General features: G+C 60.1%; 786 protein-coding genes, 11 tRNA genes, 3 rRNA genes and 35 pseudogenes (2 of these 835 cut by a window edge). 431 read left to right on the plus strand and 404 right to left on the minus strand.

Going from position 1 to position 922,746, the window contains the following annotated elements; all coding sequences use genetic code 11:
• Window positions 1–350: the 3' portion of a molybdenum cofactor biosynthesis protein B gene (gene moaB / locus C4J88_RS08330; protein ID WP_048729884.1), read on the plus strand. It extends 190 nt beyond the left edge of the window; only the last 350 of its 540 coding nucleotides appear in the window; the start codon falls outside the window, past its left edge; it ends in the stop codon at window positions 348–350.
• Window positions 334–1,560 carry a gephyrin-like molybdotransferase Glp gene (gene glp / locus C4J88_RS08335; protein ID WP_124406703.1) on the plus strand — a complete coding sequence of 409 codons (1,227 nt, stop codon included), beginning with the start codon at window positions 334–336 and terminating at the stop codon, window positions 1,558–1,560. The genes moaB and glp overlap by 17 nt, the downstream gene beginning before the upstream one ends.
• 238 nt (window positions 1,561–1,798) lie before the next feature.
• Here glp and C4J88_RS28000 read toward each other — a convergent pair.
• Window positions 1,799–2,092: pseudogene (locus C4J88_RS28000) on the minus strand (short-chain dehydrogenase); the annotation flags it as partial.
• Between the two features lie 201 nt (window positions 2,093–2,293).
• On the opposite strand from C4J88_RS28000, the pseudogene C4J88_RS08345 reads away from it, so the two are divergent.
• Both C4J88_RS08345 and C4J88_RS08350 read left to right on the plus strand, forming a co-directional pair.
• A pseudogene (locus C4J88_RS08345) lies at window positions 2,294–2,562 on the plus strand (hypothetical protein).
• Window positions 2,563–2,730: 168 nt separating this feature from the next.
• The gene (locus C4J88_RS08350) at window positions 2,731–2,979 is read left to right on the plus strand and encodes a CsbD family protein (RefSeq protein ID WP_124366405.1); all 249 of its coding nucleotides are present in this window, start codon (window positions 2,731–2,733) and stop codon (window positions 2,977–2,979) included.
• Window positions 2,980–3,201: 222 nt separating this feature from the next.
• Here C4J88_RS08350 and C4J88_RS08355 read toward each other — a convergent pair whose 3' ends face one another.
• The gene (locus tag C4J88_RS08355) at window positions 3,202–3,531 is read right to left on the minus strand and encodes an EscU/YscU/HrcU family type III secretion system export apparatus switch protein (protein ID WP_124366406.1); all 330 of its coding nucleotides are present in this window, start codon (window positions 3,529–3,531) and stop codon (window positions 3,202–3,204) included.
• The gene (locus tag C4J88_RS08360) at window positions 3,528–5,105 is read right to left on the minus strand and encodes a flagellar hook-length control protein FliK (RefSeq protein WP_124406705.1); all 1,578 of its coding nucleotides are present in this window, start codon (window positions 5,103–5,105) and stop codon (window positions 3,528–3,530) included. The genes C4J88_RS08355 and C4J88_RS08360 overlap by 4 nt, the downstream gene beginning before the upstream one ends.
• Window positions 5,106–5,305: 200 nt before the next feature.
• On the opposite strand from C4J88_RS08360, the gene ccmA reads away from it, so the two are divergent.
• The 13 genes and pseudogenes from ccmA to C4J88_RS08425 all read left to right on the plus strand — a co-directional run bounded on the left by ccmA (window position 5,306) and on the right by C4J88_RS08425 (window position 14,813).
• Window positions 5,306–5,941: a cytochrome c biogenesis heme-transporting ATPase CcmA gene (ccmA, locus tag C4J88_RS08365; protein ID WP_124406706.1), complete on the plus strand. Its 636-nt coding sequence runs from the start codon at window positions 5,306–5,308 to the stop codon at window positions 5,939–5,941.
• Window positions 5,938–6,605, plus strand: a pseudogene (gene ccmB / locus C4J88_RS08370) (heme exporter protein CcmB). Before ccmA ends, ccmB begins: the two are co-directional and overlap by 4 nt.
• A gap of 84 nt (window positions 6,606–6,689) precedes the next feature.
• Complete coding sequence (locus C4J88_RS08375; protein WP_124366409.1) at window positions 6,690–7,445, plus strand: heme ABC transporter permease; 756 nt, start codon at window positions 6,690–6,692, stop codon at window positions 7,443–7,445.
• Complete coding sequence (gene ccmD, locus C4J88_RS08380) at window positions 7,442–7,618, plus strand: heme exporter protein CcmD (protein ID WP_124406707.1); 177 nt, start codon at window positions 7,442–7,444, stop codon at window positions 7,616–7,618. The genes C4J88_RS08375 and ccmD overlap by 4 nt, the downstream gene beginning before the upstream one ends.
• A complete protein-coding gene (ccmE, locus tag C4J88_RS08385; RefSeq protein WP_124406708.1) occupies window positions 7,615–8,082 on the plus strand; it encodes a cytochrome c maturation protein CcmE in 468 nt (155 codons plus the stop codon). The genes ccmD and ccmE overlap by 4 nt, the downstream gene beginning before the upstream one ends.
• A gap of 3 nt (window positions 8,083–8,085) precedes the next feature.
• Entirely contained in the window at window positions 8,086–10,071 is a 1,986-nt protein-coding gene (locus C4J88_RS08390; RefSeq protein ID WP_124366411.1) for a heme lyase CcmF/NrfE family subunit, read from the plus strand.
• On the plus strand, window positions 10,068–10,604 hold the full coding sequence (locus C4J88_RS08395) for a DsbE family thiol:disulfide interchange protein (RefSeq protein WP_124361949.1): 537 nt from the start codon (window positions 10,068–10,070) through the stop codon (window positions 10,602–10,604). Before C4J88_RS08390 ends, C4J88_RS08395 begins: the two co-directional genes overlap by 4 nt.
• Window positions 10,601–11,074, plus strand: a complete 474-nt coding sequence (locus C4J88_RS08400; RefSeq protein ID WP_124366413.1) for a cytochrome c-type biogenesis protein — start codon at window positions 10,601–10,603, stop codon at window positions 11,072–11,074. The genes C4J88_RS08395 and C4J88_RS08400 overlap by 4 nt, the downstream gene beginning before the upstream one ends.
• Window positions 11,067–12,251 (plus strand): c-type cytochrome biogenesis protein CcmI, encoded by a 1,185-nt coding sequence (gene ccmI, locus C4J88_RS08405; RefSeq protein WP_124406709.1) that lies wholly within the window; start codon window positions 11,067–11,069, stop codon window positions 12,249–12,251. The genes C4J88_RS08400 and ccmI overlap by 8 nt, the downstream gene beginning before the upstream one ends.
• Before the next feature lie 15 nt (window positions 12,252–12,266).
• Entirely contained in the window at window positions 12,267–12,662 is a 396-nt protein-coding gene (locus tag C4J88_RS08410) for a hypothetical protein (RefSeq protein ID WP_124370154.1), read from the plus strand.
• A 799-nt stretch (window positions 12,663–13,461) separates the two neighbouring features.
• A complete protein-coding gene (phnN, locus tag C4J88_RS08415) occupies window positions 13,462–14,028 on the plus strand; it encodes a phosphonate metabolism protein/1,5-bisphosphokinase (PRPP-forming) PhnN (RefSeq protein ID WP_124406710.1) in 567 nt (188 codons plus the stop codon).
• Between the two features lie 180 nt (window positions 14,029–14,208).
• On the plus strand, window positions 14,209–14,397 hold the full coding sequence (locus tag C4J88_RS08420) for a type II toxin-antitoxin system HicA family toxin (protein ID WP_057722727.1): 189 nt from the start codon (window positions 14,209–14,211) through the stop codon (window positions 14,395–14,397).
• Between the two features lie 11 nt (window positions 14,398–14,408).
• Window positions 14,409–14,813, plus strand: coding sequence for a type II toxin-antitoxin system HicB family antitoxin (locus tag C4J88_RS08425; RefSeq protein WP_048729935.1), 405 nt, complete (start codon window positions 14,409–14,411; stop codon window positions 14,811–14,813).
• Here C4J88_RS08425 and C4J88_RS08430 read toward each other — a convergent pair.
• The 9 genes from C4J88_RS08430 to gcl all read right to left on the minus strand — a co-directional run bounded on the left by C4J88_RS08430 (window position 14,810) and on the right by gcl (window position 25,680).
• Window positions 14,810–16,006 carry an MFS transporter gene (locus C4J88_RS08430; RefSeq protein ID WP_124406711.1) on the minus strand — a complete coding sequence of 399 codons (1,197 nt, stop codon included), beginning with the start codon at window positions 16,004–16,006 and terminating at the stop codon, window positions 14,810–14,812. The two genes, C4J88_RS08425 and C4J88_RS08430, sit on opposite strands and share 4 nt — an antisense overlap.
• A gap of 224 nt (window positions 16,007–16,230) precedes the next feature.
• The gene (locus C4J88_RS08435) at window positions 16,231–17,235 is read right to left on the minus strand and encodes a sulfate ABC transporter substrate-binding protein (protein ID WP_124406712.1); all 1,005 of its coding nucleotides are present in this window, start codon (window positions 17,233–17,235) and stop codon (window positions 16,231–16,233) included.
• A 96-nt stretch (window positions 17,236–17,331) separates the two neighbouring features.
• Entirely contained in the window at window positions 17,332–18,156 is an 825-nt protein-coding gene (locus C4J88_RS08440) for an ion transporter (RefSeq protein WP_124361959.1), read from the minus strand.
• A gap of 31 nt (window positions 18,157–18,187) precedes the next feature.
• Window positions 18,188–19,063 carry an urea transporter gene (locus tag C4J88_RS08445; RefSeq protein ID WP_124406713.1) on the minus strand — a complete coding sequence of 292 codons (876 nt, stop codon included), beginning with the start codon at window positions 19,061–19,063 and terminating at the stop codon, window positions 18,188–18,190.
• A gap of 105 nt (window positions 19,064–19,168) precedes the next feature.
• Complete coding sequence (gene pyk, locus C4J88_RS08450; protein ID WP_124366419.1) at window positions 19,169–20,584, minus strand: pyruvate kinase; 1,416 nt, start codon at window positions 20,582–20,584, stop codon at window positions 19,169–19,171.
• The gene (locus tag C4J88_RS08455; protein ID WP_124406714.1) at window positions 20,574–21,854 is read right to left on the minus strand and encodes a glycerate kinase; all 1,281 of its coding nucleotides are present in this window, start codon (window positions 21,852–21,854) and stop codon (window positions 20,574–20,576) included. The genes pyk and C4J88_RS08455 overlap by 11 nt, the downstream gene beginning before the upstream one ends.
• Before the next feature lie 192 nt (window positions 21,855–22,046).
• Window positions 22,047–22,937: a 2-hydroxy-3-oxopropionate reductase gene (locus C4J88_RS08460; RefSeq protein ID WP_124406715.1), complete on the minus strand. Its 891-nt coding sequence runs from the start codon at window positions 22,935–22,937 to the stop codon at window positions 22,047–22,049.
• 174 nt (window positions 22,938–23,111) lie between these two features.
• Window positions 23,112–23,894, minus strand: coding sequence for a hydroxypyruvate isomerase (hyi, locus tag C4J88_RS08465; RefSeq protein ID WP_124406716.1), 783 nt, complete (start codon window positions 23,892–23,894; stop codon window positions 23,112–23,114).
• Window positions 23,895–23,904: 10 nt separating this feature from the next.
• Entirely contained in the window at window positions 23,905–25,680 is a 1,776-nt protein-coding gene (gene gcl, locus C4J88_RS08470; RefSeq protein WP_124406717.1) for a glyoxylate carboligase, read from the minus strand.
• 233 nt (window positions 25,681–25,913) lie between these two features.
• Here gcl and C4J88_RS08475 point away from each other — a divergent pair, with 233 nt between their 5' ends.
• Window positions 25,914–26,354, plus strand: coding sequence for a heme-binding protein (locus C4J88_RS08475; protein WP_124366422.1), 441 nt, complete (start codon window positions 25,914–25,916; stop codon window positions 26,352–26,354).
• Window positions 26,355–26,504: 150 nt separating this feature from the next.
• On the opposite strand, the gene C4J88_RS08480 is transcribed toward C4J88_RS08475, so the two are convergent.
• Window positions 26,505–27,110: a TetR/AcrR family transcriptional regulator gene (locus C4J88_RS08480; protein WP_124366423.1), complete on the minus strand. Its 606-nt coding sequence runs from the start codon at window positions 27,108–27,110 to the stop codon at window positions 26,505–26,507.
• A 135-nt stretch (window positions 27,111–27,245) separates the two neighbouring features.
• Here C4J88_RS08480 and C4J88_RS08485 point away from each other — a divergent pair, with 135 nt between their 5' ends.
• Both C4J88_RS08485 and C4J88_RS27645 read left to right on the plus strand, forming a co-directional pair.
• On the plus strand, window positions 27,246–28,160 hold the full coding sequence (locus C4J88_RS08485) for a DUF808 domain-containing protein (RefSeq protein WP_124406718.1): 915 nt from the start codon (window positions 27,246–27,248) through the stop codon (window positions 28,158–28,160).
• 366 nt (window positions 28,161–28,526) lie between these two features.
• The gene (locus tag C4J88_RS27645; RefSeq protein WP_256659101.1) at window positions 28,527–28,664 is read left to right on the plus strand and encodes a hypothetical protein; all 138 of its coding nucleotides are present in this window, start codon (window positions 28,527–28,529) and stop codon (window positions 28,662–28,664) included.
• Between the two features lie 220 nt (window positions 28,665–28,884).
• Here the strand turns inward: C4J88_RS27645 and C4J88_RS08495 are convergent, their stop codons facing one another.
• Window positions 28,885–29,673 (minus strand): VacJ family lipoprotein, encoded by a 789-nt coding sequence (locus tag C4J88_RS08495; protein WP_124366425.1) that lies wholly within the window; start codon window positions 29,671–29,673, stop codon window positions 28,885–28,887.
• Window positions 29,666–30,964 carry a serine/threonine protein kinase gene (locus C4J88_RS08500; protein WP_124370167.1) on the minus strand — a complete coding sequence of 433 codons (1,299 nt, stop codon included), beginning with the start codon at window positions 30,962–30,964 and terminating at the stop codon, window positions 29,666–29,668. Before C4J88_RS08500 ends, C4J88_RS08495 begins: the two co-directional genes overlap by 8 nt.
• A 235-nt stretch (window positions 30,965–31,199) precedes the next feature.
• On the opposite strand from C4J88_RS08500, the gene C4J88_RS08505 reads away from it, so the two are divergent.
• Window positions 31,200–31,568, plus strand: a complete 369-nt coding sequence (locus tag C4J88_RS08505; protein WP_124406719.1) for a hypothetical protein — start codon at window positions 31,200–31,202, stop codon at window positions 31,566–31,568.
• A 119-nt stretch (window positions 31,569–31,687) separates the two neighbouring features.
• Here C4J88_RS08505 and C4J88_RS08510 read toward each other — a convergent pair whose 3' ends face one another.
• Window positions 31,688–33,241: a glycosyl hydrolase family 17 protein gene (locus C4J88_RS08510; protein ID WP_124406720.1), complete on the minus strand. Its 1,554-nt coding sequence runs from the start codon at window positions 33,239–33,241 to the stop codon at window positions 31,688–31,690.
• Between the two features lie 333 nt (window positions 33,242–33,574).
• On the opposite strand from C4J88_RS08510, the gene C4J88_RS08515 reads away from it, so the two are divergent.
• The 3 genes from C4J88_RS08515 to C4J88_RS08525 all read left to right on the plus strand — a co-directional run bounded on the left by C4J88_RS08515 (window position 33,575) and on the right by C4J88_RS08525 (window position 36,654).
• Window positions 33,575–34,426 carry a glycine betaine ABC transporter substrate-binding protein gene (locus C4J88_RS08515; RefSeq protein WP_003233255.1) on the plus strand — a complete coding sequence of 284 codons (852 nt, stop codon included), beginning with the start codon at window positions 33,575–33,577 and terminating at the stop codon, window positions 34,424–34,426.
• 261 nt (window positions 34,427–34,687) lie between these two features.
• Window positions 34,688–34,999 carry a DUF485 domain-containing protein gene (locus C4J88_RS08520; RefSeq protein WP_124361973.1) on the plus strand — a complete coding sequence of 104 codons (312 nt, stop codon included), beginning with the start codon at window positions 34,688–34,690 and terminating at the stop codon, window positions 34,997–34,999.
• Window positions 34,996–36,654, plus strand: coding sequence for a cation acetate symporter (locus C4J88_RS08525; protein WP_124366428.1), 1,659 nt, complete (start codon window positions 34,996–34,998; stop codon window positions 36,652–36,654). Before C4J88_RS08520 ends, C4J88_RS08525 begins: the two co-directional genes overlap by 4 nt.
• Before the next feature lie 245 nt (window positions 36,655–36,899).
• Here C4J88_RS08525 and gltA read toward each other — a convergent pair whose 3' ends face one another.
• Window positions 36,900–38,189, minus strand: coding sequence for a citrate synthase (gltA, locus tag C4J88_RS08530; protein WP_124361975.1), 1,290 nt, complete (start codon window positions 38,187–38,189; stop codon window positions 36,900–36,902).
• Between the two features lie 365 nt (window positions 38,190–38,554).
• Between gltA and sdhC the strand changes: the two genes are divergently transcribed.
• From sdhC to C4J88_RS08585, 11 genes are all read left to right on the plus strand, one after another.
• A complete protein-coding gene (sdhC, locus tag C4J88_RS08535; protein ID WP_124361976.1) occupies window positions 38,555–38,929 on the plus strand; it encodes a succinate dehydrogenase, cytochrome b556 subunit in 375 nt (124 codons plus the stop codon).
• The gene (sdhD, locus tag C4J88_RS08540) at window positions 38,923–39,291 is read left to right on the plus strand and encodes a succinate dehydrogenase, hydrophobic membrane anchor protein (protein WP_003233245.1); all 369 of its coding nucleotides are present in this window, start codon (window positions 38,923–38,925) and stop codon (window positions 39,289–39,291) included. Before sdhC ends, sdhD begins: the two co-directional genes overlap by 7 nt.
• 3 nt (window positions 39,292–39,294) lie before the next feature.
• Complete coding sequence (gene sdhA, locus C4J88_RS08545) at window positions 39,295–41,067, plus strand: succinate dehydrogenase flavoprotein subunit (protein WP_124370170.1); 1,773 nt, start codon at window positions 39,295–39,297, stop codon at window positions 41,065–41,067.
• A gap of 11 nt (window positions 41,068–41,078) precedes the next feature.
• Entirely contained in the window at window positions 41,079–41,783 is a 705-nt protein-coding gene (locus tag C4J88_RS08550) for a succinate dehydrogenase iron-sulfur subunit (RefSeq protein WP_003172807.1), read from the plus strand.
• A gap of 256 nt (window positions 41,784–42,039) precedes the next feature.
• Window positions 42,040–44,871: a 2-oxoglutarate dehydrogenase E1 component gene (locus tag C4J88_RS08555; protein WP_124361978.1), complete on the plus strand. Its 2,832-nt coding sequence runs from the start codon at window positions 42,040–42,042 to the stop codon at window positions 44,869–44,871.
• 44 nt (window positions 44,872–44,915) lie between these two features.
• The gene (gene odhB / locus C4J88_RS08560; RefSeq protein ID WP_124406721.1) at window positions 44,916–46,142 is read left to right on the plus strand and encodes a 2-oxoglutarate dehydrogenase complex dihydrolipoyllysine-residue succinyltransferase; all 1,227 of its coding nucleotides are present in this window, start codon (window positions 44,916–44,918) and stop codon (window positions 46,140–46,142) included.
• Window positions 46,143–46,250: 108 nt separating this feature from the next.
• A complete protein-coding gene (gene lpdA / locus C4J88_RS08565) occupies window positions 46,251–47,687 on the plus strand; it encodes a dihydrolipoyl dehydrogenase (protein WP_065949127.1) in 1,437 nt (478 codons plus the stop codon).
• Window positions 47,688–47,891: 204 nt separating this feature from the next.
• On the plus strand, window positions 47,892–49,058 hold the full coding sequence (gene sucC, locus C4J88_RS08570; RefSeq protein WP_003190011.1) for an ADP-forming succinate--CoA ligase subunit beta: 1,167 nt from the start codon (window positions 47,892–47,894) through the stop codon (window positions 49,056–49,058).
• Entirely contained in the window at window positions 49,058–49,939 is an 882-nt protein-coding gene (gene sucD / locus C4J88_RS08575) for a succinate--CoA ligase subunit alpha (protein ID WP_048729999.1), read from the plus strand. The genes sucC and sucD overlap by 1 nt, the downstream gene beginning before the upstream one ends.
• A gap of 429 nt (window positions 49,940–50,368) precedes the next feature.
• The gene (gene brnQ, locus C4J88_RS08580; RefSeq protein ID WP_124406722.1) at window positions 50,369–51,682 is read left to right on the plus strand and encodes a branched-chain amino acid transport system II carrier protein; all 1,314 of its coding nucleotides are present in this window, start codon (window positions 50,369–50,371) and stop codon (window positions 51,680–51,682) included.
• Window positions 51,683–51,825: 143 nt separating this feature from the next.
• Window positions 51,826–52,566 carry a DUF599 domain-containing protein gene (locus tag C4J88_RS08585; protein WP_124403559.1) on the plus strand — a complete coding sequence of 247 codons (741 nt, stop codon included), beginning with the start codon at window positions 51,826–51,828 and terminating at the stop codon, window positions 52,564–52,566.
• 83 nt (window positions 52,567–52,649) lie between these two features.
• Here the strand turns inward: C4J88_RS08585 and C4J88_RS08590 are convergent, their stop codons facing one another.
• On the minus strand, window positions 52,650–52,907 hold the full coding sequence (locus C4J88_RS08590) for a hypothetical protein (RefSeq protein ID WP_124370173.1): 258 nt from the start codon (window positions 52,905–52,907) through the stop codon (window positions 52,650–52,652).
• Between the two features lie 154 nt (window positions 52,908–53,061).
• Between C4J88_RS08590 and C4J88_RS08595 the strand changes: the two genes are divergently transcribed.
• From C4J88_RS08595 to C4J88_RS08610, 4 genes are all read left to right on the plus strand, one after another.
• On the plus strand, window positions 53,062–53,508 hold the full coding sequence (locus C4J88_RS08595) for a PaaI family thioesterase (protein WP_124366432.1): 447 nt from the start codon (window positions 53,062–53,064) through the stop codon (window positions 53,506–53,508).
• Complete coding sequence (locus tag C4J88_RS08600; protein ID WP_124406723.1) at window positions 53,505–53,957, plus strand: PaaI family thioesterase; 453 nt, start codon at window positions 53,505–53,507, stop codon at window positions 53,955–53,957. The genes C4J88_RS08595 and C4J88_RS08600 overlap by 4 nt, the downstream gene beginning before the upstream one ends.
• Window positions 53,958–54,046: 89 nt before the next feature.
• Window positions 54,047–55,951, plus strand: a complete 1,905-nt coding sequence (gene htpG, locus C4J88_RS08605; RefSeq protein ID WP_124406724.1) for a molecular chaperone HtpG — start codon at window positions 54,047–54,049, stop codon at window positions 55,949–55,951.
• A 66-nt stretch (window positions 55,952–56,017) separates the two neighbouring features.
• Window positions 56,018–56,746, plus strand: a complete 729-nt coding sequence (locus C4J88_RS08610; protein ID WP_124406725.1) for a dienelactone hydrolase family protein — start codon at window positions 56,018–56,020, stop codon at window positions 56,744–56,746.
• Window positions 56,747–56,859: 113 nt separating this feature from the next.
• Here C4J88_RS08610 and C4J88_RS08615 read toward each other — a convergent pair whose 3' ends face one another.
• Window positions 56,860–57,726, minus strand: coding sequence for a pirin family protein (locus C4J88_RS08615; protein ID WP_124406726.1), 867 nt, complete (start codon window positions 57,724–57,726; stop codon window positions 56,860–56,862).
• A gap of 65 nt (window positions 57,727–57,791) precedes the next feature.
• Window positions 57,792–58,208: an OsmC family protein gene (locus C4J88_RS08620; RefSeq protein ID WP_124361989.1), complete on the minus strand. Its 417-nt coding sequence runs from the start codon at window positions 58,206–58,208 to the stop codon at window positions 57,792–57,794.
• Window positions 58,209–58,378: 170 nt separating this feature from the next.
• Between C4J88_RS08620 and C4J88_RS08625 the strand changes: the two genes are divergently transcribed.
• The gene (locus C4J88_RS08625) at window positions 58,379–59,371 is read left to right on the plus strand and encodes an amidohydrolase family protein (protein ID WP_372238012.1); all 993 of its coding nucleotides are present in this window, start codon (window positions 58,379–58,381) and stop codon (window positions 59,369–59,371) included.
• A gap of 292 nt (window positions 59,372–59,663) precedes the next feature.
• On the opposite strand, the gene fabB is transcribed toward C4J88_RS08625, so the two are convergent.
• The 5 genes from fabB to C4J88_RS08650 all read right to left on the minus strand — a co-directional run bounded on the left by fabB (window position 59,664) and on the right by C4J88_RS08650 (window position 66,622).
• Window positions 59,664–60,884, minus strand: coding sequence for a beta-ketoacyl-ACP synthase I (gene fabB / locus C4J88_RS08630; protein ID WP_124366438.1), 1,221 nt, complete (start codon window positions 60,882–60,884; stop codon window positions 59,664–59,666).
• An 11-nt stretch (window positions 60,885–60,895) separates the two neighbouring features.
• A complete protein-coding gene (gene fabA, locus C4J88_RS08635; protein WP_003210552.1) occupies window positions 60,896–61,411 on the minus strand; it encodes a 3-hydroxyacyl-[acyl-carrier-protein] dehydratase FabA in 516 nt (171 codons plus the stop codon).
• 249 nt (window positions 61,412–61,660) lie between these two features.
• The gene (locus C4J88_RS08640) at window positions 61,661–63,562 is read right to left on the minus strand and encodes an ATP-binding protein (protein WP_124370179.1); all 1,902 of its coding nucleotides are present in this window, start codon (window positions 63,560–63,562) and stop codon (window positions 61,661–61,663) included.
• Entirely contained in the window at window positions 63,559–64,488 is a 930-nt protein-coding gene (locus C4J88_RS08645; protein ID WP_124406728.1) for an ABC transporter substrate-binding protein, read from the minus strand. The genes C4J88_RS08640 and C4J88_RS08645 overlap by 4 nt, the downstream gene beginning before the upstream one ends.
• Before the next feature lies 1 nt (window position 64,489).
• Window positions 64,490–66,622: a TonB-dependent siderophore receptor gene (locus C4J88_RS08650; RefSeq protein WP_124406729.1), complete on the minus strand. Its 2,133-nt coding sequence runs from the start codon at window positions 66,620–66,622 to the stop codon at window positions 64,490–64,492.
• Window positions 66,623–66,817: 195 nt separating this feature from the next.
• Between C4J88_RS08650 and C4J88_RS08655 the strand changes: the two genes are divergently transcribed.
• The 8 genes from C4J88_RS08655 to C4J88_RS08690 all read left to right on the plus strand — a co-directional run bounded on the left by C4J88_RS08655 (window position 66,818) and on the right by C4J88_RS08690 (window position 72,970).
• On the plus strand, window positions 66,818–67,843 hold the full coding sequence (locus C4J88_RS08655) for an NAD(P)H-dependent glycerol-3-phosphate dehydrogenase (RefSeq protein WP_124406730.1): 1,026 nt from the start codon (window positions 66,818–66,820) through the stop codon (window positions 67,841–67,843).
• A 10-nt stretch (window positions 67,844–67,853) separates the two neighbouring features.
• Window positions 67,854–68,201 (plus strand): DUF4389 domain-containing protein, encoded by a 348-nt coding sequence (locus C4J88_RS08660; protein WP_124361997.1) that lies wholly within the window; start codon window positions 67,854–67,856, stop codon window positions 68,199–68,201.
• The gene (gene sixA, locus C4J88_RS08665) at window positions 68,198–68,647 is read left to right on the plus strand and encodes a phosphohistidine phosphatase SixA (RefSeq protein WP_124406731.1); all 450 of its coding nucleotides are present in this window, start codon (window positions 68,198–68,200) and stop codon (window positions 68,645–68,647) included. The genes C4J88_RS08660 and sixA overlap by 4 nt, the downstream gene beginning before the upstream one ends.
• Window positions 68,648–68,719: 72 nt before the next feature.
• Window positions 68,720–69,163: a hotdog fold thioesterase gene (locus C4J88_RS08670; RefSeq protein WP_124361999.1), complete on the plus strand. Its 444-nt coding sequence runs from the start codon at window positions 68,720–68,722 to the stop codon at window positions 69,161–69,163.
• A gap of 97 nt (window positions 69,164–69,260) precedes the next feature.
• Entirely contained in the window at window positions 69,261–70,064 is an 804-nt protein-coding gene (locus C4J88_RS08675; protein WP_124406732.1) for an alpha/beta fold hydrolase, read from the plus strand.
• On the plus strand, window positions 70,061–70,915 hold the full coding sequence (locus C4J88_RS08680) for an alpha/beta hydrolase (protein WP_124362001.1): 855 nt from the start codon (window positions 70,061–70,063) through the stop codon (window positions 70,913–70,915). Before C4J88_RS08675 ends, C4J88_RS08680 begins: the two co-directional genes overlap by 4 nt.
• Before the next feature lie 102 nt (window positions 70,916–71,017).
• Entirely contained in the window at window positions 71,018–71,836 is an 819-nt protein-coding gene (locus C4J88_RS08685) for a DUF4892 domain-containing protein (RefSeq protein ID WP_124406733.1), read from the plus strand.
• A 72-nt stretch (window positions 71,837–71,908) separates the two neighbouring features.
• The gene (locus C4J88_RS08690; RefSeq protein WP_124406734.1) at window positions 71,909–72,970 is read left to right on the plus strand and encodes an AI-2E family transporter; all 1,062 of its coding nucleotides are present in this window, start codon (window positions 71,909–71,911) and stop codon (window positions 72,968–72,970) included.
• Here the strand turns inward: C4J88_RS08690 and C4J88_RS08695 are convergent.
• Both C4J88_RS08695 and C4J88_RS08700 read right to left on the minus strand, forming a co-directional pair.
• Complete coding sequence (locus C4J88_RS08695; RefSeq protein WP_124406735.1) at window positions 72,967–74,001, minus strand: HAMP domain-containing sensor histidine kinase; 1,035 nt, start codon at window positions 73,999–74,001, stop codon at window positions 72,967–72,969. The genes C4J88_RS08690 and C4J88_RS08695 overlap by 4 nt on opposite strands.
• On the minus strand, window positions 74,001–74,765 hold the full coding sequence (locus tag C4J88_RS08700; RefSeq protein ID WP_124406736.1) for a response regulator: 765 nt from the start codon (window positions 74,763–74,765) through the stop codon (window positions 74,001–74,003). Before C4J88_RS08700 ends, C4J88_RS08695 begins: the two co-directional genes overlap by 1 nt.
• A gap of 259 nt (window positions 74,766–75,024) precedes the next feature.
• Between C4J88_RS08700 and pyrF the strand changes: the two genes are divergently transcribed.
• Window positions 75,025–75,723 carry an orotidine-5'-phosphate decarboxylase gene (gene pyrF, locus C4J88_RS08705; protein ID WP_124366448.1) on the plus strand — a complete coding sequence of 233 codons (699 nt, stop codon included), beginning with the start codon at window positions 75,025–75,027 and terminating at the stop codon, window positions 75,721–75,723.
• Window positions 75,724–75,888: 165 nt separating this feature from the next.
• Here pyrF and C4J88_RS08710 read toward each other — a convergent pair whose 3' ends face one another.
• Window positions 75,889–76,896 carry an NADP-dependent oxidoreductase gene (locus C4J88_RS08710; RefSeq protein WP_124406737.1) on the minus strand — a complete coding sequence of 336 codons (1,008 nt, stop codon included), beginning with the start codon at window positions 76,894–76,896 and terminating at the stop codon, window positions 75,889–75,891.
• A 229-nt stretch (window positions 76,897–77,125) separates the two neighbouring features.
• Between C4J88_RS08710 and C4J88_RS08715 the strand changes: the two genes are divergently transcribed.
• From C4J88_RS08715 to C4J88_RS28010, 4 genes and pseudogenes are all read left to right on the plus strand, one after another.
• The gene (locus tag C4J88_RS08715) at window positions 77,126–77,887 is read left to right on the plus strand and encodes an SDR family oxidoreductase (protein WP_124406738.1); all 762 of its coding nucleotides are present in this window, start codon (window positions 77,126–77,128) and stop codon (window positions 77,885–77,887) included.
• Window positions 77,888–78,089: 202 nt separating this feature from the next.
• Window positions 78,090–79,502, plus strand: a complete 1,413-nt coding sequence (locus tag C4J88_RS08720; protein ID WP_124406739.1) for a PLP-dependent aminotransferase family protein — start codon at window positions 78,090–78,092, stop codon at window positions 79,500–79,502.
• Between the two features lie 995 nt (window positions 79,503–80,497).
• Window positions 80,498–80,722 (plus strand): annotated as a pseudogene (locus tag C4J88_RS28005) (HAMP domain-containing protein); the annotation flags it as partial.
• Window positions 80,723–80,740: 18 nt separating this feature from the next.
• Complete coding sequence (locus C4J88_RS28010; RefSeq protein WP_372238013.1) at window positions 80,741–81,583, plus strand: methyl-accepting chemotaxis protein; 843 nt, start codon at window positions 80,741–80,743, stop codon at window positions 81,581–81,583.
• A 36-nt stretch (window positions 81,584–81,619) separates the two neighbouring features.
• On the opposite strand, the gene C4J88_RS08730 is transcribed toward C4J88_RS28010, so the two are convergent.
• Together C4J88_RS08730 and C4J88_RS08735 are read right to left on the minus strand one after the other, a co-directional pair.
• Entirely contained in the window at window positions 81,620–82,432 is an 813-nt protein-coding gene (locus C4J88_RS08730) for an alpha/beta fold hydrolase (protein WP_124406741.1), read from the minus strand.
• Window positions 82,433–82,592: 160 nt separating this feature from the next.
• Window positions 82,593–83,351 carry a hypothetical protein gene (locus C4J88_RS08735; protein ID WP_124366453.1) on the minus strand — a complete coding sequence of 253 codons (759 nt, stop codon included), beginning with the start codon at window positions 83,349–83,351 and terminating at the stop codon, window positions 82,593–82,595.
• Window positions 83,352–83,721: 370 nt separating this feature from the next.
• Here C4J88_RS08735 and C4J88_RS08740 point away from each other — a divergent pair.
• The 4 genes from C4J88_RS08740 (at window position 83,722) to C4J88_RS08755 (ending at window position 84,136) form a co-directional block, all read left to right on the plus strand.
• A tRNA-Glu gene (locus tag C4J88_RS08740) sits at window positions 83,722–83,797 on the plus strand.
• Between the two features lie 3 nt (window positions 83,798–83,800).
• Window positions 83,801–83,876: transfer RNA gene (locus C4J88_RS08745), tRNA-Gly, on the plus strand.
• A 105-nt stretch (window positions 83,877–83,981) separates the two neighbouring features.
• A tRNA-Glu gene (locus C4J88_RS08750) sits at window positions 83,982–84,057 on the plus strand.
• A gap of 3 nt (window positions 84,058–84,060) precedes the next feature.
• A tRNA-Gly gene (locus C4J88_RS08755) sits at window positions 84,061–84,136 on the plus strand.
• A gap of 332 nt (window positions 84,137–84,468) precedes the next feature.
• Here the strand turns inward: C4J88_RS08755 and C4J88_RS08760 are convergent.
• Entirely contained in the window at window positions 84,469–86,208 is a 1,740-nt protein-coding gene (locus C4J88_RS08760; RefSeq protein ID WP_124406742.1) for a dipeptidase, read from the minus strand.
• 764 nt (window positions 86,209–86,972) lie between these two features.
• On the opposite strand from C4J88_RS08760, the gene C4J88_RS08765 reads away from it, so the two are divergent.
• Entirely contained in the window at window positions 86,973–87,350 is a 378-nt protein-coding gene (locus C4J88_RS08765; protein WP_164487711.1) for a hypothetical protein, read from the plus strand.
• Window positions 87,351–87,818: 468 nt separating this feature from the next.
• On the plus strand, window positions 87,819–88,565 hold the full coding sequence (locus C4J88_RS08770; protein ID WP_124366456.1) for a sulfite exporter TauE/SafE family protein: 747 nt from the start codon (window positions 87,819–87,821) through the stop codon (window positions 88,563–88,565).
• Window positions 88,566–88,803: 238 nt separating this feature from the next.
• Here the strand turns inward: C4J88_RS08770 and C4J88_RS08780 are convergent, their stop codons facing one another.
• On the minus strand, window positions 88,804–89,430 hold the full coding sequence (locus tag C4J88_RS08780) for an alanyl-tRNA editing protein (protein ID WP_124406744.1): 627 nt from the start codon (window positions 89,428–89,430) through the stop codon (window positions 88,804–88,806).
• Between the two features lie 92 nt (window positions 89,431–89,522).
• Here C4J88_RS08780 and C4J88_RS08785 point away from each other — a divergent pair, with 92 nt between their 5' ends.
• Window positions 89,523–90,455, plus strand: a complete 933-nt coding sequence (locus C4J88_RS08785; RefSeq protein WP_124368947.1) for a LysR family transcriptional regulator — start codon at window positions 89,523–89,525, stop codon at window positions 90,453–90,455.
• Between the two features lie 129 nt (window positions 90,456–90,584).
• Here the strand turns inward: C4J88_RS08785 and C4J88_RS08790 are convergent, their stop codons facing one another.
• On the minus strand, window positions 90,585–90,992 hold the full coding sequence (locus tag C4J88_RS08790; protein ID WP_124406745.1) for a PA2817 family protein: 408 nt from the start codon (window positions 90,990–90,992) through the stop codon (window positions 90,585–90,587).
• A gap of 75 nt (window positions 90,993–91,067) precedes the next feature.
• Window positions 91,068–93,515: an acyl-CoA dehydrogenase gene (locus C4J88_RS08795; protein ID WP_124406746.1), complete on the minus strand. Its 2,448-nt coding sequence runs from the start codon at window positions 93,513–93,515 to the stop codon at window positions 91,068–91,070.
• An 85-nt stretch (window positions 93,516–93,600) separates the two neighbouring features.
• Between C4J88_RS08795 and C4J88_RS27650 the strand changes: the two are divergent.
• From C4J88_RS27650 to C4J88_RS08815, 4 genes and pseudogenes are all read left to right on the plus strand, one after another.
• Window positions 93,601–93,763 (plus strand): annotated as a pseudogene (locus C4J88_RS27650) (cysteine protease); the annotation flags it as partial.
• A gap of 108 nt (window positions 93,764–93,871) precedes the next feature.
• Window positions 93,872–94,489, plus strand: coding sequence for a glutathione S-transferase family protein (locus C4J88_RS08805; protein WP_124403585.1), 618 nt, complete (start codon window positions 93,872–93,874; stop codon window positions 94,487–94,489).
• A gap of 134 nt (window positions 94,490–94,623) precedes the next feature.
• Entirely contained in the window at window positions 94,624–95,556 is a 933-nt protein-coding gene (locus C4J88_RS08810) for an ABC transporter ATP-binding protein (RefSeq protein WP_124362020.1), read from the plus strand.
• Window positions 95,553–96,332 carry an ABC transporter permease gene (locus C4J88_RS08815; protein ID WP_124370200.1) on the plus strand — a complete coding sequence of 260 codons (780 nt, stop codon included), beginning with the start codon at window positions 95,553–95,555 and terminating at the stop codon, window positions 96,330–96,332. The genes C4J88_RS08810 and C4J88_RS08815 overlap by 4 nt, the downstream gene beginning before the upstream one ends.
• A gap of 133 nt (window positions 96,333–96,465) precedes the next feature.
• On the opposite strand, the gene C4J88_RS08820 is transcribed toward C4J88_RS08815, so the two are convergent.
• Complete coding sequence (locus tag C4J88_RS08820; protein ID WP_124406747.1) at window positions 96,466–97,005, minus strand: TetR/AcrR family transcriptional regulator; 540 nt, start codon at window positions 97,003–97,005, stop codon at window positions 96,466–96,468.
• Between the two features lie 91 nt (window positions 97,006–97,096).
• Here C4J88_RS08820 and C4J88_RS08825 point away from each other — a divergent pair, with 91 nt between their 5' ends.
• The 3 genes from C4J88_RS08825 (at window position 97,097) to C4J88_RS08835 (ending at window position 101,446) form a co-directional block, all read left to right on the plus strand.
• Window positions 97,097–98,281, plus strand: a complete 1,185-nt coding sequence (locus C4J88_RS08825; protein ID WP_124406748.1) for an MFS transporter — start codon at window positions 97,097–97,099, stop codon at window positions 98,279–98,281.
• 84 nt (window positions 98,282–98,365) lie between these two features.
• Window positions 98,366–99,514 carry a TDT family transporter gene (locus tag C4J88_RS08830; RefSeq protein WP_124406749.1) on the plus strand — a complete coding sequence of 383 codons (1,149 nt, stop codon included), beginning with the start codon at window positions 98,366–98,368 and terminating at the stop codon, window positions 99,512–99,514.
• A 57-nt stretch (window positions 99,515–99,571) separates the two neighbouring features.
• Window positions 99,572–101,446, plus strand: a complete 1,875-nt coding sequence (locus C4J88_RS08835) for an MFS transporter (RefSeq protein WP_124406750.1) — start codon at window positions 99,572–99,574, stop codon at window positions 101,444–101,446.
• 109 nt (window positions 101,447–101,555) lie between these two features.
• Here C4J88_RS08835 and sugE read toward each other — a convergent pair whose 3' ends face one another.
• The 3 genes from sugE to rdgC all read right to left on the minus strand — a co-directional run bounded on the left by sugE (window position 101,556) and on the right by rdgC (window position 104,009).
• Window positions 101,556–101,870, minus strand: coding sequence for a quaternary ammonium compound efflux SMR transporter SugE (gene sugE / locus C4J88_RS08840; RefSeq protein ID WP_124406751.1), 315 nt, complete (start codon window positions 101,868–101,870; stop codon window positions 101,556–101,558).
• A gap of 105 nt (window positions 101,871–101,975) precedes the next feature.
• Entirely contained in the window at window positions 101,976–102,941 is a 966-nt protein-coding gene (locus C4J88_RS08845; protein ID WP_124406752.1) for a bile acid:sodium symporter family protein, read from the minus strand.
• A 147-nt stretch (window positions 102,942–103,088) separates the two neighbouring features.
• On the minus strand, window positions 103,089–104,009 hold the full coding sequence (gene rdgC, locus C4J88_RS08850; RefSeq protein WP_124357762.1) for a recombination-associated protein RdgC: 921 nt from the start codon (window positions 104,007–104,009) through the stop codon (window positions 103,089–103,091).
• Window positions 104,010–104,168: 159 nt separating this feature from the next.
• Between rdgC and C4J88_RS08855 the strand changes: the two genes are divergently transcribed.
• The 10 genes from C4J88_RS08855 to C4J88_RS27660 all read left to right on the plus strand — a co-directional run bounded on the left by C4J88_RS08855 (window position 104,169) and on the right by C4J88_RS27660 (window position 109,932).
• Window positions 104,169–104,244, plus strand: a tRNA-Val gene (locus C4J88_RS08855).
• 19 nt (window positions 104,245–104,263) lie between these two features.
• A tRNA-Asp gene (locus C4J88_RS08860) sits at window positions 104,264–104,340 on the plus strand.
• 177 nt (window positions 104,341–104,517) lie between these two features.
• Window positions 104,518–104,593: transfer RNA gene (locus tag C4J88_RS08865), tRNA-Val, on the plus strand.
• A gap of 19 nt (window positions 104,594–104,612) precedes the next feature.
• A tRNA-Asp gene (locus C4J88_RS08870) sits at window positions 104,613–104,689 on the plus strand.
• 159 nt (window positions 104,690–104,848) lie between these two features.
• Entirely contained in the window at window positions 104,849–105,760 is a 912-nt protein-coding gene (locus C4J88_RS08875; protein ID WP_124406753.1) for a LysR family transcriptional regulator, read from the plus strand.
• Between the two features lie 107 nt (window positions 105,761–105,867).
• On the plus strand, window positions 105,868–106,797 hold the full coding sequence (locus C4J88_RS08880) for a hydroxymethylglutaryl-CoA lyase (RefSeq protein WP_124406754.1): 930 nt from the start codon (window positions 105,868–105,870) through the stop codon (window positions 106,795–106,797).
• A 25-nt stretch (window positions 106,798–106,822) separates the two neighbouring features.
• On the plus strand, window positions 106,823–108,013 hold the full coding sequence (locus C4J88_RS08885) for a CaiB/BaiF CoA-transferase family protein (RefSeq protein WP_124406755.1): 1,191 nt from the start codon (window positions 106,823–106,825) through the stop codon (window positions 108,011–108,013).
• 12 nt (window positions 108,014–108,025) lie between these two features.
• The gene (locus C4J88_RS08890; RefSeq protein WP_124406756.1) at window positions 108,026–108,550 is read left to right on the plus strand and encodes a gamma carbonic anhydrase family protein; all 525 of its coding nucleotides are present in this window, start codon (window positions 108,026–108,028) and stop codon (window positions 108,548–108,550) included.
• A 66-nt stretch (window positions 108,551–108,616) separates the two neighbouring features.
• Window positions 108,617–109,198, plus strand: a complete 582-nt coding sequence (locus C4J88_RS27655) for an MFS transporter (RefSeq protein WP_256659102.1) — start codon at window positions 108,617–108,619, stop codon at window positions 109,196–109,198.
• Entirely contained in the window at window positions 109,153–109,932 is a 780-nt protein-coding gene (locus C4J88_RS27660) for an MFS transporter (protein WP_256659128.1), read from the plus strand. The genes C4J88_RS27655 and C4J88_RS27660 overlap by 46 nt, the downstream gene beginning before the upstream one ends.
• A gap of 58 nt (window positions 109,933–109,990) precedes the next feature.
• On the opposite strand, the gene C4J88_RS08900 is transcribed toward C4J88_RS27660, so the two are convergent.
• The 3 genes from C4J88_RS08900 to C4J88_RS08910 all read right to left on the minus strand — a co-directional run bounded on the left by C4J88_RS08900 (window position 109,991) and on the right by C4J88_RS08910 (window position 113,842).
• Entirely contained in the window at window positions 109,991–110,794 is an 804-nt protein-coding gene (locus tag C4J88_RS08900) for a GNAT family N-acetyltransferase (protein WP_256659129.1), read from the minus strand.
• 76 nt (window positions 110,795–110,870) lie between these two features.
• On the minus strand, window positions 110,871–112,037 hold the full coding sequence (locus C4J88_RS08905) for a catalase family protein (RefSeq protein WP_124406758.1): 1,167 nt from the start codon (window positions 112,035–112,037) through the stop codon (window positions 110,871–110,873).
• Window positions 112,034–113,842 carry a di-heme-cytochrome C peroxidase gene (locus tag C4J88_RS08910; RefSeq protein ID WP_124406759.1) on the minus strand — a complete coding sequence of 603 codons (1,809 nt, stop codon included), beginning with the start codon at window positions 113,840–113,842 and terminating at the stop codon, window positions 112,034–112,036. The genes C4J88_RS08905 and C4J88_RS08910 overlap by 4 nt, the downstream gene beginning before the upstream one ends.
• A 245-nt stretch (window positions 113,843–114,087) precedes the next feature.
• On the opposite strand from C4J88_RS08910, the gene C4J88_RS08915 reads away from it, so the two are divergent.
• The 4 genes from C4J88_RS08915 to C4J88_RS08930 all read left to right on the plus strand — a co-directional run bounded on the left by C4J88_RS08915 (window position 114,088) and on the right by C4J88_RS08930 (window position 116,431).
• A complete protein-coding gene (locus C4J88_RS08915) occupies window positions 114,088–114,828 on the plus strand; it encodes an FKBP-type peptidyl-prolyl cis-trans isomerase (RefSeq protein ID WP_124362036.1) in 741 nt (246 codons plus the stop codon).
• 344 nt (window positions 114,829–115,172) lie between these two features.
• Window positions 115,173–115,628: a YkvA family protein gene (locus C4J88_RS08920; RefSeq protein WP_124406760.1), complete on the plus strand. Its 456-nt coding sequence runs from the start codon at window positions 115,173–115,175 to the stop codon at window positions 115,626–115,628.
• Between the two features lie 96 nt (window positions 115,629–115,724).
• Complete coding sequence (locus C4J88_RS08925) at window positions 115,725–116,063, plus strand: helix-turn-helix transcriptional regulator (protein WP_124370214.1); 339 nt, start codon at window positions 115,725–115,727, stop codon at window positions 116,061–116,063.
• Window positions 116,060–116,431 (plus strand): hypothetical protein, encoded by a 372-nt coding sequence (locus C4J88_RS08930; RefSeq protein WP_005786715.1) that lies wholly within the window; start codon window positions 116,060–116,062, stop codon window positions 116,429–116,431. Before C4J88_RS08925 ends, C4J88_RS08930 begins: the two co-directional genes overlap by 4 nt.
• Here the strand turns inward: C4J88_RS08930 and C4J88_RS08935 are convergent.
• From C4J88_RS08935 to C4J88_RS08970, 8 genes are all read right to left on the minus strand, one after another.
• Window positions 116,428–118,191, minus strand: coding sequence for a bifunctional diguanylate cyclase/phosphodiesterase (locus C4J88_RS08935; protein ID WP_124406761.1), 1,764 nt, complete (start codon window positions 118,189–118,191; stop codon window positions 116,428–116,430). The genes C4J88_RS08930 and C4J88_RS08935 overlap by 4 nt on opposite strands.
• 118 nt (window positions 118,192–118,309) lie before the next feature.
• Window positions 118,310–120,391 (minus strand): carboxy terminal-processing peptidase, encoded by a 2,082-nt coding sequence (locus C4J88_RS08940; protein WP_177412791.1) that lies wholly within the window; start codon window positions 120,389–120,391, stop codon window positions 118,310–118,312.
• A 365-nt stretch (window positions 120,392–120,756) separates the two neighbouring features.
• Complete coding sequence (locus tag C4J88_RS08945) at window positions 120,757–121,410, minus strand: HAD family phosphatase (RefSeq protein WP_124406762.1); 654 nt, start codon at window positions 121,408–121,410, stop codon at window positions 120,757–120,759.
• A gap of 30 nt (window positions 121,411–121,440) precedes the next feature.
• Window positions 121,441–122,430 (minus strand): ABC transporter ATP-binding protein, encoded by a 990-nt coding sequence (locus tag C4J88_RS08950; protein WP_124403602.1) that lies wholly within the window; start codon window positions 122,428–122,430, stop codon window positions 121,441–121,443.
• Complete coding sequence (locus tag C4J88_RS08955; protein ID WP_124370219.1) at window positions 122,427–123,227, minus strand: ABC transporter permease; 801 nt, start codon at window positions 123,225–123,227, stop codon at window positions 122,427–122,429. The genes C4J88_RS08950 and C4J88_RS08955 overlap by 4 nt, the downstream gene beginning before the upstream one ends.
• The gene (locus C4J88_RS08960; protein ID WP_164485241.1) at window positions 123,214–124,050 is read right to left on the minus strand and encodes an ABC transporter permease subunit; all 837 of its coding nucleotides are present in this window, start codon (window positions 124,048–124,050) and stop codon (window positions 123,214–123,216) included. The genes C4J88_RS08955 and C4J88_RS08960 overlap by 14 nt, the downstream gene beginning before the upstream one ends.
• A 5-nt stretch (window positions 124,051–124,055) precedes the next feature.
• Complete coding sequence (locus tag C4J88_RS08965; RefSeq protein WP_124406763.1) at window positions 124,056–124,862, minus strand: alkaline phosphatase family protein; 807 nt, start codon at window positions 124,860–124,862, stop codon at window positions 124,056–124,058.
• A gap of 189 nt (window positions 124,863–125,051) precedes the next feature.
• The gene (locus C4J88_RS08970) at window positions 125,052–126,128 is read right to left on the minus strand and encodes an ABC transporter substrate-binding protein (RefSeq protein ID WP_124366480.1); all 1,077 of its coding nucleotides are present in this window, start codon (window positions 126,126–126,128) and stop codon (window positions 125,052–125,054) included.
• Between the two features lie 347 nt (window positions 126,129–126,475).
• Here C4J88_RS08970 and C4J88_RS08975 point away from each other — a divergent pair, with 347 nt between their 5' ends.
• Complete coding sequence (locus C4J88_RS08975; RefSeq protein ID WP_124406764.1) at window positions 126,476–127,189, plus strand: UTRA domain-containing protein; 714 nt, start codon at window positions 126,476–126,478, stop codon at window positions 127,187–127,189.
• A gap of 2 nt (window positions 127,190–127,191) precedes the next feature.
• Here the strand turns inward: C4J88_RS08975 and C4J88_RS08980 are convergent, their stop codons facing one another.
• Genes C4J88_RS08980 through C4J88_RS09015 form a run of 8 tightly spaced genes read right to left on the minus strand, consistent with a single transcriptional unit; the run spans window position 127,192 to window position 133,354 of the window.
• Window positions 127,192–128,160, minus strand: a complete 969-nt coding sequence (locus tag C4J88_RS08980) for a metal ABC transporter solute-binding protein, Zn/Mn family (protein ID WP_124406765.1) — start codon at window positions 128,158–128,160, stop codon at window positions 127,192–127,194.
• Window positions 128,160–129,059 carry a metal ABC transporter permease gene (locus C4J88_RS08985; protein WP_124362049.1) on the minus strand — a complete coding sequence of 300 codons (900 nt, stop codon included), beginning with the start codon at window positions 129,057–129,059 and terminating at the stop codon, window positions 128,160–128,162. The genes C4J88_RS08980 and C4J88_RS08985 overlap by 1 nt, the downstream gene beginning before the upstream one ends.
• Window positions 129,056–129,799: a metal ABC transporter ATP-binding protein gene (locus tag C4J88_RS08990; protein ID WP_124406766.1), complete on the minus strand. Its 744-nt coding sequence runs from the start codon at window positions 129,797–129,799 to the stop codon at window positions 129,056–129,058. Before C4J88_RS08990 ends, C4J88_RS08985 begins: the two co-directional genes overlap by 4 nt.
• Window positions 129,796–130,716 (minus strand): metal ABC transporter substrate-binding protein, encoded by a 921-nt coding sequence (locus C4J88_RS08995; protein WP_124406767.1) that lies wholly within the window; start codon window positions 130,714–130,716, stop codon window positions 129,796–129,798. The genes C4J88_RS08990 and C4J88_RS08995 overlap by 4 nt, the downstream gene beginning before the upstream one ends.
• Before the next feature lie 19 nt (window positions 130,717–130,735).
• Entirely contained in the window at window positions 130,736–131,296 is a 561-nt protein-coding gene (locus C4J88_RS09000) for a DUF6162 family protein (RefSeq protein ID WP_124406768.1), read from the minus strand.
• Window positions 131,293–131,622: a hypothetical protein gene (locus C4J88_RS09005; RefSeq protein WP_124366486.1), complete on the minus strand. Its 330-nt coding sequence runs from the start codon at window positions 131,620–131,622 to the stop codon at window positions 131,293–131,295. The genes C4J88_RS09000 and C4J88_RS09005 overlap by 4 nt, the downstream gene beginning before the upstream one ends.
• Window positions 131,619–132,155: a thiamine pyrophosphate-binding protein gene (locus tag C4J88_RS09010; RefSeq protein ID WP_124406769.1), complete on the minus strand. Its 537-nt coding sequence runs from the start codon at window positions 132,153–132,155 to the stop codon at window positions 131,619–131,621. Before C4J88_RS09010 ends, C4J88_RS09005 begins: the two co-directional genes overlap by 4 nt.
• On the minus strand, window positions 132,155–133,354 hold the full coding sequence (locus C4J88_RS09015) for a PepSY domain-containing protein (protein WP_124406770.1): 1,200 nt from the start codon (window positions 133,352–133,354) through the stop codon (window positions 132,155–132,157). Before C4J88_RS09015 ends, C4J88_RS09010 begins: the two co-directional genes overlap by 1 nt.
• 657 nt (window positions 133,355–134,011) lie before the next feature.
• Between C4J88_RS09015 and C4J88_RS09020 the strand changes: the two genes are divergently transcribed.
• From C4J88_RS09020 to C4J88_RS09035, 4 genes are read left to right on the plus strand one after another with little or no spacing between them, the layout of a single operon-like run.
• Complete coding sequence (locus C4J88_RS09020) at window positions 134,012–135,166, plus strand: KamA family radical SAM protein (protein ID WP_124406771.1); 1,155 nt, start codon at window positions 134,012–134,014, stop codon at window positions 135,164–135,166.
• 30 nt (window positions 135,167–135,196) lie between these two features.
• Window positions 135,197–136,564: an ATP-grasp domain-containing protein gene (locus C4J88_RS09025; RefSeq protein WP_124406772.1), complete on the plus strand. Its 1,368-nt coding sequence runs from the start codon at window positions 135,197–135,199 to the stop codon at window positions 136,562–136,564.
• A 4-nt stretch (window positions 136,565–136,568) separates the two neighbouring features.
• Entirely contained in the window at window positions 136,569–137,294 is a 726-nt protein-coding gene (locus C4J88_RS09030) for a 2OG-Fe dioxygenase family protein (RefSeq protein WP_124406773.1), read from the plus strand.
• Window positions 137,291–138,538 (plus strand): MFS transporter, encoded by a 1,248-nt coding sequence (locus C4J88_RS09035; RefSeq protein ID WP_124406774.1) that lies wholly within the window; start codon window positions 137,291–137,293, stop codon window positions 138,536–138,538. Before C4J88_RS09030 ends, C4J88_RS09035 begins: the two co-directional genes overlap by 4 nt.
• Window positions 138,539–138,600: 62 nt before the next feature.
• Here the strand turns inward: C4J88_RS09035 and C4J88_RS09040 are convergent, their stop codons facing one another.
• The gene (locus C4J88_RS09040) at window positions 138,601–139,059 is read right to left on the minus strand and encodes a VOC family protein (RefSeq protein WP_124366493.1); all 459 of its coding nucleotides are present in this window, start codon (window positions 139,057–139,059) and stop codon (window positions 138,601–138,603) included.
• An 89-nt stretch (window positions 139,060–139,148) separates the two neighbouring features.
• The gene (gene soxR, locus C4J88_RS09045) at window positions 139,149–139,589 is read right to left on the minus strand and encodes a redox-sensitive transcriptional activator SoxR (protein ID WP_124406775.1); all 441 of its coding nucleotides are present in this window, start codon (window positions 139,587–139,589) and stop codon (window positions 139,149–139,151) included.
• A 99-nt stretch (window positions 139,590–139,688) separates the two neighbouring features.
• Here soxR and C4J88_RS09050 point away from each other — a divergent pair, with 99 nt between their 5' ends.
• On the plus strand, window positions 139,689–140,054 hold the full coding sequence (locus tag C4J88_RS09050; protein ID WP_124403614.1) for an antibiotic biosynthesis monooxygenase: 366 nt from the start codon (window positions 139,689–139,691) through the stop codon (window positions 140,052–140,054).
• Here the strand turns inward: C4J88_RS09050 and C4J88_RS09055 are convergent.
• Together C4J88_RS09055 and C4J88_RS27665 are read right to left on the minus strand one after the other, a co-directional pair.
• A complete protein-coding gene (locus C4J88_RS09055) occupies window positions 140,043–141,146 on the minus strand; it encodes a sigma-54-dependent Fis family transcriptional regulator (protein WP_124370233.1) in 1,104 nt (367 codons plus the stop codon). The two genes, C4J88_RS09050 and C4J88_RS09055, sit on opposite strands and share 12 nt — an antisense overlap.
• 11 nt (window positions 141,147–141,157) lie before the next feature.
• Window positions 141,158–141,283: a hypothetical protein gene (locus C4J88_RS27665; RefSeq protein WP_256659103.1), complete on the minus strand. Its 126-nt coding sequence runs from the start codon at window positions 141,281–141,283 to the stop codon at window positions 141,158–141,160.
• A gap of 201 nt (window positions 141,284–141,484) precedes the next feature.
• On the opposite strand from C4J88_RS27665, the gene C4J88_RS09060 reads away from it, so the two are divergent.
• The 3 genes from C4J88_RS09060 to C4J88_RS09070 all read left to right on the plus strand — a co-directional run bounded on the left by C4J88_RS09060 (window position 141,485) and on the right by C4J88_RS09070 (window position 145,007).
• Window positions 141,485–141,754, plus strand: coding sequence for a hypothetical protein (locus C4J88_RS09060; protein ID WP_124406776.1), 270 nt, complete (start codon window positions 141,485–141,487; stop codon window positions 141,752–141,754).
• 234 nt (window positions 141,755–141,988) lie between these two features.
• Window positions 141,989–143,149 carry a cysteine desulfurase family protein gene (locus C4J88_RS09065; protein ID WP_124406777.1) on the plus strand — a complete coding sequence of 387 codons (1,161 nt, stop codon included), beginning with the start codon at window positions 141,989–141,991 and terminating at the stop codon, window positions 143,147–143,149.
• 49 nt (window positions 143,150–143,198) lie between these two features.
• The gene (locus tag C4J88_RS09070; protein WP_124406778.1) at window positions 143,199–145,007 is read left to right on the plus strand and encodes an aminopeptidase P family protein; all 1,809 of its coding nucleotides are present in this window, start codon (window positions 143,199–143,201) and stop codon (window positions 145,005–145,007) included.
• 69 nt (window positions 145,008–145,076) lie between these two features.
• Here the strand turns inward: C4J88_RS09070 and C4J88_RS09075 are convergent, their stop codons facing one another.
• Both C4J88_RS09075 and rhtA read right to left on the minus strand, forming a co-directional pair.
• Entirely contained in the window at window positions 145,077–145,358 is a 282-nt protein-coding gene (locus C4J88_RS09075; RefSeq protein WP_124406779.1) for a hypothetical protein, read from the minus strand.
• Window positions 145,359–145,525: 167 nt separating this feature from the next.
• Entirely contained in the window at window positions 145,526–146,413 is an 888-nt protein-coding gene (gene rhtA, locus C4J88_RS09080; RefSeq protein ID WP_124406780.1) for a threonine/homoserine exporter RhtA, read from the minus strand.
• A gap of 621 nt (window positions 146,414–147,034) precedes the next feature.
• Between rhtA and C4J88_RS09090 the strand changes: the two genes are divergently transcribed.
• The 6 genes from C4J88_RS09090 (at window position 147,035) to mrdA (ending at window position 154,492) form a co-directional block, all read left to right on the plus strand.
• Window positions 147,035–148,571 (plus strand): 16S ribosomal RNA (locus C4J88_RS09090).
• Between the two features lie 161 nt (window positions 148,572–148,732).
• Window positions 148,733–148,809 (plus strand) — tRNA-Ile (locus tag C4J88_RS09095).
• 30 nt (window positions 148,810–148,839) lie between these two features.
• Window positions 148,840–148,915: transfer RNA gene (locus C4J88_RS09100), tRNA-Ala, on the plus strand.
• A gap of 249 nt (window positions 148,916–149,164) precedes the next feature.
• Window positions 149,165–152,055 (plus strand): 23S ribosomal RNA (locus C4J88_RS09105).
• A gap of 168 nt (window positions 152,056–152,223) precedes the next feature.
• Window positions 152,224–152,339, plus strand: a 5S ribosomal RNA gene (rrf, locus tag C4J88_RS09110).
• The 16S, 23S and 5S rRNA genes sit together here with 2 tRNA genes alongside, the layout of an rRNA operon.
• A gap of 260 nt (window positions 152,340–152,599) precedes the next feature.
• Window positions 152,600–154,492, plus strand: a complete 1,893-nt coding sequence (gene mrdA / locus C4J88_RS09115) for a penicillin-binding protein 2 (protein ID WP_124362069.1) — start codon at window positions 152,600–152,602, stop codon at window positions 154,490–154,492.
• A gap of 1 nt (window position 154,493) precedes the next feature.
• Here the strand turns inward: mrdA and C4J88_RS09120 are convergent, their stop codons facing one another.
• The gene (locus C4J88_RS09120; RefSeq protein WP_124406781.1) at window positions 154,494–154,895 is read right to left on the minus strand and encodes a GFA family protein; all 402 of its coding nucleotides are present in this window, start codon (window positions 154,893–154,895) and stop codon (window positions 154,494–154,496) included.
• A 99-nt stretch (window positions 154,896–154,994) separates the two neighbouring features.
• Here C4J88_RS09120 and C4J88_RS09125 point away from each other — a divergent pair, with 99 nt between their 5' ends.
• The 4 genes from C4J88_RS09125 to C4J88_RS09140 all read left to right on the plus strand — a co-directional run bounded on the left by C4J88_RS09125 (window position 154,995) and on the right by C4J88_RS09140 (window position 159,328).
• Window positions 154,995–155,462, plus strand: coding sequence for an SRPBCC family protein (locus tag C4J88_RS09125; RefSeq protein WP_124406782.1), 468 nt, complete (start codon window positions 154,995–154,997; stop codon window positions 155,460–155,462).
• A gap of 103 nt (window positions 155,463–155,565) precedes the next feature.
• Complete coding sequence (locus C4J88_RS09130; RefSeq protein ID WP_124406783.1) at window positions 155,566–157,923, plus strand: DNA polymerase II; 2,358 nt, start codon at window positions 155,566–155,568, stop codon at window positions 157,921–157,923.
• 48 nt (window positions 157,924–157,971) lie between these two features.
• On the plus strand, window positions 157,972–158,604 hold the full coding sequence (locus C4J88_RS09135; RefSeq protein ID WP_124406784.1) for a glutathione S-transferase N-terminal domain-containing protein: 633 nt from the start codon (window positions 157,972–157,974) through the stop codon (window positions 158,602–158,604).
• A gap of 151 nt (window positions 158,605–158,755) precedes the next feature.
• On the plus strand, window positions 158,756–159,328 hold the full coding sequence (locus C4J88_RS09140; protein WP_124406785.1) for a DUF4174 domain-containing protein: 573 nt from the start codon (window positions 158,756–158,758) through the stop codon (window positions 159,326–159,328).
• Between the two features lie 127 nt (window positions 159,329–159,455).
• On the opposite strand, the gene C4J88_RS09145 is transcribed toward C4J88_RS09140, so the two are convergent.
• From C4J88_RS09145 to C4J88_RS09205, 13 genes are all read right to left on the minus strand, one after another.
• A complete protein-coding gene (locus tag C4J88_RS09145; RefSeq protein WP_124406786.1) occupies window positions 159,456–160,499 on the minus strand; it encodes an acyltransferase family protein in 1,044 nt (347 codons plus the stop codon).
• A gap of 22 nt (window positions 160,500–160,521) precedes the next feature.
• Window positions 160,522–161,931, minus strand: coding sequence for a lipid II flippase MurJ (locus C4J88_RS09150; protein WP_124406787.1), 1,410 nt, complete (start codon window positions 161,929–161,931; stop codon window positions 160,522–160,524).
• Window positions 161,931–163,364 (minus strand): O-antigen ligase, encoded by a 1,434-nt coding sequence (locus C4J88_RS09155; RefSeq protein ID WP_124406788.1) that lies wholly within the window; start codon window positions 163,362–163,364, stop codon window positions 161,931–161,933. Before C4J88_RS09155 ends, C4J88_RS09150 begins: the two co-directional genes overlap by 1 nt.
• On the minus strand, window positions 163,361–164,464 hold the full coding sequence (locus C4J88_RS09160; RefSeq protein WP_124406789.1) for a glycosyltransferase family 1 protein: 1,104 nt from the start codon (window positions 164,462–164,464) through the stop codon (window positions 163,361–163,363). Before C4J88_RS09160 ends, C4J88_RS09155 begins: the two co-directional genes overlap by 4 nt.
• A complete protein-coding gene (locus tag C4J88_RS09165; RefSeq protein WP_124406790.1) occupies window positions 164,455–165,672 on the minus strand; it encodes a glycosyltransferase family 4 protein in 1,218 nt (405 codons plus the stop codon). The genes C4J88_RS09160 and C4J88_RS09165 overlap by 10 nt, the downstream gene beginning before the upstream one ends.
• Window positions 165,673–165,680: 8 nt before the next feature.
• On the minus strand, window positions 165,681–167,009 hold the full coding sequence (locus C4J88_RS09170) for a cellulase family glycosylhydrolase (RefSeq protein WP_124406791.1): 1,329 nt from the start codon (window positions 167,007–167,009) through the stop codon (window positions 165,681–165,683).
• Window positions 166,999–168,189 (minus strand): glycosyltransferase, encoded by a 1,191-nt coding sequence (locus tag C4J88_RS09175; protein WP_124406792.1) that lies wholly within the window; start codon window positions 168,187–168,189, stop codon window positions 166,999–167,001. The genes C4J88_RS09170 and C4J88_RS09175 overlap by 11 nt, the downstream gene beginning before the upstream one ends.
• Window positions 168,189–170,180, minus strand: a complete 1,992-nt coding sequence (locus C4J88_RS09180; protein ID WP_124406793.1) for an exopolysaccharide transport family protein — start codon at window positions 170,178–170,180, stop codon at window positions 168,189–168,191. The genes C4J88_RS09175 and C4J88_RS09180 overlap by 1 nt, the downstream gene beginning before the upstream one ends.
• Before the next feature lie 14 nt (window positions 170,181–170,194).
• Window positions 170,195–170,971: a polysaccharide biosynthesis/export family protein gene (locus tag C4J88_RS09185; protein ID WP_124362084.1), complete on the minus strand. Its 777-nt coding sequence runs from the start codon at window positions 170,969–170,971 to the stop codon at window positions 170,195–170,197.
• Window positions 170,972–171,000: 29 nt separating this feature from the next.
• Window positions 171,001–171,912, minus strand: coding sequence for a glycosyltransferase family 2 protein (locus C4J88_RS09190; protein WP_124366516.1), 912 nt, complete (start codon window positions 171,910–171,912; stop codon window positions 171,001–171,003).
• 1 nt (window position 171,913) lies between these two features.
• Window positions 171,914–173,374, minus strand: coding sequence for a mannose-1-phosphate guanylyltransferase/mannose-6-phosphate isomerase (locus C4J88_RS09195; RefSeq protein ID WP_124406794.1), 1,461 nt, complete (start codon window positions 173,372–173,374; stop codon window positions 171,914–171,916).
• A complete protein-coding gene (locus tag C4J88_RS09200; protein WP_124406795.1) occupies window positions 173,374–174,813 on the minus strand; it encodes an undecaprenyl-phosphate glucose phosphotransferase in 1,440 nt (479 codons plus the stop codon). Before C4J88_RS09200 ends, C4J88_RS09195 begins: the two co-directional genes overlap by 1 nt.
• A 412-nt stretch (window positions 174,814–175,225) precedes the next feature.
• Entirely contained in the window at window positions 175,226–175,906 is a 681-nt protein-coding gene (locus C4J88_RS09205; protein WP_124406796.1) for a DJ-1/PfpI family protein, read from the minus strand.
• Between the two features lie 91 nt (window positions 175,907–175,997).
• On the opposite strand from C4J88_RS09205, the gene C4J88_RS09210 reads away from it, so the two are divergent.
• Window positions 175,998–176,963: a GlxA family transcriptional regulator gene (locus C4J88_RS09210; RefSeq protein WP_124406797.1), complete on the plus strand. Its 966-nt coding sequence runs from the start codon at window positions 175,998–176,000 to the stop codon at window positions 176,961–176,963.
• On the opposite strand, the gene C4J88_RS09215 is transcribed toward C4J88_RS09210, so the two are convergent.
• The 3 genes from C4J88_RS09215 to C4J88_RS09225 are packed head-to-tail and all read right to left on the minus strand — an operon-like array spanning window position 176,952 to window position 180,470.
• Window positions 176,952–177,863 carry an alpha/beta fold hydrolase gene (locus tag C4J88_RS09215; RefSeq protein WP_124406798.1) on the minus strand — a complete coding sequence of 304 codons (912 nt, stop codon included), beginning with the start codon at window positions 177,861–177,863 and terminating at the stop codon, window positions 176,952–176,954. The genes C4J88_RS09210 and C4J88_RS09215 overlap by 12 nt on opposite strands.
• The gene (locus C4J88_RS09220; protein ID WP_124406799.1) at window positions 177,851–179,677 is read right to left on the minus strand and encodes a glycoside hydrolase family 15 protein; all 1,827 of its coding nucleotides are present in this window, start codon (window positions 179,675–179,677) and stop codon (window positions 177,851–177,853) included. The genes C4J88_RS09215 and C4J88_RS09220 overlap by 13 nt, the downstream gene beginning before the upstream one ends.
• On the minus strand, window positions 179,670–180,470 hold the full coding sequence (locus tag C4J88_RS09225) for a glucose 1-dehydrogenase (RefSeq protein WP_124406800.1): 801 nt from the start codon (window positions 180,468–180,470) through the stop codon (window positions 179,670–179,672). Before C4J88_RS09225 ends, C4J88_RS09220 begins: the two co-directional genes overlap by 8 nt.
• Window positions 180,471–180,886: 416 nt before the next feature.
• On the opposite strand from C4J88_RS09225, the gene C4J88_RS27670 reads away from it, so the two are divergent.
• Both C4J88_RS27670 and C4J88_RS09240 read left to right on the plus strand, forming a co-directional pair.
• On the plus strand, window positions 180,887–181,684 hold the full coding sequence (locus C4J88_RS27670) for a hypothetical protein (RefSeq protein WP_256659104.1): 798 nt from the start codon (window positions 180,887–180,889) through the stop codon (window positions 181,682–181,684).
• Window positions 181,685–182,294: 610 nt separating this feature from the next.
• On the plus strand, window positions 182,295–183,239 hold the full coding sequence (locus C4J88_RS09240) for a hypothetical protein (protein ID WP_256659105.1): 945 nt from the start codon (window positions 182,295–182,297) through the stop codon (window positions 183,237–183,239).
• Between the two features lie 55 nt (window positions 183,240–183,294).
• Here C4J88_RS09240 and C4J88_RS09245 read toward each other — a convergent pair whose 3' ends face one another.
• On the minus strand, window positions 183,295–184,446 hold the full coding sequence (locus tag C4J88_RS09245) for an MFS transporter (RefSeq protein WP_124406801.1): 1,152 nt from the start codon (window positions 184,444–184,446) through the stop codon (window positions 183,295–183,297).
• A gap of 228 nt (window positions 184,447–184,674) precedes the next feature.
• Between C4J88_RS09245 and C4J88_RS09250 the strand changes: the two genes are divergently transcribed.
• From C4J88_RS09250 to C4J88_RS09270, 5 genes and pseudogenes are all read left to right on the plus strand, one after another.
• A complete protein-coding gene (locus tag C4J88_RS09250) occupies window positions 184,675–185,658 on the plus strand; it encodes a diaminopimelate epimerase (protein ID WP_124406802.1) in 984 nt (327 codons plus the stop codon).
• Window positions 185,659–185,951: 293 nt separating this feature from the next.
• Window positions 185,952–187,969: pseudogene (gene tssI / locus C4J88_RS09255) on the plus strand (type VI secretion system tip protein TssI/VgrG).
• The gene (locus C4J88_RS09260) at window positions 187,969–188,805 is read left to right on the plus strand and encodes a DUF4123 domain-containing protein (protein ID WP_124408604.1); all 837 of its coding nucleotides are present in this window, start codon (window positions 187,969–187,971) and stop codon (window positions 188,803–188,805) included. The pseudogene tssI and the gene C4J88_RS09260 overlap by 1 nt, the downstream one beginning before the upstream one ends.
• The gene (locus C4J88_RS09265) at window positions 188,798–189,577 is read left to right on the plus strand and encodes a hypothetical protein (RefSeq protein ID WP_124406803.1); all 780 of its coding nucleotides are present in this window, start codon (window positions 188,798–188,800) and stop codon (window positions 189,575–189,577) included. The genes C4J88_RS09260 and C4J88_RS09265 overlap by 8 nt, the downstream gene beginning before the upstream one ends.
• Window positions 189,578–189,592: 15 nt before the next feature.
• The gene (locus C4J88_RS09270) at window positions 189,593–191,731 is read left to right on the plus strand and encodes a lipase family protein (RefSeq protein WP_124406804.1); all 2,139 of its coding nucleotides are present in this window, start codon (window positions 189,593–189,595) and stop codon (window positions 191,729–191,731) included.
• A 9-nt stretch (window positions 191,732–191,740) separates the two neighbouring features.
• Here C4J88_RS09270 and codA read toward each other — a convergent pair whose 3' ends face one another.
• The 4 genes from codA to C4J88_RS09290 all read right to left on the minus strand — a co-directional run bounded on the left by codA (window position 191,741) and on the right by C4J88_RS09290 (window position 196,061).
• Entirely contained in the window at window positions 191,741–192,976 is a 1,236-nt protein-coding gene (gene codA / locus C4J88_RS09275) for a cytosine deaminase (RefSeq protein WP_124366529.1), read from the minus strand.
• Between the two features lie 65 nt (window positions 192,977–193,041).
• Window positions 193,042–194,310: a cytosine permease gene (codB, locus tag C4J88_RS09280; protein ID WP_124406805.1), complete on the minus strand. Its 1,269-nt coding sequence runs from the start codon at window positions 194,308–194,310 to the stop codon at window positions 193,042–193,044.
• Between the two features lie 238 nt (window positions 194,311–194,548).
• On the minus strand, window positions 194,549–194,905 hold the full coding sequence (queD, locus tag C4J88_RS09285; protein ID WP_017736453.1) for a 6-carboxytetrahydropterin synthase QueD: 357 nt from the start codon (window positions 194,903–194,905) through the stop codon (window positions 194,549–194,551).
• Between the two features lie 76 nt (window positions 194,906–194,981).
• On the minus strand, window positions 194,982–196,061 hold the full coding sequence (locus C4J88_RS09290; RefSeq protein WP_124406806.1) for a patatin-like phospholipase family protein: 1,080 nt from the start codon (window positions 196,059–196,061) through the stop codon (window positions 194,982–194,984).
• Window positions 196,062–196,244: 183 nt separating this feature from the next.
• Here C4J88_RS09290 and C4J88_RS09295 point away from each other — a divergent pair, with 183 nt between their 5' ends.
• Genes C4J88_RS09295 through C4J88_RS09310 form a run of 4 tightly spaced genes read left to right on the plus strand, consistent with a single transcriptional unit; the run spans window position 196,245 to window position 198,836 of the window.
• Entirely contained in the window at window positions 196,245–196,547 is a 303-nt protein-coding gene (locus C4J88_RS09295; protein WP_124362102.1) for a PepSY domain-containing protein, read from the plus strand.
• Entirely contained in the window at window positions 196,547–196,858 is a 312-nt protein-coding gene (locus C4J88_RS09300; protein ID WP_124362103.1) for a PepSY domain-containing protein, read from the plus strand. The genes C4J88_RS09295 and C4J88_RS09300 overlap by 1 nt, the downstream gene beginning before the upstream one ends.
• Window positions 196,858–197,526: a response regulator transcription factor gene (locus C4J88_RS09305; RefSeq protein ID WP_124370264.1), complete on the plus strand. Its 669-nt coding sequence runs from the start codon at window positions 196,858–196,860 to the stop codon at window positions 197,524–197,526. The genes C4J88_RS09300 and C4J88_RS09305 overlap by 1 nt, the downstream gene beginning before the upstream one ends.
• Window positions 197,523–198,836, plus strand: a complete 1,314-nt coding sequence (locus C4J88_RS09310; RefSeq protein WP_124406807.1) for a sensor histidine kinase — start codon at window positions 197,523–197,525, stop codon at window positions 198,834–198,836. The genes C4J88_RS09305 and C4J88_RS09310 overlap by 4 nt, the downstream gene beginning before the upstream one ends.
• A gap of 659 nt (window positions 198,837–199,495) precedes the next feature.
• On the opposite strand, the gene C4J88_RS28015 is transcribed toward C4J88_RS09310, so the two are convergent.
• Entirely contained in the window at window positions 199,496–200,251 is a 756-nt protein-coding gene (locus C4J88_RS28015) for a methyl-accepting chemotaxis protein (RefSeq protein ID WP_372237494.1), read from the minus strand.
• 102 nt (window positions 200,252–200,353) lie between these two features.
• Window positions 200,354–201,670, minus strand: a pseudogene (locus C4J88_RS28020) (HAMP domain-containing protein); the annotation flags it as partial.
• Window positions 201,671–201,883: 213 nt separating this feature from the next.
• Between C4J88_RS28020 and C4J88_RS09320 the strand changes: the two are divergent.
• The 3 genes and pseudogenes from C4J88_RS09320 (at window position 201,884) to C4J88_RS28030 (ending at window position 205,056) form a co-directional block, all read left to right on the plus strand.
• Window positions 201,884–203,203, plus strand: a complete 1,320-nt coding sequence (locus C4J88_RS09320; RefSeq protein WP_164484581.1) for a Na+/H+ antiporter family protein — start codon at window positions 201,884–201,886, stop codon at window positions 203,201–203,203.
• 173 nt (window positions 203,204–203,376) lie between these two features.
• Window positions 203,377–204,198: pseudogene (locus C4J88_RS28025) on the plus strand (cache domain-containing protein); the annotation flags it as partial.
• Between the two features lie 102 nt (window positions 204,199–204,300).
• On the plus strand, window positions 204,301–205,056 hold the full coding sequence (locus C4J88_RS28030) for a methyl-accepting chemotaxis protein (protein ID WP_370004746.1): 756 nt from the start codon (window positions 204,301–204,303) through the stop codon (window positions 205,054–205,056).
• A gap of 1 nt (window position 205,057) precedes the next feature.
• On the opposite strand, the gene yegQ is transcribed toward C4J88_RS28030, so the two are convergent.
• The gene (gene yegQ / locus C4J88_RS09330) at window positions 205,058–206,371 is read right to left on the minus strand and encodes a tRNA 5-hydroxyuridine modification protein YegQ (protein ID WP_124406810.1); all 1,314 of its coding nucleotides are present in this window, start codon (window positions 206,369–206,371) and stop codon (window positions 205,058–205,060) included.
• 175 nt (window positions 206,372–206,546) lie between these two features.
• Between yegQ and C4J88_RS09335 the strand changes: the two genes are divergently transcribed.
• Entirely contained in the window at window positions 206,547–207,614 is a 1,068-nt protein-coding gene (locus tag C4J88_RS09335; RefSeq protein ID WP_124362109.1) for an AI-2E family transporter, read from the plus strand.
• Here the strand turns inward: C4J88_RS09335 and C4J88_RS27380 are convergent.
• The 3 genes from C4J88_RS27380 to C4J88_RS09345 form a co-directional block, all read right to left on the minus strand.
• Entirely contained in the window at window positions 207,611–207,787 is a 177-nt protein-coding gene (locus tag C4J88_RS27380) for a hypothetical protein (RefSeq protein ID WP_164484521.1), read from the minus strand. The genes C4J88_RS09335 and C4J88_RS27380 overlap by 4 nt on opposite strands.
• A 91-nt stretch (window positions 207,788–207,878) precedes the next feature.
• Window positions 207,879–208,073, minus strand: coding sequence for a hypothetical protein (locus C4J88_RS09340; RefSeq protein ID WP_033899765.1), 195 nt, complete (start codon window positions 208,071–208,073; stop codon window positions 207,879–207,881).
• A gap of 231 nt (window positions 208,074–208,304) precedes the next feature.
• Window positions 208,305–208,664 carry a hypothetical protein gene (locus C4J88_RS09345; RefSeq protein WP_124362110.1) on the minus strand — a complete coding sequence of 120 codons (360 nt, stop codon included), beginning with the start codon at window positions 208,662–208,664 and terminating at the stop codon, window positions 208,305–208,307.
• A 156-nt stretch (window positions 208,665–208,820) separates the two neighbouring features.
• On the opposite strand from C4J88_RS09345, the gene C4J88_RS09350 reads away from it, so the two are divergent.
• Window positions 208,821–209,639, plus strand: a complete 819-nt coding sequence (locus tag C4J88_RS09350) for a shikimate 5-dehydrogenase (RefSeq protein WP_124366535.1) — start codon at window positions 208,821–208,823, stop codon at window positions 209,637–209,639.
• Between the two features lie 148 nt (window positions 209,640–209,787).
• Here the strand turns inward: C4J88_RS09350 and C4J88_RS09355 are convergent, their stop codons facing one another.
• Window positions 209,788–210,438, minus strand: coding sequence for a YceH family protein (locus C4J88_RS09355; RefSeq protein WP_124406811.1), 651 nt, complete (start codon window positions 210,436–210,438; stop codon window positions 209,788–209,790).
• 115 nt (window positions 210,439–210,553) lie between these two features.
• On the opposite strand from C4J88_RS09355, the gene C4J88_RS09360 reads away from it, so the two are divergent.
• A complete protein-coding gene (locus C4J88_RS09360; RefSeq protein ID WP_124362113.1) occupies window positions 210,554–211,063 on the plus strand; it encodes a DUF1993 family protein in 510 nt (169 codons plus the stop codon).
• A 64-nt stretch (window positions 211,064–211,127) separates the two neighbouring features.
• On the opposite strand, the gene sstT is transcribed toward C4J88_RS09360, so the two are convergent.
• Window positions 211,128–212,348 (minus strand): serine/threonine transporter SstT, encoded by a 1,221-nt coding sequence (sstT, locus tag C4J88_RS09365; RefSeq protein ID WP_124366537.1) that lies wholly within the window; start codon window positions 212,346–212,348, stop codon window positions 211,128–211,130.
• A gap of 161 nt (window positions 212,349–212,509) precedes the next feature.
• Window positions 212,510–213,412 carry a transcriptional activator NhaR gene (gene nhaR, locus C4J88_RS09370; protein ID WP_124362115.1) on the minus strand — a complete coding sequence of 301 codons (903 nt, stop codon included), beginning with the start codon at window positions 213,410–213,412 and terminating at the stop codon, window positions 212,510–212,512.
• A gap of 134 nt (window positions 213,413–213,546) precedes the next feature.
• Here nhaR and C4J88_RS09375 point away from each other — a divergent pair, with 134 nt between their 5' ends.
• The 4 genes from C4J88_RS09375 to mnmH all read left to right on the plus strand — a co-directional run bounded on the left by C4J88_RS09375 (window position 213,547) and on the right by mnmH (window position 216,807).
• On the plus strand, window positions 213,547–213,798 hold the full coding sequence (locus C4J88_RS09375) for a hypothetical protein (RefSeq protein ID WP_124366539.1): 252 nt from the start codon (window positions 213,547–213,549) through the stop codon (window positions 213,796–213,798).
• Window positions 213,799–213,826: 28 nt separating this feature from the next.
• Window positions 213,827–214,576, plus strand: coding sequence for a TerC family protein (locus tag C4J88_RS09380; protein WP_124403655.1), 750 nt, complete (start codon window positions 213,827–213,829; stop codon window positions 214,574–214,576).
• Between the two features lie 93 nt (window positions 214,577–214,669).
• Window positions 214,670–215,704 carry a selenide, water dikinase SelD gene (gene selD / locus C4J88_RS09385; RefSeq protein ID WP_124362118.1) on the plus strand — a complete coding sequence of 345 codons (1,035 nt, stop codon included), beginning with the start codon at window positions 214,670–214,672 and terminating at the stop codon, window positions 215,702–215,704.
• Complete coding sequence (mnmH, locus tag C4J88_RS09390; protein ID WP_124406812.1) at window positions 215,704–216,807, plus strand: tRNA 2-selenouridine(34) synthase MnmH; 1,104 nt, start codon at window positions 215,704–215,706, stop codon at window positions 216,805–216,807. Before selD ends, mnmH begins: the two co-directional genes overlap by 1 nt.
• Before the next feature lie 244 nt (window positions 216,808–217,051).
• On the opposite strand, the gene C4J88_RS09395 is transcribed toward mnmH, so the two are convergent.
• Both C4J88_RS09395 and C4J88_RS09400 read right to left on the minus strand, forming a co-directional pair.
• A complete protein-coding gene (locus C4J88_RS09395) occupies window positions 217,052–218,107 on the minus strand; it encodes a permease (RefSeq protein WP_124406813.1) in 1,056 nt (351 codons plus the stop codon).
• Between the two features lie 57 nt (window positions 218,108–218,164).
• Window positions 218,165–218,866: a histidine phosphatase family protein gene (locus C4J88_RS09400; RefSeq protein ID WP_124362121.1), complete on the minus strand. Its 702-nt coding sequence runs from the start codon at window positions 218,864–218,866 to the stop codon at window positions 218,165–218,167.
• 254 nt (window positions 218,867–219,120) lie between these two features.
• Between C4J88_RS09400 and C4J88_RS09405 the strand changes: the two genes are divergently transcribed.
• The 3 genes from C4J88_RS09405 (at window position 219,121) to hemB (ending at window position 221,745) form a co-directional block, all read left to right on the plus strand.
• Entirely contained in the window at window positions 219,121–219,819 is a 699-nt protein-coding gene (locus C4J88_RS09405; RefSeq protein ID WP_124370276.1) for a glutathione S-transferase N-terminal domain-containing protein, read from the plus strand.
• Window positions 219,820–219,822: 3 nt separating this feature from the next.
• On the plus strand, window positions 219,823–220,653 hold the full coding sequence (locus tag C4J88_RS09410; RefSeq protein ID WP_124406814.1) for a PhzF family phenazine biosynthesis protein: 831 nt from the start codon (window positions 219,823–219,825) through the stop codon (window positions 220,651–220,653).
• A 117-nt stretch (window positions 220,654–220,770) separates the two neighbouring features.
• Window positions 220,771–221,745, plus strand: coding sequence for a porphobilinogen synthase (gene hemB / locus C4J88_RS09415; protein ID WP_124406815.1), 975 nt, complete (start codon window positions 220,771–220,773; stop codon window positions 221,743–221,745).
• 128 nt (window positions 221,746–221,873) lie between these two features.
• Here the strand turns inward: hemB and C4J88_RS09420 are convergent, their stop codons facing one another.
• On the minus strand, window positions 221,874–222,188 hold the full coding sequence (locus tag C4J88_RS09420) for a contact-dependent growth inhibition system immunity protein (protein ID WP_124406816.1): 315 nt from the start codon (window positions 222,186–222,188) through the stop codon (window positions 221,874–221,876).
• Window positions 222,189–222,862: 674 nt separating this feature from the next.
• Window positions 222,863–223,249, minus strand: coding sequence for a hypothetical protein (locus C4J88_RS09430; RefSeq protein WP_124406817.1), 387 nt, complete (start codon window positions 223,247–223,249; stop codon window positions 222,863–222,865).
• A gap of 312 nt (window positions 223,250–223,561) precedes the next feature.
• Between C4J88_RS09430 and C4J88_RS09435 the strand changes: the two genes are divergently transcribed.
• Window positions 223,562–223,840 carry a porphobilinogen synthase gene (locus C4J88_RS09435; RefSeq protein WP_256659131.1) on the plus strand — a complete coding sequence of 93 codons (279 nt, stop codon included), beginning with the start codon at window positions 223,562–223,564 and terminating at the stop codon, window positions 223,838–223,840.
• 88 nt (window positions 223,841–223,928) lie between these two features.
• On the opposite strand, the gene C4J88_RS09440 is transcribed toward C4J88_RS09435, so the two are convergent.
• On the minus strand, window positions 223,929–224,342 hold the full coding sequence (locus tag C4J88_RS09440) for a hypothetical protein (protein WP_124406818.1): 414 nt from the start codon (window positions 224,340–224,342) through the stop codon (window positions 223,929–223,931).
• A 1-nt stretch (window position 224,343) separates the two neighbouring features.
• Window positions 224,344–229,131: an RHS repeat-associated core domain-containing protein gene (locus tag C4J88_RS09445; protein ID WP_124406819.1), complete on the minus strand. Its 4,788-nt coding sequence runs from the start codon at window positions 229,129–229,131 to the stop codon at window positions 224,344–224,346.
• 235 nt (window positions 229,132–229,366) lie between these two features.
• Between C4J88_RS09445 and C4J88_RS09450 the strand changes: the two genes are divergently transcribed.
• Entirely contained in the window at window positions 229,367–230,452 is a 1,086-nt protein-coding gene (locus C4J88_RS09450; RefSeq protein WP_124406820.1) for a DUF1615 domain-containing protein, read from the plus strand.
• A 139-nt stretch (window positions 230,453–230,591) separates the two neighbouring features.
• Here C4J88_RS09450 and C4J88_RS09455 read toward each other — a convergent pair whose 3' ends face one another.
• The 3 genes from C4J88_RS09455 to C4J88_RS09465 are packed head-to-tail and all read right to left on the minus strand — an operon-like array spanning window position 230,592 to window position 233,176.
• Complete coding sequence (locus C4J88_RS09455) at window positions 230,592–231,773, minus strand: acetyl-CoA C-acetyltransferase (protein WP_124406821.1); 1,182 nt, start codon at window positions 231,771–231,773, stop codon at window positions 230,592–230,594.
• An 11-nt stretch (window positions 231,774–231,784) separates the two neighbouring features.
• Window positions 231,785–232,444: a CoA transferase subunit B gene (locus C4J88_RS09460; RefSeq protein WP_003211625.1), complete on the minus strand. Its 660-nt coding sequence runs from the start codon at window positions 232,442–232,444 to the stop codon at window positions 231,785–231,787.
• Window positions 232,445–232,477: 33 nt separating this feature from the next.
• Window positions 232,478–233,176, minus strand: coding sequence for a CoA transferase subunit A (locus C4J88_RS09465; RefSeq protein WP_124406822.1), 699 nt, complete (start codon window positions 233,174–233,176; stop codon window positions 232,478–232,480).
• Window positions 233,177–233,308: 132 nt separating this feature from the next.
• Here C4J88_RS09465 and C4J88_RS09470 point away from each other — a divergent pair, with 132 nt between their 5' ends.
• Window positions 233,309–234,211 carry a LysR family transcriptional regulator gene (locus tag C4J88_RS09470; protein ID WP_124366551.1) on the plus strand — a complete coding sequence of 301 codons (903 nt, stop codon included), beginning with the start codon at window positions 233,309–233,311 and terminating at the stop codon, window positions 234,209–234,211.
• Between the two features lie 59 nt (window positions 234,212–234,270).
• Here the strand turns inward: C4J88_RS09470 and C4J88_RS09475 are convergent, their stop codons facing one another.
• The 4 genes from C4J88_RS09475 to C4J88_RS09490 all read right to left on the minus strand — a co-directional run bounded on the left by C4J88_RS09475 (window position 234,271) and on the right by C4J88_RS09490 (window position 238,503).
• Entirely contained in the window at window positions 234,271–234,600 is a 330-nt protein-coding gene (locus tag C4J88_RS09475) for a hypothetical protein (protein ID WP_124366552.1), read from the minus strand.
• A 529-nt stretch (window positions 234,601–235,129) separates the two neighbouring features.
• Window positions 235,130–235,972, minus strand: coding sequence for an NAD-dependent protein deacetylase (locus C4J88_RS09480; RefSeq protein WP_124406823.1), 843 nt, complete (start codon window positions 235,970–235,972; stop codon window positions 235,130–235,132).
• Between the two features lie 8 nt (window positions 235,973–235,980).
• Window positions 235,981–236,421, minus strand: a complete 441-nt coding sequence (locus C4J88_RS09485) for a CBS domain-containing protein (RefSeq protein WP_124366554.1) — start codon at window positions 236,419–236,421, stop codon at window positions 235,981–235,983.
• 132 nt (window positions 236,422–236,553) lie between these two features.
• The gene (locus tag C4J88_RS09490; protein ID WP_124408605.1) at window positions 236,554–238,503 is read right to left on the minus strand and encodes a DNA topoisomerase III; all 1,950 of its coding nucleotides are present in this window, start codon (window positions 238,501–238,503) and stop codon (window positions 236,554–236,556) included.
• Between the two features lie 257 nt (window positions 238,504–238,760).
• Between C4J88_RS09490 and C4J88_RS27680 the strand changes: the two genes are divergently transcribed.
• Both C4J88_RS27680 and C4J88_RS09495 read left to right on the plus strand, forming a co-directional pair.
• A complete protein-coding gene (locus C4J88_RS27680) occupies window positions 238,761–239,069 on the plus strand; it encodes a transposase (protein ID WP_256658866.1) in 309 nt (102 codons plus the stop codon).
• Window positions 239,070–239,077: 8 nt separating this feature from the next.
• Complete coding sequence (locus C4J88_RS09495; RefSeq protein WP_256659123.1) at window positions 239,078–239,908, plus strand: IS3 family transposase; 831 nt, start codon at window positions 239,078–239,080, stop codon at window positions 239,906–239,908.
• 77 nt (window positions 239,909–239,985) lie between these two features.
• On the opposite strand, the gene C4J88_RS09500 is transcribed toward C4J88_RS09495, so the two are convergent.
• Both C4J88_RS09500 and C4J88_RS09505 read right to left on the minus strand, forming a co-directional pair.
• Window positions 239,986–241,608 carry an MFS transporter gene (locus C4J88_RS09500; RefSeq protein WP_124406824.1) on the minus strand — a complete coding sequence of 541 codons (1,623 nt, stop codon included), beginning with the start codon at window positions 241,606–241,608 and terminating at the stop codon, window positions 239,986–239,988.
• A gap of 65 nt (window positions 241,609–241,673) precedes the next feature.
• Window positions 241,674–243,320, minus strand: coding sequence for a GMC family oxidoreductase (locus C4J88_RS09505; protein WP_124406825.1), 1,647 nt, complete (start codon window positions 243,318–243,320; stop codon window positions 241,674–241,676).
• Between the two features lie 129 nt (window positions 243,321–243,449).
• Between C4J88_RS09505 and C4J88_RS09510 the strand changes: the two genes are divergently transcribed.
• Complete coding sequence (locus tag C4J88_RS09510; protein WP_124406826.1) at window positions 243,450–244,340, plus strand: LysR family transcriptional regulator; 891 nt, start codon at window positions 243,450–243,452, stop codon at window positions 244,338–244,340.
• 158 nt (window positions 244,341–244,498) lie between these two features.
• On the opposite strand, the gene C4J88_RS09515 is transcribed toward C4J88_RS09510, so the two are convergent.
• Window positions 244,499–245,845, minus strand: coding sequence for a glutamine synthetase family protein (locus tag C4J88_RS09515; protein WP_124406827.1), 1,347 nt, complete (start codon window positions 245,843–245,845; stop codon window positions 244,499–244,501).
• Between the two features lie 11 nt (window positions 245,846–245,856).
• Window positions 245,857–246,414, minus strand: coding sequence for a helix-turn-helix domain-containing protein (locus tag C4J88_RS09520; protein ID WP_124406828.1), 558 nt, complete (start codon window positions 246,412–246,414; stop codon window positions 245,857–245,859).
• Between the two features lie 298 nt (window positions 246,415–246,712).
• On the opposite strand from C4J88_RS09520, the gene C4J88_RS09525 reads away from it, so the two are divergent.
• The 3 genes from C4J88_RS09525 (at window position 246,713) to C4J88_RS09535 (ending at window position 249,003) form a co-directional block, all read left to right on the plus strand.
• On the plus strand, window positions 246,713–247,171 hold the full coding sequence (locus C4J88_RS09525; protein WP_124368953.1) for a transposase: 459 nt from the start codon (window positions 246,713–246,715) through the stop codon (window positions 247,169–247,171).
• A 240-nt stretch (window positions 247,172–247,411) separates the two neighbouring features.
• Window positions 247,412–247,720 (plus strand): RcnB family protein, encoded by a 309-nt coding sequence (locus C4J88_RS09530; protein ID WP_124370291.1) that lies wholly within the window; start codon window positions 247,412–247,414, stop codon window positions 247,718–247,720.
• A gap of 89 nt (window positions 247,721–247,809) precedes the next feature.
• Window positions 247,810–249,003, plus strand: a complete 1,194-nt coding sequence (locus C4J88_RS09535) for an MFS transporter (RefSeq protein WP_124406829.1) — start codon at window positions 247,810–247,812, stop codon at window positions 249,001–249,003.
• Here C4J88_RS09535 and C4J88_RS09540 read toward each other — a convergent pair.
• A complete protein-coding gene (locus tag C4J88_RS09540; protein ID WP_124370293.1) occupies window positions 248,966–249,238 on the minus strand; it encodes a DUF1652 domain-containing protein in 273 nt (90 codons plus the stop codon). The two genes, C4J88_RS09535 and C4J88_RS09540, sit on opposite strands and share 38 nt — an antisense overlap.
• 102 nt (window positions 249,239–249,340) lie before the next feature.
• On the minus strand, window positions 249,341–250,837 hold the full coding sequence (locus tag C4J88_RS09545) for a helix-turn-helix transcriptional regulator (protein WP_124370294.1): 1,497 nt from the start codon (window positions 250,835–250,837) through the stop codon (window positions 249,341–249,343).
• Window positions 250,838–251,027: 190 nt separating this feature from the next.
• On the opposite strand from C4J88_RS09545, the gene C4J88_RS09550 reads away from it, so the two are divergent.
• From C4J88_RS09550 to C4J88_RS09580, 7 genes are all read left to right on the plus strand, one after another.
• Window positions 251,028–251,648, plus strand: coding sequence for a hypothetical protein (locus tag C4J88_RS09550; protein ID WP_124406830.1), 621 nt, complete (start codon window positions 251,028–251,030; stop codon window positions 251,646–251,648).
• Between the two features lie 306 nt (window positions 251,649–251,954).
• Window positions 251,955–252,299 carry an FKBP-type peptidyl-prolyl cis-trans isomerase gene (locus C4J88_RS09555; protein ID WP_124366566.1) on the plus strand — a complete coding sequence of 115 codons (345 nt, stop codon included), beginning with the start codon at window positions 251,955–251,957 and terminating at the stop codon, window positions 252,297–252,299.
• A gap of 469 nt (window positions 252,300–252,768) precedes the next feature.
• Entirely contained in the window at window positions 252,769–255,474 is a 2,706-nt protein-coding gene (gene mgtA, locus C4J88_RS09560; RefSeq protein ID WP_124406831.1) for a magnesium-translocating P-type ATPase, read from the plus strand.
• A 28-nt stretch (window positions 255,475–255,502) separates the two neighbouring features.
• Complete coding sequence (locus tag C4J88_RS09565) at window positions 255,503–256,219, plus strand: MgtC/SapB family protein (RefSeq protein WP_124362147.1); 717 nt, start codon at window positions 255,503–255,505, stop codon at window positions 256,217–256,219.
• Window positions 256,220–256,521: 302 nt separating this feature from the next.
• Window positions 256,522–257,148 carry a response regulator transcription factor gene (locus C4J88_RS09570; protein WP_124362148.1) on the plus strand — a complete coding sequence of 209 codons (627 nt, stop codon included), beginning with the start codon at window positions 256,522–256,524 and terminating at the stop codon, window positions 257,146–257,148.
• Window positions 257,149–257,154: 6 nt separating this feature from the next.
• Entirely contained in the window at window positions 257,155–260,769 is a 3,615-nt protein-coding gene (locus tag C4J88_RS09575) for a transporter substrate-binding domain-containing protein (RefSeq protein WP_124406832.1), read from the plus strand.
• 133 nt (window positions 260,770–260,902) lie between these two features.
• Window positions 260,903–261,325, plus strand: a complete 423-nt coding sequence (locus tag C4J88_RS09580) for a chemotaxis protein CheY (RefSeq protein ID WP_124406833.1) — start codon at window positions 260,903–260,905, stop codon at window positions 261,323–261,325.
• Between the two features lie 43 nt (window positions 261,326–261,368).
• Here the strand turns inward: C4J88_RS09580 and C4J88_RS09585 are convergent, their stop codons facing one another.
• On the minus strand, window positions 261,369–262,448 hold the full coding sequence (locus tag C4J88_RS09585; RefSeq protein WP_124406834.1) for a 3-deoxy-7-phosphoheptulonate synthase: 1,080 nt from the start codon (window positions 262,446–262,448) through the stop codon (window positions 261,369–261,371).
• A 608-nt stretch (window positions 262,449–263,056) separates the two neighbouring features.
• On the opposite strand from C4J88_RS09585, the gene C4J88_RS09590 reads away from it, so the two are divergent.
• The 8 genes from C4J88_RS09590 to C4J88_RS09625 all read left to right on the plus strand — a co-directional run bounded on the left by C4J88_RS09590 (window position 263,057) and on the right by C4J88_RS09625 (window position 270,169).
• On the plus strand, window positions 263,057–263,806 hold the full coding sequence (locus tag C4J88_RS09590) for a carbon-nitrogen hydrolase family protein (RefSeq protein WP_124406835.1): 750 nt from the start codon (window positions 263,057–263,059) through the stop codon (window positions 263,804–263,806).
• Window positions 263,807–264,244, plus strand: a complete 438-nt coding sequence (locus C4J88_RS09595) for a GNAT family N-acetyltransferase (protein WP_124406836.1) — start codon at window positions 263,807–263,809, stop codon at window positions 264,242–264,244. It begins immediately after the preceding gene.
• Between the two features lie 142 nt (window positions 264,245–264,386).
• Window positions 264,387–264,752, plus strand: coding sequence for a helix-turn-helix domain-containing protein (locus C4J88_RS09600; protein ID WP_124366573.1), 366 nt, complete (start codon window positions 264,387–264,389; stop codon window positions 264,750–264,752).
• A gap of 151 nt (window positions 264,753–264,903) precedes the next feature.
• Window positions 264,904–265,545, plus strand: a complete 642-nt coding sequence (gene uvrY / locus C4J88_RS09605) for a UvrY/SirA/GacA family response regulator transcription factor (protein WP_017530522.1) — start codon at window positions 264,904–264,906, stop codon at window positions 265,543–265,545.
• A gap of 1 nt (window position 265,546) precedes the next feature.
• The gene (gene uvrC, locus C4J88_RS09610) at window positions 265,547–267,370 is read left to right on the plus strand and encodes an excinuclease ABC subunit UvrC (RefSeq protein WP_124406837.1); all 1,824 of its coding nucleotides are present in this window, start codon (window positions 265,547–265,549) and stop codon (window positions 267,368–267,370) included.
• A 32-nt stretch (window positions 267,371–267,402) separates the two neighbouring features.
• Complete coding sequence (gene pgsA / locus C4J88_RS09615) at window positions 267,403–267,963, plus strand: CDP-diacylglycerol--glycerol-3-phosphate 3-phosphatidyltransferase (protein ID WP_034119069.1); 561 nt, start codon at window positions 267,403–267,405, stop codon at window positions 267,961–267,963.
• Window positions 267,964–268,022: 59 nt separating this feature from the next.
• A tRNA-Gly gene (locus tag C4J88_RS09620) sits at window positions 268,023–268,098 on the plus strand.
• 235 nt (window positions 268,099–268,333) lie between these two features.
• The gene (locus tag C4J88_RS09625) at window positions 268,334–270,169 is read left to right on the plus strand and encodes an integrase arm-type DNA-binding domain-containing protein (protein WP_124362156.1); all 1,836 of its coding nucleotides are present in this window, start codon (window positions 268,334–268,336) and stop codon (window positions 270,167–270,169) included.
• An 82-nt stretch (window positions 270,170–270,251) separates the two neighbouring features.
• On the opposite strand, the gene C4J88_RS09630 is transcribed toward C4J88_RS09625, so the two are convergent.
• The 4 genes from C4J88_RS09630 to mobH form a co-directional block, all read right to left on the minus strand.
• Complete coding sequence (locus C4J88_RS09630; RefSeq protein WP_124403688.1) at window positions 270,252–270,923, minus strand: hypothetical protein; 672 nt, start codon at window positions 270,921–270,923, stop codon at window positions 270,252–270,254.
• Window positions 270,920–272,056 carry a hypothetical protein gene (locus C4J88_RS09635; protein WP_124406838.1) on the minus strand — a complete coding sequence of 379 codons (1,137 nt, stop codon included), beginning with the start codon at window positions 272,054–272,056 and terminating at the stop codon, window positions 270,920–270,922. The genes C4J88_RS09630 and C4J88_RS09635 overlap by 4 nt, the downstream gene beginning before the upstream one ends.
• Complete coding sequence (locus C4J88_RS09640; protein WP_124362159.1) at window positions 272,049–273,026, minus strand: hypothetical protein; 978 nt, start codon at window positions 273,024–273,026, stop codon at window positions 272,049–272,051. The genes C4J88_RS09635 and C4J88_RS09640 overlap by 8 nt, the downstream gene beginning before the upstream one ends.
• 223 nt (window positions 273,027–273,249) lie before the next feature.
• Entirely contained in the window at window positions 273,250–274,977 is a 1,728-nt protein-coding gene (mobH, locus tag C4J88_RS09645) for a MobH family relaxase (RefSeq protein WP_124403691.1), read from the minus strand.
• Between the two features lie 221 nt (window positions 274,978–275,198).
• On the opposite strand from mobH, the gene C4J88_RS09650 reads away from it, so the two are divergent.
• Window positions 275,199–275,396, plus strand: a complete 198-nt coding sequence (locus tag C4J88_RS09650; RefSeq protein WP_007901093.1) for a hypothetical protein — start codon at window positions 275,199–275,201, stop codon at window positions 275,394–275,396.
• A gap of 131 nt (window positions 275,397–275,527) precedes the next feature.
• Here C4J88_RS09650 and C4J88_RS09655 read toward each other — a convergent pair whose 3' ends face one another.
• Both C4J88_RS09655 and C4J88_RS09660 read right to left on the minus strand, forming a co-directional pair.
• Complete coding sequence (locus tag C4J88_RS09655) at window positions 275,528–276,490, minus strand: ArdC family protein (RefSeq protein WP_124403692.1); 963 nt, start codon at window positions 276,488–276,490, stop codon at window positions 275,528–275,530.
• A 132-nt stretch (window positions 276,491–276,622) separates the two neighbouring features.
• Window positions 276,623–276,951: pseudogene (locus C4J88_RS09660) on the minus strand (hypothetical protein).
• Between the two features lie 437 nt (window positions 276,952–277,388).
• On the opposite strand from C4J88_RS09660, the gene C4J88_RS09665 reads away from it, so the two are divergent.
• From C4J88_RS09665 to C4J88_RS09675, 3 genes are all read left to right on the plus strand, one after another.
• A complete protein-coding gene (locus tag C4J88_RS09665) occupies window positions 277,389–278,120 on the plus strand; it encodes a hypothetical protein (protein WP_011334428.1) in 732 nt (243 codons plus the stop codon).
• Window positions 278,120–278,713, plus strand: coding sequence for a hypothetical protein (locus C4J88_RS09670; RefSeq protein WP_124403693.1), 594 nt, complete (start codon window positions 278,120–278,122; stop codon window positions 278,711–278,713). The genes C4J88_RS09665 and C4J88_RS09670 overlap by 1 nt, the downstream gene beginning before the upstream one ends.
• 179 nt (window positions 278,714–278,892) lie before the next feature.
• Window positions 278,893–279,276: a DUF3742 family protein gene (locus C4J88_RS09675; RefSeq protein WP_124403694.1), complete on the plus strand. Its 384-nt coding sequence runs from the start codon at window positions 278,893–278,895 to the stop codon at window positions 279,274–279,276.
• A gap of 9 nt (window positions 279,277–279,285) precedes the next feature.
• Here C4J88_RS09675 and C4J88_RS09680 read toward each other — a convergent pair whose 3' ends face one another.
• The 5 genes from C4J88_RS09680 to C4J88_RS09700 all read right to left on the minus strand — a co-directional run bounded on the left by C4J88_RS09680 (window position 279,286) and on the right by C4J88_RS09700 (window position 283,848).
• Window positions 279,286–280,830, minus strand: coding sequence for a conjugal transfer protein TraG N-terminal domain-containing protein (locus C4J88_RS09680; protein WP_124403695.1), 1,545 nt, complete (start codon window positions 280,828–280,830; stop codon window positions 279,286–279,288).
• A 10-nt stretch (window positions 280,831–280,840) separates the two neighbouring features.
• Window positions 280,841–281,149 (minus strand): hypothetical protein, encoded by a 309-nt coding sequence (locus C4J88_RS09685; protein WP_124403696.1) that lies wholly within the window; start codon window positions 281,147–281,149, stop codon window positions 280,841–280,843.
• 3 nt (window positions 281,150–281,152) lie between these two features.
• On the minus strand, window positions 281,153–282,535 hold the full coding sequence (locus C4J88_RS09690) for an integrating conjugative element protein (RefSeq protein ID WP_124403697.1): 1,383 nt from the start codon (window positions 282,533–282,535) through the stop codon (window positions 281,153–281,155).
• On the minus strand, window positions 282,532–283,488 hold the full coding sequence (locus tag C4J88_RS09695; protein WP_124403698.1) for a TIGR03756 family integrating conjugative element protein: 957 nt from the start codon (window positions 283,486–283,488) through the stop codon (window positions 282,532–282,534). Before C4J88_RS09695 ends, C4J88_RS09690 begins: the two co-directional genes overlap by 4 nt.
• A gap of 105 nt (window positions 283,489–283,593) precedes the next feature.
• Complete coding sequence (locus tag C4J88_RS09700; protein WP_093432220.1) at window positions 283,594–283,848, minus strand: helix-turn-helix domain-containing protein; 255 nt, start codon at window positions 283,846–283,848, stop codon at window positions 283,594–283,596.
• A 169-nt stretch (window positions 283,849–284,017) separates the two neighbouring features.
• Here C4J88_RS09700 and C4J88_RS09705 point away from each other — a divergent pair, with 169 nt between their 5' ends.
• The 3 genes from C4J88_RS09705 (at window position 284,018) to C4J88_RS09715 (ending at window position 285,827) form a co-directional block, all read left to right on the plus strand.
• The gene (locus C4J88_RS09705) at window positions 284,018–284,290 is read left to right on the plus strand and encodes a LasR-specific antiactivator QslA (RefSeq protein WP_124403699.1); all 273 of its coding nucleotides are present in this window, start codon (window positions 284,018–284,020) and stop codon (window positions 284,288–284,290) included.
• A gap of 248 nt (window positions 284,291–284,538) precedes the next feature.
• A complete protein-coding gene (locus tag C4J88_RS09710) occupies window positions 284,539–285,108 on the plus strand; it encodes a hypothetical protein (protein WP_124403700.1) in 570 nt (189 codons plus the stop codon).
• Entirely contained in the window at window positions 285,102–285,827 is a 726-nt protein-coding gene (locus C4J88_RS09715) for a hypothetical protein (RefSeq protein WP_124403701.1), read from the plus strand. Before C4J88_RS09710 ends, C4J88_RS09715 begins: the two co-directional genes overlap by 7 nt.
• A 200-nt stretch (window positions 285,828–286,027) precedes the next feature.
• Here the strand turns inward: C4J88_RS09715 and C4J88_RS09720 are convergent, their stop codons facing one another.
• From C4J88_RS09720 to C4J88_RS09760, 9 genes are read right to left on the minus strand one after another with little or no spacing between them, the layout of a single operon-like run.
• Window positions 286,028–288,781, minus strand: a complete 2,754-nt coding sequence (locus C4J88_RS09720) for a conjugative transfer ATPase (protein WP_124403702.1) — start codon at window positions 288,779–288,781, stop codon at window positions 286,028–286,030.
• Window positions 288,781–289,197, minus strand: coding sequence for a TIGR03751 family conjugal transfer lipoprotein (locus C4J88_RS09725; protein WP_124403703.1), 417 nt, complete (start codon window positions 289,195–289,197; stop codon window positions 288,781–288,783). Before C4J88_RS09725 ends, C4J88_RS09720 begins: the two co-directional genes overlap by 1 nt.
• Window positions 289,160–290,677 carry a TIGR03752 family integrating conjugative element protein gene (locus C4J88_RS09730; protein ID WP_124403704.1) on the minus strand — a complete coding sequence of 506 codons (1,518 nt, stop codon included), beginning with the start codon at window positions 290,675–290,677 and terminating at the stop codon, window positions 289,160–289,162. The genes C4J88_RS09725 and C4J88_RS09730 overlap by 38 nt, the downstream gene beginning before the upstream one ends.
• Window positions 290,667–291,479, minus strand: coding sequence for a TIGR03749 family integrating conjugative element protein (locus C4J88_RS09735; RefSeq protein WP_124362172.1), 813 nt, complete (start codon window positions 291,477–291,479; stop codon window positions 290,667–290,669). The genes C4J88_RS09730 and C4J88_RS09735 overlap by 11 nt, the downstream gene beginning before the upstream one ends.
• A complete protein-coding gene (locus tag C4J88_RS09740; RefSeq protein ID WP_124362173.1) occupies window positions 291,476–292,117 on the minus strand; it encodes a PFL_4703 family integrating conjugative element protein in 642 nt (213 codons plus the stop codon). Before C4J88_RS09740 ends, C4J88_RS09735 begins: the two co-directional genes overlap by 4 nt.
• Window positions 292,114–292,527 (minus strand): TIGR03750 family conjugal transfer protein, encoded by a 414-nt coding sequence (locus tag C4J88_RS09745; RefSeq protein WP_124362174.1) that lies wholly within the window; start codon window positions 292,525–292,527, stop codon window positions 292,114–292,116. The genes C4J88_RS09740 and C4J88_RS09745 overlap by 4 nt, the downstream gene beginning before the upstream one ends.
• A gap of 7 nt (window positions 292,528–292,534) precedes the next feature.
• On the minus strand, window positions 292,535–292,906 hold the full coding sequence (locus tag C4J88_RS09750; protein WP_124362175.1) for a TIGR03745 family integrating conjugative element membrane protein: 372 nt from the start codon (window positions 292,904–292,906) through the stop codon (window positions 292,535–292,537).
• A gap of 17 nt (window positions 292,907–292,923) precedes the next feature.
• Window positions 292,924–293,163, minus strand: coding sequence for a TIGR03758 family integrating conjugative element protein (locus tag C4J88_RS09755; RefSeq protein ID WP_124362176.1), 240 nt, complete (start codon window positions 293,161–293,163; stop codon window positions 292,924–292,926).
• Entirely contained in the window at window positions 293,160–293,495 is a 336-nt protein-coding gene (locus C4J88_RS09760) for an RAQPRD family integrative conjugative element protein (RefSeq protein ID WP_124365133.1), read from the minus strand. The genes C4J88_RS09755 and C4J88_RS09760 overlap by 4 nt, the downstream gene beginning before the upstream one ends.
• Before the next feature lie 329 nt (window positions 293,496–293,824).
• On the opposite strand from C4J88_RS09760, the gene C4J88_RS09765 reads away from it, so the two are divergent.
• From C4J88_RS09765 to C4J88_RS09780, 4 genes and pseudogenes are all read left to right on the plus strand, one after another.
• Window positions 293,825–294,043: a hypothetical protein gene (locus tag C4J88_RS09765; RefSeq protein WP_124403705.1), complete on the plus strand. Its 219-nt coding sequence runs from the start codon at window positions 293,825–293,827 to the stop codon at window positions 294,041–294,043.
• Window positions 294,044–294,287: 244 nt separating this feature from the next.
• Window positions 294,288–294,617, plus strand: a complete 330-nt coding sequence (locus tag C4J88_RS09770; protein ID WP_124362178.1) for a hypothetical protein — start codon at window positions 294,288–294,290, stop codon at window positions 294,615–294,617.
• A 107-nt stretch (window positions 294,618–294,724) separates the two neighbouring features.
• A pseudogene (locus tag C4J88_RS09775) lies at window positions 294,725–295,365 on the plus strand (transposase); the annotation flags it as partial.
• Window positions 295,366–295,379: 14 nt separating this feature from the next.
• A complete protein-coding gene (locus C4J88_RS09780) occupies window positions 295,380–296,324 on the plus strand; it encodes an MFS transporter (protein WP_256657463.1) in 945 nt (314 codons plus the stop codon).
• Here C4J88_RS09780 and C4J88_RS09785 read toward each other — a convergent pair.
• A complete protein-coding gene (locus C4J88_RS09785; protein ID WP_124403706.1) occupies window positions 296,237–297,148 on the minus strand; it encodes a LysR family transcriptional regulator in 912 nt (303 codons plus the stop codon). The genes C4J88_RS09780 and C4J88_RS09785 overlap by 88 nt on opposite strands.
• Before the next feature lie 143 nt (window positions 297,149–297,291).
• On the opposite strand from C4J88_RS09785, the gene C4J88_RS09790 reads away from it, so the two are divergent.
• The 3 genes from C4J88_RS09790 to C4J88_RS09800 are packed head-to-tail and all read left to right on the plus strand — an operon-like array spanning window position 297,292 to window position 300,029.
• Complete coding sequence (locus tag C4J88_RS09790) at window positions 297,292–298,689, plus strand: amidohydrolase family protein (protein WP_124403707.1); 1,398 nt, start codon at window positions 297,292–297,294, stop codon at window positions 298,687–298,689.
• An 11-nt stretch (window positions 298,690–298,700) separates the two neighbouring features.
• Window positions 298,701–299,174, plus strand: coding sequence for a DMT family transporter (locus C4J88_RS09795; protein WP_124362181.1), 474 nt, complete (start codon window positions 298,701–298,703; stop codon window positions 299,172–299,174).
• A gap of 39 nt (window positions 299,175–299,213) precedes the next feature.
• Entirely contained in the window at window positions 299,214–300,029 is an 816-nt protein-coding gene (locus C4J88_RS09800; protein WP_256657465.1) for an SMP-30/gluconolactonase/LRE family protein, read from the plus strand.
• Between the two features lie 413 nt (window positions 300,030–300,442).
• Here C4J88_RS09800 and C4J88_RS09805 read toward each other — a convergent pair whose 3' ends face one another.
• A complete protein-coding gene (locus C4J88_RS09805) occupies window positions 300,443–300,631 on the minus strand; it encodes a hypothetical protein (RefSeq protein WP_124403708.1) in 189 nt (62 codons plus the stop codon).
• Here C4J88_RS09805 and C4J88_RS27385 point away from each other — a divergent pair.
• Window positions 300,630–300,893, plus strand: coding sequence for a hypothetical protein (locus tag C4J88_RS27385; RefSeq protein ID WP_164484523.1), 264 nt, complete (start codon window positions 300,630–300,632; stop codon window positions 300,891–300,893). The genes C4J88_RS09805 and C4J88_RS27385 overlap by 2 nt on opposite strands.
• A gap of 520 nt (window positions 300,894–301,413) precedes the next feature.
• Here C4J88_RS27385 and pip read toward each other — a convergent pair.
• Entirely contained in the window at window positions 301,414–302,394 is a 981-nt protein-coding gene (pip, locus tag C4J88_RS09815) for a prolyl aminopeptidase (protein WP_124362182.1), read from the minus strand.
• A gap of 120 nt (window positions 302,395–302,514) precedes the next feature.
• On the minus strand, window positions 302,515–303,189 hold the full coding sequence (locus C4J88_RS09820) for an SOS response-associated peptidase family protein (protein ID WP_124362183.1): 675 nt from the start codon (window positions 303,187–303,189) through the stop codon (window positions 302,515–302,517).
• A gap of 274 nt (window positions 303,190–303,463) precedes the next feature.
• On the opposite strand from C4J88_RS09820, the gene C4J88_RS09825 reads away from it, so the two are divergent.
• Window positions 303,464–304,462: an NAD(P)/FAD-dependent oxidoreductase gene (locus C4J88_RS09825; protein WP_124403709.1), complete on the plus strand. Its 999-nt coding sequence runs from the start codon at window positions 303,464–303,466 to the stop codon at window positions 304,460–304,462.
• Window positions 304,463–304,499: 37 nt separating this feature from the next.
• On the opposite strand, the gene C4J88_RS27685 is transcribed toward C4J88_RS09825, so the two are convergent.
• Together C4J88_RS27685 and C4J88_RS27690 are read right to left on the minus strand one after the other, a co-directional pair.
• Window positions 304,500–304,919 (minus strand): hypothetical protein, encoded by a 420-nt coding sequence (locus C4J88_RS27685; protein ID WP_256657894.1) that lies wholly within the window; start codon window positions 304,917–304,919, stop codon window positions 304,500–304,502.
• Between the two features lie 157 nt (window positions 304,920–305,076).
• On the minus strand, window positions 305,077–305,382 hold the full coding sequence (locus C4J88_RS27690; protein ID WP_256657469.1) for an alpha/beta fold hydrolase: 306 nt from the start codon (window positions 305,380–305,382) through the stop codon (window positions 305,077–305,079).
• Between the two features lie 294 nt (window positions 305,383–305,676).
• On the opposite strand from C4J88_RS27690, the gene C4J88_RS09835 reads away from it, so the two are divergent.
• Both C4J88_RS09835 and C4J88_RS09840 read left to right on the plus strand, forming a co-directional pair.
• Window positions 305,677–306,852 (plus strand): hypothetical protein, encoded by a 1,176-nt coding sequence (locus C4J88_RS09835; protein WP_124403710.1) that lies wholly within the window; start codon window positions 305,677–305,679, stop codon window positions 306,850–306,852.
• Entirely contained in the window at window positions 306,849–307,574 is a 726-nt protein-coding gene (locus C4J88_RS09840; RefSeq protein ID WP_124362185.1) for a ferritin-like domain-containing protein, read from the plus strand. Before C4J88_RS09835 ends, C4J88_RS09840 begins: the two co-directional genes overlap by 4 nt.
• Before the next feature lie 359 nt (window positions 307,575–307,933).
• On the opposite strand, the gene galE is transcribed toward C4J88_RS09840, so the two are convergent.
• Window positions 307,934–308,959 carry a UDP-glucose 4-epimerase GalE gene (galE, locus tag C4J88_RS09845; RefSeq protein WP_124362186.1) on the minus strand — a complete coding sequence of 342 codons (1,026 nt, stop codon included), beginning with the start codon at window positions 308,957–308,959 and terminating at the stop codon, window positions 307,934–307,936.
• Between the two features lie 310 nt (window positions 308,960–309,269).
• On the opposite strand from galE, the gene C4J88_RS09850 reads away from it, so the two are divergent.
• The 8 genes and pseudogenes from C4J88_RS09850 to C4J88_RS09885 all read left to right on the plus strand — a co-directional run.
• Window positions 309,270–310,439 carry a glycosyltransferase family 1 protein gene (locus C4J88_RS09850; protein WP_124362187.1) on the plus strand — a complete coding sequence of 390 codons (1,170 nt, stop codon included), beginning with the start codon at window positions 309,270–309,272 and terminating at the stop codon, window positions 310,437–310,439.
• Window positions 310,427–311,620 (plus strand): UDP-galactopyranose mutase, encoded by a 1,194-nt coding sequence (glf, locus tag C4J88_RS09855; RefSeq protein WP_124362188.1) that lies wholly within the window; start codon window positions 310,427–310,429, stop codon window positions 311,618–311,620. Before C4J88_RS09850 ends, glf begins: the two co-directional genes overlap by 13 nt.
• The gene (locus C4J88_RS09860) at window positions 311,617–312,819 is read left to right on the plus strand and encodes a beta-glucosidase (RefSeq protein WP_124362189.1); all 1,203 of its coding nucleotides are present in this window, start codon (window positions 311,617–311,619) and stop codon (window positions 312,817–312,819) included. The genes glf and C4J88_RS09860 overlap by 4 nt, the downstream gene beginning before the upstream one ends.
• A complete protein-coding gene (locus tag C4J88_RS09865) occupies window positions 312,816–314,576 on the plus strand; it encodes an ABC transporter ATP-binding protein (protein WP_124362190.1) in 1,761 nt (586 codons plus the stop codon). Before C4J88_RS09860 ends, C4J88_RS09865 begins: the two co-directional genes overlap by 4 nt.
• Before the next feature lie 148 nt (window positions 314,577–314,724).
• Entirely contained in the window at window positions 314,725–315,150 is a 426-nt protein-coding gene (locus C4J88_RS09870) for an HPF/RaiA family ribosome-associated protein (RefSeq protein WP_124403711.1), read from the plus strand.
• A gap of 11 nt (window positions 315,151–315,161) precedes the next feature.
• Window positions 315,162–316,289, plus strand: coding sequence for a hypothetical protein (locus C4J88_RS09875; protein ID WP_124362192.1), 1,128 nt, complete (start codon window positions 315,162–315,164; stop codon window positions 316,287–316,289).
• Between the two features lie 35 nt (window positions 316,290–316,324).
• Complete coding sequence (locus tag C4J88_RS09880) at window positions 316,325–316,618, plus strand: hypothetical protein (RefSeq protein ID WP_124362193.1); 294 nt, start codon at window positions 316,325–316,327, stop codon at window positions 316,616–316,618.
• A gap of 27 nt (window positions 316,619–316,645) precedes the next feature.
• A pseudogene (locus tag C4J88_RS09885) lies at window positions 316,646–317,340 on the plus strand (malate:quinone oxidoreductase); the annotation flags it as partial.
• A gap of 365 nt (window positions 317,341–317,705) precedes the next feature.
• Here the strand turns inward: C4J88_RS09885 and C4J88_RS09890 are convergent.
• Window positions 317,706–318,008 carry a DUF6555 family protein gene (locus C4J88_RS09890; protein WP_124362194.1) on the minus strand — a complete coding sequence of 101 codons (303 nt, stop codon included), beginning with the start codon at window positions 318,006–318,008 and terminating at the stop codon, window positions 317,706–317,708.
• Between the two features lie 631 nt (window positions 318,009–318,639).
• On the opposite strand from C4J88_RS09890, the gene C4J88_RS09895 reads away from it, so the two are divergent.
• The gene (locus tag C4J88_RS09895; protein ID WP_124362195.1) at window positions 318,640–318,930 is read left to right on the plus strand and encodes a hypothetical protein; all 291 of its coding nucleotides are present in this window, start codon (window positions 318,640–318,642) and stop codon (window positions 318,928–318,930) included.
• A 40-nt stretch (window positions 318,931–318,970) separates the two neighbouring features.
• Window positions 318,971–319,170, plus strand: a pseudogene (locus C4J88_RS09900) (hypothetical protein).
• Here the strand turns inward: C4J88_RS09900 and C4J88_RS27695 are convergent.
• From C4J88_RS27695 to C4J88_RS10035, 27 genes and pseudogenes are all read right to left on the minus strand, one after another.
• Window positions 319,154–319,348: pseudogene (locus C4J88_RS27695) on the minus strand (site-specific integrase); the annotation flags it as partial. The pseudogenes C4J88_RS09900 and C4J88_RS27695 overlap by 17 nt on opposite strands.
• A 232-nt stretch (window positions 319,349–319,580) precedes the next feature.
• Window positions 319,581–320,312 (minus strand): TIGR03747 family integrating conjugative element membrane protein, encoded by a 732-nt coding sequence (locus C4J88_RS09910; protein WP_124362196.1) that lies wholly within the window; start codon window positions 320,310–320,312, stop codon window positions 319,581–319,583.
• Window positions 320,313–320,400: 88 nt separating this feature from the next.
• Window positions 320,401–322,506, minus strand: a complete 2,106-nt coding sequence (traD, locus tag C4J88_RS09915) for a type IV conjugative transfer system coupling protein TraD (protein ID WP_124362197.1) — start codon at window positions 322,504–322,506, stop codon at window positions 320,401–320,403.
• 9 nt (window positions 322,507–322,515) lie between these two features.
• Window positions 322,516–323,031 (minus strand): integrating conjugative element protein, encoded by a 516-nt coding sequence (locus C4J88_RS09920; protein WP_124362198.1) that lies wholly within the window; start codon window positions 323,029–323,031, stop codon window positions 322,516–322,518.
• Complete coding sequence (locus tag C4J88_RS09925; protein WP_124362199.1) at window positions 323,028–323,576, minus strand: lytic transglycosylase; 549 nt, start codon at window positions 323,574–323,576, stop codon at window positions 323,028–323,030. The genes C4J88_RS09920 and C4J88_RS09925 overlap by 4 nt, the downstream gene beginning before the upstream one ends.
• Window positions 323,558–324,277 carry a TIGR03759 family integrating conjugative element protein gene (locus tag C4J88_RS09930; protein WP_124362200.1) on the minus strand — a complete coding sequence of 240 codons (720 nt, stop codon included), beginning with the start codon at window positions 324,275–324,277 and terminating at the stop codon, window positions 323,558–323,560. Before C4J88_RS09930 ends, C4J88_RS09925 begins: the two co-directional genes overlap by 19 nt.
• Window positions 324,278–324,286: 9 nt before the next feature.
• A complete protein-coding gene (locus C4J88_RS09935) occupies window positions 324,287–324,958 on the minus strand; it encodes a chemotaxis protein (RefSeq protein ID WP_124406839.1) in 672 nt (223 codons plus the stop codon).
• The gene (locus tag C4J88_RS09940) at window positions 324,955–325,497 is read right to left on the minus strand and encodes a PilL N-terminal domain-containing protein (protein ID WP_124403715.1); all 543 of its coding nucleotides are present in this window, start codon (window positions 325,495–325,497) and stop codon (window positions 324,955–324,957) included. The genes C4J88_RS09935 and C4J88_RS09940 overlap by 4 nt, the downstream gene beginning before the upstream one ends.
• A gap of 106 nt (window positions 325,498–325,603) precedes the next feature.
• Window positions 325,604–326,341: an ABC transporter substrate-binding protein gene (locus C4J88_RS09945; RefSeq protein WP_124406840.1), complete on the minus strand. Its 738-nt coding sequence runs from the start codon at window positions 326,339–326,341 to the stop codon at window positions 325,604–325,606.
• A 52-nt stretch (window positions 326,342–326,393) separates the two neighbouring features.
• On the minus strand, window positions 326,394–326,888 hold the full coding sequence (gene radC / locus C4J88_RS09950; protein WP_124403717.1) for a DNA repair protein RadC: 495 nt from the start codon (window positions 326,886–326,888) through the stop codon (window positions 326,394–326,396).
• A gap of 99 nt (window positions 326,889–326,987) precedes the next feature.
• Complete coding sequence (locus C4J88_RS09955) at window positions 326,988–327,245, minus strand: hypothetical protein (protein WP_124403718.1); 258 nt, start codon at window positions 327,243–327,245, stop codon at window positions 326,988–326,990.
• Window positions 327,246–327,315: 70 nt separating this feature from the next.
• Window positions 327,316–327,897 carry an STY4534 family ICE replication protein gene (locus C4J88_RS09960; protein ID WP_124403719.1) on the minus strand — a complete coding sequence of 194 codons (582 nt, stop codon included), beginning with the start codon at window positions 327,895–327,897 and terminating at the stop codon, window positions 327,316–327,318.
• A 1,051-nt stretch (window positions 327,898–328,948) separates the two neighbouring features.
• Window positions 328,949–329,863, minus strand: a complete 915-nt coding sequence (locus C4J88_RS09965) for an SGNH/GDSL hydrolase family protein (RefSeq protein WP_124406841.1) — start codon at window positions 329,861–329,863, stop codon at window positions 328,949–328,951.
• A gap of 233 nt (window positions 329,864–330,096) precedes the next feature.
• The gene (locus C4J88_RS09970; protein ID WP_124403721.1) at window positions 330,097–332,064 is read right to left on the minus strand and encodes a DNA topoisomerase III; all 1,968 of its coding nucleotides are present in this window, start codon (window positions 332,062–332,064) and stop codon (window positions 330,097–330,099) included.
• A gap of 227 nt (window positions 332,065–332,291) precedes the next feature.
• Window positions 332,292–332,747 carry a single-stranded DNA-binding protein gene (locus C4J88_RS09975; protein ID WP_124362207.1) on the minus strand — a complete coding sequence of 152 codons (456 nt, stop codon included), beginning with the start codon at window positions 332,745–332,747 and terminating at the stop codon, window positions 332,292–332,294.
• A complete protein-coding gene (locus C4J88_RS09980; RefSeq protein ID WP_124406842.1) occupies window positions 332,744–333,262 on the minus strand; it encodes a DUF3158 family protein in 519 nt (172 codons plus the stop codon). The genes C4J88_RS09975 and C4J88_RS09980 overlap by 4 nt, the downstream gene beginning before the upstream one ends.
• Window positions 333,259–334,014 (minus strand): PFL_4669 family integrating conjugative element protein, encoded by a 756-nt coding sequence (locus tag C4J88_RS09985; RefSeq protein ID WP_124406843.1) that lies wholly within the window; start codon window positions 334,012–334,014, stop codon window positions 333,259–333,261. The genes C4J88_RS09980 and C4J88_RS09985 overlap by 4 nt, the downstream gene beginning before the upstream one ends.
• Before the next feature lie 218 nt (window positions 334,015–334,232).
• Window positions 334,233–335,420 (minus strand): STY4528 family pathogenicity island replication protein, encoded by a 1,188-nt coding sequence (locus C4J88_RS09990; RefSeq protein ID WP_124403723.1) that lies wholly within the window; start codon window positions 335,418–335,420, stop codon window positions 334,233–334,235.
• Window positions 335,417–335,965, minus strand: coding sequence for a DUF2857 domain-containing protein (locus C4J88_RS09995; protein WP_124403724.1), 549 nt, complete (start codon window positions 335,963–335,965; stop codon window positions 335,417–335,419). Before C4J88_RS09995 ends, C4J88_RS09990 begins: the two co-directional genes overlap by 4 nt.
• Window positions 335,962–337,548 carry a ParB family protein gene (locus tag C4J88_RS10000; RefSeq protein ID WP_124406844.1) on the minus strand — a complete coding sequence of 529 codons (1,587 nt, stop codon included), beginning with the start codon at window positions 337,546–337,548 and terminating at the stop codon, window positions 335,962–335,964. Before C4J88_RS10000 ends, C4J88_RS09995 begins: the two co-directional genes overlap by 4 nt.
• Window positions 337,549–337,562: 14 nt before the next feature.
• On the minus strand, window positions 337,563–337,772 hold the full coding sequence (locus C4J88_RS10005) for a hypothetical protein (protein WP_124403725.1): 210 nt from the start codon (window positions 337,770–337,772) through the stop codon (window positions 337,563–337,565).
• An 84-nt stretch (window positions 337,773–337,856) separates the two neighbouring features.
• Window positions 337,857–338,702 (minus strand): ParA family protein, encoded by an 846-nt coding sequence (locus C4J88_RS10010; RefSeq protein ID WP_124362214.1) that lies wholly within the window; start codon window positions 338,700–338,702, stop codon window positions 337,857–337,859.
• A 4-nt stretch (window positions 338,703–338,706) separates the two neighbouring features.
• Window positions 338,707–338,931 (minus strand): AlpA family transcriptional regulator, encoded by a 225-nt coding sequence (locus C4J88_RS10015; RefSeq protein WP_124362215.1) that lies wholly within the window; start codon window positions 338,929–338,931, stop codon window positions 338,707–338,709.
• Window positions 338,932–339,046: 115 nt separating this feature from the next.
• Entirely contained in the window at window positions 339,047–339,796 is a 750-nt protein-coding gene (locus tag C4J88_RS10020) for a hypothetical protein (RefSeq protein WP_124362216.1), read from the minus strand.
• A gap of 317 nt (window positions 339,797–340,113) precedes the next feature.
• Entirely contained in the window at window positions 340,114–340,677 is a 564-nt protein-coding gene (locus tag C4J88_RS10025) for a cytochrome b (RefSeq protein WP_124362217.1), read from the minus strand.
• Window positions 340,678–340,775: 98 nt separating this feature from the next.
• Window positions 340,776–342,230, minus strand: a complete 1,455-nt coding sequence (locus tag C4J88_RS10030; RefSeq protein WP_124362218.1) for an aldehyde dehydrogenase — start codon at window positions 342,228–342,230, stop codon at window positions 340,776–340,778.
• 38 nt (window positions 342,231–342,268) lie between these two features.
• Window positions 342,269–343,645: an aspartate aminotransferase family protein gene (locus C4J88_RS10035; RefSeq protein ID WP_124362219.1), complete on the minus strand. Its 1,377-nt coding sequence runs from the start codon at window positions 343,643–343,645 to the stop codon at window positions 342,269–342,271.
• Window positions 343,646–343,857: 212 nt separating this feature from the next.
• On the opposite strand from C4J88_RS10035, the gene C4J88_RS10040 reads away from it, so the two are divergent.
• A complete protein-coding gene (locus tag C4J88_RS10040; protein WP_124403726.1) occupies window positions 343,858–344,820 on the plus strand; it encodes a helix-turn-helix domain-containing protein in 963 nt (320 codons plus the stop codon).
• A 66-nt stretch (window positions 344,821–344,886) separates the two neighbouring features.
• Here the strand turns inward: C4J88_RS10040 and C4J88_RS28035 are convergent.
• The 3 genes and pseudogenes from C4J88_RS28035 to C4J88_RS10050 form a co-directional block, all read right to left on the minus strand.
• Window positions 344,887–345,411: pseudogene (locus tag C4J88_RS28035) on the minus strand (methyl-accepting chemotaxis protein); the annotation flags it as partial.
• 333 nt (window positions 345,412–345,744) lie between these two features.
• Window positions 345,745–347,025: pseudogene (locus C4J88_RS28040) on the minus strand (HAMP domain-containing protein); the annotation flags it as partial.
• 102 nt (window positions 347,026–347,127) lie between these two features.
• Window positions 347,128–348,618 (minus strand): MFS transporter, encoded by a 1,491-nt coding sequence (locus C4J88_RS10050; protein ID WP_124362222.1) that lies wholly within the window; start codon window positions 348,616–348,618, stop codon window positions 347,128–347,130.
• Between the two features lie 262 nt (window positions 348,619–348,880).
• Between C4J88_RS10050 and C4J88_RS10055 the strand changes: the two genes are divergently transcribed.
• The 3 genes from C4J88_RS10055 to C4J88_RS10065 all read left to right on the plus strand — a co-directional run bounded on the left by C4J88_RS10055 (window position 348,881) and on the right by C4J88_RS10065 (window position 353,263).
• Window positions 348,881–350,329, plus strand: coding sequence for an APC family permease (locus C4J88_RS10055; protein ID WP_124362223.1), 1,449 nt, complete (start codon window positions 348,881–348,883; stop codon window positions 350,327–350,329).
• Between the two features lie 97 nt (window positions 350,330–350,426).
• The gene (locus tag C4J88_RS10060) at window positions 350,427–351,848 is read left to right on the plus strand and encodes an aldehyde dehydrogenase family protein (RefSeq protein WP_124403728.1); all 1,422 of its coding nucleotides are present in this window, start codon (window positions 350,427–350,429) and stop codon (window positions 351,846–351,848) included.
• A gap of 92 nt (window positions 351,849–351,940) precedes the next feature.
• Entirely contained in the window at window positions 351,941–353,263 is a 1,323-nt protein-coding gene (locus tag C4J88_RS10065) for a hypothetical protein (RefSeq protein ID WP_177412824.1), read from the plus strand.
• Between the two features lie 26 nt (window positions 353,264–353,289).
• Here C4J88_RS10065 and C4J88_RS10070 read toward each other — a convergent pair whose 3' ends face one another.
• Entirely contained in the window at window positions 353,290–354,048 is a 759-nt protein-coding gene (locus tag C4J88_RS10070; RefSeq protein ID WP_124406846.1) for an IclR family transcriptional regulator, read from the minus strand.
• A 291-nt stretch (window positions 354,049–354,339) separates the two neighbouring features.
• Between C4J88_RS10070 and C4J88_RS10075 the strand changes: the two genes are divergently transcribed.
• The 9 genes from C4J88_RS10075 to C4J88_RS10115 all read left to right on the plus strand — a co-directional run bounded on the left by C4J88_RS10075 (window position 354,340) and on the right by C4J88_RS10115 (window position 363,816).
• A complete protein-coding gene (locus C4J88_RS10075; RefSeq protein ID WP_124362226.1) occupies window positions 354,340–355,881 on the plus strand; it encodes an acetolactate synthase large subunit in 1,542 nt (513 codons plus the stop codon).
• 11 nt (window positions 355,882–355,892) lie between these two features.
• Window positions 355,893–357,383 (plus strand): aldehyde dehydrogenase family protein, encoded by a 1,491-nt coding sequence (locus tag C4J88_RS10080; protein WP_124362227.1) that lies wholly within the window; start codon window positions 355,893–355,895, stop codon window positions 357,381–357,383.
• 27 nt (window positions 357,384–357,410) lie between these two features.
• On the plus strand, window positions 357,411–358,205 hold the full coding sequence (locus C4J88_RS10085; protein ID WP_124362228.1) for an SDR family NAD(P)-dependent oxidoreductase: 795 nt from the start codon (window positions 357,411–357,413) through the stop codon (window positions 358,203–358,205).
• Window positions 358,206–358,217: 12 nt separating this feature from the next.
• The gene (locus C4J88_RS10090; RefSeq protein ID WP_124362229.1) at window positions 358,218–359,258 is read left to right on the plus strand and encodes a YCF48-related protein; all 1,041 of its coding nucleotides are present in this window, start codon (window positions 358,218–358,220) and stop codon (window positions 359,256–359,258) included.
• A gap of 11 nt (window positions 359,259–359,269) precedes the next feature.
• Entirely contained in the window at window positions 359,270–359,737 is a 468-nt protein-coding gene (locus C4J88_RS10095) for a VOC family protein (RefSeq protein WP_124362230.1), read from the plus strand.
• A 15-nt stretch (window positions 359,738–359,752) separates the two neighbouring features.
• Entirely contained in the window at window positions 359,753–360,355 is a 603-nt protein-coding gene (locus tag C4J88_RS10100) for an amino acid synthesis family protein (protein ID WP_124362231.1), read from the plus strand.
• A 60-nt stretch (window positions 360,356–360,415) separates the two neighbouring features.
• Entirely contained in the window at window positions 360,416–362,023 is a 1,608-nt protein-coding gene (locus C4J88_RS10105) for a bifunctional 3-(3-hydroxy-phenyl)propionate/3-hydroxycinnamic acid hydroxylase (protein WP_124403729.1), read from the plus strand.
• Complete coding sequence (locus tag C4J88_RS10110; protein ID WP_124362233.1) at window positions 362,020–362,799, plus strand: 2-keto-4-pentenoate hydratase; 780 nt, start codon at window positions 362,020–362,022, stop codon at window positions 362,797–362,799. The genes C4J88_RS10105 and C4J88_RS10110 overlap by 4 nt, the downstream gene beginning before the upstream one ends.
• Window positions 362,800–362,874: 75 nt before the next feature.
• Window positions 362,875–363,816, plus strand: a complete 942-nt coding sequence (locus C4J88_RS10115; RefSeq protein ID WP_124362234.1) for a helix-turn-helix domain-containing protein — start codon at window positions 362,875–362,877, stop codon at window positions 363,814–363,816.
• Here the strand turns inward: C4J88_RS10115 and C4J88_RS10120 are convergent.
• The 6 genes from C4J88_RS10120 to C4J88_RS10145 form a co-directional block, all read right to left on the minus strand.
• A complete protein-coding gene (locus C4J88_RS10120; protein ID WP_124362235.1) occupies window positions 363,805–364,725 on the minus strand; it encodes an ABC transporter six-transmembrane domain-containing protein in 921 nt (306 codons plus the stop codon). The genes C4J88_RS10115 and C4J88_RS10120 overlap by 12 nt on opposite strands.
• Window positions 364,713–365,075 carry a hypothetical protein gene (locus C4J88_RS10125; protein ID WP_124362236.1) on the minus strand — a complete coding sequence of 121 codons (363 nt, stop codon included), beginning with the start codon at window positions 365,073–365,075 and terminating at the stop codon, window positions 364,713–364,715. Before C4J88_RS10125 ends, C4J88_RS10120 begins: the two co-directional genes overlap by 13 nt.
• A 42-nt stretch (window positions 365,076–365,117) precedes the next feature.
• On the minus strand, window positions 365,118–365,327 hold the full coding sequence (locus tag C4J88_RS10130) for a hypothetical protein (RefSeq protein WP_124362237.1): 210 nt from the start codon (window positions 365,325–365,327) through the stop codon (window positions 365,118–365,120).
• A 48-nt stretch (window positions 365,328–365,375) separates the two neighbouring features.
• Entirely contained in the window at window positions 365,376–366,467 is a 1,092-nt protein-coding gene (locus tag C4J88_RS10135) for an ATP-binding protein (RefSeq protein ID WP_124362238.1), read from the minus strand.
• Window positions 366,464–367,192: a response regulator gene (locus C4J88_RS10140; protein WP_124362239.1), complete on the minus strand. Its 729-nt coding sequence runs from the start codon at window positions 367,190–367,192 to the stop codon at window positions 366,464–366,466. The genes C4J88_RS10135 and C4J88_RS10140 overlap by 4 nt, the downstream gene beginning before the upstream one ends.
• A 169-nt stretch (window positions 367,193–367,361) precedes the next feature.
• The gene (locus C4J88_RS10145; RefSeq protein WP_124408606.1) at window positions 367,362–368,189 is read right to left on the minus strand and encodes a helix-turn-helix domain-containing protein; all 828 of its coding nucleotides are present in this window, start codon (window positions 368,187–368,189) and stop codon (window positions 367,362–367,364) included.
• Window positions 368,190–368,374: 185 nt separating this feature from the next.
• Here C4J88_RS10145 and C4J88_RS10150 point away from each other — a divergent pair, with 185 nt between their 5' ends.
• The 5 genes from C4J88_RS10150 to C4J88_RS10170 are packed head-to-tail and all read left to right on the plus strand — an operon-like array spanning window position 368,375 to window position 373,478.
• A complete protein-coding gene (locus C4J88_RS10150) occupies window positions 368,375–369,514 on the plus strand; it encodes a tyramine oxidase subunit B (RefSeq protein WP_124403730.1) in 1,140 nt (379 codons plus the stop codon).
• Window positions 369,515–369,547: 33 nt separating this feature from the next.
• Window positions 369,548–369,970 (plus strand): RidA family protein, encoded by a 423-nt coding sequence (locus tag C4J88_RS10155; protein ID WP_124362241.1) that lies wholly within the window; start codon window positions 369,548–369,550, stop codon window positions 369,968–369,970.
• Between the two features lie 58 nt (window positions 369,971–370,028).
• Entirely contained in the window at window positions 370,029–371,321 is a 1,293-nt protein-coding gene (locus C4J88_RS10160; protein WP_124362242.1) for an FAD-binding oxidoreductase, read from the plus strand.
• Window positions 371,322–371,355: 34 nt separating this feature from the next.
• The gene (locus C4J88_RS10165; protein WP_124362243.1) at window positions 371,356–372,201 is read left to right on the plus strand and encodes an alpha/beta fold hydrolase; all 846 of its coding nucleotides are present in this window, start codon (window positions 371,356–371,358) and stop codon (window positions 372,199–372,201) included.
• Window positions 372,198–373,478: a multidrug effflux MFS transporter gene (locus tag C4J88_RS10170; protein ID WP_124362244.1), complete on the plus strand. Its 1,281-nt coding sequence runs from the start codon at window positions 372,198–372,200 to the stop codon at window positions 373,476–373,478. Before C4J88_RS10165 ends, C4J88_RS10170 begins: the two co-directional genes overlap by 4 nt.
• 88 nt (window positions 373,479–373,566) lie before the next feature.
• Here the strand turns inward: C4J88_RS10170 and C4J88_RS10175 are convergent.
• Window positions 373,567–374,418, minus strand: a pseudogene (locus C4J88_RS10175) (MFS transporter); the annotation flags it as partial.
• Between the two features lie 44 nt (window positions 374,419–374,462).
• Window positions 374,463–375,383 (minus strand): SMP-30/gluconolactonase/LRE family protein, encoded by a 921-nt coding sequence (locus C4J88_RS10180; protein WP_124403731.1) that lies wholly within the window; start codon window positions 375,381–375,383, stop codon window positions 374,463–374,465.
• A 228-nt stretch (window positions 375,384–375,611) separates the two neighbouring features.
• Here C4J88_RS10180 and C4J88_RS10185 point away from each other — a divergent pair, with 228 nt between their 5' ends.
• The 6 genes from C4J88_RS10185 to C4J88_RS10210 all read left to right on the plus strand — a co-directional run bounded on the left by C4J88_RS10185 (window position 375,612) and on the right by C4J88_RS10210 (window position 381,811).
• A complete protein-coding gene (locus C4J88_RS10185; protein ID WP_164487526.1) occupies window positions 375,612–376,643 on the plus strand; it encodes an ABC transporter substrate-binding protein in 1,032 nt (343 codons plus the stop codon).
• Between the two features lies 1 nt (window position 376,644).
• A complete protein-coding gene (locus C4J88_RS10190; RefSeq protein ID WP_124403733.1) occupies window positions 376,645–377,457 on the plus strand; it encodes an ABC transporter ATP-binding protein in 813 nt (270 codons plus the stop codon).
• A complete protein-coding gene (locus C4J88_RS10195) occupies window positions 377,450–378,322 on the plus strand; it encodes an ABC transporter permease (RefSeq protein WP_124403734.1) in 873 nt (290 codons plus the stop codon). The genes C4J88_RS10190 and C4J88_RS10195 overlap by 8 nt, the downstream gene beginning before the upstream one ends.
• Window positions 378,323–378,413: 91 nt before the next feature.
• Complete coding sequence (locus C4J88_RS10200; RefSeq protein WP_372237496.1) at window positions 378,414–379,703, plus strand: OprD family porin; 1,290 nt, start codon at window positions 378,414–378,416, stop codon at window positions 379,701–379,703.
• 21 nt (window positions 379,704–379,724) lie between these two features.
• Window positions 379,725–380,750 carry an amidohydrolase gene (locus tag C4J88_RS10205; RefSeq protein WP_124403736.1) on the plus strand — a complete coding sequence of 342 codons (1,026 nt, stop codon included), beginning with the start codon at window positions 379,725–379,727 and terminating at the stop codon, window positions 380,748–380,750.
• 329 nt (window positions 380,751–381,079) lie between these two features.
• Entirely contained in the window at window positions 381,080–381,811 is a 732-nt protein-coding gene (locus C4J88_RS10210) for an IclR family transcriptional regulator (protein WP_124406848.1), read from the plus strand.
• Here the strand turns inward: C4J88_RS10210 and C4J88_RS10215 are convergent.
• The 3 genes from C4J88_RS10215 to C4J88_RS10225 form a co-directional block, all read right to left on the minus strand.
• Complete coding sequence (locus C4J88_RS10215) at window positions 381,794–382,711, minus strand: amidohydrolase family protein (protein WP_124403737.1); 918 nt, start codon at window positions 382,709–382,711, stop codon at window positions 381,794–381,796. The two genes, C4J88_RS10210 and C4J88_RS10215, sit on opposite strands and share 18 nt — an antisense overlap.
• Window positions 382,712–382,798: 87 nt before the next feature.
• Window positions 382,799–384,127 carry an MFS transporter gene (locus C4J88_RS10220; protein WP_124403738.1) on the minus strand — a complete coding sequence of 443 codons (1,329 nt, stop codon included), beginning with the start codon at window positions 384,125–384,127 and terminating at the stop codon, window positions 382,799–382,801.
• 79 nt (window positions 384,128–384,206) lie between these two features.
• Window positions 384,207–385,199, minus strand: coding sequence for a hydroxyacid dehydrogenase (locus C4J88_RS10225; RefSeq protein ID WP_124403739.1), 993 nt, complete (start codon window positions 385,197–385,199; stop codon window positions 384,207–384,209).
• 244 nt (window positions 385,200–385,443) lie between these two features.
• Between C4J88_RS10225 and C4J88_RS10230 the strand changes: the two genes are divergently transcribed.
• From C4J88_RS10230 to C4J88_RS10240, 3 genes and pseudogenes are all read left to right on the plus strand, one after another.
• The gene (locus C4J88_RS10230) at window positions 385,444–386,118 is read left to right on the plus strand and encodes an RraA family protein (RefSeq protein ID WP_124406849.1); all 675 of its coding nucleotides are present in this window, start codon (window positions 385,444–385,446) and stop codon (window positions 386,116–386,118) included.
• Window positions 386,119–386,177: 59 nt separating this feature from the next.
• Window positions 386,178–387,401 (plus strand): MFS transporter, encoded by a 1,224-nt coding sequence (locus C4J88_RS10235; protein WP_256657472.1) that lies wholly within the window; start codon window positions 386,178–386,180, stop codon window positions 387,399–387,401.
• A 26-nt stretch (window positions 387,402–387,427) separates the two neighbouring features.
• A pseudogene (locus C4J88_RS10240) lies at window positions 387,428–388,160 on the plus strand (LysR substrate-binding domain-containing protein); the annotation flags it as partial.
• A gap of 204 nt (window positions 388,161–388,364) precedes the next feature.
• Here the strand turns inward: C4J88_RS10240 and C4J88_RS10245 are convergent.
• From C4J88_RS10245 to C4J88_RS10285, 9 genes and pseudogenes are all read right to left on the minus strand, one after another.
• Entirely contained in the window at window positions 388,365–388,544 is a 180-nt protein-coding gene (locus C4J88_RS10245) for a hypothetical protein (protein ID WP_124362246.1), read from the minus strand.
• Between the two features lie 272 nt (window positions 388,545–388,816).
• Window positions 388,817–390,232: pseudogene (locus tag C4J88_RS10250) on the minus strand (amino acid permease).
• Window positions 390,233–390,379: 147 nt separating this feature from the next.
• Window positions 390,380–391,072, minus strand: a pseudogene (locus tag C4J88_RS10255) (ornithine cyclodeaminase); the annotation flags it as partial.
• A gap of 91 nt (window positions 391,073–391,163) precedes the next feature.
• Window positions 391,164–392,015 carry a ParA family protein gene (locus C4J88_RS10260; RefSeq protein ID WP_124406850.1) on the minus strand — a complete coding sequence of 284 codons (852 nt, stop codon included), beginning with the start codon at window positions 392,013–392,015 and terminating at the stop codon, window positions 391,164–391,166.
• A 12-nt stretch (window positions 392,016–392,027) separates the two neighbouring features.
• The gene (locus C4J88_RS10265; protein WP_124362248.1) at window positions 392,028–392,243 is read right to left on the minus strand and encodes an AlpA family transcriptional regulator; all 216 of its coding nucleotides are present in this window, start codon (window positions 392,241–392,243) and stop codon (window positions 392,028–392,030) included.
• A gap of 114 nt (window positions 392,244–392,357) precedes the next feature.
• On the minus strand, window positions 392,358–393,092 hold the full coding sequence (locus C4J88_RS10270) for a hypothetical protein (RefSeq protein WP_124403742.1): 735 nt from the start codon (window positions 393,090–393,092) through the stop codon (window positions 392,358–392,360).
• Between the two features lie 519 nt (window positions 393,093–393,611).
• On the minus strand, window positions 393,612–393,962 hold the full coding sequence (locus tag C4J88_RS10275; RefSeq protein ID WP_124403743.1) for a DUF3085 domain-containing protein: 351 nt from the start codon (window positions 393,960–393,962) through the stop codon (window positions 393,612–393,614).
• 232 nt (window positions 393,963–394,194) lie between these two features.
• Window positions 394,195–394,380 carry a hypothetical protein gene (locus C4J88_RS10280; RefSeq protein WP_124362251.1) on the minus strand — a complete coding sequence of 62 codons (186 nt, stop codon included), beginning with the start codon at window positions 394,378–394,380 and terminating at the stop codon, window positions 394,195–394,197.
• Between the two features lie 1,325 nt (window positions 394,381–395,705).
• Entirely contained in the window at window positions 395,706–396,845 is a 1,140-nt protein-coding gene (locus tag C4J88_RS10285; protein ID WP_124406851.1) for a hypothetical protein, read from the minus strand.
• 994 nt (window positions 396,846–397,839) lie between these two features.
• On the opposite strand from C4J88_RS10285, the gene C4J88_RS10290 reads away from it, so the two are divergent.
• From C4J88_RS10290 to C4J88_RS10435, 30 genes are all read left to right on the plus strand, one after another.
• Window positions 397,840–398,607 (plus strand): helix-turn-helix domain-containing protein, encoded by a 768-nt coding sequence (locus C4J88_RS10290; RefSeq protein ID WP_164484526.1) that lies wholly within the window; start codon window positions 397,840–397,842, stop codon window positions 398,605–398,607.
• 11 nt (window positions 398,608–398,618) lie between these two features.
• Complete coding sequence (gene sctC / locus C4J88_RS10295; protein ID WP_124362254.1) at window positions 398,619–400,244, plus strand: type III secretion system outer membrane ring subunit SctC; 1,626 nt, start codon at window positions 398,619–398,621, stop codon at window positions 400,242–400,244.
• The gene (gene sctW / locus C4J88_RS10300; RefSeq protein ID WP_256657473.1) at window positions 400,244–401,377 is read left to right on the plus strand and encodes a type III secretion system gatekeeper subunit SctW; all 1,134 of its coding nucleotides are present in this window, start codon (window positions 400,244–400,246) and stop codon (window positions 401,375–401,377) included. The genes sctC and sctW overlap by 1 nt, the downstream gene beginning before the upstream one ends.
• A 20-nt stretch (window positions 401,378–401,397) precedes the next feature.
• Window positions 401,398–403,452 carry an EscV/YscV/HrcV family type III secretion system export apparatus protein gene (locus C4J88_RS10305; RefSeq protein WP_124403747.1) on the plus strand — a complete coding sequence of 685 codons (2,055 nt, stop codon included), beginning with the start codon at window positions 401,398–401,400 and terminating at the stop codon, window positions 403,450–403,452.
• Between the two features lie 9 nt (window positions 403,453–403,461).
• On the plus strand, window positions 403,462–403,866 hold the full coding sequence (locus tag C4J88_RS10310; protein ID WP_124403748.1) for a hypothetical protein: 405 nt from the start codon (window positions 403,462–403,464) through the stop codon (window positions 403,864–403,866).
• Complete coding sequence (gene sctN / locus C4J88_RS10315; protein WP_124403749.1) at window positions 403,863–405,155, plus strand: type III secretion system ATPase SctN; 1,293 nt, start codon at window positions 403,863–403,865, stop codon at window positions 405,153–405,155. The genes C4J88_RS10310 and sctN overlap by 4 nt, the downstream gene beginning before the upstream one ends.
• 86 nt (window positions 405,156–405,241) lie before the next feature.
• Window positions 405,242–405,697 carry a hypothetical protein gene (locus C4J88_RS10320; protein ID WP_124362258.1) on the plus strand — a complete coding sequence of 152 codons (456 nt, stop codon included), beginning with the start codon at window positions 405,242–405,244 and terminating at the stop codon, window positions 405,695–405,697.
• Window positions 405,685–406,683 (plus strand): hypothetical protein, encoded by a 999-nt coding sequence (locus C4J88_RS10325; protein ID WP_124406852.1) that lies wholly within the window; start codon window positions 405,685–405,687, stop codon window positions 406,681–406,683. The genes C4J88_RS10320 and C4J88_RS10325 overlap by 13 nt, the downstream gene beginning before the upstream one ends.
• Window positions 406,680–407,597 carry a FliM/FliN family flagellar motor switch protein gene (locus C4J88_RS10330; RefSeq protein WP_124403751.1) on the plus strand — a complete coding sequence of 306 codons (918 nt, stop codon included), beginning with the start codon at window positions 406,680–406,682 and terminating at the stop codon, window positions 407,595–407,597. Before C4J88_RS10325 ends, C4J88_RS10330 begins: the two co-directional genes overlap by 4 nt.
• Window positions 407,587–408,258: an EscR/YscR/HrcR family type III secretion system export apparatus protein gene (locus tag C4J88_RS10335; RefSeq protein WP_124403752.1), complete on the plus strand. Its 672-nt coding sequence runs from the start codon at window positions 407,587–407,589 to the stop codon at window positions 408,256–408,258. Before C4J88_RS10330 ends, C4J88_RS10335 begins: the two co-directional genes overlap by 11 nt.
• Window positions 408,259–408,269: 11 nt before the next feature.
• Window positions 408,270–408,533: an EscS/YscS/HrcS family type III secretion system export apparatus protein gene (locus C4J88_RS10340; RefSeq protein ID WP_124362262.1), complete on the plus strand. Its 264-nt coding sequence runs from the start codon at window positions 408,270–408,272 to the stop codon at window positions 408,531–408,533.
• A gap of 3 nt (window positions 408,534–408,536) precedes the next feature.
• The gene (sctT, locus tag C4J88_RS10345) at window positions 408,537–409,313 is read left to right on the plus strand and encodes a type III secretion system export apparatus subunit SctT (protein ID WP_124403753.1); all 777 of its coding nucleotides are present in this window, start codon (window positions 408,537–408,539) and stop codon (window positions 409,311–409,313) included.
• Window positions 409,314–410,345, plus strand: a complete 1,032-nt coding sequence (locus tag C4J88_RS10350; RefSeq protein ID WP_124403754.1) for an EscU/YscU/HrcU family type III secretion system export apparatus switch protein — start codon at window positions 409,314–409,316, stop codon at window positions 410,343–410,345.
• 89 nt (window positions 410,346–410,434) lie between these two features.
• The gene (gene sicA / locus C4J88_RS10355; protein ID WP_124403755.1) at window positions 410,435–410,926 is read left to right on the plus strand and encodes a type III secretion system translocator chaperone SicA; all 492 of its coding nucleotides are present in this window, start codon (window positions 410,435–410,437) and stop codon (window positions 410,924–410,926) included.
• Window positions 410,919–412,706, plus strand: a complete 1,788-nt coding sequence (sctE, locus tag C4J88_RS10360; protein WP_164487527.1) for a type III secretion system translocon subunit SctE — start codon at window positions 410,919–410,921, stop codon at window positions 412,704–412,706. The genes sicA and sctE overlap by 8 nt, the downstream gene beginning before the upstream one ends.
• Window positions 412,707–412,718: 12 nt before the next feature.
• Window positions 412,719–413,930, plus strand: a complete 1,212-nt coding sequence (locus tag C4J88_RS10365) for an IpaC/SipC family type III secretion system effector (protein ID WP_124403757.1) — start codon at window positions 412,719–412,721, stop codon at window positions 413,928–413,930.
• Between the two features lie 44 nt (window positions 413,931–413,974).
• Window positions 413,975–415,033, plus strand: coding sequence for an IpaD/SipD/SspD family type III secretion system needle tip protein (locus C4J88_RS10370; protein ID WP_164487594.1), 1,059 nt, complete (start codon window positions 413,975–413,977; stop codon window positions 415,031–415,033).
• A 9-nt stretch (window positions 415,034–415,042) separates the two neighbouring features.
• A complete protein-coding gene (locus C4J88_RS10375; RefSeq protein WP_124403759.1) occupies window positions 415,043–416,734 on the plus strand; it encodes a hypothetical protein in 1,692 nt (563 codons plus the stop codon).
• Between the two features lie 50 nt (window positions 416,735–416,784).
• Window positions 416,785–417,045, plus strand: coding sequence for a phosphopantetheine-binding protein (locus tag C4J88_RS10380; protein WP_124406854.1), 261 nt, complete (start codon window positions 416,785–416,787; stop codon window positions 417,043–417,045).
• 236 nt (window positions 417,046–417,281) lie between these two features.
• Window positions 417,282–417,893 (plus strand): winged helix-turn-helix domain-containing protein, encoded by a 612-nt coding sequence (locus tag C4J88_RS10385; protein WP_256657474.1) that lies wholly within the window; start codon window positions 417,282–417,284, stop codon window positions 417,891–417,893.
• 148 nt (window positions 417,894–418,041) lie between these two features.
• On the plus strand, window positions 418,042–418,497 hold the full coding sequence (locus C4J88_RS10390; protein ID WP_124362271.1) for a transglycosylase SLT domain-containing protein: 456 nt from the start codon (window positions 418,042–418,044) through the stop codon (window positions 418,495–418,497).
• Between the two features lie 82 nt (window positions 418,498–418,579).
• Entirely contained in the window at window positions 418,580–419,749 is a 1,170-nt protein-coding gene (locus C4J88_RS10395; protein ID WP_164487529.1) for a PrgH/EprH family type III secretion apparatus protein, read from the plus strand.
• A gap of 20 nt (window positions 419,750–419,769) precedes the next feature.
• Window positions 419,770–420,033 (plus strand): type III secretion system needle complex protein, encoded by a 264-nt coding sequence (locus C4J88_RS10400; RefSeq protein WP_124406855.1) that lies wholly within the window; start codon window positions 419,770–419,772, stop codon window positions 420,031–420,033.
• Window positions 420,034–420,103: 70 nt separating this feature from the next.
• Window positions 420,104–420,406 carry a type III secretion system inner rod subunit SctI gene (sctI, locus tag C4J88_RS10405; protein ID WP_124403762.1) on the plus strand — a complete coding sequence of 101 codons (303 nt, stop codon included), beginning with the start codon at window positions 420,104–420,106 and terminating at the stop codon, window positions 420,404–420,406.
• Entirely contained in the window at window positions 420,406–421,128 is a 723-nt protein-coding gene (locus tag C4J88_RS10410) for an EscJ/YscJ/HrcJ family type III secretion inner membrane ring protein (protein WP_124405789.1), read from the plus strand. Before sctI ends, C4J88_RS10410 begins: the two co-directional genes overlap by 1 nt.
• Window positions 421,125–421,688, plus strand: coding sequence for a secretion system protein (locus C4J88_RS10415; RefSeq protein WP_124403763.1), 564 nt, complete (start codon window positions 421,125–421,127; stop codon window positions 421,686–421,688). The genes C4J88_RS10410 and C4J88_RS10415 overlap by 4 nt, the downstream gene beginning before the upstream one ends.
• Complete coding sequence (locus tag C4J88_RS10420; protein ID WP_124403764.1) at window positions 421,660–422,361, plus strand: hypothetical protein; 702 nt, start codon at window positions 421,660–421,662, stop codon at window positions 422,359–422,361. Before C4J88_RS10415 ends, C4J88_RS10420 begins: the two co-directional genes overlap by 29 nt.
• On the plus strand, window positions 422,358–422,783 hold the full coding sequence (locus tag C4J88_RS10425) for a hypothetical protein (protein WP_124403765.1): 426 nt from the start codon (window positions 422,358–422,360) through the stop codon (window positions 422,781–422,783). The genes C4J88_RS10420 and C4J88_RS10425 overlap by 4 nt, the downstream gene beginning before the upstream one ends.
• Window positions 422,784–422,869: 86 nt before the next feature.
• Complete coding sequence (locus C4J88_RS10430; RefSeq protein WP_124362279.1) at window positions 422,870–423,496, plus strand: response regulator transcription factor; 627 nt, start codon at window positions 422,870–422,872, stop codon at window positions 423,494–423,496.
• 112 nt (window positions 423,497–423,608) lie between these two features.
• A complete protein-coding gene (locus tag C4J88_RS10435; protein ID WP_124406856.1) occupies window positions 423,609–425,090 on the plus strand; it encodes a hypothetical protein in 1,482 nt (493 codons plus the stop codon).
• A 99-nt stretch (window positions 425,091–425,189) separates the two neighbouring features.
• Here the strand turns inward: C4J88_RS10435 and C4J88_RS10440 are convergent, their stop codons facing one another.
• A complete protein-coding gene (locus C4J88_RS10440) occupies window positions 425,190–425,618 on the minus strand; it encodes a response regulator (RefSeq protein WP_124403768.1) in 429 nt (142 codons plus the stop codon).
• 266 nt (window positions 425,619–425,884) lie between these two features.
• The gene (locus tag C4J88_RS10445; protein ID WP_124406857.1) at window positions 425,885–429,424 is read right to left on the minus strand and encodes an ATP-binding protein; all 3,540 of its coding nucleotides are present in this window, start codon (window positions 429,422–429,424) and stop codon (window positions 425,885–425,887) included.
• 312 nt (window positions 429,425–429,736) lie between these two features.
• On the opposite strand from C4J88_RS10445, the gene C4J88_RS10450 reads away from it, so the two are divergent.
• The 12 genes and pseudogenes from C4J88_RS10450 (at window position 429,737) to C4J88_RS10500 (ending at window position 446,586) form a co-directional block, all read left to right on the plus strand.
• A complete protein-coding gene (locus C4J88_RS10450) occupies window positions 429,737–430,606 on the plus strand; it encodes an alpha/beta hydrolase (protein WP_124406858.1) in 870 nt (289 codons plus the stop codon).
• Window positions 430,607–430,633: 27 nt separating this feature from the next.
• Complete coding sequence (locus C4J88_RS10455; protein WP_124403771.1) at window positions 430,634–431,716, plus strand: hypothetical protein; 1,083 nt, start codon at window positions 430,634–430,636, stop codon at window positions 431,714–431,716.
• A 742-nt stretch (window positions 431,717–432,458) separates the two neighbouring features.
• Entirely contained in the window at window positions 432,459–433,319 is an 861-nt protein-coding gene (locus tag C4J88_RS28045; protein WP_370881259.1) for a fimbrial protein, read from the plus strand.
• Between the two features lie 1,807 nt (window positions 433,320–435,126).
• The gene (locus C4J88_RS10460; RefSeq protein ID WP_124403773.1) at window positions 435,127–435,660 is read left to right on the plus strand and encodes a fimbrial protein; all 534 of its coding nucleotides are present in this window, start codon (window positions 435,127–435,129) and stop codon (window positions 435,658–435,660) included.
• Between the two features lie 48 nt (window positions 435,661–435,708).
• Window positions 435,709–436,452, plus strand: coding sequence for a molecular chaperone (locus tag C4J88_RS10465; protein WP_218565847.1), 744 nt, complete (start codon window positions 435,709–435,711; stop codon window positions 436,450–436,452).
• 58 nt (window positions 436,453–436,510) lie between these two features.
• On the plus strand, window positions 436,511–439,108 hold the full coding sequence (locus C4J88_RS10470) for a fimbria/pilus outer membrane usher protein (RefSeq protein WP_124403774.1): 2,598 nt from the start codon (window positions 436,511–436,513) through the stop codon (window positions 439,106–439,108).
• Between the two features lie 496 nt (window positions 439,109–439,604).
• Window positions 439,605–440,081, plus strand: a complete 477-nt coding sequence (locus C4J88_RS10475; RefSeq protein ID WP_124403775.1) for a fimbrial protein — start codon at window positions 439,605–439,607, stop codon at window positions 440,079–440,081.
• A 98-nt stretch (window positions 440,082–440,179) separates the two neighbouring features.
• The gene (locus tag C4J88_RS10480) at window positions 440,180–441,130 is read left to right on the plus strand and encodes a fimbrial protein (RefSeq protein ID WP_164485248.1); all 951 of its coding nucleotides are present in this window, start codon (window positions 440,180–440,182) and stop codon (window positions 441,128–441,130) included.
• Window positions 441,131–441,375: 245 nt separating this feature from the next.
• Complete coding sequence (locus C4J88_RS10485; RefSeq protein ID WP_124403777.1) at window positions 441,376–441,960, plus strand: fimbrial protein; 585 nt, start codon at window positions 441,376–441,378, stop codon at window positions 441,958–441,960.
• A gap of 56 nt (window positions 441,961–442,016) precedes the next feature.
• Complete coding sequence (locus C4J88_RS10490) at window positions 442,017–442,772, plus strand: molecular chaperone (protein ID WP_124403778.1); 756 nt, start codon at window positions 442,017–442,019, stop codon at window positions 442,770–442,772.
• A 54-nt stretch (window positions 442,773–442,826) separates the two neighbouring features.
• Window positions 442,827–445,396 (plus strand): annotated as a pseudogene (locus C4J88_RS10495) (fimbria/pilus outer membrane usher protein).
• A 284-nt stretch (window positions 445,397–445,680) separates the two neighbouring features.
• Complete coding sequence (locus tag C4J88_RS10500) at window positions 445,681–446,586, plus strand: cation diffusion facilitator family transporter (RefSeq protein ID WP_124403780.1); 906 nt, start codon at window positions 445,681–445,683, stop codon at window positions 446,584–446,586.
• A gap of 957 nt (window positions 446,587–447,543) precedes the next feature.
• On the opposite strand, the gene C4J88_RS10505 is transcribed toward C4J88_RS10500, so the two are convergent.
• The gene (locus C4J88_RS10505) at window positions 447,544–448,197 is read right to left on the minus strand and encodes a beta/gamma crystallin domain-containing protein (protein ID WP_124403781.1); all 654 of its coding nucleotides are present in this window, start codon (window positions 448,195–448,197) and stop codon (window positions 447,544–447,546) included.
• A gap of 49 nt (window positions 448,198–448,246) precedes the next feature.
• Between C4J88_RS10505 and C4J88_RS10510 the strand changes: the two genes are divergently transcribed.
• The 3 genes and pseudogenes from C4J88_RS10510 to C4J88_RS10520 all read left to right on the plus strand — a co-directional run.
• Complete coding sequence (locus C4J88_RS10510) at window positions 448,247–448,540, plus strand: hypothetical protein (protein ID WP_124403782.1); 294 nt, start codon at window positions 448,247–448,249, stop codon at window positions 448,538–448,540.
• A gap of 131 nt (window positions 448,541–448,671) precedes the next feature.
• Window positions 448,672–450,003 (plus strand): APC family permease, encoded by a 1,332-nt coding sequence (locus C4J88_RS10515; protein WP_256657896.1) that lies wholly within the window; start codon window positions 448,672–448,674, stop codon window positions 450,001–450,003.
• A gap of 83 nt (window positions 450,004–450,086) precedes the next feature.
• Window positions 450,087–450,536: pseudogene (locus C4J88_RS10520) on the plus strand (SDR family oxidoreductase); the annotation flags it as partial.
• A gap of 565 nt (window positions 450,537–451,101) precedes the next feature.
• Here the strand turns inward: C4J88_RS10520 and C4J88_RS10525 are convergent.
• The 10 genes from C4J88_RS10525 to kdgR form a co-directional block, all read right to left on the minus strand.
• On the minus strand, window positions 451,102–452,184 hold the full coding sequence (locus C4J88_RS10525; RefSeq protein WP_124406859.1) for a chemotaxis response regulator protein-glutamate methylesterase: 1,083 nt from the start codon (window positions 452,182–452,184) through the stop codon (window positions 451,102–451,104).
• Window positions 452,147–452,680 (minus strand): chemoreceptor glutamine deamidase CheD, encoded by a 534-nt coding sequence (cheD, locus tag C4J88_RS10530; RefSeq protein ID WP_124406860.1) that lies wholly within the window; start codon window positions 452,678–452,680, stop codon window positions 452,147–452,149. Before cheD ends, C4J88_RS10525 begins: the two co-directional genes overlap by 38 nt.
• The gene (locus C4J88_RS10535) at window positions 452,677–453,486 is read right to left on the minus strand and encodes a protein-glutamate O-methyltransferase CheR (protein WP_124362299.1); all 810 of its coding nucleotides are present in this window, start codon (window positions 453,484–453,486) and stop codon (window positions 452,677–452,679) included. Before C4J88_RS10535 ends, cheD begins: the two co-directional genes overlap by 4 nt.
• Window positions 453,487–453,495: 9 nt before the next feature.
• On the minus strand, window positions 453,496–454,035 hold the full coding sequence (locus C4J88_RS10540) for a chemotaxis protein CheW (RefSeq protein WP_124366576.1): 540 nt from the start codon (window positions 454,033–454,035) through the stop codon (window positions 453,496–453,498).
• Window positions 454,036–454,071: 36 nt separating this feature from the next.
• Window positions 454,072–455,727, minus strand: coding sequence for a methyl-accepting chemotaxis protein (locus C4J88_RS10545; RefSeq protein ID WP_124362301.1), 1,656 nt, complete (start codon window positions 455,725–455,727; stop codon window positions 454,072–454,074).
• A gap of 29 nt (window positions 455,728–455,756) precedes the next feature.
• Complete coding sequence (locus tag C4J88_RS10550) at window positions 455,757–457,787, minus strand: chemotaxis protein CheA (RefSeq protein ID WP_124406861.1); 2,031 nt, start codon at window positions 457,785–457,787, stop codon at window positions 455,757–455,759.
• 41 nt (window positions 457,788–457,828) lie between these two features.
• Window positions 457,829–458,116, minus strand: coding sequence for a lipid asymmetry maintenance protein MlaB (locus C4J88_RS10555; RefSeq protein WP_124406862.1), 288 nt, complete (start codon window positions 458,114–458,116; stop codon window positions 457,829–457,831).
• A gap of 16 nt (window positions 458,117–458,132) precedes the next feature.
• A complete protein-coding gene (locus tag C4J88_RS10560) occupies window positions 458,133–458,501 on the minus strand; it encodes a response regulator (RefSeq protein WP_124366580.1) in 369 nt (122 codons plus the stop codon).
• A gap of 10 nt (window positions 458,502–458,511) precedes the next feature.
• Window positions 458,512–459,726 carry a methyl-accepting chemotaxis protein gene (locus C4J88_RS10565; RefSeq protein ID WP_124406863.1) on the minus strand — a complete coding sequence of 405 codons (1,215 nt, stop codon included), beginning with the start codon at window positions 459,724–459,726 and terminating at the stop codon, window positions 458,512–458,514.
• Window positions 459,727–460,306: 580 nt separating this feature from the next.
• Entirely contained in the window at window positions 460,307–461,089 is a 783-nt protein-coding gene (gene kdgR / locus C4J88_RS10570) for a DNA-binding transcriptional regulator KdgR (protein ID WP_124366582.1), read from the minus strand.
• Window positions 461,090–461,314: 225 nt separating this feature from the next.
• On the opposite strand from kdgR, the gene manD reads away from it, so the two are divergent.
• From manD to uxuA, 5 genes are all read left to right on the plus strand, one after another.
• Window positions 461,315–462,526 carry a D-mannonate dehydratase ManD gene (gene manD, locus C4J88_RS10575; protein WP_124406864.1) on the plus strand — a complete coding sequence of 404 codons (1,212 nt, stop codon included), beginning with the start codon at window positions 461,315–461,317 and terminating at the stop codon, window positions 462,524–462,526.
• 67 nt (window positions 462,527–462,593) lie between these two features.
• Window positions 462,594–463,625, plus strand: a complete 1,032-nt coding sequence (locus C4J88_RS10580) for a Zn-dependent oxidoreductase (RefSeq protein WP_124406865.1) — start codon at window positions 462,594–462,596, stop codon at window positions 463,623–463,625.
• 67 nt (window positions 463,626–463,692) lie between these two features.
• The gene (locus tag C4J88_RS10585; protein ID WP_124366585.1) at window positions 463,693–464,985 is read left to right on the plus strand and encodes an MFS transporter; all 1,293 of its coding nucleotides are present in this window, start codon (window positions 463,693–463,695) and stop codon (window positions 464,983–464,985) included.
• Window positions 464,986–465,008: 23 nt separating this feature from the next.
• The gene (locus tag C4J88_RS10590) at window positions 465,009–466,466 is read left to right on the plus strand and encodes a mannitol dehydrogenase family protein (RefSeq protein WP_124406866.1); all 1,458 of its coding nucleotides are present in this window, start codon (window positions 465,009–465,011) and stop codon (window positions 466,464–466,466) included.
• Between the two features lie 17 nt (window positions 466,467–466,483).
• Window positions 466,484–467,659, plus strand: a complete 1,176-nt coding sequence (gene uxuA / locus C4J88_RS10595; protein ID WP_124406867.1) for a mannonate dehydratase — start codon at window positions 466,484–466,486, stop codon at window positions 467,657–467,659.
• Window positions 467,660–467,674: 15 nt separating this feature from the next.
• Here uxuA and C4J88_RS10600 read toward each other — a convergent pair.
• A pseudogene (locus C4J88_RS10600) lies at window positions 467,675–467,944 on the minus strand (lactonase family protein); the annotation flags it as partial.
• Between the two features lie 284 nt (window positions 467,945–468,228).
• On the opposite strand from C4J88_RS10600, the gene C4J88_RS10605 reads away from it, so the two are divergent.
• Window positions 468,229–469,530 (plus strand): Nramp family divalent metal transporter, encoded by a 1,302-nt coding sequence (locus C4J88_RS10605; protein ID WP_124406868.1) that lies wholly within the window; start codon window positions 468,229–468,231, stop codon window positions 469,528–469,530.
• A gap of 36 nt (window positions 469,531–469,566) precedes the next feature.
• On the opposite strand, the gene C4J88_RS10610 is transcribed toward C4J88_RS10605, so the two are convergent.
• The gene (locus tag C4J88_RS10610) at window positions 469,567–471,054 is read right to left on the minus strand and encodes an FAD-dependent oxidoreductase (protein WP_124406869.1); all 1,488 of its coding nucleotides are present in this window, start codon (window positions 471,052–471,054) and stop codon (window positions 469,567–469,569) included.
• A gap of 48 nt (window positions 471,055–471,102) precedes the next feature.
• On the opposite strand from C4J88_RS10610, the gene C4J88_RS10615 reads away from it, so the two are divergent.
• Window positions 471,103–471,588: a MarR family winged helix-turn-helix transcriptional regulator gene (locus tag C4J88_RS10615; RefSeq protein ID WP_124406870.1), complete on the plus strand. Its 486-nt coding sequence runs from the start codon at window positions 471,103–471,105 to the stop codon at window positions 471,586–471,588.
• Window positions 471,589–471,615: 27 nt separating this feature from the next.
• On the opposite strand, the pseudogene C4J88_RS10620 reads toward C4J88_RS10615, so the two are convergent.
• Window positions 471,616–471,903: pseudogene (locus C4J88_RS10620) on the minus strand (LysR substrate-binding domain-containing protein); the annotation flags it as partial.
• Window positions 471,904–472,177: 274 nt separating this feature from the next.
• Here C4J88_RS10620 and C4J88_RS10625 point away from each other — a divergent pair.
• Window positions 472,178–472,825, plus strand: a complete 648-nt coding sequence (locus C4J88_RS10625) for a hydrolase (protein WP_124406871.1) — start codon at window positions 472,178–472,180, stop codon at window positions 472,823–472,825.
• Window positions 472,826–472,978: 153 nt separating this feature from the next.
• On the opposite strand, the gene C4J88_RS10630 is transcribed toward C4J88_RS10625, so the two are convergent.
• Both C4J88_RS10630 and C4J88_RS10635 read right to left on the minus strand, forming a co-directional pair.
• A complete protein-coding gene (locus C4J88_RS10630; protein ID WP_124406872.1) occupies window positions 472,979–474,169 on the minus strand; it encodes an MFS transporter in 1,191 nt (396 codons plus the stop codon).
• A gap of 114 nt (window positions 474,170–474,283) precedes the next feature.
• Window positions 474,284–475,465, minus strand: coding sequence for a serine hydrolase (locus C4J88_RS10635; protein WP_124406873.1), 1,182 nt, complete (start codon window positions 475,463–475,465; stop codon window positions 474,284–474,286).
• Between the two features lie 131 nt (window positions 475,466–475,596).
• Between C4J88_RS10635 and C4J88_RS10640 the strand changes: the two genes are divergently transcribed.
• Complete coding sequence (locus C4J88_RS10640) at window positions 475,597–476,475, plus strand: LysR family transcriptional regulator (protein WP_124406874.1); 879 nt, start codon at window positions 475,597–475,599, stop codon at window positions 476,473–476,475.
• 126 nt (window positions 476,476–476,601) lie between these two features.
• Complete coding sequence (locus C4J88_RS10645) at window positions 476,602–477,243, plus strand: glycoside hydrolase family 25 protein (protein ID WP_124406875.1); 642 nt, start codon at window positions 476,602–476,604, stop codon at window positions 477,241–477,243.
• Window positions 477,244–477,506: 263 nt separating this feature from the next.
• Here C4J88_RS10645 and C4J88_RS10650 read toward each other — a convergent pair whose 3' ends face one another.
• Window positions 477,507–478,781 (minus strand): glycoside hydrolase family 68 protein, encoded by a 1,275-nt coding sequence (locus C4J88_RS10650; RefSeq protein WP_124362326.1) that lies wholly within the window; start codon window positions 478,779–478,781, stop codon window positions 477,507–477,509.
• 289 nt (window positions 478,782–479,070) lie between these two features.
• Here C4J88_RS10650 and gcvA point away from each other — a divergent pair, with 289 nt between their 5' ends.
• Entirely contained in the window at window positions 479,071–479,964 is an 894-nt protein-coding gene (gcvA, locus tag C4J88_RS10655) for a transcriptional regulator GcvA (protein WP_124406876.1), read from the plus strand.
• Between the two features lie 77 nt (window positions 479,965–480,041).
• A complete protein-coding gene (locus tag C4J88_RS10660) occupies window positions 480,042–480,869 on the plus strand; it encodes a DMT family transporter (protein ID WP_124406877.1) in 828 nt (275 codons plus the stop codon).
• Window positions 480,870–481,093: 224 nt separating this feature from the next.
• Here the strand turns inward: C4J88_RS10660 and C4J88_RS10665 are convergent, their stop codons facing one another.
• On the minus strand, window positions 481,094–481,276 hold the full coding sequence (locus C4J88_RS10665) for a general stress protein (protein ID WP_124366593.1): 183 nt from the start codon (window positions 481,274–481,276) through the stop codon (window positions 481,094–481,096).
• A gap of 298 nt (window positions 481,277–481,574) precedes the next feature.
• Between C4J88_RS10665 and C4J88_RS10670 the strand changes: the two genes are divergently transcribed.
• The 4 genes from C4J88_RS10670 to C4J88_RS10685 all read left to right on the plus strand — a co-directional run bounded on the left by C4J88_RS10670 (window position 481,575) and on the right by C4J88_RS10685 (window position 485,149).
• On the plus strand, window positions 481,575–481,799 hold the full coding sequence (locus C4J88_RS10670) for a hypothetical protein (protein ID WP_124366594.1): 225 nt from the start codon (window positions 481,575–481,577) through the stop codon (window positions 481,797–481,799).
• A 159-nt stretch (window positions 481,800–481,958) separates the two neighbouring features.
• Window positions 481,959–482,843 carry a manganese catalase family protein gene (locus tag C4J88_RS10675; RefSeq protein ID WP_124370313.1) on the plus strand — a complete coding sequence of 295 codons (885 nt, stop codon included), beginning with the start codon at window positions 481,959–481,961 and terminating at the stop codon, window positions 482,841–482,843.
• 63 nt (window positions 482,844–482,906) lie between these two features.
• Window positions 482,907–483,416 carry a ferritin-like domain-containing protein gene (locus C4J88_RS10680; RefSeq protein WP_124366596.1) on the plus strand — a complete coding sequence of 170 codons (510 nt, stop codon included), beginning with the start codon at window positions 482,907–482,909 and terminating at the stop codon, window positions 483,414–483,416.
• Between the two features lie 107 nt (window positions 483,417–483,523).
• Window positions 483,524–485,149: a histidine kinase famiy protein gene (locus C4J88_RS10685; protein ID WP_124406878.1), complete on the plus strand. Its 1,626-nt coding sequence runs from the start codon at window positions 483,524–483,526 to the stop codon at window positions 485,147–485,149.
• Here the strand turns inward: C4J88_RS10685 and cyoE are convergent.
• Genes cyoE through cyoA form a run of 5 tightly spaced genes read right to left on the minus strand, consistent with a single transcriptional unit; the run spans window position 485,121 to window position 489,840 of the window.
• Window positions 485,121–486,017, minus strand: a complete 897-nt coding sequence (gene cyoE / locus C4J88_RS10690) for a heme o synthase (protein ID WP_124406879.1) — start codon at window positions 486,015–486,017, stop codon at window positions 485,121–485,123. The two genes, C4J88_RS10685 and cyoE, sit on opposite strands and share 29 nt — an antisense overlap.
• A complete protein-coding gene (gene cyoD / locus C4J88_RS10695) occupies window positions 485,975–486,313 on the minus strand; it encodes a cytochrome o ubiquinol oxidase subunit IV (RefSeq protein ID WP_124366599.1) in 339 nt (112 codons plus the stop codon). Before cyoD ends, cyoE begins: the two co-directional genes overlap by 43 nt.
• 1 nt (window position 486,314) lies before the next feature.
• Window positions 486,315–486,929 (minus strand): cytochrome o ubiquinol oxidase subunit III, encoded by a 615-nt coding sequence (locus C4J88_RS10700; RefSeq protein ID WP_124370317.1) that lies wholly within the window; start codon window positions 486,927–486,929, stop codon window positions 486,315–486,317.
• A 5-nt stretch (window positions 486,930–486,934) separates the two neighbouring features.
• Window positions 486,935–488,914 (minus strand): cytochrome o ubiquinol oxidase subunit I, encoded by a 1,980-nt coding sequence (cyoB, locus tag C4J88_RS10705; protein WP_124362338.1) that lies wholly within the window; start codon window positions 488,912–488,914, stop codon window positions 486,935–486,937.
• 2 nt (window positions 488,915–488,916) lie between these two features.
• Entirely contained in the window at window positions 488,917–489,840 is a 924-nt protein-coding gene (gene cyoA / locus C4J88_RS10710) for a ubiquinol oxidase subunit II (protein ID WP_124406880.1), read from the minus strand.
• Between the two features lie 225 nt (window positions 489,841–490,065).
• On the opposite strand from cyoA, the gene C4J88_RS10715 reads away from it, so the two are divergent.
• Complete coding sequence (locus tag C4J88_RS10715; protein WP_124370319.1) at window positions 490,066–490,380, plus strand: hypothetical protein; 315 nt, start codon at window positions 490,066–490,068, stop codon at window positions 490,378–490,380.
• A gap of 132 nt (window positions 490,381–490,512) precedes the next feature.
• The gene (locus C4J88_RS10720; protein WP_256659109.1) at window positions 490,513–491,853 is read left to right on the plus strand and encodes an APC family permease; all 1,341 of its coding nucleotides are present in this window, start codon (window positions 490,513–490,515) and stop codon (window positions 491,851–491,853) included.
• A gap of 92 nt (window positions 491,854–491,945) precedes the next feature.
• Here the strand turns inward: C4J88_RS10720 and C4J88_RS10725 are convergent, their stop codons facing one another.
• On the minus strand, window positions 491,946–493,115 hold the full coding sequence (locus C4J88_RS10725; RefSeq protein WP_124406881.1) for a zinc-dependent alcohol dehydrogenase: 1,170 nt from the start codon (window positions 493,113–493,115) through the stop codon (window positions 491,946–491,948).
• Window positions 493,115–493,948, minus strand: coding sequence for an SRPBCC family protein (locus C4J88_RS10730; RefSeq protein WP_124406882.1), 834 nt, complete (start codon window positions 493,946–493,948; stop codon window positions 493,115–493,117). Before C4J88_RS10730 ends, C4J88_RS10725 begins: the two co-directional genes overlap by 1 nt.
• 545 nt (window positions 493,949–494,493) lie before the next feature.
• Here C4J88_RS10730 and C4J88_RS10735 point away from each other — a divergent pair.
• Window positions 494,494–494,763, plus strand: coding sequence for a DUF6555 family protein (locus C4J88_RS10735; protein WP_124362343.1), 270 nt, complete (start codon window positions 494,494–494,496; stop codon window positions 494,761–494,763).
• 397 nt (window positions 494,764–495,160) lie between these two features.
• Here the strand turns inward: C4J88_RS10735 and C4J88_RS10745 are convergent, their stop codons facing one another.
• From C4J88_RS10745 to C4J88_RS10755, 3 genes are all read right to left on the minus strand, one after another.
• Window positions 495,161–495,712 carry an ATP-dependent Clp protease proteolytic subunit gene (locus C4J88_RS10745; protein WP_124406883.1) on the minus strand — a complete coding sequence of 184 codons (552 nt, stop codon included), beginning with the start codon at window positions 495,710–495,712 and terminating at the stop codon, window positions 495,161–495,163.
• A gap of 53 nt (window positions 495,713–495,765) precedes the next feature.
• The gene (locus tag C4J88_RS10750; RefSeq protein ID WP_124362346.1) at window positions 495,766–496,116 is read right to left on the minus strand and encodes a general stress protein; all 351 of its coding nucleotides are present in this window, start codon (window positions 496,114–496,116) and stop codon (window positions 495,766–495,768) included.
• Between the two features lie 289 nt (window positions 496,117–496,405).
• On the minus strand, window positions 496,406–496,582 hold the full coding sequence (locus C4J88_RS10755; RefSeq protein ID WP_076954923.1) for a general stress protein: 177 nt from the start codon (window positions 496,580–496,582) through the stop codon (window positions 496,406–496,408).
• Window positions 496,583–497,029: 447 nt separating this feature from the next.
• Here C4J88_RS10755 and C4J88_RS10760 point away from each other — a divergent pair, with 447 nt between their 5' ends.
• Complete coding sequence (locus tag C4J88_RS10760) at window positions 497,030–498,529, plus strand: sensor domain-containing diguanylate cyclase (RefSeq protein WP_124406884.1); 1,500 nt, start codon at window positions 497,030–497,032, stop codon at window positions 498,527–498,529.
• Window positions 498,530–498,666: 137 nt separating this feature from the next.
• On the opposite strand, the gene C4J88_RS10765 is transcribed toward C4J88_RS10760, so the two are convergent.
• Entirely contained in the window at window positions 498,667–498,885 is a 219-nt protein-coding gene (locus C4J88_RS10765) for a hypothetical protein (RefSeq protein ID WP_124370327.1), read from the minus strand.
• 213 nt (window positions 498,886–499,098) lie between these two features.
• Here C4J88_RS10765 and C4J88_RS10770 point away from each other — a divergent pair, with 213 nt between their 5' ends.
• The 3 genes from C4J88_RS10770 to C4J88_RS10780 are packed head-to-tail and all read left to right on the plus strand — an operon-like array spanning window position 499,099 to window position 500,302.
• Complete coding sequence (locus C4J88_RS10770) at window positions 499,099–499,320, plus strand: PLD nuclease N-terminal domain-containing protein (RefSeq protein WP_124403820.1); 222 nt, start codon at window positions 499,099–499,101, stop codon at window positions 499,318–499,320.
• A gap of 13 nt (window positions 499,321–499,333) precedes the next feature.
• Window positions 499,334–499,849, plus strand: a complete 516-nt coding sequence (locus tag C4J88_RS10775; protein WP_124406885.1) for a hypothetical protein — start codon at window positions 499,334–499,336, stop codon at window positions 499,847–499,849.
• Window positions 499,850–499,858: 9 nt separating this feature from the next.
• Window positions 499,859–500,302 carry a DUF421 domain-containing protein gene (locus tag C4J88_RS10780; protein ID WP_124362351.1) on the plus strand — a complete coding sequence of 148 codons (444 nt, stop codon included), beginning with the start codon at window positions 499,859–499,861 and terminating at the stop codon, window positions 500,300–500,302.
• Between the two features lie 6 nt (window positions 500,303–500,308).
• On the opposite strand, the gene C4J88_RS10785 is transcribed toward C4J88_RS10780, so the two are convergent.
• Entirely contained in the window at window positions 500,309–504,376 is a 4,068-nt protein-coding gene (locus tag C4J88_RS10785; RefSeq protein ID WP_372238001.1) for a CheR family methyltransferase, read from the minus strand.
• Window positions 504,377–504,740: 364 nt separating this feature from the next.
• Between C4J88_RS10785 and C4J88_RS10790 the strand changes: the two genes are divergently transcribed.
• A complete protein-coding gene (locus C4J88_RS10790; RefSeq protein ID WP_124406886.1) occupies window positions 504,741–505,598 on the plus strand; it encodes an SDR family oxidoreductase in 858 nt (285 codons plus the stop codon).
• A 191-nt stretch (window positions 505,599–505,789) separates the two neighbouring features.
• On the opposite strand, the gene C4J88_RS10795 is transcribed toward C4J88_RS10790, so the two are convergent.
• The 4 genes from C4J88_RS10795 to C4J88_RS10810 all read right to left on the minus strand — a co-directional run bounded on the left by C4J88_RS10795 (window position 505,790) and on the right by C4J88_RS10810 (window position 507,517).
• Window positions 505,790–506,029: a hypothetical protein gene (locus C4J88_RS10795; RefSeq protein WP_124406887.1), complete on the minus strand. Its 240-nt coding sequence runs from the start codon at window positions 506,027–506,029 to the stop codon at window positions 505,790–505,792.
• A complete protein-coding gene (locus tag C4J88_RS10800; RefSeq protein ID WP_124362355.1) occupies window positions 506,026–506,283 on the minus strand; it encodes a DUF6555 family protein in 258 nt (85 codons plus the stop codon). The genes C4J88_RS10795 and C4J88_RS10800 overlap by 4 nt, the downstream gene beginning before the upstream one ends.
• Before the next feature lie 90 nt (window positions 506,284–506,373).
• Complete coding sequence (locus C4J88_RS10805; RefSeq protein ID WP_124362356.1) at window positions 506,374–506,655, minus strand: hypothetical protein; 282 nt, start codon at window positions 506,653–506,655, stop codon at window positions 506,374–506,376.
• Between the two features lie 97 nt (window positions 506,656–506,752).
• Window positions 506,753–507,517: an OBAP family protein gene (locus C4J88_RS10810; protein WP_124406888.1), complete on the minus strand. Its 765-nt coding sequence runs from the start codon at window positions 507,515–507,517 to the stop codon at window positions 506,753–506,755.
• A gap of 163 nt (window positions 507,518–507,680) precedes the next feature.
• On the opposite strand from C4J88_RS10810, the gene C4J88_RS10815 reads away from it, so the two are divergent.
• Together C4J88_RS10815 and C4J88_RS10820 are read left to right on the plus strand one after the other, a co-directional pair.
• A complete protein-coding gene (locus C4J88_RS10815; RefSeq protein WP_124406889.1) occupies window positions 507,681–508,757 on the plus strand; it encodes a M42 family peptidase in 1,077 nt (358 codons plus the stop codon).
• 18 nt (window positions 508,758–508,775) lie between these two features.
• Window positions 508,776–509,276: a CinA family protein gene (locus C4J88_RS10820; protein WP_124366614.1), complete on the plus strand. Its 501-nt coding sequence runs from the start codon at window positions 508,776–508,778 to the stop codon at window positions 509,274–509,276.
• On the opposite strand, the gene C4J88_RS10825 is transcribed toward C4J88_RS10820, so the two are convergent.
• Both C4J88_RS10825 and C4J88_RS10830 read right to left on the minus strand, forming a co-directional pair.
• Window positions 509,273–509,575, minus strand: coding sequence for a hypothetical protein (locus tag C4J88_RS10825; RefSeq protein WP_124406890.1), 303 nt, complete (start codon window positions 509,573–509,575; stop codon window positions 509,273–509,275). The genes C4J88_RS10820 and C4J88_RS10825 overlap by 4 nt on opposite strands.
• A gap of 29 nt (window positions 509,576–509,604) precedes the next feature.
• Window positions 509,605–509,859 (minus strand): hypothetical protein, encoded by a 255-nt coding sequence (locus C4J88_RS10830; RefSeq protein ID WP_124406891.1) that lies wholly within the window; start codon window positions 509,857–509,859, stop codon window positions 509,605–509,607.
• A gap of 177 nt (window positions 509,860–510,036) precedes the next feature.
• On the opposite strand from C4J88_RS10830, the gene C4J88_RS27390 reads away from it, so the two are divergent.
• Window positions 510,037–510,186 carry a hypothetical protein gene (locus C4J88_RS27390; RefSeq protein ID WP_164485251.1) on the plus strand — a complete coding sequence of 50 codons (150 nt, stop codon included), beginning with the start codon at window positions 510,037–510,039 and terminating at the stop codon, window positions 510,184–510,186.
• A 141-nt stretch (window positions 510,187–510,327) separates the two neighbouring features.
• Here the strand turns inward: C4J88_RS27390 and C4J88_RS10835 are convergent, their stop codons facing one another.
• From C4J88_RS10835 to C4J88_RS10850, 4 genes are all read right to left on the minus strand, one after another.
• Window positions 510,328–511,674, minus strand: coding sequence for a cytochrome c (locus tag C4J88_RS10835; protein ID WP_124406892.1), 1,347 nt, complete (start codon window positions 511,672–511,674; stop codon window positions 510,328–510,330).
• A gap of 16 nt (window positions 511,675–511,690) precedes the next feature.
• Entirely contained in the window at window positions 511,691–513,928 is a 2,238-nt protein-coding gene (locus tag C4J88_RS10840; RefSeq protein ID WP_124406893.1) for a molybdopterin cofactor-binding domain-containing protein, read from the minus strand.
• On the minus strand, window positions 513,928–514,386 hold the full coding sequence (locus C4J88_RS10845; RefSeq protein ID WP_124366618.1) for a (2Fe-2S)-binding protein: 459 nt from the start codon (window positions 514,384–514,386) through the stop codon (window positions 513,928–513,930). The genes C4J88_RS10840 and C4J88_RS10845 overlap by 1 nt, the downstream gene beginning before the upstream one ends.
• A 168-nt stretch (window positions 514,387–514,554) precedes the next feature.
• Window positions 514,555–515,463: a LysR family transcriptional regulator gene (locus C4J88_RS10850; protein ID WP_124366619.1), complete on the minus strand. Its 909-nt coding sequence runs from the start codon at window positions 515,461–515,463 to the stop codon at window positions 514,555–514,557.
• Between the two features lie 121 nt (window positions 515,464–515,584).
• On the opposite strand from C4J88_RS10850, the gene C4J88_RS10855 reads away from it, so the two are divergent.
• Window positions 515,585–516,946, plus strand: a complete 1,362-nt coding sequence (locus tag C4J88_RS10855) for an MFS transporter (protein WP_124406894.1) — start codon at window positions 515,585–515,587, stop codon at window positions 516,944–516,946.
• Complete coding sequence (locus C4J88_RS10860) at window positions 516,943–518,217, plus strand: glucarate dehydratase family protein (RefSeq protein ID WP_124406895.1); 1,275 nt, start codon at window positions 516,943–516,945, stop codon at window positions 518,215–518,217. The genes C4J88_RS10855 and C4J88_RS10860 overlap by 4 nt, the downstream gene beginning before the upstream one ends.
• A gap of 66 nt (window positions 518,218–518,283) precedes the next feature.
• On the opposite strand, the gene C4J88_RS10865 is transcribed toward C4J88_RS10860, so the two are convergent.
• Entirely contained in the window at window positions 518,284–519,222 is a 939-nt protein-coding gene (locus tag C4J88_RS10865; RefSeq protein ID WP_124406896.1) for a LysR family transcriptional regulator, read from the minus strand.
• Window positions 519,223–519,329: 107 nt separating this feature from the next.
• On the opposite strand from C4J88_RS10865, the gene C4J88_RS10870 reads away from it, so the two are divergent.
• The gene (locus C4J88_RS10870; protein WP_124406897.1) at window positions 519,330–520,829 is read left to right on the plus strand and encodes a CoA-acylating methylmalonate-semialdehyde dehydrogenase; all 1,500 of its coding nucleotides are present in this window, start codon (window positions 519,330–519,332) and stop codon (window positions 520,827–520,829) included.
• Between the two features lie 342 nt (window positions 520,830–521,171).
• Here the strand turns inward: C4J88_RS10870 and C4J88_RS10875 are convergent, their stop codons facing one another.
• Window positions 521,172–522,416 (minus strand): saccharopine dehydrogenase family protein, encoded by a 1,245-nt coding sequence (locus tag C4J88_RS10875; protein ID WP_124366624.1) that lies wholly within the window; start codon window positions 522,414–522,416, stop codon window positions 521,172–521,174.
• A 28-nt stretch (window positions 522,417–522,444) separates the two neighbouring features.
• Window positions 522,445–523,542, minus strand: a complete 1,098-nt coding sequence (locus tag C4J88_RS10880; protein WP_124406898.1) for a carboxynorspermidine decarboxylase — start codon at window positions 523,540–523,542, stop codon at window positions 522,445–522,447.
• 352 nt (window positions 523,543–523,894) lie between these two features.
• Between C4J88_RS10880 and C4J88_RS10885 the strand changes: the two genes are divergently transcribed.
• The 9 genes and pseudogenes from C4J88_RS10885 to C4J88_RS10925 all read left to right on the plus strand — a co-directional run bounded on the left by C4J88_RS10885 (window position 523,895) and on the right by C4J88_RS10925 (window position 532,445).
• On the plus strand, window positions 523,895–524,914 hold the full coding sequence (locus C4J88_RS10885; protein ID WP_124406899.1) for a LacI family DNA-binding transcriptional regulator: 1,020 nt from the start codon (window positions 523,895–523,897) through the stop codon (window positions 524,912–524,914).
• On the plus strand, window positions 524,898–525,902 hold the full coding sequence (locus C4J88_RS10890) for an ABC transporter substrate-binding protein (protein WP_124406900.1): 1,005 nt from the start codon (window positions 524,898–524,900) through the stop codon (window positions 525,900–525,902). Before C4J88_RS10885 ends, C4J88_RS10890 begins: the two co-directional genes overlap by 17 nt.
• A complete protein-coding gene (locus C4J88_RS10895) occupies window positions 525,903–526,721 on the plus strand; it encodes an iron ABC transporter permease (protein WP_124366628.1) in 819 nt (272 codons plus the stop codon).
• On the plus strand, window positions 526,718–527,512 hold the full coding sequence (locus C4J88_RS10900; RefSeq protein WP_124366629.1) for an ABC transporter permease: 795 nt from the start codon (window positions 526,718–526,720) through the stop codon (window positions 527,510–527,512). Before C4J88_RS10895 ends, C4J88_RS10900 begins: the two co-directional genes overlap by 4 nt.
• The gene (locus C4J88_RS10905; RefSeq protein ID WP_124406901.1) at window positions 527,509–528,540 is read left to right on the plus strand and encodes an ABC transporter ATP-binding protein; all 1,032 of its coding nucleotides are present in this window, start codon (window positions 527,509–527,511) and stop codon (window positions 528,538–528,540) included. The genes C4J88_RS10900 and C4J88_RS10905 overlap by 4 nt, the downstream gene beginning before the upstream one ends.
• Before the next feature lie 10 nt (window positions 528,541–528,550).
• Window positions 528,551–529,384 (plus strand): phosphodiesterase, encoded by an 834-nt coding sequence (locus C4J88_RS10910; protein WP_124406902.1) that lies wholly within the window; start codon window positions 528,551–528,553, stop codon window positions 529,382–529,384.
• 124 nt (window positions 529,385–529,508) lie between these two features.
• Window positions 529,509–530,639: pseudogene (locus C4J88_RS10915) on the plus strand (5-methyltetrahydropteroyltriglutamate--homocysteine S-methyltransferase); the annotation flags it as partial.
• Between the two features lie 57 nt (window positions 530,640–530,696).
• A complete protein-coding gene (gene zapE, locus C4J88_RS10920) occupies window positions 530,697–531,806 on the plus strand; it encodes a cell division protein ZapE (RefSeq protein ID WP_124406903.1) in 1,110 nt (369 codons plus the stop codon).
• Between the two features lie 147 nt (window positions 531,807–531,953).
• Window positions 531,954–532,445 carry a GNAT family N-acetyltransferase gene (locus C4J88_RS10925; protein WP_124370349.1) on the plus strand — a complete coding sequence of 164 codons (492 nt, stop codon included), beginning with the start codon at window positions 531,954–531,956 and terminating at the stop codon, window positions 532,443–532,445.
• A 100-nt stretch (window positions 532,446–532,545) separates the two neighbouring features.
• Here C4J88_RS10925 and C4J88_RS10930 read toward each other — a convergent pair whose 3' ends face one another.
• The 4 genes from C4J88_RS10930 to C4J88_RS27395 all read right to left on the minus strand — a co-directional run bounded on the left by C4J88_RS10930 (window position 532,546) and on the right by C4J88_RS27395 (window position 537,338).
• The gene (locus C4J88_RS10930; RefSeq protein WP_124362381.1) at window positions 532,546–532,758 is read right to left on the minus strand and encodes a hypothetical protein; all 213 of its coding nucleotides are present in this window, start codon (window positions 532,756–532,758) and stop codon (window positions 532,546–532,548) included.
• Window positions 532,759–532,899: 141 nt separating this feature from the next.
• The gene (locus C4J88_RS10935) at window positions 532,900–535,137 is read right to left on the minus strand and encodes a TonB-dependent siderophore receptor (RefSeq protein ID WP_124406904.1); all 2,238 of its coding nucleotides are present in this window, start codon (window positions 535,135–535,137) and stop codon (window positions 532,900–532,902) included.
• Between the two features lie 127 nt (window positions 535,138–535,264).
• Complete coding sequence (locus C4J88_RS10940; RefSeq protein ID WP_124366635.1) at window positions 535,265–537,007, minus strand: phosphoethanolamine transferase CptA; 1,743 nt, start codon at window positions 537,005–537,007, stop codon at window positions 535,265–535,267.
• A gap of 154 nt (window positions 537,008–537,161) precedes the next feature.
• Entirely contained in the window at window positions 537,162–537,338 is a 177-nt protein-coding gene (locus tag C4J88_RS27395; RefSeq protein WP_163003427.1) for a DUF6026 family protein, read from the minus strand.
• Between the two features lie 257 nt (window positions 537,339–537,595).
• Between C4J88_RS27395 and gnd the strand changes: the two genes are divergently transcribed.
• The 3 genes from gnd to C4J88_RS10955 are packed head-to-tail and all read left to right on the plus strand — an operon-like array spanning window position 537,596 to window position 540,920.
• A complete protein-coding gene (gnd, locus tag C4J88_RS10945) occupies window positions 537,596–538,579 on the plus strand; it encodes a phosphogluconate dehydrogenase (NAD(+)-dependent, decarboxylating) (protein WP_124362384.1) in 984 nt (327 codons plus the stop codon).
• A complete protein-coding gene (zwf, locus tag C4J88_RS10950) occupies window positions 538,576–540,099 on the plus strand; it encodes a glucose-6-phosphate dehydrogenase (RefSeq protein ID WP_124362385.1) in 1,524 nt (507 codons plus the stop codon). Before gnd ends, zwf begins: the two co-directional genes overlap by 4 nt.
• Window positions 540,096–540,920, plus strand: coding sequence for an HAD family hydrolase (locus C4J88_RS10955; protein WP_124362386.1), 825 nt, complete (start codon window positions 540,096–540,098; stop codon window positions 540,918–540,920). The genes zwf and C4J88_RS10955 overlap by 4 nt, the downstream gene beginning before the upstream one ends.
• Window positions 540,921–540,974: 54 nt before the next feature.
• On the opposite strand, the gene C4J88_RS10960 is transcribed toward C4J88_RS10955, so the two are convergent.
• On the minus strand, window positions 540,975–541,235 hold the full coding sequence (locus tag C4J88_RS10960) for a hypothetical protein (RefSeq protein WP_124362387.1): 261 nt from the start codon (window positions 541,233–541,235) through the stop codon (window positions 540,975–540,977).
• 322 nt (window positions 541,236–541,557) lie between these two features.
• Here C4J88_RS10960 and C4J88_RS10965 point away from each other — a divergent pair, with 322 nt between their 5' ends.
• Window positions 541,558–542,883, plus strand: a complete 1,326-nt coding sequence (locus tag C4J88_RS10965) for a sigma-54 dependent transcriptional regulator (RefSeq protein WP_124406905.1) — start codon at window positions 541,558–541,560, stop codon at window positions 542,881–542,883.
• Between the two features lie 514 nt (window positions 542,884–543,397).
• Here C4J88_RS10965 and C4J88_RS10970 read toward each other — a convergent pair.
• From C4J88_RS10970 to C4J88_RS11005, 8 genes and pseudogenes are all read right to left on the minus strand, one after another.
• The gene (locus C4J88_RS10970) at window positions 543,398–544,699 is read right to left on the minus strand and encodes an autotransporter outer membrane beta-barrel domain-containing protein (protein WP_124406906.1); all 1,302 of its coding nucleotides are present in this window, start codon (window positions 544,697–544,699) and stop codon (window positions 543,398–543,400) included.
• A gap of 48 nt (window positions 544,700–544,747) precedes the next feature.
• A complete protein-coding gene (locus C4J88_RS10975) occupies window positions 544,748–545,494 on the minus strand; it encodes a hypothetical protein (RefSeq protein ID WP_124406907.1) in 747 nt (248 codons plus the stop codon).
• Window positions 545,495–545,531: 37 nt separating this feature from the next.
• Window positions 545,532–546,212: a C39 family peptidase gene (locus C4J88_RS10980; protein WP_124362391.1), complete on the minus strand. Its 681-nt coding sequence runs from the start codon at window positions 546,210–546,212 to the stop codon at window positions 545,532–545,534.
• A gap of 61 nt (window positions 546,213–546,273) precedes the next feature.
• The gene (locus tag C4J88_RS10985) at window positions 546,274–547,011 is read right to left on the minus strand and encodes a hypothetical protein (RefSeq protein ID WP_124406908.1); all 738 of its coding nucleotides are present in this window, start codon (window positions 547,009–547,011) and stop codon (window positions 546,274–546,276) included.
• A 68-nt stretch (window positions 547,012–547,079) separates the two neighbouring features.
• Window positions 547,080–547,628: an adhesin gene (locus tag C4J88_RS10990; RefSeq protein ID WP_124362393.1), complete on the minus strand. Its 549-nt coding sequence runs from the start codon at window positions 547,626–547,628 to the stop codon at window positions 547,080–547,082.
• Window positions 547,628–548,077, minus strand: a complete 450-nt coding sequence (locus tag C4J88_RS10995) for a hypothetical protein (protein WP_124366642.1) — start codon at window positions 548,075–548,077, stop codon at window positions 547,628–547,630. The genes C4J88_RS10990 and C4J88_RS10995 overlap by 1 nt, the downstream gene beginning before the upstream one ends.
• Before the next feature lie 291 nt (window positions 548,078–548,368).
• Window positions 548,369–549,363: pseudogene (locus C4J88_RS11000) on the minus strand (FecR domain-containing protein).
• A 137-nt stretch (window positions 549,364–549,500) separates the two neighbouring features.
• On the minus strand, window positions 549,501–554,621 hold the full coding sequence (locus C4J88_RS11005; RefSeq protein WP_124406909.1) for a dermonecrotic toxin domain-containing protein: 5,121 nt from the start codon (window positions 554,619–554,621) through the stop codon (window positions 549,501–549,503).
• 178 nt (window positions 554,622–554,799) lie between these two features.
• Between C4J88_RS11005 and C4J88_RS11010 the strand changes: the two genes are divergently transcribed.
• Window positions 554,800–555,837, plus strand: coding sequence for an Ldh family oxidoreductase (locus tag C4J88_RS11010; RefSeq protein WP_124406910.1), 1,038 nt, complete (start codon window positions 554,800–554,802; stop codon window positions 555,835–555,837).
• A gap of 32 nt (window positions 555,838–555,869) precedes the next feature.
• On the opposite strand, the gene C4J88_RS11015 is transcribed toward C4J88_RS11010, so the two are convergent.
• The gene (locus tag C4J88_RS11015) at window positions 555,870–556,190 is read right to left on the minus strand and encodes a YqjD family protein (protein ID WP_124362397.1); all 321 of its coding nucleotides are present in this window, start codon (window positions 556,188–556,190) and stop codon (window positions 555,870–555,872) included.
• Window positions 556,191–556,352: 162 nt separating this feature from the next.
• Here C4J88_RS11015 and C4J88_RS11020 point away from each other — a divergent pair, with 162 nt between their 5' ends.
• Window positions 556,353–556,607, plus strand: a complete 255-nt coding sequence (locus tag C4J88_RS11020; protein ID WP_003190904.1) for a hypothetical protein — start codon at window positions 556,353–556,355, stop codon at window positions 556,605–556,607.
• On the opposite strand, the pseudogene C4J88_RS11025 reads toward C4J88_RS11020, so the two are convergent.
• Window positions 556,600–557,136 (minus strand): annotated as a pseudogene (locus tag C4J88_RS11025) (LysR substrate-binding domain-containing protein); the annotation flags it as partial. The gene C4J88_RS11020 and the pseudogene C4J88_RS11025 overlap by 8 nt on opposite strands.
• Before the next feature lie 2 nt (window positions 557,137–557,138).
• Between C4J88_RS11025 and C4J88_RS11030 the strand changes: the two are divergent.
• A pseudogene (locus C4J88_RS11030) lies at window positions 557,139–557,351 on the plus strand (carbon-nitrogen hydrolase family protein); the annotation flags it as partial.
• A gap of 689 nt (window positions 557,352–558,040) precedes the next feature.
• Here C4J88_RS11030 and C4J88_RS11040 read toward each other — a convergent pair.
• Genes C4J88_RS11040 through C4J88_RS11050 form a run of 3 tightly spaced genes read right to left on the minus strand, consistent with a single transcriptional unit; the run spans window position 558,041 to window position 560,502 of the window.
• Window positions 558,041–558,592 (minus strand): GNAT family N-acetyltransferase, encoded by a 552-nt coding sequence (locus C4J88_RS11040; protein WP_124406911.1) that lies wholly within the window; start codon window positions 558,590–558,592, stop codon window positions 558,041–558,043.
• Window positions 558,593–558,597: 5 nt separating this feature from the next.
• The gene (locus tag C4J88_RS11045; protein ID WP_124366647.1) at window positions 558,598–559,059 is read right to left on the minus strand and encodes an LEA type 2 family protein; all 462 of its coding nucleotides are present in this window, start codon (window positions 559,057–559,059) and stop codon (window positions 558,598–558,600) included.
• Window positions 559,060–559,071: 12 nt separating this feature from the next.
• A complete protein-coding gene (locus tag C4J88_RS11050; RefSeq protein WP_124366648.1) occupies window positions 559,072–560,502 on the minus strand; it encodes a nucleobase:cation symporter-2 family protein in 1,431 nt (476 codons plus the stop codon).
• A 232-nt stretch (window positions 560,503–560,734) separates the two neighbouring features.
• Here C4J88_RS11050 and C4J88_RS11055 point away from each other — a divergent pair, with 232 nt between their 5' ends.
• Window positions 560,735–562,360 (plus strand): methyl-accepting chemotaxis protein, encoded by a 1,626-nt coding sequence (locus C4J88_RS11055; RefSeq protein WP_124366649.1) that lies wholly within the window; start codon window positions 560,735–560,737, stop codon window positions 562,358–562,360.
• Window positions 562,361–562,526: 166 nt separating this feature from the next.
• Here the strand turns inward: C4J88_RS11055 and C4J88_RS11060 are convergent, their stop codons facing one another.
• The 5 genes from C4J88_RS11060 to C4J88_RS11080 all read right to left on the minus strand — a co-directional run bounded on the left by C4J88_RS11060 (window position 562,527) and on the right by C4J88_RS11080 (window position 567,714).
• Window positions 562,527–563,501 carry an NAD(P)-dependent oxidoreductase gene (locus C4J88_RS11060; protein ID WP_124406912.1) on the minus strand — a complete coding sequence of 325 codons (975 nt, stop codon included), beginning with the start codon at window positions 563,499–563,501 and terminating at the stop codon, window positions 562,527–562,529.
• A complete protein-coding gene (locus C4J88_RS11065) occupies window positions 563,501–564,796 on the minus strand; it encodes an MFS transporter (RefSeq protein ID WP_124362403.1) in 1,296 nt (431 codons plus the stop codon). The genes C4J88_RS11060 and C4J88_RS11065 overlap by 1 nt, the downstream gene beginning before the upstream one ends.
• Before the next feature lie 54 nt (window positions 564,797–564,850).
• The gene (locus C4J88_RS11070; RefSeq protein ID WP_124406913.1) at window positions 564,851–565,792 is read right to left on the minus strand and encodes a sugar kinase; all 942 of its coding nucleotides are present in this window, start codon (window positions 565,790–565,792) and stop codon (window positions 564,851–564,853) included.
• A complete protein-coding gene (locus tag C4J88_RS11075; RefSeq protein ID WP_124403864.1) occupies window positions 565,785–566,567 on the minus strand; it encodes a sugar phosphate isomerase/epimerase in 783 nt (260 codons plus the stop codon). Before C4J88_RS11075 ends, C4J88_RS11070 begins: the two co-directional genes overlap by 8 nt.
• A 91-nt stretch (window positions 566,568–566,658) precedes the next feature.
• Window positions 566,659–567,714, minus strand: a complete 1,056-nt coding sequence (locus C4J88_RS11080; RefSeq protein WP_124406914.1) for a LacI family DNA-binding transcriptional regulator — start codon at window positions 567,712–567,714, stop codon at window positions 566,659–566,661.
• A 231-nt stretch (window positions 567,715–567,945) separates the two neighbouring features.
• On the opposite strand from C4J88_RS11080, the gene C4J88_RS11085 reads away from it, so the two are divergent.
• From C4J88_RS11085 to C4J88_RS11095, 3 genes are all read left to right on the plus strand, one after another.
• On the plus strand, window positions 567,946–569,955 hold the full coding sequence (locus C4J88_RS11085) for a hypothetical protein (protein ID WP_124406915.1): 2,010 nt from the start codon (window positions 567,946–567,948) through the stop codon (window positions 569,953–569,955).
• A gap of 190 nt (window positions 569,956–570,145) precedes the next feature.
• Window positions 570,146–572,128 (plus strand): hypothetical protein, encoded by a 1,983-nt coding sequence (locus C4J88_RS11090; protein WP_124406916.1) that lies wholly within the window; start codon window positions 570,146–570,148, stop codon window positions 572,126–572,128.
• A 210-nt stretch (window positions 572,129–572,338) separates the two neighbouring features.
• Window positions 572,339–574,612 (plus strand): autotransporter outer membrane beta-barrel domain-containing protein, encoded by a 2,274-nt coding sequence (locus C4J88_RS11095; RefSeq protein ID WP_124406917.1) that lies wholly within the window; start codon window positions 572,339–572,341, stop codon window positions 574,610–574,612.
• A 54-nt stretch (window positions 574,613–574,666) separates the two neighbouring features.
• On the opposite strand, the gene C4J88_RS11100 is transcribed toward C4J88_RS11095, so the two are convergent.
• From C4J88_RS11100 to C4J88_RS11120, 5 genes are all read right to left on the minus strand, one after another.
• Window positions 574,667–575,254 (minus strand): LysE family translocator, encoded by a 588-nt coding sequence (locus tag C4J88_RS11100; RefSeq protein ID WP_124406918.1) that lies wholly within the window; start codon window positions 575,252–575,254, stop codon window positions 574,667–574,669.
• Between the two features lie 54 nt (window positions 575,255–575,308).
• Window positions 575,309–576,148: an AraC family transcriptional regulator gene (locus tag C4J88_RS11105; RefSeq protein ID WP_124406919.1), complete on the minus strand. Its 840-nt coding sequence runs from the start codon at window positions 576,146–576,148 to the stop codon at window positions 575,309–575,311.
• A gap of 72 nt (window positions 576,149–576,220) precedes the next feature.
• On the minus strand, window positions 576,221–576,862 hold the full coding sequence (locus C4J88_RS11110; RefSeq protein WP_124406920.1) for a DUF1345 domain-containing protein: 642 nt from the start codon (window positions 576,860–576,862) through the stop codon (window positions 576,221–576,223).
• Window positions 576,863–577,057: 195 nt separating this feature from the next.
• Window positions 577,058–580,156, minus strand: a complete 3,099-nt coding sequence (locus C4J88_RS11115) for an efflux RND transporter permease subunit (protein WP_124406921.1) — start codon at window positions 580,154–580,156, stop codon at window positions 577,058–577,060.
• A 6-nt stretch (window positions 580,157–580,162) separates the two neighbouring features.
• Entirely contained in the window at window positions 580,163–581,305 is a 1,143-nt protein-coding gene (locus C4J88_RS11120; protein ID WP_124406922.1) for an efflux RND transporter periplasmic adaptor subunit, read from the minus strand.
• Between the two features lie 290 nt (window positions 581,306–581,595).
• Here C4J88_RS11120 and C4J88_RS11125 point away from each other — a divergent pair, with 290 nt between their 5' ends.
• The 4 genes from C4J88_RS11125 (at window position 581,596) to C4J88_RS11140 (ending at window position 585,317) form a co-directional block, all read left to right on the plus strand.
• On the plus strand, window positions 581,596–582,297 hold the full coding sequence (locus tag C4J88_RS11125; protein WP_124362415.1) for a response regulator transcription factor: 702 nt from the start codon (window positions 581,596–581,598) through the stop codon (window positions 582,295–582,297).
• Between the two features lie 3 nt (window positions 582,298–582,300).
• Window positions 582,301–583,617, plus strand: a complete 1,317-nt coding sequence (locus tag C4J88_RS11130; RefSeq protein ID WP_124406923.1) for an ATP-binding protein — start codon at window positions 582,301–582,303, stop codon at window positions 583,615–583,617.
• A gap of 52 nt (window positions 583,618–583,669) precedes the next feature.
• Complete coding sequence (locus tag C4J88_RS11135) at window positions 583,670–584,449, plus strand: class I SAM-dependent methyltransferase (RefSeq protein WP_124406924.1); 780 nt, start codon at window positions 583,670–583,672, stop codon at window positions 584,447–584,449.
• An 82-nt stretch (window positions 584,450–584,531) separates the two neighbouring features.
• Window positions 584,532–585,317, plus strand: a complete 786-nt coding sequence (locus C4J88_RS11140) for a sulfite exporter TauE/SafE family protein (protein WP_124362418.1) — start codon at window positions 584,532–584,534, stop codon at window positions 585,315–585,317.
• Between the two features lie 852 nt (window positions 585,318–586,169).
• Here the strand turns inward: C4J88_RS11140 and C4J88_RS11145 are convergent.
• Window positions 586,170–587,408, minus strand: coding sequence for an acyl-CoA dehydrogenase family protein (locus C4J88_RS11145; RefSeq protein WP_124406925.1), 1,239 nt, complete (start codon window positions 587,406–587,408; stop codon window positions 586,170–586,172).
• A 267-nt stretch (window positions 587,409–587,675) separates the two neighbouring features.
• Between C4J88_RS11145 and sfnG the strand changes: the two genes are divergently transcribed.
• Complete coding sequence (gene sfnG, locus C4J88_RS11150) at window positions 587,676–588,761, plus strand: dimethylsulfone monooxygenase SfnG (protein ID WP_124366665.1); 1,086 nt, start codon at window positions 587,676–587,678, stop codon at window positions 588,759–588,761.
• A 3-nt stretch (window positions 588,762–588,764) separates the two neighbouring features.
• Here the strand turns inward: sfnG and map are convergent, their stop codons facing one another.
• Both map and C4J88_RS11160 read right to left on the minus strand, forming a co-directional pair.
• Window positions 588,765–589,520, minus strand: coding sequence for a type I methionyl aminopeptidase (gene map / locus C4J88_RS11155; RefSeq protein ID WP_124406926.1), 756 nt, complete (start codon window positions 589,518–589,520; stop codon window positions 588,765–588,767).
• Window positions 589,517–589,720: a ParD-like family protein gene (locus tag C4J88_RS11160; RefSeq protein WP_124362422.1), complete on the minus strand. Its 204-nt coding sequence runs from the start codon at window positions 589,718–589,720 to the stop codon at window positions 589,517–589,519. The genes map and C4J88_RS11160 overlap by 4 nt, the downstream gene beginning before the upstream one ends.
• Before the next feature lie 358 nt (window positions 589,721–590,078).
• On the opposite strand from C4J88_RS11160, the gene C4J88_RS11165 reads away from it, so the two are divergent.
• Window positions 590,079–590,345 carry a DUF1652 domain-containing protein gene (locus tag C4J88_RS11165; protein ID WP_124366667.1) on the plus strand — a complete coding sequence of 89 codons (267 nt, stop codon included), beginning with the start codon at window positions 590,079–590,081 and terminating at the stop codon, window positions 590,343–590,345.
• A 66-nt stretch (window positions 590,346–590,411) separates the two neighbouring features.
• Here C4J88_RS11165 and C4J88_RS11170 read toward each other — a convergent pair whose 3' ends face one another.
• From C4J88_RS11170 to C4J88_RS11205, 8 genes are all read right to left on the minus strand, one after another.
• Window positions 590,412–593,021 (minus strand): autotransporter outer membrane beta-barrel domain-containing protein, encoded by a 2,610-nt coding sequence (locus C4J88_RS11170; protein ID WP_124406927.1) that lies wholly within the window; start codon window positions 593,019–593,021, stop codon window positions 590,412–590,414.
• A 118-nt stretch (window positions 593,022–593,139) separates the two neighbouring features.
• Window positions 593,140–594,078 carry a carbohydrate kinase gene (locus C4J88_RS11175; protein ID WP_124406928.1) on the minus strand — a complete coding sequence of 313 codons (939 nt, stop codon included), beginning with the start codon at window positions 594,076–594,078 and terminating at the stop codon, window positions 593,140–593,142.
• A gap of 12 nt (window positions 594,079–594,090) precedes the next feature.
• Window positions 594,091–595,572 (minus strand): xylulokinase, encoded by a 1,482-nt coding sequence (gene xylB, locus C4J88_RS11180; protein WP_124406929.1) that lies wholly within the window; start codon window positions 595,570–595,572, stop codon window positions 594,091–594,093.
• A gap of 139 nt (window positions 595,573–595,711) precedes the next feature.
• Window positions 595,712–597,193 (minus strand): mannitol dehydrogenase family protein, encoded by a 1,482-nt coding sequence (locus C4J88_RS11185; RefSeq protein WP_124406930.1) that lies wholly within the window; start codon window positions 597,191–597,193, stop codon window positions 595,712–595,714.
• 18 nt (window positions 597,194–597,211) lie between these two features.
• Window positions 597,212–598,315, minus strand: coding sequence for an ABC transporter ATP-binding protein (locus C4J88_RS11190; RefSeq protein WP_124406931.1), 1,104 nt, complete (start codon window positions 598,313–598,315; stop codon window positions 597,212–597,214).
• Window positions 598,316–598,338: 23 nt separating this feature from the next.
• Window positions 598,339–599,169 carry a carbohydrate ABC transporter permease gene (locus C4J88_RS11195; RefSeq protein WP_003233033.1) on the minus strand — a complete coding sequence of 277 codons (831 nt, stop codon included), beginning with the start codon at window positions 599,167–599,169 and terminating at the stop codon, window positions 598,339–598,341.
• Window positions 599,170–599,179: 10 nt separating this feature from the next.
• Window positions 599,180–600,070: a carbohydrate ABC transporter permease gene (locus C4J88_RS11200; RefSeq protein ID WP_124406932.1), complete on the minus strand. Its 891-nt coding sequence runs from the start codon at window positions 600,068–600,070 to the stop codon at window positions 599,180–599,182.
• A 134-nt stretch (window positions 600,071–600,204) separates the two neighbouring features.
• On the minus strand, window positions 600,205–601,488 hold the full coding sequence (locus C4J88_RS11205) for a sugar ABC transporter substrate-binding protein (protein WP_372238014.1): 1,284 nt from the start codon (window positions 601,486–601,488) through the stop codon (window positions 600,205–600,207).
• A 283-nt stretch (window positions 601,489–601,771) separates the two neighbouring features.
• On the opposite strand from C4J88_RS11205, the gene C4J88_RS11210 reads away from it, so the two are divergent.
• Window positions 601,772–602,068, plus strand: a complete 297-nt coding sequence (locus C4J88_RS11210) for a chitin binding peritrophin-A domain-containing protein (RefSeq protein ID WP_124406933.1) — start codon at window positions 601,772–601,774, stop codon at window positions 602,066–602,068.
• 85 nt (window positions 602,069–602,153) lie between these two features.
• Here the strand turns inward: C4J88_RS11210 and C4J88_RS11215 are convergent, their stop codons facing one another.
• The 3 genes from C4J88_RS11215 to C4J88_RS11225 all read right to left on the minus strand — a co-directional run bounded on the left by C4J88_RS11215 (window position 602,154) and on the right by C4J88_RS11225 (window position 608,305).
• Entirely contained in the window at window positions 602,154–605,927 is a 3,774-nt protein-coding gene (locus tag C4J88_RS11215; protein WP_124406934.1) for a hypothetical protein, read from the minus strand.
• 110 nt (window positions 605,928–606,037) lie between these two features.
• A complete protein-coding gene (locus C4J88_RS11220) occupies window positions 606,038–606,943 on the minus strand; it encodes an AraC family transcriptional regulator (protein ID WP_124406935.1) in 906 nt (301 codons plus the stop codon).
• 72 nt (window positions 606,944–607,015) lie between these two features.
• Entirely contained in the window at window positions 607,016–608,305 is a 1,290-nt protein-coding gene (locus tag C4J88_RS11225; RefSeq protein WP_124406936.1) for a glycosyltransferase, read from the minus strand.
• 159 nt (window positions 608,306–608,464) lie between these two features.
• On the opposite strand from C4J88_RS11225, the gene tpx reads away from it, so the two are divergent.
• From tpx to C4J88_RS11255, 5 genes are all read left to right on the plus strand, one after another.
• The gene (tpx, locus tag C4J88_RS11230; RefSeq protein WP_124370392.1) at window positions 608,465–608,965 is read left to right on the plus strand and encodes a thiol peroxidase; all 501 of its coding nucleotides are present in this window, start codon (window positions 608,465–608,467) and stop codon (window positions 608,963–608,965) included.
• Between the two features lie 231 nt (window positions 608,966–609,196).
• Window positions 609,197–610,495: an MdtA/MuxA family multidrug efflux RND transporter periplasmic adaptor subunit gene (locus C4J88_RS11235; protein ID WP_124406937.1), complete on the plus strand. Its 1,299-nt coding sequence runs from the start codon at window positions 609,197–609,199 to the stop codon at window positions 610,493–610,495.
• Window positions 610,492–613,593, plus strand: a complete 3,102-nt coding sequence (locus C4J88_RS11240; protein WP_124406938.1) for an MdtB/MuxB family multidrug efflux RND transporter permease subunit — start codon at window positions 610,492–610,494, stop codon at window positions 613,591–613,593. Before C4J88_RS11235 ends, C4J88_RS11240 begins: the two co-directional genes overlap by 4 nt.
• Window positions 613,590–616,697 carry an efflux RND transporter permease subunit gene (locus C4J88_RS11245; protein ID WP_124406939.1) on the plus strand — a complete coding sequence of 1,036 codons (3,108 nt, stop codon included), beginning with the start codon at window positions 613,590–613,592 and terminating at the stop codon, window positions 616,695–616,697. The genes C4J88_RS11240 and C4J88_RS11245 overlap by 4 nt, the downstream gene beginning before the upstream one ends.
• A gap of 155 nt (window positions 616,698–616,852) precedes the next feature.
• Window positions 616,853–618,280 (plus strand): efflux transporter outer membrane subunit, encoded by a 1,428-nt coding sequence (locus C4J88_RS11255; RefSeq protein ID WP_124406940.1) that lies wholly within the window; start codon window positions 616,853–616,855, stop codon window positions 618,278–618,280.
• Between the two features lie 182 nt (window positions 618,281–618,462).
• Here the strand turns inward: C4J88_RS11255 and C4J88_RS11260 are convergent, their stop codons facing one another.
• From C4J88_RS11260 to xylA, 4 genes are all read right to left on the minus strand, one after another.
• Window positions 618,463–619,599, minus strand: a complete 1,137-nt coding sequence (locus C4J88_RS11260) for a sugar ABC transporter permease (RefSeq protein WP_124406941.1) — start codon at window positions 619,597–619,599, stop codon at window positions 618,463–618,465.
• Complete coding sequence (xylG, locus tag C4J88_RS11265; RefSeq protein ID WP_124406942.1) at window positions 619,600–621,156, minus strand: D-xylose ABC transporter ATP-binding protein; 1,557 nt, start codon at window positions 621,154–621,156, stop codon at window positions 619,600–619,602.
• Complete coding sequence (gene xylF, locus C4J88_RS11270) at window positions 621,153–622,154, minus strand: D-xylose ABC transporter substrate-binding protein (RefSeq protein WP_124370398.1); 1,002 nt, start codon at window positions 622,152–622,154, stop codon at window positions 621,153–621,155. Before xylF ends, xylG begins: the two co-directional genes overlap by 4 nt.
• Before the next feature lie 169 nt (window positions 622,155–622,323).
• Complete coding sequence (xylA, locus tag C4J88_RS11280; protein WP_124366686.1) at window positions 622,324–623,640, minus strand: xylose isomerase; 1,317 nt, start codon at window positions 623,638–623,640, stop codon at window positions 622,324–622,326.
• A 139-nt stretch (window positions 623,641–623,779) separates the two neighbouring features.
• On the opposite strand from xylA, the gene C4J88_RS11285 reads away from it, so the two are divergent.
• The gene (locus C4J88_RS11285) at window positions 623,780–624,955 is read left to right on the plus strand and encodes a XylR family transcriptional regulator (RefSeq protein ID WP_124403895.1); all 1,176 of its coding nucleotides are present in this window, start codon (window positions 623,780–623,782) and stop codon (window positions 624,953–624,955) included.
• Here the strand turns inward: C4J88_RS11285 and C4J88_RS11290 are convergent.
• The 4 genes from C4J88_RS11290 to C4J88_RS11305 all read right to left on the minus strand — a co-directional run bounded on the left by C4J88_RS11290 (window position 624,952) and on the right by C4J88_RS11305 (window position 630,455).
• Entirely contained in the window at window positions 624,952–626,217 is a 1,266-nt protein-coding gene (locus C4J88_RS11290) for a carbohydrate porin (protein WP_124406943.1), read from the minus strand. The genes C4J88_RS11285 and C4J88_RS11290 overlap by 4 nt on opposite strands.
• A 57-nt stretch (window positions 626,218–626,274) precedes the next feature.
• The gene (locus C4J88_RS11295; RefSeq protein ID WP_124406944.1) at window positions 626,275–628,683 is read right to left on the minus strand and encodes a glucose/quinate/shikimate family membrane-bound PQQ-dependent dehydrogenase; all 2,409 of its coding nucleotides are present in this window, start codon (window positions 628,681–628,683) and stop codon (window positions 626,275–626,277) included.
• Between the two features lie 181 nt (window positions 628,684–628,864).
• Window positions 628,865–629,908 (minus strand): LLM class flavin-dependent oxidoreductase, encoded by a 1,044-nt coding sequence (locus C4J88_RS11300; RefSeq protein ID WP_124366690.1) that lies wholly within the window; start codon window positions 629,906–629,908, stop codon window positions 628,865–628,867.
• 61 nt (window positions 629,909–629,969) lie between these two features.
• A complete protein-coding gene (locus C4J88_RS11305) occupies window positions 629,970–630,455 on the minus strand; it encodes a flavin reductase family protein (protein ID WP_124362446.1) in 486 nt (161 codons plus the stop codon).
• A 317-nt stretch (window positions 630,456–630,772) separates the two neighbouring features.
• Between C4J88_RS11305 and C4J88_RS11310 the strand changes: the two genes are divergently transcribed.
• A complete protein-coding gene (locus C4J88_RS11310; RefSeq protein WP_124406945.1) occupies window positions 630,773–632,179 on the plus strand; it encodes a cytosine permease in 1,407 nt (468 codons plus the stop codon).
• A gap of 195 nt (window positions 632,180–632,374) precedes the next feature.
• Here C4J88_RS11310 and C4J88_RS11315 read toward each other — a convergent pair whose 3' ends face one another.
• From C4J88_RS11315 to ribBA, 5 genes are all read right to left on the minus strand, one after another.
• Window positions 632,375–633,529, minus strand: a complete 1,155-nt coding sequence (locus C4J88_RS11315) for an ABC transporter ATP-binding protein (protein ID WP_124406946.1) — start codon at window positions 633,527–633,529, stop codon at window positions 632,375–632,377.
• Between the two features lie 17 nt (window positions 633,530–633,546).
• On the minus strand, window positions 633,547–634,356 hold the full coding sequence (locus C4J88_RS11320; protein ID WP_124406947.1) for an ABC transporter permease: 810 nt from the start codon (window positions 634,354–634,356) through the stop codon (window positions 633,547–633,549).
• A 6-nt stretch (window positions 634,357–634,362) separates the two neighbouring features.
• Window positions 634,363–635,280: an ABC transporter permease gene (locus C4J88_RS11325; RefSeq protein WP_164487653.1), complete on the minus strand. Its 918-nt coding sequence runs from the start codon at window positions 635,278–635,280 to the stop codon at window positions 634,363–634,365.
• A complete protein-coding gene (locus tag C4J88_RS11330; RefSeq protein WP_124406948.1) occupies window positions 635,277–636,302 on the minus strand; it encodes an ABC transporter substrate-binding protein in 1,026 nt (341 codons plus the stop codon). Before C4J88_RS11330 ends, C4J88_RS11325 begins: the two co-directional genes overlap by 4 nt.
• 178 nt (window positions 636,303–636,480) lie before the next feature.
• Window positions 636,481–637,587, minus strand: coding sequence for a bifunctional 3,4-dihydroxy-2-butanone-4-phosphate synthase/GTP cyclohydrolase II (ribBA, locus tag C4J88_RS11335; protein WP_124406949.1), 1,107 nt, complete (start codon window positions 637,585–637,587; stop codon window positions 636,481–636,483).
• A gap of 69 nt (window positions 637,588–637,656) precedes the next feature.
• Between ribBA and C4J88_RS11340 the strand changes: the two genes are divergently transcribed.
• Together C4J88_RS11340 and C4J88_RS11345 are read left to right on the plus strand one after the other, a co-directional pair.
• Window positions 637,657–637,950, plus strand: a complete 294-nt coding sequence (locus C4J88_RS11340; protein WP_124366697.1) for a DUF1330 domain-containing protein — start codon at window positions 637,657–637,659, stop codon at window positions 637,948–637,950.
• 445 nt (window positions 637,951–638,395) lie between these two features.
• Entirely contained in the window at window positions 638,396–639,916 is a 1,521-nt protein-coding gene (locus C4J88_RS11345) for an MFS transporter (protein ID WP_124406950.1), read from the plus strand.
• Between the two features lie 99 nt (window positions 639,917–640,015).
• Here the strand turns inward: C4J88_RS11345 and C4J88_RS11350 are convergent, their stop codons facing one another.
• From C4J88_RS11350 to C4J88_RS11390, 10 genes and pseudogenes are all read right to left on the minus strand, one after another.
• Entirely contained in the window at window positions 640,016–640,579 is a 564-nt protein-coding gene (locus tag C4J88_RS11350; protein WP_124406951.1) for an NUDIX hydrolase, read from the minus strand.
• Between the two features lie 2 nt (window positions 640,580–640,581).
• A complete protein-coding gene (locus tag C4J88_RS11355; RefSeq protein WP_057721964.1) occupies window positions 640,582–641,334 on the minus strand; it encodes a GntR family transcriptional regulator in 753 nt (250 codons plus the stop codon).
• Between the two features lie 23 nt (window positions 641,335–641,357).
• Window positions 641,358–641,747: a carboxymuconolactone decarboxylase family protein gene (locus C4J88_RS11360; protein WP_065883580.1), complete on the minus strand. Its 390-nt coding sequence runs from the start codon at window positions 641,745–641,747 to the stop codon at window positions 641,358–641,360.
• Window positions 641,748–641,760: 13 nt separating this feature from the next.
• Window positions 641,761–642,246, minus strand: a complete 486-nt coding sequence (locus C4J88_RS11365; RefSeq protein WP_124366705.1) for a flavin reductase family protein — start codon at window positions 642,244–642,246, stop codon at window positions 641,761–641,763.
• 12 nt (window positions 642,247–642,258) lie between these two features.
• Entirely contained in the window at window positions 642,259–643,740 is a 1,482-nt protein-coding gene (locus C4J88_RS11370; RefSeq protein WP_124366706.1) for an aldehyde dehydrogenase, read from the minus strand.
• Window positions 643,737–644,570 (minus strand): alpha/beta fold hydrolase, encoded by an 834-nt coding sequence (locus C4J88_RS11375; RefSeq protein WP_124366707.1) that lies wholly within the window; start codon window positions 644,568–644,570, stop codon window positions 643,737–643,739. The genes C4J88_RS11370 and C4J88_RS11375 overlap by 4 nt, the downstream gene beginning before the upstream one ends.
• 39 nt (window positions 644,571–644,609) lie before the next feature.
• Window positions 644,610–645,200, minus strand: coding sequence for an amino acid synthesis family protein (locus C4J88_RS11380; protein ID WP_124366708.1), 591 nt, complete (start codon window positions 645,198–645,200; stop codon window positions 644,610–644,612).
• A gap of 167 nt (window positions 645,201–645,367) precedes the next feature.
• Window positions 645,368–645,904, minus strand: a pseudogene (locus C4J88_RS28050) (methyl-accepting chemotaxis protein); the annotation flags it as partial.
• A 327-nt stretch (window positions 645,905–646,231) separates the two neighbouring features.
• Window positions 646,232–647,311: pseudogene (locus C4J88_RS28055) on the minus strand (cache domain-containing protein); the annotation flags it as partial.
• Window positions 647,312–647,452: 141 nt separating this feature from the next.
• On the minus strand, window positions 647,453–648,343 hold the full coding sequence (locus C4J88_RS11390; protein ID WP_124362462.1) for a bestrophin family protein: 891 nt from the start codon (window positions 648,341–648,343) through the stop codon (window positions 647,453–647,455).
• Window positions 648,344–648,605: 262 nt separating this feature from the next.
• On the opposite strand from C4J88_RS11390, the gene C4J88_RS11395 reads away from it, so the two are divergent.
• The gene (locus C4J88_RS11395) at window positions 648,606–649,457 is read left to right on the plus strand and encodes a hypothetical protein (protein ID WP_177412812.1); all 852 of its coding nucleotides are present in this window, start codon (window positions 648,606–648,608) and stop codon (window positions 649,455–649,457) included.
• Between the two features lie 2 nt (window positions 649,458–649,459).
• A complete protein-coding gene (locus C4J88_RS11400; RefSeq protein WP_124406953.1) occupies window positions 649,460–650,485 on the plus strand; it encodes a GGDEF domain-containing protein in 1,026 nt (341 codons plus the stop codon).
• Between the two features lie 17 nt (window positions 650,486–650,502).
• Here C4J88_RS11400 and C4J88_RS11405 read toward each other — a convergent pair whose 3' ends face one another.
• Window positions 650,503–650,802, minus strand: coding sequence for a helix-turn-helix transcriptional regulator (locus C4J88_RS11405; protein WP_124366712.1), 300 nt, complete (start codon window positions 650,800–650,802; stop codon window positions 650,503–650,505).
• Window positions 650,803–650,892: 90 nt separating this feature from the next.
• Here C4J88_RS11405 and C4J88_RS11410 point away from each other — a divergent pair, with 90 nt between their 5' ends.
• Together C4J88_RS11410 and C4J88_RS11415 are read left to right on the plus strand one after the other, a co-directional pair.
• The gene (locus C4J88_RS11410) at window positions 650,893–651,984 is read left to right on the plus strand and encodes an NADH:flavin oxidoreductase/NADH oxidase (RefSeq protein ID WP_124386170.1); all 1,092 of its coding nucleotides are present in this window, start codon (window positions 650,893–650,895) and stop codon (window positions 651,982–651,984) included.
• A gap of 274 nt (window positions 651,985–652,258) precedes the next feature.
• Window positions 652,259–654,385, plus strand: coding sequence for a TonB-dependent siderophore receptor (locus tag C4J88_RS11415; RefSeq protein ID WP_124406954.1), 2,127 nt, complete (start codon window positions 652,259–652,261; stop codon window positions 654,383–654,385).
• Window positions 654,386–655,072: 687 nt separating this feature from the next.
• Here the strand turns inward: C4J88_RS11415 and C4J88_RS11420 are convergent.
• Entirely contained in the window at window positions 655,073–656,113 is a 1,041-nt protein-coding gene (locus C4J88_RS11420; protein WP_124406955.1) for a hypothetical protein, read from the minus strand.
• Window positions 656,114–656,198: 85 nt separating this feature from the next.
• Between C4J88_RS11420 and C4J88_RS11425 the strand changes: the two genes are divergently transcribed.
• Window positions 656,199–656,759 (plus strand): hypothetical protein, encoded by a 561-nt coding sequence (locus C4J88_RS11425; protein ID WP_124366716.1) that lies wholly within the window; start codon window positions 656,199–656,201, stop codon window positions 656,757–656,759.
• 33 nt (window positions 656,760–656,792) lie between these two features.
• Here the strand turns inward: C4J88_RS11425 and C4J88_RS11430 are convergent, their stop codons facing one another.
• Window positions 656,793–657,515 (minus strand): FadR/GntR family transcriptional regulator, encoded by a 723-nt coding sequence (locus C4J88_RS11430; protein ID WP_124406956.1) that lies wholly within the window; start codon window positions 657,513–657,515, stop codon window positions 656,793–656,795.
• Between the two features lie 48 nt (window positions 657,516–657,563).
• Window positions 657,564–659,300: an IlvD/Edd family dehydratase gene (locus tag C4J88_RS11435; protein ID WP_124362469.1), complete on the minus strand. Its 1,737-nt coding sequence runs from the start codon at window positions 659,298–659,300 to the stop codon at window positions 657,564–657,566.
• 193 nt (window positions 659,301–659,493) lie between these two features.
• Between C4J88_RS11435 and C4J88_RS11440 the strand changes: the two genes are divergently transcribed.
• Genes C4J88_RS11440 through araH form a run of 7 tightly spaced genes read left to right on the plus strand, consistent with a single transcriptional unit; the run spans window position 659,494 to window position 667,819 of the window.
• The gene (locus tag C4J88_RS11440; protein ID WP_124362470.1) at window positions 659,494–660,816 is read left to right on the plus strand and encodes an MFS transporter; all 1,323 of its coding nucleotides are present in this window, start codon (window positions 659,494–659,496) and stop codon (window positions 660,814–660,816) included.
• 15 nt (window positions 660,817–660,831) lie between these two features.
• Window positions 660,832–661,821: an AraD1 family protein gene (gene araD1, locus C4J88_RS11445; RefSeq protein WP_124366717.1), complete on the plus strand. Its 990-nt coding sequence runs from the start codon at window positions 660,832–660,834 to the stop codon at window positions 661,819–661,821.
• Between the two features lie 11 nt (window positions 661,822–661,832).
• The gene (locus C4J88_RS11450; RefSeq protein ID WP_124366718.1) at window positions 661,833–663,413 is read left to right on the plus strand and encodes an aldehyde dehydrogenase (NADP(+)); all 1,581 of its coding nucleotides are present in this window, start codon (window positions 661,833–661,835) and stop codon (window positions 663,411–663,413) included.
• Window positions 663,414–663,429: 16 nt separating this feature from the next.
• A complete protein-coding gene (locus C4J88_RS11455) occupies window positions 663,430–664,293 on the plus strand; it encodes an SMP-30/gluconolactonase/LRE family protein (RefSeq protein ID WP_124406957.1) in 864 nt (287 codons plus the stop codon).
• A 44-nt stretch (window positions 664,294–664,337) separates the two neighbouring features.
• Window positions 664,338–665,342, plus strand: coding sequence for a substrate-binding domain-containing protein (locus tag C4J88_RS11460; RefSeq protein ID WP_124406958.1), 1,005 nt, complete (start codon window positions 664,338–664,340; stop codon window positions 665,340–665,342).
• Window positions 665,339–666,841 carry an L-arabinose ABC transporter ATP-binding protein AraG gene (gene araG / locus C4J88_RS11465; protein ID WP_124406959.1) on the plus strand — a complete coding sequence of 501 codons (1,503 nt, stop codon included), beginning with the start codon at window positions 665,339–665,341 and terminating at the stop codon, window positions 666,839–666,841. The genes C4J88_RS11460 and araG overlap by 4 nt, the downstream gene beginning before the upstream one ends.
• 9 nt (window positions 666,842–666,850) lie before the next feature.
• Complete coding sequence (gene araH / locus C4J88_RS11470) at window positions 666,851–667,819, plus strand: L-arabinose ABC transporter permease AraH (RefSeq protein ID WP_124362476.1); 969 nt, start codon at window positions 666,851–666,853, stop codon at window positions 667,817–667,819.
• A 127-nt stretch (window positions 667,820–667,946) separates the two neighbouring features.
• Here araH and C4J88_RS11475 read toward each other — a convergent pair whose 3' ends face one another.
• Window positions 667,947–669,095 (minus strand): aldose epimerase family protein, encoded by a 1,149-nt coding sequence (locus C4J88_RS11475; protein ID WP_124406960.1) that lies wholly within the window; start codon window positions 669,093–669,095, stop codon window positions 667,947–667,949.
• A gap of 138 nt (window positions 669,096–669,233) precedes the next feature.
• On the opposite strand from C4J88_RS11475, the gene C4J88_RS11480 reads away from it, so the two are divergent.
• The gene (locus C4J88_RS11480) at window positions 669,234–670,001 is read left to right on the plus strand and encodes an SDR family NAD(P)-dependent oxidoreductase (RefSeq protein WP_124362478.1); all 768 of its coding nucleotides are present in this window, start codon (window positions 669,234–669,236) and stop codon (window positions 669,999–670,001) included.
• A gap of 57 nt (window positions 670,002–670,058) precedes the next feature.
• On the opposite strand, the gene C4J88_RS11485 is transcribed toward C4J88_RS11480, so the two are convergent.
• Window positions 670,059–671,009, minus strand: a complete 951-nt coding sequence (locus tag C4J88_RS11485) for an AraC family transcriptional regulator (protein ID WP_124406961.1) — start codon at window positions 671,007–671,009, stop codon at window positions 670,059–670,061.
• 101 nt (window positions 671,010–671,110) lie between these two features.
• Here C4J88_RS11485 and C4J88_RS11490 point away from each other — a divergent pair, with 101 nt between their 5' ends.
• Together C4J88_RS11490 and yghU are read left to right on the plus strand one after the other, a co-directional pair.
• The gene (locus C4J88_RS11490) at window positions 671,111–672,337 is read left to right on the plus strand and encodes an MFS transporter (protein ID WP_124406962.1); all 1,227 of its coding nucleotides are present in this window, start codon (window positions 671,111–671,113) and stop codon (window positions 672,335–672,337) included.
• Window positions 672,338–672,382: 45 nt separating this feature from the next.
• Window positions 672,383–673,210: a glutathione-dependent disulfide-bond oxidoreductase gene (yghU, locus tag C4J88_RS11495; RefSeq protein WP_124406963.1), complete on the plus strand. Its 828-nt coding sequence runs from the start codon at window positions 672,383–672,385 to the stop codon at window positions 673,208–673,210.
• A 112-nt stretch (window positions 673,211–673,322) separates the two neighbouring features.
• On the opposite strand, the gene C4J88_RS11500 is transcribed toward yghU, so the two are convergent.
• Genes C4J88_RS11500 through C4J88_RS11510 form a run of 3 tightly spaced genes read right to left on the minus strand, consistent with a single transcriptional unit; the run spans window position 673,323 to window position 676,048 of the window.
• Window positions 673,323–674,249: a sugar ABC transporter substrate-binding protein gene (locus C4J88_RS11500; protein ID WP_124406964.1), complete on the minus strand. Its 927-nt coding sequence runs from the start codon at window positions 674,247–674,249 to the stop codon at window positions 673,323–673,325.
• Window positions 674,250–674,267: 18 nt separating this feature from the next.
• Window positions 674,268–675,047: a TIM barrel protein gene (locus tag C4J88_RS11505; protein ID WP_124406965.1), complete on the minus strand. Its 780-nt coding sequence runs from the start codon at window positions 675,045–675,047 to the stop codon at window positions 674,268–674,270.
• Entirely contained in the window at window positions 675,044–676,048 is a 1,005-nt protein-coding gene (locus C4J88_RS11510) for a Gfo/Idh/MocA family oxidoreductase (protein WP_124366726.1), read from the minus strand. The genes C4J88_RS11505 and C4J88_RS11510 overlap by 4 nt, the downstream gene beginning before the upstream one ends.
• A 183-nt stretch (window positions 676,049–676,231) precedes the next feature.
• Here C4J88_RS11510 and C4J88_RS11515 point away from each other — a divergent pair, with 183 nt between their 5' ends.
• Window positions 676,232–678,205 carry a sigma-54-dependent Fis family transcriptional regulator gene (locus C4J88_RS11515; RefSeq protein ID WP_124406966.1) on the plus strand — a complete coding sequence of 658 codons (1,974 nt, stop codon included), beginning with the start codon at window positions 676,232–676,234 and terminating at the stop codon, window positions 678,203–678,205.
• 176 nt (window positions 678,206–678,381) lie between these two features.
• On the opposite strand, the pseudogene C4J88_RS11520 reads toward C4J88_RS11515, so the two are convergent.
• Window positions 678,382–679,430 (minus strand): annotated as a pseudogene (locus C4J88_RS11520) (LacI family DNA-binding transcriptional regulator).
• A 160-nt stretch (window positions 679,431–679,590) separates the two neighbouring features.
• On the opposite strand from C4J88_RS11520, the gene C4J88_RS11525 reads away from it, so the two are divergent.
• The 4 genes from C4J88_RS11525 to C4J88_RS11540 all read left to right on the plus strand — a co-directional run bounded on the left by C4J88_RS11525 (window position 679,591) and on the right by C4J88_RS11540 (window position 683,190).
• Window positions 679,591–680,676, plus strand: coding sequence for a fatty acid desaturase family protein (locus C4J88_RS11525; protein WP_124406967.1), 1,086 nt, complete (start codon window positions 679,591–679,593; stop codon window positions 680,674–680,676).
• Window positions 680,677–680,787: 111 nt separating this feature from the next.
• Window positions 680,788–681,108: a MocE family 2Fe-2S type ferredoxin gene (locus C4J88_RS11530; protein WP_053128781.1), complete on the plus strand. Its 321-nt coding sequence runs from the start codon at window positions 680,788–680,790 to the stop codon at window positions 681,106–681,108.
• 2 nt (window positions 681,109–681,110) lie between these two features.
• Window positions 681,111–682,310: an NAD(P)/FAD-dependent oxidoreductase gene (locus tag C4J88_RS11535; protein ID WP_124406968.1), complete on the plus strand. Its 1,200-nt coding sequence runs from the start codon at window positions 681,111–681,113 to the stop codon at window positions 682,308–682,310.
• A gap of 1 nt (window position 682,311) precedes the next feature.
• On the plus strand, window positions 682,312–683,190 hold the full coding sequence (locus C4J88_RS11540) for a sugar phosphate isomerase/epimerase (RefSeq protein WP_256659112.1): 879 nt from the start codon (window positions 682,312–682,314) through the stop codon (window positions 683,188–683,190).
• Here C4J88_RS11540 and C4J88_RS11545 read toward each other — a convergent pair.
• The gene (locus tag C4J88_RS11545) at window positions 683,130–684,002 is read right to left on the minus strand and encodes an undecaprenyl-diphosphate phosphatase (protein ID WP_124406969.1); all 873 of its coding nucleotides are present in this window, start codon (window positions 684,000–684,002) and stop codon (window positions 683,130–683,132) included. The genes C4J88_RS11540 and C4J88_RS11545 overlap by 61 nt on opposite strands.
• A 178-nt stretch (window positions 684,003–684,180) precedes the next feature.
• Here C4J88_RS11545 and C4J88_RS11550 point away from each other — a divergent pair, with 178 nt between their 5' ends.
• Complete coding sequence (locus tag C4J88_RS11550) at window positions 684,181–684,687, plus strand: GNAT family N-acetyltransferase (RefSeq protein ID WP_124366732.1); 507 nt, start codon at window positions 684,181–684,183, stop codon at window positions 684,685–684,687.
• Here C4J88_RS11550 and C4J88_RS11555 read toward each other — a convergent pair.
• Window positions 684,676–685,638 carry a GlxA family transcriptional regulator gene (locus tag C4J88_RS11555; RefSeq protein ID WP_124406970.1) on the minus strand — a complete coding sequence of 321 codons (963 nt, stop codon included), beginning with the start codon at window positions 685,636–685,638 and terminating at the stop codon, window positions 684,676–684,678. The two genes, C4J88_RS11550 and C4J88_RS11555, sit on opposite strands and share 12 nt — an antisense overlap.
• Window positions 685,639–685,811: 173 nt before the next feature.
• Between C4J88_RS11555 and C4J88_RS11560 the strand changes: the two genes are divergently transcribed.
• From C4J88_RS11560 to C4J88_RS11570, 3 genes are all read left to right on the plus strand, one after another.
• Window positions 685,812–686,441, plus strand: coding sequence for a TetR/AcrR family transcriptional regulator (locus tag C4J88_RS11560; RefSeq protein WP_124406971.1), 630 nt, complete (start codon window positions 685,812–685,814; stop codon window positions 686,439–686,441).
• Window positions 686,438–687,115, plus strand: coding sequence for a type 1 glutamine amidotransferase domain-containing protein (locus C4J88_RS11565; protein WP_124406972.1), 678 nt, complete (start codon window positions 686,438–686,440; stop codon window positions 687,113–687,115). Before C4J88_RS11560 ends, C4J88_RS11565 begins: the two co-directional genes overlap by 4 nt.
• Before the next feature lie 77 nt (window positions 687,116–687,192).
• A complete protein-coding gene (locus tag C4J88_RS11570) occupies window positions 687,193–688,329 on the plus strand; it encodes an alkene reductase (protein WP_124406973.1) in 1,137 nt (378 codons plus the stop codon).
• Window positions 688,330–688,406: 77 nt separating this feature from the next.
• On the opposite strand, the gene C4J88_RS11575 is transcribed toward C4J88_RS11570, so the two are convergent.
• Window positions 688,407–689,405, minus strand: a complete 999-nt coding sequence (locus C4J88_RS11575) for an NAD(P)H-quinone oxidoreductase (protein ID WP_124406974.1) — start codon at window positions 689,403–689,405, stop codon at window positions 688,407–688,409.
• A 214-nt stretch (window positions 689,406–689,619) separates the two neighbouring features.
• Here C4J88_RS11575 and C4J88_RS11580 point away from each other — a divergent pair, with 214 nt between their 5' ends.
• A complete protein-coding gene (locus tag C4J88_RS11580) occupies window positions 689,620–690,006 on the plus strand; it encodes a DoxX family protein (RefSeq protein ID WP_124406975.1) in 387 nt (128 codons plus the stop codon).
• A gap of 150 nt (window positions 690,007–690,156) precedes the next feature.
• Here C4J88_RS11580 and C4J88_RS11585 read toward each other — a convergent pair whose 3' ends face one another.
• The 3 genes from C4J88_RS11585 to C4J88_RS11595 all read right to left on the minus strand — a co-directional run bounded on the left by C4J88_RS11585 (window position 690,157) and on the right by C4J88_RS11595 (window position 693,372).
• Complete coding sequence (locus tag C4J88_RS11585; RefSeq protein ID WP_124406976.1) at window positions 690,157–690,975, minus strand: alpha/beta fold hydrolase; 819 nt, start codon at window positions 690,973–690,975, stop codon at window positions 690,157–690,159.
• A gap of 112 nt (window positions 690,976–691,087) precedes the next feature.
• The gene (locus C4J88_RS11590) at window positions 691,088–692,479 is read right to left on the minus strand and encodes an alginate export family protein (RefSeq protein WP_124406977.1); all 1,392 of its coding nucleotides are present in this window, start codon (window positions 692,477–692,479) and stop codon (window positions 691,088–691,090) included.
• On the minus strand, window positions 692,476–693,372 hold the full coding sequence (locus C4J88_RS11595) for a VOC family protein (RefSeq protein WP_124406978.1): 897 nt from the start codon (window positions 693,370–693,372) through the stop codon (window positions 692,476–692,478). Before C4J88_RS11595 ends, C4J88_RS11590 begins: the two co-directional genes overlap by 4 nt.
• A gap of 147 nt (window positions 693,373–693,519) precedes the next feature.
• Here C4J88_RS11595 and C4J88_RS11600 point away from each other — a divergent pair, with 147 nt between their 5' ends.
• Complete coding sequence (locus C4J88_RS11600) at window positions 693,520–694,587, plus strand: NAD(P)-dependent alcohol dehydrogenase (RefSeq protein WP_124406979.1); 1,068 nt, start codon at window positions 693,520–693,522, stop codon at window positions 694,585–694,587.
• Between the two features lie 846 nt (window positions 694,588–695,433).
• On the opposite strand, the gene C4J88_RS11610 is transcribed toward C4J88_RS11600, so the two are convergent.
• Window positions 695,434–696,006, minus strand: coding sequence for a PAS and helix-turn-helix domain-containing protein (locus C4J88_RS11610; protein ID WP_124362504.1), 573 nt, complete (start codon window positions 696,004–696,006; stop codon window positions 695,434–695,436).
• Window positions 696,007–696,135: 129 nt separating this feature from the next.
• Between C4J88_RS11610 and C4J88_RS11615 the strand changes: the two genes are divergently transcribed.
• From C4J88_RS11615 to C4J88_RS11640, 6 genes are all read left to right on the plus strand, one after another.
• Entirely contained in the window at window positions 696,136–697,314 is a 1,179-nt protein-coding gene (locus tag C4J88_RS11615; RefSeq protein WP_124406980.1) for an acetyl-CoA acetyltransferase, read from the plus strand.
• A 3-nt stretch (window positions 697,315–697,317) separates the two neighbouring features.
• Complete coding sequence (locus C4J88_RS11620; protein WP_124406981.1) at window positions 697,318–698,847, plus strand: class I adenylate-forming enzyme family protein; 1,530 nt, start codon at window positions 697,318–697,320, stop codon at window positions 698,845–698,847.
• 34 nt (window positions 698,848–698,881) lie between these two features.
• Window positions 698,882–700,201, plus strand: coding sequence for an MFS transporter (locus C4J88_RS11625; RefSeq protein WP_124406982.1), 1,320 nt, complete (start codon window positions 698,882–698,884; stop codon window positions 700,199–700,201).
• Window positions 700,202–700,265: 64 nt separating this feature from the next.
• On the plus strand, window positions 700,266–700,820 hold the full coding sequence (locus C4J88_RS11630; RefSeq protein ID WP_124406983.1) for a histidine phosphatase family protein: 555 nt from the start codon (window positions 700,266–700,268) through the stop codon (window positions 700,818–700,820).
• A 45-nt stretch (window positions 700,821–700,865) separates the two neighbouring features.
• The gene (gene cobF / locus C4J88_RS11635) at window positions 700,866–701,621 is read left to right on the plus strand and encodes a precorrin-6A synthase (deacetylating) (RefSeq protein WP_124406984.1); all 756 of its coding nucleotides are present in this window, start codon (window positions 700,866–700,868) and stop codon (window positions 701,619–701,621) included.
• 12 nt (window positions 701,622–701,633) lie between these two features.
• On the plus strand, window positions 701,634–702,353 hold the full coding sequence (locus C4J88_RS11640) for an alpha/beta hydrolase (RefSeq protein ID WP_124406985.1): 720 nt from the start codon (window positions 701,634–701,636) through the stop codon (window positions 702,351–702,353).
• Between the two features lie 130 nt (window positions 702,354–702,483).
• On the opposite strand, the gene C4J88_RS11645 is transcribed toward C4J88_RS11640, so the two are convergent.
• Together C4J88_RS11645 and C4J88_RS11650 are read right to left on the minus strand one after the other, a co-directional pair.
• On the minus strand, window positions 702,484–703,038 hold the full coding sequence (locus C4J88_RS11645) for a hypothetical protein (protein WP_124362511.1): 555 nt from the start codon (window positions 703,036–703,038) through the stop codon (window positions 702,484–702,486).
• A gap of 72 nt (window positions 703,039–703,110) precedes the next feature.
• Complete coding sequence (locus C4J88_RS11650) at window positions 703,111–704,919, minus strand: monovalent cation:proton antiporter-2 (CPA2) family protein (RefSeq protein ID WP_124370450.1); 1,809 nt, start codon at window positions 704,917–704,919, stop codon at window positions 703,111–703,113.
• 165 nt (window positions 704,920–705,084) lie between these two features.
• Here C4J88_RS11650 and C4J88_RS27710 point away from each other — a divergent pair.
• From C4J88_RS27710 to C4J88_RS11665, 3 genes and pseudogenes are all read left to right on the plus strand, one after another.
• Window positions 705,085–705,198 (plus strand): annotated as a pseudogene (locus C4J88_RS27710) (transcriptional regulator); the annotation flags it as partial.
• Between the two features lie 94 nt (window positions 705,199–705,292).
• Entirely contained in the window at window positions 705,293–706,849 is a 1,557-nt protein-coding gene (locus C4J88_RS11660) for a DUF726 domain-containing protein (RefSeq protein WP_124406986.1), read from the plus strand.
• A gap of 38 nt (window positions 706,850–706,887) precedes the next feature.
• On the plus strand, window positions 706,888–708,207 hold the full coding sequence (locus tag C4J88_RS11665) for an Nramp family divalent metal transporter (RefSeq protein ID WP_124406987.1): 1,320 nt from the start codon (window positions 706,888–706,890) through the stop codon (window positions 708,205–708,207).
• A 1-nt stretch (window position 708,208) separates the two neighbouring features.
• Here C4J88_RS11665 and C4J88_RS11670 read toward each other — a convergent pair whose 3' ends face one another.
• Window positions 708,209–709,141 (minus strand): LysR family transcriptional regulator, encoded by a 933-nt coding sequence (locus C4J88_RS11670; RefSeq protein WP_124408610.1) that lies wholly within the window; start codon window positions 709,139–709,141, stop codon window positions 708,209–708,211.
• A gap of 115 nt (window positions 709,142–709,256) precedes the next feature.
• Between C4J88_RS11670 and C4J88_RS11675 the strand changes: the two genes are divergently transcribed.
• The 3 genes from C4J88_RS11675 (at window position 709,257) to C4J88_RS11685 (ending at window position 710,471) form a co-directional block, all read left to right on the plus strand.
• Window positions 709,257–709,745 carry a DMT family transporter gene (locus C4J88_RS11675; protein WP_124406988.1) on the plus strand — a complete coding sequence of 163 codons (489 nt, stop codon included), beginning with the start codon at window positions 709,257–709,259 and terminating at the stop codon, window positions 709,743–709,745.
• Window positions 709,746–709,749: 4 nt separating this feature from the next.
• A complete protein-coding gene (locus C4J88_RS11680; protein WP_124406989.1) occupies window positions 709,750–710,205 on the plus strand; it encodes a DMT family transporter in 456 nt (151 codons plus the stop codon).
• Window positions 710,206–710,294: 89 nt separating this feature from the next.
• Window positions 710,295–710,471 carry a metallothionein gene (locus C4J88_RS11685; protein ID WP_124362520.1) on the plus strand — a complete coding sequence of 59 codons (177 nt, stop codon included), beginning with the start codon at window positions 710,295–710,297 and terminating at the stop codon, window positions 710,469–710,471.
• A gap of 110 nt (window positions 710,472–710,581) precedes the next feature.
• On the opposite strand, the gene C4J88_RS11690 is transcribed toward C4J88_RS11685, so the two are convergent.
• The 3 genes from C4J88_RS11690 to C4J88_RS11700 all read right to left on the minus strand — a co-directional run bounded on the left by C4J88_RS11690 (window position 710,582) and on the right by C4J88_RS11700 (window position 713,653).
• On the minus strand, window positions 710,582–711,610 hold the full coding sequence (locus C4J88_RS11690; protein ID WP_124406990.1) for a purine nucleoside permease: 1,029 nt from the start codon (window positions 711,608–711,610) through the stop codon (window positions 710,582–710,584).
• Between the two features lie 14 nt (window positions 711,611–711,624).
• Complete coding sequence (locus C4J88_RS11695) at window positions 711,625–712,575, minus strand: nucleoside-specific channel-forming protein Tsx (protein WP_124366757.1); 951 nt, start codon at window positions 712,573–712,575, stop codon at window positions 711,625–711,627.
• 154 nt (window positions 712,576–712,729) lie between these two features.
• Entirely contained in the window at window positions 712,730–713,653 is a 924-nt protein-coding gene (locus C4J88_RS11700) for an AraC family transcriptional regulator (protein ID WP_124406991.1), read from the minus strand.
• Between the two features lie 210 nt (window positions 713,654–713,863).
• Here C4J88_RS11700 and C4J88_RS11705 point away from each other — a divergent pair, with 210 nt between their 5' ends.
• Together C4J88_RS11705 and C4J88_RS11710 are read left to right on the plus strand one after the other, a co-directional pair.
• Window positions 713,864–715,189, plus strand: coding sequence for a sugar ABC transporter substrate-binding protein (locus C4J88_RS11705; protein WP_124406992.1), 1,326 nt, complete (start codon window positions 713,864–713,866; stop codon window positions 715,187–715,189).
• A gap of 18 nt (window positions 715,190–715,207) precedes the next feature.
• Complete coding sequence (locus tag C4J88_RS11710) at window positions 715,208–715,981, plus strand: L-iditol 2-dehydrogenase (RefSeq protein WP_124406993.1); 774 nt, start codon at window positions 715,208–715,210, stop codon at window positions 715,979–715,981.
• A 33-nt stretch (window positions 715,982–716,014) separates the two neighbouring features.
• Here the strand turns inward: C4J88_RS11710 and C4J88_RS11715 are convergent, their stop codons facing one another.
• Window positions 716,015–716,707 (minus strand): NUDIX hydrolase, encoded by a 693-nt coding sequence (locus C4J88_RS11715; protein ID WP_124366761.1) that lies wholly within the window; start codon window positions 716,705–716,707, stop codon window positions 716,015–716,017.
• A 146-nt stretch (window positions 716,708–716,853) separates the two neighbouring features.
• Here C4J88_RS11715 and C4J88_RS11720 point away from each other — a divergent pair, with 146 nt between their 5' ends.
• Genes C4J88_RS11720 through nadE form a run of 3 tightly spaced genes read left to right on the plus strand, consistent with a single transcriptional unit; the run spans window position 716,854 to window position 719,547 of the window.
• Complete coding sequence (locus C4J88_RS11720; protein WP_124366762.1) at window positions 716,854–717,501, plus strand: nicotinamidase; 648 nt, start codon at window positions 716,854–716,856, stop codon at window positions 717,499–717,501.
• Window positions 717,502–717,512: 11 nt separating this feature from the next.
• A complete protein-coding gene (pncB, locus tag C4J88_RS11725; RefSeq protein ID WP_124370460.1) occupies window positions 717,513–718,730 on the plus strand; it encodes a nicotinate phosphoribosyltransferase in 1,218 nt (405 codons plus the stop codon).
• Between the two features lies 1 nt (window position 718,731).
• On the plus strand, window positions 718,732–719,547 hold the full coding sequence (gene nadE, locus C4J88_RS11730; protein ID WP_124406994.1) for an ammonia-dependent NAD(+) synthetase: 816 nt from the start codon (window positions 718,732–718,734) through the stop codon (window positions 719,545–719,547).
• Here nadE and C4J88_RS11735 read toward each other — a convergent pair whose 3' ends face one another.
• The 7 genes from C4J88_RS11735 to C4J88_RS11765 are packed head-to-tail and all read right to left on the minus strand — an operon-like array spanning window position 719,548 to window position 725,986.
• Entirely contained in the window at window positions 719,548–720,579 is a 1,032-nt protein-coding gene (locus C4J88_RS11735) for an ABC transporter substrate-binding protein (RefSeq protein ID WP_124366765.1), read from the minus strand.
• Between the two features lie 13 nt (window positions 720,580–720,592).
• A complete protein-coding gene (locus tag C4J88_RS11740) occupies window positions 720,593–721,690 on the minus strand; it encodes an FAD-binding oxidoreductase (protein ID WP_124406995.1) in 1,098 nt (365 codons plus the stop codon).
• A complete protein-coding gene (locus tag C4J88_RS11745; RefSeq protein WP_124406996.1) occupies window positions 721,687–723,030 on the minus strand; it encodes an NAD(P)/FAD-dependent oxidoreductase in 1,344 nt (447 codons plus the stop codon). Before C4J88_RS11745 ends, C4J88_RS11740 begins: the two co-directional genes overlap by 4 nt.
• Window positions 723,027–723,317 (minus strand): (2Fe-2S)-binding protein, encoded by a 291-nt coding sequence (locus tag C4J88_RS11750; RefSeq protein ID WP_124366768.1) that lies wholly within the window; start codon window positions 723,315–723,317, stop codon window positions 723,027–723,029. Before C4J88_RS11750 ends, C4J88_RS11745 begins: the two co-directional genes overlap by 4 nt.
• Window positions 723,317–724,111, minus strand: coding sequence for an ABC transporter permease (locus C4J88_RS11755; RefSeq protein ID WP_124366769.1), 795 nt, complete (start codon window positions 724,109–724,111; stop codon window positions 723,317–723,319). Before C4J88_RS11755 ends, C4J88_RS11750 begins: the two co-directional genes overlap by 1 nt.
• Window positions 724,112–724,115: 4 nt before the next feature.
• Window positions 724,116–724,961 (minus strand): ABC transporter permease, encoded by an 846-nt coding sequence (locus C4J88_RS11760; protein ID WP_124406997.1) that lies wholly within the window; start codon window positions 724,959–724,961, stop codon window positions 724,116–724,118.
• Window positions 724,958–725,986: an ABC transporter ATP-binding protein gene (locus C4J88_RS11765; RefSeq protein WP_124406998.1), complete on the minus strand. Its 1,029-nt coding sequence runs from the start codon at window positions 725,984–725,986 to the stop codon at window positions 724,958–724,960. Before C4J88_RS11765 ends, C4J88_RS11760 begins: the two co-directional genes overlap by 4 nt.
• A 238-nt stretch (window positions 725,987–726,224) precedes the next feature.
• Here C4J88_RS11765 and C4J88_RS11770 point away from each other — a divergent pair, with 238 nt between their 5' ends.
• From C4J88_RS11770 to C4J88_RS11785, 4 genes are all read left to right on the plus strand, one after another.
• Window positions 726,225–727,058 (plus strand): IclR family transcriptional regulator, encoded by an 834-nt coding sequence (locus C4J88_RS11770; RefSeq protein ID WP_124406999.1) that lies wholly within the window; start codon window positions 726,225–726,227, stop codon window positions 727,056–727,058.
• A 242-nt stretch (window positions 727,059–727,300) separates the two neighbouring features.
• A complete protein-coding gene (locus C4J88_RS27510) occupies window positions 727,301–728,521 on the plus strand; it encodes a hypothetical protein (protein ID WP_177412906.1) in 1,221 nt (406 codons plus the stop codon).
• 209 nt (window positions 728,522–728,730) lie between these two features.
• Window positions 728,731–730,086, plus strand: a complete 1,356-nt coding sequence (locus C4J88_RS11780; protein ID WP_124366773.1) for an MATE family efflux transporter — start codon at window positions 728,731–728,733, stop codon at window positions 730,084–730,086.
• A gap of 39 nt (window positions 730,087–730,125) precedes the next feature.
• Complete coding sequence (locus tag C4J88_RS11785) at window positions 730,126–731,331, plus strand: MFS transporter (RefSeq protein WP_124407000.1); 1,206 nt, start codon at window positions 730,126–730,128, stop codon at window positions 731,329–731,331.
• On the opposite strand, the gene C4J88_RS11790 is transcribed toward C4J88_RS11785, so the two are convergent.
• A complete protein-coding gene (locus C4J88_RS11790; RefSeq protein ID WP_124362545.1) occupies window positions 731,298–731,663 on the minus strand; it encodes a type II toxin-antitoxin system HicB family antitoxin in 366 nt (121 codons plus the stop codon). The two genes, C4J88_RS11785 and C4J88_RS11790, sit on opposite strands and share 34 nt — an antisense overlap.
• On the minus strand, window positions 731,660–731,911 hold the full coding sequence (locus tag C4J88_RS11795; protein ID WP_057722035.1) for a type II toxin-antitoxin system HicA family toxin: 252 nt from the start codon (window positions 731,909–731,911) through the stop codon (window positions 731,660–731,662). The genes C4J88_RS11790 and C4J88_RS11795 overlap by 4 nt, the downstream gene beginning before the upstream one ends.
• 209 nt (window positions 731,912–732,120) lie before the next feature.
• On the opposite strand from C4J88_RS11795, the gene C4J88_RS11800 reads away from it, so the two are divergent.
• The 3 genes from C4J88_RS11800 to C4J88_RS28060 are packed head-to-tail and all read left to right on the plus strand — an operon-like array spanning window position 732,121 to window position 756,647.
• Window positions 732,121–746,157, plus strand: a complete 14,037-nt coding sequence (locus C4J88_RS11800; protein WP_124407001.1) for a non-ribosomal peptide synthase/polyketide synthase — start codon at window positions 732,121–732,123, stop codon at window positions 746,155–746,157.
• Between the two features lie 3 nt (window positions 746,158–746,160).
• Window positions 746,161–756,228: an amino acid adenylation domain-containing protein gene (locus tag C4J88_RS11805; protein ID WP_372238002.1), complete on the plus strand. Its 10,068-nt coding sequence runs from the start codon at window positions 746,161–746,163 to the stop codon at window positions 756,226–756,228.
• Window positions 756,225–756,647 (plus strand): hypothetical protein, encoded by a 423-nt coding sequence (locus C4J88_RS28060; protein WP_372238003.1) that lies wholly within the window; start codon window positions 756,225–756,227, stop codon window positions 756,645–756,647. The genes C4J88_RS11805 and C4J88_RS28060 overlap by 4 nt, the downstream gene beginning before the upstream one ends.
• Before the next feature lie 200 nt (window positions 756,648–756,847).
• Here C4J88_RS28060 and C4J88_RS11810 read toward each other — a convergent pair.
• Window positions 756,848–759,279 (minus strand): annotated as a pseudogene (locus tag C4J88_RS11810) (TonB-dependent siderophore receptor).
• Window positions 759,280–759,388: 109 nt separating this feature from the next.
• Complete coding sequence (locus tag C4J88_RS11815; RefSeq protein WP_124362550.1) at window positions 759,389–761,041, minus strand: cyclic peptide export ABC transporter; 1,653 nt, start codon at window positions 761,039–761,041, stop codon at window positions 759,389–759,391.
• Between the two features lie 198 nt (window positions 761,042–761,239).
• Here C4J88_RS11815 and C4J88_RS11820 point away from each other — a divergent pair, with 198 nt between their 5' ends.
• Window positions 761,240–762,067, plus strand: a complete 828-nt coding sequence (locus tag C4J88_RS11820; RefSeq protein WP_124407002.1) for a N(5)-hydroxyornithine transformylase PvdF — start codon at window positions 761,240–761,242, stop codon at window positions 762,065–762,067.
• A 120-nt stretch (window positions 762,068–762,187) separates the two neighbouring features.
• Here the strand turns inward: C4J88_RS11820 and C4J88_RS11825 are convergent, their stop codons facing one another.
• Genes C4J88_RS11825 through pvdM form a run of 3 tightly spaced genes read right to left on the minus strand, consistent with a single transcriptional unit; the run spans window position 762,188 to window position 765,716 of the window.
• Window positions 762,188–763,060: a formylglycine-generating enzyme family protein gene (locus C4J88_RS11825; RefSeq protein ID WP_124407003.1), complete on the minus strand. Its 873-nt coding sequence runs from the start codon at window positions 763,058–763,060 to the stop codon at window positions 762,188–762,190.
• Between the two features lie 29 nt (window positions 763,061–763,089).
• Complete coding sequence (locus C4J88_RS11830) at window positions 763,090–764,358, minus strand: aminotransferase class V-fold PLP-dependent enzyme (protein WP_124407004.1); 1,269 nt, start codon at window positions 764,356–764,358, stop codon at window positions 763,090–763,092.
• Window positions 764,355–765,716: a pyoverdine-tailoring dipeptidase-like protein PvdM gene (pvdM, locus tag C4J88_RS11835; protein WP_124407005.1), complete on the minus strand. Its 1,362-nt coding sequence runs from the start codon at window positions 765,714–765,716 to the stop codon at window positions 764,355–764,357. Before pvdM ends, C4J88_RS11830 begins: the two co-directional genes overlap by 4 nt.
• Window positions 765,717–765,858: 142 nt before the next feature.
• Between pvdM and C4J88_RS11840 the strand changes: the two genes are divergently transcribed.
• Window positions 765,859–767,487, plus strand: a complete 1,629-nt coding sequence (locus C4J88_RS11840; protein WP_124407006.1) for a PvdJ/PvdD/PvdP-like protein — start codon at window positions 765,859–765,861, stop codon at window positions 767,485–767,487.
• Window positions 767,488–767,708: 221 nt separating this feature from the next.
• Window positions 767,709–769,061, plus strand: a complete 1,353-nt coding sequence (locus C4J88_RS11845) for a Fic family protein (RefSeq protein ID WP_124407007.1) — start codon at window positions 767,709–767,711, stop codon at window positions 769,059–769,061.
• 6 nt (window positions 769,062–769,067) lie between these two features.
• On the opposite strand, the gene C4J88_RS11850 is transcribed toward C4J88_RS11845, so the two are convergent.
• Window positions 769,068–769,610, minus strand: a complete 543-nt coding sequence (locus C4J88_RS11850) for a thioesterase family protein (RefSeq protein WP_124366786.1) — start codon at window positions 769,608–769,610, stop codon at window positions 769,068–769,070.
• A gap of 108 nt (window positions 769,611–769,718) precedes the next feature.
• On the opposite strand from C4J88_RS11850, the gene C4J88_RS11855 reads away from it, so the two are divergent.
• Complete coding sequence (locus C4J88_RS11855) at window positions 769,719–770,678, plus strand: GlxA family transcriptional regulator (RefSeq protein WP_124407008.1); 960 nt, start codon at window positions 769,719–769,721, stop codon at window positions 770,676–770,678.
• Between the two features lie 70 nt (window positions 770,679–770,748).
• On the opposite strand, the gene C4J88_RS11860 is transcribed toward C4J88_RS11855, so the two are convergent.
• Window positions 770,749–771,057 (minus strand): hypothetical protein, encoded by a 309-nt coding sequence (locus tag C4J88_RS11860; RefSeq protein ID WP_124366788.1) that lies wholly within the window; start codon window positions 771,055–771,057, stop codon window positions 770,749–770,751.
• Window positions 771,058–771,173: 116 nt separating this feature from the next.
• Window positions 771,174–771,896 (minus strand): pirin family protein, encoded by a 723-nt coding sequence (locus tag C4J88_RS11865; protein ID WP_124366789.1) that lies wholly within the window; start codon window positions 771,894–771,896, stop codon window positions 771,174–771,176.
• A gap of 179 nt (window positions 771,897–772,075) precedes the next feature.
• On the opposite strand from C4J88_RS11865, the gene C4J88_RS11870 reads away from it, so the two are divergent.
• Both C4J88_RS11870 and C4J88_RS11875 read left to right on the plus strand, forming a co-directional pair.
• Window positions 772,076–773,026 (plus strand): GlxA family transcriptional regulator, encoded by a 951-nt coding sequence (locus C4J88_RS11870; RefSeq protein WP_124407009.1) that lies wholly within the window; start codon window positions 772,076–772,078, stop codon window positions 773,024–773,026.
• 149 nt (window positions 773,027–773,175) lie between these two features.
• Window positions 773,176–774,627 (plus strand): winged helix-turn-helix domain-containing protein, encoded by a 1,452-nt coding sequence (locus C4J88_RS11875; protein ID WP_124407010.1) that lies wholly within the window; start codon window positions 773,176–773,178, stop codon window positions 774,625–774,627.
• Here C4J88_RS11875 and C4J88_RS11880 read toward each other — a convergent pair.
• Together C4J88_RS11880 and C4J88_RS11885 are read right to left on the minus strand one after the other, a co-directional pair.
• Window positions 774,574–777,345: a winged helix-turn-helix domain-containing protein gene (locus C4J88_RS11880; RefSeq protein WP_124407011.1), complete on the minus strand. Its 2,772-nt coding sequence runs from the start codon at window positions 777,343–777,345 to the stop codon at window positions 774,574–774,576. The genes C4J88_RS11875 and C4J88_RS11880 overlap by 54 nt on opposite strands.
• Before the next feature lie 58 nt (window positions 777,346–777,403).
• Window positions 777,404–777,802 (minus strand): helix-turn-helix domain-containing protein, encoded by a 399-nt coding sequence (locus tag C4J88_RS11885; RefSeq protein WP_124362564.1) that lies wholly within the window; start codon window positions 777,800–777,802, stop codon window positions 777,404–777,406.
• A 204-nt stretch (window positions 777,803–778,006) separates the two neighbouring features.
• Between C4J88_RS11885 and C4J88_RS11890 the strand changes: the two genes are divergently transcribed.
• The 5 genes from C4J88_RS11890 (at window position 778,007) to C4J88_RS11910 (ending at window position 783,162) form a co-directional block, all read left to right on the plus strand.
• On the plus strand, window positions 778,007–778,915 hold the full coding sequence (locus tag C4J88_RS11890) for a LysR family transcriptional regulator (protein WP_124366794.1): 909 nt from the start codon (window positions 778,007–778,009) through the stop codon (window positions 778,913–778,915).
• Window positions 778,916–779,013: 98 nt separating this feature from the next.
• Window positions 779,014–779,604, plus strand: coding sequence for an antibiotic biosynthesis monooxygenase (locus C4J88_RS11895; RefSeq protein ID WP_124407012.1), 591 nt, complete (start codon window positions 779,014–779,016; stop codon window positions 779,602–779,604).
• Window positions 779,601–781,439, plus strand: coding sequence for an amidohydrolase (locus C4J88_RS11900; RefSeq protein ID WP_124407013.1), 1,839 nt, complete (start codon window positions 779,601–779,603; stop codon window positions 781,437–781,439). Before C4J88_RS11895 ends, C4J88_RS11900 begins: the two co-directional genes overlap by 4 nt.
• 27 nt (window positions 781,440–781,466) lie before the next feature.
• Entirely contained in the window at window positions 781,467–782,084 is a 618-nt protein-coding gene (gene ycaC / locus C4J88_RS11905; RefSeq protein WP_057722054.1) for an isochorismate family cysteine hydrolase YcaC, read from the plus strand.
• A gap of 196 nt (window positions 782,085–782,280) precedes the next feature.
• The gene (locus tag C4J88_RS11910) at window positions 782,281–783,162 is read left to right on the plus strand and encodes a LysR family transcriptional regulator (RefSeq protein ID WP_124366798.1); all 882 of its coding nucleotides are present in this window, start codon (window positions 782,281–782,283) and stop codon (window positions 783,160–783,162) included.
• Here C4J88_RS11910 and C4J88_RS11915 read toward each other — a convergent pair.
• Together C4J88_RS11915 and C4J88_RS11920 are read right to left on the minus strand one after the other, a co-directional pair.
• Window positions 783,149–784,186 (minus strand): AraC family transcriptional regulator, encoded by a 1,038-nt coding sequence (locus C4J88_RS11915; RefSeq protein ID WP_124407014.1) that lies wholly within the window; start codon window positions 784,184–784,186, stop codon window positions 783,149–783,151. The genes C4J88_RS11910 and C4J88_RS11915 overlap by 14 nt on opposite strands.
• A gap of 1 nt (window position 784,187) precedes the next feature.
• Window positions 784,188–785,102, minus strand: a complete 915-nt coding sequence (locus C4J88_RS11920; protein ID WP_124407015.1) for a GGDEF domain-containing protein — start codon at window positions 785,100–785,102, stop codon at window positions 784,188–784,190.
• Between the two features lie 380 nt (window positions 785,103–785,482).
• On the opposite strand from C4J88_RS11920, the pseudogene C4J88_RS11925 reads away from it, so the two are divergent.
• The 5 genes and pseudogenes from C4J88_RS11925 (at window position 785,483) to C4J88_RS11945 (ending at window position 791,937) form a co-directional block, all read left to right on the plus strand.
• Window positions 785,483–787,986: pseudogene (locus C4J88_RS11925) on the plus strand (TonB-dependent receptor).
• 143 nt (window positions 787,987–788,129) lie between these two features.
• Window positions 788,130–789,989 carry a phytase gene (locus tag C4J88_RS11930; protein WP_124407016.1) on the plus strand — a complete coding sequence of 620 codons (1,860 nt, stop codon included), beginning with the start codon at window positions 788,130–788,132 and terminating at the stop codon, window positions 789,987–789,989.
• Window positions 789,990–790,036: 47 nt separating this feature from the next.
• Complete coding sequence (gene tolQ / locus C4J88_RS11935; RefSeq protein ID WP_124407017.1) at window positions 790,037–790,729, plus strand: protein TolQ; 693 nt, start codon at window positions 790,037–790,039, stop codon at window positions 790,727–790,729.
• Between the two features lie 15 nt (window positions 790,730–790,744).
• Complete coding sequence (tolR, locus tag C4J88_RS11940) at window positions 790,745–791,191, plus strand: protein TolR (RefSeq protein ID WP_124362574.1); 447 nt, start codon at window positions 790,745–790,747, stop codon at window positions 791,189–791,191.
• A complete protein-coding gene (locus tag C4J88_RS11945; RefSeq protein WP_124407018.1) occupies window positions 791,188–791,937 on the plus strand; it encodes an energy transducer TonB in 750 nt (249 codons plus the stop codon). Before tolR ends, C4J88_RS11945 begins: the two co-directional genes overlap by 4 nt.
• 120 nt (window positions 791,938–792,057) lie before the next feature.
• Here the strand turns inward: C4J88_RS11945 and C4J88_RS11950 are convergent, their stop codons facing one another.
• From C4J88_RS11950 to C4J88_RS11975, 6 genes are all read right to left on the minus strand, one after another.
• Window positions 792,058–793,002 (minus strand): D-isomer specific 2-hydroxyacid dehydrogenase family protein, encoded by a 945-nt coding sequence (locus C4J88_RS11950; protein ID WP_124407019.1) that lies wholly within the window; start codon window positions 793,000–793,002, stop codon window positions 792,058–792,060.
• Window positions 792,999–794,168, minus strand: coding sequence for an acyl-CoA dehydrogenase family protein (locus C4J88_RS11955; RefSeq protein ID WP_124407020.1), 1,170 nt, complete (start codon window positions 794,166–794,168; stop codon window positions 792,999–793,001). Before C4J88_RS11955 ends, C4J88_RS11950 begins: the two co-directional genes overlap by 4 nt.
• 122 nt (window positions 794,169–794,290) lie before the next feature.
• Window positions 794,291–795,631, minus strand: a complete 1,341-nt coding sequence (locus C4J88_RS11960; protein ID WP_124407021.1) for an LLM class flavin-dependent oxidoreductase — start codon at window positions 795,629–795,631, stop codon at window positions 794,291–794,293.
• Between the two features lie 10 nt (window positions 795,632–795,641).
• The gene (locus C4J88_RS11965; protein WP_124407022.1) at window positions 795,642–796,616 is read right to left on the minus strand and encodes an ABC transporter substrate-binding protein; all 975 of its coding nucleotides are present in this window, start codon (window positions 796,614–796,616) and stop codon (window positions 795,642–795,644) included.
• Between the two features lie 83 nt (window positions 796,617–796,699).
• Window positions 796,700–798,283 carry a rhodanese homology domain-containing protein gene (locus C4J88_RS11970; RefSeq protein ID WP_124407023.1) on the minus strand — a complete coding sequence of 528 codons (1,584 nt, stop codon included), beginning with the start codon at window positions 798,281–798,283 and terminating at the stop codon, window positions 796,700–796,702.
• Window positions 798,280–798,891: a cysteine dioxygenase gene (locus C4J88_RS11975; protein WP_124407024.1), complete on the minus strand. Its 612-nt coding sequence runs from the start codon at window positions 798,889–798,891 to the stop codon at window positions 798,280–798,282. Before C4J88_RS11975 ends, C4J88_RS11970 begins: the two co-directional genes overlap by 4 nt.
• 213 nt (window positions 798,892–799,104) lie before the next feature.
• On the opposite strand from C4J88_RS11975, the gene C4J88_RS11980 reads away from it, so the two are divergent.
• Together C4J88_RS11980 and C4J88_RS11985 are read left to right on the plus strand one after the other, a co-directional pair.
• Window positions 799,105–800,010, plus strand: coding sequence for a LysR family transcriptional regulator (locus C4J88_RS11980; RefSeq protein WP_124366811.1), 906 nt, complete (start codon window positions 799,105–799,107; stop codon window positions 800,008–800,010).
• Between the two features lie 227 nt (window positions 800,011–800,237).
• Window positions 800,238–801,032, plus strand: a complete 795-nt coding sequence (locus tag C4J88_RS11985) for a class II aldolase/adducin family protein (protein WP_124407025.1) — start codon at window positions 800,238–800,240, stop codon at window positions 801,030–801,032.
• 53 nt (window positions 801,033–801,085) lie between these two features.
• On the opposite strand, the gene tkt is transcribed toward C4J88_RS11985, so the two are convergent.
• Window positions 801,086–803,143 (minus strand): transketolase, encoded by a 2,058-nt coding sequence (tkt, locus tag C4J88_RS11990; protein WP_124407026.1) that lies wholly within the window; start codon window positions 803,141–803,143, stop codon window positions 801,086–801,088.
• Window positions 803,144–803,317: 174 nt separating this feature from the next.
• On the opposite strand from tkt, the gene C4J88_RS11995 reads away from it, so the two are divergent.
• A complete protein-coding gene (locus C4J88_RS11995; RefSeq protein ID WP_124403988.1) occupies window positions 803,318–803,542 on the plus strand; it encodes a DUF465 domain-containing protein in 225 nt (74 codons plus the stop codon).
• A 103-nt stretch (window positions 803,543–803,645) separates the two neighbouring features.
• Here C4J88_RS11995 and solA read toward each other — a convergent pair whose 3' ends face one another.
• The 5 genes from solA to C4J88_RS12020 all read right to left on the minus strand — a co-directional run bounded on the left by solA (window position 803,646) and on the right by C4J88_RS12020 (window position 809,008).
• Entirely contained in the window at window positions 803,646–804,899 is a 1,254-nt protein-coding gene (solA, locus tag C4J88_RS12000; protein ID WP_124407027.1) for an N-methyl-L-tryptophan oxidase, read from the minus strand.
• 15 nt (window positions 804,900–804,914) lie between these two features.
• Window positions 804,915–805,658 carry a hypothetical protein gene (locus C4J88_RS12005; protein WP_124407028.1) on the minus strand — a complete coding sequence of 248 codons (744 nt, stop codon included), beginning with the start codon at window positions 805,656–805,658 and terminating at the stop codon, window positions 804,915–804,917.
• A gap of 161 nt (window positions 805,659–805,819) precedes the next feature.
• Entirely contained in the window at window positions 805,820–806,674 is an 855-nt protein-coding gene (locus C4J88_RS12010; RefSeq protein WP_124407029.1) for a methyltransferase, read from the minus strand.
• Between the two features lie 5 nt (window positions 806,675–806,679).
• Window positions 806,680–807,483, minus strand: a complete 804-nt coding sequence (locus C4J88_RS12015) for a pyrroline-5-carboxylate reductase (RefSeq protein ID WP_124407030.1) — start codon at window positions 807,481–807,483, stop codon at window positions 806,680–806,682.
• Window positions 807,484–807,631: 148 nt separating this feature from the next.
• Window positions 807,632–809,008 (minus strand): VOC family protein, encoded by a 1,377-nt coding sequence (locus tag C4J88_RS12020; RefSeq protein ID WP_124407031.1) that lies wholly within the window; start codon window positions 809,006–809,008, stop codon window positions 807,632–807,634.
• A 198-nt stretch (window positions 809,009–809,206) separates the two neighbouring features.
• Here C4J88_RS12020 and C4J88_RS12025 point away from each other — a divergent pair, with 198 nt between their 5' ends.
• A complete protein-coding gene (locus C4J88_RS12025; protein WP_124407032.1) occupies window positions 809,207–811,843 on the plus strand; it encodes a glucosidase in 2,637 nt (878 codons plus the stop codon).
• A 124-nt stretch (window positions 811,844–811,967) separates the two neighbouring features.
• Here C4J88_RS12025 and C4J88_RS12030 read toward each other — a convergent pair whose 3' ends face one another.
• Complete coding sequence (locus tag C4J88_RS12030; RefSeq protein ID WP_124362592.1) at window positions 811,968–812,282, minus strand: SCP2 sterol-binding domain-containing protein; 315 nt, start codon at window positions 812,280–812,282, stop codon at window positions 811,968–811,970.
• Window positions 812,283–812,337: 55 nt separating this feature from the next.
• Window positions 812,338–813,048: a histidine phosphatase family protein gene (locus C4J88_RS12035; protein WP_124407033.1), complete on the minus strand. Its 711-nt coding sequence runs from the start codon at window positions 813,046–813,048 to the stop codon at window positions 812,338–812,340.
• A gap of 192 nt (window positions 813,049–813,240) precedes the next feature.
• On the opposite strand from C4J88_RS12035, the gene sohB reads away from it, so the two are divergent.
• Complete coding sequence (sohB, locus tag C4J88_RS12040; RefSeq protein WP_124370507.1) at window positions 813,241–814,266, plus strand: protease SohB; 1,026 nt, start codon at window positions 813,241–813,243, stop codon at window positions 814,264–814,266.
• Between the two features lie 78 nt (window positions 814,267–814,344).
• On the opposite strand, the gene dhaL is transcribed toward sohB, so the two are convergent.
• From dhaL to C4J88_RS12075, 7 genes are all read right to left on the minus strand, one after another.
• A complete protein-coding gene (gene dhaL / locus C4J88_RS12045; RefSeq protein ID WP_124366819.1) occupies window positions 814,345–814,989 on the minus strand; it encodes a dihydroxyacetone kinase subunit DhaL in 645 nt (214 codons plus the stop codon).
• A gap of 3 nt (window positions 814,990–814,992) precedes the next feature.
• On the minus strand, window positions 814,993–815,994 hold the full coding sequence (locus C4J88_RS12050; protein WP_124403994.1) for a dihydroxyacetone kinase subunit DhaK: 1,002 nt from the start codon (window positions 815,992–815,994) through the stop codon (window positions 814,993–814,995).
• Between the two features lie 147 nt (window positions 815,995–816,141).
• Complete coding sequence (locus tag C4J88_RS12055) at window positions 816,142–817,257, minus strand: zinc-binding dehydrogenase (protein ID WP_124407034.1); 1,116 nt, start codon at window positions 817,255–817,257, stop codon at window positions 816,142–816,144.
• Between the two features lie 27 nt (window positions 817,258–817,284).
• Complete coding sequence (locus C4J88_RS12060; protein ID WP_124407035.1) at window positions 817,285–818,040, minus strand: SDR family oxidoreductase; 756 nt, start codon at window positions 818,038–818,040, stop codon at window positions 817,285–817,287.
• Between the two features lie 138 nt (window positions 818,041–818,178).
• Window positions 818,179–819,186, minus strand: a complete 1,008-nt coding sequence (locus C4J88_RS12065; protein ID WP_124370512.1) for a substrate-binding domain-containing protein — start codon at window positions 819,184–819,186, stop codon at window positions 818,179–818,181.
• A 34-nt stretch (window positions 819,187–819,220) separates the two neighbouring features.
• A complete protein-coding gene (locus tag C4J88_RS12070; RefSeq protein WP_124407036.1) occupies window positions 819,221–820,198 on the minus strand; it encodes an ABC transporter permease in 978 nt (325 codons plus the stop codon).
• Window positions 820,195–821,682: a sugar ABC transporter ATP-binding protein gene (locus C4J88_RS12075; RefSeq protein ID WP_124370514.1), complete on the minus strand. Its 1,488-nt coding sequence runs from the start codon at window positions 821,680–821,682 to the stop codon at window positions 820,195–820,197. Before C4J88_RS12075 ends, C4J88_RS12070 begins: the two co-directional genes overlap by 4 nt.
• Before the next feature lie 283 nt (window positions 821,683–821,965).
• Here C4J88_RS12075 and rpiB point away from each other — a divergent pair, with 283 nt between their 5' ends.
• The 3 genes from rpiB (at window position 821,966) to C4J88_RS12095 (ending at window position 825,495) form a co-directional block, all read left to right on the plus strand.
• Window positions 821,966–822,427 carry a ribose 5-phosphate isomerase B gene (rpiB, locus tag C4J88_RS12080; protein ID WP_124366825.1) on the plus strand — a complete coding sequence of 154 codons (462 nt, stop codon included), beginning with the start codon at window positions 821,966–821,968 and terminating at the stop codon, window positions 822,425–822,427.
• Window positions 822,428–822,490: 63 nt separating this feature from the next.
• Entirely contained in the window at window positions 822,491–823,471 is a 981-nt protein-coding gene (locus C4J88_RS12085; RefSeq protein WP_124362603.1) for a sugar-binding transcriptional regulator, read from the plus strand.
• Between the two features lie 455 nt (window positions 823,472–823,926).
• Window positions 823,927–825,495 (plus strand): TerC family protein, encoded by a 1,569-nt coding sequence (locus C4J88_RS12095; protein WP_124407038.1) that lies wholly within the window; start codon window positions 823,927–823,929, stop codon window positions 825,493–825,495.
• 28 nt (window positions 825,496–825,523) lie between these two features.
• On the opposite strand, the pseudogene C4J88_RS12100 reads toward C4J88_RS12095, so the two are convergent.
• Window positions 825,524–825,859: pseudogene (locus C4J88_RS12100) on the minus strand (thioredoxin family protein); the annotation flags it as partial.
• A gap of 19 nt (window positions 825,860–825,878) precedes the next feature.
• A complete protein-coding gene (locus tag C4J88_RS12105; protein WP_124366827.1) occupies window positions 825,879–826,124 on the minus strand; it encodes a hypothetical protein in 246 nt (81 codons plus the stop codon).
• A 277-nt stretch (window positions 826,125–826,401) separates the two neighbouring features.
• Between C4J88_RS12105 and C4J88_RS12110 the strand changes: the two genes are divergently transcribed.
• The 8 genes from C4J88_RS12110 to C4J88_RS12145 all read left to right on the plus strand — a co-directional run bounded on the left by C4J88_RS12110 (window position 826,402) and on the right by C4J88_RS12145 (window position 832,988).
• Window positions 826,402–827,250, plus strand: coding sequence for a transporter substrate-binding domain-containing protein (locus C4J88_RS12110; RefSeq protein WP_124362608.1), 849 nt, complete (start codon window positions 826,402–826,404; stop codon window positions 827,248–827,250).
• Between the two features lie 52 nt (window positions 827,251–827,302).
• Entirely contained in the window at window positions 827,303–827,965 is a 663-nt protein-coding gene (locus tag C4J88_RS12115; protein WP_124362609.1) for an amino acid ABC transporter permease, read from the plus strand.
• A 12-nt stretch (window positions 827,966–827,977) separates the two neighbouring features.
• Complete coding sequence (locus tag C4J88_RS12120; protein WP_124366828.1) at window positions 827,978–828,640, plus strand: amino acid ABC transporter permease; 663 nt, start codon at window positions 827,978–827,980, stop codon at window positions 828,638–828,640.
• On the plus strand, window positions 828,637–829,419 hold the full coding sequence (locus C4J88_RS12125; RefSeq protein WP_124407039.1) for an amino acid ABC transporter ATP-binding protein: 783 nt from the start codon (window positions 828,637–828,639) through the stop codon (window positions 829,417–829,419). The genes C4J88_RS12120 and C4J88_RS12125 overlap by 4 nt, the downstream gene beginning before the upstream one ends.
• A 14-nt stretch (window positions 829,420–829,433) precedes the next feature.
• Window positions 829,434–829,823, plus strand: coding sequence for a RidA family protein (locus tag C4J88_RS12130; RefSeq protein ID WP_032896881.1), 390 nt, complete (start codon window positions 829,434–829,436; stop codon window positions 829,821–829,823).
• A 167-nt stretch (window positions 829,824–829,990) separates the two neighbouring features.
• Window positions 829,991–830,755, plus strand: coding sequence for an IclR family transcriptional regulator (locus C4J88_RS12135; RefSeq protein ID WP_124370519.1), 765 nt, complete (start codon window positions 829,991–829,993; stop codon window positions 830,753–830,755).
• A gap of 9 nt (window positions 830,756–830,764) precedes the next feature.
• A complete protein-coding gene (locus tag C4J88_RS12140; protein ID WP_124407040.1) occupies window positions 830,765–831,973 on the plus strand; it encodes an amino acid deaminase in 1,209 nt (402 codons plus the stop codon).
• Between the two features lie 109 nt (window positions 831,974–832,082).
• A complete protein-coding gene (locus C4J88_RS12145; protein ID WP_124407041.1) occupies window positions 832,083–832,988 on the plus strand; it encodes a sugar kinase in 906 nt (301 codons plus the stop codon).
• A gap of 108 nt (window positions 832,989–833,096) precedes the next feature.
• Here the strand turns inward: C4J88_RS12145 and C4J88_RS12150 are convergent, their stop codons facing one another.
• From C4J88_RS12150 to C4J88_RS12210, 13 genes are all read right to left on the minus strand, one after another.
• A complete protein-coding gene (locus C4J88_RS12150; protein WP_124362615.1) occupies window positions 833,097–833,372 on the minus strand; it encodes a peptidylprolyl isomerase in 276 nt (91 codons plus the stop codon).
• A gap of 43 nt (window positions 833,373–833,415) precedes the next feature.
• Window positions 833,416–835,953 carry a PAS domain-containing sensor histidine kinase gene (locus C4J88_RS12155; protein WP_124407042.1) on the minus strand — a complete coding sequence of 846 codons (2,538 nt, stop codon included), beginning with the start codon at window positions 835,951–835,953 and terminating at the stop codon, window positions 833,416–833,418.
• 141 nt (window positions 835,954–836,094) lie between these two features.
• Window positions 836,095–838,047 carry an acetoacetate--CoA ligase gene (locus C4J88_RS12160; protein WP_124407043.1) on the minus strand — a complete coding sequence of 651 codons (1,953 nt, stop codon included), beginning with the start codon at window positions 838,045–838,047 and terminating at the stop codon, window positions 836,095–836,097.
• A gap of 167 nt (window positions 838,048–838,214) precedes the next feature.
• Window positions 838,215–838,988 (minus strand): 3-hydroxybutyrate dehydrogenase, encoded by a 774-nt coding sequence (locus C4J88_RS12165; RefSeq protein WP_124366834.1) that lies wholly within the window; start codon window positions 838,986–838,988, stop codon window positions 838,215–838,217.
• A 7-nt stretch (window positions 838,989–838,995) separates the two neighbouring features.
• Window positions 838,996–840,387, minus strand: a complete 1,392-nt coding sequence (locus tag C4J88_RS12170) for a GntP family permease (RefSeq protein ID WP_124407044.1) — start codon at window positions 840,385–840,387, stop codon at window positions 838,996–838,998.
• Window positions 840,388–840,929: 542 nt separating this feature from the next.
• Window positions 840,930–841,613 (minus strand): peptidase E, encoded by a 684-nt coding sequence (locus C4J88_RS12175; protein ID WP_124407045.1) that lies wholly within the window; start codon window positions 841,611–841,613, stop codon window positions 840,930–840,932.
• A 78-nt stretch (window positions 841,614–841,691) separates the two neighbouring features.
• Complete coding sequence (locus C4J88_RS12180) at window positions 841,692–843,095, minus strand: sigma-54-dependent Fis family transcriptional regulator (RefSeq protein WP_124407046.1); 1,404 nt, start codon at window positions 843,093–843,095, stop codon at window positions 841,692–841,694.
• 73 nt (window positions 843,096–843,168) lie between these two features.
• Window positions 843,169–844,740, minus strand: coding sequence for an ABC transporter ATP-binding protein (locus tag C4J88_RS12185; protein ID WP_124407047.1), 1,572 nt, complete (start codon window positions 844,738–844,740; stop codon window positions 843,169–843,171).
• Between the two features lie 10 nt (window positions 844,741–844,750).
• Window positions 844,751–845,773 (minus strand): ABC transporter permease, encoded by a 1,023-nt coding sequence (locus C4J88_RS12190; protein WP_164484536.1) that lies wholly within the window; start codon window positions 845,771–845,773, stop codon window positions 844,751–844,753.
• A complete protein-coding gene (locus tag C4J88_RS12195; RefSeq protein ID WP_124407048.1) occupies window positions 845,773–846,831 on the minus strand; it encodes a microcin C ABC transporter permease YejB in 1,059 nt (352 codons plus the stop codon). The genes C4J88_RS12190 and C4J88_RS12195 overlap by 1 nt, the downstream gene beginning before the upstream one ends.
• A complete protein-coding gene (locus C4J88_RS12200) occupies window positions 846,831–848,690 on the minus strand; it encodes an extracellular solute-binding protein (RefSeq protein ID WP_124407049.1) in 1,860 nt (619 codons plus the stop codon). The genes C4J88_RS12195 and C4J88_RS12200 overlap by 1 nt, the downstream gene beginning before the upstream one ends.
• Before the next feature lie 129 nt (window positions 848,691–848,819).
• Window positions 848,820–849,101: a peptidylprolyl isomerase gene (locus tag C4J88_RS12205; RefSeq protein WP_124362625.1), complete on the minus strand. Its 282-nt coding sequence runs from the start codon at window positions 849,099–849,101 to the stop codon at window positions 848,820–848,822.
• 116 nt (window positions 849,102–849,217) lie between these two features.
• A complete protein-coding gene (locus C4J88_RS12210; protein ID WP_124407050.1) occupies window positions 849,218–849,712 on the minus strand; it encodes a DUF1543 domain-containing protein in 495 nt (164 codons plus the stop codon).
• 106 nt (window positions 849,713–849,818) lie between these two features.
• On the opposite strand from C4J88_RS12210, the gene C4J88_RS12215 reads away from it, so the two are divergent.
• Window positions 849,819–850,640: an aldo/keto reductase gene (locus tag C4J88_RS12215; RefSeq protein ID WP_124407051.1), complete on the plus strand. Its 822-nt coding sequence runs from the start codon at window positions 849,819–849,821 to the stop codon at window positions 850,638–850,640.
• Window positions 850,641–850,689: 49 nt separating this feature from the next.
• Here the strand turns inward: C4J88_RS12215 and C4J88_RS12220 are convergent, their stop codons facing one another.
• Window positions 850,690–851,205 carry an Hcp family type VI secretion system effector gene (locus tag C4J88_RS12220; RefSeq protein ID WP_124370534.1) on the minus strand — a complete coding sequence of 172 codons (516 nt, stop codon included), beginning with the start codon at window positions 851,203–851,205 and terminating at the stop codon, window positions 850,690–850,692.
• Window positions 851,206–851,673: 468 nt separating this feature from the next.
• Here C4J88_RS12220 and tssA point away from each other — a divergent pair, with 468 nt between their 5' ends.
• The 16 genes and pseudogenes from tssA (at window position 851,674) to C4J88_RS12300 (ending at window position 871,027) form a co-directional block, all read left to right on the plus strand.
• Window positions 851,674–853,227, plus strand: coding sequence for a type VI secretion system protein TssA (gene tssA, locus C4J88_RS12225; protein WP_124407052.1), 1,554 nt, complete (start codon window positions 851,674–851,676; stop codon window positions 853,225–853,227).
• A gap of 23 nt (window positions 853,228–853,250) precedes the next feature.
• Window positions 853,251–853,760 (plus strand): type VI secretion system contractile sheath small subunit, encoded by a 510-nt coding sequence (gene tssB / locus C4J88_RS12230; protein WP_124370536.1) that lies wholly within the window; start codon window positions 853,251–853,253, stop codon window positions 853,758–853,760.
• Between the two features lie 15 nt (window positions 853,761–853,775).
• Complete coding sequence (gene tssC, locus C4J88_RS12235) at window positions 853,776–855,257, plus strand: type VI secretion system contractile sheath large subunit (protein ID WP_124407053.1); 1,482 nt, start codon at window positions 853,776–853,778, stop codon at window positions 855,255–855,257.
• A gap of 14 nt (window positions 855,258–855,271) precedes the next feature.
• A complete protein-coding gene (tssE, locus tag C4J88_RS12240) occupies window positions 855,272–855,673 on the plus strand; it encodes a type VI secretion system baseplate subunit TssE (protein ID WP_124408611.1) in 402 nt (133 codons plus the stop codon).
• A complete protein-coding gene (gene tssF / locus C4J88_RS12245) occupies window positions 855,663–857,450 on the plus strand; it encodes a type VI secretion system baseplate subunit TssF (RefSeq protein ID WP_124407054.1) in 1,788 nt (595 codons plus the stop codon). Before tssE ends, tssF begins: the two co-directional genes overlap by 11 nt.
• Window positions 857,414–858,420: pseudogene (gene tssG / locus C4J88_RS12250) on the plus strand (type VI secretion system baseplate subunit TssG). The gene tssF and the pseudogene tssG overlap by 37 nt, the downstream one beginning before the upstream one ends.
• 12 nt (window positions 858,421–858,432) lie before the next feature.
• The gene (locus C4J88_RS12255; protein WP_124407055.1) at window positions 858,433–860,868 is read left to right on the plus strand and encodes an AAA family ATPase; all 2,436 of its coding nucleotides are present in this window, start codon (window positions 858,433–858,435) and stop codon (window positions 860,866–860,868) included.
• Window positions 860,865–862,391 (plus strand): sigma-54-dependent Fis family transcriptional regulator, encoded by a 1,527-nt coding sequence (locus C4J88_RS12260; RefSeq protein ID WP_124407056.1) that lies wholly within the window; start codon window positions 860,865–860,867, stop codon window positions 862,389–862,391. Before C4J88_RS12255 ends, C4J88_RS12260 begins: the two co-directional genes overlap by 4 nt.
• 82 nt (window positions 862,392–862,473) lie before the next feature.
• Window positions 862,474–862,605 carry a type VI secretion protein gene (locus tag C4J88_RS12265; RefSeq protein ID WP_124362636.1) on the plus strand — a complete coding sequence of 44 codons (132 nt, stop codon included), beginning with the start codon at window positions 862,474–862,476 and terminating at the stop codon, window positions 862,603–862,605.
• Between the two features lie 18 nt (window positions 862,606–862,623).
• A complete protein-coding gene (gene tagH, locus C4J88_RS12270; protein ID WP_124407057.1) occupies window positions 862,624–863,412 on the plus strand; it encodes a type VI secretion system-associated FHA domain protein TagH in 789 nt (262 codons plus the stop codon).
• 5 nt (window positions 863,413–863,417) lie between these two features.
• Window positions 863,418–863,903: a type VI secretion system lipoprotein TssJ gene (gene tssJ, locus C4J88_RS12275; protein ID WP_124407058.1), complete on the plus strand. Its 486-nt coding sequence runs from the start codon at window positions 863,418–863,420 to the stop codon at window positions 863,901–863,903.
• Window position 863,904: 1 nt separating this feature from the next.
• Complete coding sequence (gene tssK, locus C4J88_RS12280) at window positions 863,905–865,233, plus strand: type VI secretion system baseplate subunit TssK (protein WP_124407059.1); 1,329 nt, start codon at window positions 863,905–863,907, stop codon at window positions 865,231–865,233.
• A 5-nt stretch (window positions 865,234–865,238) separates the two neighbouring features.
• Entirely contained in the window at window positions 865,239–866,096 is an 858-nt protein-coding gene (gene icmH, locus C4J88_RS12285) for a type IVB secretion system protein IcmH/DotU (protein ID WP_124407060.1), read from the plus strand.
• Window positions 866,097–866,115: 19 nt separating this feature from the next.
• Window positions 866,116–869,472 carry a type VI secretion system membrane subunit TssM gene (tssM, locus tag C4J88_RS12290; protein WP_124407061.1) on the plus strand — a complete coding sequence of 1,119 codons (3,357 nt, stop codon included), beginning with the start codon at window positions 866,116–866,118 and terminating at the stop codon, window positions 869,470–869,472.
• Window positions 869,469–870,188 (plus strand): PP2C family serine/threonine-protein phosphatase, encoded by a 720-nt coding sequence (locus C4J88_RS12295; protein WP_124366858.1) that lies wholly within the window; start codon window positions 869,469–869,471, stop codon window positions 870,186–870,188. Before tssM ends, C4J88_RS12295 begins: the two co-directional genes overlap by 4 nt.
• Entirely contained in the window at window positions 870,185–871,027 is an 843-nt protein-coding gene (locus C4J88_RS12300; RefSeq protein WP_124407062.1) for a serine/threonine-protein kinase, read from the plus strand. Before C4J88_RS12295 ends, C4J88_RS12300 begins: the two co-directional genes overlap by 4 nt.
• Window positions 871,028–871,035: 8 nt before the next feature.
• On the opposite strand, the gene C4J88_RS12305 is transcribed toward C4J88_RS12300, so the two are convergent.
• Both C4J88_RS12305 and C4J88_RS12310 read right to left on the minus strand, forming a co-directional pair.
• Complete coding sequence (locus C4J88_RS12305) at window positions 871,036–871,365, minus strand: DUF6388 family protein (RefSeq protein WP_124362644.1); 330 nt, start codon at window positions 871,363–871,365, stop codon at window positions 871,036–871,038.
• 11 nt (window positions 871,366–871,376) lie between these two features.
• Complete coding sequence (locus tag C4J88_RS12310) at window positions 871,377–871,631, minus strand: hypothetical protein (RefSeq protein ID WP_256658962.1); 255 nt, start codon at window positions 871,629–871,631, stop codon at window positions 871,377–871,379.
• A gap of 340 nt (window positions 871,632–871,971) precedes the next feature.
• On the opposite strand from C4J88_RS12310, the gene C4J88_RS12315 reads away from it, so the two are divergent.
• Window positions 871,972–874,041, plus strand: coding sequence for an EAL domain-containing protein (locus C4J88_RS12315; RefSeq protein WP_124407063.1), 2,070 nt, complete (start codon window positions 871,972–871,974; stop codon window positions 874,039–874,041).
• Between the two features lie 413 nt (window positions 874,042–874,454).
• Here C4J88_RS12315 and C4J88_RS12325 read toward each other — a convergent pair whose 3' ends face one another.
• Genes C4J88_RS12325 through C4J88_RS12335 form a run of 3 tightly spaced genes read right to left on the minus strand, consistent with a single transcriptional unit; the run spans window position 874,455 to window position 877,738 of the window.
• Window positions 874,455–875,297: a metal-dependent hydrolase gene (locus C4J88_RS12325; protein ID WP_124407064.1), complete on the minus strand. Its 843-nt coding sequence runs from the start codon at window positions 875,295–875,297 to the stop codon at window positions 874,455–874,457.
• A 15-nt stretch (window positions 875,298–875,312) separates the two neighbouring features.
• Window positions 875,313–876,203: an SDR family oxidoreductase gene (locus C4J88_RS12330; RefSeq protein ID WP_124366862.1), complete on the minus strand. Its 891-nt coding sequence runs from the start codon at window positions 876,201–876,203 to the stop codon at window positions 875,313–875,315.
• Window positions 876,200–877,738 (minus strand): NAD(P)/FAD-dependent oxidoreductase, encoded by a 1,539-nt coding sequence (locus C4J88_RS12335; protein ID WP_124407065.1) that lies wholly within the window; start codon window positions 877,736–877,738, stop codon window positions 876,200–876,202. The genes C4J88_RS12330 and C4J88_RS12335 overlap by 4 nt, the downstream gene beginning before the upstream one ends.
• Window positions 877,739–878,004: 266 nt before the next feature.
• Between C4J88_RS12335 and C4J88_RS12340 the strand changes: the two genes are divergently transcribed.
• From C4J88_RS12340 to C4J88_RS12385, 10 genes are all read left to right on the plus strand, one after another.
• On the plus strand, window positions 878,005–879,003 hold the full coding sequence (locus C4J88_RS12340; RefSeq protein WP_124407066.1) for an alpha/beta fold hydrolase: 999 nt from the start codon (window positions 878,005–878,007) through the stop codon (window positions 879,001–879,003).
• Between the two features lie 298 nt (window positions 879,004–879,301).
• Window positions 879,302–880,582 (plus strand): alkane 1-monooxygenase, encoded by a 1,281-nt coding sequence (locus C4J88_RS12345; RefSeq protein ID WP_124407067.1) that lies wholly within the window; start codon window positions 879,302–879,304, stop codon window positions 880,580–880,582.
• Between the two features lie 124 nt (window positions 880,583–880,706).
• Window positions 880,707–881,210, plus strand: coding sequence for an alkane oxidation protein activator PraA (gene praA, locus C4J88_RS12350; protein ID WP_124407068.1), 504 nt, complete (start codon window positions 880,707–880,709; stop codon window positions 881,208–881,210).
• Between the two features lie 119 nt (window positions 881,211–881,329).
• On the plus strand, window positions 881,330–881,815 hold the full coding sequence (gene praB / locus C4J88_RS12355) for an alkane oxidation protein activator PraB (protein ID WP_124407069.1): 486 nt from the start codon (window positions 881,330–881,332) through the stop codon (window positions 881,813–881,815).
• Window positions 881,816–882,016: 201 nt separating this feature from the next.
• Window positions 882,017–883,462 carry an outer membrane protein transport protein gene (locus C4J88_RS12360; RefSeq protein ID WP_124366868.1) on the plus strand — a complete coding sequence of 482 codons (1,446 nt, stop codon included), beginning with the start codon at window positions 882,017–882,019 and terminating at the stop codon, window positions 883,460–883,462.
• A 279-nt stretch (window positions 883,463–883,741) separates the two neighbouring features.
• Window positions 883,742–886,267: an acyl-CoA dehydrogenase gene (locus C4J88_RS12365; protein ID WP_124407070.1), complete on the plus strand. Its 2,526-nt coding sequence runs from the start codon at window positions 883,742–883,744 to the stop codon at window positions 886,265–886,267.
• Between the two features lie 138 nt (window positions 886,268–886,405).
• A complete protein-coding gene (locus C4J88_RS12370) occupies window positions 886,406–887,749 on the plus strand; it encodes a 3-oxoacyl-ACP reductase (RefSeq protein ID WP_124407071.1) in 1,344 nt (447 codons plus the stop codon).
• Between the two features lie 3 nt (window positions 887,750–887,752).
• Window positions 887,753–888,661, plus strand: a complete 909-nt coding sequence (locus tag C4J88_RS12375) for a MaoC/PaaZ C-terminal domain-containing protein (RefSeq protein WP_124407072.1) — start codon at window positions 887,753–887,755, stop codon at window positions 888,659–888,661.
• On the plus strand, window positions 888,654–889,952 hold the full coding sequence (locus C4J88_RS12380; protein WP_124407073.1) for an acetyl-CoA C-acetyltransferase: 1,299 nt from the start codon (window positions 888,654–888,656) through the stop codon (window positions 889,950–889,952). Before C4J88_RS12375 ends, C4J88_RS12380 begins: the two co-directional genes overlap by 8 nt.
• Before the next feature lie 31 nt (window positions 889,953–889,983).
• The gene (locus C4J88_RS12385; RefSeq protein ID WP_124407074.1) at window positions 889,984–891,687 is read left to right on the plus strand and encodes an AMP-binding protein; all 1,704 of its coding nucleotides are present in this window, start codon (window positions 889,984–889,986) and stop codon (window positions 891,685–891,687) included.
• A gap of 52 nt (window positions 891,688–891,739) precedes the next feature.
• Here the strand turns inward: C4J88_RS12385 and C4J88_RS12390 are convergent, their stop codons facing one another.
• On the minus strand, window positions 891,740–892,855 hold the full coding sequence (locus C4J88_RS12390; RefSeq protein WP_124407075.1) for a Gfo/Idh/MocA family protein: 1,116 nt from the start codon (window positions 892,853–892,855) through the stop codon (window positions 891,740–891,742).
• On the minus strand, window positions 892,848–893,051 hold the full coding sequence (locus tag C4J88_RS12395) for a hypothetical protein (RefSeq protein WP_124366874.1): 204 nt from the start codon (window positions 893,049–893,051) through the stop codon (window positions 892,848–892,850). The genes C4J88_RS12390 and C4J88_RS12395 overlap by 8 nt, the downstream gene beginning before the upstream one ends.
• Before the next feature lie 180 nt (window positions 893,052–893,231).
• Between C4J88_RS12395 and C4J88_RS12400 the strand changes: the two genes are divergently transcribed.
• Window positions 893,232–894,272: a YCF48-related protein gene (locus tag C4J88_RS12400; RefSeq protein WP_124408612.1), complete on the plus strand. Its 1,041-nt coding sequence runs from the start codon at window positions 893,232–893,234 to the stop codon at window positions 894,270–894,272.
• A 15-nt stretch (window positions 894,273–894,287) separates the two neighbouring features.
• The gene (locus C4J88_RS12405; RefSeq protein WP_124407076.1) at window positions 894,288–896,663 is read left to right on the plus strand and encodes an RND family transporter; all 2,376 of its coding nucleotides are present in this window, start codon (window positions 894,288–894,290) and stop codon (window positions 896,661–896,663) included.
• Between the two features lie 64 nt (window positions 896,664–896,727).
• Here C4J88_RS12405 and C4J88_RS12410 read toward each other — a convergent pair whose 3' ends face one another.
• The gene (locus C4J88_RS12410; protein WP_256659113.1) at window positions 896,728–901,605 is read right to left on the minus strand and encodes a dermonecrotic toxin domain-containing protein; all 4,878 of its coding nucleotides are present in this window, start codon (window positions 901,603–901,605) and stop codon (window positions 896,728–896,730) included.
• 155 nt (window positions 901,606–901,760) lie between these two features.
• Between C4J88_RS12410 and C4J88_RS12415 the strand changes: the two genes are divergently transcribed.
• From C4J88_RS12415 to C4J88_RS12425, 3 genes are all read left to right on the plus strand, one after another.
• Complete coding sequence (locus C4J88_RS12415) at window positions 901,761–902,051, plus strand: DUF5629 family protein (protein ID WP_124407078.1); 291 nt, start codon at window positions 901,761–901,763, stop codon at window positions 902,049–902,051.
• Window positions 902,038–903,213 carry a lactonase family protein gene (locus C4J88_RS12420; RefSeq protein WP_124407079.1) on the plus strand — a complete coding sequence of 392 codons (1,176 nt, stop codon included), beginning with the start codon at window positions 902,038–902,040 and terminating at the stop codon, window positions 903,211–903,213. Before C4J88_RS12415 ends, C4J88_RS12420 begins: the two co-directional genes overlap by 14 nt.
• Before the next feature lie 156 nt (window positions 903,214–903,369).
• Window positions 903,370–903,549, plus strand: a complete 180-nt coding sequence (locus C4J88_RS12425) for a hypothetical protein (RefSeq protein ID WP_124407080.1) — start codon at window positions 903,370–903,372, stop codon at window positions 903,547–903,549.
• A gap of 22 nt (window positions 903,550–903,571) precedes the next feature.
• On the opposite strand, the gene C4J88_RS12430 is transcribed toward C4J88_RS12425, so the two are convergent.
• The 11 genes from C4J88_RS12430 to C4J88_RS12485 form a co-directional block, all read right to left on the minus strand.
• Window positions 903,572–904,165, minus strand: a complete 594-nt coding sequence (locus tag C4J88_RS12430) for a glutathione S-transferase (RefSeq protein WP_124407081.1) — start codon at window positions 904,163–904,165, stop codon at window positions 903,572–903,574.
• On the minus strand, window positions 904,162–907,800 hold the full coding sequence (locus C4J88_RS12435) for an AAA family ATPase (protein ID WP_124407082.1): 3,639 nt from the start codon (window positions 907,798–907,800) through the stop codon (window positions 904,162–904,164). Before C4J88_RS12435 ends, C4J88_RS12430 begins: the two co-directional genes overlap by 4 nt.
• Window positions 907,797–909,038 (minus strand): exonuclease SbcCD subunit D C-terminal domain-containing protein, encoded by a 1,242-nt coding sequence (locus C4J88_RS12440; protein ID WP_124366882.1) that lies wholly within the window; start codon window positions 909,036–909,038, stop codon window positions 907,797–907,799. The genes C4J88_RS12435 and C4J88_RS12440 overlap by 4 nt, the downstream gene beginning before the upstream one ends.
• 245 nt (window positions 909,039–909,283) lie before the next feature.
• Window positions 909,284–909,523, minus strand: coding sequence for a DUF6124 family protein (locus tag C4J88_RS12445; RefSeq protein WP_124366883.1), 240 nt, complete (start codon window positions 909,521–909,523; stop codon window positions 909,284–909,286).
• A 542-nt stretch (window positions 909,524–910,065) separates the two neighbouring features.
• A complete protein-coding gene (locus tag C4J88_RS12455) occupies window positions 910,066–911,706 on the minus strand; it encodes a BatD family protein (RefSeq protein WP_124407083.1) in 1,641 nt (546 codons plus the stop codon).
• Window positions 911,703–913,442: a tetratricopeptide repeat protein gene (locus tag C4J88_RS12460; protein ID WP_124407084.1), complete on the minus strand. Its 1,740-nt coding sequence runs from the start codon at window positions 913,440–913,442 to the stop codon at window positions 911,703–911,705. Before C4J88_RS12460 ends, C4J88_RS12455 begins: the two co-directional genes overlap by 4 nt.
• Complete coding sequence (locus C4J88_RS12465; protein WP_124366886.1) at window positions 913,439–914,527, minus strand: VWA domain-containing protein; 1,089 nt, start codon at window positions 914,525–914,527, stop codon at window positions 913,439–913,441. Before C4J88_RS12465 ends, C4J88_RS12460 begins: the two co-directional genes overlap by 4 nt.
• Window positions 914,520–915,014: a DUF4381 domain-containing protein gene (locus tag C4J88_RS12470; RefSeq protein WP_124366887.1), complete on the minus strand. Its 495-nt coding sequence runs from the start codon at window positions 915,012–915,014 to the stop codon at window positions 914,520–914,522. Before C4J88_RS12470 ends, C4J88_RS12465 begins: the two co-directional genes overlap by 8 nt.
• Window positions 915,011–915,943 (minus strand): DUF58 domain-containing protein, encoded by a 933-nt coding sequence (locus C4J88_RS12475; protein ID WP_124362678.1) that lies wholly within the window; start codon window positions 915,941–915,943, stop codon window positions 915,011–915,013. The genes C4J88_RS12470 and C4J88_RS12475 overlap by 4 nt, the downstream gene beginning before the upstream one ends.
• A 5-nt stretch (window positions 915,944–915,948) precedes the next feature.
• Window positions 915,949–916,908: a MoxR family ATPase gene (locus C4J88_RS12480; protein ID WP_020301524.1), complete on the minus strand. Its 960-nt coding sequence runs from the start codon at window positions 916,906–916,908 to the stop codon at window positions 915,949–915,951.
• A gap of 256 nt (window positions 916,909–917,164) precedes the next feature.
• On the minus strand, window positions 917,165–917,518 hold the full coding sequence (locus tag C4J88_RS12485) for a hypothetical protein (protein WP_124407085.1): 354 nt from the start codon (window positions 917,516–917,518) through the stop codon (window positions 917,165–917,167).
• A gap of 471 nt (window positions 917,519–917,989) precedes the next feature.
• Here C4J88_RS12485 and C4J88_RS12490 point away from each other — a divergent pair, with 471 nt between their 5' ends.
• On the plus strand, window positions 917,990–922,746 hold the 5' portion of the coding sequence (locus C4J88_RS12490) for an NAD-glutamate dehydrogenase (protein WP_124407086.1). It continues 112 nt past the right edge of the window; only the first 4,757 of its 4,869 coding nucleotides appear in the window; the start codon lies at window positions 917,990–917,992; the stop codon falls past the right edge of the window.

Here is a 922,746-nt window from a genome sequence, read left to right on the forward strand (position 1 = left end):
ATTGGATCGCCGAGGACGTGGTGCAGGTCGTGCTGATCACCGGCGGCACCGGCTTCACGGGCCGCGACAGCACGCCCGAAGCGGTGAGCTGCCTGTTGGACAAGCAGGTCGATGGTTTCGGCGAGCTGTTTCGCCAGATATCCGTAGCCGACATCGGCACGTCCACGGTGCAGTCCCGCGCCCTGGCCGGCCTGGCCAATGGCACCCTGGTGTGCTGCCTGCCAGGCTCCACCAATGCGGTGCGCACCGGTTGGGACGGCATCCTGGCGGAACAGCTGGATAACCGTCATCGGCCGTGCAACTTCGTCCCGCATCTGAAACAGGCCGAGCCTTGTGAATCGCGTGGATAAGCCCGGCAAGTCCGGCGCCTTGATGCCGGTGGAAGTGGCCTTGCAGCGTTTGTTGGACATGGCCGACGCGTCGCCGATCCGCGAGCACGAAAGCATGCGCCTGGCCGAGTGCGATGGCCGCGTATTAGCGCAAGATCTGGTCTCCACCCTCGACCTGCCGCCCTGGCCCAACAGCGCCATGGACGGCTACGCGCTGCGCGTGGCGGACTGGACCGGCGAACCCTTGCCGATCAGCCAACGCATTTTCGCCGGCGTCGCGCCAGAGCCTCTGGCGGCCGGCACCTGCGCGCGCATCTTTACCGGCGCGCCGGTGCCTCAGGGCGCAGACTGCGTGGAAATGCAGGAAAACGCCACCCTTCACAGCGATGAGCGCGTGAGCTTCAGCGAGCCACTGCAAGCGGGCCAGAACATCCGCCCACAAGGCCAGGAAACCACGGTCGGCGAGTTGGTGTTACCAACGGGCACGCGCCTGGGCCCGATCGAGTTGGGCCTGGCCGCTTCGCTTGGGCGCGATCACCTGAACGTGGTGCGCCGGGTGCGGGTGGCCGTGCTGTCGACCGGCGATGAGCTGATCGAGCCCGGGTTGCCGCTGGGGCCAGGCCAGATCTATAACAGCAACCGCCGCGTGCTGTGCAGTTGGCTGACGCGAATGGGCTGTGAAGTGATCGATGCCGGCATCCTGCCGGACGATCTGGAACAGACGCGCACGCGATTGGCTGGCGTGGGCAGCGTCGACTTGATCCTGTCCACTGGCGGTGTGTCGGTGGGTGAGGCGGATTTCCTCGGCATTGCCCTGCGTGAAGAGGGCGAGCTGGCGTTGTGGAAACTCGCGATCAAACCGGGCAAGCCGCTGACCTTCGGCCACTTTCGTGGCGTGCCGGTGATCGGCCTGCCGGGTAATCCCGCGTCGACCCTGGTGACGTTTGCCCTGTTGGCGCGGCCTTACCTGCTGCGCCGCCAAGGTGTGCGAGACGTTGCGCCGCTACGTTTCAATGTGCCGGTGGGGTTCGTGTGGCCCAAGCCAGGCAACCGCCGTGAGTATCTGCGCGGGCGTATCGAGCAGGGCCAAGCGGTCATCTACGGCAACCAGAGCTCCGGCGTGTTACGCAGTGCAGCGTGGGCGCAAGGGTTGGTGGAAGTGCTGGAAGGGACGACCTTGGCGCTTGGGGATCAGGTCAATTTCATTCCACTCAGTGAAGTCCTGGATTAATTTCGCCTACTCATTGTGGGCCATCGTGAAAGCCGGGGTTCCATCTACTTGCAGATGGAACCCAGGCAACCACCCAAAATTATCTGCGCAGGCCACGTTTTTCGCGTTTCTGTCGAGCGAGTGCAAACGCAATACCGCCGAATGCCAAAGCGGTGAGGCCTGCGATGAGCAGCGGACGGTTTTTCTTGGCGTCTCTCCAGCCACCTTCGATCTTCCTCGTCGATTTCGGGTCGGGCTGTTCCAGCGGTGCGTGAAAGCGAACTTCCTTCAACTTGAGGCGGGCGCCATCATTGAGCGTCAACGTCAGGTCTTCGATAACGCCAGCGACCCGCTCAGGGAACACCGGGTCTCCCAGCGCGTCGAGTTCGTCGTACAGGAATTTCTGACCTTCAAGCCATCCCACGGCAGTCATAAGCTCGGGGCCCAAGTAGTATTTTCCATCGAGAAAAAAACCCGGGAAATGATGAGTGCGCTCCTGGCTCTCGATTGAATAACGTTCCCCTGGCTTCATGCCGGTTGCTGAGTCGATCATGGTCACATCCTCCATTCACTGGTTATGCGATAGAGGGAGCGTCCAATTGATCGTTCAATCGAAGTGACCGGGCGCCCGACAACCCAATTGGTCAGCCTGTCGACGCAGCAAAAATTTGAACCGCCCGTGAACGCGCTTACCTAACGAATAGCTTGTGACGAATCGCACAGGCAATTTGCCAATATCGGCATATTCCGAGAGGTGGGCAACGTGGCTAAAGACGAGAAGAAAAGCAAAGGTGAAGGTTCGAAAGCCAGCAAGGAATTGAAAGACAAAAAGTCTTCACCCGCAAAAAAATCCGCGGCGGCATCGACGCTTTCAAAATCTTCGGAAAAGAAAGACAAGAAAAAAGATGCCGAACCCAAGAAGTCCGTAAAAAAGCTGATAGCAAGCCAGAAAAGGCGAAGAAGTCAGAGAAAACAGAGAAGAAGTCAGAGAAAGCAGAAAAGCCGACGAAAAAGAAAAAATGATACCTGCTAGGGCCTCGCGCCCTAGCTTCTCCACGCTCGGGGCCTTCGATTCCGGAGGTTCATCAACTTTGAACTAATGATGACGCCCATGCCCCTAACGCTGTGCAGATAACCCCTGGCTTGGGTCGACCCTGAGCTGATCAATGACACGCAAAGGTGTGGTGAATCATGAAGAGTGAACAAGCAGAAGGTGTTGCACAAAAACTCGCCGGCAAGGCACAAAGTGCGGTCGGGAAGTTGTTGGGTGATTCGAAGATCGAAGCAGAAGGTGTTGGACGACAAGCTGCCGGTCAGCTGACCCAGACCTATGGCGACGCGCTGGACAGCGTATCTACGTTCGTTAAAGAAAAACCAGTCGCCGCACTCGCGATTGGTGCGGTAGCCCTGCTGGTGCTGGACCGTCTCCTGCGCCGCTGAGGTTTATCGGCTTGGTCGATAGCGCAGGTTCAGGTGACTGATACACCGCTATCGCGGCAAGCCTCAACGCCGATCAGTTAAGCGAAAGGGGCTCATTGTAGGAGCGAGCTTGCTCGCGAAAAACGTCCAGGCAACGTGTTCATTCTGGATAAACGCGGGGGCTCTGAGTCTTTCGCGAGCAAGCCCCCTCCCACATTTGAATCGGTGTTGGCCTGGCTTTATTCAGTAGTCGTCGCCACGTTCCGTCACATCCCGCTCCACCGGCCCCGCGTCGGGGTCATAGCCCACCGGGAACTTGCCCTTCAAGGTCCAGGCAAACGCGATGATTTCGGCGATCGTGCGGTACAACTCTTCCGGAATACTGTCCCCCAGTTCCATACGCGCCAGCAGTTTCACCAATTCGGCGTTTTCATAGATGGGCACTTCATTTTCCCGCGCCAGCTTGAGGATCGCTTCAGCCAGGGCCTCATCGCCCTTGGCGGTCAGGGTGGGGGCTTGCTGGCCGTCGTACTTGAGGGCGATCGCCTGGCGGGGAGGTGAGGGGTTCTTCATGCGGTCTCATCCACCCAGCGTTGTTCCAGTCCGGTTTTAGGGCCGCGCGGCGGGGTGCCGAGGTGGCAATCCAGATCGCCTACGTTAAGCCCGGATGCCACTAGGCGCTCGCGCAGGCTGCCCAGGTGGTTTTCGATCAGGCTGGCGGTAAAGGGCCGTGTCGCCCATAACTGGCTGGAGAGTTTGCCCTGAGTCAGTTGCGCCTGCACCTGCAACGGCCCCAATGGCTCCATATCGAACGCCAGTTCCACGCGCCAGAGCATCTGCTTGGGGTCTTTGCGCTCTTTGCGGTCGGGCTGCTCTTTATCCGCGGGCGGCTCCTCGCGCTGGAATTTCACCTGCAGCGGCACGATATCCTGCAGGTTGCGCATGGGGATTTCCAGTTGCCAGGTGGTTTGCAGGCGGCCATCGGCGGTGGTGCCGGTCTGTTCCAGGCTCGACAGTTGGTGGCTCTGTAAGCGAGCGATCGCGCCGGCGGCCAGGCGCAGCAGGTTTTCCAGGTCGCCTTCGCCTTCCAGTTTGGCCATCAGCCGCTCGGGCAGCGGGAAACTCGCGGGCATCTGACGCGCACTGACCTGACCGAGGGTGCCCAACGGGCTGCGCACAAAATTGGGCAATACCTGGGCCAGCGTATTGGCGGCGAGGATGGCATTCAGATTGGTGCTGGCGGGCAGGGCAGGCAGTAGATCCGCGACCAGGCGCAGCAGCGCGCCCTTCATGTCCAGCGGTGGTATTTGTGGATTCTGCCCGGCAAGCAGCTTGGCCTCCAGAAAGGCTCCGCTGTTCTGCACCAGTTGCGCCAATATCTTGGGGTTACTGACTTGCGCCAGGTCGGGCAATGCCGCCAGTAAACGCTCGGCCGCCCCACGCAGGTCGGCGGAGGTGCTGTCGCCACGGGGCAGGTTTTGCAGGGCGGTAAACACCGCATCCAGCGAGCCTTGGCGGCTTTGCTGGGTCGAGAGTTGCTGCGCGACAGCCAATTGGTCCTTCATGCCGCTCAAGGGCACGAAGCTCAGGGTCTGCGCGTCCTGCACGACCGCGCTGAGCAGGCTGCCAACCCGTAACGGCTGCGGGCTTTCCACGGTGAGGGTGGCAGTGGTCATGGCGCTATTGAGCACGCTCACCAGCGAGCGATAGACCGCCGGCTGCGAGCTGCCCTGGGGCAGCAGCTGGGTGGTCAGCACCTTGGCTTGCAGCAGCGTGCCTACCGGCATTTGGGCGGTGTCGATGCGGGTGAGGGCGGCGACATTGGCGCTCAACGCCTGCTGCAGCGAGAGGGTCAGGTTGCCCGCTGGCGTCTGGCCCACGGCCACGTTACTGCCTAACGGCAACGGCTGAGCGCTGCTGGCTTGCACCAGGGTCTGGCGACCGCCATCGAGGGTTAGCTTTAACAAAAGCTGAAAAGCTTCGCCGCCTTGTTTAAGCGCGATTACCTCGGCGTTGACGGTTTTTCCGGGCGCGATCAAGCCGGTCTGCGGCTCCAGCAGCTTGAGCAGCTCACCCGTCGCAGGCAGCGGCGCAGGGCCCGGCGTTACAGTTGGCGGCAGGGTAGGAAGGTTGATCTCACCGGTCATCGTGCGCATCGTCTCTGGGGAAATTGCCCTCTTTAGAGTAGGGCATCGCATGTATAATGCCGCCCGTCTGCAAAGAGAGCGGTAAAAACCTCACAACTATTTGATCCAGCTCTCTAAAATCGGTCGCCAAAGCCGTTATTGTGCATTTCTCTATAACGGCCGCTGCACCGCCGACTTGAACCGTAAAGGCCCGCGATCTCTTGACCAGCCCTCTTCTTGAAGCCGTAGCGCTTGCCTGTGAACGCGACCTGCGCCTGCTGTTCGAACACCTCGAATTGCGCCTGGCGGGTGGCGACATGGTGCAAATCAGCGGCCCCAACGGCAGTGGCAAGACCAGCCTGCTGCGCTTGCTGGCCGGGTTGATGCAGCCGACGGCAGGCGAGGTTCGGCTTAACGGCAAGCCCCTGCATGAACAGCGCACCGAGTTGGCCCGCAACCTGATCTGGATCGGCCACGCCGCCGGGATCAAGGACGTACTCACCGCAGAAGAAAACCTCAGTTGGCTCAGCGCCCTGCATCATCCCGCTGGTCGCGATGCCATCTGGCAGGCCCTGGCCGCTGTCGGTCTCAAGGGCTTCGAAGACGTGCCCTGTCACACCCTCTCCGCCGGCCAGCAGCGTCGTGTCGCGCTGGCGCGCCTGTACTTGCCCGGCCCGCCGCTGTGGATTCTCGACGAACCGTTCACCGCCCTCGACAGACAAGGCGTGACCCAACTGGAAGAACACCTGGCCCGGCATTGCGAGCAGGGCGGGTTGGTGGTGCTCACCACCCACCACACCCTGGCGCGCAGGCCCGCCGGTTACCGTGAACTGGATCTGGTGCGGTGGTCGGCATGAGTGTGTTTGCGCTGCTGGTCGCCCGCGAAGCCCGCCTGTTGTGCCGTCGCCCGGCAGAACTGGCCAACCCGCTGGTGTTCTTCGCCATCGTGGTTGCCTTGTTCCCCTTGGCGGTCGGTCCCGAGACTAAACTGTTGCAAACCTTGTCCCCGGGACTGGTGTGGGTAGCGGCGCTTTTATCCGTGCTGCTCTCGCTGGACGGGCTGTTTCGCAGTGATTTCGAAGACGGTTCCCTGGAGCAATGGGTCCTTTCGTCGCACCCGTTGCCCCTTCTGGTATTGGCCAAGGTACTGGCACACTGGGCCTTTTCCGGCCTCGCGCTGGTCTTGCTTTCGCCGCTGCTGGCGCTGATGCTGGGTTTGCCGGTTGAATGCTTGCCGGTGTTGCTCCTGTCCTTGTTACTCGGTACGCCAGTGCTCAGCCTGTTGGGGCGGTGGGCGCAGCGTTGACCGTCGGGTTGAAGCGCGGTGGCCTGTTACTGGCCCTGCTGATTCTGCCGTTGTACATCCCGGTCCTGATCCTCGGCAGCGGTGCTTTGCAGGCTGCGCTGATGGGCATGCCGGCGACCGGTTACCTCCTGTGGCTTGGCAGCCTGGCCGCCCTGGCGGTAACCCTGACACCCTTTGCCATAGCAGCCGGCCTGAAGATCAGCGTCGGCGAATAATGAGGTCTGGTCAGGCGTTACACGCTCGGCCAGTAAAGACCCTAAGCTGCTTGCCACGACAAGCAGCAACCGTGAGAAACAGCAATGAACTGGACCTGGTTTCACAAGCTCGGCTCGCCCAAATGGTTTTATGGCATCAGCGGCAAGCTGCTGCCGTGGTTGAGTGTCGCCGCCGTGCTGCTGATCGGCATCGGCCTGGTCTGGGGCCTGGCCTTCGCGCCGCCGGACTACCAGCAAGGCAACAGCTTTCGCATCATCTATATCCACGTGCCCGCCGCCATGCTGGCGCAGTCCTGCTACGTGATGCTGGCGGTATGCGGCATCGTCGGTCTGGTCTGGAAGATGAAGCTTGCCGACGTCGCCCTGCAATGCGCCGCGCCGATAGGTGCGTGGATGACCGCCGTGGCGCTGGTCACCGGCGCGATCTGGGGCAAACCCACCTGGGGTTCGTGGTGGGTGTGGGATGCGCGGCTCACGTCCATGTTGATCCTGCTGTTCCTGTACTTCGGCCTGATTGCCCTGGGCAACGCGATCAGCAACCGTGACAGCGCCGCCAAGGCCTGCGCGGTGCTGGCGATTGTCGGCGTGATCAACATCCCGATCATCAAATACTCGGTAGAGTGGTGGAACACCTTGCACCAGGGCGCCACCTTCACCCTCACCGAAAAACCGGCGATGCCGGTGCAAATGTGGGCGCCATTGCTGCTGATGGTGCTGGGTTTCTACTGCTTTTTCGGCGCGGTGCTGCTGCTGCGCATGCGCCTGGAAGTGCTCAAGCGTGAAGCCCGCACCAGCTGGGTCAAGGCCGAAGTTCAAGCCAGCCTGGGAGCGCCTGCATGAGTTTTGCTTCATTCAGCGATTTTCTCGCCATGGGCCATCACGGCCTGTATGTCTGGACGGCCTATGGCATCTGCCTGGCGGTGCTGGCCCTCAACGTCGCCGTGCCGCTGCTGGCGCGCAAGCGTTACCTGCAACAAGAGGCGCGTCGTCTGCGCCGGGAGAACGATAAGTGAATCCGTTGCGCCGAAAGCGTCTGTTGATCATCCTTGCCATCCTGGCCGGCGTCGGTATTGCCGTGGGCCTGGCCCTGAGTGCCCTGCAGCAGAACATCAACCTGTTCTACACCCCGACCCAGATCGCCAATGGCGAAGCGCCGGTGGGCACGCGCATTCGCGCCGGCGGCATGGTGGAGAAGGGTTCGCTGAAACGCTCCGGCGATTCCCTGGACGTGACCTTCGTCGTCACCGACTTCAACAAAGCCGTGACCATCACCTATCGCGGCATCCTCCCGGACCTGTTCCGCGAAGGCCAGGGCATCGTCGCCCTGGGCAAGCTCAACGCCAACGGCGTGGTGGTGGCCGATGAAGTGCTGGCCAAGCACGATGAAAAATACATGCCGCCGGAAGTCACCAAAGCGCTGAAAGACAGCGGCCAATCTGCGCCTGGCTCAATGCCGGCACCTGCCAAGGAGGGCTAAGCGATGACGTCCGCACTGTTTATTCCTGAGCTGGGCCAGTTGGCGATGATCCTCGCCCTGTGCTTCGCCGTCGTCCAGGCCGTGGTGCCGCTGCTCGGTGCCTGGCGCGGCGACCGCCTGTGGATGAGCCTGGCGCAGCCGGCCGCCTGGGGCCAGTTCGCGTTCCTGCTGTTCGCCTTCGGCTGCCTGACCTACGCCTTCATGACCGACGATTTTTCCGTCGCCTATGTGGCCAATAACTCCAACAGCGCGCTGCCCTGGTACTACAAGTTCAGCGCCGTGTGGGGCGCCCACGAAGGGTCGCTGCTGCTGTGGGCGTTGATCCTCGGCGGCTGGACCTTCGCCGTGTCGGTGTTCTCGCGCCAATTGCCGCAAGTCATGCTGGCACGGGTGCTGGCGGTGATGGGCATGATCAGCATCGGGTTCCTGTTGTTTCTGATCATGACGTCCAACCCGTTCAGCCGCATCCTGCCGCAGGTTCCGATGGACGGGCATGACCTCAACCCACTGCTGCAAGACATCGGCCTGATCGTGCACCCACCGATGCTTTACATGGGGTATGTCGGCTTCTCCGTGGCCTTTGCCTTCGCCATCGCCGCGTTGCTCGGGGGGCGCCTGGATGCGGCCTGGGCGCGCTGGTCGCGTCCCTGGACCATCGTCGCCTGGGCCTTCCTGGGTATCGGCATCACCCTGGGGTCGTGGTGGGCCTACTACGAACTCGGCTGGGGCGGTTGGTGGTTCTGGGACCCGGTGGAAAATGCGTCCTTCATGCCCTGGCTGGTCGGCACCGCGCTGATTCACTCCCTGGCCGTCACCGAAAAACGTGGCGTGTTCAAGAGCTGGACCGTGCTGCTGGCCATCGCGGCATTTTCCCTCAGCCTGCTCGGCACCTTCCTCGTGCGTTCGGGCGTGCTGACGTCAGTGCACGCGTTTGCGTCGGACCCTGCGCGCGGTGTGTTCATCCTGATCTTCCTGCTGTTTGTGGTCGGTGGTTCGCTGACGCTGTTTGCCCTGCGCGCACCAGTGGTCAAGAGCCAGGTCGGCTTTAACCTGTGGTCGCGGGAAACCTTGCTGCTCGGTAATAACCTGGTACTGGTGGTGGCCGCGTCGATGATCCTGCTCGGCACGCTGTACCCGTTGGTGCTGGATGCCTTGAGCGGGGCCAAGCTGTCTGTCGGTCCGCCGTACTTCAACGCCTTGTTCATTCCGTTGATGGGCCTGTTGATGGTGGTGATGGCGGTCGGCATGCTGGTGCGCTGGAAAGACACCCCGGTGAAATGGCTGGCCGGCATGCTGATGCCGGTGCTGCTGGGCAGTGTGGCCCTGGCCGTGATCGCCGGGGTGGCCTATGGCGATTTCAACTGGGCGGTGCTCGCCACGTTCCTGCTCGCGGCCTGGGTATTGCTGGCCGGTGTGCGCGACATCGCCGACAAGACCCGTCACAAGGGCCTGATCAAAGGCCTGCCGACGTTGACCCGCAGCTACTGGGGCATGCAGATCGCCCACCTCGGCATCGCGGTGTGTGCCCTGGGGGTGGTGCTGTCGAGCCAGAACAGCGCCGAGCGCGACCTGCGTCTGGCGCCGGGTGAGTCCATGGACCTGGCCGGTTATCACTTCATCTTTGAAGGTGCCAAGCATTTCGAAGGGCCGAACTTCACGTCAGACAAAGGCACTGTGCGCGTCGTGCGCAACGGCAAGGAAATCGCTGTGCTGCATCCGGAGAAACGCCTGTACACGGTGCAGAGCTCAATGATGACCGAAGCGGGCATCGACGCGGGTTTCACCCGTGACCTTTATGTGGCGCTCGGTGAACCGCTGGGCGACGGCGCCTGGGCGGTGCGCGTGCATGTGAAACCGTTCGTGCGCTGGATCTGGTTTGGCGGTTTGCTGACCGGTTTCGGTGGTTTGCTCGCCGCGCTGGACCGGCGCTATCGGGTCAAGGTCAAGAGCCGGGTGCGTGAAGCCCTCGGTATGGGAGCAGCGGTATGAAGCGTTGGTTGATGGTGTTGCCGCTGGCAGCGTTCCTGGTGGTGGCGGTGTTCCTTTATCGCGGCCTGTACCTGGACCCGGCCGAGTTGCCGTCGGCAATGATCGGCAAGCCGTTCCCGGAGTTTTCACTGCCCAATGTGCAGGGCGACAAGCAGCTGTCCCGCGCCGACCTGTTGGGCAAACCTGCGCTGGTCAACGTGTGGGGCACCTGGTGCATCTCCTGCCGCGTCGAACACCCGGTGCTGAATAAACTGGCCGAGAACGGTGTGGTGATCTACGGCATCAACTACAAGGACGACAATGCCGCGGCCTTGAAGTGGCTGGCCGAATTCCACAACCCCTACCAGCTGGATATTCGCGATGAGGACGGTAACCTCGGCCTGAACCTGGGGGTGTACGGCGCGCCGGAAACCTTCTTTATCGATGCCAGGGGCGTGATCCGCGACAAGTATGTCGGCGTGATCGACGAAGTGGTCTGGCGCGAACAACTGGCCGCCAAATACCAGGCCCTGGTTGATGAGGCCAAACCATGAAGCGCCTGTTGGCTGCCGCTGTCCTGGCGCTGGGGCTGATCGGAGTGGCCCACGCCGCCATCGACACCTATGAATTTGCCAACGACGCCGAGCGTGAGCGTTTCCGCGAGCTGACCAAGGAACTGCGCTGCCCCAAATGCCAGAACCAGGACATCGCCGATTCCAACGCGCCCATCGCTGCTGATCTGCGCAAAGAGATCTTCCGCATGCTGGGGGAGGGCAAGGACAACCAACAGATCATCGACTTCATGGTCGACCGCTACGGTGATTTCGTGCGCTATAAACCGGCCCTGACTGGCAAGACCGCGCTGCTCTGGTTCGGCCCTGCCGGGCTGTTGCTGGCCGGCGTGGTGGTGATGGCCGTGATCGTGCGCCGCCGCCGTGCCGCGCCTGCCGATGGCGCCGATGCGCTGTCCCCTGAAGAGCGTAAACGTCTCGACCACTTGCTGGACACCAAGACTGATGATTGATTTCTGGCTCGCAGCCGGCCTGCTGCTGTTGATTGCCCTGAGTTTCCTGTTGATCCCTGTTTTGCGCGGCCGCCGCGCCCAGCGTGAAGAGGATCGCACCGCGCTGAACGTGGCGCTGTATCAAGAACGCGTCGCCGAGCTGCAAGTGCAGCAGGACGAAGGCGTGTTGAATGCCGCGCAACTCGATACCGGCCGCGCCGAAGCGGCGCGTGAGTTGCTGGCCGACACCGAGGGCCTGGAAAAGCCTCGCGAATCCCGCCTGGGCAAACCGCTGCCATTACTGGCGGCGGTGTTGGTACCGGTGCTGGGCCTGGGCATGTATCTGCATTTCGGCGCCAGCGACAAAGTTGAACTGGCCCGTGAGTTCTCCCAACCGCCGGTGTCCATGGCCGACATGACCCGGCGCCTGGAACGCGCCGCCGCCGCGCAACCGGATTCGGCAGAAGGGTTGTACTTCCTGGGACGTGCGTACATGGCCCAGGATCGTGCGTCCGATGCCGCCAACGTCTTCGAGCGCACCGTGGCCCTGGCCGGGCGCCAGCCCGAACTGCTCGGGCAGTGGGCTCAGGCGCAATATTTTGCTGACAACAAGCAGTGGTCACCCAAGGTCCAGGCGCTGACCGACGAAGCCTTGAAGCTCGATCCAAAGGAAGTCACCAGCCTTGGCCTGCTTGGTATCGCCGCCTTCGAAGGCCAGCGCTATCAGGAGGCTATCGATTACTGGAATCGTCTGCTGGCGCAACTGCCCCCCGAAGACAATTCCCGTGTTGCGCTGCAAGGCGGTATCGATCGCGCGGCGCAAAAGCTCAGGGAGAGTGGCGGCACTGTCGCGCAAAAAGCCGTGCTGAAGGTACGCGTGGACCTGTCCGCCGAAGTGAAAGCCAAGGCCCTGCCCGGCGACAGCGTGTTCATCTTTGCCCGCGCCGTCAGCGGCCCGCCGGCGCCCTTGGCGGCCAAGCGTGTCAGCGTTGCCGAACTGCCCGTCACCGTGGAACTGGGCGATGCCGACGCGATGATGCCGCAGTTGAAACTGTCCAACTTCCCTGAAGTCCAACTGGTTGCGCGCATATCCCGGGCAGGTGTTCCAACCGCTGGCGAGTGGATCGGCCGCAGCCAACCCCTGGCCAGCAACACCACTGCACTGCAGCAGCTGACCATCGACAGTCCGGATAAGTAATTCGAGGAAACGCCCATGACCGCATTTGCACGTATCACCCTGCTCAGCCTTGTGTTGGGCCTGAGCGCCTGTGCGGTCCACCGCCCACCTCCTGCACCCTCCGGCCCGACCATCCCGCCGTCCGGCCCGTCGACGCAACCGACCACCAAACCCTCCGGCCCGGTCACCCCGCCGCCGAAACCACTGCCAACCAAATCGCCGACCTTCGCCCCACCCCCCGGCGCCGCCAGCCACTGGGACGGCAAGATGCAGGTCTACGTACTCGACGACCAGCCCGACACCTTTTACCGCCAGCGCACCTACTACCGCTGGAGCAACGGCTGGAGCCGCTCCATCAGCCCGAACGGGCCGTGGGAAGAAACCAACGTGCAAGGCGTGCCGCCGGGATTGAGCAAGCAGTACGCGCAATGACACAAGGCGACCTGAGGGTCGCCTTTTTCATGACAGCGAAATGCGTATTTCCAAGCGCTGGGGTTCAAATGTGGGAGGGGGCTTGCCCCCGATAGCCATAGGTATCTACACAACTTTGTGCAGCCTACGGTAACCACGATGCGAAGCGAGCCGCTCTTGATCTTGATCTAGGCGCCCCGTTAAACCACGCTGGCCGGAATTCGATAGTGATTTGGGGGGTAAACCGGCAGGGATGCCGGTTTAGCCGCCCCGCGCCATGGATGGCGCGTGGCGGCGGCCCCCCAAATCGCTGTCGGATTACGGGCACACCGAGCCTAGGCGAGGTGCCGAGTGGTGGGGCAAGAGCGTTTTGCTTACTTTTGCGCTTTTCAAAAGTGAGACGCCGTAAGGGCGGAACCCTAAGCCGCCGTTACCGCAGCAACGGATATGTACTCGCCTTGATCCAACATCCTGGTCGGCTGTCAGGCCGCCATCGGGGGCAAGTCGAATCGTCGCACCGCCCCTCCCACATTTTGGTCGCAGTGCATCAGTTAGAGAGGCTTCGGCTCCTGGGCCGCCGCAGGTTCAGGGCCGCGCCAAAATTGTGTAGATACCCATGCCCCGATAGCGGTGTTTCAGTCGACTAATGTTTACCTGACTTACCGCCATCGGGAGCAAGCCCCCTCCCACAGGAAATCGCTGCGCCATAGCGATTCATTGCTGACCTGGCTGTCGAAGGTTCGCTGGATATACTTCGCTGTACCGGGCAAACCGGTACAGTGGGCCAACCAGTGCGCAAGCAAGCAAAGAGGATGTGGTAATGGCAGGCAGGTTGATCTATCTCATCGGGCCATCGGGTTCGGGCAAGGACAGCCTGCTGGATGCCGCACGCCCGCGTTTGGCCGAGCGCGGTTGCCGCATTGTGCGCCGCGTCATCACCCGGTCTGCGGAAGCGGTGGGTGAAGCGGCGTTGGACGTGAGCCCGGCGCAGTTTGGGGCGATGCAGGCGCAAGGCGAATTTGCCCTCAGTTGGCAGGCCAATGGGTTGTCCTACGGCATTCCCAAGCAGATCGATGAATGGCTGGCGGCCGGGGAGGACGTGCTGGTCAATGGTTCGCGCGCGCACCTGGCGCAAACCCGTGAGCGTTATCCGACGTTGCTGGTGTTGTTGCTGACGGTCGATCAGGTGGTGTTGCGCCAGCGTTTGATCGCACGCGCACGTGAGTCATTGGCCGATATTGAGGAACGCCTGGCACGCAACGTGCGGTTCACCGAGGAACTGATCACCGCCAATGGCGAAGGGTTATTCGTGTTGGATAATTCCGGCCCGCTGGAACATACGGTCGAGCGCTTGCTCTGCTGCCTGGCCCACGGGCACTCGGCCTGAGCCCGATACTGCGTCGAAACGCCTACCCTGGATCTCTTTGATATCACCCACCGCGCCACCAGGCGCGCCTTCCGTTGTGCATATTCAGTAAAACAACCGCCAGTCAGACCAGTCAATTCTGTGCTTGAGTAAAGATAACTCTAGAGTTATTTTTATCCAGTCCGAGCCAAGGAGGCGGTGGTGCAAAGCAGGCTATTGATCAAGGAATTGCTGGAAGCGGGTTGGGTGCTGGATCGCGTCACCGGCAGCCATCACATTTTTACCCACCGCTATAACCCGTACACGATTCCGGTGCCTCATCCGAAGAAGGATCTGCCTTTGGGCACCGTCAGAAGCATCAGGAAACGCGCCGGGCTGTTTCAGTTTTAAGGAGAGCATGCATGCAATACCCAATCTGTATCGAATGGGGCGATGACTTCACCGCCACCGGTATCCAGATCCCCGATATTCCGGGTGCTGTCACCGCCGGGGACAGTTTTGAAGAGGCGTACAACGCGGCCGTGGAGGTTGCACACATCATGCTGCAGGAGATCGCCGCCGAGGGCGGAGTGATTCCGATGCCAACCTCAGTCGCCAATCATCACGCCCATGAAGACTACGCCGGCATGGGCTGGGGCATGTTGGAGCTGGACATCTCGCCCTATCTGGGCAAGACCGAGAAGGTCAATGTGACCTTGCCCGGCTATGTCATCCAACGCATCGACCGTTACGTGCGCGAGCATAAAGTCAAAAGCCGCTCGTCATTTCTGGCGGACGCGGCTTTGGAGAAGTTGGTGCGGTCTTAAGCGGTTGCCGCCGCCACCTGGCGCGACGCACTGAGAAACCGCAACAACGCCACCAGCGGGAACGCACTGCCCACCAGCATCACCCCCAGCCAACCGCCGTGTTCGTACACGCTGCTGGCAATCGCCGAGCCGAAGGCGCCGCCAATGAAGATGCTGGTCATGTACAGCGCGTTCAGGCGGCTGCGGCTTTGGGCGTCGAGGGCGTAGACGGCGCGCTGGCCGAGAACCATGTTCATCTGCACGCAGAAGTCCAGCACCACGCCGGTCACCGCCAGGCCGATCACACTGTACAGCGGGTGCACGAAGGCCGGCAGGAAGCTCAGCGCGGCAAACAGCATCGCCAGCAGCGACGCACGGTGGGTGTGGCCGGCATCGGCCAGGCGCCCGGCGATCGGCGCGGCGATGGCACCCAGGGCGCCGACCAGGGCGAACAGCGCGATTTCGCTCTGGGTCAGGCCATGGTTGCGTGCCAGTTCCAGTGGGGCAGCGGTCCAGAACAGGCTGAAGGTGGCGAACATGCAACCCTGGTAAAACGCGCGCTGGCGCAGCACCGGCTGGTGCCGCAACAGGCTGCCCAGCGAGCCCAGCAATTGGCCGTAGCTGGCGCTGTGGTCCGGCTGGCGCTTGGGAATGGTCAGCATCAACACCACGCTGATGAACACCATCAATGCTGCCGCCGCCATGAACATCGCGCGCCAGCCGAAGTGGTCCGCCACCACGCTGGACACCGGCCGCGCCAGCAAAATGCCAAGCAGCAGGCCACCCATGATGCTGCCGACCACCCGGCCACGGGACTCGGCAGGCGCCAGGTGCGCGGCCAACGGGATCAGGATCTGCACCGACACCGAGCTGAAGCCGATCAGCAGCGACACCAGCAAAAACAGGTTGGGCTGCTCGGTGAACGCGGCGCCCAGCAGGCTGGCGATGGCCACCACGGTGGTGATGATCATCAGCCTGCGGTTTTCCAGCAGGTCCCCCAGCGGCACCAGGAAGAACAGGCCCAGGGCATAGCCGATCTGCGTCAGCGACACAATCAGGCTGGCCATGGCCGGCGTGAGCCCGATGTCCGGCGCGATCAGTTCGATGATCGGCTGCGCGTAATAGATGTTGGCGACGATGGCGCCGCAGCAAAACGCAAACAGCATGACCATGCCTCGGGTCATGGTGCCGGTAGCGTGGGGGGTAGCGTTCATGGTGTTCTCATAAAAGCGAAGGAAGATGGCGGGAGAGGGTAAAGACAATGGCCGGCAGTGAGTAGGCCGCTTGTAGTGATAACGGTCATGCCGCGAAATAATGACACTACACAAAACCAATGTGGGAGGGGGCTTGCTCCCGATGGCGGTGGATCAGTCAATGCCTGTGCTGGCTGACCCACCGCTATCGGGAGCAAGCCCCCTCCCACAGTATTGAGGAACGCTTACTGGCCGGAGTAAATCTGGTCGAACACGCCGCCATCATTGAAGTGGGTTTTCTGCACCGTGCGCCAGTCACCAAAGGTTTTCTCTACCGACAGGAAGTCGACTTTCGGGAAACGGTCGGTGTACTTGGCCAGCACTGTCGGGTCACGCGGACGCAGGTAGTTGTTGGCGGCGATTTCCTGGCCTTCGGGCGACCACAGGTACTTCAGGTAGTCTTCAGCGGCCTGGCGGGTGCCTTTCTTCTCGACCACTTTGTCCACCACCGACACCGGCGGCTCAGCTTCGGCGGAGACGCTTGGGTAGATCACTTCGAACTGATCGCGGCCGAATTCGCGGGCGATCATTTCCGCTTCGTTTTCAAAGGTGACCAGCACGTCGCCGATCTGATTGGTCATGAAGGTGGTGGTGGCGGCACGGCCACCGGTGTCGAGCACTGGAGCTTGCTTGAACAGTTTGCCGACAAAAGTCTTGGCTTTTTCTTCATCGCCGCCGTTCTTCAGCACATAGCCCCAGGCCGACAGGTAAGTGTAGCGGCCGTTACCCGAGGTTTTCGGGTTGGGCACGATCACCTGTACGCCATCCTTGAGCAGGTCGGGCCAATCTTTCAGGGCTTTGGGGTTGCCCTTGCGCACGATGAACACCGTGGCCGAGGTGAACGGCGCGCTGTTGTTCGGCAGGCGGGTGACCCAGTTGTCCGGCACCAGTTTGCCGTTGTCAGCCAGGGCGTTGATGTCGGTGGCCATGTTCATGGTGATCACGTCCGCCGGCAGGCCGTCGATCACCGAGCGCGCTTGTTTGCTGGAGCCGCCGAAGGACATCTGCAGGGTCAGCTTGTCATTCGGGTGCTCGGCGTCCCAGTGCTTCTGGAAGGCGGCGTTGTAGTCCTTGTAGAAATCGCGCATCACGTCGTAGGAGACGTTGAGCAGGGTAACCGGTGCCGCCTGGACGGCGCCGGCCAGGGCCAGGCCGGCGGCCAGGAGAGAGGCGCTGAGGATGTTTTTCACTGCTCATTCCTTGTTGTTCGAGAGAAGAGGGGAGGCACAATGCCAGCGACTATAGCCGGGGGCGTATAGTCGCTTAAAGATTAAAAAGAACTTTGCTTATTCCACTTTCTTAAAGAGATTGCTGCCACAGCGTGAGCAAAACGCCGCATTCGGCTCGTGGCTGTTCTTCTTGCACACCGGGCAGTCGGTTTGCAGCTGCTCACCGCGCATGGCGCTCGCCAGCTCTGCGGTGAATATCCCAGTGGGCACGGCAATGATCGAATAACCGGTGATCATCACCAGCGAGGAAATCACCTGGCCCAGCGGTGTCTTGGGCACGATGTCGCCAAAGCCCACGGTGGTGAGCGTCACGATCGCCCAATAGATGCCCTTGGGAATGCTGGTAAACCCGTGTTCCGGGCCCTCGATCACATACATCAAGGTGCCGAACACCGTCACCAGGGTGCACACGCTCACCAGGAACACCACGATCTTCTGCTTGCTGCCGCGCAGCGCCGCCATCAGGTAGTTGGCCTGCTTGAGGTAGGGGCTGAGCTTGAGTACGCGGAAGATCCGCAGCATGCGGATGATGCGGATAATCAGCAGGTACTGCGCGTCGCTGTAGTACAACGCGAGGATGCCGGGGACGATGGCGAGCAGATCCACCAGCCCATAAAAGCTGAACGCATAGCGCAATGGCTTGGGCGAGCAGTAAAGCCGCAGGCCGTACTCGATCAGGAAGATGAGGGTGAAGCCCCACTCGATATACGCCAGCACGTCGGCGTAGTTCTGGTGGATCTGGTCGATGCTGTCGAGCATCACGATCACCAGGCTGGCGAGGATGATCAACAACAGGATGCCGTCAAAGCGCCGCCCGGCGACGGTGTCGCTTTGAAAAACCATGACGTAGAGCCGCTGGCGCCAGTCGTTGTTGCTGTCCATAAATCCCGCCTGAAGTGAATATCGGCAAAGCCTAGGGGGATTCGAACGGCCTGTCCATGCGCGGGTTGCGCAGCATTCGCTGGCTGGCGCGCACCAGCCAGCAGCTGAGAATGAACGGCGCGGTCAGCGCCGGCAGGTGCAGCGCGGCAAAACCTGGGGTGAGCAGAATGGCCAGCCCGATGCCGAGCAGCGGCAACCAGGGTTGGCGCCGCGCCTGGCTCAGCGCCAGGGCGGCGAGCGCCGGGTTGTAGCTGTGCAGGCCGAGCACGGCACCGCTGGTTTCGCCCAGCAGCAAGGCGACCAGTACGCCGGCGATGGCGCCGAGCAGTGACCACACGGCGGCGCGGCGGTCAGCCAGTAGCACGCCGACGGCGATCAAGGCCCCGGCCAGGGGCTGGTCCAATAGCATCACTTGCGCCAGGCCGGTGAGCGGCGCAGCGAGTACCGTCAGGGTATCGGGCTCGATCAGGGCCAAGGTAGCGGGCGCCATGGTGCCCAGCAACACCCAGCCCAGGCCGACAAAAGGTGCGGTGTAGGCGGGCAGATCCTGGGGTTGGGCGGCGTATTTCAACCACTGCCGCACCAGCATCGCGCTCACACCGCCGCACGCCAGGATCAGTGGCGGCACCAGGGCCGACCAGGCGAAGTGCTGGCTGATCAACAAGCCCAGCAATACGCCGTTGTAGCTATACAGCCCGGCCTGGCGTTCGGCCTTGGGGTAACCCCGGCGCTGGGCCGTGAGCAAACCCGCGACGCCGCCCAGCAAGGCACCGCCGAGCAACGCCGGGGCGCCGATCAGGATCGCCAGCAGGCACAGCAGGCCGCACAGCGGATGGCGCTGGAGAAAAATCTGGCTGAAGCCGTTGAGCAGGGCTTCGGCCCAGTCGGGGCAGGTGGGGTTGTGCATGGCAGCTCCCTGTAGGAGCGAGCTTGCTCGCGAAAAACCCAAGGGCACCGCGTGCATTCAGGATGCCTGCGTCATCGTTGACGTTCTTCGCGAGCAAGCTCGCTCCTACAGTAGGGTTTCGATACGCAGCGAGTTGGTCGACCCCAACTGCCCAAACGGCACCCCGGCGGTAATCACCAGCGTATCCCCGCGTTGCGCCATCCCTTGGGCCTGGGCGATCTCCAATGCGGTGGAACACACCTCATCCACCTGGCGCAGCCGATCGTTGACCACCGAGTGCACCCCCCATGCCACGCTCAAACGCCGCGCCGTGGACAGGTTCGGCGTGAGGTTGAGGATCGGCGCCACCGGCCGCTCCCTGGCCGCGCGCAGGCTGGAGGCGCCCGACTCGCTGTAGTTCACCAGCACCGCCACCGGCAGGATGCTGCTGATACGCCGGATCGCACAGCTGATGGCGTCCGACACCGTGGCGTCCGCCCTGGGCCGGCTGACATCCAGCTGGGCCTGGTAGTCCGGGCCGTTTTCAACTTGGCGGATAATCTTGCTCATCATCTGCACGGCTTCCAGCGGGTACTCGCCCGACGCGGTTTCCGCCGACAGCATCACCGCGTCCGCGCCTTCTGCCACCGCATTGGCCACGTCGGTGACTTCGGCGCGGGTCGGTGCCGGGGAAAAGCGCATGGACTCGAGCATCTGTGTCGCCACCACCACCGGTTTACCCAGTTGGCGGCAGGTTTTAATGATGTCCTTCTGGATCTGCGGCACGCTTTCGGCCGGCACCTCCACGCCCAGGTCGCCGCGGGCCACCATGATCGCATCGCTCAGTTCGGCGATTTCCCGCAGCCGTTGCACCGCCGAGGGCTTCTCGATCTTGGCCATCAGGAACGCCCTGTCGCCGATCAGCTCGCGGGCTTCGCGGATATCTTCCGGGCGCTGCACGAACGACAGCGCCACCCAGTCCACACCCAACTCCAGGCCGAACGCCAAGTCGCGACGGTCCTTGGCGGTGAGCGGGCTGAGTTCCAACAGCGCCTGCGGCACGTTCACACCTTTGCGATCGGACAGCTCGCCGCCATTGAGCACCGTGGTGTCGATGGCGTCGGCATGCTTGGTGAGCACGCGCAGGCGCAGCTTGCCGTCGTCCAGCAACAGCTCCATGCCCGGCTCCAGTGCCGCGATGATTTCCGGGTGGGGCAGGTTGACCCGACGCTGATCGCCCGGTGTTTCATCCAGGTCCAGGCGCAGCGCCTGGCCACGCACCAGTTGCACCTTGCCCTCGGCAAAGCGCCCGACGCGCAGCTTGGGCCCTTGCAGGTCCATGAGGATGCCCAGCGGATAGTTCAACTGGCGCTCCACCTGGCGAATCCACTGGTAGCGCTGCGCGTGATCGGCGTGGTCGCCATGGCTGAAGTTGAGACGAAAGATATTCACCCCGGCTTCCACCAGCTCGCGGATGTCATCGATCCCATCGGTGGCCGGGCCCAGGGTGGCGAGGATTTTGACCTTCTTGTCAGGCGTCATGTTTGGCAGTCTCGAGGATCAGGATGGCGCGGAAGTCGTTGACGTTGGTGCGGGTCGGCTCGGTGACGATCAGCCCGTCGAGCGCGGCGAAATAACCGTAGCCGTTGTTGTTATCCAGCTCGTCGCTGGCGCTCAGGCCCAGGGCTTCGGCGCGGCGGTAGCTGCACGGGGTCATGATCGCGCCGGCGTTGTCTTCCGAGCCGTCGATGCCATCGGTATCGCCGGCCAGGGCGTAGACGCCGGGCAGGCCCTTGAGGCTGTCGGTGAGGCTGAGCAGAAACTCCGCGTTGCGCCCGCCACGGCCATCGCCGCGCACGGTGACGGTGGTTTCGCCGCCGGAGAGAATCACGCAGGGTGCCGCCAACGGCTGGCCGTGCTGCACGATTTGCCGGGCAATGCCGGCGTGCACCTTGGCCACGTCGCGCGCTTCACCTTCGAGGTCGCCGAGGATCAGCGGGCTGAACCCGGCCTGGCGTACTTTTACCGCCACCGCTTCCAGGGATTGCTGCGGCCGGGCGATCAACTGGAAGTGGCTGCGGGCGAGTAGCGGGTCGCCAGGCTTGACGGTCTCCGACGCAGGGTTCTGCAACCAGTTGCGCACCGAGGCGGGCGCGTCGATGCCGTAGCGCTTGAGAATCGCCAGGGCCTGTTGCGAAGTGCTCGGGTCGCCGACCGTGGGGCCGGAGGCGATCACCGTAGCCTGGTCGCCCGGCACATCGGAAATCGCGTACGTATAGACCGTGGCCGGCCACGCGGCCTTGGCCAACCGCCCGCCCTTGATCGCCGAGAGGTGCTTGCGCACGCAATTCATCTCGCCAATGGTGGCGCCGGACTTGAGCAGGGCTTTGTTGATGCTTTGCTTGTCGGCCAGGGTGATGCCTTCGGCGGGCAGGGCGAGCAACGCGGAACCGCCGCCGGAGAGCAGGAAAATCACGCGGTCGTCTTCGGTCAGATGGCTGATCAGTTCCAGCACGCGCTTGGCCACGGCGAGGCCGGCAGCGTCGGGCACGGGATGGGCGGCCTCGACCACTTCGATTTTCTGGCACGGCGCACCATGGCCGTAGCGAGTGACGACCAGGCCGCGAACCTCGCCCTGCCAGCAGTCCTCCACAACCAGCGCCATGGCGGCTGCGGCCTTGCCGGCGCCGATCACGATCACCCGGCCGCTGCGGTCGGCGGGCAGGTAAGGTTCAAGGACTTGCCGGGGGTGGGCGGCGTCGATGGCTGTGGCAAACAGCTCGCGAAGCAGGTGTTGCGGATCGACCGACATAAGCGGGCTCCGGGGGAAATTCTTGTTATTAGAGGTGCAACAATCCAACGATGAAATGAGGGCCAAATGTGGGAGGGGGCTTGCCCCCGATAGCAGTGTTTCAGTCACCTCATCCATAACCTGACACACCGCAATCGGGAGCAAGCCCCCTCCCACCTTTGAATGCATTTCAACAGGGGAGAGTGGTGTGGGTTATTTATCGCGAATCGAGAAATTCGCCATATGCTCCAACCCCTTGATCAGCGCCGAGTGGTCCCAGTTACCGCCACCAAGCGCCGCGCAGGTGCTGAACACTTGCTGGGTGCCGGCGGTGTTCGGCAAGTTGATCCCCAACTCTTTCGCCCCGGCCAGGGCCAGGTTCAAGTCCTTCTGGTGCAGGTTGATACGAAAGCCTGGGTCAAAGGTGCCCTTGATCATGCGTTCGCCATGCACTTCCAGGATCTTCGACGAGGCAAAGCCGCCCATCAGCGCTTCACGCACCTTGGCCGGGTCGGCGCCGTTTTTCGAGGCGAACAGCAGCGCTTCGGCCACCGCCTGGATATTCAGGGCCACGATGATCTGGTTGGCGACCTTGGCGGTCTGGCCATCCCCGTTACCGCCCACCAGGGTGATGTTCTTGCCCATCGCCTGGAACAGCGGCAACGCGCGCTCGAAGGTCTGCGGTTCGCCACCGACCATGATGCTCAGGGTGCCGGCCTTGGCGCCGACTTCACCACCGGACACCGGGGCATCCAGGTACTGCGCGCCGGTCGCATTGATCTTCGCAGCGAACGCCTTGGTGGCGGTGGGGGAGATCGAGCTCATGTCGATCACCACCTTGTTCGGCGACAGGCCGGCGGCCACGCCGTCGGCGCGCAACAGCACGTCCTCGACCTGTGGAGTGTCGGGCACCATGACGATGATGAACTCGGCTTCCTGGGCGACTTGCTGGGGGTTGGCCAAGGCCACCGCGCCGGCGCTGATCAGTTCAGCCGGGGCCTTGCCATGATGTTCGGAGAGAAACAGTTGGTGACCTGCTCTCTGCAGGTTCGCGGCCATGGGTTGGCCCATGATGCCGGTGCCGATAAATCCGATTTTAGCCATGATGAAGTCCTCTTTTTTATTCGATAGGCAGACTGGGTGAGGTCTGCCAAACACAGCGGGTCCAAATGTGGGAGGGGGCTTGCTCCCGATAGCGGTGCATCAGTCGACACACCTTTCGAATGAAACATTGCTATCGGGAGCAAGCCCCTCCCACATTGTTTGGTGTTGTGTCTGCTAGATGGCGTTGTGGCTTTTGAGCCAGCCAAGCCCCGCTTCGGTGGTGGTCAGGGGCTTGTACTCACAGCCGACCCATCCTGTGTAACCGATGCGGTCCAGGTGCTCGAACAGGAAGCGGTAGTTGATCTCACCGGTGCCCGGCTCGTTGCGCCCTGGGTTGTCGGCCAGCTGGATGTGGTTGATCACACCCAGGTGCGTGGCCAGGGTGCGGGCCAGGTCGCCCTCCATGATTTGCATGTGATAGATGTCGTATTGCAGGAACAGGTTGTCACTGCCCACCTGCTCGCGGATCGACAGGGCCTGCGCGGTGGTGTTGAGGTAGAAACCCGGAATGTCGCGGGTGTTGATCATCTCCATCACCAGCTTGATGCCCGCTGCCTGCAATTTGTCGGCGGCGTACTTGAGGTTGGCGACGAAGGTTTTCTCCACGGTTTCGTCATCCACGCCGTGCGGCCGAATGCCCGCCAGGCAGTTGACCTGGGTATTGCCCAGCACCTGGGCGTAGGCGATAGCCAGCTTGACCCCGGCGCGGAATTCTTCGACCCGGTCGGGGTGGCAGGCCAGGCCGCGTTCGCCTTTGGCCCAGTCGCCGGCCGGCAGGTTGAACAGCACCTGGGTCAGGCCGTTGGCGTCGAGCTGCGCCTTGATCTCGGCTGAGCTGAATTCGTACGGGAACAGGTACTCCACCCCTTCGAAGCCGGCATCGGCGGCCGCTTTGAAGCGGGCAAGGAAATCCTGCTCGGTAAACAGCATGGACAGGTTGGCGGCAAAGCGCGGCATAGGGTTCTCCTTAATCGAGCAGGGAAATGGCGGTCGGTGCGTCATTGCCGACCAGGGCCAGGTCTTCGAATTCGTTGACGGCGTTGATCTCGGTGCCCATGGAAATATTGGTCACGCGCTCCAGAATAATCTCAACGATCACCGGCACTTTGAATTCTTCGATCATTTCCTGGGCGCGGCGCAGCGCCGGCTGGATCTGGCTCGGCTCGAATACACGCAACGCTTTGCAACCCAGGCCTTCGGCAACCGCGACGTGGTCCACGCCATAGCCGTTGAGTTCGGGTGCGTTGAGGTTGTCGAAAGACAGCTGCACGCAGTAGTCCATTTCAAAGCCGCGTTGTGCCTGGCGGATCAGGCCCAGGTAGGAATTGTTCACCACCACGTGGATATACGGCAGCTTGAATTGCGCGCCCACGGCCAGCTCTTCGATCATGAACTGGAAGTCGTAGTCGCCCGACAGGGCCACCACTTTGCGGCTCGGGTCGGCCTTGACCACCCCGAGCGCCGCCGGAATCGTCCAGCCCAGGGGCCCGGCCTGGCCGCAGTTGATCCAGTGGCGTGGCTTGTACACATGCAGGAATTGCGCGCCGGCAATCTGCGACAGGCCGATGGTGCTCACGTAGCAGGTGTCTTTGCCGAACACCTGGTTCATCTCTTCGTACACCCGTTGCGGCTTGACCGGCACGTTGTCGAAGTGGGTCTTGCGGTGCAGGGTGGCCTTGCGCTGCTGGCAATCATGGAGCCAGGCGCTGCGGTCCTTGAGCTTGCCGGCGGCTTTCCACTCGCGGGCGACTTCAATGAACATCGTCAGCGCGGCGCCGGCGTCGGAGACGATGCCCAGGTCTGGCGTAAATACGCGGCCAATCTGGGTGGGCTCGATGTCGACGTGGATGAATTTGCGGCCTTCGGTATACACCTCCACCGAACCGGTGTGGCGGTTGGCCCAGCGGTTGCCGATGCCCAGCACCACGTCCGATTTGAGCATCGTCGCGTTGCCATAGCGGTGGGAGGTTTGCAGGCCGACCATGCCCACCATTTGCGGGTGATCGTCAGGGATAGTGCCCCAGCCCATCAGGGTCGGGATCACCGGGATGCCGGTGAGTTCAGCGAATTCCACCAGCAACTCGCTGGCGTCAGCGTTGATCACACCGCCACCGCTCACCAGCAGTGGGCGTTCGGCCTGGTCGAGCAGGGCCAGGGCCTTTTCCACCTGGATGCGTGTCGCCAATGGCTTGGCCAGGGGCAGCGGCTGGTAGGCGTCGATGTCGAATTCGATTTCGGCCATCTGCACGTCGAACGGCAGGTCGATCAACACCGGGCCAGGACGGCCGGAGCGCATTTCATAGAAGGCTTTCTGAAACGCGTAGGGCACCTGGCCGGGTTCGAGCACGGTGGTCGCCCACTTGGTCACCGGTTTGACGATGCTGGTGATGTCCACGGCCTGGAAGTCTTCCTTGTGCATGCGGGCGCGGGGCGCTTGCCCGGTGATGCACAGGATCGGGATCGAGTCGGCCGAGGCGCTGTACAGGCCGGTGACCATATCGGTGCCCGCCGGGCCCGAGGTGCCGATGCACACGCCGATATTACCGGCCTTGGTGCGGGTGTAGCCCTCGGCCATGTGTGAGGCGCCTTCAACATGGCGAGCAAGGACGTGATCGATGCCACCCACCTTCTGCAAGGCCGAATACAACGGGTTGATCGCGGCGCCTGGGATACCGAAGGCGGTGTCTACCCCTTCACGGCGCATCACCAGGACGGCGGCTTCGATTGCTCTCATTTTGCTCATGGTTTTGGTGCCTCTTGCGTTTTGTAATTGTATACAAGTGGTGTCTGGACAAAGTGTATTCACGGCGAGCTGCGCAGGTCAATGCATTTTATAAACTGGCCTTTGCGTTCGTCGGAACGGCTTTTTTCGACGTATGGACGGTTTGTTTGTAAATATTGTATACAAAAATAAATGGCATTGTGTTCTATTTGTTCGATCAGGCATCCATTCCCAATAAAAAGAAGGACGGCACCATGAGCGCTTTAACCTTGAAACTTGCCACCCAACTGGCCGGCCAGGCCCTCGCCGCAGGCCGCACCATTGCCGCCGCGCCACTGACCATCGCGGTGCTCGACAGCGGCGGCCACTTGGTCACCCTGCAACGCGAAGACGGGGCGAGCCTGCTGCGCCCGCAGATCGCCATCGGCAAAGCCTGGGGCGCGATTGCCCTGGGCAAAGGCTCACGGCTGCTGGCGCTGGATGCGCAGCAGCGTCCGGCATTCATCGCGGCGCTGAACAGCCTGGGCCAGGGCAGCGTAGTACCGGCGCCGGGTGGGGTATTGATTCGGAATCAGGACGGCGTGGTGCTGGGGGCGATCGGGATCAGCGGGGATACGTCGGATATTGATGAGCAGTGCGCGATCACGGCGATCGAGGGGGTGGGGTTGATGGCGGATGCGGGGGTGTCAGCTTGAGTATTGAGTGACTGTCAGAACCTCATCGGGGGCAAGCCCCCTCCCACATTTGACTGTATTCACAGATAGAAATGTGTGAACCCAATCAAGTGTGGGAGGGGCGGTGCGACGGTTCGACTTGCCCCCGATTAGCCCAGGCACTGCGGTCTTTCAGTCCGGCTCACACCCCTTGAGCACCAACCGAATAATCGTCTGCGCCGCCGCCTCATAATCCGCTTCATCCAGCTTGGCCTTGCCGGTCACCGCCGAAATCTGCCAGTCGAAATCGGCATAGGTCTGGGTCGCGGCCCAGATGCTGAACATCAGGTGATTAGGCTCGATCTTCGCGATCAAACCACGGTCCACCCAGTTCTGGATGCAGTCGATATTGTGCTTGGCCTGGGCGTTGAGCTGTTCCACCTGCTCGGCGCTGAGATGCGGGGCGCCGTGCATGATTTCGCTGGCGAACACCTTGGAGGCAAACGGCAGGTCGCGGGAGATACGGATTTTCGAGCGGATATAGTTGCTCAACACTTCCTTGGGCTCGCCCTCGGGGTTGAATGGCGTGGAAGCGGCCAGGATCGGCTCGATAATACTCTCGAGCACCTCGCGGTAGAGGTTGTCCTTGGATTTGAAGTAGTAATAGACGTTGGGCTTGGGCAGCCCCGCCTTGGCGGCAATGTCGCTGGTTTTGGTCGCGGCGAAGCCCTTGTCGGCAAACTCCTCGCTTGCCGCCCGCAGGATCTTTTCTTTGTTGCGCTCGCGAATGGTGCTCATAAACCAGGAACTTCCTTGCCGGGACAGGCGGTTGCGCATGGTAGCACCGGCCATCCGCGGGCCTCAACAATGTGCCCGCAAAGCGTTGCGCCGCGCTATGCTCGCGCCATCTCTCACTTTACGGATACCCGATTCATGGCAGGAAGCAGCTTGTTGGTTTTGCTCGACGATATCGCCGCTGTACTCGATGACGTTGCACTGATGACAAAAATGGCGGCGAAGAAAACCTCGGGTGTGCTCGGTGATGACCTGGCGCTCAACGCCCAGCAAGTTTCCGGCGTGCGCGCCGAGCGCGAAATTCCCGTGGTGTGGGCGGTGGCCAAGGGCTCTTTCGTCAACAAGTTGATCCTGGTGCCCACGGCGTTGTTGATCAGCGCCTTCGCCCCCTGGGCTGTGACCCCGTTATTGATGCTGGGCGGCGCTTACCTGTGCTTTGAAGGTTTTGAAAAACTCGCGCACAAGTTCCTGCACAGCAAGGCAGAAGACCAGGCCGATCACGCGCAATTAAGCGAAGCGGTGGCCGACCCGGCGACAGACCTGGTGGCCTTCGAAAAGGACAAGATCAAAGGCGCGATCCGCACTGACTTCATCCTGTCAGCCGAAATCATCGCGATCACCCTGGGCATCGTCGCTGACGCCCAGCTTACCCAGCAGGTGATCGTGCTGTCGGGCATCGCCATTGTCATGACCGCAGGCGTCTACGGGTTGGTCGCGGGTATCGTAAAGCTCGACGACCTTGGGCTGTGGCTGACACAGAAGCCGGGCCAAGTGGCGCGCAGTATTGGCGGCGCCATCTTGAGTGCGGCACCGTACATGATGAAAAGCCTGTCGGTGATCGGCACGGCGGCGATGTTCATGGTCGGCGGCGGGATCCTGACTCATGGCGTGCCGGTGGTGCATCATTGGATCGAAACCGTGAGCCAGAACACCGGGGCGCTGGCGTGGTTGATGCCGACATTGCTGAATGCGGTGGCGGGGATTATTGCAGGGGCCGTCGTGCTGGCGGTTGTATCAATACTTGGCAAAGCATGGCGAGCAGCGAAACGCTGATTAGTTCGCATCGAGTACAGCTTGAAACGCTGTTTAAGCTTAATCCTACAGTTCGATTTTTCAGGCATTTATAGGATGCGTTGCGCTTCTTCATGTGTAGAGGCGCGATAAAAAAATGGATCGACAGGGGTTAAGGATGAACTGGTGTTTTCAAGCGATGAAAAACTATATCAAGTTCAGTGGGCGAGCCTGTAGAAGAGAGTACTGGGCGTTTGTTGTGATGGACATCATGGTGATTTGGGGCTCTATTTTGATAGCGTACCTGGCAGATGTTTCTTCGAGTCCTTGGTTTATCGTCCCATTTGGCTTTTATGTGCTGTTTATGATCCCCCTGCGGTGTCAGTGACATTCCGGAGGCTTCATGATGTGAACGTCACGGGGGCGTATGCACTTTGGTTTTTGATACCGGTCGTTGGTTTTATAATGGTGTCCATCCAGTTGCTCACTCAGGGCGATAAGGGGAATAACGATTACGGTGTACCTCCTAATAAAAATGTCAGCTAAGTAATTGAGTAAAGCCAGTGCAATAAAAAAGGCCATTCAGTCGAATGGCCTTTTTTGTGGTCAAGAGATGATCGTTCCCTCGCTCCGCGTGGGAATGCATCCCGTGACGCTCCGCGTCACTCTTGCGCAGGTGCTGGATTTTGCGCTGAAAGCGGGACGCGGAGCGTCCTGGGTGGCATTCCCACGCGGAGCGTGGGAACGATCTTGTAAGGGGCGCTGTTTACTCGGCAATCTGCAACTTGCGCGATTCCGTGTAGATATAGCGCACCTTCTCATACTCGAACGGCGAGTTCATCTGGCCGTAGCGGAAGCTGGTCTGGTAGCGCTTGTCTACGGCGCGCAGGGCCCAGATTTCCGGGTGGTTGGAGCTGACCTCGGACACGTTGAGGAAGTTGATCTGCGACTCGGCGGTGTAGTCCACCAGCAAGCCTGCGGTATCGCGCAGGTTCGACGGGCCGAAGATCGGCAGAACCACGTAGGCGCCGCCCGGCACACCGTAGAAGCCCAGGGTCTGACCGAAATCTTCGCTCTGGCGCGGCAGGCCCATGGCGGTGGCCGGGTCCCACAGGCCGGCGATGCCGATAGTGGTGTTGACCAGCAGGCGTCCGGTGGTCTCCAGGGAGCGATGGCCCTTGAGTTGCAACAGGCTGTTCAACAGGTTGGGCACGTCGCCCAGGTTGTTGAAGAAATTGCTCACGCCGGTGCGCAGGAAGCTCGGCGTGACGTAGCGGTAACCGTCCACCACCGGCAGGAACACCCATTGGTCGAAGCGATAGTTGAAGTGGTACACGCGGCGGTTCCACGACTCCAGTGGATCGTAGACGTTGAGCGCGGTCAGCGACGAGCGCTCGAATTCACGCTGGTCCAGGCCGGCGTTGAACTTGAGTTTGGTCAACGGCTCCTTGAAACCGTCGGCATCGACCTTGACCGGTTCATGGGCCTTGCTGTTGTCGGCATTGGCCACGCCCGCGCACATCAGTGCGGCAAGCAGCAGAAGATATTTAGCCACGGAAGAACTCCAGCATGGCGTCGGCGTTGACGCGGTAATTGAGGTTGCCGCAGTGGCCGCCCAGCGGGTAGACGGTCAAGCGATCGCCGAAGGTTTTACGCAGGAAACCCAGGTCGCCCGGGCCCAGAATCACGTCGTCGGCGTTGTGCATCACGGCGATCTTCGGGCTGGCGTGCAGGTAGTCCTTGAGCGCGTACAGGCTGACCTGGTCAACCAGTTGCAGCAGGCTGCCGCCGTCGGAGCGGGCGCGCCACATCGGGATCACCTGTTCGGTGAGGTAGCAGTCGAAGTCGCACTGCAGGGCACGCTTGAGGAACGGCGTGAGGCTGGTGCCTTCGGTGATCGGGTATTTCGGCGGGATGATCAGGCCGCGACGGTTGATCAAGTCCGAGGTAAAGGCGATGTCGGCAGCGGAGAAACGGAACGAGGTGCCGATCAGCATGGCCATCTGTTCGTTGGTCAGGTGCTGCTTGGATTGCTGGAAGTCGTAGAGCAGGGCGTCGTTGAGGTCGATGTAGCCCTTTTGCTGGAAGTAGCGGGTCAGCTTGCTCAGCACCAGCTCATAGAAGGTGGTGGTGTTGTTGATGCCCTTGACCTCGGTCTGTACCAGCTTGTCGAGGTTGGTGATCGAGGTGTAGAGGTTGACCGGTGGGTTGAGCAGCAGGACTTTCTTGAAGTTGAAGCTGCGACGGGTTTCGTCGAGCTTGCTGACAAACGCCGCGTCCAGGGCGCCCAGGCTATAGCCGGTCAGGTAAAAGTCGGTGACTGGCAGCGAGGCGTTCTGCGCGCGCACGGCTTGCATCACGCGGTACATGTCTTCGGCGTCTTCCTGGGTGATGCCCGGGGTGGCGAAGCGCGACGCGGCGCTGATGAAGTCGAAGCTGGTTGGCGACGACAGCTGCACAACGTGGTAGCCGGCCTGGTAATACAGTTTCTTCAGGTATTCATTGATGCTGCTGTCAAACCGCGCACCGGTGCCGGCGATCAGGAAGATCAGCGGCGCGGCGCGGTCCTGCTTGGCAATGCGGTAGGTGAGTTTCTTTACCGCCCAGAAGTTGTCCGGCAGGCTGAACTCGCGCTCGGGGCGCATGTTCAAGGTGTAGTCGGATTGATTGATCTGGTCGTCAGTCGGCAGGGTTGGCCGAAGATCGGGCGGCGTGGTGGCAATGGTCGCTTCGAACGGGTTCGTCAAAGGGTAGCCATAGCTGGCCTGGTCGATATCGACGGCCAGTGCTGACGCACTCAAAAAAAGGCTGCCCAGCAAGGCAGCACAGCGCAAGGAACGGAGCATGACTTAATCCCTAGGAGGAAAGGTGCTGAATGAAATTCGCAGGCTATGACCACCGCGTTGCCACCGAAGTGCCAGCCCTCGGCACGAAAAGTCGGAAAAAAACGTCGGAATCGGAGTAATAGCTGGCAGAAGATACACTTTGCCACGCATTGATGAACAGATATCTGCGCAGACACCTTGCTAACGGCCGCCGTGGGATTAAGCTGAGCGCCGTTTTTGCCTATCGGAGTGCCCCATGTCCCGTCGTTTGCCGTTGATCCTGCTGCTTATCGCCCTGCCGTTATGGTTGGCGGCCAGTTACGCCGCGCGTTACGGCTTCATGGAAGACGGGCAGTGGGTCGGCATCTGTGCGGATGAGGCCAGCCGTTGGGAATGCCAGGTGCGCTCGAACCTGGGCTTGATGATTCATTTCAAGCTACTGGGCTGGGCCGCGCTGGTGACCTCGGTGCTGGCGTTTTTCGTGCCGGGCCGGGCGGGATGGAGCCTGGCGGTGCTGGGGCTGGTGTTTGGGCTGCCGGCGCTGGCGTTGTACAACACCACGTTTGCAGTGTTTGCGGTGGTGATTGCGGGGTTGCGGTTGGTCAGGAAGCCTCGCGTCGCCTGACAGGGCAATCGGGGGCAAGTCGAACCGTCGCACCGCCCCTCCCACAGTTGATTGGGTTCACACATTTCCATTTGTGAATACGGTCAAATGTGGGAGGGGGCTTGCCCCCGATGGCGGTGTTAGGACTTGCGCACTCGCAAGCAACGCCACAAAGCTGCAACCATCATCACACTCACCACCGCCCACCCCCACGCCTGCTGATTCAATAAACCTTCCCGGAACAGCTGCGGCGCAATGCCGGCACCGATGATGAAGGCCAGCAACGCAATCTCCCGACGCGGCCCGCTCACCGGGCGCACCAGGTACACCAGGGCCGGCAGCACCAGTGCCGCGCTGGGGAAGCTGCGATAACGCGGGTCGAACACCAGCGCCAGCATCATCACCGCACCGGCAAAGCCGGCAATCGCCACCAGCCAGCCCGCACGTTGCTGCAGCCAGTTGAATGCGCGTTCACGCCAGCCGTCTCTGGCGCTGAGTGCCAGGGCGGCGTGGGCCAGTACCAGCAGGTTCAACACCACCAGCAAGCCGGCCCACACCCATTCATCATTAAAGCGCGCGGTGACGCGGGTCAATTCGGCCCAGGTGCCGAGGGAGCATGCGGCAATCGCACCCAGCAGCGGCAGTGCGAGGGCCGCGCGGGTTGTGCGCACGCGCCCGCCCAACACCAATGTACCCAGCAGAATCATCCCGCCAACGCCCAACCACAGCGGCCAGTACGGTACGTTGCTGACTGGCCCGGCGAGGGTGCCCTTGTCCTGGCGATCAGCATCGAACAGGCCCCAATAACCGCCCACTGCGCCTTCACTGGCGCGCTTCCAGGGCTGGTCAAAGGCTTCGATCAGGTTGTAACGCCAGCCATTGGCTTCGGCCATGGCGACAAAACCACGCATGAACTTGGCTTCGTTGACCCGGCTCGGCAAGGCGGTTTCGCGCTGGCGGCCTTCACTGGGCCAACCGGTTTCGCCGATCAGGATGTCCTTGGGCGCAAACTTGTGGCCGAAGGTCTGGCGTACATCGCCTACGTGCTTGAGCGCCTGGTCGATGCCGGACGGCTCATCTTCCCAGTACGGCAGCAGGTGAATGGTCAGGAAATCCACCGCCGGGGCAATTTCCGGGTGTTGCAGCCAGAACTCCCACACATCGGCGTAGGTGACCGGTTGCTTGATCTGGCGCTTGACCGTTTGGATCAGCGTCACCAGTTGTTTGGCGGTGACTTCCTTGCGCAACAGCGCTTCGTTGCCGACGATCACCGAGGTCACTACGTCCGGGTTGGCATTGGCTGCCGTGATCAACTCGTCGATTTCCTTTTGAGTGGCCACCGGGTCACTGCTGACCCAGGCGCCGGCCATCACCTTCAAGCCATGCTTGCGCGCCATGCCCGGCAAGGCTTCCAGGCCGGTCATGGAATAGGTGCGGATGCATTCAAAGCGTGTGGCCAGCAGGGCCAGATCGGCGTCCATGCGCTCGGGGCGCAGCTGGAATGGCTGGTCGAACGGCGACTGGTCCTTGTCGAACGGCGTATAGGACGCACATTGCAGCTTGTGGCTGGCGCTCGCCACATCCGGCAGCACCACCGGCCGGCCGAGGCCATACCAGTAGCCGACGAGGGCAAGCAAGCCAATGAACAAGGCGAAAACATAGGGCAGGGCAGGGAGGCGGGCAGTCGCGGGCATGGTCGGCTTATCTGGGGGAGCAAAGGCGCGCATCTTACCCGTAATTGTCGCGTTCCAGTGGGGCCGCATACTTTTGACATGCAAAGTTCGGGCGGGAACAGGTGGGCAAGTCCTGCAAAGTGGTCTACTGGCGATGTGATGTCGTTTCTTGCTCAACCAAGGTCGCTGACAGAGCAGGGCAAAGGCCTACGCAGGTTGATGATAAAACTGTCAGTACTCCACTGATGCCTCAGCAACCGGATCGATGCGCGTGAAGGGGGCGCGGTGCACCGTATAACAACAGGTTGACGTCGCTCGGCATTCGTCGGGCGCAGCACTTTCGGGGAAGCACATATGAAGATGCGACGACTCTTGGGCGCAGCTGCCACTCTGGTAGTTGCGATGGGCTCCACACTGGCCAGCGCCGACAGCAAAACCCTGAGCATCGGTTACGTGGACGGCTGGTCCGACAGCGTTGCCACCACCCATGTGGCGGCAGAAGTGATCAAGCAGAAGCTCGGCTATGACGTGAAACTGCAAGCGGTCGCCACCGGGATCATGTGGCAGGGCGTTGCCACCGGCAAGCTCGACGCCATGCTGTCCGCCTGGCTGCCGGTGACTCACGGTGAATACTGGACCAAGAACAAGGATAAAGTGGTCGACTACGGCCCCAACTTCAAGGATGCAAAAATTGGCTTGATCGTGCCGGAGTACGTCAAGGCCAAGTCCATCGAAGACCTCAAGACCGACACCACGTTTAAAAACAAGATCGTCGGCATCGACGCCGGTTCAGGCGTGATGCTCAAGACCGACGAAGCCATCAAGCAATACGGCCTCGACTACAAACTGCAAGCCAGCTCGGGCGCCGCAATGATCGCCGAACTGACCCGCGCCGAAGACAAGCAGGAATCCATCGCCGTCACCGGTTGGGTGCCGCACTGGATGTTTGCCAAGTGGAAACTGCGTTTCCTGGATGACCCAAAAGGAATTTATGGTGCTGCTGAAACCGTCAACAGCATTGGCAGCAAGGGCCTGGAGAAGAAAGCGCCGGAAGTCGCGGCCTTCCTGAAGAAGTTCCAGTGGGCCTCCAAGGATGAAATCGGTGAAGTCATGCTCGCTATCCAGGAGGGCGCCAAGCCAGATGCAGCGGCCAAGGATTGGGTGGCCAAGCATCCTGAGCGTGTCGCTGAGTGGACCGCTAAATAACCCTGCATCTTGATGCAATCCCTTGTGGGAGGGGGCTTGCTCCCGATAGCGGTGTGTCAGCCAGCCAGTTTTCAGCTGACACACCGCCATCGGGAGCAAGCCCCCTCCCACATTAGTTTTGCACCGCCTCAAATTTTTCTGTGCTCCAGCAATCCCTCGCTACACTCGATCTACTACTAAGGTCGTCTGGAACCCTTTCCACAGCCGCATACAGTGGATACGTTCCAATAATAAAAAAGCTGTGCTGCGAGGATAAAAACAATGAACGACAGCATTTACCTCTCGATTCAAAACAGCCCGCGTTTCAAGGAGCTGGTCAGAAAAAGAGAAAAGTTCGCCTGGATTCTCTCGGCGATCATGCTAGGGCTTTACTCCGGTTTCATCCTGTTGATCGCCTACGGGCCACACGTGCTGGGGGCCAAGATCAGCCCCGGCTCGTCGATTACCTGGGGCATTCCCCTGGGCGTCGGACTGATTGTGTCCGCCTTCATCCTGACCGGCATCTACGTGCGCCGGGCCAACGGCGAATTTGACGACCTGAACAATGCGATTCTCAAGGAGGCTGCGCAATGATCCGGCGTCTATTGGCGGTACTCGGCGCTTCGCTGTTTGCTCCGGCCCTCTGGGCGGCCGACGCATTGACCGGCGAAGTGCAAAAGCAACCCCTGAATGTCTCGGCCATCGTGATGTTTGTCGCGTTCGTCGGCGCTACCCTGTGCATCACCTACTGGGCGTCCAAGCGCAACAAATCGGCGGCCGACTACTATGCGGCCGGCGGCAAGATCACCGGTTTCCAGAACGGCCTGGCGATTGCCGGCGACTACATGTCGGCGGCGTCCTTCCTGGGGATTTCCGCGCTGGTGTTCACCTCCGGCTACGACGGCCTGATCTATTCGATCGGCTTCCTGGTGGGCTGGCCGATCATTCTGTTCCTGATCGCCGAGCGCCTGCGCAACCTGGGCAAGTACACCTTTGCTGACGTGGCGTCCTATCGTCTCGGGCAAACCCAGATCCGCAGCCTGTCGGCCTGTGGTTCGCTGGTGGTGGTAGCGTTCTACCTGATCGCGCAGATGGTCGGCGCGGGCAAGCTGATCCAGCTGCTGTTCGGCCTCGATTACCACGTTGCGGTGATCCTGGTCGGTATCCTGATGTGCATGTACGTGCTGTTCGGCGGCATGCTGGCGACCACCTGGGTGCAGATCATCAAGGCGGTGCTGCTGCTGTCCGGTGCCTCGTTCATGGCGCTGATGGTGATGAAGCACGTCAACTTCGACTTCAACATGCTGTTTTCCGAGGCGATCAAGGTTCACCCCAAAGGTGAAGCGATCATGAGCCCGGGCGGCCTGGTGAAAGATCCGATCTCGGCGTTCTCCCTGGGGCTTGCGCTGATGTTCGGTACTGCGGGCCTGCCGCACATCCTGATGCGCTTCTTCACCGTGAGTGATGCGAAAGAAGCGCGCAAAAGCGTGCTGTATGCCACCGGCTTTATCGGCTACTTCTATATCCTCACGTTCATCATCGGCTTTGGCGCGATCCTGCTGGTCAGCACCAACCCGGCGTTCAAGGATGCCGCAGGCGCCTTGCTGGGCGGCAACAACATGGCGGCGGTGCACCTGGCCAACGCGGTGGGCGGCAGTATCTTCCTGGGCTTCATCTCGGCCGTGGCCTTCGCCACCATCCTTGCGGTGGTTGCCGGCTTGACCCTGGCCGGTGCCTCGGCGGTGTCCCATGACCTGTATGCCAGCGTGATCAAGAAGGGCAAGGCCAACGAGAAAGATGAGATTCGCGTGTCGAAGATCACCACGATCGCCCTGGCAGTGCTGGCTATCGGCCTGGGTATCCTGTTCGAAAGCCAGAACATCGCGTTCATGGTCGGCCTGGCGTTCTCGATTGCGGCCAGCTGTAACTTCCCTGTGCTGCTGCTTTCCATGTACTGGAAAAACCTCACCACCCGTGGCGCCATGATCGGCGGCTGGCTGGGCTTGATCAGCGCCGTGGGCCTGATGATCCTGGGCCCGACCATCTGGGTGTCGATCCTGCACCACGAGAAGGCGATCTTCCCGTATGAATACCCGGCGTTGTTCTCGATGATCATCGCGTTCGTGGGTATCTGGTTCTTCTCCATCACCGACAAGTCGGCGGCGGCAGAGAAAGAGCGTGCGCTGTACTTCCCGCAGTTTGTGCGTTCGCAGACTGGTCTGGGGGCGAGTGGGGCGGTTAACCACTAAGCCTATGGCTGGATAGGAAAAATACCCTGGTCGAAAGGCTGGGGTATTTTTTTGCCTAGGGTTTGGTGGTGTCTGGGCCACGGCCATCGGGAGCAAGCCCCCTCCCACAGTTGACCGAGTTCCAACATGAGAATGCGGTCAACTGTGGGAGGGGGCTTGCTCCCGATAGCGGTATATCAGGCGACCCAAACAAAAACGGCCTCCACTAAGGGAGGCCGTTCTCAGTACAGCATGCAGCTAAATGCTTACTTGCGATCTTCCAGCTTGGTAATGTCACGCGACTCGTAGCCGGTGTACAGCTGGCGCGGGCGGCCAATCTTGTACGGGCTCGAGAGCATTTCCTTCCAGTGGGAGATCCAGCCCACGGTCCGCGCCAGGGCGAAGATCACGGTGAACATGCTGGTTGGAATGCCGATCGCCTTGAGGATGATCCCCGAGTAGAAGTCGACGTTCGGGTACAGCGAGCGTTCGATGAAGTATGGGTCGGTCAGGGCGATCTCTTCCAGGCGCATGGCCAGTTCGAGTTGCGGGTCGTTCTTGATGCCCAGTTCCTTCAACACTTCGTCGCAGGTCTGCTTCATTACGGTGGCGCGCGGGTCGCGGTTCTTGTAGACCCGGTGACCGAAGCCCATCAACTTGAACGGATCGTTCTTGTCCTTGGCCTTGGCGATGAAGGTGTCGATGTTGGACACATCGCCGATTTCATCGAGCATGGTCAAGACGGCTTCGTTCGCACCGCCGTGGGCAGGGCCCCAGAGTGCGGCGATACCGGCGGCGATACAGGCGAACGGGTTGGCACCCGACGAACCTGCCAGGCGCACGGTAGAGGTGGAGGCGTTCTGCTCGTGGTCGGCGTGGAGGATGAAGATCCGGTCCATTGCCTTGGCAAGCACCGGGCTGATCGGTTTGATCTCGCACGGGGTGTTGAACATCATGTGCAGGAAGTTTTCCGCGTACGTCAGGTCGTTGCGCGGGTACATCATGGGCTGGCCCATGGAGTACTTGTAAACCATCGCGGCCAGGGTTGGCATCTTGGCGACCAGGCGGATCGCGGAAATTTCGCGATGCTCGGCGTTATTGATGTCCAGGGAGTCGTGATAGAAGGCCGACAGGGCGCCGACCACGCCGCACATGACGGCCATCGGGTGGGCGTCGCGACGGAAGCCGTTGAAGAAGGTCTTCAACTGCTCGTGAACCATGGTGTGGTTCTTCACGGTGCTGACGAACTGGGCCTTTTGCTCGGCTGTTGGCAGTTCGCCATTTAGCAGCAGGTAGCAGGTTTCCAGGTAGTCCGACTGTTCAGCCAGTTGTTCGATCGGGTAGCCGCGGTGCAGCAGGATGCCATTGTCGCCGTCGATATAGGTGATCTTCGACTCGCAAGAAGCGGTCGACATGAAGCCTGGGTCGAAAGTGAAACGGCCCGTGGCCGTCAGGCCCCGTACGTCGATAACATCGGGACCAACGGTGCCGGTTAAAATGGGCAGCTCGACGGGGGCTGCGCCCTCGATGATCAACTGCGCTTTTTTGTCAGCCATGTGGCCTCCTATTTATGCTTCAAATCATCAGACAGACCCCCCACGCAGGGCCCGCACCACTATAGTGAGATAAATTCAGATGTCAATTTGCCTAAAGTCTTGCTCCAGAAGGCTTTAACCGTACTTTTTCGTCGAAATTGCCTGCCATTTACGCCTTTTATCGCGTCAGCGCAATCAGCTATTAGGGTGAGGTGTGCGCGTTGTCATTAGTAACCTAACTGTCTATACTCGGCCACCGACCGCCAAGGGCTTTTGGGCTTGCTTTCATTGGGGGTCGCACTCCCTGGGTGGTGCTTACCTGACCAGTCGCACTCCCCAACAACTTTGCCCTGATTGTTAGGGGCTCTTCAGTGTGAAAAAAAGCCGTGAATAGCCAACGACCTGTAAACCTAGACCTAAGGACCATCAAACTCCCCATCACCGGCGTTACGTCGTTCCTGCACCGTGTTTCCGGCATCATCCTGTTCCTGGGCCTGGGCATCATGCTTTACGCATTGAGCAAATCCCTGGGTTCCGCGGAAGGTTACGCCGAGGTGAAGGCAACCTTGACCAGCCCACTGGCCAAGTTCGTAGCGTGGGGCCTGCTGTCCGCTCTGCTGTATCACCTGGTAGCCGGTGTGCGCCACTTGATCATGGATGCGGGTATCGGTGAGACGCTGGAAGGCGGCCGCCTGGGCTCGAAAATCATCATCGCCATTTCCGTGGTGCTGATCGTTCTGGCAGGAGTTTGGATATGGTAACCAGCGTAACGAATCTGTCGCGTTCGGGCCTCTATGACTGGATGGCACAGCGTGTGTCTGCGGTCGTTCTCGCGGCTTATTTCATTTTCCTGATCGGATACCTCGTCGCAAACCCGGGCATCGGCTATGAGCAATGGCACGGCCTGTTCGCCCACAATGCGATGCGAATCTTCAGTCTGCTGGCCCTTGTGGCCCTGGGCGCTCACGCCTGGGTCGGCATGTGGACCATCGCGACCGACTACCTGACGCCAATGGCGCTGGGCAAGTCCGCGACCGCAGTCCGTTTCCTCTTCCAGGCAGTATGCGGCATCGCGATGTTCGCTTACTTCGTCTGGGGTGTGCAGATTCTTTGGGGTATCTGATTCATGGCTAACATTCCTACTATTTCATTCGACGCCATCATTATTGGTGGCGGCGGTGCCGGCATGCGCGCTGCGCTGCAGCTGGCCCAGGGTGGGCACAAGACCGCCGTGATCACCAAGGTGTTCCCGACGCGTTCGCACACCGTATCGGCCCAGGGTGGCATTACCTGCGCCATCGCTTCTGCCGACCCGAACGATGACTGGCGCTGGCACATGTACGATACCGTCAAGGGTTCCGACTACATCGGTGACCAGGACGCTATCGAGTACATGTGTCAGGAAGGCCCGGCTGCGGTGTTCGAGCTGGACCACATGGGTCTGCCGTTCTCCCGTACCGAGCAAGGCCGTATCTACCAGCGTCCGTTCGGCGGCCAGTCCAAGGATTACGGTAAAGGTGGTCAGGCTGCCCGTACCTGCGCCGCGTCCGACCGTACCGGTCACGCGCTGCTGCACACTCTTTATCAGGGCAACCTGAAAGCCGGTACCACGTTCCTGAACGAGTACTACGCTGTCGATCTGGTGAAGAACGGCAAGGGCGAGTTCGTCGGCGTGATCGCCATCTGCATCGAAACCGGTGAAACCACCTACATCCGCGCCAAGGCTACCGTGCTGGCGACTGGCGGTGCAGGCCGTATCTACGCGTCGACCACCAATGCCCTGATCAACACCGGTGACGGCGTCGGCATGGCGCTGCGTGCAGGCGTACCGGTGCAAGACATCGAAATGTGGCAGTTCCACCCGACCGGCATCGCCGGCGCCGGCGTACTGGTGACCGAAGGTTGCCGTGGTGAAGGTGGCTACCTGATCAACAAGCACGGCGAGCGTTTCATGGAGCGTTATGCGCCGAACGCGAAAGACCTTGCTGGTCGTGACGTCGTGGCCCGTTCGATGGTCAAGGAAATCATCGCCGGCAACGGCTGTGGCCCGAATGGCGACCACGTACTGCTCAAGCTCGATCACCTGGGCGAAGAAGTGCTGCACAGCCGTCTGCCAGGTATCTGCGAGCTGTCCAAGACCTTTGCTCACGTTGACCCGGTGGTTGCGCCGGTGCCAGTGGTTCCGACTTGCCACTATATGATGGGCGGCGTGCCGACCAACATTCATGGCCAGGCAATCACCCAGAACGCCGATGGTGTGGACGAGATCATCCATGGTCTGTTCGCGGTAGGCGAAGTGGCCTGCGTATCGGTTCACGGTGCCAACCGCCTGGGCGGCAACTCGCTGCTCGACCTGGTGGTATTCGGCCGCGCTGCCGGCCTGCACCTGGAAAAAGCCCTGACCGACGGCATCGAATACGATGACGCCACCGACGCCAACATCGAAACCGCCCTGGCGCGCCTGAACGCTCTGAACGAGCGCACTGACGGCGAAGACGTGGCAACCCTGCGTCGCGAGCTGCAAAGCTGCATGCAGAACTACTTTGGTGTGTTCCGTACCGGCGAATACATGCAGAAGGGCATCGCCCAGCTGGCTGACCTGCGCACGCGCATCGCCAACGTCAAGATCAACGATAAGAGCCAGGCGTTCAACACCGCGCGTATCGAAGCCCTTGAGCTGCAGAACCTGCTGGAAGTGGCAGAAGCGACTGCGATCGCCGCCGAGGTTCGTAAGGAATCCCGTGGCGCCCACGCTCGTGAAGACTTTGAAGACCGCGACGACGAGAACTGGTTGTGCCACACCCTGTACTTCCCGGGTGACAAGCGCGTAACCAAGCGTGCCGTGAACTTCTCGCCGAAGACGGTGCCGACGTTTGAACCGAAGATTCGGACTTACTAAGGGTGGCTGCCATGTTGAAAGTCAGTGTTTACCGCTACAACCCTGATCAGGACGCCGCGCCGTTCATGCAGGAGTTCCAGGTCGATACCGGTGGTAAAGACCTGATGGTGCTGGATGTACTGGCACTGATCAAAGAGCAGGACGAAGGTTTCTCCTATCGTCGCTCTTGCCGTGAAGGTGTGTGCGGTTCCGACGGCATGAACATCAACGGCAAAAACGGCCTGGCGTGCATCACGCCGCTGTCCGCCGTGGTCAAGGGCAACAAGCTGATCGTTCGTCCACTGCCAGGTTTGCCGGTTATCCGTGACCTGGTTGTCGATATGAGCATCTTCTACAAGCAATACGAGAAAGTTAAGCCATTCCTGCAGAACGACACGCCGGCTCCGGCCATCGAGCGTCTGCAGTCCCCGGAAGAGCGTGAAAAACTCGACGGCCTGTACGAGTGCATCCTGTGCGCTTGCTGCTCGACGTCCTGCCCATCCTTCTGGTGGAACCCGGACAAGTTCCTGGGCCCGGCTGCGCTGCTGCAAGCCTACCGCTTCCTGGCAGACAGCCGTGACACCAAGACGTCCGAGCGTCTGGCTTCACTGGATGACCCGTTCAGCGTATTCCGCTGCCGCGGGATCATGAACTGCGTCAACGTATGTCCCAAAGGCCTGAACCCGACTAAGGCCATTGGTCACATCCGTAACATGCTGCTGCAAAGCGGCGTGTAACTGACGTAAAAGCAGGACCGTTGTGCCCGTAAATGCTGCGGCGCAGGCTTCAACCGGCGCCGTAGTTTTAACTTGAGCAGCGACTTACAAAGCCGCGGCTCTTATTTTGAAGAAATGAGACAAGCAGGGGCATTCGGGTTGGTACCCGAACTATCAGCGTGATCCTAAGTGGCTTGTTTTGGTCGCTGCACTTGGCCTTTTGCAAGCAAACTCGGTGTTTTCGCCGGTGGTGTCCCCAAATCGAGGGTGACCAAGCATGCAAGAAAGCGTGATGCAGCGCATGTGGAACAGCGGCTATCTTTCAGGTGGTAACGCTGCCTATGTGGAAGAGCTTTATGAGCTCTACCTGCACGACCCTAACGCTGTGCCAGAAGAATGGCGCACCAAATTTCAGACGTTGTCTTCAGACGGCAACGCTGCCACCGATGTATCGCATGCTGCGATTCGCGATCATTTCGTGCTGCTGGCAAAGAACCAGCGCCGCGCCCAACCGGTTTCCGCCGGCAGCGTGAGCAGTGAGCACGAGAAGAAGCAAGTTGAAGTACTGCGACTGATCCAGGCTTACCGGATGCGTGGCCACCAGGCGGCCCAGCTTGACCCGCTGGGGCTCTGGCAGCGTCCTGCACCTGCTGACCTGTCGATCAATCATTACGGCTTGACCAATGCCGATCTTGATACGACCTTCCGTGCCGGCGACCTGTTCATCGGCAAAGAGGAAGCGAGCCTACGCGAAATTCACGAAGCGTTGCAGCAGACATATTGCCGCACCATCGGCGCTGAGTTCACGCACATCACCGATTCCGAGCAACGCCAGTGGTTCCAGCACCGCCTGGAAGGCGTGCGTGGCCGTCCGGTATTGTCCGCCGATGTGCGCAGCCACCTGCTCGAGCGCGTGACTGCCGCTGAAGGTCTCGAAAAATACCTGGGTACCAAATACCCGGGCACCAAGCGTTTCGGCCTGGAAGGCGGCGAAAGCCTGATTCCGATGCTCGACGAGCTGATCCAGCGTTCCGGTTCCTACGGCACCAAGGAAGTCGTGATCGGCATGGCCCACCGTGGTCGCCTGAACGTGTTGGTCAACACCTTCGGCAAGAACCCGCGCGAGCTGTTCGACGAGTTCGAAGGCAAGAAGAAGGTCGAACTGGGTTCCGGTGACGTTAAATACCACCAGGGCTTCTCGTCCAACGTCATGACCACCGGCGGTGAAGTTCACCTGGCCATGGCCTTCAACCCCTCCCACCTGGAAATCGTATCTCCAGTGGTCGAGGGTTCGGTGCGCGCTCGCCAGGATCGTCGTAACGACACCACCGGTGAAAAGGTGCTGCCGATTTCCATCCACGGTGACGCGGCATTCGCCGGCCAAGGCGTGGTCCTGGAAACGTTCCAGATGTCGCAGACCCGCGGCTTCAAGACCGGCGGTACGGTTCACATCGTCATCAACAACCAGGTTGGCTTCACCATCAGCAACCCGCTGGATGCGCGCTCCACCGAGTACGCCACCGACGTTGCCAAGATGATCCAGGCGCCGATTCTCCATGTGAATGGCGATGACCCGGAAGCTGTACTGTTCGTGACCCAACTGGCTGTCGACTACCGCATGCAATTCAAGCGTGACGTGGTGATCGACCTGGTTTGCTACCGCCGTCGCGGTCACAACGAAGCGGACGAACCAAGCGGCACCCAGCCGTTGATGTACCAGCAGATCACCAAGCAGCGCACCACCCGTGAGCTGTACGCCGAAAGTCTGACCAAGGCCGGCGTGCTGGATGATGCGCGTGTTCAGGCGAAAATCGATGAATACCGCAACGCGCTGGATAACGGCCTGCATGTAGTGAAGAGCCTGGTCAAGGAGCCGAACAAAGAGCTGTTCGTCGACTGGCGTCCGTACCTGGGTCACACCTGGACCGCGCGCCATGACACCAGCTTCGACTTGAAGACCTTGCAGGAGTTGTCTGCCAAGTTGCTGGAAATCCCTGAAGGCTTCGTGGTTCAGCGCCAGGTTGCGAAGATCTACGAAGACCGTCAGAAGATGCAAGCCGGCGGCCTGCCGATCAACTGGGGTTACGCCGAAACCATGGCGTACGCGACCCTGGCGTTCGAAGGTCACCCGATCCGCATGACCGGCCAGGACATCGGCCGCGGTACGTTCTCGCACCGTCATGCCGTGTTGCACAACCAGAAAGACGCGGGCACCTACATCCCGTTGCAGAACCTGTACGAAGGCCAGCCACGTTTCGACCTGTACGATTCCTTCCTGTCCGAAGAAGCCGTACTGGCGTTCGAATACGGCTACTCCACCACCACGCCGCAGGCGCTGGTGATCTGGGAAGCCCAGTTCGGCGACTTCGCCAACGGTGCCCAGGTGGTTATCGACCAGTTCATCACCAGCGGCGAGCACAAGTGGGGCCGGCTGTGCGGTCTGACCATGCTGTTGCCCCATGGTTATGAAGGCCAGGGTCCGGAGCACTCCTCGGCCCGTCTGGAGCGTTACCTGCAGTTGTGCGCCGAGCACAACATCCAGGTGTGCGTACCGACGACCCCGGCGCAGATCTACCACTTGCTGCGTCGCCAGGTGATCCGCCCGCTGCGCAAGCCGCTGGTCGTGTTGACTCCCAAATCGCTGTTGCGTCACAAATTGGCCGTTTCGACCCTGGAAGACCTGGCCGAAGGTTCGTTCCAGACCGTTATTCCAGAAATCGATACGCTGGACGCCGCCAAGGTCACTCGCCTGATCCTGTGCAGCGGCAAGGTCTACTACGATCTGCTGGAAAAACGCCGTGCCGAAGGCCGCGAAGACATCGCCATCGTGCGTATCGAGCAGCTTTACCCGTTCCCGGAAGATGACCTCATGGAGATCATCGCGCCTTACACCAACCTCACGAATGTCGTGTGGTGTCAGGAAGAACCGATGAACCAGGGCGCCTGGTACAGCAGCCAGCATCACCTGCGTCGCAGCATCGGCAACCACAACAAGGCTTTGGGCCTGGAGTACGCCGGTCGTGATGCATCTGCTGCACCTGCTTGTGGCTACGCGTCGATGCACGCCGAGCAGCAGGAAAAACTGCTGCAAGATGCTTTCACTGTTTAACGCCTTCGCGCTGACTGAAACCGAATTTTAAGGACCTACAGATAATGGCTATCGAAATCAAAGCCCCGTCATTCCCGGAATCGGTTGCCGATGGCACCGTTGCCACCTGGCACAAGAAACCAGGCGAGGCCGTCAAGCGTGACGACCTGATCGTCGACATCGAGACCGACAAGGTTGTGCTGGAAGTGCTGGCCGAAGCCGACGGCGTGCTGGGCGCGATCGTTGCAGAAGAAGGCGCTACCGTTCTGTCGAACCAGGTACTGGGCTCGATCGAAGAGGGCAGCGCTGCTGCCGCGCCTGCTGCTGCCGCACCGGCTGCCGCTGCCTCTGCTGCCCCGGCCGCCGCTCCGGCTGCAGGTGGCGAAGACCCAATCGCTGCACCGGCTGCGCGTCAACTGGCTGAAGAGAACGGTATCAACCTGGCTTCCATCAAAGGCACCGGCAAAGACGGCCGTGTTACCAAGGAAGACGTGGTTGCTGCTATTGAAGCCAAGAAAAACGCTCCGGCTGCCGCACCTGCCAAGACCGCTGCTCCAGCTGCCGCCGCGCCTGTATTCGCCGCCGGCGACCGTACCGAGAAGCGCGTACCGATGACCCGTGTACGTGCCACCGTGGCCAAGCGCCTGGTTGAAGCTCAGTCGAACATGGCGATGCTGACCACGTTCAACGAAGTCGACATGACCGAAGTCATGGCCCTGCGTTCGAAGTACAAGGATCTGTTCGAGAAGTCCCACAACGGCGTGCGCCTGGGCTTCATGTCGTTCTTCGTGAAAGCGGCCACCGAAGCGCTGAAGCGCTTCCCGGCAGTCAACGCTTCCATCGACGGCGCCGACATCGTTTACCATGGCTATGCAGACATCGGCGTTGCCGTGTCCAGCGACCGTGGCCTGGTGGTTCCGGTTCTGCGTAACGCCGAGCTGATGAGCCTGGCCGAAATCGAAGGCGGCATCGCCGGCTTCGGCAAGAAAGCCCGTGACGGCAAGCTGACCATCGACGAGATGACCGGCGGTACCTTCACCATCACCAACGGTGGTACCTTCGGTTCGATGATGTCGACGCCGATCGTCAACCCACCGCAAGCTGCGATCCTGGGCATGCACAACATCATCCAGCGTCCGATGGCCATCAACGGCCAGGTCGTGATCCGTCCAATGATGTACCTGGCGCTGTCTTACGATCACCGCCTGATCGATGGTAAGGAAGCCGTGACGTTCCTGGTGACCATCAAGAACCTGCTGGAAGACCCGGCTCGCCTGCTTCTGGATATCTAAAAAGCAGCTGCAGGTCGCAAGCTGCAAGCGCCAAGCCCAAAGCGGCGAGCGGTGCTTTCAACTTGCGGCGTGCGGCTTGTAGCTTGCAGCTAAAAAGGGAACCTTTTTATGACACAGAAATTTGACGTTGTAGTGATTGGTGCAGGCCCTGGCGGCTATGTTGCCGCCATCAAGGCCGCGCAACTGGGCCTCTCGACTGCTTGCATCGAAAAGTACACCGATAAGGAAGGCAAACTGGCGCTGGGCGGTACCTGCCTGAACGTGGGTTGCATTCCGTCCAAGGCGCTGCTGGACAGCTCCTGGAAATTCCACGAAGCCCAGGATGGCTTCGCGATTCACGGTATCAACCATGCTGGCGTGACCATGGACGTGCCAGCGATGGTCGGCCGTAAAGCCAACATCGTCAAAGGCCTGACTTCCGGCGTTGCCACCTTGTTCAAGGCCAACGGCGTTACTTCCCTGCAAGGTCACGGCAAACTGCTGGCCGGCAAGAAAGTTGAAATCACCAAGCCGGACGGCTCGGTTGAAGTCATCGAAGCCGAGAACGTGATCCTGGCACCGGGTTCGCGTCCAATCGACATTCCACCGGCTCCAGTTGATCAGAACGTGATCGTTGATTCGACCGGCGCCCTGGAATTCCAGGCCGTACCTAAGCGGCTGGGCGTGATCGGCGCCGGCGTGATCGGCCTGGAGCTGGGTTCGGTATGGTCGCGCCTGGGTTCCGAAGTGACCGTGCTCGAAGCCCTGGACACGTTCCTGCTGGCTGCCGACACCGCCGTGTCCAAGGAAGCCTACAAGACCCTGACCAAGCAAGGTCTGGACATCAAGCTGGGCGCCCGTGTTACCGGTTCTAAAGTCAACGGCGAAGAAGTGGTCGTGACCTACACCGACAAGGAAGGCGAGCAGACCATCACCTTCGACAAGCTGATCGTAGCCGTTGGTCGCCGTCCAGTGACCACCGACCTGCTGGCTTCCGACAGCGGCGTGAGCATCGATGAGCGTGGTTTCATCCACGTTGACGATCACTGCGCAACCACCGTACCGGGCGTTTACGCGATCGGCGACGTGGTTCGTGGCATGATGCTGGCCCACAAGGCTTCCGAAGAAGGCATCATGGTTGTCGAGCGCATCAAGGGTCACAAGACCCAGATGAACTACGACCTGATCCCATCGGTTATCTACACCCACCCGGAAATTGCATGGGTCGGCAAGAACGAACAGCAGTTGAAAGCTGAAGGCGTTGAAGTTAACGTCGGCACCTTCCCGTTTGCCGCTTCTGGCCGTGCCATGGCAGCCAACGACACCGGTGGTTTTGTCAAAGTCATCGCTGATGCCAAGACTGACCGCGTATTGGGCGTCCACGTGATTGGCCCAAGCGCTGCAGAACTGGTTCAGCAAGGCGCGATCGGCATGGAATTCGGCACCAGTGCCGAAGACCTGGGCATGATGGTCTTCTCCCATCCGACCCTGTCCGAAGCGTTGCACGAAGCAGCGTTGGCTGTGAATGGCGGCGCCATCCACATCGCCAACCGCAAGAAGCGCTAAGCGAGATAATAAGAAACCACGGCGGAGTTGCCCGTCGTGAGCCTTGCGCGCAAGACTCACCGCGGAATATCCGCTGGACGCAGCCTTGCGCAGCTTTACGGGCCATAAGCCCTGCAAGTTGCGCAAGCAGCAGTCACAGGTGGCGCGGCACTCATAATGAGCGCAGCGCCGAATGCGCAGTACCTAACGAAGACGGTAAAAAGCATGAATCTTCACGAGTATCAGGGTAAGCAGCTGTTCGCTGAATACGGCCTGCCAGTTTCCAAGGGCTACGCAGTAGACACCCCGGAAGCAGCAGCAGAAGCTTGCGACAAAATCGGCGGCAGCGAGTGGGTTGTCAAAGCCCAGGTCCACGCCGGTGGTCGCGGTAAAGCGGGCGGCGTTAAGCTGGTTCGCAGCAAAGAAGACGCCAAGGCCTTCGCACAGCAGTGGCTGGGCAAGCGTCTGGTGACTTACCAGACTGATGCCAATGGCCAGCCAGTCACCAAGATCCTGGTTGAATCGTGCACTGATATCGCTAAAGAGCTGTACCTGGGCGCTGTCGTTGACCGTTCGAGCCGTCGCATCGTGTTCATGGCTTCCACCGAAGGTGGCGTGGACATCGAGAAGATCGCTCACGAAACCCCAGAAAAAATTCTGAAAGCCACTATCGATCCACTGGTTGGCGCTCAGCCATTCCAGGGTCGCGAGCTGGCTTTCCAGCTGGGCCTGGAAGGCAAGCAAGTTGCCCAGTTCGCCAAGATCTTCGTCGGTCTGGCCAAACTGTTCCAGGATCACGATCTGGCCCTGCTGGAAGTGAACCCGCTGGTGATCAAGGCTGACGGCGATCTGCATTGCCTCGACGCCAAGATCAACATCGACGCCAACGCCATGTACCGTCAGCCTAAGCTGAAGACTTTCCACGATCCGTCCCAGGACGATCCGCGCGAAGCGCACGCTGCCAAGTTCGAACTGAACTACGTAGCCCTGGAAGGTAACATCGGCTGCATGGTCAACGGTGCTGGCCTGGCCATGGGTACCATGGACATCGTCAACCTGCATGGCGGCAAACCAGCCAACTTCCTCGACGTAGGTGGTGGCGCTACCAAGGAACGCGTTACCGAAGCGTTCAAGATCATCCTGTCCGACTCCAACGTCGCTGCAGTACTGGTCAACATCTTCGGCGGCATCGTTCGTTGCGACATGATTGCCGAAGGCATCATCGGTGCAGTGAAAGAAGTTGGCGTTAAAATCCCGGTTGTTGTTCGCCTTGAAGGTAACAACGCTGAACTGGGCGCTAAAGTACTGGCAGAAAGCGGTTTGAACATCATCGCGGCTACCAGCCTGACCGACGCTGCTCAACAAGTTGTCAAAGCTGCGGAGGGCAAATAATGAGCGTCCTGATCAATAAAGACACCAAAGTTATCTGCCAGGGTATTACCGGTTCGCAAGGTAGTTTCCACACCCAGCAAGCCATCGAATACGGCACCAAGATGGTTGGCGGCGTAACTCCGGGCAAAGGCGGCACCGAGCACCTGGGCCTGCCAGTGTTCAACACCGTGAAAGAAGCTGTAGAAACCACTGGCGCTACCGCCAGCGTGATCTACGTTCCAGCACCTTTCTGCAAGGATTCCATCCTGGAAGCGGCGTTCGGCGGCATCAAGCTGATCGTATGCATCACCGAAGGCATTCCTACCCTGGACATGCTGGACGCTAAAGTTAAGTGCGACGAACTGGGCGTTGTCCTGATCGGCCCTAACTGCCCAGGCGTGATCACTCCAGGCGAATGCAAGATCGGCATCATGCCAGGTCACATTCACCTGCCAGGCAAAGTCGGTATCGTTTCCCGTTCCGGCACCCTGACCTACGAAGCTGTGAAGCAGACCACTGACGCCGGTTTCGGTCAGTCGACTTGCGTCGGCATCGGCGGTGACCCGATCCCAGGCTCCAACTTCATCGACATCCTGAAGCTGTTCCAGGAAGACCCGAAGACCGAAGCGATCGTCATGATCGGTGAGATCGGCGGTTCGGCTGAAGAAGAAGCCGCTGCCTACATCAAGGCACACGTGACCAAGCCGGTTGTTTCCTACATCGCTGGTGTGACTGCCCCTGCGGGCAAGCGCATGGGCCATGCTGGCGCAATCATCTCTGGCGGCAAGGGCACTGCAGACGAGAAGTTTGCTGCCCTGGAAGACGCAGGCGTGAAAACCGTGCGTTCGCTGGCAGACATCGGCAAGGCTTTGTCCGAGCTGACCGGTTGGGCTGTCAAGTAAGCCTCGCGCTTAGCTGACGCTTTACCAGCAAAGGCCACCTTCGGGTGGCCTTTGTGCATTTGGGCCGCCCATTTATTGAAATGTCTCGGTCCCATGTGGGAGGGGGCTTGCTCCCGATGACGGTGAATCAGTCACTGATATATTGACTGGCACACTGCTATCGGGAGCAAGCCCCCTCCCACATTTTTTGTCTGTATTGCCAAATTACGTATGAAAACACGACATTGAAATGTCGCTTATCGGACAGATCGCCCTGCAACAGTGCGTTTGTCAGGCTAATTCTGTACCCTAGCCGCCTCTTTATGCGTGCGCCTCCCAAAAGGAAGCCCCGCGCTGGACCGGTCGGTCCCGATCAGGACCGGCAGCCTTTCCCTCATCCATAGGGAAGCCCTCTCTAAATTCCGATTCAGTAGTGTGGTATTTCCTCAAATGAAAGTGTTGAAAAGCCAGGATATCCTGGCGTTGGGCTTTATGACCTTTGCCCTGTTCGTGGGTGCCGGCAACATCATCTTCCCGCCTATCGTGGGCTTGCAGTCCGGGCCACACGTCTGGATGGCCGCCTTGGGGTTCCTGATTACCGCAGTTGGCCTGCCGGTCGTCACCGTGATCGCACTGGCCAAGGTCGGCGGCGGTATGGATGCGCTGAGCAGCCCGATCGGCAAGATCGCCGGCGGCCTGCTCGCGGCGGCGGCGTACCTGGCGGTCGGGCCGCTGTTCGCCACGCCGCGTACCGCCACCGTTTCGTTCGAAGTGGGCCTGGCGCCGTTGACCGGCGAAAGCCCGCTGGCGCTGTTCCTGTACAGCTCGGTGTATTTCCTGGTGGTGTTTTTCGTGTCGCTGTACCCAGGGCGCCTGCTGGACACCGTGGGGCGTTTCCTCGCGCCGTTGAAGATCATCGCCTTGGCCATTCTCGGCATCGCCGCGTTTGCCTTACCGGCCGGTGAAGTCGGTGTCGCCACGCCGGAATACGTCGCCGCGCCATTCTCCCAGGGCTTTATCAATGGCTACCTGACCATGGATACCCTGGGTGCGCTGGTATTTGGCATTGTCATCGTCAACGCGATTCGCTCCCGTGGCGTGGAATCGCCCAAGCTGATCACGCGTTACGCGATCATTGCCGGGCTGATTGCCGGCGTGGGCCTGGCGCTGGTGTACATCAGCCTGTTCCGCCTGGGTTCGGGCAGCCATGCCGTGGCCGCAGGTGCCAGTAACGGCGCTGCGGTGCTGCACGCCTATGTGCAACATACCTTCGGCTCACTGGGCAGCGGTTTCCTGGCGGTGCTGATTTCCCTGGCGTGCCTGGTCACCGCCGTGGGCCTGACCTGTGCCTGCGCCGAGTACTTCAGCCGTGTGCTGCCGCTGTCCTACAAGACCCTGGTGGTGATCCTCGCGCTGTTCTCGCTGTTCGTGTCCAACCTGGGCCTGACCAAGCTGATCGCGTTCTCCATCCCGGTGCTCACCGCGATCTACCCGCCGTGCATCGTGTTAGTGGCCCTGAGCTTCTGTAAGGATTTCTGGCAGGAGCAGGGCCGTATCGTTGGCCCGGTCATGCTGGTGTCGTTTATCTTTGGCTGCATCGATGCGCTCAAGGGCGCGGGCCTGGCGGATTGGATGCCGTCTCAACTGATGCACCTGCCGCTGAGCGAGCAGGGCCTGGCGTGGTTGGTGCCATCGGTGATGACCCTGGTGGTGGCGGTGGTGGTGGATCGCATGCTGGGCAAACGCAGCGAAGCCATCGCGTAGTACCGGTTTCAACGCATTGCTGAAATGCCCCGTATCAATCGATACGGGGCATTTTTTATGGGCGTCATGCAGTGTCTTTTTGCTTGAGCTAGCGTCGAACAGGTGACTCATTTCTCAAATGGAAACTGTGAACAAGGGCCCACATGTCGTTTGTCGAAACCAATCAAGTCCACCTGCTTGCTGCCCTATGGTTCATCCTGTGTTGGGGCGGTTATACCCGTTACGCCACCTGGAAGGCCCGCGACACGGCCTGCCTGGCCAGCGTGTTGCATCTGTATCGCGAAGACTGGATGCGCCGCATGTTGCTGCGCGATAACCGCATCGCCGACGCCAGCGTGATCGGTAACCTGGAGCGGAACGCCTCGTTCTTCGCCTCCAGCACCTTGATCATCCTCGCCGGCATCCTCACCGTGCTGGGCGCCTCCGAGCGGGCGGTATCGCTGCTGGCGGATATCCCCATGGTGCAGCAGGCGTCCCAGGGTATGTCGGAGATCAAGTTGCTGTGCCTGGCGCTGGTGTTCGTCTACGCCTTCTTCACCTTCAGCTGGTGCATGCGTCAGTACAACTTTGCCGCAGTGCTGGTGGGCTCGGCGCCGATGATCGGTGAGCGGCATGTGTCGGAGCAGGAGCGCAATGCATTTGCCTTGCGGGCGGCGCGGGTGATTTCGATGGCGGCCAACCAGTTCAACTTTGGCCTGCGCGCTTATTACTTCGGCATGACCATGCTGGCCTGGTTTGTCAGCCCGTGGTTGTTCATGTTGATGAGCAGCGGGGTGGTACTAGTGCTTTACCGTCGTGAGTTCCATTCCGACGTTTTACAGGTGATGGTGTATACCCCGACGGAGATGCACGTCCCGGATCCGGCAAAAGACAACGTGTCTTGAACGCCGGATAAAACAGCAGGCAAAGAAAAGCCCGCTGTATAAGCGGGCTATCTTTTGCAGCACTACAGCTTTACACCGTGCAATTACTGCTTGGCAGGCTCTGCAGGTGCGGCAGGTGCAGCTTCTTTTGCGGCGGCAGCGTTCGATTCGGCCTGAGCTTTGGCAGCATCGGCGTTTTCTTTCGCAGCGTCGTTCACTTTATCCTGTGCTTTCGCCATGTCTTGCTGAGCTTGCTCAGAATGTGCAGCGGCGTCTTGGGCTTTGTCTTCGGATTTCTTGTCGCAGGCAGCCAGGCCGAGGGTAGCGGCCAGCATCATGGAAATAGCTAATGTGTTGCGCATGGTGTTTCTCCTTATTGAAGATATCTACTGGCCTTTCGAACTCAAGGGGCCAGCATTAGTTCCTTTTGTTCCACAGATATATAAAGCTTTTCGCCAGGAACTTTCCAAATTATTACCTATCCGGCCCACCCACACTAATAAGAATTTAAAAACAATGACCGAAACCCCCTTGTTAGACCGCGCCACTCGCTTTGCTTCGGCGCTTCGCCATTGCCAGGTGCTGGGGATTACGGTCCACGCTGCGACGGAGGAGGGCATGACGCTGGTGTTGCCCTACGGCGCGCATATCGTCGGTGATCCCCGCAGCGGCGTCATCCACGGTGGCGCGCTGACTTCGTTGATGGACACCGCCTGCGGCATGGCCACCCTGTGCGTGCTACCCGAATTCGAGGTATGCCCGACCCTGGATTTGCGCATCGACTATATGCATCCCGCCGAACCGCATAAACCGGTGTATGGCTTCGCCCAATGCTACCGGGTAACCACCGATGTGATCTTCACCCGCGGCGTGGCCTATCAGGACGATCCGCAGCAGCCCATTGCCCATGTAGTAGGTACCTTCATGCGCATGGGCAAGCACCTCAAGGGGATGCCAGCGTGAGTCATCGATTCAAGACCCGCCTGGAGCAAGCACTGGAGCACGGCGATTACGGGGCACTGCTCGATCTGGTTCCCTACGCAAAGCTGATCGGCGTCGAATGCACGCGCTCAGGGGACGAATTGCTGTTTCGCCTGCCTGCCAACAAGGACAACATTGGTAACCCTATATTGCCGGCGCTGCATGGCGGGGTGATCGCAGGCTTCATGGAACTGTCAGCGGCGTTGCACTTGCTCGTATTTACCGGCGCCCCGGGCCTGCCGAAAATCATCGACTTCTCCCTGGATTACCTGCGCGCCGGCCAATTTCGCGACACCTACGCCACCTGTCAGGTGTGGCGCCAGGGCCGGCGTGTCGCCAACGTGGCGATCACCGCCTGGCAAACCACGTCAGCGGAACCAATTGCCACCGCTCGCGCACATTTCAAGATCGAGGAACCGCCGCGCCCTTGAAATCCAGGTTGGAGCCCCCAACTTTGATGACAACCCGCCGCCAACCCTTTCGGGCGCGGCCATTGCCATCCAATTGGAGTTTGATGACCATGAGTGTGGAAACTCAAAAGGAAACCCTGGGCTTCCAGACCGAGGTGAAGCAGCTGCTGCACCTCATGATCCATTCGCTGTATTCCAACAAGGAAATTTTCCTTCGCGAATTGATCTCGAACGCCTCTGACGCTGTCGACAAATTACGTTTCGAAGCCCTGTCCAAGCCAGAGTTGCTGGAAGGTGGCGCCGAACTGAAAATCCGTGTGAGCTACGACAAAGACGCCAAAACCGTCACCCTCGAAGACAACGGTATCGGCATGAGCCGTGACGATGCGATCACCCACCTGGGGACCATCGCTAAATCCGGCACCGCAGACTTCATGAAGAACCTGTCGGGCGACCAGAAAAAAGATTCTCACCTGATCGGTCAATTCGGCGTGGGTTTCTATTCGGCTTTCATCGTTGCCGACAAGGTAGATGTGTTCAGCCGCCGCGCCGGTCTTGACGCCAGCGAAGGTGTGCACTGGGCTTCCAAAGGTGAGGGCGAGTTTGAAATCGCCACCCTCGACAAGCCTGACCGTGGCACCCGCATCGTGCTGCACCTGAAAGATGGCGAAGACGAATTCGCCGATGGCTGGCGCCTGCGCAACATCATCAAGAAATACTCCGACCACATCGCCCTGCCGGTCGAGTTGCCGAAAGAACAGACGGCTGCCGAAGGCGAAGAAACACCGGCCGTCGAATGGGAAACCGTCAACCGCGCCAGCGCCCTGTGGACCCGTCCGCGTACCGAGATCAAGGACGAGGAATACCAGGAGTTCTACAAGCACATCGGCCACGATTACGAGAACCCGCTGAGCTGGAGCCACAACAAGGTCGAAGGCAAGCTGGAATACAGTTCGCTGCTCTACGTGCCGGCCCGTGCGCCGTTCGACCTGTACCAGCGCGAAGCGCCGAAGGGCCTGAAGCTTTACGTCCAGCGTGTGTTCGTGATGGACCAGGCGGAATCGTTCCTGCCGCTGTACCTGCGCTTCATCAAGGGTGTGGTCGACTCCAACGACCTGTCGCTGAACGTGTCGCGTGAGATCCTGCAAAAAGACCCGATCATCGACTCCATGAAGTCGGCGTTGACCAAGCGCGTACTCGACATGCTGGAAAAACTGGCGAAGAACGAGCCCGAGAAATACAAGGGCTTCTGGAAAAACTTCGGCCAGGTCATGAAAGAAGGTCCGGCAGAAGATTTCGCCAACAAGGAAAAAATCGCCGGTCTGCTGCGTTTTGCCTCGACTCAAGGTGAAGACGGTGAACAGGTTGTGTCGCTGGCCGACTACCTGGCACGCGCCAAGGAAGGTCAGGACAAGATCTACTACCTCACCGGTGAAACCTACGCTCAGGTTAAAAACAGCCCGCACCTGGAAGTCTTCCGCAAGAAAGGCATCGAAGTGCTGCTGCTGACCGACCGTATCGATGAGTGGCTGATGAGCTACCTCACCGAATTCGACGGCAAGTCGTTTGTGGACGTAGCGCGTGGCGACCTGGACCTGGGCAACCTGGATTCCGAGGAAGACAAGAAAGCCGCTGAAGAAGTCGCCAAGTCCAAAGAAGGCCTGGTTGAGCGGATCAAGGCGTCCCTGGGTGAAGCCGTCAGCGAAGTGCGGGTTTCCCATCGTCTGACCGATTCGCCGGCGATCTTGGCCATCGGCGAGCAGGACCTGGGCATGCAGATGCGTCAGATCCTCGAAGCCAGCGGTCAGAAGGTTCCGGATTCCAAGCCGATCTTCGAATTCAACCCGGCGCACCCGCTGATCGAGAAGCTCGACGGTGAGCAGAGCGAAGAGCGTTTTGGCGACCTGTCGCACATCCTCTTTGATCAGGCGGCCCTGGCCGCTGGCGACAGCCTGAAAGACCCGGCCGCTTATGTGCGTCGACTGAACAAGCTGTTGGTTGAACTGTCGGTTTAACACCGTTGTAGAAAAACCCGCTTCGGCGGGTTTTTTCGTTTTAGCGCACCTCAACTGGAGTGAATCATGAGCCAAGTCACACTACGTTCCGTGGTCTATCAGATTGATGGCCAGACTTATGAAAGCCGCTTGGCGTTCGATGCCAGCCACAAAGGCCCGTTGCCGGGGCTGTTAATGGCACCGAACTGGATGGGCGTGAGCGCAGGGGCCGAAGAGATCGCCAAGACCGTGGCCGACCAAGGCTATGTGGTATTGATCGCCGACCTCTATGGGCAAACCGTGCGTCCTTCGAACGGTGATGAGGCGGGTGCGGCGATGATGCCGCTGAAGAACGACCGTGCCTTGCTGAACAAGCGTATGCAAGCCGCCTTCGAACACCTGCAAAGCCAGACTGAAGCGGCTGTGGATACGTCGAAACTTGCGACCTTCGGCTTCTGCTTCGGTGGCTGCTGCTCCCTGGAGCTGGCCCGTACCGGTGCGCCGTTGAAAGCAGCGGTATCGTTCCATGGCACCCTCGACACACCGAACCCCGCAGATGCGAAGAACATCAAGGGTTCAGTACTGGTGCTGCACGGCGCCTCGGACCCGCTGGTACCGAAAGAACAACTGCCGGCGTTCGAAGATGAAATGAACGCAGCGGGTGTGGATTGGCAATTGCTCAGCTACGGTGGCGCGGTGCATTCCTTTACCGACCCCGAAGCCAATGTGCCCGGCAAGATGATGTATGACGCCAAGACCGCAGCGCGGGCGTTCCGGTCGATGCATAACTTGCTGGATGAGGTGTTCAAGGGCTGATTTTCAGGGCCTGTCAGGGCCTCATCGGGGGCAAGTCGAATCGTCGCACCGCCCCTCCCACATTTTGAATGTATTCGCAGTCCAAGTGTGGGAGGGGGGCTTGCCCCCGATAGCTATCTAACAGGCAACTCAATCCTTTCAGACTCCCCCGGCACCGTCGGCCAATCCCCAGCCGCCCAGCGCTGCCGCGCCTGTTCGATCACCGCCGGGTCGCTCGCCACAAAGTTCCAGTTGATCCGCCGTGGCCCATCCAGCGGCGCGCCGCCAAGTATCACCAGGTGGCAGTCACTCTCGGCAGACAGGGTCATCTCCTGCCCAGTCGGCAAGACCACCAGGCTGCGTACCTCCAGAACCTCACCGTCCAACTGCGCTTCACCCTCCAGTACATACACCGCGCGCTCCTCGTGCTCATCCGGGATCAGCAGGGTAGTGGCCGTCTGCATCCGCACCTCGGCATACAGCGTGGGCGACAGCACCGGTACGGGCGACTTGAGACAGAACCCGCTGCCGGCGATCAGGCGCACCTGCACGCCCAGGTTATCGCTGACCGGCAAACTTGCCGCCGGATGATAGCTGTAGTGGCCGGGACCGGTTTCGTGGTGCTTGGGCGATGCCAGCCACACTTGCAGCCCATGCAGCGTAAAACCACTGGCCTTGACCGCCTCGGGCGTGCGCTCGACGTGGGCAATCGCACTGCCAGCAGTCATCCAGCTGACCTCGCCGGCCTGCACCACCTGGTCCGAGCCCAGGCTGTCCTTGTGCTGCAAGGTGCCTTCGAACAGATAGGTGAGGGTCGACAGCCCGATATGGGGATGCTGGCGGATATTCATCCCACTGCCCGGCGCGTAACGGGTCGGCAGCATATGGTCGAAAAACACGAAAGGCCCGACGCTGCGGCATTCACGCGAGGGCAGTGGGCGCAGGATAGGCTGGCCCTCGACATCTTCGGGGCGAGGGCGGATCACGGTGAGCGTGGTCATGGGGGGCATCCCTGTCTGAGCGGGTTGGATGACGCTGAGCATAACCCGCTCGGACAGAGTTGGCGTTATTGGCTGAAGGCGCCTTCCGAAAGTGTGGTCTCGATGCTGACTTCGGCGGTGGTCATCAGTTTGTGCACCGGGCACTTGTCGGCGACACGGTGCAACTCATCGCGCTGAGCGTCGGTGAGTACGCCCTTGAGGGTCAGCTTGACGTTGAGCCTGTACTTACCTTTTTGCTCTTCGGCGGCGTCGTGGGTAACTTCTACCGTCACGCCGGTGAGCGGAATGTCTTTCTTTTGCGCATAGAGCCTGACGGTCAAGGCCTTGCACGATGCCAGCGCAGCATCGAAGTAATCATGGGGAGAGGGCGCTGAATCGTCACCTCCCAGGCTCTTGGGCAGGTCGGTAAACAGCTCGTGATTGTTGATAGCGACGCTGTGACGGAAATTCTCAGCGTTCAACGTATTGACGGTAACAGGCATGGCGAACCTCACAAGGCTGTGGATGACGGTCATGCAGTAATAGAACATGCCGACGCTGGGGCGTTCCAGGTTTTTGTCCGTGCTGAACCCCAATGCATGGCGCAAGGTCTACCCGTATCAGCCCCTATCGAGGTATCACCGTGCTCTGGACCCGTGTGAGTTTTGCCCTGATGCTCGCCGCCAGCAGCCTTGCGGCGCAGGCTCGCGAGTATGCCTACAGTGATGGGCACCTGCATTACGTGGACTTTTTCCAGGAAACCGCAGGCATGGACAAGTTGCTCAAGGCCATGGCGGAGAATCGCATCGAACATGTGATGATTTCCGGCATTCCCGTGGCCAAGAAATGGCATGAGGACGAACCCAAGCGCCCGCGCTATTACGCAGGCGACGATGCCGATGCCTATTGGTACAGCGCCACCGATGTGATCGTCGCCGCCGCGGTCAATAAGCTGAGCCCTGAACAGCGCCAGCACTTTCATCCGTTCCTGGCCGGTTTCAATCCTAACGACAAGAACTCCGCTGCCCACATCCAGCGCATGCTCGACCTCAACCCAGGGCTGTGGCAGGGCATTGGCGAGGTGTTTACCCGCCACGACGACCTCACCGCGCTGACCTCGGGTGACACACCACGCGCCAACAACGAAGCCATGACGCGCATTTATCACTTGGCGGCGGAGAACGACCTGCCGGTGATGGTGCACTCCAACATTACCTCCAAGCGCGAGCGCAACCCGTTGTACCTGGCCGAAATCGAGCAGCCGCTGCGCAACCATCCGCACACGCGCTTTATCTGGGCCCACGCCGGCACCAGCAAGGAAATCCATCGCCATCAGGTGCAAATGGAGTTCTTGCTGCCCACCTTGAATCGCCTGCTGGAAACCTACCCCAACCTGTATATCGACCTATCGTGGAGCATGCTCACCCCGTATTTGCTGGATGATGCCGGAAAGCCCCGGCCGGAGTGGGTCAAGCTGGTAGAGCGTTTCCCGGATCGCTTCATGTTGGGCTCTGATGTGGTAGGACGCTTCAACAAGCTGGGTAAGGAAATGCGCCGCTTTGATCCCTTCCTTGATGCATTGCCTGAAGACGTTGCCCACAAGGTCGCGCGGGATAACTTTTTGGCCATCCTGCCCAAGTCGCCTCGCGATGAGGGAGCGCATTGATAGCGGGTTTTGGTTTTGTGTAATGACGTAAGGCGCCGTTAACGTACAGCGGTGGCGCGGTTTTTGTGTAGGGCTGGGGCTGAGGTGGCCCTATCGGGGCATGGGTATCTACACAATTTTGGCACGCTCTTGAACCTGTGACGGCTCAGGAGCCGAAGCCTCACTAACTGACGCCCCGCGACCAAAATGTGGGAGGGGGCTTGCCCCCGATGCAGGTGACCCGGTCTCATTCAGTGGCCCATAAAAAAGCCCCGAACCAGTCGGGGCTTTTCATTGGATCAAGCTACAGGCCTTACTTGCCCTGCCAGCGTTTCAGCACCAGGGTGGCGTTGGTGCCACCAAAGCCGAAGCTGTTGCTCATCACGGTGTCGATTTTTACATCTTCAACGGTCTTGGTCAGGATCGGCATATCGGCGACGACCGGGTCGATCTCGTCGATGTTGGCCGAACCGGCCATGAAGTTGCCTTCCATCATCAGCAGGCAGTAGATCGCTTCGTGAACGCCAGCGGCGCCCAGGGAGTGACCTGACAGGCTCTTGGTGGAGCTGATTTTCGGCGCCTTGTCCCCGAATACCGCACGCACGCCTTCCATTTCCTTGGCGTCGCCAACCGGAGTCGAAGTGCCGTGGGTGTTCAGGTAGTCGATCGGGGTGTCCACGGTGGACATCGCCATCTGCATGCAACGGATGGCGCCTTCACCGCTTGGCGCAACCATGTCGTAGCCGTCGGACGTCGCACCGTAGCCGACGATTTCCGCGTAGATCTTCGCGCCACGGGCCAGGGCGTGTTCCAGTTCCTCGACCACGACCATGCCGCCACCGCCGGCGATGACGAAACCGTCACGCTTGGCGTCGTAGGCGCGGGAAGCCTTTTCCGGGGTTTCGTTGTACTGGGTGGACAGCGCGCCCATGGCGTCGAACAGGAACGATTGGCTCCAATGTTCTTCTTCACCGCCGCCGGCGAATACGATGTCCTGCTTGCCCAGTTGAATCTGCTCAACGGCAGTGCCGATGCAGTGGGCGCTGGTGGCGCAGGCCGAGGAGATCGAGTAGTTGACACCCTTGATCTGGAACGGCGTGGCCAGGCAAGCCGAAACGGTGCTGCCCATGGTCCGCGTGACACGGTACGGGCCAACGCGTTTCACGCCTTTTTCGCGCAGGATGTCCAGCGCTTCCATCTGGTTCAGGGTGGATGCGCCGCCGGAGCCGGCGATCAGGCCGGTACGTACGTTCGACACCTGGTCTTCGCTCAGGCCGGAGTCGGCGATTGCGTCTTTCATGGCCAGGTAGGCGTAGGCGGCAGCGTGGCCGACGAAGCGATAGATCTTGCGATCGATCAGTTCTTCGAGGGGCAGGTCAATGGAGCCGGAAACCTGGCTACGCAGACCCATTTCGGCATATTCCGGGTTGAAGCGGATGCCAGGGCGACTTGCACGCAGGTTAGCGGTGACGGTCTCTTTGTCATTGCCCAGGCAAGAAACGATGCCCAGACCAGTGATAACGACGCGGCGCATGCGGATAACCCTTAAAAGTTGTCAGTGGAAGTGAATACGCCGACCCGAAGGCCTTCGGCAGTATAGATCTCGCGACCGTCGACAGTCACCGAACCGTCGGCAATGGCCAGGTTCAGCTTGCCCTTGAGGACGCGCTTGATTTGAATGTTGTAGGTGACTTTCTTGGCGGTCGGCAGGACCTGGCCAAAGAACTTCACTTCGCCCGAACCCAGGGCGCGACCGCGACCCGGCAGGCCTTGCCAGCCCAGGTAGAAGCCGACCAGTTGCCACATGGCATCGAGGCCCAAGCAGCCCGGCATCACCGGGTCTCCTTCGAAGTGGCAGGCGAAGAACCACAGGTCAGGGGTGATATCCAGCTCGGCGACCAATTCACCTTTGCCGTACTTGCCACCCTCTTCGCTGATATGGGTGATGCGATCCACCATCAGCATGTTCGGGGCGGGCAGTTGCGCGTTACCTGGGCCGAACAGCTCACCGCGACTGCAGCGCAGCAGGTCTTCCCGAGTAAAGGCGTTTTGTTTGGTCATGCGAGCTCCTCAATAATCCCATGCGGCAGGGTAGGGCAAATCTTCCCGAACCGAATGAAGCGTTCATGCCTCATAGCGGTAGCCTACACATAGACTATTGCGTTGTAGTGAAAGTCACAGCGTCAAGGTACTCAATGTACACTTGTTCACTGAAATGTTAAACCGGACCTGTTTATCGGCCCGTTCGGGTGCCTAAGACTGCCGCACTTTCGTCTTCCACGCCAGTCGGACTTGGCTTGAACGCGACAGCTAGTTCACCCAGCGCTGAAGGATTTGCTGCAAATCCGTGCGTTTGAACGGTTTGGCCAGGTAATCGTTCATTCCAGCAGCGAGGCAGGCTTCGCGGTCGCCCTGCAAGGCGTTGGCGGTCAGGGCGATAATCGGCAGATCGGCGCAGCCCGGCAGCTGGCGGATGCGCCGGGTGGCCTCGTAGCCGTCGATCAATGGCAGGCGGCAATCCATCAGGATGGCCGTGAAAATCAGGCTTTCGGCGCTGCGGATTGCCTCGGCGCCATCGGTGGCCAGGCTGACTTCGAAGCCCAGGCTGCGCAGCATGGCTTCGACCACGGTACGATTAACTGGGTTGTCTTCCACCAGCAGTATGTGCCGCCCGTCGCCTGCACTGGTTTTACCCACGGCGTCCGGTGCGATGGCGGGCAGGCTCTGTTGATCAATAGCCAGCGGAATTTCCAGGGTGAACACCGAACCCCGGCCTTCTTCGCTCTGGGCGCGCAGGGTGCCACCCATGCGTTCGGCCAGCGTACGGGCAATCGGCAGGCCGAGGCCGGTGCCGCCGTAACGTCTTGAAATAGAGCTGTCGGCCTGCTGGAACGCGTCGAACATCAATTCCAGGCGCTCGGCGGAAATGCCGATACCACTGTCGCGCACGGTGCAGGTGAACCACACCAGTTCATGGTCCAGGGTTTGCCAGTGGGGCTGCACGTGTACCGTGCCGTGCTCCGTGAACTTCAAGGCATTGCCGATCAGGTTCACCAGAATCTGCCGGATACGCGTCGGATCACCGCGCACCCGCAGGGCTTCCATGCCCGATGGAATCGGCAGCTCAAGGGCCAGCCCGCGTTGCTGCGCACTGTGCTGGAACGCCTGGGCGCAACTGCTGATCAGCTCGGCCAGGTTGAAGGAAATATGTTCCAGCTCCAGCGCGGCCCGTTCGATACGCGAAAAGTCGAGGATGTCGTTGATCACCTTGAGCAGGTGCTCGGTGGACTCGGAGGCCAGCGCCGCGTACTCGGCCTGCTCTTCGGTCATCTCGGTGGTTTCCAGCAGTTGCAGCATGCCCAGCACGCCATTCATGGGCGTGCGCAGCTCATGGCTCATCATCGCCAGGAAGTCCGACTTGGCATTGTTCGCGCGCTCGGCTTCTTCGCGGGTCTGGATCAGCTGGGCCATGGCCTGCTGTTGTTCACGGCTGGCCTGGTTGAGGCCGGCGGCCAGGTTGTTGATGTGCCGCGCCAGATCGCCCAGTTCGGAGTCATCGACAATCGGCAGCGGTGTCTTGTAGTCGCCCTGCTGGATGGCCTTCACCGCATTCCCCATGGCGCTGATCGGCTGCGACAGGCTGGCGGCCAGGCGTCGCGCCAGCAGGCAGGTGAACAACAGCGCGAACAGCGCCAGGATGCCGGCCTTGAACAGGATTTCCTGCTGGCGCTGGCTGAACGCATCGTTGGACATCCCGACGATCACTCGGCCCAGGTAATCCGCGCGCGGCGCTGTGGGTTCGTTGAGGTTGTCCTGGAAAAAGTCATTGCCCAACTGGATATGTTGCAAGCGGATCGGTGCCTGGAACACCTTCACCGACAGTGAGCGGTCGTGTTTCTCCGACGGCTGCTCGACGTACACCAGAATGTTCTCGGCGCTGTCCTGAATCTCCAGGAAGCGCACGTGGGGGGTGGCCAGCGTCGCGCGCAGCAGGGTGTCGAGCACCTCGTTGTTGCCGGAAATAACGCCGTACTCGGTGGCCGGCGCCAGTTGGTTGGCGATCAACTGGCCGGTGTGGTCCAGTTCCTGGCGCAAGTCCTGGATACGCACGAAGGTAAAGAAGCTGATCAACAGCAAGGTCAGCAACAGCGCGGGCCCCAGGGTGATGAGCTGGGTGCGGGTGTTGATGTCCCAGCGACGGCGCAAGGTCATGGGCGTCTGTCTCCTTCGGCCAAGCGGGCGGCGACGGCAGCTTCGTCGACCTGTTCGATGCCCAGTGAGCGCGCGACTTGCGGGTTGCCCACCACTTTGAAATGTTCCGGGTAGAGCGTGCGCGGCCAGTTGGCAGGCGGGTGGTCCAGCAGCCGGTCGAGTACCGCGAGCCAGTCAGGCTGGTCGCTGTAAGTGCTGGCCAGGCTCCCAGCGCGGACAAACCCGGCATTGGGCCCCACCAACGGCAATTGCTGGGCATAGCTGCTCAATAACAGGTTTTTGGCGGTTTTAGGGTTGTACAGTTGCGGATCGTCCAGGCCCAGCAGCACGTCACTGTTCTTGAACAGGGCTTGCAGGGGGCGGCTGTCACTGGTGTTGTCCCAGCGTTGCGGCACGATTTCCAGGCCCAGCGGCGCCGCGTACCGGTGTAGCTCGGGCAGCAGGAATTCGCTGTCGGCACCGTAAAGCACACCGATGCGCCGGGCCTGGGGCACGATGCTGGCGATCAGGCGCAACTGGCGCGTCAGCGGCGGATCGCTCCACAACAGGCTGATTTTTGCCGGGTGAGCGCCGCCCAGGCGTTGCTGGGCTTGCAGACGGCTGATGCGCAGCACCAGGGTCGGCGGGCCCTGGCTGTCCTGCAAGCGCCAGTCGAGGCCGGGCAGGTCGAGCAGGATCAGGCGGGTAGTGGCGGGCAACTGGCTCGGCGCCGGCAGGTTTTGCAGCAGGGTGAAGGAGACATGGTCTTCGGGGCGCTGTTGGGCGAGGGCCTGTGTAAAGGCTTGGACGCCGGCACCGTCCTCGGCGGCGGTCAGCAGGATTTCCGCGCTCCACACGGGCCTCGTGAACAGCAGGCACGCCAGCAGCAAGCCTTTGCGCCACAGCCTTGAAACGACAGGGAGGGTCATCCGTGACGAGTCGCCCATGTCAGAACTCTAACTGCGCGCTGAAGTAGAGCACATGGCGATGGTCGTAATGGTTGTCGGGCCAGGTGGTCGGCTGGTTATCGAGGCGTTGTTGCAGCATGCCGGCCAGCTCCACGTTGGTTTTGCCCAGGGCAATGCGCTTGGCCACCCGCAGGTCGACCCGTTCGAAGCGATACTCGTTGAGTGCGTCGTCACCATAGTAAAACAAGGCGCTGGACCAGCCGTGGCCCCATTCGCGCAACCAGCCGGCCGAGCCGCTGTTGCGTGCGGTCTGCGCTTTGTCCAGCGGGTTGCTGGTGCTCGCGTCGACGTAAGCGTAGGTCAGGCGCAGGCGGTCGGCCTCGCTCACGCGCCAGTCGAATTGGGATTCGGCACCGGTAAAGCGCGAGCTGTTGGCGTTGCTGGCGATGTATTGGTTGTTGCGCAACGGCGAGCTGATCATGTCGGTGATTTCGTCATAGAACAGCTTCACGTCGACATTCAACCCGAGGTCGGCAAAGAAGCCGTTGTAGCCCAGTTCGCGCGAGCGCATCAACTCTTTATCGAGATTGCCCGGGCCGCGTGTTACCACAAAATATTGCCCGGAATTTTGCCCATACACCGGCGAACTGAGGTTGGTGACGCGGTAGCTCCAGTTGACGTTGTTCTCGAACATGTCCGGTGAACGGATCGCCTCGGAGTACACCGCCCGCAGACCGTGGCGCGGGTTGATCAGGTAGTTGACCGCCACGCGGGGTGTCAGCGAGTTACCGCTCAAGTGGGTGTCTTCGTACATCGCGCCGCCTTGCAGCAGCCAGTGTTCGCTGGCGCGCCATTCCAGGTGGCCGAACAGGCGCCAGGTGGTGTCGTCCAGCGTTCCGTTGAAGTAGGTGTCGGAGTCGGCGCGGTCGTAGCGGTAATTCATTCCGCTGACCAGGCGCAGGCTGTCGGAGAGGCTGAGGGTGTCTTGCAACTCCAGGTCGTAGCGGCTTTCCTGGGTGCTTTGGTCGATATCGCCGCACACGCTTTGGCTGGCGCCGTTGCGCCATTGGTCCAGTACCTGGTTGCCCAGCGCCTGCTCGGCGGCGCTTCCGGGCGGGGCGCTACCCTGGCTGAACTGATCCATGTGCCGCGCCAGCTTTTCGGCGTAGTTGGGGTTGAGCTGCCACAGCTGGGTCAGTTCGGGGCTGAACGAGACCTTGGCGTCACAGGCTTTCCAGATCTGCCGACGGTTCCATTGCTGGGCCGACCCCTGGATATACAGGCTGTGGTCGGGGTTGAAGTCAAAATTCCAGCGCATTGAACCCGCATAGTCCTTGGCGGTGACGTCGGAATTGGTGCCGCCTTCGGTAATCCCGGCGAACACCGGAGTGTAGGTATAGGGACGCTGATTGGTGCCTTCCTTGGCATCCAACTGCCAGTCGATGCTCTGTTGCGCATTCAACGTCTGGCTGACAGCCAGGCTGAAACGGCTGAGGCGGCGGCTGTCACGGCGGTCGGCACCGGCGGCATCGCTGTCAAAACCATCGTCCTGTTGCCCGGACAGCGACAGGCGCAAGTCGCCGGTTTCCCAGCCCACGCCCTGGCTGGCATAGACATCGTTGATCCCGCGTTCACCGCGGATGACCTTCACCCGCGTGCCCTGGCTGTTGGCCGGTGAACGGGTGAGGATATTGACCACCGCCATCAGCGCATTGGCGCCGTAGCTGACGGTATTGGGGCCACGAAACACCTCGATACGCTCGATGTCTTCCATGGCCACCGGAATATCGCTCCAGTCCACTGTGGCCAGGCCGGCGCGGTACACCGAGCGTCCGTCGATCAAGACCTGCATGCGCCGTGCATCGCTGGCGCTGGTGCCGTGGTAATTCACCGCCGCCTGGTTGCCGGTGGTGTAGCCGACCATCATTCCGGGCACCAGGCGCAACAGCTCGGCAATGTCACGCGCGCCGCTGGCCTTGATCAACTCGCTGTCGATCACGGTCATGCTGCCGGGTACGGCCGCGGCCGATTGCTTGAGACGGGTGGCGGTCAATACCTGCGGCAGCGGTTGGCTGTCGAGGAACAGATCGTCGGCCGACGCACTGGCGCTGCACGCCAGGGTCAACGGCAGCATCAACAGCAGGGATGAGCGGGGAGGAGGGCCCAGGTACACGGCGCGGCCTTGATAATTGCGGATAGCCGCCCATGTTAACTGAGGTGAGGCCTTTTGCCAGTCGTGAGACCTGCAATAACTTCACTCAAGTGTGGCATTTTCCGACAAGCGCACGAATTCACACGGGGGCTGGCCGCAAGCAGGTCGCCCCGTATAATGCCGCCATCGCCACTGGTATGGATTAACGGATTGCATATGACTGAACAGCGCCCTATCGCGGTCCTGGGAGGCGGAAGTTTTGGTACCGCCGTGGCTAACCTGCTGGCCGAGAACGGCCACGCCGTGCGCCAGTGGATGCGTGATCCCGAGCAGGCCGAGGCCATTCGCGTGCATCGGGAAAACCCGCGTTACCTTAAAGGCATCAAGATTCATCCGGCGGTCGAACCCGTTACCGATCTGTTGGCAACCCTTGCCGCCTGCGACCTGGGCTTTGTCGCGCTGCCTTCCAGCGCGTTGCGCTCGGTGCTGGCGCCCCACGCCGAACGCCTGGCGGGCAAGCTGCTGGTCAGCCTGACCAAGGGTATCGAGGCGCAGACATTCAAGCTGATGAGCGAAATCCTCCAGGAGATCGCCCCCCAGGCGCGCATTGGCGTGCTGTCCGGGCCGAACCTGGCGCGGGAAGTGGCCGAGCATGCGCTGACCGCCACGGTGATCGCCAGTGAAGACGAGTTACTGTGCGAGCGCGTCCAGGCGGTGCTGCACGGTCGCACCTTCCGCGTCTACGCGAGTGCCGACCGGTTCGGCGTCGAGCTGGGCGGTGCGCTGAAGAACGTCTACGCCATCATCGCCGGCATGGCCGTGGCCTTGGGGATGGGCGAAAACACCAAGAGCATGCTGATTACCCGTGCTCTGGCGGAGATGACCCGTTTCGCCGTGAATCAGGGCGCCAACCCGATGACGTTCCTGGGCCTGGCGGGCGTCGGCGACCTGATCGTCACCTGCTCGTCGCCGAAAAGCCGTAACTATCAGGTCGGGTTCGCGCTGGGCCAGGGGTTGAGCCTGGAAGAGGCCGTGACTCGCCTGGGCGAAGTCGCCGAAGGGGTCAACACCCTCAAGGTGCTCAAGGCCAAGGCTCAGGAAGTCGGGGTGTACATGCCGCTGGTTGCCGGGCTGCACGCGATCCTGTTTGAAGGGCGCACCTTGGACCAGGTGATCGAGCTGCTGATGCGCGCCGAGCCGAAAACCGATGTCGACTTTATTTCCACCAGCGGTTTCAACTGAGGAACGCGGCATGAACGATTCGAAAGCAGCTCCCAAGTATGAGTCCATTGTGCTGCGCATCCTGTGGATGCTGGTATTTGCCCTGGTGTGGCAGGTGGCGCAGTTCGTGCTCGGCGCCTTGGTGGTGGTGCAACTGATTTACCGGTTGATCTATGGCGCGCCGAACCTGAGCCTGATGAACGTTGGCGACAGCCTCAGCCAGTTCCTTGCGCAGATCGGTCGCTTCGGCAGCTTCCACACCGAGCAAAAACCCTGGCCGTTCGCTGATTGGCCAACCCCGCGTGCACCGGAAGGCGAAGCCGCGCATAGCGTGCCGCCAGCACCGCACCCGGTGCGTGATGAAGAGCCCAAGCTATGAAATTGTGGATCCTGCGCCACGGGCAAGCCCAAGCTCATGCGCCAACTGACGCCGAGCGCAACCTCACCGAGCACGGCCGGGCTGAAGTGTTGCGCAGTGCAGCGCACCTGATCGGCCAGCCGCTCAGTGCCATCATCGCCAGCCCTTATGCGAGGGCGCAGCAGACGGCGCAACTGGTTCGCGAGGCGTTGGGTTTCGAGCCGCCGGTCTGCACGGTGCCGTGGCTGACGCCAGAGGGCAGCCCGGCGCAGGTGCTGGAAAAACTCGATACCGATGACAACGTGCTGCTGGTCAGCCATCAGCCGCTGGTGGGCAACCTGATCAGCTTTTTGCAGCACGGGCACCCGCATCAGCCGCAGCCGATGCATACCGCCAGCCTCGCGCTGTTGGAGGGCGACTTCCCATTGGCGGGGTTGATGAGCCTGGTCAGCGTTGAAAATCCATAAGCTATAGCGCTTATCTGGAATGCCGTTGTGTGTCAGGATTAGGATCGTAATAAAACCAATAAGGACAGTCCCATGAGCCTGTGGCGCACGCAACCGAATATCGAACAGCTCAACGCGAGCCAGAAAAACACTATCGGTGAATTGCTGGATATTCGCTTTGAAAGCTTCGACGACGAATCCATCACCGCCAGCATGGTGGTCGATCACCGCACCCATCAGCCCTACGGCCTGTTGCATGGCGGCGCCTCCGTGGTACTGGCCGAAAGCCTGGGCTCGGTGGCGGCCTACCTGTGCGTCGATGCGAGCAAGTTCTATTGCGTGGGCCTGGAGGTCAACGCCAATCACCTGCGCGGTGTGCGCAGCGGGCGCGTAACGGCGGTGGCCAGGGCCATTCATATCGGCCGCACGACCCAAGTGTGGGACATCCGCTTGACCAACGACGAGGGCAAGGCCAGTTGCGTATCGCGCCTGACCGTGGCCGTGGTGCCCCTGGGCGAACAGCCTCCGGCGCGATAGACATGGCGTGAGTGTCATCATTCCTGGCGGTTACGGTCATTGCCGTGAACGCCAGGCATGGTGACAATCAACCTCTGTTCCTGGAGAGCGCGCCGCTATGTCGCAGCATGTGTTTTTCGCCCACGCCAATGGCTTCCCGTCGGCCACCTACGGCAAGTTGTTCGCGGCCCTGGCTCCCGAATATACGGTGGGGCATCTGCCGCAGCACGGCCACGATCCCAGGTTCCCGGTGGACGATAACTGGCAGAACCTGGTCGATGAACTGATCCACCATCTGCAGCAGCAACCGGAGCCGGTGTGGGGCGTCGGCCATTCCCTGGGCGGGGTCTTGCATTTGCACGCCGCCATGCGCTGCCCGCAGTTGTACCGTGGCGTGGTGATGCTGGACTCGCCGGTGTTGACCCGCGCGGATCGCTGGGTGATTCGCGCCGCCAAACGCGTTGGTTTGATTGATCGCCTGACTCCGGCCGGACGCACCCTGGGCCGTCGTGAAGAATTCACCGACCTGGACGCCGCGCGCGCTTACTTCGCCGACAAGACCCTGTTTCGCGGTTTCGACCCCGAGTGCTTCGAGGCGTATCTGCAACATGGTCTGCTGCCAGTGGGCGACCGTCTGCGTCTGCGTTTCGACCCCGCGACGGAAATCAGCATCTATCGGGGCGTGCCTCACACCAGCCCCGGCCAGGTGCGCCAGTTGAAAGTGCCGCTGGCGGTGGTGCGCGGCCGGCAGAGCCGTGTGGTGATGCGCCATCATGTCAGCGGCGTAGGTCGCCTGCCCATGGGTGAGATGCTCACCATGCCCGGCGGCCATATGTTCCCCCTCGAACGACCCCAGGACACCGCGACCTTGATCAAGCACCTGTTTGCCCGCTGGCAGGCCCGTGAGCGCAGCTGCGCATGAGCGCGCCCGTGGAAGAAGTACGCCTGAGCCTGCCGCATATCGAGCTGGCGGCGCATCTGTTCGGGCCTGAAGACGGCCTGCCGGTCATCGCCCTGCACGGTTGGCTGGACAACGCCAACAGCTTTGCGCGCCTGGCGCCGAAGCTGCAGGGGTTGCGCATCGTCGCGCTGGATATGGCCGGGCACGGGCACTCGGCACATCGTCCGGCCGGGGCCGGTTACGCCGTGTGGGATTACGTCCACGATGTGTTGCAAGTGGCCGAGCAACTGGGCTGGCAACGTTTTGCATTACTTGGCCATTCCCTCGGCGCCATCGTTTCCCTGGTGCTGGCCGGAGCGTTACCGGAGCGCGTGACGCACCTGGGGTTGATCGACGGGGTGATCCCGCCGACCGCCCGCGGCGAGAACGCGGCCGAGCGGCTGGGCATGGCATTGCAGGCGCAATTGAGCCTGCAGGGCAAGCGCAAGCCGGTCTATGCGAGCCTGGATCGGGCGGTCGAGGCGCGCATGCACGGCCTCGTCGCGGTCAGCCGCGAAGCCGCCGAACTGCTGGCCCAGCGCGGTTTGATGCCGGTGCCGGGTGGCTATACCTGGCGCAGTGACAGCCGCCTGACCCTGGCATCACCGATGCGCCTGACCGATGAACAAGCCATGGCGTTCGTACGACGCGTGAGTTGCCCCACGCAATTGGTGGTCGCGGCTGACGGGCTGTTGGCGAAACATTCCGAATTGCTTTCACAGCTGCCCTTTACCGTGACGACGCTGCCGGGTGGCCATCATTTGCACCTGAATGACGAGCCCGGTGCGGTTCTTGTTGCAGACTGTTTCAATCGGTTCTTCTCCGCGCCTTGACTTGGCGCGGTCAACTGCCGAGGCTGGGCGGATTGAAAGGGAGTCAACCATGAACCATCTTGAAACCGCTGCGACCCTCCATGGCCACGGCTCATTGATCCGATGAGCCTGGGTAAAGGCTGTATCCGTGCCTTTGGGCTGTGCTGTTTCAGCCCGCTGGTGTTCGCCGCCGATGTAGCGGGAAGCCAGGACTTACCGGCCATTGCCCGCCAGGTGGACGCGCAGATCGTCGACTATCGCCCTGCTGAAGAAAAGGAACGCATCTACCCCATGGGCGCGATCCGCAAGATCAGCGGTCAATTGCGCTCCGAAGCCCAGGCCACCGCACGCGGTCCAACCACTGCGATCACCTACGAGCTGCCCGCCGAGCACAGCTCCAGCGCCGCCTTTACCGCCACCCGCGAAGCCTTGCAGGCTCAGGGCGCGCAGCTGTTGTTCTGGTGCCAGGCCCGCGATTGTGGCGAAAGCAGCCTGTGGGCCAATGAAGTGTTCGGCAACGCCAAGCTGGTGGGCGCCGATGGCCAGCAGGAGTACCTGCTGTTGCGCCTGGCGGCGCCCCAGGACAACTCGCTGGTGGCGCTGTACGGCATTACCCGTGGCAATCGACGCGCCTATCTGCATGTCGAGCAACTGGACGCCAGCACGCCGCTGGGCACTCTTCTGCCCACGTCGGCAACCCTGTTGCGTGAGCTGAAAAGCACCGGCGAGCTGGACTTTCCCGCGCTCGGCGCCGAGCCCGACGCCACCTGGTTGACCTTGATTTCCCGTGGGCTGAACCTCGACACCAACCTGCGCGTCAGCCTGACCGGGCCCAGCGCCGAAGCCTGGCGCCAGGGCCTGATCGACAGTGGCGTGCGCGCCGCGCGCCTGGAAACCGGCACAGGCAAGGCTGAAGGCCTGCATCTGCATCTGATACGCTAAGCGCCACAGGGCGAACGGACCCGCGCCGTTCGCCTAAGCTGTCTTCCTACATGACTCTTTTCGAGATACCCGATGCTCAATAACGATCGCCTGCTGGTGCAAATCCTGCTGCTGGTGCTGTTCGGTGCCAGCTTCTGGGTCATGGCGCCGTTCTGGTCGGCGCTGTTCTGGGGCGCGGTGCTGGCGTTTGCCAGTTGGCCGCTGATGGTACTGCTGACCCGTGGGCTGGGCGGCCGCGAATCACTGGCGGCCGGTATCCTGACATTGGGCTGGATGTTGCTGGTCGCGCTGCCGCTGGTGTGGCTGGGGTTCAACCTGGCAGACCACGTGCGCGATGCCGTCGTGTTGATCAAGGATATCCAGGTCGACGGCTTGCCCAATGCGCCCACCTGGCTGGGCTCGATCCCGCTTATCGGCGAGCGGCTGGTGGCGACGTGGGACAGCATCGATCAACAGGGCGCGGCGTTGATGCAGAGCATCAAGCCTTACCTGGGTCAGGTCGGCAATTGGTTGCTGGCGCGCAGTGCGCAAATCGGCGGTGGCATTCTCGAGCTGACCTTGAGCCTGGTCTTCGTGTTCTTTTTCTACCGCGACGGGCCGCGCCTGGCGATGTTCGTGCACCGTCTGCTGGAGCGCCTGATCGGCGACCGCGCCAGCTATTACATCGAACTGGTGGCCGGTACGGTGCAGCGGGTGGTCAATGGCGTGATCGGCACGGCCGCCGCCCAGGCCGTGTTGGCGCTGATCGGTTTCCTGATCGCCGGGGTGCCTGGCGCGTTGCTGTTGGGCGGCGTCACCTTCCTGCTCAGCTTGATTCCCATGGGCCCGCCGCTGGTGTGGATTCCGGCCACGGCCTGGTTGGCGTGGAAGGGTGACTACACCTACGCGGTGTTCCTTGGCGTGTGGGGCACCTTCATCATCAGCGGCGTCGACAACGTGCTCAAGCCTTACCTGATCAGCCGTGGCGGCAACCTGCCGTTGGTGATCGTGCTGCTGGGCGTATTCGGCGGCTTGATCGCGTTCGGCTTTATCGGCCTGTTTATCGGCCCGACCTTGCTCGCGGTGGCCTACAGCTTGTTGACCGACTGGAGCGCCACCCAGGCCCAGGCGCGGCGCGAAGACAAGCCGCTCTAAGCCCTCGGCAGCCACACTACGGCGGTCAAACCGCCGCCTGGCGTATCGTCCAGGCTCAGGTGGCCGCCGAGGCGCTCGACCGCTTCCTTGGCGATCGTCATGCCCAGGCCGACGCCGCCGGAATTACGGTTGCGCGAGCCCTCCAGGCGAAAGAACGGTTCGAACACCGCTTCGCGCTTATCGGCCGCGATGCCAGGGCCGTGATCGATCACGCGGATCATCAGGGCGCCGCGGCTGTCGGCCAGTTCCACGCGCGCCGAGCCGGCATAGCGCAGGGCATTGTCGATCAGGTTGTTGAGGCACGAACGCAACGCCATCGGCTGCACCTGCAAGGGCGCGCAGGTGCCGCACACCTGCACATCGCTGCCCTGGTCCTGGGCGTTTTCGCTGAGCGATTCCACCAGCGCCTGCACGTCGAGCCAGTGGCGGGTCTCGCTGGTGCGCTGTTCGTGCAGGTAGCTCAAGGTGGCGTCGAGCATGCCGATCATGTCGTTGAGGTCCTGGCGCATCTGGCCTTGCAGCTTGGTGTCTTCGATCTGTTCCAGGCGCAGTTTCAGCCGGGAGAGCGGCGTGCGCAGGTCATGGGAGACTGCCCCGAGCATGCGTGCGCGCTGGCTGACTTGTTCGCGGATGCGCCTTTGCATCAGGTTGAAGGTTGACGCGGCCTGGCGTGCCTCGCGAGGCCCGGATTCGTCCAGCGGCGGGCTGTCGAGGTCGAGGCTCAAACGCTCGGCCGCCGCGCTCAGGCGCTGGATCGGCCGGCTCAACAGCTTGGCGCCGTACCAGGCGGCGATGATCAGCGAAATGAATTGAAACGTCAGCGGCACCACCGGGCCGCCGAACCAGGGGCGCTGATGCCTGGCCAACGGTTTCATCGAGCCATCCGGCTGCTCGACGAAGGTTTCCGGCGGCGGTGGCGGCGGAGGGCCGTAATGATGGAACCAGAAGAACGCCAGCGCATGCGCCAGCACGATGGCCACCAGCAACACGCCGAACAGCCGCCCGAACAACGTATTGAAGGTGGCGCGCATCAACCGATATCCCGCGCGTCGAACAGATAGCCTTCGCCGCGCACGGTCTTGATCAAGTGGGGGGCCTTGGGGTCGTCGCCCAGTTTCTGGCGCAGGCGCGACACCAACAGGTCGATGCTGCGATCGAAGGCTTCGATGGAGCGACCGCGTGCGGCATCCAGCAATTGCTCGCGGCTCAACACGCGGCGCGGGCGTTCGATGAACACCCACAGCAGGCGGAACTCGGCGTTGGACAGCGGCACTACCAGGCCATTGTCGGCCACCAATTGGCGCAACACACTGTTGAGGCGCCAGTTGTCGAAGCGGATGTTGGCGCGCTGCTCGGTACGGTCATCGCGCACCCGGCGCAGGATGGTCTGGATACGCGCCACCAGTTCGCGCGGTTCGAAGGGTTTGGACATATAGTCGTCGGCGCCCAGTTCCAGGCCGATGATACGGTCGGTGGGCTCGCAGCGGGCGGTGAGCATCAGGATCGGAATGTCCGATTCAGCCCGCAGCCAGCGGCACAAGGTGAGGCCGTCTTCGCCCGGCAGCATCAGATCGAGCACCACCACATCGAAGGTCTCGGCTTGCATGGCCAGGCGCATCGCCGCGCCGTCGGTCACGCCCGTGGCGAGAATATTGAAGCGCGCCAGGTAATCGATCAGCAATTCACGAATCGGCACATCGTCATCGACGATCAGCGCACGGGTGTTCCAGCGCTTGTCGTCGGCGATCACCGCGCCTGGGCGCTCGTCGTTTACCGGGACGGAAGGAGTCTGCATAGTGCGATCATCTACCTGATTGTTACGGCCAGCATAGGCGCCCAGCCCCATGGCTGGAAGTGCTGGACGGTCGGTCATGCGGCGAGGCTAACGGTGGGGCGTGTTGGGCGCATGTCGTGAATGTATCGGCTTTGAAATAATTGTCGCAAACCGGCGCCCATCAACGCCCAAATCAGTATTTACCGATCATCGGATCCCGCAACGGCGCCGCTTGCGCTACAATCCGCGCCGATTTCGACTTGCCTGAGAGCCCATTCCAATGTCCGTCTGCCAGACTCCTATCATCGTCGCCCTGGATTACCCCACCCGTGACGCCGCACTGAAGCTGGCTGACCAGTTGGACCCTACGCTTTGCCGGGTCAAGGTCGGCAAGGAACTGTTCACCAGTTGCGCGGCGGAAATCGTCGGCACCCTGCGTGACAAGGGCTTCGAAGTGTTTCTTGACCTTAAATTCCACGATATCCCCAATACCACCGCCATGGCGGTCAAGGCAGCGGCCGAGATGGGCGTGTGGATGGTCAATGTGCATTGCTCCGGCGGCCTGCGCATGATGAGCGCCTGCCGGGAAGTGCTGGAACAGCGCAGCGGGCCGAAACCGCTACTGATCGGCGTGACTGTGCTGACCAGCATGGAGCGCGAGGACCTGGCCGGCATCGGCCTGGACATCGAGCCGCAGGAGCAGGTGTTGCGCCTGGCCGCCCTGGCGCAAAAAGCCGGCCTCGACGGCCTGGTCTGCTCGGCCCTCGAGGCCCAGGCGCTCAAGAGCGCTCACCCGACGCTGCAACTGGTGACCCCGGGGATCCGCCCGGCGGGCAGCGCCCAGGATGACCAGCGCCGTATTCTGACGCCGCGCCAGGCGCTCGATGCCGGTTCCGACTACCTGGTGATTGGCCGTCCGATCAGCCAGGCGGCCGATCCGGCCAAGGCGCTGGCAGCCGTCGTTGCCGAAATCGCCTGATACTGGATGTGAAAGTGGTCCACTGTGGGAGCGAGCTTGCTCGCGAAAAACGTCCAGGCAACGCGTTCATTCTGAATAAACGCGGGGGCCCTGAGTTCTTCGCGAGCAAGCTCGCTCCTACAAAAAGCCTTAAGGCATGCCCCTCCCACATTTGTCTATCCTGTATCAGCTGACCTTCAGCACCAGCTTGCCGAAGTTCTCGCCGTTGAACAGCTTCATCAACGTCTCGGGAAACGTCTCCAGCCCGTCAACGATATCTTCCTTGCTCTTGAGCTTGCCCTGCGCCATCCACCCGGCCATTTCCTGCCCGGCCGCGGCAAAGTTCGCTGCGTGATCCATCACCACAAAGCCTTCCATCCGTGCGCGGTTGACCAGCAATGACAGATAGTTGGCCGGGCCTTTCACGGCTTCCTTGTTGTTGTACTGGCTGATAGCCCCACAAATCACCACCCGCGCCTTCAGCGCCAGGCGGCTGAGCACTGCGTCGAGAATATCGCCGCCAACGTTATCGAAATACACATCCACGCCTTTGGGGCACTCACGCTTGAGGGCGGCGGGTACGTCTTCGTGTTTGTAGTCGATGGCGGCATCGAAGCCCAGTTCGTCGACCAGGAACCTGCACTTGTCGGCGCCCCCGGCGATGCCCACCACGCGGCAGCCTTTGAGTTTGGCGATCTGCCCGGCAATGCTGCCGACCGCACCGGCCGCGCCGGAGATCACCACAGTCTCGCCGGGTTTGGGGGCACCAGTGTCCAGCAGCGCGAAGTAGGCAGTCATGCCGGTCATGCCCAGCGCTGACAGGTAGCGCGGCAGGGGTGCGAGTTTCGGGTCGACCTTATAGAAACCGCGCGGCTCGCCCAGGAAGTAATCCTGCACGCCCAAGGCGCCGTTGACGTAGTCGCCCACCGCAAAGTTCGAGTGCTTGGAGGCGATCACCTTGCCTACGCCCAATGCACGCATCACTTCGCCGAGGCCGACAGGTGGAATGTAGGACTTGCCCTCATTCATCCAGCCGCGCATGGCGGGGTCGAGGGACAGGTACTCGTTGTGCACCAGCACTTGCCCGTCCTGCGGCGTGCCTACCGGGACTTCCTGAAAGGTGAAGGTGTCCCGCGTGGCGGCGCCGACCGGGCGTTTGGCAAGCAGGAACTGGCGGTTGGTCTGGGCAGTCATGGCGGCAACTCTTTAGAAGGGGAGTATGAGTGATAGACAAGGAACCGCCTGTGAGCAAGGTTGTTCGAGCCACGCGAATGCTTGCCGATAGACGAGGTTGATAGTCAGCCCGGTGGCCTTATCACCCAGACGCATGCAGCGCCAACCGGCCTTCTGATAGTGCTGACGCGTCGCGCCCCGGATTGACTAGACTCGCTCGACGGCTATCAACCTCCCAAAGGACATTCCCATGAGCATGACGTTTTCCGGCCAGGTTGCCCTGGTGACCGGCGCCGCCGCCGGTATTGGCCGCGCGACCGCGTTGGCGTTCGCCGCCGAAGGCTTGAAAGTGGTGGTGGCCGACCTCGATGTGGCGGGCGGCGAGGGCACGGTTGCATTGATTCAGCAATCGGGTGGCGAAGCCTTGTTTGTGCGCTGCAACGTCACCCTGGAGGCGGATGTGCAGCAATTGATGGCGCAGACCGTCGCCGCCTACGGCCGCCTGGACTATGCCTTCAACAACGCCGGGATCGAGATCGAGAAGGGCAAGCTGGCTGACGGCAGCCTGGATGAGTTCGATGCCATCATGGGGGTCAACGTCAAGGGCGTGTGGTTGTGCATGAAGTATCAACTGCCGCTGTTGCTGGCCCAGGGCGGTGGCGCCATCGTCAACACGGCGTCGGTGGCGGGGCTGGGCGCGGCGCCGAAAATGAGCATCTATGCGGCGTCCAAGCATGCGGTGATCGGCCTGACGAAGTCGGCAGCCATCGAGTACGCGAAAAAGAAAATCCGCGTCAATGCCGTCTGCCCGGCGGTGATCGATACCGACATGTTCCGCCGCGCCTATGAAGCTGACCCGCGCAAGGCCGAATTTGCCGCAGCGATGCACCCGGTCGGGCGCATTGGCAAGGTCGAGGAAATCGCCGCCGCGGTGTTGTACTTGTGCAGTGATGGCGCGGCCTTCACCACCGGCCAGGCCCTGGCGGTGGACGGCGGTGCCACGGCGATTTAAGACTTCACACTGCCACCTGTTCGAAAAGGACTGGGGGGTTGTGGGGTGTTTCCATAGCTGGCAAAAAGCCGCGATCGAATGTGTATCACCAGGTAAAAAACCCAATAAAATCAATACTTTAATAAAAGTTGGGAACGGGTTTTATTGGGCTTCTGTGCTTAACTGTTTGGGTTGAATAACAAACAGTTGAAGTGAGTGGCTCATGGATTTAGGGATTGATCGACAAGCCCCGGTACCGGTGGTGCAGCAAATCATCAGCGCAGTCGCGGGATGGATTCGCAAGCATGGGGTGAGCCCCGGCACACGCTTACCGTCTGTGCGGCAATTGGCCCTCGACAACCTGCTCAGCCAGTCCAGCGTGATCGAGGCATTCGAACGGATGGAGGCCCAAGGCATGCTGGCCTCGAAAAAAGGCTCGGGGTTCGTCGTGGCGCAGCCCGCGAGCATTCAGGAAAACCAGTGGTACGAAGGCGCCGAACAGGGCTGGGGCAGGTTTACCGACAGCCCTTTAGGCGAGCTCAAGCTCAGCTGTGGCTGGCTGCCGGACGCCTGGCGCGAGAGCGATGACATCAGCTACGCGATCCGCGAAGTCAGCCGCACCGACACCGCAGGCCTGTTCAATTACAGCACGCCTCTGGGCCTGCCGGCCCTGCGTGAACAACTGCTCAAGCGCCTGACCCAGATTCAGGTGCCCAGCAGTCTCGACTGCATTCTCACCACCCACGGCGCCAGCCATGCCTTGGACCTGCTCATACGCACGTTGCTCAGGGCCGGCGATACGGTGGTGGTCGAGACCCCCGGGTATGGCAACCTCTACCGGCAACTGGCGTTTCACGGGGTAACGTTGCTGGAAGTGCCCCGCACGCGCAGCGGCCCGGATATCGAGGTGCTGGAGGCGCACCTGCAATGCCATCGGCCCAAATGCCTGTTCATCAACAGCCTCTATCACAACCCTACCGGTACCAGCCTGTGCCGCGCGGTGGCCGAGCGCTTGCTGGCGCTGGCATGCAGCCGGGATTTCCTGATTATCGAGGAAGACGTCTATGGCGATCTGCAGCATGCCAGTTGCACGCGGTTGTCGGCGTTGCCCCATGATGACCGTGTCATCTACGTCTCCAGTTTTTCCAAGACGCTGAGCAGCGCCTTGCGCGTGGGCTACCTGAGCGCCAGTGCGGCGATCATCGCGCAACTGGCGCAACTCAAGACCCTGACGGGCATCGGCACCTCACGCTTTGCCGAAGCGATAGTGGCCACCTTGCTGGTCAACGGCGCCTACCGCAAGTGGGTGCAGCGCCTGCGCAAGCGCCTGAATACGCAAATGGCCGCCACCTTGCAGGTGCTGGAGGATGAAGAATGGCAAGTGTTTGCAGTACCCGCCGGCGGCATGTTCCTGTGGGCGCGGCCTGGCGCGCAAAACCCTTCGCGCGTGCAGGCGTGTGCCCGCAAGCTCGGTGTGCTGCTGGCGCCGGGAATGCTGTTCAACCCGGCGGGTGAGTGCTGCGAGTGGCTGCGCATCAACGTGGCCTACGCAGCTGATCCGCGAGCACTGGCGCTGTTTCGTGCCCTGGGACCCGCCAGATCGACCTCGACCATTCTGAAAACGACGGGTGTGTAGCTTTTTGCCATTATTGTGGCGCCCACGACTTGTGTTCAGTGCCCCGTGGTTGCGACTCTCGCTGCTGGTAAGCGGGTTTATGGCATCTGCCATTGCAAGAGGACTCAAGTGCAATGATTTCGGGCGCGCAACGACGTTTCGCCAACCTCGGTATGGCGAAAAAACTGGGCTTGGGTTTTACTCTGGTGCTGCTGCTGACGGCAGTGATAGCGGCCATTGGCGTATGGTCGCTGCAAACCGTTGGCCAGCGCTTCGAAGGCCTCAAGCACATGTCTTCGCTCAACAGTGGACTGCAGAAGGTGCGCCTGATCGAACAGGATTACGCCTTGCACGCCGACCCCAAGGCTGTTGACGCCCTGCATGAAAGTGTCGACGCGCTGGCCGCGCTGGCGGCCAGTCTCAAGGCCCAGTCCGCTGCCAACGTGCCGGTCATGACCGATGTCGAGCAAGCCCTGGCGGCCTACCGCAAGGCGTTCGACGAGTTCGTCGAACTGACCCAGGCCAAGGACCTGGCCCTGGAAATGGCCAGTTGGTCGGTGTCCAGCGTGGCCAATAACCTCGATGTGTTGCAGGCCGGCCTGGCGGACGATGGCGCCTATGGCCTGAAGGAAAGCCAGGGCAAGGCGGGTGCCGAGTTTATCGAGCAGGCAGGGCAGGTGAGCCAGGTGTCGCGGTTGATGCTGCAGGCGATGAACGAAGCGCGGCTACGCCTGGATCAGAGCCGCAAGGCCGATGCGGAGGAGGCCGAGCAGGGCAAGATCGAACAGGCCGACCAGGCGCTGGCTCAGGCCGAACAACTGAAAACCTCGGTCAAGGACCCCGGCTACCAGACCGTGCTCAATGAAGTGTCCGGGCATATCGCGGCGTTCAGCGAAAAGCTCGGCGAGTACACCGGCCTCTTGGCCCAGGAAAAACTGGTTTACAAACAATTGCATGATCGCGCCGATCAGGTGGTCAGCCGAGTCAACCTGGCCTATGACGCCGAAGACCAGTCGATGCAGGCGCAGTTGGGCAAAAGCACGCTGCTGATCATCGGTTCATCCGCCCTGGCGCTGCTGGTGGGGCTGATCGCGGCCTGGGTGATTACCCGCTTGATCGTGGCGCCGCTGCGCAGTGTGATCGCAGTGGCACAGCAGATTGCCTCTGGTGACCTGAGTGGGCGCATGGAGGTCAGCCGCCGCGACGAAATCGGCCAACTGATGCAGGCAATGCAGCAGATGGGCAACGGCCTGAGCCATATGGTCAGCGGGTTGCAGGCCGGTATCGAGCAACTGGCCAGCTCGGCGCAGACGCTGTCCAGCGTTACCGAGCAAACCAACGTCGAAGTCAGCAGCCAGAAGGAAGAAACCGAACAGGTGGCCACGGCGATGAACCAGATGACCGCCACGGTGCACGACGTGGCGCGCAACGCCGAAGAGGCCGCGCAAGCCGCACAGACGGCGGATGACAAGGTCGACAGCGGCCAACGGGTGGTGCGCCAGAGCTTGCAGCGCATCGAATTGCTGTCCACGTCCAGCAACAGTGCCAGCGCCAGTATCGAAAGCCTCAGCGCGGAGATCCAGAACATCGGCACGGTCCTGGGCGTGATCAAGAGCGTCGCCGAGCAAACCAACTTGCTCGCCCTGAACGCCGCGATCGAAGCGGCCCGCGCAGGGGAGCAAGGGCGCGGCTTTGCGGTGGTCGCCGATGAGGTGCGGGCGCTGGCCAAGCGCACTCAGCAATCGACCGAAGAAATCGAACGCCTGGTCAGCACCTTGCGCAGCGCGGCGCAGTCGTCGGTGCAGCAGATTCAACAAAGCGGCGAACTGGTGAAGCTGGCGGTCAGCGATGCGTTGGAAACCGAAAGCGCCCTGGGCAGCATTGCAGCGGCGGTGTCATTGATCCAGCAGATGAACCAGCAGATTGCCGCAGCGGCTGAAGAGCAAAGCTCGGTGGCCGAAGAGATCAACCGCAGCGTCACCAGCATCCGGGCAAGTGCCGATCAATCGGCGTTGAGCATGCAAGGCAATGCCGCCTCGAGCATCCAGCTGGCGCAGCTGGGCGCGGAACTCAAGGGCATGGTGGGGCACTTTCGCCTCTGAGCGCGGCCGGGGCGCCGCGACCAGTGGAGAAGGCGATCAGGCGTTGTTGGCGAGGAACGTCAGCAGCGCCTCATTGACGAAGTCCGGATTCTCGCGGCTGGAGATATGCCCGGCGTCGGGAATCAACGTCAGGGCACAGCCGATCAGCTCGGCCATTTCCCGGGATTCCGCAGGTGGCCGCGGCTTGTCCTGCTCGCCGCACATGACCAGGGTGGTATCGCAATCCAGGCGATGAAGCTGATCGAGAGTGTCTGCGCGGCTGAAAATCAAGCGGCCCAGGGGCACCACGCTGTCCAGCAGGCGTTCCCGGGGGAAATCCTGCAGCGACTGACGAAAATCCTGATACAGCGCTGATTCGCGGTCGATTTCCGGCCTGAAGAAAATCGGCGCGATCACATCCAGCAGCGGCGGCGGGATAGCGCCGGCGTCTTCGATCATCTTGAACAGCGAGAAGTAATACTCGCGCGTGGCGTCCGGCTCGGCGCCGAGGTAGGTGTCCATCAGCACCAGGCTGTTGACGCGTTCAGGTGCCAGCAAGGCGAGGCGGGCGCCCCACATGCCGCCGACCGACAGGCCCACCAGGTTGACCTGTGAGATGTCCAGCTGGTCGAGCAAAGCCAGGTTGTGACGTGCCAGGTCATCAAGGGACAGGGTTTGCGCAGGCAGCGTGCCCGACTCGCCATGGCCCCACAGTTCAGGGACGATCACACGGTATTGCTGCGACAGCGCTTCGATCTGCGGTGCCCACATGTCGCGGTCCCACAGGTAGCTCGAACCCAACAGGACGACCGGGCCGGTGCCCTGGTCGATATAGTGCAGCGGTTGTCCATCAATCACGGCGACAGGCATAGCAGGCCTCTAACTTCACGGAGTGAGGGGCACTTTTTTACGCTAGTCGGGGGCGGGGGGATAGATGCAAACTGATGGCACCGTCATGTGCGGCGCAGGCAGGAGCGAGCAAGCTCGCCCCCGCACTCGGAAGGCCGGCCCGTGACGGGGCCAGCGGCACTCAATCGTAAATGGCTTTCTTTTTCCACTCGGCATCGGCGTCGACGACTTTCAGGCCTTCGGTCAGTTCGTTGACTTCGTCTTCGGCCGGCGCGCTGTTGGTCAACACCGTGGAGTTGGCGCGGGCCAACTGTGATTCCAGCAATTGCAGCTGTGCGCTGTACAGCACGGGCTCGGGTTGTTTGCGCAGGTACTGCACGCCACGTTCGAACGCCAGGCGCGCCTGGCCCGGCTGACCTTGCTGCAGGGCATGCTGGCCCAGGTTGTTGAAGAACTCGATGTGCAGCAGCACCAGGATATGGCGGATTTCCTTGATCCAGTGCTTGGCCTCGTTGGTCGGCAGAAAGCCGTCCTGGGCTGCACGGGTGACCTGGCCATGCAGTGCTTCGAGCAGGAAGCGCACATCCTTGGCCTTGGCTTCGGTCTGGATCGGCGCGGGCGGGTTAGACACCGGAATCGATTCGCCCTGGGCGATCATTGCATTCAGCTCGGCGATCCGCGCCTTGAGCGCGGCGCTGGACTTGTTGAGGTTCAGCAGGCGTTGGTTGACGTTGAGTTCCAGGCGGGTCAGCAACAGCTTGAGCGCCGGCGTCATCAACTGGCCGGGAAAGGTCTCGGTGATTTCACCACAGCGACGCAGCCGATCATTGAGCTCGATCTCGGTACGCTTCTTTTCCAGCTTATTGTTTTCCACCACATGGTTCATGTAGCCAATGGCGATCAGTATTACGATCCCGGCTATTACCAGCAGGGTGATCATGAGTGGTGTCACCGGTGTGACCTCTTTATAGGGTTTGCTGTGGAGTGTAGTGACTGCGCTAACCGGCGGATAGGACTGTTCGACCAGTTGCCCAGGTAGTTTCTTCTATATAGGTAAAGTGATCCTGCATGGATGCACATTGCCATCATTTGCCTGTGGCAACTATAGCGCCTTGTGGCGCGTCAGAATATAGGCGCCAGGGCTTGGGCGCAGCAGAATGCCCGCGCAGGCCGCTCAACGGGGCGAAGTCATTGATTTAAATAAATTTATCCTTGGGGGTTGACGACCTTTCAATCCATCCATAGAATGCGCGCCACTTACAGCGTAAAGCACACAGCGAAACGCGGTAGGGAGTGAATGTTGTACGTGTGTCCCCTTCGTCTAGTGGCCTAGGACACCGCCCTTTCACGGCGGTAACAGGGGTTCGAGTCCCCTAGGGGACGCCATATGCGGGAATAGCTCAGTTGGTAGAGCACGACCTTGCCAAGGTCGGGGTCGCGAGTTCGAGTCTCGTTTCCCGCTCCAATTTACAAGCAGTGTGGCCCTCGGGCGGCATTGAGTGAAACCAGGACCACGTCTTCGGACGAGGCCTCTGGGCACTGAAATACACACCATGTGTTTCAGTAGCGTGTCCCCTTCGTCTAGTGGCCTAGGACACCGCCCTTTCACGGCGGTAACAGGGGTTCGAGTCCCCTAGGGGACGCCATTTGCGGGAATAGCTCAGTTGGTAGAGCACGACCTTGCCAAGGTCGGGGTCGCGAGTTCGAGTCTCGTTTCCCGCTCCAATTCAAAGAAAAAGCCACTCAAACGAGTGGCTTTTTTTTGTCTGCGAAAAACAGCGCCCACCTCTTTGAAGTCATTGGCGCTGAAGGCTGTTGGCCGGCTGAGCCAACCGCAACGCATTTTCCGGCTGACCCAGCGGCGAGAACTGCCGGCCGCTGCACACCACCAGTCCGTGGTCCCGAGAGCAAGCAACTGGCCGATCTGGAGATTGCACCGAGTGAAATGGCCTGGGTGCTGGAGATCCAGCTGTGCCATCCCACTCAGCGGTCGGTGGGGTCTTTGAAGATATGCTGATGGTGCAAGCCCTGGGCAAGCCCCCTCCCACATTGGAGACTCAGAGTTTAGGCAACTGACCGACACGCCCCATCATTTCCGTAACGATCTGCAGGTCCAGCAGGAACTGCTCGACGGTCTTGAACTCACCGTCAGTGTGCCCGGTGTATTTCTCTTCCGGGCGGGCCAGGCCGAATTGCACGCCGTTGGGCAGGTCGTGCACGGAGGTGGCGCCGGCGGATGTGCCGAACTTGTGTTGCATGCCCAGGTTTTCAGTGGCCACTGCCAGCAACGCTTTTACCCATTCGCCCTCGGGGTTGCGGTACATCGGTTTATCCAGCGAATAGGTGAAGTTCACGTTGACCTTGGCGTGCGCGTTCCAGGCGTTCAGTTTCTGCTCGAGCTGTGCCTTGAGTGCCTCCGGGGCTTTACCCTTCGGCGCACGCAGGTTCACCGCCAGCTTGAAGGCGTTGTCATCCAGGCCGACAAAGGTCGGCGAGGTGGTCAGCGGCCCCATGAAGTCATCGGCAAAGCCCACGCCCAATTTGCCGCCCAGGTAATCCAGGCCCCAGTTGTCCGCCGCATACTTCGCAGCATCGGTGATGTGGTTGTGCTTGAGGGCAATCTTTCCATCGAGGCTGTGGATCAACTCCAGCATACGTGCCACCGGGTTGACCCCGGATTCGGGCTCGGAAGAGTGGGCCGACACGCCGGTGACGGTGAATTTGACGTTCTTGCCGTCGACCTTGGCGGTTACCTGGAAATTGCCGCCATTGCGCTTGGCATAGTCATCCCCGGCCTGCTGCAGGCTGGCCGCCAATTCAGCAGGGTTATCGCTGAGCAGCGTGGCGACCGATACCGATGGAATCTGGTTGGTGGCCTTGCCGCCGGTCATCGCGATGATCTCCGCGCCCGTGCCTTCACCCTTGCGCACCGGGAAGGTGGCCATGACGGTGCCCGAGCCTTTCTCGGCAATCACCACCGGGTAACCGCCATCCAGCGCCAGGTTGTATTGCGGCACGGGGTTGCGTTCAAAGTAGTAAGGAATGGCGTCACCGGAGGTTTCTTCAGTGGTGTCCACCAGCAGCTTGAACGTGCGTGCCAGCGGCAGTTTTTCCTCCTTGATTACCTTCATGGCATACATCGCCACGACGATGGCGTTCTTGTCATCCTCGGTGCCACGGCCATACATGCGGTCGCCGATCAGCGTGACCTTGAACGGGTCGAGCTTGGTGCCATCCGGCAGCACCCAGTTTTCCGGCGTCACCGGTACCACATCGGCGTGGGCATGCACGCCGACCACTTCTTGACTGCTGCCTTCCAGGGAAATTTCATACACGCGGTTATCGACGTTACGGAAGTTCAGGTTGAAAGACTTGGCCAAGGCCTGGATTTTGTCGGCGATCTTGAGAAATTCCGGGTTTTTATACTGCGGTAGCCCGTCTACGTTGAACGTCGGGATTTCCACCAGCTCGCGCAGGGTTTCGAGCGCGGCTTTGCCGTACTTCACGCGGGTGTAAATGCCCAGCAGGCGGTTGATCTCGTTCTGCTGGTCGGCGCTCAGGGTTTTGTTATCGAGAAAGGCGCTGATGGCCGGGGCGATGTCACCGGTCTTGCCCAGGTCGCCTTTAGCCAGGGCACCGAGGAAACTGCGGAAATCGCTGACCGATGTGTCGCTGAAACTCTTCAGAATCGCGGTGTTCTGTTCAGGCGTGATGTTGGCAAGCGCAGCTGGGGTGACGGCTGCAAGGCTGGCAGCGAACAGGGTGGCGGCCGCGAGTTTTTTCAGTGGAAAGTGCATGGTTAGAGGCATTCCTTTGCAGGGAGTGAGTAGGGTGTTTCTGACCGATAAGGCAGAAACATTTTCACACACTACCATTACCCAGATGCCCCAGGTCAATGCTGGCCAGGATGAGGCGCGGGGTACTCATCCGTCACGTTCAAGGCTCTAGCGTAGGGGCCATCCCGCTGGTGCCTACCCACGCCGGGCGGGTTGTAGCGTTGCGGGCTGGCCAGCAGGTAGACCGGATAGCAGACTGTTATTGCGGCTCAAAAAACGCAGCATACGATTTTTACCCATCCTTCAGGCTCAGTCACATGCATCCGCAAGAGTAAAAAAGCCGGTTGACCAGACAATTGCTCTCGCTCTTTGCATCCAGATAGCGACCACCGAACTCCGTCCAAACTTTTGCTGCTGCCGAAGATTGATCCAGTAAAATTAAAGTGGAGTGGGGGCCAGCCTTTAATCAGCGCCAACCTATCTCGGATTTTTTAGATTGAATATCTATAATTTAGCGGGTGCGGAGGCGGTAGCTCTTATAAAGAGCGGGAAGGACGGATAGCAAACCGCCTGGTGTGGAAAAGTGTCATAAATAAAATTGCTTTGAATTCAATAGGGGAAAAAACCAATCAGTGGTTTGAAAAAAATCAATGCGCGAAAACATGAAATTTTATTCATGTTGGTGGCCGGCGATACCCGAGCCGCGATGCTTGATATTGCTCCGATCAACCAAGTACATTTCACTTAAGTTCCAGCATCAATGGTCGCCAACAGGAAGTTACTCTATGCTCATTGCTAAAGCTGAAGTGTTCTTGACAGAAGTGCCATATAAAAATCCTTATCAAACCGCAACCAATATAACCGCCAAAGGCCGGCATGTAGTGTTAAAGCTTACGGCAGACACGGGACTCATTGGGTGGGGAGAATCGGGGATTATATCGAGAGGGTATGCTGCCCAAGGGGATACTCCCGAAACAATGCTTGCAGTATTGGAAGCCTATTTGTGCCCTGCAATAATTGGTAAAAATCCATGTCTGTTTGAAGTGATAATGAGTGATCTGGATCTGTTAATTAAGGGGCATCTGTTTGCCAAGTGTGCGATAGATCATGCGCTTCTCGATCTTGCGGGAAAAGTATATGGCGTTCCGGTTGTAACTTATTAGGAGGAGCGTATGCACTTAGCTACAAGGTAAGCCGCAGCTTACCGTTTGCTTGCGCTAAAGTGGTCACTGAGCGTGCGCTTGAGTTACAGGGGCTTGGCTATGAGCGACTGACACTCAAGGGGTCCGGAGTATTGAAAGATGATTATGCCTGTCTTAAATCTGTCAGGCAGGCTTTAGGAGATAATTTTGAATTGGAAGTGGATCCCAACTGTGCCTACTAATTTGCACTTCAACTCGATAGCTTGCAGCGGCAAAGCCTCAAATATTCTTAAGCTCAGCAACTTCGTTTCGAAAGAGCTGGGCGACGCCTTTGATCGACGGCGCCCGATCATTGGCGAGTACAGCTTCGTACATACCGCAAAGCTTCATGTGACCGCCAATTCCCGAAGCAGAAATTGCTATCACTGGATAGACCCTGCTTACTTGAGCGAGTAAACGGCGCCTTGAATCTTATGCGAGCATCTCAACATGATGAGTCATGAGTGGTTGACAGGCGTCGGTCTGGTTTTCCTCGGAATAATAACGGGATTCGTCGGGACCAATACCGGTGGGAGTGTGTTTTTAACCGTTCCGGTGATGATCTGGCTGGGGATTCCGCCTCAGTCGTCGATCGCCACAGCGCGCTTGGCCTCGGTAGGCACTATGGTTGCAGGACTGCGACACTTTCATAATCAGGGAAAGGTCGATTATGCACTGGCCTTTCCAGCTGCGGCACTGGGGTTGGTTGGGGCTCTGGGAGGAGCGAGCGTTCTTCTTCAAATAGATCCTGCGCTGTTGCACAAAGTAATTGGCGGGCTGACATTGCTGCTCGTCGCGTTGTCCCTTATAAAAAAACCTCGTAGCGGCGAAACACCTCCCTCAGCAATCAGGCGTCTGTTTGGTTATATCCTCTTTATCCCAGTAGGCATGATCGGCGGGTTATTCGGTGGACAAGCTAAACTTTCGACGTATTTATTCATTATCTTTTTTAGGAAAACCATCAGCGAATCGGTGGGGACCCGCAAAGTCGGCGGGTTAGTACTCTCCGTGGGTTCACTAATCATTTTCGGCGTCAGCGGCATCATTAACTGGCAGTACGGATGTTGTCTGGTTATTGGCACGTTATTGGGTGCAAATGCCGGCGCGAAGTTTGCGATAAAGAAGGGCGACCAGTGGATGGAGTCAGTTTTCAATATAGTCGTGGTTATGTTGGCATTGAGGATGCTGTTCTGGTGAGCGGAAATCACGCAGCCCATCCAGACCTGAAATAGCCATGTCCTGCCTTTCCTAGATTCGACGGTTTCCAGGTAATATCCTATTGACGCTTTGCTTTCCACAGCCTGAGCTCGTGCACCGGCTTTTGGCAGGTTGAAGCGGCTCGCTTCGCTTCGTGGTTAACGTAGGCTGCTACAGAGTTGTGTAGATACTTATGGCCATCGGGGGCAAGCCTCCTCCACATTTTGAGCTCGACATGTCAGTTGATTTCGTAGCGCACCGACAATGCGCCTTTCTTCTCCGAAACGGCCAGGATCGTCACTTGGCCCACTTCCCCCAACGCCTGGACATGGGTGCCGCCACAGGCGTAGGCCGGCAGTTCGCCGAAGCCGACTTCGCGTGTGCCTTCATCCAACCACATCTGCCGTGAGTAGTCAGCGGCGATCCACTGATTGACTTGCTGTTGGAGCGCCTCGGCGTCCATGGTTTGTGCGGTTTCGCCATGGATAAAGGTGATCTTGCCTTCCCCCGGCCAATGGTGAGCCTTGATCGGCATCCAGCCCAGGCGTTCGCCGGCATTGCCAATCAAATGCCCCGCTGAATGAAGGCGGCTGTGCAGCGCGCGGCGTTGTGCATCGACCCTCGCAGCGATCGGGCCGGGTTCCACAGGTTGATTGACGTAGTGCACCACATGCTCGGCTTCCTGCATGACGCGCAGCACCTGGCTGTCGCCGAGCCACCCGGTGTCGAATGGTTGGCCGCCGCCCTGGGGATGGAAAATCGTCGACTGCACAACAACGGCGAATTGCTCAGCGTGCGGGGTGCAACTGAGCACTTCCAATTCGGCAGTCAGGTGATCGTGGGTGAAAAACAGGCGCTGGGTCATGGTCGTCTACATCCGCATTCAGGTTCTGCGGGCAGTATAAATACTGCGCTGATAGGTGATAATCCATGCAAACATCAATGGACCTGTGCGTCATGAGCATCAATCTTCCTTTGCCGCTGCTGGGTGAAATGGCGATTTTCGTCAAAGTGGTGGAAACCGGCAGCTTCTCCGAGGCGGCGCGGCAGCTGAGCGTTTCACCTTCGGCGGTGAGCCGTAGCATTTCGCGCCTGGAACAGGCCTTGGCAACCCGGTTGTTGCAGCGCACCACGCGCAAGCTGCGCCTTAGCGAGGGCGGCGAAGAGGTGTTCAAGCGGTGCCAGGAGATGGTCAACGCGGCGCGCTCGGTGATGGAAATCAGCGGGCAATTTACCCATGAAGCCGAAGGCCTGGTGCGAGTCAGCGTGCCCAAGGCGGTGGGGCGGTTTGTGGTGCATCCGCATATGCCGGAATTTCTGCGGCGCTATCCCAAGGTGGATGTGCAACTGATCCTTGAGGATCGGCATGTGGATTTGATCGACGACAATGTCGACTTGAGCATCCGCATCACCGACAGCCCGCCACCCGGTCTGATCGGGCGGCAGCTATTGCCGATTGAACATTTGCTGTGTGCAACGCCGCAGTATCTGGCCCAGCATGGCACGCCGAGTCACCCCCATGATCTGCTGGAGCACAGCTGCATCTACCTGGGTGAAACCCCAGGGGATTCACGCTGGAAGTTTCGCCAGGCCGGCAAGGCGGTGACGGTCGGTGTACGCGGGCGATATGCGGCGAACCACACGGGCGTGCGGCTGGATGCGGTGTTGCAGCATGTGGGGATTGGCAGCTTGCCGTATTTCACGGCGCGACATGCTTTGGAGGCGGGGCAGTTGGTGCAGGTGTTGCCAGGGTGGGATTTTATTGCGTCGTATCATGGTGAAGCGTGGTTGCTGCACTCACCGACGCGATACTTGCCGCCGAAGTTGCGGGTGTTCATTGATTATCTGGTGGAGTGCATGGCGAAGGAGCCGACACTGCGCCGCCGTTAAAAATGTGGGAGGGGCGGTGCGACGATTCGACTTGCCCCCGATGGCGGTGGATCAGTGACAGGTAAGCTGACTGACACACTGCTATCGGGGGCAAGCCCCTCTCACATTTGGATTTCGGTGCTCTGAGGATCAGTGCTTGCTCTGGTCGTCCGGCATGGCCAGCAGCTGCTTTTCCTGGTTCCAGTCGAACGGTTCGTCGTTCAGCTCGGCCTCATGGCGACGTTCTTCCAGGGCCTGGTACAGGTCCAGTTCTTCGTCGGGCATGAAGTGCAGGCAATCGCCGCCAAAGAACCACAGCAGGTCGCGCGGCACCAAGTGAGCGATTTGCGGATAACGCAGGATGACCTGGCTCATCATGTCCTGGCCAAGATATTGGCTTTCGATCGGATCGATCGGCAGCAGGGCGCGCAGTTCATCGAAACGTTCCAGAAACAGCGTATGGCTTTCCTCGGGTACCTGTTCGGCTTCGCCGACGGCAACCAGGATGCTACGCAGGTGGTCGAGCAAGACGAGATGATCGGCAACGACGTTGGACACGAGATAAGTCCTCTAAAGCAAAAACGGGCGCGAGAGTATAGGCCTCTCGCGCCCGTTTTTATATGACCGCTGGTATCAGCGGACTTTACCTTCAGCCTGCAGCAGCTCTTCCTTGCTGAAATCATCCACATCGATCACCTTGCGGCGAGCCGCTTCGGCGTCACGCAGGGTTTGCGCTTCGGCGGGTTGCAGCACGCCAGCGTGCAGCGCGGCGTCGACGGCATGCTCGCCGGCAGTCGGTTTGACTTGCCCGCTCTTGAGCGCGGCGTGCAGTTTTTTCTGCAGCGGATGGCTGGCACCGAGCAGGTCATAGGCATGTTGCAGTGCGCCCACTGGGTCTTGCGCCGATTGTGGGCGATAGCAGCCAGCCAGCAGCTCTTCCAGGGTCGGGTCGCCCTTGGCACGGCCGATCACGGCGGCAACCTCGGCATCCAGGGCATCGGACGGCCCGGTATGCCGGCGTCCGAACGGGAACACGATCACCCGCAACAGGCAACCGAGGATCTTATTCGGGAAGTTGCTCAGCAATTCATCCAGTGCGCGCTCGGACTGGCCAAGGCTTTCTTCCATGGCCCAGGCGAACAGCGGTTCCAGGTGATCCGGCGAATCCAGGTCGTGGTAACGCTTGAGCGCCGCCGACGCCAGGTACATGTGGCTCAGCACATCACCCAGGCGCGCCGACAGCCGTTCACGGCGTTTCAATTCGCCGCCCAGCAGCATCATGCTCAGGTCTGCAAGCAGGGCAAACGCCGCGGCCTGACGGTTGAGCGCACGGAAATAACCCTGGCTCAAACGGTTGCCCGGGGCTTTTTCGAAGTGACCGATGCCCAGGTTCAGCACCAGGGTACTGGCGGCGTTGCTCACGGCGAATCCGATGTGTTGCATCAGCAGGCCATCGAACTCCTTCAATGCCTGGTCATGGTCTTCACGACCGGCCAGGGCCATTTCCTTGAGCACGAACGGATGGCAGCGAATCGCACCCTGGCCGAAGATCATCAGGTTACGCGAAAGGATATTCGCGCCTTCCACGGTGATGAAAATCGGCGCCCCTTGCCAGCTACGGCCCAGGTAGTTGTTCGGGCCCATGATGATGCCCTTGCCGCCATGCACGTCCATGGCGTGGCTGATGCACTCGCGGCCGCGTTCGGTAAGGTGGTACTTGAGGATCGCCGACAGCACCGAGGGCTTCTCGCCCATGTCCACGGCATTGGCGGTGAGCATGCGGGCGCTGTCCATCAGCCAGGCGTTGCCACCGATGCGCGCCAGGGCTTCCTGGATACCTTCGAAGGCCGACAGCGGCACGTTGAACTGTTCACGTACCTGCGCGTATTGGCCGGTCACCAGGCTGGTGAACTTGGCGGCGCCGGTGCCTACCGCAGGCAGGGAAATCGAACGGCCTACGGACAGGCAGTTCATCAGCATCATCCAGCCCTTGCCGAGCATCTCCTGGCCGCCGATGAGGAATTCGAGCGGAATGAAGACGTCCTTGCCCGAGTTGGGGCCATTCATGAAGGCGGCGCCCAGGGGCAGGTGGCGGCGGCCGATTTCGACACCGGGGGTCTCGGTGGGAATCAACGCGAGACTGATGCCCAGGTCTTCCTCCTCGCCCAGCAGATGGTCCGGGTCATGGGCCTTGAACGCCAGGCCGAGCAAGGTCGCGACCGGGCCGAGGGTGATGTAGCGCTTCTCCCAGTTCAGGCGCAGGCCGAGAGTTTCCTTGCCTTGCCACTCGCCTTTGCAGATGACGCCGGTGTCGGGCATGGCGCCGGCATCGGAGCCGGCCAGCGGGCCGGTCAGGGCGAAACACGGAATATCGTCGCCACGCGCCAGGCGCGGCAGATAGTGGTTGCGTTGCTCGTCGGTGCCGTAGTGCAGCAGCAATTCGGCAGGGCCCAGGGAATTGGGCACCATGACGGTGGAAGCCAGGTCGCCGCTGCGGGTGGCCAGTTTCATCGCGACCTGGGAGTGGGCATAGGCTGAGAAGCCCTTGCCGCCGTATTCCTTGGGGATGATCAGGGCGAAGAAACCATGGGTCTTGATGTGCTCCCAGGCAGCGGGGGGCAGGTCCATGGCCTGGCCGATTTCCCAATCACTGACCATGGCGCAGAGTTCTTCGGTGGGGCCGTCGATGAAGGCCTGTTCTTCCTCGGTCAATTGCACCTTGGGGTAGGCCAGCAATTTGTCCCAGTCGGGCCGCCCGCTGAACAGTTCGCCGTCCCACCACACCGTGCCCGCGTCGATGGCATCGCGCTCGGTTTCGGACATCGGCGGCAGGACTTTCTGGAACCAGCTGAACAACGGCTTGGTAAAGTATTGGCGGCGCAGGTCGGGCAGCAGCAGGGGCACGGCCACGATCGCGATCAGCACCCAGAAAATCAGCAGCAGCCAACCCGGTGCATGGCTCCAGGCGCCCATCGCCAACAGGTAAACGGCGACCACACCCAAAGCGGGCAGGGGCGCGGTGCGGCGGTGTGCCAGGTAGGCAATGCCGACCACCAGAACCAGTATCCACAACAACAGCATATTCAATCCTCCGTGAAACCAGGGGCGAAACCACCAGGGAGCTTAGACGGCGTCCGGCCAAGCGGGGTGATCAGGGTGTTACAAGTTGTACTGGGGATACCTGAGTCCCAGCCGCTTCATCGATAGTGACCACCCTGCAGGGGTGGAGTTCGCCGGGAAACATCGCGGAACCCGCGCGGATTTATATGACCAGGCAGTCAATCGCGACGGCGCCGTGCATGAGGCGGTGCGCGGCAACCCCTGCACCTTGAACACCCAGGCTTGCCGGGCGGCGGGCAGAGTGATTCAAGGCGCGTGTGAACCGGCGTATGCTGCAACGTTCATCAAGCCATGTTCACCAACGATAAGGCGCGGTCATGCTGAAAATCTGGGGTCGTAAAAACTCATCAAATGTCAGGAAGGCACTCTGGTGCGCCGAGGAACTCGGCCTGGACTATGAGGCGATTGATGCGGGCGGCGCTTTTGGTGTGGTCGACACGCCGCAATACCGAGCCTTGAACCCCAATGGCCGGGTGCCGATGATCGAAGACGGCGACTTCGTACTGTGGGAATCCAACACCATCGTGCGTTACTTGTGCGCCAAGCACGCGTCGGACTTTTACCCAAGTGACCTGCAAATCCGGGCCAGCGCCGAAAAGTGGATGGACTGGACCACGTCCACGCTCGCCGATCCCTTCAAGGCCGTGTTCTGGGGCATCGTGCGCACACCGCCGGAAAAACAGAACTGGGACAGCATCAATGCCGGGCGCCAAGCCTGCATCGATGCACTCAAAACGGTCGACCAGGCTCTTGCCGAGCAACCCTACCTTTCCGGCAAAGCCTTCGGCATCGGTGATATTCCCCTGGGCTGCTTTATTTATGCCTGGTTCGAGATGCCCATCGAACGCCCGGCAATGCCCAACCTGGAGGCGTGGTACCAGCGCCTGAAGCTACGTCCGGCCTACCGCAAGGCAGTGATGACCGCGTTGACCTGATACACACTATTAACAAGGGTGACTGTACTTGTGCGGCGCGGGCACGCACCATGCTGGAACACATCGCAGGTTGAACTACCTGCGCTGTGCCCTCATCTATTGTTTCTATTCTTTTCCTTGGTGCGTAATCCGATATGAGTTCCGCTCTGTCCATCCGGCAGCTAACCAAAACCTACGGCAACGGTTTCCAGGCCCTGAGTGGTATCGATCTGGACGTCGCCGAAGGTGATTTCTTCGCCTTGCTCGGCCCCAACGGTGCCGGCAAATCCACCACCATCGGTATCCTCTCCACCCTGGTCAACAAGACCAGCGGCACGGTGAATATCTTCGGCCATGACCTGGACAAATCCCCGGCGGCGCTCAAGCGTTCCATCGGCGTGGTGCCTCAGGAATTCAACTTCAACCAGTTCGAAAAGACCTTCGACATTGTCGTGACCCAGGCCGGTTACTACGGCATCCCGCCGAAAATCGCCAAGGAACGCGCCGAGCAGTACCTGACCCAACTGGGCCTGTGGGACAAGCGCGATGTGCCTTCGCGCTCGTTGTCCGGCGGCATGAAGCGGCGCCTGATGATTGCCCGCGCACTGGTGCATGAACCGCGCCTGCTGATCCTCGACGAGCCCACCGCTGGCGTGGACATCGAGTTGCGTCGTTCGATGTGGACCTTTCTCACCGAGCTGAACGAGAAGGGCATCACCATCATCCTCACGACCCACTATCTGGAAGAGGCCGAGCAGTTGTGCCGCAACATCGGCATCATCGACCACGGCACCATTGTCGAGAACACCAGCATGCGTAATCTGCTGGGCCAGTTGCATGTGGAAACTTTCCTGCTCGACCTGAAAAACAACCTGTCGGCGCCGCCGAATCTGTTGGGCTACCCGAGCCGCCTGGTGGACAGTCACACGCTGGAAGTGCAAGTGGACAAAGCCATGGGCATCACGGCGCTGTTCAGCCAACTGGCGGCCCAGAACATCGAAGTGTTGAGCCTGCGTAACAAAACCAATCGCCTTGAGGAGTTGTTCGTGTCCCTGGTGGAGAAAAATCTGGCGAAGGTGGCGGTATGAGTTCCGAACTGCAACCCAACCTCGTCGCGCTGCAGACCATCGTCTACCGCGAAGTGAAGCGCTTTACCCGGATCTGGCCGCAGACCTTGCTGCCGCCGGCGATCACCATGGTCCTGTACTTCGTGATCTTCGGTAACCTGATCGGCCGGCAGATCGGTGACATGGGTGGCTTCACCTATATGGAGTACATCGTGCCGGGCCTGATCATGATGTCGGTGATCACCAACTCCTACGGCAACGTGGTGTCGAGTTTCTTTGGCAGCAAGTTTCAGCGTTCTATCGAAGAGCTGATGGTGTCACCGGTGTCGCCGCACACCATCCTGATCGGCTACACCTTGGGCGGCGTGCTGCGCGGCTTGATGGTGGGGGTGATCGTGACCCTGCTGTCGTTGTTCTTCACCCACCTGCAAGTGCATCACCTGGGGGTCACCATTCTGGTCGTGGTACTCACGGCGACGATTTTCTCGCTGCTGGGGTTTATCAACGCAGTGTTCGCGCGCAATTTCGATGATATCTCGATCATTCCGACGTTCGTGCTGACGCCGCTGACCTACCTGGGCGGGGTGTTCTACTCCATCACGCTGCTGCCGCCGTTCTGGCAGACCGTGTCCCTGGCCAACCCGGTGCTGCACATGGTCAACGCTTTCCGCTACGGCATCCTGGGCGTGTCGGATATCAAGATCAGCGTGGCGATCACGTTCATGGTTGTCGCCACCATCGTCTTGTATATCGGTTGTGCGCGGTTGCTGGTAAGCGGGCGTGGGATGCGTACGTAACCACTGACGATACGCGGTAAGAAAATGTGGGAGGGGGCTTGCTCCCGATAGCGGTCTGTCAGTCATCTCTGTACTGACTGACCCAACGCTATCGGGAGCAAGCCCCCTCCCACATTTGGTTTTGTATAAGGCTTTAGGTTTTCAGCGCCAAGTCGATCAGCGTATGCAGCTCTTCAACCGCCAGCGGCTGGGTCGAAAACAGAATTCTAAACACCGTGGGTGCCGCGAGCAGATTGATCAAACGATCCACGCTGGGGGCTGGCTGGTCCGGGTAACGGTCAACGATCACCTGCAACTGCCCGCTCAGAATGCTCACGCAATACCCCGGCGTCACGCTGCACTGGACGTCGCGCATCATGTGGCGCCCAGGCTCCGAACTCATTTCATCCAGATACTGCTCCGCCCAGGCTTGCAGGTCGCCGCGCAGGCTGCCGGTAGTGGCCGGCTCGCTGTCCGGGCGCATGCGCGCCAGGGCCACGTCGGCCAGCAGCGCAGAGAGGTCACCCCAGCGTCGGTAGATGGTCGAGGGTGTGACGCCCGCGCGTGCCGCAATCATCGGCACGGTGACGCTGGCGCGCTCATGGGTTTCCAGCAGTTCGCGGACGGCCGAATGCACCGATTCTTGTACCCGGGCACTACGGCCCCCCGGGCGAAGGCCTTCTTTGATCGCCATGGGTAAAACCTTAACACAAAGAATTTGCTTTAAGCGCCGACGGGTAGCACACTCCACAAAAGCAAAATATTAGCTTTAGCGGAGCGTGCCTATGCCCAGCAACCTGTCTCAACGGTCCAGCCTGACATTTCTGGTGATCACGGTACTGACCTTTCTCGCCGCCTCCAGCGCGCCGACGCCGTTGTACCAGGTGTATCAGGACAATCTGCATTTCTCGGCAGCGATGCTGACGCTGATCTTCGGCGTGTATGCCGTGAGTCTGCTGGCGGCGCTGCTGACGGTGGGTTCGCTGTCGGATTACATCGGGCGCAAGCCGGTGATTTTCGTCGCGCTGCTCCTGAATATCGTGGCGATGCTGTTGTTTATCAACGCCGACAGTACCGCCTGCCTGATTGCCGCGCGGGGGCTGCAAGGCTTTGCCACGGGGACGGCGACGGCAGTATTGAGTGCGACGCTGCTCGACACCGATCGCCTGCGCGGGCCGATGCTCAATAGCCTCGCGCCGATGCTGGGGATGGCCAGTGGCGGTTTGGGCAGCGGTTTGCTGGTGGAATATGCGCCCTGGCCGACCCAGTTGATCTACTTCACCCTGCTCGGATTGATGGTGCTTCAGGCGCTGTATGTCTGGCGCTTGTCGGAAACCGTCAGCCGCATACCGGGAGCCTTGAAATCCCTGGCGCCGACGCTGCATGTGCCGAAGCAGGCGCGCCGGGCCCTGGGCTTGGCGATGCCGTTGAATGTGGCGGTATGGGCGCTGGGTGGGTTCTATTCATCCCTGGCGCCGTCCCTGGTGCGGGCAGCAACGGGTTCGACTTCGCACCTGGTCGGCGGCGGACTGGTGGCCGTGATTACCTTGAGTGGCGCAGTGATGATCTACAGCCTGCGCGAGCACCCGGCAGATAAGGTTATGCGCCTGTCTGCGATGTTGCTGGCGGCGGGCGTGGCACTGTTGCTGACGGCTGTGCAAAGCACCAGCCTGTGGTTGTTCTTTGTCGCCAGTGTGGTGGCCGGCCTGGGTTTTGGCGGCGGGTTCATGGGCAGTGTGCGCAGTATCGTGGGGTTGGCATTGCCCCATGAGCGCGCGGGGTTGATGTCGGCGTTCTACGTATTGAGTTACCTGGCGTTCTGCTTGCCGGCGCTGCTGGCCGGTAACTTGAGCCGGGAGTTTGGTTTGATCGCCACTACTGATGCGTACGGCGCGCTCCTGATCCTGCTGGCCTTGGGGGCTTTGGCCGGAATGCTCTCGCAGCGCCCGCTATATCTGCATAACAGTTAATATATAGAGATATTACCCGTTATATAGATATTCGATCCGCTTCTATGATGGCCTCAACCTCATGCGAGGAAGAGGATTGCCATCATGACCTGCTTGACCCCCATCAGCTATAAACCCTTCAGTCACCTGGCCCGTCCCCGGGAAGTGATTCGCCAGTTCACCCCGAACTGGTTCGCCGCGACCATGGGCACCGGCGTGCTGGCGCTGGCCCTGGCGCAACTGCCGGTGGCACTGCCCGGCGTGTATGCCGTCGCCGAAGGGCTGTGGATGTTTACCATCGGCCTGTTCATCCTGTTCAGCGCGCTGTATGCCGCACGCTGGGTGATGTTTTTCCACGAGGCGCGGCGGATTTTCGCGCACTCCACGGTCTCGATGTTTTTCGGCACCATCCCCATGGGGCTGGCGACCCTGCTCAATGGTTTGCTGCTGTTTGGCCTGCCACGCTGGGGCAACGCTGTGATCCCCCTGGCCGAAGCCCTGTGGTGGCTGGATGTGGCGATGGCGTTGGCCTGCGGCGTGTTGATTCCATTCATGATGTTCACCCGCCAGGAGCACAGCATCGACCAGATGACCGCAGTGTGGCTGCTCCCGGTGGTGGCCGCCGAGGTCGCCGCCGCCAGCGGTGGCCTGCTGGCACCGCACCTGGCGGATGTCCATGGGCAACTGGTGATGCTGGTGACCAGCTACGTACTCTGGGCGTTCTCCCTGCCGGTGGCCTTCAGCATCCTGACCATCCTGATGCTGCGCATGGCCCTGCACAAACTGCCCCACGCCAACATGGCGGCCTCGAGCTGGCTGGCGCTGGGGCCCATCGGCACCGGAGCCCTGGGCATGTTGCTGCTCGGCGGCGATGCGCCCGCGATCTTTGCCGCCAATGGCCTGCCGGGTGTCGGCGAGATGGCCAACGGGCTCGGCCTGGTGGCGGGCATCACCCTGTGGGGTTTCGGCTTGTGGTGGATGTTGCTGGCGGTGTTGATCACCCTGCGTTACCTGCGCGCCGGTATTCCGTTCAACCTCGGCTGGTGGGGCTTTACCTTCCCGCTGGGGGTTTACGCGCTGGCCACGCTCAAGCTTGCAAGCCTGCTGCACCTGGGGTTCTTCAGCGTATTGGGCAGCGGGCTGGTGGTGGCCCTGGCGCTGATGTGGCTGATCGTGGCCACGCGCACGGTGCAGGGTGCCTATAAAGGCGAGCTTTTTGTTTCACCTTGCATTGCAGGGCTAGCGAATAAGTAAGCGGGATTAGGTAAAGTCGTGGCCTGATCAATAACAGGCCACGCAGGAACACGGACGATGAGCCACCCCTCACAATTCACCTTGCTGCGCACGCGGCGATTCCTGCCGTTTTTCATCACCCAGCTCCTGGGTGCCTTCAACGACAACATCTTCAAGCAATCGCTGATCCTGGCGATTCTATACAAGCTCACCCTCGACGGTGACCGTTCCATCTGGGTCAACCTGTGCGCCTTGCTGTTCATCCTGCCGTTCTTCCTGTTCTCGGCGCTGGCCGGGCAGTTTGGCGAGAAATTCAACAAGGACGCGTTGATCCGCGCGATCAAGCTTGGTGAGATCGTGATCATGGCGGTGGGGGCCACCGGCTTTCTGTTCGATCACTTGGAATTGATGCTGCTGGCGCTGTTCGCCATGGGCACCCACTCGGCGCTGTTCGGCCCGGTGAAATATTCGATCATGCCCCAGGCGCTGCACGACGATGAGCTGGTCGGCGGCAACGGCCTGGTGGAAATGGGCACGTTCCTGGCGATCCTCGCCGGCACCATCGGCGCGGGCATCATGATGTCGTCCACCCATTACGCGCCGGTGGTGGCCGTGGCGATTGTCGGCGTGGCGCTGCTGGGGTACCTCGCCAGCCGCAGCATTCCACGGGCGGCGGCTTCTACGCCGCAATTGCACCTGGACTGGAACATCTTCACCCAGTCCTGGGCCACGCTGCGCATGGGCCTGGGACAGACCCCGGCGGTGTCGCGCTCGATCGTCGGCAATTCATGGTTCTGGTTCGTCGGCGCGATCTACCTGACGCAGATTCCGGCCTACGCCAAGGAATGGTTGTACGGCGACGAAACCGTGGTCACCCTGATCCTCACGGTGTTCTCGGTGGGGATCGCCCTTGGCTCGATGCTCTGTGAAAAGCTTTCCGGGCGTAAGGTGGAAATCGGCCTGGTACCGTTCGGCTCGTTCGGCCTGACGGTGTTTGGCCTGCTGCTGTGGTGGCATTCCGGCGGCTTCGCGCAGAATGTCCAGCCCAACGACTGGCTTGCAGTGCTCGGCTACGGCCAAGCCTGGTGGGTGTTGTTCGATATCCTCGGCCTGGGCGTGTTTGGTGGCTTTTACATCGTGCCGCTGTACGCGCTGATCCAGTCGCGCACCGCCGAGAACCAGCGTGCACGCGTGATCGCGGCCAACAACATCCTCAATGCGCTGTTCATGGTGGTGTCGGCGATTGTGTCGATCCTGCTGCTGAGCGTGGCCAAGCTGTCGATCCCGGAGTTGTTCCTGGTGGTGTCGCTGCTCAACATCGCGGTCAATACCTACATCTTCAGGATCGTGCCCGAGTTCACCATGCGCTTCATGATCTGGCTGCTCAGCCATTCCATGTACCGCGTCGAGCACCGCAACCTGGAGCAGATTCCGGATGAAGGTGCGGCCTTGCTCGTTTGCAACCATGTGTCGTTTGTCGATGCGCTGCTGATTGGCGGCGCAGTGCGTCGGCCGATTCGGTTTGTCATGTACTACAAGATCTACCGCTTGCCGGTGCTTAACTTCATCTTCCGCACCGCCGGGGCGATTCCGATTGCGGGGCGTCACGAAGACATCCAGATCTACGAAAAGGCCTTTACGAGGATCGCCGAATACTTGAAGGACGGTGAGCTGGTGTGCATCTTCCCGGAAGGCAAGTTGACCGGCGATGGCGAGATGAATGAGTTTCGCGGCGGCGTGACGCGGATTCTGGAAGAGACGCCGGTGCCGGTGATTCCGATGGCATTGCAGGGGTTGTGGGGGAGTTTTTTCAGTCGCGATCCGAACAAGGGGTTGTTCCATCGGATCTGGTCGCGGGTGGTGTTGGTGGCGGGGGCGCCTGTTCCTGTAGAGGAGGCGACACCTGCGCAGTTGCAGGCTGTGGTCGGTGTTCTGCGTGGGAGTGTCAGGTAGTTCTGTGCTGGATGTACTGGCCTCATCGGGGGCGAGCCCCCTCCCACTTTTTGATTTGTGAACGCATTTCAAATGTGGGAGGGGGCTTGCCCCCGATGGCGGTAGTGGCCTAGGTGGAGATCTTGAGGCCAATAAGCCCGCAAATGATCAACGCCACGCTGGCCAACCGAAACAGCGCCATGGATTCCCCAAACAGGATAATCCCCGCGATCACCGTGCCCACGGCACCTACGCCGGTCCATACCGCATAGGCGGTGCCCAGCGGCAGTTCCTTCACGGCCAGCCCCAGCAGGCCAAGGCTGATGGCCATGGCGGCAATGGTCAGTGCGGTGGGCAGGGGCTTGCTGAAACCGTCGGTGTACTTCAGGCCGACAGCCCAGCCGACTTCGAATAACCCGGCAAAAAACAGAATGATCCAGGACATGATGACCTCGCTTCTTCAGGCGGGGTCGTCCCCGGATTCAACGCTCGTTGGCGTCGCGGGGTCGTCCCCGCGAAGCGCTTAGAGTGCCGAACATGCACCCCACGATCAAGTTCGCGGGGTGTTCTCCAGCGCGCGGCGGTCTTCCTTCTCGCTCATGCGGCGAAAATAGGTCGAGAGCAACGCCCCGGAAATATTGTGCCAGACGCTGAACAGCGCACTGGGCACCGCCGCCAGCGGCGAGAAGTGCGCGCTGGCCAGCGCGGCGCCGAGCCCGGAGTTTTGCATACCCACTTCCAGCGCCAGTGACTTGCGTTGGGCCAAGGGCAGCTTGAACAGTCGCCCGGTGAAATAACCGAGCAAATAGCCGAAGCTGTTGTGCAGCATCACCACCGCCATGATCAACAGGCCCGACTCGGCAATCTTCGCCTGGCTGGCGGCAACCACCGCTGCGACGATGATCACGATGCTGACCACCGAGACCAGCGGCAGCACGTCGACCGCATGCCGTACCCGACTCCCCAGCAGCCGCTGCGCGACCACCCCGAGCACGATAGGCAGCAGCACCACTTGCAGGATCGACCAGAACAACTCCATGAACGACACCGGCAGCCAGGCCGAGGCCAGCAACCAGATCAGCGCCGGCGTGAGCAGCGGGGCGAGGAGGGTGGTGACGGCGGCGATGGCTACCGACAGCGCCAGGTCGCCACGGGCCAGCCAAGTCATCACGTTGGATGAAGTGCCGCTTGGGCAGCAGCCGACCAGAATCACCCCGACGGCAATTTCCGGCGGCAGGTGAAAGACCTGGCACAACAGCCACGCCACGCCTGGCATGATCACAAAGTGCGCGACCACGCCCAGGGCGACGCGCCAGGGATGGCGGGCCACCTCAGCGAAGTCTTCAAGTTTCAAGGTCAGGCCCATGCCGAACATCACCAGGCCCAGCAACGGCACAATGGCGCTTTTCAGGCCGATGAACCACGCGGGTTCGAGGAAGGCGAGCACCGCGAACATCAGCACCCAGTAGGCGAAGGTATTGCCGACGAATCGGCTCAGGGCGGCGAGTGCGCGCATGGGTTAGTCCTTGTTATAGAAATTTGTAAATGCGGTCGAATGTGGGAGGGGGCTTGCCCCCGATGGCGGTGGATCAGTCAAAGGTGCTTTGGCTGACACTCTGCCATCGGGAGCAAGCCCCCTCCCACATTTCGCTCTTCACACGGCTTAGATGCCTTGTGGCGTCTCTTCACCGCCCAGGGCTTCGATCAGCGCTGGCAGGAACTCGCCGAAGGTCAGCATCATCAGGGTAAAGCTGGCATCCAGTTGGCCCAGGGCTTCGTCGCCGCCGTCCTGTTCGGCCTGGTCCTGCAGCAGGTCTTCGAACTTCAGGCGCTTGACGGTCATTTTGTCGTCGAGCATGAAGGACAGCTTGTCCTGCCAGGCCAGGGACAATTGGGTCACGACTTTACCGGTGGTCAGGTGCAGCTGGATTTCTTCGCCGGTCAGGTCCTGGCGCTTGCAGCGCACGATGCCGCCGTCTTCGTGGGTGTCGCGCAGTTCGCATTCGTCGAGCACGAAGAAGTCGTCGGCGGGTTTCTGGGTGGTGACCCAGTCGGTCATGATCGCCGTCGGTGCGGTTTTCACGGTCAGTGGGCGAACGGGCAGGGTGCCGATCACTTCGCGCAAGGTAGAAAGCAAGTCTTCGGCGCGTTTCGGGCTGGCCGAGTTCACCAGGATCAGGCCCTGTTTCGGCGCGATGGCGGCGAAGGTCGACGAGCGACGAATAAAGGCGCGCGGCAGGAACGCCTGGATGATTTCATCCTTGATCTGGTCGCGTTCCTTTTTATAGACCTTGCGCATTTGCTCGGCCTCGATTTCCTCGACCTTCTCTTTAACCGCATCGCGCACCACGCTGCCCGGCAGGATGCGTTCTTCCTTGCGTGCGGCAATCAGCAGGAAGTCGCCGCTGACGTGCACCAGGGGCGCGTCTTCACCTTTACCGAAAGGCGCGACGAAACCGTAAGTCGTCAACTCCTGGCTTGCGCACGGGCGCGCCAGTTTGGTGGCCATGGCCGCTTCCAACGCCTCGGCATCAACGGGCAGATCTTGGGTCAGGCGATAGATAAGCAGGTTCTTGAACCACATGGGGTGAGTCTCTCCTCTATACAAAGGGGGGCATTATTCTCTTGATCACGCCCCAGGCCAACCCTGCGTAAGCCATTGGAAGGGCTGAAAAAAAAGATTTAAGAAAGTGCTTGCCAGACCTGGGGGCGCTCCGTAGAATGCGCGCCACACCGAAACGAAGGGTGATTAGCTCAGCTGGGAGAGCATCTGCCTTACAAGCAGAGGGTCGGCGGTTCGATCCCGTCATCACCCACCATTCGCTTCAAGTGTTACGCGCAGCGGTAGTTCAGTCGGTTAGAATACCGGCCTGTCACGCCGGGGGTCGCGGGTTCGAGTCCCGTCCGCTGCGCCATATTCGGTAACCTGGAACGCTGAACGCCAGGTCACCACAAGAAGCCCGCTCATTGAGCGGGCTTTTTATTGTGCGAAATATGGCAAAAAGTCGTGCGGTAAACTTTTTTTAAATAAACTGCATTTAAATCAAGACATTACGATTTTTTGATGTATGATGCGCCCACACCGAAACGAAGGGTGATTAGCTCAGCTGGGAGAGCATCTGCCTTACAAGCAGAGGGTCGGCGGTTCGATCCCGTCATCACCCACCATTCGCTTCATGTGTTACGCGCAGCGGTAGTTCAGTCGGTTAGAATACCGGCCTGTCACGCCGGGGGTCGCGGGTTCGAGTCCCGTCCGCTGCGCCATATTCGGTAACCTGGAACACTGAACGCCAGGTCGCCACAAGAAGCCCGCTCATTGAGCGGGCTTTTTTTCGTCTGCACAATTTCGCTGCAATTGCATCGCCAACCACGGGTTTTAATAAGACGGTTAAGCTGCGTCGTTAGAACAACGGGAGGGGCGTCATGCAGCACCTGGATCACTTATCCTTGCACTTGTTCATTCTGGTCTGTGAAGAGGGCACGATTGCACGCGCCAGCGAGCGGGCATTCATTGCGCCGTCGGCGGTCAGTAAACGTATTTCCGATATTGAGGCGCGGTTTGGTACGCCGCTGCTGAACCGCAGCAAGCGCGGGGTCGAACCGACGCCGGCGGGGTTGGCGCTACTTCGGCACGCTCGGTCCCTGACGCGGGCCATGGAGCGGCTCGATAGCGAGCTTAGCGAATACGCTGAAGGCGCCCGAGGACATGTACGGGTATTGGCAAACATCTCATCAATCATGGAGTTCCTGCCCGAAGAACTGTCGGACTTCATGATCGAGCATCCAAGAATCCAGGCAGACATCGAAGAGCGTTTCAGTCCCGACGTGGTGCGCGGGGTAGCCGAAGGCAATGCCGATTTAGGTATTTGTCGACGATCAATGGCCGTGGGCGATCTGGAATTTCTGCCCTATCGTCGGGATCACCTGGCGGTCGTCGTAGGGGCGAACCATGCCCTGGCCGGTCGTACCCATATTGCGTTCGCAGAGACCCTGGCCTTTGATCACCTGGGGCTGTCGGCTTTCGCCACGTTGAATAACTTCATGCGCAGTGAAGCGACGAAGGAGGGCCATGAGCTGCGGTTTCGCTCCTATGTGTCGTCATTTGACGCAGCTTTTCGGCTGGTGCAATTCGGCTTGGGACTTGCCGTATTCCCCCTGGAAGCAGTGGAGCGGTATGCGCGGTTGTTTGACTTGCGGATTATCCCTCTGACCGACGATTGGGCATTGGGTGAGTTTGTTATCTGTGTCCGTGACCGGGATGCACTTTCGCTGTCGGCCCGGCGATTGCTGGACCATCTGCTTTTGCGAGCGACATCGCTTGCGCCCCGCACCTGACTGTATCCGTCGCCGTTGGCGATGGATCACCGCGTAAATGACGTCTTTTTGCTGACTCCCTGGCTCTCTAATCTGAAGGTGCGCTTCAGCCTGTGAGAGCTTTTTTCATGACAACAATAACAATCAACGAAGTCGGCATGCGTGATGGTTTGCAAAGCCTTCAAGCCACTATGCCGACATCCGCCAAACGACAATGGATTGATGCCGCCTATGCCGCAGGTGTGCGGTACATGGAGGTCGCGTCCTTTGTTCCCGCCAAACTGTTGCCGCAGATGGCCGATGCCAAAGAAGTCGTCGCCCATGCCTTGAGTTTTCCGGATCTGGTTGTAACGGTCCTGGCGCCTAACCTGCGCGGCTGTCGCGACGCGCTAGAATCCGGCGCGCACCGTATCATTGCGCCCGTGTCCGTCAGCGCAGCCCACAGCCTGGCCAATGTGCGCCGTACTCCGTTGGAAATGGTCGAAGAGCTGGCGCGAATGTGCCAACTGCGCACTGAATTTGGTTTGCACAACGTTCAAGTGATTGCCGGCATGTCCGTGGCCTTCGGCTGTACCCGCCAAGGTGATGTGCCATTGAGCGATCTCTGCGCGTTGACCGGGCATGTGCTGCAAGCCGGATGCGATCTTGTGTCCCTGGGAGACACCACGGGCTACGCCAATCCCGGCCAGGTGGCGACCACCTTGCAGGCGGTTCGCGCCATCGCAGGTGACAAGCTCAGGGCCGCGCACTTCCACGACACTCGAGGCCTGGCGCTTGCCAATAGCCTGGTCGCCGTTCAGCAAGGTATCACCGAGCTCGACTCGTCACTGGCCGGGTTGGGCGGTTGTCCGTTCGCACCGGGTGCATCCGGCAATACGGTTACAGAAGACTTGGTGTTCATGCTGCAAAGCATGGGCTACGAGACGGGCATCGACCTGGCAGCCCTGATCGCTTCCCGACATGTGCTCAGCGAAGCACTGCCGCACGAGACGCTCTATGGCTGCATTGCACGAGCTGGCCTGCCACTCAATTACGCATCAGTTGCCGGTCGCGTCTGAACCTGCCAGATCAAGGAGAACCCTAATGTCCAGGCTTCCATTGGACGGCATTCGTGTCGTTGAAATTTCTCACATGGTGATGGGCCCGACCTGCGGAATGATCCTGGGTGACCTCGGTGCCGAGGTGATCAAGATTGAACCGATCCGTGGCGACGGTACACGCCGTCTGCTAGGCGCCGGTGCCGGTTTTTTTCGCACGTTCAACCGCAACAAACAGTGCATCGCCATCGACGTCAACACTCAACAAGGACGAGATGCGGTACTGGAGCTGATCGATACCGCTGACGTATTCATCGAGAACTTCAAGCCCGGCCGCATGAGCGAACTCGGCTTTGGTTACGCGGCGATTCGAGCGCGTAACCCGCGCATTATCTACGCCTCGCACAAAGGCTTTCTCAACGGCCCCTACGACAATCGCCTGGCCCTGGATGAAGTTGTGCAAATGATGGCAGGCCTGGCCTATATGACCGGCCCGGTAGGCAGGCCTCTGCGTGCCGGCAGTTCGGTGAACGACATCATGGGCGGCATGTTCGGTGCTATCGGTGTGCTTGCTGCGCTCAACGATCGTCACGTCACCGGCGTCGGTCGTGAAGTGCAAAGCGCGCTTTACGAAAACTGCGTATTGCTCGCTGCTCAGCATATGCAGCAATACGCCGTGACCGGCCAAGCGGCTGCACCGATGCCAAACCGTATCAGTGCATGGGCCATTTACGATGTATTCGAGTTTGCCAATGGGGAGCAGATGTTCGTCGCCGCCACGGGTGAAGGTCAGTGGACCGCCCTGTGTCAATTGCTCGGCCAGACCGCGTTGCTGGACGACCAGACCCTTGCTACCAACAATGATCGCGTGTTGCAGCGGCCACGTCTGCTGGCTCACTTGGCTGAAGTCTTTGCCGGCATGGACGCTCAAGCGCTGGCCCTGGAACTTGAGGCCAACAGTATTCCGTTTGCTCCGATTCGACGGCCCGAGGAACTGTTCGAGGATCCTCATCTGCTGCACAGCGGTGGCCTGGCAAATCTTGAACTTGAAGACGGATCGTTCACCGCCATGCCACTGCTGCCGTTGTCCCTGGATGGCGAGCGACTGCAACCCCGTCGATCTATCCCACGCATCGGCGAGCACACCCACAACGTCATGCGTGAACTGGGCTACAGCGACGAACACATTGCCGAGCTGTGTGCCGCCGGTGTCCTGAAAACCGACGCTCAGCCTTGAGGAGCAACTGCCATGGCTATTTATCAATACGACACCCTTATTCCTGTCATTCACGTCGAAACTTTCATCGCGCAAGACGCTACCGTCATCGGCAATGTCACGCTGGCGCAGGGCGTCAGTGTCTGGCCGCAGGCTGTTCTGCGGGGTGACAACGAGCCGATTCACATCGGTCAGCACAGCAATGTGCAGGAGGGGGCGGTGCTGCACGCCGACCCGGGATTTGCGCTGACGGTGGGCGAGGGCGTCACTATCGGCCACCAGGCTATGTTGCACGGTTGCACCATCGGCGACGGAGCGCTGATCGGGATTCAGGCTGTTGTGCTCAATGGCGCGGTCATCGGCAGGAATTGCCTGGTCGGCGCCGGGGCGGTTGTCACCGAAGGCAAGGTGTTCCCGGACAACTCACTTATTCTCGGCGCACCTGCCAAAGTCGTGCGCGAACTGACACCTGAAGCAATTGCCGGCATGCATCGAAATGCCGCGGACTATGTCGTCAAAGGTCAGGCTTACAAGGCCAAACTTATTCTGATCGGCTGAACCCACTGAGCAGGGTTCCTCAAGAGCCTTGCCTCTCTCCAATAATTACAACAATGGAGAAACATCATGGTTGCCATGACTGGCGAGATCGCGCTTGCGCGCAACGCAGAAAAAATCAATGAACTGCTGCTCTACCGGCGTGTGGCCTGGCGAATCATGCCGCTGGCCATTATCTGTTTTCTCTTTTCCTATTTTGACCGGATCAACATCAGCTTCGCCAAGACCCAGATGCAGCAAGAATTGGGTTTGTCCGACGCGGCGTACGGCCTGGCCGCGAGCATGTTCTTTTTCGGCTACGTACTATTTGAAGTCCCCAGCAGCCTGGGGCTCAAGCGCTATGGCGCGCCTGCCTGGATCTGCCGGATCATGATCTCCTGGGGGCTGGCAACGGCGGCGTTAATGTTCGCCTACACGCAATACACCCTGTACTTCCTGCGTTTTCTGATCGGCGTCATGGAAGCCGGTTTTGGCCCGGCGATCCTGTTTTACCTGGCGTGCTGGTTTCCCAAGAAGCACCTGGCGAAGATGAATGGCCTCTGGTTCCTCGCTGTCCCTTTGGCAGGCGCGGTCGGGGGCCAGCGGCGGGAATCCTGTTGGGCACGATGGACGGCGTGTTCGGTCTGGCTGGCTGGCACTGGCTGTTCCTGATGTCCGGACTGCCCTGTGTGGTGCTCGGCCTGCTAGTGCTGTGGAAGCTGGACCGAGACATCGAATCGGCCAAATGGTTAAGCCGTAGCGAGAAGGATCTGCTGGCGGCGAACCTGGCGCATGACAAAGTCAACGATAAGCCGGTATTGGGGTCCTTGTGGCGTGTGTTGCTGACCCGGGAAGTCGCGATCATGGCGTTCATCTACTTTGTGATCAAGACAGCTTCTTATGGCCTCAACTTCTGGATGCCGCACCTGATCAAGTCGTCCGGTGTACAGAGTCTATTCTGGATAGGGATGCTTTCGGCGCTGCCTTACATCGTGGCCTGTATCGGCATGATATGGCTGACCCGGCGTTCCGATCGTACGGGTGAGCGCAAGACTTACCTTGTTCTGTGCCTGTTGGCGGCAGCCGTCGGCTATCTGTTGGCTTGCCTGTTCTCGGATTCATCCTGGGCCATGATGGCAGCGCTCGTACTCGCTACTGCGGGTACCTTTATTGCGATCCCGATTTTCTGGACCATCCCGCAATCGACCTTTTCGGGACTGGCGATCGCCACGGGGACTGCGGCGATCAACTCCATCGGTCAACTGAGCGGTATGGTTGCCCCGGTGATGGTGGGGAAAATCAACGATCTGTCCGGCTCTACCTACATGGGCATGCTCTCCATCGCACCGCTGATTCTGGTCGCTGGTTTTGTGGTCCTGCGCTACGTCAAGAATCCCGGGGCCTGACCCCGTTATGCAATCCTGCAGGGATAATCCGCTGAATCCGCCCGGCAGGCTTTGTGCTTCAGCCGATCGCTTGGGTCACCAGCGCGAACTCGGTGACCCCGGCGCTTGATCGGGGCGGCACGCCGCGCACCATCCGTGGCGAGTTATCCACGCAGGGCAGCCCCAGGTTTTCCAGCCAGTCGGCCAACCCGCATGCGGTGGGAATATCCAAACGCACGAACGCACCCGGGATCAACCGAAGAAGGTGAGTGATCAAGTGTCGGGCCTGCTCCGGGTGTTGCGCGACGACGGGGCCAATGAGGTGGCCGCGACCAAACTGGCGGAGCAGGGCGCACCCTTGCAGGTGCCCCTCTACTTCGACGCCCACCACGTGCTCGGCCGTCGGCAGCAGGTCGTTGAGTACACCGGTGCGGTCCAGGCCGCTGGCGGCATTGGCCAGTTCGATTACCTTGGGGTAGTCGGCCCGGTTCAGTACGCGACACTGCGCGTGGCGGGTCTCGGGTAGGGGCTCCGGCGTCTGCGGCACGCCCTGATGTTGCTGAATCCGCGCAAATTCAACGAATCCCATGCTGGCGTACAGCGGCGCGCCTGACTCGGTGGCATTGAGGATCGGCGTGCGCGGGCCCACGCTGTCCAGGCACAGATTCATCAAGCGACGCCCGATGCCTTTGCGCTGGTGCTGATGACTGACGATCACCAGGCCGATGGACGAATAAGCCCCCTGATGGCAGGCGAATGCGACGCCTGCCAAGACACCGTCCTGTTCGGCGACGAAGCCTTCGGATGTGCGCTGCACCATCGCCCAGTCTTCCTCGCGATGCGGCCATTTGAGGTGCACGGACAGTGCATGGGCGGCGGGCATGTCGGCGGCGGTTGCCGGGCGATACAGGTAAGCGCAATTCACATCGGTTTCCTCTGCTGGCAAGCAGGCACCGAGCCTACGGTGCGTTGCGGCTGTGGCGGTAATCGCTGACGGCTTCATACACCGCCTTGCGCAGGCGGTTGATGCCGCCGATGGGGCGGTGTTCTTCCACGCCGAACCAGGGGTTGAATGACTGGTTGTCACAGGCGAGATTCAGCGCGGGCGTGTCGAAGTCCTGCGCGGGAATCCGCACCTTGGCCACGGTTTCAAAAGGGGCGTCGCTTTCCTTCCATTCGATACTGGTGTCTTCAATGGGCATGAATGTCTGCGGGTTCTGTCGCTGGATCTGCAACACGAAGCACGCCGGTACGCGGTCGATGGAGAGCTGCTGGTTCAAGGCGCTGCGCAGGAAGTTCGGCAGGTCCAGGTTCTGTTTGGGCAACGTATATTCCGGGCAGCTTTGCGGGTCGGGGGCGACGCGGAACTTGGCGTTGGCCGCACCGAACTTGTAAGGCGAAACCGAAAAGTAGGTGGTCTGCGTCGGGCTGGCCGGGGCGGGGGCGAGGGTTGCCAGGGCGATGAACAGGTGGCGTATCTGCCAGGTGCGTGGGTCGGCCTTGGGGAAGAACGCCAGCACTTTCTTGCCATCCGCCTGGGCCCCGATGTTCTGCGCATATTCGGCCACATCGCTGACAAAGAAGTTCGGGTGGCTGAACATCACGAAGTCCTGTTCCGTGCGCGCTTGCTGGTCGGCCATCAGCTGTTTGCCCGGTACATCCAGCAGCTTGAGGGCCATGCCGCGGGCATCGCGGATGCTGTCGAATTGCGGGTAGGCATTGCCGTTGGACAAGCGCATCGTCGCCTGCCAGGTTTTGCCCGGCTCGGCGAATACACCCTGGCGCAAGGCCGGGTCGAGGTCGGCCGGCACGCTGACTTCGGCTTTCACACAGCCATGCGCCTTGGCATGGGCATCGCGCAGGTAGCGCGTGCCTTCGCGGTGCTGGTCGACGATGCGTACCGCCGTCTGAATGATGCCCTGGGTCATGGCGGCCTCGCCGGGCGGAATCTGCTCATTTGGCGACACCGGGCCGCTGTGTTGCCAGGCGTACCAGGCGCTGGCGCCGAGCCAACCGAGCAGGCCAAGACCCACCAGCCACAGCAAGGTTTTACCGAGAAACCCGCCGAGACGCAGCCAGAGGCGGGCGAGCAGGGAAGGTCGGTCATAGCGGGATCGAGTCATCATGGCAGTTGTTGCTCCAGCGGGCCGCCCAGCACTTTGAGGTATTCCAGCAGCGCCCAGCGTTCTTCGGGGAGCAAGCCCCGGCCGATCACGCCGTTGCCACGCTGGCCGGCACGGAATTCGTGGCCGCTGTTGTGGTTGCCGGTGATTTTGGTATCGAACAGGAAGGCGTTCTTGAAGGCAGTGGTTTCAAAGCCCAGGTGACGCGGGTCGTAGTTGAACGTGCCTTTATAGAAGGTGCTGCTGCGTTCATCCTGGGGTGAAAGCAACTGGTAAATCGTCGGCACGGAACCGTTGTGCAGGAACGGCGGGGTGGCCCACACGCCCGCTAGCGGCCGGGCTTTGTAAGCACGTAATTCGCGCACCCCGATGGGCAGGTCAAACCCATCCAGGCCGGGGCGTTCGGCGGGAGTCACGCCTGCGGCGCGGTAGGCGTGTTCTTCAACGAACGCGGTGACATATGCCAGGCCCTGGGCCACGGACATTCGTTTCGGGTCCAGTGGCGTGGTTGGTGTGGGGTGCAGCTGCACATTGAGCGTGGCCAGTTCCGCTGGATCCCATTGCAGGGCGCTGAGGTCGTAGCGCTGGTCGGCAATGTTGTTGGCGGTGTTGGGGTCGGTGCCGATGTAGTCCACCGCCAACATCTTCAATTGTTGCACCGGACGACCTTTGTCCGCGATGACGCTGGGCACGTGGCAACCGGCGCAGTTTTCCGCGAACAGTGCGCGGCCTCGAGCGGCGAGCGGTTTGTCGATGGCGCCGAACAGCTCTTGCGGCCAGGTGGGCGGCTTGAGGCGCTGCAAGGTTTCTTCGATCAGGTTCAGATCACGCACGCGTACGCTGGACGGGTAGCGCGCGTCGCCCTGCAAAGGCTGGCCGGCAGCGTCGAAGAAGTCCAGGGTCGCGCCGACGCCGAGGGCTTCACCGATATTGCGTGCCATGGGTTGCTGGGCCGAACCGTTCCATTGCACCCAGTCGAAGGTCCAGATATCCCACAGCTGCGGGTAGTCCACCGGGGCGTTGGCGATGCGGTAGTTCTGCGGCGAAATGGCATCGCCGAAGCTGGCATTGGCGATGCGGCCGAAGGCGTCGGTGCGCCCCGGCCCTTCTTCGGTGGGGTAGAGGCCCCGGTGGGTATCGTTCCAGGCGACCTTAATGAATGTGTCCAACGACTGTTTGAAGTCCCGGCGCAGTTGGCTGTGCTCGGCTTCGTAGCGGTCGCCCAGGACCTGGCGGGCGAAGCGCTCGAACTTCCACGGGTTGTAATAAGTTGCCGCAAGGCTCGCGACCAGGGCTTGGCCGAAACTGCCGCCGCGCAAGGTCGGCACGCTTGACGGCAGCACATGCTGGGCTGAGCCGCCGTCGATGCGCAGGGCCTGGCCCTTGAAGTGCAACTCACCGGTGTGGCAGGCGGCGCAGGTGATATCCAGGTATTCAACGTCGCTGCCGGCATTTTTATGCCGGGCGAAACCTACAGGCAGGTTGCCGGGGTTTTGCGTGGTGGGCACTTGCTTGGGGTCGACCAGGAAACCGAAACGGGCCAGGTACTCAGGCGTGGCAAAACGGCGCTCGGAAAACGGCAGCTCCAGGGCGCTGAACCAGTCGTAGTGCAGGCCTTTGACCTGGGTGCCCTGGGGTGTGAAGTAATAGGTCTGGCGGTCGGCGGCGCTCCATTGATCCTGGTAGTGCACCTGCTCCACGGGCACGTAATCCGGCAGCTTGGGGTTGACGATGTAGTAGAGCACCACGGCCAGAATCAGGCCCAGGGCGATGAGGATCACGAGGAAAACACGGGAAAAAATGCGCAAGTTAACTATCCTTGTCGAGTTATCACGTTGTTATGCCACTACGCCAAGGGTGCGGCAAGTGGCCATGAGCCTGGTAGTGGCCGTCCCACGATCCGTCGCGGGCCTTCATCATGGATGAAATGCTTTTAAACACGTGAACTTATCAGACGTTTCCTGCTCACATGCCGGTAGCCATTGGTCGTGGCCGCCTGATAAGCTCGCGACTTTATTCGAATGCCCTTTTGGCGCATGAACAAGGAAATAGCATGAAACAGCATCGGTTGGCGGCGGCGGTGGCCCTGGTTAGCCTGGTACTTGCGGGTTGTGATTCGCAGACCAGCGTAGAGCTGAAAACCCCGGCGCAAAAAGCTTCCTACGGCATCGGCCTGAACATGGGCAAAAGCCTTGCCCAGGAAGGCATGGATGACCTGGACTCCAAAGCGGTAGCCCAAGGCATTGAAGATGCGGTCGGCAAGAAAGAGCAGAAGCTCAAGGACGACGAACTGGTTGAAGCCTTTGCCGCGCTGCAAAAGCGCGCTGAAGAACGCATGACCAAAATGAGCGAAGAGTCGGCGGCAGCCGGCAAGAAATTCCTCGAAGACAACGCCAAGAAAGACGGCGTCGTCACCACCGCTTCCGGTCTGCAGTACAAGATCGTCAAGAAAGCCGACGGCGCCCAGCCCAAGCCGACCGACGTGGTGACTGTTCACTACACCGGCAAGCTCACCAACGGCACCACCTTTGACAGCTCCGTAGACCGTGGCAGCCCGATTGACCTGCCGGTCAGCGGTGTGATCCCAGGTTGGGTCGAAGGCCTGCAACTGATGCACGTAGGCGAGAAGGTCGAGCTGTACATCCCGTCCGACCTGGCTTACGGCGCCCAGAGCCCGAGCCCGACGATTCCAGCCAACTCCGTGCTGGTATTCGACCTGGAGCTGCTGGCCATCAAGGACCCAGCCAAGGCTGACGCCGCTGCCGCACCTGCTGCACCTGCCGCCAAGAAGTAATCGGCACTTGAACAGACAACGCCCCGTTTCGACGGGGCGTTGTCGTTTATGGGGTTTGAGGCGCTGCAAAGCCCCTGTGAGGCTCGCCAGATGCCGCAACGCCCGGGCAAATCCAAACGAACGTCCGCAACCTGAAGCAGTCTGATATAAAACTCGAGCACGGGTAGCCGCACACGCCTGCCAAGTCAATGAAATCTTGGGTTTTTTTGATGTGCGCAAAAAACGCCCGATCTGACTGCAAGCCTTGTAGTCCGTGGCTTTCAGCCAGGAAAAAAGGCTCTGTTCACAAGGTTATCCACAATTTGTGTGGATAACCTTTCTGTCGTATGGAACTGGAGTGACCCATGAAACCACCCTTCAATTTCACCCGCTTCCTGCCCATGGCCGCACGTCTGCTCGGGCGTGGCCGTTTGCCAACGCTGCTGTTCGCGGTCGCTGCCAAGGGCTCAAGCCAGGGCAATCGCGTGGGCCAGCTCAAGGATGATCTCAAGTTGCTCCAGGCCCTGTGCCTGGCCTACTGGCGCGGCGAATATCGGGCGATCAGCCCCAAGGCGTTGATCTCGGTGGTGGCGGGGCTGATGTACTTCCTCAGTCCGATTGACGCGATCCCGGACTTTATCCCCATGTTCGGCATGCTCGACGACATCGCCGTGCTGGCATGGGTCATGAAGACCCTGAGCGGCGAGCTGAGCGCGTTTCGTGCCTGGCGTGACGCGCAGCGCCCGGAAAAGCTGGCCGTGGTCGAGCGCCTGCCCGCCACACCCGAGCTGCTCGCCCGGGAAAATCCGCAAAAAAACTAATGCTATTGACTATCCTCTGCGACCTCTGTGGCTGTTAGGATTACACTTCTAAGGAAAGAACTTACTTAGTAAGTGTTTTTATCCTACGGGGCAGTCATGGATATCCAGATCATTTCACGCAATGGCGAACCCGAATATGCGGTGTTGCCATGGGACCAGTACCAGGCGCTGCTAAAAGCGGCCGGTCAGCAACCCCCCACATTCGCTCCTTCCCCTGCCGCACCCACTGTCACCGACCAGGACCTGCGCCCGCTCGCAGCCCTGCGCGGCCTGCGTGAAGCCAAGGGCCTGGCCATCGAAACCCTGGCGCGCACGGTGGGTATCAGCCCCTCGTACCTGGGTTTGATTGAAACGGGTGAACGCCAGCCGGATGCCGCCATTCGCCGCAGCCTGGCCTGGGAATTGGGCGTTGCAGGTTGGAGGGAAGAATCGTGAGCCTACGTATCAGCCGTCAACATTGGGATGGGTTACTCAACGAACTGGACCAGGCACGCCGCCAGCGCCATCTGCTGACCTATCGTGCGCTGCTCGAGCGCCTGCAGTTCCCGACGCCGGCGATGCAGACCCTGGCCGCCGCCCTGGAGCACCTGGCGGCGCTGGACGCCAAGGCCGAGCAGCCGCTGCGCAGCTCGCTGGTGATCAGCCAGGGCGCCAGCCGCTTGCCGCGTACGGGGTTCTTTGAGTGTGTGGAGCGCCTGGGACGTTTCAGCGGGCCCTCCGACGGTGTGGCCGCCGCCTCCTGGCACGCTTCGGAGGTGGTGCGGGTGTTCGAGTACGAGTACCCGGAATCCGCCGAGGCCTAGGCGGGCAGCAGGTCCAGGCTGTCGATCACATGGATGCTGTAGCCGGCCACTGCTTTGGCATGGTGCTTGGCCTGCGACGCCAGTTCCGCCAACTGGCTGGCATCGAGTTGCGCACAGGCCTGTGGATACAAATGCACCACGCCAATCGACAGTGAAAGCAACGCGAACTCCTGGCGTACGCCCTGGCGGTTGAGTGCGACGAAGCAGCCGGCGTCGAGGTGCTCGGCGCGGTAGAAGCGCCGGCATTGGGTGTGAAAGTCATCCAGCAGTTGATTGAGGCGTTTGCGCCAGTCCTGTGGGCCCAGCACCAGTAAAAAGTCATCGCCACCGATATGCCCGACAAAGTCGCGGCTGGGGTCGACCCGGTCGTTCAGGCACTGCGCCAGGCACAACAGCACCTCATCCCCGCGCCCATAACCATAGATATCGTTGAATGGCTTGAAGCTGTCGATGTCCACGTAGCAGATCACCGATTCACGCTGCTGCTGCAGCAGACGCGTCAAGCACTGCTGGATCGGCACGTTGCCCGGTAACAGGGTGAGCGGGTTGGCGTAACGCGCCTGCTGGATTTTCAGCTCGGTGATCAGCTTGAGCACATCGATGACCCGGCCCAGCCCCAGATAATCACCGTTCAAGGTAATGATGAAATCTTCTTCAATGCGTTGCCGCGCGCGGCTGGTCAGCAAGCGGCTGACCTGCTGCAGGGACTGGCTCAACTCCACGGCCAGGAAGTCGTCGCTCATCAGGCGACTGATCGGTTTGCGGGCGAACAGGTCGGTAGCGAAGGGTTTGAGCAGCGCGTCCGACAGCGAGTGTCGATGCACAATGCCGACCGGGTGGCCGCGGCTATCGAGCACCGCCAGTGAATTGAGATTGGCCTGGCGGCGGAAGGATTCGAGCACCTGGGCGGTTGCGGTGTTTTGGTCCACCGCCGGCTGTTCATTGAGCAGGGCACTCAGGTCACTGCCTTCTTCACTGAGGGCGATATTGGCGTTATCCGGCTTGGGCAGCATCAAGCGTGCTTCTTGCGGCGGCTGTTCCTGGGGCCGGCAAAGCAGGTAGCCCTGGACCAGATCGACGCCCATGTCGGTCAACACCGCCAACTCTTCCGGCAATTCGATCCCTTCGGCGATCACTTGGGCGCGGGACGCCTTGGCGATCTGCATGATCGAACCGACGAATTCGCGCTTGAGGGCGTCCTGGTGAATGCCGTCGATAAAGTGCCGATCGATCTTCACATAATCCGGGCGCAGCTCCGACCACAACCGCAGGCTGGAGTAACCGGCGCCCAGGTCATCCAGAGCGATGGCAAAGCCCATGCCGCGATAATGATGCAACGCGGTCTGCAACAGCTGGAAATCATCGGTGGGGGTTTGTTCGGTGAGTTCGATCACCACCTGGCTGGGGGCAATCCCGAAATCGCGCAACAGCTGCAGCGTGCGTCCCGGTTGGTGCGCCGTCTCCATCAGGGATTCCGGCGAGATATTGAGAAACAGCTTGCCCGGCAGCTTTTGCTCGCTGAAGCGGCGGCAGGCGCTCGCACGGCAGGCCATTTCCAGTTCGCTCAGGCGCCCGGCATGGCTGGCAATGGAGAACAGCGCGACGGGGGAGTGCAGCGGGCTGTTGGACGGGCCGCGACTGAGGGCCTCATAGCCGAGAACGCGTCGTTCAGACAAGCAGATGATGGGTTGGAACAGGCTGTGCAAACTGCCTTGAGCCAGGATAGAGCCCAGTGCATCCAGCTGTTCGGTCATGGTCATGGCGATCTCGAGCGAAAAAAAAGGACCGCAGGCTTGAAGCCTGCGGTCTTTTATTTCACGACAGAATGATGTCTATATGATGACACTCCGAGGAGCGGTCACATTAAATTGCCATCATTTACTGCTTGGCCACCTGCTTGGTGATTTTCAGGTAGTCCAGCAGGATGCGACCGGTCTCGGCCAGATAGGCGTCGTCTTCCGGCTTGGTTTTATCTGCCTCGGTGGGCAGCGCATCTTCATCTTCTTTCTTCAGCTCTTTGAGCGGCTCTTCGCCCTTGGCCTTGCGGCGCACGTTTTCCAGGACAAGCTGTTGATTTTCAATGTCGGCGTGCTGCTTGCGACGATCCGCTTCGTTGAGGCTGACGGTTTTCTCTTCCATCAACTTCTTGGCCAGGGCCAGCTTGTCGCGGATGAAGACGAACTCTGCATCCTTGGCGGAGCGCGTGTCGTGGTCAGCTTTGAGCTGGGTCAGGAACGGTTTGAACGGGTCCGACGCCGGCTTGATCGCAGGACGGATGGTGTCCCACGGCATGGCTTCGGGCAGGGCGCTCTCGCCGATTTCCTTGGTGTCGATGATCGACGGGAAGTCGATGTCCGGCAGTACACCCTGATGCTGGGTGCTCTGCCCGGAAACCCGGTAGAACTTGGCCAGCGTCAGTTTGAGCTCGCCATGGTTCAGCGGCTGGATGGTCTGCACGGTGCCTTTGCCGAAGGTCTGGCCACCGATGATCAGCGCTCGGTGGTAGTCCTGCATGGCGCCGGCGAAAATCTCCGAAGCCGAGGCCGAGAGACGGTTGACCAGCAATGCCATCGGCCCTTTGTAGAAGGCGCCCGGGTTTTCGTCTTCCAGCACGTCGACACGGCCGTCAGCGTTGCGCACCAACACGGTCGGGCCCTTGTCGATGAACAGGCTGGTCAGCTCGGTGGCTTCCTGCAGGGAACCGCCGCCGTTGTTGCGCAGGTCGATGACCACGCCGTCGACTTTTTCCTTCTGCAGTTCCGTCAGGATTTTCTTCACGTCGCGTGTGGTGGACTTGTAGTCCGGGTCACCGGCGCGGAAGGCCTTGAAGTCCAGGTAGAAGGCCGGGATTTCAATCACACCCAGCTTGTAGTCCTTGCCATCCTGCTTGAGGCTGAGGACTTTCTTCTGCACGGCCTGGTCTTCGAGTTTCACCGCTTCACGGGTGATCGACACGATCTTGCTGGTCTGGTCGTTCGGTGCATTGGTGTGCGGAATCACTTCCAGGCGCACCACGCTGCCTTTGGGCCCGCGGATCAGCTTGACCACTTCGTCCAGGCGCCAGCCGACCACATCGACCATCTCTTTGTCGGCCTGGGCCACACCGATGATCTTGTCGGCCGGGGCGACCTGCTTGGTCTTGTCCGCCGGACCCGCCGGTACCAGGCGCACGATCTTGACTTGGTCATTGTCGCTTTGCAGGACGGCACCGATGCCTTCCAGGGACAGACTCATGTTGATATCAAAATTTTCCGCGTTATCTGGCGACAGATAATTGGTGTGCGGGTCGTAGGACATCGCGAAAGTGTTGATGTAAGCCTGGAAGATGTCTTCGGCACGGGTCTGGTCCAGGCGCGCCAGTTGATTCTTGTAGCGCTTGGTCAACAGTTCCTGGATGGCCTTGGGCTCTTTGCCGGCGATCTTCAGGCGCAGCACCTCGTCCTTGACGCGTTTGCGCCACAGGTCGTCGAGTGCGGCGGTGCTGGTCAGCCAAGGGGCGTCCTTGCGGTCCACCAGAAGGGTTTCCTTCTCGGTGAAGTCGAGCTTGTCGATGCCTTTGTTCAACTCACCCAAAGCGAAGTCCAGACGCGCTTTGACACGGTCCAGGTAACGCTTGTAGATGGTGAAACCTGGCTGCAGGTCGCCGCTCTTGAGGAAATCGTCGAACTGGGTCTTCCATTTGTCGAACTCAGTGATATCACTGGCCAGGAAGTAGCTGCGCGACGGATCCAGCAGCTTGAGGTAGCTGTCGTAGATGATCACCGAGCGCGCGTCATCCAGCGGCGGCTTGCTGTAGTGATGGCGCTTGAGCAACTCGACGACGTTAAGGCTGGCAATCACCTCATCGCGATCAGGCTGAAGGTTGTCCCAGCTATTGGCTGCGAACGTATTGGTCGACATCGACGCGAAGCCGAGACCAATGAAAAGAGCGAGGGCGGTGCTGGGGAACAGATGCTTCATGCTGATTCGACGCGGGGGCAATTGATAACGCATATTAGGCCGTCTTTGAGGGAGCCGGTTCCATATGGTCCGGTCGCATAATGCAAAAAGCCCGGCGCTACTGCTACGGGCTCAGTCCGGACTCACTATGGAGGCACTGTGAAAGCATTGCAAGGCGTTGAGGGTGATGTCGAGCGGTGGAATAGCTCGCTCCTACGTGCGATGTAGGCCAAGTTCGCATTTGTGAGGTGGTAGCGAACTCTCATCGCGCTGAATTTCAGAGTGGGAGGGGGCTTGCTCCCGATGGCGGTGTGTCAGTGAAGAATGTTTCATCTGATACACCGCCATCGGGAGCAAGCCCCCTCCCACATGGGATCCCGGTTGGTTCAGACCCAGTGGTGGATCGGCCAGCCGGCGTTTTCTGCGTGTTCGCGCAGTACCGGGTCCGGGTTGACCACCTGCGGATGGTCCACGTTGAGCAATAACGGCAGGTCATTGCGCGAATCCGAATAGAAATACGCGCCCTCCAGGTTTTCACCTTCCTGCTCCAACCATGCCAGCAGCCGTGTGATCTTGCCTTCGCGGTAAGTCAGTACGCCTACCGTACCGCCGCTGTACACGCCATGGCTGACATCCAGCTCGATGCCGAGCACTTCGTCGATACCGATGCGCGCCGCAATCGGTGTGACCAGGTGCGTACCCGAGGCGGAAATCACCAGGATCCGGTCGCCATTGGCGCGGTGCCGGGCGATGGTCTTGGTCGCGTCGCTGTAGATCAGCGGCTCGATCACGTCCTCGACCCAGGGCTCCACCAGGTGTTCGATTTCTTCCGGGGTGCGGCCGATCATCGGCTCCAGGCTGAAATCCATGAAGTCTTCCATGCGCAACTCGCCCCGGCTGTAGGCTGCCATCAGTTCGTCGTTCCTGCGCATGAAGGATTCCGGGTCGACCCAGCCCAGGCGGCCCATCTGTGCGCTCCATAACGTGGCGCAGTCGCCGTGGATCAGGGTGTCGTCCAGATCAAAAATTACCAATGCCATCCGTCTGCTCTCTCAGTCAATCGTCGCCCGTCAGGCTACTTCACACAGGGCGCTGGGGTCGATGGAAAGTGCCAGGCGCTGGCCGTCCGGATGCAGATCATCGGCGCTGCGGTTGAGCACATCCACTACCAACTCCACGCCACGCGCTTCGATACGGTAGCGAATCACGTTGCCCAACAGGCTGTGGCTGCGCACCAGCGCATCGAGTTCGCCGCTGCGGCTCAGTTCGATGGCTTCGGGGCGGATCGCGATGCGCCCGCTGATTGGACGTTGCAGCAGTTGGCTGGCCTTGTCGGCATCCAATAGGTTGTAGTTGCCGATAAAACCGGCGGCGAAGACATCCACCGGCGCGGTGTAGAGGGTCTCGGCATCGCCGCTCTGCACGATCTTGCCCTGGTTCATCAGGAAGATGCGGTCCGACATGGTCAGGGCTTCTTCCTGGTCGTGGGTGACGAAGATGGTGGTCAGCCCCAATTCGCGCTGGATCTGGCGGATCTGCTCGCGCAGGTGTTTGCGAATCCGGGCATCCAGCGCCGACAGCGGTTCATCCAGCAGCAACAGGCGCGGGCGGGTCACCAGGGAACGGGCGAGGGCGACGCGCTGGCATTGGCCGCCGGACATCTGATGCGGGTAACGGCCGGCGAGGTCTTTGAGTTCCACCAATTGCAGGACGTCCTGCACCCGCTTGTGGCTGTCATCGGCATTGACCTTCTGCATGCGCAGGCCGAAGGCAACGTTCTGCTCCACGGTCATGTTGGGGAACAGCGCATAGCTCTGGAACACCATGCCGATGTGGCGTTTCTGCGGGCTCAGCGGAACGATGTCCTGGCCGTCCAGCAGGATTTTCCCACTGTCCACCGAGGTCAGCCCGGCGATGCAGCGCAGCAGGGTCGACTTGCCGCAACCGGACGGGCCGAGCAGGGTGACGAACTCGCCCTTGGCGATTTCGCAGTTGATATCACTGAATACCGGCGTGCCGGCGTAGCCTTTTTGCAGATGTTGGACGCTGACGAAGCTCATTGGCTTTTGTCCTTGTTCAAGATATTGGCGGCCCAGGTCAGCACCAGCACAAAGAAGAAGTAGGAGATCACGACGGCGCTGGTGAAGTGGCCGCTGCTGTTGCGCATGTTGTTCAGGTACACCTGCAGGGTTTCATAGCGGGTGCCGACCAGGATGTTGGCGAACACGAACTCACCGAACAGGAAGGAGAACGACAGCAGCAGCGCCACCATCAGGCCTTTGCGCAGATTGGGCAGGACCACGAAGATCGCGGCTTGCCAGGTGCTGGCGCCGAGCAGTTGCGACGCGTCCATCAAGTCGCGCAGGTTGATGGCCTGCAGGTTATTGGTGATCGCGCGGTACATGAACGGCAGCGCCACGGTGAAGTAGCAGCCAATCAGAATCCACGGCGTGCCCACCATCGCCAAGGGGCCGGAACCGTACAACTGCAGCAGGCCCACTGACGACACCACCGGTGGCACGGCGAACGGCAGCAGGATCAGGATGTTCATCAGCGCATCCAGCTTGGGGAAGTGGTAATGCACCACGAACAGCAGCGGCAGGATCAACACCACCGAGAGCACCAGCGCGCCCACGCACACCAGCAACGATTGCGCGAAAGCCATCAGGAAGCGCGGGTCGCTCCATAGCTGCGTGTACCATTTCAGGCTGAAACCGGCGGGCAGGATGGTGGCCGACCAACTGCTGGAGATGGAATAGACAAAGGTGCCCACCAGCGGCAGTACCAGGATCAGGAACAGTATGTACACCACCACCCGGTGGTAGAGCGACGCCGGGCCGGCTTCAGCGCGAGACATGGTAGCTCCTCTTGAGCAGCAGTTGATGGACCACCGTAACCACGGTCATCAGTGCCACCAGTACCACGGCCAGGGCACTGGCCAGGTTCGGGTCCAGCGACACGTCGCCGGAAACCAGCCCCGCGATGCGGATCGGCAGCACGTTGAAGTTGCCGGTGGTGAGGGCGTACACCGTGGCGTAGGCACCCAGGGCGTTGGCCAGCAGAATCACGAAGGTGCCGAGCAGCGCGGGCGTCAGGACCGGCAAGCCGATATGCCGCCAGAAGTGCCAGCCATTGGCGCCGAGCAGGGCGGCCGACTCACGCCAGTCTTCGCGCAACGCGTCGAAGGCCGGGTACAGCAGCAGCACGCCGAGGGGAATCTGGAAATACGTATAAAGAATGATCAAGCCGGTTTTCGAGTACAGGTTGAAGTCCTCAATGATCCCCGCCTGCTTGAGCATGATGGTGATGCTGCCGTTGAACCCCAGCAGGATGATGAACGCGAAGGCCAGGGGCACGCCGGCAAAGTTGCTGGTCATGTTGGCGAAGGCGGTGACGAAGTTGCGCAGCGGCGAATCGACCCGGCGCAGGGAGTAACTGCCCAGCGTGGCGATGATGATGCCGAAGACGCTGGAGTAGAAACTGATCTCGAGGCTGAACTGGATCGCTTGCAGGTAGAACTTCGAGCTGAAGATGCGCGTGAAGTTTTCCAGGCTCCAACCGCTGTCTTCGGTTTGCAGGCTGTTGATCAGCACCCAGGCCAACGGCGCGATTTCGAACACGATAAAGAACAGCGCGAAGGGCACCAGGCACAGCAAGGCCAGCCATTTGCCGCGATTCATGGCATTCACTTGAGCAACTCCCGGCAGACAGGCTTGTCGTGGGGCACGCCGAGCAACTCGCAGACGGTACCGCACAGCTCGGTCTGTTTCGGCGCGGCGTTGGCATCCAGGCTGAAGGCGTCGCCCAGCACAAACAGTGGCACTTCGCGCTCTTCCGGCAGCAGGCCGTTGTGGGAGCGGTCGTTGTTCATGCCGTGGTCGGCGGTGACCAGCACCTGGTAACCGGCGTCGAGCCAGCCCTGCAGGTAGTCGGCGAGAATGATGTCGGCCGAGCGTGCGCTGTTGCGGTACTGCGCGCTGTCGAGGCCGTGCTTGTGGCCGGCGTCGTCGATGTTCATCGGGTGCACCAGCAGAAAGTCCGGCGCGTGCGCAAGGCGCAGGCTTTCGGCGTCGGCCAGCAGGTGGGAGTCCGGGTAGTGGTCATTCCAGTAGAAATGCCCATGCTGGATCGCCAGCGCCTGATCGTCGGTATGACGATCACGGGCGGCGAGAAAGGGGCTGCGGTTATACAGTTCGCTCACCCAGTGGTAAGCCGCCGCTGCGGTGGTCAAGCCGGCATCGCGGGCGTAATGAAAAATGCTGCGCTGGTTGGACAGGCGCGAGACGCTGTTGTGGACGATGCCGCTCAGGATCGGCGCAACGCCGGTCAGGATGCATTCATACAGCGGGCGGGACAGGGCAGGCAGTTCACATTCCAGTGTGTAGAGGGCTGCGCGTCCTGCGCCGACATAGGCCTGCAAATGCCCCATGGCGTGCCGTGCAACCGCGAAGTTCAGGCCGTCGAGCACGACAAGGATGACAGGGTGCTTCATGGGGGAGAGCGCTCCGCAGCAATAGACTTGACTCAATTTCCCTGGAGGAACGAGGTCAAAAGTGTGGGAGGGGGCTTGCCCCCGATAGCAGTGGATCAGCCAATGAATCTGTTGAATGACACACTGCTATCGGGAGCAAGCCCCCTCCCACATTGGATCTCCAGTGGATTTCCAATGTGGGCGACAGGCTTACTTCATCTCTACGATGACCTGCTCGTTCCACAGCTGCGGCAGCTTTTTGGACGTGGCTTCCCAGGCATCGGCATCCTTGATCGGCTGCGGGTTGGCCTTGGTGTACTGCTCACCCGGGATCAGGTTCTTGGCGATGTCAGCCGGCAGTTTCAGGTCGGTTTCGGCGCGGATCGGGCGTGCATTGCCTTTGGCCAGGTTGATCTGGCCGGCATCGCTGAAAATGTATTCGCGCGTCAGCTTGGCGGCGTTCGGGTGTTTGGCGTACTTGTTGATGATGGTGGTGTAGCCGGATTTCACTGAGCCATCCGACGGGATCAGCACCACGTAGTCATCCGGGTTGGCCATCTTGGCTTTATAGCTCAGGCCGTTGAAGTCCCAGACGATACCCACTTCGACTTCGCCTTTTTCCATGGTGGCGATGGTCGGGTTGGACAGCGAGAGGCGACCTTGCTGGGCGATCTTGGTGAAAAATTGCAGGCCCGGCGCGATGTTTTTCTCGTCGCCTTTATTGGCGATGGCGGCTGCCAGCACAGCGTTGGAAGCCTGGGCTGCGGTGCTTACGTCACCCACCGAGACCTTGTACTTGCCGGTTTGCAGGTCGGCCCAGCTGGTGGGCACTTCGGAGCCGTGCAGCAGCTTCTTGTTGACGATAAACGCGATGGTGCCGGTGTAGGCCAGCGCCCAGTGGCCGTCCTTGTCTTTCGCCCAATCCGGCACCTGGGCCCAGGTGGACGGTTTGTAAGGCTGGGTCACTTCCTGCTTCACCGCGATGGGGCCGAAGGCCGCGCCCACGTCGCCGATATCAGCGCTGGCATTGTCTTTTTCGGCTTTGAACTTGGCGATTTCCTGGGCCGAACTCATGTCGGTGTCGATGTGCTTGAGGCCATAGGTCTTGGCCAGGTCTTCCCAAGTCCCTTTCCAGTTGGCCCAGTCATCGGGCATGCCGACGCTGTTCACGGCGCCCTCGGACTTGGCGGCGGCTTCCAGGGTTTTTAGATCGGTATCAGCGGCCATGGCTGCGGTGCACATGGCAATGGTCGAGCCTAACAGTGATGCCAGGAAAAGCTGTTTCATCCGAAGCTCCTTTGGGCGTTTTCAACGCGGCGTTTTATGCAGGCGGTGTGGTTGGTCTAGGTCAGAGCAATACCTGAGCCAATCTAGACGCGATGGATGACAGTTTCATGTCGATGTCGTTTTTGAGGCGCTGATGTCGTTCGGCGCAGACTTAGCGTAGACCATGCCCAAGTGCCCGTAGCGCCTGGACTTGGCCGATGTATTGCAGGGTGTGGTGCACGCGGGGGATGCGGCTGTCATCTGTCGGTCATCTGCAATGCCTAGGCTGGCGCAACATTGAGGTGGGACGTTTATGCAGCTTTATGTGCACTTGAATGGTGCTGGTCTAGTCCAGATAGGTAACGTTAATGCGTGACGAGGCAATCAAAGCGGTAACCTCCATCGGGCTGGCACTGCAGGAGCAGATCGACCACGGCCTGTTGCCGCCCGCCAGCAAACTGCCCGCCGAGCGCAAGCTCAGCGAGTTGTTTGGTACCACTCGCATTACCGTGCGGGAAGCCTTGTTACAGCTTGAAGCCCAAGGGCAGATCTATCGCGAGGAGCGCCGAGGCTGGTTCGTCTCGCCGCCTCGGTTGGCCTACAACCTGATGCAGCGCAGCCACTTTCACGCGATGGTCAACGACCAGGGCCGGGTGGCATCGACCCAGGTGATTTCTGCACGCCTGCAACCGGCATCGGCGGCGGTGTGCGCCTGGTTACAGTTGCCGGCGCTGTCCAGCGTGATCCAGATCTGCCGGGGGCGGCGGATCGATGGGCGGCTGGTGCTGTACGTCGAGCACTACCTGAACCCGCAGTATTTTCCTGGGATCCTGGCGTGCGACCTGAATCAGTCGATGACCGAACTGTATGCGCGCAAGTACGACTTGCACTATGGCCGGGTGCGTTTCGAGATCGTACCGACCTCATTGCCGGTGGAGGCCGCCGCTGCGTTGCGCGTATCGGCAGGCAGCCCGGGCTTGCGGATCGCTCGGGTCAACTATGACCAACACCAGCGCTTGATCGACTGCGACCTGGAGTTCTGGCGTCATGATGCGATACATGTAGGTGTGGACGTGGTTTGAGGCTATGACGAGGGCGTGAGTGCCTTGATCACCTGATCCACATTGGTTTGCAGCTCCGTCACCGGGTCGACACCGTCCACATTCAACACCAGCAGGGTGGCGCCGCCAGCCGTGACCGCCGCTTTCACCGCCTCACTCGGCTGGCGGTGGTGCAGCACCGTCGCCACATCATTGGTTTTCAACTGCGCACTGAGCTGTTGCAGCGCTTCAGGCGTCCAGTCCGCATCCGGTCGTGCATCGGTACTGACCAGTTCCAGGTTCAGGCTGCTGACCAGATAGGCAAAGTGATCGCTCAAGCTGACCACACTCAGGTTATCGGCCTGGGCCAGGCGCGCCTCGCTGTCGGCGGCGAGCTTGAGCAGGTGCTGCTTGAGCGCGGCCAGGTTCGCATCGATCTGCGGTTTGGCACCCGGCGCCAGGCGGCTCAGGTCGGCCGCCAATACATCGGCCATGCGCCCCATGTTGTTGCCCGACTGCCACGGTTGGCTGTTCAAGCCATCACTGACGCCCGGCTGTACGGCGATGCCCGGTAAGCCGCCATCCACCGGGCGCGCAGCGTCCACTTCGACAATGCGGATATTGCTGCGCCGCGCCACGGGGTAGAGCGGGTCGTCCGCCCACAGCGAGCGCAGGCCGATGGCGGCATCGGCATCCTGGGCCAGTTGGCTCAGCGCTGGCGCACCGCGCCCGGTGAAGTACGACACTTGCCGCGAACCGGGCAGGTTGGCGGGGGCGGCGCGTTCGAGCTGCACATCGGTGCCTTTGAGCAGCACTTGCGCGAGGCCGTAGGTGATCGGCAACGAGGCCAGCACCTTGACCGGTTTTACTGTGTTGGGCTTGGTCAGCGCGGCATGGCCAAGGCCATGGTTGGCGACGAAGTCCCTGGTTTGAAAGCCATCCACGACGGCGAACGACGGGGTGCTGATCAGGCAAGCCATGGCCAGGGCCAGTGGGCGAAAGTCAGGGCGCATTATCCAAGATTCCCTTTGAGGCTGGGCACCGTACCGCGCGCGATCGCGGCGAGGGCGAAGGCGATACCGGCGACCAGGATGATTGCGGCGCCGGAAGGCACCGGCAGGTCGAAGATGATCGGCAGCAGGATGCCGCACAGGGTGCTGACGGTCGCAATCGCCACCGACACCCAGAAGAATCCTTTGAGCGACTGGCTCAGCAGCCGCGCCGCCGCCGCCGGGATCACCAGCAGCGCACCGACCAGGATGGCGCCGATCACCTTGACCGCCGCGACGGTGATCAGCGTCACCAGAATCACGAACAGATAGTCCAGGGTCTTCACCGCCACTCCGCGCACCGCCGCCAATTGCGGGTTGAAGCTGGCGAGCATGATGCGGTTGTACAGCGGCAACGCCAGGGCCATCACCAGCGAACCGACGACCGCCAGCACTAGCAGGTCGTTGCCGTTGACCGTCAGCACCGAACCGAACAGCACGTTTTCCAGGATGTGCACATTGATCTTGCCGGCCAGGATCAGCAGCAGGCTTGCGCCCAGCGCCAGGGACACCGACAGGAACACGCCGATCAGCGTATCCGGCGCCAGGCCGGTACGGTTGCGCAGGTAGTTGAGCAGGATGCCGAACAGCAGGCAGTAGCCGAACAGGCTGCCGTAGGGCCCGGTGTAGGGTTCCCCGAGCAGGATGCCCACGGCCACGCCGGTCAGCGCGGCATGCCCGACCGCTTCGGAGAAAAACGCAAAGCGCTTGACCACCACCAATGTGCCCAGGCCGCCCAGCACCGGGCCGATCAGCAGACCGGCGAGCAGGGCGTTGACCACAAAGCCGTAGGCCAGTGCCTCGGGCAGATAACCGGCGGAGGCCCAGCCCTGGACCATCAGGCGAAACGCTTCATAACTCATTGCGTCAGGCTCCGAGGGTGGGTGGAGAACAGGGTCAGCAGGCGATCGGGGGTGAGCGCCTGTTTCGGCGTGGCGTCGAACAGTACACGGCGGTTCAAGCCGGTCACGCGGTCGGCCAGGCGCCCGACTGCCTCCAGGTCGTGCTCGATCCACAGCACGGTAATCCCGGCCAGTCGCCAGTCATCGAGCAGCCGCTCGAACACCTGGATACCGGCCTCATCGAGGGCCGACATCGGCTCATCCAGCACCAGCAATTGCGGCGCCGGAATCAGCCCCTGAGCCAGCAATACCCGCTGGCGTTCACCGCCGGACAAGGCGCCCATGCGCCGCTTGCGCTTGTCCTGCATGCCAACCCGTTCCAGCGCCTCGCCAATCGCACCGGCGTAGTGCCGGGACAGGCCGAGAAACGCCGGCCGCCGCTGGCACATGGCGGCCATGAAATCATCCACGGTCATCGGCAAACCCCGGTCGAACTCCAGGGCCTGGGGCACATAGCCAATGGTGCCGGGGCTGCCCGGCCACTCCAGGCTCAAGCGGCCCTGGTGCGGCGTTTGCCCGAGCAGGGTCTTGATCAGCGAGCTTTTGCCGCCGCCATTCGGGCCGACCAACGCGTGAATGCTGCCGGGCCGTACCTGAAAGCTCACCCCATCGAGAATCACGGTGCGGCCCAAGGTCAGCGACACCTGGTCAAAGTCGAGGGTCGGGCCACAGGCCAGGTTCAGCGGTTGCGCCGCCGTCATGTTCCCGACTCCTGGATCGCGCGAACCACGGTGTCGAGGTTGCCGGTCATTTCCACCTCATACTTTTGCGCGCTGTATTCACCGTAGGAAATATGCGACAGCGGATACAGCTTGACCCCGGATTCCCGTTGGATTGTGTCGACATAGGAAGACGGGAAATCCATTTCCGAGAAAATCACTTTCACGTCCAGGGCGCGCAGTTCATCAATGGTTTTTTTCAACTGGCTGGGGCTGGGCTCGATACCGTGGGCCGGTTCGACCACGGCGGTGACTTCCAGGCCGAACTCGCGCAGCAGGTAGTCGTAGGCCGCGTGTACCGTGGCCACGCGCAGGTCCGGGTTGGGCGCACTGGTCAGCTTGGCCAGGGCATCGGCGCGCATCTGGCGCAGGCGTTTGCCGTAGGCGCGGGCGTTCTGGGTGTAGGTCTTGGCGTTGTCCGGGTCGAGCTTGCCCAACTCGCGGGCGATGTTGTTGACCTGGGCAATCGACGCACTGATCGACAGGAACGTGTGCGGGTTGACCACCTTGCCCGCACCGCGCGCGGCATTGCCGGTGGCGGCCAGCAGGGGCACATTGGCGTTGGCTTCGATCACCGCGATGTCCGGGCGCTCGCTGGTGGCGATCATGCGGTCGGCGAAGTCGTCATGCCCCACGCCGTTGAGCACGATCACGTCCAGGGTGCCGATGCGCTTGATGTCTTCGGCGCGCGGCTCGTAGGCATGGGGGTTGAACCCGGCCGGAATCAGTGGCACCACCTCGGCCTTGTCGCCGACGATGTTGGCCACGTAGCTGTAGTAAGGATGCAAAGTGATGCCGATGCGCAGGCGTTTAGCCGCCTCGGCGTTCGCCAGGGGCGCGAGCATCAGGCTGAACAGGCCAGCCAGCAACAGGCGCAACAGGGGAGATGAAATGGACATGGGCAATCGGTCTTCTCGTTCAGTGGCGGTGCTGGCGGGTCACGCCAGCATCGAATTGCGCGACCACTTGCCGCCAGCCGGCAGCGATCAGCGCCTGGTCAGTGAGGTCGGAGGGGGCAGCCAGGTCGTTGCCACGGTTGAGCCAGATATCCGGCTCGGCGCCGTGCACGCGCATCAACAGCGAACCGCTGGTGCCCGGTGCCTGGCTCAAGCCCAGGTAGGCCGAGGGGGCGAGCAGCTGCCAGCGATGATCGCCACGGCTGACGGAACTGGCGTCCTGGGCAAACGGCGCAAAGCCCTCCTGGGCCAACTGGTCCGGTGTCGGCAGGGCGTTTTGTTCCTGCTGCAGCAAGTGGATTTCATCCAGGGTCACCCGCAGGTCGGCGTAGATGCCCTGTTCGGCGGCGCTCAGGTCGCGTCGGGCATCCAGTTGGTGGCTTGGCACCGCTGCGAGCTCCTGGGTCTCACCGTGCAAGGCCACCACCGTTCCCGACACCGCCAGGATGATCAGGCACAGCAACAGCACGTAAAGGGTTTCATGACCCGCGCCGGCCGGGCGCACTATTTGTACGGTACTCATGGCGCCTGGATGTCCGCTTGGTCGATTTCCACCACGTGACCGGGGCCGGCATCGAACAGCACATAGAATTCGGCCGCGGGTTTCTTGAAGGTCAGGGTCGAATCCTCACCGAGCTTGCCCGGCACCAGGATGGTCTCGTCGTAGCCGATCACATCCAGGGTCACGCCCGGAGCGCCGCTGCCATCGGAGAACCCCCCTTTGCACTGGATCTGCTCGCCGGGGATTTCCTTGCATTCGCACATCGGGTTGTGGGCGAAGGCCACGTCAGTGAAGCCGGCGCTCAGCACTAGCACGCAAGCGGCGCGCATCAGGCGCTTGAACATCATGGTTTGACTCCTTGCTTGTTCAGCCAGGCAACAGTGGCGGGCGAGGCCTGGCTCAGTGGAATGGAACCCTGGTGCATGCTGCCGTCCCAGCCTTCCATGGTGACCCACAGTTCAGCGTCGACCGGCGTGCGCTCCGGCACCGGCAGGACGGCGCCCATGCGGTAGGGCGTGCCAAAGAAGATCACCCCGGCCGCCCGCAGGCTGCGCGGTTTGCCGATGCGCAGGTAAGTGGCCTTGACCTGCTCGGCGCAGGTGGCGCACAGGGCGGCGTTAAAGGTTTTCATCGGGCCGGCCGGGTCCGGGCGCGGGCCTTCGTTACGAAATTCCGCGAGGGTCAGGCTCCAGGGGCCGACTTGAACGTCCCCGGCGACCCGCTCGCCGATGCCGGCATCGCCGCGAAACAGCGCGGCATCGGAAAAATACTTGGGCATGAACCCCAGCGGCACGAGCAACAGCAGGATGTTTATATGGAACCGCCACTTCAGCCACCCGGCGCGTAGGGGTGAAGAGGGTTTGGTCGCGACCTTGCTCATCAGTGCGTCTCCGAGGTTTCAGCCTGCAGGGCAGGGATGGGCACAGGCGGGCGCTGGGTCTTGGCCTCGCGTTTGAGGGCGTGGAGGGTGGCCAGGGCGGTGCGCTTGGTCCAGATCAGCAAGCCGCTCAGCACCATCATGCTCAGCACCAGGCCGAAGAAGGCCCAGATCAGCTTGATCCACAGGCCACCGAAGTCACCGGTGTGCAACGGGCGCATGGACTCGGTGACGAACTCCAGCGTGGTGCGGTCGGACAACAGGTGCGAGACCGCGATTTCACCGCTGTAGGGGTTCAGTTGCGCAGTCTGGAACATCAGCGGGTACCAGCCGCGCCCGCCGATCTGCAGGTGGCTGTAGGCATTGAGCGGCAGGAAGGCAAACGTGGCCTCCAGCCCAGGAATGCGCTGGGTGGCGATCTTGATCGCTTCGTCCAGGGCAATCATCGGGGCCGGCACGCCGGGGGCGGACAGCGGCACCTTCTCCCGGGCAATCACCGGCACGATGGGCTCGCTGGAGATGGAAATCTGATTGTCGGCCAGGGTCGCCTCGATCAGGAACCAGGTGCCGGTAATGGAAATGACGGCGATGAACCAGATCGACCAGATACCGCTCAGGCGGTGAAAGTCACCCCAGAAGATGCGCGCGCCGTGGCGGATGCGCAGGGTGGGGCGCAAAAAGCCTTTCCAGAAACGCTTGTACACCACAAGCCCAGTGACCAATGAGGCCAGCAAGGGCAGGCCGAGCGCCGACACCAGGTACCAGCCCCAGCTGTAGCCATTGGTGAACGGCACCAGCCACCAGCCGTGCAGGGCACGGGTAAATTGCTTGAAGTCGAACGATGGGCTGATGCCCTGGATGGCGCCCGTGTAGGGGTTGGTATAGGCCTCGACCGAACGCCCGTCCGGGTAGCTGAGGCCGACGGTCAACGCGAAGTGTGATTCGTCGGGGCGGATGATCGAGCGCACGATGACCTCGGGCTCGTCGCGCTTGATGGCGGCGATTACCTGGTCGAAGCTCAGCGGCTGGGCATCATCCGACGGCTTGGTCGCACGGATATCCGGGTTGGCCAGCCAGACGATTTCCTGGCTGACCACCGCCAGGGTGCCGGTGACGCAGACGATCAGTACAAAGAACCAGATGGGCAGCGCCAGCCAGCTGTGTACGAGAAACCAGAGTTTTGAGCGTGACTTCTTCGACATGTGAATGAGGGTCTTGATCGGAGGGGCGATGGAAGCCCGGAAAAGGCCAGTCGTAGCTTTTGCTGACGCGACGGGCTGTATCTAAGTTAAGACGGATGAGAATGAGAAATCCCCAAGGGGGAAATGAAAGAAAATGTTTCAGGTTCGCAGGAACGTCCTGCGCGCGAGTGACGATCGCCTGGGATTCCACTGCGGGGCGGTCCATGGAAAGCGCAAGCTGAAGCTCAAGTTTTCATTGGGGTACGTAGTGGTATAAGTATAAAAAACCATGGAGAAACGTGGGAATACATGGTTGCGAGTGTTATTTACTTTTTAAATGAGCGAGGAAATGCCCCTGTTTATGGGGAGCTGAGCGACGGTGTAGTTTAAATCCGAAAAAAAGACAACTAGCGTCTGTTGACGGCATAGAGACCATAGGCTTAATTAGGTGCTGGCCTGGAAGTCAGAAAAATCTAAAACAAGGAGTGTGATTATATGAACCTATCAGGGCTTTATCCGCACACTGCAATAATAAGTTTTTATCCCTTCCCCGTGTGGCTGATTGAATCAGCTCCTTGATTGCGGCCTGTCGCCTAAGTCGATTGTCATTGTTGCGAATATCGCTGTTCCCGCCAGGGAAAGCGCGCATTCATATGCCTGAACAGAGAGTACGCACTCATGTCGATTTACGATCAAGACATTCATCGCTCAGTACAGTGGCAAGACTGGCGCTGGCAGCAGAAGAATGCGTTGCGTGATGAGCCGACCCTTCGCGATGCCTGCGGGGGGTGGGGCGAGGACACCACCGCGCATATCGAACACAACCTGCAAGGGCGCAAGATGCAGATCACGCCTTACTACATCGAGCTGATCAAGCGTTCTCTTACCACCGGCGCGGTTACGGACCACCCGCTATGGCGGCAAGTGGTGCCGTATTGGAGCGAGCAGGTCGAGGGTGATTACGATGGCACTTCCGAAAATTGGGAGTTGGGCCATGAAATGAAGACGCCCATCTGCCAGCACAAGTACGACAATCGCGTCATCCTGCGCACCACCAATACCTGCAACGCCTATTGCCAGTTTTGCTTCGAAGCGCTGCGCACGCTGCAGGTGGGCACTGACAAGGCCAACGCCAGCAAGGATTCCTTCATGGAATCGGTCGAGTACATCCGCGGCAACCCGGCCATCGAAGAAGTGATTCTCAGTGGCGGCGACCCGTTGATGCTGGCCGACCGCAAGCTCGACGAGTACCTGGCCGCCCTGCGCGGGATCAGTGATGACTTGCTGATCCGTATTCACTCCCGGGCCCTGAGCTTCAACCCGTATCGCGTGACCGATGAATTGATCGCGATGTTGGAAAAGTACAAGGTCAATGCCTTTGGCGTGCACGTGTGCCATCCGCTCGAACTCAGCCCTGACTTTGCGGTGGCGGTCAAACGCATTCAGAGCGTGGTGCCGATTGTCTTTTCCAATATGCCGTTGTTACGGGGCGTCAACGACGATGAAGCGACCCTGCATAAACTCTTCATCGATCTTTATCGTCTGGGCGTAAAGCCGTATTACTTATATCACTTCATGCCGTTTTCACCCGGTGCTTCGGAATATAAAGCATCGATCAGCCAGGCCATCGCGATCATGGATCGCCTCAAACGGCGAGTGTCTAATATCGCCCTGCCTGAATATGTTCTACCGCACGCACAAGGCAAGTTCACGGTGCCGCTATTGGACTTTGAAAAACCTGAGAATTTGCCGTACTTCGAAGTTCGCGATGGGCAGCGCCATTATCGTTTCCGTAACTGGGAAGGGCAGTGGTGCAGTTGGCAGGATGCCTGAATCAACGTATGGACTGAGGCGGTATAAGTGATGAAACAAGACGCCATTCTTTTTATTGATGTCGATGACAGTACTGCTGTCCGTTATAACTACCGAGAGCCGCATTTTGCGGTGGCCCGCGCCCAGGGCCTGGTGTGCCTGACGGCGGGGGTGACTGGGCGCAGGCATCTGCAACGGCTCAGGGATGACAGTGATGCGGTGTTCCTGCTCGACGCACTCAACGAGGAGGCCATCCTCGACCTGGTTGGCCAGCTCGATGAGCAGTATCAGATTCGCGGAATTTTCTGCCAGGCCGGTCATCCGTCTGCGCAAGGCGAAGTCGGCTGCATCGTGGCACGGGCGTCCCGGCGCCTGGGCCTGGTGCACAGCAGTCCCGAGGCGATTGCCGCGTGCAACAACAAGTTCCTGATGCGCAGGGTACTGAAACAGCACGCCATTCGTTCCGTGCCGTTTGCGCTGTGCAATGACGAACAACAACTCCAGCAGAATGCCGAGCGGGTGGGTTACCCGTTGATCGCCAAACCGCCGTTTGGTGGTGCTTCGGCGTTTATCAAGAAGTGCGCCAATTGGGCCGAGCTGCGCAGCCACTACGCGCTGTTCGTCAGGGATCACGGCGGCGCCGCGTATGCGGATTTCTACGGCTGTGTGCACACCCTGCCGGAAGACGACGGCCAACGGCATGACTACATCCCCGGGCGCAGTCTCTTGCTGGAAGGCTACATCCCCGGTATCGAAGGCAGTGTGGAATGCGTGGTGGCCGGCGAGCGCGTCCATCCGCTGCTGATCAACGAAAAGCTGCTGTTGACCGAGCGCAGTGGCACGGTCCTGGAAAACCTGCTGATTTCCCCACCGACCTCCTTCACCGACAGCCAGTGCGCGCAGATCCGCGAGTACGCCGTGGCGTGCCTGCACGCGGTCGGCCTGACCAACGCCGTGGTGCATTTCGAGTTCCGCATGACGGAGCAGGGGCCGGTGGTGATCGAGATCAACCCACGCGTGGGCGGGCTCTATGTGAACGCGGCGTTGCGTGACCTCGCCGGTATTGATCCCTACCAGGTGTATCTCTCATTGTTGACGGGCGGGCAGGATGTCACTGCGCAGTTGGAGGCGGGGGCACGCAAGGTTGCCGAGACGGGGCAGCATTACGCGATGCTGGCGATTTACCCGCAGCACAGCGGCCGGTTCGAGGGCATCGAAGGCATGGAGTACCTGGACCGTAACGCTGCGGTGCTGGAGTACGCCCAGCAGGAGCCGGGCCATATGATCGATGCGGACATCGAGGAGCACTATCTGCTCAAGTGCTGGGCCAAGGTCGACGACGCTGCCGACGCCCGCGCGCTGCATGACGCGGTCAGTCAGCATCTGCGCGTTATCATCGACAACCCAGTGGCAGGCTAGCGATATGGATATCCCACGAATTAGCGCGCAGTTGCGCGAGCAGCATTACTGCCACCGCCGTGACTTTGGCGAACTGGTCAATGTCGAGCCCGCAGAAGAGCGAAGTTTCCGGGCCTACTGGGCCAACCTGGTGCGCGACGAGGCGTTCAAGGCGTACACCCATCGTGAACGGCGGATCCTGCGCTATCGTTTATCACCTTCACGGCAGTTGCAGATCGACAGGAGCACCGCGTTCAAGTCGCCGGTCACCTACGCCGTCAACTATCGACAGGGGGTGAACCACTTGAGCTATAGCGAGGAGGGCTTTATCGAGCATCCACTGATGCGCAAGCTGCTGGCCACCGACCTGGCGGTGATCGCACCGCACCTGGGCGAACAGAGCTACACCATCGACATCCACCAGTTCCGCGTGCGTGCGGATGCGCAAGCGAGCAGCCCCACCACGTCGGGGATTCACCAGGATGGCCTGGATTGGGTGTTCATGCATTTTATCGGCGAGCACAACACCGTGCCGGTGGTGTCTGAAGTGTTCACCACTGAAGCGGAGCACAATCGGGTGTTGAATGTGCCCATGGAGCACTTCCTGGAAACCCTCGTGGTCAACGACCGCAGGCTCTACCATCGCGCCGGGGATGTACGGCCCAAGGTCGATTCGACACCCGCGTGGCGCGATATGCTGTTGGTCAGCCTGCGCAGCGTGCCCGCTGATGAAGAGGCGCCGCCCGCATGAGTCTCGATCAACAGCTTTACCTGTCGACCCGCAACGCGCGGCTGATCATTTTTGCTCGCGGCGTTTCGGACTTTGGCGCCTTTCTCAACCTGGTGGCCCTGTCCACCTATGTCTACTGGCTCAGCCAGAGCGTGGTGTTCGTCAGCATCTTCCTGGCGTGCCGCGTCACCGGTGGCATTGTCGCCAGCCTGTTTGGCATCCCGTTTTTCCGGCGCTTTGCCGGGCGCGGCACGTTGGCGGGGCTGGACCTGGCGCGAGCGTTGTTGCTGACGCCGCTGTTGGTGCTGATTCCCACCCATCAACTCAGCCTGTTGCCGTTCATTGCCTTTGGTATCGGCCTGTGCAATTCGCTGTTTGCCATTGGCCTCAACAGTCAGTTGCCCACCTGGGTTGCCCCTGAACAGCGGGTGAACACCAACGCCTGGATCACCTCGGCGGCCGCCACCGGCGCGGTGTTCGGCAGTTTGCTGTCGGGGCTGCTGATTGCCACAGGAGGATTCGAGGCGGTGTTCGCGGTGAATATCGGCACCTATGTAATCGCCGCTTGCCTGGTCATGCCACTGCGTGCGTTGTACAGCGTTACTGTCGCCGCCCATCGCGGGCTCTCGGCCGAATGGCGCGAGTTGACCAAGGGGCTGCGCGGCGCGCCGGTATTGGCCGCCATGTTGTTGATCAGCATGCTCGACACCCTTGGCAGCGCGGCGCATAACGTCGGCTGGCCGGTGCTGTCTCAGTACATTTCCCCGGACACGGCCAAAACGGTGATGGGGTATCTGCTGGCGGTCTGGGCCTGTGGCAAGTTTATCGGGGCGCGTATTGCCAGTGCGCTGTTGAAAGGCCGTGGCACGCCGAGCATGGAACGCCTGTTCATGTTCGGCGTGGCGCTGATGTCCAGCGGCTTTATCCTGACGTTCCAGCAAACCGAATTGTGGCTGGCGTTGCTGTTGGTGGTGTGGGCGGGGTTGGGAGACGGGCTGTCTGAAGTGGCGTTGGTCTCCCGTGCGCAAAGTGAACCGGATAGCCTGCGCCTGCCGCTGTTCAGTTTATTGACCCTGATTCAAATGGCGGGCTTCGGCGTGGGGATGCTGGTGGTCGGGCCGTTCTACCTGACGTGGACGCCGGCCCAGGTGATTGTGCTGTTCCATGGGCTACCGCTGACGGCGCTGGCGGTAATGACCCTGTGGCTGGGGTGCACGGCTTACCGAAGCCGGCCGGACGTGTCGGGTTCACCGCCCACGCGTTGATAGCGACCGGTGGGAGGGCGCACGCCCCCTCCCACACGTTGAGATGCACCGCGCAACGCGGCTCAGCCTTGCCCGAACATCTCCACGGCACGCTGGCGGACCTGCTCCTCGGTCAGGTCTTCCTTGCGCGTGGCCAGGAACCACAGATGGCCGAACGGATCTTTTACGCTCGCGGAGCGGTCGCCGTAGAACTGGTCACTCGGCTCGGACACCACTGTCGCGCCCGCCGCCACGGCCTGTTTGAATTGCGCGTCGACGTCGCTCACATACAGGTGCAAACCGACACTGGGGTGTTCATCCGGATTACGCAGGGCCATCTGCTCGCACGGTGTGCCCAGCATGATCGCCGCACCACCGATGCGCAGTTCGGCATGGCCGACACGGCCGTCGGGCATATCCAGGCGCATGACCTGGGTAGCGCCAAAGGCGTTCTTGTAGAAGTCGATGGCTTCGCCCGCTTTGTCGATGCCCAGGTACGGCGTCACGCTGGCATAGCCCTCGGGAATGGCTTTCACGCTCATCACGTTCTCCTTGATTGTGGTTATGGAGGTCCGGCTGTTTAACTATAGGCCACGCCAATCAAGGGCTGCGCGAGTTCCGACGAGCAGATTCAACCGGGCTCGAGCAACTGCGCCCCCGGCCCGCGCTCCGCGAGTTGGTCGCCCAGATTGCGCAACGGGCAGGCCTCCATCGACAGGCAACCGCAGCCGATGCAACCATTGAGCTTGTCACGCAGCAGCACTAATTTGTTGATCCGCTCATCCAGGTCTTCCCGCCAGCGTTCCGACAGGCGTGCCCAATCCTTGGCAGTCGGCGTGCGACCCTCAGGCAGTGCTCGCAGCGCCTCGCCGATGGTCGCCAATGGAATGCCCAGGCGCTGGGCAACCTTGATGACCCCCACCCGCCGTAACACATCCCGCGTGTAGCGCCGTTGGTTGCCGGCGTTACGATGGCTTTTGATCAGCCCCTTGGTTTCGTAGAAATGCAGGGCTGTGACGGCGACGCCGCTACGGGCGGCCAACTGGCCAACGGTGAGTTGCTTGTCGAGCATACAAACTCCGATTCATCACTTGACCTTGACTTAACTAGAGGTTTTACCCTGCGTGGCACTGAATCGCAAGATTTTGCCTACGGAGAAAGGGGAGTGTTCATGCAGGTATCAGAGAAGAATCGCAGCTTCACGCAGTTGATCGAATTTCAGATCGACCCCCGCCAGCAGTCTGCCCTGGTGGCGGCCCTGACCCTCCAGAGCGAGCGACTGGCCGAGAACCATGGCGGCTTTTTGAGTGCGAGTGTGCAAGTCAGCGATGACGGGCGGCGGGTGCTCAACTGCCTGCAATGGCAATCGCGCGAGGATGGCGAGGCGGCATTCCGGCGCTTCGAACAGGGCGGCGAAGACCTCTGGACGCTGATCCGGGCGCACCAGGCCAGGGCGGTGACCTTTGATTCGTTCCAGGTGCTGCGCAGTTTTGAGCGCAGCCATGACGACGCCTTGCACTGCCGCCTAAATGGATAGGTGCAGCATCCGCTCGCCCTGCAGGTTTTCCCCAGGTCGACGCTTGTTGACCGCCAGCTCGCCAATCTTGATCAGGCGCGTGCGCGTGACGTTGCGGCTCAAGCCCAGCAGGCTGGCGGTGTGCACCTGGTTGTAATGGCTGAAGCGGTAAGCGGCGCGTAACAGTGCATCCTCGACTTTTTCGTGCAGGGCGCCGGCCTGTTCCTCGAACAGCTTTTGAAAGGCGCGCGCCAGCAACGCTTCGGCGCTGTTGTCGGTGCCGTGCTGGCTGTCGTCCTGGCGCTCGATGCGCAGGTTCGACAGGCGCAGATCGTCGCGTTCGATCACGCTGTTGCGGCAGATCAGCAGGGTGTGGTGAATCACGTTTTCCAGCTCGCGGATATTGCCCGGCCAACTGTAGCTGCGCAGTTTTTGCTCGGCCTCACGGCTGATGGTGATCGGACCGTAGCCCAGGCGCTGGCTGTAGGCTTCGATGAAGTGTCGGGTCAGTGGCAGAATATCGCCGGGACGCTCGCGCAGGGGGCTCAGCTCCAGGCTGACCACGTCGAGACGGTAGTAGAGATCTTCGCGGAAGTGCCCGGCATTGATGGCCTTTTCCAGTTGCACGTTGGTTGCCGCCAGTACCCGGACGTTGATCGGAATGCTCTTGCGCGAGCCCAGGCGCACCACTTCGCGCTCCTGCAGCACGCGCAGCAGCTTGACCTGAATGGCCATGGGCAGATCGCCGATTTCGTCGAGGAACAAGGTGCCGCCGTCCGCCTCTTCGAACCAGCCCGCCTTGGCGCTGAGGGCGCCGGTAAAGGCACCTTTTTCGTGGCCGAACAGCTCGGCTTCGACGAGGGATTCAGAGAACGCCCCGCAGTTCACCGCCACGAAGGGTCGGTTGCGCCGCGCGCTGAGGTTGTGGATATGCCGTGCCACCAGTTCTTTACCGGTGCCGGTTTCGCCGATGATCAGCACGCTGGCTTCGCTGGGCGCCACTTGCTGGATATGGTCGAGCAGGGCCTGGGATTTCGGGTCTTCGAACACCTGGGCCGTGGCACGGATCGAGGTCGCGAGGGCAGGCGAGGGTGGGAGGGTCAACAGCTGCATGGGCACCTCTCTCAGAAATAGAACGTGGGAATCGGCAGGGCCGGGTTCAGCGCCCAGTCATGCAATGCGTGGAATTTGTAATCCAGCGGGCTTTGAGTAGTGCTGTGGCCTGCACGCTGGGGCGTGGGCGGCAGCATTGCGGTGTTTATAGAGGGATTCTTATATTCCGTAAATTAATCGATTTACATATTTATAGATCTTAAAAGAATATATGGCTGTGCCTATTGAGACTGCCGCAACGGTTGATAGCCACTATCGAGGACGGTGATTTTTCCCTGGGCAGGTGCGGGAGTAGCCTGTGTTCATTGACTCGACACCTCCTTCGCAGGGCTACCGCCATGAACCGTTTACTCGCTGTTTCGCTGATGCTTGTCACCGCTGTCCTCGCTGGATGTGCAACCCATCCGGCGCCTGAATTGCGTCCTTACACGGAACAGGAAACCAGACAGCTGGCGTTGGAAGCGCTGAGCCGCCGCGGATTGTCCTTCGATGACTATCAACAGCAGCGGGCGGCATTGACCGGCCAGCCACAAAAAACCTTTGGTTTTGATCATCAGGGCGAGATGAACGCCGAGCGCAACGTAGCCTTGAAGGATCGCCCCAGTTGAGCGGCGCTGTTGCGGTGAAGAACCCGAGTGTTCCCGTAAGGAAACTCGGGTTTTTTGTTTTCCATGGCGTGACTTCAGCCTGTTAAGCTGAATTTCAGGAGCGTTCCTACGCACATTTTCATAAAGTGGTCCTTCTATAACGGCATCCGATCAGTTAAACCTGACGACCTCTGTTCTGTTCGATGCCCCCCGCGACACTGTTCTCGGGAACACGCTCTGCGAGTTTTTAACATCATGAATAAACGTCCGTTGTATTTCGACTACGCCGCCACCACGCCGGTGGATGAGCGGGTCATCCAGGTGATGGTTGAGTGTCTGGGTTTCAATGCCAATTTCGGTAACCCGGCGTCCAGTTCCCACGCGTTCGGCCAAGCGGCCCGGCAAACGGTCGAGCAGGCGCGTCGCCAGGTGGCCGAACTGGTTGGCGCCCAGCCCGAGCAGATCGTCTGGACCTCCGGCGCCACCGAGTCCAACAACCTTGCACTCAAGGGCGTGGCCCAGGCGCGTGGCGTGGCGGGCGGGCATATCATCACCAGCCAGATCGAGCACAAGGCCACACTCGACACCGCGCGCCAATTGCAGGAAGCCGGGGTGGCGGTGACGTATCTGGTGCCTGATGCCGATGGCTTGATCAGTGTCGAGGCGGTCAGTGAAGCACTGCGTGAAGACACCTTTCTGGTCTCGCTGATGCTGGTCAATAACGAGCTGGGCACGTTGAACGACATCCCGGCTATCGGCGCACGGGTGCGCGAGCACGGGGCGTTGTTTCACGTGGACGCGGCGCAAGGGGCGGGCAAGGTGGCCATCGACCTGGCGCAGTGGCCGGTGGATCTGATGTCGTTTTCCGCGCACAAGCTTTACGGTCCGAAGGGCATCGGCGCGTTGTATGTAGGACCGCGTGCGCAGCAGAAGGTGTTGGCGCAGATTCATGGTGGCGGGCATGAGGGCGGCTTGCGTTCGGGTACCCTGGCCACTCACCAGATTGCGGGCATGGGCACGGCGTTCGCCCTGGCAGCAGCGTCTTTCGCCGAGGAGAAGGCACAGATCGTAGCCTTGCGTCAGCGTCTGCTGGATCAATTGGGGTCGATCGCGGGTGTGCGCCTCAACGGCAGCCCGACACAGCGAATCCCCCATACCCTTAGCCTTACGTTCAATGAAGGTGAATTCAACGCGGGTGCGTTGAGTGCAGGGATTGCCTTTTCGGCGACTTCAGCGTGCAATTCGGCCAGCAACGCGCCGTCCCATGTGCTTCTGGCCCTGGGGCATGACGCTCGCAGCGCCGGCCGTACCATTCGCCTGAGCCTGGGCCGGTTTACCACCGAGCGGGATATCGACGAAGCGGTACAACTGATCAAGTCGGCACTGGCCAGCGCACCGGCGTTCTGGGCCGTCTGAAACTTCATTCGCAGTGCATAACAATTATTAGCGGTTAGCAGGAGACACAATGACTACGCAGCCTTTGACCCATGGAACGGTTCCCCAGCGCCTGGCGCAAACCCGTGAGCTGATGAGCCGAGAGGGGATTCATGCCCTGCTGGTACCGTCTGCGGACCCGCATTTGTCCGAGTACCTGCCCGGATACTGGCAGGGGCGTCAATGGTTGTCCGGGTTCCATGGTTCGGTGGGGACGCTGATCGTCACTGCGGAGTTTGCCGGGGTGTGGGCCGACAGCCGCTACTGGGAACAGGCGAGCAAGGAGCTCAAGGGCAGCGGCATCGAACTGGTGAAACTGCAACCGGGCCAGCCCGGACCGCTGGAATGGTTGGCTGAACAAACCCCGGAAGGCGGCGTTGTGGCGGTGGATGGCGCGGTAATGGCCGTGGCCTCGGCGCGCACCCTGGGTGACAAGCTGGCACAGCGTGGCGCGCGCTTGCGTACGGACATCGATCTGCTCAATGCCGTCTGGCACGACCGCCCGGCGCTGCCGAACCAGCCGATCTATCAGCACCTGCCGCCGCAGGCTACCCTCAGCCGCAGCGAAAAACTCGCGGCCCTGCGCGCCAGCCTGAAAGAAAAAAGCGCTGACTGGCATTTCATCGCGACCCTGGATGACATCGCCTGGTTGTTCAACCTGCGCGGTGGCGATGTATCGTTCAACCCAGTGTTCGTATCCTTTGCCCTGATCAATCAACAGCAGGCCACCTTGTTCGTGGCGCTGAGCAAGGTCGATGCCGAGTTGCGCGCTGCGCTTGAGCGCGATGGCGTGAGCGTGCGCGACTACAGTGATGTGGCTGATGCGCTGCGAGCCGTACCGTCCGGAGCAAGCCTGCAGATTGATCCGGCCCGCGTGACGGCCGGTTTACTGGAGCACCTCGACGCCGGCGTGAAACGGGTGGAAGGCTTGAACCCCACCACGCTGGCCAAGTCGCGCAAAAGCCTGGCCGATGCCGAACATATTCGTCAGGCCATGGAACAGGATGGCGCCGCCTTGTGCGAATTTTTCGCCTGGCTGGAATCGGCCCTGGGACGTGAACGCATCACTGAACTGACTATCGATGAGCATCTGACGGCAGCGCGTGCCCGCCGTCCGGGGTATGTGTCGCTGAGTTTCAACACCATTGCTGCCTTCAATGCCAATGGCGCGATGCCGCATTACCACGCCACGCCAGAAGAGCATGCCGTGATCGAAGGCGATGGCTTATTGCTGATCGATTCCGGCGGCCAGTACCTGGGCGGTACCACGGATATCACGCGTATGGTGCCCATCGGTACGCCGAGCGCAGAGCAGAAACGCGATTGCACGCGGGTGCTCAAGGGCGTGATTGCCTTGTCCCGCGCTCAATTCCCCAAAGGCATCCTGTCGCCGTTGCTGGACGCCATCGCGCGTGCGCCGATCTGGGCCGAGGGCGTGGATTACGGCCACGGTACGGGTCACGGTGTAGGGTATTTCCTCAACGTACACGAAGGCCCGCAGGTGATCGCTTACCAGGCTGCAGCTGCACCGCAAACGGCGATGCAGCCGGGCATGATCACGTCGATTGAGCCGGGCACCTACCGCCCTGGACGTTGGGGCGTGCGCATCGAAAACCTGGTGTTGAACCGTGAAGCGGGGACCACCGAATTTGGTGAGTTCCTCAGATTCGAAACCCTGACCTTGTGCCCGATCGACACCCGTTGCCTGGAGCCTTCCTTGCTCACGGCGGATGAGCGCGAGTGGTTCAACGCTTATCACGCCCAGGTGCGTGAACGCCTGAGCCCGTTACTCAGTGGCGAGGCGCTCACGTGGTTACAGGTGCGCACAGCGGCGATTTGATCGCGGGCTGACTGACGGCTTCGCGCTGTGCTGTTTTGATCGCGAGCGATCAAGACAGCGCTCAGGCGTCTACTTGCAAATGACGATCATGCTGCGACTGGTGTAGCCGGCAGGGTTGAGGCCGAAGGGGTAATCGCCGGGTTCTTCGGCGTTATCGCCGGATTTGGCGATCACCCGATAGCCCTTGGCGCCGCAGGAATCGGCCGCACTGGTGTAGCACTTATCCCAGGAGGAGGACAGGCCCGAGCAGTTGATATGCAGCCCTTTCTTGCCTCGCTTCACTTCTGTTTTCGTGGTCGCGGCACAGCCGGCAATGCCTACGACCAGCAACAGTATCAAAATTCGTTTCATTCCCATCCTTAAATAGCCGCTTCGCAAAAGAAACGAAGCCGGCCTTTACTCGCTCTCGAGCGTAGCGTTCATGCTGTCCGTGTCGAATTTCTCCATGAAAGACCTTCGTTTACGGCCTAAACATGGCCTAAATGAGCGGTAAATACCAGAGCTGCCTTTTAAAGAGGTCAGTCGGCGGGCACCAGCGGTTTGGATTCGTTGCGCATTGTCAGTGTGGCGCCGACGGAGGCCAGAATGATGCAGGTGATCGCCAGCCATTGCGCGAGCGTCAGGTGTTCATGCAGGAAGAACAGCCCGGAGAGGGCGCCGAACGCCGGCTCGACGCTCATCAGGGTGCCGAAAGTACGGGCGGGCAGGCGAGTGAGCGCGACCATTTCCAGTGTGTAAGGCAGCGCTGTCGATAAAATGGCGACACCGATGGCGATGGGGATCAAGGCGGGAGTCAGCAGCGCGGTACCCGCGTGCACGATGCCGATTGGCGCGACGAACAAAGCGGCAATCATGACGCCGAGCGCGGCGGTCTGCACACCGTTATCGTTACCTGCCTTTTGGCCGAACAGAATATAAAGCGCCCAGCAGACACCAGCGCCGAGAGCATAGGCGGCACCGATCGCGTCGATGCCACTGCTGGTTTCGCCCGACGGTATCAGCAGGAGTAAACCGACGACTGCGAGCGCGATCCACAAGAAGTCCACTGCCCGGCGCGATGCATACAGGGCGACGGCGAGCGGGCCGGTGAATTCCAGCGCTACCGCAATACCCAGGGGCACGGTGCGCAACGACATATAAAAGAGAAAATTCATGCCGCCTAGCGCCATGCCGTAGACAACTACCGTGCGCAGGGACTTGGCCGTCAGCTTGGCGCGCCATGGGCGTAATAGAAGCAGCATGATCACGCTGGCGAAAATCAAGCGCAGGGTGGTGGTACCTTGCGCGCCGATGACAGGGAACATGCTTTTGGCCAGCGAGGCGCCGGACTGGATGGATGCCATCGCTATTAACAGCAGGCCAACAGGGAACAGTATGGAGGCCAGGCTGCGGGGTGGGGTGGTCATTGAAGGTTTTCGTCCGAAGTCTTTCATATAAAGGGCAGAGCGCTGATGCGCTTAACGGGCACGCACTGCGCAATATACTGCTCAAGTGCAGAGGATTTAAAGGATTTCAGGCTGATTGATAGGAAATCCAAATTAAACATTGACGGCAGATTCTGTGCGCCTATAATTCGCCCCACTTCCGGCGCAGTCGAAACGGAAAACTCCTTGGTAAACAATGAGTTAAGTAGTTTTCGGCAGCAGGTTGCTTCAGTCCATCGAAGCCAAAAGGAAGTTGAAAAAGAGGTGTTGACAGCAGCGTGTAACGCTGTAGAATTCGCCTCCCGCTTACGAGAGATCGCAAGCGCAAGTGGTTGAAGTTGTTGAAGAAATCTTCGAAAACTTCTGAAAATAACCGCTTGACAGCAAATGAGGCTGCTGTAGAATGCGCGCCTCGGTTGAGACGAATAGCTCTTAACCAACCGCTCTTTAACAACTGAATCAAGCAATTCGTGTGGGTGCTTGTGGAGTCAGACTGATAGTCAACAAGATTATCAGCATCACAAGTTACTCCGCGAGAAATCAAAGATGTAACCAACGATTGCTGAGCCAAGTTTAGGGTTTCTTAAAAACCCAAAGATGTTTGAACTGAAGAGTTTGATCATGGCTCAGATTGAACGCTGGCGGCAGGCCTAACACATGCAAGTCGAGCGGTAGAGAGAAGCTTGCTTCTCTTGAGAGCGGCGGACGGGTGAGTAATGCCTAGGAATCTGCCTGGTAGTGGGGGATAACGTTCGGAAACGGACGCTAATACCGCATACGTCCTACGGGAGAAAGCAGGGGACCTTCGGGCCTTGCGCTATCAGATGAGCCTAGGTCGGATTAGCTAGTTGGTGAGGTAATGGCTCACCAAGGCGACGATCCGTAACTGGTCTGAGAGGATGATCAGTCACACTGGAACTGAGACACGGTCCAGACTCCTACGGGAGGCAGCAGTGGGGAATATTGGACAATGGGCGAAAGCCTGATCCAGCCATGCCGCGTGTGTGAAGAAGGTCTTCGGATTGTAAAGCACTTTAAGTTGGGAGGAAGGGCAGTTACCTAATACGTGATTGTTTTGACGTTACCGACAGAATAAGCACCGGCTAACTCTGTGCCAGCAGCCGCGGTAATACAGAGGGTGCAAGCGTTAATCGGAATTACTGGGCGTAAAGCGCGCGTAGGTGGTTTGTTAAGTTGGATGTGAAATCCCCGGGCTCAACCTGGGAACTGCATTCAAAACTGACTGACTAGAGTGTGGTAGAGGGTGGTGGAATTTCCTGTGTAGCGGTGAAATGCGTAGATATAGGAAGGAACACCAGTGGCGAAGGCGACCACCTGGACCAACACTGACACTGAGGTGCGAAAGCGTGGGGAGCAAACAGGATTAGATACCCTGGTAGTCCACGCCGTAAACGATGTCAACTAGCCGTTGGGAGCCTTGAGCTCTTAGTGGCGCAGCTAACGCATTAAGTTGACCGCCTGGGGAGTACGGCCGCAAGGTTAAAACTCAAATGAATTGACGGGGGCCCGCACAAGCGGTGGAGCATGTGGTTTAATTCGAAGCAACGCGAAGAACCTTACCAGGCCTTGACATCCAATGAACTTTCCAGAGATGGATTGGTGCCTTCGGGAACATTGAGACAGGTGCTGCATGGCTGTCGTCAGCTCGTGTCGTGAGATGTTGGGTTAAGTCCCGTAACGAGCGCAACCCTTGTCCTTAGTTACCAGCACGTCATGGTGGGCACTCTAAGGAGACTGCCGGTGACAAACCGGAGGAAGGTGGGGATGACGTCAAGTCATCATGGCCCTTACGGCCTGGGCTACACACGTGCTACAATGGTCGGTACAGAGGGTTGCCAAGCCGCGAGGTGGAGCTAATCCCAGAAAACCGATCGTAGTCCGGATCGCAGTCTGCAACTCGACTGCGTGAAGTCGGAATCGCTAGTAATCGCGAATCAGAATGTCGCGGTGAATACGTTCCCGGGCCTTGTACACACCGCCCGTCACACCATGGGAGTGGGTTGCACCAGAAGTAGCTAGTCTAACCTTCGGGAGGACGGTTACCACGGTGTGATTCATGACTGGGGTGAAGTCGTAACAAGGTAGCCGTAGGGGAACCTGCGGCTGGATCACCTCCTTAATCGACGGCATCAGCTGCTTCATGAGCTCCCACACGAATTGCTTGATTCATTGAAGAAGACGAAAAGAAGCAGCCCAAAGGGTTGTAGCTTAGTTGGTTAGAGCGCACCCCATGCTTTGTGGTAAAGAGCAGGGTGAGGTCGGCCTTAGCAGCTCGAAATTGGGTCTGTAGCTCAGTTGGTTAGAGCGCACCCCTGATAAGGGTGAGGTCGGCAGTTCGAATCTGCCCAGACCCACCAATTTTGTGTGGGAAACGCCTGTAGAAATACGGGGCCATAGCTCAGCTGGGAGAGCGCCTGCCTTGCACGCAGGAGGTCAACGGTTCGATCCCGTTTGGCTCCACCACTACTGCTTCTGTTTGTAGAAAGCTTAGAAATGAGCATTCCATCGTTGTGATGGTGAATGTTGATTTCTAGTCTTTGACTAGTTCGTTCTTTAAAAATTTGGGTATGTGATAGAAAGATAGACTGGACGTTACTTTCACTGGTAACGGCTCAGGCTAAGGTAAAATTTGTGAGTCGCTCTTAATTGAGTATGATCGAATTTTCGGCGAATGTTGTCTTCACAGTATAACCAGATTGCTTGGGGTTATATGGTCAAGTGAAGAAGCGCATACGGTGGATGCCTTGGCAGTCAGAGGCGATGAAAGACGTGGTAGCCTGCGAAAAGCTTCGGGGAGTCGGCAAACAGACTTTGATCCGGAGATGTCTGAATGGGGGAACCCAGCCATCATAAGATGGTTACCTTACACTGAATACATAGGTGTATGGAGCGAACCAGGGGAACTGAAACATCTAAGTACCCTGAGGAAAAGAAATCAACCGAGATTCCCTTAGTAGTGGCGAGCGAACGGGGACTAGCCCTTAAGTGGCTTTGAGATTAGCGGAACGCTCTGGAAAGTGCGGCCATAGTGGGTGATAGCCCTGTACGCGAAAATCTCTTAGTCATGAAATCGAGTAGGACGGAGCACGAGAAACTTTGTCTGAATATGGGGGACCATCCTCCAAGGCTAAATACTACTGACTGACCGATAGTGAACTAGTACCGTGAGGGAAAGGCGAAAAGAACCCCGGAGAGGGGAGTGAAATAGATCCTGAAACCGTATGCGTACAAGCAGTGGGAGCCTACTTTGTTGGGTGACTGCGTACCTTTTGTATAATGGGTCAGCGACTTATTTTCAGTGGCGAGCTTAACCGAATAGGGGAGGCGTAGCGAAAGCGAGTCTTAATAGGGCGTCTAGTCGCTGGGAATAGACCCGAAACCGGGCGATCTATCCATGGGCAGGTTGAAGGTTGGGTAACACTAACTGGAGGACCGAACCGACTACCGTTGAAAAGTTAGCGGATGACCTGTGGATCGGAGTGAAAGGCTAATCAAGCTCGGAGATAGCTGGTTCTCCTCGAAAGCTATTTAGGTAGCGCCTCATGTATCACTGTAGGGGGTAGAGCACTGTTTCGGCTAGGGGGTCATCCCGACTTACCAAACCGATGCAAACTCCGAATACCTACAAGTGCCGAGCATGGGAGACACACGGCGGGTGCTAACGTCCGTCGTGAAAAGGGAAACAACCCAGACCGTCAGCTAAGGTCCCAAAGTTATGGTTAAGTGGGAAACGATGTGGGAAGGCTTAGACAGCTAGGAGGTTGGCTTAGAAGCAGCCACCCTTTAAAGAAAGCGTAATAGCTCACTAGTCGAGTCGGCCTGCGCGGAAGATGTAACGGGGCTCAAACCATACACCGAAGCTACGGGTATCACGTAAGTGATGCGGTAGAGGAGCGTTCTGTAAGCCTGTGAAGGTGAGTTGAGAAGCTTGCTGGAGGTATCAGAAGTGCGAATGCTGACATGAGTAACGACAATGGGTGTGAAAAACACCCACGCCGAAAGACCAAGGTTTCCTGCGCAACGTTAATCGACGCAGGGTTAGTCGGTCCCTAAGGCGAGGCTGAAAAGCGTAGTCGATGGAAAACAGGTTAATATTCCTGTACTTCTGGTTATTGCGATGGAGGGACGGAGAAGGCTAGGCCAGCTTGGCGTTGGTTGTCCAAGTTTAAGGTGGTAGGCTGGAATCTTAGGTAAATCCGGGATTCTAAGGCCGAGAGCTGATGACGAGTTGTCTTTTAGACGACGAAGTGGTTGATGCCATGCTTCCAAGAAAAGCTTCTAAGCTTCAGGTAACCAGGAACCGTACCCCAAACCGACACAGGTGGTTGGGTAGAGAATACCAAGGCGCTTGAGAGAACTCGGGTGAAGGAACTAGGCAAAATGGCACCGTAACTTCGGGAGAAGGTGCGCCGGTGAGGGTGAAGGACTTGCTCCGTAAGCTCATGCCGGTCGAAGATACCAGGCCGCTGCGACTGTTTATTAAAAACACAGCACTCTGCAAACACGAAAGTGGACGTATAGGGTGTGACGCCTGCCCGGTGCCGGAAGGTTAATTGATGGGGTTAGCTAACGCGAAGCTCTTGATCGAAGCCCCGGTAAACGGCGGCCGTAACTATAACGGTCCTAAGGTAGCGAAATTCCTTGTCGGGTAAGTTCCGACCTGCACGAATGGCGTAACGATGGCGGCGCTGTCTCCACCCGAGACTCAGTGAAATTGAAATCGCTGTGAAGATGCAGTGTATCCGCGGCTAGACGGAAAGACCCCGTGAACCTTTACTATAGCTTTGCACTGGACTTTGAATTTGCTTGTGTAGGATAGGTGGGAGGCTTTGAAGCGTGGACGCCAGTTCGCGTGGAGCCAACCTTGAAATACCACCCTGGCAACTTTGAGGTTCTAACTCAGGTCCGTTATCCGGATCGAGGACAGTGTATGGTGGGTAGTTTGACTGGGGCGGTCTCCTCCTAAAGAGTAACGGAGGAGTACGAAGGTGCGCTCAGACCGGTCGGAAATCGGTCGTAGAGTATAAAGGCAAAAGCGCGCTTGACTGCGAGACAGACACGTCGAGCAGGTACGAAAGTAGGTCTTAGTGATCCGGTGGTTCTGTATGGAAGGGCCATCGCTCAACGGATAAAAGGTACTCCGGGGATAACAGGCTGATACCGCCCAAGAGTTCATATCGACGGCGGTGTTTGGCACCTCGATGTCGGCTCATCACATCCTGGGGCTGAAGCCGGTCCCAAGGGTATGGCTGTTCGCCATTTAAAGTGGTACGCGAGCTGGGTTTAGAACGTCGTGAGACAGTTCGGTCCCTATCTGCCGTGGACGTTTGAGATTTGAGAGGGGCTGCTCCTAGTACGAGAGGACCGGAGTGGACGAACCTCTGGTGTTCCGGTTGTCACGCCAGTGGCATTGCCGGGTAGCTATGTTCGGAATAGATAACCGCTGAAAGCATCTAAGCGGGAAACTAGCCTCAAGATGAGATCTCACTGGGACCTTGAGTCCCCTGAAGGGCCGTCGAAGACTACGACGTTGATAGGTTGGGTGTGTAAGCGCTGTGAGGCGTTGAGCTAACCAATACTAATTGCCCGTGAGGCTTGACCATATAACACCCAAGCAATTTGTTGCTCCTAGTTGAAAGACGAAAGAGGCCAGATTGCGGTGTGTGAAGACGCAATGAACCGAAAGTTCGAGGCTCACAAAACACCGACTTCTATCCCATACCCAATTTGCTGAAGCGAGGCCATCTGGTCACGACTCAGTACCCGAATTTCTTGACGACCATAGAGCATTGGAACCACCTGATCCCATCCCGAACTCAGTAGTGAAACGATGCATCGCCGATGGTAGTGTGGGGTTTCCCCATGTGAGAGTAGGTCATCGTCAAGATTAAATTCCGAAACCCCATTTGCGAAAGCAGATGGGGTTTTGTTTTGGGCGGTCGAAAAGTGCGACGGCTCTCCCAATGTGCACCATCACAGCGCGTTCGCCGCCCTTGCCTCACTTTCTCAATGATGAAATAACCCGCCGTTAAGGGAAATCGATGCAAAGTGTTTCTGCATTTTTGGTATGGTGCAGCACATTTTCACAAGGACTGACCCTTATCCGCAGGACGCGGCGTCGACCTTTTTCAACGAGATGCTGTAGAAATGCCTGAACCGATACCCATCAAGGACCACGAAAAAGAACACCGTCTGGTCAACAAACGTTTGCTCGCCTGTGCACTCCTGGTGATTGGCATCACCTGCGCCCTGGTGGGGCGCATGTACTTCCTGCAGGTCGTGCAATACGACTATCACGCCACCATTTCTGAAAACAATCGCGTTCACGTGCTGCCCATCACCCCTACGCGCGGCTTGATCTATGACCGCAACGGTGTGGTCCTGGCTGACAACCGACCCAGCTACAACCTGACCATAACCCGCGAACGCACCACCGACCTCAAGGGTGAGTTGGACGCGATCGTCAGTCTGTTGCACCTGCCCGCCGAAGATCGTGCCGTGTTCGACAAAGCGCTCAAGCAGGCCCGCCATCCGTTCGTCCCTGTCACGCTGTTCTACGAGCTGACCGAAGAGCAGATTGCCGTTCTGGCCGTCAACGAGTTCCGTCTACCGGGTGTAGACGTTGAACCTCAGTTCGTCCGCCACTACCCGTTGGGTGCGCACTTCGCTCACTCTATCGGCTACGTTGGACGAATCAATGAGAAAGAATCCAAGGCCCTCGATTCGGTGGAATACCGCGGCACCCAGTCTATTGGTAAAACCGGTATCGAACGCTTCTACGAATCTGAACTGCATGGCCACGTGGGTTATGAAGAAGTCGAAACCAACGCCCAAGGACGGGTATTGCGCGTGCTCAAGCACACTGACCCTATCCCAGGCAAAAACATTGTCCTGAGCCTCGACGTCAAGCTCCAGGAAGCCGCCGAAGAAGCCCTGGGTGACCGCCGTGGCTCGGTGGTTGCCCTGGACCCGCAAACCGGTGAAGTGCTGGCCATGGTCAGCAAACCGAGTTTCGACCCGAACCTGTTCGTCACCGGTATCAGCTTCAAGGAATATGCCGCGCTGCATGATTCCATCGATCGCCCGCTGTTCAACCGCGTGCTGCGCGGGCTGTATGCGCCCGGCTCAACCATCAAGCCTGAAGTGGCCATCGCCGGGCTCGACAGCGGCGTTGTCACCCCGCAAACCCGCGTGTTTGATCCCGGTTACTACCAGTTGCCGGACTTCGATCACAAATACCGCAACTGGAACCACAGTGGCGACGGCTGGGTAGACATGGACGCCGCCATCATGCGTTCCAATGACACCTACTTCTATGACCTGGCCCACAAGCTCGGCATCGATCGGCTGCATGATTACCTGGCCGAATTCGGCCTGGGTCAGAAGGTGTCCCTGGACATGTTCGAAGAGTCCGCCGGCCTGATGCCTTCCCAGGCCTGGAAGCGCGCGACACGTCGCCAGCCCTGGTTCCCGGGCGAAACCGTGATCTTGGGTATCGGCCAGGGTTATATGCAAGTCACGCCGCTGCAACTGGCCCAAGCCACTGCGCTGATCGCCAATAAGGGTGTATGGAACCGCCCGCACCTGGCCAAGACCATCAACGGCGTGCCTCCGGTGGATGAGAATCCGATGCCCAACGTAGTGCTCAAGGATCCGCGTGATTGGGAACAGGTCAACCACGGCATGCAATTGGTAATGCATGACCCGCGCGGTATCGCTCGGGCCGCAGCGCAGGGTGCCCAATATCGCATCGCCGGCAAGAGCGGTACCGCGCAGGTGGTGGCGATCAAGCAGGGGGAGCGCTACAACCGCAACAAGACCCTGGAGCGTCACCGCGACAACGCCTTGTTTGTCGGCTTTGCGCCAGCCGAACACCCCAAGATCGTGATTTCAGTGATGATTGAAAACGGTGAGGCCGGTGGCCGTGTAGCAGGCCCGGTGGTGCGACAGATCATGGATGCCTGGCTGCTCGACCAGGAGGGTCACCTGAAGCCGCAATATGCGACGCCGGCCAAAGCGCCCGGCGATCCGCACGTTTAAATCACACCTGCCATTCGCCCCAGCGCTCTATGTCGTCATAAGCGAGCCAGGGCACATCATGGACTGTCCAGATATGCGCGGTGGGCCTGGCGCCCGGATCATCGTCCAGCGTCGCCACCCGCACGATGACGTGGGGCTGGTGCGCGCGCTCGGCGATCAAATGCGAGCCACAGCGTGAACAGAAATGGCGCCGTTTGCCTGGCGATGACTCAAACGATGACAGCAATTCTTCACCGTGCGTCCAGCGAAAGTGCTCGCGCCTCACCCCGGCCGTGGCGACAAAGGCTGCCGCATGCGCCTTGCGACAGCTGCCGCAATGGCAGTGACTGATGGGCATGTCCAAACGCTCCACCCGATAGCACACCCCTTTACACAAGCAACTTCCATTCAACGGTTCAGTCATAACTTATGGCCAGGTCAAGGATGGGGTCGTCATCATTGCGCATAACCAAAGGTTGCGCATTGGTCGATGTCGCCTAGTGTTCAATGGAGGAGGTGACTTATGCACGTATTAGATCGCATCGAACGGAAAGTCCTGCTCAACGCATCGCGTAAACACGTCTGGGAAGCGCTTACGAACGCCGAGCAATTTGGCGAGTGGTTCGGTATTGCCCTCAAGGGAAAAACCTTTGTTGCCGGAGAACCCATCGAAGCGCCGATCACCTATCCAGGCTACGAACATGTCGTGTGGAAGGCCAGGATCGAACGTATTTTGCCGCAAACCCTGTTTTCCTTCTGGTGGCATCCCTTCGCGGTAGAGAAAGACGTCGACTATGACCAGGAAACCCCGACGCTGGTGGAGTTCACCATCGAGGACCGCGCGCCGGGCATTCTGTTGCGGGTGGTCGAGTCCGGTTTCGACAAGGTGCCCCAGGCCAGGCGCCAGAAAGCGTTCAAGATGAATTCCCGTGGCTGGGACGAGCAGATGGGCAATATCGAAAACTATCTGGACAAGGCCCGGCGAGCCTGACGCGAACGGGCACCCACGTTTTTGAGATCACAGTTAACCTGCCGCGTTTGCCCGGATGCCGCGTAGAATCACGCCCTGAAAGCGATTCCTGAGGTGCGGTACGGTGGATTTACAGCAGGGGTTTGTCCTGACCCGGCATTGGCGCGACACCCCGGCGGGGACGGAGGTCAGCTTCTGGTTGGCGACCGACCAAGGGCCACGGTGTGTTCGCCTACCCGTGCAAACCTCGGTGGTGTTCATTCCCGAAGCCCATCGCAAGCCGCTGGACTGGCTGCTCAAGGGCGAGCGCGATATCGAATTGCGTGGGTTGCAGTTGTGCGACTTCCATCATCGACCGGTCCTGGGTCTCTACGCCCGGCAGCACCGCCAGATAATGGATATCGAAAAGCGCCTGCGCGCTGCCGGGGTGGATGTCTACGAAGGCGATGTGCGCCCACCCGAGCGCTACATGATGGAACGGTTCATCACTGCGCCGGTGTGGTTCGGCGGTACGCCGGATGCCAGCGGCACGTTGCTTGATGCGCAGATGAAGCCCGCTGCCGATTACCGACCGACCCTGAAACTGGTATCCCTCGATATTGAAACCACCGCCCAGGGCGATCTTTATTCCATCGCGCTCGAAGGGTGTGGCGAGCGCCAGGTGTACATGCTCGGTCCGCCCAACAAAGCCTGCGCGGTGGACTTCAAGCTCGACTATTGCGACACCCGCGCCCAACTGCTCGAACGCCTCAACCAATGGCTGGCCACCCACGATCCGGATGCGATCATCGGTTGGAATGTGGTGCAGTTCGACCTGCGCGTGCTCCACGAACATGCCCAGCGCCTGAATGTGCCGCTGCTGCTGGGGCGGGGCGGTGAAGCCATGGCCTGGCGCGAGCATGGCAGCCGCAATCATTACTTCGCTGCGGCAGCGGGCCGGTTGATCATCGACGGCATCGAAGCCCTGCGTTCAGCTACGTGGAGTTTCGAGTCGTTCAGCCTGGAAAATGTCGCGCAAACCCTGCTGGGTGAAGGCAAGGACATCTCCACGCCGTACCAGCGCATGGACGAAATCAACCGCATGTTCGCCGAGGACAAGCCCGCCCTGGCGCGCTACAACCTCAAGGACTGCGAGTTGGTCACGCGGATTTTCGAGAAGACCGAGCTGCTCAAGTTCCTGCTCGAGCGCGCCAGCGTCACCGGGCTGCCTGCCGACCGCAATGGTGGTTCCGTCGCGGCGTTCACCCACCTCTACATGCCGTTGATGCACCGCCAGGGCTTTGTCGCGCCGAACCTCGGCGACAAGCCGCCCCAGGCCAGCCCCGGCGGGTTTGTCATGGACTCGCGCCCAGGTCTGTATGAGTCGGTGCTGGTGCTGGACTACAAGAGCCTGTACCCGTCGATTATCCGCAGCTTTCTGATCGACCCGGTGGGCTTGATCGAAGGCCTCAAGCATCCCGACGACAGCGACTCGGTGGAAGGCTTTCGCGGTGCGCGTTTCTCCCGCACCCGGCATTGCCTGCCGTCCATCGTCACGCGGGTATCCGAAGGCCGCGAAGTGGCCAAGCGCGAACACAATGCACCGCTGTCCCAAGCCCTGAAGATCATCATGAACGCCTTCTACGGAGTGCTAGGTTCCAGCGGTTGCCGGTTCTTCGATACCCGGCTGGCGTCCTCGATCACAATGCGCGGGCATCAGATCATGCGCCAGACCCGCGAGCTGGTGGAGGCCCAGGGTTATGAAGTGATCTACGGCGACACCGACTCCACTTTCGTCTGGCTCGGCGGCGCCCACTCTCTTGAGGACGCCAGCCGCATCGGCCAGGCGCTGGTGCAGCACGTCAACGACTGGTGGCGCAGCCATCTGCACACGGAATACCGTTTGCAAAGCGCCTTGGAGCTGCAATACGAAACCCATTTCAGCCGCTTCCTGATGCCGACCATTCGCGGTGCGGAGGAGGGCAGCAAGAAGCGCTACGCCGGCCTGGTGGTGCGCGCCGATGGCAGCGAAGAGATGGTCTACAAGGGCCTGGAAACCGTGCGCAGTGACTGGTCGCCCCTGGCCCGGCAATTCCAGCAGGAGCTCTACCGGCGCATCTTCCATCGCCAGCCCCATCAGGATTATGTACGCGACTATGTGCGCCGTACCTTGAGCGGTGAACTCGACGAGCTGTTGATCTACCGCAAGCGCCTGCGCCGACCCTTGCATGACTACGAACGCAACGTCCCGCCCCATGTGCGCGCCGCACGCCTGGCCGACGAATACAACGACCGCCTCGGGCGCCCGCGCCAGTACCAGCGCGGCGGCTGGATTCGCTATGTGATCAGCGTCAATGGCCCGCAGCCGTTGGAAGTACAGCAAGCACCTATCGACTACGATCATTATGTGACGCGCCAATTGCAGCCCGTGGCTGACGCCATCCTGCCGTTCGTGAACGATGATTTCGCCACCCTGGTGGGCGGGCAGATGGGCCTGTTCTAGGCAATCGGCCACAATCCCCGTTACACCTGAAGCTTAGGAGGAACGCCCATGTACACACTCTATGGCACCGACGAATCCGGCTCCTGCATGATCGAGATCGCCCTGCAGCGCTGTGGCGTGCCGTGGCATCGCGTGGATGCCAGCTCCTGGCATGAAGGCGAGGGCAGCGAAGCCCTCGCGCGCATCAACCCGCTCAAACAGATCCCCACCCTGGTCACCCCCGATGGCCAGGTGCTGACCGAAAGCGCCGCCATCCTGATCCACCTGGGCCTGGAGTTTCCCGACGCGAACCTGCTGGCCGGCAACCGCGCGCAGATCCTGCGCGGCCTGCTGTACATCGCGGCCAATTGCTATTCGGCCATCGGCATCATCGACTATCCGCAACGCTGGCTGGGCGACGCCGGTGAAAGCCTGCAAACGCAACTGACCACCGGCACGCGGCGTTATCTGCATCAGGCCTGGGTGGTGTTCGCCGATCAGTTTGCCGACCAGCTGTTTACGCCCGACAACGTACCCAATGCACTGGGCATCATGGCGGCGGCGGTGTCGCGCTGGGACGAAGGCCGCGAGGTGCTCCGCAGCCTGGCGCCGGGCTTTGCCGACGCCCTGGAGCGCGTGGATGCCGACCCTGTCGTGGCGCCCGTGTTCGCCCGGCATTGGCCGCAGTGGCAGGTCTCGTAATCAGAAGAAACAATGCCCCGCCGCCCGCCAATCCCTTGCGGCGCGGGCATCCTGACCTACGCTTCTCAATGTGGCGTAGGAATCATCCTTGAATTTGACTGTCGCAGACATGAAACTCAAGAACCCTGCATGGAATTCAAAGGAGGTGCGCATGCTCATCCGGTCGCTGACCCTGGCTACCTTGATGGCTTTTACGGGGCCGTTGTTGGCTGCTGATGATAATCCGCTCAAGCTGGAGATGGGCAAAACCCGCCCTCTGGTGGTGGTGGAACTCGATGCGGGTAACCCGACGTTGGCCACGCTCAGGAAACAACTGGAAGAGCCTGCCATCAAGCAGTCCTTCGAAGAGCGCAGCATGGTGTTCTACACCGTGAAGTTCGGCAGCATCGGCGCCGAGGGCGAGAAGTTCGCCAAGGATCCCAAGGACAGTAAAAAGCTCACCCCGCCTGAAACCAATGCACTGATCCGCGCGCTCAAGCTCGGTGTCGGCAGCGGCACCAAGGTGATCCTGATCGGCAAGGATGGCGAGAAGAAACTCGAGAAGACCGTGCCGCCCGATAGCCTTGATCTCAAAGAGTTCTTCAGTGCCATCGACCAGATGCCGATGGCCGAGAAAGAAGCGGCGGCGGCGCCGGAACCTGCGCCCGTTGCACCTGCACCGGCCAAGGGCGCCAAACCGGTCAAACCCGGCAGCAAGCCGGCGCCACAACCCCTCGACGATTGAAATTCATAGCCCTGTAGGAGCGAGCTTGCTCGCGAAGAACTCAGGGCCACCACGTTTATCCAGAATGAGCGCGGTGCCTGGGTGTTTTTCGCGAGCAAGCTCGCTCCTACATCAGCCAGCGGCGTCTTTAAGATTTTGGCGCTTTACGCACTGGAAACGGAAAGTAGAAAAACCGCAGGAATGCCACCCGCTTGATCACTTCCCCGATCAGCAACGGCACCACCACCGCCACCACGAAACCCACGCACGCGGCCATGAACGGATGCAAACCCAGGCGCTCCATCAGGTCGAAGGTCTTGTGCTGGATCTCGCCGTGGAAGATCAACAGGATCAAGGTGGATTGGCCGATGTAGGTCATCGCCCGCGTCAGCAGGGGCGACACCATCAACACCCGCGCCAGCGCCCAGCACAGGTACACACCGATCACCGCCAGCAGGCTGGTCCACAACCAGTGGTCGTAGCGACGCTGCGCCAGGTCCATGGTGTCGTGGCTGTAGAGGAACACAGCGGCGAACAGCACCAGCGAAATCAGCAGGGTCAGCAGCGAGCCTTCATGCCGGCGCAGCCAATCACGCAGCAGATAGCCGTAGATGAAATAGGTACTGCTGATCAGGGTCACGTCGAGGCTGAAGGGCAGGCCGGGCAACGCCCATGTTTGTTCGCCGAGGGTGACCGGCACTTGCCAGAACCATTTCAACATCCAGATGCCGAGCAACAGTTGCGCGCCGATCAGCAGGCAAGCGGCCAGCAATGGCAGCTTCAGGCGCTGAATCAGCCGCAGCATCAACCAACTGAACAGGATCGCCACCCAGAAGTGCGGCAAGAACCACAACGCCTGCCACGGGATGGTGTCCACGGAGGCATACAGCACGCCGCCGATATCCCCCAGCAACGGTTGCCCGCGCAGCACATCCCGCACGATCACATACACCAGCATGGTGAAGAAGAACGGCTTGAGCAGGCCATCGGCCTTGCGCACCGCCATCTCCACGAATGGCTGCTCGGGCTTGAAGAACACCCCGGACAAAAAGAAGAACAACGGCAGCACGAACGACGCCAGGATCGGGTACAGCAAATCCAGCGAGTTGGCGACAAACCAACTGTGGCCGTACACGATAATCAGAATACCGACGCCTTTGGCGATATCCATTTGAATCCAACGATGCTTCATGTGAGTCTTCCCGAACGATCATTCACGCCTTGCGCCACGGCGTCAGCCACAGCCCCATACCCAGCAACACCACGGCGCCTGCCAGGGTGCTCAGCCCCACTTGCAGCCACACGTCTTCGATTCGAAACAACACCAGCGCCGCCAGCCCCAACAGCGCCGCACTGAGCAGCCATTGCCGCGCCCAGGGCAGGGCGCCGAGCAACGCCTGGCGCTGCATCAGCAGCAGCGCGGTGCAGATCACGCCCGCCAGCGCCGCCAGTGGAATGCCGGCCAGGCCAAACGCAAACGGCAATACGCCCAGCAGCAGCACATTGACCAGGCTGCCGAGCAGTTCGCAGCGCAGCGGCTGGCGCGTGTCGCCGGCGGCGTAGGCGTAGCGCGCGAGCAGGGCGTTCCAGGCACCGAATACCAGGGGCACGGCAAACCAGGCGAGCAACAGCGGCAGTGGCGAGTCTGCCGATTGTGCGGGCAGCAGCAGCGCGACCAGGCTCGGCGCCGCCGCCACCAGGCCGACGCCGGCCGGCAAGGTCAGCACGCTGGCGGTTTCCAGGCCGCGCTTGAGCAGGGCCAGGCGTTCATCGCCCTGGCGTCGGCTCATCATGCCCAGCAGCACTTGATTGAGGCTCATCAGCGCAATCAAGGGCAGGTTCATCAGCTTGCGCGCCAGGTTGACCCAGGTCACCGCGCCTTCCCCCAGCAGCGATGCCACCAGGCGCTCGATCAACGCCAGGCCCTGGCTGGCGCCATTGCTGAGTAACAAGGGGCCGATACGTTGGCCCAACTCCCGCAAAGGCGCGAAGGACAGTTGCACGCGCCACGGCCGCCAGCCCAGGCGCCAGAGCGACGGCAGCAGCGCCAACGGCATCAAGCCACTGCCGACCAAGCACGCCAGCGCGAGGCTATGCGGCTGGCTGGCGGTGCCTGCCATGGCGAGGTACGCCACCGGCGGCAGGTTGAACAGCAGCGAGCCCAACCCCGCCAGCACAAAGCGCTCGCTGGCCTGCAAGGGCACACTGAACAGCGCATGCAGCAGCAGGCCCGGCACGCACCACGCCACGATCTGCAGATTGCTGCCGGCCAGGGCCGTGGCGCTGGCCGCCAACCCCGGGCCGAGCAGTTGCACCAGCCACGGCGCCAATAGCATCAGCAGCAGACTGGTGACCAGCGCAATCAACAGCAACGCCGGGAACAACACGGCCAGCCAGTCCAGGCGTTCGCTGTTCTTTCGTTGCAGGTACAGCGGCAACGCGGCGGCGCTCAACACACCGCCGGCCAGCGACATGCGCAGCGCCTCGGGCAAGAACAGCGCGATCAGGAACGCATCACTGCGCTCCCCCGCGCCCCAGGCCGCCACCAGCAACCACTCGCGCGCAAACCCCAGGCACAGGCCCAGCAGGGTCGCCACGGTCAGCCATACGGCAGAACCCAGCATCAGGGCCGCGCGCCATCAAGCATCGGCTTGCGAAACGCCAACGCCTTGACCTGGGGCAGGCGCGCCGGGAACAAGCGCCGCGCCTCCAGTACGTTAATCCCCACCATCAGCCAGAACAGCGCGACCATCACCACGGCAAAGCTGAAGTAGTGGTCAAACAAACCGCTGACCAGCGCCGACAGAATCCCGGCGGTGCTGCCCAGCCACAGCGCGTTGTCCTTGGTCAGGCGGATCGGGCCCTTTTCCGGCCGGGCTTCACGCCACCAGCGCACGGTGACTGCGATAAACAACAGCATGCCGACGACGCCGGTCTTGTAGATGAAGTTCAGCCACAGGTTGGAGATCCCCAGCAAGTGCGTGCCCGGTACCGGCGGGTCGACCTTGAAACCGATGCCGAACGGGTACGCCGCCACGGCCTGCGGGAACATGCGGTATTCGTCGAAACGCACTTCGGTACTGGCGTTGCTCGAGGAGAAAATGGTCGCCAGGCGTTCCTGCAGCGGCGGATAAGCCATCACCAACGCCACGGTCAACGCCGCGCCGATCATCAGTAGACGTCCGGTGTAAGGCACGCGCCGCGTGGCCAGCCACATCAGCACCAGCGCCAGGCTGACCATCGCCCCGCGGCTGCTGGCCAACAGCAACGCCGCCGCGCCCAGGCAGGCTACGCTCAGGCCCAGTGCGCGTTTCCAACCTTGTTCGGTCATGCCGTAGCAGAACGCCAACGGCAGCAGCAGCGCCATGATTCCGCCAATGGCATTCGGGTGCATCCACGGCGAGCCCATGCGTGACGACATGGCTTCCAGGCCGAATTTCAACGTGTCGAAGTTGCCGTAGTTGAGCAGCGCCAGGATCGGCGCAATCCCCGCCCCGGAGCGTGTGCGCACGAACACCGCAATCGACATCACCAGCATCGCCAGGGTGCCCAGCAGCAGGGCGATCACCAGGCTTTCGCGGTGTTTGTAGTCCACCAGCAGCTTGGCCGTGAGAAATACTCCCGAGAGGTTCAGCAACCAACGCAGCCAGTTGGCCACGCCGCTGCTTTCGGCGTGGATGCTGACCTGGCCGACGATAAACGGGAACACGCTGAACAGCATTAGCCACAGCAGCATCTGGTCGGTGGGGCGAAGCGCCAGGCGCGGCGCGTCCGGCAGGCGCGACAGAAAGCCGTGCCACAGCACCGCGCCCCAGGTCAGCGCAAGAATGGCTTCGCTCACCGTACTGCGGATGCCCAGATTAAGCGTGGAGTAGGGCATGAAGGTCGCGACCAGGGCGAACAGCAGCAAGCCCCAGAAGGGAAAGCGCAGGATGGTCACAGCTGCCGCCAGGCCGATCACGGCGAGAAACGCCTTGGCCGGTGACAGCGCCAGGGCGACCACACCGAACAGCACGCCGAAGAGGATCGCGACGAGGCTTGCCAGGGAGAGTCTCATTTCAGTTCCTCGATCAGTTCGGCCAGGCGCCGGCGATAGGCGTGTTGGTTAAAGCGGTCGGCCCATCGGCGGTGGTGTTCGGGCGTGGCTTCATCGGCGCGCTCACCCAGGTTCAGCATCAACTGGACCAACGCGGGGCCATCGGTGGGTGAAAAGCGCGGCGCCGACGGCGGGGTGATTTCGTCCAGCGAGGTGCCGCTGGCCACGGCGACCGGGGTGCCGACGCTCAGCGCTTCAATCACCGGCAAACCAAAACCTTCCGCATAGGACGGTTGCCACACGCGTGACGCTTGGCGGTACAGCGCCTGCAATTCGGCGTCGGAGACGCCACTCAACGCATGAATCCCCGGCAGTTGGCGCTGGGCTTCGGGCAAATGCTCAAGGCTGCCCACCAGGACCAGTTCCGGCACGCTGGGGGAGTCGCGCCGCGCCCGTTGCCAGGCATCCACCAGGAACGGCACGTTCTTGCGCAGTTCACGGGTGCCGACCAGCAGCCAGAAGCCTGTGGGCAATTGGCGCGCGGACAGGTCCGCCGGTGGTTCATTGAAGCCCTCCACCTGATTGGGCAGGACGCGAACCTTGCCCGCCGCCTGAGGAAATAACCGCACGGTTTCGTCGGCACTGTACTGGGAGGGCGTCCACACCCGGTCGGCGCTGCGCACCGCGTAGGCAATCGACAGGCGATCGGTGGTTTTGTACACCAGCGCCTTCAGGCGGCTGGCGTGGTAGTTGTCCAGGGTGATCTGAAACAGGTCGTGCAGCAGCACCACGGTGCGCAACCCTTCAGGCTTGGGCGGTAACGGCAGGCCCATATTGAAGGTGCTGATGTACAGATCGATGTGCTGTTCGCGCAGGGCGCGGGGTAAAAAACCGGCTTCGAAGCGCAGGCGATTCTGTGGCTGGTGCATCGCCGTTTTCGCGCAGCCCCAGGCCGGGCAGTGCGCCTGCAACCGGGTTTGATCGCCCAGGGGCGCGACGGTAAATCGCTCCAGTTCGATGTCCGGCAGGCTGCGCAGGGCGCTTTCCAGCGCATACACCTGGCGGCTGATGCCCGATTGCGGTGAGGTGCCGACGGTGCGGTAATCCAGGCCTACACGCATGCGGGCTCCTTTTGATTGAGCGGCGAAAGGGTGGCGTACACCTGCTCCAGTTGGCTGGCGGCAACGCTCCAGTCATGGGCTCGCCGCGCATAGGCGCGGCCGGCTTCACCCATGGGCGCGGCGGCTTCGGGAGCGTGCAGCAGGCGCACCACGGCGTCAGCCAGGCCGGCGGCAGTTTGCCCGCCCAGATAATCCAGGCCCTCGACCAGGTCCAGGCCCGACACGCCCTGTTCGGTACTGGCCAGCGGCAGGCCGGCGGCCAACGCTTCGAGCACCTTGAGCTTGGAACCGCCGCCATGGCGCAACGGCGCCAGAAACACCGAACAGCTCGATTGCAGATTCAACAGGTTTGGCACAAAGCCCTGCCACTCGATGCGCGAGTCCGGCCAGCGTTCGCGCCAACCGTCGGGCATGCCGAAGCCGCACACGCTCATGCGCGCGTCGGGGCAGCGCTCCCAGACTTTCGGCAGGATTTCATCCAGGGCCCATTCGATGGCATCCACATTGGGGGCGTATTCATAGTTGCCGAGGAACAGCACGCGGCGGGTCGAGGGGTCAGGGCGGGCGCCGGCGAAGTGATCGCAGTCAACGCCGTTGACCACCACCGGCACCGGTCTGCCGGCGATTTTTTCCAGCACCTGCGCATCGCTGTCGGTGACGGCCACCACTTGGCTGGCCTGGCGCATCACGCGACGCTCCCAGCGCGTGTAGCGCCATTGGTCATAGCGAATGAACGGCAGCGCCCAACGCGGCAAACGGTCGTACGTCGCCGCGCCGAGCGCCGACTCAACGTTATGTTCAGTCAACACGAAGGGTTGGGATTTGCGCGCCAGGGCATCTTCGTAAGGTTGGAAGGTATAGCTGTGCTCAATCTGCACCACGTCCCAATGCTCGTTGAGCAGTTGGTTGAACCGGTCCTCCAATTGCCCCGACAGGCCATTCACGCTGGCCAGCAGCGGGTAAGGTGCAAACAGCCCGGCCAACAGGGTTTTCAGGCTGCGCAGTGGCCGACGCGGCAGGATGATCAACTGCTCGAGAAAGCCTTCCAGCACGTGGCGATCGCTCAGCGACACCGGGTGCTTGTCATGCAAAAGCAACGTGATCCGGTGCCCACGCGCCGCCAGACTGCGCAGAAGGTGGAACTGGCGCGTCTTGCCGCCGCTGGTGGCAGGCCAGGGCGAATAAGGCAGGATCCATAAAATGCGCATGGCGGGCTTCAATCCCATAACAGAATTTGCAGGTTCGACTTGACCGGGACAGTCAACCCGTTAGTGCCGCTCACCGGTGTCTGTGTGCCGCGCAACGGGTCATACAGCGTCGCGCTGGCGAGGCCGGGCAAGTGCGCGTTACCGCCACGGGCCGACCAGAAAAACCACAGTTTGCGCCCGTCGGCGCGGGTCCAGCCGATGCTGAACAGGCCGTCGGGCAACTGGTCGGCGGTGGGCGGGTCGGCGGGGGTCAGCTGCGGGCCACTGACGTCGAGGAAGTTCTTCAACGCGATGTAGACCGGCTTGGGCTTGGCGTCGATATCGAGCAGGCCGTAGGCACGGTCGCGCACGCTGGCGCGCTGGTCGAGGTCGCTCAGGGTAAACAGGAAGATCTTGTCGAAATCCAGCGCGCTCATCAGCGCCAGGCGGCGTATCACATAATCGGCCTGGCCCTGCTGGGTGATGATGTCCTGGGCTTCTTTGGGGCCGGCGTAGTTCGACCAGCCCCACTCGGTGCTCCACAGGGTTTTCACGCCGCTGGCGCGCAGCTTCTGGTTGAGCGCGGTGGTCTTGGCCACGAAGTCGAGGTTGGCCGGGTCGTTGCCCTCGGGCAGTTGCGTGTAAGGGTGGTAGGACATCACGGTGTTCAGCTTGGGCACACCGAGGGCGTCGAGGGCGTCGAGCATGGTCTGACCGTTGGGCATTTCGCTGAAAAACGCCATGCCGGCGGCCACCACCGGTTTGTTCGGGGCGACGGCGCGCAGTGCGGCGGCGGTGGTGCGCAGCAGCCTGGCATAACCGGCCGGGTCCGCCGCCGGGCGCCAGAAGCCCAGCAGGTTCGGCTCGTTCCACACCTGCCAGGCATCGACGCTGGGGTAGCGTTGGGCCAACAGGGCCATGCGGATCGCAAATACATTCGGGTCCTGCGGCGGGTACTGGTCCTGATAGGGCGCACCCACCGGCGCGGTGGTGATAAACGGCGCCGAGCCGACCAAGTAAAACACCGACTTGAGCTGGTTGTCCTTGAGCTTGGCCACCAACTCATCCAGGGTCGCCACCTGGTACCGGTCGGCGGCTGGCTCCAGCCGGTCCCAATGCAAATCCAGGCGCACCCATTCCAGGCCCAGGTCCTTGAGGCGGTCGATCTGCAGCTGGTAGCGCTCGGGGCTGAACCACAGGAACTGCGCGTTCACCCCGAGGAAATCCTTCCACACCACCACCTTGTTGCCTTTGAGCACATGGTTCTCGGCGTCGGCCGGGCGCCCCCAGATAAACGCGACCAGGCCCAGGGCCGCGACCAGCGCAAGGGTGGCGAAGTAGGTCCGTTTACGCGCCATACGGGGCCCCTGTGATTGCCTGTTCGAAGAGCTGCTTGAAGCGCTGCGCCGTCAGCGGCCACAAGCGTTCGCGGCCGATTGCGCCGGCGCGTTCGGCCCAGTCCCGGGCCAATGTGGGCGTACGGGCCAGGCGCAACAATTGCTCGCCCAGCGCGGCCACATCGCCTTCGGGGTAGATCGCGCCGTTACCGCTGGCGACTTCCTCGGCGAACGCCCGGGCATCCGAGGTAATCGCCCCGCGCCCGCACGCGGCGGCCCAGGACAGCGCGCCACTGGTGCCGCGCTGACGGCCGAGCAGGCCGAGTTTTTTCGATTCGCGATAGGGCAGCACCATCACATGATGGGCCTGGATCGTCTGTGCAATCTCGTCGGCCGGCAGGTTCAGCCGCCAATCGATGGAGCCTGCCAGGCCGAGGTCGGCGATCTGGCGGTTCAACTGCTCCAGGTAATTACCGCCCGCGCCAAACGCCATTTCGGCGGCAGTGCCACCGGCCAGGGTCAGGCGCACACGGTCACGCAATTCGGGGGCTTGCTTGAAAACGGCGGCCAGGGCCTGCAACAGGTCTTCAATGCCTTTGCCACGGTAGATAAAACCGAAATACAGCAGGTGCAGGGTGTCCAGCGGCGGCAGCGCCACGGCTGCAATCGCCAGGTTGGCGTGGTTGATTACCGCCACTTTGCCGGCGGGCAATTGCATGCGCTGGCTGAGGCAGTCGGCGCCCAGGCGGGTGAGGGTGATCAGCCTCGTCAGGCCACGGGCGACATGGCGTTCTTCGCGCAGGGTCAACGGGTCTGCCAGCACCACCGCTGCCTGCGGCAACGGGCTGGGCAGGCGCTGCAGCAGGTTGAGCGGGAAGGGCAGGTGCTCGCGCCGCCATACGATGCGCTCGGGGTCATGCACGGTGGCCGTCAGCGGCAGGTTCGGGTAGGCGCTGCGCAACGCGCGCAACGCCAAAAACTCCCCCAGGCGCCCGCCGCCCAGCTCGGCGTGGACCAGGTCCACGCTGCGCCAGTCGAACGCGGCGACGGCCTGCTTGATCGCCGCGCTCGAGCCTTCCACGCCGCTCAACGGTGTCACCACCGTCACGCCCAGCTGCTCCAATGCCGTCTTGAAATGGTGCGCGTAGTCGGCGATCCCATTCTTTTCCGGTGGCAAAGGCGCGAGCAGGGCGATGCGCATCAGAACGCCCCCCGGTATTTGCCGATGGTGTGCAGCACCTTGGCCGGCACTTCGAATTTACGCCGGTTGATGATGATGCCATCGACTTTGCCGAACGCCGTGTTGAGGATCGACAACGCGTGCTCCACCACCGGCACCGTGCTCTTCTGCGCTTCCACCACCAGCGCGATCAGGTCGGCGCGCCGCAGGTTGACGAACGCATCGCGGTTGTCCAGCAGCGCCGAGGCGTCCAGCAACACCACTTCGCCCGGTGCGGCGGGCGCCGCCCCGCCGACGCGCACGGTAATGCCATTTTCCTGGAGCAGTTGGCGCAGTTGCTCCACCACGAAGGTCACCCCTTCACCGTGGCGCGCCGAGGTCAGCCCGAGGGTCAGGCCGCGTTCGGCCACGCGGTCCAATTGCAGCAGACCGTACAGCCGGTAGATGCTCGCATTGAACGCATTGGTGCCTTGCGCGGTGCTGGTGTCCAGCTCCGGCAGGGTAGTCCACAGCGGCAGGCCGAATTTGCGTTCCACCAGGCCGCCATCGTGAATGCGCTGGTCAAGCAGGTAGCACAGGTAAATCACCAGCAGGCCGACGACGATGGCAAACGGGATCGCCAGCAACAGCATCAGCAGGGTTTTGGGGAAGATGCGACCTGGGTTCAGGGTCGCTTCCTCGATCACCGCGATGTTGCTGATCTGGCTGTTGTCCAGTTCACGGTCGATGCGCGATTTTTCCAGGTTGTCCACGTACAGCGCGTAGTTACGCTCGGTGGCACCCAGCTCGCGGGACAGGCGCGCCAGCTCCGGTTCAATCTCCAGGGCTTCCTTGCGTTGCGCTTCGAGATTGACCAGTTGCTTTTGCTGCTGCACCAGTTGGGTGCGCAACGCCAGGTTGTTGCTGGACTCATCGAGCAGCACGCGCTGCAAGTGGATTTCCAGGGTATTCGGCGCGCGGTTTTCCGAGCTTTGTACGGTGTTGCTTTCACCGGCAACCTGGGCCTGCATCGCCCGAATCGACGCATCCAGGGCTTTGACCGGCGGCGCGTTATCGGTGTAGGTGCGCATCATGTCGGCTTTTTCCAGCAGCTTCTGGTTAAGCAAGCGACGCAAATCCTGCTGCTGCGGGTTCAGCGCAATCTGGCGAACCGTGGTCACTTCCTTGGGCTGGGTCTTGAGCTGGGTGCGTGTGCTCTCGAGGGCGCTGTCCGACGAGGCGATCAAACGCGTGGTGTTGAAGGTTTCGCCGCGCAGCACGTTGATGCGCTCGGACAAATCTTCCAGGCGATCGGTAATGCTCGCCGCGCCGATCTGGTTCAAGTGGGTCAGGATCTGCTGCTTGTAGCTCTTGATCTCGGTGGCGCTGTTGGACACCTGGCCTTCATAGAAGGCATACAGGCTCTTGCGCCCCAGGGCCTGGGTGCGTTCGTTGATGTAGGTTTCGACCCAACTCTTGACCACCGCCTGGGCGATCTCGGGGTCGCTCCACTTGAAGCTGATGTCCATCACCGTGGACCCGGCCGCATGGCTGACTTCGAAGTTCTTCTCCAGGCTCGCGGCGAGGCGTTCCACCGGCGTGGTCTGTTCAATCACGCCCACGGTTTCCAGCACCACGCGCACGCCGTCGAACACGGCGCCGATAGCGTTTTTGACGTAGTACTTGGTGCGCTTCCAGACACCTTCCGGCGGCGGCATTTTGTCGATGACTTCCAGGTAATGCTCGGCCACCGCACGCACGATCGGGCGGCCGGTCAGCAGGCGCTCCTCGTCGACAATCGGGTCGCGCTGGGTGCTGGGCATGACCAGCGCCTGGCGGTTGCTGATTTCGATCGGCAGTGTCGAATCACGCCCCGGCTTGACCAGCAGGCGCGCGGTGGATTCGAACTTGGCGGGCAGCAGGAAGGCCCCCAGCAAAATGATCACCAGCGCCGCGATGGCCGCCAGCTTGAACTCATGCCGGAAGATGAAGAACAGGCGCAGAAGATCGCGAAAAGAACGGATCTCGATCATGGGATGTCGCTCCTTTAGTTACTGCCGCCGCTGGTTCGGGTGTAGTTGTAGCCAACCCCGATCGACTTGGTGAATGGGATCAACTGGTTCAGGTAGGTATCCACGCCCTGGATGCGCTCGCCCACATTGGATTTGGGCACGAACACCACATCACCGCGTTGCAGGGGCACTTGTTTGCGCCCGTTGGGCCCGGTCTTAAGGTATTGGCTGAAGTCCAGGAAGTAGGCGCGATAGACGCCTTGGGTATCTTCGCGCAGCAGCGCAACCATGCTGGCATTGCCTGCCGGGTTGACCCCGCCGGCGCCGACAATGGCTTGCTCCAGGGTGTTGGCCGAGGCGATCGGCACCGTGGTCGGGTTGTTGACCGCGCCGCCGACGATGATCGAATTGCCCGGCGCCTGGTTGATGTTCACCGTCACCCGTGGCTCGCGATACACCGGCGCAAGCTTGCTGCTCAGCTCGTTCGCCACCTCGGACGGGGTGCGCCGGGCCACCTGGATCGGGCCCAGGAACGGGTAGTTGATCTTGCCGTCGGTTTGCACCGTGTACAGCGTCAGCTCATAGATGGTGCTGACGTTGAACGCCGACAGGGTCGGCATTTCCCCGGCATCGCGCACGATGCGCAACTGATCGCCGATGCGGATGCGTTCCACCGCCGGCGGCAGTTGGGCCAGTTGGTCGAGGGCGCGCTTGCCGTCCTCGACGGTCTTGCCGTCAGGCGCGACGATGCGCGCGGGGGTATTGCAGGCGGCCAGGGCCATCATGGCCAGGACGAGCAGGGTTCGTTTCATCAAATAGGACTTCCTGTAGGTCATGATGCTCACCTCCAATAACCGGGGAACATGCTGATGCGCCGCTTGAGGGCGAGGGGTAGCCGGCGTTCCTGCTGGCCCAGCCGATAGCCGAGCAACTTGAACGCGCTGCGCACCAGTACTTCGGGTACGCGGTGCCATGCACCGGCTGCGCGCAATGCCGCGAGTTCAGCCAGTACATAGCGTTTACCTTCACCGCCGGCATCGCCAAAGGCCTGGCGTATCCAGGGTTCGCGACCGTAGAACACGCCAATGTCGAAGTAGCGGTGAAACTCATCCATGAGTCGGTAATCGTGGGAGTGGTACACCTGCGCAGAGGCGGCGTAGCGCACGGTGTAGCCTTCGATCAGCATGCGCGCCGCGACGTAGGCGTCTTCGCTACCGATGACATCGGCGGGGAAACCACCTACGGCTTGCAGGGCGCTGCGTCGGTAAACGGAAAACGAGTCGGAGCTGAAACAGGTCTTGATCCCCAGCTGCGGCGCATCGGCCAGGCGCTTGCTGCGGCTGTGGGCCGGGTAATTGAAGTGGCGCGACTGCGCGCCCAGCACACCGGCGTCGGGGTGCGGCAGCTGGCGACCATAGGCCACGCCGTTGAGCGGGTCTTGCTGCAATTCAGCGAGCAGGTTGGCGAAGGTCTCGGGCGCGGCGGGAATGGCGTCCTGGGTCATGACGATCAGGGCATCGCCGCTTACCTGTTCGCTGGCCCAACGCCGCGTGCCGCCGTGGTTGAAGTCGCGGGCGTCGATCACCTCGACCCGCGCGCCGTATTCGCGAAAGCGCGCCACGGTGTCATCGCTGGACGCACTGTCGACCACCAGCATCTCGTCCGGTTGCAGGGTTTGCATTTTCAGCGCGGGCAGCAGCCGCGCCAGGTGGCTTGCGGCGTTACGGGTCGGGATGATCAGCGAGGTGCGCATGTCACGGCTTCACTTCGGCAGGCGCACGCCCATAGATGTCATCGAAGCGCACGATGTCGTCTTCGCCCAGGTACTCGCCGCTCTGCACCTCGATCATCACCAGGTCGATGATGCCGGGGTTGGTCAGGCGGTGTTTGTGCCCGGCCGGGATGTAGGTGGATTCGTTGGCGTTGATCAGAAATTCGCGCTCGCCATTGGTGATCTGCGCCGCGCCGCTGACCACCACCCAGTGTTCGCTGCGGTGATGGTGCATTTGCAGCGACAACGACGCCTGGGGCTTGACCACAATGCGCTTGATCTTGAAGCGGGTGCTTTCCTCCAGCACGGTGTAGGTGCCCCACGGCCGGGTGACGGTGCGGTGCAGGCTGAAGGCCGGGTGGTTCTGGCGCTTGAGCTCGGCCACGATGTAGCGCACGTCCTGGCTGCGGTGGGCGTCGGCGATCAGCAGGGCATCGGGGGTGTCGACGATGATCAGGTCACGCACGCCGACCGCACCGAGCACGCGCTTGGGCGAGTCGATGTAGCAGTTGTGCACGTCATGCAAAATCGCTTCGCCATTGACCTGGTTGCCCTGGGCATCGCTGGGGGTAAGCTGGCGCAGGGCCTCCCAGGAACCGATATCGCTCCAGCCGATGTCGCACGGCACCACGGCCACTTGCGTGGACTTTTCCATCAGCGCCACGTCAATGGAAATGTCCGGCGCGCTGCCGAAGGCGCCACTGTCCAGTTCGCGCTGGCGCGAGGTTTTGTTTTGCAGGTGCTGGCTGTGCTCAAGGGCGGCACGCGCAGCGATCAGCACGTCGGGCGCGTGGGTGTTCAGTTCATCCACCAGGGTGCTGGCCTTGAAGCAGAACATGCCGGCATTCCACAGGTGTTTGCCGCCGTCGAGGTAGGCTTGGGCAGTGGCCAGGTCGGGTTTTTCGACAAAGCGTTTGACAAGGTTGCCCTGGCTCAGCGCTTCGCCTTTTTCGATATAGCCGAAACCGGTCTCCGGGTGGTCGGGTTGAATGCCGAAGGTCACCAGGTAACCGGCGTCGGCCAGCTCGCGGGCCTGGGCCACGGCGTCGGCGAATGCGGTCTCGTTGAGCACCAAATGGTCGGCGGGCATCACCAGCAGTTGCGCGTCGCCACCGAAATGTTCCTGCACATGCAGCGCTGCCACGGCGATCGCCGCTGCGGTGTTGCGCCCGAAGGGCTCGAGCAGCAGGTCCAAGGGCAGGTGGGCCTTGTTGACCCCACGGTAGTCATCCAGGGTGCGAAACAACAGGTCACGGTTGGTCACCGTGAGCACGCTCTCCACGCCGGGCAGGCGGGCGGCGCGCTGGAAGGTTTTCTGCAGCAGGCTCTGGCCGTCGCGCATGCGCATGAACGGCTTGGGCATGTTCTGCCGGGACACCGGCCACAAGCGCGTGCCCGAACCACCGGAAATGATGCAGGGAATTAATCCGTTGAGGGTATTCATCAATAGACTTCCTTGGTGGAAAGGACGGCCGGGACCGTCATGAAAACGATGTACAAGTCAAACCACACCGACCATTTGGAGATGTACTCCAGGTCGTACTCGACGCGTTTCTGGATTTTGAACAGGGTGTCGGTTTCGCCCCGGTAGCCGTTGATTTGCGCCCACCCGGTGATGCCTGGCTTGACCCGGTGCCGTGAGCTGTATTCGCTGACCGCCACTTCGAAAGGAATGCCCGCCGCCTTGGTGGCGGTGGCGTGGGGCCGGGGGCCGACCATGGACATGTTGCCCTGCAGGACGTTGAACAACTGCGGCAGCTCGTCGATGCTGGTTTTGCGGATGATGCGCCCGACTCGGGTGATGCGCGGATCCTGGCGGGTGGTCTGGCGTTCGGCGGTGAAATCGCTCTGGTCGGTGAACATCGAACGGAACTTGAACACGCGGATTTCATTATCGTTATAGCCATAGCGGTTCTGGCGAAACAGCACCGGGCCCTTGGAATCGAGCTTGATCGCGATCGCCGTCAACAGCATCACCGGCGACAGCACCACCAGGGTGATGCTCGCCAGCAGCAGGTCTTCGCAGCGCTTGATAAAGGGCGACCAGCCACGCAGCGGTAACTGCGAGGTGTTGAACATCAGGATGCCGCCCACATCGGTGATGCGGCTGTGGCCGTAGCGCAGGGCGGCCATGTCCGGCACCAGCATCACGTTCACCGACATCTGCCGCAGGCGATTGACCAGCCCGTGGATACGCTGCTCGGCGGCCCACGGCAGGCAGATCATCACTTGGTTGACCTGCTCGGCGCGGATCAGCTTTTCCAGGTCGCGGGTATTGCCCAGCAGCGGCAGGTTGCTCAGTTCCTTGGGAATGCGTTCGGTGCGGTCGTCGATAAAACCGATCAGGCCGGAGCGGATATCGCCGTTGCGCTGCAGGTGGTCGGCGACATGCACGGCGGTGTCGGTAAAGCCCAGGATCACCGTGCGTTGCAGGAACTTGCCCTTGCGCATCAGGTTGCGGTACAGGCGCAGCATCACCAGGCGCTCCAGGCAGAACAGCCCGAGGCTGGCGAAGTACCACACCACCAGGTTGCGCGGGTTCAATTGCGGAAACACCTGCAGGATCTGGTACATGAATAGCAGGATGCAGAACGCCGACGACCAGGCCACGATATTGGCGCGCAGGCGCAAGCGGTTGCTGAACAGATCTTCGGAATAAATGCCCAGGGCCTGGAACAAAATAACCGTCAACACTGCAAAAAACAGCAGCAGCCCCAGGAAATGCGAGCGCATCTCGGCGTCCATCGGGTCGAGGAAAATCGCCAGGACCAGCGGCGGCAAAATGGCGGTCAAGCCATGCACCAACTTGACAAAAACAACAAAAAACTCAACGAAGCCGGCCCGGGTCAGAAACAAACTGACCACTGATGATTTCTCGCGCATACAACCATCCCTCATTGCACACCAAGTTTGCGCCGCAGCTGTTCAACGGAGCAGTCAACGGGCCACATCTGGATAAAACGCACCCATTCATCCAAGTGAAACCATCCAAATGAAGGAAGTTTTGCGGAGCTAGTGGCTAAAGGAGTTCCTTTTTACGGCACAGTCAATAACTTGACCATTCTGCGAAGTTTGCATTATAGACACGTTAATTAGAGTTTTGTGTGCCATTTTTATGACGGTCGTAGTACTGGCACTTGGGCATCTGGGTGTGATTTGGAGTGTAGGAACAAATGTCAGAATTTTCCTGTTTGGCAGGAAAAGGTTTTTTTGGCGGGGGGTCAGGAAGATGGCAGTTGGCGGGACGCGGAGCGTCCCAGGAGGCGTTCCCACGCAGAGCGTGGGAACAATCCATTCAACCCAGGCGTGCCGCCGCCCGCGCAACAATCTCCCCACGCACCCTGCGCGATTCTGCCGTGCGTTTGTTGGCTTCCTCCAGCACGTGCCTGGGCGCCGTATCCGGGCGGCCCGCGTCGAACGGCGGGGCCGGCGCATATTCGATTTGCAGTTGCACCAATTGCGCCGCCGCTTCGCTGTACAGCTCCGCCGCCAGGGTCAGCGCAAAGTCGATCCCCGCCGTAATTCCACCCCCGGTAAACAGGTTGCCGTCACGTACCACGCGCGCCTGTACCGGGATGGCGCCCAATGGCGCGAGCAAGTCGTGATAGGCCCAGTGCGTGGTGGCTTTACGACCGCGCAGCAAACCCGCCGCGCCCAGCACCAGCGAACCGGTACACACTGAGGTCATGTAGCGCACGGTTTGCGCCTGGGCCTTGAGGAAGTCCAGCGTGGAGGGATCCTCCATGAGCGCGCCGACACCGGCACCGCCGGGCACGCAAAGAACGTCCAGCTTCGGGCAGTCGGCATAGGTGATGGTCGGCGTGAACACCAGCCCGGTGCTGGAGGTGATCGGCGCCAGGTCTTGCCAGACCAGGTGCAGTTTCACGTCCGGCAGCGAACCGAGCACGTCATAGGGGCCGGTAAGGTCCAGTTGCTGGATGCCGGGAAATAGCAGGAAGCCGATGTGCAAGGTCATGAATGAAACTCCAATCAAGGGGGTGGACGGCTTCACTGTAGAGGCCTAGGCTTTGGCGCATACGCCATTGAGCCCACAAATCACGCCAATCATGCCCCGACTCATTCATGTGCTCGCTTTTGATAATGCCCAGGTGCTCGATGTCACCGGGCCTCTGCAGGTGTTCGCCTCGGCCAACGACCTGGCTCGCCAGCGCAGTTTGCCCGCGCCCTATGCGGTGAATGTGGTCGCTGACCAGGCCAAACCGGTGATGACCTCGGCAGGCCTGGCGCTGGTGGCCGAGCCGCTGCCCGCCGTCGATCAGCCGTGTGACACCTTGGTGATCGCCGGTGGCTGGGGCGTCTACGGTGCCGCCGAAGACCCGGCGCTGGTGCACTGGGTACGCGAGAAATCCCGGCACACTCGGCGCATGGCCTCGGTCTGCACCGGTGCTTTTCTGCTGGCCGCCAGTGGCCTGCTCGACGGATGCCGCGTGGCTACGCACTGGACGCGCTGTGAGGAACTGGCGCGCAAGTTTCCGGCGCTGACGGTGGAGGCCAATCCGATCTTTATCCAGCAAGGCACGCTGTGGACCTCGGCCGGCGTGACTGCCGGTATCGACCTGTGCCTGGCCTTGGTGGAGGAGGACCTGGGCCGCGCCGTCGCCCTGGACGTAGCGCGCCAATTGGTGGTGTTTCTCAAGCGTCCCGGCGGGCAATCTCAATTCAGCGTGACCTTGTCCTTGCAAAAAAGCGACAGCCGCTTTGCCGAGTTACACGCCTGGATCGCCGACAACCTGACGTTGGACCTGAGTATTTCCACCCTGGCCGCCCAGGCTGGCATGAGCGAGCGCAGCTTTGTGCGCCACTACCGAGCCGAAACCGGCCAGACCCCGGCGCGGGCCGTGGAGCTGATTCGGGTCGAAAGCGCACGACGGCAATTGGCGGACAGCAGCATTGCGATCAAACGCATCGCCGTGCACTGCGGGTTTGGCTGTGAAGAGACCTTGCGGCGCAGTTTCCTGCGGGCCTTGTCGGTAACGCCTCAGGCCTATCGCGAGCGGTTTTCACCGGTGTAGCAACTCCAGCAGCGCCGCCAGGGTGGTCTCGGGCGCTTCCTGGGGAATATTGTGGCCTACGCCGGGCAACACCTGGCGTCGATAAAAACCGCTGAAATGCCCGACATCGTCGTCCTCTTCCGGGGGCGGCCCCACGCCGTCATCGGCACCGCACAGGGAAATGCTCGGCACCGAAATCGGTGGTTGCAGCGCCAATGCCTGCTCGATGAATTCCAGCCCAGGGTCCCCCGGCGCATACCCGAAGCGGTGGCGGTAGGAGTGGATCACCACCGCGACGAAATCCGGGTTATCGAACGATGGCGCGGTGTGCCCATACAGGCTCGGCCCGCGCGCCCACGACGGTGACCACAACGCCCACAACAGCTGGCACAGTTCGCGGCGGTTGGCGGTCAGGCCGTCCACGCCGCGCTGGGTGTGAAAGTAATACTGGTACCACAACCGATGCTCTGTGGCAGGCGCCCGTGGCTTGGGAGACTTGGCGATGTCCTGAATGTTGTAGCCGTCTGCGCTCACCAACCCGCGCACCCGCTCTGGCCACAGCGCCGCGACGATACACGCGGCGCGCCCACCCCAGTCATAACCGGCGAGCGTGGCGCAGGGAATGGCCAGCGCATCCATGAAGTCCAGCAAGTCCTTGGCCAGCGCTGCCTGCTGACCGGAACGCATGACTTGATCGTTGATAAAACGCGTAGGCCCATAGCCGCGCAGGTACGGCACCAGCACCCGGTAGCCACGCTGCGCCAGTACTGGCGCGATTTCGTCGTAGCTGCGCGGGTCGTAGGGAAAGCCATGCAGCAGGATGACGGGCTCGCCATGGACAGGGCCGTGGGTTTCGTAAGCCACATCGAGCATGGACGTGCGCACATACAGCAGCGGGGCAGGTGGCCTCAGGGTTGCCATACGGTTTTCTCTCCACTGAGCTTACGGTCCAGAAACGTCGCCGCACTGATCAGCGCCAAATGGCTCAAGGCCTGGGGGGTGTTGCCCAGGTGCCGGGCCTGGCTGTCGAACTCTTCGGCGTACAACCCCAGCGGGTTGGCGTAGCGCAGCAACTGTTCGAATTCCAGATGAGCCTTTTCCACTTGCCCGGCGCGGGCCAGGCATTCGACGTACCAGAACGAACACGCGGTAAACGCGCCTTCGGTGCCTTGCAGCCCGTCGATCTGGCTGTCGTCGTTGCGGTAACGGTAGACCATGCCGTCGCGTACCAGGCTTTTCTCGATCGCCTCCAGTGTCGACAGCCAGCGTGGATCAGTCGCGGCAACGAAGCGCACCAGCGGCATCAACAGCATCGAGCCGTCAAGGGCGGTGCTGCCGATGTGCTGCACGAAATGTCCACGTTCCTCGTTCCAGAAGTTGCTCCAGATATCTGCATAGATGGCCTGGCGCGTCTGGTCCCAACGCGCGAACGGCGCCGGTAGTGAACGCTTGGAGGCCAGGCGGATCGCACGGTCCAGGGCCACCCAGCACATCAGGCGCGAGTGCAGGAAGTGATGCTGCTCGCCGCGCATTTCCCAGATGCCGACGTCTTTCCGGTTCCAGATTTCGCAGACCTGGTCGACCACTTCCACGGTGTGTTTCCAACCTTGGTGGGAAATCGCTTCGCCGTATTTATTGACCAGGTACACCGCGTCCATCAGTTCGCCGTAGATATCCAGCTGGATCTGGTCGAACGCTTCATTGCCCACGCGCACCGGCTGGGCTCCACCATGACCACGCAAGTGGTCCAGTGTGGTTTCCGGCAGTTCCTGGCGGCCATCAATGCCGTACAGGATGTTGATCTTGGTGGTTTGGCCGCAGCAGTCGCTGACCCGGCCTCTGAGCCAGCGCATATAGGCATTGGCTTCCTCGATGAACCCCAGGCGCATGAAGGCGTAGACGGTAAAGGAGGCGTCGCGGATCCAGGTGTAGCGGTAGTCCCAGTTGCGCTCGCCGCCAGGGCTTTCCGGCAGGCCGAAGGTAGCGGCGGCGATGATTGCGCCCTGTTTGCGCGAGGTCAGCAGCTTCAGCGTCAAGGCCGAGCGGTTGACCATTTCACGCCAGCGCCCACGGTAGTTCGATTGGCTGATCCAGCCGCGCCAGAACTTCAGGGTGCGTTGCAGGTAGAGGTCGGTGCAGGCGTTCGTCACGCGTGGATCGTCCTGGCCGCCGAGGACGAATTCGGCGCTTTCGTCCTGGGCCAGGCTGAAGCGGGCCACCGCCACATTCTTGTCCAGCGTCAGCGCGTGGCTGCCGGCCAGGCGCAGGCCAGGCTGGCCGTCAGCGCTGAACACTACGCCGGTATCGCAGGCTGTGGCGTGCGTGTGGGCGCGGGCATAGTCATGGCGCACGGCGCAGCGCAGGTGGAATGTGGCTGTGCCGCTGACCACCCGCACGCGGCGGATCAAGAGCGGCAGGTCGTCGACCTCTTCACTGACGGCCAGCAAATCGGTGACTTCCACCACCGCCGCATCGCTCAGCCAACGGGTCTGCAACACATTGGTGTCGGGCAGGTAAATCTGCTCGCGGCGCGCATTGGGCAGGTCCGGGGTGAGCTGGAAGGTGCCGGCGTCGGGTGTGTCGAGCAACGCACAGAAAATCGACGGGCTGTCGAATTCCGGCCAGCAGAAAAAATCGATGCTGCCCTGGTCATTCACCAACGCCGCGCTGCGCATGTCGCCAATGATGCCGTGCGCATCGATGGGGCTTTGTGGCTCGTTCTTCAAATCAACCATTGCCACGAAACTCCGGATAAAGGCTCATGCCCCCATCGATGAACAGCGTGCTGCCGACCACATAATCGGACGCGTCGCTGGCCAGCCACACCACCGCGTTCGCTACGTCCTCCACATCGCCGACCCGGCCGTAGGGAATCAACTTGAGCAGCTCTTTTTGCGCCGCGCCTTCGGTGGCCGCACGGTTGATTGCCGTGCGAATCGCGCCCGGCGCAATCCCGTTGATCCGAATGCGCTGCTCGCTGACTTCCTGGGCGAGGGTGCGCATCAGCATCTCCACGCCGCCCTTGGACGCTGCGTAATTCGCATGCCCGGCCCAGGGAATCAATTGGTGCACCGAGCTCATATGAATGATCTTGCCGGCCGCGCGGGACACGCCAGCGCGCACGCCTTGCCGGTTGAAAATACGCACGGCGGCGCGTGCGCAGAGAAATTGGCCGGTGAGGTTGACGCCGATCACGGTGTTCCAGTCGTCGAGGCTCATGTCGACCAGGTTGGCGTCTTTTTGCAGCCCGGAGTTGGCCACGAGGATATCCAGGTGGCCGAAGGCATCGAGGGTCTGGGCGAACAGGCGTTCGACGTCGGCTTCTTTCGATACATCGCCACCGATGGCAATCGCCCGGCCGCCGTTGGCGTTGATCTGCGCGGCGAGGGCTTCGGCCGGTGCCGCCTGGGAGTTGTAGTTAAGTACGACGGCCGCGCCGGCTTCGGCCAACGCCTTGGCGGCGCCCGCGCCGATGCCGGAGCTGGCACCGGTGATCAGGGCCACTTGTTGCTGCAAGGAAATCTGCATCGCCCACCCGCTGTTTAATGAGAGTCTTTTGTGCTGACTGATGCGCGGTGATGGAAGTTCAGCACGCCGCTGTGCATTTGAAAGGGTCACGGACCAATGCAACTGTAATTTCTGACAGTAGACGCGTCTTTATCCTCAAGTGAACCTACGAGCGTTGACGTGCCCGGGGATGGATGTCATGGACATAAGGCGGTGGGCGTGCTGGCAGGGCCCCAGGGGAATTTCCTGATTCGCTCTTCGTTACGCAAGACCTCCTTCCTACCCCTAGTTGGATGTTTTCAACACGTCGAGGAACCGATTGCCATCGCTCTGCCACACAGCAAAGGCCTGCTGGTGCAGACCTGCGCCACGATTCACCCATCGTTGGCAAGGCTGCGGCAGCAAGGTATCGCCCTAAATCAGCACTGGAGTACCCCATGTCGGTATCCGCATCCAATCAAGCGTTCGCCTCATCAACTGACAACCTGACGCAGACCCGCGCAAACGCCCAACCCAGCCCCGTGGCCAAGGCTGCGGGCGCGGCGGGCCCGAGTTTCGAGCAGTCGGCGAGTCAGTCCGGCCCGGTTTTCGACAGCGCAGCGCAGTCGCGCAAACCAGGCTTCAATCCAGGCCCGCCCCCACGTCCCAACCCCACACTGCCGGATCCTCTTTACGGAAAACAGAGCAACGAGCTGTTGGCCCAGGGGCTATTGAATAAATACGACAAGTTCAAACCCTGGTACGCACCGACCGTCACGCCTGAGCATATAAATAATATGGCAGGTCGACCCTTGACCGGGTTTTCGAAGGTGGACGAGAACATCAGGCTTGCCAGGGAACTGCTCAAGCGCCCGGGCCTGATGCAGGCCCTCGATCGAAATGATGGGACGGGGGCTCTGGATAAATCCCTGTCTAAACAAGACATCAGCAAATTCATTCTTTCGTCGAACCCACTCAAGCTTCAAGACGACAGGCAACTTGCCCAGAATGTCTTGAATAACTTCAACGCGTTGAAAGGGCCATGGTGGAGCGCCGATAGAAACGCCATCGACGTCAACACCTTCGCAAAGTTTGCGTCGCGTCCGCTTTATGGTCATGGACCCACCGACAGCATTACCCAGCTATCGCGAGAAGTCATGGCGCGTTCGGAGTTGAAGGGCTCGATGGATAACGTCTTCGGGTTCCTTCGCGATGGCAAGATCACCCGGGACGACCTGTATCGGCTCTTGCGCTAATACCTGGCCCAATGCGTCGCATCGGTTGGTAGACACTTGGCCAGGAAATCGCTCCGTAGTGATGCTGGAACCATTTGCAAGTATTTACCACGAAGAAAGCATCCATTGGTGTGACCCATGGATGCCTTCGTTTACTGGAACAGGTAATGGCCTATGAATTCGACATCATTTGAACCTCGCCAATCTCACTCCCAGTACGCTGTTGCAAACCTGCCCGCTCCGGCAACTACGCTACACGGCCTGGGCTCATCTCAAGCAAAGGGGCTCAATCTCACGTCGTCACCCAAGTTCAGTTTCAAGGCGCCTACGACTGAAGACTTCGACAGGGGCTCGCGAGCCGTAGAGGACGGGCCGGCGCCTCGGTCAGCAGTGTCATTGCTCGAAGCGCTGTGGAGCAAATTGTCACGCCGTCAATGACAGTCAACCCACTGACGTCGCTGGCTGGTCACAAATGTTCAAGGTTTACCGGGAGCAGGCTGGCGGCTTGCCGGAACCATTATTTTTAGGTTGCCACATATTCGATACTTGCCTCGCGCTGACCGTCACAGCGCTTTTGAAGACGGAGCACTCGAGGTCCAAGTAATGCAATCTAAATAAGGTGGGAATCAACATGACTAACGGGATAAATACTTCAGGCTCTGGATTACCGCAGCTGCAGAATTGGACTGCCGGTGCGAATCAGGCGCCTGCTCCAGCCGGTGGTGGTTACGCGCGGCTCAGCGTCGTGGACAAGGCGTTGGGAACCCAGCAGCCGCTCGGAACGACCTCGAGTTTTGCCCCCAACAGCTTGATGGTCAATGGCGCCAGCCGGCATTTTGACGGCCAAGGGTTGTATGGCGGAATGTCAAATGTGGGAAATCCCTATATCAGTTCGGACGACCGCCTGCTGGCGACAGATCTGAATAACAACTTTTCCATGCTGGATAAGTTCAAGAAAGACGGCCACCTGACCCAGAGCGGACTGCAACAAATTGCTGCTGAAGACGTGCACAAAAGCAGCGTCTCTGAACGCACCATCATGTTGGTCAGGGAGATACTCAATCGCCCCAGGCTCAACGAGGCGATTCTAGTCGACGGCGGTAAAATCACGCCTGAAAGCCTGGCCAATGCATCTGACCTGGTCGTTGGCAACACCAACCCCAATACCCAAAGTGTGGATCCATTCCATTCGAAAACCAATGCACAAGTCGTGCAAGCGTTCAGGGGCATGTTTGATCAACTGCGGGATAAATCCGAAGACTACACCTTCTTTTTCGAGAAGCACCGATACGTCAAGACAGACACACTGATCGAAATGAGCAAAGATCCTGACGAGACCGACAAGAACGGTAATGTCGTACGGGACCCGGCGACGGGGTTCCCCAAGAAAAAATACAGCGAGCAGCAGGTATACGTCGCCAAGAACATTGTTGAGCGACCAGGATTGCTCGACTCCCTGGACAGCAACAAAGCGAACGGCACCAACATTTTTGGGAGCCACAACATTGATGGCTGGCTGAAGAACTACAGCATCGATCGATGGTTGGAAAACGATAAGAAAGAAAAGGGTAACTGAAGGCGTCGCAGGTATGAGCGGGGTGGCAAATCAGGCCGCTCATACCGGCGAGCGTTTATACACGCACTATCTTGCCGCTGATCGCCACCGCTGCCAGCAACCCACCGATCAGCAGGAACGCGGTTGCCACGCTGCTGGCATGGGCAATGAACCCGATCACTGCCGGCCCGGCCAATATGCCCGCATAGCCCAGCGTGGTGATGGCGGGCACGGCAATATGTTCCGGCATCACCTTCTGTTTGCCCACGGCGGTATAAAGCACCGGGACGATATTGGAGCAGCCGGCGCCCACCAGCGCATACCCAAGCAGCGCCATTTCCCAGGCGGGGGACAGCGTGGCCAGGAACACACCGGCCGCTGCCAACGTGCCACCGGCCACGATCACCCAGGTAGCGCCCAGGCGCCGCACAATCACGTCACCGGTCAAGCGCCCGGCGGTCATGGTCAGGGCGAATGCCGCGTAGCCGAGGCCTGCATAAGCTTCGTCCAGGCCGCGTTCGGCACTGAGGAACACCGCGCTCCAGTCCAGTACTGCGCCTTCGGCCAGGAAAACGATGAAACACAAGCAGCCGATAAACAGCACCACGCCATGAGGAATGGCAAACGCCGGCCCTGAGCTTTCACTGCCATAGGGGAGCAGATGCGGCCTGGCCTTGAGCAGTGCCACTGCCATGATGACGATCACCACCAGGGTTGCCTGCAGCGGCGACAAGCCCAGCCCCAGCAAGCCGGAGACCCCGGCCGCACCGACGATCCCACCCAGGCTGAACAACCCGTGGAAGCCCGACATCATGGTTTTCCCGCTGGCGCGTTCAACGATCACCGCTTGCAGGTTGACCGTCGAATCCACCGTGCCCAGCCCTGCGCCAAACAGGAACAACCCCGCCATCAGCAGCGGAATCGAACTGACGGTGGCCAGCATCGGCAGCGCCAGGCAAATCAAGACCGTGCCGGCGGTCAACACACGCCGGCAGCCAAAGCGTGACGCCAACACCCCGGCCACGGGCATGGCGAGGATCGATCCTACCCCCAGGCACAATAGCAACAGGCCAAGTGTGCCTTCGTTGAGTTGCGCGCGCGCCTTGGCGTACGGCACCAGCGGTGCCCAGGCCGCGATGCCGAAGCCAGCGATGAAAAAAGCGATACGGGTCGACATTTGCTCCAGCCGCCCGGGAACCACGGGGGCGGAAGTGGGGATGGCAGTCATGAATAATCCTTGGTGTTGCGTTCAACGAACGATGTCCGGCGTGACATCCTTGCACATCAGGCCTCGTCGGGCGAGCCGGGTTCCCTTGGGATTAGCGAGCGGCCCGTGACGGTATTTCCAACCTGAAGGTGTCGCGTGTGTAGAAGTGGGCGTTCTGTAATACGCTGTTGCTCTCTCTTTCAGGCTACCGACAAACAGACCGATGATTTTTTTCAGGCAGCTTACAGCGTGACTCGGTTCTATGACGCGCGCGGCAATATCTATGGGGTAGTCAGCCCCGATTATTTACGTCGCCGGGGTGTTGACCTGCCCGACAGCGCCGACCTCGCCGCGAGTGCGCGCCAGGCATGGAGCGCATCGGCCATCGCCGCCGAATGCGGGTGGGGATCGGTGTCGCCGGCGCCCGGTGCCAAGGCTCATCGCTGCGACGGGTTGCTGGTTGGGCCGTTTCAGGCTGCGCCACCTTTCGATCTATTGATCGTCAATACTGACGGCAGCCTCGCCGAGCGCAGTGGCAACGGGTTAACCATCTTTGCCCAGGCATTGACCGACCAAGGCGTTATGTCAGAAGGCTGCGAGTTGCGGGTGCATCACGATAAAGCGGATGCAGTTTCCCCGATGGTCACGCGGGTGGAGCCTGCGGGGTACCAGCAGGTCGAGGGCTTTTGGCTGGATCTGGGGCAACCGGGTTTCGGCCCATCGGCAGCCGGTGCGGGAGTGGATAGCGGTGTGGCGCAGCAGGGTGAGTTCAGTCACGTGGCCGCGTTGGCGGCGATAGACCCGCAATGGGATAGAAGCCAGTTCGTGCGGGTGGGCAATCCCCATTGCGTAACACTTGTCGAGCAGATGGCGGCATTGCCCACCTATCTCGCCATGCATCAACCTGCACTGTTTGAGCGATTGCAAGCGATCGCCTTCGCTCCGCCTGTGGGCAGCGGTCGTCCCTGTGTCGCGGGGGTCAATTTGCAATGGGCCGCGCGTGCGTCGGGTAATCAGGTAATCGCGCGGGTGTTCGAGCGCGGCGAAGGGCCTACTGCGTCTTCGGGTACCAGCGCCAGCGCGGTGGCCTGTGCGGCATGGCGAGCAGGTTGGGTCGGCGCCGGGGAAGTGGCGGTGGTGATGCCGGGCGGCACGGCGCCAGTACGTCTGCGGGTTGAAGCTGAAACATTGTCGAGCGTCAGTCTTTTCGGGACCGCGCATTCACTGGCGTAAGCAAATTTTCATGGTGATGTGGGTCAGCTATTTCCTTAATGGATAGTTCTATTTGGAAGTGTCGAAGTAAGAATTTTCTTATTGTTGATAATTTGTTTATTAAACGAATTTCTTATTTTGTAAAAGATACTTCCAACCTCGTCGTACGAAACTTCTTTTTTATTTTCCAAGGGCCGAATTTTCCCTGAGATCGCTAAGCTTCAGGGCGTTCAGGCGCTTTTTCTCGGCCAGTATTCGGCAGTCAACGAGGAGAGCTTTTAATCAGCGAGTTATTGATTGGCGGGTAACAATGGATGGTTGACGCGTTTGTTTCGTCACGTTTCAAATTAATGATTCACGGCGTCACTGCCCACTTGCAGGTACTTGCTTTCAAAGGCAGTGAGTGTCTTGATCAACCGTATTTCATTCAGGTGAAATTCGTCAGCGAAAGCCCTGACCTGGATCTAGAGGCGTTGCTTCATCAGCCGGTCTATCTGTACCTGGGCGAAACGGAGCAAGGCCTGCACGGGTTGGTCTATACCATCGGCCGCGATGCTCCGGGTGCCCGGCTCACCCGTTATCACCTTACCCTCGCGCCCCGCCTGGCCTGCCTTGCCCATCGCCGCGACCAGCGGGTTTTCCAGCAGCGTAGCGTGCCGCAGATGATTGCCAGCGTTCTTGAACAGCACGGCATTCTGGCAGATGCCTACGCCTTCGAGCTCGGCCCGGTGGTTTATCCGCCTCGGCTCTTTTGCGTGCAGTATGCGGAAACGGATCTGCACTTCATCCAGCGCCTGTGCGAGGAGGAGGGTATCCATTACCACTTCCGCCATAGTGTCGATGCTCATCTGCTGGTGTTTGGGGATGATCAAACCGTATTTCAGCGCCTGCCAATGCAGCGATACTGCTCGACGATCGATCCGCTGGCCGCAACGAAGGGTATTCACCGCTTCGATGTACGCCTGCAAACCCGCAGCCGGCGAACGGTGCGCCGCGACCATGACTTCGAACACCCGTCGCTGCGGTTGCAGGATACCGCCGGCGGTGTACCGGACGCGACGCTTGAAGACTACCGTTACCCAGCCGGTTTCACCGGCCATGCACGGGGGGCGCAACTGGCGCGTCGCAGCCTGGAGCGACATCAATCCGACCGCCATTGCGCGTCAGGCAAGAGCGACCAGCCCCTGTTGCGCAGTGGCCATTTTCTTGAGTTGCAGGGCCACCCGGATACGGTCTGCAACGACCTGTGGTTGCTCACCTCGGTGCGTCACGAAGGCTATCAGCCGCAGGTGCTGGAGGAAGCGGCAGCCGATACGGACACCTTCGTCGGGTATCGCAACCGCTTCACTGCGACCCCCTGGCGTGCGGTGCATCGACCCCAGCTCAAACATCCCAAGCCGTCCATCAACGGCAGCCAGACGGCGACTGTTACAGGGCCTGCGGATGAAGAGGTGCACTGCGATGCCTATGGTCGAGTGAAGGTGCGGTTTCATTGGGATCGCCTGGACCAGACGGATGACAAGAGCAGCTGTTGGGTAAGGGTTGCCTCCGGGTGGGCCGGTGCCGGGTTTGGCGCCATGATGATTCCACGGGTGGGCATGGAGGTGTTGGTGACCTTTCTGGAGGGCGACCCGGACCAGCCTTTGATCAACGGTTGCCTGCCCAATGCATCGCACATGCCGGCCTATTCCCTGCCGCAGCACCAGACCCGCAGCGTGTTGCGCAGTCGCAGTGTCCCCGGGGGGCGGGCAGCAACGAGCTGCATCTTGAAGACCGCCGTGGCGAGGAGCTGATCTACCTGCGAGCCCAGCGTGACCTGGAGCAGCAGGTGGGCCATGACAGCCGTTTGGAAGTGTCTGGTGAGCGCAGTGAAATCATCCGAGGCTTGAGCACGGTGCGTCTTGAGAGCGGAGAGCAGCGCCACATCACGGGAGACCGCAGTGTTGCGCTGACGGCAAACGACCATCTGGCCGTGCAAGGCGACAGCCACACCCAGGTGACACAGGTGATGGTGATCGAAGCCGGTCAACAGATTCACCTGAAGGCGGGTGCCAGCCTTGTCATCGATGCAGGCGCGCAGTTGAGTTTCAAGGCAGGCGGCGAGCATTTGCAGATTCAGGCCGGCGGGATTTTCAGCAGCCGGCCAATCACTGTCGGTGGCGCGCCATCCGCTACACGGTCGGCCAGCCCTTCCTCTGTTGCGGGCGCTCCCGAGGCTTCCGTTGTGCAAGGCCTCATCATGGACATGGCCCGCCAACTGGACGCGGATTTTTGCCCCGTATGCGAGCGTTGTCGCGAAGGTCAATGCGATTTCGCCGGGAGGGCCGCATGATGCAAGACGTGCCTTATCAATGGATGGCGCAGCAGCAACAGGCGGGGCGTCGTTTATGCCTCATGCTCGAAGCAAATAATGAGAACTGCCAGTCGCTGATGGCGGCTCGCGACCCCTCGCAGTATTGCCCGCTCTATGGAGAAACAGCGGCAGCCGAACTGGCGAGCAAGGGCCCCGTGATCCTGATATTGGAGCAGATAAGGGAGCCTGCGCTGGCCAATCATCTGCAAAACCCGGAGGCAAACCGGGGGTGGCTGGGCAGTTTACCCAGCGACGACCTGGTCGCTGTGACCCGACATTGGCGGGAGCGACTACTGGTCGGGCCAGAAGGCAAAAAGGCCCTGTACCGTTTCCACGACAACCGCACCCTGGCCCGTGCCCTTGCATATCTGCCGGCAGAGCAATGGCCCATCTACCTGGGCCCGCTGACCAGCGTGTGTTACTGGCATGAAGGCCGCTGGTGCAGCCGCGACAATCCCGCGCCGGGCGAGTATCCGGTGCCCGATCCCGCGCCCTGGTTGCAGGCGCCCAACCCTCAGGCCGCGACCATTCTGCAGGCCAATATCCTGCGCTACCTGCTGGTCGAGCACAGTGAAGACCTGGCTGCTCTGGTGGAGTTTCACGACCCCAGGATCTGGCTGGCCCAAGTATTGGAGCAGGCCCGAAGCTGGCAATGGCGTTCGCCTGAGCAACTTGAGTTTCTGGTGGTGGGCCGGTTGGAAGAGGCGACTCGGGGCAGTGCCATTCGGTGGCAGCCGTTGGAGGGGGAGGCACCGGGACAGCATTTTGAGCGTGTGCTGGAGCAGTGGCGCAAGGAGGCGCTCAAGGATGAGTAGGTGGATGGGACGTGCATTGCTGGCTGTTGGAATGATGTGGCTTACGGGGTGTGCGGGGAAGGCGACGGATAGCTTTACGCTGGAGGTGGATTTGCCGGCGGGGTTTGCCGTGGTAGGGGACGCTTCATATGCACCCGCATCAGGCGAAGTCTGCAAACTGCCTGGAAGAAATGGCAGGCGTCCTGAGCTCAAAATATTCAAGGCTGCCAGCAAACCCGTCGCCAACAGGGTCAGTTTTGAAGTGCCATTCACGGAGCAAGTAAATGGCTGCCCTTTAGTATTGCGCCGCCTCGTTTTCGCAATTAATGCCAGTTGGGGGCAGCGTTGGTCGGACATCGGAAGGGATTATGCCGTCATCTATTTCCACGATAGCTGGGAACCTGGAATGCCTTTGATGCCTGAGACGGGAGTCCAGGAGCTTCCTGGGCGATGCCAGTGGTTGTTTCGTACCGCTGGCCCTAAGCACGCCATTCTTAAAATCCTTTGGTGCAAATCACTGGATGCTGCTGGAAAACTCAAGAGGGCCCGGCCTGGCGGGCATGTGCACCGTGACGGATTGTCCGGGAAGACGTTAAGAATGGTATTGGCATTTACAGAGGAAGAAGAACCGGCTGTGGCTGATAACTGGGTAAAGGTTGCGGGTGGCTGGAGGCGTTGCAGGGGCGAAAGCGAGGAGGATCTATTCGCGTTTTGTCGCGGGAATATAGTCGACTTCAAGCGTTTCAAAATGCCAGATGGCCGCCTATGCGACGTTTATCCAGCGTGTAATTAATAATGGAGAAACCTCATGAAACAGAATGCATGGACGCGACAGTTTTTTAACGACAGGATGCCTGCCTGCCCGTTGCACGGCGATTGGTTGTCCTTTTGCCTGGTAGATGAAACGGGGAACGGCAAGGCCTATGGCGGCCTGCCTTACACTCTCCTGGACAGTGCAGGGCAGCAATATAAAGGGCGTTTGGATGGGAGCGGGTTTGCCAAGCTAGAGGGTATTTATTGTGGCCCGGTAATCCTTTTGATGGACGAGCCTTATTCGGGAGGGGACGCGCCTTACCGCCGGCTTATGTCGCGGCCTAATTACGCGTTACCCATTACGGAGCTTCAAGTACGCGCAGAGCAAACATGTTTTCAGAACAAGGATGGTCAGCGTGTCGAAAATAACCCGGCACGGCAAAAAGCAGATCGTTTTCATCAGGTGGAGGTAAGCGATCTGGTTCGGTACAAAGCCCACTTACCTCCGCCGTCGTCTGAAGCTCGCCGTCCCACGCACAATACGCTCAGGCTGATGGCGGACCTGGGGTTCGGTCCTCCGGAATCCTTATTCAAGGGGTTGGCGCTATTGCCGAACCAATTTACGGCATTGGAGATACGTCCTCTACGAGCGCTACGGCCGATCATTTCCACGGATGATCAGTTTTGTGCATTGAACCTTTACCAGCTGGCGCTTATGGCTACATTGAGTTACTGCGAATTTGGCCAGGATCCTCCAACGGGAGGTGGGGATACGGTCAGTTTCCCGCTGAATCCTAGTATAGGAAACGTGTTTGTAGAGCAATTGTCGTGTTATCGGGAGGCTTGGAAGTTCGACTCAGAACAAGTGCAGCGGTTTTATCCATTGTATGAAGACGTCGCCTACTCCCGTCGCTTTGAGATTTTGCCCTTTGATCCTCTTTTGTATGAGCGCAATCAACCGCCTGGTGAGCATCCGGAGCGTATACATTTTTTTAACGACGTTGAATCCGGCACTGACACTCAAGCTTTCATCTGTCATCACGATGAGGTTGTACTTATAGCTGTGCGTGGTACGGCCAGTGGCACAGATGCTTTGCGGGATGCAGATGCTCATCAAGTCCCTTTCGTCGAAGGTGCAGGTAAAGCTCATCGAGGTTTTTACCAAGGATTTAAGGCCCTGTATCATTTTGTCCTGGATTACCTTTCGCGATACCACATTGATCAACGCGTGGTCATCTGCGGCCACAGCCTCGGCGGCGCGATTGCCTTGCTACTCGCTGAAGGGCTGCGCCGCATCCCGGACGCCAGCTACAACACCCTGCTCTACACCTACGGTGCGCCCCGCGCCGCCGATTCCGAATTCACCGCAGGCGCCCGCGCCCTGGTCCATCACCGAATCGTCAACCACAATGATCCCGTCCCCAGTGTGCCGGCGCCGTGGATGAACACCACTGCCAAACTCTGGGTGCCAGGCGCCGTCACCTTATTCAGTGCCCCCACCGCCGGCGGCTTGTTGTTTGCCGCTGGCTTGGTACGCGTCGGTGGGAGTGCCTACCAGCACCACGGTGAACAGCAGCACTTCATGCCGATTAGGCTTGCCGATGGCACGCACGCTTCGGTGTTGTGGAAACCTGGCTGTGAGTCGATCCAGGAGGCTGGTTGTAATCGAGCGTTGCAGTTACACGGCGACATGCCTGACCGCGACAACCTGTTGCGGCAACTGTTCCAGGCCAACCAGCACTTCATGACCGCCAGCTATATTCCTGCAGCCTGGGCGACATTACGGCGCTGGCAGCAAACCCTGGAGAGTCAGGGGCCTCTGGTGACCGCGAGGGAATTCGAGCTGGTGGATAGCGCGCTCGAAGACATGCGCGAGCAGTTGAGGGCCAAACGCCGCGAGCTTGCCCGATTGCGTCCGGCCAATGACCGTAGCCATGAGCATAACGATGCCTTGAACGCCGAGATCGACCGTTTGCACACTAGTCGCGAGCGCCTGGCCAGCCTGCGCTGGCGCCGCCTCGATGCGCGCGATGTGTACGGTAGCCATGCCCACGGCGCCAACCTGCAACTGGGTCTCAAACGCTGGTTCACTCACCGGGAAAACTGCGCCTTGTCCCAGGTAGCCAGTGTTCCGTCACCCCTCCACAGCGACCGGGGAAAAGCGCAAATACTGGACATCGACGCGATCGTCTAGCTCAGTGCATTACACAAACTCCACCTGCGCCGGCTGACGTTTCATCAGCACCTTGCCGTTGCGGATCGAATACAACGGCAGGCCCTGGCTGCGAATCACCTCATAGTCACTGTCTGCCGAGAGCACCAGTAGGTTGGCCGGTCGACCGGGTTCCAGGCCGTACCGGTCGCCCAGGGCCATGGCCTTGGCGCTGTTGTCGGTGACCAGGTCCAGGGCGTTCTGCAGGTTGCGGTAGCCGAGCATATGGCAGATGTGCAAGCCGGCTTCCAATACGCGCAGGATGTTGCCGTTGCCCAAGGGGTACCAGGGGTCGACGATGGAGTCCTGGCCGAAACATACGTTCATGCCAGCTTCGAGCAGTTCGTTAACGCGTGTGACCCCCCGGCGTTTGGGGAAGCTGTCAAAGCGGCCTTGCAAGTGGATACTTTCGGTGGGGCAGGAGACGAAGCTGATGCCGGAGTGACCCAGCAGGCGAAACAGTTTGGCGCAGTAGGCGTTGTCGTAGGAGCCCATGGCGGTGGTGTGGCTGGCGGTGACGCGAGCGCCCATGTCGCGGCTGCGTGCTTCCTCGGCCAGCACTTCGAGAAAGCGTGAGTGCGGGTCGTCGGTTTCGTCGCAGTGGACATCCACCAGGCAGCCGGTGCGTTCGGCCAGGTCCATGAGGAACTTCACCGAACTCACCCCTTGATCGCGGGTGTACTCGAAGTGGGGGATGCCGCCGATGACGTCGGCACCTAGGCGAATGGCTTCTTCCATCAACTCACGGCCATTGCGGAAAGACTCGATGCCTTCCTGGGGAAAGGCAACGATTTGCAGGTCGATCAGGTGCGAGCTTTCTTCGCGCACTTGCAGCATGGCTTTGAGCGCGGTGAGGTCCGGGTCGGTCACGTCGACGTGGGTGCGCACATGCTGGATACCGTGGGCGGCGAGGGCCTGGATGGTTTTTTTGGCGCGGGTTTTGGTGTCCTCCTCCGTGATGGTGGCTTTGCGTTCCCCCCAGCATTCGATGCCTTCGAACAGGGTGCCACTCATGTTCCAGCGTGGTTCGCCGGCGGTGAGAGTGGCATCCAGGTGAATGTGCGGTTCGACGAAGGGCGGGATCACCAGATTGCCGGCGGCATCCAGGTCGCCAGTCATTAAGGTCGGTATGCTTGTTTGTGCAGTGATGCTGGCGATCCGGCCATGTTCCAGGTGCAGATCATGCAGGCCTTCACGGTTGCGCAGGCGGGCATTGATGATGTGCATGGGCAAGTTCCTCTTGGCTAAATTCAATCAGGCGGCCATCAGGTTACCATTGGCAGTGGTCAGGCTCATGCCGGGGCGTCTGCCAGAGGTTCGCGCACGCGCAGTAAAGCGATGAGCAGCATGTAGGTGAGCGACGCGGCAGCGATCCCCACCAGCGGTGCAACCCAGGGTGAGTTGAACGCCAACAGCGTGCCCACCGCGTACCCCGCCAGTCCGGGCCAATTGAACGCGGGCAGGCGGGCATCCGCCAGGCGTGGGTACTGGCCGCGATAACGGTAGAAGAAGTCTGCCATGATCACCCCGCCAATCGGCGGGATCACCGTGCCCAACAGAATCAGGTACGGCACGAGCATGTCGTACATGCCCAGCAAGGCGAGCAGGGTGCCGATCACTGCACCGGCCAGGGTCACGGTTTTGCGCCGCTGGGTGCGCAGCAGGTTGCAGCCGGCGACGGCGAAGTTGTAGATGGTGTTGTCCTGAGTGCTCCAGATATTGAGCAGCAGCATGGCCATCGCCGCCATGGCGAAACCCTGCAGCAGCAAGACTTCCACTACGTCCGGCTGCTGATAAACGATGGCGCCATAGGCTCCGATCAACACCATCAAGCCGTTGCCGATAAAAAAGCCGATCAGGCTGGCCAGTACCGCGACCTTGGCCGAGCGAGAAAACCGCGTCCAGTTGGTGGCCTGGGTCGCGCCGCTGACAAAGGTGCCGAACACCAGGGTGATCGCGGTGGACAGGTCCAGCTCGGCGGTCGGCACCACCGCCAGCAGGCCGTCCAGCCCGCCAACCTTTACAGTCGCGACCCACATCGACAGCACCAGCAAAATGCCCATGGCGGGCACCGCGATGTAAGACAGGATTTCCAGCCCGCGATACCCCACGTATGCCGTGGCACAGAACACCAGGCCAAACACCACCATCAATGCCAGCACGCTGCCCTGGCTCAGCTCGAAATACTTGCCCAGTACCACGGCGGCCGTGGCGGTGCCCCAGGCATACCAGCCAATCTGGGTGAAACCGAGGATCAGGTCACTGAGCTTGCTGCCGATTTCACCAAAGCAGAAACGCCCCATCAATACCGAGTTCAAACCACTTCTGAAGGCGATGTAGCCCAGGCCCGCGGCGTAGATACCCAGCAGCAGGTTACCCAGGGCCACAACGCCGAGCATGTCGGTAAAGCTGAACGCCACCCCCAACTTGCCGCCGGCAAACATGGTCGCCGTAAAAAACGTGAACCCCAGCAGCACCATGGCCGTGGAGGCCAGGCCCTTGCGCGCATGCAGGGGCACTTCGCTGAGCGGGTAATCGTTACCGGATTCTTGCTGGGTCATGTGCCTTGCTCCCTGGATAATGACGCAGGCCTGTTGCACCGTGCGTGCCAAAACGGCGGCGCGGGTGCATGCACCCTGGGGCGCCCGGTAGTTATAGCCAAACGCAGGGAAGTCGCCAGCGCAAGGGGAACTGCTGGCCCATCAAGCGCGAAAGCGGTGCAGCCGTGATACAAATTGGATCAGTGGATGGCAGGCGTAAAAAAACCACGCGCAGGTGGTTTTTCCAACAGTCCAGGGCTTACTCGCCGCGATAGATACATCCGCTGGTGCACGTCTCATGGATGCGAATCGCGCTGAGTTCCGGCAGCAAGGGTTTCAATTCAGTCCAGATCCACTTGGCCAGCACTTCGCTGGTGGGGTTTTCCAGGCCGGGGATGTCGTTGAGGTAGTTGTGGTCGAGACGCTCGTAGAGCGGCTTGAAAATCGCCTTGATTTCCGAGAAGTCGCGAATCCAGCCGGTATGGGGATCCAGGTCGCCGCTCAAGTGGATCGCCACCTTGAACGAATGCCCGTGCAGGCGTCCGCATTTATGGCCGTCGGGGACGTGGGGCAGGCGGTGGGCGGATTCGAACGTAAACTCTTTGAAGATTTCCACGGTATTTTCAGCTCGGTCAGGTATCTGGCAGGCGGCGAGTTTAACAGCTTGACCCGTCGCCGCGCATACCGCTGGGTCAAAGTGCTTGCAAACGCTCGCCCAGTCCACCGTTGTCCGCCAGCTGCAGAAACTCGTCGCCCAACCGCCGACTCTCGCTCATTGCCGTCTGCCAGTATTTGTTGCGACTTTTGTCGTCGCCCATGAAGCGCTTGAAGTCGCTACGGTCCGGCAATTTGCCGTGAGGCAGACGGGCCAGGTAGTCCCTGGACGGTGCCAGCAGCAAGACATTCTGCAAACCCTGTGGATTGCTGCGCCGCCATGGCAGGCCTTTGTCGAACCAGCCGGGAATGACCCGGTCGGTAAAGTGCGGGTACAACACGATATCGTCGCCGCAGTAGGGCAGGTCGAGGTGGTAGTCCAACAAGCCGCCGTCGCGGTAGGTTCCGGCGCCCGCACCGGGCAAGTCGCGTACGCCCTGCATCACCATGGGAATCGAGCCGGACGCCAGCAGCGCCTGGCGCAGGTTGGCCATTTCCAGTGCAAGGAAGCGCGACGGAAAATCCTTCAGCGGGTGCACCGGGGGCGCCTGGCGGGGGTCGTGGACGATCAGGCGTTCGAAATGCCGCGACAACCGTGCACGGCCGCGCAGGTTATCGGCGATCACCGAGGAGAGGCCCAGGCCCAGCCGGCCTCGGTGGTCATCGGCGAGCAAGCCGTGGCTTTTCACCACCATGATGTTCAGGCGGTAGTCGGGGTTGTCCAGCACCTGTGCATCGCGGCCAGCCAGCAGGTCGTCGAGCATACGCTCGCAGCTCTGGCTGACTTCGGTCATGGTCACGCCTTTGGCAAAACGCTGTTCGTTATACAGGCGGCCCAGGTCGAGCAAGCCTTGCACCGGGTCGGGCAGGCAAGCGCTGGCAAATCGCCAGGAACCGATGGACGCACCGATCAGCGCGCGCTCCCGAGGCGCACGCGCCAGCCAGTCGCCGAACAGCGCCAGGTCAAGGCCCTGAATGCCCAGGGCCTTGGGTCCGCCGGCCGCGCCGGGAAGGATGCCTACGTCAGCAGGCGCAAGGCCTTGCTCACGAATACGGGCGAAGGCGCGCGTGCCGGCCTTGAGCGTCAGCGCGGGGAATTTGATGTGAATGGCGGTCATACACGTCTCGGGCAGGGGCGAGGGTGCTCGCGAAAAACGTTAACGATAATGGTTGTATCCAGAGTAAACAGTATGGCGTGGGAGATCGAAGCGAAATTGCCATGGTGGCAATTCAGTTTCAGTTAAGTTGCCGCGCGTACCGTGATCAGGTGTAGGAAAAACATCCTGAAACGGAGACTCATCATGAAGCGCCTTACAGCGCTGGTCGCCGCCGGTATCATTGCATCCTCGATCACGCAGGGCTGGGCAATGGACCCCGACAAACCGCTGAAATTGCCTGGCACTGTTACCATTGTCGCCTTCGATCAGCTTGAAGCCACGGCCCTGGCCTTGCATCCGGGCTCCACCTTGCTGGGCACTGACCTGGACGAGGAGTACGGCAAGTACGTCTACCAGGTCGAACTGGAAGATGCCCATGGCCTTGAGTGGGACGTTGAATTGGATGCGCTCACCGGGCACGTTCTCAAGAATCATCAGGACACGTAATGACGCTATATCGACGCGCCGGTAGTCTGGTGCTGCTGGCGCTCCTGGCCTTTTGCTCAAGCCTGGCTGCTCGCGACCTCAATCAGGATGAAGCCTTGGCGCTGCGCCAGCAGGGGGTGATCCTGCCGCTGGAGGACCTGTTGCATACGGCCATGTCACGCTACCCTGGAGCCCGGCTGCTGGAGGCGGAGCTGGAGAAAAAGCACGGCGAATATGCCTATGAAGTGGAACTGGTGACCACCGAAGGCGTGGTGCGCGAAATCAAGCTCGACGCAACCAACGGTACATTGATCAAAGATAAGGAAGACTGATGCGCCTGCTCCTGGTGGAAGACAACGTCCCGCTGGCCGATGAGCTGCTGGCCGGCCTGCAGCGCCAAGGCTATGCGGTCGACTGGCTGGCCGATGGGCGCGACGCGGCGTACCAGGGTCGCAGCGAACCCTATGACCTGATTATCCTCGACCTTGGCCTGCCGGGTTTGCCGGGGCTGGAGGTGCTGGCGCAGTGGCGCGCGGCAGCCCTGGCTACGCCGGTGCTGGTGCTGACGGCGCGTGATTCCTGGGCCGAACGTATCGAAGGGCTCAAGGCCGGCGCCGATGATTACCTGAGCAAGCCGTTTCACCCCGAAGAACTGCATCTGCGCATTCAGGCGCTGTTACGAAGGTCTCACGGGCATGCCAACCAACCGACCCTGCAAGCCGCTGGCCTGCACCTGGACGAAGGCCGCCAGTGCGTGCTGCGCGACGGTGACGAGATCCAGCTCACGGCCGCCGAGTTCCGCCTGTTGCGTTATTTCATGCTGCACCCCGAACAGATCCTGTCGAAAAGCCATCTGGCAGAGCATCTTTATGACGGCGAGACCGAGCGCGACTCCAACGTGCTGGAAGTCCACGTCAATCATCTGCGCCGCAAGCTGGGGCGCAGCGTGATCGAAACCCGGCGCGGCCAGGGTTACCGGTTTGGCGCCAGCCCTGCATGAAATCGATCCAGCGGCGCTTGAGCCTGGGATTGATCAGCGTGCTGGTGATCGTCGGCGTGGTGCTGGCGCAAACCAGCCTGTGGCTGTTCGAAGCCGGTTTGCAGCGTTATCTGGAGGCCGGCCTGCGCAACGACAGCGAAAACCTGCTGGTGGCGCTGGTGCGCGGGCCCAACGGCGTACAGTTGGATGAGCATCGCCTGTCGCCCGCCTATCAACGCCCCTTCTCGGGGCATTACTTCCGCATCGATTTTGCCGAAACTCACTGGCGCTCCCGCTCCTTGTGGGACCAGGAACTGCCGACGCTCCCCGAGGCCGGACTCAAGGGCAACCTGCAACTGGGGCCTGAAGGCCAGAAACTGCTGGTATTGCGCTCCGACTACAAACGCTTCGGCCTGCCGATCTCCATCAGCGTGGCGCAGGACTACACGCCGGTACGGGAAAGCTTTCGCCTGATGCGCCAGATCGGCCTGGTACTGGGGCTGGCGGCATTGCTGGTGGTGCTGGTATTGCAACGGATCACCGTGCGCCGCGCCTTGCGCCCGTTGGAAACTGCGCGCAATCAGATTGCTCAGTTGCAGCAGGGCCAGCGTTCGCAACTGGACACCCAGGTGCCGCTGGAGCTGGAGCCGCTGGTGGCGCAGATCAACCATTTGCTGGCACACACCGAAGACAGCCTCAAGCGCTCGCGCAATGCCCTGGGCAACCTGGGGCACGCGCTGAAAACCCCATTGGCGGTGATGTTGAGTGCGGCGTCGAGCGAGGCACTCAGGGATCAGCCGCAGTTGAGCAAGTTGTTGCGCGATCAGCTTGAGCAGGTGCAGCAGCGCCTCAACCGCGAGCTCAATCGCGCGCGCCTGGCTGGCGAAACCCTGCCGGGGGCGTTGTTCGACTGTGAAAAAGAACTGCCGGGGCTGTTGGCCACCCTGAACATGATCCACGGCGAACACCTGGACCTGCGCTACCACGTCGCCCCCGGCCTGCAACTGCCCTGGGACCGTGAAGATTTGCTCGAGTTGCTCGGCAACCTGCTGGACAACGCCTGCAAATGGGCGGATGCCGAAGTACGACTGAGCGTGAGTGAGACGCCGCACAGCTACCTGCTGGCCGTCGAAGACGATGGCCCCGGCATTCCCGAGACCCAGCGTGACCAAGTGTTCAGCCGTGGCGCACGCCTGGATGAGCAGGTCGACGGCCACGGTCTGGGGCTGGGCATCGTGCGCGATATCGTCGAGGTGTGGGGCGGGACGTTGCAGTTGCAGGAAAGCGAGTTGGGCGGGCTCAAAGCGTTGATCGAATTGCCCAGGCGGTAGTGCCGATTTAAAAATGTGGGGGGGGCTTGCCCTAATGCCAGTCAGTTAAGGCGACACCGAACCTGTGGCGAGGGAGCTTGCTCCCGCTGGACTGCGCAGCAGTCCCATTGTTTGGGGCCGCTTCGCGCCCCAGCGGGAGCAAGCTCCCTCGCCACAAGTTAATTCTCGCTCCTGCTACTTCTTAACTGACTGGCATTAGGGCTTGCCCCCGATGGCCATAGGTATCTACACAACTAGCATCAGCCTACGGTAACCACGATGCGAAGCGAGTCGCTCTTGATCTTGCTTTTGATCTAGGCGCCCCGTTAAACCACGCTGGCCGCAATTCGACAGTGATTTGGGGGGTAAACCGGCAGGGATGCCGGTTTAGCCGCCCCGCGCCATGGATGGCGCGTGGCGGCGGCCCCCCAAATCAATGTCGGATTACGGGCACACCGAGCCTAAGCGAGGTGCCGAGTGGTGGGGCAAGAGCGTTTTGCTTACTTTTGCTTTTCAAAAGTGAGACGCCGTAAGGGCGGAACCCATAGCAGCCGTTACCGCAGCAACGGATATGTACTCGCTCAGATCCAACATCCTGGTCGGCTGTCAGGCCGTCATCGGGGGCAAGTCGAATCGTCGCACCGCCCTCCCACATTGGATCTGCGCCAGGATCAGAGTGGTTACACCCTGAACTGATCCATCAACCCCTGCTGCTGATTCGCCAGGCTGTTCAACGCCCGGCTCACCCGCGCCGATTCATTGGCCTGTTCCGACAGCGACTCAGTCACATCCCGAATCGTCGCCACGTTGTGGTTGATCTCTTCGGCCACCGCGCTTTGCTCTTCGGCGGCGCTGGCTATTTGCAGGTTCATGTCGCTGATCACGGTCACGGCGTCACCGATCTGGCGTAGCGCGGTGACGGCCTGGCCGACCTGTTCGACGCTGCCTTGGGCCTGGCGGTAGCTGTTGCCCATGGCACCGACCACTTCCTCAGTGCCGCTTTGCAATTGTTCGATCACCACGCGGGTTTCTTCCACCGACTCCTGGGTGCGCCGTGCCAGGTTGCGCACTTCGTCGGCCACCACGGCAAAGCCACGGCCGGCCTCACCGGCGCGGGCTGCCTCGATGGCGGCATTGAGCGCCAGCAGGTTGGTCTGCTCGGCGATGCCGCGAATCACTTCCAGAACCGAGCCGATTTTTTCGCTGCTGCTGGCCAGGCCTTCAACCTGCGCCATGGCCGTACTCATGTCAGCGGCCAGCAGGCCGATGTTGCTGGTGGTCTGATCGATCACGGTCAGGCCATCGCGGGTGGATTGGTCGGCATCGCGGGCGGCTTGCGCTGCCTGGGCTGCGCTACGGGCGACGTCCTGGGCGGTGGCGCTCATTTCGTGGGAAGCGGTGGCCACCTGGTCAACCTGGCGATACTGCTGCTCCATGCCGGCGCTGGTTTCGCTGGCAATCGCGGCGGATCGGTCGGCCGTGCCACGAGCGTCCTGCACCGAGCGTTTGACCTCGGCGATGATCGGCTGCAGCTTGTCGAGGAAACGGTTGAACCAGCCCGCCAGTTGGCCCAGCTCGTCCTGTTTGTCGTAGGCCAGGCGGCGGGTCAGGTCGCCTTCGCCGCTGGCGATGTCCTGGAGCATGTGCGCTACACCGAGGATCGGCCGGGTCACGCTGCGCGCCATCAACCACACCAGGATCAGACCGACCACGGCGGCCAGCAGGCCCAGCCCGAGTTCCAGCAGGGTGCCCTGGGTATTGTCGGCATCCAGTTGGGCCTTGAGCGCCTCGGCCGGCGCCACCAGGACTTTTTTCGGTACGTCCAGCAGCACGCCCCACGGCTTGCCGCCGGGGATCGGGGCAAAGGGCGCCAGCACTTTGAGTTGCTGATCGCTACGCAGGCTGCGGGTTTGTGTGCTGCTGGCCAGGGCCGTGATCAACTCTGCGCCGTTGGCCGTGTCGACTTGGTCCAGGCGCTGGCTGAGCTTGCTGGCGTCCGGGCTGTAGCCGGCAAGCAAGCCGGTGGGGCTGAGGATACTGACGTGGGTCTGGCCGTCGTACAGTTTCTGGCTGGCCTGTTGGCTCACGGCCTGCAGGCTGTTGAGGTTGATGTCCACCGACAGCGAGGCAATGACCTTGCCGTTGACTATCAGCGGAAAGACGATACTGGTCATCAGCACATTCTGCCCGTCGATCACATAAAAGTAAGGTTCGATCACGCACGGCTTGAGGGTGGTGCGCGGGCAGGTGAACCAGGCGTTGGCTTTTTCGCCGCTGGGGCCGACGGAGGTGTCGCTCATGTCGCTTTCGGGCAGCGCCATGGAGGTGATTTTGCCAGGCGTCGGCTGCGACCAGTACAGGGCGAAGCGGCCGGTGTCGTTACTGCCCAGTTCCGCCTGGTTGGCGAACAACTCATCCTTGCCGTCCAGCGCATTGGCTTCGAACACCAGCGACAAGCCAAGCAGGTCGGGGTTGGCCTGGAGCGCGGCCCTGACCTGACGGGTCAGGTCTTCGCGGGTGTCGAAGGCGTCGAGAAAGCGTTTTTCCGCCTGCTCGCGCAAAAACAGCACCTGGCGGGAAAACCCATGGCCGTACTGATAGGCATCCATGAACTGCTGGCGAATGCCCAGCGCCTGCACTTCACCTTGAGCCTCGATGCGCGCCTGGGCGGCCTCATCGAGCATCTGCATGCTGGACGCTTTGACCTGCTCGGAACTCTGCGCCATGCGATACAGCGACAGACCCACCAGCAGGGTCACGATCCCCAGCAGGCAGAGGCCCGCGAGCAGGGTGATTTTCCATTGAATGGAGAGCTGCCTGAGCGACATCGGGACATCCTTTACCTGAATACACATAGAAAATTGTTATCGGCTGCGCTGGTTTTTTCTTTATTCAAACATTCAATTTAACCCTAAAAACGGCGTCGCTTTTTGACATGGCCGCCCGGCTGCTGCAAAGTGCGCGGCCTCTAATAAGACCTCTTTGAGCCCGTACGCCGGCAGCACCTTCAATGGCCGCTGAGGCGCGGGCATGCCTGTCTTTTATGTTTCTGTCTTGAGGTAACCATGATTAACGCTGTTATCGCCGCGGTCGGCACCATGCTGGTGCTCAGCCTGTCCCGCGTGCATGTGGTCATCGCCATCATCGTGGGCGCCCTGGTGGGCGGCTTGACCGGTGGCCTGGGTATCGACGCCACGCTCAAAGCGTTCAACAGCGGTTTGGGCGGCGGTGCGACGGTGGCTTTGTCCTACGCATTACTCGGCGCTTTCGCGGTGGCGATTGCCAAATCCGGCCTGGCCCATGCCCTAGCGGACAAAGCGCTGTTGTTGGTCGATCGCCAGGAAGCCAGCGGCGGCAATCACGTCAAATGGCTGTTGATCGGCCTGTTGTGGGCGGTGGCGATTGCTTCGCAGAACATCCTGCCGATCCACATCGCGTTCATCCCGCTGCTGGTGCCGCCGCTGTTATATGTATTGACCAAACTGCAACTGGATCGCCGCCTGATCGCTTGCGTCATGACGTTCGGCTTGATCACGCCCTACATGTTCCTGCCGGTGGGCTTCGGCAATATCTTCCTCAACCAGATCCTGCTGGCCAACGTGGCCAAGAGCGGCGTGGACATCAGCCAGGTCAACGTAACCCACGCCATGAGCCTGCCCGCGCTGGGCATGGTGGTCGGCCTGCTGGTGGCGGTGTTTATCAGCTACCGCAAAAAGCGCGTGTACGACCTTGAGAAAATCGAGCGTGTCGAGCAGGTGGCGGTGCAGTACAACCCGTTGACCCTGCTGGTCGCCGGCCTGGCGATTGCTTCGGCGTTCATCATTCAGCTGTGGCTGGACTCGATGATCATCGGCGCGCTGGCCGGGTTCCTGATTTTCTCGGTGTCGGGCATCGTGCGCTGGCGCGACACCGATGACCTGTTCACCGAAGGCATGAAGATGATGGCGATGATCGGCTTCATCATGATCGCCTCGTCGGGCTTTGCCGAAGTGCTCAAGGCCACCGGTGATGTGCGCTCGCTGGTGGAGGCCTCGGCGGCGTTCATCGGCCATAGCCGTGGGGTAGGGGCGCTGTTGATGCTGTTGGTGGGGCTGTTGGTGACCATGGGCATCGGTTCGTCGTTTTCCACGGTGCCGATCCTGGCCGCGATTTTTGTGCCGTTGTGCGTGCAACTGGGTTTCAGCCCGCTGGCGATCGTATGTATCGTCGGCACCGCCGGGGCCTTGGGCGACGCCGGTTCACCGGCGTCAGACTCCACCCTCGGGCCGACCTCCGGCCTGAATATCGACGGCCAGCACCATCATATCTGGGACACCGTGGTGCCGACCTTCCTGCACTACAACCTGCCGCTGCTGGCGTTTGGCTGGCTGGCAGCGATGACGCTCTGAGGCGTCCATCGTGGCGAGGGAGCTTGCTCCCGCTGGGCTGCGAAGCGGCCCCAAAAGCTGGCGGGCGCTGCGCACCCGAGCGGGAGCAAGCTCCCTCGCCACAAGAGAGTGCTCTAGAAAATTGACGTTTGGCCGCTAACCTCTCAAGTCGCCCCTAACAAGAGAGAAAAGCCATGCGTCTGAGCCTCAAGGCCAAAGTCCTGACCCTTGCCATAGTGCCGGTGTTGCTGTTCGCCCTGGTGATCAGCCTGACCACCGTGTGGATACTTCAGGGCCAGGCGCGCAACGAAGTGGATGAAACCCGCCAACGTCTGCTCAATGACGCCAAGGCCACGCTGCACAGTTATGTCGAGGTGGCCCTGACCACCATCAAGCCGTTCTACGACGTGGCCGCCCCCGGTGATACGGCAGCGCGGGCGCAGGTGGTCAAATTGCTGTCCAACACCAGCTACGGCAAGGACGGTTATTTCTTCGGCTACGATTCCGAGACCATTCGCCTGTTCAAGGGCAACAGCCCGGACGGCGTGGGCAAGAGTTTCAAGGACAACCGCGACCCCAACGGCGTCTACGTCAACCGCGACCTGGTCAAAGTCGGCAAGGACGGTACCCACTACCTGCAATACAGTTCGACCCAGCCCGGCCAGACCGAGCTGGTGCCCAAGCTCGGCTATACCGAATACCTGCCCAAGTGGGACATGGTCATCGGTACCTCGGTCAACCTGGATGGCATCGATGCTCAGGTTGCGGTGGTCGAGGCCAAGGTAGAGAAACGCATGGAAGGCGTACTGTTGAGCATTCTCGGTCTGGCGGTCGTGGTATTGCTGGTGATTGCCGCCGTCGGCCTGCTGGTGGCCAACACGATCCTGCGCCCACTGAGCCTGATGAAGGCCAACCTGGACGATATCGCCGCCGGTGAAGGTGACCTGACACGCCGCCTGGCCATTACCAGCCAGGATGAGCTCGGCGACCTGGCCGGCGCGTTCAATCGGTTTGTCGACAAGATCCACGGCCTGGTCCGCCAGATCACCGAAATGACCGCGCAACTCACCGGCCTGGTGAGCCAGGTGTCCGAGCAAGCCCAGCGCTCGGAAACCGCTATGGAACGCCAGCGTCACGAAACCGATCAGGTCGCCACCGCGATCAATCAGATGTCGTCCGCCGCCCATGAAGTGGCGCGCAGTGCCCAGGGTGCCGCCGTTGCCGCGCAGCAGACCGATGCCGAGGGCCAGGCCGCCAAGCGTGTGGTGGACGGCAGCATCGCGCAGATTCACGCGCTGGTGAACGATATCCGCAGTAGCGGTGTGTCCCTCGACAGCCTGCAACAGGACGTGTCGTCGATTGTCAGTGTGCTGGGCGTGATTCGCTCGATTGCTGAACAAACCAACCTGCTGGCGCTCAACGCGGCAATTGAAGCTGCGCGGGCAGGGGAGGCCGGACGTGGGTTTGCGGTGGTCGCCGATGAAGTGCGCGCCCTGGCCAGCCGCACCCAGACCAGCACTCAGGAAATCCAGGGCATGATCGACCGCCTGCAAAAAGGCACCGAAGCCGCCGTGGATGCCATGCGCCGCTCCAGCGATGCCGGGGACGGCACATCGGCCCAGGCCAACCAGGCCGGCGCGTCGCTCGACACCATGGCCCAGTTGATCGGCACCATCAACTCGATGAACGCGCAGATCGCCAGCGCCGCCGAGGAACAAACCGCCGTGGCGGAAGAGATCAACCGCAGCGTGCACCAGATTGCCGTGGCGGTGGACAGTGTGGCCGATGAAACCCAGCTCGGCGCCCAGACCTCCCGCAGCCTGGCGGACTTGGGCCAGCGCCTCGGGCAGTTGGTGGGCCAGTTCAGGATCTGACCTACACGTCGCGCATCAGCAAGCCAAACGCCAGGTCCAGCTCGGCCGGCAGGGGCACATACACCGTGTGCCCATCCCCCGGCGCAACCTCGATGGCGTCGCCCTTGGCGTTATGCAAGGTGGCCAGGGCAAAGTGAAAGTTGCCGGCCGGCGTCATCAGTTCCAGCTGATTGCCCACGGCAAAGCGGTTCTTCACCTTGACCTCGGCCAGCTCGCCCCGGCGTTCGCCGGTCAATTCACCGACAAACTGCTGGCGCTCGGAGACGGAGCTGCCGTTCTGGTAGTTCTGGTATTCGTCGTGCACATGGCGGCGCAGGAAACCTTCGGTGTAACCGCGCTGGGCCAGGGATTCGAGGTCGGTCATCAAGCGGCGGTCAAAGGCGCGACCGGCCATCGCATCATCAATTGCGCGGCGATACACCTGGGTGGTGCGCGCACAATAGAAGTGCGATTTGGTGCGGCCTTCGATCTTCAGTGAATGCACGCCCATGCGGGTCAGGCGCTCCACGTGCTGCACGGCGCGCAGATCCTTGGCGTTCATGATGTAGGTGCCGTGTTCGTCTTCGAACGCCGGCATCTGCTCAGTGGGGCGATTGGCTTCCTGCAACAGGAATACCTGGTCGGTCGGCGTGCCGATGCCCAGCGTCGGTTCGAATGCCTGGACGATGTCACCCGTGGCGTTTTCCACCGCCGGGGTGGCCTGGTATTTCCATCGACATGCATTGGTGCAGGTGCCCTGGTTGGCGTCGCGCTTGTTCATGTAGCCCGATAGCAGGCAACGCCCGGAATAGGCCATGCACAGGGCGCCATGGACGAACACCTCCAGCTCCATGGCCGGCACGTGTTGGCGAATCTCGCCGATCTCTTCCAGGGACAACTCTCGTGACAGGATCACCCGGCAGATGCCTTGTTGTTGCCAGAACGCCACACTGGCCCAGTTGACGGTATTGGCTTGAACCGACAAGTGAACCGGCATCTGCGCAAAATGCTGGCGCACCAGCATGATCAGCCCTGGGTCAGACATGATCAGCGCGTCCGGGCCCATGGCGACCACGGGGGCCAGGTCCTTGAGAAAGGTTTTCAGCTTGGCGTTGTGCGGCGCGATGTTCACCACCACGTAGAAACGCTTGCCCTGTGCATGGGCTTCCTGGATCCCGAGGGCCAGGTTGGCGTGGTCAAATTCATTGTTGCGCACGCGCAGGCTGTAGCGCGGCTGGCCGGCGTACACCGCATCGGCGCCATAGGCAAAGGCGTAACGCATGTTCTTCAACGTGCCGGCGGGCGCGAGCAGTTCGGGGGCGATCAGTGGGAGCATGGAGGTGTGAGCCGCAAAAGGCGCGAGGGTAGTGCAGGCCTTGGCGTGGTGCATTGACCCACGTCTAGATAAGCCGATCTATGCTTGTTCGATCAACCAGGGCACTCCCAGGTTTCGCTGCGGACTAAGCAACAGGGCCGACACCGGCCCTGTGCTTTTTTGACATGGATCGGACATGAATCAAACCAACCTGCAATTCAAAACCCTGCTGTTACTGCTGGCCCTGGTGACCGTCGCCTTCATCTGGATATTGCTGCCGTTCTACGGCGCGGTGTTCTGGGCGGTGATCCTCGGCATCATCTTCGCGCCCATGCAGCGTCGCCTGCAGCAGCGCTTTGGCTGGAACCGCAACCTGACCTCCCTGACCACCTTGACGGTGTGCCTGGTGATCGCGATTTTGCCGGTGATCATTACCAGCGCCTTGCTGGTGCAAGAGGGCGCCACCCTTTACAAGAACGTCGAAAGCGGCCAGTTGGATGTGGCCGGTTATATCGAGCAGTTCAAGCATTTCCTGCCGCCGTATTTCCAGCACCTGCTGGACCGCTTCGGCATGGGCAACCTGGAAGGGCTGCGGGAAAAGGTGGTGAAAGGTGCGATGCAGGGCAGCCAGTTCTTCGCCACACAGGCGTTCAGCTTCGGCCAGGGTACGTTCGATTTCCTGGTGAGCTTTTTCATCATGCTCTACCTGCTGTTCTTCCTGCTGCGCGACGGCCCGGAACTGGTACGCAAGGTGCGCACGGCGGTGCCATTGGCCGAGCCGCAAAAGCGCCGCCTGCAACTCAAGTTCAACCGGGTGGTGCGAGCCACGGTCAAGGGCAACGTGCTGGTGGCCGTCACTCAAGGTGCGCTGGGGGGCTTTATTTTCTGGTTCCTGGATATTCCCAGCGCGTTGCTCTGGGCGGTATTGATGGCGTTTCTGTCGCTGTTGCCCGCAGTGGGCGCCGGGATTGTATGGGGGCCGGTGGCCGCCTACTTCCTGTTGAGCGGTTCGATCTGGCAGGGCGTGGTGCTGGCGCTGTTCGGCGTGTTCGTGATCGGCCTGGTGGACAACGTACTGCGCCCGATTCTGGTGGGCAAGGACACCAAGATGCCGGACTACCTGATCCTGATCTCGACGCTGGGCGGCCTGTCGGTGTTCGGCCTGAACGGCTTCGTGATCGGGCCGCTGGTCGCGGCGCTGTTCATTTCCTGCTGGGCGTTGTTCGTGGAAACCAAGCCGCGCGTCAAATTGCCGTTGCCCTAGGCTTCAAGCCTGTAGTTGGCAGCCAGTTGCAGTTGGGCGTCGGATAACGAAGTGAGCGGGCCGCTGATAGGCTCGCCATCGCGTACTACATACCAGCAGGCGAGCAAGCCCAGCTTGCGAAGAGGGGCGGGAACGGCGCTGCCGATGACGGACATGATCTGAACAGTGGGCATAAGTACCTCCAAACGTTATGGAGGTCACCTTACGGTGCGATCGCGCGTAGGAAAAATCACCTGGCTCGATAGTCAACATCAACGGCAGGCGTCAGTCCACCACCTGATCGAGCATGTGCACCACTTCCTGTTCGCTGAGCAGGCCCTTGCGCACCAGGTTCTCTGCCAGCAATGCCAGGAACTTCGCGCTGCGGTGGCCTTCCAGGTGCTTGAGTTCGGTCAGGGCACTATAAACCTTGCTGGATGTGCAGAGGCCAGCGGTGCGATGCGGATTTTGTGTAGGCATGGTCAATCGTCCGTAATTGTTATTGGGTGGACAAGGTCGATAGTGAAACGGGCTCGTGACACAAACATGACAGCGTTCGTACCAGTCGAGCAAGAGGAGATCCCAACCGGATCATGTGGGATTGCCGCCCGAGCATTGTCCTCACAACGACCTTTGCAAGATAAATCCAGACGTTCAAGGCAAAAAAAGGCCCCGCGTGTGGGCGAGGCCTGTTGCATGTACAGCAATGTGTTACCAGCCGTGGCGGTAGTAGCCGTGGGGCGGGCCATAGTAGCCGTAACCCCGTGGCGGGCCGTAATAGACCGGCGCCGGGCGGTAATAAACCTGTTGCTGCACGTACACCGGTGGTGGCGGTGCGTAGTAGACCGGCGGCGGAGCGGCATACACCGGCTGCGGCTGGACGTACACCGGTTGCTGCACATAAACCTCACGCGGCTGGCTGGCAACCACGGAGCCGACAACGGCTGCACCGACAAGAGCACCCAATACGGCCGGGCCGCCCCAACCACCACCGTGGGCGGAGGCTTGGCCTGCCATCGCGAGTGCGCCAATAAGCAAGGCGATCCTGGGGACTTTACGCATCATGGTCATTCCTCGGTTAGCCCCTGCGCTTGTGGTCTGCAATCAATAGACTCAAGGATTGTCGCGGGGATACTTTTAAGACAACGTATTTCTGAAAAACAGCACAGCCGATAGGTAAAGGTTGTGTAAGGTCTGTACCGATTCGCTTACTTCAAGGAGCTACCCATGCAGATGCACCCCAACAAGGACACCCAACTGTGCATGTCACTGTCGGCGCGTCCCGGGAATTTCGGCCTGCGTTTCCATAACCATCTGTATGAGCAGTTGGGCCTGAATTTTTACTATAAAGCCTTCAGCAGCCAGGATCTGCCCGGCGCGATCGGTGGCATACGGGCGCTGGGCATCCGGGGTTGCGGCGTGTCGATGCCGTTCAAGGAGGCTGCCATCGCTTTAGTGGACGAACTGGACGATTCGGTTCAAGCCATCGATTCCCTGAACACCATCGTCAACACCGGCGGCCGTCTCAAGGCCTACAACACCGACTACATTGCCGTCGAGCAACTGCTGAAAAAACACCAGGTACCGAAGGACTCAAGCTTCGCCCTGCGCGGCAGCGGCGGCATGGCCAAGGCCGTGGCCAGCGCCTTGCGTGACGGCGGTTACGCCAATGGCGTGATCGTGGCGCGCAATGAGGTGGCGGGCAGGGCGCTGGCACGTAACCTGGGGTATGAGTGGCAGGCTGAACTGGGCGGGTTGCGTCCACGCATGCTGGTTAACGTGACACCGATTGGCATGACCGGCGGGGCAGAGGCGGATCAGTTGGCGTTCGAGACCGATGCCGTTGATCAAGCCGAGACGGTGTTCGATGTCGTGGCGATCCCCGCTGAAACCCCGTTGATCGTGCGCGGGCGTGCCCAGGGCAAGCGGGTGATTACCGGCCTTGAAGTGATTGCGATCCAGGCATTGGAGCAGTTTGTGCTGTATACCGGCGTGCGTCCTACACCGGAGCAATTTCAGGCGGCCGTGGCGTTCGCCCGCACCTGACGGTTTAAGCGGGGAGCGATGTAGGAGCGAGCTTGCTCGCGAAAAACTCAAGGGCGCCGCGTTTATCCAGAATAAATGCGTTGCCTGGGCGTTTTTCGCGAGCAAGCTCGCTCCTACAACTGGCAGCATGTTCCAAGTTGGATGCTCGTCAGGCCTGTTCCAACTGCGCCAGGCGTTCTTCCAGCGCCGCAATTCGCGCTTCCAGCTCTTCGATACGCTCGACGCAGACGCCCCCGCCGCCGCGCTCCACCGGGTTACCGCGGGCGGCCATAATCGTTTCGATATCCGCCGGGTCCCCCAGCGCATGGGTATACCGGTCCTCGCGCTGCCCCGCCTGGCGCGGCACCAATAGCGCCAGGCCCCGTGCAATCAGGCGTTCGAGCTGATGCACTACCTGCTCGGCGTCCTCAAAGTCATGCATGCGCCCGCTGCGCGTCAGCAACTCATTGACCGTCTGCGGGCCGCGCAGGAACAGCAGCCCGATCAGGATCATTTGCGCGGGCACCAGTTCCAGCGCCTTGTCCACGCGGTGTTCCCAGCGGTCGGCGCGGCTGCCCATGACCAGCCGGGTATAACCCTGGCCTTCCAGCACGCGCAAGCTCTGGCCGACCTGGCCCTGGCTGAGATTGGTCACCGGTTCCCGGCTGGTCTTCTGGTTGCACGCCAGCACCAGGGCGTTGAGGGTCAGGGGGTAGGTTTCCGGGTTGGTCGCCTGTTTTTCGATCAGGCAGCCCAGGATGCGGATTTCCGTGCTGTTCAGGCGCGGCTCAGGCGTGTCGGTGTCGTGCTCGGCGGTCATCGCGCTTTCCCTATGCAGTGAATCCACTAGCCTAAGCCGGAAAAAATAAAAGACAAGCGGCAGGCATGGCTATAATCGTCGCTGGTTCCAACCCTGCCATTACCACGAGACTGACATGACCATTTCCCTGTATGCCGCTTCTATCCCAGTCTTCAAGCAAATGCTCAACGCCCTCAGCGATGTGCTGAACAAAGCCGAAGCCCACGCCACCGCCAAGAACATCGAGCCGAACGCTCTGCTGCAAGCGCGCCTGTTCCCGGATATGTTCGCGCTGGTGCGCCAGGTGCAGATCGCCGTCGACTTCGCCAAGGGCGTTTCCGCGCGCCTGGCCGAGATCGAAGTGCCGAAGTACGAAGACAGCGAAGTCACCTTCGCCGACCTGCAAGCGCTGATCGCCAAGGTGCTGGCCTTCGTCGATACCATCAAGCCCGAGCAGATCGACGGCAAGGAAGGCATCGAAATCGTCACCCGCCCAGGCACCCCGAAAGAGAAGCGCTTCAGCGGCCAGTCCTACCTGCTGACCTACGGCCTGCCGCAGTTCTTCTTCCACGTCACTACCGCTTACGCCTTGCTGCGTCATAACGGCGTTGAAGTGGGCAAGCGTGACTATATGGGCGCTTTCTAAGCACCCACTAAAAAGCCCGGGTGCGTTCTTCAACGAGCGGCCCGGGCTTTTTTACAGCTGGCGTTCAAGCCAACCGTTCATCCTTGTCCAGGCACGCCGCCGCAGTGAACAGCACATCGGTGGACGAGTTGAGCGCGGTTTCCGCCGAATCCTGCAGCACACCGATGATGAAACCTACAGCCACCACCTGCATGGCGATCTCGCTCGGAATGCCGAACAGGCTGCACGCCAGCGGAATCAACAGCAGCGAACCACCGGCCACGCCCGAAGCCCCGCAGGCGCAAATGGCCGCGACCACACTGAGCAGCACGGCGGTGGGCAGGTCTACGGCAATGCCCAGCGTGTGCACGGCCGCCAGGGTCAGCACCGTAATGGTGATCGCGGCGCCGGCCATATTGATCGTAGCGCCAAGCGGGATCGACACCGAATAGGTGTCTTCATGCAGGCCCAGGCGTTTGCTCAACGCCAGGTTCACCGGAATATTCGCCGCCGAGCTGCGGGTGAAGAACGCGGTAATACCGCTTTCGCGCAGGCACAGCAGCACCAGCGGATACGGGTTACGGCGCAGTTTCCAGAAGACGATGGCCGGGTTGACCACCAGCGCTACGAACAGCATGCAGCCGATCAGCACCACCAGCAGGTGGGCATAGCCGAGCAGGGCGCCGAAGCCGGAGGTGGCCAGGGTCGAGGCGACCAGGCCGAAGATCCCCAGTGGGGCAAAGCGGATCACCACGCGCACGATCAACGTCACACCGTTGGACAGGTCATCGAGCACCGTGCGGGTGGTTTCGCCGGCATGGCGAATGGCAATGCCCATGCCGATGGCCCAGGCCAGGATGCCGATGAAGTTGGCATTCATCAGTGCGCTGACCGGGTTATCGACCACGCTCAGCAGCAGGCTTTGCAGCACCTCGCCGATACCGCCGGGGGCGCTCACGGTGGCGTCATGGGTGGCCAGTACCAGGGACGACGGGAACAGCATGCTGGCAACCACCGCAACCACGGCAGCGGCAAAGGTGCCCAACAGATACAGGAACAGGATCGGCCGGATATGGGTTTCCTGGCCGTGTTTATGATTGGCGATAGACGCCATCACCAGCACGAACACCAGGATCGGCGCGACGGCCTTCAGCGCCGTGACGAACACTTTGCCGATAAACCCGGTGGCCTTGGCGGCCTCAGGCAGCAACAGGGCCAGCAGAATCCCGGCGATCAGGCCGATGATAATTTGGGTGACCAGGCTGACGCGCATTAAACGTTGCAGCAGGGAAGGGGCAGCAGTCATAAACAGTTGTCTCTGATTTTTTTAGTAGGGCACAGCATTGCAATGAGAAAGTACTGTAGGCAGCAGGCGCGAAGTCTAACATGCTGTAGGACGAGTCCCGTTCGCTGCGTCATTCCGTCACCCGCACTGTCGGATTTGGATTCATCGGCGCGGGCGTGTCATCAGGGCAGGGTGGTAAACAGTTCGCGTCGGGCGCCCTCGGTAATCGCCACGATGCCAGGGTGCTTGACCTTGCGCTCCACCGAGATGGCATAAAACGACTCGGTCACCGCGTCGGTCTGGCCGATCAGCGCCACGCCGTATTGGCGCACCACTTCATCGGCGATCACGCTGGGGGCGATAAAGATGCCGCTGCCCGATTGCCCGAAGGCCTGCATCAGCGCGCTGTCGTCGAACTCGCCGATGATCCTGGGTTGAATCTGCTGATCGGCAAACCAGCGTTGCAGACGGCTGCGCACCACGGTCTCTGCGCCGGGGATCAGCAACGGTGCGCCGTGCAAACACCCTGGGAAATCGCCGCTATGTTGGTCAGCCAATGCCTGGGTGGCGAAAAAACTGATGCCACATTCCCCCAGCTTCTGGCTGTAGCCCTTGATGTCCAGGTGCGTGGGCATCGGGCTGTCGGAGATCACCAGGTCCAGGCGCTGGATGGCCAGGTCGGCCAATAACCGTTCGAGTTTGTCTTCACGGCAAGTGATGCGGATCGGTTCGCTCAGCTCCATGGTGGGGGCGATCAGCCGGTACACGATGGACTTGGGCACCACATCCGCCACGCCGACGCGAAATACAATCTGCTGCTCGTTGGGTTGTGCGCGCAGCATCGCCTCCAATTCATTGCCGGTCTGGAACATCTGCTCGGCATAGGGCAGGGCCTGGCGTCCGGCTTCGGTCAGCTCCAGCTGACGGCCGACGCGCTGAAACAGTGCGATGCCAAAGGTATGTTCCAACAGGCTGATCTGCCCGCTGATGGTCTGGGGCGTGAGGTTCAGTTGCTCGCAGGCGCGCACGATGCTGCCGGTCTTTGCCACCACCCAGAAGTAATGCAATTGACGATAATTGAGCATGGCCTTCTACACTTCGTAAAAATCGAAATATACGCGAGAAAAATACGAATTTTACTGAACTATTCGCCTGCATAGAATGCGTCGCTATCGCGGGGCTACTATTTGGACCCAAGCGTTCTAACGAGGAATACATCATGAAACTCAATTCCCTGGGCGCGGCTGCACTGCTTGCGCTTTCATTGGTGATGATCGGCGGGTGTGATCAAGTCGAGAAAAGCGCGCAGCAGGTGCTGGGCAAAGCCACCGAAACGGCCAAGCAAGCAATCGATGACACCCAGAAAGCCGCTGAACAGGCATTGAGTGAAGCGACCCAGGGCCTGATCAATCCGCAGAAGAAGGATGATCAGCCAGAAAAAGATGCAGAATCCCATACCCAAGAAACCTAATTCCCCAGCACAACGTCAGGACTGACCTATGGATTATCTTTTACAACTGGCCGCCAGCCCCACCGCCTGGATCGCACTGGCGACCTTGATCGTCATGGAAATCGTGCTGGGCATCGATAACCTGATCTTCATCTCGATCCTCACCAACAAATTACCCGAGCAGCACCGGGCCAAGGCGCGGCGCATTGGCATCAGCATGGCGTTGGTATTGCGCCTGGGCCTGTTGAGCACCATCGCGTTTATCGTGCAACTGACGACGCCGGTATTCGAAGTGTTCGGCCAGGCGTTCTCGTGGAAAGACATGATCCTGATTGCCGGTGGCTTGTTCCTGGTGTGGAAGGCCACCACCGAGATCCATCACAGCATGGACCCGGAGCCTGAGGAAACGACCACGCTCGGCAATACAGTCGCCATCGGTTTTGCCGCGGCTATCGGACAGATCCTGCTGCTCGACCTGGTGTTTTCCATCGACAGCATCATCACGGCAGTGGGCATGACCGAACACTTGCCGATCATGATCATTGCCGTGGTGACCTCGGTGATCGTGATGCTGGTGGCGGCCGAGCCCTTGGCCAAGTTCATCAACGACAACCCGACCGTGGTGATGCTGGCCCTGGGCTTTTTGATCATGATCGGCATGACGCTGATCGCCGAAGGCTTCGGCGCCCATGTGCCCAAAGGCTACGTGTATGCGGCCATGGCGTTCTCGGCGGCTATCGAGTGCCTGAATATCGCACGACGTAACCGCCACAAGCGTTTGCTCGCTGCCCGCCAGTAAGCGCTGAACCAAAAGGCCGGCTGGGTTCATATGAGCCCAGCCGGCCTTTTGCTGTCTGCTAGAATCGGCGCACTTGATAGCTTGAGGTCCACCATGAACGAGCCGATTCGCCTTACCCAGTACAGCCACGGTGCGGGTTGCGGCTGCAAGATCTCGCCCCAGGTGCTGGAAGTGATCCTTGCCGGCAGCGGCGCGCAGAACCTCGACCCCAACCTGTGGGTAGGCAACGCCTCCCGTGACGATGCGGCGGTGTACGCCATCGACGACGAGCGCGGCGTGGTCTCCACCACCGATTTTTTCATGCCGATCGTCGACGACCCCTTTGACTTCGGCCGCATCGCCGCCACCAATGCCATCAGCGACATCTACGCCATGGGCGGCGACCCGTTGATGGCCATTGCCATTCTCGGTTGGCCGGTGAATGTGCTGGCACCGGAGATTGCCCGCGAAGTCATTCGTGGCGGCCGCGCGGTCTGCGACGCTGCCGGTATCCCGCTGGCCGGTGGGCACTCCATCGACGCCCCGGAGCCGATCTTCGGCCTGGCCGTGACCGGCATCGTGCACAAGCGCCATATGAAGCGCAACGACACCGCCACCGCCGGGTGCAAGCTGTACCTGACCAAACCCTTGGGCATCGGCATCCTCACGACCGCCGAAAAGAAAGGCAAGTTGCGCGAAGCGGATATCGGCCTGGCCCGCGACTGGATGTGCACCCTCAACAAACCCGGTAGCCGTTTCGGCAAATTGGCCGGGGTGACGGCGATGACCGATGTCACCGGTTTCGGCCTGCTTGGTCACCTGGTAGAGATGGCCGACGGCAGCGGCCTCACGGCCCGCATCGAGTATGCAAAAGTGCCCCGTCTGCCGGGCGTCGAGTACTACCTGGAGCAGGGTTGCGTACCGGGCGGGACCTTGCGCAACTTCGACAGCTACGCCAGCAAGCTCGGGCGTGTGCAGGAGCTGCACAAGCGCGTGCTGTGCGATCCGCAAACCAGCGGCGGCCTGCTAATCGCCGTCACGCCCGAAGGCGACGCCGAGTTCCACGCGGTGGCCGCTGAACTGGGCCTTACCCTTGAGCCGATCGGCGAACTGCTTGAGCGACAGAGCAACGCGGTAGAGGTGGTTTGATGGCGACTGACATCACCGATTACCGCGACATCTTCCTCAACGACCGGCCGATGATGGATACCCGCGCGCCGGTCGAATTCACCAAAGGCGCGTTTCCCGGGGTAGTCAACCTGCCGTTGATGACCGACCAGGAGCGCCAACGTGTAGGCACCTGCTACAAGCAGCAAGGCCAACAAGCTGCAATCGTGCTGGGCCATGAGTTGGTGTCGGGGCCGATCAAGGCCGAACGCATCGCGCAGTGGGCGCAGTTCGCCCAGGCCAATCCAGACGGCTACCTGTATTGCTTTCGCGGCGGGCTGCGTTCGCAGATCGTGCAGCAATGGTTGAAAACCGAGGCGGGTATCGAATACCCCCGCGTCGGCGGCGGCTACAAGGCCATGCGTACCTTCCTGCTGGACACGCTCGAGCAGGCCACCGTCCAATGTGATTTCGTCTTACTCGGCGGCATGACCGGCACCGGTAAAACCGAAGTGCTCGGCCAACTCCGCAACGCCCTGGACCTGGAAGGCCACGCCAACCATCGCGGCTCCAGCTTCGGCAAGCGTGCCACGGCGCAACCGTCCACTATCGACTTCGAAAACCGCCTTGCGGTAGACCTGCTGAAAAAGCGCGCGGCAGGCATCGAGCAGTTCGTGGTCGAGGATGAGAGCCGCATGATCGGCAGTTGCGCGCTGCCGCTGCCGTTGCACAAAGGTATGCAGGCGTTTCCAATGGTGTGGCTGGAAGACAGCGTTGAAGGCCGCGTGGAACGCATCCTGCGCGATTACGTGGTCGACCTGTGCGCCGAGTTCATCGACGTATGGGGTGAGAATGGCCAGGCGATGTTTGCCGAACGGCTTACCCAGAGCCTGGCCAATATCCATAAGCGCCTGGGTGGCGAACGCTTCCAGCGGCTGCAGGCGATTTTGCAGGACGCCCTGGCGGAGCAAGCGCGCAGCGGCGCCGTGGATGTGCACCGGGTGTGGATTGAAGGGCTGTTGCGTGAGTATTACGACCCGATGTATGCGTTTCAGCGTGAGAGCAAAGGCGCACGAATCGAATTTGCCGGGGAGCAGGGCGCGGTGGTGGAGTATTTGCGCGAGCGGGCTGCTCGGGTGGCGTGAGTTTCGGATGCCATTGAGCTCACAACAGGTTGAGCCGGTTTCTTCAGTTAATGCCGGGAAACAGGAGTTTTGGCTTTCGAGCGCCGGATGATCCAGTCCAAACGCCGCAGGCCCAATGTGGGAGGGGGCTTGCCCCCGATTGCGGTGCAGCAGTCACCCATTTTTTTAACTGACAGACCGCCATCGGGAGCAAGCCCCCTCCCACACTTGGGTCACGGGGTGCGATAAAGCCTTCACGCAAAAGCTAAAGAATCACCGCCCCGATCAACCCGCACACCACCCCCATCAGCATGGTCAGCCCGGCCACCGTCACCAGCACCCGCGCATCGAAATCCTTACGCAGCATCAGCAGCGACGGCAGGCTCACGCTCGGCAGGGTCATCAGCAAGGCGACGGCCGGGCCGGTGCCCATGCCCAGGGTCATCATGGTTTGTACGATGGGAATCTCCGCCGCCGTAGGAATCACGAACAACGTGCCGACAATCGCCAGCGGTACCAGCCACACCAGGCTGTCGGCCATCGCCCCGTCCACATGGGGGAACAGCCAGACCCGCGCCGCGCCAAGGATCAGCACCGCGAGGATATATACCGGGATGGTGCTCCAGAACAGCTGCCACAAGGTCCGTAACCAGCGCGCCAGGAAGGATTCGGACTCAACAGTGCTGACTTCGGCCACAGCCTGCAGCGCCGCTTCCGGCACTTGCTCCGGACGTGCAATGCGCTGCGCCACCAACGACACACCCACCACCAGCACAATCCCCGCCACCAGCCGCAGCGCGGTAAAGCCCCAGCCCAGCACAAACCCCATGAACACCAAGGTGGCCGGGTTCAAGACCGGGTTGGCGATCCAGAATGCCAGCGCAGCGCCGACCGATACCTTTTGGCGCCGCATACCCGCCGCGACAGGCGCCGCGCAGCAGCTGCACATCATGCCCGGCAAGGCGAACAGCCCGCCACGCAGGGTCGAGCCCAGGCCGGCGCGGCCAAACAGGCGCAACAGCCAGTCGCGAGGGATCAACACCTGCAGCAGCGAACCGAGGATTACCGCCAGTACGGCGGCCTTCCAGATTGCCAGGAAATACACCTGGGCATAGGCCAGCGCCGCCGCGAGGGGCGAGCTTTGCTGGTCATTGAGAATCGACGCGCCGATGCTGTGGTTATCGGCCGCTACAAAAGCCTTGAGGTAGTAGGGCGACCATTTCACATAGTAGAGCCCGATGCAGGCCACCAACAGAAACAGCGCAGGTTTGCACCAGAACGACCAGCCCCGGTTGGGCTGGGCAGAAGCGAGGTTGGGCATGGAGATGATCCGCAGATGAGTCAATAGCGGGCATCATACGCGCCTGACGCTCAACCTTCAGGTATCTGCGCTGACCTGGGTCGGATCCGGGCAGGTTTCCTCACCATTATTGAGCCCCTGCTTGTAGTTGCGACTGAGCAGCGAGGCCTTGCCGTTGTGCCAGGTCAGTGTCAGCACGTACAGCGAGTCATAGTCATTGCCGGACCAGTCTTCGGTGATGGTGTGCTTCTCGCCGGCCGCTTCACTGGCGACTTTGTTGATCAACTCGGGCAGGTAACCGTGGGACCAGGCCGTGTAGATCGTCGCGTTGTGGTACTTGTCCTCGACCAGCTCATCGGCCAGGGCACTGGTGTCGTTCGCGGAGAACTTGATGTTGACCGGCAAACCCAGCTTGATTGCGCTGGGACTGATGGTCATCAGTGGGCGGATATAGCTGTAGGAGTTATCCAGCTCACCTTCCTCGACATTGCGCGTGGGGTTGGCGGCGAATACGAAATCGGCCTTGCCGAATTTTTCCGGTAATACACTGGCCAGGTTCATGGCGCGGTTCAGGCCCTGGCAATTGAGTTGGCCCAGGCCGCCGGCAGGTTTTTCGCCGTGGCGCAGGAAGACCAGGGTTTGCACGCCGTCCACCGGTTGTGCGCGGCTTTCGCGGGCGTCCAGTGCGGTGACAATGCCGGCGGTGACCAGCAGCAGCGGTAACATCATGTATGAATGGCGTTTGAATTGTTGCACAAGGCGCAGAGGCTTGATCTTCATTATGGGTTCGAGTCTTCGTGCGTCGGGTTAAGGCGGACAGGCCCGGCCCAACGGCGCAGTGTGCGTCCTGGGGGTGTTCCTTGTCGGTATAGCCAGGTGCCTCCATTCACCCTGCGAGCGCATTTAAGAGTGCGCTTGGGCGTTTTGGTTCGCCCGTGTGGGATTCTAGCCAGGCAATGTTGCTTAATGATGACCCATGCAGGGTGGCGAACAGATGACTATCATGGGGGCTTTCCGCCCAGGGATGTCTCCCGATGAATGCACTTGCCGCTTTCCCGATCAACAGTAAATGGCCCGCCCAGCACCCGGAGCGCTTGCAACTGTACTCGTTGCCTACGCCCAACGGTGTAAAAGTATCAATCATGCTTGAAGAGCTGGGCCTGCCCTACGAGGCACACAAGGTCAGTTTCGACACCCAGGACCAGTTGTCTCCCGAATTCATGTCCCTGAACCCCAACAACAAGATCCCCGCGATCATCGACCCCAATGGCCCAAGCGGGCAGCCGCTGGCGTTGTTCGAGTCCGGCGCGATCCTGATTTACCTGGCAGAAAAAACCAGCCGGTTGCTCTCCGAAGATCCGGCCACCCGCTATGAAACCCTCCAGTGGCTGATGTTCCAGATGGCCGGGGTCGGCCCGATGTTCGGGCAGGTGGGGTTCTTCAATAAATTCGCCGGCAAGGCTTACGAAGACAAGCGCCCGCGTGACCGCTACGTCGCCGAGTCCCGCCGCTTGCTCCAGGTGCTGGAGAAACGCCTGCTGGGCCGCACGTGGATCATGGGGGATGACTACAGCATCGCTGACATCGCCACCTTCCCCTGGATTCGCAACCTGATCGGCTTCTATGAATCGGGCGACCTGGTGGGTATCGCCGATTTCCCCAATGTACTGCGCGCGTTGGATGGCTTTATCGCACGCCCTGCAGTGATCCGTGGCCTGAACATTCCGAGCTGAAGCATGCCGACTTTCGATTTCAAGCAACTGGATGTATTCAGCAGCGTGCCCCTCAAAGGCAACCCGCTGGCCGTGGTGCTCGGCGCCGACAGCCTGACGGACGAGCAGATGGCCGACTTCGCCAAGTGGACGAACCTCAGCGAAACCACGTTCTTGCTGAAGCCCCGTGACCCACGCGCCGATTACCGAGTGAGAATTTTCACCACCTTGCAGGAACTGCCGTTTGCCGGGCATCCGACGTTGGGCAGTTGCCAGGCGTGGTTGCACGCAGGCGGTGTTCCGCGTGGGCAAGAGGTCATTCAGGAGTGCGAAATCGGTTTGGTCCGCATCCGACGCGAAGGCGACGAGCTGGCGTTTATCGCGCCACCGCTGTTGCGTTCGGGCGTTGTCGAGGCGCCGCTGCTGGAGCGTGTGCGCCTGGGGTTGGGCCTGGCCCCCGACGCTATTGTGCGCAGCCAATGGGTGGATAACGGCGCCGGTTGGCTGGCGGTGATGCTGGCTGATCGCCAGGCCGTGCTGGAGGTGAAGCCTGACTATGCGCAACTGCTCGGGTTGGCCGTTGGCATCATTGCTCCTTGCGATAGGGAGGACGCACAGTTTGAGGTGCGCGCCTTTATCGCCGGCGACGGAGCCCAGGAAGACCCGGCCACCGGCAGCTTGAATGCTGGCCTTGCACAATGGTTGCTCAGTGAAGGCCTGGCGCCGGAGCGCTATGTGGTCAGCCAGGGCACGGTCATGGGCCGCGCCGGGCGTATTCGTATCGAGCGCCAGGGTAATGAAGTCTGGGTCGGCGGCGCCGTTGCGGTATGCATCGAAGGCCGTCTACAGCTCTAGATCAATGCAATTGTTACGTGTCGCGCAATACACTGTTGGGCCCTCGGCATTTGTGCTGCGGGTGCTTGGGGCATAAGCTTTGGTCCCAAAGATTTCAGCCATTTTTTCAGGAAAGCCATGACCAGCCAGTTCCCCCAAGCCCGCCCCCGTCGCCTGCGCCGCTCCCCGGAGCTGCGTGGCTTGTTCCAGGAAAGCGAATTCACCCTCAACGACCTGGTGCTGCCGATTTTCGTCGAAGAAGAAATCGACGACTTCGTACCGATCACCAGCATGCCGGGCGTGTTGCGTATTCCTGAGAAAAAACTGGCCGGCGAGATCGAGCGTTATGCCCGTGCCGGCATCAAGTCGGTGATGACCTTTGGCGTGTCCCACCATCTGGACGCCAACGGCAGCGACACGTGGAAAGAGCGCGGGTTGGTCTCGCGCATGTCGTCGATCATCAAGGACGCCGTGCCGGAAATGATCGTGATGTCCGACACCTGCTTCTGCGAATACACCGACCACGGCCACTGCGGCGTGATGCATGGCGCCCACGTCGACAATGACGCGACTCTGGTCAACCTGGGCAAACAAGCCGTGGCCGCCGCCCGCGCCGGCGCCGACGTGATCGCGCCCTCGGCGGCGATGGACGGCCAGGTCCAGGCCATCCGCCGCGCCCTGGACGACGCCGGTTTCACCCACATCCCGATCATGGCCTACTCCACCAAATTCGCCTCGGCCCTCTACGGCCCGTTCCGCGAAGCCGGCGGCAGCGCCCTCAAGGGAGACCGCAAAAGCTACCAGATGAACCCAATGAACCGCCGCGAAGCCGTCCGCGAATCGCTGCTCGACGAGCAAGAAGGCGCCGACGCGCTGATGGTCAAACCGGCCGGCGCCTACCTCGACATCATCCGCGACATCCGCGAAGCCTCACGCCTGCCAGTGGCGGCGTATCAGGTGAGCGGTGAGTACGCAATGATCAAATTCGGCGCCCAGGCGGGGGCGATTGACGAAGACCGCGTGGTGCGCGAGACCTTGGGCTCGATCAAGCGGGCGGGGGCGGATTTGATTTTTACTTACTTTGCGATGGATTTGGCGTTGGCGGGGGTTTAAAGGCGCTGCTTCTCAACCTACCTGTGGCGAGCGAGCTTGCTCGCGTGGGGCTGCGTAGCAGCCCCATAACTCAGTAATAGAGGTTGATTTATTTTGAAAGGTCGAGAGTGTCGACTGGGATTCTGTTTTTATCTGTTATTTGAGGTTTGGCCGTTTTTTAATTCGGAAGCAACATGTCTTAACCAAGTTTTGCCATCGTTCCACTCGTTAGGATAATAGTAGTAGCATCCGATATCGGAAAGCAGAAAATCTTGAAGCTCTTGCTCGGTTTTTGGGGTGGAGATTAATTTATCCAGTTCAAGTTGTACTGTGGTCAATGTTTCATCGGAAGATTCGGATATAAAGAAATTAATTACTTCGTTTGCGCTGTTGTGATCATCAACCCAGTCTTGATTGAAATATCCAGCAAGGAATTGTTGTAATTCAGGATAGTCTTGGTTCATGGGTTTGGAAATCCTGTGTGCGGGAAAAGGGACGGGTTTGTTTGTCGATTAGATGCCTCCTGCCGACTTATGTGCGGCTAAAGCTCACCCCGGAACTAGATTAGGTGTTGGCGGAAATTTAAGGGCGTTGGTTAACGCTATAGCGAGCGAGCTTGTTCGCGTGGGGCTGCGCCACATACCTGGCTACACGGATCTAATTGACTGAGCGAGCCGTAGATTATTTTTATTCCTTGAGTAAGTGACTGTCGAATTTTTCTATTATATGGTGAAGCCATAACGGCCCTGATGCCCATTCATTGGGATAGTAATAGTAGCAGTATTGTTCGTGTAGTAAGTTTTCTAGAAGTTCTGATTCGTTTGTGTAGGTGTCAATTAGTTCTAAAATTTCCTTTCTTACAGTACAAATTATGTCGGTGGACGAGTCCATTAAAAAAAGTGTCGATGACGTCGTCGGCGCAGGCGTGATCGTCTACCCAGTCTTGATTGAAGTAGGCGCCAAAAAATTGCTGTAGTTCAGTTGGTGTTGTGTCCATTTTCCTATAGATATCCTGTAAATAATAGGTAGCCATTTAGTGTTTGGCTTTTTTATTCGGCCCAAAATAACTTTATGTATATAAAGTGGGCGAATTTATTTGTTCTCCGTCTCGGGGTTTGCTTGTTGCATGGCCGTCGAGCTAAATTTGCAATGATTCGGCCCATTTTTTGCGGTAAGAAATCTGTTCGTTGATGTCGTTTGTGAGTTCGTTTTCTTCATAGTCGAATATACGGACGAGTTTCGCATCGGTATCACCTATTTGGGTTTCATAAGCTACGATGCCGCTAGACATTTGTGATGCCATGGCTGAGGGATAGACATTTATTTTTGAACCTTTACATAGAAATTTAATATCACTAAATTCTTTTCTCAATGAGCCAAAGCATAGATAAATATCTGCTTCGCTATACGTTTTTTTCAGTCCGCTTGCAAAGGTTATTGAAAGTGTTGCTGTTCTTCCGTCGCATTCTATTATTGCCGTTTCTCGAGTTGAATTTTTGATTACAAATATTTCTAGCTCTTTCATTTTTTAGCTTCTATTTGGGTTGATTACTGGGTAGACCGACGCTGGGGTTGGCGCCGTGCCAGAAAGCCGTGCCATTTCCAAAAGGTGAGCTGAATTCCACATATAAAATTTCTCGTTCGGAAAAAACATCGATAGTTCGTATTTTCATTTCACTTCTTCGTTAATGGGACTCGTACAACAGTATTGTCTACATTCGTCGTGTTGGTCTTTAGCTCAAACGTCCATGTTTCCTCCTGGTAATGATGCTTGCTCGGCTTGCTGTTCATTTCATGAAGGCCGTAACGGACGCTTCTTTTTGCATCGCCGGAAAAAATTCGGGAAGAGGGGACAGATTTATTAGTTTTTAATGCGCTGATGGTCAAACCGGCCGGCGCCTACCTCGACATCATCCGCGACATCCGCGAAGCCTCACGCCTGCCGATGGCGGCGTATCAGGTGAGTGGTGAGTACGCGATGATCAAATTAGGCGCCCAGGTGAGTGCGATCGATGAGGCACGTGTCGTGCGCGAGACCTTGGGCTCGATCAAGCGGGCGGGGGCGGATTTGATTTTTACGTACTTTGCGATGGATTTGGCGTTGGCGGGGGTTTAAGGGCGCCATTTATCCCTGTGGTGAGCGGTTCGGATTTGCTTGTCACAGGGGTAGGAGGTCGACCTTGTATATTGATTTTGAACAGCGCTCAATTAAATTTTTCGTAATCTTCCGCACCTAATGACTTTAACCATTTCTTGAAGAAATCAATTTGATCCTGTGGGTTGTTTGTTAGATTTTCTTCTTCATAGTCGAATAAATGGACAATGTTGTCGTTGGTTGCTTGTTGGCCTAAAGTCATTTCGTATGCCACAAGCCCAGCGCTCATCTGAGAGGCCATTCTTGATGGTTTAACGTTTATTTTTGCTCCTTTGCAGAGAAAGGTTATATGCGGAAAATCTGCTCGAATATTTGCGAAGCAAACATACAGGTCTTTTTCTTCATAAATTTTTTCAAAGTTTTCGGCTTCTGAAAATGTCATGATGAGTTTCGTTGGGTCATATTTGACGGTGACTTGTTTGTGTTCGTTGTTGATTATTACTTTTATATTTTTTGTTTTCATTTTATTTCCTGTTAGGGTTTGGTATGGAGTATCCAACGTATGTTCCATCAGCTTTTACTGGTGTGGCGCCTAGTATGTCTTCCGTATAAATTCTGTGATGGATAGCAAATTCTTGCTCTTTAGGGTAAGGCGCCTGCTTTCCTAGTTCAGTATTTATATCATGTCCCTCAATACTTTTAAGTGTGTATAAATAACCTTTTTTGTCTCCGTAGCTGGTCGCAAAGTTGATTCCGACTGCTCTGGATGGCGATGTACTTATGAAGTTGCTTGGAGGGTCATCGCTGTCAATTGCATGCAAGTATAAATCTTCGCTGCTGCCTTTGCTTTTAAAGCCATTTTTGAATACCTCATTTGGAGAGATTTTATCCCCGCGAAAAAGATATTCTTCATCATGGTACGGAGTTGGAAGGTCGGGTTCTGCTTTTTTACTTAGTGCCAGTGCTGAAGGATCTTCAACACCTACGGATGGTTTACATCCTTCCGTGCCGGGACATCTACTCAGTCCAAGCGGATCAATCCAGCCCGTAGGATTGGGCACGTACCGGTACGCATTGATCCCACCCGCCAGCTTCACCGGATCAGGCGTCAGGTAACGACCAATATCCGGATTGTAGTAGCGATGGCGGTTGTAGTGGAGGCCGCTTTCCTGGTCGAAGTATTGGCCTTGAAAGCGCAGCGGGTTGTCGACTTTGCCTACGTCGAGGCGGCTGATTTCGCCGTAGGCGCGGTAGTGGGCGGACCAGACGATTTCGCCGTCGGGCGTGGTGAGTTCCTGCGGCGTGCCGAGGTGGTCGAGTTGGTAGTGGTAGGGCTTGGTTTCTTTTGGGCCGAAGCCTTCCAGCAGTACCAATGGGCGGGAGCTGTCGGGTTCGTAGAGGTAGCTGCGATGACGATCCGCGTGATGCTCAGCGATTACTTTGTCGCCTTGCCAGAAGAACTCCGTGGTGATGCCGTCGACGGTTTTGCTGATACGCCGCCCAAACGGATCGTAGCGATAACTGGCGCTTTGGCCATTGGGCTTTGTGATGCCGATCAGCCGGTGCTGACAGTCGTAGCGGTATTCGGTAACGAGTGAATGACCCTTGCCGCGCCGCTCGCGGATCAGGTTGCCGAAGGCGTCATAGTCGTAGTGGTGATCGCCTTGGATCACGAGCCGGTTACCCGCAACGATGTCCGGGCCAGGACGATCTTGCATGAGCAAGTTGCCGGCCGGGTTGTGGCCGAAACGTTCTTGTATGTCTTGCGAGTGATCGGCGCGGGTCAGGCGGTGGAGCGGGTCGTAGCTGTAAAGGTGTTCGCCTTTGCGGGTGTCGTGCAGGCGGGTGAGGTTGCCGGTTTTGTCGTAGTCGTAGTGGCGTTGGTAGAGGTGGTTTTCCTGCTGGGTGACGGCGTGGGTATGCAGCCGGTTTTGCTCGTCGTAGTGGTAATGGCTGAGCAGTTGGCCTTGTTGGCGTTGGTGTTCGCGACCGGCTTTGAACAGATGCGAGGTGAGCACTTCTCCGTTGAGCTCGACGGTGGCGAGATGCCCGCCTTTGTCGTGGTTGAAGGTGAGGCGGTTGTTGTCTGGTAGGTGTAAATGTTGAAGTTGGCCGCAGGCGTCGTAGCCATAGCGCAATGTGCCCCAGCCTTGGTGTTCGGCGGTGAGGCGGTTTTGGCGGTCGTATTCGTAGGCCAGGAACCAGTGGCCGTCGTCGACGCTGAGGAGGTTGCCTTGGCGGTCGTAGGCATAATCGACAGCGCTGCCGTCGGGCAGGGTTTTTCTTACGAGGCGACCGGCATAGTCGCGCTGGTATTGAGTGACTAGCTGACTACCGTCGTCGCCGTATTCCGTTTTTTCCAGCAGGTTGCCGTTGAGGTCGTAGGCGTAGGCGGTGCGTTGGCCGTCAAAACCGGTTTCCTGTTGGATCAGGCCGTTGGGGTGGTAGTCGAGCTGGTAGGTTTCGCCGACTTCGTTTTCGATGGCGGTCAGCAGTAAGCGGGCGTTGTCGTAGCGGTACTTGACCTGGGTGCCATCGGCATTGATGCGGCGACTGATCAGGTGCAGGCCGTCGGCGTATTCGTAGCGGGTGACGTGGCCCAATTCATCGCGTTCGGCGATGACTTTTCCATAGGGGTTGTAGCTGAATTCTCGTGTGGCACCGTCCGGCAATACCAAGCGAGTTAACCGACCCACGCCGTCCCATTGATACTGGGTCAGCGTGCCCTGTTCGTCCTCACGCGCAACCTGCCGGCCCAGGTCGTCATAGCGGTAGCGCTTGATCCCGCCATTGGGCAATTGCTCTTCAACGAGCTGCCCGCGTTCGTTCCACACCAAGCGATGGCAGCTGTTGTCGGGATACCAGACCTCGGTCAGTTGCCCCTGTTTGTCATAGCTGTAATCGGCCGCGTTGCCATCCGGATCGATCTGGCGAATGACATCGCCCTGGTCATTACGCTCGTATTTCCAGACCGCTTGGCCACGGCGCATAACCCGTACGAAACCGTTGTCATGCTCGTAGGACGTCGGCTCATCATCCCCCGGAAACAGCGCGACCAAGCGTCCGGCGTCGTCGTATTGATAGGCCGTCACCGCGCCCAGCGGATCCTGCTCGACCGTCAGGCGGCCTTTATCGTCGTAGGATTTGAAATGCTGGGCGCCGTCGGGATCGATGCGCTGTACCAGCCGCGCCCGCTGGTCATGTACGTAAACTTCCTGGCTGCCGTCGGCGTTGTGCACGGTGACGCGCCCGTCGTCACCCCAGGCATACCGCGTGTCCATCTGCGAAAAACTGGCCCAATGCCTGACACAGCGCGCTGCCTTGCCAGCGCGTTCCCATTCCCAAAAGAAACTCGCCCCACCGGCCAGCTGGCGCTCAAGAATGATGTGCTGCTCGTCGTACCGATAACGCTCACATTCACCGACAGCGTTGGTCGCCGACACTAGTCGTCCAGCGCCGTCATAGGCGTAGGCAACGACGTTCTGCTCGGTCACCCAAACGAAGGGTTCATGCCCTGTGGCGCGATGAACCTGGTAGTCCACCGCCACGATGCGGTCGAATTCATAACGCAACAAAAGCGAACGGCCCACGCCGTTATCCAGCCGCTCAATCCGTCCCAATCGATCCCGGACAACCAACAGCCGGTTGTCATACGCATCGCTGATCGCCGTCAGCACACCGTCGCAAAAGTGGTAGAACCGCGAACCCTGGGCCAGCACCAGTTCATCAGGCAACGACCCCAAGTAAATCGCCGCTTCCGCCAGGCTGTTGGTGATCGCCGGCCGAGCCACCGTCGGCAAGGGCAGGGTGGTCGAGCGATTCTCATGGTCCGTCCACACCACCGAATCGCCTGACACCACAAGCCGCTGCGCCAGCGCATGACTCCAGCCAAACCCCAACCCACAGTCCACTTCCACCGCACTGCTGCGATACAAGCGCGTCCACTCGAACGGCAAGACCCCATCCAGCGCGCCATCGGTGAGCGTCAGCAGTTCCTCGCCGGTAACCATCGACACCGGGCAACCGTGGGTAACGGTTTTATCCGCAGAGTCAGCAGCCTCCCCAGCCGGATTTTTAGACGGGGCGGGCACATCATCCACCGCCTCCTGCCGCACCAACGCCGTACGCTGGGTCTTGCTACGCACCGCTGGCACCGCGTTCGAAACCAGCGTGTCACCCGCCTTCAACGGCGCCACCGGCACCGCCTTGATCGGAATTGGGGCGCTGCCCAGCAACACCGGCTTAAGCGCTTCGGTGTGCTCCTCCAAGCGAGCTGTGCCGAACTGCGCGGCTATCTGCTCCAGCCACCTGCGCACCCGACGTGACTTGATGCCGGCCAGCACTTTGGTGCTGATGCGCACCACAACACCCATGCCGGCCGTCGCCAGTCCCAATAACAGGGTGATGACGATCTCGGCGCCAATCGACCCGAGCATTTCGTTCATATACGGCGGTGGCAGCATGCGCATCCAGCTGACCAGAGCCGCCAGGTGAACGAACAGCAACGGCTCATCGCTGAGCACCAGCAAACCCTTGGCGAGGGTCTCGGCACTTAACGCGAGTAACTTTTCAAGCTCGTCCTGGGAAAGGTAATGCAGCAGCTTTTCAGCGTTGGCCAGCGGGTCGGACAACCACTGGAGTAACTGCGTGATGTTGTCCCAAACCGAGTAAAGAACTTCGCCAAAGCCTTGGGCATAAGCGCGGTGCAGCGAGAGGTAGCGCTGGAGAAAATTCGCTTCGGAATAGTTCTTCCATAGCGGTTCGAAGGTGGTGTCCCACTCGCTGCGCAGCCAGCCTTCCAGTGGCGTGATGACCGACTGATAAGAGGCGTACAGTGCCTTGAAATGCTCGCTGGAAACGTCGGGGTAGAAACTGACCCGGTACTGCTGGTTGCGGTCGCACTCGGTGACTTCGAGGATGCCGCTCGGGCCGATGGTTTTATGGATCGGCTCGCCCAGCGCGCCACCGTCTGGATCGATGCGCTGCAACATCACCGGCGTGTTGCCGATCGGCACGAAGCGCGAGCTCTGGAACATATGCACCAGTGTCAGCGTGCCGTTGGCCTGGCATGTAGCGACGGTGCTGCTGGGAAAAATCGAACGGTTGATCGGGGTGACCAGAGCCACCTCATTCCCAACCTTGAACACCTGCTCCACATCCAGTGCCGACGCGCTGAAAAAGCCCTGTGCCCAGGTATCGTAGTGGTTGAGGCAGCCGCGAAAATCGCTGAGCACGGATTCGACGTCCCGCGTCTTTGAATCCATCGCGGCCAGCACCAGAAAGCCAATGGCTCGGCCGGTTGCTTCGATCATGGGTGAGCCCCATCGATCAGGGCTCTCACTGGAAAAACCATCTGCACTCCCTCGCACTGTTTAATCAGGCGAGGGACTTTGCAGAGGTTTTCAGGGCAGGGGAGTAGAGCTTATCCGGCGGTTACGTGGGAAGTTTCAGCCAGTGCCGCACCAGGTTCGGCAGAGCAACGAACCCCGGTTAGACTTGCCTGTCGATATCCCCATTGCCCGGCCCGCCGTCCACCAAGGAAGCCTCATGTATTCAAGCCGCCTGATCCTCTGCCTCGCCACCTTGCTGCTGCTGGCCGGTTGCGCCACCTCGCGAGGGCCGCAACAACCCGAGCGCAGCGAGGCCGAGGTGAAGGCGCAGATCGTGCGCCTGCTCCCCGCCAAGGTCGCGGACCGCGACGGTTGGGCCCAGGACATCTACACCGCGTTCGACACCCAGAAGATCTACCCCAGCACCGAAAATATCTGCGCCGTGCTGGCGGTGACCGAGCAGGAGTCCACCTTTCAGGTCGACCCACCGGTGCCAGGCATGGGCAAGATCGCCCAAGATGAAATCCTGCGGCGTGCCGGGAAAGTTCATGTACCGGCGTTTGTCGTACGCAGCGCCTTGCAAGTGCGTTCGCCCACCGGCAAAACCTATGCCGAGCGTTTGAATGCCGCACGCACGGAGAAGGATCTGAGCGCGATCTTCGACGACTTCATCAGCGTGGTGCCCCTGGGCAATACGCTGTTTGGCGGCTTCAACCCGGTGCACACCGCCGGCCCGATGCAGGTCAGCATCGACTTCGCGCAAAAACAGGCACGGGGTTATCCCTACACGGTGGACGGCACGATTCGCCGCGAAGTATTCACTCGCCGTGGCGGCATGTACTTCGGCATCGCTCATTTACTCGGCTACCCGGTGAGCTATGACCAGCCGCTGTACCGCTTCGCCGATTTCAACGCGGGTTGGTACGCCAGCCGCAATGCCGCGTTCCAGGCCGCAGTCAGCCGTGTCTCAGGCAGCGAATTGACGCTGGATGGGGATTTGATTCGCTATGGTTCGCTGCTGCCCGGTACCACCGAACTGGCGGTGCGTTCACTGGGAGCGAAATTGGATATGCGCAATCCCAGTATCCGCAGCCAACTGGAGCAGGGCGACCGGTTGGATTTTGAGGACACCACGCTCTACAAGCGCGTATTCGCCCTGGGCGACAAAGCCGCCGGCAAGCCGCTGCCGCGGGCGATCCTGCCGGGCATCGTGCTTAAAAGCCCGAAGATCACTCGCAACTTGACCACGGCCTGGTTCGCCAAGCGCGTGGATGAGCGGTATCAGCGCTGTATGAAACGTTGATCAGGTGCGGCGCGTCGGGCTGAAGCGTTGCCATCGCAGGCAGGCCGGCCCAGATTTGACCGAGTTCTTTCAGGCGGATCGAAAAAAGAAAAGGCCCGGCTTTTCGTGGAGCCAGGCCCTTTCCGTGTTGCTCGTTGAATCAGCTGCGTTCGAGGGCCAGCGCCACGCCCTGGCCGCCGCCGATGCACAGTGTCGCCAAGCCTTTCTTGGCGTCGCGCTTGATCATTTCATGCAGCAGGGTCACCAATACGCGGCAGCCTGATGCCCCGATCGGGTGGCCGATGGCGATGGCGCCACCGTTGACGTTGACCTTGTCAGCGTCCCATTCCAGCTCTTTGCCCACCGCCAGGGATTGCGCGGCGAAGGCTTCGTTGGCTTCGATCAGATCCAAATCACTCAATTGCCAACCGGCCTTGTCCAGGCAGCGGCGGGTGGCCGAAACCGGGCCGATGCCCATGATTGCCGGGTCGACCCCAGCGTTGGCATAGCTGGCGATACGTGCCAGCACCGGCAGGCCGAGGGCCTTGGCTTTGTCGGCACTCATCAGCAGCACCGCAGCGGCACCGTCGTTGAGGCTGGAGGCGTTGCCGGCGGTGACGCTGCCGTCTTTTTTGAAGGCGGGCTTGAGCTTGGCCAGGGACTCGGCGGTGGTACCGGCACGCGGTTGTTCGTCCACCGTAAAGGCCTGCGGGTCGCCTTTACGCTGGGGAATCAGGATCGGCGTGATTTCATCGGCAAACCGTCCGGCTTCGATGGCGGCGGCGGCTTTTTGCTGGGAGGCGGCGGCAAAGGCGTCCTGCGCCTCGCGGCTGATGCCGTACTTTTCCACCAGGTTTTCGGCGGTGATGCCCATGTGGTAGTCGTTGAACGCATCCCACAGGCCGTCAGTGATCATGCTGTCGATCATCTTGGCGTGGCCCATGCGCAAACCGGTGCGCGCGGCGGGCAGCACGTACGGCGCAAGGCTCATGTTTTCCATGCCGCCGGCGATGATGACGTCGGCGTCGCCGCAACGGATCGCCTGTGCACCCAGGTGCAGGGCCTTGAGGCCCGAGCCACAGACCTTGTTCAACGTCAGGGCGGGGACGGCGTGGGGCAGGCCGGCGAGAATCGAGGCCTGGCGCGCCGGGTTCTGGCCGCTGCCGGCGGTGAGTACCTGGCCGAGAATCACTTCATCCACTTGCGCCGGGTCGAGGCCGGTCTGCTCCAGCAGGCGACGGATTACCGCAGCGCCCAGTTCAGGGGCCGGGATACTGGCCAGCGAACCTTGAAAGCTGCCCACGGCGGTGCGGGTGGCAGCAACAATCACGACGTCTTGCATGGAATCTGTCCTCACTGGAAATGCATTTCTGGAACGTGGTCCGGGACGATCAGTTTACCGGCGGTCTTGCTCACAATCTCTTCAACGCTGACGCCAGGTGCGCGTTCCTTGAGGACAAAAGCGCCATTTTCTATTTCCAGGTAGGCCAGGTCCGTGAGCACGCGCTTGATGCAGTTGGCGCCGGTGAGCGGCAGGCTGCACTGGCTGAGCAATTTCGACTCACCGTCCTTGGACGCATGGGTCATGATCACGATGATATTTTCCGCACCGGCCACCAGGTCCATCGCGCCACCCATGCCCTTGACCAGCTTGCCGGGGATCATCCACGAGGCGATGTTGCCCTGTACGTCGACTTCGAACGCGCCGAGTACGGTGAGGTCCACGTGGCCGCCGCGAATCATCGCGAAGGACTCGGCGGAGGAGAAAATCGAGGCGCCGATGCGTGCGGTGACGGTTTGTTTGCCGGCGTTGATCATGTCGGCATCAATGGTTTCTTCGGTCGGAAACGGGCCCATGCCGAGCAGGCCATTTTCCGACTGCAGCATCACTTCCATGCCTTCGGGAATGTAGTTGGCCACCAGGGTTGGAATGCCGATGCCGAGGTTGACGTAGAAACCGTCCTGCATTTCGCGGGCGACGCGTTGAGCCATTTGTTCGCGGGTAAGAGCCATGTCATGAGTCCTTATTGTTCGGGCCGGGGCGGATTACTTGCGCACGGTGCGCTGTTCGATGCGCTTCTCGAAGGTGCCGCAGATGATCCGGTCGACGTAGATGCCAGGGGTGTGGATCTGCGCGGGGTCCAGCTCGCCCGGTTCGACGACTTCCTCGACTTCGACCACGGTGATCTTGCCGGCGGTGGCGGCCAGTGGGTTGAAGTTCTGGGCGGTGTGCCGATAGATGACATTGCCGAAGTGGTCGGCTTTCCAGCCTTTGACGATCGCGAAGTCGCCGGTGATGGACTCTTCCATCAGATAGGGGCGGCCCTTGAATTCGCGGGTTTCCTTGCCTTCGGCAACCGGGGTGCCGACGCCGGTGGCGGTGAAGAAGGCCGGGATGCCAGCACCGCCTGCACGCATTTTTTCCGCCAGGGTGCCTTGGGGGGTCAGCACTACTTCTATTTCACCGCTGAGCAGTTGCTTCTCGAATAGGGCGTTTTCACCGACGTAGGAGGCGATCACTTTGCTGATCTGCTTTTCTTCCAGCAGGATGCCCAAGCCGAAACCGTCGACGCCGCAGTTGTTGGAAACCACGGTCAGGTCGCGGGTGCCTTTGCGCTTGATCTCGGCGATGAGGTTTTCCGGAATGCCACACAGGCCAAAACCGCCGGAGAGTACGGTCATGCCATCTTCCAGGCCTGCCAGCGCCTCTTCATAGGACGCCACGCGCTTATCAAAACCTGCCATATGCACCTCGTTATTATTAGTGGGCCAGCCAATGGACCGAGTGTTGCGCCGACTGATTGATTTGTTAAGTTGTTTTTTTAGGTTGATTGATTTAGAAAACAGCATAGTCGAACCACCGTGCGGAGTTGTGTCATGACCGTTAAACAGATGCGTGCCTTCCTGGCCGTGGCCCAGAGCCTGAGTTTTGCCGCTGCCTGTGAGCGCCTGCACCTGTCCCAGTCGGCGCTGAGCCTGACTATCAAAGGCCTCGAGGAAGGGCTGGGTGGACGCTTGTTCAGTCGCAATACGCGCAATGTGGCGCTCACGCCTGAGGGCGAATCGCTGCTACCGCTGGCTCGCCGCTTGATTGCCGACTGGGACAACGCGGAGGACGAACTGCGTCAACGCTTCACCTTGCAACGTGGGCGCGTGACCGTGGCGGCTATGCCGTCATTTGCCGGTAACCTGCTGCCGCCGATCCTGAAGATATTCCGCGCCCGTTACCCGCAGGTGAACGTGACGGTGCATGACCTGATCAACGAGCAGGTGCTGGAGATGGTTCGCGACCGCCAAGTGGAATTGGGCGTAGCGTTCGAACCGTCCGACGGTTCGTCATTGGCATTCACGCCGCTGTACCTGGACCGATTCATTGCCGTGGTACCGGGAGATTCGCCGTTGGCGCAGTTGAACGAGATCGACTGGAAAAGCCTGTTGGAACAACCCTTCATTACCCTCCAGCGCCCATCGACCGTGCGGGTAATGCTCGAAGAGCACCTGGGTGCCTTGCAGATGAAACTGCCGGTTGCGCTGGAAAGTCATCAACTGGCCACAGTGGGCAAGATGGTTGCCAGCGGCCTGGGTGTCAGCGCTGTGCCCGCATTGTGCGCGCGGCAGATGGAGGAGGCGGGCGCCCATTGCATCACCTTGACCGGCCCGGTGATCGAGCGGCCCATTGGGGTACTGACCAAACCAGGGCATGAACTCTCGGCGGCGGCGCAGGTGTTGTTTGATATCTTTCAGGATGAAGCGAGGAAGGGACGGTTTCCGACGTTCTGAAGTTCACACAACAAAAGTGGGAGCTGGCAAGCCAGCTCCCACAATAGATCAAGTACTACCTAGTAGTAACGGTCGATCACTTTAACTTGCGAGCTGTCTTTGAAAGAGGCCCAGGCATTGTTAAGTGTGTCGAACACCTGCTCGATAAAGTTGCGATCGGCTGCGGCTTTCTTGCCGACATAACCCTGGCCACGACGGTACATCTTCAGGCGCGCCGCCAGTTCGCGGTGATTGCGGTCGAACTCGGCTTCTTCGGTGTGGGGCGCCAGGCAGTCAAGTTGAACTTCGCCCGACTTGCGAATCCACAGGATATGGTCGTCGAGTGTGTCTTTCTGCGCTGCGAACATCTCAGCCAATTCATCGATAGTTGGTTGGTTGTTCAGATTCATGTGTAAGCCCCTTGACCAGTTGGCGATCTATCAGTTGGTTCGTTAATACTTGCTTAGTTGTCTCCGGTTACGAAAACCGGGCGTCGGTGACGGTCTGCCGAATACGGGCAGGGTCTTGAACCTGATGCATGTAGTTTTGCTGATGAACCGCTACGCAACGCTTTCGTAACGAAGACAAGCAGCGTCTTAGCTCCTTGTACCGATCCCGTTCGGGGCCGGTCAGCTTCATCAATCTGCCTTGTGGGCAGTGCACATCCGGAAAAACAGCTCGGCGGTCAGACGAGCCTGTTCAAAACGCGTGTTACCAACGCTCCCGATCCGGGAGACGTCTCGATAATGCAAGGACAAAAAGCTTACGTCAACGATTATGTAGTGATTATTTTCAGGCACTACATAAATCGCTGTGGGGGCGGGAAGATGCGGGGAAACGTGACTTGGGCGTCATTTTTTGGGGCGGCCGGTCTCAGGAGTAACTAGTGTTTCCTGGGTGCACATTGCGACTGTAAGTTTTTCGCGAGCAAGCTCGCTCCTACAGTCGTTCGGCCAGCAAGGGCAGTAATTGCTCGCACGACGCTTCGATTTTCACCTGCAGCAGCTCATCCCCACGGGTCTTGCCCAGATTGATCGCAATCACCGGCTTACCCTGTTCCACTGCCGCCTTGCACAGGCGAAACGCCGAGTAAGCCATCAGCGATGACCCCACGACCAGCAGCCCCTCGGCATCGTGCACGGCAGCCATCGCTCTGGCGGCTGTAGCGGGAGCCACGTTTTCGCCAAAAAACACCACGTCCGGCTTCAGCCGTTGGCCTTCGCAATGGGGGCAGCGTGGCACCTGGAAGTGCTCCTCAAGCGTAGGGTCGAGCAAGGTGTCACCGTCAGGCGCTTGCACCGCATGGACGTGCGCAAAGTGTGGGTTGTCGATTTCCATCTGCCGCTGCACCACATCGCGCTCGCTGCGCTGCTGGCAATCCAGGCACAGCACCCGGTGCAAACTGCCATGCAACTCGATCACATCATGGCTGCCGGCCTGATCGTGCAGCGTGTCGACGTTTTGCGTGATCAGGCCGCTGATGACCTGACGTTGCTGCAAGGTCGCCAGCGCCTGATGGGCCTTGTTCGGCCGGGCCAGGCGCACCCGTGGCCAACCCAGCATTGCCCTGGCCCAATAACGGCGCCGTGCTTGCGCGGTGGCGAGGAACTCCTGGTACATCATCGGCGCCTTGCCCCGGCGCACCCCTTCGCTGTTACGGTAGTCGGGGATGCCCGACGAGGTGCTGATCCCCGCACCGGTCAGCACCAGGAAGCGTTTTTCGGCCATCGCCCGATGCAAGGTGTCGAGGTGGTCTGCTTGATGGTCCAGCGTGTCGAGCATGGGGCCTCCTATTCGCCGCGAATGTACTGCTCCAGCTGTTTGATCAAGGCCGCTTGTTCAGCAATGGCCTCTTTGACCAGGTCACCGATGGACAAAAGCCCCAGCAATTTGCCGTCTTCCACCACGGGCAAGTGGCGCAGGTGACTGTCGGTCATGATGTTCATGCACGCTTCAACCGTTTTGTGGGTATCTACGGTGATGACCGGCGAACTCATCACATCATCCACCCGGGTGGTCACCGACGACAGACCCTTGAGGATAAGTTTACGTGCGTAATCGCGCTCGCTGATGATCCCGACCACGGCGCCGTCCTTGACCACCGGCAACGCCCCGACGTTTTTCTCGGACATCCGCACCAGCGCCTCGAATACGGTGTGGTCCCACTGGATAGTGTGGACGTCCTGGTTCTTCTGGTCCTTGGCTTTGAGTAATTCTGCGACGGTTTTCATGGCGGCCACTCCGGTGTTGTTGTTAGTAGTCAGCGATTGCCCCTACAGAATCCTAGACGGGCCACGTTGCAGCAAGGTCCAAAGCGGCGTTAAACCCGTCGAAAAGCGTCATTCGCCGGTTTTTTTTGCGTTTTATCCGGCTTTTACCGGCTTTTTCGCCCGTTTGGGGTTGGCCGTCGTCTTGCGTGGCGCGCTCTTGCGCTTGTTTTTCCACGGTGTGGCGCCTTTGCCTGCCGGGCTGGCGGGACCGGTGATGGTCATGCGCATGCCATGACAGCGAGCCACCTGTTTGCTCATCCACGCCGCTTGTTTGGCGACAAACTCCTCCAGGCTCATTTCGCCGCTTTGCACCATATCCAGCGCCTGCTCCCAGATGGCGGTGGTGCCGGGGTCGGCGATGGCGCGAGGCACCGCGTCAATCAGGCTGAAAGCCGCTGCGGTGGCCGACAGCGCCTTGCCGTTCTTCACCAGGTAGCCTCGGTCCAGCAGGCCCTGGATGATCCCGGCGCGGGTGGCTTCGGTGCCAATGCCAGTGGTGTCCTTGAGCTTCTGCTTGAGCAGCGGGTCTTCGACCAGCTTGGCGACGTTTTTCATCGCTTTGATCAGGTCGCCTTCGGTAAAGGGCTTGGGCGGTTGGGTCCACAGGTCCTTGAGATTGACCTTGGCCACAGCACAGTCCTGGCCTTGCACCAGCATTGGCAAGGCTTGAGGCGCAGGCGTTTCCCTGCCTTTGGCGGGAGCAAGGGCTTCGGGCAGCGCGCGTTTCCAGCCCGGTTCGATGACGACTTTGCCCACCGCGCGCAACGCCTGGCCGGCACAATCGAAATCCGCCTGGGTACGGTCGTATTCATGGTTGGGGAGGAATTGCGCCAGGTAGCGCGCGCGTATCAGCGTGTAGACCGCACGGTGCTTTCCGGTGAGTTGCCCAACGTCCTTGCCGGCCCCTGTCGGAATAATGCCGTGGTGGGCACTGACCTTGGCATCGTTCCAGGCGCGTGAGCGACGATTGGGGTCCATGTAGGCCATCAGCTCGGCCACGGCTGCGTCCGCGCGGCCGAGAGCGGCGAGGATCTTCGGCGCTTCGCTGTGCTGGCTCAACGGCAGATAGCCGCAATCGCTGCGCGGGTAGGTGATGACCTTGTGGGTTTCGTAGAGGGATTGGGCGATATCCAGGGTTTCCTGAGCGCCGAGGCCGAGCTTCTTGGAGCAGATTTCCTGCAGGGTGCCGAGGTCGAAGGGCAGGGGCGCGACCTCGCGCATGCGCTCGGTGCGCAGCTTAACCAATCGCGCACTGGCAGCGCGGGACATGGCGTCAGCGGCGTCCCGGGCCAGTTGCGGATTGAGGCAACGGCCCTGGTCATCGCAGGCATCGTCGACGGCGCGCCATTGGGCAGTGAAGGTCATGCGCTCGTGGAGCAGGTCCACGTCGATGGCCCAATACGCCACGGGTACGAAATCGGCGATGCTGCGGTCACGGTCGACCACCAGGCGCAAGGTGGGGGTTTGCACCCGGCCCACCGGCAATACGCCCTGATAGCCGGATTGTCGCCCAAGCAAGGTAAACAAGCGGCTCATGTTCATGCCGATCAGCCAGTCGGCGCGGGAGCGGCCCAGGGCCGAGTGATACAGGCTGAAGGTTTGCGCACCGGGCTTGAGGGCGGCCAGGGCCTTGCGGATGGAGGCCTCGTCCAGTGCCGACAACCACAACCGCTGGATCGGCCCGCGATAACGGCAATGCTCCACCAGTTCTCGGGCGATCATTTCACCCTCACGGTCGGCGTCGGTCGCGATCACCAGTTCCCTGGCTTCCCCCAGCAAGCGCTTGACCACCTTGAACTGGCTGGCGGTCTTGGGCTTGACCTGCATTTTCCAGGTTTGCGGGACGATCGGCAGGTCGGCGAGCACCCAGCGTTTGTATTTGGCGTCATAGGCGTCAGGCGGGGCGGTTTCCAACAGGTGGCCGATGCACCAGGTGACTGTGACCCCGCTGCCCAGCCAGCATCCATCGCCCCGGCGGCTGGCGCCGAGCACGGCCGCGATGTCCTTGGCCTGGGAGGGTTTTTCACAGAGGTACAGCTGCATGGTCATCACATCAGATCGGGTTGATGCTTGGCAGGATGCTTAGTCAGAGAGATTTGAGCAACCATTATCTGTATGGATGTACAGCAAATTGTGTGTGGCTGCGCAAAACAAAATGTGGGAGGGGGCTTGCTCCCGATAGCGGTGTGTCAGCCAATGGAGATATTGACTGATATATCGCTATCGGGGGCAAGCTGAACTGGCCTAATGATCCCGGACACCTCTTAAGGGCGATATGATTCGCCCAATCAGGAGGTTCCATGCAACAGCGAAAGACCTACACCCACGAGTTCAAGCAACGTGCTGCAAGCATGGTTCTTGATGATAACTGCTCAGTTCCCGACGTCTGTGCATCGATGGACGTTGGCCCTACGGCTCTGCGCCGCTGGGTTGATCAGGTTCGTAAAGAGCGTCACAAAGGGCAGCCAGTGGCAGGTACCAAGGCTATCAGCGACGAACAGCGAGAGCTTCAACAGCTACGAGCCAAGGTCAAGCGCCTGGAGAGTGAGGCTGAAATCTTAAAAAAGGCTACGGCTCTCTTGATGTCGGATCCCGATCGTTTTTCCTGATCGAGGAACTGAGGGAGTCGAGTTCATATCCGACCAGCCTGCTTTGCAGTGCGCTAGGCGTTTCTCGCAGCGCGTTTTATGACTGGATTAAGCGTCGCTCAGCGCCAAATACCAAGCGTGACGCGCTTAGAGCAAAAGTCGTGCAACTGCATGTCGAAAGCCGAGAAAGCGCAGGCGCGCGGATGATCTCTCAGCGCCTGAAGGCCCAGCAGATCAAGGTGGGTCGGCATCTGGCCGGAAAACTTATGGCGGAGGCAAATCTGGCCAGCAGACAGCGCCGCCGCCATCAATATCGCTCTAGAGGCGTTGAAGCATTTGTGGCCAAGAACCTGCTTGAGCGTAACTTCGAGCCAACCGCAATTAATCAAGTCTGGTGCGGCGACGTTACCAGTCTAATGGTTGGGAAACGCTGGTATCACTTGGCAGTGGTCATTGATCTGTTCGCCCGCCGAATCGTTGGCTGGGCGTTTTCTCTGATCAATGACGCCAACCTGGTTAGCAAGGCGCTGAGAATGGCGGTGGAGGTTCGAGGCAAACATGCAGGCTTGATGTTTCATTCAGATCAAGGCTGCCAATACACCAGCCAGCACTTTCAGTCCGAGCTGCTGGGGCATGGGATAACGCAAAGCATGAGCCGTAGGGGGCAGTGCTGGGACAACGCGCCAACAGAGCGTTTCTTCGGGACGCTCAAATCAGAGTGGGTGCCCACCAAGGGCTATATGACAGTTGAAGAAGCCAAGCAGGATATGACCAGCTTCTTCATGCGATACAACCGAATCAGGCTCCACAGCTACAACAACTACCTGTCGCCAATAGCCATGGAGCAGAAGGCGGCTTGATCACCGTAATCGGTGTCCGGAAAAACTTGACCAGAACAAGCCCCCTCCCACAGGGGCTCTGCGGTGTTCAGACGAACTCAGTTGTTATCGATATCCACATGCCGGGTTTCCTTGAGGCAGAACAGGCCGACCACCAGGCTGACGCCGGTCACCACCACCGGGTACCACAAGCCGTAGAAAATGTCCCCGGTGTACACCACCAAGGCAAACGACACGGTTGGCAGGAACCCGCCAAACCAGCCGTTACCGATATGGTAGGGCAGCGACATCGAGGTGTAGCGGATGCGTGTCGGGAACAGCTCCACCATCAGCGCCGCCAGGGGGCCGTAGCACATGGCGGCGATCAGGATCAGTGCCACGATCAGCACCACCACCATGACCTTGTTGACCTGGGCCATGTCCGCCGAGCTTGGGTAGCCGGCCAAGGTCACCGCGCCGCGCAGTGCCGCTTCATCGAAGCCATCGATACGCACGTCACCGACGCTGACCTGCACCGGCGCGCCGGCCGGCGCCGCGATGCTGCTGTACGGCAGGCCTTGCTTGACCAGGAAGGTCTTGACCTTGTCGCACGGGCTGTCAAAGCGCGCCTTGCCCACCGGGTCGAACTGGAAGGTGCAGGTGGCCGGGTCGGCCAGTACGGTAATCGGTGCCTGGTGACTGGCCTGGTCCATCGCCGGGTTGGTGTAGTGCGCCAGGCTCTTGAAGATCGGGAAATACAGCACGGTCGCCAGCAGCAGGCCGAGCATCAGCACCGGTTTGCGCCCGACCTTGTCCGACAGCCAGCCAAACAGGATGAAGAACGGCGCGCCAATCACCACACTGATGATCAGCAGCATGTTGGCCAGGGCCGGGTCCATCTTCAGGAACTGGGTGAGGAAGAACAGCACATAAAACTGCGCTGCATAAAAGGTCACCGCCTGCCCGCCGTTGATGCTGAACAGCGCGATCAATACGACCTTGAGGTTTTCCCATTTACCGAATGACTCGCGGATCGGCGCCTTGCTGGCCTTGCCTTCCTCTTTCATTTTCAGGAACGCTGGCGACTCGTGCAGGCTCATGCGAATCCAGGTGGAGATGCCCAGCAACACGATGGAAAACAGGAACGGAATACGCCAGCCCCACACCTCGAACTGGTCGCCGGTGAAGTAACGGCAGGCCAGCACTACCAGCAACGACAGCAACAGGCCGAGGGTGGCGGTGGATTGAATCCAGCTGGTGTGCAAGCCGCGTTTGCCGGCAGGCGCATGTTCGGCGACATAGGTGGCGGCGCCACCGTATTCACCGCCCAGAGCCAGGCCTTGCAGCATGCGCAGCACGATCAGAATGATCGGCGCAGCGATGCCGATGCTGGCATAGGTCGGCAACAGTCCCACGCAAAAGGTTGCCACGCCCATCAGGATGATCGTGACGAGGAAGGTGTATTTGCGCCCGATCATGTCGCCCAGGCGGCCGAATACCAGCGCGCCGAAGGGTCGCACCACGAAGCCTGCGGCGAACGCCATCAATGCGAAGATGAACGCCGTGGTGTCGTTGACCCCGGCAAAGAACTGCTTGCTGATCACCGCCGCGAGGGCGCCGTAGAGGAAGAAGTCATACCATTCGAACACCGTCCCGAGGGACGAGGCGAAAATGACTTTCTTCGAGTCGTTGCGGGTGCTCGCATGTATCGCCGAGCCCAGGGGTTGAGCATGTTCTGACATCGGGTAGCCCTCACAGTGATTATTTATTGTTGTTCCACTGTCGGCGCCAGGTGCGGCGCCGCTATTTAGATTGCGTGAACCGTTTCTCTCTGCGGGGCGAGGCTCCTTGTGTTCGGTGAAAGGATCAGTTGCGCGGCCTTCTCGGCGATCATCAGCGTCGGTGAGCAGGTGTTGCCGGAGGTAATGCGCGGCATGATCGAGGCATCGGCGATGCGCAGGCCCGGCACGCCATGCACGCGCAACTGCGCGTCGACCACCGCGTCCTGGTTATTGCCCATGCGGCAGGTGCCCACCGGATGGAAGATCGTCGTGCCGATACGCGCCGCCGCTTCGTGCAGTTGTTCTTCGGTTTGCAGGGCGTCACCGGGCAAATATTCAACCGGCTTGAACTGGCTGAGGGCCGGGGCGGCGACGATCCGCCGTGTCAGGCGAATGGCGTCGGCGGCTACGCGCAGGTCTTCGGGATGGCTGAGGTAGTTGGGCCGGATCAGCGGTGCGTCCGCCGGGTTGGCCGAGCGTATGTCGATGCGCCCGCGACTGTGCGGGCGCAGGTCGCAGACCGATGCGGTAAACGCGGGGAACGCGTGCAGCGGCTCGCCAAAACGCTCCAGGGACAGCGGCTGCACGTGGTATTCAAGGTTGGCCGAGGTCTGCTCCGGCCCGGAGCGGGCAAACGCGCCAAGCTGGCTGGGCGCCATCGACAGCGGCCCGCTGCGGTCGTACAGGTAGCGCAGGCCCATGCCCATCTTGCCCCAGAGGGTGCCGGCGATCTGGTTCAGGGTGCGGGCGTTTTCCAGCTTGTAGATCAGGCGCAGTTGCAGGTGGTCCTGCAGGTTGCCACCCACGCCCGGCAGTTCATGAACCACGTCGATGCCCAACGGCTTGAGCACATGGGCGGGGCCGATACCCGAGCGTTGCAGGATGCCTGGCGAGCCGACGGCGCCGGCGCACAGTACGATTTCCTTGCGCGCTTTCCAGCTCAGTGGCTGGCCGAGTTGGCGCCCGACGACCTGAGAAGCGCGGCCGTTCTCCAGCACCACGCGATCGACCTCAACATCGGTCAACACGGTCAGGTTGGGCCGTTGGCGCACCGGTTTGAGAAACGCCTTGGCTGCATTCCAGCGCACCCCGGCCTTCTGGTTGACCTGGAAATAGCCGCAGCCTTCGTTATCGCCCTGATTGAAATCGCTGATGTTGGCGATGCCGCTTTGCTTTGCGGCCTCGCGAAACGCATCCAGGATCGGCCACGACAGACGCTGCTGCTCGACACGCCACTCGCCGCCGTCGCTGTGGAATGGCGAGGCGCCGGCAAAATGGTTTTCGCTGTGCTTGAACAGCGGCAAGACGTCATTCCAGGCCCATCCCGGATTGCCTTGCGCCGCCCAGCCGTCATAGTCCTGGGCCTGGCCGCGCATGTAGATCATGCCGTTGATGGACGAACAGCCCCCCAGCACCTTGCCGCGCGGGTAACTCAAGGCACGACCTTGCAGGCCTGCCTGGGCTTCGGTCTTGAAGCACCAGTCGGTGCGCGGGTTGCCGATGCAGAACAGGTAACCGACTGGAATATGGATCCAGGGGTAGTTGTCGCGACCACCGGCCTCCAGCAGCAGCACGCGATGGGCCGGGTTGGCGGACAGCCGATTGGCCAGCAAGCAGCCGGCGGGGCCGGCGCCGACGATTACGTAATCGTATTCAGCAGTTGCAATGGGCATCTGGGGTCTCGCTTGTTTTTCTTATTGGCTCCATCCTAGTTGTTAGTTTTCGTCTTAAAAATGTTAGTTTTTGCCCAACTGCTGTGCGTTTTTAAACAGCGCTGCCCATGGGTGCGCAACGGAGGCGATATGTTCGACTGGAATGACCTGCGGTTTTTTCTCGAATTGCAGCGCAGCGGCCGTTTGCTCACCGCCGCGCAACGTTTGAAAACCACGCACGCCACGGTGGCCCGGCATATCGAGGCCATCGAAAAAAGCCTCGGTACCGCGCTGTTCGTACAGCACGCCCAGGGGTATGAGCTGACGCCGGCCGGCGAAGCCTTGCTCAAACATGCCGAAGCCATGGAAAACGTCGCACTGCTGGCGGAAGACGAACTCACCCATTCTGCAGCGCCTCTGGGCAAGATTCGTCTCGGGGTGGCGGAGGGCCTGGGGGTGATGTTCCTCGCCGGTCGCATGGCTGGGCTGTTTGAACGTTATCCCGGCTTGGAAGTGGAATTGCTCGCGGTGCCGCGCTTTGTCAGCATCCTCAACCGCGAAGCGGAAATCAGCATTCACCTGGAACGCCCCAGCGTCGATCAGTTGGTCACCCGCAAACTCACCGATTACCGCCTGGCGCTGTATGCCAGCCGCGCTTATCTGCAGCGTCATCCGCCGATTGAAAAACGCGAAGACCTCGCGGCCCATTCATGGATCGATTATGTCGACGACCTGCTGTTCAGCCAGGAACTGAAATTCCTCAGCAGCTTCTGTCGCAACCCCAAGGTGGTCTTCCACAGCACCAGCGTGATTGCGCAACACCAGGCCGCGCGGTCGGGTTTGGGTATTGCGGTATTACCCTGTTTCATGGCGGCAGGCGATGCGGACCTGGTGCCGTTGTTGCCGGGGGAGAGTATCCAGCGCAGCTATTGGATCAGCTCGCGTCGGGAGTTGCACAAGTCGGTGCGGTTGCGGGTGTTGTGGGATTACGTGGTGGAGTTGTGCGCGCGCGAGCAGAAACTGTTGCTGGGTGAGGGCTGACTGACGAAACCGAATCAACACTGTGGGAGGGGGCTTGCTCCCGATGGCGGTGTATCAGTCAGCAAATTCGAAGCTGACTTTCTCTATGACTGGCCCGCCGCTATCGGGAGCAAGCCCCCTCCCACATTTGGATCTCCACACGCAGGGCGTGGCGGTTTTTAAAGAAACCAGCGATATTCCCGCGCAGAAATCTCCTGCTGAAACGCCAGATGATCCTGGCGTTTGTTCTCGCAATACACATCGACGAATTCCGCGCCCAGCTTGTCGCGCACCACCGACTGATGTTGCATGGCGCGCACGGCGTCGAGCATGTCCACGGGGAAATCGGTGCCACTGCTGCGGTCTTCGTTCAGCGGCGCGATGGGCTCTTGCCTGGTTTCAAGGCCATGCTCCAAACCGGCGAGGATCGCCGCCAATACCAGGTACGGGTTGGCGTCGGCGCTGGCCAGGCGATGCTCGATCCGCAGGTTACGTGGGTCGGACTCGGGGATGCGCACGCACGCATCACGGTCTTCGAAGCCCCAACTGGCGCGGGTAGCGGCGTTGACCGTACCGCCGAGGCGGCGGAACGCGTTGTGGTTGGGCGAGAAGATCGGCATGCAGTGGGGCAGCAACGCGAGGCAACCGGCCACGGCGTGGCGCAGCGGTTGCTGCTGGTGCGCCGCCAGCACGTTGTTGCCTCCGCCGTCATACAGGCTGACATGCACATGCATGCCGCTGCCGGGAAACTGCAGGTAAGGCTTGGCCATGAAGCTGGCGCGGTAACCGTGTTTGAGCGCCACGCCGCGGGTGCTACGGCAGAACAGGGCGGCCCAGTCGGCGGCGCGCAGGCCGTCATCGCAATGGCCAAAATTGATTTCGAATTGGCCCGGGCCGATTTCGGCGGCGATCACCGTGATATCGATGCCCTGGGCTTTGGCGGTTTGTGCCATGTCGTCCAGCACGTCGCTGAAGCGCGACAGCCGCTCGATATGCAAGTTGGGCTGGTCATCGGCATCGTCGCTCAGCGGGTCGCGGGCGAATTGCGGCAGGCCGTCGTCGAGCTTTTTGTCGAACAGATAGAACTCCAGTTCAAACGCCACCACCGGGTGAATGCCTTTGTGGTGCAGGCGTTCCAGCACTTTGGTCAGCACTTCGCGGGGTTCGAATTCGATGGGTGCTTCGGTGCCGTCGGAAGTGATCAGCATCTGCCCCAGCGGCTGCGATTCCCAGCTCACCGGCTTCAGCGTACCCGGCACCAGGCGCCGATTGGCGTCCGGGTCACCGTCGTTGAAGCAGTAATCGCCGATCTTGAACAACCCGCCCTGGGCGCCCAGCAATACGGCGTTCTGCGGCAGCTTCAACGGGCTGCCGGCGGCGACTTTCTCGAGCATCTCCACCGGGTAGCGCTTGCCGTAGAAATGCCCCGGAATGTCCAGGGCGATCAGATCGACGTAGCGCACCTCGGGATGGTTCTGGCGGAAGGTCCGTACTTCGGCCAGCAAGGTTGCAGATGGGCTTTTCACGGGTGCAGCTCCTAGTTGTAAACCCACAGCACGCGGGCGGGCAGGTCGGTCAGGTTGGCGTAGCGGCAGTGGGCGAAACTGGCCAGATGAAAGCTGTCGCCAGCGCCGAGGGTGACCGCATCGGTTTCACCTTCAACCCACAGCGTCAACTCACCCTCCAGCACAAAACCGGCCTGTTCGGCACGGTCGCTCATGGCCTGCTCACCACTGTTGGCACCGGGTGCCAACAGGCTGTCGAGCATCGAAAACGCACCGTTCATGGTCGGCGAGACGAGGATGTCGGTGATGCCATTGGCGTAGTACACCGTGCGCCGCTCGTTGGGCCGCGTGACCCAGTCCACCGCCTTGGGTTTGGGCAGGCTGTAGAAGTAAGTGGTAGGCACATCGAGGGCGTGGCTGATGGCGGTCAGGTCGGCCACGGTCGGGCGCGACAGGCCACGTTCCACTTGGGACAGGAAACCCACCGAACGTTGGATCTTTTGCGCCAATTGCGCCAGGGTGAGTTTCTTGTGCTTGCGCAGGTCGTGGATCAGGGCGGCGAGGGTGGCGAGTTCATCTTGAGGTGTCATGAAATTTAATTCGAATAATTTCATGAAAAATTACAGGATTAATTTCACGTAAGCAATGACCATGGAGGATCATTGTGGCGAGGGAGCTTGCTCCCGCTGGGCCGCGAAGCGGCCCTAATTCGGCCACCGCATTTGTTCAGGTGTGTCCCGGCCGGCTTTTTTGGGGCTGCTGCGCAGCCCAGCGGGAGCAAGCTCCCTCGCCACGGGGAGTGGGGAAACATAATGAAATTGAGTCGCGGAGCGACCCTTCTCGGGCCTGCTAGGTTGAATGAGTCATTCAATCAAAGGGAGCGACGGATTGCTTCAAAGGCCCAACTCTCATTTGCTACGGCGAGGTCGTTATTCAGAAGCAGGTCGCGTGTACTTGGTGACGGCCGTGGTTTATCAGCGGCGTCCGGTTTTTGCTGAAATGGCTCTGGGGCGGTTATTGGTTGCAGAGCTCAAACGAGCCCACGATGCAGGTCTGCTTGCTTCGTTGGCCTGGGTCATCATGCCGGATCACCTTCACTGGATGTTTGAGCTGCGTGATGCGACGTTGCCGCAAGTGATGCAGCAAGTGAAGTCACGCAGCACGCTGACCATCAACCAAGCCAGGGGTACGAAGGGTGCTTTTTGGCAGAGCGGATACCATGATCGCGCCGCGCGAGCCGAGGAAGATCTTATAAAAATCGCGCGTTACATCATTGCCAATCCCTTGCGGGCGGGGCTGGTCGAGCATATCGGCGACTACTCGCTCTGGGATGCAATCTGGTTATGAGTTTGAGTTCCCGCGTGTGGCGAGGGAGCTTGCTCCCGCTGGGCCGCGAAGCGGCCCCAATCCATCCACCACGTTCGTTCAGGGATATATCGGTCGGGCTGTTTGGGGCTACTGCGCAGCCAGCGGGAGCAAGCTCCCTCGCCACAAGGGTTATCGGCGACCGGGTAGTGTTTTCACCTGAATGTTTTCACGCCCCTGCGGTCGGAACCTGAGTATGCACTCAAAATTGAAGGAGCACCCATGAAGTCCAGATCCCTCGTTGCCTGTGTTCTCGTTGCGGCAGGCCTGTCTACCGCCAGTTTTGTGGTGCAGGCCGGCGATACGCCCCAGGAAACCGTGCAGCCTTCCAACATCAATACCCGTGATTTGAAGGAAGGTGACCGCGCCCCGGATATCCTCATGCGTAAGGAGTCGGCCCTCAGCGACTGGAAAAAACGTGGCCTCAAGCAGCCCGAGGAAGAGAGCCAGTGGGCGCGGGTCGGTGATAAATATGTGCTGCTCAAAACCACCAACGGCACCATCCTTGAGATCACACCGGTCAAGAAATAATCCTGCCGCACCACCTGCTCGTGTCACCTTTCTTGCGTTAAGGTAACCGACCGCAATGGTCGCGTTACCTTCAAAGAAAAGAGAGCAGGATGCTTGCCACCATCAAAAATTACCCCCGCACGGTGAATCTGTTGCTGTCCGCCACGTTGCTGCTGACGTTGGCCAAGGCGATCACCTTTCCGTACCTGGTGATCTACCTCACCCGCCACTTTGCCCTCGACATCAGCCAGGTCGGCCTGGTGATCGGCAGTTCGCTGATTGTCGGCTCGTTGCTCAGCGTGTATGGCGGGTTCCTTGTCGATCGCGTCAACAGTTACCGTTTGCTGCTCGGTTTGAGCCTGGTGTTTGTACTGGGCTTTATCGGTACGGTTGTGGCGCAGAATATCTGGGCGTTCTACAGCTGCCTGATCCTGATCAACCTGGCCTATGCGGTCATCGATATTGCGATCAAGGCCGGCTTCGCCAGCTTGCTGCCCGAGGATGGGCGCAGCGAAGTGTTCTCGATCAAATATACATTGACCAATATCGGCTACGCGGTGGGGCCGTTTTTTGGCGCGATGGTGGCGACGCTGGATATCAGCCTGCCGTTTATACTTTCGGCGCTGTTGGGCGTGGGATTTTTCCTGCTGTACTGGCGTTTGGGCGACCGCACATTGACCTCCGTCGACGCCACGCAAAAACCGGTGCCGTTCCTCGCCGTGGGCCGTGTGCTGCTCAAGGATCATCGCCTGGTGTGCTTCACCCTCGGTGGCCTGCTCAGTGCGGTAGTATTCGGCCAATTTACGGCCTACCTGTCGCAATACCTGGTGACTACCACCACTGCCGAATATACCTACACTGTAATCAGCGCCGTGCTCACCACCAACGCCGTGCTGGTGATTGCCTTGCAGTACCTGATTGGCCGGCGCATCTCGCACCGTTACCTGAGCCAGTGGCTGATCGCAGGTTTGGGCATGTTCATGCTGGGGCTGATTGGCTTTGCGTTGGCCAGCAGCGTGATGTGGTGGGTGCTGGCGATGGCGGTGTTTACCGTGGGGGAAATTATTGTGTTCCCGGCCGAGTACATGTTTATCGACCGAATTGCGCCCGACGCCCTGCGGGGGATGTATTACGGCGCGCAAAACCTGTCCAATCTCGGCGCCGCCTTGGGGCCGGTGTTATGCGGGATGGTGCTGGCCAGCCTGCCGGCGCATTACATGTTTTATATGCTCGGAATGTTTATTGTCGGCGGCGGGGTGTTCTATTTCATTGGGGCGAAGCTGAAGGCAAGTCATCCAGCGTGAGCTTGCCGACGTTGTTGCTTTGCAGCTCATAGCGCAATTCATCCACCATTTTCGCCACTTCCTCCGGGGTCTGCAGCCGTTTGGTGCTGATCCCGGTGACCACCAGATCGACCCGTCCGGTTTCGGCGTCGAATACCTTGAGGGTCAAGGATGCATCCCGGCACAGGGTGAATTCGCAGGTCAGCGGCGACAAGCCTTCTTCGATGCAATTTCGCAGTTGAGAGAGGGTAAACATGCAGGTTCCTTCAAGGCACGGAGACGATGCCTTAAAGGTTATTGATTAGCCTGCTGCCTCATAAGGCGAATTAGCACTAGCTGCACTAGTGCATTTGCACTCTTAACGTTTGTTCTTTATCCGTACTTCACCGGCAAACAGCCCGCGTTCGCGGGCCCAGACGATGGCCGTACTGCGGCTGTGCACGCCCAGCTTGGAGTACACCGTCGCTACATGGTTGCGAACGGTGTTGGGTGCCAGCTTCAGGCGCGAGGCGATCTCCTTGTCGGCCAAGCCCTCGCAGATCAAGCCCAGCACGTCGCGCTCACGAGCGGTGAGGTCGGTAAAGGAAACGTTGGGCAGGTCAGGGCTGTTGACGCTTTTGGCATTAGCGAGTTTTTCGATCAGGGTCTGGCTGAACCAGGAGGTGTCCTGCATGACTTCCTCGATGGCCGCCACCAGTTCCAGCTCCGAGCGTTTACGTTCGGTGATGTTCATGAATACCAGCAGGTAGCACGGCATGTCCTGGATGATCACGGTGTCGGCAGACACCACGCAGTCGATCACTTCATCGCCTTTCTTGCGCACCTTGAGGTCATGACCTTCCAGGTTTCCGGCTTTCTCCAGGGTCGCGAACAACTGGGCGCCAGCCTGGGGGCTGTCGATGAAGTCGATGTCTTCGATGGATTTGCCGATCAGTTCTTCACTGATATAGCCGGTGATACTCATGAACGCTTCGTTGATATCCACCACCTGGCGATTGGCGGCGTTGCACACCAGGGTTGGCACGGGCGTCAGGCGGAAGGACTTGGCGAAGCGTTCTTCACTCTGGCGCAGGGCGATTTCCGCTTTGCGTCGCGGCTCCAGGTCCATGAACGAAAACAGCATGCAGTCCTCTTCGTTCATGTCCAGGGGCTGGCCGGCGACGATCACCAGCTTGCTGCCGCCTTCGGGCAATCGCAGCTCTGCCTGCATCTGTGGAATGGTCGAGCCTTGCCCCAGCCGCTCAATGGCCAAGTCCTTGCGTTCGGCCTGTTCGAGCACGTCCAGTTCATACACGGATTTACCGATGACCTGGTCGCGGTTGTAGCCGGTCATCTCCAGGAAGCCCTGATTGACCTTGATGTAGCGCAGGTCGCTGAGGCGGCAGATCACGGCGGGCGCGGGGTTGGCGTTGAAGGTTTTCTCGAAACGCTGCTCGGCACTCGCCCATTCGGTGGCGTCACTGAGGATCAGCACCAACAGTTCCGGCTCGCCGTGCGAGTCGGTAATTACCAGGCTGCGCAGGCGGTGAACCCAGGTCTTTTCTTCATCCGCCGTGGGAATGACTTCCACGATCACGTCGCTGAACTCATCACCCGCCGCCGCGCGGGCGAGGGGGTAGTTATCCAACTGCAGCGGGTGGTAATTGCGATAACGCAAGGTGAAGCGCTCGGCGTATTCCTGCCCATTGGCGCCCAGCCCCATGACGTCAGTGACGCCGTGCATGGTCAGTGCGGCTTCGTTGGCCCAGAGAATGGTCTGGTCGACCTCGGCCAGGATCACGCCGTCGGACAACCCGGAGATGATCTGCTGCAGTTGGCGGCGGTTGGTTTCTTTGGCAAGAACATCCTGTGTCATAGGTTCTCCAAGGTGTGGACGCATGGGTTTTACGACATCCCCGGTTCAGGATAGTGCAGAGAAGCTGTCTGAGTGGAGTGCATATGGGCCCCGTCGCGTGCCATTGGCTTGTTGCGGTTTACGGTAAGGACGCCGCCTGTGTGAACGCGTAAAATGCCGGCATTTCACGCGTTTCACGCAAGGGTGCCCTTTGAGCGCAAGCAAAACCGTCGGACTGTTACTACTCACTTCCCTGCTGGCGGCGTGCGGCACCTCGCCGCCACGCACGCCCAATGATATCTGCGGCATCTTTCGCGAAAAGGATGACTGGTACGACGCCGCCAAGGTCACGCAAAAACGCTGGGGCGTGCCGATCCAGGTGCCATTCGCGATCATGTATCAGGAGTCGGGCTTTCGCTACGACGCCAAGACCCCGCGTAAATACCTGTTGTGGATCATTCCCTGGGGGCGCGTTTCCACCGCTTCCGGCTATGCCCAGGCCAAGGACGAAGTGTGGAATGACTACCGCAAAAGCACCGGCCGCAGCGGCGCCGATCGCGAGGATTTCGACGACGCCATCGACTTTATCGGTTGGTACATGGACAAGACCTACACCATCAATGGCGTCTACAAGTACGACGCCTACGGCCAATACCTGAACTACCACGAAGGCTGGGGTGGCTATCGCCAGCGCACCTATGCCAGCAAAGCCTGGCTGCCGCCGGTGGCGAGCAAAGTGCAGGCCCGTTCGCAGATGTATGCGCGGCAGTATGCCGGGTGCAAGGATGAATTGGGGCGAGGGTTTTGGAGTCGGTTCTGGCATTGGTTATAGAGCCCGGTGCTGGATGCACGCGAATCAAAATGTGGGAGGGGGCTTGCCCTAATGCCAGTCAGTTAAGGCTTTTTGTAGGAGCGAGCTTGCTCGCGAAAAACGTCAACGATAACGCGTGCTTCCTGAATAAACGCGGTGCCTGTGAGTTTTTCGCGAGCAAGCTCGCTCCTACAGACGGTGGTGTACGCTTAACTGACTGGCATTAGGGCTTACCCCCTCCTACATTGGATCGCGTGGTCATGACACTTGCCAAACCCACCCGGTTCTGGGAAAACCGCAGCCTTTCGCGCCTTCAATGAGAGCCCCATGAGCAACGACGAATTGCAGATCACCGACATCCGCCTGGGCGACGGCAAAGCCGTGGTCAAGGGCGCGCTGATCACCACTCAATACACCGGCACCCTGGAAGACGGCACGGTGTTCGATTCGTCTTGGGAGCGGGGCAAACCGTTTCAGTGCGTGATTGGTACAGGTCGCGTGATCAAGGGTTGGGACCAGGGATTGATGGGCATGCAGGTTGGCGGTATACGCACGTTGTATGTACCGGCGCACCTGGCCTACGGCGAGCGCTCGATGGGTGCGCATATCAAGCCAAACAGCAACCTGCGTTTCGAGATTGAATTGCTGGAAGTGCTGACGCGGGATGATTGAAGAGGTTGAACATGGAGGTTGAGGACGGTTCCAGTAAGCGCGTTCCTGAACCCATCCTGAAGAAACTTCTTATTCACCATGTGGAAACTTTCCTACGGTTTACTCTGCATAAATCGCGGCGTAAGCTTCGCGCGTTTTCATCAATAGCGGAGACCCTCAGTGGGTACTTGTTCGAGTGACAGTAGTCGGCCGGTTTCAGTAACCGGCACATACTTGGCAAGGTAACGCGCATTTTTTCGATGCCGTTGTCTCGCCAGAAAAGCGAGAAGCGGCATCCCGGCAGCAGCCATTCCTGGCGCCTGCCTGATCCCTCTCATCGACGCTGACCAGCACCCGAGTTGCCTCGGGAGGCTACGGACGCGCCTGCCTTTTACGGTGGGCGGGCCAGGTTCGGCTGCGCCTGTTCGGCAGGCGCAGTGCGGATGGGCGGTACCTGCACGAGGGTTTTTCATCGCGCAGGAGTAACACCATGAACCTCACGCTGCTCAAAGAGTTCTTCGCCGGTTTTCTGCGGACCCGGCATATCGCCCGGCATTTTCGGCGCCTGACGATGCTGGAGACCGTGACCGACGCCAGTGTCAGCCGCGAAGTACCGCCTAGCCTTGCGCAAACCCTGGTGGCCGCAGCCAACGGCAGTGCCGTGCAGCTGCTGGGCATGTTGGGCAGCCACGCCGAGGGTTTGAGCACCCAGGAGGCCGACGCGTTGCGCGGGCAATATGGGCTCAATGAAGTCGAGCACGAGCAGCCGCTGCCTTGGTGGGTGCACGTGTGGCACTGCTATAAAAACCCGTTCAACCTGCTGCTGACGTTGCTGGCGGTGATCTCCTGGCTGACCGAGGACATGAAGGCCGCTTTGGTGATTTTCTCCATGGTGGTGCTGTCGACCCTGTTGCGCTTCTGGCAGGAGGCCAAGTCGAACAAGGCCGCCGACGCCTTGAAGGCCATGGTCAGCAACACGGCGACAGTGTTGCGCCGGGACGCGCCCAAGCGCCTCGAACTGCCGATCAAGCAACTGGTACCGGGCGATCTGATCGTGCTGTCGGCCGGGGACATGATTCCCGCTGATTGCCGCGTACTCAGTGCCAAGGACCTGTTCGTCAGCCAGGCAGCAATGACCGGTGAATCGATGCCGGTGGAGAAGTTCTTCCAGCAGCAGGATGCCCAGGCTCGCAACCCGCTGGACTTGGAAAACATCCTGTTCATGGGCACCAACGTGGTGTCCGGCGCCGCCACGGCGGTGATTCTCGCCACCGGCAATCACACGTACTTCGGCGCCCTGGCGCAACGCGTCACGGCGACCGACCGTGCCACCACCTCGTTCCAGCAGGGAGTCAACAAGGTCAGCTGGCTGTTGATCCGTTTCATGTTCGTGATGGCCCCGCTGGTGTTGTTCATCAACGGGTTCACCAAGGGTGACTGGACTGAAGCCTTGCTGTTCGCGCTGTCGATTGCCGTGGGCCTTACCCCGGAAATGCTGCCGATGATCGTCACCTCGACGTTGGCCAAGGGCGCGGTGTTCCTGTCGCGCAAGAAGGTCATCGTCAAGCGCCTCGACGCGATCCAGAATTTCGGCGCCATGGATGTGTTGTGCACCGACAAGACCGGCACGCTGACCCAGGACAGGATTTTCCTGGCGCGCCATGTGGATGTGTGGGGCCAGGAATCCGAGGATGTACTGGAAATGGCCTACCTCAACAGCTACTACCAGACCGGTTTGAAAAACCTGTTGGATGTGGCCGTGCTCGAGCACGTCGAAATCCATCGTGACTTAAAGGTCGGTACCGCGTTCCAGAAGGTCGATGAGATTCCATTCGACTTCAATCGGCGTCGCATGTCGGTAGTGGTGGCGGAGCAGGACCAGCCGCATCTGCTGATCTGCAAAGGCGCGGTGGAGGAGATTTTGGCAGTGTGCAGCACCGTGCGCCACGGCGAGGTCAACGAGGCATTGACGGACGAGCTGTTGGCACGCATTCGCCAAGTGACTGCAGCGTTCAATGACGAGGGCCTGCGGGTGGTGGCCGTGGCCGCACAACCGATGGCGCCAGGTCGCGATACCTACAGCCTGGCGGATGAAAACAACCTGACCCTGATCGGCTATGTGGCCTTCCTCGACCCACCCAAGGAAAGCACCGCGCCTGCGCTCAAGGCCCTGAAGGCCCATGGCGTAGCGGTCAAAGTGCTGACGGGCGACAACGAACGGGTCACCGCAAAGATCTGCCGTGAAGTCGGCCTGGAGCAGCAAGGGCTGCTGATGGGTAACGACATCGAGGACATGAGCGACGCCGAGCTGGCCCAGGCCGTGGAAACCACCAATGTGTTCGCCAAGCTCACGCCCAGCCACAAGGAGCGCATCGTGCGCCTGCTCAAGGCCAACGGGCATGTGGTCGGGTTCATGGGGGACGGCATCAACGATGCACCGGCACTGCGTACGGCCGATATCGGCATTTCGGTGGACAGCGCGGTAGACATCGCCAAGGAAGCCGCCGACATCATCCTGCTGGAAAAGAGCCTGATGATCCTGGAGGAGGGCGTGCTGGAAGGCCGGCGCACCTTCGCCAACATGCTCAAGTACATCAAGATGACCGCCAGCTCCAACTTCGGCAACGTGTTTTCGGTGCTGGTGGCGAGTGCGTTTATCCCGTTTCTGCCAATGCTGCCGATGCACCTGCTGGTGCAGAACCTGCTGTATGACATCTCGCAGATCGCGATTCCGTTCGACAACGTCGACGAGGAGATGCTCGCCAAGCCGCAACGCTGGCAGCCGGGAGATGTGGGCCGCTTCATGCTGTTCTTCGGGCCGATCAGCTCGATCTTTGACATCACCACGTTCGCACTCATGTGGTACGTGTTCGATGCCAATACCCCGGACCACCAGACCCTGTTCCAGTCGGGCTGGTTCGTGGTGGGGCTGCTCACCCAGACGTTGATCGTGCACATGATCCGCACCCCGAAAATCCCGTTCCTGCAAAGCCGTGCGGCGATGCCGTTGATGGTGATGACGGGCGTGATCATGGCGGTCGGGATCTTCCTGCCGATGGGGCCACTGGCGCATTACTTCAAACTGCAGGCGCTGCCGTCGCTGTACTTCGTGTTCCTGCCAGTGATTTTGCTGGCGTACATGGCGCTGACCCAGGCGGTGAAGGGCTACTACATCCGCAAGTTTGGCTGGCAGTAGTTGCCGCAGCTGTCATGGAGGTTTTTTTATGCAGGCAATCAACAACATCAACCTCGACTCTCTGGTGGATACCGTCGTCAGCCTCACGGCGGCGTTCCTCCTCGGCGGCTTGATCGGCTTCGAGCGCCAGTACCGCCAACGCACCGCAGGCTTGCGCACCAATGTGCTGGTGGCGGTCGGCGCAGCGATCTTTGTCGACATGGCCAATCGCCTGGGCGGTGCGGAAGGCGCGGTGCGCGTGGTCGCGTATGTAGTGTCGGGCATCGGCTTCCTGGGGGCAGGGGTGATCATGCGTGAAGAGGGCAATGTGCGCGGGCTCAACACAGCTGCCACCCTCTGGGCATCGGCCGCAGTGGGAGCCTGTGCGGGGGCCGACCTGATCCTTGAGGCCTTGCTGGGTACGCTGTTCGTACTGGCCGCCAATACTTTGCTGCGGCCGATCGTCAACAACATCAACCGCCAGCCTTTGGACGTAGTCTCGGCCGAGGTCACCAACATCCTCTATGTCATCGCGCGGCGCAGCCAGCAACAGGCGGTCATGGTGCTGTTGGAAGCCGAGCTGGCGCGATGCAACTACCCGGCCAGTGATGTCGACGTAAGGCCGTTCGGCAGCGAAGAAGTTGAAATCGAGGCCACCCTGGCCGCGACGTCGGTCGACGGTGACGAGCTGGATGCATTGGTGGCGCGTATTTCCACCTCCAGCCTGGTGGTGCAGGCTTTCTGGAGCCCGAGTACCACCGACTGACCCGCCCGCCTGAAACCCCGTCGAGCCAATATCAGCTAAGCTTTTTTGCGAGGAAAAATCCTACAAGTAGTCAGGACTATCCCTTCAATCAAAACGTCATTGCATTGTTAAGGTTGGGCACTTACGGCTGGGCGCTCGTTCTCGTCCAGCCGTGATTGCTCGTGATGTTCAATGGAAGGGGCCAGGCTGCGAGCGGTTATCGTCCTGAGCGGGTGCAGTGCCGTTTGTCGGAACTGTCATTTCTCACAGGTACCTAGGTCCCGGTTGATGTGTAAGGGTACTTTGACAGCCTAGGGGTGTGTATGAGCAAAGCATTAATCGTGGATGACCATCCGTTTATACGTGCGACCGTCAAGCATTTGCTGAAGTTGGAAGGATTCGATGACATTTATCAGGCGGGTGACGGTGCAGATGCAATGCAGTTGGCGCGGGAGCAACGTCCCGAACTGATCATCCTCGACCTGGCGATGCCCAAGCTGGGTGGGTTGGAAGTTATCTGTCGGATCAAGTCCCTGGGCCTGCCGTGCAGGATCCTGGTGCTGACCTCCTACCTGGCCGTGTTTTTTTCCACCCGCTGCATGCGAGCCGGGGCCATGGGGTTTGTGGCAAAGACCGGCGAGCTGGACGAACTGCAAAAGGCCATCAGAGCGATCCAGTCCGGCTACAGCTGTTTCCCAAGCCTGCCTACCAGCTCGGTACGCCGTGACGATCTGCAAGAAACGGAGCGGCAGATGATCGAGTGCTTGTCGGACCGTGAATTGACCGTATTGCAGAAACTGGCCCTGGGGCTGGGCAACAAGGAAATTGCTGAAGACATGCTGCTGAGCCACAAGACGATCAGCACTTACAAAACACGCCTCAAGGAAAAGTTACGTATGTCCTCAGTGGTGCACCTGTCCAAATTTGCCCAGCGCAATCATCTGATCTGATTTGAAATGATCGCCATCGCGTTCAAGCGGTTCGCCACGATCCTCTGGTTGAGCCTGTTGCCCATGGCCGCGATGGCCTTTGACGAGCCCACGGTTTTACGGCTGTTGGGCCACTCTCGTATTGACCCTCCCGTCGTCACGCTGCAAGAGGCCGACTGGCGCTGGTTGCGCGAACGGCGCACCTTGCTGATGGGGGTGTCCGCTCCCGATTACGCCCCGTTTGACCTGACCAATAACCGTGAGGAGCTCGAAGGCATTACCGCCGATTTTGCAGCGCTGGTCAGCCAGGCCCTGAATATCTCCATTGAAGTTCGGTGTTACGAAACGCGCGATGAAGTGATCGAAGCCCTCAAGCGAGGCGATGTGGATTTCCTCGGCTCGGCCAATGGTTATGAAGCGGCCGACCCGCAACTGATCCTGTCCCGCTCCTACGCCAATGACCAACCCACCCTGGTGACCCGCACCAGCGATAGCCAGGCGCTGACCGAGGACCTGGCGGGCAAGCGCGTGGCGATGCTCTATCACTATCTGCAACCTGAGGTGGTACGAGCTTTTTACCCCCATGCCCAGGTGGAGTTGTTTTCTTCGGCCTTCGAGGCGATTGGTGCAGTAGCGTTTGGCCGCGCCGATGTGTATCTGGGTGATGCCATCAGCACCAATTACCTGATCCACCGAAACCAGCTCAATATTGTGCGCATGGCGGATTTTTCCACCCTTGAAGTCAACCCGTTCGCCTTTGCATTCACCCGGCAGAATACGCGGCTGCCGCCGATCATCAATGCGGCGCTGGAGGCGATTCCTGCCGGGGAGCAAATGGAAATATTGCGCCGCTGGAGCGGCGGCAACCTCGGTATCGTCGGTGCCGGTAGGTTGCACTTGAGTGCCAGTGAACAACGCTGGCTCCTCAAGCATCCACGGGTCAAGGTCGCGGTGCTGGACAAGCTCCTGCCGCTGTCGGTCATCGATGATCGGGGCCAGTTCGAGGGGCTGAGTGCCGAGGTGCTGTCGCGTATCAGCCTGCGCACCGGTTTGAAGTTCGACGTGGTACGGGGTAGCTCGATACCCCAGCAGATCGACCAGGTCAGTGCGGGCGCGGCGGATATGCTGGCGGTCGTGACCCCCAGTGTCGAACGCGCCGAAAAGGTGCGGTTCACCCGGCCCTACCTGACCAACGCCTTGGTGCTGATAACCCGAGGTGATGAACACAGCCCGGTTACATTGGAAGATATGGTGGGTAAACGCCTGGCGATGATCAGCGGCAACGGACTGCGCGATACGATCATGCGGGATTTTCCCGGCGTCGTGTTTATCGATGTGGACAGCGCGGAGCAGGCGATGGCGATGGTAGCCAGAGGCGAAGCGGAGGGGGCAGTCAATTCGCTGATCAGTGCGCGCTATATGATCGCCCGGTATTACCGCGACCGGTTGCGCATCACCAGTACGGTCGGCTCCGAGCCTGCGCGAATCACGTTCGGGGTCAACCGCAGTCAGTTGGAGCTTTATTCGATCCTCGATAAAGCGCTGCTGAGCATCACCCCGCAGGAAATGGATGAAATGATCACCCAATGGCGCAGCGAGGTGATCATCGAAGACAGCTATTGGCTACGGCACCGCAACATGATCATTCAGGGGTTTGGGCTGGCCGCGTTGCTGCTGATCGTCACGTTGAGCTGGGCCATCTACCTGCGCCGGCTGATTCGCAAGCGCGTCCAGGCCGAACGCGCCTTGAGCGACCAAATGCGCTTCATGAGCGTGTTGATCGACGGCACGCCGCACCCGATTTACGTGCGTGACCGGCAGGGGCGATTGATGGCCTGCAATAACGCTTACCTGGACGTATTCGGTTATAAGCTCGAAGACGTGATTGGTAAAACCGTGGTCGAAACCGACGCCGGCAACCTGCCCCAGGCTCAGTCGTTTCATCAGGATTACCTGCGCCTGATGGCAGAAGGCGAGCCGCAGATTCATGATCGAATACTCAAATTGCCCAACGGCGATGCCCTGACCATCTACCAGTGGATGCTGCCCTATCGCGACGGTGACGAGAAAGTGGTGGGCATGATTGCCGGTTGGGTGGACGTCAGCGAGCGCCAACAGTTGTTGGGTCAGCTGCAAGAAGCCAAGGACGAGGCTGACGCTGCCAACCGGGCCAAGACCACCTTCCTGGCGACCATGAGTCACGAGATCCGTACGCCGATGAACGCGGTGATCGGCATGATCGAGCTGGCCCTGAAGAATGCCGAGCGGGGCGTGGCCGACCGGGATGCCCTGGAAGTGGCGTCGGAGGCTTCGCGTGGCATGCTGGAATTGATCGGCGATATTCTCGACATCGCACGGATCGAGTCCGGTCATCTGTCGTTGGCCCTGGAACCGGCCAATCTGCACGAGTTACTGACCTCGGTGGCGCGGGTGTTCGAAGGTCTGGCGCGGGCCAAGGGGCTGGCGCTGCAGGTTGAACTTGATCCGTTGATCGACCGCGTGGTCCTGATTGACCCACTGCGTTTCAAGCAGGTGGTGTCGAATTTGCTGAGCAATGCCATAAAGTTTACCCACGAGGGCGAGGTCAGGCTCGGTGCTCATGCGGCGTTCGAAGGGGAGCATCTGGAGCTGAAATTCTGGGTGCAGGACACCGGAATTGGCATCAGCGCCCATGACCAGCTGCGCCTGTTCAGCCCCTTTATCCAGGGCAGCAATGGTGAACAGTCGGCACGTAGCGGCTCCGGCCTGGGGTTGGTGATCAGCCGCAACCTGTGCGAAATGATGGGGGGGCGACTGCACTTGAGCAGTGTGCTGGGGCAGGGCTCGCGGGTAGATGTAACGTTGGCCTTGGTCATGACCGCTGTATTGGCGCAGGAGGGAGCGTCGGCAAACCCTCCGGCAGAGCCGCCCGATGCCCTGAGTATCCTGGTGGTGGACGACTACCCGGCCAACCGCTTGCTGCTGGCTCGGCAGTTGAGTTTCCTGGGCCACCGTATCACCACGGCCGAGGACGGGATTCAGGGGCTCGAGCAGTGGCGTGCCGGGCAGTTCGATGGCGTCATCACCGATTGCAACATGCCGTTCAAGAATGGCTACCAGTTGGCACGGGACATCCGCGTATTGGAGCGTGAACGAGGCCTGGTGCCGTGCCTGCTGCTGGGGTTTACCGCCAATGCACAACCCGAAGAGGCCGAGCGCTGTCGGCAAGCCGGTATGGATGGGTGCCTGTTCAAACCCACCGGGCTTGACGATTTGCGCGTGGCGCTGGCGTCGCGCTCCACTTACGCCCTGAGCCCAGAGGCGGCAGCGTTTGATTTGAGCACCTTGATCGCGTTGACAGGCGAGGACCATCACGCGCTTACCGAATTGTTGACCCCCTTGCTCGACAGCCTCGAGGCGGACCGGGCGCTATTGCCGACGCTGCAACGCAAGGCCGACTTCGCCAGGCTGCACGACCTCGCCCATCGCGCCAAGGGCGGTGCCCGCATGGTCAAGGCACAGGTGTTGATCGCTCGCTGTGAAGCACTGGAGGCAGCCTGTGAAAGCCAGGACCGCAACGCGCTGGGGGTGGCGATCGGTGAGGTGGCGCAGGCGATGATCGCTTTGCATGAGGGGTTGAGTCTCCATTGCAATCAGCCTTGATCCCGATAACGACCATTCGGAGCTTTTGGGAGAAGTCCTACGTGATGGGGGAACATGCCTGATTTTGTCGTCGGGATTTGTCTGGAAAATGGGCGACGCTCACTGACGAGCGCTGCCTGCCCAGGGGCTTGCCATGCCGAACAAAGCACTGACCATCCTGATTGCCGATGATCTGCACTTGCAGCGGCTCTACATCGAAAAGATGCTTAACCAGTTGGGGTATTACCGGATCGTGCCGGTGCAAACCTTCGAAGAAGTCCAGATTCTCACCGCCATTCCGGCCGAACCCTTCGATGTGCTGATCATCAATGCGGGGCTGGCGGCCCATGCGCGTGGGCCTCACCCTCAGGCACACCATGTATTGATCTACGACAACCTTGACCTGGGTGGTCCCGTCGGCGCAATGCCGACGGTAGCGGTACGCCTGCCGGGCGTACCGGATAACGTCAATCTCGAACATTTCATGGACATCATCGACCCTCCCGAGGCCATGACCGGCTTGCGGGTTTTGCCGTGGCTAAGGGCGCTGTCCCGCCAACCGGTGGTCGGCGTCTAGGCCCACGTAACTGCCCAAGTGGCTTGTGCCCGATGACGGCCAATCACTGGGTATGGCTGTGTTCACGAAGGCGCTCGGCGGCACTGCGCAGCAACTGCTCGGTGCCCGCCCAACCCAGGCAGCCATCGGTTACCGACACACCGTATTTCATTGACGGGCTCAGAGGCTGGCAACCTTCGAACAGGTGGCTTTCGAGCATCATGCCGATCAGCGACGTATCGCCTTGCAAGCGTTGCTCCAGCACCTCGCTGAACACCGCCGGCTGGCGCAACGGGTCCTTGCCGCTGTTGGCGTGGCTGCAATCGACCATAATGCGTGCCGCCACGCTGGATTTGGCCAGGTCGTGTTTGACTCGGGACACGCTCTGCGCATCGTAGTTTGGCCCGCGGTGACCGCCGCGCAGCACCAGGTGGGTGTCGGGGTTGCCCGACGTCTGGATGATCGCCGGATGGCCCTGGCTGTCGACGCCGAAGTGGCGGTGCGGGTGCGAGGCCGAGCGCATCGCGTCACAGGCAATCGCGACGCCGCCGTCGGTGCCGTTTTTAAAGCCAACGGGCATGCCCAGGCCGCTGGCCATTTCGCGGTGGATCTGCGATTCGGTGGTGCGCGCGCCAATCGCGACCCAACTGAGCAGGTCATCGAAGTAGCCGGCGGCCATGGGTTGCAGCAACTCGGTGGCGACCGGCAAGCCCAGCCGCAGCATTTCGCGCATCAGTTCCCGAGACAGCGCCAGGCCTGCGGCCATGTCGTCGCTGCCATCGAGGTGTGGATCGTAAGCCAGGCCTTTCCAGCCAACGGTCGTGCGCGGTTTTTCGACGTAAGCGCGAATGACCAGCAGCATCTGGTCGCTGACTTCAAGCGCGAGCTTCTTCAGGTTACGCGCGTATTCCAGGGCCGATTGCGGGTCGTGAATCGAGCACGGGCCGACAATCACCAGCAAGCGTGGATCATGACCATTGAGGATGGCGCGCACGGCTTGGCGGTGGGCGTGTACCTGTTCATTGAGGAACGGGCTGAGGGGCAGTTGATGCTTGAGCTCAAGGGCGCTGGGCAGGCGCTGGGTCAGAGCTTCATTGGCGCTGTCCAGGGTGGAGACGGGCAAAGCGGCGACAGAGACGTTCATATTCTGGATTTCCTGGGCAAGCGGCGGGCAATTCCCGCGCGCTTGGCCTACTGGGGTGTTCGACAATTGGCCGTATCGGCTACGTGTGTTGGCTTGCCACCAGGAAGTGACCGGTCGGAGGCGGCAGGCTGTCCCGAACGGAGCTGGCTAAATCGCCATGCAGCGCAAGTGTCGTGGCGGTAATAGGTGATGGTGTTCATGGCGTGATTCCTTAAGTGGTGATCAAAAAATTATCAGGGCCTGAAAAAACAAAACCCCCGGTCGGGGAGCCGACCGGGGGTTAGATTTCTCTGGCAGGCGACCCCTTGAGTAGTGGGCGCCGATTTCAGGTATCAGGCGCGCCAGCGGCTAAACCAATACCCAAAATAAAAGCTGACCAGTGCGCTCGAACCGTTCACACGGGTAGCCGACACCGAGCGCGATGCGCTGGCAGCGGGGCAAACCTGAGTGTGGGTGAGTTGCAACATGGCATGTCTCCAAATTATGCGGGGAGCTTACTAGAGCGGCGCAGGTGTATTCAATCAGTAATTTCTATCGCATGGGGGGACTTACGGCTATGGGGGGAGTGTCGATATGCTGGACGCACTTAAGATTGCCAGGACGCAACCATGACTGCCTTGACCCTTGCTGCGGCGCAAACCCTTTCCGTCGCAGGCGATGTAGCAGCCAACATCGCGCGACATCTCGAGTTCATGCAGGCTGCAGCTGCACAGGGCGTGCAATTGCTAGTGTTTCCAGAGCTGTCGCTGACCGGCTATGAGCCCGCGCTGGCAGCCAAGCTGGCCATTGCGCCTGAAGACCCACTGCTGGCGCCATTACGCGAGATGGCCCGGGAGCTGCAGTTGACGGCGGTGGTGGGTATGCCGATCCGCCTGGCGCCAGAGGCGGATGTGCTGATCGGCGCTTTGGTACTGGGAGCTGACGGCTCGGTGGCGGTCTACACCAAGCAGCATCTGCATCCGGGCGAAGAACTTGCGTTTGCGGCCGGGCAGGGCGGTGCGGCGCTTGAGTGGGGCAAGGATCGTATTGCGCTGGCTGTGTGCGCTGACTTTTCCCACGCCAGTCATCCGCGCCAGGCGGCGCTGGCGGGCGCCACGGTCTATGCCGCAGGCGTATTGATCAGCGAGAGCGGCTACGCCACGGACAGCGCGCTGCTCCAGGGGTATGCGGCCGAGCATCGCCTTCTGGTGTTGATGGCTAACCATGGTGGCCCGTCGGGCGGCTGGGCTTGTGCCGGCCGCAGTGCGATATGGGCGGATGATGGTCGTTTGCTGGCGGCGGTGCCTGGCGTCGGCGAAGCGCTGGCGATTGCCCGTCGCGATGGCGAGCGCTGGGTTGGGCACGTGGTGGCTGTGTAAATGCCTTTCTACCTGCGCGCTGCGACGGACCACGACCTGCCTTTTGCACGATCCCTGACTCACCGGGCGATGGACCGTTACTACGTGCAAAACCAGTTGCTATGGTCCGACGATGGCTTTGATAGGGCCTGGGCTGCTCGGGAAAACTGGCTGATTTACGCGGATGACTGCGTTGCCGGGTTTATCAGCCTGAGCCGTGATAGCAACGCGCTCTATATCCGCGAACTGCATATGCTCGAGGCCTATCGCGGGCTCGGTGCGGGCACCTGGGTGCTGGAGCAGATGGCGCTCAAGGCCCAAGTGCCTGGCCTGTTGCGTTTAACCGTGTTCAAGACCAACCCGGCCAAAAGGCTTTATCAGCGCACGGGGTTCAGCGTTGTCGGTGAAGACGCCGGATTCTGGCGGATGGAACGCGTTTGTCGCTCAACATCCTGTTGACGGTGCCGTTCCTTGATGTTTCAGCCTGGTCTTGTGCAGGGGTACGCATTGCGGGCATAGTTCAAAAAAACCGTTTAATTTGTTTAACGAAGTGATGAGCCTGTCACCTCTTGCGGTGTGCCAAATAGGATCATGCATCCAGATGAGTGGAATCGGTTCGCGTTTAAGGCAAGAAAGAGAGCGACTTGGCCTGTCGCAAAAAGTGTTTGGTGAAATCGGAGGCGTCGAAGCCAACGCCCAGGGCAAATATGAAAGCGGTGGGCGCGCGCCCAAGGCCGACTACTTGTCTCGCGTGGCCAGCAGAGGCGTGGATGTGCTGTACGTGTTGACCGGGACCGCGACGCCGACTCCACTGGAAAATCTGAGCCAGCTTGAAGAAAAAGTGCTGGTTGATTACCGGGCATTGTTCAAGGAAGACCAAGAGGCAATCCGCCGCCTGACGTCGACCCTGGCCGAGCATTCCCTTTCTCGCCATGGAAAAACCAAGCCTGCGCCGCAGGATTCCTGACCTTTTGCCCAGCAAATCCGGCCGTTCGCCGCTCGATAGAGGCGTGCCAAGCGCTCAAACTCCACATATATGACGCTTGCAGCTAGGTCTGCGCCCTGGTTTTTTGCTAAGGTGTTCAGCAACCTATAAGACCATATCGCGAGGTGTCTGCTTGATTAGGGTGCTAGTAGTCGATGACCATGATCTCGTTCGTACAGGCATTACACGAATGCTGGCTGACATCGACGGCCTGCAAGTAGTCGGCCAGGCCGAGTCGGGGGAGGAATCTCTGATCAAGGCCCGGGAATTGAAACCCGATGTGGTGTTGATGGACGTCAAGATGCCGGGGATCGGCGGTCTGGGCGCCACTACCAAATTATTGCGCAGCCATCCGGATATCAAGGTTGTGGTGGTAACGGTGTGCGAGGAAGACCCGTTTCCTACGCGTCTGTTGCAGGCGGGAGCCGCGGGTTACCTCACCAAAGGCGCCGGCCTGGCGGAAATGGTGCAAGCCATTCGCCTGGTATTTGCCGGCCAGCGCTACATCAGCCCGCAGATTGCCCAGCAGTTGGCCATCAAATCCTTCCAGCCCACCAGCGACTCGCCGTTTGACGCGCTGTCGGAGCGGGAAATCCAGATCGCCTTGATGATCGTCGGTTGCCAGAAGGTGCAGTCGATCTCCGATAAGCTGTGCCTCTCGCCCAAGACCGTCAACACCTACCGCTATCGCATCTTCGAGAAACTCGCCATCAGCAGTGATGTTGAATTGACCCTGCTCGCGGTGCGCCACGGCATGGTGGACGCTAGCGCCTGACATGACCACACCGTTTGATCCAAGTGCCTTTCTCTCGACCTGCAGCGGCCGCCCCGGCGTGTACCGTATGTTCGACAGCGAGGCGCGCCTGCTCTACGTGGGCAAGGCCAAGAACCTGAAAAACCGTCTGGCGAGCTATTTTCGCAAGACCGGTCTCGCGACGAAAACCGCCGCCCTGGTTGCGCGTATCGCCCAGGTCGAAACCACCATTACCGCCAATGAAACCGAAGCGCTGCTGCTTGAGCAGACGCTGATCAAGGAATGGCGACCGCCGTATAACATCCTGCTGCGTGACGATAAATCCTACCCCTACGTGTTTTTATCGGATGGCGCCTTCCCGCGCCTGAGCATCCACCGGGGTGCGAAGAAGCAGAAGGGCAAGTATTTCGGGCCTTACCCCAGCGCCGGCGCCATTCGCGAGAGCTTGAGCCTGCTGCAGAAGACGTTTTTTGTGCGCCAGTGTGAAGACAGCTTCTACAAGAACCGTACGCGCCCGTGCCTGCAGTACCAGATCAAGCGCTGCAAGGCGCCCTGTGTGGGCCTGGTGGAGCCGGCGGAGTACGCCGAGGATGTGCGTCACTCGGTGATGTTTCTCGAGGGGCGCAGCAACGCGCTGACCGATGAACTGTCCGGGGCCATGGAGCAGGCGGCCAGTACCCTGGATTTCGAGAAGGCTGCCGAGCTGCGCGACCAGATATCGCTGCTGCGCCGCGTCCAGGACCAGCAGAGCATGGAAGGCGGCACCGGCGACGTCGACGTGATCGCGGCATTCGTCAACCCGGGTGGCGCCTGTGTGCACCTGATCAGCGTGCGTGGCGGGCGGGTGCTGGGCAGCAAGAACTTCTTCCCGCAAACCGGGATCGATGAAGACGTCTCCGAGGTGATGGCCGCGTTTCTCGGCCAATATTATGTGAGCAGTCCTGAGCGCGACTTGCCATCGGAGCTGATCGTCAACGTGGTCCATGAGGATTTCCCGACCCTGATCGAGGCGATCCATGAACTGCGCGGTCGCGAGCTGGACATCAGCCACCGCGTTCGCGGCACCCGTGCCCGCTGGCAGCAGCTGGCCGTGACCAACGCCGAACAGGCCCTGGGCGCGCGCCTGGCCAATCGACAGCACGTTGCCGCGCGCTTCGAAGCCCTGGCCGAGGTGCTCAACCTGGACGAGCCACCCCAGCGCCTGGAGTGCTACGACATCAGCCACTCCAGCGGCGAAGCCACCGTGGCCTCCTGCGTAGTGTTCGGCCCTGAAGGCCCGATCAAGGCCGACTACCGGCGTTACAACATCGAAGGCGTTACCGCCGGCGATGACTACGCCGCCATGCACCAAGCCCTCACGCGGCGCTTCAGCAGATTGAAGGACGGCGAGGGCAAATTGCCCGATATCCTCTTGGTGGACGGCGGCAAGGGCCAGTTATCCATGGCCCGCGACGTCCTCAATGAACTGGCCGTGCCCGACCTGATCCTGCTCGGCGTGGCCAAGGGCGCCACGCGCAAGGCCGGTTTCGAGACGTTGTACTTGAATGATGCCGCGCATGAGTTCACTTTGAAGGGCGACTCCCCGGCGCTGCACCTGATCCAACAGATTCGTGACGAAGCCCACCGCTTCGCCATTACCGGCCACCGTGCACGACGCGGCAAAACCCGCCGAACCTCAACCCTGGAAGGGGTGGCGGGGGTCGGCCCGACGCGGCGTCGCGACTTGCTTAAACATTTTGGTGGCTTGCAGGAGCTCTCCCGTGCCAGCATTGACGAAATAGCCAAAGCACCCGGTATCAGTAAAAAGCTCGCTGAATTGATTTATGCCAATCTGCACAGCGAATAGAATGCCTTCTCACCTCGTAGCCAGTTGTGCCGATGAATATCCCTAATCTGATCACCGTTCTACGCGTCCTGCTTATCCCGATTTTTATCCTGCTGTTCTATTTGCCGTATGAATGGAGCTATGTCGCCTCCAGTTCGGTATTCGCCTTTGCCGCCGCCACCGACTGGCTCGACGGCTACCTGGCGCGCCGCCTGGAGCAAAGCACCCCGTTTGGCGCGTTCCTTGACCCGGTGGCCGACAAACTCATGGTCGCCGTGGCCCTGGTGCTCCTGGTGCAGGAACACGGCAACCTGTGGCTGACCCTACCGGCTGCCGTGATCATCGGTCGCGAGATCGTTGTCTCGGCCCTGCGCGAATGGATGGCCGAAATCGGCGCCCGCGCCCACGTCGCCGTATCGAACATGGGCAAATGGAAAACCGCCGCGCAAATGCTCGCGCTGGTCATCCTGCTGGCCAATCCGTCGGACTTCTCGTTCTGGGTCCTCACCGGCTACGCCTTGTTGCTCATCGCTGCAGGCCTGACGCTGTGGTCCATGCTGCAATACCTGCGCGCCGCCTGGCCCCACCTGCGCACCACCGTTGAAAAGAAATAAACTTTTTTGAATCAAGGGGTTGACGGGTGCTGGGGATTCTATAGAATGCGCATCACCAAGCGGGAATAGCTCAGTTGGTAGAGCACGACCTTGCCAAGGTCGGGGTCGCGAGTTCGAGTCTCGTTTCCCGCTCCAAATATTGCGCTGCAGAGTTCCACTGAATTCTGTAAGTGATTGAAATCAGGGCCTTTAGGCCCTTTTTTCGTTCCAGCGGGAACCACTGAAATCCAGCTCCATCCAGTGCTTTTAAGTCCCGATTTAAGTCCCGAATGAGGATCTTGGATTTGGATGTGCACTGAATCGGTTTTTTGCTGGAGCAGCTTGGATAGCGAGACGAGCATCTGGCCCTGACTCTGTTCAGGAGCTCGCTATGGCACTCTCGGATACTACCGTTCGGCAAGCCCGAATCACCGGCAATGACTACACGATAGGCGACACGGATGGGCTTGCGCTCAACGTGACGGCTCGCGGCGGAAAAATCTGGCGTTTCAGATACTACTGGGCGGGCGTGCAGAAGCGCATGTCTCTGGGTAGCTATCCGCAAATCAGCCTCAAAGAAGCCCGCGTCCGACGTGACGAGGCGCGAGCCTTGGTCGCCCAAGGCATCAATCCCTATGAGCACCGTAAGCAGCAGCGTCGTGCTGTTCGTTTTGCGGCAGAGCACACCTTTGAGGCTGTGTTCAATCAGTGGGTGGAGTTCCGTAGGCTGAGCCTGAAGGAAGGGCGCCAGAGTACGCTCTCGCAAATCCTGCGAATCTTCAATAAGGACGTTCTGCCCACGCTCGGTGTGCGGTCTATCTACGATATCAGTCGTCATGATTTGCTGGATTTGCTGAGCAGGATCGAACAGCGCAAAGCCTTAACGACCGCCGAAAAATGCCGGACCTGGTTCAACCAATTGTTCCGCTATGCGCTGGTGAAGATCGAGGGGCTGGAACACAACCCAGCTTCAGACCTTGATGTGGTTGCACTCCCCAAACCTCCGGTTACGCATAATCCATTTCTTCGTATGGACGAGCTCCCGGCATTGATGGCTGCTCTTCGAAACTACGGTGGCGCCAACCAAACTCGGCTTGGCCTTCGGTTGTTGCTGCTGACCGGTGTCCGCACGGGCGAATTGCGGTTGGCAACACCCGACCAGTTCGATCTGGAGAAACGGTTGTGGGTGATACCCGCGGAGGTGGTGAAACAGCTCCAGCTAGCCATGCGAAAGCCAGGTAAGCAGACCCAAAGTGTACCGCCTTATATCGTGCCGTTGTCGGTTCAGGCTCTGGAGATTGTGCGTCACTTGCTGGAACAGGTTGTCCCCGCACAACGCTACTTGTTTGCGCATCGAAGCGATCTGAGCAAGCGTATCAGTGAGAACACGCTGAATGGCGCGTTACGCCGGATGGGGTACGCCGATCAACTCACCGGTCATGGCATGAGAGCGACGATCTCGACGGCGCTGAACGAGATCGGATACCCGAAGGTGTGGGTGGATGCCCAGCTTTCTCATGCCGATCCAGACAAGGTGAGTGCGGCCTACAATCACGCGGAGTATGTCGAGCAACGCCGGACGATGATGCAGGACTGGGCGAATCGTCTCGATCTTTGGGGGCAGGGCCAGCTGAAAGCGGCAAGCTCTCCGCTTACCATCCGATTGGAGGGGGCCGCTTCGCTGCCGTCGCTGGAAAACGTGAAAACGAATTCCATTCAATTCAACGGCGCCTTTCCGATGACAACCGTCTCGGCGCCCAAGGCTTCGGTTAGCAACGAACCAGCTCTGATTGTGTCGCACCAGCCGCCTGTCGTACCTCTTTCGGCCCCGACTGAAACGCCGCATAAATCTCACGTGTCTGACATCCAGCGCGAACGCGCCGAGATGCTTGCCATTTATGAGGCCGCTAGTAATTTGCCGTTACTGGTTTTCGCGAAATTGGCTGGCAAATCCCGAGATCAGATCAACCGTGATATCAAGGCTCGCCGTCTGCTGTCCCTGAGCCTGGGGAATCGCGGTCAGCGCATTCCGGATTGGCAGCTTGATCCGTTGCGGCATAAGTTGGTACTCGTATTGCTTGAGCGGTTTCCAGATGTAAATGCTTGGACGCTTTATCGGATGCTCTGTGAGCCCCATGAGCGACTAAAAGGCTTTTCACCTATTGATGCTCTTACTCCCGAAAATTTCAATCAAACTACAAGAAAAGTGGTCCAATGCTTAAGCTAAAAACTGTGGTGCTATATCAACGCGGTGACAAGGACTGCGTCGCGTGCTTGAGTGATGAGCGCTCTTGCTATTAGAGCGCTTGTCAAATAATAAAAATTTCAGATTTTAGAAACTCTATAAGCCGGTTGGAATCTTTTCCTGCGGTTTTGAGCCCTCCATCTCTTGTTATAACAAAGCTCGCAACAAAATCCCGAGTGGTTGATTTAAATGTCAATGCCGATATGTAGTAGGCTCTTCCGGCGATCAACTGCTCAACCGTTTCTTTGATGTTCAATCCGCCAGTTGCAGTGATTTTTGCAGAGGTACCCTCGCCAAGGTCTATCTGCGAGATACTTATTGAGGTGTTTTGGAAATTCGAAGCTAAGAAATTATTGGTATAAGTGAGTTTTCTAATGTCCAAAGAGATGGGTTCGATGGAAAAATTAAAACCACTAGCTTCGCCAAGTTTCATTATAAATGTGTTTAAGTTTCTTCCTGGATTGATGATTTCCAAAGTGTTACTGCTAAAAAATATCTTAAACTGTGTGTCCCTATATACGATTCTGCGGGTGGTTATGGTTTCGCCAAATGGATCTTTTTGGGATTCGTCATATTCAATTCTTTCGATATATCTTGCCTCGATTCTATCCTTGCGAAAACTTGAGATTTGAAAACCATCGGAAGAATATTGATTGAACTTTATCTTGTTGATTTTTGAGTTCAAAGTTTCGGCGTCTAAACTAGAGGAAAACTTGTACCATTTTATTCTGGTCATTGCTCGTCTTCCTTTTGGCTGCCATTGGTGTACGAGGTTTGCTCTGTCTTTAAGTTATGGATCACAATTTGAGCTGTCTGCTCAATTAGTGCAATATACTCTCGTTTTTCATCGTCTTTGAATGATCTAATGCTTTTTGTGTATTCAAGGCTGCTAAAGTTGTAATACCCTTTGATACTGAATTTAAAACCTTCCCCAGTTTCAGGTTTCTCAAATCCAGCAAAAAATTCTACTCGCTCTCTTTTTCCTGAAGTTTTATCGGACCTCCATACGATAGAGGCTATGTAGAATCCTCCGTTTTTGAGATCTTGGTATTGTTTAGAGCTGAGAAGGCTTTCTCCACGTAGTGCTGCGTTTTTTACTACGCCTAACATCTCATCCCGGGCTTCATCACTAATGTCCGCTTCCTCCTCGTCATCGCTAGGCAGATTGTTCTTTGTGTGGCTGGACTCAACTTTTATATTGGTAACATTGCTAAGTCTAAATCCGGGTAGTGATGTGATAAGTCGTGTGAAAAATTCAGTTTTTGCGAGATGTCCCGAAATGTCAATTAGCTCAATTTTTAAGATAGGAATGATTTCTTTCTTTTTTCTTCTATCCTGTTTGTTAGTTTTTTTTGCTATAGATTCTCCTTTGCTGTTTGCTGGGAATCTCAAGATTGTATTTTTTGAATTAACCTCAAACTCAATGTCGGCTTCTTTTTTGATGCGTTGCATCAGTCTGCTTTTGGCGTAGTTCAAGTCGGAATATTCTATCTTTACGGTGATCTTGTTTCCGTCTTGAACTATCTTTACTTTCTCATCCTCCTCAGGACTCTCTTGGAACTCCTTGGCAATTTCCTTGATCTCTTCAATAGTCAGACTTCCATTAAGCGTTTCACTCTTGATTTTGTCACTTCTATTGTTTTGCTCACGCCTAGAGAGCAAAACATTCAGGTCGTAATAATCATGCGGGAGAAGTGAGATTTTTTCTGCAAGATCATCTCTATCTTCATTTGCAGAGTAGAAAATCCCTTTGTCTTTTGCGAGCTCTAAAAGAACGTGTTCAGTTAATCGTTGCTTGGCTGATTTTAGAACGTCAAAAATTTCTTTATCAGTAGCACAATAATAGAGTGGATTTTTTTTATCAGTCATCACGCATACCTATTTCGACCTCTGAAAATGTTTGGGTGGTAGTCGTCATTTGGGAGAATTCTATGCTGTTCAATATTTTTCCGATTTCTCCACCGCCGCAACGTTCCGCATATTCGTCGACAGCTAGCTTGAATTTAGCGTTTGCTGATTGATGGGGGTCAAGAATTTTTATTGTCACTTTGTTTCCGCTGACTAGAACCTGATAATGCATAAGGCAGTCGATCAGGTATAAAAACTCGGCTTGTTCAAAGCCTCGTTTCCTATAAAAGATTACAAAATCATTTTTGGGAGCGTCGGGAACCATAGAGTACTGCATGATGATCCAAGAAGAGGTAAGCATTTCAAGTGTGGCAGCTGGGGCCTTTTCAAGCTTAACGTTTTTTTTGTTTGATAGATGAGGGTAGAAAAATTTGCATTGATTGCGAGATGGTAAGTCTTCACTGCCTCGCATTCTAAGTATTTCATCCTTGACATTGTTAAGCCAGAATATATCCGCAGGGCTTAGTACGACGAGCTTAGAACCTTTGGGGATGTTGAGCTCTTCGCTTTTTATATTTTCAATTCTTTTGGAGAAATCCGCATCGAACTTCCCATCATGGTTGTAAATAAAAAGCAATCCGCAGATATTTTTTGCGACATGTTCGTGAGTGTATTCAGATTGCCACGGTTGGCTTTTTTCTGCACACTCCAAGCTGTTGGCCAAACTCTTTACGGCCACTTTAACTTTTTCAGTCGTAATTGTTTCTTTCTTGTAGCTTTTTAGGTCGCAGTTGATATAGGTTCGAGCTTGTGAATACGGCTCTTCGTACCAAAAAACAATATCGGTTGGGTGGGTCGAAACGCTATGTTTTTCAGGTTCTTCGCAAGTCCAGTTCCTATCGTGCGGGCCAACTCTGTTCCATAAAAACTCTCCGAATATACCTTTCGAGAGTATTTCCGCCATTTTTGCAATATTAGCTGTCTCAGCCATGTCATTCCTTGATTATTGATTTTAAAATATCACTGTACTGTCTCATTGCTATTGCGTCCATCGTAGTTAAGTCGATTCTAAAGCTCTAGGCAAGTCCGGAGGCGCACGCCTATGAAGTTTCAGGAGTGTGCCGCACGACGGTTCGGGAGGAGGCACTGGAGGCCTATCGGGAGGAGTCTGGAGGGCGCCAATTTTTATGGTGACGTTGTCGAAATCTCTACATTTAGGTACTGCCGGTTATTTCTAGGAACGGGTTATCCTCTGGTAGTTTCTCGAATAGGTAGTCGGGGCTTTGTAAGATATATCCTTGTATTTTCGAGGTTTTTCGTGGCCCCCTCACCGTACATACCCAGATATTCATACCGTTGCCACGCTTTCTATGAACCCTCAGTTTCTCAAACTGCTTCTGCACCCAACGCCATTCTTCGATCTCTTGGCAGGCGCCCAGAGAGATGCCGGGGAACTCCTGCGTATAGCGTTGAAAGAGACCAGGGGTGACCAGAAATACGTTCCCACCCACCGTGTGGATTTTGGCCTTGCTGTCATTGATGATCAGCCTGTGACTCCGGATGCCTTCTTTGACCCAATTCAGGAATGCCTGGCCAGGGTCATCCGACGAGGGATTTGAGATTTCGAGAATGTGTGCTGACGATTCGTCGCTGACCTCAGGCTCTTCCAGCTCGAACATATCCAACAGCGTGCCGAGAGAGTCAGCGTCTTCCATCGCCATGGGATTTGTCAGCGAAGAGCTTTGACGCGATCCATTACTGACAGTCTTAGGCGCTGGAGGTGATGCCGAAGCGTCAGACGGATGGTCATCGGTTACCACGCTCACTGTTCCGCTGAAAGTCTCAGGCCGGTCTTCGTTCCCCCAAATCAGTGCCGGTTGAAGGCGCAGAAAGGTGAAATGCTGCTGCCAATTTCCCTGTGCCACAAGCGCGGTCCAGATGGCTTTTCCTTCCGGCGTGGACTCAACCAATCCGTGCGACTGCAGCTCATCGAACACTGCGAGGTTGGACGAGGGAATGCCCTCAATCGATTGCGACAGTAGATAGGCTCGCAGCTTGTCCGTGACCGTCTTGTTGACGAGCCAGAGCGCGTCCTGGGTCAGCCATCCCGCGGCACCTGGCTGGTTGAGTTTCAGTTCGTGCTGAACCAGATGACGCAATCCGCTGATCAAGTGATGTTGCAGCGAATGAATCGGTGCTTGCAGCGCCTTGCTCGGGTTACCACCGATGTTCTGTGCGGTGGAAACGCGGTCGGCCTGCATCACCAACTCACCGAGCACGCCGGCACGTTCGTACTGGCCCGCCAGGACATACAGCAGATTGGCCCACAGAGGCGGAAATCCACTGAGCCAATCGAGAATTGGCCGGTCGATAATCTGGTTGTAGAGCAAGCCTGCGGCCGCGCCGTGCAAGTGGTAGTCGCGCCCCTTGAGATAGCGGAAACGATACGGCTGATCCAGGGAACCCTGCCAAGGATGCCAAACACGGCCATCCTGGCGTTCGACAAACAGGTCCACGGCAATCTTGCCGATGTCATGGAGCAACGCGCCATAGGCGATGCCAGCGGACCAAGCGTCAGTCTGGGCGGCCTGGTCTTCGGGCGCCGCACCAGTGGGAAGCAGATAGGATTGGCGCAGTTTCAAACTGCAGGCGACCAGTTCCAGTCCATGGTCGAGCATGCCGCCGAGATACGCATGGTGGTGCGTCTCGCTGGCCGGGAGTTGCTGGACCTGTTCGGCGTAGCGATGGATCGGATTTAAATAGAGCTGGATGAACTGCGCGTGGGAGAGGGCGGTGTACTGCCAGATGCGATCGAGCAGCTGGCGGCGGTGCTCCGCGGCTAACAAGTTGTGAGCCGACTCGATGGACAGGTAACCTTCGGCGACGTTGACGGTCGGTGGCAGAGGGGGCTTCTGCCTTTTGCGGCGAAACAGGCTGAGCATCGTGACCTCCGGAAAGTGGCTGGGTCAGTGGCCTTTTAGCCTTTTCGGATAGCGCTCTTACCCTTGAGTCCCCATTCCCTTCCAACCCTTACCCGTCCTTTTGGCTCGTGTCCCTTTGCATGGCAATCGGAATATGGATACGGCTAGGCATCGTTTTGTTGGGGCTAGTACGGCAAAGACAAGAGTCGGTACACTGCGGTGCATATTTTTTGGGTCTAGCCATGAACCTCACTGACGCCACGCTCGTGCTGCTGCTCGCGGCACGTATCCATGGGACCGACGAAGCCGTCCGGGCCTCGGCGAAGAGCGTGGTCAAGAAGTTACCGCGCAGTAAACGCGATCTGATCTACAAGGTGATCGATAGCCGGAGTCCGCTCGAGCTGGTGGATTTTCTGGCGCAGAACCTGGATGCGGAATGACAGGCTGCGGGTGTGTGCCCATCCCTGACTCTTTGCGTCAGTGCCGGCGGCAAAAGTTTTTTTCTGGGCGCAGAAAAAAGGGTCCAACTCGTGTTGGACCCTGTGAGGCGTTTGCAGCGGAGAGGTAACGATCAAGCTCCATCGTTCATGCAGAGTGAGTCGTCCAAGACCGCTCGCTTCAGTTGCTGCTCCAGGTTGAGTACATATTCCGAGGCGCTTCGGGCCTGACCACTGGCGCGAAAGATCGCGCGTTTGTCAGCCTTGAGCAGGCCGAGCCAGGAGTCGATATAGCCCTCGTGCCGCACCTCTCCCTGAATGCCGGCGTAAGCACATAAAAAAGCAGCGCCCATTTCGGCGATCAACTCCTCAAACGCGTAGCCTGGCGAGCCGAACGGACAGGATGAAGTCACCCCCTCGCGCTGCAACCGAGCGTGATGCCCGGTCCAGTGCGTCAGCTCGTGAAGTGCGGTGGCGTAGTACCCACCTTCATCGTGAAATTGCGCTTTTGTCGGTAGTTGGATGAGATCCCTGATCGGGTGGTAAAAGGCTTCGTCGGCAGATCGATGAACGATGTGTGCACCCGAACTTAACAGCAGATTCTCCGCGGCGCCGTTGGGCTGGAAGGGATCACTCTGTTCCGTCTCGATCAGGGTGTCATTGAGCATTTCGAGCCCTTCCGTTTGCTCGATGTTGAACAGAAAATGTGTCCTGAGAATGCCGAAGTGAGCGACCTTGGGCTGACCGTTTTCATCGAGTACGGGTTGGCCTGACTCGGTCTGTTCCTCGCGCTCCATCGGCTTGTAGAGTACCGCCAGGGCGCTGTGCTCACCCTTACGGATGTGCCCGCCGGCCTTTTTGGCTTGATTGAAGGTCAGCCAACGATCTTGAGTGAATCCCCGCAACCTGGCCTCGGCCCAGAGCAGCGGTAAATTGATGCCCGAATACGGACGTCGCGTGATGGCGTTGATGGGGTAGGGTTGATGATGACCGACGTCAGCGGAGCCACTTGAGGACCAGGGTTTGATCCAGGGAGCAACGCCTTGGACTAACGCGGTAACGATCTTGTCAGTTACGTCTTGGTAGATATCGCGCATGGCAATTTCCTCGAGAGAAAAACGGAGGAACGCCTTGCCCGTCGGGGGAGGGTTCCCCGGTTGGGTGATGGGTTGGATTGATGCAGGTCTTGCATGCCGTCCAAATGTGGAGGTGGGCGCCGCCAATTGCGCTTAGAGCAGGTGTTCTCCTGCAAGCGCTATCAACAAGGCGTCAGGCTGGTCCGGCTCTTGGAGCAGACTGAGGCTCAGTTGCAGCAGCGGGTCATGGTGTGGATGACCCGTTGGCGCGATGTGGGCTACCTCGAACAGCACATAGGGCTCGTGTGGATAGGCCAGGTGAGCCTCGAAAGCTGCGCGCAATACGTGGCTCAGCCGATCGACCTGCAGCCTCTCAGGACGACCTGAACGCTCGAGCAGTACTGCGCATTGCCACGCGCCAGCGTGAACACAATGGGCAACCGAAGGGTGTTCAGTGTTTCCGGTGTAAGTGAGTCGGGCATGGAATGTCTCCGTTGAAACGCGAAGAAACCTGTCCCGTGGGGGAAAGAATTTCCCCGCTGTGGGTTGAAGAAAAACAAGAAGGTTTGCCTGGCGAGCAGAGCTCGAAAGGCGCTCAGGAGAGCAGTAGGCGTTCATCACCGTAGAAACGGTCACCGTGCGAGCCACCGAACGCTAATCGCACTTGGGGAGAACCATCACCGAAGTGACGTAGCCTTGAAGGTTCTGGCTACCTGGGAAAATGCTGTCGATAACAGCGATCCGTACCCGGGTTTAGCCGAGCTGTTCGCGAATAGCAACGAGATAAACCAACGCTTTAGACGAACTGAGTCTACTGAAAGCCAGCCTTGTTTTTCGACCGGATTGACTGACAAACGGTTAGGCTTGGAGCGCTACCGGCAAGCTTCTAAAGGGCGTGATACTAGGGTGATGATGTTCAATGAAGTTGTATGAAAATGTGGTTATCGGAAATTTTCTCTACGGGCTGGGGTTCGCTCTTGGTTCACAGCTGAGATCCGGTCAGTTACCAAGTATGGTGAACTTGCTTCAACAAACGCCAGACGATAAACGATTGGGGGATTTGCTGATGGCATTCCCTGGCACAGTACGTTTGATCGAGTTTAAGACTGAGGCTAACAAGTCAAAAAAAGAGGCTGGTCGTCACCAGTTTCTATCTCGAATTTTTTCCGAAAAATTGGACGAATTGCCTGACCTGCCAGGTACTTCGCGGCGGGTGCATTGGTACATCGAAACGGCGCCTCTTCCCAGCGCTGCACTGTCGGCACGCATTGAGCCCTATCTCGATGCATTTGGCGAAGGCGCCAGGCAACGGCCTAAGTCAAGCGAGAGGTTCCAAAATTTTATCGAGGAGCTGGCTGCTGGCATTCTGCAACGCAGATCGGCTGAGATTACAAGGGCTGAGCGCGACTACATCGATCTGGTGCGGCTTGCTCAAGGGCCAGAGGAGACCGGAACAGGCGGATTGGTGCTGGTGGCCGGCAGCGGTGGAGGTCTGCATTTCGCCGCCTTACAGGATTTGATGGATTTGAACCTGTCCCACAAACAATGGATCGAGTACAGCCAGGAGCGATATCTTTCCCTTCAGAGAGAGATGAAGCAACCAGATCACGAGATGCCCGATCTAAAAGGTCCAACTTTAGGAAGATATTGATGGCCGGAACAAGTCAAGAGCAAGCGCACGATCGAAATTTTCAGGCCCTCTTTGGCGCGGCTCGCAAAGTTCTCGAAGCTGTAGAGATCGATGAGAGCAAGTCTCGACGGGCTACTGAGGCGTTGCGTGAGCTGCAGGATAGCGTCGAAAAGAAGCTGGTTCGACTGGAGGCGGGCGTCAAACAGAGCATCGAGAGTTCTGCACAGTCAACTGCGAATCAAGCCGCTGAGCTGTTGAGCAAGAGATTCACGGAGGCAGATGCTGCCGCTCAGCGGGCTGCTGAACTGTACAACATGGCAGCAAAGAAATTGAATAGCAGGCGTTGGCTCTACTTCCTGTCGGCGCAGGCTACGATCCTTACATTGGTAGTAGTGTCTCTCTATCTGTGGGTGCCGTCGTTAGACGAAATAAAAGCGCGTCGAGGCGAGGTGGCGAGGCTGGACGAATTACGCAGTCGGGTTGAGTGGTCGAAATGCAACGTTGGGAATGGTCAGACGCGCGATTGCATACGCACGGACGAATCGGAGCATGCGGACTTTTTCGAAGACCGCACAAAAAAGGGCAAGACCTATCGCATACCGAAAGGTTACTAGCCGTTTACGGGTCCTATTCTTGGCGGACTAGGATATGGGGGCTGTTTTCAACGCGCAGCCCATATCAACGCTCGCGGCGCCGTCTGAGCAAACTGATAAACGGTCAGATATCGACCGCTTTCAGTAGTAGGCTAATACTCTTGCCTCAACCATGAAAACGCTCAGAAGAGGGCGAGACCATGCCGACTCAGCAACCTGTTCAAAGTTTACGTGCCCACCGCTGGGCGTACGCCTGTGGTCTGTCGGTGAAGCGTGGTTATCGTAAGGTGAAAGCGTTTGAATCCCGCGTGGTTGAGAGTGCGGAGACGGCAGGAATGCCCGCAGGTAAATTACTTGTTCGCGGGAGTTTTCTAGTTATCAAGTTGGCAATAGCCGCCGGACTCCTTCTAGTTAGCTTATGGTTCACAGTGTCGGTGATGATCCTTATTGTCTTGTGTTGGGCCATCGCCAATGGAACGCCTATCAAACCTAAGGATGCTCTCCGGTACAAGGCATATGGCGACCCATATGGTGAGTATGAGTATGGCCGCGCACCCGGTCAGCCTGATTTAAAAGACCTGTAGTGGAGTTCTTCACCCCTTCCTTAAGGCTTTTCCAGCAGATATCAGAGCTCCAGCGCCCCTTGCACCGGCGTCCTGCGCTTGAGCTGCTCCTTTGCTAAGCATGCCGTCGGCAATTGAGCCAACGCTATATCCTGCCCAGCTCATTGCAGCCAAAAACAACATCGGAAGCACGACGAACATTGCCCCCATCACGTACTCGATCACCTGCGCGGTGACCGTCCCATCCATAAGTCCGGATGTGGGCAGCGACAACAGCACCTGATTTGAAGCCGAAACCTGGTTGTACAAGGTATCGAGCATACTGGAGTCGACCCAACGCGCCAGTTCCCACCAGAAGCTCAGCATGTGTAAGGTGAACAGCGCGAACGTCACGGTCATGACGGTCTTCAACTGGTAGGTACTGACCAACAGAATCAGCGGCAAGCTGATGATGACGCCCATGATCAGGAAAGCCTGCACCATCGGTAGGGCGGCGCGTAGCGCATTCATCGCCGGAAAGTTGCTGAAGGAGCCGAGGGCCAGCCCGGTGTTGGTAGCCAGGTTATTGAGACTCTGATTGATTGAGCCCCCGCGGGCGCTGGAGCCATAGTCCTGGTACACCTGTCCGGGCGACATGGACATCGTTTGCTGGCGCGGGCTGACCAGTTCGCGCAGGGTGGCATCTTCGATCTCGTTGCTCGAGCGGCCAGTCAACCAACCTTTCAGCTGAGTCAGCAGCGATGGATCGACCTGCTCGATCAAGCGCTCGCGCAACCCGACACCGCTGTCGCTCCACCACTGCTTGCAGGTGGGGTAGCCCGCACCATTTTCTAACCGCGGCAAGGATACATCGCGGTTGTCGTCATACGGCCAATTGACGCGCGGTGTGCGTGAACGATCCGTATCGTAGTAGCCGGGCGTATCGAGCAAATAGCTTGAGCCGATCCAGGAGGCGTCATGACTTTGTGCCTTGTCCAACTGCGGACGGTTGGTGAACAGCCGAGAACGGGAATAGCCGTAGCAGTCGCGGGTGAAATCGGCGACCTCTTGCAGCAGCACCTGGCTGTCGATGCGCGAGCTGTCGATCTCCATGCGCATTTGCCGGATATCCGGTGCGCAGGGGATGGAAGCGGTGGCCGCCGCGGTCACGCCTTTGCTCAAGGCATGCACCAGAAACCACCAGATCGGTACGTTGGCGGAGCGTTCGCCGATAGTATTGAAGGTCATCCCCCAGGCGGTTTCCGTCGGTTGGGCCACACTGACGCCGCAGCGCTGGCTTGCCGCATCATTGAACGCCATTGATGAGAGGCTCAACGGAAACACAGGCGCGCAACCGAACAAGACGACGATGTAGGCCAGCCACAAACGGTTCTCTATCCGTGGCACCGAGAGCAGCCCCTTGTTACCTTCGTCCGCGCCTTGCTGACGGGCCGACAACCATTCCTGGAGGATGATTGCACCAAAGGGCGCGGCGAACAGCCCGGTGTCGGACAGGACACTCCAGAGGCCGTTGTTGATGATCCAGGCCAGCAGAGAGAGGTAAAACTCCAGGTAGCTGTTGGTGCTCATAAGCATGGTGCTGACCTCACAGTCGGGTGAGTTCGACGCAGGTAAAGAGCACGAGCCCTATTGTCCCGATGCGTTTCAGGCGCAGTCGATCCTGTGGTCGATGTCGGTAGCGCCGAAGCAGGTCCCACCAGAGCGCAAAGAGGGCGGCGTAGAGCAGGGCGCGCCACCACCGCAGATAAGGTCGTGCGGATTCGAATGTCTGCTGCCAGACCTCGAAACTACCCAGCGCAGTGCGGCCAATCCAGGCGACCAGTGCGGCGGTCAGGATCATCGCCGCGGCAATCCCCAGACTCGAAAGCAAAGTGAATAGCGGTGAGCGTTTCATGGCTCACTTGCGCCTGGCGTCAGCATCATTGAGTCGACCGGGCTCGGGGTCGCCTTGCTCGACGGTGCGCGAAGCATCGGCACCACCGGCATGCCGATCGAGCACCAGGCTGGCGGTATTGGTCGTCAGCATCTGCCTGACCTGCAACTCGGTCTGCAGCAGGCGAATTTCGCGCTCCAGGGTTTCGATATTTTTCGTCAAGGCGGTTTGGGCTGGCTCGGCGGAGGCGATGTTCGGTTCGTGACTGCCTGCCAGCAGCGTGCGCAGTAGCAGCAGTGCTTTGTCGAGCACACTGGACAAGGCCGTCTCGCTGGCCAAGCGCCGTGTCAACAGATCCTGGTCGGGATCGTCGCGCAGGGCTTCAATCACGCCACGGGTCACCGGCAGCATTGGGCTGGAGGCTTTAGTCAGATTGTCAGAAGTAGGCGGCAGCGCGCCAGACAACAGCCCTTGCAGGGCCTTGAGGCGCTCGTTATAGGCCTCCTGGATCAGCGGCGTCAGTCCGCTGCCAGCGGTCGCACGCAGAGTTTCGCAGCTGTCGCAGGTCGCGACTTCGTTCTCGCCCAACACCCGAACGGCCCAGTCGGACTCCTCCTGGGGCGAAGCCCATGTCTGACAAATAGCCCCTCCCAGGCAATCACTGCTACTGATCGAGGCACTGTCATCCACCGACCGGTTATGCAGCAGGTTATAGCCTGCGCGGACCACGTCGGCGGTCACCCGAATGGGTGTCTGTCCGTTACCTCCGGCTTTCGAACCGCCGACCCAGGACACCCCATTGTTGCCGTTATGGGCCTCGGTGTTTTTCACCGCTGCCACCGCATCACCGCCGGTTTGCTCCAGATTGCCCTGCATCTCCTGGTTTTTGGCCAGCGCACCCCAACCGGCTTGACCGACCTTATCCGCCATCTTTTCGGCCATGGCCTGGCAGGTTAGCTTGGAGCGGTCGAAGTCGATCCGACCTTGCATCACCCCGTTACTGAGCAACTCATAGAGACCGGGGTTGGCGCGTTGGATGATCAACGCCGGCAGCGACATCACCGCTTGGGTCGCGTTCTGCACGATGCTGCCCATGATCTGCTGGAAACCTTCGGTGACGCCGTTCAGCTGGTTTTGCAGGGTGTTGGTGAGGCTCATGTTTCCGCACATCATGTTCGCTCGCCAGGAGCCGCCGACACCGAGACCACTGGGTCGGTAGAGCGAACTCGGTGAGCCGACTGCCGAGCCGCCACCAATGGTGTACATCACTCGGTCATCGAGCACTTCGCCTTGAGTGCCCAGGCGGTAATCGCCTTCGGCGGCGTGGGCATGCGTGGCCATGGCGAGCAGTCCACAGAGCAACAGACTTATCATGCCCAACCAGGATCGTACGAGAAACCGACTCATGAAGCACCTCCTTCGAAGTCAATGCTGAACAGGAAGGTCTGCCCCTCACGCTTGCAGCAGCTATAGGGGCGCCACAACGACCAGGCGTAGCCGCCATCCGTGCTCTGGACCGGATCGCTGGGGAAGATGGCGCACGTGGGCTGAACCTGGGGGTAGAGCAACTGCCATTTGTGGGTTGAGGCGTCGTTTTCGACGATCGGGCCAGGCGGCCAGTAGCCGTCGCGTGGTATGGGTGTGAGCGGTACATACACATGCGGCTGCCAGCTGCGGGTCATCACATCGCCGGCCCGTTGCGCCATGACCGCGGCAGCCTTGAAGTCGTCGGGCTGTACCAGAAAACCCTGCCGGGGATAAACGTTACCCCACATGTTTCCCGTGGCCTGACGTCCGATTTCACGGATCCCCGGCACGAGCGACTCGGGGTAGAAACTTTCCGGGATGCCATGGCGCCAGGCCAGTGAGTCCAGGGTACTCAGGTAGTAAGGCATGAGTGCAGTTGCACCGCTGGCGCAGGCATAGCCGGATTGCGAAGCCAGTTGCGTTGCGATCCAGCCACCGGGGTGGCCGATCCCGTCGACGTTCTTAAAGCGGGGCAGGTTGTCGCGGTGGGTGTTCGGGGTGATCAGGTTGCCGCCACCTTCCGCACCGCTGATGGGAGATGAGAGGGCAGCCATCTCGGCCCAGGGATTGTTGCCGGTGGTGGTATAGCTCGAAACCACCAGTTCAGGAATGAAATGACGAACCTTGGTTGAGGTTTTGACCTTGCAGCCGAAGGGTGTGCAGAGGAGCCAGAAACAAATGCCTACGACCTTGTATGCGAGGCAATTTGGCGAAAGCACAGAGGCGGTGATGCTGCCGGTATCCAGCGCCATGCTTGGGCCGCACGCCAGCAGGACGCCCAGCGCCAAGGGCCGTAGCTTTGTGGGCGTGATTGACGAGCAGGCAACAGGCATGATCCAGGCTCTCAGTGTATGGCCTGGGCAGGTTCGGTTAGGAACCGAAGACTGTCAGTGGAAATTATGAAGGCGGATGTATCGGGTTTGTGAGACGTGAGACTATTATTTGACGTGAAGGGAGCTGCGCAGGATATCGGGTTCCACAAGTAACTGATCTGCGGTAATTTCGAAAATATTGGCGAGTTTGCACAGGACCAACAGCGACGGATTGCCCGTGCATCGTTCGATTTGACTGACGTAGGTGCGATCCACCTCGGCCATGAGCGCGAGCTGCTCTTGGGTAAGGTTTTTTACGCGTCGCATCCAGCGGATGTTTTCCGCCAGCTGCAGACGAAGCTGTTCGTAGTCTTGAGTCATGCGCGCAAATTGCGCCTTGAGGGACTCTCAATCCACGGGATATAGTCTACATTGGTATTGATCTAGGCCATTTGAGGCTTATGCCTGTTATCGAGCGTTCATTTGGTGTCGTTAAGATTTCGAGGCTGGGTCCAGCGTCTAACAATAAAATCAGACATCTAGGGTGTGTATGGACGAAAACTACATTTCAATTCCCGCGGCGGATGGTTGCCCAAGTCTTCTGACACCTTGGGGTAGCGAATTTTCGCCGATGATCGAGCTTGGTGTGCAATGTGCCCAGGCTTGGCTTGAGGCAACGACCGATACTCCTTTGTGGTGGGAACTGGTTCAAACCCGCAAGACCTTTCCTGTCGGTGACTGCCAAGATGCTTTTGAAGCAGGATTCTTGTTGAGGATTCAGCAGCGGCTTCAGCGCGGTACACGGATACCTGTATCGACTTGACCACCCGTTTGCATTTAGCCTGGCCTATCGCATTGGCACAGTCCAGCAGGTTGCGGTCCTAAATTACTTTTGGTTTTTAGGTGCGGCGTTTTGTCCCGATGTTTGCTCTGCGACTCGCGCTGCCCTCGACGAAAGCGAGCGGGCATCAGGTTGCGCAAGGAGTCCAGATATGTGGCAGCAACCCACCGATCTCTCTCATTCTCCGCGTCGGTAACAGCACCAGCATATCTTCAAGAGGGCACATCACTATGGCAAACAAACTCGATCTGCATCACGAAATGAAAAAGATGCTACGCGTAAAGACTGCCATTCTACGTCGCTCACCAGGTGATTCCCTCGCAGACATCGTCGCTTCTGATCGTGAAGCGTTCTCGGGCATTCGTGTGTTGTTCGCGAGCGATGAGGGAGGGGTTCCATTGCAAGCTTTGGGCCGGTCAGATAATCCAAATGTGCCCGTGGTTCCTCTATTTGCTGGAAAGGGCATTTTTGCGTTTTCCGATGCAATCGAGAGGCAGATGAGGAGCGGTAGTGCGCCTTTGGAGTTTCCCTTTTTCTCACTACTCGATACAAACTTTCTTACTGAGTTACCTGGTTTTTTTCGTCATGAAGATTCGAGTCACCGCGAAAAGGTGCGGGCGACCTTGCAGTTCATTGAAGATCAAGGCGGGCGTGGTTTTGATTGGATGTTTGCGGCACTGGAAAACCTACGTGAGGTTGTAAAACCTAATAACCCTTGGCCGTACCAGAAAGTTGCGGCGGCAAAGATGTTTGATGCCATGATGCATATCCCCGAAGTTAGGGGAAGGGAAGGGTGCTGAACGGGCATGCCGAACAGATTCAGGACTACATACCGGCAGCTGAGGAAATGTGGGATGCATTCTTGACCAATCGGGAGGTATGGGCCTGTATCCAGCGGCGAGATATGATGCAGTCGATAATTTTACGCGCGATGCTAGAGTGCTGGAGTGGCCAAAGCGTAGATGATGGTATTCGCTGCTTGGTGGATTTTTGTCTTGATAATTTTGACGTCATACCCCTAAAGGAACTTTACTTCGGATGGAAGGCCCTGAGCGGATTCGCTGATAAGCAGAATAGAATGCCTATCTTTGACGAGCCAGCATTGCGGAACCCGAACGGAGATTCGAATAATAGGATTTCCGCGCTTGCGTGGGACCTTTATATGTTTCGACATTGCGAAACGCTTATGACAGAAAAGAAGGGTAATCAATTCATGATTCCTGTTGTAACTACGCTTGATGATGGTTTGTTAAAAGCCATTAAGAGCTGTCCACTGAGGGCGCTTTTGATTCATGATGAGGCTCGAAAAGTAGAAGCTATATTTGATGATGAGATGGAATTTTCCACTTGTCTAGATCGCGCGCTTTCGGATAAAACAAAGGTGCGAATAAATGACCCAGTACGTATGGCCAGACCGAAGCGTATTTCGAAGCATGATTTGAGTTATCTGATAAACAGCTTGGAATCAGAAGTGAAGAAGGCTGCTAAAGCAAGGTCACAACCAGGGTCGCATCATTAATCATAGAAAGTGGTGTTGCATTTTGCGGATATAAAAAATATTTGAAGTGGCCCCGCGCGGGCGATGGCCAGCAACAGACCGCCCGGTTAAGTGTGGAATACGAATGCAATCAACTGTTCAGTTGCCGTGCAAACGTCTGGTCAGTTGCGATGCAATTTCATAGTTCACTCTCTGGAAGAGCAATGCCTGAATAGCTATTCCTATGTTGATTCTATTCCTCGCGCTCTATCGATCCGTTCAGCTACCCGGTAAGCCGCTTCCAACTCTGAGCAAACGTTCTCCTGCATCAGTGTCCAGCGCTCGGCTTTTTCCTCGGGCTCCGTCATGGCCAGGGCGAGATAGAGGCTGGGTGGCACGGCCCGAAACAGCGTTTCGAGCTTCTTCGATAGCACGACCCCCTCAGTGTATTTACCCGGCTCCTTACTGGCGGAGAGCAGCAAGGCTTTCTGTGCCGGCGTGAGTTTCTTGAACCGTGCGATCTCTTCGATTTCCGCGGGCGGCATGTTCAAACAAATCCACCATTCGATCATGTTGAGCATGGTCTGCGCGGCAGCGGGAAAGTCGGCAAGGTTTTGCGTCGCCAGCCAGAACCAAGCGCCGAGCTTGCGCCACATCTTCGTCCCCTTGACCACGAATGGCGCCAGCAGCGGGTTTTTGGTGATGATATGGCCTTCGTCGGTGACCATGATGATCGGCCTCCCCAGGTACTGGTCGCGTTCGGCGAGGTTGTTCACGGTGTTCATCAGGCTGAAGTAGCTGATGGACATCTGTGCCTCGTAGCCTTCGCGAGCGTAAGTGGCCAGATCGACAATGGTCACATCGCTCTCAGGCCAAGGCGTCCCCTCGCGATCGAACAGTTCACCCTCGAAGCCCTGGCAAAACAGGTCGATGGACTCGCCCATTTCCTGGGCACGCTCACGACGTTTCTCCGGCAAGTGCGGGTCAGCGGCGACGCGCAGCAAGGCATTGCGCACGTCGCGGGTCAGCACCTGGCGATCCGCAGCGACACAGGTATGCGCCGCATCCAAGATGCACTCGCGAATCAGACTGCGATCGGCCCGGCTCAGGCGCGCTTCTTCCTTGGCCTCACCGCCGGTGATCATCAGCCGGGCGGTGATTTCCAGTTCGCCGAGGACATCGCGCTGGTCTTCGCGATTGGTTACCACCTCATCGTCCAGCTCATCGATCGACAGACTCGCCACCTGATCCGGCTGCTCGACCAGGCGCCAAGCATCGGCAAAGGGGGCGAGACTGACCGAAGCGCCAGGTTTCAATTGGACCTTATTGACCGAGAGGCCCTGTGTCGCGAAGTAGTCACCCTGCAAACCGAATGAGTTACCGGCCTCGACGATAAACAGGCGAGGGCGGTACACCGCCATGACCTGCATCAGCAGGGTGACCAGGGTGGCCGACTTGCCGGCACCGGTGGGGCCGAACAACAGTAGATGGCCGTTCATGGCCCGGTCTAGACGTGACAACGGATCAAAACTCAACGGCGAGCCACCACGATTGAACAGGGTGATGCCCGGGTGGCCGGTGCCGGTACTGCGGCCCCACACCGGAACCAGGTTAGCCAGGTGCTGGGCAAACATCAGGCGGGTGTACCAGTTTCGCGTGTCGCGGGCCGGGTTGTAAGCCATCGGCAACCAACGCAGGTAACTGTTGCAGGCGGCGACTTCATCGCCTTCGCGTACCGGCTGTAGGCCCGCACCCAGTAGTGTGTTAGCCAGGCTGACCGAACGCTGGTGCAATTGCTGCTCATTGTGACCGCGCGCGTAGAACGCCAGGGTGCCGCGGTACAGCTTGTGCTGGCGACCGATGATCGCGCGAGCCTCTTCAACATCTTGGCGGGTCTGGGTCGAGGCCAGGTTTTCACCGATGGCTTTGCGCGCCAGGCGGTTCAACTGGTCCTCGAGCACATCCTGGGGTTTGACCACCAGGGTCAGGCTCATCACCGTACCTTCGGGTAACTGGTCGAACAGTGCATTCACCGCGTCTCCCTTGCGGATTTCGCCAGTGAGTTGACCAATCAATGGCGCCCGGCGCAGCTTGTCCACCACCATGACCCGGTGGGGCTGACCATCAAAAAACCAGAGTCCCTGCTGCACGTCCGAACGCGGTTCGTTGAAGAACAGGCGTTCGGCAAAGTCATGATCGAAGGGCAGTTCCAGCGACTCGCTCTCGCCAGACTCCGGATAGGCCACACGGCGGTAGAAATCTTCGGGCGATTCGTCTGTGAGCTTGGGGGCTGGATTGAACCAGGGCAACAACCAGGCATACAAACCTCGGCCATCGACGCGCGTCGATTGCACCCCGCACGCCTGCAACGAAACAGCGACACGTTCGCAAGTTTGTCGCAGCGATTGCACTGGCTTGAGTCCCGCTTCCTCACCGTCAGACTCAAGCCAGCGATAGATCACCAATCGCACCCGACGGTTGTTTCCTCGCCAGGGCAGGCGCGTGACTGCCTTGTCCTCGAACAGGCCGCCAGGCTTGGAGATGGCTTTCAGATGTCGGCGAATGAGTTCCAGGTACGCTTCGGTGAAAACCGTGCCTCGGGCGCTGTCATGAATATAGTCGGTGAGCCGGGTGAGGTAGGGGGTGAAGTCGTTGTCGTCCTGGCAGAAAAACTGCGCCACCCAAGGTGCTTGGTCCAGCTCGTCAAAGCTATCCTGCAGGGCATCCTCAAGGGCATCGCGGGCTGCCGTTAGCCAATCGGGTTCACGCCCTTCGGTGCCGATGGGCAGTAACTCGAACACCGCACCCACAGAGCGATTGTCATCTAGTAGAAAACACTGCTCGGTTTCGAGGTATTCGACCCACGGCAGGTGATCGGCGAAGCTGGGATTGTGCGCATAGAGCGCAGCTTCATCGGCCAGTGTCGCGCGGGGGCGCGATGGGTTGCGCCAGTCTTTCCATGCAGACGTGCGGTCGCCCGTATCGTCGCTACACATTACAGATCTTCCTGACGTTCACCCGGCAGTGCGTACTGCACCCGCTGGTAGAATGGAAAGACGGTCGAGTACCCCGGCACTGGTGCCTGCTCGGTACCACTCAGATGCGGATACACGTACATCACCAAATCAGGATTGGGCAGGCGAGGGAACAGGTTGCGAATTTCATTCGCTGCTGTACGCGTATACGGTTCCTGGAGCGCAGTGGAGAGATCTGTTTGAGCCAACGGGCGACGCAACTGTCGCCGAGCATCCAACAGTTGCTGTTGAATACCCTGTGAGCCGGCGCCGTTCCAGATATCCAGCATGGTTTGCTCGCCATGGGGCAAAAGTGTGTCCTTGTCGGTGGAACACCCCGTCAGGACCCCGCAGATCAAGCTAATCCAGGTTAGGCAGAGAAGCATGGTCTTTTTCATGGCGAACACTCCGGCCCTTGGGCTCGTAGTCGATGGTGATCTCATGGTCGAGGTGAAGGGCGACTTCTGCTGCCGGTGGTACGTACACGGCAGCAAAGGCTTCGCCATACAGTTTGTTGACCCACTCTCGAATGTCGCTGGCCCCACTACTGAGAATTGAGGTCAGTGCGCTATTACCACTGTTGTTAGTGACCCCGAAGGCACTGCCGCCCGAACTGATGACGCTGCTGTTGTTCTGTTCATTCCCGAGCAGGGCGGCGACGCCAGCACCGGCGGCAGTGATCAGAGTCTGACTGCCCAAGTACTGCTGAGCATTCGAGCGACGCTCGCCGGCAATGCAAGGAATGCCATACGGATCGGAGAGGTAACCGAGTCCACCGCGGATCTTGTCGGTATTTGAGCTCTGGGTGGTGGAGGCATTGCGGCTGGAGACCGTCTTTGGCTGAGGCACCGTGCGGATGGTGCCATCCGTAAACACAAAGGTGATCGACTCGACCTGTCCGCGTACGCAAGACAAGGTCCAGTCACCGGAGGCTGTGCCGCTCATCACGGCCCCTGCGACGTCCGGCAGGTCGATGCCGTTGGCCGTTAGGTTCTCGGGGCCGACCAGCACCTTGAAGGGATAGGGATCATTCACGGTGCCGTCCACAGGGACTCGGCCGATCAGCGCGGTCATGGCGACCGAGCCCATCAATGTCGCATTTTCGGGAATGGTGTAGACCGGCTGCGCACCTTCGGTACGATCACCGGATCGCGTCAGGTCACGCTCACCCTTGGTGACCTCGCGTAACTGCTTTTGGCTGCGGTTGATGGCATTGTCCTTCAAGCCCTCGAGCGAGTTGAAGGCATTAGGCAGACTCGGTGCGGAAGAGGTCTTGGTTTTACCTCGGGCTTCGGTGGAGGGAGCATCCGAGGGTTCAATCCACTGCAGCGCATCGTTGGCAGTATGCCGCCCTTCGAACTGGTCCCCATCGCCCGGTTCAAGACCCAGTCCGATCGGCATATCCTTGCCTTTGCCGGTCAGCCCCGACAACTGTTCCTGCAATTGCGTCAGCAGACCGCTAGCCTGACGACTGTCTTGTTCCGCTTTGATGCGTGCTTCATTGGCTTGCCGGCGGCCTTCGTCTACCTGCTGGGTCACACTGCCAAGTGCCGTCTGAATACGCGAGTCGACGCTGTTTTCCCGCTCGCGCAGGCGGTTGTTCTCCGTCTGCAGCGAATCGTTGTGTTTCTTCAAACCTAGCATGTCGCTGCGCATGGCCTTCACTTGGCCTACCAAGGTGGCGACCGTGTCGCGTGGGGTATCGCCCGCAATGCCGAGCGACTTGGCTTGCTCGGCAGATAATTGAATATCGCCCTGATGAACTGGGTGCTCTGGAGACGGCTTGCTGCCTCCCGCGACCCAGCTTTTCATGATGATCAGTACCACGGCCAGCAGCGCAGCCGGTACCAGCCATTTGAGCAAGGCGTTAGCCTTCATCGTCAGCACCCCGCGCAACGGGCGGAAGCATCAGGGCGTGTTCGAGGCCGGCACCGCGAGTGATGAGGTAGGCAATCGTGGTGTCTTCCGCGCTGCCGACCGGCCCGAGGAAAGCATGCTGGAAGGTCGCGGCGAACAGCTTTGCCTGCAGTCCACGTGGATCTAGTTGCACCGTAGCTGTACCTCGATTGCGCAACTTCACGGTCGTCACCCAATAGTCACCAAGCCGCCAGGCGGCGATAGGTGTGCTGGAAACGTTTTCGCTCGGCAGCAGGGTCGGCAGTTCGGTGCGCAGCTTGAGCGGGACGCGGCGTACACCGGGCAGGGACTCCACGGTGCGCAGCGGCGCGTACAGGCTTTGCGCGGCGTAGCGCGTCAACGCGTCCGGGATCGGTGTACGTTCGGGAACGGGGACGGTGCTCGATTCAGACTCGATAGCTTGCATCGGAGCATTCTTGAGAATACGCACGGGCTCCAGGGGTTGATCGCCAGGCGTGGCCGCGATATCCAAGAGGATGATCTCGCCCGTCTTAACCGATTGCAGCTGCAGTCGTGTCGGTGCAATGGCTTCCGACGCGCGCAGGTACAGCGTGCCTCCGGTTGATTGCACGCGCAGTTTATCCTTCAGAGCGGAAGGCACGCCGACACGAACAGCTTCATCGATAAAGACCACTCGTTCCTGATTGATCACCAGTGGGACCGCGAGCGGTAGGCGTTCCCAGTGCATCAGTTCGATGGCCTGCGCGGCTGCGCCCGATAGCATCAGTGTGAGGCTGAGTCCCAGGGTAGAAATCCGCTTCATGGTTCACCTCCAGGCGGGGAGATTTTTTGCGGCGTGCCCTGATAGCAATCCAGTGCAAGGCCCCACTTATTGCGTTCGGGGTCCAGATCGAACCGCACCACCCGTAACGGATAACGCACGACCACCCGTTTCACCGGTTCGGCGGCGTAATACTCATCAGCGTTGAGGTCGAGTGTGACCAACCAGCTGTCGCGATCAAGTTGCTTGACCCGCAGTTCCGGATCTTCACTGTAGCCTCGGCCTAGAATTTCGTAGACGCCACGCACCCGTTGACGCAGTTCGCCTGCGGCCTTGCGATACTCGTAGTCGCCATCGAGGAAGGCCTTGCAGGCGGGTGTCAGGTAGGACTGCAAGCCATAGATCGCGCGGCGATAATCCTGTTCGCCATCCGAGGGCCAGCGGTTGAGTTGGCCAAAGATGTACAGGGCAAAGGCATACACATTCTCTGGGGGAACATCCCACCACTTGCGCGTGCTGCCCGCGCGCAGATCAGGGGGGACATGCACGGTCAGATCGGTTGGTGCTGAGCGCCAGCCATACCATAGTCCGGCGCTGAGCAGGGCGAGCGTCACTATCGCCAGACGTAGGCTGAAGATATGGGCCTGTTGGGCATCGACCTTGTTTCGAAATCGACTCATGGCTGCCACCGAGACAGGGCAGGGCGCAGTCGACGCGAACGGCGAACTGTCCAGGCACCGGAGTGGAGAATCAAACTTCCACGCCCCAGGCGCCAACGGCTGGCGAGTATCCATTCGAGCTTGCGGTACAACCAGGTCTCCGGTCGAGCCCGTTTGGCCCGACGCAGTAGCGTGCCCCCAACCAACAACACCACTGTCATGCCTGCGATCATGCTGGTCGGCGCCATGGCAATCGAGGCGGTGGCGATTGCCAGAGGAACGCCCACCAGCAGGCCAATGACGGCGCCGGTGCCTAGGGCCACCCACATTTCATCATTGGTTAAACCGCGCAATACGGCGGGATCACGATTGAGTCGCTCCGGCAGAAAGACCAAAGTGCCGTCGGCAAGGCGTTCGATAGTGTCGTTCATGCCAACCTCAGAGAATCGCGGAAGCTTTGGTGAGGAACCAGATGATGATCACCACCAACAGGGCGCCGATACCAACTACCGCGCCGAGGTCTTTCCAGGTCTTGCGCTGGTTTTGGACGTCGGCAAATACGGTCAGGGAATGCCAAGCCACGCCGAGAAACGCGAGCAGGGCAATCAGCAGACCTAGTAGAATGCCGGCGTCGTAGGCGTAGTTTTTGATCGTCTCGATCAATCCCGAACCTTCGCCTCGGGAAGGCGCCTCCATGGTCGGTAGCTCGGCAAAGGCTAGGCCTGGCCCAAGGACCAGCAGCAGACCGATCAGGCGTTGGCTTGCACGATCACGCAGGTTGTTTTTAAGGGGGACAAGGCACTTGAGCATGATGGCGATCTCCGGTGTTAGGACAGGGTGAAGAACATCAAAATCAGCAAGGTAAGCAGTACGCGCGCAGCGTTTCCGCCGAAGGCTCCAAAACGCACATTGCCGGTGGCCCAACCTCGGTAAGCGGTCCACATCACCCAGGCACACCACAGCAACGCCAGGACCATAACCATGGAAATCCAAAGCGCCGAACTGCTCTGTGCCGAGAAGCCGGAAGCGTTTTGAAAGGCGGCGGTCTGAGCGTCAGTCATGCTCATGGCGAAGGCTCCGCAGACGGGGTATCAAGTCGGTAATCACCGACCATTTCACGGGGATCGCGAGGTTGAGCGCGGGAGGGGGAGAGATAGTCCTGCACACCCTGGCGGATGCGCTGGATGTCTCGAGTTAGGTGGGGATAGTCGAAGCGATAACGCTCGGTTGATTCATCCTGGCTGGCTGTCTGGGCTCTTGTCGCAAGATGTTCGATAGCGTCGAGTTGCTGCAAAATCAGACTCAACTGCTCCTGTTCATGAGCAGATGCGGCATAGCTGCCACTATTGAACGTGGTCAGTACGAGCAGGCAGCAGATTCGGCAAAATACAGTTGGCATGTGCATAGCCCATTTGGTTATGGGGCTAGCATCCAACTGACGAATAGGGCTCAGCAGTAAAAAATACGAAGTGCGCGACGTCATTTTATTTCGATACCGGCGCTGACGATGTAGCGAGCTTGTTCCCTGTGTCGAGGTTATGTCGCGGAGAAAGGAAGTGAATTGGAGCGCAAATACGAGCTCGATTTATGAGGGCTTACTGAGGTCGTGCAAATGAGTCGTTAAGTCAGTGCAAATACCTCCAGGTGTCAGCGGGTCTGGGAGAAATAGCTCCAGCCAACGGTGTGTTTAACTAGTCTTCCAATACCACTTACTCAAGGATGATCCCCATGTCAGATAACTCTGAAGCCAACATAGCCACAGCGGACGCTCTCACACTGCTCCTGCACAACCAGCACGCCCTAGCAGCCGCCCTTGAAGAGGTGACCAAATGGATCTCAGAGAATGGAGTGGAAAGTGTCGCCGTTAACGCAATCGGGACCATGGAAACGCTCGACCAAAATGCCCGAGCCATCACTGATGCGATTATGCGGCTACGTCAGTTATAGGCATCCTCTAACGCCCGCTACACGCTTGCAAGTACCGAAGTGATTCTGTTGAATTAACCTGTAACCTGTCGCTTTATTCGTTGGATCTGATCATTTGAGATGTGGGGAGTCCGATGCGAATTGACCAGCCTTGTTCCCCACCGGAGAGTAGTGTTCAGGAAACATTCCGGTAGCTGGAAACTGCCTCGCCAAGATTAGCTGTTAGAATTACACCGGTTTAGTGATCAGGCGCTTGAGAACCAGCATGAACAAAAAATTGACCGAAGAAGAGATGCGCCAAGCATTGTTCGGCAACGCTGAAATAGCTGCGCCGATGAGCACCGTTCCCGTGGAAAAAATCCAGCCGGACTTCGTTGCCGCACCCGTATCAAAAATGGCGAAAAAGAAAGCCCCCAAAGCCTTTACCCCAAGGCTTCGGGTAACTCTTCGTGTGAGCAATGAGTTTGAAGGAAAGACGCTTGAGATCGCCCATGAAGCCGATACTCTCAGTACGTTGCTGGCAGAGCAGGAAGCCACCAAAGCAGCCAGAAAAAAATTCCGGTATGTAGAAGTGGCGTCGGTCCAGTCGATGTAAACCATATTTCCGAGTATGCGGTAAGTCAGTCTGCTTCTGGCCCAGAGTGTGTAAAAACGCCTTCGCGAACACTCGCTATGATTTCAGAATTCATCGCAAGGATCGCCATGACTTTTATCCAAGGGGAATATCGAGGCCAAGGCACGTTACTTCCCGAAAGCCTTGACGATTACGTCAGCGATACAAATCCGGTGCGCATAGCCGACGCCTTCGTCGATGAACTCGACGTGGCCAGTCTGGGTTTTGACGGTGCTATTCCTGTTGATACAGGCCGGCCTGGTTACTACCTCGCAATCCTGCTGAAGATCTATATCCACGGTTATCTCAACCGCATCCAGTCGAGCCGACGTTTGGAACGAGGAGCCCAGCGCAACGTCGAGCTGATGTGGCTGCCCTGGCGTTTGATGCCAGATTTCAAAACCATCGCTAACTTCCGGAACGACAACAGCAAGGCCATCCAAGGCGTCTGTCGCCAGTTCGTTGTGCTGTGTCAGCAGTTGGGACTGTTCGGAGAAAATTTGATCGCCATCGATGGCGGTAAATTCAAAGCAGTCAACAACCGCGACCGCAATTTTACCAGCGCCAAGCTGAAGCGGCGAATAGAAGAAATTGAATCGAGTATCAATCGTTAGCTGGCGGCACTCGACTCTGCCGACCAGCAAGAACCCACAGCTTCCGAGCCCAGCGCCGTGCGGCTGGAAGAGAAAATCGCCAAGCTTAAATGCAAATGAAGGAGCTTCAAGCGATGGCAGCGCGTGGGCGTTGTACGCCAGTACGATATTGATAGGCACTGGGGTCGCCCTGGGCAACGTGCTGCTGCCCGGCCTGATCAAACGCGACTTCCCGACAAAAATGGCGTCCATGACCGGCCCTTATTCCATAACGATGGGCGCAGCGGGCGCTGTCGGTTCAGCCGTAATAGTGCCGCTGACCCAATCATGGGGATGGCCGATGGCCCTGAGTTTGTTGGTCGCAGCCCCATTATTGGCGCTGGTGGTGTGGCTGCCGCAGTTGAAAAAACACGGACACGTAAATCTGTCCGGTCCGAAACAAGCGCCAACCGTGGCCGTCTGGCGTTCGCCGCTGGCATGGCAGGTCACACTCTTCATGGGACTGAACGCGATGCCTTTTTATGTCGCCGTCGGCTGGCTGCTGACGATTCTGATAGACCATGGCATATCCCCGGAGCCAGCAGCCACCGTACACGGCACGCTTCAACTGACCACGGCCATTCCCGGCCTGATTCTAACGGCCACGCTTCGCCGTCTCAAAGACCAGAAACTGGCAGCCGCTACCGTCAGCCTGTTAACCGCCTCATCCCTGATCGGGCTCATTTACGCGCCAGACTACGCCATGTTGTGGGCCGCGTTCCTGGGCTTGGGCTCTGGTGCCATCATGATGCTCGGTCTGACCTTCATCGGCTTGCGCACAAAAAATGCCGGTGACACGGCGGCACTTTCAGGAATGGCGCAGTGCGTCGGCTACCTGATGGCAGCTGCAGGCCCCTTGCTGCTGGGCCAACTGCACGATTGGACCGGTGGCTGGACAGCACCGCTGCTGATCACAGCCGCAATCTCCGTAGCCGGCGCATTCACTGGCATGCTGGCCGGGCGCAACGTTCAACTTGAACATGCTGAATCATCGTCGCGAACAAGCCCGGCAATCCAGTCAGCGAATGCACTCACGGCTGGCGAAAGAAAGCGCTGATGAGGGTATAGCAGGTGCACAGGAACCGATGCAGGCTGCCAGTCAGCAAGCACTTCGACCAGCCGCCCTTCTCGCAGATGCTCGCTGACCACGTTCTCGGCGAGCTGCACCAACCCAAAACCTTCAAGGCACATTTTGATGTAGAGCCCAGTCTCGTTGACGGCCGCTGTGCCGTTGACCGGGACTGAGACCTTTTCAGTGCCACGGGCAAAGCGCATTTCACCTGCTTGCCTTGCGCGGCCTGATAAGTAATGAATGGATCGATGGTGAGACAAATCTTGCGGGGTTTGCGGAGTACCGTTCTCTTCGAGATAGGCGGCAGACGCACAGGTCACCCAGCGAAACCGTCCGAGTGGGCGCGCAACGAGCGTTGAGTCATCGAGCTCGCCTGTACGAATGACGCAATCGACACCCTCCTGAATCAGATCAACCTGCCGGTCATTGACGCCTATCATCAGATAGATATCCGGGTAGCGCCGGTAAAAGTCTTGCAGATTTGGCATGACGATGAAGTGTGCAATGCCACCCGGCATATCGACACGCAAACGCCCCTGTGGCCGTTTTACGGAATCCGTCAGGCTGTTCTCTGTGTGTTCGATCAGCTCCAATATTTCCCTGCATTGCGCCAGATATTGAGCGCCCTCAGGCGTCAGGCTGACTCGCCGCGTTGTTCTGTTCAGCAGGCGCACCTGCAAGTACTTCTCAAGATTTTTAACGCTGCTGGTAACTGTCGAGGCCGGCAGAGAGAGCGTCTGCGCCGCCTGGATAAAGCTTCCTGCTTCAGCCACACGGACGAAAACCTGCATCGCTTGAATACGGTCCATGACTGTTAGCAGCCTCAAAGCAGTGATCGGGAAAGGTCTTATTATTCGTAGAAATTGAATAACTAAAACAGTTTTACACCTTTTTCCCGCAGTATCGCCTTGCGTACATTGCTTCCAACGAAATTTGAAGAGGTGTACAGAAAATGGCTGAATATAACCGCAGCATCGTGCAAGGCCCAGCCGCTCCGGCCGGCCGCACACTTATCCGTGGCGCCACTGTGCTGAGCATGGATGGCGATATCGGCAATCTGGCGCGCGGCGATATCCTTATCGAAGGCAGCACCATCACGGCCATTGGTGAAAACCTCGAGGCAGGCGATGCTGTTGTTATCGAAGCATCCGGCATGATCGCCATGCCGGGCATGGTCGATACGCACCGTCACTCCTGGGAAGGGCAACTGCGTCGAATCAATCCAAATGCCGAAACCCTTGAAGACTACTGCAACGCCACGCACTTCTCGTTCGCTAAATACTATCGCCCGGCTGACATGTATATCGGCAACCTGCTGACTGCATTGGGCTGCATCGATGCCGGCATCACCACCGTGGTCGATAACTCGCACAACAGCCGTACCGGCGCGCATTCTGACGCCGCAGTCGAGGCATTGCTCGATGCTGGTATCCGCTCTGTACACGCCTCCGGTGCGCCAGTTTCCGGTGAGTGGGACAAAGCCCACTGGCCCGGCAACCTGGAGCGCCTGCAGGAAAAATACGTCAAGAACGGCGACAACCCACTGCTCTCGCTGGCGGTGATGGCGCAGCTGGAGCTTGAGCTGTGGGCTGAAGCCCGGCGTCTGGGGCTGCCGATCATTACCGAATTTTTCGGTGGGGACATGGCAGCTGAGCTGGAGGGTTTGCATCGCGAGGGTCTGCTGCGCCCCGATAACATCTTCAACCACTGCACCTCGCTGCCGGACGCCGGCTGGAAAATCCTTCGCGAGGCTGGCGTGCGGGTCAACGTATGCCCGCGTTCAGATGCCCACTACGGCATTGAAGATGGAATGTTCGCCATGCAGTCGGCCCAGCGTCACGGCATCAGTCCGGGGCTGAGTGTCGATAACGAAACCTCCTACAGCGGTGACATGTTCATGGAGATGCGGGTGGCGTTCTACCTGCAGCGCGTCATGGGCATGCACCAGCAGCGCTGCTGCGGCGCAGAACATCATCCGGTGACCCTACCTGCTCATGGCCTACTGAAAGCCGCCACTCTCGACGGCGCTACCTGTGCCGGATTGCAGGACAAAGTCGGCAGCCTGGCCCCCGGCAAACAGGCCGACCTGATCCTTATAAACGCGCAGGACATCAACCTTTACCCGTCAGGCAACGCATTCGGCACCGTTGTACACGCGGCCGAACGCAGTAATGTCGATACCGTCATTATTGGCGGGCGCATCGTCAAGCAGGGCGGCAAGGTGCTGGGCGTGGACAGCGAAAGGCTGCGTGCGGCGATCGACGAATCCCGTGAGCATCTGTTTGCTGCTGCAGGCTATCAGCCGGATATGTTTGCCGAGAAATTCCTGCCGCTTGAGTCAGCCAAGTAAGGAGGCGTGAGATGAACGCAGCCTACTACCTGCTGGCCGTCTGCGCAGGGCTTGGCATCACCCTGCAGACCACGCTGAATGGCCAACTCGCTAAAGGCGTGGGTGGAGATTCGGTCGCGGCGGCGCTGTTCTCTTTTACTGCCGGTGCGTTATGCCTGAGTATCTTTTCATTGATGCGCGGCGGGATAGTGGTCTCACTGGCGGCTATACCTGCCCAGCCCTGGTGGAGCCTGCTGGGCGGTCTGCTGGGTGCCGGCGCGTTGCTTAGTTATGTGGTGCTTGCGCCAAAAATCGGTCTGTCAGCCCTGCTGGGCCTCGCTATCGCCGGGCAGATTATTTCGTCACTGGTTATCGATCACTTCGGCTTGATGGGGGCATTGGAAAGGCCGGTGTCTCTCGTCAAGTTGGCCGGGGCAATGGTGATGCTCGCAGGCCTGGCCATCGCTCTGTTCGGTGACAGGTGGTTAGCGCTTTTCTCCAACTGACTGCCTTGTTTATCCCATCCTGTTTCGTAGGACGCAACCATGTTTAAAGCCCTAACCGACACGACCAGTCTTCTTGGCGAGTGTCCTGTCTGGTGTGAAAGAACCGAACGCCTGTTCTCGACCGACATCCCCGGCCGCGAGTTGCGTGCTCTGGACCCCGAAAACGGCGAAGTGCAGCGATGGTCCCTGCCAGAGCCGCTAGGGTCATTTGCCCTCACGGCAGACGAAGACATATTGCTGATGGGACTGGCATCCTGCTTGGGCTACTACAACCTGAGCTCCGGTCGTTTCAGCAAAGTCACAGCCACCCCTGGCGTGGCAGGAACCCGGATCAATGATGGCCGCTGCGACCGTATGGGAAACTTCGTATTCAGCACGATGGACACCGGCGAGCCGGTGCAAACCATAGGCAGATTTCACCGGCTCAATGCCGCGACGCTCGAGACAGAAACGCTGGACCTTCCCGAAGTGGCGATCCCGAACAGCATCTGTTTTAGCCCGGACGGTTTCACCATGTATTACGCGGACTCCCTGCAAGGATGCATTTTCTGCTGCGATTACCCATCGCTAGAAAACCAGCGTGTATTCACTACAGTCAACGGTCAGGGTGCTCCAGACGGTTCTTGTATTGATGCGCATGGTTTTCTCTGGAGTGCGGAATGGGGCGGTAGCAGAGTCGTGCGTTACGCGGCAGACGGCAAAGTTGACAGCGTGATCGGCTCCCCGTGTATTCAGACCACTTGCCCGGTCTTAGCGGGACCTGGTTATGAAACGCTTTACTGCACCAGCGCAAGGATAGGGCTGGATAAGCCGGCAGATTTCGATGGCACGCTGATAAAGCCGAAGCCGTTTTAGCTGCCGGATTGCCTGAAGAGCGATTTGCAGGACGACTGCGCTGAATAGTGGGTTCTAGCCTGTCGCGCCGTTCTGAATGCCAATTGGTAGACGCGTATGAATGACCGCTTCTGGCCGAGGCTGTGTAAAAACGTTTTTGAGCGCGCCATGTGCCCAAAACCGGACTGAAAATCGCGTTTCTACGCAAAATCCACATCTTCAGACGTGCCGATAAATTTCAGATTTAACGTAGACGCGCACACTTCAATTTTGGCGAAGCGTTTTTACACACTCTGGGCCGAAAGCTGCCTTTCCTGACCGGCAGAAATCGGCGAGCAGCGGCCGTAATTCTCCTATAGTCAGAGAGCCCCCGTTGCCCAAACGCCTCACGTGCGAACTCCAAAAAGCTGCTCAGCTTTGGGGGCAGTCTTTGGTCAGGGGCGTAGAGCATATGCGTCCTTCACTGTCTCGATGCCGAAGGCGAAGCCCTCGGCCCGGTCGGCGGCGTGCAACGTATCGGCCACGGTGCTCGCTTGGGCAATACTGTTCAGCAACTTAAGGGCTCGGACATGCACCGCTTGCGGGAAGTCCAACGCCACGAAGGGGTCGATCACGCTGTTCATGCCCATTTCCAGCATTGAAGCTCGCGGGCTGCTCGACCGCAAGGTCGTATTGTTCTGCCTGGATCAACAGCCAGCCACCCGGCTCGTTGCGCCCGTCGGTGATCGGTCCTTGCAGCAACAAGCCACCCGGCAGGATCACGCGCAAGGCGTTCGCTTCATTCGGGCCCTGCAGGTAACGGTCGAACTCGTGCGAAACCGTCCGGTACCGACATTACGCACGCGGGCGTTCAATTCCAGCATGGTGAGGTCCTTCGACGGCTGACCCAAGTACAGTGACAGCACGGTGGCGGTCGCCAGGCCTTCATAGGCGTATGACATGGGGCAGCGTCCGACGCATTGACCAGAAAGTTAGCGTGGCAGACCAGCACCGGGAGAGTGGTTGCCGCCAGCGCAAAAAAAGGCCCCCACGCCTGAGTCAGGTGTTGGGGGCCTGTTGAACATAAACGGCGCATCAAAAAAGCCATCAATCGCGCTAAAAGGCTAACGCGACTCCTTGGCGTTGAGCATCCCAGCCGGCGGCGTACGGCGACGTTCGAGATCGTCCCACTGCTCAGGCCTGCGCTGCTCTCCACAATACGTGCAGACATATTCCTCCGGATTTAAGTCCAGGTAGTAACCCTTGCGTATATAGGGATGACCACACTTTTTTTTGAAGTCTTCACTCCGCTTTTCGAGTTCTTCAGAGACATTCCGAATTCCCTCTCAGACACGATGTTCCGCGCGTCTACTCACTACATATTTCACTGTTCAGTCAACCCGTATGAGCGGACCACGCCTTCGCTTCAATAGAACTTCCCCATTTCCTTGAACTGCTCGGTCGCCTCGATCAGCGCGCTGATAATCCCTGGTTCAGACGGCGCATGGCCTGCGTCGTTTATGATCTTCAGCACCGAGTCTGGCCAAGCTTTGTGCAAGCGGAAAGCGGAATTGGGCGTGGCAATCATGTCGTGTCCACCCTGGATGATTTTGCACGGGAGATGCTTGATCGCCTCAATGTTGGCTATCAGTTGGTCTTCTTCAAGAAACAGACGGTTTTTAAAATACCAAACGTCAAGGCGCCCCATGCCGGTACTGGTTGTTTGATCGGCGGCTTGTTCTTCAACCCCGTCCGGATCGTGGCGTAACAACGAACAACTTGCCGAGTAGCGAACCCAAGCGCGAATGGCTTCTCCGCTTGATTTCTCGTCGTCGCTCGTCATTCGATCGAGATAAGCCTGCAGCAGATCCTGGCGCTCCTCCTCGGGAATGAAGTTCACGAAATCCTCGTGTGCTTGTGGGAAAAACCGACGCATGCCATGGATGAACCAGTCGATCTCATCTTCGGTGCCAAGGAATACGCCCCGTAAGATGAAACCCAGACAGCGCTGCGGATGAGCCTCACCATAAGCCAGAGCGAGCGTGGTGCCCCACGAGCCACCGGTTATCAGCCAGCTTTCGATATCCAGATGCTTGCGAAGTGTTTCCAAGTCGTCGACCAGCGCCTGTGTCGTGTTGTTGCGCAATTCTCCCAGTGGCGTCGAACGGAGGGCGCCACGTTGATCGAACAGCACGATGCGGTAGTGATCGGGATCCCAGAACTGGCGCTTGCCGGGTGGCGCACCTTCACCGGGGCCACCGTGCAGGTACACCACTGGGACTCCGCCAGGGTTGCCGCTTTCCTCCCAATAGAGGGTATGAGGTTCATCGACTTGCAACGTACCGCTGCGTCGCGCTTCTTCGATGGCAGGGAACAAGTTGTAGGTGACTTCACAAGGAGCTTGCATTATTCATCCTCTCGGCAAACTGCTGGTGCCTCATAGATTCCTGACTTCGGCACCGAGTCGATGGCGGGCCGCTCGGAGTGGCCTTGTGAGGTTCCAAGCGGCCCAAGGTCATGTCGGTACTCATCGGCCACGCAGGCTGCGCGTGGAGGTCAGAACATGCTCCAGTTGCGGTTCTGCCAGCGCCATGTGCATGGCCAGGTCCTGCGCCTGTTCCCATTGCAGATCGGGGCGTAACCATACCTGCGCATCCTCGGCAGTGAACGCCAGCAGGCGCTGCTGTCTTGTGGAACTGTCGTTGTGCATGACCAATACGAGCCCGTCACAGCCATTGAAGTGTTCACTGACCTGCGCCAGCGCCGCGAGGAAGATCGGCCCGTTCTCGCGTGACGTGGTGTAGCTGAGGCGGTGGCTGTTTTTCAATTGCTCGGGTTCGCAGGCTTCATACCAACCGTCAACCGCTACTAGCATGCGTCCGTCGCGCTTCACCCGGTCGAATACCCTCGAACGCATTACAAGATGGAGTGGCAGATGAGTCATCGGCGGCATTGTTCCCATCGACCAGAACGGTTTCCAGCCCCAACGAACCTTGATGCATTCTAGGACGCCGTTGCGGCTGTGTATGGCATTGACCTGCATGTTCGGTTTGATCACGTTTCGGCTGTCCTGCGGTTCAAAGGTTCGGTGCAGGCTACTATCCGCAATGCCAGTTGCATTCCCCACGCCTTGGTTTTGCACCTTGGCAAACAGCGCTTCGAAACCCTCGGCTACATCATATTGAACAATGTATTCACACATCGCGAAATTCCTGGCAGTGGCACTTCTAAAGAGTCTGCCGCGTCGCGTCTTATCAATTTTTACGGATTGAATGCGGCAGATTATGTAAATGCGAACCAAGGTGTTGCCTGGCGGTTCGAAACTCCTTTTGTTGAGCAGACGAACGGCAAAAAGAATTTGCGTTTCATCGGCTTAGGTGACCACTCATCGGATGCTGCCGTTTAAAAACTGAGGTGATAGCTCGATCTTTTTGTCGTCATTCAATCGGCTTCCAAGCAAACCAGGAGGGCAGCGGATGTCAGTTAAGTCAGACAAATACCGGGACGTTCCAGAGCGCCCCGAATCACCGTCAGCAGGTCATATCGAGGTCGATTGCTTGATTGTCGGCGCCGGCCCTGCAGGGTTAACGGCGGCGGTTTATTTGAGTCGTTTCCATCGGCGAGTCGTGGTCGCCGACGGGGGGCAAAGCCGTGCAAGCCTAATTCCGCTTTCGCACAATTATCCCGGCTTTGCGCCAGGCATATCGGGCAACGATTTGCTCGATCGATTGCGCGAGCAGGCCGTGTCTTACGGGGCGACGATTGAAGCCGGAAGCGTGGAATGTCTGCGCAAAGACCACACTGGTTTCGTTGCGCAACTCAACGGACGAGCGCTGAGCGCGCGGCGTGTGGTGCTGGCAACTGGAATGGTCGATACCTTGCCGCAGATGGATCGACCCTACGATGGCATTGCACACTCGGTGATTCGGCTGTGCGCCATATGTGATGGCTACGAAGTCAACGGTGACAACGTGGCGGTATATGGCGAAGCACACTGTGCTGTTGAGCACGGGCTATTTTTGCGCAACTTCACCGACCACGTGACGGTGCTGGCCGAGGGTGATAGCGAAGCTGGTGAGGACGTGAGCGCGAGAGCGCGGTGCGCCGGTATACGTTTGATTAGGGACCGGGTCGAGTACATCGAAGTGAGGGGCGGCAAAGTCTACGTAAAAGCGGGGAAAGGTGAAGATTACTGCTTCGATATCGTCTATCCATCGCTGGGCTCACGGTATCGCTCGGAGCTAGCGGTGCAACTGGGCGCGCAGGTGGACGAGGAGGGCGCTTTGTGCGTTGACAACCATCAGCGCACATCGATTGACGGGCTTTACGCTGTCGGGGATGTCGTGGACTCGCTCAAGCAAATTAGCGTCGCTACAGGCCAGGCGGCGGTCTGCGCGACTGCTGTGCATAACAGCCTGGAACTACGTCTTTGGGATCGGTTACGGGACGAAAGAACCGTTCGGGGTACCGCTTGAGTACATAAGCGGAATAGCGTCTTCGGTCAAAATAGTTTCAGCCTAACCAGCGTAACACCGCGAGCTCCACGGTAGAGGTCATCGGACACTTCAATTCACCGTTTCGATCTCTAAATCCTGATAGCACGTATTTATTCGACGTGGAAGTCAGGCAACCCGCGATGGGGGGGCTTGCTATGATGATTTTCAGCACCGAGTCTGTCCAGGCTTTATGCAAGCGAAAAGCGGAGTTGGGCGTGGCAATCATGTCGTGCCCCCCTTGAATGATCTTGCACAGTAGGTATTTGACTGCCTCAATGTTATTTATCAGTTGGTCTTTTCCAAGAAACATCCAGTTCTTGAAATACCAAACATCAAGAAGTCCCATGCTGGTGCTGGTCTTTTGATCGGCGGCTTGCTCTTCAATGCCGTCCGGATCGTGGCGCAATAATGAACACTGGCCGAGTAACGAACCCAAGCGCGAATGGCTCCGCCGCTTGAAACCTCGTCATCGCCTGTCATTCGATCAAGATATACCTGCAGCAGATCGTGCCGCTCCTCCTTGGGAATGAAGTTAATGAAATCCTCAAGTGCAAGGGGAAAACCGGCGCATACCGTGGATGTACCAGTTGATTTCATCTTCGGTGCCCATGAATACGCCCCGGCAAGATGAAACCCAGACAGCGCTGCGGATGAGTCTCGCCATAAGCCAGAGCGAGCGTGGTGCCCCACGAGCCACCGGTGATCAGCCTGCTTTGATGCTCGCGAAGTTTTTCCAAGTCCCCGACCAGCGCCTGCGTCGTGTTGTTGCGCAGTTCTCCAAGTGGCGTTGAGCGAAGGGCGCCGCGTCGATCGAACAGCACGATGCGGTAGTGATCCGGATCCCAGAACTGACGTTTGCCGAGCGGCGCTCCTTCACCACGGCAGCCGTGCAAGTACACGACTGGAACGCCGCCAGGGTTGCCGCTTTCTTCCCAGTAAAGGGAATACTTGGGTATGCGGCGGTGCGCTGATGCTGCTGGGAATTGCCCTTTACGGGTGCAACCGCTTGGCGACTACAGTTGCGGAGTCTGGTTGCATGTGCGACTAGCCGTCGTAGCTAACCGTTCGTCTGAGGATGATCAAAAAATTTCGATGCCCTCCTCAGATCTCTTTGTCATCAATTAGAGCGGAGAATTCAGGTGCCGGCTCGTTGAAACATTCACTTGGTGATGACTGATGAAGGAGATCGACCAATGTCCAAAATCGATAATCTGCTGGACAACAAGGGCACGCCCTTGGACAAGCAGAGCTTTACCTGGCGCGATCTGGCCGGCAAGCCGATCAGTAAGCTGGACGATGATGCATTCACCCGGGTACGGGTGATTTTGATGAACGGCGTTGAATCCGACGCCTTACGACTCAAGCACTTCGGCTCGCGGTTTCACAAAGAGTTGCAGCTGCCGCTGGCACAGATCCGCCGTGTCGAGCAGCACCAGATGACGGCGGTCAACTGGCTGCTGTCCGCGGATCATTCTCCCTTGGAAACCACCGTTGCCTACGAGCAGGTAGCGATCGAGGTGACCGCCGCCGTCGCCCAGAATGAGCCCGACCCCTACCAGGCCCAAACCTATCGCTTTGGCTTGCTGGAAGACTTCGACCACCTCTACCGCTACGCCGCTATGCTCGACCGGCTAGAGGGAAAGGACGCCAACAATATTCTGCAGGGCTACACCGACCTCGTACCCGGCAGGCCTACCAGCGAACATCACCGCGCCCCCGGCGATGACCTGCGAGACAACTATCAGAAAGACAGTGCCGCACTGATCACCAAGATTCACGCCGCACTGATCACCGGGGCCGAATACCAGACACACGACTATTACATGAACATCGGTCCGCTGTTCGCCGACCCGGTGGCTCGCGCGCTGTACGCCGAAATCGCCTCGGTCGAGGAGCAACACGTGACCCAGTACGGTTCGTTGCAGGACCCCAGCGAAACCTTCATGGAAAAGTGGCTGGTGCATGAGGCGATGGAGGTCTACACCTACGCCAGTTGCGCCGAGCAGGAAGAAAATCCGCGCATCAAGGCGCTCTGGGAACGCTTCGTCGACTATGAATTGGGACACCTGAACCTGGCCTGCGAGTTATTCAAGCAATATGAACGCCGCGATCCCGCCGAGGTATTGGCCGGCCCGCTGCCGCGCATGATCGAGTTCAAGAGCCAGCGCGATTTCGTGCGCGAGACCTTGTCTCGCGAGGTCGACCTGCGCGCCCATGGTATCAATTACTTACCAAAGGAAAGGGAAGGGCAGGCGTCTCTGGATCAACGCGCACGCCTTAACAGTGAGGGCGTTCCAGCCAACGTGGTGTCAGCTGGCTACGCCTTCAAACCGGGCACCGAACTCAACCCAGCGGGAGAACAGCAATGAGCGAACGTCAAGTGATCATCGGCACCAACCGCACCGGCGCGCAGATGTCGCCTGAAGGCACTGCACGCCAATTGGAAGCTACGCGCATGTTTCCCGCCGATGTCCCGGGCGACATGGGCGCCTACACCGCCGCGCGCGAGAGTGCTATTCGCGAAGCCGACCTGATCGGTTCGGTGCCGTCTCCAGGTAGCGCTAAGGGTGTGGTCAAGACTGCGCTGGACAAAACTATAGGCAAGGCGCCTGAAGTGCTGCTCGACAAGCTCGGCGAGCGCCTGGCTTTCGAGCGCACTGGCGTACGTTTATATGAAGCGATGGTGGCCAAGGCCATGTCCGCACCGGGCGCCAACCCCGCATTGGTGGGCACCCTGCGCCAGATCCAGGCCGAAGAACTAGAGCACATGGACCTGGTGCGCGAAGCCATCGAAACCCTGGGCGCCGACCCCACCGCCATGACGCCGTGCGCGGACGTGGCCGGGGTCAAGGCCATGGGTGTTCTGCAGGTACTGACTGACCCACGCACGACTGTGTCGCAGTCGATGAGTGCGATCCTGACCATTGAATTGGAGGACAACGCGGCGTGGGATTTGTTGATTGAGCTCGCCCGCGCAGGTGGCCATCCGCTGATTGCGAAGCGCTTCGAGCATGCGTTGCAGCAGGAGGAAACACACTTAGCGACGGTTAGCCAATTCATTCGCGACGACCTGCTTGCCCAAGTGAGCTGACGGTTTGCGCGATGCGTAGTTTCGCGCCGGACATGGGCGTGAAACTACGCGCACTGCCTCAGGGTTCATCGGATAGGTCAGTAGAAACGACGGGTCGAGCTCGCCTTTCTGGATGTGCTCAAACAGCATGGGTGCGCAACGCTGCCCTTGGTTGCTGCCCGTCTTCAGGGTTTATATCTTATTTGGAGCAGGAGGGCCGCATTTGACTCCCAGTTCACGAACGGCGCTACATTTGCAGGGAAATTGCGGAACCCAGTCCCACGCGCTTCGAGCCAAAAGATGACTTCTTGAGACATCTCCTCCATTCCAGCGCTGACTCCGGTGTGTCTGAATCAATGTTCCCTGCCAATGTGTGCGCTTCACTTTGTCTGCCAAATCGCCTTATGCTCACGCTGGTTGATTTGCCAGCGCCACGCGTCGTAGAGCATTTGCTCCAGTGAAAAGCGCGCTTGCCAGCCCAGCTCGTCGATGGACTTTTGGGGGTCGGCCCAGCAGCAGGCTATGTCGCCTGGGCGACGCGCTTCGAAATTCAGCGGGATCCTGACGCCGCTCACCTTTTCAAAGGCGTTGATCACATCCAGCACCGAATACCCGCGCCCCGTTCCCAGGTTCCAAATACTGACGCCACAGCGTTCGCGCAACGCTTCTAGCGCGCTGATATGCCCCAACGCTAGATCGACGACATGGATGTAATCGCGAACGCCGGTGCCGTCCGGGGTCGGGTAGTCCTTGCCGTACACTGACAACGCTTGCCGCTCGCCACTGGCAACCTGAAGCAGATAGGGCAATAGATTGTTCGGTGTGCTGGTCGGCGCTTCGCCCAGCAGGCCGGAGGCATGGGCACCGATTGGGTTAAAGTAGCGCAGCAGGCCTATCGACCAGCGCGGGTCAGAGCTAGCCACGCTTTTCATAACGTTTTCACACATCAGCTTCGACATCCCGTACGGGTTGGTCGGTTGCCCGGTGGCGCACGCTTCGTTGATTGGCATGCGGGTGCAATCCCCATACACCGTTGCGGATGAGCTGAACACCAACCGGAATACGCCGGCCTTTGCCATGGCCTGGCAAAGCACCACGCTGCCGCCGACATTGGTGTCGTAGTAGCGCAATGGCTCGCGCACGCTCTCGCCGACGGCTTTCAACCCCGCGCAATGCACTACGGCGTCGATGGGGTAGTCACGCAGCAGCCTGTCGAGCAACCGTCGATTACGCACGTCGCCATAAATGAACTCCGGCCGCTTGCCCGCCAAGGCGCTTACCCGGTCGATCGTCGAGCGACGGCTATTGCACAAATTATCCAGTATCAACACTTCTTCGCCTCGGACCATCAATTCCAATGCGACGTGCGCACCGATGTATCCCGCACCGCCCGTAATCAAAATCATGCGCTCGCCCTCGTTCGCCTGGCATCTACCCGATGCCTGTTTCCTCAGTTCGGTCAGCGCTGTTTGTGCAGCTGACTGTTCAAGGTAGGGGTCGCTTTCTAGGAGGAGTTCAAGCCGTTTGACTGATCGGTATATGCAGTTCATCGGCTGCGCTGATTCTTGCACTGAACGACCTGCGACGACCGTGCTTCCAACTTTCAAGAGCCGAATAGCCTGGATAAAGACTGTTGTGCACTTGCCGTATCGACACGGTATGGCCAAAGGGCTCGATGCATGAGCCGTCATCTTTTCGCTTGATAAGGACGTTGATATGAACCTTTCGGAACAGCCCGTGCCGTTTGCCCAAGTAAGTGGGCTAAGTCCTGTTGAATCCGCCAGCCAGGCCCGTCCTACGCTGGTGTGCCTATCCCATTTGCGCTGGGAGTTCGTCTACCAGCGTCCGCAGCATGTGATGTCGCGCCTGGCGAAAGACTACGACGTGATCTTCTTCGAAGAACCGGTGGTAGGCGGTGGCGAGCCTCCTCGCCTGGAAACGTCGAGCCCGGCGGCGGGCATCCGGGTGGTCGTCCCGCACCTGCCTGAGGGCCTGGGTGAGCAGGCGATGATCGAGGCGCAGCGACGGTTGCTGGATGAGCGTCTTGCCAAGGCCGTGCAAGGTGATCTTCTGCTCTGGTATTTCACGCCCATGAGCCTGGCGTTTACCGACCACCTCCAGGCGCGGGTCACGGTGTTCGACTGCATGGATGAGCTGTCTGCGTTCAAGGGCGCGCCGGCCCAACTGGTGCACATGGAGCGGCTGCTCATGGACAAGGCCGACGTGGTGTTCACTGGCGGTTTCAGCATCTGGGAGGTCAAGCAGCACCAGCACGGCAATGCGCACCCTGTGCCTAGCAGCGTCGACATTGGCCATTTTGCGCAGGCACGAAACGCGTTGGCGGACCCTGCCGACCAGGCGCCGGTCGCGCGGCCACGCCTAGGCTTTTTCGGTGTGATCGATGAGCGCTTCGACATCGAGCTGGTTGACCATGTGGCGGCGTTGCGTCCCGACTGGCAGATCGTATTGGTTGGGCCAGTGGTCAAGATCGATCCGCAGACCCTGCCGCGACGCCCCAATATTCATTATCTGGGCGGGCGGCAATACGCCGAGCTGCCAGCTTACCTGAACGGCTGGGACGCGGCCCTGATGCCGTTCGCGCTCAATGCGTCCACCCGTTTCATCAGCCCAACCAAGACCCCCGAGTACCTAGCCGGCGGCTGCCCCGTGGTCTCGACGCCGATACGCGATGTAGTCAATGGCTACGGCCAAAGCGGTGCCGTATTTATCGCCGACACTGCCGACGCGTTTGTCAGCGCCATCGAAGGCGCTCTGCGCCTGAAAGGCACGCCCGATTTCCTAAAACGTGCCGATGCGGCGCTTGAGGGGATGTCTTGGGACAACACGTGCCGCTTTATGAAGGAGCAGATCGAATGCCTCAGATAAACCTTGAAACCGCCAAGTCCGGACCGTCCTGCCAACCCGGGCGCGGGGTCTATGACTACCTGGTCGTCGGTGCCGGGTTTGCCGGCAGCGTCATCGCCGAACGGCTGGCCCAGGGGCTGGGGCGCAACGTGCTGTTGATCGACCGACGCGCGCATATCGCCGGCAACGCATACGATCACCCGGATGCGGCGGGGGTACTGGTGCATCGTTACGGTCCGCACATCTTTCACACCAACGCGCAGCGGATCGTCGACTACCTGTCGCGCTTTACCGAGTGGCGGCCCTATGAGCACCGTGTGCTGGCGCAGGTCGATGGGCAACTGGTGCCGATCCCCATCAATCTCACCACGCTTAACAAACTGTACGGTTTGTCGATGACGTCCGAGCAAGCCGAAGTGTTCTTGGCCGAGCGCGCGGAGCCGGTGGCCACGATTCGCACGTCGGAGGACGTGGTGGTCAATCAGATCGGGCGCACGCTCTACGAGAAATTCTTCCGTGGCTACACCCGCAAGCAATGGGGCCTGGACCCTTCCGCGCTGGACAAGTCGGTGACCTCGCGGATCCCCACGCGCACCAATGAAGACGACCGCTATTTCACCGACACCTTCCAGATGATGCCCCGCGATGGCTACACGCGCATGTTCGAGCAGATGCTCGATCACCCCCGGATCGACGTGCTGCTGGATACCGACTTCAAGGACGTGCGCGATGAGGTGAAGTTCAACCACGTGATCTATTGCGGCCCGATCGACGAGTACTTTGATTTCCAGTTGGGACGCTTGCCCTACCGTTCGTTGCGGTTCGAGCACCAGACGCTCGAGCAGGAGCGCTATCAGCCGGTGGCGGTGGTCAACTTCCCGGACCCGGAGGTGCCCTACACGCGCATCACCGAGTACAAGCACCTGACCGGTCAGGTCCACCCCTGCACCAGCATTACTCGCGAGTTTCCCTGCGATGAGGGCGACCCTTATTACCCGGTTCCACGCGCCGAAAACGTCGAGCTGTACAAGCGGTACAAGGCCCTCGCGGAGCAGACGCCGAATGTGACGTTTCTCGGGCGCCTGGGTACTTACAAGTACTACAACATGGACCAAGTGGTGGGCCAGGCGCTTGCGTTGTACCGCGACATTGAAGCCGCGAGCAGCGAAGCCACCGTTGCAGCCGGGCTCGATGTGTTATGAGCGCGCCGCCGGAGCAGAGCCAGAGGGAGCCCCGCGAGCGCGGTCATCACGCGCTCTTCAACAGCTTCGTGATGGCGGGCTATGAGTGCTCCAGCCAGCGCCGCCAGGATGGTCGGCGCCTGGACTTGCTGGCCGCCACCGGGCACGCGCGCTGGGCACACAAGGACTACGCGCAACTGGCGGGCCTGAATGTGCGTTGCGCCCGTGACGGCCTGCGTTGGCACCTGATCGAGCGCAGCTCCGGTCGCTACGACTGGAGCAGTTTCCTGCCGATGCTCAGGGCTGCGCGCGATCACCAGGTGCAAGTGATCTGGGACCTTTGCCATTACGGGTATCCGGATGACCTGGACGTCTGGCGCCCGTCGTTTGTCGACCGGTTCGCACGTTTTGCCGGCGCGGTGGCAGGGCTGATGGCGGATGAAGGTATCAGCGTTCCGATCTATTCGCCGGTCAACGAGATATCGTTCTGGAGCTGGGCGGGGGGCGACGTCGGTTATTTCAACCCCAATGCCCACGGGCGCGGCCAGGAGCTCAAGCACCAGTTGGTGCGCGCCAGCATCGCCGCGATCGAGGCGATTCGCGAGCGCGCGCCGGCTGCGCGTTTCGTGCAGTGCGACCCGCTGATCAACGTGGTCTCCGAGTCGCAGCGCAGCGAGGACATTGAAAACGCCGAACGCTACCGGGTGGCCCAATTCGAGGCCTGGGACATGCTGATCGGGCGCCAGTGGCCGGGCCTGGGCGGGCAGGAGGATTACCTGGATATCATCGGCGCGAATTTCTATCCGCATAATCAGTGGTATTTCCACGGCGGGCGCATTGCGCTGGGTGAGTCGGATTACCGCCCACTCGCCGGTATGCTCAAAGAGTTGCACCAACGCTATCAGCGGCCGCTGCTGATCTCCGAAACCGGGGCGGAGGACCAGGAGCGTTTGCCCTGGTTGAGCTATGTCGTGGACCAGGTGCTGATGTCGCTGGAACGGGGGGTGCCGGTGCAAGGCATTTGTTGGTACCCGTTTCTCGATTACCCCGGCTGGGATGATGGCCGTTATTGCCCCACCGGCGTGTTTGGCTACGCCGACGGAGAGGGCGAACGCGCGCCTTTCCACCCGTTGCACCTGCAGCTCAAAGCCCTGCCCGAGCGTATCGAGGCACGCTTGCGCGAGCTTGATGCAAGGCGGGCGCAGAGGCTGCGCACATGATCTTCCAGCGCTTGCGCGACGAGCCTTTGCCGACGACAGCCAGCGCGTTTTTATGGCGCTACGTGAGGGTGCGCCCGCTGCATTTCAGCGCGATGTTGTCACTGGTGATCGGCGCGGCCTGCTGCGCGGTGGCGGTGCAGTACGGCATGAAGTTGCTGGTGGACGCCATGGCCGGAGAGTCGCAGGCCGACCAGGTGTGGCATGCGTTCAGTCTGTTCATTGGGTTGATCGTGTTGGAAAACGTGCTGTGGCGGTTGGGCGGTTGGGTCGGCTGCCATACCGTGGTGGGCAGTTGCGCCGACCTGCGCGTTGACCTTTTTCATCACCTGACCGGTCATCCGATGCGCTATTTCAACCGGCATTTCGCCGGCTCGCTGGCTAATCGAGTGTCGGCGGCCGGTGCCGCCGCCAACACGGTATACGGCGGCCTGGCCTGGCGCATCGTACCGCCGTGCGTGGATTTTATCGGTGCCGTAGTGGTGTTGTTCGCCGTGCGCGGCTCAATGGCATTGGCCCTGATCGCGTGTGTGGTGCTGGTGGCCGCGTTGATCACTGTGGTCGGCGTGCGTGGCAGGAACCGGCATATCGCCTTCGCCTCGCAGTCGGCGCAGGTCGGGGGCGAGATTGTCGACCTGGTGTCCAATGTCTGGACGATCAAGGCGTTCTCCGGGCGCGAGCGCGAGCGCGTCAGGCTGGAGCGGGAGATAGGCGTCGAGGCGGGCGCGCATCGGCGCAGTTGGATCTACCTGGAAAAGGCACGCGTGCTCCACGATATCTGCCTGTCCATCATGGCCGGGTCAATGCTGGGCTGGGCGATCCTGCTGTGGCGCCAGGGCCAGGTTACGGCGGGCGATGTGGTCATGGTCAGCGCGTTGACGTTTCGTATCCTCCACGGCTCGCGCGAATTGGCGCTGGCGCTGGTGGAAGCCAGCCAGCAGATGGGCGTCATCACCGAAACGCTCGGCATCATCGCGCAGCCGCACGAACTCAGCGATGCGCCGGAAGAACTCGCGCCGACCCGGGGCAGCATCAAATTGCTGGACGTCAGCTATGCATACCCCGGCGGGCGCCAGGTGTTCAACCATTTATTCCTGGACATTCCTGCGGGCCAGAGCGTCGGGATTGCCGGTACCTCGGGTTCGGGAAAATCCACGCTGCTCAGCTTGCTCCAGCGTCTGGACGATGTGCACAACGGCGCGATCCTGATCGACGACCGGGACATCCGCTCGGTCAGCCAGGACAGCCTGCGCCGGCAAATCGCCGTGGTACCCCAGGAGCCGGCGCTGTTCAATCGCAGCATCCTGGAAAACATCGGCTACGGCCAGCCGCGCGCGACTGAGCAACAGATTATTGATGCCGCCCGGCGAGCCTACTGCGATGAGTTCGTGCAGGCGCTGCCTGATGGTTATCACACGCTTGTGGGGGAACGTGGCGTGACGCTTTCCGGCGGGCAACGCCAGCGCCTGGGGCTGGCGCGGGCGTTCCTGAAGAACGCGCCAATCTTGATCCTCGACGAGGCGACCTCCGCACTGGATTCCGATTCCGAGGCCATCATCCAGTGCGCGCTGATGGACCTGATGCGCGGCAGGACGGTACTTGCGGTGGCTCACCGACTCTCGACCATCGCCAGCTTCGACCGGGTGCTGGTGCTGGAAGAGGGGAAGGTGGTTCAGGACGGTGCACCCGATGAACTGCGTCGCCGCCAGGGACGTTTCCGCACGCTCTGGCAGATGCAGACGATGGTCCAGGACCACTGATGCCTGAGCGTGCTCGGAGCGGAGTACGCCGTTGATCGGCCTGCGCCGTTTGCCGAACGAACGCGTGAGAATAGCCTCGGTTCGAACCTTACATGGCCGTTGACGCCCTTGGGCGAGCCTACTTTTCAGGACAGAAGAGGAATTGACCATGCTGGTACAGGTAGACAGTAATCATATTGAAGGCAGTGCCGATCTTCAGGCGTGGGTAGGCAGTACAGTGGTTGACGAGGTCGAGCGCTACAGCTCGATGCTGACGCGCGTGGAAATCCACGTGGGCGACGTGAATGCGCAGAAGTCCGGTCCGCAAGACAAACGTTGCCAGATCGAAGTGCGCCCCAAGGGCCACAGCTCGTTGTCCGTTACGCATCAGGCGGAAAGCCTGGAGCTGGCCGTCGCTGGCGCCGCGCGCAAAATCCACCACGCGCTGGAACATCTGATGGGACGCTTGTCGCCCAAAGTCGAATCCACCGGGCATCTGACGGCGCCTCCGGTCCAGGAAGAATCGCCGGCGCAAATCGACGCGCTGCTCGAAGACGATTTCCTGGCCAGGCAGGCTGATCTGGACAAACACTGAGGAGGCTCCCCATGGTCCACGTTCAAACCTTTACCCGCGACACTCTGGACACGCTTCTGGCCCTGGCGGATCGCACCAACCTGAGTGTCTACATGCCCGCCCAGCAGACGTTTCCCGAGCGCACGCAAAACCCGATTCGTTTGAAGAACCTCATCAAAGACCTCGAAGGCCTGCTGGCTGATCAGGCGCAGGCCGAGACGCTGCTTGCACCGTTTCATGACCTGGTGGCCGACACCGAATTCTGGAATAGCTGCCCGCCTTCGATCGCGATCTTTGGCGGCGCCGAGTATTTTCTGGTGGTGGGGTTGCATCGGATGGTCCAAGAAACCGCCATCGTCAACCGCCACCCCTATCTCAGGCCGCTGCTGCGCCAGGCGCCAATGACCGAACGCTACCAGGCGCTGTGCCTGACGCGGGACAGCGTGCGGGTTTACGAGGGTGCCGCGCAGACACTGCAGCAAGTCGAATTGCCGGAGGCGGTGCCCACTTCCCAGGCCGATGCCTTGGGCGATCAACTGACCTCCCGTGACCAGCAAGGCCACCCCGACGGGTTCAGCGGCGCGGGTGAGCGCGGCGATCCGATGATGCATGAGTCGGGCGGTGGCGGTAAGCAGGACGAAGTGAACCTGGACCGCGAGCGGTTCTTCCGTGCCGTCGACAAAGCGATCACCGAGCACTGTTCGCGCGTCTGCAAACTGCCGTTGGTGCTGGTGGCGCTGCCCGAGAACCAGGCCGTGTTCAGGGCGCTCAGTCACAACCCCTTCCTGCTGGCGGACGGCGTGCGTAAAGACCCCGCCACGCTCTCATCAACCGAGTTGGCGCAGGCCTGCACCGCCGTGATGAGCAAGCGCTACGAGGATTCGCTGAACACCGCGTTTGATCGATTTGGCGTGGCCGTAGGGCAGCGGCTTTATGCCTCGCGGCTGGTGGACATTGAGCATGCGACGCTGGAAGGCCGGGTGGCGTTGTTGCTGGTGGAGGCTGACGGCAGCGAGCCAGGCGCCCAGGTCGCCGAGGAAGACGCTGCGCTGGACGAGCTGATCCTGGCCGTTATCCGCCAGGGCGGCGAAGTGGTGGTGGTGCCTGCCGAGCGCTCGATGCCCACCGACACCCGCGCGGCGGCTGTATTGCGTTACTGAGGCGCACGGGCTTTTTACTCAGCAGGAGCGCGAGCATGGAAAAAAGCGAAAAAGCGATGGAGATTCGGGCCTGGCACCTTTTGCTTGAAGACGATAGCTACCGCCTGGATCAGCTTGACGACTTTTATCGGACCCTCATCAACCGCGCCGACGAGCTGGTGCTGCGCGAGATCATCAGCCTGGAGGAGTGGCAGCGGCTCAAGGACGCCGCAGACGCGGTCTACGCAAAAACGCTGCAAAGCCTTGCAGCCCAGGAACGTGATCGACTCGACACCGTGGCCATCGACCTGTGCATCGATGCGGCGCAGTCGACGTCCTCCCCGAAATAAACCGACCGTCGTGTCTTGGAGGCAACCATGAACAACCCGACACTCAAAGGGGCACTGACTGCCCTGGCCCTGTCGCTGGGCATCCCGCACGCGTATGCCGCCGAAACCAAGCGCGTCGATGTGATGCTGGTGGGGGGCGGGATCATGAGTTCGACCCTGGCGGTGTGGCTCAGTGAATTGGAGCCGGGTTGGTCAATGGAGATGGTCGAGCGCCTGGACAAGGTCGCCGAGGAGAGCTCCAACGGCTGGAACAATGCCGGCACCGGCCACTCGGCGCTCGCCGAGCTGAACTACACCCCGGAAAAAGACGGCAAGATCGACATCACCAAGGCCGTGGAAATTAACGAAGCGTTCCAGATCACCCGGCAGTTCCTGGCCTGGCAAGTCAAAACCGGCGTGCTGCACAACCCGCGCTCGTTCATCAACTCCATGCCGCACATGAGTTTCGTGTGGGGCGACGACAACATCCGCTTCCTGAAAAAACGCTACGAGGCGTTGCAGGCCAGCCCGCTGTTCCGGCCGATGCAGTATTCCGAAGACCCGACTCAGATCAAACAATGGGTGCCGTTGATGATGGAGGGCCGCGATCCCTCGCAAAAATCGCCGCGACCTGGACGCCCATCGGCACTGACGTCAACTTCGGCGAGATCACCCGGCAATTCGTCAGCCACCTGCAAACCCGCCAGAACTCCGCCCTCAGGCTGTCGACGGAAGTGCGCGACAGCTAGCTAACTAATCTCCGAATGCTGGCATTAGGGTGGCAAGTAAGCGCTTGTTTGAATCTTCATCAGCGTTTTCATTGAATACATGGCGTTTATGGTCGATGGTATATGTTCGACTATTCATGGACGACCCGATATGTTTGCTAACTACGACGATCACAAGTGCATCAAATGTGATGCACCGCTCGAACTTGGCGAGAGCGAGGTCACCTACATGGTTCCATCCGCATCTGAACAGCGCTGCCCAAAGTGCCGACGCAAGTACTCCGTGCGGGTCATGAACACCGCACTTAGCCAAAGCGTTAAAAGGATGTACATCATGGTGGACAACCGAAAAAATTAGAACGCGTTATAGCTAAGCGCCATCAGTCATCGTGTAGTTGGGTCGCTTTCTCGCTCAAATCTGGTGGGGGCGGTACATATGCTTGGGCGATAAACGGGATATCACCCGACGGACGCCACCTCACGTTTGTAAGGCCGTACCGCTCACCCATTGGCTTGCTGATCCGTTTTATTTTTTCGTTCCGAAACCTAGGGATGATCCCTATCCCTACATCGCACGCTGCCCAGTGCCAAGCTTCCGCATTGTTCATGACCTCCGCTCTTACGATGAAAGATTTAGGTACGTCATGGATTTCGTATTCGATGATATATAAAGAATTTTTCATATCGCTTCTCCCTGAACTTTTTTGTTACTTCATCAGAAAGAAGGTTCAGAATTTTTGTGTTGTACAAAATAGTTCGGGTTGTACAATTCCGTCTCGCTTGTTATTCGCCGTTCGTCGACAGCGACAAATAAAAACTAAACTGACTCTGCATCCTTTGGCTCTCAATACTGAGCCTGTTCGCTCAATCAGTCTCAAGGTATTACTCCTGTTTTGCCCGCACTAAGTGCGGGCTTTTTTTAGGTTTTTATATGATGACTGAATCGTATGAAGTTAATGGCGGGTATCCATCAAGCCAATGCCCCCATCCCTATATCAGAAAGGGCTACTACCTAGGGTTGAGCCCGGATGTATACGTGTGCATGCGCTGCGGAGAACAGCGCAGGCGCGAACACTGGGAAGCTTTCGAACGTCGGCGCATGCCCCCTGCGGGATTACTCAACGTATCGGACGCAACGGTATCCCGCGGCTAACAACGCGAAGTATTCTGATATCGCCGCTTATGTTCAAAAGGCCCCCACACTTTGACCAGGTGCGCGGGCCTTTTTGTTTGCCTGCGTAAACCAGGCCCCGGCAGGCTGGTCTACCATTACCGCTGCGCTTGGTCGAAGCGTGCTTACTAAGGAAGAGCGACGTGTCGCTACCCATCACTGCGCGGCAGATGAATGCGCTAAAGGCGCTTCAGCGGCAGGACCCGGACCTGGGCGAACTGGCCATCGCTATCGCACAGGCCTTCGATGCCGCGAGGGTCGAAAACCCGGAGCTGGCCGTGTTGATCCTGGACAAGACCTGCCGGCGCATGGTCGCCCGTGAACCCGGCAGTCAAGAAGCAATGATCCAGCACCTGGCGACCTTCGGTAAGTTGAATTGCCTGATACCCACCCAGGTCAGCGACTTTACCGATCGAGTCAGGAGGCACGCTTAATCATGAACAACGGATTCAGGAAGAAGCACTGCGCGCCCTGATGGAGGCGGCGCGGTGCGCGATACGCTGGTCAGCCGACAAGAGGAAAAGTGGACGCTGGCTATCCGCCTAGGCGGCTCTGGCAGTAGCTGGTTGGCGGTACGCTCGCGCCGTGAGGCGTTGCGCATTTGGACCAGCCTGACGGCTGTAGGGCGCTTTGCCGATGGGATTGAGTTGCGTAGCTTTAATGTTGAGCTGTGACGGGCGAAAGCTTCAAGGCCAGTTGCAGCATACCCACCACGTCCGGGCCGTCCTCGTTGATCCATGTGCATAGTGCTGGCGGATCATGTGCTATTGGTGTGTCCCATCTGTTCGGCAATCCAGTCGATATAGGAATTGGCCGTGGTCGGCATTGACTGGCGTATGTGTACCGGCATTGGATAAGCCCTTGTGTAGTATCCTTTTGGCCGATTACTGCCGAAAAGTGGTCTATTACAGCCCGCTGCAGGACTTTCTCACACGCCGAGGATGGCTTGGAATGCCTAAACCTACAGGCCTGACAAAACGGAGCCATCAAGCATCCTTACCGCCACAATCCCACGCACCGAAGCCCGGTTCCTTTCTCTCTGGCTATAGCAACCTCGTGCATTACATTCAAGCAGTACGTTCTATCAAAGGTGTTTTTTGAACGTTGCCGCGGTGATAGCAGTTGCTATTCCGACCATCACCGCGCAAGGCAAGTAAATCGCCATGGGATTGAGCGAAAACGGTAGGAATAGGTAGATAATCCAGGGCACGATTAGCAGTGGTAACACTGCTCGCTTAGCACGGTGATAGACAAAACTGCTTTCTTGCCCAGCGCCAAATTTGCGCAGATCACGGCGCATTAATCCATCAACAAAACCAGTGAGCATGCTCAGTAAGAACAGCGGCGTGGCTAAGACCAGAATGGTCAGGCGCACTACGAAGGTGAAGGTAACGTACACCGCGGCCAGCACGAAATCCTCAATACTCACGTAGAGCTGATTGGTCCAGTGCCAGAACCCGTGTCCCTGGCTCGACACCCGGGCCTGATGAGCGAAGTCCGCAAATCCAGTTTTGACCAAAAGCCACTGGGTGAGGATATCCAGTATCTGGACAATCATCTGCCCGGGTTGTTGAAGAATGAGTGAAGATTTGAAGTGCGCGCTAAGCCACCCCAGTTCATTAGTCAGCATGCCTTGGCTGTGCCTCCAGCCTTGATCCCCCCAAAAGAAAAGCAGGCCAGCCCACTCGATCAAGATCGAGAACAGCAATGAGGCAATTAACAAACTGATAGTGCGCAGTACTAAGCCGATCGCCGAGATGAGCAATCCTGAGCGCTGGGTCTGTTGTGGCGGCGTGTTCCGGACGGAAGTCGCCATCGTTCACTCCATTGTGCTTTGCATTTGGTATCGTCACGAAACTTTCTGAATAGCTTGCTGCTGCATCGACTCCTGTGGTGAGACCGGGCTAGCCCACCTGATCCAAATCGAAGTTTGTAGTCGGGCCACCACCGCTAGCCCTCCACCATTGACCCGCCTGCTGGTTGTAAGTCGCCCGCATCATCTGAGTGAGCTCCTGCAGGTCCTTGGGCATGGCGTCGTCGTTAGAAGGTTTCGGTAACGGCATACGAACTTTCCAGAGCTGGCCACCGGCCTGGAAGGAGAACATCTGCCCTTTGGGCAAACTAACGATGTGTGCTGGCTCGATCAGCGGCACACTGGTGCTGCTGACACGGTCCTGTGAGGACGAGGTGAAGTCCGTGTTGGCCCCCGGATCGGAGGTGTCGGTCGCACCCGAGACCAGGGTCTTGGTCAGCACATTAACCTTGGGCAACTGCTGGGTGAGCAGTTCCGCGGTCGCGGTTTCGCGTACCCGTAGCATCTGTAGGGTGTTGAAATTGCCGACCACCTGGCCGGCCTTGGCGCGGTTGCCGATACGTGCTTCGATGTCGCTGAGGGTTTGGGTGTAGGCGGTTACCTGGATACCGGCACCGCCCCCCTTGTTGATCAGCGGAATGAACTCATCGCCCATCAACTCGTTGAACTCATCGGCATGCAGGTTGATTGGCAGTTTGTCACCAGCGTTGCCAGATTGAGGCAGCCCATGGTCAATGCCATGTTTGTAGATATGTCCCGCGACCGAGACCAAGTCGGCGAACATTGAATTGCCCACGGCGGCGGCCACTTCGGCATCAGTCAGCGCATCCAGGCCAACGTAGACGATGCCGCGTTTTCGGATGATCTGCATCCAGTCGAAGATCGGCCGCGGGTCATCCAGGTCGGTGTAGTTGGGAGCCAGTAACTGAGCGGTCTTGCCGGTGGTGAGTTTCTCCAGCAGCGGCAGTAGCGAGGCCACGATTTTGTCGAAGTAAGTGCGGTCGTAGCGCACCGCCGAACGCAGTCCGTCCATTACCGGATCAAATACACGCTTCACCGCCAGGTATTGCTCGATGGCCACCACCCGCTTTTCGCGTCCTATCATATGCCGGGGAATGTTCTTCTCTGTGAGCTTGCCTTCGAGCTGGACGATCACTTCCCACGCCTTCGGGTCGGTCTTGGCGAAAAACTGCTGGGCGTACTCGATGAACAGGGCGTCGATGTTAACCACATGTCGCTGGATCTGCAGGTAGTCCGGGCGCCGGCCCAGCTCGATCAGAGCGCGAGCTATGATGTTGACGAAACGCCAGGCGAACTCACGGAAGGCCGCCGAGTTGCCTTCACCGCTGAGCTGCCCGGCGATGCGCGACGCCACTTCCGAGATGCGCCCGAAACGTCCCACCGCGTTGTAGCGCGCGGAGATTTCTGGCCAGCCAAGATGGAAGACATAAAACTCTTTCTCCCGACCGGCGTGTTTGGCTTCGACGTACATGCGCTTGAGCAAGTCGGCATCGCCCTTCGGGTCGAAGACAATCACTACCTCATGTTCAACGCGGTGAATGTCTTGAGTGATGTATACCTCGGCGAGTCGCGTCTTGCCGACGCGGGTCGTGCCCAGCACCAGGGTGTGACCGACCCGTTCGCCCAGAGGTAGACTGACTTCCGTTTCATCGGGCTCGACCCCATGCAGCAGCGGTGAGCCTCCTACCGGAGGTAAAGGGCGCAATGGATTGAAGGCACTGTCCCAGGCAGTGACACGGGCCAATGTCGAGAGCGGAAACGGTGCCTGCTCAAGGGACCGTTCGAGTCCACGGGCTAGGCGATAACGGGCTGGTTGGTCGACATAATGGGCGACCGCTGGATCCTGAGCCTCGACCAAGCGCTGGGTGTGCAGGCGCGTCCAGCGAAATCCTCTGCCCATAAACAGACGCTTGCGGCTGACCGGGATTTCCCCACTAGTCAGTTCGTATCGGGGCAGTCTGCGAATATTGCGCCGATAGCGCAGTACCTCCCATGCTTGTCGCAGGCGTATCAGGCCGAATAGTGTATAGGCCAGCGCCGCAACCAGCCCGATCTCGGGTGACAGGGCCACAGCCCAGGGCGAGTACACGCACAACACCGCGGCGGCGATGCAGATCGCTACGGTGTACAACTCCACCGCCGGTCGGAGCTTGGACTCCATCGCATGCTCGGCCATGACCTGGACTCACTGTTCCAGTGAGGTGGCGGTGATCAAGACGGGGTAGTGCTCGATCTGCAAGCGGGTGGCGATGTCGTTACCGTTGACCGGCAGGATGGTGATGCCCGGCGCGGCGGCTCGAATCCGGGACAAAGCTTCGGTATCGGTTACTTCAACCGCTAGACCGGCTGCGCCCATTTCCTGCAGTTCAGGCGCGCGTTGACGCAACCAAGCCAGTGAGTGGGTATCCTCACCCACCAGGAAAAATGGCCGTAAGCCTGGCATGTTTAGGGCGCGAGACGTGATTTGGCCGGGGCTCAAGTGAGCGCTGCGAACGGGTAATATCCAGGTTTCATCGGCAAACGTGGATAAGTCCGCATGCATGGCGCGACCAGGCTGGAGATTGTTGTTCATGGGCGGCCTGGCAACTTGAAAATGGGGACGGTTGAAGCCGCCAAACTGGTCCTCTGCAACGGATTGTTTCGACTGGGCGAAAGCAGCCAAGAGCAGGGAGAAGTAATAGGTAATAGGAATTCGTTTCATGGTGGTGTGCCTTGTTCAGCGGAAGCTTGTAGCCGTGCGAGTTGCCGGGAGAATCCATCGCGGTAACGCGCTGCGGGTAAACCTCCCCTAGGGCGGTGATAACGCCCAGCGGCTGAAACCCAATCACCGGTGACCGCGTGATGCTCTTGCAGCAGGGCGGCAGTCACAGCCAGATTGCGGTAGGGTTCGAGAGCTTCGCAGGGACTGGAAAAACGTTGTCCGTGATAACCCAGGTTGGTTTGCCCAAGTCCGGCGTCGACCCGTTTAGCGTCATATTGTTTGAGCGCCTGGAGCAAGGCGTGACATGCGGCCTGGCGAGTGGCGAAACGGTAGGGTGTTCCGGCTATATTTAGGGTCCACGGCCACGGCAGCAGTCGACCACGGACGCGAATACCGCTCTCCTGTAAGGCAATCGCGAACAACACCGTAGACGGGATGTCGGCATCATGCGCCGCCAGTTGATAAGCCGGAGGCGGAAGTTCGTCAGCCCGAACCGCGTGCACTGCCAGTTGGAGCGCAATAGCAATCAATCGAGACTTTGCCATTGTCCATTCACCTGTTGAAATGTGACGGGTAATGGTCTTGGGGCGCCCAGGCTGAACCAGCGACCACGGTCATGGTTCAGGGTGATCTGCCGGCGTTGAACCTTGGCCGGATCAATGTCCGCTTGCCGAGCCCAGCTGCGGACGCGTTCATCCTCGCCTTGGCTGCCCACCAGGTAGATATCGAACGCCGTATCACTGCTTTGCAGACGCTGTGCTTCGGCGGTGCACGCAGAGCAGTGATCTTCGACAAACAGAGCTCGGCGCGGCTCTACCGGTGAGCTAGACGAGGGCGGGGATGCCATACCCTGAACCGGCAACAGCCCCGGAAACAGCTTGGCCCAGGCCGCTGTGTAAGCGTTTTGGTAGGCCAATTCACGCTCGGCGCGCTTGGCTTCCAGTGCTACCTGTAATTCGGCATATCGCTGGCGCTCTTGGTCGGTCTTGGACTCAACCCCGAGGGCGGTTAACGGATCGAGGTTCGGGCTCCAGAAACCGCGTGGACCGGCTTGGATCTGTTCGAAGCGTGTCCATTCCTGCTCGGTCAGGCCCCAACTCGCTGCCTGTTCAGAGTCAGAGCGCCCCAAGGGCGCGACCTGCGTGTCCTGGTTCCTTGACGGTGTCGTGACGGGGTTGCCCATCGCAGCGCCTATGGCCAGTAGCGAAGCGAGACAGACGATGGGGAGTAGTGAGGCTCTGTTCATGATCGCTTCTCAAGGGAGTTGCACTGTCTGGTCTGGCTGAGCAGCCACTGCGAAGATGGCCGCCTTCGGCTCCAGCACTTTCAGTCGCCATGTGCCAAGCTGCTCGCCGGTGTGCAGCAACCGGGTATCGTTGAGCGAGCGACTATCAGGAGGCGCGACCGCCAGAAAGCGCTCGCCACCACGGGACTCGACACTCAACACTGAGAATGGCGGCGGGAGCGGTACAGACTTGGGGCGAGAGGTTTTCTTCGGTTTGGCCGGGGAAGATGTCGGTGGAGGAAGTGTTGGCTGTGGCTTGAGGTCCAGGAGTTGCTGCTCGACGTGCTCAAGTCGTGCGCGTAGCGCGTTCATGTCGGCTGTGGTGGCTCGGTCTGCCAGACCGTCGCGTAGCTCCTGTATCTCTTGTGCCCATTGATCCAACATAGGGCCGAGTGTGTTGGCCTGTTGTTCACCGGAATCCACCATCTGCTTCAGGTCCTTCAGTGCATGCTGCAGCTTCTCCTGCGCGTCTTTGAGATCGCTCGAATCACGTTGCAAGGTTTGCAGGATCTGTAGGTGTTGGGCGTTCGCATTTCCCAGCTCGGTCACGCGTTGATGCTGGTCATACAAACCACCACTCAGTCCGGAGACCGCCAGGCAAAGTAAGCCAACAATGATGGTTTGAAACGTCGAGGCTTTCATGGCCGTGCCTCCGTCTGATGGGACGAGTCTGGTTTAGCCGGCACGATGCCGACATCAGCTTTCTGCTGTTCGAAGCAGACCGAACGGCTGACCTCATTGGTCATGAGTTGCCAGGCGGAGCCAGCCAATACCTGTAGTGCGCTGCGTAACGGAACCGGGCCGAGCCGGTAATGGGCTGCAGGCAGAGGTCGAGTGAAAAGTGTCTTTACTGGTTCGGTGGCAGGGCAGAGCGAATAACCCGAGCGCTGCAGCGCGTAGTGCATCGCCTCCTGTACCGAGGGATTAAAGTTGGACGGTATGTTCACATCAATGATTTGAGCGAGAAGATCACGTTGCTCCGTGGTGGGCTCGGTGCTCACCAGCGTATAGCGACCATAACGGATTTCCGCCGGATGGCTTGCTTCGGCTGGGCTCCTTGATAACTGGGTCCGATTGGAACCACTGTCGATCTTTGGATTAGTCGGCAATGGGGTGGGGATTTGCGCGCTGCAGGCACTCAAAAAACCCAGCAGGCAGACAGGCGTAAAAAAACGCTCCATGAAAAAAACCTCATGTCAGATTCAGTGCAGAACCTGACATGAGGTGAAGGAGCGATTCAGTGAGAAAGTCGATTTATGGCGGGTCGTGTTAACGCTAAATGCGTTGCTATTCATCAAAAATGGCGAGCGTGTCCAAGACGGCAGCGTCGGGGTCGAAAATCAACAAGCGCACATCCGCCAATGCCGCCAGATACAGTACGTTGACCAAGGCTGCCGGTGTACCGGCATCGAGTTGCTGTTGCCTCAGCGATGAGTAAGAACAGCCCTCGATTTTGACCAGGTTATCGTCGGTCCAGGGCGTGCCGATCAGCTTACACCCGACGCCATTGCAGTCCTTCAGGGCAAAGGGTTCGAACAGCAGACCGGATGGTCTGGAGTCGAAATTGCCAGCCCGGCGCTCCACGTAACGCAATGCTTCTTCAGTGAGGTGTGTGGTACTGATCTCCCAGATTCGACTGTAGTGTCCTGTCTCGAAGCTCAAGCGACGGATCACAGCTTCGGCATCTTCCAGGGAGTACAGATCGCCGACATGATGCCGCTCGTTGAGCATTTCTCCCATTACGGCGTAGATCACTTGGCGCACCAGTCCGGTGGACTGACAGCGTTCTTCCAACTCATCCGGAATGAATTGACCTTCGCTGATCAAGGCGAAATCTTCATTGAAGATGCAGAGGAACATCTGTAGTTCATCGTCGGGCAAATGGACCTGTGAGTAGTGCAGGGGGCGAAAGCAGGGAGGGTAGTTGTTTTCGTAGGTGATCAGTAGCAGCCGTTCGATATGAAGGTTGTCATAACCGCGAGCAAATGGGTTTGAAGCCGGGAGCAGGGCTAGGGTTTGGTTCATGAGGGTTCTCCAGAATTGAAATGAACAAGGCGCCCGTAGGCGCCTGTGAGGGTTAAATCCAGCCGTATTCGGCAAGGGAGAGCGGGCGACCTTCACCCACGATGAAGTGATCCAGTACGCACACGTCGATCAATGCCAAGGCCTCTTTCAACCGTGCGGTCAAAACACGGTCCGCCTGGCTGGGCTCTGTGCACCCTGAGGGATGGTTGTGAACAAAAATGACGGCTGCAGCGTTATGCGCGAGGGAACGCTTAACGACTTGGCGGGGGTAAACGCTGGCGCCATCAATGCTGCCGTGAAAGAGGATTTCGAACGCCAGCACCCGGTGCTGGGCGTCAAAAAAAATCACACCAAAGACTTCATGGTCTTGTTGCGCAAGACGCAGTTTTAGGTAAGCCGCCACGGTGTCAGGCGACGTCAGGATAGGCCCGCGGGCGAAAAACCGACGATCCAGAATATGCAGCGCTTCGTCGATCAGCTGGTTTTCTTGGACAATGCGATCAGCCTCGAAATCCGAGGTCTCAATCAGTGTGAGTTGGGGGCTCATGGCGCTACCTCCGAAGGGAATAATCAGGGGTACACGCCCGAGGGGAGTGGTATCCCCAGGGTGGGTATGGAGTTGCAGGCGTTTGCAGGTGATGCAGGTTTACAGCCGATTGTATCGGTGGCGTTGACCGTGCATAGGTGAACCACAACTGTCGCAAGGCAACGGAGAAAAGGCTCTTATGCCCCAGCCGGTTTCGGGATCGAAGTCGGCACTGATGGGCATTAAGCGAACCAGCCCACGATGTATCGCGGCGATGCGTTGTTCGATCTCATCTGGCGAGTGATACAGCGATAACGTGCTGTAGTCCTCGTAAGCCGCACCGAACAGGCAGTCGTCGCAAAGCCAGAAGCATTCCATATTGGTTCTCCTGTGCTGTTTGAAGAAAAGGCGCTCGATCGAGCGCCTTGATGTAAAAAGCGTGGATTGTTCAGGCGGACTGAACAGCACGTGTGGCGACACGGCGGGCCGTGCGGGGAGTGGTTGGAGATTCAGGTTCAATCCTGGGCTCTGTAGGGGTGTCGGTATCCTCAGCTTTGGCATCAGCCGACGTTGGAGAGGGTTCATTGATCGGCGCTGGCTCAGCAGGTGCTGTTGCTTCCTGCCTGGCGGGCGCTTTGTATTCGAACTTGCCATTGACCTTGATCCAGTCGATGAGCAGCAAACGACCTTTCAGACTGGCGCCCGGTTGGCCTTGTTTCGCGCCTTTCTCATAGAGAAATGGGTCGATCCACAGGTCACCAATACGGAACGACAGCAAGACCTTTTTCTCGGCCTTGACGGCGTCCATATAGAGACGAATCAAGCGGTCAGCTTCGCCACCAGCGACTTTGCAATCAAAGCGGGTGTACTCCACTGCATCGGAGGCACCATGCAAGGCTGCGATATCGCAGGCCATGAATGGCTGACCGCGGCGGACCTGTACTTCACGAACACGGTTGAGGTAGCCGATACCGACGGTGTGCAGGTTGAAGTAAGAGGTCGCTTCTTGGGATTGGTTGGCGTAGGCCATGGTGGTTCTCCAGTTTCAAGGGAAAACGGCGACGCACAGCCCCTGGCAGGGAAGTGAGCCCCGTCAGGGTGGGTAAGATGAAGGCGAGCGATGAACGACTCGCCACCGGCAAGCCGATGACCATCAGAATGAAGCTTCTGGGTGAGTAGCTGTGCAGCAGAGGAGAGTCTGCAGTGGTAACCCGCAGGCATGGAGTAGTCGGCATTCATTACCGCTTAAGCGGCAACCGCGCGAGCTTCCGAACGCTGATCGCACTTGGGTAAACCACCACGAACGTGGCGTAGCCTTGAAGGTTTTGGCTACCTGGGCTGTCAACGACAGCGAACCACGCCCTTTGTATAAGCCTGTCACCGGGGAGCGTCAAGACGCTACAACCCGATTTTTTAAGGCCGGAATACGGTGGTAGCCACTGGAGTTAAGAAAATGAAAAAAAAGAAGAGTGGGCCTGGCGGTGTGCCAGGCGAGGAAGAGAAAAACCACCTTTGACGGTCTTACGCAGTCGACAAGCTCCTCGCAAAACTTGGTTGAACTGCGCAATGATTCGCCAACCGACCCTTGTCGTGGCCTGGGTCGGAACATGCTGGCACGCATCCGCGCACAAAGGGTGCCCCTTGTTTCCCCGGTGGGCTCCGGGACTGAATACGATCGCCGAAGCGGATGACCGCTATTGCCGGGTAGAGGCAACAGTGGTCATCCGCCACCACAATCAGGTCGAGCACAAAACGGGAACGAGATCCCGCAGAAGAGGAGGCTCCGAACTCCGGGAGTCCGACCGAGCTACCCGGAGCGTATCGGTCTTGGGTTGCTGTTAGCGATCATCCGAAGGCACTACAGCAGACCGGGAAGGCTGACGTCAAGGCGTAATCGTCCGACGAACACACCTTCTAGATCTCAACGCTAAGCGCAAGGGTTTCCGCGGAGTTTACCCGATAGCGTCCAGATCAGAAGCGCGAGGGGCAGATAGCCCCAGACTGACTGTCCATCCCTGCCTTGGCCATGATTTGCGCGCGCACCCCTGAGCCAGATCGCTGGCTACAACCTGATAGAAACCTCAGCGACTAGCTTTTAACGTTTCAAGCATCGCCTCGGCGGCCAGAGTGTGGACTTTGCGGGTCGGGTGCCATTCATCCCAGTAGTAGTGGGCATCTGGATTTTTACACACGGGCTTGACGGCCGGATAGGTGGCTTGGCACGGGGTATCCAGATCCTTAAAACCCGCAACATCGGGCGCCGCGCGAAGCTTGTCGCTGAAGGCCAGGTGGTCAAAGTAACTAATACTGACATGATGGGTTTTAGCCAGTGTTGTTAGCACGTTTGGCAGTTTTTGTTCGAGTATCTGTTGGTATTCTGTTGCGCTCTTGACTTGATTGCCCTGCACCACAGCCGGCACATGACTCAAATCTGTAGTTCCCACGACCATCATGTGCTTGGCGCCTGCTGCAATCAGCGTCTCGGCGGCCCTCTGTATCTTCGCCACACTGTTCTGGCTTAACACGTCAATCGACTCTGGGTGCGAGAAGTCGGCCCATTCAAAAAAGTCGTTGGCTGAGATGAAAATGAAATAGAGCGAATTTGGATCCGCTTTGTGTGTTTTAGCGGCTTTCAGATGATCGGAGATTTGACCGAAAATCCCAGTGTCGCGATATTGCTCCATCCAGGCATAGTAGTTGCCGTTGCCGCTCTTGGCACCGCCAATCCCGTAGTCAGTCAAGGGGGTTTTCAAGGCGAGAGCCAAGTCCTCGACGGCGGTAGGGCCATTGCTCCAGCGCCCCTTCCAATACAACGCACCGGGTAACTCCTGCGCATCTTTGACCTTCTGCGTGGCCAATTGGCTAGTGAAGGTTTGACCCGCACCATTGTCAGAGTAGCTGTCACCGAAAGCATAGAGATGATCGTAGCTAGGGGCGCCAAAGGCGGTTGATGCAGTTAGTGTCAATAGAGCGGCTAAGCGAGCGCGTCGAGTCATTGAAAGTCTCCCTGGTTATCGCCTCAGACTACCGGCGGCGACATTCTTTCCTTGCCACGGTTGCGACGTATGTTTAGCCATGTGCGCAAAGACTGTCCTGTTCGCGACTGGTGTTGGCGGGTAGCGACAAGGCTGTCTATCGGCTCAAAGAAGATTCTGCTCACCTGAAAGCGTTTAATGAACTGGAGCAGATATGGGTTTCGACCGGCAATTCGCGTGATCAGTAAAGTGCGTTATGTACGACGCGTGCTTTTGCTGGTTGGCATTGTGCCCTTGCAGTCCGGATAGTCTGAGCATGACCAGAACGGCCCTGTTTTCCCTTTTCGCTTACACATGGAGGCGTTGCATATGGGGCAGGTTGGACCGGCTTCAACAGGCAACGCTAACGTAAGGGAGCTGCAATTTGCGATCAACTGTGCAATCCAACTCGCCTGCTTGGCGACGAACGCATCGAGGCTTAGACGTCCCGCCTCGATTTCATCCAGAGCCTGCTCCCAGATCGCGGTCATACCTGGATCCGTAACTGCAACGGGTACCGCCTCTATTAAGGTATGGGCCGCGGCGGAGGCCATTAAGGTGCGTTTTTTCTTGAGCAAATATCCGCGATCAATCAACCCTTTGATAATCCCGGCGCGTGTAGCTTCAGTACCGATACCGGTGGTGTCCCGAAGTTTCTGTTTCAGGCGTGGGTCGCTGACCAGTTTGGCCACGTTTTTCATCGCTTTGATCAGATCGCCCTCGGTGAGAGGGTTGGGAGCGGCAGTGCGCATGGACTTGAGTTCGACATCGTCCACGGCGCACTGAGTCCCCTGCTGCAAGCCGGGTAAAACTTGGGATTTATGCGTCGGCTCATTATCCTTGGGAGAGTCGGAGAGTATGCCTTTCCATCCCTGAACCAGTATCTGTTTGCCGACAGCGGTCAGCTGTTCTTCGCCACATTCCAGTTCGACTTGGGTTCGATCAAACTCATGATGCGGAAGAAACTGCGCAAGGTAGTGGCCACGGATAAGTTCGTAAACGTGGCGCTCGTGTTCCGACATTCGCGCAAGATTTGCCGGTTCGGTGGTAGGGATTATGGCGTGGTGAGCCGTGACCTTGGCATCGTTCCACGCTCGTGAGTGCAAGGATTGGTCTAGGTTTCCGAGCGCAGACTTTAGTGCGGGATCGGTTTGGCGCAGGGCATCGAATACTGTGCATACCTCGTTGAACATACTCTCTGGCAGATAGCGACAATCGCTGCGCGGATAGCTAGTGGCTTTATGGGTTTCATACAGGGATTGAGCGATGTTCAGGGTTTCCTGAGCGCCGAGTCCCAGTTTGCGTGAGCAGGCTTCTTGCAGAGTACTCAGGTCGAAGGGCAGGGGCGGCGCTTCCCGGAAATGCTCAGTTCGAAGAGAGAGTACTGTCGCGGTCTTGGTACCCGAAATTGCTTCGACGGTCTCACGGGCAAGCGCCTGTTGCAGGCAACGACCAGCATCATCTCGCGCGGAGTGGTGTGGTAGCCACGACGCGATGAATGGTTGCCCTTTTGAGGAAAGGTGCACATCCACTTCCCAGTAAGAAATTGAAACGAAGCTGGCAATCGCACGATCACGATCAACCACCAAACGTAACGTGGGTGTCTGGACACGTCCAACCGACAAGACACCGTCGTAACCCGCCCGCCGACCAAGAAGGGTAAACAAACGACTGAGGTTCATGCCGATCAGCCAGTCGGCACGGCTGCGGGCGAGGGCCGAGTGATAGAGCGGGAAGGTCTCCTGACCCGACTTCAGCGAGGTCAGCGCTTTGCGAATCGACGCCTCATTGAGTGCGGACAGCCAGAGGCGCTGAACAGGGCCTCGATATTGGCAGAGCTCCAGCAACTCGCGTGCAATCATCTCACCTTCGCGGTCGGCGTCGGTTGCGATGACAATGGTGGTAGCTTCGCTGAGCAGGCGTTTTATGATTTTGAACTGCGCGGCAGTCTTGGGTTTGACCTCCACTTGCCACTGCGCCGGAATGATCGGTAGATGATCCAACGACCAATTCTTGTACTGAGTGCCGTAGGCTTCAGGCGGGGCCGTCTCCAGTAGGTGGCCGATACACCATGTGACAGTTGTCTCGGGGCCGATCAGGCAACCATCACCGCGCCGAGTGGCTCCGATAACCTTGGCGATGTCACGACCCTGGGAAGGTTTCTCGCAGAGGAAGAGGCGCATATATCTACTCCGGATTGAGTTCGGAGCAGCGTTGTTCGAAGTAGCAGGGGCGAGATATGAGAAACCTGAATGGCAGGTTCCTCATATTAGTCGGTGAGGGCGGCCTTGAATGAGCTGAAGCTGCTACCTTATTGGAGCGTTCGTAGCTGGGTGGGGGGCTTCATGAGCCGCGAGCAATGGCAGGCCTGGAACTTCGCGCAAAGGCGCAATTTTTATGCCTGAAGTCGTCAGGCCTTAGGTGATTGCCCTCTGTGTTTCTTGGGTTTCGACGTCGGCGAGCTGGCCTGCTCAGCATTTTGAGCGGCCGTCGGTTCACTGGAGCGTTCCCGCATGACCACGCTTTGTACCCGGTGAGGCAGGATGCCGACTCGACGGGCCTCGATCTTGAAGGTCACCCGCGCATTGTCTTCGCTGTCCTCCCACTCATCGCGCACCGTACGACCTTCGACCAACACGCGCATGCCTTTCTGGTACAGCGTGCTCCAGTGTTCAGCCTCACGGTGCCAGAGCTCAACCGGCGCCCAATAGCCGCCCCGATCTTCATAGCTGCCCTCGCGTGGGATGGGGTTGTCGAAGTACACATTCAGCCTTAGCAAGCGCCGTGGCTCGTCATTGCCTGAGGCGAACTCCTGGAACTCTGGCGCACTGCCGATATTGCCTTCGCCGACGAAAAAAGTACTCATCGTGTTGCCTCCACTGCGGGTGTGAACTGGCGCAGCAACTGTTCGGCACTGGCCATGTTGATCGCGCAGGTCGTAGCCTGGCGGTAGAGCGAATGCACCACACTCATCTGAAGGTTTAGTGCGATACGCGCGCATTCGAAACGGTGCAATTCATCTCGTACGATCTGCGGCAATGCTTTGTTGGAGATCTGACGTTCCCAAACCGCCACACCCATGCGAGCAAAATCACGGGTGCGCCAACGCAAAAATGTGGTGCCAGCACCGGTCTTCTGCAGTACCAATCGTATATCTAGTAGTGAATACGGCGGCTGCCCGGCTTGCTGCACCACAGCCTCCATCAGGCGACATAACTGCGCCTCGATTTCCCTCGCCACCTGCGCCAGGTGCTCCAACTCCCCCTTACCCTTAAAAGGTTTTAAAAGGCCTTTTAGGGAGGCAGCGTGTTCGAGCTGCCGGTAGGCATTCTGTGTCAACGCTTCGAAGGGCATTGGCTGAATCGGGATCATGGGATTCATACATCAGCCTCCGACTCATCTACGCTCGCAGACGGACCGTCCACTACCTCTGCCAAAGCGTCAGCGTCATCCACTGCTACAGCACCACGGCGAATGATCGGCGGCGCAAACTGAGAACGGCGATGACCCTCAAGGATGTCCATCGGGGGCAATCCATACTTCTCCACGGCCGCCAGGGCGCGGGCATTATTTGCGGCCATATCATCGCGTGTGACGCCGGCATGTCGATAACGTTGCGCCTGACCGAACAGGCTGCGTAGCAGATGGGCGCCGTCGTCGATCCAGGCTTCCATGTCTCTTCGACCGATCAAGGCGGTGTGATGGGCGAGTAGGGTATGGCGTACCAGCGTGTCGTAGTCGGTTAGCAGGTAAACCGCCAGAAAACCCAGTTGGCTGCCGATATACAACGGCAAAGTCACAGGGTGGATGTTGAGGTTGTCCCCCATGTCGATCTGTGTTGGCAGGTCCTGTCTGATTCGGTCCAGCTGTTGGGTCAGTTCTCCCATCCCGGCCTTCGCCTGCATCAATTTTTCTTCGAGCTGCACGATGGCCCAATCAGCATAGGGATCGTCCTGGGCGGCCGTTTGTTTGATCAGGTTGGTGACACTGATGTAACCGGCCATACCCATGATCGAGTGGACGCCTTCGCGTGCGGCTCGACCTTGCCAGATACGGGCTGCATGGTGGGTATGCAGGGTCAGGGTGATGCTGCTGCGCAATGAACCCAGATTGAGTTGATAGTGATCGGCCATGGTGTTGTCCTCGCATAGGCTTGGACGGGAAGTTGCGACAGATGAGGGGCAAGGGCAGCCAAAAAGCTGAACGCGGTCTGTTCGGTTTGATGAGAAAGAGAAATACATAACGTCTACGTTTAGTTGAGTACGTCCCGGTGTTCCTCTAAAAGCTCCATGGCCCGGTACGACATTTCGTAGACTGGAGCTCTATGGATTTGATGCCACTGGCATCAACTCTACTGAGTTCCACCGCGTCCACGCAGTTGGCGCAGCTCATTCAGACACGCTTGGGCGAGGGCTGATGCGGGTTCGCCCTTTTTCCGAGTCGGCCGCGAGGGAGCGGATGGGGGCGGCTCTGCGACGGGTGACGGTTCGACCTGACTTGCCCAAGGACGAAAGTCGCCTTTCAGCGCACGCTGGATCAGGCCCATCAGATAGGCCGCTGGCTTGCGGATACCGCCGGCCTTACAGCGTGCCCCCGCCTCGTTGAGCACAGCCTGCTGATCCGCTGGGTTAAGCTTGATCAGCGCCGCCGCGACGGCCTGACGTTCGCTGGGACTCAGGTGTAGCGCAGTGGGCCAGCGCAGGTTATCCACAGTAGAGGTCGCGCGCGGTACTGTACATTTACTTTCTTTTAATACAGTACAGGCAGCGTTCGGATTCCGAACGGTGCTGGAAACGTTAGGGTTCAAGCCTGATTCGGAATCCGAACGAGAGCCTGCACGATTCCGAACGCGGTGATCTTCCCTCTGTTCGGAATCGTGGAGTGCATCACCGGGTGGCTGATCCAAGCCTTGCTGCGTCCACTGTTCGCCCCAGCTGTCGAGCCGCGTCGGTAACCGACCCTGATCGATATTCGTGTCCTGTCGGACCTCCTCCACAATGTGTTGAGCGACAATCCGCACCGCCTTCGTCGCATGACCGAGGGCATGTCCGACCAGTTCTAGATAATCCTGATCCAGCTCCATGGCTTCGGCGGGGGTTAACGGCTCATCGTGCAGAACATACAAAGAACCTTGTAGCCGCCCGCTGATTTGATCGCGACCGCGGCTAACCAAGCTGAGCCAACGAGTGAGCCTGAGCATCGTCAACACGCGAGCAATGGTTTCACGCGAGGCTGACGCACCGTAGGGCACGCTCGAGAGGTAAGGCTGCAAATCCTCATAGCGCGGCGTGACCACGCCCTGGCCTTGCAGCATGAGTCGAAATACCTGCCAGGCATTTCGCTCCAATGGCGTCAGCCGATTGTCCAATAGCAGCCGACGTGGCACGACCTCGTGTGATTGGCCGCTAAACAGAAAGCCAGCCTGTAGAGCCTGGTTGGAGGGCTGTTCAGTGGTAGGGCGTGCTGGCCAGCGCTCATGCAGCTGCTGTGTGCATTGCTGCAGGACACGTTGCCAGCGACTGGCAGGACCAGCATTCATGTTTTGTTGCTGTACTGGTCGATTTGCTGCCAAACGATGGTCAAGCTGATCTGCTGTTCTTCGGCAAGCATCATCATGGCGTCGAGTTTATCCTCGGTGCCGTCCTCTGTTCGTATTTGTCGCCAACGTTGCCACAACGCATGCTCCTGCGCTTCGCTTAAATGTTGGGGGCGGCCTTTACGGGTTTCTATCTTGAGTAGACGCCGGCGCATGGCTGTTTCCGAATGCGCCAAGCCAAAACACTGGTACATAATGGTGCTGCTGGCGCCGAGTTTGAGCGCTCGGTTGATCAACCGTTCGTTCTGTTCGTCGCGTTCAGCTTGTTCAATCAAACGATGCAGCACTGGCGAGTCAATCTTGACCTCAAGCCAAGGGACTGTGGCATGGGCCAGGCGCGATAACGTGGTCGGTGGTAAGGATTGCAGCACGAAGATGTCATCCTCACTGAGTCCAAGTGCCTTGCAGCGTTGCAGGTTGCCCAGGCGTAGTTCGTGCAGTACCTGGGTTAGCATGGCTTGATTGAGCATATTGAAGGACAGGTTCATCTCAGCTCCTTCGGTAAGTTTTCTTCAGAGGTGAGCGTTAAGTCGATTAGTCTCCGGGCCAAGCGGATCAGGCGAAACAGTTTGATTAGCAGATTGTCAGGCAGTCGCTCCAGCCCCACGTCTGTGACTGGTCGATCTGGTAGAGGGAGTTGATAGACCCCTAACAACAGTTGCCCGAACAGTGCGGAAGGTATTTGCTTGCGATCTTCCCAGTTCACCTCGTCTTGAGCACGTAGCAGGGCCAGGAGCATTAGGTGAACGCCGGTCGAGCGAGGCGCTGAAAGATCGAGTCGCTCAATGTCCAACGCGAAGCCCAAGCCAAGCTTTTGATCAATGATGCACTCGGCATCTCCGGCATAGGCCGCCATTTCACGAGCCAGTCCGGCAATGGCTAAACGCAGTTGCTCGGGGGTATCCATCAGTGGTTTGATGATCCAAAGGTCGTCGATTGGGCAGGTTTCGACTGGGGACGTCGTTTCGGTGGCTATCTCGCGATCGATTTGCTCACGAATCTGTTGAACGCGTGATCGAGGACTGGCCGCTGGTAAAGCATTTGTTTCGGGTTCTGCGAGCAGTTCTTCTGAAATTGGCTCTATCCTGCTCTCGGCCTCGATTGATTTTGATTCCGCATCGGAGGAGGGCGGTTCTGCCGCGGCTTCATGCTCGCTTGGCGGATGACTGCTTTCTGAAGGCGTGGTGACGATAGCCCCAGGCGTGCGGGCGCCCCGTTGGGTATCGCTCAGCTCCAGGGCCAGCATACGGTAGGACTGTCCGAGCAAGCTGCTCATGCGTTCGAGCAGTTCGTCCTGGATCTGCTCAAGATCAAACGAGTCAGGATCACCATCGAAGTAGCCCATGGTTTCCAGCCAGAACTCTGCAAACGCAACTGTGGCAGTTGGATAACGGTTCCAGGTTCGTTCAGCCTGACTACGTAGACCGATCAGACGCTCTATCTGAGGCTTACCCAATCCGGCATACAGAGTTTGTGGAATGGCGGGTAATAAGTGTTCGAGGGTGTCCAGCATGCGGCTGATATGCGACTGCGAAATCGGATAGCCTCCAGCGGCAAGGCGTCGAGCCAGCTCCCGTTGTGAGAGCTCTGGGCCATCCGACTCAAGCATGGTTTTGAGTTTGGCTACCGCCAGAGCCCGTTCGATGAACGTGAGTTGACCGTGCAGATCGCTTTCAGCCAAATGACCGAGTAGGGCGGTGATTTCATTGCTCCAAGGTCGGAACAGGCAGTGGATCCGAAAGAAACGCTCGTCGCGAGTTTCCTGCCACAGCTCGCCGAGAATTGCCAAGCGCGTATTACCGCCGTTGCGGATGATGAAAGAGGTTTCACCCGGCCGGCGGGTAATCGGTGGCGGTTGATCCAGCCCGCGTTCACGGATCGATGCCTTGATATCGTCATAAAGCGGGTTACGTATGAAGCGTGGGTTGTGTTCGTAGGGACGTAACTGTTCCAGAGTGACCAACATGGGAGTGTCGATGACTGGATCGGACAGTCGCTCCAGTCCAGGACCTTGAGTGAAGTGGTCCTGGCGCAGCTTGTCGGTGATTTCCTCCTGACTGAGCTTCTTCATCGGAACCGCCTCGATTAACGCCGGCTACGCAAATGGTCACCGACCTCGAATTTCACGATTTCGGCAGTCCCTGAACCTTCGAAATGTTGGGAGAGTTCTGCGAGGAACCACACCATGGCCGAGCGCCCCCCTTGCAAATGAAAAACCACGGTGCAGTACTCCTCGCAAGCCGCGTCGCTGGGTCGAATGGAAGGCTGAACAACGATAGGAAACTGATCCAACATTAGAAAACTCCTTACCAAGCCCTGTTGGCTTCAAGGTCGATCAAACAAAAGTAATTGGGTGAAATGCTGATTGGGCAATTTGTTTTATTGAGGTTCCGCACACCTCATTACCGATGAGATCGCTTCGCGCCATTCCGGAAATAATTCGATGGCCAGCGCCTGCATGATTTCTAGCGCAGACTGCGAGCGTCGACGTTTACTCGACGGGCGTGTATCTATTCGGTGGACCGGTAAGCCGAGGGAGGCGGCATTGAGATAGGCCACTCGGTCCGGGATTACGGTGTCTAGCACCGAGATATTGGTAGCCTCTGCGAAAGTCTCGCGCAGGCTTCGGATGATCATCCGGGTGTCCACTCGATTGACGTTTACCTGGTTCAGTAAGAGCCGTAAGGGCGGCGGGTCGATGCCCAGGTGGCGAAACGGCTCGAGCTCACTCAATAGCTTCAAGGTGCCACGGCGCATTTCGCGGGCAGCGAGCATTTCTGGCGTGATGGGAGAGAGGGCGAGATCGGAGGCCAGGATGGCCATCTCCAGCAGTACACTGCGTGCTCCCTGAGTATCGATCAAAAGCAGGTCATAATTGAGACACAACTCGTTGAGCAAATTGTGCAGGCGTAGTCGTCCGTCAGGGGCATGCAGCAACAAGGTGCTCAGTCGACCTTGATCGTCGTTGGAGAAAATCAGGTCGAGACCGACGACTGCAGTCCTAGATATTATTCGCTCAGGTATTGTTAGCTTGAGTGCAATGAGTTCGTACGCACCTGCATGAGCTTTTTGGCTCAATGAGTAATAACTGGATAGGGTGGGTTGGCTATCTAGATCCAACAGCAGAACGCGCAAGCCAGCATCGGCCAACAGACCACCGAGATTGGCCGCTACTGTCGTTTTACCTACCCCGCCCTTAGTGGAAACCACCGATATCACGTGCATCCCCTCACTCCTGTTGCGAAAGGCGTTCTGCAATCCAGTGCTCGATTTCCAGTGAGTCCCAGCCAACTGCGCGCAGTCCGATACGCTTCGCCCGCGGAAACTTGCCTTCCTTCATCAGGTTGTAAATGTGCGCACGTTTGAAGCCGGTTTTTTGTTCAACCTCATCACGTCGCATGATGTGGCGTTGGGGTTGAGGTGCTTCAACTGAGGTGACAGATTGGTTGGACATGCTAGTCACTCCTGGCGCCGATTGGCGCGTGGTGGGAAGTGACATGGATTGAATCGCACAAGGCGGGATGAGTCATTGCATTGCAATCAAGCCTATTGCAACGCAATTGACTGGATCAGTTGTTTTTTTTGAGGCTACGATTGGCCACGGCAAACTTTTCATCCAGCGTGCGCTTGCTGAGGCCGGGCACATCTTTGTGACGAGCGACAATGGCATCAACGATGGCTGCTTGATTCGTGAATACCGAAAGAGGTTTTCCGGCGGGCGAATGGTCCAAGAGAAGGCTGACCAATGCCCCAATGATGTTGTGATAGGTCAGTTCGCTGCGCTCGCTGAGTTGACCATTCGTTTTGGCCAAGGCTTTGAGATCATCTCTCTCAAGTCCAATCGACTGGAGTTCTCCCAAGATTTCTTGAATGAGCTGCTGTTGCGCTTTGAACGCTCTCGATAACTCATCTCGATCTGCTTTCAACGAGAGAAAAGTTCCGAGGCTCACCTTTGCAGGTGCATCCTCACCGGACTCGAATAAAAAACTGGGCTTATGGTCGGGATAATGAATCTCCATCCAACGGCGTAAGTCTGAATGGCGGATGGTAAGCTGATAGGGCTCTACATAGCTTCCCAAAGGAACAGAAATGCCGAGGCAACCATAAGGCAGTTCTCCATTTCGTAAAGCATCACCGATCTTTTCTACGGCTGCCTGAAGACTTGGCCATCGACAAAACAGCTGAGGCAGGTTATTTGGCTGCAGCCAAGCGGCTTTCAATATTTCAGACTCATGATGAATAAGATTACACCAGCGCAGAGCCGCTTCTATGGGCCTATAGAAGAGCTTGGTTTGCGGATTAGAAAAGTTAGTAGGCATCTACTGGTAGACCTCCATTTCTGGATGGATGGGCCTCCCGTAGTACCTTCTTACATCGCGAACCTGCTAATAGCTGATTTGCAGCGACGGATTCACTCAAGTTGACTCGGTGAGGTCATTCCATTTGACTGATTATATTGCCGGCGCAGTTTTTATATCCCGATTTGAAAGTATAAGTTAGTTGGAACAGTTGCAGCGAGGATGTCTTATGCGCTACACCTCGGCCGATATCTAAGGGCACCGACCGGTAGCAACTGTTATTACATGCTCTACAGGGGGGTGGCGCATCCTGTGCTTGCATCGAGAAGGTTATTAATTCATAGCATGCGGCGCAACACATTGTTACGAGGGTCGCGGTCGAAGAGTCGGTGCTTGAGCGCACCCGCGATATGCAGCACGATCAACACCAGCAAGGTATAGGCCAGTACCTTGTGTAGCCATTGGAACACGACAAACCAATCGTCATTCTTTGTCAGCAGCTCCGGCAGGTTCACACCGAAAAAGAATACCCCGTCGCTCATGGTGTAGGTGCTTGACATCGAGTACCCCATCAACGGGACGGCCACGATCAGCACGTACATGGAGCGTTGTACAAACCGTGAGAGGAAACGCTCATGCGCCGCCAGTGTTTGCGGTGGCTGCGGAAGGGCGGGGGTGCGAACACGCAAGGCGATCTGTACTAACACCAGCAGAAACGCCAGCACGCCGAACGATTTGTGCCACGGGTAGTAGAGCGTGTATTTACTCACGACTTCATCATCGAGCCCGGTCATGTGCCAGCCGGCCCAGAGCAGCCCGGCTATGACGACGGCACGCACCCAGTGCAGGATGCGCAGGGACACGGGATACCGATCGATTGCCGTTTGTGTTTGGTTGTTCATCGCAGTCTCTTCATTGATCATCAAGGCGTTGAAAACGCACGATTGAATGCCACCCTCCGCGGCCATGGCCGCGAGGATGGCAAGTGCAGTGACTGCTCTCAGGCAGGCAGCAGCACGGTGATCACTTTCTCCTCGGTGTAGACCAGCGCGCCGCTCAGCCCGCCTTCGCGGCCGATGCCGCTGGCCTTGACGCCGCCCCACGGCAGGTTGGCGTCCAGCGGGCTCCAGCAGTTGACGCCGATGGCGCCGACCTTTACCGCTGCGGCCACGCGGTGCGCGCGCGCTAGGTCGGTGGTCCACACCGTGGCGGCCAGGCCGTAGGCGGAGTCGTTAGCCAGTGCCACGGCTTCTTCTTCGCTGTCGAAGGTGATCACCGTGCCGACAGGGCCGAAGATCTCGTCCTGGGCGATCGTCATGTCATTGCGGGCATTGGCGAAAATCGTTGGGCGTACGAACCAGCCCTGGTTAGGGGTGGATACGCCGCCGGCCAGCAGCGAGGCGCCTTGGTCGATACCGAGCTGGATGTAACGGTTGACGCGATCAAATTGCGCTTTCTTGGCCACCGGCCCCATCTGCACGTCAGGCTGGCGAGGATCGCCGACCTTGACCGCGCGCGCGGCGTCGGCCAGTGCACCAGCGAATCTCTCGGCGAGGCTGCGCTGGACCAGGATGCGCGAGCCGGCTGCACAGATCTGCCCCTGGTTGGCGAACAGGCCCAGGGTGCAGCCGAACAGCGCCTCATCGAAAGGCGCATCGTCGAACACGATCTGCGGGCTTTTGCCGCCCAGTTCGAGTGCCACACGCTTGAACAGCACACCCGCGGTGCGCTGGATCTCACGCCCAGCCTCGGGGCTGCCGGTGAAACTGATCTTGGCCACATGCGGGTGTTCGCATAAGGCGCGGCCTACCTGGGCACCGTAACCGGTGACTACGTTAATCACGCCGTCAGGAAATCCCGCTTCCTGCGCCAGCGCCGCCAGATGCAGGGCCGATTGCGGGGTTTCTTCCGAAGGTTTGATAACCACGGTGCAGCCCGCCGACAGCAATGCGGCGAGCTTCCACACGGTGATCATCAGCGGTGAGTTCCACGGCACGATGGCGCCCACGACTCCCACTGGCTCGCGTACGGTGTACGAGAGGGTCTTGCGACCGAAGTAGCCGCCGGTGGGAATGGTGCGTCCTTCAAGCTGGTTGGCCCAGCCGGCGGCGGCGCGCAGGTTGGCGATAGCGTTGGGCAGGTCCATCCGGCGCGGTTCGAGCGGTGAACGGCCGATGGCGTCGGCGTCCATGTCGGCCAGTGATTCGCTGTCGCGCTCCACCAGGTCAGCGAGTTTCGATAACAGCCGGCCGCGCTGGGCGCCGTCAAGCCGGCTCCAGGCGCCACCTTCCAGCTGGGCGCGCGCCGCTGTCACGGCCCGGTCCACATCCTCGGCGGTGCCGCTTGCGCAACTGCCGTACACCTGTTCGGTCACGGGATTGATAAGGGGGATGCGCGCGCCGTCGCTGGCTTCGAAGGGCGCGCCCTGGATAAAGTGGTTCAGGTGCTGAGTCATGTGGATGTCCATGCGTGATTGTTCGGAGGTGACACGCCTCATGCCTTGAGGGAAGCCAGCGCATCACCAAAGATGTCCAATGCCTTGAAGAACAGCGAGCGTGTGATCGTCAGCGAGGGCATCACACGCATCACGTTGCTGTAGCGCCCGCAAGGGATCATCAGTACGCCATGGTTCATCAGGTAGCCCATGAGTTGGCCAATCTTGGCGCCCTCGAGCGGTGTCTTGGTGGCGGCGTCTTCCACCAGCTCGATACCGATCATCAAACCGCGGCCGCGGACTTCGCCAACGAACGGGCTGTTGAACCCACGGATACGTTCCTGCGCTTCCAGCCCCAGGGTGTGGGCGCGATCGAGCAGACCGAGTTCCGGGTCCTGCAAGATACTGATATTGGTCAACGCCACGGCCGCAGACAACGAGTTGGCGGCGAAGGTATTAGGCATCGAGCCGTCGGGAATCTGGGCGGCGAGGTCCGAACGCATGATCAACCCGGCCATTGGCAAGTCGCTGCCAATGCCCTTGCCGAAGGTCAGCATGTCGGGTTTCACACCGGAGTGTTCGACCGCCCACATCTTGCCGGTGCGGCCCGCACCGGACTGTACTTCGTCAACGATCAGCAACGCGCCGGCGCGGTCGCAGGCCTTGCGCAACAGTTGCAGGAACTCGGGGGAGGGCGGCACGTAGCCGCCTTCGCCCTGCACCGGTTCCACAATCACCGCGGCCACGTCATCGGCGGCGGTGTAAGGACTGTTCAGCAGGTAGTCCACATAGTCGCCAGCAATTTGCTCGGCACTTTTTTGCCTGGTGTCGAAGGGAAAGCGGTAGGCGTATGGGTAGGGCGCGTGAATCACGCCGCCCATCATCGGGCCGTAGCCCTTGCGGTAGGCTGTGCCGGTGGTCAGGGCGCCGGAGGCGTTCCACACGCCGTGGTAGCCGCCGTGGAAGGCGAGGATCTGGTGGCGCCCGGTAATGCGTTTGGCGAACTTGATCGCAGCTTCCAGCGCATCGCTGCCGCTTTGCGTGAAGAACGTGATGCAGTCGCCGCGCAGGCCGTCGGGCGCGATCTCGGACATCTTGGCGGCCAGTTCGGTGCGGCGGGTGCTGTTGATTTCCAGGGCATGCATCAGCACTTCGGACTGTTCGCGGATGGCTTGCACGACTTTCGGGTGGCAACGACCGACGCTGCTGACGCCTACGCCCGCAGACAGGTCGATGAAGGTGTTGCCGTCGGGATCCTTGAAGGTCGCGCCGAACGCGCGGTCCATGGCGATAGGCATGCGGCCGCCGCCACGCGCCATTGATTCGGTGCTCGCCGACAACGCCAGGGCCTCGCGGGTCAGGGGGCCGGGCAGGGTGCTGGAAATAATTCGCGGGGCATCCGCGAAGTGCAGGGATTCTAGTTTGGACTCGATCATGACGCACTCTCTGGGGTAGCGGTTTCAGTGTGTGGATCATTCTCATGGAGTGTCCTTGACCGTTAGCCCGAATCGGCAAATAGATGAATCGGCCGTCCGCAGTTTTCGACAAAGGGGATTTGAGAAGAAATTTCGCGGGATTTGAACTTTGTGCGAATATCGCAAAGGAATGCGAACTAAAAACAAAAATTGGCAGAGGCTTTTCGCACATCATGAGAAACCACCACATAAGCCATTTTCGTGATATCCATGCCCATGCGGCCACCGTTCAGGAGTGGAACCAGGATTACAGCCAGTTAACCGCCGGTCTGGCCGAAAGTTCGCTGATGCAGCTGACCACTGCGCGTTGCCACGTTTTCCGCGAGCAGATCAACCAGCGGGTGGTGCAGCGCGGTGTGGCGCCGCGCGGCAAGATGTGCTTCGCCGTGCCGATCAGCGTGCCGGGTTCGACGCGCATGCAGGGGCGCGAAGTGGATGACAGCAGCCTGTTCTTTCTGCAGGGGGGCGAGGAGTTCATGTTCCATATGCCGATGGGCATGGAGCTGCTGTCCATCACTTTCGAACGCGATTGGTTCGAACAGGCGCTGGCGCAGACGGCGTCGGCCAGTGAGATCACTCGGTTGCTGCGCCAGCCAGTGATCCGAGTGTCCGCCCAGCGCTTCACCCAGGCTCGGCTTCGATTGCTCGCGATGCTTTCCCTGGCTGAGATCGATGACGAACTCGACAGCGTGCGCGAGCAGGGGCTGGAACGGGCCTTGCTCGGTGAGTTGTTGCAATTGCTTACCGACCCGGCCTGTGACAAGCAGCAACGCAGTCCGAGTTCCACGCGCAGCTTCATTGTCGAGAAATGCCACCGGCTGACGACTGCCGAAATGATCAACGTGCCCAGCGTTAACGAGTTGTGCCAACGCCTGCAGGTAAGTCGGCGCACCGTGCAAAACAGTTTCCGCTCGGTAGCCGAGACCACGCCGCTGAACTACTTGCGCTCGGTCCGGCTCAACGGTGTGCGCCGCACCCTGATGTGTACCCTCGCGTCCCACCTTTCGATTGGTGATGTCGCCGCTCAATGGGGTTTCTACCACCTCAGCCATTTTGCCGAAGAGTACCAGACGCTGTTTGCAGAGTTGCCGTCCCACACTCCTCGCGCTGCCATCCCCGTCTGCGCGCGCGCCTGAACACCAGCGCGGCGGTGGAGCTGAGCGTACGCCTGGCCGCGCAGTGCGGTCGATGCCCGCTACGTTCTAGGCGCGGAACTGGTCCATCAGTTTCATTTGCTGGTTGGCCCGTTCGTTGAGCTGACTGCTGATCTGCGCCGACTCGGCGGCCTGTTCAGTCAGTGTCTCGGTCACGCCGCGGATGGTCGAGACGTTGCGATTGACCTCCTCGGCCACCGCGCTCTGCTCTTCCGCCGCGCTTGCAATCTGCAGGTTCATGTCATTGATGACCGTAACCGCGTTGCTGATTTTACCGAGCGCCTCCACGGCCTGATGGATCTGGCTGGCGTTGCTCTGGGCTTGAGTCTGGCTTGAGTGCATGGTTGCCACTACGCCACGCGTACTGGTCTGGATACGCTCAATCACCAAACGGATTTCCTCTACCGAATCCTGAGTTCGCTTGGCAAGGTTGCGTACTTCGTCGGCAACCACCGCAAAACCCCGGCCGCTTTCCCCGGCCCGTGCGGCCTCGATCGCGGCGTTGAGGGCGAGCAGATTGGTCTGTTCGGCGATGCTACGGATCACTTCCAGCACCGAGCCGATCTGTTCGCTGTTGATCGCCAGAGCTTCGACTTCAGTTACGGCCTTGCTGACATCACTGGCCAGCGCGTTGATGTCACGGGTGCTTCGCTCAATGATGGTTATGCCTTCTTTGGACGCCTGGTCTGCGCCCCGGGCCGCCAGGGCTGCGTTTGACGCGCTGTTGGCGACTTCGTGCGCAGTAGCGCTCATTTCGTGGGAAGCGGTTGCCAATTGATCAATCTCGCGAAATTGTACCTGCATCCCTTCGCTGGTCTGGCGCGCGATTTCCGAAGACTGGTCGGCGGTGCCGCGCGCTGCGGTGATGCTCTGCTTGAGCTGCGCGATGGTGGGTTGCAGTTTGTCGAGAAACCGGTTGAACCAGTTCACCAGTTCGCCCAGTTCATCTTTCTTGCGGTAATCCAACCGCTGGGTCAGGTCGCCGTCGCCGCTGGCAATCGCCTTGAGCATTCGAGCGACACTGTTGATGGGGCGTGTCACACCGGAGGCGGTGAACCAGATTAGTAGCAGGCCCAACAACCCTGCGCCGATGGCGACCAGCAGCGACTCCAGTATGTCGCGGGTTTGCGTCTGGTCAAGCAAGGCCTGAAGCTTCATTGAGTCCGCCAGCAGGACGCCCTTCGGCAGGTCGATAGCCACTCCCCACGCCGCCGCTTCGGGCATTGGCGCAACGGGGTAGACAGCGCGAATCAGGTCATCACGTGCCAGCACTACCGGCTTTTGTTGTTTCAATGCGGTGAGCACTGCTTTGCCATCCTCTGCCGAAGGAACGCTGATGTTTTTTCCGATCTGACTCGCGTCCGCGCTGTAAGCGGCAAGTACACCACTGTCGGAAACAATCAGCATGCGCCCTGAACCGTTGAACAGCGTACGCTGAGCATCGCTGGCGGCAGCTTGCAGAGCGCCGAGCGCGAGATCGACCCCAAGGGTGCCGACGACCTTGCCATCGGCGATCAGGGGCATCGACAGCGTGGTCATCAGTTGAACCTGTCCGGCCTGGGTGTCGGCATAAGGGGCCATCAGGCAAGTGCTTCGGGTATCTCGTGGGCAGGTGTACCAACTGTTATAAGGCGTGCCGCTGATGCTCAGTTCGGTTTTCTGCAAGTCGCTTTCAGGGATCAGGATATTCATCGCTTCGCCTGCGCCGCGATTCCAGGCGCTGGCAAACCGTCCATCTTCGTTGGAGGCGCGTGCGGCGTCGTTGGCGAACTCACGGTCTTTTCCATCCAGCGCATCAGGTTCGTAAACCAGCCAAAGCCCTAGAACCTGCGGATTGCGTTCGAACGTCGTCTTGAGCGCCAGGTTAAGTTCCTCACGCAATGTAGCGGCCGCCAACCCCCGCTGGGCGGCCATGGTGCGTAAGTTGGCCGCCTGGTCGGAAAAAGCGCTGATGATCTGCAGGCTATTGCCGAAGACTCTTTGCAGGTTCGTTGCCTGCTCCGCGGCCCTGGCCAGCAGCAGGGTTTCGCCGCTTTCGGTCAGCATCCTGCTGCTCGAGGTGCTGATCAACCGGTTGTTCTGGTTACCCTGATAGAGGTTCATGCCGACGATCAGGCCGATCACGCCAAGCAGGCACAAACCGGACAAGAGGACGATTTTCAAGCGGATGGAAAGGGCGTCGAGCATTTGGCTATCTCACAGGTGAACAGCGTGTTGATCGATCATCGGTTGGTTTGGGACCACCGACTTTTTATTGGATGTGTCACTACATCGGCTGCTGTCACCTATTCATGACAACAGTTTACGTGGCCTGACCAGCAGCGCTGCCATTAGCAACAATGCCGCACAGGCCGCCAGCACGGCGACGAAACCTGCGTCGAACGCCGCACGGGCTAACTCGGTCAGCATCGTGACGTGTTCGGGCGAAGACGTCGCGGCAACCACCAGCGCATCGTCGAGGCTCTCGAAGATCATGGGATTCAGGGCCAGCCATGGCGCAATCGTCTGGCTCGCCGAGTACGTGTAGATTGCCGATAACAGGCTGCCCGCCAGCGTCACGCCCGCGGCGCCGCCCAGTTCAAAGGATACTTCCTCAAGGGAGGCGGCCATGCCGGCTTTGTCGGCGGGCACGCTGAGCATGATCGTGCTGGACGCTGCGGTCAGCGCTGCGCCCATCGTAAAGCCCAGCAGCGCAAGGCTGACGATCTGCACTGGCGCTGCGGCGTTGTGCGCCAGCAAATAGGTGAGCATCGCAGCGGCTGAGAGCAGCAGCGTCCAGAACAGCATACGCTGCTCTCCCAGGCGCGGCAGGTAATGCCCGGCAAGCGGTCCGGCGACGAACGAACCCAGCGGCAGCGGCAGGATGAACAGCGCCGCCTCCAGCGGCGACAGGCCCAGCACCAGTTGCAGGCGCTGGCTGAATACCAGTTCCATGCCGATCAAGGCGGCGGCTGATACCACTGCTGAAATCACTGCATTTCTGAAGCCTGACGCGCGGAACAGCGTCAGATCAAGCATCGGCTGATCGGCACGCCGCTGACGTCGAATGAAAAGCGTCAGAAATAACGTGCCCAAGACGAGCGCAATCAGCATGGCTTCGAAGGAGGGGTGCCGTTTACCCAGTTCCTTGACCGCATAAGCTACGCTGATCAAGCCGATCATGACCTGCAGCGAACCCAGCCAGTCCCAGCGTCTTTGCGCATTCCCCGGGTGATCGGGAATCACTGTCGCTGCGAGCAGCAGAGCCAGCAGCACAATCGGTACATTGATGAGAAACACCGAGCCCCACCAGAAATGCTCCAGCAAAAGCCCACCCACTACGGGGCCGAATGCGGCGCCCCCGGAGGCTACTGAGGCCCAGATACCGAACGCCATGGCTTGCTCGCGCGGGTCGGTAAACGTCAAACGCACCAGCGCCAACGTAGCGGGCATCATCATCGCTGCGCCGACCGCGAGGAAACCACGGGCGCCGATCAATACGCTGGCCGACGGCGAGAATGCAGCGATCAGCGAGAACAGGCCGAAAACGCCCAGGCCACCGATAAACAGGCGTTTGTGCCCAAGGCGGTCCCCGAGGGTGCCCATGCCCAACAACAGTCCGGCGGCGACCAGCGCGTAGATATTAATGATCCAGAGCTTTTGTGACGCCGTGGCCCCTAGCTCTCGTGTCAGTGTGGGCAAGGCGGTATACAGCACCGTCATGTCAATGACGATAAGCAGTAATGCGCTGGAGATTATGGCCAGTATCAGCCAGCGGCGCTTGGAGTCAGTAAAGGGCATGGCTGGCATCCAGAATAGGGGGCTGGACCTAGCATGCCTGAATGCAGAGGGGCTCCGTTATCCCAAATCGGTCCTGAAGGCCGGTATCTGTCGGTCTGATGTGACACCGGCGATGTTACCGATTTGGGATAGCGGGTTGTTCGTGGGGGGCATAGCATCGAATACAGCGTGCAATCCCAAAAACAAAAGCGCTACCTGGTACCGATAGCGCCTTGATCGGACCTACACCACAGCGACTGCCTCATACAATAAGGTTAAGAACATGAGTCTATCTATCCCGGTCAACAGCTCCACGGAGCTCAAGCGTGGCGCCTTGGGTGTCGGCTTTATCATCTTCTTCGTGATTTCGGCGGCGAGTCCGCTCAGCGTCATCGCAGGAGGATTCCCGATTGGCATCATGCTGGGCAATGGTGCCGGTACCCCGGCGTTGTTGTTGCTCGCCTTGCTGGTGCTGGTGGCGTTCTCGGTCGGCTACACCACCATGGCTCGCCACGTCACCAACGCCGGTGGTTTCTACGCCTTTACCTCGCGTGGCTTGGGTGGCCTGGCCGGAGGGGCGGCGGGTGTGCTGGCGATGTTTGCCTATAACATCCTGCAAGTTGGCCTCTATGGCATGTTCGGTGGTGTGGTCAGTGGCACCATGGAGAGCGTGTACGGCTTGGTGTTGCCCTGGTGGTCCTACTCGCTGATGGCGATGGTCAGCATCGCGATCCTCGGCTATCGCAAGATCGATCTGTCGGCCCGCGTATTGTCGGTGGTGGTGATTGCCGAATACCTGGCGATCCTGACCCTGGATGTCGCGATTCTCAAGACCGGCGGCGACAGCGGTGTCAATCTCGACTCCTTCACCAGCCGGCACGTGTTCAGCGGTACTCCGTCGATCGGCCTGCTGTTCTGCTTCGCGGCCTTTATCGGCTTCGAGGCCACTACGATTTACGGCGAAGAAGCGAAAAACCCACACCGCACCATTCCGATTGCCACCTACAGCTCCGTGCTGCTGATCGGCGGGTTCTACGCGCTGTCAGTCTGGTCGATGGTGGTGGGCGTAGGATCGGATAAAATCGTGCCGATGCTGCAAGCCTTGCAGGACCCGACCACCTTCATCTACGGCATGTCGGACCACTTTGTCGGCCCCTATCTGACGCAAATTATCCGCGTGCTGTTCATGGTCAGCATCTACGCCGGGCTGCTGGCGTTTCATAACGCCGCGGCACGCTATTTCTACGCCATCGGCCGGGACGGTCTGCTGCACAGTTTGCTGGGTACCACCCACCGTGTGCACCAAAGCCCGCATATGGGTTCGGCGTTGCAAAGTCTGATCGCCGCAGTCGTGGTGCTGATCTTCGCCGCCATGGATGCGGATCCGATCCTGCAACTGTTCGCCTGGTTCTCCAACCTCGCCACGCTGTGCGTCATTTTGCTCATGGCGATGACTTCGATCTCGGTGTGTGTGTATTTCCACCGGCATCCCGAACTCAACGTCGGCATCTGGCGGGGGCGTATTCTGCCGATTTTCTCCTGCCTGGCCTTGCTGATGGTGCTGGTGCTGGCGGTGGTGCATTTCGATGTGCTTACCGGCGCGAGCCAGCTCTTGTCCTACGCCTTATGCGCAGTCATTCCAGCGGCGCTGCTGGGCGGGGTTTTTCTCGCCGCGCGACTGCGCAAGGTATCGCCGCAGCGTTTTCTGGCGCTGGGCAGCCACAAACTCTGAGGCATTGAGCGATACCGTCTCACTGCACCTTGCACACTATAGACTGTTCGCTTGCCGGTGTCCGGCAAGGCTCGCCAGCGTTAAAGGAAGATGACACATGCACCACTACAAGATGCTTATCAATGGGGTTCAGGTTGCCGGTGAAAACGGACAGTTCGAGGTGATCAATCCGGCCACCGGCGCCGCATTTGCCCAATGCCCGGCCGGCTCGCTGGCTCAACTGGACGATGCGGTGGCCGCCGCCCAGGCGGCTTTCAAGGAATGGCGTCATGTTTCGCATGCTCAGCGCTGCGAGCGTCTGTTGGCGATTGCCGAGGATATCGAGCAGGGCGCCGATGAGTTGGCCCGGTTGATCGTGCGCGAACAAGGTAAGCCGCTGGAGCTGGCATTTTCCGAAGTCATGGGCGCCGCCGCCTGGACCCGCTATGCCGCCGAACAGCAGATTGGCGTGGAACTGGTGGAAGAAACCCCGACCCAGCGCATTGAGCTGCACCGCAAACCCTTGGGTGTGGTGGCTTCCATCACTCCGTGGAACTGGCCGTTCATGATCGCCGTGTGGCACATCATGCCGGCACTGCGCGCCGGCAACTGCGTGATCAGCAAACCGTCGAGCCTGACGCCGCTGAGCACCCTGCGCCTGGTGGAAATCATTGCGCGGCATGTGCCCAACGGTGTGATCAACTGCGTGACCGGCGAGCAGGGGTTCGGCAGTGCGATCACCTCGCACCCGGGGATCCAGAAAATTGTCTTCACCGGTTCCACCGCCACCGGCCAGAGCGTAATGCGCGGCGCGGCCACCAATCTCAAGCGCCTGACCCTTGAACTGGGCGGCAACGACGCCGCGATCGTATTGCCCAGCACCCCGGTGGAGGAGGTGGCCGAGGAGATTTTTCAGGCCGCCTTCCTCAACATGGGCCAGACCTGCGCTGCGCTCAAGCGTTTGTACATTCACGAATCCCAGTACCAGGCCTTTGCCGATGCGCTCACGCTAATTGCTGAACGCCAGGTGGTGGGTGATGGCTTGGAGCCCGGCGTCAACTTTGGGCCGGTGCAGAACCTCGATCAATTGCAACTGGTTGAAGCCTTGGTCGCCGATGCACGGGCCCAGGGCGCACGGGTGTTGTGCGGCGGCGCACGTCTGGACCGTCCTGGGTTCTTTTATCCGCCTACGTTGGTCGCGGATGTGACCGACGGCCAGCGTCTGGTGGACGAGGAGCAATTCGGACCAGTGCTGCCGCTGATCGCTTACAGCGACGTCGAGGATGTGCTGCGCCGTGCCAACGCCGGTGACATGGGCCTGGGCGGCTCGGTATGGGGACCGGAAGTCGAACAGGCCCAGGCCTTGGCCAGTCGCTTGGAAAGCGGCGTGGCCTGGGTCAACTGCCACGCCCGGATCCAACCGAACACGCCGTTCGGCGGCAGCAAGATGTCCGGCTTCGGCGTCGAGTTCGGCCTTGAAGGTCTGTTGGAGTTCACCGGCCAGCAGTTGCTGTTCGTCAATAAGCGCGCGGGCGAGTAACGCCTCGGCGAACCTGGCGCAGCGCGGCTGCGCCCCTGTTATGCCAATTACCTGAGACAGCCTTTAAAGGCGCACTTCAAGGAGCTTCGATCATGCGGTATCCCTCCACTTCATTTCTCAACGGTACATTGGCCTGTACCCTGACGCTCTGCGCCATCAGCCAGGCCCAGGCCTACGAGCTGTACAGCGATGAGAGCCGCCATTTCAACGCAGACATGACCGCCGTATTCGGTATGTTCAACAGCCGCAAGAACTATGACGGCACGTCGGGTGGCTCAACCTGGCGCGAAGGCTTTATCAAATACGGCTTGAGCGGCGACCAGTCCCTGGCGGGCAACGGCACCGCCTATGGTGCGTTCGCCCTGCTCAGCTCCGCCACTTGGGGCGACGGCGACCCGGCCGGCAACACTCTGGGCACCGAACGCACCACCAAAATCGAAGACGCTTACCTAGGGTGGCGCTCCGGCGATCTGTTCCCGGCATTGGGCCAGGACGGTGTGGATATTTCCGGTGGGCGCCAAGTGGTCAAGCTCGGCAGTGGCTTCCTGATCAACGACGACGGGCCGAACCTGGGCAAGGGCCCGGCCGATGGCAAGCTGAACCGGGGCGGTGCTTACTACCTGGCGGCGCGCCATGCTTTCGATCAGACCGCGTTCCTGCGCTTGGGCGGCAAGGATGGCCTGCATGGCAGCCTGTTGTGGCTCAAGTCCGACAACCGCGCCCAGGCTGAAACCGAAGTGGCCGCCGGTACGCTCGATTACACCACCAAGCCCGGCACCCTGGGGTTGACCTGGGTGCGTGGCATTGATGTGAATGATCGCTGGGCGAGTGATTTTCAGCGCCAGCGCAAGGGTATGAATATCTATAGCGTGCGCGGCGAAGGCGATGCGGGCCTGCCGAACGTCAGCCTGGCATTCGAATACGCCTGGCAGGACAAAGACAGCGGACCGGAAAAAGCCTGGTACGGCGAAGCCGGTTATACCTTTGCCGATGTGGCCTGGGCACCGAAGGTTACCTATCGTTATGCCCGCTATTCACAAAAATGGGATTCGCTGTTTACAGGTCTGAGCTCCGGCTACGGCACCTGGCTGCAAGGCGAAGTCGCCGGCAACTATGCCGGGCCGTTCAACAGCAACACGCGCATCCAGCATGTGGGTCTCAAAGCCACGCCGCTGGAAAACCTGACCCTGGGTGCGTTGTACTTCGACTTCGACACGCTGCGCAAAAGCGATGCGCTGAATCTCAGTGCGCGGGAGCTGGACCTGTACGCCGAGTGGGCCGTCAACCCACACTTGATCATCACGCCGCTGATCGGTCTCTACAAGCCAAAACAGGACTCCACTACGGGCGGAAACCAGGCTGTCGGCAATGGCACCAACCTATACAGCCAGGTGACCGTCGCCGTACCGTTCTGATCCACCCTGGCTGTCGCGCCTCAACTTCAGGGCGCGGCGGCGCCCGGCTGATTGCGCATGTTCTCGGCAATCCGTCGCGTGGTGTCCATCACCATCTCGATCACGGTTTCCTGGCGCAGCAGCCTGAAGCTTTGAGTACTGCCGACGGCGGATAAGCTGCCCACCACTTCGTCCATATCCGGCTGGATGATCGGCGCCGCGATGCCGGTCAGGCCCAGGTTGAGTTCATCGTGGGTCAGGCAATAGCCGTCCTTGCGAATCTTCTTCGTGGCCTTTGCAAAGCTTGCCCAGTCAAAGGCACTTTCCGGGTCGCCGGCCATATGTTCTTCGAACAGGCGTTGCAAGCGCCGACCTTTCTGATAGGCGATTAACACCTTGGATTGCGCACCGCGAAAAAACGGCAGCGGGTGCCCGCGCCCGAAGGAGAAGTGGTAAGTGTCAGTCGGTTCGGCGATGTAGGTGTTGATGATGCGCCCGTCATAGAAAACGCTGGCGAACACCGCAAGGCCGGTCTGCGTCGACAGTTCATGCATCAGTTCGCGCCCGGCGAGAAGGATGGGGTCGTACTGGCGCATCATCCAGTCCAGCTCGATCACGCGGGGCCCCAGGCCGTAACTGCCGGCGTCCACGCGCGTCAGCAGCCCGGCGTCACACAGGTCCTTGACGTAGCGATACGCCGTGGCGCGCGACAGGCTCATGCGCTCGGCGATGGTGTCCGGGTCGATCTTCAACGTCTGTGGACCGAACAGGTCCAGGACACTCAACAACTTACTCAGACTGCTCATTTCGTTCCTAGAGAAGGGGAGGCGTGCGGGTAAGCACTATAGGCGAAAACGCCCCAGATCCAATGTGGAGCGGGGCTTGCTCGCGAAAACGGTACTTCAGTGACGGCTGTGTGGACTGACATGCCGCTTTCGCGAGCAAGCCCGCCCCCACACGTCATCACTCTATATTGAGAACGTATTAATTGCATATAATCTCAAAATAAGAGATTTAACTTAAATTAAATCTTGTTATGAGTGTCTTTATATGTGATAAATCTCATCAAAGAAAACGCTCAAGTGAGAGGGCTGACAATGAATGGCGCACAACTAATAGTGAATGCGGCAGCGGCAAGTGGTATCGAATACTGCTTCGCCAACCCGGGAACCACCGAGATTCCGCTGGTGGCCGCCATGGCCAGTGCACCCGCCCTCAAGCCGGTGTTGTCGTTGTTCGAAGGGGTGTGCACCGGCGCGGCGGACGGTTACGGTCGTATCGCCGGCAAACCGGCAATGACCCTGACGCACCTGGGCCCGGGCTTTGCCAACGGCATCGCCAACCTGCACAACGCACGGCGCGCCAACACGCCCATCGTCAATGTGATCGGCGACCACGCGTCATGGCACGTCAATTACGACCCGCCTTTGGCCAGCGACATCCAGGCCCTGGCCGGTACTGTTTCCGGTTGGGTACGCACCTCGCGCACCGCGTCCGGTGTGGGCGAGGACTTGCAGGAAGCCATGCGCGCCGCCTGGCAAGCCAAAGGCCAGATCGCCAGCTTGATCCTGCCCATGGACCTGCAATCCAATACGGCGACCCACAATGGGCAGTTCAGCCCGCTACGTGCGCCGGTCCGGCGCTTTGCCGGCGACCGTATCGAAGCCGTGGCCCAGGCGCTGCGCGATGGCCAGCGCCTGGTCTTCATCGTCGGTGACCAAGGCTTGTCAGTGGCCGGCCTGGAAGCGGCGGGGCGCCTGGCGCAACTGCCCGGCGTGCGGATGTTTGCCGAGACTTTCCCGCGCCTGAGCTACCGCGGCGGCGGCTTGCCCGACCTGGATCGCTTGCCGTATTTCCCGGAAGTGGCAATTGAGATCCTCGAGCAATACGACAAGGTTGTGTGCGCCGGTGTCGTGGAGCCCATCAGTTATTTCGGCTACGAAGGTATTCCGTCACGGTTGGCTGAGCGTGAGCGTCTGCTGTCGCTGGCCGAAGTGGGCGACGATGTGGCCGGGGCGCTGACCGCGCTGGCCGATGCGCTGGATGCGCCGGCCTATGTACCGACGCCGCAGGACATCCAGCTGCCGCCGGGCGAGGCGGCTTTGAGCCCGCAGTCGGTGGGGCAAGTGTTGGCCGCCGCGCTGCCGGACGACTGCATTGTCTCGGTGGAGGGCGGCACCTGCGGCTATCCGTTTTTCACCGCTTCTGCCCGTGCCGCGCGGCACCGTGTATTGACCAATACCGGTGGCGCCATCGGCCAGGGCATTCCGGTGGGTTTTGGCGCCGCACTGGCCGAGCCTGGCAACCGGGTGTTTTGCCTGCAATCGGACGGCAGCGCCCAGTACACCATTCAGACCCTGTGGAGCATCGCCCGCGAGCAATTGCCGGTGGTGATCCTGATTGCCGCCAACCACCGCTACGCGATCCTGCAGAACGAACTGCGCCGTTTCGGCATGACCGAGCTCGACCCGCAGGCGCTCAAGCTGACCGTACTCGACAGTCCGCGTATCGATTGGAAGGCCCTGGCCAAAGGGTATGGCGTGCCGTCCTGCACCGTACACACCAACGCCGAATTGCAACGGGCGCTGGCCAACGCCGCCGCCAATGCCGGGCCTTGCCTGATCGAAATGGCGCTGTGAAGGAGTCGACCATGAACCTGCTCCAATTATTGCCTGCCGTCCAGGCGTTCCTGGACCAGCCCGGCCGCCTGTTTATCGGCGGTACCTGGCAGGACGCCGCCGGCGGTCGTCGCTTTGCCGTGGAAAATCCGGCCACTGAACAGACCCTGACTGAAGTCGCCCAGGGCGATGAGCGCGATGTGAATGCGGCCGTGGCAGCTGCCCGCGCAGCCTTCACCGGCGCCTGGGCCTTGCAGTCACCGGCGCAGCGCGGTTTGTTGCTGTTTCGCCTCGCCGATCTGTTGGACCAGCACCGCGAGGAGCTGGCGCAACTGATCACCCTGGAGAACGGCAAGCCGATCGCCAATGCGCGCGGTGAAGCGGCCAGCGCGGCGAACATCATTCGCTACTTCGCCGGCTGGCCCACCAAGATCGAAGGCAGCACGCTGCCCGTCTCGCCGGCCAGCGGCGCGCCGATGCTCAACTACACCCTGCGCGAGCCGGTGGGCGTGTGTGCGCTGATCGTGCCGTGGAACTTCCCGTTGACCATGTGCGTGTGGAAGCTCGGTCCGGCGCTGGCCACCGGTTGCGTGGCGGTGCTCAAGCCCGCCGAGCAGACGCCGCTGGTGGCGATTCGTCTGGTGCAACTGATTGAAGCGGCAGGCTTCCCGGCGGGCGTGGTCAACCTGATCACCGGCCTGGGCGTCGACACCGGCGCGCCACTGGCGCAGCACCCGGACGTCGACAAGATCGCCTTCACCGGCTCGACCCAGGTCGGTCGGCTGATCGCCCAGGCCGCCACCGGCAACATGAAAAAGGTGTCCCTGGAGCTGGGCGGCAAATCGCCGAACATCATCTTGCCCGACGCCGACATCGTGCGCGCCGCCAAGGGCGCCGCCGATGGGATTTTCTACAACCAGGGCCAGGTGTGCACGGCCGGTTCACGCCTGTATGTGCATGCCAGTGTGCTTGATCAGGTGCTCGAAGAACTGCAGCGTCATGCCGCCGCCCACGTACTCGGCGATGGCCTGGACCCGGCCAGCAGCATGGGCCCGCTGGTGTCCGCGCGGCAATTGAACACCGTCAAGGGTTACCTCCAGCGGGGCCAGGAAGAGGGCGCCGAACTGATCTGCGGCGGCGGCCGTCCCGAACACCTGGAGCGTGGTCACTTCATTGCTCCGAGCGTGTTTTTGGACCGCGCCGAGCGCGCCTGCGTGGCCCGCGAAGAAATCTTCGGCCCGGTGCTGACCGTGATGGCCTGGACCGAAATCGACGAACTGGTGCTGCGCGCCAACGACTCGCCCTATGGCCTTGCCGCCGGCCTGTGGACCCGCGACCTGCGCTCGGCGCACCGCGTGGCCGCGCAGCTCAAGGCCGGCTCGGTATGGATCAATTGTTGGAACGTGGTCGATCCGGCCTCGCCGTTCGGCGGCTACAAGCAATCCGGCTGGGGCCGGGAAATGGGCAAGAACGTGATCGACGCCTACACCGAGACCAAAAGCGTCTTCGTCGATCTCGCCTGAATCGAACAATCACAAGAGGAAATGGCAATGGATCTGGAATTGAAAGGCCGTGTGGCAATTGTGACCGGCGGCGGCATGGGCATCGGCAAGGAAGTCGCACGTTTTCTGTCCGAGGAAGGTTGCAAGGTGGTGATCTGCGCGCGGCGCATGGCGTTCCTGCAACTGGCTGCCGAAGAGATCACGGCACAGACCGGTAATGAAGTGCTGCCGCTGTTCTGTGACACCAATGACATGAAGGCCGTGTCGGAGATGGTCGATGCGGCGTACAAGCATTTCGGCCGCATCGACATCCTCGTCAACGGTGCTGCCGCGCCGTCTGGTGTGGTACGCAATGACATCGAGCACGCCGGCGACGAGGAGTTGCTGTCGGACCTCAACACCAAGGTGATCGGCTACTTCCGTTGCGCCAAGGCCGTGACCCCGCACATGAAGGCTGCCGGCTTCGGTCGCATCATCAACATCGGCGGGCTCACCGGGCGCAGCAGCAAAGTGCTCTCGGGCATGCGCAACCTGGCGATTGCCCACATGACCAAAACCCTGTCCGACCAGCTCGGTCCGTCGGGCATCACGGTCAACCTGATTCACCCCGGCGTGGTGGATACCCCGCATATCCAGGAGCTGTACGAGCGCGAAGCGGTCAAGCAAGGCAAGACCGCGGAACAGGTTGAACAGGCCTACATCGACGCGACGCCGATTCGCCGCACCCTGGCACCGATCGAAATGGGCTGGCTGATCGGCTTCCTGGCGTCGCCGAAGGCTGGCGCGGTAACCGGTGAGTCCATCGGCATCGACGGTGGTTTGACCCGTGGCATCTATATCTGAGGAGTATCAGAGATGAGTAACGGAACCCTTTTAGTCGCCACCGTCGGGCAGGCGGTGATTCGCAGTGCCGACGATGGCAAGACCTGGCATCGTCTGGGCCTGGGGCAAGACCTGGAATTCGACGCGATCACCCGCTCCTTGAGCGTGCATCCCGACACGCCCGAGCGAATCTATGCCGGCACCGACGTGGGCTTGTGTGTCAGCCACGACACCGGTGGGCACTGGCAGCGCGTCGATTCGCCGTTCAACGGCGAGACGGTGTGGAAGGTCGCGGTGGACCCGCAGGATGCCCAGCGGATCTTTGTCGGTACCGGTGCGCCCTCGCGCGCTGTGCTGTGGCGCACCCTGGACGGCGGCCTGAGCTGGGATCGCGCGCCGGTGGAGATCCCGGAATTCTGCGACGGCGTCAGTCGCCCACGTTTGCTGGCCTTCGCCTACGACCCCACCGACCGCAATCAGGTGTGGTTCGGCCTGGAGGAGGGTGGGCTGTTCCATTCCCGCGACGGTGGCGACAGCTGGACTCGGGTTGATGACCGCCTGCTGTGGGACTTCAACTCGGATATCCACAACATCCTGGTGCTGCCCAACCATGGCGAAAAAGTCATCGTGGTGGTGTGCGTCAACGCGGTCTACCGCAGCCTTGATGAAGGCTTGACCTGGACCGGCATTGTTGGCCGGGAAGCGTTCGGCCTGTACTACATACGCGCCATGAACGCGCCGCCGGGCACCGAGGACACGCTGTACCTGAGCATTTCCGACGGCACTCCCGGCACCACCAGCAAAATCCTGATTTCCCGTAACGCCGCCCTCAGTTGGGAGGTATTGCCGCTGCCGCAGCAACCCAACTCCTGCGTCTGGGCCATTGCCTTCAACCCGGCCAACCCGCGCCAGATCGTGGCGGGCACCAAGTATGGGCACTTGTTCACTTCTGACAATGGCGGGGACGGCTGGCAGAAGCACTGGCGTGAATTCAGTGAGATCGCGGATGTGCTCTGGACGCCTGCCGTGGCGCAGATCAAGGCCGGGCATCAATCCATCGTCAAGAAAAACTGAGGAAATCGGTGATGAAAGTCAAAATCCTTCGGACTCACTTATCGCTATTTGTGAGTGATCCTGATGTGTCGGCGCGCTGGTATGCCGACATCCTGGGCATGCACGAAAGTGCCCGGGGCGAAAGCTGGGTCATGATGGCGTTTGGCACCAAACATCACGACATCGCCTTGATTCGTGCAGAACCGGGCGCCCATCAGGGCGGCCTGGGCCTGCAGCACTACGGATTGGAAATCGAAGGTGACATGACCACCTTGCGCCAGCTCTACGGCATGTTGCTGAAGAAGGGGGTGGAGGTGGTGAAAATTACCGATCATGAAATCGGCAACGGCCTGTATTTCAACGACCCCGATTGCAATCGCATGGAATTCTTTCTCGAGACAGAGCATGACGATGCGTGCGGCAAGGCCCGCTTCAAGGCCGCCCGTGCGCCGAGTCGCAACATCACGCTTGACCCCCTTGACCCCCTTGACCCGATTTGAACCGAGGTTCACCTGATGAAAACCGCGAATTTTGCCAGCTATCACATCCGCAAATGGTACAGCTTCATCGAAGAAACCCTGGCCAACGAAAGTGGCCAACTGGCCGATGGCGAGCCGCTGTTCAAATACGCCGTGGCTGCCGTGATCGCCAACCCTTATGCCGGGCGCTACAGCGAGGACCTCTCGCAATTGACTGAGCCGTCGCCGCTGCTGGGCGAAGAGTTCGGCCGGCGCATCAAGGCATTGGCCGGCGCACATGAAATTGTCAGCTATGGCAAGGCCATCCTGGTGGGCAGCGCGGGAGAATACGAGCACGGCAACGCGTTCCTCACCAACCCGGCCGCCGATCCGATCCGCGTCGCCCTGGGCGGTGGCAAGTCGTGGGTGCCCTCGACCGGCAAACGCGGCGGGCCGGGTTCGACCATCGACGTACCGCTGGCCCACAAAGACGCGCTGTACGTGCGTTCGCATTACGACAGCTTCTCCCTGACGTTCGGTGACGGCCCTTCGGCTGATGAGGTAGTGGTGATTTGGGCGTTCGCCACCCGCGGCCGTTTGCATGCGCGGTTGGGCGGCCTGAAGGCCGAGGATGTAAAAGGTATTGACGGGCTGCACTGATAAAGGCGCAGCATCAAGCAGTATTGGATCAAAACCACAACAAGAAAGCGGTGAATAGCGATGAAGCAGGAGAAGACCCAGGTTGTCATCGTGGGCGGTGGCCCCAATGGCATCACGGCCGCGCACTATATGGGAATGTACGGTATCGACTGCATCGTCCTTGAACTGGCCGACGGCATCCTGCCTTATCCCCGTGCCGTGGGCATGGACGATGAGGCATTGCGTGTGTTGCAGGGCATCGGTATCGCCGAACTGGCGGTACGCGACATGATTTGCGATGTGCCGCTGCGCTACTACAACGCGCGCGGCGTGTGTTTCGCCGAGGTCAAGCCAAGTGCTGCCCACTACGGCTGGCCGATGCGCAATATTTTCATGCAGCAACTGCTCGAAGGCACCTTGCGTGAGCATCTCGGGCAGCGCGCCAGCGTCGAGTTGCGCCAGGGCCACGAACTGCTCGAACTTGCGCAGGACGATCAGGGCGTGACCCTGCAGGTGCGCGGTGCCGACGGCGAGACCTACCAGCTTCAAGCCGACTACGTGATCGGTGCCGACGGCGGTCGCTCCACGGTGCGTAAAAAACTCGGTATCGAACTGCTGGGGCTGACCCATCCACGCAAATGGGTGGTGGTCGATACAGCCAACGACACGCTGGACGCACCCTACACCGCGTTGCATGCCGATCCGCAGCGGCCTTTCGTGTGCATCTATTTGCCGTACCAGCAGCGGCGCTGGGAATTCATGCTGATGGAGGGCGAGGACGAAGCGAAAATGTGCGAAGAGGCAACGATTCGCAAGCTGATCCACGGGCATATCGGCGATGCCGTAAACGACCTCAATGTCATTCGCATTCGTGCCTATACCCACCACTCGCGCGTCGCGGCGCGCTTTGTCGAAGGGCGTGTGGCGCTGGTGGGTGATGCGGCGCATATTTCTCCGCCCTGGGCCGGGCAAGGCCTTAATTCCGGCCTGCGCGATGTGGCCAACGTGGCCTGGAAGCTCGCGGCGATTATCCAGGGGCGTGCGGCGCCCTCGATCCTGGCCAGTTACGACCAGGAACGCCGTGGTCACGCCACTGAACTGGTAGCCCTGGCCGACAATATGGGCGCCGTCCTTGGCTTGACCAACCCGCTGATGGCAGGCGTGCGCGACTGGCTGTTCCAGGCAGTCAACAGCGTCGACAACCTGCGTTCGCACTTGCTGGAGTTCAAGTTCAAACCCAAGGCGACCATCACCAAAGGGCTGGTCTATCACGAGCGGGCCGAATTGCGTGAGGATGATCTAGTCGGGCAACTGTTCATCCAACCGAATATCGAAGATGCGCAAGGTCAGCGCCGGCGCCTGGACGAAGTCCTCGGCAACAGCTATGCCGTGCTGGGTTACCGCGTGAATCCGCGCGAGCACCTCAGCGAACCGATGGCGGATTATTGGGCACGTTGGGGCACCTGTTTCATCCAGGTCAACCGGTCGCGCAGCGGCGTGGGCCGAAACCAGCCGTTGACGGCCAGCGACGCCGTGAGTGTGGAGGACGTGGATAACCGCCTGGGCGAATGGTTCTCCAAGGTGCGTGACTGCATCGTGGTGGTGCGTCCGGACCGATTTGTCGCGGCGATTACCACTCCGGAGCGGCTTGATGGCGTACTGCGCAAACTGGCGGAGCAACTTTCATGAGTGGCGCCAACGCACTGCTCGGCCAACTGTACGAGGCCTGGCGCACCGCCCAGCCCATTGCACCGTTGCCGCCCGAGGCGCTGGACCGGCTGGAAGGCTACGGTCTGCAGCTTCAGGGGCTGGCACGGCGCCAGGCCGGCGGCGAGCGGCTGAGCGGTTGGAAGGTCGCCTTTGCAGGCCGCGCGGCGCAAGCGCGCTTTGGCCTCGACGAGCCGGTGTATGGCGGCCTCACGGCGGTCATGGAGGTCGAGCCGGGCAGCACGGTGTCATTTGAGCGGTTGATTCAGCCCAAGCTTGAGGTCGAACTGGCGTTTGTGTTCGGGCGCACGCTGGTAGCGGGCGACTACGGGGATGAGGAGATTCTGGCGGCCATCGCCGAGGTGGCGCCGGCGTTCGAGATCGCCGACTGTCGCTGGCAGGGCTGGCATTTCGGGCTTGGCGCGTTCCTGGCCGATAACGCCGCCGCGGCACTGTACTGTGTAGGGCAGCCTGTGCCGTTCGATCCTGTCCGGCATGCGTGCGTGGCGTATCACTTGGAGCATGAGGGTGTGTATCTGGGCAGCGGCGATACCCAGGACCGAGAAGACAGCCCCCTGTTCAACCTGTGCTGGCTGGTGCGGCGCTTGCTGGCCGATGGTCATCGCGTAGAGGCCGGGCAGGTGGTGCTTTCCGGTGCGCTACTGGCGCCGATGGATATTCACCCAGGCACTTATCATCTGCACATGCTTGGCACGGAACTGGCTTTGGTTTTCCAGGCGGACGTTGCGCCTGTGTAACGCCAACCGATGTCACGGATGACTGAGCCACCTTCAGGCCAAAAGCAAGAACCCGGCCGCCGAGGAATGACGAATATGCTCGCTGAAGTCCGAACCTTCAATGACTCTCAACAGCACGCCGGCTCGATCCAGGGTTGGCAGCAGGTCTATGACCAGCTCGGTCGCGGCTGCCTGACCAGTGAGCTGCGGCAACTGACCGGTGATCGCTTCCAGATCTTCCAGGAGGTGCTGGACAAGCGGGTGGTGCAGCATGGCCGTTCGCCCCAGGGCCGCTTGTGCGCAGCCATGTCACTGGGCAACCCTCCGGTGGTCCAGGGGCAACGGGTAAGCGCGCAAAGCGTGGTGCTGCTGCGTGATGCCGAAGAGTTCGTGCTGCATGCGCCGCAAGGCACGCATTTTTTTGCATTCAACGTCGATGCCGTGCGTTTCGCCAAACTGGCGGCTTTCGAGTTATCCAATGATCAGCTCAAGCGTTTGACCAGCGTGCCCGCGCTTAACGTGGATGAACCGTCACTGCTGCGCATTCGTCAGCGCATTCACCTATTGTTTCGTCACTTTCTGGAACACGCGGACGCCATCAGCCCGGCGTCGGAAAAAATCCTGGAAGATGAGCTGCTCGGTGCGTTCCTCGATCTGTTCACCCACGCAGGCGACGAAGTGCGTGGCCGGCGTGGCAATTTCGCGGTCAGCGCCTATTTGGTCAGACGCAGCCAGGAATTGATCATTGCTAGTGGCGATACCCCGCTGAGCATCCTGGACCTTTGCGAGCAGTTGCGCGTCAGTCGCAGAACCCTGCAGAACAGTTTTCAGGCAGTGACCGGTATGCGGCCAGTAGAGTACTTGCGCAATTTGCGTCTCAACGCGGTCAGGCGACGCCTGATCGCAACCTGCCCGAGCAAGAAAAACGTCGGTGAAATCGCCGTGGCCATGGGTTTTTTTCACCTGAGCCATTTCGCCACGCATTACCGCGAGCTGTTCGGCGAATCGCCGTCGGAAACGCGCAGGTCACCGCGCTGAATCCGCCAGGCCTGGGTCCACCCGCTTGCCGATGTCCTTGAGCCGCGCCAGTTGGTCGATCATCGAAGGCGCTTCATCCAGGCAACTGACGAAGGTCCACAGGTAGGTCATCACCGCGTAGATATGCCCGGCTTTCACCGCTGGCGCCAAGGCCAGTTGGGTGATCGCGACCACGAACAGCAGCGCCGCCAGAATGCCAATGGACAGGAACGCCACTGCTTCACGGTCCGATAGCCCGATGCGCAGCCGCGACAGCACCTGATAGTGGCGGTGCAAGGTATGCGCCCCGACCGTTTCCACCAGGCCGATTTCCTTTTCCAGCCGATTGTTCAAGCGCTCATGCAAGCGTTGGTTGCGCCGCGCGAAGCCCGGCATGAGCGTGACGCATAGCAGCAACGCCAGCAGACAGGCCAGGCCGACCCAGGGCTCGATCACCAACAGCATGCCCGCCGCCCCGACGATCGACACCAGCGCGGTGGCGATTGTCGGCACGTGCTTTTCAAAAAAGTCGACGAAGTCGCGCGCCAGCACCACCCGCGCCGCCGCCTTGGAGGTGCTGTGGCGTTGCAGGCGCTGGTTGAGAATTACCGGTACCGCAAGGTCGGCGTAGATGCGCGTAAAGGTGCGCGTATCCAGCGCCCGCCGCGCCGCGCCAACCACCCAGAAGCCCAATACCACGGCGGCATACCACAATGCACTGGCGGCATCGCCGCGGATGATCGAGTCCACGGCAAACCCGGCGAACAGCGGGTAGGCCAGCAGCAGCGCATTTTCCAGTGCGACCAACGATAAGGTGCCGAACAATTTACCGGGATAGGCCCTGGCGATGGCCTTGAGGGTCTGGCTGGCAGATTGCTGTCCCAGTTTTTTACTTTCTTCGAGCAGAATCGGCGGTGTTACGGATGCCATGGTGCACCTGTGTCGCGCGTTGCGCGTTGATGAAAGTCGCGGGAGATGCCGAGCCGATGACGCGCTTCGTCGGTCATCAACAACAGATCGATCTGGACTTCTTCGATGATGATTTCCAGGGTGATCAGGATGCAGATGGTCGGCGCTGTCAGCAGCCAGTGATAATAGGATTGGGTTATCAGCGATGCACATACGCCCAACAGCCACAGGGCCAAGACACAAGAAGGCGCGTACTTTTGCAGGGGAATACAGAAGCGCTGCACCTTTTTGAGTTTGAATGTGTAGAGCGTCAGTGACGCTTCCAGTTGTTTAAGGGCGATAGGCATCCGCGCTGAATGCAGTGTCGGCATAACAGTTATCCACGTTGGAACGTTAAACAAGGGTGCCAGGCATTACACGGTGTGGCTGATCGCTGCCCGGCGTTCAAGGCCTGGCAGCGTTTGATTGAGCCAGGCGAGATTGACTGCTTCGACTTCCATCCATTCACCTCTGTTGGGGATTTCTTCGCAACTCATGAATGCGATACAACGTCCTTGTAGGTCCAGTAAGGCAAAGTGGCGATATTTAATTGCTCTTTTGAATAAAGAGATACGGAGACGCATGCCATCACCTTGGTGGGTGTTAATAGAGCAAACTTCGCTTCAAGGTTGTCAGGGTTCGATATTCAAAAGGGTTGCCGTTGGCCAACTGAGTTCAAATAAAGTGCCGCCATTTACAAGTGTTCGACAGGCCACGGCGCCGCCATGGGCCAGCGCGATCGAACGCACCACGGCCAGGCCCAGGCCACTGCCGCCCTGGGCGCGGGAACGCGAACTGTCGCCACGCTGAAACGCATCGAAAATAAGGGCGGCGAACGGCTCGTCGACACCCGGACCCTCATCCGCGACCCTCAGGAAATTGCCGCGCTCGTCACTGCCGAGCTGAACGCTGACGTTGCCCGGCGTGGCATGCCGGCGGATGTTGTCCAGCAGTGCCAGCAAGGCCTGGCGGATGCGGGCGGGATCGCAGTGCACGGGGCCCTTGCGCAGGTCCAGCAGCAGGACGAAACCGGCACTGTTCAGGCTGGGTTCGAACAACCGCGCTTCGGCCTCCAGCGCGTCGGCCAGCTCGACATGCTTGATTTCCAGCTTCAGGTAGCCGTTATCCCCCATGCCCACCACGCGCAGATCTTCAACCAGGCGCGTCAACCCTTCGACCTGGCTGAGGAGACTATAGAACTGCGAAGTGTCAGGCTTGAATACACCCTCGGCCAGGCCTTGCAGACGGCCGCGCAGGATGGTCAGCGGGGTGCGCAGTTCATGGGCAATCGCGGCGTTCCAGAAGGCTTGTTCTTCGGCCATGCGTTTCAATCGGTTCGCCATGCTATTGAAGTCATTCACCAGGCGGGCAGCTTCGCCCGGAGAAACGTCTGGCGCCACTGCCCGTGCATCCAGGTCGCCGTCGGCCAGGCTGCGCAGACTGGCCGCCACCGAGTTCAGCGGCATGAGAATGCGTCGGGACAATTTGACGGCCACCGCCACGCCGACGCCCAGGCTGACGCAGGTAATCAAGCTCATCCAGGCCCATTCTACGCCACTGGGCAACCATTCATCCGCCTCCAGCTCCAGCTGCGTCGGGGGCGACAGGGTCCAAAGCAATGCATAGAACACATAGGTGCCGACGACCGCGAGTGCGATTACACACAGCACCACGGCGGTCATCGACAAGATGATCTGCCGGCTCATGCTGTTGCTGACGTTCATGCCTGGCTCCCGAACCGGTAGCCGACGCCCCGGATGCTGGCCGGCACGCCGCGCATGCCGAGGTCTTCGATCTTGCGGCGCAATTTGCTGATATGGCTGTCGACCGTACGCTCCAGGCTGTCGCTCTCAGGTGAGCAGAGCACCAGCAGTTCGGCGCGGCTGAACACTCGACGCGGCGACTTTGCCAACTGCGCGAGCAACCTGAATTCGGTCACCGTCAGTTGCAACGGCTGTTTTTGCGTGCCGATGCGCACGCTTACCTCATGGTTGTCGATGTCGATCTCGAATGGGCCGACGCGCAGCACACTGTGGCCGCTGCCATGTCCCTGATCGGCGCATCGGCGCAGTACTGCCTGGACCCTGGCGATGACCTCCGCCGGGTTGAAGGGTTTGACGATGTAGTCATCGGCGCCTATGCGCAGCCCCATGAGCTTGTCCATGTCCTGATCCTGGGCCGTCAGCATGATCACCGGCGTGTTGCCGCGATGACGAACTTCCGCCAGCACCATCCAGCCGTCCAGCTTCGGCATCAGCACATCGAGCAGCACCAGATCGGGCTTGAGCGCCTGATGCAGCTCAAGCGCGCGCCGCCCGTCCTGCGCATGCACGGTTTTAAAGCCGGCGCGCTTGAGATAGGCCGCGAGGATATCGGCAATCTCCGGCTCGTCTTCGGCGATCAGGATCAGCGCCTGGTTGGCGCTCGATGCAAGGGATGATTCAGTCATGGTCTGCTCGGTCGATGTGCTATGCCGTGGCTCAATGCTGCAACGGTGCGCAGTTTTTCAGCAACGGATTGGATGATGCCTCATCAGCATGCACGTTCAGCGTAGGGTTTATGGAGAAATGATGGAGACCGAAACTTAATTTCCCGGCGAGGGAAGGGAGGGCGGGGTTTCAGGCGAAGCTGATGCGCTCGTTATAGGCGTTTCGCAGCATTGTGCGTTGGTATTCGCAGGGCGTTGTACTGACCAGTTTCTTGAAGTCGCGCAGGAAGTGCGACTGATCGGAAAAGCCCAGGTCCAGGGCGAGTTCCGAAAACGATACATCGTGCTGGGTATTCAGGGTTTCCAGAGCCGCCTGGCAGCGGATGATCCGGCAGAAGGTCTTGGGTGACAGGCCAGTGTCCTGGCTGAACTGGCGATGAATGCTACGGCTGGTGTAGCCACTGAGGTGTTCAAGCTGTTGGATGCGCAGGTCGCCGCGGTGGGCGAGCGCCTGTTGAATGACCATGGCCGTCAGCTTTGAGGTCCTGCCCATCAAGCGCGGGATCAGGTAGTCGTTGAACAGCTTCATTTGCTCCTGCAACTGCGGGGCCTGGACGATGCTCTCGAAAATGCGCTGGGCAAATGCAGACACTTCCAGCAGGTCCCATTCCTGTTCGGTCAGGTCCTCGGCCAAGACGTTGATGAAACCCGGAATCACCCCCGGCGAAAAGCGCACGCCGAAGTAATGATGACCCTGCAGCAACTGGACCCGCTGCGCCTCCAACGGCGTGCCACAAATCCTCACGGTGGGGCGCGTGGCATCACAGTCGAACACGATGTCCACACAGCCATCCGGGACCGCCAGCAGGTCGGCCGAGTCGGCAACGTCAAAGGCATAGAAATGCGAAATCGCCGGGTGATCGGAAGGCACTACCGAATACCGCGATGAGTTGAGCACGAACCAGGGTTGTTCGTACGCGGTGTGGTGCCGCAGCGTCGGCGCGCACAGGTTGACCATCATAGCACCTTCAAGTGGAGACATCCGGGAATAATCACGCATTTATCGCGCCAGTACGTGCGCGCGGAATGCACCGTGATGTCCGAAATTTACAATACCGCCGAAATTCGCCCGCTGATACTCAAGGTCGATAGCGTGGGAGCAGCGCCTACCGCAGCGATATTACCTCCAGTCCGAGAATAATTATGTCCATTACTAAAAAAATAGACTTCATCTACCTGTCCGAGCAGGACATGATCCGCGCTGGCGTGACCGACATGCTCGCCTGTGTGAACACCATGGAAGAGATGTTCGGCCTGCTGTATAGCGGCGACTATCGCATGGCCGGGCCGAACAATGATTCCCACGGCGCCATTGTGATATTCCCGAAGGATTCGCCGTTCCCGAACATGCCCAAGCCCACCGCTGACCGGCGCATGATGGCGATGCCGGCCTACCTGGGCGGCAATTTCTGCACTGCGGGCGTCAAATGGTACGGCTCCAATATTGCCAACCGCGAAAAAGGCCTGCCCCGCTCGATTCTGATGTTCACCCTCAACGACCCCGACACCGGCGCGCCGCTGGCGCATATGTCCGCCAACCTGCTGTCGGCCTATCGCACCGGCGCGATCCCCGGCGTGGGCGCGCGGCACCTGGCCCGCAAGGATTCAACGGTGGTCGGTCTGCTCGGCCCGGGTGTGATGGGCAAGACCACGCTCGCCGCATTCATCGCCGTTTGCCCGCAAATCGATACGTTAAAGATCAAGGGCCGAGGCGAGAAAAGCCTGAACGATTTTATCGCCTGGGTGAAGGAAACCTACCCCCAGGTAACCACGATTAAAGTGGTCGATAGCCTCGAAGAAGTGGTCCGTGATTCCGACCTTGTTACTTATTGTAGCTCCGGTAAGACGGGCGACCCCTCAATCTACCCAATCGTTAAACGCGAGTGGGTCAAACCGGGGGCCTTCATGGCGATGCCGGCATCCTGCTCCCTGGATGAAGGGATGGAGCGTGCCGACGTGCGCAAGGTGCTGGACAACACCGGCCTCTACGAAGCCTGGTTCGAAGAATTGCCCAAGCCTGCCCACCACTGCGTGCCGGTGATCGGGGTGCGTTTCATGGACATGATCGCCGAAGGCACGATGCAACCCGAACAGCTTGAAGACATCGGCAAGATCATTGCCGGCGATGCCCCAGGGCGCAGGAACGATGAAGAAATCATCATCATGTCGGTCGGCGGCATGCCCGTGGAAGACGTGGCCTGGGGCACCGTGGTGTACCGCAATGCAATCGAAAGAGGCATCGGCGTGAAACTGAATCTGTGGGAAACCCCGGAGCTGCGCTGAGCCATTTCCTATACAACTGAAGAGACCTTCGACATGACAAAAATCATCAAGCTCAAGACCGGTTCCCCGTTTGAAGACCAAGCCAGCTATTCGCGCCTGGTGGTGGTGGACAACTGGATCTATGTTTCCAACACCGCCGGCCGTAACCCTCAAACCAAATTGATCCCGGAAGACGTCCTCGAGCAGGCGCACCAGGTCTTCGCCAACATCGAAACCGCGCTGGCCGCCGTCGATGCCAGCCTGGCCGATGTGGTGTGCTCGCGCGTGTTCATCCAAGACCCCAAGGATGTGCCGGCGGTGATGGCCTTGATCGGCGAGAAGTTTCGCGGCGTCGATCCGGCCAGCACCGTTACGTGCCCGCCGCTGGGCTCGACGGTCTACAAGGTGGAATTGGAAGTGACGGCTTATCGCAACGCTTCCAAGGCGCAAGTCGACGTCATTCGCCTGTCGCAGTAACCCGTTACGTGGCTGTGCGCGTGCGCGGCTGACCTTAATTGCTTATCGAGTCTTGATCATGGCCCCGACGATTGCGCCCGTGGATACGTCCACCGTGTTTCCCACTGCGACCTGCGTCGTCATTATCGGCGGCGGCATCATCGGCTTGACGGCTGCACTGACGCTGGCCGAACGCAATATTCCGGTGGTGGTGCTGGAAAAAGGCCGTATTGCCGGCGAGCAGTCCTCGCGAAACCTGGGCTGGGTGCGCAAGACCAGCCGGCACGCGCACGATATACCGCTGGCCCTGGCCGCAGACCGCTTGTGGGCGCAAATGCCCGAGCGGGTGGGCGCGGATGTGGGCTATCGGCAAGAAGGCATCATGTTTGTCGCCCGCAACGACACGCAAATGGCCATGCATGAAGGTTGGCTCAAGTCGGTCGAGCATCTGTCCCTTGATTCTCGATTGCTGAGCAAACGCGAGATCGAACAATTGGTGCCGGGCGGCGAGGGCGACTGGGCCGGCGGGATCTACACGCCGTCCGACGCGCGTGCGGAGCCGACCCTGGCCAGCAGTGCGATTGCCAAGGCGGCCATGGCCCTGGGCGTGGTGATCATCGAGCAATGTGCGGTGCGTACGCTGCAGATGTCTGCCGGCAAAGTCAGTGGCGTGGTTACTGAAAAAGGCGAGATCCGCTGCGATCAGGTATTGCTCGCCGGCGGTATGTGGTCGCGGCGTTTTTTGGGCAACCTCGGTGTGTCCTTGCCGACGCTGGCCTTGACCTGCTCGGTGTTGCGTACCCATCCGATGCAGGGCCCTACTGAAATTGCCGTGGGCGCGCCGGACTTTTCGTTTCGCAAACACAAGGACGGCGGCTTCATCATTACCCAGCGTGGCAAGCTGGACGCCTTCCTGACCCTCGATCACCTGTTGCTTGCCAAGCAATACATGCCGCAATTTCGTGCGCAGCGCAGCGTGTTGAACGTGTCGCTGGGCAAGTATTTTTTCAACGACCTGGCGCTGCCCCGGCGTTGGTCGGCCGACAGCATCAGCCCGTTCGAGCGTGTACGCACGCAAGACCCCGCCGCCAACCCGCGGCTGAACAATGATGCGATGAACAACCTCAAGGCGGCCTGGCCGGTATTCGAGCAAGCCCGGATCGCTCAAGCCTGGGCAGGCACCATCGATGTGACCCCGGATTCCAACCCGGTAATAGGCCCGGTCGCGCAAATTCCCGGCCTGACCGTGGCCACCGGTTTTTCCGGGCACGGCTTTGGTACTTCACCGGCGGCGGGTCACCTGGCGGCGGATATTGTCAGCGGGCACGCGCCCATCATCGATCCCAGCCCTTATCGCTTCGATCGTTTCTAAGTCGATCCAGGCCCTGCACTCACGGAGCAAAATCATGTCCCCAGACAGCCGCTTTTTCACCAATCGCGCCGGCTTGCGTTTGCATTTTTTACGTTGGGGCGACCCGAGCGGCGTGCCGCTGGTGCTGTTGCATGGCTTGCGCGCCTATGCACAGACCTGGGAGTCGTTGGTCGAGGCGTTGGGGGGTGGTTATTGCATCTACGCCCTCGACCAGCGCGGTCGCGGGCTGAGTGACTGGGCCCCGGCCGCGAGCTACCACACGCAGTCTTATGTTGAGGATCTTGAGGACCTGATCGCCCATGTGGATCTGCAGCGTTTTGTCTTGCTGGGGCACTCATTGGGTGGGGCTAACGCTCTCGAGTATGCGCGGCAACATCCGGGTCGTTTGGATGGCTTAATCATCGAGGACATTGGCCCCGGCTCCTCAAGCCAAGGCGATGGCGCTGCGCGTATTCGCCGCGAGATGGGCCAGACGCCGTTGCACTTCGACAGTTGGGAGGCGGCCCGCGCATTCTGGAAGGCTTCACGCCCGGGCTTATCGGAGCAGGGCCTAGCGTCGAGGCTGACATATTCGATGCAAAAGTGTGACGGCGTGATTGCCTGGCGCCATGATCAGCAGGGGATCGCCGAGGCACGGCTGAGTATCGAACCGACGGATTTGTGGCCAGCGGTGCGCGCGCTGGATTGCCCAAGCTTGTTCATTCGCGGCAGCTGCTCGGACTTTCTGCCCCCCACGGCGCTGCAGGCGATGAGGGCCAGCAACTCGCACGTGCGGACGGTGGAGGTCGCCGACGCCAGTCACTATGTTCACGACGATCAAGGTGCTGTATTCAATGCGCTAGTTGCAGACTTTCTTGCAAGCCTTGCGCGCTCCGAATGAAGCCCACTTTGCGCTTGGTTGCTCTGCTGGCCTCGCTGACGGCCTTCGTGCCTTTTTCTATCGATACCTACCTGCCCAGCCTGCCGCGGATTGCTGTTGAACTGTCGAGCAGCACTGCTCACGTGCAATATACGATTAGCATTTTCCTCGCTGGCTTGTGCCTGGGCATGTTGTTTTATGGTCCGCTGTCGGACCGCTATGGGCGGCGCCCGTTGCTGCTGGGAAGCCTGGTGCTGTACGGTCTGGCGACGCTGGGTTGCCTGTTTGCTGCAAACATCGAGCAACTCATCGCCTGGCGCTTTATCCAGGCGCTTGGCGGGGCCGGTGCAATGGTGCTGGCCAGGACTGTGGCCAGAGATCTGTACGGCCTGGCGCAGGCCGCGAAGGTGCTGTCCTGGATGCAAATGCTGACGATGATGGCGACGCTGGTCGCACCAATGGTCGGCACCTGGCTGGTACTGATCGATGGTTGGCGCACCATATTCGCCGTGCTATTCCTACTATGTGGGCTGTGCCTGCTGATGGTCAGCGTGGGCTTAGAAGAGAGCCTGTCGCCGCAGGCTCGAAGCACCTCTGTGAAAGCGGCGTTTGCGGCCTATCCGAGTATTCTCCGTCAACCCCGGGCAGTGGCATTGATCCTATGTATGTCACTGACGTTTGGCGGTGTGTTCGCCTTTATCACCGCTTCGCCCTTTGTGTACGTGGAGTACTTCGGTGTGTCGCCGCGCACGTTCAGTGCGCTGTTTGGCCTAAATATTTTAGGCATCATCATGGTGAGCTTTATCAATGCCCACTGGGTCAATCGCCTGGGGCCACCACGTATGCTGGGGTTTGGCGCAGTTGTGGCGGGTGGAGCGGGGCTAGCGTTAATGGTCGCGGGATACACGCAGTGGGTCGGCCTGACCAGTATCGTGTTGTGCCTAATGCTGTACATGGGTGTCACCGGGTTGCTGGGGGCCAATTGCACGGCAAGCCTGATGAATATGTTCCCGACGCAGGCGGGGGCAAGCGTCGCACTGGGGATCTCAATGCAGTTCGCCTTCGGGGGGCTGGCGAGCCTGTGGGTCAGCCGCATAGCGGACGGCACGCCATGGCCGATGTGCCTGGTGGTGGGCTGTTGCGGGCTTGGCTGCCTTTTGGCATACGGCATTGCGCGGTGCGCGCCGGCGATGCCTGCTGACGCCGCATACCCGTTATCTGATCGTTATTGCCGAGATTGCACGGACGAAACCCGGTGCGTTGCTCATCAACACCGCGCACGTCCCGTTGGTGAATGACAACGCGGTGTCCGACGGCCTTGCAGCTGCCAGCGATTGCGCCTACCACGTAGGGCAGGGCGACGACAAAACCCAGAGCTCCACTGGAGATGCCCAGGCTTTTGATGATTTGCGGGAGCCAGATACCGATACCGACCGAGCCCACGATGCAGCAGAAGTTAATGGCCGCGAGCGTGAATACTTTCGGATTGGTCAGGGCTGCCCGCAACGTGTTGCCATGGGAGGCGCCAATTGCTTTTTGCTCTTCAGACAGGCGATTGTTGAGCCAGGTTTTTTCGCGATCCGATAACCACCGAGCCTTCAAGGGAGTGTCTACCAGCAAAAAGAGGCACGCGATGCCCAGAAGTACAGCGGGCAGCGCTTCGGTAATGAGCAGTAGCTGCCAGTTCTGTAACCCCAAAACGCCGTGTTGTTCGAGCAACCAACCCGACAGCGGTGAACCGACGATGTTCGCCACTGGTATGCCGAGCAGGAATGCGGCGGTCGCCTTGGCGCGCCACTTACCCGGGAACCAGTAGGTGAAGTACAGATAAACCCCTGGGGTGAATCCGGCCTCGGCAACCCCCAGCAGGAAGCGTGCAATGCTGAAGCTGATTGGGCCGGTAGCGAACGCCGTAGCCATGGAAATGAGGCCCCAGGTAATCATGATGCGAGCAATCCATATCCGCGCGCCAAAGCGTTGCATCAGGAGGTTGCTGGGGATTTCAAAAATGAAATAGCCAAAGAAGAATAGACCGGCGGCCCATCCAAACATCGTTGCGGTCAGCCCTAGATCCTTGTTCATGCTGATCGCCGCGAACCCTACGTTTGTGCGGTCGAGATAGCTGATGACATAGCAGATAAAAATGAACGGAACGACGCGCCACAGGATGCGGCGCATCAGGCGCTCACCCTCGGCGTCATCAAGCGGCGCAGAGTTGCTCTGATTGTCGTAAGTCATGTTGTCACGTCTCTTATAGTTGTTGTGTGAACTGCACTGCGGATTCAGGCATGGGAGTACATCGGCAATCCGGGTGCGGCGGTTTCGACTTGCAGAATGCTCCCGGTTTCGGACTCGACAATGAACAGCGTCTGACCGTCCTCGCCACCAAACGCCAGGTTGGTATTGCTGATGCCCGCGCAAGAAACGATGCGTTGCAGCGGTTCTGCCACTTTCGAAAGTTTCCAGACGGAACCGAAGCCCGTGTGCGCAATGTAGAGATTGCTTTCTGCATCAAGCGCCAGCCCATCGGGGCCGCCGAGGCCTCCGTGCAACTGGGCGAAGCCCCCGACCTTGCCAACGATTGATCCGTTGCCAAGCGGGATACGCCAAATCTGTTGGGCGCGAGTGACTGCAATCAGCAGGTGATTCAGGTTGGGGTCGTAGACGATGCCGTTGGGGCTCGGGACGGTATTGAGCAGGCAAGTCAGGTTGCCATTGATGTCGAGTTTGTAAACCCGACCGCTCGCATCCTGCAGGCCGGTTTGGCCTTGATCGGTGAAGTACAGGTCACCATTCGGCGCGAAGACGAGGTCATTCACGCCCTTGAACCCTTCGGACCCCGCCGACGCCAGAAATGGCTGAATATCGCCGGTTGTCGGATCGAGCACCATGATCCCGTGCTTGTAATCCGTGATGAAGATGCGCCCGTCCTGGTGGATTTTCAGGCCGTTCGGCCACCCGTCATAAGTGCATACCAGTTCCCATTCGCCGAGAGGGGAAACCCTGAAGATGCGCCCGTTGGGGATATCGGTCACATACAGGCGACCTTCTCGATCAAACGACGGCCCTTCCAGAAACGAATCTATTGCTCGACCTTGGCGGTTGGCATTCGCCCAGGCCGAGGGACGTGCGTTGCGAAAGTGGTCCGGCAGACGCGTGAACACGCTGGTCTGGAGGGTCGGTGGGGCGGCAAAAAAACTCATTTTCGCTCCTGGCGGCGGGATGGGCGTGGTCGCCCATGAATTGTTATTAATCTTGTTTAATGCAATGTCGTTTCAAAATAAAACAATTTCTGACGAAAGGCGATCTGTCTATGTCTAAAAAATAGAATTTAGATCAGGTAAATCCACGAGCTTGACGACGAGTTCGCTTTGTGTGCCATATAAAAAGAAATGGCATTTCAAAAAAACAAAAATAATGAGGTCGTCCGTATGCTCCGTTCGTTCCGGAAAAAGGGTTGTCGCCCTGCGTTATCCGCTTGCTTCGCCTCCATCACTTGCGCGCTTTTAGCTGGCCCCGCATGCGCTCAAACCGAGCAGGATAAAGTCACGCTCGCCATCCAGTACGGCTATGCCTACCTCCCGGTCACGGTCGCCGACAAGCTGGGTATGTTCCAGGCCCATGCCAAAGCCCATGGTCAAGCGCAAACCACCTTTGAAATCAAACGCATCAGCGGTTCGCCAGCTATCAATGATGCCTTGCTCAGCGGCAATGTGGACATCGGAGGTTATGGCCTTTCAGGGACTCTGGTGGCTTGGAGCAAGACCCGTACTTCACTGGATGTCCGCGTGCTCTGTGGCCTTGTGGCGGGTGACAACGGTCTTTTCGTCAATGATCCTTCTATCAAGTCCATTGCGGACTTCAAGCCCGACGACAAGATCGCGGTCAGCTCTCCAAGCGGTCAGCAGGCACTGTTGCTGCAAATGGCTGCGGAGCGCCAATTCGGCCCCGATGGGGTGCACCGATTGGACAACCTCATGGTAAGTCTGCCGCATCCCGATGCGACCTCGAGCTTGCTTAATAGAACAGGGGTCAAGGCTTACATCGGGCCAAACCCTTATAGCTATCAGCTTTCCCAGGACCCGCGTGTCAGCAAGCTTTTCGACTTTTCCACCGAACTGAACCTGCAAATGACCAGTGGCGTGCTGACCAGCACCGGGCGTTTCGTCAAGAAAAACCCAGAGCTTAGCGCTGCGGTAGTGGCCGCCATCAGCGAGGCCAACGATTACATCCGTAAAGAGCCGCGTAAGGCCGCAGAACTGTTTTTAGCCAGTGAGTCTTCAAGTCTTTCAGTTGACCAAGTGGAGGCGATGCTGCGTCAAGTGAGTGGCGAGTGGTCGGTGCAACCTCACGGCGTCATGGCGCTGGCAGACTTCATGGTGCGTTCGGGGGCGCTCAAAACCGCTCCAAGTGACTGGCGACAGGTGTTCTTCGCGCCAGTATCCGAAGGGGAGGGTAGCTGATATGGGGGCTCTCTCATCCCTTTCTCGTCCTGAGGTCGCGACCCGCGCGCTGCTCACCGTCGAGAACGTAACGTTGCAGTACAAGACGCGCGAACAGTTGATCACGGCTACTCATGGGGTATCTTTTAATGTGCAGCGCAATGATCGTTTTGTGCTGCTGGGACCGTCGGGTTGCGGTAAGTCGAGCCTGCTCAAGAGTGTGGGTGGGTTCATCGAGCCCGCCGCCGGGCAGATCTGCCTGGAGGGACAGGTTGTGCGCGAACCCGGTCCGGATCGGATGATGGTGTTTCAAGAGTTCGATCAACTGATGCCATGGAAGACCGTTCTTGACAACATCATGTTCCCGCTTCGGGTATCCGGCCGCTTTCCACGCAATGAGATTGTCGAGCGCGCCACGCGTGCAGCCATAAAGGTGGGGCTTGAAAAATTCAAGGATGCCTACCCGCATCAGCTCTCCGGAGGCATGAAGCAGCGTGTGGCTATTGCCCGAGCCCTGGCGATGGAGCCCGCCGTCTTGTTGATGGACGAGCCGTTTGCAGCGCTTGATGCGCTCACTCGACGGCGCATGCAGGAGGAACTCTTGGCGTTATGGGAGCAGGCGCCCTTCACGCTGATGTTCGTTACCCATTCCATTGACGAGGCCATCGTGCTGGGTTCGCGGATTCTAGTGCTGACCCCGCATCCCGGACAGGTGCGTGCCGAGCTCGACGCAAGTGCATTCGGCTTTGCCGAGCAGGGGTCGCCAGCCTTCGGGGCATTTCAGCAGCGTATCAATCGAATGCTCTTTGGTCACAGCGAGACTGCTCATGAATAAGCAAGTGATTCAAGCACGTCCAGATATCGAGTATGCCCCTGTCAGAACCGGACAGGTCGGTGATATTGCCCGTCGCCTGGGGCTGGTGGAGCGTCTTTACGCCAATGCTGGCGTGCGACGATCACTGGTATTGGTGGTGCTGGCGTTGATTTGGGAGGTCTATGCACGCTACCTGGGTAATTCCCTCATGTTTCCTACATTCAGCGAGACCGCTGTCGCAATGGCGCAGGATTTGGCCAGTGGGGTGTTGCCCTTGGCGGTGGCCAGTTCGCTCAAAGTACTGTTGATCAGCTACGCATTGGCTATTGCGCTGGCTGCTGTGCTCACCACATTGGCGGTCTCGACTCGGCTGGGTACTGACGTGCTGGCGACATTGACGGCCATGTTCAACCCTTTGCCAGCCATCGCCATTCTTCCATTGGCCATGCTGTGGTTTGGCCTGGGGATTCAAAGCTTGATGTTGGTGATCGTCCACTCCGTTCTCTGGGCCGTCTCACTCAATACGTATTCGGGGTTTCAGTCGGTGAGTCAAACGCAGCGCATGGCTGGGCGAAATTACGGTCTGCGTGGTCTGGGCCTTGTCCTCAGGATTCTGATTCCCGCGGCCGTACCTTCAATCCTTGCAGGCTTGAAGATTGGTTGGGCGTTTGCCTGGCGTACGCTGATTGCCGCGGAATTGGTGTTTGGTGTGTCGGGCAATTCAGGCGGGTTGGGCTGGTATGTTTTCCAGCATCGCAATGCATTGGAAACCCCCAACGTATTCGCGGGTTTACTGATGGTGATTGTCATCGGCCTAGTGGTTGAAGGGTTGGTGTTCCGCAGTATCGAAGTCCTCACCGTGCGTCGTTGGGGCATGCAGGGCTAATCAACAATAACGCCATAATAATTAACTCCGGGCGTCCACCAGGCGCTCGTTGGGAGCATTTGCCTTGAAAACCGTAATCACCTTCTCTCGACTGACGGTAGCCTTGTGTTGGGGTCTTGTTGGCGTGCATGCACATGCTGACTTTCTTAGAGATAGTCACGCCGATATGTCAATGCGTAACTTTTACTTCAACAGCGACAACCGGGACGGACCGGCCAAGCCTTCCATGATTGAGGAATGGGCCCAGGGCTTTCTGCTTGACTATCGCTCCGGTTACACACCTGGCGTTGTAGGGTTCGGTGTGGATGCCATGGGTATGCTCGGCATTACATTGGATAGCGGGCGTGGGCGTCATCCGGGCAGTTCGATGATTCCGTCCGATGGCGACGGGGCTGTAAATGAGTGGAGTCGGTTTGGCGCGACGGCCAAGTTGAAAATGAGCGAAACCGAGCTTCGGTATGGTCAGTTGATGCCAAAGATTCCGGTCCTTGTGGCGTCGGACGGCCGTCTGTTGCCGCAAACGTTCCAGGGCGTACAGATACAGTCCAGGGAGCTCAAGGACTTCACATTGATGGGTGGCGCGCTGGATCGTGCAACGGGGCGAGCCCCTACTGACCGCACCGGGCTGGCTGTGAGTGGGGGTACCCAGCAAAGCAACCGTTTTTACTTCGCCGGGGTCGATTATCGCGTTGATAAATCGCTCACGCTCCAGTACTACACCGGGCAGCTCGAGGACTATTACACGCAGAATTTTCTGGGGCTCAACCACAGTTGGAGTCTTGGCGATGTGGGTTCCCTGGCCACTGACCTGCGCTATTTCCGTACTCGCTCCGACGGGGCCAATGGCACCGCTGCCGGCCGCTCTCAAGGCTACGTGACCAGTGGCTACACGGCGGATGGGGACGGCGAGGTTGATAACAGTTTGTGGAGCGCGGCACTCACCTATCGCCTGGGTGGCCACGCTGTAACGCTGGGCTATCAGGATGTATCCGATAACAGCAATTTCGTTCAGATAAACCAGGGTTCCATCGATAAAGGCGCGGGAGGCAGCAGCCTGTATCTGTGGACCGACAAAATGCTGCTCAGTTTTACGCGTGCGGGTGAGCGCACCGGATTTGCGCAATACGCTTACGACTTTGCGGCTGCTGGTGTTCCAGGACTTAAAGCCTCTGTGATGTACCTCAAGGGGGACCATATTCAAACCGGAAGTGGAGCGGAGCAGTCAGAGTGGGAGCGAGACGTGTCGCTGGACTATGTTGTACAGACGGGCACCTTCAAAGGGGTCGGGTTCGCCTGGCGCAACGGTATGGCGCGCAGCGAGGCCGCGCGTAATGGTGATCAGAATCGCCTGATCGTCAACTACACACTGCCGTTATTCTAAACGTCCAGTCCTGGAGTGATCATGCAATCTCCCCATGCACCTGTACGACCGGATTGGCTTGCGCGGGTGCAAGAACCTATCCTCGACCCTGCTCGTTCTATTGTCGATGCGCACCATCATTTGTGGGAACGACCTGGGCAGCGATACTTGGCCGAAGACTATTTGGCCGATGTAACCGGCGGACATCGAGTGGTTGCGTCGGTTTACATTCAGTGTCGTTCGATGCTGTCCGTCGATGACGCTGAACCTGTTCAGACTTTGGGTGAGGTCGAGTACGCCAATGGCGTTGCGGCGCACAGTGCGAGTGGGCTGATGGGGGATTTACGCATGTGTGCAGCCATTGTCGGCGGTGCAAATCTTTTATTGGGTGATGATGTCGCGCCAGTCCTGGAGCTGATGCGGCACAGAGCAGGAAATCGATTCCGGGGTATACGCAATACCACCGCCTGGCATGCTGATCAGCGGCTTGTATCGAACCCGAAACCTGCGCCTCCCGGCTTGCTGCAAGTGCCGGCGTTTCGGCGGGGAGCCGCTCATTTGGCGCGACACGGTCTCAGCCTCGATGTATGGGCTTATCACACTCAGTTGGACGAGGTCGTAGAGTTGGCGAAGGCTTTCCCTGAACTCATCATTGTTGTGGATCACTTGGGCGGGCCGTTGGGCGCGGGCCCCTATGCTGGAAGACGGGATGAGGTCTTTGTTCATTGGGCTTCTATGCTGGTGCGGCTGGCGCGGTATCCGAACATAAGGATGAAACTCGGCGGTCTGGGCATGAGAGTGGCAGGTTTCGATCTGGATGCGCAGCTTGATCCTCCTGGCTCCTCTGAGCTTGCCCAACTCTGGAGACCCTACCTGATGCATGCGATCGAAACGTTCGGTGTCGAGCGCTGCATGTTCGAAAGCAATTTTCCGGTGGATAAAGGGATGTTCAGCTACCTTGTGTTGTGGAATGCCTTTAAGCGAGTGGTTTTCGACTTCACTGACGACCAGAAGGACAGGTTGTTCAGTGGAACGGCTGGCGAGGTGTACCTGGGGGAGGGCAACTGACGGCGGTATTCCAACTAAACGCTCGGTCATGCGTCCGCGACGCTTCACCATCGCACCGATGACGAAGATCAACCTGGCCCACGCATCACGGCATAGGTATTTACACAGCGTTCAAAGGCTGGAAAATCCCTCTGTGGTCAGCGGAAGGCCCCGCAGAAGTGCGGTGATCAGCAGCAGGGTGTTCTCCCCAAACGACTATTCCAGTACGACCAAACCCACCCTTGGCTACGCAATAGTCACGGGGATGGCGAGGAGACTATCGTTGTAAGATAATGGATTTTCCTGCCCTGACAGTTTTTCAGACGGGCCCAGCAATAGAGGTATATTCGATGGTAAAGGCGCGGCCGCGTCCAGCGGTGAACGGTGTGGCTTCGGCTGACCGAGTCTTGACCGTTCTGTCTGCATTTCGAATCGGCGATTCTGCGTTGAGTCTGGTTGAGCTGGTGGCACGAACGGGGCTCATCAAGAGCACGATCATGCGCTTGATGGTTTCGCTTGAAAACCAAGGCTACATCACGCGGATGACCGACGGGCGTTATCAGTTGGCCAGCGAGGTCATGAGGCTTAACGCGGTGTATCAGGAGTCGCTTGATCTTGAGCGTCATGTGATGCCGCGACTGCTGCACCTCTCCGGTCAAACGGGTGAGACCGTTTCTTTCTATGTTCGCCATGGCGCCTATCGGATGTGTCAGTACCGCGTGAATTCTTCACATCGCCTGCGACTCAATATGCAGCCTGGCGATATGCGTCCCATGGACGAGGCAGCTGGAGCCCAGGCGTTGCGGGCACCTTTTCATGTCGGCATTGCACTGGAAAAGCCTTACTATTCTCGCGGTGCGACGGATCCGCATGCGTCCTCTATCGCGCTGCCGATCTACGGGGGGCAGCAAGAGTTGATGGGCGCGCTCGTCATATCAGGGCCTGCCAGCCGACTGACAGAGGAGTGCGCCGATAACTTGAAGGACATTTTCTTCGAGGCTGCGCGCGACCTGATGCGCAGCCTGGGGCTAAAGCCGGCGGACGGCCAAACCGCCGGAGTGGAGTCAGAAGCCGTAAAGTGAGGTGGGGTTGTCGCGCAGAATCAATTCGCGTGTACCTGCGTCCGGAGCCCAGAACGCCAACAGATCCAGGATATTAGCGTCATCAGGTTTCTGGTCTATTGCAAGTGTCGGGTGGGGCCAGTCGCTCCCCCACAGCATACGTTCGGCGTTATGCTTGATCAGCGCGCTGGCTACCTTGCTGACGTCTTCATACCTCGGCGCCCCTGTCTTTGAACGCAAGTAAGGGGCGGACAGTTTGACCCAGGTTTTTTCATTATTCAGCAGCCGGGTGATCGAGGCGAAGGCGGCAGAGTTCAGTCCATCCGGTTGTGGCACATGTCCCATGTGATCGATGACCACCTTTGCCGCAAGCTTCGCCAATCGGGGCTCCAGATCGACCAGAAGCGGGCCGGGTGCAATCTGAACGTTCCAGCCCAGTTCATTCACGCGCAAGGCAAGCGATTCCAGGTCATTAAGTGCCGCACCGCCAACACTAAGATTAAACCGTATGCCGCGCACGCCGGCGCTGTCCAGGCGCGCCAACTCCCTGTCGGTGATTGAGCCATCGACAACCGCGACCCCGCGTGCATCGCCGCGGCTGCGAAGCAACCCATCGAGCAAAATGCGGTTGTCGGTGCCATACGTGGATGGCGTTACGATAACCATCCTTTTCATGCCCAGGCGTTTTTGCAGTTGACGATAATCTTCCAGTGAAGCATCGGGCGGGAACAAGGTTGCATTGGGTGCAGTGGGATAGTGGCCGTCATACAGGTGCATGTGGCAATCCACGCTGCCGGCCGGTGGCGTAAGCTTCGGCCTTTCATCCCCTTGGCTGAAAGGAACGTTTGCAAAAGCGCCCATGGACGCAGCAGCGCCCAGTGCACTGCCTGCTTGCAGAAAGCGGCGACGAGATAGAAGCATCGCAAAACCTCTTGTTATTATTTTTACATCGCGATACCAACGCTCCGATAGGGAAGCGCTGGCATCGTAGCCTTGATTAAGAAGTATCTACTTGGCGATCATGGACGCGCCCAGCTCGGCTTGTTCGCGCTGACGCTTGCGACCGACCACCAAAACCATGACTCCGGCCAATGTGCAGAGGGCTGCCAGCGGCATGAGCGCCAGGGCATAACTGCCGGTTGCATCGTGGATCGCACCGTAGGCATTCACCATCAGGCCGCCACCGATCAGGTTGGCCATCGCGCCGACTGCCGCGAGCCCTGCGGCGGCGGTGGAGGATGACAGCCAGCCGGAAACCAGTGCCCAGAATGGGCCTTTCATTGAGTATGCCCCGACCAGAACCATGGTGAGCATAATGACGGTCGCGATCAGCGAGGAGGTGAACAGCGTCATGAGCAACCCAGCCGCGATCAGCAACAAGGTCGTTGCCGTGTGCCAGCGACGTTCCCCGGTGCGATCGGAACTGCGTCCCCAAAAGATCATGAGTACCGAGGCGATGCCATAGGGAATGGCGTTCACCAGGCCAATCTCCAGGGAACTCAACCCGAAGGTCTTGAGCAGCTGAGGGGCCCATACGCTCATGGTGCTGCCAGCGGCGGACGCGCCCGAGTAAATCAGTGCGAGCACCCAGATGTCTTTATGGCGCAGCAGCTTCCACAAGGAGATATGCCCGATTGCAGTTTTTTTCGAGGCTTCTTCAGCCAGGCGTTTAGCCAACCAGCTACGCTGTTCATCAGTGAGCCACTTGGCTTGCTCGGGGCGATCCGTCAGCACAAACAGGCAGGCAAGTCCCAGCAATACAGCGGGTATGCCTTCTAGAATGAATAGCCAGTGCCACTCGCGCATCCCCATCCAGCCATCCAGGCTGAGCAAAAGGCCGGACAGTGGCGAGCCAATGAAGTTGGCCGCAGGAATAGCCACCATGAAGATCGCGACCATCCGTGCACGATAAGCGGAGGGCAGCCAGTAGGTGAGGTAAAGAAGTACGCCAGGGAAGAAGCCCGCCTCGGCGGCGCCGAGCAGAAATCGCATCACATACAGCGAATGGGCGCCCTGCACGAACGCTGTACCCGCAGAGATGAGCCCCCACGTGATCATGATCCTGGCGATCCAGATACGCGCGCCATATTTTTGCATGGCCAGGTTACTGGGTACTTCGAGGAGGAAATAAGCAACGAAGAACAAGCTGCTCGCGAAACCAAAAACTTTCGCCGTCAGGCCCAGGTCTCCGTTCATCTGCAGCGAAGCCATGCCGATATTGCCGCGGTCTATGATCGCGATCAAATAGCAGATGATCAGGAAGGGCAGGATTCGCCAGGCGACCCTGTGCATCGTACTGCGCTCTAGCTCGCTTATGGGGGACGTTGCTGTAGTCATGAGGCTCTCCGATTGTTATTTTTTCTGGAGTGTCGCGTTTCATTTTGAGGTTCCCGTTTTTCAGGGAAGACAGTGGGGATCACTCCACAGCTGAACAGACATCGAATAGGTGTCGGTTGACAACGCAGCGAGGATCCAGAGCCTTGCCCGCCCACACATCGAAAATCTGTTGAAGCGCAACGAGGCCTACGCGGTCGCGTGCCTCGGAGGTATTTGCGCCGACGTGTGGCGTGGCCACGAGTGTCGGCAGGCCCCAGAGTGGGCTGTCGGCAGGGGGCGGCTCCGGATTGAAGGTGTCCAGGCCGGCGCCGGCTATCTTGCGTTCGCTCAATGCCTTGACCAGTGCCCCGGTATCAATCAACTCGCCCCGGGCGGTGTTGATCAGGATGCTGCCCGGGCGCATGCGCGCCAGCTGTGCAGCCCCGATCAGATTGTGGCTGGAGTCGGTCAGAGGGCAATGCAGGCTGATGATATCGCTCTCGGCCAGGAGTCGATCGAAATCGTCCTCGCGCTCCACGTGAGCGCGTTGCGGTAGTTGCTTCAAGTAGGGGTCGTAGACCTTTACCTTCATGTTCAAAGGGGCAACCAGGTCCATCAGGATGCTGCCAATCGAGCCCAAGCCAACCAGTCCGAGCGTCTTGCCAAACAATTCAATGCCGTTCGCCGAGGACTTATCCCAGTGACCGTCGCGCATGCGTGCGTCCAGCAATGCGGTCTGGCGCGCCACGCTGAACATCAGCGCGAAGGCGAGTTCGGCCACGGACTGCGCGTTGGCGCCGGCAGCGATGCTGACCGGAATGCGATGGTCTGCGGCCGCCTGAATATCAATGGTGTTGTAACCCACGCCGTGCTTAGCAATAGATTTGAGGTTGGAGGACGCCTCAATCATGGCGCGGGTCAATTGCCCTTGGCGGACAATGATTGCATCGGGTTGCTCCGCACGGATTATCGCTTCCAGCTCTTCAGAAGAAAGGTAGGGTGTTGTGGGGATTACCCTGACGCCTTGGCTCGCGGCCAGGTTCATGGCGTCAGTGGCGAGTTCGGGCCCGGTAAGCAGGATGGTTCGGGTCATGACAGGTACCTTGTTTTTATGGTTGTGGCTGACGGTCGAAAATGATGCATTGCAGTGAGTCAACACTACCATAATGAAATGACGTTGCAATATTGATGATGAAAATACGAAGATGTGCAGATTGCTGGTGCGAATTTGATGTTGATTTTGAATAAATGAAATGTAATTCTGAAATTAAGGTTTGGCTGCTTGGCCAACGACTGCGAATAAATTCAATAAAACAACGTCAATAGAGGTAGGTCGCATGAGCATTGGATTCAGGGTTTTGGAACGTGCGCGCAAGGTCGATGCCGAGTGGGTCGCACGTTACCGGGAAGTTCCAGTGGCGAATGTCAGCGACTCAATGAACCGCATGACCGCCGGTGGCGCCAAGCTTCGTCCTATGCATCGTGCCGGTGTGCTGGCTGGCCCGGCGCTCACGGTCAAAGCCCGTCCGGGCGACAACCTCATGCTGCATTACGCACTGGATATAGCGGAGCCGGGTGATGTGGTGGTCGTCGATGCTGGGGGCGATCTATCCAATGCCTTGATCGGCGAAATGATGGTTGCTTACGCCATCAAGCGCGGTGTCGCGGGTATCGTTATCAATGGCGCGATTCGAGATTCGGCAGTCATCGGCGCGGATGATTTTCCCTTGTTCGCGGCAGGCATTTCACATCGCGGCCCTTACAAGGATGGTCCGGGTGAGATCAACGTGCCCATTGCGATCGATGGTATGGTGATTGAGCCCGGCGATCTGATTATTGGCGATGATGACGGCCTCTTGTGTGTGCCATTCGATCAAGTCGGCGAAGTCTATGAGTGGGCGGCTGCCAAGCATGCCGCCGAGAGCAAGCAGATGGAGCAGATTGCTATAGGCACCAACGACCGTACCTGGGTACTGGAATCGCTGAAGAAAAAAGGTTGCCTGCTGCCGTAATCTGCCATTGATGCGTGCGGGGCGGGCATTACTGTTACTTGTCAATCAGGAGCAATGACTTGCCTGACCCCCACACCACGCACCGTAGTCAGTGGCCTGCATCCGTGAGGGCGCTGGCACATCGCAATTTTCAAATCTATTTTGCAGGGCAAGCCGTTTCCACCCTAGGCAAGTGGGTTCAACAAGTCGCGTTGTCGTGGTTGACCTATCACCTGACAGGCTCGGCGGTGCTGCTCGGCGCTATTACCTTCCTCAGTCTGGCGCCACAGCTGCTGATTGGCCCTTTGGCAGGCGCCTGGACGGATAGGCACGACAAGCGTCGCCTGCTGATTATCGTGCAGACCGTCCTCGCTCTACAGTCCTTGGCACTGGCGATTCTCGCCTATGGGCAATGGATGAACGGCCTGACTATTGCGCTCATGGCTTTGCTGCTCGGATTGCTCAATGCCGTGGAGACTCCGCTCCGTCAGGCGTTGATCACAAGCTTTGTTCCTGATCCGGCCGACCTGCCCAATGCCCTCGTACTTAACGCCATGTTAATCAATGCGGCTCGCTTTGTCGGGCCACCCTTGGCCGGTGCCTTGATTGCCTTGGCGGGGGAGGCAGGCTGCTTTTTACTGACTGCCCTGGCGTTTCTGTGTCTGCTGATCGGGCTCATGAAAGTGCGCGTGACGCCAAGCCCAAGAGCCAGTGGCTCAACAGGTGAAGTGTTTCGAGAAGGGGTGCGTTATCTCTGGAGAACGCTTGAAGTTCGGCGGTTGATGGTCAGTGTCGTGATTATCAACCTCCTCGCGTCCTGCTATACCGCGTTGCTGCCCATTTTAGCCAAGACAGTTTATGAGGGGGATGCTCGCACGCTTGGGTGGCTATGGGGCGCTGCAGGTGCCGGCGCTTTCCTGGCGACCGTCGTGTTAGCGGTAAGCGGTTCAGCGTCGAGGTTGCAGCATTTTATATTGGCTGGAGCGGTGTTATGCGCAATGGGCTTGCTTGGGCTGGCTGTGCCTGGCCATCTACTGCTGGCGTTAGTGTGTTTGGCAGTCCTCGGGTTTGGGATCACCGTGAGTAATGTGAGCAGTAATATGCAACTGCAAAGTGGCGCGCCCAGCGCACTTCGCGGACGAGTCATTGCGTTTTACATCGCATTGCGTTTCGGTTTCGAGGCCATTGGGGGGCTGTTTGCGGGACTAATTGCGGCCCACCTGGGGGCGCCTTTGACGCTTGGCATAGCTGGTGGACTGTTGTTAATGATCGTTATTGGTCGTGAAATCGCCAATCGTGGGTAACGTGCCCTAGGGGCAGTCTGAAATAGAAGCTGGAGCGGGTCTGCGATGACACCCGGCGTATTGCTCAGGGGCAACGGCGCTGGTTGGGGATCGGATTCGCGCCGTCGACGCTGTACGGCGCGCTACCTGAGCTTATCCGACGCCTGCGCAGCGATGGCGGTATCGAGCTGGGCCTGTCGGAAATGGTCATGTTGCAGCAGGTCGAAGCCCTGAAAAGTGGGCGTATCGATATCGGTTTCGGGCGCATCCACATCGACGCCGCCGTGGTGCAAAAAAGTTATACATCAGGATCCCCTGGTCGTGGCGCTGCCCGCCGGGCACCACTTGCTGGGCGCGACGGTAAGCATGGAGCAATTGGCCCTCGAACCCTTTGTACTCTATCCTGGCAATATTCGCCCCAGCTATGCCGATCATGTGCTGCGGCTATCTGCCCGGCATGACTTGAAGGTCCGTGTGGCGCAAATGACCAATGAACTGCAGACCGCCATCGGGCTAGTAGCGGCGGGTATTGGCATTTCCCTGGTACCGGCTTCGGTGCAGCGTTTGCACCGCGACGATATTGGCTACTCGCCCTTGTTGGAACCTTTGGCGACTTCGCCGATTATTGTCAGTTACAGGGCAGGGGATGAGTCGGCGTTGCTGCAGCAGTGCCTGACGTGGATCGCCAAATTAGCTGCATCGATGTCGCTCGCCGCTGAAGTTCAACAGGAGACATCTTCGAGGCACCGGGATGTTGCGCATCAAACATCGGACCTGTAAGAGCGATCTGGAAGTTGGAACGACTTTCATCTGGACTCACATGGAGCGCATGTTCCAGCTCGGGTGCGCTGCTTCTTGGATTACCTTGTCGAACCCTTCCGATACTGAGACAGCGTTGGTTAAGGGGAACTGTTTACAGTGACAGCTAATGAGTACACAATTCAGGCCATAAAGAAACTGTTACATTCTGAAACCCTAAGACTTTCAAGAATTTGGAGGGTGAGTAATGGTCCCGTCCGCTGCGCCATATTTAGCTTCGAGGCCCTTGAACTCCTTGAAGCGAAAGAAAGCGACCTTAACAGGTCGCTTTTTTTGCTCTTTTTTCAGGTGCGGTACCACGGAAATAGCATCCGTGAGCCGCTTTTTTCGTTTTCCGAATTCCACTGAAATCCATCTCCAGCCACGGTTTTCAAGTACGTATTCAAGTACACCGCTGGCACAGCCCTTTACGATTCCTTGTGCATCAACTTTCGGATGGGTCCTTCTACCGCTGGGTTGTATTCCCTTGCTTGATGCGGCCAGGAGTGTTCGGGATTGCGGTGTGTCGCTCAGTCTATCTATTGACCGACACACCGCAATGCTGGGCAAGCAGGCTTATCTGCATTGTCAGTTCGGCGGGTGCTGTTCAGGATTGGCGCAGAGGCCTCGTTAGCAGCTCAACCGAATTGACTTGCCGATTCAACTGCGGTTTTTGGCTTCCTGCTACGTGTCAGCTGATAAGCAATTGCCAGCCATATGAACCACCCCGGCATGACCATCAAGGCAACGCGGGTGTCAGGTCTTAGTGCCAGCAGGCACAGAACGAAGCCCAAAAAAGCCAGTGAGAACCATGCCATCGGGACGCCGCCCGGCATCTTGTAAGACGACTTGGCGTGAAGCTCAGGATGCTTTTTGCGATAGGCAATGTGGGACGCGAGGATGGTCGACCACGTGAAGATCACCAGAATCGCTGACACGGTGGAAACGATGGTGAATGCCGTCATGACTTCCGGAACGATGAACAGCACGAGTACACCCGCCAGCATCAACAGGGTGGTGAAGGCCAGGCTCAGCAGCGGCACACTGTTGCCCGACAGTCGCCGAAAAATACCCGGGGCGTTGTCCTGATTCGCCAGCCCGAACAGCATACGGCTGGAGGAGAATAAGCCACTGTTGGCCGATGACGCGGCGGATGTCAGGACCACGAAGTTAACGATGCCGGCTGCTGCGGGAAAGCCGGCGACGAGGAAAAGTTCGACAAAAGGACTTTTTACAGGTGACACCTGTTGCCAGGACGTCACGGCAATAATGCAGCCCAATGCCAACACGTAGAACAGGATGATTCATAGCGGAATCGAGTTGATTGCCTTGGGTAGGGTCCGCTCCGGAGACCGGGTTTCTGCCGCAGCGGTGCCGATCAGTTCGGTGCGGGCAAAGGAAAATATCGCCATCTGGAAGCCGGCAAAGAAACCCAGCACGCCATGAGGGAATGCAGCCTGCTTATCCACCAGGTGGCCCAGGGACGCGGTAACGCCACTGGGGGATACGAACGAGCTGGCAATCAGCACGATGCTCACGCCGATAAGCGTCACCACGGCGATGATCTTGATGATCGCGAACCAGAATTCGACTTCACCGAAAAGCCTGACCGTCAGCACGTTCAGGGCGAACAGTGTCGCGAGCATCCCGATAGCCGGTATCCAGGCGGGCAGGTGGGGGAACCAGTACTGGAAAAAGCCTCCCACCACGACGGCATCGCCGATCACCGCAACGCTCCAGCTCAGCCAATACGACCAGCCGAGAAAAAATGCGGCGCGGGGCCCCAGGTAGGCGCCGGCGAAATCCGCAAAGGTCTTGAAATTCAAGTTGGAAAGCAGCATTTCGCCCATGGCACGCATGACGAAGTAAACGAACAGGCCAATGATCATGTAGATAAGGATGATCGAGGTGCCGGAGAGGGCGATGATCTTTCCGGAGCTCATGAACAAGCCCGTGCCAATGGCGCCGCCCATGGCCATTAACTGGATGTGACGATTGCTGAGCGTGCGCTGCAGCGCAGGCTGCTCAGCCCGCTCTGATGAATTCGATTTCATTTCAAAACCTCTTGATCTTATGTTTTTGAGTTTTGGCAGAAAAGTGGATATCCAGCGCCATTGTCAGGAGGCAATGGCGGGTGACGGTGTTGTTTTATGTGGACAGTGACGGCCCCCAGTTCAAATGCCGGGGGCGTCACTCGCAGGTCAACTGGCCGTGCGCAGATGGGCGGCTTTGGCCGGCTGCTGATCCGGCATCTGGAACAGGTTCTTTATATTTTCAGGCGTGGGGACCAGGTGGATGTGCCGACCGACCTGATGTTCGTGCGCCATCGCCTGCAGGTAGCGAAGCGACGAGAAATCCTCAAGGGCAAAGCCCACGGAATCGAAGACCGTCACCTGTTCATCGTTCTCGCGTCCCTGGACGTCGCCTTGCACGATTTGGAAAAACTCGACGACGGGCGAGTCAGCCTCCAGTTGCTGAATATCACCTTCAATCCGCGTTTGAGGTTCAAATTCCACGATGACCCGGGCGTTGCGCAGGATGTCGGCGTGCAGTTCGGTCTTGCCCGGGCAGTCGCCGCCGACGGCATTGATATGCATGCCGGGCTCGATCATCTCGGGCGTCAGGATCGTTGCGTAGGCCTTGTCGGCGGTCACGGTGGTGACAATGTGCGCGCCCTTGACCGCCTCCTGTATGGAGTCGACGTGAATCACGTTGATCGTCGGGAAAGCCGCCAGGTTACGCAGCAGCTTGAGTGAGGCATCGCGATCAATATCGAAGATGCGGATTTCGCTGATGCCCAGCATTTCATGGAAGGCAAGCGCCTGAAACTCGCTCTGAGCGCCATTGCCAATGAGCGCGGGTGCCGGTGTGGATCGGCGGGAGGCCGGGCTTGCGCAAGGTCAGTTGCAGGTCGGGGCTGATCCGCACCCACCAGCCCTCGCGCAGCGCCATCAGATCAAGCGGCGCAGGCGGCGCGGCAAACGATTAATGTCCATGCGGGCGTCCTCCACGACCAGTGACCGTGGCGAAACGCTCCATCCAGGCCGGGAACAGTTCACCCGCCAATGCGCGCATTGTTTCCAAAGCAGCGGGGGCAGCGCGGCCTGACGGCTTACGGTATTCGACCCGATGCACCGGCCACTGCTGGGTAGCGGCGCGCGGATAGGCATCAATCGCCGGCACCGCCGTGTGCAGCACCTGGACCCCGCCGCTATGGCCGAACACCTGGCGCAGTGCCCGTTGAATTTGCCGCGCATCGGCCGAGACCGGGTGCACACGGTTGATCAACAACCGCAGCGGCGGCGGCTGGATGCCCAAGTGACGGTAGGGCGCAATATCGTCCAGCAACTGCAAGGTGCCCCGGCGCAGTGCGCGCGCTGCGAGGATCTCCGGGGTCACCGACGACAGCGCCAGGTCTGCCGCCAGCACCGCCATCTCCAGCAGCACACTGCGCGCGCCCTGGGTGTCGATCAGCAGCAGATCGTAATACGCTTCAAAAGTCGGCAACAGGTTGCGCAACCGCAAGCGCCCATCGGGGGCATGCAACAGCAAGGTGCCGAGCTGCCCCAATTCGTCGTTGGAGAGGATCAGATCCAGGCCGGGAATGCTGGTGCGCGACACCAACCGCTGCAGGTCATGCTCGTTCAAGGCCAGCAACTCATAAGCGCCGGCACATGCTTGGCGAGTCAGGGCAAAGTAGCTGGACAGGGTCGGCTGCACATCCAGATCCAGCAGCAACACGCGCAAGCCGGCGTCGGCGACAAAGCCGCCGAGATTAGCCGCCGTGGTGGTCTTGCCGACACCGCCTTTGGTGGAAATCAGGGACACAACACGCATGGTCATCTCCCCTCAGTTGCGCTCGGCGCGGCGTTCGGCGATCCACTGTTCAACCTCCAGCGAATCCCAGCCCACCGCACGGATGCCCAGTGGAATGCTTTTAGGGAAGCGCCCGGTACGCATCAGAGCGTACAAGTGAGCGCGCTTGAGGCCGGTTTTATGCTCGACATCCACCCGGCGCAGTACCCGGCGCTCGGCGTGGGAGGCTATGGAGGTGTTATCAGTCATGGTGATCACTCCGGAAGGCTTGTATAGGGTGATCGGTATTCAATAGCCTGCCTCAGCCGACGGCTACCGCAACTACGGCGCGTCCCACCGCAAGTGCGGCACCGGCCAGCAGGCTCAAGCGGCCAAGCTGCGGCGAGCGGCCGCGAAATGCTTTTGCATCGTGCGCTCGGTAATACTCACCCGCCCGCCGTGGTAGGTCATGACTGTCTGGATGATCGCCGCGTCACTGTCGAACTGGCTGTAACGCTGGCCACCGGGCGAGCTGCCGCGCAGCGCCGTCAGCAGGCCGTCGATGATGTTCAACAGTGCGGAGCGGCCGCGATCACTGAGTTCCTCGCCGGGCGGCGGCAAGCGCCGGATCTCGGCTAAACTACGTTTGAGCAGGGTATTGCGTTCCTTCAACTGCGCGGTTTTATCAGCGCACATGTCGAGCTGCACTTTCAGTGCCGTGTGATTAGCGGACATCTCCTGCAATGCCGCCCAACTCAGGCCACGGCGTTCGGCCGGGCCATACAGGAAACGCGGTTTTTCTTCCGGGTAGTTTTGCTGCATCCACGCCTTCAGATGCACCTCGCATACGCACAGGCCCGGGTCATCGAGTAGGCTCACGTCCCGGCAAATGACGCCGTGTTTGCCGAAGGGCAGATCACCGTTGTGCAGCCCGCAATAAAGCCGCTCGCTATTCAAATACAGGGTTGGCCAGCGTGGAAAGTCGTCCTGGGTCGGGCGCAGACGGTTACCGAGTTGGGCCAGGATCAAGGGTTCGAAGCGGTGCAGGTTGCTCCAGCGGATCGCCGCTTCAATCGGGTGGTAATAGGCTTTGATTAACGGAGTAGGTAGTTTTCGCATGATCAATACCTTGCATGAAAAGTGAAGTCATCAATCAATTCCTAGTTTGGGCGGCCATGCTGACAATGAAATAAACGAGGCGTGTGCCAGCAGCCGTCGCGGGTAGCATCTAACGAAACGGTGGAGTTTGGGGGGCGAAATACCGGCCAACGCCAAATACGCGCCCGGTAGACATGCTCGAAGAGCCGATACCCCTGGCGGCATCTGGAAGTGCAGGTTTTCCACACGGCAGCGCATGGAAAAGTTGCCGTAGGACCACACCGACGCCAACCGCGAATCCGCGCCGATGCGTGTCAGCGGCCGGTCACCTGGCTCGCCACAGCTATCATCCTGCGGGCGTGGCGGTGGCCAGGACGCAACATCGTCTGACGGGGCGCACGGGAATGGGGCAAGAGAATAGGGTGATGACTCCATTCGGCACCCTAGGAGTAGGACGAAAACGGGCGCGGTGCCTGGCTGAACCGCAGCGCCCCCCGTCAGGCAGGGGCTCAAGGTCTGGAGGGACAATCGGTTGTCCGATTAGGGCGTGACGGACCACAGCATCAGGCGGGTCGCTGTTGCGGTCAGTTCAAGATCGTCCTCACCGTTGAGGATGCGTGTGAACGCCCCCCACTGAGGGTCGAAATATTCCCCGAAATCGTCGCCGCCGAGCTCGTTGCGGGCCAACGCCCACCAGTCGTCGAACGCGTCGATATCGGGATTGCAGCCGACCGCGTAGGCAATCACTTTTTGGCGTCCATCGGCTTGGCGCTCGCCCCGCTCGGCGAGCCAGTAGACACCTTGGTCCTTGACCAAAATGATGCAGCATTGATTGGCGATGGCCTCTACCAGCACCGGCTTCAGATCGCTGCCTTTGAAGAACAATGACATGGAGGTCTCCTTGCAACAGCGGGACCTCCTACCGCAAGGGTGGGCGTCCCTTGGGTTGACGGAAGGATGAAGGTATGAGGCGGCCGATACGCCATTGACGCACCGCGGTCTTGAAGGCTTTGACCGCCTGGGACGTTGCTGGCGATGCCAGCGAACATGGCGGCAGCGTGGTCGGGGTGAGTGGCAGCCGGCATCCGTTAAACCGCATGAGGGACGTACCGGTTTATGGCGGTCAGTACTCATCTAGCAGGAACACTTCGGTAAAGTTCCGGGCTGATTCGGTGAAGATACGGAGGTCGAATCCATCGCCGACGGCGTAGGACGACAGCAGGTAGCCGCCGAGGGCCACGGCCGCACCGTTGTAGCGTCGATGCTCTTCGCGCACATCGTCCCAATCACCGCAGATATGTCGGCGCACATAGGGTAGCGGGTCGAGCCGGTCCTGTCGGATCAGGGCGTCCACAGAGCTGGAAAAGCTCAGGCCGTCCAAGGAAAAACGGGGCTTGGGGGAGCGCACATGGCGCTGCGCAAACACTCCGTGGTGCTGGGTCTCGGTACTTTAGCAGGGCAAATATCCCGACGCGGCGGTCAGCGTCACACTCGCGCCGGGGGAGGCCGGCTCTCCGCACGTATCCAATCCAATGGGGACACTTTGTTCGTTGAAGGTAACTGCGCCACTCCTGCTGCGTTGTGCGTTCGGAACGGTTGGTTTCCTTGACCGCAAATAGCAGGTAGCGCACCGCTTCAGGATAACGACGTATTTGGCATGGCGTTTGTTCTTCATGAGGTGCGTGTTGGAACCGTGAGGCTTTTGCCAAAATTATCTAATACATAGCGTTTATCGATGAGGTGATAGCTGCGAAGGCCAACGCTATTTCATCGCGGTCGTGTCTATCAATGCGATACGGCGTGCCGGTAATCGCTTTCAGCGCCGAGAGGACCATTGGCATATTCCGGCATATGCTCGGGTCATCTGCAAATGTCTCAGGCGGGTGAGGATGGCCGTAGGATGTCTGCAACCATGGGGATCCCCTGGGCGCATTGATATCGCCCTTGCTGGCGAATATTGGATCTATGGGCAACGCAGTGGTGCGAGCGATTGCCTGTGGCGATGTAATTATTGTGCGCTACATGCCATGTACGTGCTGGCGAGTTTCCTAGTGCTCTTTTTGGGACTGTCTCGCCGTCAAGACGATTGGTTCAGGGGCTGATCACTGCTGGGGATATATGTCCTAGCGATAATCAGGTTTGTGCATCTGCTTGAGCAGGAGGTAGAACGGCCGGTACGAAAAATCACAGCTCCCGTTATCGTAGATGATCAGGTCCCTTTTATTGTTTGGCTAGGGCAAATGCCTGATGTGAGGCTTTGTTTTAGCCTGGCCCGTACCGAATTGAATCTGCTTCAGCAGTTTTTATCCATTGACCTGTTGCAAATATCTCTAAGCTTAAGTCGAGCGGGGAGAGAAGAATATTTGATTTCAGGTGTGTGATTTCCTGACGGGTAGGAGCATTTTTATACATGACGTCTAGTTAGTTGGCCAGCCGTTCTCAGTTGAGATATTTTGCCTTCAATCTGAGTCCGGCCTGCCGCAGGAGCGTAATGGGTGAGCGCGAACCAGGCTGACGCTAAACGATCTTAATCCTGTGGTATACAGAGCTCAGACTGCTCAGACCTCGACGTGCAATCATTCGGTTTTGTGAGTGAAGAAGATATGCCTCTTCAACTCCAATTCTAGCGAAGGCTTAACTGGCTAGTTCAGCTCGTTTTTTAATTAGATTGCTTGAGGTCGTGTCAGGTTTGTGATTTGGCACGTTCGGTAAGCTCAGCGCTTCTTGTGAGAATACATTAAATTTGTCGCTTGATTTAATGCCGGAAATGGCGATATTTATTTCTTTAGCCTTAGCAAGCTGCGCCTGCATAGTGTTTTCAATATTTGATTTTAATTTTAGAATTTTATTGTTTGTGAGTTCTAGGATCGTATTGGTATCGGTGATAACTTTATTTGTCATATGTAACAGCTGTATATGATCGATTCTATCAGCGAGTTCGACCGCATTCTCACGTTGGTTTTGTAGTTCAATAATACTCTTTTCAATAAGATTGGCTTTATATGGAATAGACTGCAGCTCCGAAAAATTTGATTTATATGAGTTTACCAGTGGCTGGGTATTGTCACTAACGAGATCTTTCCTGCGTTCGGCAACCGTAATAACTGAGAGCGCTAAAACTTCTCGGTGATCTAGCAGGCTACTTTCCAGAGTCTTGATTTCGGTATTTTTCCTTGACATCTTCCCCTCAAGCGCTGAAATGCTTCTATCGGCATTACCCCAGGCTGGCGACAGTGAGCCCCGCTCACCATACATGTCGATTATGTTGCTTTTAGTTTTTTGATGCGAAGCTATTTTTTGCTTAATAGCATATTTATCCCCATTCAAGTTATTGATTTTTTCTTCTAGTTTAAGGATGTTGGAAAAACCACTACCCAACTCATTCAAAACCCCCCCAACTTCAGCTCTGAATTCAATACCTATATTGTTGTGAAGAATAGAATTTGAAATTTTCTGCACATGCTCATGGTGCCCATTCATCATTTTCTGCAGTCCAGTCAGTTCATTTTTCGCTTGGGTTATTCCTTTGTTGTATATTTCTACAGCGCTAAGTGCATGCGTCTTCGCAAGATTTGTATTGACCTCTTGAGGCATAAACTGCTTCAGTTCAGGGTGCTTTCCAACTTTCCTCGAAAGTAACTTTACGATTTTTTCGGGAATGTTTTGTGTTTCTTTCAGGCCCTCAGCAATACGTAACGTTCTGCCTGAAGAAATGTTGCCTCCCGTTATATTGTGAAACTTGATGCTGATACGATCTGTGACACTTAGCGACATAAATTCCCACTTGTTCGATTCGTTAATTGATGAGCCAGGCAAGTACTAAACTATTTAAATTTCTCCAATATTTCAGTAATAGAGTTAAGTCCATATGCTTGGCTGTGGCGAAGCAGCATTAAATTGTGTTTTGGGGCCTGGGTAGAGTATAAAATCGCATAGGTCAGTAAATTCCGTCAGGTATTTTCTATTGTGTCAGCCAAAAAACTTAAAGTTGCATAAAGCGATTCAGCTAGCATTGCTCTTGCGTCTAGTTAAACCTCGGTTTTTAATACCTGCATGAATGATGCGTATGAATGAAATCATCCTTGAGGATGTGGGATTTCTAACGCGGTTCAATTTTTGAGTAGTGCCTTCGCTAAGAGTATGAGACGCTTCTCGATTCAGCAAGGAAATTTCTATATAGTGCATGGAGGTTTCTGTGGGCTCGCATGTTCATAGCAGCACAGGTCTGTGCATAATCACACTTTGGAAAATATGACATCTAACTCCTCGTAACATGTGTCCATTCTAATTTTTTATTCGTGTGCGGAAGGGGTGCGATTGTTCTATTGGTGGAATACGTCCGCTGCAGTTGCAGTTGTGATAACTGCTCCCCTGAGACGTCTGCGTTGAAATTTCTCATGGGGCAAGGGAAATTTCCGAAGCGATTATAGGGGTTTCTCGATAGAGCGGCAGGTATTTGCATGCAATAATTAATGAGCTGGCCGATGGTGTATTGTTAACGTTGCTTATGGCCGCCGTCAGGAGCAACAAGGTGAAAGCTGCCTCTACGGTTAGAGAGCGGTCGAGCAATGATTTAGTAATCTCTTAATTATGTGTTCAGGTTCCCCGGGGAAGAATTGTTTCGTATCTTGCGGATGGGTGGGGGCAGGTTTCAGTGATGGACGAGCTGGGTAGATCATCATACTTTTTTGGTGCCATCATAATCTACTCAAGTTTTATTGCTGATTAATAAGTATGCTTATGTTTGCTTAGGTTGATGGGTATCAATATGTCTATATATGAAGGTTCTTCCGTACGTACGGGAAGCTCATGGCCTACAGATTTCGCATCGGTCAAAGATGGGCTTTTTGCTTGGCGTTTGACTGTCGGGACTGAAGACATATCCCTAATCAATGTTTCATCTGAGGACGCATGCCAAGAGCACTACGATTTTTCCGCCGGGTGGCACGGCTTGCTGGTCGGCACCGGGTTTGAGGTGATTTGCGGTGCAGGCCATGTGCAGTCTGTGAGCCTCGCTACGTTGGCTCGATTGCAGTTGTTCATTGATCAGTCGGGAGTGCTGCCTGGCGAAGATGTAATTACATCGCAGTCGTTTAATTCTATTGCCCTGGAAATTACCAACTGGCAATCAGATATTGAGTCTTGGTACCTAGAGCAAGGTTGGTGTGCTTCGCACAGTTATTTGCGGTTGGCGGCCTACCTGCGCCGAACGGAGGCCTATGGGTTGGTCAGCTTTTTATGGGGTAGTGGCACCGGTGCCGAAAAGTTGCACAGTTTGGCCAAGCGTTATGGGGTGTCAGTGCCTCATTTTCGCCGCTTATGCCGTCGAGTTATTGGGAAAACCACCAAAACCCAATTGCGTGATTGGCGTCTTGCCCGTGCATTAATGGATTTGACAGAAGGTAAACATACGCTTGTCGAGATTGCTTTGAATCACGGCTTTTCTTCTTCCGCACATTTTTCTCGGGAAATGAGTGAGCTGCTTGGGGTGTCACCGCGAGGCTTGTCTGATATCACCAAGTTGGCAGCTAAATGAACAGTGTTATAATGAAGTTACATACTAGATTAGGCTTGGGGTTTTTGTTTTTTCTAACCTCGGTTACCAGTGTATATGCCGCTGACGGGTACGTTGCGCGGCAAGATAATTTGCGAACCTTTTTTGAGGCCTTCTCAGGCGAGCTGGGGAAGCCGGTGGTCGTGAGTAAAGGCGCTGCACGCCGAACAATTACCGGAGAGTTCGTATTCAAGCAGCCTGAGGTTTTGCTAGGAAAGCTGTCTCGACAAATGGGCTTGATCTGGTATGACGATGGTCAATCGATCTATTTGTATGAGGCCTCTGAGGCAAAGAGAGCGGTTGTTTCCTTGCATAATATAACAGTGACGAAGCTCAATGCTTTTCTGCGACGTTCTGGCCTGGATGATGCGCGGTTCCCTTTACGCAGCGATGGCCTACGTACTTTTTATATTTCCGGGCCACCCATTTACGTAGATTTGATTAGCCAAGCTGCCAAGCTGATGGATGAGAACAGCTCGGATCTTGAACTGGGGCGACAGCGTATTGGCGTGATTCGTCTGCAGAATACATTCGTCGGCGACCGCTCGTATGCGCTGCGTGACAACAATGTGGTTATTCCCGGTATGGCAACCGTTATTGAGGGTTTGTTGCGTAATGAACAGCGGGCGGTTGAGGGGGTGGATTCGACCCGACCGGGCTCAACAAAGCTGTCGGATTTTACGCTGAAGGAGCTGGCAGAGAAAGCTCCGCAAGACGCGAGCGAACTGCCCCGTATTATTCCAAGGGAACTAGCGGCCGGGAATATTCGTGTCATGGCTTATCCAGATAATAACAGCCTTTTGGTCAAGGGCTTGCCTGAACAAGTGCGCTTTATAGAAAATCTTGTAGGGGCCCTAGATGAAGAGAAACGCCATGTTGAACTTGCGTTGTGGATTATTGATCTGCAAAAAGAAGATCTTGATCAGTTAGGCGTGAGCTGGCAGGGCTCGGCAAACTTAGGTGGGAATATCTCTGTTTCCCTAAATGGAGGTTCTCTCAGTACCCTAGATGGTCAGAGCTTCGTCGCATCGGTGCTTGCACTGGAGCGAAAAGACCGGGCTCGTGTGGTTTCACGTCCCGTGTTACTTACCCAGGAAAATACGCCGGCCATCTTTGATAATAATCGTACGTTCTATACGCAGCTGATCGGTGAACGCAGTGTGGAGCTGCAGCACATAACGTACGGTACCTTGGTCAGCGTGTTGCCACGGTTCTCTGCTGATAATCAGATCGAAATGTCGTTGAGTATTGAAGACGGCAATGAAGTTAAGCAGGCAGAAAACGGAACCCAAGGTGCTATTTTACCTACAGTAGGGCGCACCCATATCAGTACAGTGGCGCGTGTGCCTGCTGGTAAAAGCCTGTTGGTGGGTGGTTACACTCGAGACGAGAGCGGTGAGCAAATAGGGCGGATCCCTGTGCTCGGTTCTATTCCGTTTATTGGGCGCTTGTTTAGTTATCGGCAGTCCCGGCAAACGAATACTGTTCGGGTCTTTTTGATCGAACCGAAGGAAATCACTTCCCCTCTTGAATCACATGGAGATGTGCTGACTGGGACAGCGAACTCCGGGCGTTGGGGTGCAGAGGATGCCAAGCTTCTGAAGGCGTTAGGCCGCTGATGGTTACCTCTATACCCTCGGCCGGGCGCTCTCCTCAGCATCAACAGCAACTGCATATCAAGCGAGAAAGCCGAGAAGCGAAAGCGCAACAGTCTCAGGCAGCGGCCGAGAATGGAGCTGATTCCCAGATTGAGGACACCTCGCCAGGCGCGCAACTGCAAAAATTTATGCAGAGCGTTGATGAGCTTTCAACAGGGATGCGCAGTTTGTTGAATCGTCGTCGCTTTGAGAGCAAAGGAGAAAGTCTTAGCGATAGTTTTGAGCGTGTACTCGAAGAAGACCTTCTTCCGAGGGTCCAACAGATTTTAAGTATTGCCAAATCGGGCGGGCAGTCGCTTGAACTATTGCTTCAAAAAGCACGTAGCCTGTTCGCTGATGACAGCGACCTGGCGCTGGTTCTGAGTGAATTATTGCGGCGTCGAAATCTGGATAAGGCTCAGCGCAAACAGCTTGAGCAGATGCTGGAAACATTGGTGGTCCAAGCGCCGCCCAAGCGTCTGCGGGCGGGTATCAATTGCGCGTTGAAGGCAAAACTGTTTGGCAAGGCAATGGCTCTCAAGCCGGGTTTTTTGCGCCAAAGCTACCGTGAGTTTCTTGAAAATGAACATGGGCCAGTCTTGGACTATGAAAATTGGATCGCGCTGTATGGTTATACGCAGCGTACCGTCGTGCTGGATTTTATCGAGGCGGCGCTGTTAACCGATATAGATGCTCAGGAACCGAGCTGTTCTAAAACTGAGTTTGGCGAGCTACTGAAGAAGCTGAATCAACTCAAATGCCTACGCTCGGCTGATCTTCTATTCGTGGGACGGATGCTCGGAGACGAAATAACCAGGCGTTACAACGGCTGCGAGTCTGACTGGTTGCTGTTCCTTATTGGCTTGTTGCAGGCGCCCGAAGAGTTGGACGAATTGCTGTATGGAGTGCTAGGGGAGGCGGTGATTCTGGCTGAACCGCATCAACGCGCGGCTTTACTGGGGGCGGTGCGACGCGGATGTTCTCTTTTGCCGCCAGCTTTATACGAGGATGACGAGATACCTGGTTTGCTGCAAGAGCGGTTTGAGGTCTTGATGAGCATCGCTTTTGAAACGGAAGTTTTAGCCCGGCGGCGCTGCTGCCCCGACAGTTTATAACGTGGAAGCACTACGCTCTTATGCTTAATTCTTTGCTACGCAATATTCAGTCGCGTCCGGAATTGTTGATCCTGACATTGATGATCATGATCATCGCCATGTTGATCATTCCATTGCCAACACCGTTGGTGGACTTTCTAATTGGCTTGAATATCGTCATTTCCATTTTGGTGTTCATGGGTTCTTTCTATATTGAGAGGATTCTTAATTACTCGACATTCCCTTCGTTGCTGTTGATTACAACCTTGTTTCGCTTGGCGTTGTCCATCAGCACCAGTCGCTTGATTCTCACGCAGGCTGACGCAGGCGATATCGTTGCGTCGTTCGGCCAGTTTGTGATTGGCGACAGCCTAGTGGTGGGGTTCGTCATTTTCTCAATTGTGACGGTGGTGCAGTTCATCGTCATTACAAAGGGTTCGGAGCGGGTTGCAGAGGTTGCAGCGCGGTTTTCCCTTGATGCGATGCCTGGCAAGCAAATGAGTATCGACGGCGATCTTAAGGCCGGGGCAATCACCTCTGACGAGGCGAGCGAACGAAGAAGTGTGCTGGAGCGTGAAAGTCAGCTGTATGGCTCATTTGACGGCGCCATGAAGTTTATCAAAGGCGATGCTATCGCCGGGATAATCATCATTTTCGTCAACTTCATCGGCGGTATCGCCGTCGGTATGGCGCAGCTGGGGATGGACCTTTCAACCGCGCTTTCGACATTCACCATGCTGACCATCGGCGATGGATTAGTCGCCCAAATACCGGCTTTGCTCATCGCTATCAGCGCTGGCTTTATTGTGACCCGCGTCAATGGTGATGATGCGAATCTAGGCCGAAACATTGTTGCCCAGGTACTTGGCCATCCATTTGTGATCGGCGTAACTGCGGTGTTGGCCCTGGCTGTAGGCTTGCTTCCTGGTTTCCCTACACTGACATTTGCCGTACTGGCACTGGCGCTGGGGTTATTACTTTTTTTCCGTCACAGGGCTACGCTCAAGGCGCAGACCGGTACCTCATCCGATTCGGGTACGGCAGAGGGTAGTGCCAGAGAGGAAGGTGCACTGGGTTTGATCGAAGATTTGGAAGCCACTGCGAGTGAAACCGTTCCTCTTATTCTCTTGGTCGCACCGACGCAAATAGAAGACTTGCGCGTGCACCGCCTTGGAGAGCGCATACGTAGCCAGTTCTTTATCGATTATGGAGTGCGTATCCCCGACTTGAGCCTGCGAAGTGTCGAAAATATGCCCGTTGACCAAGTATGTGTACTGATCAACGAGGTGCGCGCAGATCAGTTCGATATTCATTTTGAGCGGTTGCGCGTCCTTAACCATTCTGATGAGCTTGAAGGTCTGGGGCTGGACCTTACGGTGGGTCAGGACAGTAATAAGCAGGTCTCGATTTGGGCGGGGATGGAAGACAAGACACGTCTCGTCGCGCTGGGTTACGACCTGAGGCCTGCCTACGATGAAACCTATCATTGCCTGGTTGCGCTTTTGGCGCGCAACGTCAACGAGTTCTTTGGCGTGCAGGAAACCAAGACATTACTTGACCAGTTAGAGGCTAAATATCCCGACTTGCTCAAGGAAGTCTATCGGCATGCCAGCGTGCAGAAAATCGCTGAAATCCTACAGCGTTTGCTCTCTGAGCGTATTTCAGTACGCAATATGAAGCTCATTTTGGAAAGCATCGCCCACTGGGCCTCTCGAGAAAAAGATGTATTGACGTTAGTGGAACACGTACGTGGGGCATTGGCGCGTTACATCAGTAATAAATTTACCGTGCAGGGTAAGTTGCGGGCCCTGATGTTATCGGCAGACTTTGAGGATGTAGTGCGTAAGGGCATTCGGCAAACGTCAAATGGTTCTTTCCTAAACTTGGAGCCCACCGACAGTGATGGATTGTTGGATCGCCTTGTGCTGTCCATGGATCGAGTTAAAATTCCGCACAAGGATATGGTGATTCTCTGTTCTGTCGACGTGCGTCGCTATATTAAGCGTCTCGTTGAAGCGCGTTATCGGGAATTAGATGTTATGTCCTTTGGTGAAATTTCCGATAGTGTGTCGGTTGATGTTCTACAACAGATATAAGGATAAGTCATGAATTTAGATATTGGTGTGCTCGTACGAGGAGCATTGGAACATAGTGGCTGTACTGGGGGCCAGATCGGTAATTTTGATGGTTACTCTACTATTGCCTTGGAGCTGGACGGGCTGCCGAGCGTTTATATTGGTTCAGAAAATAATGACTTTTGGATCTGGTCTGAACTGGGTGAGTTTTCTGCTTCCCAGATATCCTACTGTTCGGATGCGCTGCTGACTGAGTTGATGCGTCCTTGCGACTATGCGCGTCCTCGGCAGGCACAGCTGCTGAATCTTGATGGTGTGTTGGAACTGCGAGTATTGCTCGGTGAGATGGCATTGGGCGATCCCCAACATATGGCCGCGGCGCTCGATCAATTCCTAGAAAGTCTTACAAATTGCAGTGAAGCTCTTCGTCAGTGAAGCGTAGGACAATACTGCGCTGCGGCGCTCATCCACAACGAGCCGCGGGGCCGATCCTAGAGGCGCGTTTACGCAATGTGGTTATTGGCGAGCTCTGTGAGGTGCGGCGACACTGGTTGGATGAGACGTCCGTCGCTAAGGCGCAAGTCATAGGCTTTCGCGCGGATACGGTTTTACTGAGCCTGTTGGGTGAAGCGCGAGGTTTATCCCGCGAATCCATCTTATTGCCCACGGGAGGGGGCGCCCAGCTCAATTGCAGCGCGCAATTATTGGGCACGGTCATTGACGCCAGTGGTCAAGTTGTCGAACGTCTGTCGGAGCCGGCAAGCGGCAGGGAGAGCGTGCTTCTACCACTGGATGCTGACCCTCCGCCTTACTTTCAGCGCCGATCAGTGCGTGAACCGCTGATAACCGGCATACGCACGATCGATGGCGTTTTAACCTGCGGTGTCGGGCAACGCGTGGGCATTTTTGCATCCGCCGGTTCGGGTAAGACTTCCTTGATGAATATGTTAATTGAACATTGTCAGGCGGATGTCTTCGTCATCGGTTTGATCGGCGAGCGAGGTCGTGAAGTGACGGAGTTTGTCGAGGCATTGCGCCTTTCACCCAAGCGCAGTCGCTGCATAGTCGTTTATGCAACCTCTGATCAAGCATCCGTTGATCGCTGTAATGCTGCGCTGCTGGCAACCACCGTTGCCGAATACTTTCGCGATCAAGGGGGGAGGGTAGTGTTGTTCCAAGACTCCATGACACGTTATGCCAGGGCTAGGCGAGACCTGGCACTGGCGGCGGGTGAGGCACCCGCTCGGCGGGGTTATCCAGCCTCTGTATTCGATTGTTTACCGCGCCTGCTGGAACGGCCAGGCGTAACAGAGAGCGGTAGCATCACGGCCTTTTGCACGGTACTGCTGGAAAGCGATGACGAACCTGATCCTATTGCTGAGGAGATCCGCTCTATCCTCGACGGTCATATCTACCTCAGCCGTACACTTGCGGAAAAAGGCCAGTACCCCGCGATCGATTTATTACGCAGTGCCAGTCGGGTTGCGGCTCAAGTTACTGATACCGACCATCAGCGCTTGGCAGCGAAATTGCGGGAGATGCTCGGGCGTCTTGACGATCTGCAGATACTGATCGATCTAGGCGAGTACAAGCCTGGGCTCGATGCTAAAAATGATTTCGTCATGGACCGTTCGGAGGCAATACGCGAATGGTTGTCCCAACCTATGGCTGAAGAGTGTGCGTGGAGCGAGACACTGGATAGTTTGCAACGCTTGGTGAGTTGATGTTCCCCAATCAATATCCAATCAAGACTTAAAGCGGCTTGACCCCCCAGTATTAGCTGCCGAGAAAGGCGGATACAGGAGCAGCTGTGAGCCATATTCATGGTATGACCCGCTTGCTGCGAGGTGTGGCGCAGCGCCAACGGCGCCACGAGGCCAACATGGCTCGGATTAGTGAGCGCATAACGCGTCTTTCAAGGCAAGTAGATGAAATGGATGAGCGTGTATGTAGTTTGAAGGCGTTATTAGCTTCTCATGATCCGAGCTCAAAACGGCTGGACAGGGGAGAGCTGTTCGAGGTCCAGCGCCGCCAAGCAGTTATTCGTCGCCAGATGCATGTGCTCGCCTTAGAGCGTTCTCGGTTGCTGGCCGATAAGCAGATAGTAGAACCGGAACTGGCCAACGCCCGTGAAGCGTACCTAGTGTGTGTGAAAAAGCAGCAGAAATACCAACATCGGCTGGTGCAACTTAAGCGTGCGCGTAGGCTCGCCGCATTGTGCCGTGATGAACTAGAACAGGAGGAGCTAACCCCATGGGCGAAGTAAATATCCCCCCGTCCCTCAGCATTAAAGTGGTCCCACTGTCTGTTGAGGATGACGCTATTGCGGATCAGCTCGACCAAGCTCTAGAGTTCGCAGTTAGGGAGGATGACTTGATAAAAGACCAAGTTGATCAACTGCCGGAAACATTGAGAGCGCTGTTGGCGCATGTCCCTGTTGTCTTCGCGGGCGGCGACCAAAATATGCTGGATAAGGCGCAAAAAGTACAGGTGAGTGTCGATGTACAAAAGAGTCCATTGAGCTCGATAAAAGCACCGGCAAATACGCAAGCACTGGAATCAGATGTTCACCACTCAAAGTTCGCAGTAGATTCGTTCCAACAGGTGGAGAGCCCAGCGCCGCGCTTGAAGTTTCATCGGCCAGCGCTTGAAGGTTTTGTAGAGGCGGGCGCTGCCGCCTCTAAGGTGAAAAGGATCGCCGTGGAAAAGCCAGTACATGAGCGAGTTTCGGCAGCGATACCAGTAATGAATGGCCCGGTGGAACGGGCATCGGGTGACCAGGTGGTTATTCACCAAGGCCTCGACGTCTGGAGCTTAGCCACAGCGCAAACCGCGACTAATGACACCCCATCACAACCTGAGCTTGTCCAGTCGATCCCTGCTGCGCGGTCAGGCGCTTACTTGAGTATTGGAAGTACTCCCTCCGAAATCGTCGGGCCTCAGCCGCGTACGCAGCTCCCAGGGGAGCAGCGCATACAAACGGAAGCTGCACCGATCGAAGGGGGGAGCAAACTCGTTTATGAGTTCAACTCTCCAAAAGCGTTTGGCCAAGTGGTGGTGCAACGACAGGAGCATGATTCCGGCATGCGGCTACAGATCAGTAGCAATGATCCAGGGCTTCATCGTGAGCTATTACACCACTTTCCGGCGGCGCGTGAGCCCTCCTGGCGATTGACTCAGGATCAAGGCCAGGGCGGAGGAAACGGGCATCGCTACGAAGAAGAAGAGTCGGCCGAGGAGCAAAGCGGATGAGACAATTGTCCTTGCGTCGTTACGATCCGAAAGAGCGCAACGACGAGCGTCTACTTGCACTTTGGGGTTCTGCTGGTAATGAGTTGAAGGCCGCTTCACTGTGCTCTGCTACGCAGTATTTGCATTTCGAGGCCGAGGCGCTGCAAGGCCGCTGGCGTGGTCTGTTGGAACCCCGTGAATGGCTGGCTGCGGCAGTACCTGGCCTCGCAGGCTATGCGCCGCAGGGGGTAACTAACGAACGTATTGTTGAATTATTTGCTGCATCGCCCCAACCGCTGGACTTGCCGTTTAATGAGTTGGCGATTAAACGTGTTATTTCGTGCGAGATACAAAGAGGAGCGGACTACGGCGTTAAAAAATTACCCAGTATACAGACCCCATTTGGTCAACTTTGGTTATCGGCCTTGCCTGAGATATTCACACCGATGAATAACTCGCTTGAGCGCAGACTAACGAAATTATCTTTTCCTATAAGTGTGGTACTTGGCTATACCGACGTGAGTATGCCCATCCTGCGTCGATTGGCTAAGGGCGGCGTACTGTTACTGGCCGATAAGGCGCAATACTTCACCATGGCGGGCCGTCGCCTTGGCCACTTTGATCTAACCGGAGAGGGAATACACGTGCACACGCTCGAAAAGACACATGAAAAAAACAGGCTTAATTCGGTCGTTGATCTGGGGCATTTACCGGTGCGCCTGGAGTTTGTGCTGCAAGAAAGCGTACTTGACCTCAGCGAGCTGAAAGCACTGAACGAAGGAGGGATTCTGCCCCTCGTGCCAGGTGCTGAGCGGAGTGTTGAGCTGCGAGCCAATGGCCTTCGCTTGGCGCGAGGAGAATTAGTTCAACTCGATGGCAGCCTGGGCGTTGAGTTAATGGAGTTGTTTATTGAAGGTAACGAGCATGTCGAATGACATCTCAATGATTGCACTGCTGTCGTTCGCGACACTGTTGCCATTTCTGATTGCGTCAGGAACCTGCTATATAAAGTTTTCGATCGTTTTCGTCATGCTGCGTAACGCCTTAGGGTTGCAACAAGTACCCTCAAATATGACATTGAACGGCGTCGCGTTGCTGCTCTCGTTTTTCGTAATGATGCCAGTGGTGCATTCAGCTTATAGCTATTACCAGGAGCACCCGGTTAGTTTCAACAGCGTCGACGCAGTCGTCGAGTTCACCGATACCGGTCTGCAGGAATACCGTGTCTATTTGGAAAAACACACCGATCCTGAGTTAACGCAATTTTTTGAACGCGCCCAGCTTGAGCGAGAGGATCGAGTAGAGAGAGAGCAAGGTTATGCCGACGCCGAGGCGCCGCGTGCCTCTTTATTTTCGTTGTTGCCAGCTTATGCGCTAAGCGAAATAAAAAGTGCCTTTAAAATCGGATTTTATTTGTATCTTCCCTTTGTCATTGTTGATCTTGTAATTTCAAGTATCTTGCTGGCATTGGGGATGATGATGATGAGTCCGGTAATTATATCGGTCCCGATAAAGCTCATTCTATTCGTTGCATTGGATGGCTGGACCCTGCTTTCCACAGGGCTAATTGGTCAATATCTTGAATTGACTTTTTAGGGAGACGCCCAATGAACGATTTGGTATTTGTCGGGAACAAAACGCTTTATTTGATCCTCATGCTTTCTGCCCCTCCCGTGATTGCCGCGACGGTGGTGGGGTTGCTGGTTGGTTTGTTCCAGACAGTGACCCAGTTGCAAGAACAGACGCTCCCCTTCGGTTTCAAATTGCTGACGGTCAGTTTATGTATGTTTATGTTGTCTGGCTGGTACGGGCAAACGTTGCTCAACTTTTCTCGTGAAGCGTTCCGCTTGGCGTTGCGCCATACAGGTTAATGTATGGTATTGCCCTTATTCTTCGATTTACATCTCTGGTTGGCCGGGGCGGCCCTTGGGTTTGCACGATTGGCCCCGGTGTTTTTCATGCTGCCATTCCTCAATAGCGGTGTGCTATCCGGTGTGGCTCGTAACGCTGTAATTGTGCTGGTGGCATTTGCGCTTTGGCCGTATTCCGCTGCTGAGTTGCCGGCCATGGATAGCTTGCACTACATGGGGTTGATGCTGCGTGAGGCAGGCGTCGGCGTGCTCCTCGGCTGCTTGCTTTGCTGGCCGTTCTGGGCATTGCATGCCCTCGGTTGTCTGATTGATAACCAGCGCGGGGCCATGCTGAGCAGTACTGTAGACCCCGCTAATGGTGTGGATACCTCAGAACTGGCGAACTTCTTCAATTTATTTGCAGCGGCGGTTTACCTTGAAGGTGGCGGCTTGCTGCTGATGGTTGAAACGTTGAAAGCAAGTTATCAGCTCTGCGATCCTTTGGGGGCATGCCTGCCTGGCCTCCCGCCTGTATTAGGAATGCTTGACGGCTTGGTCACCCGTAGCCTGTTATTGAGTGCACCCGTCGTAACCGTACTATTGCTCAGTGAAGTCGTGCTCGGCTTGTTGTCGCGTTTTGCACCTCAGATGAACGCTTTCTCAGTGTCGCTGACGATTAAAGGCAGTATCGCACTATTGATGGTTCTGTTGTATTTCGGTGCTTACTTGCCAGATGAAATTCTCCGACTCGCTCATAATTCACTTGGGTTTGCTTCTTGGATAGACGCGGGAGTCGATTAAATGTCTGCGTCTTCAAAAACCGAGAAGCCCACAGCAAAACGCCTACGGGACGCGGCAAAGCGCGGCCAGACATTTAAGTCCAAAGACTTGGTGACTACCTGTTTGATGCTGTGCGGCATTGCCTTTTTAGTGGGCAGCGTATCGTTGCTGGAATTAATGGCGCTCTACCGGCGCTATATTCAAAGCGGTTTCAGCCTGGACCCATCGGTCTATATAATGGGGCTTGCTTTACACGCGTTTAAAGTTGTGGCGCCTATCATACTGGTTTGCTTGCTTGCATCCGGCCTGCCGAGTTTATTGCTCAGCGGGTTCCAGTTAGCCTCCGAAGCGCTGAAGTTGAACCTGGGGGCCCTCAACCCAGTAAATGGTTTTAAAAAGCTATTCAGCCTGCGTACCGTCAAGGAAGCGATTAAATCGCTGTTATACCTCATCAGCTTTGTTGTCGCGGTAAGCGTTACTTGGCAGGTTGTACGTGATCGGATTTTTTCGCTCGTCTATGCGCCTATCGGTGGGCTATTTGCCGTATGGGGTAGTCTCTTACTCTCGTTGATGCTGATATGGCTCGCCTGCATTCTGCTGATCGTACTGTTGGATATGCTGATCGAATATTTCCTGTTCATCAAGGAACATCGAATGGATAAGCAGTCGGTAAAAAATGAGCATAAGGAGCAAGAAGGCAGCCCTGAAACGAAAGGTCGGCGCCGGGAACTGCATCGAGAGTTACTGTCCGAGCAGATCAAGTCAGATATACGCAACTCCAAGGTAGTCATTGCTAACCCTACCCATATTGCGGTGGGTATTTATATGAACCCAGAAGTACTGCCCATTCCTTTTATCTCCGTGATGGAAACCAATCAGCGAGCCTTGGCGGTGCGTGGTTATGCTGAAAAAGTGGGGGTGCCAGTGGTGGCTGATGTGGCGTTGGCGCGGCGTATCTTCAAAACGCACACGCGTTACAGCCTGATCAAACTGGACGAGGTCGAGCAAGTGCTGCGGCTGTTGCTGTGGCTTGAGCAGGTGGAAAACGCCTGAGCCCTACGTATGAGTGATTTGTGAATGAACCAAAAGCTAGAGCTTGGCTTAATGAACCTGTCCGGCGAACCGGCAAAGGAGTTACGTAAATGAGTTCGCAGATGTCAGATGATGACGAAGTAGCAGCGGATGTAATGCAAGCCGTTCTGGAGGGCGCAACCCTGCAGGACCTGCATGGTATTTCAGAAGGGCAAATGGAGAGCCTCTACGGCTATGCCTATGATTTTTACTGTCAGGGACGATTGGAAGACGCGGAAAAGTTTTTCCGGTTCCTGTGCATTTATAACTTTAACAATACCGATTACTGGATGGGGCTCGCCGCTGTATACCAAATGCAGAAGCGCTTCGAAAAAGCCTTGGATATGTACACGGTAGTGTTTGCACAAAGCAAAGCTGATTACAGCTCGATGCTGCATGCAGGGCAATGTCAACTTTCCTTGAGAAGAGTGGGCAAGGCTCGACGATGTTTTGAACTGGTCATTGAGCGAGGAACCGCTGAGTTGTGCGCAAAGGCACAGATCTATCTGGACGCGATGCGCCAGGCTGCAGCTACCAGCGCTAACGAGGACGATGATGAATAATATCAATGCGGTGAGAGATACGCGGGTTTTGGGTGCATACCTGAATCAGGAGCAGCGTGTGGACACCGAGAAAGCAAGTTTCGCCAGTCCGGACTTTGTCCGGCGGGCGCAAGACTCGGCGCAGCAATTGGCGACTGTGGTCTTGGGCCAGTCCACGGAGCAAGGCCGATTTGATCCGTCTGCACCGATGCTGCGTATGCCGGTACAAAATGAAAAAAAAGAAGGCATGAGTTCCCAGGAGCATTTCATGCTCGTGCTCGCGGCTGTCATGGAGCTTGTCGAGGGGGTCACCACGGCTACCCTTAAGCGCAATCTGGAAATCCTGCGATCGTTCGCCGCCGCGCACGCAGAAAGTAGCACCAAGCGTTCCGAGGAGTTTCAAGGCGCCGTGGACGCTGCGTCCGAAGCAATAACGGATGCCGAACAAACTGAAAAAAACCTGAACAGCGCACTCGGCGCTCAGAAAACGGCCCAGGGTGCGCTGGATCATGCGCAAGCCGAATTGGATGCAATGGATCCGGATGATCCGCTGTATGCAGCGGCGCAGGCCAAGCGTGATAACGCAGCCAAGCAACTGAGCCAGGCAAGCGGTCAAGTTAAAGCGGCTACCTCTGCGCACAACGATGCTTTGGTGAAGGCAAATGCCAAGCAGGCTGAAGCTGAAGCACTGAAAGAGCAACTGAAAGGAAAGCAAAGCCTGACAGGGCCAGACAGTGCCAACGCTGAAAAAACCTTAAATAATACCGGGCTCTTGCTTAAGTTGATGTTGAGCGTTGCGCAAATCATGTCGGAGGCGATCGAGGCGGACAACCAGGCGCAGTTTGAACTTAACAAATCAATGAGCAAGGCACGCCAAGCCTATCTGGAGAAAAAGTCCGACGAGTACCTGGAAGAGGTACGCAAGGCCGAAGAAATGCAAAAGGCCATGGGGTGCCTGGGGAAAGTCTTGGGTGGGATCCTTACGGCAATTAGTGTCGTGGGCGCGGTATTCACAGGTGGCGCGAGTCTGGCAGTCGCAGCTGTAGGGCTCGCACTCATGGCCGGCGATATGGTGAGCAAGGCACTGTTTGACTTCTCCTTTATGGAGGCCGCACTCAATCCAATCATGGAGCATGTGTTCAACCCTATCGTTCAAGCGTTGGGCAAAGGTATCACCGAGTTATTAAAAGCTGTGGGTGTGGATTCGGCGGCAGCCGAGATGATCGGCATGATTACCGGCGCCATTCTCGCTGCGGCAGCAATGGTGGGCGCTGTCGTCCTGGGCGGCGCTGCTGCCGGCAAAGTAGGGGCGAAGATAGCCCAGAGCAGCATCAAGAAGAGCATTGAGCAAGCCCTTGGCAAATTGATGGATAAGCTGGTACCGGACCTAGTCAAGCAATTCGCGCGTGGGGCCGGGCGTGGCATGGGCCACGCTGTAAGTAAGGTCGGCACCCAGGCGCGTGAGTTTTTTGGGCTCAAGAGTGATGCGGCTTCAATACAGCGATATTCGAAAATACTTGATGGTATGAGCACGGGCGTTCAAACCGTAGGCGCGACCTCTACGGCATCAATGAATGTCGTCAAGGGGCACAGTGAAATGAAGGCTGCTGAAGCCTTGTCTGAAGTTGAGTTGAGTCGCGCGGATATTGAGCAACTTCAACAGATGCTGACTAAATTGATCCAAATGATCCACGAGGCTGTCCAGGACGTGCAGCGTCAGTTTATGAAAGCGATCGATAATCTGGAAAATCAGTTCGCAGTGGCGCACTCAGTCGTTAATAAAATTAACCGTTCGGTTTAATGAGGTTTGTCTATGTCTATTAATATTGGATCCGCCTCTCAAGGGCCCATTGTAAACACCAAAGCGGTTGATGCGAGCCGACATAACGAAAGCCGTCTTGCGATCGCTGAGACGCTTTCTTCCGATGCAGTAGTCTCTGGTGCACAGGTAACTGTCGAAAATCCGCAAATAGAAAAAATACTGAACTTCATCAAGGAAGCCGGACTCGCTGAGCTACCCACACTGGCTGAGCAACAAAAGCTCAGGATTGCATTGTATGAGATGGTGCCTGAGGCTTTACGACTGGCCGACAAGCTCGGCCCTAAAACCGGGAATGTCGGGGAAATCAGCCAGGCAACCGAGGTATCCATCGAGAGCAATTTTGCAGAAGCCGTTCGCGCCGCAACTGAGAAACCGGAAAAAACTGAGGCGTTCCTTGACCCGCTGACGCTGACGGGGCGACAAGCGCTGCTGTATCAACTGTTATTGTTTGTCGAGTTCGAGGCGAGGGCCGCAAAAGGTAAACAAAAATCAGCCTATGCGATCATGTCTTTCGAACAGATGCTGTCAAAGGCAGCGGCCAAAGTTCAAGAAGGTAAACAACTGTTTCATGCCGCCATTGCCAACAGTGCAACGTCGCTTTCGATGACGGTGGGTGGTGCTGTCGCTTCTGCTAAAGCCATTCATACAGAAAGTGTCACACTGAAAAAGAATAAAATGCCCGCGAATGACCTGGGGCTGAAGATTCAAAATAAGAATCTGACCATTGATTCCGGCGGACTTCAAATTAATCCCCAAGATAATCTTAAATCATTAACTCGTCACAAAGGAGCGGGCACCGAAGAAATGCAACTCGCGCCGAGCGGGCACCAGACGACAACGGAAGAGCGAGCAATCATGAAGCGCGACCTGCTGGATGATCAGGCGCGTGTTAATGAACTGGAGCAGATGCACCAGCAAGTCATGCTCAAAGCGGAAAAGCTAAAGCTGGTAGCGCAAACGCTGATGAGTAGTGGGCAAGTGCTGGGTATGACTATGAACAGCGCACTACAGATTGAAGCCATGGCCCTGCAGGCAGATCAGATGATTAAAGAAGCGGCCAGTTCGGTGATGAGCTCGCTGTCGCAGTCGTCTGGTACGGAAGAAGGCTATAGCCGCGATCTGATCAAGAAATTACTTGAACTTTATGACAGTTATCGTAAAGCAGATGTGGCGGCTTTGAATCATATTGCTAGCAAAATCTAAATTTAATTTCGCTATCGGCCGGTATGGTCAAAATTAGGATACGTATGTTTGGTATAGCCGTTGTTACGGGGGCTTCGATACGCCCTTCGAGTGTGTATGGGTTAAGTGAGTCAGGTTCAGTGCGAGAGGATACGGTCAGCGCCAAATTAACGACGGGTGTGGAAAAAGACCGGACTGAGAAGAATCGACACGACCTTCTGCGCAGTGTTCAGCTATGGTCGAATAGCGTCGAAGCACTTCAGCTCAAACTTAGAATGGTCGATATCAATAAGGGCGATGGTTCTCGAAAGCTAAGGGAATTGCTGGAGGAGGCGCTTGTGTCTAAAACCAGCGCGTTGTTAGACGTAAAGAAGGCGTTGTTTTCTGGTGCTTTTGATTTGGTGAGGCTTGAGGGGTGTCTAAGGCCAATAAATACAGCGTTGCAGTTAAATTCTACGGTACCGCCAGATATGAGGCGGAGCGGGGAGGTTGAGAAAAGTTTAGAAGATAAAATTGTAGAACTCATTGAGCAGTTAGATAAAGAATATCAAGCGTCTTATTTTTTTGTTGTTGAGCAATATGCCGCCTTGTATTCCGATTTTAATAAGAATATCACTGCGGAAATGTCTGGTTGGATCGATGCTGATGACAAAACAGTTTATGTCTGGGTTGGTGAGATTGAGGCAGCATTGGAGGACATACTCGCTAAGTACAAGCGCCATCCTACAGGTGTTTTGTATCCGCCTCAGGAAGATGGTCATGTGAGTGTGGTAAGCCGCGAAGAAGCGGAGAAATGGGTCCAAGAACTTGGCTCCGGTGTTATCGTTGAGAATGACGATGGGGGCTGCATCATAATGATGGATTTAAGCCCTATACAAAAAATGATAGACACGTTGCCAGATGATACCGCAGGAAGTGACTACGCCTTTTTGGATCACGCGAAGTATTCAGCTTGGCAAACAGGTTTTGGTAGCCAAGAGGAAGAGCTAAAAAACACGCTTCAACAGTTCACAAACAAACTGGACTCTGCAGCAAGCTTGGTGAGAAGCTTTATTCAAACGTTGTCATCAAGCATTAGCGCAATTGAGCAGACCAATAATCAGATTATGAATAATTTGAAGTAGGCAGCTGATATGAGATCAACTTCTCCTTCAAATATTGCCATACCGTTTCGCAGGGCTAATTCTCTTATCCGAAATCATTTGGATGGAAAGGTGGTTAAAGGAGGTAATGCAGACAAGCAAGTACAATTTTTATCAAGGGCTGACACTGCGGCGCGTCAACATTATTTAAGAAATGCAGTGGGTGCTGGATCATTGGACTCATTACTTGGAAAGCACAATAGTTTGAAGGGTGCTTTGGATGAGTTGGCATCGAACTATAGGGAAGCACATTTTTCCTCCAGAGCCAATAGTTGTTACCAAGAACTTAGCGCTTCGCAATTGCGTGAAATTAATGATTTGCAGCGGGTGGTAATTGTGAGTGCTGCCAATATGCCATCGATCGCCGTGACGTTGTTTGGCGAGCTTAATACCTTTTTGGAGGATAATGCAGGTAAACTAAAAGAAGGAATTTCGCTTATCGCGTCTGACTCAAAGTCTGCCTCGCTGGTTAAAAGTTTTGACGCTTTAAAACAGTCTGTGGCGAAGCAGGTACGTTATGAAGAAGCCTACGGGTTTTATGCTGATGTTAACAAAAATTTTGGTAAGCCTGCTATCTCCGCATATTTGAAAAATAGGGAGGTTTCCATTCCTACTGGTTCCGTATTGCCTGAAGGTAAAATCATGAGCCAGTCGGCCGCTGAGACGATGGCTGATCTGAGAAGAACGAATACAGAGGGTAAAACAGGCGGTGTGCTGGATTTCGTTTCACTTTCTGAGGTGGTAAAGTTCGTAATGACCGAAGTGGATCTTCGCCGTCCACTGATTGAGAAATCGCCGAAAGAGCTGGTGGGCGACGGTGGCTCTGGGACCGATCGCTCGACCTCCGCGCCCGAAAGAAGAGGCCGAAATGCGCCAGGCACACCAGGAATCACGAACTCAAATGTGCAGAACATTAATATTAGCGCAGATTTATTGAGAGCTCTGGCAGGCGCGGCAAATAGCCATGAGCCAACTGCCATAAATAAAAAAACTTCAGAGCAGAGCGTGCCTGATGAATCAATACCTGCTGGAACTGATGCGCTAGACATGCCGCAGGACGTTAACGATAAGTCGAATGTTGCAGAGCTGAATTCGCTACCGCCGCCGCCGCCGCCGTCACAGTCGCCGTTGAATCGTCAAAGTTCAGTTAGTGCGCTGATTAAAAAGTTTGACGGAGATCGAAATGATACCCTTGATCGGGAGACTCTCAACAGCCCTGAACACGATAAAAAAAATGATGATGTTGAACTCCGACATAAACTCAATCCAAACTCGCCAGCGAGTGTATTGAGTTTTGGAAATGTAACATACGTACCTTGGACTGATCGGGACTTTAGTAAACGCGGCAGCATTATGCTCGATGCGCGCGAGAGCCTGGCTGCAATACTCAAGGCTGTGAGTTACTCTTTGCAGGTTTCTAGTGCTGACACGAAGAATCAACGGCATGCTGTTAACCTGCTTAAGCGAGATTTGAGTAATTTTGACGATACCCAAAGTCTTTCCAGTGCCAGTTTTGAGACGTTAAGTCAAATGCTGAACAGCGGCCGCATGAATAAATTTGCATTGGATCTGAAAAGTGGATTGAAGTCATTTGAAAATAACAATATTAAAATGCGACGTAACTATGAAAACGTGAGGCAAACAATGGAAAAACTGCAAGCATTATTCGCGTTCATTGAGTGATCAACTTCACGGCTTGTTCAAGCGCAGTAATATGAGGTGGAGGGCGTGGGGTGAATGAAATTGATCCAGAATTTAGTATGCTACGAGCACTATTAGCCTATCACTTCAGGCTTGCTCAAGAAAAGATAACTAGCAAGACACTAATTATTGAGCAGCTTATGGCGGATTCGTTAGACTTGATTGATATAGGCTTGCAGTTGAATGAGGTATTTAATATTGATTTGAATGTGTCGCTGGTAGCGACTAGTCATAGCGTGGAGGATATGTATTTGCACGTTAGAACAGCGCTCGCGCTGAACGAAAATACGTAAAGTAATGCCGTAAAGCGTCCTAAAAAAATAAAAAATCCAATTATGCAACTTAAGCATCAATCATTCTATGAGCCTGTGCGCTACTAGCGCGTCAGAAATTTCTTGTGTCGTGCTGGATGTTTCCGGCGCTATTGTGGTCGTTTCTTATCCACCCGGCGCCTTTCTTGCCTCTAGTATAGCTCCATCGATTTTGGGTAGTCGTTTTGGCGGCGCATTATACTGGCGAGGTTAGAAAAGTGACTGACATAGTTAATCCTTCTTTTACTGAAGATGTGGCATTTGGAAAGTGGGTTTGGAGAAAAAACAGAGGTCTTTGGTTAGGCAGTGAGTGTGTGCATTTGCCTCCTAAAGAATCCAGGCTCCTTGAACTATTGCTTGCCTCTGAGGGGCGGGAGCTGAGCAAGGATAGGTTGCTGGATAGTATCTGGCCACATCAGGCGGTGGGGGAGGAGTCTCTTAGCCGTTGTATTTATATCTTGCGCAAAATACTGCGCTCTTCAGATAGCAAAAGTTATATCGCAACCATCTATGGCAAAGGCTATCGGTTTGTTCGGCCTGTTATATCCATACCTGAAACCACGCACTCGATCGCGATTGCGCACTCTGTGAAGTTAACCCCGAATGGTGCCAGTAGTGGTCGTTCAGATTCCGCTCACGCGCCGTCTAGTGTCACCGCACTTATCTGCGACACTCAAATGCTGGATGAGCTGGGTGGATTGCAGAACGGTCGACGTATGTGTTTAGAGCTGGTCAACCAATGCGGCACCTTGACACTGCGCCGATTGAATCCCTCCGCTCCAGAGCCTATTGAACGGTTCACTTCTGGGGCGAGTCGGAGTGCTGCCTAAGCATGAGAATATATAAAAAAGTTGAACTTGCAGTCCATTCGAGCGCCGCACCATTGTCCGGTGGATCCAGGTTTTTTGAAGAGTGTCCTGTTTGTCTTGTCAGCCAAAGACGCCTGCGAGAGTCGGCCAGGTTCGCGGGGAGGCTGCTTTGACCCGATATCTCTTGGTCGGCCTGCTACTGTTGACAAGGCCTTCTTGGGCGGATGCTTTCTGCTGGGAACAGGTGGGAGCGTCCTACGATATTGAACCAGAGCTTCTTTTTGCTATAGCACAAGTCGAGTCTTCGCTGCGAACAGATGCGCTGAATCATAACCATGATGGTTCGCGGGATATTGGTTTAATGCAAATCAATAGTCGCCATCTACCGTGGCTCAGTGAGATGGGTATCGACGAAGGCCGACTATTAAATGACCCCTGCTTGAGCATCGCTGTGGGTGCCTCAATACTGAAAGAGTTTATTGGGCGCTTTGGCTATAGCTGGGAAGCTGTCGGCGCTTACAACGCTGGAGGTTCTGCTTCTAGGGCAACGTCACGGCAGCGTTATGCCAAGCGTGTCCAGGAGCGTTATCACATGATGCGCAGTGATTTGAATCTTGATGGATAATACTTCTATCCATCAAGATTTAATATCGAGTTGGCATTAATCTATGTCCATATCGCGCGATGTAAAACGGTGGAAGGGCAATATGTTGTTAGGCGAAAAAGAGCAAGGCACCACGAACTTCGGTTGCGTGCTACGTGTTCTGGATGGGCCGCTGTGCGGCTGTGAGTATGAGTTGCGTGATAAACAAAACCTGTTCGTCGTCGGTATGGAAAGAGAATTTTTCAACGATGAATCAGCCGTTTCCTTTCCTGAGCACTCATTTTATATACCGCTGGAGGGCAGTAGTAGTAATTTTGAAGTGCTTGTTGAAGAAACTGCACAGTCTGGCGTCATGGTGCGTATATTCGGTGAGGAAGTAGTAGAGCGATCTTTAACTTATCAAGTCATTCACCGTGTAGGTAGTTTGCGTATTGCTTTACGTCCGATGGATGCAGACTGGGTTGACGGTTTGTTTGACGAGCCTGCGCCCGAAACGTTTGCACGGACAATTTCTAATAGGCTCTCGGTGAAGAGCGTAATAGCGATGCTACTAAGTGGCGTAGTATTGATCGCCTGCTTCTGGTGGGAAAGCCGGCCAACGCCAGTGGTGAGTGTGAAGTCTGTCGTTGGCGGGGTCAGCAGCCCTTACAGAATTATTAAAGGCCGCGATGACAAGATTTACATGTTTGCTTCAAGCGAGCGCGAGCTGAGCTGGGGGCGACAGGTCATGATGCGAAACAATAGTACTGGCATCGATGTGAGGTCGATACGCGAGGAAGCAAAGCGTGTTGAAGGCGAGTTGCTTCGTCATTACACCGGTTTAGCATTCCATCGACTCGATCTGAATAATCCTGAATTTCCCCGTCTGGTTCTGAGTAAGGAGCGTGCTCACTTAGACCTGGCCGCTGGCGAGGCGCTTAGGACTTTCTTGTTAAAGGACATGCCTTATGTGCAGTCAGTAAAAATCGAGCGACGCAGCGACCTGGAGCTAGAGGCACTGGCAAAAGATGGTTTGCAGCGCTTGGCTGTTCCATTTGAACGAATGCATCACCCGGCTGGCGTCACGTTTAAGGTTAGAGGTGCGTTGAATGACGGTGAACTAAATAACGTACGCGAGCTGGTTGAGTCGTTTTATCAGCAATGGGGAGGACGTTATGTTTCATTTGCGCTAGAACTCGATGACGATTGGTTGAAAGGCAAGTCCTATCAGCTAGGTTCACAAGGTTATATAAAAATGAGTCCGTCTTCTTGGTATTTTCCCGCACCGACTTAATAAATTTGAGGTAATAAAACATGGCAAACACTAATAGCCCTAAACCGGCCGCGCCTAGTGGCTGGTTGACCGAAGTTTCACAAGATTTCGATGAGTCGGTGACGGATCTTAAAAAGGAATTGGATGCTTCATTGGATAAGCTAAAGGGTGATGCTTCAGATCCCTCCCTACTTGCTGATTATCAAGCTCGGTTGTCGGAGTATAATTTGTTTCGTAACGCACAATCGAACACCGTAAAGGTATTCAAAGATATTGATGCTGCGATTATTCAAAACTTCCGTTAGTGCTTAATTGATCTCCTTTTTTCACATCTTGGGGCCCCGTACCGGGGCTGGTTAAGTTTAGAGTGTATTTATGTCCGGCTTAGAACTAATCGCTTCTCCTAGCGCACAGGTGAGCTTTTTAAACAACCCCGCCAGTGATGCGTCAGAATCTTTGGAGGGCCGGCTTATCCAGGCCTTTTCTGAAAAAAGCGTGGAAGCAGAACACTATGTATCCGCAATCAACTCAATTTTGTCGCGTCCGGGAATGCTCAGCGACCCAGAGGTTCTCTTCGAACTGCAACAGCAAACCGCGAATTATAATCTCGATATCTCCATGGTCAGTACACTTACACGTAAGGCCGTGGGGGCCGTTGAGGCATTGATGCGCTCATGATGCTGCGGTGGCTATTACTCGGATTGGTGTTCTTGGGGTTGGTAGGCTGTCGTCAGGCGGATCTGCTGGACGGATTAGATCAGCACCAGATAAATGCTGTTATCGCTGTACTGCAGCGTAACAATATTGAGGCGGTCAAAGTCGATCAGGGCAAGAATGGTTATAGCGTCCACGTCCGCCAGTTGGATTTTACCGCTGCAGTTGACTTGTTACAATTGCATGACCTGCCACCCAAGCCTCGGCTTGAGGTTGCACAAATGTTCCCACAGGATTCGCTGGTTGCTTCGCCCCGAGCAGAGAAAGCCAGATTGTTCTCAGCCTTGGAGCAACGCCTGGAACAAACATTGGCCACACTGGAAAAGATTGTCCGGGCCAGGGTGCACGTCAGTTATGACCTAGATGCCGGGGAAGGAGGCCGTAAGGCTTCGCCCATACATCTTTCTGCCCTGATCGTGCATGAGCGGGGTGTAGACTCACAACTATTGATCGGTGATATCAAGCGGTTTTTGAAAAACAGTTTTTCGGATGTCAGTTACGACGATATTTCAGTTGTGCTTTCACCTAAAAGCGAAATTCAGCACTTTGCGCCTTCAGCGGCACCCACGAATCATAATAAGAATTACCTGCTGGGCGGTCTGATTCTGATGGTCTTATTAGGCGGCCTATCGAGTGCTTATTGGTATTGGTCAGTAAAGCGGCGCCAAACTAAGGCGGACCTATGATGGATTTTGCCCCGCGGTTGAGACATATCATGTTTGATCCTTTGGCCTACCTACATCCAAGTCGTCTGAGCAGGACAATCAATCTTAGTTCTGCGCGGCAACGGAGCGCGCTTAATGGGATTTTTCTTGACGCACTACCCAATGCGATGCCGGCTACGCCGGAGGTTGATTCTGTGTATGCGCATTGGGTGAGATATTGGCACCGCCTGCCTCATATTGCTCTGGCTCTGGGGGCGCAGCAATTGCGTCAATACCTGGCGCAAGGAGGGACTTGGTTATGCCTGCCTGAGCAAGCCCAGGCCTTCGCAGCCTATAAGCTTCGTGAAGCCCGCGAAGAGGAAAAAACGTCTTTGGTGTCTGTGGCCCAAGTCCAGGCATGTGGGCTTTCCGCATTGCTGGCGTGGAGAGAGTGGGTGCCTGAGGCACTGGTAGCACGGCTGCCGCTACTCTTCCCTGAGAAAATAGTCGAGCTGCAGGGAACCCAGCCGATACCTTCTGCTGATCTATTAATTTTTAAATTGGCTCTACAAAATGATCAGAATTATTCCCATTCACGATAACCTTCTGATTGAGGATAGCGTCTGGGTCGCCTCAGTGCATCTGCAGAAGCAAACGCAGGCCGTCGACATTCTTGACCAGGCGATTGCTCAAGCCAATAGCCGTATCCACGCGGCTCAGTGCGAAGCGGATGCAATTCATCAGCATGCTTTTCGCCAAGGGTATGACAAGGGCGTCTGCGTCCTGGCGCAAGATGTCGTGCATGCAGTGGGCCAAGCAAGTGCTCTTCAGAAGCGTCTAGAGGTGATCTTGCATCGTACTGCTGTTGATTTAGTCGCGGACTTGCTGGGCCGGCCTGAGTGTTTGGAGGCCATGTTTGCCAGATGGCTGAAAGAGAGCAGAGCCGACGCCAGCTCGGACCAAGCTATGACCGTGGTATTGCCTCAACGCTTGGATGCGTGTGGTGAGGAGTTTGTGGCTCGTCTACGCTTGCATTGGAGTGGCACAATGAATGTCGAATTCGTCGACGGGGAATATTACCGATTTCGTTGTGACCAACAATTTGCCGAGCTGAATGGTCGGGCTATCGGCGAAGAACTGGCCCCGGAATTGATGGTGAAATTAGGCCTATTGACGGAGCAGTGCGGGCGGATTTCTGGCGAGGTCCGGTCTGCTATTTTGCGGTTTACCGGGTTGGATGAGTCGATTTGTTTGAATAAAGGGATCATGGAATGAACATTGGTGCCATTCGCCCCGCTGGTAGCCAAGCCGTGCTCGCCGCTCAAGAAGCGATCCTTGATCTGGATCAGCGTGTGCTTGAAGTTGGTGCGCTATCCAAAACCTCTTTGGATGATCCTAATTTCGAAGCGTTCTACCAGAGGTTATTGGCTATAGCAGACGATGGTTTGAGCGGCGCAACAGTTTATGAGTGCTTACGCGCGTTTGAGGCTGATGGAGCGCATCCTTATCGCACCACTGAAACCCAGGCTGCAGTTTTGGCCTTGACCCTGCAGCGCCTAAAAGAGGATAGTCTTCAAGATACAGCGCTATATAAGAGTGTCACAGAGGCTCAATCTCGTGTTTTTTCGGCGAAATTTATGGTTCAGGAATATATGCAGCAAATATTCATGGTGGCTGAAGAGCTGCCCGAATGGTGAGCTCACAATGTGGACGACATCGCGCCTGATCACTTCAGAGGTCGCGGGCGCAGTCAATCTTTTAATACCATTATCAGGTGTAGACAGTGGGAAAAATACTGATTGTTGATGATCATCCGATACTACGATTAGCTGTTCGTTTGTTGTTGGAGCGTGACGGGCACGAGGTGGTGGGGGAGGCGGACAATGGGGTCGATGGTGTCAGTTTAGCTCGAGAGCTGAATCCTGGCCTGGTGCTGCTTGATATAGGTATTCCGAACCTCGATGGGTTGGAGGTAATCGCTCGTATCCAGACATTGGCAACGCCGCCAAAAGTCCTGGTACTAAGTGCACAGGAACCTGCTTACCTTGCCCACAGGTGCATGCGGGCTGGGGCTGCCGGTTTTGTGTTTAAGCAGGAGGATCCAGCGGAGCTACTCGCTGGTGTGCGTGCAGTGTTGTCGGGCTACAGTTTTTTTCCTAGCCAAACGCTCAATGACGTTCGCAATGACGCAGGGAAATCTGACGAGGCTACATTGCTAAGTACGCTGACCGATCGAGAGCTCACCGTTCTTCGTTATCTGGCGTTGGGATACACGAATAAACAAATAGCTGATGAGTTACTGATCAGCAACAAAACGATCAGCTCTTATAAAATACGCTTGCTTGAAAAATTGAACGCCTCTAGCCTTGTAAGCTTGGCTGAACTGGCGAAAAGAAATTCACTGGTATGAACGTTTAAACAACCGCTTGCGGTAGAGCACTCTGTCATGAGCGCTATTTGAAAGCCTGCTTCAGACGCTATTGATACTTTCGGGTCTCATTTGGCGTCTTGAGGCAAAATAAATGAATGTTAAAAACGTTGGCGCCGGGTCAGCGCCAGTAGGCGTGTTTCCCAGAACGACTTCAGATCTGCCAGTGCGAACATCGTGCAGTATTCGTAATGTACTAGGGATTTCCAGCCGCCAGCTAGATGAGTTTTGTTCCGAACATTTTGGAAATATTCTTACGTTGTGTGCATCGTATAGGCAAGCATCAGCGATCATGGCGGGCCACTTAGAGAACTTACTGGAACAAGTACGCGAAGTCACGCCCGACCAATGTGATAAACATAAAATTGTCAGCAGCCTCACAAATAATTTGCTGGCCAGTCTGACTCATATCGACTTGGAACAAGCGCAGCGCGCTATAGAAAAAATCCAAAGTCATTTCGATCAGAGCGCATTAGATGGCGCTCTGAATGCGTTGCGTCTGTCTTATCACAAAGCTACCCATTCAAGCGGTCGAATGGCGCACGCACAAGAAATGCAGAGTGACGTACTGCATTTTTTCCAAGGGCATTCTTTCGAGCGTCTAGCCGGTTTTCTCGCATATTTTCATGATCACGTTCAAATACTACAAAAAGATGGCACTGGCATTGGCAATCAACAGCATTGGGGGCTGAATGAGATAGCCACGGCTGCGGCCTTGGGGACCTTGGCCGAAGAGGCAACGGTCGACGTTACGGGGCAAGAAAGTCTTTGCCGGGTTGCGGCTGCGGTTATTCCCAGCGGCACAGCTTTCGATTTTATGCCAAATATAGGTAGAGACGGAAAACCCGGGCTTGGTACTGTCATTGAAGGCCTGTTGAGAAGTGGTGCACTTTCAATTCCGGATAATGCAGCATGCGAGGATATCGTGGCGATGGCGTACACTCTTGCCATTTGCGATACACAGCGTAACAACCTATCCGGTCTCGCTAGGCCCACGAATAAAATTGTGTACACAGTGGCGCCTGCAGTTTATAGGCTGTTGATGGAGTGCGCACAAGAAGATCCCCTGAAATTCGGTACTCTATTTTTTGACAACGGGCGGCTTAGCGAGGCCGGCCTTGCTCTGTGCAGCAAATTGACAACTACGGTTGAAGTGTTTGAAGAGTTTGCGCCTTATACGGATGCCACAGCTAAGAATGAGAAAGGGGGGCCTAACAATCCGCTCAGCGTGATTTATACCGAGGGGACTCTGACTGCGCACGAAAAACAGCGTGCAGTACTTGAACTTTTAGGTGGAAATGGTTTCTTTGGTTCCGCCAATGTGGCAGAGGATATTGAGGGGTTCTCAAAAACATTCCGTCATCCCGTCCTAGAAAAAATAAGAAGACGTTCCATAATGCCCGATCCGCGAGAAAGTTATATATATGGGTACGCAAAGCTCTCAGAAAAGCTTGGAGCTGAATGTCATGCAGGAAGAGTTAAACTGGATGCTGTGCTTGGGGAAATCAAGGCTATGGGCGGGTCTGTGTTAGACCGAGAAAAAACAACTGAGAATATCCTATGCTTGCCCTGCTGATGTAGTCCAAGCAATCCATTACATAATTTCTCGCGTACCTTGTCTTCATGGCATGGGGCGCGAGTAATACCCATCCAGCTCTGTCAACTGAACTCTAGATTATTTCGTTGCTGGGGTTGGACCAAGCTTGACGCTGCCATAATATGGAAAATAATCGTAACCGGCGAAGATTGCTTCGATTGCGTTAAGGAAGTCGCGTATGCCTGCGCGCTTACTGACAAAACCGGAGGCGCCGGCCCGTAAACAATATTCTGCGCAAGGCACTGCGGGATATGTACAAAAAATTAACATGCTAGGAGCATTCGATAACGAAGACATTTGTTTGATAATTGCTAACCCCTCTGTTTGATTTTGGCCAATATCAAAAGTTACAAGATCGGGATGATACAGGTTCGCAAGTCTTAGACCGTCTACTCCGTCGCTGATGTCGGCCAGAACTTTAATGCCTCGTCTTTCTAACACCGCTCTGATTGCCAGTCGCACGATCGGGTGTTTATCAATAATTATCACACTGTTCGAGTCTATCATGCGTCTACACCTTAGTTGGAATAAGAATTCTACAAGAACTCGTAAGACTTAACCATGGCGGAAGGGGCTGAAAGACAGTAGGAAAATTCTAGGCGCGCTAATTGTGTCGCGCGGCGGAAAGATAATAGCGCCAGTTGTAGGCAGGGTTTATACAACGTTTAAGGTGCCTTTAAGCGGTAAGGCGGGCAAACAATTGGCCGCCTATATCCAAGGATCGGCGTTACGGCCGTAATGAGTACATCGCGGGAGAGGGTGCTTCAGTCCACCTACTCAAAGTGTTTTTTTCTCTGGCGAATCAGATCGCGTTCTAATCCTACCATTGCCTGATCAAGGGCTAGGACCACGGCCGGTAAATTAGAATCTGACGGGTCAAGGTGACAGGAAGCTTCCAAAGCTTCACAGTGCTTGATCAGACTGCGAACCTTAACAACGCGAGCACTGCCCTTGATTTTATGAGCAAGCTCGGATAAGCCACGCAGATTGTCGTTTTTATTAAGCCGTCGTAATTCCTCTAAATCATCGGTGATACTATTAATTAATCCATCCAGCACACGCTTTAATATGTTGAGGTCTCCACCGGTAAGGTGCTCAAGGGTATTCAAGTCAAATTTATTGGATTCAGAATAATTAATTTCGTCATGAATGGCTATTGCGGAGCGTTTGATGAAACGCTCTAAGGTATCCAGCTCCACTGGTTTAAATAGGCAGTCATCCATGCCAGCCGATATGCACCGCTCGCGCTCCTCACGTTGAGCATTAGCAGTAAATCCTAAAATGATAGAGCGCACCCGGTTTTGAGCGCTCTCAATCACGCGTATTGCTTTCGCAAGCTCATATCCGCTCATCACTGGCATATTGCAGTCGGTAATGATGACGTCAAATATTTTCTGTTTCCATAATGCAAGGCCTTCAGCACCATTTTCAGCAAGATGCACGGAGTGCCCCAAGTATATTAGCTGTTCACTCAACAGCAATCGATTGGCGTAGTTGTCGTCAACCACTAATACACCTAAAATTGGAGCCGGGTTGGCTGCGGAGCTGTTTAATACTTCGGCCTTCTTTTCCTGCCGTGGTTCGAGCACGTTCAGTGTCAGTCGGCCAATGGCTTGTGTGCCCTGATCGATTTCGCTGTCGAGCTCCAATTGGCCTCCCATCATTTCACATAGATTACGGGAAATCATTAATCCTAATCCTGTACCAGAGCGGGCGTGCTGTCTCGTTCCACCTATCTGGGTAAATGGCTGGAATAAGCGCGCTATATCGTTAGCAGATATACCAATACCGGTGTCATTGACCGAAAATTCGACCTGTAATTGATCATCTGCTAATAAGCAAGAATGAACAACCACATCGACCCCGCCGTTTTCGGTAAACTTAATCGCATTACTGATTAAGTTGGAAAGTACTTGTTTAAAGCGCAGCGGGTCAACCAATACGTCGTAATTTATACTTTCGTTAATGTCTAACTTTAGAGTTAGGTTCTTTTGCTTGGCCAGTCCACTGAATACTCGAATAACAGATTCTACTAGGTCCTTTAGGTTGGCCCGCTCTTGATTCAGACTAAGGTGACCTGTCTCTATACGGGCAATGTCGAGTATATCACCAATTAAATCAAGCAAGCCGCGGGCGGAATGATAGGCGACTTCTATTGATGAGCGGTCATATTTTTCTTTATCGCGTTTCAAGCTTAATTCCAGCAATCCTATGATCGCATTCATAGGTGTTCTGATTTCATGGCTCATAGTCGCAAGGAATGTAGTTTTGGTCCGATTAGCCTCATCAGCATCATTTTTGGCTTGTTTGAGCTCCTCCAGAAGCAAGTGCCGCTCAGTTATATCTATCCAACCTCCGATTAAGCCTTGATTGGCACCTTCAGAGTTAGAGAAAGGTAGCATCCAGTGATAGATAGTTTGATGACGTCCAGCAATGTAAACTTCTCGATCACGCAAAAGAGGTTGGCCTGTCTGCAATACAGTTTGGCAATCCTTTTCATAGGCCGCCGACCTTTCCAATGAGGTTTTTGCTGAACTTAAACCACGAGCAATATCACCCTCGTTTGAAAGCGATTTTACGTAACTGTCATTGCAAATTAATAGGCGATTTTCTAAATCCCGCACGTAAATTGGATGCGGCGTGCCGTTTATCAGGGCTTCCATAAAGTGAAGCTGATTGCTGAGTTCTCTTTCGGCTGCTCTGCGTTGCATGATTTGCCGACGTAAGTAAATTCCCCAACCCAATGCGATAGTCAATAGTGTGATAGTGCTAACTACGGATTTAAATATAATCTGACGATAGTCGCGCCATGATGGGGGCGCAATAACTGCGTTTGTGCGCCACCGGTTGGTAACAGAATCAATAACATCTGGCGGGATGCTTCTTATGGTTTTATCGAGAATTGCGTAAAGCTGACCTTGCCCCTTAAGTACACTGAGCGACGCTGTCGCAGGTGCAGAGTTTATAATCGATGCAATTTTCAGTGAGTTATCGCGGCTACGCAAATTGTAGCTGGCAATAGGTGCAGGTAGGATTGTTGCATCTACTGAGCCATCCTCTACCCAAGCAAGGGCCTCAAAATTATTCTCTGCGTTCTTTAAACGAATGAGCGGGTAATGTTCGCGTAACATCGGCAGAAGCGCATGGCCTGGCGCAACGCTTAACGTCCTGCCTGCCAGAGCCTCCAGCGTATCTGGGTATGCACTTTGATTGCGTACTACAAGTGCATAAGGTGCGATTAAATAAGGACGTCCAAATAAAAAAGATTGCATGTTTTCCTGGTTTTTAGGCAGGTCCGTTGCGATTTGCACTCTTCCCGCTTTTAAGCTTTCCTGCATTTCTCTAATGTTGGGGTGAGGTTGTATGTTGAATTTTAAGCCCGTTTTTCTCTCAATTAACTTAAGCAAGTCTCGTGTAATACCAAAATAATTACCATGGATGTCGAAATATGAAACGGGTGCCAGGTACCGGCTCACTGCTATATTTACCACAGGGTTTTTCTTGATCCAATCTTTCTCGTCTGCACTTAAATCCAGTGGCTGGAGCGTGAATAAGAGTTTTTCGCTCCAGCGTGTTTGTATTTCAGTTTTTACCTGTTCTGGCACGGCCCCTAGGGCGGTATTGATAAGGTTCAGCAAACGCGGGTTATCAGCGTTAATGGCAAAGCTGAAGCCTTCTTGTGCCGGGGGGGCGATATCCAAAATATCGAGATGGCTGGAATAATTTCGCGAAATAAGGTATTGAGAGGATATAGCATCCCCTAAAAATGCATCAGCTTGTCCAAAGGCGACTGCCGCGATAGCATTTTCTGTCGATGTGAACACTTCTATGTTTGCTTGAGGAAACATCCGCCGAGCCGCAGCCTCACTAATATAGTCGGAGTCAATTGCCAAGCGAATACGCGCGACTTTATCGTCGAAAGACAGGCTAATGCCTATGCGGCCGATTAGAGCGAGTCGATCATCGAGGTAGTTGTTGCTCAGTGCCAAATCTATTCTATTTTTTTCTCTTCGATTAGCGCTGCCCAATAAATCTATTTCGCCAGTTTTCAGTGCTTCCACGGCTTCCATATGAGTAGCGTAACGGCGAACGTCCACGGTTACACCAAGATAACCAGAAATTATCTGCATGTAATCTGCTGTGATACCCTCATAGTCACGATTGGAACTTGATATGTCCAACGGCGGATAATCAGGAAGCGACGTACCCAGTACCAAAGTCTTCTTTTTCTTTAGCCAGCGCCAACCGTTGTAGTCTAAATTTAACTTCTGGTGATCTTCATTGGTGTGGCTGAAGAGTTCTAAATTGTCCACACGACTAGCATGGGCTTCTGGCCCGGCGAATAGCGCGATCCAAAGCGCCGCACAGATATTGAGCGACAGCGTCTTCCTGAATATGTATTTTGGTGTTGGTTTTTTTTAATTTGCACGCTTAGGTGAATCGATTTCATGGTAACCCCTCTACAAATGTAGAACAGTACTTGAATATTTGGATGGTTGAGGCTTTGTTGCAGGATCGCTTTTTGAAATACTACTATAGCCTATTGCTGTAGGTTTTGTGTGTATAGCGATGCCTTTCTTTTGAATTGGGAATTGTAACTTGGCCAGTATTTGAGGAGTAGTGTAATGAGTGGTTTTGAGAGCGTTAGTGTTAGTAGCAGCGGGGAACAATTGGCGGTGCGAATTTATCCTAGCACATCAGTGATCCCGGCACCTGTTCTGGTGCTGTGCCATGGGTTTTGTGGCATCCAGAACGTTGTTCTGCCTGAGTTTGCTTTCGCTTTTGCTCAGGCTGGCTACAATGTCATTACCTTTGACTATCGAGGTTTCGGTGAAAGTGGAGGTGAGCGCGGCAGGCTTCAGACCAAAATGCAGATAGAAGATATTCATGCCGTTGTTAACTGGGTAAGCCAGCAACCGTCATTTGATACGTCACGCATTGGTCTGTGGGGAACATCACTAGGTGGCTGTCATGTCATTACGGTTGGGGCGCAGAACCCGCTGGTCAAATGCATCATCAGCCAAACAGCCTTTGCTGACGGGGAAATATTAATCACTAGCGCAATGAGTATTAAAGAGGAAAGTAAGCTATTTTCGACATTAAATCGGATGCAGGAGAAGAAAGAATCAAGCGGTAGGGAGTTATTTGTGCCTCCGTTAATGGTGCTGGATGATGAGCAGTCTCGAGTGTTTTTCGAAAAGCATCAAAAGTTTAATCCTCAGCTAAATACAAAAATACCCTTTTTAACCGTCCGGGAAATCATAAACTACAAACCGGTTATCATGGCCATGAGCGTTCGTCAGCCTGTATTGGTTGTCGCTGCCGAACACGACATTGTTAATCCCCCGGATCAAGCAGTCCGATTGTATGAAGCGCTGCATGCTGAAAAGACAATCATTATGCTTGAAGGTGCTGGGCATTATGATGTCTATGAAGGTGACACTCATTTTAAAGTTTTAAGACATCAAATTAACTGGCTGGGAATGTATCTTTAACCGCCACACCTACAGCAAGGAAGAACTATGGAACCTGTGGCTGCAATTAATGAGATTTTACTGAGTAACGAGCGGACTGTGATTGGGCGTGAAGATACTCGTAGATTTTTGCGTCTTGTAAGCGATGTGCATAATACCACTGCCGAATTAGTTTTTTCTGGTAAGACGCCGACCGTTGGTGCTACGATTTTTCGATTAGTTACTTTAGCGCTATCCTCAATATCGTTATCAGCAGGCTCTTGGTTAGGTCCGCCCGGAGCGCTTGCCACGCCATTATCGAACCCATTGTCAGACGATTTATTCAAAACACATATCGAATCTTTTGGGTTTGATGTTGTGTCAAAAGGCTTCGAGAGTCTAGAAGGGGCTAAGCGGGAATTTCTCACGCGAACTATTAATAACGGGATCTCTGTGGTTACTTCAGTAATAGAGTCTCTAAAAGGTATTGATGATCCGACATTTGATGCCAAGCTTACTGAGTGGGGAGTGGATCCCAGTATACGTCCGAGACTGTTGGAGAATTACAGAGCGATGCAGTCAATGTTGCTTTGGATGACGGAAGAGGGCGGGCAAGATATTTATCTTGTGGAACCGTATGACAATTCCGATCCCACTGCCGCCATTAACTTGGTTCAAGACGGCGAGCAAAGGATTGCGTTTTCTCTACAATTCTTTAAGAAATGCGCCATTCCCGCTGTTAATGCGCTTTTGCATGAGGTGGCGCATCTCTGCTGTAATAAATTTGATTTCTATTATTTTTCTCGTGAAAAGTCTTGCTTGGATGATCAGTATGCTGAACTGCCTTTGCATAGACAGATAAAAGATTTCGCCAGAGGTTTTGAGCAATCCTCCAAGCTTGTGGCAGAGCATATTGAAGGTGAGGAATTTCTTTCCGCTATTGCTCCCAAAGATAACACAAAGACGCTCACGCAACTTTATAATGAAGATGCTGACACCAAAGTAATGGTGAACTTTATGAATGCCGATTCGGTTAGCGCGTTGGCGATCGTTATTGCAGACTATAATTTACACCATGATGGCAATGTCCCTTTAAAGGAAACGTCATCCTTTAAATCTCCACCGGAAGCGGGTCTATATGTGGAGAGTTGAGATTCGTTTCAATCATTGATTTGTAGGATCTCGCACTGTTTCGTAAGCAGTGCGAGCTGGTTTTGTTGCGGGTGGTACTAAGGATAACGAAGAGTCCGTAATACATCGGAGGTTTGGCTTAAAATAGCATCCGCTTATAGCGAGATATAAAAGTGGCGCCGAATTCCAAACGTCATACAGTTGCAGAGTTTGTATCGGTAGTTATTGTCATACCGCAATAGCTGCATGTGTAACTGGTTATCGAACCATAAAGGGCAAAAAATAGTTTTTTTTCGTGCAGAATCTCAGAGGTAAGAAAGTTCCTCGTCCGACGAGGAAGATTCTTGCCGCTGCATTGAGCGGTCTGATGTTGTGGTGCATCTCGATGTGAAAAAATTATAGACAGTTGGAACGAGCCCGTAGGCTAAAAGTGTGATCCAACCTATTTCTCATCGTGACTGCGTGGTTGTCCCTAACTTTGCCGCCGGAGCAGGTCTGGTTCCGGTTGGAGTAAAGCGTCGGGTAGCTCCCATGTGCCTTCCAGTCATTTAGTGCGTTCTTTAAGGGCATAAAGGAGCAATGCCTGTTTAAAAAGGCGCCCTGAATAATTCAGTAAGAAAATTTACTGTTGATATCTGCCGTTAGTAGTGAGAGAGCACATCAAGCATGTTTTACGAGAGCAATATTATGTGTTGCGATGATATGTTAAGGCTCGGCGATTTTGAGTTTTATAATGGTACATTAAAAGAGGTTTGTTGTGGTGATGCGTTCGATAGTATTAGCAGCGTTGATTTTTTTCTCACATCAGGCCTTAGCAACCTGTAGCATAAGTGGTGCAGGCGAATTTAAACTTGGAAAGGATATAGCGCTTTCGAGTAATGTTCCTGTAGGTACTGTACTAAGTAGTCATCGTCAGGTTATTACATACGGGGGGTGTCGGGCGGACGGGGTTGCATATTTGGAGGTGCCTCAAAAGCTACAAGTCGGAAGTGGACTATCAGTTGTTTTTTATTACGACGAGAAGCCAATAAATGGGACTACTGCAAGGCTGGGATTTTTCAATTCTCGCACCGCTAATCACTACTTTGTGTCTTTTGATTTGGTCCGCAGCGCGGGTCCTGTAGCGGCTGGTGATTTACATGCCGGCGGGATTCGGGCTAAACAGCTAGATTCTGATGGTGTCTCGCTAGGACCAGACCAACCAGGCGCAGTAATTGGTAGTGCTATTCTCGGAACGTGCGTTGTTACAACCCCAAATATACTTGTTCCTTTGCCGGCGGTAACCAGCTCTGAACTTTCTAGCATAGGCGCAACATTTGGTGAGGTATTCTTCACTATGGCTGTCAGCTGTAACAGCTCGAGTAAGGTATACGCCGAATTCACTGACTCGAACAATGTATCTAACAGTGGTGAGTCTTTGGAATTAGGAGCGGGCTCGACGGCAAAAGGGATTAGGTTTCAGATGTTGCTTGACGGCTCTTTGGTAAGGTATAAGCAAAGAAGGGGCTTGGGCGATATTCAGTCGGATGGCCTAATTCCCATGTCAGTTCGTTATATTCGAGACGGTAATCTCATTCCGGGTAGGGCTGTTGCGCAGTCTACTTATATAATCAGTTATGATTAAATTCTTGACTAAGCCATCTTTTTTTCTCCAGGTGTTTCGAGAAAACCGCTGTCGAACAATAATAGAGCCGTTGAATGTGCTCTTTGAATGCGATACTCAGTTGTGGTTGATGATTAAAATTGTAATGCCCCCTACACTCGTGCCTACTGCGATTTGTCAGTAAGCAATGGTGTTGGCGAGCCAATTAAAATTCATATATAAACTAAGCCGCGCTCTTTATTCTGCACTCTGTGTTGCTGCTGCAGTCAGCAAGGATGTTCATGGGGTGTTAGGAGGCGGATTGTAGGAGGGGCATAGGGTTGCTGCCCCGCTGAAATAGTTTCTGCCATGGCGACGGCGGCAACCAGCTTTGGTGGTTAGATGCTTGGCTCCGATCGTTTATTGGGTGAGAGGGCCAAAGGCCCTCTCACCTTGTCCTATTTCCGGCGCTTTGATTTGGATAAATGAAATGGTATCTGCCTCCAATAATACCAGTCCACTTCCTTGCGCGCTAAAGTCTGCTACATTATCCGGACAAGTCATTTCCTTTTGGGGTGAAGTAAGGATAAAGGCGTTCGATATTTCACGAAGTTGTCCATCTGATTCAGCCTAATATACTGCTATTCGAAGCCGGATGCAGCGGTTCTTCAATCCCAGCGGGTCGTCGATTTTAGTGCTGCTGGCATTGATTCGACTGGCGCTCTTGGAATGGGCGGGGCGGGGTAAATAAAATCTAACGGGCTCATTTTGGGTCCATGTTCGCTCGTGTCATTAGGTGTGGGGTTCAGTCTTTCTCGAGTGAGCTTTATATCCTTATCATAAAAAATGCTCTTAGCATGATCATCTTCTCTCATACAGCGTTTGTTCACAGCGCTGTCGTTGGCGGGCAGGGTTTCGATTGCTGGCTTGGATAGTGCCTTTACAGGTTGCTCAGGCCTAGCGCACTTGGAGTGTATAGTATTGTGGTGGTAAACATAATTTTTCTGACCTCTTGCTTGAAGCGCTGACCAGCTGTATTCCCGTTTGAATTTCATCCCTATTAAACAGCTTGTATAATCGGCTGATTTTTCTGCTGGAGTCCGCATCGTTAATGTTTCTAAATCCTTGAGTAGTTCGGTTTTCCTCCTCAATGCCTTAGAATTTTGTGTATAAAGGATTTCGCGGATGTGTTTGACAAATTCTCTTGCTTCGTTTTTTTTCGCGGAGTTGTATAGCTTTATATGGCTGTTCCGTACTATTTTAATGGTTTTTTTTAAGTCCCCGCTTTTGACTCTTTGATTATCTATTGTTTTGGCTGTTAAGCTCGATATTGCATGATGCTGATTTTTCGGATATTTTCATAGAACGTCAAATAGTGATGGTTGTAGTTTGGTTTTCCGTATTTTGGCGTGAGAAAGTTTAGAGTTGCAATTTTCAGGTGTTTTAGGCCTTACAGGTGCGCTCAGTGGACCTTAGTATTGGGCTTGATACTAAATATACAATTTATGTAGGGGGCTTAATTTCAAAAAACGCTCTCAGGGTCTACGCATTTAGGGCCGGCACCGGTCGCCGGCTACCAGGCAATGTGGCCTACAAAACCTTAGAAGCCAGAGCAATTCGGACGGAGAGGGCATGCAGATTTTGGTGGGGAGCTAGAAGCAATTCATCCCGCTCCGAGAAAATTCTGGTCTAGGGCGAGCGAATTCTGACTTGAAATGAGAGCGTGCTGATGTGACGGGCTTACGGCCGAGTTTAAGATTTTCTGCCCTGTCAGGTATCGCAGCACCTAAATATCTGAAGGCTAAAAAACTCAGTTTATTCTAACTTGGCTATTGCGAGACCCGCATAAATGAACTTCAAAGTGTTTTCTGTTGCTGTCTGTTTTGTCAGCCTAAATCTGCCCGTCCTTGCTCTCGCCGCCCAGACTGGACAGATCAACATCACTGGCAGAATTATCGAAACGAGTTGCGTACTTGATGCTTCTTCCACCAATGTCAACGTTGTACTGCCGACCGTGGACAAAAGTCAGCTCGCTGGCGCTCAGAGCGCTACCGGTCGTACCGGCTTCACGCTGCAGGTGACCGACTGCCCGGAGGATGCCAAGGTTTCTGCTGCATTTCTGCCTGATTCCAATGTTAATCCCTACGGCAACTTGGTAAACAACGCTGTAAACAAAGCCTCCAACGTCGAGGTTCAACTGCTCGATCAAAATCATACCGTCATCAATATCAATACCGATGACAATGCTTCCCAGGCTTCACGTGCCGTGGATATCAACGGAAAAGGCAGCTTGCAGTACTTCGCGCAGTACTTCTCCCAAGAGGGGAGCGCGGGTGGCGGTGATGTTTCCGTCATGGCCAATTTCATGCTGACCTACGAGTAATCGACTCGCCCGGGGTGTTCACCTCGGGCACCACTGAGGTACCCCCTGATGTCACCTGTCTCCGCTCGACACTTGCCCTCTTTGATGGCAGGGCTGTTCCTTGCTGCATGCTCGATGTCCAGTGCTGTTGCCGGTGTCATGATCGATGGCACCCGTGTGATCTATTCCGCGAAGGAACGAGAAGTCACCGTAAAGCTGACCAACAAGGGCCAGAGCCCCGGGCTCCTGCAAGTCTGGATTGATCGTGGCGACGCCCAGAGCCGACTTCAAGATGCAGACGCGCCCTTTCTCGTTACGCCACCCATTTTCAGGTTGGACCCACAAAAAGGCCAGAGTGTACGCATTGTGTTCACCGGTGAAACGCTGCCTCAGGACAGGGAAAGCTTGTTTTGGTTCAACGCCCTGGAAATCCCACCTATTCCTCAAGGTGCCAGTGCTGGGGCGAACATGATGCAAATCGCTGTGCGTTCACGCCTGAAGATGTTCTATCGCCCGGTCGCTCTGTCCGGCGATGTTCGTAGCTCCGTGAGTCGGATGAAGTGGTCTGTGCAGCGAGTCGATAAGGGCTATGTCCTGCGCGGTGATAACCCGACGCCTTATCACCTGTCGTTTGGTGAGCTGTCAGTGAAGCAGGGCGACAAACGCTACGAAACCGGCGGCGGCATGATTGCTCCCTTCAGTCAGCAGGATTTTTCTCTCGCCGGTCATACCGGCAGTACTGGTGGCCAGGTGCTCTACCGCTGGATCGGTGATTTTGGCACCACCGCCGAACAGAGCATCACACTGAACTGAAATTGACGAGCTGATGTGCCGACAGGTATCACCTCGATACGCGTGCTCAGGTAATCCCATGTTTTTGACGACTCATGCACCGCATTATGCCGGCCGTTTTTTTGCTGCCCGGCATTGGCTATTTGTTACGACGCTCGGCGCGGTTCTGCCCGACAACCTCGCACAAGCCGAGGAAAGCAATGCTGCTCTCGCGTTGTTTAATCCGGCCTTTCTACAAGGCCAGGAAAGAAGTCTGGATATGTCGCGCTTCGAACGCGGGAACGGGGCCATGCCAGGCTCATATCGCCTCGATGTCTACGTCAACCAGCAGTGGATGGGACGCCAGGACATTCGGGTGCGTGACGGCGGCGATGGGAAACCGTCGCGAATTTGCTTTACTCCCGCGCAGGTCTCCAGCCTGGGCATTGACCTCAAGCGCCTGCCTGAAAGCCACGCCCTTGAAAGCGATGACTGCGCGGATATCGGCCTCTGGGTCCCTGATGCCCATATCGACATGGACCTGGGGGCATTGCGCCTGGACTTGAGCATTGCCCAGACTTACCTGAACCGCGCAGCACGAGGCTACGTTGATCCAGGTGACTGGGACCGGGGCGTGACTGCTGCGTTCGTTGACTACAACAGCAATGCCTTTCATAACGATTCACGCGGCTCCAACAGCACAGAGTTCTACACGGGTATCAATAGCGGTTTGAACCTGGGGGACTGGCGTCTGCGCCACAACGCAAGCTACAACCGCAGCAGTAGTGTTGGCGAATCCCGGAGTAAGTACAGCGCGCTGAGCACCTATGCACAGCGCGACCTGACCACGCTCAAATCACAAATTACCCTGGGGGATTACTACACGCCATCCGAGCTGTTCGACAGCGTATCTTTCACCGGTGTGCAAGTGGCGTCCGATGATCGCATGCTGCCTGATTCCCAGCGTGGATTTGCGCCCTCCATCCGAGGCATGGCGCAAAGCAACTCTCGAGTGACCGTGCGTCAAGCTGGCAACATACTTTACGAAACCAGCGTGGCGCCCGGCCCGTTTGTCATCGACGACCTCTACAGTACTGGCTATTCCGGTGACCTAGATGTCACGGTGACCGAGGCTGACGGCCGTATCCACAGCTTCATTGTGCCCTTTGCTTCGGTGGCACAATTGCTGCGCCCAGGGACCTCGCGCTACAGCGTCTCTGCCGGTCAATACCGTGATGACCGCTTGCGCAAAGTGCCAACATTCGTCCAGGCAACCTATCAGCGTGGCATTTCCAACCAGGCGACGGCCTACACTGGCAGCGTCGTCGCCGACCAGTATCTGGCGGTACAGGGCGGTATGGCGTTGAGTACTTCGGTGGGAGCGTTCGCGTTCGATGTCACACAGTCCAACGCTTCTGGTCTGCAGTCAAGCGATGAGGGTACTGACCCACTCGATAGCACCGCTAGCGGAAGGAGTTATCGACTGAGCTACAGCAAGCTCGTCGATAGCACCAAGACTAACTTCGTCGTGGCAGCTTACCGTTTCTCCAGCGAGGGCTACCTGTCCTTTAGCGATTATGCCCGAGCGCAAGACCTGACTGGTCCGGCACCTAACCGCCAGCGCAGTCGGCTTCAAGTGAACATCAACCAGCCATTGCCTGGCGATGCCGGCAGCCTGTACCTGAGCGGGTCGTCGCAGAATCACTGGAATAACGCCAAGAGCCGCGATACCAGCTTCCAGGCCGGGTATTCCAATAGCTATAGCTGGGGAAACCTGAGTCTTTCAGCCAGCCGTACCCAGGGTAGCAATAACAAGGACGATACCCAGTACATGCTGACGCTCTCGATGCCACTTGGCAGAGATCGCCATACCTCATACCTCACCAGCTCCACGACTTATTCGGGTAAAGGTGATGTGGGGACTCAGGTTGGGCTGTCTGGCTCTGTGGGGGAGCAGAGCGAACTTAGTTATGGGGTGTATGGCTCGCATGATCGTGCCTTCGGAGCCAGCAATAGCTCTACGGGGGCCAATGCCCAATACCGTATGGCCAAGACCAATCTATCGGGAAGTATTGGACAGGGGGAAGAGTACAAGCAAGTCGGTATCGGCCTTTCCGGCAGCATCGTGGCCCATCCTGGCGGCGTGACCTTCAGTCAGTCCAAAGGTGAAACGCGTGTCATTGTGGAGGCCAGGGGGGCACAAGGCGCGAGTCTGCTCAACAGCAATGGAGGCGCAATCAGCAGCAGCGGGTATGGAGTGGTGAGCGGCCTGATACCTTATCGTCATAATGAAGTTGTCATCGACCCGAAAGGTATGGCGGCGGACGTTGAGCTGGAAATGAGTTCGCAGAATATCGCACCGCGTCATGGCGCAATCGTGATGCTGAAATATCCAACCACTCAGGGGGCGCCGGTTCTGCTTAACCTGCGTGACGAGGCGGGTAATGCGTTGCCGACGGGGGCCGAAGTACTGGACGCTGAGGGCAATAGCCTGACCTTGGTTGGGCAAATGAGCCGAGCATTCATTCGTGCAGCGGAGCCGAAAGGTGAGCTGATAGTGCGTTGGGGAGACACGCTCGACGGTCAATGTCGCGTTTTGTACACCCTGTCAGCTGCAGCACGCAAAGATAAAGTGGATTTCGAAAAAGTCGACGCGTTGTGCACTAAACAATCAAGCACTTCCGTGGCGCTTAGGTAATGGCTACCGTTGAACTATAAGGTTAAATATGAGTCGCTGTCTGCTTGTTTTCTATTTCGTCAATTTCCAAGGCCGATGTCGGCATCCCGCTCACAGCGCAATTTTTGCACGGGATAAGGCGATTGGTTCTACCACTAACTGGAAAGAAAACACAAACTCTCAGCGCGTAGGGATGCTATGCCAGTACATGGGCGGGCGTAATGTCGGCATAGTGAATGGCACGCTTGTATCTGGATACTCAGATGCCTATCAGCCCAGTAATCCCGGTATAGGTATCCGTTTCAGAGCAACTACTTGGTATTCAGCTTCACAGCAAAGAGCGCTTCCATTTGATATTCCTGGGAATGGGCCCTCCGACTGCTAACCTTGCGTCACCATAATAAAAAATATGAGGGCTTCTGCACAGCTCGTCGTGGTGGGGCAGGTCTGTGCAGGCATTATTATGTCATTTCCAACCGCCCGCATCAGCTATTATGATTCTTAAGAGAGGGGGCCAATGAACGTGAAAATCAGCACGTTTCCAAGTATTATAGAAGCATCGTCCTGTAACGTAGATGGCGACATTATTGCCACAATGCCCAGGATTGAAATAAATCGACTCCCAAGCGTCGGAGCGGTCGCTGAAAGGACGCCTTTCACTATTGGAATGAATTGCGATTCTTCGATTGCTGTTCATATGGTCATCACTGATGCACTTAATCCGGGTAACATTGGGAATGTGCTGACGCTCAGTTCCGACTCGGAGGCAATGGGTGTGGGGTATCAGATTCTACGCGACAACAGCCCGATCAATTTCGGTCATGCCTCGTCTATTGCGGGCGCTTTAAATCAATTCAAGATTGTAAGTTCTACAGGTGGCACCGGGGGCCGGTTCCTGATTCCGTTTGATATCCAATATCAACGAACGGCGTCTTCGAGGCCGAAAACAGGCACGGCCAATGCCGTTGCGGTGTTTACCATGTCTTATCAGTAGTATTCAAATCGCACAATTAAGCGTCAGTACTGTGCGGTGAAAAGGAATGAATTGACTGAAGTTTCGCTCTAGCGAGGCAAAACCTAAAAGGTTGAATGATGAATCTTTATATACTCCCGCTGGTATTTTTGGGGGCTTTCTCGTCTCTATCAATTGCCGCTGTAAATATTCCCCTCGATAGCGCTGTTTTCGCGCGCGATAGGGAAGTCGGCTCGACCACCAACTGGAAAGCCAGTACTGGTTCTCAGGGCGTATGGGCGAAGTGTTCATACGAGGTGCGCAGCATAGGAACGGTTAATGGCCCTCTTGTTCCAGGCTTTTCGGATGTTTATCAGACTAATAATCCTGGCATTGGCGTGCGTTTTCGGGCGACGTCGTGGGATGCAGTTTCAGTACAGCGTACTCTTCCGTTCGATGTTTCTGGTGTTGGAGCTAGCTGTAAACCCAATCAGGATGTATTAAAACACATGAAAGCGACTGCGCAACTCGTGATAGTCGGCCCCGTCAGCTCTGGAACGATAACTGCATTTCCGTCCGCCAATGTGACCTATATTGATAAGGTTAAGAGAGGCGTAATGGATATCAAGATTAGCACTGCTCCAACCATAAAGGCGTCGACCTGTGATGTTGATGGCAATATTGATGTCAAGATGCCAAACATTGGGCTAAATCGCCTTCTGGAAGTTGGATCGGTTGCCGGCAGAACGCCTTTTAATATTGGAATGAATTGCGATCCTTCGATTTCTGTTCATATGGTTATGACCGACGCACAGAACCCGGGAAACACTAGCAATGTGCTGTCGCTCAGTCCCGGCTCGGATGCAACGGGTGTAGGGTATCAAATTTTACGCGACAACAGCCCAATCAATTTAGGTCCTGCCTCGTCTATCGCGGGCGCTTTAAATCAATTCAAGGTTTTAAGTTCCACAGGCAGCGCCGGAGGTAGGTATCTCATTCCGTTTTATATTCAATATCAACGCACAGCGTCTTCCAAACCGGGATCCGGTACGGCCAATGCAAATGCAGTGTTCACGATGTCTTATCAGTAGCCTCCAGAGTGGTTAGTCCAGACCTCCTAGTCTATTGCGAAACCCCAGGTAAAAAATTAGCCAATTTCTAATCAATCGAGGCCGGCCTGAAATTTCCCAAGGTGCATGGGAAATTTCCAGGGTGATCGCAGGGCTTTCCAATAGGCTCGCACTCGTTCGCGTGTAAAAATTTACATGCTGGCCGGCTGGATGCGGATAACGCTATTTGGTTGATATCAGTCTTATTGGATGCGAGGATCGAAGCTATGAAATTTCTTTGGGGTGTATCTGCGTTAACTTGCGTTCTACTTGGTGGGGTGGGTGTGGCGCATGCAGCAAGTAGTGGAAAAATTGAATTCTCTGGCGAGCTGATTGCGGCAAGCTGTACGGTCGCACCGGGTGCTGGTTCGTCAGGTAGCAATGGCAATATTAACGTAGATCTTGGGAAGGTTTCACTCAGTGATGTTGGTGATCCCGGTGTGGGCGTCACTGCAGCTACTCATATCAACTTGGACATTGATTGTTCATCGGGTGTGGGTGGCTTGAGTACAGTAAAAGTAAAGTTTGACCCGCTTTCTGGCTCTGGAATTGATAGTGCTGACGGTCGCCTGCTTAAACTGCAAAGTAGTGAAAAGGCGGCAAAAGGTGTCGCCATTGCAATTCTCAATGACAACAATCAAGTTCTAAACCTGAGTGCCAACGAAACGATCGATGCAGCGCTGAAGGTTGACGAGGGGAAAGCTACCGCTAACCTGAGCATGCGCGCTGCTTATGCGCTTAATGGGGCATCAGATGATGTTAAAGCTGGTGTTGGGAATGCGACCCTGCCTTTTACCCTGACTTACGAATAAAAAATTGCGATGGGGAGGATGATCTCCCCATTTGTAGCTTCGTGGAGGCGAATCAGGTGTTTAATAAGGCGCTATTTAGTTTTTCATTATTTCTATTAACCTTCTTTGTCAATCATTCGCAGGCAGCCATCTCATTGGGTGCCACTCGAGTGATTTTCGACGCTAAGCATCAAGAAGCTTCGTTGTCTGTGCTAAATCAAGGTGGTGAGGATGTACTGGTCCAGTCTTGGCTAGAGTCTGACTCAGCAGATTTTAACATTTCATCCTTTGCGGTCACTCCACCGTTATCCCGCCTATCGAAAGAGGGTCGTCAACAACTAAGGATACTTTACAGTGGAGAGGGAGTTCCATTGGATCGAGAGTCAATTGCTTGGCTGAACGTACAGGAAATCCCACAAAAAGTTAATGGGGAAAGTGTTCTGCAGCTTGCGGTACGCCAGCGGATTAAAGTGTTTTTTCGACCGCCTGGGTTGCCGGGTAGTGCGGTAGAGGCACCGACTCAGCTTAAATGGACGTTAAATAAACGTTCTCAGACTGCCGTACTGAAGGTTGAGAACCCAAGTCGATTTCATGTGTCGTTGACTGGATTGAGTTTGAGAGGCGCTGGTTACAATGATTTTCTAATGGGGGAGGGGCGTATGGTCGCCCCTAGTGAGAATGTAGAAATACCAGTCAATCCAATGGCTTCGGCTGCCAGTCTCAAATTGAATTTCAACGTCATTAATGATTACGGCGGACAGAACTCATATACGGCTGATCTATATATAGATAAAGTCAGTTCCGCTACGCCGAATACATTGGCTGACAAATAATTTTTATTCGCCAAGTTCTGTTGTACTGTCGAAAGGTTTGTTCTTGTGTTTTTTATGAAAAAAATCAGTGCTGAAAATCGCTCGGGTCTGTCCGCGCGCGTGCAGGAAAGCACGGCGGCACCTCACGACTTGGCGGATAAAGGTTTTAGACTTCGTAAGCTCGCTCTTGCAGTTGCCTTAGCGTTACCGGGGGCGGCCTATGCTAATTCCACGGGGAGCGAAGCAAATATTCCAGAGTTCGACCTTGCCTTTATTCAGGGCGGAGGCGAACAGCTTGACCTAGCCGAGTTTCTCAGGCAGGACAATGTTGCGCCTGGAACCTATCGTGTTGATATTTATGTGAACCGAGCTCTGACTGGGCGCAGAGATATTCGTTTTGATATCATTGATAAGTCAGGTAGGACTAAACCCTGTTTGACTCTGGAAGTGCTCGAAAAACTTGGCGTGGATGTGGAAAAGCTTAAGCGTAATGGTGTGATTGACACGGGCCTGCCGGACCGCTGTTATGACGCGAGTGAGTTAATCGACAAAGCCAGCGTTGAATACGATGCTGCTCGACTTCAACTGCATATTGGCATACCTCAAGCGGCTATGCTGCGAAGTGCCAGGGGCTATGTTGATCCTGCCCTTTGGGACTATGGTGTCAATGCTGGCTTCGTAAACTATCAATTCAGTGGACGTCGCAGTGAAAACTCAGGTAGCACGAGTGACTATTACAGTTTGGGATTGCGTAATGGCTTAAATATCGGTCAGTGGCGTCTGCGTAACGAGTCATCTTTGTCGGATGGCAGTGGAAATAAACGGCGCTTTACCAGCAACCGTATTTTTGCCGAGCGCGACATCACGTCGTTGAAAAGCCAATTGACACTGGGGGAAACTTACACCAGCTCTCAAACATTTGACAGTGTGCGTTTTCTCGGCATCCAACTGAGTTCAGACGAAGCCATGCTTCCCGATAGCCAACGGGGCTATGCGCCCGTTATCCACGGGACTGCGCAAACCAACGCGACCGTTGAAGTGAGCCAGAATGGTTACTTGCTATATAGCACTACGGTTTCCCCCGGGCCATTCGAAATTAGTGATATCTATCCCAGCGGATCAAATGGAGATCTTGAAATCACCGTGATCGAGGCGGATGGGAGTCGCAGTAGTTTCACCCAGGTTTACGCATCTCTACCACAGATGGTACGACGCGGAATGCTGCGCTATAACGCTGCCGCTGGCGAGTATGCGAGTAACAATCCTGATGACGCAGCGCCTTCACTGGCGACCTTAGGGTTTGCCTACGGCCTGACCAACGCCACAACCCTTGTGGGGGGCGTGCAGTGGGCTGAGGACTACAGGGCAACGAATGTTGGCGTCACACAGAACACGCCTCTTGGCGCCTTCGCGATAGATGTCACCCAATCAAATAGTGAAACCCGACAGCAGCGAAACCGAGGGCAAAGCCTCAGGTTGAACTATGCGAAAACACTCGCCGCTACCAATACGACTTTTACCCTAGCTACTTACCGTTATTCGACTGAAGACTATCGGACATTGGGCGACCATGTCACCGACCTGCGATTCATGGACGGTAACCACAGAGGGCGTGCGAAAAACCGTTTTGATATAACGATAAATCAGAGTTTGGGCTCGAGGGGAGGATCGTTTTATCTGAATGGCACTGAACAGCGTTACTGGAATTTACCCGGCAGTTCTCAGCAACTTCGCGTCGGCTATAGCAATAACTGGGGCTCGATCAATTATAATATTGACACCTCCTTTAGCCGTAACGATGCCTCTAATTATAAAAATGATAAAAAGCAGGTTGCTCTGTCGATCTCTATGCCTTTGGGAAGTTCACAGCGATCGTCGCGTGTCAGCTCCAATCTGAATTATGACAATCAAGGGCGTCATTCAACACAGATGGGGCTTAATGGCAATCTTCCGGGGCAAGATGATGCTTATTACAACCTCCAGGCAGGGCATGACAGCAGCGGGGGGGCTCAGGGTCCGCAAGCCTGAGTGCGGTCACCTCAGTGGCTCGGGTGAATGCTGGTTACAGTCAAGGTCGTGATTATCAGACTTTTAGTGCTGGCGCTTCCGGTTCGGTAGTAGCGCATGCCGGAGGAATTAATCTAGGTCAACCCGTGGGCGACACATTTACCCTTGCAGAGGTGTCTGGGGTATCTAATGCAAAATTTTCCAGCCACGCCGGGGTTATCACCGGAAGGAACGGCTACGCGGTAGTACCCAGCGCTCAGATATATCGGACCAACTGGCTTACTCTGGATGCCCGTGACCTCGGGGCGGATACTGAGCTGCTGACCACCGCCCAACAACTGGTTCCCCGTCGCGGTTCCATAACACTAGCTAGCTTCGCGGCGGAAAGTGGGCGCCGAGTACAATTTGAGTTTCGAAGCGTAGACGGTAGCCCTATACCCTTTGGGGCTAGTGTTCAGGATGAAAATGGCAAAGTGCTAGGCGTTCTAGATCCAAAAGGTATGGCGCTTGCCTTAGTTGACCAGGAAGAATCGACTCTGATTGTAAAATGGAAAAGCGATAGTTGCCAGGCACATTATATTCTAGCACCACGAAAGCTCGATACAAGATTTGATAAAGTTCAGTTAGCATGCAAATGAGGGGAGTAAATTTAGGCGTTATTGCCAGTCTCTATTTTTGTTGAAGGTGTTAATCAGTCATCTCGACAGATATTAAATGTTTAGGGGGTTAATATGGGAAGCGAAATTATCGGTTGCTTAATTTGTGGTGCTATTATTTTGATCGGAGTGCTTATGCACTTCGCAAAGTGGAAGGTATAAGGCACGCCGCTTTATCAGCTCATCTGTCAGGTCGCAGCTAGTTATCAGACTATTGAGCGGTAATCGCAGTCAGCAGTTAATTGGTATTTTACAGAGAGAGTTACTTGAATAACCGAAGTGAGCAGTCGTTGCTCCAACAATCTACCGTCATGATGTTAGCAGTAGCGATCGCTGGGATTGCTACTGGTTTCGTTACGGGCGCTCAATCCGTCCTGTTCGATGGTTTTTTCTCGTTGATTGCAACCTTTATCAAAGTATTAATGCTGATTACAGCCAAACTGATCGCCAAGGAAAGTAATCACCGGTTCCAGTTTGGCTTCTGGCATTTGGAACCCATGGTGTTACTGATCGAAGGCAGCTTTCTGTTTTTGATCGCAATCTATGCATTTCTTAACGGAGTGTCTGGATTCATCAACGGCGGTCGTGAGATTGAATTAGGGATGCTGATCATCTATGCGGCAGTGTTTACAGTCGTCGAGTTCGCCTATTTTTTCTACATCCGTTATCGAAACCGTGAGCTTAAATCAACGCTGATTCAGTTCGATAACATTAGCTGGTTGGTAGATGCGATGTTATCGGTAGGACTGCTTGTCAGCTTTCTCACTGCGTTGTTGCTCACGTCACGGGGCTATGGTCATTTGGCCGTATATGCCGATCCGCTGATTTTGATCTTGCTGGCACTGAGTATATTGCCTCCCGCTTTCAATATACTACGTCCGGCCTTGCGTGATGTGTTGGGCATGGCGCCAGACCAATTGGACAACAAAGTGCGACAGGTGATGGACGCGATTAAAATCGAGTACGGCTTCGAGCATTACGTTTCTTATGTACAGAAGCATGGGCGAGCGCGATTTATCGAGATCCATATTGTGCTCTCGACTGATTATCACGTGGAAGCGGTCGGGAACCTGGATACGTTACGTGACGAAATCTCGGCGAGATTGGGCCACGCAGATTCGGCACGGTGGCTGACGATTTGTTTTACGGGGGACCGGAAGTGGATTGTTTGATCTCTACGTGGTCGTCACTGAAGTGGGCAAGTTGCAAGGTGGACGTAATCAGCGGGAATGCGAGTGAGTTTGAGCGATAGTGCGTTTACCTTCTACGATGTTGCTGGTGACCGGGTCCGCACGGGCAAGCTGTGGTCGGTGCTGTCCGACAAGTTCGATCTGGAGCGGCGGTTATGGGTCATACCGGCGGAGGTGATGAACAACTCCAGTTAGTGGTACGAAAACCAGGTAACTCCCTTTCTGAAGATCTGCGAGGTGCAGGTCATCAGGTGGGGCGTTCCATGGCTCTGAGCTTGATGAAGAAGGTCGGGATCGCCAGCCGCCAACGCAGGCCCCACAAGTCTTCAGACGTCGAGTCTTTGGTGGCTGAGCAGAGCTGGAGCGTGAGGTTTACGTAGCTAATACCGTTCGCGGACGTCACCTATATCCAGCTCGGTAAGCGCTGGATCCGCGCTCGGTAGTTTTGGATCCGTTTGCGGCCGAATGGCGGGATGGGCGTATTCATTGGGCGCCGATGCGGCACTGGCAAATGAGGCGGAGGGCTGTTGAATTGATAGGGCGGCCTGAGGGCGTGCCGTTTCATTCTCACCAAGGCTGTCAGTACAATAGTCAAATAATTCAGGGCTGAACTGCAAGCACATAAGCTGAAGCAGCGCATGTGTCGAAAAGGGCAGTGTTGGGATAACGCATGATTGAGCTTTTTTGGCAGTTTGAAGTCCGAATGGGTACCCTAGAGAGGTTATAGCCCGGAGTATAAGGCCCCGGTAGACATCAACCTATATGTGGTGCACTGCAACAGCGCAAGGCGCTACGGTTACAAGAGCTATCGCTCGCCGATGGTGGCGGAAGAGCTAGCGGTGTGAGAACCGAAAAAACTATCTGCAATTACTGGATCAGTCCAATGCGACAAACCCCTTAATCCGCTGCTCTCTTGCGGGGGATTAAGGGGATTAAGGTTTAACGGACAAATGCGACGCCGTTACTGCTCTCCTTGATATTCTCGATGATAAGTTCGAAGCGATAGTCCTTTCGTTTGACCAGCTTCCAGCCTGCCGGGAAAGTTTCAGGATAAGTGATGAAATTTAGAGAATCTGTCGGCGCATCATACATAAAATAGGCTGCGCCAATTTCCATCGGAACCTTGTTTTTATCAAACAGGATGACAGACGTGACATACATTCTTCCATCATTGGGGATAAGCCCGACAATCTGGAAATCATCATTTACAAGAATATTTACCGGATTATCGATGGTATATGTCTGGACGAAAACATAATCTAGCGCTGTGTTTTCTGAACTGTTCGTTAGTTTAATCGACAGAAGTTGCGTATTTTTCGGTGCCACAACAAATTTGGAAAGTCCCTGAATTTCAGTGATGTCCGATGTGGACTCTGTCCATACTTTATAAATTTGATCAGCTTGTGAGTCCCGAAAGTGTCGCCATCCATGAACCAGACTTTGTTTGCCAATTTTAACAGAGAGAAAAGTATCATTCAGTTCCGATGGAAGCTCATAAACTACTTCCCTTTCTTTATACTCATGCGGCGTACCACTGAAATTTTTTTGTTGATAAAATGTGGCGCCGATTGAGCTATTTTTTTGATCCTTCATATAACGCTCCTTTTTGAGTAAATCTTCCAGATATTAACCTAGCAGGGAATTGGATAAAGCGCAAGAAAAGGCACTGGAAGAAGAGTGCTTTACCCAGGAAGTGGAAAACGGTTGCCATATCGAAGTCAGGGCCCGGGAGCGCGAAGACGCCGATATCGAAGTGTTGGTCAGCGTCTATACCGCGACGGGGCAATGCGTGGTCGAACGCACAAGGCAACTGCCCGGCGCCGAATGGACCGTGCACGACGGGCTCAAACGCGGCATCGATCAGGCGGAACGGATTGCCGGCGGGGAATCGGGACGCTTGCCCTGCGCTGACGCGCATTTGCACGACGACGATTGACGGAGGCGCTGCGCTGGTCTCCCAGCGGAAAACGGAACTTTGGCGGCGCGGGCATTTCCCATTGTAGATAGCCCTGCGTCAGCCGGCCCGCGCCGGATGATCGCTCATTGCAACCCACGCCAGAGCCGCCCATGCCCGTATCCAGCCTGACCCAAGGCGCACCCTCCAAACCGTCCTTGCGCCGCGCCGTGACGGGGCCGATGTTGTTTCTGTTCATCCTCGGCGATGTGCTCGGCGCCGGTGTGTATGCACTGGCCGGCACCATCGCCGGCGAGGTGGGTGGGGCGATCTGGGTGCCGTTGCTGGTGGCGTTGTTTTTTGCCATGCTCACGGCAGGCTCGTACGCGGAACTGGTGACCAAGTACCCCCATGCTGGCGCCGCTTCGGTGTTCGCCGAGAGGGCATTCAAGTCACCGCTGATTTCATTCCTGGTCGGCTTCAGCATGCTTGCGGCCGCCGTCACCAGCGCAGCGGGGCTGTCCCTGGCGTTTGCCGGCGACTACCTGGCGGCGTTCATCGAGGTGTCACCGCACCTGGCCGCGCTGATATTCCTGGCAGTGATAGCGCTTCTGAATGCGCGCGGTATCAAGGAGTCGCTGGGCGCCAACATGGTCATGACCTGCGTCGAACTGTCCGGGCTGCTGTTGGTGGTGGTGGCCGCGGCCTGGTGCATACAGTCCGGCGAAGCCAACCTCGGCCGCGCGCTGGAGTTCAAGGCCGGAGTCAACCCGATGCTTGCCGTACTGGGCGCGGCATTGCTGGCGTTCTATTCGTTCGTCGGTTTTGAAACGTCGGCCAACCTGGCCGAAGAAATACGCGGCGTGCGCAAAGTGTATCCGCGTGCGCTGTTTGCTGCGCTGGTGACGGCGGGCGTCGTATATATGGCGGTCGGTGTCGCCGCTTCGGTGGTGCTGCCGATGGACAAGCTGACGGCCACATCCGCGCCGTTGCTCGAAGTGGTGCGTGCCTCGGGCTTGAGCATCCCGCCCCAGCTCTTCGCCTTCATCGCGCTGGTGGCGGTCGCCAACGGTGCGCTGCTGACCATGGTAATGGCCAGCCGCCTGGCCTATGGCATGGCCCGCATGGGCCTGTTGCCGGAGCCACTTTCGCACGTGCTGCCCAAGCGGCGTACGCCTTGGGTCGCGATCATCGCCAGCACCCTGGTGGCCATCGCCCTGACCTTGACGGGTACCCTCGCGGCGCTGGCCGAGACGGTCGTGCTGTTGCTGCTCTTCGTGTTCCTCAGCACCAACCTGGCGGTGCTGGTACTGCGCCGCGACACCATCACCGAACAGCATTTTCGCGTGCCGACCTGGGTGCCGGTGCTGGCAATTGTTTCGTGCTTGATCCTGCTCAGCCAGCAAAGCCTGGACACCTGGCTGCGCGGTGGCGCGCTGATGCTGCTGGGCATGGCGCTGTACGCATGCAACCGCTTGGCGACACCGGCTGTAGGCCCAGGCTAACCACTCATCTGATCTATATCCCCGGCTGAAAAATCCCTGTAGTGCCCTTAGGGCTTGAACACCGCCAGCAGGCAATTATCGGCCTGGAAGACATCCCTGACGAGGATTGGCTAAAGACCTTTAACGTTAACGTCACTGCGATGTTTCGCATCTGCAAGGCCGCGCTGCCGCACATGGTCCAAGGCAGTTCGATCATCAACACCAGCTCGGTCAATTCCGATGCGCCCAACCCCACGCTGTTGCCGTATGCGGCGACCAAAGGCGCGATCGCCAACTTCACTGCGGGCCTAGCGCAGATGCTCGGCAAGCGCGGTATTCGCGTCAACAGTGTGGCGCCCGGGCCAATCTGGACGCGATTGATCGTATCGACGATGACCGAGGACTCCGTGAAGAGTTTTGGTGGCAATACGCCGCTGGGGCGCCCCGGCCAGCCAGCCGAAGTCTCGCCCATCTATGTGCTGCTGGCGTCGGATGAGGGCAGTTATATCTCCGGTGAACGTTACGGCGTGACAGGTGGCAAGCCTATTCTTTAAATGAAGCGAGGCATTCGATAACGACGACGTAGGCGACTTTCTGGTTGAGCGGCTCAGCCAACGGGGGGGGCGATGCCGCAGAGGCACTAGCAGCGCTGTTACCGTTGTCCATCACACCATGTACCGTCCGCTTGCTGGTCAGCTTGGATGCTGTCCGCCTGATGGCGATGGACAGGATGAAACGGCACAGCCGGGATCCTGCTTTCTAGGCCTTGATACTCCCAGAAAACAAGTCCAGAATTAAGTCTTTTCCTGCCCAGGAAAGAAAAGAAACCCCTTAGATTTCAATGAGTCGGACGCCAGATACGAGTCTCGTTTCCCGCTCCAAATATTGCGCTGCAGAGTTCCATTGAATTCTGTAAGTGATTGAAATCAGGACCTTCGGGTCCTTTTTTCGTTCCGGAAATTCAGCACCATCCAGGGCTTTACCAGGGCTGCACGCAGCCCCACGGGAGCGGTGCGACATTCGACAAGCCCGCTCGCCACAATCGCCCTATCTGCCGGGCGTTCAGCGTTCAACCTTGAGCCAAAGTTGTAAAGACACCTATACCTTTGGTGCTCAGGCTCACTTATATAAAATCGCCTGATGAATATTCTCCAACGCCATGATGCGCTGGGCGGCGTTGAGCTTGATGGCTTCCTTGGGCATGCCGAACACCACGCAACTGGCTTCGTCCTGGGCTACCGTGGCGGCGCCGGCTTCGAGCATTTCCTTTAGCCCGCGTGCGCCGTCGTCGCCCATGCCGGTCATGATGATGCCGGTGGCGTTCTTGCCGGCGAATTTGGCTACCGAGCGGAACAGCACGTCCACCGACGGGCGATGGCGGTTGACCAGTGGGCCGTCGATGACCTGGGCGTGATAATAGGCGCCGCTGCGGGTCACCATCAGGTGTTTGCCGCCGGGAGCGATCAGGGCGAGGCCGGGCAGGATGCGGTCGTTGTTGCGCGCTTCGCGCACTTCGATCTGGCACACGCTGTTGAGGCGCTCGGCAAAGGAGGCGGTGAATTTTTCCGGCATGTGCTGCACGATCACCATGCCAGGGCACACCCTCGGTAGAGCAGTCAACACAGCCTCCAGGGCCTGGGTGCCGCCGGTGGAGGTGCCGATGGCGACGATGCGCTCAGTGGTCTGGGCCATGGCGTGGCCGTTGGCGGCGGGCAGGATTGCATCTGCGCTGAGCTTGCTGGGTGGCGCGAGGGCGGGTGTTGGTTGGACGGTTCGTTTGCCCAGGTTCTTGACGTTGGAGTTCGCCGCCGCGCGGATGGCTGCGACCAGCTCGGCCGCCGATTCGATCAGGAAGTTCTTCAGCCCGGTGGTGGGTTTGGTGATGATTTCCACTGCTCCGGCCGACAATGCCTGCAGGGAGGTTTCGGCGCCTTTCTGGGTCAGCGAGGAACAGATCACCACCGGTGTCGGCCGCTCGCTCATGATTTTGCGCAGGAAGGTGATGCCGTCCATACGCGGCATTTCGACATCCAGCACGATCACGTCTGGCCATTCCCGAGCCAGTTTATCCATGGCGAAAATCGGGTCGGACGCGGCGCCCATCACATGGATGTCCGGCGTGTCGTTGAAGATCGCCAGCAGCACTTGCCGGACTACGGCCGAATCATCGACCAACAGCACGCTGATTTTTTTGGTAGGCATTTTTTTTGAATGTTCCCATTGGTTGGTGCCGGACCCAGACGTTGCCGTTCCACAGGTCGAACACAATAGTGCGATAGCCGGTACTGCCCATGTCCTGAGCGGTCAGGTGCAGGTGATGGCGCTCGGCCAGGGCCAGCGCTGCGCGAATATTCAGGCTGGCCACGTCCTGTGCCGGCAGGGGGCGCGGCTGTTCGGGGAACATCTCGCCGCCGCCGAACAGCTTGACCTGATAATCCTGGGCCTGCGTGCCGTTGGCATGAGCGTGGCGCAGCAGCAATTCGAGCGCCTCGTCGGCATATTTGCCATCCAGGGGCTGACCTTTGCGCGAGCGCGCCGGCAACATGAAATGGCACATGCCGCCGATCAGCCGTTGCGGATGCCAGAAGGTGATCGCCACACAGGACCCGAGCAAGGTACGCAAGCGTGTCGGCCGCGTCGCAAAACTGACCTGGCCCGGCGCCAGCACCACTTCGACCACATCGGCAGGCTTTTTCATGGCTTGCGATAAATCGACGGCGCCACCAGCTTCAACGTATCGTTGACGCCGTTGAGGCTTTCGGAGTGGCTGATGATGAAGTAACCGCCGGATTTGAGCAGCGGCAGCAGCCTGGCGACCACCTGGCTTTTGGTCTGCTGGTCGAAATAGATCATCACGTTGCGCAAGAAGATCACATCGAACTCGCCCAGGCCGGGCAGCGGTTCGTTCAGGTTGACCTGGATAAAGTTGACCCGGTTGCGCAGGGCCTTTTCGATCAGGAAAGTCCCGTGCTGGCGCCCTGTTCCCTTGAGGCAATATTTGACCAGCAGCGGCTGGGCCAGGGTGCCGGCGCGCTCCATGGAGTAATGCCCGTTGCGTGCCTTGGCCAACACCTGGGTGCTGATGTCCGAGCCGATGACTTCCCAGGGCGTGGTGCCCAGGTTCTCCGCCAGCGTCATCGCCAGGCTGTAGGGTTCTTCGCCCGAAGAGCTGGCCGCGCTCCACACGCGAAACAGTTTGCCCGGCGGCGCCTTGGGCAGCACCTGCTGGCGCAGGAAGTCGAAGTGCTTGGGCTCGCGGAAAAAGTAGGTCTCGTTGGTGGTCAGCAGGTCCAGCGCAACTTGCAGCTCGCCCTTGCGCTGGTCGCTCATGATCAGCTTGAAGTACTCGCCGTAGCTCTGCAGTTCGTAGTGTTTGAGGCGTTTGAACAGCCGCCCGGCCACCAGGGCTTTCTTGGCGGGCGACAGGTTGATGCCGGCCGCGCGGTACAACCAGGACTGGAACTGGCCGAATTCACGATCATCGAGTGGGCTGGTGTCTGGCATGATCGAGCCTCAACGCGCGTCGAGGTCGAGAGCCAGCGCCTGGCCAGTCTCGGCCAGGCTGGACATCTCGTCGATGGACAGCACTTTGTCCACCTCAAGCACAATCACGAACTTGCCATCGACCTTGGCCATGCCGCTGATGAAATCCGCGCGGATGCGTGCGCCGAAGTTGGGCGGCGGTTCGATCTGTGTCGCCGGGATTTCCTGCACGGCGGAAACGGTGTCGACCAACAGCCCGATATCCTGCGGCTGGCCGTCTTCGGTGATGGCCTCGATGATGATCACGCACGAACGCCGGGTGATCGACGAGTTCGGCCGGCCAAAGCGCGCCGACAGATCGACCACCGGCACCACGGCGCCGCGCAGGTTGATCACGCCGCGCACGAAGGCGGGCATCATCGGCACCACGGTCAGGCTGCCGTATTCGATAATTTCCTTGATGCCCAGAATGCCGATGGCGAACATTTCGCCACCGAGCATAAAGGTCAGGTATTGCGCATCCTCGCCTGCCGCGACGGCGGTATGGCGGGTAGTCATCACTGCGCCCATGTCATTCTCCCTGTAAGCCCGCATCGATTCTTGCGATCAGAAACGGGTGAATTCCGATTCGTCCGGGGCGCTGGCCACGTTATAGGCGAAGGCTTTGCGCGGTGCCTGCTGCTCCGCGCGTGGCGGCTGGCGGTCAGGCTTGCCGGCGCTGTCCGCGCTGCGGCCTTGAACCGCGGCCTTGGGGCTGGAGTCCAGCACGAAAAAGCTCATGGCCTGTTGCAGTTGCTCGGCCTGGCTGCTCATTTCTTCGGCGGTGGCGGCCAGTTCCTCGCTGCTCGAGGCATTTTGCTGGGTCACCTGGTTGAGCTGGGTCATTGCGGTGTTGATCTGCGCGACACCGGCGGCCTGTTCCTCGGACGCGGCACTGATTTCCTGCACCAGGTCGGAAGTTTTATTGATGGAGGGCACCATTTCGTCGAGCAACTTGCCGGCTTTCTCGGCCATGTCCACGCTGCTGGAGGACAGTTCGCCGATTTCCTGGGCGGCTACCTGGCTGCGCTCGGCCAGCTTGCGCACCTCGGCGGCCACCACCGCAAACCCCTTGCCGTGCTCGCCGGCCCGGGCGGCCTCGATGGCGGCGTTGAGGGCCAGCAGATTGGTCTGGTAGGCGATGTCATCGATGATGCTGATGCGTTGGGCGATTTTCTTCATCGCCACCACCGTCTGCTGTACCGATTCGCCGCCTTCGGTGGCTTCCTTGGCGGCCTTGCTGGCCATGCCATCGGTGACCTTGGCGTTTTCGGTGTTCTGGTTGATGCTGGCGCTCATCTGTTCGACCGACGCACTGGTTTCCTCGACGCTGGCGGCTTGTTCACTGGTGGCCTGGCTCATCGATTGCGCGGTGGCGCTGACTTGCTCGGAAGCACTGGCCAGGTTATCGGCGGCATTGCGCACCTCACCGATGATATGCGCCAGCTTGCCGACCATGTTGCGCATGGCGTTGAGCACCATGCCGGTTTCATCCTTGGCACCCGGTTCGATGTGCGCGTTGAGGTTGCCTTCGGCCAATTGCCCGGCGGCGGTGGCGGCTTGTCGCAACGGGCGGGAAATGATCCGCGCGATGAACAGGGCCAGGCCAATACCGATCAACAGGGCGACGACCAGCGCCGCGATGATCGACAAGCGTGCGTTTTCATACAGCGACGCGCCCTTGTCACCGGCGACGGTGGCGCCGGCGTCATTGAGTTCGACCATCTTCTGCAGGCGGCTGGTCACCTCATCGAAATGCGTCTTGGACTCCCCCCTGAGCAAACCGCGAGCCTGGGCTTCCTGGTTCTGCCGGGAAAATTCCAGCACCTGCTTGCTGGCTGCCAGGTAGGCGGACCAGGCACTGTTCACGCTGGCCAGGAGCTGGCGGTCCTCATCATTGGACAGCAATTTTTCGTAGGTGCCCATGCGGGTTTCGAACTGCTGGCGCGCATCGTCGGCTTCCCGTTCGGCCTGCGCCTTTTCCTCGGCGATCTCGGTGCCGATGTGGCGGTTTTCCTTCAAGCGATAGTTGGCCGCAAAAAAGCGCATGCCGGCCGCTGCGCGCATTGAGGGCATCCAGTTGCCCTTGATGTCCTGGGCCGCCTGATTGACTGCACCGAGCTGGTGAATGGCGAAGCCGCCCATGGCCGCGGTAAGCGCCAGGACCACCAGGAATGAGCTGATCAACTTGGTGGAAATTTTCAAATCGTAGAACCATTTCATCGGGGAACCTCCATGGAATTGCAAATACGTCAGCGAGCGACGACCGGGGGCGACTGAGGCGCCTGGGCCGTGCGAGCTTCCAGTTGTACGATTTGGTTGAGCAGTGCCGGTATATCCAGGATCAGGGCCACTGCGCCGCTGCCCAATATGGTCGAACCGCTGATGCCGCGCAGTGCGCCGAACAGCTTGCCCAGGGGTTTGATCACGGTCTGGAACTCACCGAGCAGGTCATCCACCACCAGCCCGGCCTTGTGCTCGGCGTAACGCACCACCACCACATTCTGGCGGCGGGCGGCCGGGCCTTCGTGGCTGAAGTGATGGCGCAGGTCCACCAGCGGCAACACTTCGCCACGCAGGTCCAGATACCCCTGGTCGCGGCTGGAATGGCGCTGGTGATCATCCAGTTCGATGCATTCCTGAACCATGTCCAGCGGAATCACGTAGGTGGATTGGTCGATGCCGACCAGGAAGCCATTGATGATCGCCAGGGTCAGCGGCAAGCGAATGCGCACCACGGTGCCCTGGCCGGGACGGCTGTCCAGGTCGACGGTGCCGCGCAACAACGTGATATTGCGCTTGACCACGTCCATGCCGACACCACGCCCGGACAGATTGGTCACCGCCTCGGCGGTCGAGAAACCGGCTTCGAAGATCAGGTTGTAGATCTCCTGGTCGGTGAGCACCGCGCCGCTGGCCACCAGCCCGCGTTCCTGTGCCTTTGCCAGGATACGCTCGCGGTTGAGCCCGGCGCCGTCGTCGGCGATTTCGATGACGATGCTGCCCGAGTCATGATAGGCATTGAGGCTCAAGTGGCCTCTGGTCAACTTGCCGGCCGCGCGCCGCGCCTCGGCGCTTTCGATACCATGGTCCATGGCGTTGCGCAGCAGGTGCATCAGCGGATCGCCGATCTTCTCGACCACCGTCTTGTCCAGTTCGGTTTCCGCGCCGCTGATGATCAGGTCGATGTCCTTGCCCAATTCCTGGCTGACATCGCGCACCACGCGGCGAAAGCGGTTGAACGTGTCGCCGATGGGGATCATGCGCAAGTGCAAGGCGCCATCGAGTATCTCTTCCACCAGCCCCGATACCGTCGAGGTGGCCTCTTGCAGCGGGTCGTTATTACAGGAGCGGGCCAGCAGGCTCGCGCCGGCGCTGGCGATAACCAGCTCGCCGACCAGGTTGATCAGTTCGTCGAGCTTGTCGGCGTTGACCCGCACGTAATTGCCATCCCGGTTTTTTTCGCCGGCCGCCGCCACGCGATGCTGCGCGGGCGGGGCAAATTCAGTGCGGGGGGCCACCTCGGTCGCGGGGCAGGCAGGGGTGTCGCCGGGTTCTTCGACGGCGCTGATGCTGACTTCACAGTCGTCACGCACAAAGTCGAACACTTCGTTGAGGGTGGCGTGGCTGGCCGTCGAGCGCAGGTCGATTTCGAACCCCAGGTAGCAGCTTTCCGGGTCCCAGCTGTCCACGGCCGGAATGCCGTCGGTCAGGGTGGTGACCTGCAACAGCGTGCCCAGGGTGTCGAGGTAGCGCAGGAAGGACAACGGGTCCATGCCGTTGCGAAAGACATCCACGCCGAAGCGCAGGGAAATATGCCAAAGCACTTCCTCCGCCGTGGCGTCGTCCACCGCCGCGGTTTCGACGCGGGCGGTCGCTGTCTGCAGCGGCTGATAGGCACTCAGCGCCTCGCGCAATACCTCACCGCGCTCCAGCGCGGCAGGCGTGGGCGCCTCACCGCGGCTGGCGACCACATCGATCAGTTCGAGCATGTGGTCGCCGCACTTGAGCAGCAGCGCGATCAATGCGGCGTCCACCGCTACACTGCCGTCGCGCAGGCGGTCGAGCACATCTTCGACGATATGCGTGAACCCCACGATCGACGCCAGGCCGAACAGGCCCGCCGACCCCTTGATGGTGTGCGCGGCGCGGAATATCGCGCCGATGGCATCCTGATCGCCGGGCTCGCTTTCCAGTTGCAGCAGGGATTGCTCCATGGCCTGCAACAGTTCGCGCGCCTCGACGATGAATGTCTGCTGTGCCTGATCGAGATTGATGCTCACCTGGACCTTCCTTGTCGATCAATGAGAGTGGGCAGCGCTGGCTACAACGCGGCGTTGCGACACAGTTCAAGCGCCTGGGTGACCGCCTGGCTCTGGCCGGTCACGCTCAAGGCGGTGCCGGCAATGCCGGCTTCACGCTGGATGACCGCGAGCAACTGCAAGCCGGCGCCATCCATCTCGGTGACCTGTGACAGGTCCAGCTCCAGGCGAGGCGCCACGCCCATTTGCGGCAGCAACACGCTCGCCAGTTCGGCCACGGTGTAAATCGTGAGTTCGCCGTCAATGCCCACGCGGGCGGTGTCGTCGAGTGTTTCGCACGTTATCGGCATGGGGGCCTCCCAGGTGTCAGGGCAGGATCAGTTTGGATACGGCTGCCAGCATTTGCGCCGGCTGGAACGGCTTGACCACCCACGCCTTGGCGCCAGCAGCCTGGCCTTCGGCCTTTTTCGATTCCTGGGACTCGGTGGTCAACATGATGATCGGGGTGAACTTATAGTTGGCCAGCTTCTTGACCTCCTTGACGAAGGTGATGCCGTCCATGTTGGGCATGTTCACGTCGCTGATGATCAGGTGCACTTTCTGCCCGTTGAGCTTGCTCAGGGCATCCCTGCCGTCGCTGGCCTCGATCACGTCGTAACCGGCGCTTTTCAAGGCAATGCCGACCACTTGCCGCACGCTGCTGGAGTCGTCGACCACTAGTACATTCTTCGCCATGAGGGGCTCCTTAAAAAAACGTGATGTCTTGAGAATTCTGTTGCACGGACGCCGCGCCATGGTGCGTGCGCCGTTGCTCATCGGTGGCGTAGGTGGCTTCCATGCGCGCCAGCCACTGCCGGGCGTCGACGGCCACGGCCTGGTCCGGGGACTGGCGGGTCTGCATAAGGTGCTCATGCAAGGCGTGCATGTTGTCTCGCACGTGGCTGAGGATCTGGCTGACCCGGTCCTGGAATTGCAGGTTGACCAGTACTTCGGTCATCTCATCACGAATGCCGTGGCTTTCCTGCTTGAGCAGGTCGGCGGAGTCGGCCAGGCGCCCGGTGATGTTCTGGAAGCGTTCGAGCACCAATTGAATGCTGTTTTCAGAGGCGGCCACCGAGTTGCTGTCCTGGTCGGCACTACTGGAGGCGGCCTGCACCAACTGGGTGATGGCGTTATTGATGATGTCGACCTTGGCCGACATCTGCTGGCCGGTTTCGCTGGATTTGCTCGACAGGCTGCGCACCGCATCGGCCACCACCGCGAAGCCGCGACCGGCTTCACCGGCCCGCGCCGCCTCGATGGCCGCATTGAGCGCCAGCAGGTTGGTTTGTGCGGCGATCGCGGCCACATCGGCGGCCATGGTGCGCAGTTCGCCGGTATAGGCGGTCAGGCTGCGTACTTGGGCGAGCGTCTGGTCACGGCTGGTTTGAGTGGCCTTGAGTGAGTTGATCACCTGGCTCAGCTCGCTGTCGCTGCGCGCCAGCACCTCCAGCGCGCCGTCGGCGGCCTTGCCGTCCAGTTCGCCGGCAGCCTGCTGCGAGGCTTGCACCGTGTCCTGCAATCGCGCAGCTATCCCGGTAAATCGGTTGGCCAGGCTCACAATCGCGTCTTCGGTCTGCTGGCGCGAGCTTTCCACCTGCTTGGCCCAGATCGGCATGGCGCCCAGCAACACTTCATCGAGCTGTGCCCGCGAGTCCATGCCGCTATGCGCCGCCTGCGCGCCTGACTGATCCGCCAGCGCCCACGCGGTGGCTCGCAGCACCGCGTCACGCTGCGAACCGGCGCTCCAGGCGCACGCACCGAGGCCGATCAGCACCAGTCCCGCGCAGGCCGCCAGGCTGGCCACAGAGGTTGACTGCAACAGGGTCCATATAACGGCGGGCACCACCGGGATGAAAGCGAACCAAAGAAAGCGCGGATGACCAGGAAGGGGGATGTGGCTGGATTGACGCTGGGCCATGAGTTCGTTCCTTGAACAGTCTTGCGGATATAAACAACATAGGGGTTATCTGCTGTATTTAGAATAGCTTTAGCCTGTAGCTATACCGTCCGTCCGGTTGATGATAATAGTATTACTTCCATAGAGAGATAGTGGTGGTATTAAGTAGAAGGAGATGGATAGGGTTCTAGTGTTCGAGTAGGTCTTGATGTTCGCCGATTAATCGGGCAGGCAAATTAAAAACCATAAAAAAGATCAAAGTGTAAGTTTAGGCGAGGCGTCAGAAAGTTAGTAACAAAGCGGCTTTATATTTATAGCATTGATTATTCTCGCATCGGTTATTTGCTACCGTTATTCTGGCGGTGCTGTTGACCAAGCGTAGTGTTTGCCGTCTCTTTAAGTTGATTATTTTAAATAACAGGATCGCCAGCGGGCGATCTCAGTGGGCTAGTCACTCTTTCAGGGAAAGATGAGATTACAGCACTGCAACAATCCACGTCGGCCATGCAGAAAAACCTGCGTCCAGTAGACGGCACGGGCCTGAGGCGCGGGCCGCAACAAGGTGCTTTGGTGGCCCGGGCTATTTTACGAAAAGCATCGGCTACTTCACATGCCAGCCTAATTGCCTGGAAATCTGCCGCGTGGTTTCCATCAGCCGGTTGACGTAGTCCTGTTTAAGTTCTTCGCGAAAGCGAAAGCAGGGGAATGACACGCTCAGGCCACCGATGACATGGCCGAAACGGTCGCGGATCGGTGCGGCCAGGCAGCGCATGTTGTCTTCGAACTCTTCATGGTCTTCGGCGTAGCCCTGGGCGCGAACCACTTCCAGTTCTTGCAGATACGCCTCGACGCTGGTCAGTGTGTTGGCGGTGCGGCGCTCGAAACTTTCTTCCTGCAAATGAGCGATCAACTCGGGCTGCTCCAGCCACGCCATCAATACTTTGCCGATACCTGTGCAGTACAACGGCGCACGCCGGCCTATGCGCGAGTACATGCGCAGATTGTATTTGGAGTCGATCTTGTGCACGTAGACGATGCTGCCTTCGTCAAGAATGCCCAAGTGCACGGTCTCGCCGGTCAGTTCGTTGATACGCCGCATGCCCGGTTCCGCCTCGCGGACGATGTCCAGGTGGGGCAGGGCCTGCGCGCCCAGTTCAAACAGCCGGACGCTGAGCCGATAGCGATCCTCGGCATCTTGCACCACATAGCCGCGGGCCTTGAGTGACTGCAAAAAGCGGTAAACCGTGCTTTTGGACATGTCCAGTTTCTGCGCGATTTCCGACACGCCGCTTTCCTCTGGATGCTCGGCCAGCGCTTCAAGGACGGCCATGGTCCGGCCGACGGCGGAGACCAGTTCATTGTTCTGGATGGTGCTGTTGTCCATGAAGGCTCCAACGGGAACGGAAAGTCCAAGGATATACGCTGGCGAATCAAAACGCTGTTTCATTTTTCTTGACGGTGTAGGAAATCTGATTAAAACTCGGCCACAGGCTACGAATGAAACGCCGTTTTAAAAATAAAAAAGGCGCCTGCTGATGAGAGTAATTTCAGGAAAAACTTGGCAGATCGCGTCATCCCGCCCCCTCTCCTGCCTTAGAGGCCTGACTTCATGAAAATCATTGAAGCCCGCGTCATTGTTACCTGCCCGGGTCGCAACCTGATCACCCTGAAAATCGTCACTGATTCCGGCATCTACGGCATTGGCGACGCGACCTTGAATGGGCGTGAACTGGCAGTGGTGGCCTATCTTGAAGAACATGTGCTGCCGGCCCTGATCGGTCGCGATGCCCAGCGCATCGAGGACATCTGGCAGTACCTCTATCGCGGCGCCTACTGGCGCCGTGGCCCGGTGACCATGACCGCGATTGCCGCCGTGGACATCGCTTTGTGGGACATCAAGGCCAAGGCCGCGCAGATGCCGTTGTACCAGTTGCTCGGAGGCAAAAGCCGCGAGCGCGTGATGGTCTATGGGCATGCCACGGGCAAGGACATCGAAGGTTGCCTGGACGAAGTCGCCCGGCATGTCGAGTTGGGTTACAAGGCGGTGCGGGTACAGTGCGGTATTCCCGGCATCGCCACCACCTATGGCGTGGCCAAGCGCAGCGGTGAGCGTTATGAACCGGCCGACAGTGACCTGCCTGCCGAGCATGTGTGGGACACCGCCAAATACCTGAACCATGTGCCCAAGCTCTTCGCCGCCGTGCGCGAGCGTTTCGGCGATGACTTGCACATCCTGCACGACGTGCACCATCGCCTCACGCCCATTGAAGCGGGGCGCCTGGGCAAGGCGGTCGAGCCCTTCAACCTGTTCTGGCTCGAAGACTGCACCCCGGCCGAGAATCAGCAAGCCTTCCGCCTGATCCGCCAACACACCACCACGCCGCTGGCGGTGGGTGAGGTGTTCAACTCCATTCATGACTGCCGGGAGTTGATCCAGGAACAGTTGATCGACTACATCCGCGCCACCCTGGTGCATGCGGGTGGCATCACCCACGTGCGCCGCATTGCCGACTTTGCCGCGCTCTATCAGGTACGCACCGGCTTTCATGGCGCAACCGACCTGTCGCCGGTGTGCATGGGGGCGGCGCTACATTTCGATACCTGGGTGCCCAATTTCGGCATCCAGGAACACATGCCCCACGACGTACGGATCGACGAAGTCTTTCCTCACGCCTATCGCTTTGAAGATGGCCATTTCACGCCCGGCGAAACGCCAGGGCACGGCGTCGATATCGACGAGAGCCTGGCGGCGAAATACCCCTACAAGCGCGCCAGCCTGCCGGTCAATCGTCTGGAAGACGGCACGCTCTGGCACTGGTAAGCGCTGTTTCGACTGATCAATAACAACAAGCACACAGGGCGCCACCCACCCTGGCTGGAGAAACCCGATGAAAGCTTTTCAAGTAAGAGCACCTTTTGAATTCGGCCTCGCACACGTCGATGTACCGCAAGTGGCGCAGGGTGAAGTCAAGGTTGACGTCGCCTACGCCGGTATTTGCGGCTCGGACATGCACATCATCCATGGGCAAAACGCCTTTGTGCAATTTCCCAGGGTGACCGGCCATGAGTTCTCCGGCGTGGTGCGCGAAGTGGGCGAGGGCGTTGAAAACCTGAAAGTCGGTGACCGCGTGTGCATTGACCCGGTCATCAGTTGCGGCACCTGCTACCCGTGCCGGATCAACCGCCCGAACGTCTGCACGCGGCTGCAAGTGATTGGCGTACACCGCGATGGCGGCTTCAGTGAGCAGGTCTGCGTGCCGGCTGGCAATGCCCACCGCCTGCCTGACTCGATGTCCCTGAGCCATGCGGCGCTGGTTGAACCTTATTCCATTGCCCTCAACGTACTCGATCGTATGCAGCCCCACCCGGGCGATCACCTGTTGATCTACGGCGCGGGCGTGATTGGCTTGACCCTGGTGCAAATGGCCCGGGCGCTGGGGCTGACGGATATCACCGTGACCGACGTCATCGATACACGCCTGGAAACCGCCAAGGCACTCGGTGCCAGCCGCACGCTCAACGGCAAGGATGTCGACGTTGAGGCAGCCATGCGCGAGCTGACCGATGGCGAAGGCGTGCCGCTGATCGTTGATGCGGCCTGCATTCCGGCACTGATGCCGCAAATGGTGCGCCTGGCCTCGCCCGCAGGGCGTATCGGCCTGCTGGGGTTCAATGCGGTGCCGAGCGACCTGGTGCAACTGGAAATGATCAAGAAAGAACTGACGCTGGTGGGGTCGCGCCTGAACAATCGCAAGTTCCCCAAGGTGATCGAACTGATTGCCAGCGGCAAATTACACGTCCAGGAATTGATCAGCCATCGCGTCAGCTTCGACGAAATGCCGGGGGCCATCGATTTGATCGAAAGCCATCCCGAGCAAACCCGCAAGGTCCTCGTGGAACTGAATGGCGCCCATCCATAGCCGTCTGTAGATACTCGTGCCCCCGGGGGCACCCTCACCGAATAAACACAAAAAGCGGGAGGTTCCAATGTTTGGTCAAGGTCGCACGTTAATCATCATCATGCTGTTCCTGGCAGGCGTCATTAACTACCTGGATCGCTCGGCATTGTCCGTCGCGGCTCCGTTCATCCAGAAAGACTACGGTCTGACCACGGGTGAGATGGGCATGATCTTCAGCAGTTTTTTCGTCGGTTATGCGGTGTTCAACTTTATCGGCGGCTGGGCAGCCGACCGCTACGGCGCGAAAACCACGCTGTTGCTGGCGATGGTGCTGTGGTCGCTGTTCAGCGGTCTCACGGTGCTGACGATTGGCTTTGCCTCGCTGGTGCTGATCCGCATCCTGTTCGGGATGGGGGAGGGGCCACTGAGTGTCACGACGAGCAAGATGATCAACAACTGGTACACCCCCAAGCGCAGGGCCCGGGCGCTCGGCACATCAATGTCCGGCACGCCGCTGGGCGGGGCGATTTCCGGGCCGGTGGTGGGCTTCATTGCCGTCACCTACGGCTGGAAGATGTCGTTCATTATCATCATGGTGATCGGCCTGGTGTGGGCGGCGGTGTGGTACAAATTCGTCAAGGAACGGCCTGAAGGCGAGGGCGCCGAGAGTATTGTGCGGGCCGAGGGCCAAAGCGAGCTGGCGGCGCAGCCGGTGTTCCCGCTGCGGTTCTACCTCAAGCAGCCGACGGTGCTGTTCACGTCCCTGGCGTTCTTTTCCTATAACTACACGCTGTTTTTCTTCCTGACCTGGTTCCCCAGTTATCTGACCATGGCCCACGGCCTCAACGTCAAGGACATGAGCATCGCCACGGTCATCCCCTGGGTCCTGGGTTTCCTCGGCCTGGCCCTGGGCGGGTTCATTTCCGACTTCGTGTTCAAGAAAACCGGGCGGATGATGTTCTCCCGCAAGGTGGTGCTGGTGACGTGCCTGTTGCTCTGCGCGGGGTGTATCGCCTTTGCCGGCGTCGTCAAGACCCTGTATCCGGCGGTCATCCTCGTCGCCTTGGCCGTGTTCTTCCTTTACCTCACGGGTGCCATCTACTGGGCGATCATCCAGGACACCGTGCCCGCAGCGCGGGTGGGCGGGGTCAGTGGCTTCATGCATTTCCTGGCCAATACCTCGGGCATCATTGGCCCGACCCTGACCGGCTTTCTGGTGCAATTCACCGGCTCGTTCACCAGTGCCTTTTTGCTGGCGGGATTGTTGACCGTGATTGGCGCCGTGTGTGTAGCCCGTTACGTCAAACCGCTTTCGGTAGCGGATACCGGTCACTCGCCAGCACACAGCCCGCAACCAGGCCCGGTCCTCAGCCGGCCATAACCCGTCATGAAAGGAGCGTATCGATGCCTGTTGTGAATCGTGTGCCCGCTACCGGCGCTGTCCGTGAGATCGGTATCGTGCACCTTGGCCTGGGGGCGTTTCATCGCGCTCACCAGGCGGTCTACCTGCAACGCCATCTCAACCGTCATGGCCAAAGTGAGTGGGGCGTGTGCAGCGCCAACCTTCGCTCAAACCGCACATTGGTCGATCAATTGCGCGAGCAGGACGGCCGTTACCATGTGGCCGAGTATCGCGACCGCGAGCAGGTGACGTTGCGTGAGATCGGTGTGTTGCGCCAGGCCTTGTATGTGGGCGAGGGCGGCGCAGACCTGGAGTTGCTGTTGCAGCGCATGGCCGCGCCGCAAACGCGGATCGTCACGCTCACCGTCACCGAAAAAGGCTACTGCTTGAGCCCAGCCTCTGGGCAGCTGCGCATCGACGACCCGGCGATTGCCCATGACATCGCTCATCCGCAAACGCCGCGCACCGCACCCGGCATTGTCCTCGAAGCCCTGCGCCGGCGCCGCGCCGCAGGCCTTGCGGCGTTCACTGTGTTGTGCTGCGACAACATGCCAGACAACGGCCAGCGCACCCGCCAGGCAGTCAGTGCATTGGCGGCGTTGCAGGACGAAGGGTTGAAGCAGTGGGTCAACGAGCAGGTAGCGTTTCCTGGCTGCATGGTCGACCGGATCGTCCCCGCCATGGACGGTGAATCCTTCGCTCGCCTGGAACAGCAACTCGATTGCCACGACCGTGCGGCCGTGGCGTGTGAAAGTTTCAGCCAATGGGTGATCGAGGATCACTTTCCTCTCGGGCGTCCGGATTGGGAGGTGGAGGGCGTCCAGATGGTGGATGACGTGCGCCCCTTTGAAACGATGAAGCTGCGCATGCTCAACGGCAGCCATTCGTTACTGGCTTATGTGGGGTTGCTGGCCGGCCATGAAACTGTGTTCGACGCTATCAACGATGCGGACCTGGCGCATTTCATCGAGCGCTACATGGCCGAGGAAGCGGCGCCCACCCTGGACATGCCGACAGGCCTCGATCTAGCGGCCTATGCCCACGATCTGAAGGCGCGCTTTGCCAATGACAGCCTGCAACATCGCCTGCGTCAGATCGCCATGGACGGCTCGCAGAAACTGCCGCAACGCTGGTTGCTCGGTGCGCAGCGGTTGCTCGACGAGGGACGCGGCGTTGCCTGCACCGCATTGGGTATCGCCGCGTGGATTCACTATTGCACGCAGCCGCCGAGCGGCGGGCCGGCGCCGGTGGTTGACGACCCGTTAAGCGCAACCTTCGCCGATCTTGCAGCACGATTCGAAGGCGCATCCCTGGTGGATGCCTTTCTGGATCTGGGCGACGTGTTCCCCGCCGTGTTGTCTGACCGCGCAGCTTTTCGCGATGCCGTGCAAGGCGCCTATGGCGCTCTGGTCCGCGACGGCATAAGCAGCCTTTTGCACACCTTTGCTGCACCCAACTAACAAGAAGGAGAAAAAACATGGAACAGACATGGCGTTGGTTTGGCCCCCAAGACCCGATCTCCCTGGCGGACGTTCGCCAAACCGGCGCGACCGGTATCGTCACCGCGTTGCACGAAATCCCCAATGGTGAGGTCTGGCCGGTGGACGCCATCGCGGCGCGCAAACAGATGATCGAAGCCGCAGGCTTGAGCTGGTCGGTGGTGGAAAGCATCCCGGTGCATGAAGACATCAAGCGCGGCTGCGGCCGGCGTGACGAGTACATTGCCAACTATCAGCAAAGCGTACGTAACCTGGCGAGCTGCGGCATCGATCTCGTGTGCTACAACTTCATGCCGGTGCTGGACTGGACCCGCACCGACCTGGCGTATGAGCTGGCGGATGGCGGTTGGGCGCTGCGTTTCGATCAGACCGCGTTTGCCGCGTTCGACCTGTTCATCCTGCAACGCCCGGATGCGCAAGCCGAATACAGCGCCGAGGACATCCAACAGGCCAGGGCCTACTTCGAGCAACTGACGCCCGCCCAGAGCGAGCGCCTGGTCAACACCCTGATCGCCGGTTTGCCCGGCGCCGAAGAGCACTACAGCCTGGAAGACTTCCGGGCCTTGCTGCGCACCTATGCGGACATCGACGAAGCCAGGCTGCGTGAACACCTGGCGTACTTTCTGCGCGCGGTGGTTCCGGTGGCAGAGGACGTGGGCGTGCGCATGGCGATCCACCCGGACGACCCACCCCGTGCCCTGCTCGGCTTGCCACGCATTCTGTCCACTGCCGCAGACGCCCAATGGTTGCTGGACGCCGCCCCGAGCCCGGCCAATGGCCTGACGTTCTGCACCGGCTCCTATGGCGTGCGCGAAGACAACGATCTGGTGGCGATGGCCAAGCACTTTGCGCCGTACATCTACTTTACCCACCTGCGCTCAACGCGCCGCGAGGCAGACCCGCGCAGCTTCCACGAAGCTCATCACCTGGGCGGCGACGTTGACATGGTCGGGGTCATCACTGCCCTGGTGGCGGAAGAGCGCAGACGTGAACGCGAAGGTGGCCCGCGCTTGCCGTTGCGCCCGGACCATGGGCATCAACTGCTTGACGATCAGCACCGAAAAAGCAACCCCGGCTATTCGCTGATCGGTCGCCTCAAGGGTCTGGCCGAACTGCGCGGTGTGGAACTGGCCGTGCGTCAACAGCTGGGCTGAATGTGCGCCGCAAGATCAGTCTACCGACGTTTGCAGCACCTCAATCCATAACGCACCTTTGCCCGACGGCGCTTCGCCAACACGTTTCAAGGCGCCGTTGTTGCTGACTGCGTAAGTGCCGACTGTGGCGCTTTTCTCGCCCGTCACCAGCAGCCAGTGCCCGTTGGGTGAAAAAGCGATATTGCGTGGCTGCTGCTCTTGCACCGGATAGTTCGCAAGAAAGCTCAAGCAGTCTGTTGAAGGGTCGACCGCGAAAGCCGACATCGAGCTGCTGGTACGCTCGGAAGATTGCCCGCGTAGGCGAAACGGTTGTAGTGGTAGTCATCCTATGACTGTGCCTTAGCGACAGCAATCGCTGTTTGCTCAGAATTGAAAAACATGCCTTGGCTCAGGTGCGGCGTTTGCAAGACGTTGGCCGGGTTCAATGTTATCCATACAGCCCGACGCCCCCCACTTTCCGCTGGTGAAACATTTCTAAACACTCTCGTTCAAGAATTGTTGTACGACGTCGTATCTATCGTGTTCGACTGCGCTCGTTCTCACAAAAAAAATAAATGGAGATACCCTCTATGACGAGCATTCGTTCCGTCGAAGGCCAGGCCGCGGCGCCCGCGCAAAATCGATTTTCCCGAATACTCAAACTGCTGGGCCCCGGAATCATCGCTGTACTGTCATGGCTGGGCGCAGGTGACCTGATCACGTCGTCCGTGGCCGGTGCCAATTACGGTTACGCAATGATGTGGGTGCTGGCGGTCTCGCTGCTCTTGAGATACCTGATCGTAAACATCATCGCGCGCTTCCAGTTGTGTAATAACCAGGGCATGACCATCCTGCAGGGCTATGCCCAACTGAATCCCTTTTTCGCCTGGTTCATGCTCGTCTACGCCCTGTTGATGGGGCACTTGATGAATGCCTACATGATCAAAGGGGCGGGTGAGTCGCTGGCGATGCTGTTTAAAAGCGACCAGCCACTGCTGTGTTCATTGGCGGTGATACTCGCTGTGTGGATGCTGGTGGGGCGTAATATCTATTCGATGATCGAAGGCGTGATGAAAGTGCTGTTGGCGATCATGACCCTGGCCTTCATTGCCTTGGCCGTGATGTCCGGTCCTGATGTGGTCGGCATCGTCAAGGGCACCATCGGCTTCAGCATCCCGCCGGATGAAGGCGTGCACGGCGCGCTGCTGGTGGCGGTATCGGTTATCGGCGCGGTTGCAGGCTCCATCGCCAACTTCGTGCATCCGTATGTCATGCGCCAAAAGGGCTGGGTCGGGCCGCAGCACAAGCGTGTTCAACGCAACGATTTGCTGTTTGCAGTGTTCGTCGGGATCGTCATCAACCTGGCCATCTGGATCGTCGGCGCGGAAATCCTGCGGCCCAACGGCATCGAGGTGAAGACCTTGGGCGATCTGGGCAAGGCCCTGGAAATGTTCTTCGGCCCGGTGGGTTGGTATGTGTTCTTCATCGGCGTGTTCGCTACCTTGTTTGCCAGCATTTCCGGCAAGACCACGGCGTTTCCGATGCTGATTACCGATGCCTTCCAGCACGTTCGTCCTGAACGTCGCGAAAAGTTCGGCAAGGAGTTTCATCATGACCCGATGCACAAATGGTTCATGCTGTTCATCCTGGTGACACCGTTGATCTGGTCGCTGCCAGGCATGCCGGATTTCGTGACCCTGACCATTGGCGTCAGCGCGTTGAACATCATTGGCTTGCCGGTTATTTCCCTGGGCCTGCTGATCATGTCCAACCAGAAGTCGCTGCTGGACAAGCAATATCGCAACAACCTGTTTGAAAACATCGCGTTGCTCTTCGCTACAGGCCTTGCGCTGTGGGTTGCCTTCCAGTTGAGCGTCGATCTGTTTACCTGACAACGCGCCACCGGGGGGCGCAATGTCCCTCGGTGGCTAACCTAGGCGCGCATGTGTGCAGCGAACCAGGTAGCTACCCAACGCAGCCGCCTGATCGTTGGTAAAGAACCCTGCCAGATAGCCATCCGGCCTGACCAGCACGGCGCAGCCTTCACCGAGGCCGTAGAACCGGGCGAACTGACCCAGGTGATCTTCGATCTCCAACCCGGGCCCGACGCTGTGAATGTGCAAGCCAGCCCTTGGCGCGAAGTTCGAGGGGCCATTGACCAGCAAGGTCCAATGGGTGCCTTGGAACAGGTTGAACAAACGCGTTGGGCTGCCGCTTGCGCCTCGCACGATGGCATCAGGTGCACGATCGCCTGGCGCGAGCGCGCTTTTGGCAACTTGCGACGCGAGCGATAACGGCGAGTGCGGATAGCCGATATCCAACTGCTGGGCTTCACGGGGTCGTCGGTTGTCGCCGGTCTTGAAACCTGCAAGCAGCCGCGTGGACAGGCCGAGCACATCCGCCGCCACTGGCCGGCGCTCAGCTTCGTAGGTGTCGAGTAGCGTCTCTGGTGCGCCGGCCAATACGGCGGCCAGCTTCCAGCCCAGGTTGTAGGCGTCCTGGATGCTGGTGTTGAGCCCTTGGCCGCCCGTTGGCGGATGGACATGCGCCGCATCGCCGACCAGGAACACCGGCCCCTCCCGGTAACGCTCGGCGAGCCTGGCATTCATGCTGTAGGTGGAGGACCAGGCGACTGAACGGACCGTGATGTCTGTACGTCCGGTGTGCAGGGCAACGCGTTCGGTCAGCGCCGCCGCGCAGAGGTCAATCTCGCCCTCCAGGGGAACAGGTGCCTGGATCTGGAACAGGTCGGTGCCGGCCAACGGGCAGATAGCCAATGGGCCTGAGCCCCCATCCCCAAACTGGTGCCACACGTCGCGCGACAGTCCAGCCAATTCCACATCGGCCACGATCGCTCGCACGCCCAGGGTCTTGCCCGCAAAGTCAATCCCCAAGGTGCTGCGTACGAAGCTGCGCCCACCATCGGCGCCCACCAGGTATCGGGCCTGGAGTGTCTGCTCGCCATCCGGGGTTGCGAGTACGGCGTTGACCCCATCGGTCCCGACCACCATTGCGGTCAGCTCGACCCCAAACGCGGGGGCATGCCCAAGTTCGATCAAGCGCTCGCGCAAGATCGCTTCGGTCTTGAACTGGGGAATCATCAACGCAAGGCAATACGGCTCTGCAGGTGTGGGCTCGGCAACGCTCGTTACCGGCTGGTCAGCGTGACTGCCATCGGGCGCGTATTTGCGAATAGCCGGGTAGATACCCCCTGCGGCCCTGACCCGGTCCAGGATCCCGAGATCTTCGAAAACCTCCTGGGTGCGAGGCTGTATGCCTTTGCCGCGCGAGCCCGAAAAGGGGGAGGGGCGCTTTTCGATGAGGGCAAAGTTCACCCCGCGCCGGGCCAAGTCGATTGCCAGGGTCAGGCCAGCGGCACCGGCACCACAAATCAGAACGTCAACAGAGTCACGCATTTCACTTCGCCTAACAATGTGTAAGATGCACATAACAGGGAGCAGCTTATGACTACGAAAAATAAAGTGCAAGATACACATATATCAGTGCAGATGAAGGATCTGCACCGGTCCTTGATCTCGATCGTGAGTGTGATGAACCGCCCTCGCAACGACGAGCGGCTGATCGCGGAAGCGGGTGTCCATCTGGATCAGGCGCTCTTTCGCCTGCTGGTGGTCATCGAGCGGGTAGGGCCGATTGGCGTCGTGGATCTGGCAGGTCGCCTGGGCCGGGACTACACGACCATCAGCCGCCAGGTCTCCAAGCTTGAACGCATGGAGTTGGTAATTCGGCATGAGAACTCTGAAGATCGCCGGATGCGCGAGGCGGTGGTGTCTGAGAAAGGCAAGGCGGTCACCGACAAGATCGACCAGGCGCGTGAGCGCCTGGCCCGGGAAATTTTTCAGGACTGGGCTGCCGAAGACATCACCTCCCTGGTGCGCCTGATGCGTCAATTCGCGCAGGCCCTGGAGCAGGGCACGGAAGCTGGCTAGCTTCGGCAGCTTATGACGTGCGTTGCCTCATGCGCTGCCGGTCTCACACGCCAGCGTTTGCTCCTGATGTGAAATCGGCAGCACTGCCAGGTGCGGCGATTCGCTGAAGTACTCGATCAGCAGTTCGGTGAGGACGCGTATTTTGCGGGCGGGATGCGCGCCCGGCGGGCGGATGAGGTAAGCACCGGCCGGGGGCGGGGGATGGTTGGTCATGATCGGCACCAGTGCGCCGATTGCGATGTGTTCATGGGTGAGGCAATCGGGCAGGTAGGCGACGCCAAGGCCTGCGGTCGCGGCGGCGAGGGCGGTGCCATTGTGACGATCGACTTCGACACGCCGAGCCGCAGCGCCGCCTGTGAAATACCCCCCCGCATCAGCCACTTCTACAAAAGTCTGCAGCTCTTCGATATCCATAGGTGCGTTCCCCTTTGCGCGACACAGCTCGCCTCGGGATGCTACTACTGCATCGAATATGGGAACAGCACAATGAATTTCCAGGCACGCATCCTTCGCGTGTGTTCTGGCATTCATACCCGCACGGGCTCCGTCGCGTTCACACACGCGCGTCACCCATAAAAAGGATTTACCCATGACAAGCGAGACTCTGCGCAACCCCCACACCGATCAGCTACTGACCCCGGAAAATTCGGCGTTGATCATCATCGATTATCAGCCTGTCCAGGTGTCCTCGATCCGCTCGATGCCGCGTGACGAACTCGTCTTCAACATCACCAGCGTCGCCAGGGCGGCGGTCAACTACAACCTTCCGATCATCCATTCCACCGTCAATGTCGCGACCGGCCGCAACAAGCCGCCGATCCAGGAACTGCAAGAGGTGCTCGGCCACCTGCCGACCTATGACCGCACCTCGATCAACAGCTGGGAGGACACCGCATTCAAAGAGGCGGTCAAGGCGCTTGGGCGCAAGAAACTCATCATGACGGCGCTCTGGACTGAAGCCTGCCTGACATTCCCGGTGCTCGACGCTATCCAGGAAGGCTATGAAGTGTACGTGCCGGTCGATGCGGTGGGCGGCACATCGCTCGCCGCACACGAAGCGGCGTTGCGCCGAATGGAACAGGCAGGCGCTAAGCTCATCAGCCGCGTGCAGATGTACTGCGAATTGCAGCGCGACTGGGCGCGAGAAGCGACCGTGCCGGGCTTTATGGACGTGTTTGCGAATTTCGATGGGTTCAATGCTGAAAAGGCCTTGGAGGCGGCAGGCAAGAAGGCCTGATCAGCGGGCAGTGAATGAAAGGTGGCGCTCGCGAAAGCGAGCGCTGCCTTTTAGCTGACGCCAATCTACGCTGATGGACGTGCTGCCCATCAGGCGTATTTTTAGTGCGATTAAAGGGCAGCAATGCGCCGTGATACTGTCCCGTGAATGACTCTAATGCACAATCGCTTGGGTTTGCGGCGCCAGAACCGGTTGCCTCGCTCCATACACCAACACCTTGATCATTATCACCGCCGCTGCCAGCGCGCAGAAAACCAGGCCGCTAACGATAGTCCCCTCCATGCCCATGCGCGCGAGGAACCATCCGCCCGCTGTTGCCCCGAGCGTTACGCCCAGATTGATGAATGAAATATAGAGACCGGTGACAAACTCTGGCGCTTCCGGGGCCTCGGAGGTCAGCCAAACCTGGGTCACGATCAGTCCACTGGTATGGGTTGCCCCCCACAGAACCACGATCAGAACCATTGGCAAAATGGCCGGGCTGGCAAAGAAGTGGAGGATCAGGTACGACGCTCCCAGCATGATCGGGTGCATCAGCGTGGTCACTGTCTTGTTCTTTGACAGCAGGCGACCTGCCAGCAAATTACCGGCCACACCGCCTACACCGAACAGGATCAACATGGCGCTGATCACTTCACCGCTCATGCCGACTTCGCGCGACAGGTACTCGGCGCTGTAGGAGTACACCGAAAACATCGCACCGAATATCAGCGTCGAAGCCAGCATGTTAAGCCACAGCGTAGGCTTGCGCAGAATGGCCAGTTGTTCACCGTAAGGCGTCCGCTGGCCGGCGAAGGTATCGGGTAACCGGGCAATGATGCCCAGGCCGGCGATGACGTTGACGGCGGTGCAGAACAGGAATGCCGCTTCGTAGGAAAAACGTGCCGCGATCCAGGTGGTGATAGGGACGCCGAGTACCATGCCCATGCTGGTGCCGACAAACGCCTTGGCCGTGGCCTGCGTGGCTTGCTCTTTGGGATAGAGGGAGACCACCGCGACAAACGCCAGCGAGAAATACACCGGATGGAAGAACGCGGGAATGATCCTCAGGATCGCGAGTGTTCCGTAGGTGGGCGCATAAGCTGACAAGGCGCTGGCGCCGGCAAAAATGAACAGCGAGAGGGTCAGGATTCGCTTGCGGTTGTAGCGCGAGAACAGCAGCACCATGAAGGGACCGAATACCGCGATGATCAGAGCGAACAAACCTACCAGGTAACCGGCCTCGGACGCGCTGACTCTGTAGCGTTCGATGATCACCGGCAAAATACCGACCACGCCGAATTCGATGGTATAGACGCCGAACAGGCCCAAGGCAATGAAAAACAACGGGTTGAACATTTTCATGGTCGGTCCTCCAGGGCCACGATGACTTTGCCCAATTGCTTACCGCCTTCCAGGTATTGCATCCAGACCCTCCCGAGGGTGTCCGAATGCCGGATCAGCATCGCCGGCACCCTATCAAACGCCATAGACGGCGTTGCACAGATCAACGGTGAATTGGCCGAACATGCCTTCGAAGGCGGTATTGGTGAACGCCACCACGGACAGCTGCTGTGCCGGGTCGACGAACCAGGAATGACCAAACGCTCCACCCAGGCGCCAGGTGCCCGCTGACTCCGGAACCTGCGCTGCTTGCGGATCGGTCAGTACGGTGAACCCCAGGCCGAAACCGCGTCCTGGCCAATTGTCCAGTTCCAAATTGCCGGTCTGCACGGTCCCCATTTCCTTGGCCAGGTTCGCTGGCATAAGCGCGCCACCCCCCTGGCGCAGGGTTTCGAGCAGCGTCAGGAATTCCTCGGCGGAGCCGATCATGCCGGAGCCGCCTGAAGGGTAGGCGCTGTCGTCAAGGGCACGGTCCGCGTCCATGCGGATGCCCGCGGTGTTCTCGAAAACCTCGATCACTTCCACGCCCTTCATGCGTCGTGGGGCAGGATCCGCATTGAGATAGGCGGCCGTCAGGCGAGACGTGTCGACCACGTTGAAACGGGTATCGGACAGGCCGAGCGGCTCGCACACCAATTGGTTGATCGCGTCGGCCAGACTGTTGTCACACACCCTGGCAATGAGTGCGCCCAACACATCGGTGGCTATCGAATACCCCCAGTCGGCGCCGGGACGGTACAGCAGCGGCGCGGTCGCCAGTCGCCGGATGTTTTCTTCCAGCGTCAGCGGCGCGTTTTCCAGCCCGTCACACACACCAGCACGCGCATAGGCGCCGCCACCTTTGGCTTCGAGGAAGCCGTAACCCAGACCGGCTGTATGGCTGAGCAAATGGCGTACGGTGATCGACGCGCGGGAACCGTCCACCAGGGATGGCTGAAATTCCGGTAGCCAGCGGGCGACGGGGTCGTCCAGGCCAATGCGGCCTTGGGCAACCAAGGCCAGCGCGGCGGCGGAGGTGATCGGTTTGGTGACTGAGGAGAGACGGAACAAGGCGTCGGTGCGCATCGGTAAACCGGCCTCTCGATCGGCCAGCCCCACGGCGTTGCGATAGGTGATTTCGCCGCGACGGGCGACCAGCACGACGGCCCCCACCAGGCGCTTGTCTTCGATGGCGCTGTTCAGTGCCGCGTCGATTCGCGCCTGCATGGGATCGGTGGCGATAGCGCTGGATAATTGAATGGTTTCTTTGGCGGTCATGTTCGCGATTCCCTGCTGGTAGTAGACGTCGCCATGCTAGGGCGCAGACGGCAGGGGAAACAGAGGCTAGAATTCCGGACACATCGGACGTTTCGTTCCGCAATTCAAGGCGCAGAACTCAAGGAGAGTGCGTGGACAACCTCAGCGGAATCTCGGTTTTCGTGCAGGTTGCCGAAACTCGCAGCTTTGTAGCGGCGGGGCGGCAATTGGGCGTGTCATCGTCGGCGATTGGCAAAAGCATCGCGCGCCTGGAACAGCGCCTGGGCGTCAGGCTGTTTCATCGCAGCACCCGCAGCATTAACCTGACGGCGGAGGGCATGCTGTTCCTGAACCGCTGCCGGCGCGTGCTCAATGAGCTGGAAGCGGCGGAACTTGAGCTGTCGAACACCAGCAGCGAGCCACGTGGCACGCTGCGCGTGAGCCTGCCCTTGGCCGGGCAGTTCTTGTTCACGTTGTTATCCCGCTTTGCCAAGCGATACCCGGACATTCATCTGGAACTGGATTTCAGCGACCGACTGGTGGATGTCGTGGAGGAGGGCTTTGATGCGGTGGTCAGGACCGGTGAGTTGAATGACTCCCGTCTAGTGGCGCGACGCTTGGGTGCTTTCCGTTTCCTGCTGGTGGGCGCCCCGACCTATTTCCAGACCCAGGGTGCGCTCCTGGATGCCGGCGACTTGAGCAACCATGACTGTTTGCTGTACCGGGTGCCATCCACCGGCAAGCTTGAGCGCTGGCCGCTACCGGACAAAGCTCACAACGGCGCGCAGGACCTGCGGGCCGTGCTGATCAGCAACAACATCGACATGCTCTTCAATGCCGCCATGGAAGGGCGAGGCATTGCATGCCTGCCGGAATTTGCCGTGAAGGATGCTCTGGAGGCTGGAGCATTGCAGGCCGTACTGACTGAAGAGGTCACCCGCACCATTCACTTCAGCGTGCTGTGGCCGCCGAACCGCTTCATTACGCCCAAGCTGCGCTGTTTTGTGGATTTCATCTCCTTGCATATGTGAGTGTGCGAGTGGTGTCGGATGCGGGCGGGTTGGATGTAAATCGTCGTGCGGTATCCCGATAGTGCATGGCGGCTGGCCGTCGATGAAAAGATGCGACGACAAGACATCCACAGCAGGGGAACAGATATGAGTTGCGAAGGACCGATCAACGATGCAAACGCACGTGGCATCGATGTGTCGCGCTGGCAGGGAAACATCGATTGGGCGCGCGTGGCGGGCGCGGGTGTCACCCATGGGATAGCGAAGATGACGGAGGGTGGCGACTACACCGATCCCAAGTTCGTCGAAAACTTCCAAGGGATGAAAACGAACGGCCTGAAGGCCGGCGTGTACCACTATTTCCGTGCGCTTAGCAGCACGCCGTGCGAGCAACTGGCCAATATCAAGGGCCGGCTCGCCGAAGTGGAATTCAACGTCGGGCAGGACATCCTGGCCATTGATGTCGAGACCAATCGCAACGAAGGGGCCACCCCGGATCAGATGGCTGATGCCCTGTTCCAACTGGTGACGCTTGTCAGGGTGTCGCTGCTGGAGGGTGCGTATCCGCATATTTATGCGTCGCCCAGCATCTGGAGCAACAGGGTGGCCTGGCGCAAATATGCCTTCAGCGAATGCCCGCTGTGGATTGCCCATTGGGGAGTCGCTGACCCCACCGTGCCGCAAACCTGGAGCAAACACGGCAAGAGCTGGCAGTGGTGGCAGCACAGCAGCAAGGGTCAGGTCGAGGGTATCCAGGGCGCGGTGGATCTGGATTGGGTCAAGCCTTGAAGGCAAGCAGCACAACGGCCCCGATTGGGCCGTTGTTCCAGGCGCGATACCCCTGCGCTGATAAGGTCGCTGGCATATTTTGGCCGTCAGCGTCGCTGCGATAGGACCTGATCCGTTACTGGCTACATTCCTGTAGCCAGCTCCGAAGGGTGGTGACTGCGCGTTGTTCAACAGAATTTCCAAACAACATCGCAATGAGGCAGGCGTATCAGCAACGGGTTCTCATCGAACTCAAACCCGTTGCCTCAAAGCCCTGTAGCGCTTTACTTGAGCGTGACGTCAAGCATCGGTGGGATGTAACCGTAGTCATACTCGGCGACCACGAATGTCTGCTGCCCCTTGATCTTGATGCCCACCGTTGGTGCCTCGGTGCCGCCGATACGCATCGTTGTCCCGCTTTCGCCGGTAGGTACGCTGTCGATAAAGGAAGTCACCAGGCCGTTGGGCATCACGCAGTGGGAGTAGGTCTGGAAGGGCTGGGAAGACGGGTTGCCCAGGACCAGGCCGGAACCGTTCAAGGGCACGTAAGGGCCGAACAGCGAGTCTGCGACAAAACCGTATACCCCGTCTGGCCCGGTTACCCCGTCGGCATAGGTGAAGGTGTGGCTGATGGTGAACAGGTAGTACTTGCCGTCCTGGAACACGAAGTGCGGACGTTCGGTCTGGTCATTGACGCCGACTGCGGTCAGCAGCGGCGGCAGCATTTCCCAGTCGTCTCCATCCTCATCACGGGCCACGGCGATACCGACGCAGGCCGTCTGGAAGCGCGAATTGCCGACGTCTTCATAACCCGGCGGCACATCGCCGATTTCCGCTTTACCCACCGTGTGCGAGCCACGCTCGCCAGCCACGTTGCCCTCGAACAGCATGTACAGCTTGCCATCCTTCGGGTCGCGGAACGGCCACGGATCGCGGAACCCCCAGAAAGCGTTCTGCGCTTCGGTCTGGTACATCTTGCCGTCGGCCTCGAACAGCGGCTTGACCTTCTCGAAGCCCACCAGGCTGACGCCATGCTCGGTGGTCACCACGCGGCCACGCACCTTGACGATGGTCGCGCCTGGCGTGACTGCGGTGTAGTACAGGTCCACTTCACCTTGTTCGTTCAACAGGATCGGCGTGCCGGCCCATTCACGAACGGTGGGCGAAACCCCTTCAGCCATGACCCGGCCGCCGAGTTTCCAGTCCTTGCCGGTGCGGGAGAACCAGTAGTACATCTTTGCCCGACCATGGCGATCGTTCCAGTCGCGGGTGATGTCGTAGTTGCCATTCTGATCGAGGTATTGCGGGTCGGTCGGGTGGCGGTCTGCGGTCAGGGTGAAGATCACCGACCAACCATCGACGGAGGTGATGTTGCCGTCGATATCACGCAGCGGCATGGTGTCCCAGATAAACACCTTGTCGCTCAGTACCGGGAAGTCGGCACTCACCAGTGGCTGGGTGGTGGTGGGGTCGTCTGCGCGGACTTTCAGCGCATCGGCGCGGGTCCACAGGCTGGGTTGATGGGGCGTTTTGCCAAATTTTGCGGTGATGCTTTTCATAAGGTAAACCTCGTCCATGAAGGTAGATAAATACTGTATTCATATACAGTAATTTGACTTTAGAAGACTCTATCCTTCGGGTCAAGGAGAAAAATGCATTTATGCATAATTAAAGCTTTTAGGTGAGCTGATACGTTTCACCTGAAGGTTTTTATGGAAGTTTGGCGCTGTGTAGGCGCCCTTACGGTCCTGGGTTTAAATGGATGACGGTAATAAGCGCCGCACTTGCCACTACCATGAGCCAACGCTCATGCTCAGCGTTTTCCAATCACTCGCCGGACACCCACCCATGAGAGACCTGCCGCCGACCGCCACACTGCGAGCGTTTGAAGTTGCCACCCGGCACCCAACCTTTACGGCGGCCGCGCAGGAACTGCATGTCACCCAGAGCGCTGTCAGCCATCAGCTCAGGCATCTGGAGGCGTTGTGGGGGCTGCCGTTGTTCGAACGTGGCAAGGCATTACGCCTTACGGCGGCAGGGGCCACGCTGGCGCCTATCGTGCGGGAGTTCTTCATGAGCCTGGAGGCCACCCTCGGCGATCTGCGCGAGCAAAAAGGCAGGGTGCGCCTGAGTGTCAGCACCACCTACTCCTTCGCGTTGAAATGGCTGCTGCCACGCTTGCCGAACCTGGCTCGCCAGCACCCCGAGCTGTTGGTGTCGCTGCACACCACGGACGACATCATCCACTTTTCCGGCAACCAGGCCGATGTTGCGATCCGGCTGGGCAAGGGTAATTACCCGGGCCTGCATACAGAGTTTCTGTTTGGCGAGCAGGTGTTTCCGGTGGCCAGCCCCGAATTGCTGCGGCGTATGGGGATACCGCGCAGCCCGGAAGAACTGTTGCAGTTTCCGCTGCTGATCCGCGACGGCGCCGAGCTGGCGCCGAAATGGGAGGTCTGGTTTGACAGTGTCGGGCTGGCCTTTTCGCCGCTCAAGGAAAGCGTCAGGTTTGGCGACACCAACATGACGGTCGAGGCCGCCTTGCTCGGCCACGGCGTGGCGTTGGTGCGCAGTCGGCATGTGGAGAACGAAATCAGCGATGGCCGCCTGGTGCGGCTGTTCGATGTGCCGTTCCCATCGCCGCTGGCCTACTATTTCGTGTGCCCCAAGGGCATCGAAGCGCAGCCGCATATCGTCAACTTTCGCCGTTGGTTGAGCAGTGAGGCGCTGAAAGTGCAATGAGCCGGGTGTGAAGATTTGCTCATGCTGCGATGAAGAGACTTCGCTGAAGGCAGGGCGTTGGATTGCTAGGATGGCGCATGCCTATTCATTTGATCTGCCTGGTGCTTTTCGCCGCGCTGCTGCATGCCAGTTGGAACGCACTGCTGCGTGGCGGTGCCGACCGACTCTGGTCAATGACGGTGATGTGCATCGCCATCGCCATCACCTGCCTCGTCGCCGCTGCGTTCCTGGTGCCGCCCGCTATTGAAAGCTGGGGCTATGCGCTGCTGTCGGCATTGCTGCATGTGGGCTACAACCTGTTTCTGGTGCGCAGTTACCGGGTCGGTGACCTCGGGCAGATCTATCCGATATCCCGTGGCTCGTCGCCTGTGCTGATCACGCTTGGAGCTGCCGTTTTCGCCGGCGAAAGCATCACCCCCGGCGAGTTGCTCGGTATTGCGCTGGTGTCAGGCGGGATTATTTCCCTGGCGTTCCGAGGCCGCAGGCTGTCGGTGCCCAGCTTGCCCTATGCGCTGGGCACTGGCTGCTTCATCGCCGCCTATAGCGTGGTTGACGGCATTGGCGCCAGGCTCTCCGGCGCGCCGCTCGGCTACACGGTGTGGATGTGCGCGTTGTGGGGCGTGCTGATGCCAGTGGTGTACATCGGCCTGCGCGACGCCCGCAGCTTGTTCCGCGTGCGGCCCGGCACAGTGACCGCTGTGGTCGGCGGGCTGGTCTCGTTGCTAGCCTATGGGACTGTCATCTACGCCATGAACGAAGCGCCGTTGGGCGCGGTGTCGGCGTTGCGCGAAACCAGCGTGTTGTTCGCGGCGTTGATCGGCTACCTGTTCCTCGGCGAGACGCTCACGGCACGGCGGGTTCTGGCGTGCGCAGTGATCGCCAGTGGCATCCTCATTATTGGTTGATAAGGCTGACGGCTCAGGCGTTTATTTCTAGTAAGTTAGGGCTATTAGATATAAATCGTTTGAGCACGAAGAGCTAAGGAACCCTGCACCGAAGTGGGGATCATTGTTAAAAGGCACTGGCAGGAAAGTTTAAACTGATCGCACTAAGTCTTCAGCGTTGTTAGCACACCGATCAGCGAATGCCTGATTTGAAGGGGCAGCGAGGCTGCCCCTCCTTCTTTCACTCAAGAGCCCGACTTCCGGCCGCCGCCATGGCTGTTCTGCCCGCCTTTACGGCCCGCCTCGGACGCTTTGTCACGGTCATTGGCGAAGTTGCCGCCCGACGATTGGCCGCCTTTTTTCCCTGCTTCGGATGCTTTTTCGCGATCGTTGGCAAAGTTGCCTGGGTTTTTATTGCCTGTAGTCATGACAGTTCTCCAGTCGCTAAGTTAACGTTTCGTTAGTTGCCCGTTATGGCATCGGGCATCTATTCCGATAGCGACGCCAGCAGAAATGTTTTACTGATTTTTATAACAGGCGACGAACGGCAGATAAGCCGTGAAAGTTGTACAAGTTCGCCGTCTTGACGCCGCTTCGTATAAGTTTTTTCCGTTGCTGCATGCCGGCAATAACAGCGTTCACGCCATTCGTCTTTTTCGTTGCACTTGAACTCCATGGGCCGGCTCAAACGAGGTTCCCCTCTTTGTGAACTGGAGATTTTTTGCCATGAACCATGACCTATCCAACCCACAGCACCGACCAGTAGAACCGCTCGATAAGCCGAATGACGATGGTTGCGTGATCGGCACCGCCGGACGTGACGAAGACCCAAACGCAACCACTGACTGGGACCACCCCGACAGCCATGCGACCGCTGTCGAGGCCACCGTGACGCCGCCTAACGGCACGCCCGGGATCGACACCGTTCCAGAAGCGGATGATGCCAGCTGAGCAGCAGCGCCGCCGTTTCGCTTGTTGTGCAACGGTTAACCGCTCGTCGTGATGCGCAAATTAATTTTGAAATTTTTCACGCGCCGCTCGCTTCCCATGAAAGGTAGGCGCGCATTCCCAAGATGCCGCCACTTTCAGTAAGCCTGAGGAGATTTGTTGATGTTCCTACATAACAAGCGACTTCAATACACCGTACGTGTGGCCGAGCCCAACCCGGGTCTGGCGAACCTTTTGCTCGAGCAGTTTGGCGGAGCTCAAGGTGAGTTGGCGGCCGCATCCCGTTATTTCACCCAGGCCTTGGCTGAGGACGATCCAGGGCGCAAAGACCTGTTGATGGACATCGCCACCGAAGAACTCAGCCACCTGGAGATCGTCGGCTCGATCATTGTGATGCTCAACAAGGGCGCCAAGGGCCGAATGGCCGAAGGCGTGGAAGAGGAGGGCGAGTTGTATCGCTCACTCAACGGCGCCGGCAATGACTCCCACATCACCAGCCTGTTGTACGGTGCGGGGGCGCCGCTGATCAACTCGGCCGGGGTGCCCTGGACAGCGGCTTACATCGACACCATCGGTGAGCCCACGGCGGATATGCGCTCCAATATCGCCGCCGAAGCACGCGCCAAAATCGTTTATGAACGGCTGATGAACGTCACCGACGATCCAGGCGTGAAGGATGCCCTCGGGTTCCTGATGACCCGTGAAATCGCACACCAGATCTCCTTTGAAAAAGCGCTGCATTCGATTCAGCCGAATTTCCCCCAAGGCAAGTTGCCAGGCAAGCCGGAGTTCACTCAGGTGTACTACAACATGTCCCAGGGCGCGGAAGACCTGCGTGGTCCTTGGAACCAGGGCGATGAATGGGAGTTCGTGGAGAGCCCGCAACCTGCGGTCGATGGCGGTGATGGCACGGCCAGCGTGCAGCTGGACGCCGACGACGAAGCGCTGCTGAGCGCGATGAAAATCCGCACCGCCTCCGACCCTACCAGCGACCCCACCACCGGCGCTGACCTGGGCGCGGGCCTTCAGCCCAAGCCTGATCTTTGATGCGCGGCAGCCGCACGCTTTCGGGCGTGCGGCTCTTTTATTGGCTTGAAGAGGAGTAACAAGATGGCGACCCCACAGGAAAACCTGCTCGACTGGCTACGCGATGCCCATGCCATGGAGCAACAGGCCGAAAAAATGCTCAAGGCACAATCGGAGCGACTGGAACATTACCCGAAGCTCAAAGCCCGGATCGACGAGCATATTCAGGAAACCCTCGGCCAGCAGGCGCTCATCGATGAATGCCTGGCGCGCCTGGGCGGCAGCGCGTCGACCTTGAAAGACATGGGCGGCAAATTGATGGCGTTCGGGCAGGCGGTTGGTGGCTCACTGATGAGTGACGAGGTGATCAAGGGCGCGATGGCCGGCTATGTGTTCGAAAATATGGAGATTGCCAGCTACACGGCGCTCATAGCGGCCGCGAAAGTAGCCGGAGACGCCGAGACACAAGCGGCCTGCGAAAAGATCCTGCCCCAGGAAATTGCAATGGCCGAGTGGCTGCTCAAGCATCTGCCCGAGCTCACCCAGGCATTTCTGGAGCGCTCTGCAGCCCCTGACACAGAGGCCAAGCGCTGAGGCTGCGCGCGGCGCCCCACCGGCGCCGCGCGTGATTGAGTCCACGCTGGCACTGCGCTGCATTTTCACGGTCAATGGAACACGCACCACTCATCTGGAGGTGAACCGTGACCACAAAGAAAAAGCCCTCAGTCGGCGGTGACGCATTGGCGGTGCTTTCTTCCGACCGTAAAGATCTGTTCTTCGCCGCCATGCAAGCCAGCCACAGCGCGATGATCGTGACTGACCCTGGGCAGCCCGACAACCCGATCATCTTCGCCAACCCGGCGTTCCTGTCTCTGACCGGGTTCGAGCATGACGAGGTGATCGGGCGCAATTGCAGGTTGCTGCAAGGACCGGAAACCGACAAGAGTGCCCTGCGGCAGGTGCAGCGTGCGCTTGAGCAACATCATGAAGCCTGTGTTGAGCTGCTTAATTACCGCAAGGACGGCTCGACCTTCTGGAATGAGATATTCATCTCGCCGTTGTTCAACGAGCGCGGCCAACTGGTGTACTTTTTTGCCTCCCAACTGGACGTGAGTCGGCGTCACGATGCGGAACTGCGCGTGCGCCGCGTCCAGGACCTCGAAGCGCTGGGGCAACTGACGGGTGGCATCGCCCATGACTTCAATAATTTGCTGCAGGTGATGGTCGGGTACCTGGAGCTGATCCAGCAGAGCGCCAAGCGCCCCGGCAGCGACCCGCAGCGCATCGTCAACAGTGCCAGCCGTGCCCAGGCGGCCGCTGAAAAAGCGCAAACCCTGACTCAGCATTTGCTGGCGTTCTCGCGCAAGCAGCGGCTCGACAGCCGGGTGATCAATCTGAACACCTTGTTGAGTCGCCCCGATTTCAAGGGTGTGCTGCATGACGTAGAGCTGCAGGTGGAACTCGCCGACGATCTGTGGAACTGCTGCATTGACCCTGCCCAGGCAGAGCTGGCGGTGCGGCACCTTCTGTCGAATGCTCAGGATGCATTGGAAGGGTGTAATGAGCCGACAGTGACGGTTAAAACCCGCAACGTCCAAGTGCCGGGCGAGGTCGGTGCTGAACGCGATGGCCTGGCTGAGGGCCGTTACGTCATCATCTCGGTGTCTGATAACGGCAACGGCATCGCCGAGGATATTAAAGATAAAGTCATGCAGCCGTTCTTCACCACCAAGGAAGAAGGCAAGGGCTCGGGCCTGGGACTGTCGATGGTGTATGGCTTCGTCAAGCAATCGGGCGGCACGGCGCGGATCCATTCCTATCCGGGTATCGGTACCACCATACGCCTGTACTTTCCGGCCGATGACAGCCAGCCCTGGGTCGAGCAAACATCCGCCACCGCCTCACTGCAGGGCCACGAGAACATCCTGATCGTGGAGGACCGGCCCGAGGTGGCGGAGTTGGCGCAAGTGATCCTGTCTGACTACGGTTACCGGACCGGTATCGCGCACACCGCCGCCGAAGCATTGAGCATGCTCCAGAGCGTCCCGTATGACCTGGTGTTCAGTGACTTGATCATGCCGGGCGCGATGAATGGGGCGGTACTCGCGCGTGAAGTATCGCGCTTGTATCCCCACGTCAGGATCCTGCTCACGACCGGCTATGCAAAAGACGCATTGGAGCGCGCGGAAATACAGGTGCATGAATTCGAGCTGATTCAAAAGCCCTATCAACCCACGGACCTGCCCCGAAAAATCCGCGCGGTGCTGGATGCCGGATCTACGGGGACAGCCGACACGGTTAGCGGAGTACTGCCAGCGACAGGTTGAGTACCAGCACCAGCAGAATCGAGCATCCAAATACCCTGCGCGCCCAGCCGGGCGGGTCCGTCAGGCGCGTGGCGCTGGCAGCGAGCGCCATCCAGTAACCGCAGAACCCGAGCATCAGCGCGAAATACACGGCGTTCATCTGCGCAACCACGCCCAGCGCCATGGTGCTGGCAAGGAACGCCAGCATGTACGCGTGTATCTGTCGGTGGGCCTCGGGCAGGCTCAGCAGGGGCAAGCGCGCGGCGCGAAAGTCCTCGCGACGCATCACGGTGATGGCATGGGAGTGAGGCATCTGCCAACAACAGAACACCAGCACCAGCAGCATCGCCGTGGCGTCGAACCGACCGCTTACCGCGCAATACCCGATCACCGGCGGCATTGCCCCGGAAAGGCTGCCAATCAGGGTTGCCCAGTGGGAGCGCCGCTTCAGCCAGTAGGTATAAACGCCTGCATAAACGACCAGCCCAACCAGTGCCAGGGTGCAGGCCAGCATGTTGCTGCCAGCCCACAGCAAACCGAAGCCGATGACACCCAGGGCGATGGCGTAGCTGACGGCGGCGGGCACGCTGATGGCGCGCAGTGCCAGCGCGCGGTGGCAGGTACGCACCATGCGTCGGTCGATATCCCGGTCGGCACAATTGTTGATGACACAGCCGCAGCCGATCACCAGTGCGGTGCCAAGCAGGGTGGCCAGCAAGTGGGCGGGATTCGCCAGATGGCCACTGCCCGCGAGGAAGTAGCCCCCCAGCACCGACGCGAGATTGCCGAAAATAATCCCCGGCTTGGTCAGTTGAACCCCTACATTGAACAGCCCCAGCCAGTGTTTCAGTGCGCCAGCATGTTGTGATGAATACTGTTCATGATCCATAGCGAAAGTCCTACCAGCAGAAGGATGATGACCGCCGAGAAAATCAGCGCAATCAGGTTCCAGCGTTGCTCCTCGGCGGTATCCAGATGCAGGAAGAACTTCAAGTGCACCACGATTTGTATCGCGCCCAGCGCCACCACCAGCCAGGCGGTGGTGGTGCGTGGCAGTGACGGGAACATCACCATGGCGAACGGGATCAGGGTGAGCAGCACCGACACCAGGAAGCCGACCAGGTAGGAGCGGCTGCTGCCATGGCTGCTACCTGCGCTGCTGTGAACCGAACTTTGTTTGTACATGTCACACCACCCCCAACAGATAGACCACGGTAAAGACGCAGATCCACACCACGTCCAGGAAATGCCAGAACAGGCTCAGGCAACTGAGCCGGGTGGCGTTGGTGCTGGTCAGGCCACGCTGGTGCACCTGCACCATCAGCACCGCCATCCACACCAACCCCGTCAACACGTGCGCGCCGTGGGTGCCGACGAGGGTGAAGAAGGCGGTCAGGAAGCCACTGCGGTCCGGCCCATATCCCTCTTCAATCAAATGATGGAATTCGTTGATTTCCATGGCGATAAACCCGGCCCCCAGCACGAAGGTGAGCCCCAGCCAGCGCAGAACCTGGGACTGCTGGCCACGGTTCATCGCGAGCATCGCGTAGCCGTAAGTGATGCTGCTGAGCAACAGCAGCATGGTTTCACCCAGCACATAGGGCAGCTCGAAAATGTCCGCACTTGAAGGGCCGCCCGCCACGCTGTCGCGCAACACCGCATAGCCGGCGAACAAGGTCGCGAACAGGATGCAGTCGGTCATCAAGTAGATCCAGAACCCGAACAGGCTCAGGGAACCGGCGTCTTCATGCCCTTGTTCGTGGGTGTGGGCGATGTCTTTTTCGATCACGATATTGGACATAAGAGTCAAGCCTCTGCCAGGTCTTTGAGACGGGCCGTTTCGATGCGCGCCACCTCTTCTGCGGGCACGAAGTAGTCAGTGTCTTCGTCGTAACTGCGCACCACGAACGCAACCACCGACGCCACCAGACCGAACGCCGCCAACCACCAGATATGCCACACCAGGGCGAAGCTGCAGATCAGCGCGAACACACTGATAACCAGGCCCGACGCGGTATTGCGCGGCATATGGATGCTGCGATAGTCGGTGTGGCTCAGGGTGCTCACGCCGCGCTCCTTCATGCCCCAATAGGCGTCCAGGTCGTCAACCTTGGGTTGCTCGGCGAAGTTGTACACCGGCGGCGGAGAGGAGGTGGCCCACTCCAGCGTGCGCCCGTCCCACGGATCGCCGGTGAGGTCGCGATACTGGGGGCTGTGGCGGTTGCGGATGCTGACGAACAGTTGCAGTGCCTGAGCGGCCACGCCGCAGAGGATGATCGCCACCCCGACCAACTCCAGCAGCAACCAGGGCCGCCATTCCGGGTTGTCGAAATGGTTGAGGCGCCGGGTCATGCCCATGAAGCCCAGCACGTACGACGGCATAAAGGCGAAGTAGAAGCCGATCAACCAGCACCAGAACGCGATGCGCCCCAGCTTGTCGTTCAAGCGGAAGCCAAAGGCCTTGGGGAACCAGTAGGTCAGGCCGGCCATATAGCCGAACACCGCGCCGCCGATGATCACGTTGTGAAAGTGCGCGATCAGGAACAGGCTGTTGTGCAACAGGAAGTCGGCGCCGGGAACTGCCAGCAGTACCCCGGTCATCCCGCCGATGCTGAAGGTCACGATAAAGCCCATGGTCCACAGCATCGGGGTTTCAAAGCGCACTCGGCCACGGTACATGGTGAACAGCCAGGTGAAGATCTTCACCCCGGTCGGCACGGCGATGATCATCGTCATGATGCCGAAGAACGCGTTGACGTTGGCCCCCGCACCCATGGTGAAAAAATGGTGCAGCCACACGATGAACGACAACACGGTAATCGCGATCGTTGCCCATACCAGCGACACATAGCCGAACAGCCGTTTACTGCTGAACGTGGCGGCAACCTCCGAAAATACCCCGAACGCCGGCAGGATCAGGATGTACACCTCCGGATGCCCCCAGGCCCAGATCAGGTTGACGTACATCATCGGGTTGCCGCCGGCTTCGTTGGTAAAGAAATGCATGCCCAAGTAACGATCCAGGCTCAGCATCAGCAGGGTGGCGGTCAGGATCGGAAACGACGCCAGGATCAACACCGAAGTGCACAGCGCATTCCAGGTGAACACCGGCATCTTGAACAGGGTCATGCCTTGGGTACGCATCTTCAAAATCGTGACGAAGAAATTCACCCCCGTCAGTAGCGTGCCTATGCCGGATATCTGCAAGGACCAGATGTAGTAATCCACCCCCACACCGGGGCTGTACGCTAACCCGGATAACGGCGGGTAGGCGACCCAACCGGTTCGCGCAAACTCACCGATCCCCAGTGAGACGTTGACCAACGCGGCACCGGCCACGAACAGCCAGAAGCTCAGCGCGTTGAGAAACGGGTAGGCCACATCGCGTGCGCCGATCTGCAACGGCACCACAACGTTCATCAAGCCGACCACGAAGGGCATGGCCACGAAAAAAATCATGATCACGCCGTGGGCGGTGAAGATCTGGTCGTAGTGTTCCGGCGGCAGATAACCCGGCCCGCCACTGGCGGCCATGGCTTGCTGGGTGCGCATCATGATCGCGTCGGAAAAACCGCGCAGCAGCATCACCAGTGCCACGATGATGTACATGCAGCCGATCTTTTTGTGGTCCACCGAGGTGAACCACTCGCGCCACAGGTAACCCCATTTGCGCTTCCAGGTAATGGTCCCCACCATCGCCACACCGATCAGGCCGATAATGGCCAAGGTGTACATCACGATGGGTTCAGTGGTTGGAATCGCGTCCCACGACAGTTTTCCGAACATTGTTACCGCTCCTCAGCCAGCAGACTCGGGTGTTGATCGGCGCGCGTTTCAACGCCGCTCACGGGCGCGCGCTTGGGTTTATTGGCCTTGTTCATGCCTTCGTATTTATCGACGATGTCCAGGAACAGCCGCTCCTGAACCGCCGAGTAGTAGGTCACCGGGTGCTTGATGGTGGGCTTGGCCAATTGCGCATAGCTCGTCTGGTCCAGCGGCGTTGCGGCGCCCTTGACCTTGCTCACCCAGCTTTGGAAGTCGGCGGGGCTCAGCGACAGGGTGGAGAAATGCATGTCGGAAAAACCGGGGCCGTTGTAGTTGGCGGCGATGCCCTTGAATTCGCCGGTCTCGTTGGCGATCAGGTGCAGCTTGGTCTGCATGCCGGCCATGGCGTAGATCTGCCCGCCCAACGCCGGGATGAAGAAGGAGGTCATGGCCGCATCGGACGTGATGGTGAAACTCACCGGCGTGTGCACCGGCAGGGCCAGTTCGTTGACGCTGGCGATACCCAGGTCGGGGTAGATGAACAGCCACTTCCAGTCAGTGGCCACCACTTGCACATTGATCGGCGGCGTGTCCGAGTCGAGCGGGCGATAGGGGTCGAGGGCGTGGGTGGTTTTCCAGGTCACCCAACCCAAGGCGATGATGATCAGCAGCGGCACGCCCCACACCACCGCTTCGATTTTGTGGGAGCTGGCCCAGCGTGGCGAGTAACGCGCTTTTTTATTGGTGGCACGGTAGCGGTAGGCGAATACGAACATCAGCACGATCACCGGCACCACCACCAATAACATCAGGCCCGTGGCGAGGATAATCAGGTCACGTTCATCGGTTGCAACCTGGCCCTTGGGGTTGAAGACCACCAAGTTGCAGCCGGTCAATAAGAAAGTGCTGGCGAGATAGACCAGGCAATAACCCATCGTTCGTTTCATGCCTTGCTCCTGTTGTGAAAACATCCGTGATTGCGCTTTCGAACAATTTGAATGGGGCCCTCAGGGGTTGGTTTAACAAAATGTTACGTCGCCTGACGAACGGTTTAACAAGCGAAACGCTAATGAGGCTTCTATAAAGTTCGCCTTGGAAAAAACACGGAATCCCTGCTAAAGAGTTCAGGTCTTAGTTGAAAGACCAACCCCTAACGGTCTTGGAGAACAGCTATGTTCATTCGCGGCAATACCTATAACGCCTGGGCCGCAAAAGCACTGGACGAAGAGTGCTTTACCCAGGAAGTGGAAAACGGCTGCCATATCGAAGTCAGGGCCCGCGAGCGGGAGGATGCCGATATCGAAGTGCTGCTGTGCGTTTACACCGCTACGGGCCAATGTGTCGCTGAGCGCACCAAGCAGTTACCGGGCGCGGAGTGGACAGTGCCTGACGCGCTCAAGCGTGGCATCGACCAGGCCGAAAGGATTGCCGGCGGCGAATCCGGTCGATTGCCCTGCGCCGACGCACACGGTCACGACGACGACTGACGAAGCGCCTGCGCTGGATTCGCACGAATAAAGGAACTTTGGTGACGCGGGCATTTTCCATTGTAGATAGCCCTGCCTCAGCCGGCCCGTGCCCGCTGATCGCTGAACGCAAACCGCCGCCAGAGCCGCCCCATGACCGAATCCACTCTCAGCCACGCCGAACCTTCCAAGCCGTCCTTGCGCCGCGCCGTCACCGGCCCGATGTTGTTCCTGTTCATCCTGGGCGATGTGCTCGGCGCAGGCGTGTATGCGCTGGCCGGCACCATCGCCGGCCAGGTGGGCGGGGCGATCTGGGTGCCGTTGCTGGTGGCGCTGTTCTTCGCCATGCTCACGGCCGGCTCCTACGCCGAGTTGGTGACCAAGTACCCGCACGCCGGCGCCGCTTCGGTGTTCGCCGAGAAGGCGTTCAAGTCACCGCTGGTCTCGTTCCTGGTGGGCTTTTGCATGCTCGCAGCGGCCGTGACCAGCGCGGCCGGTTTGTCACTGGCGTTTGCCGGGGACTACTTGGCGACGTTTATCGACGTCTCCCCCCATGTGGCGGCGCTGGTCTTCCTGGTGGTGATTGCGCTGTTCAATGCCCGTGGGATCAAGGAGTCGCTGGGGGCCAATATGGTCATGACGTGCGTGGAACTGTCCGGGCTGTTGTTGGTGGTAGTCGCTGCGGCGTGGTGCTTCCAGGCCGGTGAAGCCAACCTTGGGCGGGCGTTTGAATTCAAGCCTGGCGTCAATCCCATGCTGGCGGTGCTGGGCGCTGCGTTGTTGGCGTTCTATTCGTTTGTCGGCTTTGAGACGTCGGCTAACCTGGCGGAAGAAATCCGTGGGGTGCGCAAAATTTACCCGCGTGCGTTGTTCGCTGCGTTGATCACGGCCGGTATCGTGTATATGGCGGTCGGTGTTGCTGCATCGGTGGTGTTGCCGATGGACAAGTTGACCGCCACTTCGGCGCCGTTGCTCGAAGTCGTGCGGGCCTCGGGCTTGAACATTCCACCCCAGCTGTTTGCCTTCATTGCCTTGGTGGCGGTGGCTAACGGCGCTTTGCTGACGATGGTCATGGCCAGTCGCCTGACCTACGGCATGGCGCGCATGGGGCTGCTGCCGGAACCGCTGTCGCGGGTGCTGTCCAAGCGCCGCACGCCTTGGGTGGCGATCATCGCCAGCACAGCCGTGGCGATTGCGCTGACCTTGACCGGCACGCTGGCGGCGTTGGCTGAGACGGTGGTGTTGTTGCTGCTGTTTGTGTTTCTCAGTACCAACCTGGCGGTCTTGGTGTTGCGCCGTGACCGGGTCGAAGAACGGCATTTTCGCGTGCCGAGTTGGGTGCCGGTGTTGGCGATTGTGTCGTGTCTGATCCTGCTTAGTCAGCAGAGTCTGGACACCTGGCTGCGGGGTGGGGCGTTGATGGTGCTGGGGGTGGTGTTATATGGATGTAATCGGCTGGTGGCGCCTGCTGTTCAGGAGCCAAAGGCTCTCTAACTGACGCGCCGCGTTCCAATGATGCTGGATCAGAACGAGTCCATATCCGTTGCTGCGGTAACGGATATGGACTCAGTCAACCCCAACTCTCATCAGGGCCTGAACACTACCCGCATACACTCATCAGACTTCTCCTTGAACATCGCGTACCCCTGCGCGCCATCTTCCAGACTCATCGGATGGGTCAACAGATAAGCGGGATCCAACTCGCCTTTCTGAATATGCTCAAACAACCTCGTCGCATAACGCTGCCCCGGCTGCTGCCCGGCTTTCAACGTCAGGGCCTTGTTGACGATCGCCCCCATGGGAAACTTATCGAGCAACCCCCCATACACCCCGACCACCGACACCGTGCCGCCTTTACGGCAAGCACGTATGGCCTGCCTGAGCACACTGCCGCGTTCGGTGTGCAGCCTGAGCAATTGCTTGGCCTTGTCATAGGCATAGTCGATCTCGGTACCGTGCGCCTCCATGCCCACGCAGTCGATGCAGCGGTCCGGCCCACGGCCACCGGTCAGTTCCAGTAAGGCGTCATGCACATTGGTGTGCTCGTAGTTGAGCGGGATCGCCTTGCCGCGCTCTTGTGCCAGGCGCAGCCGGTCCGGATATCGGTCGATCGCGATCACCCGTTCTGCGCCCAACAGATAGGCGCTGCAAATAGCCATCTGACCCACGCCGCCGCAGCCCCACACCGCCACGGTATCGCCGGGCTGGATGCCGGCATTGTCCGCCGCAAAGTAACCGGTCGGCGCTGCATCCGACACGAACAGCGCCTGCTCGTCGCTGACCCCGTCGGGCACCTTGAACAGGTTGACGTCGGCGAACGGCACCCGCACGTAGGTGGCGTGGCTGCCGGGGTAGCCACCGAAGGCATGGCTGTAGCCGAGGATGCCGCAGCACGGCTGGCCGTACATAAGGTCCGTCGCCGAAGGGTTGGGGTTGGAGTTATCGCAACAGGAGAAATCGCTGCGTTGGCACGGTTCGCAATTGCCGCAGCCGATGATCGAAATGGTGACCACTTTGTCACCCAGGCGCAGGTCCGTGATGCCTTTGCCCACCTCGACGACTTCCCCCATGAATTCGTGGCCGATGATATCCCCGGGCTTCATGGCCGGTACGTAGCCGCCGAGCAAATGCAGGTCGGAACCGCATACGGAAGACAGCGTGACGCGAATGATTGCGTCACGCGGGTTGAGGATCGTCGGGTCGGGAACGTTGTCGACTTGCAGTGTATTCGGTGCTTGCCAAGTGAGTGCGCGCATCAGTGATTTCCCCCTTCAATGGCGACGCCGGTTTTGACTGCCGGGTGATCGGTGGTCACCTGGTCGTCGGCGGCGTGTACGTAAAAAAAGTCGTCATCCTGTTCCGGTCTGAGGCGGTTGTTGCTGACCTCGCCGGTTTCCAGTTGCTGTTTCACCGCCTGCAATGCATTGAGCAAGGCTTTGTCACTGAACAGGCTGATTGCACGAGCGAGGCCATAGCCCAATTTGCCCATGGCCGGCTTGCAGACCACCACCGCTTTGACTTGCGTGCCACGGCTGGCGGGAGCGGGGGTCAGTGAGACGGTAATGTCGTGCGCCCAGCGCGCATCGCCTGGGGTTTTCCAATGCAACACGGCCGACTCCTGGGCTTGGGTCTGGATCAGCGTGCACTGCACGCGTTTGCCGACGGGAGTGCGGAGCGTCCAGCGTGTGGTATCCGGCGCCAGTTGCTCGATGCTGTCGACCCAGCGCAGCAGCGGGCCAATCTGCTCGGGCCGGGCGAGGAAAGCAGACACCTCTTCGAGCGGGCGACCTATTGTGATACTGCGCGTGATCGCCTCGCTGATCGGCCAGTGATGCTCGCGACTGAACTGCTGTTCGAAGGGGGTTGGCGTCAGTGCCTGCTTCAGCGTGCAATGGCCGGCCGTACCGCGAACTAACGCGTAGGCGCCTGCTGCAGTCTGCAATGCGCCGCCCAATCCGCCGGTGCGCCAGCCGTTCAGCAGCAGGGCAGCGCCGGCCGTCAGCGAAAGTCTGCGTTCGGCCTTGGTCAGCGTGCCGCGTCGATGGGTGTCTTCAGAGGTATGGTGCGCTATCAGTGGATGCTCAGTCATGTTGCAGTCCTCCAACGGGTGTGTGTGCGGTAGAAAATCCGCCGCCGTTTGAGGTTCCACAACATTTTGCGTAGGGGGATGAAAGGTGTCAGCGCCTAGGGAGGGTTCAGAAGTCCGCGAGGCGGCATGCGGCGACGCGCGAAGTCGTCCCAGCGCTCAGGCTCACGCTGTTCGCCACAGCGCATGCACACATATACATCCGGTTCCAGGCCCAGATAGTAGCCCTTGCGTATATAAGGATGATCGCACGCAACTGGCCGATAGCCTTGGCCCGTCCGACTACACTGCTTAGTCATATAAACTGCCCTGAAAAAAAGCCCGCACTAAGTACGGGCAAGACAGGAGTTTTTACCAAGAGCCTGGAGTGAACAGACTCACTATTGAGAATCCAAAAAAGCCGGCGCGGTTTTATTTTTTTTTCGTAACTGCCGACGAATGGTCGTTGGCTTATACAAACAAGAAAACTGTGCAGGCTGGTCAGTTAGCCAAGAAAAATTCTGAACCTTCGTTCTGATCAAACAACAAAAAGATCAGAAGGAGCGGCTATGAAAAATTCTTTATATATCATCGAGTACGACTACCACCATGAGCCGAAGTCTTTCATTATAAGAGCGGAGGTCATGAACAATACGGAAGCATGGCATTGGGCATGTTGCGATGCAGGGATCGGCATTATTCCAAGGTCGCGCAATGAAAAGATCAAGCGAATGAGCAAGCCACTCGCCGAGCGCTACGGCATTGAACATGTAAGGTGGCGTCCGTCCGGCAGTGTTCCGTTTATTGCACAGCCCTACGTGCCACCTCCGCCTGAATAAAAGCGAGCTTAATGGGACATCCAGTCGCCCTTTGTTCAGAACTTACTGTTTTCCTCGGCGAGTTTGCAGGGCATATAACTTTTGCACACTGCGTTGAAGTGCATCTTTCATAAGCTCGGCCGCGTACAGTTGCCTGCACGTCGGGCAGAGCATTTCAGAGGCTGTCGCCACCAGGTACTCAGGTTCGTCCGTGGTCGGTTCATAGGTTGTCTTGCATTGAACACAACGGCGGTTCGCTTGTAGATGGGGCACATCGATTCCTCCCTGAATGGAGTGCCACCATTCATCATCGGGCGGATGTTTTCAACCGCTAAACGGGAAAATTTCAAACAAGCGATTAGTTGATATTTTAATGCCAGTATCCTGAGCCGACAGCGCATCGTGTCCGGGCGAAAGGCTAGGAGTGGATGAAGCTGCTCACGAACTCCGCCTTGATGACCGGCAGTTCGATGCCGTGGATCAAGCCGGCGGCGAGCGCCTGATAAGGGTCGAGAATGCGCGGTGCGGCGATCAGGTACTTTTCCGTTTCCAACGGTTCGCTGGCAGCGGCGGTGCGTTCGGCCACGATGCGTGCATACAGTTGCAAGTCGTAATCGAGGCTCATCGCGTATTCGGACATGCGCGAATGGTCGACCGCGCCTTGCACGTGCCAATGAAACGGGTGGAACAGGAATTTGCTGTGGGTGCAGGCGGTGCGGCGTTCACCGGCGAGAAAAATGATATTGCCCATCGATTCCACCGTGCCCAGGTTATGGGTATGCACCGGGATCGGCAGCGACATCAGGAAGTTGTACATCGTAAAACCATAGCTGCATTCGCCGCCCATGGTCGCGATGTTCAATACCAGGCCCGAAGCATCTTGCTGCACGGCCAACGAGGCTTTTTCGATCAGTTGGCTGCAGGTCGAGGCGGTGACAGGGCCGGTAAAATTAATAATGTGTAAAGGCATGGTGTCCCTCATCAATGAAAGCAGGGGAGCACTGCTCCCCTGCGTCAAGCACATTAACTATTGCGGCCGCCACCATGGCTGTTTTCGCCGCCTTTACGTCCGGCTTCCGAGGCTTTCTCCCGGTCGTTGGCGAAATTCCCGCCACTGTTCTGGCCGCCTTTGCTACCGGCTTCAGCGGCGCGCTCGGGATCATTCTTGAAGTTGCCGCCGCTGTTCTGACCGCCTTTGCTACCGGCTTCAGCGGCGCGTTCAGGATCGTTCTTGAAATTCCCGCCACTGTTTTGGCCGCCCTTGCTGCCGATCTCTTGATAGAACTCTTTATCATGAGAAGCAGACGTTGCTTCGCCACCTTTTTTACCGGCTTCGTTGACACTCATTTGGCCTTTTTTGTCTTGAGTACTCATGTTCAGTTACCTCGTCGTTATGTCGGTTATACAACGTTCATTTCGATCTTGCAGGGAACTTGCACTCAGTCTGCGAGTGCGCTGGCTATAAGTTTCTCTCGCACAACGGTGGTGTTTGCGTCGCGCCGATAGTTGCTTCGGCTAGTTCGGAAACTTGCCGGCGTTCGTAACAGGGAGTTGTGCTTGAACGCGCAACGGTCTTTGCCTCAGTTCGCACTTCCATCACCGGCTGGCGATGGAGCTCGCCACGCTGATAATCAATTGACGCTCGCATGATTGATGCCCTTCGTTATGACTTGCGTCCACCACCATGGCTGTTCTGGCCGCCTTTACGACCGGCTTCCGAGGCTTTCTCGCGGTCGTTGGCAAAGTTGCCCCCTGACGACTGGCCGCCTTTTTTCCCCGCTTCCGAAGCTTTTTCGCGGTCGTTAGCGAAGTTGCCAGGATTTTTATTACTCGTGGTCATAACAATACTCCAAGTTAAATTGTCGTTTCGCTAGTTGCCCATTTATGCAACGGACATCTACTCCGATAAGAGCAAGCGGGCAGTGGTTTTGAAATTTTTTGGAAACGCCGATGAACGGTAGTGAGTAGCCAGAAACTTATACAAATCGTCGCTTGGCAAGCCGCTTCGTATAACTTTTCAGAGGGTATTGATATTGAAATAATGGCGTTGCTGACCATTCGGCTTAGTTTCAAGTGTGTGTTTCTGAACGCGGAATAAGCGGGGCTGATCTTTGTCGGCGTTACTCCTTGCTTGGCGCCGTCTGCGGCCAATGCTGGCCTTTTCACACGCTGTTGCTGCAGCCCCGCCAGACTGCTTGTATGCTTGCCCCCGGAACCGGTGGCCGCTGTGAGTACCGACGTTCGAATGATGGCTGGAATGGAACCGGACTTCCTTTAAGGTGCTGACGTGAAGCGTGATACCCGCCTAGTGATGCTTTTGCTGTTGGTGATCGGCTGTTCCCTGACTTCTCTGACGATCTGGAAGGTCCTGTCTTCCCGTGAGCGTGCGCTGGCGGAAGTGAACGTGCATGGCTTGAACCTCACCCAGGCGCTCACGACCTACACCGAAGGTATCGTGCGCCAAAGCGCATTGCTGTTGCTGGGTCTGGTCGAGCGCCTGGAAACCGAAGGCAGTGGCCCGGCGCAGATCCAGCGCATCAGTGCGTTGATACGTCGCCAGCAGCCGGTGATGCCGCAACTCAGTGGCATCACCGTCTATGACCGGCAGGGTGGCTGGCTGATGTCGTCCAACCGCGTGATTCCGGCGGGCGCCAACAGCAGCGCGCGCGCCTATTTCATCCATCACCGCGACGATCCGAGCCGTGAGCCTTTCATCGGCCCGCCGATTCAGAGCCACACCACCCAGGAGTGGGTGGTTACCATCAGCCGCCGCTTCGATGATGCGGCCGGCAACTTTGCCGGGGTGGTGGCCGTGACCCTGGGCGTGGAAAACTTTCTGCGCGTGTTCGGCAAGCTCGACGTCGGCCAGGACGGTGCGATCGGTTTGTCGTACACCGACGGCACCTTGCTGGTGCGCTATCCCTTCCGCGAGCAGGACATGGGCCGCAACTTTTCCACGTCGCCGATCTATTCCCAGTATCTGGTCGACCGCTCCGTCGGCACCGCTGCTTACACCTCCAGCCTGGATGGGGTAGAGCGGCTGTATGCCTTTCGCAAAAGCGAAAGCCTGCCGCTGATCACCACCGTCGCCCTGGGCAAGCACGAAGCGCTCGCGGCGTGGCGCATGGAAGCCGCGTTGTCGGCGGTGGTGGTGGCGGGGCTGCTGGGGCTGACCGGTTTGATCGGTTGGTTTCTGATCCTTGATATCCGCCGGCGAACCGAGGCCGAAGAGGCGCTGCGTATCGCCCAGCAACAGCTGCTCGACTCCAATCGGCAGCTAGAATTACTGGCGATGAAGGACGCGCTGACCGGCCTGGCCAACCGACGCTGTTTCGATGAGACCCTGGCCCTTGAAGCGCGCCGGGCGCAACGCGGCGGCACGACGCTGGCCTTGCTGATGATCGACGTCGACTATTTCAAGCGGTACAACGATGCCCTCGGTCACGTTGCGGGCGATGCCTGCCTGCAGAGGATCAGCACACTGTTGGAGACGTGCGTGCGGCGCCCTTCGGACCTGGTGGCGCGTTACGGCGGCGAAGAAATAGCGATCATCATGCCCGCGACCGACAGCGAAGGCGCGGCGGTGGTGGCGCAATTGATCCTGGATCGACTGCTGCACGCCGATATCGCTCATCCGGGCAGCCCATTCGGGCGTGTGAGTGTGAGTATCGGGGTGGCGGCGGGTGCAGGTGCTGAGCTGGAGCCTGCGCTCGGCTTGATCGAAGCGGCGGACCAGGCGCTGTATAACGCGAAGTCTGCAGGGCGTAATGGATTTGCGCTGCGCTGAGGAGCCCGACGCGAATTAACTGCCTGATCGCGATCCGACAGTGGAAGGGGGCTTGCTCCCGATAGCGGTGTATCAGCTGAGTCTGAGCTGAATGACACTCTGCTATCGGGAGCAAGCCCCCTCCCACAGGGTTAACCTCAATCGGCACCGACCAGCGCAGGCCGGCGACTGCCGAGTTTGCGCAGGCGCTCAACCGGTGTGTTCGCCATCGCCTCTTCATGCAAAGCAGTTTCCAGCGCTTCCAGATGCCGCGACAGGATCTTCACCGAGCCGCTCGGGTTGGCAGGGTCGAACGGGATCTTGCCATTGGCGACCAAAACCATGGCCAGTTCCCAGGCCCGCTGCGAGTTGTTCATTACGCCACCTCCTTTTTTCAACAGGTTCAGATAAGGCTGTGACCCGCCTGCAAGGAGACGGTATCAATTTGGTTGCTTCTGAAATATTGATCAATTCAACGATTCAGTTCCGTCGGAACTATCGTTTATTTAGATTCGGCACCTGTCAGCGCAAAAATTCTGAACCCTGCCACCGCCTCGCCAACCTAATGCTGCATAACCGGGAGGTGCACCATGGAACTGACGTATTTCTGGATTGGCTTGATGATCATCTTGTTGTTGCTCGACCTGTGGGTCCTCAACAGCGTGTGGCGTAGCGAAAACTCTTCGGGGAGCAAGGCAGGGTGGACCGCTGTGGTGGTTCTGTTGCCGTTCCTGGGCGCGGTGATATGGGCGGTATACGGCCCGCGCGGCGTGACCAAGGGTCCGTCCTCGCCGGAGCACAGCAAGGGCTGAAAGAGGGCTGGCTATGCGCGAGTTAGAGCCTGATGACCTGCACAGCCGCAACTATCCGGTACGCGAAGACATGCCTTTGCAACGCAAAGTCTGGCGCTTCGAGCGGCTGGGCTGGTACGGGCTGGTCGTGCTTATTGTACTGACGCTGGCGGGGCTGTTTTCCAAGGGGCCGTTGAGCACCACCGAGGCACGCAGCGCCGACGGCCAGTTACGCGTCGAATACCAGCGCTTCCTGCGCAATGGTTCGTCCGATGCGTTGGTGATCCACCTGCAAGGCGCTGCGCGCAAGCCGTTGGAAGTCGAAATCAACGGCGAGCTGTTGCAGGGCTTCAACGTGGAGATGCTCCAACCCCAGCCACTCAAGGCCAGCGCGGCGGGAGAGGGCGTAAAGCTGTGGACGCTGAGCGACGATCAAGGGCGGGCCACGCTGTATCTGAGCTTGCGCAGTGATGGCGTCGGCAATTTCGACACTCGGGTTTCGCTGGCCAACGGCGCAACCGTGGACGTATCCCAGTTCATTTATCCCTAGGGAGCAAGCATGGACTCCGTCTTGCGGGCAGCCGCGATTTACCTGGTATTGATGATCCTGTTCAAGGTCGCCGGCCGGCGCTCCCTGGCCGAACTCAACACCTTCGACCTGGTGCTGCTGATGGTGATCGGCGAGGCCACTCAGCAGGCCCTGCTGGGGGATGATTTCTCGCTGACCAATGCGGTGCTGGTCATCGTCACGCTGATCGCTATCGACATCGGCCTGTCATTGCTCAAGCAGCGTTCGCTGTGGTTTTCACGGGTGCTCGATGGCGGGCCGACGGTGGTGGTCGAAGAGGGCCGAGTCCTGCACGAACGCCTCAAGCGCGCCCGCCTGGATGAAGACGATATCCTTGAGGCGGCCCGGTCGGCCCAGGGCATCCTGGAGATCAAGCACATCCGCTTCGCGATCCTCGAGCGCAACGGCAAGATCTCGGTGATTCCTTACCAATAACCGCGCCTAGCGCCGTGCGCGGCACAGGCTCTGGATTAAGCTGATCAACGCATCATGGGTCACGGGTTTGCTCACATGGGTGCTGAAGCCCGAGTCGGTGGCCTTCTTCTGGTCACTGCTGGCACCGTAACCCGTCAACGCGATGGCGGGCACCTGCTGGAGGTGGCTGATCTGGCGCAAGTGCTGCATCAGCTCATGGCCGTTCATGTTCGGCATGCCAATGTCCGAGACAATCAGGTCGAAAGGCGTGTCGCCGGCCGCTTGCAGTGCAGCGAGCGGGTCATCGAATGCACTCACCTCGGCACCTTCCATCTCCAGCAGCATATTCAACACTTCCAGCACATCGGCTGAGTCGTCCACCAGCAACACCTTGACCCCGGTCAAGCGCTCATCCGAAGCGTCCGCAGCGTTGGCGCGGGGCAGGCGGTCCTGTTGCCTGGAAAGCGGCAGCGCTATCGAGAAGGTGCAGCCAAAGCCCAGCCCTGGGGACTGAACACTGACCGTGCCACCGTGGGCTTCCACCAGTTGCCGGACCAGGGACAGGCCGATACCCAGGCCTTCGCGCTGATGGGTCTGGTGTTGGTTTTCCGCCTGGCCGAACAGGTCGAAGATCTTCTCCAGGCTGTCTTCGGCGAGCCCGGCGCCGCTGTCGATCACGTCCAACCGCGCGTACCCCTCGGTACGGCTGACCAGCAACTGCACGCGGCCGTCGCTGGGGGTGAATTTCAGCGCATTGTTGACCAGGTTCCAGATCACCTGTTCGAGGCGCGTAGGGTCGGCGTCGACGAACAAGGCTGCCGGAGTCGTCGGTTTTTGCAGGGTCACCTGGCACCGATGGCCATCGGCGAGCACCACCGCGTAGATATCCTCAAGCGTGCGGATCAGGTCGATCGGTTGCTTCTTCAGCTTGAGCTTGCCGGTGCGCACCCTGGCCACGTCCAGCAGGTCGTCGATGATGCGCGCCTGGCTCGATACCGCTTCGCAGATGGTGTTCACGGCCTTGACCGCCTGGCCGGTGGCCTTGGTCGCCGGCAGGCGTCGCAGCAATTCGGCATTCAGTTGAATCAGGTTCAACGGGTGCTTGAGTTCGTGGGACATCACCGCGAAGAACTCATCCTTGAGGTGGCTGTTGGTCTGGGTCTCCATCAAGCGTTGACTCTGCTCATCCTGGGTGCGCTTATGGCCGGTGAGGTCACGGGCGATCTTGACGTAGCCCTGCAGGTTGTTGCTGGTCAGCAGGGTGACTTCGCCACTGCAATAAAACCGGCTGCCGTCCTTGCGTACGTGCCAGCGCTCGTCTTCGCCGCGCCCGTGTTCGCGGGCGGCGCGCAGCTCGTTTTCGGGGATGCCGGCGGTGCGGTCTTCAGGGGAGAAGATCAAGTCGTAATAGGCGCCAAGCACCTCGTCCTTGGTATAGCCGAAGATCAACTCGGCGCCGGTGTTCCAGTCGGTGATGGCGCCATGGTCATCCAGAATGATGATGGCAAAATCATGGGTGCTGTCCGCGACCAGGCGCATGCGCTCTTCACCCAGGCGCAGTTCTTCTTCGGCCTGGCGCCGCTTGGTGATATCGATAAAGGTCAGCACCGTGCCATCGATATGGTCTTCGCTGGAGCGGTACGGCAGCAGGCGTGCGATGTACCAGCGGTCGTCCTTGCTGCTGATTTCGCGTTCGATCATGCTCAACGATTCGAACACTGTGGTGGCGTCTTCGGTCATTTCCGGGTAGTTGAGCCGGTGGGTGATGTCCATCAACGAGCGCCCGGTGTCCACCGGCAGCATGCTGAAAATATCCGTGGCCCGTGGCGTGAACCAGCGAATGCGCATGTTGCGGTCGACGAAGACCGTGGCGATATCGGTGGAGGCGATCAGGTTGGTCAGGTAGTCATTGACCTTGTCGGTCTCTTCAACCTTGGTCTTGAGTTCGAAATTGACCGTCAGCAGTTCTTCGTTGATCGACTGCAACTCTTCCTTGCTGGTTTCCAACTCTTCGGTGGCCGAGCGCAACTCTTCGTTGACCGCCTGCATTTCTTCGTTGGACGCCTTGAGTTCTTCGCTGGAGACCTCGGCCTGCTCGATGGTGTCCTGCAGGTGCAACTTGGTCCGCTGCAGTTCGCGCTCCAGGTTGCTCATCATCTGGTTTTCGGCTTGGCTGATGGCGGTTTCTTCGGCGTGCCGGGGGTCGACTTCAGTTTCCTGGAAAATCACCAGGACATAATCGCTCTCGGTGAGATCGTCCTGGTAGGGCAGGGCGGTGACATCGACCACGTAGGGCACATGGTCGCGCTCGATGCGCACTTTGCGCGACGTCACCGCAAGGCTCGACTGCTGGGCCTGGAACAGCGTCGTACGAATATCCAGGCGCAGGTCCGGGTGCACCAGGGCCAGCAGGTTGCGCGTCATCTCCCCGGCCACATGGCGCAGGAAGCGCGCCGCGCCTTCACTCATGTGCAGGATGTCGGCGTGTATATCCACGATGACACTGGGCGGCGCGGCCTTCTCCAGCGCGCGCAGGTGAATGTCGGCGAACGAGACCTTGTTCGGTACCTTGACCTGGGCGGCAGCGGTGGTGGCGCTGGGCCGCAGGTAGCCACCACGCGGCATGCTGGGCGCGCGGCGCATGGCCGCTGAACCGGCCCGCACGCGGAAAATGCGGTTGCGCTTGTCCACCGGCACGAACAGGTCCAGGCAGCCGTCGGCCGACTCCGAGGAGCCCAGGAACAGGTAGCCGCCGGGGCGCAGCGCAAAGTGGAACATCTGCAGGATGTCGCGCTGCACCTCGCGGTCCAGGTAGATCAACAGGTTGCGACAGACGATCAGGTCGATCTGCGAGAAGGGCGGGTCGCTCAGCAGGCTGTGCTTGGCGAACAGGACTTTTTCACGGATCTCCTTGCGCACCCGATAGTGCTGGTTTTTTTCCTTGGCAAAGTGCTGGCGCAGGCGTGAGGGCGGCACGTCGGTAATGATCGCTTCCGGGTAAACGCCGTTACGCCCATGGTTGATCGCGCGCTCGTCGATATCGGTGGCGAACACCTGCATTTTTGCATCGCTGCCATCTACCGCCAGTTGCTCGGCGACCAGCATGCCCAGGCTATAGGCCTCTTCGCCGGTGGAGCAGCCGGCCGACCAGATGCGCACCTCTTCGCGTTTGGGCACGCTGTCTTCCAGTGACTTCACCAGGTTGGGCACCACATCGCGCTCGAGCGCTTCGAAGGCCTCGCGGTCACGGAAAAAGTTGGTCACGCCGATCAGCATGTCGCCGAGCAATGCCTTGGTTTCTTCCGGGTGCGCCTGGAGATATTCGTAATAGCTGGCCAGGTCCGGTTGGGCGGTGACCTGCAGGCGGCGTTCGATGCGGCGCAGTACGGTAGCGCGCTTGTAGTGCTTGAAGTCGTGGCCGGTGTTGAGCCGCAGTTGTATCAGGATATCCAGCAGCAACTGTTCGGCTACCGCCGCGTCACGTTCCGTCGCCGGCGGCGTGGTCTTGATCTCGGGGTCATTGGCGGTAGGCAGGATGATGGACCGGGCGTTGCGCCATAGCTCCAGCAGTTTTTGCGGCATCTCCACCACGGGCAACACCAGGTCGACCATCTGGGTTTCGATGGCCGCCAGTGGCATGCCGTCGAATTCCGCGTCTTCCGGGGTTTGCACCAGGGTGACGCCGCCCTGTTCCTTGATGCGCGAAAGCCCCACCGCGCCGTCCGAACCGGTGCCGGACAATACCAGGCAAAACGCGTGCTCTTTATGGGCATCTGCCAGGTCGCGAAAGAACAGGTCGATGGCAATATGCGAGCCGCCTTCGCGCGCCGACGGCGAGACGGCCAGGTAGCCATCATTCATTGCCAAGTGCTGCGCCGGCGAAATCACGTACACCCGGTTCTTCTCGATGGGCGTCGTCTCGGTGACCTGCAGCACCGGCAGCCGGGTCGACTCCTGGATGATCCTGTCCGCGACGCTTTGATGGTCGGGGGACAGGTGCAGGATCACCACAAAAGCCATGCCGCAGTCTTGGGGCATGTGTTCGAAAAATGCCTTCACCGCCTGCAACCCGCCCGCCGACGCGCCGATACCCACCACTGGAAAATTCAGGGTGCTGGGGATCAGATCCTTGCGTTGCGGGACATTGGGTGACCGCGGGGGGCAGACTTCATAAACACCAACCTTGGTTAACTGCGCAGGGCAAGAATTCGAAACGGGATGAGGGATAAACGAATAGCGGAATATAGCTGAAAAGCGACCTGTAACAGAACGCTTCGACACCACTCGATACCCCAACGGGCGTTCACCCTTCGGTTGAGAGGCGTACTTTGCAAAGGTTTATTCCATCGGACGAGCGGCGCAGCCGTGCGGGTACGGTCATCCGGTTTTCTGAAAATTGCTCTGAACTATCGGGCGCGGCCGACCCTCGCAACACTAACCACACACAGGAGGGAATCCGATGAGTAACTACCCAAAACCACCCTTCAAGCCACAGCAGCAGCCTGTACCCGGCGACCAGCGCAAGATGGAGCCGATGCCCGATTGCGGTGAGCAGACCTACAAAGGCTCGGGCCGGCTCGCCAACAAGATTGCCTTGATTACCGGCGCCGACAGCGGCATCGGGCGTGCGGTGGCGATCGCCTTTGCCCGCGAAGGCGCGGACGTTGCCGTGTCGTATCTGGACGAGCATGAGGACGCCAAGGAGACCCAGCGCTGGGTCGAGGCAGCGGGGCGCCAGTGCCTGCTGTTGCCCGGTGACCTGGGCGACGCGGCGCAGTGCACAGCCATTGTCAACGACACGGTGAAGGAGTTCGGGCGTATCGACGTGCTGGTCAACAACGCCGCGTTCCAGATGACCTACAAATCCCTGGAAGACATTCCTGACGAGGACTGGGTCAAGACCTTCAACATCAACATCACTGCGATGTTCCGGATCTGCAAGGCGGCGGTGCCGCACATGGCCGAGGGCAGTTCGATCATCAACACCACGTCGGTCAATTCCGACATGCCCAACCCCTCGCTGTTGCCTTATGCGGCCACCAAGGGCGCAATCGCCAACTTCACCGCCGGCCTGGCGCAGATGCTGGGTGAGCGCGGGATTCGCGTGAACAGCGTGGCACCGGGGCCGATCTGGACGCCATTGATCGTGTCGACGATGACCGACGACATGGTGGAAAACTTCGGTGGCAACACGCCGCTGGGGCGTCCTGGCCAGCCGGTGGAAGTGGCGCCTATCTATGTGCTGCTGGCGTCGGATGAGGGCAGTTATATCTCTGGCGAGCGCTACGGCGTGACGGGCGGTAAACCGATCCTCTGAACAGACGCATGCCCCTGATGTTCAGGGGCATGCTTCATAACTCAGGGGCATGCCTCATAACCATGTAGGAGCGAGCTTGCTCGCGAAGAACTCGGGCTCCCCGCGCTTATCCAGAATGAACGCGTTGCCTGGGCGTTCTTCGCGAGCAAGCTCGCTCCTACAAGAAGCCTCAACTGACCTGCCGTTAAGATCTACCTTTTCCTGGCGCGGTGAATGCGCATCCACTCTTGATAAGCGGCGGTCCGTTGCGCGTCCGCCAGCTTCTTCGCCTCGGTGAAGCGCGCCCAGGTCGCGGTATCGCCGCTGTAGTGTTCGATGATTTTATAGGCCTGGGCATCCAATCGGTCCGCTTCGTAGAACATCTGGGTGTTCTGCGCGACCTCGTCGTCCGACGTTTGCCTGGCTGTGTAATCCAGCACCTGACTGTTCATGATGTAATGCCCTCTGCCCACTGAATCGCTGCCGCGCCGCACCAGCGCACATCCGTAATGCCGTATTTTTCCGCCATCGGCTTGGAGACGCGCTTGAGGTTGTTTTGCCCGAACCTGGGGATGACCGCCACGCCGGCATCGCAACTGGCCCAGTGCCAGGCTTCAGCGTTATTCATGCGCGCTGCACGCACGATGAACGACCTGGGCTCGCCGTGAAGTTGATACTTGATGGTGAATAACTCGTTGTTTTTCATGAGGACTCCCTATGCTCATGAAGTACAGATATTTGACGTCAAAAATAATTCAAATAAGTTGACGGACAATGCGATGGCCTGCTCGCAGGCTCAATCGTCCACTGTGAAGGTGACCCAGCCTGGCCCGTCAGCCGGGCGTTCCAAGGCCACGATCACACCGCTGACAGACGTGCCGTCGGGCACGTTGACGGTGACGAAGTTGGGGTTGCCGGGCCAGGTCAGCGGGGTATCGAAATCCAGGCGAACGATGGTGGGCTTGCCGCTGCTGGTCATCTTTATGTTGGCGTTTTCGTTCAGGCATTCATCGTCTTCAGTGCCCAGATGGCGGGAAGCAGTAATGACGCTGGCAGGGCCTTGATGGTCGTAAGACATAGTTGAATTCCTCATGCGCGGGGCAGCTGATGCGCCCCTTTCCTATGTGGCAAGCGCCGGCAAATAATCGTTCAATCCAAATGACCAGCTGCCGCTGTCAGTGCTGGTGGGCCGCCTGGGTGGGGTCTTCAATCTGGATGATAGTGCCCTGGCGCCAGGCGTCCGCACCGGGTGCTATGGCCGGAGCGGCGATGTCGGCGCGCTCCTGCTTTTTCCTGGCGCTGTCGACGCCCAGCCGCTGGTCCCGTTCGGCGACCATCTTCGGATCGGCCTGGCCATCGGCGGTAAAGCCCATCATCAATTGCGGAACACCCAGCGGCAGGCGCTTGTTGAGGTCGGTGTGCCAGGTGTGCCAAGTCTTGCCGTAGGTATGCACCAGTTTTTCCATCAAGGCGTATTCGGCTACCGCAGGAATACCAGGCGCTACCAGTTGACCCGACTTCACCTCATGCACATGGCTGTGCCACAACGCCTTCTCGGGCGCAGGCAGGCTGTTGAACAGCTGTTCGCTGATGATGTACTCCACGCCCATCAACTTGGCGTCCTTGCGGTTGCCGTCGTAGATCACGCACTGGATCACTTCCTCGTTGAGAATGGCGCAGTAGTGATGGGCTTCCATTTGCACGTCGGGATGGCCGTTGTAGAAGTGAAAGCCGTCCAGGTAGGCATTGAGCGCATCGATGGGCGGGCGCGATTGCAGCAGGGCGGCGCCGGTGTCGAGGGTGCGGGTGGTGGGTGTTTTGGCCTCACCGGGCGCGACCACGTTGGAAGCCGAGTCGTTGCCGGCGCAGGCGGTCAGCGCGGCCATCGACATCGCCAGGCACAGCGAAGGCAGGGCGGGTTGCAGACGGTTGATGTTCATCGGGGACTCCCTCCATGGGTGGTTTTCGAACACATCTAGAAAGCCTGCCGAAGTGGGCGTTCAACTGGATTTCGATGCACGCCGAAGAAGATTTGTGGAACAACCGTTCGACGTGTCGGGTCATTTTTCATAAGTGTTCAATAGCGCGAATGGAGACCCCCGGATGCAACCCCAGCCAAACGATGCCCGACCCGATGTCCCCCAGTTGCTTCACCAACTGCTGCTCGCCCGTGGCCCTGGCGGCCAGGAGGATGAGGTGCGCGCCATTTGCCTGGAGCATTTGCGGCCACTGTGTGACGACACCTGGGTGGACCCTGCCGGCAATGTCATCGGCCTGGTCAAAGGCGCGCAGGGCGATAGCGAGCCCCGCCGCGCGGTGCGGGTCATGGCGCATATGGATGAGATCGCCATGGTGGTCAAGCATGTGGACGCCGACGGTACGTTGCGCGTGACCGCGTTGGGCGGTGCCAACCCGGTGAATTTCGGCATGTGCCCGGTGGACATACTCGGTGATCACCAATTCATTCCGGGGGTGCTGTCCTTTGGTTCGATGCATGCCACCGCCAACGCGCCCCAGGGTGCCGATGTGTTGTCAGGCGACGTGCACTGGAATGACGTGCATGTGATCACCCGTTGCTCCGTCGAGACCTTGCGTGACTACGGCGTACGCCCCGGCAGCCGCGTCACGCTGAGCCGCCATTGGCGTGCGCCGTTCCGGGTGGGTGACGCGATTGCCGCGCACTTCCTGGATGACCGCGCGCCCATCGCTGCGGTACTTCATAGCGTGCAGCGCCTGCACCAACGCCGACAGGAGTTGGCGTGCGATGTGTATTTTGTCTTCACCACCCTGGAAGAAGAGTGCAACGCCGGGGCGATGTATGCGGCGCAGACACTGCCGGGCGATACCACCATTGCGGTGGAAGTCGGCCCGGTGATGAGCGAGTACGGCACTCGCCTGAGCGTCGATCCGATCATCAATACCGGTGACCTCAAAGGCTATTACACACGTTCCGTGGTCACCGGCCTGGCAGACGCCGCACAGCGCTGCGGTTATGCGCCTCAATATGCGCTGCTGGTGGATTTTGCCTCGGATGCCAGTGCCGTCATGAGTAACGGCACCTCGGCGCGCGGCGGTTGCCTGGCGATTCCAACGGAAAACACCCACGGCTACGAGCTGATTGTGGACGGCGCAATTGAGGCCTGTGCGCTGACATTGGCCGACTACCTTGCAACCTTTTGAACACGGGAAATTGTCATCATGGATATAGCCGCAGCCACTATTGATTACCTGAAACAACACCAGCTCACCCTCACCAGCGCCGAGTCGTGTACGGCAGGCAAGATCATCACGCTGCTGTCGGAGGTCAGGGGCGGCGGGTCATGTATTGAAAGTGGTTATGTCGTGTACTCGCCCGAGGCCAAACAGCGCTTGCTGGGCGTACGCGCGTATACGATCGATACCTTCAACCTCACCAGTTGTGAAGTCGCTCGCGAGATGGCCGAAGGCGCGTTGCGTGACAGCCCGGCCGGGGTTGCCGTCGCCACCACCGGCCTGCTTGGCCCGGATGACATGGACGGCATTCCGGCCGGGACCATTTGTTTTGCCTGGGCTTATCGAATCGAAAACCGGCTGAGTATCTTCAGCCGAAAGGAGCGCTTCATGGGCTCCCGTGAGCAGGTGCAGCTGGATGCGACGCTGCATGCCTTGAAGTGGCTGGCGCATTTTCACCAGCGTGCGTTGGCGGGTGAACGGGGTTAATGACCAGCTGCGCCCGGCCGTTCCGGCTGAAGTTGAATGTTCAACACCAACTCATCGGTGCCCGACGCCTGGGCATCCACGAGCACGCCATGGTAAGTGCGGTCGTCGACCTTGATCGACACGGTATGTGCCTTCGGCAGCTCCTTCGGCCACGGCCCTGGGATGTGCAGCGATAGGCGCTCGCCGGCCTGGGTAATCCGCGCCATGCATGCATGGGAGAGCGGGTTGACGCCGAGCATTGTGTCTTGAAGGTAATCGATGGTGCAGCGTTGCGGCGGTGCAGCGGCGGAATCCGGCATGGAAAGCCTCGTTCTGTATTTAAGCGTATTTACCCCACGGATGAAAGGCGGGAGGTTTTCCGGGAAACCACCATGTCTTCCATGATTTCCCGTACGAGCCGGTTGATACCTGACTCGCCGTGGTAGCGGGTGCGGTTGATATTGGCGATGGTGAACTGATTGGCGTCAGGCGCGAGTACCGTGACGGACAGGCTGCTGTCTGGATTGATCGTGCAGGTAACACGGCAATTGCGCAGTCGCTGTGCAAGAGCATGCTCGATTTGCGCTTTGGTCAACGTGTCCATGGGATCACCGGCTAACAGGCTTTAACGGGTCAAGGTTAGCCCAAATATGCCGTACGTAAATGCTAGCTAATTAATGGCAAACCATTCGTCAGCCTCACGGCCTGTGCAGGGAACGTTCGTGTCCGGAAACTGGCCACATGCAGCACAAGCTGACGAATCGGTTTAACAGGAGATCTTATGAAAAAGCTGTCTATGTGCTTGGGTTTTTGCAGCATGTTCCTGCTGCACGGCTGTTTCGACAATTCCGATAACACCACCAAAGACAACACCAGCGGCAGCAAGTCTTCGGTGCAGATGCAGGAAGGCAAGGGCGACGAGAGCAAGTAGGCCTAGCCTGGCCAAATGTGGGAGGGGGCTTGCTCCCGATAGCGGTGTGTCAGTGAATGCATATTTAACTGACATACCGCCATCGGGGGCAAGCCCCCTCCCACATTTGATCACCTATATCAAAGAGACCGCGCTCCAGCCTCACCGCATATGCAAAATGATCGGGCTGCTGCTGGCCGGGTCGGTATGCCCGCGCAGTTTGCCCACCGCCTGGGCGTCCACTGCACCACCCTGGTTGCCCCAGGTACTGCGCACGTAGGTCAGCACCTGAGCGATGTCCTGGTCGGACAACTGCTCACGGAACGCCGGCATGCGATAGGCATCCGGTATGCCTGCGGCCACCACCCGTTGCGAGCCGTTGAGGGTGATGTTGATCGCCGAGGCGCTTTCCTTGGCCAGTGCCGAGGTGGCGCCGGCCAGTGGCGGCATCCACTCCGGCTGGCCCTTGCCGTCCAGGCCATGGCAGGAGGCGCAGCGGGTCGCGTAGGTGTGGGCGCCAGGGGCATCCGCACGCGCGTCGGCGGCCACGGCCTGATACTGCCAAGGCGTGCCATCGCGCTGCGGGTCGCCGGGCAGGGACTTGAGGTAACGGGCGATGGCGGCCAGGTCGTCGTCAGCCATGAACTGTGTGGAGTTGTTGAACGCTTCGGTCATCGAGCCGTAGACCACCGCATGCTGGTTGCGCCCGGTCTTGAGGAACTGCACGATCTGCGCCTCGCTCCAGCGGCCCAAGCCGGTGTTGGGGTCTTGACGCAGGCTGGGTGCGTACCAGCCGTCGAGCAGCGCACCGGCCAGGAACGGCGCGCCGGATTGGTCCAGGGCTTTCTCGTTGAAGGCCAGGCCGCGCGGCGTATGGCAGCTGCCGCAGTGGCCAGGGCCCTGCACGATATAAGCGCCACGGTTCCAGAGTGCGTCCTGGCTGGGGTTGGCGACATAGGCTGCGGTGGGTGCGAACACGCCATTCCACAGGGCGATGGGCCAGCGCAGATTCAGCGGCCAGGGAATATCGCTGGGAATGTTCGGCTGGTTGGCCGGCTGCACGCCCTTCATGAAGAACGCATACAGCGCCTTGATGTCGTCGTCGCTGAGTTTCACGTAAGACGGGTAGGGCATCGCCGGGTACAGCCGCCGCCCACCCGGCGCCACGCCGTGGCGTACGGCGCGGTCGAAATCGGCAAGACTGTAATTGCCAATGCCATGCTCGCGGTCGGGGGTGATGTTGGTGGCATGAATCGCCCCCAGCGGCGTGGCCATTTCCAGGCCACCGGCAAACGGCGCCTTGCCCGCCAGGCTGTGGCAGGCCACGCAGTCGCTCAGACGCGCGACATACTCGCCGCGACTGACCAGTGCCGGGTCGACACTGGCGGTGTTTTGTTCTGCGAACGGCGAGGCGGGCTCGCGGGTGACGTACCAGGCCAGCAGGCCTGCCACGACCAGGCAGGGCAGCGCCAGCCAGCCTGCGGTTCTTGCGAATCGGCGGTTGTTCATGGGCATTCCCTGTGGGTTAACTGAAGGTGTAGCGGCTCAACGGCAAGCTGCGGATGCGCTGGCCGGTCAACTGCGCCACCGCGTTGGCCACGGCTGGCGCCACGGCGGGCAACGGTGGTTCGCCGATACCGCCCATTTTTTCGCCGCTCTCGACGATCTTCACGTGTACCCGCGCCATCCGCGAGGGCGGCAGGATCGGATACAGGTCGTAGTTGCGCGCCCGTGGCTTACCGTCCACGTAGACCGCTTCCTCCAGCAAGGTTTGCGACAAGCCCAAGGCCACGGCGCCGTTGACCTGGGCTTCAATGATCGCCGGGTTGACGATGCTGCCCGGGTCGATGGCCTGCCAGATGTCATGCACCTTGACCTGGCCGTTGTCGATCGACACTTCGGCGATCACCGCCGCGTGGGAGCCAAACGGCGAGGCCATGGCCACACCACGCGCCCGTCGACTGCCGTCTTCGGCGGTGAACGGCCCGCGCTTCCAGCCGCCGGACAGTTCGCCCACCGCTTGCAGCAGAGTGGTCAGCCGCGCATTGTCGCGCAGCAGGTGCAGGCGCAATTCGTACGGGTCATGGCCGCCCTTGTCGGCCAGTTCATCGAGGAACGCTTCATAGAAGAAGTCGTTCAACGAATTGCCCACCGAACGCCAGTAACCGAGCATGGCCGGGCCCTTGACGTAAATCTGGGCGATGCGCTTGTTGGGGATCGCGTAACTTTTGCCGGACAGGCCTTCGAGGGCGGTGGGGTCGAGAGCATCGCCTTGCTTGCCGGCAATCGCTTCGGTGGGGCCTTCGGTGGCGCTCACCGCTTCGATGGCCACAGGCAGGCCTTTTTCATCCAGCGCGGCGCGGAACTTGACCACCGCGACCGGGCGCAGCACATCGCGCACGAACTCTTCCTCGCGGCTCCAGATCAGCTTGATCGGCCGGCCGACAGCCTTGGCCAGGGCGATGGCCTGCGGGTAGGGGTTGGCCGAGTCATACAAAAAATGCCGCCCGAAAAAGCCGCCGAGCAGCGGCGAGTGCAGGGTGATTTGCTCAACGGCCAGGCCGGTGCGCTTGGCGATGTCGGCGCGGAACATATCCGGCGCCTGGTTCGGCAGCCAGACTTCCAGCGTGCCGTCGGGGTTATAGCGCGCCAGTGCCGAGGGCGGCTCGAGCTGGGCGTGGTTGAGGTACTGGTTATGATAGGTGGCGTCGACGCGGGTCTTGGCGTTGGCCAGCGTGGCGGCCACGTCGCCCTGGTTTTCGTCGTCGCGGGCCGGGCCTTGCTGGGCGGCGAGAAAATCGCGGTATTTATCGCTGGAAAAATCCGCCGGCATCGCGCGCACGCTGGAGTCGGCGGCGGCTTCGAGCCATTGCACCTGGATCGCTTCCACGGCCCGCTTGGCGTGCCACCAGCGTTCGGCAACCACCGCCACGGCGCCCGGCAAGGTGTGCACCGAATGCACGCCCTTCATGGCCTCGACCTGGGCCTGGTTGCGCAGGCTGCCCACCGTCATGCCCAGGCGCGGCGCGTGCTGCACCGCGGCGTGGAGCATGCCGTCGACTTTGAGGTCGATGCTGTACTGCGCCTTGCCGGTGGATTTGTCATAGGCATCCAGGCGTTTGACCGGCTTGCCGATCCAGCGGAACTGGCTCGGGTCGCGCAGGGTAATGCTGGCCGGGTCGGGCACGGGCATGTCCAGGGCGCGGCCGGCCAACTCGCCATAACCCAGCGAGCGGCCCGACGCGGCATGCACCACCCGGCCCGGTTGCGTGGTCAGTTGTGCCAGCGGCACACCGAGCTGTTCGGCGCCAGCCTGCATCAACATGGCGCGAGCGAGGGCGCCGAGGCGGCGCATGGTCGGGTAGCTCATGCGCACCGACATACTGCCACCGGTGATGCGCAGGCCATTTTCCATCACCACGTAGGCTTCACCGGGCGGTGCGGCTTCGACCACGAAGGTGGCAGGGTCGGCATCCAGCTCCTCGCCGATGATCTGCGCCATGGCGGTGTGCGTGCCCTGGCCGCCTTCCATGAAGGGGCTGAGCAGGCGCACGCTGCCGTCCGGGCGAATCTCGAGGAACGCCGGCACCTGGGTGCCGCGTTCAGCGGCGGCGCCCGTGGCAGCCTGCACCCTGGAAGCGCCGAGGGGCAGGCCGAAGCCGATGACCAATGCACCGACGGCGGTGCTCGCCAGAAAGCGTCGACGCGACAGGTTGATCGGTGCGTCCAGGGTCACACCGGGTAGAATCTCGGACGTCTTCATCAAACGCTCTCCTTGCCGGCGGCCAAGTCATCCATGGCGGCGTAGATGGCATTGTAGGTGCCGCAGCGGCACAGGTTGATCATGGCCGCGTTGATCTGCTCTTTCGACGGTGCAGGGGTGTGCTTGAGGAGCGCCGTGGCCGCCATCACCTGCCCGGACTGGCAGTAACCGCATTGCGCCACCTGGCGCTCGACCCAGGCCGCGACCACGCGCTTGCCCACGTCATCGGCTTCAATCGCCTCGATGGTGGTGATCTCGCGGCCGACCAGCGCCGCCACCGGCGTGACGCACGAGCGCACCACGTTGCCGTCCACCAGCACCGAACACGCGCCGCACTGGGCCAGGCCGCAGCCGTACTTGGTGCCGGTCAGGCCCAGGTCGTCGCGGATCACCCACAGCAACGGCGTGTCGGCGTCGGCATCGACCTGATAGGCCTGTTGGTTAATACGTAATTCCATGGCGGCTCACCTGCTGATCATCGGTTGGTGGTGCTGAGTTCTTAGAGTTCTTATAGGAGAGGTGCGACCGCAGGTCGCCCATCGTCGAACTCTAGACCAGCGCGCAAGGGCCATCTATGCAATAGCCCACAAGTTCAGAGGATCAGGCAAGTATTCAACAGGATTGGGTCAATGGTGCGCCAGCAAGCGCTCGCCCGCAGCGCTGCGGATACCTTCCAGGAGCATGGTGAACGCCGGGTTGTCGTTGTGCTCGCGCCAGATCAGGTGCAGCTCGCTCTGCGCGCCTTCGCCCAGGTCGATATCGCGGAACACCACGTTCTTGAACACCACGCTGCTGGCGCAACGCGGCACCAGGGCCAGGCCCATGCCGGCGTTGACCAGGGCGAGGATAGTCAGGGACGAGCCGAGCCACTGCACATACTCCGGCGCGACACGGGCCGAGCGCAGCAGGCCGGTGAGCAGCTCGTTGAACGGCGGGTAGGCGGAATGGGCGTACATCAGGAACGGCTGCGCATCCAGGTCTTGCACGCTGACGGTCTGTGCCTGGGCCAGCCGATGACTGCTCGGCACCGCCAGCACAAACGGCTCGCGCACCAGGCATTCAGTGGCGTAGCCGGGCTCCAGCAGCGGCGCGCGGACGATGCCCAGGTCGATGCGCCGGGCGCGCAGGGCTTCGTATTGCTGGTAGGTGTTCATTTCGGACAGGTCGATCTTGACGTGGGGCTGCTTGAGGCGCGCCTCGGCAATCACTTTGGGTAAAAACTCATACACCGCGCTGCCGACGAAGCTGATATTGACCGTACCGATATCGCCCTCGGCAAAGCGTCGCGCGGTGACGGCCGCTTGCTGGGCACGCTCGAGCAGGTTCTGCGCCTCGATGAAAAAAGCCCGGCCGGCGGCGGTCAGCGCGACGCTGCGGGTGGTGCGGGTAAACAGCTCCACGCCCAGATGATGCTCGAGCAACTGGATCTGCCGGCTAAGGGGCGGCTGCGTCATGTTCAGCCGTTCAGCCGCCCGGCGGAAATTCAGTTCGGTGGCCACGGTCGTGAAGCAGCGCAGTTGGGTCAGTTCGAACATTGATCTAATTCCAGTATCAATCGAATGCCAGGTTAGATTAGACGGGAACAATCCCCGGCGTCCATCATCGACCTGTCCCTAAAAAAACGATCCCTAAAAAAACAATGACTGGGAGTTGCCCGTGGATACCCTTCACAATCCGCCAGACCCGAGCGTGCTCGCCCGCGCTGCCGCCAAGGTCAAGCGCCATGTCCTGCCGCTGTTCGTGGTGATGTTCATCGTCAACTACATCGACCGGGTCAATATCGGCTTCGTGCGCAGCCATATGGAAACCGACCTGGGCATTGGCGCGGCGGCCTACGGCTTGGGCGCCGGGCTGTTCTTCATTGGCTATGCGATTTTCGAAGTGCCATCCAATTTGCTGCTGCAACGCTACGGCGCGCGGGCCTGGCTGACGCGCATCATGTTCACCTGGGGCGCGGCCGCGATGGGCATGGCCTTTGTGCAGGGGGAAGCCAGTTTCTACGTGCTGCGCTTTGTGCTCGGCGCCGCCGAAGCCGGGTTCTTTCCCGGCATCATCTACTACTTCACCCAGTGGCTGCCGGCCAGCGAGCGCGGCAAGGCCATGGCGGTTTTCCTCAGCGGTTCGGCCATTGCCTCGGTGATCTCCGGGCCGGTGTCGGGCGCGCTGCTGAATGTCAGCGGGTTCAGCCTGCATGGCTGGCAATGGATGTTCCTGATCGAAGGCTTCGCCTCCATCGTGCTCTGCGGGTTTGTGTGGTTCTGGTTGCAGTCCCATCCCCATCAGGCCAAGTGGCTCAGTGACGAAGAAAAACACGCCCTGGTCAGTGCCATTGCGCTGGAGCAGCAGGCGCGCGAGGCGAGCCAGTGCGTGCGGCCGTCGATGTTCAAGCTGTTGGCCGACAAACAGATCGCGCTGTTCTGCTTTATCTACTTTTCCATCGCCCTGACCATCTACGGCGCCACCTTCTGGCTGCCGAGCATGATCAAGAAAATGGGCAACCTGGGTGACTTCCAGGTGGGCTTGTTCAATGCCATTCCGTGGTTGATTTCCATCGTGGCCATGTACGGCTTCGCGGCGCTGGCCAGCAAGTGGAAGCACCAGCAAGCCTGGGTGTCGCTGATGCTGGTGATCGCGGCGTTCGGCATGTTCATGTCTACCCTGGGCGGGCCGGTGTTTGCGTTCGTCGCCATCTGTTTTGCCGCGATTGGCTTCAAGGCCGCGTCGGCGCTGTTCTGGCCGATTCCCCAGGGCTACCTGGATGCGCGGATCGCGGCGGCGGTGATTGCCTTGATCAATTCTGTGGGCAACCTGGGCGGGTTCGTCGCGCCTACTACCTTCGGTTTGCTGGAGCAGACCACCGGGTCCATCGAGGGCGGGCTCTACGGCCTGGCCGCCACTTCGCTGGTGGCGGCGGTGGTGGTGTTCTTTGCCCGCACCGCGCCGCGTGGCGGTACACCGTCCAACCCATCCACCGCGCCTCACCCTTTGTCTTCAGATCCACAGGGAGCCGTCTCTTGAAAATTATCCGCGTCACCGTCACCCCGATTGCCTTTCGCGACCCGCCGCTGTTGAACGCCAGTGGCATCCACGAGCCTTTCGCGCTGCGCTCGATCATCGAGATTGAAAGCGACACCGGCTACATCGGCCTCGGCGAAAGCTATGGCGATGCTCCGGCACTGGCGATCCAGCAACAGGTACAGCAACAGCTGATCGGCCTGGACCCGTTCAACCTCAATGGCCTGCGCGCTATCGTGCAGGCCACCGTGGCCGCGCATAAACCGCTCAGCGTGGCCGGTGCGGAACTGGCGCCGGGCTCCCATGCCAGCAAAGCCGTGAGCAATGCCTATTCGGCGTTCGAAGTGGCGTTTCTCGACCTGCAGGCGCATTCGCTGAATGTACCGCTGGTGGACCTGCTCGGCGGCGCGATCCGTGACCAGATCCCGTTCAGCGCCTACCTGTTTTTCAAATACGCCGAACACATTGATTCGCCCTACAAGCCCGACAGCTGGGGCGAAGCCCTGACTGAAGCGCAGATCGTCGCCCAGGCCCGGCGCATGCTCGAGACCTACGGTTTCAAAAGCATCAAGCTCAAGGCCGGCGCGCTGGAGCCAGAACATGAGGTGCGCTGCATCAAGGCGCTGAAAAAAGCCTTTCCCAACGTGCCGCTGCGCATCGACCCGAACGGAAACTGGTCCCTGGAGACCTCGATTCGCATGGCTGAACTGCTCGGCGATGACTTGCAATATTACGAAGACCCGACCCCCGGCCTGGACGGCATGGCCGAGCTGCACAAGCGAACCGGCTTGCCTCTGGCGACCAATATGGTGGTCACCGATTTTGACGAGTTCCGCCGCAGCGTGGCGCTGAACAGCGTGCAGATCGTGCTGGCCGACCATCATTACTGGGGTGGCCTGCGCGACACCCAGGTGCTGGCGAAAATGTGCCACACCTTCGGCCTGGGCGTGTCGATGCACTCCAACTCACACTTGGGCATCAGCCTGATGGCCATGGCCCACGTCGCGGCGTCGGTGCCCAACCTCGACTATGCCTGCGATACGCATTACCCATGGCAGGAGCCAGACGAAGAAGTGATCAAGGGCGGCAAGCTGCCCATCGTCGACGGCTGCGTGAGCATCACCCGCGCGCCGGGGCTGGGCCTGGAGCTGGACCACGATCAGTTGGGCAAGCTGCATGACCAATACCTCAGTTGCGGTATCCGCCAGCGTGACGATGTGAAACAGATGCAGCGCTACCAACCGCAGTGGAAAACCGTCAAACCACGTTTCTGAAGCCGGTCGCTTGCTTTGCCCGGTGCCGTACTCGCGTGCGTCGCCGGGCCTTTTTTATGCGCTGCCTCAGCCGTCGAATCGAAACCCCCCCGCCAACTGCGCCTTTAAAAACCCCACCAGCGCGTTCACTGCCTTCGGCACATGGGGCGAGTAGGGGCGGATCAGGTAGATTTCATCGGCGAATGCGCCCTTGAGCGTCCACCCCTTCAATACCTGCACCAGCTTGCCCTCGGCCAGCGCCGCATGGGCGCTGAAATCCGGCAGCAGGGCGATGCCCAGGTGATTGAGCGCCGCGTCGCGCAGGGCTTCGCTGTTATTGGTGGCGAAGCTGCCGGCGATAGGCACGGTCAGGCGTTCGAGGTGTTTGCTGCCGCGTTCGAAGGTCCAGGCCGGCTGGTCGGCACCCCGTGGGTAAAACAGACAGTTGTGCGCCGACAGGTCGCCCGGCTCGCGGGGTTCGCCATGGCGCTGCAGGTAATCGCGGGTGGCGACCAGCACCGAGGCGGTGTCGCAGAGCTTCCAGGCCACATGGGTCTCGGGTATCTGGAAACCATGGCGCACGGCCAGGTCGTAACCTTCGGCGGCCAGCGAACTCAAGGCGTCGGACACGTCCAGCTGGATGCGCACCTGCGGGTATTGGCGCAGGAATTGCGGCAGATGCGGCACCAGCTGTTGCCGGGCGAACGCCACCGGCGCGGTCAGCCGCACCAGGCCACGCACTTCGCCGGCCAGGTCACGCACCGCAGAGAAACTGCGGGCGATGTGTTCATAGGCGCTGCGCACCTCGCGGGTCAACGACAGCCCCGCATCGGTCAGCCGTACGCTGCGCGTGGTGCGCGTCACCAGGCGGGTGCCGGTGGCTTTTTCCAGGTCGGAAATCCGCTGGCTCACCGCCGATTTGCTCACCCCAAGGCGCGCGGCAGCGGCGGTGTAGGTGCCGTGTTCTTCCAGCACTGACAGCCAATGGATGTGGGTCCACAGCCCTTCGATCTCTGCTTTTTCCATGGGGTATTGTTCGCCAGGATGCACAATAAGTTCAGGATTCTGCTCTGGTTCGGAACAAAGCGAAAGCCTAAGGTGTATACCAACGCCAACCACCTGGATCGCCTGCCATGCCGATTACCCTTGAGCACTACATCAACGACCAGCGCGTGAGCCGCGATGATCGCTATCAGGACGTCTACAACCCGGCCACTGGTGAAGTCACCGCGCGTGTGGCCCTGGCCAGCCGCCAGACCGTGGCCGAAGCCGTCGCCGCCGCCCAGGCCGCCTTTGCCGATTGGGCCGATACCCCGCCGATCCGCCGCGCCCGTGTGCTGTTCGAATACCTGCACCTGCTGCGTGAACGCAAGGACGACCTGGCACGCATCATCGTCGCCGAACACGGCAAGGTGTTTACCGATGCCCAGGGCGAAGTCGACCGTGGTATCGACATCCTCGAGTTCGCCTGCGGTATTCCCAACCTGCTCAAGGGCGAACATTCCGACCAGGTTTCCCGTGGCATGGACAACTGGACAATGCGCCAGCCGCTGGGCGTGGTGGCCGGCGTCACGCCGTTCAACTTCCCGGTGATGGTGCCCATGTGGATGTACCCGATCGCGATTGCGGCGGGTAATACCTTCATTCTCAAGCCCAGCCCCACCGACCCGAGCGCCTCGTTGTTCATGGCTGAGCTGCTGCGCGAAGCGGGCCTGCCCAAGGGCGTGTTCAATGTGGTGCAGGGCGACAAGGAAGCGGTGGACGCGCTGATCGAACACCCGGACGTCAAGGCCGTGAGCTTTGTCGGTTCCACGCCGATTGCCCAGTACATCTACGAAAGCGGTGCGCGTAACGGCAAACGCGTGCAAGGCCTGGGCGGCGCGAAAAACCATATGGTGGTGATGCCCGACGCGGATATCGAACGCACCGTCGACGCCCTGATGGGCGCCGCCTACGGCAGTGCCGGCGAGCGTTGCATGGCAATCTCGGTGGCGGTGCTGGTGGGCGATGTGGGTGACAAGGTCATCGCTGCCTTGACCGAACGCGCCAAGCAACTGCGCATTACCGATGGCCGCGACCTCAAGGCCGAAATGGGCCCGATCGTGTCCCGCGCTGCCCTGGAGCGGATAAGCGGCTATATCGAGCAAGGCGTGCAGGCCGGCGCGCAATTGCTGCTTGATGGCCGCGACTACGTGCCGTCAGAGCCCGGCCTGGAAAACGGTTTCTGGCTCGGCGCTACCTTGTTCGACCATGTGACCCGAGACATGAGCATCTACCGCGAAGAAATCTTCGGCCCGGTGCTGGCCTGCGTGCGTGTGGATGATTTCGCCGCCGCAGTGAAACTGGTCAACGACCACGAGTTCGGCAACGGCGTCAGCTGCTTCACCCGCGACGGCAACATTGCCCGCGAATTTGCGCGGCGCATCGAAGTGGGCATGGTCGGCATCAACGTTCCGATTCCGGTGCCGATGGCCTGGCATGGGTTTGGTGGCTGGAAAAAAAGCCTGTTTGGCGACATGCATGCCTATGGCACCGAGGGCGTGCGTTTTTACACCAAGCAGAAATCGATCATGCAGCGTTGGTCGGAGAGCATCGAGCAGGGCGCGGAGTTTGCGATGCCGGTGTCGAAGTAAGGTTTACCCCTGCACTACAAAACCTGATGTGGGAGGGGGCTTGCCCTAATGCCAGTCAGTTAAGAAGTAGAAAGCGTAAAAAGTAACCTGTGGCGAGGGAGCTTGCTCCCGCTGGACTGCGCAGCAGTCCCATTTTTGGGGCCGCTTCGCGGCCCAGCGGGAGCAAGCTCCCTCGCCACAGGTACAGTGTTCGTCCTTAACTGACTGGCATTAGGGCTTGCCCCCGATGCAGTGTGTCAGCCGGCTCAGTTGTAGCTGATGCATCGCCATCGGGGGCAAGCCCCCTCCCACAAAAAAATGCGCCCAATCGGGCGCATTTTTTGTTCGGTCAGCTATCGCCGGTCAGGCAATCGCATCCCAGGCGCGATCACCGTGCTCGTCTTTGATCCGAGTCGGCAAGCCCATCACGTCCAGCGCTTTGAGGAATGGCTCAGCCGGCAGTTCCTCGACGTTGGCCATGTGTTTCACATCCCACTCGCCGCGCGCCACCAGCAGCGCAGCGGCTACCGGTGGGACGCCTGCGGTGTACGAGATGCCTTGGCTGTCGGTCTCGGCAAAGGCTTCTTCGTGATCAGCCACGTTGTAGATGAACATCTCGCGCGGCTGGCCGTTTTTGGTGCCTTTGACCAGGTCGCCAATGCAGGTTTTGCCGGTATAGCCCGGTGCGAGCGATGACGGGTCAGGCAGTACCGCCTTGACCACTTTCAACGGCACCACTTCCAGGCCTTCAGCGGTTTTGACGGGCTTCTCGGAAAGCAGGCCGAGGTTTTTCAGTACGGTGAAGACGTTGATGTAGTGTTCACCGAAGCTCATCCAGAAACGCACATTGGGCACGTCGAGGTTTTTCGACAGCGAGTGCACTTCATCGTGGCCGGTGAGGTAGAGGTTCTGCGAACCGACTACCGGCAGGTCGTCGGTGCGTTTGACTTCGAACATGGTGTTGCTGGTCCACTGGCTGTTCTGCCAGCTCCACACCTGTCCGGTGAACTCGCGGAAGTTGATTTCCGGGTCGAAATTGGTGGCGAAGTATTTGCCGTGGGAGCCGGCATTGACGTCGAGAATGTCGATCGAATCAATGCGGTCGAAATGCTGTTGCTGCGCCAGCGCGGCATACGCGTTGACGACACCCGGGTCGAAGCCCACGCCAAGGATGGCAGTGATGTTCTTCTGTTTGCATTCTTCCAGGTGGTTCCATTCGTAGTTGCCGTACCACGGCGGGGTCTCGCAGACCTTGCCCGGCTCTTCGTGGATGGCGGTGTCGAGGTAAGCCACGCCCGTATCGATGCAGGCACGCAGCACCGACATGTTGAGAAACGCGGAACCCACGTTGATGACGATCTGCGAGTCGGTCTCGCGGATCAGAGCCTTGGTCGCTTCCACGTCCAGGGCGTTCAGCGCAAAGGCCTGAATGTCGGCGGGTACCTTGAGGCTACCCTTGGCCTTGACGCTGTCGATGATGGCCTGGCATTTGGAGATGTTGCGCGACGCGATAGCAATACGACCGAGTTCGTCGTTGTGCTGCGCGCACTTGTGGGCCACCACCTTGGCGACACCTCCTGCACCAATGATAAGAACGTTCTTTTTCAATTGCTTTATTTCTCCTATATCCGCCAGCTTACGAAAGGCTGGACAGGTAGTCGTCGTAACCAAATTCACGAACCACTTCGACTGTACCGTCGAGTTGTTTCACTACGATGGACGGCATTTTCAGGCCGTTGAACCAGTTTTTCTTGACCATGGTGTAGCCAGCGGTGTCGATGAACGACAGCCGATCGCCGATGGCCAGCGGACGATCAAATTGATACTCGCCGAAGATGTCGCCGGCCAGGCAGGATTTGCCGCACACCATATAGGTATGCTCACCCTCGCTCGGCGCCAGCTTGGCGTTGAGGCGGTAGATCAGCAGGTCCAGCAGGTGGGCTTCGATGGAGCTGTCGACCACAGCGAGGTGTTTACCGTTGTAGAGCGTGTCGAGCACGGTGACTTCCAGGGACGCGCTGTTGGTGATCGCCGCTTCGCCGGGCTCCAGGTACACCTGCACGCCGTACTTCTCGGAGAATGCCTTCAACCGTGCGCAAAACGCATCCAACGCATAGCCTTCACCGGTGAAATGGATGCCGCCGCCGAGGCTGACCCACTTGACCTTGTGCAGCAGCGCGCCGAAGCGCTCTTCGATGGTGCCGAGCATGCTGTCGAACAGGCTGAAATCGCCGTTTTCGCAGTTGTTGTGGAACATGAAACCGGAGATTTGATCGATCACGCCGTCGATCTTCACCGGGTCCCACTCGCCCAGGCGGCTGAACGGACGCGCCGGGTCGGCCAGCAGGTAATCGGAGCTGCTCACCTGTGGGTTGACGCGCAGGCCACGGGTCTTGCCTTCGGAACGTTCGGCAAAACGCTGCAGTTGGCTGATGGAGTTGAAGATGATCTTGTCGCAGTTCTCCAGCATCTCTTCGATTTCATCGTCGGCCCAGGCCACGCTGTAGGCGTGCGCTTCACCGTCGAACTTCTGGCGGCCGAGCTTCAACTCATACAGCGACGACGAGGTGGTGCCGTCCATGTATTGCTGCATCAGGTCGAACACCGACCAGGTGGCAAAGCACTTGAGCGCCAGCAGAGCCTTGGCGCCGGACTGCTCGCGCACGTAGGCAATCTTCTGCATGTTGACCAGAAGCTTCTGTTTATCGATGAGGTAGTACGGCGTTTTGATCATTTTTGAGAGCCTGCGGCGGTGCCTGCCAAAAAAGGACACGCATTGTGCCCGCACTTGGATCAGATCGAAAGGTTAGTGGGCGGAATTTGCTGCGCCGGTTTTACGATCTTAACCACTGAGTATGACTACTGATCGTTCCCACGCTCTGCGTGGGAATGCATCCCATGACGCTCCGCGTCACCTCACAAGCGGGACGCAGAGCGTCCAGGCGGCGTTCCCACGCAGAGCGTGGGAACGATCAACGCTGTGTAACCGGGCTTCACTGACATCAAACCGTCATCTCCCCACCACCTTCCTGCCACATTCCCCCGTTACTGTCCTCGCCAATGAGATCGATCTCAAGCGAGTGACAATGACTGACCTGAAAGACGTTGCGCAGCTGGCTGGCGTATCCCGCGCCACTGCTGCCCGCACATTTGCCTCCCCCGACCAGGTGCGCCCGGCCACCCGTGAGCAGGTGTTTGCCGCCGCCCGTGAGTTGGGCTTTCGGCCCAACTTGCTCGGTCGCCAACTGCGCCTGCAAACCACCCGGTTGATTGGCGTGGTGGTGCCCAACTTGCTCAATCCGGTGTTCGCCGAACAGTTCCAGGCCATGGAACGTGCGGCGCGGTTGCGCGGCTACAGCCTGGTGCTGGCGACTACCGACTACAGCACTGAACGCGAAAGCATGGTGGTGGAAGAACTGCTGCGCCAACGTGTTGACGGCCTGGTACTGACGGTCACCGATGCCGAGAGCAACAGCGTGCTCAACAGCCTCGCCAGCGAACAGACCCCATTCGTGCTGGCCTACCACCAACCGAGCAACCCCAGCTACAGCGCCGTGTCGGTCGACAACCGCGCCGGCATGGCCATGGCCACCCGGTATCTGCTGGAGGCAGGGCACCGGCGCATCAGCATGGTCGCGGGCCCCGCGTTGCAGTCCGACCGTGCGCGCCTGCGTTACGCCGGTTACTGCGACGCGATGCAAGCCTACGGCCTCAAGAGCCGCCCGGTGATCGAAATGCCCGCGCACACCCAGGCTGAATTCGTCGCCATCCAGCCGTACCTTGAAGGCCCCGAGGCGCCCACGGCACTGGTGTGTTCCAACGACTTCCTCGCCATCAGCCTGATCGCCGAACTGCGCCGCAACGCCTGGCACGTCCCCAAGCAACTCTCGGTGATGGGCTTTGACGGCATCGCCCTCGGCACCCAGATGCACCCAACCCTGTGCAGCGTGGTGCAGCCCATCGCGCTGCTCGCCAGCACAGTGATTGACCAATTGCTGGCGCAGATCGCCGGCAACGCCCCGATTTCCCATTGCCTGCCTTGCCATATCCGGCCGGGCGAAAGCACTCAACCCCATGAGGAGTTTCTTGATGCGCGCATTGCGTAAAACCCTGGCCGCCGCGCTGCTGTGTGGTATGGCCAGCCTGGCCCAGGCCGCCGACACCGCAATTTGCTACAACTGCCCGCCGGACTGGGCCGACTGGGGCACCCAGCTCAAGGCCATTGCCGCCAGCACCGGCGTGCAAGTGCCGCTGGATAACAAGAACTCCGGCCAGTCGCTGGCGCAACTGGTGGCCGAAAAGGCCGCACCCGTCGCCGACGTGGTGTACTACGGGGTGACCTTCGGCCTGCAGGCGCAAAAAGCCGGCGTGGTCGATGGCTACAAACCCAAGGGCTGGGAGCAGATCCCCGCCGGCCTGAAAGACCCGGCGGGCCAGTGGTTCGCAATTCACTCCGGCACCTTGGGCATTATGGTCAACGTCGATGCATTGGGTGGCCTGCCGGTGCCGCAAAGCTGGGCCGACCTGCTCAAGCCGCAATACAAAGGCATGGTCGGCTACCTGGACCCGTCCAGCGCCTTTGTTGGTTACGTCTCTGCTGTGGCGATCAACCGCGCGATGGGCGGCGACCTGGACAACTTCGCCCCGGCCATCGACTACTTCCAGAAACTGGCGAAAAACGCGCCCATCGTGCCCAAGCAGACCGCCTATGCGCGGGTGCTGTCCGGCGAATTGCCGATCCTGGTGGACTACGACTTCAACGCCTACCGCGCCCGCTATAAGGACAACGCCAACGTTGCCTTCGTGATCCCCAAAGAGGGCAGCATCAGTGTGCCCTACGTGATGAGCCTGGTGGCCAACGCGCCGCACCGCGCCAATGGCGAGAAGGTGCTGGACTTCGTGCTGTCGGATCAAGGCCAGGCACTCTGGGCCAGGGCTTACTTGCGTCCGGTACGCCCGGTGCAGATGCCGGCTGAGGTCGCCGCGCAGTTCCTGCCCGACAGCGACTATGCGCGCGCCGGCGTGGTGGACTACCAGAAAATGGCCGCCGTGCAGGAAGCCTTCGCGGCCCGTTATCTGAACGAGGTCAAGTAAGTGGCCACATCGGCAAAACGTGCGGCCTGGGCGCTGGCTCCGGCCTTTGCGGTGCTGTTCGCATTCTGGCTGCTGCCGCTGGCGCACTTGATCGTGCTCGGCGGCGAAAGCCGCGACAGCCACGGCAGCGGTTATTGGCAGGTGCTCAGCAGCGCGCAGTACCTGGGCAGCCTGGCGCAGACCTGTGTGCTGGCCATCATCGTGACGTTCACGGCGTTGTTGATTGGCGGCATCAGCGGCGTGTTTCTTGCGCGCCAGCGGTTTTTTGGGCGCTCGGCGTTGGTGGCCTTGCTCACGTTTCCCCTGGCGTTTCCCGGGGTGGTGGTGGGCTTCCTGGTCATCCTGTTGGCCGGGCGCCAGGGGCTGCTGGCGTCGCTCGGCCTGCAGTTGGCCGGTGAACGCTGGATCTTTGCCTATTCGCTGGCCGGGTTGTTTGTCGGCTACCTGTATTTCTCGATCCCCCGCGTAATCCTCACGGTGATGGCGGCCTGCGAAAGCCTCGACCGTAGCCTGGAGGAAGCCGCGCATTCGCTGGGCGCCGGGCATTGGCGCGTGGTCTGCGACGTGATCGTGCCGGGCCTGGCGCCAGCGCTGGCGTCGTGCGGGGCGATCTGTTTTGCCACGTCCATGGGCGCCTTCGGCACGGCCTTTACCTTGGGCACGCGGCTGAACGTCACCCCGGTGGCGATCTACAACGTGTTCACCAACTATGCCAACTTTGCCGTCGCCGCCGCGTTGTCGGTGGTGCTTGGCGCGGTGACCTGGGCGGTGTTGTTGCTCACGCGACGCCTGGTGAAAAACGCGGGGACTGTCCTGTGAAGCGCTCATCGCTGTTTGTGATTCAACTGCTGTTCACCTTGCTGGTGTGCGCGTTCATGTTGGTGCCGGTGCTGATGTCGTTGCTGGCGGGACTCACGCGCAATTTCTTCGTCGGCGTGTCCAGCGGCCTGACCTTCGACTGGCTGGTGCAGGTGTGGCAGGCCTATTCGCCGACCGTGTGGCTGTCGCTGCAACTGGCCCTGGCCTGCGCGGTGTGCGTCTGCGTGATCGGCGTGCCGGCGGCCTACGCCCTGGTGCGCATGAACAACCGCTTCAGCCGCGCCTTCGAGGAACTGATGGTGCTGCCGGTGGCGATGCCGGGCCTGGCCAGTGCGCTGGCCTTGCTGCTCACCTACGGCCAGTTCGGCACGTTTCGCAGCAGTTGGTTGTTCATCCTGGTGGGCCATGTGCTGTTCACCTTGCCGTTCCTGGTGCGCCCGGTGATGGCGGTGATGCAGCGCCAGCATCTGCCGGTGCTGGAAGAGGCGGCGGCCAGCCTTGGCGCCGGGCCCATCAAACGCTTTTTCAGTGTGGTGGTGCCTAACAGCCGGGCAGGGATTCTGGCGGGTGTGCTGATGGTGGTCACCTTGTCCCTGGGTGAGTTCAACCTGACCTGGATGCTGCACACACCGATGACCAAGACCTTGCCGGTCGGCCTGGCCGACAGCTACGCCTCGGCGCGCCTGGAAATCGCCAGCGCCTATACCCTTATCTTTTTGCTGATGATCGTGCCGCTGCTGATTGCATTGCAGGCCATCAGTGCCCGTTTATCCCGTGGAGAGCGTCGATGACCGCTATCACTATCCGCCTGCAAGGCTGTCGCAAGGCATTCGCCGACGGCACCGTGGCCGTGCATGACCTGGACCTGACCGTCGAAGGCGGCGAAACCCTGGCGATTCTTGGCCCATCGGGCTGTGGCAAAACCACCACCTTGCGCCTGATCGCCGGGCTGGAGCGCCCGGATGTGGGCCAGGTGTTTTTCGGCAACGACGACGTCACGCGCCTGCCCATCGAGCGTCGTGACGTGGGCATGGTGTTCCAGAACTACGCGCTGTTTCCCAACCTGGATGTGGCCGGCAATATCGTCTACGGCTTGAAGATTCGCGGGATGTCGCCGCTTGCGCGCAACAAGCGCTGCGACGAATTGCTGGAGCTGGTGGGCCTGCAACAGCATGGCCAGCGCAGCATCCACGAGTTGTCTGGTGGCCAGCGCCAACGCGTGGCCCTGGCCCGTGCCCTGGCGCCGCGCCCGAAGGTCCTGTTGCTGGATGAACCGCTGGCAGCCCTCGATGCGCAACTGCGTGAGCGCCTGCGCAGTGAGCTGAATGAACTGCTGCGTGGCCTGGGCATCACCTCGGTGTTCGTCACCCACGACCAGGGCGAAGCCATGGCCCTGGGTGATCGCATCCTGGTGATGGAGCACGGCCGCGTCGCGCAACTGGCCAGTCCACGGGACATTTACCAGAAGCCGGCGAATGCGTTTGTCGCCGGTTTTGTCGGCAACCTCAATGCGTTTGTTGTTACCTCGCGAACAGTCCATGGCCTGAAAGTCTGCGGCGGCGAGTTGCCGTGGCAGGCCGCCGACGTGCCCGACACGGTGTACTGCCGCCCCGAACACCTGCGGGTGATGGAGAGCGAAGGGCACTTGCACGGCCATCTATTGGCGCAGTTTTTCCAGGGCGCGCAAAGCCGCCTGCTGGTGGACGTGGGCGACCCGCAACCGCTGCTGGTGGACAGCAGCGACAACCAGCTGTACGCCGTCGGCGCGCCGATTGCCCTGGCGATTGCGCCGCACATGTTATTCACCCTGAATGCGTGAGAGTTTGCTTGTGAATCGTCCGTTTCTTGTTGTGCAAATCAGCGACCTGCACCTTAAAGCTGGCGAGCGCCTGACGTATGGGGTGGTCGATACCTTGGGCGCGCTGCGCCGTGCCGTCGACCATTTGAACGCCAGCCATCCCCGGCCCGATATCGTGGTGATCAGCGGTGACCTGGTGGACTTCGGCCGCGCCGATGAATACGCCGTGCTGCACCCCGAACTCGCGCGCCTGCACATGCCGTGCTACCTGGTGCCCGGCAACCACGACACACGCGGTCCGTTGCTCGAAGCCTTCCGTGATCACGCCTATTTGCCGTCGTCGGCACAGGGGCCGCTGGACTGGGTGGTGGACGAGCATCCGCTGCGTTTGATCGGCCTGGACTCGACCATCCCCGGTGGCCATGGCGGGCAATTGCTGGACAGCCAGTTGCAGTGGCTGGACGCGCAACTGGCGCGACGCCCGGACGCGCCGACCTTGCTGATTCTGCACCACCCGCCGTTTATGAGCGGCATCGGCCATATGGACCGCGAACCGTTTATCAATGCCGCCGCCCTGGAAACAGTCGTGGCACGCCACCCGCAAGTGGAACGCCTGCTGTGTGGGCACCTGCACCGGCCGATGCAGCGACGCTTTGGTGGCAGCTTGAGCTGTGTGTGCCCCGGCACCTCCCATCAGATCGTGCTGGATTTGCAAGACGCCGCGCCCGCCCATTTCAACCTGGAGCCGGCGGGGTATCTGCTGCATCGCTGGGACGCGCAACAGGGGTTGGTCAGCCACAACGGCGTGTTCGGGGATTACCCCGGGCCGTATCCGTTCTATGACGCTCATGGGTTGATTGACTGATCCGATTGACCGCAGTCTAAACATGAGTGGAACTTGTGATCATCTAAAATAAAATGAGTTTGTCTCACTATAAGCATCTGCCGACAATGGCTGCCATTGAATACCTACAGTGGAGTTGTAAGTCATGGCAGTCGCTCATTCCCTCGGATTCCCGCGCATTGGACGCGATCGTGAACTGAAGAAAGCGCAGGAAGCGTTCTGGAAGGGCGAACTCGACGAGGCCGGCCTGCGTGCCGTGGGCCGCGACTTGCGCAGGGCTCACTGGGCGCTGCAAAAACAAGCGGGCATTGAGCTGCTGCCCGCAGGTGATTTCGCCTGGTACGACCAGGTGCTGACCCACTCGCTGATGTTTGGCGTAGTCCCCGAGCGGTTCCGCCCAGCCGATGGTCAGGCCACGTTGCAGACGCTGTTCGGCATGGCCCGTGGCGTCAGCGATAACTGCTGCGGCTTTGCTCACGCCCAGGAAATGACCAAGTGGTTCGATACCAACTATCACTACCTGGTGCCGGAGTTCAGCGTCGACCAGCAATTCCACCTGGGGTGGAAACAGTTGTTCGAAGAAGTCCAGGAAGCGCGCGACCTCGGGCACAACGTCAAGCCGGTCGTCATCGGCCCGCTGACCTACCTGTGGCTAGGCAAGGCCAAGGGCGCTGATTTTGACAAGCTCGAGCTGCTCGACCGCCTGCTGCCGCTGTATGGTCAGATTTTCCAGCGCCTGGCCGAGCTGGGCGTGGAGTGGGTGCAGATCGACGAGCCGATCCTGGTGCTCGACCTGCCGCAGGCCTGGAAGAATGCCTTTGAGCGCGCCTATAACCTGATCCAGCGCGATCCGCTGAAAAAGCTGGTCGCCACCTACTTTGGCGGGCTGGAGAAAAACCTCGGCCTGGCCGCCAACCTGCCGGTCGATGGGCTGCACATCGACCTGGTGCGGGCGCCGGAGCAATACCCGACCATTCTCGATCGCCTGCCGGCGTACAAGGTGCTGTCCCTGGGCGTGGTCGATGGCCGCAACCTAGGGCGCTGCGACTTGGAAAAAGCCCTGGCGACCTTGCAGCGCGCCCACGAAAAACTGGGCGATCGTTTGTGGGTGGCGCCGTCTTGCCCGCTGCTGTACAGCCCGGTGGGCCCGGAGCGTGACGACCGGCTGAACGTCGGGCCGGGCAGTTGGCTGACCTGCGCCTTGCAAACGTGCGCGCAAGTCGCAGCGCTGGCCCAGGCCGTCGACCCTCCTCAGATGCCAAGCGCCTGCGGAGCTGGGTTGACGGCGAAAACTGCGCGGCTGGCGTTCGCGTAGTAGGTCATACTGGCACCCATGACTTTCGACTCGCCGCTCGCCGCTTATCAAGATGCCATCGCCCAGCAGGGTTTCGTGCCGGACGACGCCCAGCACGCGGCGGTGCAGGCCTTGCAAACCTGTCACCAGGCCTTGCACCAAGGCCATTCGCCGATCGCCGGCGTTTACCTGTGGGGGCCGGTGGGGCGCGGCAAGACCTGGTTGATGGACCAGTTCTTTCAAAGCCTGCGCGTGCCGGCGCGGCGTCAGCATTTTCATCACTTCATGGGCTGGGTACACCAGCGCTCGTTCCAGCTCAGCGGTATCAAGGACCCGCTGCAGGCGTTGGCGCGGGAACTGAGCCGGGACGTGCGCGTGCTGTGTTTCGATGAGTTGTTCGTCAATGACATCGGTGACGCGATCATTCTCGGCCGCCTGTTCCAGGTGATGTTCGAGGAGGGCGTAGTGATGGTCTGCACCTCCAATCAACCGCCTGAGCAGCTGTACGCCGAGGGTTTCAACCGTGAACGGTTCCTGCCGGGGATCGCGGCGATCAAGCAGCATATGCAGGTGGTGGCGGTGGACGGTGGCGAGGATCATCGCTTGCACGCCGGTGTGGGCCTGCAGCGCTACTGGGTGAATCAGCCTGAGGCACTGGCCACGGTGTTCAAGCAACTGAGTGCGGGGCAAACGGTCAGTGAGGGGAGGGTGGTGAACGTGGGCCATCGCACGATGACGGCGGTGCAGGCCAGTGACACGGTGCTGTGGTGTCGCTACGCCGAGCTTTGCGAACAGCCGCTGGCCGCGATGGATTTCATGCTGCTGTGTGATCGCTTCAAGGCCATCCTGTTGGCGCAAGTGCCCAATCTCAGTGCACCGCAGCGCCCGGGGCGGATTGCCCGTGGCACCGAAGACGGGGCCGAGCGCGTTGTCGCAGGGGACCGTCACTTGCCGCAGCTGTCGGTGCACGATGACAGCGTGCGACGCTTTATCGCGCTGGTGGATGAATGTTACGACCGCAAGGTGCCGTTGTTCATCGAGGCTCAGGTGCCGCTGGAGCGTCTGTATACCGAAGGCTACCTGGCGTTTCCTTTTCGTCGCACCTTGAGCCGCTTGCGAGAAATGCAGCTGCAGCGCTTCGGCGCCTGACCTCGGCCAGGGCTTTGGATGCCTGCAACCTGGGCGTTTTCTGTCAGGCATTTGTCGTTAATCTCCTTCATCTGCTGCTGACTCCATGCCTACAATCACCCCTCTCAAAGGGATTCGATTCCCTGGTTGTCGTTATCGAGGACGGAAATGGACACCCCTGACATCCTGGTGCTGCAAGCCAGCTACACCAACGCCGTGCACGCCGACGCCATCGGCTCGTTGCTCAACCACTATGCTGAAGATCCAATGGGCGGCGGGCACACCTTGCAAGCCGACCTGTTGCAGCAATTGCCTGGGGAACTGGCCAAGCGCCCCTATGCGTTCAGTGTGCTGGCGTTTGTCGGGGGTGAGCCAGCCGGGCTGGTCAATTGCTTCGAGGGCTTCTCGACATTCGCTTGTCGGCCCTTGGTCAACGTTCATGATGTGGTGGTGGCGAAACAGTTTCGTGGCTTGGGATTGAGCCAGAAGATGCTGCAAAAGGTCGAGGAAATCGCCCGGCAGCGTGGCTGCTGCAAAATCACCCTGGAAGTGCTTGAAGGCAATGAGTTGGCACAGTCGGCGTATCGCAAGTTCGGTTTCGACGATTCGGTTTTTGATCCTGCCCATGGCCGTATGTTGTTCTGGAGCAAGGCGCTGTAATAAAAACAGGATAAAAAAAGGCGCCATTGAATGGCGCCTGATAAACCTTTGCCAAGGGAGCGGAATGGCAGAGGGGTGGTGCGGATTAACTCAATATTAATTAACTATTGGGTTGTGCTGTTTCGGCAGTGGTGGCTTTAACCGGTTTACCATCGGCGGACGCAACTTGTTGTTCAGCCTTGCCGTGGGTTTTTTCCTGAATGAAGCTGAAGTTGTTGTAGAACTCTTTCGAGCGCTCTGAGCCGCCTTCTGCAAAGGCGGCGGCAGAGGTCAGGGTCATCAGGCTGGCGAGCATCAAGGTCGAAAGTTTCATGGCGGTATTCCCATTTAGATTGATAGGTGATCGGTCACTCCCTGATCTGATCGTGGGGCGACTATGGCGTTATCCTATTAAGTGGGAATTAACGAAGTTCACCTGCGAAGTTGACAATTTTGTTAACTTCGCCAGGGGCCGTTATAGCCGCCAGTCAAGTGCCAGCGTGACCGAACGTGGATCGCCCCAATACACGCCGTTATAAAAGCCAACGCGTTCGTAATATTTCTTATCAAATAGATTGTTGACATTAACCGACGCCGTAACATGTTCATCGAACTGGTAGCGCGACATCAGGTTGACCACGGTGTAGCCCTGTTGCGTGATTTTCTCCCGCGTGGTTATCGGTCTGCCTTCGCTGTTGCGCGCCCCCGTGGGGCGGTCGCCGAAGTCATACATCTCGCTCTGCCAACTCACCGCGCCGCCCACGGTAAGGTTGCGCCAGGCCCCCGGCAGGCGGTAAGCGCTGGATAACTTCAACAGGTTCAACGGCTGGCCGGTGTTGTTGCGTGTGCCTGCACCATTCACCGAATGGGTGTAGGTGTAGCCCGCAGTCAGGTTCCAGTCCGGGGTGATTTCCCCCGCCGCTTCCAGCTCGAAGCCCTTCACCTTGTTGCCCTTGCCGCCGGACTTGTAGTACTCCTCGCCGGTGGCCGGGTTGCGCGGCACCGAGTCGTCCCGCTCGGCGACGTTGTCCTGGGTGCTCCAGAAATACGCGGCGGCCAGGTTCAGACGCTCGTCGAGTACGCTGCCCTTGAGCCCCACCTCATAGTTGCTGCCCACCACCGGTTCCAGGTATTTCTTGTTGGCATCACGCGCATCCTGCGGCTTGAAAATGTCGGTGTAGCTCGCGTAGACGGTGTATTGCGGCGTGATGTCGTAAAGCAGCCCGGCGTAGGGCGTCCACATGTCGTTATGGGTTTGCCCGGTTTTGCCGGACGCGGTCAGTTGATCGTTGGCGTCGTATTCGGGGGTAGCGCTTTGCAGCTCCCAACTGCCGTAGCGACTGCCGAGTACGGCGTGCAAACGTTCGGTCAGGCTCAGTCGAGTCGCGAGGTAACCGGCTTTCTGTTGTTTCTTGCTGTGTTCACCCTTGAGGTCGGTGACGTCATCGCTGAACTTGCCGATGCCGCCCATGTGTTTCCAGTCCTCGATGGAGTAGTAGCTGGAGGGCAGCTTGCTGCGCATGAAGGGCGAACTGTCGCGCTGCGCCGCCTCGCCATAACCCATCATCAGCGCGTGTTCACGGCCCAGCAGCGCGTAGCTGCCGGCCAGGTTGAGGTCGATGGCTTCCATTCTCGAGGTGCCGCGCATATGGCTGGCCCAGGCCGTCATGCCGCTGCGGTCGGCATTGGGGAACCCCGCGCCGCCGTAATACACCTTGCCATCGGTATCGCTCTGGCGATGGGTGTAGGCCGCCTTCAGGTGCCAGTCGCCGCCCAGCCGATGATCGAGGGTGGCGAAGGTGGTTTTGTCGGTCAGTGGCCAGGAACTCCAGTGCGCCGCCATATTGGTGGAGCGCGACAGTCCGGCCTTGCCGCCCTGGCTGTTCCAGTACGGCACGGTGCCCCAGGAGGTGCCTTGTACCTGCTTGTCCTGGTAATCAAAGCCTACGGCCAGCACGGTGTCGTCGGAAAGGTCGCCTTCGAGAATGCCGTAGCCGACCGCGCGCTGCAGGGCATAGTTGTCGCGAAAGGATTTGCTGTCACGGTAGGCCAGAACGCTGCGCCCGCGCAGTTTGCCATCGACGGCCAGCGGGCCGCCGACGTCGAGGTAGCTGTAGTAGTTGTCATGGGTAGCGCCGCTGATCCCGGTTTGCGCCTGCCATTGGGCAGTAGGGCGCTTGCGTACCATGTTGACGGTGGCCGAGGGGTCGCCCGCGCCGGTTGTCAGGCCGGTGGCGCCACGCACCACTTCGATACGGTCGTAGATGATGGTGTCGGCGTCGCTCTTCATGTAGCCGAAGGTGTTGAGCATTCCGTCAATCTGGAAGTTGTTGATGCCGTAACCACGGGCGGTATAGGACACGCGGTCCGAATCGTTGTGCTGGACGTTGACGCCGGTGGTCTGGCGCAGCACGTCGGTCAGCGTGTTGAGGTTGAAGTCGTCCATCTGCTGGCGCGTGATCACCGAGATCGATTGCGGGGTTTCCTTGATCGACAGGTTCAGGCGGGTGGCGGTGCTCATGGAGCCGGTGGTGTAGGCGCCGGTGTGTTCGGTGGTCGCACCCAGGCCTTCGGCGGTGACCGTGGTGGCGCCCAGTTCGAGAGCGTTGGCGGGGGCGTGTTCGGGATCGGTTTCGGCCAGCAGTTCAGGGCTCAGCGCAAGGCTGAACAGGCCAAGGGTAAAGGTGATGGAACGGGTAAACGGCGCGAGCATCGCGGCAAACTCCTTGTCGTCTTTGAGACCGCCCCGGATGGGGTGGGCATGGCTCAAAGACGAAAGGAGGCGCGGATCTTTAGGTTTAAACGAGAATGATTGTTATCTTCTTGTTACGAGCCGCTGGTTACTTGGCTACCACGTCGGTGCTGTCGGCCTTTTTCGGCTTGATCAGACTGAAGTCAATCAACGCCTTTTGCTTGGTCTCGTAAGGGTTGCCGATCAGCAAAGGGCGCGGCTTGAAGCTGTCGCTGACCAGGCTTTTGCTGCGGTCCAGTTCATCGAAACTCAAACCTGCCAGGTCCGCCCAGGTGTGGATCAACTGCGAACTGCTGTAAGGCCGTTGCAGGTCGCCAGCGAAGCTCCAATCGTGGCTTTCGCGCCACTTGGGCGAGGCGTAGGCCATGAAGGGAATGGTGTACATCGGCGCGGTCGGCTTGCCTTCGTTACGGCCCAGGGTGTCATGGCCGGCCGAGTCGAACACGTCTTCGCCGTGGTCCGACAGGTACAGCAGGAAGCCGTTGGGGTCGGTCTTGGCGTAGTCCTTGATCAGGCTCGACACCACGAAGTCGTTGTACAGCACCGCGTTGTCATAGCTGTTGTACGTCGGCAGCTGTGCATCGCTGACACCGGGCGGCACGCCCTGGCGGTCGGTGAACTTGTCGAACGACTGTGGATAACGGTACTGGTAGCTCATGTGCGTGCCCAGCAGATGCACCACGATGAACTTGCGCTCGGCGGTATCGGCCAGGGCCTTGGAAAACGGGGCCAGTACATCGCCGTCGTATTGACGGGCGTTCTGGTTCCGGTTGTTGTTGAGGTACACCTGCTCGTCGGCCTGTTCGGAAAAGGTCGTGAGCATGGTGTTGCGCTTGGTCATGGTTTGCTGGTTGGTGATCCAGAAGGTCTTGTAGCCGGCCTGTTTCATCACGCTGACGATCGACGGCGTCTTGAGGTACAGGTCCGGGTTTTCTTCGTCGGCGAAGGTCAGTACCTGCTGCAGCGCTTCGATGGTGTACGGGCGCGGTGTAATGACGTTGTCGAACACCGCCAGTTGGTCGCGCAGCTTGTCCAGTTCCGGCGTGGTGTTACGCGGGTAACCATACAGGCTCATGCGCTGGCGGTTGGTGGACTCGCCAATCACCAGCACCAGGGTGGACGGCTGGCCGGCCATGCTGTCCTTGAGGTTTTTCAGCGGTGGGATCTGGCTGGCACTGGTCAGCATGCCTTGCATATTGTCCAGTTGTTCGGTGTAGCGGCGGTAGGCGACGATCATCTGCCATGGCACGGCCGGTTCGATCCGGGTTTCGAAGCGGTCAATGGCCAGTTCCATGGTTTCGCTGGTGGCGATCTGCTTGACCAACGGGTAGCCGACCACGGCCAACACAATGGCGATTGCCGCCACGATCGACTGGCCGCGAGGCAAGTACACCGGGCGCAGGCGTGTCCACAGGAAAACCGCGAAGGCGGTGTGGGCGATGAATGCCAGCACGATCCACCAGGCAAAGTACTGGGTGGCGTATTCGCCCGCTTCAGAAATGTTCGACTCGAACATGATGAAGATGACGCTCTGGGAAAATTCCTGCTGGTAAATGAAGAAATAACCCAGGCTGGCCATGGAGCAGGCCCACAGTACTACGCCGATCAAGGCAGCGAGCAGGCGTGTTTGCCGGGGGAACAGCAACATCGGCGCCAGCCACAGCGCACTCATGAAGAACGCCTGGCGGAAACCGCTGAAGCCGGACGTGCCCGTCAGTTGGATAAGAAGTTGGGTAATCCCAGAGAAATACCAGAAAAACAGGAATAACCAGCCAAGGCCGGCCCAATCAAAGCCTTTCGCAGTCGTCGTGCTGCGTTTGAACATCGCCATCCAGCGCCCCATCAGAAAATAATCGTCGCGCACAGGCGCGCGACATCGGGCCGCCCAGAAAGTGAGCGGCATCGCGGGCGGGAGTATCGGGATAAGTGTGTGAAAACTTTGTGAGTTTTCTGTAGGTATTGCCTTACAGGCTCGCCAGGGCGGGTCAGCAGAGCGCGGGCTTGGCGCCGGACGGCAGTTCAAGCTGGGCCTGCAGATGTGAACGCAGACGCAGGACTTCCTGTTGCAACTGATCGCGCTCGTCCTTCAACTGGCGCAATTCATCGCGGCGGATGCTGACGTAGAGGGTCTGAGGCGGTCGGGTCATCTGTGCTGTGCTCATTGCTTACCTCGCAAATAGCGGTCAACGGCGCTGCCGAATCGGTTCGCGGCAACAGTCGGAGGTAAGTCTGAATTCTTTTTCACACCAAGGGAACTTTTTTATTTTTGGTGGTCGTGTGACTTTTCCAGGAGTGATGGTGAAATGATGGCAACTTTTTTGCCATGAAACTACACGGATCCGCTCTGGACTAACCCTCATTAGCCTCATTGCGCTATAAACTATGTCACACATTTTTTTGCAGTTAGGAGCATCAGCACATGCAACTGGGGATTATCGGACTAGGCCGCATGGGCGGTAATATTGCGCGGCGCCTGATGCTCAATGGGCATTCCACCGTTGTTTATGACCGTAATGAAGCATTCGTAAAGGGCTTGAGCGAGGAGGGCGCCACTGGCGTCGCCGGGCTGGAGGCCCTGGTGGCCGGCCTGCAAAAGCCGCGCGCGGTATGGGTAATGCTGCCGGCGGGCGCGCCGACCGAAGACACCATCAATGAACTCAGTGAGCTGCTGGAAAGCGGTGACGTGATCATCGACGGCGGCAATACCAATTACAAGGACGACGTGCGTCGCGGCAAGGCCCTGGCGGAAAAGGGCCTGCACTATGTTGACGTCGGCACTTCGGGCGGTGTCTGGGGCCTGGAACGTGGCTACTGCATGATGATCGGCGGCGACGTTGAAACCGTGCAGCGCCTCGACCCGATCTTCAAGAGCCTCGCTCCCGGTATCGGCAGTATCCCTCGCACCAAGGACCGTTCGGCTTCTGCCGACCCGCGTGCCGAGCAGGGTTATATCCATGCTGGCCCAGCGGGCTCCGGTCACTTCGTCAAGATGATCCATAACGGCATTGAATACGGAATGATGCAGGCGTTTGCCGAAGGTTTTGACATCCTCAAGACCAAGAACTCGGAAAACCTGCCTGAAGATCAGCGCTTCGACCTGAACGTGGCCGACATCGCCGAAGTCTGGCGCCGTGGCAGCGTGGTGTCGTCGTGGCTGCTGGACCTGACCGCCGATGCCCTGGCCACCGACCCGAAACTCGACGGCTACTCCGGCTCCGTGGCCGACAGTGGCGAAGGCCGCTGGACCATCGAAGCGGCCATGGAGCAAGCGGTGCCGGTACCGGTGCTGTCCACCTCGCTGTTCGCCCGTTTCCGTTCGCGCCAGCAGAGCACCTACGGTGACAAAATGCTCTCGGCCATGCGCTTCGGCTTTGGCGGCCACGTGGAGACTTCCAAAAAATGACCGCCAACGGCAAGAAACCCAAGGCCGAACCCGCTCCACCCACTACATTGTTCCTGTTTGGCGCCCATGGCGACCTGGTCAAGCGCCTGCTGATGCCGGCGCTGTACAACCTGAGCCGCGACGGGTTGCTGGGCGATGGCCTGCGTATCGTGGGCGTTGATCACAACGCCGTCAGCGACGCTGACTTTGCCAAGAAGCTCGAGGATTTCATTCGCACCGAGGCGGCCAGCAAAGTCCGGGGTAATGCCGACAATGCGCTGGACCCACACCTGTGGGCCCAGTTGGCCAAAGGCATCAGCTACGTCGAGGGCGACTTCCTCGACGACAGCACCTACGCGGATATCGCGCAGAAAATTGCCGACAGCGGCACCGCCAATGCCGTGTTCTACCTCGCGACCGCACCGCGCTTCTTCAGTGAAGTGGTGCAACGCCTGGGCAGCGCCGGGTTGCTCAATGAAACCGAGGAGGGCTTTCGCCGCGTGGTCATCGAGAAACCGTTCGGTTCCGACCTGGCCTCCGCCGAAGCCTTGAATGCGTGCCTGCTCAAGGTGATGAGCGAGAAACAGATCTATCGCATCGACCATTACCTGGGCAAGGAAACGGTGCAGAACATCCTGATCAGCCGTTTTTCCAACGTGCTGTTCGAAGCGTTCTGGAACAATCACTACATCGATCATGTGCAAATCACCGCTGCGGAAACGGTCGGCGTGGAAACCCGCGGCAGTTTCTTCGAAAAAACCGGCACCCTGCGAGATATGGTGCCCAACCACCTGTTCCAGTTGCTGGCCATGGTTGCCATGGAACCGCCTGCAGCCTTCGGTGCCGACGCGGTGCGCGGGGAGAAGGCCAAGGTGGTGGGGGCAATCCGCCCCTGGTCCCTGGAAGATGCGCGGGCCAATTCCGTTCGCGGCCAGTACACCGCCGGTGAAATCGCCGGCAAGTCGCTGCCGGGTTACCGTGAAGAAGCCAACGTCGCGCCCGACAGCAGCACCGAGACCTTCGTTGCGCTGAAGGTGATGATCGACAACTGGCGCTGGGTCGGCGTGCCGTTCTACTTGCGTACCGGCAAACGCATGAGCATCCGCGACACCGAGATCGTGATCTGCTTCAAGCAGGCGCCTTACGCGCAATTTCGCGACACCGAGGTCGATGAGCTCAAGCCTACTTACCTGAAGATCCAGATCCAGCCGAACGAAGGCATGTGGTTCGACCTGCTGGCGAAAAAGCCTGGGCCGACCCTGGAGATGGCCAATATCGAACTGGGCTTCGACTACAAGGACTTCTTCGAGATGCAACCCTCGACCGGTTACGAGACGCTGATCTACGACTGCATGACCGGCGACCAGACTTTGTTCCAGCGCGCCGACAACATCGAGAACGGCTGGCGCGCCGTGCAGCCGTTCCTGGATGCCTGGAAAGAAGATGATGGTATCCAGACCTACAAGGCTGGCGAAGATGGCCCGGCGGCGGCTGACACCTTGCTGGCCCGTGATGGCCGCACCTGGCACAGCCTCGGATGAGTGATGCAGCGATTCATCCCATCCGCTTTATCCTCAGTGACGTGGACGGCACGTTGCTGCACCCGGATCACAGCCTGAGCCAGCGCACCGCCGATGCGGTGCGCGCGCTGCGTGAGGCCGGGGTGTTTTTCAGCCTGGCCAGCGGGCGACCACCCAAGGCCATGCTGCATTTGATCGAGACCTTCGGTATCGACGTGCCGGTGGCGGGCTTCAATGGCGGTACCTTGATCAACCCGGATGGCAGCATCCTGGTGGCCCACCATCTGCCGGCGGAAGCAGCCCTGGTGACGTTGGCGCTGTTTTCCGCTGAGCCGGACGTGGAAGTGTGGGTGTTCGCCGACGGCGATTGGCTGCGTCGTGACCCGCCAGGACCGATGGTGCAGCGCGAAGCCGATGGCCTGGGGTACGGGCCGGTGGTGGTCGAGAGTTTCGAGCCGTACCTGGATCGGGTCGACAAGATCGTCGCCGCCAGCAACAACACGCAATTGCTGGTGGAGCTGGAGGCGCAATTGCAGCCCAAGGTCCAGGGCTTGGCCCAGGTGTCGCGTTCGCAGCCGGTTTACCTGGATGTGACGGCGATGCTGGCCAATAAGGGCGAGGCCTTGAAGACCATTGCGGCGCACCTTGGGGTGCCGCTTGCGCAAACGGCGGCCATTGGTGACGGTGGCAACGACCCGGCGATGTTCCAGGTGGCCGGTTTATCGATCGCGATGGGCCAGGCGGAAGAAACCGTCAAGCGTCAGGCCAGCGTCGTCACCGGCAGTAATGTCGAAGACGGCGCTGCTGAAGCGTTCGAGCGATTTATGCTGACCGCGCGATAAGTAAGTCAAACTTCCGATCACGCGAGTGCAGTGATCGGAAGTTAACCTGTCGACTTACTTGGGCATTGCCCACTGTTGCAACTTGTAGCCATCTTTGTCGAGCTCGGCACGCGCCTGCAACAACAGGTTTTCCAGTTGCGCCGGGTCGGTGTAAGTGTTCGAGGACAGCTGTTTGCTGCCGATGCGGGTATTGGTGCGGTCGATGACGCTCAGGCTGAGGGCGCCATTGCCATCGTGCCAGGCCACGCACTGAAAGGGTTGGAAAGCGCGGTCTGCAATCAAAAGAGCTTCGTTGATGCGCAGCGGAGCGTTCATGTGGGTCGTCTCTCTCTATGCCCATTCAAGTGAGTACCGGCGGTTGGGCTGACCGTGCGGTGGGTTACTTGTACTGATGCGCGATGGTGGGGTACGGGTCACATGCTAGAGCAACAAATTTTAATGTTTCCTGACTAATGTCATGTAAGTCGCTGTTTTAAAAGCTCAACCCAGGCGTTAACAGTTCAAACATAGGTGGCGTTTTGCCCGCACTTATAGCGAATGGTTACAAAGGCTGCGTCAAAATTTTGCTAAGGTCCCTGTCAGTCATCACAAACAGTTGTTTCTAATAACGTTACTGTTCTGACGCCAAGGAATATTCATGATTGTATCCCCCGTCCAACGCCGCTTGCTGGTGGTCGACCCGTGTGCGGATTGCCATGGGTTGCTACCGGGCTTACGCACGGTCGGATGGGACGTGGACAGCTGTGCCCTGGAAGCGGTGGGAGATAGGTCCTGCGATGTCGGCCTGCTGCGGTTGCAGCCGTGTCATCTGGAGCGCCCCGAAGCGGTCAAGGAACTGATTGGCCGTAGCGGCACCGAGTGGATCGCGGTACTCAGCCAGGATGTATTGCGTCTGCAGAACGTCGGCGATTTCGTCTGCGAATGGTTCTTTGACTTCCACACCTTGCCGTTCGACGTGTCGCGGGTGCAGGTCACCCTGGGACGCGCCTTCGGCATGGCGCGTCTGCGCGGCAAGGGCAACACCCCCGTGGGTGGGCCTGGGCATGAGCTGCTGGGCGACAGCCGGCCCATTCGTGAACTGCGCAAGTTGTTGTCGAAGTTGGCGCCCACTGAATCCCCGGTACTGATTCGGGGCGACAGCGGCACCGGCAAGGAACTGGTGGCCAAAACCCTGCACCGGCAATCGCAGCGGCACGCCAAGCCGTTTGTGGCGATCAACTGTGGGGCGATTCCGGAACACCTGATCCAATCCGAACTCTTCGGTCATGAAAAGGGTGCCTTCACCGGAGCGCACCAGCGCAAGGTCGGACGCATCGAGGCCGCCCACGGTGGCACGCTGTTCCTCGATGAAATCGGCGACCTGCCGATGGAACTGCAAGCCAACCTGTTGCGCTTTCTCCAGGAGAAACAGATCGAGCGCGTCGGCGGCAGCCAGCCTATCCCGGTGGATGTGCGGGTGCTGGCGGCCACCCACGTAGACCTTGAGGCCGCCGTGGAAAAGGGCACTTTCCGCGAAGACCTGTATTACCGCCTGAACGTCCTGCAAGTGGTCACGGCCCCCTTGCGTGAACGCCATGGTGACGTGGCGATGCTGGCCAATCACTTTTCGCGCTTCTATAGCCAGGAAACCGGCCGCCGCCCGCGCAGCTTCAGCGAAGATGCATTGGTAGCGATGGGGCAGCACCTGTGGCCAGGCAATGTACGTGAGTTGGCCAACCGCGTGCGCCGTGGCCTGGTGTTGGCCGAAGGGCGCCAGATCGAAGCGGTTGATCTGGGACTGCAAGGCGAGCAGGCGGCTTCACTGCCGATGGCGACACTGGAAGATTACAAACACCGCGCCGAACGTCAGGCGTTGTGCGATGTGCTTCACCGGCACAGCGATAACCTGAGCGTCGCCGCCCGCGTGCTGGGCATTTCCCGGCCGACGTTCTACCGGTTGCTGCACAAACACCAGATTCGCTAGGGCCATCGGGGGCAAGCCCTAATGCCAGTCAGTTAAGGCGACACCGAACCTGTGGCGAGGGAGCTTGCTCCCGCTGGACTGCGCAGCAGTCCCATTGTTGGGGCCGCTTCGCGCCCCAGCGGGAGCAAGCTCCCTCGCCACAAGTTAATTCTCGCTCCTGCTACTTCTTAACTGACTGGCATTAGGGCAAGCCCCCTCTTATCAAACTTAAAATAACTCGCTGATTTTAAAGGATTAATTTTTCAGTTAAAAACTGAAATTTCACATTCAAAGATCGTTCCCACGCTCCTGCGTGGGATTGCAGCCCGTGACGCTCCGCGTCACCTGTGCGCAATCGCCGAAACTTGCAGCGCTTGGCGGGACGCGGAGCGTCCCAGGAGGCATTCCCACGCAGAGCGCGGGAACGATCACCTCAGCGCCAAGAATATTTGTAGGCGCCCCCAGTTTGCTGCGCGACAGCGCTACGTCGAAGAGGTAGTGGGGCCTCCCACATTTAAAAGCGCACGGCTCTCAATCAGAAGTAATACGGGAATTTCAGGCTGAAGGTAAAGTCCGGCGCATCATCGGTCATCCCGATCGCCAGGTTCGGCACGATGGTCAGGTTATCCGATGCGGCAATCGTCATGCCCACATTGAAGTAGCCGGCGTTGGCATCGCTGGAGACCACCGACTGCCAGTCGCCGCCGTCGGGCTTGAGTTTGCTTTTGCGCTGTATCAGGTCTGATACCGAGAACGACATACTCATCTTCTCGTTAAGCGCAAAGGCTACGCCGACGCCGAGCTGGAAGCTGTCACCCAGGCGCACCTTGCCGCCGACCTTTTGATTGACCTCACTGCTGATGTCATCGAACGAGTCTTCGAAGTTGTGGGTGTACGACAGCGAGCCGAACAGCACGGCAGGGTCGAAGGTCTTGACCAGGGAAATGCCCGGCGTGATCGACCAGACGCCGTTGCCCGTCGGCAGGCTTTCCGGTATGTACAGGTTGTCGTTGTTGGGCTGCTTGACCAGTTTGATGCCAAACGGCTCTTTACCCGTCGGCGCCTTCACCCGTACCGACACCACCGCATCCGGCAGGGTAGGGGTTTCATCGAGGAATTTGTACGCCACGCCGAAGTTGACGTCGCCGATGGTCGGGTCGCGGGTGACAGAACCTTCCGAGGTGGCCGTGGCATCGTTGCCGGCGCCGCCGGACTGATAGGTCGAATCGCGGTAGACCACCGGCACGTTGAGGTCGAACTGCCAGCGATTGTCGACGTTGTAGCGCCCGGTCAGGTCCAGGGTCCAACTATCGGATTTGATCCGGTCCAGGTTGATGTTGCCGAGGAAGATCGAGTCCAGCGCGAGGAAGCCGTTGAGGGTCAGCTGGCGAGCGTCATAACGGGCATAGGTAACGCCGGTTTCCAAGCTGAACTTGCCATTGCCGAAAAAGCCGCTGGCCTCGTTGTAGAGGTTGCTCACGCTTTGCGCGGGGGCGGAGTCGTCCTTGAGTGACTGGCCGTAGGAGCTGCCGCCACCGCCGGCACCACCCGATGCCGCAGCCGCGCCCGTGCCGGCGACGGTGGTAGCGCCTTTCTTGAAGTCGGCGGGGGATTTGGCCAGGCGCCTGGGCGCTGGCGCCTGCGGTTGATCTTCCACCTGGCGCACGCGTTGTTCCAGCACGGCCAGGGCCTTTTGCTGCACGTCGTAGCGTTGCTTGAGTTCCAGGAGTTCCCGCTTGAGGGTTTCGATATCGGCATCCGGTGCGGCATACAGCACGGATGCGGGCAAGAGCGTACTTAAACAGATCACCGCGCGGAGCGATATCGATCGATGCATGAAATAAGCCGTCCTTTTTGATGCGTAAGTGTCGAGGGTCAGCGTAGTTCAATAACCGAGCGTGCGTAGGCCTTTGAGTTGATCCAGGTTGCAGTTCAACGCGCCGTTGTTCAAACCGTTATTGTTCATCACGACGTTGAGTTGGGTCATGTTGTTGACGAAGTTGCTATTGCCGGTCAGAACCGTCCCTTGCAGCACATTCCCGCCGCCGATCTGCTGCAGGCTGTTGCCTTGGTTGTGGTTGGCCTGGATCGCCATTTGCAAGCCGCCATGGTTGGCCGACACGCTGACATGACCTGCCGGGCTGTCGCCGCTGACGGTGCCGCCGGCCACCAATACCTGCCCGGACTGCACAATGTTGGCAGGGGCAAAGCCGTCCTGGGTGACGTTGATGCCCACCGTGTTGTGGGCGGTGTTGCCATCGCCGGCGGTGCGCACGCTCTGGATCACACCCGGGCCACTGCCAAGGCCCGCGCCGCCGACCACATTGCCGGCGCCGATGTCCTGGTTGCTCCCAGCCCCCGCCGAGCCGGTGGTTTGTACGTAGAACTGCGGGGTGATGGTGGCCTTGTCGAGCTGCAGGCTGGCCTTGCCGGTGATGCTGTCGCCCACGGCATTGGTCCAGGTGCTGCTCATGACAATGCCGAAGCTGATGATTCGCCCCGGCATCACATAGCGGCCGCGCAGCTCGGCCATTTCCGAATCCTTGAGTTCGATCGGTTTGAAACCCGATGAAGCATAAGCGGGCATCGAGGCTGCCAGACACAAAACCGTCAGCCAACGGGAAGTGTTCATCTTTTGCTCCTGGAGCGTCCTGCTCCTTATTGCGCTTCTAGAAGAAGTCGCTCTGGATAAAACCGAAATCCATCAGCTCGGCGTCGCCTACGGGCCGGAACTCGTTCAACTGGTTCTTGGCGGTCAGTGGCGCAGGCGGGTCGAGCAACACGTTGCTCTTGTCGTAGCCTTCACCCAATACGGCGAACACGATGCCATTCCAACCCTTGACGAAGTCATCCCGCGAATAGCGCTTATGGCCCAGCACCGGATCGCCGATATACACCCAGTCCTTATCGGCCCGCTGCATCACCACGAAGTGCTTGTAGCCACGGATTTCCAGCAACACCACCACCGGGATTTTCACGGTTATCAGGGTGTCTGGCGCGATCTTGTAGCCCCGGGCACGCATGCCGATGCTTTCGAGGTAGCGCTTCATGTCCAGCATTGAAAAACCCTGGGTACGCACCAGGTCCTGATCGGCGGTGAGCAGCATGCCTTTGATGAGGTGATCTTCGTCGACGTCCAGCCAATAGGCCTGGCGCAGGATGGTGGCGAGTGCCGCGGCACCGCAGCTGAAATCGGTTTTCTGTTCCACCAGGTTGGCGAACCGGCGTTCACGGATGCTCTCGACCTTCTTGAAAATCACCGCACCGCCAGGCATGGCGGAGATCGCCATGGTGCCTGCCCACGCGGGGCCGGTGAGTAACATCAGGAGGGTGAGGGTCGCGAGGCGCATGATCGAATGACCTGTTGGACACTGGAATAAAAAGGGGCCTTGTTGCCAAGGCCCCGTTGGATCAGAAGCGCACGCCACTGGCGCAGACGCTGCAACCTTGGCCGATCGACAGGCTGTTGCTGCCTTGGTTGCCGGCGCCGGATTGCAGGTTCACACCCACGTTGCCGGAGTTGCGGTTAACCGAATTGTCGAGGCTGGCGTTGTTGGACACGTATTGCGGTTTGCCATAGCCATGACTGCTGGTGGCGCTATTGAGGTAGCTGTTGTTGAGCGAGTTCTGCTCGGTGTTGGACGCCGCTGCGATGTTCTTGCCGTCAGCGGTGGTGATCGCCAGGTTGTTTTTACCCTGGTTGCCTTGCCCGGCCTGGCCGTTGTAACCCACGTTACCGGAGTTGCCGTTCACCGAGTTGTCCAGTGAGGCGTTGTTTTGCGTGCCTTTGTTGACGAAATTGTTGTTGCTGCTGCCTTGATCAACATCGATCACCGCGAACACCGTGGCAAAGTCGCCTTTGGCACTGGAGATGGCACCGGCGTTGTCAGCCTGGTTACCGGAACCCGACTGCGCATTGACCCCCACGTTACCGCTGTTGCCGGTGACAGAGCCGTCGGCAGAGGCATTGTTTTCGGTGTTGGTGTCGTCGAATTTGCTGTGCTGGCTTTTTTGCACATCAGTGACCACAGCGGCAACAGTACCGGTAGGTTGAGGCGCCGGATGCCAGCCACCGCCTGCTTGAGCGGCGGCAGCCATGAGTGCGGCGAGAGCGAAAACCATTGGTTTCAGAGCCATTTGAGGTTTCATGGTGTTTCTCCTTGCTTCTAATTAGTTGGGTTAAGTGTTGGTACGGTCCAGCCAGTGCTACCAAGCGTTCACTTGATAGTGATACCCAGGGTGTTAGCCACTCGGTTCCCCACCCCGGCACTCTGGTTCACCTGAATCACTCCTCGGCTGCCGGTGAAGGCCTGGTCGCTGGTCACGACCTGGCGGCTGCCAGTGGTGGGGGTGAGCCCTGAGTCGGTCAACTGCGTCGTGTTCTGTTGCAACAGGACGCTGTCATCGATGCTTTGCGGGCCAGGATTGAGACTGATCCGCACGGCATTGATCGATTGGTTATTGGCCCCGGCCGACTGGTTGATGCCCAGCACGCCGTTGCCGTTGCTGAAAGAGGTGCCCAGGATCGCCGCCTTGGCGTTCAAGGACGGGTCGACATTGCCGTCGAGTTTCTGGATGTTGAGGTTGGTGGCCTGGCCGCCAAGGACAATGGCGCGGCTGTTGGACATCTGTTGCTGGTTACCGGCCGCCTGGTTGATCGACAGCACGCCTTCGTACTGGTTACCGCTGCCTTGGATCACGGCCGTGTTGTCAGCCATCGTCGACGCACTGCCCAGCAGCGCCACCATCAGCACGAGGCGCTTCATTACTTGCCCCCCATCATGCTGCCGAGGTTATTCAAGGGGGTCATGCCGCGCTGGATCGAATCACTGATCTGCCCACCCATGCCGCTGCCCGCGCCGTGGCCGGCGGCTGCGCCGGTGCCCAGGGTCGACATGCCGTTTTGCGTGGCGCTCAAGCCCGCCTGATTACCGCTGGGCTGCAGGGAACGCGCAAGGCTCGAACCGCTGCGAATACCGCCGATGTCCACATCGCTGAGTTCGCCGGAAATGGCGCTGTTCACTTCTTTGCTGGGGTTGGCGTTGGCGGTGTTGGGGTAGGGGTCCGGAAGGGAGGTGCGCCCGTACATATGACCTTGCACGGTGCGCCCTGTCACGATCACGCCATCACCCGCCTGGCTCGGCAGGCTGATGCCAGCACTGAGCACGCAACTGATCAGCAGTGCGTTTATCGAGGCATGAGTGAGTGCGTTCACGGCGGCAGTCCTTGTTATTCACGCTGACCCTAAACAGCGCTGTCAGGGAAAGAGCAGAAGGCGTGCCGCTTTTTATTTTTCTTCTGGATTCAGTGTATTGCGAGTTGCGCTGGAGGATTGATCGGCTGGGTGTTTCACGCGTGAGACAGTCGCCCTGCGGCGCGATGTGCTCCGCCGCTCGCGCCAGTTGTATCACTGGTGAAACAGTGCCCATGACAAAATCATGAATCCGCAGCCACTGGGCGATTCAGCGCAGTTGGGTGTTTCAAAAATGGACAGGTAGCCGCAGGCTCAGCCTTTGGGCGTTTTACGCGGAATGGAGTTGAGTACAGGGTTGCCATCCTGGTTCTGGGTCAGGTAGACCGGCAGCACCTTGGGCAGGGAAGGGATGAGGTTGTTGACCTCACTGAGGTTATAGATACCGCCAATGCGAATGGTCCCGGTGCCCGCGTCCGCCAGCATCGCGGGTTTGTCCAGGTAGCGGTTGATCAGCGGCAGGGCGTCGGCCAGGGCCAGGTTGTCGAGCACCAGCTTGCCCGTGCGCCACGCCAGCGCGTTGTCATTGGGATTGAAGGCCTGGACCTCGGGCGTGGTGTCGCCCTGATGATAGCTGGCCTGCATGCCAGGGCTCAGTTGCACGCCGGGGTGCAGGTTGTCACTGGAGATCTGTACGGAGCCCTCGAGCAGCATCACCCGGACCTTGTCTTCGTATTTCCAGACGTTGAACTGAGTCCCGGTCACCCGCACCTGGCCTTCCCCGCGCGCACGATGAAAGGGTGGGCGCTGTCATGGCTGACCTTGAAAAACGCTTCACCTTTTTTCAGCGTAACGCGTCGCTGGTCCTTGTAGTCGCTGTAGACCAGTTCGGTGCCCAGGTTCAACTCCACCTGGCTGCCATCGCCGAGGGTGATGTTGCGCAAACCGTTGACCGCTTCGAAACGCTTATAGGAACTTGGCAACCAGCCGGCTTCCCAGCCAGTGAACGCGGCCAGGGGTAACGCGGCGAGGCAAATCGCGGCTGCGACCGCGTAGGTGCGCCAGCGCGAGCGTGGCTTGAACGGTAGCACCAGCGGCGGCGCCGGGCTGCGGGGCAGGTGGTCGGCCACTTCCCAGATTTCCAGCATGGCGGCGTATTCGAAAGCGTGCAGCGGGTGCGCATCGTGCCATTGGGTAAAGGCTTGACGCTCCGCCGCCGTGCAGTCGCCCGCATGCATGCGCATGCACCAATGCGCGGCGGCGTCGGTGATGGCGTCATATTCGGCTTCTGTAAGGGACTTTTCGCTCATTAACTCATCCTGATTTCGCACATTCTAACCTCCCGAGGCGGACAGCGAGAACAGCCGTCATGGCAATTGCATATCAATTGGAACTTGTTCTCGTTTGGCGTGACCTGAAAATCAGCACATTCCCGCCGGGAGCCTGTTCAGGCTCCTATATCCAGCCTTCGGCCGAGTTCACTGATCATGTAAGTGACGGAATCGGCATTGGCCAGGATCGTATCGATACGTTTGTCGGTATTGCTCATAAAGATTGACCGAGCCTCAACCAGTGTTCGGCAGTCGGTGGTGCTCAGTACCTTTGCCTTTTGCGACGAGGTGGCTTCACTGCTGCCGAAGTCTTCCCATGCCTGACTGAAGTCGTTCCATGTCTTGAACAGCAGCCTGACCGGCGTCAGGGTGGACAGCGCGGTTTCGCGCAGGTCCGAAAGGTCGGTCTGCATCAGCTTTGTGCGCGGGGTGCTGACCTTGATCAGGTCTGGGAACGGCCGCATGCTGTCCAGGTAGGCCAGGTCCTCGGTCTGGGATTTGAGATGAGTTATCTCGTGAATCAGTATGGTAGCTCGTGCATGGGCCATGATGTCGAAAGGGGTATTCAGATTGTTTTGATAGATGTCCATGGGCGGGTCGAAGAAGCGGTCCAGCAAATAGATTTTCTGGTCCGGGTCCTTGGGAATCACGAAAGCAAAGGCATGTTTTGGATCATAGCGATGGGTGCCGCTGACAAAGCGCGTTGAGTCGGGGTCGATCAAGGTGGGGTTGCCCAACTCATTGAGTACTTCATCGATTCGCCGCTTGATTCTTCCCAGCTGAGCGGGCGTCATTGTGACAATGCCGAACAACTCACCGAAAAACCGCCCGATACGGCTTAGGGGATCCAAGTGTGTCGCGAAGTAGAGGAGGTTGAGCTTGCAGGTGGCCGTATAACAGGTCGCCACGTTGAGTGCTTCAGCAATGCACTGTGCTTTCCAGCTGGATAACGCGGCAATTTCCCTCATCCCCCTCGCTTCGATATTGATGGAATCTCGTTCGGCTGCTCGCGTCTGAACCTTGCCTGAGAAGCGACTCAATGTTTTACCGTACAGTGGATGATGCCGGTCGAGGTCCAGCACCCATGCGCCCTTGGCGTCGCGTTGTATATAGGGGCCCCGCAGCTCGCCCTGGTTCAGGCGCCAGCGCTCACCGGCACTTTTCACCGGGTACACCTTGCCCGCCAACGGCACGAAATGCCGGATGCCGGTCTTGTCCCGATAGAGGTGGGTTTGCGCGCTCAGTTCCAGATCGCGCAAGGCGGTATCGTGCTGTTCGAAGGCTTGCAGCTCTGTGCGCCAGGGTGCCGTCAGATCCACGTCATCCGGTTTGACGTCTGCCTTTGGGGCGGGCGTTTGCGGCAAGAGTTGGTCCAGGCCCTCGCGCAGGGAGGCTAATGCGGCCACGCCTCCGATGAAGGTCTTGAACGCATGTTGCCAGCGGTGTTGCTGCAAGTCTTCGGCGGAGGTTTTGAACAGTTTGTAGCTGCGCCACACTGCCAACGGGTAGGCCAGCTTGCCGACCATGAACTGCAGGCTTTTGGGGATTTCCTGGGTGAGCAGGCTGGTGATCGCATCCCATGCTGCCTGGCCTGATCGCGAGAACTGGGAGGCCAGCATTCCCAGGAGCATCTCGGCATTGTCTTCAAACAGCCGCTTGAGCAGGTTGCCAGTGATAGACGTTGCCCCAAAACTGATCTCCGAGCGCTCATGGCGCGGTTTTTCGTTGAGCAAATTGCGGTAAGTGGCTTGCTCGGGCGCCTCCAACTGGCCGACTACCCAGTCCTGCAGCGCACCGGGCGTGGTCAACTCGTTGAGGAACGCCGCTTCATTGGCATATTCCTTCAAACCATGTGTGGGGCTGTAGGGGGCGTACAGGATCAGGGGGCCCGAAGCGCCGGCCTTGGGACCGATCAAGTAGCAGCCCAACGCTTTGACCAGCGCCGCGCCTGGGGTGGCGAGCAGTTCGAGGGGCCGAATGATCGCCGTTACGCCCGCCACGGCGGCACGCGCCAGCGCGTCGGGCATATCGAAGACATGCCGGATGAAGCCCCAGGCCGACGCGGACAGCCGCTCATCCAGGGTTTGTTGATGGGCATAGTGCAGCAACTGCCAGGGCAATTGCCGACAGAACAATTGACGACGCTCGCGGCTATCCTCGGTCTGGTCTTTGAGGTGGGTGGTCAGTAGCTTCTGGAAGGTACTTTTCAAATCCACTTGTCGAACCAGTTGCACGATGGCATCGCCGTTCAGCCCCTCCGGCAACGCGGCGGCTGTACGCGATTGTGGCCGGATATCTTCGGCGTGCAGCTCGGGCAAGTGCCGCAGGGCGAAGTCGGTCAGGGTCTGCGCGCTGCCCTTCAAGTCGATACGACTCGGTATCAGTACGTTGTCCGGGTTGATCGATTGCCCGGGAAAGCGCTTATCGAGCAAGGTTGAAAGGGTGCTCCTGGCCGCGTCGCGCAGAGGCGTGATGCTGTGCAGGTAGTCACGCTCGTCCGGCGCGCTGATGCGGTATTGCTCGAGCAGTTCGGCGTGCAGGCGTTGCTCGCGGGGGCTTGCCATGCCCAGCCATACCGGCAGCGCTTGCAGGTTGATCAGGGCCCGCGCAATGGCAATGGACCTGGGCAGGTTGGTTGGTGGTGCCCGGCGGATGATGCTGTCCATGCAGTCCTGAAAGCGCTCTGCGTTCAATTTCATCGAGAATAAATGGTCTATCTCGTCTCGCGTGAAGTCACTGTAGCTCTGTTGCCGGTCGTGCAGCAGGTGGTCGTCGATACGCCGCAGTGGGCCGAACTGCCAGGCCTGATGGGGGACACGCTTGGAGATCGGCAGGTTCTCCAGCAGGGTTAATCGCTTCAGGGGGTCTTGCAAGCGTTGCTCCAGTGCTTGGCGCAGGGCCTTGATCGACCCATAGGCCTCGTAGCCGTTACGTGGCGTCCACAGCAGCGCCGTTCCTGAATGAATGGGGTCCGTGCCGCCACGTTCGGTCAGCACAAAACAGTTAGCCAGGGCCTGAGGCGTGCTCTGCGCGCCGGTTTTGAGGGTCAGGCCAAAGGCATCCGGTATGAACCCGTTCAGGCCGTGACGGGTCATTCGGGTCATGCTGTTGGCGTTCAGAACGCTGTCCAGCAGGGCGAGGCTTTGGGCCGGCAAACTCTTGTGCAGCCGTCTCAACTGCGCCTCACCGCTCAAACCCTGCAACATGCCCAGGCTCAGGTGCGCCTGGTTATTCTCCAGGAGGAGATTGGGCAGTGCACGCAGGTCGTCACGTGCAAACGTGCCCAGGACTCGCTCGATGATCGAATTGAAGGTCGCGATGCTCAGGTTATGCAGCTTATAGGCGACACCGGCATGGCGGTCGCCGTAGAACCAGGTCAGGGTGGACTCGCTCAGCGCATCGGTTTGCCGGGCCAGGCGGGCAATGAAGTGCTCGACCATGCTCGATGAGGCCAGGGGCGGGCGGATTTCGCGCTCCAGGGCCTGGGTGGGGTAGGTATTGATATGAACCTCGTCGGCCTTCAGCGCCAATTGGCGCTTGGCCAACTCGGCGTCCAGTGCATGGGCCGCCAGTTCGCGCAAGGTCAGATACCGGCTGCGCTCCTCGGCCATTGCCGCCTCGATCGCCTGCAATCGCTGCAGGTGCAACTTGGACTTTTCCGCCTGGACCGTGGTGGGGCGGCCACTGTCAGTGGTGATGGGATGGACGGTCCAGCGCCCGTCCGTCTCCTGCTCCAGCAAACGGCTGTCGAGCATGGTCCGTACGTCCAGGGCACTTTCGACTTGTGCGGCCAGGTCGACGCCGCCCGCGCTGCGCCGAAACAGCCCCAGCGCCGTTTCCAGGTTGTCGAATTGCTTGGCGATGATGTCCTCGATGATTTCCTGGAACACATCGCCAGCGACGGGCTTGCCGGTCACCTGGATGTGATCCATGCCGACAAACACACTGCGCTCATCCACGGACAGGAAATTGAGCAGCTCATCTTCGTGTCCTGCGGTTTTGAGCATGCTCAACAGGGCATCGTTAAGGTCGTTCAGATCTGCGAGTACCTGCAAACCCCGTGATTGGGTGTAGAGGTAAGCCTGGGAATTGCTGATCATCAGGGTGCTGGCCAGATCGACGTAATGTTGAAACGGCGCATGTATGCGCACCTTTTCTACGCTCAGCCGACTGTCGGAGGCGGTACGCGCGGCTTGGTCGGGAAGGAACAGCGCCCTCAGCTTTTGACTTTGATCGGCGGGCAGAATCATTTCCTGTTGCTTGAACAGCAGGTCAACGCGGCATTTGTCACTGATAACCCGGCTGAAAAAGCGTCGGCGTGACTGGCGGCCGTTGAAGTCCTCGTTCCAGTAGGTCTGCAACAGGCTGTTCAATAACGTTGAAAGTATGCCGCTGGTTTGTTCGATCACGCTGTCCCAACGCTGCTGGTCTTGAGCCTGTTGCTCCGGGGTCTGGGCGGCGGTGTCGAGACCGATATTGGAAAAAGTATGCGTCTGGTCCGTCGGCCACGCGTGATTCACATAAAAACGCAACAGCGCATCGCGCAGGGGCTCGGAGGTGACCCATCGACGGTCTTCTGCGGCCGACTCTCGGCTGAAGAAGCTCACCCGTGTATCGCGCTGGTTCAGGCCCGGGAAATAGGGACGGGCCATGATGCCGAGCAAGGTGTCGAGCATCCCGTGCAGGCTTGGGAGTTTGCGCAACTCGTCGAGCATGACTGCTACGTTTTTCTGCTGGCCGTCCAGGATGGCTTGCTGCTGGTCCTCCATCACCGCACCCTGGATGACGGAGGTGGTCGCGGTCAGGCGCACCGCCAGCGGCAGCGCATCCTGCTCGTCGATAGACAAAAAGCGCAGCAAATCGCTGCGTTGTGCAGGTTGCCTCAGCCGCTCGTCCACTTCATTGAGCAGGGCGGTGTGGCTGTCGAACAACTCCAGCCCTGTGTACGGGGTGTAGAGCACGGCCTTTGCCTCGTCCGGCGTCGGGCTGATGACAAAGGCGCCTGCCAGTGGGGTGGGGTGTTTGCCGGTGGGGTTGATCAGCAACCTTTCCACCAGCATGGGGTACTCGTTTAAGGTCGTGTCCCTGCGTGCCGTGTCAGTGGCGTAGTACAGCGTGTGCAGCCAATTCAGATCTTTCACCGTGAAGCCCAGCGCACGCTCCCGGGGCGTGGGCTCCTTGCGGCTGACAGGATGCAGGAATTCATCGAAAAAGTAGGGCACGGTCACATTCGCCATCCGGCATCTCCATTGTTGCGAGGTTATGAACCGTCAACGTAGAGGGCGGCGGCGGGCGTGCTGCGGTAGATAACTGGCTCAGACGTCAAGCGCCCGTTGACAGCAGGCACGGGAGGCGTTGTTTAATCGTCGGTCTGGATTCTTGTTGTCTCTTCCAATTACAAAATCGGAGCTACAGATGTCTGCCCAGTCCCCGATAGGTGACAACGCGACAGCGCTCATCGGTTTCAACGACCTGGTGGGGTTGCTGCAAGCGGTGTTCGTGAAGCACGGCACCTCGCCACAAGTGGCTGCGATCCTGGCGCACAATTGCGCCAGCGCCGAGCGCGACGGCGCACATAGTCACGGCATCTTTCGCATGCCCGGTTACCTCAGTACGCTCGCCAGCGGCTGGGTGGACGGCCAGGCGCTGCCGCTGGTGACGGACGTCGCCAGCGGTTTCGTGCGGGTAGACGCCTGCAATGGGTTTGCCCAGCCGGCCCTGGCCGCTGCCCGCCCCTTGCTGGTGGCCAAGGCCCGCAGCGCCGGGATCGCGTTGCTGGCGATCCACAACTCCCACCATTTCGCCGCGCTGTGGCCGGATGTCGAGCCCTTCGCCGAAGAAGGGCTGGTGGCCTTGAGCGTGGTCAACAGCATGACCTGCGTGGTGCCCCATGGCGCCGACCGCCCGTTGTTCGGCACCAACCCCATTGCCTTTGCCGCGCCGCGCGCCGACGGCCCGCCGATCGTGTTCGACCTGGCCACCAGCGCCATCGCCCATGGCGACGTGCAGATCGCCGCGCGCAAGGGCGAACGCCTGCCACCGGGCATGGGCGTGGACAGCCTGGGCCAGCCGACCCAGGACCCGAAAGCCATTCTGGAAGGCGGCGCGCTGTTGCCGTTTGGCGGGCACAAGGGCTCGGCACTGTCGATGATGGTCGAGTTGCTGGCGGCCGCGTTAACGGGCGGTAATTTTTCGTTCGAATTCAGTTGGGCTGATCATCCGGGGGCGCGTACACCGTGGACAGGCCAGCTGCTGATCGTGATCGACCCGAGCAAGACCGCCGGGCAAAGCTTTGCTGTGCGCAGCCAGGAACTGGTGCGACAGATGCATGCGGCGGGGTTGCGGCGGTTGCCGGGTGATCGGCGGCATCGCGCACGGGCGAAGTCGCAGGAAACGGGGATTGAACTTGAGGTACATGACCTGCAGCAGCTGCAAGCGTTGGCTGCGGTTTGAAGGGGCTGCGCCCTGGGCGCAGCCCCTGCTTATCAGTGACGGCGACCGAGCAGCAGGCCTACCACCAGGCCAAAGCCTGCGGAAATCGCCACGGTCTGCCAGGGGTGACCACCGATATAAGTCTCGGTGGCATCGACTACCGGCTTGCTGCGTTCACGAACGTTGGACACTGAGTCCAGGGCTTGCTTGAGTTTGATGGCGACCTGCTCGCGCAGGGTTTCGCCTTCCTCACCCACCAGTGATGCACTGCTCTTGAGCAGTTTGTCAGATTCTTCAATCAGCGAAGTCAGTTCGCTGAAGGCTTGATCCTTGATTTGATCTTCGACGGATTGGGCGGCGGTTTTGCGGGCCATGTGTGACTCCTTGCAAGTGTAGGTGACAGTGAACAATGGAGTATCGGGCGCTGGCAAAAGTTGCAGTTATTTTGCGGGCTGCCCATTTGCGGCAAAATCGAAATCGGGTCTTTTCGACCTACAGTGTAAGATGTCACCTATTTGTGCAGCAGGTAATTCAACATGAGCTTCAATCTCGCCAACAAGACCCTCGCCGAACGCGCCGAGCTGGAAGATGAAAAGTCCCGTCTCTATGACCTGTGGCAAACCAACCTGGGCAAGGCCAAGGGCGAAGCCGCGCGCTTGTTCGGCGAGCGCGCCAAGCGCAAGGGCAAATGGGCCGAGTGGGTGCGCGCGGAACTGGACGGCATGTCGCCGCCGGAGTTTTCCAACATGGTGCGCAGCGAAGTCAACAAGCTGATGGCCGCGGCTAAATAAAGCACGCCTCGATCGCCTCGCGAACCTTCAACAGCAAGGGGTCGAGCTGGGCCTGGGTGCGCCAGCCCAGCTCGACCGGATAGCGGGGCAACGCCAGTGGGCAGGGCAATACGCGCAAGCCGGTCAGGCGGGCGATGGCCTCGGCGGCATGCCCAGGAATCGTCGCCACCGCCGCGCTGCCCTTGAGCAGAAACGCCAAGGCGGCAAAGTGGCTGGTGGACGCGCACACCTGGCGGCTCAAGCCGTGCGCCGCCAAGCCTTCATCGGTAATGCCGATAAACCCACCCGACGACACAAGCACATGTTCGCGCGCGACGAACTCCGCCAGGTCGAGCTGTTGCTGGCCGGGCGCCAGGCTGTCCGGATCCACCAGGCAGCGATAGTCACCTTCCCCGAGCACTTGCCGACTCAGGCGCCGCTCGGCAAACCCGCCGGCGGTGATCGCCAGGTCCAGGCTGCGGTCGAGCAGGGCGTCGGCGACGATCTGGCTGTGGGTCTGGCGGAAGATCACCCGCAGCTTCGGCAGACGCTGCCGCAGGCAGCGTGATTGTCGGGCCGATGGGAGACATTCTGGCCGGGCCGCTGGTGGGTGAGGCGGGCCTGCTGACAGCGCGGATCGATACCGATGAGTTGGTGCGGGCCAGGTATGACTATGACGTGGTGGGGCATTATGCCCGGCCGGATATTTTTGAGTTGACGGTGGACGAGCGCGCCAAGCCGGGTGTGCGCTATATCGCTGACTAAACGCGGTTAAACATGTGGGAGGGGGCTTGCCCCGATGGCGGTGGTCAGTTGCAGATAGGCTGACTGGTACACAACCATCGGGGGCAAGCCCCCTCCCACATTTGGATCTCTGGCGTTTGGGCGATTTATAGGTGGGCCATGGCCAGTTGCACAGCATCACCTCGGTAGGTTGATGCCTACCTGATGTATGAGGGGCAAAATGTGGGAGGGGGCTTGCTCCCGATGGCGGCCTGACAGCCGACCAGAATGCTGGATCAGAACGAGTACATATCCGTTCCCGCGGTAACGGCGGCTGGCGGTTCCGCTTTTACAGCGTGTCACTTTGGAAGGACCCAAAAGTAACCAAAAGGTCCTCGCCCCACCACTCGGCACCTCGCCTAGGCTCGGTGTGCCCGTAATCCGACATTGATTTGGGGGGCCGCCGCCACGCGCCATCCATGGCGCGGGGCGGCTAAACCGGCATTCCTGCCGGTTTACCCCCCCCAAATCACTATCGAATTGCGGCCAGCGTGGTTTAACGGGGCGCCTAGATCAAAAGCAAGATCAAGAGCGACTCGCTTCGCATCGTGGTTACCGTAGGCTGCTACAAAGTTGTGTAGATACCTATGCCCCGATGGCAGCCTGTCAGTCACCTGACCCAGTGACTGACAGGCTGCCATCGGGAGCAAGCCCCCTCCCACATTTGATCTTTATCGTTTGAGAGATTTGGATTCCAACCACTCTTTACGGGTCATTTCCCAAATGTCCCGTGGGAAAGTGCCTGCGACAAATTCGCCCTCATCCGTCTTGATCAAACGCATGCCGGTGCGCTCTGAAATTCGCCGTGACCCCAGGTTTGGCGCAGCCTTGGGCGCACGTAACACGGGGCGCTGGAGCACGCCAAACCAATAGTCGGTCACGGCGGCACTGGCTTCGGGCATCAACCCTTGCCGATGCCACTGCGGCCCCAGCCAGAATCCGCGATTGTTGTCCGCTTCATCCATCAGGCTGACATTGCCAATCAACTGTTCAGGCGCGGTTTTAAGACGGATCGACCAGTGCCATTCCTCACCCCGGAGCATGGCGGGCAGGGCCACGTGTTGCAGATAGGTGCGTGCGCCATCCGCCGGATAAGGCCATGGCACCTGCGCGTTGAGGTAGCGCACCACCTCCCAGTGGGGAAATTGCTGCTGGATCGCCTCGGCATCTTCAAGCACCAGCGGGCGCAGAATCAGGCGTTCGGTGAAGAGTGTCGGTTGCATGCCCTTCACCAGGTCGCCGTATTCGGTAAATCCAGCGTGCCCCGCTCGACAAAGCGCATCGTCCCGAACAGTCCACCCGCCAGTTTGCCCCGCAGTACATAGGGCAGGTTATTCAAGCTCTGGGTCTGGCTCAGGCCCAGGGTCTGGCGCAATACGGTGAACGCCGAAACGCTGACCGGCACCATCAGCACGGCTTCGGAGAATCGCGGGATGCTGCCGGCCTGGTCGCTGACGCCCGAGGCCAATGGTCGGCCGTTGACCTCCAGGTCCAGGGCCACGCCGTTGTAGTCGATTGGCGTTTCATTGGGGTTCTGCACCCGCAGCTTCACCGCGAAGCGTACTTCCAGGTCCTGGCTTTGCAGGGGTTCGATGCCGACCACGTTGATCTTGACCGGATCGCGATTGGGGAACAGCGCGCAGGCGCTCAAGGTCAGTAGCAACAGCGATAGAACCATGAGCTTGCGCATACAAAGGCCCTCCTAGTGTTTGGTGACGTCCGGGTCCTGCATGACCTTGAGGGTAGAGGACTCCGGATCGAATTCATCTTCTTGCAGCTCTATGAACTCTTCCGGCAGGAAAATGTTCAGCAAGATTGCACAGAACGCCCCCACGGTGATCGGTGATTCGAAAATGTTGTGCAGCGCCTTGGGCAGGTCGCGCAGCACTTCCGGCACGGCGGCCACACCCAGGCCCATTCCCAGGGAAATCGCCACGATCAGCACATTGCGTCGGTGCAGCCCGGCTTCGGCGAGGATCTTGATGCCGGCCACGGCCACGGTGCCGAACATGATCAGGGTCGCGCCGCCCAGCACCGGCTTGGGCATCAATTGCAACACCGCGCCGATCATCGGGAACAGTCCCAGCAGTACCAGCAGGCCGGCGATGAAGTACGCCACGTAGCGGCTGGCGACGCCGGTCAGTTGGATCACGCCGTTGTTCTGGGCGAACGTTACCATCGGCAGGCTGTTGAAGGTGGCCGCCATGGCCGAGTTGAGCCCGTCGGCCAACAGGCCGGACTTGATGCGCTTGATGTACAGCGGGCCCTTGACCGGCTGCTGGGAAATCATCGAGTTGGCCGTCAGATCCCCGGCGGCCTCCAGCGGCGAAATCAGGAAGATCACCGCCACCGGGATAAACGCCACCCAGTCGAACGAAAACCCGTACTTGAACGGCACCGGCACGCTGATCAAGGGCACCTGGGGCAGGGCGGTCATGTCCACCCGGCCCAGCCACCACGCCACCACAAAGCCCAGGGTCAGGCCGATCACGATCGAGCCCAGGCGCAGGAACGGGTTGTCGAAGCGGTTGAGCACCACGATGGTCAGCAGCACCAGCGCCGCCAGGCCCATGTTACTGGCGGCGCCCAAGTCGCCCGCACCAAAGCCGCCGGCCATGTCGGTGACCGCTACCTTGATCAGCGACAAGCCCATCAAGGTGATGATGGTGCCGGTGACCACCGGGGTAATCAGCTTGCGCAGCTTGCCGATGAACTGGCTGAGCACCACTTCGATAAACGCCGCGAAAAAGCAGATGCCAAAGATCGTCGAAAGAATCTCATCAGTGCCGCCGCCGCGGGCCTTGACCATGAAGCCGGCACTCAGGATCACGCTGATAAAGGAAAAACTGGTGCCTTGCAGGCATAACAGCCCGGAGCCGATGGGGCCGAAGGTACGTGCCTGTACGAAAGTGCCGAGCCCCGAGACAAACAGCGCCATGCTCACCAGATAAGGCACTTCGCTTTCCAGGCCCAGCACACCACCGACGATCAGAGTCGGCGTGATGATGCCGACGAAGCTCGCCAGCACATGCTGCAAGGCGGCAAATATCGCCGCCGTGAAGTGCGGACGGTCTTCCAGGCCGTAGATCAGGTCGGATTTATAGCGCGGGCGGGGGGCTTGAGCGTCAGACAAAATGAGGGCTCGGGTCAGAAAAGGGAGGCGCAGGATGCCAGAAACGGCCAGTCGTCAGAAGTGTAATAAATTATTTATAAAGCGCCTGCATAAAACGTCGACATCAGCCGATACCCCGTATAGGCCCACCTATCCATTACACCAGGGGTGGCCAAGGTCTGGGTAGCGCGTTGGCGCTGACGGATCGATTCGCGGCAGGCCGCTGGCGAACATCACTTCTGAGAGCCCCCTTATGTCCCTGCGTCATCTGAATATTGCCCCTCGCGCATTTCTCGGGTTTGCCTTCATTGCAGTGCTGGTGGTCATTTTGGGGGTATTTGCGGTCAACCGCATGACCCTGATGCGCCAGGCTTCGCTGGACATGAGCACCAATCAGCTGCCCAGTGTGACGTACCTGGGGCATATGACGGAAAACGTGTTGCGCATGCGCATCCTGTCCTTTCGCGTGTTGGTCAACCGTGAGCCGGCGGCCCTGCAGGAAGCCGAAGCCCGCATCGGCGTGTTGGTGGACAAGGTCAGGGTCGCGCAGACCCATTACGCCGCGTTGCCGGCAAATGTCGAGGAGGCGGTGTTGTATAAGGCATTCGCCACTACCTTGGACAACTACGTCAAGGCCCAGGCCGACATGATTGCCCTGTCCAGGCAAGACAAGGTCGATGAAATGCGCGCCCTGATCAACAGCCGTATCAAGGAAGGCACCGACCAGATGGGCGAGCAGTTGAACAAACTGATCGCCCTCAACGCCGCCGGCGCCAAGGCTGCCGATACCCAGGCAGAACACAGTTACGAAGGCGCCATTACCGGCGTCATCGTGGTGTCGGTCGCCGCTGCGTTGCTGACGGTGTTGCTGGCCTGGCTGCTGACCCGCAGCATCGTCACGCCGTTGCGCAAGGCCGTGCAAGCGGCTGAAAGCATCGCCGGCGGCAACCTGACGACAACCATCGAGGACGACGGCAAGGACGAACCGGCGCGCCTGATCAGTGCCTTGTCGACCATGCAGGCCAACCTGCGCCAGACCATCCAGCACATTGCAGGTTCGGCCACGCAGCTTGGGTCGGCTGCCGAAGAACTGAGCGCAGTCACCGAAGAAGCCTCCCGTGGCTTGCAACAGCAGAACAATGAAATCGACCAGGCGGCCACGGCGGTCAATGAGATGACTGCAGCGGTGGAAGAAGTGGCGCGCAATGCGGTGTCCACCTCCGAAGCGTCCGGCCAGTCCAACCAGGCGGCGCGGGAAGGGCGCGACCGGGTGGTGGAGACGGTCGGGGCAATCCAGACCATGACCCAGGATGTGCAGAACACGGCGGCGATGATCGAAGGGCTGGCAGCGCAAGGGCGTGACATCGGCAAGGTACTGGACGTGATCCGTGCGATTGCCGAGCAGACCAACCTGTTGGCGCTCAACGCCGCGATCGAAGCGGCGCGTGCCGGTGAAGCCGGGCGTGGCTTCGCCGTGGTGGCCGACGAAGTGCGGGCGCTGGCCCATCGCACCGCGCAGTCCACCCAGGAAATCGAGAAAATGGTCGCCGGCATCCAGAACGGCACCGGTGAAGCCGTGCAATCCATGCAGCAGAGCAACCAGCGCACCCAACACACCCTGGAACTGGCCCGCGCCGCTGGCGTGGCACTGGAGCAGATCACCCAGTCGATCAGCCTGATCAACGAACGCAACCTGGTGATCGCCAGCGCCTCGGAAGAGCAGGCTCAGGTGTCGCGCGAAGTGGACCGCAACCTGGTGAATATCCGTGACCTGGCGACGCAGTCGGCAGCGGGCGCCAACCAGACCAGCGCGGCCAGCCATGAGCTGTCGCGGTTGGCGGTGGATTTGAATGGAATGGTGGCCAAGTTCGTTATCTGACCATTTGAAATGCAGGCAAAAGGGTGGGAGGGGGCTTGCCCTGATGCCATTGTAGGAGCGAGCTTGCTCGCGAAGAACTCAGGGGCCCCGCGTTCATTCAGAATGAATGTGTTGCCTAGACGTTTTTCGCGAGCAAGCTCGCTCCTACAGTGATAGGGCTCGCCCCTTATTTCCAGGCGCCTGGGTTCACCAGGTTCTGCGGGCGCTCGCCGGATAACGCCTGCAGCAGATTATCCACCGCACATTTGGCCATCGCCTCGCGTGTCTCATGGGTCGCCGAGCCTATGTGCGGCGTCGCCACCACATTGTTCAACCGCAGCAGCGGCGATGCGTGGTCGAGCGGTTCTTTCTCGAACACATCCAACCCGGCCGCGCGAATGGTGCGCTGTTGCAAGGCTTCGACCAGCGCCGCTTCGTCCACCACCTTGCCCCGGGAAATGTTGATAAAGATCGTCTCCGGCCCCATCAACGCGAACTCTTCAGCGCCAATCAGCTTCTCGGTTTCAGCCGTCAGCGGCAAGGTCAGGCAGACAAAATCCGCCTCTTTGAGCAGTTCCGACAAGCTGCGGTACTGCGCGCCAAAACGCGCCTCTACCGCAGGCTTGGGCGAATGGCTGTGGTAGATCACCGGCATGCCGAAGCCAAAATGCCCACGCTGGGCCAAGGCTTCGCCGATGCGACCCATGCCGATGATGCCCAGAGTCTTGCCGTGTACATCGCTGCCGAAGTGTGCCGGGCCGATGTTCTTGTTCCATTGGCCGGCGCGCACCATGTCGGCCAGTTCCACCACGCGTCGGGCAGTCGCCAGGATCAGCGCAAAGCCGGTGTCGGCGGTGGTTTCGGTGAGCACATCCGGCGTGTTGCTGAGCAGGATGCCGCGCTGGGTGAGGTAGTCGATATCGTAATTGTCCACCCCCACGGAAACGCTCGCCACCGCTTCCAGCTTCGGCGCAAGGTCAAGCAGCCCGGCATCCAGGCGCAGGCTGGCGCCCAACAGCCCGTGGGCGTTGGGCAGGGCGCTGCGCAGTCGGGCCAGGCCGGCCTCGTCCAGTGAATCGATCAAGGTCACGTCGGCCTGCTCATGCAGGCGGGCCATCAGCGGCGCGGAGAGTTTCTTGTATAAAACCACGCATTTTTTCATCAGGAATTGGCCTTCATTTCGAGGGTAGCCACGGGCTCGCGTACGCGGTCGCTGGCGCCGGGCTTGAGGAAAATCGTCAGCACCACCGACAGCATCAACGCACCGCTCATCAACAGGTACGAAGCGCCCGGCGAGCCGGTGCTGCTATTGAGGTAACCCACCAGGTACGAACCGCCGAACGAGCCCAGTGCGCCCATGCTGTTGATCAGCGCCATGGCGCCGCCGGCGACGTTGGCCGGAAGGATTTCCGGAACGATGGCGAAGAACGGACCATAAGGCGCGTACATGCACGCCCCGGCGATCACCAGCAGGGTGTAGGACCACCAGAAGTGTTCAGCCCCGAGCGCGTAGGAGGCATAGAAAGCGATGGAGGCAACCAACAGCGGCGGCCAGACGAAGCGTTTACGCTTTTGCAGCTTGTCCGAACCCCAGGACACCACCAGCATGCCGATCACCGCCGCCAGGTAGGGCAGGGCTGACAGCCAGCCGGCTTCGACCATGTCCATCTTCAGGCCGGCCTTGAGGATCGACGGCAGCCACAGCACGAAGCCGTATACGCCAATGCTCCAGCAGAAGAACTGCAGCGCCAGGATGATCACCTTCGGCGAGCGAAAGGCCTCGGCGTAGTTCTTCACCGCCTTGATCCCGACTTGCTCGGCGGCCAGGGCAGTTTCCAGGCTGTGCTTTTCCGTGTCGCTCAGCCACTTGGCGTCCTTGGGACGCTCGTCGGCCAGCTTCCACCAGATAAATGCCCATAACACCGCCGGCAGGCCCTCGATGATAAACATCCAGCGCCAGCTGAAATGCTGCACCAGATAGCCCGAGACCACCGACATCCACAGCATGGTCACCGGGTTGCCGAGGATCAGGAAGGTGTTGGCCCGCGAGCGTTCCGCACGGGTGAACCAGTGGCACAGGTACACCAGCATCGCCGGCATCACCGCAGCCTCGACCACCCCGAGCATGAAGCGAATGACGATCAGCATGTAGGCGTTGGAGACCACCCCGGTCAGGGTAGCCAGGCCGCCCCACAGGATCAGGCTGACGAAAATCAGCTTTTTGACGCTGCGCTTCTGCGCGTAGATCGCCCCCGGCACCTGGAAGAAAAAGTAGCCGAGGAAAAACAGCGCGCCGAGCAGGGACGACATGCCCGGCGTGATCATCAGGTCTTCGGCCATCCCCGAGGCGGCGGCAAAGCCGTAGTTGGCGCGGTCCAGGTAGGCCAGGCTGTAAGTGATAAACACGATGGGCATGATGTACCACCAACGGCGGGTGGCGAGTTTCACGGTTTCCATAAGGTTGCTCCTGAGCTTGTTGTAGTTGTGGCAACAGGGAGAGTGGGTAATGGGTCAAGCAACGGATCGGCTGGGTAACTCGGCGCGGGTGGGCAGCCCTTCCATGTCGCCGCGGCTCTGTACGGCGCGGCTGCCGATCCAGTTGCCGCGTTGTACCGCCTCGGGAAAGCTGGCGTTTTCCAGCAGGGCGCTGATCATGCCCACGGCAAAACCATCGCCGGCGCCCACGGTGTCGACCACCTTGTCCACGCGCACGGCGGCGACAAAGCCCTGGTCCATCTGGGTGCGGTAATACGCGCCATCGGGCCCGAGCTTGATTGCCACGGCTTCGGCGCCCTGGTCGAGGTAGAACGCGGCAATATCCGCCGGGTCATCGAAGCCGGTAAGCAGCTGGCCTTCGCCCAGGCCTGGCAATACCCAGTCAGCCAGGCCGGCCAGGGCGTTGATTTCGCGGATCATCTGCGCCTGGCTGGCCCACAGGGATGGACGCAGGTTCGGATCGAAGGACACGCTGCGCCCGGCCTTGCGCATCTGTGTCATCAACTCCACGGACAATTCGCGGGTGGCCTCGGACAACGCCGGCACAATCCCGGTGGCATGCAGGTGGCGAGCTTGCAACAGGGCCGGGCTGATAGCGGCAATCGACAGATGGCTGGCCGCCGAACCTTTGCGGAAGTACTCCACCTGAGGATCGGCGCCAGCTTCTTCGCGGGACTTGAGTTGGAAACCGGTGGGGTGCAGCGGGTCGATGGCTACGTGGCTACAGTCCAGGCCTTCGTTGACCAGGGTGTCGACCACGAAGCGCCCGAGGGAGTCGTTACCCACCCGGCTCAACCACGCGACATTGAAACCCAGGCGCGACAGGCCAATCGCGACATTGCTGTCGGCCCCGGCAATGCGTTTGTGAAACTGGCCGACCTGGGCCAGGTCGCCGGTCTGCTCGGCGACGAACATCGCCATGGTCTCGCCAAACGACAGGATATCGATCTCAGACATGGGCATTCTCCACGCGGGGTTGGCCAAGGCGGGCGAGGGTGGCGACCTGTTGCGCAGTGACCTGGATCAGGTCGTCGCCCTGCAGCGGAAATTCCACCGCCCGGGTAATACCTTGGGTCATGTGCGTGAGCAGTTGTTCCCACAGATGCAGGTCGGTGGCGCCAGGCGGCTGGGCTACCAGCTTGCCGTCCGGACGACGGGCCACGGCCTTGCAGTGCAAGTAGTCCACGTGCCGGCCCAGCAGGCGCGCGGCGGTGAGCGCGGATTGGTCCTGCCATTGCCAGTTGCCGATGTCGAAGGTCATCCTGACCGGCAGGCCCAGGCGGTCGACCTCGGTGAAAAACCGTTGCATCGGCTCGATCCGCCCACCGTGCAGGGTCTGGTCATTTTCTACCAGCAGCTTGACCGCGTGGCGATTGAGCAGGGCGTGCAGGCTTTCGAGGTCGTTGGTGTCGGTGAAGTAACCCAGGGACACTTTCAGCCAGCGCGAGCCGAAGGCCTGGGCGCGGTCCAGGGTCGCGGCCAAGTCTGCATTGGGCTGGGCACGGCCGGCGACCCAGAGTTCCAGGGGCGAGGAAAACACCGATTCCAGGCCTTGCTCGGCGGCGGCCTGGGCCAGGGTGCCAGGCGGTTCGGTGGTCAGCAGTTCTTCACGCCATTCGATGCGCCGGGCACCGGCGGCGTGCAGCAGCGCGACAAAACTCAATTGGCCCTGCTGGCGGACCAACTCGGCGCCGTAGCTGGAAAGGCTGATAGAGACGGGATATTCATGCATTGTTGTTTACCTCTGAAACCGGTTTCATTTTTTATGCGCAGAACAAAATGTGGGAGGGGGCTTGCCCCCGATAGCGTTGGGTCAGCTACAGCTAAGCTGACTGATATGCCGCAATCGGGGGCAAGCCCCCTCCCACAGGGAGTTGGGTGGAGCCTCGGATGATCAGTTGGGGCAAAAAATCCAGGGTACGGGTGGGGGCTGTGTCACCGCGCAAACGCTTGAGCAGGCAGTCGAACGCACTGGCACCAATCGCCTCGGTCGGCTGGGCGAGCGCTGTGATGCCACTGCCCACCAGCGGATACCAGTCGAGGTCATCCAGGGCAATCAGGCCGATATCGTCGAACAGGTGGCAGCCCAACGCCTTGAGCGCACGGGTGCACGCCAGCGCCGCCACGCCGTTGGCGCAGAACAGCGCTTTGCGCGTGGGTTTGGCCAGGAAGATGCGCAGGTGATGTTCCAGCGCGTCGTTCAACTCGAGTACGGCGCCGTGCATGTCCGGGCGGTTGGCGACTTCAGTTTTGAAACTGTGCAGGCGTTCGAGCCGTGAACTGGTGCCGTCGGTCGCCTCGCTCACCAGCAGCACCTCGCGATAACCCTGCTGCTCAAGGTGTTCCAGCGCCATACGCACCGCCGCCGGGTTGTCCAACCCCACCAGGTCGCTGTGCAGCGGCTCGACCTTGCGGTCTACCAGCACCAGGGGCATTTCCCGTTGCAGTTCCAGCAGTTGGTCGAGGTGATGGCCGAGGGTGTTCACGATCAGCCCTTCGATGTTGTACGAACGCAGCGCCGCCAGGTGCTGGCGCTCTTGTTCGTCATCGCGGTCGGTGTTGCACACCACCAGGCTATAGCCATGCTGGCGGCAGGCGGTTTCGACGCCGTGCATCACGGCAATGGAATAGGGGTTGCGGATATCGGCCACCAGCATGCCGATCAGGCGCGTGCGCCCACGTTTGAGGCCACGGGCCATCTGGTTGGGGCGGTAGCCAAGTTCATCGATGGCTTGCTCGATGCGCAGGGCGATGGCATCGGAGAGCAGGGCGCGGTCATCGCCGATAAAACGCGACACGCTGGCCTTGGACACACCAGCACGCTCGGCGACATCAAGCATGGTCACGCGGCTGCGCTGGGCGGCGGAAAATGAAGTCACGGTGGCGGGCCTTTCTTATTGGAATAGAAAATTTGGGGTCAGGCTGAAACCGGTTTCAGAAGACACCATGTCAGCAAACGCGTCAAGAGTTGTACGAAAAAATTGCCGGCAGCCCGAGCCTTAATAACCGACGAATGGCAAGGAAAACCTGTCAAGTCTGACAGTAGTCGCACTCCCCAATCAGGTGCCTAATCGTGCTCAACAGGCGGCCTTCGAATAGGAGCATGCACCATGGACACGCCCGGTAACGGACCATTGCCCACCCTCCGTAAACAGCGCAATGGCGTGCTGATGCTGGACCCCTTCGCAGAGATCGTCGGCGTACCGGTATCAGACCCGGACGGGCTCATCGTCAGCCCTTACAACGCAATGCCATTGGAGTGCCGTATCAAAAAATGGGCCCCGGGGCCAACGCTGGGCCGTACCAATACGCTCCAATTGATCTGGAAGGTGGGCGGCGTTGAGCGAGTCGCTGACTTCGTCGTTTTTGACGAAATATCTTTTGCCGCAGCGACCTTTCCTTACTCCCTGTATGTGCCAGCACACTACATGATGGATTTCGACGCAGTCATCGAGTTGCGGTATCGGGTTGTAGAAGAGGGCAGCCCGGATGTGGATTCACCTCCCCGAATGCTGAGGCTGGACCGCAATCCTCCGGTGTTTGTTTCACCTTCCGATCATCCCGAGTTTGTCGATTCTGACATTGCCTCGTCTGGCATTACCGAAAGCGTTCTTGCCAATTACGAATTCATAGAGATCAAAGTGCCGAAATTCCTAGTGCGAGAGCGAGATGATCAGGTTGCCCTGTATTTGTCGGATGAAACGCCGCCGTTTCCTATGATTTATGACTATATCCAGACGTTTCACTTCATTGACGAACCCCTGGTGCTCAGGGTTCATCGCGACCTGTTCCGCGCGCTGCCCAACGGCAGGGCTTATATGACGGTGCGTGCCTACGACAGGGCGGGAAACTACAGCCCCCTGAGTGCTTCGATGGATTTTATGGTCAACCTGATTCCGTCTCCCGGTAGATTGCCACCTCCCGAAATCCGGCCGCCGGCCTACTACGATCTGCTGCTCAAGCGCGATGATGCCCGCGCCGGCATCGCGGTCGTTATTCCGACGCAATACGACGGATACGCCCCAGGCGACGCCGTGGTGGTCCTCTGGCACGGGCGACCGGTTGCGGAAACGCCGATCACTGGTTTTCCATTTACCGTGACTGTCCCCTGGTCAATTTTGCGTATACCGGGCCCGCTGATGCGTGAGTCGGTACCTGTGCAATACGAAATACGTCGAGCGGGCCGGCCCCCTTTTCCATCACCGGTACGTTCGTTCGAGACAGACTTCACGATTGCAGGCCAGGACCATGCCAATGCCCCCGCGTTGCTTAACGCTTCACTGACCAAGGTGCAGGTGTTCGGCAATGGGTCGGGGTTGTTCAATGAGCTGGATTTGCGCGACCGAATCGCTGGTGCCAGTGTATGGGTGCGACTTTATATGGACCCGCAACCGGGCCAAGTGCTTTCACTGTACTGGGGCAATAGAGGGCCGGTGGCCTATTACACGGTCCAGCCAGGCGATGTCTATGATCAATTAATCAGGTTTGTGCCGGATGTATCCGGCAGCCTTGTTGTGGAAGAGGGCAATCACCCTGGACTGCCGGTTCATTACACCACCAGCAACGGCGTGAATGAACAACTGGCCCCAGACACGTTGGTCAATGTTCACGTTGACCCCTTGATCGATTTTCCCGACCCGGAAATAAAGCACACGTTGCATGGGAGTGTTCCTTATCTGACCTGTGCCTCACGCCCTGCGATCTGTCACGGGGTTCGGTGGAAAGTGCCTGTTGTGGCACCGATGGACGTTGGCGATGTCATCGATTTTTTTTGGCAGGGGTTCAGGGCTAACAACTGGTCGGACCCTATCATCGGCACCGAATTTAAAGGCAGCTTAACGTTGATATCCGAACATTTTATTAATGGGGCCGAGATAGTCGTGTTGCCTTGGGAGACTAAAATTGAGCCGATGCGTGACTTTGCGTCCGCGACAGCAAAATATTTCGTCTATCGAAATGGCGCGTTGTTGGGCAAGTCCAGTGAGGGTCCGGAAGGGCGCGTACGTATAGATCGAAAGTCACCTGGCGGCAATTACCCTTGCCAGCCTGGAGATCCCGGCTTTTGCGATGGTAAGGACTTGCAATGGTTGCCTGCAGCGGTGGATGACACGCGCGGGTGAGTGGTCGGCCACAACAGTATAAAGCGGAATGATTCGACGCTATGCCAACGGCTGTTTGGGTGTTGTATGGCATGTTTCATTGCTGGTTCTCAATACGTTAAGCATGCGCTGGGTTATCCGTATTACAGGCTCGCCTCAAGGCGGCGAGTATTTCAACACGGGTGCATATGACTACGGTGAGTGACTTGATATGAAAAAGAAACTAGGCCCTTTCGCCATTCAAAAGAGCAAACTGGCAGACAATATACCCATTTCGCTGCCTGCGGCAGTGCCGCGCGGGTATGTTGATAACACCCTTTATCCTGGTTTGCTGACCCGCGCTGCGGTGGATCAGGATCTACTCCTGGACATTCCAGCGTGGTTACCTGTCCCGTCCCCGGCGGATCCTGCCACTCGAGATAATTATATTGATGACACAGGTAACTTCGAGACCGGCTATATTGGCCAAGACGTGCATCGTACGGCAGGACCGTATGTGGCCCGGATAGCTGAGATTGAACTAACTGAAGGCACTCACTCGTACAGTTATAAGGTGACCAATACCTTCGGCACTAATATCTCGGGTTCCTATACGGTCACGTTTATTGTCGATCGAACCGGGCCCTACCAGACTGCCGGTATTGCTCCGCGACCGTTGTCGATGCCGGTCGGGCACTCCGGGCCGCTGGATGCCAAATATTTTGCCGATAACGGCAATGAGGCAAGATTTCCAATTCCCAATTATGACGCCTTTGATGCACAGCCGGGAGACACATGGGAATTGCTGGATGGGCCTGTCGGGGATGTCGTTGCATCAGGCCCGGTGTTTCCCGATGAAGTCGTGGTACTCACCCTGGATCAAGCGAAGAAGTGGGAAGGCGCTCGAAGCCTTTATTACCGGTTACGCGACGCTTCCGGCAACCCCAGCATTCTGCCTTCGCTCGGGTTATCGGTGGTCATTGCCATCATGCCTGCTCCGGTCCTTCAGACGCCGGGCGTCAGGTTGGCATTGAGCCTTACGGGGGTCGGCGATCGCCTGATCGACCGGATGGATGCGGCTGCAGCGTCGGGAATGGATGTGATTATCCCCAACTATGTCCCGGATCGCAGTAAAGACAACCTTTACGTGCGCCTGACCACGTTGCACGGTAATCAGCAGGTCGGTCCCATCCCGCTGGGATCCACTGCGCTTCCTTATAATTTCCCGGTGGATTACCCGGTACTGCGCATCTTATATGGTTCGAGCAACGGGCCTATCGCATTGACGGTAGAATATGCCGTTGAGCGTGGCGGTGTGTTCACTTGGGTGCTCACGGCTGCGGTGATCGAGCTATACCTGTTCGCGCCCGGCCCGGTCAACCCTGCCGAGCCTGACTTGAACAACCCCAATCTGCCCGCGCCTGTATTGACGGGGCCCGTCTCGGCATTGCCGAATGCGCTGGACCCACGTGACGCGCAGCAGGACGCGCCGGTCGCGGTGACTTTGTGGAGTGCCGCGCCCTTGCCTTCAGCCGGACCCTTCACAATTGAACTGTATTATGGGGGCGAGCGGGTTGACAGTGTTGCGGTTGATAACACTACGGCGAACCCGGGTGATGTCATTCCTATGCATGTGCCATGGCCATTCATTTCCAGGCAAGGCAACGGCGTTGGGATTCCATTGCAGTATCGAATCGTCACGACGACTAGCATCAACGCCAACTATTCATTGGTGCAAGGTATTGATGTCTCGGCCAATGTCATTACATTCCAGCAGCCTTCGGTGGTCGGTGCCATCACCACACCAACCGGGCAGGTCATCATCGGCTGCTCTGCGGTTCCACAGCCAAGTGATACCCTGATGGTTTTCGTACCGCCCCATCCTCTCATTACTGAGGGAATGGTCATTCCTTTAGAGTGGATGGCATTCAGCGATGACGCAGGACTGACGCCAATTTCCGCAGCTTCGGATACGTTTACTCACACGGTCAATAGCAGCGAAGTGGTTACAGGTTTCAGAGTTGCTGTCAGACCGGGTAGTACATTCATCAAACCTATCAACGCGGCGAGCCTTTCTGCCGGCTCCGTACGTATCAAGTATTTGGTACCCATTGCAGGTCCCAGTCCGGTGAGCTCTATCGAAACACTAGCCTTGGTGCGTACGTATCTGTCGGGCTCAACGCCAACCTATTGCGACGGAACCACCTGGGCTTAACAGGTTGGGCTTGAAGAGGACCTGCAATGGGTCTTCTTCAAGCCTGCGTTGCTCGACGCTGCGATTTTGGCTGCTTTGGTTAGGACAAGTCCTACATACCCCTTCCTCCCTATTTCTTAATCTGCGCTCCGTCACGGCCTGCCCCTGCCTTGCTTGGTGCCGGTCAATTCGTTCCCTGATGGGAAGGTTCTTCACGGGTATGCGCGCAAAATGAGAATGAATGCTTTTTTTAGAAAACACCCTTTGGCCATTGCCATCCAGGCACCCGCCATGGGGTTCCTGATACTCGGTACTTCGGTTGCCGAGGCTCGACAGGAAGTGTCTCAAGGGCAGGAACGCACGATTGGGGCGGGCTATTACGTCGACAACTGGTATGTCACGGGGGACTCTCACCTGATTTCTAACGGGGCCACCTTGCGTCAATCCCAAGTGGTCGGATCGAGGATGACGCTGAATGAAGGCACCATTGCACAAGAAATCCAGGCGTCCGGTGGCTCGAAAATCACCTTGAATGGCGCGACAGTTCAAGCGCGTAGTTCTTCTCCCTATGCGATTCATTTGACCGGTAGCACCGCAGACATCAACAACAGCACGGTCACCAACCAAGGCGGTGTAGGGATCAGTGCGGGCCGCAATTTTCTGACGTCGAACGGCTCGACCGTAAATGTGTCCGGCAGCACCGTTACGGGCACCACCATGGGCGCGATTGCTTCGGCGTTCAGCCAATTGAACTTCATCAATTCGGACGTGATTGCGACGGATGAAACCGGCGTGGGCGTCCGGCTGCTGGGTGCCGGTGCGACAGCCAGCGGCAGTCGCATCGTCGGCGGCCAGAATGGCGTGGAGCTGCGCTACGAGGCGAGCGACAAGAACTCAAGCAGCCTGGTGCTGGACGGTTCCCATGTCGAGGGTCGTAACGGCGCGGCACTGTTAGTGATGGGGGATGAGTATGGTGCGACTGATGCCGACATCAAGGTCCTCAATGGTTCTACCTTGACCGGCGACAACGGCAATATCCTGGAAGTGACCGGTGGTTCCACCGCGAACATGAACGTGGATAACAGCTCACTGTTCGGCGACGTGGTGGTGGAAGAGGGCAGTCATGCCAAGGTGCAACTCAACAACGGAGCCTGGCTGACCGGCCAGTTGAAAAACGTCGCCGAGTTGAGTGTGAACGAAGCGTCCAACTGGGTGCTGGTCGGCGACAGCAATGTCGACGCCTTGAAGATGGGCGGCGGTGCTGTGACCTTCGGCGGGCCAAATGAGTTCTACCAGTTGGATGTGAAGAGCCTGGACGGTAACGGCACCTTCGTCATGCACACCGACTTTTCCACCAACCAGACCGACTTCCTCAACGTGCAGGGCAAGGCCGAAGGTAACCACAGCCTGCTGTTGGCGGCCACCGGGTCCGAACTGGCCAAGGGCGAGCCTATCAAGGTGGTGCACACCGAAGGCGGTGATGCGCAGTTCGCCCTGGCGGGCGGCACCGTTGATATTGGCGCCTATGATTACGGCTTGAAGAAAGAAGGTACCGACTGGCTGCTCGACCCCTCTCGTCGCGGCACCAGTACTACCGCCCACTCGGTGCTGGCCTTGTTCAACAGCGCGCCGACCGTGCTGTATGGCGAGATGAGCATCCTGCGTACGCGCATGGGCGAATTGCGCTTCAGCGAAGGCGCGGGCAACGGTATGTGGATGCGCAGCTACGGCAACAAATTCAATGTGGCGGCCAACAAGAACGGTGCGGGCTACACGCAAAACCAGAAGGGCTTCACCATCGGTGCCGACGCGCCGTTGTCCGGAGGGGACGGCCAGTGGATCGCCGGTATGATGGCCGGTCACAGCGTCTCCGATCTAAGCCTGAACCGTGGCAGCAGCGGCGAGGTCAAGAGCTACTATGTGGGCGGTTATGCCACCTGGATGGACGCTGAAAGCGGTCTGTACTTCGACGGTGTGGCCAAGCTCAACCGGTTGCACACCGACAACAATGTGACCATGAGCGATGGCAAGAAAGCCAAAGGCAACTACGCGCAAAACGCCGTGGGCGCCTCGGCTGAGTTCGGTCGCCATATCAAGCTGGACGACGGCTTTTTCGTCGAGCCTTATGGGCAATTGTCGGCCACCATCACCCAGGCGCAAAGCTACGACCTGACCAATGGGTTGCACGCCAAGGGTGATCGTTCCAGTTCGGTGGTCGGTAAGCTGGGTGTGACTGCGGGCAAGAACATCCAACTGGAGAGCGGCGGTATCCTGCAGCCTTACTTGCGTACTGCGGTCGCCCACGAGTTTGACCAGAGCAACAAGGTGTTCATCAACGACCAGAGCTTCAACAACGACCTGTCCGGCTCGCGCATCGAGCTGGCGGCCGGTGTAGCCATGGCCGTATCGGAGAACGTCAAGCTGCATGCCGACTTCGAAACCAGCCAGGGCAAGAAGATCGACCAGCCTTGGGGCGTCAACTTCGGCGTGCGGTACGACTTCTGAAGTTGTCGTTCGATTGAACAGGGGGAAGCTATGGCTTCCCCCTTTTTTTTACATTCAGATCACTACACTCAGCCAGGTCGAACCCAGCAGAAGCAGGGCCATACAGCGGTTGAAGCGTTGCATGGCACTTGGCGAACGCAGGAACTGGCTTGAGCCCGCACCCAGCACGGCCCAGGTTGCCAGGCATGGCAAGGAAATCAGGAAAAAAACCATCGACAGGGTCATTACCTGGCTCTGGCGCTCTGCACCATTACCCGCAAATACACTGACCACTGCCAGCGCCATCATCCAGGTTTTGGGGTTGATCAATTGCAGGCTGGCGGCACCGCTGAAACCCAGCCGCTTTTGCGCTGACTGTACGTCCAAGGCCTCCACTGGCGCGCTGAAAATCTGCCAGGCGAGATAGCTCAGCCAGGCCACGCCGGCCCACTGCATCGCACTTTGTACCTTGGGCAAATACACCAGTGACTGGCCCACACCGGAGCCCACCAACAGCACAATGCCTGCTGCACCCAGGCAGGCGCCGAGGATGATCGGCAGTGCGGCCTTAAAGCCATACCGTGCGCTGTTACTCAGCACCAGGATATTGGTAGGACCCGGGGTGATGGAGGCGACAAAGGCAAACAGGATAAACGGCAACATGGCGGGCGACTCCCAACAATCGATTGATGGAGCCGATCTTCACAGGCCTGAACGCTACCTGTCTGGAACATTTGAGCAACGCCTGCGGTACGCGGCGGGCGTGAGGCCGTAGGCGCGCACGAACCAGCGGCCCAGGTGACTCTGATCGGCAAAACCCAGGGCCATCGCCACATCCGCCGGTTGCTCGCCCTTGCCCAGCAAATGCCGAGCGCGAGCCAGGCGCAGTTGCACCAGATAGGCGTGAGGCGGCAGGCCGAACGCGCTCTTGAAGGCGCGACTGAGGCGGAAGCGGTCGACACCGCAGGCCAGAGCCAGTTCGTCCATGCCGATGTCTGCGTGCAGATGGGCATGCAGGTATTCCCTGGCCTTGTGCGCCACCTGCGGCAATCGCGGGTCCTCGCGGTAGCGGATGCGCCAGTAGAGGTGGCCGGTGAGGCGCTCCAGCAATTGGTCCATGGCGCGTTGCCGCACAATGCGCAGTTCGCCGCTGTGCAAGGTTTGAAAGGCCTGGCTGGTGGCCAGGGCCAGGCGCGGATCGTTGGTCAAGGTGCTGACGAAACTCAGTTGGCTGTTGACCGGTGCCTCTTCGAATACCGCGCTCACTTCCCGTGCCAGCCAGTGCGGGTCGAGGTAGAGCATGTGGTACGTGAAACCGTCCGCCGTGGGCGCGTCGCCGTCATGCAGCTCGCCGGGCTCCACCAGGAACACCTGGCCGGGCACGCTGTTGTGGCGGGCACGGCGGCAATTGAATTGCTGCACGCCTTGTTCGGTCACACCGATCAGGTAGCTGTCGTGCCAGTGGGGGTCGTAGGCATGGCCTTGGAAATGCGCGCGCAGGGTCTCGATGCCGGTGTCGGCGTCCTGGGACAGGTCGATCCAATTGTGCGCGGCCATACAACACCGAGGATGAATGTGTAATGCCATTAGCGCCCAAGGGCGGCCAGGCGTCTAGAAGGTTTGTGCAACTCAGCCAAACAGGCCTGCGGCAATATTGATCGAAAACCCCAGAATCGCCGTATTGAACAGAAAACCGATCAACGATTGCCCCAGCACCACCTTGCGCAAGCCACGGGTGGCGACGCCCACATCGGACGTCTGCACCGCCACGCCGATGGTGAAGGAGAAATACAGGAAGTCCCAATAGTTGGGCGTGAGCAAGCCTTCGGCAAAACGCAGCGCCGGCTCCTTGCCGTTCCAGGTGTAATAGAGCCTGGCGTAGTGCACGCTGAAAATCACCCCGATCAACAGCCATGAACCGATCACCGTCAAGCCGGTGAAGCTGTAGTGCAACAGACGTTCGGTGGGCGCCAGGTCTTTGCTGCCGACCAGCTCGAAGGTGATGGTGGCCAGGCTGGCGATGGCGGCGATGCACACCGTGAACAGCACCAGGCCGGCGTTTTCGTCCTCGACCTCGGCGATGCGCTGCACATCTTCTGCCTTGGCACGGCTGGTCAGCCACAGCATCAGCACCAGATAGGTCCAGACCCCGGCGTTCCAGCCGATCAAAATTTTACTGGCCAGCGTATCGGCGGGTACCAGGATGCCCACGGCGAGGCCGAGCACGGCGGCGGCTGAGAGGCGAGGGTGGGTGCGGGCGAGGAAGGGCATGGCGACTCACAATAGGCAGTAGTGAGCACCATAGCTTATTCGGTTGTACTTGATCATGAACTTGATCGATAACCCCTGTAGGAGCGAGCTTGCTCGCGAAAAACGTCCAGCCAACGCGTTCTGTCTGAATAAACGCGCAGGCCCTGAGTTCTTCGCGAGCAAGGGCTAGCCGCCCGCCTCGCTCCTACAAAAAGCTTAATCTGCCGTGTGGCGCTTGCGCACCAGTTTCATCACCACCACAAAGAACACCGGCACGAACACCACCGCCAATGTCGCGGTGATCATCCCGCCGATCACCCCCGTACCAATCGCCTGCTGGCTCGCCGAGCTGGCACCGGTGGCAATCGCCAGCGGCACCACGCCGAGGATGAACGCCAGCGATGTCATGATGATCGGGCGCAGGCGCAGCCGCGCCGCCTTCAAGGTGGCGTCGATCAGATCTTCACCCTGCTCGTACAGGTCCTTGGCGAACTCGATGATCAGAATCGCGTTCTTCGCCGACAAACCGATGATGGTGATCAAGCCGACCTTGAAGAACACATCGTTGGGCATGCCGCGCAGGCTCACGGCCACCACCGCGCCGAGCACGCCCAGGGGCACCACCAACAACACGGAGGTCGGGATCGACCAGCTCTCATACAAGGCCGCCAGGCACAGGAACACGATCAACAGCGACAGGCCCAGCAACAACGGCGCCTGGGAGCCGGACAAACGTTCCTGCAACGACAACCCCGTCCATTCCTGGCCCAGGCCCGCCGGCAACTGGCTGACCAGGCGCTGGATTTCGTCCATCGCCTCGCCGGTACTGTGGCCCGGCGCCGCTTCGCCGCTGATGGCGATGGCCGGGTAGCCGTTGTAGCGGGTCAATTGCGTCGGGCCCTGGGTCCATTTGGCTTCGACAAAGGCAGACAACGGCACCATCTTCCCGGCGTTGTTGCGCACGTTGATCTTCATCAAGTCCGCCACCTGGCTGCGCTGGTCGCCTTCAGCCTGCACCACCACACGCTGCATGCGGCCCTGGTTGGGGAAGTCGTTGATGTAGGCCGAACCGATGGCCGACGACAGCACATTGCCCACATCGGCGAACGATACTCCCAGCGCATTGGCCTGCTTGCGGTCCACTTCCAGCTGCACCTGCGGCGCTTCGGCCAGGGCGCTTTCGCGCACGTTGACCAGCACCGGACTTTTCCCGGCAGCTTCCAGCAGCTCGGTGCGCGCAGCCATCAGCCCCGCATGGCCGACGCCGCCACGGTCCTGCAGACGGAACTCGAAGCCGCTGGAGGTGCCCAGGCCGTCTACCGGCGGCGGCAGGATCGCATAGGCGATCGCATCCTTGAGCCCGCTGAAAGCCATGTTGGCGCGGTCGGCAATCGACGCCGCGGAGTCATCGCTGCCGCGCTCAGACCAGTCCTTGAGCGTGGTGAACGCCAGCGCCGCGTTCTGCCCGGAACCGGAGAAACTGAAACCCATGATCATGGTGGTATCGCCCACCCCCGGCTCGCTGGCGTTGTGCGCCTCGATCTGCTCGGCCACCTGCACCGTGCGGTTTTTGCTGGCGCCCGGTGGCAGCTGGATATCGGTGATGGTGTAGCCCTGGTCTTCCACCGGCAGGAACGAGGAGGGCAGGCGACTGAACAGCAGCCCCAAGCCCACCAGCAATACCAGGTAGATCAGCAGGTAACGGCCGCTGCGCTTGAGCGCATAGGCCACCCAGCCTTCGTAGCGGTCGGTGAGCTGTTCAAAGCGTTTATTGAACCAGCCGAAAAAGCCGCCCTTGGCATGATGCTCGCCCTGGGCAATCGGCTTGAGCAAGGTGGCGCACAGCGCTGGCGTCAAGGTCAGGGCCAGAAAGGCCGAGAACAGGATCGAGGTGGCCATCGACAACGAGAACTGCTGGTAGATCACCCCCACCGAGCCTGGCATGAACGCCATCGGCAGGAAGACCGCGACCAGCACCAGGGTGATACCGACAATGGCGCCGGTGATCTGGCCCATGGCCTTTTTCGTCGCCTCCTTGGGCGACAGGCCTTCAGTGGCCATGATCCGTTCGACGTTCTCCACCACCACAATCGCATCGTCTACCAGGATGCCGATCGCCAGCACCATGCCGAACATGGTCAGCACGTTGATCGAAAAACCCAGCAACAGCATGGTGGCAAAGGTGCCCATCAACGCAATCGGCACCACCAGCGTGGGGATCAAGGTGTAGCGCACGTTCTGCAGGAACAGGAACATCACCGCGAACACCAGCGCCATTGCCTCAAGCAAGGTGTAGACCACCTTGGTGATCGAGACTTTGACGAAGGGCGAGGTGTCGTAGGGGATCTTGTATTCCACGTTGGCCGGGAAATAGCGCGACAGTTCGTCCATCTTCGCCCGCACCAGGGTCGCGGTGTTCAGCGCGTTGGCCCCCGGCGCCAGCTGCACGCTGACGGCGGTGGACGGTTTGCCGTTCAGGCGTGTGGAGAACTGGTATTCCTGGCTGCCGACTTCGACCCGTGCCACATCGCCGATGCGCACGGTGGAGCCGTCAGGGTTGGCCTTGAGCACGATGTCGGCGAACTCCGCCGGCGTCGACAGTTGGCCCTTGACCAGAATGGCGGCGGTGATTTCCTGGGTGTTAGTGCCCGGCAGGTCGCCGATGCTGCCCGCCGACACCTGGGCATTCTGCGCGCTGACGGCGGCATTCACGTCGGCCGGGGTGAGGTTAAAACCGATCAGCTTCTGCGGGTCGATCCAGATGCGCATGGCGCGCTCGGCGCCATACAGCTGGGCCTTGCCCACCCCGTCCAGGCGCTTGAGTTCGTTCATCACGTTGCGCGCCAGGTAATCGCTGAGCGCCACGTCATCGAGCTTGCCGTCGCTGGATGTCAGCGTGACCAGCAGCAGGAAGCCGGCCGAGACTTTCTCCACCTGCAAGCCTTGTTGCGTCACTGCTTGCGGCAGGCGCGGCTCCACCGCCTTCAAGCGGTTCTGCACATCCACCTGGGCCATTTCCGGGTTGGTGCCCGGCTGGAACGTGGCGGTAATGGTCGCCGAACCGAGGCTGCTCTGGGACTCGAAATACAGCAAATGATCGGCGCCGTTGAGCTCCTGCTCGATCAGGCTGACCACGCTTTCGTCCAGGGTCTGGGCCGAAGCGCCAGGGTACACCGCGTAGATTTCTACCTTTGGCGGCGCGACGTTGGGGTATTGGGCCACCGGCAATTGCGGGATCGCCAGGAAGCCGGCCAGCAAGATGAACAGGGCCACCACCCAGGCGAAAATCGGGCGGTCGATAAAGAACTGCGGCATGGCGGGTTATTCCTTTACGAGCGGGCTGTCGTCCACTTCAACTTTTTCACCGGGGCGCGCGTGTTGCAGGCCCTCGACGACAATGCGGTCACCGGGCTTGAGGCCGCTGCTGACCACCCAGCGATCGTCGATCACTGCGCCCAACTCCACCGGCTGCTGGCGCACGCTTTGCTCGCTGTCCAACAACAGCACCATCGGGATGCCGGCGCTGTCGCGGGTGATGGCGCGCTGCGGCACGCTGAGGCCTTGCTGGTCGATGGCCTGTTCAAGGCGCACCCGCACGAAGCTGCCGGGCAGCAGGTCGAGGTCCGGGTTGGGAAATTCGCTGCGCAGAATGATCTGCCCGGTGCCCGGGTCGACGCTGATCTCGGCGAACAGCAGTTTGCCCGGCAGCGGGTACAGGCTGCCGTCATCCTGGATCAGGCTGGCCTTGGCCTGGTCCTGGCCGACCTGCTGCAAGCGACCGGCGCGAAAGGCGCGGCGCAGGTCATTCAGCTCGCGGGTCGACTGAGTGAGGTCGGCGTGGATCGGGTCCAGTTGCTGGATGATCGCCAGCGGCGTGGCTTCGTTCTGGCCGACCAGGGCGCCTTCGGTCACCAGCGCACGGCCGATGCGCCCGGAAATCGGTGCAGTCACCGTGGCGTAACCCAGGTTCAACCGGGCCCGCTCGACGGCGGCCTTGTTGGCGGCGACCTCGGCGTTGGTCTGGCGCAGGGCGGCGCGGGCGTTGTCGTACTCCTGGCCGCTGATGGCGTTGCCTTCCACCAACTGGCTGTAACGCTGCTCCTGCAGGCGCGCCTGGAACGCATTGGCCTCGGCTTTGCTCAGGTTGGCCTGGGCGCTGTCGAGGTCGGCCTTGAACGGGGCCGGGTCGATGCGAAACAGCACGTCGCCCTGTTTCACGTCATGGCCTTCGTTGAAGACGCGTTGCATCACCACCCCGGCGACCCGTGCGCGCACCTCGGCCATACGCGGCGCAGCGATGCGCCCGCTCAATTCGCTGGTGATGGACAGGGGCTTGGCCTGCAGCGTCTCGATGCGCACTTTGGCCAGGGGCACTTGCGGCGCCTCGGCTGTGGAGTTGTCACACGCGCTCAGCGCCAGGGTGAGCGCCAACAGGCAAAACGGCGCAAACAGATTCTTCGACATGCTCTTATCCCAATATTGACTGGCGCATCCTAAGGTCACCTGCGCCGTGGTGCTGTGAAGCTGTGTAGTGCGTCTGTGAAGAAATGTAAGGGCCGGGGCGCTTGGCCTCGGGGGCGTATATCCTTGCACAACCTCGCTGACAACAAAGACCAAATGTGGGAGAGGGGGCTTGCTCCCGATGGCGGTGTGTCAGTCACAGATGTATTACTGACACTCCCTCATCGGGAGCAAGCCCCCTCCCACATGGGGTTTGCGTACGACTTATCATTGTATTTTCTGGAAACACCTTCATGCCCAATATCCTGCTGGTGGAAGACGACGCCGCGCTCTCCGAGCTGATTGCCAGCTACCTGGAACGCAATGGCTACCACGTCAGCGTGCTCAGCCGGGGCGACCAGGTGCGCGAACGCGCGCGCCTGAACCCGCCGGACCTGGTCATCCTCGACCTGATGCTGCCCGGCCTCGACGGCCTGCAGGTCTGCCGCCTGCTGCGCGCCGACTCGGCGGGCCTGCCGATCCTGATGCTCACCGCCCGTGACGACAGCCACGACCAGGTCCTGGGCCTGGAAATGGGCGCCGACGATTATGTGACCAAACCCTGCGAGCCACGGGTGCTGCTCGCCCGTGTGCGCACCTTGCTGCGCCGTAGCAGCCTTTCGGAACCCCAGGTGGCCAGCGACCGCATCATCATGGGCAACCTGTGCATCGACCTGTGCGAGCGTACCGTGACCTGGCGCGAGCAGGCGGTGGAGCTGTCCAGCGGCGAGTACAACCTGCTGGTGGTGCTGGCGCGACATGCCGGTGAAGTACTCAGCCGCGACCAGATCCTGCAGCGCCTGCGCGGTATCGAATTCAATGGCACCGACCGTTCGGTGGACGTGGCCATCTCCAAGCTGCGCCGCAAGTTCGACGACCACGCCGGCGAAGCGCGCAAGATCAAGACCGTGTGGGGCAAGGGCTACCTGTTCAGCCGTTCCGAGTGGGAATGCTGAGCCATGTTTCGAGTCCTGCTGCGCCTCTACCTGATCACCATCGTCACCTACAGCGCGGCGATCTACTTGATCCCCTCCCTGGTGATCCAGCTGTTCGAACACCGTTACATGAACTACAACATCGAGCAGACCCGCGGCCAGCAGAAGCTGATCGTCAAGCAATACGTGCGCGCACCGGTGGAGCGCTGGTCACAGGTCACCGAGCAGCTGGGCCGCGATTTTGCGCCGTTGAAGGTGCAATTGCTGCTGCGCCAGGATGCGCGCTATACCCCGGCGGAAGAAAAACTGCTGGAACAGGGCAAATCGGTGGTGCGCCTGGGGGAGTGGGGCTGGATGGAGGAAATCAGCTCGCCGATCAACGAGCAATTCGTGGTCAAACTGACGGTACCGCCCGATCCGTTGGACATGAACGTGCTGTATTGGGCGATCAACGTGCTGATCGTCGCGGCGCTGCTCGCCTGCCTGCTGGTGTGGCTGCGCCCGCACTGGCGCGACCTGGAGCGCTTGAAAAGCACCGCTGCGCAATTGGGGCGGGGCAACCTGGCCGAGCGCACGCTGATTCCCGCCAGCTCCAGCATCGGCAGCCTCGCCTCGGTGTTCGATACCATGGCCGACGACATCGAACACCTGCTCAATCAACAGCGCGACCTGCTCAACGCGGTGTCCCATGAACTGCGCACGCCGCTGACCCGCCTGGATTTCGGCCTGGCCCTGGCGCTGGCAGAGGACTTGCCTGCGGCCAGCCGGGAGCGCTTGCAAAGCCTGGTGGCGCATATTCGTGAGCTGGACGAGCTGGTGCTGGAGTTGCTTTCCTACAGCCGCCTGCAAAACCCGGCGCAGGAGCCGGAGCGCGTGGAGGTGGTGCTCGACGAATTCATCGACAGCGTATTGGGCAGTGTCGACGATGAACTGGAGAACCCCGAGATCGTTATCGACGTGGCGCTCGACTGCGCCGTGGAGCGCTTCAGCCTCGACCCGCGCCTGACCGCCCGCGCCCTGCAGAACCTGTTGCGCAACGCCACGCGCTACTGCGACAAGCGCATCCAGGTCGGCGTCAGGGTCTGCCCCAACGGCTGTGAAATCTTCGTGGAGGATGATGGCATCGGCATTCCGCCGGACCAGCGCGAGCGCATCTTCGAACCGTTCTACCGTCTGGACCGTAGCCGCGACCGCGCCACCGGTGGTTTCGGCCTGGGCCTGGCCATCAGCCGGCGGGCCCTGCAAGCCCAGGGCGGCAGCTTGACCGCCGAGGCTTCACCCTTGGGCGGCGCGCGGTTTCGTGTGTGGTTGCCTGCCGTCGATGCAGCGATTAGAAAATAACCGCGAGACGGCGCACACTGTGGCCCCCGCTTTACCCGAAGAGAGATTGGCAATGACTGGTGTCCACGCGTCCGCTCAGCAAGGTTTCTCTACCCAGGCCCGCACTTACGCGCAAGGTCGCCCCGGCTACCCGCGACAACTCACCGGCTGGCTGGCCGACGCGCTGGGCATCGATGCCCACTCGACCGTGATCGACCTGGGGGCCGGCACCGGCAAGTTCACGCGCCTGCTCAGCAGCCTGGCGCCGACGCTGGTCGCCGTCGAACCGGTGCTGGAAATGGGCGCCCAGTTGGTCAAGCTGCTGCCGGGCGTACGGCTGGTCAATGGCACGGCCGAGTCCATGCCTTTGGCGTCCGCGAGCGCCGATGCGGTGGTCTGCGCCCAGGCCTTCCACTGGTTTTCCAGCGAGGCGGCGCTGGCGCAGATCCACCGTGTACTCAAACCCGAAGGGCGTTTGGGGCTGGTGTGGAATGTGCGCGATGAGTCGGTGGACTGGATCGCTGCGATCACGACCATCATTACCCCCTACGAGGGCGACACCCCGCGTTTTCATAGCGGACGTTGGCGCGAGGCCTTCACCGGTGAATATTTTTCCGCCCCTGAACTGACCTGCTTTGCCTATCACCATGTCGGCAGCCCGAAGGAAGTGATCATGGACCGCATCCTGTCGGTCAGCTTTATCGCCGCATTGCCTCCTGCAGAAAAAGCCGGCGTCACGGCGCAATTGCAGCAACTGATCGACACCCATCCCGCCTTGAAGGGCCGTGACACCGTGGCCTTTGCGTATCAGACCCAAGCGTATGCCTGCGGGCGATTAGCAGGAAAGGCATAAAGTCAGATCATATTGATATAAGTGGTTATAAGAAAAATCGCTATCCTGCCGCCAGAATTTTATAAGGCCGCAGGTAGCTGTAATGGATGTGGGTAATGTGGGTTTCGTGGTTGCCGGCCTGATCGTAGGATTTATCGTGGGCATGACCGGCGTGGGTGGCGGCTCGCTGATGACGCCGATCCTGTTGTGGTTCGGCATCAACCCGGCCACCGCCGTTGGCACGGACCTGTTGTATGCCGCCATTACCAAATCCGGTGGTGTGCTGGTGCACAGCAAGAACCGGAACATCGACTGGACCATCACCGGCTGGCTGACCCTGGGCAGTGTGCCTGCGGTGCTGCTGACCCTGTGGTTCCTCGCCAGCCTGCACACCGACCCCAGCGCCATGAACGCGGTGATCAAACAGGCACTGGGTGTGGTGTTGCTGCTGACGGCCCTGGCGATCCTGTTCAAGCAACGCTTGCTGGCGTTCGCCCAGCGCCATGCCGGTGACGACTATCACATGCGCCCGCGCAACCTGAATGCGCTCACCGTAGTAACGGGTGTCGTCCTTGGCACCATGGTGGCGCTGACCTCCATCGGTGCCGGCGCGCTGGGTACCGTGGCACTGTTCATCCTGTACCCGTTCCTCGCTACGCGCCGCCTGGTGGGCACCGAGATCGCCCATGCCGTGCCGCTGACCCTGGTGGCGGGCCTGGGCCATGCGAGCATGGGCAATATGGACTGGCACCTGCTGGGCTTTCTGCTGATGGGCTCGCTGCCGGGCATTTACCTGGGCAGCCACATGACTGGCAGGATCCCGGACGCGGTGCTGCGTCCGTGCCTGGCGGTGATGTTGATGGCGGTGGGCTACAAACTCGCGTTCTAAGAGGGGCGCGGTCCCGCGACAGTTCGGGAGCCGAAGCCTCTCTGACTGAAGCCCCGCGTTCCAAATGTGGGAGGGGGCTTGCCCTAATGCCAGTCAGTTAAGCGTACACCGCCGTATGTAGGAGCGAGCTTGCTCGCGAAAAACGTCAACGATAACGCGTGCTTTCTGAATGAACGCGGTGCCTGTGAGTTTTTCGCGAGCAAGGGCTAGCCGCCCGCCTCGTTCCTACAAAAAGCCTTAACTGACTGGCATTAGGGCTTGCCCCCGATGAGCATACGTATCTACACAACTGTGTAGCAGCAGCCTACGCTAACCACGATGCGAAGCGAGCCGCTCTTGATCTTGCTTTTGATCTAGGCGCCCCGTTAAACCACGCTGGCCGGAATTCGATAGTGATTTGGGGGGTAAACCGGCAGGGATGCCGGTTTAGCCGCCCCGCGCCATGGATGGCGCGGGGCGGCGGCCCCCCAAATCGCTGTCGGATTACGGGCACACCGAGCCTAAGCGAGGTGCCGAGTGGTGGGGCAAGAGCGTTTTGCTTACTTTTGCGCTTTTCAAAAGTGAGCCGCCGTAAGGGCGGAACCCATAGCAGCCGTTACCGCAGCAACGGATATGTACTCGCTCTGATCCAACATCCTGGTCGGCTGTCAGGCCGCCATCGGGAGCAAGCCCCCTCCCACATTTAGGTCGCGGAGCATCAGTTAGAGAGGCTTCGGCTCCCGAGCCGTCACAGGTTCAGGCCACGCCAAAAGTTGTGTAGATACCTATGCCCCGATGAGGGGATGTCAGCAACACATCCATGACTGACCCACCGCTATCGGAAGCAAGCCCCTCCCACATATGGAACCGGCCTCAGGCCTTGGCCGGGCCGTTGCCGATTTGCCAGACAAACGGCGGCTCAGTGCCGTTGATCACCCAGTCACCGACGATCCGCGCCTTGTAGATCAGCGGATTATGCGACGCCACCGTCCGCGCATTGCGCCAGTGCCGGTCCAGGGCCTTGCCTTGGCGCACATCCGAGGCTCCCAACGCGTTGAACAGTTGGCTGGTGGCACGCTGGATCAGCTCCGAGACCACCACCTGGGCCGTCGCCGATTCGATCTCGGCCGCCACGTTGGCCTCGCGCTCGGCCACCTCATCCCCACCGAAACGTGCCAGATAAGCCCGTTGCGCCGGCAGCGCGGCCTTCAACGCACTGGCCTGGGCGGCGTAAACCAGCGCGGCGACTTCGCCGACCACCTGTTGAACCTGCGCGTCCTGGCTGACGTGCGGGGCATTGCCGTGGCTGTAGATGCGCTTGCGGCTGCGTACCTGTTGGGCCACATCGTTGAGCGCCGCGCGGCCGATGCCGGCCAGGGTGGCCAGCAACACCAGTTGATAGAACGCGGTCTGGTATTTGAAGCGCTCGGCAAAGTCGATCACGTTGTGCGCTTCGACGACTGCATCGGTAAAGCGCGTGGTGCCGCTGCCGGTGGTGCGTTGGCCAAAGCCATCCCAATCATCGCTTTGCACCACGCCTGGCTGGCGGGTGCGGGTGGCGGCGATCACGTCGCCGCCGGTGTCGCTGCGCTGAGCGTACACGTCGATCCAGTCGGAAAACAGGCTGCCTGTGCTGTAGAACTTTTCGCCGTTGAGTACCCAGTCGTCACCGTTGGGGCTGACCTGGGTCACCACATCGCCAATTGCGACAGCGCCGATTTCTGTCCAGGCGCAGCCGACGAGGTCGCCGTCGACAAAACGCTTGAACCACAGGTCGCGCCCCGCGCCCGGCGGCGCGTTCAGGCGGTCTTCGGCAAACGCGAAATGCCCGCGCAGGGCCTGGGGCACGTTGGAGTCGGCGGCGGCGAGTTCGATCAGCAGTTCAAACAGCTGCGGCAGGGATGCACCGCCACCGCCATATTCCACCGGCACCCGCACCGCGCCAAAGCCGGCTTCCTTTAACCAACGGATCGGCTCATGGGGCAGGGTGCGGCTGTGCTCGCGTTCAACCGCGCCGTCGGCGATGCGCTGGAAGATAGGACGGAAACGCTCGGCCAGGGTGGTGTAGTCGACGCCGATGGACAGCGGGTTGATGACGTGTTGCTCGGTCATGGGGTTGGGCTCCTGGGCAGTGATCAAGTCCCAGGGTGGTTGCACACTCCGTGCCGGGCGCGCGGGCCCGTGTTTACGGCGCGGGGACGCCCGCCACTGTTGCTCCAGCAACAGCGTTTGGACAAAGCGCAGCGATCCATGACAGTCGCGGCACGCCGTGCAAACCTGGGTTTTGCGCCGCAACCCGCACGGCCACGGCGTTTAACCGTGACTGGCACACTTGCTGCTCAAGCCCTGGGTACATCCCTGTGTGCGAGGAACTGTTCAATGAGTCAGCAAGCCGTGAAATTTGCCTATTGGGTGCCCAACGTCAGCGGTGGGTTGGTGGTCAGCAAGATCGAACAACGTACCCACTGGGGCATCGACTACAACCGTAAACTGGCGCAACTGGCCGAAGCCGCCGGCTTCGAATATGGCCTGACCCAGATCCGCTTCACCGCCGGCTACGGCGCCGAAAACCAGCACGAGTCGGTGGCCTTCAGCCACGCGCTGCTGGCGGCGACCACCACCCTCAAGGTGATTGCCGCGATCCTGCCGGGTCCGTGGCAACCGGCGCTGGCGGCCAAGCAACTGGCAACCATCGACCAGCTCACCAACGGGCGTATCGCGGTGAATATCGTCAGTGGCTGGTTCAAGGGCGAGTTCCAGGCGATCGGTGAACCCTGGCTGGAACACGATGAGCGCTATCGCCGCTCCGAAGAATTCATCCGCGCCTTGAAAGGCATCTGGACCCAGGACGATTTCACCTTCAAGGGCGACTTCTACCGCTTCAACAACTACACCCTCAAGCCCAAGCCGCTGGGCCAGCCCGAGGTGTTCCAGGGCGGCAGTTCGCGGGCGGCGCGGGACATGGCCGCGCGGGTGTCGGACTGGTACTTCACCAACGGTAATACCCCGGAAGGCATCAAGGCCCAGGTCGATGACATCCGCGCCAAGGCGGCGGCGAATAACCATTCGGTCAAAGTCGGCGTCAACGCCTTCGTGATCGCCCGCGACACCGAGGAAGAAGCGCGTGCCGTGCTCGCCGAGATCATCGATAAAGCCGACCCGGAAGCGGTCAACGCCTTCGGTGACGCGGCCAGACAAGCCGGCAAGGCATCGCCGGAAGGCGAGGGCAACTGGGCCAAGTCCAGCTTTGAAGACCTGGTGCAGTACAACGACGGCTTCAAGACCAACCTGATCGGCACACCGCAGCAGATCGCCGAGCGCATCGTGGCGCTCAAGGCGGTGGGCGTGGACCTGGTGCTGGCCGGTTTCCTGCATTTCCAGGAAGAGGTGGAGTACTTCGGCAAACGCGTGTTGCCGCTGGTGCGTGAGCTGGAGGCCAAGGCCGGGATCAAGCAGGTGGCTTGAAGTTCAAGCGGACGCTTGCAGCGTCAATACCTCAAACCCATCGGCTGTCACCGCTACCGTGTGTTCCCATTGCGCCGAGAGACTGTTGTCCTTGGTCACCACCGTCCAGCCGTCCTTGAGGCTGCGCACTTTCGCGCTGCCCTGATTGAGCATCGGTTCAATGGTGAACACCATGCCTTCACGCAGCTCCAGCCCCGTGCCGGGACGGCCGAAGTGCAGGATTTGTGGCTCCTCATGCATTTCCCGGCCAATGCCGTGGCCGCAGTATTCACGCACCACGCTATAGCCGTTGGTGTGTGCATGGTGCTGGATCGCATGGCCAATATCACCCAGGCGGGCGCCGGGCCGCACCTGGCGGATGCCCGCCCACATGGCCTCGAAGGTCATCTCCACCAGGCGCTGCGCCTTGGGTGAGACATTACCGATCATGTACATCTTGCTGGAGTCGGCGATAAAGCCACCTTTTTCCAGGGTGATGTCGATATTGATGATGTCGCCATCCTTGAGCAATTGCGTGGCGCTGGGCATGCCGTGACACACCACTTCGTTGATCGAGGTATTGATGCAGAAGGGGTAGTCATATTGCCCGAGACTGGCCGGGCGGGCTTTGAGCTCCTGGCGGATGAAGGTTTCGACGGCGCTGTCCAGCTCCAGAGTGGAGCGGCCGGCGACGACAAAGGTGTCGAGCATGCTGAACACCTGGGCCAGCAGGCGCCCGGCTTCGCGCATGACCACCAGCTGCTGTGGCGTCTTGATCATTGGCTGCGCCCTCGGATCAGGTCGGGTTTGTCCAGCAACAGCTTGTTGATCAGCTCGTTGTAGGGCAGGTGGGGATTGAGTTCAGCCAGTAGGCCGATCTTGATCCAGAACTCGGCTTGAGCGTTGATGGAGCGGTCCATCGCGGCGCTGGCCAGGCGCAGCTGTTCGTGCAGTTGGTCGGTGATCTTGACGATGCCCATAAGCTTCACTGTGTTGGGTTGATATACAAAGCGTATATGTTTCGTATGGTTTGCGTAAGTCCCTCTCGACCCAACGACGACAGATGAATTGGTTGCCATATGTTGCTGGAAAAACCGGCCTGCGCACGCGTCCTGTGGGTTAAACGTTTAATCGAAGTGGTTCGCCGAGGATGCAGACAGTCAGATTTTTCATATATAAGCGCCGTCAGCGCTTATGAAGAATGGTTACAACAGCAGGAGATTTTGCCGAGTAGGCTTATTTCTGTAGGCGTCTTCCAGGGCCGGCAAGACGTGGCAGGCAAGTGCCTGCCGGATACTCATAAAACCATTGGCAGTCTCAACAAAGGAGAGGTTAGCCATGCTTTCGGAACTAGAGCTTCGCAGCATTATTGAAGGAAGTTTCCTGCCTAAGCGGTGTGAATGCACCAAAGCCGAAGACGCTTCACTGACGATCCGGGTGTACGACGACCGCGACCGTGATCGAGTGGACTTGGAGGTCAAGGGTATAAACGCCGACAAACTCGACAGCAGCCGCGCCATTTGCAACCTGATCGCTGAACTGCGTGAAGACCTCAAGCACAGCCACACGCCTGTCCTGCAACGAGCAGGAGGGCGCAGATTTTAAGGGTGTGCCTCGTTCAATGCTGACCTGTGGGCCTGGTAGTTGCCAGGCCCTCAAACCATACGGTCTTCACCAACTCATACGCACCCCGGCATTGCCGCTCACGCCCTCCTGGGCGTTGCCATCCAGGTTGGTGGTGTAGTCCGCCGCCAGGTAAACGCTCACCGTTGAAGACAATCGGGCGACAATCCCTACGCCCACATCGGCGGTGGACGCCTTGTGATCACTCTTGATGCGGTCCACATCATCGTAAGTCACCGTGTCCCTGCCGCCGAACGTACGCCAGGCATTGGCGCGCACGTAGGGCTCGATGGGGGTGTTGCCCACCAGTTGGCGGCCCTTGAGGCGTGCACCAACACGGCCGGTCCAGTATTCCTGGGAATCGAACGCTACCTTGGAAATGCCGTCGTGCTGGCTGTCCAGGTCGATGGTCTGGCGGATCACCTGGACCTGGGGCTCCACCACCCACTGCTCGGACAGGGTGATCGGATAACCCGCTTCGGCGGACAGCGCCAGGGCGTGGCCCTTGGTGTTCATCTTCACGCCACGGTCGGATTTGTTTTCACCGTCCAGGCGCGTGAACATCGTGACCACATCGACGTACCAACCTTCGGTGCCGGTCAGGGTCCAGTAGGCGCCGAAATTGTCGCCATCGAGTTTGACTCGTCCCGAGCGCCGATCCTGGAAGCCTTCGGCAAACCCCTTGACGTCGCCGTTCAAGCGACTCTGCCCGACGAACAGGCCAAACCGTTGCAGTTGCCCGCCGCTGGTGTGCGCAGCGTAGAGGTCGTGCCCTACCTGATAGCCCTTGACGCTGCCGTCGAAGCTTGGCGATACGGTGCCCGACCAGCTTTTGTTGAAATCACTGCCATAGGCCCGCGCCCAGCCCGCCGGCACCGCGCCGGTTTCGCTGAGCAGGCTTTGCTCGCCCTGGCGGTCATGGAAGGTGCCCAGGGCCATGCGGGTTATGACTTGCGCGGCGGGGACCACTACCGAGTACACCGGCACTTCCAAACGGTACAGCGCGATAGGTTCGGCACCGGGCACCGCCGTCGGCACGGCCGGGTTGCTGGCGGCCGATTGCGGTGAAGTGGCTGCCGCGACTTGGCTCGGCGGTGGCGCCGGGGGCTCGATCGGCGCGACCGGTTGCGCGGTTGGTGGCTCCACCGGGGGTTCATCGGGGTCGACCACCGGCGGAATCGGCGGAACCGGCGGAACCGGCACCACCACCGGCGGAGTGGGTGGCACTGGCGGCACGGCGGGTGGCTGCACGGCCACTACCGAGGAGCGCAGGTACCAGTTGTTTTCCGTGCCGGCGGTCACGCCACCTTTGAACAGCCGGTATTCATAGGCACCGGCCGACACCGAGCCCTTGAGGGCGAAGGCATCCGTGCTGCTGACCGCGCCGTTGACGGCCTGGACCACCTCGATGCCGTTGTTCTGGGTAAAGCCACCGGCACCGCCGAGGTTGGTCACGGCCAACTGGGTATGGCCGCTGAGCGTGCCGTTGGACACCACCAGCTTGTCGGTGGCGGAGGTGTCGTCACCGAGCACGGTTTGCAGCCACAGTTGACCGTTGTTGCCCACGTAATTGCCATGCACCGTGAGCGCATCGCCGGCACTGGCGCTGCCGGTGGTCATGTCGATCGTACCGGCGTTGTTCAGCGTGGCCAGTTGGCCCGTGATGTAAGGCCGGATGGCGCCTTGCGTCACGGCCAGGGTGCTGCTGCCATCGATGTTGAACGTACCGGTGTTGCTGGTGCTGTCGCCGAGGAAAAAGTCACCGGCCAACTCAAAACGCGAGGCGTTATTGAGGTTGACCGTCTCCCAGCCGACATAGCGCGCAGCGTTGCCGGAGGTGGTGTTATCCAATGTCAGCTGATCATTGCCCAGACCACCGTCAATCGACGGCGTGGCGGCCAACCGGCTTTCAGTAAGGCCGCTGAGCAAGGCGGTATCGTCACCATCGCCCATCAATACTGAAGACTGGATCTCACCGCCGTTGCGCCAGGTGAATGTGTCGTTGCCGAAACTGGCGCGGATTTCACCTTTGATCACGCCGCCGCTCACCCTGATGATGTCATCGCCGCCGCTGGTGCTGATGTTGCCGCCTACGCTGCCTGTTCCCGAGATGTCGATCCTGTCCTTGCCGAACCCGGTGACCAGGTTGCCGAGGATCTCGCCGCCGGTCATCTCGTATACGTTATCGTCCAGCTTCATGTCGACCCGGCCAATGGTGCCGCCGGTTTGTCTCGCCACGTCACCGTCGACGAATTCTCTTTCGATGACGCCGCCGGTTATCAGAAAGGTGTCGAGGCCATCGCCCTGGGCCAGAGAAGGAATTCGCCCGCCGTTCATCACGAAGTCATCGATGCCGGGGCCTTGTTGCACAGCACCCAGGATACTGCCGTCATCAATCCGGATTCGATCTTCGCCCGCGCCGAACGTGACAGGGCCGTTGACGGTTCCCGTCCCACCGGCGGGCAGCGACAGACGATTGTTGCCCTGAAGATCGGTGAGTCCGGCGGTGCTGGTGCCGCTGTCGCAGACGTAGGTATCGTCGCCGGGGCCTGGGGTAAAGACACACGCGGAATGCGCGGCCTGGGGGGTGATGTACTGCAGTGAAAGGATGCCGACAGCAATAACGGCTCGGGTTGGAAAGCCTGAGACCTTGGTCATAACGTGTCCTACGTTGTGTTTTTATTACTGCTGCTCTTTGGTCTAGCACACACCTCGTTCATCGGTGAAATTTCTGACAAAAGGTTGCAGGCCACGCAGTGCATGGCCTGTGGGGCGCTCAGCCGAGCTGGCTGCGGTAAGGCAGGTCCGGCCCGGTGCGGGTGCAGGTCAGCGCCGCGGCGCGAATCGCAAAGCCGAGCATGGCGTCGATCTGTTCGCGGCTGAGCTGTTGCAGCCCCTCGACCGAGTCCAACCGGTGCTCGGTCAACCAGGCGATCAGCGCCGCCTGGAAGGTGTCGCCGGCACCGACCGTATCGGCCATCACGATGTCGATTGCCGGTTGCGACCAGTTGCCGTGGCGGCGGCTGAACACGCTGGCGCCATCGCCGCCACGGGTGAGAAATACCAACTGGCAGCGGTGTTGCAGCCAGCCTTGCAGCACGCTTTCGGGGGACTGCTCGGGGTAGAGCAGGTGCAGGTCTTCATCGCTGACTTTGATCAAATCCGCATGCTTGACCAACTCCGTCACACGGTCGCGCCACAGCTGGATGTCCGGTTGCGGGTTCAGCCGTACGTTAGGGTCGAGGCTGATCAGGCGCTTGCCGCTTTCGCGCTTGACCAGCGCCAGCAGTGTGTCGCCAATCGGCTGTACCACCAGCGAAAACGAGCCCACATGCAGCCCGCGAATCTCATCACCCAGGGGCGGCAGGTGCGTCATCTGCAGTTGCCGGTCTGCGCAGCCTTCGCCACGAAAGCTGTATTGCGGTGAACCATTGGCACCCACGGCCACCATGGCCAGGGTGGTCGGCGCGTCGAAGGGCACCAGGAAATCTTCACTCACGCCTTCGTCCTTGAGCACCTGTAGCAAGCGCCGGCCCAGGTAGTCATGGGAGATCCCGGCGAAGAACCCGGACTCGATTCCCAAGCGGCGCAGGCCCACCGCCACGTTGAACGGCGAACCGCCGGCAATCGCCGTGTAATTGAGCTTGGCAGCCTGCCCGTCGGCATCCTCCTCGCTGAAAAAATCGAACAGCGCTTCACCACACACCAGATACATAGTCACTCGCTCTTAAAGGATTGCCACAAGCTGTTGATAGCGCTCATAGGCTTGTTGATAGGCGCTCACGTTGGCCGGCACCGGCACGGTACGGCTGGCCGGGTCAAGACTCACGCATTTGTCGCACAGGCTGGCCAGGGATTCGCCGGACTGGCACCACGCCGCCTGGATCGCCGCGCCCAGGGCCGCGGCCTCGCTCTGTTCGGTACAGACCACTTCGGTGTTCATGATATCGGCGACCATCTGCCGCCACAGCGGGCTTTTCGAGCCGCCGCCGATCAAGCGGATGCGCAGGCTTTGCAGGCCGGTCTGGCGCAGCAGGTCCAGGCCATAGCGCAAGCCGAAGGTGGTGCCCTCGACCACCGCGCGGCACAGGTTGGCGCGGGTCAGGTTGGTCATGGTCAGGCCGTGCAGGCTGCCGGTGGCCTGGGGCAGGGCGGGCACCCGTTCGCCGTTGAGGAACGGCAGCATGCTTACGCCGTCCGCGCCAATGGGGGCCTGCTCGACCAGGGCGTTGAAGGCTTGCAGGTCGAGTTCGAACAGCTCGCGGATCACCCCGGTGGCGTTGGTCAGGTTCATGGTGCAGATCAACGGCAACCAGCCGCCGCTGGACGCGCAGAAAGTGGCGACCGACGCCTGGGGGCTGACGTTGGGCTGGTCGGCAAAGGCGTAGACGGTACCCGATGAGCCCAGGCTCATGGTGATCACCCCCGGGGCGATGTTGCCGGTGCCGATGGCGCCCATCATGTTATCGCCGCCGCCGCTGGCGACCACCGCGTTGGGGTTGATGCCCAGCCGCTCGGCGATGGCCGGCAGGATCGTGCCCACTGCTTGATCGGCTTCAATCAGCTCGGGCAGCGCCGCCTGCAGACGACCACTGGGGTCGATGTGCGCGAGCAGCGCCACGTCCCATTCACGGCGGCGCACGTTGAAGTAGCCGGTGCCCGAGGCATCGCCATATTCGGCGACGGCGCGGCCGGTGAGCCAGTAATTGAGGTAGTCGTGGGGCAGCAGGATATGGGCGATGCGCGCAAACAGGTCCGGGTGCTGTTCACGGGTCCAGAGCAGTTTGGACACCGTGTAGCCTGGCGCAATAGCCACGCCCAGGCGCTCCAGCGAGCCGCTTTCGCCGCCCAGATGGTGCAGCAGGCGCTCGTTTTCCGCGGCGGTTTCGGTGTCGCACCACAGCTTTGCCGGGCGCAGCACCTGGCCCTGGGCATCGAGCAACACCAGGCCGTGTTGCTGGCCGGAAACACCGATGCCGAGGATGTCCTGGCCGTCCACCCCGGCCTGTTGCAGGGCGCGGTGGGTGGCATCGGTGAAGGCGTCCAGCCATTCCTGGGTGTGTTGCTCACGCCGGCCATTGGCGCCGCTGATCAAGGTGTGCGCGGCGGCGCCCAGGCCCAGCACCTTGCCGCTGGAAGCGTCGAGGACGATGGCTTTGGTGCCCTGGGTGCCGCAGTCGATGCCGAGGAACAGGTTTTGCTGGGTCATGATGATTTGCTCAGCAGTCTTATTGTTGGAGTGGTAACACAGTCAAATGTGGGAGGGGGCTTGCTCCCGATAGCAGTGGTTCAGTTGATAAATCTGTGACTGATATACCGCTATCGGGAGCAAGCCCCCTCCCACAGTTTTAAGCCAGTTTGTTCAGGAGGTTCTGTAGGGTCGCGCTGACGCCGTTGTCACGCAGGCTCACATAACACCGCTCGAACGCTGCCACAAATGCAGGCGAGTTGGGAATAGCCGTGCCGAAAATCTCTTCAACCCCCAGCAGACGCTGGCTGATCAGGGCGTCATCACTGACCAGCGCCTGGCAGAACGCGGCACGCGGATCGGGAATCGTATAGGCCACGCCATTTTCGTCGACACCCTTCAAATACAAGGCCCAGGCGGCCACCACCAGCGCCGCGCGTTCGGTCTCACGCCCATCGGCAATCAGGCGGTTGATGGTCGGCACGGTGAACTTGGGAAACTTCGACGAACCGTCCGAGCACACCCGTTCCAGCTGGTCGGCAATCGCCTGGTTGGAGAAGCGGTCGACCAGGGTCTGCTTGTACGCCGTCAGGTCGATGCCCGGCACCGGCGCCAGGTGTGGCGTGACGTCGAGGTCCATGTAGGCGCGCATGTAGGCGACGAACAGCGGGTCGTTCATGGTGTCGTGAACAAACCGGTAACCCTTGAGAAAACCCAGGTACGTCAGCGCGAGGTGGCTGCCGTTGAGCAGGCCGATCTTCATTTCTTCGTACGGCGTCACGTCATCGGTGAACTGCACGCCGACCTTTTCCCAGTCCGGGCGGCCGTTGACGAACTTGTCTTCCAGCACCCATTGCACAAAGGGTTCGCACACCACTGGCCAGGCATCGTCGATGCCGTGCTCATCATGCAGTTGCAGGCGGTGGGCGGTGCTGGTCATCGGTGTGATGCGGTCGACCATGGCATTCGGGAAGCTCACATTGGCGTCGATCCAGTCGTGCAGTTGCGCATCGTGCAGCGCGGCGAATGCGAGCAGGGCCTTGCGGGTGACGGCGCCGTTGTGGGGCAGGTTATCGCAGGACATCACCGTGAACGCTGCAGTGCCGGCGGCGCGGCGTTGGGTCAGCGCGGCGCAGAGAAAGCCGAACACGGTCTTTGGTGCGCCGGGGTGCGCCAGGTCATGCTGGATCTGCGGCAGGTGGGCCATGAATTCGCCGTTGCTGTCGTCGATGCAATAGCCGCCTTCGGTGATGGTCAGCGAGACGATACGGATGGCCGGCTCGGCCAGTTTATCGATCAGGGCCTGGGCGCCGTCTTCTGCCAGCAACATATCGCTGATCGCGCCGATCACGCGCACTTCGGTGTCGTCGGTGTCGCCCAGTTCGTACAGGGTGAACAGATAATCCTGGCCGGCCAGGTCGTCGCGGGCCCTGCGGTCTTCGGCCCGCAGGCCAATGCCGCAGATGCTCCAGTCCAGGCCCTCGCCGGTGTTCATCAAGGCGTCGGTGTAAAACGCCTGGTGCGCGCGGTGGAAACCACCCACGCCGATATGCGCAATGCCCTGGGAGGTGCTGGCGATGGCATAGGCTGGCACTTTCACGTCGGGCGCCAACTGGGTGAGGTTCTGTTTATTCAGCTTCATGGCGTAATACTCGCGAAATCAGGCGGCGGCGCGCAGGGGGCGGGCTACGGCCACGCCCTCGGTGTCGAACAGATGGCAGTGGGCCGGGTCGAGGTGCAGGTGCAGCGTCTCGCCGTACTGGCTGGCCATGTCGCCGCGAATGCGCATCGTCAAAGGCTCGCCGTTGGCGGTGATGACGTGGCAGAAGGTGTCGCTGCCCAGGCGCTCGCCGACGTCGGCGGTAACGGTCAGGGTGGTCTGGCCCAGCGTGGCGATTTCCAGGTGCTCCGGGCGAATGCCCAGGGTCACTGCGCTGCCCACGCTCAAGGTCGGGCCACTGAGCGGCAGGCTGATCAGGGTGCCGGCGTCGAGTTGCACGTCACAGCCCTGGCCTTCGACACGCGTGACCTTGCCCTTGAGAAAACCCATCTTCGGCGTGCCGAGAAAGCCCGCCACAAACAGGTTGGCCGGCTGGTGGTACAGGTCCAGCGGCGAGCCGACCTGTTCGATGCGCCCGCTGTTGAGCACCACGACTTTATCGGCCAGGGTCATGGCTTCGACCTGGTCATGGGTCACGTAGATCATGGTCGCTTGCAGCTCTTTATGCAGGCGTGCCAGCTCCAGGCGCATCTGCACGCGCAGGGCGGCGTCGAGGTTGGACAGCGGCTCGTCGAACAGGAAGATCTTCGGGTTACGCACAATCGCCCGGCCAATCGCCACGCGCTGGCGCTGGCCGCCGGAGAGCTGCTTGGGCTTGCGCTCCAGCAGCGGGCCCAGCTCCAGAATGCGCGCCGCTTCGTTGACCTTGCTCTCCACCAGTTGCTTGTCGACGCCGGCCAGGTCCAGGGCGAACGACATGTTCTTGCGCACGCTCATGTGCGGGTACAGGGCGTAGGTCTGGAACACCATCGCCAGGTCACGCTTGGCCGGGGTCACTTCGGTGATGTCGCGCCCGTCCAGCTCGATGGTGCCTTCGCTGACTTCCTCAAGGCCGGCGATCAGCCGCAGCAGCGTGGATTTACCACAGCCCGACGGGCCGACGAACACCACGAATTCCTTGTCGTTCACTTCCAGGTCGATGCCCTTGATGATGGAAAAACCTTCGAAGCCTTTTTGCAGATTCTTGATTTTCAGGTTGGCCATGATGGGCCCTCCGCGTGGAATTATTATTTGACTGCGCCAAAGGACAGGCCGCGCACCAGCTGTTTCTGGCTGATCCAGCCAAAGATCAGGATCGGCGCGCAGGCCAGGGTCGACACGGCGGACAATTTGGCCCAGAACAAGCCTTCGGGGCTGGAATAGGAGGCGATCAGCGCGGTCAGCGGCGCGGCGCTCGATGACGTCAGGTTCAACGACCAGAAGGCTTCGTTCCAGCACAGGATCAGCGACAGCAGTACGGTGGAGGCCAGGCCACCCTTGGCGATCGGCAGCAGCACCCGCACCATTTCCTGCCACAGGGTGGCGCCATCCAGGCGTGCGGCTTCGAGGATGTCCTTGGGAATGTCCTTGAAGTAGGTGTAAACCATCCACACCACGATCGGCAGGTTGATCAGGGTGTAGATGATGATCAGCGCAATGCGCGTATCGAGCAGGCCAAAGCTCTTGGCCAACAGGTAGATCGGCATCAGTACGCCCACCGGCGGCAGCATCTTGGTGGACAGCATCCACAGCAGCGTGCCCTTGGTGCGCTTTGTCTCGTAGAAGGCCATGGAGTAGGCGGCCGGCACCGAAATCAGCAGGCACAGGGCGGTAGCGCTGAACGAGATCAGCACCGAGTTCCAGGCGTAGGCGAAGTAGTTGCTGCGCTCGTTGATGTGCAGGTAGTTCTCCAGCGTCGGCGTGAAGATGAACTGCGGCGGCGTGGCGAACGCGTCGATTTCGGTCTTGAAGCTGGTCAGCACCATCCAGAAGATCGGGAAGAAAATCAGGATCGCGATTGCCCAGGCCAGGGTGCCGAGCAACAGGCTTTGCAGGCGGCGGGATTGTTGAAGCGTCATGGCGCGGCCCTCAAGGCTTGTCAGTCAGGTTTTTGCCGATCATCCGCACCAGGATGATCGCCGCGATATTGGCGATGACCACGGCGATCAAGCCGCCGGCCGAGGCCATGCCCACGTCGAACTGCACCAGCGCCTGGTTGTAGATCAGGTAGGCGAGGTTGGTCGAGGCGTAACCGGGGCCACCGTTGGTGGTGGTGAAGATTTCGGCGAACACCGAGAGCAGGAAGATGGTTTCAATCATCACCACCACGGCAATCGGGCGGGCCAAGTGCGGCAGGGTCAGGTGCCAGAAGATCGCGATGGCGCCGGCACCGTCCAGGCGTGCGGCTTCCTTTTGTTCCTGGTCGAGGGACTGCATGGCGGTCATCAGCAGCAGAATGGCGAAGGGCAGCCACTGCCACGACACAATGATGATGATCGACAGCAGCGGGTAGTGCGCCAGCCAGTCCACGGGTTCTGCGTCAAAGAACTTCCACACCGCAGCGAGAATCCCCGATACCGGGTGAAAAATCAGGTTCTTCCAGATCAACGCGCCGACGGTGGGCATGATGAAGAACGGCGAAATCAACAACACCCGCACCAGGCCGCGACCGAAGAACTCACTGGCCTCCAGCAGCGCACTGATCAGCACGCCGAACACCACGCTGATCAGCAGCACGCTGCCCACCAGCAACAGCGTATTGGTGGCGCCGGGCAGGAAGCCCGAGTCGGTGACGAAGTAGGTGAAGTTCTCCAGCCCCACGAACTGGTTTTCGCCGGGGTAGAGCAGGTTGTAGCGGATCAAGGAGAAGTACAGGGTCATGCCCAGGGGCACGATCATCCACAGCAGCAGCAAGGCCACTGAGGGGCTGACAAGGAACCAGCCGGGGTTGGCCAGGCGGTTTTTGGGTGTTGTATTCATGGTATTCGAGACCGGTTAGGGACAGGTGCGCAAAACCCCTGTAGGAGCGAGCTTGCTCGCGAAGGTATTCCAGGCGCATTGCGGCGTCGGATGTACCTTTTTCGCGAGCAAGCTCGCTCCTACAGGATCGGGGGTTACTTGGGGTAACCGGCCCGCTTCATTTCCCGCTCGGTGGTGGTCTGTGCGGCCGTCAGTGCGGCATCGACCGTCTGCTGGCCGGTCAGCGCGCCGGAGAAGAACTTGCCGACCTGGGTACCGATCGCCTGGAACTCAGGAATGGTCACCAATTGAATACCGATATATGGCACCGGTTTTTCGGTGGGTTTGGTCGGGTCCGCGACTTTCAGCGATTCCAGGGTCACCTTGGCGAACGGCGCGGCCTTCATGTACGCGTCGCTGTAGGTGGATTGACGGGTGCCTGGCGGTACGTTGGCGACGCCGTCGGTCTTGGCGACCAATGCGCCATATTCCTTGGAGGTGGCCCAGGTGGTGAACACCTTGGCGGCGTCCTTGGCCTTGGAGCTGGTGGGGATCGCCAGGCTCCAGGAGTACAGCCACGAGGTGCCCTTGTCGGTCTTCTCGTGGGGCGCAAAAGTGAAGCCGACATGCTCGGCGACCTTGCTCTGGCTCTTGTCGGTGACAAACGAGCCGGCCACACTGGCGTCCACCCAGATCGCGCACTTGCCGCTGTTGAACAGCGCCAGGTTTTCGTTGAAGCCGTTGCTGGACGCACCCGGCGGGCCGGATTTCTTCATGTTGTCGACGTAGAAATTCAGCGCGTCCTTCCACTCGGGGCCGTTGAACTGCGGCTGCCACTTCTCGTCGAACCAGCGTGCGCCGTAGCCGTTGGCCAACGTGGTGATCAGCGCCATGTTTTCGCCCCAGCCGGCTTTACCGCGCAGGCACAGGCCGTATTGCTCTTTGCTCTTGTCGGTGAGTTTGGCCGCGTATTCGCCGATCTGGCTCCAGGTCGGATGCTCGGGCATGCTCAGCCCGGCGTCCTTGAACAGGTCGGTGCGGTAATAGGTAATCGAGCTTTCGGCATAGAACGGCAGGGCGTACAGCGAGCCTTTGACCGACAGGCCGTCGCGTACCGAAGGGAACACATCATCGAGGTCGTAGGAAGCCGGCAGGTCCTTCATCGGCTCCAGCCAACCCTTGGCGCCCCAGAGTGCGGCTTCGTACATACCGATGGTCAACACGTCGAACTGGCCGCCCTGGGTGGCAATGTCGGTGGTCAGGCGCTGGCGCAGCACGTTTTCTTCGAGCACCACCCAGTTCAGCTTGATCTCCGGATGCTCGGCCTCGAAGGTTTTCGAAAGCTTCTGCATGCGGATCATGTCGCTGTTGTTGACGGTGGCAATGGTCAGGGTTTGCGCGCCGAGGCTGACGGCGCTGAGGGTCATGCAGGTCATCATGCAGGTTGAGACAAGCAGAGCTTTTGCTGTGAACTTCATCGCGCACTCCATTTCCGCGCCCAGAGGGCTACAGAAGGACGGTTATTGTTGTTGTGTCTTCCCACAGGGAGTCAGGAAGAGTGTGCGTTGATTACAGCCCTCAAATGCGCCGGTGACAAATCCTTGGGAGCACTGAGACTGATACTTTTTTGCACTGCACGGGCACGGCGGTAGCGCAGCGTCATGGCGCGCTCACCTGTTAATTCTGACAGTAGACGCAGAAAAACAACGGGGAGTTAATGGCGTGGCATACACCAACCTGGAGATGTTTATGAATCCTTTCCGTGTAGACCTCAAAAGCAATAAAGCCCTATTAGTCTTGATGATTGCAGGTTTTATCAGCGCTTGTAGCACCGAACCGCCGTTGGCATCACGAGAACCGGCATGTACGAAAGAAGGCTATTTCAAAAGCACCAATGTGGTAGGTGGATACCATCGGTGTGTTTATAACGCCAACATCCAGCGGTATATTCAATACCCGTTTAACTGCCCGGCCGGGCTGGAGTTCGATGAGTCCGTGCGTACCTGTGTAAGGCCCTGACGGGACTGCCTGTCCCCAACATTTTCAAGCCGCAGCAAGCCATTGAAAAGGGATCGGTACCCAGGTACAGATCCCTTTTTCACCTCTACATCACGGTCGGATACGGCGTCTGTGTGATACAGATATCATCGATGTCATACACCCCGCCGGTGGTCGGGTTTCTGACCGAAACGGAGGCCTCGAACGGTTTGCCGGGCAAATAACCGAGCGGCACATTGACGCTGAGCCAGGTATTCAACGTGGGCACGTTTTGCGTCCATTTCAACGTGCCCAGATGAATCTCGACAAAGGTCGGCGCCCCAATCGCGGCAAACTTGCTGATCCTGTAGCGGAAGCTGACGCGGTAGTAGCCCTCGGCGGCGGGCGTCAGCACTTTGTACAGACTGACGCCCCTGCCGGTAGTCGGTGTCGACTGCCAGAAATAGTTGCCATTCGACTCGCGGCGAATGCCTGCGTCCGGCCATTCACTGAGCCAGTAGTTCATGTAATTGTCATTGAACGTCGTGCACTCCTTGATCATCACGCTTTGCAGCGTGTAACGGGTGGGTGGAAATTCAATCGCTTGCAATTCATCCCTTACGCCATTGAGCGCCGCTTTGAATTGCAGGGTCAGCTGGCTGCGATTGCCAAGGTCTCGCAGGTAATTGATCAATACGGTTTCCAGGTGATAACCCTGGCTGATCCAGGCCGAGTCGACCTCGGCCTTGTTCGAACCATTCATCAGGGTCAGGTTATGCGGCGTACCGTCGGCTCTGAAACCGTACAAATGCAGCCATACGGGCAGGTGTGGGGCAATGAATGGGAAGGTCGTCACCCTTGCGGTGGCGTTGCCGGGCAGGGCGTCCACATCGATCACGCCGCTGGCGGATGCCTGATCGATACGAATCACGGTTTTTTTCAGTTCGCTCAGCGGCAGGCTTTCAAGATTGACCGTGAGCGGTACCGAGGGCCGGGTTTGCCCGCCTCGTGTCACCGTATACCTGATCGTGAACTGCGTAGGCTTGTTGCCGATATTCGCGGCGATCACTGAAGCGGGCACGTCGACGATGACGGTGCCATCGGTTTCGCCATACTTCGGCCCGATCACTGCCGAGCCTGCAGCGGTTTTACCCACGACCTCCACGAAGATGACGTCGCTGGTATACATCGGGCTGGTGGACACCTGCACATGCGCCCCGTACTGTGCGTTCAAGGGGGCCAGGGTGACCAGTGTGCCGGAGCCGGTTGCCTCGATCAGCGTCGGCACCGGGAACTGCGCGGGCAAGGCCTGAATGGTATAGCGCCGCTCCTTGAACCAGACCGCATTGGCCAGCTCGGCGCTGCGGTCGAACGTTACCCCGAAGCGCATGTTCAGTGGCGAACCGTCCTTGAGCTTGCGCAATTCAGCGACCGGCGCCGGTGCACGAATACCGTTCAATTCGCCGTCCTGTGTCACCAGGTCTGCCGTGTAAAAGGTGTAGTCGAAGGGATAACCGTCAGCGTAGGTGCCGGACATCTCGAACCACATTCGCTGGAACCGATGGCTGAAGTGCCAGCGGTCTTCAATCGCGCGTTCGGTACCGTTCAATGTGCCGATATTCAGCACGCCATCATAGGAGTGGCCTTCTATGTAGGGTTCAGGCAGCGGCGGTGGCAACAACTCCAGGGCCAGCACAGGCGAAGGGGACTCGTGCTCGCCCCGCATGACGAAGTACTGCACATGGATGACGTGTCCCTGGGCCTGGATGTTGGCGCCCACCACCTCCGGGTCAATATCAAAGTGCAGGACTTTCGAAGAGCTGCCGTATTGGGGCTCGCAGTAAGTGCCGATGCCCGCAATGCCGGTCCAGCAACAGCGAACCTGATGGGAAGGCAGCATCTGCGGGTACTCGACGACGACAGTCGCGCCCTTTACCGCGGCCACCGCCGCCAACTGGTCGGGATAGCGCGTGGCCTGCACGACCTCGGGACGCTTGAGGGTCAGCGCCTGGCCCACGGTAATGGTCCGGCGCTCCGAATAACGGCGCCGGCTGCCGTCCTTGGGTGCCAAGGCGTAGCTCAGGCGGATTTCCTTATTGTCATTGGCAATGACGAACGCTTCGTCCACCAGGACCACTACCGGCTTGCCGGCCGTATCGGAATAGAGTTCGACTTCCTCTCCAGTGGTTCCGCTGGCGTTGGCGCCCAGCCATGTCCAGATGAACTTGTCCCCAGGGAACGTGCGTGTGTAGGGCAACGTCAGCTTGAGCTGACCTCCGATCACGCTGGCAGGGTCCAGGTTGTCGAACACGTCGACATACTGCAATTGCGGCGCCGGCAACTCGGCGACGACCGATCCGAAAATGACTTCCAACACTGCGGACTTGCGCACCGTCTGTACGCCTGGGCCAAGCGTGCGCATTTGATGGTCATTGACGAGGTAGTAGACCTTGACCGGTCCCACGCCAATGAAGGGCGCAAAATCCTCCTGCAGTACGATGCGAAAGCGGTCAGGTGGCGGTGGGGCGCCGGCATTCACGGTTTCTTCGTATTCAATCAGTCCGCCGCCAGGTCGCGGTGCTTCCATGCGAAAGGTCACGCTGTTGCTGGGGGCGTAAGGGCTGTAGACCGGGAAAATGGCCCTGATGAAAGGGTGTTCCGGATCAATCAGGCCGCCCTCGTCCTGCTCGATTCGCATCGGGGGCATCATTTTTTTGGTGCCGAACACGCGAATACTCAGGCGTCGAGAAGCGCGCAGGAAGGCGCCACTGGCCGTTGTCAGGGTATATTCGATGCGCAGTTGGCCATCGATCACGTCTTCAAGGTACTTATTGTCCAGCACGATGGAGGACGAAAGGCCGATGCGTGCAGGAAAACCAGGCAGCGTCACTACGCTGGATGAGCCATCCGGGTAAAACTGGGTCAGGGTTACATGGATCAGCGCGCCGGCTGGGGTAGGTCTGGCGGTATCATTGGGCGTAGCGGGTAGCGTTCGAGGAACGACCATTTCGGCAGTGAACACCTCGTCTCCATGGGTATCAAAATTCAGCTCGTCGACGGACTCACCGCCGACCACGAAGTGCGGCCGATCAAGCATGCCGGGTTCAAGGTCGGCCTCCAGCCTGACCACCTTCGACCACTGCGGGTCTTCCCCGGAATAGTTGAGTACGCGGTCAAACACCCGGAAGAGAATCGAGACTGCGCCGCTGCCCCCTGAAATAATCGTTTGTTCAGGTACATGCACGATGATGGGCTTGGTGCCATCAACGTGTTGCTGATCGATTTTTTGAAAAACAGCGATACCGTTCCACCACACTTCAATAGTGTCGCCTGCCGTGCAGAACGGATAAAAGTCACAGGTCAAGTCCACTCCTGCCTTGGCACGCTCGGCGTCCAGCGGCGTGTATTCCAGGTCTTCAGGCAGGTGTATTACCAGGTTCGAGTGGAACCATGGGTAGATGCTGCGACCACCTGGCCGTGAGGTTTTGGTGTACCAGGTCTGAGGTGGGGATGTGCTGGGCGTGGCGCTGCCCACTCTGATCACTTCACCGAAGCAGGGATAAATCGTGCCTTCGGGCACCAGCGATGCGGGAATGACCAACTGCACACGGTCCTTGTACAAATCTTCCGGGTAAACCTCGCCTGCACCCAAAGCGTAGTTGGTACTGCCGGCAAAAAATTTATAGGTGTCACCGACATTGAAGTTCGCCCATTTTTCAAAATTCACAATCAGCCACGGATCGATCTGTCGAATGCCCAATCCTACGTCAGCATCCAGATTCGGCTGCAGTGCGCCGTTGACATAAGGCGGGTCAAGGTTGACGGCGGAGGGCGATGCGGGCTCGTGGGGCGGGGATTCACACAGGGGAATGGGCAGGTTGGAGGACGTTGGTTCTTTCATCGTGAGCGCTCCTTGTACAGTGGTGAAACCGGGCAAGGAAATCACACACCCCTGGCAGCAGAGCGGATAGCTGTCAAAGTTGACAGAAGCGACGAGTGGTTGCGTCAGGCTCAGGCCTGGTTACGCTCGGTCAACCGTTGTACGGCCAGGCGCCGATAGTGCGATGGGGTCATGCCCTTGAGCTGCTGAAAGCGCCGGTTGAAGTTGGAAATGTTATTGAAGCCCGACTCAAAACACACATCCGTCACCGCCTTGTCGCCATCGGCCAGCAACTCGCAGGACTTGCTGATGCGCAGCCGGTTGACGAACTCGATAAACGTGCGCCCGGTAGCCTGTTTGAACACGCGGGAAAAATAGGTGGGCTTCATGCCCAGGTAGTCTGCCACTTCCTCCAACGGTAGCTCGCGGGCGTAGTGGGCAAAGATATAATCCACCGCGCGGTTGGTGCGGTCGATGCTGTGCTCATCGGCCAGCTGTGGTGTAGTGGCACCCGACAGCAGATGGTAGTCCTCGCAGACGCTCAATACTTCCAGCAAGATAAAGAAGTGCCCCAGCCGCGCCATGCCCTGGGTGTCTTCGATGCGCTGCATCAGATCCATGGCTCGCGCGATGGTGGTTTTGCAGCGGAATTCGATGCCGTACTGGGCGCGTTCGAGCAGCGGCGCCAGGCTTCTGAGTTCGGTGAAGATCTGACTGCCGTTTTCCAGCAACTCGTCGGTAAAGTTCACCAGCATGTCGCGCTTGGGGACTGTCTCATCGGCCTCCACCTGGCTGATCCAGTTATGCGGCAAATTGGGGCCCGTCAGGAACAGGCTTTCGGGATAGAAGTTGCCGATGTAGTCGCCAATGAACACCTTGCCGGAGCTGGCGACGATCAGGTGCAGCTCGTATTCCTTATGGAAGTGCCAGCGCACCAGCGGGCAGGGAAAGCCGTGCTGGCGATAGATGATGGACAGGCCGTTATGGTCGTCCATCAACTCGTAGGAAGGGTCGGTGATGCGCGTTGCTCGGGTCATGTTGCCGTCGCTTTATTGTGGGTGCCGCGTAGGATAATGCCCCGTTGCGCGCGACCCTGCCAGCGTCGCGCGTTAAAGGCTGCGGTTTTTTGCCTCGATCCATTGGGACATGTACTGCGTACTCTTATGCGCATGGTGGCGCAGCATGCTGCCGGTGAAATTATCCCGTCGATGGGCGTCCAGCTGGCTGCGACAGTGTTCCAGGCAGGCCACCAGCGCTGGCCCGTGGACCGTCTGGTCATAGCGCCGGGCAAGCAGTTGGCGGCCGTGTTCCTGGGCCTGGGCCCAGCGCTCGCGGTCCTGATAAAGGCTCACGGCGGCAGCGGCCAGGGCCGTGGCGCTGTGCTCGATGGCCCCCGGCCAGGGCTGTCCGGCGCCCATGGCCTCGGCGCCGATTGGCGTGGTGATAGTCGGCGTGCCGCACAGCATCGCGTCCGCCAGTTTGCCCTTGATCCCCGCACCAAAGCGCAGCGGCGCCAGGCAGATACGCGCCGCCGTCATCACTTGCAGCGCATCTTCGGCCCAGTTCATCACATGAAAGCCCTGCGTCGGGTTGTGCAGGGCAGTGGCCTTGGGCGGGGTGTAGGCGCCATAGATGTGCAACTGGGCGCCCGGTAATTGCTGGCGGATCAGCGGCCAGAGGCTGTGCTTCATCCACAATACCGCGTCCCAGTTGGGCGCGTGGCGGAAGTTGCCGATGCTGAGAAAGTGCGCGCGGTCTTCGAACGGCGCAAAAGCTGCGGTTGGCGGCTCCATCATCAACGGGCACCAGTGGAGCAGGGCGGCGGGCACCTTGAACTGCTCGGTGAGCAGGCGGATTTCCACGTCGGAGATCATCAGGCTGATGTCGCAGCGGTAGATCGCGGCAATTTCGCGTTTGGCCAGGTCAGTGTCGGCCATCCGTTGGAATTCTTGCTCCAGATCCGGGGCGAACAGGGCAGTAAAGTCATCGCGCTCCGGATCGGCCTTGAGCGCCGCCTTGAGACGCACATGCCGGGCGTCGCGCAGGCTTTGCAGGTCGGAGGTTTCCAGCACGCGCAGGGCGTTGGGGCAGCCTTTTTCCACGCGCCAGCCGAACTGTTCTTCCATCATGAAGCGGTCGAACAGCACGATGTCCGGCGCCAGTTCACGGATGAAGTCGTCGAAGCTGCTGTTATTGAGCTCAATGGCGCATTCACGGATGCCCAGCGCCGGCAAGTCGGCCTTGTGCTCGCCGATGGTGGCCGGGCTGCTGAAGGTGATGTCCCAACCTTGTGTGAGAAAACTCTGCAGAATTTGCATCATATGCCCGCCCGCAGCCGAAGAACGCGGCTCCGGCCAGACGTAACCGATGACCAGGACTTTGGTGGCGGGATGATTCATCGGCTTTGATTTCCTTGAAGGGCAGGCGAAAAGCGCGCAATTAAACCACAACCAGATGGCATGACAATTTGTGTCTGGCGGTAGGTAGCCAACGGACTTTGTGGTTAACTTCGGCCTCTCGATTTCGTTTAACCAAAACCCAGCATAAGGATTCCGTTCATGGCTCAAGTTACCCTCAAAGGCAACCCGGTCCAGGTTGAAGGCGAACTGCCGAAAGTCGGCGCCAAAGCTGCAGACTTCACCCTGACCGCCGGCGATCTGTCCAACGCCACCCTGGCCACCTTTGCCGGCAAGCGCAAAGTGCTGAACATCTTCCCAAGCGTTGACACCCCAACCTGCGCGACTTCGGTGCGCAAGTTCAACGCCCAGGCCAACGATGTGGAAAACACCGTGGTGCTTTGCATCTCCACCGACCTGCCATTCGCCCAGGCGCGTTTCTGCGGTTCCGAAGGCCTGGAAAACGTGAAGAACCTGTCGGACTTCCGCGATTCGGATTTCGCCGTTGATTACGGTGTGGCGATTGCCGACGGCCCGCTCAAGGGCCTGACCGCTCGCGCGGTGGTGGTGCTGGACGAAAACGACACTGTGCTGCACAGCGAGTTGGTCAAGGAAATCGCTGAAGAGCCAAACTACGACGCCGCCCTGGCGGTGTTGAAGTAACTGTATCTGCGCGTGACTGTCGTTTGGCAGTAACACGTATGATGCATGATTGCGGCCTGGCCTAGTCCAGGCCGTTTTTATTTGAGCGTCAGCGGTTTAGCGAAATAGCCGGCGGACTAAGATCATCAGTTAAAAGTTGTAAGCCCAAGGTAAATAGCCGGTAAAGGTGCTTTTCTAAACGCACCCCAGTGCTTATCTTTCAGCCTCCCAAAGAAGAAGCTCTCGCGCCCAATGGTTGATCACTCCATGCAATCCTCCCCCCGCAACTCCCGTCGCTGGCTGTTCGGCCTGCTCGTGCTGCTGGTTATCGCCGGCCTGTGCTGGAAGTTCTGGCCCGGCAGCGCGGCCCATAAGGACGCTCCGGCCGGGCACACCGGTAAAACCGGCATGGCGCGCCCGGGTTTCGGCGGTGCTACCGGCCCGATTCCGGTGCGTGTAGCGTCGGCGGCGCTGGGGGATTTTCCGGTGTACTACAAGGCGTTGGGCACGGTGACGGCGCTCAACACCATTAATGTGCGCAGCCGGGTGGGCGGTGAGCTGGTGAAGATCGCCTTTGAAGAAGGGCAGATGGTCAAGGCCGGCGACCTTCTGGCGGAAATCGACCCGCGCAGCTACCAGAACGCCTTGCTCCAGGCCCAGGGCACGTTGCTGCAGAACCAGGCCCAGTTGAAAAACGCCCAGGTCGACGTCGAGCGTTATCGCGGCCTGTATGCCCAGGACAGCATCGCCAAGCAGACCCTGGACACCGCCGAAGCGCTGGTCATGCAGTACCAGGGCACGGTCAAGACCAACCAGGGCGCGGTCGAGGATGCCAAGCTGAACCTTGAATTCACCAAGATCCGCGCGCCGATTGCCGGTCGCGTCGGCCTGCGTCAGCTCGATGTCGGCAACCTGGTGGCCGCCAACGACACCACCGCCCTCGCGGTGATCACCCAGACCCAGCCAATCAGCGTGGCCTTCACCCTGCCGGAAAATACCCTGGAAACCGTGCTCGCCCGTTACCACGCCGGCAATAAACTGCCGGTGGAAGCCTGGGACCGTGGCGACGCGAAAAAGCAGGCGGTGGGCGTGCTGCAAAGCCTGGACAACCAGATCGACGTGACCACCGGCACCCTGAAATTCAAGGCGCGCTTCGATAACAAGGATCAGGCGCTGTTCCCCAATCAGTTCGTCAATGTGCATCTGCTGGCCGACACCCTGCACAACGTGGTGCTGGCACCTTCCGCTGCGATCCAGTTCGGTAACAACGGCACCTTCGTCTACAAGCTCGATGGCGACAAGAAGGTCAAGGTCCAGCCGCTGGTGGTGGGCGATACCGATGGCGACAACACCGTGATCAAGCAAGGCCTCGCGGCGGGTGATCGGGTGGTCATGGAAGGCACCGACCGTCTCAAGGACGGCAGTGAAATCGAAGTGGTCAACGACAGCAGTGAAGTGCCGACCACCCCGACCGAACACCTGCAAGGCAAGCCCGCGGCAAAAGGGGAGACCGGTACTGACGCCGGCAAGGCGCAAAAGGTCGGCGCATGAACCTGTCGCGCCTGTTCATCCTTCGCCCGGTCGCCACCACGCTGAGCATGCTGGCCATTGTATTGGCCGGCCTCATCGCCTATCGCCTGTTGCCGGTGTCGGCCTTGCCCCAGGTGGACTACCCGACGATTCGGGTGATGACGCTGTACCCCGGCGCCAGCCCCGACGTGATGACCAGCGCAGTCACCGCGCCGCTGGAGCGCCAGTTCGGGCAGATGCCCGGCCTGACCCAGATGGCGTCCACCAGCTCCGGCGGCGCGTCGGTGCTGACCCTGCGCTTCAACCTCGACATCAACATGGATGTCGCCGAGCAACAGGTACAGGCCGCGATCAACGCCGCCACCAACCTGCTGCCCAAGGATTTGCCGGCGCCGCCGGTGTACAACAAGGTCAACCCGGCGGATACCCCGGTACTGACGTTGGCCATCACCTCCAAGACCATGCTGCTGCCCAAGCTCAATGACCTGGTCGACACGCGCATGGCGCAAAAGATCGCGCAGATCAGCGGTGTCGGCATGGTCAGCATCGCCGGTGGCCAGCGCCAGGCCGTGCGCATCAAGGTCAACCCCGAGGCCCTGGCGGCCAACGGCTTGAACCTGTCGGACGTGCGCACTTTGATTGCCGCGTCCAACGTCAACCAGCCCAAGGGCAATTTCGACGGCCCCACCCGGGTGTCGATGCTCGACGCCAACGACCAGTTGGTCTCGCCCCAGCAATATGCCGAACTGATCCTGGCCTACAGCAACGGCGCGCCGCTGCGCCTTAAAGACGTGGCGCAAATTGTCGACGGCGCCGAAAACGAGCGCCTTGCCGCCTGGGCCAATGAAAACCAGGCCGTGCTGCTCAATATCCAGCGCCAGCCGGGCGCCAACGTGATCGAGGTGGTGGACCGTATCAAGGCGCTGCTGCCGAGCATCACCGACAACCTGCCGGCGGGCCTGGACGTGACGGTGCTCACCGATCGCACCCAGACCATCCGCGCGTCGGTGAAAGACGTGCAGCACGAATTGCTGATCGCCATTGTCCTGGTGGTAATGGTGACGTTCCTGTTCCTGCGCCGAGTCAGCGCCACGCTTATTCCATCCATCGCCGTGCCGCTGTCGCTGATCGGCACCTTTGGCGTGATGTACCTGGCGGGGTTTTCGGTCAATAACCTGACGTTGATGGCCCTGACCATCGCCACCGGGTTCGTGGTGGACGATGCCATCGTGATGCTGGAGAACATCTCCCGCTACATCGAGGAAGGCGAGACGCCCATGGCCGCCGCGCTCAAGGGCGCCAAACAGATCGGCTTCACCCTGATTTCCCTGACCCTGTCGCTGATCGCCGTGTTGATCCCGCTGCTGTTCATGGCCGACGTGGTCGGGCGCCTGTTCCGCGAGTTCGCCATTACCCTGGCCGTGGCGATCCTGATTTCCCTGGTAGTGTCCCTCACGCTCACGCCGATGATGTGCGCGCGCTTGCTCAAGCGTGAGCCGAAAGAAGAGGAGCAGGGCCGCTTTTACAAGGCCAGCGGCGCCTGGATCGATTGGCTGATCGAAGCCTACGGGCGCAAGTTGCAGTGGGTGCTCAGGCACCAGCCGCTGACCTTGCTGGTGGCCATCGCCACCCTGGGTCTTACGGTAGTGCTGTACCTGGTGGTGCCCAAGGGCTTTTTCCCGGTGCAGGATACCGGGGTCATCCAGGGCATTTCGGAGGCGCCGCAATCGATTTCCTTTGCGGCGATGAGCCAGCGCCAGCAGCAACTGGCGAAGATCATCCTGGCCGATCCGGCGGTTGAAAGCCTGTCGTCCTACATTGGCGTGGACGGTGATAACGCCACGCTCAACAGCGGCCGCCTGCTGATCAACCTCAAGGCCCACGGGCAGCGCGACTTGAGCGCGACGCAGGTGATCGCGCGCCTGCAACCGGAAATCGACAAGCTGGTGGGCATCCGCCTGTTCATGCAGCCGGTGCAGGACCTGACCATTGAAGACCGTGTCAGCCGCACCCAGTACCAATTCAGCATGTCCTCGCCGGACGCCGAGCTGTTGGCCCTGTGGAGCGACAAACTGGTGCATGCCCTCAGCCAGTTGCCGGAACTCACCGACGTGGCCAGTGACCTGCAGGACAAAGGCCTGCAGGTGTACCTGGTGATCGACCGCGATGCCGCCTCGCGCCTGGGCGTCAGCGTCTCGACCATCACCGACGCGCTGTACGACGCCTTCGGCCAACGGCAGATTTCCACCATCTACACCCAGGCCAGCCAGTACCGCGTGGTATTGCAGGCCCAATCGGGCGAAACCCTGGGCCCGGCCGCGCTCAACCAGATCCATGTGAAGACCACCGATGGCGGCCAGGTACGGCTGTCGAGCCTGGCCCATGTGGAGCAGCGCCAGGCGCAGTTGGCGATTGCCCATATCGGCCAGTTCCCGGCGGTGATGATGTCGTTCAACCTGGCCCCCGGCGTTGCACTGGGCAAAGGTGTGGAGCTGATCAACCAGACCCAGAAGGACATCGGCATGCCGGTCGGCGTGCAGACCCAGTTCCAGGGCGCGGCCCAGGCGTTCGAGGCCTCGCTGTCGAGCACCTTGCTGCTGATCCTGGCGGCGGTGGTCACCATGTACATCGTGCTCGGCGTGCTCTACGAGAGTTATATCCACCCGATCACCATTCTCTCGACCTTGCCCTCGGCGGCGGTGGGTGCCTTGCTCGCCTTGCTGCTCAGTGGCAATGACCTTGGCATGATCGCGATCATCGGCATCATTTTGCTGATCGGTATCGTCAAGAAGAACGCGATCATGATGATCGACTTCGCCCTCGACGCCGAGCGCAACCAGGGCCTGGACCCGCAGACCGCCATCTACCAGGCGGCGCTGCTGCGCTTCCGGCCGATCCTGATGACCACCCTGGCCGCCTTGTTCGGTGCCGTGCCGTTGATGCTGGCCACCGGTTCCGGTGCCGAGCTGCGCCAGCCCCTGGGCCTGGTGATGGTCGGCGGGTTGCTGGTGAGCCAGGTGTTGACGCTGTTCACCACGCCGGTGATCTACCTGTATTTCGATCGGTTGGGACGGCGCTGGCGCAAAGAGCCACAGAGCCTGGAGCCGGTTGAGTCATGAACCTGTCCGGATCGTTCATTCGCCGGCCGGTAGCCACGATGCTGCTGAGCCTGGCGATCATGTTGCTCGGCGGCGTCAGCTTCAATCTGCTGCCGGTGTCGCCGTTGCCCCAGATCGACTTCCCGGTGATCGTGGTGTCGGCCAGCTTGCCCGGCGCCAGCCCCGAGGTGATGGCGTCTACCGTGGCCACGCCGCTGGAGCGCTCGTTCGGTGCGATTGCCGGCATCACCACCATGAGCAGTTCATCGAGCCAGGGCTCTACGCGAGTGATCCTGGCGTTCGATTCCGACCGCGATATCAACGGCGCGGCGCGGGAAGTGCAGGCGGCGATCAATGCGTCGCGCAACCTGCTGCCCAGCGGCATGCGCAGCATGCCCACGTACAAGAAGATCAACCCGTCCCAGGCGCCGATCATGGTGCTGTCGCTGACCTCGGACGTGTTGCAGAAGGGCCAGCTGTACGACCTGGCCTCGACCATCCTGTCCCAGAGCCTGTCCCAGGTGCCGGGGGTGGGTGAAGTGCAGATCGGCGGCAGTTCGCTGCCGGCCGTGCGCATCGAACTGGAGCCCAAGGCCCTCGACCAGTACGGCGTGGCCCTGGACGATGTGCGCAATACCATCGCCAACGCCAACCAGCGCCGGCCCAAAGGCTCCCTGGAAGACAGCGAGCGCAACTGGCAGATCCAGGCCAACGACCAGTTGGAAAAAGCCAAGGACTACGAGCCGCTGCTGATTCGCTACCAGAATGGCGCGGCGCTGCGCCTGAGCGATGTGGCAAAGATCAGCGATGGCGTCGAAGACCGTTACAACAGCGGTTTTTTCAACAATGATTCGGCGGTGCTGCTGGTGATCAACCGCCAGTCCGGCGCCAACATCATCGAGACGGTGCGGCAGATCAAGGCGCAGTTGCCGGCGTTGCAGGCGGTGTTGCCGTCCAGCGTCAAGCTCAACCTGGCCATGGACCGTTCGCCGGTCATCACCGCCACCTTGCACGAAGCCGAAATGACCCTGCTGATCGCCGTGGCCCTGGTGGTGCTGGTGGTGTACCTGTTCCTGGGCAACTTCCGCGCCTCGTTGATCCCCACCCTGGCGGTGCCGGTGTCGCTGGTGGGCACTTTTGCGGTGATGTACCTGTACGGGTTTTCGTTGAACAACTTCTCGCTGATGGCGCTGATCCTGGCCACTGGCCTGGTGGTGGACGATGCCATTGTGGTGCTGGAGAACATTTCCCGGCATATCGACGAGGGTGTGCCGTCGATGAAGGCCGCCTACCTGGGCGCCGAGGAAGTCGGCTTTACCTTGCTGTCGATGAACGTATCGCTGGTGGCGGTGTTTCTGTCCATCCTGTTCATGGGCGGCATTGTCACCAACCTGTTTCGTGAGTTTTCCATCACCTTGTCGGCGGCGATCATCGTCTCGCTGATCGTGTCGCTGACCCTGACCCCGATGCTCTGCGCGCGCTGGCTCAAGCCCCATGTCAAAGGGCACATGACCGGGTTGCAGCGCTGGAGCCACCGCATCAACGAGCGCATGGTCGCCGCCTATGCCACCAGCCTGGACTGGGTGCTGCGCCATCGACGCCTGACCCTGCTCAGCCTGCTGGTCACCGTGGGCGTGAACATCGCGCTGTACGTGGTGGTGCCGAAAACCTTCATGCCCCAGCAGGACACCGGCCAGTTGATCGGTTTTGTGCGTGGCGATGACGGGCTGTCGTTCAACGTGATGCAGCCGAAGATGGAAATTTTTCGCCAGGCCGTGCTCAAGGACCCGGCGGTGCTCAGCGTGGCCGGCTTTATCGGCGGCAACAACGGCATCAACAACGCGGTGATGCTGGTGCGCCTCAAACCTATCGGTGAGCGCAAGGTCTCGGCCCAGGCGGTGATCGAGCGCTTGCGCAAAGAGGTACCGCTGGTGCCGGGCGGTCGTCTGTTCCTGATGGCCGACCAGGACCTGCAGTTTGGCGGCAGCCGCGACCAGACCAGCGCGCAGTACTCCTACATCCTGCAAAGCGGTGACCTGGCCGCGTTGCGCCAGTGGTACCCGAAAGTGGTGGCCGCCCTGCGTGAGCTGCCGGAGCTGACCGCCATCGACGCCCGCGAAGGACGCGGCGCGGCCCAGGTCACGCTGATCGTCGACCGCGATCAGGCCAAGCGCCTGGGCATCGACATGGACATGGTCACCTCGGTGCTGAATAACGCCTACAGCCAGCGGCAGATTTCCACGATCTACGACAGCCTCAACCAGTATCAGGTGGTGATGGAGGTCAATCCCAAATATGCCCAGGACCCGATCACCCTCAACCAGGTGCAGGTGATCACCGCTGATGGCGCGCGGGTGCCGCTGTCGACCATTGCCCATTATGAGAACAGCCTGGCCGATGACCGCGTCAGCCATGAAGGGCAGTTCGCCTCGGAAAACATCGCGTTCGACATGGCGCCCGGCGTCACGGTGGAGCAGGGCACCGCTGCCATCGAACGCGCGATTGCCAAGGTCGGCCTGCCGGAAGACGTGATCGCCAAGATGGCCGGCACCGCCGACGCGTTCGCCGCCACCCAGAAAGGCCAGCCGTTCATGATTCTCGGCGCGCTGGTGGCGGTGTACCTGGTGCTGGGCATTCTGTATGAAAGCTATATTCACCCGCTGACGATTCTGTCGACCTTGCCCTCGGCCGGGGTTGGCGCGTTGCTGTCTATCTACCTGCTGGGCGGGGAGTTCAGCCTGATCTCACTGCTGGGGCTGTTCCTGCTGATCGGGGTGGTGAAGAAAAACGCGATCCTGATGATCGACCTGGCGCTGCAGCTTGAGCGTCATGACGGCATGAGCCCGCTGGAGTCGATTCGCAGCGCCTGCCTGCTGCGCCTGCGGCCGATCCTGATGACCACCCTGGCGGCGATTCTCGGGGCCTTGCCATTGCTGCTCGGCGCCGGTGATGGCGCGGAAATGCGCCAGCCCCTGGGCCTGACCATTATCGGCGGCCTGGTGTTCAGCCAGATCCTGACCCTTTACACCACTCCGGTGGTTTACCTCTATCTTGACCGCGCGCGTCACCGCTTCAATGCCTGGCGCGGCGTGCGTACCGATGCTGCCCTGGACACTGCGCTATGACCGATTCAACCAATCCCTCACCGGTAGGCTCCCGCTTGTTGTGGCGAGGGAGCTTGCTCCCGCTGGGCTGCGCAGCGGCCCCAAAAGCGCCTGGGAGTGCTCCGCCCTCCAGCGGGAGCAAGCTCCCTCGCCACAGCGCGAGTCTCGGCAAGGGTATGAGGGTGCTTACCCTGGTTATCTCTGGTGTGCTACTCAGCGCCTGCGCCATCGGTCCTGATTACCAGCGGCCGGCCGTGGTCGAACCGGCACAATTCAAGCAAGCCCAGGGCTGGCGCCAGGCCAATCCAAGTGATTCCCTGGCCCGTGGCGCATGGTGGGAGCTGTACGGCGATCGCCAACTGAACGACCTGGTGGTACGCCTCAACACCTCCAACCAGACCGTCGCCCAGGCCGAGGCACGTTTCCGCCAAGCCCAGGCACTGGTGCGCAGTGCTCGCGGGGCGTTTTACCCCAGCGTCGACCTGAGCGTCGGTAAAACCCGCGCCAGCCAGGGCACCGGTAGCAGCAGCGCCAGCCTCAGCAGTTCCAGCAGTGGTATCCGCGACACCCTCAATGCGCAGTTGGGCGTGAGCTGGGAAGCCGATATCTGGGGCAAATTGCGCCGAGGCCTGGAGGCCAACGAAGCCAGTGCCGAGGCCAGCTCGGCCGACCTGGCCGCAATGCGCCTGAGCCAACAGTCGGAGCTGGTGCAGAGCTATTTGCAGTTGCGAGTCATGGACGAACAGACACGCTTGTTGCAAGCCACCCTGGACACCTACCAGCGCTCGCTGCAAATGACCGAAAACCAATACCGCGCCGGTGTGGCCGGCAAGGACGCCATCGCCCAGGCGCAAACCCAGTTCAAGACTACCCAGGCCAGCCTGATCGACCTGATCTGGCAGCGTGCGCAACTGGAAAATGCCATTGCGGTATTGATCGGTGAAGCGCCGGCCAATTTCAGCCTGGCCGTGAGCAAAGACATCCCGGCACTGCCGCAGATTCCCGTCGGCCTGCCGTCGCACCTGTTGGAGCGTCGCCCGGATATTGCCTCGGCGGAACGCTCGGTGATTGCGGCCAACGCCAATATCGGCGTGGCCAAGGCTGCCTATTACCCCGACTTGACCTTGAGCCTGGCGGGGGGCTATTCCAGCAGCACCTATGCAGACTGGATCAGCCTGCCAAACCGCTTCTGGTCGGTGGGCCCGAAGCTGGCCATGACCCTGTTCGACGGCGGCCAGCGCTCGGCGGAAGTCGACCGCAGCGTGGCCAGTTACGACGAGACCGTGGCCAAGTACCGTCAGACCGTGCTGGATGGGTTCCGCGAAGTGGAAAACTACATGGTGCAGCTCAAGGTGCTGGCGGACGAAGCGGTAGTCAGCAACGAAGCGCTGGAGGCTGCCCGCGAGTCGTTGCGGTTGACCGAGAACCAGTACAAGGCCGGGTTGATCGCTTATCTGGACGTGGTCACCGTACAGGCGACCGCCTTGAGCAACGAGCGCACGGTATTGACCTTGCTGCAGTCGCGGCTGGTGGCGAGCGTGCAATTGATTGCGGCGCTGGGTGGCGGATGGGACGGCAACACTGCTCGGGTCGAGAAGGATTGACCGCAGACACCGATCGTTTCCGCGCTCCTGCGTGGGACGGTCATCCCCCGTTGCTAGCCTTGGCAATCACCCCGAGGAAAAATGAGGGCAATGTGGGAGGGGCTTGCTCCCGATAGCGGTGTATCAGCTGATGAATATCGACTGGCACTGCGCCATCGGGAGCAAGCCCCCTCCCACAGGGTTCACCGGCGTCCCGCCCGTGTACTCACATCCACCCACACCGCCAGCACCAGGATGCTGCCCTTCACGATCATCTGCCAGTAACTGTCCACATCCAGCATCGACATGCCGTTATCCAAACTGGTAATCACCAACGCCCCGAGCAAGGCGCCATATACCGTGCCCGACCCGCCGCGCATCGAAGTGCCGCCGATGAAGCACGCTGCGATGGCGTCCAGCTCGCCCATATTGCCCGCCGACGGTGAGCCGGCGGCCAGGCGGGCGGTGTTGACTAGGCCGGCGAGGGCGCACATCACGCCCATGATGCCGAAGATCCACAGTTTCACCGCCTGCACGTTGATGCCGGACAGCCGCGTGGCTTCCATATTGCTGCCCACCGCATACACGCGACGGCCGAAGACGGTCTGGCTGGTGACGTAGCTGAACACGCCGAGCAGCACCAGCAGCAGCAACACCGGCACCGGAATGCCGTCATAGCTGTTGAGGGTGGTGACAAACCCGGCCAGCACCGCGCCGATCAGCACCACGCGCAGTACGTCGCGCATCAGAGAGTGCGCGGCCAGGCCATGCAGGGCGCGGTTGCGCCGTTGTTTCCAGGTGAGGAACAGGGTCAGCGCGAACAGCACTGCACCCAGGCCGATGCCCACGGTGTGCGGCAGGTACCCTTGGCCGACGTACACCAGCGACGGCGACACCGGTGCGATGGTGGTGCCGCCGGTGATGCCCAGCAAGATCCCGCGAAACGCCAGCATCCCGCCCAGGCCGACAATGAACGAGGGGATGCGCAGGTAGGCGGTCATGTAGCCGTTAGCCATGCCGATCATCAGGCCACACAACGCCACCAGGCTCAGGTTGGCCAGCAGCGGGATGTGGTACACCACATCCAGGATCGCCGCCAGCCCACCCAGCAATCCGAGCAACGAACCCACCGACAAATCGATTTCGCCGCTGATGATCACCAGCACCATGCCGCACGCCAGGATCCCGGTGATCGACATCTGCCGCAGCAAGTTGGACAGGTTGCGCGGCGTGAGGAAGCCGCCGTCGGTCTGCCAGCTGAAAAACAGCCAGATGAACGCCACGGCGATCACCAGGGCGAGCATTTTGTAGCGGGTGAAAAGGTGTTTGACCTGATTCATCTACGCGGTCTTCCGATCATTGTTATTTTGGCTGAGCGCAGCGGCGAGCACCTGTTCCTGGGTGAGCCCCTGATTGATGAAATCCCCCCGCAGCTGGCCGTCGCCGATCACCAGCACGCGGTTGGACACGCCGAGCACTTCAGCGAGCTCCGACGACACCATGATGATCGACACCCCCTCGGCCGCCAGCGCGCCCATCAGTTTGTAGATCTCATACTTGGCCCCCACATCCACCCCGCGCGTGGGCTCATCGAGGATCAGCACCTTGGGCTTGGCCATCAGCATTTTCGCCAGCACGGCTTTTTGCTGGTTGCCACCGGACAGGCTGGTGATCGGCAGAAACGGGCTGGCGGTCTTGAGGTGCATGCGGGCGATCTGCTGATCGATGCTGCCCAGTTCGGCTTCGGCGTCGATGCGGGTCAGGTGGGCGTAGGTGTCGAGCACCGCCAGGGTGATGTTCTGGCCCACGCCCAGGTCGGGAATGATGCCCTGGCGCTTGCGGTCCTCGGGCACCATGCACAGCCCCGCGCGGATCGACTTGAGCGGCGTGCGCGTGTCGATCACCTGGCCCTCCAGCCATACCTCGGCGCTGTAGCGGCCGGGGTAGGCGCCGAACAGCGCCGACACCAGTTCCGTGCGCCCGGCACCCACCAGCCCGGCGATGCCGAGGATTTCACCGCGCTTGAGTACAAACGAAATATCGTCGACGCGTTTGCGCCTGGGGTTGTCGACGTCGTAGCAGGTGACGTTGCGCGCTTCAAAGATCACCTCGCCCACCTCGTGGGGTTCGGTGGGGTAGAGGTTGCTCATCTCGCGGCCGACCATCTGCGTGATGATCCGTGGGATGTCCATGTCGGCCATGGCGGTGGTCGCTATGTGCTTGCCATCGCGAATCACTGTAATGGTGTCGCACACGGCGGCCACTTCATCGAGCTTGTGCGAGATATACACACAGGCCACGCCCTTGGCCTTGAGGTCGCGGATAATGTCGAGCAGCACCTCGATCTCCGAGCGGGTCAGGGCCGAGGAGGGCTCGTCCAGGATCAGCAGGCGCGCCTGTTTGTTGAGGGCCTTGGCGATCTCCACCAGTTGCTGGTAGCCGCCGCCGTACTGCGACACCGGCAGCGCGACGTTCATGTCCGGCACCTTGAGTTCGCGCATCAACGCCTCGGCGCGGTGCAGCATCGCCGGGTAATTCATGCGCCCACCGGGCAGGGTCAGCTCGTGGCCCATGAAGATGTTCTCGGCCACCGACAGGTCGGGCACCAGGGTCAATTCCTGGTGGATGATGACGATGCCGGCGGCCTCGGTTTCGCTGATCGACTGGGCTTTGAGCGGCTGCCCGTCCCAGAGGATTTCGCCCTCCCAGGTGCCGTACGGGTAGACCGCCGACAGCACCTTCATCAAGGTGGATTTGCCGGCGCCGTTCTCGCCACACAGGCCGACGCATTCCCCTGGCCGTACCTTGATGTCGATGCCGTCGAGGGCGTTGACACCGCCAAAGCTTTTGACGATGCCGTTCATTTGCAGCAAGTAGTCGGCGGCCATGGCGGTCATTGCCCGGCGATCTGCTCTTTGGTGTAGAACCCGTCCTTCTCCAGCACGTCGATATTGGCCTTGGTCAACGGCGTCGGCGTGAGCAGGATGGTGTCGACCTGCTTGCTGCCATTGTCGTATTGCGAGCTGTAGGTGGGCTTTTCATTGCGCGCCAGCTGCACCGACAGTTTGGCCGCCTCGGTGGCGATCAACTTGAGCGGCTTGTAGACGGTCATGGTCTGGGTACCGTCGATCACGCGCTTGATCGCCGCCAGGTCAGCGTCCTGGCCGGAAATCGGCACCTTGCCCGCCAGCTTCTGCGCGGCCAGGGCCTGGATCGCACCGCCGGCGGTGGCGTCGTTGGAGGCGACGATGGCGTCGATCTTGTTGTTATTGCGGGTCAGGGCGTTCTCGACAATGCTCAGCGCCTCTGTGGGGTTCCATTCCTTGACCCACTGCTGGCCGACAATCTTGATATCGCCCTTGTCGATGGCCGGCTGCAGCACTTTCATCTGGCCTTCGCGCAGCACCTTGGCGTTGTTGTCGGTGGGCGCGCCGCCGAGCAGGAAGTAATTGCCCTTGGGCGCCGCTTGCAGCACGCCGTTGGCCTGCATTTCGCCGACCTTTTCGTTATCGAAGGAGATGTAGGCGTCGATGTCCGCGTTGAGGATCAGCCGGTCGTAAGACACGACTTTGATCCCGGCCTTCTTGGCTTCGGCGACTGCGTTGGTCAACACCGTGGCATTGAACGGCACGATAACGATCACGTCGACGCCACGGGAGATGAGGTTTTCGATCTGCGAGATCTGCTTCTGCTCGTTGGCATCGGCCGATTGCACGAACACCTTGGCATCGAGCTTTTCCGCCGCTGCGACGAAGTAATCGCGGTCTCGGGACCAGCGCTCCAAGCGCAGGTCGTCGATGGAAAAACCGATTTTCGGGTGCGCCGAATCGGCCATCACCGGCAGGGCGAGCAGGGCCAGGGCGGTGGCGAGCAGGGTACGTTTGAATGACTTCATGGTGGTGCGTCCTTTTATTGTTGTTGGAAAGACACTGTGGCGAGGGAGCTTGCTCCCGCTGGGCTGCGAAGCAGCCCCAAAACCAGACACCTCGGTATATCAGGTAAACCGCAGAACCTGTAGACGGGGCCGCTTCGCGACCCAGCGGGAGCAAGCTCCCTCGCCACAGTCAGGTGTAGATAAATCGGTTCACAACACCCTCCAGCATCTCCTGGCGCCCACTCACGGCCTGCGGGTCCAGTTCGTTGGCGAACGCGTGTTCGGCCAGGGATTGCAGGCTGAACTCGCCCGCCAGTACGGCTTTGCCCAGCGGCTGGTCCCAGCCGGCATAACGCTGGTCCTTGAACTGCTGCAGCCGGTCGTTCTGCACCATCGCCGCCGCGCGTTCCAGGGCCAGGGCCAGTACATCCATAGCCGCTACATGGCCGTGGAACAGGTCCACATCGTCCAGGCTCTGGCGGCGGACTTTGGAATCGAAATTGTAGCCGCCGTTCTTGAACCCGCCGGCCTTGAGAATCTCATAGGTGGCCAGGGTCATTTCCTCGACGCTGTTGGGGAATTGGTCAGTGTCCCAGCCGTTCTGCGGGTCGCCACGGTTGGCGTCGATGCTGCCGAAAATCCCCAGGGACACGGCGGTGGCGATCTCATGATGAAAGCTGTGCCCGGCGAGCGTCGCGTGGTTGGCCTCGATGTTCACCTTGATCTCGTGCTCCAGGCCGTACTCATGCAGGAAGCCGAACACCGTGGCGCTGTCGTAATCGTACTGGTGCTTGGTCGGCTCCTGGGGCTTGGGCTCGATCAACAGGTCGCCCTTGAAGCCGATCTTGTGTTTGTGTTCCACCACCATGCGCATGAACCGGCCGAGCTGTTCCCGCTCGCGCTTTAGGTCGGTATTGAGCAGGGTTTCATAGCCTTCACGGCCGCCCCACAGCACATAGTTGGAGCCCTTGAGCCGCAGCGTGGCATTCATCGCGCTGAACACCTGGGCAGCGGCGTAGGCGAACACCTCTGGGTCGGGGTTACTCGCGGCACCAGCGGCAAACCGCGGGTTGCTGAAGCAATTGGCGGTGCCCCACAGCAGCTTGATACCGGTCTGTTCCTGATGACGCTCCAGGTGATCGACCATCTGCGCAAAGTGGTTGCGATATTCCTTGAGCGAGCTGCCTTCGGGCGCCACATCGGTGTCGTGGAAACTGTAGTAATCGATGCCCAGCTTGGAGAAGAACTCGAAGGCCGCGTCCGCCTTGCCGATGGCCAACTCCATCGGGTCACCGCTGCGCTGCCACGGTCGCTTGAAGGTGCCCACGCCAAACATATCCGCCCCTGGCCACACAAAGGTGTGCCAGTAACAGGCGGCCATGCGCAGGTGCTCGCGCATGGGTTTGCCGAGGATCAACTTGTTGGCGTCGTAGTGGCGAAAGGCGAGAGGGGCATCGCTGGCAGGACCTTCGAAGCGAACCTGCTCGACACCGGGGAAGTACGGCATGGCGTTTTCCTTATTGTTCTTGGCGGTGTCTGGATACTAGCAACGGCACTGGGGCTGCTGATTATGAAAATCACCAAGGGATGGTGCGATTTTGTGCAGTCAGGTCTAGTCTGTCTCAACTGGCCCCAGGACAAAAACAATGAAAACCCTACCGCCCGTTCACCGCATCGCCTTGCTCTTCAACGGCAGCAAAATCTACGACCGCGGCATCATCGCTGGCATCGGCAATTACCTGAGCAGCACCCGCGCGTCCTGGGATTTGTTTCTGGAGGAGGATTTCCTCTGCCGGTTGCGCGGCATCGAGCGTTGGCAGGGCGACGGCATCATCGCCGATTTCGATGACCCGCTGATCGGCGAGGCGTTGGCCGGGAGCCGAATACCGGTGGTGGCGGTGGGCGGTTCGTATGAGGACGCCGGCCAATACCCCAAGGGCATTCCCTATGTGGCGACCGATAACCACGCCTTGATGAAGTTGGCCTACGAGCACCTGATCGAGGCCGGGCTGACGCGGTTTGCCTGTTTCAGCCTGCCCGAAGCCCAGGCCAATCGCTGGGCCCAGGAGCGTGAGAAGGCCTTTCGCCGCTTGATGCAGCGCGATGGCCTGCACGTCGAGGTGTACCGTGGCCTGGGCACCAGCGCGCCGTTATGGGACAGCGCGGTGGAGCAGCAGATTGCCTGGCTGCACAGCCTGCCCAAGCCCATCGGCATTATTGCGGTGACCGATGCCCGCGCCCGGCAACTGCTGCAAGCTTGCCTGACGGCGGGCATTGCAGTGCCTGAGGAAGTGGCGCTGATCGGTATCGACAACGACCCGCTGACCCGCACCCTGACGCGGGTGCCGCTCAGTTCGGTGATCCAGGGCACCGAGACCATGGGCCGCACCGCCGCCGCGCTGCTGCACCAGATGCTGCATGGCAAACCCTGTGCAGGTACGCAGGTGCTGGTGCCGCCGGACGCGATCAACGTGCAGGCCTCCAGCCTGCATCAACCCTTGGGCAATCCCTATGTGATGCAGGCCCTGCTGTTCATTCGCCAGTATGCGTGCCAGGGCATCAAGACCGCGCAGGTGGCGGCGTATGTCGGGGTGTCGCGTTCATCGTTGGAGTCGCACTTTCGCAAGGTGCGCGGGTGCAGCGTGCACGATGAGATCCTGCGCTTCAAACTTGCCGCCGCCGCCAAGGGCCTGGAAAACCAGGCGTTGGCGATTGCCGATATCGCGCAGACCTGCGGGTTCACATCGGCGCAATACCTGCACACGGTGTTTCGTCGCGAGTACGGGTGTACGCCGAGGCAGTACCAGCAAGGCGCGGCTTAGAACACCGCCTTGACTTGCAAACCCAGGATCAGTGCATTGTCGATGCTCTGCCCGGAAAACGCGCCCGGTTCGATGATGTATTGCACGTCCGGCCGCAGGGTCAGCCAGGGCGTGGCCTGATAGCCATAACTGAGTTCGATCAACTGCTCGGCGCTGTCGAGGCCAGGGTAGGGGCGGTCGGCATTGAACGCGGCAAGCGCCTGCACGTCGCGACTGCGCGGGTTCGGCATTGCGCGGCCATAACCCAGGGCGACGGTGTCACGCGGGCGGCCCTCGAACGGTTTGTACAGCACCACTCCGGCGCCATACCACTTGCTGAACGGCGACGCCGCCTCGCTGGCCGCCGAATACTGACCGAAGGCGTGCAGGCTGCGGCCCTGGGATGACCGGGAAGCCCACACGGCCTGGTCGATCAACAGGTAATGGCCGCCGCGACCGCTGACCTCCTTATCACTGCCGATGCGTTTCACATCGGAGCTGTCGTAGTAGTAACCCAGCTTGTATTCCCCCGGCAGGCTGCCGGCGTGTTTGTAGATCAGCTCGATGGGCACCACGGTACCGGTGGTGTGCTTGGGCCCCAGGTGCCAGGCGCGGCTGGAATTACCGTTGCTGGACGGGTCGACATTGAACGCCGCCACGCGCAGTTGCCAGCTCGGCGAAAAGTCATATTTAACCCGCGCGCCCAGGTGCGCATTCGGGTAGTTGGCCCAGCCGCTGCCGCCCGACATGTTCAGCGGATGCCCGCAGAAACCGGCGTTCATGAAATTGCACAGGATGCCGCTGTCCAGGCCGCCGAGGTCGTTGCCCATGGCCATGTAGCCGAGCTTGACGTTGAGCGCCGGGGTGAACAGCGTGCGCTCATAGCTCAGTTCGGTGAGGCGCGTATACAGGCCGCCATAATTTTCCTGGATCGGCAGGCGGTTGCCCACCAGGTCATCGGAGGCGCTGTTGCCGCGCCGGTCGTTGATGGTCAGCTGGATGCGGTCGCCATGGGTGAAACCGTAGAGCTTGCCCAGGTCGAACTGCACACCGAGTTTAAGGTTCTGCGAATAGCGCGCCGAGCGATGCTGGCCGCCGTGGGCGTTGTAGGCGGTCTCGCCGCTGTAGTCGCCGGTAAAACGCACGCCACGTTCGTCGAGTTCACGGCGCAGGCCGCCCCAGTCGCCGGTCAGGGTGGTGTCGTTGGCCTGGACGGGCAGCGCGGCAGCAAAGGCCAGGCCCAGCACCAGGCGCCCAAGGGCGATATGAGAAGTAGGGTTCATGCGGGGATTTTCCAGACACAAAGCGCGGTGCGGGCGCACCGCGCGAACAGAGGGTGGTTACGGCAAGGCGTAGGCGATCACGTAGTCGCCACGGTCGGTGGACTGGCGCGCACCGCCAGCGGTGACGACGATGTATTGCTTGCCGGTTTTCGGCGACACGTAGGTCATCGGGCCGCCCTGGCTGCCGACCGGCAGGCGGGCTTTCCAGATTTCATCACCGTTGCCGCTGTTGAAGGCGCGCAGGTAGAAGTCCTGGGTGCCGGCGATGAAGATCAGGCCACCCTGGGTCGACAGCGTACCGCCGAGGGTCGGCAGGCCTACTTTGATCGGCAGGTGCATGCGGATGCCCAGGGGGCCGGTGTCTTCAACGGTGCCGACCGGTACTTGCCAGGCGATTTTTTGCGTCTTCATGTCGATGGCGGTCAAGGTGCCGAACGGCGGTGCCTGGCACGGAATGCCGGCCACCGACAGGAAGCGGTTCTTGTTCACCGCATACGGCGTGCCCTTGAGCGGCACGGCGCCCATGCCGGTGTTCAGCGCTTCACCCCCGGAGGCGGCCAGGGCCTTGTTCTGCGATGGCACCATCTGGATCCACAGGCCCAGGCGCATGTCGTTGACGAAGATAAAACCGTGCACCGGGTCGGTGGAAATACTGCCCCAGTTCATGCCGCCCAACGAGCCCGGGAAGCTCAAGGATTTATCGGTACCCGGCGCGGTGTACAGGCCGTCGTAACGCATGCCCTTGAAGTCGATGCGGCACAGCAACTGGTCATACGGCGTGGCGCCCCACATGTCCGATTCGGTCAGGGTCTGCGCGCCGATCTGCGGCATGCCCACTGATTTGGGCTGGGTGGGGGAATACGGCTCGTTGGGAATGTTCGCGGCTTTCACCGGCACTTCCTGCACGTCGGTCAACGGCTTGCCGGTGGCGCGGTCGAGCACGTAGATCTGCCCGGCCTTGGTGCCGATCACCACCGCGGGTACCGCCTTGTCGCTGCCGGGCGGGGTGAAATCGATCAGGCTCGGTTGCATCGGCAGGTCGAAGTCCCACAGATCATTGTGAACCGTCTGGTACACCCATTTCTCTGCGCCGGTGGAGGCGTCCAGCGCCAGTACCGAAGCGCCGTATTTATGATTGAGCTCGGTGCGCTCAACACCGTAGATGTCGGTGGACGAGCTGCCCATCGGCAGGAAAACCGTGTTCATCAGCGGGTCATAAGACATCGGCGCCCAGCTGTTGGGGGTGCTGCGCACGTAGGTGCTGCCGTCGGCCGGCGCCTGCTTGTCTTGCGGGTTGCCGGGGTCGAACGCCCAGCGCATCTGGCCACTGATCACATCGAAGCCACGGATCACGCCGCCCGGCATATCGGTTTGCACGTTATCGGCCACGCGCCCGCCGACCACCACGGTAGTGCCGGCCATCAAGGGCGCCGAGGACAGCTGGTAGTAGCTGTCCGGGACATTGCCCAGCCCGGCTTTCAGATCTACCTGGCCGTGGTTGCCGAAGTCTTCGCAGAACTTGCCGGTGTCGGCATCCACGGCGATCAGGCGTGCATCGATGGTGTTGGTCAGCAGCCGACGCTGGCATTGCGCACCGGCGGGCACGCTGGCGGCGATCACCGGCGAACTGTTCGGTTGGGTCGGCTGGGCAATCGGCGCAGTCGCGTCGAAGTAGGCCATGCCACGGCATCGCTGCCACACCGCCGATTGGGCATTGATCTGGTTCTTCCACAGCTCCTTGCCGGTGTCGGCGTCCAGCGCGATGAGGTTGTTGTGCGGGGTGCAGATGAACACTTTGTTGCCGATCTGCAGGGGCGTCAGCTGGTCTTCGGCGCCGTTGCCGTCGCTGATGGCCACGTCACCGGTGCGGTAGGTCCAGGCGACTTTGAGCTTGTCGATGTTGTCGCGATTGATCTGGTCCAGCGCGGCGAAGCGGCTGCCGCCTTCGGTGTTGCCGTAGTGTGCCCAGTCTTTCTGGGCATCGGCCGCAGCCACCGGGGTGATGCCAGGGCCGGCACCGGTCGGCGCTACGCTTGGGTGAGCGACGAACATATTGCCCGCCGCCACCGCCGCGCCCAGCGCCAGCACGGCAGCAACGCCATACGCGCCCCGCGCCGGTTTGCCGACCAGCAATGGATAGACCAGCGCAACCACGATGCCGATCACCGCGAACATGAACAGTCGCGAGAACAGCGGCCAGTACACCAGGCCTACATCGGCCACGGCCCAGACGGCCGTGCCGACCAGGAACGCGGCGAACCACCAGGCGCCCGCCGGCTTGCGCCGGGCAATCAACAGCCCGGCAATGGCCATGACCACGCCACCGACCAGGAAGTACCAGGAACCTCCCAGGCTGACCAGTTTGGCGCCGCCGACAGCGAGCGCAAGGCCGAGCAGGGCGATGATCACGCCCAGGCCCAGCAGAAGAAAACGTGAGACGCCAGCGGCGCGCGATGCTCGTTTCATGTCGAAAAGACTCGAGTGAGAGAGGGCAAAGCGCGATTTTAGCAAGATAAGTAACCAGTTAGTACATTGTGCAGCGCAATAGACTGTTACCGATGCTGCGATGATGGGCGCAGGCCAAAAGAATGTGGAGCGGGCAAGCCCGCTCCCATGATGTGGCTGATGAGCGGGCGCCTGCAGCCGGTCAACGAAACGCGGGTATCACCTGCTCGATAAACAGTGCCAGGGACTTCTTTTTCTCGGCATGGGGCAGGCTGTTGTCGCACCAGAAGCTGAACTCATCCACGCCCAGTTCCTGGTAGTACCGAATGCGCGGGATGATCTCTGCTGCGGTGCCGATCATTGCGGTTTTGTGCAGGCTCTCCAGTTCGAACTCTGGGCGTGCGGCGAACTTCTCTTCCGGGCTTGGCTCCAGGAAACCATTGACCGGCACGTTCTTGTTGCCGAACCAGGCATCGAAGGTGCGGTAGAACTTCGAGATCGCCTTGGCCCCGACTTCCCAGCCTTGCGGGTCATCAGCAGCGTGCACGTGGGTGTGACGCAGCACCATCAATTGTGGGCGGGGCACGCCAGGGTTGTTGTCCAGGGCGGCCTGGAATTTGTTTTTAAGGTCCAGGACTTCTTCGTCGCCCTTCATCAGCGGCGTGACCATGACGTTGCAGCCGTTGGCCACTGCAAAATTGTGGGAGTCGGGGTCGCGGGCGGCGATCCACATCGGTGGGGTGGGCTGTTGGATCGGCTTTGGCACGCTGGTGGAGGTGGGGAATTTCCAGATGTCGCCGTCATGGGCGTAGTCGCCTTTCCATAGGGCACGCACTACCGGCACCATTTCGCGCAGGGCCTGGCCGCCGCTCGAGGCGGGCATGCCGCCGGCCATGCGGTCGAATTCCACTTGGTAAGCACCACGGGCCAGGCCCACTTCCATGCGTCCGTTGCTGATCACGTCGAGCAACGCGCATTCCCCCGCCACCCGCAGCGGGTGCCAGAACGGCGCGATGATGGTGCCGGCGCCCAGGCGAATAGTGGTGGTCCTGGCCGCGAGGTAAGCCAGCAGCGGCATTGGACTTGGCGATATGGTGTATTCCATGGCGTGGTGCTCGCCAATCCACACGGTGCTGAAGCCACCGGCTTCGGCCATCAGGGTCAGCTCGGTCAAGTCTTCGAACAACTGACGGTGGCTGACGCTTTCATCCCAGCGTTCCATGTGTACGAACAGCGAAAATTTCATGACGCATACCTCGGATCTATTGTTATTTTCCGCGAAAAAAGAACGGCTTTGGCGGGGGGTATCAGGCAGGCACCGGCAGGGTACCCATCTTGCCGTGGCAATACACCAGGGGCCCATTGGGCTGTGTCGGCACGATCAGGTTCTTGACCGAGCCAACCATGATTGCGTGGTCGCCGCCTTCGTATTCGCGCCACAACTGGCATTCAATGACCGCCGTGGCGTTGGCCAGGATCGGATTGCCCAAAGCACTCAGGGTCCACTCGATGCCCTGGGCTTTGTCCTTGCCTTTGCGCGCAAAGGCATAGGCTTCGCTTTGCTGCCCGCCGGACAACACATGGATGGCGAAGCGCTTGTTCTTGATCAGTACGGGGTAGGAGTCAGAGCTGTAGTTGGGGCAGAAGAGCACCAGGGCCGGGTCCATGGACAGCGAGCTGAACGCACTGGCGGTGAGGCCGACGATTTGCCCGTCGTCGTCCAGCGTAGTAATCACGGTGACCCCGGACGGAAACGAACCCATCACTTGTTTGTAGATGGCGGCATCGATCATGGGATGGTCCTCTGCTATGAAGCGGGTTTTTAATTTTATAGGTCTGATGGTATACCGTAATACAGCAGTTGCAAGGGCTTTTTTGGACAGGGCGATAAACGTGTCTCTGACCACCAGAGCCCTCTATTACAGGGGTTTATCCTCTGGTAGCGGTTTTTCAAGGACCGGGATTACCGGATCAGAGGCGGGGCGAAAAAAGCGAATCAATCTTGTTAAATAGTTGGAATACCATAATATGGTGTTCATCTTGGGCGGCTGTAGAGCCCCCTCGGTTGGCGTCAAACAACTATAAGATCAGACAAACGCGAGTTATTCCTATGCCTCAGATGTCCCGGCAAGACCCCCTGATCGAGCATCATACGGTCGATTACGTCCCCCTCGCAGAGCGCCACGGGAAGGCCCGCGACCTGTTCACCTTGTGGTTCAGTACCAATATCGCGCCGCTGCCCATCGTCACCGGCGCGATGGTGGCCCAGGTGTTCCATCTCAACCTGCTGTGGGGGCTGCTGGCGATTGCCCTCGGGCATCTGTTGGGCGGTGTAGTGATCGCCCTTGCCTCGGCCCAGGGCCCGCGCATGGGCATCCCGCAGATGGTGCAGAGCCGCGGCCAGTTCGGGCGCTATGGCGCGTTGCTGATCGTGTTTTTCGCAGCGCTGATCTACATCGGCTTTTTCATTTCCAACATCGTGCTGGCCGGCAAATCCATCGTCGGCATCGTGCCCTCGGTCCCGGTGCCAGCGAGCATCCTGATCGGCGCTCTCAGCGCCACGGCCATCGGCGTGATCGGCTACCGCTTTATCCATGCCTTGAACCGCATCGGCACCTGGGTGATGGGCAGCGCGTTGCTCGCCGGTTTTGTCTACATCTTTGCTCACGACCTGCCGGCCGACTTCCTCACCCGCGGCGGTTTCAATGCCGCCGGATGGCTAGCCACGGTGTCGCTCGGGATCATCTGGCAGATCAGCTTCTCACCCTACACCAGCGACTATTCGCGTTACCTGCCGGCGGACATCGGCATCACCCGACCGTTTATTGCCACCTACCTGGGCGCAACGCTGGGCACCATCCTGTCGTTCGCCTTCGGCCTGGTGGCGGCACTGGCGACACCGGAAGGCACCGAAGCGATGGTCGCGGTCAAACAAGCCACGGGCGCGCTGGGGCCGATCCTGATGGTGCTGTTCCTGCTCAATATCATCAGCCACAACGCACTGAACCTGTACGGCGCAGTGCTTTCGATCATCACCTCGATCCAGACCTTCGCCAGCCACTGGACCCCCAGCATCAAGGTGCGCGTGGTGCTCTCGGGCATTATCCTCGCCGGTTGCTGTGTGGTGGCGCTGGGCGCGTCGGCGGACTTCATCGCGCAATTTATCGGGCTGATCCTCGCGCTGTTGCTGGTGCTGGTGCCGTGGGCCTCGATCAACCTGATCGATTTCTACGTGATCAAGCGCGGCGTGTACGACATTGCCTCAATCTTCCAGGCGGATGGCGGAGTCTATGGACGGTTCAACCTGCATGCGATCGTGGCGTATTTCATCGGGATCCTCGTGCAACTGCCGTTTGCCAATACGTCGTTGTATGTGGGGCCCTGGGCCAACCTGGTGGACGGGGCGGATTTGTCGTGGCTGGTGGGGTTGGCGGTGACGTGTCCGTTGTATTACTGCCTGGCGACACGCAAGCACACGCAGAACGTCCGAGCGGTGAAGCTGGGTTATTCGGACTGATCATCACGTCAAATCAAATACCCGGCGCTTGCCGGGTATTTTTTTGTAGTCGGTTTTTCCTGGCGACGTAGTCTGGATCATTTGGTACAGACTTGATGCGACGCTCCGATGGCGGAACGGCCAGCTACACACTAGCTGGCGGATATTCCGCTATCGGGAGCCAGCCGCTGCCACATGAAGCCTTCCTAGGCAGGCTCAATGCGCTCCGGCCGCCTTGTTCAAATCACTCTCCGCCCACTCCGTGTACACACACGCATCCGCCGTGGCCCAGCGCACCCGCACCGGGTCGCCGGCGTTGAGCGGCATGCCCGCCGCCGAGAGCGCCTTGACCGTCAGCGAAGTACCGCCGAGGGTCTTCACCGCGCAGGTCTGGCTCTCGCCCAGAAACAGCACCTCCCCGACAATCGCCGAGACCTCATTCCAGCCTGCGGCCAACGGTTGCTCGGCGGCCTGTTCGACGCTCAGCGCCAGGGCCTTTTCCGGGCGTACCATCAGCAATACATCCTGCTCGGTTTGCAGGCCGCTGGTCAGGCGGATCGACAGCGACTGGCCTTCGAACGACGCTGCCGCATTGCCCTGGGCCTTGAGCTTGAGGAAGTTGGAATTGCCCAGGAATGAGGCGACGAACGCGTTCGGCGGGTTCTGGTACAGGTCGAAACCACTGCCCAGGCCGACGATTTTGCCGTGGCTGAAAATCGCGATGCGCTGGGACAGGCGCATGGCTTCTTCCTGGTCGTGGGTCACGTAGACGATGGTGATGCCCAGGCGCCGGTGCAGCTGGCGCAGTTCGTCCTGCAAATCTTCACGCAGCTTCTTGTCGAGGGCGCCGAGGGGCTCGTCCATCAGCAGGATACGCGGCTCGTACACCAGCGCACGGGCGATGGCCACTCGCTGTTGCTGGCCACCGGAGAGTTGCGAAGGGCGGCGATGGGCGAACGGTTCCAGCTGTACCAGCTTGAGCATGGCGTCCACGCGTTTCTCGCGTTCGGCGCTGGCTAGTTTGCGGATGGCCAAGGGGAAGGCGATGTTGTCGCGCACCGACAAGTGCGGAAACAACGAGTAGCGTTGAAACACCATGCCGATGTCACGCTTGTGCGGCGGCACGTTGACCAGGGATTGCCCGCTCACCAGGATCTCGCCGCTGCTCGGCGTTTCAAAGCCGGCGAGCATCGACAGGGTGGTGCTCTTGCCCGAGCCGCTGGAGCCGAGGAAGGTGAGGAACTCGCCGTCCTGGATGTTCAGGGAAATGTTGTCCACGGCGGCAAAGTCGCCGTAGTACTTGTTCAGGTTACGCAGGCTGACCAGGGGTTGGCCGGGATTCTGCGCGACATCTTGGATCACTGCACTCATGTTCTGCTCCTGGGCGCTTAGGCGCTGGTTTCAGTGCGCCGACGAAGGGCGGCGGCGATCACCATGACCAGTACCGACAGGCCGATCAGCAACGTCGAGGCGACGGCGATCACAGGCGTCAGGTCCTGGCGCAGGGTGGTCCACATTTTGACGGGAAGGGTTTGCAGGGTTGGGCTGGCCATCATCACGCTGAGCACCACTTCGTCCCATGAGACAAGAAAGGCGAACAGCGCACCGGCGACCATCCCTGGGCGAATCGCCGGGAAGGTCACCTTGAACACCGCCTGCACGCGCGAGGCGCCGCAGATCACCGCGGCGTCTTCAATCGACTGGTCGAACAGCTTCAGCGAGTTGATGATTGAGATGATGGTGAACGGCAGCGCGACAATCACATGGCTGACCACGAAAGCGAACATCGTGCCGGTATAGCCGAGCTTGAGGAACAGCGCGTACACCGCCACGGCGATGATCACCAGCGGCACGATCATCGGCAGGGTGAACAGGCCGTAGAGCAGCTCGCGGCCGGGGAAGCGTCCGCGCACCAGGGCAAAGGCGGTCGGCAGGCCCAGCGCGACGGCGAACAGCGTGGTCAGCACCGCCACCTTGAGGCTGGCCATCGCCGCGCTCATCCAGTCGGGGTTGGAGAAGAACTGGCCGTACCATTTCAGTGTCCAGCCCGGTGGCGGGAACACCAGCCATTGCGACGAACCGAACGACAGCAACACGATAAACACGATCGGCAACAGCAGGAACAGGCCAATCAAACCGGTGGTGGTGTAGAGGCCCAGGCGCATCCTGCGGCTCATGGCGTTGGGGGTCAGGAGCATGACGGCTTACCTCGCGTTGCTGGCGCCAACCGGGGATTCCGGCTGGAGCTTCAGGTAGAAGTAGAACAGCACCAGCGTGATGAAAATCAGCAACGCCGCACCGGCACTGGCCAGGCCCCAATTGAGGAACGATTGCACCTGTTGAATGATGAACTCGGGCAGCATCATGTTCTGCGCACCGCCCAGCAGGGCCGGGGTGACGTAGTAACCGAGGGACATCACAAAAACCATCAACCCGCCGGAAAACAACCCCGGCCGGCACAGCGGCAGGAACACCCGGAAGAAGTTGGTCCAAGGGCTGGCGCCACAGATGGAGCCGGCCTGCAGGATCATCGGGTCGATGGCCTGCATGGTCGCCTGCAGCGGCAACACGATGAACGGAATCATGATGTAGCTCATGCCGATCACCACGCCGGTGAGGTTATGCACCATCTCCAGCGGTTGATCGATGATGCCCATGGCCATCAACGCCTTGTTGATTACCCCCGAGGCCTGCAGCAACACCAGCCAGGAATAGGTGCGGGCGAGCAGGCTTGTCCACATCGACAGCAGCACGATACTCAGGATCCAGCGGCCCCAGCCGCGCGGCACGAGGGTAATCGCCCAGGCGAGCGGAAAGCCCAGCAGCAGGCTGAACAGGGTCACCAGGCCGGCCACTGAAAAGGTATTGAGCAACACCCGCGCATAGGCCGAGTTGGCGAACAGCTGTTCATAGTTGCCAAGGCCCGGTACCGGCTCCAGTACGCCGCGCAGTAACAGGCCGATCAGCGGTGCCAGGAAGAACAGGCCGAGGAACAGCAGGGCCGGGATCAAGTTGCTCGACCCCCGCCAGCGTTGCGCCAGGGATAGCGCCCCGGCCTTGTGGGAAACCGCGTCGGCAGCGCCGAGGGCGCTCCCGGTCGGCGTGGTTGCCGTCATTTTCATTTGACTAGCCATTCATTCCACCGTGTCGCAATGGCCGGACCGTTCTTGGCCCAGTAGGCGAAATCGAGCGTGATCTGATCCTTGGCGTACGCCGTCGGCAGGTTGGGCGCCAGGACCGAATCCAGGCGCTGCACGCTGTCGATATTTACCGGAGCGTAGGCGGTCAGGTTGGAGAAATCCGCCTGGCCCTTGGCGCTGCTGGCACTGGCCAGAAACTTCATCGCGGCCGCTTTGTTTTTCGAGCCTTTAGGTACCACAAGAATGTCGGCCATCACCAGATTCTGTTTCCAACTCACGCCCACTGGTGCGCCATCTTCCTGCAAGGCGTGAATGCGGCCGTTCCAGAACTGGCCCATGCTGACTTCGCCGGAGGCCAGCAACTGTTGCGACTGCGCACCGCCGCCCCACCAGACGATGTCTTTCTTGATGGTGTCGAGTTTCTTGAAGGCGCGGTCCAGGTCCAGGGGGTAGAGCGTGGCGGCGGGTACGCCGTCGGCCAGCAGCGCCAGTTCAAGCACACCTGGGCTTGGCCATTTGTAGAGGGCGCGTTTGCCGGGGTAGGTCTTGGTGTCAAACAAGGCGCTCCAGTCCTGCGGTTTGCCGGTGCCGAGCTTGCCTTCGTTGTAGCCGAGCACGAAGGAGAAGAAGAACGAGCCGACGCCATGGTCGGAGACGAAACGCGGGTCGATCTTGTCGCGCTCGATCACCGAGAAGTCGAGGGGCTCGAGCAGGCCTTCGGCGGCGGCGCGCAGGGCGAAGTCGGCTTCGACATCCACCACGTCCCACTGTACGTTGCCGCTTTCGACCATGGCCTTGAGTTTGCCGTAGTCGGTGGGGCCGTCCTGGACGACGGTGATGCCGCTGGCCTTGCTGAAAGGATCGGCCCATGCCTGCTTCTGCGCATCCTGGGTGCTGCCTCCCCAACTGACGAAGTTGACACTTTCCGCCGCCAACGCCGCCTGGCTGGCCACGCTCAACAAACCCGCGAACAGCACCGCGGTTACACCTGTGTTCAACACCATTTTTACGCCCTCATTGTTGTGTTTATGAGCGGGGCTTGGAGTGCCCGCCTGTCGGGAGCAGTCGGTCCGGGAGACCTGATTCAGGTCGTCCGGCCTATGGAATATCATATTATGGTATTCCAATATTTGCGCAAGCACTTTGCCATACCGGCTATCCGCCGACGCTGGGTTTCCAGCCTCAGGTGAAGGGGATGCTTTCCACGACTTCCAGGTCGTAACCGGTCAAGCCTGCGTATTTCAGCGGTGGTCCGAGGTGGCGCAGTTTGCCCACGCCCAGGTCCTGCAATATCTGAGCGCCAGTACCCACTTCCGAGTAAATCCGTGACTGGGAGCGGTTGAACTGACGCGGCGCCTGGGTCAACTGCGGTACGCGTTCCAACAGTGCCTGGGACGACTCATGGTTGGCCAGCACCACCACCACGCCGCTGCCTTCTGCCGCCACGCGTTGCAGGGCGGCCCACAAGGTCCAGTTGGACGGCCCACTGTAGTCGGCACCGACCAGGTCGCGCAGCGGGTCGATCACGTGCACACGGACCAGCGCCGGCTCATCACGGCGCAGTTGGCCCATGACCATGGCCATATGCACGCCGCCGTCGATGCGGTCTTCAAAAGTGATCAGGCGGAAGGTGCCGTGCACTGTGGGCAGGTCGCGTTCGCCGATGCGTACCACGGTGCGTTCGGTGCTGAGGCGGTAGTGGATCAGGTCGGCGATAGTGCCGATCTTGATCCCGTGCTTGCGGGCAAAGGCTTCCAGCTCGGGACGACGGGCCATCGTGCCGTCGTCGTTCATCACTTCGACAATCACCGAGGCCGGTGTGTGCCCGGCCAGGCGCGCGAGGTCGCAGCCGGCTTCGGTGTGGCCGGCGCGGGTCAACACGCCGCCGTCCTTGGCGCGCAACGGGAAGATATGCCCCGGCTGCACGATGTCGGCCGGTCCGGCATTGCTGTCGACGGCCGCCGCCACGGTGCGTGCGCGATCGGCGGCGGAGATGCCGGTGGTCACGCCGGTGGCGGCTTCGATGGACACGGTAAACGCAGTGCTGAACACGCTGCCATTGCTGGGCACCATCTGCTCCAGGCCCAGGCGTTGGCAATGTTCATCGGTAAGGGTCAGGCAGATCAGGCCACGGGCTTCGCGGGCCATGAAGCTGATAGTCTCGGCGGTGCAGCACGCTGCAGGCAACAGCAGGTCGCCTTCGTTTTCCCGGTCTTCGTCGTCCACCAGAAGCACCATCTTGCCCTGGCGGTAGTCTTCGAGGATGTCTGCGATGCTGTTGAAGGGCATGGGGAGTGCTCTGTTTGTTGGTTGTATGTATTATGGTATACCACAAATTCTAAGCAAGAGGATGTCTCGATGAAGGCCTATTGGATTGCCCATGTGGATGTGTCCGATGCAGAGCAATACACCCAGTACACCCAGCGCGCGCCGGCTGCTTTCGCGAAGTTCGGCGGGCGATTTCTGGCCAGGGGCGGGCGCAGTGAGGCGCTGGAAGGCGGGCCTGTGCGGCAGCGCAATGTGGTGATTGAGTTTGAGAGCTATGAGCAGGCGGTGGCGTGCTATGAGTCTGTGGAATATCAGGAGGCAAAGGGGCATAGAGCGGGGGCGGGAGAGGCGCAGATCATTATTGTGGAAGGGCTGGCGCCCTAGGTCCCAAGTGTATGCCAATCAGATGCAGGAGGCCCATCCACAGTAACCTGCATTCAAATTCGAAATGAAAAGGCGACCTTTCAAAAGTCGCCTTTTTGTCATTGCTCGCATTTCTTGCTCGGCTGCCTGCAGCGCGCTCTGCATTTTTTTGCTCGCGGTCTTAAGCAGTGGCCGCCATCACAACCAGAATCAATAGCAAGTATCGGTATTCAGCGATCCGTATCAGGACGACTTGAGTTCGCTCAGCCGCTTTTTATGCGCGAGGAGAATTAAGGTGGGTAAGTTCTTACAGAAAATTCAGAATTTGTTTTGAATCTATGTGGGTTTGTAACAGCAATACAATGTGAAACAAATACTTCATGGTCTCGCAGCCTTACAAATTATAAAAAGCTCAGCATGCTCCTACAGGGGGACGGTTTTACGATTGTTTTATAAGGAGCCGATGATGTCATTGACGGCGGAAGATGTAACGCAGCAACCACGCTCCAGCCGGTGGATAGCTTTAGCGATATTGATGCTACCGGTCCTGCTCGTGACCGTGGATAACACTGTACTGGGTTTTGCCCTGCCGAAAATAGCCGAAGCCTTGCATCCCAGCGCCAGCCAGCAGCTATGGATGATTGATGCCTATTCATTGGTCTTGGCCGGACTGCTCATTTCCATGGGTAGCCTGGGTGATCGCAAAGGTCATCGAAAACTGCTGCTGATCGGCTCATTGGGATTTTGCGTAGTCTCCGTCATGACGGCTTACTCCGGTAATGCCGCGCAACTGATCGTCGGGCGCGCCTGCATGGGGATCTTCGGGGCCATGTTGATGCCTTCAACATTAGCCTTGATCCGTTCACTTTTCGAAGACCGGGAAGAGCGGCGGCTTGCCGTGGCTATTTGGGCAACGACCTTGACGGTCGGTTCTGCACTCGGTCCTTTGATCGGCGGCGTGCTACTGGAGTTCTTCAGCTGGGGATCGATTTTTCTGCTGGCGGTGCCGGTGCTGGTGCCATTATTGGTCCTCGGACCGTTGCTGTTACCCGAGTCTGAGCCAGATGGGTCGGGGCCGATGGATACCATAAGTACTGTGCAATCGATGGTGGCCCTCGGTGCGCTGGTGTATAGCATCAAGCACATCGCCAGTGCTGGTCCGGATGTGTTGGCACTGGTGGCCTTCAGTGTTGCTCTCGTCATCGGCTGGCTATTCGTGCGGCGGCAACTGCGCCTGCCAACGCCGTTGATGGACCTGAGCCTGTTTCGCAACAAAATGTTCAGCGGGTCGGTGGCCATCAACCTGATGAGTCTGGCGTTTCTGATCGGTTTTGTGTTTTTTTCCACTCAGTTCCTGCAAATCGTCCTGCGGATGTCTCCCCTCAACGCCAGCCTGGCGCTGATACCGGGCCAGGTTATGGCTATCGTCGTGGGGCTGCTGATAGTCCCGGTCGCCCAGCGAGTATCGGTCATTGTTTTGATTCCAATTTTGCTGGGTTTTATTGCTGCAGCCTTTTTGCTGGTTGCCGGCCTTGGTAGCAGCCTGACGATACTAGTGGTGGCATTTGCCTTGCTGAACATTGGAGTCGGCGCCATCGCCACGGTATCCAACGACGTGGTGCTGTCGGCCGTCCCCTCCACCAAAGCTGGAGCGGCTTCAGCCATCAGCGAGACTGCCTATGAAGTGGGTGTCGTGCTCGGTACCACCGTACTCGGCGGCATCGTCACCGCAAACTACCGCAGCACATTACAGCTGCCGGACTTCCTGACACCGCTGCAAATGCACTTGGCCAGCGAAACATTGGCAGGTGCCTACGCGGTATCGGCAACATTGACAGGAGATCAAGCCAATGAGGTGATGTATAACGCCAGACGAGCATTTGAAGGCGGTATCAGTTTGATGGCCTGGGCAACTTTCAGTTTGGCGGTGCTGGCGATCCTCATTGCCAGGTGCACATTGAAAAGCCCCAAAGCGGCTCCGGTATAGTGTAAGGGAGGGGCGGTGATCATTTTTTTGGTACTGTTATCGGGAGCAACGCGAATCGTCGCACCGCGCCTGCCACATTGAGACCGGTTTGACCTGGGCTCAGCGCATGAAGTGAATCTTGCCAATGTCATCATTCCCCATGTAGATGCCATACACCCCAGCCTGGCGTTCCTCGATGTAACGCTCGAGAATCTGCCGGATCGCCGGGTAGTAGATGCTATCCCACGGAATGTCCTCGGGGGCGAAGAATGTGTAGGCCAGGGTTTCCGGGCCGAACTGGCCGGTGATCTCTAGCGCGATGGCGCGGAAGATGATGTACACCTCGCTGATTTTCGGCACGCTGAAAATCGAGTAGGGCGACACGATCTCGGCGCGCACGCCGGTCTCTTCCCAGACTTCGCGCAACGCCGCTTCTTCGGTGGTTTCGCCACCTTCCATGAAGCCCGCCGGTAGCGTCCAGGTGCCGGGGCGCGGGGGGATTGCGCGCTGGCACAGCAGGTACTTGCCGTCCTGCTCGATGATGCAACCGGCGATGATCTTGGGGTTGATGTAGTGGATGTAGCCACAGCCCCGGCACATCAGGCGCTCGTGGGTGTCGCCCGGTGGCAGCTGGTGACCGAGGTCACGGCCGCCGCAGGTCGGGCAGAAGCTGGGGCTGGGCACGGTCAGTGACCTATGCGCGGTTCTTTGAGCGCAATAGGCAGGGTGATCTCGGGGAGCTTGCCGGTTTCTTCCTGTTTGCGCTTGAGGTAATCCAGGGCCACGGCTGCCGCTGCACGCACGTGATCGACGCAGGCCTGGTGGGCGGCCAGGGGGTCACCGCTCTTGATCGCCTGAACCATGCGTTCCATTTCCTGGTTGCTGGCGCCACGCCGGTTTTGCTGGGACACAGACGTCGCGCGCAGGTAGCTGATACGCGCCTGCAACTGGCGCAATTGAGTGGCGGCTACGTGATTGCCGCAGCCTTCGAGCAACACATCGTAGAACCCCTGCACGGAGTCGATCACTTGCTGCAGTTCGCCTTCCTTGAGAGCCTTGCGGTTTTCCTCAAGGGCTTTTTCCAGGGCCTTGATGTCCTTGGCCTTGGCGCGCAGGGTGAACAGCTGCACGATCAAGCCTTCGAGCACGCAGCGCAGTTCATAGATATCGACGGCATCGGCCAGGGTGATGATCGCCACCTGCGGGCCCTTGGCATCGGCGAATTCCACCAGGCCTTCGGACTCCAGGTGGCGCAAGGCTTCGCGCACCGACGTGCGGCTGACACCGAGGCGGTCACACAGGTCGCGCTCCACCAGGCGGTCACCGGGCAGTAGCTGGAAATTCATGATGGCGCTGCGCAGTTTCTCCAGCACGATTTCGCGCAGGGTGACCGGGTTGTGATTGACCTTGAAGCTATCGTCGAGGGGCGCGCGTTTCATGGGGTCTGCTCTGAATGTAGCGGTTAACTGGAGGCCTCGGCATCGGCTTCGGCGAAGGCTTCACGGGCCAGCCGGAAGCTGTCCACAGCAGCGGGAACCCCGCAGTAAATGCCGACCTGAAGCAGAATTTCGCGTATTTGTTCACGACTTAGCCCGTTGCGCAAGGCGCCACGCACGTGCAGCTTGAGTTCGTGAGGCCGATTGAGGGCCGAAATCATTGCCAAGTTTATCATGCTGCGTTCTTTAAGCGACAAACCCTCCCGGCCCCACACATGGCCCCAGCAGTACTCGGTGACCATCTCCTGCAGCGGTCGGGTGAAGTCGTCGGCGTTGTCGATTGAACGCTGTACATAGGCTTCACCCAAGACTTGGGTACGAATTTTCAGGCCCTGTTCATACTTGTCGTTGCTCATGCTTCAGCGCTCCTCAGGCCAGGGTCGGCAGTGGGCCCAGCTTGCCCTTGTGATAGATCATCGGCGTGACCGGCTGTGTGGGCAGGATCAGGTTCTTCACCGCACCGACAATGATCGCGTGGTCGCCGCCGTCGTATTCGCGCCACAACTCGCACTCGATGATGGCCGTGGCGTTGGCCAGCAGCGGGTTGCCCAGCTCGCTGAGATGCCACTCGATGCCCTTGGCCTTTTCCTTGCCTTTGCTGGCGAAGGCATAGGCTTCGGCGGTCTGGCCGGCGGATAGCAGGTGGATCGCGAAGCGCTTGCTGTCGCGCAGGATCGGGTAGGTGTCCGACGCGTAGTTGGGGCAGAACAGCACCAGGGCCGGGTCGATCGACAGCGCACTGAAGGCGCTGGCGGTGATGCCGACGATGCCGCCGTCCGGGTCGAGGGTGGTGACCACCGTGACGCCCGAAGGAAACGAGCTCATGACGTCTTTGTAAATGCCGGGTTCGATCATGGTTGTGGTCTCTTAACGCATCACAAAGGGATCAGGCATGGGCGCCTGGGAGAGGTTGATCCACACCGTCTTCAGCTCGGTGTAGGCGAGCACCGAATCGATGCCGCTTTCGCGTCCATAGCCGCTGTTCTTGAAGCCGCCGATGGGCGCCATGGCCGAGACGGCGCGGTAGGTGTTGACCCAGATGATCCCCGAGCGCACATCGCGTGCCAGGCGATGGGCGCGGCCGAGGTCACGGGTCCAGATGCCGGCGGCGAGGCCGAACTGCGAGTCGTTGGCGATGGCCAGGGCCTGGGCTTCGTCCTTGAAACGGATCACCGAAGCCACTGGGCCGAACACTTCTTCCTGCATGATCTTCATCGAATTGGTGTCGCACTCGAACAGCGTCGGCTCATAGAACCAGCCTTCGCCGAGGTTCTGCGGGCGCTTGCCACCGGTGCGCAGGCGCGCGCCTTCAGCGATGGCATCCGCCACCAGGCCTTCGACCACGGCCAGTTGCTGGGCGGTGGCCATGGGGCCCATCTCGCTGGCGTCGTCCTGCGGGTTGCCGATGCGAATGCGTTGGGCGCGTTCAACCAGGCGCTCGACGAACTCGTCGTAGATTTCATCCTGCACCAGCAGGCGCGAACCGGACACGCAGCTTTGCCCTGACGCCGCGTAGATCCCGGCGATTGCACCGTTGATGGCGCTGTCGAGGTCGGCGTCGGCAAAAATGATATTCGGCGATTTGCCGCCCAGTTCCAGCGACAGCTTGGCGAAGTTCTCCGCGCTGCTGCGCACCACATGCCGTGCCGTGGCCGCGCCGCCGGTAAAGGCGATCTTGCGTACCAGCGGGTGGCGGGTAAGGGCGGCGCCGGTGCTCGGGCCGTAGCCGGTCACCACGTTGACCACGCCTGGTGGAATCCCGGCTTCCAGCGCCAGGCGCGCCAGCTCCAGGACGGTTGCCGAAGCGTGCTCCGAGGGTTTGATCACGATGGTATTGCCCGCCGCCAGGGCCGGCGCGAGTTTGATCGCCGTCAGGTACAGCGGGCTGTTCCACGGAATGATCGCGGCGACCACGCCCATGGCTTCGTGGACCGTGTAGGCGAACAGGTCCGGTTTGTCCAGCGGCAAGGTGCCGCCTTCGAGCTTGTCGGCCAGGCCTGCGGTGTAGTGGAAGAACTCCGGCAGATAGCTCACCTGGCCACGGGTCTCGCGGATCAGTTTGCCGTTGTCGCGGCTTTCCAGCTGCGCCAGTTGTTCTGTGTTTTCGGCGATCAAGTCACCCAGGCGGCGCAGCAATTTGCCCCGTGCTGTGGCGCTGAGGCTGCGCCAGGCCGGGCTATCGAAAGCCGATTGCGCGGCCTGTACGGCGCGGTCCACGTCGGCTTCATCGGCATCGGGCAATTGCGCCCAGGGTTCGGCCAGGGCCGGGTTGAGGCTTTCGAAAGTCTTGCCGGACAGGGCATCGACCCATTCACCGCCGATGCACATCTGGAAGCGTGCGAGTGTCATGCAACGATCCCCTTTATTGGATTGTTTTGGGCGTACACGGTGTCGAGGAACCCCAGCAGCAGGCTATTGACCAGGCGCGGTGATTCCACCGGCATCATATGCCGTTGCTCGGCCAGCACCGCAACCGTGGCGCCGGGAATACGGTCGGCCAGTTGCCGGGCCATTTCCGGCGTCGAGCCGGGGTCCAGTTCGCCGGTGGCGACCAGGGTAGGCACGCGCAACCCCTTGAGGTCGTCGGCGCGGTACATGTCCTGGGTCGCAAACAGCTCGTAGGTGGTGAGGTAGCCCTGGGGGTCGTTGCCTGCCAGGGTCTGGCGCAACGCGGCGATTTGCGCCGGGTTGGCCGCCTGGTATTCACGGCTGAACCAGCGCGACAGCGCCGCTTCCGCATTCGCATCCGGCCCGTGCTCGGCGGCCTGGGCCGTGCGTGCGATCACGCCGGCACGCTGCTCGGGGCTGCGGTTGAATACACTATTGAGCACCACCAGGCTTTTGAGACGGTCGGGGTAATGCAGGGCAAACGCCCGTGCCACCAGGCCGCCCATGGAAAACCCGATTACCGTGGCCTGGGGCAGTTGCAGGTGGTCGAGCAGCTCCAGCAACTGGTCCGCATAGCCGAGCAACGGCGTGCCGGCGGCCGGGCGCGGGCTGGCGCCATGGCCGAGCATGTCATAGCTGATCACATGGTAATTGGTGGCCAGGCCAACGATTTGCCCGCCCCACATTTCTTTGTTCAGGCCCACGCCGTGGATCAAAACCACAGGCTGGCCTTGGCCGGTCGCCAGGTAACTGGTACCTGCCGGGGTGCGTTCAGCGGTGAGCCGAATCATGGAGCGCTCCTGCATGCTTTTTGTTATGGCCGGTGTCGCTTACTGGGCTTTTTCAGCCGCCAGCTCTTCCAGGTCGATGTAACGGTTGCCGATCCGTGGGTGCAGGCGACCGCCATCGGCGCAGCCCAGCACGACGACGATTTCGTCAGCGCGCGGCGCGTCTTCGATTTGCATTTCCAGGGTGATGTAGTGCGAACGCAGGCCTTCGTCGTCCTTGTGCATCATTGGAATCTGGATCGAGGTACCCGGGCCGCCGCGCTTGTTGGTGAAGCTCAGGTAGCTTTTGGCCTTGACGGCGTCACGGTAGTGGTTGCCGAAGCGCAGGGTATGGATGATCGCACTCGCATGTTCGATCTCGCCATCGGCGCCTACCACGGCCGCTTTGCCGTAGGCCTCGATCTTGTCGGCACCGCCGATGATGCCCACCAGGCGCTCGACCATCAGCGCGCCGAGGTCGGAGCAGTTAGCGCGGATCTCCGGCTTCAGGTCTTCGACGAAACCACGGCCCAGCCAGGGGTTTTTCAGTACCACGGCCAGGCCGACCATTTTCACGGGCGTGTCGGAGGCTTTGCCGCCCTCGATAAAGGTCTCTTCTACATAACTGACGATCTTGCGGATTTCGAAACTCATGGGCTGCTCCGTCTAAGTGAAGGTCTGCGTATGATGGTATACCATAATACGAGAAGCGCAATAGGCGTGCGGCAAGATCCCAGGCAAGCGTGCGTGGGTTTGTTGAGGAGGGGGGTTATGCAGCGATCAGGCGGTGAAGGGCTCACCGCCTGTCTTGGGAGAGGACGTCAGAACTTGAAGCGGCCCACCAGGCCGTTGAGCTGACCGGAGATGTCGGTCAAACGCCCCGACCCGCTCTGCGCCGTATGCGCAAACTCTTCAACCAACTGCGCATCGGCATGAATCTGTGCGATGTGCCGGTTGATCTCTTCGGCCACTTGGTGCTGCTCTTCGGCGGCGGTGGCGATCTGGGTGTTCTGGTCGCGAATCGAGTCCACCGAACCGCGAATCTTGTCAAAGCTGTCGCGGGCCTGCTGGATGCGTTCCACGCTGGTGTGCGACCCCTGCAGGCTGCTTTGCATCTGCTGGGTGACTTCCTTGGTGCGGCGGGCGAGATTGCCCAGCAGGCTGTCGATCTCGCCGGTGGAGTCGGCGGTGCGGCGGGCGAGGGCGCGGACTTCGTCGGCGACCACGGCGAACCCTCGGCCCTGATCGCCGGCGCGTGCGGCTTCAATCGCAGCGTTGAGTGCCAGCAGGTTGGTCTGTTCGGCAATCGAGCGGATGGTGTCGAGGATGGCGTTGATGTTCTGGCTGTCTTGTTCGAGCAACTGCATGGTCTGCGTGGATTTCTGCAGGTCTTCGCTGAGCTTGAGCACGCTGCCGGTGGCTTCGCCGATGTGCTGCTGGCCGTTGTGTACGTCGCGATAGCCTTCGTCGGCACTCGACGCGGCGGCGCTGCACGAGCGCGCCACTTCATTGGCGGTGGCCACCATTTCGTTGAAGGCGGTGCTCACCAGTTCCACGGCTTCGCGTTGGCGGCCGGCGGCCTGGTTCATGTTATTGGCCACTTCACGGGTGTCGGCGGCGGCGGTTTGCAGGTCCGAAGACGCGTTGCCGATGCGCTGCACCAACTGGGCGATCATGCTCAGGAACTGGTTGAACCAACCGGCCAGGCTGGCGGTTTCGTCCTTGCCCTGCACCTTGAGCTGGCGCGTGAGGTCGCCTTCACCTTCGGCAATTTCCTGCAGGCCGTCGGCCACGCCGCGAATCGGACGCACGATCACGCGGGCGAAACTGGCGCCGACGATGGCGAATACCGCCGCCAAGACGGCGGCGATGGCGGCGATCAACCACGTCAGGCGGGTGGCGCCCGCCATCACTTCGTCACGCTTGATCAGGCCGATAAAGCGCCAGCCCAGGTCTTTGGAGCTGACCACGTTGGCCATATAGGCCACGCCGTCGATGTCGATCCGGGTCACGCCGTCGCCGCCCTTGGCCAGTTCGGCGTAGTTGGGCCCCAGGTCGGCCAGGGGCTTGAAGTTGTGCTTGGCGTCGCTGGGGTCTACCAGCACGTTGCCGTTGCCTTCCACCAGCATCAGGTAGCCGCTGTCGCCCAGCTTGATGGTGCGCACCAGTTCGGTGAGCTGCTTGAGCGACACGTCCAGGCCGACCACGCCAAGGATATTGCCAGTGGTGTCGGCGACGGTATGCACGGTACCGATCAGCACCACATCGTCCGGTGCCCAGTAATAGGCACCGGTGCGCACGGTCTTGCCCGGCGCAGCAATGGCCGCCTGGTACCAGGGGCGCACGCGTGGGTCGTAGTTAGTCAGTTTGGCGTCGTCCGGCCAGCTGGCGTAGCCGCCGTCGCGCAGGCCCAGGGACAGGTAGGCAGTGCTGGGATGGCTTTTGGCGAACTGGTCGAAAATCGCCAGCAGTTCGGTGTTGGTGGGTGTGAGCGGGATTTGCGCGGCGTCCGCGCTGGCGTAGCTCTTCAGGTCCTTGGCCGCGATAACGCGCGGGTCCTTGGCCACGTACTCGACGTTCTGGCTGATGCCGTCGAAAAACTGCTTCATGCCATTGTCGATCTGGCGGATCTCGCGGCCGCTGCTGTCGAGAAAGTTGGCAAGGGCTCCTTCACGCACATTCAGCACCACGATCATCGCGACCAGGATGACCGGAAGGCACGCGATGGCCGCAAACGCCCATGTCAGCTTCTGCTTGATATTCATGACTTCACCCGCGGGTATTTATAGTTTTGGCAAGGAGAAAACGGTCGTGCAGTGCGTCGCATGCGTTTTTATAAAGACAAAAGGCCATGCGTACCCTCGGTTTATCGACCGAGGGCGCTGGCACTTGAGGGGCGGGGGCAATCAGCCGATCTGGTCACCGGCCAGGGCGTCACGGCGCATCGACTGCAGGTTCTTCTCGATGGTTTCGCAGATCGCTTCCATTTGAATCTGATGTTCACTGGAGCGAAACGGGCTTTGCAGGTCGGTACCGATGCGTTCGATGGCCAGCAGCATGAAACCCACCACCGTGGACGCCAGCGGGGTGAACCAGCCGAGGGATTCCACCAGGCCCACGGGCACGATCAGGCAGAACAGCGAGATGAACAGACGTGGAAAATACACGTAAGGGTAGGGCAGCGGCGTGTTGGCGATCCGCTCCATGCCGCCCTGGGCGTTGGACAGGTCCACCAGGGTCGACTCCAACCGCGCCAGGCGGATGCTGTCCAGATGACCGGCCTTGTATTCCCGGGCCAGCAATGCAGCTGAGCCAGTGAGAATGTCGTTGGCGAAGTTGTTGGTTGCGCCATTGCGGGCGAATTCCGCGTCAGGGATGAACGCGCGCACTTCCTCCGGGCAGGGCTCGCCCTTGAGGTGCGCGGCCAGGCAATTCACATAGGCCACATGACGACGCAACAGCGTGGATTTGATCGGGTTCACTTCGCTGTCGGGATCGTCCAGCAGGGTCAGTACCTGGCGGGCGAAGCTGCGCGAGTTGTTGACCATCGAGCCCCATAAGGTGCGCGCTTCCCACCAGCGGTTGTAGGCGCTGCTGTTACGGAAACTGATCAACACCACCAGTGCCGAACCCAGCAAGGTCAGGGGCATCAGCGGCAGGTTGATCTTGGAGTTGAGGAACAGCATGAAATCCACCGTGACGGCGATATCCCACAGCAACAGCCAGAACAGGGCCCAGCCCACATAGCCCATGGTCTTGATGATCAGGCGGTATTTCTTGAGAAGGGCAGCTTTCAAACGAGAACCTCGCGGCGTGCGGTTGGCAACAGTGCCAGGTTACGACGCCGTAGACGGGTGAAGGTTCGCCTGACGGGACCCGGTTCGGGAAATCTGGAACAACTTTGGTACTGATGTCGTCTGGCGCGGCAATCGCTGTACATTGCGCCGAGGCAAAAAGCCATTAACCGCAGGGTTTACCACGTGATTTGTTTTGGGGCCGGGCTGCAGGGATTTCGTAGCTGAGATCAGTGGAATCAAGTTGGATGATCAGGGCTCTTTCATGCATGTCAGTTCGTTGAAGTCGGCTATGTGTAATACCGCGCAAGCGCTCGAACGTCATAGGGATTTTGAATCGTGCTTGAGAGCGCATTACCACGTGCTGCTCGTGCCCTATTCCAGACGACCGTTTTTCTATAAGAGTGCACTTAAATACAGCCGTTTGATGGTGTCGTTTGCGTTATTGAGCGAGTACTTCGCCACACCGCTGCCGTTGTTGTCCGAAGTAAAAAACCTGTGCGTCACGCGCAGGTATTGTTCGAAAAACAGCCTGGAATCGATCTTTCTGTTGTTTCGTGCGCTGGGCTTCATGGAGGTTGCGCCGCACCCCGAAGACAGTCGCTTCAGGGTGTATGCGCCCTCCGACGAAGCCTGCCGTGAAGCGCGCCTGATGTTGACCTCACTCACGGAGTCGTTGGCGCGGCTGTACCCCGAGAGGGCGATTTTTCAACAATTGCGCGAGTTGGATGACCGCGGTTTCCTGGCCCTTTACTTCAAGGGGTTTGCCATCATTCTCGACGCCGACCTCACGGTCGATGTATTGCTGCCCGAGTGTTACTGGCTGGTGAAAAGAGACGCCGGGCACCTGTTGATGCTGGCCATTTATAACGATGCCTTTGCGCCGGAAAATGATCGGGCAACGTTCAGGTCATCTTCGTATCTGGCATTGGCCAAGCAACTTTCGGTGTCCAAGACCCACATTATTCGAATGGTGCAGGAGGGCGTGGAAAAAGGCTATTTCAAAGCGCACTCCAAGACCCGGCTGGAAGTTTTGCCGCCCTTTGTCAGCCTGGTAAAGCGGTTCATGGCCTTTTCATTTGCGGTTGGCCTGCATGCTATTGAAATGGGAGCGTAGGGATGCCTGCTCACTTGAAGTTAAGGCCCAGGATGCGCCGGTTGCTGTCGCCTGCGGTAACGCAAGCCGAATGGATAGGCATCATCGCCTGGATTGGTATCGGCTTGATCCAGGCCATGCTGTTCGACCCGTATGTGTTGAGCGTCACCCTCGGCCTGTTAGTTGTGTGCCGTGTTCATTCGCTGACCACGAACTTCCTGTTGTGGCGGTCGCTGGGGGTGATCTATATCGTGCTGTTGTCGGTGGGGTTTGCCTACATCATCCACTTGAATCCGCCATTGCGTATCTACGGTTTGCCCCTGGCCGTCACGCTGGTGGTCGGCAGCGCGATCCTGTTTATCAGTGTCCAGGATTATCTGGTCGGCGCCCTGTCGGTCTGGCTTATCCTGTGGTCGCCGATGCAGGCCGAACTCTATGCCGCAACCCAAAGTTATCTGCTGATATTTTGCGCGTCGTCGGTGTCGATCGGTTTCATCCTGAGTTACTCATACTTGAAGAACCTGCGTTCGGTGTTGCTGGTGGAAAGTGAGTTTCGCGCATTGGCCGAGACCGATTACCTGACCTCTATCCTCAACCGGCGCGCGTTCATGCAAAGCTTCGAAAAGTTGCTCGACAGTGGCCAGGGCGGCTACTTCATCATGTTGGATATCGACAGTTTCAAGGCCAAGAATGACCTGTACGGCCACGACGTCGGCGATAAGATTTTGCGCGCCATGGCGCTCTGCCTGAAAAACGCCAAGGGCAGCCACAGCTTTGGACGCATCGGTGGGGAAGAGTTCGGCGTGTTGTTGCTGGGCGATGACCCGGCGCTGGCCGGCGAGTTTGTGCTGGATTTGTTGCAGGCGATCCGCTGCAGCGTCGCCCCGCCTCACAACTACACGTGCAGTGCCGGCATGGCGCGCTTTTCGGCAGGTGACGAATTGTCGACGGTGCTCAAGTTAGCCGACAAAAACCTGTATGGCGCCAAGCGCAACGGCAAAGACTGTGTGCATCTGGATGGCGCGCCGCTGCGGCCGGTCACGGCCTGAAGCCCAGGGGCCGGTGTTCAGCGCTGGGCAAGCACACTCGCCAGCAAGCCGGGGAAGCGGCCTTCGAGCTCTTCGCGACGCAATGAGTTCATGTGGGTGGTGCCGACATTGCGCGTGTTCACCAGGCCCGCATCGCGTAACACCCTGAAGTGGTGGGACATGCTCGATTTGGGGCGCCCGCCGTCCAGTTCGCCACAACTGGCTTCGGGCACGCCGGCCAGGCAGCGCACGATGTCCAGGCGCACGGGGTCGCTGAGGGCGTAGAGCACGCGCTCAAGTGTCAGCTCTTGCGGGGTAGGGTGTTTGAAGGCTCGCATGGCGCGGATCATAACAGCGGGGTAGCGTTGAATACCATAGTTCGATTACCATCGAACTATCGAATCACGCACGCTTATCCGGAGTATCTGATGTCCGCTTTGTTCGAACCGTTCAAACTCAAAGACGTTACCTTGCGCAATCGCATTGCCATCCCGCCGATGTGCCAATACATGGCCGACGACGGCATGGTCAATGACTGGCACCACGTGCACCTGGCCGGCATGGCCCGTGGCGGTGCCGGCCTGCTGGTGGTCGAGGCTACTGCCGTCGCGCCGGAAGGGCGTATCACCCCAGGCTGCGCCGGTATCTGGAGCGATGCCCATGCCGAGGCGTTCGTGCCGATGGTCAAGGCGATCAAGGCTGCGGGTTCCGTCCCCGGTATCCAGATTGCCCACGCCGGCCGCAAAGCCAGCGCCAACCGTCCATGGGAAGGCGACGACCACATCCCGGCCTCCGATGCCCGCAGCTGGGAAACCATCGCCCCGTCGGCTATTGCGTTCGGCGCGAACCTGCCCAACGTACCGCGTGCCATGACCCTGGAGGACATCGCCCGCGTCCAGCAAGACTTCGTCGACGCCGCCCGCCGCGCCCGTGACGCCGGTTTTGAATGGATCGAGCTGCACTTCGCCCATGGCTACCTGGGCCAGAGCTTTTTCTCCGAACACTCCAACCAGCGTACTGACGCCTACGGTGGCAGCTTCGACAACCGCAGCCGCTTCCTTCTGGAAACCCTGGCCGCCGTGCGTGAAGTTTGGCCGGAAAACCTGCCGCTCACCGCCCGCTTCGGCGTGATCGAGTACGACGGCCGTGATGAGCAGACCCTCACCGAGTCCATCGAACTGGCCCGCCGATTCAAGGCCGGTGGCCTGGACCTGCTCAGCGTCAGCGTTGGGTTCACCATTCCCGACACCAACATCCCATGGGGCCCGGCGTTCATGGGGCCGATTGCCGAACGTGTGCGCCGTGAAGCCGGTATTCCGGTGACCTCGGCGTGGGGCTTTGGTACACCGCAACTGGCCGAAGGCGCGCTGCAGGCCGGGCATCTTGACCTGGTCTCCGTGGGCCGCGCGCACTTGGCCGATCCGCATTGGGCGTACTTTGCGGCCAAGGAACTGGGCGTGGACAAGTCGTCCTGGACCTTGCCGGCGCCTTACGCGCATTGGTTGGAACGTTATCGCTGAGCTAGCGACTCGGTAAAATTGTGGGAGGGGGCTTGCTCCCGATAGCGGTGGGTCAGTACCAGATTGTCTGGTTGATCCACCGCCATCGGGGGCAAGCCCCCTCCCACATTTGGTTTATGGACATCAGGAATACCGAGCCAATCGATACAAAGGCGATACGCGAAAAATAACAAATGAGAATGGATGTCAAACGCGAATGCGTTGATATATGATGCGCGGCGAATTCTTGGCAGGTTTGCCGCCCCATCTGGCTCATTCACTAGGTTCAACATCCATGCGTCGTACCCTGATTTCCATTTGTGTGCTTCAGGCGTTTTCCCCTTTCTCGTGGGCAGAAGAGGCTCCCGCTGAAAAAGCCGGTATCGAGCTGCAAGCAACCAATGTGACCGCCACGGCGGATTTTGAGTCAGCCCAGGGCCCGGTGCAGGGCTACCACGCCACGCGATCAGCCAGTGCGACGCGCACCGACACCTCGATTCATGAAACTCCGCAGTCCATCAGCGTGGTGTCCAGGGATGTGGTCGAAGACATCGGCGCAACGCGCCTGCAGGATGCCCTTGACTATGCCGGCGGGGTTGGCCGCGCCAACAACTTCGGTGGCCAGGGCCTGACCACCTTCACCGTGCGCGGCTTTACCACCGGTGAGTTCTACCGCAACGGTTTCCCGATCAATCGCGGTTACCCGAACATGCCGGATGCCAATACCATCGAGCGCCTCGAGGTGTTGCGCGGCCCGGCGACCATGCTCTACGGCCGTGGCGACCCCGGGGGCACGTTCAACGTGGTGTCCAAGCAGCCGCTGGCCGAACGCAGCGTCACCCTGGGCAGCCAAGTCAATGACCAAGGCATGAAGCGCGGCACCCTGGATGCCTCCGGCCCGCTGGACGAAGCAGGCCGCCTGGCCTATCGCCTGAACGTGGTGGGCGAGGGCGGCGACACTTTTCGCGATCACGTCGAGACCGAACGCTACGGCGTGACGCCGGTGCTCACCTGGCAGGCCAGCGATGACACCAAGGTGATCTTCGAAGGCGACTTCATGCGCAACAATGCCCCCTTGGACCGTGGCCTGACGCGCTACCCGAACCAGCGAGGCACGCCGTCGCGCGAGACGTTCTGGGGCGACAAGGACGTAGGCAAGCTGCATAACGACAACAACATGGCGCAGTTGCGTTTCGAGCATGCGCTCAATGACAACTGGACGTTGGGCGGTGGTTTCCAGTGGTTGGACGGGACGTTGAAGGGCAACGCAATCGAGGCTAACGGCCTGGGCGCCGATGGTCGCACCCTGCAGCGCAACTTCAATTACCGCAAGCTGGAATGGACCGACAAGGATTATCAGCTCAACCTGACCGGGCATTTCTCCACCGCCGGTTTCGAGCACACCCTGCTGACCGGCATCGAGTACGAAGACTACAACTATAAGTCGATCATCCAGCGCTCCAGCGCCACTGCGGGCACTTACCCGATCGATATCTTCAACCCGGTCTACGGCCAGGCGCGCCCGCCGCTGACGCGCACGCCGACGCATGACAAGGAAAACCTCAAGACCTACGCGGCCTTCGTGCAGGACCAGGTGGCCCTGACCGAGCGCTTGAAGGTCCTGGCTGGCGCACGTTTCGAACGGTTTGAACATGACTATGAAAGTTACGTGCCTCGCGTGAACCCCTTCCAGAGCGCAGAAAACGCCGTCACCCCACGTGTGGGTGTGATCTACGACCTCACCGATACCGTCGCGGTGTATGCCGACGCCGCACGTTCGTTCAAGCCGAACACCGGTGCGGCACGCGAAGGCGGTGGCTTCGCGCCGGAAAAGGGCAAGTCCTATGAGATGGGGATCAAGTGGGAAGCCCTGGACCGCCAACTGAGCGTCGACGCTTCGATCTATCAGATCGACAAGAAAAACGTACTGACGACCGACCCGGTGATCAACACGTTTAGCGTCGCCGCAGGTGAAGTGCGCAGCCGAGGCTTTGACCTCAACGTCGCGGGCAACCTCACGCCTGAGTGGCGCATCATCGGCGGCTATGCCTACGTGGATGCCGAAGTCACCAAGGACAACAGCATCCGCTCCGGCACGCGTTTGTTGAACATCCCGCGCAACAGCTTCAGCCTGCTCAACGTCTATGAGTTCCAGGACGGCGCCCTCAAGGGCCTGGGCCTCGGTGTGGGCGGCAAATACGTCGACCAGCGCGCCGGGCAGACCGCCAATACCGCCTTCTCGATGGACGCCTACACCGTGGTCGACCTGCTGGGCTATTACAAGGTCAACGAACAGGTACGCCTGAACCTGGACGTGAAAAACCTGTTCAACCGCGAGTATGAAGAAGGTGCGTTCGGCAACGTATATGCCTACCCAGGCGCACCGCGCACGGTGCAGGTCGGCATCGCCTACACCCTCTAACGGCCTACACAGTTTCAATGTGGGAGGGGGCTTGCCCCCGATGACCATAGGTATCTACACAACTTTGTAGCAGCCAACAGTAACCACGATGCGAAGCGAGTCGCTCTTGATCTTGTTTTTGATCTAGGCGCCCCGTTAAACCACGCTGGCCGGAATCCGATAGTGATTTGGGGGGTAAACCGGCAGGGATGCCGGTTTAGCCGCCCCGCGCCATGGATGGCGCGTGGCGGCGGCCCCCCAAATCACTGTCGGATTACGGGCACACCGAGCCTAAGCGAGGTGCCGAGTGGTGGGGCAAGAGCGTTTTGCTTACTTTTGCGCTTTTCAAAAGTGAGACGCCGTAAGGGCGGAACCCTAAGCCGCCGTTACCGCAGCAACGGATATGTACTCGCCCTGATCCAGCATCCTGGTCGGCTGTCAGGCCGCCATCGGGAGCAAGTCAAATCGTCGCACCGCCCCTCCCACATTTGGATCGCGCAGCATCAGTCAGATAGCTATAGGCCGCCAGGTCGCCACGGGAGCAAGCTCCCTCGCCACAGGTTCAGGGCTACGCCAAAGTTGTGTAGATACCTATGCCCCGATGACGGTAGACCGACCGATGACGCTGTGACTGATCCACCGCGCCCATCCGGGCTTGGCATACACCAAGCCCTTGGCGCTAAGTTTCACAAGGCGTCGTCAGATCCTTCAATTCTGCCAGCACTGCGCATACCGCTCACACACGCCATAACGCTTATCCAATTCGGCCATGTGTGCCCAGTTGTCGGCCATTGCTTCTTTCTCCAGCAATCCATTCAACTGCCGGTAGTACTGCAGCATCGCGCCGTTGACGGCCAATGCCTGAGTGAGGTCGGTTGCCGGGGTATCGGGCACCAGCGTTTTCAGCGTAGGTGTATCCAGTCGGGAGAGGCGCGCACGGTACTCAACCTTGTATCGCTCGAGCGCCTCGGCCTTTACGCCGTAGGCTTGAGCCAGGTAATTGGCGATGTTCTGGCGATACTGGGTCCAATAGGCATCCGGCAAATCAAGGTTCATCTCTCCCTTGCGCTTGTTGACCACCAGCTCAATGGCCTCGGCCCGCGCGCTGTCGTTGACGGCAACGGTTTGGGGTTTCATTTCCGCGATGATGCTCGGCGAGATAATCTGCTCGACCAGGGCATCACGTTCCGGGGTGGCCGGAAGACCTTTGGGGGGCACGGGAAACAGCGCGTTAGCACCTGCGCAGCCAGGTAATCCTTTATTGATCAGCGGGACCGGTGAGCGCACTACTTGGTTTTTTACCGAGTGCAGGCGTTTAAGCATGGTCACGCACTGGCTGCCGGCGCGATTGAACGTCACTTCGTATTCCGCACCGCGTTGCGGCGTGAGGGTGAACGCCATGCCACACACTGAGCCTGTACCTTGGGTATTCAAGTGCAGGAGCAGCTCTTTATCCGGGGGCAGCCGGATTTCCAGGTAAGGCGTTTTTTCGGAGGCCGGCGGCATCGACATGTCGGCCCGCCTACGGGTGTTGGCCAGGAACAGGTTGTTGAGGATGCCGGTGGTTTGCCCATCACAATGCTGCGCATCCATCACGCTCAGCGTGGCACTGCTCGTGTCGCTGATAAACCGTAGCTTGGCAGCATCCGGCTCGGTGGCATCCGGGTAAGTGCCCGACACACTGCAGCCGCCGAGCATCACGGCGAAAAGCGTCGCGCCGAGCATGCGGCCGGCAAAAAAATTACTCATGGAAGGGGTCGTCCTTAACGCCGAGGGTGATAAATGTCGCATCATACTGGCAAACTTGATTTTTTTTCGATGGAACGAGGATTGAATGCACACGATAAATAAGTTGTTTGTGATCGGGATCTCGGCGTTGGCGAGCGCCTGTTCGACATTGCCACCCGAAATGGCGCTGGATTCCACAGTCTATTCTGCCGACAACGCCGGTCTTGTCGTCGGGGCGTTGATCCAGGGCGGGCCTTATGGCACCTGGATGAACTTTCGCAACGTGGACACCGGCAAGGATTATGGCTGGGGTCCTAAGGATTACTACTCGGCATGGTTGCCTGCGGGCACTTATGAAGTCAGCGACCTTGGCTCGCGTCGCGGCGTGATGGGGCCCTATTCAAAACCCCTGCGCTTTACCGTGACCACTGGTCAAATCAATTACGTGGGCGAAATGACCTACGGTTGCCCGCTCGCTGCGCGCCCGGCTGCGATCTATGGCGTGAAAAACTGCGGATTTCTTGCGCTGGCGACCTGCACGGTGGATTACCCCAGCATTGGCATATGCGTTGTAGACCGCCAGGAACAGTCGCTAAGAACCTTCGTCAAGCAGCACCCGCAATTTTCCCAACTTCCGGTCAAGTCAGCCGTAATGTCGACGCGATGAAGGTGCGATTGCCGGACTGAGCGTCGACACGGCTTATAGCGGCGTCAACACATTCATCACCGTGTCCAGCGCCACCCGCGTGTCATCCAACTGCACCAACGATGCATGCCGCGCGCCCAGTGCGTCGCGGTTTTTGATCGCGGTGAGGATCGCCTTGTGCCGGGGCAGGCTCAGGCCCTGGATATCCGGGCGGCGGTTGGTGATGTTGATCGACTCGCGCAACGGCAGCGAAAGCATGTTGCACATATAGGCGAGCAGGTCGTTGCGGGTGGCGTCGGCAATGGCGCGGTGGAAGTCCAGGTCGGCCTGCAACAGCTCGTCGTGGGTCTTGGCCGTTTCCATGCCCTGGTAGGCTTTTTCGATGGTGGCGATGTCTTCATCGGTGGCGGTGGTCGCGGCCATGGCGGCGATTTCCGGTTCGAGGATGCGCCGCACCCCGGCCAGCGTGTTGAAAAACTCGCTGTGGGGCGTGGACTGCATCAACCAGGACAGCACGTCCGGGTCGAGCAGGTGCCACTTCAAGCGCGGCCGCACCACGGCGCCCACCCGAGGCTTGGAATACACTAGGCCCTTGGCGCTGAGCACCCGCGTCGCCTCGCGCAACACCGAACGGCTGACCTTGTATTCCTCGCACAGCGTGGCTTCCATGGGCAGTCTTTCTTCCGGCTTGAAGCGCCCGGAAACGATGTGCATGCCCAAGTCCTGAACGATCTGGGCATGCATGCTCTTGCGTGGCTTGGGCGGCTGGTGATCCATAACGACGGGCAGGCTCTGGCTTAAATTCGCCGCATCATAGCATCCCAATTAGTGGGAATGCCGTGGGACTTCGGCGCCACGGCAGCCCACCAGGAAGTCGAAGTCGCAACCCTGGTCGGCCTGCAGCACATGGTCGATGTACAGCTGGCGATAGCCGCCGACGATGAGCTTCTCGGGCGGCGCCAAATCGGCCATGCGCGATGCCAATTCGGCGTCGGGGATGTCCAGGTGCAAGCGCCCGTTGGCGCAGTCGAGTTCGATCCAGTCACCTTCCTGCACGGCCGCCAACGGCCCGCCCGCTGCGGCTTCCGGCGCCACATGCAGCACCACCGTGCCATACGCGGTACCGCTCATGCGCGCATCGGAAATCCGCACCATGTCGGTCACGCCCTGGGCCAGCAATTTGGCCGGCAGGCCCATGTTGCCGACTTCGGCCATGCCTGGGTAACCCTTGGGCCCGCAGTTTTTCATGACCAGGATCGAGTTGGCATCCACGTCCAGTTCCGGATCGTTGATGCGCGCCTTGTACATGTCGAAGTTCTCGAACACTACCGCGCGGCCGCGGTGCTGCATCAGCTCGGCGCTGGCGGCAGACGGTTTGAGCACCGCACCCAGCGGCGCCAGGTTGCCGCGCAGCACGCAGATGCCGCCGTCGGCGCGGATCGGGTTGTCGAGGGTGCGGATCACTTCGTCCTGGCCGTAGATCGGTGAGTCCTTGGTGTTCTCGCCCAAGGTTTTGCCGTTGACGGTCAAGGCATTCGGATGGGGGATCAGGTTGGCTTCGCCCAGGCGGCGCAGTACGGCGGGCAGGCCGCCGGCATAGTAAAACTCTTCCATCAGGAAGCGCCCCGAGGGTTGCAGGTCGACGATAGTCGGCATGCCACGCCCGATGCGGGTCCAGTCGTCCAGGTCCAGCTCGACGCCGATGCGCCCGGCGATGGCTTTCAAGTGGATCACCGCGTTGGTCGAACCACCGATGGCCGCGTTCACCCGGATCGCGTTTTCGAAGGCTTCCTTGGTGAGGATCTTCGACAGTTTCAAGTCTTCGCGCACCATCTCCACTGCACGCATGCCCGACATGTGCGCCAGCACATAACGCCGTGCATCCACTGCCGGAATCGCCGCGTTGTGGGGCAGGGAGGTGCCCAGGGCCTCGGCCATGCAGGCCATGGTCGACGCGGTGCCCATGGTGTTGCAGGTACCTGCCGAGCGCGACATGCCGCCTTCGGCTGCAAGGAAATCATCCAGGGTAATGGTGCCGGCCTTGACCTGTTCGCTGAGCTGCCACACCACCGTGCCCGAGCCGATGTCCTGGCCCTTGTGCTTGCCGTTGAGCATCGGCCCGCCGGTGACGACGATGGCCGGCACATCACAACTGGCGGCGCCCATCAGCAGGGCTGGGGTGGTTTTGTCGCAGCCGGTGAGCAGCACCACGCCATCGATCGGGTTACCGCGAATCGCTTCTTCCACGTCCATGCTCGCCAGGTTGCGCGTCAGCATGGCGGTGGGGCGCAGGTTGGATTCGCCGTTGGAGAACACCGGGAATTCCACCGGGAAGCCACCGGCTTCGATCACACCGCGTTTGACGTGCTCGGCGATCTGGCGGAAATGCGCGTTGCACGGGGTCAGCTCCGACCAAGTGTTGCAGATGCCGATGATCGGCTTGCCATGGAACTGATGGTCGGCAATGCCCTGGTTCTTCATCCAGCTGCGGTACATGAAGCCGTTCTTGTCGGCAGTACCGAACCACTGGGCGGAGCGTAGGCCGGGCTTTTTATCAGACATGATCGATTCTCTTATTGTATGACTATATGTTCTGAGCGTGCTTAAACATAAGCGCAAAATCGAAGCTTTGGAAGAGTTGTTTTGCAAATAGTCCTACTATATAGTCTTTCTCAACTGAGGTATGACCCTGGCGGATTTTCGCGAGAGGCGTCCCCCGAGCTTCTATAAAAACAACAATCGGAGATCGACCCCCATGAGCCAGGAACTGCGGCTTATTCGGCGCATCACGCTGAAACTGATTCCCTTCCTGATCCTGCTGTACCTGATTGCCTATGTGGACCGTTCCGCCGTGGGCTTCGCCAAGCTGCACATGGGCGCCGACGTCGGCATCGGCGATGCGGCCTATGGCTTGGGCGCGGGGTTGTTCTTCATTGGCTACTTCCTGTTCGAGATTCCCAGCAACCTGATGCTCGACCGCTTCGGCGCGCGGCGCTGGTTCGCGCGCATCATGATCACCTGGGGCACCATCACCATCGGCATGGCCTTCGTACAAGGGCCGCACAGCTTCTATGTGATGCGCTTTCTGCTCGGCGCGGCCGAGGCCGGGTTCTTTCCGGGCGTGCTGTACTACATCACCCAATGGTTCCCGGTGCGCCATCGCGGCAAGATCCTCGGGCTGTTCATCCTCTCCCAACCGATCGCGATGATGATCACCGGGCCCGTGTCCGGCGGCTTGCTGGGCATGGACGGCACCCTGGGCCTGCACGGCTGGCAGTGGCTGTTCATCGTGATCGGCACCCCGGCGATCCTGCTCACCTGGCCGGTGCTGCGCTACCTGCCGGACGGCCCTAAACAAGTCAAGTGGATGAGCGAGGAAGAAAAGGCCTGGCTTACCGGTGAGCTCAATAAAGACCTGCAAGCCTACGGCCAGACCCGCCACGGCAACCCGCTGCATGCGCTCAAGGACAAGCGCGTGTTGCTGCTGGCGCTGTTCTACCTGCCGGTGACCTTGAGCATCTACGGCCTGGGTCTGTGGCTGCCGACCTTGATCAAGCAATTTGGCGGCAGTGACCTCACCACCGGCTTCATCTCCGCCGTGCCTTACATCTTCGGCATCATCGGCCTGCTGATCATCCCGCGCAGTTCCGACCGTTTGAATGACCGTTACGGCCACCTCGCCGTGCTCTACGTACTGGGCGCCATCGGCCTGTTCTTCAGCGCCTGGCTCAGTGTGCCGGTGCTGCAGATGGCAGCGCTGTGCCTGGCGGCGTTCGCGATGTTTTCCTGCACGGCGGTGTTCTGGACCTTGCCGGGCCGCTTCTTCGCCGGTGCCAGTGCGGCGGCCGGTATCGCGTTGATCAATTCGGTGGGCAACCTTGGCGGCTACATCGGCCCGTTCGTGATCGGTGCGCTCAAGGAATACACCGGCAACCTGGCCTCGGGTTTGTACTTTCTATCCGGTGTGATGCTGTTCGGGCTGGTGCTGACCCTGGTGGTCTACCGCCTGCTGGAACGCAAGCATGTGCTGCCCGCCGACCAATTCGCCGCCAGTGCCCGTGGCGCCACACGTACTTAATTCAGGAGAAATGGCATGCGTTTAGTTCAGTTCGAGTTGCCCAACGGCGAACGCCGCGTCGGCGTAGTGGAAGGCACACAGCTGCGCGAAGTCCAGGCGGCGCGCAGCGTGCGTGAATTGGCCCTGGCCGCGATCGAAGCCGGTGTCGGCCTGGAGCAGCAGGTGGACAGCCTTGGCCTGGGCGACAGCCACGACTACGCCGCGTTGTTGGCCGAGCTCAAGGTGCTGCCGCCGCTGGACCACCCGGACCCGGCCCATATGCTGATCAGCGGCACCGGCCTGACTCACCTGGGCAGCGCCTCGGCGCGAGACAAAATGCACCAGGCCGGTGACGACACCGCCCTGACCGACACCATGCGCATCTTCAAATGGGGCGTTGAGGGCGGCAAGCCAGCCGCCGGGCAGGCGGGCGTGCAGCCGGAGTGGTTCTACAAAGGCGACGGCAGCACCGTGGTGCGCCCCGGCGCCGCGTTCCCGGTACCGCCGTTTGCCGAAGACGCCGGCGAAGAGCCGGAAATCGGTGGCCTCTACGTGATCGGCCCGGACAGCAAGCCCTACCGTGTGGGCTTTGCGGTGGGCAACGAATTCTCCGACCATGTGATGGAACGCAAGAACTACCTGTACCTGGCCCATTCCAAACTGCGCAGTTGCAGCTACGGGCCGGAACTGCGCGTGGGCGAGTTGCCCCAGCACCTGGCAGGCACCAGCCGCATCCTGCGTAACGGTGAGGAAATCTGGCGGAACGAATTCCTCAGCGGCGAGGCCAATATGTGCCACAGCCTGGAAAACCTCGAATACCACCACTTCAAATACCGCCAGTTCCTCAAGCCCGGCGATGTGCACATCCACTTCTTCGGCACCGCCACGCTGTCATTTGCCGACGGTATACGTACCCAGGAAGGCGATGTGTTCGAGATTACCCAGGCTGAATTCGGCGCGCCGCTGGTCAACCGTGTCGGCAGCAGTGATGCGGCATTCGAACCCGGCAACGTCATTACCCTTTAAAGGAGAGCCCCATGCCCCAGTTCCTCGGTCACAACTACATCGGCGGCCAGCGCAGTGCCAACGGCAGCACCCAGTTGCAGAGCGTCGACGCCACCACCGGCGAAGCCTTGCCCCAGGCGTTCTACCAGGCCACCCCGCAGGAGGTGGATGCCGCCGCCAAAGCAGCCGCCGCCGCGTACCCGGCTTACCGCGCCTTGAGCGCGTCGCGCCGTGCGCAATTTCTCGATGCGATTGCCGACGAGCTGGACGCATTGGGCGATGATTTCGTCGAACTGGTCTGCCGAGAAACCGCCTTGCCGGCGGCGCGCATCAAAGGCGAACGTGGGCGTACCAGCGGCCAGATGCGCCTGTTCGCCACGGTGTTGCGTCGCGGTGATTTTTACGGCGCGCGTATCGACAAAGCGCTGCCGGATCGCCAGCCATTGCCGCGTCCGGACCTGCGCCAATACCGCATCGGCCTGGGCCCGGTCGCGGTGTTCGGCGCCAGTAACTTCCCGCTGGCATTTTCCACCGCCGGCGGTGATACCGCCGCTGCGCTGGCAGCCGGTTGCCCGGTGGTATTCAAGGCCCATAGCGGGCATATGGCGACGGCCGAGCAGGTGGCCGATGCGATCATCCGCGCTGCCGAAACCACCGAAATGCCGGCGGGCGTGTTCAACATGATCTTCGGCGGCGGTGTTGGCGAAGCGCTGGTCAAGCACCCGGCGATCCAGGCCGTCGGCTTTACCGGCTCGCTCAAGGGCGGCCGTGCCCTGTGCGATATGGCGGCGGCGCGCCCGCAGCCGATCCCGGTGTTTGCCGAGATGTCGAGCATCAACCCGGTCATCGTGCTGCCGCAGGCGCTGCAAGCCCGCGCCGACAGCGTCGCCCGCGACCTGACCGCCTCGGTGGTGCAAGGCTGCGGCCAGTTCTGCACCAACCCTGGCCTGGTGATCGGCATCACGTCCCCAGCGTTCACCGCGTTCACGCAACAGGTCGCGAAGCTGATCGGCGAGCAACCGGCGCAAACCATGCTTAACGCGGGCACCTTGGGCAGCTACGGCAAGGGCCTGGAAAAGCTCCTGTCTCACCCCGGTATCGAGCACTTGGCGGGCAACGCCCAATCGGGCAACCAGGCCCAGCCGCAGTTGTTCAAGGCCGATGTGCGCCTGTTGATCGACGGCGATGAAGTGCTGCAGGAAGAGGTGTTCGGCCCGACCACAGTGTTCGTCGAAGTCGCCGACCAGGCCCAGCTCAGCGCCGCCTTGCACGGCCTGCACGGGCAGTTGACCGCCACCATCATTGGCGAACCGGCTGACCTGCAACAGTTCGCCGAGCTGACGCCGCTGCTGGAACAGAAAGTCGGGCGCATCCTGCTCAACGGTTACCCCACCGGTGTGGAAGTCTGCGATTCGATGGTGCACGGCGGGCCGTACCCGGCCACCTCCGATGCCCGTGGCACCTCGGTCGGCACCTTGGCCATCGATCGGTTCCTGCGCCCGGTGTGCTTCCAGAACTACCCTGATAGCCTGCTGCCCGACGCGCTGAAAAACGCCAACCCGTTGCGTATCCAGCGGCTGGTGGATGGCGCGCCGTCCCGAGAATCCCTGTAAGTCATCCGGAGGCTTCATGTCGTTGAGCGCAGTCACCCCGCACCGTGCCCGGTTGGGCGAAGGGCCGTTCTGGGATGCTCCGTCCCAGGCCCTGTATTGGGTGGATATCGCCGCCCGCCAGGCCCTGCGCCTGATGGACGGGCAGTTGCGAGTCTGGCAATTACCCGAACACGTCTCGGCGTTCATCCCCTGCGAAAGCGGGGATGCGCTGGTGACCCTGAGCAGCGGTGTGTACCGGCTGGACTTGAACACCGAAGCCCTCACCTTGCTGTGCGTGGCCGACCCGCAACCGGGTAACCGCGGCAACGAAGCCCGTTGCGATGCCCAGGGCCGACTGTGGCTGGGCACCATGCAGAACAACATCGGCGCCCACGGCGAAGACCTGCCCATCACGCGGCGCTCCGGCGGGCTGTTTCGTATCGACGCCGATGCGACGGTCACGCCGCTGCTGAGCGGGCTGGGCATTCCCAATACCTTGCTGTGGAACGAGGAGGGTAGCCAGGTTCACTTTGGCGACAGTATGGATGGCACGCTCTATCAGCATTCGATCCACGCCGATGGCCAGCTTGCACCCGCACAGGTGTGGTTCGGCCCGCACGAACGCGGCGGGCCGGACGGTTCGGCCATGGACAGTGAGGGCTACATCTGGAATGCGCGCTGGGACGGCAGTTGTCTGCTGCGCCTGACGCCTGAAGGGCAGGTGGACCGCATCGTCGAACTGCCCGTCAGCCGCCCCACCAGTTGTGTGTTTGGTGGGCCTGATCTGACCACCCTGTATATCACCAGCGCCGCCAGCCCCTTGGATCACCCATTGGACGGTGCGGTACTGAGCCTGGAGGTCGAGGTGCCAGGCAAGCCCTGTCACCGCTTCGCCGGATAAACCGAAAAACGAATATTCAAAAACAACAACAAGGAGTCACCCGTATGAATCGTCGTCGTGGTTTGCGTTCCCTGTGCTGCGCCGCTGTGGCGGTCTCGGCCATGAGCTTGAGCGGCCTGCTGCTGGCTGCTGAAGAAGTGAAGATCGGCTTTCTGGTCAAGCAGGCCGAAGAGCCTTGGTTCCAGACCGAATGGGCCTTCGCCGAAAAAGCCGGCAAGGAACACGGGTTTACCGTGATCAAGATCGCCGTGCCCGACGGTGAGAAAACCCTTTCGGCCATCGACAGCCTGGCCGCCAACGGTGCCAAGGGCTTCGTGATCTGCCCGCCGGACGTGTCCCTGGGCCCGGCCATCGTCGCCAAGGCCAAGGTCAACGGCTTGAAAGTGATTGCGGTGGATGACCGTTTCGTCGATGCCAAGGGCAACTTCATGGAGGACGTGCCGTACCTGGGCATGGCCGCCTTCGAAGTGGGCCAGAAGCAGGGCGCCGCCATGGCCGCCGAAGCGAAAAAACGCGGTTGGGACTGGAAGGACACCTATGCGGTGATCAACACTTTCAACGAACTCGACACCGGCAAGAAACGCACCGACGGCTCGATCAAGTCCCTGGAAGAAGCCGGCATTCCCAAGGACCACATCCTGACCGCCGCGCTGAAAACCCTCGACGTGCCAGGCAGCATGGACGCCACCAACTCGGCGCTGGTCAAGCTGCCCAGCGGCGCAAAAAACCTGATCATCGGCGGCATGAACGACAACACCGTGCTCGGCGGCGTACGTGCTACCGAAAGCGCCGGCTTCGCGGCGGCTAATGTGATCGGCATCGGCATCAATGGCACCGACGCCATCGGTGAATTGAAGAAGGCCAACAGCGGCTTCTTCGGTTCGATGCTGCCCAGCCCGCATATCGAGGGCTACAACACCGCGCTGATGATGTACGAGTGGGTCACCAAAGGCACTGAACCGCCGAAGTACACCGCCATGGACGAAGTGACCCTGATCACCCGCGAGAACTTCCAGGCGGAACTGACCAAGATCGGGCTGTGGAAATGACCGCTGCGGCCCTGCGTTTTGACGGTATCGGCAAAACCTTCCCTGGGGTCAAGGCGCTCGACGGCATCAGCTTCACCGCCCATCCGGGGCAAGTGCATGCCCTGATGGGCGAGAACGGTGCGGGTAAGTCGACGCTGCTGAAGATCCTCGGCGGCGCCTATATTCCCAGCACCGGCACGGTGCAGATCGGCGAGCAAGTCATGGCCTTCAAATGCGCCGCCGACAGCATTGCCAGCGGCGTCGCGGTGATCCACCAGGAACTGCACCTGGTGCCGGAAATGACCGTGGCGGAGAATTTGTTCCTCGGGCATTTACCGTCGCGTTTTGGCGTGGTCAACCGCAGCCTGCTGCGCCAGCAGGCGCTGGCGTGCCTCAAGGGCCTGGCCGACGAAATCGACCCCCAGGAAAAGCTCGGGCGCCTGTCCCTGGGCCAGCGCCAACTGGTGGAAATCGCCAAGGCGTTGTCCCGTGGCGCCCATGTGATCGCCTTCGATGAACCGACCAGCAGCCTCTCGGCGCGGGAGATCGATCGCTTGATGGCGATCATCACGCGCCTGCGCGATGAGGGCAAAGTGGTGCTGTACGTGTCCCACCGCATGGAGGAGGTGTTCCGTATCTGCAATGCGGTGACGGTGTTCAAGGACGGCCGCTTCGTGCGCACCTTCGACGACATGAGCGCGCTGAACCACGACCAGTTGGTGACCTGCATGGTCGGCCGCGATATCCAGGACATCTACGACTACCGCCCGCGCGAGCACGGCGAAGTCGCCCTGAAGGTCAACGGCCTGCTCGGCCCCGGCTTGCGCGAGCCGATCAGTTTTGAGGTGCGCAAAGGGGAAATCCTCGGCCTGTTCGGGTTGGTGGGGGCAGGGCGCACGGAACTGTTCCGACTGCTCAGCGGCCTGGAGCGTGCCAGTGCCGGCAGCCTGGAGTTGTGCGGTGAGCCGCTGCAATTGCGCTCACCTCGCGATGCCATCGCCGCCGGGGTGCTGCTGTGCCCCGAGGACCGCAAGAAAGAGGGCATCATTCCGCTGTCCAGCGTCGCCGAAAACATCAACATCAGTGCCCGTGGCGCGCATTCTGCGTTCGGCTGGCTGTTACGCGATGGCTGGGAGAAAGGCAACGCCGACCACCAGATCAAGGCGATGAAGGTCAAGACCCCGAACGCGGCGCAGAAGATCATGTACCTGTCCGGTGGCAACCAACAGAAAGCCATCCTCGGCCGCTGGCTGTCGATGCCGATGAAGGTGCTGCTGCTGGACGAACCGACCCGTGGCATCGATATCGGCGCCAAGGCCGAGATCTACCAGATCATCCATAACCTCGCGGCGCAAGGCATTGCGGTGATCGTGGTGTCCAGCGACCTGATGGAAGTCATGGGCATTTCCGACCGCATCCTGGTGCTGTGCGAAGGCGCCTTGCGCGGTGAACAACTGCGCGCACACGCGACTGAATCCAACCTGCTGCAGCTGGCCTTGCCGCGCGGCCTGGCGAACTGAGAGACGACCATGACCACTCAAAACAACGCGCTGCCCTCGGCACGCAAACCCCTCGACCTGCGCGCCTTGCTCGACAACTGGGCGATGCTGCTGGCCGCGGTGGGCATCTTTGTCCTGTGTGCCTTGCTGATCGATAACTTCCTCTCGCCGCTGAACATGCGCGGGCTGGGCCTGGCGATTTCCACGGTAGGCATTGCGGCGTGCACCATGCTGTTCTGCCTGGCCTCCGGGCATTTCGACTTGTCGGTGGGCTCGGTGATTGCCTGCGCCGGCGTGGTCGCGGCGATTGTGATGCGCGACACCGACAGCGTGATGCTCGGCATCGGCGCGGCGCTGCTGATGGGCCTGATGGTGGGGTTGATCAACGGGATCGTGATCGCCAAGCTGCGGGTCAACGCGTTGATTACCACCCTGGCAACCATGCAGATCGTGCGTGGCCTGGCCTATATCTTCGCCGACGGCAAAGCGGTGGGCGTGTCCCAGGATCAGTTCTTCGTGTTCGGCAACGGCCAGCTGTTGGGCGTGCCGGTACCGATCCTGATTACCATCGTGTGTTTCCTGTTCTTCGGCTGGTTGCTCAACTACACCACCTACGGGCGCAACACCATGGCCATCGGCGGCAACCCGGAAGCGGCGTTGCTGGCGGGGGTCAATGTGGATCGCACCAAGATCCTGATCTTCGCCGTGCACGGTTTGATCGGCGCGTTGGCCGGGGTGATCCTTGCCTCGCGCATGACCTCCGGCCAACCGATGATCGGCCAGGGCTTCGAGCTGACGGTGATTTCCGCCTGTGTGCTGGGTGGGGTGTCGTTGAGTGGCGGTATCGGCATGATCCGCCATGTGATCGCCGGGGTATTGATCCTGGCGATTATCGAAAATGCGATGAACCTGAAGAACATCGATACCTTCTACCAATACGTGATTCGCGGCTCGATCCTGCTCTTGGCCGTCGTCATCGACCGCATGAAACAACGCTGAACCTGATCGTTCCCACGCTCTGCGTGGGAATGCACCCCGGGACGCTCTGCGTCCACTTCTGAATCGGGACGCGGAGCGTCCCAGGTGGCATTCCCACGCGGAGCGTGGGAACGATCAATGTAGGGTTTTAGTTGGCGGTGAACTTGAAGATGGTGTTCTGGGTGTAGGTCTGCCCGGGATTCAGGCGGGTCGAGGCAAACTTGGGCTGGTTAGGCGCATCTGGAAAATGCTGGGTCTCCAGGGTGAACCCACTCCAGTGCTGGTAAGTCTTGCCGCCCTTGCCCTTCACCGAACCGTCCAGGAAGTTACTGGTATAGAACTGCACCCCAGGTTCGCTGGTGTAGAGCTGCAAACGCCGCCCCGACTCAGGATCATGCACCTCGGCCGCCAGTTGCTTCACGTCGCCCTTGGTGTCCAGCGCCCAGTTGAAGTCGAACCCACCCTGTTTCGGTTCGGCGAACTTGAGCTGCGGATGATCCTCCTCGATGTGCTGGCCGATGGCGGTAGGCTTGAGGAAATCCATTGGCGTGCCCTTGACCGGCGCCAGTTCGCCGGTGGGAATCAGGGTGGCATTCACCGGTGTGTAATGGCTGGCATGCAAGGTGGCGACCTGCTTGAGAATATCGCCATTACCCGCGCCAGCCAGGTTGAAGTAGCTGTGGTTGGTGAGGTTGAGCACGGTCGGTTTGTCAGTGGTGGCCTTGTAGTCGATGTGCAGTTCGTTCTTGTCGTTGAGGCGATAAGTGACTTCGGTTTTCAGGTTGCCGGGGAAACCCATTTCACCGTCCTTGGACAGGTAGGTGAGGGTGACTCCGACCGAGTCCTTGTCCTTGACCGGCTTGGCTTGCCACACCTGCTTGTCGAAGCCCTGGGCGCCGCCATGCAGCGAGTTGGGGCCGTCGTTGAGCGGCACCTGGTAGCGTTTGCCATCGAGTTCGAAGGCACCGCCGGCCAGGCGATTGCCGAAGCGGCCGATGGTCGCGCCGAAAAACGCGGTACCGCCTTGATAGCCTTGTACGTCGTCAAAGCCCAGCACCACGTCGTCGACCTTGCCGTGTTTGTCCGGCACCTTCAGCGATTGCAGCACACCGCCGTAGGTAATCACCGTGGCTTGCATGCCATGGCTGTTGCGCAACACGTATTGTTCGACGGCGGTGCCGTCATTGGTTTTGCCGAAGGGTTTGTGTTCGCTGGTCAGGCCTGCGGCCTGGGCGCCGCCGCTGGCGATCAACATGGACATTGCCAGGCCGGACAGCAGGTATCGAGGGTGCTTCATGGTCGAACTTCCTTTTGTTGTTTTTGGATTGAATAGTTCTACTAATGTGCGATATTTCATGATTGAGACAGCGAATTTATAGCCTTTAACGCCGATTTCGTAAAATAAAATAAGACTAATTGATCGAGGCATCACGTTATGAGTACTCAGCAGGCCCTGTATCCCGACCTCAAGGGCAAGACCGTATTGATCTCCGGCGGGGCTTCCGGGATTGGCGAGTTCATGGTGCGGGCGTTCGCCGCCCAGGGCGCCAAGGTGGCGTTCGTGGACCGCGCCCAAAGCCAGGGCGAACGCCTGGCCGCGCTGTTGAACTCCAACGGGCATAGCGTTGAGTTCGAATGCTGCGATATCACCGACGAGATCGGCTACCGCGCGGCGATCGGGCGTTTCGAGCATTCCCTCGGCCCGATCACGGTGCTGGTCAACAACGCGGCGAACGATGTACGCCATACCCTGGAAGAAATCGACTCGGAAATGTTCGACCGGCTGATTGCGGTCAACCTCAAGCACGCCTTCTTTGCCGCCAAGGCCGTGGTACCAATGATGAAACAGGCCGGTGGCGGCTCGATCATCAACCTGGGCTCGGTCGGCTGGATGATGGCCTCCGCCGGCTACCCGGTGTACGCCGCCAGCAAGGCCGCCGCCCACGGCATGACCCGTGGCCTGGCGCGGGAGTTAGGCCCCCATCACATCCGCGTCAATACCCTGGTGCCGGGCTGGGTGATGACGGAAAAACAACTGGCCATGTGGGTGGACGACGCGGCCCGCGAGCTGATCGCCCGCAGCCAGTGCCTGCCGGGCAGCGTGATGCCCGAGCATATCGCCAATATGGCGCTGTTTTTGGCTTCCGATGCCTCGGCGATGTGTTCGGCGCAGAACTTTATCGTGGATGGTGGCTGGGTCTAGGCCAGGCGCCACTGTTCAACTGTGGTGTTTATGGAGACCGCGTGCTGTTCCAGGCCTTCATGCCGAACGCCTGGCCGCCCCCGGCGGCTGCCCGGTGATGCGCTTGAAGGCACGGCTGAACGCCGCCTGGGAGGTATAACCCAGGCGTTGCGCCACGGTTTCGATGGGCATGCGTTCCAGGGTCAGCCATTGGCTGGCCAGGCGCATGCGCAGTTCCGTGGCGTAGCGCAGTGGCGGTATGCCGAGGACGGCCTGGAAGCGGTCAGCGAACACCGAGCGCGAGGTATGACACTGGGCGGCCAGTTCCGCCACGCTCCAGTCGTGGCCCGGCTGCTGGTGCAAGGCGAGCAGGGCGCTGGCCAGGCGCGGGTCGCGCAATGCGGCCACCAGGCCCGAGGCGTTGCCACAGGCGCACTCGACCCAGCCGCGTACGATCATCGCCGCCACCACATCGGCGAGGCGCGCAAGAATGCCAGCAAAGCCTACGCGTGCCGTGGACATTTCGCGTTCCATTACTGCCAGGATCGGCATCAGCCCAGGGTAACGCTGGCCGCCGGCATCGATCAGCATCAGGGCCGGCATCAGGTTGCCGAGCCCCTGGAGGCTGCCGAGCTCAAACTCCATGCACGCACTGAACAACACCAGGCTGGGGACGGTATCGGGTGATGCATTCACGGCGCACACGGTATCCCCCAACGGTGCGCTGTCGAAATGGTCGATGTCCTGCACGACGGCATCCGCTGCGGATAACAGCGCGTGCGCGCCGCCGTGGGAGATGAACACTGCATTGCCGGCCGACAGCGCGAAAAGGCTGCCGTCCTCGGTGCGCAGCGTGGCGCGGCCGGCCGCGAGAAAGTGGAAATAGGCGTGGCCCGGCCGGGCGCCAAAGCCCATGCCGAAGGTGGGCCCGGCCTGGATGCGCCGGTACTGCACACCGCGCAGGCGCATGCCGCGCAGCAATTCGTTGATCAGCTCGGAAGAAGCGGTGAATGCGTCCACTGAAGTCATACTCGGGGTTTCGGTTAAAAACTCAAGGCTTTGTATCATAGATCATCCTGGCCGGCCTACCTAGACTGAGCGCCTCGCCAATGACTTGAGGAAGACCTGCAATGACTGATTGTGCAGCCCATACGCCTGCGGGCGTTGTGACAGAGCCAGCCTGGCTGGCGGTATTTTCCCTGGCAATGGGGGTATTCGGCCTGCTCACGGCGGAGTACTTGCCGGCCAGCTTGTTGACACCGATGGCCCTGGACCTGGGCGTTACCGAGGCGCTGGCCGGGCAAGCCGTCACGGTGACGGCGGTGGTGGCGCTGTTCGCCGGTCTGCTGGTGCCGGGGCTGACCCGTGGTATCGACCGGCGCGTCGTGCTGCTGGGGTTCTCCACGCTGATGATCGCCTCCAACCTGCTGGTGGCATTGTCCTCCAGCCTGACGGTGCTGTTGTTGATGCGCATCCTGCTGGGCATCGCCCTCGGCGGTTTCTGGAGCATGGCGGCTGCAGTGGCGATGCGCCTGGTGCCGGCGGCGTCCTTGCCCCGTGCGCTGTCGATCATTTTCAGCGGGATCGCGCTGGGCACCGTGGTCGCCGTGCCGCTGGGCAGCTATTTGGGTGGCCTGTACGGCTGGCGCAGTGCGTTTATTGCGGCGGCCGCCGTCGGCCTGCTGACCCTGGCGTTCCAGGCATTCACCCTGCCGCGCATGGCACCCCATGGCACCGCGCGCCTGCGCACCGTGCTGGACGTACTGCAGCGCCCCGGCATCGCCATCGGCATGTTCGGCTGCGTAATGGTGCACACCGCGCATTTCGCACTGTTCACCTACATCCGGCCGTTCCTGGAAAGCACCACCGGGGTCGATACCGAGGGGCTGGCGCTGATGCTGCTGGGGTTCGGCGTGGCGAACTTCGCCGGCACGCTGTTCGCCGGGTGGCTGCTGGTGCGCCGCCCACGCACAACACTGGTGTTAATGCCGGTGTTGGTGGCAATCGCGGCACTGGCGCTGGTCTGGTTGCCGGCGTCACTGCCGGGCCAGGCGATGCTCCTGGCGCTATGGGGCATGGCATTTGGCGGCGTGCCCGTGGCGTGGTCGAACTGGGTCGCGCGTGCGGTGCCGGACCAGGCGGAAAGTGCCGGAGGCATGGTGGTCGCGTCGGTGCAATCGGCCATCGCGGCGGGCGCTGCCGGCGGCGGGCTGATGTTCAGCTTCAGTGGCATTGGCGGGGTGTTTATCGGTGCGGGTGTGTTGATGTTGCTCGCAGCCTTGCTCATCGCCCTGCGTGTGCAGGTGCCAGGGCAAGACGGGGACACCAGTGTGACGCGCCACGCGTCTTTGGTTTAGTCTAAAACCCTTTGTTGATCGCAAGCGCCCCGAGGAGCACCGAGCATGTCTGACTATGTACCCCCCAAGGTCTGGACCTGGGACACCGAAAGCGGCGGCACCTTCGCCAGCATCAACCGGCCTATCGCCGGCGCTACCCATGAAAAAGCACTGCCGGTCGGCAAGCACCCGTTACAGCTGTATTCCCTGGCCACGCCCAATGGGCAGAAAGTCACGATCCTGCTCGAAGAGCTGCTGGCGCTCGGGCACACCGGTGCCGAATACGACGCCTGGCTGATCAAGATCGGTGACGGCGACCAGTTTGGCAGCGGTTTCGTGGCGGTGAACCCGAACTCGAAGATTCCGGCGTTGATGGATCACAGCAGCGCTGCGCCGATTCGCGTGTTCGAGTCGGGCGCGATCCTGCAGTACCTGGCCGAGAAATTCGGCGCGTTTTTGCCCACCGAACCTGCCGCCCGTGCCGAATGCCTGTCGTGGCTGTTCTGGCAGATGGGCAGCGCACCGTACCTGGGCGGCGGCTTCGGGCATTTCTACGCGTATGCGCCGAGCAAGATGGAATACCCGATCAATCGCTTCGCCATGGAGGCCAAGCGCCAGCTGGATGTGCTGGACAAGCGCCTGGCGGTGAGCGAGTACATCGCCGGGGACGCCTACACCATCGCCGACATCGCCATCTGGCCCTGGTACGGCGGGTTGGTCAAAGGGCGGTTGTATGGGGCGGCGGAGTTTCTGTCGGTGCATGAATACGAGCACGTCATGCGTTGGGCGGATGCGATTGATGCACGGCCGGCGGTGCAGCGCGGGCGGCGGGTGAATCGGGTGTCCGGCGATGATCAGTTGGCCGAGCGCCATAGTGCGAGCGACTTGGACTGAAAGTGTGGGAGGGGGCTTGCTCCCGATGGCGGTGAGTCAGTCAGTACATCGGTATCTGTCACTCCGCTATCGGGGGCAAGCCCCCTCCCACATGGGTTCTCTATATTCCAGGCTATTTGTAGCGTTGTTCGAACACCGCTACCTGTTCGGGTTTTATGAGTTCGAAGGGCACCCATACCTCTGACTCGATTGGCTCGCCCTTGATCATCCGCACCGCCGCTTGTACCGCTTGAGTCGCCTGGGCTTTGGGGTCCTGGAACACTGAGGCGGTGAGCACGCCGCGCCTGATCGCCGCCAAGCCATCGGGCAGGCCATCGATGCCGACAATCGCCACTTCGCCCTTGGCCTTGCCGGCCTGCTGCAAAGCCATGGCCGCGCCAATCGCCATTTCATCGTTGTTGGCCACAATCGCATCGAACTGTGTGCCCGCCAGCAGCCAGTTGCTGGTCAGGTCCATGGCCTTGCTGCGTTGCCATTCGGCACTTTGCTGCTCGACGATCTTGATCCCGGGAAAGTCCTTGAGCACCTGCTTGGCGCCTTCAGTGCGGTCATGGGTGGCGTTTTGCGCCAGGTCGCCCATGATGATCGCCACGTTGCCCTTGCCGCCGAGTTTTTCCACGAGGTAGCGCATCTGCAATTGCCCGGCTTCGATATCGTTGGACGCCACGGTCACGACCCCCTTGGGCAGCGTGCGTTGGTCCGGATGGCGGTTGACGTACACCAATGGCTTGTTGGCGGCCACGGCGGCGCGGGTCATGTTGGCGGTGGCGGCGGTGTCCACCGGCAGCACGATGACCGCGTCGACGTTCTGGTTGAGAAACCCTTCGACCTGGTTGAGCTGACGCACCACGTCGCCCTGGGCGTCCTCGAACTGGATCTGCACGTCTTGTTGTTTGGCGGCCGTTTCAAGGCCGGTGCGTACGTAGGTCATGAAGTTATCGTCGACCCGCGCGATGCTCACGCCGATGCGATACGCGGCGAAGGTCCATTGGCTGAACAGCAGCAACAGGGTGGCAACGATCAATGAATAGCGATGCATGAGGTGTTCCTCTTGTTGTTATAGGGTGAAGGCTTGGCGAAAACGCTGCAGGGCGGCTTCGCTGTCGCCGCTGGCCCAGGCTTCCAGGCCGACCACGCCGCTGTAGCCGATGGCCTGCAGCGCCCTGGCAATCGCCGGGTAATGAATTTCCCCGGTGCCAGGCTCCTGGCGCCCGGGTACGTCCGCCACCTGGATTTCGCCGATGGCGCTGCCCGCGCGCTGGATCAATTCGATCAGGTTTCCTTCGCCGATCTGCGCGTGGTAAAGGTCCAGGTTCATTTTCAGGTGTGGGCTGCCCACGGCCTCGATCAGCGCCAGGGTGTCGTCGGCGCGGGCGAATGGCGTGCCGGGGTGGTCGACCTCGGTGTTGAGGTTTTCCAGCAGGAACACGCGGCCGGCGTCTTGCCCCAGGCGAGCGATTTTCTCCAGCGTCTTGCAGGCGCTCAGCCACATGCGCCCGGTGGTCCGGCTGACGGATTGCACCGGCAGGCCGCCGTCACCCAGGCCGGTGCCGTGCAAATTGAGGCTGGGGCACTTGAGGCGCTCGGCAACGCTTAAGGATTCGCGGGCGCTGTCGAGTAAGTGGCGGATACCGTCGGGGTCGGTGAGCGTGCCGCTGATGTAGCCGGTCATGGAGGTGAAGTCCGCGCCCGTCGCGGCCAGGGCGTTGATGTCTTTGTCGGTCCAGTTCCAGATTTCGGCGCTGAAACCCAGGGCATGAATCCGCTTGACCCGCTCGACGAAGGGCAGGTCGAGGAACACCATCTCGGCACTCACCGCGAGCTTGAACGGGCTCATAGGCTCACCGCCGTGCCTTGCTCGTAGGATTGGATACAGGCGCGGGCAATCGCCAGGGCGGCGCGGGCATCTTCCCCGCTGGCCAGGGGCTTGGCGCCGCTTTGCAGGCAGTCTACGAAGTGGTTGAGCTCGGCAATGTAGGCATCGCGCAACAGGTCGGTGTCCAGGCGTTGGGTGTCGGCCTGGATGCCCTGGGCCTGGTAGCGCACCAGGTCGCAGGCCTGCACGCTGCCCATGGTCAGCATGCCGGCGCTGCCGAACACTTCACCGCGCACGTCATAGCCATACACCGCCTGGAAGCTGGCCTCGGCGGTGGCAATCGCGCCGTTATCGAAGCGGATCGTGACTACGGCGGTGTCGAGCAAACCCTGGCTTTTGTAGTCCGGGGCGATCAGGGCGTCGGCCATCACCTGCACTTGCACCGCTTCGGCGCCGGGGTTGAGGTAGCGCAGGGTGTCGAAGTCGTGGATCAGGGTTTCCAGGAAAATCACCCATTGTGGTGAGGCGCCAGGGTTGTTCAGCGCCGGGTCGCGGGTCAGGGAGCGCAGCAACTGCGGGGTGCCGATTCGGCCTGCGGCGACGTCGAGGTGGGCGGCGCGAAAGCTCTTGGCGAAACGCCGGTTGAAGCCGACTTGCAGTGGCACTCGGGCATCGGCCGCAGCGGCGATGGCGCGGTCGGCTTCATCGAGGGTGATCGCCATGGGCTTCTCGCAGAAGATGCCCTTGCCGGCACGGGCGGCGCTGATCACCAGCTCGGCGTGGCTGCGGGCGGGGGCGGCGATGAGTACGCCGTCGATATCCGGGTCATCGAGCAGTTGCTGCGGGTCGGTGTAAACCTTGGCTACACCCAGCTCTGCTGCCAGACGTGCGGCTTGCCCTGGGGTAGGGTCGGCGATGGCGGCGAGGCAAGCGCCGGGAATGTGCCGGGCGGCGGTCAGGCCGTGGAAGCTGCCCATGCGGCCGGCGCCGATCAAGCCCAGGCGGATGTTTTTTGTATTCATGTATGACCCCTTCTTATTGTTGGCCTCAGGACGGTCCTGGCGGGTAAAGGGGTAAGAGCAAGGGCTGTGCCAAAATCCAAGCGACTGATATTTAACGGTTTTAAATAAACATCAGAAAAATGGTGTTCATTTAAATGACATGTCTATGCTGACATGTCGAAAACATGAACATGGACACCGCTTATGAGCATGGCGATCAGTGCGCAAGACCTCGATTACCTGACGGCGCTGGGCCCCGCCGCGCTGAATGACGGCCCGGTCGCAGCGTTGGAGCAGGCGTGGCAGGCCTGCCTGGACGGCCAGCTGCAGCGCCCGCCCGAGGTGCGGCAAACGATCTGGGATTCCTGGCGGCGCAGCGTCGAGGCCGGCATCGATCCGGCAGACAACGCCTACCGTTTCGTCGCTGCCGACACACTGGCGGCCACCCTGGCCAGCCACCGCGTGCTGATCGCCGCCGCCGCGCAAGTCATGCATGGACTGCTGGCCTACAACCCGCGCGGTCATATCAACCTCACCGACGCTGACGGCACCACCTTGTATTTCTGCGGGCTGGACATCACTCCCGTGGGCAGTCGCCTGCTCGAATCGGTGCAGGGCACCAACTGCACCGGCCTGGCGCTGGCCGAAGATCATCTGGTGTATGTGCTGGCCGAAGAAAACTTCGCCGTCGGCCTGCGTCAACGCCGCATGCACTGCGCCGCCGCGCCGATCAAGAATGCACAGGGCCAGACCCTGGCCATGCTGACGCTGACGGCCGAGCCCGGCTGGTTTCACTTCCATACCCTGGGCACCGTGCAGGCGGCTGCCGAGGCCGTGTCGCGGCAGATGGCGCTGCAAGCGTTGCTGCAAGAGCAACAAACCGTGCTTGAAGTGCTTAACGAAGGCTTGGTGGTGCTGGATGAACGCGGGTGCATCAAGGCGATCAATCGCTACGCAAGGCAACTGTTCAATGTGGGCCTGGAGCTGCTCGGCTGCCCCTTCAATCGCCTCGCTCGCAGCGAGCTGAGCGACGCCATGCTGCTGCGCGGCGGCGAAAACGTGCGCGACCTGGACTGCACCTTTCACTTGCACGACCACAGCCAGCTCGCCTGCCTGGTCTCGGTGTGCCCGCTGGAGCAGGGTGGGGTGATCGTGTCGGTGCGTGAAAACCGCCGCATCCGCGAAATCACCCGGCGCATTGTCGGCACCCAGGCCCGCTACACCTTTGAAACCATCCAGGGCACCTCGCGCGCGATCCAGGACGCGCTGCACCTGGGACGCATCGCCAGTCGCAGTGATTCCACCACCTTGATCCTCGGCGAAAGCGGCACCGGCAAAGAGTTATTTGCCCAGGCCATTCATAACGCCAGCGAGCGTTGCACTGGCCCATTCGTCGCGGTCAATTGCGGCGCGATCCCACGGGACCTGGTGCAAAGCGAATTGTTCGGCCATACCGAAGGCGCATTCACCGGCTCGGCGCGCGGTGGTTCAGCGGGCAAGTTCGAACTGGCCGATGGCGGGACGATTTTCCTCGATGAAATCGGCGACATGGCCTTCGACGCGCAAGTCAGCCTGTTGCGCGTGTTGCAGGAAGGCGAGGTGACCCGCGTGGGCGCGAAGACCTCACGGCCAGTGGATGTGCGCATCATTGCGGCGACCCACCGCAATCTCAGCCAGGCGGTGGCCGAGGGGGCGTTCCGCGAAGACCTTTACTACCGCCTCAACGTGCTGAATATCACCGTGCCGCCCCTGCGGATGCGCCGTGACGATATTCCCTTGCTGGCGCGGCATTTCCTGCAGCGTTGCGCGCGCTCATTGCGCAAATCGCTGCAAGGATTCTCGCCGGACGCGTTGGCGTTGCTGTCGGCCCATGGCTGGCCGGGCAACGTGCGCGAGCTGGAAAACGCGATTGAGCGGGCGACCAACCTGGCGATGGGCGAGTGGATCGAGCCTGGCGATTTACCCTTGGAGGCCAGGCCGCGCGCCCCGGCCAGCCCATATGCCGCGCCACCTACGCAAGACCTGAGCAGCCATGAAATGCATGCCATCGTCGCCGCGCTGAAAAGCACCGCTGGCAATATTCGCCTGGCTGCCCAGCAGCTGAACGTTTCCCGTGGCGGGCTGTACAACAAGATGAATCGGTTCGGGTTGAATGCCGGGGATTTTCGCGGGCTGTGAGCGGTTACCGATGTGGGAGGGACGATGAAGCGCACGCCGCCCTCTGTAGGAGCGAGCTTGCTCGCGAAAAATTCAGGCCCCCCGCGTTTATCCAGAATAAACGCGTTGCCTGGGCGTTTTTCGCGAGCAAGCTCGCTCCTACAAAAAGCCTTGACTGACCGGCATCAGGGCAAACCTCAGGTGCCCATGTTTTCCGAGGTGACGATGTGCGGCGGGATGTGCACCCGATGCCGCGCCGGATCGAACGCCTCGTCGCTCTGCAGCGCCACCAGCAGGTCCACCAGCGCCACCGCTGTCTGCTGCGGCTGCGAATCCATCACCACATCGATCAACCCTCGGCCCAGGGCCTGGCGCGACAGGTCGGTGGACTCCTGCAAAATGCAGCACAACGCCGGGCGCTTGGGCAGTTGCGCCAAGGCGTTGATCACGCCGTCACCGCCACCGCCTACCACACACAGCCCGCGCAGGTCGGTGTGGCGGCTGAGCAGGTCGAGGGTGGCTTCTTCGGTGATGTCGCAGTTGTCCAGATTGATCAGCGGTTCCAGCGGCTTGAGCCCCGGTGCGTGTTCGGCCAGGTAGCTGTGCAAGCCTTCGACCCGCGCCTGATGGCCGAGAAAACGGTGGCCCCCAGCAGAATGCCCACGCTGCCTTTGCGCGCACCGCAGGTGCGCGCCAACAGCCAGCCCATGGTGCGGCCGACTACGTGATTATCCTGGCCCACATAAGGTTCGGCCGCGCGTTCGTGGATGTCCGAGAGCAGCGCCACCACCGGCACGCCGGCTGCGCGGATCTGCGCCAGGCACGCATTGATCAGCGGATGGGCGAAGCTGACCACCGCCAGCGCGTCGCACTGCACGGCCAGTTGCTCGATCTGCGCGACGATGGCGCTGGGTGTGCGGTCGACGATGTACTCGAACTGGCAGGTCAGGTTGGCGCTGGCGTGCTGCTGCGCCGCCGCGCTGATCGACTGGGCCAGGTTGGCATAGAACGCCTGGGCGGTACCCAGCAGGAGAATGCCGAAACGGTAGGTCGGGCGCCGTTCGCGGATGCGCTGGCCGATCAGCCGCGCGGCGAAATAACCGACCGCTTCGGCAGCCTGGAACACCTGTTCGGCGGTGTCCGGGTTGACCGGTGCGCGAGCGTTCAATACACGGTCGACGGTGGCCACGCTGAGGCCCGCATGGGCGGCAACCGTGGCAATGGTCGGGCGTTTAGGGTTGTGCATGGCGAGCCCCTTGAGCGTCTTGATAGAAAACTATCAAGCCCCGCTGGGCCTGGATGATAGCTTGATAGGGAATGGATTCAAGCCCTTGAGGCTGATTTGGCCGCGCTCTATGGTTGGTTTCGCAAAGCCCCTGAAACCCCACGCTTGCGGAGAACAAACAATGCCTGAACACACCGCTCACCGCGCCCGGCGCGATTACAGCCTGACCGGCCCCGAAGCCGCCCGCGCCGCCGAAAAAGGCCTGGTCTCGGCCCGTTGGTACCAATCGCCGATCCCGCGCAAACGCATGAAGGAACTGATGCAGCGCCGTGACGGCCCGGCCCTGGTCGACACGGCCATCTGGTTCGCGGCGTTGTTCGTCGCAGGCTTTGGCGGCTACTGGTTCTGGGGCTCCTGGGCCTGTGTGCCGTTCTTCCTCGCCTATGGCGTGCTCTACGGCACCGCCTCCAACCCGCGCTGGCACGAAACCGGGCATGGCACGGCATTCAAGACCCGCTGGATGAATGACGCGCTGTACCCGCTGGCGTGCTTCATGTGTCTGTTCGAACCCCATGTGTGGCGCTGGAGCCATGCCCGGCATCACACCGACACCATCGTCGTCGGTCGCGACCCGGAGATCGTCGAGCCGCGCCCGCCGAGCTTCTGGATGATGTTCCTGAGCCTGTTCAATCTGCCCCTGGCCTGGAAGACCTTCAGTGGCGTGGCCCGCCATGCCATCGGTCGCATGAGTGCCCAGGAGCAGGACTTCATCCCCGAATCCGAATGGCCCAAGGTGTTTCGCGCCGCGCGCATCTGGGTGGGCATTTACGCGTTGATCATCGGCACCGCCTTGTACCTGCACAGCTGGTTGCCGCTGATGCTGGTGGGGCTGCCGAGTCTCTATGGCGCCTGGCTCGGCTACCTGTTCGGCCTCACCCAGCACGTGGGCCTGGCCGAAGATGTGCTCGACCATCGCAGCAACTGCCGCACCATCTACATGAACCGCGTGCTGCGCTTTATCTACATGGACATGAACTACCACCTCGAGCACCACATGTACCCGATGGTGCCGTACCACGCCCTCGAACAGCTGCACGAAGAAATCCGCCGCGACTGCCCGCCGCCGTACGCCAATCTGTTCGAGGCCTACAAGGAAATCCTGCCAACCCTGTGGAAACAGCGCAGCGACCCGACCTATTTCGTCCAGCGCCCCACCCATAGTGGCGAGCGAGCTTGCTCGCGCTGGGCTGCGCAGCAGCCCCAATAAACCTGACGCGGTCTTTCAGATAACCCTCAATCGCGATCCTGGGGCCGCTTCGCAGCCCAGCGCGAGCAAGCTCGCTCGCCACCAGGAACGTTATTCACCTGGAGAAAAATCATGAACGATCAATGGATCGACGTCTGCGCCGTGGGCGAAATCGACGAAGAAGACGTGTTGCGCTTCGACCACGGGGCACATACCTATGCGGTGTTCCGCTCCGCCGACAATGAGTTTTTCGCCACCGCCGGCCTGTGCACCCACGAAAAAATCCACCTGGCCGACGGCCTGGTCATGGACCATGTGATCGAATGCCCCAAGCACAACGGACGTTTCGATTACCGCTCCGGCAAGGCCCTGGGCGCGCCGGTTTGCGTCAACCTGAAAACCTATCCGGTACGGGTCGAAGCGGGGCGAGTGTTGCTCGCTGTCACGGCGTGATGATGAGCGCGCCCCTGATTATCGTCGGCGCCGGCCATGCCGGTGGCCGTGCGGCGTTGACCCTGCGCGAGGAGGGTTACGACGGTCGGCTGATCCTGATCGGCGACGAACCGCACGTGCCCTACGAACGACCCCCGCTGTCCAAGGCCCTGTTGCAAGGCAGCCAGGACCTGGCCGGGTGCAGCCTGTGCGACGGCGCCCGGCTGGCCGAGCTGGATATCGAGCATATTGCCGGCAATGCGGTCAGCCAGCTGGCGCCGCAGCAGCATCGGCTGCAACTGGCCGATTGCCGCTGGCTGGACTATGCCGGCGTGCTACTCGCCACTGGCGGCCGTGCGCGGCGTCTGCCTCAAGCCCAGGCCAATGTGCTTTACCTGCGCACCCACGATGAAGCGCTGGCCCTGCGCGCCCAGTTGCGCCCCGGCACCCGGCTGGTGATCGTCGGCGGTGGGTTTATCGGCCTGGAAGTGGCGGCGACCGCGCGAGGCCTGGGCTGCGCGGTGACGGTGCTCGAAGCCGGGCCGCGCCTAGCGGGCAGGGTATTGCCAGCGGCCATCAGTGCAGCATTGCTGGATCTGCACCGCGCGCAGGGTGTGGACGTGCGCTTGAACGTCACTGTGGAATCCATCCAGGCCGACGCCGTGCAACTGGTGGACCGGCAGACGCTGCCGTGTGACCTGGTGGTGGTCGGCATCGGCATGCAACCCAATATCGAACTGGCCGCAGCGGCAGGGCTGGAGGTAGGGCAGGGCATTCGCGTTGACGCGCACTTGCGTACCAGCACGGCGAATATCTACGCAGCGGGAGACGTCTGCGAGTTCCGGCTTAGCGGCCTCTATCAGCGTCAGGAAACCTGGCGCAATGCCGAGGCCCAGGGGCGGCATGCCGCGTTGAACCTGCTGGGCCGGGCATTGCCCTTTGACGGCGTGCCGGGTTTCTGGTCCGACCACTATGACTGGGGCTTGCAGACAGTCGGTGTGATGACGCCGAAGGTGGTCAGCCGCGCCTTGCCCCACGGCGGTTTGCTGCTGTTCTACCTCGATGCCGACGGGTATTTGCAAGGCGCCTGCGGCTGGGCGCCGGGCAACAGCGTGGCCAAGGACATCAAGCTGTGCGAACGCCTGATCATCGCCCATGTGCCGTTGCCGTCGGTGGGCCTGGCTGATCCTGCGATCTCTCTCAAACACTGGTTGCGGGGCTGACATGCGCGAATTTCTGGTATTCCAATCGCTGTGGGCGATGCACACCGAACCCGGCCCGCTCGAGGCGCAACTGGATCGAATCGCCGCCGCCGGCTTCGATGGCGTCACTGATCATTACTGGAAGGCGGCCGAGGTCGCACGCTTGCACGCGGCCACCGCCGCACGGGGTTTGCAGATCGAAGGCCAACTGTTCCCGCAGTCGGTGGATGACCTGGCGCGCGCACTGGAGGTGATCAGCCGCTACGGCTGTCATCACCTTACCCTGCAAGCCGACGTGCGCCCGCGTACCCAGGCCGAGGCGGGCCGGTTGATCGAAGGCTGGCAACGCCTGGCCGAGCAGGTGGCTTTTCCGATCCTGCTGGAAACCCACCGTTATCGCCTGACCAGTGACCTGCTGTTCACCCTCGAGTTGCTGGCGCAAATGCCTGACCTGAAACTGCTGGCGGACCTGTCCCACTACGTGGTCGGGCGCGAATTGCCCGAGCCCGGCGCCGGCGAGGATGATGAACAGATACGCGCGATTCTGCGCCATAGCTGGGGCTTTCATGGGCGCGTAGCCAGCAGTGAACAGGTGCAGGTGGCGCTGGGTTTTGCCCAGCATCAACCCTGGCTCGAGCGCTTTCTCGGCTGGTGGCGCTACGGCATCGAGGACTGGCTGGCCCGCCCGAACACCCCCCAAAGCCTGTCCTTCACCTGCGAACTCGGCCCGCCGCCTTATGCGATCACCGGCGCGGATGGCCGGGAACTCAGTGATCGCTGGGCTGAGGCGCTCACCCTGAAAACCCTGGTTCGCAACCTATGGAAGCAGTGCCTGGACGATCAACTCAGCAACCCGGTGCTGACCGCCCCAATCAAAAACACCCCGAGCAGCGCGCGGTAGATCACGAACGGCCAGGTGGAGAAGCGTTCCAGAAACTTCATCAGGCCCCAGATCGCGAAAAACGCCGAGATGCTCGCCACCACCAGCCCGAAGATCAAGTGCGGCCAGGCGTGGGCGGGCAGGTCGGCATGCAGCAGCACCCACAGTTCTTTCAGGCCGGCGAGGGCGATGGCGGGCAGGCCCAGCAGGAATGAAAAGCGTGCTGCTTCTTCGCGTTTGAAGTTCAGGAACAGCGCGGCGGTCAAGGTTGAGCCCGAGCGCGAGACCCCGGGAATCAACGCGCCGATCTGCGCGATGCCCACGATCAACGCATCACGCAAACGCATTTCGCTCACCTCGCGGGTGTGACGAGCGCGTAGTTCGGCAGCAGCCAGTAACACCGCCATCACCACACAGGCAATACCGATCACCATCAGCCCACGCAGCGGCGAGTTGCAGGTATTCAAGGTTGACGACAGCGCCAGGCCGGCGATGCAGATCGGGATGGTCGCCAGCACAATCGCCACCGCCAGCTTGAACCAGCGGTCGTTGTAGTCGCCCCGGCGCACGGCACTGATGCTGCCCGTGGTCACTTGCTGCACATCGCGCCAGAAGTAGCTCACCACCGCCGCCAGCGCCGCCAACTGCATCGCTGCGGAAAACGCCGAGCCAGGGTCTTGCCAGCCAAGCAGGGCCGGCACCACGCGCATGTGCGCGGTGGACGACACCGGCAGCAATTCGGTAATGCCCTGGATCACCCCCAGGATAAAAATTTGCAGGTAATCCAGGGAGGCAAACCCCACATCCAGGCCGGCGGAGCAGACGTTAGTCAAAATACGTGTCCTTGAAAAAAGGGAGAGCCGGCGAAGTTTATTCTAAATGTTTCTGGATTTCGGCCAGGGGCCAGAGCTATTTGCAGTCGGTTCAGCCAATAGAAAGGTTGGGCAATGTATTGGCCTTGCCAGCCGATTTGTGAACAATGGCGCCCTGCGTTTTTTCACCGAGAGCCCCATGCCTGAAACCACTGTCGAATTGATCCAGACCGGCCCTGAACACGCCGAGCTGATCCGCAATCTCTACCAGTACTACGCCTATGAGTCTTCGGATTGGGAGCAGGAAGATGTCGAGGCCGATGGCCGTTTCTACATCCACGACGAGCACCTGGCCCGCTATTGGCAAGACCCGCAGTGGAGCGCCAACCTGTTATTGGTCGACGGCTATGTGGCCGGCTTCCTGCTGATCGAAGGCAGCGAACTGCCGGGCATCGATGCCCTGGAGCTGGCCGACCTGTTCATCCTCAAGCGCTACCGCCGCAAAGGCATCGGCCGCGCCATCGCCACCCAAGTGCTGTGCAGCGGCGAGGCCAATTGGCTGGTGCGGTTTTATGACCAGGACGAAGTCTCCCAGGCGTTCTGGCGCACGGTGCTGGATAACCTGCCGCGCCCGGTGCAAACCCTCGAACTCGAGGATGAACCGCACTTGATCAGCTACCTGGTGACCCACGCTTCACTGCATTGAGCGGCCATGGGCCTGGGCGGGGCTGAATAACACCTGCTGCATCGCTTGCGGCGGTTGCCCGAAGGCTCGCAGGAACGCCTGGCGCATGCGCTCGCGATCACCAAAGCCGGTCTCGCGGGCTACCACTTCGACCGGGTGGCGACTGGTTTCCATCATCGCCCGCGCCGCCTCCACGCGCAGCGCCTCAATGGCCTTGGCCGGCGTTTGCCCGGTTTCTTCGCGAAATACCCGGCTGAACTGGCGCGGGCTGAGGCGGGCGACATCGGCTAGGGCTTCCACCGACAGGTCGTGGGTGAGGTTTTCGCGGGCGTAGGCCAGGGCCAATTGGACGCGGTCGGACTTGGGGTCCAGTTCCAGCAGGGCCGACAGTTGCGACTGTTCACTGCCGCGCCGTTGTGCGATCACCAGCTTGCGCGCAATGCGCCGGGCCAGGTCGCTGCCCAGGTCGTTCTCGACCATGGCCAGCGCCAGGTCGACCCCGGCGCTCATGCCGGCGCCGGTCCACACCTGGCCATCCACCACAAATAACTTGTCTTCTTCCAGGCGGATATCCGGGTAGCGCTTGCGAAACGCCGGTGCGTGGATCCAGTGGGTGGTGGTGCGCTTACCTTCCAGCAGCCCGGCTTCGGCCAGCACGAAAATACCCATGCACAGCGAGGCCACGCGGCGCGATTGCGCGGAGGCGGCCTTGACCATCTCCAGCAGATTGGCTTCCGGCAGGCGAAACTCCAGGTAGCCGCTGACGATCAGCGTGTCGTAACCCTGCGGCCGAATCGGCGCGGTGTTCACCGAAAAACCCTGGGACGTCATCACCGCGCCGCCGCTTTCCGACACCAGGTGAAACTCATAGGCCGGCTCGCCCCGCAGCAGGTTGGCGCACTCGAACACCGAGCCCAGGCTGAGGCTCAAGGACTGGAAATTCGGGTAAACCATCAACGCAACGCTGTGCATTGGCATTCTCCAAGGGGCGCGGGAGAGGCGATTGTCGGCGCGTGCCAGGTAAACGGCAACTGCCTTTGGCCAATGGCCGGAATCCTTGCGCATATGACATTGTGAGCCTGCGCCTGCGGCCCTAACATTCCTCCAACGAACTAGACGACTGGTCTAATCGGCAGGGGCGAAGCATGAACAGCGAAACCAAAAGTGCACGGCAGACCATTCTTGAAAGTGCGCAAGCGATTGTGGGCAGCAAGGGATTTTCCGCGGTGGGATTGAACGAAATACTTCAAGCCGCCGACGTGCCCAAGGGTTCGTTCTATCACTACTTCAACTCCAAGGACGCCTTCGGTGTGGTGTTGCTCGATACGTATTTCGACAACTACGTGCTCGGCATGCAGCAGTTGTTCAGCCAGGCGGACCTGTCTGCGTACGCCAAGCTGATGCGCTACTGGCAGGCCTGGATCGACAACCACACCGGCTGCACCGACGCCGGAAAATGCCTGGCCGTCAAACTCGGTGCCGAAGTGTCTGACCTTTCAGAGCCGATGCGCCTGGCGTTGCAGCGCGGTACTTCACGCACTATCGATCTGCTCGTCTTGACGCTGCAGCACGGGGTGCAGGACGGCTCGCTGATGATCGAACAACCCCCTGAAAGCCTGGCGCGACGCCTGTATGCGTTGTGGCTGGGGACCAGCGTCATGGGCAAGATTACCCGTACCACCGCGCCGTTCGATGAGGCGCTGGGGCTGACCCGACAGTTGTTGGGCCACCCCGAAAACCCTGTTAATCACAACGATCGAGGCACTGGAAAATGAAAGTATTAATGGTACTGACCTCTCACGACCAGCTTGGCGATACCGGCCGCAAGACCGGCTTCTGGCTCGAAGAGTTTGCCGCTCCCTATTACGCGTTCAAGGACGCCGGTGCTGACGTAGTGCTGGCATCGCCCGCCGGTGGCCAGCCGCCGCTGGACCCGGTCAGCGACCTGCCGGACTTCCAGACTGACCAAACCCGACGCTTCGCCACCGACCCGGCCGCGCAACAGGCCTTGGCCACCACGGTGAAACTGGACTCGGTCAACGCCGATGACTTCGACACCGTGTTCTACCCAGGTGGCCACGGCCCGCTGTGGGACCTGGCCGAGTCGCCGGTTTCCATCGCGCTGATCGAGTCGTTCGAGCGTGCCGGCAAGCCTGTCGGGTTGGTCTGCCATGCACCGGGTGCCTTGCGTCACGTCAAGGCGGTCAACGGCGAACCCTTGATCAAAGGCCGTCGCGTCACCGGGTTCTCCAACTCCGAAGAGGCGGCAGTGGAATTGACCGAGGTGGTGCCCTTCCTGATTGAAGATGAATTCAAGAAGCTGGGTGGCAACTATGAGAAGGGCGCTGACTGGCAGTCTTTCGTGATCGTCGATGGCTTGCTGGTGACGGGGCAGAACCCCGGCAGCTCCAGCGAAGTGGCCAAGGCGCTGCTCAAACTCACCGCTTAATTTAAATAACCGATTGATGCGTTGGCGGCTCGCGAGAGTCGCCAGTGTTTTCGTTCGTCCTGAATTTGGAATATCCCATGGCTCATCCATTGAACACCCCAGTAAAACTGGGACATCACACCTTGAACAACCGCGTCGTGTTGCCGCCCCTGACGCGCCAGCGCAGTGCCCAGCCCGGCGATATCGCCACCGACTTGATGGCCCGCTACTACCGTCAGCGCGCCAGCGCCGGTTTCATGGTCAGCGAGGGCACCCAGATCGAGCCGCGTGGCCAGGGTTACGCGTGGACGCCGGGGATCTACACGCCGGCGCAGATCGACGGCTGGCGCAAAGTCACCGAGGCGGTGCATGCCGAGAGCGGGGTGATTTTTGCCCAGTTGTGGCATGTGGGCCGCGTATCCCATAACGCCTTGCAACCCGACGGCGCCGCGCCGGTCGCACCGTCGGCGATCCAGGCCGTGCAAGCGAAGGCATTTATCGAAACCGCGCCGGGTGTCGGCGAGCTGAAACAGCCCCCGGTACCCCGCGCCCTGACGGTGCTGGAGATCGAGGAACTGGTCGGTCACTACGCACAGGCGGCGCGCAATGCACTGGACGCAGGCTTTGACGGGGTGGAGATTCATGCGGCCAACGGCTACCTGGTCAACCAGTTCATCTCGGCCCATTCGAACCAGCGTGAGGATGAATACGGCGGCTCACTGGACAACCGTCTGCGCTTTCTGCGCGAGATCGTCGAAGCCGTCTGCCGCGTAGTGGGTCCGGAACGTGTGGGCGTGCGCTTTTCGCCTTTGTTCAGCGGCACCGACCAAGATCGCGTGTACATCGGCCTGGTGGAAGAAGACCCGCACCACACCTACATCGAAGCGGTCAAAGTGCTGGAGCAGTCGGGTATCGCCTACGTCTCCATTGCCGAAGCCGACTGGGACAATGCCCCCGTCCTGCCGCACAGCTTCCGCCAGGCCGTGCGCAGCACCTTCAGCGGGCGCATCATCTACGCCGGCCGCTACACCGCTGAACGCGGCGCGCAACTGGTACAGGCGGGGCTGGCGGACCTGATTGCGTTCGGGCGGCCGTTCATTGCCAACCCGGACCTGCCGCAAAGGATTTTCAATGGCTGGCCGTTGAATGCGTTGAATGCGTTGAAGGCTGAAGGGCTGTATGGCGGGACTGAGGCGGGGTATGTCGATTATCCGGAATATGCCAAACCGGACTGAGCTGAGCGTTACCCCTGTAGGGGAGGGCTTCGCCCTCCAGCGGGAGCAAGCTCCCTCGCCACAGGGGCGTGAAGGGTTTATTCGACGCGCAACACAATCTTGCCGATATGGTCCCCGCCTTCCATGCGGGCGTGGGCCTGGGCGGCGTCGGTGTATTCGTACACCTTGTCGATGATCGGCAGGCAGCGCCCCTCGCTCAGCACCGGCCAGATGTGTTCACGCAACTGCTCGGCAATCGCGGCCTTTTCTTCGCGGGTGCGGGCGCGCAATAGCGAACCGGTGATCACCGCGCGTTTGCCGAGAATGGTCAACAGGTCCACATCATTGGCCTTGCCGCCACCGAGAAAGCCCAGCATCACCAGGTGGCCGTCCATGCCCAAAGCCTTGAGGTTGTTGTTGAGGTAGGAGGCTCCCATGATGTCGAGGATCACATCGACGCCCTGGCCGGCGGTCTTCTCGGCGATGACCTGGGCAAAATCCTCCTCGCGATAATTGATCGGCTGCGCGCCGAGCTTGGCAATTGCCGCGCATTTATCGGCGCTGCCGGCGGTGGCGAAGGCCTGGATACCGAATTCCTGGCAGAGCATCAAGGCGGTGGTGCCGATGCCGCTGGTGCCGCCGTGGATCAAGGCGCGTTCGCCGCTGCAGGCGCCGCCCAGACCGAACAGATTGGCCCAGACGGTGAAGAAGGTTTCCGGCACGGCAGCGGCCTGAATCCAGTCCATGCCTTCGGGAATCGGCAACGCCTGGCTGGCCGGCACCACGCAGAACTGCGCATAGCCGCCGCCATTGGTCAGGGCGCAGACCTTATCGCCGAGCGCGTATTGATCCACGCCTTCGCCCAGCGCCACCACTTCACCGGCCACTTCCAGGCCGGGGATCGGGCTCATGCCGGGTTTCATCGGGTACTTGCCAGCCCGCTGCAAGGCGTCGGGGCGGTTGACCCCGGCCGCATGCACGCGAATCAGGATCTCGCCCGGGCCGGCCACCGGTACGTCTGCACGTCGCGGTTGCAGCACTTCGGGGCCGCCGGGGGCGGTGATTTCGATCAGGGTCATTTCTTGAGGCAGGGTCATGAAGGGGTTCCTGTGACGATGAGCGTATGGGTTGGGACCGTGGCGAGCGGTCGACGGTTCAGCCAGATCATGCCCGAGTAGGCAACGTTGAGCTGCACCCTACCGCACGGGTTTGTCAGCGTCGACTGCGTAAGGTCAGCACACGCCTGCAAGCCCATCGTCGCGGCCAGGGCCACACTGGCGGTCGGTCATTTTTGACGGACACAGGTGGCTTATGAGCGAAACAAAAAAACAAGATGTCGGGCTGTTGTTCCTGCGGGTCAGCGGGGCGCTGTTTTTGCTGTGGGTGCATGGATTGCCGAAACTGCTCAACTACAGCGACCAGTTGAAGCTGATCGAAGACCCGTTTCACCTGGGCGCGCCGATCACCTTGCTGCTGGCCATATTTGCCGAGGTGCTGTGCCCGCTGCTGATCATCGCGGGGGTGTGGACGCGCCTGGCATGCCTGCCGATCCTGGCGGTGCTGGTGATCGCGCTGCTGGTGGTACATCCGGAGTGGACGCTGTTCGAGGGGCAGTTTGGCTGGCTGTTGATGATTATCTTCACCAGCATCCTGATTGCGGGGCCGGGGAGTCTGCGGCTGGGGCAGCGATTGGCCTGAATGGTAAAGGGCCGGACAGTAAGGCTTTATGTAGGAGCGAGGCGGGCGGCTAGCCCTTGCTCGCGAAGAACTCAGGGCCCGCGCGTTTATCCAGAATGAACGCGTTGCCTGGGCGTTTTTCGCGAGCAAGCTCGCTCCTACAGAGGTCACTCAGCGGTTCAGGAAGGCCAGCAGGTCTTCATTGAGCTGCTGGGTGTGGGTGGCGGCAAACCCGTGGGGCGCGTCCTTGTACACCTTCAGTTGCGCGCCCTCGATCATCTGGGCGGCAACTTTGCCAGTGGTTTCGAACGGAACGATCTGGTCACCGTCACCGTGGATGACCAGGGTCGGCACGTCGATTTTGGCCATGTCCGGGCGGAAGTCGGTCTGGGAGAACGCGGTGACGCAATCCACGGTGGCTTTCAGCGAGGCTTGCAGCGCGATCTGCAGGGTCTGGGTGAGCACGCCCTCCGAGACTTTCTGGCCCTTGTTGAGGCCAAAGAACGGCGTGTTGAAATCGCTGATGAATTGCGCGCGGTCCTTCAGCAGGCCGGCTTTGATGCCATCGAAGACGTCGTTGGGCACGCCCTGTGGGTAATCGGCTTTCTGCCCGAAGATCGGCGTCACCGCACCCAGCAGTACCAGCCCGGCAACCCGCGCGCTGCCATGGCGCGCGATGTAGCGGGCTACGTCACCGCCGCCCATGGAGAAGCCCACCAGGGTTACGTCCGTCAGGTCCAGGTGGTCGATCAACTGGGCGATGTCGTCGGCGAAGGTGTCGTAATCGTTGCCGGTCCACGGCTGGTCCGAGCGACCAAAGCCTCGGCGGTCGAACGCGATTGTGCGAAAGCCACGGCTGCTCAGGTATTCCATCTGGTATTCCCACATGTCGGCATCCAGCGGCCAGCCGTGGCTGAACAGCACGGGTTTGCCGCTGCCCCAGTCCTTGAAGTAGATCTGCGTACCGTCTTTGGCAACGAATGTGCTCATCTGAAACTCCTGTGTCTGCATGAAAAGACTGAGTAAAAAATCCGCCTTGTTACATCGCGAAAAGCCTGCGCCAAAAAACCAAGCCGGGCTTGTATCGGTGTGCTTGCCTCAATTACCAACTGAACTTGAGCTCCATGCCCAGGTAGTTGCTGTCGTGCCCGCCGGCATCACGCAGGGTCTGGCCGACAGCGTAGTGCACGGCTTCGACCGCGCCGGTCAGGTTCGGCGTGAAGGCGTAGTCGGTTCTCAGCTGACCGTAGGCACCGGTCCAGCGTTCACCCTGGCCCGCAGTGCCGGCGACCGGCACGCTGGGCTGGGTGTAGACCGCATCCGCAGTGGTTTGCCGCCACAGCAGGCCGATGGCGGTTTGCACGCTGAGCTTGGCGATCGGCTTGACGGTGATCGATGGCTTGACGTGAATCAGGTTGCTGTAGCCGGTATAGCCCGCCAGGGAAAAGTAGTAGCCGTTGGGAAACAGCGGGTTAAAAGTGCCGACGGTGCCGTCACCGGTTTTACGGTCGCCCGAGGCGATGTCCAGTTGCAGGCCCAGGCGCGGCTTCCACGCCAGGCTGTCGAAGGTGTAGCCGGTGCGGCTGCCGCCGGCCCAGGCGCGGATATCCTTGCTGCCCACCGAGCCGCCTTGCAGCATGGCTTCGATATCCCAGTCGAAGCCCTGGGCCGCGCCACCCAGGCGCGCATCGAACAGCTGGCGCGTTTCGTCGCCATCGGCGTCCAGGTAGTGCGCCGCGCTGCGCTCGTACACGCCGTAGTAGGCCGACAGCTCATTCGTGCCGCCCACCAGGCGCTCGACCCGCAGCATATGAAAACGCGCGTCACTGTTGGACTTGTCGTCGAAATGCCGGCCATCCTGGTACTGCACCGGTTGGCTGGCGATCCCGATAAAGCGCCAGTTCGGCGTTTCCCAGTCGGCCCACAACGCATCGAACGACTGCCGCACATTCGGGCCGTCCCGTGACGAAATGAAGCGCTGCAAGTCGAAGGCAAAATCCTGGCGGCCGATACGGCTCTTGAACGTGCCGCTGCTGAAGGTGTTCACGTATTCGGCGAAGGCCAGGCGCACATCCACGCGGTTCTGATCGGCGCCGCCCAGCGTGGTTTTGTCATAGGCGCGCACGTCTTCGAGCTGGGTGAACACGCGCCAGTGTTCATTCAAATGCAGGTCGGCATGAACCTGGAAGCGCTGGATCAGGTAGCGATCACGGGCCACGTCCTTCACGCCGAAACCGCTGGCGTCATTCATCTCGAAACGCTCGCGCAAGGTCGCGCCCAGGGACAGGTAGGTGTACGGGTTTGCGCCCGACAACGGGATGTACTTGAGGCTGTCCAGCGGCTGCGTGCGCAGCGCCGGGTCCTTGAGCACCGACCAGTCTTCCTGCCAGCGATTGGCCTTGATCGCCGGTCGGCTCGGTGGATCGTCGGCGTGGACGCTGCCGACGAGCAGCGGCCACAGCACGGCCAGGCTCCAGCCTGTATGACGGATCATTTTTTCGCGGTGAGCTGGTGAATTTCCGCGACATAACCGCCGGGGAATTCGACCATTGCACTGCGCCGGCCTTTGCTGTCGAACGCGGGCACCAGCACCTTGGCGCCAGACCCGCTGGCCTTGCCGAGGGTGGCGGCCAGGTCGCTGACTTGATAGCCGGTGGTGTCGTGGCCGAACGGGTAGGGCAGATGGCCGTTGGTGACCAGCACTGCCATACGCCCGAAGGCTGACTCGATCTCGACGCGACGGTATTCGCCGCCCGCTTGGCCGACATCAGCGGCGGTGGCGTGCTTGTCGTCGTTCACTATTTTGCCGTGGGAGAAGCCGAGGAACGCCTTGATAAAGCGCTCGGCGCTGTCATTGGACACATACACGCGGTTCTCCGGAACCGCCTCGAACGCCGCGTAGTCCGGGGCCTTGGTGTGCCAGTAGAGCTGCATGTTGACGCCGCCCGGCCACTGCACCACGGCATCACGGCCGATGGGGTCGGGAAAATCGCTGACGATCACATCGGCGCCATTGTCCCGCGCCGCTTTCAGGGCTACATCCATGTCCTTGACCAGATAGCCGTTGCGTTCCTGGCCGAACGGATGCGGCACGGGCGTGGTGAAGCCGAACAACGAGACTGTACCCGCCGGGGTCTGCAGCAATTGCGAGGTGGTGCTGCTTGGCACCGGCAGCACATTCACCACCACCTGGGGCGTGCTCTTGCCGCCGAAGGTGGCCAGGAAGCTCTGGGCGAAACGGTCGACATCGGCCGGCGCCACATACACGTGGCTGGTGTCGTATTGGGGCGCCACGGCGACGCTTGGGGTGGCCGCCAAAGCGCTGTTCATCATGGCGCTTGCCAACAGCGTCAATGCTACGGATACCTTGATTGCTTTGTTACGCATGCCCATTCTCCAGCGCTTCTACGGGTTCGAAAGCCGTGAGGTTAGGGGGCAGGCGCCATTGGGAATTGTATGGACGTGCTCGGTTGAACGTTTCAGCGGCCAGGCGTGTCCACCGAACTCTTCCGTCAGATCACACAGGTGAACGAAATGGCCAAGACTTACAGCTATGCCGCTCGGGACTCCAAGGATTCGCTCAAGCCCTTTACCTTCGAGCGCCGCTCTCCAGGGGCGGATGACGTGCAGATCGATATTCTGTATTGCGGGGTGTGCCATTCAGATTTGCACACCGCCCGCAACGAGTGGAACAACACCCTTTACCCGTCGGTGCCCGGCCATGAAATCGTCGGCCGTGTGACGGCGGTCGGCGCCAATGTGAAGACATTCAAGGTGGGTGACCTGGCGGGTGTCGGCTGCATGGTCGACAGCTGCCAGCAGTGCGCATCCTGTGCCGAGGGCGAGGAGCAGTATTGCGAGAACGGCTTCACTGGGACCTATAACGGTCCCCTGTTCGGTGGCGAGAATACCTACGGCGGCTATTCGGACAACATCGTGGTCAAGCAGCAGTTCGTGCTGCGCATCTCCCACGATGATTCGAACCTGGCGGCGGTAGCGCCGTTGCTGTGTGCCGGGATTACCACCTATTCGCCGCTGCACCACTGGAAGGTCGGGCCAGGCAAGAAGGTCGGCGTGGTCGGGCTTGGCGGGCTTGGGCATATGGCGGTGAAGATTGCCCACGCCATGGGGGCACATGTGACGTTGTTCACCACTTCACCGAACAAGCGTGAGGATGGGTTGCGTTTGGGTGCTGATCAGGTGGTGGTGTCGAAGAATGCCGATGAGATGGCCAAGGTAGTCAACAGCCTGGATTTTATCCTCAATACGGTGGCTGCGCCCCATGACCTTGATGCGTTTATCAGCCTGCTCAAACGTGATGGCACGATGACGCTGGTGGGTGCGCCGGACAGTCCGCATCCGTCGCCTGCGGTGTTTAATTTGATATTCAAGCGGCGCAGTCTGGCGGGGTCGTTGATTGGTGGGATTCAGGAGACCCAGGAGATGTTGGATTTTTGTGCCAAGCACGGGATTGTTTCGGATGTTGAGATGATTGATATCCAGGGGATTAATGAGGCGTATGAGCGGATGTTGAAGGGGGATGTGAAGTATCGGTTTGTGATTGATATGGAGAGTTTGAAGAAGGAGAGTCGGGTGGCTTGATAGTGCTAGTGCACGTTTGATGGTGGGTTGGGGATTGAGTACATATCCGTTGCTGCGGTAACGGCTACTTAGGGTTCCGCTCTTACAGCGGGTCACTTTTGGAGGGACCCAAAAGTAACCAAAAGGTCCTCGCCCCACCACTCGGCACCTCGCCCAGGCTCGGTGTGCCCGAACGCAGGCTTGAATCCGTGGGCCGCCGCCATGCGCCATCCATGGCGCAGGGCGGCTAACCCGGCGTCCTGCCGGGTTACCCACGGATTCAAGCCCGCGTTCGGCCAGCGTGGTTTAACGGGGCGACCGAGATCAAAAGCAAAAGCAAGAGCGACTCGCTTCGCATCGTAGGTAGGCAAGAATCAGCGTCGTACTGTGGCGAGGGAGCTTGCTCCCGCTGGGGCGCGAAGCGGCCCTGCTCTTTAAGACTGGGACTGCTACGCAGTCCAGCGGGAGCAAGCTCCCTCGCCACAGGTTATTCATTGGCTGAGCCGTCGCGCACCCTCACTGACCAGGTCGGCTCTAAGGCCGCCTCGCTTTGTTTTTGATTTTGCTTTTGATCTTAAGCGCCCCGTTAAACCACGCTGGCCGGAATTCGACAGTGATTTGGGGGGTAAACCGGCAGGACGCCGGTTTAGCCGCCCCGCGCCATGGATGGCGCGTGGCGGCGGCCCCCCAAATCACTGTCGGATTACGGGCACACCGAGCGTGAGCGAGGTGCCGAGTGGTGGGGCAAGAGCGTTTTGCTTACTTTTGCGCTTTTCAAAAGTGAGCCGCTGTAAGAGCGGAACCCATAGCAGCCGTTACCTAAATAACGGATATGTACACAGTCAATTCCAAAAAAACCGACCAACCTCAAGCCACCATGATGATCTTCGACACCAACTCCACCACCGTCTTGGCCTGCAACTTCCTCATCAACCGCGCCCGATGGACCTCCACCGTCCGATGCGAAATTCCCAATCTCAGCGCGATTTCCTTGGACTTGAGCCCATTGACAATGTGCATGGCAATCTCCCGCTCCCGCGGCGTAAGGTCGCCCGTGCCTTGATGGGTGCGGTCCAGCCGTTCGAAGTGCCAGATCATCAACTTGAACGGATCCCTGGGCGTGAGCGTGTAGCCATGGGACCTGGCCCAGAACACTTCGCCATTGCGGTGCTGCATGAAGCGCTCGTCGGAATAAAAACCGCTGTCGCTGTCGAGCAACCACTCATGGCTGCGCTTGCCGATGGCGTGGTAGTCGGCCTGGGACGGGTAAATCAGCAGGGTCAATTGATTGACCAACGTCGCGTGGGTGTAGCCGAACAGGTTCAGGAACGCGTCGTTGCAGTCGATGATCACGCGGTTGCTGGTGACCAGCTGCGGCGCGGGGGACAGCTTGAACGCCAGGCGTTCAAGGTTCTGGAATGGTGGGGTAATCACGGTCATGGGCATCCTGCCTCGTTATTCAACTGATTGGCGGACTACTTATCCATGTAAGTAGTTACACGAATTGGCCCGCGACCAGAGGTGGGTCATTGTAGGGAAAGTCCGGTTCAAGAACAGAAGAAATTGATTATGCCTGCTGATTGCGTGTCTATCGTTGCCGCTGGTCATTCGCGTTTTGGTCGCTTGGAAGGCACCACGCTGGAAGATCTGATTGTTCAGGTCACATGTGAGGCCTTGAGCGATGCCGCCCTCGATGCGGCGCAGATCGACGCGCTGTTCCTCGGCCATTTCAATGCCGGGCTGGTGCCGGATGGGTTTGCCGCGTCGTTGCTGCTGCAGGCCGACCCAGCCCTGCGCTTCAAACCGGCCACCCGCTGTGAGAACGCCTGTGCATCCGGTTCGGCGGCGATCCAGGCCGGCGTCAATGCGATTCTCTCCGGCAGCGCCGAATTGGTGCTGGTGGTGGGGGCCGAGAAAATGACCCATACCTCCACGGCCGCCGTCACCCAGGCGCTGGCCGGCGCCGGTTATCAGAACGATGCGGCCGAAGCCGGCCTGAGTTTCCCGCAGTTGTTCGGCCGCGCCGCTCGCCAATACGCCGAGCGCTACCATTGCCCGCTGGGCTCGATGGCGGCGATTGCCACCAAGAACCACTCCAATGCCATGGCCAACCCGTTGGCGCAGATGCACCGCGAGATGAATTTCGAGCACTGCAATAACGTGTCCCAGAGCAACCCGTTCGTGGCCGAGTCGCTGCGCCTCACCGATTGCTCGCTGATCAGCGATGGCGCTGCGGCGATTGTGCTGGCGTCGCCCAAGCGTGCGCGGGCGTTTCGCCGCGATGTGCAGATTCGCGCGATGACCCAGGTCAACGACACATTGCCCATCGCCCAGCGCGACATCCTGGCGTTTGAAGGCCCGCAGCGGGCGATTCATTCGGCGCTGCGCGGGGCGAATGTGACCCTGGCCGACCTGAGCTTCGCCGAGGTGCATGATTGCTTCACCATCGCCGAACTGCTGATCTACGAAGCCATGGGCCTGGCGCCCAAGGGCGAGGGGCACCGTGTGCTCGACAGCGGCGTGGTGCGTGCGGGCGGGCGTTTGCCGGTGAACCTTTCCGGTGGGCTCAAGGCCAAGGGCCATCCCGTCGGCGCGACCGGCGTCTCGATGCATGCCCTGGCATTCCGGCAATTGACCGGCGAGCCGATTGGTCTGGCGGTGCCCAATGCGGAGTTCGGCCTGGTGTTCAACATGGGCGGCATGGCGGTGGCCAACTACGCTTCGGTCCTGCACGCGCGTCGGTACTGAACCATGAACATTGCCAATTGGTTGCACGACACCCGGCGTCGCGACCCGCAACGCCCGGCACTGTTCGACGGCGCCCGGCAAGTGGCCGACTACGCCACCTTCGCCGCCCATGTGCGCCAGCGCGCCGCGCGCCTGGTCGACCAGCACGGCTTGCAGCCAGGGGACGCGGTGGCGGTGCTGATGAAAAACAGCTGCGACTATCTGGAGTTGCTCTACGCCATCTGGTGGATGGGCGCGGTGGCGGTACCGATCAATGCCAAGCTGCACCCGACCGAGGCGGCATGGATCGCGGATAACGCCGAAGCACGCTTGATCTTTACCGATGGCGGCCGGGTGTTTTCATCGCGGGATTTGCCTGCGCGCTGCACGGAACTTGACGGTCACGTGCTGCCGCCGAACCAGGGCTGGCCAACCCTGGAGCAACCGGTACCGCGCCAGGATAACGACCTTGCCTGGCTGTTCTACACCTCCGGCACCACCGGGCGTTCCAAGGGTGTGATGCTGTCCCATGGCAACCTGATCGCCATGTCGTTGTGCTACGCCACCGACGTCGACCCGGTCAGCGCCGACGATGCCGCGCTGTACGCCGCGCCGATGTCCCATGGCGCCGGGCTCTACAATTTTATTCACGTACGCTGCGGTGCGCGGCATGTGGTGCCGGCGTCCAACGGTTTTGACGCCGCCGAGCTGTTCGGGCTGGCGGCAGAGCTGGGCAGCGTTTCACTGTTTGCCGCGCCGACCATGGTCAAGCGCATGGTCGAGCAGGCACGGCAACAGGGCTATCACGGCGAAGGCATCAAGACCATCGTCTACGGCGGCGGCCCGATGTACCTGGCCGACTTGCGCGACGCCGTCGATACGTTCGGCCCCCGCCTGGTGCAGATCTACGGCCAGGGCGAGAGCCCGATGACTATCAGCGTGCTACCCCGTGGGCTGATCGCCGACCGCCAGCGCGCCGACTGGACGACCCTGGCCGCATCCGTAGGCTACGCGCAAGCCTGCGTGGAAATCCGCATTCTCGATGCCCGCCACCGACCGTTGCCGACCGGCGAGCGCGGTGAAATCGCGGTGCGCGGCGCCACGGTGATGCAGGGCTATTGGCGCAATCCGCAGGCCACCAGCGACACCCTGGTCGAGGGTTGGCTGCTCACCGGTGATATCGGCTTTCTTGACCCCGCCGGCTACCTGACCCTCACGGATCGCTCCAAGGACGTGATCATCAGCGGCGGCAGCAATGTGTACCCGCGCGAAGTCGAGGAGGTGCTGGCCCAGCATCCCGAGGTGTTCGAAGTGTGCGTGGTGGGCGAGCCGGACCCGCAATGGGGCGAGTCGGTGGTGGCGTTTGTGGTGACGCGCAGCGGCGAGCCCCTCGACGAAGGCGAGCTCACGGCATGGTTTGTGGCGCGCATGGCCTCGTTCAAAAAACCGAAAAAATATGTGTGGCGCAGCGATTTGCCCAAGAACAGCTACGGCAAGGTCCTCAAGACCGACTTGCGGCAGTGGTTGAAAGCAGCGACTATCGCCGCGCTTTAGCACGGATCGACCAACAGACAAGGAGTCCCCCTCGATGGGCAATCACGCGCAAGACACCGTCCGCAAACGCCGCCGCGCGTTTCTCGGTGCCACCTCCGGCCACTTGATCGAGTGGTACGACTATGGCGTCTACGGCTTTCTTGCCGTGTATATCGGCCAGGCGTTCTTCGTTTCCGACGACCCCACCACCAGCCTGCTGGCCAGTTTTGCCGCGTTCGCCCTGAGCTTCTTCATCCGCCCGCTGGGCGGGCTGTTCTTCGGCCCGCTGGCGGACAAGATCGGCCGGCGTAAAACCCTGATCATGGCGCTGGTGATGATGACCGGCTCCACGGTAATGCTGGGGCTGCTGCCGACCTATGCCACCCTCGGCATCGTCGCCCCGATCCTGCTGATCCTGGTGCGCTGCGTGCAAGGTTTCTCGGCGGGCGGTGAAATCAGCACGGTGACCAGCTTCATTTCCGAATACGCCGGCCCTGGCCGACGCGGCTTTGCCACCTGCTGGCTGATGGTCACCGCGGTGCTCGGCCTGCTGCTGGGCGGCGCCGTGGCCAACGGCATGACCTGGGTGCTGGGCGCCGAGGTCATGCAGGAATGGGCCTGGCGCGTGCCGTTCCTGATCGCCGCGCCCCTGGGCTTCATCTCCATGTACATCCGCCTCAAGCTTGAAGACAGCCCTGAGTTCCTGGCCTTGCAACGTGCCGGGCAAACTTCCCGTGCGCCCCTGCGCGAGGTCTGGCAGTGGAAGCGCGCCATCGCCCTGGTGTTCTTCATCATCACCTTGCACAGCTCGATCTTTTACCTGGTCCTGACTTTCGCCTCGACCTACATGGCCAAGATTCTCAAGTTCGACAGCGGCACCACCTTGCTCTATGTGTTCGTCGCCAGTTTCTCGGCGGCCTTCGTCATGCCGTTCGGTGGCGCATTCACCGATAAATACGGGCGCAAGCCGTTCCTGATGGTGGTCGGCACGCTGGCGACCCTGGCGATGTTCTGGCTGTTCAAGATGGCCCCGACCGCCACGCCGGCGACGTTCTTTGCGCCCTTGATGGCGGTGGCGATCCTGTTCGGCCTCTATGCCTCGTCCACCTATGCACTGATGAGCGAACTGCTGCCCACACGCATCCGTTCCACCGGCATCGCCGTGGCGTACAACGTGCCGGTGGCGGTGTTTGGCGGCAGCGCGCCGCTGATCTCCACCTGGCTGATCAAGGTGACCGGCGACATCACCTCGCCGTGGTACTTCTATGTGGCGACCGGAGTGGTGTCGTTGATCGCCTTGGTGCTGCTGCGCAAGGAGGACTTCGTGGCCAGCGCCAGCCCGGTGGCGGCGCCTGCGGGGGCGGCATTGGCCTGAGGGCGTTGCATCGGCGCGCTGACTGCGCCAGGCTTGGCAGCCTCATCCCTTCGGAATGAATCGCGTGCAGGCTACCCGTTTGACCCTGATCTGCCATGCGGCCACACCGTCGCAAAAACTGGCGCGCTTTGCCGATGACGAATCGCTGGTCATGGACTGGCAGGGCGCGGCGCTGTCGTTGGCAGGCCGTTACCCCGAGACGGCGCGCCTGCTGTGCGGGCCGGAGGCGCGAACCCGGCAGACGGCGGGTTTGTTCGGCGAACAGCCGGGCATCGAACCGGCCCTGCGCGACGTCGACCTTGGGCGCTGGAAAGGCCAGGCTCTGCGCGCGCTCGACAGCGCTGAGCTGAACGCCTGGCTTACCGACAGCGCCTATGCGCCCCATGGTGGCGAATCAGTGGCGCAACTGTGCACGCGGGTCGGGCAGTGGATGAAGGCCCTGGAAAACCAGCCAGGGCATGTGCTGGCGGTGACCCACCCCTTTGTGATCCGTGCCGCGCTGCTGTACGTCATGCAGTACCCGGCCTCGATGTTCTACCGGATCGACGTAGAACCACTGTCGCGCATCGAGCTGCGCTTCAACGCGGTCTGGCGCCTGCGCCTGGAAACTTATGCCTGAGCCCACGATCATGGCAAAATCCACGCCCCGCAATGAGAGCAACCCATGAAACGCATCCTGATCATCGGCATTGGCGCCGGCAACCCTGACTACATCACGATGCAGGCCGTGAAGGCGCTGAACCGCACCGACGTGTTTTTCCTGATGGACAAGGGCCAGAGCAAGGACAAGCTGATCGACCTGCGCCGTGAAATCTGCGAAACCTACATCACCAGGCCCGGCTACCGCTTCGTCGAGGCCGACTGCCCCGAGCGCGTGCGCGGTGATATCGACTACACCACCGCCGTGCGCGACCTCAACCGCGACAAGCAGCAGACCTTCGAGCGCATGATCAACGACGACATGGCCGACGGCGAAGTGGGGGCCTTTCTGGCCTGGGGCGACCCGGCGTTGTACGACAGCACCATTCGCATTTTGCAGGCGATTCTTGCCGAGGGGCGCTGTGAATTCGAGTTCGAGGTGATCCCCGGTATTACCAGCGTGCAGGCCCTGGCGGCCCAGCATAAGGTGGCGTTGAACCGTATCGGCAAGTCCATTGAAATCACCACCGGGCGCCGCCTGGCGGCGGGGCAGGCGAGTGATGCCGACACCCTGGTGGTGATGCTCGATGCCGAAGATTCCTACCGCAGCGTGGCGGATCAGAACCTGGATATCTATTGGGGCGCCTACCTGGGCACGCCGGACGAAATCCTGATCAGCGGCAAAGTCGGTGAGGTCGCGGACGAAATCCAACGGGTGCGCAAGGCCGCGCGGCTCGCCAATGGCTGGATCATGGACACCTATTTGTTGCGCAAACCCTGAGGGATAGATCCCATGCTCAAACTGCTCGCTCTCGCGCTGACCTTGCTTGCCAGTGCCGCCCACGCGGATTCCGACCTGCGTACCGACCTGCCGTTGTCGTACCTGGAACAGACCCAGGGCGATGCACGCAACCAACCGCTGGTGATTTTCCTGCATGGCTTTGGCAGCAACGAGCAAGACTTGTTCGGCATCAAGGATGCGCTGCCTTCCACCTGGACCTACCTGTCGGTGCGCGCGCCAATGCCGGTGGAACCGCGTGGCTACCGCTGGTTTACCAAGACCCCCGGCGATGGTGATTACGATGGGGTGACGGCCGACCTGCAAAGCAGCGCCAGGCTGCTCGAAGACTTTATCGGCAAAGCCACCGCCAAGTACCACACCGAGCCTGACCGGGTGTTCCTGGTAGGGTTCAGCCAGGGCGCGATCATGTCCTATGAAGTGGGCTTGCGCAGGCCCGAGCTGGTGCGCGGGATTGCGGCGCTGAGCGGCAGCGTGTTGCCGGTGCTCAAGGCCGAGCTCAAGCCGAATGAAGCGTTGGACAAGCTGGCGATCTTTATCGGCCATGGCACCTTGGACCAGGCGCTGCCTTATGCCTCGGGAACGCGGGCCAACGAGGTGCTGGAAGGGATTGGCTTGAAGCCGCAGTTTCATGGGTATCCGGGGATGAACCATACAATCAGCGAGGCGGAAATCCAGGACCTGAAGGCTTGGCTGGAGAAGAGCCTGCGGTAAACACCGTAAAAAATGTGGGAGGGGGCTTGCTCCCGATGGCGGTATTTCAGTCACAGATGTATCGACTGATTCACCGCTATCGGGAGCAAGCCCCCTCCCACATTGGTTTTATGTCGCTTGGGAGACTGGCTTACTTGCCACCAGTAATCTGCTTCACCAGCGCCGCATGCCCCTTCACATCGTCCGCCCGCGAAATCGCCTGGATCACCAGCAGGTGATTGCCGGAGCCAGCCAGGAACGTGGAGTTCAGGGTCTTGCCGCCGCCTTGGGTGGCGGTGCTGTCGACCTGGCGCAGGCCAAGGCCCTTGAAAGTCAGTTTTTTCTCGCCGAGTTTCTTGAAGTCGGGCAGGGCGGCGCTCTGGTTCTTGACGAAATCGCTCACAGCGCCATCGAGAAATTTGGCGTCGTTATCCTGGATTGAAACCCCATCGTTACGTACGGTTTCGGCGACGATCACCACACTTTTCGTGGTTGCGTTGGCGTACAGGGTGCCTTGGGTATCGGCGGTGCCGTCTTCAGCCTTGCCGGAGGGCAGGGCGTCGGCGGTGTAGGCCTTGGGCAGGCTGAAGGTGAACTTGCCGCCCAGGGTGGAGAGCGTTTGCGTGGCCGGTTTGGCGGCGGCGAACACGCTGCTGGCGGTAAGCGCGAGGGCCAGCAGCACTGCAGTTTTGGTGAAGGTGGCCATGAAGCGCTCCAGAGATGAACGAAATTGCGGCGTATTCTGTCAGAAAATTCGCAATATCGTTCATCTGCAGCCTCACACCTTGTCGGACTCTTCCTGAAGCCGGTCCATCTCAAACAAGCGCGCCAGTTCTGCACGGGCTTCCTGGGCGGTCTGCATGACTTTGGCCGCATCGTCGTATACCGCATGCTGGGCGGCGAGGACTTGCTGGTCGTGGGCCCTGAAGCGGTCGATGCGCGCATCGGCCTGGGCCTGGCTCAGACCAAGGCCGACCAGGGTACGACGGCTCATCTCCAGGCTTGAGTAAAAGGTTTCACGCACCGGTGAGGCGTCCAGGTCCACCAGGCGGTGGACGTGCTGGCGGTTACGCGCGCGGGCGATGATCTTCATGTGCGGGTAGAGGTTGCGCACCAGTTCGGCGGTCTTGATGTTGATCTCCGGATCATCCATGGCGATCACAAAGAATTCCGCCTGGTCGACCTTGGCCGCATGGAGGATTTCCGGGCGTTGCGGGTCACCGTAGAACACCGGCATACCGCCAAAACTGCGGGTCAGTTCGATGGTTTCCACCGAGGTGTCGAGGGCGATGAACGAGATGTTTTGTGCGCGCAGAATTCGCGCGACGATCTGGCCCATTCGCCCCATGCCGGCAATCACCACACGCGGCGCGTCGCCTTCGATAGCGCGGTACTCCTCGGGCACGTCCACCGGCTTGGCCTTGGACTTGAACAGCTTCGGGCACACCAACAGCAGCAGCGGGGTCACGGCCATGGACAGGGTGATGGTCAACACCAGCACATCATAAAGGTGCGGTTCGAACAGGCCCTGGTCGCGGCCGATCTTGAACACCACGAAGGCGAACTCACCTCCCGCCGCCAACACCACGCCCAGGCGCAGAGCGCTTTCGCGATTGAGCTCGCCCACCATGCGCCCTACGGCGTACAGCAGCGGCAGTTTCAAACCGATCAACAGCAAGGTCAGTCCGATCACCACCAGCGGTGTGCTGAGCAGCAGGCTGAGGTTGGCGCCCATGCCCACGCTGATAAAAAACAGCCCCAGCAGCAGGCCCTTGAACGGTTCGATCTGGGATTCCAGTTCGTGGCGGTATTCCGAGTCCGCCAGCAGCAGCCCGGCGAGGAACGCGCCGAGGGCCATGGACACGCCCACCAGCTCCATCAACCAGGCGGTGCCGATCACCACCAGCAGCGCGGTGGCGGTGGAGACCTCACGCAGGCCGGTCTTGGCGACGATACGAAACACCGGGCGCAGCAGGTAGCGCCCGCCGATGATCACCACGGCAATACTGCCGAGAATCTGCAAGACGTGCTGCACGCCCTGGGCTTCACTGGTCGGATGATCGCTGCCGGCCAGCAGCGGCACCATGGCAATCAACGGGATCGCTGCAATGTCCTGGAACAACAGGATCGCGAAGGCCAGGCGCCCATGGGGTTGGTTGAGTTCCTTGCGCTCGGCCAGGCTTTGCAGACCAAACGCGGTGGAGGACAGCGCCAGGCCCAGGCCCAGCACAATCGCGCTGTTCCATGACTGGCCAAACAGCCACAGCGCCACCACGCCCATCACCAGCCCGGTCAGCAGCACCTGGGCCAGGCCGACACCGAATACCGCCTTGCGCATCACCCATAACCGTTTGGGCGAAAGCTCCAGGCCGATGATGAACAGCAACAGCACCACGCCCAGTTCAGAGAACTGCGCCACGCTTTGCGGGTTGCCGATCAGGCCCAGCACCGAGGGGCCGATGATCACCCCGGCGAACAGATAGCCCAGCACCGCGCCCAGTTGCAGACGCTTGGCCAACGGCACGGCCAGCACGGCGGCGAACAGGAACACCACGGCTGCTTGTAACAGGTTGCCTTCATGGGGCATTGCGAACTCCATTGTTTGCTTGAATCAGATGCTGATGTTTTCAAGGGCGAGGGAAAGGGCTCTATTAGAGCGTGTTTTCACATTTTGAAACTTGTATTTTTGATGCGGAGGTTAATGGATGTGGCTCTTATCTGGCGGATTTCGGCAGCTACGGACGTTTGCTTTTCCGATATGTACATCAGCACCTTGCGCGACTACATACGGGCGATGGGGGGAGATCTAGAACTTATCGCGACGTTTCCCGATGGCCAGGTAAAAATCGACAACTTCGCGCGCTGAACCAGTCCGGCGTCGCGATGCCTGTGGTTTTCATCTCGGCTTGATTGGCTCTTTGTTACCATGGCCGCCCCTTGTCACCAGGAGTCACCGGCCCATGCAACAGCAGTGGGATGAAATGCACCGCACCCGCAAGCCTACGTTCGTCCTGTGTGGCGAGCCTCAGGGGGACGTGCTCAATCTCTACGTGCACGGTTATTCGGCGTTTTTCAGCCAGCAGCAATTGGCCGGCTTCAAGGAACAACTGGCCAGCATTGAAGGCTCGACCAACCTGATGTTGTTCTGGCCGGCGGGGCATTTCCTGGAAAACCTGTTTGCCCCGTTCAAGGAGGTGATCGCCTCGATGCTCGGCGGCGGTGGCCTGGGCGCGGCGACGGTGGGTGTGGGCAAGGCGATCGCCTACTTTCTCGACCATTACAAAAGTGTCGAGGCTCGGGTCGATGAAGTGGCCAGGACCTTGCTGCCCGAGCTGGCGAGCTACCTGCACGCCGAATCGCTCCAGGTGCGGCAGATCAATCTGATCGGCCACTCCCTTGGTGCTCGGATCCTGGTCAAGAGTGTGCTGGCCAGCCCTGAAATCGCCCATGAACTGCCATTGAATAATGTGTTGCTGATGGGCGGGGCAATCTGTACCTCGAGCCCTTGGGAGGCGGTGTCGGCACCGCTCAAGGGACGGCTGATCAATTGCTACTCGAGCAAGGACTGGGCGCTGGCGATGAAGCCGGATACCGAGCGTTGCATCGGCCGCTATGCGATTGCAGTAACGCCGGCACTCAAGGCCAAGGTCACCAACGTGCACCTGGCCAGTTTCGACCATGCCGCCTACTGGCCGCAGTTGCGCACGGTGGTGCAGTACACCGACCTGTTGCAGGAACGCCGTGGCCTGATCCGCGCCGACCTGCGCAGCAGTGAAGCGCGCTTTGCCGAAGAAGATGTTGATCTGTTTCCAATGCTGGTGCAGGCGCGGCCGGATGAGCTGAAGTTTCTCGCCGAGCTGATGGCGCAAAAGCGCAGTGCCTCGATTGATGCCAGCGTACGCGAACCGCGCAAACTCGCCATCGAGTTGCAGCGCATGGGCGGCGACAGCTTCATGAACCTGGCCCGTGGTCACGGCGTGGCCTATCGCCAGATCGCCGAAGCGGTGGCGCAACGCTTGGGCATCAAGTTCGACGAGGCAATAGCCAGCGTGGCCCTGGCGGATATCGAAGCGCAGGTCGCGGAAAAACTGCTCAAGCAGTACCAGGACAACCTCAGCGGTGCCGACCGACAGGCGTTCGACGCCGAACTCAAGGCCGCGATGCAAAAAGAGCAGGGTGTGTTCAAGCGTCTCGACATGGGCCGTACGGCCACCACCGCCTTGAGCGGCACGGCATTGGCGGGACTCACCGGGTTTATGCTGCGACGCGGTGCCGCCACGGCGATTCCGGTGGTGGGCCAGGCGTTGGCGGCCACGATGTTGCTGGTCAGCGGCGTACGGGCTTTTTCCGGCCCGGCCTATTCGATCACCACGTTGGCGGTGTTGGTGGTCGGCGTGATTCGCCAGCGCCTGGAACGTGAGGCGCTGAACCAGGAGCTGGACCTGGTGGTGCAAGTGGTTGAGGCATTTGACCTGCCCCGGGAGACGGTGATGCGCACCGTTGCGTCGGACTGCTAAGCTGGCGCCCTGACTTGTGTGTTTGCCTGGGATCCCGCGTGAAATTCAGCCTGCCGAAAATTGCTACCGCCCCTTTCTGCCCGCCGGAAGTGGCCGGCTCCGTCGTCGTTGATCCCAAGGCGTCGTTTTTCAAACGCGCGCTGATGTTCGCCGGCCCCGGCCTGTTGATTTCCATCGGCTACATGGACCCCGGCAACTGGGCGACCGCCATCGAAGCCGGGTCGCGCTACGGCTACAGCCTGTTATTTGTAGTGCTGCTGGCCAGCCTGGCGGGGATGGCGGTGCAGTGCCTGTGCTCGCGGCTGGGTATCGCCACCGGTAAAGACCTGGCGCAACTGTGCCGCGAGCGCTACAGCAAGCGCTCCGCGCGTACCCAATGGGTGTTGGCGGAAATTTCCATCATCGCCACCGACCTCGCCGAAGTGCTCGGCTGCGCCCTGGCATTTCACCTGCTGCTGGGTGTATCGCTGACCACCGGGATCGTCATCACTGCCTTCGACACGCTGTTGATCCTGGCCCTGCAGAACCGCGGTTTCCGCCGGCTGGAAGCGATCATGCTGGCGCTGGTCGCGACCATCGGCGTGTGTTTCTTCATTGAACTGGTGCTGATCAAACCCTACTGGCCGGACGTGCTCAGTGGCTTCACGCCCTCGCTGTCGGCCATCAGCGACGCCGCGCCGCTGTACCTGGCCATCGGCATCCTCGGTGCGACCGTGATGCCGCATAACCTCTACCTGCACTCCTCGATTGTGCAGACGCGCCTGATCGGCAAGGACCTGGCCAGCAAACAGGATGCAGTCAAGCTTGCACGTATCGACACCATTGGCTCCCTGGCCTTGGCCCTGTTGGTCAATGCGGCGATCCTGGTGCTGGCCGCCGCAGCGTTCTACAAAACCGGCCATACCGACGTGGTGGAGATCCAGGACGCCTATCATCTGCTCGACCCGCTGGTGGGCGGTGCGTTCGCCAGCATCCTGTTCGGCATCGCCTTGCTGGCATCGGGCCAGAGTTCGACCTTCACCGGTACGATTGCCGGGCAGGTGATCATGGAGGGTTACATGAACCTGCGCATCCCCTGCTGGCAGCGCCGCCTGATCACCCGCGGCCTGGCGCTGATCCCGGCGTTCCTCGGCGTGTGGCTGATGGGCGACGACGCCATCGGCAAGCTGCTGATTCTCAGCCAGGTGGTGCTGAGCCTGCAGTTGCCCTTCGCGTTATACCCGCTGATCCGCATGACCGGCGACAAACAACTGATGGGCCCGTTCGTCAACCGGCTGCCGACGCGGATGCTGGCGTGGTTTTTGTTTGCGGTGATCAGTGGGGCGAATGCGTGGCTGATCGGGCAGTGGCTGTTCTGACTCACCGATCCCAATACGGCACCGTCCCAAAACATTCCACAAAATAATCGATCACCGTGCGCACCTTCAGCGACAGCCTGCGGCTGCCCGGCCACAACGCCGCGATCTGCTGGGGCTCCAGGGTGGTCGCCACTTCGTAATCGGTCAGCACCGCTTGCAAGGTGCCGGCGCGCAGGCCTTCACCGATCAGCCAGGAAGGAAACACCACCAGCCCCCGGCCCTGCTCGGCGGCGTGGGTCAGGGTGTCAGCGTGGTTGCCGGTGATCGGGCCCTTGACGCTGTAGGCGCTCCAGTCGCCCTGGTCGCGGCGGAAGAACCAGCGCTCCTGGCCTTTTATGCCCTTGTAGGCCAGGCACTGGTGGTTGACCACTTCGTCGGGATGGCGCGGCGTGCCGTGCTGCGCCAGGTACGCGGGGCTGGCGGCGAGGCGAAAGCGTTGCGGCGCGAAGATCCGCGCCTGCATGCTGGAATCATTGAGCACGCCAATACGAAACAGTAGGTCAGTGCCGTCCTGCAGCGGGTCGACGAAGGTATCGGTCTGCTGGATGTCCAGTTGCAGCTTCGGATAGCGCCGGCACAGCTCCCCCAGCCACGGCGCAAGGTGACGCTGGCCGAACACCATGGGCGCATTGATGCGCACCAGCCCGCTGGGTTCGCTGTCTTGTTCCTGCAGGGCCTGGCTCGCTGTTTCCAGCTGCTCCAGCATCAGCCGCGCGTGTCGCCCGAGCAGGCGTCCGGCTTCGGTCGGGCTCACGGCACGGGTGTGGCGGTACAGCAACTGCTGACCGAGGGCTTGTTCCATCAGTTGGATCTGCCGGGAAATGGACGAGGGCGCAAGGCCTTCGCGGCGTGCTACCTCAGAAAAACTGCCATGGTCCAGCACGGCGACGAACAGGCGCAGCGCCTTGAAACTCAGTTCACTCAAACCCTGCATCATGACTCCAGGCTGTGCGTTTTGCGCAAAGGTGTTGTCTGCATGCTGCCATTTATCGCACAGCCAGGCCACTGGATAATGCACGCCTGTTTTCTTCTTCAAGCGCAGGTGATGTATGCAGGCACATTCTATCGAGGGTACGGCGCAATCCCGGCCGAAGCGAAACATTCTCCGGCTGCTGTTGCTGCCGTTGGTCATCCTCGCGGGCATGGGGTTGTCGGTGGAGGCCGGTCTGTTGGGGCCACTGGGCGTGCAGGTCGGGCATTTATGGGCGACGTTGAGCATCTTTGGCGTCGGCTCGGCGATCCTGTTCTTGCTGTTGCTGTTCAGCGGCCCGCAAAAGGGCCCGGCCTTGACCCAACTGCCGCGCTGGCAGTTGATCGGTGGTTTCCTGGGACCGATGTACGTGGTGGTGCTGACCCTGGCCACGCCCCATATCGGTGTGGCAATGACGATGATTGCGATCCTGTCCGGGCAGGTGGGCAAGAGTGTACTGATCGACCATTTCGGCTGGTTCGGCACGGCGCGCAAGCGGGTCAATGTGGAGCGCTGGATAGCCCTGGCGTTGATTGTGGCGGCACTTGTTCTGATTGCACGAGGGTAAGGCGATGAATCTGTTTGTGTTGTTGGTCGCGGTGGTCGCCGCAGGGGCGGTGTTGAGCGTGCAGGCGGCCATCAACGGTCGCCTGGGGCGGACCGTTGGGGTATTGCGCAGCAGCCTGCTGACCTTTGCGGTCGGTGCGCTAACCACCGCGCTGTTGATATTTTTCTTCGAGCCCGCCCAGGCTGTCAGTTTGTTGGACGTGCCGAAGTGGCAGCTGACCGGCGCCTTGTTCGGCGTGGTGTACATGATGGTAATGGTCGGCGCGGTGCCGGTGGTCGGTACGGCGGTCGCCACGGTGGCAGTGATCGTGGGGCAATTGGGCATGGGCATGCTGATCGACAATTTCGGCTGGCTAGGCAACCCGGCGATCGAACTGTCCGGCAGCCGGATCGTCGCGATGCTCTGCCTGGCTCTGGCGCTGGTGTTCATGTATCGCAGCAATACGCGCCAGGCCGACTGACGGCGCTGAACCTTGGCGCCGCGCCTCGGGTCACTGTTTCAGGTGTGGCGTTCGCTGCACCGCGACGACCATGAAGAAGGAGTCTGACCATGCCGGATCAAACCTGTGCTTGCCCACACTGCAAATGCGTACTGGGCATCGACGCGGTCATGAAGGACGGGAAGGGCTATTGCTGCCAGGGCTGCGCCGAGCATCACGCGCACGGTGAACCCTGCGCTGCGGCGACGGGCTGCGAATGCGCCAAAGCGGCTGCCAACGCGAACTGAACCGTCCAATGTGGGAGGGGGCTTGCTCCCGATTGCGGTGTTTCAGGCACAGATGCAGTGACTGACACTCCGCTATCGGGAGCAAGCCCCCTCCCACATTTTGATCGGCGTCAGGCCTCGGGGACGCCGTTTTTCCATGCCGACCAGTTATTCAGGATCGCCTGTACCAGCGGATTGCCCGTGCGGTACAGGTTCTCCAATGCCGGTACGAAACCGCCTTGATCGGCGTACTTGAGCAGGTTGTCCACTTCGCTGTAGCCCGGATACGGGCGGTCAAAATCCGAGCCTGCACGCACCACAGCCAGGCGCTGGATATCCACCAAACCCTCGCGGCTGGCGCGCAGCAGTGCTTCGTAAGTGGAGTTGTCTTCCTGCTGGGTGGTGCAGTATTCGCCTTTATTATCCGTGAGAAGTTTGGTCCACACCTCGGCGCGCTCACTCAGGCGCGTACCGGAAAACCAGGTGTTGCCCGCCAGGGTGTCGCAGCGGGTGACTTGGGGCGGCTGGTTGGCCGGGGCGGCGGGGTAGTGTTTGCGCCAGGCGGCGGATTCCTTGCTTTCCGTCAGCTCCACCTTGTGCGACAAGGCAAATGCCTTGGCTTGCAGCTTGGGGTTGAGCTCGAACACTTCAGTCTTGTAGTCCAGCGGCGGTTTTTCATTGGGCCCCTTGGTGTTGATGCCGATATAACCGGTCGGCCACTCCTTGGGTGCATCCCGTGAATCCAACTCCCATTGGGTACCGAATTCCACCAGGTAATGCGCCCAGGCGGCGGTACCGATGGTGCCGTGCTTGGGGCTGATACCGGCTATTCCGGCGATCAGGAAATAACTCTGGCGCAGGTCGAACTTGGGCGACAAGGCCAGGGCCAGGGTCGAGGCGGCGGCGTTGGTCTGGCCCATGCCAGTGACCAGCAGGCACACGTCCTGGGTGTTGCAGCGAATCACCGGGTATTCGGCGGACAGGCCCGGCACGCGCACTTGCTGCTTGAGTTCCAGGCGGTCGATCCAGGTTTGCGCCTCGGGGGCGAACATGGTGATCAGCATGACCTTGGGTTTGATCGGCGCGGCGTTGTCTGCCAGCACCAGGTGGGGCAGCAGGGCAAGGCCCATGGTCAGCGAGAGGCGAGTAAAGGTATTCATCTGCAGCTCCTTGATCAGAATTGGTAGCCCACGCCGGCGTAGTAACCCCAGCCGTCTGAGCGGGCGCGGAAGTTGCCTTCACCGAAATTCAACTCGCTGCCATCCTCCCAGTTGCCGCCGTTATGAAAGTAACGGCCGACCAGGGTGAAACGCAGGTGCGTGAACGAGTACAGCAACACGTTGGTGGCCACCAGGGAGTTGGCGGTGCGCGCCGGGTTGTCCTTGTGCAGGTCCGAGCCGAAATCATAGTTGGTGAAGCCGATGTAGGTCAGCGAGGCGCCATTGTCGAATTTGCCGATGGGCACGATGTATTTCATCTGCGCGCGGTAGCCGTCCCAGGAATATTCATTGCTGGCGCCGTAGTTTTCCCACTGGTAACGCCCGTAGAAGTTCGCCGACAGGTTGACCCGCGAGTGGGTGTCGATATCGGTGCCAAGGCCGCTGTACAGGGTGTTGGCGCGGTTCTCCTTGTTGCTGCCGTGGTCGTAGATCCAGTCGAACGCCACATACCATTCCTTGAACGGTCCGATCGCCAGGCTACGGCCAGCGAGGTAGTCGATGGAGATTCGCGGCTCATGCTCCATGAACACGGGCGAGCCATGGTCCCACGCACCTTTGTCATTACTGTTGCCGATGCCGAGGATCTTTGGCACATCGATGTAGCCGTACAGCTCGAACGGCCCCTTGCGCCCGAAATACTCGTACTCCAGGTAAACGTCATCCTGCGGTTTTGGGCCGAAGCTGATGTCCTTGCTGCCGATCAGCGTCAGGTCCTGGTTGAACCACTCCGACAGGTAGACGCCTTTTTTTGCCGGCGGGTTGGCCTCGGGGCTGAGGGTTTCGCCCTGTGCTGAGTCATCCGCGGGTTTGTCCTGCGCCAAAATGGGTGCACTGAGTACTCCCGTAACGGCGGCCAGTAGCAAGGAAACACCAAAGCAAGCGCGAGGCGTTGAGGTGGGGTGCATTGAAAATCCCTATTCGTACGCGGTTTGAACCCGTTTGCGCGGGTGGAGTGAACTTGGTGGCCAAGTCCGTTCCGCAAACGTTTGCATAGGCTGTACCAACTTTGCTCAATCGTCTGAAAGGCCTGCAAAAAAGCCTGATTAGTCGTCTTTATGGTCAGAAATGACTGGGTGTCATTTTTTCCAGATGATTGCCGGTCTCGCGCCGATACTCACTCGGTGTCTGGTTCATCTCGATGCGAAAGTGCCGGTTGAAATTGGACAGGTTCGCGTAGCCGACTTCGAAGCAAATATCCGCCACCGACATATCGCTTTGCAGCAATAACCGGCAGGCGCGCTGCACGCGGAATTTGCGCATCAGCTCGATAAAGCCATGGCCGGTCGTGCGTTTGAAGAAACGCGAGAAACCCGGTTCGCTCATGTCCAGTTGCCGGGCGATGTCTGACAGGCGCACCTCGCCGCCGAGTTCACGCATCAGGTAGGCGAAGGCCTTGTTGATGCGTTCGGCGCTGCGCGGGTCCAGGGTCGGCGCGTACCGCGGGCTGGCCAGCACCTTGAGCTGACAGGGCGGGGCGTTCTTGAGGGTGTCGAGCAGTTGCAGGAACAGGATCAGTCGTTGCAGGCCCTGGGCGTTGCCGATGGCTTCCATCAACCGCGCCGCGTGCACCGCTGTTTCGCCGGTGAACTCAAGGCCGCGTCGCGCGTGTTCGAACAGCGGCTGCAGATCGCCGAGTTCCGGCAGGGCCTCGCGCAAGGCGAGGAGGGCGGCGCCGTCGAACTGCAGCACCACGTCGCGACCGCTGAGGCACTCGCCGGGTGCCAGGTCGCCAATCCAGTCGTGGGGCAGGTCGGGGCCGATCAAGGCGACATGCCCGGCACTGAATGCACCGATATAGTCGCCCGCCACCAGCTTGCCGCTGCCGTGGCGAATCAGGTGGATTTCGAACTCAGGGTGATGGTTCCAGCGCGCCAGCTCAATCGGGTAGTCGTGTTCGAACCAGCGAAAGCAGTGCTCCGGTTCGGGCAGGATCACTTCCAGTTCGGCGGGACGGTGCTCGAACAGTGGGGCGCGGATGGGCATGCGGCTGCCTCTTGTGCGTTGGATACCCGCCAAAATACCCGCCTCGGCAGGCCTGGCGCTACCCCCGGCGTCGCCCCACACTGATACTTTTTTGCGCCTGGGGTGCCGGTTAAAAAAGTATCGGTCGGGCATCCTCCACGGGTTTGTGAGAAACCGGCCCAAGCTGCTGTAATCGGCGCTCAATAACAAAAACAACCGGTGGACACCGCCATGCTATCAACCCGCAAAGCCACGCTTGCCCAAACGCTGTTGCTGCTCTCCGGCCTGGCCATGAGCCTGCCCAGCCAGGCCGCCGACACCCTGACCATCGCCACGGTCAACAACAGCGACATGATCCGCATGCAGCGCCTGTCCAAGGTGTTCCAGGCGCAACATCCGGACATCCAGCTCAATTGGGTGGTGCTCGAAGAAAACGTCCTGCGCCAGCGCCTCACCACCGATATCGCCACCCAGGGCGGGCAGTTCGATGTGCTGACCATCGGCACTTACGAAACCCCGCTGTGGGGCGCCAAACACTGGCTGGAGCCACTGACCGACCTACCGGCCGATTACGATGTCGAGGACATCTTCCCCTCGGTGCGCCAGGGCCTGTCGGTGAATGGCACGCTCTACGCCTTGCCGTTCTACGGCGAAAGCACCGTGACCTATTACCGCACCGACCTGTTCAAGCAAGCCGGCCTGAGCATGCCCGCGAATCCAACCTGGACCCAGCTCGGCGAATTCGCCGCCAAGCTGACGGTGAGGGGCAAAGATCAATATGGCCTGTGCCTGCGCGGCAAGGCGGGTTGGGGCGAGAACGTTGCGTTGCTGAGCACCATGGCCAATGCGTTCGGCGCGCGCTGGTTCGATGAGCAATGGCAGCCCGAACTGACCAGCCCCGAGTGGACGGCTGCGGCCAATTTCTACGTCAACAGCCTCAAGCAATACGGCCCGCCGGGCGTGTCCAGCAATGGTTTCAACGAAACCCTGGCGCTGTTCAACAGTGGCAAATGTGCGATCTGGGTCGATGCCAGCGTCGCCGGCTCCTTCACCACCGACACCGGCCAGAGCAAAGTCGCCGACCGCGTAGGCTTCGCTGCGGCGCCCACCGAGGTCACCGATAAGGGCACTTCCTGGCTCTACGCCTGGTCGCTGGCCATCCCGGCCACCTCCAAGCACAAAGACGCTGCCAAAGCCTTTATCCGTTGGGCGACGTCCAAGGATTACATCCAGCTGGTCGCTGAAAAAGAAGGCATCACCAATGTACCGCCGGGCACGCGGCAATCGACCTACAGCGAGGCGTACCTGAACGCGGCGCCGTTTGCCCAGGTCACGCTGCAGATGATGAAGCACGCCGACCCGGCGCACCCCTCGGCCAAACCGGTGCCGTACGTGGGCATCCAGTACGTGACGATTCCCGAATTCCAGGCCATCGGCACTTCCGTCGGCAAGCTGTTTTCGGCAGCGCTCACCGGCGGCATGACGGTCGATCAGGCCCTGCAGCAAGCGCAGACCACCACTGAGCGCGAGATGAAGCGTGCCGGTTATCCGAAGTAATTTTCACAGGACACCCCGATGAAACGACTTGAAGGTAAAAGCGCGCTGATCACCGGATCGGCGCGGGGGATTGGCCGCGCGTTTGCCCAGGCCTATATCCAGGAAGGCGCCACGGTCGCCATTGCCGATATCAACCTGCAGCGCGCCGAGCAGACGGCGGCCGAATTGGGGCCCCAGGCGTATGCGGTGGCGATGGACGTCACCGACCAAACCTCCATCGACGCGGCCATGGCCGCCGTGGTCGCCCATTCCGGCAAGCTGGATATCCTGGTGAATAACGCGGCACTGTTCGACCTGGCGCCCATCGTCGACATCACCCGCGACAGCTATGACCGGCTGTTTTCAATCAACGTCGCCGGTACGCTGTTTACCCTGCAGGCCGCCGCGCGGCAGATGATTCGCCAAGGCCACGGCGGCAAGATCATCAACATGGCCAGCCAGGCCGGACGGCGCGGCGAGGCGCTGGTGGCGGTGTATTGCGCGACCAAGGCGGCAGTGATCAGCCTGACGCAATCTGCGGGGTTGAACCTGATCAAACAGGGCATCAACGTCAATGCCATCGCCCCGGGTGTGGTGGACGGTGAGCACTGGGATGGAGTGGATGCGCTGTTCGCCAGGCATGAGGGCCTGGCGCCGGGCGAGAAGAAAAAGCGGGTAGGCGACGAGGTGCCTTATGGGCGGATGGGCACGGCGCAAGACCTGACCGGCATGGCGATCTTCCTGGCTTCGAAGGAGGCTGACTATGTGGTCGCACAGACCTACAACGTCGATGGTGGCAATTGGATGAGCTAGAGCCATCGGTCACCCGGGGATCTCCATGTCCGGTCACTCGGCAAAACTGCGGTCGAAGAAGTAAATCTCTCCTGGCTTCAACATCTCCAGCGTCGCCTGTGGCCTGCCGCCTTCACCCTGCTTCTTGCGCCCCGTCTCACGCAAATATCCCGCTTGCGTCAGCTTCAACAAGCGCTGGCGCACGCTGGTCTTGAGCACCGGTCGCGCCAGTACCAGGGAAAAGATCGCGGTCGCTTGCGGCGCACTGAACTCCTTGCCCAGAAACATCAGCGGCAAGCTGCTGTACAGCGCTTTGGACAACAGTCGTTCCTGCACCGCCGCGACGATCAGGTTGTGATCGAAGGGCAGCTTGATGCTGCCGTCCGCCACCGCGTTGAGGGAAAACCAGGCCTGATGTTCACTCAGCGTCACCTCGTCCGCCACAATCGCCAGGTAGTAAGTGGACGACGACCAGCAGCGCGGGTCGCGAAACGCATCGCCCACCGTGCCAACCTGCTCGCTCCAGGCCAGCTCAAGGCCGACTTTGTCACTGGCGCGCAACCGTTCCACGGCATCCTTGAGGCTCAGATCCTGCACGCCACCATTCACCACCACACCCGGCAGCGCCCAATGCCCGGCGAAGGGCTCGGCGTCACGTTTGTTCAGCAGCAGTTTGAGTTCGCCCGAGGCGCGGCAGTAAAACACTGCGCACAGGTCGACGGTGTGGAGGTAGGCGCTAAGTGGCATGTGAAGTCCTTCTGAACGGCGGTGGGGCACAGTCTAACGGATCGAACCGCTATGTCATGTACTTGCTGAAGTACCGGTAAATAAATGTTTCTTGCAATGAAAGTACATGACATGTACTTTTGTTTCCAGGCCACCGGAGAATCACCATGACCCTCGCCAAAACTGCCATCGCTTCATTCGATGTCGACGCCCAGAAGAGTTTCACGCCGTTGTGTCCCGACGAGTTGCCCGTAGCCGGCGGTGATCTGATCGGCGCCGAGCTCAACTACATGGCCAGCCTTGCCGGGCATCGCATCGGCAGCAAGGACGCCCACACCCCACACGCGCCCTGGGTGGTCGCGCAGCACAGTCAGATGCTGCAACCCACGGGCCTCGTTCACGCCGATGTCACCTGGGTCAGCCACTGCGTACCCGGTACCGAGGGCTTCACCTTGCTGGATGAGTTGCCCACCCCGTATGACTACGACTACTTCATCTGGAAGGGTGTCGAACCCGACCTGCACCCTTACGGCGCGTGCTACCACGACCTGCACGACAAGTTGTCGACGGGCGTCATCGAATACCTCAAGGCCCACGGTGTCGTGCGCGTCATCGTTGGTGGCCTGGCCCTGGACTACTGCGTCAAGACCACCGCCTTGCAACTGCTCAAGGCCGGTCTGCAAGTGGTGCTGCACCTGCCGGCGTGTCGGGGCATCACTGAGGCGGGCGGGGTTCAGGCCGTCAATGCGTTGCTCGAGGCCGGCGCTGTCATCAGCAGTACCCGCGAAGAACTGGCCGCGATGGCCACGCGTTAAGGAGACTCACCATGGAAAGCGCGTATGACGATAAATCCCCGGTCATCCAGGGCTTGCTCGACACCGATTACTACACCTTCACCATGATGCAGGCGGTGCTGCATCAGCATCCCAACGTAGACGTGGAATACAACTTCATCGTCCGCTCCAGGGAAAAACTCGGCCACCTGATCCCGGCGTTGCGAACCGAGCTGGAAAAGCTTGCCGGCCTGCAGATGCGCGAAGGCGAGCTGCGCTTCCTGTTCAACCCGCGTTTTCGCGAATACCTCACGCCGGATTACGAGCGCTTCCTCGGCCTGTTTCGCTTCGACCTGCGCTATATCCACGTCAGTGAAGTGGACGGCCAACTGAACATCCGCGTGATCGGCCCGATGCTGCATTGCATCATGTTCGAGCAACCGGTCCTGGCGCTGGTCAGCGAACTGCGCAACCGCGACAAATACCCTGACGTGACCCTCGAAGACGTCACCCGCAAGCTGTATCAGAAGTTCGACTGGCTGGAGAAGAATCTCAGCCGCGAAGAGCTCGCCGACCTGCGCGTCTCCGACTTCTCCACCCGCCGGCGCCTGTCCTTCAAGGCCCAGCGCGAAGTGGTAGACATCATGCGCCGCGACTTTCCCGGCCAGTTCCTTGGTACCAGCAATGCGCACCTGGCCTACGAATTCAACTTGCCACTGATCGGCACCATGGCCCACCAATGGCTGATGGTGCATCAGCAACTGGGCCGTCTGCGCGAAAGCCAGAACGCCGCCCTGGAGAACTGGGTGCGCGAGTACCGTGGCCGTCTCGGTATGGCCCTGACCGACTGCATCAGCACCGATTTCTTCCTCAAGGATTTCGACCTGTACTTCGCCAAGCTCTACGACGGCCTCCGCCAGGACTCGGGTGACCCCATCGCCTGGGCCGACAAAGTCCTGGCCAGATATAAGGAACTCGGCATCGACCCCATGACCAAAGACCTTATGTTCTCCGATGGTCTGAATTTCGAAAAATGCCTGCCGATCCTGCGGCACATCCGTGGCAAGGCGCGGTTCGGCTTCGGCATGGGCACCAGCCTGGCCTGTGATGTGGACGGCGTCGAGCCGCTGAGTATCGTCATGAAGCTGGTGCGGGTACACGGTGAGCCGGTGGTGAAATTCTCCGATGACCCGGTCAAGAACGTCTGCGAAGACCCGTCGTTTTTGCAGTACGCGGCACAAGTATTCAACGTAGGTAGCGTGGAGGAATGACATGCAAATTCAAGAACGGATCGCACGTGCACTGAACGTCAACCGCTCGCTGGGCAAAGGTGGCGAGCCCGAGGAGATTCAACGGCGTATCGACTTCATCAAGACCACCTTGCGCCATTCAGGCTGCAAGGCGCTGGTGCTGGGCATCAGCGGCGGTGTCGACTCACTGGTCGCCGGCCGCCTGTGCCAGCTGGCGGCGCAGCAACTGCGCGAAGAAGACTACGCCGCGCGCTTTATCGCCATGCGTCTGCCCTATAAAACCCAGGGCGACGAACACGATGCCCAGGCTTCCCTGGACTTTATCCTGCCGGACCATATCGACACCCTCGACATCGCGGCCAGTGTCGACGGCCTGATGGCCAGCCTGGCCGCCGCCGAAGCCAGCGCCGCCCAACTCGATTTCATCAAGGGCAACGTCAAGGCCCGTGCGCGCATGATCGCGCAATACGCGGTCGCCAACCTGCACAATGGCCTGGTGGTCGGCACCGACCAGGCGGCCGAAGCGCTGATGGGCTTTTTCACCAAATTCGGCGACGGCGCCTGCGACCTGGCGCCGCTGTCCGGCCTGACCAAAACCCAGGTGCGCCTGCTGGCCACGGCCCTCGGCGCTCCAACGAACCTGGCGTACAAGCCGCCCACCGCGGATCTTGAAGAACTGGCACCGGGGAAACTGGATGAGGACGCCTACGGCTGTTCGTATGAAGAAATCGATGCGTACCTGATGGGCGAGCCGGTGAGTGAGCGGGTGAGGGGACTAGTCGAGACGGCCTACAGCAAGACAGCGCACAAACGCGCGCTGCCCTTCGTGCCGTTGTAATCAACGCTCGATCGAACGACTCCATCGCGCGTTCCACTCCGGACGTGCCTGGTTGACCTGGTCCCAATCGATCGAAATCGCCGTCTGCAGGTAACCCTGCATCGCCTCGACCCGTGCGCGGGTCTTGTCGGTGGTCGGCGTGGTCGGGTTTGACGGGATCTGGTCACCATCTTCCAGCGCCGGCGCCTGGGCTTGGGCGCTGAGCAGGAACGCCGCGAGCTTCTGCGCCAGTTCCGGCTGGTCATTGCGCGCGATCACGCATTCGGCCACGTTCAGCACCACTGCGCCTTCCTTGGGTTGCGCATACTCCATGGGCACGCCGAGCAGTTTCTGGGTGGCGACCTGGGTCGGCGTCAGCGGGAAGATCGCCGCTTCGTCGGTTTGCACCATTTCGGAGATTTTTGCCGAGCTGGCGATGTATTCCAGCACGTTGGGGCCGATGGTCTTCGGCCACGCCTTGAAGCCTGGCTCCACGTCGGCCTCGCTGCCGCCCTGGATACGGTTGAACATCAGGAAACCGTGCAAGCCGAAGGTGGAGGAGGCCAGGGACTGGAACACCACTTTTTCCTTGAAGCGCGGGTCGGCCAGGTCCATCCAGGAGGTGGGCGCGGCCCAGCCGTTTTCCTTGAACATTTTGGCGTTGTAGCCAAGGCCCGTGACGCCTAGGGTCACGGCCACGGCCTGGTCCTTGATTTTAGCCTTGGCCGGGATCTGTTCCAGGGTCGGGCTGGGCGCCAGCGTGTCGCACAGGCCCATGGAGATGGCGCGGTACATGATGCCGTCGTCGAGGAACATCACATGCATCTGCGGGTTGTCTTTGTTGGCCTGGACTTTGGCGAGAATGTCCGACGAGGTGCCCGGCACGATCACCACCTTGACGTTGTTGGCCTTCTCGAAGGCGGGCAGCACTTTATCGGCGTAGACCCGCTCCATGGTGCCGCCGTTCATGCCCAGGTACAGCGTGGGCGCGGCATGGACATTGGACGCGAGCAAGGCGAGGGACAAGCAGGACAGCGCGGTACGTGGGTTCATGGGGTTTTTCCTCTCAGGCTTGGAAACGACGGATGGAAAACGCTTCAATGGGCTGGCGGCTGGCACCCGCGCAGACGATCTCTGCCAGGGCTTCACCGACCGCAGGGCCGAGCTGGAACCCGGCGCCGGCAAAACCGAAACCGTGGAGCAGGCCGGGTTGGGTGCTGCTGGGGCCGATCACCGGTTCATGATCGGGTAGATAACCTTCGGTGCCGCTCCAGGTACGGATGGCCTGGGCCCCGCGCAGAAACGGGTACAACTCACCCGCATTGCGCAGGATCTCCAGCACCGCCGCGTGGCCGGGCCGGGCCTGCTGCGGGCCAAGGGCGAAGCCGCGACCACCGCCGAGGATGCAGTTGCCGCGCGCCACTTGCCGCGCATAGATGCCGCCACCTTCGACGCCGGTGCTCACGTTCATCACCCTCGGCAACGGCTCGGTCACCAGCATCGCCGGGTGTGCCGAGATCATCGGCACCGGTTCGCCAAATTGCGCGGCGACGCTGCCGGCCCACGCACCGGCGCAGTTGAGCAGCCATGGCGCTTGCAGGTGCAGGCCATTGGCGCAGTGCACCTGGAAGCGCTGGCCGTCATGGTCGATTTGATTCACTTCTGCCTGCTCATAAACCCAGGCGCCACTGCGCTGCGCCGCTCGGGCGAAGGCCGGCGATACCAGGCGGGGATTGGCGTGGCCGTCCTCGGGGCAGAGTGAGGCGCCCACTGCGATGTCGCCCACCCACGGGAAGCGCGCGCGCAACTGGGTGTAATCGAGCAATTGCAGGTTCAGGCCAAAGCCACGGGTGTGCGCGGCATAGGCTTCAAGCGCGGCTAAATCCCCATGACTGCGCGCCAGTTTCAGATGCCCGGAGCGCACGTATTCGCCATCGATGCCGATCAATCCAGGCAGGTCGGCCCACAGCTGATGGGCGCGCTGTGACAGCGGTAACTGATGCAAGGGCCGTCCTTGGCGCCGCACGCCGCCGTAATTCACGCCGCTGGAATGCGAGCCGCAAAAATCCCGCTCGACCAGCGCCACCCGCTGACCCTGGCGCGCAAGCATCAAGGCCGCCGACGCGCCAACAATCCCGCCGCCCAACACAATAACGTCGATCACGGCTGCACCTGCACGCCGAACGGCAGCGGCTTGATCGGCGCCTGGGCACGCAGGCGCCCGACCTGTTCAATGCTCCGCCCGCTGCGCTCGGCGACGATCTCCGCCGCCGCCAGCCCGCACATGCGCCCCTGGCAGCGGCCCATGCCAACACGGCAATGGGCCTTGACCCGGTTGATCTCCCAGTGGCCTTCATCCACCACCGCGCGCACCTCGCCCACACTGACTTCTTCGCAGCGGCACAGGGTCAACGTATCCGGCGCCTGCGCGGCCCATTGTTCAGGGAAGGGAAACGCGGTTTCCAGGCCCTGGCGAAAGCGCTGGATGCGCGCCAACTGCTGTTCCAGCCGGGTGATGCGCCGCTGATCGACTTCCTTGCCCATATCTTCCAGTACGGCCAGCGCTGCACGCTCACCGGCCAATTGCGCCGCGTCGGCGCCCATGATGCCGGCACCGTCGCCCGCCAGGTAAACCTGCGCCACGCTGCTGCGCCCGGCGCTGTCGCGGCGCGGCAACCAGGCCCGGTTCAGGGGGCTCCAGGCAAACGCGCAACCGAGCAGGTCTGCCAGTTGCGTCTCACTGCGCAGCGCGTGGGCGAAGGCCACGGCGTCGCACGCCAGGCGCTGTTCGCCCCAACGAATGCCGCTGACCCGCTGTTCGCCGTCAATCTGCCGCAGGGTTGCGCCCTGATGCACGGCAACCCCGTGGGCGGTCAGCCAGGCGCGGTAGTACACGCCCTTGGCCAGGGTCAGCGGCTGCCCGAGCAGGGCCGGCAGCGCACGGCATTGGGCGCGCAAGGGCGCGCTGTCGAGAACCGCCACGACCTGGGCGCCGGCCTTGGCATATTGGTAAGCCACTAAATACAGCAATGGCCCCGAACCACAGAACGCGACGCGCTCGCCGATGGCGCAGCCCTGATATTTCAATGCAATCTGTGCGGCGCCCAGGCTGTAGACGCCGGGCAGGGTCCAGCCTGGCACCGGCAGGATACGGTCGGTGGCCCCGGTGGCGACGATGACCCGCGAGTACTCGACGCGCTCGGCACGGCCCTCTGTGAGCGTGTCCAGGCATGTGTCTTCGGCATTCCACACCAGGGTGTCGGGGCGATAGTCGATCAGCGGTGCCAGCTCGTCCAAGGTGCGATGCACGGCCTGGGCCTTGCCCGCTTCGAAGCCGTAAAGCTGCTTGGCCGAGCGCTGGAAATTTGCCGGTTGGCGCCGATAGACCTGCCCGCCGCCGCGCAGGCTTTCATCGATCAGGCACGGCTTGATGCCATGCTCGAGCAAGGTTCGCGCCGCCGTGATGCCGGCCGGGCCTGCGCCCACAATCACAATCGGTTTCATGCGTGGCGCCCCGGTTCACGGCTGATCGCCTGGCCCTCTTCCAGCAACGTCGAACAAGCGCGGACGCGGCGCCCGTCTGCAAGGCGCACCCAGCAGTCCTGGCAGGCGCCCATCAGGCAGAAACCGGCACGGCGCTCAGCGCTGAAATCGCTGCCGCGCAGGTGCTCGGCGCAGGTCAGAATGGCCGTCAGCAGGGTGTCGCCGAGCAAGCCTGCGGCCGGTTGGCCGTCCAGGGTGAATGCCAGGGCAGGGCGCTGGGTTTCAGCGAGTCGCTTGAACAGGGCCATCAGTGTTTCCCCACCAGCACGCGGTCCAGGCCGTACACCCGGTCGAGCAGAATCATGGTCGCCGCCGTCAGCGCGATCACCAGCGCCGAGACCGCCGCCATCATCGGGTCGATGGACTCGGTGGCGTACACGTACATGCGCACCGGCAGGGTTTGCGTGGCCGGTGAGCTGACGAATATCGACAGGGTCACCTCATCGAAACTGTTGATGAACGCCAACAGCCAGCCACCGGCCACGCCCGGCAGAATCATCGGCAGCGTGATCTGGCGAAACAGCGTAAAGCGGCCGGCACCGAGGGATTCGGCGGCCTGTTCGGCACTGCGGTCGATACCGATGGCGGCCGCCAATACCAGGCGCAGCACATAGGGCGTGATGATCACCACATGGGCGAGCATCAGCCAGGTGAAGCTGCCATTCACGCCCATCAGCGCAAACAGGCGCAACATGGCGACGCCCAGGACCAGGTGCGGGATGATGATCGGCGACAGAAACAGCGCACTGAAAAAATCCCGTCCTGGAAACGCATAACGGCTGATCGCCAAAGCCGCCGGCACCGCGATCAGCGTGGCCAGGGTCGCGGCGGTAAACGCCAGGACCAGGCTGTTATAGAACGCCTGGATAAAGTCGGCGCGCTCGAACACTGCGCGAAACCAGCGCAGGGAGAAGCCCGACGTGGGCAGGCTCAGGGTGTTTTCCGGGGTGAAGGCCACCAGGCACACCACCACCAGCGGCGCCAGCATGAACACCACCACCAGGGCGTGGAAACCGAGGGCCAACGGACCGTTTCTAGACATGCGCTCAAACCCCCAGGGACTTTTTGTAGCGGCCTTCGACCATGCGGTTCCAGCTCAGCATGATCAGCAGATTGACTAACAGCAGCACCACGGCGATGGTCGCACCCATGGGCCAGTTGAGCTCCGAGAGGTATTGGTCGTACACCACCGTGGCGACCATTTTCAGGCGGCGCCCGCCGAGCAGGCCGGGGATGGCGAACGAGCTGGCGGCCAGGCCGAACACAATCAGGGTGCCGGACAGCACGCCGGGCATCACTTGGGGCAAGACGATCTTGCGCATCACCGTGGCCTGGCTGGCACCCAGCGACAACGCGGCCTGTTCAGCCGACGGGTCGAGCTTTTGCAAGGAGGTCCAGACCGGGATGATCATGAACGGCAGCATCACATGCACCAGCGCGATGATCACCGCGAACGGTGTATACAGCAGCTTCACCGGGCGGCCGCCGAGCAGTTGGATCACTTGGTTGACCAGCCCGTCGGCGCCGAGCAGCAGGCTCCAGCCAAAAGCGCGCACCACCACCGAAATCAGCAACGGCGTGAGGATCAGGATCAGGAAAATCGAACGCCATGGCGTGCCCATGCGGCTGAGGATATAGGCCTCCGGTACGCCGATCACCACGCACAGCAGGGTCACCAGCGCACTGATCCAGAAGGTGCGCCAGAAGATCTCGTAGAAGTAGGCATCACTGAACAGCGACAGGTAATGGGCGAAGGTCCACTCATCGGCCTTCACGCCTACCTGGTAATCGAACACGTTGAACGACAGCACCAGCGTCAGGCCCAGCGGCAGCACCAACAGCCCGGCAAACAGCACCAGCGCCGGCAGGGACAGTAAGTAACCCCGGCTCATGGCTGCACCTCGTCCGGCGCCAAGACCCGCAACAGGTCCGCTTGCCAATCCAGGCCCACTGCCGCGCCGTTGCCCAGCGGCGCGCTGCCGTCGTTGCTGCGTACCACGGTGATTTCGCCGAGGTCGGTATGGACCCGGTACAGCCACTGGCTGCCGAAGAAGTAACGGTCCAGCACCTTGCCCTGCAAGCGACCCGAGCCCGTGTCCAGCAGCTGGATTTTCTCCGGGCGCAGGCTCAGGGCCAGCGCGCCAGCGCCGCCTGTATGACGCACTTGCGGGATGCCCAGGGCATCGTAGTCGCCGGCGAGCAGATTGGCCTTGCCGACGAAGTCCGAGATAAACCGTGTGCGCGGGTGCTCGTACAACCGGTAGGGCGCATCGATCTGGGTCACGCGCCCGGCCTGCATCACCACCACACGGTCGCTGATCGATAGCGCCTCGGCCTGATCGTGGGTGACCATCAAGGTAGTGATGCCCACCGCACACTGAATGCGGCGGATTTCAAACTGCATTTCTTCGCGCAGGTTGGCGTCGAGGTTGGACAGCGGCTCATCCAGCAGCAGTACCGGCGGCTCGATCACCAGTGCGCGGGCCAGGGCCACGCGCTGGCGTTGGCCGCCGGACAGCTCCCGGGGGTAGCGTTCGGCATGGGGGGCCAGGCGCACCAGCTCCAGCACGGTCTTGACCTTGGCGGCGATCTCGTCGGCGGGCACCTTGCGCATCTTCAGGCCGAAGGCGACGTTGTCGCGCACCGTCATGTGCGGGAACAGCGCATAGCTCTGGAACACTACGCCCAGGCCCCGGCTGGCGGGCTTGGCATGGGTGATGTCGCGACCGTCGAGCAGGATCTGCCCGCCGCTCACATCGACGAAGCCGGCGATCATCTGCAAGGTGGTGGTCTTGCCGCAACCCGAGGGGCCGAGCAGGGAAACGAATTCGCCTTTTTCCACCGCAAGGTCGGTGGCGACCACCGCATCGACGGCGCCGTAGCGTTTGCTCAAGGCGCGAAGTTGGAGAAATGCCATGTCTGCGTTCCACCTGTTTGAGTCGCGTCGAAACGCGCTTTTTTGTTTTGGGCAGATGCGAAAGAACAGTTGCGGGTGCGCTGGCGCTCGATCTTCGGTCGGCTGCCGGTTGTTGTTCGTTTCGCCCCTGTGGACGCAGATTAGGACGAAGACTAGAGTGGACGGAAGACGGTATTTCACTGAATGGATGATTATTTTCTGTTTTATTCATTCATCAGAATTTAGTTGGAGATAAGGCGTGAATGATTCCACTGAGCGGAATGAAGGAGCCAGGGAAGTTGGCTCAGGCGGCGTCTCTCGCCTGTTCGCACTGCTGCGCACCCTGGGTGAAGTGCCGGAAGGCGGTGAACGCGTGACCCAGCTTGCGCAGCAGGTCGGCCTCTCGCAACCGACCACCCACCGCCTGCTGCGCAGCCTGATGGACGAAGGCATGGTCGAGCAGGACGCGCGCAGCAAGCGCTATCGCCTGAGCCTGGAGTTCTTTGCCCTGGCGGCGAATGCCGGCAAAACCGGCAACCTGCGCGACCTGGTACGGCCAAGCCTGTTGCGCTTGAGTGCATCGCTGGGCGATTCGCTGTTCCTGCTGGCCCGCAGTGGCTTCGACGCGATCTGCCTGGACCGCAGCGAAGGCCCGTACCCGATCCGTACCTTCACCGGCGATATCGGTGGGCGCGTAGCGTTGGGCGTGGGGCAGGGCAGCCTGGCGATCCTGGCATTCCTGCCCGAGGAAGAGCGCGAAACGGTAATCCGCTACAACCTGCCACGGCTCAGGGATTTCCATGTGTACGACGAGGTGCTGTTGCGTTCGGAGGTCGAGAATGTGCGCAGCCTGGGGTATGCCGCGCGCAACACGGGCGTGCTCGAAGGCATGGCCGGGCTGGCGGTGCCCATTCTTAACCGTGACGGGCATGCGGTGGCGGCGTTGAGCGTAGCGACCATCAGTGATCGCCTGGGGCCGAGCCGTTTGCCGATGGTGGTGGAATTGTTGAAGCGAGAGGCGGCAGCGATCGGGCCGCGGATCAATCCGTTTGATCCGACGTTGCGCCGGCCTTCGCAGGCATTTGGTGGGTAGTCCATTTCTGATGTGAAAGCGTATATGAGAGAGCGGGGCTTTTCAGATCGGTCCTACGCAAATGCCATTCTTTTTCGCATCGTTGCACAGGCTTTTACTTTGCGTGCGACGGTAAATTCCTTGCGTGTAACTGCATGTTTATTTGGAACTGCACTGTTTTCGGTTGCCACCAAGAGGTAGCTGAATCGAGGGCTTACTGGCCTGGTTAAGCAGTCGTTACGTCCAAGACATGAGGTGTTGCAATGAATCCTAACTTCAACCCGCCGCTCTATTCGCCTCCGCCCGCACAGAACTTCGGATATTGCCCTGCCGATTATGGGCGCAATGCTACTGCGAACATGCCGAGCAATATGACCAGCTATTATTCCAATTCGGATGTTGCAAAGCTGCTGCTCCACAACTTCGAATACTTCAGTACGCCTGAAAGTGCTTTCGTTTCGCGAAACTCGCTTACTGACGTGGCCAATCGTCCATTGGGAATCAGCGTTTACGATGATCAGATGACGTTGCTTGCCAGGGATATAGTGGGACGGGACGGTCTCTCAAACTTTTTTGATCGCGCTCAGAACGGTGGTCATGAAGATGGGCTGATCAACCGAGAGGATTTGCAGCTAGCCATCGACCAGTTAGGTCCGCAACCACGGGCGGGGAATGAGTTCGCAACGGGTTATAACGGCGCGATGCGGCAACAGAGGGTCAACCAGCAGTTTGCTTCTCAGTTCTGCGCACAGCCTTCGTCCGGTGGGCCGCGCGGCATGGAAGGCTGGGGCGCGTTGTCGCCTGCACCACGAGTGTACGCGGCGCCGCAGCCGTCCTATGGGGGGACGCCAGTCAATCAACAATGGACTCCCACGATGGCTGGAGGTCGACCGTATGCGAATGAGAGTAACGAGTCCTTATCGGCCAAAGTGCTCTCCCATTTCAGCAACCTGCAAGACCCCTCAACGGGGACGATCACTGACGCGTCACTGAGTGCTGCAGCGTCGGGATACGCTCTGGATGGTCGGCCCATCAGTGCGGCGGATGCCGCTATCGCGCAGGAGCTGCTGGAGCGGGGCCAACTGTTCAAGACCCTTGACCAAGGCCGCAGTGGCACACTTGACGGCAGTATTTCCCGGCAGGATCTGGGCGATGCAGCGAGTGAGTACCGCACAATGAGCAACGCCGGGCTGCTTCAGGCCGTGAAAGATAATTTCAGGCAGTTTACCGCCGGTGGGACTGATGACTATGTCAATGTCAATGAGTTGAAAGAGGCGGCGGGTCTTATTCCGTCTGACCGAACGTTCAGCCCGCAAGCGCGCGAAGTGGCGCTGGAGCTGCTCAATCGTCCGGGCTTATTGCGCGAGTTGGATATCGGCGTTGGGGAGGCCGGCAAGCCAGGCTTTGAAGACCGACGCTTCGACATGGTTAACATCGACCATATGATCGAGAAAGAATCCTCCACGGAGCGAGCCAAGCCTTAAGCTAACGCACCTTTGGGTAATTACTCCGTGGCTGCGGGTGGGCAGGATCAAATGAGCGCCAACGGCTGCTTCCGGTGACACAGGTAGCAGCCGTCGGTGCTCAAGAGGCTTGTGCAGCGCGATCGTCATCTCGGCGTAGCATTCGCGGTTCAGCGCCAATAGACTCAAGCGATTGACGACACCACCGAGACCCAGGGCCCCGAATCATCATGGAAGTCATCCAACAACGACCGCTGTGGCAGGTCTATCTGTTTTTCCTGGCACCGATGGTGCTGTCCAACTTTCTGCAAAGCTTTTCCGGCACGCTCAACGGTATCTATGTCGGGCAGATGCTGGGTACCCACGCGCTGGCGGCGGTATCGGGCATGTTTCCCATCGTGTTTTTCTTCATTGCCCTGGTGATTGGCCTGGGTGCTGGCGCCTCGGTGTTGATCGGCCAGGCCTGGGGCGCCCGCGAGACGGGAATGGTCAAGGTGATCACCGGCGCCACGCTGACCCTCGGCGCGCTGGTGGGCCTGGTTGCCGCCCTGCTTGGCAGCCTGTTGGCCCGCCCCGCGTTGCAGGCGTTGGGAACCCCTGTCGATGTGCTTGACGATGCAGTGGGCTACGCCCAGGTGATGATGCTGATCATGCCGCTGTTGCTGGTATTCATTCTTTATACCCAACTGCTACGCGGTGTCAGCGATACCGTTTCACCATTGTTGGCCTTGATGGTGTCGACCCTGGTGGGTTTGCTGCTGACGCCAGCGCTGATTCGCGGCTGGATCGGCCTGCCGCCCATGGGCATCCAGAGTGCGGCGTACGCGGGGCTGGCGGGGAATACCCTGGCGATGCTGTTCCTGATCCTGCGCCTGCGGCACAAAAACTCGGTGATGGCGCCGGATCGCGACATGCTCGCCGCCTTGCGCCTGGACCGGGTGATCCTCGGCAAGGTCTTGCGCATCGGCCTGCCGACAGGCCTGCAGATGGTGGTGCTGTCGTTGTCGGAACTGGTCATCCTGGCGCTGGTCAACGGCCACGGTTCCCAGGCGACGGCGGCGTACGGCGCGGTGACGCAGATCGTCAACTACGTGCAGTTTCCGGCGCTGTCGATTGCCATCACCGCCTCGATCCTGGGGGCACAGGCGATTGGCGCCGGGCGCCTGGAGCGCATCGGGCCGATCCTGCGCACCGGGCTGTTGATCAACACCGCCCTTACCGGTGGCCTGATCGTGCTCGGCTATGGGCTATCGCATTGGTTGCTGGGGCTGTTCATCACCGACGCCGCTGCCCGCGTCAACGCTGAGCACCTGTTGCACATCATGTTGTGGAGCATCCTGGTGTTCGGCTTCCAGGCCGTGATCGGCGGGATCATGCGCGCCAGCGGTGTGGTGTTGATGCCGGTCGCCATCTCGATTTTCTGTGTGCTGTGCGTGGAATTGCCGGTGGCCTACCTGTTCAATGCGCATTTTGGCCTCGAAGGCGTGTGGATGGCGTTTCCGGTGACTTACCTGGCGATGCTGGTGCTGCAGACCGCGTATTACCGTCTGGTATGGCGGCATAAGCAGATCAAGCGGCTGCTGTGATAAAAGGTTGCCCACCCAAGCAGAGAAGGCGCTTTATCGATGGCTAACCCTTACGCCGAGCTGTTCCAGGTGCCGGGCGCTCGCGCCTTTGTGCTGGCGGGCATGCTGGCACGCATGCCGATCTCCATGACCGGGATTGGCCTGATTACCATGCTCTCGCAAGTGCATGGCGGTTACGGTCTGGCGGGTTCGGTGGCGGCGGTATTCGCGTTGGCCACCGCGTTTTGCGCACCGCAGGTGTCACGCCTGGTGGACCGCTACAGCCAGGGCAGGGTGCTGCCCATTGCGGCGTCGATCGGTGGCGGTGCGTTGTTGATGGTGTTGCTGTGCACGCGTTTGCAGGCGCCAGGCTGGACGTTGTTCCTGTTCGCCGCACTGGCCGGCTGCATGCCCAATATGTCGGCGATGGTGCGGGCGCGCTGGACCGAGCTGTACCGTGGCCAGCCCAAGCTGCACACCGCATTTGCCCTGGAGTCGGTGCTCGATGAAGTGTGCTTCATCATCGGCCCGCCCATTTCCGTCGGCCTCAGTGTGGTGCTGTTCCCAGAGGCCGGGCCTTTGGTGGCGGCCGTATTGCTGGCGGTGGGTGTGACCACCTTCGTATTGCAACGCACCACTGAACCGCCGGTGCATGCACGTCATGAACATCACGGGCGCTGGTTGATCGCCTCGCCGTCGGTGCTGATCCTGATGACCCTGTTGCTCGCCATGGGTGTGATCGTCGGTGTGGTGGATGTGGTCAGTGTCGCGTTCGCCCAGCAGGCGGGCCACCCGACGGCAGCCAGTATTGTGTTGTCGGTCTACGCCATCGGTTCCTGCCTGGCAGGCTTGGCCTTCGGCACGCTCAAGCTCAAGGCGCCGCTGCCCCGGCAGTTTCTGTACTGCGGCGTAGCCACGGCGCTGACCACGTTGCCGTTACTGTTGGTGACCGACATTCCGGGGCTGGCCGTGGCGATCTTTATCTCCGGTCTGTTCTTCGCCCCGACCCTGATCGTGTCCATGGCGCTGGTGGAGCAAGTCGTCCCACCCAGTCGCCTCACCGAAGGTATGACCTGGCTGATCACCGGCCTGAGCATCGGGGTGGCCATCGGCGCCGCCAGCTCCGGCTGGATGATTGACCACTTTGGCGCCGCCAGCGGGTTCTGGGTGGCACTGGCGGCGGGGCTGGTCGTGTTGGGTTCGGCGGTGCTGGGGTATCGGCGGTTAGGCAGTCAGCCGGTCGCCGCGCAAGGCTGCGGGAAATGATGGTGTAGAAACTCATCCAGCGCCTGGCGGGTCAGGTCGTTCAACGTCACTTTCTTGCGGTTCGCCGCCAACGCTGCCGCCAGATGCAGGTCATGGCCGACGCGTACGTTGAACGAGCCCTTGCATGGCTTTTCAGGCGTTTGCCCGAGCGACTGGCAGGTGGCGAGGTAATCGTCTACTGCCTCTTGGAAGGCCGCGTCCAACTCTGCGACGGTTTTGCCTTCGTAGCTTACCAGGGCCTTGATGAACAGGATTTTGCCGAACAGGCAGTTGTCCTCGAGGCTGGCTTCGATGGAGCCGATGTAGCCTTTGTGTTTCAGCTGGTTGTTCACTGAATCAGTTCTCCTGATTTCAATTGTTCGATGATTTGGCGCCGAATGTAGTGTTTCAGTTCGTTGCCGGGGTGAGGCTTGTGCAAGGTGATCAGTGCACTGGGGTCGCCAATGTCGAATTTGACCCGGCTTCCAGCCCCTTCAATCTGTGTGTAACCCAGTCGCCGTAACAGGGTTACGAGTTCAGACCAGGTGAATGCCATGTGCTCATTGAGCAGTTTGGCGAGCAGCTTTTCATTTTTGGACACGGCGTTCCCTGCGTGTAACTAAATGTAGTTGCAAAAAGTGGTGTACGTCAATGCTAGCTCGGTCTGATGCGCCTTTCCCGAGATTGATGTAACCCGTGATGACACCTCGCTTGCAGGCCCCCATTCCTCGCTAATTTTTCCCTCTGCGGTTCGTTTTATAGGGACGACGTGCCTTTGTGCTTCCTGCCTATTGCTCCGGACTCCAACAAATGAATGCTGAAGACTCCTTGAAACTTGCTCGCCGGTTTATCGGGTTGCCCCTGGAAAAACGCCAAGTGTTCCTGCAGGCCTTGCAGAAAGAAGGCGTGGATTTTTCCCGGTTTCCGATTCCGGCTGGGGTTGAGGCCGAGGATCGCCGGGCGCTGTCCTACGCGCAGCAACGCATGTGGTTTCTCTGGCAGTTGGATCCGGCCAGCGGCGCCTACAACCTGCCCGGCGCCGTACGCTTGAAAGGTGCGCTCAGCCTCGACGCCCTGGAACAAGCGTTCGCCAGCCTGGTGGCGCGTCACGAAACCTTGCGCACGGTGTTTCAGCGTCAAGCGGATGAGCGTCTGGCGCAGGTGTCAATCGAGCCGTCGTTGGCCATCGAGTACCTGGACTTGAGCACCCTGGCGCCCGTTGACCGTGAGCAGGCGGTCAACGCGGCGGCGACGCGCCAGTCGCTACTGCCATTCGACCTCGAGCATGGCCCGCTGCTGCGCGTGCAACTGCTCAGGCTCGACGAACACGAGCACGTGCTGCTACTGACCTTGCACCACATCGTCTCCGACGGTTGGTCGATGAATGTGTTGATCGACGAGTTCATCCGTTGCTACGACGCCCACGAGCGCAACGAGGCGCCACAATTGCCGGCGCTGGCGATCCAGTACAGTGACTACGGCCTGTGGCAGCGCCGCTGGCTGGAGGCCGGCGAACAGGCGCGCCAGTTGGCGTATTGGCAGGCGCGCCTGGGCGATGAACATCCGGTTCTGGAGCTGCCGACCGACCGTCCACGGCCGGCCATGCCAAGTTACCAGGGCACTCGCCATGCCTTCGAGATCGACCCGGCGCTGGCCACCCAACTGCGCGTGTGCGCACAAAAGCACAACGTTACCTTGTTCATGCTGCTGCTCGGCGCCTTCAACGTGCTGTTGCATCGTTATACGGGGCAGGGCGATATCCGCGTCGGCGTGCCCATTGCCAACCGCAACCGCACCGAAGTCGAAGGCTTGATCGGCTTCTTCGTCAACACCCAGGTACTGCGCACCGAGCTGACCGGCCAGACCCGCATTGGCGAACTGCTGCAAGGCATCAAGGAGCATGCCCTGGGCGCCCAGGCCCATCAGGAATTGCCGTTCGAGCGCTTGGTCGATGCCTTGAACGTCGAGCGTAGCCTCAGCCATACGCCGCTGTTCCAGGTCATGTACAACCATCAGCCGGTGGTGGCGGATATCGCCTCCGTCAGCACCGCCTCCGGCCTGGAACTGGCCCTGGTGGAATGGCAAGGCCGCACCACCCAGTTCGACCTTACCCTCGACACCTATGAAAAATCCGGCACCTTGCATGCCGCGCTGACCTACGCCAACGGCTTGTTCGACGCGCCTTCCATCCAGCGCATGGCGCGCCATTGGACCCGCCTGTTGCAGGCGATCGTGGCGGACGCTGAACAGCGCATCGGTGAGCTGCCGATGCTGGGCGCTGACGAGCAACAGCTGCTGGTCAAGACCTGGAACCACACGGCCACGCCGTACCCGACCGAACGCGCGATCCATCACTTGATTGAAGACCAGGCGCAACGCACACCTGATGCGCCAGCGCTGGTGTTCGGTGAGCTGACCCTGACCTACGCCCAGCTTGACGCGCGGGCCAACCGGTTGGCCCATGCATTGCGCGCGCAAGGCGTCGGCCCGGACGTGCTGGTGGGCATTTGTGTCGAGCGTTCCATTGAAATGGTCGTGGGCCTGCTGGCGATCCTCAAGGCGGGCGGCGCCTATGTCCCGCTGGACCCGGAATACCCCGAGGAGCGCCTGGCGTACATGATCGACGACAGCGGCATCAGGCTGCTGCTCAGCCAGCAAAGCCTGCTGGCACGGCTGCCGACCGCAGGCCTCCAGGTGATTGCCCTGGATCAGCCGGCCAACTGGCTCGACGGCTACAGCACCGCAGCCCCGAACGTCAGCCTGCATGGGCTGAACCTGGCCTACGTGATCTACACCTCGGGTTCCACCGGTCAACCCAAGGGCGCCGGTAACAGCCACCGCGCACTGGTCAACCGCCTGTGCTGGATGCAGCAGGCCTATGCGCTCGATGGCGGTGACGCGGTGCTGCAGAAAACCCCGTTCAGCTTCGACGTTTCCGTGTGGGAGTTTTTCTGGCCGCTGATGACGGGCGCGCGCCTGGTGGTTGCCGCGCCGGGCGAACACCGTGAACCGGCCCGCCTGATCGAGACCATCGGCCGGCACGCCATCACCACCGTGCACTTTGTGCCGTCAATGTTGCAGGCGTTTATCCATGAGCCCGGCGTGGAGGCCTGCGCCAGCCTCACGCGCATTGTCTGCAGTGGCGAAGCCTTGCCGTTGGACGCGCAACGCCAAGTGTTCGCCAAGCTGGCGAATACGGCCTTGTACAACCTTTACGGCCCGACCGAAGCGGCGATCGACGTCACCCACTGGACCTGCATCGACGAAGGCGCCGACAGCGTGCCCATCGGCCGGCCGATCGCCAACCTCGGCACCTACGTGCTGGATGCCCAGCTCAATCCGGTTGCGGCTGGTGTCTCAGGCGAGCTGTACCTCGGCGGCACCGGCCTGGCGCGCAGTTACCATCGCCGCCCGGCGCTGACGGCCGAGCGCTTTGTGCCGAGCCCGTTCGTGGCCGGCGAGCGCATGTATCGTACCGGTGACCGTGTGCGCCAGCGCGCCGATGGGGTGATTGAATACCTTGGCCGCCTCGACCATCAGGTCAAGCTGCGCGGCTTGCGCATCGAACTGGGCGAGATCGAAACGCGCCTGATGCAGCACCCAACGGTGCGCGAAGCAGTGGTAGTGGTACACGGTGGCAAGCAGTTGGTGGCTTACCTGGTGCTTGAACGCGACGCCCCGACCGACCTCCAGGCCTGGCTGCTTGGCAGCCTGCCGGAATACATGGTGCCAAGCCACTTCATCACGCTTGCCAAACTGCCGGTGACCGCCAACGGCAAGCTCGACCGCAAGGCGCTGCCACTGCCGGACGCCACGGCGCAGCAGGCCTTTGCTGCCCCGGAAAATACCGTGCAACAAGCCCTGGCGGCGATCTGGAGCGACGTGCTGGGCATCGAGGCTGTCGGCCTGGACGACAACTTTTTCGAGCTGGGCGGCGATTCGATCATCTCCATTCAGGTGGTCAGCCGGGCCCGCCAGGCCGGTATCCGCCTCAGTCCGCGCGACCTGTTCCAGTACCAGAGTGTGCGCAGCCTGGCGCTGGTGGCGGGCTGCGACGAACTGAGCGTGGTCGATCAAGGGCCGGTCAGCGGTGAGGTCATCCTCACGCCGGTGCAGCAGGGCTTTTTCGCCCAGGCCATCCCGGCCCGTCACCATTGGAACCAGTCGTTGCTGCTGACCCCGCGTGAACCACTGCAGCCCGCTCGGCTCGACGCGGCCGTGATGCAAGTGGTCCAGCATCACGATGCTCTGCGCCTGCGCTTCGTGGCGCAGGCTCAAGGGTGGCAACAGCACCACGCCACTGCGGTCGATGCATCGCTGCTGTGGCAGGCCCAGGCCGACACCGACGCCGAATTGGCCGCGCTGTGTGACAAGGCCCAGCGCAGCCTTGACCTGGAGCACGGCCCGTTGCTGCGCGCCGCCCTGGTCGAGATGGCCGACGGCACCCAGCGGTTGCTGCTGGTGGTGCACCACCTGGTGGTGGATGGCGTGTCCTGGCGCATCCTGCTCGAAGACCTGCAACAGGCGTATCGCGAGCAGCGGTTGCCGGCAAAGACCAGCGCCTATCAGCACTGGGCGCTCCGGCTGCAAGAGCACGCGCACGCTCTCGAGCATCAACTGCCGTACTGGCAGGCGCAAACCGCCGAGGCCGAGTTGCCGTGTGATCACCCTGAAGGCGGCCTGCAGCATCGCCTGGGCGCCAAGCTGGAAACGCGCCTCGACGCCGAGCACACGCGCCAGTTGCTGCAAGAGGCGCCTGCGGCCTATCGCACCCAGGTCAATGACCTGTTGCTCACCGCCCTGGCGCGCGTGGTCAGCCGTTGGAGCGCTCAGCCCGCCGCGCTGATCCAGCTGGAAGGGCATGGCCGCGAAGACCTGTTCGACGGCATCGACCTGACGCGCACCGTCGGCTGGTTCACCAGCCTGTTTCCGCTGCGCCTGCAAGCGGACGGCGAGTTGGCCGGCGCGATCAAGGCGGTCAAGGAACAACTGCGTGCAGTCCCCGACAAGGGCCTGGGCTATGGCCTGCTGCGCTACCTCGGCGCGCCCGGAGCCCGCGAAACCCTGGCCGGCCTGGCCGTGCCACGCATTACCTTCAACTATCTGGGGCAGTTCGATCGCCAGTTCGATGAATCGGCACTGTTTGTACCGGCCGCCGAGGGCAGCGGCCAGGCCCAGGATCCGGAAGCACCGTTGGCCAACTGGCTGACGGTGGAAGGGCAGGTGTATGGCGGTGAATTGGCGCTGCAGTGGGGCTTCAGTCGCGAGATGTTCGAGGCGGCGACCGTCCAGCGCCTGGCGGATGAATTCGCCTGTGAACTCAAGGCCGTGATCGCCCATTGCTGTGCCACACCGGCCGGGCAGGTCACGCCATCGGATTTCCCCCTGGCACAGGTCACTCAGGCGCAGCTGGATGGATTGCCGGTGGCCGGGCCGGCCATCGCCGACCTGTACCCGCTGTCGCCGATGCAGCAGGGCATGCTGTTCCACACCCTGCTGGCGCCCGAGGCCCAGGCCTATATCAACCAATTGCGCGTCGACATCGACGGCCTCGATCTGCTGGCGTTCGGGCGCGCTTGGCAGGCTGCATTGGACCGTCACGACATCCTGCGCAGCAGCTTCCATTGGCTGGGCCTGGACAGCGCCCATCAAGTGATCCGGCGCCAGGTCGACCTGCAGCTGCAGGTGATTGAAGACCCGAGTGCCGATTGCGAAGCCCTGGCCCACGCCGAGCGTGAACGCGGTTTCGCACTCGATACCGCGCCGCTGTTTCGCCTGATGCTGGTGCGCGGTGCGGGGGCGGCCTGGCACCTGATTTTCACCAGCCACCACATCCTCATGGATGGCTGGAGTAACGCCCAGTTGCTCGGCGAAGTGCTAGCCCATTACGCCGGCCAGACGGTGCCCGCACCGCTCGGGCAATTCCGCGATTACCTGGGCTGGCTGCAACGGCAAGGCAACGGCGAAGCGTTCTGGAAAGCCCAGCTGGCGCCGTTGCAAGCGCCGACTCTGCTGGCACAAGCGCTGCGTGCGCCGGTTGCGCGGACAGGCACTGCAGATCATCAGGTCATGCTGGGCCGTGACTTCACCCACACCCTCAGTGAGTTCGCCCGCCAACACAAAGTCACTCTCAACACCGTGCTGCAAGGGGCCTGGAGCCTGCTGCTGCAACGCTACACCGGCCAGGCGTGCGTGGCGTTCGGCGCCACCGTGGCCGGGCGTTCCGCGCCGTTGCCGGGGATCGAACAGCAGTTGGGCCTGTTCATCAACAGCTTGCCGATCATCTGCGCCGCCTCGCCGGCACAATCGGCCATCAGCTGGCTCGGCGAGTTGCAAGCGCTGAATCTCAGCCTGCGCGATCACGAGCATGTGCCGCTCTATGACATCCAGGGCTGGGCTGGCCAGCCAGGCGCCGCGCTGTTCGACACCCTGCTGGTGTTCGAAAACTTCCCGGTGGCCGAAGCCCTGAAGCAGGGGGCGCCGGCCGGGCTGAGCTTCGGGCCGTTGCATAACCATGAGCGCACGCATTATCCGCTGACCCTCGGCATCGAACTGGGTGACAGCCTGCGCCTGGAATTCAGTTACGACCGGGCGCACTTCAGCCAAGCCCAGGTCATCCGCCTGAGCGACAACCTGCAGTATCTGCTCGCGCAATTGCTCGCAGACGCGCAAAGCCCCCTGGGCAACCTGCGTCTGCTCGACGCCAGCGCCCAGCGCGACGTGCTTGCCCTCAGCCGATTATCCGCAGCCGCCCAGCCTCATCAACGCGCCCATGAACGCATCGCTGCCCAGGCCCAGGCCACGCCGGACGCACTGGCGGTGCAGGCTGGCAGCGAACGCCTCAGCTATGCCCAACTCAACGCCCGCGCCAACCGCCTGGCCCATCGCCTGCTGGAATGCGGCGTCGGCCCCGGTCAGCGCGTGGGCCTGGCGTCCCGTCGTGGCCCGCAACTGATCGTCAGCCTGCTGGCGGTGCTCAAGAGCGGCGCGGCCTATGTGCCGCTGGACCCGAAATACCCCGCCGAGCGCCTGGCCTACATGCTGGCGGACAGCCGCCTCGACCTGCTGCTCAGCGAAACCGGTCTGCTGGCCGATTTGCCATTGCCGGCAGGGCTGAGCCGCCTCGACTTCAGCGCCAGCGGTGATGAATTGGCCAGCTACCCTGCGACCAATCCGCCCAACCACGCGACGGCGGCGGACCTGGCCTATGTGATCTACACCTCCGGCTCCACCGGCCAGCCCAAAGGCGTGGCCATCGACCATGCCGCCCTCGACCAGTTCTGCGACAGCGCCGTGGTGTACAGCCAACTGAGCGCCCAGGACCGCGTGCTGCAATTCGCCACTTTCAGTTTCGACGGCTTTGTCGAGCAGTGCTACCCGCCGCTGTGCGTGGGCGCGGCGCTGATCATGCGCGACGATGAACTGTGGGACGCCGGGCAACTGGCGCGAGAAATCGTTGAACAGGGTGTGACCCTGGCCGACTTGCCCGCCGCCTACTGGTACTTGCTGGCCAAGGAATGCGCCGTGCACCGCCGCCCCCTGGGCAAGCTGCGCCAGGTGCACGTGGGCGGTGAGGCCATGTCCGTGGAAGGCCTGCGCGCCTGGCATGCCGCCGGGTTGGGCGATGTGCGGCTGGTCAACACGTACGGGCCGACCGAGGCGACGGTGGTGTCCAGCGTGCACGATTGCCGGTTGACTGATGCCAGCGACGCGTTCGGCGTGCCGATTGGGCGCGCGATTGCAGGGCGCTCGCTCTACGTGCTCGACAGCGCTTTGGAACTGCAGGCGACCGATGGCGTGGGCGAGTTGTGCATTGGTGCCGAGGCCGGCCTGGCCCAAGGCTATTTCGACCGCCCGGCGCTGACCGCCGAGCGCTTCCTGCCCGACCCGTTTGCCGCTGTCCCCGGTGCGCGGCTCTACCGCAGCGGCGACCTGGCCCGTTACAACGAGGCGGGTGCGCTGGAATACGTCGGGCGCATCGACCACCAGGTGAAGATTCGCGGCTTGCGCATTGAAATGGGCGAAATCGAAGCCAGCCTGCAAGCCTTGCCGCAGGTGCGTGAAGCGGCGGTGCATGCGCTGCCGAGCGCCACGGGCACGCAATTGGTCGCCTACGTGGTAGCCGCCGAGGGCCATGTGCTGGAGACACAGGCACTGGCGAGCCGTTTGCGCCAGTCGCTGCCGGACTACATGGTGCCTGGGCAGTGGGTGGTACTCGAGGCCTTGCCCTTGAACAGCAACGGCAAGCTCGACCGCCGCGCACTGCCGGCGCCGGACCTGAACCTGCACGCCCCGGCCTACGTGGCGCTCCACAGCCCGCTGCACATCCAGCTCGCGGCGATCTGGCAAGCGGTGTTGCAGGTTGAGCGCGTCGGCCTGGACGATCACTTCTTTGAACGCGGCGGTCATTCGCTGCTGGCCACCCAGGTGATCTCACGGGTGCGGCATGCGCTCAAGCTCGAAGTGCCGCTGCGCGCGCTGTTCGAACAGCCGACCTTGCGCGCATTTGCCGACGCTTGCGCGGCGCTGCAGGTGAGCACGGCGCAGCCGTTGCTGGCGCTGGAACGCGGCCGTCCGCTGGCGTTGTCCTTCGCCCAGGAACGTCAATGGTTCCTCTGGCAGTTGGACCCCACCAGCGCGGCCTATCACGTACCCGTCGCCCTGCACCTGCGCGGCCAACTGGACCGCGCCGCACTGGAGCAGGCGTTCCAGGTCCTGGTACAGCGCCATGAGCCACTGCGCACCACCTTTGTGGAGCAAGGCGAGCACACTTTGCAAGTCATCCATCCGCACCTGGCGGTGACCATCGAGCAGCAGCGCGTCGATGTGGCGGTGATCGAACAGGCGGTGGCCGAGGAAATCCAGCGCCCGTTCGATCTGCGCAGCGGCCCGCTGATGCGGGTTAAAGTGCTCGACGTCGCGCCAGAGCATCATGTGCTGGTGATCACCCAGCACCACATCATCTCCGACGGTTGGTCGATGCAAGTGATGGTCGATGAGCTGGTGGCGCTCTACCAGGGCGATGACGCCTTGCCGGCGTTGCCGATCCAGTACGCCGACTATGCCCAGTGGCAACGTGACTGGATGGCCGCCGGGGAGAAACAGCGCCAGCTCGATTACTGGTGCGCGCGCCTGGGCAGTGAACACCCAGTGCTGGCGCTGCCCCTGGACCACCCGCGTCCGGCAGTGCAAAGCCATCGGGGCGCGCGCCGGCAGATCCATCTGGACCGCGCGCTGGTGGCCGAACTCAAGGCGTTGGCCCAGCGTCAGGACGTGACCTTGTTCATGCTCCTGCTGGCCTCGTTTCAGACATTGCTGCATCGCTACAGCGGCCAGTCCGAGATCCGCGTCGGTGTGCCGATTGCCAACCGCACGCGCCTGGAAACCGAGCGACTGGTCGGTTTCTTCGTCAACACCCAGGTACTGCAGGCGCAGTTGCATGGGCAAATGCCTTTCGAACAGTTGTTGGCCCAGGTCAAGCGGCGCGCCCTGGAGGCCCAGGCGCATCAGGACCTGCCGTTCGAACAACTGGTGGAAGCCTTGCAGCCCGAGCGCAGTCTCAGCCACAACCCGCTGTTCCAGGTGATGTTCAACCATCAGGACAGCCTGCGCGCCGGCCCTGTGCACTTGCCGGGCCTGGCGTTGCAGGCGCTGGACTGGGCCGGGCACACCACCCAGTTCGATTTGAGCCTGGAAACCGCAGAATCCGCTGATGGCCTCTGGGCGTCGCTGACGTACGCCACCGACCTGTTCGAAGCGGCGACTTTGGAACGCCTGGCCGGGCATTGGCACAACCTGTTGCGCGCAGTGGTGAGCGATGCGTCCCAGGCGCTTGATGACCTGGCAATGCTCAGCGCACCGCAATGGCAGCAGATGGTTGAAGGCTGGAACCACACCTCATTCGACTATCCACGCGAGCAGTGCGTGCACCAGTTGTTCGAGGCCCAAGCCCTTGCCCAGCCGGAGGCCGTCGCACTGCGCTTCAATGGCGACCGCCTGAGCTACGCCGAACTCAACCGCCGGGCCAATCGCCTGGCGCATCGCTTGATTGCGGCAGGCGTGGGCCCCGACGTGCTGGTGGCGGTGCATGTGGAGCGCTCCCTGGACATGGCGGTCAGCCTGTTGGCCACCCTCAAGGCCGGCGCTGCCTACGTGCCGCTCGACCCGCAGTTCCCGGCCGAGCGCCTGGCCTTCATGCTCGACGACAGCGGCGCCCGGGTGCTGCTGACCCAGACGCGGTTGCACGGTCAGCTGGCGCAGCCCGAGGGCCTGCAGGTGCTGCTGGTCGAGGATGAACCGGGTGCAGACCACAACCCCGAGGTTGCGCTCACGCCGGAACACCTGGCCTACGTGATCTACACCTCCGGCTCCACCGGCAAGCCCAAAGGCGTGATGGTGCGGCACCAGGCGCTGTGCAGTTTCACCTGCGCCATGGCCGACAGTTTGTCCATCGGCGCTGATGCACGCCTGTTGTCGTTGACCACGTTCTCGTTCGACATCTTCGCCCTGGAGCTCTACGTGCCGCTGAGTGTCGGCGCGACGGTGCTGCTGAGCGAGCAGGCCATGGCGCTGGACCCGGAAGCCATCCTCGACCTGGCCCACAGCCAGGCGGCCACGGTGCTGCAGGCCACGCCGTCGACCTGGCGCATGCTGCTCGACAGCCCGCGCGCGCAGCTGTTGCGCGGTGTCCAGTGCCTGTGCGGCGGCGAAGCGTTGCCGGCTGACCTGGCCCAGCGCCTGCTCGCTCTGCAAGGCCCGGTGTGGAACCTCTATGGGCCGACGGAGACCACCATCTGGTCGGCGGCCCATCGGCTGCACGAAGCGCAGCCTTTGGTCGGGCGGCCCATCGCCAACACTTCGCTGTTCATCCTCAATTCCGGGCTCACGCCATGCCCGCAAGGCGCGGCCGGTGAGTTGCTGATCGGCGGGGTCGGCCTGGCGCGTGGTTATCACGCGCAGCCTGCGCTCACCGCCGAGCGTTTTGTGCCAGACCCGTTCGGTGCGCCCGGCGCACGCCTGTATCGCACCGGCGACTTGGCGCGTTACCGCGCAGACGGCGTGGTCGAGTACATCGGCCGGGTCGATCATCAGGTCAAGGTGCGCGGTTTCCGTATCGAACTGGGTGAGATCGAAGCCTGCCTGCGTGACTGCCCAGGCGTGCGTGAAGCCGTGGTGCTGGCCGACAACGACCGCTTGATCGCCTACCTGGTGAGCTCCGCACCGGACGAACAACAGGCCTACAAAGCCGCGTTGCGCGAGCGCCTGCCGGACTACATGGTGCCGGCGCACCTGCTGTTCCTCGACCGTCTGCCGTTGACCCCCAACGGCAAGCTCGACCGCAAGGCCTTGCCCAAGGTGGATGCCAGCCAACTGAGTAAAGGCCATCTGGCCCCCGTCACGCCGCGCGAACAACAGGTCGCGGCGATCTGGGCCGAGGTGCTGGACGTGCCGCAGGTCGGTCTTGACGATCACTTTTTCGAACTGGGCGGGCATTCCTTGCTGGCCACGCGGGTGGTGTCGCGGGTGCGCCAGGCCTTGGCCCTGGAAGTCGCGCTCAAGACCCTGTTCGAACAACCCCTGCTGGGCGACTTTGTGCGCGCACTGGGCGAGGAGGGCGTCCGCGCGCCGGCGCTGCTCAAGGCCGACCGCACGCACCCCTTGCCGCTGTCTTACGCCCAGGAGCGCCAATGGTTCCTGTGGCAACTGGACCCGCACAGCACGGCCTACCACATCCCCAGTGCCTTGCGCTTGCATGGCCCGCTGGACCAGGCCGCGCTGCAACGCAGCTTCGACACCTTGCTGGCGCGCCATGAAAGCCTGCGCACCCATCTGCGCCAGGAAGCCACGGGCGCGGTGCAAGTCATCGAAGCGCTCGGCCTGATCGATATCGACCGGGGCGCCTGTGCCTACGCCGACCTCAAGGGCGCTGTGGCGGCCGAGGTCGCACGGCCCTTCGATTTACTGCGCGGGCCGCTGTTGCGGGTCAAGTTGCTGCGCCTGGCTGAGGACGACCATGTGCTGGTGCTGGTGCAGCACCACATCGTATCCGATGGCTGGTCGATGCAGCTGATGGTCGAGGAACTGGTGCAGCTGTACGCCGCGTTCAGCCAGGGGCACACGCCGCACCTGCCGGCATTGCCGATCCAGTACGCCGACTATGCCGTGTGGCAACGCCAGTGGATGGAGGTCGGTGAGCAGGCGCGTCAACTGGCTTACTGGCGCGAGCAGTTGGGCGGCGAGCAACCGGTGCTGGAGCTGCCGTTCGACTACCCGCGCCCGGCGCTGCCAAGCCATCGCGGCGCACGCCTGGGCATCGAGTTGGCGCCAGGGCTGCTGGACGGCCTGCGCACCTTGGCGCATAACGTTGGCGTCACGCTGCCGATGGTGCTGCTGGCGTCCTATCAGGCGCTGTTACACCGCTACAGCGGCCAGGAAGATGTGCGCGTCGGCGTCCCGGTTGCTAACCGCAACCGCCTGGAAACCGAGGGTTTGATCGGGTTCTTCGTCAACACCCAAGTGCTCAAGGCCGATCTGCACGGGCAGATGAGCGTCGAGCAGCTGTTGCGCCAGGTGCGCCAGCGCTCCCTGGACGCCCAGGCCCATCAGGACCTGCCGTTCGAACAACTGGTGCAGGCGCTCCAACCGGAGCGCAGCCTCAGCCTGAGCCCACTGTTCCAAGTGCTGTTCAACCACCGCGTGACGTCCGCTGCAAGCCAGTTGCAGCAGCTGACCGACCTGCACATCGAAGTGCTGAGTTGGGACGAAGGCGTGGCCCAGTTCGACCTGGCGCTGGACGTCGAAGAAAGCCCGACGGCGCTGCATGCCTCCCTGAGCTACGCCACCGACCTGTTTACGCCCGCCACCATCGCGCGCATGGCGGCGCATTGGCAGAACCTGCTGCAGGCGATGGTCGCTGATCCACATCAATCCGTTGGCCAGTTGCACCTGCTGGACGCCGCCGAGCAGCAACACATCCTGCAACTGTGGGACCGTACCGAATCCGGCTACTCGGCCCAGCGCCTGGTGCATGAGCTGGTCGCTGACCGTGCGCGGCAAACCCCGGATGCAGTGGCGGTGAAGTTCGATGCGCAAACCCTGAGTTACGCTGAGCTCGACGCCCAGGCCAACCGCCTGGCCCATGGGCTGATCGCCCGTGGCGTCGGCCCGGAAGTGCGGGTGGCCATCGCCATGCCGCGCAGCGCCGAGATAATGGTGGCCTTCCTCGCCGTGCTGAAGGCTGGGGGCGTGTACGTGCCATTGGATATCGAATACCCGCGTGATCGCCTGCTGTACATGATGCAGGACAGCCGGGCGCAACTGCTGCTCAGCCATACTCAGGCATTGGCGCAATTGCCGATTCCGGAGGGGCTGGAGACCTTGGCGATTGACGCTACCGAGCAATGGGCACACCTCAGCGACACCGCGCCGAACGTGGTTCTGCACGCCGACAACCTCGCCTACGTGATCTACACCTCCGGTTCCACCGGCATGCCCAAGGGCGTGGCGGTGTCCCACGGGCCGTTGGTAGCGCACATCATCGCCACTGGCGAGCGCTATGAAACCAGCCCGGCCGACTGCGAACTGCACTTCATGTCGTTCGCCTTCGACGGTGCCCACGAAGGCTGGATGCACCCGCTGATCAACGGCGCCAGCGTGCTGATCCGTGACGACAGCCTGTGGTTGCCGGAATACACCTACGCGCAGATGCACCGCCACCACGTGACCATGGCGGTGTTCCCACCGGTGTACCTGCAACAACTGGCTGAACATGCCGAACGCGACGGCAACCCACCGGCGGTGCGCGTGTACTGCTTCGGCGGTGATGCGGTGGCGCAGGCCAGCTATGACCTGGCCTGGCGCGCACTCAAGCCGACCTATCTGTTCAACGGTTATGGCCCCACCGAAACCGTGGTCACGCCGCTGCTGTGGAAGGCGCGCAAGGGCGACCCTTGCGGCGCCGTTTACGCGCCCATCGGCACCTTGCTCGGCAACCGCAGCGGCTACGTGCTCGATGCCCAGCTCAATCTGCAACCCATCGGCGTGGCCGGCGAGTTGTACCTGGGCGGCGAGGGCGTGGCGCGGGGTTATCTGGAACGCCCGGCGTTGACCGCCGAACGATTCGTGCCGGACCCGTTCGGCAAGCCCGGCAGCCGCGTGTACCGCAGCGGCGACCTGACCCGTGGGCGCGCGGACGGGGTAGTGGACTACCTCGGCCGTGTCGACCACCAGGTCAAGATCCGCGGCTTCCGTATCGAACTGGGCGAAATTGAAGCGCGTTTGCGTGAACAGGACAGCGTCGGCGAAACCGTGGTGGTGGCCCAGGACGGCCCGACCGGCAAGCAGTTGGTGGCGTATGTCGTCCCTGCCGATGCCGGCCTGGCCGACCAAGCCGAATTCCGCGACACCCTGCGCCGCGCCCTGAAAAGCGGCCTGCCGGATTACATGGTGCCGGCGCACTTCGTGTTCCTCGCGCAGATGCCGTTGACCCCCAACGGCAAGCTCGACCGCAAGGGCCTGCCGTTGCCGGACGCCAGCCAGATGCAGCAACGCTACGTGGCGCCGCAAACCGAACTGGAGCAGCACATCGCCGCGATCTGGGCCGACGTGCTGCACCTGCCGCAAGTGGGCCTGAACGACAACTTCTTCGAAGTCGGCGGGCATTCCTTGCTGGCCATCCAGATCACCTCGCGGGTCCAGGCCGAGCTGGGCCTGGACGTACCGCTGATGGAACTGTTCCAGACCGAATCGCTGCGTGCCTACGTGCAGGCCGCAGCCACCTTCCGCGCCGGCAGCGCGGAAGATTTTGATGATCTTCGTGACTTTTTGAGCGAACTAGAGGCGATTTGAACCATGCTTTCCAACCCTAACATCGACCTGGTGTCGCGCTTTCTTCGCCTGCCTCTGGAACAACGCCAGCAGTTCTATCAGCGTCTGCAGGGCCGGGGCATGAGTTTCGCTCAACTGCCGATTGCCCCGACGCGTCACGACAGCGCCACAGTGCCGTTGTCCTACGCCCAGGAACGCCAGTGGTTTCTCTGGCAACTGGACCCCGACAGCGCCACTTACCACATCCCCGGCGCCTTGCGCTTGCAGGGGCGGCTGGACCTGGCGGCCCTGCAGCGCAGCTTCGACAGCCTGTTGGCCCGCCACGAAAGTTTGCGCACGCAACTGATCGAGGACGGTGAGCAGGTGCGCCAGGCCGTGCTGCCCGAGGCGCGGGTGCACATCCAGCAGGCGCAGATCGATGAAGCGCAGCTGATGGCGCGCGTGGAAGCGGAGGTGGCCCAGCCTTTCGATCTGCTCCAGGCGCCGCTGCTGCGCGTGACCCTGTTGCAACTGGCTGAAGATGACCATGTGCTGGTGATGGTGCAGCACCACATCGTGTCCGATGGTTGGTCGATGCAGGTGATGGTCGAAGAGCTGGTGCAGTTGTATGCCGCCTACAGCCAAGGCCAGGACCTGCAACTGCCGGAACTGCCGATCCAGTACGCCGACTACGCCCTGTGGCAGCGCGGCTGGATGGAAGCGGGGGAGCGGGCGCGGCAACTGGCCTATTGGCAGGCGCTGCTGGGCGGTGAACAACCGGTGCTGGAGTTGCCGCTGGACCGTCCGCGCCCGGCGCAGCAAAGCCATCGCGGCGCGAGCTTGCAGGTGCATCTGCAACCCGAGCTGGTCGCCGGCCTCAAGCGCCTGGCCCAGCAGGAGGGCGTCACCCCGTTCATGCTGCTGCTCGCGTCGTTCCAGACCCTGTTGTATCGCTACAGCGGGCAGTCGGACATACGCATTGGCGTGCCGATTGCCAACCGCAACCGCGTCGAAACCGAGCGGCTGATCGGGTTTTTCGTCAACACCCAGGTGCTCAAGGCTGACCTGGACGGGCAGATGAGTTTTGTCGAGCTGCTGCAACAGACCAAGCAGCGCGCCCTGGAGGCCCAGGCCCACCAGGACCTGCCGTTTGAGCAGTTGGTAGTGGCGCTTTCGCCTGAGCGCAGCCTGAGCCATAACCCGTTGTTCCAGGTGATGTTCAACCATCAGACCGACGCCCAGGGCGCGCGCGACGGCCAGGCATTGCCGGGTCTGCGCGTGGTGGAGCTGGACTGGGACAGCCAGACCACGCATTTCGACCTGAGCCTGGATACCCACGAGTCAGCCGACGGGCTGTGGGCGGCGTTGAGCTACGCCACCGACCTGCTCGACGCCGCGACCATCGAGCGCCTGGCGCAGCACTGGCAGCAGCTGTTGCAGGCGCTGGTCAGCGCGCCGCGCAGCCGTCTGGCCGAGCTGCCGATGCTGGGGGCCGCCGAGCAGCAGCGCATGCTCCAGGACTGGAATGCCCCGGCCTGCGCCCGTGCATTGCAAGGCGTGCACCACTTGTTCGAGGCCCAGGCCGCCGAGCAGCCTGAACGCCAGGCCCTGGCCCTGGATGATCAAACCCTCAGCTACGGCGAGTTGAACCGCCAGGCCAACCGCCTGGCGCACTACCTGATGGCACAGGGCGTAGGCCCGCACGCATTGGTCGGGATCGCCGTGGAGCGCTCCTTTGCCATGGTGGTGAGCTTGCTGGCGGTGCTCAAGACCGGCGCCGCCTACGTGCCGCTGGACCCCGAGTACCCGCGCGAGCGTCTGCTGCATATGCTCGAAGACAGCGGCGTGCGCCTGGTGTTGACCCAGTCGCACCTGCGCGAGCGCCTGCCATTGCCGGCGCAGGTAGACGCCGTGGCGATCGACCTTGCCCAGGCGCCGTTGGCGTTGTGCGCAGACCACAATCCACCCGGCGACTTTGAGCCGCAAAGCCTGGCCTATGTGATCTACACCTCGGGCTCCACCGGCAAGCCCAAGGGCGTTGCCATCAGCCACGCGGCGTTGAGTGAGTTCGCCGGCATTGCGGCCGAGTACTCGCACCTGGTCGCGCAGGATCGGGTGTTGCAGTTCGCCACCCTGAACTTCGACGGCTTCATCGAGCAGTTGTACCCGGCCCTGACCCTCGGCGCCACGGTGGTGCTGCGCGGCCCGCAGCTGTGGGACGGCGCCGAGCTGTACCGGCAGATCATCGCGCAGGGCATCACCCTGGCCGATTTGCCCACGGCGTACTGGAAGCTGTTTTTGCAGGATTGCCTGGCGGCGGGCTCGCGGCCTTACGGCGCCTTGCGCCAGGTGCATATCGGCGGCGAAGCCATGCCGTTGGACGGCCCGCTGTTGTGGCAACGGGCCGGCCTGGGGCATGTGCGGCTGCTCAACACCTATGGGCCGACCGAGGCCACCGTGGTCTCCAGCGTGCTGGACTGCACTGACCCCAACGTCATCAGCGGCGTCACCGCCAGCCCCATTGGCCGCGCAGTGCCTGGGCGTGGCTTGTTGGTGCTCGATCGCGACCTGAACCTGTTGCCGATCGGTGCCGTGGGCGAACTCTACATTGCCAGCGCCAGCGGCCTGGCCAGCGCTTATCTGCAGCGTCCGGGCCTGACCGCCGAGCGTTTTGTGGCCAACCCGTTCAACGCCTGCGGCGAGCGGCTTTATCGCACCGGCGACCTGGCGCGTTATCGCGCCGATGGGGTGGTGGAGTACGTCGGGCGGGTCGATCATCAGGTGAAGATTCGCGGGTTCCGCATCGAACTGGGCGAGATCGAAACCTTGCTGCTGGCCCAGGACAGCGTGCGAGAAGCGCTGTTGCTGGCGGCTGACAATCAGCTGCTGGCCTATCTGGTGCCCGCGCAGCCGTTGAGCGAGGCCGAGCGCGAAAACACCGGCGAGCACTTGCTGACCACCTTGCGCGCACACCTGCCGGATTACATGGTGCCGGCGCACCTGATCTTCCTCGAGCGCATGCCGCTCAACCCCAACGGCAAGCTGGACCGCCAGGCCCTGCCCAAGCCCGACGCCAACGCGGCGCAACCGGGCTGGCTGGCGCCGGTCACGCCGTTGCAGCAACAGATCGCCTCGGTCTGGGCGGATATTCTCGGTGTCGAGAAGGTCGGTTTGAACCAGCATTTCTTCGAACTGGGCGGGCATTCGTTGCTGGCGATGCAAGTGGTGTCGCGCATTCGCCAGGCATTGCAGCTGGAGGTGCCGCTCAAGGCGCTGTTCGAGTACCCGCGATTGGACGCATTTGTCGCGGCATTACAGGCCCAGGACAGCCAAATGCTGGCCGCGCCAGCCTTATTGCCGACTGGGCGCGAGCACCCCTTGCCGCTGTCCTACGCCCAGGAGCGCCAGTGGTTTCTCTGGCAATTGGAACCCCACAGCGCCGCGTACCACATCCCCAGTGCGCTGCGCCTGAAAGGGCAGTTGGACCTGGACGCGCTGCAGCGCAGCTTTGATGCGTTGCTGGCCCGGCATGAAAGCCTGCGCACGTATCTGCGCCAGGATCACGCACGCACGGTTCAAGTGATCGAGCCGCAGGCGTCGTTGCAGATCGCGCACGCCGAGGTCGACGAAGCCGAACTCAAGGCCCAGGTCGAGGCGCTGATCGCGCAGCCGTTCGACCTCGAGCGCGGCCCGTTGCTGCGCGTGTCGCTGCTGCGCCTGGCCGCGGATGAGCATGTGCTGGTGCTGGTGCAGCATCACATCGTCTCCGATGGCTGGTCGATGCAGTTGATAGTCGAGGAACTGGTGCAGCTGTATGCGGGCTACAGCCAAGGCTTTGATGTGCAATTGCCGGCGCTGCCGATCCAGTACGCCGACTACGCCGTGTGGCAGCGCAACTGGATGGAGGCGGGCGAAAAGGACCGCCAGCTGGCGTACTGGCGCGAGCGGCTCGGCGGTGCGCAAAGCGTGCTGGAACTGCCGTTCGACCACCCGCGCCCGGCCGTGCAAAGCCACCGTGGCGCGCGCCTGGCCTTCGAACTGGCCCCCGAACTGAGCCACAATCTCAAGGCCTTGGCCCAGCAACAGGGCGTGACCCTGTTCATGTTGCTGCTCGCGTCGTTCCAGACCTTGCTGCATCGCTACAGCGGCCAGGAAGACATCCGCGTCGGCGTGCCCATCGCCAACCGCAATCGCAGCGAAACCGAGCGTCTCATAGGTTTCTTCGTCAACACCCAGGTGCTCAAGGCCGAGCTGCACAGCCAGATGAGCGTCGAGCAGCTGTTGCAACATACCCGCCAGCGCGCATTGGAAGCCCAGGCCCACCAGGACCTGCCGTTCGAACAGCTGGTGGAAGCCCTTCAACCGGAGCGCAGCCTGAGCCACAACCCGTTGTTCCAGGTGATGTTCAACCACCAGACCGACGTCGGCCAGGCCCAGGTCCAGCAGCAATTGCCGCAACTTCTGGTCGAAGGGCTGGAGTGGCAAAGCAAGACCGCGCATTTCGACCTGGACCTGGATATCCAGGAGTCCACCGAAGGTATCTGGGCCACCCTGGGGTATGCCCAGGACCTGTTCGAAGCCAGCACCGTGCAGCGTATGGCGCGCCACTGGCAGAACCTGTTGCAGGGCATGGTCGCCAACCCTGGGCAGCAGCTCGGCCAGTTGAGCCTGCTGGACGCCGCCGAGCAGCAACAGATCCTGCAACTGTGGGACCGTACTGAATCCGGCTTCTCGGCCCAGCGGCTGGTGCATGAATTGGTGGCCGACCGCGCCCGCGAGACGCCGGAGGCGGTGGCGGTGAAGTTTGCGGACGAGCAACTCACCTACGGCCAGTTGGAGCGCCAGGCCAACCGCCTGGCCCATGCGCTGATCGCCCGTGGCGTCGGCCCGGAAGTGCGGGTGGCCATCGCCATGCCGCGCAGCGCCGAGATCATGGTGGCCTTCCTCGCCGTGCTGAAGGCCGGGGGCGTGTACGTACCGCTGGATATCGAATACCCGCGTGACCGCCTGCTGTACATGATGCAGGACAGTCGCTCGCGGCTGCTGCTGACCCACTCGGCGGTGCAACACCGCCTGCCGATCCCGGACGGCCTGCACGCCCTGGCGGTGGACCAGCTACTGGCCGGGTGCGACGAGTGTGACGCGGCGCCGAATGTGGTACTGCACGCCGACAACCTCGCCTACGTGATCTACACCTCCGGCTCCACCGGCATGCCCAAGGGCGTGGCGGTGCCCCACGGGCCGTTGGTAGCGCACATCATCGCCACCGGCGAGCGCTATGAAACCAGCCCGGCCGACTGCGAACTGCACTTCATGTCGTTCGCCTTCGACGGTGCCCACGAAGGCTGGATGCACCCGCTGATCAACGGCGCCAGCGTGCTGATCCGTGACGACAGCCTGTGGTTGCCGGAATACACCTACGCGCAGATGCACCGCCACCACGTGACCATGGCGGTGTTCCCACCGGTGTACCTGCAACAACTGGCTGAACATGCCGAACGCGACGGCAACCCACCGGCGGTGCGCGTGTACTGCTTCGGCGGTGATGCGGTGGCGCAGGCCAGCTATGACCTGGCCTGGCGCGCACTCAAGCCGACCTATCTGTTCAACGGTTATGGCCCCACCGAAACCGTGGTCACGCCGCTGCTGTGGAAGGCGCGCAAGGGCGACCCTTGCGGCGCCGTTTACGCGCCCATCGGCACCTTGCTCGGCAACCGCAGCGGCTACGTGCTCGATGCCCAGCTCAATCTGCAACCCATCGGCGTGGCCGGCGAGTTGTACCTGGGCGGCGAGGGCGTAGCGCGGGGTTACCTGGAGCGTCCGGGGTTGACCGCCGAACGTTTCGTGCCGGACCCGTTCGGCAAGCCCGGCAGCCGCGTATATCGCAGCGGCGACCTGACCCGTGGGCGTGCGGATGGCGTGGTGGACTACCTCGGCCGCGTCGATCACCAGGTGAAAATCCGTGGTTTTCGTATCGAACTGGGCGAAATCGAAGCGCGTTTGCGTGAACAGGACAGCGTCGGCGAAACCGTGGTGGTGGCCCAGGAAGGCCCGACCGGCAAGCAGTTGGTGGCCTACGTGGTGCCGCTGGACCCGGCCCTGCTCGACGATGCCGTCGCCCAAGCCAACGGCCGCGAAGCCCTGCGCCGCGCCCTGAAAACCCGTTTGCCGGACTACATGGTGCCCACGCACCTGATGTTCCTCGAACGCATGCCGCTGACCCCCAACGGCAAACTCGACCGCAAGGGCCTGCCGTTGCCGGATGTGAGCCTGATGCAGCAGGTGTATGTGGCGCCGCAGAGTGAGCTGGAACAGCAAGTAGCCAGCATCTGGGCCGAGATCCTGGGCGTGGAGCGGGTAGGCCTGGCCGATCATTTCTTCGAGTCGGGCGGTCACTCATTGTTGGCGATGCAAGTGGTGTCCCGCTTGCGTCAGCTATTGGATCGGGAAGTCCCCCTGAGGACATTGTTTGAACAACCGCGGCTGCAGGGTTTTGTCGAGATGCTGGGCGACCTGCAAGCGTCTGCGGCGAGCGCACCGCCCATTCTGCCGGTCAGCCGTGAGCAGCCATTGGCGCTGTCTTATGCCCAGGAGCGGCAGTGGTTTCTCTGGCAATTGGACCCGCGCAGTGCGGCCTACCATCTACCCAGCACGTTGCGTCTACGCGGCTGGCTGGACCCAAGCGCCCTGCAACGCGCCTTCGAGCGTCTGGTTGCGCGCCACGAAAGCTTGCGCACTCAGGTGTACCAGGAAGCAGGGCGCGCCTTTCAAGTGATCCGCGAAGCGGGTGCCGTGGACATCGTCCATGCACCGGCCAATGAAAGCGATTTGCAGCGTCTGGTCGAGGCTGAAATTGCACGGCCCTTCGATCTACAGCAAGGGCCGCTGCTACGCGTCACCTTGTTGCGGGTCGCCGAAGACGACCATGTCCTAGTGCTGGTGCAGCACCACATCGTTTCCGATGGCTGGTCGATGCAAGTCATGGTGGATGAGCTGGTGCAGTTATACGCCGCTTATAGCCAAGGCCAGGATTTGCAACTGCCGGCACTGTCGATTCAATACGCCGATTATGCCCAGTGGCAGCGTGACTGGATGGCAGGGGGAGAACGCATTCGTCAGCTGCGCTACTGGCAGGCGTTGCTGGGCGATGAGCAGCCCGTGCTGGAGCTACCGTTTGATCGGCCGCGGCCGTCGGTACAGAGCTTCCGTGGCGCCAGCCTGGCGCTCAGCTTTGCCCCGGCGTTGGTGGCAGGGCTCAAGGGGCTGGCACAGCGTGAGAATGTCACGCTGTTCACTGTGCTGCTGGCCTCGTTCCAGGCGCTGCTGCACCGTTATACCGGGCAGCAGGATATTCGCGTTGGTGTGCCAATCGCCAATCGTAGCCGGGTCGAGACCGAACGCCTGGTGGGGTTTTTCGTCAATACCCAGGTGCTCAAGGGCGATATTGATCCGCAACTGACGGTCACCCAATTGTTGCAGCAGGCCAAGCACCGGGCGCTCGACGCCCAAAGCCATCAGGACTTGCCGTTCGAGCAGTTGGTCGAAGCGCTGCAACCTGAGCGCAGCTTGAGCCATAACCCGTTGTTCCAAGTGATGTTCAATCATCAGAGCGAAGCCCGCCTGGCCAGTCGCGGCCAGCAACTGCCCGATCTGAAGGTAGAGGGGTTGGATTGGGGCACGCAGACCGCGCAGTTCGATCTGAGCCTGGATACCCAGGAAACCGTCGATGGGCTATCGGCGACGTTGACCTATGCCACCGACCTGTTCGACGTCGCTACGGCCAGACGCATGGCGCGTCATTGGCAGAACCTGTTGCAGGCCATGTTGGGTGACCCGCATCAACGGGTCGCTCAGTTACCGCTGTTTGAACCCCTGGAAGAGCAGCTAATGGTCGAACAGTGGAACGACACGGCGCAGGCTTATCCGTTGCAGCAGACCGTGCAGCAGATGTTCGAAGCTCAAGTCCGGTGCACGCCGGATGCCCAGGCAGTGATGTTTGCCGCGCAGGCGCTCAGTTATGCGCAGCTCAATGCCCGAGCCAATCGCTTGGCGCACCGCCTGATCCAGGCCGGTGTTGCGCCGGACGTGCTAGTGGGTGTGGCAATGGAGCGCTCGATTGAAATGGTCGTCGCGCTTCTGGCTGTGCTCAAGGCGGGTGGCGCCTATGTGCCGCTGGATCCAGACTACCCGCGCGAGCGCCTGGCCTACATGCTGCAAGACAGCCAGGCACAGCTGCTGCTGACTCAGGCGCACCTGTTGCAGGCACTGCCAGTCAGCGATCCATCGCACTGCCTGGCGGTGGAACCTGGTGATCTCTGGCTGAGCGGATATGCCGATACCAATCCTGATGTTGCGGTGGATGCGGAAAACCTGGCTTACGTCATTTACACCTCCGGCTCCACCGGGCAGCCGAAGGGGGCAGGCAACCGCCACTGCGCGTTGACCAACCGATTGCTCTGGATGCAACAGGCTTATGCACTCGGCGCCGAAGATACGGTGCTGCAGAAAACCCCGTTCAGTTTCGACGTGTCGGTATGGGAGTTCTTCTGGCCCTTGATAACGGGGGCTCGGCTGGTGGTGGCGGCACCTGGGGATCATCGGGACCCCTCACGATTGGTCGAGTTGATCAATCGCCAGCAAGTGACCACCCTGCATTTCGTGCCCTCGATGCTGCAAGCTTTCCTCCAGGATTCGAAGGTGGCCAGTTGTCAGGGGCTGCAACGCATCATTTGCAGTGGCGAAGCCCTGCCGGTGGACGCGCAGCAGCAGGTGTTCGCCAAGCTGCCTGACGCGGGCTTGTTCAACCTGTATGGACCGACCGAAGCTGCCATTGATGTGACTCACTGGACATGTGTCGACGAGCATCGCGACAGCGTGCCGATTGGTCGACCGATTGCCAACCTGCGCACGCATGTGCTGGATGCGCAGTTGCAGCCAGTCGCGCCCGGTGTTGCCGGCGAGTTGTACCTGGGTGGGGTCGGGCTGGCACGCAGTTACCATCGGCGGCCCAGCCTCACCGCAGAGCGTTTCGTACCATGCCCGTTCCAGCCGGGCTCGCGGTTGTATCGCACCGGGGACCGGGTACGCCAGCGTATGGATGGCGTGATCGAATACATCGGTCGGCTGGACCATCAAGTCAAACTGCGCGGTTTACGCATAGAACTGGGGGAAATCGAGGCACGGTTGCTGGAGCATCCGCTGGTGCGCGAGGCCTCGGTGCAAGTGCATGAAGGAAAGTACCTCGTTGGCTACCTGGTGCTGCAGGACTCGACGCAGGCGTGGCGTGATGCCTTGAACATTCACTTGCTGGCGCATATGCCGGAGTACATGGTCCCTGCGCAGTGGGTGCTGCTGGACCAGATGCCGTTGAGCCCGAATGGCAAGCTGGACCGCAAGGCCTTGCCCGCGCCGGATGCCAGCGTGTATGAACGGCACTTCGTCGCAGCGCGCAGCCCACTGGAGCAGACGCTCGTGACCGTCTGGAGCGAGGTGCTGGAGCTTGAACAGGTGGGCGTCGAAGACAATTTCTTCGAGTTGGGTGGGCATTCGTTGTTGGTGCTGATGCTCAAGGAGCGCATCCGCAAGGCCGTCGGCGTGGATTTGTCGGTGAGTCAGTTGATGCTCAACCCGACCGTGGCCGCACAGGCGATGTGCCTGGAGGGAAGTGCCGACACGTCGTTGATCGTGAGGCTCAATAGTCAAACCCGAGGGACTCCGTTGTATCTCTTTCATCCCAGCTATGGCTCGGTGCATTGCTACAAGGCGATAGCCCTGGCGTTGCGCGAGCAGCGGCCGGTGCTGGGGGTCATGTGTCGCGCACTGGCCGAAAAGGGTAGCGAGGTGCCTGCGTGGGCTGAAATGGTCGAAGACTACACCGCGCAATTGTTGAAGGCGCAACCCGAGGGGCCGTTCCGTCTGGCCGGCTGGTCTTTGGGCGGCAATTTGGCGATGGAAGTCGCCTATGGCCTGGAGCAAGCGGGCCGGCAGGTCGAGTGCGTCGGCTGGATCGATGCGTCACCGCCCCAGTGGCTCAAGCCGTTCTGGGATACTGCGGTGATGGTCGATGAGCGCGACATTTCTGCCAATGAGCGACGTGTGGAGCTGCTGGGGTGATGTTCCCGGATTTCTCCGAGCAGATTTACGCCCAGTGGTCGGCGCTGCAATGTGCAGAGGCTGAGGACGGCGAGCGGTGGGCCGCGTTCAGCCGCTGGGCCGAGCAGACTCTGGGCGAGCGCTTCCTCGAGCTCAAGGAGGAATTGCTCAATGGCCAGGAAGCGCAGATTTCCTGGGAGGTCGACCGCATTTTGGGTGAGCGCTTGCGCGATGCCGACTTCAAGGCGATCAAGGCACCGATCAGTTGCTGGTGGGCAGCCTTGAGCCGTACCGGGGTGCATCATCAGCTGATCGAGGCAAGCATGCTGGAGGTCACCGAGCATTCAGAGGTCGAGCGCTCGGTGCTGATCGAGACCAGCCACGACCGGTTGATCGATAACGCGCAGTTCATCCGTAGCTTCGCCGCAGCGATGGCCTGAGGCGCGCCCTCCATGAAAAAAGCCCCCGCCAACCGCTGCATATCCGAGCGACGAGCGCAGGTGACGCGGAGCATCACGGGCTGCATTCCCACGCCGGAGCGTGGGAACGATCTTCACACACTAAAACGCCCCGGGCAGTGAATGCCCCGGGGCGTTTGGAGTGCAACCGTCAGCCGCATCGGGGCGGCTGATGAGGCGCCTTAGAAGTCCCAGCGGGTGCTGAGCATGAAGTTACGGGGTTCGCCGTAGGCAGCAGAGTTATAGAAGCCGATGTTGGTGTAGTAGGACTTGTCGAAAATGTTGTTGATGTTCAGCGTGGTCGACACGTTTTTAGTGAACTGATAACGGGCCATCGCGTCCACCAGCCAGTACGATTCTTGAGAGAACTCTTCGTAGCCTTCACGGGGAGAGTTGTAGATGTCCTGCCAGGCCACGCTCTGCCAGCGAGCACCACCGCCGACAGTCAACTTGTCCAGGTTGCCCTTGAGTTTGTACGTGGTGTAGAGGCTGACCTGATCTTCCGGTTCGAAGGTGGAAATTTTCACATCTTTGTCGTCGCGCACGATCTTGTGGGTATAGCCGGCCTGGAGTTGCCATCCCGGAGCCAGTTCGCCGGACATCTCCACTTCATAACCCTTGGTCACCGCCTGGGTACCTTTGAACGCATAGTTCGAGGGGTAGGCTTGAGGTTGTTGTAGTCGTCGTCCGAAACGGAACGGTTGTCTTCGTGGATCTCGAAGTAGGCTGCGCTGGCGTTTACACGACCGTCCAGGAAGTCTGCCTTTACACCCAGCTCCCAGTTCTGGCCTTCGTCCGGTTCAAGCAGCTTGTTATCCCTGTCGCGGTTGTAGCTTTCCTGAGGCATGAAGATATCGGTGTAACTGGCGTAAACCGAGTAGGTGTCGTTCAGGTCGTACACCGCACCGACATAAGGTACGAAACGCCCCGACTCGCGATAGCTCGGGTTGTTGCCCGTCACCGTATAGTTGACCACCCGACCACCCAGCAGCAGCTTGAGGTCGTCGGTGAGGCTCAGGCGGGTCGTCATGTACATCCCGGTCTGGCGAACGGTGTCGTCGATTTTCGATTGCGGCCTGCCCCAATCCGGTTGAGGAGCATTGCCGTGCCAGTTGTTGAAGTCCACCAGGTTAGGAGCGAGGTTCCAGTACCCGTTGCCATTCCATTCCGAGGAGCTGATGGAACCACCGAATACCAGCTCATGCTCGCGGCCACCCAGGCTGAAAGGGCCGCTGACATACGCGTCGGCGGAATCGCTGACGGTTTCGCCGGTGTATTTGCCCGAGGTGAGCTGTGACGTACCATCCAATGCCGGGGTATCGCCCTGGATGGAACCCATCAACGCGTGATAACCGTTGATCTTGTGGTCCAGTTGCAGCTTGGTAACCCAGCCGTCACCCAGGTCGTGCTCCACCATGGCGAAGACGGTGCGTGTGTACTGCTCCCAGCTGCTCCAGTCGGCGGCGTTGTTGAACGAGCGCTTGACGTTGTTGCGATTACCCTGGGCGTCAATCAGTGGGAAGCTGCCCGACCAGGACGAACCTTTCGGTAGGCTGTCCTGATAATCACCGCCCACTGTCAGCAGGGTGTCAGGAGACAGGTCGAACTCCATGATGCCGTAGTACGTCGGGCTTTTGCGCTCGTAGCGGTCCATGAACGAGTGTTTGTCCTGGTAGGCGGCGACGGCCCGGCCCCGGATATTGCCGGTTTCGGTCAGTGGGCCGCTGACATCCAGCTCGCTGCGGTAGTTGTCCCAGGAACCAGCACCCAGCGTGGCATGGCCCTGGAACTCGGCGGTCGGTTTCTTGCGTACAAGGTTGATGGTTGCACCCAGCGAACCGGCGCCGGTCAGCAGGCCGGTTGCGCCCTTGAGCACTTCGACCCGGTCGTAGATCGCCATGTCGCTCAGGGTATTCCCTGCGGAGTACGCCACATTGCGTGCGGTGGACGGGATGCCGTCATATTGGAAATTGTTGATGGAGAAGCCACGGGCGTAGTAATTGCTGCGCTCGGTGTCGAACGCGGAAACGGTGATGCCCGGTGTGTGGCGCATCACGTCGTCCACACTGTTCAGGCCGAAGTCGTCCATGTGCTGACGCGTGACCACGGTCACCGATTGCGGGGTTTCCTTCGGCGTCAGGACCAGGCGCGTTGCGGTTGCGATGGAGCCTGGCGTATAGGAACCGGTATTTTCGGTAACGTTGCCCAGCATGTTGCCGGTTACCTGGGTCGGGCTCAGCTCCAGCCCGCCACCCGCGCTGGCAGCAGCCACGGTCAAGGTATTGCCGTTGAGGCTGTAGGTGGTCTGGCTGCCTGCCAGCAATGCATCGATGGCCTGCTGCGGCTGCAGCTTGCCCTTGATGGCCCGGCTGTTCTTACCCTGCACATCGCCAGGGCTGTACAACACTTGCACATTGGTCTGGCGCCCGAATTCCTGCAGCGCGCTCCCCAGCGGCTGGGCAGGAATGTTCAACTCGATCTCCTGGGCCTGTACATAGCCTGCAATCGGCAGCGACACCGCCAGTGCCAGGGCACTCGGAAGAAGGTTCATGTTCAGGGCCCTGCGCATGGATAACACTTTGCTCAGGGGGCTGAGACCGAGTCGTGCTGGCATGGATGCTTTCTCTTCTAGGTTTTAAGTGGGCAGTTATACGTATCTATTGAGGTTAATTCTCATTACCACTAGTGAGACGTTCCTACCTCGAAAAACCGGAAAATAAAATTCACGCCGGTTCCATCTCGTGCACCACTTGGCCGGCGCGCAGGCGCACCAGTTGATCGGCGATGTCGAAGTAACGGTCGTCGTGGCTGATCACGATGATGGTCTTGCCCAGGCGCTTGAGGTCCGGCAACAGCTCGGTGTAGAAGATTCGGCGGAAGGCGGGGTCCTGGTCGGCGGCCCATTCGTCGAACACCAGCACCGGGCGTTCTTCCAGCCAGGCGTTGACCAAGGCCAGGCGCTTGCGCTGGCCGGTGGAGAGGTCGGTGGTGCTGAACACACCGTCCTTGACACTGACCTTGTGCGCGATTTCCAGGCGTTCCAGGTATTTAGTGGCGCTGTCCAGGGACTGGGTGGCGCTGCCTTGCACCAGGTCGTCGAACAGGTAGTAGTCGGAAAATACCGTGGTGAACAACTGGCGGTAGTCGTCGCGTTCCGGGTCGGTGACCGCTTCGCCGTTCAGGCGAATCTCGCCGGCCTGGGGTGGGTACAGGCCCAATAAAAGCTTGATCAAAGTGGTCTTGCCGCTGCCGTTCTCACCGACGATAAACACGATGTCGCCTTGCTTGATGCTCAGGTTGATCGGCCCCAGGTGGAACGGCTCGCTGCCTTCGACCGCTGGCGGGCTGTAGCTCACGCCGCGCAGCTCCAGGCTGTTGACCACCGGCTTTGGCGCTTCGCTGTCGTCCATCAACAGGTGCGGTTCCGGCGACGAGAAGCGTTCCGACAGCTCACTGATGCGGCCAAAGGCAATCTTGGCCTTGCCGACTACGGGCAGGTAACCGAGCAGGTGCTCCAACGGGCCTTTCATGTACAGCAGCACCAGCACGAACCCGGTGATTACGGTCGGATCCGGGTTGGGGTTGTACGCCTGCATTGCCAGGGCCAGGCCGATGACCACGAAGAACAGCATCGAACCAAACGTCTTGGCGAGGATGTAAATATTGACCGAGCGCACCTGGATATCGCTGATGCGGTCGGCGGTTTCCTGGATGCGATGGGTGTTCATGCGAAACCGCCGTGGCCGGTGCATGCGCAGTTCCTTGGCGCCGGACGCGATCGCGTTGTAGTAACGCTGCAGCTCGTCTTCATGGCTGCGCGCCAGGTCGAAGCCCTGAATGCCTTTGCCGCCGGCGATAAATTGCACGGCGCTGCCGATAATGATCGCCACCACCATCATCAGGAACATCGGCACGGACAGGTAGGCCAGGTAGCCCAGGCAACCGAGAGTGACCGTGGCCGCGATGGCCAGGGGTGTGAACGCGAAGGAAAAGTCGCTGATGGTGTCGACGTCGTGAGTCAGCACCGGGATCAGGCGGTGCGAGCGATACCGTTCGATCTGCCCGATGGGCGCCGACAGCACCTTTTCGCCCAGGTCCTTGCGCAGGGCGGCGATGATTCGTTGCCCGACGTAGTTGGTGCCGATGTCGGAAATGATCGAACTGAGCAGCGCCACCACGCACAACGCGGCAAAGGTCATCACCACGCCCTGGGTCATGCCGTCGGCCGAATGCAACGCATTGTTGATGGTGGCCAGCAGCAGGGTAATGGCCAGGCCGCCGACCATGCCGAGGGCGACGGAGACCGTCACAATGGCGCGAAAGGGCCGCAGCAGGGCGAGCAAACCGTTGAAGGCGCCGCGTTTGGGGTCGGTCATAAATACATCCCGGAGAGTGAAAAGAGGGGCTGGGCACACAGACCCTTACCCATGACAAACGAAGTGTCGGCGCGACTATTTAGCCCGGCGTGCCAGGCGGTGCCGGCGAGGGATAAATTGCGTGTGGGCTGGTTCGTTCCTGTTGGGTAGGCGCACGGCTATTCACGCCGTACGTATTCCTTCTGCGAGAGCGAGACAATGACGAAAAAGAAACTGGTGTATGTGTGGTCCCTGAGAAATGCCGCCGCCGACAAGGCCGGGCAGCCAGTGGCCTACAAGGACCACGAGCGCTACATGAAGTCGGTACTGGAGTTTCTAGTGGGCTCGCTCAACGACACCTCGCTGGGCGACGCCTACAACCTGGTCGGCGTGGTGTATGACGATGATGAGCAAAACCCGCGGGATCAGGCGCTGGTCGCCGATTACGGGTTCGCTTACCAGCCTGGCCGCCAATGGCTGTACCCGGCCGACTTGCGCGTGCAGGGCGCGTTGGTCAACGACCTGCTGCTGAGCGTGCCGTCGACCTATCGGCGCCTGCCACGGGGCAGCGCCGAACATATCGCCGGCAAGCAGGATTTCGAGCGGCGCCTGCATGACACGCTGGTTGAATTGAACGCTGACATCGTGGTGCTGGATGGCTTGCTGGTGATCCTCGATGACCTGGTACGCCCAGGCGCGCCATTTGCGCGGCGCATCATGAACATTCATCCGGGTATCACGCGTATCGAATCGCCTTACGAGCGCCGTGGTGCCTATGCCACGTGGAACGCGTTGTACGGCGCGCGCGGGCAGACGGTGGTGGACTGGGCGACCAAGGCCACCACGCCTTCGGAGCCGCTGTACCTTACCGGTGCATCGTTCCACTATGTGGATAACGGTATCGATTCCGGCGAAGTGTTCCACGACGTATTGAAGACCGAGATTTCACCAGAAGACACGATCCTCGAACTGCGCTGGAACAACTTCAACAACAGCCTGTTCCCGGCGTTGCATGAGGGACTGGAGCTGTTGGCCCAAAAGGGCTGAATGCAATCCAAAATGTGGGAGGGGGCTTGCTCCCGATAGCGGTGTATCAGTCGACATCTGCATTGACTGAATCACCGCTATCGGGAGCAAGCCCCCTCCCACAGTGGATGTGCGTATGGCTTAGAGGTCGCGCACTACCCGAAATCCAATCCAGTCACCGCGCGTCTGCGGGTAGATGTTGTTGCGGTTGCCGGAGCGGGAAAACACCGGCGCTTCGCCCCAGTCATTGCCGCGGATCTGGTAGGCCTCACAGTTCGGCTCCACCCAGGCACTGCCGTCAGTCGGCGCGCCGATGTAGTTGGCGTGCTCGCAATCGGCAACCCGCTCGTACACGTTGCCGTGCATGTCATACAGGCCAAACGCATTCGGCGGGTAGCTGCCCACCGGCGACGAATAGCTGTAGCCGTCCGCCGGGCCGTAGGTGTTGGCGTGCTGGGCGATGCTGTAACCCTTGCCTTCGTCGAACGGGAAGGGGAATGGCCCGCTGGTGCCGGCGCGGGCGGCGTATTCGCGTTGAGCCTCGCTGACCATGTGGTATTGCTGGCCGGTTTTCTTCGACAGCCAGCTCACGTAGCGCTTGATGTCGCCCATGTCCATGCACACGGCCGGCTGGCGTGGCCCCTGGGGATAGCGCGGCTTGCTGGCGATGCATTCACGGCCGGGGCGATCATCGCCATTGGCGATCTTTACCCCGGTCTGGCGCACGTAGCTGTCCCACTCGCCGGCGGTGATCTGGAAGCGGCTCATGGCGAAGGGCTTGGCGAAGGTCACGGCATGCATTGGGCCTTCGTCGGGCTCGCGGCCGACTTCGTCTTCCGGGGTGCCCATGGTGAAAGTGCCGGCGGGCAGCACCACCATTTCCGGGCAGTCCTTGCAGTCCTTGAAAACTTTGCCCGGTTGCGGTGCGGCCGCCTGGGCCAGGCCAGGGAGCAGGGCGCCGCACAGTGCGGTGAGCGCCAGGGCGGTCAGGGGTTTGAGTCGAAAGGGCATCATGTGAGCGTCTCGTTCAAATAAAAAAGGGGTCACAGCCGCTGGCTCAGCAGCGCCATGAAGCGCTGGATTTCAGCCGAGCTGTTGAGCAGGCCGGGGGCGGCGCGAATGACCGGCCCGACATCGCGGTCCACCGCGTCGATCACCACACGGTTTTGCCGCATGTGCGCCGCTACTGCATCGCTGTCCTGGCCCTTGACCCGAAAGAAGGTAAAGCCCGCCGATAACTCCGGGCTGCGCGGCGTGACCAGTTCGATCTGCCGATGCGCCAGCAACTGCTCTTTAAGCTCGGTGTTGAGTGCGTGGATTCGCGCCTGCACCGGTGCCTTGCCCAGCTGCAGGTGCAACTTGAACGCTTCGTCGGCGGCCCAGCGATGTTCGAAGGCGTGGTAGCCGCCGGGGGTCATGGTGGTGGCGAAATCCTTGTCTTCTGAGAACGTCGGCACCATCGGCGTGACGTACCTGTTCTGGGCATCGCGAGCGCACACCAGGCCGGTACCGCGCGGGCCGAACATCCACTTGTGGGTGCCGGCGATGAAAAAATCGCAATGCATGCCAGGGAAATCGAGGTCTTCCACGCCGAAGCCGTGCACGCCGTCGACCACATAGAGGATGCGGTCGCTGTCGTCACGGTGGCGGTTGTGTTCATCCACCAGTTGGCCGATTTCGCCGATGGGCAATTTGACCCCGCTGCCCGACTGCACCCAGGTCATGCCCAGCACGCGGGTGTTGGGGCGGATATTGCGCTGGATGTTGCCCAACACTTCATCGACGGACACACGGCTGGCGCTGTCGAACAGGCGGATACGGCGCACCCGGGTGCTTTCCTTGCGCACGCGAAAATCCAGCACGTTCTGTGTTGCGTAATGCTCATGCTCGGTGGTGAGGATTTCCTGGTCGGCGCGCACCTGGATCCCGCCGTAAATCATCGCCAGCCCCTCGGATGTGCTGCCGGTCAGGGCGATCTGCGGCGGCGTGGCGTTCAGGTAGCGACCGGCCCACTCACGCACCTGGCCTTCGCGTTTCCAGGTTTCCTGCAGGTCCCAGTCCATCGCCAGGCCGGGGTTGCGGTCGATCTGCGCGCGGTAGCGCTCGATGGCCTCGCGCACCGGCCTGGGGTGCGAGGCCACCAGAAAGTTGGAAAAATGCAGGTAATCCGGGTCCTGGTCGAAAAGCTGCTTCAATCCCGTCCAGGGATCGTTGGTGGCGGCTGCCAGCACCTGCGGCATCAGCGCGGCGCCCAGCGGCAGGCTGGCGGCAAACACGCCGGCCTGCTTGAGAAAGGTGCGGCGGTCGGTCATGGGCTGACTTCGCGGTTGGGCAAGGGTTTGGCGGCTTTTTGCACCTGCTCCCATACCCGCAGGAAGTTGCCGCCCCACAGCTTGGCGATATCGGCTTCGGAATAACCGCGCTGGATCAGTTCGGCGGTGACGTTGCGCACCTCGCCGACGTTCTCCCAACCCTGCAGACCACCGCCGTCGTTGAAGTCCGAAGCGATGCCGACGTGGTCGATGCCGATCTTGCGCACGGTGTAGTCGATGGCGTCCCCCCAGTCCTTGAGGGTTGCCTTGGGTTCTTCTTCGAGAATTGCGTACAACTCACTGGCGTATTGGCCGAAGCGCTGTTCGGGCCACGCGGCGATGATCGCGTCGCCCGGCATCAGGGCCATCGCCAGGTTCGGCAGGGGCGGCAGGTCGAAGCGCGCGCGCAGGGCGTTGAGCTTGTCCTGGGTCGGCTGGCTCAGGGGGCGCAGGTAGGCAGGAAAGCCCACCACCTGCACCACGCCACCGCTGTTTTTGATCAGCTGCAACTCCTTGTCGCTGAGGTTGCGCGGGATGTCCACCGACGCCCTGGGTGCCGAATGGGAGGCCACCATCGGCGTACGGCTCAATTGCGCGACCTGTTCCAGGGCCTTGGTCGACATCTGCGACACGTCGATGATCACCCCCAGGTCATTGAGGCGCTGCACCGCTTGCTGGCCGATGGGCGACAGGCCCTCGAGGGCGTCGGCGGTGTCATTGAAAAACGGCAGCGGGCGCGATGAGTCCGCCCAGGCGTTGTTGCCGATGTAGCTGAAACCGAACATGCGCATGCCGCGCGCCGCCCACAGGTCCAGCTGGTTCAGGTCGTTGCCCAGCGGGTAGGCGTTGAGCATGCTGATGAAGATCGCGAACTTGCCCTCGCCGTGCAGGCGGCGCATATCGTCCGGGGTATAGGCGATGCCCACTTGGTTGGGAAAGTCGCGGACCATGCCGGAGATAATCTTGTAGCGCACCTCCTGCTCGTGGCGGGCCTCTTCGACAAAGCCGTCGGTGGGCTTGTGCGGGGCGTTGGGGCCGTTCCAGATTTCCGGCCAGCCGAAAATGGTCAAGGCCGCACCGGACAAGCGGCCGCGCGCAGCCTTGGCCAGGTCGAACTGGCCGCTGCCATCCTTGTCGGCTTCATTGCCGGCGGTGCCGAAATCCATGGGCACGGTGATATGGCTGTCGAACGACAACAGGCGATCCTGCATTTCGTTGGCTTGCTTGATCACCTCCAGCGGATAGCCGGCGTTACCCTTGAACCAGTGATCCCAGGCCAGCAGGCCGGCCCCGGCGGCGACGGCCAGTGCCAGCGGCAGGCCGATATACAGCGCCTTTTTCGAACGTGGTTTTGTCATTGCCATCTCAGTCAGTTGAGGCCGTTGCTATCAGGGAAGAACGAGCGATGGCCGGGGAAATTTAGCCGGCGGCCCAGGGCCGGTAAATTTCCCCAGGTTGAAAACGTTCTAGCTCTGATTAAGCCGTTTCCTAAGGTAGACAATGACGATCTCTCGACGTGGGTTCATCGCAGGCCTGGCGCTGACCGGCGCGGCCGTGCCTGCGGCCTTTTATGCCCATCGCGAGCTGACACGGGAAGACGAATTTCCGGTCACCCCCGGCGAAGCCACGGTCGACCTGGCCGACACCCAGGGCCAGCACTTGGCGAACACCTTGCGCGGCGTGTGGAATCTGCGTCTGGAAGGCCGTGATGCCGGCCTCAAGGGCCTGCCGTTGCAGGGCCTGCAATTGCTGCTCGATGTCGCACCCCGTGGGCGGGGCTTGCGCGGCTACCTGGACACCGCCGAGAACCTGCGTGGCGACGGCGAACCACGCTACCGTGTCTTGGGCGATCTGCTGACGGGCGAGGGCGCGTTGCTCTATTGGCGGCTGATCGACCGCGATTCGGCGGCGGGCATTGCGGCCTACGAATTCAAGATGACCCTCGATGAAGTCTGGGCCGACTTCGGCAATGCCGGCAGCGCCACCCTCAGTGGGCAGATCCTCGACCTTGAGCGGCCGTTGGCATTGACCGAGCGCGACAACCGTTTTATCGCCCACAAACAGCTGTTCCCCGAAGCCCGCCAGCGTATCGGACTCAACGAGGCCTTGCTGGCGTGGTTGATTGCTCCCGAACATCGCCTGTTTCACCAGCTGTGGCACGCCAGCCGTGACCAATGGCACAAACTCTCCGAGGAAAAACGCGAAGCCCTGCGCGGCATCGGCTGGCAACCCGGCCCGCGTGGTCAGGAGCGCGATGCGCGGGGCAAGCGCAAGGACCGTAACGGCTCGGGCATCGACTTCTTCTTCATGCACCGCCATATGCTCGGCACTGCCCGCTCCCTGCAGGACCTGCCGTCATGGCCGCATTTTCCCGCGCCGCAGCCGGCGCTGGAGCGTGATCGCCAGGGCTTTTTGCGTTATTTCGACAACCACGACGGCTTTGCGCTGCCGCCCTGCTGGTCGGCACCGGACGACGCCGATTACACCCAGTGGGTCAGCGACATCAAGGCCGCCGAGACCTACCACAGCAATTTCCAGGTGTGGGAATCGCAATACCGCGACCCGCGCTACCTGGCCCGATTGACGCTCGGCCAATTGGGCTCGGAAATGGAATTGGGCCTGCACGACTGGCTGCACATGCGCTGGGCCTCGGTGCCGCGCGACCCGTCCAACGGCGCCCCGGTGCCGTTTGCCCGCGACCCTGCGGACTTTGCCGCGCGCTGGTATGCGCCGGAAAATGACTTCCTTGGTGATCCGTTTTCTTCGCATGTCAATCCGGTGTTCTGGCACTTCCACGGGTGGATCGATGACCGTATCGAAGACTGGTTTCGCGCCCACGAACGCTTCAATCCCGGCGAAGTAGCCCGGCTCGAAGTCAACGGCGTAGCCTGGTTTGCGCCGGGACGCTGGGTTGAAATAGGCGACCCCTGGCTTGGCCCGGACACCCATGGCTGCAGCACCACACCGGGGTTGCAGCAGGGACGCTCGATGGAAATGGACCCGGAAATCATGAAACTGGCCCTGCGCATCACCTTCGGCGCCGATGACGATCTGCTCAAGGGCCTGTTCAAGCGCGTGCCGCAGCGGCCGTGGTATGCGCGGCACTTGAAGGTCAAGCGCGAAGCGTGAGGGCAGCCCGCCTACCTGTGGCGAGGGAGCTTGCACCCGTGACGGCCTCCCAATCGACACAGAAGATGGGTTAGACCGCTCAAGGACTGCTACGCAGTCCAGCGGGAGCAAGCTCCCTCGCCACAAAGTGCAGCGTAATGCAGTTTTCTGCGCTGCACACGTTGACACGTTGGTCGTTAGGCGTAACGATCAACTCAATTTTCAAAAATTGAGTTTCAGTTGTGGCAAAAATCCATAAACCCACTGATTTCGGCACGTTATTGAGTCGCCATGGCTTGCAGATTTTCGAGCTTGCACGCATTTTCAAGGCAGTCGATGACAAAGGCCGATATCTGCATTGGGATGAATTCCGCCGTTACCTCACGCCCGGCGTCAACAAGGAAGCGGCATGGGCTGCCATCAAGATGTCACGGGCGTGCGCAAGCAAGACCCTTGAGCTCAAGAGCGAATGCGGTAGCGCTTTTTTCTTATGTTCCACGGATTTCAGTGATGCGGTGGTTCACGCCGTCGAGTCTGTGACCTCCAGCCTGGGCGGTGCAGCAGCAGCGTCTCCTCAGTACCGCGATAATGCTCAGTACCTGGTCGATTCATTGATGATGGAGGAGGCCATCTCCAGTGCCCAGCTGGAAGGTGCGGCGACTACGCGCAAAATCGCCAAGGACATGCTGGCCAAGGAGCGTGCGCCGCAGAATGATGATGAGCGGATGATCCTCAACAACTATCACCTGATGAAACATGCCAAGTACAACCAGGGCGAAGCGCTGTCTGTCGGGTTGATCTGTGAGTTTCATGCCATCGCAACGGCGGGTATTGAAGAGGACGATGTTCGCCCTGGGCATATCAGGACGACCAACGATATTTTTGTTGGCGGCGCCGGGAATGAAATCATTCATCAACCACCTCAGGCCGCAGTGCTGCCGGGCAGGCTAGAGGCGCTTTGCAGGTTTGCCAACGATCAGCATGACGGCCAAGGCGGCGCGCACTTTATCCATCCAGTGGTCAAGGCCATCATCCTTCATTTCATGCTGGGTTATGAACATCCCTTCAGAGACGGCAACGGTCGGACCGCACGCGCTTTGTTTTATTGGTTCATGCTCAAAAGTGGTTATTGGCCCTTTGAGTACATTTCCATCAGCGCACTGCTTAAAGAAGCCCCCATGCAATATGGGCGTTCGTATATCCATACGGAAACCGATGGGTTCGATCTGACCTATTTCGTCATCTATCAGTTGCGGATCATCGAACGCGCAATGAACGAATTCATGCTGTATTTCGAGGGTAAAAGACGAGAAGCCGTAGAGCTGATGAGCTGGTTGGATGCCCTTGATTTAAAGGAGGGGCTGAATTACCGACAGGGCCATTTCTTGAAGAAAGTGCTGCAGCATCCTGGGCGCATTTATACGCCCAAGGAACTCACCCATGACTATGACATTTCGGAAAACACCGCACGCAAGGATCTTGAAAAGCTGGTCGGTATGAAACTTTTATTCAAGGTACAGGAAGGAAAAAGTTTCCTATACATCGCGCGGGATGATGCGCAGGCCAACTTGAAGAAGCTGACACCTGCGGGTTGAGCGCTTTCAAACCTGTTCTTCATCCCGCAACTGCCCGCTCATTGCATCGCAACTGCGCGCCCAGTCGCTCATCCATTGCGGCACCGGCGGCGAGGTCTCATCCAGGCCCAGCGCTTGCACGAACTCTGCGGGGGGCAGGGTGCCCTTGGCGGAGCGAAACAGCCCACGTATCACCACTACGCCGATGACTCGGCCATTGCTGACAAACCGATGCTCCATCAGGCTCCACTTGTGGTCCCAGCCGAGCATGCGGGTGTGCACTTCGAATACTTCGAACAGCTTCAGCTCCCGGCGAAACTTGCCCCAGGTATCGCCCACGATCGGCACGGCTTTGTTGCGCAAGGCCACGCGAAACGCGCCGGTGCGCAGGACGAAATCCATGCGTGCCACATCCGCCAGGGAAAAATACCGGCCATTGGTAACATGCCGGTTGAAGTCCAGATCCAGCGGCCACACGCGCATGCGCACCACAGTGGTGGCCAGGCCATGCGCCGGTGTGCGCCAGGGACGACGCAATAACATGCGCAACAGTCGAAACCATAAATTCATAAGTACACCAGGCAATTGATCGATGCTGGCACTGTACGAATGTGGAATCGGCTAAGGTAGGTGCGCAAATGACTTATTTCATGCGAAAAGCGCAAACGGGTTTCTAAAATGCACATTACCTTGCTGCTGGCGGATCAATGTTCTGCGGCCAACGCTACCCTGGCCATGGAAATGCTCAGCGCAGCCAACCTGTTCGCCGACAACCCGCCCTTCGAGGTGGTACTGGCTTCCCTGGATGGCCAGGCGGTGACGACCTGGGGCGGGCAGCGCCTGCAGGTGCAATGTTCTCTGGCTGAAGTTATGCGCACCGACTTGGTGTTGATCCCCGGTTTTCTGTTTACGTTGAAACAAGCCCTGCCGACGTTTGCCGCTTTCGGGCCGTGGCTGCGCGAGCAACACGGGCAAGGCGCGGTGCTGGCCTCGATGTGCACCGCTGCGTTTTTGCTGGCCGAGTCAGGCTTGTTGCACGGTGCGCGCGCCACCACCCACTGGGCATTTGCCGCGTTGTTCCGGCGCCGCTATGCCCAGGTCAGCCTGGATGACGCACAGATTCTCTGCGAAGAAAACCGCTTGATCACCTGCGGCGGCGCGACGGCGGCGATGGACCTGATGCTGCACCTGATCCGCCGTTTCGGCTCACCGGAGCTGGCGCATACCTGCAGCAAATACTTGCTGATTGACAACGTGCGTACCGAGCAATCGGTGTATGCGCTGTGGTCGTTGCCCAAAAGTCACGGCGACGGTGAAATACTGCGGGTGCAGCATTGGCTGGAGCAGCACTTCGCCCAGCCGGTGGTGATTGATGACGTGGCGCAGCGCTTCGGCTTTGGCGTGCGCAATTTCAAGCGCAGGTTCAAGGACGCCACCGGCTATACGCCCATCGGCTACCTGCAAACGCTACGCCTGGAGCGGGCCAAGCAGATGCTTGAATCGACCCGCATGACCCTCGACAGCATCACCTACGCCGTCGGTTATGAAGACAGCAACTCGTTTCGGCGCCTGTTCCAGCAACGGGTGGGCATGTTGCCCGCCGCGTATCGGAGGAAATTTCTGATTGCCGCGTCCTGAGCGCCTGAATCAGAGACGAAAAAAAACCGGCTGATCAGGCCGGTTTGGGGTGTCCCTTCAACAGCAGGGGTTATACCTGGTTGCTCAGCAAACGGTCTGCACCGCCTTCAGCCAGGCCACGTTCCTGCAAACGATCGGCACCGCCTTCAGCCAGGCCACGTTCCTGCAAGCGATCGGCACCGCCTTCAGCCAGGCCACGTTCCTGCAAACGATCGGCACCGCCTTCAGCCAGGCCGCGTTCCTGCAAACGATCGGCACCGCCTTCGGCAACGCGGGTTTCAATCAGACGTTCCGCGCCGCCTTCAGCGACTGCCGGGTGGGCGAAAGCGTTTGCAGCCAGTACCGAGAAAGCGAGGCTAAGCAAGAGTTGGCGTTTCATGAGTGTGTGCTCCGAGTGTCTTGGTTGGGTGCCGTTTGGCATGGGTTTGATGTTACGCGTCGCAGTTTTTAAGAGAACTTCATTGCGCTGATGGTGACTATCGATGCCAACAATGGTCATGGCATCTGCGGCAGTTCGTTGGGGCGCAGGTCGAACACCAGCACCTCGGCGTCTTCGCCGTGGCTCAGGCGAATCTCGCGCTCGTCCCGTACCCGCACACCGTCGCCTTCCTGCAAGCGCTGGCCATTGAGCTCGACGCTGCCGCGTGCCACATGGATGTAGGCGTAGCGATCCGGCGCCAGGTCCAGTTGCGCGCTTTCATCGCCATCGAACAACCCGGCGTACACCCGTGCGTCCTGGCGAACGTTCAACGAACCGTCGGCGCCATCCGGCGAGATGATCAACTGCAGGCGTCCGCGTTTTTGCGCTTCACTGAAGTGCTCCTGCTGATAGCGCGGCTTGGCCCCGGCTTCGTTGGGCACGATCCAGATTTGCAGGAAGTGCACGCCCTGGCGCTGGCTGTGGTTGAATTCACTGTGAGCCACGCCGCTGCCGGCACTCATCAGCTGCACATCACCGGGACGGATCACCGAGCCGGTGCCTAGGGTGTCCTTGTGTTCCAGGGCGCCTTCGAGCACATACGAGAAGATTTCCATGTCGCGGTGCGGGTGCTGGCCGAAGCCTTTGCCGGCGGCGACGCGGTCATCGTTGATCACCAGCAGGTCGGAAAAACCCTGCTCCTTGGGGTTCCAGTAGTTGGCGAAGGAGAAGGTGTGAAATGACTTCAACCAACCGTGATTGGCGGCGCCGCGTTCGGAAGCTTTGCGAAGGGTCAGCATGGTCCAGTCCTCAAGTGAGCGCGGGCTGCGAAATGCAGGGCGCTTGCGTTGAGAAGAAGGTTAATGGTTAACCGTAAATTCATTAAGAAGATGAAAATTGAATAACTGTCATCTCTGAGTTGACAGTCAAGTCATGCCATAATGCTCGTCGCCTTTCTACTTGATGGACATTCCCACCTATGAAAACCGTGGCCATGGTGCTGTTCCCGGACTTCCTGCTTCTCGACATGGCCGGGCCGCTCGAAGTGTTTTCGATTGCCAACCGCTACCTGCCGGCGGCCGACCACTACCGCATCCTCACCATCGGCACCGAGCCCGGCCCGTTGCGTGCCTCCAATGGCGTGATGGTGCAGACCGACCTGCTGCTGGAGCAGGCCCAGGCGGACTACGACCTGCTGCTGGTTCCGGGCGGCCCGGGTGCCTATAACGAATGCCACCCCGCGCTGCTGCCCTGGCTGAAGGCGGTGGCGCCACGGGCTCGACGTTTCGGTTCGATCTGCACCGGCGCCTTTGTGCTCGGGCATGCCGGCTTGCTGGACGGGCACCGCGTGACCACTCATTGGCACTACACCGAGCGCCTGATCAAGGCGTTCCCCCACGCCATGGTCGAGACCGATCGCATCTACCTGCAGGACCGGCGCCTGATCACCTCGGGCGGCGTCACTGCCGGTATCGACCTGGCCCTTTCGATTGTCGCCCAGGACCATGGCAAGCAAGTGGCGGTGGACGTGGCCAAGGTATTGCTGGTGGTGATGAAGCGCCAGGGTGGCCAGGCCCAGTTCAGCCCGATGACCGCTGCCGTGGCGCCCCAGGAAAGCGCGATCACTCGTGTGCAGCACCATGTGCTGGCGCATCTGGACCAACCCTTTACCATCGAGTCCATGGCCGAGCTGGCCGGCATGAGTGCGCGCCACTTTGCGCGGCTGTTCGCCAAGGAGGTGCAGATGACGCCCATGGCGTTCCTGCAAGGCGCGCGCATCGACCGCGCCCGGCAGTTGTTGGAAACCACCGATTTGCCGCTCAAGACCGTGGCTTTCCACGCCGGCTTCGGCAGCGTGCGGCATATGCGCTTTTTGTTCAGTGAAAAGCTCGGCCTGAACCCTACCCAATACCGACAACAGTTCAGTTAACGACACAATGTCCGTCTGAGGCACCCGATTGTCCGTATCGCTCCCCGTGCCGGGATTGTCCTGTCATCCCTAGCTGGCAAGATAAGCCCGAGCCCACGGAAAAGGATGCGCAGGCACTCAAGCACGGGTGTTTCAGCGCGGTTACGGACATGAATGATTCTGCGGCGGTGAGCTTTGGCCCCTACACCTTTCATCGGCATCAGCGCCTGGTCAGCAAGGCCGGTTGGCCGGTGCCGCTGGGCGGGCGCGCGCTGGATATTCTCGCGGTGTTGCTGGAAGCACCGGGGCAATTTATCAGCAAGGCGACCTTGATCGAGCGGGTCTGGCCCAATAGCGTCGTCGAAGACAATAACCTGCGCGTGCACATTGTCGCGTTGCGTCGCGCCCTTGACGGGCAGCGTGTCATCCTCAACCACCCGCAGCGTGGCTACTGCTTCGCCGCGCCCGTGCAAGGCACACTGCCGACGGTGCCGGCACAGCACAACCTGGTGGCACGGCTCAGCCCGGTGCTTGGTCGCGATGAACTGGTGGCTGTGCTGGTGCGGCGCATCGCCGGGCAGCGCCTGTTGACCCTTACCGGGGTGGCCGGCATCGGCAAAAGTACGCTGGCCCTGACCCTCGCCGAGCGCGTGGTGCCCCGCTATCGCGACGGGGTGTGGTGGGTCGACGTGACCAGCCTGCAAACCCCGGGCGAACTGCTCGGCCATCTGGTCACGGTATTACAGCTGGACCCCGCCGACAGCCTCGACGAGCTGGCCCGACAGTTAGCCTCGCGCCAGTTGTTGCTGGTACTCGATGGGGCCGACCTGCTGCTCGGTGCCTGTCGCACGCTGGTGCGCATATTGGGCGAACGGGCACCGCAGGTCAGCATGCTGATCAGCAGCCGCGAAGCTTTGCTGGCGCCTGGTGAATGGGTGGTGCGCGTGCCCCCGCTGAGCGTGCCGTCACTGTCGGCGTTGGTCAGTGTCGAACAGGCCATGGCCTGGCCTGCGGTGCAACTGTTCGTCACACGGGCACGCGCCAGTCAGCAGGGTTTTGCGTTGCGGCCTCAGGAATTGACACCGTTGCGTGAGATTTGCCGGCGGCTGGACGGCATCCCGCTGGCCCTTGAACTGGCCGCCGCCCAGGTCGACGCACTCGGCATCGGCGGTGTGCAGCAGCAATTGTGCATGGGCTTGCACGGGCTGAGCCGCGGTCGTCGCACCGCGGTGGAGCGGCATCGTTCGCTGACCGCTGCGCTGGACTGGAGCTATGCGCGCCTGAGCCTGCCGGAGTGCTGGCTGTTCCTGCAGTTGGGCTTGTTCAAGATGGCGGTGACCCTGCCCACCTTGAGCGAAATGGTGAGCGGTACCGAGCTTGAACACGCCGACCTGGCTTACCTGCTGGCGCGTCTGGTGAATATGTCGCTGCTGGGCGTCGAGCCCGGCCTGGGCCCGACGCGCTATCGCCTGCTCAACTGCGTGCGCAGCTACGCCTTGGCGCAACTGCGCGACCCGCTTCAGGTAGCGCGCTTGCAACAAGGCTACGGGGAGTGCCTGGGCGCGCTTTCAGGCCGGCCGTTTGTCCTGCAACTCGTCGAGCAGGCGGCGTACGCGCAGTAGATCCTGGGTGGCGAAGCCTTCGGTAAATCGAGCGTAGAGGGGGTTCAGCAAGTCGATGCCTGCCTGCTTGCGTCCTTGCTGTTGCCAAAGTTGCGCCAGGGAGCCCGCACACCGCAGCTCCCAGGCCAGGGCGCCTTGCTGGCGTGCCAGGTCGAGGGCTTCGAGCAGCAGCGTCTGCGCGCCCTGGGTATCACCTCGCAGCGCTGCCTGCCCGGCATAGACCCGCAGGATCTCCGGGGCACACCAACCCGCCGCGCCACTGCGCGCCCGTTCGAGACCTGGCTCATCGACGTGCTGCATGCCGAAGGTGACCAGGGTGTCCTCGATCAGCCCCAGGCCCTGTAAATCCCCGTTGCACAGAATGCCGGCGTAATGCCCGGCCCAGGTCTGGAACAGTTGCACCGAATGCGTGTGGGACTGCTCCAGCAGCAGGCTTTGCAGGGTTTGCGCATCGTCTTCGGCACCGTTGTAACGGGCGATCACCACACCGGCCAGGGCCAGGGTGTAGCAGATCGACGTACCGTGGTTGATCTGCAGCGCCAGTTCCAGTGCCTGGCTGGCGGTGCGCCAGGCGCGTTCGGGAAAGCCCTGCAACCAGAGGATTCGCGCCAGTACGGTCAGGGACGCGACACTCTGGTCGTATTGCACGCCGATGCCATGGGCGAAGCGGTTCACGTGGGCGCTGTGGCTCATGCGCTGCAGCACCTGCTCGGCCTGCTGTCGGGCCAGCGCCTGATGGCCGGTGTAATGCTGGGCCAGGGCGCGCAAGCGTTGGGTGCTCAGGTCCAGCAGCGGCTCGGTGCGCGGGTCGAGGCGATCGAACTGCCTGCTCTGTTCCAGCGCTTGAACATAGCGCCCGGCGCACAGGTTCGCCGCCATGTGCCCGGAAACCGCACGCAACTGGCCGGCCAGGTCCTGGCGCTCTTCAGCCAGGCGTGCGGCCCCGACAAACGCGGCGATGGTCTGGGGCGCGGCGCCCACGGCGTGGTAGGAGAGGCTGCCCAGGGCCAATTGCAGCTGCAGGGCCAATTGCGTGCAGGGCGCTTCGACCTGATCGATCAGCGCCAGTGCCTTGTCCACATAGCCGGCGTGCTCGCGCAGCAGCGACAGTTCCTGCCACAGGGGCATCGCACTGACCGTCAGGCGAATCGCCAGCAAGTGCCCGGCAGTGTCGGCAAAGCCCCAGTCGAGGGCGGCGCGCACGTCTTCACGCAGCGGGGCATAGCGGTCGATCCAGGGCTGTGTGGCAATCAGTTCCCAATCGCCCTGGGCCTGTTCCATCAGGGCCAGGCAGCGTGCCGCGTGGCGCTCGCGGGTGGCTTGCAGCTCGCCGGCGAGGCTGAGCTTTTCCAGGGCATAGGTGCGGGTGATATCGAGCAGGCGATAGACCATCTCGTCCTCGCTGGCGTCCACGTTCAGCAACGACTTGGCCACCAGTTGCGTGATCGAGCCCAGCACTTCGGTGGGGGCTATATGCTCCCCGGCGATCACCGCCGCCGCGCTGACCAGGCTGAAGCCGCCGCGAAATACCGCGAGCCGGCGCAGGCAGATTTTTTCGCAGTCGGTGAGCAGGTCAAAGCTCCAGTCGAGCGTGGCCCGCAGGGTCTGCTGGCGGGGCAGGGCGCTGCGCCGCCCGCGCGTCAGCAGGCGGAAGTTATCTTCCATCTGCACCAAGAGCCCCGCTAAGCCGAAACGCTCGATCTGCGCGGCCACCAGCTCGATGGCCAGGGGAATGCCGTCCAGGCGCTGGCAGATATCGATCGCCAGCGGCAGTTCGGCGTCGCTGAGGGCAAAACTGTCTTGATGGGACATGGCGCGTTCGATCAGCAGCTGCATGGCCGGGTAACCCAGGGCCTGGGCGCGGTTGCCGGTGGCGGGTGGGCAAGTCAGCGGTTCGAGGCGTTGCACGTATTCACCTTCGGCGCGCAGGGCTTCGCGGCTGGTGGTGAGGATGTGCAGGTGCGGCGCATGGCGCAGCAGGGTTTCGCTGATCAGGGCGATGTCGTCGAGCAGGTGTTCGCAGTTGTCGATCACCAGCAGCATCTGGCGTGCCTGCAGGCTGCGGGCAAAGCCGGTCAGCGGCGCATGCTCGCCAGGCGGGACGCCGAGTAGGGCGGCGAGGTTGGGCAGGATCATCGAGGCGGCACTGAGTGGCGCCAGGTCGAGCAGGTGGATGCCGTCGCGGTAATGGCCGATCAGCAACTCCGCCACGCGCAGGGCGACGGTGGTCTTGCCGATGCCGCCGGCACCGGTGAGGGTGATGAAGCGTTGCTGCGGCAATTGCTGCACCAGGGCGTCGATCAGCGCCTGGCGGCCGAGCATGCGCGTGCGCCGCAGCGGCAGGTTGTGGCTTGGGCGTGGGGGCGCGCCGTCGGTGGCTAGCGTCATCGGTTCGATGCTCAGTGGCGCGACAAAACTGTAGCCGCGCTGGGCGACCGTGACGATATAGCGCTGCCCGGCCTGGCCGTCGCCCAGGGCCTTGCGCAACGCGGCCATGTGCACCCGCAGGTTGCCGTCTTCCACCACGCTTTTGGGCCAGACCCGCGCGATCAGTTCCTGCTTGCTCACCACATTGCCGGCGTGCTCGAGCAGGATCAGCAGGATATCCACCGCCCGCCGTCCCAGGCGCAGCGGGCGACCGGCCTCCAGCACCAGGCGCTCACGCGGATGGATGCGGTAGGGGCCGAAGTGCACGGCCTGGTCGCTCAAGTCATTCATGGCTGTACAGGTTCAGGAGTCAGGGAGGGGCCAGCATATTCCAGGTGCATCAAGACCACTAGGCGGCGATCACCTCGGGTTTGGGGCGCGAGTGGTGGTTTCGCCAGGTCATCGGGTTCACGCCCTCGCTGCGGGTGAACATATGACAGAAGTGCGCCTGGTCGCAGAAGCCACATTCCAGGCTGATTTGAGTGAGGCTCAGGGACGAGCCGGTGATCAGTTCCTTGGCGCGCAGGATGCGTTGCTGGCGAATCCATTCCTGGGGCGATACCCCCGTGGAGCACTTGAATGCGCGGGAAAAATGGCTGCGCGACAGGGCGCATGCCTGGGCCAGCTCGGCGATGCTCAGGCTTTCGCCGAGGTTGGCGAGAATCAGTTGCTTGGCGATACGCTCGCGCCGAGGGCATAGGCCTCCGGTGGCGGATAAACGAGGGGCATATTGCTCGAGTCGGGCCATGACAAATATCCGCAGTCGATGGGAGCGTTCCCGGTGAATGGATGCAGTGTAGACGCCGCTTATCTTGTTGCCGGACCGCCTGGCTGACGAGTTAATCGTTGTTAATTTCGCCAGGTGCGAGCGTGGAAAAGACAGCACAGGTATGCAATCCAGAGCGTTCCGGGCATGCTTTGCTGACCCTCTGCACACCGTTTGGATACCGCCATGAACCGCAACGACCTGCGCCGCGTCGACATGAACCTGCTGGTGATTTTCGAAGCGCTGATGTTCGAGAAAAACCTGACCCGGGTCGCCGAAAAACTCTTTATGGGCCAGCCGGCGGTGAGTGCGGCACTGGGCCGCCTGCGCGACTTGTTCGACGACCCGTTGCTGCTGCGCAACGGTCGCGGCATGGAACCCACGCCACGGGCGCTGGCGATACTCAAGGAACTGCAACCGGCCATGGACACCATTTCAGGCGCCGTCAGCCGCGCCAAGGATTTCGACCCGTCCACCAGCTGCGCGGTGTTTCGCATCGGCTTGTCCGATGACGCGGAATTCGGGCTGTTCCCACCGCTGCTCAGCCGCCTGCGCGAAGAAGCGCCGGGCATCATCGTGGTGGTGCGCCGGGCCAACTTCCTGCTGATGTCGTCGCTGCTGGCCAGCGGCGAAATCTCGGTGGGGGTGAGCTACACCACGGAACTGCCGGCCAATGCCAAGCGCAAGAAACTGCGCGATATTCCATGCAAGGTCCTGCGCGGCGATGATGGCGAGGAGCCATTGACGCTGGACGATTATTGCGCCAGGCCCCATGCGATGGTGTCGTTCTCGGGCGACCTGAGCGGCAATATCGACCTGGACCTGGCACGCATCGGCCGCTCGCGGCGGGTGGTGCTGGCGGTGCCGCAGTTCAGCGGGTTGCGCGCCTTGCTGGCGGGGACGCAGATCATCGCGACCGTGCCGGACTACGCGGCCTGTGCGTTAACCGAAGGCACCCGCCTGCGGGCCGAGGACCCGCCGTTCGCGATTGATGCGGCAGAGCTGTCGATGGTGTGGAGCGGGGTGCATGACAATGACCCGGCCGAGCGCTGGTTGCGCGGGCGGATTGCGGAGCATATGGCGGCGGCGAACTGACTCCCACATAAAAGCCAAACAGCACATACATCCAATTCCCCGCCGTCCCAGCTCGGCAAACTTCCCCCATCGCTCAATGCCCTGGGGAAACATCCATCATGGACCCAACACCCAACACCAGCCCCGACGAAGTCGTCACGCTGGTCGTCAAGCACCGGGTCAAGCCCGGCCGCGAAACCGAGTACGAAGCCTGGCTGCGCCGCATCGTGCGCATTGCCGGTGAACGCCCCGGCCACCTTGGCGTCGACGTAGTGCGCAGCCAGCAGGGCGGCATGGCGCTGTTTACCTGCGTACTGCGCTACCGCTCCACCGACGCCCTGGAGTTGTGGCTCGAGTCGCCACAACGTCGGGCTCTGATCGATGAAGCGGCGCCAATGCTGGCCGACGGCGACCAGACGGAAGTCGGCGGCGCCAATGAATTCTGGTTCTCTCCCCAGGCCGACGGCGCCGCCAAGCCGCCGCGCTGGAAACAGGCGGTGGTCAGCCTCTGTGTGATCCTGCCGCAGACCCTGCTCCTGCCGTTTATCTGGGGCCCGGTCCTGCGGTTGCACCCGTTTCTGTCCAACTACGTGGTCTCCACCTTCCTGGTCACCCTGACCATCGTGCTGCTGGTGGTTTACCTGCTGATGCCGGCCGCCACCCGCCTGTTCGCTCCCTGGCTTGAAGCCTCTGAAAAGGAAACCCTATGAACGCCGATCTGATTCTGTTCAATGGCCAGTTCCACACCGTGGACCGGGAAAACCCACGCGCCACCGCCGTCGCCATCCGTGACGGACGCTTCGTCGCCGTGGGCACTGACGGTGAAGCCATGGCCCTGCGCGGCAGCGGCACCCAGGTCATCGACCTCAAGGGCCGCACCGTGATTCCCGGCCTCAACGACTCGCACCTGCACCTGATCCGTGGCGGGCTGAACTACAACCTCGAGTTGCGCTGGGAAGGCGTGCCGTCCCTGGCCGATGCCTTGCGCATGCTCAAGGACCAGGCCGACCGCACCCCCACGCCGCAGTGGGTGCGCGTGGTGGGCGGCTGGAACGAATTCCAGTTTGCCGAAAAACGCATGCCGACCCTGGAGGAGCTCAACCAGGCTGCGCCGGACACGCCGGTGTTCGTGCTGCACCTGTACGACCGCGCCTTGCTCAACCGGGCCGCGTTGCGCGTAGCCGGGTACACCAAGGACACGCCGAACCCACCGGGCGGCGAGATCATGCGCGACAGTAACGGCAACCCCACCGGCATGCTGGTGGCGCGCCCTAACGCGATGATCCTTTATTCGACCTTGGCCAAAGGCCCGAAACTGCCCTTGGAATATCAAGTCAACTCCACCCGCCAGTTCATGCGTGAACTCAATCGCCTGGGCCTGACCAGCGCCATCGATGCCGGCGGCGGTTTCCAGAACTATCCCGACGACTACGCGGTGATCGAGCAACTGGCCAAGGACCAGCAGTTGACGGTGCGCATCGCCTACAACCTGTTCACCCAGAAGCCCAAGGAAGAGCTCAGCGACTTCAAGAATTGGACCGGCAGCGTCACCCTGCACCAGGGCGATGACTACCTGCGCCACAACGGCGCCGGCGAGATGCTGGTGTTTTCGGCCGCCGACTTCGAAGACTTCCTCGAGCCGCGCCCGGACCTGCCGCTGACCATGGAACAGGAGCTGGAACCGGTGGTACGCCATCTGGTGGAACAGCGCTGGCCGTTCCGCCTGCACGCCACGTACGACGAGTCGATCTCGCGCATGCTCGACGTGTTCGAAAAGGTCAACCGCGACATACCGTTCAATGGCCTGCCGTGGTTCTTCGACCACGCCGAAACCATCACCCCGAAAAACATCGAGCGCGTGCGCGCCCTGGGCGGCGGCATTGCGATCCAGGACCGCATGGCGTTCCAGGGCGAATACTTCGTTGAGCGTTACGGTGCCAAGGCTGCCGAGGCCACGCCGCCGATCAAGCGCATGCTCGCCGAAGGCGTACCGGTAGGCGCGGGCACCGACGCCACGCGGGTGTCGAGCTACAACCCGTGGACCTCGCTGTACTGGATGGTCAGCGGCCGCACCGTCGGTGGCCTGGAGCTGCACGCGGAGGGCTTGCCGCGCCTCACCGCGTTGGAACTGTTTACCCACGGCAGCGCCTGGTTCTCGTCCGAGCAGGGCAAGAAAGGCCAGATCAAGGTCGGCCAACTGGCAGACGTGGCGGCGTTGTCGGCGGATTTTTTCAGTGTCGATGAAGAAGCCATCAAGTGGATCGAGTCGGTACTGACCGTGGTCGGCGGCAAGGTCGTCTACGGCGCCGGTGACTTCGAAGATTACGCACCGCCGCGCGTTCCGGTACTGCCGGACTGGTCGCCGGTGGTCAAGGTACCGGGGCACTGGCGCCCCAACTCACCGCTGCAAGCTCAAGTTCACCAGTGCAGCGGCCCGTGTGGCGTGCATTCCCACAGCCATGAAAAAGCCCGCCTTTCCAGCGTGCCGGTCAGCGACTTCCAGGGTTTCTGGGGTGCGTTTGGCTGTTCGTGCTTTGCCTTCTGATTGTCACTACCCAAAGGAGTTACCCGCATGACTTATTCGCGCTTGAACAAAGATGATGCTGTTGTACTGCTGGTCGATCACCAGACCGGCCTGATTTCGCTGGTGCAGGATTTCTCCCCCAACGAATTCAAGAACAACGTACTGGCCCTGGCCGACGTGGCGAAGTTCTTCAACCTGCCGACCATCCTGACCACCAGCTTCGAAAGCGGCCCCAACGGCCCGCTGGTGCCGGAACTCAAGGCGCTGTTCCCGGACGCGCCGTACATCGCCCGCCCTGGCCAGATCAACGCGTGGGACAACGAAGAGTTCGTCAAGGCTGTCAAGGCGACCGGCCGCAAGCAGATCATCATTGCCGGCGTGGTGACCGATGTGTGCGTCGCGTTCCCGACCCTGTGTGCCCTCGATGAAGGCTTTGAGGTGTTCGTGGTCACCGACGCCTCCGGCACCTTCAACGAAACCGTGCAACAAGCCGCCTGGGCGCGCATGACCGCTGCCGGTGCGCAACTGGTGAACTGGTTCGCCGTGGCCTGCGAGCTGCAGGTTGACTGGCGCAACGACATGGAAGGCCTGGCCAACCTGCTGTCGCCGCGCATCCCCAACTACCGCAACCTGATGAACAGCTACTCGGCGTTCACCGCCAAGTAACTCGTCCTCAAACCTGTCGGTAATCCATGTGGGAGGGGGCTTGCCCCCGATAGCGGTGTATCAGTCAGCTTATTTGTAGCTGACCGACCGCTATCGGGAGCAAGCCCCCTCCCACATTTGCCTGTGTTCACATTTTGATTTGTGGTGCTGCGACCAACCGGTTATAAAACAGCCCATCGTCCACCGAGAAGCGACAATGAACCCTTTCGAAGACATGCGCCTGTTTTGCCAGGTCATGGAATCCGGCAGTTTCACCGCCGCCGCCGAGCAACTGGGCCTGTCCAAGCAGTTTGTCAGCCGCCGTCTGATTCAGCTCGAGGATCGTCTCGGCGTGCGCCTGCTCAACCGCTCCACGCGTCGCCTGGATGTCACGCCACTGGGCCAGAGTTACTACGAATCCGCCTTGCGCCTGCTCAGTGATGTGGAGCAAGTGGAGCAGGGCATCGCCGGTCAGAACAGCGAACCGCGCGGCACCATTCGCCTCAGCGCGCCGTTGTCGTTTGCCATGGCGCATCTGGGTTGCCTGTTGCCGCTGTTCTTGCAGCGCTATCCCGAGGTGGCGGTGGAGGTCGACCTCAGCGACCGCCCGGTGGACCTGATCGGTGAAGGCTACGACCTGGTGTTGCGCATCGGCACCCTGGAAGATTCCACCTTGATCGCCCGTCGTATCGCCAGCATCCCACGGGTCTACTGCGCCAGCCCCGACTACCTGGCCCTGCGCGGCACCCCGCAAAAGCCCGATGACCTCGCCGCCCACGATTGCCTGCCCTACGGCCACGGCCGCCACGTGCAATGGCGCTTCAAGGGCAAGCTGCAAGCGCTGAACGTGAGCGGGCGCATGCGGGTCAATAACGGCGACCTGCTGCGTGACACCGCGATTGCCGGCCTGGGCGTGACCTACCTGCCGACCTTTATCGTCGGCGACGCGTTGAAGGACGGCCGCCTGGTCAGCGTACTGGACGCGTTCGCCCCCGAAGCCCTGACCTTGTCGGCGGTATACCCCCAGCATCGGCAGAGTTCGCGGCCGGTGCAGGCGTTGGTCGAGTTCCTGCGCGAACGCCTGGCTAGCGGCTGCTGAACAACTGGCGGATCAGGCTGGGCGTGCTGCCGGTCCAGCGCTTGAACGCGCGCCGAAAGTTCGCCGCATCGTTGAAGTTCAGGTACGCGGCGACTTCATCGTTGCTCAAGCCTTTGACCTGATACAGGTGCAACGCCATGTGCTTGCGTACCCGGTCCACCTGTTGCTGAAAGCCGGTGTCGTGCTTGTGCAGCTTGCGCTTGAGGGTCGCCGGACTCATGGCGAAGGCCAGTGCGGCCTGTTCCAGGCTCGGCGGCTGGCGTACGTGCTCGCGCAGGTAGTCATGGAGGCAGTCGAGGAAGCTGGCGGCAAAGCCCAACTGGTCGATCTGCTCGCGGGCGTGCTGGCGCGCCACCTGGCCTGCCGTAGCCGAGGCACCGGGCCAGGCGCGGGTCAGGTACTCGCGCGGCAGGCACATCATGTCCAATGGACGTTCGAAGCGCGTGTGTTCGCCCAGGTGCACCCAGTATTGCTCCACATAGCGCGGCTCGGCGTGGCTGAAAGCGCACACCCACGGCAGGCGCTGGCCGCTGAGCCATTGGCTCATGGCCACCAGCGAGGTCATGCTCGCCTCCAGCACAAAGCGCCAGTGCTCGCCGGCGCCGCAACTGTCCCGCCAGTACAGGTAGGCATGGTGCTCATCCAGCTCCAGGTTCAACGTGACCAGCGGGCTGAGCAGCACCTGTTGCTGGATCAGGATCTCCAGCGCCTGGTGCAGATTCTGCGCATGCCCCAGTGCATGGCTGGCCGCGCCATAGTGGCCGGGCAGCAAGCGTTGGCCAAACAGGAAACTGCTGTCATCGGCGTCCAGCAGTTTGCGGCTGTTACCGATCACGTCGAGGAACTGCCGGGGGCTCAAGCGGGCGTTGCCGGCCAGGATGTCTTCGTGGAACAGCCCGGTGCCGCGCAGCAGGCGATGGCTGTCGATGTCCCGGGACAAGGCCAGGTCGATCAACGTGGCGGGTTGGTAATGGCCGGGGATGAAGCGGCTGTCGCTTTCATACCAGCTGGCTTTGACGGCCATCTCAGGCGCTTTTCGCAAGGGGTTGCTTGGCCCGCGCCAGGGCCAGGTTGAGGCGCCTGAGCAGATCGTGGGGCGGCTCGTCCAGGGCCATTACCACCGCCGTGGTCGCCGCCAGTTGCAGGCGTTCGCCCTGCAGCCGGGTTTTGTGCGCCAGGCTCTGCACCGCTTGCTGCAACTCCAGCGCCAGCCCCTGAGCCTGGCGCTCGCCGGTGTTGGCCAGCAGCACCACAAAGCGGTCGCCGGCCAGGCGGCACAGCAGGTCCTGGCGGCGCAGGTTGAGCAACAGCACATGGCTGACCGCCTGCAGTACCGCATCGCCCTCGGCATGCCCGTAGGCCTGGTTGATGGCGGCAAAGTGGTCCAGGTCCAGGGCCAGCAGCGACAGCGGTTGCTGCTGGTCGCGGCTGTCGTGCAGGCTGCTTTCGAGCTGGCGCTTGAGGTAGTCGGCACCGGCCAGGGGCGTGAGTTTGTCGAACAGCCGATGCTCGCGGAACAGGCGCTCGCGCTTTTCCATCTGTGCGCTGATCGCCAGTTGTTCGCGGTGCCAGTGGTAGATGCCGATAGTCAGCAGGATCATGCCCACCGGCATCGGCCCCGACTCCAGCCAGTGGTCCCAGGTGATGCTGTCGGGCAGACGAATGAACTCGTCGAGGCAGTCGATCCACCAGGAAAAAAAGATGCACGACAGGCCCAGCGCCAAATAGTTGGTGACCCGCCCGGCGGGGCGGCTTTTCAGCACCAGGCCCAGCCATATCAACGCGAGCAGCGCCGAACCGCCTTCACCGACGATATCCAGCCACACCCACTCACTGAGGCTTTTGAGCTCGCCACAGGCCAGGTGCAGGATCAGCCCGAGGTTGGCGGCGATCAGCAGCACGGCGAGCTTCCAGCGATGGGGTTTGAGCACGCAGAACATGGAGGCGGGTCCTTCGGTGATCCAGTCGTGGGCGCCAGCACAGCAGATGCATGTGACGGTTGGATGACGCTGGGGGAGGGTCGGATCAGCTCACGTCAAAGGGCGATGAAAATCAAAATGTGGGAGGGGGCTTGCTCCCGATAGCGATATATCAGCCAGCCTATTTGTCGCTGACCCACCGCTATCGGGGGCAAGCCCCCTCCCACAGGGGATCTTCACAGGTCATATCAGCTCATTTGCACCGGCAGTACCGCGCTGAAGCCCGGTTTACGGGCCTTCACGCCGAGTTCTGTCACAGAACCGTCATCCCCCACCCCTAGCTTGCCCTTCCAGTTGCCGGGCCCCTTGCCTGGCGCCAACGGATTCTTGGGGAGGGTTTCATGTACAAGCGCACCGGGCTCGTCAGCTTTACGCTTACCGCCTTGGCCCTGGCGATCACCTGCGAGCGGCTCAACGCTGCCGAGACCGAGCATGTCGAGGTGGTCGGTCAGGCCGCCGCCATCGGCAGCGCCCTCAAGGAACAGCGCAGCTCCGACAGCATCAAGAGCGTGGTGCATGCCGACGGTGTGGCGCAGTTGCCGGACGAGAACGTCGCCGAAGCGGCGCAGCGCCTGCCGGGGATCAGTGTGGAGCGCGACCAGGGCGAAGGCCGGTTTGTCAGCGTGCGCGGCCTGGGCCCGGACCTCAACAGCGTGACCATCAACGGCACCCTGGTGCCGTCGCCCGAGAGCGCGCGCCGCGCCGTGGCCCTCGACGTACTGCCCTCGGAACTGGTGCAGTCGCTGTCGGTGATCAAGACCCTCACGCCGGACATGGACGCCAACTCCCTCGGCGGCACCGTCGACGTGAAAAGCCTGTCGGCGTTCGACCACAAGGGCCTGTTCTATACCGGCAGCACCGAGGCCAGCTATGACAAGAACACCGCCCAGACCAGCCCGAAATTCTCCGGCGCCGCCAGCAACCGCTTCAGCCTCGGTGACGGTGTCGACAACTTCGGCGTGGCCGCGGCCCTCAGTTGGCAGCAGCGTGATTTCGGCTCGGACAACGTCGAGACCGGCGGCGCCTGGGATTTCAGCAACGGCGCCAGGCTCAACGAGTTCGAACAGCGCGACTATGACATCCGCCGCGAACGCGCTGGTGGCGGGCTGAACTTCGACTACAAGCCCGATGACCTGAGCAGCTACTACCTGCGCACCCTCTACAGTCGCTACAAGGACACCGAAACCCGCAACGCCGCCAGCCTCGAATTCGCAGACCCCCAGGCGCCCGGCGAACTGGGCGAGGCCGAGGGCAAGCGCAAGCTGAAGAACCGCGAAGAAACCCAGCAAATCCAGTCCTACGTGTTCGGCGGCGAACGTATGCTTGGCCTCTGGACCTTGAGCGGCCAGGCCGGCTACAGCCGCTCCAGTGAAGACAGCCCGGCGCATATCGCCGGGGCCACGTTCGACGGTGGTGACTTTGCCGACAGCGGTTTCTACGACACGGCCAAGCCACGCCCGATCATTGGCAACAGCTTCTACGACCCCGGCAGTTTCACCCTCGACAAGGTCGACTGGGAAAAACAGCACACCCAGGACACCGAGAAAAACCTGCGCCTGGACCTGGCCCGCGACTATGACCTGAGTGGCTACGCCTCCCAGTTCAAGTTCGGCGGCAAGGTCAGCCGGCGCCACAAGGACAACGACCTGGAAGCCTGGGTCTACAAGGACCTGGATGAACAGGGCTTGACTGACGAACAGCTCAACCTCAGCCAATTCCAGAAGGGCAATGTCGACTACCGTCTCGGCCGTTTCGGGCCGGGCATCAGCGCGGGTAACATCCGCCAACTGATCAGCGGCCTCAACCGCGATGACTTCTACGACCCCACCGAATCCAGGGTCAACGACTTCACCATTCACGAAGACATCAACGCCGGCTACCTGATGAACACCGTCGATATCGACGACTGGCGCTTCATCGCCGGGATGCGCTACGAGGGCACCGAGTTCGAGGCCAAGGGCACCGGCGCCACGGACGGCCAGTTCAGCGCCACCGAGACCAAACGCCGCTATCACCACTGGCTGCCAGGCCTGCATGCGCGCTACCAGATCGACAAGAACACCCAGGTGCGCGCTGCCTGGACCAAATCCGTGGTGCGCCCGACCTTCGGCCAGTTGGCCCCAGGTTTCGTGATCGATGATGACGAAGCCACCTTCGGCAACCCGGACCTCAAGCCCCTGGAATCGAGCAACCTGGACCTGGGCATCGAACACTTCATGGGCCGCGCCGGTACCGTGTCGGCGTTCGTGTTCTACAAGGACATCCAGAATTTCGTCTACAACACCGACGTCGCCGGCATGGTGCCTGGGCCAACTTTGCCGAGGCGCACACCTTCGCCAACGGCGACAGCGCCAAGCTGTATGGCCTGGAACTGGCCTACTCGCAAAAATTCGACTGGCTGCCCGCGCCGTGGAACGGCCTGCTGATCGGCGCCAATAGCACCTTCAGCCGCTCCAGCGCGGATATCGAGGGATTCGACAGTGCCAGTGGCGGTAACCGCAAGCGCAACATCAGCCTGCCCAACCAGTCGGACACCGTCGGCAACCTGATGCTGGGCTGGGAAGACGACAGGCTCAGCCTGCGCGTTTCGGCCAACTACAAGTCGGCCTACCTGTACGAGCTGGCGTCGATCAACGACAAGGCCCACGACCTGCATGTGGATGCGCAGACCTTCGTCGATTTCAGCGCGCGCTATTCGCTGAGCAAAAACCTGCAAGTCAGCTTCGAGGCGCAGAACCTCACGGATGAGTCGTACTTCGTCTACACCGGCCACCGCAGCTACAACGGCCAGTACGAAGAGTACGGGCCTACTTACAAGCTGGGCCTGACCTTCACTCATTTTTGAATTCAACCCATTCCCAATGTGGGAGGGGGCTTGCTCCCGATAGCGGTGTGTCTGGCAGCACATGCATTGACTGAGCCACCGCTATCGGGAGCAAGCCCCCTCCCACATTGGATCTCCATCGTATTTAAAGGATTTGTTTGTCCATGAGAATTTGCAAGCTGTTGCTGTTGATGGCGCTGTCAGGCCAGGTGTTCGCCGTTGACCTGGCCCTGGCTCCCTGGGCGCCGGGCCTGAAAGCCGAAGCCGTGGTCTTCCTGTCCAACGCCACTGAACGCCTCGCCGCCAGCACCCGCGATGGCCTGTTACTGCTTGACGAAAAAGGCGCCGAACTGGCCCGGTTCAAGGGTAATTTCAGCAGCCTCGACACACGCACCGTCGGCGCTCAAACGCTGGTTGCCAGCCTCGACAACGATCGCCAACAGGCCTTGCTGATCAGCCTGGACAGCGCCGGCAAAACCTGGGGCAAACCCCTGTACCTGCCGACCCGCGATTACCCGGTGAACGGCCTGTGCCTGTACCGCGATTCGGCGGCCAACCTGTTTGTGTTCCTGGTGGGCGAGGAGGGCAAGGGCGAGCAATGGCTGGTGGGCAACGCCGCGACGCTGCTGGCCCAGGCGCAGCGTGTACGCGGGCTGCCGCTGCCGCCATCGGCGCAGTTTTGCCAGGTGGACGATGCGGCCGCGCGCCTGGTGGTGAACGAGGCCAATATCGGTTGGTGGGCCTACCCGGCGCACCCGGAAGCCGCGGTGAAACGCACGCCCGTGGCGCTATTCGATAACCCCGCGCGCGAAGCCGGCGCCATGGCGCTGGTGCCGGGTGGAATGGTGGCCCTGGACCCGAAAACCGCGCAATTGCATCTGTTCCAGCAAACCGGCGAACGTTGGGTCGAGCAGTCGAGCCTGAGCTTGCCGGGCCTCAAGGAGCCGGAGCAATTGGCGATCCACGGCCGGCAGCTGCTGGTACGCGATGACGACAGCGGCCAGCTCTATCAGGGCCGCCTCGACTGGCAGGCCACACCGGTGCCGGCTGCCCCGGTGCTGCCCCACGTCGCCGCAGTGCGCCAGACCGAACCGGTGAGCCGCCAGGGCGATGCGGCGGATGATCCGGCGATCTGGATTCACCCGCACACCCCCGCGAAAAGCCGCGTGCTGGGCACCAACAAAAAACAGGGCCTGCTGGCCTACGACCTCAACGGCAAGCTGTTGCAGGAACTGGCCGTGGGCCGCCTGAACAACGTCGACGTACGCCCCAACTTCAAGCTTGGTGCACAGACCGTTGACCTCGCCGTCGCCAGCAATCGCGATCACAACAGCCTGAGCCTGTTCAGCATCGACCGTGAAAGTGGCGAGCTGCAGGCAGCCGGCGAAGTGCCGACGCCGCTCAAGGAAATCTACGGCATCTGCCTGTTCCAGCCCGCCAGCGGCGAGCTCTATGCGATCGCCAATGGCAAGGACGGCACCTTCCTGCAATACCGCCTGAGTGCGCCGGCCGGGCGTGTGCAGGGCGAGTTGGTGCGCCAGTTCAAGGTCGACAGCCAGCCGGAAGGCTGCGTGGCCGATGATCAACGCCAGCGCTTGTTTCTCGGGGAAGAAGACGTCGGCGTGTGGGCGGTGGATGCGCGCGCCGACCAGCCCGCGACGCTGACCAGTGTGATCAAGGTGGGCGCGCAGCTGCATGCGGACGTAGAGGGCCTGGCGCTGTATCAGAGCCCTGCACGGGATTACCTGGTGGTCTCGAGCCAGGGCAATGACAGCTACCTGGTGCTCGACGCCGAACCGCCGTTCGCCGTGCGAGGGGCGTTTCGCGTCGGTTTGAACGCCGCCGCCGGCATCGATGGCGCCTCGGAAACCGACGGCCTCGAGGCCACCGCCGTCAACCTGGGTGGGCCGTGGAGCCAAGGCATGTTGGTGGTGCAGGACGGGCGCAAGCGCATGCCCGAGCAAGCCCAGAATTTCAAGTTCGTGCCCTGGGCCGAGGTGACTCGCGCATTGAAATTACCCTGAGCTGTCATCACCCAGTCATGCATTTTTAATCGAATAGGAGCTTCACCATGCACGCGACAATGGAACATATGACGATCTGGAGCTTGATCAGCGACGCCAGCCTGTTGGTCAAGGCGGTGATGATCACCTTGCTGTTGGCATCCTTGATCAGTTGGTACCTGATCATCCGGCGCGGCAGTGTGCTGCGGCGCCTGGAGCGGCAGTTGCACGCCTTCGTGGTGCGCTTTCGCGCCGCATCGGACCTGCAACCGCTGTATCGCGACGCCGTGCAGGCGGGCGAAGGCGGTGTGGCGCCGATTTTTATCGCCGGCCTGCAGGAATACCAGCACCTGCAGCACCACGGTCCCGCAGTGCTCGAAGGCGTGGAGCGCGCCTTGCAGGTGGCGATCACCGAGCAGGAGCTGGAGCTGGAAAAGGGCCTGCAATTTCTCGCGACTGTGGGCTCGGTCAGCCCCTACATCGGCCTGTTCGGCACGGTGTGGGGCATCATGAACTCCTTCCTCGGCTTGTCCCAGGTGCAACAGGCCACGCTGTCGACGGTGGCGCCGGGCATCGCCGAAGCCTTGATTGCCACGGCCATCGGCCTGTTCGCGGCGATCCCGGCCGTGATCGCCTACAACCGCTTTGCCGCGCGCAGCCAGAGCCTGCTCACGCGTTACTACGCCTTCGGCAACGAACTGCAAGTGCGCCTGCACCGCGCCCTGCGCGGTACCCCGATCAACCTGGCCGTGGCCGCCTGAACAAGGAGCGAACCGATGTTGACCAGGCCGCAACGCAAGCACGGGCCCAAGGCCGAGATGAACGTGGTGCCTTACATCGACGTGATGCTGGTGCTGCTGGTGATCTTCATGGTCACCGCGCCCATGCTGACCCAGGGTGTGAAGATCGAGTTGCCCAAGGTCGCCGCCGAGGCGCTGGCCACCGACACCCGCCAGCAGATCCTCACGCTGTCGGTGCAGGCGGACGGCGGTTACTACTGGAACCTGGGCGGCGAGCTCGACACCCGCAACCAGACCGACAGCGCCGTGAGCCTGGAGGAAATGGGCGCCAAGGTCATGCAGGTGGTGGCGGCGCGCAGCGACACCCAGGTGTATATCCGCGCGGACGACAACGCGGGGTACGGCCGCGTGGTGGCGGCCATGGCGGTGTTGCAGAAGGGCGGTGTCAGCAACCTGGGGCTGGTGACCGAGGCCCCGCAATGACGGCGATGATCATGCACAGCCCGACACAGGCGCGGGCGCCACACAGCGACGGGATGTGGCGCATCAGCCTCGCGGCAGGCCTCGCCGTGGCGTTGCATGTGGCGGTAGTGGCGGCATTGATGCTGGGCTGGTCGCCGGAGAAACCGGTGGTGGACGCGCCACGGGTGATGCATACGCAACTGGTGATGATGCCGGCGCCGGCGCCTGAGCCTGTAGCGCCCGCATTGCCTGAGCCGGTTGCGGTCCCGGTACCGGTACCGCCCAAACCGACGGTTGACCCGCAGATCCAGGCGCAGAAAATCGAGAACGCCGCGCTGGCGCGCAAACGGGTCGAAGCGCAGAAAATCGAGCAGCAACAGCAGCGCCTGGCCACCGAGCAACGCAATCGGGAGCTGGAACAGCAACGCCTGAACCAGGAGCGTGTGGCTTCCGAGAAAGCCCAAGTTGCTGTACCGGTAACCACTCCGGCGTTCGACAGCCGCCAATATCAGCCCTTGAGCAAGGAAGCGCCGGACTACCCGGAGCGCGCACTGGACAAAAATATTGAAGGCGACTGTTCGGTGGAATACACCGTCAATACCCAGGGCCGCGTGGAAAATCCCAAGGTGCTGGACGGCTGTCACCCGTTGTTTATCCGGCCTTCGCTGGCGGCGGCGAATACCTTTCGCTATCAGCCCAGGGTCGTCGACGGCCAGCCAGTCGCCGTGCCGGCGGTGCGCAACACTTTTCACTACCGCATCAAATAATGGCGAACACCGAACCAATGTGGGAGGGGGCTTGCTCCCGATTGCTGAGTGTCAGCCACTGCATCTTTTGACTGACCCACCGCTATCGGGAGCAAGCCCCCTCCCACAGTTGGTTTTGCGTCAGGCGTTCGCTACGTTAGTTAATTCAAGGCCGTCCACATAGCGCTCCAGATTGGCCAGAAACGTATCGGCAATCTCATTGCGGCTATTGGTCGAAATCGCCGACGTATGCGGCGACAACCGCACCCTCGGATGGCTGTACAACGGATGCCCCTCCGGCAACGGCTCCGGCTCGGTCACGTCCAGTGATGCCAGGCCGATCTGGCCGTTATCCAGCGCGGCCAGCAATGCTTCCTGATCCAGCAACCCACCGCGCGCGATATTGATCAGGTGCAGCCCCGGCTTGGCACTGCCCAGCACATCACGGTTGATGATCTGCCGCGTGGCCTCGGTCAGCGGTGCCGCCACTACCAGGTGGTCGGCACGGGCGAACAGGTCGTGGATGTCCTTGGCGGCTTCTACACCCACGCCAAACGGTGCCAGGCTCTGCCGCAACGCGACGACATTGATGCCCAGGGCCAGGGCTTTCTGCGCCAGGCTTTGACCAATCGCGCCGAAGCCGAGGATGCCCAGGGTGGTGCCCTTGAGTGGGCGCAGGGCGGTGAAGTGCCATTGCGCGTCTTTCACCCAAATGTCCGGCAAATGCTTGGACGCGGCAAAGATCGCCGCCAGGGCGAACTCGGCGAGGTTGTCGGCGGCGCTGCCCCGTGAGGTGGTGACGGGAGGGCCGTTGAACAGCCAATGCGGGTAGAAGTCGATGCCCGATGACACCAGGTGCACCCATTGCGCGCCGTAGGGCCAGCCCGGTGGTGGCGTATCCGGTGCGGTGTAGCCGCGCACATTGATAGGGCGCAGCAGCAGGATATTCGCCTGGGGCGGCAGGTCGCTCGGCACGCCGGCGGGTACGCCGATCACCTGGGCGTGGGGGTGCCGCGTGGCCAGACGTGCGCGGATTACGTCGTTGTAGTCCTCGTCCAACTGGCTGGCAATAATCAGCTGACTCATGTGCGTTCCTTCTGACGTTGGGCGAACACCGCTTTACCGACGCCTTGCAGCACGGCGTCGTTCTGCGGGGTGTGGACGCGACTGCACAGCACATCGCGGTAGTGCCGTTGCAGTGGGCTGTGCCGTGACAGGCCGGGGTTGCCCGAGGCCTCGATAGCCAACTCGACCGCGCGGATAGCGTTGCCAGTCACCAGGTACTTCAATTGCGCTGCATTGGCGGCCGGCGTGTGGCCGTCGGCGGCGGCATCGAGCAGGCTGCGGTTGGCAAACAGCAGGGTGTCGATATGGCCGACGGTTTCCTGGAAACGCGGCAAGGTGGACAGCGCCGCGCCGAGATTCGACGGCTGGCGTTCTTCGAGCCAGTTCACCAGCCAGTCCCGCGCGGCCTGGGCCACGGCGTCGTACACCGAGGACAGCAGCACCGACATCCACAGCAAACCCTCGCCATCCAGCTCCGGCTGCGGCGCGCTGCGCGGGCTGACGCTGACGGCGTGGTCCAGCGGCACCAGCACGTTGTCGAGCACCACTTCATGGCTGCAGGTGGCGCGCATGCCCAGGTGATCCCAGGTATCGATGATGCTCACGCCGGGGCTGTCCTTGGGCACCAGCCAGGCGCCTACCAGCGGGTCGGCATCGTCGCTGCGCGCCCACACGCTGAACCAGCTCAGGCCATGGCTGCCGGTGGAGTAGATTTTGCGCCCGCTGATGCGCCAGCCCTCGGCGCTGCGTACGGCGGTGGTCGCTGGCAAGCCGCCACGGGCCGGCGTGCCCAGGTCGGGCTCGACGCGCAGGGCATTGATCAGCGCGCCATGGCGCACCGCGTCTTCGCCGACACGCACACGCAAGTGCCGGGGCCAGGTCTTGCTGTCCTGCAAGCGGCTGTGCTGCAGGTATTGCATCACCAGGATCAGCGCGGTGGAGGGCTCGCCCTTGGCGATTGCGCTGATAGCCTTGCGCGCCAGGGGCAGGCTGGCACCGCCGCCGCCGAGGGCGCTGGGCACGGTGAGGGCGATCAGGCCATGTTCATGCAGCCGCTTGAAATTATCGTGAGGGAAGGCGCCGCTTTCATCATAAAGGTGGGCTGTGCTGGCCAGTTCGGCGCTGAGGCGTTCGAGGGTGGCGTCGAAATCGACGGCCCCCACGGCGCGTAAAGATGATTGAGTCATGAGCATGTACTCGGTCAAAAATGTGGGAGGGGGCTTGCTCCCGATGGCGGCGTGTCAGGCGGCAGATTTATTGGCTGAACCACCGCTATCGGGGGCAAGCCCCCTCCCACAGGGGATTGTGATCAGGCCAGGGCTTTTTCGGGGGCTTCAACCACGCTGTAGCGGTTGGCCGGCACCTCCAGTCCTAGGTTGTCGCGCAACGTCTGGCCGCTGTACTCGGTACGAAACAACCCTCGCTGCTGCAGCACCGGCACCACCAACTCAGTGAAGTACTGCAAGCCATCGGGCAGCACCGAGTTGATGATGAAGCCATCGCTGGCTCCCTCTTCGAACCAGCGCTGGATCGCATCGGCGACCTGCTCCGGCGTGCCGACGAAGTCGCGCTTGGGCCGCGAGAACCGCAGCGCCACTTCGCGCAGGGTCAGGCCTTCGTCCCTGGCCAATTGCTTGATGCGTTCGGAGCCGCCTTTCTGGCTGTTGGCGCCCAGGTCGCCGAGTTCCGGGAACGGAGCGTCAAGCGGGTATTGGCTGAAGTCATGGTCGTTGAACGGACGGCCGAGGGCGACGATGGCATCTTCGACGGTGACCAGTTCCACCGCCTGCTGATAACGGCTTTCCACTTCGGCGGCATCGCGCCCGACAATCGGGCGGATACCCGGCAGGATCGACAGGCTGGCGGGGTCACGCCCGAAGCCCTTGGCCCGGCGTTTCAAGTCGGCGGTATAGGCTTTGCCCTCGTCGACAGTCTCCACATGCACAAAGATCGCATCGGCATTCTGCGCGGCGAAGTTGCGCCCGTCTTCCGAGGTACCGGCCTGGAAAATCACCGGCTGGCCCTGGCGCGAACGCGCAATATTCAGCGGGCCCTTGACCGAGAAAAATTCGCCCTGGTGGTTAAGCGCATGCAGCTTGTGCGGGGTGAAGAATTCGCCGCTGTGCTTGTTATAGGCAAAGGCGTCGTCTTCCCAGGAGTCCCACAGGCCCTTGACCACATTCAGGTGTTCCTTGGCGATGCGGTAGCGCACGGCGTGAGGCGGGTGTTCGGCTTTGCCGAAGTTATCGGCGGTGCCGCTCAGCCACGAAGTGACCACGTTCCAACCGGCGCGGCCACCGCTGATATGGTCCAGCGAGGCAAACTGGCGCGCCACCTGGTAGGGCTCGGTGTAGCTGACGGTCACGGTGGCGACCAGGCCGATGTGCGTGGTCAGCGCGGCCAGGGCCGACAGGATGGTCAGCGGTTCAAACCGGTTGAGGTAGTGCGGGCTGGACTTGGCGTGGATATGCAGGCTGTCGGCGATGAACACGAAGTCGAACCGCGCGGCTTCGGCCAGTTCGGTCTGCTGTTTGTAAAAGCCGAAATTCGTGCTGGCGTTGGGTTGCGCCTGCGGGTGGCGCCATTCGCCCCAGCCGTGGCCGACACCGTGAACCATGGCACCGAGTTTCAATTGACGTGGCTTGCTCATGTTCTGCTCCTTAGCGCGATGCTTGGGAATTGGGGGCACGCTGGGTGTTGAAGCTTTTGTCGAAGCCTTGGGACACGTCGATGCGCCGGCTCAACAGGCCTTCCTTCTGGTAGGTGTCGGCGGTGGCTTGCAGGCCGCTGATCACCGCGTCGTCAATCTGCACCGGGGACAGGTGGGTGTCCTTGGCCACTTCAATGTGCACCGCCAACGGCAGGCCGGTGATTTTGGCCTGGGCGGCGGCGTATTCGTCGGGGTGGTTGTTGGCCCAGGCGTAGGCCCGGTCGACGCGGGCGACAAAGTCATCCAGTTGCACGCGCTTGTCGGCAATGGCCTGGGCGGTGGCGGCGAAGTACAGGTGGTTGCTCAGCAGGTTCCTGCCGCTGACCAGCACCCGGGCGTTGCTTTGTGAGGTGACTACGGTGGTGTACGGGTCCCAGGTCGCCCAGGCATCGGCGGTGCCGTTATCCAGCACCAAGCGGGATTCGGCGGGCAGCAGGAAAATGAACTGCACATCCTTTGACGTCAGGCCGGCGCTGGCCAGGGCCTTGATCGCCAGGTAATGGCCGATGGAGCCGCGCCCGGTGACGATTTTCTTGCCCTTGAGGTCGGCTGCAGTCTTGATCGCCGAATCCTGGGGCACCAGCAACGCGGTGGTGTTCCGCCCTTCGGCATGGATGATGCTGATCACTTTGAGCGACGCACCGGCACCGAGGGCGAACACATAGGGCGCATCGCCCAGGGCGCCGACATCCACCGCACCGGCATTCAGCGCTTCGCCCAGGGGCGAGGCCGAGGGGAATTCCGACCACTTGATCTCGTAGGGCACGTTTTTAGTTTCGCCAGAGGCTTCCAGCAGCGCCTTGATCGTTGACTTCTGGTTGGCCACGCGCAGGGGTTGCAGGTCGGCGGCGTGGGCATTGGCAAGCAGGCCGAGCGCCAGGGCGCTGCTCAGCAGCAGGCGTGTGAGGCGGGTAGTGAACAGCATGGGACAAACTCCAGGCGTTGGGTAAAGGAAGGTACCTCCGCCTGGAGAAGGGGTCGGATATCCGGGAACGGTGCTGCGGTGGATCAGATCACGTAGAAGCCGTGGGTGCCGTCGCGGGCCAGTTGCTCGACCAGGCCGAATTCCCAGTCCAGGTAGGCCTGCATGGCTTCCCGTGGGTTATCGGTGCCTTCATACGGGCGGCGGTAGCGGTCGATACGCGGTGACGCCAGGTGCGTTTCGCCTTCCTCCAGCGGCAGTTGCGCGGCGATCCAGGCGGAGGTGCCGCCCTCCAGCAGGAACACTTGTTTGCCGGTCAGGGCTTCGACCTCGGGCACCGCCAGGCGCGCCAACTGGCTGCTGCCGCAGGTCAATACGTAGCGCTGCGCGCTGGGCACCTTTGCCAGCGCCTGGGGCAGTTGCGCACGCAACGCCCACCAGGCACCGGGGATATGGCGCTTCACGTAATTGGCGCTGACGGTGAAGTCCAGCACCACCGTGTCGTCATGTTCGAGCCAGTCGGCGAGGGTGTGCGCGCTGATCAGTTCGGCCTGGGGTGGCGCGGGCACCGGCGCGACCCAGGCGCCGTGTTCGCTGAAATGCGCGGCGTGCACCTCGTCGAGCACATAGACGTCCCAACCCAGCTGGGCGAGCCAGGAGGCCGACATATTTGCACGCACGCCGTCATCGTCCACCAGCACCAGGCGCGCGCCACGCACGCTGGCGACATGGTCGGTTTCCTGCACCAGTTGCCCGCCCGGTGTGGAGCGGGCGCCGGGCAGGTGGCCGGCCTCGAATTCTTCCGGGGTGCGTACATCGAACAGGTAGGTGGTGCGTGTCGCGTCCTGCTGCCAGCGTTGCAGATCATCGAGGGTGGCGCGGCCGACGCGGGCCTTGTCGGCCACGCCGCGGGCAGCTTGGGCGGCGATCTGGCGATGTTCCTCGCTGGTGGGCGCAAAGCGCCTTGCTTGACCATGGGCGAGTGTCTGCCCGGCCAGGGTCCAGCCGATGGTGCCGTTGCGCAGCGCCGACACCGGGTTGGCCACGCCGGCATTGATCAATGACTGGGTGCCGATAATGCTGCGGGTACGCCCGGCGCAGTTGACGATAATGCGCGTAGCCGGGTCCGGGGCCAGTTCACGGGCGCGCAGCACCAGTTCGGCACCGGGCACGCTGATGCCGGTGGGGATGCTCATGGTCTGGTATTCATCGAAACGCCGGGCGTCGAGTACCACCACATCGGCCTGGCTGTCGAGCAGCGCCTGGACTTCCTCGGCCGCCAGGGACGGCGTGTGGCGCTGGCTTTCCACCAGTTCGCCAAAGGCCTTGCTCGGTACGTTGACGTCGATAAACAGCTCGCCACCGGCCTGGCGCCAGCCCTCAAGCCCACCTTCCAGCAGGCTGACCTGGGTGTAACCCAGCGCAACCAGGCGTTCGGCGGCGCGCTCGGCCAGGCCTTCACCGCTGTCATACACCGTAACCTGGGTATCGCGACGTGGAATGCGCGCATACACCTCCAGTTCCAGCTTGGACAGGGCAATGTTTGCGGCAAACAGCGGGTGGCCTTCGGCATACGGCGCTTCCTCGCGCACGTCTACCAGGGCGACTTCCTCATGGTCCAACAGGGCCTGGCGAATCTGGGCGTAGCTGCGGGTCGATACGGTGCTCATAGGGCAGGGCTCTTTTCTTTGGACAGGTCCCAGATATTCGGGAGGTAGGCGTTGGAATAACCGGAGATGAACAGTTTCTCGCTACCGTCGGGCTGATACACCGCCCGACGCACCGCGCCGATGTTGGCGCCGTACACATGAATGCTGATGGACACCTGGTCGTCGTAGGCATTGCTCACCTGATGGATATCGCCGATCTTCGGCGACACCGCTTCGACCTGGCCCGGCAGCAGTTGCACCGGCGTGCCTTCGGCAACCAAGGCGCCATCGGGCGCCCGGGCAAAACCCTGGGAAAATTCCGCGCCGCGCAACATGCCGATCAGCCCCCACACCCGATGATCATGAATCGGCGTGCGTTGACCCGGTCCCCACACAAAGCTGACGATGCTGAAACGCTGGCGCGAATCGGCATGCAGCAGAAATTGCTGATAGCGCTCGGGGTCGGGTTGGGCGAATGCGTCGGGGAGCCAGTCATCATGGCTGACCAGTTGCGCCAGCAGCTTGCCGCCACGGTGCAGCAGGTCGCCCTCGCGCAGGTTGCCGTCGATCAGCTCAGCCAAGGCGCCGATAAAGGCGCGTAATCTCTCGGGGTGTCGGGCCTGGCTCATGAACATTCCATTCGCGGTAGTTGATGGGCTTATCTAAGCATAATGTTTTTGGTTAATATGCTATTTTTTAATGATTAGCTTATAGCTGTAAGTAATTTAGAATCGTCCTGTATAGCGTTAGACGTTATTGATCACAGCACGGGCTATCCAGACCGGGTGACGCCAACTATGCTTGGCGCACATCTTAATGACTGTTCTCTATGTGCGGCCCAAATGAAAATTGACGATATCGATGCCTTTGTCGAAGTGATTCGTTGCCAGTCCATCAGCCATGCCGCCGAGTCGTTGCAGTTGACCCAGCCGGCCATCACCCGCCGTGTGCAGAACTTCGAGCAGGCGCTGGGGGTTGAGCTGTTCGACCGCAACACCAAACCGCTCAAGCCTACGCTGATCGGCACCCGGGTGTATGAGCAGTGCCGCTCGATCCTGCGCGAGATGGACGCGCTGCGCGAGCTGGTTGCTACCGACGCACCGCCCAGCGGCGTGCTGCGCCTGGGGGTGCCGCAGACCATCGGCGACGTGGTGCTGCTCGATGCGCTCAAGCACCTGCGCAGCGAGTACACCGACCTGCGCGCCCAGGTGGCTACCGGCTGGGGCAGCCAGCTGGTCGGCAAGATCGAGCGCGGCGAGCTGGATGCGGCGGTGGCTTTATTCCCGGCGGGCAAGATTTTTCCGGACAATATCGTCGGGGAGTCCATCGGCAAAATGGACCTGGTGGTGGTGTGCGCCACGGCGCAACTGCCGAAAAAGCCGTGCAAGCTGGCCGACGTGTACCAGCACGGTTGGATCCTCAACCCGGACGGCTGCGGCTTCCGTGCCGGTCTGCAACGTACCCTGTCGGACCAGGGCCTGGCCTTGCGGGTGAATCTGGAAACCTTCGGCACCGAGTTGCAATTGGGGCTGGTGGCGGATGGGCTGGGCCTTGGCCTGGTGCCGCGTCCGTTGCTTGCGCGCAGTGCCCATCGCGAGCAACTGGCGGTGATGCCGTTGAAGGACTTCAAGCCAGTGATGGATTTATGGCTGATCTATCCGCACTTTCTTGGCAACCTGCAAGGGCCGGTGGATGCGTTTGGTCAATGGGTGGCCGATTCCCTGCACAAGATCCGCAACGCTGCCTGAACCTCTGTGGGAGGGGGCTTGCTCCCGATGGCGGTGGGTCAGTTAATCATCTTTGACTGAAACTCCGCCATCGGGAGCAAGCCCCCTCCCACATTTGTTATGTGTTGTTGTCGTTATTTTTATAAAAATTAATAATAATTAGCTTAGATTAAAATGTGCTTTTTATTATTTTTGCGCATCGCCTAGGCTGGCCGGGAAGTCCTTAAGGCCATCCAGGAAGTTTTGCCATGAGCAGCGTCACCTCGCTATCGAGCGTTTCCAGTACCGTCCGCCAACGCGTCACGCCAGAGGAATGGGAGGTGCGCGTCAAACTGGCCGCCGCCTATCGGCTGGCGGCCTTGTACAACTGGACCGACCATATCTACACGCATTTCTCCGCCCGTGTACCGGGCCCCGAGGAACATTTCCTGATCAACGCCTTCGGCCTGCTGTTCGATGAAATCAGCGCCTCCAACCTGGTCAAGGTCGACCTCGACGGCACCCTGGTCGATGACCCCACCGGCCTTGGCATCAACTACGCCGGTTACGTGATCCACAGTGCCATCCACGGCGCGCGCCACGACCTGCAGGCGGTGCTGCACACCCATACCCGCGACGGTATTGCGGTGTCTGCGCAGAAGGACGGGCTGTTACCGATCTCCCAGCATTCCATCGCGTTTTCCGGACGCGTGGCCTATCACGGCTACGAAGGCGTGGCCCTGGACCTGGACGAACGCGAGCGGCTGGTGGCGGACCTGGGCGACAAGAGCGTGATGATCCTGCGCAACCATGGGCTGTTGACCGCAGGCATCAGCGTGGAGCATGCATTCCAGCAGCTGCAGGGGTTGGAGCGCGCCTGCAACATCCAGATTGCGGCGCAGGCAGGCGGGAATGCGGAACTGGTGTTTCCACCGGCTGAAGTGGTGGCCAGGGTCGAGCAGCAGGCCAAGGTCTTCAGCAGTGGGGAAGGGCCGGGGGTGGCGCGGCATTGGAATGCGTTGATCCGGCAGTTGGAGCGTAGGGATACCGACTACAAGAATTGAGCCATCGCTGGTCCGGTGCAGCAGGGGAGCAAGCCCCTGCGCATCGAGAGGGGTTACTCAGCCCGGTTGTGTTGGAGTTGCTGCTTGGCCAGCTTCACCACATTTTCCTTAGTGAACCCGTACTTTTCCTGCAACTTCGCCAGCGGCGCCGACGCGCCAAAGCTGTTCATCACCACTTTGGCCCCGGTCTGCCCGACGTAGCGGTCCCAGCCCAACGGGCCGGCCTGTTCCACCACCACGCGCGCCTTCACCGCCGGCGGTAACACGCTGTCGCGGTAGGCCTGGTCCTGGTCTTCGAACAGTTCCCAGCTGGGCATCGACACCACCTGCGCGGCAATGCCTTCGTCCGTGAGTTGTTCGTAGGCGGCGACCGCCAGGCTGACTTCACTGCCCGTGGCGATCAGGATCACTTCAGGCTTGTCTGCGCCGGCCAGCACGTAGGCGCCTTTGGCCGCACCGGAGGCGGCGGCATAGCGGCTGCGATCCAGGGTTGGCAGCGGTTGGCGCGACAACACCACGCAGCTTGGTCGATCGGTCTGCGCCAGTGCGACCTTCCACAATTCCAGGGTTTCATTCGCGTCCCCTGGACGCAGGGTCAGCAGGCCTGGGGTGGCGCGCAGTTGGGTCAGGTGTTCGATGGGCTGATGGGTGGGGCCGTCTTCGCCGACGCCGATCGAGTCATGGGTAAACACGAAGACCACCGGCAACTCCATGATCGCCGCCAGGCGGATCGGCGGTTTCATGTAGTCGCTGAACACCAGGAACGTCGAGGTGTACGGCCGCAGGTAGGACAGCGCCATGCCGTTGGCAATCGCACCCATGGCGTGCTCGCGAATGCCGAAGTGCAGGTTGCGCCCGCTGTAGTCATCGGCGCTGAAACGGCCGGCGCCGTCGAAGGTGAGGTTGGTCTTGGTCGAGGGCGACAGATCCGCCGAGCCGCCGAGCAGCCAGGGGATCTGTTGAGCGAAGGCGTTCAGCACCTCGCCGCCCGATGCCCGGCTGGCGACACCCTTGGCATCGGTCGCAAAGCGCGGCAGGTCGGCCTGCCAGTGCTCGGGCATTTCTCCGGCGCGCATGCGCTGCAGTTCATCGGCGCGTTGCGGGTCGAGGGATGACAAGGTCTGGTTCCACTCGGCATACAGCGGTTCGGCACGCTCATGCAGTGCGTCGCGCAACGTGGTGCGTGCCTCATCGGGCACCAGGAAACTGGAGTCCTCTGGCCAGCCATACGCGGCTTTGGTCAGGCGGATTTCATCCTCGCCCAACGGCTCGCCATGGGCCGCAGCGGTGTTGTGTTTGTGCGGCGAACCGTAGCCGATCACGCTGTCGACCACGATCAGGGTCGGCGCGCCGATATTGGCCTTGAAGGTTTCCAGCGCCACGCTCAGGGCCTGCAGGTCATTGGCATCGGTGACATGCACGGTGTGCCAGCCATACGCCTGGAAACGCTTGATCACATCTTCACTGAAGGCCAGTTCGGTGTGGCCTTCGATGCTGATGGTGTTGTTGTCGTAGATCCAGCACAGGTTATCCAGCCGCAGATGCCCGGCCATCGACGCCGCTTCGCTGCTGATGCCTTCCATCATGTCGCCGTCACCGCACAGGGTGTAGACGTCGTAGTCGAACAGCACCTGGCCGTCGCGGTTGAACCGCTGGGCCAGCCACCGCTCGGCCATCGCCATGCCAACGCTGTTGGCGCAGCCCTGGCCCAAGGGGCCGGTGGTGGTTTCCACCCCGGTGGTCATGCGGTACTCGGGGTGGCCCGGGGTTTTGGAGCCCATTTGCCGGAACTGCTTGATATCGTCCAGGCTGACCGCCGGTTGCCCCGAGCGCTTGCCGTGGGCATCGATTTCCACCACACCGGCCAGGTGCAGCAGCGAATACAACAGCATCGACGCATGCCCCACCGACAACACAAAGCGGTCACGGTTGGGCCAGTCGGGATGTTCCGGGTGGTAGCGCAGGAAGCGACTCCACAACGTGTAGCCCACCGGCGCCAGGCCCATGGGCGTGCCGGGGTGGCCCGAGTTGGCCTTCTGCACGGCATCCATGGCCAGCGTGCGGATGGTGTTGATGCATTGCGTGTCGGCAGCAGTGGCAGTGTGATTCATAAAACCGGTCTCCCTCGGGTGGCGATCTACAGTTGAGGGCAGGCCACGGCAAAGGTTTGATCCTATCGCCGGGGTTACGACGAACGGGGAGGGGTTGACCTTGAACATGACAAGACCCCTGGGAATGGGCTAGTTTCAAGGGGTAGGCCATTGATCAACTTGTGGAGGTACGCCATGCCAGTGAAACACGACCTGTATCAGGACTTGGGGATGAGCAAGGAAGCTGTTCACGAACGCAGGGCGAGTGACAAGCGTCTGGACTCGTTGCTCACGCAATACGATGCCGCCGATGGGGAGGTGCTGAAGGCGGAATCGGCAAGTGCCAGCGATGAGGATGTGGAAAAACTGAAGAAGAAACGGCTGTTGATCAAAGATGAGATTGTCGCAAAGTTGAGTTAAGCAAAACTCCAACCCGTGGCGAGGGAGCTTGCTCTCGCCACTACCAGCCGGTCGCACTTGAATGTGCACATTTGTTCAGAATTGTTTGAGGACAAGCTTTATCTCACTCCTTATGATGCGCCCCGTCCACCCGGCTCTGGGGCTTTTCGCGGCGCAAGGATTGCGTTGTTGAGCCGGGCGGGCACTCTCGAAATTCAGGTGATACGTTGTAGAACCGGTCTGCAGAAAACGCCGCTAAAGACACATATGGTTTTAGCCCAACCGCCATGCAGGCAAGCGCATCACCGATAGCAGGCGCAAATTTGAATCCGTGCCCCGAGCATGCGGATGCGAAAAAAGTCGATTTCAACGCTTGGGATTCCCCGATCAGAAACGACTCATCAGGACTAAGTGTATAGAAGCAGTTTTTTGCTTGGATAGGCGAACGCTGCAACTTGGGAAAAAGATCTCCAACCACCTGCGATATCTCGTCTAAATATCTTTTGTGCACGGGAATATTTTTCCAGTTAGGAGCAGCTGGCGTCTGTTGCCTGTTGTGAAAACCGATTTTTACACCAGGCTCGTTGCTAAGGATGGATGGCACACCGTAGAGAAGGGCTCCATCCTGATGTTCATATAAGAAAATGGGGAACCGATCTGACGAAAAAAGATTACCAAAACCCGTTTTTGGTTTGAACCAAAATACGGGAATCTGACGCGGCTCTATATAGCGTTCGAGCTCCGGCAGGAGGGGAGTGCCAATCCAGGGCCCTGCTGTGACTATTACGGCTTTTGCAGAGTAGGTTTGCCCGCTTCGAGTGCTTAAGCGCATCCCCAAACCGCTGGTTTGCAAGCCTGTAACGCTGTTACCAAATTCAATGATGGCGCCCTGGTGTACAGCCTCGTTGAGCATCCCTAATCTGGCTTCGCAGGCCGATATTGCATAGGCTCCGGGCTCAAATACCGCCTGCGACCCATCCGATACATTGAATGCGGGAAAATGGGACCTGGTTTCTAATTCGCTCCACACAGCATGTTCTATCCCTCCCTTCCTTGCGGTTTCAATGCTCCCTGCTACCACGTGGCTGGACTGATGCCCAACGAAAATCCCCCCTGTGCGAAAAAGCAGCTTTTGCTGCATTAACTCTTCCAACTCCTTCCAGAGCAAATCGGATTGGTTCAATAATGGCAGGTACTTTTCGCCCTCCCAATAAGCGCGACGGAATATACGAGAGTTTCCATGTGACGACCCGTAGCTGTGAGTGGGGCTCGATGCGTCGATTCCAAGTACTCGAGTGCATTTCGAAGCGACTCTCCACAATGCAGATGCACCCATGATTCCCAAGCCAATTACGATAACGTCGTAAGTGTTCCTCATGGTTAGAATTCCCTGTTATTCTCCTGGCGAGCGGGTAGTTAGGCTGTCGTAAGTCAGAAGGCAGACTAATACGCCCGTGGTGGAGATGATTAAGGTCAGAGACAAAGCAGGAATATTTTTTCCATTGGTTATCAGGCCAATGGCTAGCAGTGTCAGTGGAAGTATGAACTGCAAAAAACCTGTCAGGGACAACGGAATTTTTCCGGTGGCGAACGAGAACATCAGTAGCGGCGTGACTGACACCGCTCCGGCTAACCAAATAAGCGGAGCTGAGCGATATGACACTTCACTCGGCCATATGATTGGGAAATCGAAGAGCCAGACGGCAACTACTAAACAACTGCTCAAGAAAACAGTTTCCAGGAACAGGCCGGTCACTGCATTTAAAGGTGTGTATTTTTTTAGGTAGGTGTACACGCCCCATGTTGCAGCGATCAATAGATAAACCCAATGGTTCAGCTTTTCAGTGAACGTTATCAAAAGCAATATCGCGACGAGTGCGATAGCCGTAGACAGGGTTTTGATCGCTGAAAATTGCTCATGATAGATCAGGGCTCCCAATGCGATAGGTATGAACGGCGCCAATAAGTAGCCGATTCCGCTTTCCAAAATATATCCGTTGATTGAAGCCCCCATGAATGTGACCCAATTAACGGCAATAAAAATAGAAGCGGTGCCGTGCAGGAGTATTAGTTTGGCTGTCAGTTGATTTATCTGGCTGAGGCGTCGAAAAACTAGAAGAAGTGCACTGAGAATCAAGCAGGACAGGACAATCCTGTAGGCAACTAGTGTTGCAGGGGATAATCCGTCAAGCGCCCTCCAATAAAGAGATGACGCTCCTAGCACTAAATTCGCGAGCGCCGACAATACGATTGCCGTAAAACGCCTTGTAGAAAATGCTGGTTGTATAATCATGATTTTTATTTGGAGTGGTAGAATTCAACGATTTCGTAAGACCAGAAAATTATGCCGTGTTCGTCGACGGAATACGCAGCCAAGTCTTGATTTGCCCATTGTTCGAATTCGCTTTTTAAAAGTTTGTTCGTGGCCTGCCAATGATCAGAGTAATAAAGAAGTGGGAGTGTATGGCGCTCCATGAGTCTGTAAGCCAGCGGCGGAGTACCGTGATGCCTTTCCTTGTACTTGTTCAATACATCACGTATTCCCACTAAAGAATTAAGCCCCACAATGGCCGTTCCCGTGGGCGCCAGGTATTTTGGAAGATTATCAAGAAAGCGGGCGATGATTTGCTCTCCGTAGAACATTGCTTCCAGAGGTAACTGTCCCGTCGGCTCGATGATGTCCAAGCGCTGGGTGAGCGAAGGTGAGGGAGTTCGCCAGCCAGGCGGGTTAAAGGTGATTGTTTCAAATTGTCTTTCGGGCAGATTGCTGAACAGGTCGCCAATACAAAAAGAAATGGCTGGCTGCCTGAAGTTTATGCGTTCGTGAAGTTTTGCCTGTTCAATGGAGTATGGGGAGATGTCCGTGGCAAAGATGTCTTGAACCCCAAGTTTCCGTGCCAATAGCGCATGGACGCCGCTGCCTGTCCCGACATCCAGGAAGCTGTTGTTTGATCTGCTGGAGCTGAGTGAACGTAACAGATAACAGCCGAGCCTCACGCCCGCGAGGCTTACTCTGAAAACGTTGGGCGAATGTATGAAGTCAAGTTGTTGGCCCAGTCCATAATAAATGCTGTAGCTGTCGCTCGGACAATTCGATTTATCAAAATCTAAATAGTGCTGTCCTGCTAGCCCATGATCAATAAGTCCTTGCATATCTATCACCTCTGACCCAGTTCCATCGAGCGAGCGCAGGATATTTTGAGACCTCCTATGATGGCGGCTCGTACCCCGTGCTGATTAAACCAATCAATTGCTCGCTCTGTCGTTCCACCTGCAGTCATCACTTTTTCACATAGATTAATCGCAGGTTCCTTGCGTTGCTCCAAAATTGCCGTGGTCCCGCGTAGCAGCTGGAGAATTATTGAGGTAGCACTTGATTTATCGAAGCCAGCCGAAATAGCATATTCTGTGAGCGCCGCGGCGAAGTAGGCAATGTAAGCGGGGCCGCCGCCAACGAGAGCTGTGGCGCTATCCAGCAAAGCCTCATCTTTTAACTCCAGTAAATTTCCAAGCTTGGCGAGAAGTTGATTAACCACTATATTGCTTGCAGTCGTTGTCTCAGCCGCAGTAATTAAAACGGTCATTCCTTCATTAACGCCGCACGGAAGATTGGGTATCGTTCGATAGATTTGCGAGTTTTTCAAGCGGGCTGTGAGTTCACGGATACGGATTCCAGCCATAACTGAAATGACGATGCCAGCATACTGTCCGATGCGAGCATTATTTTCCAGGAACCTCAGGAAAGCCTGAGGTGGGATCGCTAGAAAGATAACGTCAGCTATTAAAGGACTTGGTAGTTCTTCCAGCGTTGAAATACCTGCATTTTTGATGTCGTTTCGGCGAGTAGCGTCGGGCTCGACGACAGTTATCAGCATGTCTGCACTGGATCGCTTTAAACCAAATGCGATCGCACTGCCCATATGCCCGCCACCGACGATCATGATATTCATTGCTGCTGACATGACTATCCCCTCCGGCGCTAATAAACTGCTGGGTTGGCTAAATATCAGCTTCGTATGGAGTAGGAGTTATATCAAATCATTGGCTTCCTAAAATGGTGTAGGGCGTTTCTGGTGGCTGCTGGTTCAGCGAGCCGAGCCGACATCCCCTTTACTCCCGCAGCATGCTCATGCACTCATCCATCGAACGCTGCTGCGTCTCGCCATACAGCTGCAACTCGTCAATCGTGCTGCGGCCCAGCGCCTGCTCGAACTCGGCCTTGTTCGAATTGGCTGCATAGTGACTTTGCGCCGCATCGCCCAGGTTCGACTGAAAAATCCCCGCCGCGCTCACCGGCAGGAAATCCTCGTACACCAGTGGTTCCACCTCCACATGCCCCGCGCTGATCAGTCCCTCCAGTGTGCGCGGTTGGTCGGACTTGCCGCGGGCCGCCAGGCCTGTTTCGCTGGGGAAGTAGCGGAAATACGCCAAGCCTTGTTCACGCATTTGCGCGTGGTCATCCGGGAAGGCCTGGAAGTGTTGCTCCATCAATTGTTCATAACGCTTGGCGTTGGACTCGTTGGGGAAGGCACCGAGTTCATCGCGGGCGGCATTCAGCAGTTGGTCGTACAGGGCGCGCCCTTTGGGGGTGAGCGCGACGCCGCGTTGTTCGATTTCGCCGAAGCGTGCGCTGTGGCTGCCCTGGGCATCGGTAAAGCCAATGGGCTCGTCGAGGGCCTTGAAGCTGGTCTGGCGCAGCAGGATCGGGCACTTGCGCCGAGGTGGGCCTTCGATCACGGCTTTGGGGGTGATGCCGTGGCCGGGCATGGCCGCCTGCACCTGGTCGATGTCCAGGGTGCGCGGGGTGAGGTGATTGATGTGCGGGCCTCTGAAGGCCACTACGTCGGCGATCAGGCGATGCTGGTCGCTGAGCTGCCGATACTGCGCGGCCGTGACGGTGGCGGTGGGGTGCCAGCGAAACGTCTCCAGCGCCTGGCGAATGAATTCCTCGGCGTCAGAGGCTCCGAGGCCGCCGTCTGTTTCGGCCTGTTCGATCAGCGCCAGGGCGCCTGGGGTGAAGATCGAGCGCTTGGCCAGGGCGGTTTCGGCGAAGCTGCGCAGCGCTGGGCTTTCGATCAGTTCCAGGCGCAGCAGCGAGGTGAACACGCGAAACGGGCTGGTTTGCAGCGACTGTTCGTGAACGGCGCGAAAGGCGGTGGAATGGACCGGCACGCCAGCCGGTGTCAGGTCGTAATAGCCCACCGGTTGCATGCCCATGACCGCGAACAGACGGCTGATGGTCGCCAGTTCCGCAGCGGTGCCCAGGCGGATCGCACCGTGGCGCTCCATGTCCAGACGCTCGATCTCACCCGTACGTCGCAGGTGCTCGGCCAGGCCCGGGTTGCTCTCCAGCACCTGTGCGTTGGTCTGAGCCACCAGGGTCATCAGCGCGCCGTACAACGGCACTTCCTCCCTGTACATATCGGACATCGCCCGGGAAAAGCCCTTACGGATCTCGTCGGGGCTGACATGTGCGGTACCTGGCATAGAAAAATTCCTGAAGGCTGAGGCGAGGTGTGTGGCTTTCCCTGGATTTTGTTGGGCCCAAGAGGCGCGTGCAAACGAAGTTTCCTCTGGACTTCATTCTGCAAATGAATGAGGTGACGCCCCTATGCAGTCTTCATGTGCATCCTGGCGGCATTGGGTTCTACACTGCTGCTCATCAGACCGGCGATGGAGGACTCAATGACGGCCGCACCCACACCCCGATTGCTCGACACCCTCGAAGGCCAGCGCCTGGCGACGGGGAATGCGGAGTGCTGGCGCGAGTGGGGGCCGTACCTGAGTGAACGCCAATGGGGCACCGTACGCGAGGACTACAGCGCCGACGGCGACGCCTGGGCCTACTTTCCCCATGAACATGCCCGCAGCCGCGCCTACCGGTGGGGCGAGGATGGCTTGGCCGGTTTCAGCGACAAGGCGCAACGCTGGTGCCTGGGCCTGGCGCTGTGGAACGAACGCGACTCGATCCTCAAGGAGCGTCTGTTCGGCCTCGATAACGCCGAGGGCAACCACGGTGAAGACGTCAAGGAACTGTACTTTTTCGTCGATGGCGTGCCGAGCCATGCCTACATGCGCATGCTCTACAAATACCCCCATGGAGCGTTTCCCTACGCCGACCTGATCGCCGAAAACGCCCGCCGTGGGCTGGCTGACGCTGAGTATGAAATCCTCGATACCGGCGTGTTTGACGATAACCGCTACTGCGACGTCAGCGTTGAGTACGCCAAGCATCAACCCGACGATATTTTCATGCGCATCACCGTGCACAACCGTGCCGAGCAACCCACGCGCCTGCAGGTATTGCCCCAGCTGTGGGCGCGCAATGACTGGAGCTGGACCTTCGGCGCCCCCAAGCCCGGCTTGACCCTGGACGGTGACCGCGTACGAGCGCGTCATCATGAGCTGGGCGACCGCCATCTCAGCGCCTGGGGCCAGGACGGCGTGGAATGGTTGTTTTGTGAAAACCAGACCAACCTCCCCAGGCTGGGTGGGCCAGCGGCGCCGGGGCCGTTCAAGGACGGTATCAACGATTACGTGGTCGGCGGTGTGCAAGACGCGATTCGCCGGGATACGGGCACCAAGGTGGCGGCGAGGTTCGTCCTGGAGCTGGCGGGTCAGGAGCGCAAAGTCCTGTACCTGCGCTTTGCCCCTGTGGACGCGCCCGAGGTCAACGCGCGCAAGCTGTTCGAGCAGCGCCGCCAGGAGGCCGACGACTTCTACGCGGCGCTGCAACAGGGCATCGCCGACGACGATGCACGCAATGTGCAGCGTCAGGCCCTGGCCGGGTTGCTGTGGTCCAAGCAGTTGTACTATTTCGACGTGAACCAGTGGCTCGACGGCGACCCGGCCCAGCCCGCGCCGCCGCCCGAGCGCCTGCATTTGCGCAATACCCATTGGCGGCACCTGTCCAACTTCGACATTCTCTCCATGCCCGACACCTGGGAATACCCGTGGTACGCCTCGTGGGACCAGGGCTTCCAGGCGGTGGCGATGGCGCTGATCGATCCGGGCTACGCCAAGCAACAGCTGCTATTGCTGGTGAAGGACCGCTTCATGCACCCCAACGGCCAGTTGCCGGCTTATGAGTGGCGCTTCGACGATGCCAACCCGCCCGTGCATGCCTGGGCCAGCTGGCGCGTGTATCAGCAGGACAAGGCGTTGACCGGTGTGGGCGACCTGGACTTTCTGGAGCGGATTTTCCACAAGCTGCTGCTGAATTTTTCCTGGTGGGTCAACCGCAAGGACGCCGAGGGCCGCAACCTGTTCCAGGGCGGCTTTCTCGGGCTGGACAATATCGCCCTGTTCGATCGCTCTGCCGCGCTGCCACCGGGCTATCAGCTGGACCAGGCGGACGGTACGGCATGGGTGGCCGCCTATGCGCTGGACCTGATGCGCATCGCCCTGGAGCTGGCCAAGCGCAATGGCGTGTATGTGGATATCGCGGTGAAATTCTTCGAGCACTTCCTGTATATCGCCGGCGCCATCAACCGCGTCGACGACAGCGCCGACGGGCTGTGGGATGAGCAGGATCTGTTTTTCTACGACGTGCTGCATCGCCCCGATGGCGAGAGCGAACCGGTGCGCCTGCGCTCTATTGTCGGGCTGATGCCGTTGTTCGCGGTGCTGGTGCTGGAGCAGCGCGAGCATGAAGGCCTGGAGGGCTTGCGCGAGCGGCTGCTGGGCTTCATGCACCATCGGCCGGACCTGGCCAGGCTGGTATCGCGTTGGAACGAACCGGGGCAGGGCAATCGGCTGCTCCTGGCGTTGCTGCGCGGCGAGCGCACCAAGGATTTGCTGCGGCGCATGCTGGATGACGATGAGTTCTTGTCGGCGTTTGGCGTGCGCTCCTTGTCCAAGGCTTTCGCCGAGCAGCCCCTGGCCCTGAAGATGAATGGCGACACTCTGTGCGCCAGTTACCAGCCCGGCGAATCCGACTCACGTTTGTACGGTGGCAACTCCAATTGGCGCGGGCCGTTGTGGATGCCGGTCAACTACATGCTGATTGAGTCGCTGCGCGAATTTCATCGCTATTACGCGGATAACTTTTCGGTGGAATACCCCAAGGGCAGCGGTTATCTGTCATCCCTGGAGGAAGTGGCCGACAGCCTCAGTCAGCGCCTGACCGGGTTGTTTCTAAGGGACGAAAATGGCCTGCGCCCGTCGATGGCGGCGTATGCGCAGTTGGAGGCGGACCCGCTCAGCCGTGACCTGGTGTTGTTCCATGAGTATTTTCATGGGGAAACTGGCAGGGGGCTGGGGGCGTCGCACCAGACAGGGTGGAGTGCGCTGGTGGCGTTGTTGCTGCAACCTGAAAACTAAATGTGGGAGGGGGCTTGCTCCCGATGGCGGTGTGTCAGCCAGCTCATCTGTTACTGATATACCGCTATCGGGAGCAAGCCCCCTCCCACCCTGGATCTTTATCTGACTCAGGATTGCCCTGGAATCAGGAAGGAAACAGTTCGCTCAGCTTCATGGCCAGCATCATGTCGCCTTCGGTGCGCAGTTTGCCGCCCATGAAGGCCTGCATGCCGTCGGTGGAACCGTCGACAATGCCTTCCAGGGTTTCGCTGTCCATCACCAGGGTCACTTGAGCGTCCGGGTTTTCACCTTCCTGCAGTTCGCAGGTCTTGTCTTTGACCACCAGCGAAAAGTTCTTGGTGTCGTCGATACGGAAACCGAATACCAGGTCCAGGCCTTCAGCAGCGGCTGGGTTGAATTTGGCTTTCATTGCTTCTACGGCTTTAGCTACGTCAGTCATGGTTTCGATCCTTTAGGGTAGAGTCCAGTGACCTTGGGGTCACGGTTGGCCGCATTCATCGGAAAGTGATGAACTGCGGCGCCTTCAACAGCTGCAAGTGGGTATGACTGTTGAAGGAAGCCAGTGCCACCTCACGACCACGGAATTTCAGTTGGTTGAGCGAGGTGTTGACAATTTGCCAGTTCAGTTCGAATGCCTGGGCGGCCGGCATCCGGGTAATCAGGTGGAGCAGGGCGGTGATGGTGCCGCCGGAGGTGAATACCGCGATTTTCTGCGAGTTGTCGGCTGCTTCAAGGATGCGCTGCAAGCCGCCCTGGACACGCTCGACAAACCCCAGCCAGCTTTCCAGCCCCGGCGGGTCGTAGGTGCCGGCCAGCCAGCGCTCGATGATCAGGGCGAAGATGCGCTGGAATTCGCTGCGGTTTTGCGCACCATTGCGCAGGATGTGCACGGCGTCGGGTTCGGCGCCGAGCAGGTCGGGGAGCAGGCCGCGAATAATCGCCTCGCCGTCGAATTCGTTGAACGCGCTGTCGATTTCCAGCGGCGGAACCGGCAGGCCGAGGGCGCTGTATTGATCGAACGTGGCGGTGGCGGTGTGCTGCTGGCGGCGCAGGTCACCCGACAGGCAGCGATCGAACGTCAGTCCCAGGTCGGCCAAGTGGCGACCGAGTACCTGGGCTTGTTCCACGCCAACGGGCGACAGCACGTCATAGTCGTCTGCACCGAAGGAGGCCTGGCCATGTCGAATCAGATAGATGCTGCCCACGTCCGTTTTCCCGGTACGTTGAAAGTCTGGCGAGGTTATGAGGATGCCCGCAAGCTGTCAATGAAAAAACATACGCTTGTTTTAAAAGCCTGTTAGAGGTGCGCTGGTGGCGGTTTGGGCACTGGTCCGCGGGCATTGGCGCCGGTATGCTGGGCCATCCGCGCCTGGCGCAGTGCATTCTTAAGGAGACATATGGATTTTTTGGCCGAATATGCGAGCTTTCTAGCGAAGACCGTCACCCTGGTGGTCGCTATTCTGGTGGTGCTGATCAGCTTCGCGGCGCTGCGCAGCAAAGGGCGTCGCAAATCCGCTGGCCAGTTGCAGGTCAGCAAGCTGAACGATTTCTACAAGGGCTTGCGCGAGCGCCTGGAATCGAGCCTGCTCGACAAGGACCAGCTCAAGGCCCTGCGCAAATCCGAAAGCAAAGCCGAAAAAAAGCAGGGCAAGAAGAAGCCCGAGCCTAAGGCGCGGGTATTCGTGCTGGATTTCGACGGTGACATCAAGGCCTCCGCCACCGAAAGCCTGCGCCATGAAATCACCGCACTGCTGAGCCTGGCCACGCCCAAGGACGAAGTGGTGCTGCGCCTGGAAAGCGGCGGCGGCATGGTGCACAGCTACGGCCTGGCCTCTTCCCAACTGGCGCGTATTCGTCAAGCGGGTGTGCCATTGACCGTGTGCATCGACAAGGTCGCGGCCAGCGGCGGCTATATGATGGCGTGCATCGGCGAGAAGATCATCAGCGCCCCGTTCGCGATCCTCGGTTCCATCGGCGTGGTCGCGCAGTTGCCCAACGTCAACCGCCTGCTGAAAAAGCATGATATCGACTTCGAAGTGCTCACCGCCGGCGAATACAAGCGCACGCTGACGGTGTTTGGCGAAAACACCGAGAAAGGGCGCGAGAAATTCCAGGAAGACCTGGACATCACGCACCAATTGTTCAAGAACTTCGTCTCGCGTTATCGCCCGCAGTTGGCGATTGACGAGGTAGCCACCGGAGAAGTGTGGCTGGGTGTTGCCGCCCTCGACAAGCAACTGGTCGACGAGCTGCAGACCAGCGACGAATACCTGGCCACCAAGGCCAAGACCGCCGAGGTATTCCACCTGCATTATGCCGAGCGTAAAAGCCTGCAGGAGCGGGTAGGGCTGGCGGCCAGCGGTTCGGTGGACCGGGTGTTACTGACCTGGTGGAGCCGGCTGACTCAGCAGCGGTTCTGGTAATCCACTACCAACTCGCGCAGGCGGGACGCGGAGCGTCCAGGGCTGTATTCCCACGCGGAGCGTGGGAACGATCACCGGTCAGGCCAAGCGGGGCTGGATGGAATCCGCCAGCCGCGTGAGGATCAGGCAGCACGACACCGCCCCAGCATCCAGCGCCCCTAGCGAGCGTTCACCCAGGCGGCTGGCCCTGCCTATCTTCGCCACCAGGTCCCTGGTCGAATCACGCCCTTGGGAAGCAGCGCTTTTCATCGTCTCCAGCGCGGCGTAGAACGAAGCCCCATCGGCGTGCGCTCGCTCAAAGGCTTGCACCGCCGGAATCAGGGTGTCCATCAAACACTTGTCACCCACACCCGCCTCGGTAATGTCCTGCAACGACGTCAGGCCGCCGCGCAGCAAGCGGGCGAAGGTGGCGGCGTCGATGTCTTCACTGCCGCGCACTTCGTCGGCCATGCCGATAAACAGGCTGCCATACAACGGGCCCATCGAGCCGCCGATGCCCTCCATCAGGCTCAGGGTCAGTTCGTCCAGGGCTGCCGCCAGGGTCAGTTGGCGACCTTCAAGCGCGCGCCCGCAGTGGGCGAAGCCCTTGGCCATGTTGATGCCGTGGTCACCGTCACCAATCGCACCGTCGATTTCGCTGAGGTAGTCACGGTTGGCCACGATCACGCTGACCAGGTCGGCGACGATGGCGCTGCCGTCGTGGCTGGAAAAATGCTCACTCATGGTTCACTCCGCCTGGGTCATGCCGATGGAACGGCAGGGTTGATCGATCAGGGTTTTCAGCTCCGCGTCCAGGCCGAGCAGGGTCAGGGTCACGCCCATCATTTCCAGGGAGGTGAAGTAGTTGCCGACATAGCAACGGTGAATCTTCAAACCCTTGGCCGTGAGCTGGCGTTCCACCTCGGCATAGAACACGTACAGCTCCATCACCGGCGTGGCGCCGAGACCGGAGACCAGCACCACCACGCTGTCGTCCTGGCTGAAGTCGCGGTCTGCGAGGATGGGAGCGAGCATGCGCTCGGCCATGGCGGCGGCGGACTCGATGGGGATCACTTCGATGCCCGGTTCGCCGTGATGGCCGATACCCAGTTCCATCTGGCCGTCGGGGATCTGGAAGTTCGGCTTGCCCACTGCAGCGATGGTGCAGGGCGTGAGGCCGATGCCGATGGAGCGACAGTGGTCGACGGCTTTTTGCGCGACGCGAATCACACCGTCCAGGTCGTAATGCTGGGCGGCGGCGGCTCCGCCGATTTTCCACATGAAGATTTCCCCGGCCACCCCGCGACGCTTGGCGATATCCGCCTGGGGTGCGGAAGCGACGTCGTCGTTGGCGACCACGGTGCGAATACGCATGTCTTTACTGGCGGCCATTTTCATCGCCAGCTTCACGTTCATGTTGTCACCCGCGTAGTTGCCGTACAGGCAGGCCACGCCCGCGCCATGGTCGGCGGCGCGGAAGGCGTCGAAAAAGCTCTTGGCGGTGGGCGAGGAGAAAATCTCACCGACCGCCACCGCATCCACCAGGCCCGGGCCGACGTAGCCGAGAAAGGCCGGTTCATGCCCGGAACCACCGCCGGTGACGATGCCGACACGGCCCTGGGCCGAGGGTTTGGCCTTGACGATGACTCGTGGGTTGGCTTCGTACTGGCGCAGTTCAGGGTGCGCGACCAGGACGCCGCGCAGCATGTCTTCGACCACTTGGTCCGGATCGTTGATGACTCGATTCATAACGCGGGTTCCTGTTTTTTATTGGTTCACCGCTATCCAGTGTGGGAGGGGGCTTGCTCCCGATAGCGGTGGTTCAGTAATAGATGTGCTGACTGTCACACCACCATCGGGGGCAAGCCCCCTCCCACATTTGGATCTGTGGTGTGTTTAGGGCTCAAGTACAACCTTGAGCGACTTGTCGCCACGCTCCATCACCGCAAACGCTTCCTTGAAATCCGCCAGCGCAAACTTATGGGTTACCACATCGCGCATGTCGATCTTGCGGCTGCCGATAAAGTCGATGGCGCGCGGGTACATATACGGCCCCAGGTGCGAGCCGAGAATATCCAGCTCCTTGCGGTCGCCGATGATCGACCAGTCCACCGTGGCTTCATCATTGAATACGCTGAATTCAACGAAACGCCCCAATTTGCGCAGCATCGCCAGGCCCTGGTTCACTGCCTTGTGGTGCCCGGTGGCTTCGATATAGATGTCGCAGCCGTAGCCATCGGTGATCGCGCGGATTTTCGCCAGCACGTCGACCTCGGCCGGGTTCCATACCTCGTCGGCGCCCATGCGCAGGGCCAGGGCGGCGCGTTCGGGTTTCATGTCCAGCACGATGAGTTTTTTCGGGTTGCGCAAACGCACCGCGCCGATGATGCCCAGGCCCAGGGTACCGGCGCCGGCGACCACTACAATGTCGTCGTGGTCGACATCGGCGCGTTCCGCCGCGTGCAGCGAGCAGGCCAGGGGTTCGATCAGGATCGCTTCATCCGGGGCGATGGATTCCGGCACCTTATGGATGATGCCTTCCTTGGTGAAAATCATGTACTGGGCCATGGCGCCCTGCACATTGTTCTGGAAGCCGTAGAGGTCATGCTTCTGGCACATCCAGTATTGGCCGTGGTTGCAGAACCGGCAGCCCCAGCACGGCACGATCTGCTCGGAAATCACCCGCTCACCGACCGCCACGCCGCGTTTTTCCGCGCCAGGGCCGAGGGCAACCACGCGGCACACGAACTCATGCCCTGGGATCATTGGTGGTTTCACGTAGCGCGGTTGCTCGGCATCGCCCCAGAACGACGGCGCGCCGCGATAGGTCTTGATGTCGCCCATGCAGATGCCGCACAGCTCGACCTTGGTGAGAATTTCATCAGGCCCAGGTGTGGGCACGTCGACGGTTTCCAGGCGATAGTCTTCCGGGCCATGGCACACCACGGCCTGCATGGTTTTCGGGATGACTGGAGCGAGTTGTTCAGCGCTGCGTTCGGTAACGGTGGACATGACAAACCCTCACGACATAAAGATGAATTACTGAATGCTGTAGCCGCCGTCGATCAGCATATTGGCGCCGGTGATCATCTGCGCGGCATCGCTGAGCAGGTACAGCGCCAGCGCGGCGATTTCCTCGGGCTGGGCAAACCGTCCCGCCGGGATCTGCGCCTTGGCCCGTTCGCCCAATGCGCCGGCCCAGGCTTGCTTGCCCAGGGCGGTCTCGACGATGGTGGGGGAGATGGCGTTGACGTTGATCTGCGGCGCCCATTCCATGGCCAATACCTTGGTCATGCCGACGATGGCGGCCTTGCTCGCGCAGTAGGCGACGTGGCGGTCCAGGCCGATCACGGCAGCCTGGGAGGCGAGGTTGACGATGCGCCCGCTGCCCTGGGCCAGCATGTGGCGGGCGCAGGCCTGGGCCACGAAAAAGCTGGCCTTGAGGTTGATATCCAGGGTGGTGTCCCAGGCGCTTTCGCTGACCTCGACGGCCTTGTCCAGCAACACCACGCCGGCGCTGTTGACCAGGTAATCCAGGCGTTGGAACTGTTCGAAAACCTGATCAATGGTGGGTTGTATCTCGCCGATCTGGCTGAGGTCGACGGCAATGCCCAAGTGCCCGGCACCGAGGCGGGCGGCCACCTCGACCACTGCCGGGTCGCGGTCCAGCAGGGCCACGCGGGCACCGCGTTCCACCAACAGGGTGGCGCAGGCCAGGCCGATGCCGGCGGCGCCCCCGGTGATCACGGCGCAACGGCCGCTGAGGTCGAAGGCTTGGTTCCAGAAACCTGACATGAATGACTCCATTTTTGGCAATCGATCATTCCCACGCTCTGCGTGGGAATGCCGCCTGGGACGCTCTGCGTCCTGATGATGGATGACGCGGAGCGTCATGGGATGCATTCCCACGCGGAGCGTGGGAACGATCTATAACTACTTACCGCCACTGACCTGCTTGTACAGCGCATCGGCGTTGGCATTCGTCACCGGCACCCATGGCAGGATGTAGTTCTTGGCCGTGCCATCCCCCCATTTCACGTCGTTGCCGTAGCGCGCCCAGATCACCGATTGCGGCTTGTAGTCCTTGCCGGCCAAGGCGCGCAACGCCACGTCCAGCGCGCCTTGGGACTGGGCCTGGGCATCTTGGAGGAAGGTGGTGACTTCATCTTTTTTCGCCGCCTGGATCGCATCCGGCATGCCGTCGATGGAGGTGACGGGCACGTCCTTGGAGGTCAGCCCATGGGACTTCAACGCCTGTACCGCACCGAGGGCCATGTCGTCGTTCTGGGCGATGACACCGTTGATGCCTTTGGGGTGAGCGTTCAGCCAGTCTTCGGTGAGCGTCAGCGCCTGGGCGCGGTCCCAGTTGGCGGTTTTTTTCTCGATGATCTTGATGTCCGGGTGTTTGCCCAGCACTTCCAGTTCGCCCTTTTCCCGGTCGATCTGTGCCGACTGACCAATCGGGCCCTGGATGATCACCACGTTGCCCTTGCCATTGAGCTTGTCGACCATGGCCTGGGCCTGCAGGCGGCCGCCTTCGACATCGTCGTTACCCACATACGGCACGTTGGCATCGGCTACTTTCGTATTGGAGGCGATGACCACCACGTCGTTGCTCATGGCGGCTTTCACCGTACCGACGCCGGCCTTGGTATCGATGGGCACGAACAGAATCGCGTCGTAGTGCTGGGTCACCATGTTTTCGATCTGATTGTTCTGCGTCAGCGCGTCGTAGTTGCCGTCGAACACGGTCAATTGCACGGTGCCGTCCTTGACCGCAGGGTGTTCCTTGAGCTCGCGGACCCAGTTCTGCATGAACTGGCCCTTGAGGCCGTAGACGGCGGCGCCGATCTTGTAGGTCTTGCCATCGGCGGCCAGGGCGATACTGCTGGCCAGCAGGGTAAAGGTCGCCGCAGCGGCCAAGGTGGTACCCAGTTTCATAAGTAGAACTCCGGTTATTGTTGTGGGTCGTTCTCTAGCGTTTTTTCTTGCGCCACACGTCGATCAGTACTGCAAACACGATGATCAGGCCCTTGGCGACCTGCTGGTAATAGGAGGACACGCCGAGCAGGTTCAGCCCGTTGTTGATCACGCCGATCAACAGCGCGCCGAACAAAGTGCCGACGATGCTGCCGGTGCCGCCCGACAGGCTGGTACCCCCGATCACCACGGCGGCAATCGCATCCAGCTCATAGGAAACCCCGGCCTGGGGCAGGGCGGAGGTGGTGCGCGCCGACAGCACCACGCCGGCCAGTCCGGCCAGCAGGCCCGACACCACATACACCGAGAACATCACCTTGCGCACACCGATACCGGAGGTGCGCGCGCTTTTTTCATTGCCGCCCACCGCGTACACATAGCGCCCGTACGTGGTGTAGCGCAGCACCATCCAGAAGATCAGTGCGACCACTGCGAAGATGATGATCGGCACGCCAATCGGGCCGATCTTGCCGATGCCCAGCGCCAGGTAGGCGTCGGGCAGGTCGGTGATCGGGCTACCGTCGTTGAGGATGAAGGTCATGCCGCGGGCAATGCTGAGCATGCCGAGGGTGGCCACGAACGGCGGGATCGACAGGTTGGCGACCATGAAGCCGTTGACCACGCCGAGCATCGCCCCAGCGAACATCCCCGCGCTGACTGCGGCCAGCAGGCCATAGCCCTGGGTCGCGACCATGGCGCTGCACAGCCCGGCAAACGCCAGGATCGAGCCCACCGAGAGGTCGATGCCCTTGGTCAAAATCACATAGGTCATGCCCACGGCAAGGATGCCGTTGATGGAGGTCTGGCGCAGGATGTCCATCCAGTTGCGCCAGGTCATGAAGTACTCGCTGGAAAACGCCATCACCACGCACAGCAGGATAAACACCAGCGGCAGGCCGAAGCGGTCGAGGGACAGGCGCAGGCGGTTGCGCGGCGTGGCGGTAACGGGCGCAACAATCGTTTTGGCATTCATGAGGCAAGACTCAACAAGGCTTCCTGGGAAAGGGCGGTGTCGCTGCTGATGGTCACCAGCCGGCCGCCCTTGAATACAGCGATGCGATCGCTCAGGTGCAGCAGCTCCGGGGCTTCCGACGACACCACGATGGCCGCGCCCCCGGCGCGCACGAACTGGTCGAGCAAGTGGTAGATCTCTTGCTTGGCGCCTTCATCGATGCCCCGGGTCGGTTCATCGCAGAGCAGGCAGATCGGTTCGGTGGACAAGCATTTGGCGAGCACCACTTTCTGCTGGTTGCCGCCGCTCATGGAGGCCACCGGCAGGTCCAGGGAGCTGGTCTTGATCTGCAGGCGCTTGACCATGTTTTCAGCCAATTGGGTTTCCTTGCGTGCGTTGATCAGCGACCAGCTCGACAAGCGCTTGTAGGCCGACAGCGCAATGTTGGAAAGAATGCTGCCGGTCAGTACCAGGCCGCTGTCCTTGCGGTCTTCGGTGACCAGCGACATGCCGGCGTTTATGGTCGCCTTGGGCAGCCCGACAGGCATGGGCTTGCCTTGCAGGGTGACGCTGCCGGAGTCCGGCGTGGTCAGGCCGTAGATGCAATTGAGGAATTCGCTGCGCCCCGAACCCATCAGGCCGTAAATGCCGAGGATTTCGCCCTGGCGCAGTTGCAGGCTGATGTCGTGAAATTCGCCGTTGCGGCTCAGGTTGTCGACTTGCAGGCAGGTGGCGGCGGCGCATTCACGGCCGACCTTGTGATCGATCCGCGTCAGCTCCTGGCCGACGATGCCGCGCACCAGATGGTTGCGGTCGATATCGGCCATGCGCCCGCTTTCCACAAAGGCGCCATCGCGAAAGATGCTGTAGTCGTCGGCGATCTGCGCCAACTCGCTCAGGCGATGCGACACGTACACAATGCCCGCGCCGCGTGCAGTGAGGCGGCGAATCGCCTTGAACAGGGTTTCTGCCTCGCGCTCGCCGATGGCCGAGGTGGGTTCGTCCATGATCATCACCTGGCAGTCATGGCTGAACGCCTTGGCGATTTCCACCAGTTGGATCTGCGCCACGCTCAAGCGGTGCATGGGGCTGGTGGGGTCGACGTCGAACTCCAGGCCTTCGAGCAGCTCGCGGGTGCGGCGGTTGAGCGCCTTGCTGTCGACAATGCAGCCGGCGCGGCGCGGTTCGCGGCCCAGCCAGATATTTTCGGCGACGCTCATGTAGGGAATGGGTTCCAGCTCCTGGGTGATCATCGCGATCCCCGCCGCCAAGGCTTCGCTCGGGCGGTTGAACTGCACGGCAACACCATTGAGCAGGATGCTGCCGGCGTCGCGCGGGGTGATGCCCATCAGGATGCTCAGGAAGGTCGACTTGCCGGCGCCATTGCCGCCACACAGGGCGTGCACGCTGCCGGCCCGCAGAGAGAGGCGCCCGTCACGCAGGGCAGGGACCCCGGCGTAAGCCTTGGCGACGTGTTCAGCCTGGAGCAGTAATGGCGTGGCCATCGGCGTGTCCTCGTGCTGTGAATTCTTATTAGGTCGCACAGTCATGTTTCGCTGTGAGCATATGTGTACCAAATGAAATTCTGATCAGTCAATCTCTTTCACTTGAAAGCGATGATTCTCATCTGGCGTGGCGGTATTGGCTTTTAATGCCGCATTAGCGGGAGCTCCGATAAAAACGAGCTTGACAGATCAGCTCATATGCCCGAGAAATGCCTGAGCGAAATTTCAGTGAGTGATCATATGATCAGTCGTAAGTACGATGACGGCAGCGGAGCCAGACGCCATGAACACACCTTTCCCGGTGGCTATCGGATGCGATGAAGCGGGCTTTGAGCTCAAGGAATTGTTGAAGCGACATATCGAAGCGCTGGGTTACCCGGTGACCGATTTCGGCACGCATTCCACCGCGCCGGTGCTGTACCCGGACATTGCCCTGGCCGTAGCCAATGCCATCACCGCCGGGCAGCAGCGTCTCGGCGTGCTGGTTTGCGGCACCGGGATCGGCATGGCCATTTCCGCCAACAAAGTGCTCGGTATTCGTGCGGCCCAGGCCCACGACACTTACTCGGCGGAGCGTGCGCGCAAGAGCAACGATGCGCAGATCCTGTCCATCGGCGCGCGGGTCATCGGCGTTGAACTGGCCAAGAGCGTCGTCACCGCGTTCCTGGCCTCGGAGTTCGAGGCTGCGCGCTCGGGGGCCAAGGTCGAGCGCATCAATGCGATCGAGCGCGATGGGCATCAATAGTGGACGGCGCGGGGCAAGAGTCGGGAGAATGCGCCTTTGACGCCGAAACGGAAGCCCGTCCCCATGAGTGACAGTAGCCAGCGCATGGCCAGCGATATCGATCAGATGACCGAAGTGGCGATGCTCTATTACCTCGAAAACGTCACTCAGGAGGCCATCGCCAAGCGCTTCGACCTGTCGCGGGCCAAGGTCAGCCGCTTGCTCAAGCGGGCACGTGATGAAGGCATTGTCGAGGTGCGGGTGTTGCAGCACCCGGCGATGAACAACGAGCTGGAGCGGGCGCTGGTCGAGCGCTTCAAGCTGGATCGCGCGTTGATCGCGGTCGATCACAGCGACCCGGACACCCAGCGCTCGGCCGTCGCCAGCCTGGTGGCCAATTACCTGAATAAAACCCTGGGCGACGGCATGATCGTCGCGGTGGGCATGGGACGTAACGTCGGCGCGGTGGCTGACAACGTCTTTCTGCCGGTGACGCGCAACTGCACGTTTGTCTGCGCCATCGGCGGTTCGCTCAAGGCCGGCGAGTACATGAACCCCGACCATATCTGCCGGCGCCTGGCCCTGCGCTTTGGCGGTGAAAGTGAAAGCCTGTACGCCCCGGCGCTGGTGGCCAACCCGGAACTGCGCGGTGTGTTGATCAACAACGACACGGTGCGCTCGACCCTGGACCGCGCGCGCCGCGCCGATATTGCCCTGATCGGCATCGGCGACATGAGTGAAAACAGCAACATGGTGCGCATGGGCTGGTTCTCGCCCCAGGAAATCGCCCAGGCACGCTTGTCCGGCACGGTGGGCGACATGATGGGTTACGACTTTATCGATATCCACGGCCAGCCGGCGGTCAACGCCATCCAGGGACGGGTCATCGGCCTGACGGTGCAGGAACTGTTCCGCATCCCGGACGTGGTGGCGATTGCCAGTGAGAACACCAAGGCGGCGGCGACCTTGGGGGCGTTGCGGTCTGGGGTGATCAACACCCTGGCAACGACCGTCACCAATGCCCACACCATCCTCGCGCTGGACGACGCCACCCGAAAATCCTGACACGCCGCAGGTCAAAATGTGGGAGGGGGCTTGCTCCCGATTGATCGTTCCCATGCTCCGCGTGGTAACGCCGCTCGGGACGCTCCGCGTCCCGCCAACGTCCGGTGACGCAGAGCGTCACGGGCTGCATTCCCACGCGGGAGCGTGGGCACGATCTTGACAGATGCGCTCACTGGCACACCGCCATCGGGAGCAAGCCCCCTCCCACATGGGTTTTGTGTGGGTTTTAGGACAGGTTTTGTAATAGTTTTGCGTTGTAGGGAAATCGTATTTGGGCTGTAGGATTCAAGTCCTTTCGTTACCTCAGGACTTGCATGAACACCCTCTCGGAGCCTCCCAGTCGTCTTTCCCCAAGACTCCCGCCCAAGCACCCCATATTGCATCGACTAACCTTGTCCCGGTCCAATGACCGCGCTTTGCCGTGCCCGGCATTCTTGAATACAGAGACTCTATAAATGGAATGGTTAGCGGATCCAACGGCCTGGCTCGGCCTGGCGACCTTGATTGTGCTGGAACTGGTGCTGGGTATCGACAACCTGGTGTTTATCGCGATCCTGGCGGACAAGCTGCCGCCGGAGCAGCGCGACCGTGCGCGGCTGATCGGTTTGTCCCTGGCCTTGCTGATGCGCCTGGGCCTGCTGGCAAGTATTTCCTGGTTGGTGACACTGACCCAGCCGCTGTTCGAGGTGTTCGACAAGAGCTTCTCCGGCCGTGACCTGATCATGCTGTTCGGCGGTGTGTTCCTGTTGTTCAAGGCCACCATGGAGTTGCATGAGCGCCTGGAAGGGCATGTGGCCCAGCATAAGGGCAATGTGGCTTACGCGATGTTCTGGCCGATCGTGGCGCAGATCGTGGTGCTCGACGCGGTGTTCTCCCTCGATGCGGTGATTACCGCCGTGGGCATGGTCGATGAGCTGGCGGTGATGATGATCGCGGTGATCGTGTCCATCGGCCTGATGATCGTGGCGAGCAAGCCGTTGACCCGCTTCGTCAACGCGCACCCGACCGTGATCATGCTGTGCCTGGGCTTTTTGATGATGATCGGCTTCGCGCTGACCGCCGAAGGCCTGGGCTTCCATATTCCGAAAGGCTACCTGTACGCGGCGATCGGCTTCTCGATCCTGATTGAAGTGTTCAACCAGATCGCCCGTTCGCGGCGCAAGAAATCGGCGCAAGGCGTATTACCGGTGCGCGAGCGTACGGCCCACGCAGTGATGCGCTTGCTCGGCGGTCGCAGCCTGGCGGTGGAAGAGGTGGGTGAAGAGGTCGCCGATCTGCTGGGCGAGGTGGATGCTGCGCAAGGTCCGCTGTTCGACCGACGCGAACGGGTGATGATCAGCGGTGTGCTGCAACTGGCCGAACGGCCGATCCGCACGATGATGACGCCACGGGCCAAGGTTGACTTTATCGACCTGGCGGACGATCCCGAGAGTATTCGCCTGAAACTGATGCATTCGTCCTACTCGCGTTTGCCGTTGATCCGCAACGGCGCGGTCGATGAGCCCCTGGGCTTTGTGCACAAAAAGGAGTTGCTCAAGGAGTATCTGGCCGGCAACGAGCCGAACCTTGAGCATCTGGCGCGTCGGGCGATCAACCTGCTGGAGAGCTTTTCGATCCTCAATGCCCTGGAGCAGATGCGTCAGGAATCCACCCACATCGCCTTTGTGATCAACGAATTCGGCGACTTCATGGGGGTGTTGAGCATGACCGACATCCTCGAGTCCATCGCCGGTGAATTGCCGGACGCCAGCGAAATCGAGGGGCCGGATATCGTCGAGGAGGGTGGCGGATTTCGCGCCAATGGCGCCTTGAATCTGAGCCAGGTCGGTCAGCGCACGGGCTTCAAGGCGGCGGCTACCGAGGATTATCAAACGCTGGCTGGCCTGCTGATGAGCCTGCTCGATCGTCTGCCTGTGGTGGGCGATAGCCTGGAATATGAGGGCTGGCGATTAACGGTGGCTGCGGTTGAAGAGCGGCGGGTGACCCAGGTGGTTTTGCGGCCTTGCTCCGGTCAAAGCGCATGAATAGCGCGTGCACGAACTGCTGTTGCTCCTCCACGGGGCCGAAACCCTTGTGCAGTTCCACCCTGTTGCCGCGCTCGTAGACGAGCAGCGTTGGCGTACCGGTAACGTCAGGGTGCCTTGGGGTGTGCGCGCAATCGAGCACCACGCGCACGATCCACGGATGTTGCCAGGCAACCTTTTCGAATAAGGGGACCGCGCTGGCGCAGGCAGGGCAGTGCTCTGAAACGAACAGGATGAAGACCGGGCGCGGTGTGTTCAGCACGCGCTGGAAGTCCTTGGCGCTGGAAATTGTTCGCGTGGCTGCGCCCATGGTGATCTCCTGCCGGTAGTGTGGGTGTGTGCCAACGCTAAGCCGGTGGCTCATCTGCGTCTACTGTCAACCTTCACAGGTCCGGCCCACGCTCCAGCCGTTCCCGTGCCTTGCGCGCCTGGCTTGCGCACTTCCTGTATTCCTCATTGTCGCGGGACGCTTTGGCTTCGCGGTAGCCGTGGTGGTTCTGGCTGGTGTAGCTGGTGTCGAAGGCTTCCTTGAGTTTTTGCAGTTCTTCCTTGCAGTCGCGGCGGTCGCTGGCCACGGCGTTGCCAGCCATCAGATAACACAGCATTAACAGGCCAAGGCTCAATTTCATCGGGGGTCCTTTCATGTTGGGGCTTGCTCGCTCTACAGATTAGTCCAAGGGCGCAGAGTTGGTGCGCAGTAACATCGTTGTGGGGCATTGAGTAGCAGCGTGGCTGGATGATGGCGCAACGCCGTAAAACCCTCCAGAAACTATCTCGCTGATCCATAAAGGATTTCTCCCCGGCATAGGTTTCCTTCAGCGCCTATGGCACACTTTCTGCTGTCTATTCCGTTGTTACATACCAAGTTCCGGTATAGCGGAATACACAACTCCTGGAGTGCTTGTCATGCATCACCGACCTTCCGTGTTCAAAGCGTGTGTTTTTCTCTTCGCCGCATCGGCTACCGTTGCCAGCCTCGCGCAGGCAGCGGACAGCAAGCTCGATGATGTGCTCAAGCGTGGGCACCTCATCGTGGGTACAGGCAGTACCAATGCGCCGTGGCACTTCCAGGGAGCGGATGGCAAGTTGCAGGGGTTTGATATCGACATCGGCCGCATCGTGGCCAAAGGCTTGTTCAACGACCCGAGCAAGGTCGAGTACGTGGTGCAGTCTTCCGACGCGCGTATTCCCAACCTGCTGACCGACAAGGTCGACATGAGCTGCCAGTTCATCACCGTCACCGCCAGCCGTGCGCAGCAAGTGGCCTTCACCCTGCCGTATTACCGCGAAGGCGTGGGCCTGCTGTTGCCGAATAACAGCAAGTACAAGGAAATCGAAGACCTGCAGGCGGCGGGCGATGGCGTCACCGTGGCCGTGCTGCAGAACGTGTATGCCGAAGAATTGGTCCACCAGGCGCTGCCCAAGGCCAAGGTTGACCAGTACGACAGCGTCGACCTGATGTACCAGGCCGTGAACTCCGGTCGCGCCGATGCCGCTGCCACCGATCAGTCGTCGGTCAAATACCTGATGGTGCAAAACCCCGGCCGCTACCGCAGCCCGGCCTACGCCTGGAGCCCGCAGACCTACGCGTGCGCGGTCAAGCGTGGCGACCAGGACTGGCTGAACTTCGTCAATACCGCGCTGCATGAGGCCATGACCGGCGTTGAATTCCCCGCCTACAAGGCGTCGTTCAAGCAATGGTTCGGCGTGGACCTGCCAGAGCCGGCGATTGGTTTTCCTGTGGAATTCAAGTGATCCAGAACAATCGGGGCGTGCTTGACGGCGCCCCACTCAGGTACTGCCGACCATGAACTATCAGTTGAACTTTGCCGCCGTATGGCGTGATTTCGACACCTTGCTGGCGGGGCTCGGCCTGGGCCTGCAGTTGGCTTTGCTGTCGATCGCCATCGGCTGCGTGATCGGCCTGCTGATGGCGTTTGCCATGCTGTCCAGGCACCGGGCGTTGCGTGTGTTCGCTTCGGTGTATGTGACAGTGGTTCGCAATACGCCGATCCTGGTGCTGATCCTGTTGATCTATTTTGCCTTGCCGTCGTTGGGGATCCGCCTGGATAAAATCCCCTCGTTCATCATCACCTTGTCGCTGTACGCCGGGGCTTATCTGACCGAAGTGTTCCGCGCCGGGCTGTTGAACATTCCCAAGGGCTTGCGCGAAGCCGGATTGGCGATCGGCCTGGGTGAGTGGCGTATACGCGCGTATATCACCGTGCCGGTGATGCTGCGCAACGTGCTGCCGGCGCTGTCGAACAACTTTATCTCGCTGTTCAAGGACACCTCCCTGGCCGCTGCGATTGCGGTGCCGGAGCTGACTTATTACGCCCGCAAGATCAACGTCGAAAGCTACCGGGTGATCGAAACCTGGCTGGTGACGACGGCGCTCTACGTGGCCGCCTGTTACCTCATTGCCATGCTGCTCCGTTACCTGGAACAGCGTCTGGCGATCCGTCGTTAAGGAGGGTTTTCCATGTACGAATCCCCTAGCTGGCTGCATGAACTGTGGATCGCCCGGGAGACGCTGTGGGCCGGGTTCCAGACCAGCATTTACTGCTCGGCGCTGGCGATTATCTTCGGCACCCTGATCGGTATCTTCGCCGGGCTGGTGCTGACCTATGGCAAGTTCTGGATGCGTGCGCCGTTTCGCCTGTATGTCGACCTGATTCGTGGCACGCCGGTATTCGTGCTGGTACTGGCGTGTTTCTACATGCTGCCGGCGCTCGGTTGGCAGATCAGCGCGTTCCAGGCCGGCGCGGTCGGGCTCACGCTGTTCTGTGGCTCCCACGTCGCGGAAATCGTGCGCGGTGCGCTGCAGGCCATCCCCCGTGGGCAACTGGAAGCGGGCAAGGCAATTGGCCTGACGTTTTACCAGTCCCTGGGCTACGTGCTGTTGCCCCAGGCGCTGCGGCAGATCCTGCCGACCTGGGTCAATTCCTCCACGGAAATCGTCAAGGCCTCGACCCTGCTCTCGGTGATCGGCGTGGCCGAGCTGCTGCTGAGCACCCAGCAAGTCATTGCGCGCACCTTCATGACCCTGGAGTTCTACCTGTTCGCAGGCTTCATGTTCTTTGTCATCAACTACGCCATCGAGTTATTCGGGCGCTACATTGAAAAGCGGGTGGCCTTGCCATGAATCAACCTCAAACAATCGAACCGTTGCTGAACATTCGTGGCCTGCGCAAGCAATACGGAGACGTTGAAGTGCTCAAGGGCGTCGACCTGAGCCTGCAGCGTGGCAACGTGGTGACCTTGATCGGTTCCAGCGGCTCGGGCAAGACCACCCTGTTGCGTTGCGTCAACCTGCTGGAAGAATTCCAGGGCGGGCAGATTACCCTCGATGGCGCGTCCATCGGCTATAGCGACGTGGCCGGCAAGCGCGTGCGTCACCCCGAGCGGGTGATCGCCCAGCACCGCGCCATGACCGGCATGGCGTTTCAGCAGTTCAACCTGTTCCCGCATCTGACCGCCTTGCAGAACGTGACCCTGGGTTTGTTGAAAGTTAAGAAAATGCCTAAGGACGAGGCCGTGTCGCTCGCGGAAAAATGGCTCGACCGTGTGGGACTTCTGGAACGTCGCAATCACTTCCCCGGCCAGTTGTCCGGCGGCCAGCAACAGCGCGTGGCGATTGCCCGAGCCATTGCCATGAACCCCAGCCTGATGCTGTTCGACGAAGTCACCTCGGCCCTCGACCCGGAGCTGGTGGGCGAAGTGCTCAGCGTGATCAAGGGATTGGCGGAGGAGGGCATGACCATGTTGCTGGTCACCCACGAAATGCGCTTTGCCTATGAGGTCTCGGACAAAATCGTCTTCATGAACCAGGGTCGCATCGAAGAGCAGGGCTCGCCGAAGGACATCTTCGAGCGGCCGCAGTCACCGCGTCTGGCGGAATTTCTCAAGAGCATTCGTTTTTAATCAGGAGCTATTTTATGAGCATTACTCGTTACGGTACCGGCAGCACCGCCGGCGGCGGCCAGCCACGTCCTTTCGCCCGTGCGGTGGAAGCCGATGGTTGGTTGTATGTGTCGGGCCAGGTGCCGGCGGTGGACGGTGAAATCATCAATGGCGGCATCATCGAACAAACCCGCCAGACGATGCGCAACGTGGTGGCGATTCTGGAAGAAGCCGGCTACGAATTGAAAGACGTGGTGCGCGTCGGCGTATGGCTGGAAGACCCACGGGATTTCTGGAGTTTCAACAAAGTCTTCGGCGAATACTTCACCCCGGAACACGCCCCGGCGCGCGCCTGTGTGCAGGCCAACATGATGGTCGATTGCAAGGTGGAGATCGATTGCGTGGCCTACAAGAAAAAAGGCTAAATTGGCCCTCTCTTGAAGCCACAATGGATCAAATGTGGGAGGGGGCTTGCCCCCGATAGCGGTGTATCAGCAACAGATGTATGCACTGGCACACCGCCATCGGGAGCAAGCCCCCTCCCACAGGGGATTACTGTGCAGCACACACCTTGTCAGGACTTAACACTGCCATGACCGAAGACACCATCAAACGCCGCGCCAAAGGCCTGGACCGTGCGTTCGATATCCTCGATTTTCTCAAGGAAATCGGCCAGCCACTGCGCCCGAATGACATCGCCAGCGGCATCGGCAGCCCCAAGTCCACGGTCTACGAACTGGTCGCCTCGCTGCTCGAACGGCGCATCCTGGAAACCGTGGGCAAGGACGGTCACGTCTACCTCGGACGCCAGCTGTACTTCCTCGGCCAGGCGCACCTGCGCCACTTCGACCTGACCCGCGAGGCCGACCACGCCTTGCAGGAGATCGTCAGCCAGACCCACGAAACCGCGCAGATGTGCCTGCTCAACGGGCGCAAGTACACGGTGGCGCTGATGCGCGAAGGCGAGCGGCATTTTCGTATTTCCTCGGATATCGGCGAAAACGCGCCGATCCCCTGGACCGCCTCCGGGCGCCTGCTGCTCGGGCATTTGAGCGACCGGCAAATCATCGACTTGATCGATCCCGACGATTTCATCCTGCCGGATGGCCTGCGCCTGCCCCTGGAGACCTTCCTGGCGCAGATCCGCCAGGCCACCCTCGACGGGTTCTTCTCCTTCGACAGCGTCGCCGACACCTTTACCCACTGCTTTGCCGCCCCGGTGCGCGACGCGCAGGGCGTCAGCATTGCGACGCTGTGCATCGTCGCCCCGCGGGCCGATGCGAGCAAAAACTATCACGACTATCGCCGGGTGCTGATCGACAGCGCCAATAACCTGGCCCGGCGCATCAACGAATAGGAATTACCCATGTCTGCCTTCAATGCCGTTGAAAAAGGCGCCGCCGCAGTTGGCGCTCACCTGGTCCGCGATGTCAGCCTGCCGGCCCTGGTGCTGCACCGCGAGGCCCTGGAACACAACATTCGCTGGATGCAGCAATTCGTCAGTGACAGCGGCGCGCAGTTGGCGCCACACGGCAAGACCAGCATGATGCCGGCGCTGTTTCAGCGTCAGCTCGCCCAGGGCGCCTGGGGCATCACCCTGGCCACTGCGGTGCAGACCCGCGCCGCCTACGCCGGCGGGGTGCGCCGTGTGCTGATGGCCAACCAACTGGTCGGCGCGCCGAACATGGCGCTGATCGCCGACCTGCTGGGCGACCCGGATTTCGATTTTCACTGCATGGTCGACCATCCGGACAACGTTGCCGACCTCGGCCTGTTCTTCGCGGCCCGTGGCCTGCGCCTGAACGTGATGATCGAGTACGGCGTGGTCGGTGGCCGTTGCGGTTGCCGCAGCGAGCAACAAGTGCGCGAGCTGGCCGAGGCGATCAAAGCCCAGCCGGCCCTGGCCCTTACCGGAATTGAAGGCTATGAAGGCGTGATTCATGGCGATCAGGCGATCAGCGGCATTCGCGCGTTCGCGGCCAGCCTGGTGCGCCAGGCGGTAGACCTGCAAGACAACGGCTATTTCGACCTGCCCACGCCGATCGTGACGGCGTCGGGTTCGGCCTGGTATGACCTGATTGCCGAATCGTTCGAGGCGCAGAATGCCGCCGGCCGCTTCCTCAGCGTCCTGCGCCCCGGCAGCTACGTGGCCCACGACCATGGCATCTATAAAGACGCGCAATGCTGTGTGCTTGACCGTCGCAGCGACCTCAACGAAGGCCTGCGCCCGGCGCTGGAAGTCTGGGCCCATGTGCAATCGTTGCCGGAACCGGGCTTTGCGGTGATCGCCCTGGGCAAGCGCGACGTAGCCTACGACGCCGGTCTGCCGGTGCCGCTCAAGCGCTACAAGGCCGGAATTTTACCGGCAGAGGGCGATGATGTGAGCGCGTGCCAGGTGACCGCCGTGATGGACCAACACGCGTTCATGACCGTGGCGCCGGGGGTGGAACTGCGCATTGGCGACATCATTTCGTTTGGTACTTCCCATCCATGCCTGACCTTCGACAAGTGGCAGGTGGGTTGCCTGGTGGATGAGCAACTGCGGGTGATCGAGTCCCTGCGCACCTGCTTCTAGACCGAGTCGTGCCTATCGAGGGCAAGTCCCCTCCCACAGGGGAATGCATTCCAAATGTGGGAGGGGGCTTGCCCCCGATGAGTCCATCAGCCCCACCGAGACAGCAGCCATGACCACTAAACCGCGCATCGCCCTCATCGGCGAATGCATGATCGAACTGCAACACCGCGCCGACGGCAGCCTGCACCAGAGCTTCGGCGGCGACACCCTGAACGCGGCGGTGTACCTGCGCCGCGAGCTGGGCGACTCCGGCACTGTCGATTACGTCACCGCCCTGGGCGATGACAGTTTCAGCGACGCCATGTGCCAACAATGGGCTGATGAAGGCCTTGGACTGGGCATGGTCCAGCGCCTGGCCGGGCGTTTGCCGGGTTTGTATTGCATCCAGACCGACGCCAACGGCGAGCGCAAATTCCTCTACTGGCGCAACGAAGCGGCTGTGCGCGACTGTTTTACCACGCCGGCCGCCGAGCCGATCCTGGCAGCCCTGCCGGGCTATGACTGGGTGTATTTCAGCGGCATCACCCTGGCGGTGCTGGGGGAAATCGGGCGTGAGCGTTTACTGGAAAGCCTGATCGAAACCCGGCGTCGCGGCGCCAAGGTCGTATTCGACAATAACTACCGGCCGCGTCTGTGGGCGAACATCGAGGCGGCCCGCGCGGCGTATCACCGCGTGTTGGCCGAGGTGGATATCGCCTTGCTGACCGAGGACGACGAGCGCGCGTTGTTCGGTTATGCCGACAGCGAGCAGGTGTTTGCGGCCTACCCGAAGATTGAGGAGGTGGTGCTCAAGCGCGGCGCGGATGACTGTTTGATCCGTTGCGCCGACGAGCGCTTTGCCGTGCCGGCGTTGAAGGTGGAGAAGGTCGTGGACACCACGGCGGCGGGGGATTCGTTCAGTGCGGCGTATTTGGCCGGTCGGCTCAAGGGCGGTTCGCCGGAGCAGGCTGCGTTGGCCGGGCATCGGTTGGCGAGTCGAGTGATTCAGGTGCCGGGGGCATTGATACCCAGGTGAATGGCCGCCTGCGGCGGATCGGGGGCAAGCCCCCTCCCACATTGTGATGTATTCACAAATCAAGTGTGGGAGGGGGCTTGCCCCCGATAACGGTGTAAAGCCAACCCCTCAGTCCCGGTAAAACACCTGCACCAAGTGATAACCAAACTTGCTCTTGACCGGCCCATGCACCACCCGCAGCGGTTTCTTGAAGATCACTGCATCAATGGCCCCGACCATCTGCCCTGGCCGCACTTCACCCAGATCACCGCCGCGCTTGCCCGACGGGCAAGTGGAGTACTTCTTGGCCAGCACATCAAAGGCTTCGCCCTTGGCAATGCGCTGCTTGAGCTGTTCGGCTTCTTCGCTGGTTTTCACCAGGATATGACGGGCTTGGGCTTTCATCGATCTCTACCAGGTGTGCGACGGCGCGCGATTATGCCTGAACTCAGGCATCGACGCCGATCATGCTGCGGATTTTGGTCGCCAGCAGGTCAATGGAAAACGGCTTGGCCACCATGTCCATGCCGTGCTCCAGAAAGCCCTGGCGCTCGGCGGCTTTTTCGGCGTAACCGGTCATGAACAGCACGCGCAGCCCCGGCCGGTGCTGGCGGGCGATTTCCGCCAGTTGCCGGCCGTTCATGCCCGGCAGGCCGACGTCGGTCACCAGCAGGTCCACGCGTAAATCCGATTCCAGCAACGGCAGCGCCGTGCGCGCGTCTGCTGCCTGGTGCGCGGTGTAACCCAGCTCGTCGAGCAGATTGACCACCAGCATGCGCACCGCCGGGTCATCCTCGACCACCACCACCGCTTCGCCGGCCAGGGCCAGCGGCGCTTCGGCCAGGCTGGCGGGCAGGTTGCTTTCCAGCGCGGTGCCATGCAGGCGCGGCAGGTACAGGCGCACGCAGGTGCCCTGGCCCGGTTCGCTCTGGATAGTCACATGGCCCCCCGATTGCTGGGCAAAGCCGTAGATCATCGACAAGCCCAGGCCGGTGCCCTGGCCGATGGGTTTGGTGGTGAAGAACGGGTCGAAGGCTTTGGCGAGGATTTTCGGCGCCATGCCGCTGCCGTTGTCGCGCACGCCGAGCATCACGTAGTCGCCGGCCTTGACCGGCTCCAGGGTGGTGATATCGGTACCGTCAAGATAGCTGTTAGCGGTTTCGATCAGCAGTTCACCGCCGTCGGGCATGGCGTCGCGGGCATTGATGACGAGGTTGAGCAGGGCATTTTCCAGTTGGCTGGCGTCGGTGTTCACCGGCCAGATGTCTTTGCCAAGCTGCACGGTGAGCGTGATATGCGCGCCCTTGGTGCGGCGGAACAGATCTTCCAGGGACGCCACCAACTGGTTGGGATCGGTGGGGCGCTTGTCCAGCGACTGGCGCCGCGAGAACGCCAGCAGCCGGTGGGTGAGGGCGGCGGCGCGGTGGGCGGAGGCCACGGCGGCATCGGCAAAACGGCCGATGTCTTCGCTGCGGCCGGCGGCAATGTAGCGTTGCATCAGGTCGAGGCTGCCAATGATGCCGGTGAGCATATTGTTGAAGTCGTGGGCGATACCGCCGGTAAGCTGGCCCACAGCTTCCATTTTTTGCGCGTGGCGCAGCGCGTCTTCAGCCCGCTCGCGCTCGAACATTTCGTTTTGCAGGCGCTGGTTGGCCTCGGCCAGCGCCTGGGTGCGCTGGGCCACGCGCTCTTCGAGGTTTTCGTTGAGGTGGCGCAGGGCTTCTTCGGTGAGTTTGCGTTCGGTCTCGTCGATCACAAAGATGTAGAAACCGTTCACCGAGCCGTCAGTGCAGAAGCGCGGCAGGTACTTCATCAACGCATGGCGCGGCCGCCCGTCGCGATGCGGCGTGACGGTCATGAAGCTGCACGCCTTGCCGTTGAGCGCGGCGGCGATCTTGTCTGCGCGCCCGGCGTACACCTCGTCGCCCAGCACCTCACGGATGGTCTTGCCGTACAGTTCCTGAGGCGTCTTGCCGTACCAGTCGAGGTAGGCGCTGTTGTTCAAGCGAAAGCGTTGCTCGTGGTCGACATAGCCGATCAGCACCGGCATGGCGTTGATGATCAGTTGCAGTTCGGTCTGGCTTTGGCGCAGCGCCTGCTCGGTGTGCTTGCGCTCGGTGAGGTCCAGCGCGGCACCGAGGAAACGGGCGGGGCGGCCTTGCGGGTCCTTGTAGCAGCGGCCACGGGCAAACACCCAGCGTACCTGGCCGTCGGCTTGCAGCAGGCGGTATTCCTCGGCGTATTCGGTGCCGAAGGTGATGCAATGCTTGATGCTGCGCGTGACCGTGCCACGGTCTTCGGGATGCACGCCGAGCAGGTAGGCGCTGATGGGCAGCAGGCCGGCGTCATTGGGGTCGACGCCGTGCAGGTAAGCGAAATGTGCGTCGGCGATAAACCGGTCTTCGCCGATGTCCCAGTCCCAGGTGCCTACCGCGTCGGTCGCCGCCAGGGCCAGTTGCAGTCGTTGCTCGGTGTTGTGCTGGGCCTTGAGGCTGTCTTCGGAGCGCTGTTGCAGTTCGAGGGCTTGGCGGCGCCGCTCGTTGGTTTCGATGGCCGTGACCAGGATGCCGGCCACGCGGCCGCTTTCATCGCGCACTGGGCTGTAGGTCAGGTCAAGCCAGATTTCAGTGTCGCGCTGGTTGCGCTGCAGCACGAAGCGCTGCTCGCTGAAGGTGCGCACTTGGCCGCTGAGCACCGCGTCGTAGACCGGCGCGGCGAAGCTTTGCAGCTCCGGCCAGGTCGCGTGCACCGGCTGGCCCAGGGCGCCGGGGTGCTTGTTGCCGGCCAGCCGGGCGAAGCCATCGTTATACAGCTGGGTGAGCTGCTCGCCCCAGAGCAGCAGCATCGGCATGGGCGAATGCACCACGATATCCACGGCGGTGCGCAGACTTTGCGGCCAATCATTGGCCTCACCGAGGGGGCTTTGCGCCCAGTCCAGCCGCTCGATCATTGCTGCGGCTTCGCTACCGGTGGATGTTCCATTCATGAAAAAGCCTTGCGTATCACGCTTTGAAAAATGACAACACCCATTATTCCAAGAGACAACGACGGGTGGCTACCTCGAAAAATAGCACGCATTGCCGGGTTTTCTGCAAAACGCCGTATCAGGGCTGAAGCCTTTCATCTGTCACGCCAGCTCAGGGCGGTCGCGAAAGTGTTCGAGGGCCTCGGGGTTGGCCAGCGCATCGGTGTTTTTCACCGGTTCCCCATGCACCACATTGCGCACCGCCAATTCGACGATCTTGCCGCTGATGGTGCGCGGGATATCGGCGACCGCGAGGATTTTCGCCGGCACGTGGCGCGGTGTGGTGTTGGCGCGGATCACCTGGCGGATTTGCTGCTCCAGCGCCTCATCCAACTGGACACCTTCAGCCAGGCGCACAAACAGCACCACGCGCACGTCGTCTTGCCAGCGCTGGCCGATGGCGAGGCTTTCCAGCACCTGCGTGACTTTTTCCACCTGGCGATAGATCTCGGCAGTGCCGATGCGCACGCCGCCAGGGTTGAGCACCGCATCGGAGCGGCCATGAATCAGCAGGCTGCCGTTGGGACGTTGCTCGGCGTAGTCGCCCTGGGCCCACACGCCGGGGAACTGGCTGAAATACGAGGCGCGCAACTTCTGCTGCTGCGGGTCGTTCCACAGCCCGATGGGCATGGCGGGAAAATGCCGGGTACACACCAATTCGCCTTTCTCGCCGACCAGTGGGCGGCCCTGGTCGTCCCACACTTCGATAGCCATCGCCAGGCTCTTGCACTGCATTTCGCCACGGCGCACCGGCAATACCGGGTTGCCTATCACGAAGCAGGAGACGATATCGGTACCGCCGGACATCGACGACAGGCACAGCTCGGCCTTGATCTCGCGGTACACATAGTCGTAGCTCTGGGGCGACAGCGGCGAGCCGGTGGATATCAACCCTTTGAGGCTGCGCAAATCATGGCTGAGGCGCGGTTGCAGGCCGGCCTTTTCCAGGGTGGCGAGGAACTTGGGGCTGGTGCCGAATACGCTGATGCATTCGGCGTCGATCAGGTCGATCAAGCGTTGCGGGCCCGGATGAAACGGAGAACCGTCATACAGCACCGCCGTGGCGCCCAGGGCCAGCACCGACACCAGCCAGTTCCACATCATCCAGCCGCAGGTGGTGTAGTAGAACAGGCAGTCTTCACGAGACAGGTCGGCATGCAGGCCATGTTCCTTGAGGTGGGTGAGCAGCACGCCGCCGGTGCCGTGAATGATGCACTTGGGCACGCCGGTGGTGCCGCTGGAATAGAGGATATACAGCGGGTGATCGAACGGCACCGCGACGAACTCGGGCGTGCCGCCGGGTTGGTAGAAGTCGCGCCACAGTGCGACGCGTGCGGACGTGCGGTAATCCGTGACCTGCGCCTGAGGGCGGGCGTAGGGCACGATGATCAAGTGTTCCAGGGACGGCAGCCGCTCGAGGATTTCATTGAGCTTGGCGCTCTGGTCGAGGGTCTTGCCGGCATAGCGATAACCGGCGCAGGTGATCAGCACCTTGGGTTCGATCTGGCCGAAACGGTCGATCACGCCTTGGGTGCCGAAGTCCGGTGACGAGCACGACCAGATTGCCCCGAGGCTGGTGGTGGCGAGCATGCCGACCAGGGTTTGCCAGGTATTGGGCATGCACGCCGCGACGCGGTCGCCTTTTCCGACACCGGCCAAGCGCAGGCTGTTTTGCAGGCCGGCGACATGTTCGGCCAATTGCGCGTAGCTCAATTGTTCACGCTGGCCGTCTTCACTGATGGCAACCACCGCCGGGTGATCGTCGCGACGGCGCAGCAAGTGCTCGGCGAAGTTCAGGGTAGCGCCGGGAAACCACTGGGCGCTGGGCATGTCGGCGCTCTCGATCAACGTGGCGCTGGGCGGGCTGCGAAATTGCACCTCGAAGAACGCCACGATGGCCTTCCAGAAATCCGGGCGCTGGTCGATGCTCCACTGGTGCAGCGCGGGGTAGTCGCCCAGCTGCAGGTGGTGGCGCGCATTGATGTAGCGGCGGAACTGGTCCATGCGCGTATTGGCGATGCGTTCCGGGGAGGGTTGCCAGAGGATGTCGGACATGAGCAAGGTCTCTTCCTATACAGGTCTTGCAAACAATGGAGTTCCCATGTGGGAGGGGGCTTGCTCCCGATGGCGGTGTTTCAGTTTGCACATTCATTGACTGACCCACCGCTATCGGGAGCAAGCCCCCTCCCACATTTGGATATCTTCTGTTCGGTAGACCGTGGTTATTGGGCCAGCCAGCCACCATCAATATTCCACGCCGCGCCACGCACCTGGCTACCGGCCTCACTGCATAAAAACAGCACCAGCTCACCCAGCTGCGGCGGGGTCACGAACTCCAGCGACGGCTGTTTCTCCGCCAGCAGATCATGCTGCGCCTGCTGCGGGCTCACCCCGTTGGCCGCGCGATCATCGATCTGCTTCTGCACCAGCGGCGTCAGCACCCAGCCCGGGCAAATCGCGTTGCACGTCACGTTGCTGGTCGCGGTTTCCAGGCCCACAACCTTGGTCAGGCCGATCACCCCATGCTTGGCCGCCACATAGGCCGCCTTGCCCACCGAACCCACCTGGCCGTGCACCGAGGCGATATTGACGATGCGCCCCCAGCCCTTGGCCTTCATGCCCGGCAGGCTCAAGCGCGTGCTGTGGAACACCGATGACAGATTGATGGCGATGATCGAGTCCCAGCGCTCCACCGGAAAATCTTCCACCGCCGCCACATGCTGGATGCCGGCGTTATTGACCAGTATGTCGACGCCGCCGAACTCACGCTCGGCATAGGCCAGCATCTCGGCGATCTGCGCCGGGTCGCTGACGTCTGCCGGGTGATGCCCGACCTTGCCGCCAAACGCCTGCACCTGGGCGATTACGCCGCTGGCATCGCCGAAGCCGTTGAGGATCAGGTTGGCGCCGGCCTTGGCCAGGCTCAGGGCAATGCCCAGGCCGATGCCGCTGGTGGAGCCGGTGACCAGGGCGGTCTTGCCGTTCAATGTCGTCATGAAAACCTCACACTATGCCGGTGGCGTAGAACGTACCGATCACCACGAACACCGCGAGGGTCTTGATGATCGTGATGCCGAAAATATCCTTGTAGGCTTCGCGGTGGGTCAGCCCGGTCACCGCCAGCAGCGTGATCACCGCGCCGTTGTGGGGCAGGGTGTCCATGCCGCCGCTGGCCATGGCTGCGACCCGATGCAGCACTTCAAGGGGGATATTGGCCGCATGGGCCGCTGAAATAAAGCTTTCGGACATGGCCGCCAGGGCGATGCTCATACCGCCGGATGCGGAGCCGGTGATCCCCGCCAGCAGAGTCACGGTAATGGCTTCGTTGACCAGCGGGTTGGGAATGCCCTTGAGCCAGTCCGCCAATACCAGGAACCCCGGCAACGAGGCGATCACTGCACCGAACCCGTATTCGGAAGCGGTGTTCATCGCTGCCAGCAGCGCGCCGCTGACCGCACTTTTGCTGCCCTCGGCCAGCTTGCTTTTGATCGCCGAAAAACCGCACACCAATACCACGATAATCCCCACCAGCAACGCCGCCTGCACCGCCCAGATCGCGGTGAGCTTGGCGATTTCGGTGGTCACCGGGGCGCTCATGCCCGGCAGGCTGAGGCTGTGGGTCTTGCCGTACCACTGCGGGATCCAGTGGGTGAACAGCAGGTTCATCACCCCCACCAGAATCAGCGGCGACAGCGCGATCCAGGGGTTGGGCAGGGCCAGGTTCTCGGCGGTTTCCGGCTCGTTGCGCAACTCGGTGCCATAGCCTTCACCCGCGCGCTGGGCCTTGTTGCGCTGGCGCGACAGGTAGAGCATGCCGGCGCAGAACACAAAGATCGTCCCGATCAGCCCCAACCACGGCGCCGCCCAGGCGGTGGTGTTGAAGAAAGTGCTGGGGATGATGTTCTGGATCTGCGGCGTGCCGGGCAGGGCGTCCATGGTGAACGAGAATGCACCGAGGGCAATGGTGGCCGGGATCAGGCGCTTGGGGATATCGCTCTGGCGGAACATCTCCGCGGCAAACGGGTACACCGCAAACACCACCACAAACAGCGACACGCCGCCGTAAGTGAGCAGGGCACAGACCAGCACAATCACCAGCATCGCCTGGCGCGTGCCGAGCAAACGAATGGCGGCGGCGACGATGGAACGCGAGAACCCAGACAACTCGATCAGCTTGCCAAACACCGCCCCGAGCAGGAACACCGGGAAATACAGCTTGATGAAACCAACCATTTTCTCCATGAACACCCCGGTAAAGGCCGGTGCGACAGCGGAAGGGTCAGTCAGCAGAACAGCGCCGAGGGCGGCGATCGGGGCAAACAGGATAACGCTATAGCCACGGTAGGCAGCCAGCATCAGCAGCGCCAGGGCTGCCAGGGCAATGATCACACTCATGGTGTGTCTCCAATTGTTATTTTTGTGGGTGAAACGCTGGAGAAGGGCTATAGCGAGATGTGTGCCATGTTTCTAACTTATTGAAATACAAGTAAATTAACTATTTTGTCTGTGGTGATTTTCGACTTTGTCTCAATTCAGAGACCTCCACCGATCAAATGTGGGAGGGGGCTTGCCCCCGATGGCGGCGGATCAGCCAGTGGATATATAAGCTGGCTGACCGCTATTGGGGGGGCAAGCCCTAATGCCAGTCAGTTAAGAAGTGGAAAGGGTAAAAAGTAACCTGTGGCGAGGGAGCTTGCTCCCGCTGGACTGCGCAGCAGTCCTATTTTTGGGGCCGCTTCGCGGCCCAGCGAGAGCAAGCTCCCTCGCCACAGGTACAGTGTTCGCCCTTAACTGACTGGCATTAGGGCAAGCCCCCCTCCCACAAAGGTTTGTCCTCATAGTGAGATTTGAGTCTCATATCGGAGACTATGCAATTCCCAAGGCCGCCATCTTCTTGTCCAGGTCGTGCTGGCGTTTGCATCCATTGAACGTGCCCATCACAACCGCGTTAAGTGGGGCGATCGCACGGCGACTGCATAACCACTGCAAGTGGCGTCATTGTAAAGGGTCTTCTGATAGCTACCGTTTTTGAAGTGCAGGGCAATGCCGTCGTCGACGGCGTAGGCAGGTTGAATGCGCTGGTTGCAAATCAGTTCGACAAAGGATGTTTTTCGCCCCTCTTCAGAATTGAAATGCGGGCACAGCGCGCCGGGTAGCATGCCCAAGCCATTAATCAGCGCGAACGCGCCCCCTGAATCCGAATGGCCGAAATCGAACCAGCATATGGCGCCAGCGCTGACGCCACACAGGATCTTGCCCTGATCCCCAGCTGCTTTCAAAAGGTCAGTAACACCAAACTCGCGCCAGACCGCCAGCATCGCACGGGTATTACCTCCGGCGACGTAAATGATATCGGCCTTCTCGAACATCGATGAAATCTGCTGCGCGTGAGGGGAGGGCGGGATGAAGAATGCGAGTGGAATGACCGAGCAGCCGATGGCGGCATACTTGTTTGAGAAGTCTGCGATTTTCACCGGGTCATCACCATTGGCGGTGGAGATGTAAAGGACCACCGGTGCTGCTTTTCCGGTTAACGAAATAATGTACTCATCAATCGGCGTCATGCACTTCAAATCGTCATCGGACTCGCCGCCAATAGCAATAACATGTGTATCTGACATGCACTCTGTCCTACTGTTTTAAAGACACCGTGATTATGCAGGCGCTGGCTTTGAAACTCACAATATCGACGTCGTCTACTAAGACGTCATGCCCAATGCGACCATTTTTTTGTATAGCGTAGATCGACCAAGTTTCAGGCGTCTGGCTGCTTCTATTACATTCCCCTCGCACGCCCGTAGCATCCCCTCGATCACCCTACGGTCGAACCGCTCGCGCGCGGCATGGAAACTTTCCCCTTCTACAGTCGGTACTGGCGCACCACGCGCCACCGGCCTGAACGTGCCAATCGCCGCCCGCATCTCCCCGGCGTTCAACACCAGGTCATCGCTCAACAACGCCGCCCGCTCCAGCACGTTGCGCAGCTCACGGATATTCCCAGGCCACGCATGCTGCGCCAACAGCGCCAGGGCTTCGCGGTCCAGTTCATGCTGGCTGCGCAGTTCCTCGAGGATGGCTTCGCTCAGCGCCGGAATATCCTCCAGCCGTTCACGCAGCGGCGGCACCTGGATCGGCAACACGTTCAGGCGGTAGTACAAGTCCGCACGGAACTCGCCACGCTTGATCGCCGCTTCCAGGTCCATGGACGTCGCTGCGATCACCCGCACATCGCTGTGCAGCATTTCGTTGGAACCCACCGGTTCGAATTCCTTTTCCTGCAGTACCCGCAATAACTTGCTTTGCAGCGGCAGCGGCATGTCGCCGATTTCATCGAGGAACAGCGTGCCACCCTGGGCGATCTGGAATTTGCCGGGACGGCCCTTGCGGTCGGCGCCGGTAAAGGCGCCCGGCGCGGTGCCGAAAAATTCAGCTTCGAGCAGGTCGTGGGGGATCGCCGCGCTGTTGATGCTGACGAACGCTTTGTGGGCTCGGGGCGATGCGCCATGGATGGCCTGGGCGAGCAATTCCTTGCCGGTGCCGGTTTCGCCGAGCAGCAGCACCGGCGATTCGGCGCTGGCACTGCGCCGCGCACGGCGCTTGACTTCAAGGCTGGCGGCGCTGGTGCCGATAAAGTGCGCGAAGTTGTATTTGCTTTGCCGCGATCGCAACAGCGAACGCGTGGATGCCAGTTCCTGCTGCATGCTCAGGTAGCGCTCGATCAGCGGCGACAGGTTGCGCAGCTCATCGAACAGCGCAAAGCCAATCGCACCGATCACCGCGCCCGCATCGTCGTGGATCGGCAGGCGCATCACCACCAGCGGGCCCTTGGGCGTGTCCTGGATATCCAGCAGAATCGGCCGGTCGTTGCGCACCACCTGGCGCAACAGGCTGTTGGAAATCACCTGCTCGCAGGGTTGGCCGATGGCCTGCTCGGCGCTCTTGAGGCCGAAACGCTTGGCGTAGCGCTCGTTCATCCAGACGATATTCGCATCACGGTCAACGATCACCGTGCCTTCGCTGGACTGCTCGATGATCTCGAACAGCGACTGAATGGCCAGGCCGCGAACGTGTTGGTAGTCCTTGAGGTTTTCGGTGGTGTTCATAGTCATAGCGCCGATTGATGGTCCAGCAGGTGAAGCGTGGCGAGGGAGCCCGCTCGCCACTATAAACGCGCTTCTACAAGGGGATGTGCGCGGCAGCCAACAGCTCCTTGGTGTAGGGATGCTGCGGCGCTTCGAACACGGCATGGCTGGGGCCGCGCTCTACCACTTTGCCGTCCTTGACCACGATCATATCGTGCGCCATCGCCCGCACCACCGCCAGGTCATGGCTGATGAACAGGTAGGTCAGGCCGTATTTCTCCTGCAATTCGCGCAACAGGGCCACCACTTGTTTTTGCACCGTACGGTCCAGCGCCGAGGTCGGCTCATCCAGCAGCATCAACGCCGGCTTGAGCACCAGTGCCCGGGCGATAGCGATGCGCTGGCGCTGGCCGCCGGAAAATTCATGGGGGTAACGGTGCCGGCTGGCGGGGTCCAGGCCGACGTCCTTGAGCACCTGGATCACCTGGGCTTCGCGCGCGTCGAGGCTGCACGGGGCGTGCACTTCCAGGCCCTCGCTGATGATCTGTTGCACCGACATGCGCGGGCTGAGGCTGCCATACGGGTCCTGGAACACCACCTGCATCTGCTTGCGCCATGGGCGCATCTGCCGGTGGTTGAGCGGGTCGAGGGCCTCGCCCTGGAAGCGGATGCTGCCGGTGGAATCGAGCAGGCGCAGGATCGCCTGGCCCAGGGTCGACTTGCCCGAGCCGGACTCGCCGACAATCCCCAAGGTCTTGCCGCGTTGCACACTGAGGCTGATACCGTCCACCGCCTGCAGGTAGCGCTTGGGCCGCAGCAGCCCGCCGCCAAGGGCAAACCGCACGCTCAGGTCGTTCACCTGCAATACGGTCTCGCGCTCTTCGCCGCACAACACTTCAGCCGAGGGCTCGGCGTCCAGCAGCACGCGGCTGTAGGGGTGCTGTGGTGCGGCAAACAAGGCCTGGCAGTCGGCCTGCTCGACGATCTCCCCGGCGCGCATCACGCACACCCGCTGGGCAATGCTGCGCACCAGGTTAAGGTCATGGCTGATCAGCAGCAGTGACATGCCCAGGCGTTGCTGCAACGACTTGAGCAGCAGCAGGATCTTGCGCTGCACGGTCACGTCCAGCGCGGTGGTAGGTTCGTCGGCAATCAGCAGCTCCGGCTCGCAGGCCAGGGCCATGGCGATCATCACTCGCTGGCGCTGTCCACCGGAGAGTTGATGGGGGTAGGCCTTGAGCCGCTCCTGGGGTTTCTGGATGCCCACCAGGTCGAGCAGCTCGAGGATACGCGCCTGCGCCACCTTGCCGCCCAGGCCCTTGTGCAGCAGCAGCGTCTCGCCGATCTGCTTTTCGATGGTGTGCAGCGGGTTCAGCGAGGTCATCGGCTCCTGGAAGATCATGGCAATACGGTTGCCGCGCAGCTTTTGCAGGGCCGCCGGCGACGCGCCCATCAGCTCCTGGCCGCGATACTTCACCGAGCCGGTACTGTGCGTACCGGCTTCGGGCAGCAGTTGCAGGATCGAATGAGCGGTCACCGACTTGCCCGAGCCCGACTCACCCACCAGCGCCAGGCACTCGCCGGGGCGCACGTCCAGGTTCACATTGCGCACCACGGTGTGGCCGCTGAACGCCACGCTGAGGTCACGGATTTCGATCAGGTTCATACGCAGTCACTCATGAGCGAGGGTCGAAGGCATCACGCAACGCCTCGCCGATAAACACCAGCAGCGACAGGATCAGCGCCAGGGTAAAAAACGCCGTCAGGCCCAGCCATGGGGCTTGCAGGTTCTGCTTGCCCTGGGCGATCAACTCGCCCAGCGACGCACTGCCGGCCGGCATGCCGAAGCCGAGGAAATCCAGGGCGCTCAAGGTCGAAATCGCCCCGGTCAGGATGAACGGCAAATAGCTCAAGGTCGCGGTCATGGCATTGGGCAGGATATGCCGGCCAATGATCTTGCCGTCGCCCAGGCCCAGGGCGCGCGCGGCCTTGACATACTCCAGGTTGCGCCCGCGCAGGAACTCGGCGCGCACCACATCCACCAGCGCCAGCCAGGAAAACAGCGCCATGATGCCCAGCAACCACCAGAAATTCGGCTCGACAAAGCCCGACAGGATAATCAGCAGGTACAGCACCGGCAGGCCCGACCACACCTCCAGGATGCGTTGCCCCAGCAAGTCCACCCAGCCGCCGTAGTAACCCTGCAACGCCCCGGCGGCGATGCCGATGGCGGCGCTGATCGCGGTCAGCGCCAGGGCAAACAGGATCGACACCCGTGCGCCGAAGATCACCCGCGCCAGCACATCCCGCGATTGGTCATCGGTGCCCAGCCAGTTCACCGTCGACGGCGGGCTGGGGGCAGGGCGGGCCAGCTCGTAGTTGGGCGTATCGTCGCTGAACGGGATCGGCGGGAACCACATCCAGCCGCCGTCCTGCTTGATCAGCTTCTGCACGTAGTCACTGCGGTAGTCGGCCTGGAACGGCAGTTGCCCGCCGAACTGCTGTTCGGTGTAGCGCTTGAATACCGGGAAATACAGTTCGTGCTTGAAACTGAGCACCAGCGGCTTGTCGTTGGCGATCAACTCGCCACCCAGGGTCAGGATAAACAAGCCAATAAATAACCACAGGGACCACCAACCGCGACGGTTCTTCTTGAAGCGCTCGAAACGCCGACGAGCCACGGGCGACAGATTGAGCATCAGGCGTTCCTCGCAGCGAAGTCGATACGCGGGTCCACCAGGGTGTAACAGAGGTCGCCGATGAGTTTTATCAAGAGGCCGAACAGGGTGAAGATAAACAACGAACCAAACACCACCGGATAGTCCCGTGAGACGGCCGCTTCATAGCTCATGCGGCCCAGGCCATCGAGGGAGAAGATCACTTCGATCAGCAGGGAACCGGCGAAGAATACGCTGATGAACGCTTGGGGAATTCCGGAAATCACCAGCAACATTGCGTTGCGAAACACATGGCCGTACAGCACGCGGCGTTCGCTCAAGCCCTTGGCGCGCGCTGTCACCACGTACTGCCGGGTAATTTCGTTGAGGAACGAGTTTTTGGTGAGGATGGTCAAGGTGGCGAACCCGCCGATCACCAGCGCCGTGACCGGCAATACCAGGTGCCAGAAGTAGTCGGCAATCTTGCCCACGGTGCCCAGTGTTTCGAAGTTCTCCGACACCAGCCCGCGCACCGGGAACCAGTTCAGCGACGTGCCGCCGGCAAACACCACGATCAGGAACATCGCGAACAGAAACGCCGGCATCGCATAGCCGATCACGATGGCGGTGCTGCTCCACACATCGAAGCTGCTGCCATGGCGCACCGCCTTGCGGATGCCCAAGGGGATCGACACCAGGTAAGTGATCAAGGTGGCCCACAGGCCGAGGGAAATGGTGACCGGCATCTTTTCCAGGATCAGGTCGATCACCGTCGAGCCGCGAAAGAAGCTGTTGCCGAAGTCCAGTTGGGCGTAGCTCTTGAGCATCAGCCACAGGCGTTCCGGCGCAGGCTTGTCGAAGCCATATTGCTTTTCGATGTCCTTGATCAGCTTCGGGTCCAGGCCACGGCTGGCCCGCGAGCCGCTGATGCCTTCGCCTGCGCCGCTGCCCACACCACCGCCGCCGATGCCTTGCAGGTGGGCGATGGCTTGTTCCACCGGCCCTCCGGGCGCGGCCTGCACGATCACGAAATTCACCAGCAGGATAATCACCAGGGTCGGGATGATCAGCAGCAGGCGCCGCACGATATAGGCAAACATCAGCGCGCATCCCCGCGTTTTTTCAGCTCGGCTTGCATCTGCTCGTTGGTCAGTGGCGTCGGGCTGACTTCCCACCAGGTTTCCAGGGCTTCATCGTTTTTCGCCTCGATGGCCGGGCGGCCGAAGCGGTTCCACCACGCGGCGGACGTGCCGGGCGGGTAGTAGTTGGGAATCCACAGGTAGTTCCACTGCAGCACCCGGTCCAGGGCGTGCGCATAGGTGAGCATCTGCACTTGGGTATCGGCCTTGACCAGGCCCTTGATCAGGCGGTCGACGGCCGGGTCCTGGAGCGCCATGTAATTGTTGGCGCCCGGATCGAACGCGGCGGCGGAACCGAAGAAATTGTACAGCTCCATGCCCGGCGAGGTGGTCACCGGAAAACCGGTGACGATCATGTCGTAGTCCCGCGCCATCAAGCGGTTGACGTACTGGGAGGAGTCGATGCGGCGGATATTCAAGGTGATGCCGATCTGCGCCAGGTTGCGTTTGTACGGCAGCAGCAGACGTTCCAGGCCTGCCTGGGCGTTAAGGAAGGTGAACTCTAACGGCTCGCCCTCGGCGTTGACCAGTTTGTCGCCTTCAGGCTTCCAGCCCGCCTCTTCCAGCAGGGCCAGGGCCTGCAACTGTTTGTCACGGATCATGCCGCTGCCATCGGTAACGGGCGCCTTGAATACCTGGGTGAACACCTCATCGGGAATCTGCCCGCGCAAGGGTTCCAGGATCGCCAGTTCTTCCTGGGTCGGCAACTGGGTGGCGGCGAGCGGGCTGTTGGAGAAATAGCTTTGCTGGCGGATGTACAGGTTGCGCATCATCTGCCGGTTGGCCCATTCGAAATCCCACAGCATAGCCAGGGCCTGGCGCACGCGGCGGTCCTTGAACATCGGGTTTTGCACATTGAAGACATAGCCCTGGGCCGGTTGCGGCATCCCCTTGGCCAGATGCGCGCGTTGCAGGCGGCCATCGTCAAGGGCCGGGCCGTTATAACCGATGGAGTATCCGGTGGCGGAAAACTCCCGATTGAAATCGTAGGCACCGCCGCGCAGCACCTGGCGCGCCACTTCGATGTCGCCGAAATACTCAAGGCTCAAGTGATCGAAGTTGTACAGGCCACGGCTGACCGGCAAGTCCTTGCCCCACCAATCGGGGTCACGAGTAAAAGTGATGGTGTTGCCGGAGTCGATCTTGCTGACCTTGTACGGGCCACTGCCCAGTGGGGCTTCATAGCCGCCGCCGTTGGCGAAGTCGCGGCTCTTCCACCAATGTTCGGGGAACACCGGCAGGGTGGCGAGATCCAGGGGCAGGGTGCGGTTTTCATTGCTGGAAAAGTCGAAACGCACCTGGCGCTCGTTTTCGACTTCGACATGCTTGACGTCGGCGAACAGGGTGCGAAAACGCAGGCTGCCTTGGGTCATCAACAAGTCGAAGCTGTAGCGCACGTCTTCGGCGGTGATCGGTTTGCCGTCGGCAAATCGCGCCTTGGGATTGAGGTAGAACCGCAGCGACAGGCCGTCGTCGGCGCGTTCCATCTTTTGCGCGACCAGGCCGTAGACCGTGTAGGGCTCGTCCAGGGAGCGCTGGGCCAGAGGCGCATAAACCCAGCCGTCGACCTGGGAAACACCGATGCCTTTGTCGACATACGGCAATACATGGTCAAAGCGCCCGATTTCCAGGGCGGAGCGGCGCAGGCTGCCGCCTTTGGGGGCATTGGGGTTGGCATAGTCGAAATGGCTGAAGCCGTCGGGGTACTTGGCCGGCTCGCCATACACCGTGAGGGACGCTTGTGGCGCCGCGATCACGGCGTTGCTGGTCAGGAACACGACCAGGGTGATGCTGAACAGTCTGGGAAAAGCCAATCGCATTATCAGCCTTGAGCGCGGGTGAACAAGAATAGAGAGCTGTACGTTAACGGCTTAAGCGTCGTCAGTCATCACATGCACAACGGCCCGCCAAATGGCGGGCCGTTGTCTACAACATCAGCACAGACTGAATCAGTCCTGGCGGCTGGTGACTTCCAGCAGGTGATAACCGAACTGGGTTTTCACTGGGCCTTGTACGGTATTGACCGGGGCGCTGAACACCACGCTGTCGAATTCCTTGACCATCTGGCCGGGACCGAACGAACCCAGGTCGCCGCCTTGACGGCTGGACGGGCAGCTGGAGTTGGCTTTGGCGACTTCTGCGAAATCAGCGCCGCCTTCGATCTGGGACTTGAGTTCGTTGCACTTGTCTTCAGTGGAAACGAGGATGTGGCGGGCGGTGGCTTTGGCCATGGGAAATAACTCCTTGAGTGAAAAAAACGGTGAGCCTACCGGATTCAGGCGGTTATTTCCTGGCAAAGTTCCGTCTACTTGCCCGAGCGGACCAGAAGCGGCCTGGCCCGCGGGGTTCAGGCCAAAACGATGTAGTCGTTTTGCTGCACGATGGGGGCGTGCGGCCCTTGTACAAGATGGACATAACGGCCGTCCACCAGGTCGATGGGCAGGCAATCGTCGATATCCATCACTGCGTCGGTGTGGGCCTGGGACCAGTGGCGCAACAGGTGCTGCTTGCCCTTGCTCATCGCCTCGCGTTTGTCGCGCGCCACCAGCAACAGGTAGTGATGCGCCTCGCCGAAGCGGTTGGCCTCATATCCGCCGAGGTTGAGGAAATACAAGCGAGGCGCATCGCCATGCGGCGCCAATTGGCTGAATTCGACCTTCCAGCCGTCGACACCATCGATCGCCATCCACGAATCGATGTGCACGCCCTTGGGGCTGCCAAACCACGCGTCGCGCAACTGCGGGTAGGTGGCCTGCAGCGTATCCGCCACGGCAAAAGCGACATCGTGTACTTCGATCCGGGCCCTGGGGTGCTTGCCCCCGAGCATGACAACAAACAGCATTGCGGGTGATTCCTGGCGATTGATCAGAGGCCAACCATACTGCGATTGAACCCTTTTGTCCGGTCAATGCCACACTGTTAATCCGCGAACTCATCAGGAGGTTGTCATGCGTACTATCGATCTGGCCGGTGTTCCCGTGCCTGTCATCGGCCAGGGAACCTGGCGCATGGGCGAAGACCCAAACCATCGCCGTGCCGAAGTGGCCGCCTTGCAGCTGGGTATCGACGAAGGCCTGACCCTGATCGATACCGCTGAAATGTACGGCGAAGGCGGTGCGGAGGAGGTGGTCGGCGAGGCCATCAAGGGCCGCCGCGACCGGGTATTTTTGGTGAGCAAGGTCTATCCGCACAACGCCAGCAGCCAAGGCGTGCCCCGCGCCTGCGAAGCCAGCCTTCAGCGCCTGGGCACCGACTACATCGATCTGTATCTGCTGCATTGGCGCGGCCAGTACCCCCTTGCAGAAACTGTCGAAGCGTTCGAGCGTCTGCGCGAAGCTGGCAAAATCGGCCGTTGGGGTGTCTCCAACTTTGATGTGGCAGACCTGCAGGAACTGGCGTCCCCCGCGTGTGCGACCAACCAGGTGCTCTACAACATCGAAGAACGTGGTATTGAATTCGACCTGCTGCCATGGTGGCAACAGCACCATCTGCCCTTGATGGCTTACTGCCCGATTGCCCAGGGCGGCGAGCTGTTGGCGAGCCCTACGCTCAAGCAGATTGCCCATCGTCATGAGGCCACCCCCGCGCAAGTCTCTCTAGCCTGGGTCTTGCGTCAAGAAGGTGTGATCGCCATCCCCAAGGCAGTAACGCCCGACCACATACGGCAAAATGCCGCTGCTGCGAAGCTGGTGTTGGACGAGCATGACCTGGACGCGATCGACCGCGTATTTGGCGCACCCAAGCGCAAGCACCCGCTGGCGATGGTGTAGCGCCAGCAGGAACGGCACCTTCCCTGGGCCGTTCCCGCCACCGCCGCGGTTAGCCGGCTACTGGACTGCGCCAGTCGTCCGAGCCTGAAGTGCCGGCTACTTCATGGGTCCAGACGATCTTGCGATAGGTGAAATACACGTCCTCCAGATGGGTGAAGTGGGCGTTGTCCGGGTCCTGGCAATTGGGCATGCGCGACTGGACGTCCACGATCGTCGCGCCTTCCAGTTCAATGGTGAAGTAGTGCTCCTGGGTGCCTGCCGAAGAGGTGCGAAACCATTCCAGCCGGCACGACACTTCTTCCCCCGAGGTCAGTGCGCTGAATAACAGGGGCGAGGATTTGTCGAAGACCTTGCTGATCATCAGCGGTTTATGCACGCGCTGGCCGGTAGGCTGGCCCGATTGCGGGTCGCGGGGAATGATCACCTGATGGGCAAATGCCTGCACCAGAATCTGATCCTCGTGGCCTTCCTGATAAATGTTGCCTACCGAGTCCTGGGTAAATGTACCTGCGGTGATCAAACCTTGTTTGACACCGGTGACTGAGAGGTACGCGGGTGTTGGCATGACGGGTTTCCTTGTCTGATTGAGTAGGTGCTCCCGAGCGATGAAGTTGTCGGCCCGGTGAAATGCCTTTAACAAAAAGCGTGCCTGAAAGTGCGTGGGTCAATGAAATCAAGGTGTAGAAAGTTAAAGCGTTTCATGGGGGGCTGATTTTGCGGATGTTTAGTATTTTAAGTTGCACATAAGTGCGCAGTTAATTGCTCATGGTGAGAAGTGAGTAATCAGGCGCAGTTGGCGGTGATCGCGGGTTATTTAACTTTGTTAAGTGCGCAAATTACTGCGCAGGCCTTGATTTTAGAGGGTTCGTAGGAAATTCCTTAAGTGTGAGGCTGTGGCTTGCTGACTGTTTTTTTGATGGCTAAGGTTCGTTCACTTCGTTGTGTGTTGAACGAGGGTTAAGCGGAGCTCTGCTACGCATTTCTCAGTATAAAGTTTGCCTATTCAGCCTTCATAGTTGTGTGCAGCCCAAAAATGGTTCATTCAGAAAAGTTGTGCGATTATTACCAGGAACTTGCACGGAAACCTTGTTCGCCAGGGGATTTCGCCGGCAATGACGTGCGCTTTTCGAGTGAGTTTGAAACCGTGGAAGCCGAGGTTGCCAAGACGCAATCCATACATGGCGCGAGCCTGCCGGACTGGCAGCAGGTCTGCGAATTCAGCGAGCGCCTGTTGCGTGAGCAATCCAAGGACCTGCGCCTCGCTGTGTGGCTCACCTGGGGACTGCATCAGCGTGATTCATTCCCGGGGTTGCTGGCCGGCCTCGGTTTGCTGGTTTATCTGTGTGAGCATCACTGGGCGGCGGTCTATCCCACCAAGCTGCGCACCCGCGTTGCCGCATTGGCTTGGCTGGTGACGCGCCTGGCCGCGCTCTTCTCGCAGAACCTGTCGCTTGTCGACCGATTGCCCTTGTTCCAGGCGCTGCAGGCACACCTCGTGCGCCTTGACGAGCTATTGAACGAACGCCTTGGCAGCGACGCCCCGTTGTTGTTGCCAATCCGGCGACAACTGACGGAACGTCTGGCGCGTGCCACGCAAGACGGCGCGCAGTCAGCGGGCGCTGCGGGCGTGATCACCCAGGTCAAGCAGGCGCTCACGCAGTCGCTCAAGCCTGAGTTGCTGATCAACAATGAAAAAGATGCCCACAAAGTGCTGCGCGCCTTACAGGAACAGGCCCGTACGTTGTGTGCCTGGTGGTTGCGCCAGAATGCCACCGACCTGCGGGCCTTGCGTTTGGGACGCACCTTGGCGTGGCTGAGCCTGGTCAATTATCCCGATGCCAACAGTGAGGGGGTGACGGCGTTGCGCCCGCTGGCTCCCGACAAGCTTAAACGTTACCAGGATCGTCTCAGCCAAGGCCATCACGCCGAGCTGTTGCTTGAGCTCGAGGTCAGCCTGGCGGGTGCATTGTTCTGGTTCGATGGGCTACGCATGCTCTGGGAATGCCTTGAAGCCTTGCACGCGAACCTGGCCATGACCGAGCTGGAAACGAGCTTCGCGCTGTTATTGCAACGTCTACCGAACCTGCCTGAATTGCGCTTCGACGACGGCACGCCGTTTGCGGGCCCGGCGACCTGTGAGTGGATCACACTTCATGTTGTTCGCCACCTGCACAAAGCCGAGCCTTTCAATGCCGTTGCCGATGGCGGCAGCGAACCTTGGGAAGCCGCCTTGCAGACGGTCATGCCCAGCTTGCGCAAGGACGGGCTCAAGGCTGCCGTCGGCGTGCTCAAGCAGGGTTTGCACAGCACTGGCAGTGAACGCGCGCGCTTTCATTGGCGCCTGGCACTGGCCAGGTTGTGCATGCGCGCGGGCAAGCCTGACCTGGGCAGAATCCAACTGGAACAGCTGGACCTCGAATTACAGCGCGCGGGCCTGGACCGCTGGGAGCCGGAACTGGCCCTGCACGTCGGCCGGCTCCTGTACCGCTGCTATGACCTGTTGCCGCAAAGCCACGCCGTGCGCGAAAGCAAAGACGCCACGCATCGACGGTTGTGCCAGTTCGATCTGGAAGCAGTACTCGAATAAAAAACATCAAAAGGAGAAACACCATGGCCAAAGACGGTTCGGTAGCACCCAAGGAACGTATCAACATCACCTTCAAACCCGCACTGGGTGGCGCACAGGAGGACGTCGAGCTGCCGTTGAAACTGTTGGTGTTGGGGGATTTTTCCCAGCGCGACGACCCGCGCAAGCTTGAGGATCGCAAGCCTATCGGGATCGACAAGAACAGCCTCGACGAGGTGTTGGCCAAACAGGCCCTGAACTTGACATTGAGCGTGCCCAATCGCCTTCAGGATGACGCTGAGGTTGAAGAGCTGGCGGTCCAGGTGCGGATCAACTCGATGAAGGACTTCAACCCCGCCAGCCTGGTCGAGCAAATACCGCAGTTGCAAAAGCTGATGGTGCTGCGTGAGGCATTGGTGGCGCTCAAGGGCCCGCTGGGCAACACCCCGAGCTTTCGTAAAGCCATTGAGCAGGCGCTGGCCGATGACGACTCCCGTGCTCGGGTGCTGGCCGAACTGGGGCTGAGCAGCCCTGATGCCGAACCTATTCAGTAAAAGGACACTGATCCCATGACGACTACCCAGTACAACTCGCTGCCTCTGCCCAAAGCCGCCGACGAGTGCAGCATTCTCGACAACATCATTGCCCAGACGTTATTGAGCGTCGATGACGAGGCATACAGCATCGCCAAGCGGGGTGTGTCGGCGTTTATCGAAGAACTGGTCAAGCCTCACAACCGCGAAGAACCGGTCAAGAAGCGTCTGGTCGACCGAATGATTGCCGAGATCGATGCCAAGCTCAGCCAGCAAGTGGATGAGATCCTGCACCACCCGGACTTCCAGGCCCTCGAGGCAGCCTGGCGAGGGCTGCAACTGCTGGTCGAGCGCACCAATTTCCGCGAAAACATCAAGATAGAGCTGCTGAATGTCTCGCGGCAGGACCTGCTGGACGACTTCGAGGATTCCCCGGAAGTGACCCAGTCGGGGCTTTACAAGCATATCTACAGTGCTGAATACGGCCAGTTTGGCGGCCAGCCGGTAGGGGCGATCATCGCCAATTACTTCCTGTCCCCCAGCGCGCCTGATGTGAAACTCATGCAGTACGTTTCCAGTGTCGCCGGTATGGCTCACGCGCCGTTCATCGCGGCCGCCGGGCCTGGTTTCTTTGGTCTGGAAAGCTTCACCGGTCTACCTGACCTCAAGGATCTCAAGGATCATTTCGAAGGCCCGCAGTTTGCCAAGTGGCAAAGCTTTCGCCAGAGCGAAGATGCCCGCTACATCGGCCTTACCGTGCCGCGTTTTTTATTGCGCACGCCGTACGACCCCCTTGAGTGCCCGGTCAAAACCTTTGCCTACCAGGAAAATGTGGTCAACAGCCACGAGCACTACTTGTGGGGCAACACGGCCTACGCCTTCGCCACTCGCCTGACCGACAGTTTCGCGCGCTTTCGCTGGTGCCCGAACATCATCGGCCCCCAGAGTGGCGGGGCGGTCGAGGACTTGCCGTTGCATCATTTCCAGAGCATGGGTGAGATTGAAACCAAGATTCCTACCGAGGTACTGGTTTCAGACCGACGCGAATACGAGTTGGCGCAAGAAGGGTTCATCGCCCTGACCATGCGCAAGGGCAGTGACAACGCTGCCTTCTTTTCCGCCAGTTCCGTGCAGAAACCCAAGACGTTCGGCATCAGCGAAGAGGGCAAGGCAGCGGAGCTGAACTACCGGCTCGGTACCCAGTTGCCTTACATGATGGTGATCAATCGCCTGGCCCACTACCTCAAGGTCCTGCAGCGCGAACAACTGGGCTCGTGGAAGGAACGCACCGACCTGGAGTTGGAGCTCAACAAGTGGATTCGCCAATACGTGGCGGATCAGGAAAACCCCAGTGCCGAGGTGCGCGGGCGCCGTCCGCTGCGCGCAGCGCGCATCGCCGTCAGTGATGTCGAGGGTGAGCCGGGCTGGTACCGCGTCAGTTTGAGCGTACGGCCGCATTTCAAATACATGGGGGCGGACTTCACCTTGTCCCTCGTCGGCAAGCTCGACAAAGAATGAGCCGAGGCCAGGGGATGCGCCACCACAACAGCCTTTTCGAGCGCCTTGAGTCCGAGGTGTGTGCCAGCGAATGCCGTATGACGTCCGTCGCCGCGCATTTGACGAAAATGCTCAGCACCCGCGCCGGCAGCGTGCAGACGCTGCCGGATTACGGCTTGCCTGATCTCAATGATATGCGGCTCAGCCTGCATGAGTCCCTGACCCAGTCACGCCTGCTGATCGAGCGCTTCATCCAGGCTTACGAACCACGGCTGGTGAATGTACGCGTCAGGGTGCTCCCGCGCGTCCATGAAACGTTGGCACTGGCCTTTGCCATCGAGGCCGGGCTGCTCATCGACGGTGGCACTCAAGCCGTCGTGTTCCACGCGCGCCTGGCGGATGCCGGGCAGGTAGAGGTCTGCGCAGATGGCCTTTAACCGCTATTTTCAGAGCGAACTCAGTGCCCTGCGACAACTCGGGCGGCGCTTTTCAGAGCGCAATCCTGCCCTGGCACCGTTTCTTGCCGAGAACGGTCAAGACCCGGATGTGGAGCGTTTACTGGAGGGTTTTGCATTCCTGACCGCACGCCTGCGCCAGAAGCTCGATGACGAGCTGCCTGAGTTGACGCATTCCTTGATGCATTTGTTATGGCCCAATTACATGCGGCCAATGCCTGCTTTCAGCATCCTGCAATTCGACCCGTTGAACTGCGCCGGCCCCAGCGTTCGCGTGGCACGGGACACCGCAGTGGAAAGCATGCCTATCCAGGGCGAACGTTGCCGTTTCAGAACCTGCTATGCCACCGACGTAATGCCGCTGCAACTTCGTCGCCTGGATTACACCTGCCAGGGCGAAGCAACCTGGTTGGACCTGCGCCTGACCCTGAGTGCAGAGGGGAATTTCAGTGCGCTGACATTCGATTCGTTACGACTGCACCTGGCCGGAGACCACTATGTGAGCCAAGGCCTGTACCTCAGCTTGTTGCGACATCTGGATGGCATCCATCTGCAGCTATTGGACCAAAACGATTTGCCGGTCAACGGGATCAATGGTCAACCTGCGACGCTACGGCTCGGCGCCAGCCAGGTTCAGCCGGTGGGTTTTGCAGAGGAACACGCATTGATTCCTTACCCGCAAAACACCTTCCGTGGTTATCGCCACTTGCAGGAATATTTCACGTTTCCCGAGAAATACTTGTTTGTCGATGTTCAAGGGTTGGGTGCGCTGCATCAATTCCCCCAAGAGGTGCTCAAGCAGGCACATGGCATGGTGTTGCGCTTCGAGCTGCGCCCCCTGGGGCATGCGCTCCAGCGCCCCACCCTGGACAACGTCAAGCTGTACTGCACGCCTATCGTCAACCTGTTCAGTCACGACGCGATACCCATTCGGCGGGATGGAAAACAGGATGAATACCTGCTGTTGCCAGGGGAATATTCTCCGGAAAACGCCGGGGTGTTTTCGGTTGACCGTGTTACCGGATGGCGTCCTGGCGGCTTGGGCTATCAAACCTACGTGCCCTTTGAGTCGTTCGAGCATGACCGTGATGGCGAAACTTCGCGGGCGTTACCCAGCTTCAGCATCCGTCAACGGCCGTCGGTCCAGCATGACGGGCCGGCTACCTGGATAGGCTTTGGCGATCGCTGCGAGCAGGGCCCGGAAACACTGTCGATCGAGCTGACCTGTACCAATGCCGGTCTGCCGCGACAGCTAAGGGCAGGTGAGATCAACCAGCCCGGCGAGCACACCCCTGAGTCATTGACGTTCCGTAACATCACTGCGCCAACCGCGAGTTTTGCGCCGCCACTGGACCAGGATTATCTCTGGAAGCTCATCAGCAACATGTCGCTCAACTATGTGTCGCTGACCGATATCAACGCATTGAAAGTGATTCTCGCGACCTACGACCTGCCGCGCTATCACGATCGACAGGCGCTGAAAATCAGCCAGAAAAAGTTGGGCGCGCTGCGCTCTATCCAGCACGAAGCGGTTGACCGGTTGCACCGGGGCCTGCCGATTCGCGGATTGCGGGTGGACGTGACGGTGGATCCCCTGGGGTTTGCAGGCCAGGGCGATCTGTTTGTGTTCGCTTCGGTCCTCAATCAGTTCTTTGCGCTTTACGCCAGCCTCAATTCGTATCACGAGTTGCGAGTGATCAGCACACAAGGAGACGTGTATCTATGGCCGTTCCGGATGGGGCAGCAACCCCTGCTTTGACTCAGCTTTGCCGTGCTATCCGCGAATACACGCTATTCCAGGCGGTGGTGCAGGTGGTCGCACGTTTACGTGAAGCTCATCCCCTGCTGGATGAGGATGCGCTGTATGACCAGCTGGAATTCCAGGCCAATCCAGGCCTGGGGTTTGCAGGACACGATATCGACCGTGTGGAATTTTTCCTGGACCACGGGCACTTGCGGGCGCGTCTGCGCATCAACGTGCTGGGGTTGTTTGGCGCGGGCTCACCGTTGCCCGCGTTTTATGCCGAGCAGGCGTTTGCGGAGCGCGCAGGTGGTAACCCCACGCGGGACTTCCTCGATATGTTCCACCATCGACTGCACCGTCTGATGTTACCGATCTGGCGCAAATACCGTTACCGGGCCTGCTTTCAACAGGGCGCCAGTGATGGGTTTTCCCAGCAAATGTTTGCGCTGATTGGCCTCGGCAGTCACGCGATACGGGGCGCCTCGCTTCTTGATTGCAAGCGCTTGCTGCCTTACCTCGGGCTTCTGAGCCTGCGCGCGCACTCGGCTGCGTTGATGGAGACCGTCCTGCGGTATTACCTCAAGCATGCCCAGGTGTTCATCGAGCAATGGGTCGAACGCACGGTGGACCTCGCGCATTCGCAGCGCAATGACTTGGGCCACGCCAACTGCACGCTTGGCCACGACCTGGTATTGGGGCGTCGCATCGCTGATCGCAGCGGCAAGTTCAGGGTGCACATCAAGGCCCTGGGCTGGCAGCGTTTTCACGACTTTCTGCCCACGGGAACGGCCTATGCCCCGCGTGCTCGCTGGTGCGTTTAACCGCGCGAGACGCGTTGCAATTTGACCTGCGCCTGGTATTGGCACCCGGCGAAATCAGGGCGTTGCATATCGGCGAAAACAATGTGTGCCGCCTGGGTTGGACCAGTTGGCTGGAACATGAGCGAGCGGACGGTGCGATCACGCTCGCCGGCCATTTTCATTAAGGATTGATGCGCATGATTAATGTGGACCTGCAACAACTGATCCGTACATTGACGGCCCCGACCCGCCGGGACCTGACGCGCGCGGCCGAGCGCTGCATGGCGCGTGGTGGCCATGAAGTGTTGGTGGAGGATCTGCTTCTGGCCTTGCTCGAGCATCCCGCCGGGCTGATGGCCAAGGCGCTGGCAGATGCCGACGTTTCCCTGGGCGAACTGCAAGCAGCCCTACAGCCCAGGAGCGAGCAGAGCGCTACACGCAACCCGGTGTTCGCCCAGGCCTTGGTGCTGTGGTTGCAACAAGCCGTTATGGTTGCCCACGTGGAGTTGGGCCAACGTTCTGTCGATCACGGTGCGCTGTTGCTGGCACTTTTACAGCACCCGCTGGAGCACGCGGGCAGCCGGTATCACGCTGTGCTCAGCCGCCTGGATGTCGGCAAGGTGCGTGATTTTCTGCTGGGCCAGCCCAGCGAGCATCAGCCGATTGCCACGGAGTCGCTGTTGCAGCGCTTTACCCAGGACCTCACCCAGCATGCCCGTGAGGGCCGGATAGACCCGGTGCTGTGCCGCGAGCGCGAAATACGGCAATTGATCGACATCCTGGTGCGGCGGCGCAAGAACAACCCGATTCTCGTGGGGGAGGCCGGGGTGGGGAAAACGGCGATCGTCGAAGGGCTTGCGTTGCAGATCGCGGCTTTGCAGGTGCCCGAGGCCCTTAAAAGCGTTCGCGTGCTGACCCTCGATATGGGCTTGCTGCAAGCGGGTGCTGGCCTCAAAGGCGAGTTCGAGCGACGTCTCAAAGGTGTGATCGATGAAGTGAACGCATCGCCTGAACCGGTCATCCTGTTTATCGACGAAGCCCATACCTTGGTGGGCGCTGGCGCCCAGCCGGGAGGCCTGGACGCGGCCAACCTGCTCAAGCCGGCCTTGGCGCGCGGCGCGCTGCGTACGATCGCCGCTACCACCTGGTCGGAATACAAGCAGTACATCGAGAAGGACCCGGCATTGGCGCGGCGGTTCCAGCCGGTACTGGTCGAGGAGCCGAGTGTCGAGCAGGCAGTGTCGATTCTGCGGGGACTGGTGCCTGTCTATGAAGCGAGCCATGGCGTGTATGTCCGTGATGATGCGGTGGTAGCAGCGGCCCACATGAGCGCACGCTATCTGGTGGGCCGACAGTTGCCGGACAAGGCGGTGGACGTGCTGGATACCGCCTGTGCCAGCGTCCGCACGCGTCAGGCAATGCCGCCTGAGGCCCTGCAGGCGCTACGCGCCGAACTGATCGAGGGCCAGCGGCAGGCGCGGGCGCTGAGTCGAGACGCTGATAGCGGTTTGCCTGTGGATGCGCAGGCTCTGCAGGCGCTGAAGTTGCGCCTGGAAACCCTTGAGCACGAGCGCCAGGTACTGGAGCAACAGTGGCTTGAGCGCGATGGGCCGCTGGTGAAACCTGAGGTCTGCCCGCACGGCGTAGCGCATGTCATCAGCGCGTGGACCGGTATTCCCGTCGAGCAGCTGGCCCTTGAACCGAACACAAAAGTGCTTGGGTTTGCCGCGGCCTTGCGCTCGCGCGTGCTTGGGCAGGACCACGCGGTGCAGGCCCTTGATCGTGCCTTGCGCGCCGTTGCCGCCGGGCTCAACAAGGTCGATGCCCCTGTCGGGGTGTTTCTGCTGGTGGGGCCAAGCGGTGTAGGCAAGACAGAAACAGCCCTGGCCCTGGCGGATCTTCTGTACGGCGGTGAACGGTTTGTCACCACCATCAATATGTCGGAGTACCAGGAGAAGCACGCGCTTTCCCGATTGATCGGTGCGCCACCGGGTTATGTCGGTTATGGCGAGGGCGGGGTTTTGACCGAAGCCGTACGCCAGCGTCCCTATTCAGTCGTGCTGCTCGACGAGGTGGAGAAGGCCGACCCGGAGGTATTGAACCTGTTTTACCAAGTCTTTGACAAAGGGCGCGCGAATGATGGCGAAGGGCGGGAAATCGACTTTCGCAACACCGTGCTGCTGATGACGTCCAACCTCGCCAGCGACGCTATCAACGCGCTTTGCGCAGGCGGTCAACGACCTGAACCCCAGGTGCTGCAAGACGCCATTTATCCGGTGCTGCGTGCCCACTTCAAGCCCGCATTGCTCGCCCGTATGCGCGTCATACCGTATTACCCGATTGACGAGCAGGTGCTGCACGACGTGGCAGAGCTCAAGCTTGCGGGCCTTGGCCAACGGCTGCACTCGCGCAAACTGGCATTCACCTACACGCCAGAATTGGTCGCGCACATGACCGAGCGTTGCGCGGACGGTGACAGCGGTGCGCGGTACATCGACCAGTGGATCGAGCGCCATTTGTTGCCGCAGATGGTGGACGGTCTGCTCGGCGCCATGGCCATGGAGACCCCGGTTTCCTCGGTGCATGCGCGATTGGATGGCAACGGCCTGCCGCTCTGCGAGTTTAGCCAATGACCGACCTTGATCAATTGCCTGACCCGCTTGCCCACGCCAGCGCCTTGATCGGCTGCTTCACACGTATAGGCCTGGACAGTGACGGCGCTTCATTGCCCGGCGCGTGCGTCTCAGCGGTGGCGCAACTGAGTCACTGTGAGCTCACCCAGTTGTACCGGCTTGACGAAGCGACCGGCCGGCTTGAGCTGGCCGCCCAACACCTGAGCGCGACGCCCTCGGTGGCGGTGGCGACTTCAAGTATCGATCCGCGACAGGTGCCTTTACTGCGCGACACACTGGATCAAGGCGCCGCGGTCAGTGTGGATGATGTGCAAGACAGCCCTTACGACCTGGGTTTCTTGCCGGTGCTCGCATCACCTTGGCGCGCCTTGTTGAGTGTGCCGCTGTTCAACCGCCTCAATACGCTCACGGGCGTGCTGCTATGCGCGGCCCAACGTCCGGCAGCGTTGCAAGGCTACGCGTCCTCGCTGGGCCAGTTCGCCAGCTTCGCCTTGCACCAACTGGCCCTGCTGCGCAGCCTGCGGTGGGTGCCGGCTCTTGCGCCGCCACCGCGTGCAGTGTCGCTGACCGGCACGTATGGCCTGATTGGCAACAGCACAGCGATGGCGCAAACCTGCCAATTGATCAGCAAGGTGCTGCATACCCCTTATACCGTCCTGCTACGGGGAGAAACCGGCACCGGCAAAGAGGTGGTGGCTCGGGCCGTCCACCTGGCAGGGCCGCGTGCAACCAAGGCTTTCGTGGTGCAGAACTGCGCTGCGTTCCCGGAAGGCTTGTTGGAGAGCGAGCTGTTCGGCTACCGCAAAGGCGCATTTACCGGTGCCGAGCGCAACTATGCAGGGCTGTTCGACGCCGCCCATGGCGGCACGTTGCTGCTGGATGAAATCGGCGATATGCCGCTGACCCTGCAAGCCAAGTTGTTGCGGGTATTGCAGGAAGGTGAGGTTCGCCCATTGGGCGCCAGTGCTGCGCACAAGGTTGATGTGCGCATCATCGCGGCGACCCACCGTGACCTCGCAGCCATGGTCGCCGAAGGCAGTTTTCGCGAGGATCTTTATTACCGGCTTGCCCAGTTCCCCATCCAGTTACCGGCCTTGCGTGAGCGAGACGGGGATGTGCTGCAGCTGGCACGGCATTTCGCCGACAAGGCGTGCGCAAGCCTGGGAAGGATACCTGTGGAATGGTCGAATATCGCCCTTGATCAACTGTCGAGTCATGCCTTTCCTGGCAACGTGCGTGAACTCAAGTGCCTGGTGGAACGAGCCGTTCTGCTGTGTGACGACAACGTGATCCTGCCGGCGCACCTGTCGCTTCCCCAGGCGTCGGCCGCGACCGCCGCTGATGATGTCACGCTGCGCCAGCGTCTGGAGCGGGTAGAGCGCGTGTTCCTGCTCGATTGCCTGCACAAGAATCGTGGCAATCGGACCCGTACGGCGCGTGAGCTCGGCGTCGCACGGCGCACGCTGCTTTACCGGCTTGCACGCTTGAACATTCCTTGCGGCGAAGCCAGCGGGGAGCGTTGAACGGTGCATCCGAGGATTGCCGAGATCATTGCCGCCGTCGTCGATATGAAGTCGGCGGGCCTTTTCACCGAGGAGAAACCTGATGCCTGATCGTCCGTGGCACGTCGTCGTGCTTGTGTTGTGTCTGCTTGGCGGTTGTAACGCCAATTACGTATTCGATGATGCCCAATACCGTCCTTTGGGTGAGCCCCAGGCGGTGACCCGTGGCCGATAAGAAAGAGGGAGCTTGACCATGCGGCTTGTGTTTGAGGTAAGTGAGGCCGCAGGCGCAGACCCTGTGTCCACGGTGCGCAAAGTGTTTGACGGCGTGGGCGGTGTGATTGGGCGTGGCTCTGGCTGTGACTGGGTCATCCATGATCCCAGTCGGCTGCTCTCCAGTCACCACGGTTTGGTGGGTTACCGCGAAGGTCGTTACTTTCTGACGGATATCAGCAGCAACGGTATCGGCATGGCAGGCAGTTGCGAACGGTTGCACAAAGGGCAGGCGCGATTGATCGAAGATGGCGACGTGTTCGAACTGGGTGCGCTGTCGATACGCGCGCGGCTGATGGAATCGTCTCCACCTTTGCGTGAGCAGCCCATCACCACGGGAGTACCGATTCCCGATGATGCTTTCCTGGCCCTGGACCCGTTGCAGGCACTGGACCTTGAGCATCAGCGACATAGCACCTCGGATGAACTGGCAGCTTTGAATGCGGGCGTTGGCGAGCCCGGAGAGTGGGCGGACCGGCACGCCGCCGACCGTGAGCATGTGGCAATGCCATGCCGGTTTGAGCCCATCAAGGAGCTTCCCGTAGCGGACTCTGTCGCGACCGCACCGCCGCCGGATGACGTCTTCTGGACGGAGTTTGCCGCGGCGCTGGGGCTTGACCTGGCCCGGCTTGACCACATTGCCCGAAAGGCGCTGGCGATCAAGGTGGCGCGCCTGTGTCGGCTGGAGGTTGAACGGCTGCAACACAGCCGGGCCTTTGAAGAACAGGTGCGCCTGATCTCAACCCTGCACAGCGATTATCCAGGATGATGTCCATGTATCGAGTCACCCTCACGCCCCTGTTGCTCACGCTCGGCCTGTTGGCTGGCTGCAGCGCCGTATCGCCTTTTTCGACATTGACCAAACTGGCCCTGGTACTGACCGCCAGTGAGCAGGTCAACCCGGACCTTCATGGCCGACCCTCGCCGGTCGTGCTGCAACTGATTGAACTGCGCCATGGCGTAGCTTTCGAGAATGCCGACTTCTTCAGCCTGTATGACCACGCCGAGCAGGTATTGCCAAAGGACTGGGTGAGCAGCGAGGAAATAGAGCTGCGCCCGGGGGAACGACTGGCGCTCAAGCTGAGTGTCGGGCCAAAAAGTCATTTTGTGGGCGTGCTGGCGGCGTACCGAGACTTGCCGCACGTTCAATGGCGGCTGCTCGTTCCGCTCACCGCGCAGCAATTGAACCGTGCCGAGCTGGTACTGGACCACGACGGAATCCGGCTTGCCGACCCGCGCTCCGGCAAGGAGGTGCAGTGATATGCACGCGCATAAAGTCATTTGGCAGGAAGGCATGCTGTTGCGGCCGCAGCACTTGCAGCACAACGACCGCCATTACCAGCAACAGCTCAACCAGACGCGTTTGCTGGGGCCTGACGCCTGGGGCTTCCTCACGCTGGAACTCGATGTACAGTACCTCAACCTGGGCAAACTGGTGGTCACTCAAGCCAGCGGTGTATTGCCGGACGGTAGCCTGTTCGACCATGGCACCGCGATGGAGCCCCTGGTATTACAAGTACCCGCCAACCCGGGGGAACAGGCTGTTTACCTGGCGCTGCTACTGGCAACCGGCAATCAGATTGAAGCCCGCCAACCGGAGCAGGGTGATGTCCTGGCGCGCTACCTCGCTTGTGAGGTGGAGGTAGGTGATTCGAACGCCGGTGCCGACGCTCGCTGTCGAATTCACTGCGCGCGACCTGATTTGCGTCTCCTGCTGGGTGAGCAGCACAAAGAACAGGGCTTCGTCAGACTCAAGGTTGCCCAGGTGCTGGAGTCTACCGACGCGGGGGGCGTGCGCCTGGATGCGGAGTTCGTCCCGACGTTCATTTTTATGCAGGATCGCGGGTATGTATCGTCTTGTCTCAAGGAGGTGATCGGCCTGCTGGCATCGCGGGGGGATGCCATCGCGGCGCGGATCCGGGGCGAGAGCAGCGCCGCCGGCACGCAGGTCGGCGATTTCCTCATGCTGCAAATAATCAATCGTACCGAGTTGGAGCTGCGCCACTGCCTGAGCCAGGCCCAGGTTCGCCCTGAAGCGGTATTCCGCGCACTGGTGGCGCTGCTCGGTGAGTTGTCGACGTTCGCCAGCGATAGCAGGCGCCCGGCGCTGGATGTGCGTTACCGGCACGCCGACCAGGGGGCAAGTTTCCGGGGCCTGATGGAGGCTGTGCGTGCCGTGTTGTCGGTCGTGCTGGAACAACACTCCATCGAGTTGCCGTTGCAACAACGTCAGTACGGCGTATTGGTTTGCCCGGTCAGCGACCTGAAATTGCTGGGTACTGCGACGTTCATCCTGGCGGCTACGGCGCAGTGTGATTCGGAGGCCTTGCGCCAACGCCTGCCGGCGCATTTGAAAGTCGGCGCGGTTGAGCGCATACGCGAATTGGTCAATCTGCACCTGGCGGGTATCAAGGTCAAACCACTGCCCGTAGCGCCGCGCCAGATCCCGTTCCACGCCGCCAAGACCTATTTCATGCTGGATATGAATGCCCGCGATATCGCCCAGCTGGAGCAGTCGGGTGGCTTCGCGTTCCATGTCGGGGGCGAGTTCGCCGGGCTTGAGCTGACCTTCTGGGCCATCAGGAATTGAATGCTATGGACAGTGAATACCCGCAGGACGAAAAAACCGTCCTGCTCGATCGCGACGGCCATGGGCCCGCGCAAGGGCCGCTCACGGAGTTCCCGGCGCCGCCGCGCTATGAACAATTGCAGGACCGGATGATCTACGCGAGCCAAGCACTGGGCGCACACAGCTTCACCACAGCGCTCAATCCCCTCGTGGTCGCCGCTTGGGAGCTATTGTCGCAAGTGGTCCAGCTCAAGGGCTGCTCCGGTCGGGAAAACCTCATCACGATCAACGACCGATTGTCATCCGCGGTGACTCAATTCGAAACCCGTGCGTTGCAGGGTGGCATTGAAAATACCCAGGTCATGTCTGCGCGCTACGTGTTGTGCAGCGTGATTGACGAAGCAGTCGTCACCACGTCGTGGGGCGCTCGAAGTGACTGGTCGAAGATGAGCCTGTTGAGTCGCTTTCATCACGAAACGTTCGGCGGCGAGAAAGTGTTCCAGTTGCTGGAACGCCTGGCGCGCGACCCGGTAAAACACTTGGCGATGCTGGAGCTGGTGTACCTGTGCCTGTCCCTGGGGTTCGAAGGTAAATACCGGGTGATGGAGCGGGGGGTAGTGCAACTCGAAGCCGTTCGAGATGGCCTGTATCGACAGATCAGGCAGGTGCGAGGCAATCCACCGTTGGCGCCGGTGTTGCCGGAAGGGCAGGGGCGCACGCGACGCAGGCACGTACGCGTCATTCCTGTTGGCGGGTGTGTGGCCTTCACGCTGTGCGGTTTGCTCGCGATGTACACGGGATTCGCCTGGGTGTTGGAGCGAGAAAGGGCAAGTGCGCTGCAAAGCCTTCAATTGTCGGCGTCGGATCTTACCCGCACGCCCTAGTAAACGCAGGGAGCAACGAATGAACGCATTCTTCAAGGGCGTGGGTGCCGTGCTGGCCAAGGTTTGGGTGTGGAGCCTGATGCTGGTGCTTTGCTGTGCTGCATTCGTGTGGTACGTCGGACCGCTGTTGGCCGTGGACGACCACCGGTTCTGGCAAAGCGCCACTGCCCGCCTGTTGACCCTCAGCGTATTGTTTCTACTGTGGGGATTGGCGATGGTCCTGGCGGGTGGGCGCCGTGCTGCTGGACTCGAAAGGCCGGCGCCGCCAACCGCTCATCCGCCATTGAGAGCGGTGGAGGACGAGCAGAAGCACGTCCGTGGTCGTTTCAAGGACGCCCTCCACCGGTTGAAAACGTCTGCGCGCTATGGCGAGCGCAACGCACGTTGGCGCCATGATTTGCCCTGGTATCTGGTGATCGGTGAACCGCGCAGTGGCAAGACCCAACTGTTGGCGGCAGCGGGTTTGCAGTCACCGTTCGATCAGGCTGACACGCGCCCAACGGGCGGCAGCGGGCAGTGTGACTGGTACTTCGCCGATGAAGGGGTGCTTATCGACACGCCAGGGCGCTATCTGATTCAATCAGACCGTTCGGTGGATGCCGCCGGCTGGACCACGCTGTTGGCCAGTCTGAGGTGGCGGCATCGAGTGCGCCCGCTCAACGGCGTGGTGGTGACGCTGTCGGTAGACAGGCTCCTGAGCGGTAATGAGCACGACCTGGAGCAACTGGCGCGCCATGTCCATTCGCGCGTGCAGGAAATTCAGCAGGTACTGCAGGTGGATGTACCCCTCTACCTGGTGTTGACCCAGGCCGATCGACTGGCGGGGTTCATCGAGTACTTTGACTCACCCTCAGGGGACGATATCGGAGCGGTACTGGGCCAACCTCTGGAGGCTGACAAGGCGGGCAATGACATCACCCAGGTTCGCCGAGCGTTCGAGCAATTACTGCAACGTTTGCACGGCGAATTGATTGAGCGATTGCACCAGGAGCGCGATGTCGAGCGCCGCGGACGAATGCTTGATTTTCCCCAGCAGACCGCGCAAATAGGTGAGCGTTTGTGCCTGTTTATCGAGTGGGCTTTTTGCGCCCATCGCTACCAGCGCATCAGCGGCTTGCGCGGGTTCTACCTGACCTGTGCCAGCGACAGCCGCAGCTATTTCGTGCAGGGCCTGTTCAGTCGGGTGATCTTTGCCGGGGCGGACCTGGCCGCCTTGCAGACCCGCGAGCGCCAGCGCATCTGGCGGCGCAATGGGTTGCTGGGGATGGCGGCTGCGCTGGTCCTGGCGGGTGCCGGGGGGCTGTGGATGCACAGTTACGCGGCCAACCAACAACGTTTGGCTCATATCGCTGCACTTAGCGCTCCCGTCGTGCAGGGTAACGATGAAACCTTGACACTCCTGGCGCTGCTGGACGCTCGCTGGGCGGCGACCCAGGTGTTTCCCACACCAGGCGACGCTCCACTGATCGAGCGAGCCGGCCTGTATCAGGGCGAGGTCAGCCGACCGTGGGTGACACGCGCCTATGAGCAGACGTTGCAGCAGCGACTGCTGGGCCGCACTGTTGACCTGCTCGAAGAGCAGGTACGCGCCAGCCTCGGCGATCGCGAGCGCCTGCTCGACAACTTGCGTGCGTACCTGATGCTCAATCTGCGCGAACGCCGGGATACCGCGTGGTTGGCGCAGCATATGGCCAGCCATTGGTCGCTGCGGTTTCCCGGTGATATGCCGGTACAGAAGCGCCTGAATGAACATTGGGCGCGACTGCTTGAGCAACCGTTTTCCGCCCACCTCAATGACGAGCTGGTGGCTCAGGCGCGGGCCGCGCTGCGGGGCGAGTCATTGGCCGATGTGGTGTACCGGGTGCTGCGCGAACAATCGCGCGACCTGGAGCCGTTGCGTCTGGCCGAGGGCAAGGTCTTTGCCGCCATCGATCCACCGGTTCCTGGCTTCTACACCAAAAGGTATGTGCAGTACTTCGAAGCGCAAGGCCCCAAGCTGGTGAACGCCATTGCCCAGGATAACTGGGTACTGGGCGAAGGCACTGACTTGAGCAGCGAGGATCTGCAGCGCTTGATGATCGAACTGCAACAGCGCTACTTCAGTGAGTATGCCCAGGCCTGGAGCGATGCCCTTGGTCGCATCAGGCTGCTGCACACCGACGGTCTGCGCGAGGATGCCGAACGTCTCGCCGGGCTGACGTCGGCCCAATCGCCAGTCCTTCTGCTATTGCAGCAGCTTCGTGAAAATACCCGTTTACTGCCGGGCCTGGAGCTGCCGGCAACGATGGCCCAGCCGTCAGGCAAGTTGGGCGTGGTCGCCAAGGCTGCGGTGGCGCAGGGGCAGGCTGCCTTGGGCGACTCGGCACGCCGGGCCTTGCAGCGGCGTTTTGAACCCTTGCATCAGTTGCTGGATGAGCAGCAGAACCCCAGCGCGGAGCTGGCCCAGGGTTTGCGTCTGCTCGACCAATTGCACCTGCAATTGGCGACCCTGAGCCGCGAGGGTTCGCCGGAGCAGGCGGCCTTTTTGCGGGCAAAGCGGCGCATGGACGGCCAGCAGGACGTGCTGGGCGACCTGCGTGCAGCGTCCAGCCGTTTGCCGCTTCCGCTTGCCGGTTGGTTTGAAGGGATTGGCGATCAGACATGGCGCCATTTATTGGACCAGGCCTATGCCCATGTCAATCAGCGCTACCAGAGCGAGGTGCAGGGGCTTTACGTCAGGGCAATTCGCCAGCGGTACCCGTTCAACGCCCACGCGACGAGTGATGTGGCCCTTGACGATTTTCGTGAGTTCTTTAAACCCCAAGGCGTGTGGGCGCGTTTTTACGAGGGTTACCTGCGCTCGTTTGTCACTGCGGATGGCACGCGCTACCGGTTGCGTGGGCTGGACGGACAGGGTTTGCCGATCTCACGTTCGCTGCTGGATCAACTGACGAAAGCCCAGGTCATCCGACGCAGCTTTTTCACCGAAGATCAGGGAGAGTTGGCGGTGGGTTTTACCTTGGCGCCCTACAGCCTGGATCAGTCTGTCAACCGAGCGATCCTGCGATTGGGTGAAAAGCAGCTGGAATACCGGCACGGCCCGATCATACCCATGACGTTCCGGTGGCCCATCGAAACAGATAACGGACGCGCCAGCCTCGTACTGGAGAGGGGGGGCGAATTGCGCCCCCTGGGTATCGAGAAGAGCGCCGGCGCCTGGTCGTTGTTCCGGTTTTTCGACTTGCTGCAACGCGAGCCTGCGAGTGACCGCAACGCGCAGATCGTCAAGGCCGACCTGGCCGGATTGCGCGCCAACTACCTGCTGACCAGCCAACGGACATCCAGCCCATTTGAGATGGACACGTGGCGCACCTTCCGTCTGCCGGAGCAACTGTGAACCCGGCGCGGCCGACATGGCGCAGCGCCGGGCGTACACAGCGCGGGCAGTCACGGCCGCGCAATGAGGATGCCCTGCTCGATTGCCCGCAAGGAGGCTGTTGGGCCGTGGCGGACGGCATGGGCGGGCACCGGCACGGCGATCTCGCGAGCGAGTGGGTGATCAGCAGCCTGGCTTCGTTGTCGGCGCAGGGCAGCCTTGATCAGCGGGTCGATGCAGTTCGACAACGGCTGCAAGGTGTCAATCAGCGGCTGGCGGATGCGCGGCGCACCGGCAGTGCGACGATGGGGAGTACGGTGGTCACACTGTTGCTGGATAACGGGCGTGCGGCCTGTGTGTGGGCGGGGGACAGCCGCTGTTACTTGTGGCGTGAACAACGCCTGTACCAGCTGTCGAGAGATCATTCGCTGTTGCAGCGCCTCATGGACGAGGGTCAGTTGAGTGCGCCGCAAGCTCGGGCCCACCCTGATGCCAGAGCCTTGACCCGGGCCATTGGCGCGCACGCGTCATTGCGGCTTGAGGTGCTGGAGCTCAGGACCCGCCCTGGCGATATATTTTTATTGTGCAGCGATGGTCTCTACCAGGCACTCAGCCATGTCCAGCTGGGCCTGGCGTTGAGTGCAGGCGGGCCGCAGCAGGTCGTGGAAAGATTGTTCGCCAGCGCTTTGCGCGCCCCGGCACGCGATGATTTGACCGCCATCGTGGTGCACTCATGAGTGCGGCATCCACTCCCCCGGTTTTGCTCGTCGGCCGCTACCACCTTGAGCAGGTCGTGGGCCGGGGCGGGATGGGCGTGGTGTACCGTGCCCGCGACCTGTTACATGAGCAATTTGGCGAGCCTTGTTCCGCTGTGGCGCTCAAGCTGCTGGACGAGTCTTTGTCTGCATGCCCGGACGCCCATGTATTGCTGTTCAGCGAGTTTGCGCTGGCGCGCCGCCTGCGACATGAGCGCGTGGTGAGGGTGTATTCGTTTGAGGTGGATACATCCAGCCAGATCGCCTTTTTTACCATGGAGCTGCTGCATGGCCTGACGCTGGACCGACTGCTTGTGGAATGCCCTGATGGATTGCCGTGGGCAGAGTTGCAACCGATTGCCCTGCAACTGCTGGATGCGTTGGTTTATGCCCATCAACACAACGTGCTGCATGGCGATATCAAACCGGCCAATGTCATGGTGGGCGAAGCGGGCGTGCGTTTGTTCGATTTCGGCCTTGGGCAGTCATTAATGCAAAACCCGGCGGGCTTGGCGGCGGTGAATCGCAGCCGGTTGAATGCCTGGACCCGGGCCTATGCGGCGCCTGAATTACTCGCGGGTGGCGCATTGACGCCCGCTGCGGACCTCTATGGCGTGGCGTGCATCCTGTATGAGTTGGCCCAGGGCAAGCGCCTCGGGGAACGCCAACCGGGCGCCGGACTGCCTCGGCCCAGGCAGTTGCCCCGACGTTGCTGGCCGGCACTGCACACCGCCTTGGCGCAAGACCCGCAACGCCGGGCCCTGACGGTCGCCGAGTTGCGGCAGGTCATGGAGTGCAGGCGGCTTCGCTGGTTCGGCTAGCCAGCGCGTCAGCCGGCCAGGTCATGCAGTTGGCAGTAGTCGGCCCAACTCATGCCGGCCATCTGTGCGACTTCCTTGTGCACCTCGAGGCGTTGAGTTTCGAAGGCTTCGCTGGACTCGGCAGTCAGCTTGAGGGTCAGCTCCCAGGCGAACAGGCCCTGGCGCTCGGCCTGCGCTTCGAAGGCTTCATACAGACGCTCGGTACGATACTGCGCCACGGTTTCTCCCCTGGCCTGGGCAGCCAGTGGGTTGAGGTTGTTCAATTCAGCGGCCACATCCGGGTGTTCGTGCAGGAACCGGTCCAGTGCGCGTTGATAGTTATCGCCAGGTGCTGACAATGCCAAGCCCCTCAGCGAGAGAGAGGGGAGTCGACGTCGGGTGCGTGCCCGTCGACGTGACGCCGAGCGCGCTTGCGCGACCTGCGCTGGAGCCAGCGTTGCAACGGTGCCAGTAAAAAGAACATCAGGTAGGCGACAAGCACTAACGTCAAATCTATCCAGGTCTCCGCGACGGGCCCGGTATACAGTTCGATGACGTTCTTGATGATAAATAACAGCGCCACGCTGCATAGCCACAGCAGGATGGTGACAAATAGGGGGCGCATGGTACTGGACCGCTTATGGTGCATGGTAAGGCTCTCTCTCCTTTGTGCCTGCTTCTGGCCAGGCAATATTCCCTGAGTGGCACCCGGTGTTAACCAGGTTGTAACATCCTTTAACAAACGGAAACGCGGCGGATAATACCGACTCAGACAGGTTTAGGGGATGACTCAGGTCAGAAAGTTCGATTTTTTATCTAGGAATTTTCACAGCCCCCAGGGTTTTTTTGCTGAAAAGCCCGGGGAGATGGCAAAAAGCTTTCGCGCCGAGCATCAGGGCGTGTAGCGTTGACGGGTATTCCGGCGCTGATCTCCAGACCCCGCGAATACGGGCAGAGGGCGGCTCATGGCGCAAACGCTGTTCAAACTTTTCCTTACCCAGCGCCTGGCGGCCCTGGCCAGTATCGAGTCGTTACGTGCGATTCGGGAGGGATTGTTGTGGATCCTGCCGTGCCTGTTGGTGTCTGCCGTTTTCCTGATCCTGTCCGAATGCGCCAAGGTGCTGGGCTTCAGCCCACCGATAGTGAGCTTTCTTTCGGGCCTGCATGACCGGATCAGCTCGGTGATTCCACTGCTGGTCGCCGCTTCCATTGGCTATATGCTGGCCATTCAGCACCGCTTGCCACAACTGCCAATAGCCTTTTTGTGCCTTGCCAACGTAGTGGTGGCCACGTTTCTTTTGCGCGAATACCCTCGGGCTTCGGCCACCTTCCTGCTGTTCATTGCCATCGCGTCGCCGCTGATCAATGTGCCGGCCATCGCCTGGCTGCACCGTTTGCGTTGGACTCGCCTGGTGCATGAAGACCTGATCGGACACAACCTCAAGGGCACGATCAACATGGTGCTGCCCGGTGCGATCACTGCGCTGGCATTGGTGGTGGTGTTGTCGTTGCTGCTGCAGATCCCCTATGTGGCGCAACTGCAGGGGCCGCAGGTGCTCAATGCGTTACAGGCGCCTTACGGCAGCGGCCTGTTTGTGACTTTGATGAACTCGCTGTTGTGGTTTTTCGGGATTCATGGCGTGTATGCCATGCAGCCGCTGTTCGATGTACTGGATCAAGCTGTGGTGCTCAATGGCGCGGCACTGGCGGCGGGTGAGCCGGTTCAATACCTGCTTAACAGCGGCCTGTTGGGCAGCTTCGCATTTATCGGTGGGTCGGGCGGCGCGCTGTGCCTGCTCCTGGCAATCCTGCTGTTTTCCAGGAGCCAGTCCATGCGGTTACTGGCGATGGCCAGTTTGCCGCTGTCGTTATTCAATGTCAGCGAAGTGCTGTTGTTCGGTTTGCCGATCATCCTCAACCCGCGGTTGTTCATACCCTTTCTGTTGGTGCCGGCGGTCAATGCGACGGTGGCGCTCGCGGTGGTGCAACTGGGTTGGGTAGCACCGGCCGTGGCCAGCGTGCCGTTTACCGCACCGGTGTTGCTCAATGCTTACCTCAGTACCCATGGCGACGTCGCGGCCGTGGTATTGCAGGTTGTACTGATGGGCCTGGGGACGCTGGTGTATGCGCCGTATGTACGGGCGATCCATCGCCAGGCCAGTGACGGCGGCACGGTATACCTCAAATCCCTGGACATGACATTTCGCGGCCTGGAGGAGAAGGGGCGGTTGCTGGAGTTCGACCCGGTACTCGCGTCGCACCGCGCCCTGGCCCGGCAGGCCATTGAGTTGAACCGGATCCAGCAGATCAGCGACTACGAGTTCTATCTTGAGTTTCAGCCCCAGGTCTCCACCCGTACCGGCCTGTGCACCGGCTGCGAAGCCTTGATGCGCGCCCGGGACAGCCAGGGCACGGTGCATTCACCCTGGGAGTTCCTGCAATGGTTGGCACAGGCGCGGTTGATGCCGGATGTGGACGTGTGGGTGGCGTCCCAGGCCGTACGCCAGTATCAACAGTGGAAGAAGGCCGGTTTTGAATTGCCCATGACCATCAATGTCTCCAGCGTCACCCTCAAGGACGCGGCTTATGGTAATCGCCTGGTGGAAATCCTCGCCCAGGCCCAGGGCTGGGTATCGGTGGAGATCACCGAAGATGCGCTGGTCAGCGATATCCAGGCGACCCGTCATACCATCCAGAAACTGCAGGCATTGGGGGCAAAGGTATATATCGATGACTTTGGCACCGGGTTTTCGGCGTTGAGTTACCTGCATCAGTTTCCGGTGGACTTCATCAAGATCGATCGCAGCTTCGTGGTTGCACAGCACGATCCCAAGGGTGCTCAGGTGCTGACCGGCATGCTGCGTTTCTGTGAGGCGCTCAACCTGGGCGTGGTGGTGGAAGGGGTCGAGACCGCCGAGCAATTGGCGTTTCTGAATACGGGGGCTGAGTTGTTCATTCAGGGCTGGTATTTCAGCAGGGCGTTGCCGGGGCATGAAGTGCCGCAGTTTGCGCGCGAGCGGGCGGGGTTGGGGTGAGCTGGCAGTCATGGACATAGGTATCTACGCAACTTTGTAGCAGCCTACGGTAACCACGATGCGAAGCGAGTTGCTCTTGATCTTGATCTTAGGCGCCCCGTTAAACCACGCTGGCCGAACGCAGGCTTGAATCCGTGGGCAACCCGGCAGGACGCCGGGTTAGCCGCACTGGGCCATGGATGGCCCATTGCGGCGGCCCACGGATTCAAGCCGGAGTGAGGGCACACCGAGCATTAGCGAGGTGCCGAGTGGTGGGGCAAGAGCGTTTTGCTTACTTTTGCGCTTTTCAAAAGTGAGACGCCGTAAGGGCGGAACCCATAGCAGCCGTGACCGCAGAAACGGATATGTACTCGGTCCGATCCAACATCCTGGTCGGCCCAGAGGCCGCCATCGGGGGGCAAGCCCCTCCCACATTAGACCGCCTCGTAGCCCCGATTGGTCCGCTCGATCTCCTCGACCAGTGCGTCTATCCCCTCCAACCGTGCCCGATTGTCATGGTCCCAAGGATGAAAGCCCGGTTTGAAATAGTGCAGCCACGGCCGCAGCATGCGCGCAAAGATGCCTTTGGGGGCGTACAGAAACTTGAGCATGCGCCAGAACCCCTGCAGATGCCCACCCGACTTGCGGTCGGCAATCAACAGGCGCACATGGAAATCGAACACCACCAGCCAGAACAGCAGCGTGGTAAACAGCATGGTGCCGGTGCGCAGCAAGTAGCGCTTGGGCCCAGGCGTGATTACCCGGTTCCACACATCGAAGGCCACCGCTTTATGTTCGGTTTCCTCAAGGGCGTGCCAGTACCACATCTGCTGGTAGCCCTTGAGTGAGTCGCCGAAACGCGACGGGTCACTCAGCAGGATTTCCGCGAGCATCGCGGTGTAGTGCTCAAGGGCGATGGTCACCGCGAGGTTAAAAGATGGCGGCAGGTGTTTCTTTTGCAGGTCGAGGAAGAATTTCAAGCGGCGATCGAGGCTGTGCGCCGGCAGGCCTGCCGCTTGCAGCAGGTCGTTGTAGGCCACGTGTTCACGGCTGTGCATGGCTTCCTGGCCGATGAAACCCTGGATCTCTTTCTTGAGGTCCGGATCGTCGATGCAGGAGCGGTAGTGGCGCACGCTGTCCATGAAAAACAGCTCGCCCTGGGGAAACAGCAGCGACAGGGCATTGAAAAAGTGCGTGATGAACGGGCCTTGTTCATGCCAGTTGGTGATGCGCCCGGCAGGCAGGGCGAAGCGGATATCACGGCGTATCGGCAACATGGGGTGTGCTCCTGTTCAGAGACGGGGCTCGTCGTTGGTTTCAAACACGGGCGTGCGTGGTTTGGGCGCCATGCGCCTGCTGGCAAACACCACCAGCGCTTGATAGGCCGCCGGCAGGCAACGGGCGAGCAGGTCGAGGAAATACGCGTCGCGACCGATCAGCACGCGGCGTTTGTTTTTGCGCACGCCTTGCAGGATCACCTTGGCGGCCTGGTCGGCGTCGGTGATAAACAGCTTTTCGAAATCGGCGCGCGCCTGTTGTTCGCTGTGGATAAGGAAACCGGTCATGTTCGCGTCGATCCGGCTGCTGCGGCAGATGTCGGTGCGAATTCCGCCAGGATGCACGCAGGTGGCGGAGACGCCGCAGCGTTGCAGGTCCAGCTCCTGGCGTAGCGCTTCGGTAAAGCCGCGCACCGCGAATTTGCTGGCGTTGTAGCCACTCATGCCGGGCTGGGCGAACAGGCCGAACACGCTGGAGGTGTTGACGATATGCCCGTCGCCACTGGCCTTCAGGTAAGGCAGGAACGCCTTGGTGCCATGCACCACGCCCCAGAAATTGATGCCGACGATCCACTCCAGGTCGGCATAGTCCACGCCTTCCACGGTGCTCGACAGCGCCACTCCGGCATTATTGAAGACCAGGTTGACCTGGCCATGCTCGGCCGCACACCGCGCCGCCCACTCCAGCATGGCTTGGCGGTCCGAGACATCCAGTACCTGAGTGGTGACGGTCACCGGCGACAGGGTCGACGTCCTGACCAGGTCCCGCGTGTGCTCCAGCCCCTGGCTGTTCTTGTCGGCCAAGGCCAGGTGGCAACCCTCCCGTGCCAGGGCCAGTGCCAGTGCGCGACCCATGCCGGAGGCCGCTCCCGTGATTGCCGCCACGCGGCCGGTGAATGACTTCATGACAGACTGCCTTCTGTGGCGCAATGAGGGGTTGCTGCGGCGCGCGGCACAGGCACAACTGGCGCCCGGCTGACCACATAGTCCTTGAGCGCAAAATGCCGGGTGACTTGCTTGAACCGCCACGTCGAGCCGGGCCACAGCGTGGTGTTCTTGCCGGTACGCGGGTCGAGGTACCAGCTTTGGCAACCGCCGGTATTCCAGATAGTGCGCTTGAGCTTGCCTTGCAATTGCGCGTTGTAGGCCTGCTCCACGGCGGGTTTGACCTCCACCATGGCGATGCGTTGGCGCTGCATCTGTTGCAACGCGTCAAGGATGTAAGCGACCTGGGCTTCGATCATCAGGATCATCGAGTTGTGCCCCAAGCCGGTGTTGGGCCCGACGATCAGGAACAGGTTGGGATAGCCCGGCACCGTGGTGCCTTTATAGGCATGGGCGCCGTCGTGCCAGGTGTCCATCAGGTCGATGCCGTTGCGGCCGATGATGCAGCCGCGGGGCAGGGGATCGGCAGCCTGGAACCCGGTGCCGAAGATCAGGCAATCGGCGGGGTGCTTGATGCCGTCAGCGGTGATCACGCCATCGGCTTCGACCCGCAGCACCTGGTCGGTCACCACCTCGACATTACTGCGTGACAACGCCGGGTAGTAGTCGTTGGAGATCAGCACACGTTTGCAGCCGATGGTGTAGTCCGGCGTCAGAATCTTGCGCAGGGAAGGGCGGGCCACTTGTTTATGCAAATGACGCAGGGCGATTTTCTGCACCATCTTCATCAAGCGCGGGTGCAGGGCAAAGCCCACCACGCGGCCTTCCAACGCCCAATAAAAGGCACTGCGCACCAGCCTTTGGGTCACCGGCAGATGCTTGAACAGCCAGCGTTCGACACCTGAGATCGGCCGGTCGGGTTTGGGCATGATCCAGGGCGGCGTGCGCTGGAACAGGTCCAGGTGCGCCACTTGCGGCGCAATCTGCGGCACGAACTGAATAGCACTGGCGCCGGTGCCGATCACCGCCACGCGCTTGCCCTTCAAACTGTAGTCATGGTCCCACTGCTGCGAGTGGAAACGCATGCCCTTGAAACTGTCGAGCCCAGGAATATCCGGCAGTGCAGGACGCGACAGGCCACCCATGCCCGACACCAGCACTCGCGCACTGACCCGGCGGCCATCGCTGAACGTCAGTTGCCAGCGTTGCTGCTGATCATCGAACACCGCCCGTTGCAGGCCCATGCCGAAACGCAGGTACGGCGCCAGCCCGAACCGCCGCGCGCATTGCTCCAGGTAAGCGCGAATCTCCGCTTGCGGGGCAAATTGGCGCGTCCAGTCGGGGTTGGGCGCAAAGGAAAAGGAGTAGACATGGGACTGCACGTCACAGGCACAGCCAGGGTAGTGGTTGTCACGCCACGTACCGCCGAGTGTGTCGGCCTGCTCAGCGACGAAGAAATCGCTGAGCCCGGCTTGCTTGAGTTTGATCGCCATGCACAGGCCGGCGAAGCCTGAGCCGATGATGGCGATGTCGATGGCGTCGCTGTGGGCATTCATAAGCGGTCCTTGGTGGGCATCGGATGTGCTCCTGTTTTTCTTTTGTGTTTTAGATAGAACACCATTGCAAAGGAAAATTGAATTAATTATTTTAAAAAAGATTTTAAATAATCTACCTGAAAATTCCGCCTACGCTAGGACCTTGTTCGATCTATGCGACTTGTCCGACAGACGCGCATGGAGGCTGGGTCCAAGGTGTGGACGAAGGTTGAGGCCTGATCAATCACGATCGGGTCGCCAACAGCAGGGAAGCAGAGGACCGAGCTATGGCTGTCGAGTGGGTTGTCGCTGCGGGTGTGGTGATAGGCGCGAGCGCTGTGTCGTGGGCTTTCAGCGCCTGGATGACACGGCGTATTGAAACCGCCGTTCCGATCAACGGGCGCGTCGTCGAGGTGGATGGCGAGCGCTTTCATTATGTAGACGAAGGCCAAGGCCCAGTGCTGGTGATGATCCATGGGCTGATGGGCAGCAGTCGCAACCTGACTTACGCGTTATCCGGTCAGTTACGTGGGCAGTTCCGCGTCATCAGCGTCGATCGCCCAGGGTCGGGCTACTCCAGTCGGCACAACCACACGGCGGCAGACCTGCCGGCCCAGGCGCGCCAAATGGCCGCTTTTATCAAAACCCTCGAGCTGGATCAGCCGCTGGTGCTTGGGCATTCCCTGGGCGGTGCGGTTGCCCTGGCACTGGCCCTTGACCATCCGCATTCGGTATCCGGCTTGATCCTGGTGGCGCCCTTGACCCATCCCCAGCGCATGCTGCCGTTGGTGTTCCTGCCCCTGGCCGTGCGCCCTGCCTGGCTGCGACGCTGGGTGTCGCGCACCTTGACCCTGCCCATTGGCCTGTTGACCAAGGGCTCGGTGGTCAAGGGCGTGTTCGCCCCCGATGCCGCCCCGCCAGACTTCGCTACGCGCGGCGGCGGTTTGCTGGGGATGCGTCCCGAGAACTTCTTTGCCGCGTCCACTGAGATCAACAGAGTCAACGATCACTTGCCGGACATGGTCAAGCGCTACCCGCTGCTGACGCTGCCAATCGGCCTCATCTACGGCGCCCGGGATAACGTGCTCGACTTCCAGAAACACGGTCAGGGCCTGGCCAGCAAGGTGCCCGGGCTGAAGCTGCAGGTGGTGGAAGACCGAGGGCACATGTTGCCGATTACTGCCACGGAACGAGTGGTGGCGTTGGTCGAGCAGGTTGCCAAACGGGCTGGGCCTGCACGAAGCGCCGCCGTATTGCAGCCCTCGTTTGCCATGGCGGGCAAATAACCATGCCATCCGATCTGCGGTTCCAGCGCGTCAACGCCCGCCCTAGACACCTGGCGGGCGCTCTGAAAAAGAGACTGCCCAGTCACGCAAAAAGGCCCGGATAAACTGGTTGACGACCTAACGATTCCGCGCTATTTATTTAAAAAATTATTTCAATTTCTAATTTGAAACATTTTTTGAAATGCCTAAGAGCGAATAAAATAATGAAAAAAACGCCTTTTATCGCATGGTTGATGTCTCGGAGCGGCCAGCGCTCTGCCCTCCTGTTTGCTGCCTCCGCCTGCGCTCGGAGGTGGGCATGAACCCGTCCCTGGCGGTGCCAGGCGTCTGGGCCGACGGCAAGCGTTACCTGTGGTGGCTCGGCATCATGCCCCTGGCGACTCCACTGCTCTCGGGGGCCCTGGCTATCGGCACCGGTATTCAGCAACTGTGGTGGATCGGTGTGCTGGTCATCTTCGGCCTGATCCCATTGATCGACGGCCTGTTGGGTGAAGACCTCAGCAACCCGCCGGAATCTGCCGTCAGCCATCTCGAATCCCAGCACTACTACCGTTGGATCGTCTATACCGGCGTGCTGTTTGTGATCGCCTCGGTCGTGATCACCGGTTGGCTCGCCGCCGGCGGCATTGACTGGATCATCGGCGGCGGGCTGCTGCGGGCCACCGCGACCCTCGATCCATCGAGTGGGCTGGCACATGCCGCAGCGTTCATTACCGCCCGCACCGAGCTGCACGGCCCCGTCAGTGGCTTCACTTATCTGGGTATGGCGATGTCCACCGGGGCCGCTACCGGTATCGCGATCAACACCGCCCATGAACTGGGGCACAAACCCAAGCCATTGGAAGTGTTCCTGGCCAAGGTCACGCTGGCGCCGACGTTCTACGGGCACTTCTACACCGAACACAATCGTGGCCACCACGTACGCGTCGCCACACCGGAAGATCCGGCCAGTTCGCGCCTGGGTGAAAGCTTCTGGGCCTTCCTGCCGCGCTCGGTATGGTTCAGCGCTCGCTCGGCCTGGAACCTGGAGCGCGAACGCCTGCGCAAACTTGGCCTGCCGGCCTGGCACTGGAGGAACGCGGTGCTCAGCGCCTGGATGTATAGCGTGCTGCTCTGGGGCGCGATGATTGCCTGGCTGGGCGCGGCAGTGATTCCGTTCCTGCTTATCCAGGGCGTCTACGGTTTCTCGTTACTGGAAGTGGTGAATTACGTCGAGCATTACGGCCTCAAGCGCCAGAAATTGCCCAATGGTCGTTATGAGCGCTGTTCGCCGCGGCACTCCTGGAACAGTAATCGAATAGTCACCAATATCTTCCTGTTTCAATTGCAACGGCATTCCGATCATCATGCCAATCCCACGCGTAGTTATCAGTCGTTGCGCCACTTTGATGAGTCGCCGCAACTTCCCTATGGTTACGCGAGCATGATTGTCTGGGCCTATGTGCCGTATTTGTGGCGGCGCCGGATGGACCATCGTGTATTGAATCATTATGCTGGTGATATCAACTTGGCTAATCTCCAGCCTTCACAGCGCTTGAAGTATCTGGAGAAGTACAGCGGCGAAGCCAAGCCGTTTTAATTTGAAATAAAAACGCGTTTTTCGAGTGTATTTCGATAAGGATTTCTACGTCGATTGTTTGTTAGCTTAGTTGCAGGATGGTTGTTTACCCGAACGAAAATAATTTCAAGGGAAGGGCGTAAACATGCAAGTAACTCAGGTCGCTATAAAGTTCACCGTTAATGTCGTACTGGCCGCGCTGGGCCTGATCGCGTGGCATCACGCACAGGCCGCCCGTATCGAACCTGCCGGTAGCGCGTTTACAGCCCAGGGCCCAATCAGCTTCTCCAAAGGCGCGTTGATCAGTGCCGACTGCACCATCAAGGTGGCCGGCAAAGTGACGGCCGATGGGACATCCGTCAATATCGACAAAGTGGCGTTCGATGGCGGGCTCAAGTGCAGCCGGGTCGAAGCCATTAATTTGCCATGGATCTTGATTGCAAAGGATACAAAAAGCGGCTCGATGTCGAAGATCAGCGTGGACGTGCATGCATTCGGTCTGGGCGGCAAGTGCGGCCCTTCTACCGCAGTCGGTACGTGGGATAACGCCACCGGCAAGTTGGAGGCTGCCAATGTACCTATTGGTGATGACTGCACCATTAAAACGGTATCAATCAAGATGCCGCCTGATTTCAAAGTAGTTGAATAAGGTTGTCGGACTTAACTGAATTTGGCTGGAATACGAAGTTCTGCAGTTTCACCGTGACTTCGTGTTCATGGTCATTACCCCAAGGCGAAATAACTCGCCATTACATGTGAGGCAAAATAATGAAAAGCTTGAAAACCCTCGTTTGTGCAACTTCGTTTGCAATGTGCTTCGGCGCCGCGTCGATGGCCAGTGCGGCTTCCGTCTCTCCGGACGGTCCGTTCTCGACTAACGCCGGCACCATCGTGGTGAAGTCGCCTTCGTCTTTTGGCGCGGCAGTGACATGCGGTATCACTTTTACCGGCAACGTTAGCGGTGGCGTGGCCTCGATCAATGGCGCGACGCTGACCGGCGGCGGTCTGTGCTCTTTGCCAACGCTGACTAACCTGCCTTGGGTATTGACTGCCTCGACGGGCACCACCGGTACCGTGACCAATGTCGGCTACAAGATCACCTCGATCCCAGCCACCAACTGCGGACCAACCCCTATCGCGGTCAACTGGGCTGCAGGGACCAAAACCCTTTCGGCCGCCAATCAGTCGCTGAGCGGAAACTGCACTGTGGTTTCGCTGAACGTTGTGGCTCCGACGCTCACGGTAAACCCGTAAGCGCGTTACTCCGTAAAGGGCTGATCACCCGTTGAAATGCCGGCGCCCCCCGCGAGGCGCCGGTCAACGATAAATCGCCTTCGCTTATCACCCATCCCTGATTGTCATACACCGTTCCAGTACAGGCGCTTTTGAACAACGCTCCATGGTTACACGACCCACCGGCAGGGGCCGGGCGCACATAATAATAGGGAGTACCGCATGAATAATAAGAAACAACACGCTTACACGTTACTGGGACTGGCCTTGTTGGGAGGCCTGATCACTACGGAACATGTGCAGGCGGGCGGGTTTTCCACGCCCACTTATGGCGCCCCCGGTTGGGGCCGCGCATTTGGTGGCGGTTCTCTGTTCAAGAATGACCCGAGTGCGGCGTACAACAACCCAGCGGCCATGGCGTTCATCGATTCAACCATCGTGCAGCAGACCGTCGATTACGCCCGGATCAAGATCAAATATTCCGGCCAGGCGTATGACCATAACGGCAACCCGGTGACCAATACGCCAGTGCTGGATGACCAGGGCAACCTGGGCGATCCGACGCTCAATACCAATAATGGCGGCCAGGGCGGTTTCACCGCATGGCTACCCACCGGCTTCATGGTCATGCCCATCGGCGACCGCTTTGCTTTCGGCCTGAGCCAGGTCGTACCGCAAGGTATGAAAAGTACGTGGAACGAAAACTCAAAGCTGCGGGATTTCGCCGTCGACACCAAGATCGAGACCATCGGCCTGACAGGCTCACTGTCGTTCAAGGTCAATGATGAATTTTCGGTCGGTGGGGGTGCCATCGTTCAGCGCAGCCAGGGAAACGTCAGCCAGAACGTTGATGTGTTGGCTGCCGCAGATGTATCACCCGGGCTTGGCGGCACCGGCTTTCCGACCGGTGTCGGGCATTCCTTGATGCGTGTGAAAGTCGACAACATCTCGGTAGGCTGGTTTGGTGGCGTTGTGTGGAAACCGACGCAGCAAGACACGCTGGGTTTGAATTATCACGCCAAGATCAAAAACAAGATGACCGGCAAGTACGACGTTTATACGGACGCCATCGGTCGTAACACAATGACCAACCCTATTGGTCCGAACGGAGAGACGCTGGTTGAAATGGCCTATCCCGGTCTCAAGCTGTTCCCGGATGGCGCGCATGCCAGTGCGCAACTGGATATCCCGGCGACTGCTGCGATTGACTGGGTCCATCAGTTCAATGACCGCTGGACGCTCGGTGTGAGTGCCCAGTGGACTGAGTGGTCCTCGTTCCAGGACCTCACACTCAAGTCTCAGGGCTCGACCATTGTTGCCATTCCCTACAACTACAAAAACGCGTGGATGACCTCAATCGGCGGCGACTACAAAGCCACCGACGAACTCACCCTGCGTGCAGGTGTGGCGTATGACCAGACGCCTACCCGTAACTCCACGCGTGACCCGCGGATCCCTGATGGCGATCGTTATTTCCTGGCGTTTGGTGCCGGGTACGACATCAAGGCAGTGCCGGGCCTGTCAGTGGATGGCGCGTACTCGCACCAGTTCGTCGAAAAGGTCAACCTGAAAACCAAGAACGTCGATCGCCTCGGCGCTGCTCAACTGGACGGGAAGGCTGAGTCGTCAGGTGACGTCGTGAGCTTGTCGGCGACCTATAAGTTCTAGTCACGCACCTGACCGTGTTGAAGCCGGGTATTCAGCGCATCTTGAGACCCGGCGCACACTGACACGCTTACAGAACAATCCGCAGAACCTAATCGGAGCCACATGACTGATGCAATTAGGCTGACTCGTTCAGCCCTGAATATTTTCGCCAGACCATTAAATAAAAATTTCAAAACAAAATTTGAATTTATTTTCCCGAGTTTGTAGTGTGGCTCTACGCCCCGCTCAATCCGAGCGGTCCGCACGGGTGCCACGCCCTGAATCAAGTAGAGGTATCCCATGGTTATCTGGTTATTGGTGGGTTTCGTCGCGGCGATTGCCCTGGCGTATCGACAAGCCGCTGCCACCCTGTGGCTTGGCGCCGGCCTGGTATGGCTGGCGGCTGGCTATCTGTTCAACGCAGTGGCCGCATTCGGCACTACCGTCGCAGCGGTGCTGGTGGTGTTGCCGGCCTTGTTGCTGGCGATCAAACCCCTGCGCCGCGTGCTGTTGACCAGCAAGGCCTTGGGGCTGTTTCGTACGGTCATGCCGGCGATGTCCGACACCGAACGTGCGGCCATCGAATCCGGTACCGTGTGGTGGGACGCCGAGCTGTTCAGCGGCAAACCCAACTGGCAGCGCCTGCTGCAAGCCGCGCCGGCCAGCCTGAGTGCCGAAGAGCAGGCGTTCCTGGACAACGAAGTCGAAACCCTGTGCGACATCGCCAACGATTGGGAAACCACCCAGGTGTGGCAAGACATGTCCCCCGAGGGCTGGCAATACACCAAGGAAGCCGGCTTTCTCGGCATGATCATTCCCAAGCAGTACGGCGGCAAAGGCTTCTCCCACTACGCGCACTCCCAAGTGGTGATGAAGCTGTCGACCCGCTGCTCGGCGGCGGCCATTTCGGTGATGGTGCCCAACTCCCTGGGCCCCGCCGAACTGCTGCTGCATTACGGCACCGAGGCCCAGCGCAACTATTACCTGCCGCGTCTGGCGCGGGGTGAGGATATTCCGTGCTTCGCGCTGACCAGCCCGTATGCCGGCTCCGATGCCGGGGCCATTCCCGACGTGGGGATTGTGTGCAAAGGCCTGCACGAAGGCGAGGAGGTGCTGGGGTTCAGCGTGACCTGGGACAAGCGTTACATCACCCTCGGCCCGATTGCCACGGTGCTGGGCCTGGCGTTCCGTGCCGAGGACCCGGACGGTTTGCTCGGTGCCGCAGGTGCCCTGGGCATCACCTGCGCGCTGATTCCCACCTCCCATCCAGGCGTGAACAGCGGCCGTCGCCACTGGCCGCTGAATGCGGTATTCCAGAACGGTCCGACCACTGGCAAGGATGTGTTCATTCCGCTGGAGTGGGTGATCGGCGGTCGCGAACAAGTTGGCAACGGCTGGCGCATGCTGATGGAATGCCTGGCGGCGGGCAGGGCGATTTCACTGCCGTCGGCCAACGTCGGTCTGGGCAAAGTGGCGGTCCGTGGCACCACCGCCTACGCTGCGATGCGTAAGCAGTTCGGTCTGCCCATCGGCAAGTTCGAAGGGGTGCAGGCACCGTTGGCCCGCATGGCCGGGCACTTGTATGCCTGTGATGCGGTGCGCAAGGTGTCGGTGGCGTCCCTGGATGCCGGCGAGAAACCTTCGGTCATCTCGGCCATCGCCAAATACCACGTCACCGAGCGCGCGCGAATGATCGTCAACGATGGCATGGACATCGTCGCCGGCAAGGGCATTTGTATGGGGCCCAATAATTTCCTGGCACGCGCCTATCAGCAAAGCCCCATCGCCATCACGGTGGAAGGCGCGAACATCATGACCCGCTGCCTGATCATCTACGGCCAGGGCCTGATCCGCTGCCATCCCTATGTGCTGCGCGAAATGGAAGCGGCGCGCAACCCGGATCGACGCAAGGCCCTGCAGGCGTTCGACAGCGCGATGTTCGGCCATGTGAGTTTTGTACTGGCCAACACCGTGCGTGCCACGGTGCATGCGCTGACCGCTGGCCGGCTGCTTTCTGCCCCGGCCAAGACCGACCCGGCGCTGGCTTCCTACTACCGCCAGGCCAATCGTCTGTCGGTGGTGCTGGCATTGGTCTCGGACGTTTCCATGGGGGTGCTGGGGGGCGCTCTCAAGCGCAAGGAAAGTATCACCGGGCGCCTGGGCGATATGCTGTCGCAGTTGTACATCCTGTCTTGCGTGCTCAAGCGCTTTGAGGACGACGGCCGGCCCCAGGCCGACTTGCCGCTGGTGCATTGGGCGGCCCAGGACGCATTGTTGCGCGCCCATGAAGCGCTGGACGAAGTGCTCGACAATTATCCGTCGAAAGCCGCTGCGGCGGTGCTGCGGGGCTTGAGTTTCCCGTTTGGTATTCCTTTGCGCAAACCGTCGGATCGCCTGTTGGCCCAAGTCGCCGAGGTCGTACAGACCCCCGGCGAAACCCGCGACCGTTTGCTCGCCAACTCCTACATCCCGCGCCCGGAAATCGACAAGCTGGCCTATGGCGAACTGGGGTTCCGCCTGTTGCCCCAAGTGGAGCTGATCGAGGCACGGCTCAAGCCCGCCATCAAGCAAGGCCTGCTCGCGCCGATGCCGATTTCGTCTGCGGTCTTTACCGGCTGGCGCGTCAAGGCACGGGCGTTGGACCTGATCAGCGACGACGAAGACGCTTTGCTCGCACGCTATGTGGAATACGCCGACCACGGCATCCAGGTCGACGACTTCCCGCAGGACTTCGGTTTGCTGGAGGCCCTGCAGCAGCGCAAGCAGGCGTTGGAGCCCGCCGCCAAACGTCGCGCCAGCCAAAGCGAGAACGCTTCGGTCAATTAATCCAAACGCGGTCCCAATGTGGGAGGGGGCTTGCTCCCGATAGCGGTGGCTCAGATGCAGATTTACTGACTGACACTCAGCTATCGGGGGCAAGCCCCCTCCCACATTTGATCGGATTTACAAAGCAGGATTTGTGTTATGAGTGACCGCTACCTTTCTTTCGTCAATTCTCCTTGGGGCCGTCGCCTGGCCCACGCCGTCGGCTTGCCGCAACCCTTGCCCCTGCAACGCCATCGCAGCGGCCAGCATGGGTTGGCCAACCCGGTCATCGTCGCCGGGGCAGGGCGCCTGACCGAGCACGTACATCGCCTCTTCAGCAGCACCGACACCGTCGCCGCCACCGCGGCGACCGTCAAGGCGCCGTCGACGGTGAAGGTGCAGGGCGCGGTGTTCGATGCCACGCACGTGGCCGACCTGCAGCACCTGGATGAGCTCTATACATTCTTTCACTCCAACGCCAGGCGCCTGAGCCAACACGCGCGCGTGGTGGTACTCGGCACCGCACCGGAACATTGCCAGGACTTGCCCCAGGCCGTCGCCCAGCGCGCGCTCGAGGGGCTGGTGCGCTCGCTGGCCAAGGAGCTGCGCCGGGCGATCACCGTGCAATTGATCTACGTGGCGCCGGGCGCTGAAGACGCTTTGGACAGCAGCCTGCGTTTTTTTCTGTCGCGCCGTTCGGCTTATGTGTCTGGGCAAGTGATACGCCTCCAGAAGCCGGTGGACAGTCACATCACCTTCCATTGGGACAAACCGTTCGCCGGCCGTCGCGCCCTGGTGACCGGTGCCTCCCGCGGCATCGGCCTGGCCATCGCCCAGGTGTTGGCGCGCGACGGTGCCCATGTGGTGTGCGTCGACGTGCCCCAGGCCCAGTCGGCGCTGCAGCAGGCCGCCGACAGTGTGGACGGTTCGGCATTGCCCCTGGACATCACCGCGCCGGATGCCGCCGCGTTATTGCAGGCGCATGTCAGCCAGTATGGCGCCTTCGATGTGGTGGTCCACAATGCCGGAATCACCCGCGACAAGACCATCGCCAAGATGACCGAAACCGCCTGGCGCAGTGTGCTGGCGGTGAACCTCGAGGCGCCGTTGCAGCTCAGCCAGGCGCTGCTGGACAACCACGGCCTGAACCCCGGTGGGCGGATTGTGTGCGTCTCGTCGATTTCCGGTATCGCCGGCAACCTCGGGCAGAGCAACTACGCCACGTCCAAGGCCGGGGTGATCGGCCTGGTGCAGGGCCTGGCCCCGCGTGCGGCGGCGCAGCAGGTGACGATAAATGCGGTGGCGCCAGGGTTTATCGAGACGCAGATGACCGCGAAAGTCCCGCTGTTGATCCGCGAGGCCGGGCGGCGCATGAATTCCTTGCTTCAAGGCGGCCAACCGGTCGACGTGGCCGAGACCATCGCCTGGCTGGCGCATCCGGCGTCCGGTGGGGTCAACGGCCAGGTGGTGCGGGTGTGCGGTCAAAGCCTGCTGGGAGCCTGAACCATGGACTACGTGACCCAGATCATCGACCCGCCACCCTCGCGCATCCAACTGGTATTCGACGCTGTGCGCGGCTTGCGCAAGCCCGAGCCTGGCGCCGCGCCGTTATTGCCCAGGGAGCGTCTGGTACGCCCGGCGGTGGAGCTGTCGAGCGCCGCCATCGCGGCGTATGCCCGTGCCTGTGGCTTTCGTCGCGAGCAGGGCGTGCCGCTGTCCTATCCCCACGTGCTGGCGTTCCCTTTGCACTTGATGCTGCTGACCCGACCCAGCTTCCCGTACCCGGCCAGCGGCATGGTGCATCTGGCCAATCGTATTCGCCAGCACCAACGGTTGCATGAAGGCCAGGCGCTGCGCCTGGAAGTGTTTTGCGAACGCTGGGTCGCCCATCCCAAGGGGCAGGCGTTGAGCATCGCGACCCGTGCCTACGGCGCGGGGGCCCTGGTGTGGGAAAGCGACAGCCTGTACCTGCGCCGGAATGTGAAAAGTCCCGTCGGGGAGCTGTGGGTGGACGCACTGCCGTTACAGGAGGAGGGCTTGGTACGCACCCAGCGCTGGGTATTGCCCGCCGATCTGGGGCGCCGTTTTGCCAAGGTCTCGGGGGACTTCAACCCGATTCATACCTCGGTGATGGGCGCGAAACTTTTCGGCTTTCGCCGTGCCATCGCCCACGGCATGTGGACCCTGGGCCGTGCGCTGGCGGCACAGCAGCCACCGGGTGGCCTGGACCACGCCGAGGCCCATTGCGATTTCAAGTTGCCGATCTTCCTGCCCGGCCAGGTCGCCCTGTGGAGCCGCCCCGGGACCGGCCCGCTCCGGGAATTCGAAGTGCGCAATGTGGCCGGCGACAAACCGCATATGCGCGGGTTGTTGCTGTGGGATCAAACGCCTGGAATGAGAGCCTTACATGAGTGACTACAGCTTCAATCCGCCACCGACCCGACGCGTGGCGATCATCGGCGGTAACCGCCTGCCGTTTGCCCGTTCCAACACCGTGTATGCCCATGACAGTAACCAGGACTTGCTGGTGGCCGCCCTGCAAGGCCTGGTGGATCGCTACAACCTGCACGGTCAGCGCCTGGGCGAATTCGTCGCCGGTGCGGTGATCAAGCATTCGCGCGATTTCAACCTGGCGCGCGAGTCACTGCTGTCGACCACGCTGTGCGCGCAGACCCCAGCCTACGATGTGCAGCAGGCCTGCGGCACGGGCCTGGAAGCCGCATTGCTGGTGGCCAATAAAATCGCGCTGGGCCAGATCGAAGTGGGTATCGCGGGAGGCGCGGACACCACCTCCGACGCGCCCATTGGCATCAACGAATCCCTGCGCCACACCTTGCTTGCGGCCAATCGGGCCAAGGGTATGGGCGATAAACTGATAGCCTTGTTGAAGGTGCGCCCTTCGATGTTGTTCAAGCCGCTGCTGCCGCGCAATGGCGAGCCGCGCACCGGCCTGTCGATGGGCGAGCACTGCGAAGAAATGGCCAGGCGTTGGCAGATCAAGCGCCTGGCCCAGGATGAGTTGACCCTCGCCAGTCATCAACGCCTCGACGCGGCCTATAAGCGCGGTTTCTTCGACGATCTGATCAGCCCCCATCGGGGCCTCGCACGGGACAACAACCTGCGCGCCGACATCAGCCTGGAAAAACTCGCGAGCCTGGCGCCGGCCTTCGACCGCCAGGACGGCACACTCACCGCTGGCAACTCAACGCCCCTGACCGACGGCGCTTCGGTGGTGTTGCTGGCCAGCGAAGCGTGGGCCGCTGCCAATGGCTGGCCGGTGCTGGCCTACCTGCGCACCGGCGAAACGGCGGCGGTGAATTTCGTCGACGGCACCGAAGGCCTGTTGATGGCCCCGGCCTACGCCGTACCGCGCATGCTCAAGCGCGAAGGCCTGGGCTTTGCCGATTTTGATTTCTTCGAAATCCACGAAGCATTCGCCGCCCAGGTGCTGTGCACGCTCAAGGCCTGGGAAGACCCCGACTACTGCCGCGAGCGGCTGGGCCTGGACGCACCGCTGGGCGCCATCGACCGCGCAAAAATGAATGTCAACGGCGGTTCGCTGGGCTGCGGCCATCCGTTTGCCGCCACCGGTGGCCGGCAACTGGCGGCGTTGGCCAAGGCCATCCATGAGCGCGGCGGCGGTCGCGGCTTGATCTCGATCTGTGCGGCAGGCGGGCTGGGTATTACCGCCATCGTCGAAAAGTAGCCCTATCCACAACAACAATAAGGACGCAGCCATGAACGCCATCAGCCTGGAACACACCGAACGCATCTGGTTGAACGCCTACCTGCCCGGCGTGCCGGCGGACATCGATGCCGCTATCGAGGCTTACCCCTCGTTGCGCGAAGTGTTCGTGGAACACCTGGAAAAATTCCGCGAGCGGGTGGCGTATGTCAGCATCGGCACGCCCATGACTTACGCCGACTGGCACATCCAGGGCAGCGCATTTGCCGCGTGGCTGCAGGGCCAGGGGGTGAAGAAGGGCGACCGGGTCGCGTTGATGATGCCCAATTGCCTGCAGTACCCGATCTGCCTGCTGGGCACGATCCTGGCCGGCGCGGTGGTGGTCAACGTCAATCCGCTGTATACCGCCCATGAGCTCAAGCACCTGCTCAAGGATAGCGGTGCTGAGACCGTGGTGATCTTCGAAAACTTCGCCCACACCCTGGAAAAGGTCATCGCCGGCAGCAGTGTCAAGCGCGTGGTGGTGGCGGCCATCGGCGACCTGCTCGGCACCTTCAAGGGCGCGGCGATGAACTTCATCCTGCGCAGCGTGCAGAAACAGGTGCCGGCCTTCACGCTGCCCGGCTCGGTGCGTTTCAACCAGGTGCTGAAACAGGGGCGGGCGCTCAATTTTCTGCCCGTGAGCATAAGCCGCGATGAGCTGGCCTTCCTGCAATACACCGGCGGCACCACCGGCGATGCCAAGGGCGTGATGCTCAGCCATCGCAATATTATTGCCAACCTGTTGCAAGCCAAGGCCTGGGTCGGTGATCAACTCGACCAGGACAAGCAGGAGACCAACGTCACCTTGCTGCCGCTGTACCACATCTTTTCTTTGACGGTGAATTGCCTGATGTTCATGTGCCTGGGCGGGCGCAATATCCTGATTGCCAACCCACGGGACGTGAAACGGGTGCAGATGATCCTGCGCAAAGAGCGCTTCAACGGGATCGCCGGGGTCAACACGCTGTTTAACGGTTTGCTGGAGAACAAGGAGTTCTGCGCGCGGGACTTTTCCGACCTGCGCATGGTGATCGCCGGGGGCATGGCCACGCACACAGCGGTGGCCAAGCGCTGGAAGGAAGTCACCGGCTTGCCGATCATCGAGGGCTACGGGCTGACCGAGTGTTCCCCGGTGGTGAGCATCAGCCCCATCGACATCAACCGCATGCGCGAGATGGAATTCACCGGCAGCATCGGCGTGCCCTTGCCGTCGACCTGGGTGCGCTTCGTTCGTGAAGACGGCGAAATCGCCGAAATCGGCGAGCAAGGCGAACTGCAAGTGCGCGGGCCCCAAGTGATGCAGGGCTACTGGAAGCGCCCGAAGGAAACCGCCGAAGTGCTGGATGCCGAAGGCTGGTTGTCGACCGGTGATATCGGCGTGATGGATGAGCGCGGCTACATCCGCCTGGTGGATCGCAAGAAGGACATGATCCTGGTCTCGGGTTTCAACGTGTACCCGAACGAAATCGAGGATGTGGTGGCGATGCATCCAGGGGTGGCGGAAGTGGCGGCTATCGGTGTGGAAGATGGCGTGACCGGCGAGAAGGTCAAGATCATCGTGGTGCGCAAGGACCCGAGCCTGACCCAGGAGCAGATCCTCGCCCATTGCCGGGAATATCTGACCGGTTACAAGGTGCCCAGGTACGTGGAGTTCCGCACCACCGAACTGCCTAAAACCACAGTCGGCAAAGTGCTGCGCCGAGCCTTGCGCTGATATTGAAGGCGACTGCGATCAACTGTGGGAGGGGGCAAGCCCCCTCCCACATTTAGATTGAGTTCACGTTGACCCAGCGTGCTTCCTGGGCGGCCACTCGAATCGCCGTCGCCAGCCGCTCCACCGCCCACGCCGCTTCAAAATCGGTGCCATCCGCACCTTGCCCCGCCAGCGCCATGATCAGTTCATGAACCTCCAGCGTCTTCAACTCGTTGTACCCCAACTGGTGGCCCGCCGCCGGGCTGAACGCGGCATAGCCGGGCAGGGCCGGGCCGGCGAGCAAGCGCTGGAAGCCATCCTGGCCGGCTCGGCACAGGCGCAGTTCGTTCAAGCGCTCCTGATCGAACGCCAGCGTGCCCAGGGTCCCGCTGATTTCGAAGCTCAGGTGATTTTTATAGCCATGCTTGATCCAACTGCTGCTCACCGTGCCGCGCGCGCCGTTGGCAAAACGCAACAGGGCATGCACCTGGTCATCCACCGCGATGCTCTTGAGTTCATGGCTGCCTTTGAGGGCCGGTCGTTGAGCGTGGACGGTGTGGGTATCGGCGCACACGCTGGTCACATCGCCCACCAGGTAATGGGCCATCGACAGCAAATGGCTGCCCAGGTCCGCCAGCGCGCCGCCAGCGTGTCCTACCTCGCAGCGCCACGACCAGGGCGAGGCCGGGTCGGCCATGAAGTCTTCGCTGAATTCGCCCTGGAAACCGATGATCTCGCCAAGCTCGCCGCTGGCAATCATCTGTCGCGCCAGCACGATCATCGGGTTGTGCTGGTAGTTGTAGCCCACTCGCGTCACCACCCCGGCCGCGCTGGCAGCTCGGCGCATGGCATCGGCCTGTTCCAGGCTGACGGCCAGCGGCTTCTCGCAATACACCGCCTTGCCGGCCGCAATCGCAGCCATGGCCATGGGGTAGTGGAGGTGGTTGGGGGTCGTGATGGCCACGACATCGACCTTGGGATCGTCGATCAGCGCCTGCCAGTCGGCGTGGGCCTGGTCAAACCCCCAGGCGCTGGCGCAACGCTGCGCGCGCTCGGCGTCGGCATCGGCCAGGGCCGCCAGTGTGAGCGTGACGGGCAGTTCGAACACCGCCCGAGCGTTGTTGAACGCCAGCGCGTGGGCGCGCCCCATGAAGCCTGTGCCGATCAAGCCGATTCCGAGTTCACGCATCGCCGTGGTCCTTTGGATTATTGTTTTCAGGAAGCGTATTAATGGAATAAATATTCTCAAAATTCAATAGATGGAATAAAAATTCATTATCCCGCATGGCGGCCTGATCGTTCCCACGCTCCGCGTGGTAACGCCGCCAGAGACGCTCCGCGTCCCATAACATCATCATTTGAGCTGATGCAGCTATATTCACCATGTGGCCAAACGCCGCCAGTTAACAAAAGATAACGTAGCGCCGATTGTCAGACGATTCCAAAGCCCGATAGGATGGCCCGTGCTTGCGTCAGGCGCTCTAGATTGCAGGTTTCAGAGCCCCGCGCAAAGCAACACGACCTAACAATAATAAATGGGAGAAAGGTCTATGAGTGAGCCTGTCATGGGTTGGGTTGTTTGCCGCCCACGCGCCGCACGCAAGCTTGCGTTGCTGGCCACAGCGCTCTCGCTGTTTGGCGCCGTTGCGTTACCCAGCGTCGTCCACGCCGCCAGCGATACCCCCGCCGCAGCGGTGTTTGCGATTGAATCCCCGAAGGCCGCCAAAGGCCTGATGATTGACGTGGTCCACGCCGGCCAGCGCCTGGTGGCGGTGGGGGATCGCGGGCATATCCTCTATTCCGATGACCAGGGCAGCACCTGGACCCAAGCCAAAGTCCCCACCCGGCAGTTGCTCACGGCGGTGTTCTTCGTCGATGCCAGCCACGGCTGGGCGGTCGGCCATGATGCGCAAATACTCGCCAGCAGCGACGGCGGCGCCAGCTGGACCCAGCAATACCAGGACCTCAAGCGCGAAGCGCCGTTGCTCGACGTATGGTTCAACGACGCCAATCACGGCCTGGCCGTGGGCGCCTACGGCGCGCTGATCGAGACCACCGACGGCGGCCAGACCTGGGAAGACGTCAGCGACCGCCTCGACAACGAAGACCAGTTCCACCTCAACGCCATCGCCTCCATCAAGGACGCCGGCCTGTTTATCGTCGGTGAGCAGGGCAGCATGTTCCGCTCCAGCGACGACGGCCAGACCTGGGAAAAACTCGAAGGCCCCTATGAGGGCTCATTGTTTGGCGTGATCGGCACCGCTCAAGCGCAAACGCTGTTGGCCTACGGCCTGCGCGGCAATCTTTATCGTTCCACCGACTTCGGCGGCACCTGGGAGCAGGTCGAATTGAATGCGGCCCGGGGCGTTCTTGAATTCGGCCTGTCGGGGGCGGCCCTGCTCGAGGATGGTTCCATCGTCGTGGTGGGCAACGGCGGCAGCGTGGTGGTCAGCCATGACGACGGCCAGACTTTCAGCGTATTCAACCGCCCGGACCGTATCTCACTCTCGGCGGTCACCGCGGCCGGCAACGGCAACTTGATCCTGGTCGGGCAGGGCGGCGTTCGCGTCGCTACAGCTGCTGGCGCCGAACCAACAAAACAATAAAAAGGCGGGGAAAGAATGAGCAGTCATCACAACGATAAAGCGACCTTTCTTGAGCGCCTGATCTTCAATAACCGCCCGGCAGTGATCGTCATCTGCCTGCTGGTAAGCATCTTCCTGTTCTGGCAGGCGACCTTGATTCGCCCGTCCACCAGCTTTGAAAAGATGATTCCCCTCAAGCACCCCTTCATCGAGAAGATGATGGAGCACCGCAACGATTTGGCCAACCTGGGCAACACCGTGCGCATCTCGGTGGAAGCCAAGGACGGCGACATTTTCACCAGGGAGTACATGGAGACCCTGCGCCAGATCAACGACGAGGTGTTCTACATCTCCGGCGTCGACCGCTCGGGCCTCAAGTCGTTGTGGAGCCCCAGCGTGCGCTGGACCGAAGTGACCGAAGAAGGCTTCGCCGGCGGTGAAGTGATCCCGCAAAGCTACAACGGCTCGCCGCAAAGCCTCGACCAGTTGCGCAACAACGTGCTCAAGTCCGGCCAGGTCGGCCGGCTGGTGGCCAACGACTTCAAGTCGAGCATCGTCGATATCCCACTGCTGGAGTCCTACCCGGACCCGCAGGACCAAGGCAAGTTGCTGGCCCTGGATTACCGCAAGTTCTCCCATGAACTCGAAGACAAGATCCGCGACAAGTTCGAAGCGCAGAACCCCAACGTCAAGATCCACATCGTGGGCTTCGCCAAGAAAGTCGGTGATCTGATCGATGGCCTGGTGATGGTGGTGCTGTTCTTCGGCATCGCCTTCGTCATCACCCTGATCCTGCTGCTGTGGTTTACCAACTGCCTGCGCAGCACCGTCGCGGTGCTCAGCACCACGCTGGTGGCGGTGGTCTGGCAGCTCGGGCTGATGCACTTCTTCGGCTTCGGGCTGGACCCGTATTCGATGCTGGTGCCGTTCCTGATCTTCGCCATCGGCATCTCCCACGGGGTGCAGAAGATCAACGGGATCGCCCTGCAGTCGAGTGAGGCAGACAACGCCCTGACCGCCGCGCGGCGCACCTTCCGGCAACTGTTCCTGCCGGGGATGATCGCGATCCTCGCCGATGCCGTGGGCTTTATCACCTTGCTGATCATCGACATCGGCGTGATCCGCGAACTGGCGATCGGCGCGTCCATCGGCGTGGCGGTGATCGTGTTCACCAACCTGATCCTGCTGCCGGTGGCGATTTCCTATGTCGGCATCAGCCCGCGGGCCATCGCCCGGAGCAAGAAGGACGCGAACCGCGAACACCCGTTCTGGCGCCTGCTGTCGAACTTCGCCAACCCGAAAATCGCCCCCATCTCCATCGCCCTGGCAGTGCTCGCCTTCGGCGGCGGCCTCTGGTACAGCCAGAACCTCAAGATCGGCGACCTCGACCAGGGCGCGCCGGAACTGCGCCCCGACTCGCGCTACAACAAAGACAACAACTTCATCATCAGCAACTATTCGACCAGCTCCGACGTGCTGGTGGTGATGGTCAAGACCCGCGCCGAAGGCTGCTCGCGCTATGAAGCCATGGCGCCGATCGACCAGTTGATGTGGAAGATGCAGAACACCGAAGGCGTGCAGTCGGCGATCTCGCTGGTCACCGTGTCCAAGCAGATGATCAAAGGCATGAACGAGGGCAACCTGAAATGGGAAACCCTGTCGCGCAACCCCGACGTGCTGAACAACTCCATCGCCCGCGCCGATGGCCTTTACAACAACAATTGCTCCCTGGCGCCGGTGCTGGTGTTCCTCAACGACCACAAGGCCGAGACCCTCGACCGCGCCGTGCATGCGGTGCAGGACTTCGCCAAGGAGAACAACAAGGACGGCCTGGAATTCATCCTCGCCGCCGGTAACGCCGGGATCGAGGCGGCGACCAACGAGGTGATCAAGGAGTCGGAGCTGACCATCCTGATCCTGGTGTACCTGTGCGTGGCGACCATGTGCATGATCACTTTCCGCTCCTGGGCGGCGACCCTGTGCATCGTGCTGCCCCTGGTGCTGACCTCGGTGCTGGGCAATGCGCTGATGGCGTTCATGGGCATCGGCGTCAAGGTTGCGACCTTGCCGGTGGTGGCGCTGGGCGTAGGGATCGGCGTGGACTACGGCATCTACATCTACAGCCGCCTGGAAAGCTTCCTGCGCGCGGGCTTGCCGTTGCAGGAAGCCTATTACCAGACGCTCAAGTCCACCGGTAAAGCCGTGCTGTTTACCGGTTTGTGCCTGGCCATCGGCGTGTGCACCTGGATCTTCTCGGCCATCAAGTTCCAGGCCGACATGGGCCTGATGCTGACTTTCATGCTGTTGTGGAACATGTTCGGTGCACTGTGGCTGCTGCCGGCACTGGCGCGGTTCCTGATCAAGCCCGAGAAGCTGGCGGGGCAGAAGGGCAACTCGCTGTTTGCCCACTGATTGCCCGAGCGACATAAAAAGACCGCAGCCTTGGCTGCGGTCTTTGCGCTTCAGGGGACGCCGGTCAGTGCGGCGCAGGTGCGATGGCTAAGAACAGTTGATCCTGAGGCGGCGCGATCAGCACATAGAGGATCTTCCTGATAGGTTCCGCCCCCGGCTCCTGCTGGCTCTTCAATCGCGCCTGCACATGCGCCTTGAGCAGGTCCTTCTGTGTGAATTTACGCTGGTCGGCAAGTTTCAGGTGCGCACGGGTATAGCGGGCGGGCGGCATGTTGGCTGTCGCATAGTGAAAATGGGCATACCACAACACGCTCGGCGGTTTTTGAGCTTTGTCATACACCGCGTACTCGGTGAAAAAATCGCCGCTGAGGGTAGGGCGCTGTGGATCGGCCGGGCTGGTCAGGTTGATGTCGATCTGCTGGTGCCGCCACAGGTAATCGAGGCTTTCCAGTGTCGGCCACTGCTGTTTGTAAGCGGCGCTGCAGACCTCCTGCGCCTTTCGCTGCATGTCCCTGGCTTCTGCCCGGTACTCGTCGATCAAGCCCTGGGCCGAGGGTTGGCCGGCGTGTTCCCGTGCAATCTCATCGGCAAGCTCGGTGAGCTTGCCGGCCTGGTCGCTGAGCAGTTCATCCCAGTCGCCGGGGTTGACCGCCTGCCGAGTGCCGGGAGATTCCAGCACTTGCTGTTGAGCGCTGATGACACGTTCGATACCGGCGCGCTGCTGGAGCAGTATCTGGCCCTCGCGCTTGAGTATCGCCAGTGGACGGGCCTGGGCTGGCGGTTGCTTCGCGGCCACGAGGTCTTCGGCGATGTCTACCCATTCGCCGGCCTGCTCGCGAAACGAGGCGACGGCTTGCCCGGTAGCCGGGTCGGTGATGGTGAAGTGCTCGCGGTTGATGTGGCCATCGGCCGGCTTGAGGTCGCCGACGAGGTATTTTCTTCTACGGGTTTTAAAGATGCGTTTGGTCGGCGCTTTCGGGCGCAGGTTTTTTAATCGCGACTGTTCTACTTCCAGTTCCTCCTGCCTGCGGACCACGGCCTCCAGCTCGTTTTCGGCAAGGGTGCGGACATCTCGCAGTTCATTCACAAGCCGCTCAGCCATAGGGCGCAAGCGTGCCGGGTTGATCAGTTTGAGCGCCTCGACCGCCGTCTCATAGCGGCGGTATTGCTCGAGCACGGTGTTGTACACCTGGTGCTGCTCATCAAGGGGGAAGCCGCTGCTGCTGCGCACTTCGATGTGAGACAGCAGCGCCTGGCTCAGACTGGAATGGTCGGCATGCTGCCTATACAGCGCTTCCTGCGGCGACCTTTCAGTGGCTGAAAGTTCAATGGCCACCCACGACAGCGGGATCAGCGCGTTGATTTTCAGGCTCTCGGGGAAAAAGTGCTGTGGGTGCGCGATCATTGCCAGCAACTCTTCACGTATCGCACGACCCGCCACTGAGTCCTGTTCCAACAGCTCCAGCGTGGTCTCCATACCGCGGGTGCCTACGGCCATGCGTTGCTGGATATCGGCCAACGCGATGGATTTGGCCGTGTGTTCATCATAGGGCGCAGCGTTGCCGAGCAGTTTTTCCAGCATCATGCGTTCAGACACATGACGCATTGGCTCGCCACTGTCACTGAATTGAAGCGTGTCTGCCCACAAACCCAGGTAGGTATGGATTGCCAGCTGTTCGTCCCAGAGCGTTCTCAAGGTTTTTGCCCGGTCCTGAACGTGACTGCCGGCGCCGCCGTACGTTTCCAGGTCCTGGCCGACCTTGACCAGTTCATGGCGTGCCGGCAGCAACTGCGTGTGTCGTTCCTGCAGCGTTTCCAGCAGCGTTTCATAGTGAGCACGCAGCGTTGCGTAGCTTTGCATTTCGCGCTGATGACGGGTTTCAAGGGTCGATTTTTGCGGGCCGGTTGCACTGTCCAGAAGCTTCCACACCAGCTTTAACGTCGCGGCCTGTTTGGTCAGGTCGGCGTGGGCGGTGCGCATTCGAACCAGCGAGGCGCGAAGTTCGGTCATCGGTGGCGTGAGCTCGATGCCAAGCGCTTGCATCCGCACTTGTAGCTGCTCGGTTTTGCGGCGGTTTTCCACGCGCAAGGTCGCAAGGCGCTTGGGACCTCCACCGCTCAGTTTCAGTCCGCGATCCAGGCTCCAATGCCCATTGCCGTCGGTTCTAAGCTTGACGCCAGGGTGGTCGGGTTTGTCGGGATGAATGATGAATACCTCGCCAACGCCTGGAACGACCCTGACCCGAAAGAACAGGCCGCCCACCGAGGCGTGCCAGAGGTTGTCGACCTTGAACAAACCTTTGAGGTTGCCCAGCGCAACGGCGACCGGCAGCGGCTCGGGCCAGGGCACGTTGACCTCGAGGAGTTTTTCCAGCAGGCGCGCCGAGGCGCTGTCGCCGGCCAGGGAGCGGTCAAAGTCCAGCAGGGTTCGGCCTCCACCGGGTGGCTCGGAGGGCAGGCCAACCACGCCGCGTTCGATCACCGCAGGGCTGGCCTGTGCACGCCTCAACGGCGGGCGTGGCGGGGATTCGATAACGGGGCTGCCTGGCGCTTCGGTCGCCAGCCCATGGTGCAGCAAGACCATGCCGATGTTGAGCAGCAGGTCGACCCATGCCAACTCCCTGGCAATCGGGTCTGCACTTTCCAGCGCCGGCAGGTCCTGCCGGAGGCCCATCGCCAGTTGCATGAGCCATCCGACGACCGCCAGGGGGCCGCGCACCAGCATCAACAAGGTGTTGAAGCCCAGTTGCACACCTTCCAGGATCAGCGCCCAGCGGCTTTCAGCATTGGAGGTTGACTCGCGGTCGGCCTGCTCCAGAAGTTGACGGGCTTCGCAGACGAACAGGTATTGCATCAGTTGGCCGCTGTTCAGCGCCTGCAGGATCGGGTCGTTACTTTCATCATTGGCCGGTGCCAGCGTCGCCGGTTTCGGCACCTCAGGCAATGGATCGAATTCCGAGCCTATACCGCCGATACGCACATAGTGCGGCTGATTAAACCCCCCATTGCTGTAAATGGCCCTGGCGTCGTCCGCGAGCCAGGCCAGTACGCTGTCCTGCAGGGCGCCGGGCTGGGCGATGGCCGCCAGCAACGCGTCGCGGCCGGCAAACTCCAGCAAAGATTCGCCATAGGCCGGCCGGTAGAGCAGGTGCGGACCGGACTGCGCATTGCGCGGTTCGATAATGAACATGTTCTGCACCACATCAGCCTTGGCCCCAGGCTTGCGTTGAAAGGCCAGCGCGCGCATGACGATTTCATCGTTGTCGACCCAGCGCTCCGCACGCTCGGTGCCGACGACTGCCTGGACGCAACGAAAGCCACGTCGCGTAAGCCCCGCCTCAGCCTTTATCAGGTGTTCCAGCGCCTGGGTTTTCAGCTCGACAGGCCGTTGCCCGCAGAACAGGCGTTCGCGCCGTTCGGCCTCTTCGGTGCCGCTGAGCAACGCCTGTTGAATATAGGCGGGGTAGTTGCGGCCGATATCCACCCGTTGGATCAGTTGCAGCAGGTACGCCGGGGTCAGCCAGGCTTCAAGCTCGCGGCCACCGGTATGGCGTAATGTCATGCGGCCGCTGGGTCTTCCCGACAGGTTTTTCAGGGCCAGGTCGACCAGGCTCATGGACACGTGCTGAATGTAGCCACCTTGCAACGTGCCGACGGGCACATCGAAGGTCAGCTCCAGGTCTTCGGCCTTGTACAGCGCGTGTTCAAGGTCCGTGCAACTGCGTGTGCCCAGCATCACGGCATTGCGCTCCAGGCACAGTTGGTGATTCAAGTGGCTGGCGGCATAGGTGCGGATATCCTCCAGCCCATCCAGGTAGCCCGCGCCCTGCGTCAGGCGCCTGAGGTTGGCCTGTTCGATCAGGCATTGGCGATAGCTGAAGCGGTCGGCGGGTGAGGCGCCGCGCAGCCAGTCGGGGAGGGCGGCCTGGATCGGCGACAAGCTATCGATCGGCGTGAGCGGCGCGCGGGCAAACCACGAGGCCGGGTTGGTGGTCGACTCGAACAGCTGTTGCGCGGCGTCTATGGAGCTGGCGCGAGGCAGTTGTATCGCGGCGAGATCCTCCAGTTGCCGGTTGAGCACCAGCGCCGCTTGTACCTCGAATATATCGCCGTCCGGCTCGTAGCGGTGCCAGGTGATCTTGTCGGCGCTGAACTGCCGTGACAGGCGCTCGCCCCATGCCTGGCCGAAGGCGTCGAGGCTGGCGTAGGACTCGACCTGGCCGGACACGGCACACAACCATACGCGCTGGCCACCGACCACGAGCAGATCGCTGGACTGCACGGTCAAGGTGGTGGCTTCCCGCACCAGGTGCGTTTCCAGGGTGTAGGCATGGATCGAATTGTCGGGCCATGGCAGGCCCGCCCTGGCTTCACGAGTAGGGTAGTTGGCCAACGTGCTGAGTATTTGCAGTTGTTGGGCATCCTCGCCGGACTGACGAATCGCCGAGGTCCTCAGCACGCCTTGCAGCAAACTGGCCAGCCATCGCCAGCGACTGCCGCCGGCCTCGCTGTCCTGGTCCCAGTATTCGGTCAGTGCATCCTGATACCCCACAAACAGAATCAAGGGCAGTTCGCGTATCACCGCTTCGACGGCGCGCACGTCATAGCTGGAAGGCTCACCGGTCGGCGGGACGAGGCGGCTGCCGGTGGCGTCACTCAGGTAACCATCCAGGTTGTCGCGCACGGACAGGTCGGGGAAGCTGCCGTCGGCAATATGCTTGAGGGCCACCTCCAGCAGCGGATGCAGGCCCCGGCCGCCGCCGTCACGGGGCAGCGCCAGGCAAAGATCGGAGAGGGGCTTGGGCAGGTGCGGGAAGCGTTCCTTCAAGGTGTAGGTCAGCATCTGGGTCACGACTGAGCGCAGGGATGGGCGCGTGCGAAACTGCGTCTCCACTGCTTTTTGCAGAATGTTTTCAGCCGGAGGTGTCGGGGTGGTTGGCACGGGAGTCATCCTTTACGTGGGTTAGCTATGCCCTCGTAAAGTAATGGCAGCCACGGGCGTGATGCGGTAACCGACTACCGCTTGGCCATGGGAAACGGGAAAGACGCAGGGGATTGGCCTATCATCAGCGTTTTTTCCAGCGATGAATGATCCCGATGACTGCCGACGCCCTGCTTACTGAACTTCAAAACTGCGACATGCTCGAAATCGATGGGCTGCACACCTTTGATTTCAACCTCGACGATACACAGTTGCGCATTGAACTCATGGACGGTCGGGAAAACAAACACTGGGCGTTCAGCCTGGCCCAGGTGCAGGCCGCGACCTTTGATGAAACCCGGCAAAGCTGGACCCTCACCGGTGATTCGGGCGAGCACCGCCTGACGTGCATGCGCGGCTTCACCGGCAACAATAACGACGAGGAACTCGAGCATGATGATGCGTAAATTCTGGCCGCTGCTGATGGCCGGCAGTGTGGGGGCGATGTCGGTGCAGGCTGCACCGGCTGACACCTATGAACTGTTGGTGGGCAGCTACACCGCTGGCGCCAGCGACGGTATTTATCGCCTGCAATTCGACAGCCGCACTGGCCAGTTCCAGGGCAAGCCGGTACTGGCAGCGAAGGCCGACAACCCTTCGTGGCTGACGGTCTCCAAAGACCAGAAGCACCTGTTTGTGGTCAATGAAAACGGTCCCGGCCAGCAAGACCCGGTCGGTCGCGTCAGCAGCTACAGCATCGACCCGAAGAGTCATCAGCTCACCCTGATCAATCAGGTGCAGAGCCTGGGTAACGAGCCGACCCATTCGAGCATCGCTGCGGATGGGCGTTACCTGTTCGTCGCCAATTATTCGGTGGTGGAAGACCCGGGCGGCAGCCTGGCAATCCTGCCGGTGGACGCTACCGGCAAACTGTCGGCGCCGGTGCAGTTGAGCGGGCACCCGGCCAGTCGCGTCAACCCCGAGCGCCAGGCCTCCAACCACGTGCACTCAGTGGTGTCTTCGCCGGATGGCAAGTACGTGTTTGTGCAGGACCTGGGGGCGGACAAGGTATTTGCCTACCATTACGACCCCAAGGCCAATCACGAATTGCCGCTGACCCCGGCCAACCAGGCATCGGTGCAATTGCCGCCGGGCAGCGGCCCACGTCACCTGCTGTTCAGCGCCGATGGCAAGCACGCCTGGCTGACCACCGAGATGAGCGCGCAGGTCGCGGTGTTCGATTATGCCGACGGCAAGCTCACCCAGACCCAGTTGGTCGACTACGCCGCCGGGCAACCGGTGTCCGACAAGGCCGGCGCCGCCGTGCATGCGTCCAGCGACGGCAAGTTCCTGTATGTGAGCAATCGCGGCACCGCCAACCAGATCATCGTGTTTGGCGTAGACCCGGCCACCGCCCACCTCAAAGAGCTGCAGCGCCGCAGCGTGGAAGGCGACCACCCGCGCGAGTTCAGCCTCGACCCGAGCGGCAAGTTCCTGCTGATCGCCAACCAGAAGAGCAACGAAATCGTGGTGCTCGAACGTGACCCCAACACCGGCCTGCTGGGTAAAATCGTGCAGAAATTGCCGATCGATGCCCCCAGCGACCTCAAGTTCCTGGTGCGTCAATAAGCCACAGGCCCCGCAACGCGGGGCCTGACCCTAAGTATTAATTCCATTGATGACGGCTACTGTTTCAAAGCATTTCTAAGGTTCAACCCCCGGGCGTAAGTTTGGTTCCAAGGCCTTCCCAGGCCACTCAACCAAACGCACACAAGGGTTACCGACATGAATCTGAACCTCTTCTCCATCATCGCCGCTTCCGCTGTTTCCGCCACCGTGGCCTTGCCTGCCAACGCCAGCGTGGACATCGCCGGGAAAAAATCCAGCACCAGCGCCTACACCCAGAAATACCTGCAACAGAGCGCCAACTTTTATGCGGCGCTGGATCACAAGACCCAGGGCTGACACAGGTTGATTGATGTTGGTTTCAGGGCTTTGCCATCACCGCGATAAACAGCGGTGACTCCAGAATCCGCTGTATCCACGCCTGAAGCCGTGGATACGGCGCCCCCGCAAACCACTCGCGATCCACATGGGCGAACTGCCGCACAAACGGCACGATGGCCGCGTCCGCCAGGCTCATGTGCGCGGCGAGCAAGTACTCACGATCCGCCAGCAAATCCTCCAACTTCTGCAAGAATACCTCGCCCTCGGCCCGATAATGTTCCATCGGCTGCTGCGGATAGCGTTCGGCGTACTTGTATCGATTCAAATGATGTTTGAATGCTGAATCGTTCTCGGCAATCAATGCCAGCACCGCAGGATCACCTTGCAGTCGCCAATCGCCGGGGTCGTTTTGCGCCAATGCCCATTGCATGATCTCCAGGCTTTCCTCGATCACCCGGCCTTCCACGCTCAGCACCGGAACCGTGCCCTTGGGTGACAGTGCCAGCATCTCGGCCGGCTTGGCCTTGAGGCTCACCTCGATAATCTGCACCGCCACCCCCGAGTAGCGCAGCGCCAGGCGTGCGCGCATCGCATAGGGGCAGCGCCGGAACGAATACAGCAGCGCTTCGCTCACTTGACCTCCAGGGTGCTCAAGCCATTGCCCTGGCGCTTGACCTGGATCTGCACCGGGATGCGCTCGTGCATTTCCTGTACATGGGAAATCACCGCGACCTTGCGGCCCTGGGCCTGCAAGCCATCGAGGGCGTCCATCGCCAATTGCAGTGATTCGGGGTCGAGGCTGCCGAAGCCCTCGTCGATAAACAATGACTCGATTTTCAAGGTGCTGGAGGCCATCGACGCCAGGCCCAGGGCGAGCGCCAGGGACACCAGGAACGTCTCGCCGCCGGACAACGAGTGCACCGAGCGCAGTTCATCACCCATTTCCGTGTCCATCACCAGCAGGCCCAACATGCTGCCGCCGCGTTTGAGGCGGTAGCGGCGCACCAGTTGGCGCAGCTGCACGTTGGCGTGATGCACCAGCAGGTCGAGGTTGTAAGCCTGGGCGATCTTGCGGAAAGTGTCGCCGGTGGCCGAGCCGATCAGCGCGTTCAGGCGTGCCCAGCGCTGCCATTCGTCATAGGCCTTGGCGATTTGCTCGGCCAGGGCGCTGTTGGCATCCTGGCGGCGCTGGTCCTCGGACTGGCGGGCGCGCAGTTCGGCGCAGTGTTTCTCGCCCTCGGCCAATTGCTGGTTGAGCGCGGCGAGGCTGCTGTCCAGCTGTTCGGCGTCGAGGTTGCCATTGTGCAAGGCCTGGTGCTCGGCGAGGCGTTGTTCGCGCTCTTGCAGCAGTACGCTGGCTTGTTCGACGGCTTTTTCGCAGGTGTGCAACTGCTGGCGCAGGTCGATGACCTGGGCGTCGTCCAATGCCAGCAGACGCGCCAGGCCTTCGTCGTCCAACTCGGGGTGCGCGGCGCGCCAGGCGCTGATGCGCGTGTCCAAGGCCTGTTGTTCGGTTTCGAGCGCTTGCTGGCGTTCCTGCAGGGCTTTGAGATCGGCGATCAACTGCACCAGAGCGGTGTGTACGGCGTGTAATTCCTGGCTGGCGTCGGTTTCGCTTTGGCGCGACTGGGCGACGGCCTGATCCAGTTGCTGTTGCCAGTGTTCGGCGCTGGCGTGCTCGCCCAGCAAGGCGCTGAGCGTTTCCTGGGCGTCGCGGTGCTGGGTGGCCAGCTCGGCGACCTGCAGATTCAGCGCCTCCAATTGCTGCTGGCGATGCTGCTGGTGGGTCTGTTGCTTCTCGATGGCCTGCTGACGCTCTTGTTGTTCAGCCAGCTCATCACGCTGATGGCCCAGGTGTTCCAGGCGCTGGCTGACCTGCTGATCGAGCTGCAGGAAGGTCGCCGCCGGCTCGCTGCGCAAGCCTTCCAGCGTCGCGCTGGGCAACAGGCTGGCGAAGCTTGCGAGTTCTGCATCGAGGCGTTCGCGGTCGTTGGCCAGGGCGCGCTGCTGGTCGAGCAACAGTTGGCGGGCCTGCTGGCTGGCGTCCTGGGCGGCTTGCAACTGCTGCTGCAAACGCCCGGCGTTCTGTTGCAGGTTGAGCAGGGCGCTTTGGCGCTGTTCGTCCTGGGCGATGCTTTGCGTCAGTTGCGCCAGTTGCTGGGCCAACCAGCTGCTGCGTTTGGTGGCGTCCTGGTTGAACAGCGCAGCGCACAGCGGATGCGCCTGCAGGCTTGGCGCCAACGCTTGCTGCTGCAGCGCAAGCTGTTCCTGCTGCGCGAGGAATTCCTTTTGCTGGGCGATCAGGCCACCCACTTCGCCACGCAGCTCGGTGAGCTTTTCCTTGAGGCTGTCGACGGCTTTCTGCGCCGTGGCCTCTTCGTTTTCATCGTGGCGCCCCAAGCTCTGCAACAACGCTTCGGGCTGGTGATACGGATGTTCGTGGCTGCCGCAGACGGGGCAGGGCTGGTCATCCTGCAACTGCTCGCGCAGTTCCTCGACGCTGGCACTGCGGGCCAGGCGCTGGCGCTCCAGCAGTTGCTTGGTCACCGTCAGGGTTTGCTCGGCCACCGTCAGTTCGGCTTTGGTTTGCAGGCCGGTCTGGTTCAGTTGCTCGCGCTGCTGCGCCGCCTCGGCGAGTTTTTGCGCCAGGCTGCTGGCCTGGGTGTCGAGCTGCTGCTGGCTGTCCCACAAACGTGCCATGTCTTCGAAGGCACGTTGTTGCTTGCGATTGTCCTGCAAGAGGCTGGCGAGCAATTGCAGTTGTTCGGCCACTGCGTGCGGCTCGGCGCCGGCCTCCTGGTACAGCAGGTCCAGGGCTTCGCGCTGCTGGGTGAATTGCGCCACGGCGGCGGTGACGCGCTGTTCGAGTTGCGGCAGTTCGGCCTCGCCCTGGTTCAGGCGATTGCCGATCAGCATCAGCTGTTGCAGGCGGTCGCGGTAGGCGCTCCAGGCGTCGCTCAGGGGCGCGAGGGCGGCGCTGCGCTCAAGTTCAGCGGCCAGGCGTTGCAGGCGCTCGCCGACCTGGGCCTGCTTTTCTTGCAGGCTGTTGAGCAAAATCTGACCTTCGCTGCAGGCGGTGGCGTGCTGCTGCAGGTCCTCGGTGCGCTTGGCCAGTTCCTTGGTCAAGTGGGCGAGGGTGGTCTGTTGTTCGAAGGCCTGGCGCAACAACGGCGCGGCCTGCGCCTGGTTCTGCTGGGCTTGCCCGAGTGCCGACTGGGCGCTGGCCTGCTGCTGTTGCGCCTGTTCCTGGCGGCTGTGCAGCACGGCTTGTTGCGCAAGGTGCTGCTGAATCTGCGTGGCGAGCGGTGCCAGCAAGGCGTCGAGTTCTGCGCGGCGCAGGAAGTGATGGCGCTGTGGGGCGAGCTGGTCCAGGCGCGTCAGGTCCTGGCGCTGCTGGCCCTGGCTGTCCCACCGTTGCCGGGCGTGCTGCAACTGCTCGGCAGCGCTTTGCTGGCGCTCCTGCCATTCGCGCAGTTCCTTGAGCCAGGTGTGCTGCAACTCCAACTGCTTGAGCTGGGCCTGCTGGGTCTTGAGTTGTTGCTGCGCCTGGCTCAGCTGTTGATCCAGCTCGGCGCGGGCTTCTGCGGCCAGGGGCACCACGCCGGTGGCCTGGTCCTGCAACTGTTTGTGGGCGTCCCTGGCGTCCTTGGCCTTGTCGAAGGCGCGGCGGCCCAGCTGGGTGTAGAGCGCGGTGTCGGTGAGCTTTTCCAGCAGTTCGCTGCGCTCGTTGTCGTTGGCCTTGAGAAAGGCACTGAACTCGCTCTGCGCCAGCAGCACCGCACGGGTGAACTGTTCGAAGTTCAGGCCCAGGGCCAGTTCCAGCTGGGTCTTGTATTCGGTTTTCTGGCTGGCCAGCAGTTGCTCGCTGTCCAGGTCGATCAGGCTCTGGCGGCTGCTCTGCAACTTGCCGCTGGCCTTGTCACGGGCACGGTTGGCTTCCCAGCGCGCCCGGTAGCGCCGCCCGCTGACGCCGACGAAATCCACCTCGGCGTAGCCCCCGCCGGTACCCCGCCTGAGCAGGGTGCGCGGGTCGCCGATGGAAATATCGCTGTCGGCATCCGGCATCTTCGCCTGGCCGGTATCGCCCAAACGCGGCACCGCGCCAAATAGCGCCAGGCACAGTGCATCGAGCAGGGTGCTTTTCCCGGCGCCGGTCGGCCCGGTGATGGCGAACAGACCGGCACTGGCCAGCGGCTCGGCGGTGAAGTCGATTTCGAACGGCCCGGCCAGGGACGCGAGGTTTTTCAGGCGGATGGCGAGGATCTTCATGGCTGTTCGTCCTCCTGTTGCACTTCCTGGAGCAGCACGGCGAAGTCCTTCAAGGTCTGTTCATCCACTTCGCTGCCGTAGCTGTCCTGCCAGGCGCGGCTGAACAGCTCCTGGGGCGTGAGTTGGTCGAGTTCGACCAGGCGCTCTTCGTCGCCGTCGGCGCGCGGGCCGTTGCCGGCGTATTCGGCGGCGATGCGCACCAGGCGCACGGCCTTGCCTTGCAGGGCGGTTTCGATCTGCTGGCGCAGGTCCGGTTGCGGTTCGTCGAGACGCACGCGCACTTCCAGCCAGGGGTGGCGCTGGGTTTCGGCGAGCAGGTCGATGTCGGGCAGCTCGGCCAGGGCCTTGAGAATATCGGCCAGAGGCGCGGCTTCCAGGCGTTGCAGGTTGACCGAGCGCGGAATCAGCAGCGGTTCGACGCCGACCAGTCGTTCGCCCTGGAACGTCACGTCGAGCACCTGGTGCTTGTAGCTGATTTCGGAAAACGACAGCGGAATCGGCGAGCCGCTGTAGCGAATGCGCTCTTCGCCATTCACTTTTTGCGGCTTGTGCAGATGGCCGAGGGCAACGTAGCCGACACTTTTATCGAACAGGCTGGCCGGCAGCGCCTCGGCATTGCCGATGATCAGGCTGCGCTCGGAGTCTTCCGACACCGAACCCCCGGCCATGTGCGCATGGCTGATGGCAACCAGCGCCTGGCCTTTCTTGCGTTTGGCGTTGGCGGCCGCGATCAGCCATTCATGCACTTGGCCGATGCCGCGCAGGTAATCATCGCCCAACTGCGCCCCCGTGACTTCCGCCGGGCGCAGAAAGGGCAGCGCCAGGCACCAGGCGACGATCTTGCCTTTGGCGTCCGGCAATGGGATCAGCAGGCGTTCGGCATCCAATTGGCCGTCATCCAGCCACAGCACACGGCCCAACGCATGGGTGCGCAGACGGCGCATCAGCGGGGCGGGCAGCTCGATGCGCGAACCGGAGTCGTGGTTGCCGGCGATCATCACAATCGTCAGCGTGGGGTTTTGTTCGTGGGCGCCGATGATGAAGTCATACAGGCGCTCTTGGGCCTTGAGCGGCGGGTTGACCGTGTCGAAGATATCGCCGGCGATCAACAGCGCCTCCGGGCGGTGGGCCTTCAGTTGGCCCAGCAGCCATTCGAGGAAACAGGCATGTTCGAAGTCGCGTTCCTGGCCGTGCAGGTTTTGCCCAAGGTGCCAGTCGGAGGTGTGAAACAGACGCAAGGCGAACTCCGTGGAGAAGATGAAAAGGAGGGGAGTTTACCTGTATTACTAGCGCAGTGCCTTGGGTGGCGCCGGGGGCGATCGTTCCCACGCTCTGCGTGGTAATGCCTCCTGGGACGCTCCGCGTCCCGCCAGGCGCTGCAAGTTCCGCTACTGCACACAGGTGACGCAGAGCGTCACGGGCTGCATTCCCACGCGGGAGCGTGGGAACGATCTTTGAAGCCGCGCTCCACAGGGGTTGTGCGTTATGCCTGGGGCTGCAGGCACTCCAAGGCTCGGTCCGCCAGGGTGCGGGCCATGTCGATCAGGTGGGCGGTGGAGCAGGCCATGTCGCGTTGGGCGCCGTTGAGGTCTTCAGCAGTCTGTATTGCGGTGGTGGCGGCGCAGCGTAATAACGAGGCAATGCTGACGATGGCGTCTTCGAAGCTCAGGTCTTCGTGGGCGACAAAAATCGGAAAGGGGGGATCGGGGACGAGTTTGTTCATGCGTGAAGCTCCTGCTTGGGTTGGGAGCCATTCTTTTGCCGATCTCACACGTCAAAAGGTGGCAGCTATGTGCGGGGTGAGATACCGGAAAGCAGGACCCGGCCAGACCAAAGCCTGCCCGCACATAGCCGCCATAGACGGTCGTAGCGCATGGCGCCTGCTATACACGGGATCTCACACCCGATCGCTGATATGCAGCGACGAAGCGAAGGCTAGCCAGTGGATTGAGCAGGCGCAAGGCCGGAGGATTGTCTAGGAAACGTCCTGCAAATTAAAGCGATATGGATTGCTGGCCTTTAACAATGCATGTCCAGCAGGCGGCGCAGGTCAACTGTGGGAGGGGGCTTGCCCCCGATGGCAATGGATCAGTGACAAGTATGTTGACTGACACACCGCTATTGATCGTTCCCACGCTCTGCGTGGTAATGCCTCCTGGGACGCTCCGCGTCCCGCCAAGCAGCCGTGACGCAGAGCGTCACGGGCTGCATTCCCACGCGGGAGCGTGGGAACGATCTTAGGTGGGGGCTTGCCTCGTGTCAGGGTTATTTGGGGTAAAGCGGCGGCAAACTGGTGGTATCGGTGGCCGGGTCTTGTACGCGCTCGGCCACGGGGATGGCTTTGATTGCGCGCCACAGGTCTTCACCCAGCCAATACTGGCCACTTTCGCTGTACAGCGCGCCGTTCAACCCGTCCAACGCATCCGACAGCGGCACGAAGCGCGCGGCCATGTCGGCGAGGGTTTCCGGTTGTTGGCGGGCCCAGGCATCCAGGGCCTGGCGGGTGGCGTGGGGGTCGTTGGCCTGGGTCGCGCGCTTGAGGTCGTCGAGCAGGGTGCGCGGGCTGGGGCCGGTTTGCGCGGCGCGTTGCACGGCGGGTTGGCGGCGGGCGCGCCACCACAGGCCGAAGCCCAGCAAGGTGGTGCAGGCCAGCAGCAAGGTGCTGAGCTGCCACAGCCACAGGCGTTCGTCATCCGGCGCGGTGATGACGGTCGGCGTGGCGGGGGTGTCTACCAGCAGGCTCGGGTTGACCGCGACTTGCAGGGTGCGGGCCGGCAGGCTGGTGCGTTCCAGATGGTCTTCGTGGGTGTTCCACCACACCACCTCCACGGCGGGCAATTCCAGCGCACCAGCACGCGTGGGCACCAGTGCCTCGCGGTCCTCGCGGCTGCCGATCACGCCACGGTCGCTGGTCTGGTTGCCCAGTACCGGTTGGTCCGGGTAGCGCCGCAGGCCGTTGACGTCGGTACTGGGCAGCGCCGGCAGTTGCGCGCTGGACAGGCCCTCGACCTTGACCGTGAGGCTGCGCGTCAGCGAATCACCGACCTGCACATGTTCGGGCACCGGGTTCCAGGCTTCGTCCAGGCTCAGGCTGCGCGCCGGCAACCACGGCGTGTCGGCGGGGTAGAACTCGGGCTTGGGCTTGACCGTCAGCGCAAGCGGCGCTGAGCTGGCGTGGATCAGCTTGCCCGGCTTGGTGCCCTGCAGCGTGTTCTCCTGGGGTGGGCGCGATTCCACCAGGGTCGCGCTGAAGGTCTGCGCCCCAATTGCCATAGCCCCGCTGTGCTGCGGGTAGATTGCGTAGCGGGTTTCGATCACGCCATGGCGAATACTGTTGATGACTTTTTCATAGGTGCGCGACTCGCCCAATTGCTCGACCCGTGCGTCGGGGATTTGCAGTGGCGTGAGGCTGCTGTCGTCATACAGCGACACCGAGTGATACACGCGCACCGTCAGCAGGGCCTGGGCCTGCACATAAACGCTGGTCTGGTCGAGGTTGGCTTCGACGAACACCGGTGCCAGTTCGGCGCTGGTGTTCTGGCTGGCGGTCTCCAGCACTTGCAGGGTGATCGGCTGGGTCTTGAGGTCGCCCACTTGCAGCGGCGGGATCACCACGGTGCCGTTTTCCCGGGGCAGCAGGGTGATGATCCAGCGCGTGGTCGCGTGGTTATCGCCGCCCAGGGTGGTGAGCTGGTTGATCTGGCGCGTGCCGCTGACTTCGAACTGCGCATCCAGGGGCGACAGGTCGGGCTTGCCGAACTGGGTCACGTCGCTGGATTCCACCGTCAGCTCCACCGTTTCCCCTGAGTTGAGGCGGCTGCGGTCGACGCTGGCGACCAGGTTCGCCGCCTGGGCGTGGCCTGTCGACAAGGCGAGCAAGAGCAGAAGGGTGGTGCGGCGGCTCATCGAGTCTTGTCCTGATGTTGTTGCTGTTCGTACCAGAATTTGCGTCGCAGCAGTTCACCGGGGTTGTCCGGGATCTGTTGCAGCCATTGTTCCAACGCCTGGCGGTGTTCGCCTTCAAGGCTGGCATCGGCGGGGCGTAGCGGCGGCGTGGTGGTTTGCTCGTCGCCCAGCTCGCTGCCTGGCACGTCGTTACCGTCGGTTGGCGGCGCGCCAGCGGTGTCGGTGGCGCCGTTGGCGGCTTGGCCCTGACCCTGGGTTGATTGTTCGCCACCCTGGGCATTTTGCCCGTCGGCACCCGGTTGCGCAGTTTGGCCGGGTTGGGTGGTTTCGTCATCCTGGTTTTTTGCCGGTTCGTCAGGCTCAGGCTGGGCTTGTTCGCGCAGCAGGTTTTCCACCAGCGCCTTGTTCTTCAGGGCCGGTTGCAGATCGGGCTGGGCTTCCAGCGCCTGTTCGTAGGCATCGATCGCAGCTTCCAGCTCACCTGATCGGGCCAGGGCATTGCCGCGATTGTAGTGGGCGTAGGCGTTGTCACCCTGGGCAAAACGCTTGATGGCTTCGGCATAGTTACCGGCTTCGTACAGGGCCACGCCTTGCCATTGCGGGTCCTGGAAGCGTTCGGCGGCCTCGGCCGGGCGTTTTTTCTTCAGCAGGTACTGGCCTTGCTGGTCGGGGCGCAGCCACAGGTCCTGGAATTCGAAGGCATAGCTGGGCTGCGGTGCGGCTATCAACAGCAGCGGCAGGCAGAACAGCCAGCCGCGGCGCCCGGCGCAGGCGGCCAACAGCAGCAGCGGCAGGAGCAGCCAGTAACCCTGGTCGGCCCAGGTGTCCAGGCGCAGCAGTTGACCGTCGTCGCGCAAGGCCTGGGGCGGGTCGAGTACGCCGAGTTGGCGCAGGTCTTTGTCGTCCAGGCGCGCGGCTCGGTAGCGGCCGCCCATTTCGCTGGCGAACGCCTTGAGGGTCGGGCTGTCGAGGCGTGGGATCAGGATTGCGCCCTGTTCGTCCTTGAGGAATTCGCCGCTTTCCTGGGTGACTGGCGTGCCTTCACGACTGCCGATGCCGAGGATCGACAAGCTCGGCGCCTGGCTGCCTTGCAACAGCAACCGGATACCCTGGCGCTCCTGTTTGGACAGCGACGAGCCGATCAGCAGCAGGCGCCCCTGGCCGAGGCCGCCGTGCTTGAGCAGCGCCAGGGCTTTTTCCACGGCCAGGTCGGCGCGGTGGCCAGGCTCGGGCATGATCGAGGGGCGCAGCGCTTCAAGCAGGTTACGGCTGGTGGCCAGGTCATCCGACAGTGGCACCAGGGTGTGGGCGCTGCCGGCATACACGACGATGGCGGTTTGCGCATCGGTGCGTGCCTGCAGCAAGTCATAGAGCTTGCGCCGCGCCTGTTCGAGACGGTTGGGCGGGCTGTCGGTGGCGAGCATCTGCGGGGTGAGTTCCAGCAGCACCAGCAGCGGGTCGGAGGGCTTCTGGCTGAGTTGTTCAACCCGTTGCCAACTGGGCCCCAGCAGCGCCAGCAACGCCAGCAGCCAGGCGATGCCCAGTACCACCCAGGGCGATTTGCTTTCGCGGCCGTTGCCGCCACTGAGCAGCGTGGCATGGAAGGCCTGGGGCAGGATGAGCTGCCAGCGCCCGGCGCGTTTTTGCCGGTGCCACAGTTGCCACAGCAACCAGCCGAGCAGCGGCAGCAGCAACAGCCACCAGGGGCGCAACCAGTGCGGCCACAAAGCGATCATCGACGCCTCCGCAAGCGCAGGCGCTTGAGGCGCTGGCGCCATTCCGGGCTCTGTGGCAGGAACATGCCCTTGCTCGACAGTTTGGTGTACAGCCGCTGCAAGGCGTTGTTCGGCCAGCGTTCGTGCACCACCAGCAACAGGCTGAGGAGCAGCGCCAGGGCCAGCGGGCCGCTGTACAACGCGTGGGCCGGGCGGGCCTGGGTGGGCTGCTGTTCGACGGGCTCGAGGGTGTCGAGAGTAGTCTTGATCTGTTCCAGCTCGTTGCCATCACGGGCGCGGAAATACTGGCCGCCCGTCGCCTCGGCGAGGGCCTTCAGCGCCGGTTCGTCGAGGTCCAGGCTCGGGTTCACGCCGAGAATGCCCAGGGAGCCGGTTTGCTCAGGGTCGGCGCCGATGCCGATCGGGTAGATTTTCACGCCTTCTTCAGCGGCCAGGCGCGCAGCGGTGAGCGGGTCGATTTGCCCGGCGTTATTGGCGCCGTCGGTCACCAGGATCAGCACGCGGCTTTGCGCCGGGCGCTGGCGCAGGCGTTTCAGGGCCAGGCCGATGGCGTCGCCGATGGCGGTGTTCTTGCCGGCGATGCCGATGCGCGCTTCATCCAGCCAAGTGCGCACGGTGCGCCGGTCGAAGGTCAGCGGCGCTTGCAGGTAGGCCTGGCTGCCGAACAGGATCAGGCCCACACGGTCGCCTTCACGGCCCTCGAGAAAATCCCCGAGCAAGTGCTGGACCAGCGCCAGGCGACTGACGTCTTCGTCCTGCCAGTGCATGTCGGGAAAATCCATGGAGCCGGAGACATCCACCGCCACCAGCAAGTCGCGGCCACTGGCGGCAATCGGCAGCGGCTCGCCGAGCCATTCCGGGCGGGCGGCGGCGGTCAAGAGCAACAGCCACAGCACTACGAACGGTGCCTGCTGGCGCCAGCCCGGCAGGTTCACCCGAGCGCGGCGCCGGGCCAGGCTTTCGAGGTCGTTAAGGTAGCTGACTTTCAACGCGGGTTCGCCACTGTCGGCCGCTGGCAGGACAAGGCGCATCAACCACGGCAACGGCAACAGGGCGAAGATCCACGGCCAGGCGAACTCAAACATGTTTGCGAATCCAGGTGTCGACGGCTTGGGTCAGGCCAGCGATGGCTTTGTCGTCGAGTTTGCATTCGGGCTTGTAGGCGCCTTCGACCAGCACCATCCAGCGCGTGAGGCCGGCGGCGGGGCAGCGGTTATCGAGGAACGCCAGCCATTTGCGGCCGTTGAGGGTGTGGCTTTGGCTGTAGGGGTAGTCGTTGCGGCACAGGCGCTTGAGCAAGCCATTGAGTTGCTGCAGCCAGGCCCCGGCGGGCGCGCCGTCATAAGGTTTGGGCATCAGCGCCAGCTCGGCCAGGGCCGCAATGCGCAGCGGGTCCAGCGGTTGTTCGGCGCGGGCCACGGGGCGGCGCGTGGGCAGGAAACGGCGCAGCCACCACAGGCCCCAGCCCAGCATCGGGAGCAGCAGCAACAACAGCCACCAGCCCGGCGCGGGCGGCCAGAAGCCGATGGCTGGCGGGGCGATCAGCGGTTGCAGTTGGTCGAGGCTGCTCATTGTTTTCTGACCGGGCGCTGTGGGTTGAGGTATTCGCGCAGTTGCTCGACCATTTCACTCTGGGTGCTCAACGGCATTAACAAGACGCGCAGCTTTTGCGCCAGCAACTCCCAGCGGGCAATGCGTGCTTCAGCCTGGGCCTTGTAGGCCTGGCGCAAATCGAAATTGAGCGTATCCAGTTCCAGTTGCGCGCCCCGTTGCGCAAAGCGCAGCAGCCCGGCGGCGGGCAGGGCGTGGTCCAGCGGATCGGAGATGGGCAGCAGCAGCAAATCGCAATGACGCGACAACAGGCTCAGTTGCTGCTCGGCGCCTTCAGTCAGCGCCCGTTCATCACAGATCACAATGCCCAGGCTGCCGGGGCGCAGCACTTCGCGGCCACGACGCAGGGCCATGCCCAGCGCGTCGGCTTCAGGAAGGCTTTCGGTGTTCAGGCTCTGGTTGACCCGCACCAGGCGGTTAAGCAGTTGCAGCAGGCTTTGCTTGCTGCGCCGGGGTTTGATTTCGTAATGCTCGCTGTCGCCGAACACCAGGCCGCCCACGCGGTCGTTATGCCCCAGCGCGGCCCAGCCGATGAGGCTGGCAGCTTGTGCGGCGAGCACCGACTTGAACATCTGCCCCGAGCCGAAAAACAGCCGGCAGCTTTGCTCGACCATGATGAAAATCGGTCGTTCGCGCTCTTCGTGGAACAGTTTGGTGTGGGGCTCCTGGGTGCGCGCGGTCACGCGCCAGTCGATGGTGCGCACGTCGTCCCCGGCCTGGTACACGCGCACCTGGTCAAAATCCACACCGCGCCCGCGTAGCTTGGAGTGGTGCAGGCCGATCAACGGGCTGCGCTGGCCGGGGGTGGAAAACAATTGCACTTCACGCACACGATGGCGCATCTCGATCAGCTCACTGAGCGTGACGTGGATGCCCGCACTCGCGTTCATCGGCTTCAAGCGACGGCAACGACGTCAAGAATGCGTTGCACCACGCGGTCCTGGTCAACGCCTGCGGCTTCGGCCTCGAACGACAGGATGATGCGGTGGCGCAACACGTCGAACAGCACCGCCTGGATGTCTTCGGGGCTGACGAAGTCGCGGCCGGCCAGCCAGGCATGGGCGCGCGCGCAACGGTCCAGGGCAATGGAGCCGCGCGGGCTGGCGCCGTAGGCGATCCACTCGGCCATTTCCGGGTCGAACTTGGCCGGGGTGCGCGTGGCCATGACCAACTGCACCAGGTATTCCTCCACCGCATCGGCCATGTACAGGCCGAGGATTTCCTTGCGCGCGGCAAAGATCGCCTGTTGGCTGACGCGGCGCTCGGGCTTGGTTTCGCCGTTGAGCGCTTCGCCACGCGCCTGTTGCAGGATGCGCCGTTCGACGGCGGCATCCGGGAAACCGATCTTGACGTGCATCAGGAAACGGTCGAGCTGGGCTTCCGGCAGGGGGTAGGTGCCTTCCTGCTCGATGGGGTTCTGCGTGGCCATCACCAGAAACAGCGGCGACAGCTCGTAGGTGCTGCGGCCCACGCTGACCTGGCGCTCGGCCATGGCCTCGAGCAGCGCCGACTGGACCTTGGCCGGTGCGCGGTTGATTTCGTCCGCCAGCACCAGGTTGTGGAAGATCGGGCCCTGCTGGAAGACGAAGCTGCCGGTTTCCGGGCGATAGATTTCGGTGCCGGTGATGTCGGCGGGCAACAGGTCGGGGGTGAACTGGATGCGATGGAACTGCGCTTCGATACCTTCGGCCAGCTCTTTGATCGCCTTGGTCTTGGCCAGGCCCGGCGCGCCTTCGACCAGCATATGGCCGTCGGCGAGCAGGGCGATCAGCAGGCGATCGATGAGTTTTTCCTGGCCGAGAATCTGCGTAGAAAGAAAGGTTCGCAGCGCAAGCAGCGCTTCACGATGTTCCATCGATGACGGTTCCTGGAAAGATGAGCCCGGGTGTCAGGGAAAAACACCGGCCTGGGGCGTTTACTTTAATGCATCGTGGGGTGTGGCGACTAACGGCGTGACGGGTATTTTTGGCAAAACTTGTAGGAAATTTGTGTGGAGTGCGGTCAATGTGGGAGGGGGCTTGCTGCCGATGACAGTGTGTCAGGCACTTCTATATGACTGGCCCGCCGCAATCGGGAGCAAGCCCCCTCCCACATTTGATCCTGGGTGCAGCTTAAATTCGCGTGTAGGTGCCAGTACCTCTGAGGATGTTCTGCAGGGTTTCTTCGACCTCGGCCAGGTCGGAGGCGGCCGTGGCGTGGGCGATCTGCAACTGATCCTTGCCCCCCAGCGCATCCGCATCGCCGGCCGCCAGTTCGATCAACAAGCGGGTGTCGCCCAAGGTGACTTTCAGCCCATCCAGGGTCGAAGGCTCGTAATCCCAGGTCAGTTCCACCTCGTCTTCATCCGGATACCGGCTCAGCATGAACATCTCGCCGTTCTTGCCGTGGCAGCAGAGCATGGCCATGTTGTCTTCTTCGTCGTCGCACGGGGTGACCATCAAGGCGTCGGTTTTCAGCTGCAGCATGGGGAATCCTGTGTGGAGGAGGGCGTTTGCGCCGGGCAATTGTGCCATTGCGACGAATTTTATGCTGCATTGTGTGTCAGACCGAGTGCATGACCTGGCGGTCCAAAGCAGTCATTTTTGATACTGGCGGGCCTGAATATTGCCGGTTGCCCAAGTCGCAACCCCACACCTGCTTACCGATGACCGAATATGTCGCAGCACCGCAAGCAGCCGGCTTCCTACACTCGTTAAGCTGCGCAACGGATGTGCCCCGCGCCAGGCGCCTGACCTGCCCGTCGTACCGTCACCCGGCGCGGTGTGCATCTTGTGGAAGTTGTATGTGACCTGACTGTCTTGTCCAGCTTCACCCACCTGTCACTCTGATTGGTTTATGGTGCTTGTCATCACGACCAGAACAGAGCTGACGGTCTCCCCGCAAGGGGATAACACGCGACGCTTCCATCAATAACAAGCCCAAGCGGAGTACCACAGATGGCGTTCTTCACCGCAGCCAGCAAGGCCGACTTCCAGCACCAACTGCAAGCGGCACTGGCGCAGCACATCAGTGAACAGGCACTGCCACAAGTGGCGCTGTTCGCTGAGCAATTCTTCGGCATCATTTCCCTGGACGAACTGACCCAGCGTCGCCTTTCCGACCTGGCCGGTTGCACCCTGTCTGCCTGGCGCCTGCTTGAGCGCTTCGACCACACCCAACCGCAAGTGCGGGTCTACAACCCCGATTATGAACGTCATGGCTGGCAGTCGACCCACACCGCGGTCGAAGTGCTGCACCATGACCTGCCATTTCTGGTGGACTCGGTACGTACCGAGCTCAACCGCCGTGGCTACAGCATCCACACCCTGCAAACCACCGTGCTCAGCGTGCGCCGTGGCAGCAAGGGCGAGCTGCTGGAAATCCTGCCCAAGGGCACCCAGGGCGAAGGCATCCTGCAAGAATCGCTGATGTACCTGGAGATCGACCGCTGCGCCAACGCCGCCGAATTGAATGTGTTGAGCAAAGAGCTCGAGCAGGTGCTGGGCGAAGTGCGCGTGGCCGTGGCCGATTTCGAGCCGATGAAAGCCAAGGTCCAGGACCTGCTGGCCGGTGTCGACGCCAGCGCGTTCGTGATCGACGGCGAAGAAAAAGCCGAGATCAAGAACTTCCTCGAATGGCTGGTGGGCAACCATTTCACCTTCCTTGGCTACGAAGAGTTCGTGGTACGTGACGAGGCGGACGGCGGTCATATCGAATATGACGCCAGCTCTTTCCTCGGTCTGACCAAACTGCTGCGCGCCGGCCTCACCGCCGAAGACCTGCGCATCGAAGACTACGCCGTGGCCTACCTGCGCGAACCGACCGTGCTGTCGTTCGCCAAGGCTGCACACCCCAGCCGTGTGCACCGCCCGGCTTATCCGGACTACGTGTCGATCCGCGAGATCAGCGCCGACGGCAAGGTCATCAAGGAACACCGCTTCATGGGCCTGTACACCTCCTCGGTGTACGGCGAAAGCGTGCGGGTGATCCCTTACATCCGCCGCAAGGTCGCGGAAATCGAGCGCCGCTCGGGCTTCCAGGCCAAGGCGCACCTGGGTAAAGAACTGGCCCAGGTGGTGGAAGTACTGCCGCGTGACGACCTGTTCCAGACCCCGGTCGATGAGCTGTTCAGCACGGTGATGTCGATCGTGCAGATCCAGGAACGCAACAAGATCCGCGTATTCCTGCGCAAAGACCCGTACGGCCGTTTCTGCTACTGCCTGGCCTACGTGCCGCGTGACATCTATTCCACCGAAGTGCGCCAGAAAATCCAGCAAGTGCTGATGGATCGCCTGAAAGCCTCGGACTGCGAATTCTGGACCTTCTTCTCCGAATCCGTGCTGGCCCGTGTGCAGTTGATCCTGCGGGTTGACCCGAAGAACCGCCTGGACATCGACCCGCTGCAGCTGGAAAAAGAAGTGGTGCAGGCCTGCCGCAGCTGGCAGGACGACTACGCCAGCCTGGTGGTAGAAAGCTTCGGCGAAGCCCACGGCACCAATGTGCTGGCGGACTTCCCGAAAGGTTTCCCGGCCGGCTACCGCGAGCGTTTCGCCGCCCACTCGGCCGTGGTCGACATGCAGCATCTGCTCAGCCTCACCGAAGCCAACCCGCTGGTGATGAGCTTCTATCAGCCGCTGGGCCAGGTTTCCGGTCAGCGCGAGCTGCATTGCAAGCTGTATCACGCCGACACCCCGCTGGCGCTGTCCGACGTGCTGCCGATCCTGGAAAACCTCGGCCTGCGCGTGCTGGGTGAGTTCCCGTATCGCCTGCGCCACGCCAACGGCCGTGAGTTCTGGATCCATGATTTCGCGTTCATCGCCGCCGAAGGCGTGAACCTGGATATCCAGCAGCTCAACGACACCCTGCAGGACGCGTTCGTGCATATCGTCCACGGCGATGCCGAGAACGATGCGTTCAACCGCCTGGTGCTCACCGCCGGCCTGCCATGGCGTGACGTGGCGCTGCTGCGCGCTTACGCCCGTTATCTGAAGCAGATCCGCCTGGGCTTCGACCTCGGCTACATCGCCAGCACCCTGAACAACCACACCGACATCGCCCGCGAGTTGACCCGGTTGTTCAAGACCCGCTTCTACCTGGCGCGCAAGCTCACCGCCGATGACCTGGAAGACAAGCAGCAACGCCTGGAACAAGCGATCCTCAGCGCCCTGGATGACGTTCAGGTGCTCAACGAAGACCGCATCCTGCGTCGCTACCTCGACCTGATCAAGGCCACCCTGCGCACCAACTTCTACCAGTCTGACGCCAACGGCCAGAACAAGTCGTACTTCAGCTTCAAGTTCAACCCCCATGCGATCCCCGAGCTGCCCAAGCCGGTGCCGAAGTTTGAAATCTTCGTCTACTCGCCACGCGTCGAAGGCGTGCACCTGCGCTTTGGCAACGTGGCCCGTGGCGGCCTGCGCTGGTCCGACCGTGAAGAAGACTTCCGTACCGAAGTGCTCGGCCTGGTAAAAGCCCAGCAAGTGAAGAACTCGGTGATCGTGCCAGTGGGCGCCAAGGGCGGCTTCCTGCCGCGTCGTCTGCCGTTGGGTGGCAGCCGTGACGAGATCGCGGCCGAGGGCATCGCCTGCTACCGCATCTTCATTTCCGGCCTGTTGGACATCACCGACAACCTGAAAGACGGCGCCCTGGTACCGCCGGCCAATGTCGTGCGCCATGACGACGATGACCCGTACCTGGTGGTGGCGGCGGACAAGGGCACTGCGACCTTCTCCGACATCGCCAACGGCATCGCCATCGACTACGGCTTCTGGCTCGGTGACGCGTTCGCCTCCGGCGGCTCGGCCGGTTACGACCACAAGAAAATGGGCATCACCGCCAAGGGCGCGTGGGTCGGCGTGCAGCGTCACTTCCGTGAGCGCGGCATCAATGTGCAGGAAGACAGCATCACCGTGGTGGGCGTCGGCGACATGGCCGGTGACGTGTTCGGTAACGGCTTGCTGATGTCCGACAAGCTGCAACTGGTCGCGGCCTTCAACCACCTGCACATTTTCATCGATCCGAACCCTAACCCGGCAACCAGCTTCGTCGAGCGCCAGCGCCTGTTCGAACTGCCGCGTTCGGCCTGGACCGACTACGACACCAGCATCATGTCCGAAGGCGGCGGTATCTTCTCGCGCAGCGCGAAGAGCATTGCCATCTCGCCACAGATGAAAGAACGCTTTGACATCAAGGCCGACAAGCTGACCCCGACCGAACTGCTCAACGCCTTGCTCAAGGCGCCGGTGGACCTGTTGTGGAACGGCGGTATCGGTACCTACGTCAAGGCCAGCACCGAAAGCCACGCGGATGTGGGCGACAAGGCCAACGACGCGCTGCGCGTCAACGGCAACGAGTTGCGCTGCAAGGTGGTGGGCGAGGGCGGTAACCTGGGTATGACCCAGCTGGGTCGTGTGGAATTCGGCCTCAATGGCGGCGGTTCCAACACCGACTTCATCGACAACGCCGGTGGCGTGGACTGCTCCGACCACGAAGTGAACATCAAGATCCTGCTCAACGAAGTGGTGCAGGCCGGCGACATGACCGACAAGCAACGCAACCAGTTGCTGGCGAGCATGACCGACGAAGTCGGCAGCCTGGTGTTGGGCAACAACTACAAGCAGACCCAGGCCCTGTCCCTGGCCGCGCGCAAGGCTTACGAGCGTGCTGCCGAATACAAGCGCCTGATGAGCGACCTGGAAGCCCGTGGCAAGCTGGACCGCGCCATCGAGTACCTGCCGACCGAGGAGCAGCTCGCCGAGCGCGCCGCGGACGGCAAGGGCCTGACGCGTCCGGAGCTGTCGGTGTTGATTTCCTACAGCAAGATCGACCTCAAGGAAGCGCTGCTCAAGTCCCAGGTACCGGATGACGAATACCTGACCCGTGACATGGAGACCGCGTTCCCGCCGAGCCTGGTGGCCAAGTTCTCCGAGGCGATGCGTCGTCACCGCCTCAAGCGCGAGATCGTCAGCACCCAGATCGCCAACGACCTGGTCAACCACATGGGCATCACCTTCGTTCAACGGCTCAAAGAGTCGACCGGCATGAGCCCGGCGAATGTGGCGGGCGCCTATGTGATCGTGCGCGACATCTTCCACCTTCCGCACTGGTTCCGTCAGATTGAAGCCCTGGATCACCAGGTGTCCGCCGATGTGCAACTGGAGCTGATGGATGAGCTGATGCGCCTGGGCCGTCGCGCCACGCGCTGGTTCCTGCGCAGCCGTCGCAACGAGCAGGACGCCGGGCGTGATACCGCGCATTTCGGTCCGCACCTGGCGGCGCTGGGCCTCAAGCTCGACGAACTGCTGGAAGGCCCGACCCGTGAAGGCTGGCAGAACCGTTATCAGGCCTACACTCAGGCCGGCGTTCCGGAGTTGTTGGCGCGCATGGTTGCAGGCACGACCCACCTGTACACCCTGCTGCCGATCATCGAAGCCGCCGACGTGACCGGGCATGACGCCGCCGAAGTGGCCAAGGCCTACTTCGCCGTCGGCAGCGCCCTGGACCTGCCGTGGTACCTGCAGCAAATCAGCGATCTGCCGGTGGCCAACAACTGGCAGGCCCAGGCCCGCGAAGCCTTCCGCGACGACGTGGACTGGCAGCAACGGGCGATCACCATTTCGGTACTGCAAATGGCCGACGCGCCACAAGACATGGAAGCCCGCGTGGCCCTGTGGCTTGAGCAGCACCAGGATATGGCTGATCGCTGGCGCGCAAT

This window comes from Pseudomonas sp. R4-39-08, from assembly GCF_003852275.1.
Lineage (GTDB): Bacteria > Pseudomonadota > Gammaproteobacteria > Pseudomonadales > Pseudomonadaceae > Aquipseudomonas.

Excerpts from the sequence above, each read along its gene's own strand:
- C4J88_RS08350 (WP_124366405.1), top strand. The coding sequence starts at position 2,731 with ATGAAGAGTGAACAAGCAGAAGGTGTTGCACAAAAACTCGCCGGCAAG.
- C4J88_RS08355 (WP_124366406.1), bottom strand. The coding sequence starts at position 3,531 with ATGAAGAACCCCTCACCTCCCCGCCAGGCGATCGCCCTCAAGTACGAC.
- C4J88_RS08360 (WP_124406705.1), bottom strand. The coding sequence starts at position 5,105 with ATGACCGGTGAGATCAACCTTCCTACCCTGCCGCCAACTGTAACGCCG.
- C4J88_RS08375 (WP_124366409.1), top strand. The coding sequence starts at position 6,690 with ATGAACTGGACCTGGTTTCACAAGCTCGGCTCGCCCAAATGGTTTTAT.
- ccmD (WP_124406707.1), top strand. The coding sequence starts at position 7,442 with ATGAGTTTTGCTTCATTCAGCGATTTTCTCGCCATGGGCCATCACGGC.
- C4J88_RS08390 (WP_124366411.1), top strand. The coding sequence starts at position 8,086 with ATGACGTCCGCACTGTTTATTCCTGAGCTGGGCCAGTTGGCGATGATC.
- C4J88_RS08395 (WP_124361949.1), top strand. The coding sequence starts at position 10,068 with ATGAAGCGTTGGTTGATGGTGTTGCCGCTGGCAGCGTTCCTGGTGGTG.
- C4J88_RS08400 (WP_124366413.1), top strand. The coding sequence starts at position 10,601 with ATGAAGCGCCTGTTGGCTGCCGCTGTCCTGGCGCTGGGGCTGATCGGA.
- ccmI (WP_124406709.1), top strand. The coding sequence starts at position 11,067 with ATGATTGATTTCTGGCTCGCAGCCGGCCTGCTGCTGTTGATTGCCCTG.
- C4J88_RS08410 (WP_124370154.1), top strand. The coding sequence starts at position 12,267 with ATGACCGCATTTGCACGTATCACCCTGCTCAGCCTTGTGTTGGGCCTG.
- phnN (WP_124406710.1), top strand. The coding sequence starts at position 13,462 with ATGGCAGGCAGGTTGATCTATCTCATCGGGCCATCGGGTTCGGGCAAG.
- C4J88_RS08425 (WP_048729935.1), top strand. The coding sequence starts at position 14,409 with ATGCAATACCCAATCTGTATCGAATGGGGCGATGACTTCACCGCCACC.
- C4J88_RS08430 (WP_124406711.1), bottom strand. The coding sequence starts at position 16,006 with ATGAACGCTACCCCCCACGCTACCGGCACCATGACCCGAGGCATGGTC.
- C4J88_RS08440 (WP_124361959.1), bottom strand. The coding sequence starts at position 18,156 with ATGGACAGCAACAACGACTGGCGCCAGCGGCTCTACGTCATGGTTTTT.
- C4J88_RS08445 (WP_124406713.1), bottom strand. The coding sequence starts at position 19,063 with ATGCACAACCCCACCTGCCCCGACTGGGCCGAAGCCCTGCTCAACGGC.
- pyk (WP_124366419.1), bottom strand. The coding sequence starts at position 20,584 with ATGACGCCTGACAAGAAGGTCAAAATCCTCGCCACCCTGGGCCCGGCC.
- C4J88_RS08455 (WP_124406714.1), bottom strand. The coding sequence starts at position 21,854 with ATGTCGGTCGATCCGCAACACCTGCTTCGCGAGCTGTTTGCCACAGCC.
- C4J88_RS08460 (WP_124406715.1), bottom strand. The coding sequence starts at position 22,937 with ATGGCTAAAATCGGATTTATCGGCACCGGCATCATGGGCCAACCCATG.
- hyi (WP_124406716.1), bottom strand. The coding sequence starts at position 23,894 with ATGCCGCGCTTTGCCGCCAACCTGTCCATGCTGTTTACCGAGCAGGAT.
- gcl (WP_124406717.1), bottom strand. The coding sequence starts at position 25,680 with ATGAGCAAAATGAGAGCAATCGAAGCCGCCGTCCTGGTGATGCGCCGT.
- C4J88_RS08475 (WP_124366422.1), top strand. The coding sequence starts at position 25,914 with ATGAGCGCTTTAACCTTGAAACTTGCCACCCAACTGGCCGGCCAGGCC.
- C4J88_RS08480 (WP_124366423.1), bottom strand. The coding sequence starts at position 27,110 with ATGAGCACCATTCGCGAGCGCAACAAAGAAAAGATCCTGCGGGCGGCA.
- C4J88_RS08485 (WP_124406718.1), top strand. The coding sequence starts at position 27,246 with ATGGCAGGAAGCAGCTTGTTGGTTTTGCTCGACGATATCGCCGCTGTA.
- C4J88_RS08500 (WP_124370167.1), bottom strand. The coding sequence starts at position 30,964 with ATGCTCCGTTCCTTGCGCTGTGCTGCCTTGCTGGGCAGCCTTTTTTTG.
- C4J88_RS08505 (WP_124406719.1), top strand. The coding sequence starts at position 31,200 with ATGTCCCGTCGTTTGCCGTTGATCCTGCTGCTTATCGCCCTGCCGTTA.
- C4J88_RS08510 (WP_124406720.1), bottom strand. The coding sequence starts at position 33,241 with ATGCCCGCGACTGCCCGCCTCCCTGCCCTGCCCTATGTTTTCGCCTTG.
- C4J88_RS08515 (WP_003233255.1), top strand. The coding sequence starts at position 33,575 with ATGAAGATGCGACGACTCTTGGGCGCAGCTGCCACTCTGGTAGTTGCG.
- C4J88_RS08520 (WP_124361973.1), top strand. The coding sequence starts at position 34,688 with ATGAACGACAGCATTTACCTCTCGATTCAAAACAGCCCGCGTTTCAAG.
- C4J88_RS08525 (WP_124366428.1), top strand. The coding sequence starts at position 34,996 with ATGATCCGGCGTCTATTGGCGGTACTCGGCGCTTCGCTGTTTGCTCCG.
- gltA (WP_124361975.1), bottom strand. The coding sequence starts at position 38,189 with ATGGCTGACAAAAAAGCGCAGTTGATCATCGAGGGCGCAGCCCCCGTC.
- sdhD (WP_003233245.1), top strand. The coding sequence starts at position 38,923 with ATGGTAACCAGCGTAACGAATCTGTCGCGTTCGGGCCTCTATGACTGG.
- sdhA (WP_124370170.1), top strand. The coding sequence starts at position 39,295 with ATGGCTAACATTCCTACTATTTCATTCGACGCCATCATTATTGGTGGC.
- C4J88_RS08550 (WP_003172807.1), top strand. The coding sequence starts at position 41,079 with ATGTTGAAAGTCAGTGTTTACCGCTACAACCCTGATCAGGACGCCGCG.
- C4J88_RS08555 (WP_124361978.1), top strand. The coding sequence starts at position 42,040 with ATGCAAGAAAGCGTGATGCAGCGCATGTGGAACAGCGGCTATCTTTCA.
- odhB (WP_124406721.1), top strand. The coding sequence starts at position 44,916 with ATGGCTATCGAAATCAAAGCCCCGTCATTCCCGGAATCGGTTGCCGAT.
- lpdA (WP_065949127.1), top strand. The coding sequence starts at position 46,251 with ATGACACAGAAATTTGACGTTGTAGTGATTGGTGCAGGCCCTGGCGGC.
- sucC (WP_003190011.1), top strand. The coding sequence starts at position 47,892 with ATGAATCTTCACGAGTATCAGGGTAAGCAGCTGTTCGCTGAATACGGC.
- sucD (WP_048729999.1), top strand. The coding sequence starts at position 49,058 with ATGAGCGTCCTGATCAATAAAGACACCAAAGTTATCTGCCAGGGTATT.
- brnQ (WP_124406722.1), top strand. The coding sequence starts at position 50,369 with ATGAAAGTGTTGAAAAGCCAGGATATCCTGGCGTTGGGCTTTATGACC.
- C4J88_RS08585 (WP_124403559.1), top strand. The coding sequence starts at position 51,826 with ATGTCGTTTGTCGAAACCAATCAAGTCCACCTGCTTGCTGCCCTATGG.
- C4J88_RS08590 (WP_124370173.1), bottom strand. The coding sequence starts at position 52,907 with ATGCGCAACACATTAGCTATTTCCATGATGCTGGCCGCTACCCTCGGC.
- C4J88_RS08595 (WP_124366432.1), top strand. The coding sequence starts at position 53,062 with ATGACCGAAACCCCCTTGTTAGACCGCGCCACTCGCTTTGCTTCGGCG.
- htpG (WP_124406724.1), top strand. The coding sequence starts at position 54,047 with ATGAGTGTGGAAACTCAAAAGGAAACCCTGGGCTTCCAGACCGAGGTG.
- C4J88_RS08610 (WP_124406725.1), top strand. The coding sequence starts at position 56,018 with ATGAGCCAAGTCACACTACGTTCCGTGGTCTATCAGATTGATGGCCAG.
- C4J88_RS08615 (WP_124406726.1), bottom strand. The coding sequence starts at position 57,726 with ATGACCACGCTCACCGTGATCCGCCCTCGCCCCGAAGATGTCGAGGGC.
- C4J88_RS08620 (WP_124361989.1), bottom strand. The coding sequence starts at position 58,208 with ATGCCTGTTACCGTCAATACGTTGAACGCTGAGAATTTCCGTCACAGC.
- C4J88_RS08625 (WP_372238012.1), top strand. The coding sequence starts at position 58,379 with ATGCTCGCCGCCAGCAGCCTTGCGGCGCAGGCTCGCGAGTATGCCTAC.
- fabB (WP_124366438.1), bottom strand. The coding sequence starts at position 60,884 with ATGCGCCGCGTCGTTATCACTGGTCTGGGCATCGTTTCTTGCCTGGGC.
- fabA (WP_003210552.1), bottom strand. The coding sequence starts at position 61,411 with ATGACCAAACAAAACGCCTTTACTCGGGAAGACCTGCTGCGCTGCAGT.
- C4J88_RS08640 (WP_124370179.1), bottom strand. The coding sequence starts at position 63,562 with ATGACCTTGCGCCGTCGCTGGGACATCAACACCCGCACCCAGCTCATC.
- C4J88_RS08645 (WP_124406728.1), bottom strand. The coding sequence starts at position 64,488 with ATGGGCGACTCGTCACGGATGACCCTCCCTGTCGTTTCAAGGCTGTGG.
- C4J88_RS08655 (WP_124406730.1), top strand. The coding sequence starts at position 66,818 with ATGACTGAACAGCGCCCTATCGCGGTCCTGGGAGGCGGAAGTTTTGGT.
- C4J88_RS08660 (WP_124361997.1), top strand. The coding sequence starts at position 67,854 with ATGAACGATTCGAAAGCAGCTCCCAAGTATGAGTCCATTGTGCTGCGC.
- sixA (WP_124406731.1), top strand. The coding sequence starts at position 68,198 with ATGAAATTGTGGATCCTGCGCCACGGGCAAGCCCAAGCTCATGCGCCA.
- C4J88_RS08670 (WP_124361999.1), top strand. The coding sequence starts at position 68,720 with ATGAGCCTGTGGCGCACGCAACCGAATATCGAACAGCTCAACGCGAGC.
- C4J88_RS08675 (WP_124406732.1), top strand. The coding sequence starts at position 69,261 with ATGTCGCAGCATGTGTTTTTCGCCCACGCCAATGGCTTCCCGTCGGCC.
- C4J88_RS08680 (WP_124362001.1), top strand. The coding sequence starts at position 70,061 with ATGAGCGCGCCCGTGGAAGAAGTACGCCTGAGCCTGCCGCATATCGAG.
- C4J88_RS08685 (WP_124406733.1), top strand. The coding sequence starts at position 71,018 with ATGAGCCTGGGTAAAGGCTGTATCCGTGCCTTTGGGCTGTGCTGTTTC.
- C4J88_RS08690 (WP_124406734.1), top strand. The coding sequence starts at position 71,909 with ATGCTCAATAACGATCGCCTGCTGGTGCAAATCCTGCTGCTGGTGCTG.
- C4J88_RS08695 (WP_124406735.1), bottom strand. The coding sequence starts at position 74,001 with ATGCGCGCCACCTTCAATACGTTGTTCGGGCGGCTGTTCGGCGTGTTG.
- C4J88_RS08700 (WP_124406736.1), bottom strand. The coding sequence starts at position 74,765 with ATGCAGACTCCTTCCGTCCCGGTAAACGACGAGCGCCCAGGCGCGGTG.
- pyrF (WP_124366448.1), top strand. The coding sequence starts at position 75,025 with ATGTCCGTCTGCCAGACTCCTATCATCGTCGCCCTGGATTACCCCACC.
- C4J88_RS08710 (WP_124406737.1), bottom strand. The coding sequence starts at position 76,896 with ATGACTGCCCAGACCAACCGCCAGTTCCTGCTTGCCAAACGCCCGGTC.
- C4J88_RS08715 (WP_124406738.1), top strand. The coding sequence starts at position 77,126 with ATGAGCATGACGTTTTCCGGCCAGGTTGCCCTGGTGACCGGCGCCGCC.
- C4J88_RS08720 (WP_124406739.1), top strand. The coding sequence starts at position 78,090 with ATGGATTTAGGGATTGATCGACAAGCCCCGGTACCGGTGGTGCAGCAA.
- C4J88_RS28010 (WP_372238013.1), top strand. The coding sequence starts at position 80,741 with ATGGTCAGCGGGTTGCAGGCCGGTATCGAGCAACTGGCCAGCTCGGCG.
- C4J88_RS08730 (WP_124406741.1), bottom strand. The coding sequence starts at position 82,432 with ATGCCTGTCGCCGTGATTGATGGACAACCGCTGCACTATATCGACCAG.
- C4J88_RS08735 (WP_124366453.1), bottom strand. The coding sequence starts at position 83,351 with ATGATCACCCTGCTGGTAATAGCCGGGATCGTAATACTGATCGCCATT.
- C4J88_RS08760 (WP_124406742.1), bottom strand. The coding sequence starts at position 86,208 with ATGCACTTTCCACTGAAAAAACTCGCGGCCGCCACCCTGTTCGCTGCC.
- C4J88_RS08765 (WP_164487711.1), top strand. The coding sequence starts at position 86,973 with ATGCTCATTGCTAAAGCTGAAGTGTTCTTGACAGAAGTGCCATATAAA.
- C4J88_RS08770 (WP_124366456.1), top strand. The coding sequence starts at position 87,819 with ATGATGAGTCATGAGTGGTTGACAGGCGTCGGTCTGGTTTTCCTCGGA.
- C4J88_RS08780 (WP_124406744.1), bottom strand. The coding sequence starts at position 89,430 with ATGACCCAGCGCCTGTTTTTCACCCACGATCACCTGACTGCCGAATTG.
- C4J88_RS08785 (WP_124368947.1), top strand. The coding sequence starts at position 89,523 with ATGAGCATCAATCTTCCTTTGCCGCTGCTGGGTGAAATGGCGATTTTC.
- C4J88_RS08795 (WP_124406746.1), bottom strand. The coding sequence starts at position 93,515 with ATGCTGTTGTTGTGGATACTGGTTCTGGTGGTCGGCATTGCCTACCTG.
- C4J88_RS08805 (WP_124403585.1), top strand. The coding sequence starts at position 93,872 with ATGCTGAAAATCTGGGGTCGTAAAAACTCATCAAATGTCAGGAAGGCA.
- C4J88_RS08810 (WP_124362020.1), top strand. The coding sequence starts at position 94,624 with ATGAGTTCCGCTCTGTCCATCCGGCAGCTAACCAAAACCTACGGCAAC.
- C4J88_RS08815 (WP_124370200.1), top strand. The coding sequence starts at position 95,553 with ATGAGTTCCGAACTGCAACCCAACCTCGTCGCGCTGCAGACCATCGTC.
- C4J88_RS08820 (WP_124406747.1), bottom strand. The coding sequence starts at position 97,005 with ATGGCGATCAAAGAAGGCCTTCGCCCGGGGGGCCGTAGTGCCCGGGTA.
- C4J88_RS08825 (WP_124406748.1), top strand. The coding sequence starts at position 97,097 with ATGCCCAGCAACCTGTCTCAACGGTCCAGCCTGACATTTCTGGTGATC.
- C4J88_RS08830 (WP_124406749.1), top strand. The coding sequence starts at position 98,366 with ATGACCTGCTTGACCCCCATCAGCTATAAACCCTTCAGTCACCTGGCC.
- C4J88_RS08835 (WP_124406750.1), top strand. The coding sequence starts at position 99,572 with ATGAGCCACCCCTCACAATTCACCTTGCTGCGCACGCGGCGATTCCTG.
- sugE (WP_124406751.1), bottom strand. The coding sequence starts at position 101,870 with ATGTCCTGGATCATTCTGTTTTTTGCCGGGTTATTCGAAGTCGGCTGG.
- C4J88_RS08845 (WP_124406752.1), bottom strand. The coding sequence starts at position 102,941 with ATGCGCGCACTCGCCGCCCTGAGCCGATTCGTCGGCAATACCTTCGCC.
- rdgC (WP_124357762.1), bottom strand. The coding sequence starts at position 104,009 with ATGTGGTTCAAGAACCTGCTTATCTATCGCCTGACCCAAGATCTGCCC.
- C4J88_RS08875 (WP_124406753.1), top strand. The coding sequence starts at position 104,849 with ATGCAGCACCTGGATCACTTATCCTTGCACTTGTTCATTCTGGTCTGT.
- C4J88_RS08880 (WP_124406754.1), top strand. The coding sequence starts at position 105,868 with ATGACAACAATAACAATCAACGAAGTCGGCATGCGTGATGGTTTGCAA.
- C4J88_RS08885 (WP_124406755.1), top strand. The coding sequence starts at position 106,823 with ATGTCCAGGCTTCCATTGGACGGCATTCGTGTCGTTGAAATTTCTCAC.
- C4J88_RS08890 (WP_124406756.1), top strand. The coding sequence starts at position 108,026 with ATGGCTATTTATCAATACGACACCCTTATTCCTGTCATTCACGTCGAA.
- C4J88_RS27655 (WP_256659102.1), top strand. The coding sequence starts at position 108,617 with ATGGTTGCCATGACTGGCGAGATCGCGCTTGCGCGCAACGCAGAAAAA.
- C4J88_RS27660 (WP_256659128.1), top strand. The coding sequence starts at position 109,153 with ATGGACGGCGTGTTCGGTCTGGCTGGCTGGCACTGGCTGTTCCTGATG.
- C4J88_RS08900 (WP_256659129.1), bottom strand. The coding sequence starts at position 110,794 with ATGCCCGCCGCCCATGCACTGTCCGTGCACCTCAAATGGCCGCATCGC.
- C4J88_RS08905 (WP_124406758.1), bottom strand. The coding sequence starts at position 112,037 with ATGATGACTCGATCCCGCTATGACCGACCTTCCCTGCTCGCCCGCCTC.
- C4J88_RS08915 (WP_124362036.1), top strand. The coding sequence starts at position 114,088 with ATGAAACAGCATCGGTTGGCGGCGGCGGTGGCCCTGGTTAGCCTGGTA.
- C4J88_RS08920 (WP_124406760.1), top strand. The coding sequence starts at position 115,173 with ATGAAACCACCCTTCAATTTCACCCGCTTCCTGCCCATGGCCGCACGT.
- C4J88_RS08925 (WP_124370214.1), top strand. The coding sequence starts at position 115,725 with ATGGATATCCAGATCATTTCACGCAATGGCGAACCCGAATATGCGGTG.
- C4J88_RS08935 (WP_124406761.1), bottom strand. The coding sequence starts at position 118,191 with ATGACCATGACCGAACAGCTGGATGCACTGGGCTCTATCCTGGCTCAA.
- C4J88_RS08940 (WP_177412791.1), bottom strand. The coding sequence starts at position 120,391 with ATGAAGCATCTGTTCCCCAGCACCGCCCTCGCTCTTTTCATTGGTCTC.
- C4J88_RS08945 (WP_124406762.1), bottom strand. The coding sequence starts at position 121,410 with ATGGCATTGGTAATTTTTGATCTGGACGACACCCTGATCCACGGCGAC.
- C4J88_RS08950 (WP_124403602.1), bottom strand. The coding sequence starts at position 122,430 with ATGAGCTTCGTCAGCGTCCAACATCTGCAAAAAGGCTACGCCGGCACG.
- C4J88_RS08955 (WP_124370219.1), bottom strand. The coding sequence starts at position 123,227 with ATGTCTCGCGCTGAAGCCGGCCCGGCGTCGCTCTACCACCGGGTGGTG.
- C4J88_RS08960 (WP_164485241.1), bottom strand. The coding sequence starts at position 124,050 with ATGAATCGCGGCAAATGGCTGGCCTTGCTGTGCCTGGTGCCCTTCGCG.
- C4J88_RS08965 (WP_124406763.1), bottom strand. The coding sequence starts at position 124,862 with ATGAAGCACCCTGTCATCCTTGTCGTGCTCGACGGCCTGAACTTCGCG.
- C4J88_RS08970 (WP_124366480.1), bottom strand. The coding sequence starts at position 126,128 with ATGAAACAGCTTTTCCTGGCATCACTGTTAGGCTCGACCATTGCCATG.
- C4J88_RS08975 (WP_124406764.1), top strand. The coding sequence starts at position 126,476 with ATGCGTGACGAGGCAATCAAAGCGGTAACCTCCATCGGGCTGGCACTG.
- C4J88_RS08980 (WP_124406765.1), bottom strand. The coding sequence starts at position 128,160 with ATGCGCCCTGACTTTCGCCCACTGGCCCTGGCCATGGCTTGCCTGATC.
- C4J88_RS08985 (WP_124362049.1), bottom strand. The coding sequence starts at position 129,059 with ATGAGTTATGAAGCGTTTCGCCTGATGGTCCAGGGCTGGGCCTCCGCC.
- C4J88_RS08990 (WP_124406766.1), bottom strand. The coding sequence starts at position 129,799 with ATGACGGCGGCGCAACCGCTGAACCTGGCCTGTGGCCCGACCCTCGAC.
- C4J88_RS08995 (WP_124406767.1), bottom strand. The coding sequence starts at position 130,716 with ATGTCCATTTCATCTCCCCTGTTGCGCCTGTTGCTGGCTGGCCTGTTC.
- C4J88_RS09000 (WP_124406768.1), bottom strand. The coding sequence starts at position 131,296 with ATGAGTACCGTACAAATAGTGCGCCCGGCCGGCGCGGGTCATGAAACC.
- C4J88_RS09005 (WP_124366486.1), bottom strand. The coding sequence starts at position 131,622 with ATGATGTTCAAGCGCCTGATGCGCGCCGCTTGCGTGCTAGTGCTGAGC.
- C4J88_RS09010 (WP_124406769.1), bottom strand. The coding sequence starts at position 132,155 with ATGAGCAAGGTCGCGACCAAACCCTCTTCACCCCTACGCGCCGGGTGG.
- C4J88_RS09015 (WP_124406770.1), bottom strand. The coding sequence starts at position 133,354 with ATGTCGAAGAAGTCACGCTCAAAACTCTGGTTTCTCGTACACAGCTGG.
- C4J88_RS09020 (WP_124406771.1), top strand. The coding sequence starts at position 134,012 with ATGTCGATTTACGATCAAGACATTCATCGCTCAGTACAGTGGCAAGAC.
- C4J88_RS09025 (WP_124406772.1), top strand. The coding sequence starts at position 135,197 with ATGAAACAAGACGCCATTCTTTTTATTGATGTCGATGACAGTACTGCT.
- C4J88_RS09030 (WP_124406773.1), top strand. The coding sequence starts at position 136,569 with ATGGATATCCCACGAATTAGCGCGCAGTTGCGCGAGCAGCATTACTGC.
- C4J88_RS09035 (WP_124406774.1), top strand. The coding sequence starts at position 137,291 with ATGAGTCTCGATCAACAGCTTTACCTGTCGACCCGCAACGCGCGGCTG.
- C4J88_RS09040 (WP_124366493.1), bottom strand. The coding sequence starts at position 139,059 with ATGAGCGTGAAAGCCATTCCCGAGGGCTATGCCAGCGTGACGCCGTAC.
- soxR (WP_124406775.1), bottom strand. The coding sequence starts at position 139,589 with ATGCTCGACAAGCAACTCACCGTTGGCCAGTTGGCCGCCCGTAGCGGC.
- C4J88_RS09050 (WP_124403614.1), top strand. The coding sequence starts at position 139,689 with ATGCAGGTATCAGAGAAGAATCGCAGCTTCACGCAGTTGATCGAATTT.
- C4J88_RS09055 (WP_124370233.1), bottom strand. The coding sequence starts at position 141,146 with ATGCAGCTGTTGACCCTCCCACCCTCGCCTGCCCTCGCGACCTCGATC.
- C4J88_RS27665 (WP_256659103.1), bottom strand. The coding sequence starts at position 141,283 with ATGCTGCCGCCCACGCCCCAGCGTGCAGGCCACAGCACTACTCAAAGC.
- C4J88_RS09060 (WP_124406776.1), top strand. The coding sequence starts at position 141,485 with ATGAACCGTTTACTCGCTGTTTCGCTGATGCTTGTCACCGCTGTCCTC.
- C4J88_RS09065 (WP_124406777.1), top strand. The coding sequence starts at position 141,989 with ATGAATAAACGTCCGTTGTATTTCGACTACGCCGCCACCACGCCGGTG.
- C4J88_RS09070 (WP_124406778.1), top strand. The coding sequence starts at position 143,199 with ATGACTACGCAGCCTTTGACCCATGGAACGGTTCCCCAGCGCCTGGCG.
- C4J88_RS09075 (WP_124406779.1), bottom strand. The coding sequence starts at position 145,358 with ATGAAACGAATTTTGATACTGTTGCTGGTCGTAGGCATTGCCGGCTGT.
- rhtA (WP_124406780.1), bottom strand. The coding sequence starts at position 146,413 with ATGACCACCCCACCCCGCAGCCTGGCCTCCATACTGTTCCCTGTTGGC.
- mrdA (WP_124362069.1), top strand. The coding sequence starts at position 152,600 with ATGCCTGAACCGATACCCATCAAGGACCACGAAAAAGAACACCGTCTG.
- C4J88_RS09120 (WP_124406781.1), bottom strand. The coding sequence starts at position 154,895 with ATGACTGAACCGTTGAATGGAAGTTGCTTGTGTAAAGGGGTGTGCTAT.
- C4J88_RS09125 (WP_124406782.1), top strand. The coding sequence starts at position 154,995 with ATGCACGTATTAGATCGCATCGAACGGAAAGTCCTGCTCAACGCATCG.
- C4J88_RS09135 (WP_124406784.1), top strand. The coding sequence starts at position 157,972 with ATGTACACACTCTATGGCACCGACGAATCCGGCTCCTGCATGATCGAG.
- C4J88_RS09140 (WP_124406785.1), top strand. The coding sequence starts at position 158,756 with ATGCTCATCCGGTCGCTGACCCTGGCTACCTTGATGGCTTTTACGGGG.
- C4J88_RS09145 (WP_124406786.1), bottom strand. The coding sequence starts at position 160,499 with ATGAAGCATCGTTGGATTCAAATGGATATCGCCAAAGGCGTCGGTATT.
- C4J88_RS09150 (WP_124406787.1), bottom strand. The coding sequence starts at position 161,931 with ATGCTGGGTTCTGCCGTATGGCTGACCGTGGCGACCCTGCTGGGCCTG.
- C4J88_RS09155 (WP_124406788.1), bottom strand. The coding sequence starts at position 163,364 with ATGAGACTCTCCCTGGCAAGCCTCGTCGCGATCCTCTTCGGCGTGCTG.
- C4J88_RS09160 (WP_124406789.1), bottom strand. The coding sequence starts at position 164,464 with ATGCGTGTAGGCCTGGATTACCGCACCGTCGGCACCTCACCGCAATCG.
- C4J88_RS09165 (WP_124406790.1), bottom strand. The coding sequence starts at position 165,672 with ATGCGCATTTTATGGATCCTGCCTTATTCGCCCTGGCCTGCCACCAGC.
- C4J88_RS09170 (WP_124406791.1), bottom strand. The coding sequence starts at position 167,009 with ATGGCGCGTAAACGGACCTACTTCGCCACCCTTGCGCTGGTCGCGGCC.
- C4J88_RS09175 (WP_124406792.1), bottom strand. The coding sequence starts at position 168,189 with ATGCGCATCGCCCTGCTCGCGCCTTTGCCACCGGAAAAGAATGGGATC.
- C4J88_RS09180 (WP_124406793.1), bottom strand. The coding sequence starts at position 170,180 with ATGATCGAGATCCGTTCTTTTCGCGATCTTCTGCGCCTGTTCTTCATC.
- C4J88_RS09185 (WP_124362084.1), bottom strand. The coding sequence starts at position 170,971 with ATGAAACGAACCCTGCTCGTCCTGGCCATGATGGCCCTGGCCGCCTGC.
- C4J88_RS09190 (WP_124366516.1), bottom strand. The coding sequence starts at position 171,912 with ATGCGCACCTCGCTGATCATCCCGACCCGTAACGCCGCAAGCCACCTG.
- C4J88_RS09195 (WP_124406794.1), bottom strand. The coding sequence starts at position 173,374 with ATGAATACCCTCAACGGATTAATTCCCTGCATCATTTCCGGTGGTTCG.
- C4J88_RS09200 (WP_124406795.1), bottom strand. The coding sequence starts at position 174,813 with ATGCGCGAGAAATCATCAGTGGTCAGTTTGTTTCTGACCCGGGCCGGC.
- C4J88_RS09205 (WP_124406796.1), bottom strand. The coding sequence starts at position 175,906 with ATGACCTTGCACATCGGCTTCCTGCTATTTCCCGGCATCCAGCAACTG.
- C4J88_RS09210 (WP_124406797.1), top strand. The coding sequence starts at position 175,998 with ATGCCCCGACTCATTCATGTGCTCGCTTTTGATAATGCCCAGGTGCTC.
- C4J88_RS09215 (WP_124406798.1), bottom strand. The coding sequence starts at position 177,863 with ATGGCAACCCTGAGGCCACCTGCCCCGCTGCTGTATGTGCGCACGTCC.
- C4J88_RS09220 (WP_124406799.1), bottom strand. The coding sequence starts at position 179,677 with ATGGTTGATTTGAAGAACGAGCCACAAAGCCCCATCGATGCGCACGGC.
- C4J88_RS09225 (WP_124406800.1), bottom strand. The coding sequence starts at position 180,470 with ATGCAGATTTCCTTGCAGCAACAAGTGGCCCTGATCACCGGTGCCAGC.
- C4J88_RS27670 (WP_256659104.1), top strand. The coding sequence starts at position 180,887 with ATGTCGGTATCCGCATCCAATCAAGCGTTCGCCTCATCAACTGACAAC.
- C4J88_RS09240 (WP_256659105.1), top strand. The coding sequence starts at position 182,295 with ATGACTAACGGGATAAATACTTCAGGCTCTGGATTACCGCAGCTGCAG.
- C4J88_RS09245 (WP_124406801.1), bottom strand. The coding sequence starts at position 184,446 with ATGACTGCCATCCCCACTTCCGCCCCCGTGGTTCCCGGGCGGCTGGAG.
- C4J88_RS09260 (WP_124408604.1), top strand. The coding sequence starts at position 187,969 with ATGCAAGACGTGCCTTATCAATGGATGGCGCAGCAGCAACAGGCGGGG.
- C4J88_RS09265 (WP_124406803.1), top strand. The coding sequence starts at position 188,798 with ATGAGTAGGTGGATGGGACGTGCATTGCTGGCTGTTGGAATGATGTGG.
- C4J88_RS09270 (WP_124406804.1), top strand. The coding sequence starts at position 189,593 with ATGAAACAGAATGCATGGACGCGACAGTTTTTTAACGACAGGATGCCT.
- codA (WP_124366529.1), bottom strand. The coding sequence starts at position 192,976 with ATGCACATCATCAATGCCCGCCTGCGCAACCGTGAAGGCCTGCATGAT.
- codB (WP_124406805.1), bottom strand. The coding sequence starts at position 194,310 with ATGACCCAGCAAGAATCCGGTAACGATTACCCGCTCAGCGAAGTGCCC.
- C4J88_RS09290 (WP_124406806.1), bottom strand. The coding sequence starts at position 196,061 with ATGACCGCCATTCACATCAAATTCCCCGCGCTGACGCTCAAGGCCGGC.
- C4J88_RS09295 (WP_124362102.1), top strand. The coding sequence starts at position 196,245 with ATGAAGCGCCTTACAGCGCTGGTCGCCGCCGGTATCATTGCATCCTCG.
- C4J88_RS09300 (WP_124362103.1), top strand. The coding sequence starts at position 196,547 with ATGACGCTATATCGACGCGCCGGTAGTCTGGTGCTGCTGGCGCTCCTG.
- C4J88_RS09305 (WP_124370264.1), top strand. The coding sequence starts at position 196,858 with ATGCGCCTGCTCCTGGTGGAAGACAACGTCCCGCTGGCCGATGAGCTG.
- C4J88_RS09310 (WP_124406807.1), top strand. The coding sequence starts at position 197,523 with ATGAAATCGATCCAGCGGCGCTTGAGCCTGGGATTGATCAGCGTGCTG.
- C4J88_RS28015 (WP_372237494.1), bottom strand. The coding sequence starts at position 200,251 with ATGGAGCAGCAGTATCGCCAGGTTGACCAGGTGGCCACCGCTTCCCAC.
- C4J88_RS28030 (WP_370004746.1), top strand. The coding sequence starts at position 204,301 with ATGGAACGCCAGCGTCACGAAACCGATCAGGTCGCCACCGCGATCAAT.
- yegQ (WP_124406810.1), bottom strand. The coding sequence starts at position 206,371 with ATGCTCCCACTGATCGCCCCCGAACTGCTCGCGCCCGCCGGCACGTTG.
- C4J88_RS09335 (WP_124362109.1), top strand. The coding sequence starts at position 206,547 with ATGAATCAAACCAACCTGCAATTCAAAACCCTGCTGTTACTGCTGGCC.
- C4J88_RS27380 (WP_164484521.1), bottom strand. The coding sequence starts at position 207,787 with ATGCCCACTGTTCAGATCATGTCCGTCATCGGCAGCGCCGTTCCCGCC.
- C4J88_RS09340 (WP_033899765.1), bottom strand. The coding sequence starts at position 208,073 with ATGCCTACACAAAATCCGCATCGCACCGCTGGCCTCTGCACATCCAGC.
- C4J88_RS09345 (WP_124362110.1), bottom strand. The coding sequence starts at position 208,664 with ATGACCATGATGCGTAAAGTCCCCAGGATCGCCTTGCTTATTGGCGCA.
- C4J88_RS09350 (WP_124366535.1), top strand. The coding sequence starts at position 208,821 with ATGCAGATGCACCCCAACAAGGACACCCAACTGTGCATGTCACTGTCG.
- C4J88_RS09355 (WP_124406811.1), bottom strand. The coding sequence starts at position 210,438 with ATGACCGCCGAGCACGACACCGACACGCCTGAGCCGCGCCTGAACAGC.
- C4J88_RS09360 (WP_124362113.1), top strand. The coding sequence starts at position 210,554 with ATGACCATTTCCCTGTATGCCGCTTCTATCCCAGTCTTCAAGCAAATG.
- sstT (WP_124366537.1), bottom strand. The coding sequence starts at position 212,348 with ATGACTGCTGCCCCTTCCCTGCTGCAACGTTTAATGCGCGTCAGCCTG.
- nhaR (WP_124362115.1), bottom strand. The coding sequence starts at position 213,412 with ATGCTCAATTATCGTCAATTGCATTACTTCTGGGTGGTGGCAAAGACC.
- C4J88_RS09375 (WP_124366539.1), top strand. The coding sequence starts at position 213,547 with ATGAAACTCAATTCCCTGGGCGCGGCTGCACTGCTTGCGCTTTCATTG.
- C4J88_RS09380 (WP_124403655.1), top strand. The coding sequence starts at position 213,827 with ATGGATTATCTTTTACAACTGGCCGCCAGCCCCACCGCCTGGATCGCA.
- selD (WP_124362118.1), top strand. The coding sequence starts at position 214,670 with ATGAACGAGCCGATTCGCCTTACCCAGTACAGCCACGGTGCGGGTTGC.
- mnmH (WP_124406812.1), top strand. The coding sequence starts at position 215,704 with ATGGCGACTGACATCACCGATTACCGCGACATCTTCCTCAACGACCGG.
- C4J88_RS09395 (WP_124406813.1), bottom strand. The coding sequence starts at position 218,107 with ATGCCCAACCTCGCTTCTGCCCAGCCCAACCGGGGCTGGTCGTTCTGG.
- C4J88_RS09400 (WP_124362121.1), bottom strand. The coding sequence starts at position 218,866 with ATGAAGATCAAGCCTCTGCGCCTTGTGCAACAATTCAAACGCCATTCA.
- C4J88_RS09405 (WP_124370276.1), top strand. The coding sequence starts at position 219,121 with ATGAATGCACTTGCCGCTTTCCCGATCAACAGTAAATGGCCCGCCCAG.
- C4J88_RS09410 (WP_124406814.1), top strand. The coding sequence starts at position 219,823 with ATGCCGACTTTCGATTTCAAGCAACTGGATGTATTCAGCAGCGTGCCC.
- hemB (WP_124406815.1), top strand. The coding sequence starts at position 220,771 with ATGACCAGCCAGTTCCCCCAAGCCCGCCCCCGTCGCCTGCGCCGCTCC.
- C4J88_RS09420 (WP_124406816.1), bottom strand. The coding sequence starts at position 222,188 with ATGAACCAAGACTATCCTGAATTACAACAATTCCTTGCTGGATATTTC.
- C4J88_RS09430 (WP_124406817.1), bottom strand. The coding sequence starts at position 223,249 with ATGAAAGAGCTAGAAATATTTGTAATCAAAAATTCAACTCGAGAAACG.
- C4J88_RS09440 (WP_124406818.1), bottom strand. The coding sequence starts at position 224,342 with ATGAAAACAAAAAATATAAAAGTAATAATCAACAACGAACACAAACAA.
- C4J88_RS09445 (WP_124406819.1), bottom strand. The coding sequence starts at position 229,131 with ATGATCGAAGCAACCGGCCGAGCCATTGGCTTTCTGGTGCTGGCCGCG.
- C4J88_RS09450 (WP_124406820.1), top strand. The coding sequence starts at position 229,367 with ATGTATTCAAGCCGCCTGATCCTCTGCCTCGCCACCTTGCTGCTGCTG.
- C4J88_RS09455 (WP_124406821.1), bottom strand. The coding sequence starts at position 231,773 with ATGCAAGACGTCGTGATTGTTGCTGCCACCCGCACCGCCGTGGGCAGC.
- C4J88_RS09460 (WP_003211625.1), bottom strand. The coding sequence starts at position 232,444 with ATGGCTCTTACCCGCGAACAAATGGCTCAACGCGTCGCCCGCGAAATG.
- C4J88_RS09465 (WP_124406822.1), bottom strand. The coding sequence starts at position 233,176 with ATGGCAGGTTTTGATAAGCGCGTGGCGTCCTATGAAGAGGCGCTGGCA.
- C4J88_RS09470 (WP_124366551.1), top strand. The coding sequence starts at position 233,309 with ATGACCGTTAAACAGATGCGTGCCTTCCTGGCCGTGGCCCAGAGCCTG.
- C4J88_RS09475 (WP_124366552.1), bottom strand. The coding sequence starts at position 234,600 with ATGAATCTGAACAACCAACCAACTATCGATGAATTGGCTGAGATGTTC.
- C4J88_RS09480 (WP_124406823.1), bottom strand. The coding sequence starts at position 235,972 with ATGCTCGACACGCTGGACCATCAAGCAGACCACCTCGACACCTTGCAT.
- C4J88_RS09485 (WP_124366554.1), bottom strand. The coding sequence starts at position 236,421 with ATGAAAACCGTCGCAGAATTACTCAAAGCCAAGGACCAGAAGAACCAG.
- C4J88_RS09490 (WP_124408605.1), bottom strand. The coding sequence starts at position 238,503 with ATGCAGCTGTACCTCTGTGAAAAACCCTCCCAGGCCAAGGACATCGCG.
- C4J88_RS27680 (WP_256658866.1), top strand. The coding sequence starts at position 238,761 with ATGCAACAGCGAAAGACCTACACCCACGAGTTCAAGCAACGTGCTGCA.
- C4J88_RS09500 (WP_124406824.1), bottom strand. The coding sequence starts at position 241,608 with ATGTCAGAACATGCTCAACCCCTGGGCTCGGCGATACATGCGAGCACC.
- C4J88_RS09505 (WP_124406825.1), bottom strand. The coding sequence starts at position 243,320 with ATGCCCATTGCAACTGCTGAATACGATTACGTAATCGTCGGCGCCGGC.
- C4J88_RS09510 (WP_124406826.1), top strand. The coding sequence starts at position 243,450 with ATGTTCGACTGGAATGACCTGCGGTTTTTTCTCGAATTGCAGCGCAGC.
- C4J88_RS09520 (WP_124406828.1), bottom strand. The coding sequence starts at position 246,414 with ATGACACCTCAAGATGAACTCGCCACCCTCGCCGCCCTGATCCACGAC.
- C4J88_RS09530 (WP_124370291.1), top strand. The coding sequence starts at position 247,412 with ATGAAGTCCAGATCCCTCGTTGCCTGTGTTCTCGTTGCGGCAGGCCTG.
- C4J88_RS09535 (WP_124406829.1), top strand. The coding sequence starts at position 247,810 with ATGCTTGCCACCATCAAAAATTACCCCCGCACGGTGAATCTGTTGCTG.
- C4J88_RS09540 (WP_124370293.1), bottom strand. The coding sequence starts at position 249,238 with ATGTTTACCCTCTCTCAACTGCGAAATTGCATCGAAGAAGGCTTGTCG.
- C4J88_RS09545 (WP_124370294.1), bottom strand. The coding sequence starts at position 250,837 with ATGACACAGGATGTTCTTGCCAAAGAAACCAACCGCCGCCAACTGCAG.
- C4J88_RS09555 (WP_124366566.1), top strand. The coding sequence starts at position 251,955 with ATGAGCAACGACGAATTGCAGATCACCGACATCCGCCTGGGCGACGGC.
- mgtA (WP_124406831.1), top strand. The coding sequence starts at position 252,769 with ATGAACCTCACGCTGCTCAAAGAGTTCTTCGCCGGTTTTCTGCGGACC.
- C4J88_RS09565 (WP_124362147.1), top strand. The coding sequence starts at position 255,503 with ATGCAGGCAATCAACAACATCAACCTCGACTCTCTGGTGGATACCGTC.
- C4J88_RS09570 (WP_124362148.1), top strand. The coding sequence starts at position 256,522 with ATGAGCAAAGCATTAATCGTGGATGACCATCCGTTTATACGTGCGACC.
- C4J88_RS09575 (WP_124406832.1), top strand. The coding sequence starts at position 257,155 with ATGATCGCCATCGCGTTCAAGCGGTTCGCCACGATCCTCTGGTTGAGC.
- C4J88_RS09580 (WP_124406833.1), top strand. The coding sequence starts at position 260,903 with ATGCCGAACAAAGCACTGACCATCCTGATTGCCGATGATCTGCACTTG.
- C4J88_RS09585 (WP_124406834.1), bottom strand. The coding sequence starts at position 262,448 with ATGAACGTCTCTGTCGCCGCTTTGCCCGTCTCCACCCTGGACAGCGCC.
- C4J88_RS09590 (WP_124406835.1), top strand. The coding sequence starts at position 263,057 with ATGACTGCCTTGACCCTTGCTGCGGCGCAAACCCTTTCCGTCGCAGGC.
- C4J88_RS09595 (WP_124406836.1), top strand. The coding sequence starts at position 263,807 with ATGCCTTTCTACCTGCGCGCTGCGACGGACCACGACCTGCCTTTTGCA.
- C4J88_RS09600 (WP_124366573.1), top strand. The coding sequence starts at position 264,387 with ATGAGTGGAATCGGTTCGCGTTTAAGGCAAGAAAGAGAGCGACTTGGC.
- uvrC (WP_124406837.1), top strand. The coding sequence starts at position 265,547 with ATGACCACACCGTTTGATCCAAGTGCCTTTCTCTCGACCTGCAGCGGC.
- pgsA (WP_034119069.1), top strand. The coding sequence starts at position 267,403 with ATGAATATCCCTAATCTGATCACCGTTCTACGCGTCCTGCTTATCCCG.
- C4J88_RS09625 (WP_124362156.1), top strand. The coding sequence starts at position 268,334 with ATGGCACTCTCGGATACTACCGTTCGGCAAGCCCGAATCACCGGCAAT.
- C4J88_RS09630 (WP_124403688.1), bottom strand. The coding sequence starts at position 270,923 with ATGACCAGAATAAAATGGTACAAGTTTTCCTCTAGTTTAGACGCCGAA.
- C4J88_RS09635 (WP_124406838.1), bottom strand. The coding sequence starts at position 272,056 with ATGACTGATAAAAAAAATCCACTCTATTATTGTGCTACTGATAAAGAA.
- C4J88_RS09640 (WP_124362159.1), bottom strand. The coding sequence starts at position 273,026 with ATGGCTGAGACAGCTAATATTGCAAAAATGGCGGAAATACTCTCGAAA.
- mobH (WP_124403691.1), bottom strand. The coding sequence starts at position 274,977 with ATGCTCAGCCTGTTTCGCCGCAAAAGGCAGAAGCCCCCTCTGCCACCG.
- C4J88_RS09650 (WP_007901093.1), top strand. The coding sequence starts at position 275,199 with ATGAACCTCACTGACGCCACGCTCGTGCTGCTGCTCGCGGCACGTATC.
- C4J88_RS09655 (WP_124403692.1), bottom strand. The coding sequence starts at position 276,490 with ATGCGCGATATCTACCAAGACGTAACTGACAAGATCGTTACCGCGTTA.
- C4J88_RS09665 (WP_011334428.1), top strand. The coding sequence starts at position 277,389 with ATGAAGTTGTATGAAAATGTGGTTATCGGAAATTTTCTCTACGGGCTG.
- C4J88_RS09670 (WP_124403693.1), top strand. The coding sequence starts at position 278,120 with ATGGCCGGAACAAGTCAAGAGCAAGCGCACGATCGAAATTTTCAGGCC.
- C4J88_RS09675 (WP_124403694.1), top strand. The coding sequence starts at position 278,893 with ATGCCGACTCAGCAACCTGTTCAAAGTTTACGTGCCCACCGCTGGGCG.
- C4J88_RS09680 (WP_124403695.1), bottom strand. The coding sequence starts at position 280,830 with ATGCTTATGAGCACCAACAGCTACCTGGAGTTTTACCTCTCTCTGCTG.
- C4J88_RS09685 (WP_124403696.1), bottom strand. The coding sequence starts at position 281,149 with ATGAAACGCTCACCGCTATTCACTTTGCTTTCGAGTCTGGGGATTGCC.
- C4J88_RS09690 (WP_124403697.1), bottom strand. The coding sequence starts at position 282,535 with ATGAGTCGGTTTCTCGTACGATCCTGGTTGGGCATGATAAGTCTGTTG.
- C4J88_RS09695 (WP_124403698.1), bottom strand. The coding sequence starts at position 283,488 with ATGCCTGTTGCCTGCTCGTCAATCACGCCCACAAAGCTACGGCCCTTG.
- C4J88_RS09700 (WP_093432220.1), bottom strand. The coding sequence starts at position 283,848 with ATGACTCAAGACTACGAACAGCTTCGTCTGCAGCTGGCGGAAAACATC.
- C4J88_RS09705 (WP_124403699.1), top strand. The coding sequence starts at position 284,018 with ATGGACGAAAACTACATTTCAATTCCCGCGGCGGATGGTTGCCCAAGT.
- C4J88_RS09710 (WP_124403700.1), top strand. The coding sequence starts at position 284,539 with ATGGCAAACAAACTCGATCTGCATCACGAAATGAAAAAGATGCTACGC.
- C4J88_RS09720 (WP_124403702.1), bottom strand. The coding sequence starts at position 288,781 with ATGTGTAGCGACGATACGGGCGACCGCACGTCTGCATGGAAAGACTGG.
- C4J88_RS09725 (WP_124403703.1), bottom strand. The coding sequence starts at position 289,197 with ATGAAAAAGACCATGCTTCTCTGCCTAACCTGGATTAGCTTGATCTGC.
- C4J88_RS09730 (WP_124403704.1), bottom strand. The coding sequence starts at position 290,677 with ATGAAGGCTAACGCCTTGCTCAAATGGCTGGTACCGGCTGCGCTGCTG.
- C4J88_RS09735 (WP_124362172.1), bottom strand. The coding sequence starts at position 291,479 with ATGAAGCGGATTTCTACCCTGGGACTCAGCCTCACACTGATGCTATCG.
- C4J88_RS09740 (WP_124362173.1), bottom strand. The coding sequence starts at position 292,117 with ATGAGTCGATTTCGAAACAAGGTCGATGCCCAACAGGCCCATATCTTC.
- C4J88_RS09745 (WP_124362174.1), bottom strand. The coding sequence starts at position 292,527 with ATGAACGACACTATCGAACGCCTTGCCGACGGCACTTTGGTCTTTCTG.
- C4J88_RS09750 (WP_124362175.1), bottom strand. The coding sequence starts at position 292,906 with ATGCTCAAGTGCCTTGTCCCCCTTAAAAACAACCTGCGTGATCGTGCA.
- C4J88_RS09755 (WP_124362176.1), bottom strand. The coding sequence starts at position 293,163 with ATGAGCATGACTGACGCTCAGACCGCCGCCTTTCAAAACGCTTCCGGC.
- C4J88_RS09760 (WP_124365133.1), bottom strand. The coding sequence starts at position 293,495 with ATGCCAACTGTATTTTGCCGAATCTGCTGCCTGCTCGTACTGACCACG.
- C4J88_RS09765 (WP_124403705.1), top strand. The coding sequence starts at position 293,825 with ATGTCAGATAACTCTGAAGCCAACATAGCCACAGCGGACGCTCTCACA.
- C4J88_RS09770 (WP_124362178.1), top strand. The coding sequence starts at position 294,288 with ATGAACAAAAAATTGACCGAAGAAGAGATGCGCCAAGCATTGTTCGGC.
- C4J88_RS09785 (WP_124403706.1), bottom strand. The coding sequence starts at position 297,148 with ATGGACCGTATTCAAGCGATGCAGGTTTTCGTCCGTGTGGCTGAAGCA.
- C4J88_RS09790 (WP_124403707.1), top strand. The coding sequence starts at position 297,292 with ATGGCTGAATATAACCGCAGCATCGTGCAAGGCCCAGCCGCTCCGGCC.
- C4J88_RS09795 (WP_124362181.1), top strand. The coding sequence starts at position 298,701 with ATGAACGCAGCCTACTACCTGCTGGCCGTCTGCGCAGGGCTTGGCATC.
- C4J88_RS09800 (WP_256657465.1), top strand. The coding sequence starts at position 299,214 with ATGTTTAAAGCCCTAACCGACACGACCAGTCTTCTTGGCGAGTGTCCT.
- C4J88_RS27385 (WP_164484523.1), top strand. The coding sequence starts at position 300,630 with ATGCCCATTTCCAGCATTGAAGCTCGCGGGCTGCTCGACCGCAAGGTC.
- C4J88_RS09805 (WP_124403708.1), bottom strand. The coding sequence starts at position 300,631 with ATGAACAGCGTGATCGACCCCTTCGTGGCGTTGGACTTCCCGCAAGCG.
- pip (WP_124362182.1), bottom strand. The coding sequence starts at position 302,394 with ATGCAAGCTCCTTGTGAAGTCACCTACAACTTGTTCCCTGCCATCGAA.
- C4J88_RS09820 (WP_124362183.1), bottom strand. The coding sequence starts at position 303,189 with ATGTGTGAATACATTGTTCAATATGATGTAGCCGAGGGTTTCGAAGCG.
- C4J88_RS09825 (WP_124403709.1), top strand. The coding sequence starts at position 303,464 with ATGTCAGTTAAGTCAGACAAATACCGGGACGTTCCAGAGCGCCCCGAA.
- C4J88_RS09835 (WP_124403710.1), top strand. The coding sequence starts at position 305,677 with ATGTCCAAAATCGATAATCTGCTGGACAACAAGGGCACGCCCTTGGAC.
- C4J88_RS09840 (WP_124362185.1), top strand. The coding sequence starts at position 306,849 with ATGAGCGAACGTCAAGTGATCATCGGCACCAACCGCACCGGCGCGCAG.
- galE (WP_124362186.1), bottom strand. The coding sequence starts at position 308,959 with ATGATTTTGATTACGGGCGGTGCGGGATACATCGGTGCGCACGTCGCA.
- C4J88_RS09850 (WP_124362187.1), top strand. The coding sequence starts at position 309,270 with ATGAACCTTTCGGAACAGCCCGTGCCGTTTGCCCAAGTAAGTGGGCTA.
- glf (WP_124362188.1), top strand. The coding sequence starts at position 310,427 with ATGCCTCAGATAAACCTTGAAACCGCCAAGTCCGGACCGTCCTGCCAA.
- C4J88_RS09860 (WP_124362189.1), top strand. The coding sequence starts at position 311,617 with ATGAGCGCGCCGCCGGAGCAGAGCCAGAGGGAGCCCCGCGAGCGCGGT.
- C4J88_RS09865 (WP_124362190.1), top strand. The coding sequence starts at position 312,816 with ATGATCTTCCAGCGCTTGCGCGACGAGCCTTTGCCGACGACAGCCAGC.
- C4J88_RS09870 (WP_124403711.1), top strand. The coding sequence starts at position 314,725 with ATGCTGGTACAGGTAGACAGTAATCATATTGAAGGCAGTGCCGATCTT.
- C4J88_RS09875 (WP_124362192.1), top strand. The coding sequence starts at position 315,162 with ATGGTCCACGTTCAAACCTTTACCCGCGACACTCTGGACACGCTTCTG.
- C4J88_RS09880 (WP_124362193.1), top strand. The coding sequence starts at position 316,325 with ATGGAAAAAAGCGAAAAAGCGATGGAGATTCGGGCCTGGCACCTTTTG.
- C4J88_RS09890 (WP_124362194.1), bottom strand. The coding sequence starts at position 318,008 with ATGAAAAATTCTTTATATATCATCGAATACGAAATCCATGACGTACCT.
- C4J88_RS09910 (WP_124362196.1), bottom strand. The coding sequence starts at position 320,312 with ATGGCGACTTCCGTCCGGAACACGCCGCCACAACAGACCCAGCGCTCA.
- traD (WP_124362197.1), bottom strand. The coding sequence starts at position 322,506 with ATGGCCGAGCATGCGATGGAGTCCAAGCTCCGACCGGCGGTGGAGTTG.
- C4J88_RS09920 (WP_124362198.1), bottom strand. The coding sequence starts at position 323,031 with ATGAAACGAATTCCTATTACCTATTACTTCTCCCTGCTCTTGGCTGCT.
- C4J88_RS09925 (WP_124362199.1), bottom strand. The coding sequence starts at position 323,576 with ATGGCAAAGTCTCGATTGATTGCTATTGCGCTCCAACTGGCAGTGCAC.
- C4J88_RS09930 (WP_124362200.1), bottom strand. The coding sequence starts at position 324,277 with ATGAACAGAGCCTCACTACTCCCCATCGTCTGTCTCGCTTCGCTACTG.
- C4J88_RS09935 (WP_124406839.1), bottom strand. The coding sequence starts at position 324,958 with ATGAAAGCCTCGACGTTTCAAACCATCATTGTTGGCTTACTTTGCCTG.
- C4J88_RS09940 (WP_124403715.1), bottom strand. The coding sequence starts at position 325,497 with ATGGAGCGTTTTTTTACGCCTGTCTGCCTGCTGGGTTTTTTGAGTGCC.
- C4J88_RS09945 (WP_124406840.1), bottom strand. The coding sequence starts at position 326,341 with ATGAACCAAACCCTAGCCCTGCTCCCGGCTTCAAACCCATTTGCTCGC.
- radC (WP_124403717.1), bottom strand. The coding sequence starts at position 326,888 with ATGAGCCCCCAACTCACACTGATTGAGACCTCGGATTTCGAGGCTGAT.
- C4J88_RS09955 (WP_124403718.1), bottom strand. The coding sequence starts at position 327,245 with ATGGAATGCTTCTGGCTTTGCGACGACTGCCTGTTCGGTGCGGCTTAC.
- C4J88_RS09960 (WP_124403719.1), bottom strand. The coding sequence starts at position 327,897 with ATGGCCTACGCCAACCAATCCCAAGAAGCGACCTCTTACTTCAACCTG.
- C4J88_RS09965 (WP_124406841.1), bottom strand. The coding sequence starts at position 329,863 with ATGACTCGACGCGCTCGCTTAGCCGCTCTATTGACACTAACTGCATCA.
- C4J88_RS09970 (WP_124403721.1), bottom strand. The coding sequence starts at position 332,064 with ATGCGCCTCTTCCTCTGCGAGAAACCTTCCCAGGGTCGTGACATCGCC.
- C4J88_RS09975 (WP_124362207.1), bottom strand. The coding sequence starts at position 332,747 with ATGAGTACTTTTTTCGTCGGCGAAGGCAATATCGGCAGTGCGCCAGAG.
- C4J88_RS09980 (WP_124406842.1), bottom strand. The coding sequence starts at position 333,262 with ATGAATCCCATGATCCCGATTCAGCCAATGCCCTTCGAAGCGTTGACA.
- C4J88_RS09985 (WP_124406843.1), bottom strand. The coding sequence starts at position 334,014 with ATGGCCGATCACTATCAACTCAATCTGGGTTCATTGCGCAGCAGCATC.
- C4J88_RS09990 (WP_124403723.1), bottom strand. The coding sequence starts at position 335,420 with ATGAATGCTGGTCCTGCCAGTCGCTGGCAACGTGTCCTGCAGCAATGC.
- C4J88_RS09995 (WP_124403724.1), bottom strand. The coding sequence starts at position 335,965 with ATGAACCTGTCCTTCAATATGCTCAATCAAGCCATGCTAACCCAGGTA.
- C4J88_RS10000 (WP_124406844.1), bottom strand. The coding sequence starts at position 337,548 with ATGAAGAAGCTCAGTCAGGAGGAAATCACCGACAAGCTGCGCCAGGAC.
- C4J88_RS10005 (WP_124403725.1), bottom strand. The coding sequence starts at position 337,772 with ATGTTGGATCAGTTTCCTATCGTTGTTCAGCCTTCCATTCGACCCAGC.
- C4J88_RS10010 (WP_124362214.1), bottom strand. The coding sequence starts at position 338,702 with ATGCACGTGATATCGGTGGTTTCCACTAAGGGCGGGGTAGGTAAAACG.
- C4J88_RS10015 (WP_124362215.1), bottom strand. The coding sequence starts at position 338,931 with ATGTCCAACCAATCTGTCACCTCAGTTGAAGCACCTCAACCCCAACGC.
- C4J88_RS10020 (WP_124362216.1), bottom strand. The coding sequence starts at position 339,796 with ATGCCTACTAACTTTTCTAATCCGCAAACCAAGCTCTTCTATAGGCCC.
- C4J88_RS10025 (WP_124362217.1), bottom strand. The coding sequence starts at position 340,677 with ATGAACAACCAAACACAAACGGCAATCGATCGGTATCCCGTGTCCCTG.
- C4J88_RS10030 (WP_124362218.1), bottom strand. The coding sequence starts at position 342,230 with ATGACTCAGCACCTGAACCACTTTATCCAGGGCGCGCCCTTCGAAGCC.
- C4J88_RS10035 (WP_124362219.1), bottom strand. The coding sequence starts at position 343,645 with ATGATCGAGTCCAAACTAGAATCCCTGCACTTCGCGGATGCCCCGCGA.
- C4J88_RS10040 (WP_124403726.1), top strand. The coding sequence starts at position 343,858 with ATGAGAAACCACCACATAAGCCATTTTCGTGATATCCATGCCCATGCG.
- C4J88_RS10050 (WP_124362222.1), bottom strand. The coding sequence starts at position 348,618 with ATGCCCTTTACTGACTCCAAGCGCCGCTGGCTGATACTGGCCATAATC.
- C4J88_RS10055 (WP_124362223.1), top strand. The coding sequence starts at position 348,881 with ATGAGTCTATCTATCCCGGTCAACAGCTCCACGGAGCTCAAGCGTGGC.
- C4J88_RS10060 (WP_124403728.1), top strand. The coding sequence starts at position 350,427 with ATGCACCACTACAAGATGCTTATCAATGGGGTTCAGGTTGCCGGTGAA.
- C4J88_RS10065 (WP_177412824.1), top strand. The coding sequence starts at position 351,941 with ATGCGGTATCCCTCCACTTCATTTCTCAACGGTACATTGGCCTGTACC.
- C4J88_RS10070 (WP_124406846.1), bottom strand. The coding sequence starts at position 354,048 with ATGAGCAGTCTGAGTAAGTTGTTGAGTGTCCTGGACCTGTTCGGTCCA.
- C4J88_RS10075 (WP_124362226.1), top strand. The coding sequence starts at position 354,340 with ATGAATGGCGCACAACTAATAGTGAATGCGGCAGCGGCAAGTGGTATC.
- C4J88_RS10080 (WP_124362227.1), top strand. The coding sequence starts at position 355,893 with ATGAACCTGCTCCAATTATTGCCTGCCGTCCAGGCGTTCCTGGACCAG.
- C4J88_RS10085 (WP_124362228.1), top strand. The coding sequence starts at position 357,411 with ATGGATCTGGAATTGAAAGGCCGTGTGGCAATTGTGACCGGCGGCGGC.
- C4J88_RS10090 (WP_124362229.1), top strand. The coding sequence starts at position 358,218 with ATGAGTAACGGAACCCTTTTAGTCGCCACCGTCGGGCAGGCGGTGATT.
- C4J88_RS10095 (WP_124362230.1), top strand. The coding sequence starts at position 359,270 with ATGAAAGTCAAAATCCTTCGGACTCACTTATCGCTATTTGTGAGTGAT.
- C4J88_RS10100 (WP_124362231.1), top strand. The coding sequence starts at position 359,753 with ATGAAAACCGCGAATTTTGCCAGCTATCACATCCGCAAATGGTACAGC.
- C4J88_RS10105 (WP_124403729.1), top strand. The coding sequence starts at position 360,416 with ATGAAGCAGGAGAAGACCCAGGTTGTCATCGTGGGCGGTGGCCCCAAT.
- C4J88_RS10110 (WP_124362233.1), top strand. The coding sequence starts at position 362,020 with ATGAGTGGCGCCAACGCACTGCTCGGCCAACTGTACGAGGCCTGGCGC.
- C4J88_RS10115 (WP_124362234.1), top strand. The coding sequence starts at position 362,875 with ATGCTCGCTGAAGTCCGAACCTTCAATGACTCTCAACAGCACGCCGGC.
- C4J88_RS10120 (WP_124362235.1), bottom strand. The coding sequence starts at position 364,725 with ATGGCATCCGTAACACCGCCGATTCTGCTCGAAGAAAGTAAAAAACTG.
- C4J88_RS10125 (WP_124362236.1), bottom strand. The coding sequence starts at position 365,075 with ATGCCGACACTGCATTCAGCGCGGATGCCTATCGCCCTTAAACAACTG.
- C4J88_RS10130 (WP_124362237.1), bottom strand. The coding sequence starts at position 365,327 with ATGCGTCTCCGTATCTCTTTATTCAAAAGAGCAATTAAATATCGCCAC.
- C4J88_RS10135 (WP_124362238.1), bottom strand. The coding sequence starts at position 366,467 with ATGAACGTCAGCAACAGCATGAGCCGGCAGATCATCTTGTCGATGACC.
- C4J88_RS10140 (WP_124362239.1), bottom strand. The coding sequence starts at position 367,192 with ATGACTGAATCATCCCTTGCATCGAGCGCCAACCAGGCGCTGATCCTG.
- C4J88_RS10145 (WP_124408606.1), bottom strand. The coding sequence starts at position 368,189 with ATGGTCAACCTGTGCGCGCCGACGCTGCGGCACCACACCGCGTACGAA.
- C4J88_RS10150 (WP_124403730.1), top strand. The coding sequence starts at position 368,375 with ATGTCCATTACTAAAAAAATAGACTTCATCTACCTGTCCGAGCAGGAC.
- C4J88_RS10155 (WP_124362241.1), top strand. The coding sequence starts at position 369,548 with ATGACAAAAATCATCAAGCTCAAGACCGGTTCCCCGTTTGAAGACCAA.
- C4J88_RS10160 (WP_124362242.1), top strand. The coding sequence starts at position 370,029 with ATGGCCCCGACGATTGCGCCCGTGGATACGTCCACCGTGTTTCCCACT.
- C4J88_RS10165 (WP_124362243.1), top strand. The coding sequence starts at position 371,356 with ATGTCCCCAGACAGCCGCTTTTTCACCAATCGCGCCGGCTTGCGTTTG.
- C4J88_RS10170 (WP_124362244.1), top strand. The coding sequence starts at position 372,198 with ATGAAGCCCACTTTGCGCTTGGTTGCTCTGCTGGCCTCGCTGACGGCC.
- C4J88_RS10180 (WP_124403731.1), bottom strand. The coding sequence starts at position 375,383 with ATGAGTTTTTTTGCCGCCCCACCGACCCTCCAGACCAGCGTGTTCACG.
- C4J88_RS10185 (WP_164487526.1), top strand. The coding sequence starts at position 375,612 with ATGCTCCGTTCGTTCCGGAAAAAGGGTTGTCGCCCTGCGTTATCCGCT.
- C4J88_RS10190 (WP_124403733.1), top strand. The coding sequence starts at position 376,645 with ATGGGGGCTCTCTCATCCCTTTCTCGTCCTGAGGTCGCGACCCGCGCG.
- C4J88_RS10195 (WP_124403734.1), top strand. The coding sequence starts at position 377,450 with ATGAATAAGCAAGTGATTCAAGCACGTCCAGATATCGAGTATGCCCCT.
- C4J88_RS10205 (WP_124403736.1), top strand. The coding sequence starts at position 379,725 with ATGCAATCTCCCCATGCACCTGTACGACCGGATTGGCTTGCGCGGGTG.
- C4J88_RS10210 (WP_124406848.1), top strand. The coding sequence starts at position 381,080 with ATGGTAAAGGCGCGGCCGCGTCCAGCGGTGAACGGTGTGGCTTCGGCT.
- C4J88_RS10215 (WP_124403737.1), bottom strand. The coding sequence starts at position 382,711 with ATGCTTCTATCTCGTCGCCGCTTTCTGCAAGCAGGCAGTGCACTGGGC.
- C4J88_RS10220 (WP_124403738.1), bottom strand. The coding sequence starts at position 384,127 with ATGACTACAGCAACGTCCCCCATAAGCGAGCTAGAGCGCAGTACGATG.
- C4J88_RS10225 (WP_124403739.1), bottom strand. The coding sequence starts at position 385,199 with ATGACCCGAACCATCCTGCTTACCGGGCCCGAACTCGCCACTGACGCC.
- C4J88_RS10230 (WP_124406849.1), top strand. The coding sequence starts at position 385,444 with ATGAGCATTGGATTCAGGGTTTTGGAACGTGCGCGCAAGGTCGATGCC.
- C4J88_RS10260 (WP_124406850.1), bottom strand. The coding sequence starts at position 392,015 with ATGCGTGTTGTGTCCCTGATTTCCACCAAAGGCGGTGTCGGCAAGACC.
- C4J88_RS10265 (WP_124362248.1), bottom strand. The coding sequence starts at position 392,243 with ATGACTGATAACACCTCCATAGCCTCCCACGCCGAGCGCCGGGTACTG.
- C4J88_RS10270 (WP_124403742.1), bottom strand. The coding sequence starts at position 393,092 with ATGCGAAAACTACCTACTCCGTTAATCAAAGCCTATTACCACCCGATT.
- C4J88_RS10275 (WP_124403743.1), bottom strand. The coding sequence starts at position 393,962 with ATGTCATTGTTCTTCAAAGGCAGCGATCTGAAGCCGGTGCTGGTAGAG.
- C4J88_RS10285 (WP_124406851.1), bottom strand. The coding sequence starts at position 396,845 with ATGTCGCTAAGTGTCACAGATCGTATCAGCATCAAGTTTCACAATATA.
- C4J88_RS10290 (WP_164484526.1), top strand. The coding sequence starts at position 397,840 with ATGTCTATATATGAAGGTTCTTCCGTACGTACGGGAAGCTCATGGCCT.
- sctC (WP_124362254.1), top strand. The coding sequence starts at position 398,619 with ATGAAGTTACATACTAGATTAGGCTTGGGGTTTTTGTTTTTTCTAACC.
- sctW (WP_256657473.1), top strand. The coding sequence starts at position 400,244 with ATGGTTACCTCTATACCCTCGGCCGGGCGCTCTCCTCAGCATCAACAG.
- C4J88_RS10305 (WP_124403747.1), top strand. The coding sequence starts at position 401,398 with ATGCTTAATTCTTTGCTACGCAATATTCAGTCGCGTCCGGAATTGTTG.
- C4J88_RS10310 (WP_124403748.1), top strand. The coding sequence starts at position 403,462 with ATGAATTTAGATATTGGTGTGCTCGTACGAGGAGCATTGGAACATAGT.
- C4J88_RS10325 (WP_124406852.1), top strand. The coding sequence starts at position 405,685 with ATGGGCGAAGTAAATATCCCCCCGTCCCTCAGCATTAAAGTGGTCCCA.
- C4J88_RS10330 (WP_124403751.1), top strand. The coding sequence starts at position 406,680 with ATGAGACAATTGTCCTTGCGTCGTTACGATCCGAAAGAGCGCAACGAC.
- C4J88_RS10335 (WP_124403752.1), top strand. The coding sequence starts at position 407,587 with ATGTCGAATGACATCTCAATGATTGCACTGCTGTCGTTCGCGACACTG.
- C4J88_RS10340 (WP_124362262.1), top strand. The coding sequence starts at position 408,270 with ATGAACGATTTGGTATTTGTCGGGAACAAAACGCTTTATTTGATCCTC.
- sctT (WP_124403753.1), top strand. The coding sequence starts at position 408,537 with ATGGTATTGCCCTTATTCTTCGATTTACATCTCTGGTTGGCCGGGGCG.
- C4J88_RS10350 (WP_124403754.1), top strand. The coding sequence starts at position 409,314 with ATGTCTGCGTCTTCAAAAACCGAGAAGCCCACAGCAAAACGCCTACGG.
- sicA (WP_124403755.1), top strand. The coding sequence starts at position 410,435 with ATGAGTTCGCAGATGTCAGATGATGACGAAGTAGCAGCGGATGTAATG.
- sctE (WP_164487527.1), top strand. The coding sequence starts at position 410,919 with ATGAATAATATCAATGCGGTGAGAGATACGCGGGTTTTGGGTGCATAC.
- C4J88_RS10365 (WP_124403757.1), top strand. The coding sequence starts at position 412,719 with ATGTCTATTAATATTGGATCCGCCTCTCAAGGGCCCATTGTAAACACC.
- C4J88_RS10370 (WP_164487594.1), top strand. The coding sequence starts at position 413,975 with ATGTTTGGTATAGCCGTTGTTACGGGGGCTTCGATACGCCCTTCGAGT.
- C4J88_RS10375 (WP_124403759.1), top strand. The coding sequence starts at position 415,043 with ATGAGATCAACTTCTCCTTCAAATATTGCCATACCGTTTCGCAGGGCT.
- C4J88_RS10395 (WP_164487529.1), top strand. The coding sequence starts at position 418,580 with ATGTTGTTAGGCGAAAAAGAGCAAGGCACCACGAACTTCGGTTGCGTG.
- C4J88_RS10400 (WP_124406855.1), top strand. The coding sequence starts at position 419,770 with ATGGCAAACACTAATAGCCCTAAACCGGCCGCGCCTAGTGGCTGGTTG.
- sctI (WP_124403762.1), top strand. The coding sequence starts at position 420,104 with ATGTCCGGCTTAGAACTAATCGCTTCTCCTAGCGCACAGGTGAGCTTT.
- C4J88_RS10410 (WP_124405789.1), top strand. The coding sequence starts at position 420,406 with ATGCTGCGGTGGCTATTACTCGGATTGGTGTTCTTGGGGTTGGTAGGC.
- C4J88_RS10415 (WP_124403763.1), top strand. The coding sequence starts at position 421,125 with ATGATGGATTTTGCCCCGCGGTTGAGACATATCATGTTTGATCCTTTG.
- C4J88_RS10420 (WP_124403764.1), top strand. The coding sequence starts at position 421,660 with ATGATCAGAATTATTCCCATTCACGATAACCTTCTGATTGAGGATAGC.
- C4J88_RS10425 (WP_124403765.1), top strand. The coding sequence starts at position 422,358 with ATGAACATTGGTGCCATTCGCCCCGCTGGTAGCCAAGCCGTGCTCGCC.
- C4J88_RS10435 (WP_124406856.1), top strand. The coding sequence starts at position 423,609 with ATGAATGTTAAAAACGTTGGCGCCGGGTCAGCGCCAGTAGGCGTGTTT.
- C4J88_RS10440 (WP_124403768.1), bottom strand. The coding sequence starts at position 425,618 with ATGATAGACTCGAACAGTGTGATAATTATTGATAAACACCCGATCGTG.
- C4J88_RS10450 (WP_124406858.1), top strand. The coding sequence starts at position 429,737 with ATGAGTGGTTTTGAGAGCGTTAGTGTTAGTAGCAGCGGGGAACAATTG.
- C4J88_RS10455 (WP_124403771.1), top strand. The coding sequence starts at position 430,634 with ATGGAACCTGTGGCTGCAATTAATGAGATTTTACTGAGTAACGAGCGG.
- C4J88_RS28045 (WP_370881259.1), top strand. The coding sequence starts at position 432,459 with ATGCGTTCGATAGTATTAGCAGCGTTGATTTTTTTCTCACATCAGGCC.
- C4J88_RS10460 (WP_124403773.1), top strand. The coding sequence starts at position 435,127 with ATGAACTTCAAAGTGTTTTCTGTTGCTGTCTGTTTTGTCAGCCTAAAT.
- C4J88_RS10465 (WP_218565847.1), top strand. The coding sequence starts at position 435,709 with ATGTCACCTGTCTCCGCTCGACACTTGCCCTCTTTGATGGCAGGGCTG.
- C4J88_RS10470 (WP_124403774.1), top strand. The coding sequence starts at position 436,511 with ATGTTTTTGACGACTCATGCACCGCATTATGCCGGCCGTTTTTTTGCT.
- C4J88_RS10475 (WP_124403775.1), top strand. The coding sequence starts at position 439,605 with ATGAACGTGAAAATCAGCACGTTTCCAAGTATTATAGAAGCATCGTCC.
- C4J88_RS10480 (WP_164485248.1), top strand. The coding sequence starts at position 440,180 with ATGAATCTTTATATACTCCCGCTGGTATTTTTGGGGGCTTTCTCGTCT.
- C4J88_RS10485 (WP_124403777.1), top strand. The coding sequence starts at position 441,376 with ATGAAATTTCTTTGGGGTGTATCTGCGTTAACTTGCGTTCTACTTGGT.
- C4J88_RS10505 (WP_124403781.1), bottom strand. The coding sequence starts at position 448,197 with ATGAAGGATCAAAAAAATAGCTCAATCGGCGCCACATTTTATCAACAA.
- C4J88_RS10515 (WP_256657896.1), top strand. The coding sequence starts at position 448,672 with ATGCCCGTATCCAGCCTGACCCAAGGCGCACCCTCCAAACCGTCCTTG.
- C4J88_RS10525 (WP_124406859.1), bottom strand. The coding sequence starts at position 452,184 with ATGCCTACCAAAAAAATCAGCGTGCTGTTGGTCGATGATTCGGCCGTA.
- cheD (WP_124406860.1), bottom strand. The coding sequence starts at position 452,680 with ATGAAAAAGCCTGCCGATGTGGTCGAAGTGGTGCTGGCGCCGGGCCAG.
- C4J88_RS10535 (WP_124362299.1), bottom strand. The coding sequence starts at position 453,486 with ATGCCAGACACCAGCCCACTCGATGATCGTGAATTCGGCCAGTTCCAG.
- C4J88_RS10540 (WP_124366576.1), bottom strand. The coding sequence starts at position 454,035 with ATGGGCGCAGTGATGACTACCCGCCATACCGCCGTCGCGGCAGGCGAG.
- C4J88_RS10545 (WP_124362301.1), bottom strand. The coding sequence starts at position 455,727 with ATGAAATGGTTCTACGATTTGAAAATTTCCACCAAGTTGATCAGCTCA.
- C4J88_RS10555 (WP_124406862.1), bottom strand. The coding sequence starts at position 458,116 with ATGCCGATAACGTGCGAAACACTCGACGACACCGCCCGCGTGGGCATT.
- C4J88_RS10560 (WP_124366580.1), bottom strand. The coding sequence starts at position 458,501 with ATGGCGAAGAATGTACTAGTGGTCGACGACTCCAGCAGCGTGCGGCAA.
- C4J88_RS10565 (WP_124406863.1), bottom strand. The coding sequence starts at position 459,726 with ATGGCCCAGCGTCAATCCAGCCACATCCCCCTTCCTGGTCATCCGCGC.
- kdgR (WP_124366582.1), bottom strand. The coding sequence starts at position 461,089 with ATGGACAACAGCACCATCCAGAACAATGAACTGGTCTCCGCCGTCGGC.
- manD (WP_124406864.1), top strand. The coding sequence starts at position 461,315 with ATGAAAATCATTGAAGCCCGCGTCATTGTTACCTGCCCGGGTCGCAAC.
- C4J88_RS10580 (WP_124406865.1), top strand. The coding sequence starts at position 462,594 with ATGAAAGCTTTTCAAGTAAGAGCACCTTTTGAATTCGGCCTCGCACAC.
- C4J88_RS10585 (WP_124366585.1), top strand. The coding sequence starts at position 463,693 with ATGTTTGGTCAAGGTCGCACGTTAATCATCATCATGCTGTTCCTGGCA.
- C4J88_RS10590 (WP_124406866.1), top strand. The coding sequence starts at position 465,009 with ATGCCTGTTGTGAATCGTGTGCCCGCTACCGGCGCTGTCCGTGAGATC.
- uxuA (WP_124406867.1), top strand. The coding sequence starts at position 466,484 with ATGGAACAGACATGGCGTTGGTTTGGCCCCCAAGACCCGATCTCCCTG.
- C4J88_RS10605 (WP_124406868.1), top strand. The coding sequence starts at position 468,229 with ATGACGAGCATTCGTTCCGTCGAAGGCCAGGCCGCGGCGCCCGCGCAA.
- C4J88_RS10610 (WP_124406869.1), bottom strand. The coding sequence starts at position 471,054 with ATGCGTGACTCTGTTGACGTTCTGATTTGTGGTGCCGGTGCCGCTGGC.
- C4J88_RS10615 (WP_124406870.1), top strand. The coding sequence starts at position 471,103 with ATGACTACGAAAAATAAAGTGCAAGATACACATATATCAGTGCAGATG.
- C4J88_RS10625 (WP_124406871.1), top strand. The coding sequence starts at position 472,178 with ATGACAAGCGAGACTCTGCGCAACCCCCACACCGATCAGCTACTGACC.
- C4J88_RS10630 (WP_124406872.1), bottom strand. The coding sequence starts at position 474,169 with ATGAAAATGTTCAACCCGTTGTTTTTCATTGCCTTGGGCCTGTTCGGC.
- C4J88_RS10635 (WP_124406873.1), bottom strand. The coding sequence starts at position 475,465 with ATGACCGCCAAAGAAACCATTCAATTATCCAGCGCTATCGCCACCGAT.
- C4J88_RS10645 (WP_124406875.1), top strand. The coding sequence starts at position 476,602 with ATGAGTTGCGAAGGACCGATCAACGATGCAAACGCACGTGGCATCGAT.
- C4J88_RS10650 (WP_124362326.1), bottom strand. The coding sequence starts at position 478,781 with ATGAAAAGCATCACCGCAAAATTTGGCAAAACGCCCCATCAACCCAGC.
- gcvA (WP_124406876.1), top strand. The coding sequence starts at position 479,071 with ATGAGAGACCTGCCGCCGACCGCCACACTGCGAGCGTTTGAAGTTGCC.
- C4J88_RS10660 (WP_124406877.1), top strand. The coding sequence starts at position 480,042 with ATGCCTATTCATTTGATCTGCCTGGTGCTTTTCGCCGCGCTGCTGCAT.
- C4J88_RS10665 (WP_124366593.1), bottom strand. The coding sequence starts at position 481,276 with ATGACTACAGGCAATAAAAACCCAGGCAACTTTGCCAACGATCGCGAA.
- C4J88_RS10670 (WP_124366594.1), top strand. The coding sequence starts at position 481,575 with ATGAACCATGACCTATCCAACCCACAGCACCGACCAGTAGAACCGCTC.
- C4J88_RS10675 (WP_124370313.1), top strand. The coding sequence starts at position 481,959 with ATGTTCCTACATAACAAGCGACTTCAATACACCGTACGTGTGGCCGAG.
- C4J88_RS10680 (WP_124366596.1), top strand. The coding sequence starts at position 482,907 with ATGGCGACCCCACAGGAAAACCTGCTCGACTGGCTACGCGATGCCCAT.
- cyoE (WP_124406879.1), bottom strand. The coding sequence starts at position 486,017 with ATGGATCATGAACAGTATTCATCACAACATGCTGGCGCACTGAAACAC.
- cyoD (WP_124366599.1), bottom strand. The coding sequence starts at position 486,313 with ATGTACAAACAAAGTTCGGTTCACAGCAGCGCAGGTAGCAGCCATGGC.
- C4J88_RS10700 (WP_124370317.1), bottom strand. The coding sequence starts at position 486,929 with ATGTCCAATATCGTGATCGAAAAAGACATCGCCCACACCCACGAACAA.
- cyoB (WP_124362338.1), bottom strand. The coding sequence starts at position 488,914 with ATGTTCGGAAAACTGTCGTGGGACGCGATTCCAACCACTGAACCCATC.
- cyoA (WP_124406880.1), bottom strand. The coding sequence starts at position 489,840 with ATGAAACGAACGATGGGTTATTGCCTGGTCTATCTCGCCAGCACTTTC.
- C4J88_RS10715 (WP_124370319.1), top strand. The coding sequence starts at position 490,066 with ATGTTCATTCGCGGCAATACCTATAACGCCTGGGCCGCAAAAGCACTG.
- C4J88_RS10720 (WP_256659109.1), top strand. The coding sequence starts at position 490,513 with ATGACCGAATCCACTCTCAGCCACGCCGAACCTTCCAAGCCGTCCTTG.
- C4J88_RS10725 (WP_124406881.1), bottom strand. The coding sequence starts at position 493,115 with ATGCGCGCACTCACTTGGCAAGCACCGAATACACTGCAAGTCGACAAC.
- C4J88_RS10730 (WP_124406882.1), bottom strand. The coding sequence starts at position 493,948 with ATGACTGAGCATCCACTGATAGCGCACCATACCTCTGAAGACACCCAT.
- C4J88_RS10735 (WP_124362343.1), top strand. The coding sequence starts at position 494,494 with ATGAAAAATTCTTTATATATCATCGAGTACGACTACCACCATGAGCCG.
- C4J88_RS10745 (WP_124406883.1), bottom strand. The coding sequence starts at position 495,712 with ATGCCTTTACACATTATTAATTTTACCGGCCCTGTCACCGCCTCGACC.
- C4J88_RS10750 (WP_124362346.1), bottom strand. The coding sequence starts at position 496,116 with ATGAGTACTCAAGACAAAAAAGGCCAAATGAGTGTCAACGAAGCCGGT.
- C4J88_RS10755 (WP_076954923.1), bottom strand. The coding sequence starts at position 496,582 with ATGACCACGAGTAATAAAAATCCTGGCAACTTCGCTAACGACCGCGAA.
- C4J88_RS10765 (WP_124370327.1), bottom strand. The coding sequence starts at position 498,885 with ATGAACAACTCGCAGCGGGCCTGGGAACTGGCCATGGTTTTGGTCGCC.
- C4J88_RS10770 (WP_124403820.1), top strand. The coding sequence starts at position 499,099 with ATGGAACTGACGTATTTCTGGATTGGCTTGATGATCATCTTGTTGTTG.
- C4J88_RS10775 (WP_124406885.1), top strand. The coding sequence starts at position 499,334 with ATGCGCGAGTTAGAGCCTGATGACCTGCACAGCCGCAACTATCCGGTA.
- C4J88_RS10780 (WP_124362351.1), top strand. The coding sequence starts at position 499,859 with ATGGACTCCGTCTTGCGGGCAGCCGCGATTTACCTGGTATTGATGATC.
- C4J88_RS10790 (WP_124406886.1), top strand. The coding sequence starts at position 504,741 with ATGAGTAACTACCCAAAACCACCCTTCAAGCCACAGCAGCAGCCTGTA.
- C4J88_RS10795 (WP_124406887.1), bottom strand. The coding sequence starts at position 506,029 with ATGAACAGTCAGGTGCTGGATTACACAGCCAGGCAAACGTCGGACGAC.
- C4J88_RS10800 (WP_124362355.1), bottom strand. The coding sequence starts at position 506,283 with ATGAAAAACAACGAGTTATTCACCATCAAGTATCAACTTCACGGCGAG.
- C4J88_RS10805 (WP_124362356.1), bottom strand. The coding sequence starts at position 506,655 with ATGTCTTACGACCATCAAGGCCCTGCCAGCGTCATTACTGCTTCCCGC.
- C4J88_RS10810 (WP_124406888.1), bottom strand. The coding sequence starts at position 507,517 with ATGAACATCAACCGTCTGCAACCCGCCCTGCCTTCGCTGTGCCTGGCG.
- C4J88_RS10815 (WP_124406889.1), top strand. The coding sequence starts at position 507,681 with ATGCAACCCCAGCCAAACGATGCCCGACCCGATGTCCCCCAGTTGCTT.
- C4J88_RS10820 (WP_124366614.1), top strand. The coding sequence starts at position 508,776 with ATGGATATAGCCGCAGCCACTATTGATTACCTGAAACAACACCAGCTC.
- C4J88_RS10825 (WP_124406890.1), bottom strand. The coding sequence starts at position 509,575 with ATGCCGGATTCCGCCGCTGCACCGCCGCAACGCTGCACCATCGATTAC.
- C4J88_RS10830 (WP_124406891.1), bottom strand. The coding sequence starts at position 509,859 with ATGGACACGTTGACCAAAGCGCAAATCGAGCATGCTCTTGCACAGCGA.
- C4J88_RS27390 (WP_164485251.1), top strand. The coding sequence starts at position 510,037 with ATGAAAAAGCTGTCTATGTGCTTGGGTTTTTGCAGCATGTTCCTGCTG.
- C4J88_RS10835 (WP_124406892.1), bottom strand. The coding sequence starts at position 511,674 with ATGAACAACCGCCGATTCGCAAGAACCGCAGGCTGGCTGGCGCTGCCC.
- C4J88_RS10840 (WP_124406893.1), bottom strand. The coding sequence starts at position 513,928 with ATGAAGACGTCCGAGATTCTACCCGGTGTGACCCTGGACGCACCGATC.
- C4J88_RS10845 (WP_124366618.1), bottom strand. The coding sequence starts at position 514,386 with ATGGAATTACGTATTAACCAACAGGCCTATCAGGTCGATGCCGACGCC.
- C4J88_RS10850 (WP_124366619.1), bottom strand. The coding sequence starts at position 515,463 with ATGTTCGAACTGACCCAACTGCGCTGCTTCACGACCGTGGCCACCGAA.
- C4J88_RS10865 (WP_124406896.1), bottom strand. The coding sequence starts at position 519,222 with ATGGAAAAAGCAGAGATCGAAGGGCTGTGGACCCACATCCATTGGCTG.
- C4J88_RS10870 (WP_124406897.1), top strand. The coding sequence starts at position 519,330 with ATGCCGATTACCCTTGAGCACTACATCAACGACCAGCGCGTGAGCCGC.
- C4J88_RS10880 (WP_124406898.1), bottom strand. The coding sequence starts at position 523,542 with ATGATCAAAACGCCGTACTACCTCATCGATAAACAGAAGCTTCTGGTC.
- C4J88_RS10885 (WP_124406899.1), top strand. The coding sequence starts at position 523,895 with ATGACTGACCTGAAAGACGTTGCGCAGCTGGCTGGCGTATCCCGCGCC.
- C4J88_RS10890 (WP_124406900.1), top strand. The coding sequence starts at position 524,898 with ATGCGCGCATTGCGTAAAACCCTGGCCGCCGCGCTGCTGTGTGGTATG.
- C4J88_RS10905 (WP_124406901.1), top strand. The coding sequence starts at position 527,509 with ATGACCGCTATCACTATCCGCCTGCAAGGCTGTCGCAAGGCATTCGCC.
- zapE (WP_124406903.1), top strand. The coding sequence starts at position 530,697 with ATGACTTTCGACTCGCCGCTCGCCGCTTATCAAGATGCCATCGCCCAG.
- C4J88_RS10925 (WP_124370349.1), top strand. The coding sequence starts at position 531,954 with ATGGACACCCCTGACATCCTGGTGCTGCAAGCCAGCTACACCAACGCC.
- C4J88_RS10930 (WP_124362381.1), bottom strand. The coding sequence starts at position 532,758 with ATGAAACTTTCGACCTTGATGCTCGCCAGCCTGATGACCCTGACCTCT.
- C4J88_RS10935 (WP_124406904.1), bottom strand. The coding sequence starts at position 535,137 with ATGCTCGCGCCGTTTACCCGTTCCATCACCTTTACCCTTGGCCTGTTC.
- C4J88_RS10940 (WP_124366635.1), bottom strand. The coding sequence starts at position 537,007 with ATGGCGATGTTCAAACGCAGCACGACGACTGCGAAAGGCTTTGATTGG.
- C4J88_RS27395 (WP_163003427.1), bottom strand. The coding sequence starts at position 537,338 with ATGAGCACAGCACAGATGACCCGACCGCCTCAGACCCTCTACGTCAGC.
- gnd (WP_124362384.1), top strand. The coding sequence starts at position 537,596 with ATGCAACTGGGGATTATCGGACTAGGCCGCATGGGCGGTAATATTGCG.
- zwf (WP_124362385.1), top strand. The coding sequence starts at position 538,576 with ATGACCGCCAACGGCAAGAAACCCAAGGCCGAACCCGCTCCACCCACT.
- C4J88_RS10955 (WP_124362386.1), top strand. The coding sequence starts at position 540,096 with ATGAGTGATGCAGCGATTCATCCCATCCGCTTTATCCTCAGTGACGTG.
- C4J88_RS10960 (WP_124362387.1), bottom strand. The coding sequence starts at position 541,235 with ATGAACGCTCCGCTGCGCATCAACGAAGCTCTTTTGATTGCAGACCGC.
- C4J88_RS10965 (WP_124406905.1), top strand. The coding sequence starts at position 541,558 with ATGATTGTATCCCCCGTCCAACGCCGCTTGCTGGTGGTCGACCCGTGT.
- C4J88_RS10970 (WP_124406906.1), bottom strand. The coding sequence starts at position 544,699 with ATGCATCGATCGATATCGCTCCGCGCGGTGATCTGTTTAAGTACGCTC.
- C4J88_RS10975 (WP_124406907.1), bottom strand. The coding sequence starts at position 545,494 with ATGAACACTTCCCGTTGGCTGACGGTTTTGTGTCTGGCAGCCTCGATG.
- C4J88_RS10980 (WP_124362391.1), bottom strand. The coding sequence starts at position 546,212 with ATGCGCCTCGCGACCCTCACCCTCCTGATGTTACTCACCGGCCCCGCG.
- C4J88_RS10985 (WP_124406908.1), bottom strand. The coding sequence starts at position 547,011 with ATGAAACCTCAAATGGCTCTGAAACCAATGGTTTTCGCTCTCGCCGCA.
- C4J88_RS10990 (WP_124362393.1), bottom strand. The coding sequence starts at position 547,628 with ATGAAGCGCCTCGTGCTGATGGTGGCGCTGCTGGGCAGTGCGTCGACG.
- C4J88_RS11005 (WP_124406909.1), bottom strand. The coding sequence starts at position 554,621 with ATGGCGAATGTGACCGTGCCCTACTTTTTCGATGAATTCCTGCATCCT.
- C4J88_RS11010 (WP_124406910.1), top strand. The coding sequence starts at position 554,800 with ATGTCTGCCCAGTCCCCGATAGGTGACAACGCGACAGCGCTCATCGGT.
- C4J88_RS11015 (WP_124362397.1), bottom strand. The coding sequence starts at position 556,190 with ATGGCCCGCAAAACCGCCGCCCAATCCGTCGAAGATCAAATCAAGGAT.
- C4J88_RS11020 (WP_003190904.1), top strand. The coding sequence starts at position 556,353 with ATGAGCTTCAATCTCGCCAACAAGACCCTCGCCGAACGCGCCGAGCTG.
- C4J88_RS11040 (WP_124406911.1), bottom strand. The coding sequence starts at position 558,592 with ATGCAACCGACACTCTTCACCGAACGCCTGATTCTGCGCCCGCTGGTG.
- C4J88_RS11045 (WP_124366647.1), bottom strand. The coding sequence starts at position 559,059 with ATGCGCAAGCTCATGGTTCTATCGCTGTTGCTACTGACCTTGAGCGCC.
- C4J88_RS11055 (WP_124366649.1), top strand. The coding sequence starts at position 560,735 with ATGTCCCTGCGTCATCTGAATATTGCCCCTCGCGCATTTCTCGGGTTT.
- C4J88_RS11060 (WP_124406912.1), bottom strand. The coding sequence starts at position 563,501 with ATGAAAAAATGCGTGGTTTTATACAAGAAACTCTCCGCGCCGCTGATG.
- C4J88_RS11065 (WP_124362403.1), bottom strand. The coding sequence starts at position 564,796 with ATGGAAACCGTGAAACTCGCCACCCGCCGTTGGTGGTACATCATGCCC.
- C4J88_RS11070 (WP_124406913.1), bottom strand. The coding sequence starts at position 565,792 with ATGTCTGAGATCGATATCCTGTCGTTTGGCGAGACCATGGCGATGTTC.
- C4J88_RS11075 (WP_124403864.1), bottom strand. The coding sequence starts at position 566,567 with ATGCATGAATATCCCGTCTCTATCAGCCTTTCCAGCTACGGCGCCGAG.
- C4J88_RS11085 (WP_124406915.1), top strand. The coding sequence starts at position 567,946 with ATGGACACGCCCGGTAACGGACCATTGCCCACCCTCCGTAAACAGCGC.
- C4J88_RS11090 (WP_124406916.1), top strand. The coding sequence starts at position 570,146 with ATGAAAAAGAAACTAGGCCCTTTCGCCATTCAAAAGAGCAAACTGGCA.
- C4J88_RS11095 (WP_124406917.1), top strand. The coding sequence starts at position 572,339 with ATGAGAATGAATGCTTTTTTTAGAAAACACCCTTTGGCCATTGCCATC.
- C4J88_RS11100 (WP_124406918.1), bottom strand. The coding sequence starts at position 575,254 with ATGTTGCCGTTTATCCTGTTTGCCTTTGTCGCCTCCATCACCCCGGGT.
- C4J88_RS11105 (WP_124406919.1), bottom strand. The coding sequence starts at position 576,148 with ATGGCCGCGCACAATTGGATCGACCTGTCCCAGGACGCCGACACCGGC.
- C4J88_RS11110 (WP_124406920.1), bottom strand. The coding sequence starts at position 576,862 with ATGCCCTTCCTCGCCCGCACCCACCCTCGCCTCTCAGCCGCCGCCGTG.
- C4J88_RS11115 (WP_124406921.1), bottom strand. The coding sequence starts at position 580,156 with ATGCCGCAGTTCTTTATCGACCGCCCGATTTTCGCCTGGGTGGTGGCC.
- C4J88_RS11120 (WP_124406922.1), bottom strand. The coding sequence starts at position 581,305 with ATGTCGAAGAATCTGTTTGCGCCGTTTTGCCTGTTGGCGCTCACCCTG.
- C4J88_RS11125 (WP_124362415.1), top strand. The coding sequence starts at position 581,596 with ATGCCCAATATCCTGCTGGTGGAAGACGACGCCGCGCTCTCCGAGCTG.
- C4J88_RS11130 (WP_124406923.1), top strand. The coding sequence starts at position 582,301 with ATGTTTCGAGTCCTGCTGCGCCTCTACCTGATCACCATCGTCACCTAC.
- C4J88_RS11135 (WP_124406924.1), top strand. The coding sequence starts at position 583,670 with ATGACTGGTGTCCACGCGTCCGCTCAGCAAGGTTTCTCTACCCAGGCC.
- C4J88_RS11140 (WP_124362418.1), top strand. The coding sequence starts at position 584,532 with ATGGATGTGGGTAATGTGGGTTTCGTGGTTGCCGGCCTGATCGTAGGA.
- C4J88_RS11145 (WP_124406925.1), bottom strand. The coding sequence starts at position 587,408 with ATGACCGAGCAACACGTCATCAACCCGCTGTCCATCGGCGTCGACTAC.
- sfnG (WP_124366665.1), top strand. The coding sequence starts at position 587,676 with ATGAGTCAGCAAGCCGTGAAATTTGCCTATTGGGTGCCCAACGTCAGC.
- map (WP_124406926.1), bottom strand. The coding sequence starts at position 589,520 with ATGATCAAGACGCCACAGCAGCTGGTGGTCATGCGCGAAGCCGGGCGC.
- C4J88_RS11160 (WP_124362422.1), bottom strand. The coding sequence starts at position 589,720 with ATGGGCATCGTCAAGATCACCGACCAACTGCACGAACAGCTGCGCCTG.
- C4J88_RS11165 (WP_124366667.1), top strand. The coding sequence starts at position 590,079 with ATGCTTTCGGAACTAGAGCTTCGCAGCATTATTGAAGGAAGTTTCCTG.
- C4J88_RS11170 (WP_124406927.1), bottom strand. The coding sequence starts at position 593,021 with ATGACCAAGGTCTCAGGCTTTCCAACCCGAGCCGTTATTGCTGTCGGC.
- C4J88_RS11175 (WP_124406928.1), bottom strand. The coding sequence starts at position 594,078 with ATGTATCTGGTGTGTGGTGAAGCGCTGTTCGATTTTTTCAGCGAGGAG.
- xylB (WP_124406929.1), bottom strand. The coding sequence starts at position 595,572 with ATGACCCAGCAAAACCTGTTCCTCGGCATCGACTGCGGCACCCAGGGC.
- C4J88_RS11185 (WP_124406930.1), bottom strand. The coding sequence starts at position 597,193 with ATGAAGCTGAATAAACAGAACCTCACCCAGTTGGCGCCCGACGTGAAA.
- C4J88_RS11190 (WP_124406931.1), bottom strand. The coding sequence starts at position 598,315 with ATGGCCAACCTGAAAATCAAGAATCTGCAAAAAGGCTTCGAAGGTTTT.
- C4J88_RS11195 (WP_003233033.1), bottom strand. The coding sequence starts at position 599,169 with ATGACGCTTCAACAATCCCGCCGCCTGCAAAGCCTGTTGCTCGGCACC.
- C4J88_RS11200 (WP_124406932.1), bottom strand. The coding sequence starts at position 600,070 with ATGAATACAACACCCAAAAACCGCCTGGCCAACCCCGGCTGGTTCCTT.
- C4J88_RS11205 (WP_372238014.1), bottom strand. The coding sequence starts at position 601,488 with ATGATGACCTGCATGACCCTCAGCGCCGTCAGCCTCGGCGCGCAAACC.
- C4J88_RS11215 (WP_124406934.1), bottom strand. The coding sequence starts at position 605,927 with ATGAAAGAACCAACGTCCTCCAACCTGCCCATTCCCCTGTGTGAATCC.
- C4J88_RS11220 (WP_124406935.1), bottom strand. The coding sequence starts at position 606,943 with ATGACCCGAGCAACGCGCATCACCGACCCTTCCTACGAGTTGATGGAC.
- C4J88_RS11225 (WP_124406936.1), bottom strand. The coding sequence starts at position 608,305 with ATGAATCATCCCGCCACCAAAGTCCTGGTCATCGGTTACGTCTGGCCG.
- tpx (WP_124370392.1), top strand. The coding sequence starts at position 608,465 with ATGGCTCAAGTTACCCTCAAAGGCAACCCGGTCCAGGTTGAAGGCGAA.
- C4J88_RS11235 (WP_124406937.1), top strand. The coding sequence starts at position 609,197 with ATGGTTGATCACTCCATGCAATCCTCCCCCCGCAACTCCCGTCGCTGG.
- C4J88_RS11240 (WP_124406938.1), top strand. The coding sequence starts at position 610,492 with ATGAACCTGTCGCGCCTGTTCATCCTTCGCCCGGTCGCCACCACGCTG.
- C4J88_RS11245 (WP_124406939.1), top strand. The coding sequence starts at position 613,590 with ATGAACCTGTCCGGATCGTTCATTCGCCGGCCGGTAGCCACGATGCTG.
- C4J88_RS11255 (WP_124406940.1), top strand. The coding sequence starts at position 616,853 with ATGAGGGTGCTTACCCTGGTTATCTCTGGTGTGCTACTCAGCGCCTGC.
- C4J88_RS11260 (WP_124406941.1), bottom strand. The coding sequence starts at position 619,599 with ATGAATCAGGTCAAACACCTTTTCACCCGCTACAAAATGCTCGCCCTG.
- xylG (WP_124406942.1), bottom strand. The coding sequence starts at position 621,156 with ATGACCGCCATGGCCGCCGACTACTTGCTGCAAATGAACGGCATCGTC.
- xylF (WP_124370398.1), bottom strand. The coding sequence starts at position 622,154 with ATGAAGTCATTCAAACGTACCCTGCTCGCCACCGCCCTGGCCCTGCTC.
- xylA (WP_124366686.1), bottom strand. The coding sequence starts at position 623,640 with ATGCCGTACTTCCCCGGTGTCGAGCAGGTTCGCTTCGAAGGTCCTGCC.
- C4J88_RS11285 (WP_124403895.1), top strand. The coding sequence starts at position 623,780 with ATGAAAACCCTACCGCCCGTTCACCGCATCGCCTTGCTCTTCAACGGC.
- C4J88_RS11290 (WP_124406943.1), bottom strand. The coding sequence starts at position 626,217 with ATGAACCCTACTTCTCATATCGCCCTTGGGCGCCTGGTGCTGGGCCTG.
- C4J88_RS11295 (WP_124406944.1), bottom strand. The coding sequence starts at position 628,683 with ATGAAACGAGCATCGCGCGCCGCTGGCGTCTCACGTTTTCTTCTGCTG.
- C4J88_RS11300 (WP_124366690.1), bottom strand. The coding sequence starts at position 629,908 with ATGAAATTTTCGCTGTTCGTACACATGGAACGCTGGGATGAAAGCGTC.
- C4J88_RS11305 (WP_124362446.1), bottom strand. The coding sequence starts at position 630,455 with ATGATCGATGCCGCCATCTACAAACAAGTGATGGGTTCGTTTCCGTCC.
- C4J88_RS11310 (WP_124406945.1), top strand. The coding sequence starts at position 630,773 with ATGCCTCAGATGTCCCGGCAAGACCCCCTGATCGAGCATCATACGGTC.
- C4J88_RS11315 (WP_124406946.1), bottom strand. The coding sequence starts at position 633,529 with ATGAGTGCAGTGATCCAAGATGTCGCGCAGAATCCCGGCCAACCCCTG.
- C4J88_RS11320 (WP_124406947.1), bottom strand. The coding sequence starts at position 634,356 with ATGCTCCTGACCCCCAACGCCATGAGCCGCAGGATGCGCCTGGGCCTC.
- C4J88_RS11325 (WP_164487653.1), bottom strand. The coding sequence starts at position 635,280 with ATGAAAATGACGGCAACCACGCCGACCGGGAGCGCCCTCGGCGCTGCC.
- C4J88_RS11330 (WP_124406948.1), bottom strand. The coding sequence starts at position 636,302 with ATGGTGTTGAACACAGGTGTAACCGCGGTGCTGTTCGCGGGTTTGTTG.
- ribBA (WP_124406949.1), bottom strand. The coding sequence starts at position 637,587 with ATGCCCTTCAACAGCATCGCAGACATCCTCGAAGACTACCGCCAGGGC.
- C4J88_RS11340 (WP_124366697.1), top strand. The coding sequence starts at position 637,657 with ATGAAGGCCTATTGGATTGCCCATGTGGATGTGTCCGATGCAGAGCAA.
- C4J88_RS11345 (WP_124406950.1), top strand. The coding sequence starts at position 638,396 with ATGTCATTGACGGCGGAAGATGTAACGCAGCAACCACGCTCCAGCCGG.
- C4J88_RS11355 (WP_057721964.1), bottom strand. The coding sequence starts at position 641,334 with ATGAAACGCGCGCCCCTCGACGATAGCTTCAAGGTCAATCACAACCCG.
- C4J88_RS11360 (WP_065883580.1), bottom strand. The coding sequence starts at position 641,747 with ATGAGCAACGACAAGTATGAACAGGGCCTGAAAATTCGTACCCAAGTC.
- C4J88_RS11365 (WP_124366705.1), bottom strand. The coding sequence starts at position 642,246 with ATGATCGAACCCGGCATTTACAAAGACGTCATGAGCTCGTTTCCTTCG.
- C4J88_RS11370 (WP_124366706.1), bottom strand. The coding sequence starts at position 643,740 with ATGACACTCGCACGCTTCCAGATGTGCATCGGCGGTGAATGGGTCGAT.
- C4J88_RS11375 (WP_124366707.1), bottom strand. The coding sequence starts at position 644,570 with ATGATTCGGCTCACCGCTGAACGCACCCCGGCAGGTACCAGTTACCTG.
- C4J88_RS11380 (WP_124366708.1), bottom strand. The coding sequence starts at position 645,200 with ATGAGTTTCGAAATCCGCAAGATCGTCAGTTATGTAGAAGAGACCTTT.
- C4J88_RS11395 (WP_177412812.1), top strand. The coding sequence starts at position 648,606 with ATGCATGTCAGTTCGTTGAAGTCGGCTATGTGTAATACCGCGCAAGCG.
- C4J88_RS11400 (WP_124406953.1), top strand. The coding sequence starts at position 649,460 with ATGCCTGCTCACTTGAAGTTAAGGCCCAGGATGCGCCGGTTGCTGTCG.
- C4J88_RS11405 (WP_124366712.1), bottom strand. The coding sequence starts at position 650,802 with ATGCGAGCCTTCAAACACCCTACCCCGCAAGAGCTGACACTTGAGCGC.
- C4J88_RS11410 (WP_124386170.1), top strand. The coding sequence starts at position 650,893 with ATGTCCGCTTTGTTCGAACCGTTCAAACTCAAAGACGTTACCTTGCGC.
- C4J88_RS11415 (WP_124406954.1), top strand. The coding sequence starts at position 652,259 with ATGCGTCGTACCCTGATTTCCATTTGTGTGCTTCAGGCGTTTTCCCCT.
- C4J88_RS11420 (WP_124406955.1), bottom strand. The coding sequence starts at position 656,113 with ATGAGTAATTTTTTTGCCGGCCGCATGCTCGGCGCGACGCTTTTCGCC.
- C4J88_RS11425 (WP_124366716.1), top strand. The coding sequence starts at position 656,199 with ATGCACACGATAAATAAGTTGTTTGTGATCGGGATCTCGGCGTTGGCG.
- C4J88_RS11430 (WP_124406956.1), bottom strand. The coding sequence starts at position 657,515 with ATGGATCACCAGCCGCCCAAGCCACGCAAGAGCATGCATGCCCAGATC.
- C4J88_RS11435 (WP_124362469.1), bottom strand. The coding sequence starts at position 659,300 with ATGTCTGATAAAAAGCCCGGCCTACGCTCCGCCCAGTGGTTCGGTACT.
- C4J88_RS11440 (WP_124362470.1), top strand. The coding sequence starts at position 659,494 with ATGAGCCAGGAACTGCGGCTTATTCGGCGCATCACGCTGAAACTGATT.
- araD1 (WP_124366717.1), top strand. The coding sequence starts at position 660,832 with ATGCGTTTAGTTCAGTTCGAGTTGCCCAACGGCGAACGCCGCGTCGGC.
- C4J88_RS11450 (WP_124366718.1), top strand. The coding sequence starts at position 661,833 with ATGCCCCAGTTCCTCGGTCACAACTACATCGGCGGCCAGCGCAGTGCC.
- C4J88_RS11455 (WP_124406957.1), top strand. The coding sequence starts at position 663,430 with ATGTCGTTGAGCGCAGTCACCCCGCACCGTGCCCGGTTGGGCGAAGGG.
- C4J88_RS11460 (WP_124406958.1), top strand. The coding sequence starts at position 664,338 with ATGAATCGTCGTCGTGGTTTGCGTTCCCTGTGCTGCGCCGCTGTGGCG.
- araG (WP_124406959.1), top strand. The coding sequence starts at position 665,339 with ATGACCGCTGCGGCCCTGCGTTTTGACGGTATCGGCAAAACCTTCCCT.
- araH (WP_124362476.1), top strand. The coding sequence starts at position 666,851 with ATGACCACTCAAAACAACGCGCTGCCCTCGGCACGCAAACCCCTCGAC.
- C4J88_RS11475 (WP_124406960.1), bottom strand. The coding sequence starts at position 669,095 with ATGAAGCACCCTCGATACCTGCTGTCCGGCCTGGCAATGTCCATGTTG.
- C4J88_RS11480 (WP_124362478.1), top strand. The coding sequence starts at position 669,234 with ATGAGTACTCAGCAGGCCCTGTATCCCGACCTCAAGGGCAAGACCGTA.
- C4J88_RS11485 (WP_124406961.1), bottom strand. The coding sequence starts at position 671,009 with ATGACTTCAGTGGACGCATTCACCGCTTCTTCCGAGCTGATCAACGAA.
- C4J88_RS11490 (WP_124406962.1), top strand. The coding sequence starts at position 671,111 with ATGACTGATTGTGCAGCCCATACGCCTGCGGGCGTTGTGACAGAGCCA.
- yghU (WP_124406963.1), top strand. The coding sequence starts at position 672,383 with ATGTCTGACTATGTACCCCCCAAGGTCTGGACCTGGGACACCGAAAGC.
- C4J88_RS11500 (WP_124406964.1), bottom strand. The coding sequence starts at position 674,249 with ATGCATCGCTATTCATTGATCGTTGCCACCCTGTTGCTGCTGTTCAGC.
- C4J88_RS11505 (WP_124406965.1), bottom strand. The coding sequence starts at position 675,047 with ATGAGCCCGTTCAAGCTCGCGGTGAGTGCCGAGATGGTGTTCCTCGAC.
- C4J88_RS11510 (WP_124366726.1), bottom strand. The coding sequence starts at position 676,048 with ATGAATACAAAAAACATCCGCCTGGGCTTGATCGGCGCCGGCCGCATG.
- C4J88_RS11515 (WP_124406966.1), top strand. The coding sequence starts at position 676,232 with ATGAGCATGGCGATCAGTGCGCAAGACCTCGATTACCTGACGGCGCTG.
- C4J88_RS11525 (WP_124406967.1), top strand. The coding sequence starts at position 679,591 with ATGCCTGAACACACCGCTCACCGCGCCCGGCGCGATTACAGCCTGACC.
- C4J88_RS11530 (WP_053128781.1), top strand. The coding sequence starts at position 680,788 with ATGAACGATCAATGGATCGACGTCTGCGCCGTGGGCGAAATCGACGAA.
- C4J88_RS11535 (WP_124406968.1), top strand. The coding sequence starts at position 681,111 with ATGAGCGCGCCCCTGATTATCGTCGGCGCCGGCCATGCCGGTGGCCGT.
- C4J88_RS11540 (WP_256659112.1), top strand. The coding sequence starts at position 682,312 with ATGCGCGAATTTCTGGTATTCCAATCGCTGTGGGCGATGCACACCGAA.
- C4J88_RS11550 (WP_124366732.1), top strand. The coding sequence starts at position 684,181 with ATGCCTGAAACCACTGTCGAATTGATCCAGACCGGCCCTGAACACGCC.
- C4J88_RS11555 (WP_124406970.1), bottom strand. The coding sequence starts at position 685,638 with ATGCACAGCGTTGCGTTGATGGTTTACCCGAATTTCCAGTCCTTGAGC.
- C4J88_RS11560 (WP_124406971.1), top strand. The coding sequence starts at position 685,812 with ATGAACAGCGAAACCAAAAGTGCACGGCAGACCATTCTTGAAAGTGCG.
- C4J88_RS11565 (WP_124406972.1), top strand. The coding sequence starts at position 686,438 with ATGAAAGTATTAATGGTACTGACCTCTCACGACCAGCTTGGCGATACC.
- C4J88_RS11570 (WP_124406973.1), top strand. The coding sequence starts at position 687,193 with ATGGCTCATCCATTGAACACCCCAGTAAAACTGGGACATCACACCTTG.
- C4J88_RS11575 (WP_124406974.1), bottom strand. The coding sequence starts at position 689,405 with ATGACCCTGCCTCAAGAAATGACCCTGATCGAAATCACCGCCCCCGGC.
- C4J88_RS11580 (WP_124406975.1), top strand. The coding sequence starts at position 689,620 with ATGAGCGAAACAAAAAAACAAGATGTCGGGCTGTTGTTCCTGCGGGTC.
- C4J88_RS11585 (WP_124406976.1), bottom strand. The coding sequence starts at position 690,975 with ATGAGCACATTCGTTGCCAAAGACGGTACGCAGATCTACTTCAAGGAC.
- C4J88_RS11590 (WP_124406977.1), bottom strand. The coding sequence starts at position 692,479 with ATGATCCGTCATACAGGCTGGAGCCTGGCCGTGCTGTGGCCGCTGCTC.
- C4J88_RS11595 (WP_124406978.1), bottom strand. The coding sequence starts at position 693,372 with ATGCGTAACAAAGCAATCAAGGTATCCGTAGCATTGACGCTGTTGGCA.
- C4J88_RS11600 (WP_124406979.1), top strand. The coding sequence starts at position 693,520 with ATGGCCAAGACTTACAGCTATGCCGCTCGGGACTCCAAGGATTCGCTC.
- C4J88_RS11610 (WP_124362504.1), bottom strand. The coding sequence starts at position 696,006 with ATGACCGTGATTACCCCACCATTCCAGAACCTTGAACGCCTGGCGTTC.
- C4J88_RS11615 (WP_124406980.1), top strand. The coding sequence starts at position 696,136 with ATGCCTGCTGATTGCGTGTCTATCGTTGCCGCTGGTCATTCGCGTTTT.
- C4J88_RS11620 (WP_124406981.1), top strand. The coding sequence starts at position 697,318 with ATGAACATTGCCAATTGGTTGCACGACACCCGGCGTCGCGACCCGCAA.
- C4J88_RS11625 (WP_124406982.1), top strand. The coding sequence starts at position 698,882 with ATGGGCAATCACGCGCAAGACACCGTCCGCAAACGCCGCCGCGCGTTT.
- cobF (WP_124406984.1), top strand. The coding sequence starts at position 700,866 with ATGAAACGCATCCTGATCATCGGCATTGGCGCCGGCAACCCTGACTAC.
- C4J88_RS11640 (WP_124406985.1), top strand. The coding sequence starts at position 701,634 with ATGCTCAAACTGCTCGCTCTCGCGCTGACCTTGCTTGCCAGTGCCGCC.
- C4J88_RS11645 (WP_124362511.1), bottom strand. The coding sequence starts at position 703,038 with ATGGCCACCTTCACCAAAACTGCAGTGCTGCTGGCCCTCGCGCTTACC.
- C4J88_RS11650 (WP_124370450.1), bottom strand. The coding sequence starts at position 704,919 with ATGCCCCATGAAGGCAACCTGTTACAAGCAGCCGTGGTGTTCCTGTTC.
- C4J88_RS11660 (WP_124406986.1), top strand. The coding sequence starts at position 705,293 with ATGCAACAGCAGTGGGATGAAATGCACCGCACCCGCAAGCCTACGTTC.
- C4J88_RS11670 (WP_124408610.1), bottom strand. The coding sequence starts at position 709,141 with ATGCAGGGTTTGAGTGAACTGAGTTTCAAGGCGCTGCGCCTGTTCGTC.
- C4J88_RS11675 (WP_124406988.1), top strand. The coding sequence starts at position 709,257 with ATGCAGGCACATTCTATCGAGGGTACGGCGCAATCCCGGCCGAAGCGA.
- C4J88_RS11680 (WP_124406989.1), top strand. The coding sequence starts at position 709,750 with ATGAATCTGTTTGTGTTGTTGGTCGCGGTGGTCGCCGCAGGGGCGGTG.
- C4J88_RS11685 (WP_124362520.1), top strand. The coding sequence starts at position 710,295 with ATGCCGGATCAAACCTGTGCTTGCCCACACTGCAAATGCGTACTGGGC.
- C4J88_RS11690 (WP_124406990.1), bottom strand. The coding sequence starts at position 711,610 with ATGAATACCTTTACTCGCCTCTCGCTGACCATGGGCCTTGCCCTGCTG.
- C4J88_RS11695 (WP_124366757.1), bottom strand. The coding sequence starts at position 712,575 with ATGCACCCCACCTCAACGCCTCGCGCTTGCTTTGGTGTTTCCTTGCTA.
- C4J88_RS11700 (WP_124406991.1), bottom strand. The coding sequence starts at position 713,653 with ATGCCCATCCGCGCCCCACTGTTCGAGCACCGTCCCGCCGAACTGGAA.
- C4J88_RS11705 (WP_124406992.1), top strand. The coding sequence starts at position 713,864 with ATGCTATCAACCCGCAAAGCCACGCTTGCCCAAACGCTGTTGCTGCTC.
- C4J88_RS11710 (WP_124406993.1), top strand. The coding sequence starts at position 715,208 with ATGAAACGACTTGAAGGTAAAAGCGCGCTGATCACCGGATCGGCGCGG.
- C4J88_RS11715 (WP_124366761.1), bottom strand. The coding sequence starts at position 716,707 with ATGCCACTTAGCGCCTACCTCCACACCGTCGACCTGTGCGCAGTGTTT.
- C4J88_RS11720 (WP_124366762.1), top strand. The coding sequence starts at position 716,854 with ATGACCCTCGCCAAAACTGCCATCGCTTCATTCGATGTCGACGCCCAG.
- pncB (WP_124370460.1), top strand. The coding sequence starts at position 717,513 with ATGGAAAGCGCGTATGACGATAAATCCCCGGTCATCCAGGGCTTGCTC.
- nadE (WP_124406994.1), top strand. The coding sequence starts at position 718,732 with ATGCAAATTCAAGAACGGATCGCACGTGCACTGAACGTCAACCGCTCG.
- C4J88_RS11735 (WP_124366765.1), bottom strand. The coding sequence starts at position 720,579 with ATGAACCCACGTACCGCGCTGTCCTGCTTGTCCCTCGCCTTGCTCGCG.
- C4J88_RS11745 (WP_124406996.1), bottom strand. The coding sequence starts at position 723,030 with ATGAAACCGATTGTGATTGTGGGCGCAGGCCCGGCCGGCATCACGGCG.
- C4J88_RS11750 (WP_124366768.1), bottom strand. The coding sequence starts at position 723,317 with ATGGCCCTGTTCAAGCGACTCGCTGAAACCCAGCGCCCTGCCCTGGCA.
- C4J88_RS11755 (WP_124366769.1), bottom strand. The coding sequence starts at position 724,111 with ATGTCTAGAAACGGTCCGTTGGCCCTCGGTTTCCACGCCCTGGTGGTG.
- C4J88_RS11760 (WP_124406997.1), bottom strand. The coding sequence starts at position 724,961 with ATGAGCCGGGGTTACTTACTGTCCCTGCCGGCGCTGGTGCTGTTTGCC.
- C4J88_RS11765 (WP_124406998.1), bottom strand. The coding sequence starts at position 725,986 with ATGGCATTTCTCCAACTTCGCGCCTTGAGCAAACGCTACGGCGCCGTC.
- C4J88_RS27510 (WP_177412906.1), top strand. The coding sequence starts at position 727,301 with ATGAATCCTAACTTCAACCCGCCGCTCTATTCGCCTCCGCCCGCACAG.
- C4J88_RS11780 (WP_124366773.1), top strand. The coding sequence starts at position 728,731 with ATGGAAGTCATCCAACAACGACCGCTGTGGCAGGTCTATCTGTTTTTC.
- C4J88_RS11785 (WP_124407000.1), top strand. The coding sequence starts at position 730,126 with ATGGCTAACCCTTACGCCGAGCTGTTCCAGGTGCCGGGCGCTCGCGCC.
- C4J88_RS11800 (WP_124407001.1), top strand. The coding sequence starts at position 732,121 with ATGAATGCTGAAGACTCCTTGAAACTTGCTCGCCGGTTTATCGGGTTG.
- C4J88_RS11805 (WP_372238002.1), top strand. The coding sequence starts at position 746,161 with ATGCTTTCCAACCCTAACATCGACCTGGTGTCGCGCTTTCTTCGCCTG.
- C4J88_RS11815 (WP_124362550.1), bottom strand. The coding sequence starts at position 761,041 with ATGACCGACCCCAAACGCGGCGCCTTCAACGGTTTGCTCGCCCTGCTG.
- C4J88_RS11820 (WP_124407002.1), top strand. The coding sequence starts at position 761,240 with ATGACGAAAAAGAAACTGGTGTATGTGTGGTCCCTGAGAAATGCCGCC.
- C4J88_RS11825 (WP_124407003.1), bottom strand. The coding sequence starts at position 763,060 with ATGATGCCCTTTCGACTCAAACCCCTGACCGCCCTGGCGCTCACCGCA.
- C4J88_RS11830 (WP_124407004.1), bottom strand. The coding sequence starts at position 764,358 with ATGACCGACCGCCGCACCTTTCTCAAGCAGGCCGGCGTGTTTGCCGCC.
- pvdM (WP_124407005.1), bottom strand. The coding sequence starts at position 765,716 with ATGACAAAACCACGTTCGAAAAAGGCGCTGTATATCGGCCTGCCGCTG.
- C4J88_RS11840 (WP_124407006.1), top strand. The coding sequence starts at position 765,859 with ATGACGATCTCTCGACGTGGGTTCATCGCAGGCCTGGCGCTGACCGGC.
- C4J88_RS11850 (WP_124366786.1), bottom strand. The coding sequence starts at position 769,610 with ATGAATTTATGGTTTCGACTGTTGCGCATGTTATTGCGTCGTCCCTGG.
- C4J88_RS11855 (WP_124407008.1), top strand. The coding sequence starts at position 769,719 with ATGCACATTACCTTGCTGCTGGCGGATCAATGTTCTGCGGCCAACGCT.
- C4J88_RS11860 (WP_124366788.1), bottom strand. The coding sequence starts at position 771,057 with ATGAAACGCCAACTCTTGCTTAGCCTCGCTTTCTCGGTACTGGCTGCA.
- C4J88_RS11865 (WP_124366789.1), bottom strand. The coding sequence starts at position 771,896 with ATGCTGACCCTTCGCAAAGCTTCCGAACGCGGCGCCGCCAATCACGGT.
- C4J88_RS11870 (WP_124407009.1), top strand. The coding sequence starts at position 772,076 with ATGAAAACCGTGGCCATGGTGCTGTTCCCGGACTTCCTGCTTCTCGAC.
- C4J88_RS11875 (WP_124407010.1), top strand. The coding sequence starts at position 773,176 with ATGAATGATTCTGCGGCGGTGAGCTTTGGCCCCTACACCTTTCATCGG.
- C4J88_RS11880 (WP_124407011.1), bottom strand. The coding sequence starts at position 777,345 with ATGAATGACTTGAGCGACCAGGCCGTGCACTTCGGCCCCTACCGCATC.
- C4J88_RS11885 (WP_124362564.1), bottom strand. The coding sequence starts at position 777,802 with ATGGCCCGACTCGAGCAATATGCCCCTCGTTTATCCGCCACCGGAGGC.
- C4J88_RS11890 (WP_124366794.1), top strand. The coding sequence starts at position 778,007 with ATGAACCGCAACGACCTGCGCCGCGTCGACATGAACCTGCTGGTGATT.
- C4J88_RS11895 (WP_124407012.1), top strand. The coding sequence starts at position 779,014 with ATGGACCCAACACCCAACACCAGCCCCGACGAAGTCGTCACGCTGGTC.
- C4J88_RS11900 (WP_124407013.1), top strand. The coding sequence starts at position 779,601 with ATGAACGCCGATCTGATTCTGTTCAATGGCCAGTTCCACACCGTGGAC.
- ycaC (WP_057722054.1), top strand. The coding sequence starts at position 781,467 with ATGACTTATTCGCGCTTGAACAAAGATGATGCTGTTGTACTGCTGGTC.
- C4J88_RS11910 (WP_124366798.1), top strand. The coding sequence starts at position 782,281 with ATGAACCCTTTCGAAGACATGCGCCTGTTTTGCCAGGTCATGGAATCC.
- C4J88_RS11915 (WP_124407014.1), bottom strand. The coding sequence starts at position 784,186 with ATGGCCGTCAAAGCCAGCTGGTATGAAAGCGACAGCCGCTTCATCCCC.
- C4J88_RS11920 (WP_124407015.1), bottom strand. The coding sequence starts at position 785,102 with ATGTTCTGCGTGCTCAAACCCCATCGCTGGAAGCTCGCCGTGCTGCTG.
- C4J88_RS11930 (WP_124407016.1), top strand. The coding sequence starts at position 788,130 with ATGAGAATTTGCAAGCTGTTGCTGTTGATGGCGCTGTCAGGCCAGGTG.
- tolQ (WP_124407017.1), top strand. The coding sequence starts at position 790,037 with ATGCACGCGACAATGGAACATATGACGATCTGGAGCTTGATCAGCGAC.
- tolR (WP_124362574.1), top strand. The coding sequence starts at position 790,745 with ATGTTGACCAGGCCGCAACGCAAGCACGGGCCCAAGGCCGAGATGAAC.
- C4J88_RS11945 (WP_124407018.1), top strand. The coding sequence starts at position 791,188 with ATGACGGCGATGATCATGCACAGCCCGACACAGGCGCGGGCGCCACAC.
- C4J88_RS11950 (WP_124407019.1), bottom strand. The coding sequence starts at position 793,002 with ATGAGTCAGCTGATTATTGCCAGCCAGTTGGACGAGGACTACAACGAC.
- C4J88_RS11955 (WP_124407020.1), bottom strand. The coding sequence starts at position 794,168 with ATGACTCAATCATCTTTACGCGCCGTGGGGGCCGTCGATTTCGACGCC.
- C4J88_RS11960 (WP_124407021.1), bottom strand. The coding sequence starts at position 795,631 with ATGAGCAAGCCACGTCAATTGAAACTCGGTGCCATGGTTCACGGTGTC.
- C4J88_RS11965 (WP_124407022.1), bottom strand. The coding sequence starts at position 796,616 with ATGCTGTTCACTACCCGCCTCACACGCCTGCTGCTGAGCAGCGCCCTG.
- C4J88_RS11970 (WP_124407023.1), bottom strand. The coding sequence starts at position 798,283 with ATGAGCACCGTATCGACCCGCAGCTACGCCCAGATTCGCCAGGCCCTG.
- C4J88_RS11975 (WP_124407024.1), bottom strand. The coding sequence starts at position 798,891 with ATGAGCCAGGCCCGACACCCCGAGAGATTACGCGCCTTTATCGGCGCC.
- C4J88_RS11980 (WP_124366811.1), top strand. The coding sequence starts at position 799,105 with ATGAAAATTGACGATATCGATGCCTTTGTCGAAGTGATTCGTTGCCAG.
- C4J88_RS11985 (WP_124407025.1), top strand. The coding sequence starts at position 800,238 with ATGAGCAGCGTCACCTCGCTATCGAGCGTTTCCAGTACCGTCCGCCAA.
- tkt (WP_124407026.1), bottom strand. The coding sequence starts at position 803,143 with ATGAATCACACTGCCACTGCTGCCGACACGCAATGCATCAACACCATC.
- C4J88_RS11995 (WP_124403988.1), top strand. The coding sequence starts at position 803,318 with ATGCCAGTGAAACACGACCTGTATCAGGACTTGGGGATGAGCAAGGAA.
- solA (WP_124407027.1), bottom strand. The coding sequence starts at position 804,899 with ATGAGGAACACTTACGACGTTATCGTAATTGGCTTGGGAATCATGGGT.
- C4J88_RS12010 (WP_124407029.1), bottom strand. The coding sequence starts at position 806,674 with ATGCAAGGACTTATTGATCATGGGCTAGCAGGACAGCACTATTTAGAT.
- C4J88_RS12015 (WP_124407030.1), bottom strand. The coding sequence starts at position 807,483 with ATGTCAGCAGCAATGAATATCATGATCGTCGGTGGCGGGCATATGGGC.
- C4J88_RS12020 (WP_124407031.1), bottom strand. The coding sequence starts at position 809,008 with ATGCCAGGTACCGCACATGTCAGCCCCGACGAGATCCGTAAGGGCTTT.
- C4J88_RS12025 (WP_124407032.1), top strand. The coding sequence starts at position 809,207 with ATGACGGCCGCACCCACACCCCGATTGCTCGACACCCTCGAAGGCCAG.
- C4J88_RS12030 (WP_124362592.1), bottom strand. The coding sequence starts at position 812,282 with ATGACTGACGTAGCTAAAGCCGTAGAAGCAATGAAAGCCAAATTCAAC.
- sohB (WP_124370507.1), top strand. The coding sequence starts at position 813,241 with ATGGATTTTTTGGCCGAATATGCGAGCTTTCTAGCGAAGACCGTCACC.
- dhaL (WP_124366819.1), bottom strand. The coding sequence starts at position 814,989 with ATGAGTGAGCATTTTTCCAGCCACGACGGCAGCGCCATCGTCGCCGAC.
- C4J88_RS12050 (WP_124403994.1), bottom strand. The coding sequence starts at position 815,994 with ATGAATCGAGTCATCAACGATCCGGACCAAGTGGTCGAAGACATGCTG.
- C4J88_RS12055 (WP_124407034.1), bottom strand. The coding sequence starts at position 817,257 with ATGTCCACCGTTACCGAACGCAGCGCTGAACAACTCGCTCCAGTCATC.
- C4J88_RS12060 (WP_124407035.1), bottom strand. The coding sequence starts at position 818,040 with ATGTCAGGTTTCTGGAACCAAGCCTTCGACCTCAGCGGCCGTTGCGCC.
- C4J88_RS12065 (WP_124370512.1), bottom strand. The coding sequence starts at position 819,186 with ATGAAACTGGGTACCACCTTGGCCGCTGCGGCGACCTTTACCCTGCTG.
- C4J88_RS12070 (WP_124407036.1), bottom strand. The coding sequence starts at position 820,198 with ATGAATGCCAAAACGATTGTTGCGCCCGTTACCGCCACGCCGCGCAAC.
- C4J88_RS12075 (WP_124370514.1), bottom strand. The coding sequence starts at position 821,682 with ATGGCCACGCCATTACTGCTCCAGGCTGAACACGTCGCCAAGGCTTAC.
- rpiB (WP_124366825.1), top strand. The coding sequence starts at position 821,966 with ATGAACACACCTTTCCCGGTGGCTATCGGATGCGATGAAGCGGGCTTT.
- C4J88_RS12085 (WP_124362603.1), top strand. The coding sequence starts at position 822,491 with ATGAGTGACAGTAGCCAGCGCATGGCCAGCGATATCGATCAGATGACC.
- C4J88_RS12095 (WP_124407038.1), top strand. The coding sequence starts at position 823,927 with ATGGAATGGTTAGCGGATCCAACGGCCTGGCTCGGCCTGGCGACCTTG.
- C4J88_RS12105 (WP_124366827.1), bottom strand. The coding sequence starts at position 826,124 with ATGAAATTGAGCCTTGGCCTGTTAATGCTGTGTTATCTGATGGCTGGC.
- C4J88_RS12110 (WP_124362608.1), top strand. The coding sequence starts at position 826,402 with ATGCATCACCGACCTTCCGTGTTCAAAGCGTGTGTTTTTCTCTTCGCC.
- C4J88_RS12115 (WP_124362609.1), top strand. The coding sequence starts at position 827,303 with ATGAACTATCAGTTGAACTTTGCCGCCGTATGGCGTGATTTCGACACC.
- C4J88_RS12120 (WP_124366828.1), top strand. The coding sequence starts at position 827,978 with ATGTACGAATCCCCTAGCTGGCTGCATGAACTGTGGATCGCCCGGGAG.
- C4J88_RS12125 (WP_124407039.1), top strand. The coding sequence starts at position 828,637 with ATGAATCAACCTCAAACAATCGAACCGTTGCTGAACATTCGTGGCCTG.
- C4J88_RS12130 (WP_032896881.1), top strand. The coding sequence starts at position 829,434 with ATGAGCATTACTCGTTACGGTACCGGCAGCACCGCCGGCGGCGGCCAG.
- C4J88_RS12135 (WP_124370519.1), top strand. The coding sequence starts at position 829,991 with ATGACCGAAGACACCATCAAACGCCGCGCCAAAGGCCTGGACCGTGCG.
- C4J88_RS12140 (WP_124407040.1), top strand. The coding sequence starts at position 830,765 with ATGTCTGCCTTCAATGCCGTTGAAAAAGGCGCCGCCGCAGTTGGCGCT.
- C4J88_RS12145 (WP_124407041.1), top strand. The coding sequence starts at position 832,083 with ATGACCACTAAACCGCGCATCGCCCTCATCGGCGAATGCATGATCGAA.
- C4J88_RS12150 (WP_124362615.1), bottom strand. The coding sequence starts at position 833,372 with ATGAAAGCCCAAGCCCGTCATATCCTGGTGAAAACCAGCGAAGAAGCC.
- C4J88_RS12155 (WP_124407042.1), bottom strand. The coding sequence starts at position 835,953 with ATGAATGGAACATCCACCGGTAGCGAAGCCGCAGCAATGATCGAGCGG.
- C4J88_RS12160 (WP_124407043.1), bottom strand. The coding sequence starts at position 838,047 with ATGTCCGACATCCTCTGGCAACCCTCCCCGGAACGCATCGCCAATACG.
- C4J88_RS12165 (WP_124366834.1), bottom strand. The coding sequence starts at position 838,988 with ATGACGACATTGAACGGCAAGACCGCCCTGGTCACCGGCTCCACCAGC.
- C4J88_RS12170 (WP_124407044.1), bottom strand. The coding sequence starts at position 840,387 with ATGAGTGTGATCATTGCCCTGGCAGCCCTGGCGCTGCTGATGCTGGCT.
- C4J88_RS12175 (WP_124407045.1), bottom strand. The coding sequence starts at position 841,613 with ATGTCAGATACACATGTTATTGCTATTGGCGGCGAGTCCGATGACGAT.
- C4J88_RS12180 (WP_124407046.1), bottom strand. The coding sequence starts at position 843,095 with ATGAACACCACCGAAAACCTCAAGGACTACCAACACGTTCGCGGCCTG.
- C4J88_RS12185 (WP_124407047.1), bottom strand. The coding sequence starts at position 844,740 with ATGAACCTGATCGAAATCCGTGACCTCAGCGTGGCGTTCAGCGGCCAC.
- C4J88_RS12190 (WP_164484536.1), bottom strand. The coding sequence starts at position 845,773 with ATGCTCAATCTGTCGCCCGTGGCTCGTCGGCGTTTCGAGCGCTTCAAG.
- C4J88_RS12195 (WP_124407048.1), bottom strand. The coding sequence starts at position 846,831 with ATGTTTGCCTATATCGTGCGGCGCCTGCTGCTGATCATCCCGACCCTG.
- C4J88_RS12200 (WP_124407049.1), bottom strand. The coding sequence starts at position 848,690 with ATGCGATTGGCTTTTCCCAGACTGTTCAGCATCACCCTGGTCGTGTTC.
- C4J88_RS12205 (WP_124362625.1), bottom strand. The coding sequence starts at position 849,101 with ATGGCCAAAGCCACCGCCCGCCACATCCTCGTTTCCACTGAAGACAAG.
- C4J88_RS12210 (WP_124407050.1), bottom strand. The coding sequence starts at position 849,712 with ATGCTGTTTGTTGTCATGCTCGGGGGCAAGCACCCCAGGGCCCGGATC.
- C4J88_RS12215 (WP_124407051.1), top strand. The coding sequence starts at position 849,819 with ATGCGTACTATCGATCTGGCCGGTGTTCCCGTGCCTGTCATCGGCCAG.
- C4J88_RS12220 (WP_124370534.1), bottom strand. The coding sequence starts at position 851,205 with ATGCCAACACCCGCGTACCTCTCAGTCACCGGTGTCAAACAAGGTTTG.
- tssA (WP_124407052.1), top strand. The coding sequence starts at position 851,674 with ATGGTTCATTCAGAAAAGTTGTGCGATTATTACCAGGAACTTGCACGG.
- tssB (WP_124370536.1), top strand. The coding sequence starts at position 853,251 with ATGGCCAAAGACGGTTCGGTAGCACCCAAGGAACGTATCAACATCACC.
- tssC (WP_124407053.1), top strand. The coding sequence starts at position 853,776 with ATGACGACTACCCAGTACAACTCGCTGCCTCTGCCCAAAGCCGCCGAC.
- tssE (WP_124408611.1), top strand. The coding sequence starts at position 855,272 with ATGCGCCACCACAACAGCCTTTTCGAGCGCCTTGAGTCCGAGGTGTGT.
- tssF (WP_124407054.1), top strand. The coding sequence starts at position 855,663 with ATGGCCTTTAACCGCTATTTTCAGAGCGAACTCAGTGCCCTGCGACAA.
- C4J88_RS12255 (WP_124407055.1), top strand. The coding sequence starts at position 858,433 with ATGATTAATGTGGACCTGCAACAACTGATCCGTACATTGACGGCCCCG.
- C4J88_RS12260 (WP_124407056.1), top strand. The coding sequence starts at position 860,865 with ATGACCGACCTTGATCAATTGCCTGACCCGCTTGCCCACGCCAGCGCC.
- C4J88_RS12265 (WP_124362636.1), top strand. The coding sequence starts at position 862,474 with ATGCCTGATCGTCCGTGGCACGTCGTCGTGCTTGTGTTGTGTCTGCTT.
- tagH (WP_124407057.1), top strand. The coding sequence starts at position 862,624 with ATGCGGCTTGTGTTTGAGGTAAGTGAGGCCGCAGGCGCAGACCCTGTG.
- tssJ (WP_124407058.1), top strand. The coding sequence starts at position 863,418 with ATGTATCGAGTCACCCTCACGCCCCTGTTGCTCACGCTCGGCCTGTTG.
- tssK (WP_124407059.1), top strand. The coding sequence starts at position 863,905 with ATGCACGCGCATAAAGTCATTTGGCAGGAAGGCATGCTGTTGCGGCCG.
- icmH (WP_124407060.1), top strand. The coding sequence starts at position 865,239 with ATGGACAGTGAATACCCGCAGGACGAAAAAACCGTCCTGCTCGATCGC.
- tssM (WP_124407061.1), top strand. The coding sequence starts at position 866,116 with ATGAACGCATTCTTCAAGGGCGTGGGTGCCGTGCTGGCCAAGGTTTGG.
- C4J88_RS12300 (WP_124407062.1), top strand. The coding sequence starts at position 870,185 with ATGAGTGCGGCATCCACTCCCCCGGTTTTGCTCGTCGGCCGCTACCAC.
- C4J88_RS12310 (WP_256658962.1), bottom strand. The coding sequence starts at position 871,631 with ATGCGCCCCCTATTTGTCACCATCCTGCTGTGGCTATGCAGCGTGGCG.
- C4J88_RS12315 (WP_124407063.1), top strand. The coding sequence starts at position 871,972 with ATGGCGCAAACGCTGTTCAAACTTTTCCTTACCCAGCGCCTGGCGGCC.
- C4J88_RS12325 (WP_124407064.1), bottom strand. The coding sequence starts at position 875,297 with ATGTTGCCGATACGCCGTGATATCCGCTTCGCCCTGCCTGCCGGGCGC.
- C4J88_RS12330 (WP_124366862.1), bottom strand. The coding sequence starts at position 876,203 with ATGAAGTCATTCACCGGCCGCGTGGCGGCAATCACGGGAGCGGCCTCC.
- C4J88_RS12335 (WP_124407065.1), bottom strand. The coding sequence starts at position 877,738 with ATGAATGCCCACAGCGACGCCATCGACATCGCCATCATCGGCTCAGGC.
- C4J88_RS12340 (WP_124407066.1), top strand. The coding sequence starts at position 878,005 with ATGGCTGTCGAGTGGGTTGTCGCTGCGGGTGTGGTGATAGGCGCGAGC.
- C4J88_RS12345 (WP_124407067.1), top strand. The coding sequence starts at position 879,302 with ATGAACCCGTCCCTGGCGGTGCCAGGCGTCTGGGCCGACGGCAAGCGT.
- praA (WP_124407068.1), top strand. The coding sequence starts at position 880,707 with ATGCAAGTAACTCAGGTCGCTATAAAGTTCACCGTTAATGTCGTACTG.
- praB (WP_124407069.1), top strand. The coding sequence starts at position 881,330 with ATGAAAAGCTTGAAAACCCTCGTTTGTGCAACTTCGTTTGCAATGTGC.
- C4J88_RS12360 (WP_124366868.1), top strand. The coding sequence starts at position 882,017 with ATGAATAATAAGAAACAACACGCTTACACGTTACTGGGACTGGCCTTG.
- C4J88_RS12365 (WP_124407070.1), top strand. The coding sequence starts at position 883,742 with ATGGTTATCTGGTTATTGGTGGGTTTCGTCGCGGCGATTGCCCTGGCG.
- C4J88_RS12370 (WP_124407071.1), top strand. The coding sequence starts at position 886,406 with ATGAGTGACCGCTACCTTTCTTTCGTCAATTCTCCTTGGGGCCGTCGC.
- C4J88_RS12375 (WP_124407072.1), top strand. The coding sequence starts at position 887,753 with ATGGACTACGTGACCCAGATCATCGACCCGCCACCCTCGCGCATCCAA.
- C4J88_RS12380 (WP_124407073.1), top strand. The coding sequence starts at position 888,654 with ATGAGTGACTACAGCTTCAATCCGCCACCGACCCGACGCGTGGCGATC.
- C4J88_RS12385 (WP_124407074.1), top strand. The coding sequence starts at position 889,984 with ATGAACGCCATCAGCCTGGAACACACCGAACGCATCTGGTTGAACGCC.
- C4J88_RS12390 (WP_124407075.1), bottom strand. The coding sequence starts at position 892,855 with ATGCGTGAACTCGGAATCGGCTTGATCGGCACAGGCTTCATGGGGCGC.
- C4J88_RS12395 (WP_124366874.1), bottom strand. The coding sequence starts at position 893,051 with ATGGTGAATATAGCTGCATCAGCTCAAATGATGATGTTATGGGACGCG.
- C4J88_RS12400 (WP_124408612.1), top strand. The coding sequence starts at position 893,232 with ATGGGTTGGGTTGTTTGCCGCCCACGCGCCGCACGCAAGCTTGCGTTG.
- C4J88_RS12405 (WP_124407076.1), top strand. The coding sequence starts at position 894,288 with ATGAGCAGTCATCACAACGATAAAGCGACCTTTCTTGAGCGCCTGATC.
- C4J88_RS12415 (WP_124407078.1), top strand. The coding sequence starts at position 901,761 with ATGACTGCCGACGCCCTGCTTACTGAACTTCAAAACTGCGACATGCTC.
- C4J88_RS12420 (WP_124407079.1), top strand. The coding sequence starts at position 902,038 with ATGATGATGCGTAAATTCTGGCCGCTGCTGATGGCCGGCAGTGTGGGG.
- C4J88_RS12425 (WP_124407080.1), top strand. The coding sequence starts at position 903,370 with ATGAATCTGAACCTCTTCTCCATCATCGCCGCTTCCGCTGTTTCCGCC.
- C4J88_RS12435 (WP_124407082.1), bottom strand. The coding sequence starts at position 907,800 with ATGAAGATCCTCGCCATCCGCCTGAAAAACCTCGCGTCCCTGGCCGGG.
- C4J88_RS12445 (WP_124366883.1), bottom strand. The coding sequence starts at position 909,523 with ATGAACAAACTCGTCCCCGATCCCCCCTTTCCGATTTTTGTCGCCCAC.
- C4J88_RS12455 (WP_124407083.1), bottom strand. The coding sequence starts at position 911,706 with ATGAGCCGCCGCACCACCCTTCTGCTCTTGCTCGCCTTGTCGACAGGC.
- C4J88_RS12460 (WP_124407084.1), bottom strand. The coding sequence starts at position 913,442 with ATGATCGCTTTGTGGCCGCACTGGTTGCGCCCCTGGTGGCTGTTGCTG.
- C4J88_RS12465 (WP_124366886.1), bottom strand. The coding sequence starts at position 914,527 with ATGTTTGAGTTCGCCTGGCCGTGGATCTTCGCCCTGTTGCCGTTGCCG.
- C4J88_RS12470 (WP_124366887.1), bottom strand. The coding sequence starts at position 915,014 with ATGAGCAGCCTCGACCAACTGCAACCGCTGATCGCCCCGCCAGCCATC.
- C4J88_RS12475 (WP_124362678.1), bottom strand. The coding sequence starts at position 915,943 with ATGAACGCGAGTGCGGGCATCCACGTCACGCTCAGTGAGCTGATCGAG.
- C4J88_RS12480 (WP_020301524.1), bottom strand. The coding sequence starts at position 916,908 with ATGGAACATCGTGAAGCGCTGCTTGCGCTGCGAACCTTTCTTTCTACG.
- C4J88_RS12485 (WP_124407085.1), bottom strand. The coding sequence starts at position 917,518 with ATGCTGCAGCTGAAAACCGACGCCTTGATGGTCACCCCGTGCGACGAC.